Here is a 904,303-nt window from a genome sequence, read left to right as displayed (position 1 = left end):
CATCATGTCGATGTCGGAACAGGTGATGACGTCGGCGCGTGAGCGCGAGCCGACCTCGAGATAGGTGGCCGTCGTCTGCGACCGGTTGATCATGTGGTGGCCGTTGCCGGAATTCTTAGGGAATGCCGCGCAATCGCCGGCGCGCAGCACCGTCTCGCCGCCGTCTTCGATCAACACCACTTCGCCGGCAAGCACATAGACGAACTCGTCCTCGTCCGAATGCCAGTGCCGCTGGCTCGACCAATTGCCGGGCGGAAGCCGCATCAGATTGACGCCGAAATCGGCAAGCCCGCCGACGTCGCCGAGCCGCTGCCGGATTCGTTCAGCGCACGCTGCGGCGAATTCGGCCGGATAGCCGGAGCCCTTGCGTTCCGGCACCTTCGTCAGATCGATCTTCGGCATGGCATTTTCCTGAGTCGGTGGCAGCGTGCGCAATGATCGATGCCCTATCGCAACGCCGCGCCGGAATTGTGTCGCTGCCGGCGCAGTCAGCCGCGCTCGACCAGCTGCTTCGCCATCAGGATGTCGTCATAGTAGCGGCCGTCGATCTTCAGCGCGTGCTTCTCCACCCCGTATTCGACAAAGCCGGCGCGTCGGTAGAGCCGGTAAGCAGGCTCGTTGCCCTCCACCACGGCGAGCTGCACCAGCTCGACCGACTGTGCGGCGAGTTCGAGCGCGGCATCGACCAGGAGCCGGCCGACGCCGGCGTGCCGCGCCTGCTGCCGCACATACATGCTCACCAACGCGCCCTTGTGCTGCCGCTTCGGCCCTTCCGCCGCAATGAAGCCGACGATGCCGGCGAGTTCGCCGCCCCAAAACGCCCCAAGTATCACCACTGCGCCCGCGAGCCTCTCCGCGAACCAGCCGACGGGAAAAACGCTCTCCGTCTCATACGCGCTGCCGAACGCCTCGGGGCTCAAGCGCAGCGCCTCGAGACGGACGTCGCGATAGAGCGCAGCGTCGGCCGGCTGGAGGCGGCGAATCTCGATGGCTTGCGTGGTCATTCTGTGTCCTGTCTCGGTCGCAGCAGCATGGCGCCGATCGATCGCAATACCTGTCGCGCTGCCAGCCAATTCCAAAGGGATCGGAGCGGGTAAGTATTTCCATCTCTCATATCCGCGGCTTCGGCCGTCGCATAGAGGTAGACTCCAGATCACGCTTGCCTGACACTGGGGCATCGGGGAGAGGCTTATGGTTTTCTGGATCGCGAGTGTGGCCGGATTGGCGACCGCTTATCTTCTCGGTTCGATACCCGCGGGCTATCTGGCTGGGAAACTGCTGAGGGGTATCGACATCCGGGAGCACGGCTCCAGGTCCACCGGAGCCACGAACGTGTTGCGAACCCTCGGCAAGTGGCCCGCGTTGGCGGTCCTGCTGGTCGATGTGCTGAAAGGCGCGGCGGCGATCGGGTTCGCCCGTTGGTTCTATCCCTGGATCTGGACATTGCCGTCGGTCACGCCACCGACCGATCTGCAAACCTTGCTGCCTTGGGCGGTCTGCCTGGCGGGACTTGCGGTATTGTTGGGGCACAGCCGCTCGATCTGGCTGAGCTTTACGGGTGGGAAATCCGCCGCTGCAGGGCTCGGCGTGTTGCTGGCGCTGTCCTGGCCGGTCGGTTTGGGCACCGCTGCGGCCTTTGGCGTCGTGCTGGCTGTTTCCCGGATGGTGTCGCTTGGTTCGATGCTGGCTGCGCTCACAGCGATTGCCCTGGTCTGCGGCATGGAGCAGCCGTTGCCATATCGGCTGCTGGTCATTGCAGGTGGCCTTTACGTGATCGCACGCCATCGCGCCAACATTCAGCGGCTGCTGGCCGGGACCGAACCGCGGCTGGGATCAGGCGGACGAGAATCAAAAGCGGCGTCGTAAAGCTGAAATTGCGCTCTCTGAGCGCGACCAACGTCGCCGGCGGCAGCCCGGTGACGCCGCGCCGCTGCCGGTAACGATTGCGTCTGCTTAAGCCGCGCCTGAGACCGCCTTGATGACGTCAGACGAATGCGTCACGAAGCCGAAGCACTTCTTGACGTTGAACAGGGTTGCTTGGACGCAGTAGCCCGGCGAGGTCGTCGCGCAGCAGTCTTCGACCAGCAGGCAACCGTAGCCCAGGAAGTTCGCGTCGGTGAGTGAATGCAGCACGCACTGATCGGTGTTGACGCCGGCGAACAGGATCGTCTTGGTGCCGAGATTGCGCAGAATGCTATCCAGCGGCGTGTCCCAGAAGCCGCTGATCCGGTATTTGTCGACGTGAATATCCTCGTGCTCCTGCTTCAATTCATCGACAACGGCCGCGGCCCAGCTGTCCTTCTGCAGCACGCGCGCGCCACTGCCCGGCAACGGCTCGCCAAGGCCGATGCCAACGCCCTTCGGCTTATAGAGATGGAGCTGATTGGGCGCCATGTTCTTCAGGTCGGGCCGATTGCCCCAGTTCAGCCAGATGATTTGCACACCGGCCTTCCGCAATACCGGGAGAAGCTTCTGCAGCGGCTCGATCGGCGCCCGATCCGGCGTGTAGTCGACGCCGAGATGATCGACCCATCCCTCCTTCGCGCAGAAGTCGTTCTGCATGTCGACGACGATGAGAGCGGTGCGGTGCAGATCGACCGTCACCGTTTGCGGCTGCGCGTCGATCGTGACTGCTTTGGGCGGCGGCGGCGCCATCGCCATGTTGACGTTGTTGTCGTTAACCAGCCATTGGTAACCGGGCGCGGACCCAAGAGGATTGGCGGTGCCGGAGCCAACGGATTCCGCGGCCTTTACCAAAGTGGAACTCGTCATCGGACTTTCCTCCCTTGCCTGTGTTTCCTTGGCTAAGTTTTTTTGATGTCTGTTGCGATCAGCGGCCGCGTTCGAACGGAATGGTCAGGGCCGAGGGCTGCCTGCTCTTGCCGACGAAGCCGGCGATGGCGACCAGCGCCAGCAGATATGGCAGGAGCAACAGCAGCGCGACCGGCACATCGAGCTGCAGCGCCGGTACCAGAAATTGCAGCGCGGTGGCGAAGCCGAACAAGAGGCACGCCGCCAGCGTGTACCAGGGATTCCAGCCGCCGAAGATCACCGCCGTGATCGCAAGATAGCCCGCGCCCTTGGTCATGTTCTCGGTGAACGTGTTGCTGTCCGCAACCGACATGAACGCGCCGCCGAAACCCGCGAGGATGCCGGCGTAGAGCACCCCGAGATAGCGCGTCTTCGCCACGCTGATGCCCGCCTTGTCCGCGGCGCGCGGATCCTCGCCGACCGCCCGCACCGCCAGCCCGAACGACGTGTACTTCAGGATCAGCCAGGTCACGACGACCATCACGATGCTGACATAGGCAAGGCCGGTCTGGTTCGCCAATGCCGGTCCGATCACCGGGATATGCGCGAGCCACGGCAGATTGAGCTGTGCAAAACCTGGAATCGGGTCGCGCGAAAGCGGCCCGAAGATTTCGCGGTAGAGGAACGTCGTTGATCCCAGCGCCAGGATGTTGAACCCGATCCCGACCACCAGTTGATTTGCGCGCAACGTCACGCTCAGCACGGCCTGCACCGCAGCAACCGCCATCGCGACCAAGACGCCGGCCGCCACGCCGATCAGTGGCGAGCCGGTCGCCCACGATGCCAGCGCCGCCGTGAAGGCCGACATCAACATCATGCCGTCGAGGCTGAGATTGAGCACGCCGGCGCGCTCGCTCAGCATCTCGCCGGTTGCGGCGAAGATGATCGGAACCGCAAGGCGCAGTCCGGAACCGATGAAAACGGCCATTTGTTCGTCAATCATCGGGTCACCTTTCGGTTGGTGAGGATCGCGGAGCCTGCAATGACGATGACGATCAGGCCCTGACAGATCAGAACCACGGCGGACGGGACATGCGCCGAGATTTCCATGTTGATCGATCCCGATCGCAGGAAGCCGAACAGCATCGCACCGATCACGACGCCGACGGCCGAGCCGCGCGACAGCAGGCCGACCACCAGACCGTCAAATCCGTAGCCGGACGAGAAATCGCTCGTCAGATAGAATTGCTGGCCGAGGATCATGATCGCGCCGCCGAGACCGCCCAGGCCGCCGGATACCGTCATGGCCAGGATCACGTAGAAGCTCGTCCGCATGCCCGCGCGGCGTGAGGCGGTCGCATTCAGGCCGACGGCGCGCAGTCGCAGGCCGAGCGTGCTGTGCTTGAGCACCAGCCACACCACGACGACCGCAATCGCCGCGATTAGCAAGCCGATATGGAGCGGCGATCCGTTGTCCGGGAATAGCAGCGGAAGCTTGGTCGAATCAGGAATCTCCGCCGATTCCGGCAACGACGACACGTCGCTGATCGGCTTGCGCAGCAGATGGAAGGACTCGACGGACCAATACACCAGCGGCAGCGCAATGAAGCTGAGCAATAGCGTGCTGATGACCTCATTGGTGCCGCGAGCCGCCTTGAGGAAGCCTGCCAGGCCTCCCCAAACGGCGCCGGCGATGGTCCCCACCGCGAGCGGCACGATGAACGCCAGTCCCAACGGGAGGCCGCCAGCGCCATGCAAGGCCGCGGCGGTCGCGAACATACCGCCCATCGCGATCTGCCCCTCGCCGCCCACATTGGTCAGGTTGGCACGGCTGGCGAAGATGAAGCCGAGGCCGACCAGCGCGAGGCTGATGGCGCGATTGATCGAGGCACCGATGTTGAAATCGCTTCCTGCCATCCCGTCCCAGAAGGCTTCGATCGCCTCGACGACCGACGCACCGGTGGCCGCGATGATGAGCAGGCCGATCCCGAGCGCGATGATCGTCGATACCACCGGGACCAGAACCTGCAACGGCACGAGCTCGAGTCTTGCACCCTTTGCGACCCGCGCAAGCTTTGGATTTTTCAAAACCATGGCCAACCTAGACATGCGCGTGCCCCGACATCATCGCTCCGATCGCCTCGCGGCTGAACGCCCCGGCCGCGAGCTCGCCAACCAGCTTTCCGCGGTAGATCACCGCGATCCGATCCGACACCGCCATCAGTTCCTCCAGTTCGCTGGAGATCAGGAGCACCCCGAGCCCGTCATCGCGCGCGGCACGAATGCGATTGTAGACCGCCTCGATCGCGCCGACGTCGAGCCCGCGCGTCGGCTGCGCGGCGAGCAGGAACACCAGCGGATCGAGCGAGAGCTCGCGTGCAAGCACCGCCTTCTGCTGGTTGCCGCCGGAGAGGCTCGCCATCGAAACATCAGGACTGCTCGCCCGCACGTCGAAGTCACGCATCATCGTCTGCGCCGCCTTGCGCCGCGCCGACTTATCGAGCAGGCCGAAACGGCTGAACTTTCCGATCGCGCCGAGAAACAGGTTCTCGGCCACCGACAATTCCTTGATGCAGGCCACCGCATGGCGATCCTCGGGAACGATGCCGACACCCGCATCGGTGATCTCCTGCGGCGTGCAGGCGGCGACCGATGTCCCGCCGACCACGATCGCGCCGGCGCTTGGCGCGGCGAGCCCGGCCAGGATCAGTCCGAGCTCGGTCTGGCCGTTGCCCTCGACGCCCGCGATCCCGACGATCTCGCCGGTACCGACCGTGAGGCTTAGGCCGTCGAGCCGCGGCACGCCATGCGGGTCGCGATACACGAGGCCCGAGATCTGCAGCACTGTCTCGCCCGGCGATACCGGACCGGCCGCGTCCGCCGGTTTCGCAGGCGTCTTGCCTTCGATGTCGACCGCAGCGGCAAGCACCGAGCCGGCGGACCGGACGTCGCGGCCGACCATGGAGCGCACCAGCGACCGGATGTCGGCACCCTCCATCGCGACGGTCTCGATGATCCGCCCCTGCCGCAGCACCGTGGTGCGATCGGCCACACGGCTGATTTCGCCGAGCTTGTGCGTCACCAGGATGACGGATTTTCCGCGCAGCGCCACCTGGCGGCAGATCGCCAGCAGCGCGTCGATCTCGTCCGGCTGCAGCACGGCCGTCGGCTCGTCGAGCACGAGCAGCTGTGGATCGCCGAGCAGGCATTTGATGATCTCGACCCGCTGCCGCTCACCGACCGAAAGCTCGTCGATCCGCGCCTCGGGGGCGATCTCGAGGCCGTATTCGGCCGCGAGCTGCTCCATCCGCACGATGATGTCCTGCGGCTTCAGCACCGCGCTGGCACGGCCCAGCATCAGATTCTCGGCCACGCTCATGTTGGGCACCAGGCTGAAATGCTGGTGCACCATCACGACGCCGCGCTGCAGCGCCTCCGCCGGGCCGCGCGGATCGAACGACTCGCCGCCCAGCGTCATCGTGCCCCCGTCCGGCCGATGCACCCCGAACACCAGGTTGCACAATGTCGATTTGCCGGCACCGTTCTCGCCGAGCAGGCAGTGCACCTCGCCGCGCTCGATCAGCAGCGATATGTCGTCGAGCGCGGTAAAAGCCCCGAAGCGCTTGGTCAAGCCAGACAGTTCGAGAAGCGCCACGGTCAGCCCACCTTGACTTTGATCTTGTTCGACAGCAGGTCGTCCTTGAGCTCCTTGACCTTGGCCTGGATCTCCGGCGTCGCTCCGGCGCAGATCTCGATGTCGGCCGAGCGAGGCCCCATCGCGAGGCCGAACTGCTTGTACTCCGGGTGCCAGGTCCCAGTGACGGCCTGGTCGATGGCATATTCGACCATGAAGCCGATGCCGCTGACCGTGTAGGCGATGTAGAGCGGGTTGTTGTCGGAGCAGTAGTTGGTGTAGCTCCCGATCATCCTGGTGCCCTTCTCGCGCGCCGCCTGCTCCATGCCGCGTACGCCGAGATTGAGGATGTTGTAGTGGACGTCGGCGCCCTGCGCGATCGCGGCAAGGGTCGCCTCCTTCGCCTTGGCGACGTCGTCGAAGTCACCGGTGTAGGTCACGAAGCATTTGGTATCCGGCTTGACGTGCTTGGCGCCATTCGCGAACTCGGTTCCGGTGTTGACGATGGCCGGAATTTCAAGACCGCCGACATAGCTCACCGCGCCATTCTTCGACATCATCGCGGCGACCGCGCCGGCAATGAAGCCGATCTGGGCCTGCAGCACGTCGTATTGCGCGACGTTTTCGGTCGGCTGTCCGGTCGGGCCGACGATGGAGAACTTCACCTTCGGGAATCGCTTGGCGACCTTGAGCACCGATGCCTGGGTCTGCCCCGCGGCGCCGATCACCATGTCATTCTTGCTCGCGAGCGTGACCAGCGCCTGCTCCATGTCGGCGAACTTGACGTTCTCGATCGACGTGATCGCGACCTTGTTGCCGTGGCGCTGCTCGGCCGCCTTCATGCCGTTATAGGCCGACTCCATCCAGCCATGGTCGGCCCGCGACCCCGGAATCAGAATGCCGATGCGTAGCGGCTTTGCGGCATCGTCGGCGAAGGCGAGCCGGCCCGATGAACCGATGAAAGCTGCCGAGAGCAGACTTGTTTGCAGAAATGCACGACGGGTACCGTTCATGTGTTTCCTCCTGTTCGTTTCCGGTGTTGCCGCGTTGTTTGTTGCGGCATTTTTTTGCATCGGCGGCGCGACCGCGCCATCGTTCTCAAGATCGAAGCAATTTCAGCTCGCGGCCGCCGTCGCCAGCGCGCCGACGGCATCGACGAAGCACTTCATCGGCGCCTGCACGACGCCCGCGCCGATGATTCCCATGCCCGGCTCCTTGTGCGCCGTTGCGGTGTTGATGACCGGGCGCATGTTCTCGTCCACGACCTTGCGGATGTCGATGCCGACAGGCGCGCCGATGAAGTCGAGCATCGGCAGGGTGAAGCCGGGATTGCGGCCGATCGTGACGTGCGCCATCTCGCGCGAATAGCGCAGCGCGTCCTGCGGCGTACCGCCGACGAACTGCACCATCGCCGGAGCCGCCGCCATCGCGAACGCGCCGAGGCCAGCAGTCTCGGTGATCGCGCTGTCGCCGATATCGGGATTGGCATCGGCCTCGCTGAAGCCGGGCAGGAACAGGCCGACCGGAATGTCGGCCGGCCCGACGAACCATTGTCCGTTCAGTCCGCTGACCCTGATGCCGACATTCACGCCGTTGCGCGCCATTGCCGTGACGATGCTGCTGAACGGCACGCCGTGGGCAGCATCCATGGTCGCCTTGCATGCCGCCATCGACAGGCTGAGGAAGAACATGTCGTCCGCCCCGATCGTCAGCAGCGTCTCGTGAACCAGATCGCGCGAGATCGAGGATTTGAGCAGCGATTCCGTGACGCCGCGATACAGCAGCAAAGTCGCCGCGGTGTTGCGATTGTGGACATCGTCGCCCATGTGCAGCGATTGCGATATCAGCGGCTTCAACGGCAATCCGCCGTCGATGCCGGCGACCGCGGCCTTCAGGCATGGCGCCAGCACATTCTCGATCAGCTTGAGGCCTTCGATCACCTCGGGCGCGAAAGCGCCGAAACGCAACGTCTTGGCGCCGCCGGATTCCATCATCGGCGCATAGGCGCGGTTGCCGGTGGTCTGGTTCAGCACCACGAACAGCGGCATCGAGGGCGAGATGATCCCGGTCATCGGCCCGACCGCCCCGAATTCATGGCACGGTGCGAAGCGGATGCCGCCGGCCGCCACGAGTTGCTCGGCCTCCTGCTGGGTCGTTGCCCATTTTTCGTAGAGGATGGCGCCGACCACCGCCCCCTTCATCGGGCCGCACATCTCGTTCCAGGCGATCGGCGGACCGGCATGGAGCAGCGTCCGGCCCATATCCGGCCAAACTTCGAATGCGTGCGCCGCGACGTCGACCCATACCGGCTGCGCGGTCAGGATGCGCTCGAGCACTTCCGCATTGGCGCGATCAATCCGCGATCCGAGGCAGTCGGCATCGCAGGCGTCGCCGACCAGCTGCGCGAGGCTCCAGGCGACCTCAGGACTTCCGTCGCCGACCGGCTGCCACTGCAACCGCACCAGCGGGGCGCCGCTGCTTTCGACACCGCGATCGAGGCCGGAGGCGCCGAGGCTGATGACCGATGTCTTGTTCCGGAGCGCGGAAGGGGCTGCGTTCATCATCGTTCTCCACCTTCCATCACGCGACGCCCGTTGGCGCTGTCGCCCGCGGCCATGCGGCTCGCGATGGCTTGCGCGGCGCGGGCTGCGCTGGTGCTGCTGCCGACAATCTCCGCGCCGGCGTCCGCCAACATGGCTTTCTGGGTCTCGTAGGGCTGCGGATCTGAACCCGTGCCACAGACGAAGCAGATCACGGGAAGCTCCCGCCCCTGCGCGCGCGCCGCAGCCTTCGCCCGGCGGATCGCCGGAGCCAGGATCTCCGCCGGATTGAGGTGGCTGCCGTAGCCGAGCACGACGTCCAGAACGATGCAGGCAACGGTCGGATCGTCCGCTTCCTTGAGCAGCCGTTCGATCCGCACGCCATAGTCGATCATCGGATGCGGACGTCCCACCGTGAACTCGTCACTGCCGAGATCGATCGCCATATGTCCGTGGCCCTGTTCCCCGTCGGCCAGACGATCTGCGCCGGCGAGCGGCGCGTTCGACCAGGCACGAATGCCCGCCGCCTGCCAGATGGTCTGGGCTTCCGAGCAGAACGTTCCACCAGAGTAGAGACCGCGCAGGTAGCGCTGCGACGGCGCCAGCGACGCACAAACCCGCGTTGCCAACGCTTCGATGGATTGTCCATCGCTCCCGGGTTGCTGCGCGCCCGCAAGCGCGACGGCCTGCCGCGCCGTCTCCTCGAGCGACGACGTGCGGTGAACATTGCCGGCGGACGCTGCCGGCTCGCCGCCGAGGAAGCAGATCACCACCGGCTTTCCGATCGCGCGAGCGCGCTCGATCACCCGCTGCTGTACATCGGGCGCAGGAGGTTTTGAGACGATGGCGACCACCTTGGTCTGCGCGTCGGCGGCCAGCAGTTCCAGGCCCTGCAACATCGTGATGCCGCCGACCTCGCTGGAGACGTCGTGGCTGCCGGTGCCGATCGCCTGCGAGATGCCATGGCCATGACGATGGATCTGGCACATCACCTCCTGCAGGCCGGTGCCGGACGCGCCGACGAGCCCGATCGCGCCGCGCCGAACGACGTTGGCAAATCCAAGCGGCACGCCGTTGATGATGGCCGTGCCGCAATCCGGCCCCATCACCAGCAGGCCCTTCTGCGCCGCAACGCGCTTGATCGCCACCTCCTGTTCGATCGGCACGTTGTCGCTGAACAGCAACACGTTGAGGCCCCGGCGCAGCGCCTTCAGGGCTTCCGCGGCGGCATAGGGGCCCGGCACCGAGATCAATGCGAGGTCGGCATGATCGGCAATCGCGACGCCGCCGGCGATCGAGCGCGGCGGTGCTTCCGCCGCTGCTTCAGTCGATCCGCCCTTCGGTTCTTCGCCCGCGATCTGGGAATGAATCTCCCGCTCCGCGGCCGCGATCTTGTCGGGCGCATCGTCCGCCACGACGATCATGATATCGCCCGGCTTGGCGCTCTCGAGCGCTGGACTCATCAGCCCGGCCTGCTGTAGGAACTCCTTGTTGCTGCGCGTCCCCATCAGCAGCGTGACCCGCTGCACGCCGGTCCGCGCGATCGTGACCTGGGATATCCGCATCAACGACACGGAATCCTTGTAAAGGTTCGCCCTTATGCTGGATTGGATGGCCATTGCCTTGTCGTTCCCTTGAATCCCGCAAGCCGCTTGTTTGTCTTTTGTCTGAGCTTGAGCCAGCGGGCAGCTCGATTACCTGGTCAGAATGAGGCGCCGAGGCGTCTCACCTGCTTCAACTCGGTGAGCGCGAGCGCCACTGCGGCCATCAAGATCGGACCGCCATCCTGCTCGACGCTCGAAGGCAGATTGGCGTGGGCGAAGATCTCGCCGAGGCGCCAATCCCGGTAGCTAATGAACGACGTGCGTCCCCGTCTCGCCCCGCAGCGCCGCCATGGCGCAATCGAGGTGACTGATGATCGCGCGCTTGCCGCCGCCCTCGAGAAAGCGGATTGCGGCATCGACCTTGGGTCCCATGCTTCCCGGCGGGAAATGCCCCTCACGGTGGTAGGCCTTGATCTCCTCGAGGCTGACCTGATCCAGGTCCTTCTTGTTCGGCTTGCCGAAATTCACCGCGACGCGCGGCACGGCGGTCAGGATCAGCAACTCCTCGATGCCAAGCACATTGGCGATATGAGCCGACGTCAGGTCCTTGTCGATGACCGCGGGCACGCCGGTGCGCACGCCCTTTGCATCGCGAACCACCGGAACGCCGCCGCCGCCTCCCGCAATGACGATCGTCCCGCGCTTGACCAAGGCGTCGACCAGCGAGATGTCGCAGACATGCTTAGGCTTCGGCGACGGCACGACGTGACGCCAGCCGCGCCCCGAATCCTCTCGCATCGCCCAATTGAGCTCGGCGCCGATCTTCTTCGCCTCGTCCTCCGAGAAGAACGGTCCGACGAATTTGGTCGGGTTCTTGAATGCCGGATCGTCCTTGTCCACCTCTACCTGGGTCAGCAGGCTTGCCACATGTCGCTGGTTGCCCTGTTCGCGCAGCGCATTCTCGATCGCCTGCATCAGGAGATAGCCGATACCGCCCTGGCTATGCGCGACGCAAATGTCCATGTCCATCGGCGGAATCCGGCTCATCGTCAGCATCTGCCGCATCATGATCTTGCCGACGACCGGACCGTTGCCGTGGGTGATGACCAACTCGTTGTCGAGTTGCGCAAGCGGCAGCAGCGCTTCCGCCGTGATCTGCGCGACCGACTTCTGCTCCTGGGAAGTGCCCCTGATATCCTCGGGGTGAACCGCATTGCCACCGATCGCGACCACTAGGCGGCGCGGCACGTCATTGAGTGTGCGCATTTCCTTACCTCCCGGCATTCTGGACGATGGCAACCGCAAGCTCGCACGCCTGTGCATTCGACGGCGCAACGAGGATTCCGGCCTGCTCCAGTTTCCTGACCTGCACGGAGCGTCCTTGCGGATCCTGCTCCGTGCCGACGACGGATGCGATCAGCGCCGGCGCATCCTGGCCGCGACCGGCGACGATCTTGGACAGGTGCTCGGCGGGATCGGCATGCGCGCCGTAGCCGAGCACGAGATCGAGCAGCACCACCGAAAGATCGCGATTCCTGAGGGCCGCGCGCAACGCGTCATCGCGCACCGACGGGTCGATCATCGGGTGCGGCCGCCCGCGGGTATATTCGTCGTCGCCGAGGTCGATCAGCCGGTCGCGTCCGGCGTTCGGCTCGATGCCGAGCTTGACCACGCCGGGGATCGCGGCATTCGACGCCACCTTCCGGCCTGCGGCAGCAAGGATCACCTGCGCTTCGGCACACAGCGTGCCGCCGGCAAACAAGCCCTCGATCCCGCCGCGGCTGCTGCGCGGAAGCCGTGATGCGACGGCATTCGCATCGAAGCCCGCGCCGATCTTCTTGTCTCCCAGCGCCAGCTCCGCGGCGCCCTTCAGCGTCGGCGAGAACCGGGCATTCGGCGGCAGCTCGATCTCCGAAGCGCCGATGAAGCACACAGTGTACGACTTCCTGCTTCTGCCGATCCGCTCAAGCACGGTCTTTGCGACATCGGGATGCGGCGGCTTCGAGATCAGCACCACATGATCGGTTTCCGGATCGGAATCGAATGCATCGATCGCCATCAACGTGGTGATGCCGCCGATATCCTTCTTCAGATCGCGCCCGCCGACCCCGATGGCGTGGGAGATTCCCGCGCCGGCTTCCGAGATCAGGCACGAGACCTCCTGCGTTCCGGTCCCGGACGCACCGATGATGCCGATCCTGCCGCGCTTAATCTTGTTGGCGAACGCCAGCGGCGCGCCGCCGATCACGGCCGTTCCGCAATCCGGCCCCATCATCAGGAGGCCGGCCGCCCGCGCCTGCTGCTTGAGCGACAATTCGTCTTCGAGGGACACGTTGTCGCTGAACATCAGGACATGCAGGCCGCGATTGAGCGCCTTGCGGGCTTCGGCGGCGGCGAACTCGCCGGGAACGGAGATCAGCGCCAGATTGATCTCCGGCCTGGCCTTGACAGCGGCGGCGATCGAGTGCGGCCGCCAGGCAGCCTGCGCCTCGCCTTGCGTCTTCGGCTTGTCGAGCGACTTGATCGCATTGTCGAGCGCTTCGCGGGCCTCGGACTCGGACTCGGCCTTGACCGCGATCACGAGGTCATTGCCCTTCACGGCAGTGCTCTCCTCCAGCAGCCCTGCGTTGCGCATGATCGCCGCGTTCGACGGCGTTCCCATCATCAGCGCCGCCTCGATCACGCCGGGCGAGCCGGCGACCTCGCGCGACAGCCGCATCAGCGCGACCGAGTCGAGATAGAATCCCTTGCGGACTTCGTTCAGGACGACGACGTTCATGACACACCCAAATCCTCGGCGATCGCGACGATCGCCTGCTGGAAGCACGCCAACGGCGCCTTGACCACGCCCGCACCGACCTGCCCGATGCCGGGCTCGCGATGCGCGATGCCGGTGTTGATGACCGGCACAACGCCGGAATCGACGACCAGGCGGATATCGATGCCGGTCGGCACGCCCGCGAAGTCCATTGCGGCGATGGTCCATTCCGGATTCTGCGCAACCGTGATCTCGCCCATCGAGCGGGTGAAGTTGCCGGCCTCGGACGGCGCACCGGCCCCGACGAAGCCCGCGACGGCCGGCGCTGCCGCCATCGCAAATCCACCCAGGCCGATCGTCTCGACGATCGCGGAATCGCCGATGTCCGGATTGGCGTCCTTCTCGGAATAGCCGGCAAAGTACAACCCTTCCGGCATTTCGACCGGCGCGGTGAACCATTGCTCGCCGAGCCCGCTTACGCGGATGCCGAAATCGGTGCCGTTGCGGCACATCGTGGTGACGATGGTCGAGCCCCGAATGCCGTTGGCGGGATCGGTTATCACCTTGCCCATCGCCATCGCGATGTTGAGGAAGAACTGATCGTTCTGTCCGATAAACGCGAGGCATTCTGCGAGAACGGCGTTGTCGGTCGACGTTCGCGCCATCCAGGGCGCGATTTCGCGCAGGAACACGCTCGAGCAGGCGAGATTACGCTGATGCAACTCGTCGCCCATCGACAAGCCGCGCGCAACGATCGATTTCAGGTCGATGCCGCCGGCGGCACGGATCGCCTTGCCGAGCGTCGGACCGAACACGTCGCGCAGCCAGGCGAGCCGCTTCAGCACGCTGGCGTCGTTGCCGCCGAAGCGCATCACCTTGCCGAGCCCCTCGTTGATCGCGCAATAGGCACGGTTGGAGAAGCGCGCGTTCTCGACCACAAACAGCGGCATCGACATCGTCGTCATACCGGTCATCGGGCCGACCGCGCCGAAATGGTGGTTCGGGTGAAACTCGATCTCGCCGCTGGCGGCGAGCCTGCTCGCGGTCGGCAGATCCTGCGTCCACCCCTCGAACACGATGGCGCCTGCGACCGCACCGCGCATCGGGCCGCACATCCTGTCCCATGAGATCGGCGGTCCGGCGTGGAGGATCATCCGTTCGCGCAGGCCCGGGATCAATTCGCGGGCGGGAACGATGTCGATCAGCCGCGGCTCCCCTTCGAGGATCCGGGTAAGCGCCTGCCGGTTTGCGTCCTCGATCAATTTCATCGGTGCGCCCTCACACACCGAGCTTCGCGAGCAGGGCCGCCATCTGCGGATCGCCGCCCGCCGACGGCTTCCAGTCGACGTGAACGACGTCGATGCCGCAGTCGCGCAGGTCCTTTACGAACCCCTCAAGCCCGACATTCACGACTTCGACCTTGCGCGCCAGCAATTGCTGATACTGCGGCCTATCCTGATCCGTCATCGTCTCCGCCCTAACAAAGTTCGTTTTCGGTGTGTCGAGCTAATAAGAAAACACTTACTTCGTCAAGGCCGGATTCGCGCAGAGTGCGAAATTCCCCGCCCGCTCGATTGGCGGATCAGCAGCGCCCTAAAAAAAGTGCTCCGAACTTCGTTCGGAGCAGTCTGGGAGAACTCGAAATTCGATCTGCAAGAGCGTCACCGCTGGCAAAGGGCGTGGCGCAGGACGATTAGACCGCCGGCAAATGCGTCCAGTCCGGATGTATGCCCGATCGCCGCCAGGGCCGTGACGGCGCCACGAACTCCGGCGGTCTCGCCGCTCATGGTTGTGTGGATCGCGGCGTGCAGCGCCGCAGCGCCGTAGCCCAGCGCCGCCGCGCGCAAATGCATCCGGCTGATGTCGTTGGTGCCGTCGAGCAGCATGCGGCAGCGGTCCCACAATGCGTCGCGAGATTCGTTGCGTCCGAACGTAGCCAGCGCAATCAGCGCGCCGCCGATCAGATCGTCGCCGGAGGGCGTCAGCCCCGGCCCGAGACCTATCAGGCTGGCAAGCCCGGGCTCTCGATCCGCATCGTCATCCGCGCCTGCGAGCACTCGCTCCAAGGCAGCGAGGCCCGGCATGGCCGCGCGAACGAGCGCGGAGGTGTCGCTCGGAGCATGTGCGGACCCGACCGCGGCAAGGCCCTCTGCAATCAAACCGCCCACCCACACCTCGTCGACCGCATCAAGGCCGCGTCTGAGGCTGCTGATCGACCAGTTCGGTACCGCGGGCGGCGCCCAGACCGACCGCGTGGCCAGATTCGCGAACGGCGTCGCTCCGATCCACAGAATGGAATCCGCGACCCGCACGGGATCGCCGACCGCAAGGCTTGGCCACCGGAAATCGCCGACCACATGCAGCGGCCCCGACCCGATGCCGGTCCGTCCAACGCAGATCCAGATCCCGTCGATCACGGCGTAGAGCGAACGTTCGAACATGGCGACGACCTGGCCGACGGCGCGATCGCGCAGCGCCCTGTCGGCCAGCAGACCCACTTCCACAGCGGCAGGGACTGTCACTCCGGGCTCGGGACGCCGCTCGCCCGGCGCATTCACGCGACCCGGCTGCCTTCCGTGTGCTTCGCTGCCTCCGATCAGCATCCGCCCTCGCCTCCGCTAGCGTGCCTGGGCCGCGAGTCGCTGCGGCGCACCAGCCTGGACCTCGCCACCGAGATAGGCCGCCTCGAGCAACGGATCCTCGGCGATGATATCGGCAGCGCCGCTCTTCAGGATCGCACCGGTCTCCAGCAGATAGGCCCGGTCGGCCAGCGCCAGCGCATGGCCTGCCATCTGATCGACCACGATGATGGTCATGCCCTCGCTGCGCAACCGCTCAAAGGACGCAAACAACTCATCGACCACCAGCGGCGCCAGCCCGAGCGACGGCTCGTCCAGCATGTAGATCTTCGGCCCGGTCAGAAGGCCGCGCGCCACCGCGAGCATCTGCTGCTCGCCTCCGGACAACAGGCCGGCGCGCTGGTCGATGCGCTCCTTCAGCCGAGGGAAGCGCACGAACATCGCCTCGATCTCGGCATCGAGGTCGATGCCCTTGCGCGCATAGGCGCCGAGCTGCAGGTTCTGCTTCACCGTCAGCTCCGGAAACACCTGCCGCCCTTCCGGCACCAGCACGACGCCGGAACGGGCACGGACATGGGCGGGCATCCTGTCGATGCGGGTCTCGGCGAGCCGCACTTCGCCCGTGGCGCGCGGCGGTTCGAGACCGGCGATCGACCGCATCAGGGTGGTCTTGCCGGCACCGTTGGCGCCGAGCACCGCGACCGCCTCGCCGGGCGCGACCACCAGATCGATGCCGTTCAGCGCGCGCGACAGGCCGTAGAACGCATCGAGCGCCTTGACCTCGAGTGCGGTGCCCTGCCGCGCCGGCCGCGGCGCGCGGCTCTTCTCGCCGGGCGTGGCGTCGCCAAGATAGGCCTTGCGGACCAGCGGATCGTTGCGGATCGCCACCGCGTCGCCGATCGCGATGCGCTTGCCGCCGTCGAGCACGACGATGAGATCGCTCAGCGACATGATCATCGGCATGTCGTGCTCGACGATGATCACGGCGATCCCGAGATCGGCGATCCGGCGCAACAGCGCGGTCAGGCGCTGCTTGTCGCCCTTCGACAGGCCCGCCGCGGGTTCGTCGAGCAGCAGGATGCGCGGCCGCAGCGCCAGCGCACGCGCGATCTCGACCAGCCGCTTCTCGCCATGGGACAGCGAATCCGCAAGGCGATCGACATCGCCGTCGACGCCGGCAAAGCGCAGCAGGAACCGGGCGAAACCTTCGGTCTCCGCGTTGCGCAGCGCGGAGACCACGCCGCCGAGCCGGCCGACCCGCTCGGCCAGCAGGATGTTCTCCAGGATCGTGAGCGAGCCGAACAGCTGCGTGGTCTGGAACGTGCGCGCCACGCCGACCCGCGCCAGCAGATGCGACGTCATGCCCGTGACATCGCGATCGCCGAGCTTCACCATACCCGCCTGCGGCCGGTAGAAGCCGCAGAGCAGATTGAGCGCGCTGGTCTTGCCGGCACCGTTGGGACCGATGATGCTGGTGACGGCACCCGGTGCCGCCTTGAACGAGACGCCCTGGACCGCGCGCACGCCGCCGAACGAGATCGACAGATCCGTCACGTCGAGCCCCGCCGCGTTGCGGGTCTCGAGGATCGCCGCATCTGCATCCGCCGCCGCGATCGCGGGCTCCGCCACCGGCTTGCGCGCCGGCAGGAGCCTTGCGGCGAGCTGCTCTGCAAGGCCGACGATGCCGGAGGGCGCGGCGCGCAGCACGACGAACAGCAAGACGCCGAACGCCAGCAGGCGATACTCGGCGAGGTCAGACAGCGCTTCCGGCAGCAGCACCACCAGCGCGGCGCCGATCACCGGACCGAGCACCGAGCCGGCGCCGCCGACCATCACGGCGAACAACAGCAGCACCGACTGCAGGAACGGAAACGAACTCGGGCTGATATAGCCCTGCAGCGGCGCGAACAGCGCACCGGCCAGCGCCATCGCGGCCGCCGAGATCACGAAGGCAATGGCGCGGACCTGCACCAGGTCGATGCCGAGCGAGCGCGTCGCGACCTCGGTATCGCGGGCGGCACGCATGGCATAGCCCCAGCCGCTGCGTTTCAGGCGCTCGAACAGGATGAGGCCGGCAAACACCAGCACGACGCCGGCGATGGCAAGCGAACGCTCGGACAGCGCATAGCCGAACACGCTCGGCGGCGCGCTCAGCATCAGGCCGTTGCCGCCGCCGGTGAGATCGCGCCACTCGATCGTAACATGTTCGACGATGAAGCCGAAGGCAATCGTCACCATCGCCAGATACGGCCCGCGCACGCGCAGCGCCGGCATCGCGAGCAGCCCGCCGACGATGCTGACCAGCACGATGGCTCCCGCCGTCGCGGCGAGGTAAGGCCAGCCGGCTTTCTCCATTAGCAGCACGGTGGTGTACGCACCGATCGCCATGAAGCCGATATGGCCGAGCGAGATCTGGCCCGCGAGACCGAGCAGGACGTTGAGACCGATGCAGCCGATCGCCGTCAGCGAGATCGTCGCGATCAGGAACACCGAATAGCTGTCCGCGACCGCAGCGTAGCCGATGGCAACCGCGAGCGCCGCGACGGCGACGAGAAAGGAGGCGCGAGAGGTCATACCTTCTTAACTCCAGCTCGGCCGAGCAGCCCGTGCGGCATGACGACGAGGATGACGATGACGGAAGCGAACGTGATGATCTGGGTGTAGACCGAGCCGAGATAGTTGGTCGCGAACACCTCGATCAGGCCGAGACACAATCCGGCCAGCATGACGCCCCAGGCGCTGGCGAGACCGCCGATGATCGCGGCGGCGAACGCCTTGATGCCGAACAGCGTGCCCATCTCGGACGAGACGTTGAACAGCGGCGCGATCAGTAGCGCGGCAACGCCCGCCAGCATCGCCGACACCGCGTAGCTCGCGGCAATGGCGCCGCTGACATTGATGCCCATCAGCCGCGCGGCATTGGGATTCTGCACCACCGCAAGCATCGCGACGCCATGCCGCGTGCGGCGGGTGATCAGATGCAGCGCCAGCGCAAGCAACAAGCCGACCACGGGAATCAGGAGCTGCAGCGGGTAGACCCCTGCCCCCTCTACGATCTGGATCGGCTTGGCCGCGAGCATCGACGGGAAGCTGCGCGGCTCCTTGCCGAACACGAACAGCATCACATTGTCGACGATGATGCCGACCGCAACGGTCGCCATCAGCCAGTTGTCCGACCCGCGCAGCACGAACGGACGCACCGCGAAGCGTTCGATCAGGACGCCGTAAACCGCGCAGACCAGCAGCACCGCAGGAATGCCGATCGCGGCCGGCCAGCCCCACACGATGAGGAAGAAGAATCCCGCTACGGCGCCCAGAGTCATCGAGCTGCCCTGCGAGAAGTTGACCGTGCCGGACACGGCGTACGTGACGTGAAAGCCCAGCGCGAGCAGACCGTACATGCTCCCCAGCGCCATTCCGGTTATTATCGCCGAAAGAAACGACATCGATGATCACCCCGATCTGCTTGCTGGACGACCGCCGCCGTCAGTTCTTGAACGGCAGGATGTGGTTGTCTTCGAAATGGGCCCAGATGTAGTCCTGCGCGGTCAGCGCATCGTGCTTGTCCTGGGCGAATGGCTTCTCATAGGTCTTGATCAGGCCTTCCAGCCGGTCGATTCCGTAGAAGCCGTCGCGGATTGCGGTCGGATCGGTGCTGCCGGCCTTCTGGATCGCACCGGCGATCACCAGCACGCTGTCATAGGCGTTGGCGAAGCCGACCGCGGGCGTCACGTCCGCCGCGCCCTTGATGTCCGGATACTTCGCCTGCAGCTCGGCGAGCACGCGCTTGCCGACCGGCGAGAGGTTGCCGAAGAAGCTGTAGGTCTGCACGAACACGACGCTCTCGGCGCTCGGCCCGGCGAGCTCAGTGAAGCGGCCGCCGGCCGGTCCCCAATGCGACACGATCGGCGGCGCCCAGCCCATCCGGTCGAGCGATTTCACAACCTGCGAGGCTGGACCGACATTGCCGACCAGGAACAGGGAATCGGCGCCGGCCTGCTTGAGCCGGGACAGTTGCGCGACTACGTCGACGTCGTTCGCCTCGAATTTCTCGACACCCGCCGGTTCGATCCCGGCCGCCTTCAGCGCCGCGCGCAGGCCGTGCTCGTTGGATTCGCCCCAGGGATTGTTGACGAGGATGAGGCCCGGCTTCCTGGCCGCGAAGGTCTTGCCGGCAAACGCGACGATCGCCTTGTCGACCTCGTCGTCCATCGCCGAGACGCGGAACACGTAGTTGGACGCGGCGCCGTTCTGCGTGATGTTGGTTCCGGCGGCCCATGGCACCACGAACGGCATCTTGACGTTGTTGACGAACGGCACGATCGCAAGCTGGACCGGCGTATCGAGGCCGCCGAGCAGCACCGCGACCTTCTCGCGCTGGATCAGTTCGCGCGCGGCGGTCAAGCCCTTGGCGGGATTGCTCTCATCGTCGCGGCGCACCAGCTCCAGCGGACGACCGAGCACGCCCCCTTTGGCGTTGATCTCCTCGATCGCGATGGTGGCGCCGCGGGTCAACGCCTCGCCGGCGCGCGCCGATTGGCCCGACAGCGCGGTAACCAGGCCGATCTTGATCGGCTCGGCGGCCCGCGCCCGCTCCGCAAGCGACACAGAGCCGATGAGAATGGCGAGCGCGCCCTGCAAGACGACGCGGCGGCACAAACTGGTGATGGGCATACAAGCGTAGCTCATTTCTGCAATTCCTCCCGCTCCAACGGCTCCCGAGCCGCCTCTGGTCCGCTGCCGCTGTCTCCGCGGCCTTGACGGAAGTAAAAACTTTCTTCACAAATTGGCGAATGTCAAGCGGCTGATTGCGTGCCGAGTGGAGATTGCAATGGAGCGGCAGTTTGCAGCGGAGCCGGAGCGAGCCACCTCGCGTGGCGTTCTCGGCGGTGCAACATCGGCGCAAGCGCCGGATCCAGCGCGCGCACTCCTCTCTCACGACCGCTACCGCTACAGCGCGATCTCGCGCCGACCCGACTTCGCGTGGCCGGAGGAAAAGCGGCTCGCGGTCTATGTCGCGCTCAACCTCGAGCACTTCGCCTTCGGCGACGGACTTGGCGCCGAGCTCTGCCCGGGCGGTCCGCATCCGGATGTGCTCAATTACGCCTGGCGCGATTATGGCAATCGGGTCGGCGTGTGGCGGCTCATCGATCTGTTCGACGAGCTGACGCTGCCGGTCTCCGTGCTCGCGAACAGCAGCATCTATCACTACTGCCCGGAAGTCATGGACGCATTTCGCGCGCGCGGCGACGAGGTCGTCGGCCATGGACGGACCAATTCCGAGCGCCAGGGCGTGCTCTCAGCTGCCGAGGAGCAGCAACTGATCGTGGAAGCGACCGATATCATCGCGCACGCCGAGGGACGGCGACCGCTTGGCTGGCTCGGTCCGTGGATCTCGCAATCCGCCGTGACGCCGGACCTGCTCGCCGAAGCGGGCTACCACTACCTGCTCGACTGGTGCATGGACGATCAGCCGGTGTGGTTCGCGACAAGGGATGGCGGGCGGATCCTGTCCGTCCCCTATCCACAGGAACTGAACGACATCCCCTCGATTGTCGGACGCAAGGACAGTGGCGAACAGTTTGCAGCCATGATCGCGGACACATTCGAGGAGATGCTGGCGCAATCCGCCAAGCAGCCGCTGGTGATGGGCATCGCGCTGCATCCCTATCTGGTCGGCCAGCCGCACCGGCTGCGGCCGCTGCGGCGCGCCTTGCAAGCAATCGTCGCAAGGCGCGAGGACATCTGGATCACCACCGCCGGCGAGATCGCGGCATTTTCCCGCACCCTGCCCGACGGCATCGTGCCGACATAAGAAACCGGAGACCCGAATTGACAGCCATCGACACACTCTTCCAGAACGCGCGGCTGACCGACGGCCGGCTGGTCGAAATCGCCGTGCGCGGCGGCAAGATCGTGGCGATCGCGCCGTCCCCGCAAAGCTATGGCGCCGTCGGCGAAACACGCGATCTTGGCCGGCACCTGGTGCTCCCCGGCATGGTCGAAGGTCACATCCACCTCGACAAATGCTTCATCGGCGACGACTGGAAACCGCACCGGCCCTGCACCGCGGGCTTCGACGTGCGCGAGCGCGTCAAGTTCGAGAAGGAAGCCCTCGCCGGCGCCAAGCCGATCCCGGTACGGGCCGCGGCCCTGATCGACCTTTGCGTCTCGCAGGGCACCACTCACATGCGCAGCCATGTCGATGTCGACGCCGAGGTCGGCTTGCGGCATTTCGAACCGATCGCCGCCGCGCGGGAAGCGCACCGCGAGAAGCTTTCGATCCAGATCGTTGCGTTTCCGCAGAGCGGCATCCTGACATCGCCCGGAACGGCCCAATTGCTTGAGGAAGCCGTGCGCGGCGGCGCCGATCTGGTCGGCGGACTCGATCCCGCGGGCCACGATGGCGACGTCGCCGAGCATCTCGATGTCGTCTTCGGGATCGCCGAGCGGCAGGGCGTCGGCATCGATATCCACCTGCATGACGGCGGTCTGCACGGCATCTCGGAGATCGAGGAAATCGCGCGGCGGACCAAGGCGTCAGGGCTTGGCGGCAAGGTCACGATCAGCCACGCCTACGCGCTCGGCGAAGTGGCGGTTGAGGTAGTTCAACGGACCGCGCAGCAGCTTGCCGAGGCCGGCGTTGCCATTCTCACCAACGCTCCCGGTGCGCGGCTGTTTCCGCCTGTGCTGCTGCTTCGCGATGCCGGCGTCACCGTGTTCTCCGGCAACGACAACATCCGTGATTCCTGGTGGCCCTATGGTGACGGCGACCTGCTCGAACGCGCGATGATGGTCGGCTATCGCTCCGGGTTCAACACGGACGATCAACTGGCCGCTGCCTTCGACATGGTGACGACCAACGCAGCGCGCGCGCTTGGCCTGAAGGATTACGGCCTCACCGTCGGCGGAGCGGCGGATTTCGTCGTGCTGGATGCCCGGCACGTCCAGGAAGCCGTGGTCGCGCGTCCCAAGCCACGCGATGTCTACAAGGCCGGCCGGCTCGTCGCGCGTGGCGGCGTGATGGTAGCAGCCGGCGCCCGGAAGCAGTGAACATGGAGGAATCGCACTTGACGAACCGTCGCAATGCCGATCTCAATCCCAGCTGCTTGCGCCGGGAACCGGTCCGCTGCCCGATATGGCCTGATGCGGATCTGCCTTGTGTGAGTACCCGAGCCCAGGCAAGGTTGACGCCGTGACAGAGACGACAGCAGCACAGACCAGCCCTATCCGCACCAACACGCGCGGAAAGCGGCCTCGTGACTCGGCGCTCACCAAGGAAGCGATCCTGCGCGCGGCGACCTTCGAGTTCTGCCACAACGGCCTCGGCGGCGCACGCGTCGAGGCGATTGCGCAGCGCGCCAAGGCCAACATGCGCCTGCTCTACGCCTATTTCGGCGACAAGAACGGGCTCTACATTGCCGTCCTCGAGGACGTCTACACCGAAATTCGCGCGGCCGAACAGCAGCTGAAACTGGATGATCTCGAGCCGATCGCCGCGATGAGAGAGCTGATCGACTTCACGTTCACCTTCTTCGGGCAACACCAGAACTACATCGCCCTGATCAACACCGAGAATCTTCAGCGTGGACGCAACATGCGCAAGTCGCGCAAGATTGCCGATCTCACTTTGCCGCTGGTCGCAAGCATCGAAAGCATTCTGCGCCGCGGTGTCGCGGCCGGCCTGTTCCGCGGTGATGTCGATCCGATCCAGCTTTATGTCTCGATCACGGCGATGAGCTATTTCCACGTGTCCAACCGCTACACATTGTCGGCGATGTTCGACAAGGACCTCGGGGCTCCGGACTGGCTTGCACGGCGCCGCGAGCATGCGCAGGACATGATTCTGACCTGGCTGACGGCCCCGGTCGGGGATCGCAAGCACAAGTCAGCAGCATCGAAGGCGACCGCGCGCCTCGGCAAGCCGGCCCGCTAGGAGGTCCAGCCGCACGACGCGGTGTCGTGCGGATCATGCGGTCGGAACGACCCTCAGCGGGTCGCAACGACGCCGTCGCTGCGCGGATCGCTGGCCCCTTCCATCAGGCCGTCCGGATGCCAGACGATCCCGCCGGCGTGTCCCATGAACTCCTCGAACGGACCGGTTACCTGAATGTCGTGACCGAGCGTGCGGAGCTGTTCGATGATCGCGGGATCGAAGCGGGATTCGATCTTCAGATTGTTGTTTTCCTCGCCCCAGGTGCGACCAAGCAGCCAGCGCGGCGCCGTAATCGCGGACTGCAGCTCTTGGCCGTGCATGGCGTAACGGGAGAAGATGGCAGCCTGGGTCTGCGGCTGCCCCTCTCCGCCCATCGTGCCGAAGGATATCAGCCGTCCATCGCCGAGCTCGGCCATCGCCGGCTGGATGGTGTGGAACGGCAGGCGTCCGGGATCCAGCCGATTGGTATCGCTCTCGCTGAGGCTGAAGCTCGTTCCACGGTTCTGCCAGGTGACGCCGCTCTCGGAAAGAATGACGCCCGAGCCGAATTCCCAGTAGACGCTTTGAATGAAGCTGACACTGAGCCCGTTGCGATCGGTCGCGGCGAGCCAAACCGTATCGCCCTGTTTGGACGGATCGGGCCACGGCGCGGCGCGACGGTCGGATACCGTTTCGTGAAGCGCAGCCAGCGATTGCTCGGACAGGAATTCGGCGGCCGGGCGCTTCATGTAATCGGGATCGGTCACATGGCCGTTGCGAATACGGAACGCGGCCTTCGTGCATTCGACGAGCCTGTGCAGATGATCGACGCCGTCGGCTTCGTCGGCCATGCGCCGGGCATAAAGCGCCAGGATCAGGAGCGAGGCCAGCCCCTGCGTCGGCGGAGGCATGTTGAAGACCTTGTGGCCGGACACATCGACCGAGAGCGGCGTCACCAGCGATGCCTGATGCCGCTCGAGATCAGCCAATCGCAGCGGGCTCCCCACGCGCTCGAGATCGGCCGCCATCGAGCGCGCCAATTCGCCGCGATAGAAATCGGACAGCCCGGCCTTGGCCAGACGCCGCAGCGTCGCCGCGACACGCGGCTGCCGCAGCCGCGCACCGACCGCGAGCGGGGTGCCTTGCGGCAGATAGACCTCGGCATAGCCGGGCACGTTTTCGAGCTCATGCCGCTTCTTGCGGATGTTCTCATGCAGCGTGCTGGTGACGGCTACGCCCTCCTCGGCATGCCGGATAGCGGGCTCGAGCAGCCGCGCCATCGGCAGCCGCCCGTCATGACGATCGCGGCTGAGTTCATAGGCTTTCTGCCAGCCGTCGACGGTGCCGGCGACGGTGAGCGCGGCGAGCGGGCCGCGGCCGGGTATGCTGCTGCAGCCGCGCTCGCGATACCAGTTGCGATCCGCCGCCATCGCAGCGCGTCCGCAGGCCTGAATTCCGACCGGCGTCGAACCGGCGCGCCCGACCAGCCAGAAGCTGTCGCCGCCGAGGCCGTTCATGTGCGGATAGACCACGGCAATCGTCGCCGCCGCGGCGATCATCGCCTCGATGGCATTGCCGCCTTCCGACAAGACCGCGAGCCCCGCCTGCGCCGCCAAATGGTGCGGCGCGGTCACCATGCCGCCATAGCTTCGTTTTGTCTGCAACATCAGCCTCTCTCCCAAGTACGGTATGTAATAATATTTTTACTTACCGTGTCAAGGCGCCAGAGATCGGCCTTTGCGATACGGGTGCCGGGCCGTCGGTACCCTCATCAGGTCGGCCATCGAAGTCGGCACCGTGACCATTGCATGAAGCTCAGGCAGCCGCCACCTCGTGACCCGCCATGACTTCCAGTGCCCGCAGAATAGCCGAATGGTCCCATGCCTTGCCGCCGAGCGCGGTGCAGGCGTTGAACAGCTGCTGCGCGGCGGCTGTGCCCGGCAGCGACAATCCGAGTGCCCGCGCGCCTTCCAGCGCGAGGTTGAGATCCTTCTGATGCAGCTCGATGCGAAAGCCCGGATCGAAATTGCGCTTCAGCATGCGCTCGCCGTGCACTTCGAGGATTCGGGACGACGCAAAGCCGCCCATCAACGCCTTGCGCACCAGCGCAGGATCGGCGCCCGCCTTGGACGCGAACAGCAGGGCCTCGCTCACCGCCTCGATGGTCAGCGCCACGATGATCTGGTTCGCAACCTTGGTGGTCTGGCCGTCGCCATTGCCGCCGACATGCGTGACATTCTTCCCCATCGCGTCGAACAGGGGCTTCATCGCGTTGAACGCGCGCTCCCGCCCGCCGACCATGATGGTCAGGCTTGCCGCCTTTGCGCCGACCTCGCCGCCGGAGACTGGCGCGTCGAGATAGTCGGCGCCGAGCGCATCGATCTTGCGCGCAAACTCCTTGGTCGCCAGCGGCGAGATCGAGCTCATATCGACCACGATCATGCCCTTCGAGACGCCCTCCGCGACGCCGCCCTGACCGAACAGCACGGCTTCCACATGCGGCGTATCCGGCACCATGATGATCACGGCATCGGTCTCCTGCGCCACCTGCCTCGCGGATTCGCAAGCTACGCCACCCGCCGCAATCAGCTCCGGCGGAATCGGCGCGACCTCGTGCAGGAACAGGCGATAGCCGGCGGCCAGGAGGTGGCTCGCCATCGGACGTCCCATGGTGCCGAGCCCGATAAACCCGATGTCTTTCATGTTGTCGTCGCTCCTGTCAGCCTGATTAAGTCACGAAGGTCTGCGCGGCATGCCAGGCGAGGCTCTCGGGCGTGGTCGTCCGCGGCTTGTATTCGCATCCGATCCAGCCGCGATATCCGATGCTGTCGAGATGCTTGAACAGGAAGGGATAGTTGATCTCGCCGGTCCCCGGCTCGTTGCGGCCGGGATTGTCGGCGAGTTGGACATGCGCGATCCGGTCGAGATGCTTCTGCAAGGTCCGCGCCAGATCGCCTTCCATGATCTGCATGTGATAAATGTCGTACTGGATGAACAGATTGGATGAGCCCACGTCGGAGGTAAGTTGCACCGCCTGTTCCGTCCCACTGAGGAAGAAGCCGGGAATATCCAGCGTGTTGATCGGTTCGATCAGGAGCTTGATGCCGTGCTGGCCGAGCGCAGCGGCGGCAAAGCGCAGATTGGACACCAGGGTCTCGCGCAGGTCTGCCGTATCCGCACCGGGGGGGGCGATGCCGACCAAACAGTTCAGCTGCCGGCAATCCAGCGCCTTCGCATAGTCGATCGCGCGCACCACGCCGTCGCGAAATTCATCGACCCGATTGCGCAGGATCGCAATGCCCCGCTCGCCGGCGGCCCAATTGCCGGCCGGAAGGTTATGCAGCACCTGGGTGAGCCCGCAGCGCGCCAGTTCCTCGCGCAACGCGCCCTTTTCGAAGTCGTATGGAAAGAGATACTCGACGGCGTTGAAGCCGGCCGCCTTGGCGGCGGCGAACCGGTCAAGGAACGGCAGCTCGTTGAAGAGCATGGTGAGGTTGGCGGCAAATTGAGGCACGGCTGGTATCTCCGCTTCGGGCAGCGCTGGATGATGTCGTCAGGCCGGCAACAGCGTGCCGGATCGTTGTGCGCTCGGCACGTCATCGAGCGGAAGGTCGAGCACCTCCTCGAATTCCACGATGTTGTCGATCTCCGTTCCCATCGCGATGTTGGTGACCCGCTCGAGAATGAACTCCACCACCACGGGCACGCGGTGCTTCGCCATCAGCTCGCGCGCGGTCGCGAATGCAGCCTGCGCCTCGTTCGGATCCGTCACGCGGATCGCCTTGCAGCCCAGCCCTTCCGCGACGGTCACATGGTCGACACCGTAGACACCGATCTCGGGCGCGTTGATATTCTCGAACGAGAGCTGGACGTGATAGTCCATGTCGAAGCCGCGCTGCGCCTGCCGGATCAGCCCGAGATATGAATTGTTCACGACGACGTGGATGTAGGGCAGATTGAACTGCGCCCCGACCGCAAGCTCCTCGATCAGGAACTGGAAGTCGTAGTCGCCCGACAGCGCGACGACGTCGCGGTTCGGATCGGCGGCGCGCACGCCGAGCGCGGCGGGCAATGTCCAGCCGAGCGGACCGGCCTGCCCGGCGTTGATCCAGTTGCGTGGATTGTAGACGTTGAGGAACTGGGCACCTGCGATCTGCGACAATCCGATCACGGTCACGTAGCAGGTGTCGCGGCCGAATGCCTTGTTCATCTCCTCATAGACGCGCTGCGGCTTGATCGGGATGTTGTCGAAATGGCTCTTGCGCAGCATCGAGCGCTTGCGGTCGCGGCAAGCGGCGGGCCAGGCCTGCCGGTCGCGCAGCTTGCCGGACTTCCGCCACTCCTTGGCGACGGTCACGAACAATTCCAACGCTGCCTTGGCGTCCGACACGATGCCGAGGTCCGGATTGAACACCCGTCCGATCTGCGTCGGCTCGATGTCGACATGGACGAATTTGCGACCCTTGGTGTAGGTCTCGATCGAACCGGTATGCCGGTTGGCCCAGCGGTTTCCGATGCCGAGCACGAAATCGGATTCGAGCATCGTGGCGTTGGCGTAGCGATGGCTGGTCTGCAGGCCGACCATGCCGGCCATCAGCGCGTGATCGTCCGGAATGGCGCCCCACGCCATCAGCGTCGGCACGACCGGAACGTTGACCGCTTCGGCGAACGCGACCAGCAGTTCGGACGCATCGGCATTGATCACCCCGCCGCCGGCCACGATCAGCGGCCGCTCGGCGGCGTTGAGCATGTCGATGGCCTTCTCGATCTGCTTGCGCGTCGCCGCAGGCTTGTAGACCGGCAGCGGCGAATAGGTCTCGTCGTCGAACTCGATCTCGGCCAGCTGCACATCGAGGGGAAGATCGATCAGCACCGGTCCCGGCCGCCCCGACCGCATGATATGGAACGCCTGGCTGAACACGCGCGGCACCAGCGCCGGCTCGCGCACCGTGACGGCCCATTTTGTCACCGGCTTTGCGATCGCCTCGATGTCGACGGCCTGGAAGTCTTCCTTGTAGAGCCGCGCCCGCGGTGCCTGACCAGTGATGCAGAGAATCGGAATCGAATCGGCGATCGCCGAATAGAGGCCGGTGATCATGTCGGTTCCGGCAGGACCCGATGTGCCGATGCAGACGCCGATATTGCCTGCCTTCGCCCTGGTGTAGCCTTCCGCCATATGCGAGGCGCCCTCGACGTGGCGCGCGAGAATGTGCCGGATCGAGCCGTTCCGCTTCAGCGCGGAGTAAAGCGGATTGATCGCGGCGCCGGGAACGCCGAACGCGCAGGTGATCCCCTCACGTTCGAGAATGCGCACTGCTGCATCGATTGCTCGCATCTTCATCTGATGATCCCGCCTCGCTATGAGTTGGCCTGAACATGATCATCAGGCCCGCGATCGTCGATCTCAACGCAATCGATCGGATTTTCCGCCCAGTGGCAGCGCTTGCGATTTCCTGCGTGTCTCCAAGCGATTAGCGCCCGCGAAAGCGTGGAAAACGGCGAGCACGAGAACAGCAGCAAGCACCACGTCTGCTACGGTTGCGTACCACTGCTCGCGTGCAGCTCTGCCGAGAGCTCGGCTGCGATCTGGTGCACGACGGCGCCGATCTCCGGCAAGCGATCGTCCGTCAACCGGTCGGCCATGCCCGAAACCGAGACCGCGGCGAACGGCTCGCTGCAATCGTTGAAGACGACCGCGGCCACGCAGCGCAGGCCGAGCCGCGCCTCTTCATCGTCCACCGCATAGCCCTGGCGCCGCACGGTCTCCAATTCCCTGAACAGCTCGCCCGGCCGGATGATCGACTTCTCCGTCAGGCGCGGCATGCCGCGCCGGCGGATGATGGCGTTGATGTCGGCGTCGGAATATGCGGCCAGCACCGCCTTGCCCACCCCCGAAGCGATCAACGCCACGCGTCCGCCGACCTTGGTCAGCGAGCGCATGATCTCCCGGCTTTCGATGCGGGAGACGACGATGATGGAGTCATCATCGACCACGGCAAGATTGGCGGTTTCCCTGGTCTGGTCGCGCAGCTTGCGCAGATAGGGCAAAGCCCGCGCGGAAAAATTGCGCCGACGCATGAAGGTCGAGCCGACCACGAAGCTTTGCGCGCCGATGTGCCATTTGGATTCCTCGCGGTCGAACTGCACGAACCTGCGATTCTCCAGCGTCGTCAGCAACCGATGAGCCGTCGACGGCGGCAAGCCGATGCGGATTGCAAGATCAGTCAGCCGATAGCCTTCGTCATCCTCTGCAAGCGCTTCGATGATTTGCAACGCGCGATCGACTGATTGAACGCCGCCGTCTCGCACGTCGTGGTCCGGCTGCGCGCGAATTTCGGGATCGGACGGCTTGCGCCGGATCGGCTCTCTTTTCATCACGACCTGCCCCTAACCGGTTGCGGTTCAGAACGAAATTGCTCGCCGATAACGAGCGTCACAACTGGCATATGGCATACCAAAAATCATGAGAGTCAAGGTGGCAGAATTCGCGAATAGGTAAGTCTTTTTGCCATTCTTCTCGCAGAACGCGTCGATTCTTTCGTTTGACTTCTGGAATAATGTATACCACGATGGCCTCTCAGCGATCCAATTTCTGCAACCGGGAGGACATACCATGTATGTCGGGGACATCCTTCGCACCAACAATGCGCATGTGGTGACGATCGGCTCGAGCGAAACCGTGAGCATTGCGGCGAACCTGATGTATGCGAGCAATGTCGGCGCACTCGTGGTCAGGAACGTGTCGCGCAGCGTCGACGCCGCCGTGGTCGGAATGTTCAGCGAACGCGATGTGGTGGCCGTGATCGCCGAGCGCGGCACGGGCGGTCTTGCAGCGAAAGTCGGGCAGTTCATTTCGCCGCGGCCGCTGGTGTCATGCACCTCGCAGGACGCGCTCACCGATGTCGAGCATCTGATGGTCCGTCATGACATCCGCCATGTCCCCGTCATCGACAACGGCCGGCTCGTCGGCGTCGTGAGCATGCGGGACATCGACCTTGCCCTGGAAGAAGCTGCCTGCGCGGCCTGACGGATCTTCCCGAGGCCATTGCCACGCAACCCGGTTCGAGCCGCTGAGGCTCATGCTGTGTCCCTACTCTGCTCGCGAGGATTTCATGAAGGTCTGCATCTACGGCGCCGGTGCCATCGGCGGCTATCTCGGTGTCGAATTTATGCGCGCTGGCGCCGATGTCAGCCTGGTCGCGCGCGGTGCGCACCTCGCCGCGATGCGGCAGAACGGCCTGAAGCTCCTGATCGGCGACGAGGAGCGCGTGGTGCATCCTCGCTGCACCGACAATCCCGCCGAACTCGGCGAGCAGGATTTCGTCATCATCTGCCTCAAGGCGCATTCGATCACCGGCGTCATCGAACCGATGCGGCCCCTCTTGGGCGAGCGGACCCGCATCGTCACCGCGGTCAACGGCATCCCCTATTGGTATTTCTACAAGCACGGCGGACGGCACGAGGGATCGGCGCTCGAGAGCATCGATCCCGGCGGACGGCAGTGGAACGAGCTCGATCCGGCGCGCGCCATCGGCTGCGTGGTGTATCCCGCCACCGAGATCGAGGCGCCCGGCGTGATCCGCCACGTCTACGGCAACAACTTTCCGCTCGGCGAACCCTCCGGAGAGATCACGCCTGATGTCGAGCGCCTGTCCGCCCTGTTCGTGGCGGCGGGGATGAAGGCGCCGGTGCTCGACCGCATCCGCGACGAGATCTGGCTCAAGCTGTGGGGCAATGTCTGTTTCAACCCAATCAGCGCCCTCACCCACGCGACGCTTGACGTGATCTGCAGCAATCCCGGCACACGCGCGCTGTCCAGAGCCATCATGCTGGAGGCCCAGGCGATCGCGGAAAGCCTCGGCGTCAAGTTTCGGGTCGACGTCGAGCGCCGCATCGAGGGCGCCCGCAAGGTCGGCGCCCACAAGACCTCGATGCTGCAGGACCTCGAGCGTGGACGTCCGGTCGAAATCGATCCGCTGATCACCGTGGTGCAGGAGATCGGCAGGATGACCGGGATCGCGACGCCCGCGCTCGACGCGGTGCTGGCGCTGGTCGCGCAGCGCAGCAGATTGGCCGGCCTTTATGATGGGGTGGCCGGCGTCGAAGCCCAATCGCGTGCGGTGGCGTGATCGCGATGACCAATGTGACACGCTGGGTCCGCTTCCGCCACCGTGCTGAGATCGGCTTCGGACAGCTCACTCCGTTCGGCATCTCGGTGCACGCAGGCGAGATGTTCGGTGACACACGACCGACCGGGGAAACGCTGGCGCTCGACGATGTCGAGCTGCTCGCCCCGACCGAGCCGAGCAAGATCATCGCGCTCTGGAACAATTTCCACGCCCTCGCGGCGAAGCTGCAATCACCTGAACCGGCCGAACCGCTGTATTTGTTGAAAGCCCAGACCAGCGTGAGCGCGCCAGGCGCCGTCATCACGCGCCCTCCGGGCTACGATGGCAAGACGACATACGAAGGCGAACTCGGCATTGTCATCGGCAAGAGCTGCACGGCCGTCACACCCGAGCAGGCCGACGCCCACATCTTCGGCTATACCTGCACCAACGACGTCACCGCCGCCGACATTCTCAATCGCGATCCGACCTTCCCGCAATGGGCGCGGGCCAAGGGCTTTGACGGATACGGCCCCTTCGGACCCGTGATTGCCTCGGGCCTCGACCCGGCACGCCTGGTGGTGCGCACCATCCTCAACGGCGTCGAGCGGCAGAACTATCCGATCGCGGACATGATCTTCAGCGCGCAGGCGCTGGTCAGCAAGATCTCACACGATATGACGCTGTTGCCGGGCGACCTGATCTGCTGCGGAACCTCGATCGGCGTCGGGGTTATGAAGGAGCCCGTCAATACGGTCACCGTCGCGATCGACGGAATCGGCGAGTTGACCAACGAATTTCGGCAGTAGGCGGCGACAGGACGACAGATCGACGCAGCCGGACCAAACGAGCCAACATCCTCTTGGGAGCGCACATGATCTCCAGCACGAAACCGGTATCGTCGTCCGGCGCCTTCCGCTGGCTCCAGCTCGCGATCGGCATCGTCTGCATGGCGATGATCGCCAACCTGCAATATGGCTGGACGCTGTTCGTCGATCCGATCGACGCGACGTATCACTGGGGTCGTCCCGCCATCCAGCTCGCCTTCACGATCTTCGTGATGACGGAGACATGGCTGGTGCCGGTGGAAGCCTGGTTCGTCGACAAATACGGCCCGCGCATCGTCATCATGTTCGGCGGGCTGATGATCGGATTGGCCTGGGTGCTGAACTCCTACGCTTCTTCCCTCGTCACGCTGTATGCGGCGGCGATCGTCGCGGGCGTCGGCGCCGGCGCCGTGTACGGCACCTGCGTCGGCAACGCGCTGAAATGGTTTCCGGACCGGCGCGGCCTCGCCGCGGGCGCGACCGCCGCCGGGTTCGGCGCCGGCGCAGCCCTCACCGTCGTGCCGATCGCCAACATGATTGCCACCAGCGGCTACCAGAGCACGTTCCTGACATTCGGAATCGGGCAAGGCCTCGTCGTTCTCTTGCTGGCCTGGTTCGTCCGGCCGCCACATGGCGTCGAGGCCCCGGGAAAAAGGCAGCTCAACCTGCCGCAGAGCGCAATCGACTACACGCCGCCCCAGGTGCTGCGCACGCCGATCTTCTGGGTCATGTACCTCGTGTTCGTCATGGTGGCCTCCGGCGGCTTGATGACCGCTGCCCAGATCGGGCCGATCGCCCACGATTTCAGGATCGCGGATACGCCGGTCACGCTGGCCGGGTTCCAGATGGCCGCGCTGACCTTTGCCATCTCGCTCGATCGTGTCTTCGACGGCTTCGGCCGTCCGTTCTTCGGCTGGGTCTCCGACACGATCGGCCGCGAGCACACGATGTTCATTGCGTTCGCGACGGCGGCGCTGATGTTGCTGACGCTGTCCACGTATGGCCACATCCCGGTCGCCTTCGTGCTGGCGACGGCGATCTATTTCGGCGTCTTCGGCGAAATCTACAGCCTGTTTCCCGCGACTTCGGGCGACACGTTCGGCGCCAAATACGCAACCACCAACAACGGCATGCTTTACACGGCGAAGGGCACCGCGGCGCTGCTGGTGCCGCTCGCGAGCATCATCTCTTCGCAGCTCGGCTGGCAGGCCGTCTTCATCGTCGCGGTTGCGCTCAATGCCACCGCAGCCCTCACCGCCTTGCTGGTGATCAAGCCGATGCGGCGCGCCTTCATTCTCGGCAGTGAGTCGACGGCAAAGGCCGCTATCGCGCCGGCACCTGGCCGGAGCGCGGCGATTGAACACTGATTGGACAGACCTGCGGGCGCGGACCGCGCTGCGGAAGATCTTCGATGCAGCCATCGCCAGCTGCGATCCAAGGCTGACTATCGTGCACGCCCTGCCGGCGAAGCCGAAGGGCAAATGCATCGTCGTCGGCGCCGGTAAGGGCTCGGCCGCAATGGCCGCAGGCCTCGACGCGGCCTGGCCTGACGTCGACCTTTCCGGTGTCGTGGTGACGCGCCGCGGTCATTCTGTTCCTGCGGGCCGCATCGAAGTGCTTGAGGCGTCTCACCCCGTGCCGGATGAGACGAGCCAGGCCGCCGCAGTTCGCATGCTCGGTGCCGTTCAGGGACTTTCCGCCGACGATCTCGTCATCGCCCTGATGTCCGGCGGAGGCTCGGCCCTGATGACCCTCCCGGCCTCCCCGATGACCCTCGCCGACAAGCAGGCGGTCAACCGGGCCCTGCTGGCGAGCGGCGCGACGATTGCCGAGATGAACGTCGTCCGCAAACATCTCTCCGCGATCAAGGGCGGACGGCTGGCGCTCGCCGCCCGTCCCGCCCACGTCACGACCCTCGTGATCTCGGATATTCCGGGCGACGATCCCGCAGCGATCGGCTCCGGTCCCTCGCTGCCGGACCGCAGCACAACAGCCGATGCGCGGGAGATCGTGAGCCGGTTTGCAATCGACCTGCCGGAGGCGGCGCGGCTTGTCCTCGATCAAGCCGACGAGACCCCAAAGCCCGGCGAGATCGACGCCGATGTCCGCGTCCTTGCCGCGCCGTTCCACGCGCTCGATGCTGCGGCAAAGGTCGCGCGAGACGAGGGTCTCACGCCGATCATCCTTGGCGACGCGATCGAGGGCGAGGCACGCGAACTCGGAACCGTGATGGCGGGCATCGCCCAGTCGGTCGCAGGGCATGCCCAGCCCGGCCCTGCCCCTGCCGTGCTGCTCTCCGGCGGCGAGACGACGGTGACGATCGGACGCGGGCCGGCGGGCCGCGGCGGCCGCAATACCGAGTTTTTGCTGGGACTCGTCATAGCGCTATCAGATACGTCCGGTATCTGGGCGATTGCCGGAGACAGCGATGGAATTGATGGAACGGAAGATGCGGCTGGAGCTTTGATCGGTCCTGACACGCTGCGGCGCGCCGTAGCGCATGGTCTCGACGCGCGTACCTATTTGGCGGCCCATGACAGCTACACCTTCTTCGACCGCCTTGGAGACCTCGTGCGCACCGGCCCAACGCTCACCAATGTCAACGATATCCGTGCCGTGCTAATTGCGTCCGGCAAGCCAGCAATGAGGTGACCCATGCGTCGTCATCGACGGGCCAAGATCGTCGCAACCGTCGGCCCCGCCAGCAGTTCCCCCGAGATGCTCAAGGCGCTGCTGGTGGCCGGCGTCGATACGTTCCGTCTGAACTTCAGCCACGGAACCCAGAGCGACCACGCACGTGTCCATGCCGAGATTCGAAAGCTGGAACAGGAGGTCGGCCGTCCGATCGGCATCCTGATGGACCTCCAGGGTCCCAAGATCCGCGTCGGCACCTTGCGCGATGGCAAGATCACCGTGGCGGCCGGCGAGACCATCCGGTTTGTGCTGTCCGGATCGGATGGCGACAAGTCCGCAATTCCGCTGCCGCACCGGGAAATCTTCGCGGCGGTGGCGCCCGGCCACGACCTTCTGATCGACGACGGCAGGGTCAGGGTTCGGGTCGCCGGGCTCGGCGACGATTTCATCGAAGCCAAGGTGATCGTCGGCGGCACCATCTCGAACCACAAGGGCGTCAATCTGCCGGGGACGGTGCTCGATCTCTCGCCGCTCACCACGAAGGACCGCTTCGATCTGGAGTTCGGCCTGAAACTCGGCGTCGATTGGGTCGCATTGTCATTCGTGCAGAAGCCGTCCGACATCATCGAGGCGCGAGGCCTCGTCGGCGACCGCGCCGGCCTGATGGCCAAGATCGAGAAGCCGGCGGCGCTCGAGCGGATCGACGACATCATCCAGCTGTGCGACGCCCTCATGGTTGCGCGGGGAGACCTCGGCGTCGAAATTCCGGATGAGGATGTGCCGGGACGCCAGAAGGAGCTGGTGCGGGCGTGCCGTCTCGCGGTGAAGCCGGTGATCGTCGCCACGCAGATGCTGGACTCGATGGTCGCAGCACCCACGCCGACCCGCGCGGAAGTCTCCGACGTTGCGACCGCGATCTATGATGGTGCAGACGCGGTGATGCTGTCGGCGGAATCCGCGACGGGCCGCTATCCGCGCGAGGCCGTCGAGATGATGGACCGCATCATCCGCAGCACGGAGCAGCACAAGATGTACCGCTCGATCGTCGAGGCGACCCAGCCCGGCGAAGAGCAGACGCCGCCGCATGCGGTTGCGACGGCCGCCGCCGACCTCGCCTCCGTGATTCACGCCGCGGCCATCGTGGCCTACACGTCGAGCGGCACCACCGCCGCACGCGTCGCGCGCAAGCGGCCGAGCCTGCCGATCCTCGCCATCACTCCAAGCCGCGAAGTGTCGCGTCGCCTGTGCCTGCTCTGGGGCGCGCACAGCGTGCTTTCCGACGATGTCGGGAGCTATGAGGAGATGGTCGAGCGCGCGACGGCGCTCGCGCATGCAGAGCAGTTCGCATCGAGCCGCGACCTGCTGGTGGTTGTCGCCGGCATTCCTTTTGGGCAGGCGGGAAGCACCAACAACCTGCGGGTGGTTTCGCTCCCTTGACGGGGCGTCTTCGCCCGGCATCGCGGCCCCAAACACCCGTCGCACCCGGCCCGTTGGGATTTCTCGGGCTCGTTCCGCCCGGCGCCCAAGCCTCACGGCATGGCGCCAAACCAGATCACGAGCGCGAACATCACCAACAATGCGACGGTGATGATCGCTTCGCTCGTGGGTATTCGCTTCATAGGCCGCCTCCACGCGCGGGAGCGGGATGCTGCGACGGGGGCGGTAGTTCACATCGGCACGACACCGCCCGCTTAAAATACATGCGGACGGCGTCGGCTCTAGCCCCAGGACGGAAATGCAAAATCCCGGTAGCCATTACGTATACACAACGGGGCTGAAGGTTCATGTGACGATTGGCACCCTCCAATAGGGCTAGGACGGCGACCGCAGCAACGCGAAGGCATGCCAGTGGCATCCCCGTTGTTCGCCAATCCGGCTGCGACAAACGCATCCCTATAATCCGCCACGGCTCGCCCCCCGTGACGAGGATAGGCTCGGACCACCCGGAGCAACCCTCGGACGTGCAGTGTATGGCGGGCCATCTCACCGGCAGAGGCGAACATACGATCTTAGGGTCGTGGGGACCCGCAGCAGGTCCCCACGATCATCCTATCTGATCGATCTCTCCGCATGCCTCGCGCTCGCGCCCTCACGCATGCTGCGGCTGCGCGAGCTGGCTGACCTGCGTCGCCGGCGGATCGACGACCAGGGTCCCGCCATGGCCGTCACTCGAGGTCGTGAAGGTCGAGGCCATGTAGTTGCCCAGCAGCGCAATGCTCGCCGTGACGGTGCCGTCCGTCACCGTGAGCGTTCCGCCTGATGCGTTTCCGCTGAAGCTCGGCGTGTGAACGTTCGCGAAACTGATGTTGGCAAAATCGATCGCGTCCGAGCCGGTCATCCCGGCGACCGTGCCGGCAAAGCTCGCGGAATTGTCGAGCTTGAGCGTCCCCGTCGTCCCCTGGAACATCACGGCGGCGTTCGATGCCCCCGGCAATTCGAGGGTGGCGCCCGATGCGATGGTGGCATTGCTGGAGCTCTCGCCCGTCACGTTGAAGGGCTGCCAGGCTCCCCACGCAATGCCGTCATTGGCCCGGATCCAGAGTTGATCGGTGCCCGAGCCGGCCTGATAGGTCGCCTGGGCAAGTTGCGCCGCAGTGACATCGATCTCGGTATTCACCGGCTGCGATGTGCCGTTGATGCTCCAGTGCCCGTTCGAGTTGGAATCCCACAGCGCATATTTCGTGATGGTATCGCCGTCGGCGTCCGTCGCACTGAACAGATTCGATGCTGCGAACGTCTGCCCGGAGACCGTCACCACGTTCGAGGCCGAAACGACCGGAGGGTGGTCGGGGCCCGGTGTTGCCGTGAAGCTCTTCCAGGCGCTCCACATGCTGCCGTCATTGGCCTTCACCCAGAGCGTATCTGATGCCGAGCCGCCGGGGCCGAACACGTAGCTCACCTGCGACAGGTTCGCCGCCGACACATCGATCTCGGTGTTGGCCGCCTGGGCGACACCATTGACCACAAAGTGGCCGTTGCCGCCGGTGTCCCAGAACGCGTACTGGGTGATCGTATCGCCCTCGGCATCGCTGACCGAGAACAGGCTCGAGGCGGACGTCGATAACTCGCCATGAACCGCGACCACGTTCGATGCCGTCACGACCGGGGCCGTGTCGGGGCCTGGGGTCGCCGTGAAGCTCTTCCAGGCGCTCCACATGCTGCCGTCATTGGCCTTCACCCAGAGCGTATCTGGCGTCGAGCCGCCGGGGCCGAACACGTAGCTCACCTGCGACAGGTTCGCCGCCGACACATCGATCTCGGTGTTGGCCGCCTGGGCGACACCATTGACCACAAAGTGGCCGTTGCCGCCGGTGTCCCAGAACGCGTACTGGGTGATCGTATCGCCCTCGGCATCGCTGACCGAGAACAGACTCGAGGCGGACGTCGAGAACTCGCCGTGAACCGCGGCCACGTTCGATGCCGTCACGACCGGGGCCGTGTCGGGGCCTGGGGTTGCCGTGAAGCTCTTCCAGGCGCTCCACATGCTGCCGTCATTGGCCTTCACCCAGAGCGTATCTGGCGTCGAGCCGCCGGGGCCGAACACGTAGCTCACCTGCGACAGGTTCGCCGCCGACACATCGATCTCGGTGTTGGCCGCCTGAGCGACACCATTGACCACAAAGTGGCCGTTGCCGCCGGTGTCCCAGAACGCGTACTGGGTGATCGTATCGCCCTCGGCATCGCTGACCGAGAACAGGCTCGAGGCGGACGTCGAGAACTCGCCGTGAAGCGCGGCCACGTTCGATGCCGTCACGACCGGGGCCGTGTCGGGGCCTGGGGTTGCCGTGAAGCTCTTCCAGGCGCTCCACATCATGCCGTCGTTGGCCCGCACCCACAGCGTATCTGATGCCGAGCCGCCGGGGCCGAACACGTAGCTCACCTGCGACAGGTTCGCCGCCGCAACATCGATCTCGACACCGGACGCCTGGGCGACGCCGTTGACCACAAAGTGGCCGTTGCCGCCGGTGTCCCAGAACGCGTACTGCGTGATCGTGTCGTTGTCGGCGTCCGAGGTCGTGAACAGGGTCGAGGCGAGAGCTGACGCCTGCCCGTGATTGGCGGTGACGTTCGATGCCGTCACAACCGGCGCGTGGTCGGGCCCCGGGGTGGCCGTGAAGCTCTTCCAGGCGCTCCACAGCATGCCGTCATTGGCCCGCACCCACAGCGTATCCGGCGTCGAGCCGGTCGGGCCGAACACGTAGCTCACCTGCGACAGGTTCGCCGCCGACACGTCGATCTCGACGCCGGCCGCCTGGGCGACACCATTGACCACAAAGTGGCCATTGCCTCCGGTGTCCCAGAACGCGTACTGGGTCAGCGTGTCGCCATCCGGATCGCTCGCCGTGAACAGGCTGGATGCGGCAGCCGACGTCTGGCCGTGTGCCGCAGTCACGTTGCTCGCGTTCACGGTCGGCGGGTTGTCGCCAAATGCCTTGGCCGTAAACTGAGTCCAGTTGCCCCAAATCGTGCCGTCATTGGCTCGAACGAGAAGGGTATCAGTCGATCCGCTTGGACCGAAGACATAGCTCACCTGCGACAGGTTGGCCGCCGCAACATCGATCTCGGCATTGGTAGCCTGGACGACACCGTTGACGACCCAGTGTCCGTGACCTTGGGTGTCCCAGAACGCATACTGTGTGATCGGATCGCCATCGGCGTCCGACACCGTAAAGAGGCTGGAAGCCAGCACCGACGTCTGGCCAGAGCCTGCATGGACGTTGGACGCCGACGTGACCGGCGCGATATCGGCACGTGTCGTGACCAGCGTGCCGGTGCCGGAATCCGCGCTGACGCTGAACCGCACGCCGGGTGTCGCATCAAGCTGCAGATCGAACGAGGATGCCCCCTCGGTGACGTGCAGGATGTTGCCGGCCCGCAAGGTCGCCGACCCACCCGATACGAAATTGAGGCCTGCCAGATCGATGCTGTCGCCCAGCACCAGACTGCTGATGGTCGTGCCGGCCAGGGAGGTACCATCGATCTTCAGCTGACCGCCGGAACCGCTGAAGGTGATGCCGCCGTTCGCGACGCTGCCGGCGCGTAGTTCGACCACGCCGCCGGAGATCGTGACCGGCCCCGTGGAGCCGCCAGAGGACACGATCTCATTGCCTCCGGCAAAGACCGCGACGTTGCTCGTCACCGCGCCGGCAACGTTGAGCGCACCACCGCTCGACACCGCGATGTCGTGCGCCACAGCTCCAGACGCAATGTTCAGCACGCCACCGCCGATGACGGTCGAGTGGTCTATTGCGCCTCCCGACGACACGTTGACCGTGCCGCCCGAAATCCCGGTTCCAGAACCGGTCACACCGGTGACAATACCTCCGGCGAATACATTCTCGATGCCGCCGGCAAAGACCGAGACATTGCTCAGAACCGTGCCGCCAATGTTGAAGACGCCGCCGCTCGAGACGGAGATATGGTCGGCCGTCGCACCCGACGAGACATTCAGGTCACCGCCATTGAAGACTGTCGCATATTCGAACGACGCTCCGGAGAGAACGTCGACCAATCCGGAAATTGCGGTGCCCGAACCGGCAGCACCGGTGACGGAGCCACCTGCAGAGACGATTTCGTGGGCGCCGTTTTGAACAATGACATTGCTGGTGATCCTACCCTGCACATTGAGCGTGCCACCCGACAGGGTGACGTCGTGCGCCGTAGCGCCGGCGGAAACATTCAAGGCGCCGCCGCTGAAGACCACGGTGTTGAACGTCAGGCCGCCAGACGTAACGTTCTCCACGCCTCCGCTTGAAACAGCCGCCCCAGCCGAACCGCCGGCCGACACATTCAATACACCGCCGCTTGAAATCCCGGCGCTAATGGTGACGCCGCCTGAGGAAATCGTCTGATTGCCACCCGACAGAATCGTGGCGCCGGAATCGACGCCACCATTGAAGACGGCCTCGAATCCGCCAGACAGGATCGTGCCCGTCGCGCTGCCACCGGCTGAAACGGCACTACCGTTGAACGATCCGAGTTGGAAGTAGCCACCGCTCAGCACCGTCGTGCCGGCCGCCGTGCCACCGCTCAGCACGGTCATGCCGCCGGAGTTGGAAATTGTCGTTCCGGATACCGCGCCTCCCGAGGTGACCTGCGCGCCGCCGTTGTCGACAATCGTGGTTGATATCGCAAGGCCACCGAAGTTCACACTGAGCTGACCGCCCGAAACGGTCGTGTTGCTTACGGTTCCACCCGCCAAACCACCCGATCCTTGGAACGACGGAATGCCGACTCGCATGAAGCCGCCACTGCCAACGATGGTGCCCAGGGCCGTGCCGCCCGCAAGCACGTTCTCCGTTCCATTCGCGCTGACGGTGATAGCGGAGGTTGAGCCGCCCGACAGAACCTCGAGGATCGGGCCACTACCCACCGAATAGCCGCTCACGACAGCGCCAGGCCCCACCTCAAGGTCGGTACCGCTGCCGAAAGTGGCGTTGGAAAGCTGCGAAACGGACGCTCCGCTGACCAGCTCTAGAGCGCCGAAATTAGTGATCGAAACGCCACTGAGGGACCCGCCTGAAAACAGCTTCAGCAGACCGCCATCGACCAACGTGCCGTTTGCCGATCCGCCGGAAAGGACGTCAATCTCACCGCCGCCGAAAACATGGGCGCCGTTCTCAGCACCTCCGGACGAAACGGTTTCCAGGCCACCGTTGTGAATGTTGACGTTACTGGTCGTGCTTCCCGCGAGATTGAATTGGCCACCGCTGTTCACATCGATGTCATGCGCCGACGCGCCAGCCTGCAAGTTCAGGGCGCCATTGCCGTTGACAGCAACGTAGCCGACGGAGGCCCCCGCGGATGCATTCATTGTGCCGACGACGGTAACCGTTGGGACGCCGGACGAATCCAGTGATCCGCTGACGGCACCGCCGGAAGAGACATTCAATGTGGCGCCGCTCGCAATGAATGCGTCGCTCGTCACCGTACCCAGGAGGCCAACCGTTGCTCCGCTCGATACGGTAAAATCGTGAACGGCGGCCCCGGCTGCGATGCCGGCCGAGGCACCGGACGATAAGGTGAAGAACTCGGACAGGCCTCCGGAGAGGACATTGAGCGAGCCTCCCGACACCGTAAAGGACCGCGCATTGCCCCCGGAGAGCACGTTCAGCGTACCGCCCGACACATCGAAGTTCTGCGCATTGCCTCCCGAAAGAACATTCTCGGTGCCGCCGGCGAACACCTCCGAGTTGCTGGTCTGGGAACCTGCAAGATTGAGGATGCCGCCACTGCTGACGCCGAAGTCGTGGACCGTCGCGCCATTGTCGGCCGTGACAAGGCCGCCATTCCTGACCGTGAAGTAAGAAAGCTGGCCGCCCGAGGTCACGCTGACCGTACCACCCGACACGATCGTCTCGTCGCTGCCGGGAGCGCCCGTCTCGATGCCGCCGGAAGAGATCACAACAAGGCCGCTCGAAAAGACCTCAACGTGGCTTGTCACCGTTCCGGCAACGTTCAGCGTGCCGCCCGACGACACGGTAAGGAACGACGCCGCACCGCCTGAGGAAACGTTGACCGTGCCGCCTGCATACACGGTGGCAGAGACGCCGAGACCGCCGCTGGAGATAGTCTGGCTGCCGCCGGACACAATAGTGGCGCCGCTGTCGACACCACCGCTCGAAATCACCTCGGAGCCGCCGGACACAGTCGTTCCAGTGGCGCTGCCCGCGGACTCAATGATCAGCGTGCCGCCAGCCAGGACGGTATCGCCGGATTCCGTGCCAGAAGATACAGTAACGGTGGCGCCGCTGGAAATCGTCTGCATCGCTCTGCCTCCAGGCCAGAATGAAACTCATTTGCCGGTATCGGGCATCGATGCCGCACGGGCGTCGACGTCCTTTATGCGCTATGCTTTGGCGCCGACCGGAAATCCCGGTATGCGCTGAATAACCTGCTTGACGTGATCGCCCGTAATCAGCCGCGTGCATTCGAATTGTCGCTGTGAACTTGCGTGCCGCGGACACCACAGGAAATCCTTGTGGTCGAAACGCAGCCGCGGATCGTTCCCGCAACTGTTGCACGCGTGAAAATTGAGAACGCGGTAAGGCTTGCAACCGTGCGTGTCCTTGAATTTCACGGCATAGGGAAACCATCCCACTGTATCGCCGAGCGTCCCGACCGGAAACTGGGTCAGGACAGCGCGATCTTTCGCCGCGTATTCATGATCAAGGACGGATTCGCCCTGCTGGGAGATTTCTATTCCGAAACGGATGTCGTAGCGCTTGCTGCTGTTGACATAGCCTCCGGCGGACTCCGTTTCAAACAACACGTTGCCTGTGTCGATATCCCGAATCCTCGCCTTCCAGGGCTGCTCGCCATGAGGGCAAACAATTCGCGCGTCGTCATTGAAGTCGAAGCGCAGTCCTTTTGGACCGACCTGGGTGGGCAGTTTGGCCGCCGCAGGATAGGCAGGCTTCGGAGCATCGGCATTCGACCAGACAGCCTCCGACTTGACTGGCGCGGCGTCGGTCGAACGATCCACGACTACGTTGGGTTGTTCCGGCAAATGGTCCGCCGGGCGTTTCAGCGCGATCGCCGGCGCAACGGTAATCGCATTCACGAAAAGACCCCTGCACTGAAACACAAAGAAACTGCTCAAAAAGCGAACAAAAGGTAAGCGAGATTGATAACCTCGTCACCAAACCTTGGCGAGTACCTCCTCGGGGCTGCTCCGGAATCGCAGGAACAAACGACACAATCATAGGCCGCGATCCCATCGCCCGCTCCAGCTTGCCTCAGGCGAAGTCTGCTCTGCCCGTGACAACGAGCGTGGCGATCACCATCGCTGCTGATCAACCGCAACAAGGTCGAACGCCACACGGCAGTGAACCACGCGATAAAGACTGCTCGCGGCGCATGGAACGGGCTCATGGGAGCCCCTCTTCGATAAGAGGTAAGCCGCCAAGCATGTCCCTCGCGGCATTCTAGCCGCGAGGCGCAGAATAGATCCCAGCCAGGCAGAAGTCCGAGGCGATCGCAACCGCGCGCGGCCGGGGCGCGAGCAGGCCCGAACTCGTCATGCACAAAAGCGTGGGCCGCCTGAGCGACGGATCAATGCGCAGTCCAGACGCTTCGCACAATGGCTGAGCGCCAGCTTCAGATCGCCGTTGACCGTCCGGATGCTGACGCTGAGCCGCGCGGCCACCTGCTGCACCGGCTGACCTTCGACCGAGATGCTGTGCAGTATCTCGCGGGGCCGTGCCGGCAGCTCGGCTAGTGCCCGCTTGAGCGCCTCGATTTCGGAGCGGGCCTCGACGATTCGCGCGAGATCCGCCCTGTCATCGCGGATCTCGAGCAGCGCGTCGCTTTCCGACGTACTGAGGCGACGACTTTGCGCTCGCTGACGGTCTTTCGCGATATTGATCGCGATCCGGAAGATATAATCCGCGGGGCTGCGGAGCGAGACCCCCTCCGTCACACGATCGAGGCGCAGGAACGTCTCGTGCAGCGCTTCACGGGCGAAATCAGACGATCCCAGACGCCGCGCCAGGTCCCTGACGAGGTCGTCATAGTTCTCGACAAACTCACCACGCAACCGCGCCCGGTTCGTCTCTATCATGTGTTGCGGCCCCACCGTTCGCCCCGACAGGCTCGCTTGGATCGGCTCAACGGCGCAACGCCTGCTTTTCCGATTCTGTAAGATATCGATCGCCCAGCTCGTTGACCGAGCCCGCACCAACCACCTGGATCGGGCTGCTCGCGTCGTAGCTGTGCTGCTCGCCCTGACGATTGCGCTCGTCTCGGCCGTTGCTTGGCTCATCACCATTGCCGCCTCCGTAGCCAAGCACTTCGACGATGATGATCGAGGGCTGATTGTTGTTCGACGGCGGTGGCGCCGTCGCCTGCTGGTTGGCTGCGGTCGTGTTGGATGCATTCGTCAACGCGCCCACCGGGGGCCCCTGCACGGCCGGAATGCCGGTCGCACTGCCCTGCGCTTGAATGTTCGCCGCGTTGACCACCTGCAGCGCCGCGAGGTTGACGTTGCCGGAGACGCGGATGCCGGCTTCGCCCGCATCGATGGTGCCGAGCGGCGCGATCAGGTCGATATTGCCGGGTGGTATCTCCGGGATCGGATTGAGGGTCGCGATACCGGCGCCGGTCGATGGCACCTGCGGCGCCAACGTGACGTTGCCATATCTGTCGTAGGTCCGCTTCGGCGGCGTATAGATCACCGTGGTCTTGGCACCGCGACCGGCGTTGATGTCGCCTTCCGCCGACCAGGCGACAATATCGCCCCCAGACGTGGTCATGACACGCGACAGGCCGAGCAAAATGCTGCCCAGTGAATAGATCTGAATGTCGCCCTCGCCCTGGGTGATCAGGCCGGCATCGGCGCCCGGCGCCAACCCTTCCGTTCCGAGCGTGACCTTGCCGCGCGGCGCCAGCAGCTGGACGCTGCCCCCGAAATCCGTGTGCACGTACCCGCTTTGGGTTTGGTAACTCGCGGTGCCGGGCGTGCCCGTTGCAGCGGTGAACATCGTGATGTCGCCACCATACGTGGCATTATCCGGGAATAGCGCCGCGATCGCCTCGCGGCCGCGCAGATAGCTGCCCGGTCGTGGGCCGCTCGCATCATTGTACTCGCGGCCACTGGCGGTGAGCTCGGCGAAATAAACGACGCGATCGAACACCGCCTGCTGGCTAAGCGACAGAGTGCGGAAGAACGCCAGCGCCCCCGCTTGGTCGCCGGAATAGCTGTAACGGTTCTGCAGCCAGACGGAGAGCATGGCGTTATAAGTGAACTTGCGCTGCTGATCCTTGCTCTGGCCGAGGAAGTATGCAGCGGCGTCGCCAGGAGTGCCCGCGTAGTTCTGCGTCTTCTGCAGCCAGGCGTAGAGCAAGGGATCGGTCGGATACTTGTCCCGCTGCGCCTTCGGCAGCGCATTGAAGAAGGCGAGCGCCCCGGAATCGTCTCCGGTATAGCCGGCCTCGACCTTCAGCCAGCCGCTGAGATCATGCACCGTCGCAACCGTGTCCGCCGTCTGCATGGCCTTGCCGGTCTGATCCGCCAGCGGCCTGGTGGGATCGGCGGCATGGGCCGGGTCGAGATAGCGGCTCGCGAATCCCGCCCAGTCGACCTGACCGACGCCTGGCGTGCCTGCACCGACGCCGGCCTGCAGCACGACGCCGGCGCCGGGCCGCGTGTCGCCATCCAGCCTGGCGCCGATGCTCTCGATCGCGGCAGACGCCCCTTGGTAGATCGTTTTCCCCGCAACCAGTTCGAGCGTGCCAGGCCCTGCAATCTGCAGCCCTGGCTTGCCGGAGTCCGTTATTCTGCCTGCATAGATGATGTTTCCAGCCGCAGCTACGGTTGAAACGTCGGTCGGGTCATCGTGCAGAATAAGCCCTTGCAGGTTGACGATGTCGCTGCCAGCCAGCATCCGCAGCGACTTTGCTGCCTGATAATAGTCCGTAGAAGCGAGACGGCCGTCGATGTATTGGCTGTCAGTGTAGACTTGGCCATAGACGATACCGGTGATGTCGCCGTTTACGGCGTAGATGTGCGACGGATCACCGTTGCCCAGCGCGCTCTTGTCTTGCGCCGTGTTCGCCCCGAAGACAAAGGGGTATCCACCGGTCGCGTAGCTGTAAACATCGGAACGATAGTCGACCACACGCGCGCCGCTCCAATAGTTGGAGGCGACGATTTCCAGCGAGCCCATCGGGAGGTTGGGGTTGCTATCATCTCGCAGGATCGCCCAGGCCGGCCGAAATGGTCTCGCCATTGCCGACGTCGATGTCGCCAGCGGCCCCACGACGCCACCCGCACCAAAGATCGATCCTTGCGCCAACAATTCGAACGCCCCATCGGGCGACGGCAGCAGCAGTCCTTCGGGGGGACCATAGATGCTGCCATTCGCAGCGACGGCGCGCAGGATCGGAGGCAGGAACGTCGTATTGCTGTTTGTTGTTACACGCGAGTCAACTGCCCCAAACGAACCACCGGCCGCGAAAAGATTGACGGCCGTCGCGTCCTTCCACAGCGTGAACCAACTCGCGCCTTCGCCATTGTAGCTGCCATTGCCCGCGTCAGTCCAAGCTGTGAGCCCAACGCGGCCGGGATCGAGAATCCGCCCCATTGCAAGATCGCCGCGCGCGCGGAGGTCGATCACGCCATCTCCCGGAGCGAACGATCCTCCGCTCATTCCGGCTACACCATAAGGTGTCAACGGATCGAGCGGCCGCGGATCCGCCCAGCCGTCAAAACCAAAATTTATCCCGGCCAGGCTGCCGAAATCTCCTGTAGTCACCTCCGTGTTGCCGCGCAGATCCACGAACTGATTGCCGCCGGTGCCGACATTGCCGGCTTTCACCGACAGCGTGCCGCCGCCCGTCTGCACAAGGCTGCCATCGGCCATCACGCGGCCGCTACCCCCGACAGCGACAAGAATGCCACGCCCTGCCGCGCCGATGGTGCCGCCCGCCTGCAGACTGACATTGCCGCCACCGAGCGTGCCTACACCGGAAAAGGCGGACAGACTCAGCACCGCACCGCTATCCGCATTCGCCGTATAGCTGCCGAAATTGACGCCCCAGGCTGTGCGCTGGCCGATTTCGTAACCGCCCTGGCGCCACAGCCAGCTGCCAACCTCGGTCGTGGCCGACGTGAGCGTGCCGCCGATATCACCTTGCGCAACCAGCAGGAGATCGCCGCCATGCTCGGCGTAATACATGCGCTCCGAGCCGAGCGTTGCCTCATAGGCGCTGTTTACGGTCCCGAGCACCGTGTTATCGGACAATTTCCCGCGGCTCGGATTGTAAGGATCGTTTGCTGCCGTACCGGTTTCAGCAATGGCGGTGCCGGCGGTGTAGACGCCGAACAGAGTCCTCTGGTCGTAATTGCCGCCGGCAAGGATTTCGAGGCTCCCTGTGCCGGTGCGCACCACGCTGACGCCAGGTGTCGGCGTATTGATCGTGACCGAGTAGGGATCGTTCAGCACCACATTGCCGGAGCCTGCGAGAGCCTCCGTCGATTGCAGAGCGCGGCGGTCGGCGCTCGCGAGATCCGCACCGCCCACAAACCGCATCGACCAGGATTGCGTGCCCGCCGACAGCATCGGCGCAGTCGCCCAAACCTGACGATCGCCCGGCCCCGTCAAGCTCGTTACTAGCGTGCCTGCAGGCAGAAGCGTCCCAATGGGCAGCTTGGTATCCTTGCCGAAGGTATAACCGCCGAACACGTAGAGATCCGTCCCTGGCAGCAATACGGCGGCATCTATCGAAAAATATCTGAAATCATTTAGCATTATCCCGCCGGTGAAATAGACGCCCATCTCGATGATGGTGCCCGCTGGCCACGTCTCGACAGGAAGATTGTCACCCGGGTTATAGGTTTTGGTCGGTGTGATAACTCGGCCGCCGTGCAATGTTCTGACTGCTCCTCGCGGCACCGTGTAATCGTCGATCAGGGTAACCTGGATCGGCATGGCATGATCACTTGTCGGAGTTTCGATGACCATCGAACCGGCGTCCAACGGCAGCGACAGATTGATCTGGCCGTCACCAGGAAGGGACGAATTAGCAGCGAGCACCACCCCGTCCTTGGTGACCGTGTAGTCCGCCGAAAGGATGCCCTGAGCCAGCACCGTCAGTGAGTCCGGCGACACTGGCGGTTTGGCGAAGCCGTCATTGATGCTGCCATTGATCTTGAGATCGGCGCCGGCGCGAACCACGAGCACGCCGGGCTCGCCCCTTGCGAAGCTGGACGAATTGCGGTCGCGGACCGATTGAGGACCATAACGATAGCCGGCAAAATCAAGATCGCCCGACGTCGAAAGGCTGCCGTTCGCCGTGGCGCTGGTGATCTCCACGCCTGGACGCAAATGGAACGTCGAACCATACGCGAGCAGGCCTGTCAGTTTGCCCTGCAATGCGTCGGTCAGCACGCCTGCCGCCACATCGTTGCTGTAAGCGGCTTTGATGAACGCGCTGCTATCCTGGTCAATCAGGTCGAGCCAGGCCTGGCTGATGATCTGGCCGTTGGCGTCATTGGGGTCTGCCGGCGCGTTGTCATAGGTCGCGAATGCGTTGACAGCGATGCTGGCTGCGCCAACAATCGACAGCTTACCCGTCGCAAAAACTGCAACATCGCCACCGTTGGCGTTGGCCGGCGCATTCGCTCCGGTGGCGCTGGCGATGGTCGAGCCCAGCCGCGGAGCATTGATCTCGAGCTTGCCACGCGCCACACCGTCCGGCGAACGCATGTCCATGCTCGCGTTCTGCATCAGGGTGACGGCGCCCTGCGACGACGTCAGTTCAATATGCGCCGTATTGTTTGCCTCGATCGGCGCGCCATAGCTGTCGGTCTGCAGCACGATGCCGTGTGCGTCGAGCGCGGCATTCGACGTGAGCGTGAGGTCACCACGCGCGGAGAGCCGGATCGTGCCGGGTTTCGCGCCGCTGGCGTCGATCCGACCATTGACAGTAAGGCTGCCTTGATCGACGGAAACCGTCACATAGCTCGCCTTGACCTCGTCACCGATGACGAGGCTGCCTTGCCGCAAGTCGAAACTGCGTGCCCCGAAGACGCCAGCCGTATTGAGCTTGACGTTCAAGGCGGCGAAATCACCGAATTCCTGTGCGGCAATGGTGAACTGACCGCTGTCGAAGCCGGCCGTCGCCGATCCCCTGATCACGCCACCGAGCGCCACATGGCCATGCGCAGCATCGATGGCTTTCGCCGTGATCGACCCCGCGACATTGTTCACGGCCGAGATGTCGATCACAGACCGCGCGTTCTGAACGATGTCGCCGCTGGTGCTGCTCATCGTGAGATCGCCGCCCCAGCTGAACTTGGTGGCGTCGAAGAACGCGATGCTGCGTCCGGCGAGATCGATCGCGGCATTGCCGCCGAGCTCGACGTCATTCGCGGCACTCAGTGTGAGCTTGCCGCTCGGCAGCGCCACCGCCGTGTCGAGAACGACGCTGTTGCCCATGAACGAAACCGTGCCGCCGAGATCGGTTATCTGCGAGGTATTGGCGGCCGGCGCACCAGCCGGCGCGACGACGCGGATTACGCCACCGGCATTGTAGGCCATGGTCGCGCCGTTCGCAGCCGTCACAAGCGGCGTCGTCAGCGCGAGATTGCCGCCCTGCAGATTGCCGGCGCTGTCCTTTGACAGACCCACCGAGAGCGTGCCGTCGCTGTTGGCGGTGATCCTGTCGCTCGCACTGAGGTTCACGGCTGAAAATCCGAGCACGAGACGGTCGAGGCTTGCACCGTCGGTCGGCCGGCTGTGGACATCGTAGCCGAAGATGATGTCCGCGGCCGCAATGTTGAGCGCGCCAGCACCTGTTCCCGGTCCGCCAGGCAAAACCGGATCCGGTGTCTTGCTGGCGTAAGGATTGGCCTGGGTGCCGTTGCCGGTCCGCACGCCGTTCCACACCAGCGTATCGGCGGCGATGCTGGCGGTGTCGCCAGCGCCGCCCAAGCCGTAGACTGCCGGCGTGTTGATGACGAGCTGCACGTCCTCACGGCCCGCGGACCGGCCTCGCGCGTCGAGCGCAACGCTGCCGATCAGGTTGAGTGACCCGCCGATTGTCAGCGTCAACTGTTCGAGCGCCGGCACGCCGGCGCTCGACGAGGGATGCAACAGCCTGTCGAGCGCGCTCTGCGTCAGGTTCCAGCCGGCCGGCAAGACGCCTGCGGCCTGGGCGGCCGCCAGCGAGGTATCGGTGCCGGCATTGATGACATTCTGCGAGACGGTGAGATAGCGCGCGCCGAGGTTGACATCCCCCATGGTCAGGGAGCCGGGTGCTGCGAGGACAACACTGCCCTCGGTCAGCAACGAAGCGCCGCTCTCGACGTTGATCGAGCCGCTACCGACGACAGGCAGGAAATTGTACCGGCCGTTCGCCACCACCAGCACCGCCGGAGCGGTCGCCGGGTCACTCGTATCGATACCTATGTTGCCGTAGAGGTAGCCGAACGTCGAGTCGAGACCGCTTCTCTTCAAACCGCGGGTATCGATCAGCGCACCGCTGGAGACATTGATGATCTTTCCAGCAACGAAAACCTGGCCAGCACGGACATCGGCTCCGCCAAGAATATTGACCGGATCGCCGGAGCCGGAGAAATAAACGCGTGCGCCGGTGCCGCTCGCATAGGTGCTGTTGGTGTACGACGTATAGCCACCAAGAATCAGCGTGGTCGGGTTGAAGGCATTGATGTCGTCGCTTGAGATAGATGCATGCCCAGCGATGGGCGTGGCGTCGGGGGCGGTGATGTCGAGCGCGATACCACCAGCCGATCTGATGGTCAGCGAGCCATCGATGCCGCCCTCGGCGCCGTTGAACAGCGCGGTACCTGCAAAGGACAGCGATTTCGTGCCATCCGGGGCAACACCAAGACGGAGTTCGAGAACCTTGCCGTCGTCCGGCAGACGCGGACGCACGGCGCCGAAGGTCGCCGCCTGCGCGCGCGCGAAATCGGCATAGCTGGTCTCGTTGTATTGCGAATAGCGGCGCGCGTTCTGACCGGAGGTCAGGATCAGGCGTGTCGGCAACGCATTGCGGATGCCGCCGTTGGCGACACCGAGATACCCCGACGTGACGACGGACCCATTGTCCAACACCGTTGGGGCGACGACGTTCGTTCCGGTCGCGCCGAGCTCCACGCGATAGCCGCCCGGCAACAGCGCATAGCTTGACGGCAGCAGCGTGTAGGTGCCGGCCGGCAATCCAGATGAACCCGCGGGAATGGTGATTTGCTGTCCGATCGCCGGATCACCGGCGCCGTTGGTCGCAATCGCCGGTGCATAGTCGGAGGCATAACCGGGCAGGATCGCGTAGATCTTATTGCCCGCCGAACTATAGATGTTTGACGGATTGGCATTGACCAACGGGGTCTTCAACACGTCGACCGAGCCGCCGCGTCCAGTGACGAATCCTGCACCGGTGAGCCGCCCTCCACCGGAGAGATCAAGCACCGAGCCCGGCTCACCTACGACCGAAGCGGCATTGACCGAGACACCCGTGACGATGCACGAAGCACCACTGCAATTATAGTTGGTCGCGCTCAGATCCTGCAAGGTGCCGTCGATGCCTTGATAGCTGATGCCGTCGCTGGTGCCGCCGAAGGGAAGCGTCAATCCGTCCGCGCTGGCCGAGGTGATGCTGCCGCTGCGGAACGTGACGCGCGCCGGTGGCGGTACGGACACGACAACACCAAGGTTGTTGTTGAACCAGATGCTGCCCAGCGGCGCACGAACCACGCCACCTTGATCGATATTGGCGGCAATGAAGACAAGGTTCCCGAACACCGAAGCCGGCAACGGCGGCGGCGTGTCGTCATTGCGGCGGATGGCAAGAAGGGCATCGGGAGCATAGACGTTTGTGTTCTGATATTGCCCGACTCTGATGACGGCCGACGCACCGCTGAGTGGATAGATCTGGTCCGCCGTCAGCGTCAGATTGTCGACGTCGAGACCACCGTTGCCGAACCGGATGTCGCCGCGGCTTTGCAGCGCCACCTGATGGAAGCCGTCCGCGTCGAACGGACGCCCCGCGGAGCCGCTGTCCAAAACTCCGCTGCCCTGCGTGCCGGAGGTTCCGAACCGCAGGTAACCATAAACATCGATCAGATCGGCAGCGACCGTAAAACTGCCGCCTTCAGCCAATTGCCGGCGGACCCTAAGATCGTTCAGTCCAGGGGAATAGCCGGCCTCGACTTGCGATTTTGCCGCATCATAAACGCTATCGAGACGAACATAGGGAGCAGCCAGGCGGATCGTGCTGTCCGGCCTGTCAGGGGCTGCGGCAATCACTCCGCTCGAAAGACGAATGCTGCGCGACAGCGTGAGATCGACATTGCCGTCGAAGACAAGAAGGTCGCGGGTGTAGAGCGACAGGGAGCCGAAACCGCCGCTCTCGACCTGATCGACACCAATGACGGTGCGGCCGAACTGCAAGGCGGGGTCGGCTTGCCCCGGCGCGAGATCGGCGCTCAACCCGCTGCCCGGCGCATGCTGCACGACGAAGATGTTGCGCAAGGTCCGGAACGCCTCGGCGAGGTCACCTATGGCGTAGGGCGCTGCCGCGCTCGGCGTTCCGAGACTATACCCGCGTCCTGCCGTCACCAGGTTGAGCGTGCCGCCCGCAGCGCCCTGCCCACCCGCCGCCGCGCGCAAGGTGCCGTCGATCGCGATGCCGAACGCGGAGTAAAGCGAAATCGACCCGGCATCGCTCGCTGCGGCTGTCGGCGTGAAGCCCTTGCCCGAGGCGACATCGACCACCGCCAATGCCCCGGATGCATCGATGAGCGCTCCGGGACGGATGATCACGAATGCATCGCTGACAACCGGATAGCCGTCGTTATCCATGGCACCGGTGCCGCCGATGCGGACGGTGCCGCCATTCGGCACCGCCGCGTAAGCAATGCCGCGCTCATCGCGGCCAATGGCGTCACGCGCCGAGACGTCGAGCCTCGCACCGCTGCCGATCCAGATCGAGCGCGTCAGGCCGAATTCGCCATAACCGTTGTTGTATCTGTTATCCCCCGCTACATCCTGAACACTCGTGATCAGAATGTTGCCGGCCGGTGCCGTGATTGCGCCATCGATCACGCTTTGACGGTTGGCGAAGATCGATACCGATCGTCCGGCGTCGACCGTGATGGAGGCCCCTGCGGCGAGCGTGAAATCGTGCAGGCTCGTCAGGCTCACATCGGCGCCGACGCGCTGCGTTGTCGTATGCGCCCTCGAATCGACGAGATAGGCGGGCGGCAGCCACAGTTCCGCGGCATCCGTGATGCGCGCGCCGGTGGGTGCCGCAGCGCTGCTGTCCGTAAAGCGATAGACCGGCACCTGCGCGTCAATGTGCGCGCCTTGGTTGATCTCGACACCGGTGTTGCTGGCGATGCTGTAGCTGGTGAAGCCGGTCTGGAACAGCTTTTCGCTCAGGACCAGCGAACCGGCAGACGACGCTGCGCTGCCAACGGCGACGACCTGGCCTGCGCTCAGCGTCAGCACGCCGCCGCCATTGAAGCCATAGGCTCGGATATCGCCATCCAGGACCAGCGGTTTGGTGATGTCGATGCCGAAGATGGCGCTGAAATGCGAATAGTCGTTGGTGAGGAGGCTGACGTTGCCGCCCGTTCCGCCGCTGGTCTTGCCGTTTGCGAGGATGGCGCCGCCGGAGGAGACATCGACGAGGCTGCCGCTCGCAAGCGTGACCCTGCCGGTGGTCGACACGGCGAGCGCGCCGCCGTTCATGTATGCAAGGCCGGTCAGATCATCTGGACCGGTCAGCGCGTTGGTCCACAGCCCGGTCAGGTCAATGGTGGCGCCGGAATCGATGGTCACCGAAGGTGTGCCGCCTGCGGTCAGCGCCCACCATTGTTCGTTCTGCCCCACTCCCAGCAGCGCATGCATGATGTTACCGAGCAGGACATTGCCGCCATGGGCGGTGATCGGTGCATTGATGTCAATTGCCGGCGCCGCGAAGGTGACCTGCGCCCCCGGAGCAAACACCAGCGGAGCATTGACGGCGATCTTGTCGCCGGTGGCGACATTGAGACCGCCAAGGCCGAAGCCGCGCAGCGTCGGCGCATCGAACCAAGCAGTGCCGCTGCGGTTCGACGGCAGCGCATCGGTTACACCAAGACCGTTGGTGATCGACGCTACGTGGTCGAACTTCACGTCGGTGTTGTAGGCGCCGGTGAGGCCGAAGCCGGTGTACTGCCCCAGCGCGAGCGTACCCGCGAGCGGCACGGCGTTTTGCGTCAGCTTGTAGCCGTCGGTGACGCCTGCCGGGCGCTTCGCAGTCTGCCGCTCGCCATCGATCACGTCGGCGAGGATCGTGCCCTCGAAGACCGCGGTGGGGGTCGACAGGTTGAGCCGGCCGGCATCCCGCCCCACCGTATAGCCGTCCTCCCAGCGCGCGCCGCCCTTGCCGAACGGACTGAGATAGACCTCGACGACGTTCCAATGCGCGTGGTTGACCACGAAGCCGTTTGCGATCGCCGTAAAGGTCAGGTTGGCCGGGGCGTTGTTGGCATTGTAGATGCGGCCGTCGCTGCCGAGCAGATAGGTCTGCTGCACGAGGCCGCCCTCATACTGCACCGAACCGCCGGAGATGTTGAAGGTCGAGCCCCGCTGCGCCACCACCTCCGGCGCCGCCAGCGTGATGCTGCCGCCGACCGCGGTCCATTCGCCGATGTTGTGGCGGGTGTTGTTGAGATAGCCACCAACCTCGAGCAGGCCACCGGCGGTGTAGTAGCGATCCGTCGGATAGCCACCGGTGGCGGCCGGCACGAGGGTCAGATCACGCGCGTCGATCCAGACGTTCTTGTTGATGAGCACACCGCTGTCGCGGTTCTGCGGGCTGTCGCGCAGCTCGTTGCCTTGGATGTTGACGTTGATCGCGTTTGCCGACACCGGCAGTACGGTGCCGACAGTGCCGGAGACGTCGATCACCGATCCGTTCTCGGCGAACACGCGCTTGCCGGCAGACGCCGCCACCTGCCCGCCCTGGGCCATGGTCAGCGAGCCGTTCTGGAAGTTGACGGTGCCGCCGGTGACGATCTCGATGCGCGACTGATCGGGACGATCCGCCAGTGTCGAGAGATTGTCGAATTGGCCGCTGGCCAGTCCATTGGATCCGGCCGACGCCATGAGAGCATCGCGCTGTGAATTGAACGCGGTCGGGCTGGTATCGATGCCCGGAACCAGGGCCGTGGCGGCGTCGGTCTCCGGCAGGATCAGGCTGATGCCGTTGCCGGTCAACGTGACGCTGCCGGTGGCGTCGGATGCCGAGTTGAGCAGATGGATGGTGCCGCGCTGGTTGACCGAGGTGGTCGACAGCAGAATGCCGCCCTGGGTAACCGCATGGCCGGTGAGCGTGATGTCGCCCTGCTGGGCCAGGACGAGACCGGTGTTTGTGACGGTGCCGCTGGCGCTGCCGACGAAGAACAGCGGAGCAATCTCGGTGCCACGGGTGGTGGAGTACTGGTTGGCGTCGGTACCGAAGCCTTTGCGCAGGACGAAGGCATCGCCAGCCGCAAGCTGGGTCTGCCCCTTCGGGGTGGTGATGGAGCCGGCGTTATCGACCTCGGTGCCCATCAGCAGCACGGAACCGCCGCCGGACTTGGCTGAGGCAGGCGCGTTGGTGGTGATCAACGCACCCTGCTCGACCACGACCTTGCCGCCCGCGCCGGTGAAGCTCGGCAAGTACACGCCGCCGCTTTGCGCCGAGTAGATGCCGCTTGCCCGGAATTGAGCGTCGGTGATGTTCGCACTCGACGCGATCAGGGACCCGACATTGACCTGACTTGCACCCCCGAAGATGATGCCGTTCTGGTTGATGACGAGCACCTGACCATCGGCCTTGATGTTGCCGAGGATCTGACTCGGCGCTGTGCTACCGACCACGCGGTTAAGCGCGGTCCAGGAATTGGGGCCATTGGCGTTGTTGCTGCCGCTCTGATTGAAATTAAGCGTCGTTTGCGTACCGACGTTGAAGCTTTGCCAGTTAAGAACTGCCTGCGGTGCAGTCTGATCAACCGTCACGGTGGTGTGGCTGCCGCTCGCCGATTGCGTGGGCAGGTTGGCGCCCTGCCACAGACTGGATCCAGGCTTAGCGCCCGGCGCGACCTGGAGGCCGCCCGCCGCGAGGCCATTGGGCACAGCAACCTGCGGCAGGGCAGTCGAGCGCTGTGACGCTGCGGCGGCGCTGCGGGCAGCCGCCTGTGCCGCCTGCAGCGCCTGAACAGCCTGGCTCGCCCGCGTCAGCGCGCTCTGGCTCTGCTTGGCCGCTTCCATGGCCCGTTGCGCAGCGGCAGCGGCGGCATCGCTGGCAATGGTCGGCGCGGCCATCGTCGTAGCCGAACTGCCGAAAGGCCGCGCCGCGGCGCTGTCGATTCCGGTCAGCATCAGCGCCAGCACGCTCGTTCCGGCCAGAAGCGTGGTGCGCGACGTCAGCCCATCCCGCAGCAGTCGGGGAACCGACACCGCCCGACGCAGATTGGGACGCGGACGACGACCGCGACCGACTGGACGACAAGACATGTGGCGCCTCTCCTCAGCACTAACCTGGAAGTGATCCCGCGGAGGATGGCCAACGCAGCGACTTGCACTTCCCATCGGCTAGTTGCTCTGGAGAGGACGAGACCGAAATCGTCCTTTATGAAACTTTCTTGACAGACACGATCAGCTCAGGACGACGACACCGCCGGGCAAGGACGTGACGTGCGCGCCGAATGCGTTCTGGAACTTGCCGACCACCTCGTCGAGCCTCGCAAGATAAAAGCGACCATTGACCGGTCGCCGCCCCAGTGCATCACCGAGCACGATGATCCTGCCGCGACGATATCGGTTGATCTCGGCAATCACATCGACGAGCGGCGTATCCTGAAACAGAAGAAAGCCATCGCGCCAGGATGTCACGATCGCGGCATCGATCGGCGAGACCGGACCGAGCCCGGCATGCGAAAACACAACTCGATTCTGGCCGGTCAGAACGACTGAAGAAGACAAGCATGCGACACGCACTTCTCCATCGAGACACGTCACACTGGCGGTGTCGCCATCCCGCCGGATGCTGAACTCCGCGTTGGAAGCCAGGGCTTGTCCGCTTCCAGCGAGCACTTCAAGCCGATGCGCTTTCGCCTTGACCACGCTTTCACCCGCGATCAGTTCGATCCGCTGCAGGTCGCCGACCGCAGAACGCAGCCCGATGCTGGTCTGCGTGTTCATCTGGACCACGACGTCGTTCGCAAGGGCAACCTGTCGCTGCTCGCCCGTGGCCGTGCGAAAATCAGCCCTCAATTCCGAAATCGACGGCCACAGGCCGAGCGGCGGATAGACCGCGGCGTACGCGGCGGCCGATGCAGTTGCGGCTGCCGCCCCCGCGATGAAGGCACGACGGCCGAGCCGCATCGATCCCCGGCCGGATGAAACCGCTGGATGTTCGAGAGCGTTCGGATCGAGCGCATTCTTGCCGGCCGGGCCAACGGCCTGCCACAATCCCCGCATGTCCCTGAACGCCTTAGCGTGCGCCGGATTCTGTCCGCACCATTGCTTGAACGCCGCCACATCATCGGTGGTCGCAACACCGGGCTTGAGTCGCAGCATCCACGCGATGGCTTCGCGCTGGTGCTTTTCGATGTTGCTATGCGGTGTCATTTCAGCGACTTCGCCTCTCGCGCCGGCACAGTGCTCTGGAGCTCTGCTACCTGCTTAGTCGATTCCAGCGGCTTGGGACCGAAACGTCTTATGACCGGGCGTTCCATGCGGCCTGCACAATACTCAATTGCGCGCTTCAGCTCGATTTCGACCATGCGGCGGGACAATCCCAGTGAATCCGCAATGGTCTGAATCGGAAGTTCCTGAATGCGAGCCGCAAGCAGGATCCCCCGCCTGCGCGGGGGCAAATCCTGGATGATGCGCTCGAGCTTCTGGATATCGAGCAGGGCTTCAACGGTCTCATGCGGCCCTGCTGCTTCGTCCGCAAACTCGATGGCGGCCTCGATCTCCAGACGGCTGGCATGGCGACCTTCCGTCCGCCTCAGAGTGGCGGCCATATTGAGAGCTATGCCGAACAGATAGGAATCCGGCTGAGCCACGGATTTGGTTCCGTCGGATTGGCTCAACTGGAGCCACGTCTCCTGCAGGGTTTCCCGCGCCAGGTCATCCGAGCCGAGCCGGCGCCTCAACCGTGCACGGAAGCTGTCGTACCTGACCAGAAAGCGCTGGCGCAGCGCGTCCCAACTCGTTTCGCTCACGAGACTGATACCCCCGCCCCCGCCAAGACCTTCCCGAACGGCGATGTACCGCCAGATGTCACCCTGCGAAAGCCACTACCATCCATTTCAGCGGCCGTTAATTCCTAATGACTCCGCGCACAAGTTCGGGCAGCTCCGGACGGTTGCGGAAGAATTGCGATCATGATCGGCTGCTGAAGATCGGCAGGTGGCGGAACGCCAAGAGACACACCATCAAGTTTCCGGGCAATGATGCGGTCCCGCCGTTCATCCCCCGTGGTCCCGACCAGACTCGGTTGCCGAATCTGACCATCGGTCGCAATCGAGAACTTCAGCACGGCGCGATAGCGACCCGGTCGGACTTGCTCGTCGTCACACAAAGCGCGCTCAAGGCCGGCCTGGATCACGCCGAAGTAAAAGCGGTTCGCGCCCTTCTCCGGCGGCGGCGCCATGGCCAGGGCAGCCGAAGCTTGTACCTGTTCGATGGTCACGGCGTCCTGCGCGATGGAGCGCGCCGACAGGCGCGTCCCCTCGAGCAGCAATTGCAGCGCCTCGAACGCCGTAAACGTCCCCACCACGGCCGTCGACCTGCGCTCGTGGGCGATTGCGCTGTCGTAGAGCGTTTCGATGCCCGTCACGCCGCTGTATGCTTGCAGAGCACTCGCAAGCGGCTGAGCCGGAATATTCATCGCAAACTTGCGCGAGGCCGAGACTGATGTTGTCGTGCTGCCTTCATCAGCTGCCGAGCCGTCCAAACCTGCAGCCGCAAGAAACGCGGAGAACACCACAAGACAGGCACGAACAGCCGTAAGGCTGCCCGGATGGTTCACTGAGCGCACCGCAACGAAAGCCCCTTCGAAAACAGGCCATCAGCCTCTGTCTTGATCTAGTTACAGGGTTGACCGCGACAGTTATGTGACAGAGCCGCCCCGCTCCGCTGGACTCTGCCGGCCACGTCCGAGATTCTGTCTCCAAACTCTCGCCTAACCACGGACGACAGCCGCGCACCGTTCACCGTTGCCGGCTACTGGCTTTTGCCATCAACGCTTGAGCGGCCACGACCTGTTCTGCGAGCTGTCTCACCTCGAAATGAGCGCAACCGACGTCGAGATGCTTTTGGACCTCTGCTCTGCCGACGTTCCGGGCCTCGTGAGGAAGCGGTGCTTGAAACGAGCAGCGCCGCACAACGGGCGATATCTCGACGGTCAAGGCGTTCGGAATCTCGCCAACAGGTATCACCCACACGAACTTGGCGCGCCGCCTTAAGACGCCAGTCCGACACCGGAAAATAGACTCACAGCAGAAAGGCAAAGCCTGGAATCGCTGGGCAAAATGGACTCAAGTCCATCTTGGCCGGACAAAGTATTTGAAAACATTGGAGCGGGTGAAGGGAATCGAACCCTTGTATTCAGCTTGGAAGTCTTCGAATTTCTTCAATAATTCAAGATCCATTCCGATATTTTGCAGCCTTTTCGATGATTGAGATCACTACAGAATTTAGCGTTGTCGGAATCGCGGCCGTTGGTACCTGGGACCGGACCTCCGACCCCTCCACCAAGCTCGATCCCCTTCGATGAGGCCGAATGTTTGGGGGCGACATGGCTGCCTCAGGCGTTAGTGGTTGAAAGTCGTCAGCGCCGTCACGATGAGGGACAGGCCCGCAAACAGCAGCAGTACCAGGACAGTTTTTCGGAAGCTCTCGTCGTTGATCTTCCCGAAGAGTTTGAATCCTGCCCAAAGGCCGGCAACCATGAAGGGAACGCCCCATGCGTAGAGCGTCAGCGTGTCCCTGGTAATGCTGCCGGCAACTGCTTGCGATATCGAGATCACGACGAAGGCGACGAACCGCACGGGCTGGAATACCGCACGTTGCAGACCCGGGACCGCGCCATCGCCATCGCCATCGCAGGATTTGCCTCAATAGCTTTTGGCGTGCTGGCTCTGCTTCTCGTATTTGCGATTTGAACCCGTAAAAATACGGGGCCGAGTAGTCGTGGCACAAACTGCACTTTGCGCGGGAAACGTTCCCTGCCTAGGATAGACGCCCTCTAGGCAGGAGTTTCCAATGACATATGGTCTTCTGGATTCTGCTTCGAATGATGGCCCAAATCAGCGCAGCTCGCGTGTTTCCATCATCATTGGCTGGCGTCGCGCCCTAGCGGTGCTCTCCGAAACATCGGAAGTATTCTACCTAGGCCTGGTTGTTCTCCTCGGCTTGCTTCCGATCGCTATGACAGCCGCAGCCCTGCTTGGTTCTGAGGGTTAAGCAGCAACCTGGCTCGCGTCCCACACGGGCCGGTAGATGGCCCCAGCAACTAGCCTCCACTCGGCCCCCAACGAGTTGCTGGGGCCGCTTCCATTCCGCTACCGGAGTTTTCCGGATACCGCGATCAAGTGTTCTTTAAAGTGGCCCTGCGACGGTCTCGACGATAGCTGCGCTTGACCTAAAGAATTGCCTTCACGAAGGGCTGTTCATAGCAATGGACGTTGTCGCTGGCCTCCTCATCGGCGACCAGTATTTCAACAATGGCCATTACACGGACGGCGTCCAACGGATGGCTAGCCAGATGAGACGCTCCTTCGGAGTGTAAGCCCGCAAGTTCGATGCAACCCATAAGGGGCAAGATGAATCGGAGTGGCTTTATTGGTGTTGTGACGATTGTTGCAGGATGGTCTTTCTGCGGTCTGCTTGTGTCGGCGCAGGCTACGACGTTCCAAAGTTATCATTGCTCCGACGACACCCGATTCACCGTCGGATTCTATCCACACGACCCGCACGCATATGTGCATTTCCTCGATGGGCGAGAGACGTTTAGGTTGCGGAAACGGCTTGCGTTTTCCGGTGCGCGCTACTCGGCAAACCGCGTCGTTTTGAAGATCTCGAAGTCGGGTCACACCACAATCAAGCGTCCAAGGCGCCCAGAAACCGCCTGTGAATTGATGTCCACGCGTGGCAGCTAGCGCACGCCGATGCACATCACTGGCTTAGCTAACCACGAGCACACGGCCCACGCCTTGATGCAAAACTGCTGTGTGCTCAGGGTTTCGTCGAAGAGGCTTGCCCGCCCGTCACCTCGGAAATTCGCCTTACAATCCCGTCTAGCGCGGTGCGAACGGAATCGTTGGTATAGGGATCGTCTGGGTGCGGCGGAGACCCCTCCCTGTTGAAATAAGGCCGCTCTCCCATACGTCGTCCCCATTCGACGTCGGCTTGGCGGACAAGTTCTTCAAGGCGATCATCTGAGGCTAGAACCCGCTGGCAATAGTCGGCCAAGGCGCGGAGCCGCTGATCTAGGTTGTTAAGCAGCAGCACGCTTCCTTTGAGTTGGCGCGGTAGGAGTGCCTGCAATGCTCCCGTCGAATCGATAAGATTGCTTCGCAACCATGTATCGATCTCTATCTCGGCCGCCTGCACTCTGGAAACCGCGGAGCCGCCTTTCATCGCGCCCGGACCAAGCATCCGCCCGATGGCTTCCTTCGCCGTGAACTTTCGCCCTTGGCGGATTTCGCGTTCAAGTTCGGCTTCCGCTTTGGAACGCTTGTCGTCATCGCTCATCGAATTGCCCTTTCGCAAGCCCAAGGCCGGGTGCGGCAATGCGGCGGAAGCACACCCTTTCGCCTAGCATGTGACGCCGTCTCTGATCGCTTCGAGCCCGCCGTTTGAATACCGGCGATCGTGCGAGATAATGCCGCCACCGGCGTGTACAAGAGCACACCTTCACCCCCCCTTAACATGAGGGGGCGCTAAGGCTCGTCGAACGTCTCATTTGGCTGAGACCGTTCGTGACTTGTCCTCTCCGAGTTGCTGTCCTTGCGCAAGTCTGCGCTCCAACATGCCCATGACGGTGTTTATTGCGTCGAACGCTCTCGAATGGGAGTCGTCTCCTCCCAGATGCGTCAGATCGAACACCAGGATTTTCTGGCGCGCAATCGCACTCCTGTATGGTTCCTCCTCTGGATTGATGTCTCCCACACGGTTTGTCCCTCCCGAAATCGACTTTGAGATTTTTAGGGCGACATCATCCTGGGACAAGAACAAGCCGATGCGGGGGCGCCGGGAGCCCATTCCTTCGACAACGTTGATGAACTCGTCAAATGCAACGTCGGGCGCGACCATCGCTACGTTCTTCAGCTTCGACATCGTTCCCCTGCGCGGTGCTTTCACGCGGAGTGCATCAAGAGTCACCAGGCAGCCCATGAAGTGGCACACAAGGGTGATCTCGTTGACGCTGAGATTCAAGGTCACGACATCCAACAGCTGGGCCAACGACACGCCCGATTGCATCGCGACCTTGCGGTCGTGCTCATATGAACCAAGATTTGCCGCTCCCTGCGACGGCCACGAAAAAAGAACTGGAATAACTGGAAGCCCGCCGTCCTGGACGAACTGGGCGTGGCGGTACACCGCGTCATCGAAGCGATTGTTGACTCCATGAATGAAGATCATTGCCTTGCTGCGATGCTTTGACCTGGCCACGGTAGTGACGGCTTCTTCGAACGCGGCGCGATCCAGATAGTCCGCCGACGTGGTCACGAAGTCTTTGCGTGGGTCGCCTGGAGGGGATATCGGCCACTGTATTTCACCGACCGTACGAGAACCATCTGACGGAATGGAAATCGTGACTTGGCCAAACGCCAGCTCGTTCGACGCCTCTCGGCTAAACATCTCACCAGCGTCGCCGCTAGATCGAGCCCGCGTCGTTCCGACAAGGATGGGTACTTGCGTGGCGGCTTCGACCATCTCGTCGCTTGGCACCAGAACCCCTTGCAGGGGCCGGATCGAGCAAGAGCAGCAGGTCGAGACCGCCAGCAAGGCAATTGCAACTTGAAAGGAAGCGACAGTTCGGACCCGTCGATGCATCCGTCGTGCGCCTTTCCCGTTCGGCTGTTGTCGCTTCGCAGATCTATAAATCCCCGACTTTGCGGACGGCCCTCAGCTGTTCCGCTCGCTTATTCCGCTAAAGCAGGCGCCAAAATAGCCGGCGTAGAGCGGAGGCATTTCCAGATTCATTGAGTGGCCGACGCCCGGCACGACGGCAAGCCGGCAGTCAGGCATCGCCGCGGTCATCTTCTGAAGGTCGGCTAGCGCAATCCAGCCATCTCGCTCTCCCCAGACAACGAGATGGGAGTGCCTGATTTCGGACATCCGCCGCTCGAGCTCGCGGCTCTCCCGTTCGCGCGTGAGATTGACTGGGGTGCCAATCCAGACTCCTTCAGAGACGCCAGCCGTCTGATCCAGGATTCGCTCGAACAGAGATTGGATTGCCCCCAGTCCGTCGCGGAACTTGGGCACACCATTCGGCAACATGCTATCTGGAAGGAACAAAGATGATGCAGCCGTTGCCATCACCGCGCGCGTCAACTCACGGCTCGCCATCATCGCACGAAAAAGGTCGATCTGCTCTGCGTTGAAAGCCAACCCGAGGGGTGATCGCTCCCGATCTGCCGCACTATGGCATGTCAGGTCCCGGAAATCTCGACAAGAGCCCGGCGCGGACCATGCAGGACATGCGGGAAGTGGTCTATGACCTCGTCGTCAACCAGCTCAAGGTCAAGCAGGCGACCTACCTTGGGCATTCCCTGGGTGGCCAACTGATCCTGGGCTATGCGTTGACATATCCCGATTCCGTGAGGAGCCTGGTGCTCGAAGCGCCTGCGGGCCTTGAGGAATATCCGCGCGAAGTCACAATCGCGCCGGGCAAGACGGCAAAGCTCCTGCCAAGTGGGAAAATGGTGGTGAGGGGGGCGTCACCCTTGAATCACTGGGCGGAGGAAAGCTGCGCACCGCTTACATCGCGATCGGTACGCCGCGGCGCAATGCTGCTGGCGAGATCACCAACGCGGTAGTCATCAATTCCTACTACTCGGGCGATTCCACCGACATGTACGAGCAGTGGGTCAAGGGTACCGCGCTTTCGGGCGGCGTCCCGATCATCGGACCGGGCCGTCCGATCGATACCGATCGCTACTATGTCGTCATGGTCGATCCGCTCGGCACCTGGGGTGCGAGCAAGCCCTCGGATGGTCTTGGGATCAAATTCCCGCAGTACACTTATTTCGATATGGTGCAGGCAAACTACCGAATGCTTCGCGATCATCTGAAGATCGCAAGGGTCGCGCTCGCCGCTGGTGTCTCGATGGGTGGCACGCAGACTTATGTCTGGGGCGTCATGCATCCGGAATATGTCAGCGCACTGATGCCGATCGGCGGCACAACGCAGTCGGACGCCGGCGATCCCGTCGGAAATTGGACGTTCCAGTTGATGACTGCGGCGATCCAGTCCGATCCGATCTGGCAGCAGACCAAGGGGGACTACTACAACCTGCCCAAAGAGAAGCACCCGCTGATGGGTATGGCGTTCGGCTGGTCGGTACTCGGCTTGACCGGCTATGATTTGTCGTACCGGACCACGCAGTCGTTCACCGCTGTGCAGCCCGAAATCTTCTATTGGGATCCGCCGAACGAGAAGGCCGGACTCAGCGTGATCAATCGATCGAAGCTGTATGACGCCGTTGATCTGGTATGGCGCAATCGGGTTGGCGAGCTCCACAACATTAATAATGATCTCGGCCGCATCCAGTCGCGCACGCTGGTCATGCACATCAAGAACGACCTGTGGCTCAACTTCAAGCTCGCCGAGAAGGCGGTCGAAAACATCCCGGGCGCTGATCTGATTGCCGAGGAGAGCCCGGTCGCCCACTACGGCGTATTTTCTATCATCAATGGCCACAAGAACGATCCGAAATTTGTGTCGTTCATGGATGATGTTGCCAGCCTCGATAAGGCGCAGCAATTTGTCGACAAGAACTTCCGTACGCCGGGCGTGGCATCCGACATCGATCCAAAGAAATCCTTCTGGAAGGACTACGTCACCTATCCCTATCCCGTAAAATACGCCAACGCCAAGGACGCCAAGGGCACCACCTGGCAGATCGGCTACATGGATGAATACTACGGCACCGACAAGGATCCGAAGGTCCTGGTCATCATCCACGGAAAGGGAGCATTCGCCGGCCACTACGGCAATATCATGCAGTATGCGCTGCGCAGCGGGCTGCATGGCGCGCTTGCGCGGCAGCTCGCTCTCACCCTGCCGGGTCAGTTCAACGCCGGCTGGCAAACCGAACTGAACACACAGCTGCATCGCGAGACGGAGATCGTTTCCCTTCTCTTGCGCGCGACCTCATGGATGCCGGATATCATGGTTTTCTACAACACCTTGATCTGGGAGGCCGCTTGGGTACCCACCCCGACGGCCGGCATCGCCGATCGGCGCCTTGCCACCACCATCGACATTGCGGCCCTTGGGCATGCCGCGCACGGCGCGATCCGGCCCGCCGCCCTCCTACCCGTCGAAGCGTCCACAGATGATCCATTTGTCGCCGCTTTGCGCCGGATCGAATTTGAAAGCAGCCGTCTGATCCAGGCACAGATCTATTTTCTGAAGAGTGACGAACTCAAATCCGTCCGCGACGCCGTCGGCGCGGCCGTGAATGACCGGCATCGACTGGTACGCAAATTGTGGGCGGATGTGCTGGAAAGCATCGGGATCAAGCCCCGCGCCGATGACGAATGACGCGGGCCTTGACCCAGATCAACGTTGCCGTCGTACCAAGCAGCAGTGTTCGCTGGATCATCCCACCTTGGATCGATTGCGGAGTGATCATGAAGGCCGTTTCCGCCGAAGAAGCCGTCGCGATGATCCCGAACAATGCGCGCGTCATGGTCGGCGGTTTCATGGGCGTGGGCACGCCCGAGCGCCTGCTCGACGAATTGGTCCGGCAAAAGAAGTCGGGCCTGACGTTGATCAGCAACGATGCGGCCACGCCTGGCAAGGGCGTCGGCAAGCTGTTCGATGGGGCGCAGGTATCGAGCATGATCGGCACCCATATAGGGCTAAATCCGAAGGCGCAGCAGCAGATGTTGGGCAATCAGATCACGGTCGACCTGATTCCACAGGGCACTTTCGTTGAACGTATCCGTGCGGGAGGCTGCGGTCTTGGCGGCGTCCTGACGCCCACCGGCGTTGGTACCCTTGTCGAGGAAGGTAAGCAGAAGATCGAAGTCGACGGCAAACCGTATCTGCTTGAGACCGCCCTGCGGGCCGATTTCGCGCTGGTACACGCCTTCTTGGCCGACTACGCCGGCAACCTGTCCTATGCCCTCACCGCGCGGAATTTCAATCCGGTCATGGCGATGGCGGCAGACACCGTCATCGTCACTGCCGAACACATTGTTCCGGTCGGCGTGATTGCTCCCGATCACGTCGTCACGCCAGGACCTCTGGTCGACTATCTCGTCGCGAATGGGTGAACCATGGATGCACAAACCATCATCGCGCGTCGCGTAGCGAAGGAATTGCAGCCGGGTAACCTTGTCAATCTCGGCATTGGGATTCCGACCTTGGTAGCGAACTACGTTCCAGCCGGGCTCAGGGTGTTCTTTCAGTCCGAGAATGGCTTGATCGGGACTGGCCCAATTCCCGAACAGGGCTTGGCCCATCCACTACTGACTGATGCCGGCGGCAAGCCCATCAGCGCATTGCCTGGCGCGGCGACCTTCGATAGTGCCATGTCGTTCGGCCTGATCCGTGGCGGCCATGTCGATATCACGGTGCTGGGTGGCCTCCAGGTCGATGCCGGCGGCCAGTTGGCCAACTGGATGATCCCGGGCAAGATGGTGCCGGGCATGGGCGGCGCAATGGACCTCGTCAGCGGTGCCAAGCGCGTCATCGTCGCGATGCAGCATGCGGCAAAGGGAAAGTCGAAGATCGTAGCCAGATGCAACCTGCCACTCACATCAGCGCGTTCAGTTGATCTTGTAGTGACAGATTTGGCGGTGATCGCGTTCCCCGGCGGCAAAGCGACCCTGCTTGAAACAGCGCCCGGCCTGACGGTCGCGGAGGTGCTGGCGGTGACGGAAGCAGAACTCGTGATTCCCGATACCGTCCCCGAGATGACATTCTGACCAAAGCGAGTCGATGCCATGAGGATTTTCAACGGATTCAACGAGCTCAAGTCGGCGGTTGGCACCGAAGTCGGAGTCAGCGACTGGATCGAGATCACCCAGGAGCGCATCGACAAGTTTGCCGACGCCACCTGCGACGAACAATGGATCCATGTCGACCAGGAGCGGGCCAAGGCCGAAATGCCCGGAGGTAAGACCATCGCCCACGGCCTCTTGTCACTGAGCCTGACCCCAATGTTCATTCGCTCGGTGATGGGCCTGAAGGGGTTGAAGAACACGCTGAACTATGGCGCGGACCGGATCCGGTATCTGGCGCCTGTTCCGGCTGGATCAAAGCTGCGTGGGCGGGTCGGCATTGCGGAAGCCGAAGACGTGCCGCCGAACGGCCTGAGGGTTCATTACCGCGTGGTGATCGAGATGGAGGGCGGTACCCGCCCTGCCTGCGTCGCGGAAGTCATCGGTCTGCACTACGCCTGAACCGTCACGGTGCGGCTCAGTCGATGATGTGGTAACCGCCATCGATATAGAGCACGCTGCCGGTGATCAGTTTTGCACCGTCGAGAGCCAGGAATGCCGTGGCGTTGCCGACGTCGTCGATGCTGACGAGGCTGCGCGTCGGCGCCTGCGACTGAGCCTTGTCCATCAGCTCGTCGAATTCAGGGATGCCGGATGCCGCGCGCGTGGCGAGCGGACCGGGCGAAATAGCGTGAACCCGAATGCCTTTCGGCCCAAGCTCGGCTGCGACGTAGCGTACCGCGGCCTCGAGAGCGGCCTTCGCGACACCCATGACATTGTAGTTCTTCACCACCATCTGGCTGCCGTAATAAGTCATGGTGAAGATCGTGCCGCCGTTCTTCATCAACGGCTCGGCCAGGTGCGCCATCCGCAGGAACGACCAGCAGGACACATCCATGGTCTTCTGAAAGCCCTCACGATCGACGTCGACGACGCGGCCATGCAGGGCGCCCTTCGGCGAGAAGGCGATCGAATGAAGCAGGAAATCAAGCTGGCCCCACTCCTTCTCGATCCGCTCGAACACCTTCTCGGTCTCTCCTTCGCCCATCACGTCGAGCGGCATGAAAATCGGGGATTCCAGCGCCCTGGCCAGCGGTTCGACGTGCTTCTTGGCCTTCTCGTTCAGATAGGTGACGGCGAGCTCGGCACCGAGCGCCCGAAACGCCTTGGCGCAGCCCCAGGCGATCGATTGGTCGTTGGCTATGCCGACGATCAACCCCTTCTTGCCTTTCAGCGCAACCTTGGTCTCGGGAAATACCGGGATGGTCATGACACTCTCTCGCGGTTCGGGTTTGGCGATTGCTGGTTCATGAGCAGCGTCAGCGTATGCTGCGCGATCATCAACTCTTCATCGGTCGGTACGACGTAGACGGGAATGCGGCTGCCAGACCGCGAGATCCGGGTCGCATGCTTGGCATTCTCGACCGGATCGAGGGCGGCGCCGAGCCAGGCCAGCCTCTCGGCGACCCGGCCGCGGATCGAAGCGGAATTTTCGCCGATACCCGCCGTGAAGACGAAGCCGTCGAGTCCTTCCATCGCGGCTGCCAGCATGCCGGCGTTGAGGCCGATGCGATAAACGAAATAGTCGATCGCGAATGCTGCGCGCGGGTCTGCGCTGGCCTCGAGCTCGCGCATGTCGTTGCTGACGCCGGACAGGCCTTTCAAGCCACAATCGCGGTACAGGAAATCCTGAACCTGCGAGACCGACATTCCCTTCAGGGCGATCATGTACAGGACAACGCCAGGATCGATCTGGCCGGGCCGCGTTCCCATCGCGAGACCGTCGAGCGCGGTGAATCCCATTGTGCTCTCGACGCTCTTGCCTGCCTTGATCGCACACATCGAGGCCCCGCTGCCGAGATGGGCGACGATGATTCGTCCGCCGGCAATCTCGGGAGCCACCTGTGGCAGCCGCTTGGACACGTATTCGTAGGACAGGCCGTGGAAGCCGTAGCGCCTGATCCCTTCGTCGTAGAGCGCATGCGGAACGGCGTAATGGTCAGCCAGAGGATGATGGTCTCGGTGGAATGCCGTATCGAAGCAGGCGACCTGGGGCAGGCCAGGGAAATTGGTGAGCAGTGATTTGATAGGCGCCAGATTATGCGGCTGGTGCAACGGCGCCAGCGGCGCGTAGCGTTCCAGCCGGGTCACGACCGCGGGATCGATTAGCACCGGGCGCGCATGATCCGGCCCGCCGTGCACCACGCGATGGCCGACGGCGACCGGTTTGATGTTGAGCTCGTCTCTCAGCCAGGCGCCGGCGACCGACATGGCGGCCGGAACATCGGCGACCGTCTCGATCGGATAGGCACGGTCGGCAGCAGGCTCGCCACTCGAACCGCTAGCGCGCAGCCGCGGCCGGCTGCCGATCCCGTCCATCTGGCCTTTCAGCTGCCGGCGAAGCCTGCCCGCGCCTTCCACCGCGAAGACCTGAAACTTCACGCTGGAGGAGCCGGCATTGACGACGAGGATCGTATGCATGGCGGTCACGCAGCGGCGATGGGCGCGCTGCGGCGTCGCGCATCCGCATAGAGTGCCGCTACCGCGGCTGAAGCCATACGGGACCGTGCGGAGTCGGCGCGCGAGGTCAGCACGACCGGCACACGGGCGCCGAGGACGATGCCGGCGCCGTCGGCCTTGGCAAAATAGGCCAGATTTTTCGCCAGCATATTGCCAGACTCGAGGTCGGGCACGACCAGGATTTGCGCCCTGCCCGCAACCTCCGACTTGATGCCCTTGATCCGCGCCGCCTCCATGTCGATCGCATTGTCAAAGGCGAGCGGGCCGTCGAGCAGGGCGCCGGTGATCTGCTTGCGGTCCGCCATCTTGCAAAGCGCAGCCGCTTCGATGGTTGACGGGATCTTCGACGTCACGGTCTCGACAGCCGACAGGATCGCGACGCGCGGCGTGGTACCGAAACCGGCCTGATTGTAGAGGTCGACAGCGTTCTGGATGATGTCGCGCTTGCCGTCGAGATCCGGGAAGATGTTGATGGCGGCGTCGGTAACGAACACCGTATCGGTGTAGGCCGGCACATCCATGACGAACACATGACTGATGCGTCGGTCGGTGCGGAGACCGCCGACCTTGGCTGTCACGCTGCGCATCAGTTCGTCGGTGTGCAGGCTCCCCTTCATCAGGACCTCGCCCCGGCCCTCATGGATCAGCTCGACGCCTCTGGCCGCCGCGGCGGCTTCCGTCGGCGGCGTATCGACAATCTCGTAACCGGAGATGTCCAGGTCGTGCTTCGCTGCCATATCCCGAATCCGTGCCGCCGGGCCGACAAGGATCGCCTTGATGATCCCGGCTTGCGCGGAATCGATCGCACCGCGCAGCGAGCTCTCGTCGCAGGGATGCACGACGACGGTGGAAACTGACGGAACTCCCTTCGCCGTCGTGATCAAGCGATCGTACTTCGATCCCGGTCGGTTCTCGCTCGTTCCGGCTGCCGTAACATCCATTGCTCTGCTCCGCGTAGCTATGAAGCCCGGGCTTTCGGATCGAAAGGGACCGTGTTGTCCTGGCCGTCGAGCCCGAACAGCCCGGCGACCTGTTTCAACCGCCTGGCCACCTCGCCGGATATGTCCGCGCTGGCCGACAACACCTCCTGGATGGCAGCAAACGCCCTGCGGCGCTCGTCCATGTTGTCAGGCAGGAGTTTTGGAATGGCCGCCAGTGCGGCATCCCGGTTGAGCAGCAGCATGAAGAACTGCTCGCGCACCAACTTCTTGAATTCCGCGAGCGTCATCCGCCCGGACTCGTCGCTTCGCCGAAGACGCCGCAACGCCTCAAGGCTACGCTCGTCGACCATGCCACGGGCCGATCCGACATAGACCAAGGCGCGAACGCCGGCCTCTCGGAGGCCGCCGGAGCCCGTTTTCGACGACAGTTCCGCGACGCGGGCTTGCAGACGCTCGCGGTGTCTTGGATCCATCTCGCGCCGTTGTGAGGGTTTCGCCTGCGGATCAACACCGACTGCCGCCTGCAATGCGGGCGAACCGTAGATCGCAAGGAACATCGCTTCGCTCAGCGCCTCTTGCAAGTCACGCCACTGATCGAGAGAACCGACGATCTGCTTCGATATCTGCTCCTGGAACGTTAGGAACGGATTGTCCTTGGTGGCAGGTTTGCGCGCGTCGCGCGCCTTGTCCGCGGCATTCTCGACCATCTTCATCCATGGGTTTTCGCTGCTGAACGCCTCGTATTGGAGGCGGAGCGGATGCCAATTGCGCATCATCTCCGCCATCTGCGGCGTCACCATCGATTTGACCCAAGGCTGCAGGTATTTCCGATAGGCGGCGAGATTCATCTCCGATACACGCTTTGCGGTCTCGAACCGCCGTTCATCTTCGGGCGAATTCCCTCCCATCGCCCGGATGTCGTCCAGCGTGCGGGCCTCGCAGCGCATCACCCATTGTCCGACAGCAAGCTCATCATTGAGCGTATCGGCTCCCCTCGCTTCGAATGTGGCCTCGTAGAGGCCGGGTGGCAGGACGTCGATCAAGTCGATGTTGCTCGAGAACTCTGCGTGCTCCTTCTTCGCGACGCCGCCGGAAACGAAAATGCCGAGATGGCCGACCGTCTCATGAACGGTGTAGACGATGGTCTGCCCATGGGCCCTGATTTCGTCGACATCCGCATAAAGATCCAGAATCCAGTTCAGCGCCTGTTGCGGAGGCGTGATATTGTCGCCTTTTGAGCAGAACACCACGATTGGCGACCGGATATTGCGCAGGTCGACTGCGGTTCCGTCGGACATCGTGACGCGACCGGCAGCAAGATTGTTGCCGATGAAGAGTTCATCGACAATGAACTGGATCTCCTCGGCGTTGAGGTTTACGTGCCCGCCCCACCACCGTTCGAACTCCAGATAGCGATCGGCCTCGGTGTCGACCTTGGAGTACACGTTGTACTGCTTGGTCCACAGCGTGTTCGACGGATTCTGGTTCTCGAAGTTCTGGACCAGCCAGGCACCATCGAACTTGCCGGCGCCGAGGTCGCTGGAGAGTGCTGTCAACCAGCTGCCACCGAGCAGTCCCCCGGAGTAACGCATCGGATATTTGCCATGCACGCCAGCCCAATAAGCCAGTGGCGCGCCCGCCACGATCACCGGACCGAATAGTTCCGGACGTAACGACGCAAGGATCATGATCGCCCATCCGGCCTGGCAATTGCCAATTACGCACGGTTTGCCATCAGCCTCGGGATGCCGCTCGATGACCTTCTCGATGAAGATGGCTTCAGCGCGCGCTATGCGCTCGATGGTCTGGCCCGGCATCGGGTCGGGCAGGAAACCGATAAAGTAGCAGGGATGCCCTGCCCTCATCGCGACGCCAATCTCACTGTCGGCCTTGAAGCCACCGATCCCCGGCCCATGTCCCGCGCGCGGGTCGACGACGACGAACGGCCGCCGCTCGAGGTCGATCTCCACGCCCTCTGGCGGGATTATGCGCACCAACGCATAGTTGACCGGCTGCTCCAGCTCGCGGCCATCCAGGATGAGTTCGGCGGCATAACTCAGGACGTGGGGTGCCGTCTGGGCAACATGCTCACGATACTGGTCACCACGCTGGCGCAGGATGTCCAGAAGCAGCACACTGCGCTGCCCGGCGTCCACCATATATTCCACGGCCTTGGCGACGACTCCTGACATAGGGCCGCCCGGGATTTGCGGATTGTCCAGCGACATCGTTTCGGTTCCTCCGCCAACGACTGAATAGAACCGCTTGGCGCGCCCGGGGCGTTGACTTAAGTCAAGCCACGATCGAGGTCCTGCGCTCTTCCTTGACTCGGGAGGACAGGTCGCGCCGATGCCCGAAATTATGCAGCCAACGAACGTCTGCGCGATCGCCGAGTTGTCACCATCCGCGCCTTACGGCCCGACGACAAAGACGACATGTTGTCCGCGATCAGCCGGACCGGCGACCAATCGCTTCAACGCCGCTTCTTCGATCCCAAACGCCGCTTCTCGGAGAACGAGGTCGCCTTCTTCCTGAACATCGATTTTGCCAAGCACGTCGCTTTGGTTGCGCTTACTGACGAGGATGGACACGAGGTGATAATCGGCGGAGGTCGGTATGTCGTCGCGACGGCCGGAATAGCCGAGGTCGCTTTCGTGGTGATCGATGACTATCAGGGACAGGGCACCACCTTGCGATCCTAGCACGCAAGGCTGAGCTCAAGGAGCTGGTGGCCGAAGTGCTGCCGGAGAACACGGCGATGCGAAGGGTTTTCGCCAAGTTCGGTTTTCGGGTCCGGCGTGGAACGGACCCGCAGGTCGTACACCTGGCTCTATCTTTATAGCGAGGCGGGAATTCCTCACCGAGGAGTTCAAGATCGAGAATTGCTCCTCGAATGCTCACCAATCACCCCGGAGGAACACACCATGAAGAAATCACCTGCCGAAGAACGAACCGGGCGCGCCCAGCATCGAGCCTTGGGATTGTGCGACCGTCGATTTGACTGGATGGCTTCGTGAAAACAGCACTTGGCAAGTCCATCTCGCTAAGCCGCCGCGCATGCGCCGTTAGCGGAGCGCGTTCTGGCCGTGCTGCGCGCGCTGACGTGCATCATTGTGTCAGGGAAGGAAACATGGGTTGAACTCGTAGAAACCGAAACAACCGAAGTCCCTTCAAACAACTTCGGTTGACACGCCCTCCGTCAGGACAATTGAAATCATTGCGTTTCAGCTCTGCCAGCACCTCAATAACTTTTGCTTTGGTTTTGTTGAAATCTCCGTAGGCCGGGATGTCTGCATCCTTCGACTTCGGTACGGCAACGTGGAGCGCCATTTCCGAGCAAACTCTCTACATCCCTAGGATGCCGGCAGACCGATATGAGATGGCCCTCGACGAAATTCCCGAAGACAATTGGCTGAAGGCCGGAACTCAAGCGGGCTTCAATGCTAGGCTGCTAAGCAACTACTGGCAATCGCTTGCGCATCTAGCGGGAAGCCGGTCTCTACCGGCTGGAACATGAAACATGAATCTTTCCCACACTACGCCAGGCCCTGAAGGGCAATCGGTAGGCGCAGCAGCGCGCCGCGCCGCTTAACCAGGACGATCTGTGAACTTCCGATCTGGGTCACAAGCCGCTCATAGCGACCGAACCGGGGACGTCCGGTTCACCCTGAAGAGCCGACCTTTTCCGGTAATCATGCAGACCGTCATCTATGAGCTAAGGAAGTATACCCTCGCCAGATTTCCGGGCCAGGTGCGTCAGAGTGAAGTCCATTGCGGCGACGCATCTCCGTTTTGTGTTTATGGTGCGCTCGGAGGGCGTTCGCGTTTGCTGCGATTTCAACGGGTTACTGAAGCTAAAAACGAATTGAGGTGCATTTCGTGGATAAAAGTGCCTTTTGGCCCAACCGCTGAATAAGAGCCCTGCCCTTTACGAGGTCAGGTTGGCACCGCCGCTCATAACGGTCTGGTTGCAGGTTCGAGTCCTGCCGGGCCCACCAATGAGATCAATATCTTGCTTGGTTCTCGTTGCCCGCAGAACGACGACCGCTCCAGAAACCGCACCAGATACGTGCACTTTTCGTTCGTGCGCTAGTTCGCGCATCGCAAACCGCTCGATGGACTGGTCCAACTTGGGTCATGGCGAATGTAATCATCCCCCACTCATCGATTGGTGGAGATGCTCCGACAGAGCCGCTGATTAAGTGTCTGCTCCTCTGCGGGTTATTACAGATACTCAGCTGCAAATACCGCACTCAACGTGGTCATATAGATCAATAGGTTACAAGCGAATTGTAAATCAGGAACCCGCGCATTGCCGAGCCGCAGCCGAGAAGTCGCCGTTGGTTGGCCCGAGGTGCCCCCCGTATGAGGCTCCTATTTGCGCCAGCGTTGCGATCGGACACCTACGAACCTTGCTCTAACGCCCGAGCCCGACCGGCCAGAGTAGTGATACTCCGAGCGAAACGGCCAGAAGCAGACATGAGCGTCGATTCCAAACCGAACCTTCTTCTTCGAAAGCCACGTTGTTGTCGACGAGTCGGTTGCCGTCTTGATGCGAATACGTGCAATGCCTTCAGAGTTGCGCGCCCAATTGAGACGAGAGCCGTTCGGCCTCTTCGCGTAATCGCGGCCCCAGGCCGCCTGCGTGATCGGCGGTGAGGCGGGAAGATGGACCGGAAAGCGCGAGAGCGCCGACAAGGCTTCCTTCGGGGCCAAAGACCGGCATCGCAAGCGACGCAACGTGCGGGTCGGTTACACCGCAGCTATAAATCGGAACTTGGATGTCCGCCGATTTCTGTCTGGCTTTTCCGCTGAAGGCACTTAGGACCTGGGCAATCGACGAGCCGTCCATTGGACGCGCGTCGCCTGGACGGACATTCATTCGAAGTTGATACGGCGAGTCCGCCCGGAACAGGCAGATCCGTTGATTGCCACGCCGAATGTAGAACGACGCAGTTTCAAGCGACTCAGCGGCGAGACGCTCTAGCACCGGCACAATGCGCCCCTCCATCGCGAAGGATTGCTGGTAGACGGAGCCGATGCGGGCGCACTCGACGCCGAGGCGATAGCGCCCATCTTCCAATCGCTCGATCAATTCGAATTTTTCCAGCGAGATGCAAAGACGCATGATCGTACTCTTCACGAGTGACGTGCGGCGGGCGAGCTCCGTCAATTCCAGCGCATCGTCTCCGCGTCGAAAGGCCGTGAGCACCGCCAACACCCTTTCGGCCGATGCGACGCCTTCAAGCTTCGGCCTGTTTCGTACTCCCTTCAGCATTCTTTTCCACGTCCGCTCGTTTTCGAGACCTGACCTGCAGGAGTCTCATAACCTCCCAGCTTGATCCTCAGGTCAATACGTCCTATTGAAAATGAAACGGTGTTTCAAAATTAACAACACTATGATACCGTTGTTACAGAGCAGGACGCAAAGGGAAGGAAAATGCAAATCGGAGCTTCGGTGGCTTTTGGTCGAACTCCGCCCTCATCGGGTGATGGGTGCGGCGCATTATTTGCCGGAGCTATAGGGACCCGCAGCAGGACAAGAGGTGCCCGTAGAGGGCCGGCGTGACCTCATGATCCCGCGCCTTCCGCCCGAACCTGCCGCGTTGCCGCTCTACGGCGCCTTCTGCGCCGAACTGCGAGCGCGCGGCTTTGCCGGCGATCTGACCGCGGGCAACGCGGACCGAACGGTCATGGCGACCGACAATTCGATCTATCAACTGACCCCGCAGGCCATCGCCTTTCCGCTAGATGTCAACGACCTCGTGCGCATCGCGAAGCTGCTCGGCGAGGAACGCTTCGCGGATGTGCGGATTGCGCCGCGCGGCGGCGGCACCGGCACCAACGGCCAGTCATTGACGGAAGGCCTCGTCGTCGACCTGTCGCGCCACATGAATCGCATCCTGGCCATCGATCCGCAGCGGCTGACGGCGCGTGTCGAGGCAGGCGTCGTCAAGGACCAGCTGAACGCGGCACTCAAGTCTCACGGCTTGTTCTTCGCGCCCGAGCTTTCGACCTCCAACCGCGCGACCATCGGCGGAATGATCTCGACCGATGCCTGCGGCCAGGGATCGTGTCTCTATGGCAAGACACGCGACCACGTGCTCGAACTCACGACCGTTCTTTCCAATGGCAGCGTTTGGCATTCCCGGCCGCTGGATCAGGCAGGACTGGCGCAGGCCCAGGGGCGACCGGATCTCGCCGGAAGCATCCATCGCGAAGTCGACAGGCTCGAGCGCGAAAACGCGACGCGCGTCGCCGAACTCTTCCCGAAGCTCAACCGCTGCCTGACGGGCTATGACCTCGCCCATGTCAGGACCGCGGATGGGCGTTTTGACTTGAATGCGATCCTTTGCGGCTCCGAAGGCACGCTTGGTTTTCTGGCGGAAGCCACGCTGAAGGTTCTGCCGCTGCCGAGCCACACCGCGCTCGTCAACGTGCGCTACGACAGCTTCGATGCAGCGCTGCGCGACGCACAGGTTCTTGTTCCCTTCGGACCCGCATCCATTGAGACGGTTGATTCCAAAGTTCTTGCGCTCGCCCAGGACGACCTGATCTGGGCCGATGTCACCGGCTTCTTTCCCGAGGACGGTGGCGAGCGGGCGCGCGGCGTCAACCTTGTCGAGTTTGTCGGCAACGATGAGGCGGAGGTGGAGCGCGCGGTTGGCCGCCTCGCTTCCTTACTGGACAGCTCCGGTGCAGGCCGGCGCGGCTACACCGTTGCGCGCGGCGCCAAGGATGTCGAGCGCATCTGGGACATGCGCAAGAAGTCGGTCGGCCTCCTCGGCAACATGAGGGGTGACAAGCGGCCGATTCCCTTTGTGGAAGACACCGCCGTTCCACGGGAGCACCTTGCCGACTACATCGCCGAATTTCGCGCGGCGCTGGACCGCCGCGGGCTCGACTACGGCATGTTCGGCCATGTCGACGCCGGCGTGCTCCACGTCCGCCCCGCGATCGACATGAAAGCGGTCGGCGCCGAGGCGCTCGTCCGCGACGTGACGGAAGAAGTCGTGGCGCTGACGCAGCGCTACGGCGGACTGCTGTGGGGCGAACATGGCAAGGGCGTTCGGTCCGAGTTCTCGCCCCGCTTCTTCGGTCCGCTCTATCCGGTTCTGCAGGCCATCAAAGCGGCCTTCGATCCACGCAACCAGTTCAATCCCGGCAAGATCGCGGTGCCGGAAGGCGGCAAGCTTCTGAGCGTCGATGGCGTGCCGACCAAGGGAAACAGCGACCGCACCATCCCGCCAGTCGTGCGGGCCGGTTACGATGAAGCCCTGCACTGCAATGGCAATGGCGCCTGCTTCAACTGGGATCCTGATGACGCCATGTGCCCCTCCTGGAAGGGCACGCGTGAGCGCCGTCATTCACCGAAGGGCCGCGCCCAGTTGATGCGCGAGTGGCTGCGTCGGCTGGCCGTGGCAGGGAGCGATCCGCTTGACGAGGCGCGCCGCCTGCGCGCCCGCCCGGACTGGATGGCCTTTCCGTCTCGCCTGCTTGCAACGCTGCGCAACCGCAACGACTTCTCTCACGAGATCCATGAGGCGATGGCCGGTTGCCTCGCCTGCAAGTCCTGTTCGGCGCAGTGCCCGATCAAAATCGACGTGCCGACGTTCCGGGCGAAGTTTCTCGAACTTTATCATGGCCGTTACCTGCGGCCCCTGCGACACCATCTGCTGGCGGCCCTGGAGCGATTGGTACCCTGGATGGCAAAGGCGCCAAAACTCTTCAATCTCGCCACCGCTACCGGCCTGCCTGCAACGATTGGGCTCGTTCACACGCCGCCTCTGTCGAACCTGAACCTTGATCGCGAAATCGCGCACCGCGGCGTCGCGTTTGCAGCGGAAGGTTTGTCAAAACTATCTGACGCCGAGCGCCTGACCAGCGTTGTCATCGTGCAAGACGCTTTCACCAGTTATTACGACACGCGGGTGCTGCTCGACCTCGTCGATCTCCTGACCGGGATCGGCTTGCGGCCCTGGCTTTCGCCCTATCGACCGAACGGCAAGCCACTGCACGTCCACGGCTTCCTCGGCAGGTTCGAACAACTCGCGTCCGCGAACGCGACAGCGCTTGAGGACATCGCTGCCACCGGCGTTGCGTTGATCGGGCTCGATCCCTCCATGACGCTGACCTATCGGTCGGAATATGCCCACGCGCTTCCGGGACGCGACGTCCCGCAGGTCCAGCTCGTGCAGGAATGGCTCGCCCAGCGTCTCGACGGCATTCCGCCGGCGACATGGCAAGAAGAATACTGGCTGCTCCCTCACTGTACCGAGCGGACCACCGCGCAGCCGGCTGTGGCGGCCTGGTCGAGCGTGTTCGAGGCATTCGGACTCAAGCTATCGGTCTTGCCCTCAGGCTGTTGCGGGATGGCCGGCACCTACGGCCACGAGCGCGAGCACCGGGCGATGTCGGAACGCATCTACCAGCTCAGCTGGGCCGTACACGTCGCCGAAAAAGGCAAATCAGGCCGTCTGCTCGCGGACGGATATTCCTGTCGATCGCAAGCGAAAATCATAGACGGCGTTCGCTTGCGTCACCCGATCGAGGTTCTGTGCGCGCACGTTGCGGAGAGAGGCGGTCGCGCCGGCCTCCGCCGCCTCGCCGATGCGCAGGGCTGAACCCGTCAACACCAACACAAAGGAAGCACATCATGGCAGACCGCAAACAGTTCAGACTTGGCCTCGTCGGTTATGGCGAGATCGGCAGCACCCTCGGCGCGGGCCTCCGCAAGGCCGGCCTCCAGCAGATTGCCTGCTACGACAAATATGCATTCGACGGCCCCTATTCCGATATTATTCAGAGCAGGGCGCGCGAAGCCGGCGTCACCCTGGTGCGCTCAAACAAGGAGCTGGCCGACGCGAGTGACCTGATCTTCAGCGTCACGCCGGGTTCGGCGTCGCTCGAAAGCGCCGACGCCTTTGCGCCGGTTCTCACCAACAGGCACACATTTCTCGATTTCGCTTCTGCCACGCCGAAAATCAAGAAGGGCGTTGCGGAAAAGCTGGCGTCGAGCGGCGCGCTTCTCGGCGACGGCTCGATCGAAGGCACGCCGCTTCACGGCTACTCCATGCGCATGCTGTCAAGCGGTCCCGCCGGCGAGCGCGTTCGGGACTGGCTCGTTCCATGGGGAATGCAGATCGAATTCACCGGCGAAGTTCTCGGTACCGCATCCGGCATCAAGATTCTCCGCTCCGTCCTCATCAAGGGTATCGAAGCGCTGACGGACGAGATGCTGCTCGCAGCCCGTCAATACGGGATCGACGAAATCGTGCTTGCGTCCGCCTCCAAGACGCTTGCGCGGCCATGGATGGATACCGTGCACAGCCTCACACCATCAGGTGTGATCCACGCCAAGCGCCGCGCCGAGGAACTCGAAATGTCGGCGGACGCCGTCCAGGATGCCGGCGTCGAGCCGATCATGGCGCGCGCGATCGCGGCGCGCCTGCGCTGGAAGGAAAGCCTCGGTCTCAAGGACCACTTCAAGGGCATCGTGCCGCGCACCTACCAGGAAGCGCTCGACGCCATCGAATTCAAGGCCGGTCTGACACGATCGAAGAAGGCCTGACCACACTCTCCATTCACGCCTCCCATCATCAGGATTTAGTCATGTCCATCGGATTCAAGATACACACCCGCCAACGCAAGGTCGAACAGGCCACGGTCGAAAAGTTCAAGGCCATTGCGGTCGCCAACATCAGCGACTCCATGAACCGCATGACGCATGGCGGCCCCCGTTTGCGGCCGCTGCATGCGGGAGGCGCGCTGGCCGGCGTTGCCCTGACGGTCAAGCAGCGTCCCGGCGACAACCTCATGGTCCACGCTGCGCTCAATCGCGCCAAGGCCGGGGATGTCATCGTCGTCGATGCCGGCGGCGACCTGACCAACGCCATCATCGGAGAACTAATGATATCACACGCGCAGCAGATCGGGGTTGCGGGCGTGATCATCAACGGCGCCGTGCGTGACTATGGTTGGATCCGCGCGAACTCATTTCCGGTCTACGCGGCGGGCGTGACGCATCGCGGTCCCTACAAGAATGGACCGGGCGAGGTGAACGCGCCGATTGCGATCGACGGCATGATCATTCAGCCCGGCGATTTGATCGTCGGCGACGACGACGGCTTTGTCTGCATTCCCTACGAACAGACCGAAGCGGTCTATGACGCCGCCAACAAGAAGCAGCAAGGCGAAGCCAAGACGATGGCAGCCATCAAGGCCGGTACCGTTGACCGCTCCTGGGTCGAGCGCGCCCTCCAAGAGGCGGGCTGCGAAGGAGTCTAATCAGCAGTTTGCGCGGCGCGTCGCACTCGGACGAGCCATCACGCGCAACCATGAACACCGCAGGGGAGGATAAGGACGTGAGCGAACAGTCTGTGCAATCACTCGAACGGACAACGATACGCCGGGTCGTTCTGCGGCTCGTTCCGTTCCTGATGGTTTGCTACTTCTTCGCCTTGCTCGACAGGGTCAATGTCGGTTTTGCCGCGTTGCAGATGAACAAGGATCTCGGGCTGACGCCGGCGATGTTCGGCTTCGCTGCGAGCCTGTTCTTCTTTTCCTATTTCCTGGTCGAAGTTCCGAGCAATCTTGCCTTGCAGCGCTTCGGTGCCCGCCGCTGGATCGCGCGGATCATGATCACGTGGGGACTGATCACGGCCTGCATGGGTCTGGTGACCGGGCCGTACTCGCTGTATGCGATGCGGTTCATCCTGGGAGCTGCGGAAGCCGGCTTCTTTCCGGGCGCAATCCTCTATCTGACGTACTGGCTGCCGAATGAATACCGCGCGCGCATCCTTGCGACCTTCACGGTTTCCATCCCGCTGGCGACATTCCTCGGATCCCCGCTGTCCGTATCGCTGCTCGAACTGGACGGCGTTCTCGGTCTCAAGGGCTGGCAGTGGCTGTTCATCCTGGAAGGGCTTCCCACGATTCTGCTCGGGATTACCTGCCTTTTCGTGCTGACCGACAAGCCGCGCGACGCAAGCTGGCTGAGCGACGCGCAGCGCGAATGGCTGATCGGCCGTCTCGACGAAGAGGCTTCGCATAAAAAGCCCGTCGGTCACATCTCGCTGTGGGAACTCGCGCGCAACAAGTACTTCCTGACGATGGCGCTGGTCTGCTCAGGCGCATCGGCAACCGGCAGCGTGTTGTCGGTATGGCAACCGCAGGTCCTCAAGGCGTTCGGCCTGACCAACCTGCAGACCGGCTTCGTCAACGCGATTCCGTACGGCATCGCCACGGTGCTCATGATCCTGTGGGGTCGACATTCCGACCGGAGCGACGAGCGGAAATGGCACACTGCGCTTCCCCTGCTGCTCGGGGCGTTCGGCCTGTCCTATCTCACTTTGTCCGGAAGCCTTGCGACCACCGTTGCCGCCGTATCCTGCGCGCTGGTCGGCGCCTATGCCTTCAAGGGACCGTTCTGGGCGTTGTCATCCGGATGGTTGTCGGCCACCACGCTGGCCGCGGGCATCGCGGGCATCAACGCCATCGCCAATCTGATCGGCGGCGGCATCATGGTCAACGTCGTCGGGCTGATCAAGGAGTCAACCGGGAGCTTCGCGCTCGGCATGTTGCCGGTTGCCGCGATCGATGCGGCCGCTGCCATCAGCGTGCTCGTTCTCGGCCGTGCGGCCGCTCGCGAAGCACGCGCGGCCTCGACCGCAGCATGAGCCAGCTTGGACGGGAGTCACACGTGATCACCTTGATTAGTCGCCGCCATTACCTTGCGTTGCTTTCGGCCGGCGCCGCGCTCGGCGCGACAACGCATCATGCCTTCGCCCAGCCGGTGCCCTGGTCTTCGGGCACGGCGGCCCCATCAATCGCCGTGCCGCCAAATGCGACCGACTGCCACCATCACATTTACGACAGCCGGTTTCCGCCGGCGCCGAGCGCGACGCTGCGGCCGCCGGACGCCAGCGTCGATAATTATCGCCAGTTGCAGCACCGGCTCGGGCTCGCGCGCAACGTGGTAGTGCAGCCTTCGACCTACGGGACCGACAATCGCCTGCTGGTCGAATCGGTCAAGGCGTTCGGCAACAACGCACGTGGTATCGCCATGCTCGACGCCACTGTGACAACGGACGAGATCAAACGCCTCCACGCCATCGGCATTCGCGGCGTGCGGTTCGGCACACGGCTTCCCGGTGGCGCCCCGATAGACGACTTGGCGCCGGTCGCCAGCAAGATCGCCGAGTTCGGCTGGCATATCCAGCTCGTGTCGGACGGCGACAAGATCGTTGAGCTGAAAGATACTCTGGAGGGATTGCCTGTCCCGGTCGTGTTTGACCACATGGGTCACCTTCCCGAGCCAGCCGGCCCGGATCATCCGGCGTTTGGCGTGATCGCCAGGCTCATTGAAACGCGCGGCGCATGGGTGAAGCTGACTGGCGCCTACATTCTCTCGAAAAGCGGCGCGCCGACCTATGCTGACCGGAACCGGCTTGCGCGGGCCTTCGTCAAGCTTGCCCCCGAAAGGCTCGTCTGGGGCAGCGATTGGCCGCATCCCACGTCGCCTGCCGACGCAAAACCCGATGATGCCGTGCTGCTCGATCTGCTGGCTGTTTCGGCACCGGATGCAAAGCTGCAGGCGCAGATCCTCGTCGACAACCCCGCTGCGCTCTACGGCTTCTGAACGCACGGACGCTCATCAGGAGAAAACCCATGAAAGCAATCCATGGTGCTGAAGTCGCTCGGCGCGATGTCTTAAAAGCGGCTGGCTTGTTTGCGATGTCGACGGCGGTCGGACTGCAGGGCGGCCACGCTGAGGCGCAACAAGGGGTGGTGCCGTTTTCGTCGGGCACCGAACCTCCGAAGACGTCTGTTCCGGAAGGTGCTTGCGATTCCCACATCCACATCTTCTCGCGGCAGTTTCCCGCTTCGAGTCACTGGAAAGGCGAGCCGGTGATCGATAGCGACGTACCGGCCTACCGATCGTTTCAAAAACGCATCGGAACCAGCCGCGTGGTCGTGGTGACGCCGTCGACCTATGGCGTCGACAATCGCGCCACGCTCGACGGTGTCGCGCAATTCGGCAATTCGGCGCGCGCCGTGGTCGTCGTCGATCTCGATATTTCCGATGCGGAACTAACGCAGATGGCCGCGAAGGGCGCGGTTGGCATCAGGGTCAATTTTGTGACGTCGCAATCATGGGGAGTAACGACTGCCGAGCGCCTGGATACGATGGCCAGAAAGGTTCATCCGCTCGGCTGGCACGTTCAGGTTTACATGACAGGCGACCAGATCGCCGATCTCGAGAGCGTCTTGTCACGACTGCCGACACCGGTGGTGATCGATCACATTGCCCGCTTGCCGCCCGCTCAAGGCCTCAATCATCGCGCCTATACGGCGGTCCGCAAGCTGCTTGATGGCGGACGGACCTGGATGAAACTTTCCGGGGCTTACCTCAACACTGCGAGCGGACCTCCCAACTACGCCGATGCAACCGAGGTTGCGAAGGCATTCGCCAAGGCCGCGCCAGAGCGAATGGTCTGGGGAAGTGATTGGCCGCATCGCGGCGAAAAGCACATGCCTGATGATGCGGGCCTGTTCGACCTGTTGGCACAGTGGACGCCGGATGAAACTGCCCGCAAGAAAATCCTCGTCGATAATCCGAGGCAATTGTACGGCTTTCTGTAGCGTTGGAGAAGCAAACACCCCGCGAAGGCTACGTGGATCTGCCAGCCATGTCTACAATGGGTCTTTGTCGTGCGTAAATGGATAGGGCGACACGCGGCCGTGGTCGTCGGCCAATATTCTCGCGTTGGATCGTCCATGACCTTCCAAAGTGGTTGTCGCGACGCGGTATTGCGCTTTTGGACGCACGTTCTGGCCGCCAGGCGGCGCGGATGGCTGCGATCAGGCTCTGTTTGCCGAGGATGTTCATCAACCGTGTGAGAGCATGCAGCGCATCTCGGCAGGAAGTGGGGCGCATCCATGCGGGCTTTGATCGTGCCGAAGGGATGCTCGACCGTCTCCGCACGGCGTCGGGATTGGAATCGACCGTCTGTGGACCTCCTCGACCACATGGTCATGCTCCCAACGCGAGATGCGGCGCTCCTTGGATGGCGTACATTGGCTCTTAATCGCGCAGCTCTGGCACGCTGCCGTCGACCAATAACGGCGCAGCGTCATTCCGTGCTCGATGTTGGTGTAGTGAGGGCAGCAGCTGGCCGGATTGGGCAGCGGTAGACGTCCTCATCAGGCAGGTAGGCGAAGTCCTGCTTGCCGAACCGGCCCTCCGCCTTGGCGTTCGACGTCATGGTTTGGGCAAGGTGACTGCAACGCCGGCCTCTTCGCGGGCTAGTATCTCCTCTCAATCAAAGTAACCACGATCGGCGACCGCCTCGTGCTTCTTGGCGCCTGCATAATGCTGAAGTAGAGCCAGCGGATGGGCGGCTTGCTGCCTTTGCGATTTTGGGCCGACCGTCCGCGAACACCATCGCTCTCATCGGGAACAGAGCGTTCATCGAATCATGCGCTACTAACTTGCCGCCTATGAATGGATCGCCATAAAGCCGGTGCTCCCCAATAAGCCACGTGGCCTGCCGCGCGTGAATGATCGCCGTGCCCTCAATAGCATCTTTTTGGCTTTGCGGTCCGGGGCACCATGGCGGGATCTGCCGAAGGCCTCGCTTGCCGTTGCCCATGATGCGGCTGTTCAGATAATCGACACCTCAGCATGCACCCTGCATCAGGAGGAACTAGCGCGCAGGCTCTCTATATCCATATCCCAAGTTGTTTTATTACATGTATCATATAATATCGGCGCCAACCGATCCGGGAGGAAGTGCGATGTCGAACGCAGGGTGGAAGAAAACCGCTTGCAACATCTGCTACGTCAATTGCGGAGTCGAGGTCCTTGTCGAGGAGGATCGCATCGTTAAGGTGCGGGGTGATCGCGGCAATCCGAAGTCGCAAGGCTACCTCTGCAACAAGGCGGCACGCATTCCCTTCTATGCTCATCATCGAGACCGGTTGACGACGCCATTGCGGCGACGTCCCGATGGAGGCTTTGACGCCATCGATTGGGATACTGCGATCACCGAGATCGCAACCCGGCTCCAGGATGTCGTCGACCGCCACGGCGGCAAGAGCATCGCCCTCTATGGCGGTGGCGGTCAAGGCAATCACGCCGGCGGCGCCTACGCGACTGGCTTCCTGCGCGCACTCGGCTCGTGCCACGTGTTCAACGCGCTGTCGCAGGAGAAGACCGGCGATTTCTGGGTCAACGGTTTTCTGTTCGGCAGCCAGACCTGCCACACCGCGGAGGACGTGCATCACTGCGATCTCTTATTCGTGATCGGCGCCAACCCCTGGATCGCCCACGGCTTCCCTAACGCGCGCGACCACCTAAACCGGATCAGGAAGGACCCAGCCCGCAAGCTGATCGTGATTGATCCGCGCCGTACCGAGACCGCCGAGATGGCCGACCTGCATCTCGCCGTGCGGCCCGGGACGGATGCATTCCTGCTGGGAGCGATCCTCGCCACCCTGCTGCGACGGGACAAGCTGGACACCGAATTCATCGCCGCGCATACGACGGGCTTCGCCGAGGTGGAGGACGCCCTGCTCCGCATTCCTGTCATGGAGTGGGCCGCGGCAGCTGACATTCCGCTCGACCAGATCGAACGCTGCGCCGACATGATTGGCGAAGCCAAGGCAATGACGGTCCGTGTTGAGCTCGGCATACAGCAGGGCGTCAATTCGACGCTCAACTCCTATCTGGAAAAGCTCCTGATCATGCTGACCGGAAGCTTCGGCAGGCCAGGCACCAACCAGCTTCATAGCTGGCTCATGCCGCTCTGGGGCAACTCTCCGAACCAGAAATTCGCCGCGACCGATACCGAAGTGATCGGAGGCCTTTTGCCGCCAAACATCTTTCCGCAGGCGGTGCTCAACGACCATCCCGACCGCCTGCGCGCGGTATGGATCGACAGCTCCAACCCCGCGAACACCGCGGCGAATACGGCAGAAGTGGAAAAGGCGCTTGGTGCGCTTGACCTCTGCGTCGTCGTCGATGTGGCCATGACCGAAACGGCCCGGCTCGCCCACTACGTGCTGCCGGCAGCGTCGCAGTACGAGAAGACCGAGTTCACGCTGTTCAATTTCGAATTCCCGAAGAACTTCTTCCATGTCCGTTCAGGCGCGGTGTCACCGCTGCAAGGCACCCTGCCCGAGCCGGAAATCTATACGCGGCTCGCTCGCGCGCTCGGACTGCTGCCCGGCGACAATGCGTTGGCGCCACTCCGCGAAGCCGCCTTCCATTCGCGGCCCGCGTTCGCGCAAGCATTTCGCGCCTTCATGGGCGCCAATCCGCAAAGCTCCGCAGTCGGCGCGCTCGTTCTCTATCATACCCTGGGGGCCACCTTGCCGGACGATACGGCGGCCGCAGCGCCGCTCTGGCAGGCGGCGCAGGCCTGCGCCAAGCGATCGCCCGAGGCGGTTCGACGCGCGCTCGGATCACGTGGCGAGGTACCGGACGCCGGTCTTGGAGACGCCTTGTTCGATGCCATCTTCAGCGCGCGGAGTGGTGTTGCCATCACCGAGCACGGCTATGAAGACGTGTGGTCGCTGATCAGCCATCCCGATCGCAAGGTGCACCTTGCCATTGCACCACTCCTCGAATGGCTCGGTGGCCTCGATCCGGCGGCGGCGCAGCGACCTAAAGACTATCCTTTCGTGCTCGCCGCCGGCCAGCGGCGTCTGTTCAACGCCAATCAGATCTTCCGCGACCCAGCTTGGCGGCGTGACGACCCCGATGGCGCACTGTTGATCAATAAACGTGACCTCGACGAGCTCGGCGCGAGCGACGGCGAGTGGATCGCCGTGGAGTCGGCAGCGGGCCGGATCGTGGTCCGTTGCAAGGCCGATGACAGCCTGCGCCAGGGCCAGCTCGCGCTGCCGCATGGCTACGGCCAGAGCTATCCGACCCGCGATGGCCAACGGCTCAGCAACGGACCCCGCGTCAACGTTCTGACCGACAGCGGCAATTGCGATCCGATCGCGGCGACGCCGTACCACAAGCATGTTGCGGTTCGATTGGAGCGGCTCCAGCAAAGTGAAATCGCCGCCTTCGAGGAACGCTCGCGGCGTATTCACGATGGCTGACCTTTCGGGCCGAGGCTCGCCGAATAGCTTCGTCGGGTGAACTCGGTAGACCTCGAGCGTAGATCGAACTGATAAGGTTTTGCCTATTTCCTTATCAGTTGCGAACTGGAGAGGTTTTGTATGAAAGCTTATTAGTCCATTCTCTCCTCCGCTCGGTCGCTCCAAGTCGTGCGCGGTGTTTTTATGGTGCGCTCGAAGGGCCTTCGCATTTGCTGTGATTTCAACGGGTTGCGCGGAGGGCAACGAGATTGGTGCATTTCGCACGCAAAAGTGCCCATTGGCTGAACCGCTGGAGAAGAACCTTGCCCCATGCGAGGTCAGGTTGGCCCCACCCCTCATAACAGTCTGGTTGCAGGTTCGAGTCCTGCCGGGCCCACCAAGAAGATCAATATCTTACTGGATCCTCGTTGCCCGCAGCGCGACGACCGCACCAGAAACCGCACCAAATACGTGCACTTTTCGTTCGTGAGTCACTCGCACTCCGCCCGCTATTAGCCAAACCGAGAGAAGGAACGAGCCAGTTGCTGGCGATCGCCCCCGCTTCATTGCGGCGAAGAATCGCAAATCGGCAACGTTGGGGATTTCCAATACCGAGCTGTTGGCCTGCGACAAGCGCACGTGGACCCGGCAGTTTCGACACGCGGTCGCCAGGACCCCTCACCTTCAAAACCCCGTTTAGGATCGACTCTTGGGACGTGGCCACAGGCCTCCTGCGGACCATGATTCAGATTCTTCTGGGGACATCGGATCGGCTCCGCCACCAGTCCGTGCAGAATCGGAATTAAGCCAACGGTGCAACTCGAGCCTGCCTATCTGGTTGCGGTGGACCTCGTCGGGTCCGTCAGCCAGTCGCAGCAAGCGGGTCGTAGCGAACGCTGCAGAAAGGAAATGGTCATTGTTGGTTCCGCCTCCACCGAATGCCTGCATCGCCCAGTCAACAATCGTCTGCGCCATGTTCGGCGCGACGACCTTGATCATCGCGATTTCCTGCCGCGCAGCCTTGTTGCCGACGGTGTCCATCATATAGGCCGCCCTGAGAGTCAGCAGTCTCGCTTGCTCGATCTTCATGCGCGCTTCGGCCACGCGCTCAAGCGTCACCGTTTGCTCGGCGAGAGGTTTGCCAAACGCGACACGTTTCAGCGCCCGCCGGCACATGCGCTCTAGCACCCGCTCGGACAGGCCGATCAACCGCATGCAATGATGGATGCGTCCAGGCCCGAGCCGACCTTGCGCGATCTCGAATCCGCGTCCCTCGCCGAGCAGCATATTGGCGGCCGGCACGCGTACATTGGTGAACATCACCTCGGATGCACGATCCGGCACGCCGTAAAATCCGAGCACCGGCAACGAGCGGACGACACGCACTCCGGGCGCCTCTTTCGGCACCAGGATCATCGATTGACGCTTGTGACGGTCCGGATGCTCAGGGGCGGTCTGCCCCATGAAGATGATGATCTTGCATCGCGGATCGGTGGCACCGGTCGTGTACCATTTGCGACCGTTGATCACGTAATCGTCGCCGTCGCGCACGATCGAACTGGCCACATTGGTCGCGTCGGATGAGGCGACGTCGGGCTCCGTCATCGCAAACGAGGAGCGAATCTCACCGGCGAGCGGCGGCTTCAGCCATGAAAGCACTGCGGCCGACGGGCGGCCTGATGCTACGCCGAGATGGCAGCAGTCTGCCCTGGAGCGGCAAGGGAGAAATGCTGACACAAGTCGAGCGCATTTCGAAGAAGATCATTCTTGCCGCGGGCCTGCGTCCTGAGCTGACCTTCACCTCGTTTGGTCGACACGGCGGGACCACCGAGGCGAGCACGTCCGGACTCACTGAAACGCAGCTGATGAAGAAGGGCCAATGGTCGTCAACCAAGGCGATGGCGCACTACCTTCATCACGACGATGAGGCCAAACAGGACGCACAGATCAAGCGCATCAAACGACGCAAGCAAGCGGCCAGAAAGTGAACAATTGTCGGAATGGATTCGGCGCTCTTGTCGGAATGGAAATCACGAAATCCGATAAGCGCTTGAAAACATTGGAGCGGGTGAAGGGAATCGAACCCTCGTATTCAGCTTGGAAGGCTGCTGCTCTACCATTGAGCTACACCCGCGTCGGACGATCCCCTAACACGGCCGGACGGCCGCCTCAACTGCCACGGCGTACGGCCTTGTGGTCCGGTAAACGCAAACATTTCCGTGCAATCCGCCCGGTTCCTAGCCTGGATGGGGCGGACGGCGGCCTTAACAGCGGCAGATTCGCCACCTATATTGCGGGTCCCATCAACAAAGAAAGGAGGTGATCCAGTGTCTTGTCTCAAGCGCTGTCACCTCGCTGGGATCGCCCGCTAGGCGCTGAGTAATCAGCCTGGCATCGGGGCGCTCTCAGCCCTGGACCAGCGAGACAACAAATCCGGGGGCGCGGCGGAAGCGATTCCGCCGCGCCTTTTTGCCTGTCGGGGCCCACGCGATTCGCCGCCGCCATGCCGCCGGCGGGATACATTGTCGCAGCACAGAAACCCGCCAGTTCGCTACACACGAAATGTCGGCGTGGGTGGGCGCGAGACGTCCTAGCCAGAAGCATGACCCGGCACGGTGCGAAGCGGTTTTCCCCCGACAAACGCAAAGCATTTGCGCGGAGATCATGCCCGAACAATCATCGCGCCTTGGCGCCTGCCGTATTTGAAATGAGGAGCTTACAAGATGCTTTATGCCATCCTGGCCTATCACGTCGAAGCCGAGGTCAAGTCGTGGAGTGCCGACGAGGACGCAGCCGTCATGGCGGGTCTGCGCGAGGTCCATCAGCGGCTGAAGGGGCGGCTCGGACCGGCTGCACGCCTCGGCGAAACCCGCAACGCCAGCACGCTGCGCGGGCCCGGCCACGGCATGGTGATCGACGGCCCGTTCTCGGAGACCAAGGAGCAGCTGCTCGGCTTCTACGTGATCGATTGCGCCGATGAAGCCGAAGCGATCGCCGCGGCGCGCGACTTGCGCAGCGTCAACCCGTCGGCGGTCTACGAGATCCGCCCGCTGAAGCTCTATATCCCCGGCGCACCGTTTCCGGAAACCGCAGGTCCCAGCGAAGCGTAGCGAGTCCTTTAGCGGCTGGAGCGTCTCGGCAATTTCGGCAGCTTGCTCGGATCGAACTTCGGCAGCGGCAGATCCGGCGGCGGCTCGGGTGCCGCCTCCTGGCTCGGAATCAGCGTCACCTCGAAGGCGAGATCGGGCACGGCATCGGCCCTGCCCTTGCAGGTCGCTATCGCGCCGCTGAAGATGCCCTCGAGCCGCACCACGAGGTCGTCGGTGCCGAACACGGTCGCATGACCGTCGGAATGCCGACTGGCCTTGAGAACGGCGGAGAAGCGCTCGCCGTCGACCTCATAGGTGCCGCTGTAGAGCATGATGGCGTCGCTGCCCCACAGCCTGCCGTCGGCCACATGCACGATGCCGGTGCCGTCAGCGAGCGACGTTCGAAACCACGCCGCATAGGTGCCGTTCTTGAGCATGGAGCCTGTCTCGACTCGCTCCGTTTCTCCGCAAACGATCTGGGCACCGTTGCGTTAACAGGCGGTGAAGGAACTCGCGGTGAAGGAACTTGGCCCCAAGCTCACTGGCCGTCGATCTGCCGTCCCATGATGGCGATCGCCTTCTGATAGACCCCTGCGGCGTTCCATGCCTCGATCGCGGCGAAATTGGGTTCCCCCGGCTGATAGCCGGCGCCGGCGCGCCAGCCATTGGCGCGCAGGAAGTTCGCCGTGGAGGCCAGAGCATTAGCGGCGACGTCGAGATTGCCGGTGCCATAGGCGAGGACGTTCTTCGGCATGAACTGGGTCTGGCCGATTTCGCCATGCATCGAGCCGCGCGTGCTGCCGGACAGACTGCCGCGGTCGATCAGCTTCAGCGCGGCATAGAGCTGGTCGGTGAAGAACTCGGGACGGCGGCAGTCGTAGGCAAGCGTCGCGATCGACGACAGCATGTTCTGGTTGCCGCGCTGGCTGCCGAAGCCGCTCTCCATGCCCCAGATCGCGATCAAGGGCCCCGGCGGCACGCCGTAGCGCTGCTGGATCGAGGCGAACAGGGCCGCCTGCGATTGCTTCAGCGAACGGCCGCGCGCCACGATGGTCGCAGATCCCCGCTTGGCCATGAATTGCTCGAGCGACAGGCCAAAACTGCGCTGGCCGCGATCCGCGGCGATCGTCGCACTGGCGTAGTGCGCCTGCATCAACGCGTCGATCGCGGTGGCGCCGACGCCCTTGGCCCTCGCCTCGCCGGCAAACTGCTCCTTCCAGGCTTCGAATCCGCCGGGCCCGTTGCCGCATTGCGCCGCTTTCGCCTCTGCGCCCAGCGTTGCAACCATCACGACGATGGCGAGCGCCGACGTCGCAATCTGCCAGCCCCTGATCATCCGAAACCTCCTCCGAAAAATGTGCCGCTGCCCCTGCCGGGCGCTGACGATGGCCTGATGTAGATGACCCGACGATGAACGATCCGCCTCAGATTCGGCCGCGGACCGCCACGATATGTCGCCGGCAGCGGATTGGCCATCCCGGCCAGATCAGGCAGGCCGGGACATTTGGCCCTTGCGTTCCGGCGGATTCGACCGCGACGGGCGAGCCCCGCAACACGGCGCTTGACATTGACGCTAACGAGAAGGTGCTAGGCCGACCCTCGACAGGAGATCGCGATGCGGATTCAGGAGGCGGCACACCATCTTGGCGTGAGTGCACGGACGCTTCGGCACTATGAGGCGGCTGGCCTGATCGTGCCGCGCCGGAATTCGAACGGCTATCGAAGCTACGCCGCGTTGGAGATCGAGCGGGCTGCGTGGGTGAGAGACCTCATCGCCGCGGGCTTCTCGACCCGCGAGCTTCGCAACCTCCTGACCGCGCTTGAGGACGGCCGGCGCGGCGCGCGCGTGAACTGCTCCGCAGTAATGCAGGAGAAGCTCGACCAGATCGATCGGGCGATCGCGGCGCTGCGCAAGCGGCGGCGCGCCTTGTCGCGCCGTCTGGCCGGGCCGGATGGCGGTCGCGGCAACATCAGAACATCAGGACCTGGCGATGAAGATACTCAATATCCTGGCGAGACGTTACCTGCCGCTCGAGGGCCTGGACGAGGCCGTGGCCTTCCACGAAGCCCTGATCGGCCAAAAGGCGCGACTTCGCTTCGACTATCCCGAATATGATCTCAGGCTGGCGCAGGTCGCCACGATCCTGTTCATTGCAGGGACGGAACAGAGCCTGAAGCCGTTCACGGCGACGCATCTGACGTTTCTGGTCGACGATATCGACGCATTCGCCGCGCATCTCCCCGGCATCGGCGCTACGGTACTTGAGGCCCCCAAACAGGTCTCGACCGGCCGCAACATGCTGGTGCTGCATCCGGACCAGACCCGCGTCGAATATGTCGAGCATCGCGACAAGCATCCCGCCGACGTGTTGCCGTGAGGACGTGCTGCCTTTGAGCAGGTCAACCACACGGCCGCGATGACGGCAGCGCCAGCTCGCGAAATGCCGCAAGCGATGCCGCTCGCTACGGCACTTCGCCTCGCCGCAGCGGGCCAACGGTCTGCGGGCGGTTGAGGAAGAACTCGCGGTTGCCGAGCGCGGCCTCCGCATACTGGTCGATCGCCACGATGATCGCCTGCACGTGGTGAAAGCACCAGCCTTCCCGCGTCGCCATATGCCGGACCTCGGCCAGCGCCTTGATCCAGGGCGCATGATCATCGCTGTCGTGGAAATACCGAAGCGGCTCTCTCATCTTTCCTCCGGCAGATCACGTCCTCGAGCTCGGCGCGCTTGCGCGACAGCAGAAGCTGCGCCGATGCACTGTCGCGTCCGGCCTGCCTCAGCCGGTTCACGGATGTGTCGAGCGCGCGCAACTCGGCGCGCAGCCGCTGCATCCTGGCTGCATCATCAGGCACGCGCTTCGCCGGCGACCGGCTCTCGCTTCACCGCGCGAAGAAAGATCGGTGTCGCGGCGCGGCGGCGCGGCGCAACGCTCGCATGCACGATGATCGGCTCGCGGTCACCCAGCACGCTCCGCTCTTCGACCAGACGGCTCATCACCAGACGCATCTTCAGCAGATCCCCGGCAACGAAGGCGCAATCCTCATCCCGGTTGATCTGCTGTCGCATGATCGCCTCAGCCTCGAGCATGCTGACGCGCAGCGCCTTGATCTGCCTGCGAATTTCGTTGATGCGGTTGTCCATGGCGGCCTCCTATTCACGATGGAGGGCAATTAGAACAAAACAAGAACATACAGTCAAGCGGCGGAGCCGGCCTGTCGCGGATTTTGATGATCGCCTGTTGTGGGAACCGGGAGGATCACCATTCTGGCGAACTCAACGTGAGGATGTCCGATGAAGCAAAGAGCCGCGGACGAACGCCGGCCGGGATCACAGCGAACGCTCGCAGGTCGTCCGCAGCGAAGCCGCGGCAGACCGTCACAGCCGCCGCCTCTTCTGCGGCCTGCCTTCCGCGGATGCGTATCGACAGGATTTCCTCTGTGCTCAAGCCTTCCGCGGCAGACAAACGGGCGACACATGACTGTGGAACAATTCACTCTTGGAACTTGTCTACTCAAATAGACAAATTAGAATGGGGTCGATTCTGTTTCGATCATTGCGCTGTACATGACGAAGTCTTCCAAACTGGTCGCCGCCAAGCGCGGCAAGGTCCTTCTGGTCCGACGTCGATCTGACGGGCTGTGGATGTTCCCCGGCGGGCGCAGGCGTGCGCGCGAGACCGGCAAGGATTGCCTGAAGCGTGAGATCAAGGAAGAGCTGCCGAAGCTCAAGCTCGGCAGGCTCAGCCTCTGGAAGGAAGTGACGGCCAAGAACAAGCGCTCCGGCCGCAAGATGAGCGATGCGATCTTCATCGCCAAGAACGCCAAGGGACGGCTGGCGATCGGCGACAAGAAGGAGATCGACCGCGCCGCCTGGCATAAGCCCCGCGGACTTCGCCTGACGCCGACCTCGCGCTACATCCGCGATCGGCTGTTTCCGAGGAAGCAGCGGCGCCGGAGATAGACCGCGGAATATCTGCTGCGCGGAAAATCGCGGATTTCATCTTTGATGGCGGTTGGGCGGGCCTGCCTTGCTGATTTGTTGAGCTTCGCACACCATCGACGCGTGCTAGGAATGATGTGATCCGTCCGGACCGGACATGACATCAGCCGGAATTGCGTCAGAATGGGCTTCCCCTCCAACCGCCAGAGGCGGCTGTTCAGAATCGTTTCCGCGCGCTGGCAGCGCCGGGCCATCTTCCTGCTGGGCGGCATTGCGGTCGGTGCGGCGGCTGTCGCGCTCGCACAGCTCGCGGATCTGGCGCAGCTCGCCTTCTCCGCACTGGTGTCGCATCTCCGTTATGCCTCGCTGGTGCTGACGCCGACAGGCTTCGCGCTGTCGGTATTCCTGACCAACCGCTTCTTCCCGAACGCGCAGGGCAGCGGCATCCCGCAGGCCATCGCCGCACGCCATCTGACCGACCAGACCGCGCGCGAGAGCCTGGTTTCGCTGCGCATTGCCGCCGGCAAGATCCTGCTGACCCTGTTCGGCCTCTTGTGCGGCGCATCGGTCGGGCGCGAGGGACCGACGGTGCAGATCGGCGCGTCGATCATGTTTGCGCTCGGCCGCTTCTCGCCCCGGCGCCAACCCGGCCTGATCCTTGCCGGCGCGGCGGCAGGTGTCGCGGCAGCCTTCAACACCCCGCTGGCCGGGATCGTGTTCGGCATCGAGGAAATGAGCCGCGCCTTCGAGACACGGACCTCCAGCCTGATCATCGGCGCCGTCATCGCCGCGGGCCTCACGTCGCTCGCCTTAATGGGCAACTACACCTATTTCGGCACCAGCGCGACGGGCTTGCGCAACGGCGCCGACTGGCTCGCCGTCCCGCTCTGCGGCGTGGCCGGCGGTCTGGCGGGCGGTCTGTTCAGCCGCATCCTGATCGCGATGGCGCGCGGATTTGCCAATCCGTTGGGGCGCGCGATCAAGCGCTATCCGGTCGGCTTTGCCGCGATCTGCGGATTGGCGGCGGCGATTTGCGGGATCGCTTCCGACGGGGCGATCTACGGCACGGGATATCAGCAGGTCAAATCCGCGCTCGAAGCCGGCTCGCAATTGCCCGCGAGCTTCGGCGTCTGGAAATTCCTCGCCACCGCCTTTGCCTCGATCAGCGGCATGCCGGGCGGCATCTTCGCGCCCTCGCTCGCGGTCGGCGCCGGGATAGGCTCCAACATCGCGCCGCTATTTCACGGCGCGCCGCTGGCGGCCCTCATTCTGCTCGGCATGGTCTCGTATTTCGCGGGCGTGGTTCAGGCCCCGATCACGGCCTTCGTGATCGTCACCGAGATGACCGACAATCACGCGATGGTCGTGCCGCTGATGGCCGCGGCCCTGATCGCTCATGCGAGTTCGAAGCTGATCTGCAAGGAGGGCGTCTACCACGCCCTCGCCAAGGGATTCATCGATCGGACCTCGCCGGCGCAGCGGACGACGCCAGCGTGACGTCTCCGGCCGATCAGGCCTCAGCCGTTATAGGCAAACAGCTCGATCGGCTCGCTGAAGCCGCGTACCGCGTGCTCGCCGACATGCTCGAGCGCGAAATCGTGCTCGACCAGATCGGCGAACGCGCGCGACAGCAGCACGTTCTTTTTCAGCTGCTTGGTCAGGGCTTCGAGACGCGAGGCCATGTTCACCGCCGGACCGATCACGGTGAAGTCGAGCCGGCTGCGCGATCCGATATTGCCGTACATGACGTCGCCGACATGGACGCCGATGCCGTAATTCATCGGCGCCCGGCCCATCATGCCGTTCCTCTCGCTGAGCGCCGCCATCGCCTCGCGCGCCTCCGACACCGCTTGCATCAGGTTGGCGCAGGCCTTGGGATCGCTCAGCGGGAAGATCGCGAGCAGCCCGTCGCCGATGAATTTCAGGATTTCCCCGCCATGCCGCGTGATCGGTTCCGACATCGCGTCGAAATAGTCGTTGAGCAGATCGATGACGTCATCGCGCGGCCAGCTATCCGAGATCCGGGTGAAATCCCTGAGGTCGCAGATCATGATCGCGGCCCGCACCGTCGTCCCGCTGCCCCGCCGCGTCGCGCCGGCCAGGATCATCTCGCCGGCGTGCGAGCCGACATAGGTCTCGAGCAGCGTCCGCGCCAGGCGGTTCTTCATCCGGATCTCGCTGACCAGCGCCAGCACCGGCAGCACTTTGCGCAGCTCGGCGACGTAAACGTCATCGAATCCGCCGGCCCGGTCGGTCGCAAACGTCACGACATGCCGCTTGCCGAGCGTATGCAACAGCGGCCACGCCACATAATCGGTCAGGCCCTGCGCGCGCATCTCGTCATAGAGCGCGTGCTTGCGGCCCTGCGACGGGTCGCGTTCGAGCTGCTCGCGCACCTCCTCGGCACCCTGATGGATCTCGTAGACCGGACTGCCGATATATTCCGATCGCTGCTGGACATCGTAGTCGACCCGCGTGATCTCGGCCTCGCGCTTGCCGTTCGCCCAGATGATCCGGGCGCCGAGCCATTGCGGATGCTGGATCAGGAGATTCATCGTCGCCCGCTTCAGCGGAATGCCCGTGTTCTGCAGCCGGAGGCAGAGCTCGGCAAAGATATTGTCGATGAAGCGCTCATCGCGGGTCTGGTTGGTCAGCCAGCTCACAACGTCGCCGTCGGACTGCGGTGGGACGGGATCGATGTTGGGCGCGTTCATGGCTGGCTCCGGAGCGACGGGTGGGGTCGGCAACCGGTATGTCGTGCTTTCGCCCGGCCACGTCAACGCCGCCAGCGGTATCGTGATCGAGCTAGTCTAGTCGGCCTGCCCGAGCCCCTTGAAAGGCACCGCGGGCCTCCGCGTGATGTGATGACGGCGAAGGCGTAAAGAGAACGGGTTGCCAAAATATCGAAAACAACCCCATGCAAAGTAGCCGGCGCTCGCCCAGGCTACGCTCGACCAGGCCACTTGACACGTCGGGCAACTCACGGGTAGATTTCCAAAATTCCGAAATCGTTCAGCCGCACGCTCGCCGTCCCCCGCACGTGGGGCGAGGTCAATTGAGCCTATCCGCCCAGCCGATCAACCTCGGCCTTGCCGGCCTTCATGACAAGCGGGATCTGCTCGCCCTGGCCGAGCAGGCAACCCACGTCGCGCAACGGATTGCCCTCGACCACCAGCAGGTCAGCAAAGGCCTCCGGCGCGATGCGGCCGAGCTTGCCTTCCATGCCGAGCACCTCGGCGCCGACCATGGTCGCACTATGGATCACGGCCTGCGCACCGAGTAGCTCGGCGCGTATCCGGAACTCGTCGCTCTGCAAGCGCTGCGACGGTCCGAGCAGATCGCTGCCGTACCCCATCTTGACGCCGGCCTCGCGATAAATCGCGAGCGAGCGCAGGCCGGCATCGCGGACGTCGGCGATCTTGGCGACGCTTGCCGCAGGCAGGCCGTATTTGGCGCCCTCGTTGGCCAATGCCTCGTAGGTGACCAGCGTCGGCACCGCATAGGCGCCCTGCTCGGCCATCAGGCGCGCGGTCGGCAGATCGACCAGATTGCCGTGCTCGATGGTGCGCACGCCGCAGCGCACCGCGCGTTCGATCGCTTCCGCAGTGTAGGCATGGGCCAGCACATAGGTACGCCGGGCCTTGGCCTCCGCGACGATGGCGCGGATCTCGTCCTCGGAATAGCCGTAGGCGCCGATCGGATCGGTCGGCGAGGCGACGCCGCCGGAGGCCATGATCTTGATCTGGTCGGCGCCCATCTGCAGCTCTTCGCGCACCGCCTTGCGCACCGCATCGACGCCGTCGACGACGCGCGCGATCGCGCCGACGCGCACGCAGCAGGAGCAGGTCGGATCGGCCAGATAGTCCGAGCGGGCGCGCCCGTCGCCGTGGCCGCCGGTCTGGCTCAGCGCGCGGCCGGAGACAAACAGCCGCGGACCGTCGGTCAGGCCGGTGTCGATGGCCTGCTTGAGCGCATAACCGGCGCCGCCGGCATCGCGGACGGTGGTGAAGCCGCGCTTCAGCATGCCCCGCAGCAGCATGGTCGAGCGCAGCGTGACCAGCACGTTGGCCATCCGCGCCTGCTGCGACAAATCGAGCTCGACCGCGACCGCATGCACATGGAGGTCGATCAGGCCGGGCATCAGGGTCTTGCCCTTGAGGTCGATGGCGCGATCGACCGACGCCTCGATCGGCCGGTCGGAGACCTCCTTGATCAGGCGATCCTCGACCAGCACGTGGTGGCCTTCGAGCAGCTCGGAGCGCAGCGGATCGAGCAGCGCGGCATTCTTGAAGAGGATACTTGTCATAAACGTCTCCTGTGAGGGCAGCGCCCGCGTAGTCACACGGCTTCGCTTGCAATATCTTCCAGCGATCGGCCGCGCGTCGGCACGCCCATCAGCACCACCGTCAAGGCGCCGATCAACAAGACAGTCGTGGTGACGCCGAACACGCCGGCGAAGCCGAAGTTTGGATAGAGGTAACCGACCAGGATAGGCGCGGCGATCGCGCCGATGCGGCCGATCGCCGAGGCGAGCCCTGCCCCGGTGGTGCGGATCGACGTCGGGAACACTTCGGCCGTGTAGGCATAGACGCCGGCATAGGTGCCGTTCATGAAGAACGACAGCAACAGGCCCGCGGCCATGATCTCTCCATCGCTCTTGGCAAAGGCGAGCCCGAGCGCGCTGACGCCGCCGAGCAGCATGTAGGTTGCGATGGTGGCCTGCCGCCCGATCCGCTCATTGAAGAAGGCGGCGGTGAAATAGCCCGGCACCTGCGCGCAATACATCGCGAGCGAATAGCCGAAACTCTTGGTGATGCTCATGCCGTTCTGCACCAAGAGGCCGGGAATCCAGACGAAGAAGGAGTAATAGCTGAACGTGATCGACAGCCACATGATCCAGGTCATGGTCGTGATCCGCGCCTGGCGGCCGGCCAAGAGGGCCGCAAAATTGCTCAGCAGCGTTCCCGACGATACAGCCGGCACAACGGGCTCTTGGACCGGCGGCGATAGCACCCGGCCCTCGCGCGCGAAGCTCGCCTCGACCTTGTCGAGCACCGCCTCGGCTTCCTTCACCCTGCCGCGGCTCTCCAGCCAGCGCGGCGATTCCGGCAGCGACCTCCGCCACCACAACAGCATCACGACCGGGACCGCGGTGATGACGAGCACGATGCGCCAGCCGTTCTCGTAGGCAGGCACGATGAAATAGCCGAGCAAGGCGGCGGCGACGAAGCCGAACGAGAAGAAGCCGGCGAGCGCGCCGGTGAAGGCGCCGCGGTAACGCCGCGCCACGAATTCCGCGAGGTATGGCGCGATGATCGCGCTTTCCGCCCCGGTGCCCATGCCGGCGACGACCCGCGCGGCGAAGAACGCCGGCCAACTGTCCACCGCCGCGCTGACCAGCGAGGCCGCGCTGTAGAGCGCCAGCGCCGACATCATCACCGCGCGGCGGCCGATCAGGTCGCCCAGCGTCCCCGCCAGCAGCGCACCGAACAGATAGCCTACGAAGGTGCTAGAGCCGAGCACGCCGGTCTCGACATTGGTCAGCCCCCAGGCGGTGCGCAGCACCGGCAGGATGAACGCCAGCACGGCGGCATCCATCGCGTCGAACAGATAGCCCAGGCCGCCCATCAGCAGCAGGTGCACATGGAAACGCGCGAACGGCAGGCGCTCGATGCGCGCCGAAATCATCGACATGAAACAGCCCCCCTCCGCCCCGCGGTCGGCACGCGCCGCGAGGTCGGTCCGGGGGAATGATAGACAAACCTCGATTATGGCAATAATTTATAATTATGATCTAGTATATCACCAGCATGAATGTTGCCGATGCCGTTTCGCACGCTCGACCTCAATCTCCTGAAAGTGTTCGAGGCGTTGATGACAGAGGGCAGCGTCACGCGCGCCGCGAACACGCTCAAGATGACGCAGCCCGCAGTCAGCAATGCGCTGGCACGACTGCGTGACGCGCTGAGCGATCCCCTGTTCGTCAGATCCGGCACGGGAATCCGCCCGACCCAGCGGGCCGTGGCGCTGTGGGATCCGATCGGCGGCGCGCTGGAGAGCATCCGCGGCGCGCTCGATGAGGAGGTCTTCGATTCACGCCGTGCGCAGACCGAGTTCAGCCTGTCGATGTCGGACTACGTATCCGCTCTGGTGATGCCGCGGCTATTGAACCGCTTCGCCGAGATGGCGCCGACGGCGCGCATCCGCACCGTGCCGAACACCATCATCGGGATCGCCGACCAGCTCGAGGACAATCGGGTCGATTGCGTGCTGAGCGTTTATGTCAATGAGGCGCTGCATCAGGGACTGATCCGCTCGCGCTCGCTATGGACGGTGGACTATGCCTGCTTCATGCGGCGTGATCACCCACTTGCCGGCAAGAAGCGGTTGAATGTGCGCAGTTTCCTCGGCGCCAGGCATGTCGATGTGAGCCTGGCCGGCCGAACCTTGCCGACCTACGACCAGTTTCTCGGCTCGCGCGGGCTGTCGCGCAACCTCGTCGCCATCGTCAATCACTACAACGCCGCCTACGAAATCGTGCGCCAATCCGACCTGATCGCGGTGCTGCCGCGCGACCTCAGCGCACAATCCCGCCAGGCGCCTTATCTGCACGCCATGCCGGTGCCGCTGCCGGCGCCGCCGCGCATCGTCAGCCTGTTCTGGCACCAGCGCAACGACACCGTCCCCGCGCAGCGCTGGCTGCGCGAGACGCTGGTGGGGATGTTCGCGCGGATGGAGTGAGGCGAGCGCACGGCGTGCCGCGTCAGGTCGATGTAGGTGCGGGTTCGATCGACGCGGCGTCCGTGGCCGGCGACGCAACGCTCCGCGGCAGCGGACGTCCGAAGAGCCGATGCAGCGCAAGGTAGCTCGCCATCGCAACACCGATGCCGGTGAGCCACGACAGGTCGACCCCGCCGGGGCCGCGGCGTCGACATCGTCGACCCATGGTGAGCAAACCCTTCACGAGGACCTCGCCATCCGCCCGTTCAAGCCGAAGATCCAGTCCCAGATCGCGATCCTCTCCCCGACGCACGAAGCGCCGTCGCAAGTGGCCCAGGATTTCGCCAAGCTGCTGCGGCGCGGTTTGCGGGGGTGAGTGTGGTGGCGGCTGCGCGCCGCGGCACCCTCCAAATTCGCGACAGCAGCCTGTACAGGCGCGCATGAAGGCGTCGCACAGCACCGCATGTCCGGCATCGCCGAGTGTCTCTTACGCGCAGCGTAAGCGCCCCCAGGCATCGAAACGGGTTGCAATGCTTACCTTTCGTCAGCCTTCTCTTTGGAACCAGCCAGCGCAACAAAAAGTTCATCAAAATGAAATGACGAAAGAACTCGATGCCAGGCTGAAGACCGCCCTCGATGAATCCCGCCTCCTTATTCTGGGCGCGCAGGTCCTATTCGGCTTCGCCTTTCAAGGGGTGTTTCAGGAGCATTTTCGCGATGTGTCGCCAGCGGGGCATTCGCTTCAGTGCGTGGCGTTGGTGCTGCTCTGCGGCAGCGTTGGTCTTCTCATTGCCCCATCCATGTATCACTGCATTGCCTGCCATGGCCGAAGCCGACACCGGGCGCTCCATGTCGCGACAAGCCTGACTGGCTGGAGCCTCCTGCCCCTGACGCTTGGCCTTGGCGCATCCGCTTTCGTCGTGTTCGATTTCCTTGTCGGGCAGGAAGTCGGCCTCGTCGTCGGGGCGGGGTTGGCCGTGATCGGACTCGGCCTGCTCTTTGGGCTGGGAATGGCTTTGCGGCGGAAAGCCAAACCGCTGCCCCCGGAGAGTGAGACGCCGCTCAAAACCAAGATCGAGCAGCTGCTGACCGAAGCCCGCGTCATCATCCCGGGCGGACAGGCGCTGCTCGGCTTTCAATTGGTGGCGGCGCTGACAAGATCCTTCCAAGCCTTGCCCGGCTGGATGCAGGCCGTCCATGCGGCCGGGCTTCTCGCCGTGGCATTCTCGATCCTTCTCCTGATGACGCCCGCATCGCTGCACCGCCTCGCCTATCACGGCGAGGACGACCCGCAATTCTTCCGCGTCGGCTCCGCGCTCGTGATTGCAGCCGCGCTTCCTCTCGCGCTCGGGATCGCCGCCGACATCACAGTCGTGCTTTACATCGTAAGCGAAGACCCGCCCACGGCCATTGCGACCGGCACGGCCGCGTTCGTTTGCCTCCTGACGGCATGGTACGGGTTTCCGCTTTGGCATCGGGGAGCCGGTCATGGGGCGGCTTAAAGCCTCGCCCGGCGATCGCACTTTGCATCTCTGCATCGACATGCAGCGCCTCTTTGCCGCAGGTGGACCGTGGCCCACACCGTGGATGCCACGTGTCGTCCCGGTCATTCGAGAGCTCGTGGCCCGCGCGCCCGAGCGTACCGTCTTCACGCGCTTTATTCCGCCGGTTGAGCCCCGGGATGCAGCCGGCATGTGGCGCGCGTATTATGAGAAATGGCCGAAGGTGACGCGCGGCACCATGGATCTCAATCTGTTGCGCCTGGTGCCCGAGCTCGAGGGCTTTGCGCCGCCCGCTCACTCCATCGATAAGCCGGTTTATTCAGCCTTCGCAACCGGAGCGCTGCGAGCCTATTTGTTGGAGAAGCATGTCGATACGCTGCTCGTGACCGGCTCAGAGACCGATGTCTGCGTACTCGCGACGGTCCTCGATGCCGTCGACTTCGGCTACCGCGTCATCGTCGTGAAAGACGGCTTGTGCTCCTCCTCGGATGCTGCCCATGAGGCGTCCCTCCAGCTCTACGCCCAGCGCTTCGATGTCCAGATCGAGTTGGCGGAAGCCGGCGAGGTGCTGGATACCTGGAGACCATGATCTCCCGTGGCACTTTTCAGCATCAGGAACGGGCTCATCGGGCCCGCGTTTGACGTTCTACGGTCGCCGAAGCCGAGGCGGCCTGGTGCGATCTTGGGTTATTGGGGCCGTGGCCTCAATAACCCAAGGGTCCCTGGAGAGCCCCAAAAGCCCGCAGCGGCTTGCAAGCAGCGCGGCCTATTAAGTGTCTCACCTTACCTAGTGATGAAGCAGCATGATGAGGATGATGAGGGGGATCGGGATACCAAGGAGCCACAACAGGATCGGCATGATGATTTTCCTTTCGACTGAGGTTAGCGATTAATTACCGCCGCGCGAAATGGATGCTTGCTCCAGGTGCCGTCTCGGAGCCCGCCCCCTTCGGTGGCAGCAAACGCGGCGCAGAACGCGCCGATGAAAAGCGATAGCGTCAGCCAGATTGCCGTGTGCATGGCAGCTTTCCTGGCCTTGTCCATGTCCGTCTTGACCTGTGTCACGACATCACTGACGCGCTTCTCAGCGTCCTGCTGGCTTAGCCCCGTTCGAGCCGCGACCAATTTGGCCGCATAGGAACGATCGCCAGCGGCCAAGTCGTTGCCATCGCGAAAGCTCGACGTGAACAAGCGGACCATCTCAGCTCGCGCGTCCGATGGATTTTGCTGAGCTTGCGAAGACGGGTTATCGGACCTCAACAGCCTATCGACATAGCCGTCCATGGGTGATGACTGCGCGGAACTTGCGGCTGTTTGGGTCGCTCCGCTGAGCGTTCCTCCGATCAGCGAACTGGCAGGCGCCGCGAGCAGAGCGGCGCCGAGGACTGAAGCGAGGGACCAAGCGAGAAAGCCGTGGGCGCTGTCACGGAACAGCACTTCCGGACCGCGCAACCCGAACCACTTCGAGCGCAATCGTCCGGCTAGATAACCTCCCAGAGACGACGAAATCATCGCCATCACGATGAAGAACAATCCCGTGCCGATCTCGAACGTCCTTGCCGAAACGCCGGAGTTGCCCCACGGCGAAACGACGGCGAAGCCCATGCCGGCGCCAAATGAAAGCAGGACAAGCGTCAAAGCCAGGGACGCAACGGCGCCAGCCGCAACGGCCGCCCAGGAAACGCCGGGGACGCCGGCCTCCGTGATCTCGGTCTCTCGAATTGTCTCAGTCATTGGAGCATCTCCGCGCAGTTCCAGGAGGGAATACGCAGGAAGCATCGAAGGTTCCTATTGTCGGCAGCTCTGGAGCCGGAGGTCGCTCATCAAGACAGTGCCAGCCCCTCTCTACCGTCGAGACATTGCAGCGAGGCCGGCGGTCCGTAGAGGCGCGATCTCTTTTGCTGGTCAACATTACGCTGCCGGACGGTCACCATCATGATCGAGATACGCCCTTAGGAACGAACGACGTGGTGCCGCCGTTCGCACCCGATCCCCCGCTCAGGAAGTCGAGGTTCTCAATGTATCACCACGTCAAGAAACTGATGTTCACCGTTCGCGTCGACGAGCCGGACCCGCGCTTTGGCAACATGCTCCTCGAGCAGTTCGGTGGCGCAAACGGCGAACTCGCAGCGGCCATGCAATATTCCATTCAGGGCCTGAACTGCGAGGATCCGGACCGCAAGGATCTCCTCATGGACATCGGCACCGAGGAACTAAGCCACCTGGAAGTAGTGGGCACGCTCGCTCGCATGCATCTCAAGCCCTCGAAGTTCGACCGCCAGGCCGCCGAGTCCGATCCGCTGATCGCAATCGCCGGAGGCGGCGGCGTGAACCTGTTCAATTCGCAAGGCAACGCCTGGACTGCCGACTACCTAAAGATCACAGGCGAACTGGATGTCGATCTGCGCAGCAACATCGCCGCCGAGGCGCGCGCCAAGATCGTCTATGAGCGGCTGATCAATTTCACGGACGACGCCGGCACCAAGGACGCTCTTCAGTTTCTGATGACCCGCGAGATTACCCACATGAAGGCGTTCTCGCTGGCGCTCGAAAGCTTGAGCAAGCCGCCGTTCAGCATCGGCCGTATCGCGCCGACGCCCGGTCTGGTCAACCAGTACTTCAACGATTCGACCGGCACAGGCGACCATGGCGAGATCGACACCCGCGGGCCCTGGAACGAGGGCGGAGACTGGGTGTTCACGGAGTCCCCGGCCATCCAGGCCGGCGAGCCCGGTCCTGCCAGCGCCATCGTCACGGAGAGTTCGCCGCTTGAGGATGAGTCCGGCCTCGGCGAACTCCTGATAAACGAGCTCCGTGACATTCTCCACGCCGAAAAGCAGTTGACGAAGGCACTTCCCAAGATGGCGCAGGCCGCTCGCTACGACCAGCTGCGCGAGCTGTTCGAGCAGCATCTCGCCGAGACCGAAGCCCAGATCGAGCGCATCAACGAGTGCTTCGAGCTTCTGGGCAAATCGGCCAAGCCCAAGCCCTGCAAGGGCATGATGGGTCTGATCGAGGAGGGAGAAGAGATCATTGGCGAGGGCGACAAGAAGGAAAATGCAGCCGCCGACCTCGCGCTGATCGGCGCCGCACAACGCGTCGAGCACTATGAGATGGCGGGCTACACCACGGCGCGCAATCTCGCCCAGCAACTTCGCCACAGTGCCATCGTCAGTCTGCTCTCCAAGTCGCTGGCCGAGGAAGAGAATGCCGATCAGCTGCTGAACCAGGTGGCGCGCTCGCTGATGTCGGTCGCGAAAATGCCTGCGGCGGTCGAGCCGGCGGAGTAAGCGAGGCCGCTGGTTCTTGCAACGACGCCACTGCGGCCGGGGCTCCGAGGAGCCCGGCCGCGGGCCATTTGAGAAGACAGCGTGATGCTCGAAGAGCTCTGGACGATAGCCCAGCCGGATCGTCGAGACTCGGGATCACGAATGTTACCCGGGATCGGCACCGCCTTGCGTCCCCCGCGTTCAGTCAGAGCCTTGACCTCGGCGGCGTTCCTCGCTGAGATAGGCGAGCGCCAAATCTGCACCCTCCCGCGCGTACGTGTAAGCGATCGCGACTGCACGTCGATCCCGCTGTCGCCACCGGTGAAGCGACCTTCGGTTGGCGCGGCGGCAAGATGGCCTACAAATACACTCAGGCTGCCAATCGCAAACGCCTCGCTGCAGAAGCAATTCATGAGCTGAGAAGCGCGACCGTCTATCGTCTTACCTGCCTGAAGTAGGACCACGAAACTCAATATTTTGCAGGGATATCAGTGCCTGGTTGTGGATTGGTGGGGGAGGCAGGACTCGAACCTGCGAAGCCATGAGGCGGCTGATTTACAGTCAGCTCCCTTTGCCACTCGGGACACTCCCCCGTCCAACAGCGTCGAACCGGCCGCGCGAGTGGCGGCGGACCGGGTCATCGAAATGACGCTGATAACCGGACGCCCCGAAACGGGTGCGCGGTCGGGCGCGTTTATGGGCGAAGGCGGTCCCCAAAGTCAACCAAGCCGGCGCGCAATTTGCCGGTTAAATTGCCATTCTGCGATATCAGTGACACAAGCCTCACATGAGCGAGCGCGACCGCAAACCCAATTTCCGAGGCAAGGGCGGTAAACCCTTCCAAAAAGGGCCGAAATTCGGCCGCCCGCCGGCTCGGCGGGAGCGCGAATCCGGTTCCGACGGACCGGTGATTCTGTATGGCTGGCACACGGTGGCGGCGGCGCTTGCCAACCCGGACCGCCAGATCCGCAAGCTTTACCTCACGGAGAACGCCGCCAAGCGGCTCGCCGACGAAAACATCGCGACACGCGTCACACCGGAGATCGTCAGGCCCGGCGATATCGACCGGCGCCTCACCCCCGATGCCGTGCATCAGGGCCTGTTGGCGGAGGCCGATCCCCTGCCCTCACCCGGCATCGACACGCTGGCGCAGCAGGGCATCGTGCTGGTGCTCGACCAGATCACCGACCCGCACAATGTCGGCGCCATCCTGCGCTCGGCCGCGGCGTTCGCGGTGAAGGCGATCGTCACCACCGCCCGCCACAGCCCGGAGGCAACCGGCGTGCTGGCGAAGTCCGCCTCCGGCGCGCTCGAACTGGTGCCGATGGTGACCGTGCAGAACCTGGCGCGCGCCCTGAACGAGTTGAACGACCACGGCTTCCAGACCGTCGGCCTCGACAGCGAGGGTACCGAGGATCTCGGCAAGGTTCCGCTGCAGCAGCCGCTCGCGCTGGTGCTCGGCGCCGAAGGCAAGGGTTTGCGGCAATTGACGCGCGAGACCTGCAGCACTGTCGCCCGCCTCGACATGCCCGGCGAGATCAAGAGCCTGAACGTGTCGAACGCCTGCGTCCTCGCGCTCTATATCGGCGCCAGCCGGCTCGGGCTGATGTGAACGAAAAACGCCCGCTCGCTTCACGCGAACGGGCGTTGATGTCTTCGATCGATCGCCGGATCAGTAGTAGCGGCGCAGCACCGGATGGCCGTAGCGATAGCCGTAGTGCGGACGATAGCCGTAGTGATGGCGGTAGCCATAGTGACGGTAGCCATAGTGGCGATAGCCGTAATACGGGCGGCCGTAACCTTCGCGGTAGTACGGACGCGGCGCCCAATTGCCCGGACCGGTGTACGTCGGGCCCTGGTTGACGTAATAGTACTGCTGCGGCGCGCTGGGATAAGCGGCATCCGGGTCAGGCAGACGCTCGACTGCGCCGTAACCGGCGTAGTAGCCGCCGTAGCCACCACAACCGCCGCAGCCGTAATTCACGACGGGCGCGGAATAGCCGCAAGGGTTGAAACCGCACGCCATTGCGGGCGCGGTCACCATGACGGCCACAGCCGCAATCAGTCCTTTGATCATTTGACGCATTACTCTCTCCTGATGGTCTCTCTGTTGGTCGCGTAGCTCTTGGTGGCTATGAAGGCGCCCCGTTCATGGGGCTGTTGATTTGGGGCTGTTGATTTGGCGCAGTTGATTTAGGGTCCTCGGGGACGCGGTGGCCGCGGCACAGGTCCCGGCAGCGGCTGCGGCCCGTTGAACTGCGGCGCGTAGATCACCGGCGGCGGATCGACCGGCACGCTGGACTGTGCCGGCAGCGGCGCGGATTGCGCCCCCCACGATTGATGATAGCTCTCGGCCGGCTGAGGCAGGCGGCGGTTGGCCGGCGGCTCGATCTCGAGGCGGCCGTAACCCGGCATGTGGCCGAGGCTCGGATAATAATGGCCGACATTCGGCTGGGGATCGATCGGGCGGCCGCCATAGACGGTCGGCACCATCGATTCGTTGCGAGCCAGCCCCATCGCGCTTTCGACCACCCCGTAGGAGGCATCGACGCCATTGATGATGATGGGCACGCCGGGCCGGTTGGGCACGACGATGTCGAAGCCGCCGCCGGCCAGCGCCGTCGAGGTCATCCCAGCCAACATCGCAAGCGCAAGACTTCCGCGCATGTTCACCCAGCGTCCCGAATTGTTCCACCCGCAGCCTAATCCAACGGCTCGGCGGAAGGGTTAAGGACGCGGGCCAAACTTCCGGTAAGCCTAACGCGTAAGCATCGGCATCCGGTCAATGCGGCCGTGCGGGATCAGAAATCGTTAACGGCGCCTCTGCGTGTCAGGTGAACGCGTTCTCGATGATCGAATGGATGCCGATCGCGATTGTGACCGCGCCGACCGCCATCTGCAGGCCGCGATTGGCCCAGGTCAGCCAGCGCGCGGAGGCCGCGAGCGGCACCGCGATCACGCTGGACAGCACGCCCATGCCGATCATCGAGCCGACGCCGAACAGCGCGACATAGCCGAGCCCGATCACCGGGTTCGGGGCCTGCGATACCGTCAGCACCAGGAGCGCCGCCGAGCCCGCCATGCCGTGCATCAGGCCGACCAGCAGCGTGCGCCAACGGATGCCGTGGGCGTGGCTATGCGCGGCACGGACATGCGGTAGGGTGGACACAGGCGCCACGGCTTCGCCGGCGTGACTGTGGGCGTGGAAATGCGTCATGCCGCCGTCATGCGAATGGGTGTGGAAGTGCACGCGGTCGCGCCACAGCCGCCACCATACATGCGCGCCGAGGCCGACCAGCATGACGCCAACCGCGGTCTCGATCGGCTGCGCCACCGTCTCCGGGATCGCGTGCCCGAGCAGGATCGCCGCGCCGGCGAAGATAAACAAAGTGAGCGTGTGACCGAGCCCCCAGGTCAGGCCGTGCTTGACGATGTCACCGACATGGGTACGGCGCGCCGCGATGCTCGATACCGCTGCGATGTGGTCCGGCTCCAGCGCATGCTGCATGCCGAGCAGAAAGCCAAGACTCAAGATTCCGAACATCAATCCCCCGCGCCGACGCATGACGGCAGATCAAACACCACATCGCCGATCTTGTCAGGCCGGCAGCTCGTCAACCCAGCACCTCGTCGAACAGGCCTTGCATCGCCGCCCAGGAGCGGCGATCGGCCCGCGCGTCGTGGAGCGCCGACTTCATGATCGAGCCGTCGGCGGTCGGGTTGGTAAAGCCGTGCAGCGTGTTGCCGTAGCTGATCACCTGCCAGTCGGCAACCTTGCCGGTGCGCATCTCGTTCTCGAACGCCGCGACCTGATCGGACGGCGCCAGCGGATCGTCGGCTCCGGTCAAGACCAGCACGCTCGCCTTCACCGCACCCGCTGCCGCAGGCTGCGTGGTCGAGAGCACGCCATGGAAGCTGACGACGGCCTTGAGGTCAGCGCCGGCGCGCGCCAGCTCGAGCGCGACGGTGCCGCCGAAGCAGAAGCCGATCGCCGCGCATCTCGTCGCATCGACCTCCGGCAATGCCGTGAGCGCCGCGAGCGCGGCGCGGGCCCGCGCCCGGAGCGTGGCGGGATTGGTGCGCAAATGACTGATCAGCGTCATCGCCTGCTGCAGATCGGCGGCCTGCCGCCGATCGCCGAACATGTCGGCGGCAAGCGCCACATAGCCGTGCTCGGCAAGCCTGCGCGCCCGCTCCATCGCGAAATCGCCGAGCCCAAGCCCTTCGTGGAACACCAGCACGCCGGGACGCTTTGCGCCACCTTCCTTGAAGGCAAGATAGCCGCGCAGATTGGCATCGCCGGCGGTGTAGTCGATATCGCGTGCTTGCATCCAAATCCCCTCAAAAGCGCATAGCCCGGAACGCATCATGCGCGCACGTTTCGGAACTTCACATTGGTTTGAACGCAGGGCAAAGCCGCGCCGGAACGGGCACGGCACGGCGAGATTAGCTCGTCACAACGACGAGAGGAGATCCTGCATGACACAGCTCAAGATCCTTGGCGCAGCAGCCCTGCTCGCTTCGGCACTGGCCACCCCCGCGATGGCGCAACAGACCATCGGCACCGCCGCCCGCTGCTCGAACGCCGCTCCGGACGCCCGATGCCAAACCATGGCGCCGGGAACGACTCCCACCGCCTACCATCACCGCACCTATCGGCGGGACCGCGACTGGCAAGGCAGCTATAACCGCTATGACCCCGGCCCGGCCGACGTTGCCGCGGGCGTGGTCGGCGGCGCGGTGGGCACGGCGGCCGCGATCGCGACCGCCCCGTTCGGCGGCCCCGATTATTATGGCCGCGCCCCGATCGGCGGCGAGGAATATGCCCGGCAGAACGGCTTTGTCTGCACCCCCGGCACCTGGTTCCGCGGCAGCGACGGCCTCCAGCATCCCTGCCAATAGCTCCGGCGAAACGCTGATGCGCAAAAGGCGGCCCTCGGGCCGCCTTTTTGCTGCCGGGCCGGTGGGGGCGATGCGGTCGATCAGCTTTCCGGGCTCTGGCCGTCAGGTTCTGGTCTTCAGTTCTGGTCCTACCCCGCCAAGTCTGCTATGCGAGCCCGCAAATCATTCCATGTAGCCGGCTTAGCTCAGCGGTAGAGCAGCAGTTTTGTAAACTGAAGGTCGGGGGTTCAATCCCCTCAGCCGGCACCATCTTTTCGCGAAATCAATCAGACGGTCGGTGGGCCGTGCCTCGGTACGGAGTACCCAGCATGGTCGCCTTGGCGGGTTGGACAACCGGCTCGTGGAGGCTTGCACTCGCCGAAATCATTCCGCAAAATTGCCCGACAGGGAGCCATGAGCGTATTTCGGGCAGGCACCGGATGACGGAAACGCAGCTGCGGGCAAGGACGTCGTTGCTGAAGGCCACGCTGTTGGTCTGTGCCCTGCTGATGGGCTACTCGGATCTCACCACCACCAACGAAATCCTGCAGCGCGGAATGGGCGAACTGAACCCATTCATGTGGCTCACTCAGGAGTGGCTAGGTGAATGGTGGCTTGTTGCCAAGCTGGGTTTGACCTATCTCGTGATATGGCTGCTTTGGCACGGCAAGAGCGAACGCCAAATGGCTTATGTGGTCGCCCTCATTGCACTGCCCGTCTACAACAATCTGTTCATCCTGGCGGGCGCCAATTGAGCTGACCTCGCGGTTGTGCCGATGAGCCGCCGGTAGCGCTGCCTGGCAGAGTTGCCAAAGGCTCGCTGTTTCACAATGGACACTGCCAAACGCGGTTCCGATGATGAACTGGCCCTATTATCTCGTCGGCGTTGCCGTCGTCCTGCTCCTCGTCGCCTATCGCCTGCATGGCGGGCTGTACAGGAAGGATACGCTGCGGGACGAGCAACTGAATCGACTGATCGATGAACGCATCGATCGCCTGGACCTGAAGCGCGACAAAACGCGCGGGCCGTCCCGGCTATGAAGACTCGCAAGCCACCCTCGTCGCGCGAAGCTTCAGTCGGCCGAGATCGAGCGTCGGCCGCAGCAGCCCCTCCAGCTCGTGGGAGAATACGGCAGCTGCGAGCATGGCGAAGCGGGCTTTGACGGCGGCGAACTGGCCGCAGCAGGGTTCTTCGACGCAGACGCCGATGCGGTCCGCCGCTGCAAATCCCTTGATGATCCCGTGAATGCCGACCGTCCTGCCGCCGACGTTGCCTTCAAACCGAAGTGCCTGGGCATCGAGTCCTCCATCCAGATCGACACGGCTTGCGCCGCGCATTGTCCTTGATCCAAGCCGAGCACGTATTCGCGGTTCAATCAAAGAGCCTCGCTTGGATTACCCACAACGTTCAACGGAAGCCGTAGTCTTCCGGTCCCCACGACCATTGGATGATATGCATCATCTCATTGTACTTTGCGCGACGCAACTCGCAAACCTGCCACTGAAAGCCAACGGCGAACCGCGCGCCAATGAAAGCCTCCGCCGGTCTCAGGCGCGCCTCGGATGTCAGCGATCATTCGGCATAGCCGCTCGATATCGACAGCAGCCTGGAAACAGCCGGACGCCCTGTGCGTTGGCAGGAATCGTGGGATCATCCCCGTAGGATCACCCACCCCTCGCCTTGTCTCTGTCCTTGCAGCCCGAAACACGGTATGCAGAATGAGGGGTGGGACTCAGCCAATGACCTATTTGATCCTTGCCCGGGATGGCACCAGTCGGATCGTGCTGAAGCGCGACAGCGAAGATGCGGCCGAGAAGAAGGCGCGCGAGCTGAAGGAGATGGGTTGGTTCGAGGTCGAGGTCCGCGAGGACAAGGCCGGCCACCCGGCGACGGTGACGGAGCGGCCCAACACCCTCCAATAACGCTTCCCTTCAATGAAGCCCTCCCTTCAATGACGGCTCGATGAACCTTTGCCGGACGGCCCTTACACATGTGTGAGGAGCCCACGATGTCCGACACAGCCCATTATCGTTTCCAGTCCGATCAGGCGCGGCGGCTGGCCCGCCAGGTCACCGACGCCGCGGTGCGTGAAAAGCTGCTCGAAATGGCCGAAGAGTATGGCCGCTACGCCGACCAGATCGAGGCCCGCAGCGTCGAACAGGCACCTGCCCAGGCGATGACTCACTAGGCCGGACCCGACCGCTGCCGCCGGGCCCATCAGGCCGATGTATTCGCACGCTCGGGTCAGTTCATGACGCACTTTCTCAAACTTGGCACCCAACCGCGCGAAAGCGCCTGAGGATTTGTTCGGAACATTCTGCCCCTTCACGCAATTTTCCCCGCATGAGGGTCCGCGAAACCGACCGCAATCTACTGCTTCTGGGCAGCTTCACCCTGCTGAGCGTGGCCGCTGCCGGCATCGTCGCTTTGCTCGATCCGGCGCCCGCACCGGCAAGCGCCGCGCCCCGGCCTATAGCGAATCAGGTGCCGACCGCCAGTCAGGCACCGGTCCGGGTCGTCGGTATCCCGTTCGTCCCGAACACCAATCCCCGCCAGCGCTGACTGTGCTCGCATGCAGGTCACGTCACAATTTTGTCACCGTGCCTGCAAAAGAGACGTCTTCGTCAACCATCATGATGGCGAGTGCTTGATTCCCGGGGGTTGCTCTGCTGCAATCCGCGCGCTCAAGGTGCGCCATGAAGTGGATGAAGGAACGCGATCTCCTGATCGCGCAGACAATGGCTTTCGTACAGTCGGTGAAGGGCAAGCTGCCCGACGCCGAGCTGCCTGCGGCTGCCCCGCGGACCGCCGTGCCGCCTGCACCTGCTCCGCTGCCCGCCACCGCGACGGCCGTGGTCGAGGCAGCCTTTGAGGCAAAGCCGGCCTTGGAGGCCAAGCCAGCCTTGGAGGCAAAGCCCGCCTTGGAGGCAAGGCCCGCCGTGGAGATCAAGCCTGCGGCCGAGGAGCAAAGGGTGGTCATGCCGCCGCCTCTGCCGGTGCCGACCGTGCTCGAAGGCCTGCCCCCCGCACCCCCGCCCTTGACGGTCACCGTCGTGGAAGTCCCACCGGCGCAGCCGCCGCATTTCGCCAAGCTCGACATCAGCGGCGACTTCGGATCCGAGGTGCGGGAGCGTGTCGCCAACTTCCGCGCGCAGCAGCAGCGCTTCCTGAAGGAGCGCGAGGAATATTGCACGACGACCATGGCCAAGGTCCGCGCTGCGATCCGCGACAACAGCGAGCTACCGCGATCCGGCAAGTAACCAGCGCCCCTCTTGTCCGGACGTTTGCTGACCCTCAGCCTCGCGCGCCTGATTTCACCGGCTCGGTCAGGAAGCGTCCGCTCGATCGCGCCGGCGCCGGCTCTTCCATGGCGTCAACGCCGGGCTGCCTGCCTTCCGCCATCGATCGCAGGCCGGCCACCGCCTGGGTCATGCGTTCGGCGAATTTGGCCGCGGCGCCATCGAGGAACGCCCTGTCCTTCGGCTTCGGCTTGGCGATCCGCAGCTCGAAACGGGACGTTCCGTCTGGGCCGTCGAGAACGGCCCGGGTCATGATGATGCGCGGGGCTCCGGGCACCGGCAGCGTGATGCCGACCGTGAAGTAATCGACCGGACGCCAGTCGAGTGTCTCCTCGACATTGGTATGGTTGCCGTGCGCGCAATGATTCCTGGTGCCGACACCGCGTCGTCCCTTGCCCGATTCCTCGACGAGGTCGTCGGCGTCCCACCATTTCCGCCATTGCCCGGGCACGGTGATGAACTCCCACACCGTCTGCCGCGGCGCGGCGATGTCGAACTCCAGGATCGCGTAGGCGTCTTCGCGCGTCACCTCCATCCGCATTTGCGCGTCGTCGTGCTGCCACGCCGCTTCGAGATCGCGCGCCCACAGCGTCACATCGCCGATGATGTCGATGGTCTCCTGATGCGGGATGAGACCTTGCGCCACCGGATCGACGCCCATGGCGCGGATCGCCGCGTCGCTGTAAAGCGCGTAGGCCCGGCCGCCGAGCTTCTCGCCGACCGTGTTCTTGAGCAGCCGGTGGACCAGGATGACGTCGCGCCCGGCGAGCTCTTCCCGGCCGCCCATCTTCTGCTTCACCATCTCGCCATGATGGACGACGAACTTGAAATCGAGATCGCCCATCGCGACGCAGGCCTTGCACTCGCAGGTCGAGGCCTGGCGGATGTCGCGCAGGCGGCGGCGGAATTTGAAATAGGCGCCCTCGATCGCGTCCTGCAGCAGCGAGCCGTCGATTGTCCCGGTCGAGTAGACGAACGCGGCGTCGCCCTCGAACTTGGCGAGGCGAAACGGCGGGCGCAGCCCCTTCACCACCACGTCCATGAAATCGGCGATGATGTCCTGGGCATGGTCGAGCTCGACCGCCGCGAGGAAATTGGTATAGCCGGAGATGTCGGCAATCGCGAAATATGCCGCTTCAGCCTTCGGAAGCATGGGGACCTCCCGCGTAACCTCTTCGTGCGATTGCGCAGTCTGTCATACCGCGCCATGCAAGGTCGAGGGCGGCGACTCTTGTCCTGACGCGCTTTCGGAGCCGCGAACCGGTATCCACTTCGCTTGAAAACACTTTACCGCCCGCCGATCTTCTCCAACACCGGCAGCAGATGCTTCAAGAATTCGCTTGGGTTCTCGCTCATCGGGAAATGCCCGAGGCCTTTCATGATGGTGGCCTCGCAGCCGGCAATGCCGCTGGCGACCGCCAGCGTCTCCTCCGGCGTGCAGGAATAGTCGTGCCCGCCCGACAGCACGAACAGCGTCGATCTCGGCGACGCGGGCGCGGATATCGCCGTCGACCTTGTAGAAATGGAGGTCGCAGCGCGTGGGCCGCGACATACAGATTTTGGCTGGAGCCGAATTTTCCTGGAGGCAAATTTCCTAAAGCCAGGACCAGACCAGCGCCACGTCGGCGGCGCAGGCCGCGAGCAGCACAACCGCAAGCGCGAGCTGCACGCGTTCGTAGGGGGGCTGGTGGATCGCTCTCATGGCTCGGAGCATCCGGCGATTCTACCCGGGGAGTCCCGGGGATTCTTTTTTCCGGGGTTTACGGCTCATTAAGGACTCAGGCCCCGCCGGCGAAAGGTTCGAAATGATTCATGTTTTCAGAGGCTTGCCTGAAATCTTGCTCACGGTTCCGTGATCGGAACGGCGATCTGGCCTGAAACCCGGGGGGCGGCCTTGGCGTTGTCGGTTGTTTGGGGGACGACGAATGCCGTACGCGCTGTTCTATCAAGACGCCAAGCTGAGCAAGGCCTATCCGACCGAGGCCGACGTCTGGAAGCTTGCCCGGAAATCGGGCCTGGTGGTGGATACCGTCTCCGAGGAGGAGAAAGCCTCGCCGCGCCCGGTGCTGGACAATGACTATGAGATCCGGCCCTGCCAGCCCGAGCCGAACGAGGACCCGGTCAAGAACAAGGCCGATGCCGATCGTGAAGCGCGTCTCGAGCCACGCTTGAACTGAACGACGTTGAATTGAGGGACAGCGGATCGTCCGGTGCGCAGGGGCGGACCGGATACTGATGCGGCCGTCCTGCAACCCTTACGGCGTCGCCGTCGCCAGCGACGCCTGTTCGGCGGCGAGCGATACGCAGATCTTCCGCCGATGCAGACCGCGGATCGCCCCGGTCACCTTGAGCACCTTGCCGGCCGTACAGGAGGCGTCCTGCACGAACACGACCTCATAGGGCGCAAGCGCCAAGGGTTCGGATTTGAGGATGGTCTGGGCAAAGCACGGCACGGAGACCGCAGAGATGATCAGCCCTAACGCAAAACTACGCATGTTCGTTTGTCCACCAGCCCGGCGATCCCACAATAGCGCATCACGATGAAAGTTCCGTGCAATGCAGGAATTATTTTTTGCATTGCACGATCAGGCGTGAATATCGCCTGAACAAGCAAGCGTCAGGCCAACAAAAAAGGCCGACCCGAAGGCCGGCCTTTTCGAACGCAGTGAATGGACGTCGCAATCAGTAGCGGGAGCCCACCGGACCGCCCCAGCCGAAGCGGTAGTTGACCCCGAGCTTGACGGTATGTTCGTCGTTCCGGAAGCTCGCGCCGACAATGTCGGCCGGACCGCTGGTGAAAGTGGTCTTGCCGAAATTATAGTACTGGTACTCGGCCTTCGCCGACCAGTTCGGGGCGAACATGTATTCGAGGCCCGCGCCGACCGTATAGCCGTCCTTGTGACCGCCATCGGTGGTGAAGGCCGCCGGCACGCCGCCGACCGACGCCGTGATGTTGTTGTTGTCGCGCCAGGCGTAGCCGCCCTTGGCGTAGAGCAGCGCCGGCCCCCAGGTGTAGCCGAGGCGGCCGGTCACCGAACCGAGCTGGTCGGTATTGCCGGTCACGACCGTTCCGGCGGGGAACACCAGACCATTGTTCGACGAACTCGGCAGCCAGGAGTACTGCGCCTCGATACCCATCACCCAGTTGGGCGCGAACTGATAGTCGAAGCCGCCCTGCACGCCGCCCATGAAGCGCGCGTCGCTGCCCATCAGATTGGTGCCGTCGGTGAACGCGCCGCCAACGTGGCCGCCGATATAGAAGCCGGTCCAGTTGTAGACGAGCGCCGGAGCGGTATAGGGCGGCGGTGCCTTGGTATAGGTGCGGGCCGGCATGTCGGCCGCAAATGCCGGACCAGCAAGGGCGGCCAGCGCGACCGTGCCGAGCAAAAACGTCTTCATCTCTGATCCCCGTTACGAACGCTGCGCTGTTAAGACAAACAACGTGACGCCAATTAGGTTGCTTTGGGGCAATGCCTGACCTGTGATGTTTCCGAGCTGTGACGGGGTCGCAACAACGCCCGTTCGTTCCTTGCCACGGAAGGCTTTTTCACCGGTTAAGCAGCCCTATTTCGGCTGTATGTAAGTCGCAAACGGCTAAGGTGAAGTTCAGCGCTCCCCGAAAAGTGATCGGAGTTCGCTAACGATCCGGCCAGACTTGCGACAAGCCGCCGCGATCTGTGGCGCGGGCATGATCTTCCCGGAAAATCGCTTCACACTTTCCGGATCACGCCTAGCGCGACATCCTTTCCAGCTCCGGAAATGCCGCATAGGACGCGCCGGCGCAGGCTTCGGCGGCATTGTCGAGGATGCGGTCGAGTCGGCCGTCGACGAACAGGACGCCGCGCTCCCGGGGCCGGGCGGTAATTGCCGTCGGATTCCTTCGCGCTGTAGCGCAGGCAGACCACGTAGCGCAGCCGGCCGCCGACCGTGCGCTGCACCGGCTCGGCGATCCCGCCTTCGCGGACCCCAACCGGGTTGTTCAGATAGGTCCGCATGAAGGCCAAGATCTGGTCGCGGTAACGGTCCGGGAACGGCTGGTTGGCGACGCCGCGATCATCGGTGAAAGTTGTCGAGCTGCCGCCGTCATCGCTGGTGAGGCAGCCGGCAAGCGGGATCGAGAGCAGCAGGATCGCTGCCAGTCTTGATGAAGTCCGCAAAGTCAGCTGTTTCATGTTGCCCCGGTGGCGTCTCATAAACCGCCAGGGAGGGAATTCGCAACTCGGTTATTCCCACCAGGCGCAACCGAAGCCCGGACGCACTCCGGCCCGCCGCCATTGGGGAAGCAATGGACGGACGGGCCGGTTCTGCATCCGAAAGGCGCAGCGGGGCAATGTGGATCGAACGACGCCCCTCGGATCAGGGTTCAGCCTCGTTTCATCAGCCGCGCTTGGCCGGCACGACGTGCTTGGTCGCGACCTTGGCATGGACGTGCTTGGTCGCATGCTTCGGCGACTTCACCTTCAGCATGCCCATGTGCTTGTGGTGGCGGTGATGGCGATAGTGCTTGTGGTGCATCTTGGCGTTGGCGTTGCGCACCTTCGAGGGCAGCTGCTCGCTCTTGATGACGGGAGCGGCCTTGGTCGCCGGAGCGGTCGAGGTCGCCGGCGCGGGGGTTGCGGTCTTGCCGGTTTCGGCGGCGAGCGCGGGCGCTGCGATCACGGACATGGCGAGCAGCGCGGCGGAAATCGTCTTCAGCATGGTGGTCCTCCTCTTCGGGATCGAGAGGTCTCCGGCCGGATGGTCGGCCTCACCGATCAATGCACGTGACCTTAGGGACCGCGCACTGAACCCGTTCTGAAGGGCATGGACGGAATTCATTCATGTGAATGACATCTTGGTCATGTTGCCGGCGCGGCCGGCGACGCGCTGACATCACACAATCGTGGATTCGGCCGGGAATGTTCTGCACCCTTGGGTGTTCAAGTCATCAGGCTTCGGTGTAGGATTACCGAGCACGATCAGGAACGATCAGGAGCAACCAGGAATGAGCAAGTCGCCGAAGTTTCATGGGAAGTTTTTGGGCCTCGCAGTGCTTTCGATGATGCTCGTCGCTGCGCCGGTCATCTCGGCCTACGCCGCAGGCAGCGAGAATCCCGCGCCGCCGGCTTCCGACAGCGGCAGCAAGGGCAAGAAGGCGAAGAAGGACAAGAGCTCCGCGATCGACGATCAGAAGTTCCTGGCCGGCTACCGTGCCGCCTACGCCACGATCTACGACAAGCACGACTACACCGCCGCGATCGAGCAGCTGAAGGCGCTCGGCCAGGATGACCGTGCCGACGTCGCCAACCTGATCGGCTATTCCTATCGCAAGCTCGGCGACTACAAGGTCTCGCAGATCTGGTACGAGCGTGCGCTGAAGGCCGACCCGGCCCATGTGCGCACCTGGCAGTATTACGGCCTCTGGCAGGTCGAACAGGGCAACCGCGATCAGGCGCAATATCACCTGAACCGCATCGCCCAGCTCGCCGGCACCAACAGCGACGAATATCGCTCGCTCGCCGCCGCGCTGGAGAAACCCCCGGGCACCGGCCTCGTTTACTGAGCAAGGCAAGCGTTCAAACATCGAGCCGGCGCAGCCACAATGACTGCGCCGGCTTTTTGCTGTCCCCCTCGCCGCTCGATGGGTGGAGCGCAGCTATGGGTAGTGCTCGAGGCGCCGGTCAGGCTTATGCGGACGGCTTGCGCCGACCGTGCCGCCGCCGGCCGGCTTCGCTGACTTCGCGGTCGGCGGGTCGCCGTCACCGGCCGACTTGCCGGGGTTGATCGCCTGGCCGGTGGTGGTGACGTTGGCCGCCTGCCCGGCCCCTGCCGGACCGGCCGAAGGACCCGAGCTCTGCGCCAACACTGTTCCCGACAGCACCAGTGCCGCCATCAGTATTGCCGCGTTGACTGTCATGGAGGGGCCTTCTGCATCCGAATGATGCACAGCAACGCACCGCTGCCACGGACGTTCCCCCCGCACCATCATTTAAGGTAAATACGAGGCGAATTCCGCTGCCCGCGGTTTGCCGGCTGCAGGCTCCATTTCAGCCGCCAGCCCATCCTGCGCGGAGCAGCGGTACAGCCGCCGCCTCACTTCGCCTTCTGGATCGCGGTGACGGTGAAGCCGCCGTCGCCCTCCTGGGCTTCGAACCTGACCTTGTCGCCGACCTTGACCTGCTTGAGCAGCGTGGGATCCTTGATGCGGTAGACCATCGTCATCGGCTCGTCCATGCCGAGGCTCTTGGCCGGGCCGTGCTTGAGCGTGATCTTGCCTGCGCCCTCGTCGATCTTCTTGACCTCGCCGTTGATGGACGCGGCCTGCGCGAAAGCGGCGCTCCAAGGCCAACTAAGAGTCAGCGCCAGCGTAGCTGCAGCTGCAATCCGGATCATCCTGTTCATCGTCGTCATCCCTTCTTTGTTGCCATTTTCATTTCACGATGACGCGTCCGGTCATCCCGTAGTCGCGGTGATCGGGGATCAGGCAGGAATATTCGAACGTCCCGGCCTTGGTGAACTTCCAGACGATCTCCGCGGTCTTCTTCGGCGCGAGGCGGACGCCGTTCGGATCGTCATGCTCCATATGCGGATGCTTCTTCATCACTTCGGCATGCCTCAGATTCTCCTCGGTGGTCGCGAGCAGGAACTCGTGATCCTCGGTGCCGGCATTCTTGATCACGAAACGGATCTGCTCGCCGCGCTCGACCTCGATGCGGAACGGCGTGAACTCCATCTCCTTCATCTCGACCTCGACCGTGCGCGACGGCTTGCTCGGATCACCGGGCTCGCCGGCCGAATAGGATTGGTGACCGTGATTTTCGTGAGCGCGCGACAGCGCCGCGGTGACCGACAGCGCAACGAGGGCGATGCCGACCGTGGTGACGTGTTTCATTGGATTCTCCATTTTGCTCTTGATGGTTGCGTGTCGTGGGATGGCGCGTTGATCCGCTACATCTTCATCCCCTTCATCGATGGCCTGCCTTTGGGCTCGGAGCGGCCTGTAGCTGTCGCGCAGGCTCGGCGGCGGGCGCGTCGACCTCATAGGCGACGGTGCCTGGCGGATGGTCGTATGGCCCTGGATCGGCGTAATCGTCGCGGCCGAGCCCCTCGCGGATCTTCATCACCGTGAACATGCCGCCCATCTCGATCGGGCCGAATTGTCCTGTACCCGTCATCATCGGCAGCGTGTTGTCGGGCGCGGGCATCTCCATGTTGCCCATCGCCATCCCGGTCGATCCCATCACCATGGCGTCGGGCGCGAGCTTGCCGACGGCCTTCGCCAGATCCTTTCGCGACACGCCGATGAAATTGCGCACGTCATGTCCCATCGCGTTCATGGTGTGGTGCGACTTGTGGCAGTGGAACGCCCAGTCGCCCGGATTGTCGGCGAGCATGTCGAAGGCCCTGACGGCGCCGACCGGCACGTCGGTGGTGGTCTCCGGATATTGCGCACCCTCCGGCACCCAGCCGCCGTCGGTGCAGGTCACCGCGAAATTGTGCCCGTGCACATGGATCGGATGGTTGGTCATGGTCAGATTGCCGATCCGCACGCGGATCCTGTCGCCGAGCCGGATCGGCATCGGATCGATGCCGGGATAGACCCGGCTGTTCCAGGTCCACATGTTGAAGTCGGTCATCTCGTTGACCTTCGGCAAGTATGTGCCGGGGTCGATCAGGTAGCTGCTCATGATGAAGACGAAGTCGCGGTCCACCGGGCGGAACGCCGGATCGCGCGGGTGCACGATGAACATGCCCATCATGCCCATCGCCATCTGCACCATCTCGTCGGAATGCGGGTGATACATGAAGGTCCCGCTGTGCTTCAGCTCGAACTCGTAGACGAAGGTCTTGCCCGGCTTGATGTGCGGCTGGTTGAGGCCGCCGACGCCATCCATGCCTGCCCGCACGATCATGCCGTGCCAGTGCACCGTGGTATGTTCAGGCAATTTATTGGTGACGAAGATGCGGACCTTGTCGCCCTCGACCGCCTCGATGGTCGGCCCCGGCGACTGGCCATTGTAGCCCCAGAGATTGGCCTTCATGCCGTCGGCGAATTCGCGCACCACGGGCTCGGCGACGAGATGGAACTCCTTCCAGTCGCCGTTCATCCGCCACGGCAGCGACCAGCCGTTGAGCGTGACGACTGGCCGGTAGTCCGGCCCGCTGGTCGGATGCAGCGGCGGCTGCATCACCGCTTTGTCCATGGTCGGCGCTTCCGGAATGGCGGCGGCCTGCGCGCGTCCACTGACCGCGCTTGCTGTCACCAGCGCCGCGGTGCCGAGAAATCCACGTCGTGAGAACATTGTATTGGCTCCATTCAATGATCGCCGCCTGCCGCGGGTGCGGCCGAGGCGACGGAAGATGGTGTCGATGGCCCGCCCGCCGGGCCGCCGCCATTGATCGCGGTCTGCAGGTCGGATTGCGCCAGCCAGAAGTCGCGGCTGGCGTCGATCGCCGCGCGCAGCGAGGCGAGCCGCTGCCGCGCCTCGGTCAACAGCGCGAACACGTCGACCTGCATGCTGGAGAAGCGCAGCTGCATCTCCACGGTGATGATCTGCCGCAGCGGCAGCACCTCGCGCTGGTAGTGGCTCGCGATGTCGTAAGCCGAGCGATAGACGCGGTAAGCGTCGCGCGCCTCGGAGCGGACGTTGATCGCCTTCTCGGTCAGGCGGTTCATCGCCTGCCGGTAGGTCTCCGCCGCCTGCCGCACCCGCACCTCGCCGCCGTCGAAGATCGGGATCTGGAACTGGACATCGAAGCCGCGCTCCCTGAACGGCGGGCCTTCGGGATCGCGCGTCCGCCTGTCAATGCCGGCGACGTCGAGCAGCGTGACGAAGCGCGTCGCCTCGGTGAGATCGAGCGCCTTGGCGAGTGCGACAATCTCCATCCGTGCGATTTGCAGGTCGACACGGTGGCCGACCGCCGCGACCTCGATCGACGGCTGGTCCAGCGGCCGCTTCGGCAGCGGCGGGAGCTTACTCGGAATCCGGAAGCCGAGATCGCCGTCCCACAATCCCAAGAGACGCGCCAGCCGCTCGCGCGAGCTCGCCGCGTTCTGCCGCGCGCTGGCAAGATCGGCGGTGATCTCGGCATAGAACACCTGCTCGCGGGCTTGGTCGAGCTTATTCATGCCGCCGGTCTCGCCGAGTTTTTTGGCAAGCTGCGCCGTCGATTCGGCGGTCGCCTTCGCATCCGTCAGCAGCGCGACCGTTTCGTTCGCGGCCACTGCCGCGACATGACTGCGCCGCACCTCGGCGGCGAGCCGCAAAGTGGCGAGCGCGGCCTTGAGCTGCGCCTGACGAAAGCGCTCGCGCGCGATCTCGGAGCGCGCCGGCAAGGTCGCCAGCGCCAGGATGTCGCCGACCACCTGCCGCTCGACCTCGCTGGCGCCGCCTCCGGTGATGCGGGAGGCCGAGAAGGTCGGATTCGGCGGCAGGCTGTCGGCGACCAGATCCGTCTCCGCCAGCGCGAGCTCGTTATAGGCGGCCTGCAAGCCTTTGTTGTTCAGCAGAGCGAGCTGGACGGCAGCATCCGCCGTCAGATTGCGGGCGAGCAGCCGCTTCACCGCGGCGTCGACAGTCGCGGCCTCGTCCTGGGTGCGAACGAAGGCAACGTCCTTGCCGATCGCCTTCTCCGTCACGTCGGAGACAACGCCCATGCCGCTGTCGGGCGAGAACGAGGCGCATCCCGCGAGCGCGGATGTCAGCAGCAGGATCGGCGCAATGGCCAGATATCGCATGGCGCCCTCCTACCGATCCTACTTCGATTTCGCCGGCGGCGTCACGCCATCGTTGCGCTCGCGCCAGGGCAGCGGCGTCGCCGGCCGCAGGCTGCTGTAGGGCGCGATCGTCGAGCGATAGCCGACGCTGGCCGTGTGCGCCGACGGGTTGGCCGGATCGGCTGCGCTGGCGACTGGCCGGCCGTCGGCCATGCAGCCGGCGAGCGGTGCGGCCGCGACGATGGCAGCCGCGATCCGCGACACGAATGTGAACGGCGCGCGCCGGCCAAGCCGGTTGCCACGCGGTGTGGCCACGGCGGCGAGCCTCGCCCCGAAATGCGAATACATGGGTCTGTCCCGATCTTCAGATGAATGACAGGCATGCGCACGCACGCGCGCGGCGCAGCCACGATGTCAGCTGCGGATCAGGCGATGGGGGGACGATAGAGTCGCGCGGGCGCCTCGCCGTGCAGGCTCTGGAAGGCTTCAGTGAGACGGGTCGCGATCGGATGCAACGGACCGGCGACGAGCGGAAGAGCGGCCGGCAGCGCCGACACGCACATCATCGCGCAGCACGGTCCCGGGGCGCTCTTGCCATCGTGGCTGTGCTTGACCGGCGGTTCGGCGCCATCGGCCGCGTGATGCATATGCATGCCGGCGTGATCGTGGCCGGCATGAACGTGCGCGGCGCCATCGGCGTGCGCCATCGAGGCATCATGCACATGCACCGCGACGGCCGGCTGGACCCGATCGGTCAGGCACGGAAACGGCGCTCCGAACGCAAGCGCGATGGACGGCGCGAGCACGCAGAACAGATAGGCCAGGATAATGGCACATCCCGCCCGCACCCGCCCTGACCTGCTCAGTCGCACTAACACCCGCCCAATCGCTCCGATCGCACCCAAGGAGCATGCTAACCGCAAATCAGCCTGCTGCGAACCGGGAGCAGCTATATACCCCCTTAGGGTATCATGCAATCGGTCACGCCTGCTTCAACACCGCCGGATCGACCGGCATCTTCCGCAGCCGCTTCCCGGTCGCTGCGAAGATCGCGTTGCCAATCGCGGGCACGATGCCCGACGTTCCGGTCTCGCCCATGCCGCCGGGCGGCTCGGTGCTCGGTACGATGTGGACCTCGATGGCTGGCGCCTGATCGATGCGCAGCACCTGGTAGCTGTCGAAATTGGTCTGCTCGACGCGGCCGTCCTTTAGCGTGATCTCGCCATAGAGCGCGGCGGTGACGCCGAAATTGATGCCGCTTTGCAACTGCGCCTGCACCGTGTCGGGATTGACCACGGTGCCGCAGTCCATCGCGCAGACGACGCGGTGGACGCGGACCGAGCCGTCCTTGGCCACCTCCACCTCGGCAATTTGCGCGAGGTAGCTGCCGAACACGAATTGCAGCGACACGCCGCGGCCGCGCCCGGCCGGCAGCTTGCTGCCCCAGCCGGCCTTGGCCGCCGCGAGCTCGAGCGCCGCCTTGGCGCGCGGCGACTTGCCGAGCAGCGCCTTGCGATAGTCGACCGGGTCCTGCTTGGCGGCCGCCGCCATCTCGTCAATCATGCTTTCGGTGACGAACACGTTGTGCGAAGGCCCGACGCTGCGCCAGAACGCGGTCGGAATGCCGGGCGGCTCGACCCGGACATATTCGACGTGGAAGTTCGGAATGTCGTAGACCAGATCGATCGCGCCTTCCGTCGTGTCGGGGTCGAGACCGTTGCGGAAAAACGGCGGCGCCCATCGCGCGATGACGGAAGAGCCGGCGAAGCGGTTGTTCCAGGCGACCGGCTTGCCGGATGCATCGAGGCCGACCGCAATCCGGTCGCACCAGTACGGCCGGTACATGTCGTGCTGGATGTCTTCCTCGCGGGTCCACACCACCTTGACCGGCGCGTCGACCTGCTTTGCGATCTGCACGGCGCGGATCACGCCGTCGACCTCGAGCCTGCGGCCGAAGCCGCCGCCGAGCAGATGATTGTGCACCACGACCTTTTCCGGCGGCAGGTCCAGCATCTTCGCAGTCACCGCCTGCACGCGCGAGAGCGCCTGGTTGCCGACCCAGATCTCGCAGCCATCGGCGCGCACATGCACGGTGCAGTTCATCGGCTCCATCGTCGCATGGGCGAGGAACGGCAGCTGATAGCTCGCCTCGAGCTTCGTCGCTGCAGCCGCCAAGGCCTTGTCGGCGTCGCCGACATTCTGCGCGACCGCGCCGGGCTTCGTGGTGGCGGCTTCGAGCTCGCGCGCGATATCCGACGTGGCGAGCTTGGCGTGAGGCCCCTCGTCCCATTCGATCGTGAGCGCCGCGAGACCTTTCTTCGCCGCCCCCATGTGATCGGCCACCACGGCGACTGCGTCGTCGAGCTTCACGATCTGGCGGACGCCGTTGACGGCCTTCGCCGCCGTATCGTCCACGCGCTTGACCTTGCCGCCGAATACCGGCGACTGCGCCAGCGTCGCGATCTTCACACCGGGTGGCCGTGCGTCGATGCCGTAGACCGCCGAGCCGTTGATCTTGGAGGGCGTATCGAGCCGCTTGGCCGGCGTGCCGATCAGCTTGAACTCGGCCGGGCTCTTCAGCGTCACATTCTCCGGCACCGGCATCTGCGCCGCGTCAGCCGCCAGCTCGCCGTAACCGAGCTTGCGTCCCGAGGCCGCATGATGCACCTCGCCGTTCTCGGCGCGGCATGTCCCAGGCTCGACGTTCCAGCGCTTCGCCGCGGCGGCGACCAGCATCGCTTTCGCGGTGGCGCCGGCCTTGCGCATCGGCTGCCAGGCGCCGCGCATCGCGTTCGAATTGCCGGTGGCCTGCACGCCGAGCAGCGGATTGGCATAGAGCTTGTCGCTCGGCGGCGCGTGCTTGAGCTGGACCTGCGTCAGGCCGATCTCGAGCTCTTCTGCGATCAGCATCGGGATCGAGGTGTAGGTGCCCTGCCCCATCTCGACATAGGGCATCGTCAGCACCACCTTGCCGTCGCTGCCGATCCGGATGAAGGCATTCGGCGCGAAGTCACCAGCCGCCACAGCCTGGCTTTCGGGGCCTGCAAACGGCAGGCTCACGCTCAGCAGCAGACCACCGCCTGCCACGGCAGTGGCACGAAGGAAATTGCGCCGCGACAGATCGGCGCCGCGCTCAGACAGATTGTCCAACAGCGTCATGGCTCAACCTCCCGACTGCGCGGCTTGCTTGATGGCTTCGCGAATGCGGACGTAGGTGCCGCAGCGGCAGATGTTGCCCGACATCGCGTCGTCGATGTCCGCATCGGTCGGCTTCGGCTTGCTCGCAAGCAGCGCCGAGGCCGACATGATCTGCCCGGACTGGCAGTAGCCGCATTGCGGCACCTCGTGCGCGAGCCAGGCGTCCTGGATCTTCTTGCCCGCCGGCGTCTTGCCGACCGCCTCGATGGTCGTGATCTTGGAGTCGCCGATGCTGTCGATCGTCGTGATGCAGGAGCGCACCGCGCTATCGTCGAGATGCACCGTGCAGGCGCCGCACAGCGCCATGCCGCAGCCGAACTTGGTGCCGGTCATGCCGAGCACGTCTCGCAACACCCACAGCAGCGGCGTATCGCCGTCGGCATCGACCGAATGACTGGTCCCGTTGATCGTGATCTGGAAAGGCATCCTGACACTCCTGTCCTGGTTCGAGCCCGCGCGGGATCGCGTCCCTCGGGGCGAATTCGGCGGCATTTCGAAGCAATCGAACCCTCATCGCGTCGATTACTCACTCATGGTAATAAATAGAAATCTTACCGGCTATAAGCGACGCTTTGGTCCACAGTGAAATGACAATTGGTTTATAATCATGGATCGACTGACCAGCATGTCCGTGTTCGCCCGTGTCGCCGATCTCGGCTCCTTCACCGCGGCGGCCAAGGAGTTGCGGATGTCGCCGACCATGATCGGCAAGCATATCCGCTTTCTCGAGGATCGGCTCGGCTCGCAATTGATCAACCGGTCGACCCGGCGGCAGGGCCTCACCGAGCTCGGCCGCAGCTACCTCGATCACTGCAAGCATCTGCTCGAACAGGCCGAGGCCGGCGATGCGCTGGTCGAGGAGGCGTTGAGCGCGCCGCGCGGCAAGCTCCGCGTCGCGACCTCGGTCGCCTTCGGCTCGTACAGCCTCGCGCCGGCGCTGGTTCGTTTCATGAGAATGTATCCGGAGGTGTCGGTCGAGCTCGTGCTCAGCGACAAGATGGTCGATCTGCTCGAGGAAGGCCTCGACGCCGCCATCCGGGTCGGCACGCTGACCGACTCCACCATGATGTCGCGCGCACTATCGCCTTACGCCGGCGTGGTTTGCGCCGCGCCGAGCTATCTCGCCGAGCGCGGCACGCCGTCCCATCCGGGCGATCTGATCCACCATGAATGCCTGCGCTATCCCGGCTGGTCGGACGCGCGGAGGTGGAGCTTCTTTGGGCCGGAGGGCGAAGTGCATGTCGATGTCGGAAGCCGCCTCACCATCAACAACGCGTTCGGCATCCGCTATGCGGCGCTGGCCGGGGCCGGCATCGTGCTGATGCGCGATGAGCTGCTGGCCGAGGATATCGCCGCGGGGCGGCTCCAGGTGCTGCTGCCGAACTACACGACGCAAGCCCGCGCGCGGCAGATTCTGTGGCCGAGGCACCGCAAGATGACACCGAAGCTGCGGGCGCTGATCGACTTCATCGTGGAGACCTATGGCTAACCAAACCCGCTCACTTCACCAGCGCCTCGACCTCCTTGCGGAATGCCTGGCGCGAGCCGTCGCGGGAATAGAACATGTGGCCGCCGGGGTAGACCACGAGCCTGGTGCGGCTCGGACCCGCGAAGGCCGGCAGCTGGTCGAGGATGATCTTCGAGGCGAAGTACGGCGTTGCGAGATCGAACAGGCCGTGACCGATCAGCAGCTTCAGCTTCGGATCGAGCGCCAGCATCTGGCGTAGCTGCGTCACCGATTCCGGCGGGCTGATGCCGTGGCCGAACTCCCAGCCCTTGTTCACGCTTTCGCTGAGCAGATGATAGGAGCCGTCCGGCCGCCAGTTCAGTCTGCGCGTGGTGAGATCGACGGCGGCGCTGGTCAGCGGCGCCATCAGGGGATCGCCGGACGGATCGTTGAAGCGGAAGGAGCTGGAATCCGGATAGGGATCGAAGCCTTCGATCGAGGCATCGTAGCGGCCGGTCACCTTGCCGTTCTTGCGATCGAACTCGCGGCGGAATTCGCCGATGTCGAAGCGGCCGGCGAGCCGGCGGCTCACCGCCGGATCGATGCCGGTCAGGCTTGCGACCTTGTCGGCGAGCCGCGCAGTGGCCTCGGCATCGGCCTGCCCCTTGACGAGATCGAGCAGGAAATCGCCGCGCGCGTAGCTCTCGACGTCGGCGAGATCCTCGCGCGTCACCGGCGCCTTGGCCTGTCGCGCGACCGCCGTCATGGTCGGCAGGCTCGCGACATATTGCAGGATGCTGGAACCGGTATAGTCGCGGAAATCGAGCACCGGCGAGATCAGGATCAGGCCGCGCACGCCGACGCCCTGCTGCATTTGCAGATTGCGCACCACCTTCGGTCCGCGAATGCCGCCATAGCTTTCGCCGGCGACATATTTCGGCGAAGTAAGCCGGTCATGTTTCTCCAGCCAGCGGCGGATCACCAGCGCGACCGAATTGGCGTCGCCGTCGACCGTAAAGAAGCGCTTGCGCGCCTCTTCCGACGTGGTGACGAAACGGCTGTAGCCGGTGCCGACCGGATCGATGAAGACGAGATCGGTGAAATCGAGCCAGGTGTCGGCGTTCGGTTGCAGCTCGGGCGATGCCGACGACACCGCACCATCGCCGTCGAACGGCAGCCGCCACGGCCCGACATTGCCGAATTGCAGCCAGGCCGACGCGGAGCCCGGCCCGCCGTTGAACAGGAACGTTACCGGACGGCTCGCCTTCTCGGCGCCATCGAGCTGATAGGAGGTATAGGCGATGTCGGCGAGCGGCTCGCCCTTGTCGTCGAACACGCGGATCGAGCCCGCGGTCGCGCCGAAGTTGAGCGTGCGGCCGGGCAGCGCGACCGATTGCTTGGTCGTGGAATCCGGCGGCAGGCGGTGCTGCTCGGCGGCAGGCGTGGTGGCCGTGGCGTTGGCGCCGGAGCCGGAGCCGGAGCCGGTCTCGCCGCGCCCTGCCCGTCCCTTCTGGCCGCTTGGGTTCTGACCGCTCGCGGCCTGCGCGCTCGGCGACGGCGATGGCTGCGGCGCCTCGTCGTCGGCCCGCGCCGCGGTTGCGAGGCAGGCCACCAGCAACGCCGCGGTGAGCCGTGTCGCAAAACTGTTAGCCATGCCGTTCACTCCCTGGGCCGACATTTACGCATTTCATCCGCAAACTGCGCTAGCTTGGCGGCACCGGCAAGGCATGCGGTCCGCTCCCGGACCACCTCGACAAGGCCGCCCGGGATGTATAGACGAGCGCGGCGTGTTCCGTGCCAAACGAGTTCGTGAGCGATGGCTAGCTCCAAGCGGTATGACAAGATCGCCTTCGTCGCCAGCGCGAGCTCGGAAGCGCAGGCGGCGCTCGAGCAGCTGACTGCGATGTACGGCAACCATCCGGCGGCCGATGCCGACGTCGTGGTTGCGCTCGGCGGCGACGGATTGATGCTGCAGACGCTGCACGCCAACATGCGCAGCGGCAAGCCGATCTACGGCATGCATCGCGGCACCGTCGGCTTCCTGATGAACGAATATTCCACGCATGATCTGCGCACGCGGCTTGCGGCCTCGCGGGAGTCGCTGATCAATCCGCTCTTGATGCGCGCGACCGACATCCACGGCGCGGTACATCTGCATCACGCCATCAACGAGGTTGCGTTGTTCCGGCAGACCTACCAGGTCGCCAAGCTGCGCATCCTGATCGACGAGCACGAGCGGATGCCCGAGCTGATGGCCGACGGCATCCTGGTGGCGACGCCGGCCGGATCGACCGCCTACAACCTCTCCGCCCAGGGGCCGATTCTGCCGATCAATGCGGCGCTCCTGGCGCTGACTCCGATCAGCGCGTTCCGGCCGCGGCGCTGGCGCGGCGCGCTGCTGCCGAACTCCGCTTTCGTGGTGATCGAGGTGATCGAGGACGAGAAGCGCCCGGTCGCCGCGGTCGCCGACCATGACGAGGTCCGCGACGTTCGCCGGGTCGAGGTGCTCTCCGACAAGACGATCGCGATGCGGATGCTGTTCGATCCCGGCCACTCGCTGGAAGAGCGCATCCTGCGCGAGCAGTTCGGCTATTGACGGCGCGCGGCATCCCCCCTAGCCCGGCAACCAATCATTAACCCCGGGCGGGATATGGTTAACGTCGGGTAATACCGCATTGGCGAGGTAATGCCCTATCAGGGCCGGACCATGTATCGCATCGATTTCAACAAGCTGCGATTTTTGATTTGCGACGACAATCCGCACATGCGCCGCATCCTGCGGACGCTGCTGCATTCGTTCGGCGCGCGCGAGGTCTATGAGGCCGAGGACGGCGCCACCGCGCTCGAGATGTACACCCACTATGTGCCCGACATCGTCATCACCGACTGGTCGATGCCGATCTTCGACGGGCTCGAGCTCGCGCAGATGATCCGGCAGCCGGAGTCCAAGGGCAATCCCTATGCGCCGATCATCATGCTGACCGGGCATTCCGAGAAGCGCCGCGTCACCGTGGCGCGCGATGCCGGCGTCACCGAATTCCTGGCCAAGCCGATCTCGGCCAAGGGCCTCTACCAGCGCATCATGAACGTGGTCGCCAATCCACGCCCGTTCATCAAGACCAAGACCTATTTCGGCCCCGACCGCCGCCGCAACACCACCAACACCTATATCGGTCCCGAACGCCGCGGCAGCGGCGAGGTCGAAATCCTGCAGCAGCCGTCGCTGCTCGAGAAGGCGCGCTCCGCCATTTAGGAACCGTCATGGCCAAGGACAATTCCAAGGACAAACCAGGCGCCATCGAGGTCAAGAGCTTCGGCACGCACCATGTCATCACGCAGCCGAATCCGCTGCGCAAGGTGCTGCTGCGCGTTCCCGAGAGCGATCTCGACGATCCAGTCGGCCGCGCCGAAAAGGCCCTCGCAGGTCTGTCGGGCGAGTTCAAGGAATGGATGACGATCGAGGCCGACCGCCTCTCCGCCGCGCACGCCACCGTGCTGCGCGAGGGCTTCAACGACAAGACGCGCGAGGAGCTGTTCCGCGCTGCGCACGACATCAAGGGCGATGCCGCGACATTCGGTTATCCCTCGGCGGCGGCGGCGGCCGAGAGCCTGTGCCGCATCATAGAGCACGCGCCCGACCTCGCCGCGGTGCCGTCTCAATTGATTGCCCACCACATCAACGCCGTGCAGGCGATCGTGCGGAACCGCACCAAGCTCGACACCGCGATCGTGGCCGGCGTGCTGAGCAAGCAGCTTCGCGGCATCGCCGATGAATTCCTGACCCACGCCAACCGCGACCGCCCCGAGCATCTCGAGGCCATCCTCGCGCCGAGCATCGTGCCGGGCGAATAGCAGCGCGCCGCGGCAGCGGCCACGGCTTCAGATATCGTCAATGTCGGGAAACGCGGCCTTCAGGCCGCGATCAGATCATCGTCGTAAGGCAGCACCGCGATCGCGTCTTCGGCGGCGAGCTCCTCGCAGAACATGCGTGCATCCTCTCGGGCCGATTCCGTCGCAAAGCGGCGCAGCAGGATCAATAGCGGCCCGGCGGCCGAATGATCGGTCTCGCAATGGGTCAGCACGCGCTCGACCATGCGGCGATGCAGCCGCGCCGCACCGTCGCCGCTGTCGACATAGCCGACCTCGTGGCTGGCCTCGAGCGCGACGCGGAACGCCGCGTAGGTGGATTCCGGCAGGCCGGCGCGCCGCAGCAACGCCTGCAGGCCGTTGCCGCCGCGGTCGTTCAACAGCGCGGAAACCCGCCCATAGGGCAGTCCGGACAGCTCGGCGAGCGCGGCGCCAAACAAATCGAGATTGCCCGACAGCAGCGCGCGCAGGATCAACCCTGCGGTGAGCTGACCGGTGGCGCGCAGATGCGTGATCAAATTCTGCATGTCGTCGCCGAAGGCGCGCGCGGCGATGTTCACCGTGGATCGCTCCTTCGCCTCGCCGGCGATGCGGTCGGCACGGTCGGCGCCGAGCCAATTTCGCGCGACGACGAACTGCGCCAGCGTGTCGGAGAGCTTTGCGACCAGAGCCAGCCGCGTCGCCGACGGCAAATCTTCCAGCTGCAGCATCGATTCCCTGATCGCCGCGAGATGGCCGTGACGCTCGACGATGCGGTCCCAGGAGAACGGCGCAAGTCCGGCGTAGGGATTCTCGATCAACTCGAGCGCGGCCGCCGCCGAGCCGACTTCGGCAATCGCCGCCGCAACCGAGGCCGGCAGACTGGCGCGGCGCGCGATCGCGCACTGCATCTCGTCGGAGCCGGTCGCGACGATGTCGACCAGGTCGGCATCGATCAAGAGCGGTGAATGCTCCAGCACCGGCAGCGCGATCGCCGGCTGATCGGCCGACAGCGCCTGCACGATCGTGGCCGGCGCCTCCGCGCTGTACGCAAACACCTCGGCCATCGCCAGTCGCACCAGCGGCGACGGGTCGTCGAGCAGCATCAGCAGCGCGCCCTCGGCTGCGATGCGGTCGTCCTCGGTGAGATCCGAAATGAGCCAGGCGCGGGCCAACGCCCGTGTCGCCTCTGCCCGCTCGCCCGCTGGAGCGGTCCTAATCCAACTAATGAACTGCCGAACGATCATGGTCCTGCCGGCTTACGCAACGAGACGGCATCGACATACGACGCCACTACAAGGAAAAATAAACCATGACGCTTAACAAAGGGTTCACCATAAACGTTTGGGATTATTGACGTTTCGTTAAGACGGCCACGGCGCAGGGGCTGCGCGCGTGCAGCAAGACGGCGCTAGCCGTTGCTGTAGGTGCCGTTCGGGTCGCTGAACAGATCAAGCCGCCCGGGCGCGCGGACCTTCGGCGTCGCCGACGTGGTCAGCGCGGAAGAATTGCCCCACAGTTCGTGCACCGCCGGGGAGATCGGCTCCGAACGGTCGCCGCCCTGGTAGAGCGAGCGGAACGCCGGCTCCGGCTGCGCCGAGGCGACGGTCGAGGTCGCACCGGCCGATGAGGCCGCGCGAGCATTCGGGAAGGTCGAAAGATAGGACGCGGTGTCCATGGTCAGCGGTTGCGTCGGCGCAGCACTTGCGATCGCATTCGGGCTCATGGTGCCGCCGCCCGCCGCGGCAAAGGCCGTGCGCGTGTCGCTCGAATTCGCAGCCGCGGCGTAGCGTGTGGTCAACACCGAATAGACCTGGCTAACGCTGCGCGCGCTGCCCGACTTGTCGTAGAAGATCGACTGGTTGGCGGCCGCCGCCTTCGGAAACATCGCGGCGGCATTGGCGCTCGGACTGTCCTCGGCGCTCGAGATCAGCTTGCCGGCGCCGCCGACGCCCATGAAATGCGCCATATAGAGCTCGGCGTCGGTCGGGCGACGACCGAGCGTGCCGGTCAGCTTGAAGCTGTTGGATTGCGTCAGCACCGCCGCCATCGAGGATGCCGCATCGGGATCGTCGCGCAGCTTCATGACCGCGCTGCGCGCGGAAGGATCGCTGACCGAATAGCTGCCGTCGGAATTCCTGGTGATGGCGTCGGCATACTGGCCGTAGCCGAGCTGGCTTCCGGCCTCCTTGACGGTGCCGAGCCAGGTCTGGTCGATGAATTGATAAAGCCCATGCGCCGACGAGGTCGTGGCGCCGGCCCGCGGATTGAAATTGGATTCCATCTTCGCGGTGGTGAGCAGGTATTCGAAGCTCGTGCCGGTGGTCGCGGCCGCCTGCTTGATCGAGCCGGCGACCTTCAGGCGCGATGCATCGACACCTGCCGAAGCCGTCGCATTGAAGAGGTCGACCGCCATCTGTCCGGGTGCCTTGCCGGGCGCCGGCAATCGGCGCCCATGTCCCGTCAAACTGCCGCAATTATGGTTAACGGCGCGTTAAGATCCAGCAAGACCCGTTATTTGCGATAGACCTGCGCCGGATCGAACAGCCGCTCGGCGTCGACGAAAGACAGGCTGACATGTCCGCCCTCGTCCTTCACGGCGCGATAGAAGCAGGAACGCCGTCCGGTGTGGCAGGCGGCGCCGATCTGCTCGACCTTGATCCACACCGCGTCCTGATCGCAATCCATCCGGATCTCGACCACGCGCTGGGTCTGGCCCGAGCTCTCGCCCTTGCGCCACAGCGCGTTGCGCGAGCGGCTGAAGTACCAGCCCTCGCCGGTCGCGATCGTCTTGCGCAGGGCTTCGTCGTTCATATGCGCGACCATCAGCACGTCGCCGGTCGCAGCATCGGTCGCGACGCAGGTCACAAGACCTGCCGCATCGAATTTGGGCTGGAAGGCCAGCCCCTCTTCGCGGTCGTGATCGTGGGTCGGTGCGGACACGAAAAACCTCGCTTGGACAAATGCGAGATTACCGGTTCGGTCCTCGCACCAGGGACAGGAAACGCTGCTGCTCCGCCGGATTGTCGCGGAACATGCCGGTGAAGCGGCTGGTGAAGGTCGAGGCACCATGCTTGGCGACGCCGCGCACCGACATGCAGGTATGCTCCGCCTCGATCAGCACGGCAACGCCGCGCGGCTTCAGCACCTCGTCGATCGCGGCCGCGACCTGCGCGGTGAGATGTTCCTGGGTCTGCAGGCGGCGGGCAAAGATATCGGTCAGCCGCGCCAGCTTGGAGAGACCCACGACGCGCTCCACCGGCGTGTAGGCGATATGCGCCTTGCCGTAGAACGGCATCATGTGATGCTCGCACTGCGAGGTGAATTCAATGTCGCGGACCAAAACGAAATCGTCGTAGCCGGCGGTCTCGCCGAAGGTACGGTTCAGCACCTCCGCAGGGGCCTGATGATAGCCCTGATAGAGCTCGTCATAAGCCTCGACGACGCGGCGCGGCGTATCGAGCAGGCCCTCGCGGAGCGGATTCTCGCCGATATAGCCGAGCAGCGTCTTGACGGCCGCCTCAGCTTCGGCCCGCGACGGACGTGGCTGGTCGGCTCGAACGGCGGCGCCCATGAACTCGGAAGGGTCGAGCTCGGTCTTGCCGTCGGTTGGCTTGTTGGGGCGAATCGGCTTGATCAAGGCGTCCATGTCTTCTCCGTTCGACCGGCCAGGCATTTGCCTTTGGGCCGGATGTGTCACCGGGCAGACGGGGCGGATCGTCGAACCGCCGGGCGCCTGAGTCCCATTTTTGTAGCACCGCCGCGGCGCAAGTGGCCCGCGGTGGAAGCATAGCCGGGCTATGTTTCGGACGATGCCGTTCATATATAGGACGGTGAGACCCGGCCGCCAAGAGCGCCCGGCGTAGCCGGAACCAGGCATCTGCCCCCATGCTGAACGACATTTATAACAAGCGGATCATCGAGTTGGCCGGCAATATTCCGCGCCTCGGACGACTGGCCGAGCCGGACGCCAGTGCCACCGCCCATTCGAAATTGTGCGGTTCGACCGTCAAGGTCGACCTCAAGATGGACGGCCCCGTGGTGACGGACTTCGCCCATGACGTGAAGGCCTGCGCGCTCGGCCAGGCCTCCTCCTCGATCATGGCGAGCCATGTGGTGGGATCGACCGCCGACGAGCTGCGCGAATTGCGCGAGACCGTCCGCAAGATGCTGAAGGAAAACGGTCAGCCTCCGCAGGGCGGCAAATGGGCCGACATCGCACTGCTCGAGCCGGTGCGCGACTACAAGGCCCGCCACGCCTCCACCCTGTTGACCTTCGATGCCGTGGTCGATGCGATCGGCCAGATCGAGGCCAAGGCAAAGCAGCCGGCGTAAGCCCCGGCTGCAAACCTTATTGCGACGGCTGGATCGGCGCCGGCGCGGCGGTGCCGCCGGTCGGCACCACGGCTTCGGCGGTCTTGGTCGCCTTCGCGGCCTGCGGCAGCGCCTCACCTTCCATCGCGCTACTCACGAAGCGATCGCCGTTCTTGGGCTTGGCCTCGGCGACGGGGATTGCGTTGTCCTGATGCGGCAGCACGTCGGCAACCGCATCCGTGGTGACGAGGTTGGTCACCCGCAACTCGGCCGCCGACAATTCGTGCAGGTCTTCCCACGGCGGCACGCTGAGTGCGAGCGACAACAGCTCGCCTGCGCCACCCATATCGAAGGTGTATTTGGCAAGACGGCCGATATCGCGCTCGACGATCATCAGGTCCTGCGCGGTGTAGCTGGCGGCCTTGGCGTCGTCGGCGCGGTCGCCCATCCAGATCTGATGCACCCGGATGTGCGCGGCCGGTGGCACATAACGCGTCTTGCCCGACAACAGCAGGAACACGCACATCGACTCGCAATAGGCGTCCGGCAGCACGCTGGCGCGATCGCCTTGCGCGGCCTGATTGACGACGCTGGTACCGACTGTGGTCAGCGCGCCGAGACCGCGGAAGCGGCGGCCGAGCGCGATCGCGTCGTTGACCGAGCCGCCGCTGGAGTCGAGCACGATGGTGGCGCCGGCAAGCTGGCGGCTGCGCGCGAACTCGTCGAATTCCTTGGGGCTGTCGGCCGTGATGATACCGACCGCCGACACCCAGCCGCGGCAATTCGGCTGGCATGCGATCCAGCTGAACTTCATCGGCAGCTTGCGTTCTTCGAGGGCCGAGCTGGTCTGCGTGGAGTTACCCGCCCATGTGACGGTGCCGGAAACCGCGAAGCAAAGAGCAACGGCGCTGGTGAGCACCCAACTGCGCAACGAGAGCGACCTGACCAGCCTCAATTTGGTTCCTTCCCCCAAGCCCTTGGTGATGCGAGCGGTGGCAATTGGCCCCATGGCAATGCGCCACGAGTCTGTCATCGGCGCGTCATGGGAACGGTAGCGTTGCTGACCTGGACCGTCCATAGGACCCTTGCTGCACCGCGACCAGCGCTGTGCGATAACGGTGAACTGTGGCGCAAATATCTGCAATTGAACAGTTCCTTCGCTTGGAACCCCCGCAAGATTACGTACATACTTGCGTATGCCATCGACAGATCATTCAACGTCGCACCATCCGCAATGCACGGACTGTGCCAGCGCCATGCGCCGCATGCCGCGCAATTTCGGCCGCGCCTTGATCTGGATCTATCGGCACACGCTGTCGCCGCTGGTCGGCTACAACTGCCGGCATCTGCCGACCTGCTCGGTCTTCGGCGATGAGGCGATCGAGCGCTTCGGGCTCTGGGCCGGCGGATGGATGACGCTGGCGAGATTGCTGCGCTGCCAGCCCTGGGGAACCTCCGGCATCGACAATGTCCCGCAGACGGAGCCGCTCGGGGCACGCTGGTATCTACCCTGGCGCTACGGCCGCTGGCGCGGCGTCAACGAGGGTTGACGCGGCGTCAACGACGCTTGATCTGCTGCAGCGCTCCCAAACGCCACGCGCATGGCTGTTCCGGCGGAACTGTGGCGATCGTTGACGCATTATTTCATTGCCCGCATGGGATCCCTTGGGATCCCCATGGGGAGGAAACAACAATGCGCTGGAAACTCAGCCACAACGGGCACGATCCCCGGCAGATCGATTTGCTGGCCGTGCTCGCCCTGCTCGTCGTGATCGTTGCCGCCTACGGCTACTTCACCCACAATCCGAACAAGCCGAGCACGACCGCATTCATCGTGCCCAGCCAGAGCGTGAAGTGGTGACGCGCGGCGCGCCTCACGTGGACCAGTCCTCACTTTGCTCTAAAACGCTCTCGCGCGCGCCAAGCGCAAGGCTCACTCGGCTGCGGCAGTGCGCGCGGTCCGTCGCGGTCGGGTCATGACAACGACCGCGAGCGCCGCCGCGACGAAGGCCGTGGCCACATAGCCCGCGCTAAAGAGCCATTCGCGCGCGAACAGCAATCCGCCGATCGCGGAGCCGATGGCCTGGCCGACATACAGCACCGAGGTATTGAGCGAGACCGACGCCGACGCGAGCGCCGGCGCCGCACCGACCAGGCGCACCTGCTGCATCGAATTGGTCGACGCAAAGCCGAGGCCCCACACCGCAACCGAGGCGGCCATCAATGCGTAGGCGCCGGCGCTCACGGCCCAGCCGGCCACGCCGGCGAGCAGCAGCACCGTGAACAGCACCGACGTATTCCAGGCGCCCCAGGAATCCACGATGCGGGTCGCGATCGCAATGCCGACGAACCCGAAGATGCCGTACAGCGCGAACACGATGCCGACGGCGTCGGCATCGGCGCCGGTCAATTTGCCGAGCAGCGGCCCCATGAAGGTGAACACCACGAACTGGCCGGACATCTGCAACGCCGTGATCGACAGCAGCAGGATGACGGTCGGATTGCGGCCGAGATCGGCCCAGGTCCTCAAGTCGACCGGCGCACCATGCAGTCCGCCGGGCAGCCGCCACCACAGCAGCAGGCAGCTCACGAGCCCGGTCAGCGCGATCACCCCGTAAGTCGTGCGAAAACCGTAACGGCTTGCGATGAAGGTGATCAACGGCAGCCCGATCGCAGCGGCGAGCGACCAGCCGAGGAAGATATAGGCGATCGTGCTGCCGCGCTTCTCCACCGGCACGATCAGCGCCGCGGTGCCGGCAGCCTGTGGCGTGTAGAGGACACCAACCGCGAGCATCACCAGGCGGATGATCAGAAGATTGTCGTAGTCCGGCGCGAAAGCAGATGCCGCGTTGGTCAGCGCCAGCACCAGAAGCGTAGTCGTCAGCAGCGCGCGCCGTTCGAACCGGCTGGTCAGCCACGCCGTCAGCGGCGAGCCGACACACAGCACGATCGCGCCGAAGGTGATCAGCAGACCCGCGGTGTGAATCGTGACACCGAGGCCATCAGACAGCTCCGTCAGCATGCCGGCCGGCGCCAGCACCGAGCAGCCGGTGACGATATTGCCGAGCATCAATGCGGTGGGAGCGAAGCGTTTCACGCCGCGTTGATAGCAGACCTCGAAATCAATGCAACTGCATCTAAATGCATGGCACGTGATCGATGGTACGTGATCGGATGGTGCCGCTTGCTCTCACGGCGCCGGCGATGCGGCCGGCACCGCGTTGACGCTCGGCGACACCGCGGCCGGCAGCGGGCTCGCCGGCTTCGGTCCAGCGCTGGTCGCCGGGCACGACGCCAGCAGCTGTGTCCAGCCCTGCTCCAGCCCGGTCGTGTCGATATCGAATGTCGTGAAGTCCGGCTTGATGTCGGACTTCACGTCCGCCTTGGCATCGGACTTGCGATCCGCCTTGCCGTCCGACGACGGCGTGCTTTCGCCGATCTGCAGATGCGGAACCGCCAACATCGCCTTGACGATGTCCGAACTCACCGGGTCGCTCCAGACCTCGTATTTGCCGAACCGCGCCGGCAACCTGCCGAACGCGACGGTTCTGGTGGCGCCGGCCATCATCACCACCGTGCTCTTGCCGGCGGCGCCCGCGTCGAACTCGCGCACGAACATCAGCCGTCCGCGATCCTTGTTCTCACAGAACAGGCGCCACTCCATCATGCGGAACGAACTGCCGTCGCCCTTCTTCTGCTGCGCGATCTTGCGGACGTAGGGCCGCGTTTCCTTCTCCACCGCCCACAGCGTTTGCGGCAGCGGCCGCGTGTCGATACCAAATCGATAGAGCTCCTGCCGCGTGAGCACATGCAGGCTCTCGAACTTCACGGTCCGGATCAGGTCGCTGAGCTCATGGCTGATCCCCATCGCCTCGAGGAACATGTTGCGATCGCGATCGGCGCTCACCATCTCGCGCCGCCTGAAATCCGCGACGACCTGCGGCGGCGGATGGCCGTGGACGACGAACATCAGCTTGGAGTTATGTACCGCGAGCACCGAGTCGGGCGCCACCTCGCGGCTGGTCGCCCCCAGGAACAGATAGGCGCAGGCCGAGACGCACATCGCGTTGCGCGTGGTGAGCTCGGCCTCGACCTCTCCCTTCGCGGTCTTGATCTTCAGACAGGCGGCGTCGGTCTGCGTGCCCGCGGAACAGGCCGGCACAATGGTGCGGCCGACCCGGGCAATCGCCTTGTGTGCACGCAGAAACCGCGCGATCGCGTAGGATTGCTCGACGTTTCCGCCCGGCGAATGGAGATAGATCGGAAGCTGCCTGTCCTTGATGGGAAACAGGAACGTGCGGATCCGCTGCGCGGCTTCCCGATCGATCTCGCCTTCGATCGCGATCCAGCGATCGCAACCGGCGCCGCAGGCATTCGCCGGCCCCTTGGCGAGATAGATGGTCAGCTTCTTCGCAAATCCGGCCTTCTCCACCGGTGTTTCTTCCGCCCGCAAGATGCCCGGGACCAGAAGCAACGCCACGAAAAGCAGGAGACGGGAAAACATGAACCTTGCGGAGCGCGCGATGGCGGGACAGTCGACATTCGACGTTAAACGATGATCGGCAGCGTCGCAACGATCAGAGCCGTCACGTGCAGGCGAGTTCTCCTGAATTCGGTGCGGCTGACGGCCCATTTTCTTGATATTGCCGGATTGCAGGCGTCAAATCCCCTGCTATACCGCTGCTTTCCGCTTACCTGCGCTCGTTCGCAGGAGTGAGCTACAGGAGACATCGATGGCAGAATCGCCCAAATCCGAGTCCGGATTCCAGTACAGCCTCTCTAACCTCAAGCCCGCAGAACCCGTGAACAAGATCGCCCTCACCTTCCCTGACGGAGCGAGGCGCGATTTCCCGAAAGGGACCACCGGCCTCGACATCGCCCGGGGCATTTCGCCCTCGCTGGCCAAGCGCACCGTCGCGATGGCGCTCGACGGCACGCTTGCCGACCTCAACGATCCGATCGAAGCCGACGCAAAGATCGAGCTGATCGGCCGTGAAGACCCCCGCGCGCTGGAACTGATCCGGCACGATGCCGCCCATGTGCTCGCCGAAGCCGTGCAGTCGCTGTGGCCGGGCACCCAGGTCACGATCGGCCCGGTGATCGAGAACGGCTTCTATTACGACTTCTTCCGCAACGAGCCGTTCACCCCGGAAGATTTTGCCGCCATCGAGAAGCGGATGCGCGAGATCATCGCGCGCGACAAACCCTTTACGAAAGAGGTTTGGGATCGCGAAAAAACAAAGCAGGTGTTCCGCGAAAAAGGCGAGGCCTTCAAGGTCGAGCTGGTCGACGCGATTCCCGGCAACGAGCCGATCAAGATCTACTTCCAGGGCGACTGGTTCGATCTCTGCCGCGGCCCGCACATGACCTCGACCGGCAAGGTCGGAGGCGCCTTCAAGCTGATGAAGGTGGCCGGCGCCTATTGGCGCGGCGATTCCAACAATCCGATGCTGACCCGCATCTACGGCACGGCATTCGCCAAGCAGGAAGACCTCGACGCCTACCTCAGGCAGATCGAGGAAGCCGAGAAGCGCGACCACCGCAAGCTCGGCCGCGAACTCGATCTGTTCCACTTCCAGGAGGAAGGCCCCGGCGTGGTGTTCTGGCACCCCAAGGGCTGGACCATCTTCCAGCAGCTGATCGCCTATATGCGGCGCCGGCTGCTCGGCGACTACAACGAGGTCAATGCGCCGCAGATCCTCGACAAGGTGCTGTGGGAGACCTCGGGCCACTGGGACTGGTATCGCGAGAACATGTTCGCGGCGCAGTCCGCCGGCGACGAGGCCGAGGACAAGCGCTGGTTCGCGCTGAAGCCGATGAACTGCCCGGGCCATGTGCAGATCTTCAAGCACGGGCTGAAGAGCTACCGCGACCTGCCGTTGCGGCTCGCCGAGTTCGGCGTCGTGCACCGCTACGAGCCGTCGGGCGCGATGCACGGCCTGATGCGGGTGCGCGGCTTCACCCAGGACGACGCCCATGTGTTCTGCACCGAGGAGCAGCTCGCCGATGAGTGTCTCAAGATCAACGAGCTGATCCTGTCGACCTATTCCGATTTCGGCTTCGACGGCGAGCTCACGGTGAAACTCTCGACGCGGCCGGAGAAGCGGGTCGGCACCGACGAGATGTGGGATCACGCCGAGCGCGTGATGGCGACCGTGCTGTCGGAGATCAAGGCCAAGGGCAGCAACCGGATCCGGACCGAGATCAATCCGGGCGAAGGTGCGTTCTACGGACCGAAGTTCGAATATGTGCTGCGCGACGCCATCGGCCGCGACTGGCAGTGCGGCACGACCCAGGTCGACTTCAACCTGCCGGAGCGGTTCGGTGCGTTCTACATCGATCACGACGGCTCGAAGAAGGCACCTGTCATGGTGCACCGCGCGATCTGCGGCTCGATGGAGCGCTTCATCGGCATCCTGATCGAGCATTATGCCGGCAACTTCCCGCTTTGGCTGGCGCCGACGCAGCTCGTGGTCACGACCATCACCTCCGAGGGCGACGAGTACGCCAAGGTGGTGGCCGCAGCGGCGCGCCGCGCAGGCTTACGGGTCGAGATCGACCTGCGCAACGAGAAGATCAACTACAAGGTCCGCGAACATTCGCTGGCCAAGATCCCGGCCCTGCTGGTCGTCGGCAAGAAGGAGGCCGAGACCCATTCGGTCTCGGTCCGCCGCCTCGGCAGCGAACGCCAGGTCGTGATGCCGACCGACGAGGCAATCGCCGCACTGGTGGATGAAGCAACGCCGCCGGACGTGAAACGGGCACGATCCGTCGCCTGATCTTCACAATCGGTCTAAACCGGCTTTCGCAGGCTTGGTGGTGCCCCCATCTTGGGGGCACCACTCCACTTGAAGGACATGTCCGTGCCCGACGCCATTGAACTCCTGAAGACACGCCGCTCGATGAAACCGCGTGAGATGACCGGCCCGGGCCCGTCCGCGGCCGAGCTCGAGACCATCCTGACCATCGGCGCGCGCGTGCCCGACCACGGCAAGCTGGCGCCGTGGCGCTTCATCGTGTTCGAGGGTGAGGCCCGCGCCCGCGCCGGCGACGTGATCGCCAAGGTGTTTGCCCGCAAGAATCCCGGCGCGCCCGCCTCCGATATCGAGGTCGAGAAGAAGCGCCTGACCGATGCGCCGCTGGTGATCGGCGTGGTCTCCTTCACCAAGCCGCACCCGAAGGTGCCACCTTGGGAGCAGGAATTGTCGGCCGGCGCCAGCGCGATGAACATCGTCACCGCGGCCACCGCGCTCGGCTACGGCGCCTGCTGGCTGACCGGCTGGTTCGCCTTCGACCGCGACGTGCTCGATGGCCTCGGCCTGAAGCCGGACGAGAAGCTGGCCGGGCTCATTCATATCGGCACGCCCACCAGGCCGAGCGAGGACCGCCCGCGCCCGGCGCTGTCGGATATCGTGACGCGGTTCTGAAACCGTAGACCCGTCATTGCCGGGCTCGACCCGGCAATCCATCAACAATGAAACATTTTTCTCCAAGAGGATGGATGGCCGGGTCAAGCCCGGCCATGATGAGCAGACAGACCTCACGCCGCCTTCGAGGCACGCTCCGCAAAGCCGCTCATCAAGGCCGCGATCTCGTGCCCGGGCCTCGCCGCGCTGAACAGGAATCCCTGTACCTCGTTGCAGCCTTCGGCGCGCAGCCAGTCGAGCTGATCCGTCGTCTCGACCCCTTCCGCGGTCGTGGTGATCCTGAGGCTGCGGCCGAGGCCGGAGATCGCGCGCACGATCGCCAGGCAGTCGGAGCGCCGCGCCAGGTCCTTCACGAAGGAGCGGTCGATCTTGATCTTGTCGAACGGGAAGCTGCGCAGATAGCTCAGGCTGGAATAGCCGGTGCCGAAATCGTCCATCGAGATGCTGACGCCAAGCTCGCGCAGCTGATGCAGGATCGCGAGATTGGCCTCGGTCTCCGCCAGGAACACCGACTCGGTGATCTCGAGCTCGAGCCGGCGCGCCGACAGGCCGGAATGCGCCAGTGCAGAGATCACGGCCTGGACCAGATTGCGGCTGCGGAACTGTACCGGTGACAGATTGACGGCGACCTTCACGTCGGCAGGCCACTTCATCGCCTCGGCGCAGGCTTCGCGCAACACCCATTCCCCGAGCGCGACGATCAGGCCGATGTCTTCGGCAACCGGAATGAACTCCGCGGGCGAGATCATGCCCTTCTGCGGATGCCGCCACCGCAGCAGCGATTCGAAACCCGAGATGCGGTCGGCCGCGATATCGACCAGCGGCTGGTAGTGCAGCTCGAATTCGCCGTTGCTGAAGGCCGCGCGCAGATCGCGCTCCATGTCGCGTCGCTTCTGCGCCTGCTGATCCATCTCCGGCTCGAAGAAATGATGCACACCGCCGCCCTCGGACTTGGCGCGATACAAGGCCATGTCGGCGTTGCGCATCAGTTCTTCCGACGTCGTGCCGTCGCCCGGCGACAGCGCGATCCCGACACTGGCGCCGACCACGACTTCGAGCCCGTCGATCGTGTAGGGCGCGCTCAGCACATCGATCAGCCGTTCGGCAAAGCCGCTCGCCGCGTTAGGCGAGACGTCGGCGGCAAGCACGATCGCGAACTCGTCGCCGCCGAGGCGGGCCGCCACATTGTCGTCACGGACCACCTCGCGCAGCCGCTCCGCCACCAGCTTGAGCAGCCGGTCGCCCATCGGATGCCCGAAGGAGTCGTTGACGTTCTTGAACAGATCGAGATCGATGCACATCACAGCGACGGGCTTATTGCCGCTTAGGCCGCGCTCCAGCGCCTCGCGCAGGTGCTCCTGGTAGAAGTCGCGGTTCGGCAAGTTGGTGAGACCGTCATGGTGCGCCATGTGCGCGATCCGCGCTTCCGCGGCGCGGCGCTCGGTGATGTCGACCACTGCGACCAGATAGCCGTCACGGCCCTCGAACGCCACCCTGCGTCCGAAGGTCAGCACATGGATCTCGGTGCCGTCGGCCCTGATGTGCCGCCAGTCGCGGCTCGATTGATAGACGTCGCCGATCTCGCGCAACGCGGCACTGTGCACGCCCCACTCGTCCTCCGGCCAGATCTCGCGCAGCGTCATGCCGAGAAATCTCTCCCGGCTGTACCCATAATGCTGAACGGCAGCGTCGTTGACGCTGAGGAATTCCATCGTGCCGGCGTCGAATACCCACATCGGCATCGGATTGTTCTCGAACAGCAGGCGGAACGACAGCTCGCGCTGCTTCAGCGCGGTGACGTCGGAGACGGTCAGCGACAGCATGTCGCCGAACGCCGTGACGCCGAGCCGCAGGCAGCGATCGCCGCTGTCGATCTCGAACTGGCCGCCGGGACCGCCGCCGACGAAGCCGCGCAGGCGATTCATCACCGCCGGCGCCGCAAGCGGATTGCCGCCGGCGCTGAGCCGGCGCCACAGCAAATCGGTTGCAGGCTGCATCAGCAGCCTTGCGGCGCCCTGGTTGAGATGCACGATCTGGAAGTCGGCCGGCTCGCCCCGCGCGTCGCGGATCGCGGCGAGCGACAGCACGCCCTCGTCGGTGGCCGAGAAAATCGTATCGAGAAGACTGTACTGTGCATTGCGCTCGTTGACATAGACGCCGATCAGGATGCCGCCCCAGCGCGACCGCGTCGGCAACGCCAGTACGTCGAAGGTCCGCACCAGGCCGTCGCGCACGCAATGCGCCGACGCCAGATAGGGCCGGCAGTTCTCGCGCGCATTCGCGGCGGCTTCGGACAACGCCGTCGCGCAGTCCGGCGGCAGCGCGCTGAGCGGAATGTCCCAGCGCTCGTCGTTCAGCCAGGTCTGGACGTAGCGGCCGGTGTGCGAGACGCTCAGTACGCCGTCGACGTTCCGCAGCAGCACGATATGATCGGCGAGCCGGCCGAGACTGCCGAGCATCACGTCCTCATAGTGCGGCAGCTTCTCACCTGGACGAACCGCGGCCTGCCACTTGCGTTGCAGAACCGGAACGTCGGCGAACATCTCGGAATTGAACTTGGCCGCTGTCTTTGCTGATTTTTTGTTGGCCATGACCATGGCATGCCCCGTTCACGCGAACGCCGGAGCATGATCCGGAAGAGCGCGAAGCGCTTTTCGAAAGATCATGCTCAGGCAAAAAGCCAAGGCGCGATGACGACACGACGTGAACTCAACGCGCATTAGTCCCCGTGGCATCCAAGTCATGCCGCGGCTTAACGCCGTGTAAAAATAGCGAGCCCGTGCGTCGCCGCCACCGATTATGACAGCTCAAATTCGCGCGATGGTTAGTTCACGTTAGAGACTATGACAGCTGCATGAAATGCAGCGCGGCCGTACCGTCAGCGCGCCACGACCTCGACTTCGCCATCGACGCCGTTGACGACGTTGAACGGACGCTCGAACACCTTGCCCTCGTTCTTGGCGATCGCGCGATACTCGCCCTCGGAGAGCACGACGCGCGGAAACGCGCCGATCGATTCCTTGATCACGTCGCCCCCCGGTGTGATCACCGACCACGCGGTGTTGGCGAGCGCCTCGCCGCCCTTCTCGCTGACCAGCTTGAGGGTGATGACGGCCGCGCGATGCATGACGGTGACGTCGGTCAGCTTGCTCGCCGAAACGCGAATGTCGGAGCGCACCACCGAGTTGGCGTCGCCGTAGTTGGAAACGATGTAGTAGGTCCCCTCCGGCAGCAACGCGACGTCGCCGGCGGACACGTTGGGCACCAGCGGGCCCCGGTCCGATCCGTCGAACTGGCTGCCCTTATAGATCGCGAACGAGATCTGGTTGGCCGGGATCTTGCTGGAGCCGACCCGGCCCTCGATCCGCAGCCCGCCGGCAGGCAGCACGAAGGACTCGCGGTCGGTCTCCGACTTCAGGCTGACGGCACGTACCGCGCTGACGAGGCCGAGCGCGACGTGGACCACGTAATTGCCGGGCGGCAGCACGACGTTGGGCGTCGCTCCGCGCTCCTCGCGGATCAGCTTGTAGGTGCCGTTGTCATCCGGCCTGTCGGCGAACACCCGCCACACCAGCCCGCCATTGATCACCGGCAGGTCCTTGCCGTACCGCGCCGTCAGCGACAGCACCGCCTGCCCCGCGGTCGGCGAGCCGGCCGGCGGCGTCACCGGAGGTACGGTCGCAATGGACGGCTGGACGATGGTCGGCTGGACGATGGTCGGCTGGGTCAACGGACCGGGCAGAACGGGCCCTGAACCCGGCCCGGACGGCGGCGCCAAATTTAGCGCCGGGCCGGAGGGTACGTCCGGAACCGAGGCGGGCGGGATCGGCGGCGGCCGGTCGCTGAAGAACTGCGCCGACACGGAAGTGGGGATCAGGGGGAGCAAAAATGCCGCAAGCGTCAATAGCGGAAGGAGCCGCATGCCCCGCCCGCATCCGCCGATGCCGTTGCCCCTCGAAGTCATCACCATGCTTTTCAACGAAAACGCGGCAAATTCAAGCCTTCGTGCAAGGCGATCCAGGTGCGTCCAAGGCTTTGTCACATTCCCGAGGGCGCCGTCCCCGGCTTGGAACCGCTCGATCAAGCCGATGTTAGCCCTATCGTCGCGGTCCAGTCACATTCCCTGCCTACCGCGGACCACTCGGGCATGAATCATGCCTTCAGGGAATAACCATGAAACCGGACGATGCTGGCGTAGCCGTGCCGCGCGGCCTAGTCTCGTGCTGGCAGGAGATTTGTCGTGTTGGATAGCTGGATGGGCCGCGGCCAAAAGAGCTCCGACGGCCCTGGCAAGGTAGGATTGGGAACGGTTCGCCGTCCGGTGATCGGACTTGCGCTGGGCGGCGGCGCCGCGCGCGGCTTTGCCCATATCGGCATCATCAAGACCCTGCTCGCCCATGGCATCGTCCCCAACGTCGTGGTCGGCACCTCGATCGGCTCCGTAGTCGGCGGCGCTTATGCGGCCGGCCACATCGACACGCTGGAGCAGTGGGCCCGCAGCCTGCAGCCGCGCAGCGTGCTCGGCTACCTCGACATCCGCCTCAACGGCTCCGGCCTGATCGGCGGCACCAAGCTGGCTGCCGAGATCGAGGCGGCGCTCGGCCAGGTCATGATCGAAGACCTCGCGGTCAAGTTCGCCAGCGTCGCAACCGAAGTCCGCACCGGGCACGAAATCTGGCTGACCCAGGGCCGCGTGGTCGACGCCATGCGCGCCTCCTACGCCCTGCCCGGCATCTTCGCGCCGGTGCTGATCGGCGACCGCTGGCTGGTCGACGGCGCGCTGGTCAACCCGGTGCCGGTCTCGGCCGCCCGCGCACTCGGCGCCGAGATCGTTATCGCGGCGAACCTCTCCAGCGATGTGTTCGCGCACTCGACCACGATCTACAATCACGGGCCGTCGGCCGCGCCCGAGGTGACGGTCGCGGTGACCGCCGAGGCAGAAATTGAGCCGGAACCTCCGAAGCGGCGGTTCGGCCGCTTCTTCTCCGCCGAACGAACCGTGAAGCGGGAGTTTTTCGGCAGCGCCAGTCGGCCCGGAATCTCGAGCGTCATGGTCGACGCCTTCAACATCATGCAGGACCGTATTACCCGTGCGCGCCTCGCCGGCGATCCGCCTGACATGCTGATCTCGCCGCGCGTCGGTCAGATCGGCTGGTTCGACTTCCATCGCGCCGACGACCTGATCGCACACGGCATCCGCGCCGCCGAACGCGCCATCGGCGCGATCGAGGAAGCCATCGATATCCTGGTGCCGCCGTCCAACGGCGCGGGCACCACCGGGAAATAGCCGCTCAGGCGGTCTTGATGTAGTCGCGCAGCGCTTCCTGCTCGTGCTCATATTCCTGCACGCGGCGCTTGACGACGTCGCCGATCGAGATCAGCCCGACCACGTTGCCGTCCTCGACGACAGGGAGATGGCGAAACTTGCCGGTCGTCATCATCTCCATCAGGCCGCTGACGGTATCGGATTCGCGGCAACTCACGACCTTCTTCGTCATCACTGCGCTCACCGGCTCGTCCAGCACACCCGCGCCGCGCTCCGAGAGCACGCGCACGATGTCGCGTTCCGACAGAATGCCTTCCATTCGGCCCTGCTCCATCACCAGCACGGCGCCGATCTTGCGCTCGCCGAGCAGCTTGACCGCGGCGGAGAGCTTCGCGCCGGGCGCGACGCTCATCACCTGATGGCCCTTTGAATCGAGAATGGAACGTACCGTCATTGTCGCCTCCCTGAATCCGTTCGGCGCCCGCTTCAGCGGGTCGAACCTGCTCGCCAGAGTCTTCAATCAACAGTTCCGCGCCGATTTCGGCTTCGGGGCGCGGTCGGTAGCTGGGCTCGATGTACCGGCCCGCTTTGTTCTGTGTCGCAAAGATGATGATGGAATTCGAACCGAGCCGCAAGCGGCGATCAGACGTGGCCGGACTGGTCCACCGACGACGCATCCGCAGCATCTTCTCGCGCGCGCGGAATCGGATCGAACAGCGCGAACAGCAATAGCCCGGCGAGGAAGCCGCCGATATGCGCCTGCCAGGCGACGCTCGCGTCCTCACCGCCAAGCGACAGCGAGGTGGCGCCGAACAGAATATTGACGCCGAACCAGATCGCCAGGAAAGCGAGCACCCGACCGTTGCGCAGCGCCCGCCACAGCGACAGCGCGGGCACCTTGGCGGCCGCGTCGGCATCGCCCCGGCTGAACGACAGGAAGCTGCCCTTCACAAAGGCGAAGCGGATCGCCGCCGCCATCGTCCCCGATACCGAGGCCGACGCGCCGATCATCGGCGCTATGGCGTGCTCGTGAGTCAACAAATGCGCGAGCGCGCCGGCGGCCGCCGTCACCGCCATAAAGACAAAGAAGCGCACCGCGCCGAAGCGCCGTGCCAGCGCGCTACCGAACGGCAGCAGCCACAGCACATTGAAGCCGATATGCGTGAGGTTGGCGTGCAGCAGCGAATAGGTGACGAAGGTCCAGACCTTGGCGCCGTCTCCGCCCGGGAAGGTGACGTCGAGCAGCGTCGAATCGTAGCGCTTCGGGATGAAGCCGAAGACATCGATGGTCCAGTTTTCCATCTCCGGCGGCAGCAGCACCCGCAGATGGATCACCGCGATCAGGAGGACGTAGGCGGTGAGCGCCGCCGGCAACGTCAGGATCGGCTCGCGCGGCGCCTGCGGCGGCGGCTCGAGCGGGGATTCGGGATGGGAGTCCAAGGGGTCGGCGACCTCGCACGCGGCTGTGCATCCCAGATAGGCGGCTTTCACACCGCTGTGCAAGTGCACAATCCCGAAATCGGACACCGCTGGTGTCCCGGACGCGTCGCAGCACGAAAGTGTTGCGACGCAGAGCCGGCCCTGCAGCGCATCGCCTCGCGCTGCACTGCCTCCGGGACACGATATCTTGGCAAAAAGATAAGGGAGGGCGCTGAGAACGCCCTCCCTGATCGGCTGGTCTTCTCGTGCCCCAGAGGGATCGGGAGAACATCCCCACCCCTCCCCGCACGGTGACCAAACTGTTTGACGCCACCTGTGTACCAACCACGCCGGCGCTTGGGGCAGCCGGCGAACGGGAACGCGCGGACCCTACGCGCAGGTTCCACGGCCGCCAAGGACATAGTTAAATTTACGTTAACAACACAAAGCTGCCGATAAGCCGCCCAAACCGCGGCCACGGCATGGACGCTGCACAGCCTTCCCTGCACAACAGAGAAGGGAAGGCGCCTGAGCAAGACCGGGACAGATGTGTCCCGCCGAGCCAGGTGCCGGGCAAGGTTCTTTAGATGAAACACAGCTCCAGCCGCGAGTTCTTCGCCTATTGGAATGCGAAGCGCGGCGCTGCGCGTGCACCCGACCGGAGTGAATTCGAACCGTCCGCGGTGCGCGAGCTGCTGTCCGACATCTTCGTGCTGTCCTATGACGGCGAGACCCGCTTTCCGTTCCGCGTCGCCGGCACCCGCACCTCCGCCCTGCTCGGCTGCGACCTCAAGAACCGCAGCTTTTCCGCCCTTTTCACCGGCGAGAGCCGCGGCGAGATCGAAGACATCATCACCTGTGTCGTCGAAGAGACCCTGCCGGCCATCGCCGGTGTCACCGCCACCACCGAAACCGGCTCCGGGGCGCACCTTGAACTGCTGCTGCTGCCTTTCACCGCCCGCGTCCATATGCCGGCGAGCCTGACCGGCCTGCTCGCCCCGTTCGAGGACGACGTCACGAGGCTGCACGACCTCGTCCTGACCTCGTGGCGTTACCTGCATCCCCAGGAGCGGCTGGTGCCGCGGACCCTGCGCAAGCTCGCCATCGCGCGCGGCCTGATGGTCTATGAAGGGTTGCGCTAGCTCCTGACACCTTGCCCGGTCCAGCGACGAGACCGGCGCCACGCCGGTCGCTTGCACCGCGGGCCGCGGAACTCTATTAGCTGTTGCGCCGCCATGGCGGGGTGACCCGCTTATTGCAGCTGCGGCGGGGCTCGGCATGTTTCGCAATTCGATCAGGCAGAAGATCGTCGGCATTGCCGCGGGACTGATTGTCCTTGCGGTGATCACCTCGCTGCTGTCGATGGTGATGGCGGGTCAGGTCGGCCATCTCCTGGATGAGCTCACCAACCGCTACATCCCCGCCTACGGTCATCTCGCCCGCGTCAACATCCGCTCGCTGGAGCGATCCCTGGCGATGCGCCGGATGATGATGGCAAAGATGCAGGCGCCGGGAGAAACCAGCGGCTACGACGCGGCGCGCAAGACCTTCGACGAGATCGAGCCCCAGATCAAGCGCGAGGCCGACGCCGCGCGCGCGCTGATCGATTCGATCATTGCCGATCCCTCGACCCCGTCGGACAACGCCGCTCTCGGGCGCCTCGATGACCGCATCGACAATGCCGTCAACGACCTCTTGATGCGCCTGAATGCCGAGAACAAGACGTTGCTCGACCAGCTCGACGCCCAGGACTTTGCGGCCGCGAAAGCGACCACGCTCCGCGCCGACGTCCTGCGCGACGACTTCAACAACAGAATCGAAGGCATTCGTACCGACATGCTGGCGCAGGTCGCTTCGGCCGCAGCGAAGGTGATGGGTGCCCAGCAGCGGGCGATCATCATCTCCGGCGTGGTGACCGCGATTGCCGCGATCCTCGGCTTCGTGTTCGCGATGCTGGTCGGCAGCGGCATCACGCGCCCGGTCATGCGCCTTCTCGAGAGCACCCGCGAGGTCGAGGCCGGCCGACTCGACGGCGCCATTGCCATCACGACCCAGGACGAGATCGGCCAGCTCTCCGCCGCCTTCAACCGCATGATCGAGACGCTGCGTCACAACCAGCGTATCCGCGAGACCTTCGGCCGCTACATCAACCCGCGGATCGCCGAGGGCTTGCTCGAGCAGCCGGCGATCGCCGCCACCGAAGGACAGCGCCGCATCATGACGGTGATGTTCTGCGACATGAAGGGCTTTACCAGTTTGAGCGAAGGCGTGACGCCGCGCGGTCTCGTCAAAATCATGAACCTCTATCTGTCGACGATGTCGGCGCCGGTCCATGCGCATCGCGGCATCATCGACAAATATATCGGCGACGCCATCATGGCCTATTGGGGCGCCCCCTTCGTCGAGGAAGCCGAGCAGACCCATCTGGCCGCGCTCGCCGCCATCGACATGATCGGCCAGGTCAACCAGCTGCGCAAGGATCTGCCCGAACTGCTCGGCGTGCGCGCAATTCCGGCCGATTGCGACATCCGGATCGGGATCGCGACCGGTGAAGCGCTGGTCGGCAGCATCGGCTCCGAATTCATGATGAGCTACACCGTGCTCGGCGACACCGTGAACCTCGCCTCACGGCTGGAAGGCGCCAACAAGTTCTACGGCAGCCGCAGCCTGATCTCGGAAGCCACCGCGAGCGCCTGCGCTGCGACCATCGAGCTGCGCGAGATCGACCGCCTCGTCGTCGTCGGCCAGACCCAGCCGGTCGCCGTGTTCGAGATCATCGGCAAGAAGGACGAGTTGACGCCGGCGCAGATCGAGTTGCAGCATCGCTACGCGGATGGTCTCGCCGCCTATCGCGACCGCCGCTGGGACGACGCCGAGCGAGCTTTCACCGCGGCGCTGGCTGCGGCGCCCGCCGACGGCCCGTCGATCGCGATGAAGACGCGCGTCGCAGCGTTCAGACAAAATCCGCCGGCCGCCGACTGGGATGGTGCCTGGCATCTGGAGCAGAAGTAGCGGCAGTTTCAGCACGCATTGGCGCTGGCCTGCCCTTCGCACTGCTCTCGCACGACCTCACAATCTAACACCGATGTTAGTTTCGGCTCCGTTGTTCGACGTCGCGACCCAACAGCGCGCACATGCAAGCATGACATCCGGAAGCGACAACGCCATTGCCGCTTCGGCAAACAATTTTTCAAATCGCGCGGAATGCTCTCCTCGATCGGGAGTTAGTGCTTCAGAGCAATGACTGTCCTTGTCTACTCGGGAGGTGTGCATGTTCAAGTCACCAACGCAGCTCGCAATGCTTGCGGCATGTCTGACAGCGCCTATCGTCCTGCTCCCACCGCACACCGCCATCGCCGCCGGCGGAGGTGGTGGCGGCGGCGGAGGAGCAGGCGGCGGAGACTTCTACGGATCGAGCTACGGCACGCCCACGCCGGCGTATCCTCAAGCGAAGGACAGAAAGACCACACACAGGGTCAAGAAACCGATCAAGCAATCCGGCTTCGACGACCCGGCATTCCGCGACGGCTATCGCGCGGCCTATGCGACGATCTACGAACGCAACGACTACGCTGCCGCGATCGATCAGCTGCACGCGCTCGGCCGCGACGACCATCCGAACGTCGCCAACCTGATCGGCTACTCCTATCGCAAGCTCGGCGACTACAAGCAGTCGCAGGTCTGGTACGAGCGCGCGCTGAAGGCCGATCCGAGCCACGTGCTGACGTGGAACTACTACGGCCTGTGGCAGATCGAACAGGGCAATCGCGACCAGGCGCAGTATCATCTGCAGCGGATAGCCGAGATCTGCGGCACCGACTGCGAGGCGTATCGCACGCTGGCGGCGGCGCTGGAGAAGCCGCCGGGTACGAACCTCGTCTATTGAACGCGCCGGCGTGAAGCGGGCATGAGCGAATGCGCGATCACCGGATCTGAAAGAGACGATGCTGCGCTGCGGCCTGGTGCCGGTCGCCGCCTGACCGCTCGGCGCGAGAGGCTTGCAGCGCCGGCGGCCCAGCTCAAAACCGCGTCGTGCCGAGCGGCAGGCCGAGCTTCGCGCGCCCGGTCAGCGTATAGCTGTTCGGCGTCATCGCGACATGCTTGATCGCCGCCTGGACGTCGCGGATCGAACGCTCGAGCGTGCCGGTCTCGAAGATCGCGGCCGTCCCGGCGGACGCTGCGATCATTTCGACGATTCGGGCGGCGGTTTCGCCGGCGTTGGCGCAGGCGATCCGGTGCAGCAGCCGTGCTTCCACCAGCCGCTCGCCTCCGATGTCGCTCGCCGCCATCAGCTCCGTCATGCCCTCGACCAGCAGCGCCCGCGCCGACCGCAACGCCGTTTCGGCACGGCCGACCGTCGCCTGCACCAACTCGCCGTCGCGCAGCTGGCCGACGCCTCCGAGACGGGGCTTCTTGCCCGCGAGCGCGATGAAGGCGTCGAGCGCGCCGCGCGCGATCCCGAGCGGCACCACCGAGACCGTCCAGGAGAACGCCGATACACCCGGCAGGCGGTATGGGATGCCCGGCTGGGTCGGCTTGAAGTCGACCAGCGGGTGGGTGTGGCTGTCAGGCACGAAGCAATCCTGCATCTCGAAGTCACAGCTTCCGGTGGCCCGGAGCCCTGACGCGAACCAGGTGTCGTGGAGATGGACGTCGGCGCGATCGACGTAGCAGCAGATTGGCGGGCCATCCTTGCCGTCGGGGCCTTTGACGCTCGCCAGCCCCATGAACTTGGTCGCGTGAGGTGCACCGCTGCCGAACGGCCAGCGACCGCTGACGCGGTAACCACCCTCGACCTCGACCGCCGTTCCGATCGCCCCGGTGGCGGCGGCGATGAACGCCAGCGGATCGGCGAACCAGCCCCGCGCCACCCCCTTCGGCAGGTAGCCGCCGGCCCTGCTCATGCCGCCGCCATTGCCGACCAGCCAGCCCACCGAGCCGTCGAGCGCCGAGGCTGCCTCGACGATCGTCATGAAGTCGAGCGGCGAGAATTCCGGCCCGCCCAGCGCCTTCGGCAGATACAGCCGAAACATTCCGGCCTCGGCCATGGCTCGGACCACGGCGTCGGGAAGCCGGCGCTCGCGGTCGAAATCCGCCCGGTGCTCGGCAATCAGCGGGGCAATCCGCGCGAGCGCGGCCAAATGATCGGCAACAATGGGGGTGGCAGGCTGGGGCATGACGCCTTTCCTTTCCGAAAGCTGGCGATATCGGGAGTTCAGCGCGAAGACGCGGATTTTGCCATGGCACTTGGCGTCGCAGCGGGATTGTCATCTCTTTGTCATGAATTGTGCAGACAGGTTCAGCGGACCAGTTTCGGGGACACGCATGGACTATTTCAAACGCTTCAACTTCTTGTTCGCCGCGCCGGTTTTCGAGGCCGACGACCTCGAAGGCATCCGGTTCAACCAGATCATCACGGAGATCGAGCGCTCCGGCTTCGAAGTGGTCCGCGCCCGCAAGCTGGAAGATGCCGAGATCGCGGTGCAGACCGATGCGGCGATCGGCTGCATGGTGGTCGACTGGGGCAAGAAGGGTCTTGAGGGCAAGACCGCGGCGTTGATCAACCTGATGCGCCGGCGCGGCCTCGATTTCCCGATCATCCTGTTGATCCGCCGCAAGCGCTTCGAGGACCTGCCGGTCGAGGTGCTGGATTTCATCGACGGCTACGTGTTCCTGTCCGAGGAAACCCCGCCCTTCATCGCCAAGAACCTGATCTCCAGGCTCAAGCAATATGCCGAGAACCTGAAGACGCCGTTCTTCGGCGCGCTGGTCGACTATGCCGAGGAAGGCAACCAGCTCTGGACCTGCCCCGGCCACAATGGCGGCGTGTTCTATAGCCGCAGCCCGATCGGGCGGGTGTTCGTCGAGCATCTCGGCGAGGCCGTGTTCCGCGACGACCTCGACAATTCCGTGCTCGACCTCGGCGACCTCCTCACCCATGAAGGACCGGCGCTGAAGGCGCAGAAGGAAGCGGCGCGGATTTTCGGCGCCGAGAAGACCTATTTCGTGCTCAACGGCACCTCGACCTCCAACAAGGTCGCGCTCGGCTCGCTGGTCACCGACGGCGACCTCGTGCTGTTCGACCGCAACAACCACAAGGCCGCCCATCACGGCGCGCTGCTGATCGGCGGCGGCATCCCGGTCTATGTGCCGACGGTGCGCAACGCCTGGGGCCTGATCGGCCCGATGCGCTGGGACCTGCTCGACGAGGGGAGCTTGCGCGACCAGATCCGCAAGCACCCGCTGCTCAAGGACGAGAACGCCTGGAAGAAGGAGCGTCCGTTCCGCGTCGCCGTGGTCGAGCAGTGCACCTATGACGGCACCATCCACTCCGCCGAGATGATCCTGAAGCGGATCGGCCATCTCTGCGACTACATCCTGTTCGACGAGGCCTGGGCCGGCTTCATGAAGTTCCACCCGATCTATTCCGGCCGCTTCGCGATGGGACTTTCGAATCTCGGCCCCGAGGCGCCCGGCATCATCGCCACCCAATCGACCCACAAGCAGCTCGCGAGCTTCTCGCAGGCTTCGCAGATCCATATCCGCGACCGCCACATCAAGGGCCAGAAGCGCCGGGTCGAGCACCGCCGCTTCAACGAAAGCTTCATGCAGCACGCCTCGACCTCGCCGTTCTATCCAATCTTCGCCTCGCTCGACGTCGGCGCGCAGATGATGAAGGGCCGCTCCGGCGAAGTGCTGTGGGACGACACGATCCGGCTCGGCATCGAGCTACGCAAGAAGATCCGCGCCGTGAAGCGCGAGTTCGAGGAGAAGGAGACGCGCGCGGAGCGGCGCTGGTTCTTCGAGCCGTTCGTGCCGGACCGCGTAATGATCCCCGACGTCGCCCGCGAGAACGGCGTGCACAATGTCGCTTGGGAGACCATATCGACCGATCAGCTCGCGACCAATCCGTCCTATTGGCAGCTCAGTCCCGGCCAGACCTGGCACGGCTTCCCCGAGCTGACGGAAGGCTTTGCCATGACCGACCCGAACAAGCTCACCTTGCTGACGCCGGGCTTCGATCACGCCACCGGCGCCTATGCCGACCACGGCATCCCCGCGCCGGTCGTGGCGCAGTATCTGCGCGAGAACCAGATCGTCGCCGAGAAGAACGACCTCAACTCCCTGCTGTTCCTGCTGACACCCGGCGTCGAGGCCAGCAAGGCCGGCACGCTGGTGTCGGGGCTGGTCGCCTTCAAGAAGCTGCACGACGACAACGCGCTGGTCGAGGACGTAATCCCCGAATTCTTCCGCCGCCGCCCGCAGCGCTACACCGGCGTGCGGCTGCGCGACCTCTGCGGCGACATGCACCGCTTCTTCCGCGACGGCGGCGTCAGCACCTTGCAGGCCAGGCAATTCCTGCCCGAGCATCTGCCTGACATCGCGATGTCGCCGCGCCAGGCGGCGCAATACCTGATCCGCAACGACGTCGATTATCTGCCGATCGACCAGATCTTCGGCCGCATCGCGGCGACGCCGTTCGTGGTCTACCCGCCCGGCATCGCCACCATCGTGCCCGGCGAACGGCTGTCGGAACGCAGCAAGCCGATGATCGACTACCTCAAGATGTTCGAGGCGAGCTTCAATGCCTTCCCGGGCTTCGAGGTCGAGGTGCAGGGCATCTACAAGGAGATCGACGACGCGGGCCGGGTCCGCTTCTACACCTATGTCGTGTCCGAATAGGCGAGCGGACGCAGCACAATGGAGAATGATCACAAGATCACCGTCCGCCCCTCGCGCGACAGCGACGTCGATGCGATGCTATCGATCTACCGCTATCACATCCGCCACGGCATCGAGGAGAGCGTCGATGACAGCGGCACGCCGGAGCCCGACGACCTGCGCGACCGCCGCAAGAACCTGCGCAACACCCGCCTGCCCCATCTCGTCGCGTTGTGCGACGGCGAGGTGGTCGGCTACGCCTATGTGGTCCAGTTCCGCAAGCGCCCGGCCTATCGCTACACGGTGAAGCATTCGATCTATATTGACCACCGCTTCACCGGCAAGGGCGTCGGCGGCCGGCTGTTGCAGGAACTGGTCGACGCCTGCGCCGCTTCCGGCTTCCGCCAGATGATCGGCTATATCGACAGCGACAACGCCGCATCGCTCGCGCTGCACGACCGCTTCGGCTTCACGCGCGTCGGCCATTTGCCGGGCGTCGCCTATCGCTACGGCCGCTGGTCCGACACCGTGATGGTGCAGCGCTCGCTCGCCGCCGGCGCCACCGCCCCGCCGCCACCCGCGCCGCTGTCGCGGCGGTGATGGGGACTACGCGGGCTCCCTCCATTCGTCGTCCTGGCGTGGTTTTTGCGCGGCCTGGAGAGCCAGGACCCAACCACCGCATTCGGTGATGAACGGGACAGCCGTCATCGCCCGGTCCATGCGCGCAATTGCGTACAGGCCGGGCGACGACAGTTGCAGTGAGGGACGAATTGAGGCCGCCCTACTCCAGCGTGAAGCCGACCCGCAGCGTGACCTGGTAGTGCCGGACCTTGCCGTCTTCGATATGGCCGCGGGTCTGCACCACCTCGAACCATTTCATTTCCCGGATCGTCTTCGACGCGCGGCTGACGGCATTCTCGATCGCCGCCTCGATGCTCTTGTCCGATGATCCGACCAGTTCGAGGATCTTGTAAACGTGGTCCTTGTCGTCCGTGGTAGGCATGTCGACCTCCTCTGTGGATGCGCGATCCGGACAATTTGCACTCCGATCCGGACAGTCCGTCGTCCGATGCGCCGTCGTTAAACGACGAATGCTGCGCGGCAACACACCGGTTGACTTGGATCAACGTGTCACGGCGCCTTTGGTGCCAGGATGCATTTGGTGCCAGTCGGGCACCTGCCCTTGTCGGCTCCGTTACCTATGGTAGCATGCTTTGATCTCGTATTCGGGAGCGATCGATGTCCACAGCGTCCAGCTCACCCGCCACACCTCCTCACAGCCTCGGATCCGGGCTAGCCAACCTTCGCGCGAAGTGGGGCTGGATCGTCGCCCTTGGCGTGATCTACCTGATCGCAGGCGTGCTCGCCTTCGGCAGCGTGTTCTTCGCCACCGTCGTCAGCGTGCTGTTCGTCGGCGCCATGATGATCGTCGCCGGCGTTGCCGAAATCATCAATGCGTTCCAGTTCAAGACGTGGGGCAAGTTCCTGTTCTGGCTGCTGCTCGGCGCGCTCTATGTCGTTGCCGGCTTCATCACCTTCGAGAACCCGCTGCTCGCGGCCGCAACGCTGACGCTGTTCCTCGGCATCGCGCTAGTGGTCTCCGGCATCGTCCGCATCTTCCTGGCGTTCGGCATGAACTCGGCGGCGCCGTGGGGAATGGTCGCGATCTCCGGGCTGATCACGCTGGTGCTCGGGGCCATGATCCTGGCGCGCTGGCCGGTGTCGAGCCTGTATGTGCTCGGCATTTTCCTCAGCGTCGACCTGATCTGCGCCGGCGTCAGCTGGATCAGCATGGGCATGGCGCTGAAGCAGCGCGCGTGAGGCGCGAATCCGGAGCGGGTTAGCGACAGCGTAACCCGCCGCAAATCTCACGGGCGGAACGATGGCGGGTTATGCTTGCGCTAACCGCCCTGCTGATCTCACGGCTGCGCGAGGTGCCAGGCGCCGTTGAGAAAACCGTCGCCTGTGGTGTCGCCGGCCTTCTGGTCCTTGGCGAAAGTATAGAGCGGCTTGCCCTTGTAGGCCCACTGCTTCGAACCATCGTCGCGCGAGATGATGGTGTAGCCGCCTTCGGCCTTGTCGCTGGCTTCCGCCTTCAGCACCGGCCAATTCATCGCGCACGGGCCGTTGCAGGCCGACTTGCCCTCAGTGTCCTTGTCGAAGGTGTAGAGCGTCATGCCCTTGGTGTCGGTCAAGACCGAGCCCTTCGCCGTGGTGCCGGTCTTGGTTGGCGGCGCGGCAAAGACAGCGGATGCGAGCGCGAACGAAGCGGCGGTAGCGAGCGCGAGTGCGAGTGTCGTCTTCATGAGTCTCCCTTTCGAATGCTGATGGCTTGCATGCGTAAGGACGCTGAAGGGCGCACCGTATTCCGTTGGCGGCGCGTGAAGAATTTTCGGCCGAGCGCCGGACGTGAGGGGAATAAAGCCGAGAGCGCGTGCGGATACCGGCAGCTACCGTCTGATCTCCTCGGCCGCGCGCACCAGCGGGCGGTCGGAGAGCTGGATCGGGCCGGAGAACGGCGTGCTCATTTCGAGGATCAGATAGATCGCGGCCGCGATCAGCGCCGCCGCGGCGACATAGGTCGAGACCACCACCGCATTGCGCGGCGCGCGAAAGCCGAGCGTGGCGAACATCAGCGTCAGCCACCCGACCAGGATGCAGATCAGCGGTGACGGGAACGACCCGTCGGACTGCTCGACGAAGGTCCAGCGCTGCTGCACCGCCTGGCGATAGACCGAGCGCGCGTCGTTCCACAGCGCGATCTTCTGCTCGTCGTTGAACTTCAGCTCGCGGAGACTGTTGCCGACCTCGTCGAGCAGATGCTCGGACACCTCGTTAGCGCGCGAGATCGGGGCATCCTTGAGCGCCTGCTCGACATAGGCGAGCAGCCGCTTGCGCGGCTCGTCGGCGCTGGGGCCGAGCGGCCGCAGGCTGCGATCGAGCAGGATGAGGTCGGTCGCGAAGACGTGCAGGTTGCGGTCGACGGCCGCATAGGTGTTGGCCGAATTGTTCATCATCAGGCCGAGCAGCAGCGACGGCATGGTCACGAACAGGGTCGCGACCAGCCGTACCGAGGTATTGGTTTCGTCGCTGCGGTGATGCTCGCCGAGCCGGGCATGGACCGCCATGGTCGCAAGCGCGGCGCCGCCGAGCAGCATGAAGATCAGGACGGCGACGACGACTGCAACCACGGCTTGCAAGGACCTGCGAGAGAATCAGGTGCGCAGGATAGCAAGTGCCGCGCGGCGGCGCATGCCCGGTTGACTGGCCCTTGCCACGCGCTATCCAGTCCGGACCGGCCTTGGCGCTCCGGTAGGCGCGCCAGGGCGCCCGAGGAGAGAAGCACGTGCATATTGTCGACGACAGCGAGGTCAACCGCGTCCTGAGTTTTCCGATCCTGATCGAGGCGATCGAAGCCGCACACCGGCGGCCGAAGATCGCGGTGCACGACAGCTATCTCGGCGACGACAGGGGGCAGCAGCTGGTGACCCGCAGCGCGGTCGATGCCGGCCGCTTCATGATGACCAAGCTGTACACCAGCTTCCCGGGCAACCTCGCGCACGGCAAGCTGCCCGCCGTGCAGGCGGTCTGCGTGCTGTTCGACGGCAATGACGGACGGCCGCTGGCGGTGATGGACGCCGCCGAGATCACCCATTGGAAGACAGCCGCGGACTCCGCGCTCGGCGCCAAGCATCTGGCGCGGCCGGATGCCGAAACGCTGCTGGTGGTCGGCGCCGGCGAGATGGCGCGCTGGCTGGTGCGCGGCCATCGCTCGGTGCGGCCGTCTCTGAAGCGGGTGCGGATCTGGAACCGGACGGTCGAGCGCGCGCAGGAGCTCGCCACGCTGCTGGAGGGCGACCGCATCGCCGCTGAAGTCGTCACCGATCTCGATACCGCAACGCGCGAGGCCGACATCATCACCACCTGCACCCGCTCGCGCGAGCCGCTGGTGAAGGGCGCCAACCTGAAGCCCGGCACCCATCTCGATCTGGTCGGCGGCTTCACTCCCGAGACTCGCGAGTCCGACGACGAGGCGGCGCGGCGCGCGCGCATCTTCGTCGACCGAAGGGAATCCGCCTTCGACGGCGTCGGCGACATTTTGCAGCCGATCGCGAGCGGCGCGATCAGAGAAACCGACGTGCTCGGCGATCACTACGACCTCGCGACCGGCAAGGTTGCCGGCCGGCTTTCGGTTAGCGACATCACCTTCTTCAAGAACGCCGGCGGCGGGCATCTCGATCTGATGACCTGCGAGACCGTGCTTGCTCAGCTGGGGAAGGAGCTAAGGTGAGCTCCGCGGGTTAGCGCAGCGTAACCCGCCCTACGCTTTTCTACGTCTCCCGCAGCCAGACCTCTCCGATCGAATGGTCGGCGCGCTTGCGCAGCACGACGTCGGCGCGCGTTCGCGTCGGCAGGATGTTCTCCCTGAGATTGGCGCGATGATGCTCGCGCCACAGCCGCTCCGCGACCTCGCGCGCGTCGCCGGGCGGCAGGTCCCTGTAATGGTGGAAATAGGAGGCGGGGTTACGGAACGCGGTCGCCTGCAGCCTGAGGAAACGCTCGACATACCAGGACTGGATGTCGGCCTCATCGGCATCGAGGTAGATCGAGAAGTCGAAGAAATCCGACACCACCACCGGCGCCGTGCCGCGCGCCAGCAACACGTTGAGGCCCTCGAACACCAGGATGTCCGGCTGCCGGATGACCTGGTGCTCCAACGGCACGATATCGCCGATCAGATGCGAATAGACCGGCAGTTCGAGCTCAGCTTCGCCCGCCTTGGCAGCGGCGAGAAACCGCAGCATCCGCGGCAGATCGTAGCTCTCGGGAAAGCCCTTGCGCCGCATCAGGCCGCGTTCTTCCAGAACTGCATTGGCATGCAGGAAGCCGTCGGTCGTCACCAGCTCAACGCGCGGGTGATCCGCCCAGCCGGCCAGCAGCGCACACAGCACACGGGCAAAGGTGCTCTTGCCGACGCCGACGCTGCCGGCCAACGCGACGATGTAGGGCGATCGGCGCGCCGGCCGGCCGAGAAACTCCGCCTTGACCTGCATCAGATTGCGCGCCGCCGAGAAATGCAGGTTCAAGAGGCGCGTCAGCGGCAGGTAGATGTCGCTCACTTCGACAGCATTGATCGGCCCGTTCAGGCCGCGCAGCGCCGCGAGATCGGCGTCCGACAGGGTCAGCGAGGTGCCGGCGCGCAATGCCGCCCAATCTCCGCGGCCGAAGATCATGTAGGCGGACAGCTCGTCGGGGTGGGCCATTCTCATCCGTTCACGGCGAGCCTGATGCATCCGATCGATCTTGCCGAGGTCAAGCCGGAGACGTCAATGGCCGGAACCGTAGGGCGGGTTAGCGTCAGCGTAGCCCGCCCTGCATTCCCTACTCCGCGGCCTGCTGTGCCGGTGCATCCAGCGCCGCCGACACCTTCGGCGGCGACATCGGCAGGCTGTAGAAGCGCTTGCCGAGCGCGTCGTGCACGGCGTTGGCGACCGCGGCCATGACCGGCACCAGTGGCACCTCGCCGACGCCCTTGACGCCCTGCGGGTGCTTCGGATTCGGCACCTCGACCAGCGCGCAATCGAGCATCGGCAGGTCGGAACAGACCGGCATCCGGTAGTCGAGGAAGCCGGGGTTATCGACCTTGCCGTCCTTGTTGTAGATGTACTCTTCGTTCAGCGCCCAGCCGATGCCCTGCGTGACGCCGCCCTGCAGCTGACCCTCGACATAGCTCGGATGCACGGCGCGGCCGACATCCTGCACAGCGGTGTAGCGGATCACCCTGACGATGCCGAGTTCGACATCGACCTCGACGTCGCAGATGTGCGTGCCGAAGCCGCCCTCGGCGCCTTGCGTGTTGAGCTGCACGCTGGCGCCGATCGGGCCGCCCTGCGACGGCGCCTTCTCGGCAAGGTCGGCGAGCGTCAGTGGCTCGAACTGGCCGGCGTTTGGACTGACGGGATGCGCGGCACCGTTCTCCCATTTCACGGCCTCAGGGTCGATCTCCCAGATCTTCGCGGCGCGCTCGCGCAACGTCGCGATCACCTTGTCGGCCGCCTGCGTCACCACCATCGAGGAGGCAAACAGCACGCGGCTGCCGCCGGTGAGATTGGAGAAGCCGACCGTCTGGGTGTCGCCGATGATGACGGAGACGCGCCTGTAGTCGATGCCGAGCAGTTCGGCGCAGATGTTGGCGATGCCGGCGCGCGAGCCGCCGATATCGGGATGCCCCGTGGTGACCACGACGTTGCCGTCCTCGGTGATGTTGACCTGCGCGGAGGATTCGCCGCCGGCGTTGAACCAGAAGCCGGAGGCAACGCCCCTGCCCTGATATTTGCCGAGCGGCGCGGCGTAGTGTGGGTGGTTCTTCGCCGCTTCCAGCGTCTCGATATAGCCGATGCGCGGGAACACCGGGCCGTGCGCCGCCTTGGTGCCTTCCTTGGCCGCGTTCTTCAGCCGCAGCGCCAGCGGATCCATCTTCAGCGCCTCTGCGAGCTCGTCGAGCACGCATTCCACCGCATAGGCGCCGATCGGCGCGCCGGGCGCACGATAGGCCGCGACCTTGGAACGGTTGGAGCAGACGTCGAAACCTTCCGACAGCACATGCGGAATGTCGTAGGGCGCGAAGCTGCACCCGACCGCGCCGCGGATCGGCGAGCCTGGGAAGGCGCCGGCCTGCAGATAGAAGCTGCCATGGGCGGCGACGATGGTGCCGTCTTTCTTCGCGCCGATCTTCACCGTGCTCTTCGAGCCCGATGTCGGACCGGTTGCGCGCATCACCTCCTCGCGCGTCATTACCATCTTGACCGGCCGGCCGGACTTCTTGGCGAGCAAGGTCGCGAGCGGCTCGAGATAGACGATGGTCTTGCCGCCGAAGCCGCCGCCGATCTCGGCGGGGATGGCGCGGATGTCGCTCTGCGGGATGCCGGTCAGCATCGAGGTCATCGCGCGTACCATGAACTGGCCCTGGCTCGACGACCAGATCGTGGTCTTGCCGTCGGCCGCGACCGAGATCAGGCAGGCATGCGGCTCGATATAGCCCTGGTGCACCGGACGCGTCGTGAAGGAGCGTTCGATCACGACATCCGCATCCTTGAAGCCCTGCGCGATGTCACCCTTCTTGGATTCGATCCGGCCCATGATGTTCGAGGGCTTGCCGTCGAATTTGTTGAACTCGTGCAGGATCGGCGCGTCGGGCTTGAGTGCGTCGTCGATCTCGATCGCCCAGGGCAGCACCTCGTAGTCGACCTCGATCAGCTTGCAGGCTTCCGCCGCGATCGCCTCCGTGGTCGCGGCGACGGCGGCGACGGGATGGCCGGGAAACAGCGCCTTGTCGCGCGCCATCACGTTGCGGCACATCCAGCGCATGTCCTGGATGCCGAGCATCACGGCGCCCTTCTCTACTCTGAAGTCGACGATGTCGCGCGAGGTCACCACCGCCTTGACGCCGGGCAGCGCCTCGGCCTTCTTGGTGTTGATCGACTTGATGCGGGCATGCGGATGCGGGCTGCGCAGTACCTTGCCCCAGATCATGCCGGGCATGGTGGTGTCGGCGGCGAACGCCGCACGGCCGGTGACCTTGTCGACGCCATCGGGCCTGATGGTACGCTGGCCGATCCATTTGTTGTTGACGACGTTCATCGAGCAGTCTCCCGCATTTCGGCAGCGGTCTCCATCACCGCGCGGACGATCTTGTCGTAACCGGTACACCGGCAGAGATTGCCGGCGAGCCAGAAGCGGACTTCCTCTTCGGTCGGATTGGAATTTCTGGCGAGCAGCGCCTCGGAGGCGACCAGCATGCCCGAGGTGCAGATGCCGCACTGGAGTGCGGCGTGCTCGAGGAATTTCTGCTGCAGGGGATGCAACTCGCCGCCCTTGGCCATGCCCTCGATGGTGCGGATCTCATGGCCCTCGGCCTCGGCCGCGAGCATCAGGCAGGAGCAGACCAGCCGGCCGTCGAGCGTGATCGAGCAGGCGCCGCAATCGCCGGTGGCGCAGCCTTCCTTGGAGCCGGTGAGCCCCAATTGCCCGCGCAGCGCATCGAGCATGGTCTCATACGGCTCGCACAGGAATTCGACCGGCTCGCCGTTGACGGAGGTGGTGACGTGCAGTTTCGCCATGGTGCTAGTGTCCTCCCGCGCGCTGGGCGGCGATCGCGGCGGTGCGCTTGAGCAGCACGCCGGCAGTCTTGGTCCGGTAAGCGATGGTGCCGCGCTTGTCGTCGATCGGACGACAGGCGGCGCGGCACGCGGCGGCGGCGGCCTCGAGCGCGGCGTCGTCGAGCTTCGAGCCAACCAGCGCTTGCGCGGCCGGCGCCACCAGCAGCGCGGTCGGCGCCACCGCGCCGAGGCCGACACGGGCCACGGTGCAGACGCCGTCCTTGAGGGTCAGGCTGACGCCGATGCCGACCACCGCGATATCCATCTCGGTGCGCGGAATCATCCGCAAGTAAGCATCGCCCGAGCCTTTGGGCCGCGGCGGGAGCGCAAAACTGACGAGGATCTCGCCCGGCTTGAGGTTGGTGCGGCCGGGTCCGGCCGGCACATCCTCGACCTTGAGCTCGCGGCGGCCGTTCGGGCCCTGCACGGTGACGACGGCGCCCGCCGCGATCATCGCCGGCACGCTGTCGCCGGCCGGCGAGCCGTTGCAGAGATTGCCGCCGGCGGAGGCGCGGCCCTGCACCTGCTTGGAGCCGATCAGGTTCACCGCTTCGAGCACGCCCGGCCACACCTTGCCGAAGCGCCCATGCTCGGCGAGCTCCATCCCGGAGACGGCAGCGCCGACGCGGAAACCGCCGTCGGCGGTTTCGGTGATCTCGGTCATCTCGCCGATCTTCTTGATGTCGACGATCAGTCCCGGCCGCACCAGGCCGGAGCGCATTTGCACCAATAAATCAGTGCCGCCTGCCATGATGCGGGCAGCACTTCCGGCGGCAGCGAATGCGCCAATCGCTTCATCAAGCGTGCGCGGTGCTACGTAACGGATATCGGTCATGACGGTTCTTCTGGTCTCCCTCGACTGCTTGTTCCCTCAGGATGTGCGGGATATGGCCTTATTGCTGGCCGGCAGAGCACAAGCCTACACGGCGGATCGCCGTCCGAACAGCCCGCGAGGTGCGGCAGGAAGCGCAGGCTCCTATGCAGGATGCGCGCTTGCGCAGTGCCGGACGCGGCGCGCGCCGCGGCTGCGGTCATCGAACATTCACGTCGCCGGTCCATGCGAAGGTCGCCGCCGATATTCCGAGATTGGCGGCACGGCGCTTGCTTGCATTCAGTAACGGATTGGTGAAGCATGCGGCTCGCTGCGGCCTACGGGCCGGCGCAACGACAAAATCGGGGGACGGCGAATGGTCGATGTTTCGCGCAGAATGCTCCTCAAGCTCGCGGCCAGCGTGCCGCCGGCGATCGCGGCCCCGGCTATCTTCTCATCGAACGCCATCGCCGCAGGCAAAGGCAAGACCATCTCGGCGGTGATGCATTCGGACCTGCGCATCATCGATCCCGGTTTCACCACCGCCTACATCACCCGCGACCATGGCTACATGGTCTACGATACGCTGCTCGGCATCGATTCAAGCTTCAAGGTCCGGCCGCAGATGGCGGACTGGACGATCTCGGACGACAAGCTGACCTACACTTTCACGCTGCGCGACGGCCTGAAATGGCACGACGGCACGCCGGTCACGGCCGAGGACTGCATCGCCTCGCTGAAGCGCTGGACCGTCGTCGACGGCATGGCGCAGAAGCTCGCCGAATTCACCGCTTCGCTCGAAGCGAGCGGACCGAAGACGATGGTGCTCAAGCTCAACGAGCCGTACGGCCTGGTGCTGGAGTCGCTGGCAAAGCCCTCCTCCTACGTCGCCTTCATGATGCCGAAGCGCCTCGCCGAGACGCCGGCCGGCAAGCAGATTGCAGAGCAGATCGGCAGCGGGCCGTTCAAGTTCGTCGCCGCGGAATTCCAGCCCGGCGTGAAGGCGGTCTATGAGCGCAATGCCGACTACGTGCCGCGCAAGGAAAAGCCGGATTGGCTGGCCGGCGGCAAGGTCGCGAAGGTCGATCGCGTCGAATGGATCACGATGCCCGACGCGCAGACCGCGATCAACGCGCTGCAATCCGGCGACATCGATTTTCTGGAACAACCCTCGATCGACCTGGTGCCGGTGCTCGAAGCCAATTCCGATCTCACCGTCGGCGTGCTGAACAAGTTCGGTTTCCAGATCGAGGGCCGGATGAACTTCCTGCACCCGCCGTTCGACAATCCCAAGATCCGCCGCGCGGCATTCCTGGCGATGAATCAGAAGGACGTGCTCGACGCCACCGTCGGCAACGCCAAATATTACGAGATCTGCGGCTCGTATTTCGCCTGCGACACGCCGCTCGCCAGCGACACCGGCGCGGAGACCCTGATCAAGGGCAACGGCATGGCCGAGGCCAAGAAGGCGCTGGCCGCCTCAGGCTATGACGGCACGCCCGTCGTGATCATGATCCCCGGCGACGTGCAGACGCTGAAGGGGCCGCCGACCGTCGCAGCGCAGCTGTTGCGCGCGGCCGGTTTCAACGTCGACGCGCAGGTGACGGACTGGCAGACCGTGGTGAGCCGCCGCGCCAGCCAGAAGCCGCCCAAGGAAGGCGGCTGGAACCTGTTTTTCACTTTCACCGGCGCGACCGAAGTGATGAACCCGATCGTCAACAACCAGATCGCCGCCAACGGCAAGCGGGCCTGGTTCGGCTGGCCCGAGGACGCCAAGCTCGAACAGATGCGCGACGCCTACGCGCGCGCCACCTCGCCTGAGGACCAGAAGAAGCTCGCGGTGGAGATCCAGAAGCAAGCCTACGAGCAGGTGATCTATGTCCCGCTCGGCCAGTTCCGCCTGCCGAGCGCCTGGCGCAAATCGCTCACAGGGGTGCTGGAAGGCCCGGCACCGCCGGTGTTCTGGAACGTCGACAAGACGGAATGAGCCGCTGCGGCGACCCAGGCAAGTTGATCGGCTTTCTCCACAACGCAGCTCGCGGAGAAAGCCCTACCCCGGGCCGTCCCGCTGCGCGCTGCCAAAAAACTCGAAAACAACCCCATGCAAAGTAGCCGACGGTCGCAACTTGACACGTCGGGCAACTCACCTGTAGACTTCTAATATTCCGAATTTATGCAAATGCCCTCCCCCGCAAGCGGGAGAGGGAGCGCACTTTCCGGTATTCGACTTAGCCCGAGTCGCCACCTCACTGGCCGTTGGTCCGGCGCGCGGCTTTCGGTGCCTCGTCCCTCAGCTTCTCCAATGCGCCGGGCATCATCTGCCCGAACATCGAGCTCAGCATCGCGGTCGGGATCAGGCCGGCGCTGTTGCCCTCCTGCCCCTGCCCGCCCGACATCAGGAATTGCGGCACCAGCGGCTGATTGATCCGCGTCAGCGCATCGGCGAACTTTGCGAAGTTCTGCTCGGCAAGCCGGTATTCCGGCCCGCCATAGGCATCGACCGACAGCTTGGTCGCCTGCGCATTGGCGGTACCGACCGCCAGCACCCGGTCGGCCTCGCCCTGGCCTTCCAGCCGCGACTGCTCGCCGACAGCGGCCGCCGTGACCTTGCGGGTCTCGGCATCCTTCTGCGCGCGGGCGAGCGCCGCCGCGCCCTCGTTCTCATTGACCCTGACCTGGATCAGCGATTGCGTCAGCGCGGTCTGCGCCGCGGCCGTCGCCTTGGCTTCGTTCAGTGCGCGCTCCTGCACCGCGGCCTTCTCCTGCTCCTGATAGGTCTCGACCTGCTCGCGCGCGATCTGGCGCGAGCGGAGCTGGATCAGGATGTTCTCGATGGTGTGGTCACCTACGGCCGCGCGCGGCGTGCCGATCAACACCTCCTGTAGGTCGAGCGAATAGCTCTCGAACCTCGCCTTCATGTCGTGGGCCGCTTCCTCCTGGATTGCGGCGCGGTTCTGCAGCAGCTCGATCAGCGTCATCTTCTGCGCGATATTCTTGAAGAACGCGCTGACCATCGGGTCGAGCGTCTGCTCGACCAGCTTTTTCACGTCGCCGAAGCGCTGAATGATCATCGGCGCCTTCTTGTAGTCGATATGCATCACCACCGAGAGCGGCAGCGTCGGCTCGAACGCGTCCTTGGTGATCAGCGAGATTTCCGACAGGTTCTCGTCGAGCTTCATCGCGCCGACCTCGCCGCGCATCCATTTCAGGATGAAGTTGACGGTCGGGATCACCTCGATCTTGCCGGCATAAGTGTTGAACGCGTATTTGCCGGGCAACAGCGGGTCCTTCCAGACGCCGCGGCTGCCGTTCAGCACCAGCTCGCCATGGCGATACTGCTCGCCCGAGACGTCGTCGGTGCGCGGACCGGTGTAGAAGATCACGACGCCGACATTGCCGACCGGGATCACCGTCTTCGGCACCGCCTCGACGGTCGCGAACAGGCGGTTGATGTACCAGGTGCCCTCGACGATGACCTGGAGCTGACGGCCGCGATAGCCGCCGGCGCTCAGGAATTTCTCGGGCTCCTGGAAATTGTTGTGAAAGGTCGCCGCGTCGCGCAGTTCGATGCCGACTTCGGGCGCGATGATCTCGCCGGGAGGCAGCGACGGGCCGTCATGCACGGTGACGATGCCGACCAGATCGTGATCGGCCGCCAGCACCACCGGCGCAAAGCCCCAGCGCTCGGTGATGGTGAGCTGCATGCCCTCGAGCACGCCGCGTTCCCGCTCGCTCAGCGCATGACCGTAGACGCGCTCGTCGGTGATGACGGCGAACTGCGTGGTGTTAATCGCATAGGTGCCTTCGCGCAGGATCTTGCGCTGCGGGCCCTTCTGGCCGCCGCCGAGCAGGAAGCGGCGCGCGTCCTGGAAATCCGACTTGTCTTCGGTGTCGTTGGCGCCGAGCACCTGCGACGGCTCCAGCGCCGCACCGTCGCGCGCGAACACATAGGCGATCTTGCCCTGGCCGACGGTCACGAGGTCCGAGCGGTGGATCCGGTACATGAAGGGAAACATCACGTGCAGGCCACCGCGCAGCACCTCGGGCTCGTAGCCGGCCTCGCCGTTCAGCGCGATGAAGCCGTCGTCGATCGAGCCCTTGATCGCCCACAGCTTCTCGACGATGCCGACCTGATTGTTCGGAATGTAGCGAAATACGTTCGATATACGCAGCAGGATCACACATGCGACCGCAGCAGCGATCCAAATGGCAGGCTGGGTTAAACCTGAACCATTAAGAAAACCGAGGAAGTCCATAGTCCATCTCCACAATTCGCAACTGGGCGGTTTGGGAACCAAACCTCATCCAAGAATTGCGGTGCGGAGATGTGGTGCGCGACCTGGGGCGCAAGGCGTGAACATTATTCGTACGGCCGATCTTTTTTTGATGACCGTCTGAACCGCCAGGCGAGTCGCGCGACATTGTCGGTGCGAATAATTGCTGCGGTTGCTTATCATTCGCGGCCAACATGCGAGATAGCTCTAGCGCGAGCCATGTTGGGCGCGATCGCAAGGATCAGTCGCGTTCGAAAACCTTGGCACCAGGGTAGACCCGTCGGGCATACGCGACGACCCGCGCTCGCTCCTGCGTCTCCAGGAACGGAGTTTGGATCTTGCACGATCCGACGATGAGGTGCCACAAGCCATTGAGCTTCTGAATGTTGATGATCATTTTGGCTGCTCCTCGAAGAACCCGCGTGCAGTTGCTTCGTCTAGCGTATCCTTTCTGCCCGGTTCTTGCCGGGAGCGCTATTCCGGTCGACTACGTTCGGGGAAAGTACGTAAGGTGGACGCACCCGCACCAGCTCATGCGTGGCGACAACTCGATGCAATTGACGGGAAGCAAAAACCCGGCGGCCTCTAACAGGCCGCCGGGTGCGCTCAAGTAATGTCTTGGGGATGAAATGTGTCTGTCTTCTGCCCGGTTTTGGCCGGGCGCGCTATCCGGGCGACTACGTCCGGGGAAAGTACGTGGGTTGACGAAGGCGTGGCACAGGAACTGATCGTCTGGATCACGTCGCGAGGACGAAGCCGATACGGGTTTGCGAGCACGCGCCCCCATCTCGGGTACCACCAGCGGCCGCCGATCACGACACCCGCGGATGCGATCTTGCGATCGCCCGTCAGGTGCTCGCCGACCGCGTCGACATAGCCGGACCGCCCTTCCCCGACCGACAACGGCATGAACCGCCAAACGAGTCGCGCGACATCGATCGGCGCGAAAAAACTTGCCGCGATTGCGCATCATTCGCGGCACCCCGGCCCTGCCATTAGGGCGTGGATTCACCGAGGTCCGCTCCTGACGGCGACGCAGTAATTGCTCTGCTCGATCGTCGTCGGCTGCTTTTGACCCAATCGAGGTATCGTTTCGCGGCCCTCCTTGCTCGTTCTCAGGAAAAGTTGACCCAGATCAACATGGCTCGCACGAGAGCGCGTTACTTGCGAGCCGGTTCGGGAGGCGCTTACCTGAAGGAGGAGCAAATGAAGCCACTTTCTGAACAACTCGCCGAATTGTCGGTGCGCGCAAAGAATGCCGAAACTGCCTTTGCTGCCGCACAAAAGGAAGCGCGTGACAAGATCGAAGCGCGGAAGGCAGAGGCACTTTCGGCTGCAAAGATGGCCGTCGAAAAGGTGAGCCAGCAAATCAAGTCGGTCGGCGATTCTGCCGACAGAGACAGGCAGGCGCTGCAAGCAAAAATCACCGCGGACGTGAACACCTTGAAGGCGTACGCGCTCAAAGCAAAGCATGATATCAAGGCCAACCTTGCCGAGGAGCGCGCAACGCTTCTGGAAGAAGACGCCGGTTTCGCGATCGATTACGCCATAGCGTCGGTTGAACAGGCACAACTCGCCGTCCTGGACGCGATCGACGCCCGGCGCGCCGCCGAGCAGGCCAGGCGCAGTTAGCATCGAAAACACTGCAAACCGAGGCCGCCTCGTTCGCGGCCTCTTTCGTTTTGGGCCAAGCTGCGACGTCCCTATTGGCCCGAAGCCGAAGGTCCGCCCGTCCGTCAGCCCGTCAGATCATTTGGGCAGAGCAGACGCCGCCGGTTTGGCCGCCACGGACGGCTTTTGACCCACAACGGACTTCACGCCGAGCGCGGTAGCGTTGTAGGCTGTTCAGCCATCCATGTATCTTGTGTGAGCCGGTAAAGAACTTGTGGCCGCAATGGATCACCTTCCGAGATGCGGGGGTGATCGAAGTTCTCTGCAGGGTCGTGAGACATCCCAAGCTTCGCCATCAGGCGTCGGGATCGAGTATTTCTAATACTTGCATGGGCAACAATTTCCGCGAGGTGAAGCTGCTCGAAGCCAAAGCCAAGTGACGCTCGTGCAGCTTCGGTGGCAAATCCCTGTCCCCAGAACGGCCGCGCCAGCCGCCATCCCACTTCGACCGCAGGCGTGAATCGTGCGGCAAAGCCAATCCGCAATAGCCCGACAGCGCCGATGAATATGCCAGATGCATTCGACTCAACGGCCCACATACAAAAGCCGTGAGACGATTGGTGGGTCCTCTGGAAGTCGATCCAAGCGTCTGATGCGGCCCGCGTCGCCAGCGGGCGGAGGAATTCCATCACGTCAGGATCCTCGGACATCTCTGCAAAGGGCAGCTTGTCCGAATCCGTCCATGGCCTGAGAATGAGCCGTGGCGTCAAGAGATGCATTGGCCTTGCTTTTGACCGCAGTGTAACGGGACGCTCCTAATCCCAAATCACATATCCCGATTGTAGCGACAGTATCACTGATTTCGTGGCGGGCGTCACTTCCGCTTCTGGCCCATCGCGTCAGTTGGCGCAGTGCAGCGACATGTCCGAAGTTGAGTGTAGACCTGAAGTAGCCGGCCGACTGCAAAGACGACGCTACTGACCCCGAACGGAAATTAGAGTTCGATCGCTGGCGAAAATCACCGAACGCAACGGCACGCACGTGCCGGATTGCTCGCGTCCGCGCGTTGCGGTCGGGCAACACCTTCTGAAAAAGCGTAGCGTTAACGATGTCCGCCCATTGCGCGTTTCCATTTTGATCCGAATGATCGATGCCGTCGCGTGCTGGGCGGTGCAACGGGGCTCGGATCGGGCCTTTGGAGGCTACGGGATGATGGACCCGCGGCGAATTGCGACTCCGGAATTGTGCGGGACCCTCGTTCTCGCAGGTTGGCTTGTTGCCTGGCTTGCCGGCTCTGCCGGCATCGGGGACAGCGGCGCAGTGTCCCTTGAAGGGCTCGTTCCTTCTCTCGCCGCCAACGCCGAACCGGCTGATGCGCGTCAGACCACTGCAGTCGACAGCGCCGCCAAAGTGACTGCGGAAGCCGCGATGCCTGTGGAACCCGTAACGGGGCCGGCGTCCGACATGGCAGCCGCCCCGCTAGCAGACCTCATGGACAACGCCGTCGCTAACGCCGATGCGGCGATGGCGGTTGAACCGGCGCCGGCGACGCCCGTTGATGCGACGGCGAGCCCGAGCGAGCCGAAGTCGATCGTCGTGGCTGCATTGCCGGATTCGTCGCAGACACTGCCGGCCGAAACATCGCCGGTGCAGGCGGCGACGGCGAGCACGCCTCCAGTGTCCGGTAACACCGAGGAGGCCGCGAGACCCCTGGATATTTCCGAGGAATGCCTCGTCGTCGATGTGTGCATCGACCGGTACCTTTGGGCGCTCTATCAGCGGACGCCGAAGGAAGACACCATCAGCGTACAGGAGCAGCGGAAAGTGACAGTCAAGCGGAAGCGCAAGACGGTGACTGTCAGCAGGACGTTCACCCGGCGCGTCGATGACGATTTCACGTGGAAGGATCCGAAGGCGGCGGAAAGGATGGGCATGCCGCTGATCGACTACGTGATTGGAGGGGTGGATCGGAGTTTCAAGCTCAAGCTGTTTCACGCGCTTTACGCGGCGGAGCAGGCCGGCCTGGCGCCCGGCATCACCAGCGCGTTCCGCGATGACTATCGTCAATCGATTGCGAGCGGCCTGAAGGCGGCATCCGACAAATCATACCATGGAGGCAGCTTCCGCGGCGGCTATGGCCACGGGCTTGCCGCCGATATCGTGAGCGTCAAAGGCGCGACGCGGGCGGAGCGTTGGGTCTCCACCGATGCGCTTTGGAAATGGATCGATGCGCGTGGGCCGGAATTCGGCATCGGGCGACCGTATCTCGATCGAGATCCACCGCATGTCGCGCCGATCGACGGCAAGGAATACGCCGCTCACCGCGGCGGGACGAAGGCTCAGCACGCGGAAGCAGATACCAAGAAGCGCAACGGGGGCGCCGTGCGGGTCGTGGCGAAACGATCAAAAACCGCAAAAGCGTCGAAGGGGAGAACGATCTGATCGGGTTCGGCTGCGCCTTCCAGCACGACGCGGGCAACAATGCCTAGCAATCCCATCATCGTGCAGAAATACGGCGGCGCCTGTCTCGAAACACCGGCAAAAATCCGCGCGGCGGCGAGCAGCGTCGCCGACCTGCATGGCCGTGGTCATCGGGTCGTGGCGATCGTTTCAGCGATGGGCAAGACCACCGATGAACTCGTCAGGATGGCCTATCAGGTCAGCCCGCATCCCAATCGCCGCGAACTCGATATGTTGTTGACCACCGGCGAGCGCATCAGCATGTCGTTGATGAGCATGGCGCTGTCTGATCTCGGCGTGCCGGCGATCAGCTTTACCGGCAGCCAGGCCGGTGTCATGACCGACGGGTCCCACTCCTCCGCACGCATTCTGGATGTGCGGCCCATTCGCGTGCGCGAAGAACTCGATCGCGGACGCATCGTGGTTCTGGCAGGCTTTCAGGGCGTGAACCCGCTGACCAAGGAAATCACGACGCTTGGCCGGGGTGGCAGCGACACCACCGCGGTCGCCATGGCTGCGGCGCTCAAGGCGGAGTGTTGCGAGATCATCAAGGAGGTCGACGGAGTTTGCTCGGCTGACCCGCGCATCGTCGTGGACGCAAAGCCGTTGCGTCAGCTCGATTTCGCATCCCTGGCCGAAATGTGCTTCTGGGGCGCCAAGGTCCTGCACTTTCGCAGCGTGGAGCTGGCCCACAGCCAGAACGTGCCTCTGGTCTTGAGAAAGTGGGGCGGCGCTCGACACAGCACGCAAGTGATGAAGGAGGTCGCGGACATGGAGAACGGAAAGGTCCTGGCGGTCAACTCGATGGCTCGCATTGAGCACGTGGAAATCGATTCGGCGGACCTCAATCAAGGTTTTGAGAAGTTCGCGCAGCACCTCAAGCAAAATGGCCTGCCTTGGCCGCAACTGCTCGCCTCGGCATTCAGCGCCGAAAAAACTCGCATCATGATGACTTGCGATTCGGAGACACTCGACGCGTTGCTGCGCACGCTGAATGGGAGCAAAGATCTGCGCAAACAGCGCGAGGCCCTGAGTTCGGTGAGCCTCACCTGCTTCGGCGGGATTTCCTCGGACTTGCCGTACGAGGCGATTCAGATTCTGCAACGCCACGGAATCATCGCCGACAAGTATGTCCTGTCATCGCATTCGGTCAGCTTCTTTGTTCCGGTGGAGAGCCGCGAGGCCGCGGTCATGGCTTTGCATTCGCTGATCTAGTTGAAATGTGGCAAGAGAGCGGACGAGGATTTTTTAGGTACGCGCGCTATCTCGGATGCCACCAGCGTCCGCCGATCACGACGCCTTCGGACGCGATCTTGCGATCGCCCGTCAAATGTTCGCCGACCACGTCGACATAATCGAACTGCCCTTCCCTGACCGTGAGCAGCGTGGCGTCGCCGGCGCTGCCCGGCTTGAGGCTACCGAGCTCAGGCCGCCGCAACGCCATCGCAGCATTGACGGTCGAGGCGGCGATCACGTCGGGCAGCGACATTCCCATGCAGAGGAACTTCGACATCGTCGTCACCTGGTCGAACGCCGGGCCGTCGATGCAGAGCTGATGGATGTCGGAGGAGATGGTGTCGGGATAGAAGCCGTTGGCGAGCATCGCGCGCGCGGTCTTGAAGGCGAACGAGCCCTTGCCATGGCCGATATCGAACAGCACGCCGCGCTCGCGTGCCTCCAGCACCGCCTTCTTCACCGTGCCCTGCGCGGTCGCGGGCGTGTTGGGGAACGGCCGGAACGCGTGCGTCAACACATCGCCCGGGCGCAGGCGCGCGAGCACCTCCTCATAGCTCGGCGGCGGATGGTCGATATGCGCCATCAAGGGCATGCCGACCTCTTCGGCAACCTCGAGCGCGATCTCGAGCGGCACCAGCCCCGAGGTGCCGGAGGCATGCAGGCCGACCCGCACCTTGATGCCGACGATGAGGTCGCGGTTCACGTCCGCCACGCGCGCGGCATCGACCGGATTCATCAGCCGCAATTCCTCGCTCTCGCCGACCATCACGCGATCGGAGAAGCCGAAGATGCCGGCATGCGAGACATGCAGATAGGCGAGGATGCGGACCTGGCTCGGCTCGATCACGTGCTTGCGGAAACCGGCAAAATTGCCGGGGCCGGCGCTGCCGGTGTCGACCGATGTGGTGACGCCGGAGGTGCGGCAGAACTCCTCTGCGTCGATACCGAGCGAGGTGCCACCCCAATAGACATGGGTGTGCAGGTCGATGATCCCCGGTGAGACGATCAGCCCGGAGACGTCGCGGACCTCGGTTGCGGGATCGGCCTTCAGCTCCCGGCCGACCGCGGCGACCTTGCCGCCGGCAAAGGCGACATCGGTCACGGCATCGAGCTTTTGCGACGGGTCGACCACCCGTCCGCCGCGCAGAATCAATTCGAAAGGCATTGTCGTCTCCGGATTTCAGTCCGGCACGATGGTCGACTTCGCCTCCGCCTGCAAGCGGCTCAACCGACGCGGGCCTGCTGGGTCGCGGGCGCGATCACCGTCGTCGTCCGATCCGCACTCTCGTCCGCGGCTATGGCCGACGCGACGATGGCCGCAATGGCCGGATGATGTGATGCCTGCGAAGCGGCAATGGTCTCGTGAGCCCAGCGATACGAGGATTCGAAGATTTCCTGATGGCGGTCGAAATCGGTCACGTCGATGCCATCGGGCGTCGGCGGGCGCATCACGAAGTCGAGCGGCGTGGTCGGCAGCGTATCGTAGCGCTGATGCGCGACGAGGCTGCGCCACAGCACGTTGATGGCACTGGGCGCTGCCGGGAGCGCCTTCCGCCGGAACGGCGTCAGCAGCGACGCGAGCAACTCGAACCGCCCCGGCAGCGCGGCATAGTCGACGTCGAACATCTCGGTTGCCGGCTCGCCGAAATGGACCACGAGGTTGGGCCCGCTCTTCATCTGATGCATCTGCGCCAGCGGAACGTTGTCGACCAGACATCCGTCGACCAGCATCGAGCCGTCTTTGGTGTAGAACGGCGGCAGCAGGCCGGGGATGGCGCTCGATGCGCGCACCGCCTGCCAGACGAGGCCGGTCCTGATCAATTCGAGACTGTGCGTCGAAAGGTTGGTCGCGACTGCCGCGAACGGCCGCCAGCAATCCTCGATCCGGCAGGTGTGGCCGTATTGATCGGCGAGCGCCCGGTCGAAGGCCTTGTGGTCGAGCAGCGCGTAACGCGGCCAGGTCGGGCGGCGGAAGCTGCGGCTGGAGACGAAGATCTCATGCGTGCCGCGCTCGAGATGCTCGGCATCGTAGTTCTTGGCAAAGCCCGCCGCCATCGCCGAGCCGACGCTAGTGCCGACGAAGATGTCGAACATCGCGCCGCGCTCGCGAAACGCCTTGTAGACGCCGACATGCGCGGTGCCGAGGCTACCGCCGCCGCCGGCGACAAACCCGACGGCGCGACCGCACAGGAAGCGCACCAGGCTCTCGATATCGATCTGGTCCTCGAGCGCGACATGGTGATGCATGAAGCAAGGCAGCCGTGCCAGCCAGGCCGCGGTACCGCTAACCTCGTTGCGCCTGACATCATGAATACGAACCAGGCGACGCGCCGACGCCGGATGCACGGCGCAGGCGAAGCTCTCGATCTCGGCGAGATCAGGCGGCGGAGCATCGCCGCGGCATGCGAACACGACGAGGTCGGCCTGGCGAATGGCCTTGCGCGCCCATTCGGATGCTTCAGCACCACCGAAATAAGCCACCAGCGGCGCGTCGTACTCGATCCGGTTCAGCCAGTCGGCGACCTCGGAGGCGTCAAGCGCGCGGCCGGGAAACATCGCCTGAATGCGCGCGAGATCGACGATCTCGGCACCTGCGGCAGCAAGGCCTTCGCGCAAACGCCGTTCGAAGGCAGGCGGCACCGGCTCCCGTCCACCCGCAATCAGCGCGACGGTGCGCGCCTTCGGCGACGCCCGGACAGGCAACAGCCGCGCAGTTTGAACGGCAAACCGCTGGGCAAGCGCGGCCAGCAGCGCCTCGACGATCCCCGGCGTTTCCTGGACCAACCTCGCATAGGCCGCGCGCGTCAACACCAGCACGCTGGAATCGCGGATCGCGATCACGTTGGCCGTGCGCGGGATGTTGGCGAAGAAGCCGATCTCGCCGACCAGCTCGCCGGCGCGAAGCTCCGCAATCGGCTCGGGATGATCGGTCCGGTGCACGGCGAGCGCACCGTGCAGCACCAGAAACAGTGAATCCGAGGCGCCCCCCTGCTCGACCAGGAGCTCGCCACGGACCAGATCGCGCCGGGTCATCGCGCCGAAGGCGATCAGCCGCTGCTCGGCGCTGAGGGTTCGGAACAGCGCGAAGTCCTCGGACAGGTTTCCCCACGCAAACGTTGCGCTCGGCGGCACACGGTTCGATTGCATGCGCGGATGTTAGCGCCGGGCCGCCGTCCCGGCGAGCGATATCGGGCCGGTCTCGACATCGCTGTGGCCCGTTGGGAGCACTGCAACACGGGCGCCGCCCGGGCCGCAGCGCAGGATCGAAATCGAAGCGCAGCCATTCTCGAATAAAAAAACTCTCGCTCTTTAGTTGCTGTTATGCTAATGCTCATCTCCATATTGCAGACCCATTTTTCATTCGTTTCAGCGGGCATCGTCCCATGTCATTCTTTCGGCCTGACCCTGTCGTGAACATGACGGACGGCGGCATGGCGTCGACCGTGCCCGGCGTCTTCCTCAGCCAGCTCAAGAACGCGCCGTCGGTGAAAGGCACGTTCTTTCCCGACGAGCCTCCGCCCAACTTCGCCCCTGCCAATCCCGCGCTGGTCGACCGCACTGCGGGCGCGCTGGTGTGCTCGGCGATCGGCCGCAGCGCGCTGCATGGCTTTGCCGCGACCGTGGACGCGGCGAAGAGCGAGGCACGATGGCGGACCGAACTGAACTCGACGGACGCCCTCGCCGCCGGGCGGGCCATCTACCGCGATATGATCGCGCTGAGGCTCGAAGGGCTCACCTTCAGCGAGACCCGAAACATGCGCCCGGACTACGCGAGCGCCGTTGCCAACCAGGCGACGTCGCCGGCCTTCATCAACCTCATGATGAACCGGCTGATCGCGCGCGAGGCCAATTTCGTCGAGCAGCTCGACTTCATCATGTTCAAGCTGGAGGCGCTCGACGCGGCGCCGCTGGCCCGGACCGTGGAAGCGCAGTGGAAGAGTGCCTATCCGCCGTTGCAGCTGACGTGGCAGACCCGCGCCTTCATCGGCCCCGACAATTACAAGGTCGACACCTTCATCAACGAGGTCAACACCGCGATCAGCCGCGAGCGGACCCAAACCCGAACCTATCCGGCCGGTTGGGGCCCCGATGGACCTGGCGTGGCCGTCGACCGAACCACCTATTACGGCGAAGCCGTGGCCGACTTCGTCAAAAGCCAGGCCGCAGCGCTCGGCCTCGCAACCGGCGTCGCGCCGACCAACGTGCATTGACGCGCGGGCGGATCGTCCGCCCGCCTGCTCCGCCCGCATCGCAGCGCCGTCGCGATCCCCTTCACTGCCCGTATCCCGCACCAAGTCAGGCCCAGAAAGGAGCCGCGCCATGACCAGCCAATCCCGTGCCGCAATCGCCCGCCAGCTCATGACCCCGCGTCCGAGCGTCGCCATCGCCGCCATCACGCGCCATTTCGACGTCCATGTCTGGGACCGCGCGGCACAAGGTTACGCGGCGGACGCCACGATCACACGCCTCTCGCTCGAAGGCGGCAAGGTGACGGTCAACGGCCAGCCGATCGTCGCGCCGTATTTCTCCGGCGACACGCTGACCTGGAGCCAGAAGACCGATCTCGGCTTCTCGTCGGGCGTGATCCACTTCACCCGCGATCGCTTCGCCTTCGGCGGCCAGATCCATATCGGCCTGCATGAATCGGTCGCGGTAGCGCACGAAGTCTGCGGCGCGGTACCGCCGACGGTCTTCATGACCCAGGTTGCCCGCGCGCCGGGCCAGGGCGGGCCGACCGATACGGGCGTCACCGTCACGCTCGGTTATCAGCTCGATCCCAACGGCGGCCTGCCGACCTCGATCATCAAGTTCGCCGACGAAGACGTCACGACGTACTGCGGCATGACGATCAATAAGGACAATCTGCTCCAGCTCGATATCCCCTTCCTCGGCCAGTTCGCCAAGGCAGGCTACGAGATTTCGTCGCTGTGGCCGGCCAGCGGCGCGATCGCATTCACCAATGACGGATTGAGCTTCTCGGGATCGCTGCACAAATACGATCCGGCGACCGGCGAGCAAACGCCGCAGGCGTTCGCATGGAGCGGTCGGGCGCACGCAGCGGCGCGGCCTGCGGCGGTGGCGATGGCCGCACCGCGGCTAGTCGCAATCAGCAATCTGTCGATCGCCGAACTCGTCACGCTGCAGCCCGATCCCAAGCTGTTGCAGCAGAATGCTCAGGATCTGCTGATCGAGAACACGAAATGGGCAATGGATCCGAACTGGCTGAGCCAGTTCTTCGGCGAAACGCGGCCGCGGCTCCCGCAATCGCGGGTCGACACCATCAGCCTGGATCTGCCGTTCTATCAGGCGAGGTTCGCGCCAGCCTATCTCGGCTGGGGCTTCTCGCACATGACCGGACCAGGCGCGCCCAGCCAGACGCTGAGCGGCGCCGAGAGCGACAAGCTCGACCTGTTCCTGACCAAGGGGCTCGGCGACGACCCAGGCTATAACAGGCAGAACAACGCGCTCGTCATCGACGCCTTCATCATGACCAAGCCGCGCATTCAGGATTACATCGATGACGGTGCGGAGAAATGGGCCAAGGCACTGTTCGACCAGGTCACCACCGACCAGCAGATCAACCTGATGATGAACAGGCTCGTCACCAACCACGACATGACGCTCGTCAACAACACGTCGACCCTCCTGACCTGCCTGCAGCCGAGCGGCGAGCTGGCCCGGAAGTATCACACGTGCTTCGTGCTCCGGCCAGCGATCGCACTGGCGAACGATGTGATCTTCACCGATCCGGACGAAATCAAGACCTGGCTCGGCGACATGATCGCGCAGTTCATCAAGATCTACATTGAGACGCCAGTCAATCCGACGCAAACCCGGCTGCGGCTGCAGGAGGTGGCGCAGGAGCTCCAGACCGTCGTGAAGGATGCCGGCAAGGCCGCGGAGCTCGGAGCCGCAGCCACGGACTTCCTGATCTCGTTGCACGACCTCGGCTTCGACAACATCGCGGGAGCGGAATCCAGGCTCGCGAAATACGGGCCCAAGGTCGCGGGCTTCTTCAAGATGATCGCCTATGGGGGCGGTCTGCTTTATGCCTTCAAAGGCTTCCTGGACTGGAACCAGCTCGATGACACCGGCAAGGCCAACACGATCGTCACCACGATCATGCTGGCCGGACAAGCGGCCGAGTCCGTACCGTCCATGATCAAATCGGTCAGTGAGGGCTTCAAGAACTTCAGCCTCCGCGAACGCGGCAAGCTGGAGCTGTCGTTTTCCGACCGCAACGTGCTAACCCATGCGGAGTTCGAGATGGGCAAGGCCGACGAAGAATTCATCAGGAAGGGGGCCGACCAGGTCCGTGCCGCCTTCCGAGCCGACGGACAGATTGCCGGCGATGCGACCAAATGGGGCAAGTACTTCAAGAACATCAACAAGGCGCTGAAATGGCTCGGCGTCGCGGTGTCGGCGGCGTTTGCCGTGATCAACACCATCGAATTCAACAAGGTTCTCTCCGACCCGAACTCCTCCATCAGGGACAAGGCCTTCTCCGGCATCGTCGCCGTCGCCGGACTATGCGAGACGGTGTGTCTGACGCTGAACCTTGCTCTCAGCGCTGCCTGCTTTGCGGCGGCCGGTGCGGTGTTCGCGGTGATCGGCGTGATCTTCATGATTGTCCAGATGTTCGAACCACAACCCAAGCCGGAGTCGCCGGTCGACAAGTTCATGACCGACGTGGTCAAGCCGTTCCTCGCCGCATGGACGCCGCCGCCCGCCGACAAGTCCGCTCAGGCGGCCCAGGCCGCCTGACTACAGAACCGCAGCGGCGGATCGGCTCGGCCTGATCCGCCTCACACACGGCGAGTTCCGGCCACGGCACGATGGTCGACTTCACCGGCTTCATCGCCGTCGCGCCCACGACCGCCTGCGCGACGCCGTCCTCGATGAACGGATAGATCGTCCGTGTGTCGAGCCGCGCATATGCGTTGCGCGGCTTCGGCCAATGTCCTTTCAGGATGTGCAGGTCCGTTCCGCAGACGCCGCAGGCGCCGACCTCGATCAAGGCCGCCTTTTTGCCGACTTCCGGCCATGGCACGGTCCGGATTCCGGGCTTGGCTCCAGGTCCATCATGCGTGCAGACGCGGATGATCGGGATGTCATGAATGCCTGTCATGAAGGTCCTCATGACAGACCTTGGCGGGGATAAGGCGCTTCAACTCTTGACGGGAGTATTTTTCCGTAACGAAGCATCGCAGGAAACCATCGATTGTGAACGCAGCTGAGCGCGAAGCGAGTAGCATTTGCGGGGACGAACCATGAATTCAGGAATCGAAGGTATCGTTGGCATGTACGTCAAGCTGGGCGAGCTGGACACGCTGCAACGAATGAAGGAGCACCGGCAGAACCTGCTCGACCAATGCGTCGATACGGCGAATTTCAACTTCGACGTGACGCGATCGATCTACAGAAGCGACATCGAGGTGATCGAAGCCGGCATCGAGAGCCTCTCGGGCGACGTCACCGGCCATGTCGACGTCTTCAACGAGGACAGGATCGCCGGCTGGGCCCTGTACGACCACCACCCCGACAAGCGGGTCGCGATCGATATCTATTTCAACGGCGATCACGTTGCCGAAGTCGTCGCCGATCAATTCCGCAAAGATCTTCTCAAGCTCAACAAGGGCGATGGCCACCACGCCTTCATGTTCGAGCCGCCGGCCGGGTCCTATCAGCCGCCATTGCAGCTCGAGATCCGCGCGGCGAAGCACAAGGTGCTGAAGGCCGTGACCGTCGAACCAGCGGCGGCGCCCGCCGAGCCGGCCATGGACGCCGAAGCCAAGTAACGCGCGCTGCCCTCGCGAGATCACGAACGACATCAGATCGGGCCCGATCGGCTGCGACTTGACGGACCTGCGCGGCGATTGACAGCAAGGGCCGCGCCGGCGATCGGCTGGGCTTGAACGCGGTGCTGGTGCGTCCCGACGGGTTTGTGGCTTGGGCCACAGACATCGAACCGGATCTGGCGCAGACTATCCAGGCCGCGGCGCGATGGTTCGGGAAACCTGACGCGGCGGGTTCCCCGCCTCGACTGTAACGCCCTGTTAACCCTATCAGCCTTACCGTCGTCGGGGCTCCGAATGGACGGTGGCCAGGTTTGTTGTGATGTCTTTTGCACAAAAGAAAACTACCGTCGTCCCCGTCGCCGAGGAGCGGCGCCGCTTCCAGCGCGTCAAGGTGCACCTGCTCGGCCGCTACATGCTGCCCGACCGGCGCGAGTTTCCCTGCCAGATTATCAATATGTCCCCGGGAGGCCTTGCGCTGCTGGCGCCCGGCATCGGCAATGTCGGCGACCGCGTGATCGCCTATCTCGACCATATCGGCCGCGTCGAGGGCCGCATCACCCGCATCATCGACAACGGCTTTGCGATGACGATTGGCGCCACCGCGCGCAAGCGCGACAAGCTCGCCGCCCAGCTCACCTGGCTCGCCAACCGGGACATCCTCAATCTGCCCGAGGATCGCCGTCACGATCGTATCGTGCCGCGCAACCCGATCGCCCTGCTCACCCAGGAAGACGGCACGCGGATGACCTGCCGCATCATCGACCTCTCTCTGTCCGGCGCCGCGATCGCCGCCGAGAACCGGCCGCCGCTGAAGTCGCTCGTGATGCTCGGCCGGGTGCAGGCCCGCGTGGTGCGAAATCTCGAGGAAGGCTTCGCGCTCGAGTTCGTCCACGAGCAGTCCGCGGAAACCCTCGAAGAGAGCGTTACCGCGAGGTAAAGCGAAAAACCGCTCAAGACTCCCGTTTTCAGCCCGCGAAGGCGGCCATCGGTGCACCGGTGGCCGCCTTCGGCGCGTTTGGCCCAGGGAAATCGGCGGTTAACGGCCGCAGCTTTTGGCGCAACAAACCGCGCTGGCGCAATGCCTGCCGCGTTAATGCATAAAATTTGAATCAATTGCAGTTGTTTCAAATTTTACGCGAATTCGATTCAAGTAAAGATCGAATTCGCCGCAGCTTTTACCAGTATTCGCGTCAAATCTACTTTGCGTACTTAGCGGCGGCGCAAAGGCTTTATGCGAAACGTGGTCCCAACAAGAAGAACGGGGGCCACGATGTTTGGGTTCAGGGGACAGGGGAAAGGTTTGGCGGTTGCCGCCATTCTGTTTGCGACGTGCGTGTCGGCCAAGGCCGGCGACGTGGTCTACGCCAGCCTGGGTGACGTTGCGCGTTCGCCGATCGGCTGGGTCGAATTCTGCGCCGACAATCCCGCCGAGTGCCGCGGCGGCAAGACGCAACCACGCGACATCGTGATGTCGCAGACCGCTTGGCGCGACCTCGTGCGGGTCAACAAGTGGGTCAACGAGACCATCAAGCCGATGACCGACATGGATCATTGGGGCGTGATCGAGAAGTGGTCTTTGCCGACCGATGGCTACGGCGACTGCGAGGACTACGTGCTCCTGAAGCGCAAGATGCTGATGGATGCCGGCTGGCCGCGCGAGGCGCTGTTGATCACGGTGGTGCGCGACAAGAAGGGCGAAGGCCACGCGGTGCTGACGGTGAAGACCGACAAGGGCGAATTCGTGCTCGACAACCAGAACGAGAGCATCGTCGCCTGGACCGAGACCGGCTACCGCTTCGTCAAGCGGCAATCGCAGAGCGATCCCAATGTGTGGGTCTCGCTCGGCGACAGCCGCCCCGCAGTTTCAACCGCAAGCTCGCGCTGAGCGGCAACAAGGAATCGAGTTCGCGACCCGGTCACATCCCCACCCCTCCCCGTCCCAGACCGGTTCGCGCGCGGCCACCCTTCCCCCAAAGGGTGGCCGCAACCTTTTCGAGGGACGTGACCTTCCTGGAAGCCAGGACTCGGGGACGAGTTGGCGCAACGGCCGTCAGTATCCCGCGCGGCGGCCGGCACTACCTGCACGATGGCGGTGAGCGCCGCGATGCCGACCGCAAAGCTGCCTCTTCCACTGGCCGTCATTGAAGCGATTGGGCGGCGAGCGCCTGCTCGGCCGTCCGGCGCCCCACGCTTGACATTCTCCCAGCCGGCAGATTGAATTGAATTCAATTCAGCTATGGACAAACGATGGGCGCGACGAACCTGGGCACACGCGAGCGGCTGCTCTCGGCGGCCCAACAGGAACTGATCGAGGGGCTTGGGCACCTCGAGATGCAGGCCGTCGCGCGGCGGGCGCAGGCATCGGTCGGGCTCGCCTATCACCATTTCGGATCGAAGGCCGGGCTGATCGCCGCCGTCGTCGAAGACTTCTATGAGCGACTGGATCAGGCGGCATTCGGCGGTGCCAGGCTGTCCGCCAGGAATTGGGCGGGCCGCGAGAAGGCGCGCATCGGCGCCTATGTCGCCTTTCACTACGAGCATCCGTTTGCCCCGCTCGTGATCGGACCGCTGAGCCGGGCCCCCGAGGTGCTGGATGTCGAGACCGCCTTCACCACCAGGCAGCTGGCGGCCGGGGCGCGCATGATCGAGGCTGCGCAGCGCGACGGGATCGTACCCGGCAACCTCGATCCTCACCTCACCATCGCGCTGATGATCGGCGGCATCCGCCAGGCGCTGACCGGTGCGCTCACGGCCGACCGGCGGCCGGATCCGGCCAGGCTGACCGACGACATCTGGGCCTTCATGGCCGCGGCGCTGCGCCTGACCGGCATGTCCCCGCCGGTGCAGCCAAAAGCCACCCGGCGCAGCCGCGCCTAACGTTCAACCATAACCCCAATGTCGGTGGCCATCTTGTTCAACCCGCATGATTTTCACACGCCGCAACCGTCCTACAGCAAGGCGGATCTGCTGCGCTCGGGCGCGGGCGGCTATTTCGGCCCCGGCAATGCGCAGCTGCCGGCGCCACCGATGCTGATGATGGATCGCATCACCGAGATCGGCATCGACGGCGGCGCCTTCGGCAAGGGCCGGGTCGCCGCCGAACTGGACGTTGTGCCGGATCACTGGTTCTTCGCCTGCCACTTTGCCGGCGACCCCGTAATGCCCGGCTGCCTCGGCCTCGATGCCATGTGGCAGATCATCGGCTTCTGGCTCGGCTGGTCGGGCTCCCCGGGCAAAGGCCGCGCGCTTGGGGTCGGCGAGGTCAAGTTCAGGGGCCACATCACGCCGCAGGTCAGGCTCGTGCGCTACGAGGTCGACGTACGCCAGGTCCGGCGCGGCCGGCTGGTGCTGGGCATCGCCGACGGCCGCGTGCTCGCCGACGGCGCTTGCGTCTATCTGGCGAAGGACATGCGGGTCGGCCTGATCGCGCCGACGGGCTGAGGTCCGGATGCGCCGGACAGTCCCGTTTTAAGGCACCGGCGCGGCAAGTTTTGCACTCCCCGCGCCACCTGCTTGAATTTCCGGGGGTTTTGCCCGCGTCGCGGTTGTGCTATTCGAAATCTTTCAATTGATGTCCGGTTCTGGTCGCATGGTCGAACTTGCCCCCCGGAATTCGCAAACTGGCAGCCTGACTGGCGTGCAGCCGATCGCGATCGGCGCGGTGGCGCTGGTGCTCGTGCTGTTCGGGATCGGCTCGATCGCGCTGTGGCGCGCCTTCAGCGGCGGCGTGCCGGAGACCGATCGGATGGTCGCCGTCCGTCAATTGCAGGCGCGGACAGCACAGGTCTCCGAGGCCTTGGTGGAAAAGACCAAGGGCATGGAGGTGACCCAGCAGGAATCCATCGACCAGTTGCAGGAAGTGCAGGACCAGGTGCTGAGCATGCGCAAGCAGTTCGCTGCGCAGCAGGCCGACACCAAGAAGCTCTCCGACCAGGTCGCAGCCCTGACCGAGCAGGTCGAGGGCCTCCGCCAGTCGCTCGCGAGCGCGCAGGCCAACGAGCCGGCCGCCGAGCCCGAGCCGCGCAAGCGCTCGAAGGCCACCCGGAGCGCCAACCGGAAGCGCCACGGGTCGCGCGGTTGACGACCGAAAGATGCTTCGGCCCCGCTATCAGAATTCGTCAAATCTATAGCGAAATCAATATGTTAGTGGAATTTCCGAGCTCCAGGCCTGCCGGCGACAGCCTCGCATAAGTGCCCGTTAGGGTGAATTAATCCGGACTTTGTGAACTGGTTCACATATCCGAGTTGGAATCCGAGTCATCCTTAATCACCGGATGGCGTGAGCCGATTTCAATATCCGGGGCTGGCAAGGTCGTTGACGGTATACTACGTCGACGGCCTTGTTTTTTTGAGGCTGTGAACCCCGCTCTCCGGACCGAAGCATCTGACTTCGGAATCGAGAGCGGCCTCAAGCGCGAGAGGTCTGCAAGCCGGCTTCCGCTCGCCACCTCACAACGCTCATCACGCAAAACATCGCCGCGGCCTAAGCCGCAGCAATCCGCGTTGCCGCCTACCTGGTGCGGTCGCGCATGTCGCGATTGCCTCGCTGTCGCAGCCGCGCAAGCTTCGGCTCGAGCTCGTGGAGCAAATAAACGAATGCGGTGGCGAGGCCCGAAACAACGACCATGAACAGCAATGTCAGATCAGGAATGGTCAACATCTCTGAGGTCCTCTGGGGCCCAGCTCCAATTGCAGCCGGACCATTTGCTTCGCAAGGCGTTCACGCACTCACCGCCGCGATGCACTGCAAGCTGCATGCGCGACGGCCCCGGCATCATGACACCGAGGCCGCACCGATCACTCCAACATCATCAGCATGGCGATCCAATGGACCGGCCATGCGTCGGCAGATGTCTCAGTTGCAGACCTGCACCGGTCGCACCTGCCAGCCATACGGCGTCAGCATGCGACGGCGCACGACGTAGCAGCCGCCATCACCATATCCATAGCCGTAGCCATACCCGTCGTCGTAGCCGTAACCGGCGTAGTACGGATTGCCATAGTAGCCGTCATAGTAATCGTAGGCGCCATAGCCCAGGCCGAAGCCGATCGCGGCCGCCGCGAACGGATAGCCCCAGCCCCAGCCGCGCCGATGCCAGCCTCCGCCGTGCCACCCTCCTCCGTGCCAACCTCCACCACGCCAGCCGCCGCCGATCGCAGCCGACCGGAAGCCACCGCCCGCGCCCATGGCGCGGAAAGCGCCGCCGCCACCGTGGAAGCCGCGCAAAGCCGCCACCGCCGTGAAAGCCGCCCCCACCAAAACCACCTCGCGCCGACGCAGCGGCGGTCGTGAACAGGCCGACCGATGCCGTCGCCAGCAAGGCAATCATCGTTTTACGCAACATCACCCGTACTCCTCTCTTCAAGGCTTTTCTTTGCAAGCCTCCTCCGCCGCGTCCCGCGCATGCTAACTCAATGTAGGACCGCGGCTTCGGCCGCGCGCTCATGTCACGCTCACTTCTGCGCGACCCGCGTTCATCAAGATGCAGCCGCGAAAAGTTAACAGCCGCGGCAGATGCCCTTGACACGGCTGTCGACTGTCCTGTTCTCGTCGGCGATCGCCTTGTCGACGCTTTCGTTCGACGCCGCGCCGGTGGTGACGCCCTCGCCGGCGTTCAGCCGGCCGGAGGATTGCGCGGTGCCGGCGCTGTTGGTACCGGGCGGCGGCGACGTTGCTTGCGGCGATGCCGGGCTGGCTGACGAGGGGCTGCCGCTCCCGGTACCGCTCCCAGTGCCCCGGGCAATGGTAACAGCGGGTGCCAGCAGAATGGCGATTGTCGCGACTGCAGCAGTGACGGATAATTTGCCCATAGCAGTTCTCCCTTGCGGACATCAACGGGTCCGCAATACGCCGGTTCCCACAGGCGTTGGGGCAATACAGTTTGGGAGCAATGCAATTTGCGCAAGCTGATCGAGTTTGACGACGATACCGCCGACAAGCTGAAGCAGCTTGGCCGCGACCGGATGGCAACGTTGCAGGAGCTCGCGGACGAGGCCTTCGCCGACCTCCTCAAGAAGCACGGTATTCCGATCGACCTGAAGGATGCGCTGCGCAAGAGCGCAAGACTTCAGGAAGCAGCGAGACCGCGGGAGGCGGCAAAGCAAGCCCCCGCAACGCCGAAGGGCACACGCAAGCAGGGCCGGAAGCGCTGAGGCTTCAGCCGATCTTCTTCAGCCCGGCTTTGTACTGCGGGCCCCGGATCGCATAGGACTTCGCCGGCCGCGACAACGCCTCCGCCTGCGCGGCGTCCAGCGTGCGCACCACGCGCGCGGGCGCACCGATGATCAGGGAGTTTTCCGGAAACTCCTTGCCCTCGGTGATCACGGAGCCGGCGCCGACGACGCTGCCGCGCCGGATGCGCGCGCCATTCATCACGATCGATCCCATCCCGATCAGCACGCCGTCTTCCAGCGTGCAGCCGTGCACGATCGCATTGTGGCCGATGGTGACGTTGTTGCCGATGGTCAGCGGAAAGCCGGGATCGACATGCAGGGTCGAATTGTCCTGGACGTTGGAGCCTTCGCCGATCTCGATCCACTCATTGTCGCCGCGCAGCACAGCGCCGAACCAGACGCTCGCCGCGGATTTGAGGCGCACCTTGCCGATCACAACCGCACTGTCGGCGATGAAGAAGCTGCCATCGGCGGGAAGATCGGGGCCCTGCCCGTCGAGTTCGTAGATCGCCATGAAGGTCTCCTTGGACTAGGGCGACCTTGGCACAGCGGACGACTTGGTTTCAAGCAAGTGCAGTCATGATCCGGACACGGATCAGGATCCGGCGCGGATCACGATCCAATCAGCCGATCACGCCCGCAGCGCGTAGCGTCATCACGAAGAAGGTGCCCGACATCAGGCTCCAGAAGCCGGAGATGACGGTCGCCATCATCACGAACTCGAACCGGCGGCGCTCGATGCGCGCACCGCGCAGTGTGTTGCGCATGATGATGAACGGTGCGGCGAAGACCAGAAACGGGACCGCGGCAAAAGTCTTCGGCGCCACGCCCTCCTGCAGCAGGCCGAAGCCGGCCGGACGCTCCGCCATCGCCTGATAACCGCTGGCCAATGCGCCGGCGAGCGCGAAGCCAATGAAGAGCGAGAACAGCGAATTCAGGGTATCGGGCGACATTAGGACTTCCGCTACGCAACAGGCCACTCACCCTGCTTCGCAGAATTGGCGGCCGGCCGCCACATCATCCTTAAGGAAAGGTTAACCGCCGGCGCCCGGCGCGGCGTTTGCGCATGGCCATCCGCTTCGGGATTCCATTGGAATCGTACGGAAATTCCGCGTCACGTGGCATATTCGACAGGTGATTCGGCCACTCCTGACCTGCTCTTTGCCTTAGCTCATGACGCTCCTCTCGACTGCCCAGCATCTCGCCCGCGACACCCGCCGCAATCCGCGCGCGCATCTGGTTCCGATCATCGCCTCCGCGGTCATCGCGGCCGGTGCGATTGCGCTCGTCGCCTATCTGCTGTGGCCGACCTATACGACCGTCCCACCGAGCGATCCGTCGCGGCTGCCGGTGAGCGTCGGCGGCACGCTGTTCAACGTCCCGACCATGGCGGTGCGCATGAAGATCCAGCGCCACTCCGGACCGCAGGAGCGTGTCGACCTCAGCTTCCTCTATCCGTCGCTGGAGGCGCCTGCCGCGCCCAAGCACTACAGCGCCGAAACGGTCGAGGACAAGGTGCAGCCGATCGACAGGATATTCGTGTCGATCGCCGCACACCATGATTCACTCGCGCCGGACATGCGCCTGCGCACCATCTATCCGCGCTATCTCGACGAACGCGCGAACACCGATGACGGCCTGACGGCGCGCGCGTTCCGGGACGGCACGCCCTACGGCGGCGAGGATTTGTTCACCGCGACCGAGCCGCAGCTGATCGCGCGCTGCACGCGCGATACCTCGACGCCCGGCATGTGTCTGAGTGAGCAGCGCATCGAGGGCGCCGACCTGACCTTCCGCTTTCCGCGCAGCTGGCTGGCGCAATGGCGCGACATCGGCACCGCGATGAACCGTCTCTCCACGCAGATGCACAGCGCGAAGGGGTAACGCCGTCATTGCGCCGGAGCGACGCGCTCCACGGGTTCCTCGCAACGACGGCCTTGAGGCCGTTCAGCCCTGCTCGCCCAGATCTTCTTCCAGGATGGCCATCTGGAACTGGAACGAGCGATCATCGTCCTCGTCGTCGACGAACAGCACGCCGATGAACTCCTCGCCGATATAGACCTCGGCCGAGTCGTCCTTCTTTGGCCGCGGCACCACGCGGATCTTGGGATTGCTGAACACGCGTTTGAGATACGCGTCGAGCTTCCTGACTTCCTGTACGTCCACAGCCGTCTCCAATCGGGTCGATGATTTTCGGGGGAGTTTTAGGACGAGACGGCAAAGATCGCCAGCGCCTTTTCAGGCTTTGGCGACGTGATGTTGCGCACACGCAAAAGCGCCGCGCCGATCAGAAAGCGAATGAAATCAAAGCCCGATCGCGTTGAGCATCTGATCCATGGTGCGCGACGGCTCGGCACAGCCGGCTTCGCCGACGATTTTCGCCGGCACGCCTGCGACCGTGACGTTGTGCGGCACGGGCTTGACCACGACGGAGCCCGCCGCGATGCGCGCGCAATGACCGATCTCGATATTGCCGAGGATCTTGGCGCCGGCGCCGATCAGCACGCCGTGGCGGATCTTCGGATGGCGATCCTCGTTCTCCTTGCCGGTGCCGCCGAGCGTGACGCCATGCAGGATCGAGACATCGTCGTCGATGACGGCGGTCTCGCCGCAGACGAAACCGGTGGCGTGGTCGAGGAAGATGCCGCGGCCGATCCTGGCTGCCGGATTGATGTCGGTCTGGAACACCGCCGACGAGCGGCTCTGCAGGTAGAAGGCAAAATCCTTGCGGCCCTTTTGATGGAGCCAGTGCGCGAGACGATGGGTCTGCAGCGCGTGGAAGCCCTTGAAGTAGAGCAAGGGATCGATGAAGCGCGAGGTGGCGGGATCGCGGTCGTAGACGGCGACGAGATCGGCGCGGAAGGCGTTGCCGATATCGGGCTCATCGCGCAACGCCTCGCCATAGGTCTGGCGGATCAGATCGCCCGACAGCGCGGCGTGATCGAGCCGCTCGGCAATGCGATGGACCACCGAATCCTCGAGGCGCTCATGATGCAGCACGGTGGCATAGATGAAGGATGCGAGCTCCGGCTCGCGCCGCAGGATGTCTTCCGCCTCGCCGCGGATTCGATCCCAGATCGGATCGAGCGCCGCCAGCTTGCTCCCCTGCGGATTGACCTGATGAACTGCCATGGCTGCTCTCGCAATTCGGTTGTTCTGATGTGCGTTATAGCACGGTGAACCCAGCGCGTCCCGGGAAGGCTCGGTACGGTAAACCCCAGCCGAACGCCTTCCGGGCCGACGTCTAGGGGAGTTGGTCGGGATTTCGCCGAAATCAAGCCGTGCTTCTGCAACTATTGGCGGATTTCGTCCGCAGTGTGGTTTTGGGCATGGTCCGCTCCAATAAAAGGGGGAAATACCATCAACACCCGGTCGTTACGTGGGCGCCTGACCGATGCACGATCGGTCTGGATCGCCACCATTGCCATTCCCCTCCTCCTGCTCGCGCCTGCCTTCTGGAACGGCTACCCGCTGCTCCAGTGGGATACCGGCGGCTATCTGGCGCGCTGGTACGAGGGCTATCTGGTGCCGAGCCGGTCCACGGTGTTCGGCATCTACCTGCATGCCGGTGAGACGTCGGGCTTCTGGCTCAACCTCGGCATCCAGACCCTGGCGACGCTGTGGATCCTGCAGCTGACTTTGCGCGTTTTCCAGCTCGCCCGGCCGGTTCGGCTGATCGCGATCAGCCTTGCGCTGATCGCAACCACCGCGCTGCCCTGGCTCGCCAGCATGCTGCTGACCGACATCTTTGCCGGCCTTGCGGTGATCGCGCTCTACGTCCTCGTCCTGCACGGCGACAGGATCTCGACGCTGGAGAAGGCGCTGCTGTTCGGATTCATCGCGTTTTCCGCGGCCACACACAGCGCGACGCTCGCGGTGCTGCTCGGGCTGTGCTGCGTCGGCTGGATGCTGCGTCCCTGGTTCGGCCGCCGCCTCTCTGTCGCGGGGCTGGCGCAGGGCAGCCTGACCATCGTCACCGGCGCCGTGATGCTGCTGGCGGCGAACTTCGCGCTGTCGGGACAGCTGGCCTGGACCCCGGGCGGCTATGGCGTCGCCTTCGGCCGCATGCTGCAGGATGGCATCGTCGCGCAATATCTGCGCGATCATTGCGCCAAGGAGGACCTGAAGCTCTGCCCCTATCGCGACGAGTTGCCGCCGACCGCCGACGACTTCCTGTGGGGCCACAGCATGTTCGACACGCTCGGCCGCTTTCAGGGACTGAATGACGAGATGGGCCACATCGTGGTGCGCTCGCTCGCCGAATATCCGACATGGCAGGCCAAGGCGGCGCTGAAAGCAACCGCCGACCAGCTGATGCATGTCGCGACCGGAGAAGGCTCCTCGGGCTGGATCCCGCACACCTACGGCATCATCGAACGCTATATTCCGAAGCAAGTCGCGCCGATGCGCGCCGCGCGGCAACAGCGGTGGCGCCTCGACTTCACCGCAATCAATCGCATCCACGTGCCGGTCGCGTTCGCCTCGATGCTGCTGGTCGTAATCCTGTTCGGCCGCGGACTGTGGCAGCGGCGGCTCGACGATCTGACGCTGCTGGCGGGCACGGTGACGCTCGCTCTGCTCGGCAATGCCGTCGTCTGCGGCGTGATCTCGGGGCCGCACGACCGCTACGGCGCGCGCATGGTGTGGGTTGCGACCTTCGTGGTGCTGATCGCAGCCGCCCGCGCCTTCGCCACGGACGATGCCGACGAGCTATTTTCGTCGCGACAGGAAGTCGATGACGCCGGTCTTGTAGACCTTGTCACCGACCGCCCGCATGTGGTCGCGGTTCGGAATGTCGAGCACCTGCGATCCCGGAATGATCCGGCCGAGCGCTGATGCCGAGCCCGCGATCTCGTCCTTGCTGCCGACCGCGATCAGGACCGGCACGCCGATCGCGGCAGCCTCCTCGCGCGTCATCAGCCGGCGCGAGCCGCGCAGGCAGGCGGCGAGCGCGCGGCGGTCGGATCGGGTCTGATCGGCGAAAGCACGGAAGGTTCGGCCGACCGGATCGGTGACGTCGTCGAGCGACGGCGCCTCCAGCGCCAGCGCGACGGCCTCGCCGGGACCGCCGCCCTCGATCAACCCGATGCCGATGCCGCCGAGGATCGCCGAACGCACCCGATCCGGATTTTCGCGCGCCAGGATCGCCGCCATCCGCGAGCCCAGCGAATAGCCCATGATGTCGGCGCGCGCGATGCCGAGATGGTCCATCAGCGCGATCACGTCGCTTGCCATGGTCGCGATCTCGTACTGCGCAACGTCGTAGAGCTTGGCGGATTCGCCGTGGCCGCGATCGTCGAGCGCGATGACGCGCCGGCCGGCCTTGACGAGCTCCGACACCCAGGTCGGATAGATCCAGTTGACGTTCTTGCTCGAGGCAAAGCCGTGCACCAGCACGATCGGCTCGCCCGCGCCTTCGTCGACATAGGCAATCTCAACATCGCCGTGGTGGAAACTCGGCATCTTCGATTCCGTTTTTTCTTGGGACTTGTTTTCTTGCGACTTGGGACGTGCGATTGGCGATCGATCGGCGACCGCAAGCTTAGCCCTGGGCGGGCATGCTCGCCAAGGTAGCCTGGGCAGCCATCTGCCGCTTCAGGCGCAGCACCTTGTTGCGTCTGAGCCACCATGCCGTGGCTCGCTCGGTGGTGGCCTTGATCGACGACAGGAAGCCGAACAGCGCGAGCAGCGCGCCGAACAGCCACATGGTGAGATTGAACGTACCGGCCGCGAGCAGCAGCGCACCGCGGCCGAGCAGCTTGATGATCGCGCGGGTCTGGCCGCCCTTCGTCTCCGCGATGCGGGCCGCACGCGCGATCTCCTGCGGATTCTCCGCGACCTTCAGCGTGTCGCGCGCGGCACGAACTCCGGCTGCCTCGCCGATGCGCCCGACGTCCTTGGCGACGCGCACCAGCGCGCCGGCCTTCTCGGCGCGGAATGCCGCGCGGATCGCGGTTGCGGTTTCCGCCGGACGCAGCACCGAGCCGGACGCGACCGCCTCACGGAGCGCCGGCTGATCGACCACCTCGCGGGTCGAGCGCCCGGCCCATTCGATCATCCCCTCGCTCAGCCGTCCGGCCTTGCGCGTATCCTTGACCAGCGTCAGTCCGGCGCGCAGCGGCGCAACGCCGCCGACCGATACATAGGTGGCCGCGGTCACGGCGAGCCCGGCGGCTGCGAGACCAAGCACCAGCTGGTCGGTGTCCTCGCCCATCACGAGATGCTTGCCCTCGCGCACGACGTCCCTGACGTCACCGAACACGAACAGATCGCCGGCGACCGTGCCGGACAGGCTTGCAACGTCGTCGGCATTGCCGGTCACGAGGCCGGTGGCAAATCCCTTGGCGAAATGCGTGGTGGACGACTGCTCTTCGCGCGCGTTGTCGACACGCTTCGTAAGTTCAGTGCTGAGCGCGATGTTCTGCTCGCTTGCGAGCGCGACGAAGCTGGTCGCAAGATCGGCATCGCCCGCGGCGAGCGCTGCCTCGATATTGTCCGATATCAACGCCGGGTTGTTGCGCAGGACGGAATTGAGCCTGAGGTCGGCGAGCGCAGCCGGATCGTTCCGCGCTGACAGCACCATGCCGGCGTCCCGGGCATGCGGCCAAATGGCCGCGCCCACGGCAGTGCTCGCGGCCAGGCCGACCATCGCAAGACTGAGGCGCACCCCGTTCATTCCGCTGGAAACCTCAACTTTAATTCGCCTTGTTCAGTTCGCCTGGAAATAGTGTGCCGTTTTTGCGACACAACGGCTCCGACCAAAGAAGGGCTTCTCTGGGACGACAAGATTGTGTCGAATTTGCATGAGCAAATGAGCCATCGGGGCTCTAGGAATCAACTGTTCCCGCCAGTATGGTGCGCGGCATTTCGCGATGCCGCATGCAGTTGATTGCGTCTGCCCATCGTTGCTACCAAGGTGAGAATATGTCCGACCACGTCGTCCCGCACTTCCATAACGATGCCGGCGTCTCGGTGATCGAGATCGGGTCGCAGGAGTTCATGTGCGTGGGCGCCAACCCGCCGTTCGACCATCCGCACGTGTTCCTCGACCTCGGCAACGACAACGAGATCATCTGCCCGTACTGCTCGACGCTCTATCGCTTCGCATCAGACCTTGCTGCCGGCGAAGCCCGGCCGCCGGAATGCGTGCTGAAAGACAAGGTCGCCTGACCGTTCCGTGGCGCTGACGCGAACCGTCATCGTTGCCGGCGCCGGGATCGGGGGACTGACGGCGTCGCTGACCTTGGCGGCACAGGGCTTTCGCGTCGTCGTGCTGGAAAAAGCCGAGCGGCTCGAGGAAGCCGGCGCCGGCATCCAGCTCTCTCCCAATGCGAGCCGCATCCTGGTCGAGCTCGGGCTCAAGGAACCGCTGGCGCGGCGCGCGGTCACGCCGGACTCCGTCAACATCCTGAGTGCGCGGGCCGGCGGCGAGATTGCGCGGATGCCGCTCGGCCATGCCGCCGAGTTCCGCGCCGGCGCCCCCTATTGGGTGATCCACCGCGCCGATCTGCAGGCCGCATTACAGGCCGCCGTCAACGACCATCCCGATATCGATCTGCGGCTCGGCTGCCAATTCGAGGACGTGACCAAGCACGCCAAGGGCCTGACGGTGGTGCAGCGCCACGGCAACGCACGGCAGGAGGAATTGGCGGTTGCGCTGATCGGCGCCGATGGCATCTGGTCGTCGGTCCGTGGACATTTGTTTCCGGATGTCCAACCGCAATTCTCCGGCCTGATCGCCTGGCGCGGCACGCTCGACGCGACCGCCCTGCCGCGCGAATACACTGCGCCGCGCGTGCGGCTGTGGATGGGGCCGGATGCGCATCTCGTGGCCTATCCGATCTCGGCCGGGCGCCAGGTCAACGTGGTCGCGATCGTGTCGGGCACCTGGAACCGGCCGGGCTGGAGCGCCCCCGGCGACGCCAACGAGATCAAGGGCGCGTTCGCCCATCCGCGCTGGCCCGCCACCGCGCGGATGCTGATCGGCGCGGTCGACGGCTGGCGCAAATGGGCGCTGTTCACCCTGCCCGACATCGGCCGCTGGAGCGAAGGCGCGGTGACGCTGCTCGGCGACGCCGCGCATGCGATGCTGCCGTTTGCCGCGCAGGGCGCCGGCATGGCGATCGAGGATGCGGCCGTGCTGGCCAAGGCCCTGGCCGACTGCACCGGCGAGAACACCGCGGGCATTCCCGCCGCGTTGAAGCGCTACGCGAAGATGCGGCGAGGCCGCGTGCTGAAAGTGCAGCGCATGGCGCGGCAGCAGGGCCGCATCTATCATTTGAGCGGACCGCTTGCGATCGCGCGCGATCTCGCGATCCGCGCCATCGGTCCGCAGCGCATGCTGGCGCGGCAGGACTGGATCTACGACTGGCGCGCCTGAGAGACCAGTTCGAAGCGCGCGTTCAGTGAACGAGGCCTCGCGGCGCGCGCGGACCCTTCGCCCCCGGCGCAGGCGCTGCGGGTACGGCCGCCGCAGGCGCATCCGGCGGGCTCTCGTGGCATTTGTTGGTGCGCCAGGCCTGCTCCGCCAGCCTCTGCTGGGCGTGGATCGAGATCAGCTCGTTGCGATAGACCATCTCCGAGACCACGGTACCGCCGACGCCTGTCTCCGCCTTGGCCATCAGCTTTTCCTGAGCCTCTGCGCGGCTCGCGAGGCCCTTGCGCTCGGTCTCAAGCTGCTTGCAGTCATACAGATCGTACTTGGCGGGATCGGCGAAGGCCGAGGGCACGCTCTCGCCGATCTGTGCGCAGCCGGAAACTCCGGCAGCCGAGGCGAGCAGCGCAACCATGGCTGCCGCGCGCGACAGATTTGGGCGGCGTGGAAGACGAACAGACATTCAGCTTTCTTAGTCCCGACAGTGTTGAGATTGCCTAAAGCAGCCGCCGGTGTCCGGATTGAGGCTCAATCGCGGCGGCGCGCTGCTTATCCCAATGCCCGGCCGCGGAAGCAAATGGAATTGCAAACCACGCCTTAAGCCTTTGAAACCGCGCCCGTTAGCAGCGGATAATGACAATTCCACTCCGCCGGCAAACGCGCTAGTAATCGGCCCGCCTGGCGCAATGCGGACGTGGCGGAATTGGTAGACGCAAGGGACTTAAAATCCCTCGACGGCAACGTCATGTGGGTTCGAGTCCCACCGCCCGCACCAGGCGCGCTCGCGCGACCGCGACTATTTCTTGGCCTTGGCCTTCTTGGTTTTCTTGGCCTTTGCCTTTGCGGCCTTGGCCGGCTTCTTGGCCTTTACCTTCTTCGCCGATTTCTTGGCTGCCGTCTTTGCGGATTTCTTCGCTGCTTTTTTCGCAGCTTTCTTAGGCGCCCTCTTGACGGCTGTCTTCTTCGAAGCCCCACCAGCCGCGGCGGGCTGTCGCGCCGCGCCGCCGCCGCCTCCGCTGCGCGTCGGGCGTGGCGGCACCGGCTCCTCCATCCAGAAATCCAGCTCCTGCTCCTTGCCGCCGCCCGGCTTCCAGCCGTCGAGCGAGTAGATCTGATCCGGATTGCCGCCGCTGCCGAGATAGCCGCGCCAGGAATAATGGTCGTAGACGCCGTTGATATGCAGCGCATAGGCTTGGGCGAGCTGCTTGTTGCCGCGGATGATCACGAGGTTCTCGTCGTTCTTCTCGGAGGCCGCGACCGAGAAATTGTGCGATCCGGTGATGACGGCGCAATTGTCGGAGAACGGATCGACCACGATGGTCTTGGAGTGAACGATCGCGATCATCCCCGCGTTGCGGATCTGCTGAACGCTGAATTCGACGTCGGCCCAGGAGGGCTCGTTGGTCGCGTTCACGCCATGCGGCAGCTGCACGTCGTCGTGGAAGGATTGCTGCGGCGCGCCCGATTTCACCACCTGCCCGCCGACCGAAACGATGTTGCCGTTCTTGCTGGGCATCATGGTCGATACCACGCCGCGAACATAGATGTCGTTCTGCTGGGCGCGGTCCAGCAGGGCACTAAGCAGCGGCGATTGACCCGGCATGAACATCAGGAAGAGCGCGCCGTCCTTGGCGTTCTTGATCAGGTCCAGCACAGGTTTGAACTCCGCCTCGCCGTTGGTCGCGGCGAAGTAGACCGAAATGTTGGCGTCGCTGGTCGGAGTGGAATTCGACGCCTTGAGCGCGGGCGGCATGGCGTTGCCCGCAGCGACCAGCTTGCCCCACTGATCGAGATAGCGCTTGGCGATCACCGCATTCTCGATGATCAGCACGTTGTTGAGCTGCGTGCACAGCCCGGTGGTAGTCCAGTTGGTGCTGCCGGTCAGCACGCGGATCGCGTTGCCGTGCGCGTCGCTCTCGACCACGAACTTGTTGTGGACGCTGGGCGACGACCTGCCCGCATTCGACAGATCGCGATGCTTGACGGTCAGACCGGCGCCGCTGAGCTCGCCCGCGATGTTCGGCTTTGTCGCACTGCCGTTGCCGAGCAGGACATTGCCGCGGCTGCCGAACGGTTTCAGCGCGCCGACCAGCTCCTCGTCATTCATCTCGTAGATCGCAGCATGGACCTGGCTGCCGCGCAAATCGGCATCGTGCAGGAAGGCCAGGATCTCGTGCAGTGCATCGCCTGAAAGGTAGCGCCGCGCCTGGTTGGCCGGATCGGACAGGCCCTTGACGAAATTGCGCAGCGAGTCGTCGGACGTATCACCCTTCACGAAGCGGCTGACGATCTGGGACATCAGAGTGCCCCGGTTGAAATAGGCCGACAAGCCGCCGCCCGCATCGCCCGACGCGACCGCCGGCGTCGTCCAGGCCGACACCGAGGCGGCATCGGGCGTGAACGTCCCGTTCGCGCCGCTCTTCATCGCGGTGACGCGATAGGAGACGTTGTCGGTGTCGACGACGCTGTGATCGGTCCAAATGCAGCGCCGGAACGGCGATTGCGTCGAGGAGATGCCGGCGTCCGCGACCGGCTTCTCGCCGGGCTTCGGCGGAATGCGGTTGGACAGCACGATCGTCTGCTGCGTGATGTTGTTGCGCCGCTCGAGCTGGAATCCAACCCAGTCGTTGGACCAGGTGTCCGGCTGCCAGGCGATCAGGATATCATCGGCGTTCGCGTAGGCCTTGACATTGATGGTCATCACAATTTCCCCGAGGCTGGGTGGATCCACAGCAGCGAAACAATGGGCGCCACCCTTGCACGGTGAGAGCGTGCATGCTGGAGGGGCGTCCATATCGGCCCGTTGGACCATACCCCGGTAACCTTGGGTAGTTTGTGAAATAGACGACAACTGTTCGTGCAAATCGGCGCGACGCGGCCTGCCGGGGATGGAGCCCTAACCGAACGCCAGTCCCAGCCGCTTCTGCTTCTTCCACACGATGCGGCACGGCCACCGCTGGCCGTCGACGCCGAGGGTGAAGCAGTCGGGAAACCACAGCGGTGAGTTGACTTCGATGCAGGCGCCCTGAGGCGAGAGATTGCGGACCGTGCAGGCGATCGCTTCATTGCCGAACTCGATCGCTCCCGACTTGAGGACGCGGCGGCGTGCGCCGGCACGGCGCTGCTCGGTCGGCATTGGCTGTTGCGCATTGGCCGGCGTGGGCCTGCTATGGTCGTCGGCCATGGGCCTGTCGCGGTAGGTACACAAACTGGCGGCCAGATTACGACGCAATACTAACGGGAACCTTAAAACCGGCGTCAATCAATTTGGTATGCCAGTGCGCGCCGACCGGCTGGTCAGGTACTCACGGTATCTCGATGTTCGCATCACCACATCGTGTCTTCCGGCTGTGCTGCGGTTCACATGCCGCGATCGCCGAACGTGGTAGTCTTGAGGCGTTGGAAAGTTCTGGCCGCACATTTCGCGGCCCTCACATTTCGAAATCAATGAGTTGGAGATAGGCGATGACGATTGCGAACAGCAATCGGATTGCCGGTCGCAATCAGATTGTCGACGCGCCTGATCATGGCGCTTCTGTCCTCGAGCACGGCGACGACGCGGCTCACTGCAGCAACGGGCTCAACGCACAGAGATTCCGCGATGCGCCATCCCATGAGCGCGCGATCTACCGGCGCTGGATTCGCGGCGCGATCGTGCTGTGCGGATTGCTGGCGTTCGCCGCAGGCGCAATGGTCTGGGTCAACGGCGCCGGTGTCGGACAGACCCAGCTCTCGAGCCTGTCGAGCGCGGGCCGCGCCAAATCAGGCCATGCGAATTAGCGACCGCCGCCGCGGAGCGGCTGCGCGAAACGTAAACGGCCGGGACAAGTCCCGGCCGTTTGTATTGCGTGAAGCCTGAAGCCTACTCGGACTTGTCGATATTCCAGAAGATCGGCGTCGCCGGTCCGTCGAGCACACCGGTCAGCGACTTCCGCCATGCGCTCGGTCCCTGATACTGGCCGAGCGGGATGTAGATGACCTGCTCGTAGGCTTCCTTCTGGATATCGGCCGCGATCTTCTTCTGCTCGTCGAGCGAAGTCGCGCGGACGAACGCATCCTTCAGCTGTTCGATCTTGGCATCCTCGGCCCAGCCGAACCAGCCGCCATTCTTGCCCTGGCCGCCAATCGAGAGATTGGCGATCGGGTTGGAGACGTCGGCGCTGACCCAGTTGGTGAAGAACATGTTCCAGCCGCCCTCCTTCGGCGGCTTCTGGCTGGCGCGGCGGGTCACCACGGTCTGCCAGTCGGTCGCCTGCAGGTCGACCTTGAAGCCGGCGTCGCGCAGTTGCTGGGCGACGACAACCGGCTGCGCCTTGAGCGTGGTGACGTCGCCGGGCGCCATGATGACGATAGGCGTTCCATCATAGCCCGACTCGGCAAGCGCCTTCTTGGCCGCCGCCATGTCGCCGCCCTTCAACAACGTCTCTCCGCCGACATCGGTCGCGAACGGCGTATCGCAGATGAAGAAGGCGACGCAGGTCTTGTAATACTTGGGATTGCCGACCAGCGCGTCGAGCACCTGCTTCTGGTTGACCGCCAGCAGCGCCGCCTGACGAACCTTGATGTTGTCGAACGGCGGGTAGAGGAAGTTCATGCGGCCCAGCGTCTGGAAACCGGCTTTGTTTAGCGTCTCGATCTTGATGTCCTTGTCGGCTTCCAGGACCGATAGCGTGTCTAGCGACGGGTTCTCCAGGAAATCGATATCGCCTGACTGCAGCGCATTCAGCGCGGTCTGCGCGTCGGCCATCGTGACCCACTCGACGCGGTCGACCTTCACGACCTTGCCGCCTGCGGTCCAACTCGCCGGCTCCTTGCGCGGCACGTAATCCTTGTTCTTGACGTAGACCGCCTTCACGCCGGGCTGGAATTCAGCCTGCACGAACTTGAACGGACCCGAACCGATCTGTTCCGGAATCGGCTTGTCCGGCGGCGTCTCGGCCAGCCGTTTCGGCATCATGAAGGCGACGCGCGACGAAGGCTTGCCGATCGACTCCAGCACCAGGCCGTAGGGCTCCTTCAGCTTCAGCGTGATCGTCTTCGCATCGGTGGCTTCGATGCTCGCCGTGAAATCCATCAGCTTCTGGCCCATACCGTCGACCTTGGCCCAGCGCTTCAGCGAGGCCACGCAATCCTCGGCGGTCACCGGCCCGCCGTCATGCCACTTCAGGCCGTCGCGCAGCGTGAACGTGTAAGTGAGCTTGTCGTCCGAGACCTTCCAGTCCGCCATCTGCGGCTGAATCTTGAAGTTGGAATCGGTCGCGATCAGCGTGTCGTAGACCATGTAGCCGTGGTCACGCGTGATGTAGGCGGTGGTCAGGATCGGATCGATGACCCGCAGATCCGAATGCATCACCGCGGTGATGGTCTTGTCCGCGGCGATGGCCTGCGGCGCAAACGACAATTCCTGCGGTGCGAATGACAGCGCAAGCGCCGTCAACGCAGCCGCTAGCGTGCGGTGCTTCCAACGCGAGATAGGGAACATGCAATCTCTCCTGACGTGTAACTGGTCAAAGCCGGCTTATTCGTTATGCATGCGGTTCGTTATTTAGGCGAACTAACATGCTGTATGGCTTGTGAAATCGAGACTTGCATCAAGCGCAATGCGCGTCAATCGGTTTCCGGCAGGATCGAACGTATACGAACGAATGAACGGCGGGTGCAGCGCATTTGACTTTACAAAGTCGTCTTCGGAGCTTTTCGTAACGCACGCGAACGCGTATCGGCGCGAACAAACAACAAGAGAGAAAAGACATGAACCCCGCCAATCTTCCTTTTGATTCCGAAGCGATGCTGCAGGGGCTGCGCAGCTGGGTGGAATGCGAGAGCCCGACATGGGATGCGGCCGCGGTCGAGCGCATGCTCGATCTCGCCGCGCGCGAGATGGCGATCATGGGTGCGACGATCGAACGCATCGCCGGGCGTCAGGGGTTTGCCGGCTGCGTCCGCGCCCGTTTTCCCCATCCGAAACAAGGTCAGCCGGGCATCCTCATCGCCGGCCATCTGGACACCGTGCATCCGGTCGGCACCATCGAAAAGCTGGCATGGCGGCGCGAAGGCAACAAGTGCTTCGGGCCCGGCATCTTCGACATGAAGGGCGGCAACTATCTGTCGATCGAGGCGATCAGGCAGCTGGCACGCGCGTCCTTCACGACGCCGCTGCCGATCACGGTGCTGTTCACGCCCGATGAAGAGGTCGGCACGCCGTCGACGCGCGACATCATCGAGGCGGAAGCCGCACGCAACAAATACGTGCTGGTGCCGGAGCCCGGCCGGCCGAACAACGGTGTCGTCACCGGCCGCTACGCGATCGCGCGCTTCAATCTGGAAGCCACTGGCAAGCCGAGCCATGCCGGCGCGACGCTTTCGTCCGGCCGTTCCGCGATCCGCGAAATGGCCCGGCAGATCATCGCCATCGACGGCATGACCACCGAGGACTGCACCTTCTCGGTCGGCATCGTGCATGGCGGCCAATGGGTCAATTGCGTCGCAACGACCTGCACCGGCGAAGCGCTCAGCATGGCCAAGCGTCAGGCCGATCTCGACCGCGGCGTCGAGCGCATGCTGGCGCTGTCCGGCACGGCAAATGACGTGACATTCAAGGTGACGCGCGGCGTCACGCGCCCGGTGTGGGAGCCGGATGCCGGCACCATGGCGCTCTATGAAAAGGCGAAGCGTCTCGCCGCCGACATGGGCCTTGATTTGCCGCACGGCAGCGCCGGCGGTGGCTCCGACGGCAACTTCACCGGTGCGATGGGCATCCCTACCCTCGACGGCCTCGGCGTGCGCGGTGCCGACGCCCACACTTTGAACGAACATATCGAAGTCGACAGCCTCGCCGAGCGCGGCCGTCTGATGGCAGCGCTGCTCGCAACGCTCGACTAAGGCTGATTTGCACTGCACAACAGTTTGGCACAGCCGGATCGAAATTTAGCCTTGTTCAATTTTGAGGCTTCGCCTACGGTCCGGCCGTCCAACGCGATGATGCGGGAGAGACTGAAGCAATGGCATTCGTGCTTTTGCTTCAGCGCCGACGGAGCAACCGCCCCGGAAACTCTCAGGCAAAAGGACCGTTTCATCAGGACGATCTGGAGAGAGACGACTTGGCCGTACATCAAGGGCCATTCGTCCACCGAAGGGGATAGTTCGCCATCGGGCCCGCGCCCGATGCGGATCAAGCTCTCAGGTACCGTGACAGATGGGGCGTCGAAACAACCGGTTTCACCGGCGGTTCGGCGACTCTAACCCACGGGAGCCTGAAGACCACCATGCCTCACATCGCTATCATTGGCGCCGGCATCACCGGCGTGACGACGGCCTATGCCCTGCTGGAGCGCGGCTACCGGGTGACTGTCCTCGACAGACATCGCTACGCCGCGATGGAAACCTCGTTCGCCAACGGCGGACAGCTCTCCGCCAGCAACGCAGAAGTGTGGAACAGCGCAGCGACCATCCTCAAGGGGCTGCGCTGGATGCTCAGAAGCGACGCGCCGCTGCTGATGAATCCGAAGCCGAGCTGGCACAAATATTCCTGGATCGGCGAATTCGTCGGCAGCATCGGCCGCTATCGCAGCAACACCATCGAGACGACGCGGCTCGCAATCGAAGCGCGCAAGCACCTGTTCTCGATCGCCCAACGCGAGAACATCGCCTTCGATCTCGAACGCCGCGGCATCCTGCACGTCTATCACGACAAGGCCGGCTTCGAGGCTGGCCTGCGCGTCAACACGCTGCTGCAGCAAGGCGGGCTCGACCGCCGGCCGGTGACGGCGGACGAGATCCGCAGCATCGAGCCCGCGCTGCAGACGACCTGCTATGGCGGCTTCTTCACGCCGTCGGACGCGACCGGCGATATCCACAAGTTCACGCGCGGCCTCGCCGACGCCTGCATCCGCCGCGGCGCGAGCTTCGTCCATGAAGCCGACGTCGACAGCATCGCACGCGACGACGGCGGCTTCCGTATCGGCTGGAGCCAAGCCACTTCACACGATGCCGACAGCGCGACGCGACATGAGTTGCAGGCGGACGGCATCGTGATTTGCGCCGGCGTCGCGAGCCGCCACTTCGCCGGCCTGCTCAACGACCGCGTCAACGTCTATCCGGTGAAGGGTTATTCGATCACCGTGCAGCTCGATGCACCGCAAAGCCGGGACGCTGCGCCGACCGTCAGCCTGCTCGATGAAGCCGCGAAGATCGTCACCAGCCGGCTCGGCGCCGACCGTTTCCGCGTCGCCGGCACCGCCGAGTTCAACGGCTTCAACCGCGACATCCGCGCCGATCGCATCCAGCCGCTGGTCGATTGGGTGCGGCAGCATTTCCCCGGCATCGACACCTCGAAAGTCGTGCCGTGGGCCGGCCTGCGCCCGATGATGCCGAACATGATGCCGGTGGTTCGTGCCGGACGGATTCCGGGTGTGTTCTACAACACCGGCCACGGCCATCTCGGCTGGACGCTGTCGGCTGCGACGGCGCAGATGGTCGCAGGAGCGATCGATGACTGGCGCGACCTCGACACGCCCTCAATGGTGCCGTCGCAGGTCGATGCGACCAAGACCACCCGCGCAGCTTTCCCCTAATTATCCAACCGAAGAGGAAGAATATGTGCGTATTTGCGTGTGGCCAGGTTGGAATTCGCTGAGAAACACCGCATGACAAAGTCTAGCGTCACGATGGGGAAAAGCGCTTCAGCGCGGGAGGGGGCAATGCGCATTGGGGTAGCGGGCACGCATGGCATTGCGGTCCAACGCAGGAATCCCGACGGCAGCTGCGCCGGCGGCGATCTCTTCGGCGGACCGGTACGTAACCTCGCCTCCCGCACGCACACCAACTCGGTGCGCCGCATTTCCGAAACGATCAACGCTCAGGCCGCTGCGCTGGGCTCCACGAAAGGCGCGACATGACAACCGGGACGTTGACCAAGCCGGATCAGATTGCCGCAGAGCTGTGCGCGGCCGTCGATCGAAACTTCGACGATCAGGTCGCGTTCCTGTCGCGCATGGTGCAGTTCCGCAGCTTGCGCGGCCAGGAAGCGCCGCAACAGCATTGGCTGGCGGAGCAATTCGCAAAGCGCCGCTACGACGTAGATACGTTCAGCCTTGCCGACGTCAACCTGATGAGCCATCCGAAGGCTGCGCCGATGGACGGCATCGACCTTGCCGGATCGCAGCAGGTCGTTGCGACGCTCAACAGCAAAGGCAGCGGACGCAGCCTGATCCTGCAAGGTCATATCGACGTGGTGCCGGAGGGACCCGCCGACCTTTGGGAGCAGCCGCCGTTCTCGGGCGCCGTGCGAGACGGCTGGATGTTCGGGCGTGGCGCGCAGGACATGAAAGCCGGCGTCTCGGCGATGATCTTTGCGCTCGACGCTTTCAGAGACGCCGGGTACGCCCCGGGCGGGCGCGTCCATCTGCAGACCGTGACCGAAGAAGAGAGCACCGGCAACGGCGCGCTGTCGACCTTGATGCGCGGCTATCGCGCCGACGCCTGCCTCATTCCTGAGCCGACTGGACACACGCTCACGCGCGCCCAGGTCGGCGCCGTCTGGTTTCGCCTGCGCGTTCGCGGCACGCCGGTGCACGTCGCCTATTCCGAGGCCGGCACCAGCGCTATCCTGTCGGCGATGCATCTGGTGCGCGCGTTCCAGGATTACACCAAGGCGCTCAATGCCCGGGCGCTCGACAACAGCTGGTTCCGCAGCGTCAAGAATCCGATCAAGTTCAACGTCGGGATCATCAAGGGCGGCGACTGGGCGAGTTCGACCGCGGCGTGGTGTGAACTGGATTGCCGGCTCGGCCTGTTGCCCGGCGAGACGCCGCAGCAGGCGATGCGCGGCATCGAGGAATGCCTGGCCGAGGCGCACAAGGCCGACGACTTCCTGTCCGACAATCCGGCCGAGCTCGTGTGGAGTGGTTTTCAGGCAGACGCGGCGGTGTGCGAGCCTGGCAGCGAAGCGGAAGCAGCGCTGTCGGCAGCCCATCAATCCATCTTCCAGGCTCCGATGCAGGAGCGCCTGTCGACAGCCGTCAACGACACTCGCTACTATTGCGTCGATTACGGCATCCCTGCCCTTTGCTATGGTCCTTACGGTGTCGGCCCACATGCGTTCAACGAACGTGTCGAGCTCGACAGCCTTCGCAAGACAACCAAGAGCATCGCGCTGTTCGTCGCCAATTGGTGCGGCGTGATGCGAGCGTGAATGAACTTGTCGTTTCAGGTCGGTGGCACACGACGGCAAGTGCAATTCGAAATAGCAGCTTCAAACCAAGGGAGGCCTCCAACGGCCCGAACCGCGCCTTGATATAACGTCGCCATTGGCACAGTATTTGCCTGCAAATTCATCACGTTCGCGCTGGCTTTGAGACAAGACGCAGAAGCGCATGAGACACATCACGGGGACACCATGAGTATGATGCGGCCCAGCCTTCGCTTCGCACCATCTGACGGCAGGAGATAGCAGCGATGCTCGGCTATCTGATCCGCCGCATCCTCGCCGCCGTTCCCGTGATGGGCGTGGTGGCCCTGTTCGTGTTCCTGTTGCTGCGGCTGACGCCGGGCGATCCGGCCGCCATTCTTGCCGGCGACAATGCAACGCCTGAACAGCTCGATCGCATCCGCACCTCGCTTGGTCTGAACGAGCCGATCTACATCCAGTTCTACACCTGGATCGCAAAGCTGCTGCACGGCGACCTCGGCGTCTCCCTGATCTCGAACAAGCCGATCCTCGAGATGATCGGCCCGCGCCTCGAGCCGTCGATCTCGGTCGCGCTCGCCACCATCGTCCTTTCGATCCTGGTCGCGGTGCCGCTCGGCGTGATCGCGGCGTGGAAGCACGGCACCTGGATCGACCGCTGCGTGATGGGACTTTCGGTGCTCGGCTTCTCGGTGCCGGTGTTCGTGATCGGCTATGTGCTGATCCAGGTCTTTGCGATCGATCTGCGCTGGGTACCGGTGCAGGGCTTCAAGAGCATCTCCGCCGGCTTCGGTCCGTTCTTCGAGCGCATCATCCTGCCGACCTGCACGCTCTCCTTCATCTATGTCGCGCTGATCGCGCGCATGACGCGGGCCTCGATGCTCGACGTGCTGGGTGAGGATTTCGTACGCACGGCGCGCGCCAAGGGCATCGGCGAGACCGGCGTGCTGCTGCGCCATGCGCTGCGCAACGCCGCGGTCCCGGTCATCACCGTGATCGGTTCCGGTTTCGCGCTGCTGATCTCGGGCGTCGTCGTCACCGAGAGCGTGTTCAACCTGCCCGGCACCGGCCGCCTCACCGTCGATGCGGTGCTGGCGCGCGACTATCCGGTGATCCAGGCCATGATCCTCCTGACATCGGGTATCTATGTCGCGGTCAATCTGTTGATCGACCTCGCCTACACCCTGCTCGATCCTCGTATCCGGTACTGAGCAATGGCGATCGAAACCCTTCCCGAATCCACCATCCCCGTCACCCGGCCGTTCCGCGTCAAGTTCGGCTTCCTCACTTCGACGCCGATCATCGCGGTTGCGACGATCTGCCTTGCGCTGATCATCCTGATGGCGATCTTCGCGCCGCTCCTTGCGCCGCATGATCCACTCTTGCTGACGCCGGCGCAACGACTGAAGCCGGCGAGCGCGCAATACCTGCTCGGCACCGACGCCTATGGACGCGACCTGTTGTCGCGCATCATCTACGGCGCACGGATCTCGCTCGTAATCGGGCTCGGCTCCGCTGTCTTCTCGATCGTCGTCGGCCTCCTGATCGGCCTCGTCGCCGGCTTCTTCCGCTGGGTCGATGCGGTGATGATGCGCGTGATGGATGGCTTGATGGCGATCCCCGCCATCCTGCTCGCGATCGCCGTGGTGTCGCTGTCCGGCGCCAGCATCTGGACCGTGATGGTCGCGATCACCATCCCCGAGATCCCGCGCGTGGCGCGGTTGGTGCGCTCGGTGGTGCTGACCGCGCGCGAGGAGCCCTATGTCGAGGCCGCGATCTCGCTCGGCTCCAGCCTGCCAAAGATCATGTGGCGGCATCTGATGCCGAACACCATCGCGCCGCTGATCGTGCAAGGCACCTATGTCTGCGCATCGGCGATCCTGACCGAGGCGATCCTGTCGTTCCTCGGCGCCGGCATCTCGCCGGAGACACCGACCTGGGGCAACATCATGGCCGAGGGCCGCGCCTTCTTCCAGGTCAAGCCGTCGCTGATCTTCTGGCCGGGGCTGCTGCTCTCGATCGCCATTCTCAGCATCAATCTGATCGGCGACGCCGCGCGCGACGCGCTCGATCCCCGCATAAAACAGCGTGAGGGCAAGTGACCAATACCAACTCTTCCAACGTCGTCCTCGACATCAACAACCTCATCGTCGGCCTCGGCCGCAAGGCGGACGCGCATCGGATCATCGACGACCTGTCGCTGCAGGTGTGCGAGGGCGAGACGCTGTGCCTGGTCGGCGAAAGCGGCTCGGGCAAGTCGGTGACCTCGCTCACCACGATGGGCCTGTTGCAGAAGGGCACGCTGGTGCCGTCGGGTGGGAGCGTCAAGCTGGTCGGCGAGGAACTGCTGACCGCGACCGACCGGCGCTTGAGGCAACTGCGCGCGACGCGGATGGCGATGATCTTCCAGGAGCCGATGACCGCGCTCAATCCGGTGGTGCCGGTCGGCCGCCAGATCGACGAGGTGCTGCGTGCCCATACCGATCTCGACTCCCGTGCGCGGCGTCAGAAGATCCTGGCAATGATGGAGCATGTGCGGCTGCCCGATGTGGAGCGCATCTTCTCCTCCTACCCGCACCGTCTGTCCGGCGGCCAGCGCCAGCGCATCATGATCGCGATGGCGCTGGTGCTGGAACCGAAGCTCCTGATCGCGGACGAACCGACCACCGCGCTCGACGTCACCACCCAGAAGCAGATCCTGACGCTGATCCGCGACCTGCAGCGCGACCACGGCACGGCCGTTTTGTTCATCACTCATGACATGGGTGTCGTGGCCGAGATCGCCGACCGAGTCGCCGTGATGCGGCACGGCCGGCTGGTCGAAGCCGGACCGCTGCAGGACGTGCTGCGCAATCCGAAGATGGAATACACCCGCAACCTGTTGTCCTCGGTGCCGAGCCTCGTGCCGCGCCCGCCGCGCCCGGAGACCAAGGAGCCGGTTGTGCTGGAAGCCAACGAGCTCAGCAAGGTCTACCGGGAGCGCTCGCTGTACGGCAAGGCCCGCGAGGTCGCCGCCGCCAGCAACGTCACGCTCACCTTGCGCAAGGGCCGCACGCTCGGCATCGTCGGCGAAAGCGGTTCCGGCAAGTCGACGGTGGCGCGCTGCATCGTCCGTCTGATCGATCCGACCTCGGGCGGGGTGCGGCTCGCCGGCCGCGAGATCTCCGACCTGTCGCGCCGGTTGTTGCAGCCGCATCGCCAGAAGATCCAGATCATCTTCCAGGACCCGTATCGCTCGCTCAATCCGCGCGTCACCGTCGGCGAGAGCATCGCGGAAGGCCCGATCAATTACGGCATGCCGCGCAAGGATGCGTTGGCGCGCGCCCGCGAGCTGCTCGAGCTCGTCCATCTGCCGCCCGACGCGATCTCGCGCTATCCGCACCAGTTCTCCGGCGGTCAGCGCCAGCGCATCGCGATCGCGCGCGCGCTGGCGCTCGATCCCGACGTGCTGGTGGCGGATGAGGCAGTGTCCGCGCTCGACGTCTCGGTGCAGGCGCAGGTTCTCAATCTGCTCGACGAGATCCAGCGCCGGCTCGGCATCGCGCTGTTGTTCATCACGCATGATTTGCGCGTCGCCGCACAGATCTGCGACGACGTCGCCGTGATGCAGCGTGGCCGCGTCGTGGAACAGGGACCGGCGGCCGAGGTGCTGACCAATCCGCAACAGGCCTATACCCGGGCGCTGCTCGAGGCTGCCCCTGGGCGCGGCTGGGATTTTGCGAATTTCCGTCCCGTTTCGGAAAGCGCTCTGGCCACGGCCTAAGTCTTTAGCCGTAGCCTCGGCCGCTGCCGCGGTCTCTGCCTTGATCGCAGGCTTTGGCCTGCCTTGGGCCTTTACGCCCATAGGGCATGCAAATCCGGAAGTGCTCGACGGCTTGCGCTTGGCGCGACGACACGCTTAACGTCGCGCGCTAGAGCGTGAGCCGGAGGGCAGACACTGGCCTCCCCGAAAGTTCGCGCTCAAACCAACGAAACGAGATCGTGGCGCGCACCGTTCCGATCGCACCACGATCGAAGAAACGTACCGAGACCAACTTGATGACCCGCATTGCCGTTGGCGGCTTCCTGCACGAGACCAACACCTTCGCACCGACGAAGGCAACTTATGACGACTTCGTGCATGGCGGCGGCTGGCCGTCGATGACGCACGGCGCCGACGTGCTCAAGGTCATGCGCAAGATCAATGCCGGCCTCGCCGGATTCGTCGAGGCCGCGGAAGCCAATGGCTGGGAGCTCGCCCCGACGGTCGCGGCCGGCGCAACTCCGTCGGCCCATGTGACGAAAGATGCCTTCGAGCGCATCGTGACGGAGATTGTCGACGGCATTGCCGCGGCGGGGCCGATCGATGGCGTCTATCTCGACCTGCACGGCGCCATGGTGACCGAGCACCTCGACGACGGCGAAGGTGAAATCCTTGCCCGCGTCCGCAAGGTGATCGGTCCGGATGTGCCGCTGGTCGCGAGCCTCGACCTGCACGCGAATGTCTCGCCCGAAATGATCGCGCATGCCGATGCGCTGATCGCCTACCGCACCTATCCGCATGTCGACATGGCCGACACCGGCCGCGCCTGCGCCAGGCACCTGGCCCTGCTGCTCAAGTCCGGGCAGCGCCTCGCCAAGGCATTCCGCCAAGTGCCGTTCCTGATCCCGATCAGCTGGCAATGCACCAACGACCAGCCGGCCAGGGGCATCTATCAAAAGGTCGTCGCGCTGCAGAGCGAGGCGGTGCCGACGCTTTCGTTTGCGTTCGGCTTCCCGGCCGCCGATTTCAGGGATTGTGGTCCGAGCGTGTTCGCCTACGGCCGGACCCAGGCCGATGCGGACGCCGCTGCCGACAACATCCTCGCGCTGGTCGAAGGCCATGAAGACGACTTCGATGGCCGCATCTATTCGCCCGACGATGGCGTCCGCCATGCGATGGAATTGGCGCGCTTGGCGACGAAACCGATCGTCATCGCCGACACCCAGGACAATCCCGGCGCCGGCGGCAATTCCGACACCACCGGCATGCTGCGCGCGCTGGTGCGCAACGGCGCGAGTGCCGCCACCGGCGTGATTTGCGATCCGGCGTCGGCGCAGGCCGCCCATGCGGCCGGCGTCGGGGCATCAGTCACGCTCGAGCTCGGCGGCAAATCAGGAATTCCCGGCGACACGCCGTACCGTGAGACCTTCGTCGTCGAACAACTCTCGGACGGCAGGTTCGTCGCACCGGGGCCGTTTTACGGCGGCCGCGACATGGATATGGGACCCTCGGCCTGCCTGCGCATCGGCGACGTCCGGGTCGTGGTCGGCTCCTACAAGGCCCAGCTTGCCTACCAGGCAATGTACCGCTATGTCGGCATCGAGCCGACCGCGCAGAAGATCCTGGTCAACAAGAGCTCGGTGCATTTCCGCGCCGATTTCGAGCCGATCGCCGAGAAGCTGCTGATCTGCGCCGCGCCCGGCGCCATGCCGGCCGATCCCGCGACGCTGCCGTGGAAACATTTGCGACCGGGCATTCGTATCAAGCCTAACGGCCCAGCTTTCACCCCCTCCTCCCCATCACGCACAAACGGATAGAGAGACCATGCCGACCATTGAGCGCATCGACAGTTTTGCCGACGAACTCACCGCCATCAGACGGGATCTGCATGCGCATCCCGAGATCGGCTTCGAGGAGGTCCGCACGTCAGGCATCGTCGCCGAGAAGCTCGCGAGCTGGGGCATCGAGGTGCATCGCGGCCTCGGCGGCACCGGCGTGGTCGGCGTGCTCAAGGGCAAGGGCAACGGCAGCAAGAAGATCGGCCTGCGCGCCGACATGGACGCGCTGCCGATGGAGGAGAACACCAATCTGAAGTGGCGCTCCACCATTCCCGGCCGCTTCCATGGCTGCGGCCATGACGGCCACACCACGATGCTGCTCGGCTCGGCGCGCTATCTCGCCGAGACCCGCAATTTCGACGGCACCGTGCATTTCATCTTCCAGCCGGCCGAGGAAGGCCTCGGGGGCGCCCGCGCCATGATCAAGGACGGCCTGTTCAAGCAGTTCCCCTGCGACGAGGTCTATGGCCTGCACAACGCGCCCGACCTCAACCATGGCGAGATCGCGATCCTGCCGGGCCCGGCGATGGCCGCGGCCGACTTCTTCGACATCAGGATCCAGGGCTACGGCGCGCATGGCGCCATGCCGGAGCGCTCCAAGGATGCGGTCGTGATCGCAATGACGCTCGGCCAGGCCCTGCAGTCGATCGTCAGCCGCAACGTCGATCCGCTGCAGGCTGCGGTGCTCTCGATCACGCAGATCCATTCCGGTTCGGCGTACAATGTCATTCCCGGCGAAGCCTGGATGTGCGGCACGGTGCGCTGCTTCTCCGACGAGATCCGTGAGCTGATCCGCAAGCGCATGCGCGAAATCGCCGCCGGCTTTGCGGTGGCCTATGGCGCCGAAATCTCGGTCGAGATCCGCGACGGCTTCAGCGTGCTGGTGAACCAGGAAGAGCAGTCCCGCGTCGTCGAGGAAGTCGCGCGCACCGTGGTCGATCCGGCCAAGGTGATCACCCGCTCGACGCCCAAGATGGGCAGCGAAGACTTTGCCGACATGATGCAGGCCATCCCCGGTGCGTATTTCTGGGTCGGCCATGACGGTTCAGTGCCCGTGCACAACCCCGGTTACGTTCTCGACGACAAGATCCTGCCGATCGGCGCCAGCATGTTCGCCCGCATCATCGAGAAACGTATGCCGGCAGGTGCGCATGCATAAGCCGAAAGGGGACGCCATCACGTCGCTGCACGATCTTTCGGCCGTCGACCTGCTCGCCGGCTATCGTGCAAAGCAGTTCTCGCCCTCCGAGGTGCTCGAGGAAATCATCTCCCAGGTCGCGACCTGGGAGCCGCACATCAAGGCGCTGTACCTGTACGACCCCGACGGCGCGCGGAAGGTCGCCAAGGCCGCGACCGAGCGCTGGCAGCAGAGTGAGCCGGCCGGCACGCTCGACGGCGTGCCCGTCACCATCAAGGACAACGTCGCCACCAAAGGCCAGCCGGTGCCGCTGGGCTCTGCCAGCGTCAAGCTCGCGCCGGCCGAGAAGGATGCGCCGCCGGCGGCGCGGCTGCGCGAAGCCGGCTGCGTGATCTTCGCCAAGACTACGATGCCGGATTACGGCATGCTGTCGTCGGGGTTGTCGTCGTTCCATCCCCTCACCCGCAATCCCTGGGATGTCAGCAAGAACCCGGGCGGCTCGAGCGCCGGCGCGGGCGCTGCGGGTGCAGCCGGCTATGGCCCGCTGCATCTCGGCACCGACATCGGCGGCTCTGTGCGGCTGCCGGCCTCCTGGTGCGGCCTCGTCGCATTGAAGCCAAGCCTCGGCCGCGTGCCGATCGACCCGCCCTATGTCGGCCGCGTCGCAGGGCCGATGACCCGCACGGTCGACGACGCCGCGCTGATGATGAGCGTGTTGTCGCGCCCCGATCGCCGCGACGGCATGAGCCTGCCGGCGCTCGAGGTGAACTGGAAGGCGCTGGAGAAGTCGCCGCGCAAGCTGCGCATCGGGCTGATGCTCGACGCCGGCTCCGGCCAGAAGGTCGAGAAGGAGGTTCGCGAAATCGTCGTCAAGGCAGCGAAGGCGTTCGAATCCGCCGGCGCCGTCATTACCGAGATCGACGGCATCCTGACGCCGGAGATGCTCGAAGGGCTCGACAATTTCTGGCGTGCGCGGACCTGGGACGAGTTGTCGAAATTGTCGCAGGCTGATCGCGGCAAGACGCTGCCCTATATCCTCAACTGGGCCGAGGCCGGCGCAAAGCTCTCCGGCGTCGACGTGGTGCGCGGCTTCAACCAGACGATGGCGATCCGCGCGGCGGCCGCAAAACTGTTCTGCGAGGTCGACTACGTGATCTCGCCGGTGTCGCCGGTGGTGAACTTCCCGGCGGAGTTCGCAGCACCGCTCAACGACCCGGCAAAGCCGTTCGAGCACATCTGCTTTACCGCGCCGTGGAATATGTCGGAGAATCCCGCGCTGTCGATCAACGGCGGCTACGACAAGAAGGGCTTTCCGATCGGCGTCCAGATCATCGGCCGCCGCTTCGACGACATCGGCGTGCTCGGCATGGGCAAGGCGTTCGAAGGCCTGCGCGGCCTGCAGAAGCCGTGGCCTGCGCCGCCGAAGAAGTAGCGCCTCGGCCTTCCAAATTGTCATGCGCGGGCTCGACCCGCGCATCCATCTTCTTCATAAAGAAGAGATCGATTGCGGGTCGAGCCCGGCAATGACAAATAGATCAAAGGAAGGAAATCATCCCCATGGCGTATGAGACGATCAAGTACGAGGTCGCCGAGCAGATCCTGACCATCACGCTGAACCGGCCCGACAAGCTCAACGCCTTCAACGCCACGATGCAGCAGGAGCTGATCGATGCGTTCGACAAAGCCGACAAGGACGACGACGTCAGGGCGATCATCGTGACCGGTGAAGGCCGCGGCTTCTGCGCCGGCGCCGACCTCTCCTCCGGCGCCAACACCTTCGACCGCGATGCGCGGCGCGGTCCGGTCAAGCGCAATTCCGACGGCAGCGTCGACTACAGCGATCCTCAGGTGCGCGACGGCGGCGGCCAGGTGACGCTGCGCATCTTCAAGTGCCTGAAGCCTGTCATCGCCGCGGTGAACGGTCCCGCAGTCGGCATCGGCGTCACCATGCAGCTCGCAATGGATATCCGCATCGCCTCCGAAGCCGCGCGCTTCGGCTTCGTATTCTCCCAGCGCGGCATCGTGCCGGAGGCCGCCTCGAGCTGGTTCCTGCCGCGCATCGTCGGCATCTCACAGGCGCTGGAGTGGTGCTACTCGGGCCGCGTCTTCCCGGCGCAGGAAGCGCTCGCCGGCCGGCTCGTCAGCAAGGTGGTGCCGCCCGACGACCTGCTGCCGACCGCACGCGCGCTCGCCAAGGAATTCGCGGCCAAGACCGCACCGGTGTCGGTGGCACTGATCCGCCAGATGATGTGGCGCATGCTGGGCGCCGACGATCCGATGGAGGCGCACAAGGTCGACAGCCGCGGCATCTATGCCCGCGGCCGCTCCGAGGACGTCAAGGAAGGCGTGGTGTCGTTCCTGGAGAAGCGCCCGGCGCAGTTCAAGAACAAGGTCTCGTCGGATATGCCCGACTATTTCCCGTGGTGGCAAGAGCGCGAGTATAAGTGAGCGAACGGCGTCCCGCGGCGTCCACCCCGGACGGCGTCGTCCTGCTGCACGGCATCAGCAGGACGGCGCGCTCGTTTCGCAGGATGGAGCTGGCGCTCAAGGATGCCGGTTTTGCCACCCTCAATCTCGACTATGACAGCCGGCGCAAAGGGCTCGAAGCGCTGGCCGAAGATATCCACCCCTCGCTCGATCACTTCGCCCAGAGCTGCGACGGCTCCGTGCATTTCGTCTGCCATTCGATGGGCGGCCTGCTGGCGCGCGTCTACCTGGCGAGATATCGCCCCACGCGGCTCGGCCGCGTCGTGATGCTGGGCACGCCGAATGGCGGCAGCGAGATCGCCGACCGCCTGAAACACCTCGCGGCCTATCGCGCCTTCTTCGGCCCGGCCGGACAGCAGCTCGTCACCCGCCGCGATGCCGCGACCAGCGCATTGCTGCCGGCGATCGATTATGAGGCCGGCATCATCGCCGGCAACCGCTCGGTCTATCCGATCACATCCATGGGCATGCCGCGGCCGCATGACGGCCGGGTGTCGGTAGCCAACACCCGGCTCGACGGCATGGCCGATCACATCGTGATCCGCACATCACATCCCTGGCTGGTGCGCAACAAGGATGCGATCGCGCAGACCATCGCATTCCTGCGAGATGGGGAATTCACTAAAGCATAGCCGTCATTGCGAGGAGCAAAGCGACGAAGCAATCCATACCTGCCATGCGGTGAGTGTGGATTGCTTCGCTTCGCTCGCAATGACGAACTACTGCATCATCAGCGCCACGCGTCCGATCGCCTTGCGCTCGATCAGGAGCCGCATCGCCTTCGCGTAATCCTCCAGCGGCAGCCGGTGTGAGATATTTGGCCGCACCCGGCCCGCCTCGGCCCATTCGCTCAACGCCTTGAACCTGACTTCGCCGAGCGCAGGATCCTTCCGCACCGCCTCGCCGGCGCGAACCCCGAGCACACTCGCGCCCTTGATCATCAACAGATTGGTGCGGGCAAGGCCAATGCCGCCGGTGAAGCCGACGACGAGAATGCGCGCGCCCCAGTTGATGCAGCGCATCGAGTTCTCGAACACTTCGCCGCCGACCGGATCGAACACGACATCGGCGCCGCGGCCGTCGGTGAAGCGCTTCACAGCATCGCGGAACGGCTCGCGCGCGTAGAGCACGAGATGATCCGCGCCGCGTTGCTTGGCGATCGCCAGCTTCTCCTCGGATGAGGCCGCCGCGATCACGGTGGCGCCGAGCAGCTTGCCGATCTCGACCGCGGCAAGCCCGACGCCGCCGCCGGCGCCATGCACCAGCAGGACCTCGCCCGGCTCGATCTGTCCGCGGTCGATCAGCGCGTGATACGCAGTGCCGTGTGCGGCAAGGAAGGTCGCGCCTTCCGCATAGTCGAAGGTCGACGGCACCGGCACGAGCTGCGACGGTGTCGCAACGGTCTCGTCGCAATAGGCGCCGAAGCGCATCTTGACGATCACCTTGTCGCCGACGGCAACCCCGGTTGCGTCATTGACCTCGACGACATCGCCGGCAGCTTCCGAGCCCGGCGTGAACGGCAGCGGCGGCTTGAGCTGGTATTCGCCGGCGGCCATCAGGATGTCTGGGAAATTGATCCCGGCGGCGCGGATGGCGACGCGCACCTGTCCCGGCTGCAAGGACATCGAGGCAAAATTTTCGAGCTGAAGACGCTCGGGCGGGCCGAGCTCTCGGCAAACAACGGCTTTCGGCATCAGGCGGCTCGCGCCTTGAGGCGTGCCAGTGCCTCGCGGATCAGCGGCAGGCGGTCGTTGCCGAAATACATGTCGGTCTTGTCGAGATAGATCGTTGGCGAGCCGAAGCCGCCGCGCGCCATCACCTCATCGGTGTTGGCCTTGAGCTGGTCCTTGATCGCCTGGTCGCCGATGCCGGCGAAGAACTGCGCCGGATCGATCCCGAGCTTGCTGCAGATTTCGGCCAGCACCGCGTCCTGCGAGATGTCCTTGTCGTCACCCCAATAGGCCTCGAACACCGCGCGCGCGAACGGCACCATCTTCTCGTTGCCGAGAAGGATGCAGCCGCGCATCGCCTTGACGCTGTTCACCGGGAACACGGTCGGCGGCATCTTGATCGCTAGCCCAGCCGAGCGCGCCCAGTCGGCCAGATCCTTCTTCATGTAGCGCGCCTTCAGCGGCACCGGCGTCTCGCGCTGCGCGTAGACCGACGGATTGACGGTGTTGAAGATGCCGCCGACCAGGATCGGCCGCCAGCTGATCGGCGCGTCGAACTCTTTCGCCAGCGGCTGGATGTTGTGCCAGGCGAGATAGGTCCACGGGCTGGAGCAGTCGAAGAAGAATTCGATCATGGCGTTTCCTTTTGTTGTAGTTCTCTCTCTTTCGTCATTCCGGGGCGCGCCCCTTGGCGCGAGCCCGGAATCCATACTCACGATGGTGGTTATGGATTCCGGGCTCGTCGCTTCGCGCCGCCCCGGAATGACGACGGTCATTTCTTCTCGACCAGCTCCTTCGCACGCTGGCCGAACATGTTCTTGCGTGACTCCTCGTCGAACGGCTCCTTGACGAATTTTCCGATCGCAAGCCCCGCCTGCACCTGCGGGCGGGCACGCACGGTCGCGTACCAGCGCTTGATGTTCGGGTAGTCGTCGAGGGTGAAGCCCTGCGCCTTGTGGGTCATGGTCCAGGGGAAGCAGGCGATGTCGGCGATTGAATAGTCATCGCCAGCGATATGAGCGCCGGTCCTGCCGAGCTGGCGGTCGAGCACGCCATAGAGCCGCGCCGTCTCGTCTCGGTAGCGCTCGATCGCGTAGGGAATCTTCTCGGCCGCATAGAGCGCGAAATGGCCGTGCTGGCCGAGCATCGGCCCAAGGCCGCCCATCTGCCACATCACCCATTGAATGACGTTCGACCGCGCCCGCAGCTCCCTGGACAGGAAGCGGCCGGTCTTGTCGGCGAGATAGATCAGAATCGCGCCGGTCTCGAACACCGAGAACGGCCCGCCGCCGTCGGCGGGCGCATGGTCGACGATCGCGGGGATGCGGTTGTTCGGGCTGATCACCAGGAATTCCGGGCGGAACTGCTCGCCGGCCCGGATGTTCACCGGGATCACCTGATAGGGCAGCCCCAGCTCCTCCAGCATGATCGAGATCTTCCAGCCGTTCGGCGTCGGCGCGTAGTGCAGGTCGATCATCGGCGTCCACTTCCCCATCACAAAGACTTTTGTTGTTCTGTACCTCCACTCTAGGACATGGCACACAGGCGCTCAATCAGAACCCATCGGGAGGCACCCATGCTGTTTCCAACCACGATCGCAGGCTCCCTGCCGAAGCCGGAATGGCTCGCGGAGCCGAATATGCTGTGGGCGCCCTGGAAATCGCAAGGCGCCGAGCTCGCCCGCGCCAAGCGCGACGCCACGGTGCTAGCGGTCAAGCTGCAGGAAGATGCCGGCGTCGACATCGTCACCGAGGGCGAGCAGGCGCGCCAGCACTTCGTGCACGGTTTTCTGGAGCGGATCGAGGGCATCGACTTCGCCCACAAGGTCGAGATGGGCATCCGCAAGGACCGCTACAAAGCCATGGTGCCGCAGGTGGTCGCGCCGCTGCAGCTCATGGGCCGCGTCCATGAAAGCGAGGCGCGCGCGGCGCGCGCCCACACCAAAAACAAGCTGAAATTCACCCTGCCCGGTCCGATGACCATCATCGACACCATCGCCGACCAATATTACGGCGACCGCGTCAAGATGGCGTTTGCCTTCGCCGAGCTGTTGAACCAGGAAGCCAAGGCGCTGCAGGCCGACGGCGTCGACATGATCCAGTTCGACGAGCCTGCGTTCAATGTCTACATGGATGAGGTGCGCGACTGGGGCATCAAGGCGCTGGAGCGCGCCGCCGAAGGCCTCTCCTGCGCGACTGCTGTGCATATCTGCTACGGCTACGGCATCAAGGCCAACACCGACTGGAAGCAGACGCTCGGCGGCGAATGGCGGCAATATGAAGCGACCTTCCCGGTGATCGACAAGAGCACGATCCAGCAGGTCGCGATCGAGTGCCGCAATTCGAAGGTGCCGATCGAGCTGCTCGCCGCGCTCCCCGGCAAGATCGTGCAGGCCGGCGTGATCGACGTCGCCAGCGACGAGGTCGAGACTGCGGAGAACGTCGTCAAGGTGATCGAGGCGGTCGCGAAACACGTGCCAAAGAGCAACATCATCGCGACCACCAATTGCGGCATGGCCCCGATGCGGCGCGATATCGCCGAAGCCAAGCTGATCGCGCTCGGTAACGGCGCGAAACTGGCGCGACAGCGGCTGGCGTAGGCGCAGCGCGGGCGGCTCAGCCCAAAACAGCCGCCGCGCTCGGATGCAGCACCGCCCGATAGCCGGCCTGGAACGCACGAACGGTCGACGGCGGCGTCAGCAGCATGGCGGGAGCGGTCGCGTCGGCCGGCACGTAGCCGGCGAACGACCAGCGCAAGGTCTTGCCACCGGCAACGAGAAAGCTTTCCCCGTTCGCCTGCACCATCGCGCCATCGGGCAGCTCATCGATCGGCTTCGGCAGCGGATGCAGCCGCTTCTTGCCGCGGTCGAGCCGCTCGGCATGCAGCACCGCATCCATCGCCTTGGCGCTGAGGTCGCTCACGCCGTTGCCCTCCTCCCATGCGGCACGAAACTGCTTGGCGTCGTCGCGGCGGCAGTAGAAGCAGGGCCGGTGCCCGGCCGCGAATGCGGTTGCCTCATCGAGGAAGAACAGCTCGGTCCAGCTCTGCCGGCTCATCACCTTGCGCCGCCGTCCCCTGAACTCGCAGACGCAGGTGAGCCACGCCGGCGACGACCAGCGCCTGTTCAGCAGCGTCCGCGTCGCGGGGTCGTGGATGATGCCGCGATTGCCGGTGAAGGTGCCGCGATGATGGGTAGCGACGATATCGCCAGTCGGGGTGACGCGGTTTTGCAGGGGCATGGTCTTCCTTCCCCTCGCCCCGCTCTTGCGGGGAGAGGGTTGGGGTGAGGGGCGCTTCCGCAAAGATGGTGAAAGTTGAACGCGCGGCGAGTCCCCTCACCCGATCGCTCGGTGATCGACCTCTTCCCGCAAGCGGGGCGAGGTGACTCCTTAAGCCGCCCCATCCCTGATCGGCGGCTGGAACGACAGCGCGGTGTCCCAGGGAAAAAAGATCCAAGTGTCCTGCGACACCTCGGTGATGTAGGTGTCGACCAGCGGCCGGCCCTTCGGCTTGGCATAGACCGTCGCGAAATGTGCATCCGGCAGCATCTCGCGCACCAGCTTGCCGGTCTTGCCGGTATCGACGAGGTCGTCGACGATCAGAAGCCCCTTGCCGGTGCCGCCGCCGAGCTTGGCGGTCTGCTCCGAGATGCCCTTGAGGACCTTCAGGTCGCCCTGCTTGTCGTGGTCGTAGCTGGCGATGCAGACGGTATCGATCACCCGCAAGCCGAGTTCGCGCGCCACGATCGCCGCCGGCACCAGCCCGCCGCGGGTGATCGCGATCACCGCATGGAACGGGCCGACCTCGTTGAGCCGCCAGGTCAGCGCCCGGCAATCCCGGTGGAATTGATCCCACGACACCGGGAACGGCCTGCCGGCCCGATCCTGTGCACTCGATTCAGAATTTCTCTCAACCATGTCGCCTCAACCCGCCGGCTTCTTCTGTGCGGCCTGCACCTGCTTCAACATCTCCTTCACCGCGGCTATGGCGGCGGCGAGCTTCTCCGGATCGCGCGAGCGGACCACCAGATTGGTGTTCGGCTTCTGGTTCTCGTCCTGGAACGGATAGCTGCCGATGATGGTGTCGGGATTGGCTTCCGCGATTGCCCGCAGCGGGCCGCCGATGTCGCCTTCCCGCGCATCGGCGCGGACCGAATCCGACAGCATCCGCACGCCGGACTTCAGGGTCGGCGCCACGATGTCCATCATCGCCTGCATGATGGTGGGGATGCCGGCCATCACGATGACGTTGCCGAGCTTGAAGCCCGGCGCCAGAATGGTCGCGCTCTGGATCAGTTCGGCGCCGTCGGGCACTCGGGCCATCCGCAGCCGCGCCTCGTTGAGGTCCTGCTCGCTCCAGCGCTCCCTGAACCGCGCCACCACATCGGGATGATGGTGGATATCGACCCCGAACGCCTTCGCCACGCTGTCGGCGGTGATGTCGTCATGGGTCGGCCCGATGCCGCCGGTGGTGAACACGTAGGTGTATCTATGCCGCAGCGCATCAAGGGCGGACACGATGTCGGCCTCGTCGTCGGCGACGACGCGGACCTCCTTCAGGTCGATGCCGATATTGGTCAGGTATTCGGCGATGAAGCCGATGTTCTTGTCCTTGGTCCGGCCGGACAGGATCTCGTCGCCGATCACCAATATCCCCGCCGTGACGATCTCGCTCATGGTCTCATTCCTTAAACTTGATCCCCTGACATTGCCGATCCAGTGCCTTGATGTCACGGGGTTTTGCCGCCGAATTAAGCAGACCTCAGCCGGTTTTTCAGGCAGGCCTTCCGCCTTCCCCTTAGCAAATGCCACAAGCCAATGCATATCGCGCTGGCCCGCCCCTTGCTACCATCCCATCAAGTCATGCACTGTGTCACATGGCTCGTGAGGGCTGGCTTGGGAGGGCAGTCGGGATATATGGCAGTCGCGTTCGATGAGATGAACGGCCTCGGCGAGGATCTCCGCCCGGCCTACCACGAGCTCTCCCGCTGGCTCAAAGAGACGCCGCCGGATGCGCTCGAATATCGGCGCCAGGAAGCGGAGCTGCTGTTCCGCCGGATCGGCATCACCTTCGCGGTCTACGGGGATTCCGAGGCCCAGGAACGGCTGATCCCGTTCGACGTCATCCCGCGCATCATGTCGGCCAACGAGTGGACGCTGCTGGAGAAGGGCCTCAAACAGCGCGTGCTCGCGCTCAACATGTTCCTCAAGGACATCTATCACGGCCGCGACATCCTGCGCGCCAACGTCATCCCCGAAGACCTGATCTTCCAGAACCCGGTGTTCCGGCCGGAGATGAACGGCCAGGACGTGCCGCACGACATCTACGTCCACATCGCCGGCATCGACATCATCCGCACCGATCCGGACAATTTCATCGTGCTGGAGGACAATGCGCGCACGCCGTCCGGCGTGTCCTACATGCTGGAAAACCGCGAGATCATGATGCGGCTTTTCCCGGACCTGTTCGCGCGGCACCGCGTCGCCCCGGTCGAGCGCTATCCGGACGAGCTGTTGTCGGCGCTGCGCTCGGTGGCGCCGCACAGCGCCTCGGCTGAACCTACGGTCGCGTTGATGACGCCCGGCGTCTACAACTCGGCCTACTACGAGCACTCGTTCCTGGCCGACAAGCTCGGCATCGAGCTCGTCGAGGGGCGCGACCTCATCGTCAAGAACGACGAGGTGTTCATGCGCACCACGGAGGGGCTGAAACGTGTCGACGTGATCTACCGCCGCGTCGACGACGATTTCCTCGATCCCCTCACCTTCCGTCCGGATTCAGCGCTCGGCGTCCCCGGGCTGATGTCGGCCTATGCCGCCGGCAACATCACGCTCGCCAACGCGGTCGGCACCGGCATCGCCGACGACAAGGCGATCTATTCCTACATGCCGGACATCGTAAAATTCTACCTCAGCGAGGAGCCGATCCTGAAGAACGTGCAGACCTGGCGCTGCCGCGAACCGCAGGACCTGTCCTACGTGCTCGACAACCTTGCCGACCTCGTCGTCAAGGAGGTGCACGGCTCGGGCGGCTACGGCATGCTGATCGGCCCCGCCGCCACCAAGGCGACCATCGAGGCATTCCGCGACAAGCTCAAGCGCGAGCCGGAGGGCTTCATCGCCCAACCGACGCTGGCGCTGTCGACCTGCCCGACCTGCACCGACAAGGGCCTGGCGCCGCGCCATGTCGACCTCCGCCCGTTCGTGCTGACCGGCTCGAGCCAGACCACCATCGTCCCCGGCGGACTGACGCGGGTGGCGCTGAAGGAAGGCTCGCTCGTGGTCAATTCGAGCCAGGGCGGCGGCACCAAGGACACCTGGATACTGAGTGAGTGATTTGAAGCCCAACGCGCTGCGCGAGACCTCCCTCCCCCTGCAAGGGGGAGGGTCGGGGTGGGGGTCGGCCGCATACGCCGAATGGAGAGAGAACCCCCACCCGCCGCTGCGCGTCGACCTCCCCCTTTCAGGGGGAGGTGAAACACGTTTCGTCTTGTAGGGACTATCGCATGCTGTCGCGCACCGCCGAAAACCTGTTCTGGCTGGCCCGTTATGTCGAACGCGCCGAGTATCTCGCGCGCACGATCGACGCCACGCTGCGCGTCACCGCGCTGCCCGCGGCCTATATCGGCAAGACCAATGAGTGGGACTCCGCGCTGCTCACCGCCGGCGTCGGCGCGGCGTTCTACGACCATTACGAAGAAGCCAACGAGCGAAACGTCGTCGAGTATCTGTCCTTTTCGTCGGAGAATCCCTCCTCGATCAAGAACTGCATCGAGGCTGCGCGGCTCAATTCGCGCTCGGTGCGCACCGCGCTGACGTCGGAGATGTGGGACACCATCAATTCGTCGTGGATCGAGCTGCAGGCTGTCTGGAACAAGGGTCCCGCCAATCGCGAGGAGCTGGCGAAGTTCCTGCGCTTCGTGCAGGAGACCTCGCTGCGCTTCGACGGTTCGGCGTACCGCACCATGCTGCGCAACGACGCCTACTGGTTCTCGCGGCTCGGCGTGCATCTCGAGCGCGCCGACAACACCGCCCGCATTCTCGATGTGAAGTATCACGTGCTGCTGCCCGAGGAAGAGCATGTCGGCGGCCCACTGGACTACTACCAGTGGACCTCGATCCTGCGCTCGGTGTCGGCGACGACCGCCTATCACTGGGTGTACCGGGAAACCCTGAAGCCGTGGCTGATCGCCGACCTGCTGATCCTCAACGACACCCTGCCGCGGTCGCTCGCCAGCTGCTACAGCAACCTGGTGCGCAATCTGGACCAGATCGGCGTCGCCTATGGCCGCCAGGGCGCCGCCCAGCGCCACGCCCGTGGCATCCGGAACCGGCTCGAGCACAGCCATATGGACGATATCTTTCAGCACGGCGTGCACGAATTCATCCAGGAATTCATCGCGGACAATTCCCGGCTGGGTGAGATCATCACCAAGCAGTATCTGATCTGACCGATACGGCCGAAAACGTGCTCAAATTGTCGTCATGGCGGGCTTCACGCCGGCCATGGATGTCTTGCTTTCGCGGCCGATTAGGACGAAAGACGTGATGCCCGGCATGAGGCCGGGCATGACGTTCCTGCCCCAAAAAGACCGACTGAACGCGGTTGAGCCATGCGCCTGCGGATAGCCCACACCACCACCTATCGCTACGAGCCGGCGGCCTCGGGCGTGATCCAGATTCTGCGGATGACGCCGGGCAGCCATGACGGCCAGTATGTCGCGGATTGGCAGATCGACGTCTCGACCGATTCCCGGCTCGACATCCATGAGGACGCGTTCGGCAACGTCACCCACGTGCTGACGCATGGCTCGATCACCGACCTCACCATCCATTGCGAAGGTCTGGTCGAGACCCAGGACACCGGGGGCGTGCTGAAAGGCAGCGACGAGCGGTTTCCGCCGAGCCTGTTCCTGCGCCCCACGCCGCTGACCGACCTCAACCCGGCGATGACGAGCTTGGTGCGCGAGCTGCGCGCGGAAGCAGGTAGCGACGTGCTCGGCTTCCTGCACGCGCTGATGGTGCAGATCTACGAGCACATGAGCTTCGACGAAGACCCGACCAACAGCGCCACCTCGGCCTCCGAGGCGTTCGCGCTGAAGCGCGGGGTCTGCCAGGACTACGCGCACATCCTGATCGCCTGCGCGCGCGCCGGCGGCGTTCCGGCGCGGTTCGTCTCCGGCCACTTCCTGCGCTCCGACGGCATGGTCAACCAGCAGGCCGGCCACGCCTGGGCCGAGGCCTTCGTGCCGGATTTGGGCTGGGTCGGCTTCGACGCCGCCAACGGCATCTGCACCACCGATGCCCATGCCCGCGTCGCGATCGGCCTCGACTATCTCGGCGCCGCCCCGGTCCGCGGCACCCGCTATGGCGGCGGCAACGAGACGCTGACCGTCGCGGTCAAGGTTGACCAGGCCGGCCGCCCCGGGCAGTGGCAGAGCCAGTCGCAGTCGTAAGGCTGCCCCCTCTTCGCATCTGTCATTGCGAGCGCAGCGAAGCAATCCATCTGACCGCTTTCGGAGGCATGGATTGCTTCGTCGCTTCGCTCCTCGCAATGACGGCGGGGGTGCTATGATGGCTGCTTCAACAAGACCAGCGAGACAACTCATGGCCACCGTAAAGCTGCTTTCCGACGACGAGCTCTCGACTGAGGCCCGCGCCGTCTTCGACGACATCCGCAAGACGCGGAACTCGGACTTCGTCAACAATTTCTGGCGCGCGCTCGCGCATGATCCGAAGACGCTGCGGCGGACCTGGGAGAGCATCAAGGAGGTGATGGCCCCCGGCGCGCTCGACCCGAAGGTCAAGGAGATGCTCTATGTCGCGGTCTCTGTTGCGCATGGCTGCAGCTACTGCATTCATTCGCACACCGCGAGCGCACGCGCCAAGGGCATGACCGACGCCGAATATCACGAAATGCTGGCGATCGTCGGCATGGCCGCCGAGACCAACCGGCTGGTCACCGCACTCGGCGTGCCGGTCGACGATGCGTTCCTCGTCGGCGCACCGGCGGGAGGTAAGCAGGAGCCGTAACAGCCTGGGCTCTCCGCTGCATCGCGGTCACTTGTCCAGCCAGACATCCTCGAAGCGCAGATTGTTGTACTGGCTGTTGTCGTGCGGATGAAAATTCCTCACATAAGGCTGCCAGCAATTGCCCGCCGATGAGTGCAGGATGACAGGCCGCGCCGCGTCCTCGACAAGCAGGCGCTCGATGTCGAACACGATGTTGCGGCGCTTGTCCTTGTCGACCTCACGCGACTGCGCGGCGAGCAGCCTGTCGACCTCGGCATTGCAATACTGGGTGTAGTTGCGCTCGGAGTTGCAGGAGTAGTTCTCGACCAGGTTGCCGTCGGGATCGTCGACACTGACGCCGGTGACATTGAGGCCGATCGTGTAATCCTTGCGCTGCAGCCGCGAGTACCAGCGCGGCGTATCGAGGATATCGAGCTCGGCTGTGATGTAGATCTTCTTGAGCTGGTCGGCGAGGATCACGGCCGGGTCGCGATAGGTCGGCAAATTGCGGGTCTGGATCTTGATCGACAGCGGCTTGGCGTCGCTGTAGCCGAGCTTCTGCATGATCGCCTGGGCATCCGCGAGGTTCTTCCCGGTGTCGGGTCCGTAACCCATCAGCGTCGACAGGATCTCCGGCGGCATGCCCCACTCGCCTTCGGGCCTCGCCTGCATCGCGCCGCCGAGCCGTCCGGTGCCCTCGAACAGGATACTGTTGAAGGCATTGCGATCCAGCGCCAGCGACATCGCCTTGCGAATCTCGGGATTGTCGAACGGCGGATTGACGCGATTGACCAAGAGATTGATCTGCAGATTGGTCGAGGTCATCTCGCAGATCGCGTTCGGCGCCCGCGCCTTGACGTCCTTCATCAGGGGAATGCTGACGTCGGACGGAAAGGTGATGTCATAGTCGCCGGTCGCGAACGCCAGCATGCGCGTGGCGCGACTGTCGATCGAGCGCACCGTGATCTCGTCGAGATACGGCCGGTCCTTCTTGAAGTAATCGGGGTTGCGCACCAGGCGGATCGAATCCCCGCGGCGGAATTCGACGAATTTGAACGGCCCGGTGCCGACCGGCTTGGTGCGCATCACCTGCTGCGGCACGTGGCAGGGATAGACCACCGAGAAGGCGCTGGCGAGCAGCGCCGGCAGCCCGGGCTGCGGCTCGGTCAGTTCGAAGGTCGCCTCGTCGTCGCCATTGATGCTGACGTCCTTGAGCTTCGAATACCAGACCTTGCGCGGGTTGCGCTTGAAGTCCTGGGTTTTGGAGTCTTGGGTCTCGCTCTTGCCGATCAGCATCCGCCAGGTGCATTGCACGTCCCTGGCGGTGAACGGCTGGCCGTCATGCCATTTCACGCCGTGATGCAGCTTGAAGGTGAGCTTTGTGTTGGTGGAATCCCAGGTCCAGCTCTCGGCGAGATCAGGGATCACGGTGTCGATCGATTCGTGCACCTTGGCCGGATCGAACACCACGAGGTTGTTGAAGACCGCCGCGAACGGCATCACCGAGGCGATGGTGGATTCCTCGAGCAGCGAGGTCGAAGGCGGATTGTCGTTGTGATAGAGCCGGAGCGTGCCTCCCTTCTTCTGCGCCGATGCAGGGCTCGCGGCCATCACGGCTGCGCCCAAGGCCATGATGCACGTAGCCAGTCTGAATGACATTCTCGCCTCCCGGAATCCTTGTTGTTCTTGTCGATTGCAGGCAGTCGACCACAACGCCATCGGCCTCGCAATGACAGGAGGCAGATCATTGCCCGCTGCGCGCAACACAGAACGGGGCCGGGCAAGCACGGGCGGCTGGCGGTGGAACAGGGCCTGACACGGACCGCCGCCGGCCCACTTTTGACGGGCCATCGCATGTCCCGTCACGGGGAATTGGGGTTGGATGCGACCTCGAAATTGGCTACACGTTTGGCGCCGAGAAACCCGGACCGTTTGAGGGCTGGAAATGACCTATTGCTGCGGAATTCTGGTGCGCGACGGCCTCGTCATGATCGCCGATACCCGCACCAATGCCGGCCTCGACAACGTTTCGACCTTCCGCAAGCTGCACATCTTCGAAAAGCCCGGCGACCGCATCATGGCGATCGCCAGCGCGGGGAATCTCGCGATCAGCCAGTCGGTGCTGTCGACCCTGACCGAGGGCATGGAAGATCCGCACACCGGCGAGCTCGAGACGCTGATGAACGCGCCGACCATGTTCCAGGCGGCGCAGCGGATCGGCCGCGCCATCCGCTCCGTGCATGCCACCGAGGGCGATGCGCTGCGCTCCGAGGACATCTCGTTCGATGTCTCGTTCCTGTTCGGCGGCCAGATCAAGGGCTCGCGGATGCGCCTGTTCATGGTCTACACCGCCGGCAACTTCATCGAGTGCACCACCGACACGCCGTATTTGCAGATCGGCGAGCACAAATACGGCAAGCCGGTGCTCGATCGCGCCATGCATTACGACGTCGAGCTCTACGAGGCGCTCAAGACCGGGCTGATCTCGATGGATTCGACGATGCGTTCCAATCTCGGCGTCGGCCTGCCGATCGACGTGCTGGTGGTCCGCACCGACGCCTGCGAGGCCGATCTCAACCACCGCATCGAGGCCGGCGAGCCCTATTTCCACGATTTGCGCTCGCGCTGGTCGGCGGCGCTGCGCGCGGCGCACCAGAACATTCCGCGCCCACCCTACAAGAACGAAACCGAAGCAAAAACCAAGTAAGAGGAAACTCGGATGACCGAAGCAACCAGCAAGATCGCACTCGTCACCGGCGCCGGCACCGGTGTCGGCCGCGCGGCATCGCTCGCTTTGATGGACAAGGGCTACACCGTGGTGCTCGCCGGCCGCCGCATCGAGATGCTGGAGGAGACCGCCAAGCTCGGCCCCGCCGGCAAGAGCCTGTGCGTCTCGGCCGACATGGCCAATCCGGCCGCGATCGCCGCGCTGTTCGACAAGGTCAAGGCGACCTACGGCCGGCTCGACGTTCTCTTCAACAATGCCGGCATGGGCGCGCCGCCGGTGCATTTCGAGGATTTGCCGCTCGAGCAGTGGCAGGCCGTGGTCAACACCAACCTCACCGCGCCGTTCCTGTGCACCCAGCACGCCTTCCGCATCATGAAGGACCAGACCCCGCGCGGCGGCCGCATCATCAACAACGGCTCGATCTCGGCGCATGCGCCGCGGCCGTTCTCGGCGGCCTACACCTCGACCAAGCACGCCATCACCGGCCTCACCAAAGCCTCCAACCTCGACGGCCGCATGTATGACATCGCGGTCGGCCAGGTCGACATCGGCAACGCCGCGACGCCGATGACCGATCGCATGGTCAACGGCCCCGGCGTGCTGCAGCCGGACGGCACCACCAAGCACGAGCCGCGCATGGACGCCAAGGCGGTCGGCGACGCCGTCGCCTACATGGCCGGCCTGCCGCTCGACGCCAACGTGCTGTTCATGACCGTCATGGCGACCAAGATGCCGTTCGTCGGCCGGGGCTGATCTTCGTATTCGGCATGGCCGGGCCCGTCCTGGCCATCGCCTCGCAGGCGGGGCGCCGCCAAAATATCGAAAACAACCCCATGCACAGTAGCCGGCGGCTGGCCGCGTCCAACACGGCCACTTGACACGTCGGGCAACTCAGGGGTATTTTTCCATTATTCCGAAATTCCGCGTGCCGGGGAACTGAAGCGGTGCCAAACGCACCTCCGTGGTGATGCGTCCTAGCAACGAATAGGAGGCGACATGCGGGGACTGCGCGTCACGTTGTTCATCCTAATCGTCCCCACCGCCATCTGCATGGTCATCCTGGTGACCCTGCACAACCGATTGAGCAACGACATGCGGGGTTGGATGTGGCTGGGGCTAATCGGCCTATGGGCAGAAGCTGCTCTACATGCCTTCGTGGACTGGGTTAGGCGCGAACCAGACAGGTGAGTGGCAATAGCCTTAGAGCAAAATGTTTCGCTGGGCATGCGAAGTGAAACATCACCTCTCCATGAGGACGGCGAGAGATGGCTTGCGGAGAGTCCTCCGTCACCCGAATCACATCTCGCTTCGCTGCATGTGATCCGACCTCTCCCCGCAGTGAGAAACTTCTACTCCAGCTTCTCAACGTCCCGCAGCGTCGGGAACAGCTTCATCCAGAGCAGCGCGATCGCAACCGTGGCGACGCCGCCGAGCACGGCTGACGGCACGGCGCCGAGCAATGCGGCGGTGACGCCGCTCTCGAACTGGCCGAGTTGGTTGGAGGCGTTGATGAACAGGAAGTTCACCGCGCCGACGCGGCCGCGCATCTCGTCGGGCGTCGCCAGCTGCACCAGCGAGAAGCGGATCACGACGCTGATCGTGTCGGCGGCGCCGAGCACTGCCAATGCGAAGGCCGACAGCCACATCCAGTGCGACAGCGCAAACACCACGGTCGCGACGCCGAACACGATCACCGCCTGGAACATGCGTAATCCCACGCGGCGGTTGATGGTGTGCCGCGCCAGCACCATGGTCATCAAGAGCGCGCCGACCGCAGGCGCGGCGCGCAGGATGCCAAGGCCAAGCGGGCCGGTTTGCAGGATGTCGCGCGCATAGATCGGCAGCAGCGCGGTGACGCCGCCGAACAGCACCGCGAACAGATCGAGCGAGATGGTGCCGAGGATCGCCGGATTGCTGCGCACAAAAGTGACGCCGGCAAACAGGTCATCCGACACCTCGCCGTTCTTCGCTGCCGCCTGCTGCAAGCGGCCGATTCCGCCGGTGAGCAGCGCGCCGAACAGCCAGAACACCATCATGATGGCGTAGGGCGCGCTCGGCATCAGCGCATAGGCAAAGCCGCCGAGCGCGGGTCCGGTGATGGTCGCAACCTGCGCCGCGCCGCTCGAGATCGCGGTCGCGCGCTGCAACGATCCTTGCGGCGCGATCAGCGGCAACAGCGCGGCGGTCGCCGGGCTTTCGAACGCACCGGCGATCCCCAGCACGAAGGTCGCGACGAAGATCTGGATCTCGGAAATGGTGCCGGCAAATGTGCTTCCGGCGAGAAACAAAGCGGTCAGCGCTTCCGCCACCTGGCAGGCCTGCACCACGCGCTTGCGCTCGAAGCGGTCGGCAGCATGGCCTGCGACGAACACCAGGAGCGCCGTCGGCAGGAACTGGATCAGACCGACCATGCCGAGCTCGAACGCGCTGCCGGTCAGGTCATAGATCTGCCATCCGATCGCGACCGCGCCGATCTGGCTGGAGAAGCGCGACAGGCTGCGCGACGACAGGAAGAACAGGAACGGTCTGTGACCGAGCAGATCGCGGGCGCCGGCCGGCATGGCGGAGGACATGCACGATTGCGTGGCTGAGCCCCTGCAACTTGTCAATGGATTCGGGATCAACGCGCAACAGCATTGCGCTGCGCGAAGCCCCTGCCATAATCCGTTGAGGTTCTTGGGGGCGTGATGCTGCAGTTGCAATCGGCGTTCGGCGTGGTGGCGTTGCTGGTGATCGCCTGGGCGTTGAGCGAGAATCATCGGATGGTGTCGTTGCGGCAGGCGGCGATCGGGCTCGGCGTCACGGTCGTCACCGCACTGGTGCTGATCAAGGTGCCGCTGGTGACGCAGGCGTTCGGCGCGATCAACGATGCCGTCGGCACCATCGCAGCGGCGACGCGCGCCGGCACCGCCTTCGTGTTCGGTTATGTCGGCGGCGGCCCGGCACCGTTCGATCCGAAGGCGCCGGGCTCGGATTTCATCCTCGCCTTCCAGGCGCTGCCGATCGTGCTCGTGATGAGCGTGCTGACGACGCTGCTGTTCTATTGGCGCGTGCTGCCGCCTGTGGTGCGCGGCATGGCCTGGATCCTGGAGCGCACGCTCGGCGTCGGCGGCGCGGTCGGGCTCTCGACCGCAGCCAATATCTTCCTCGGCATGGTGGAAGCGCCGCTGTTCATCCGCCCCTATCTGGGTCAGCTCACCCGCAGCGAATTGTTTCTGGTGATGACCGGCGGCATGGCCGGAATTGCCGGCACCGTGCTGGTGCTGTACGCGACGCTGCTGGCGCCGCTGATCCCGGATGCCGCCGCGCATTTCGTCATCGCCTCGGTGCTGGGTGCGCCGGCCGCCATTCTGGTCAGCCTGATCATGGTGCCGGAGACATCCGACAAGCGTACCGGCGGATCGCTCGAGGATCCCGATGTCCAGGTGTCGTCGACGATGGACGCGATCGTGAAGGGCACCGCCGCGGGGCTCGAGCTCTTGATGAACATCATCGCGATGCTCTTGGTGCTGGTCGCCCTGGTCTATCTCGCGAACAAGATCATCGGGCTATTGCCGGAGATCGGCGGCGCGAAGATCTCGCTGCAACGGCTGCTCGGCTACCTGATGGCGCCGGTGTGCTGGCTGATGGGGCTGCCGTGGCCGCAGGCGATCACGGCGGGAAGCCTGATGGGCACCAAGACCGTGCTGAACGAGTTGATCGCCTATGTCGATTTGTCGAAGCTCGGCCCCGACGCGCTCGATCCGCGCTCGCGGCTGATCATGCTCTACGCGATGTGCGGCTTTGCCAATTTCGCGAGCCTCGGCATCATGATCGGCGGCCTCGGCATCATGGCGCCCGGACGGCGCGACGAAATCAACGAGCTCGGCCTGAAGTCGATTGTGTCAGGGACGCTGACGACGTGCCTGATGGGCGCGATCGTGGGGATGCTGACGTAGCCGTAGCCCGGATGGAGCAAAGCGCAATCCGGGGCGGTGCTGACCGTGTGCGTGAATCCCGGATTTCGCTTCGCTACATCCGGGCTACGATACGTTTTCTTCGTCATTCCGGGGCGGCGCCAACGGGTCGCGCGAACGCGCGCCCCGGAATGACAGAAAGCTACGCCTTCAACTCCACCGTCTTGAACTCGGCCGGCAGGATCACCTCCAGCAGTTCGACGTCGTCGGAATAATCCAAAATCATGTGCCGGATGCGCGGCGGCTGGGTCCAGGCGCTGCCTTCTCGCATCAGCGTCTCGCCTTCGCCTTCCATGTAGGTCTTCACCCAGCCCTTGAGCACATAAACCATCTGGAAGTCGACGTCGTGGAAGTGCAGCTTCGAGACTTCATCCGGATTGCACGGTCCCTGCAGCCGGATGACATGCGCCTGCGCGAGGCCATGAGAGGCTGCGGCGATACCGAGGTCGCGGTACTTGGCGTAGGCACGCAGCCCGTCGGCCTTGAAATCCTCTTCGCGGTGATGGCTGATCGCGACGCGCTGCTTCGGCCGCGCCTTGGTTGTCGCCTTGGTTGCCGCCTTGGCCGCGCTCTTCCTGGCCGCCGAAACGCGGCCTTTCGACTTGATGGTCTTGCGCGCGGACGATTTTTTTTTGGCGCCGGCGCCAAGCCCCGACCATTTCTTCTTCACCGCGGTCTTGGCTGCGGATCTCGATGCCGTCTTCTTGGCCATTGTTCGCCTCCCGTCTTCTTGCGACGGCGAAGGCTAACACAAGTCGCGCTGCGCGAAGTGGGCAAAGGCGCGCACCGCGCGCCCTGCCCGCCCGAGCGGATCAATGCAGCCGGAACACGCCGTCGACGGCGCGCAGTTCGGCCGGCTTGACCAGCTTGGAATGCGCCACCGTCACCGAAAACAGCGGGCCTTCGAGCTTCTGCTGCCAGAAGCTGAGGAAATCCTGCAACGCCGGAAATTTCGGAAACAGGTCGTAGTTCTGCCAGACATAGGTCTGCAGCAACGAGGGGTGATCCGGCATCCGATAAAGGATTTGCGCCGTCGTCAGCCCATACCCCAGCAACTGCTTCCGGAAATCGTCGGAAACACCCCCACCAACTCGCGAGTCCATGCCAACCTCCTGTGACGGAGCGCATTCACGTGGTGGCCAACCTCCCCGCCGGACCACCGGGCAATGGATGCGCTCACATGAGAGAAATGTGACGCACGCGACTAACCCATCACAAGCCCAAATGTTTAATAGGTTGTTGAAATTTCTTGCGTTAGCAGCAACTTACCGCATCTGCTAATAGCCGCAGTGCCCCTCGGTGCGGCATTAAGGATGCCGAAATGATCTCGGCATGTTTTGGCAGCCGTCATCCGCGAGTGCCAATTTTTCTGCTAGAGGCACTTGCCCGCCGCCAAGGCTTGACCTATCTCCTTCGCAACCAGCCTGGCACTCGCCGGGCTGGACTGCTAACACTCCAAAAATCTACAGCATCCGCAAATATTTAGGAGGACTGCATGCAATTCCGTCCGCTTCACGACCGCGTCGTGGTCAAGCGCATCGACGCCGAAGAGAAGACTGCTGGCGGCATCATCATTCCGGACAGCGCCAAGGAAAAGCCCTCGCAGGGCGAAGTCATCGCCGTCGGCCCGGGCGGCCGCGATGAAGCCGGCAAGCTGATCCCCATCGACGTCAAGGTCGGCGACCGTGTCCTGTTCGGCAAGTGGTCCGGCACCGAGGTCAAGATCGACGGCGAAGACCTGCTGATCATGAAGGAAAGCGACATCATGGGCGTGCTCGACGTCCCCGCTTCCAAGAAGAAGGCGGCCTAAGCGCCTCCCTCCCTCCCAGGTAAACCTCTCAAGGAAAAACTCAGATGGCAGCTAAAGAAGTCAAATTCTCCGTCGAGGCGCGCGACAAGATGCTGCGCGGCGTCGACGTTCTCGCCAACGCGGTGAAGGTCACGCTCGGTCCGAAGGGCCGCAACGTGGTGCTCGAAAAGTCGTTCGGCGCTCCCCGCATCACCAAGGACGGCGTCACCGTCGCCAAGGAGATCGAGCTCGAGGACAAGTTCGAGAACATGGGCGCCCAGATGGTGCGCGAAGTCGCCTCCAAGTCCGCTGACGCGGCCGGCGACGGCACCACCACGGCGACCGTGCTCGCCCAGGCGATCGTGAAGGAAGGCGCCAAGTCGGTCGCCGCCGGCATGAACCCGATGGATCTGAAGCGCGGTATCGACCTCGCGGTCGAAGCCGTCGTTGCGGACCTCCAGAAGAACTCGAAGAAGGTCACCTCGAACGAGGAGATCGCCCAGGTCGGCACCATTTCGGCCAACGGCGATGCCGAGATCGGCAAGTTCCTCGCCGACGCCATGAAGAAGGTCGGCAACGAGGGCGTGATCACGGTCGAGGAAGCCAAGTCGCTCGAGACCGAGCTCGACGTCGTCGAGGGCATGCAGTTCGACCGCGGCTACATCTCGCCCTACTTCGTCACCAACGCCGACAAGATGCGCGTTGAGATGGACGACGCCTACATCCTGATCAACGAGAAGAAGCTCTCCTCGCTGAACGAGCTGCTGCCGCTGCTCGAGGCCGTGGTGCAGACCGGCAAGCCGCTGGTGATCGTCGCTGAGGACGTCGAAGGCGAAGCCCTCGCCACCCTCGTCGTCAACCGCCTGCGTGGCGGCCTGAAGGTCGCGGCCGTCAAGGCTCCGGGCTTCGGCGATCGCCGCAAGGCCATGCTGCAGGACATCGCGATCCTGACCGGCGGCCAGGCCATCTCGGAAGACCTCGGCATCAAGCTCGAGAACGTCACGCTGCAGATGCTCGGTCGCGCCAAGAAGGTGATGATCGACAAGGAAAACACCACGATCGTCAACGGCGCCGGCAAGAAGGCCGACATCGACGCCCGCGTTGCCCAGATCAAGGCGCAGATCGAGGAGACCACCTCGGACTACGACCGTGAGAAGCTGCAGGAGCGTCTCGCCAAGCTCGCAGGCGGCGTCGCGGTGATCCGCGTCGGCGGCGCGACCGAAGTCGAGGTGAAGGAGCGCAAGGATCGCGTTGATGACGCGATGCACGCGACCCGCGCGGCAGTCGAGGAAGGCATCGTCCCGGGCGGCGGCGTCGCCCTGCTCCGTGCTTCCGAGCAGCTCAAGGGCCTGCGCACCAAGAACGACGACCAGAAGACCGGCGTCGAGATCGTGCGCAAGGCGCTGTCGGCTCCGGCTCGCCAGATCGCGATCAACGCCGGTGAAGACGGCTCCGTCATCGTCGGCAAGATCCTGGAGAACAAGGCCTACAACCACGGCTTCGACTCCCAGACCGGCGACTATGCCGACCTCGTCAAGAAGGGCATCATCGACCCGACCAAGGTCGTCCGTACCGCGATCCAGAACGCTGCCTCGGTTGCCGCGCTCCTGATCACCACGGAAGCCATGGTTGCCGAGCTGCCGAAGAAGAACGCCGGCGGCCCCGCGATGCCTCCGGGCGGCGGCATGGGCGGCATGGACTTCTAAGTCCAGCCTCTCAAGGCAATTTGCGAATGCGAAACCCCGGCAGCGATGCCGGGGCTTTTGTTTGTGTCGTCATTCCGGGGCACGCGAAGCGTGAGCCCGGAATCCATAACCACGAATGTCAGTTGGATATTCCCGGAAAGAGATCGACCCACCCGGGATTTTGCTCTTCAATCAGCCGCACCTTCCAATCGCGCCGCCATTTCTTCAGTTCTTTCTCCCGTGTGATCGCGGTGGCCGCGTCGTCGTAGATTTCAAACCAGACCAGCTTGTTGACCCCGTATCGTGACGTGAACCCGGGAGCCGCTTTGGTTCGGTGCTCGTGGACGCGACGCACGATGTCGTTCGTCACACCCAGATAGCGGGTGCCGTGCTTCCTGCTGGCAAGGAGATAGACGTAGTAGGCCATCTCGACAGCCGTGGTTATGGATTCCGGGCTCGGCGCTACGCGCCGCCCCGGAATGACGAAGGATAGTTTTCCGGGACGCGTCGCTCAATACGTTGCCGCAGTCTTGCCTATCACTCCACCTTCGCCGCAACCGGTCCCTTGTCGGTCCAGTCCGGCGGCACGCCGGCGCTGTCGCCGACCATGCCGATGAGACCGGGCGCACGCCCGAACGCTTCGCACGCCGGATATTTCGGCGCGCCGCCGAGCAGGAAGCCGAGCCGCTGCATCGAGGGTATCGAGGGCACGCCGCCGAACGGCGTCACGCCGGTGACCAGCATCTGGCTGAAATCGCCGCCGAACGATGCCGCAAGGCCGTACGCATCGCCCTCCTCCGACATCCGCCCGTTGTCGAAGGCACTGGCCGCGCGGCCCCAGACCATCGCCGCCTTCTGCTGCCCGGCCGGATCGCGTGCCTCGGCTTCAAGCGACAGGCTGCCGAGTCCCACCGGAATCCGCGGCACCGGCACGGGCACGCCGGGCAACAGAATCGACTTCGCCACTGACACACCCTTGGAGACGCCGACCGCCGTCGGATCGGTGGGCACCGCATGCGTGATGACGGCGTGAACGGTCAGATCGGCCGGCTCCGACGCAACCACGTAGAAGCGTTCGCTCAGGCCCGCACATAATGCGCGATCAGCCGCGTTGGTCACGAGCCGGCGCTGTGCAGCCGTGAACGGCGCGGGCGTTCGCTCCGAGAACACGGTGGGGACGATCCTGACGGTTTTCGCCGCCAGCACCTCATCCTTGTTGACCCGCAGCAGCGAGCGGGTCAACATCCCGTCCGATTGCACCATATTGTCGTAGGAGCGAAGCGAGCCTGCCTGATCCAGCGTCGCCGTCGCGCAGCCCGAGACCAGCAGAGCGAGCAGGTTCGCCGCCGCCCAGCCGCGGAGCGGTACCCCCCGCCTGCTCACGAATCCATTTGCCGCCGGAAGCAGCTTGATCCGGCATACGCGCGAGCAAGATGTCATTGCCGGCCCACTGACTTACACTTGGTGTAAATGTTACACTTAGTGTAATTATTGTGTTGGGCGGTTTTATGGCCGGGACCGCCGCCTGCGACCGGAAGACGCATGTCCAACCGCGCACTGCGCGCGTTGACGCCAACGGCCGCGCGAACCCGAGGCCGCAAAATGCTTTTGCCCTGATTGCCTGTTCATGAGAGACGCGGCCGATGCCCGAGACGAAAACCCAGACGTCTGCAAAGACCGAAGGCCTGCGCGAGCGAAATCGCCGCGAGACGACCCGACGCATCGCCGATGTCGGCATGGAGCTGTTTCTGGCCAACGGCTTCGAGGCGACGACGCTGGATGAGATCGCGGCGGCGGCCGGCATCTCGCGCAGGACCTTCTTCTACTATTTCAGGAGCAAGGACGACATCCTGCTCGCCCATATCGCCGGCTATGACGACGCGCTGAAGGCATCGATCCGCGACCATGCCGCCGCGGGCGAGCCGATCGACGTCGTCCGCGAGGCCTTGCTAGAAATGTCCGCCCGCTTCCAGACGTCGCGAACGGTTGCGATTTCGCGCCTGATCTGTGAGAGCGAAGTGCTGAGCTCCCGCAAGCACCGCAGCGATCAGCATCGGGAGCAGGTCGTCTACGAGACGCTGCGCGAATTGTGGCCGGGCAAGGACCGCCGCGACCGTCTTCGTCTCGTCGCGATGGCCGCGAGCGGCGCGCTGCGCATCGCGGTCGACGCCTGGCTCGAGCAGGGCGGCAAGCGCCAGCTCACCAAATACGTCCAGGACGCCTTCGCCAATCTGAAGGCCGCGATCTAACTCCATTTCTCTCGTCATTCCCCGGTGCGCAATTGCGCACCTGAGGGCGGCGCGTAGCGCCGAGCCCGGAATCTGTTGTTCAGCGAAACTTGCGGCCCGATGGATTCCGGGCTCTCGCTTCGCGAGCCCCGGAATGACGAAAGGGCAAGTTCGCATTCCCGTCGCCACCTCACCCGCCCCGGGCGACGTCGTGGAAGCAGGCGCGCAGCCAGTCGATGGTGACGCGGGTCGCCGCATCGCGCTTGAGGTGGTTTTGCACCAGAAGCCAGACGTCGCGCCGCTTCGGCAGCAGCGTGGTGCGCAGACGGCGGTCAGTCAAAAGGTCGACGCAACTGTGCTCCGGCAGCACGCCGACCGCCTGATGCGACTGGATCAGCCTGTGGATGATCCGGACATTGTCGGTGACGCAACGCGCGCGAAGCCGTTTTCCACGCAGAAACTGCATCTCGGGTATCGCTCCGAGCTCATCGGGATAGGCGCAGGTGACCGCCTCTCCCGCAGATGTCGCGACCGGCTCGAAGAAATACAGCCTGACCTCGGCGAGCTTCGAGATCGCGAAGTCGCCCTTGTCGGGCTTGCGCAGGCGGATCGCGAGATCGGCTTCCCAGCGCGAGAATTTGACGTTGTCGCTTGAGGTCAGGAATTGCAGCGTAAGACCCGGATTGGCGCCGAGCAATTCGCTGGTGCGCGGCGCCAGCACTTCTTCTGCAATCGCATTGGTGGATGCGATGCGCAGCCGGCCGACCGGGCCGGGCAGGCTTTCGCCGATCCGGCCGATCTCCTCGGCATGCGCGGCCATCGCCTGGACGTGCGCGAGCACCACGTCGCACTGCCGGGTCGGCTTGCGGACGCCGTCGGCAGCCTCGAACAGGCGCAGCCCGAGCGCGCGCTCGATCCGCGCCAGCCGGCGGCCGACCGTGGTCTCGTCGATCCGCAGCCGCGCGCTGGCGCCGGCATAGGTGCCCTCGTCCCTGACGGCCGCGATGATGCGAAGATCGTCCCAGTTCATGGCCCAGAGGCTACATCGCATCCCGCCTGGCTGCAATAACGCAGCCACTGGCTGCAATATCCCTGCATAACGGCAGGCGGGTCCGTGGCTATATTTTCCCAAGACGCATCCTCCGGAGTTCTCAGGACCATGACCACAGCCAAGACCTTGATGCAGCTTGCCGGCATCGACCTCACCCCGCCCCGCCTCGGCGACAGCTGCCTGGTGCTGATCGACATCCAGAACGAGTATCTCGCAGGCCCGCTGGCGCTGCCCGACGCCGGCCCCGCGATTGCGCGCGCCACCGCCTTGCTCGGCCGCGCGCGGGAGAGCGGCGCTGCGATCATTCACATCGCGCACAAGGGCGCACCGGGAAGCCTGTTCGATCGCAGCGCGGAGCGCGGCGCGATCATCGCGCCGCTGTCGCCCCGGCCCGGCGAGACCGTGATCGAGAAGCAATTACCGAATGCCTTCGCCGGCACCGACCTCAACGCACAGCTCGCCGCGACCGGCCGCAAGGAGCTCGTGCTCGCCGGCTTCATGACGCACATGTGCGTCAGCTCGACCGCCCGCGCCGCGCTCGATCTCGGCTTCCGCACCACGATCGATGCCGACAGCTGCGCCACCCGCGACCTGCCCGACGGCAAGGGCGGCACGATCGCGGCCCGGCTCATTCACGACATTGCGCTCGCCGAACTGTCCGACCGCTTTGCGATCATCGCGCGCGGCAACGCCCTCGCCTGAGGCACCGGTCATGCTGCAGCTCTATTTCTGGCCGATGGCCTGCTCGCTCGCCAGCCGGATCGCGCTGATGGAGGCCGGCATCGACGCCCGCTATCACATGGTCGATCTCTGGACCAAGAAGGTGCTCGAGGACGACGACGACTTCCGCGCCGTCGCGCCGAAGGGCGCGGTGCCGGTGCTGGTGCTGGAAAACGGCGAGCGGCTGACGGAGAGCGCTGCGGTGCTGCAATACATCGCGGACCTCAAGCCAGAGCTCGGCCTCGCTCCGCCGGCCGGCCATCCGGACCGCTACCGCTTGCAGGAATGGCTGAGCTTCATCGGCACCGAGATCCACAAGGGCTTTCTGTTCCCAGCCTTCTGGTACAAGGACGAGGCATCGCTCGCCAAGCCGCGTGCCAGGATCGGACAGACTTTGTCGGTGCCATCGGCGCATCTCGCCGACCGCGAATTTCTGGTCGGTGACCGCTTCACGGTCGCGGACGCGCATCTCACCTGGGCCCTGCTGTTGCTCCGCGCCGCCGGCGTCGACGCCGCGCAATGGCCGCCGCTGGCCGCCTATCTCACGCGCATGCAGGCGCGGCCGCAGGTCAAGGCCGCGATCGGCAGCGAGATGCAGATGTGGAAGAACATTGCGGCGTGATCGCCGCGCACCCGGCGCGGGCTTACTGGAACGCGACCTCGGCGAAGCTGCGCAGCTTGCGCGAATGCAGGCGCTCGGATTCCTGCTGCTTGAGCCGCTCCAGCGCCTTCAGCCCGATCTGGAGATGCTGGCCGACGCGCTGGCGGTAGAACTCGCTCGCCATCCCCGCGAGCTTGATCTCGCCATGCAGCGGCTTGTCGGAGACGCACAGCAGCGTGCCGTAGGGCACGCGGAAGCGATAGCCGTTAGCGGCGATCGCCGCCGATTCCATGTCGAGCGCGACGGCGCGCGACTGCGACATCCGCCGGATCACCTGCGGCCCGCTGATCTCCCAATTGCGGTTGTCGACGCTCGCCACCGTTCCGGTGCGCATCAAGCGCTTGAGCTCGAAGCCGGTGAGCCCGGTCACCTCGCCGACCGCCTCCTCGAGCGCGACCTGCATCTCCGCAAGCGCAGGGATCGGTACCCAGAGCGGCAGCTCGTGATCGAGCACGTGATCTTCGCGGACATAGCCGTGGGCCAGCACATAATCGCCGAGCCGCTGCGTGTTGCGCAGGCCGGCGCAATGGCCGATCATCAGCCAGGCATGCGGCCGCAACACTGCGACGTGATCGGTGATGTTGCGCGCGTTCGATGGACCGATGCCGATGTTGATCAGGGTGATGCCGCGATAGCCGGGCTCGACCAGATGAAACGCCGGCATCTGCGGGACGCGCCCCGACGCCGTCCCGCTCGTGCCGCCGCCCGCCAGCGCGTTGCGCGTGATCACATTGCCGGGCGCGACGAATGCATCGAGGCCTTGCTCGCCCGACGCAAGACGCTGCAGGCTCGATTGCACGAAGGCATCGACATAGAACTGGTAGTTGGTGAAGATCACGAAATTCTGGAAGTGCTCCGGATCGGTGCCGGTGTAGTGATAGAGCCGGCGCAGCGAGTAATCGACCCGCGCGGCACGGAACAGGGACAGCGGCTCGGGCGTGCCCGGCGTCAGCTCAAACGTGCCGTCGGCGATCGCATCGTCCATCGCGGCAAGGTCAGGCGTATCGAACACGTCGCGCAGCGACCGCGTGAACGCCGAGCTGTCGGCGATGGTCAGCGCCGCCTCGATATTGATGTCGCGCCGGTAGGCAAAATGGATCGGGATCGGCTCGCTGGACTCGCCGATCTCGACCGCCACGCCATGGTTCTTGATCAGGAGCCCGATCTGCTCGGTGAGATAGGTCCGGAAGATATCCGGCCGGGTGATGCTGGTCTCGTGGATGCCGGGTCCCGCGACGAAACCATAGGCGAGCCGCGAGTCGAGCCGCGCATGCGACGAGGTCGTGATGCGGACGAACGGGTAGTGCGCCCGCACCCGCGTCGTGATGGTGGCGCCGTTGACATAGGCCTCGAAGCGATCGCGCAGGAATTGGGTGTTGCGCTCGTAGATCTCTTCGAGCCGGACAACGGCGGCCGCGGCATCGACGAACGCTTCGGTCGTGATCGGCGGTGGGGTTTCGATGGGGGGCGTGGGAGACATGTTCGCTTTGCGCCAGATCCGTTGCCGAGCTCGGAATCGCCCTGGATCAGTACAATATAGCGACACACGATATGGCGACAATGCCTCCGCTTCCAGATCGACGCCGACCGCTGGGCATCCCTAGCGGACAACCGTCCCCATGCGCCCGGTCCTGATCACTCCGTCCGGCGATCGCGAGAAATAGATCAGGCCGGCACGGCCGATGATGTTCTCGAGCGGAATAGTGCCCATCATCGACGGCACACGGCTATCCGTGGAATTGTCGCGGTTGTCGCCCAGCATGAAGAATTGACCGGCGGGCACAGTGAAGACAGGCGTGTTGTCGTAATACGCGTGATCGATGCAATCGAGCGTCTCGTAGCTCACATTGTTCGGCAGCGTCTCGCGCCAGCGCCGCGCGCTGGATTGGCCATTTGACCCACAGGCGTCATCGCCGACGAAATCCGGCATCCGCTCGCGCACCACGGCCGTCTCGTTGATGTAGAGCTGACCGTCGCGCATCTGGATGCGATCGCCGGGCAGCCCGGCGACGCGCTTGATGTAATCGACGCGGTCATCCTTCGGCAGCCGGAACACCACCACGTCGCCGCGCGCCGGAGACGATCCGAAGATGCGCCCTTCGAACAGTTTCGGAGAGAACGGGAGGGAATAGTGGGTGTAGCCGTAAGCGAATTTCGAAACGAAGAGATTATCGCCGACTTCCAGCGTCGGCATCATCGACCTGGCCGGGATGCTGAAGGGCTGAAACAGGAAGGTGCGACACAGCGGCGGCGACAGGATCGGCAGCGCGATGATCAGGAGCAGCGCGATCAGCAGGATCCTGCCCCACGGCCGCCGGCGGCCGGTCTCCTGAACCAGTGTCATATGCCTGCCCTGCGTCCAGATTCACGTCGCCGAACATAGCTGACGACGGTGGGACAGGCCAAGGGGCCAAGCCCCCCTGCAGCAGAATGCGTCTACTGAATCCTCGCCAAGACCGCGAGGCGGCGGATGCCCTTGTTACGGTAGGCATCGAGGAACGCGTAATAGTCCTTGAACGAGACGCAACCGTTGGAGTCGCCGTTCGGGCCGAGCATGAAGGTGTGCGCGAGCAGACCGTCGCGGTTGAAGATCTTGCCCTCGCCGCCGATCGGATTGAGCCGCAGCGCCGGCACGCCGTGGAACAGCGCCTCGCGCGGCTTGAGTTCGTAGATGTGCGGCGGCGTCACGCCGACCATCTTCATATGCGAGGATCTGGGATCGTCGAGCCGGGAGCCGAGCCCCGAATGCGCCTCGAGGCGCGTGCCGTCGGGCAGATACACGGTCTTGGCCGAGATGTCGTAGACCGCGGTCTGGCGGTCATAGGGCGGCGAGCCGCCGAGCATCGGGTTCTGGTCCAGCGTCGAGGGGATGCTGCCGGTGACATTGGCGTCGGCAGAAGCGAAGGAGAGCAGTCCGCCGCTCGACTCGCGCTTGCCCCACAGCTTCTCGACCATGGTCTGCCGCTCGCTCGATGCGATCGACATCACCGCGGCCTTGGCGCGTGCGGCCATGTCGCGGACGCCACCGGATTTGGTCGCCTGCTTGGCCTCGGGCGCCTTCTCAGTTCCCTTGGACTCAACCGTCGCAGATGGATCGTTGAGCGCCACCTTCAGATTGGCGGCGGCTTGCTTCTTGGCGGTCTCGACCGACTTCGGCGCCGGCAACGGCTTCGATGTCTCGGCGAGTTCTGCCGTCGCAACCGCCCTCGCCGCGACGGCGACCTTGGGTTCAGCGGCCTGCTTGATCGGATCGATCTGCGGTGCGGCGTCGGCCACGACGCTGGAGGCAACGCCCACCGGCGCGGCGGCCGCAAACCGATCGTTAAACATAAGTGACGGTGTCGGGACTTCCGACTTTGCGACCTCGGCGTTGGCAGAGGTCTTGGCGGGTGCCGCCGGCGCCGGAGTCAGGGACGCGAATACCTCGTTGAACGCGGGTGCGGGCCGCGCGGCCACCGCAACGGGGCGCTTCACCACAGGCGCTTCAAATGACGCATGGCCTACCGACGGATAGACGCTCGCCGCAAAGATGTTGGCATAGACTGTCCAGGCGCAGCCAAGCACCAGCCCCGCCACCGCGGCGCTGCCGAGGAAATGCTGTGGGAGGATTTTTCGGGAGGTTTTCTTGCGGCTTGGCGCCCCAAGAACATACGCACTCGCACTCGTACCCATACGCCCGGCGCTCAAAACAGGTCCACCTTTGTCCCTCACCCGACGCATCGTCGAACGATGTTCGGCTCAACGTCGCGCGGGGGCACAGACGGCCATTAAGGCGACTTTTAGTTAAATGCGACTTAACCGGATGCGATCCCCTGCAACGCGGGAAGTGCCTGTGGCGTAGGGCTTTTTTAAGATGGCATTGGACCGCGAAAGTGGCTTTTTTGTCCCATGATGGGACATTCCGGCACGCGGCACCGCCGCCGCATGCCGAGATTAATCCTAGGGAGAATTTCCTTGCCGATGGCCCCGTAATCGCGCGGGGATCGGGCAAAAACCATCTCTCAATAGCTGAGCTTCGGATACCAATCCGCGCCGCGCCCCTCGCGCGTGGTGTCGAGCAGGGTCCAGAGCGGATCCATGTCCGGCGCGCCGCGCGGGTCCTGGCCGGGGTCGACCGTGCCGGCACCCATCTCGCCCGCCCAGAAATGCCGGATCGCACCGTCGTGGTGCGTGAAGACATTGTAGCCGGGCACGTCGCTGTCATCCTTGCTGACATAGTCGCGCGTGTAATCGCCCGACGCATCCGAATAGACCTTGTGACGCGTCCAGCCGCGCGCCTTCTTCGCCTTGATCAGCCGCGCGATTGGCGAGCGTGCCACGAACACGAACGAGACGCGCTGCTCGATGTCCGGAAGCTTCCCCTCCCAAGTGCTCATGAACGACGTGCACATCGGGCACGGCTTCTCGCGCTGCGGGCCGAACATGTAGCTGTAGATGATCAGCGTCTGCTTGTTGCCGAAGAGATCGGCGAGCGAGGCTGTGCCGGACTCGCCGATGAACTGATAGGCCCCGGTCACCTCGCCGCCCGGCGGCAAGCTGCGGCGCAGCTCGGCGACGCGCGCGATGTGCCGGCGCAGCTCGATCTCCTCGACGAGCAGCGCCTGGCGCGCCAGACGATAGTCGGCGCTCTCATTGGGAAAGCGTCTGGCGTTGCTGTTTGCGAGTTCGACGGCGGGCTTGAGGACGGGACTGGTCATGGTTGGAACCTCGCGTGGTTAGCGGCTCCCTGGAAGACGGGCCGGAACCGGACGATCCGACATCAACAGCGACGGTTTTACTGCAGTTCCGGTGGCGGCGAACGATCGAAGACCTCGCCCTTTGCGCCGTCGAGCAGATCGAGCGCGTAGGTCTCGATCACCAGCGGCCCGCGCATGCGTTTGGCCTCGGCCACCGTTTCGACGTGAGCGAAATTGTCGCGAAGCGAGGCCGGCATCGCCTGCTCGACCTCGTGCACATAGAGCAGCTTGCCGGACAGCTGCGCCTTGCTCGGCTCGGGCATGTTGACCCAGCGAATGCGCTGGCCCTGCTGCGCGACGCAAGTGCCCTTGGGAAGGTAGAAGGCAAGCCAGCCGACGGTGCCGTAATCCGGCGCCAGCACGCAGCTCGCGCCGGTTCGCGCGCGCACCGCCTCGATCTCGCTGGCGAGTTCCTGCCAGCCGACACCGACGCTGCGCACGGTGGCGTCGCGGCGAGAGCCCGAAAGGATGCCGGTGTTGGCCTGCACGATCAGGAGCGCGAACAGCACGACGCCAGACGGCGCGGCCCAGCGGCGGCAGAAATCGATCGTGCGCTGCTGGCGCGGCGCCCACTGCACCTGGATCGCCGCGACCGCGGCCGCCACCGCAAACGCCGGATAGACCGGCGCGAACCAGTTGGCCTCGACCCGCGCATGCAGCGCGTGCCAGGTGAAATAGACCACGATGGTCCAGAACATCGCGTTGACCAGCACGCGCGCAGGCATTGCGCCGGCACGGCGCCGGTAGAGCGCATAGAGGCCCATCACACCGAGGATGAAGACCAACGGCGTCGCGAATGCAAACTGCGTCGGGATCAGCTCGGCGATGTAGTTCGGCCGGAAGTCCTCGATCCGGGCGCGGCCCATCTGCTTGATGAACGACACCCAGTGGTGATCGGCATTCCAGGAGATGACCGGCGCAAACAGGCCGGCTGCAACCAGGCCGCCGAGATAGAGCCAGGGGGAAAGAAACCAGCGCCGCAGCTTCGGCACGACAGCAAGCCAGATCAGGATCGCCGGTCCGAAGAACAGCGCAGTGTATTTCGACAGCAGCGCCAGGCCGGCGCTGGCGCCGACCGCAAGCCACCAGGCGCCGCGGCCGCTCTCCAGAACCTTTGCCAGCGAATACAGCAGGAAGCTGGCGGCAACCAGCAGCGGCGCATCGGGTGTCACGATCAGCGTGCCGACCGCGGCCATCAGCGTGACATTGAGCAGGATCGTTGCGCTGGCGGCGATGCGCTGGCCGCCGAACAGGATCTCGGCGGCCCGGTAGATCGCCCAGCTCATCGGCAGCGCGAGCAGGATCGAAACCAGCCGCACGCCGAACGGCGTGTCGCCGGCGATCATGGTGCCGAGCCGGATCACGACCGCGACCATCGGCGGATGATCGTAATAGCCGCCGGCAAGCGCCTTCGACCACATCCAGTAATAGGCTTCGTCGAAGGTCAGCGGCGTCCATGCGGCGGCCGCCAGCCTCAGGATGACCAGCGCGCACACCGCAAGGGCGGTGTTCCGGGCCAGCCGCGCCTCGTTCGCGTTCATGCCGCCGTCATCGCTTGCGCCAGACGAACAGCCCGGACATCGCGTAGTTCCACACCACGCCCATCAGCGCGCCGGCCGCGCCCGCAAGCCACCAGATCGGCTCCTGGTCGTAGACCGAGAACGCGACGCCGACATTGGCGAGCAGGCCGACGCTGCACACCAGATAGAACAGCAAGAGGCCGCGCAGGATGCCAAAGCCCTTCAGCCGCTGGTCGCGATAGGTCAGGAAGTTGTTGAGGATGAAGTTGCTGGTCATGGCAACGATCGCACCAGTGGCCTGGGCCTCCGGGAACGGCGCCTTGAACAGTTCCAGCGCGATGAACAGCACGGACAGATGCACCAGCAGGCCGAGCCCGCCGACCGCCGCGAACAGGATGAAGCGCAGCGAGATCAGATCGTTGGTCAGCTTCGCCAGCACCAGGCCAAGGAAGTCGAGCGCGACCATCGAGTCAAGCTTGCTCTCGCCATGCTGGCGGGCGCCGAACGTGTAGGGAATTTCGACCGTGCGCAGCTTGCCCTCCGCCGTCGCCACGACGTCGAGCAGGATCTTGAAGCCCTGGGTCGAGAGCTGCGGCGCGAGCTGCTCGAAACGGTCGCGGCGGATCATGAAGAAGCCGCTCATGGGATCGGCGATCTCGACCTTCAGCGCGCGGCGCGCGATCTCGGTGGCAAATGCGCTGGCGCCGGCGCGCTGCTTGTTGAAGCCTTCGCTCTTGTAGCCCTCGATGTAGCGGCTGCCGACCACCAGTTCGGCCTCGCCGCTCTGCAGCAGCGCCACCATCTTCGGGAGCTGGGTCTCGTCATGCTGGAGATCGGCGTCCATGACCGCGGCATAGGGCGCGCTCGACGCCAGGATGCCCTCGATGCAGGCGCCGGACAGGCCGCGTCGACCGACCCGACGGATGCAGCGGACGCGGGAATCCTTCCGCGCCAGGGCGCGCACCACGTCCCAGGTGCCGTCGGGCGAATTGTCATCGACGAAGATGACCTCCCAGGCCACGTCCTTCAGGGTCGCGTCGAGCCGGCGGTACAGCACCGTGACATTGTCGCGTTCGTTGAAGGTCGGGACGACCACCGAAAGCTGCGGCAAACTTGCTGCCTGCGAGGCGGTTTCGGGGGCTAGCTTGATGGCGTCATTCATGAGCGCCAGCGTATAGCCGCAGCCTCCCCCGCTGCCAAGGCGGGCCGGCCCAAACGCGGTCTCGGGAAGCGGGAAAACCGGGCAAAACAGCCCTGAAAATGCCAACGACCACGAACAAGGGGCGCGCGTACATCCGGCGCAGCCGACATTGCCGTGGTCGTCCCAGCGCCGGAGCCCCTGGAGCTCAACGTCGCCGTTATGAGCCAGATAGGAAGCCCCCATGCGATCCGCAAGGGGCAATGGCGCTAGTTGTTCGGGACTTCCCGGATCACCGGGCCGCGCGGCGCCGGGGCCGCCGGCGCGGCCTCGGCGGCGGGCGCCGCCTGCGGCTGCACGGCTGCGGGCGGAGTCGGGTTGCGGAGCTGGCTCGGCGACGGCCCGTAGATGAACGCCGCCGCCAGCACGATGGCTGCGACCACTGCGCCCAGGAAGCCTGCCGTCGATTTTGAGCTCATGCCGATGATCCCTCGCCTGCGCGGATTGATATCAAAAATCGGCCGGCCGCAACAGGATTCGGGAACCTATTTCGCCGCGGCCCTGCGCCTGACGAAGGCGGTGACGATGTCCTTCTGCGCCAGCTCGATCGCGCGGTTGGCCGTCGTCAGGTTGGCGTCGGCATCCTGTTTCGGAAACTGCAGCGACAGGAAGTCGATCAGCGACACCCGGAAGTTCTGCCGCTCGGAGGGACAGACATTGGCGATCAGCGAGGTGAACTCCTGATCGGACATCGCCTTGTTGCTGTCGCGGGGATATTCGCGAGCGAGACAATTCCAGTAGGCGTCGCGACCGGTGATCGCGAGCTTGTGCGCATCGTCGACCTCGTCGGCCATCGCAGCGGACGATATGGCAGCCGACGATATGGCAGCGGAGGACGCGATCAGGAGGGCGGCCGCAACCAGCATGCGCATGTATCGTTCTCCATTTTCGCCCATCGTAGCGAAGAGCGACGACCACGATAAGCACCCGCGCGGCAATCTGGCAAACTGGCCAATCACGATTATTTTGACTACTCTTTGATCCCGTTCCCCCTCCTCACGATGAGTGCAGTCGTGGCCAAAGCTCCCACCAAGCCGACCAAGGCAGACACCAAGACGACCAAGACGGACGCAGGCAACATCTATATCGGCATCGGCGGCTGGACATTCGAGCCGTGGCGCGGGGTGTTCTACCCGGACAAGCTCGCGCAATCGAAAGAGCTGTCCTATGCCGCCTCGAAGCTGACCTCGATCGAGATCAACGGTACCTATTACGGATCGCAGAAGCCGGAGAGCTTCCGCAAATGGGCCAGCGAAGTGCCTGATGGATTCATCTTCTCGCTGAAGGGGCCGCGCTTCGCCACCAACCGCCGCGTGCTCGCCGAGGCCGGCGATTCGGTGAAGCGGTTCTATGATTCGGGGGTGCTGGAGCTGAAGGACCGGCTCGGCCCGGTGCTCTGGCAGTTCGCGCCGACCAAGAAGTTCGACGGCGCAGACTTCGGCAAGTTCCTCGAGCTGTTGCCGCGCAAGCTCGACGGCCGCGCGCTGCGCCATGTCGTCGAGGTGCGTCACGACAGCTTTTGCGTGCCCGAGTTCATCGCTCTCATTCGCGAGCACGAGGTGCCGGTGGTGTTCGCCGAGCACGGCAAATATCCGGCGATTGCCGACGTCGCCAGCGACTTCGTCTATGCCCGGTTGCAGAAGGGCAATGACGAACTGAAGACCTGCTATCCGCCGAAGCAACTCGACGCCTGGGCCAAGCGGTTTCAGGACTGGGCCGGTGGAGGCGAGCCGAACGACCTGCCGAAGGTCGACAAATCAGTGCCGAAGAAGGTGCCGCGCGACGTGTTCGCTTACGTGATCCACGAGGGCAAGGTCCGCGCGCCCGCCGGCGCGATGGAATTGATCGAACGGGTGAAGTGAGACGGCGCCGATGGCGAAGGCAAAAAAGCTGTTCACCATCGGCTACGAGCAGACGCCGTCGAAGGCCGTGCTCGACGAGCTCCAGCACGCCGGCGTCAAGCTCCTCGTCGATGTCCGCGCGGTGGCCTCCTCGCGCCGCCCCGGCTTCTCCAAGAGCCAGCTCGCCGCAGGCCTCGACGAGCGCGGAATCGGCTACGTCCACCTCCGCGGCCTCGGCACGCCGAAGAGCGGTCGGGAGGCGGCGCGCAGCGGACACTATGGCCTGCTGCAAAAGATCTATTCGGCGCACCTCAAGACGGCGCTGGCCAAGGAGCAGCTCGACGAGCTGTCGGCGCTGGTGAAGAAGTCCGGCCCGGTCTGCATCCTCTGCTACGAGCGCGACCACGAGCATTGCCACCGGCGCTGGATCGCCGAGATCATCGAGGAGCGCGACGGCGTCAGGATCGACAACCTGGTCGCGCCGCAGGTTTAGCGCGTGCATTCGTGCGTGGATTGCCGCTATTTCGCTGCTCGTGGCGGCGAGCACGCGGCCGCGCTCGCGATCGGAAGCGGCGCTCAGTCCTCGGATGAGCTCGGCGTTATATCGCCAACGACCATGTCGCGCATGGCCCCCCTCAGCACGGCAACATTTTTTGCGCCGTTCAGCAGCTCGAACTCTCGCTGGGCACGCTGCCAATATGGCGCGGCCTTGTCGTGAACACCGCGGCCGGCATCGGTCAGCTCGATGAGGCGGCTTCGTCTGTCGGTGGGCGATGGCCGAATCCGAACGAGGCCGTCACGTTCCAGGAAGCCGACCATCTTGCCCATTGCGGTCCGCTCGATGTCGAGCTGCTCGGCGAGCGCGTTGACGGCGGCGCTGCCGAGTTCGTTCAGCGCCGCCAGCGTGAGGAACTGAGTGATGCGAAGTCCGACCGGTTCGAGGTGGGCGTCATAAAAGCGCGACATTCGCCGGTTGGCCTTCCTCATGGCGAAGCAGTTGCATTGATCGATTCCCAGCGGTCTGTTCACCGGCAACGCTCCTTGTCGTTCTCGTTTTCATCGCGGCCCGCGCCGCGAATATAGGCGCGGCACGGGCCCAGGGATATTCTCAAAACCCCTGCGGCGGCGTGATGTAGCCGGGCTCCTCGGCCGCAAGCGTGCTCTTGAGGGCCGCCGTTCCCTTGTCGGCCATCACCTCGCTCTTGCCGGCGACGAGGGCGTCGTAGGTCTGGCGCACCACGTCCTCGGGGCTCGCCTTCGGCACGTCAATTCCGTTGGTCAGGTCAGTATCCACGAAGCCGACATGCAGGCCGAGAACCTGAACGCCGCGTTCGCGCAGATGAAAGCGGAGCTGGTTGGTGTAGCTCCACGCCGCCGCCTTGGACGCGGCATAGGGCGTCAGAATCGGCCGCGGCAGCCACACGATGTCGGAGAGCACGTTGATGATGGCGGCGTTCTGCCTTGTCGACAAGATCGGTTCGAAGGCCTGCGTGACGCGCACGACGCCGTAATAGTTGGTGTCGAACATGCGGGCCGATTGCGCCGCAACGTCGGCCGACAGAGGCCCGTCGACCAGAGCGGCGATGCCGGCGTTGTTGACCAGTATCGTCGTATCGGTCGCCAGCGCCGCGGCAGCTGCGATCGATGCCGGGTCGGTGACGTCAATCTTCACGGGGATGACGCCGGGCTCATTGAATCCATCGGTCTTGCGCATGCCCGCATAGACCTTGGCGGCTCCGCGGCGGCGCGCCTCGCGCGCAAAGGCGAGGCCCAGGCCGCGATTGGCACCAGTGATGAAGATGGTTGCATTCTTGATATCCATGACGCTCTACCTTTCCGGATTTGGATGCCAGTGCGGTTCATTCGCGCTACTGGCCCGTTTTTCAACTCAAAGAAAGAGACTTTCCGGCAGCTTTGTCGAAAGCCGCTCGCGCAGACCGGTGGCGAGCGCGAGCACTGCGCCGAGCGGGCTCATTCGCACGCTGACGCGCGGGACTGATCCGTCCGCGTTATGATCGACGATGACCGCCGCGCTCAGCTTCTCTCCACTGTTGAGAACGGCCTCGTACTCAAGAAACAGCCGCGAGCCGACCTTCTGCACAAAGGTGGGCGTTTGTGACGCGTAGAAGGTTCCGACAGTGTCGACGACGCGTCGGATGTCATCGCGTCCAGCGACAGGCCCCCGCAGCACGGAGCTGACGAGCTCTGCATCAGCGATCAGATCGTCCAAAAACGGGTGTCGCTCGGTTTGTGGGTGAGACATTTTCAAACCTCATGATGGCTTGGAGCTTGCTCAGGCGAACACGGCGCGGTTCTGCGCGATGAACTGGCGGACCGTGAGGGGCGGTGTTCCCGTGATCTTCTCGACGGCGTCGTTGGTGCCCGAGAAGATGCCCTCGCGATAATTCTGGGCGACTTCGACCAGGTGCTGCACCAGGAACGGAGGAAACTTGTAGAGCTTTTCCATCTTCTCCTTGAACACCGCGATCGACGTCGGCGCGTATTCGATCTTGCTGCCGAGCACCTCGCTCATCTCGGCGGCGATCTCGGTGTGGTTCATCTCCACCGGGCCGTGCAGCGGATAAATCTTGCCTTCGTGACCTCTCGGCTTGGCCAGGAGGTGGGCGATGACACGGCCTTGGTCTTCGCTGGCGATGGGCGCGTGGCGCCCGTTCTCAAACGGAAATTCGATCTTCTTCTTTGTCCAGATCTCCCTGCCGAAATGCGGGTAGACCAGCCAATCGGCAAAGAAAGTCGGGCGCAGATGCGTCGTCGCCACACCCGACCAGTCGAACACGCGCTCCGAAACCCAGTGGTCCTGCGCCGCATGGCTTGCCGATTCCCGGCGTGCCGAAATCTGAGACATATTAACGATCGCGGTGACGCCGGCCTCCTTCGCGGCCTGTGCGAAATAGGCGGCCGCCCCGATGATTCCCGGCGCGATCGGATGGAGAAAATATGCGGCCTGGATGCCTTCCATGGCCGCGCGAATGGCGTCGATGTCGGTGAAATCGCCGATGGCGATGTCTACTCCCCGCCGCCTCAGAACCGCTGCCCGCTCGCCGTCGGAGCGCACGTAAGCGCGAACCGTCTTGCCCATTTTGAGCAGTTCGTCGACGGCAGCACCCCCGGTTCGTCCCGTCGCCCCGCTGACCAGAATAGTAGCTTCGCTCATGGCAACGCTCCCGCTTGTTAGATATAAGAGCATATGCCCTTATATGCCGAAAAGTAGGTGCATATGCTCTTAAGTCAAGGCGATTTTTTCGGTCGCGGGACCAACGCCGTTCACATCCCTGTGTGGTCGACGGGCGAGCGCCGCCATCAAAAGCGGCCCTGCCGGTAAGCAGATGTCGCGGACGATGAGGACGCAGCTAGCTCTCCGCGCCCCGGAGGTTGATCGTTCCCTCCATCATCTTCACGCAGCCGCCGCCGACATGCACCGATGTGATCGCGCCGCCCTGCTTCTTCACCCGCGTCAGCAACAGGCTCGGCCGGCCCATGTCGACGCCCTGCCCGATCCGCAAGCGCAACTCGCCGTCACGCGCGGGATCGATATCGGCGAGCAGCGCCCCACAGGCGGCAGTCGCACTGCCGGTGGCGGGATCTTCCGACAGGCCGCTCGCGCCCGGATGAAACATGCGCGCCTGCAAATCGAGCGGCTGCTCGCTCGCCGGCACATCGCGGGTGTAGAAATAGACGACGTCACGGCCGATCTCGGCCAGGACCTTTGCGAACGCCGCGGCATCGGGCCGGGCGCGCTTGACCGCCTCGCGGGAAGCAATCTCGACCACCAGGAACGGCAGGCCGACCGAGGCGACCTGCGGCGCGTGCCGATCGGTCTTCACGTCGGCCGCCGACAGCGACAGGCACGCGGCGGCAGCGGCCGCGCTCACCTCGTTGGTCCGCTGCAACGCTTGCGGCGCCGTCAGCTCGGCGCCGATCACCCTGCCGCCGTCGGTCAGCACCTTGACCGGCACGAGGCCCCCCTTCTCCTCGAACCTCAGCAGCTCCGGCGTCTTCGCCGCCCGGCTCGCCAGCACGAAAGCCGTGCCGACATTGGGATGGCCGGCGAACGGAATTTCCGAGCGCACCGTGAAGATGCGCACCTGGGCGTCGTTGGCCGCATCCTGCGGCGGCAGCACGAAGGTCGTCTCGGAATAGTTGAACTCGGTCGCGATCGCCTGCATCTGCGCGGTCGACAGTCCCTCGGCGTCGAGCACCACGCCAAGCGGGTTGCCGCCGAAGGCGCGGTCGGTGAAAACGTCGACGGTGATATAGCGGCGCTGCATTGTGCGTGTCCCTGTGCCGGTCATTCCGATGGCGTCATCGTAACACAACGGCAACGACGCTCTTCAGAGCACTCGGTACAATCACGCGCGAGCTAGAATCGAAACAGCTCGCGCGGTGATGCAAGCACGCGGGCACGCTCATCGGCATCGGTGACGAGCGCGTCGAGGAATTTGCGATTCTTCGCGTAGCTCTGCGTCGCCTCGAACTGGGTGTGCGGCCAATCGCTGCCCCACAGCAGCCGGTCGACGCCGAAAGCATTGCGCAGCAGCGGATAGGCCTGCTTCGCGAAGGCCTCGCCGGCCGGGCCATTGCGATAGGGCGCCGAGATCTTGACCCAGACGTTGCGCGTCGCGCCAAGCTTGAGGACCGATTGAAATCCGGGATCGTCGGCGCCGAGCTTCGGATCGGGCAAGGCGAAATGATCGAGCACGACCTTCACGCCCTGATCGAGCAGCTTTGGCGCGAGCGTCGCGAGATCGCCGGCGTTGCGCTGGATCTCGATCTGCCAGTCGAGCGCCCTGATCTCAGCCAGCAGCGCCGTCCACTCGCCCGACGCAAGATCAGGCAGCTTCTGGCCGACCAGATTGAGACGGATGCCCGCGATGCCGGCGCGATCGAGCGCGCGCAGTTCGTCGGCGGTAACGGCAACGTCGACCACGGCGATGCCGCGCAGGCGACCATTGGTCGCCTTCAGGCATTCGACCAGATAGGAATTGTCGGTGCCGAGAAAGCTTGGCTGCACCAGGACGCCATTGGTGATGCCGTTCTGGTCGAGCTGCTGCAGATAGAGCGCGAGCGGCGCGTCGTAATCGGGCGCGTAGCGCCGGCCGGGCGCCAGCTTCAGCCCGCGATGGAAGACATGGGCGTGGGTATCGATCGCGAGTTGTTTCGGCACCTCAGCCCTCACCTTGCCCGCCAATCCGCCTGCCGACAGCGCGGCAATCACTCCCGCGGCAAATTTCCGCCGCGTCAATCCAGGTTCGTCCGATGTCATGATCATTCCTCATCATCACGCGCGCGTTGCGGCGGGCTGCTCGAAAACCTTGCCGCGGGTTTCCGGCAGCATCAGCACCGCGATCAACACCAGCGAATAGGCGAACGCCGCGTCGATCCCGATCGCGGCGCCAAGGCCGATGTGATCGCTGAGGTAGCCGACCAGGAAGGGAAACGCCGCGGAGACGATGCGGCCGAAATTGTAGCAGAAGCCGACGCCGGTGCCGCGCACGCCGGCCGGATAGAGCTCGCTGAACAGCGCCGCCATGCTGGCGGGAATGCCGGCCGAGAAGAAGCCCAATGGAAAGCCGAGCACCAGCATCTGCGAATTGGTGAGCGGCGCGAAGATGTAGACCAGCACCGTCACGACGCAGGCGGCGGCGAACAGCGTCACGTTGGCGCGTCGCCCGATCCGGTCGCTGATGATCCCCGAGACCACGCAGCCGCAGAAGAAGGCGACGATGATCACGGCGAGATAGGCACTGGAGCCGAGCACCGAGAGATGCCGCACCTCGCGCAAGTAGGTCGGCAGGAATGTGGTCAGCGCCGCATAGCCGCCATGGGCGCCGATGCCGAACAGGCCGCCAATCAAGGTCGAGCGCAGCACGTCGCGGTGGAAGATGCCGGCGAGCGTGGCGAAGAACGGCGGCTCGGCCTCGCGCGCTGCAGCGCGCGGCGGCTCCTTCAGCCCGCGGCGGATGTAGAGGATCAAGAGCGCCGGGATCAGGCCGACCGCGAACAGGATGCGCCAGGCGATGTCGGCCGGCGCAGTGGTGAAGACCAAGGCCGACAACAGCACTGCGGCACCCCAGCCGACCGCCCAGGCGCTCTGCACGGCCCCGAGCGCCTTGCCACGATGCTCGGCGCGAATGATCTCGGCCATCAGCACCGCGCCGCAAGCCCATTCGGCGCCGAAGCCGATGCCTTGAATGGCCTTCAGCACCACGAGCTGGCTGTAATTCATCGCGAAGGCCGAGGCGAATGTCGCGAGCGCAAAGGTTGCGACCGTGATCTGCAAGGCCTGCACCCGGCCGAAACGATCACCGAGCGCGCCGCCGAGCCAGCCGCCGAACGCGCCGAAGAACAGCGTGACCGAGCCGAGCAGGCCCGCGTCCGCCTTGCTGATCCCGAAAGCGGTGATCAACGCCGGAATCGCGAGGCTGAACATCTGGACGTCGAGCGCATCGAGCCCCCAGCCGCCGAAGCTTGCCCAGAAGGTGCGCCGCTCGAGCGGCGAGCATTCGCTGTACCAGTTTGCCATCATTCCTCCCTGAAATCTGTCTTGTTGTTTATATTGCCGCCGCGCTCATCTGATCTCGGCGTGGTAGCGGAAGCGATCCGCCGGCCCGCGCGAGCGGCGCCATTCGATCGGCCGCCGCTCCAGGTCGAAGGCCAGGCGCTCGATCACGATCAGCGGCGCGTTGGCCTCCAATCGCAGCAGGCGCGATTGCATCTCGGTCGCGATCTCGACGGTGAGGATTTCATCGGCGGAGACCACGACCTGGCCGCAGCGATCCTCGTAGAGCGGATACAGCAGGTCGCCGAACTCGGCGGGATCGAGCGCGAGCAACGCCTCGAAGCGCGATCGCTGCAGCCAGATTTCCTCGGCCAATAGAGGCACGTCGTCGATCAGCCGCAGCCGCGACAGGCTGATGACGGGCTCGCCGACGCCGATGCGCAACGCCGAGGCGACCGCCGACGTCGCCGGCATCGCCTTGCGGCGCAGAATGCGGCTTTGCGGCACGCGGCGCTCGCCGCTCTCGGACTGGAAGCGGAAGAAGCGGAACAGCGAGGAATTGAACCGCGCGCGGCGCACGAAGGTGCCGCGGCCCTGCTGGCGCTCCAGCACGCCGTCGCTGACCAGCTGATCGATCGCCTTGCGCACGGTGCCGATCGCGACGCCGTAATGCGCGCCGAGCTCCGCCTCGGAGGGGATCGGGTCCCCGGGACGCCACTCGTTGCGGTTGATGCGCGCCGCGAGGTCGTCGCGGAGACGCTGGTAGCGCGGCAGGCGATCGTCGAAAGCTGAATTCATATAGTCATCTATATGAATAGGGGATGCGACGTCAATCGCTACCTTGATACCTCAGGCACGAAATGCTGCGGCCTATCCCAACTGCCAGACCGGCACCGGGTGCTCGTAACCCCGCACCGGGATCTCGCCGCGCAAGACGGCGTCCTTGCATTCGTCGCCGAGTGCCTCGCGCACGGCAGACGAGATCAGGAATTGCGAGCCGAGCTCCTTGTTGAGCGCCTCGAGCCGCGCGGCAAAGTTCACGGTGTCGCCGATCACGGTGTATTCCTTGCGCCGGGGCGAGCCGATATTGCCGGCGACGACCTCGCCGATATGAATGCCTATGCCGATGCGCAGCGGCCAGTTCGACGAGGCATTGGTGCGCTCGTTGGCGGCCAACATCTCGCGCGCGGCGGCGACCGCCTGATGCGCCGCGTCGCCGGTCTCGAACGGCGCGCCGAACAGCGCGAGAAAGCCGTCGCCGAGAAACTTGTTCACGATGCCCCCATGGCGATCGAGGATCTCGACCAGCACGGCGAAGGCGCCGTCCAGCCTGTCCACCACCTCCTGCGGCGAACGCGAGCGCGCACCCGCGGTGAAGCTGCGGAAATCGACGAACATCACCGCGACGCGGCGGATGTCGCTCCCGGTGCTCGCGCCTTCCGTCATCAGGCGTTCGACCACCTGCGGCGAAACGTGCTGGCCGAACAGATTGGTGATGCGGTCGCGCGCGGTGGCAGCCGCAATGCTGGCGGCGAACTGCCGCCGCAGCTGCAAGCCGACCGCGCCGGCGAGGATACCGCAGATCAGGATGATCGTGCTGCGCGCGGCGTGATAATAGATGCCTTGATCGGCCGCGACGCCGTCAGGCGCATGGAAGAACACCGCCATGTAGAACAGCTCGGTCGCAGCGACGACGCCGGTGAAGGTCGAGAGCCAGAAATCGAGCCGCAGCGTCGACAGGATGATGAAGACGAAATAGATCAGCGGGGCCACGAAGCCGAGCGCCTCCGGGCGGCCCATGCTGTCGATATGCAGCCCGAGCACGATGGTCGGCAGCGACGTCTCGACCAGCACGCCGATATAGCGCCGGATCACCGGCAGGTCGCGGGCCTTGCGCATGTACCAGCTGATCGCCCCGTGCACCCAGATCTCGAACAGGATCAGCGGACCGGTGACATAGAAAATGTAGACCGGGCTGAGGTTGCCGTGCCAGACCCGGCTGACCGCCTCGGGCGCGAACAGATACACAAGCAGGCTGATCGCCCCCAGCACGATGGCGGTGCCAATCAGCACCTTGATGCGGAGCAGCTCGGTGGTCATCACCTCGCGCATCAGAGCGTGGTGGAAATGGGCGGATACGGTCGCGTCCTGCTTCGTCTTCTCGCCGCCCCACCAGCCAGCCATCGTCATCGCCCGATCACCGCACCAGAATAACTTCTTGCGTCATTCTGCCTCAATCGAGCGTGCGGCGGAAGCGCGTCACGGCGATGGTCATGGCGAACAGCATCAGGGCGGCGAGCGCAATCGTGTCGTATTGCAGGTTCGGCATCGCCGCGCCCTTCAGCATGATGGCGCGGACGATGCGGATGAAATGAGTCAGCGGCAGGCCCTCGCCGATATATTGCGCCCAGACCGGCATGCCCGCGAACGGAAACATGAAGCCGGAGAGCAGGATGCTCGGCAGGAAGAACATCATCGAGAGCTGCATCGCCTGCAGCTGGTTCTGCACGATGGTCGAGAACGTATAGCCGATCGACAAATTGGTGGTGATGAACAGCGTGGTCAGCAACCCCAGCAATGTGAGGCTGCCGAGCACCGGCACGCCGAACAGCAACACGCCGATGCCGATGATCAGCCCGGCCTGGATGAAGCCGACCATCACATAGGGGATGATCTTGCCGAACATCACCTCGACCGGCTTGATCGGCATCGACAGCAGGCTTTCCATGGTGCCGCGCTCGATCTCACGCGTCACCGACAGCGCGGTGAAGATCAGCATGGTCATGGTCAGGATGGTCCCGACCAGGCCCGGCACGATGTTGAGCCGCGATTCCGCCGCGGGGTTGTAGCGGGCATGGGCGCGAATCTCGAACGGCATCTCCGGGGGATCACCGATATGCAGGTCGTGCGCCAGCGCCGACTGCACCAGCGTCCCGAGCGTTCCGAGCGCCGTACCCGACGCTACCGGGTCGGTGGCATCCGCCGCAACCAGCAGCGCCGGCTTGTCGCCGCGCCGCACCGCACGCTCGAAACCGCGCGGGATTTCGACGCCGAACAGCACCTTGCCGGATTGCAGCAGCTCATCGAGCTGCTCGACCGTGTGCACCTCGCGCGTGAAGCGGAAATAGGAGGTGTTCTCCATCGCCTTCAGGATCGAGCGTCCGAGGTCGGTGTCCTCCTGCAACAGCACCGCGGTCGGAAGATGACGCGGCGTGGTGTTGATGGCGAAGCCAAACAACAGGAGCTGCATCACCGGGATGATGATGATCATGGCGAAGGAGACGCGGTCGCGGCGGAGCTGGATGAACTCCTTGACCAGCATCGCATAGCTGCGCCGCCAGAAGCCGAATGCCGGCTCCCTCTCCCGGCCATTCCGGATCTTATCCGTCGCGCTCATCGGATTCTATCCCTGAAGTTATCTTTGGAGCGCCCCATCAGGTCGATGAAGACGTCTTCGAGCGACGGCTCGCTCGGCTGCCAGTGCCACTTCGGATTGCCGCGATATGGCGCGATCGCGCTCTCCAGCGCCGCCTTGTCACGGCCGGAGACGTGCAGGCTGGTGCCGAACGGCGCCGCCATGTCGACGCCGGGCTTGCCGGCAAGCTCGGCCATCAGCCCGTTGAAATCCTCGCCCGTCACCGTCCAGGTCGACAGCGCCGACTTCGCGATCACCTCGTCCACCGTGCCGTGCGCCAGGAGGTGGCCGTAGGCGATATAGGCGATCTCGTGACAGCGCTCGGCCTCGTCCATGTAATGGGTCGAGACCAGCACAGTGAGGCCTTCGGCGGCAAGCGCATGGATCTCGTTCCAGAAATCGCGCCGCGCCTTGGGGTCGACGCCGGCGGTCGGCTCGTCGAGCAGCAGCAATTGCGGATTGGGCAGCGTGCAGGCGCCGAGCGCGAGCCGCTGCTTCCAGCCGCCGGACAGTTCGCCGGCGAGCTGCTCCTCCCGCCCCGTCAGCCCGATGCGCGCAATCATGTCGCGCGCGGCGCCGCGCGCATCGGGCATCCCGTAGAGCCGCGCCACGAACTCCAGATTCTCTCGCACTGAAAGATCCTGGTAGAGGCTGAAGCGCTGCGTCATGTAGCCGACCTTGCGCTTGATCTTGTCGGCATCGCGCCGGATGTCGTAGCCGAGGCAGGTGCCCTCGCCGCTGTCCGGCGTCAGCAGGCCGCACAGGATGCGGATGGTCGTGGTCTTGCCGCTGCCGTTGGGGCCGAGGAATCCGTAGATCTCGCCGCGCTTGACCTGCATCGACAGGTCGTGGACCACCTCGCGCCCGCCGAACGATTTGGTCAGGCCCTTCACATCGATCGCGATGGAAGCTGCGTTGGGCTGCGCGCTGGTGGGGCCGCCGTTCATCTGCGATCCGCCACCGGCGTCTTGGGATTGAGGTAGATGCTGATCGGCTGGCCGACGCGTAAGCTATCGGGCCGGCTCGGCCGCGCCTGGATCAGATAGACCAGCTTGTTGCGCTCATCGAGGCTGTAGATGACCGGCGGCGTGTACTCCGCCGTGGTGGCGATGAAGTAGATCTTGGCGGTGAGATCGTTGGCGCAATTGTCGCAGGTCACCCTCACCTCGTCGCCGAGCGCAAGCTTCGGCAGCTCGGTCTCCGGCACGAAGAAGCGCAGCTTCATGTTGCCGGGCGGCATGATCGACAGCACCGGCCGCTGTGCCTGCACCATCTCTCCCTCGCGGAAATAGATCTGCTGGATCGAGCCTGCGATCGGCGCAAAGCCCTTGCGGCGGTCGAGCCGCGTCTGCGAGGTGACGACGCGCGCCTCCGCGACGCGCAGCGCCGAGACGGCGGCATCCAGATTGGCCTGGGTGCCGGCGCCGGTGCCGCGCAGCGAGGCGGCGCGGTCGTAGCTCTGCTGGGCGTTGGCGAGCGTCGCGTTGTTCTGGTTGAGATCGGCGCGCTGCAGATCGTCGTCGACCGAATAGAGCAGATCGCCGGGCTTGACCTCGTCGCCCTCGCGGACGTTGAGCTTGATGACGCGGCCGGATTCATCCGGGCTGACGAAGATCATGTCGGCCTCGACCCAGCCCTGGAAGCCGGGATCCCGCTTCTCCTTGCAGCCGGCCAGCGCCGCCGCCAGCGCGACGGCGGCGATCAGCCTCATCATGCGCGACGCGGTCATGTCTTGCTCCGTTCGCCGAAGATCAGATCGAGATGCACCTTGAACATCGCCAGCCCATCGAGCGGCGCGTGGCGGGAAAACAGGCTCTGCCAGATCACCGCGACGATCGCGGGCGCCACGACCAGCTGCGGGAAATCCCCGAGCTCTCGGTGCTTGATCTCGCCGCGCGTGATCGCGAGCTGGACCAGTGCCTTCATGCCGGCAAGGCCCTTCGACACCACCTCGCGGAAATAGAAATCGGCGATCGCCGGGAAGCGCGGCCCCTCGGACACGATCAGCCGGATGATGTCGCCACGCCGGGTCGCCACGACCTCGCGCATGAAGGTCTCGGCAAATCCCTCCACCGCGTCGCGCACCGGACCGGTGATGGTCGGCAGCGCCGTCATGCGGCTGATCAGCGGCACCAGCGCGGTGCGGATCAGCTCCTCGAACATCGTCTCCTTGTCCTTGAAGTAGAGATAGAGCGTGCCCTTGGCGACGCCCGCGCGCTTAGCGACGTCGTCGAGCCGCGTCGCGGCATAGCCGCGTGCGATGAACTCATCCATCGCCGCCTCGATGATGGCCGCGCGCCGCTCGGCCGATTTCTCAGCGCGGTTCGAGGCGGGCTTGACCTCAGCCAGTTTGGCCGAGGTCACCTTCGGGGCCCTCGCCGCGGCGGCCCGGATCGTGGTCCGGGGTCTGGTCGGCTGGGTGCGGGTCGTGCTTCCGGTGCGCTTTGTCATGACCACAATATGACTGACTGGTCAGTCATTGTCAATTCGATATGAGGTAACGCGTCCCCTTACAAAAGGTTGCTGTTCGCCGGCTTGAGCGCGATCAAATCACCGGACGTTCTTTGTCATTCCGGGGCTCGCGAAGCGAGAGCCCGGAATCCATTGAGCCGCAGAACTCCCGGATGATTGGATTCCGGGACTCGACGCTGCGCGTGGCCCCGGAATGACGGCGGGAAGCGGTGTCGCGCTATGTGTGAAACTTCAGCCCGTCGAGAATCTTGTCGACCACCTTGCGCTCGGCGCGAATGGCGAGGCCGACCAGGTTGAGCTCGGTGCGCGCCACCGCCTTCACCACCTCGCGGTTGGCGGCATCATGCGTGGTCTTGAACATGTCCTCGGTGTAGAGCGCCGGCTTCACGTCGCGCGCCAGCGCACGTTCCAGCGCGCGCGACAGTTGCGCGCGATCGGCGCCGTAGATCAGGATCGGCTGGCCGATCAGGGACAGATATTTCGTCCCCGAGCCGTCCTGGTAATTCTCGCCGATACATTCGGGGAAGGAAGCGGCGATGCCACCGGCGAGAAACGACGCCACGTTGAGCTTCTGCCAGACTTCCAGGTCGGTGCGGATCACGACCGCGATCTTGGTGTCGAACTGCATGGGGTAAAGTTTAGCGGCAGGCAGGTGGCGAACACCAGTCCTGACCGAGCATCCCTCACCTGCCCGTCAAACGCCGATGTTCGTTTCCTGCAGGACCGGTTGGAGCCCGCATGACCGCAGGGATCGCCGGCACGCTGCCCGCACTATCCCTTGGCGTCGCAGGCCCAGGCGCGGATCACGCATTCCTTGCCGCCGTAGTCGTAGCACTTCTTGGTCGCGGCATTGAGCGAGCTCGAGATTTTCGGCGCCACCGCATAGCCATGGGCGCCGCAGGGATTCTTCATGTCGATCGCGAGCGCGGCACAGGCGCGCTTCATGGTGACGGTGGCGCAATCGCCCTTGCACTGCTTCAGCGCCGCGGCGCGCGCCGCGCCCTCCGCCGGATAGTCGTAGGCCTGGCCATACGCCCCGCACTTGCCGACCGCGAACGCGCCGGCCGCATGAGCCTTGGGGACGAAGTTTTCCACGGAGAAACGCGTGGCACCGAGCAGCAATGTCAGGACGAGAATCGTCAGCGCGCGGCGCTGCGCGGCGGCGGTCGAAATGATCAAGCGGAAATCCCCCAAAGTCCGGCGCGGACTGTACGCAGGGGTCGTTTCCAGATGGTGAATGACGGTTTAAACGAGCTTCATCCACTCGTCGTCCCGGCGAAGGGACCCCAAAACCACCGAACGTTGTAGTTGGAGGGGTAGCGGCCCCAGCCTCGCAAGACAATTCGCATCGGTGGTTCTGGGCCACGCGCGCTTCGCTTGGCCGGGACGATAGCGGATGGAGCTAGCCCCGCCTCGCCGCTTCCAGCGCCTGCGGGGTGTCGATGTCGAGGAAGGCGCTGTTGCCTTCGACCGGGACCTCGGCGACCACTTCGGCATGCTTGGCGATCAGGTGACGGGCGCCGATGTCGCCGTCGAGCGTCATCAATTCCTTGAAGAAACGCCGCGACCACAACACGGGATTGCCGCGGCGGCCCTCGCTGACCGGGACCGCGATCAGATGGCCGCAGTCGGGGGCGAAGGTGTCGATCAGGCGATCGATCAGCCTGGCATCGATCAGCGGCATGTCGCCGAGGCAGACGACCGCGCCATCGGCGCTGTCGGAGACCGCCGAGATGCCGGCCTTCACCGAGCTCGCGAGGCCGCCGGCGAAATCCGGGTTGCGGACGAACTTGACCTTGAGTCCATCCAGCGCCTGCTCGACCAGGTCGGCCTGATGGCCGGTAACGACGATCACCTCCGAGGCCTTCGAGGCCAGCGCCTGCTCGGCGACGATTCGCGCGAGCTTCTTGCCGTCGAGATCGGCGAGCAGCTTGTTCGGACCGCCCATCCGGGTCGAGCGGCCGGCGGCGAGCACGATCGCCGCGACGTTGCGGTTGCCTTCGGTGTCGGGGACGGTGCGCGGCTGCGGCCGCGTCACGATCTCCATCAGCAGCCCGCCGACGCCCATGCCGGTGAGATCGGACCGCGTCACCTTGATGCCGGCGAGCAGCCGCATCAGCACCCAGTCAAAGCCGTTCTCGACCGGCGAGCGCGCACAACCCGGCGCGCCCAGCACCGGCACGCCGCCGGCGCTTCCGATCAAGAGCAGATTACCGGGATCGACCGGCATGCCGAAATGCTCGATGGCGCCGCCGATCTCCGTGATCGCGGCCGGGATGACGTCGCGGCGGTCGGCGATCGCGGATGCGCCGAACACGATGACGAGTTCGGCCCCGAGGCCGAGCAATTCCTTGATCGCGGCTGCGAGCACCGTTTCGTCATGCGGCACGCGGCGCTCGGCGATGATGGTGGCTCCGGCCGGCGCCAGCCGCTCGGCGGTGACGCGCAGCGTCTTGTCGATCACCTTGGGCGCGAGGCCAGGCAGCAGCGTCGAGACCACGCCGACCTTCTTGATCACGTAAGGCGCGATCCGCAGCGTGTCCTTGCCGGCGACCGCGACGGCGGCATCGCGCAAGCGGCCCTCGACGCCGAACGGGATCAGCTTGACGGTTGCGATCATCTCGCCTTCGACCACCGGCTTGAACGCCGCGAGCGTCGCGAAGGTGATCGCTTCGTCCACTCCGTTGATGCGATCCACCGCGGCACGGTCGACCACCAGCACGCCGGGGCGCGCCGCGAACAGATTGGCGCGGCCGGTGAAGGCGCGCTCGACATTGACGCCCTCGCCCGCCACCGCCTGTGCGATGCTTGCAGCTGCGACGTCCTCGGAGACGTCACCCTCCTCGAGCCGCACCACGACGACGTCCTTGACGCCGGCCCTGGTCAGCGCATCGGCCTCATCCGGGCCGATCGTGGTGCCCTTCTTGAGCACCAGCGTGCCCTGGCGAAGCGTATGCACGGTGACGCCGCCAATCGCGTCGGCCGGACTGGCGGGACCGAACTTCATGCCGCTTCTTCTTTTTCTTTGGGAGGCAAACGCAGCTGCGCGGTGATCTCGGCCATGATCGCGACCGCGATCTCCGACGGCGACACCGCGCCGATGTCAAGCCCGATCGGCGCATGGATGCGGGCGATGTCGCTCTCCTTGGCGCCCTGCGCGCGCAGCCGCTCGGCGCGCTTGGCGTGCGTCTTCCGCGAGCCGAGGGCGCCGATATAGAAGCAGTCGCGGTCGAAGGCATGCAGCAGCGCCGGATCGTCGATCTTCGGATCGTGCGTCACCGCGACGAACGCGGTGTAATGATCGACGTTGAGCGGCGGCAGCGCGACGTCGGGCCATTCGGCAACCAGCGGCACGTCGGGGAAACGCTCAGGGCTTGCAAACGCCGTGCGCGGATCGACCACCGTCACGTCATAGTCGAGCGAGCGCGCCAGCGGCGCCAGCGCCTGGCTGATATGGACCGCGCCGATGATCACGAGCTTTGCGGTCGGCGCGTAGACGTTGAGGAACAGCTTGTTGCCCGCGACCTCGACATTCCCGCTCTTGCCCATCCGCAGCTGCTTGGAAAGCTCGGCGCGCAGCGGATCGGCGGCGATGTCTTTGGCCTTGACCAGGCGCTGCTCGCCAGTAGTGGTGTCGGTGACGATGATCACCGGACGGCGCGCGGCGCGCTCGGCGTTCAGCTCCTTGAGGACCTGGATCTTCACGGCTAACCGACCTTCTCGACGAACACGCGGATGGTGCCGCCGCAGGACAGGCCGACATTCCAGGCCGTCTCGTCGGCGACGCCGAATTCGAGCATTTTTGGCTGGCCGCTCGCGATCACGTCGAGCGCCTCGGTCACGACCGCGCCCTCCACGCAGCCGCCGGAGACCGAGCCGAGAAACGTGCCGTCGTCATTGATGACGAGGCTCGAGCCGGCCGGGCGCGGCGCCGAGCCCCAGGTCTCGACCACGGTGGCGAGCGCCACGCCATGGCCCTGCTTCTGCCAGGTCTCGGCGGCCTGAAGGATGTCTTCGTCGCGGTTCAGCATGGTGGCCTCCTGCTATCGGGTCAGGCTTCTCAGGCTACGGAACGGATCAGGCTGCGGTGGTGCGCCGGCGGCGGCGACGACAGCGCCCCGATCAAGCCCTTGATGGACGTCAAGTTATGCACCGGGCGAAATTCGTCAACGTGGGGCAGCATCATTTTGATGCCCTGCGCCTTGGCCTCGAAGCCTGAATAGCGCAGCAGCGGGTTGAGCCAGATCAGGCGGCGGCAGGAGCGGTGCAAACGGTCCATCTCGAAGGCCAGTTTGGCATCGGCCTCCCGTTCTAGTCCATCGGATATAAGGAGGACGATGGCGCCCTGCCCGAGCACCCGGCGGGCCCAGAGCTGGTTGAAGCTATGCAGCGAGGTCGCGATCCGCGTTCCGCCGGCCCAGTCCTCGACCGAGGACGTGCAGCTCGCCAGCGCCTCGTCGGGGTCACGCGCCCGTAACGCCCGCGTCACATTGGTCAGGCGGGTGCCGAACAGGAATACCGAGACCCGCTTGCGGTAATCAGTGATGGCGTGCAGGAAGTGCAGGAATAGCCTTGTGTACTCGCTCATCGAGCCGGAGATATCGAGCAGCGCCACGATCGGCGCCGGCTTCTCGATCCGGCCGAGCTTCCTGATATCGATGATCTCGCCGCCGGTGCGCAGCGAGTTGCGCACGGTGCGGCGCATGTCGAGCCGCAAGCCGCGCGCGTCGGGCTGGTAGCGGCGGGTGACGAGCTCGGCCTGCGGCAGCCGCATCTTGGCGATCTCGCGCGTCACCTCGGCGATCTCCGCCGCGGTCATCTGCGCGAAATCCTTCTTCTGCAGGATCTCCTTGTCGGAAACCGAGAGCTTGAGCTCCTGTTCCTGGGCCTGAGGCCGCTCCTCGCTCTTCGCCGGCTGCGCCATCGCCTCCTGCACCCGGCGCGAGGCCGGTGGCGGCTTCTTCCTGGCATGGTCGGGCAGCGGGACGGAATCCAGCATGCTCTTCCACTCCTCGGCGGCGCGGAAGAACAGCATAAAGGCCTGGCGGAAGATCAGCGCGTGCTCGTGGCGCTTGACGAAGATCGCCTCCAGCGTGGCGTAGAAGTCGGAGCGGTTGCCGACCTCGATCAGCTGCAGCGCGTCGAGCGCATCGATCACCGAGCCCGGCCCGACCGGAAGCCCGGCCGCCCGCAGCGCGCGGGCAAAGCCGATCACGTTGTCGGCCATGTGGCCGGTCGGCGGATTGAGGTGGTTGATGGGCATCGTGTCTTTGCCTCGTCATTCCGGGGCACGCGAAGCGTGAACCCGGAATCCATTTATCCACGTATGATGCGGCCCGATGGATTCCGGGCTCGCGCTCCGCGCGCCCCGGAATGACGAACCTTTATTGCGGCGCGACTTACGTCTCGCTCGTCGCTTCCTTCAATGTCTTCTGCAACGCATCGCCCTGCATGCGCGCGATGTCGTCCTGGTACTTCAAGAGCGCGCCGAGCGTGTCGCCGACCACCTGCGGCGTCAGCGAGCGCGCGTCGAGCTCGGACAGCGCGGTGGCCCAGTCGATGGTCTCGGCGACACCCGGCGACTTGTAAAAATCCTGGTTGCGCAGCGCCTGCACGAAGCGCACCACCTGCTGCGACAGCTTTGCGGAAATGTTCGGCACCCGCGACTTGACGATCGCGAGCTCGCGCTCGGCGGTGGGATAATCCACCCAGTGATAGAGGCAGCGGCGCTTCAGCGCGTCGTGGATCTCGCGGGTGCGGTTCGAGGTGATGATGACGATCGGCGGCGCCGGCGCCTTCACGGTGCCGAGCTCGGGGATGGTGACCTGGAAGTCGCTGAGGATTTCGAGCAGATACGCCTCGAATGCCTCGTCGGCGCGGTCGAGCTCGTCGATCAGCAGCACCGGCGGGCCAGCAACGTCAGGCTCCAGCGCCTGCAGCAGCGGCCGCTTGATCAGGAAGCGCTCGGCGAAAATGTCGCTCGCAAGCTGGTCGCGATCGGTATCGCCGGAAGCTTCCGCAAGGCGGATCGCGATCATCTGCGCGGCGCTGCTCCACTCATAGACGGCGGAGGCGACGTCGAGGCCTTCATAGCATTGCAGGCGGATCAGCTTGCGCCCCAGCGCCGCCGACAGCACCTTGGCGATCTCGGTCTTGCCGACCCCGGCCTCGCCTTCCAGGAACAGCGGCCGCCCCATGCGCAGCGCCAGATAGGTCACGGTCGCGAGCGAGCGTTCGGCGAGATAGCCGCGCGATGTCAGCAGCTCCTCGAGCGCATCGACGGAAGTGGGTAACGCCGATGCGCTCATGGAACTGCCAGTCTTCGAACAGGGGTTAGCAACATCACGCGTCAGATCTAATCCTTGGGATCCAGTTCGGATCTAGTCCCTTGGATGTAGTCCTTAGCTAGTCCTTGGCGTTGGCCGCTTCCACCGCCCGGCGCGTCAGAACGCCGATCAGATGCGCGCGGTATTCCGCACTGCCGTGCAGGTCGCTGTTCAGCCCTTCGGCCGAAACCGCGATGCCGTCGAGCACCTTGTGCGAGAAGCGCTTCTTCAGGGCCTCCTCGAACGCAGCGACGCGGAACACGCCGTCGGAGCCCGCGCCCGTGACCGCGACGCGCACATCGGACGGACGCTTGGCCACGAACACACCGACCAACGCGTAACGCGAAGCCTGGTTGCGGAACTTGATGTACGCCGCCTTCTTCGGCAGCGGGAACATCACCTTGGTGATGATCTCGTCGGCCTCCAGCGCAGTCGAGAACAGGCCCTGGAAATACTCCTCGGCCTTCAGGCGGCGCTTGTTGGTGACGATGGTCGCGCCCAGCGCCAGCACCGCGGCCGGATAGTCCGCGGTCGGGTCGTTGTTGGCGAGCGAGCCGCCGATGGTACCGCGGTGGCGCACGGCGGGATCGCCGATCAAGCCGGCAAGCTCGGCCAGGGCCGGGATCGCCTCGCCGACAACAGCGGAGTTCGCGACCTCGGCGTGCTTGGCCGTGGCGCCGATCACCAGCGAGCGGCCCTTCATCTCGATGGTGTCGAGACCTTCGATATGGGAGAGGTCGACCAGATGCGGCGGGCTCGCGAGCCGCTGCTTCATGACCGGCACCAGCGTGTGACCGCCGGCGATCAGCTTGGCGTCCTCGTTCTTCACCAAGAGGTTGGCGGCCTGCCGTACGGTGCCGGGGCGATGATATTTGAATTCGTACATTGGATTGTCCTGATCGCGGTCGCGACGAATTGCTGATTTAGGCGAGGTCCGATTTGGCCATCGCCTTGGCGCCGGCGGCGATCGAAGCAACGATGTTCTGGTAGCCGGTGCAGCGGCACAGATTGCCTTCCAGCTCCTCGCGGATCACCTCGTCGGAGAGGTCGTGGCCCTTGCGATGCACGAGGTCGACCGCGGTCATGATCATGCCCGGCGTGCAGAAGCCGCACTGCAGGCCATGATGCTCGCGGAACGCCTCCTGCATCGGATGCAGCGGCGCGCCGTCGGCCGCAAGCCCCTCGATGGTCTTGACCTCATGACCGTCGGCCATCACCGCAAGCGTCGTGCAGGACTTCACCGCCTTGCCGTCCAGGTGCACGACGCAGGCGCCGCACTGCGAGGTGTCGCAGCCGACATGGGTACCCGTCAGCCGCAGGTTTTCGCGCAGAAACTGGACCAGAAGGGTACGGGGGTCGACGTTCGCGTTAACGGGGTTGCCGTTCACGATCATTGAAATCTTGGCCATCAGCACTCTCTTATCTGCCCCACCGCATATCGGCGAAGCAGGCGGTTTAAAATCATTCCAGACGGCATAATATGGGCGCGCCCCGCGATGGGCAACCTTTCGAGCCACCCTTCCAGGACATAACGGCAAGGCATAGCAGGGCCTGAATGAGCCGGCCCGCCTGCAGGGCTAACCCTGCACCGCTTTGGCGAAATTTGCAAAAAATTCGTCCGCCAGCTTCTTGGCGGCGCCGTTGATCAGGCGCTGGCCGAGCTGGGCGAGCTTGCCACCGATCTGCGCCTCTACGTTGTAGCTCAGCAGCGTGCCGCCATCCTTGTCGGCAAGGCCGACGGTGGCGCCGCCCTTGGCGAAGCCGGCGACCCCGCCCTCGCCTTCACCCGAAATCTTGTAGCCGTTCGGCGGATCGAGGTCGCTCAACATGACCTTGCCCTTGAAGCGGGCGGAGACCGGGCCGACCTTCATCTTGGCGGTGGCGCGGAAGCCGCCCTCCTCGGTCTTCTCCAGCTCTTCGCAGCCGGGAATGCAGGCTTTCAGCACCTCGGGATCGTTGAGCTTGTCCCACACAGCCTGGCGCGGCGCCGCAAGCTGGACTTCGCCGGTCATCGTCATGGCCATGGGGGACCTCCTTTGGTCGCAAGAAACCTTTGCCCCCAAGTAAAGCAGCCGACGCGCAAAGGAAAGGGCACCTTCGGAGGATGTGCGATGCATATTCGCAGCGCAGCAAGACGCGTCCGCCGTTCACGAAATCGCGCAATCCGCTTGCTGAATATGACGGCAACGCGGGGCATTGGCAGCGACGCGCAGGAGTGGTTAGGTCGCGCGCCATGAGCACAGCCCTCTCCCCCCTGCTTGCGCCGATGCTGTCGAGCGCCGCGATGCGCGTGGTGTGCGACGACGCCGCCACCCTGCAAAACATGCTGGACTTCGAGGCCGCGCTGGCCCGCGCCGAGGTGGCCTGCGGCGTGATTCCCGCGGCCAGTGCCGGACCGATCGCCGCGGCCTGTAAGGCCGAATCATTCGACCTCGCCGCGCTGGCCGATGCCGCGACGCGCTCGGGCAACCTGGCGATCCCGCTGGTGAAGGCCCTGACCGCCAATGTCGCCAAAAAGGATGCCGAGGCGGCGCGCTATGTGCATTGGGGCGCGACCAGTCAGGACGTCATCGATACCGCGACCATGCTGTCGTTGCGCGCCGGCATCGATGCCCTGCTCGCCGACCTCGACCGCGCCGTTGCGGGTTTTGCGAAGCTAGCCCGCGCCCATCGCCACACGGCCGTGGTGGCGCGGACCTGGCTGCAGCATGCGCTGCCGATGCCGTTCGGGCTCAAGCTCGCCGAATATGCGGCGGCCCTGCACCGCTCCCGCAAGCGCTTGCTGCGCCTGCGCCGCGAGACGCTGGCGCTGCAATTCGGCGGCGCCGCCGGCACGCTTGCGGCGCTCGGCGACAACGGACTTTCGGTCGCAGCAGCGCTGGCGAAGGAGCTCGACCTGCCCCTGCCGGATGCGCCCTGGCACACCCACCGCGACCGCATCGCCGAGGCCGCCTCCGCGTTCGCGATCCTCGCCGGCAGCTGCGGCAAGATCGCGCGCGACGTCTCGCTGATGATGCAGACCGATGTCGGCGAAGCCTTCGAGCCCGCGGGCGCCGGCCGCGGCGGCTCCTCGACCATGCCGCACAAGCGCAATCCGGTCGCCGCTACGAGCGCGCTGGGGGCCGCGACCATGGCGCCGAACCTCGCTGCCACGATGCTCGCCGCGCAGGTGCAGGACCATGAGCGCAGCGCCGGCCCGTGGCATGCGGAATGGCCGACCCTGCCGGCCCTGATGCTGGTGACCTCGGGCGCGCTCGCCGCCATCGTCGATCTCGCCGAAGGGCTCGAGGTCGACGCCGCGCGGATGCGCGCCAATCTCGATGCGACCCATGGATTGATCATGGCGGAAGCCGTCACCTTTGCGCTGGCCGAAAAGATCGGCAAGAGTGACGCTCATCATCTGATCGAAGCTGCCAGCAAGCAGGCGGTCGCGGAGAAGAAGCATTTGCGCGACGTGCTGTCCGCGGATGCCAAGGTCACCGCGCATCTCGACACCAAGCGTATCGCAGACCTGTTCGAGCCGATGGCCTATCAGGGCGCCTCGCAGGCGCTGATCGACCGCCTGCTGGCCTCGCTGGATGACAAGTAGCGGGATAACGAGAGGGACGAGCCGATGCCGATGATCAATGCCGACGGATGCCTGCTGAACGTCCAGGTGGATGGCCGCGATGGCGGGCCGACCTTGATGCTGTCGAACTCGCTCGGCTGCACCTTGCAGATGTGGGAGCCGCAGATGCGGGCGCTGACGCAGATGTTCCGCGTCATCCGCTACGATCGCAGAGGCCACGGCAAATCCGGCGTGCCGGCGGGGCCCTACTCGATGGAGCGGTTCGGCCGCGACGTGCTGGCGATTCTCGACGACCTCAACATCGAGAAGGTGCACTGGTGCGGCCTGTCGATGGGCGGCATGGTCGGGCAGTGGTTAGGGGCCAACGCGCCTGACAGATTCGGCAAGATCATCCTCGCCAACACCGCCTGCTATTACCCCGATCCGACCAACTGGCTGAACCGCATCAAGGCGGTGAAGCAAGGCGGCATCGCAGCCGTCGCCGACACCGTGATCGCGGGCTGGCTGACCGCCGACTTCCGCGAGCGCGAGCCGGAGACCACCGCGCGCATGAAGGCGATGCTGCTGGCCTCTCCCGTAGAAGGCTATCTCGCCTGCTGCGAAGCGCTCTCGACGCTCGACCAGCGCGCGCTGCTGCCCAGGATCAAGAGCCCGACGCTCGTGATCGCAGGCAAGCAGGACATGGCGACGCCGGTGTCGGCCGGTGAGATGATCCGCAGCGGCATTCCCGGCGCGAGCATGACGCTGCTCGACGCCGCGCACATCTCCAATGTCGAGCAGTCGCACGCGTTCACCGAAGCCGTGGTCGGCTTCCTGACGCAACGTTGACCGCAAGACCTGCGTAGCCCGGATGGAGCGCAGCGAAATCCGGGACCGGTCCTTGCTGTGAATGCTGAACCCCGGATTGCGCTGCGCTCCATCCGGGCTACGATTTCGTGAGGAGACATTCATGGACGACAATCAGCGCCGCGACGACGGCATGACGCAGCGCCGCAAGGTGCTCGGCAACGAATGGGTCGACAGGTCGATCACAAACCGCAACGCGTTCAACACCGACTTCCAGGACCTGATCACGCGCTACGCGTGGGGCGACATCTGGACCCGGCCGCATTTCGATCACCGCACCCGCCGCGTGCTGGTGATCGGCACGATGGTCGCGCTCGGCCAGTGGGACGAGTTTCGCCTGCATGTGCGCGCCGCGCTCAGCGAAGGTGGCTTCACGCCCGAAGACATCAAGGAGATCCTGCTGCAGCAGGCGATCTATTGCGGCGTGCCTGCGGCCAACCACGCCGTCAAGGAAGCCGGCGCGATCATTGCCGAACTAGGGCTGCTGAAGGGATAGCTCGCCTGCCGGCGCCCCCGCCTCAGCGGCAGGCGCCTTGGCAGCTGGCAACGCGGCGGCTCGCTTCGGCGCGGTCTCGAACAGCATTACGATCGCGGTGCCGAGCAGCATCAGAAGCTCGGCGGCATGCATCCGCAATGCCTCGATCTCGCCGACCTTGGAGGCCATCATCATGCTGGCGAAGCTCAGCACGCTGCCGAGGCACAGCGCCACCGCCAGCGCCTCGTCGCCGCCGCTGCTGGTCTTGCGGAGCGGCGAGAACGCGGCCAACGCAAGGAACACCGCGAAGAACGCCACCACCGTGATCCGCGCCAGCGCCAAGAGCCATGCCAGCCGCACCGTCGCCATCTTGCCGAGGTGCAGATAGTCATTGGCATAGAGCGCGATCGACACGCTCGGCCGCTCATAGAGGCCGTGGATCGGCGACACCATGATGCTGAAGGCGATGATGGTCCAGACCGGAATGAAATAGGCCGCAAGCAGCGCGCCGTTGAAGGAGCTGATCCGCCAGTTGTTCGACATTGCCGCTTCCCGTGCTTCCGGCGCCATTTGGGCAGCGACGGTTCAGCCCGCGAGGTAACGCCGATCAATTGCCGGCGGCAATTTAAACCCTTTGTTAAGGTTAAGCGCGGTGCGATGGTTCCGGATCGATGCGATCGGCCGGGCCGGCACCCGCGCCGGCCGGGATAAAGGGGGTAAAATGACCGAAAGAACCCGTATTTTTGTCGCGACGCCCTGCTTCGGCGGCGACCTCAAGATGGCCTATGTGCTGTCCGCCCTGAAGCTTCAGGCCGCAGCCACTGCCCGCGGCATCGACATCCAGTTCCATCTGATCGGAAACGAATCGCTGATCGTCCGCGCCCGCAACGAGCTAGCCCACCAGTTCCTTGTATCCGGCGCGAGCCATCTCCTGTTCATCGATGCCGATATCGGGTTCGAACCCGAGTCTGTCTTCCGGCTGCTGGATTGCGACGCCGAGGTTTCGGCCGCGGCCTACCCGCTCAAGCACATCGATTGGGCAAAGGTGCAGCGGGCTGCGGATGCCAAGCGCAAGAACCTCGCGTCATCCTCGCTGGACTATGTCGTCACATGGGAGGGCGACCAGCTTACGGCGCGCGGCGACGGCTTCGCCAAGGTCCGATATGCCGGCACCGGCTTCCTGATGATGAAACGATCCGCCCTCGTCAGGCTGTGCGACGCCCATCCCGAACTGAAATATCGGGCGAACCACAAGAGCAACGACCTGAACACCGGCAACCTGGTTCGCGCCGACCTCGACCGCGTCTCGCTGTTCGAATGCATGATCGACAAGACGACCGGCGAGTATCTGTCGGAGGATTACGCCTTCTGCCGGCGCTGGCTCGATCTCGGCGGCGAAATCTGGCTCGACCTGCGCAGCGAGCTCACGCATTTCGGTTCATACGCCTTCCGCGGCCGCTTCGCCGATCAGTTGGCCTGAACAGAAAGCAGCAACAAATGAGCTGACGGCCTCGCCGTTCGGCGAGACCCCCTTTTGTTGCATCTGCTCATTTGCACTGAACCGGCACCTCCGGATCTGGCTTCCGGCCCCGCCGGGCTGAATTCCACCGATTGCGCGGGGAACACGGGTTCCGGCGTGATCATTGCAAGGCAACGAGGTGTCGCCCCTGTGACATCGGAACCGCACCCGCCAAAGTAGTTATGTACAAGCCCTTGTCTGCAGCTGCCACGCTGTTGCCGCCGCCGGGGTTCCGCTGTTAGAAAATACCACGACGCGACGGATCAGGCTGCCGGGGGCCCTCGGCGCGTCACCCCTCGAGTTACGGCAGCGCATGGATTATTTCGCCCAGCAACTGATCAACGGCCTCGTGCTCGGTTCGATCTACGGCCTGATCGCCATCGGCTATACGATGGTCTACGGCATCGTCGGCATGATCAACTTCGCCCACGGCGACATCTTCATGATCGGCGGCTTCATCGCGCTGATCTCGTTCCTGGTGCTGGTGTCGCTTGGCCTCACCGCGATCCCCCTGATCCTTCTGATCGTGCTTTTGGTCTCGATGGCGATCACCGCGCTCTATGGCTGGACCATCGAGCGCATCGCCTACCGGCCGTTGCGGCATTCGTTCCGCCTCGCGCCGATGCTGTCGGCGATCGGCATGTCGTTCGTGCTGACCAACTTCTCGCAGGTGTCGCAGGGCGCGCGGGTCAAGCCGGTGCCGCCGATCATCACCGGCGGCTACACGCTGCACGAGGGCTCGCAAGGCTTCGCCGTGCAGCTCTCCAACATCCAGATCATGGTCGTGCTCGCCACCATCGTGGTGCTGGCGCTGTTCACCTGGCTGGTGTCGCGCACCCGGCTCGGGCGCGACATGCGCGCCTGCGAGCAGGACCAGACCATGGCCGCACTGCTTGGCGTCGACGTCGACCGCACCATCTCGATGACCTTCGTGATCGGTGCCGCGCTCGCCGCCGTCGCCGGCATGATGTATCTGCTGTATTACGGCCTGGTCGATTTCTTCATGGGCTTCGTCGCCGGCATCAAGGCGTTCACCGCCGCCGTGCTCGGCGGCATCGGCTCGCTGCCCGGCGCGATGCTCGGCGGGCTTGCGATCGGTCTGATCGAGACGTTCTGGTCGGCCTATTTCTCGGTGGAGTACAAGGACGTCGCCGCGTTCTCGATCCTGATCGTGGTGCTGATCTTCATGCCGACCGGCCTGCTTGGCCGTCCCGAAGTCGAAAAAGTCTGACAGGCACTTCGTGAGCGCGACCTCAGCCCGCCCATCGCCCGCCGCGCAGCCCTCGGGCAGCGCCTTCATTCTCAAGAAAGCCCTGATCAGCGCGTTGGTCGCGCTGGTGCTGTTCTCGCTGATGATCGGCATTCGCACCGAGGCCGGCCCGCAAGGCGGCCTGATCTACTGGACCCGGTTCGGCGATCTCGCCGCTCTCGTCGGCACCGTGTTCGGCGGCAGCATCATCGTCGAGCTGCTGCGGCAGTGGTGGGGACCGGTCGACAAGGACAGCATCGTGCCGAAGCCGGTGCAATCGGCGTTCTCGTTCGCCGGTCGCTGGCTGGCGCCGGCGCTGCTGGTGTTCACCTTCCTCGTGCCGGTCATCTTCTACAACCAGCGCTACATTCTCGACCTGTCGATCCTGGTCCTGACCTATGTGATGCTGGGCTGGGGCCTCAACGTCGTGGTCGGCCTCGCCGGCCTGCTCGACCTCGGCTATGTCGCGTTCTATGCGGTCGGCGCCTATTCCTACGCGCTGCTCGCGACCAATTTCGGATTGTCGTTCTGGGTCTGCCTGCCTCTCGCCGGCATCCTGGCGGCGTTCTGGGGCGTGCTGCTCGGCTTCCCGGTGCTGCGGCTGCGCGGCGATTATCTGGCGATCGTGACGCTCGCCTTCGGCGAGATCATCCGCCTCGTCATCATCAACTGGCAGAGCCTGACCGGCGGCCCCAACGGCGTCTCGGGGATTCCGCGACCGACCATGTTCGGCATTCCACTGACGCCGGGTGACGACGGGCTCGCCGCCAAGCTCGGCATCGAGTTCTCGCCGACCCACCGCCTCGTCTTCCTGTTCTATCTGATCCTGGCGATGGCGCTGCTCACCAACTGGGTGACGATCCGGCTGCGACGGCTGCCGATCGGCCGCGCCTGGGAGGCGCTGCGCGAGGACGAGGTCGCCTGCCGCGCGCTCGGCATCAACACCACGACCACCAAGCTGACGGCGTTCGCGACCGGCGCGATGTTCGGCGGCTTCGCCGGCGCGTTCTTCGCGACAAGGCAGGGCTTCATCAGCCCGGAATCCTTCACCTTCCAGGAATCGGCGCTGGTGCTTGCGATCGTGGTGCTCGGCGGCATGGGCTCGCAACTGGGCGTCGCGCTGGCCGCGCTCTGCATGATCGGCGGCTTCGAGCTGTTCCGCGGCCTCGATCAGTACCGCATGCTGGTGTTCGGCATGGCAATGGTGTTGCTGATGATCTGGCGGCCGCGCGGACTGGTCGGCCATCGCGCGCCGACCGTGTTCCTGGAGCGCAACCAGGCGATCTCCTCCGACCTCGTCAAGGAGGGCCACGGATGAGCGGCGACCATATCCTCACCGTCGACCGCCTGATGATGCGCTTCGGCGGCATCGTCGCGGTCAACGAGCTCTCCTTCACCGCCGAGCGGCGCAAGATCACCGCGCTGATCGGGCCGAACGGCGCCGGCAAGACCACCGTGTTCAACTGCATCACCGGCTTCTACCGGCCGAGTGGCGGCGCGATCCGTCTCGTTCACGATGACGGCCGCATGATCCAACTCGAGCGGCTGAACGATTTCCGCATCTCCAAGCAGGCCAAGGTGGCGCGCACCTTCCAGAACATCCGGCTGTTTCCCGGCATGACCGCCTTGGAGAATCTGATGGTCGCCCAGCACAACGCGCTGATGCGCGCCTCGGGCCTGACCGTGCTGGGCCTGCTCGGCCTGCCGTCCTGGCGCGAAGCCGAAAAGCGCGCCATCGATTTGGCGCGGTCCTGGCTCGACCGCGTCGGCCTGCTCGACCGCGCCGACGACGCCGCGGGCAATCTGCCCTATGGCGACCAGCGCAGGCTCGAGATCGCGCGCGCGATGTGCACCGAGCCCGCCCTGCTCTGCCTCGACGAGCCGGCGGCCGGACTGAACGCGCGCGAGAGCGGCGGCCTCAACGAGCTCTTGCTGTCGATCCGCAACGAACAAGGCACCTCGATCCTTTTGATCGAGCACGACATGTCGGTCGTGATGGAGATCTCCGATCACGTCGTGGTCATGGATTACGGCGTCAAGATCGCCGAAGGCACGCCGCAGGCGGTGCGCGACGACCCCAAGGTGATCGCCGCCTATCTCGGCGCCGACGAGGAAGAAGCGATCGCCGTGATGGAGAGCGGCACGTGAGCGCGGCACAGCCAACCACACCCCTGCTCGCGGTGCGCGGCGTGCGAGCGGCGTATGGCAAGATCGAGGCACTGAAGGGCGTCGACGTCGAGATCAACCGAGGGGAGATCGTCGCGCTGATCGGCGCCAATGGCGCCGGCAAGTCGACGCTGATGATGACGATCTTCGGGCGGCCGCGCGCCCGCGCCGGCTCCATCGAATATGACGGCCACGACATCACCGGCGTGCCGACCCACGAGATCGCGCGGCTGCGCATCGCGCAATCGCCCGAGGGCCGGCGGATCTTTCCGCGCATGAGCGTTGCGGAGAACCTGCAGATGGGCGCCGACGCCACCGAATGCAGCGAGGCCGAACGCGAAGCCGGGCTGGAGCGCGTGTTCGCGCTGTTTCCGCGGCTGAAGGAGCGCGTCGCGCAACGCGGCGGCACGCTGTCGGGCGGCGAGCAGCAGATGCTGGCGATCGGCCGTGCCCTGATGAGCCGGCCGCGCCTCTTGATGCTGGACGAGCCCTCCCTCGGCCTCGCGCCGCTGATCGCGCGGCAGATCTTCGATGCCATCCGCACACTGAACCGGCAGGACGGGCTCACCGTGCTGATCGTCGAGCAGAACGCCAACCACGCGCTGAAGCTCGCCCATCGCGGCTATGTCATGGTCAACGGCCTGATCACGCTGACCGGAACCGGCAGCGAATTGCTGCAGCGCCCGGAAATCCGCGCCGCCTATCTTGAAGGCGGCCGGCACGGGTAAGCGGCGTCGATTTGCCTGAAAATTGCCGGTGACTTCGCTGCGAAATCAGCCGAGAATGCCCGCGGTTTTGGGGCCCGGCGTGCCGAGCCCTTCCACAAGAGGCAACGACCACGAGGGACGTCTCATGAAATCACTGAAGCTGATCGGCCTGGCATTGGGCGCTTCGTTCGCGTTATCGGCGAGCGCGTTCGCGCAAGACATCACCGTCGCCGTCGCGGGCCCGATGACGGGCTCCGAATCCGCTTTCGGCCGGCAGATGAAGAACGGCGCCGAGCAGGCCGTCGCCGACATCAACGCCGCCGGCGGCGTGCTCGGCAAGAAGCTCGCGCTGGAATCCGACGACGATGCCTGCGATCCGAAGCAGGCGCGCTCGATCGCGGAAAAGATCGGCTCCTCGAAGATCCCGTTCGTGGCCGGCCATTTCTGCTCGTCGTCGTCGATCCCGGCCTCCGAGGCCTATGCCGACGCCAACGTGCTGCAGATCACCCCGGCCTCGACCAACCCGCTGTTCACCGAGCGCAAGCTCTGGAACGTGGCGCGCGTCTGCGGCCGTGACGACCAGCAGGGCCTGGTCGCCGCCGACTACATCGTGAAGAACTACAAGGGCAAGAACGTCGCGATCCTGAACGACAAGACCACTTACGGCAAAGGCCTCGCCGACGAGACCAAGAAGGCGCTGAACAAGGCCGGCTTCCAGGAGAAGATGTTCGAGTCCTACAACAAGGGCGACAAGGACTTCAACTCGATCGTCTCGCGCCTGAAGCGCGACAACATCGACCTGGTCTATGTCGGCGGCTACCATCAGGAAGCCGGCCTGATCCTGCGCCAGATGCGCGACCAGGGCCTGCAGACCGTGCTGATGGCGGGCGACGCCATGAACGACAAGGAGTTCGCCTCGATCACCGGCCCGGCCGCCGAAGGCACGCTGTTTACCTTCGGCCCCGATCCGCGCAACAAGCCGACCGCGAAGGCGATCGTCGAGAAGTTCAAGGCCAAGAACATCGATCCGGAAGGCTACACGCTCTACACCTACGCCGCGATGCAGGTGTGGACCCAGGCCGTCGCCAAGGCCGGCTCGACCGACGCCAAGAAGGTGATGGACACCATCAAGGCCGGCGAGTGGGACACCGTGCTCGGCAAGATGGCTTTCGACGCCAAGGGCGACATCAAGGCGATCGACTATGTCGTCTACAAGTGGGACGCCAAGGGCAACTACACCGAGATCAATCCGAAGGGCTCCTGAGCCCTTCGCGTCTGATCCGACAGAGATACGAAAACGCCCCGGTCCGCCGGGGCGTTTTGCTTATCCGCCGTGGCTGCTATATCGGATCGATCGGACAGCAGGCGGATGGACGCACCGTGAAAAACCTTCTCACCGATATTGCCGGCGTGAGCGTCGGCCACGCCGACGACGCCGTGATCGCCTCCGGCGTCACCGCGATCCTGTTCGAGCGGCCGGCGGTGGCCTCGATCGATGTCCGCGGCGGCGGTCCCGGCACCCGCGAGGATTCGCTGCTGTCGCCACATAATGTGGTCGAGGCGATCGACGCCGTCACGCTGTCCGGCGGCTCGGCGCTCGGGTTAGATGCGGCCGGCGGCGTGCAGGCCTGGCTTGCCGAGCGCGGCCGCGGCTTTCGCATCCGCGACGCGGTGATCCCGATCGTGCCGGGCGCAATCTGCTTCGACCTGCTCAACGGCGGCAACAAGGCGTGGGGACGCTTTCCGCCCTATCGCGATCTCGGTTACGCCGCGGCGAATGCCGCCTCCGACCACTTCGAGCTCGGCAGCGTCGGCGCTGGCCTGGGCGCGACCACCGCCAACCTCAAGGGCGGCCTCGGCTCGGCGTCGGCCGTGACCGACGACGGCATCAAGGTCGCAGCACTCGCGGTGGTCAACGCAGTCGGCAGCGCCACGGTCGGCGGCGGGCCGTGGTTCTGGGCGGCGCCGTTCGAGGTCGATGGCGAGTTCGGCGGACGCGGCCTGCCCTCCGCGTTCACGCCGGACATGCTGAAGATGCGCCTGAAGGGCGGCGCGGATGCGACCGCTGCTGAAAATACCACCCTCGTGGTGGTGGTCACCGACGCGCAACTGACAAAACCGCAGGCTCGGCGCCTTGCAATGATCGCGCAGACCGGCATGGCGCGCGCGATCTACCCGGTGCACGCCCCGCTCGACGGCGATGTGGTGTTTGCCGCGGCGACCGGCGCAAAGGTGGTCGATCCGCTGTTCGGCCTGAGCAAGCTCGGCGGGGTCGCCGCCAACACGGTGGCGCGCGCCATCGCACGCGGCGTTCATTCAGCGACCGCCCTGCCTTATCCCGGCGCGCTGCCGAGTTGGCGGGACAAATTCGGTTAGGCGCTGACCGAGAGCGACGACGAGGCCTGGGCGGAGATCGCTTGCGACTGGCGCTCGATCAGCTGCTCGATGAAATTGTAGGACGAGGTCGCGTTGTTGCCGGCGGAGGAGGAATTCGAGCTGCCGGTGGTCGACGCTGTCGCTGGCGTCGTCATCGACACCTTGGAGCCGTCGGCGTAGGTCGTCGTCGTGGTGGTCGAGCCGTCGCTGTTGGTCACCGACGTCGAGGTCGCGCCGTTCAGCGCCTGCATCAAGGGATCTGAGCTCGATCCGCCCGCGCCGCTGCTGGCGCCGGATCCATCGGTCGAGCCGGTTTCCATGTGACGATGATGGTGGCCGCCGCCCTTGTGGCCCTGCAACGCCTGCGACATCTCGTCGAGGCTGACGCTGCCGTCGCCATTCTTGTCGAGCTTGGAGAACACGTCGTCGGCCTGCGCGATGTTGGTGCCGCCGGCACCGAGCGCATTCTCGAATTCGGTCTTGGTGATCTGGCCGTTGCCGTCGGCGTCGATCTGCGAGAACAGGTCCTTGAGCGCATCGGCGCGGCCGGTTGGCGGCGTGCTGGTCGAAGCCGTGGTCTGCGACTGGCTCTGCGCGTCGAGCAGCGCGCTCATGGTCTGCGGCGAAATCTGCGGGGTGCTGCTGCTCGATCCGGAGCTGGTGCTGCTGGTCGACGTCGTGGTCGAGGGTGCGAACAGCCCGCTCGACTGGCTTGCCTGGCTGGAGCTGCCGGTCTGCGTCGCCGACTTCGACGACATCAGCGAGCTCAAGAGATCGATGGCGGATGACGCAGCGCCAATGGCAAATAACATGGCAATACTCCAACAAGGCCGCGCCTGGCGGCTCCAACGCTTGTCACGGCGCAGCAAGCGGCGTGCCATGGCAAAAACCCAATAAAACCAGGCCTTGGCGCATCGGTGCGGGTTCCGCCCGCCCGGCAAGAGCTGCCGCCGGCGGCAGAAATTTCCGGCTGTGCGGTGCCGTCCGCTCGCATTGCCCGCCACGCGTCCGCATGTTAGGCGGGATCACCCGTCGCCCCCTGAAGTCTTTCGGAACTGCGCTATGACTCAGTCATTCACCCCGCGTCCCCTCGTTATTGCCCCCTCGATCCTGGCGTCGGATTTCTCGAAGCTCGGCGAGGAGGTCCGCGCCGTCGACCAGGCCGGCGCCGACTGGATCCATCTCGACGTGATGGACGGCCATTTTGTGCCGAACATTTCCTACGGCCCCGATGTCATCAAGGCGATGCGGCCGCACACCAAGAAGATCTTCGACGCCCATCTGATGATCTCGCCCTGCGACCCCTATCTCGAGGCGTTCGCCAAGGCGGGCTGCGACCACATCACGGTGCATGCCGAAGCCGGCCCACATTTGCATCGCTCGCTGCAGGCGATCCGCGCGCTCGGCAAGAAGGCCGGCGTCTCGATCAATCCGGCGACGCCTGTGAGCGCGATCGAATGTGTGCTCGACCTGATCGACCTCGTGCTGGTCATGTCGGTCAATCCCGGCTTCGGCGGCCAGGCCTTCATCCGCTCGGCGATCGGCAAGATCAGCGATGTCCGGGCAATGACCGCGGGCCGTCCGATCGACATCGAGGTCGACGGCGGCGTCGCGCCCGACGTCGCGGGCCAACTCGCCGCCGCCGGCGCCAACGCCTTCGTCGCGGGCTCCGCGGTGTTCAAGGGCGGCACCGTCGAGGCCTACAAGACCAACATCGCCGCGATCCGCAATGCCGCCGCAGCCGCGCGCGGCGAGGCGATCTGATCCAGCGTAGCTAGAAAACCGCGGGCGGCGTGGTCGCGGCGTTCGCCGCCTCATCGCCCGCTTCGGTCGCAGGCACGAGCCGCGACGGCCGCACCACGGTCACCGTGCACGGCGCTTCGGCTGCGACCTTGGCGGACACGCTGCCGAGCAGCGCGCGCCGCATCGAGTTCTGCCGCGCGCCGATGATGATGTGGTCGACCAGGTTGACCGCGGCGAATTCCAGGATCGCGGCGGCGGGATCGATCGCCTCCAGCACATGCACGGTCAGCCGGCTTTCCTCCAGCTTGAACGGCCGCGCCCAGTGCTGCAGCGCCACCAGGCGGTCGACATGCTTGTTCTGGCCCTGCTCGTCAAGCGCGCGGTCGATCGCCAGTCGATTGAGTTTCAGCACGTTGACGCAGGCGAGCCGCGCCGATGGCGACGTCGACAGCACCTGCTCGGCGGTGACGCGGATGGTCTCGTTCAGCGCCTCGGCCTCTTCGCCGAGATCGAGCGCGACGGCAACGATCGGGCTCGATGCGAGCTGGGCCGCGGCATTGGACTTCGGCTGCGGCGGCGCCGCCCCGAGATTGAAGCGGCGGCGCCCAGACCGTGCCGAGCGGATCGCGGTTCAGCCGCTGCGCCCGCGCCGTCAGCTTCACCTGTTCGGGGTGGCCGAGATCGAAGGCAAGCTGCGCCGCGGTCGGATAGCGCGCCGCAGGGTCGATCTCGAGACAGCGCAGCACGATCTCCTGCAACCATAGCGGATAGTCGGGCCTCAGCTTGCGCGGCGGATACGGGTCGCGCCACAGCCGCCGGCGCATGCCGCGCAAGGTCTCGGTCTCGCCGAACGGGCGGACGCCGGTGGTGAAGAAATACAGCAGCACGCCGAGCGAAAACAGGTCGCTGCGCGGATCGTCGCGCACCCCGAGCAGCCGCTCCGGCGCCATGTAGGGCGCGGTACCGTAAGGCAGCCGAAACTCCTCCTGCAACAGATCGGGCAGATGCTGGTGGTGCGAGAGGCCGAAATCGATCAGCACCGCCTCGCCGCGCTCGCGGAACATGATGCTGCTCGGCTTGATGTCGTGATGGATCACGTTCTGCCGATGCAGGCTGGCGAGCGCGGTGGCGACCTTGCCGCCGATCACCCTCACTTCCTCATACGGCAGCGGCAGGGCATCGAGCCGCTTGTAGAGCGTTTGCCCTGGGATGCGCTCCATCACCACATAGGCTTGGCGCTCGAAATCTCCGGTGCCGAAACAAGCCGGCACGTGCGGCCCCGACAACCGCGGCAGGATCATCTGCTCCATCTCGAAGCTGACGATCGCGGCCGGATCCTCGCCCTCCGCGGTGAGCGGCACCTTCATCAGCAGCGGCACATTGATGCCGGGATGGGTGACGCTCCACAACGTCGCCATGCCGCCGCGGTGCACCCGCTCGCCGATGGTGAAGCCATCGATCTCGGCGCCCGGCTGCATCGTCAGCGCCGCCACCGACATCACCTGCCGACAGCGAGGCGATCGGCGAGCCAGAGCGGCAGGCCGCTCGCCTTGATGCGCGCCGCGGCAGTCGCGACGTCGTAGGGCACGCGGTGATAGGTGATCTCGCGGCTGATCGTGTCGAACATCGCAAACGATGCCGCGGGATCGCCGTCGCGGGGCTGGCCGACCGAGCCGAGCACGGCGAGCCAGCGCCGGCCGGTCAGCAACTGCACCGCGACGCCCGCGGTCGGAACGAAGCTCGTCATCTTCGCGGTCGAGGACATCGAGTAGAGGCCGGGACGATGGATGTGGCCGCAGAACGTGATCGGCAATTCGGTCGCCATTATGCTGCGCGCGGCATCGGCGGTGTCGCGGACATAGCGCCACCTCGCGGGGTCGGACGCCTCGGAATGCACGTAGAGCCGGTTGTCCTCTTCCCGCGAGACCGGAAGCTCGGCAAGGAAGGCCTTCTGCCCGGCGCTGAGCCGGCCGCGGGTCCAGTCGATGGCGGCCAGCGCGTCGGCATTCATGCCGTCGCTCGGCACGCCGATCGCATTGTCATGGTTGCCGCGCACCGCGATCGCGCCCTTCGCGACCAGGTCCATCACCGTGTCGACGGCCCATTCCGGATCGGCGCCGTAGCCGACGATATCGCCGAGGCAGATCAGCCGCTCGGCGCCGCGCGCGCGCGCAGCATCGAGGCAGGCGGCGAAGGCCTGCCGGTTGGCATGGATATCGGCAAAGAGCGCAAGCCGCATGGTGGTCCGCAGAATGATCGAGAAGAGCAGAACTGATCTTGACGGATATCAAGCACACGCGGCCCAAGGCTCGCAATCGGGCCAAGGGCGTCAAATGATCAGAGGATGTCGGAAGGCAGGTCGGTCAGTGCTTGCACACCCGCACGCCCCGCAGCAGCAGGGCGATCAGCGCGTCGATCCGCGCCGGGCATTCCGGCTTGGCCCATTCCTCGGCATGTGCCGGGTGATGGTAGCGGACGGTGGCGTCGAACACGGCCCGCGCGGTCGCCTTCACATCGTCGACCTCGAACACGCCCTGCGCGACACCGTCGGACAGGATTTTCGCGATCAGATCGACCTGCTTGTCCTTGTAGGCTTCCACCACCTCGCGCGCGCCCTGCGCCAGCGCGAGGTAGGTCGCGAACATCTCGGGATCGTCGCAGACTTTCTTCTGCTTGATCGCAAACGCGGTACGCAGCCATTTTTCCAGCCGCTCCGGCGCCGGGCCATCGCTTGCCGCGAGCTTGCACAGCGGCTCGTTGGCGCGGTCGAGCCAGCGTTTGGCGACCGCGTCACGGAGCGAAGCTTTGCTGGGGAAATGGCGGTAGACGCTGCCGTGGCTGACATCCAGCGCACGGGCCACGTCGACAACGGTGGCCTTGGCGAGCCCGAAGCGCCTCAAAACATCCTCGGTTGCTTCGAGGATCCGCTCCGGAGTCAAAACCACCGCCTCGTTCATGCGTTTACCGTCTGGTTATCGCTGTCCTGCCCGCGGGTGAACTTGGCGGCCTGGGCGGCCAAGTGGCGGGCGACGCGAAGGTTGAGCCACTGTTGAATCTGGGCGGTCAATTGAAAGATTTCTATCGTCATGGAGGTAGTCCTTCGAGGTAGTCAAATTAAGTACGGCTCCCCCGGCCAAACGCCGGAACAGCCACTGGGCGCCCTCCTCCTTTGGGCTAATGAGCATATACACCATCTCGCTGACAGATTTCAATATCTGTCAGACAAACTTTGCGAGATGACAGCCATGCGGCCTGGACAGGCCGACGGGCGCCCGCCCGGCCGTACCGCACGCTGCACCGTTCCGTGAGCAGCCGGGACGACCCGCCAGTCCGCGCCTATGTCTCCCTCGGCTGCCCCGGGAGAGGCATGCATGGATCGCCCAGAGACCTTCAAGAACATCGCCAAAGGCACCGCCGGCGCGGTTGGTCCGGCTCGTCATCGTCGGCTGGCTGATGGTTCTTGCGATCCGCATTCCTGACGGTGCTCTGAGCCCACCTCACGGCACCGGAACGACAAGTGTTGGAATTGGCTCCGGAATCGAAAGGGGCCGCTTCACGCAGCGGCCCCTTTGCCGGGAAAATGGCTTCGGGATGAAATCTAGCCCCGGTTATCCACAGACTACACGGTTCAGGGAATTGAGGAATTCCGGATGACTACTGTCCACCCGGCTGACCGATTATTGGCGATCCCTACTTTTATGCCACCCTCGCCTTGGTGCGCGCCTCCTATTGCTGCTCATCCTTGGGCGGCATCCGGGGCGGCGGCAGCGGCGTGAACACCGACCCTTGCGCGGCCGCCGGCGGTGCCACGAATGTCCCGGTGGTGGAATCCCGCCGATCATCTCCACGATCGTCTTCGGCGTGACGTACTCCCTGACGAAATCGGTGATGGTCCCGTCGCCGCCGCCGAAATCCGCCGCCCGCCCGCCCTGCGGGTGTCCCGCCTCCGCAGCGACGAACGCCGCGCGCTGGCCCGCGAGTTGCACGACGAGTTCGGCCAGAACCTCACCGCGATCCTGGCCTTCGCCACCACGATCGAGGCAAGCGCGGGCGACAAGTACGCTGCGCGCACCGAGATTGCGCAGGACGCACGGATGATCTCGCAGGCGACGCGCCGCATCATCGCCTGCCCGCGCGATACGCTGAACCGCCTGCGCCATCAGCCAGCCGAGGAGCTCGGGCTGGAGGCAAGCCTGGTCGATCTCGTCGACAGCTGGCGATCGCGCACTACGCAGCCGCTGATCCAGCTCGATCTGCACGGCGATCTCGCCGACATCAGCGGCACGGTCGCCGCCACCGCCTATCGCATCGCGCAGGAGTGCCTGACCAATGCGCTGCCCAGCTGGTCCGCCTGGCCGTCGAGAGCGGGCTGAAGACGCGCGCCTTCGAGCACAAGATGACGCCGACCATCGGCCGCTCCCACGGCATCCACGCCGAACCGGTCACCTTCGGACTCAAGCTCGCCTATGCCCATGCCGAGTTCACCCGCGCCCGCGCCCGCCTGGTGCCCGCCCGCGATGAGATTTCGACCTGCGCGATTTCGGGCGCGGTCGGCACCTTCGCCCAGATCGATCCACGGGTCGAAGAGCACGTTGCGAAAGCGATGGGCGTGCGGCCGGAGCCAGCCTCGACGCAGGTGATCCCGCGCGACCGCCACGCGATGTATTTTGCCACGATCGGCGTGATCGCAGCGTCAGTGGAACGGCTTGCGGTGGAAGTACGCCATCTGCAGCGCACCGAGGTGCTGGAAGCGGAGGAGTTCTTCTCCGAGGGCCAGAAGGGCTCCTCGGCAATGCCGCACAAGCGCAACCCGGTGCTGTCGGAGAACCTCTCCGGCCTCTCGCGCATGGTGCGCGCCTATGTGACGCCGGCGCTGGAGAACGTCGTGCTGTGGCACGAGCGCGACATCTCGCACTCCTCGGCCGAGCGCATGATGGCTCCCGACGCCACCGTGACGCTCGACTTCGCACTGGTCCGCCTCGCCGGCTTGATCGAGAAGCTGCTGGTCTACCCGCAGAACATGCAGAAGAACCTCGACCGGCTCGGCGGCCTCGTGCATTCGCAGCGCGTTTTGGTCGCGCTGACCCAGAAGGGCGCCAGCCGCGAAGACGCCTACAAATTCGTGCAGCGCAACGCGATGCCGGTGTGGCGCGGCGAAGGCGACTTTCAGACGCTGCTGAAGCACGACGCCGATGTGAAGAAGTACCTGTCGGATGCCGAGATCGAGGAGAAGTTCGACCTCGGCTATCACCTCAAGCATGTCGATACGATCTTCAAGCGGGTATTCGGAGAGACCTGAGGATCTTCGCCGTCGTTCCGCGGCACGCGCTCCGCGCGTGAACTCGGAATCTCGCGCCACCATCTCGGGATTCTCCAATTCGCAACTGCGAATTGGAGTCCGAATTGCTCCGGAATAGCAGTCGCTTTCGCGTGACAAGTCGGCGCGTTGCGTTACGTTAACCCGCCCTACAAGGTTCACGACAAGCCCACAAGAAACGGACACTCCCTATGCCCATCGTCAATCGCGTTGCCGCCCTCTCGGATGAAATGGCCGCCTGGCGCCATGACTTCCACGAGAACCCCGAACTGCTCTACGAGGTGCATCGCACCGCCGGCATCGTCGCCGACAAGCTGCGCGAGTTCGGCTGCGACGAGGTGGTGACGGGAATCGGGCGCACCGGCGTGGTCGGCGTGATCCGCGGCCGCAAGTCCGCCTCGGGCAAGACCATCGGGCTGCGCGCCGACATGGATGCATTGCCGATCGCGGAGGCCTCGGGCGTCGCCTACGCCTCGAAGATCCCCGGCAAGATGCACGCCTGCGGCCATGACGGCCACACCGCGATGCTGCTCGGCGCTGCGAAATACCTCACCGAGACCCGCAATTTCGACGGCACCGCGGTCGTGATCTTCCAGCCCGCCGAGGAAGGCGGCGCCGGCGGCAAGGCGATGGTCGACGACGGCCTGATGACCCGCTGGGGCATCCAGGAGGTCTATGGCCTGCACAACATGCCCGGCCTGCCCGAGGGCTATTTCGCGACCACGCCGGGCCCGATGCTGGCCTCCTCGGACACCTTGAAGATCGTCGTCCGTGGCAAGGGCGGCCACGCCGGTGCCGCCCCGCACGAGGCGGTCGACAGTGTCTTGATCGGCGCCCAGATCATCAATGCGCTGCAATCGATCGTGTCGCGCAATGTCGATCCGCTGAAATCCGCTGTGATCTCGATCACGATGTTCGAGGCCGGCAGCGCGTTCAACGTGATCCCGGAGACCGTGACGCTGGGCGGCACCGTGCGCACGCTCGATCCCGGCGTGCGCGACCTGGTCGAGCGCCGGATCGGCGAGATCGCCTCCAACATCGCCAAGGCCTATGGCGGCACGGCGGAGACCGACTACGGGCGGATGTATCCGGTGACGCTGAACCACGCGCGTGAGGCCGGCATCGCCGCCGAGGTCGCCCGCGATGTGGCCGGCGCCGACCGCGTCAACGACAATCTGGTGCCGGTCATGGGCGCTGAGGATTTCGCGTTCATGCTGGAAGCGCGCCCCGGCGCGTTCGTCTTCCTCGGCATGGGCGACGGCCCGATGTGCCACCACCCGGCCTACAAGTTCAACGACAACATCCTCGGCCACGGCGCGTCCTACTGGGTGCGTCTGGTCGAGAAACAGATGCCGGCGGGATAGCGCCGCTTGCGCAACCGATGAACGTCGAACGAGCCGGCCGCGCCCCGTCGCGGCCGGGCCATTCGCATCACGAACGCGGCTGCTGTTGCGTGGCGCAGTGAATGCCGCCCCCGCCGGCGGCGATGCCGTCGATATTGAGCTGGATGATCTCCCGGTCGGCAAACAGCTCGCGCAGGATATCGCGCGCGTTGCGGTCCGCGGTCGCGTCGCCGAATTCGGGCGCGATGACGGCGCCGTTGCAGACGTAGAAATTGATGTAGCCGGCGGCGAAGTCCTTGCTGCCGTGCTTTGGACGGACCGTCGACGGGCCCTGCAACACCACGACATCCAGACGCCGGCCCTTCGCATCGACAGCGCCGCGCAGGATATCGAGGTGTCGTCTGGTCACCGCGTGATCGAACGACGACGGGTCCGGTTCGAGGCCCGCCACGACAACGCCGGGACCGGCAAATCGCGCGTAGAAGTCAGTATGGCCGTCGGTGATGTCCCTGCCGGCGATGCCGGGCAGCCAGATGATCTTTTCCAGCCCGAGAAGGCGAGACAGCTCGGCTTCGCACTTGTCCCTGGAGACATCAGGATTGCGATTTGGGTTGAGGACGCAGCTCTCGGTGATGATGGCGGTCCCCTCGCCGTCGACTTCGATCCCGCCGCCTTCCAGCACCAGGCCCGCCTTGATGAACGTTGCGTGCGCCGCCCGGGCCACCTGCGCGGCGACCTCGGCATCGAGCGCATGGCGTTGCTTGTTGCCCCAGCCGTTGAAGTTGAAACCGACCGCGCCAAGCTGCCCCGACGGGTCCCTCACGAACACCGGTCCAGTGTCGCGCATCCACACGTCGTCGACCGGTTGCACGACGAGGCTGACCGAGGGGCCGCACAGCCGCGCGGCAATCTCGCGGTCCTCCTCGCGCACCAGCATGTTGACGCGTTCATAGCCCGCGATCGCCTTGGCTATATTGGCGAGGTTTTCCCTGGCCACCGGAAGCAGCTTGCCGCCCCAGATCGCGGCGCTGGCACCGAACGCCATCCAGGTGGCGGCGTGCGGCGCGCTCTCGTCCGGCATCCGCCAGTTCGCAGTATCCCGCGTCAAATCATCCACGAGCGTGCTGGCCGCGATGGCCCTCCCGGATTCACCGACAGATTAGCGCCGGCGCCGGTGCGACGCCATGAACCGGCAGTCATGACCTGGCAGTCATGACCTGGCAGTCCGGACTTGGCAGTCCAGCTAACGGGCGGGGTCGGCCTCGCTCGCCCCCATCATCCGCGCCGCGACCCGATCGCGCTTGACGAAATGATGGAAGGCGACCGCGGCAAGGTGCAGCACGATCAGCGCGAGCAGGACGTAGGCGAAGAAGATGTGGCGCCCCTCATAGGCATCCGCCGCCGCCTTGTCGGGCGAGGTGATCTGGGGAACGTGGAACAGACCGAAGAAGCTCGAATAGTCCTGGGCGCGGGACCCGGAATGCGCCCAGCCCAGCATCGCCACCAGGATGGTGACGGCATAGAGCGCGCCGTGGTTGACGTGCGCGGCAATCCGCTGCCAGGCAGGCATGTCGGCCGGCAGCGCCGGGGTCGGGTTGACGCCGCGCCAGAGCAGCCGCAGCACGGTCAGCAGCAGCACCATGTAGCCGATATCGGCATGGATCGAGCGGTAGAAGAACTTGTCTGCCCGCGCCGGGAAGTGGTTCATCCACCAGCCATAGGCCAGCATGCCGATGATGGCGATGCCCAGTACCCAGTGGAACGCACGGGCGAGCGAGCCCCAGCTCGCGGTGGTATTGCGGATCATGGTCGAATGGCCCCGTTTGGATTTCGCACGTCGCAGCAATGGTTTGCCGTGATACTTGCAGGGATGGGTCAAGGCCACATGAAATTCCCGCCGTCACCGCCTTTTGTCGGCCCCAAAGGCCCGGCAGGCAAAGACAACTGAATGGTAACCCAGGTTCGGATAGAGTTTCCGCGTGTCCACTCCCCCGACCATCCTCGTGTTCGATTCCGGCCTCGGCGGTCTCACCGTGCTGCGCGAGATCGTCCGCGCCCGGCCCGACGCGCACTATGTCTATGTCGCCGACGACGCGTTCTTCCCCTATGGCCACCATACCGAGGACGAGATCATTGCCCGGGTGGTGCCGCTGGTCGGCGAGCTGATCGAGGCCCACGCGCCCGACCTCGTCGTGATCGCGTGCAACACGGCATCGACCCTGGTCATGTCGCATCTGCGCGACGCCTATCCTTTGCCCTTCGTCGGCACGGTGCCGGCGATCAAGCCGGCCTGCGCCTCGTCGAAGACACGGCGGGTCTCGGTGCTCGGCACCAGAGGCACCGTGAAACGGGAATATACCCGCAAGCTGATCTCGGATTTCGCGCAGGGCTGCGAGGTGACGCTGGTCGGCTCCGGCGAGCTCGCCTCGCTGGCGGAAGCCGCCCTCAGCGGCGAGAGGGTGCGCGATGAGGAGCTCGTGGCCGAGCTTGCGCCCTGCTTCGTCGGCGAAGGCGCCCATGACCCGGACCGCACCGACACCGTGGTGCTCGCCTGCACGCATTATCCGCTGCTGCTGGAACGCCTGACGCGGCTGGCGCCCTGGCCGGTCGACTGGATCGATCCGGCGCCGGCGATCGCCCGCCGCGTCGCCGATTTGCTTGGCCCTGCCGGCACGGACAGCGACGAGGCCGGCGCCGAGATGATCTTCACCTCGAAGCGCCCGCACAGACTGACCGAGGCGCTGATGCCTTTCTTCGGCGGCCGCGTTCCGGCCTGATGCTTTCCGGCGTCACCCTGTACTGCTAGCTTCCCCTCGCCTCATCGAGGGAGCACTGCATTGACATCAGCACCGCTGACGCCGCTCAACCGCCTGCGCCAGGCATGGCGCGACCGGCGCCCGACCTTCGGCGCGATCGCGACCATTCCGAGCATCCAGACCGTGCAGATCATGGCACAGTCCCTGGATTGGATCATCGTCGATCTCGAGCACGGCCCGATCGATCTGGGCACCGCGCATGCGATGATCGTGGCAACCTCAGGCACGCCGTGCGTGCCGATGGTGCGGATCGCAGCCAACGAGCCGCACCTGGCCAAGGCGCCGATGGATATCGGTGCGCTCGGCATCAACTTTCCGATGATCTGCAACGCAAGCGATGCAACGAAGGCGGTGCGCAGCGTGCGCTACCCGCCGAACGGCGACCGGCTCTGGGGCCCGTTCCACGCGCCGTTCCGCTGGGGTGTCTCGATGAACGACTACATGGCGACCGCCGACGACGACATGATCTGCATGATCACGATCGAGCATGTCGATGCCGTGAACCGCATCGACGAGATCATGGCGACGCCCGGCATCGACCTCGCGGTGATCGGCCCCGGCGATCTCGCCACCTCGATCAACAAGCGCGGCCTGCCCGACGATCCCGAGGTGGTCGCTTTGATGCATCGCGCCGAGCAAGGCATCATGAAGAGCGGCGTGCCGATCGGCGGCGTCGCGCGCACCGCCGAGCAGGCCAATGCGATGATCGACCGCGGCTACCTCGCGCTCGCGCTCGGCTTCGACTGGTCGCTGTTCCAGCGCGGCATCGCGGCTGCGTTCGCCGGGATCAGGCGGTAAGGCGTCAGGTGGGTTTAGGGCGCTCGGCAATCCCGTGCCGGGCGCTCTGCTCAATATTTCCGTACGATCGGCTTCGTCGGTGTGGTCGTGGGCGCGGCCGGCGAAAGTTGGAACGTCACCCAGGTGGACCATCCCTCCGCACGATTCTCGGCGGCGAAATCCTTGTAGCCTCTCAGGTTGAGATAGCCCTGATAGCCCTCGGCGACCGGAAAGATGAACCCGACCTGCGGGCCGATACCGGCGACACGTCCCTTGAAATCGCCGAGCTTGGCGCCGGCGCCGCTGTCGCCGGTGATCTGCTGAAAATAGTAGCCGGCAACACCGACATGCACATTCTTTTCGACGAACTTCGACATTCCCCAATCGACATGAAAGTCGATGCCGTTCTGGTACTGAAGATCCTTGTTCATGCCATTGTAGGTGACGCCCGCCAGCACGGAGAACTCCTGGCCGGATGCCGGATTGAGATAGGTGTAGGCGCCGCCGACGTCGATCGCGGTGAATCCGAAGCTGAGATTGGCGAGGCGGCTGCTGTCATAGGTTCCGCTCGGGATGTTGCCGAAGATGTAGACCATCTCGTTGTTGACGCCCTGATTCCATTTCAGGGTGCCCTGATAGAACACGTCCGACACCGTCGTGCGGTTGTCGGTCGCTGTGCCCGAGAGCGTGTTGCCGCGCGGCCCGGTCAGCGTCGCGTCGACGCCGACACCGATATTTCCGGGTGCGGCGAGGAAGGTGATGGCCGCCTGTCCGCCAAGCACCGACTGAGCCCATGTATAGGTGAAGCCTTCCACCAATGCGTCCGCACGGGCGTTGAGGCCGGCGACGACGGATCCGGGCACGCGGTTGCCGATGACGAAATTCTTTCCCGCGTTGGCGCTTTGGTCGAGGTGGATGTAGATCGTCTCATAGGCCCAGCCGGGCATCGCCGGCGCCGCCGTCAGGCTCGCGAACGCGCCGGGGAGCCAGAAGCTCAATCCACCGGCGTCGGCCAACGCCGTGCGCGGCGCTGCCACCCATGCGATTGCGCACAACGGCGCGATCACCATCATCCTGCCGGGTCCGATAGTCCCCATAGCTACCTCCCGCTTCCATCTGCCTTCACCGGTTCGGTCCGCTCCGATGCGAACCTCAATTTGTCTGCCCCAGATAGCGGAACAGCACATCCTTCCACCAATCCGATTGCCCCGCTTCCAGCAGCGCGATGTTGAGCCGCTTGCGCAAGACGCGGTCTTCCCGCAACGCGATGGCATAACTCTGCGGCTCGAAGGTCACATCGGTGAGTTCGGCCGACAGGCTGCCCTGCCGGATCATCCAGGCGAGGATCGGCCGGTCATAGGCGAGCGCATCGATGCGGCCCTGCTGCAGCGCCTGGAAGCCCTGCGCGGCCGAGGCAACCCCGTGGTGCTTGACGCGCATCCGCGACAGCGCTTCCTCGGTCGCCGTCCCCTGCACCACACCGACGCGGACCGCCGAGAGATCGCCGATCGAATTGACCGCGCCGTGCAGCCGCTTGGTCGTCAGCGCGGAGGTGATGCCGGCGGTGAATACCGCGATCGCGATGACGGATACGATCATCCACACCACCGCGACGATGCGGCCGGGCAGCGTGATCGGCGCGGCACCGCCGACCACGCGCTGGGTCATGGTATGGGTCGACCACAGCACGCCGGAGCTCAGGCCATGCGCCAGCCCGCGGCCGAACCCCTCGTTGGAATTGTGTTCGAACATCCAGATCAGCAGCCCGGCAAGGATGGCGAGGCCGAGCAGCGCCAGCGCCGCCTGCACGAAGCCAAAGGACGCGATCGAGCGGATCACCGGCATCCAGTTGGCGACGTGGTCGGTCTGCACCGCGACCCCGGTTCCCGTCTGGAAATAGGGCAACGTGAAATCGACCTGCTTCTCGCGCGCCGGTGTCACCGTGATCGCCGCCACCGCGACGTCGAACTTGCCGGCCTGCAGCCCATCGAGCAACGCTGTCACGGACGAGGCTTCGACGAAGCGGTAGCGCAGCTTTAGCTGATCCGCGAGCTTGCGCCACAGCTCGATGCTGATGCCGCTCCATTCGCCGTTGTCATTCTTGATCGCAAAGGGCGGCGCCTCCTTGGTGCCGACCATGAGCTCGCGGACGGATGATTCATCCTGAGCGCTGGCCGGCCTCGCCGCGGGCAGGATCACGGCGAGGAGTAGCGCGGCGATGGCCAGCGCCGCTGCCGTTACCGATGATCGTGGCCTGCGGATCATGTACGCTCCCTTCAATTAACCGCCTGCGCCTCCGGGAATTTCCATTTGCCGCTCAGGATTTCAGCACGCGGCCGGTAGAGCCGGACCGTGTAGTTCCAGCCCTCAGTGATTGGCAGGCAGTTGGGAATCTTGCCGTCGCAGCCACCGAACTGAACCGCAATGGAGCCGTCGGGGCCCTTCCTGCCGGTGATGTCGTTCAGCGTGTAGGCGTCGTAGGCGTTCTTCTCGAAATATCCCTTGGCGTTGTAGACGCTGATCGACCAGAACGCGTCGACTGGAACATCCTTGACGGTCAGCTTGTAGACCGTCGTGCCGTCATTCTTGGCGGGCGTGATGTTCAGGTAAGTCGCATCCTTGTCCGGATTGCCTCCCCAGCCCGCGGCAGTGCCGATCAGATGCCGGACAGGATCGACCTGCTCCTTCGTGCCAAACGCGCGCTTGAAGTCGGGGATCGTGGTCGCGAGAACCAGAAGCGCGTCACGAACCTTCTTCTGGCTCTCCGGGTCCCAGCTCGGCAGCTCGAGCTTGCCTGCGCTTTTTTGGCTGACCTTGATGGCATCTTGAAGCTTATGAACCTGCTCAACATCCTTGGGATCGATCGGATCGACCAGCGTGCGTACGGCGACCGCGACATAGCGCGTGCCAGCCTTGGTCCGCGTAACGGTCCGGGTGCCAGCGCCGTAGTCGACCTCCACCACATAATGATCCTGGTTGATCACCTGCATCGACATGAAACGCTTGCCGGCCTCGGGCATCGTGATCGTCACCGGTCCTGCGTCGAGATCGAACACCGCGCCGGAATACAGCGTGTCGCGGTTCAGACGTATGACGCTCTGGTCATCGAGCGGGGCCGGTTCGCGGCGATGGTTGAACTCGGCGAAACCCTTGCCCTTGGCAATGTTGCCCAGATACAGGTCCGACTCGGCGCGGATGAAATTGTCGACGGTGACCGGCATGGCACCGCCCGTCGCAGACTGCGCCTGAACCGCGGAAATTCCGGCGGCCATGATGGCAGCAGCAAGAACGATGTACCGAATGGTCATGAATTCATTTCCCTTGTCGTTTTCTGGCGTCTGCATCTAGTTGACCTTCTTCAGCGGCGGCGCCTTCCACTTGCCCTGCAAGGCCTCCGGCTTCGGCCAATAGAGCCGCATCGCCATGAAGAACGGCCCCCTGGGCGCGGGCAGCCAGTTCGATTCCTTGTCCTTGCCTGGCGACTCGCTCTGCACGACCAGCGTAATGCCGCCGTCGGCATCGCGCTTGAGGTCCGGGAGCATTGGCGAATTGATCAGGTAACGATTCAACGGATTGGCGTAGAGCAGGCTCGACGGCAGTTCGTAGAGCGTCAACGACCAGAACGCCCGGACCGGGGGTAGTTGCCCGGGCGCAAACCGCAGCGCATAACGGTTCGTGCCTTCGAGCTTCTGCTTGTCGGCATCGATGAAATAGACCGGATAGGTCGCTTCATCCTTTGAATTGCCGTAGATGCCGAGCACCGCGGCGGACATCCGTGCCAGATAGTCACCCTTCAGGGCAGCCCGCGTGCCGAATCCGTCCGCGCTGGTTTTCTTTCCGGTGTCGAGCTGGGTTTCCTTGTACGCGGCAAAGGCCTTCCAGGCCTCGGCCATGCCATCCTGAAGCGCCTTGCGCATCTCCGGCGACAGCGCGGCGGCATCGAACTTCTTTCCTGCCCCAACACCGATCCTGGCAAAGCGCGCCATCAGCGCCTTTTCGACCGGATTCGTCGGACAGAACTGAAGAATGAAATTCAGCTCGTTGAAGAACTCCAGCGAGGTCCGCTCCGGTTCCGGGGACAACGGCTTGACGAAATCGATTGTCGGCGCCGCGGCAGGCGCCTGCTTGCCGAGGAATGCCGACAGGGGTTGCACCTTGTAGCCCGCCTGAACCTTCTTCACGTTGTCGATGTCGGCGGGACTGAACAGCTGCGTGCGATACAGCACGAATGCAAATTCGGTCTCCGAACGGATGACCTGCTTGATCCCCTTCGGCTTCTCGCCGTTCCAGCCCGGCCCGGCCAACAGATAGTTGCCGGCGCCGTTGCCGGTCGCCCGGCTTCCGACATAGGCAAAGTTGAACGTGTACATGTCGATGAATTGCAGCGAATAGTAGCGCCCCTTCTCGACCTCCGGCACTGTGAACACCAGCGGCTCGGCGCGCAAATCGGCGCCCACATAGGAATAGGGCGTGTCGGAGTTCGGCGTCTGGATCGACTTGTCGTCGGGCGTATAGACGCGGGCGTTATTGACGAGCGTATTCCAGCCCGCCTTGAACTCAGGCGAGTTGCGATCGACGAAATAGGAATACTGGACGCGATAACTGTCCACCAGCGGGAAGCCGTAGACATAGGCATCTTTTGCGATCGCGCGCGCCTCGTCCGGCGTCGTCTGAGCGCCCGCGGGCGTCAGCGCCGACGCCAGGACGAGAGTGACAATCGCTAACTTCCTCATGACGGCCCCTTGCAATGGATGCACCTAGAACGGATTCACATAGTTGACGATCGCGAGCTGGCGCAGGATCACGCGCCGCACGACGTGCGTAGGCTTCAGATGATCGGTGTAGATCGCGGCCGTGCCGGTCGAGCCGGCGGGCAGGCGGCTGGCGAAGGCGGCATCGTCGAGCCTGACGCGCACGACGAACGGCACCGCCTCGATCGCCTTCGGCGCGACGGCCGTGCCCGAGGTCGTGGCCTGGCCGGACGCCACCGCCTGCAACACGCTTTCGACCTTGCCGGAATAGATCTGCCCGGGCGCGAACTTGAAAGTCACCTCGACCTCCTGCCCCTGCGCGACATAGCGCGCGTCGATCTGGTTGATCTCGACGCCGATGATGGTGTTCGAGGTGTCGATGAACGCCATCACCGGCGACAGCGGCAGGTTCGCCACCCGTGCGCCCTTGCGCAGCGCGACGTTGGTGACGTAGCCGTCGGCCGGCGCACGCACCGTCGTCTTGTCGCTGTTCCACTGCGCAGCCTCGAGCTGGCCGCTGAGCTGATCGACCTCGGACTGGCGCTGCTCGACGTCGAAGCCGCGCCCCGCATCGCGCTCATAGAGCGTCGTCATCTGCGCAAGCCGGGTCTTCGACAGCTTGAGCTGGGCCGTGATCGCCTTGACCTGCGCATCATAGGGGGTCGGATCGATCTTGAAGAGGATGTCACCGGCCTTCAGCGGCGCGTTGGCCGCGACGGGCACCTCGGTCACCTCGCCGGCGACGTCGGGCACGATCGACACCGCATTGCGCACCACCAGCGCGGAGCCCTGCGGCGCGCCCCAGCCCATCGGCACCAAGAGGCCGAACAGCAGCAGCACCAGCACGATGAACGGCGACGCCTTCCAGAACAGGTTGAAGCGCACGATCTTGAAGTGCACCAGCAGGAACAGCAGCACCAGATAAGTGTTGAAGATCGCGACACCCATCACGCGTCTCCCGCACGGCGCGGCGCCGGCACATCGACATAAGCCCAGACGAACGCGATCGGCCACAGCGCGAAGCCGCAGATCAGGGTGATCCAGCCGGCGACTGTCACCGCCTGCGCATAGGGATGGTTGCGGGATTTCGCGATATGCCCGGGCAGCCAGCCCGCAATGCAGAACACGCCGATCGCGCTGGCGACCAGGATGACGAGCACGATCCAGGCGAAGATGTCGTAGCCGCTCATGGCTTCGCCTCCTTCGCGGCACCGGCCGTGGTCAGGGGCGGAAAGACCTCCTTCCAGTCCTGCTTCATGTCGACCACGGTCCAGCCGCCCGCAGCGGCTGCATCGAGCGCCTTGTCGAGCTTGCCGATCTTCGATTGCCGGTCGTAGGCGTACTCTCGAACCTCGTCGGTGTGATGCACGATGCCTGCGAAGCGCGCGCCCGGACCCGCGGCGGTCCATTGCAGCATCTGCAGATCGCCATCCGAGTTGCCGAAAGCGAAGATCGGGCGGCGGCCGATGAAGCGATTGATTCCGACCGGCTTGCCGGGGCCGTCATCGATGAACTCGACCTTGGCCTCCTTGATCAGCGCTGGCTTGCCATCGGCACCGATCTGGAATTTGACCACGCCGGAGGAGCCGACCACCTGCTCCGGCGGGATGCCGTAGACCCGTTCCATCCAAGGCCGCATGAACTCGACGCCGCCACCGGAGACGACAAAGGTCTTGAAGCCGTTGGCCCTGAGATAGGCCAGCAGTTCCAGCATCGGCTGATAGACCAGACTGTCATAGGGACGGTCGAAGCGCGGATGCCTTGCGGTGGCGAGCCAGTCATGCACCGAGGCCGCGAACGCATCGGTGGTCATGCCGGCATGCGTCGCCGCGATGATCTGAAGCAGGCCCTTCTCGCCGGTGGCGGCCAGCGCCTTGCTATCGCCTTCCAGAAGCGCCCTGAACGGTTGCCGGGTCTTCCAGTCCGGGTGCTCCGCCGCCATCGCCCTCACCCGATCGAGCGCGAAGGCGAGCTGGAAATAGACCGGCTGCTCGGTCCACAGCGTGCCGTCATTATCGAAGGTGGCGATCCGCTCGGCCGGCGGCACGAAGTCCGTGCCGCCTTGCGTCGTCACCCGCGCGACGAAATCGACAATCGCCTTTTTCGCCGCGCCGTCGTTCCAGGATGGCAGCGGCTCGGCCTGCGCGAAAGCCGCGCTAAGCGGAATGGCGCCGCAGTCGAGCACAAGCAGGACCATCAAGAGCGTTCGCCGAACAAGGCTAGCGAGCCGGACCAACATGATTTCAACTGCGTTACGATTGAGACCGAAGTGACCGGCCCTCCGGAGCAAGGGCCGGTCACGGCGTCACTGATTTTGGAGCTGCTGCCGGATGATCCTGTTAAGTTCGGCGCGAACCTTCCCTACATCCATTCCCTCAGACAGCGCCTTCTTCTGCTTGAGCCCGTCCATCATGCTTTCCATGATGTTGGCCGGATTGAAGCTTGGCGGGAACGAACGCGGCGGGAACTCTTTAAACGTCGCGACAAACTGGAACACCTCCTCCATCATCCCGTAGGCACCGCCGACGTGATTCAGATTCCAATCCCAGAAGGTGTTGGAGGTGATATCGGCCCGTTCAAACGGATCCTGCATCAGATTGAATATCTTCTGCAGGCGAAGCGTGGTAAATGGCTCGGCCCACAGCCCCATCGTTCCTTCCTTGCGTTGCTCGGAGAAGACGTATTTGTAGTCACCCTGCCTGAAGCACACGAGCAGGCCATCGTCGTCCGAGTAGAAGAATTTGTCGCGGGCGCTCTTGGTGCCATTGTTGTTGGCAGCCGATCCGCTCACATTGCGGAGGAATGCGGACTGGTCGTAGCCGTCGAGATGGACCTTGTAGTTGATGCCGTTGGCGGTGTAGCCCGCCTTCAGCTTGCTGACGATGTCGGGCTCGCCGGCGATCGCGCAGAACGTCGGAATCCAGTCGTTGTGGCTCATCAGCTCGTTGGTCACGGTGCCAGGCTTGATCGCTGCGGGCCAGCGAACCAGGCAGGGCACGCGGAAAGCACCTTCCCAATTGGTGTTCTTCTCGGATCGGAACCAGGTCATGGCACCGTCGGGCCAGGTGTTCATGTGAGGCCCGTTGTCGCTCGAATAGACCACGATGGTGTCGTTCGCGATTCCCAGGTCATCGAGCGTCTTGAGCAGCGAACCGACGATGTCGTCGTGCTCCATCATGCCGTCGATATATTCGCTGTCGCCATGGGTATAGCGCCCGCGATGGTCCTGCCGGACATGCGTACGCAGGTGCATGCGCGTTGAGTTGAACCAGCAGAAGAACGGTTTTCCGGCGCTCTGCTGCCGCTTCATGAAGTCGATCGCCGCCGCCGAGGTCTCGTCGTCGATCGTCTCCATCCGCTTCTTCGTCAGCGCGCCGGTGTCCTCGATGGTCTGCTTGCCGATCTTGCCGAAGCGCGGATCCTCGGTGGGGTCGTCGCGATCCGTTGCCTTGCAACGCAAAACACCGCGTGGCCCGAACTTGGCGCGGTATGCCGGGTCCTTGGGATAGTCCGGTAGCTCCGGCTCTTCCTCGGCGTTGAGGTGATAGAGGTTGCCGAAGAACTCGTCGAAGCCGTTGACCGTCGGCAGCGACTCGTTGCGGTCGCCGACATGGTTCTTGCCGAACTGGCCGGTGGCATAGCCCAGATTCTTGAGCAGGCCACCGACGGATGGATCGAGCTGGCTCATGCCCATCGGCGCGCCGGGATAGCCGACCTTGCTCAACCCGGACCGGATGATGTGCTGACCGGTGAGAAATGCCGAGCGACCGGCGGTGCATGATTGCTCGCCGTAATAGTGCTGGAACTTGATGCCCTCGCGTCCGATGCGATCGATGTTCGGGGTCTCATACCCCATCAATCCATTCGAGTAGGCGCTGATGTTCGCGATGCCGATGTCATCGCCCCAGATCACCAGGATATTGGGCTTGCGGCCGGATGGAGCGGCGGGTGCCGAGCTTGTGGCCGGCGCGGCCTTTTGCGTTTGCGCCAGCGCTTCGGAGGTCAATGTCGCTGCTGCCACAAGCGTCGATGTACCCAGCAACAGGTTGCGGCGGTCGATCGCCTGGTTCTTGACGGTCTGCTTGTTGTTGTCGGCGTCGTTGCTCATAGCAAACTCCCTACATTGCAAAGGCCTTCAGTCCGGTGGGTGAGTGACGGCAGCGGGTCGCCGCACCACGCAGCGGAAGCCGACATGGCTGGTCGAGGTATCGACCGGCTCGGCATGGCGCGCGGCCGGGCGGTAGCGGCGGCAGTAGTTCGGCGCACAGAGATGCGAGCCGCCCTTCAGGACCTTGCGGGGAATTTTGATCGACGGCTGGGCGGCGTCGTAACTCGCCTCCTCGCGGCCGCCGCGCGGATTCCGCGGAATGCAGCAGGGTTTTGCGACGTCAGGTTCATGGCGTGCGGACCACCAGTCGGCGGTCCACTCCCAGACATTGCCGATCATGTCGTAGAGGCCGTAACCGTTCGGCGGGAACGCGGTGACAGGCGAAGTGCGGTCGAAACCGTCCTCGCAGAGATTTTGCAGTGGGAAATTGCCCTGCCAGGTGTTGGCCATGTGCCTGCCGCCGGGCGTCAGGGCATTGCCCCAGGCAAATTCCTCGTCTTCAAGGCCGCCGCGCGCTGCGAACTCCCACTCGGCTTCGGTCGCAAGCTCCTTGCCGGCCCATTTGGCGTAGGCGAGCGCGTCGGCATAGGCGACGTGGACCACCGGATGGCTGCCGAGCACGTTGATGTTGCTGCGCGGGCCGTAGGGGCGACGCCAGTTGGCGCCGCGCATGAAGGTCCACCATTGGCTCCAATCGCGGAGCGTCGTGACCCGATGCGGTGGACAAAACACCAGCGAGCCGGCGTACAGCATGTCGGGCAGCGCGCCCGGATATTGCGCCGGATCGGGCGGCTGTTCGGCGACTGTGATGTGGCCGGTGTCGCGCACGAATTCGCGGAATTGCGCGTTGGTCACCGGCGTGCGGTCGATCCAGAAGCCATCGACCAACGCCCGGTGCGACGGTGCCTCCTCGGGATAGTGGTGATCGGAGCCCATGCGGAACGTGCCGCCGGGAATCCAGACCATGTCATCGGTCTCGATGCCGTCGTGCGGCTGCGACTCAGCGGAGGTGTTCTCTGCGCGGAACATGCCAGTGCACCTGTCCGCGCACTACCGTGGGCGTTGGTGGCCGAACATCGTGCTGGATTGCATTGTCACGCGCCCTTCCATTTTTGGGTGCCGCTCGTCTCGGCGGCGTTGATTGCGTCAGGCAGTCTTCCTCATCCACTCCGTTGTTATTCGTGCGCGCGTCCATATGCGCAGCCGCTCCCGCGGCGCGTGATCCGTCGCATCGAACGTCGTCACGAGCTATTTCGCTTTGAGATTCAAATGATAGCGCAACATGCCCAGCGTGTAATGTGCAATTTGTGCCAACCTCAACCCCAGGGCGAGCAGCCTTAACGAACGATGTCGCAATTCAGGTCAATCCGATGCCGTGTTCCTGATTGTCTTCGCAAAAACGATCAAAATTCGCTCGTTTGCGAGTCCTCTCCACGCGATCGCACTGCGCATCAGACCAATTGAGGCACGATGTCGCAGGGGCAGGCCTGCGCGCTATCGGATGAACGGACTAATCTCGATGTCGGAAGCCTACATCACACATCCTGTGCTTTTCGCCGCGATTCCGCGCTGCTAGACTTCCGCCGGTTGGGGAGGAAATGCATGTTCAGGAAATTGCTGCTTGGTCTCACCGTGATTGCCCTTGCCGGCGCTGCCGTTGCGCAGCAGAGCGGCATCAAGCGGACGCCGCTGCAGAAGGTCGATTTCCCGGCGGGCTACAACACGGTCACGGCGATTGCCGAGGTTCCAGCCGGGGGTGCGTCGGGTCGTCACACCCATCCGGGCGCCGAAACCGGCTATGTGCTCGAAGGCGAGCTGGAGCTTCTGATCGACGGCAAGCCGCCGTTGAAGCTGAAAGCAGGCGATTCCTACCAGATTCCGGAAGGTGCGGTGCACGACGCCAAGACCTCCGGCGACAAGCCCCTCAGGGTGCTGGGGGTCTATGTGGTCAAGGCCGGCGAGCCCCTGGCCAAGCCGGCGCCGTGAGCCGAGCCCGTTGGCGTCGGATCAGCTGGTTCATTGCCGGCTTCAGGTGCGGCGGGCGAGCTGCACGCGCTGAGCCCGGGGCCGTTCCTGCTGAGCTATGGCGTGATCAAGCCTGACCACACCGTCGATGTGGTGCTGCGCTGGGACCATCTGGTCTGCGATGCCGCCCTGATCGCCCGGACCCTGACCCGGCTGGAGCAGGTGCTCGGCGGCGAAATCGCCGCGGAATTGGCCGCGATCCGGCCGCAACTCGACACCCGGCCGGTCCGGGCGGCCGGAATCCTGCTCTGAGCGGCGAAACCGGCCGATTTTGGCGCCGATTCGGTCCAAAGCGGCCCGTGTTTTGTTTGACAGGACCGGACTTTCTCCTTAAGACCACCCTTGCTCGCGGGCCGTTTTCGGCCCGCGATGCGTTTCGCGACCCGTGGTTCTCCCCGAGCTTTCGAGGCGGACCTGTCGGTACGGGCCTTTTGGCCGGTACACAGGAGGGCGCGTCTCCTCAAACCCTAGACTGACAAAACGCCGGTCGCCGAATGCGACGGCTATCAAAGAGGACGCGATGACAAAGCGCAGTGAGGCGAAGTACAAGATCGATCGCCGCATGGGCCAAAATATCTGGGGCCGCCCGAAGAGCCCCGTGAACCGCCGCGAATACGGCCCCGGCCAGCACGGCCAGCGCCGCAAGGGCAAGCTCTCCGACTTCGGCGTGCAGCTCCGCGCCAAGCAGAAGCTCAAGGGTTACTACGCCAACATTTCCGAGCGCCAGTTCCACGGCATCTATGTCGAGGCCAGCCGCCTGAAGGGCGACACCGGCGAGAACCTGATCGGCCTGCTCGAGCGCCGTCTCGACACCGTGGTCTATCGCGCCAAGTTCGTCGCCACGATGTTCGCCGCGCGCCAGTTCATCAACCACGGCCACGTCAAGGTGAACGGCCGCAAGGTCAACATCGGCAGCTACAAGCTGAAGGTCGGCGACGTCATCGAGGTCAAGGAAGCCTCCAAGCAGCTCACCCCGGTGCTGGAAGCCGCCCAGCTGCCCGAGCGCGACCTGCCCGACTTCCTCGAAGTCGATCATGGCAAGATGACCGCGAAGTTCGTCCGCATCCCGGCGCTCGGCGACGTGCCGTTCCCGGTGCAGATGGAGCCGCATCTGATCGTCGAATTCTATTCGCGCTGATCACAGCACGCATGCGAGATTCGAAAGGCCCCGGTTTTGCCGGGGCCTTTTTGTTTGGCTAAAGTCGGCGCATCTCGACCGAGAGAAACATCATGCACTACACCCCCGCCCGGCCCGATCCGACGGCGCCTGCCGTCCGTATCAACCTGCTGTCGGACACACAGACCAAGCCGACGCCGGCGATGCGCGAGGCGATGGCGAGGGCTGAGGTCGGCGACGAGCAGGTGGGCGACGATCCGACCACCAATGAGCTAAACGCCCGCGTCGCCGATCTGCTCGGCAAGGAAGCCGCCGTCTTCATGCCGTCGGGCACGATGTGCAACGTCGCGGCCACGCTGGCCACTTGCCGCCCCGGCGACGAGATCCTGGCGCATGCGACCGCGCATATCATCGCGCGCGAGGGCGGCGCGCATGCCGCGCTCGGCGGCTTCCAGATCACGCAGCTACACGGCGACGACGGCCAGTTCACGCCGGAGACGTTCCGCGCCGCGCTGCATCCGCGCACCCGCTACCAGCCGCCGCAGGTACTCGTCAGCGTCGAGCAGACCGCCAATATCGGCGGCGGCACGATCTGGAAGAAGGCCGCGCTGGACGAGGTCGTGCGCATCGCCAAGGACCACGGGCTTGCGACTCATATGGACGGTGCGCGGCTGCTGAACGCGACGGTCGTCTCCGGCATCTCGCCGCGCGACATGACGGCGGGCTGGGATTCGGCCTGGATCGATTTCTCCAAGGGACTCGGTGCGCCGATCGGCGGCGTCATCGCCGGCACCCGCGCCTTCATCGACGACGTCTGGCGCTGGAAGCAGCGGCTCGGCGGTTCGATGCGGCAGTCCGGCGTCTGCGCCGCCGCCTGCATCTACGCGCTCGATCACCATGTCGACCGCCTCGCCGACGATCATGCCAATGCACGGGCGCTGGCGCGCGGGCTGGCGCAGATCAACGGCATCGCGGTGCAGACGCCCGAGACCAACCTCGTGTTCTTCAAGCCCGACGGCGCCGGTGTATCAGGTGACAAGATGATCGCCGAGCTGCGCAAGCGCGGTGTGACGCTGGCGATGATGGACGGCCGGATCAGGGCCTGCACGCATCTCGATGTCACCGCAGCGATGATCGAGGAAGCGATCGGCCACGTCAGGGACATCGTGCGCGGGGCGTAAGTCCGGCTGTAGATTGTAGCCCGGATGCAGCGCAGCGTAATCCGGGGCTATTGGCACCTCGGATGAGGCCTTCCCCGGATTGCGCTGCGCTCCATCCGGGCTACGAAGCCGGTTATCGCCCCATCGCCTGGTAGATCAACGTCTTCAGCTCCTGCTGGATCCGGCCGCGCTGTGACGGCGTCTGCACCATGAAGACGCCGAACAGATCGTCGGCGGGATCGATGAAGAAGAAGGTGCCGCCGACGCCGTCCCAGCGATATTCGCCGAGCGGCCAGGACGTGTTCTCCGGCACCGAGGTGCGGACTGCGAAGCCGAGGCCGAAGCCGGAATTCGGACCGGGATAGTAGTTCTTGTCGTGCACCACTCCGGTTTCCGGACCGATATGGTCCCTCGCCATCAGCGCGATGGTCTCCGGCTTCAGATAGCGCCGTCCCTCGTAGAGGCCGCCGTTCAACAGCATCTGCGAGAAACGCGCGTAGTCGCCGATGGTGCCGACCATGCCGCCGCCACCAGATTCCCGGCGCAGCGGCCGGCGCGGGTCGCTGACGTCGGCCACCGGGCTGATCCTGCGGTCCTTCGGCATCGGCTCGGCGATCAGCGGCCATTTCGCCCGGTCGGCAACATAGAATGCGGTCTCGTTCATCCCGAGTGGACCGAGCAGCCGGTCCTTCTCGACCTGAAACAGGGATTTTCCCGTGATCACCTCGATGATGCGGCCGAGCACGTCGGTGGAATGACCGTAATCCCATTGCGTGCCGGGTTGCTCGGCAAGCGGCAGCGCCGTGAGCCGCGCCACGAATTCGGCATTGTCGGGATCGTTGTTGAACAGGCCGGCATCGGCGTAGGTCTTGTTCACGACGCCGCCGCCATAATAGCCGTAGGGCAGACCTGCCGTGTGGCGCATCAGGTCTTCGATCGTCACCGGACGCTTGAGCGGCTCCAGCGTCATCGCCGCCTTGCCCTCGTCGCCGCGCTTTTCAACACCGACCTTCATGTCGGCAAAGGCCGGGATGTATTTCGACACCGGGTCGCTGAGCGCGAGCCTGCCCTCCTCCACCAGCATCATCGCCACGACGGTCGTGATCGGCTTCGACATCGAATAGAGGCGGAAGATCGTGTCGGCGCTCATCGAGAGCTCGGTTGCGACGTCGCGAACCCCGAAATTCTCGTAGTAGACCGGCTTGCCATGCTGCTGCAGCAACAGGATCGCGCCGGGAATCTTTCCGGTCGCGATCTCGTTCCTGACATAGTCGGAGACCTTGGCGAGCCCCTCCGCCGAGAAGCTGTGCGCAGCCGGCCCCGGGGAGCCGGCCTGTGCAACCGTTGCAGCGGACGCGAGCACGAGTGCCGCGACGAGTGCGCGGCACCCACGCATGTTAGTTTTCCATGGCTTCATAGACGAGCTGCTTCAGGGTCCGCTGGATACGCTGACGCTCGGTCGGCGTCTGCTCCAGCAGAACGAAGAAGAAGTCCTGCTTGCGGTCGATGATGTAGTAGCAGCCGCTGGCGCCATCCCATTTCAGCTCGCCGAGATCGCCGGGCGGCGGCGGCTTCGCAGTGCCCGGATCGGTGCGCACCGCGATCCCGAGTCCGAAACCGAAGCCGTCGCCGGGGAAGTAGAAGAAGTCGCGCGCAACGCCGGAGCCCGGACCGACGCGGTCGGTCGTCAGCTCCTTGAACGTCTCGGGCTTCATGATGGTCTTGCCGTCGAGCGTGCCGCCGTTGAGCAGCATCTGGGCGAAGCGCGAATAATCCGCCATGGTCGAGACCATGCCGCCGCTGGCGGACTCCCATTTCTTGACCTTGGTCGGATCGTTGACCCGGCCGACCCGGAAGTCGCTGTCGTTCGGCATAGGCTCTGCCATCAGCTTCTGCTTCTCCGGATCGGTGACGAAGAAGCCGGTGTCCGTCATGCCGAGCGGGTCGAGCAGCCTTTGGTGCTCGATCGTCGAGAGCTTCTCGCCGGTGGTCACCTCCATCACGCGCGCCAGAATGTCGGTGGAATGGCCGTATTGCCAGAGCGCGCCGGGCTGATTGTGCAGCGGCAGCTTGGCGATCCGCTCGGCGAATTCGGCGAGATCGAAATCTCCGCCGTAGATATTGGCTTCCTTGTAGGCCTTACGGACCAGGCTGTCGCCGTAGAAGCCGTAGGTGATGCCTGACGTGTGCGTCATCAGATCGAGGATCGTGATCGGCCGCTCTAGCGGCACCAGCTCGAGCGTCTTGGTGCCGTCCTCGGCCTTCTTCTCGACGCCGACCTTCATGTTGGCAAAGGAGGGGATGTATTTCGAGACGGGATCGTCGAGCTTGTACTTGCCCTCTTCCAGGAGCTGCATCGACACCACGGCGGTGATCGACTTGGACATCGATGCCAGGCGGAAGATGGTCTTATCGGTGATCGGCGCCTTGCTGACCACGTCCTGCACGCCGAAGGCCTCGTGATAGACCGGTTTGCCGTGCTGCTGGATCAGGACAATGGCGCCCGGAATCTTTCCGGTCGCGACCTCGTTCCTGAAGAACTCGCTGATCCTGGCGAGCTTGTCGGGGTTGAAATGCGCACCCGCCGGAATTTCGTAGGTGCCCTCGGTGTGCGCGTACGCCAACGATGCCGCCAGCAACACCGCGGAGGCCGCGGCCGCGCCGGCCAAACGAAATGAATGCATTTGAACTATCCCTCCCCGGAAATCACGAGGAAGTGTAGCGGCAGTATCATCAGGCACAAGGGCTCCCGAAGGCGTCCAGGGCCTGCTGATGCAGCTCGCCGCTCTGGGCCGAGAAGCAGCAGAAGATCACCTGCGTAAGACTTGGGGCTGACGGCAGGGCATCGACGGCGGCCTTCACCGCAATGGCGGCGGCGCGGTCTGTTGGGAAATGATAGACGCCGGTCGAGATCGCAGGAAATGCGACGGAGCCGAGCCCGTTGGCCTGGCACAACTCGATGCCGCGGCGATAGCAGGATGCGAGCAGCGCATCCTCGTTCTGGGTGCCGCCATGCCAGATCGGCCCGACGGCATGGATCACGTGCTTGGCGGGAAGCCGATAGCCCCCGGTGATCTTGGCATCGCCGGTCTTGCAGCCATGCAGCGTACGGCTTTCTGCAAGCAATTCGGGACCCGCGGCGCGGTGGATCGCACCGTCGACGCCACCGCCCCCGAGCAGCGATGAATTGGCCGCGTTGACGATGGCGTCAACGCGCAGGGTCGTGATGTCCGTAACGATGACTTCGAGCCGCGCCGTGCCGATCTGGCGCGCCGTCAAGGTCAGGCAGCCACGTCGACCGGGATGCCCTTGTCGGCAAACAGCTGCTGCAATTCACCGGCCTGGAACATCTCACGGATGATGTCGCAACCGCCGACGAACTCGCCCTTCACATAGAGCTGCGGAATCGTCGGCCAGTTCGAATAGACCTTGATGCCGTTGCGCAACTCGGCCGATTCCAGAACGTTGAGGCCCTTATAGCCAACACCGATGTGGTCGAGGATCTGCACGACCTGACCGGAAAACCCGCACTGCGGGAATTGCGGCGTGCCCTTCATGAACAGCACGACGTCGTTCGACTTCACTTCGTTGTCGATGAATTGCTCGATGCTCATTTTCGCTTCCTTGCGTAGGCGGCGCTCTCAGGCCTTAACGGGCCGGCCCGCCCTTCTAACCCGTGACTGGCTATATATGTAGCTCAAACCATTGTGCATCCAAAGCAAAATGGCGGAAATCTGGTATGCGAAGGCAGCCGGACGGCACCGCAAAAAGCGCCGGGGATTATCTGATGGGCCCAATATCATCATGGGGGAGGCTTTTTTCCCGTAACGGAGCCCCTATCTAGGACGAACTGTCCGTCAGGAACCGGATTGCCGAAGCAACGTTCTTTCCCCTGAATCGGAGACCCCTGTGACGAAACCAGCCTCTGCCGCGGCCGCCATTTCCGCCGCCCCACCGTCACTATCCTCCGAATCCGGGTCGCTCGCACAGCGGCTGGTGGATGCCTATCGCGCCGTCCGCGACGAGACCGAGCGCCGGGTCGCGCCGCTGTCGGCGGAAGACCAGCTGATCCAGTCGATGCCGGATGCGAGCCCCGCCAAATGGCACCGCGCTCATACCACCTGGTTCTTCGAGCAGTTTCTGCTTGGCGAGCACGTCGAGGGCTACACGCCCTTTCATCCGGACTACGCCTATCTGTTCAATTCCTATTACGTCAGCGCCGGCCCCCGGCATGCCCGCCACCAGCGCGGCCACCTGACCCGGCCGACATCAGACGAAGTCACCGCCTACCGCCGCCATGTCGACGCCGAGGTGGTGAAATTCTTCCAGACAGCGCCGACGGACAAGCTCGAGGCGCTGGTGCCGCTGGTCGAGGTCGGCCTCAATCACGAGCAGCAGCATCAGGAGCTGATGTACACCGACATCCTGCATGCCTTCGCCCAGAACCCGATCCCTCCAGCCTACGATCCGGCGTGGCGCTTCCCTGCATCGCGGCGCGGGCCCGAGGAATGGGTAACGCTCAACGAGGGCATCCACACCGTCGGCCACGCCGACGACAGCTTCCATTTCGACAATGAGAAGCCCGCGCATCGTGCGCTGGTCGGCCCGGTCAAGCTCGCGAAAAACCTCGTCACCAATGCCGACTGGCTCGCCTTCATCAGGGACGGCGGCTACTCCACAGCCACGTTGTGGTTGATGGACGGCTTCGGCACCATGAGCAACGAGGGCTGGCAGGCGCCGGGCCATTGGCGTCAGATCGACGGCGAGTGGAAGATCATGACGCTCGGCGGCCTGCAGCCGATCGATCCGCAGGCTCCGGTTTGCCATGTCAGCTACTACGAGGCCGACGCCTTCGCTCGCTGGGCCGGCAAGCATCTGCCGACCGAGATGGAATGGGAGGTCGCGGCGCGCGCCGGCCTGCTCAACGACGCCTATGGCATCGTCTGGCAGTGGACCCGCAGCGCCTATTCGCCCTACCCGGGCTATCGCGCGATCGAAGGCGCGCTCGGCGAATACAACGGCAAGTTCATGGTCAACCAGCTCGTGCTGCGCGGCTCGTCGCTGGCAACGCCCGCCGGTCACAGTCGCGTCACCTACCGCAACTTCTTCTATCCGCACCATCGCTGGCAATTCACGGGGTTACGCCTCGCCGACTATGCCTGACCAGAGTCCTGTCGACATCGATGACGCGTCGGTAAGCGCGTTCGGGAGACTATCATGAATGTGCATGCCGCCGCTTTGGCCAAAGCGTATCCATTCGACGAAGCGACCGCGGCGTTTGCCGGCGATGTGATCGGCGATCTCGCCCGTCACCCGAAACGGCTATCGCCGAAATATTTCTACGACGCCACCGGTTCGGAGCTGTTCGAGCAGATCACGGTGCTGCCGGAATATTACCCGACGCGCACCGAGCTCGGCATCCTGCGCGACCGCGGCAGCGAGATCGCCGCGATCATTCCGGATGGCGCGGCGCTGGTCGAGTTCGGCGCCGGCGCGACCACCAAGGTGCGCCTCTTGCTCGAAACGAGCGAATTCGCCGCCTATGTGCCGGTCGACATTTCCGGCGATTTCCTCAAGGCCCAGGCCGACGGGTTGCGGCGGGATTTCCCGGGTCTCGGCATCTATCCGGTCGCTGCCGATTTCACCACGCCGTTCGCGCTGCCCGAGGCGGTCGCTGCCATGCCGAAGGTCGGCTTCTTCCCGGGCTCGACGCTCGGCAATTTCGAGCCGAGCGAGGCCCTGGCCTTCCTGCGCAGTGCGCGAAAAATCCTCGGCCACGGCGCGCAGATGATCATCGGCGTCGACCTCGAGAAGGACGAGCGCGTGCTGTACGACGCCTATAACGATGCGGCCGGCGTCACCGCGCGCTTCAACCTCAATGTGCTGGTTCGGATCAACCGCGAGCTCGGCGGCAATTTCGACCTGTCGGGCTTCACCCACCGCTCGATCTACAACCGCGACCGCCATCGTATCGAGATGCACCTGATCAGCCGCAAGGCGCAGACCGTGCGCATCCTCGGCAACACCTTCGCATTCCGTCCGGGCGAAAGCATTCACACCGAGAACAGCTACAAATACTCGCTCGAACGCTTCACCGCGCTCGCCCGCAGCGCTGGCTGGACGGTACGCGACAGCTGGACCGACGCCAACGCCATGTTCTCGGTGCATGCGTTGGTCGCGGAGTAGCGAGCGCAATTCTCGCAATCGCGTCGTAGCGAGCCGAGCGAAGCAATCCATGGCTCAGCAGGCCGTCGGATGGATTGCTTCGCTCCGCTCGAAATGACGTGGATGGACTGCACCCCTACCCTTTATTCCTCCCCGCTCGACCGCAGCGAGATCGATTCCCACGCCGCGACCACGATCATGATCGCGGTGGTGACGATCGAGAGCATCAGCGGCGACATCTCGCGCGCGAGATAGGCCGTGATCGCCAGCGCGACGATGCCGACGCCGTGCGAGAGCTGCAGGAAGTTGCGGATCACGAACTTGAAGAGGATGGTCCCGACCAGGAACAGCGCAGGGCCGCCGACCGAGCTCACGATCGTCTTCAGATCGGAGTGGCCGGACGGATGCTTCAGCACCAGCTCGTCGGCGACCGCGGTGAGGATGATGCCGCCGACGATCGGCATGTGCAGATAGGTGTAGGCGATCCGCGCCACGCGGCCGGATTCCTCTGATTTGGAGATCATGTCCGAGCCGGCCTCGGCGCCCTTGTGGAAATAGATCCACCACATCGCGATGCTGCCGACCAGCGCCGAGATGAACGCGGCGACATTCTCCGGCGTCCAGGTCAGCTCGGCAAAGGTCGCGCCGTCGACCACGATCGCTTCACCGAGCGCGATGATGATGAAGCCGGCGCAGCGCTCGGCCATGTGGCCGCCCTCGACCGACCAAGCCTCCATCGAGGAGAAGCCGAGCCTCGGGGTCCAGAAGCGCAGCGCCGGCGCGACATATTCGATTGTTAGCGCCGCGAGCCAGAACCACAGCCGCGTCTCGTGCTCGGCGAAGCCACCGAGAATCCAGAGCACGGCCGAGCAGGACAACCAGGCCAGGATGCGGATGGCGTTGTGGCGAACTGCCGTTCGCCGCCGCGGCGTCACCAGCAGCCAGAACGCGGTGCGACCAACCTGCATCGCCGCATAGGTCCCGGCAAACCACAGCCCGCGGCCCTCGAAGGCAGTCGGGATCGAGGTCGACAGCAGCAGCCCGCCCAGCATCAGGACGAACAGCAGCAGGCGGACCGGCGTCAGGTCGGGATCGAGCCAGTTGGTGACCCAGGTGGTGTAAACCCACACCCACCAAACCGCGAGGAACAGTACCGTGACCTGCACCGCGCCGAGCGGGGTGAAGTGGTGCAGCAGCGTGCGCGACAGCTGCGTGACGGCGAAGACGAAGACGAGGTCGAAGAACAGCTCGGCATTGGTGACGCGGCTGTGCTGGTTCGGCACGATGACGCGAAACATCGCGCCGCGCGGATTATCTGCCATCGCTTGTGGCCCCGCCCGTTGGCCGGGGCCTAGCCTTCCGGCACGCCGGTCTGCAGGGCCAGCGCGTGCAGCACGCCGCCCATCTGGCCCTTCAGCGACTGGTAGACGATCTGATGCTGCTGGACGCGGGACTTGCCGCGGAATGACTCGGAAACGACAGTGGCCGCGTAGTGGTCGCCGTCGCCGGCCAGATCACGGATCGTCACCTCGGCATCAGGGATCGCTGCCTTGATCATCGATTCGATATCACGGGCGTCCATCGGCATCCCAGTCCACCTCCGTCAGGTCATTCGAATCAGGGCCGATTCGGCCAGGAAAACCAAGAAGAAACCTAAGCCAAAACCTGGCGCTTGAGGTCTTCTAGGCCATCCCGGGGCACACTATATTCCCATTCCCAGCGATTTAAACCTGCATCAATCGGTCACGCCATCACGCCGAAATGACCAGAAGAGGCGCAGAATCATGAAGCTCCCCGGCCCCGACCATCCGATCACGATCACGCCCAATGCCAGGCGTGTCCGCGTCACCGCCGACGGCGTCGTCATCGCCGAGACCAGCCACGCGCTGACCCTGAAGGAAGCGAGCTATCCGGCCGTGCAATACGTCCCCCGGCAGGACGCCAACATGGAGCTGTTGACCCGCACCGAGCGGACCACGCATTGCCCCTACAAGGGGGATGCGAATTACTTCAGCATCAAGGCCAACGGCAAGACGCTGGACAACGCGATCTGGACCTATGAGGCGCCGTTCCCGGCGATGACCGAGATCGCGGGCCACCTTGCCTTCTATCCGGACAAGGTGAAGATCGAGGAAGTCGCCTAGATCGTCGCCCCTGCCGCGCGCGCCGGGCCTCGCCCGGCCGTTTCGGCGCGTGTCACCGAGCCTGAAAGCGGAGATGCCCGGGCATGACGGCGGAAGCGTTCGGCCGGATCGCCGCTAGACCCTGAATATCGTGAGCCCGAGGATCAGCAGCACCAGGAAGATCACGACGAACACGTAAAACAGGAAGCGCGCAATGTCGGCGGAGGCGGCGGAAATGCCGGTGAAGCCGAGCAAGCCCGCGATGATCGAGACGACCAGGAAGATCAACGCCCATTTCAGCAGTGTCATTGCTTGCTCCACAATCCGCGCGCGCCTTGCGCGTCCGCCGATAACGCCGTCTACCGACCCCGGTTCCAGAACGAAACAGATCCACTGAAATGACCGACCTCGACACCACCGAATCGGGACGATTGGGCCTTGCTGAATCGGGTTCCCGATTGCAACATCCGGATGCAGACCCGGCTGGGGGCACCATGAAATCGATTGCTCACGCGGCTCCGGCCGTCGACGTTCAGGCCGCACCGAAGCTCCACAAGCGCAATGTCGCCCTGGACCGCGCCCGCACCTTCCTGACGCTCGTCGTTCTGCTGCATCATGCGGTGATCCCCTACACCCATTTCGGCCACACCGACCCAACGTCGTGGATCGGCTTCGACTGCATCGTGCTCGCCACCGACAGCTTCTTCATGGCGATGTTCTTCTTCCTGTCGGGGCTGTTCGTCTGGCCCGGGCTCGGCCACAAGCCGTGGCTGATCTTTCTGCGCGACCGGCTGCTGCGGCTCGGCCTGCCCTTCGTGATCTGCGCGTTCACCGTGATTCCGATCGCCTATTACGCGATCGCGCTGCGCGCAACGCCGGACCTGACCTTCGCCGAGTTCTGGTGGAAGACCATGATTTACGGGCCGTGGCCAAGCGGCCCGATCTGGTTCGTCTGGGTCTTGATGACCTTCGACCTGACGGCGAGCGTGCTGTACCGGGTGTCATCGCGCCTGCTCGAGCCGATCAACCGCCTGTCGATCAAGGGATTTCAACGTCCCTCGAAGTTCTGGCTGTTCCTCGTCGTCGTCAGTGCCGCCGCTTATTTGCCGATGCTGGTGCATTACGGCCAGAACTACTGGTTCGAGCTCGGACCGTTCTCGGTGCAGGCGAGCCGGGTACTGCTGTATGCGTCCTATTTCTTCATCGGTGCGGGGATCGGGGCGGCCAACCTCGAGGGCGGGCTGCTCAGCGCAAACGGGCGGCTGACCGAGCGGCGCTGGTTCTGGACCGGCATCACGCTGATCCCGTACTGCTTGATGTGGGTGATGATCTACATCAAGCGCGGGGTCATCGGTAACCCCGATCCGCTGCCGGGCTGGTATCTCGCGTCCTACGGCACCTTCTACGTGCTGTTCAGCGCCTCGATCCTGTTCGCGATCCTGGCCTACTTCCTGCAATCGAAGGCGCCGGGGCCAACCTTGCTCGACCGCATGCAGGGCGACGCCTACGGCATGTTCCTGGTGCACTATCCGATCGTGCTGTGGCTGCAATACTGGCTGTTCGACATGGAATTGCCGGCGATCGCCAAGGCGGCGATTGCGTTCTTCGCCACCGTGGCGCTGAGCTGGGCCGCCACCGCCGTGCTGCGCAGGATTCCCGGCTCGAAATACGTGCTTTGATCACGCCGCGATCTCGTCCCTCACCGCCACGCTTTCCAGGCGCGGGGCGGCCGCCGCGCGATGGTCGCGGGCGAGCAGGATGTAGAAGGTCGGCAGCACGAACAGCGTGAACAGCGTGCCGATCAGCATCCCCATCACCACGACGATGCCGATGGCAAAGCGGCTGGCCGCGCCGGCGCCGTCGGCATAGAGCAGCGGCGCAAGGCCCGCGACCATCGCGGCCGTCGTCATCAGCACCGGCCGCATCCGCACCGCGGCGGCCTTCCGGATCGCGGCGACGCGGTCGAGCCCTTCATGGTGCTGGATCTCGTTGGCGAAGCTCACCATCAGGATGCCGTGCTTGGAGATCAGCCCGATCAGGGTGACGAGCCCGATCTGGGTATAGATGTTCAGCGTGGTGAAGCCGAAATACAGCGGCAGCAGCGCGCCGCAGACCGCGAGCGGCACCGTCACCATGATAACCAGCGGATCGCGGAAGCTTTCGAACTGCGCGGCCAGCACCAGGAAAATCACGATCAGCGCCATGCCGAAGGTGACGATCAGGCGGTTGCCCTCCTGGACATATTGCCGGCTGTCCGACAGCCAGTCGACGGTCATGCCCGGCGACAGCTTTTGCGCCTGCATGAACGCCACCGCCTGCCCCATGGTGACGCCGGGCTTGAGCACCGCCGAGATCGTCGCCGCATTCATCTGGTTGAATTGCGGCAGTCGGTTCGGCTCGGGCTTGATGTTGACCTTGATCACCGTCGACAGCGGGAACATCTGGCCGGAGCTCGAACGGACGTTGAAGTTTCCGAGATTGTCCGGCGTGATCCGGTCGGCCTGCCGCACCTGCGGGATCACCTCGTAGGAGCGCTCGAAGAAGTTGAAGCGGTTGACGTAGTTCTCGCCGACCAGCACCGCGAGCGTATCGGCGATGGTCTGCATGCTGACGCCGGCCTCGGCCGCCTTGGCATGATCGATCGTGATCCGCGCGGTCGGGCCGTCGAACGCAAGGTCGCTGTCGACGAAGACGAACAGCCCGCTCTTCCAGGCTGCTCCCTTCAGCGTCTCGACCTCCTGATAGATGGTTGAGAAATCGCCGGCCGAGCGCACCACCATCTGGAACGGCAGGCCGCCGGTTGCAGCCGGCAGCGCGGCGGGCTGGAACGGCGTCACGCTGGCGCCGAGCACGCCATAGGACATGCCGTAGAGCTGGTTCTGGATGTCGTTGGCCGAGCGCTTGCGCTTGTCCCAATCGGTCAGCGTGATGCCGCCGAAGGCATGGTTCTGTCCGTCAGTGCCGTTGATGAACCAACTCGCGTGGTATTCGGGAAACGAGCGAAACAGCTGCTCGATCTGGTCCGAGGAGCGCGTGGTGTAGTCGACGCTGGCATATTGCGGCGCCCTGAGCACGGTGAACACATAGCCTTGGTCCTCGGACGGCGCGAGCTCGCGCTGGCTGCCGAGAAACAGCACCACGATCGCCGCCAGCACGCTGACCGCGACCACAAGCACCGCGGCACGCATCTTGAGCGTCGCAGCCAACAGCCGGCTGTAGCCGCGCGACAGTTTCGAGAACTGATGCTCGACGAAACGGGCAAACCGGCCGTGCGAAGTCGCCCCTCCCAGCAGCTGCGCGCTCATCATCGGCGACAAGGTCAGCGCGATGACACCCGAGACCACCACCGAGCCTGCCAGCGTGAAGGCGAATTCGCGAAACAGGCTGCCGGTCAGGCCGCCCATCAGGCCGATCGGCGCATAGACCGCCGCCAGCGTGATCGTCATCGCGATCACCGGACCGATGATTTCGCGCGCGCCGATCAGGGCCGCATCGGCGGGGCTCAGCCCCTCCTCGATGTGGCGATGGATATTCTCGACGACGACGATGGCATCGTCGACCACGAGCCCGATCGCCAGCACCATCGCCAGCAATGTCAGGAGATTGATGGAGAAACCGAGCGCCAACATCATCGCGGCGGTGCCGACCAGCGCCAGCGGCACGGTGACGACCGGGATCAGCACCGAGCGGAACGATCCGAGGAACAACAGGATCACCACCACGACGATCGCGATCGCCTCGGCCAGCGCGTGCTGCACCTCCGATATCGAAGCCTTGACGAAGTGCACGATGTTGAAAACGTCGGCGACCTCTAGTCCGGGCGGCGCGACGCGGTTGAGGTCCTCGATCACCTTGGCGGTGGCGGCGACGATCTCCAGCGGGTTGCCATCGGGCGTCGGCTGCACCGCGATATAGACCGTGGGCCTGCCGCTGTCGCGCGCGTTGGAATCGTAATTCTCACCGCCGATCTCGAGCGTCGCGACGTCGCCGAGCCGCACCAGACCGCCGCCACCGGCGCCGGTCTTGATCACCATCTTGCGGAAATCGTCGAGATTGCGCAGGTCGGTCGCCGCGGTGATGTTGGTCACCGTCATCTCGCCGCGCAGCCGCCCGGGGGCCGCCTGCACGTTGTTGGCGCGGAGAGCCGCGGCGATGTCAGCCGCGGTCAGGCCGCGCGCTGCGAGCTTGAACGGATCGATCCATACCCGCATCGCCAGCGACGATCCGCCCGATGTGTCGGCCGAGGCCACGCCGGGCACCGAGGTCAACAGCGGCTGCGCCACGCGGGTGGCGAAGTCGGTGATCTGTGCAGGCGTCAGCGTGTCGCTGGTGAAGGCGATGTACTGCACCGCCGACGCGCCGTCGGTGATCTTGGTGATCACAGGGTCGAACACGCCGGCCGGCATGCGGTACTTGACCTGCTGCACCTTGGCGAGCACCTCCGTCATGGCGCGGTCGGCATTGGCGTTGAGCACCAGCTTGGCCTTGATCTGGCTCGTGCCGAGCGTCGAGTTCGACGTCATGTACTCGATGCCGTTAGCGGTCGCGATCGATTGCGCGATCACCGACGTCACGAAGCCCTGCATGACGTCCTGGGTCGCGCCGGGAAACGACACATCGACCTGGATGGTGGCGCTCTCCATGCTGGGATATTGCCGCACCGGCAGCGAGACCATCGCGGCGGTGCCGATCAACAGGATCAGCAGGCTGACGACCGTCGCGAGGATCGGCCGGCGGATGAAGATGTCGGTGAAATGCATGATGCCTACCTCTGGACGCTTGCCGCTTGCGGGCTAGCGGCCCTTCTCCGGCGTCTCCGCCATGGTCATCTGGACGGCGGCGCCGGGCATCACGCGGAGCTGGCCCGCGGTCACGATGTAGTCGCCAGGCGAGAGCCCCTGCTCCACCACGACGCGTTCGCCGATGCGCGGCCCGGTCTTGACCGCGACGCCGATCGCCTTGTTGTCGCGCACGACGAGCACGCTATCACCGGACGCGCTGGTCTGGATCGCGGTGACGGGCACCACGATGGCGTCCGCCTGCGGCGGCAGCACGACATTCACCATCACGAAGAGCCCAGGCCGCAGCAGCCGGTCGGGATTGCTGAACAAAGCCTGCACGAGGACATTGCGGGTATCCTCGGCGACCTGCGGTTCGATGGCGTTGATCGTGGCCTCGAACACCCGATCGGGGAAAGCATCGGTACGGATCGTCACCGCGCCTCCCACCTTCAGATTTGACAGGCGCTGCTGCGGAACGGTGAAATTGGCGTAGAGCTGGTCGAGCGCGGTCAGCGTCGCGAGCGCATCGCCGGCATTGACGTATTGGCCGAGATTGACCTTGCGCAGGCCGATCTGGCCGGCGAACGGCGCACGGATCGTCGTCTGCGCGATCTGCGCATCGAGCTGCTCGACCGCGGCGTCGGCCTGCTTGAGGTCTTCCTGCCGCTGCTGCAGCGTCTCCTGGGTCACGAAGCCAGACGGCGCGAGGCCCTGCGAACGCTTCTCCTGCAATTGTGCAAAGCGTCCCTTGGAAACCGCAACCGCGCGCGAGGCGCGCAGCGGCGCATCATAGAGTTGCACCAGCGCAGCGCCCTCGGCGACATCGGCACCGGCATCGAAATTGATCGCGGTGACGCGGCCGGCAACCTCGGGCGACAGAATCACTTGCCGCACCGCCTGCAGCGAACCGATCGCTTCGATCGAGCGGGGCAAAGTCTCGCTCCGCACCACCATGGCCGCCACCGGCGTCGGCGGGGCCTCGGTCGTGGCCCTGGCGGACGCACTGGAGCCGCCGGCACGCCAGGCGACCGACGCGGCCGCGGCACAAATCAGCAAGACGAGGGTGATGCCGAACGGCCTGGGGCGAAGCCCGAGCCAGCGGCGCGACGAGGATGATGCGGACGGCATTTCGCTTCCAAGAACGAACCCCAGCCTCTCGGCCGGAAGCTTGCCCCTGCAAGCCCGCGACTGTTATAAAACCTCAAGTATGGTTGAGGTCAAGGCTCGCAGCTTGCAGGACCTCTAATCCGGGATCTCGAGACAAATGGCGCTTGCACAAGAGCTTTCAGTCGGCGAAGTGGCGCGGCGCAGCGGCCTCGCCGTCTCCACCCTTCACTTCTACGAGAGCAAGGGGCTGATCGCGAGCCGGCGCACCAGCGGCAACCAGCGCCGCTACATGCGCGGCGTGCTGCGGCGCATCGCGGTGATCAGGATCGCGCAGCGCGCCGGGATTCCGCTGGAAGAGATCAGGCAGACCTTCGCCGCGATCCCGCTCGATCGCGCGCCGACCATGCGCGAATGGGAGCGCGCGATGCGCGCCTGGACCGCGGCGCTGCAGCAGCGCATCAGCGATCTCACCGACCTCAGGGACAAGCTGTTCAGCTGCATCGGCTGCGGCTGCCTTTCGCTCACCGATTGCCCGCTGCGCAATGGCGACGACAGGCTCGGCGCCGAGGGCCCCGGCCCCCGCATCCTTGTCACTGCGGCCGAACGGCGACAGCGCCGTGCGCGGCAGGCTTGAGCCCGTCGCCAACAAGTTGCGCACAACCTGCCATTGGTCACATGTGGCCACGTGATTCTCGGTTATGCTGGCCGGACTGCTGACCTCAAGGAGAGTCATGAGATGAACGACCCTCAAATTGGATGGATCGCCGCAATCATCGTCGGCGGATTGGCCGGCTGGCTCGCCGAGATGTTCATGAAGACCGGAACCGGCATCTTCATGAATATCATCCTCGGCATCGTCGGCGCCGCGCTGGCGAACTGGCTGTTGGGTCTGCTCGGCATATCGCTGGGCGGCGGATGGATCAGCTATCTCGTCGCCGGCTTCATCGGCGCAGTGATCATCATCTTTGCCTGGCGCGCGATCCGCGGCGCCACCTAGCGCTTGATCCGAAGATTGCGCCTGGACACAAGACAATAGCGCGATGATGGATTCATCGCGCTATTGAGAATTTGTTCGCTCGGCGTCGCAGCGCCTGATCCATCTGGATCAGGCGGCAGCGCCTTGCATGTAGTTCGGCAGCCAGTGCTCGAAGGCGCGGGACAGGCTTTCGATGGTCACAGGCGGCTCGCCGGCCACCGCAACCACGTCGCCGCCGGTGGTGCCGATGCGCGCACAGGGCACGCCGGCGCCCTTCATCTTGGCCAGCACGAGACCCGCGTCGGCCGCAGGCACGGTGACGATGTAGCGGGCCTGATCCTCGCCGTACCAATAGGCATGCGGCACGATCGAGGAGGGCGCCGCCAAAAGCTGCGCGCCGATGCCGCTTGCGATCGCCATCTCGGCGAGCGCGATCAGGAGCCCGCCGTCGGACACGTCGTGCACCGCACTCGCGGTGCCGGCGCGGATCATGCCGCGCACCACGTCGCCGTTGCGCTTCTCGGTGGCGAGATCGACCGGCGGCGGAGCGCCCTCCTCGCGGCCGCAGACATCGCGCAGGTAGACCGATTGGCCGAGCCAGCCTTGCGTATCGCCGACCAGCAGGATCGCCTCACCCGCCGCCTTGAACGCCAAGGTCGCCGATTTGGTGAAGTCGTCGAGCAGGCCGACGCCGCCGATCGAGGGCGTCGGCAGGATGCCGCGGCCGTTGGTCTCGTTGTAGAGCGAGACGTTGCCGGACACGACCGGGAAGTCCAGCGCGCGGCAGGCTTCCGAGATGCCCTTCAGGCAGCCGACGAACTGGCCCATGATCTCGGGCCGCTCGGGGTTGCCGAAGTTGAGATTGTCGGTGATCGCGAGCGGCCGGCCGCCGACCGCGGTGATGTTACGCCAGGCTTCCGCGACCGCCTGCTTGCCGCCCTCGAACGGATCGGCCTCGCAATAGCGCGGCGTGACGTCAACGGTGAGCGCAAGCCCCTTCGGGCCATCCTCGACGCGGACCACCGCGGCATCGCCGCCGGGACGCTGCATGGTATTGCCGAGGATGACGTGGTCGTACTGCTCCCAGACCCAGCGCTTCGAGCACAGTTCGGGCGTGCCGATCAGCTTCGTCAGCGCCTCCGCGATGCCGAGCGGCGGCTTGACGTCCTGGCCGCGGATCATCGGCAGCGCGGTCGAGGCGACATGCGGACGGTCATAGACCGGCGCCTCGTCGCCGAGTTCCTTGATCGGCAGATCGGCCATCACGTCGCCGCCGTGCTTGACGACGAAGCGCTTGCTCGGGGTGGTGTAGCCGACGATGGCGAAATCGAGTCCCCATTTGCGGAAGATCGCCTCGGCCTCTTTCTCCTTCTCGGGTTTGAGCACCATGAGCATGCGCTCCTGGCTCTCCGAGAGCATCATCTCGTAGGCGCTCATGCCGGTCTCGCGGGTCGGCACCGCGCTGAGGTCGAGCTCGACGCCGAGGTCGCCCTTGGCGCCCATCTCGACCGCCGAGCAGGTCAGGCCCGCCGCGCCCATGTCCTGGATCGCGATCACGCAACCCTTTTCCATGATCTCGAGGCAAGCTTCCAAAAGCAGCTTCTCGGCGAAGGGATCGCCGACCTGCACGGTCGGACGCTTCTCCTCGGAGGCGTCGTCGAATTCGGCCGAGGCCATTGAGGCGCCGTGAATGCCGTCGCGGCCGGTCTTGGAGCCGAGATAGACGATCGGCATGTTCACGCCGGAGGCCGCGGCGTAGAAGATCTTGTCGGCGTCGGCGAGACCGACCGCCATCGCGTTGACCAGGATGTTGCCGTCGTAGCGGGTGTGAAAGCGCACCTGGCCGCCGACCGTCGGCACGCCGAACGAATTGCCGTAGCCGCCGACGCCGGCGACCACGCCGGACACCAGATGCCGGGTCTTCGGGTGCTCGGGCGCGCCGAAGCTCAGCGCATTCAGGCAGGCGATCGGCCGCGCGCCCATGGTGAAGACGTCGCGCAGGATGCCGCCGACGCCGGTGGTCGCACCTTGGTAGGGCTCGATGTAGCTCGGGTGATTGTGGCTCTCCATCTTGAAGACCACGGCCTGCCCGTCGCCGATATCGATCACGCCGGCGTTCTCGCCCGGGCCCTGGATCACCCAGGGGGCCTTGGTGGGCAGCCCGCGCAAATGGATGCGCGACGACTTGTACGAGCAATGCTCGTTCCACATCGCCGAGAAGATGCCGAGCTCGGTGAAGGTCGGAACCCGCCCGATCAGCTTCAGGATGCGCTCGTACTCGTCCGGCTTCAGCCCATGGGCGGCGACGAGTTCGGGGGTGATTTGAGGCTCGTTCTTGGGGTCATTCTTGGGCGCGGTCATGGGACCCTTAATAGGTAGATCGAACGGGGGCGAAAAGGCCTTTTACGGCCCATTTCCGGCCTGTCCAGAGCTTTGCGGCGGTTGGACGCGGCCCGGGATTTGCAGCCAGAATCTGTGCCTGGGATTTGCACAATGGGGATGGATCGGATTTAAGGTCCCGAACCCGATAATTGAAGGCCAGATTTCGTGAACGAACTCGCCAAGACCGCACTCAATACGGCATTCAACCGCCGCCCTGACCTGCACGTCGAAACCGAGGGCGAATTCGCCGGCTGGCGGACCTGGACCCGGGACAGTTTCGAGACCCATACCGGCCCATTCTACCACCGCATGGACGAGAACGGCCGCATCGCCTGCGCGTTCCGGGTCGGCGCCAAGCACCTCAACGGCTCCGGCAACGTCCATGGCGGCTGCCTCATGACGTTCGCGGATTATTGCCTGTTCGCGCTCGCCTCCCCGGTGCTCCAGGGTCCCGGCGTCACGGTCTCGTTCGCCTCGGAATTCCTTGACGCCGCCCGCGAGGGTGACCTGATCGAATGCACCGGCGAGGTCACCCGCGCCGGCGGATCGCTGATCTTCGTGCGCGGGATGCTGATATCGGCCGAGCGGCCGCTGTTCAGCTTCTCCGGCACCATCAAGCGGACCAAGCGCAAGGTGCCCGCGGAGAAGACGGCGTAACAGGGGTTAGAGGCCGTTCCCATTTTTCTTTGACGCGCTTTCTTCACGCTACACGCTTCGCTCGAAAACGCGCCAGGTCTGTGGACGCACGCTGTCATGCAGACGTTACATCGCCACGCCTTGAATCGAAGGCGCAGCGCTAGCGCGTTGTGTTCACGCGCGTTCTTCGCGTGAACGCATTCAGACGCGAGCCGTGACACCACGACATGCTGTCGTTGCGTCGTCGCGCGCGCGTCACATGCGCGTCAGCCAAGCCCCCGAAGATTGCTGAACGGTTTCCGTTTGTGCATTCGCGCAGCGAAGTTGGGGCATTCTCATGAAATTGAAGACGTTTGTTTCCGTGACGTCCGCGATGTCGCTTGTCGCGTCGCTGGCATGCGTTGCAACTCCAGTGCGAGCCGGCCAGGACGGCGACAATGGCGATCGCGGCATCGGCGAGTCCCGCGGTCACGATCAGGACCAGGATCAAGATCGAGACCATGACGGCGGCGGTCATCACGGCCGCAAGCCGCGCGTGGTGATGATCTCGCTCGACGGCGCCAAGCCCGATTTCATCCAGAAATTCATCGAGGAAGGCGTGTTGCCGCGCGATGGCGGCCTCGCCCGGCTCAGCCGGCGCGGTGCCGTGGCACTGCAGAACGTGACGGCGTCGCCGTCGCTAACCGCGGTCTCGCACATTGCGATCGCGACCGGTTCGACGGCGGTGCATAACGACATCCCCTCCAACACGTTCCAGCCGATCGTCGGCCCGATCTCCAGCAGCATCAGCGGCTTTGCGGCGCCGATCGGCGGCTACAGCGAGAGCCCGCTCGGCCCCTCGGCGCACCCGACGGCACAACCGCTCTGGGTGCAGCTGCGCCAGCAGGGCAAGAAGGTCGTCACGGCGACGTGGCCCGGCGGCGACGGCGCCGACATCGCGATCAACAAGACCGTGGTGCAGCCGGCCCAGCCCACCCGCGTGACCGACTTCACGGTACCGTTCGGCGCCTTCGGCGGCATCGGGGCCCAGGGCTTCTCGCTGTCGCGCAGCGACTTCACGGCCGATCCCGGCATCGTCGCGGCGCTGCAGGCTGCCGGCCATTTCTCGTTCAGCCCGGTGCTGGTGACCTCGGCGCCGATCGAGACGTTCTCGTGCTCCGCAGCTGCGACCGCAACCTGCACCAGCGCATCGACGCTCGACGTCAAATATTCGATCCGCGTCGCCGCGATCGACACCACCAATGACCGCAAGGTAAACTACGACACGCTGGTGTTCTTCGACGAAAACCGCGGCATCACCGCAGGACCGTTCCACGCGCCGTCGACCGGGCCGGCCTACGTTAAGTTCGGCGGCGAGAACGCGCCGTTCTTCTTCGAAGGTAGCGGCGCCAAGGTCGGCGCCGCCTACTTCGTCTCGGCGCTGTCGCCGGACCTCTCGACAGTGCGCTTCGCCCGCTACGGCGCCAACTACATCCCGCGCAACACGCCCGTGCTTGCCGACGTCGACGACATCAACGACAACATCGGCTTCTGGCGTCCGCAGGCCGACTTCCGCATTCCGGAGCGCCTGAGCCCTGGCTTCACCAATTTCCCCGACGTCGAGATCGAGACGATGTACGAGGACATGGTGAAGACCTTCGTGCGCTACCAGGCCAATATCGGCGAGCGCGCGATCAAGACCCATCCGGACGCCGACCTCGTCATGGTCTATATCGAGCAGCCCGACGGCTCCGAGCACCAGTTCCTGCTGACCGATCCGCGTCAGGGCACCAACCCGGCCGACCCGAATTCGATCGGCGGCAACCAGGATCCGGCCAAGGTCAAGCGCTACGCCTCCTACATCCGCTTCGCCTACCAGACCGCCGACAAGGCAGTGAAGCAGATTGCGGATGCGGCGGGCCATGACAGCAACGTCGTCGTGGTGTCGGATCACGGCTTCGCGCCGTTCCACACCTCGGTCAATCTCACCAACATCCTGCGCAACGCCGGCATCGACACCGGCAAGGTCGGGGTCCTCGGGTCCTGCCGCCGACATCTACGTCAACCTGCAGAACCGCGAGTTCGGCGGCACTGTCGACCTGGCAACCTACCGGGCCCTGGTGGCGCAGATCACCGATGCGGTGAAGAACGCGGTCGATCCCAATGCGCGCTTCAACTACTCGCTGAAGGATCAGCGCATCTTCACCGTCGTCGAGACCCGGCCGCTGCAATGCGACGCCGGAACCGGACAGTGCAACAGCAAGACCGTCGGCCAGGACTATGGCGACGTGTTCGCGCTGATGGCGCCCGGCTACAATTTCGACGGCATCCAGAACCCCGGCGTCGCGCGCCAGGGCGATGCGCCGTTCAATTCGGCCACCACCGCGCTGTCGATGCCGAACTTCTACGGCGCCCACGGTCACGATCCCGAGCTTCCGGTGATGAGCGCGACCTTCATCGCTGCGGGCCCGCAGATCCGCAGGGACACCGTGGTGCGGCGCATGCGCAATATCGACGTGGCGCCGACCATCATGCGGCTGCTCGGCACCACGCCGCACCAGGTCGATGGCGAGGTGCTGAGCGAGGTGCTGCGCTAGGCCCTGCGCGGGGAGCACAGGCAAATTCCGCGTGATGGACGCCGGCCCGGCGCCCATCAGGTTTCGCTTCTGAACCGCTCCCCCTAGCCTTGCAGCGCAAGGCCAAGTTAGATTGCTGCTTCGCGCGCCAACGCGCGGGGAGCCACATCAAGGTGCCGAAGAGCACAGCGAATCCCGCGATCACGCCTACTCCGTCCACGTCAGCGCCCGGCGCGCGCGGCTGGCGCGACTATGCACTGCTGCTCGCGCTGGCCTGCTGCTGGAGCTCGACCTATCCGCTGACCAAGATCGGGCTCGGCTCGATTCCGCCGGTCACCTTCATCTCGGCGCGCTCGCTGGTCGCAGCCCTCTTCCTGCTCGTGGTGCTGCGGATCCGCGGCATCCGCATCCCGACCGATATCAAGGCCTGGAAGCTGTTCGCCTTCCAGCAGACCATCAACTCGACGATCCCGTTCCTGGTGATCACCTGGGCGCAGCTTTACGTGCCGGCTTCCAACACCGTGGTGCTGGCCTCGACGACGCCGATCTTCGCCTTCCTGATCACCTGGGCGATCACCCGGCACGAGCCCGCCTCGCTGCTCAAATTCGTCGGCGCGATCCTCGGCCTCGCCGGCACGGTCGCGATCATCGGCCTCGACGCGCTGTCGGGCTTCGGCAGGGAGATTGTCGCCGAGATCGCGATCCTGCTCGCCACCGTCTCGTTCGCCTGTGCCACGATCTTCGGGCTTCGCCTCTCCGACTATGACCCCATGGTGGTCGCCGCCGGCTCGCTGCTGTTCGGCGGCACCGTGCTGCTGCCGGTCGCCCTGATCGTCGACCATCCCTGGACGCTGCACCCGACGCCACAAGCGCTGGTCGCCACCGTCACCATGGGCATCTTCTCCAGCGCATTCGGCCTGATGCTGTTCTACATGTGCCTGACGCGGCTCGGCACGCTCACGACCAATGCGCAGGGCTATTTGCGGATTCCGATCGGCGTCGCGCTGTCGGTAATTCTGCTCGGGGAATCCGTGCCGTCGAACCTCGCGCTGGGGCTCGTGCTGGTCATGTTCGGCGTCGCCGCGATGACGGTGCCCGCCGACGCCGTGAAGCGCTGGCTAAGCCGATTGCGGAGATAGTCTCGCCGGCTACTTCTTGTCGTCAGCGAGCAGCGCGCGATACTTCGCGACGTCGCGGGTCACGAGTTGCTGCAGCGCCTCGGGCGCGAGCTCGTTGGCGTCGGGGGCGACGGTCGACAGGTCGAGGAAGCGCTTCTTCACCGCCTCGCTCGCAACCGCGGTGCGCGCGGCCGCGTTGAGCTTGGCGATGATCTCGGGCGGAGTGCCCTTCGGTGCGAACAGGCCGTTCCAGCCTTGCGCCTCGAACTCGGGCAGGCCTGCCTCAACCGAGGTCGGCAAGTCCGGCAGCGAGGCGAGCCGCACGGTCGAGCCGACCACGACCGCCTTCACCAATTTGTCGTCGATCGCCTGCGACACCGAGGCCGCGGCATCGCAGACGCCGTCGATCTGGCTGCCGATCGCGTCCGTCAGCGCGAGCGCCGCGCCGCGATAGCCGACCAGCTGCACGTCGATCCCGGCGGCATGCACGAAGCTCTTGCAGATCAAATAATTCGATGAGCCGACGCCGGCATGGCCGAGATTGACCTTGCCCGGATTCTTCCTGGCGTAGTCGATGAATTCCCTGAGGTCCTTGGCCGGAAAATCCTTGCGCAGCGCAACGATGCCGAAAGTTTTCGCCACGACGGCGATCGGCGCGAAGGAATCAGGCGTGAACGACAGTTTCGGATAGATGGTGTAAGTCGCGGCGTTGGTGCCGGCATTGCCGATCGCGATCGTGTAGCCGTCCGGCTCGGCGCGCGCGGCGCGGGTCAGCGCGGTCGAGCCGCCGGCGCCGCCGACATTCTCGATGATGATGGACTGGCCGAGCGCCGCGCTCATCTGGTCGGCGACCGCGCGGGCGATCACGTCCGAGGTGCCGCCGGCCGTGAACGGCACGATCATCGTGATCGGACGCTTCGGAAAGTCCAGCTTCGAGGTATCCTGGGCGCGCGCAGCCGCCGCAAGCAGCAGAAATGCGGCTGCCGCTGCGGCAAGGCACCTTCCAAACATGATGGTTACGCCGCCTTCTCGAACTGCTGGACCAGCCCTGCGAACAGGCCGCGGCCGTCGGTGCAGCCCATGATCTCTTCGACGTGGTTTTCCGGATGCGGCATCATGCCGAGCACGTTGCCGCGCTCGTTGACGATGCCGGCGATCGAATGCGCAGCACCGTTGAAATTGGAGGCCTCGTCGACCACGCCCTCGGGCGAGCAGTAGCGGTAGAGCACCCGCCCCTCGCCCTCGAGGCGCTTCAGCGTCTCCTCGTCCGCCTCGTAGTTGCCCTCGCCATGCGCCACCGGTACGCGGATCACCTGACCGGCATTGTAGCCGCGGGTGAACGGCGTGTCGGAGCGCTCGACCTTCATATGCACGTCGCGGCAGACGAATTTCAGCCCGGCATTGCGCATCAAGACGCCCGGCAACAGCCCGGACTCGCAGAGGATCTGGAAGCCGTTGCAGACGCCGAGCACGAGGCCGCCCTTGGCGGCGAAGTCGCGCACCGCGTCCATGACAGGCGCGCGGGCCGCGATCGCGCCGCAGCGCAGATAGTCGCCATAGGAGAAGCCGCCGGGTACCACCACGAGATCGGTGCCTTGCGGCAGCGCGGTCTCGGCGTGCCAAACCATCGCGGTCTCATTGCCGGATGCAAGCTTGAGCGCGCGCGCCATGTCGCGCTCGCGATTGATGCCGGGGAAGACGAGGACGGCTGATTTCATTGCATCACCTGGATTTGGGCGCCAGCACGAGCTTGGCTGCGGCGGCAAACTTTGCGTAATTATCGTTGCTGGCCTTTTCGTCACGCGCCGAGCTGATCAGGCTGGCGGAGCCTTGTCCGCCGAGCAACAAGCCGCTGACCTGATACTCGCTTGCGCCGTCGGCCGTCACGGTCAGGCGCCGCGCCTTGAACATCCGTGGCCCCGCCGTGCCCTTGTCGCCGTCGACGCCGAGCAGCGTGATGCGCTGCCCCGGCGTCCGCTGCTCCAGCGCCTTGATGATCTGCTCCTGCCCCGCACGGAACTGGTCGAGCGTCATCTGCTTTCCGCCGGTGTAATACCGGTAGCTCACCTTGGAGCCCGCGCCGCAGGACGCTTGGGCGCAGCGGAACATGTGCATATCGGAGCCGCGGCGCTCGTAGCTCCATCCGCTGACCGTGAACGGCGGCGCCGGCGTCGTGGCGGATGGCGGTGCCGATTGAGCCGAAGTCGCGCCGATTCCAGCCGCCGTCAGCAAGCCGGCCATCAGCGCCCGGACGAACACTCGGTCACTGCGAAAAGTGGCGGGAGCGGCTATCATCATTTGGCGCGCCCGGTCAGCCCAGAACCTCGACCCGATAATTCTCGATCACGGTGTTCGCCAGCAGCTTGTCCGCGGCGGCCTTCAGCGCGGCCTCCGCCTTGGCCTTGTCGGTCGCAGCGAGCTCGATGTCGAACACCTTGCCCTGGCGAACGCTGGCGATGCCGTCGACGCCGAGCGATTTCAGCGCGCCCTCGATCGCCTTGCCCTGCGGATCGAGGATGCCCGACTTCAATGTCACAGTCACACGTGCTTTCACGGTCGCCCCTTGAGCTTAGCTCTTCACCAGCACCGGACCGCTGCCGGCCGGCCGCTCGTTTTCAATCAGAATGCCGAGCCGCTTCGCAACTTCGGTATAGGCCTCGAGCAGGCCACCCAGATCCCGGCGGAAACGGTCCTTGTCGAGCTTCTCGTTCGACTTGATGTCCCACAGACGGCAGGAATCCGGCGAGATCTCGTCGGCGACGATGATCCGCATCATCTCGTTCTCGAACAGCCGCCCGCACTCCATCTTGAAGTCGACGAGGCGGATGCCGATGCCGAGGAAGAGGCCGGTCAGGAAGTCGTTGACGCGGATGGCCAGCGCCATGATGTCGTCGATCTCCTGCGGCGTGGCCCAGCCGAAAGCGGTAATGTGCTCTTCCGACACCATGGGGTCGTTGAGCTGGTCGTTCTTGTAATAGAACTCGATGATCGAGCGCGGCAGCTGGGTGCCCTCCTCGATCCCGAGCCGCTGCGACAGCGAGCCGGCGGCGACGTTCCGCACCACCACCTCGAGCGGCACGATCTCGACCTCGCGAATCAGCTGCTCGCGCATGTTGAGGCGGCGGATGAAGTGGGTCGGCACCCCGATGTCGTTGAGGTGCTGAAACAGGTACTCCGAGATCCGGTTGTTGAGGACGCCCTTGCCCTCGATCACCTGGTGTTTCTTGGCGTTGAACGCGGTCGCGTCGTCCTTGAAGTGCTGGATCAGGGTTCCCGGCTCGGGGCCTTCGTAAAGCACCTTGGCCTTGCCTTCATAAATACGGCGTCGACGGCTCATTGGGATGTACCGTGTTTTGTTGAAATCCATGGATTTGGGTGCTCCGGATGACTTGGGGTTACGACCCACGACGGAGCTGCCGCGGAGGCCTGGAACCTGGGCAATCCAACTGGAAACAGAACAAGAACCATGCCTGTTGGCAACCTATCCGATTGGCCCATCCAGCACAATCGATAGTGCCCCCTTCAGGGCACTTATACCGCCCTATCAAAAAGGCCCGATTCCGCCTGTTCTGCCTGCGGCTTAACGGCTCGTTGTCTTGCCGATTCCTCCCACTTATCTAGGCAGGCATCGGGGCTGCCGCAACGAGCTGGAGCCCGCCATTCAGCAGGAATTGGAACTTCGGCATGAACGAATTCGACAAGCGCGAGGAAGGTTTCGAGAAGAAGTTCGCCCTCGACGAGGAGCAGAAGTTCAAGGCCGAAGCGCGCCGGAACAAGCTGCTCGGCCTGTGGGCCGCCGAGAAGCTCGGCATCGCCGGCGACGCCGCCAATGCCTACGCCAAGGAGGTGGTGGCCGCCGATTTCGAGGAAGCCGGCGACAATGACGTGCTGCACAAGGTGCTGAGGGACCTCACCGCCAAGGGCCAGGCCACCACCGAGCGCGACGTTCGCGCCAAGATGGACGAACTGCTGGCGGTGGCGGCAGCGCAGGTGAAGGCGGGGACGTAAGCCGGGAACCTGAGCTCTCGCGCCCCCTGAGCTCCAATTCGACATTCTTACGCGCGCCGGACACCGTTCCGGCGCGACGTGTTTGGGACTCTCGTTTTGGTGAAGTCAGCCCGGATGATGTCGAGCAGACGGCGCGACGCGGCGCTGAGAAAGCCGCCATGCCGCGTCACCGCGACGACCTCATGGCTGGCGGTGAGATTGCCGACGCGGATCGTCGCGATCGAGCCGGCGCGCAGCTCCTCCGCCGCATTGCTCTGTGAAAGCAGCGCGATCCCGAGTCCGGCCTCGACCAGCCGCTTCTGCGCCGTGAGGCTGTCGACCGGCGTCCAGGCGACCTCGCCGAGCCCGTGCGTCAGGAACAGCGCGAACACGTGCGAAGCAGTTATCTCGCGCCGTCCGGGCACCTCGGGAAATGCGATCCAGCGCTCGTCCCTGAGATCGGCGAGTTTGCCGACCCGGCGTCCCGCCAGCGGATGGTCCGGCGCGCAGACCACCCCAAGCGGCTCGGCGAACAGCACCTCGCAATCGAGTTCGCCGGAGCGATCGCGGTCGTAGCGCAACCCGATGGTCGCTTCGCCGCGCCGGATCAGATCGCTGACCTCGGCACTGGTCGCGGTGCGCAGCGTCAGCGCGACATCCGGATGCCGGCGCGCAAAACGCTTCAGCACCTTCGAGAGCCGCTCGCCCGCAAGGGTGCCGGTCACAGCCAACGCCACGGGACCTGAATTGTCACGCAGCAGCGCGCGCACCGCATTCTCGGCATCCTGCGCCGCCGCCACCGCGCGTTCGGCATAGGGCACCATCACCCGCCCCGCATCGCTCAATCTGGTCTTGCCTGCGATGCGCTCGAACAACGGCACGCCGAGTTCCTGCTCGAGCAGCGCGATACGCCGCGAGATCGCCGGCTGCGAGCGGTGCAGCGCCTTCGCGGCATTCGAGATTCCGCCGCGGCGATGCACCACCAGGAACGTATTGAGCGCGTCACTGTCCACCCCTCGCCTCATGCAAAAAGCTGATGATATCGAAAGAAATAACAAATTTGGCTGATAGCCGAAACCGCCCTATCGCTGGGCCAGTCGCATTTTTCAATCATCAGGAGTTCACATGCGCACCCAGGCAGACAAGGCAGCACGGTTTCGCGAACTGCATCAGCGTCCCGGCGCCTTCATCATCCCGAATCCCTGGGATGCCGGCACGGCAAAGCTGCTCGCGGCGATGGGTTTCGAGGCGCTCGCGACCACCAGCCTCGGGCTCGCCAACACGCTCGGCAGCGCAACCGTCAGCGTCGATGCCATCATCGAGAACTGCCGGGTGATCGCCGAGGCCACCGACCTGCCCGTCAACTCCGATCTGGAAAATTGTGGCGCGGACGATCCGAAGACCGCGGCAAAGGCGATCACCCGCGCCGCCGAGGCCGGCGTCGTCGGCGGCTCGATCGAGGATTCGACCGGCAACCCGCAGCATCCGATCTACGACTTCTCGCTCGCGGTCGAGCGGGTTCAGGCCGCCGTCGAAGCGGCGCGGGCGCTGTCGTTCCCGTTCACGCTGACCGCGCGCGCGGAGAACTTCCTGCACGGCCGCAAGGATCTCGACGACACCATCAAGCGGCTGCAGGCGTTCGAGGCCGCCGGCGCCGACGTGCTGTATTCTCCGGGCTTGTACGACATCGGCACCATCAGGACCGTGGTGTCGGCCGTGAAGCGGCCATTCAATCTCGTGATGGGCTTTGCCGATCCGACCTTGACCGTCGAGCAATTGTCCGCCGCCGGCGTCAAGCGCATCAGCGTCGGCGGCGCGATGGAGCGGCACGCGCTAGCCGCGTTCCTGCGCTGTGCCCGCGAGATGAAGGACCAGGGCGCGTTCAGCTTCGTGCGCGACATGGCGCCGGTGAAGGAGGTGCGCGAGGCATTTGCTGCGGCGAAAGGCGAGTAGCGGGTGGGACGTCCTGTCCCGCACCCGGGAATGCCGGCGCCGCCCCGGGATTGCCTGAGGCGGCGTATCCACTGATCTGGTATGGTGGCGCCAACACCGCAAGTCCGGCCAAGGTGCTACCAGACCTGACGATTCATGACAGGTCGCGACTTGCAGCCAGCCTCAGGCAATGCCAAGAGAGCGGGATCATGTCCCAGGATCACATTTCCAACGTTCTCGCTGAACGTTACGCCTCACCCGCCATGCGCGCCATCTGGAGTGGCGAGGGCGAGGTTCGCCTCGAACGCGACTACTGGATCGCCGTGCTGAGGGGCCAGCGCGATCTCGGCATTCCGGTTCCGGACGGCGTGATCGAAAGCTACGAGCGCGTCAAGGACCAGATCAACCTGGCCTCCATCATGCAGCGCGAGAGCGCGTCACCCGCCACGACGTCAAGGCGCGCATCGAGGAGTTCTGCGATCTGGCCGGCCATGAGCACCTGCACAAGGGCATGACCAGCCGCGACCTCACCGAGAACGTCGAACAATTGCAGGTCTACCGCGCGTTGCAGCTGGTCGAGACCAAGAGCATCGCGGCGCTGATTCGGTTTGCGAAGCGCGCGGAGCAGTTGCGCGACATCCCGTTCACCGCGCGCACCCACAACGTCGCCGCGCAGGTCACGACGCTCGGCAAGCGCATCGCCATGTCAGGCGAAGAGATGCTGCTGGCGCATCAGAGCCTGGTCCATGTGCTGCAGACCTACCCCGCCCGCGGCCTGAAGGGCGCCGTCGGCACCCGCCTCGACCAGATCACGCTGTTCAATGGCGACGCCGGCAAGGCGCGCGCGCTCGAGCAGCGCATCCTCGTTCACCTCGGCCTGCCCAAAGCGCTCGATGCCGTGGGCCAGGTCTATCCGCGCAGCCTCGATTTCCGTGCGGTCAGCGTCCTCACCGAGCTCGCCAGCGGTCCCGGCAACTTCGCCAAGACCATCCGCCTGATGGCGGGCCATGAGCTTGCCAGCGAAGGCTTTGCCAAGGGCCAGGTCGGCTCGTCGGCGATGCCGCACAAGATGAACAGCCGCTCCTGCGAGCGCATCAACGGCCTGCATGTGATCCTGAAGGGCTATCTCGCGATGGCCGCGGGGCTCGCCGGCGATCAGTGGAACGAGGGCGACGTGTCCTGCTCCGTGGTCCGCCGCGTCATGCTGCCCGACGCCTTCCTCGCAATGGATGGCCTGCTCGAGACCTTGCTCACCGTGCTCGACCAGATGGAGGTGTTCGAAGCCGTCGTCGCCACCGAGCTCAACCGCTATCTGCCCTTCCTGCTGACCACCACGGTCATGATGGAAGCGGTGAAGAAGGGCGCCGGCCGCGAAGGCGCGCATGAGGCGATCAAGGAGCACGCCGTCGCGGCCATCGGCGACCTGCGCACCGGCAAGATCGTGCAGAACGATCTGCTGCAGCGTCTCGCCGCCGACAAGCGTCTTGGCCTCAGCGAAGCCGAATTGCAGCTCGTGCTCGCGCAGGGTCGCGCCAACTCGGGCGACGCTGGCGCCCAGGTCGATCACTTCGCCGAGCAGGTCGAGGCGCTGGCCCGGGCCAAGCCGGAAGCGGCGAGCTACGCGCCGGGCACGATCCTGTGACGTCATTCGCCATTCGCGAGTAGCGATTCGATTCGCTACTCGCCATTCGCGCCCCCTCCCCTCACTCTTCCTTGAAGCCGTATTCCGGCACGTTGCCGCTGGCGCCGTAATATTTGTACGGCAGGAACTTGCCCGACATCGTGATCTTGACGCGGTCGCCTTTTGGATTCGGCAGGCGCTCCATCACCATGTCGAAGTCGATCGCCGACATGATGCCGTCGCCATATTCTTCCTCGATCAGCGCCTTCCAGGCCGGACCGTTGACCATCACGAGTTCGTAGAACCGGTAGATCAGGGGATCGGTCGGCGGCATCGGCATGCCGCGCATCGGCGTTTCGTTCAGCATCGCGATTTCCGACTTCGACAGCCCGAACAACTCGCCGGCATTGGCCGCCTGCGGCTTTGTCAGCTTCATTTGGCCGAGGATCGCGCCGACGATCAGGACCTCTGAGTAGCCGCCGATCCTCTCGCAGATGTGCTTCCAGCTCCAGCCCTTCTCGCGCTTGATGTCGAGCAGCTTTTCGGTGAGGTCTTCGCGTTTCATGAGGCTTCCTCCTTGGGCTCAGCGCGCAACGCTCTGCGCGGGATTGGGTTCGACGACGCGCGGCGGCGAGACGATCGTGGGCTCGCCGACGCCGGGCCGCACCGTTGGCACGTGGCGCGGATCGTGACCGGTCACCTCGGCGGCAAAGCTCTTGCTGCGGCTGACCAGGAAATCGACGATATGGTTGCGCAGCGCATAGTAATAGGGATGGCGGTGCAGGTCGATGCGGCCGGGCTCCTTCGGCAGCGGGTTCTCGACGATCTCGGCCAGCACAGCGCCGGGGCCGTTGGTCATCAGGAAGATCTTGTCGGCGAGGAAGATAGCCTCGTCGACGTCATGGGTGATCATGAAGGTGGTCTGCCCGGTCTCCAGGCAGATCCGCCGTACCTCGTCCTGCAAGGTGCCGCGGGTCAGCGCGTCCAGCGCCGAGAACGGCTCGTCCATCAGCATGATCTTCGGGGTGATCGACAGCGCCCGCGCAATGCCGACGCGCTGCTTCATGCCGCCCGACAGCTCCGATGGGTGCTTGTGCTCGGAGCCGGTCAGCCCGACGAGATCGATGAATCTCTGCGCGTGGGCCCTGACCCGGGCGCGATCCCATTTGCGCCATTTCGAGCTCACGGCATAAGCGACGTTGCCGAGCACCGTGCGCCACGGCAGCAGCGCATGGCTCTGGAAGATCACGGCGCGGTCGAGGCTGGTACCTTCGATGCCCTGCCCGTCGACGATGACGGTTCCTTCGCTCGGCTCGTCGAGCCCGGCGAGGATGTTCAGCACCGTGGTCTTGCCGCAGCCGGAATGCCCGATCACGCAGCCGAACTCGCCGCGCGCCATCGACAGCCAGAAGTTCTCGAACACCGTGGTGGTACCGCCGCCCGCGCCGGGATAACGGCGCGCGATGCCCTCGATGGAAATGAACCTGTCAGTCATCGCTACTCCGGAAACGTCACCATGCGCGTGAAGCGCGCCAGCACCTGGTCGAGCAGCATGCCGACGAGGCCGATCAGAAGGATCGCGATGATCACATTGGTGATCGACAGGTTGTTCCACTCGTTCCAGACGAAATAGCCGATGCCGGTGCCGCCAACGAGCATCTCGGCGGCGACGATCACGAGCCAGGCGATCCCGATCGAGATCCGCATGCCCGTGAGGATCGTCGGCGCCGCCGCCGGCAGGATCACGGTGAAGGCGCGCCTGACGGTGCCGACCTCGAGCGTGCGCGCGACGTTGATCCACTCCTTGCGCACGCCGGCGACACCGAAGGCGGTGTTGAGCAGCATCGGCCACACCGAGCAGATGAAGATGACGAAAATCGCCGATATCGAGGAGTCCTTGATGGTGTAGAGCGCCAGCGGCATCCAGGCCAGCGGCGAGATCGGCTTCAACACCTGGATGAACGGATCGAGCGCCCTACTGATCAAGGGCGACATGCCGATCATGAAGCCGAGCGGGATCGCGACGATGACGGCGATCAGATAGCCGAGCCCGACGCGCCCGATCGAATAGGCGAGCTGGATGCCGAGCCCCTTGTCGTTCGGCCCATTGTCGTAGAACGGCCGCTTCAGATGCTCCCAAAGCTTGGCGCCGACATCGAGCGGCCCGGGCATCGCGGACTTGCCTTGGGTTGCGGTCAGCCCCATCAGTTTTGCATATTCGGGAGTCATATTGGCCGTCGCCCCCGTGCTGCGGGTCGCAAGATGCCAGGCGCCGAGAAAGGCAACGAGCAGCGCGATGGAGACGATGGCAGCGCGGAGGCGGAGTGAGAGTGTCATGCGCGCTCCCTCAACCCGTCGTCCCGGCGCAGGCCGGGACCCATACGCCGTGCCGTATCGTCGAGCATGCGGGGAGCCACGCCCCTCACGACGACTTCCTGATCTTGAAGCTCGCCAGATAATCGTCGGGCTTGGCCGGATCGAAGTTCTTGCCCATCACCGAGAACGACTTGTACGAGGCGGCGGGCGGCGCGAGCCTCATCTCGGCCATCACCTTCTTGGTGTCGGTCGCGAGATAGACCTGTTCGGCGACCGCGTGATAGTCGACGTCGCCCTTGATCTGACCCCAGCGCTTCATCTGCGTCAGCATCCACACCGCAAAGGACTGCCAGGGGAACGGATCGAAGTCGACACGCTTCGGATCGGTCTTCACGCCGCCGAGGCCGTCGGCATAGGTGCCGGTCAAAACCTGCTCCAGCACCGTCACCGGCGCGTTGATGTAGTTGGCCGGCGCGATCGCTTCCGCGATCTGCTTGCGGTTCTCGGCCTTCGATGCATAGCCGGTGGCATCGACGATCGCCCGCGTCAGCGCCGCGAACGAGTTCGGCGCCGTCGTGATGAACTCGCGGCTGGCGGCAAAGCTGCAGCAGGGATGGCCGTCCCAGATCTCCTTGGACAGGATGTGCAGGAAACCGACGCCGTCATAGATCGCGCGCTGGCAGATGTTGTCGGGCGCGAGGAAGCCGTCGATGTTGTCGGCACGCAGATTGGCGACCATCTCCGGCGGCGGCACCGAGCGGAGCTGCACGTCGGTATCCGGATCGAGGCCGTGCTCGGCGAGATAGTAGCGTAGCAGGTAATTGTGCATGGAGTAGTCGAACGGAATGGCGAACTTCATGCCCTTCCAGTCCTTCGGATCGCGCTTGTCCTTGTGCTTGATGGCAAGCGTGATGCCCTGCCCGTTGATGTTCTCGATCGCGGGCACCGTGAACGGAATGGCGTTGGCACCAAGCCCGAGCGAGATCGCGATCGGCATCGGTGCCAGCATGTGGGCTGCGTCATATTCCTTGTTGATGGTCTTGTCGCGAATGACCGCCCAGCCGGCGGTCTTCACCACCTCGACGTTGAGGCCCTGCTTGGCATAGAAGCCGAGTGGCGCGGCCATAATGATCGGGGTCGCGCAGGTGATCGGGATGAAGCCGACCTTGAGATCCTTCTTCTCCGGTGTTCCGGCGTCGGCGAACGCCTCCGTCGCCGTCTTCAGCGGGAAGAACTCCGACAGCGCGGCGAGCGCGGTCGCGGCACCGACCGATTTCAGGAAGGCGCGGCGCGCAATGTCTTGCGGAAACACCGCCCGCATTACCGCCGACGCGACGATGCCTTCGTACCGCTTCTCCTCGCTAACGCCGGCCACCGGTTCACAGCGCCACGTACGTGCGGACTGATCGTGCCCGGCCGTCGAGCGATGCTGGCCGCAGGCGCAGCCGGACCGCGTGAGCGCGCGATCGGCATCGAAGGGATCGTCAAAGGTGGACATGCTGCGCCCCATTGTCGCACCGAAACGGGGAGAGCTCCGCGATCCGGTTCATTGATCGGCGTCCGGCCGCGCTTTGCGCCGCCGGACGCCGACAAACATGCAGGTTCTATGCCGCCTTGCCCGTGACGACGGCCGCGGTCGGCAAGCCCTCATCGATCGGCAGCGAGGGGTCGCGCGACCATTCGTTCCAGGAGCCGAAGTACATCCGCACGTCCTTCACGCCGGCGTTCTTCAGCGCCAGGAAGGTGTTCGAGGCGCGCGCGCCCTTGAAGCAGTACAGATAGACCGGCGTGGTCTGCGAGATGCCGACGGTCGCACACTCCGCCAGGATTTCGTCCTTCGACTTGAAGCGTGGGCCCTCGGCGGTCGGCTTCATCATCCGGTACCATTCGAGCCACACCGCGCCGGGGATGCGGCCCTTGCGCGGGCAGAAATCCTTCCCATAAGGAGACGAGCTTTCGCCGATCCATTCGTCGACGTCGCGGACGTCGAGGATCGCGACGCCGGGCTTGCCGACCGCCGCCAGCATCGCCTTGGCGTCGATCATGATGTCGCCGGCCTCCGGCACGATCGCAAAGGAGGCCTTCGGCGGCACCGCAACGTCGGTGGTCACGGGAAGGTCGGCCGCCTTCCAGGCATCGAAGCCGCCATGCAGCACCTTCACCTTGGGATAGCCGAGCATCGTCAGCAAATAGTAGCCGCGGCAGGACTGGCCGAAGCCGGAATTCATCGATTGCTCGTAGATCACGGCGGTCTCCTTGCCGGATAGACCGGCGGCGCCGAAGGCATCGGCGAACTTGGTCTTCAGTTCGTGGATGCCCTCCGGCGTCGAGGTCGCCAGGAACGTGAAGATGTCATGCACATTGACGGCACCGGGCAAATGGCCGCCCGCATAGGCGTCCGGATTCCGCGTGTCGATGATGACACACGGCTCTTTCTTGACGAGCTCGGCAAGTTCGCCGGCGGTGATCAGAACGTCCGTCATGGCTCTCTCCTGTTCGTGGTTGCAGTCGTGGTGGTCCCGAACTCGTTCAGCCGTCCGCCAGCATCTTGCGCAGCTGCTTGGTGGCGGGCGTGACGATGGCGACGAAATAGGCTTCGCGCAGCCTTCGCTGGGCGCGGTGGCTCATCAGGTAGCCGCGCGCACCGCAATGGAGCATCGCCGCATGCGCGAACGCGACGCTGGCATCGCCGATCCGCAGGCGCAGCGCGACGACACGTCGCCAGTAGCTGTCGTCGGTGTTGTAGGGATCGCTGGCCAGCGTCATCGCCTCCTTCTCGAACTCGGCAAGAAGCTCGCGGAACTGCAGCGGCTGCTGCGGCAGATAGCGGTTGACGTGACCGAGCGGCGCATGGACTTCGTCCATGATGTTGATGCAATCCTTCATCAGGCCGAGGCCCATGCCGGCCTGCAGCAGGATGAAGCCGGCACGGATCTTCCTGACGAACGGTGCAGCCGGTTCGGCCAGGATCAACTCGTCAGGCACGAACACGTCGCGGAACTGGACGCCGTAGGTGCCGGTGCCGTCCATCGCCAGGAACGGCTTGCACGGCGTCAGCGTGATCGCGGGATCGGCGCAGTCGGCGAGGAACATGACCGTGCCACCCGGCTCGCCTTTGTTGCCCTCGTCCTCGCGCTCGAAGATCGTGCCGAAGTAGTGGTCGGGGCCGAGATTGGACACCCAGGGCAGCGCGCCGCGGACGATGTAGCCGCCATCGACCTTGCGGCCCTTCAGCTTCAGCCGCTCGATACCGAAGAAGCTCTTCATCGGGTTGGAGAGCCCGGTGCCGCCGAGCGCACGCCCGCTGGAGAAGCAGTTGCCGAAGCGCGCGGCGAGCTTCACATTGGTGGAATTGGCGACGTACCAGACCAGCGTGTTCTGGCACCACGCCATGAAGGCGGTGGCGCCGCAGACCTCGCCGAGCGCGGCCATCGACTGGATCGCCCAGCGGAGGTCGGCAGGCCCCTCCTGCGGCACGTGGCTGCTCCACGCACCGACCTTGCCGAGCCGGCGGAGGAATTCGCCGGGATAGACCGAGCCGGCATCGATCGCGGATGCGAGCGGTGCCAGCTCCTGACGGGCGAGACGCGCGACCTCGTCGGTGATGGTCGGTGCGGGATCTTGAGCTGCGACCCGCGATAAAGCCAGTGAACCCATGGTTGGTCTCCGCACCTTGAATTGCCGATCGAGCGTTTACGCGCTGACCTCGAGATTGACGGGACGGGTGAAGGTGTTGGCGACCGGCGACCACTTCTTCACATGCGCCACGAGCGCGTCGATCTCGTCCTGCGCGACGCCCTCGCATTCCATGTCGACCTTGACGCGGACATCGGTGAAGCCGACCGGCTTCTCGCTGACGTCGCCGGTGCCCCACACTGCGGTGATGTTGAGATCGCCCTCCAGCTCGAGCTCGAGCTTGTTGACGATCCAGCCGCGATGCACCGCGTTGGCGTGCAGGCCGACCGCAAGGCAGGAGCCGAGCGCGGCGAGCGAGGCCTCCGACGGATTGGGCGCGGTGTCGTCGCCGAGCAAGCCCGGCGGCTCGTCGACGATGTAGGGCGCGAGGTTTCGGATGTAGTTGGCGTGACGGAACTTGCCCTCGGCCACCGTTCTGCACTTCAAGGTCTTGATCACCTTCGGGTTGGCCTTGCCGTTGGCAATCAGCTGCTCGAGCCCGCCTCTGTCGATCGGCGCGAGGCAGCCGGTCAGTGCGGTTTTTTGAGCGACAGCGGTCATCAGTTTTCTCCCTGGGAGCGATGGATTTGGTCAGGATACCGAACGGTCTGTTTCCTGCACGAAGCGTGCCAGTCCTCCGCCAGATCAAAAGGTGAAATCGCGCAGCCGGTTAGCCCTGCCTGCCTACGGATTGATCAGGGCGCGGCTGCTCAAACGCGGTGCATCTGCCGCGCTGCCGCGATTACTTTGAGCGCAGGACGGCGCACATGCCCGCCCCCGTGAAGATGCGACTTGATGATTTCACCGCGCTCCGATTTACTGCCGCGCATGGCCAAAACGATTGCGAAGAAAAAACCTGCCGCCGCGTTCGCCGCCGGCGACGACGAGTCCGCACGCGGGCGCCTCTTGAGTGCGGCGACGCATCTGTTCTGCAAGAACGGCATCAACGCCACCGGCATCGATGCGATCATCGACGAGGCCGGCACCGCCAAAACCACGCTCTACAAATTGTTCGGCTCGAAGACCAACCTCGTGCATGCCGTGCTGGAGAGCGAAGGCCGGCAATGGCGCGAATGGTTCATCGGCGCAATCGAGGCCGGCGGCGGCGATCCGCAGACCAAGCTGGCGCGGATCTTCCCTGCCCTGAAGAGCTGGTTTGCTGAGGAGCGCTTCTACGGCTGTCCCTTCATCAACGCGGTCGCCGAGCACGACAAGGACGCCAAGCAGTTCCGCAACATCGCACTGAAGCACAAGAAGGTGGTGCTGGCGCATATCGAGAAGCTCGCCAGCGAGATGGGCGCGGCTGAGCCGGCGGTGCTCGCGCACCAGCTCGCGCTGTTGATCGACGGCGCCATCGTCGCCGCCATGGTGTCATGCGATCCGACCGTTGCCGATACCGCGGGTCTTGCCGCAAGCAATCTGTTCGCGCCGGCCAGGCTGAAGAAGGCGAAGCGCGCGGGCCGCGCGGACGAACTCATGGCAGTCTAGGCGCCGCGCGCCCGTTTCATCTGAACGGAAATGGCTGCGCGGCCATGATCCCGGCGGCCGCGTCGACGATGCGCGGCAACGACATCAGATGACAGGTGGCGGCGCCGACGCTGCCGCTCCGAACCAGCCCCTGCCGGAGCAATTGCGCGCCGATCTCCGGAAAGCCGTCCGGATATGCCGCAGCAACGTCGAACCGAACCCAGCGGCGCTCGCCGTCGACGACCATGGGTGAGCCTTCCGCGATGCGCGGCAAGCCCGGCCACGCCCGTTGCTCGGCCAAGTGGAACGCGGTGCAGGCATCGAAGCCGGCGCCAAGCAGCAGGATCCGCGCGGACGATCGGTAGAGATATCCGAGCGGCCCCTCGTCACCGAACGGCGCACCGAGCGGCTGCTGCGCGGTGATCTTCTCCGCCTCGGGACCGAGTGCGGCAAACGAGCAGGTCGGATGCTGGCTCCGTTGTGCGCTTGGCCAGGTCCGGAACAGCTCGGCGACGGCGCCCATGTCGCGGGTCGGCGTCGTGCGCGGGTCGAAGGCAGGCAAATTCGCGCGGATCGTCTCGATCCATTCTTGCGGGACAGCCGGGGCGCGCCAATTGGCGGGGTCGCTGAGTTGCGATGATTGCGCGGGCATCACCAGCGTGCCGGCGTCGGTGACCGCGCCGAGCAACGCACGCACCACGGCTTCCGAGCCGCCGGCCACCCAACCAAGCCTGCTCATAGCGCAATGGGCCAGAAGCGTCTCGCCCGGCTGCACGCCGAGGCGACGCAGATCACGGATGAGGCTGTCCCGGGTGCGCGGCTCGCTGCTTGCAGCGACGAGGTTATGTTCTGTCATCTGAATCGTATCGGCGTCGTGCCAGCCATCAACCGGTAGAACTGGCCGCCGAACGCCGCGACGCCAGGCGCATTGCAGATTGCCGGCACCCGTTCCGGAGTGCCCGGCAGGCGAGATGTCGCGCCTGCCCGGTCAACTCATAGGATCACCGCGATATCACCGCAACACGCGACCGCTGCCGGTCGAAAATTAACCGCTGGCCGAAGGGATCGGCGCGGCCAACGGCCGCATCGCAGCCTCCGGCATCGGTATTCAGCGGCGCGATCGCCCGCCGGATTTACCTGTCGTCAATCACACCGCGCGATCCGCCGCGGCCTTAAACGCCTGTTAGCTCCGGCCGGGTCAGTTGCGACGTGAAAATACGAGGCAAGAACAATGCAGTCCGAAACAGGACGATACAGCCAGCCGCGCTGGGGCGTGACGCGCTGGCTCGCCGATGCGGGTCCGGGCGTGCCCGATGACATCCGCGCGGCGCTGATCGGGGATCTCTATGGCTCGCTGCCGGTGTTCGCGGCCGGCGCGGTCAATACGGTCGCAGTCGCAGCCGTGATTGCGATCCGCGAGCCGACCGCGCCGTTCATTACCTGGGTCGTCCTCGAACTCGTCATCTGCCTCTCGCGACTGGCGGTGCTCGTGGCTGCGCATCGCGCGGCACGCGAAGGGCGGCCGACGCCGACCGATCTCCACCTCGTCCTTGCGGTCGCCTGGAGCGCGAGCGTCGGCTTCGGCATGCTGATCAGCCTTGCAAGCGGCGATTGGGTGGTTGCGATGCTGGCCTCGCTGTCTGCGGCGGCGATGGTCGGCGGCATCTGCTTCCGCAACTTCAGCGCCCCGCGCCTTGCCGGAACCATGATCCTGCACAGCCTCGGGCCGATCGTGCCCGGCGCGGCGCTGGGCGGCGAGCCGCTGCTGTTCATCGTATTCCTGCAGGTGCCGATGTATCTCGCGGCGATGACGGTCGCGGCCTTTCGCCTCAACAAGATGCTGATCGCGACCATGCGCGCCGAGCGCGAGAACGGCCACCTTGCCCATCACGACACCCTGACCGGCCTGCGCAATCGCGCCGGTTTCGTCGCCGCGCTGAACACGAAGCTGGCGGCTCCGGCCGGACATCGCAAGCCGTTCGCGCTGCTATTCCTCGACCTCGACGATTTCAAGCCGATCAACGACACCTATGGCCATGCGGCCGGCGACCAGGTGCTGATGCTGGCCGCCGAGCGGCTGCGGCGCGCGCTGCCCGAGACCGCGGTGATCGCACGGCGATGAATTCGTGGTGCTGGCGAACGGCGCCGGCGCCGAGCAGGCGCTCGGGATCGGCCAGCGCATCATCCAGGCTGTCACGTTGCCCTACCGGCTGGCCGACGGCACCTTCGCAAAGGTCGGCGTCAGCGTTGGTGTCGCCGTATCGCCCGAGCACGGCACTGAGGCCGAGGAGCTCCTGGCCGTTGCCGATGCCGCGCTGTACGAGGCGAAATCCGACGGCAAGGCACAGTGCCGCCTCGCCTCCGTCGCCACCAACGTTGCGGCCCTGCGCCGGCTGACGAAAAAAGACTCCACGCCGGCGTTCGATCGCGGCGCCGCCTGAGGCGGCAGGAACGCTCCGCTACAGATCGAAATTCGTCGGCAGCATCACGACGTCGCGGATCGTCATGCCGCGCGGCCGGGTCAGCATGAACATCACGACCTCGGCGACCTCGCTCGCCTCCAGCAGGCTGCCCGCCGCCTTGGCCTCCGCGAGCTTCTCCGCCGGCCAGTCCGCGAGTAGTGCGCTGATCACCGGCCCGGGCGAGACCGAGCCGACGCGAATGCCGTGCCTGAACACCTGGCGCCGCACCGTCTGCACGAAGCAGTTGATCGCCCATTTCGACGAGGCATAGACCGGCTCCCACGGCGTCGGGAAATGCGCGGCGAGCGAGCTCGTCACGATGATGTCGCCGGTCCCGCGCGCGATCATGTGCGGCAGCACGTCATGCACGTTCTTCATCACGACGTTGACGTTGAGATTCAGCATCCGGTCGATCGCGCTGCTATCGGCGTCGACGAGATCGCCGCCGACGTAGATTCCCGCATTGGCGTGCAGGATGTCGAGCTGGCCGGCTTGTTCGAGGATCTTTGGCAGAAGCGTCGCGCAGGCCTTCGGATCAAGCAGGTCGATGACCAGCGGGATCACCGCATCGCCGTGCCTGCCGGCAATCGCTTGCAGCGCGGCCGCGTCACGGTCGACCATCACCACGTGCGCACCGGCGGCCAGCATCGCCTCGCTGCTTGCAAGTCCGATGCCCGACGCCGCCCCGGTCACGGCTGCGACCTTGCCTTCCAACTGCTTCGCCATCGTCTCCACCCTGTCCAGTCAGTGCAACGCGCATGGCAACACATCGCCGTCGAGCTGTCAGCTCCCATGGGGCGAGCGACGTTGTCCGACGCGCCCGTCCCGTCACATCCGGAGCATCGGCGGTCGCGTGGCGAAGCGGCGGCGCAGCCATTTCGCCGCCGGCCCCGCCGGCCGCTGCTTGTGCCAGACCACTTCGAGCGCAACGGGATGCGCGCCCTCGTCGAACTCCAGTTCGGGAATGGCGAGGTCCTCGGCCACCGGCGAACTCGCCATGATGTGCGCCGGGATCAGCGCCCAGCCGACGCCCTGCTTGAGGATCTGCAGGATCACCCAGTGGCTCTCGACCCACCACACCTCGGCTGCGACACGCAGCCGGTGCCGCTCGGTGCCTTCGTTACGCACCGTGACCATGATCTGGCGATGCCGCTTCAGCTCCTCCCAATCCACTCTTCCATGCGCCAGCGGATGGTTCTTGCCGCAGACGAGCTGCAGCGGCACCCAGCCGATGGTCTTGAAGCCGAGCTCGGGCGGCAGCTGCTCCTGCCGCCACATCACGCCGACATCGGCCTTGCCGTCGAGTACGAGGCGGCTGACGTCCTCCATGATCGGAAACAGCAGTTCCAGCTCGACATGGGGAAAACGCCCGGCGAATTCCGCGAACAGCTCCCCGACCGCGCTCTCCGGATAGAGTTCGTCGATCGCCACCACCAGGCGCTTCTCGACATGCGCCTCGAAACTGCTGGCAACACCGATCAGATGCTCGCGGCGATCGAGGATCAATTTCGCTTCCGGCAATAGCCGGGCGCCCGCTTCGGTCAGCACCGGATTACGACCGGCCCGGTCGAACAGTGCAATCCCGAGGTCCGTCTCCAGATTGGCGACGTGGGTGCTGACAGCCGATTGCGCCTTCTTCAGCAGCCGCGCCGCACCGGAGAACGAGCCCTGCTCGGCCGCCGCCACGAAGGATTCGAGCTGGTCCATGGAGACGGCCATCTATCGCTTTTCCAGATATTACCTAACTTTCTTATCCCACAATATCAGATAGAAATCCGGTCACAACGACGAAAGCGTTTTCAAGCGAAGCGGATACCCGTTCGCGTGAAGAAAACGCGTCAAACAAGAATAAGGGGTTTCAAATGTCCATGCGTTCCTTCTCCGACCGGATCAGGCACGCAGTCCTGTTCGAACTGATCGGTATCGCCATCTTCACGCCGGCAGCCGCGTGGCTGTTCAATCAGCCGGTCGCCCATATGGGCGTCATCGGCGTCGTCTCCGCGACGGTGGCGACGATCTGGAACTTGCTGTTCAACCTCGGCTTCGACCACGCGCTGGTCCGCGTCACCGGCCGTGTCGCCAAGACGGTGCCGATCCGTGTCGCACACGCGATGCTGTTCGAGGCCGGCCTGATCGTGCTGCTGATCCCGTTCGTCGCCTGGTATCTCGGCGTCTCGCTGTGGGCCGCGCTGATGATGGATATCTCAATCGTCGCGTTCTATCTGGTCTACGCGTTCGTCTTCAACATCGCGTACGATCGCGTGTTTCCGCTGCGCGAGTTCCGCACGCGCGATGGCGCGGCGAGCCGGGCCCTGGCGGCTTGATCAATCTTGGCGTCCGGCGCGGCGGATCATTCGATCTGCCGCGCCGGGCCCTGACACCGCGCGAATATTTCCGGCAATAGCGACTGCACACAAGTTCCGCCGCACATCACTCCTAGACTGGTTTGATCCGGCTCGGAGGCTGTGAAATGCTTTGAGCCGACATGCCCGTCAGAGGCTGCCAAACGGCCAATAATGCCAAACGGCCAACAACAAGAAACGGAGGATGACAATGCCAAGGAACCGTTCACCCCAGCTCACTCGTCGTGATCTCATCAAGGGCACCGCCGCGTCGGCGACGCTGCTGCTCGGCACGCCTGCCATCGCCAAAGGCAAGACCGAGATCGTGATCGGCAACATCGACGCCTATTCGGGACCGGCCGCGGTCTATTCGTCGATCGGCCGCACGCCCGGCGGCTATTTCAAGATGATCAACGAGCAAGGCGGCATCAACGGCCGCATGATCAAATACATCACCTATGACGACGGCTACAGCCCGGCCAAAACGGTGGAACAGGCGCGCAAGCTGGTTGAAGGCGACGAGATCGACGTGCTGTTCGCGCCGCTCGGTGCGCCGACCAATGCCGCGATCATGAAATACATGAACCAGAAGAAGGTCCCGCACCTCTTCATCGCCTCGGGCGCCACCAAGTTCGGCGACTACAAGAATTTCCCCTACACCATGGGCTTCCAGCCCTGCTACCAGATCGAAGGGCGAGCCTTCGCGCAGCACGTCCTGTCGACACAGACCGATCCCAAGATCGGCATCGTCTACCAGAACGACGATTTCGGACGCGACGTGCTGAAGGGTTTCAAGGACGGCCTCGGCGCCAAGACGTCCGCGATCGTGGCCGAGCTGTCCTACGAGACGGCGGATCCAACCATCGACAGCCAGGTGGTCCGCTGCAAATCCGCCGGCGCCAACGTGTTCATGAGCATGACCACGCCGAAATTCGCGGCGCAAGGCATCAAGAAGATCGCCGAGCTCGGCTGGCAGCCGGCGCACTACATCGGCAACAACGCCTCCTCCGCCGGCTCGACGCTGAAGGCCGCCGGCTTCGGCGAGTCCAAGGGCATCATCTCGAGTGCCTATTTGAAGGATCCCGTCGACGCGGCCTGGGACAACGATCCCGCGATCCAGAAATGGCGCGCATTCCTCGACAAATACGATCCGGCGGCCGCCAGGAACGACATCTACGCGGTCACCGGCTATCTCACCAGCCAGATCCTGGTTCAGGTGCTCAAGCAGTGCGGCGACGACGTCTCGTCGGAAAGTATCATCAAGCAGGCGGCGAACCTCAGGGATGTCGAATCCGACATGCTGCTGCCGGGCATCAAGATCAACACCTCGCCGACCGACTACTATCCGCTCGAGCAATTGCAACTGACGCGCTTCAGCGGCGAACGCTACGAGCCGCTGGGACCCGTCATCGACGGCGGCATCTCGAAGGCTTGATCGCAATCGAAGCAAAGCGCGAGAGGAGTTTGTCATGGCAGGCATTCTGGACGGCAAGGCTGCATTGGTGACGGGCGGCGGCTCCGGCATCGGCCGGGCAACGGCGATTGCCATGGCGCGCGAAGGCGCGCGCGTCGCGGTGTCCGACCTGTCGAGGGACGGAATCGAGCAGACGGTCGCGCTCATCAACGCCGCAGGCGGCCAGTCGATCGCGATCCAAGGTGACGTCACCGACGAGACCGATGTCGCCAACATGGTGGCACGCACGGTATCTGCGTTCGGGCGGATCGATTGCGCGTTCAACAACGCGGGCGTTGCCGGGCGCTCCGTCGGACCGCCCGGCCAGCGCATCCATGAACTCACCCAGGCTTCGGTGGCGAAGATGTTCTCGGTCAATCTGATGGGCGTGTTCCTGTGCCTCAAATACGAGGTCGCACAGATGCTGAAGCAGGGCGGCGGCGGCGCGATCGTCAACACCGCCTCGATCGCCGGGCTGGTCGGACTAGCGACATCAGCCCACTATGTCGCGACCAAGCATGGTGTCGTCGGGCTGACCAAGTCTGCGGCGATCGAATATGCCCAGGACGGCATCCGCGTGAATTGCGTCAATCCCGGATACATCAAGACGCCGATGACCAAGGAGACGATGGACGAGCGTTACGACGAGATCATCGCCAAGGTGCCCGCACGCCGCCTTGGGGTCCCAGAGGAAATCGCGGAGGCGGTGGTCTGGATGTGCTCGGACAAGGCATCCTTCATGACGGGCGCATCGCAGGTGGTCGACGGCGGCTACAGCGCGGCCTGATTAACGAAGAGGGCCGTCGGGCAAATCGACGTCAAGTCCGAGTCGCATGTCGCGAGAGTGCGGCGTGTGACTCAAAGCTCGCGCTACGATGAGGGTGTCGTCCTGGCGAAAGCCGGGAAGACGTTTGGAGAGGTCGCGATCAATCTCGACGCCATCAGGCGATCAGCATAACGGCGAAAGCTCACCGCCCCTGCCGCAAACTCCCCTCCAGCCGCGCCAGTTCGACGTCGAGGTCGCGCTCGACATCGGCTACCTGCATGTCGATCACCCGATAGTCGCGCGCCTCGAGCCAGGCTCTGCGCTTGGCGCGGTCGATGCCGATGGCGTCGCTCTCGCCGGCATTGACCAGCTCGATCGCGAGCCGGTGCACGAAGGAGACGAAGTCGGGGATGTGGCGGCCGACCGGGGTCTGGCGCTTGAACTGGCCGGCGAAGCGGCGGTCCCGCGTCAGCGCCTGCCACAGGATCCGCTCGGCGTCGGTCGGATTGCGGCGGAGCAGCCGGGCGAGGCCGCGCACCGTGCTGGAGCTGTCGGCGGCGGCACCGCCCTGCCCCTGCTCGGCGAGCAGCGCCCGGAGCCGGGTTGCCTGGGCGCCGTCGAGCACGCCGCCCTTGGCCGGCCCCTTGCGCCCCTCGGCGATCGCCATCACGACTCCATGGAGCGTGTGCATGTCCTGCTTGGTCGGGTCCATCCGGGTGAAGATGTTGCGCAGGTTCACCAGCATGGTGTCGCGCTTCTCCGCCGGTCGCAGGAACTCGACCTTGTCGAGCTCGGCGACGAGGTTGTCGAAGAACGCCTGCATCTGGTGCTGGGAAGCCGGCTCGGACCGTTCGGGCATCGCGAACGGCAGCGCGCCCGCCGTCGAAAGCTTGAACCACTCATAGCCCATCAGCAGCACCGCCTGCGCCAGGTTGAGCGAGGCGAACCCCGGATTGACCGGGAAGGTGATGATGCGGTTGGCGAGCGCGACCTCCTCATTGGTCAGGCCGGAGCGCTCCCGTCCGAACAGGATGCCGGCCCCGCCGCCGGAGGCGACATGGCTGACGATCTCGTTCGCCGCGCCTTCCGGCCCGACCACCGGCTTGGCCTGGTCGTGGGCGCGCGCGGTGGTGGCGAACACCAGCGTGAGATCGGCGATCGCCTGCTCGACGGTGTCGAACAGTTCCACCGAACCAATGATGTGGTCGGCGCCGGCGGCGGCGCGCTGGGCGGCAATGTTCGGCCAGCCGTCACGCGGATTGACGATGCGCATTCGGGTCAGCGCGAAGTTGCCCATCGCGCGCGCGGCCATGCCGATGTTCTCGCCAAGCTGCGGCTCGACCAGGATGACGACGGGACCGGCAAGGTCGTGCCCTGCCTTGGTCTTGTCGGTGCCGGACATCTCAGTTCACTTTCTGATTCAACGTCTGGAGATTTTGAATCAGCTTCCGAAGCGGCTGATTCAAACTCTCATGCAGGACGGCGCAAGCAGCTTTGCACCGGTTTTGCGCGCGACCATTTCTCCAAGGAGATAACAGGGTTAGCCGCGTTTGCGAATCCTCAATCGGAGTCCCAGGCGCACTGCGCGAGGACTGCCGCTTGCGCGCGCTTGGCCTTCGGATAGGCTATCAACCACAACCAAAGCGAAGCTGTAAAGGCACGCTTGAGACGCCGGTTGAACGGCGAGACACCTTGGGGGGACAATGCGGGGCAGATGGACGCTGGCGATTGTGGGCGTGGTCTTGATCGTGGCGGGAGGCCTGCTCGCCTACCTCACGCAGACCGCGGGCGGCATCCGGATCGAGGATGTCAGGTTCAAGGGCGCCAAGGGCAACACCATGAGCGCCCTGCTCTACATCCCGCCGAACGCGACGCCGCAGATCCCGGCACCCGGCATCCTCGCCGTCCACGGCTATATCAATTCGCGCGAGACCCAGGACGGCTTCGCCATCGAGTTCGCGCGCCGCGGCTATGTGGTGCTGGCGCTCGACCAGACCGGCCACGGCTACAGCGACCCGCCCTCCTTCGCCAACGGCTTTGGCGGACCTGACGGGCTTGCCTATCTCCGCAGCCTGCCCTTCGTCGACAAGGAGAATATCGGGCTCGAGGGCCATTCGATGGGCGGCTGGACCGTGCTGGCAGCGGCCGCAGCCATGCCCAACGACTACAAGTCGATGGTCCTCGAAGGCTCCTCCACCGGCAAGCCATTCGCCGCCGAGGGCACCACGAGCTGGCCGCGCAACACCGCGCTGGTGTTCGCCCAGTACGAGGAGTTCTCCACGCTGATGTGGGGCGTCGACCTCGCCCGCGACGTCACCACGAGCCCAAAACTCTGGGCGCTGTTCGGCACGCAGGGCGCGGTCGAGCCGGGCAAGGTCTACGGCGATCCGGCCAATGGCACCGCGCGGGTGCTGTACACCCCGGCGATGACCCATCCGGCCGAGCACATCTCGCATGAGGCGATCGGCTACAGCCTCGACTGGTTCGCCAAGACATTGAAGGGCGGCACCCCGCGCCCGGCCAGCGACCAGATCTGGTTCCGCAAGGAGATCGGCACGCTCATCGCCCTCATCGGGTTCGTTGCGCTGGTGATCGGAACATTCGACGGGCTGCTGGAGGCATCGATGTTCTCCCGCCTGCGGCTGCCGGCGGTCGCCGACGGCACCATGCCGCCGCATCAGGCCGCGAGCGGGCGGCGCTGGACCACGGCATTCATCCTGTCCGCCTTCATCCCAGCGCTGACCTACTACCCCGCTTTTGCGCTGGGCGGCACCTTCGTCACCCCGAGCGCATTCCTGCCCCAGGGCATCACCAACCAGATCCTGGTCTGGGCCACCATCAACCTCTTGATCACGCTGGCCCTGATGCGGTTCGCTCCGAAGCGGGCCAGCCGGGCCGGCCTCGTCGGTCAATCCGTCGTGATCGCGCTGATCTCGGTTGCGGCGGGTTACGCCGCGCTCTGGCTCGCCGACCTCGCCTTCAAGATCGACTTCAGGTTCTGGATCGTCGCATTGAAGTTGATGAGCGCGAAGCAATTCCTCATCTTCCTGATCTATCTGATTCCGTTCACGGCGTTCTTCGTGGTGGCGCTGCACGTGCTGCACCGGAATTTCTCGACCATGGATGCGCCGCGCGGGGCGCTGTACCTCACCAACATCCTGGCGCTGACCTTCGGTTTCATCGTGTTGCTGGTGCTGCAATACGGCACGATGTGGCTGACCGGTAAGCTGTTCAACCCGCTCCCGGACCCCGGTTTCGTGCCGCTCTCGACCATCGTCGCGATCCAGTTCGTGCCGCTGCTCGCGATCGTGGCCGTGATTGCGACCTTCACCTGGCGGCGGACTGGATCGAGTCTGCCGGGGGCCCTGATCGCCGGCCTGTTCGTGACCTGGTATATCGTCGCGGGGACGGCCACTCAGGTCCCATTTTAGCTGAAAAGATGGGCTTAAAGTGCATAACCGGTCCGCTTCCGCCCGCGTCCGGGCGGTGCTATAGCGCAGGCGTATTTCACCATCCCGCGGTCAAAAGCGCGCTGTTCCCAAGAGGGCCTCTCCGTCATGGCAAAAATCAAGGTATCCAATCCCGTCGTCGAGCTCGATGGCGACGAGATGACCCGGATCATCTGGCAGTACATCAAGGACAAGCTGATCAACCCGTTCCTGGATGTCGAACTGCTGTATTTCGATCTCGGCATGGAATACCGCGATGCGACCAATGACCAGGTGACCATCGACGCCGCCAACGCGATCAAGAAGGTCGGCGTCGGCGTCAAATGCGCCACCATCACCCCGGACGAGGCCCGGGTGAAGGAGTTCGGCCTCAAGGAAATGTGGAAGTCGCCGAACGGCACCATCCGCAACATCCTCGGCGGCTGCATCTTCCGCGAGCCCATCATCTGCAAGAACGTGCCGCGCCTGGTTCCCGGCTGGACCAAGCCGATCATCATCGGCCGCCACGCCTTCGGCGACCAGTACCGCGCCACCGACATCAAGTTCCCCGGCAAGGGCGTGCTGACGCTGAAATTCGTCGGCGAGGACGGCACCGTCATCGAGAAGGAAGTGTTCAAGACGACCGGTCCGGGCGTTGCGATGGAAATGTACAATCTCGACGACTCCATCGTCGATTTCGCCCGTGCCTCGTTCAACTACGGCCTGATGCGCAACTACCCGGTCTATCTGTCGACCAAGAACACGATCCTGAAGGTCTATGACGGCCGCTTCAAGGACATCTTCCAGGAGGTGTTCGACCGCGAGTTCAAGAAGGAATTCGACGCCAAGGGCCTGACCTACGAGCACCGCCTGATCGACGACATGGTGGCCTCGGCGCTGAAGTGGTCCGGCGGCTATGTCTGGGCCTGCAAGAACTATGACGGCGACGTGCAGTCCGACACCGTGGCCCAGGGTTACGGCTCGCTCGGCCTGATGACCTCGGTGCTGCTCACCCCGGACGGCAAGACGGTCGAAGCCGAAGCCGCCCACGGCACGGTGACCCGCCACTACCGCGAGCACCAGAAGGGCAAGGAGACTTCGACCAATTCGATCGCGTCGATCTTCGCCTGGACGCGTGGCCTCGCCCACCGCGCCAAGCTCGACAACAATCCGGAGCTCGCCAAGTTCGCGACCACGCTGGAGAAGGTCTGCGTTTCGACCGTCGAAGAGGGCTACATGACCAAGGACCTCGCGCTCCTGGTCGGCGCCGACCAGCGCTGGCTCTCGACCACCGGATTCCTCGACAAGGTCGCCGACAATCTCGGGAAGGCGATGGCGGCCTGAGGCCGCCGTAGCCGGACAACAGGTGCGAGCGTGATCATGGCCCTTGTCAAAGCCGTTGCGTTCGCATCGTTCCTGCTCACCGGGTCGGCGGCACTCGCTGCCGATCCCCTGCCCGAGCCGATTGCGGCGCCCGACGAGACTGCGGTCCTCACCACCCATGCCGAGGGCGTCCAGGTCTACGAGTGCAAGCCGGTCACCGAGGGCAAGCTCGCCTGGTCGTTCCGCGAGCCGGTCGCCACCCTGATCGCCGATGGCCGCACGGTCGGCCGGCATTATGCGGGGCCGAACTGGGAACATGTCGATGGCAGCGCCGTGACCGCCCGCAATGCCGGCAGCGCGCCCGGCGCGACGCCAAACGACATTCCCTGGCTGAAGCTCGAGGTGATCTCCCACCGCGGCAATGGCCTCTTCTCCAGCGTCGCCACTGTGCAGCGGATCAACACCTCCGGCGGCGAGCTGAGCGGCGCCTGCGACAAGGCCGGCGCATTGAAGGGCGCAGCGTATTCGGCGGACTACGTGTTCCTGCGCCGCGACTAGGCGATGAGATTGGGTTGAATCGTCATCGCGCTTTAGCTTCTTGTTTGAGCGTGATCTTTTCGGAAAACCGCTTCACACTTTTCCGGACCATGCTCTAATCGCGGATACCGCCGTCAGTCTCGTGCGGCGCTTGGGCGATTTCACCGGCGGCAAGGTCGCCACCGGCCGCGAGCGGATCGGCAAGCCGCGCCTCGGCGGTCTCCCGGACATGCGCGGCAAGCGCCGGCATCCGCTCGATCAGGGCATGGAAGTCCTGCGCATCGAGCAGCAAAAGCTTGGTCTTGCGCATCGCCGTCACCGTGCCGGATCGGCTGGTCCGGCGCAGCAGCGCGATCTCGCCGAAGAACGTGCCGTCGGCAAGCCGCACCCGCTGGCTTGGCAGGTCGATCTCGACCTCACCGGCGGTGATGAAATACATCGATGACGCCGCATCGCCGCGCCGCACCAGGATCTCGCCGGCCTCGATGGTCTGCGACCGCAACAGCCGCATGATATCGGCGATCTCGGCCGCGCCAAGATGCGAGAACAGCGGCACCCGCGCCAGCATGCCCCAGGTCACCACGAAGTCGCGCCGCCGCACCTCGTCGGCGAACGCGGTCGAGATGATCGCGACCGGCAGCGCGATCATCGCAAAGCCGACCACGATCGCGACCACGGTGACGATGCGGCCGAGCAACGTCACCGGGACGACGTCACCGTACCCGACGGTGCCGAGCGTCACGATCGCCCACCACATTGCCTGCGGCATGGTGCCGAACTTGTCCGGCTGCACCTTGTGCTCGATGGCATAGAGCAACGACGCGAACAGCAACACCGCGCCGGTCAGGATCACGACGCAGCCGAACAGCGTGCGCCGCTCGGCATGCATCGCCGCCAGCAGCGAGCGCATCGCGGTCGAATAGCGTACCAGCTTCAGGAACGGCAGCATGCCGAACAGCACCAGCGCGGTCTTGTCGCCGACCGCAAGCGCGATCGCCGACGGCAGGAAGGCGAGCAGGTCGATCACGCCGAGCGCCGAGCAGGCGTATTCCAGCCGCGCCTGCGACGGCGTCATGTCGCGCAGCGAGCGGCCGACCACGCTCCAGAGCCGCGCCGCGTATTCCAGTGCGAAGGCGATCACGGCGGCGATCTCGATCGCCGTGAACAACCACCAGAACTGGGCATCGATCTCCGGCACCGATGCCAGGATCGCCGCCAGCACATCGACGGTGATGATCGCGATAACGAGCCGGACGAAGCGCGAGCCGACCGAATATGGCAGGTGGTCCTGCTCGAGCAGCTCGTAGAGACGCTCGCGCAACCCGGGATCGCTGATCGTGGGCCTCCCGGGAGCCGTCGCCACGATCAGCCTCTCCGTCAGGCGCCAGCCGATGCCTGAGTCATGGCCTGCTCGATCGCCGACAGCGCCGCGTCGGCCTTGGCGCCGTCGGGGCCGCCGGCCTGCGCCATGTCGGGCCGGCCGCCGCCGCCCTTGCCGCCGAGCACCTCCGAGCCCTTGCGCACCAGCTCGACCGCGTTGAAGCGCGAGGTGAGATCGGCGGTAACGCCGACCACGATGCCGGCCTTGCCGTCCTCGGTGACGCCGACGATCGCGACCACGCCGGAGCCGATCTGCTTCTTGCCGTCGTCGACCAGGTTCTTCAGGTCCTTGGTCTCGACACCCTCGACCGCGCGCGCGAGCAGCTTGACGTTGCCGACCTCGCGCACGCCGGAGGCCGCACCGTTCGACGACGCTCCGCCACCGCCCATCGCGAGCTTCTTCCTGGCATCCGACAGGTCACGCTCGAGCTTCTTGCGCTCCTCCATCAGCGCGGCGATGCGCGCCGGGACGTCCTCGATCGTGGTGCGCAGCTCGGCCGCCGCGGTCTTCGCCAGCATCATGGTGTCATTGGCGTGCTTGCGCGCGTGATTGCCGGTCAGCGCCTCGATGCGGCGAACGCCGGAGGCGACCGCGCTCTCGCTGGTCACCGAAATCAGGCCGATGTCGCCGGTGCGGCGGACATGGGTGCCGCCGCAGAGCTCGACCGACCAGCCGAGCGCGTTCTGGCCGTGCTCGCGGGCGCTCTTGCCCATCGAGACGACGCGAACCTCGTCGCCATATTTCTCGCCGAACAGCGCGCGCGCACCGGCCTCGCGGGCGTCGTCGACCCCCATGATGCGGGTCGTGACGTCGTCATTCTCGAGCACGACATCGTTGGCGATGTCCTCGACCCGGGCGAGCTCTTCCGGGGTGATCGGCTTCGGATGCACGAAATCGAAACGCAGGCGATCGGGCGCGACCAGCGAGCCGCGCTGCGCGATATGGTCGCCGAGCACCTGGCGCAGCGCCTCGTGCAGCAGATGCGTCGCCGAGTGGTTGGCGCGGATCGCCGACCGGCGCGCGTGGTCGACCTCGAGCTGCAGCGCGGTGCCGACGCTCAAGGTGCCCTGCTCCACGGTGCCGACATGCACGAACAGGTCGCCGGCCTTCTTCTGCATGTCGGTGACGCGGAACTTGACGCCCTCGCCGGTGAGGATGCCCACGTCGCCGACCTGGCCGCCGGACTCCGCATAGAACGGCGTCTGGTTCAGCACGATCGCGCCGCTCTCGCCGGCCTTGAGGCCGCCGACCTCGGCACCGTCCTTGACCAGCGCCGTCACCACGCCTTCGGCGCTCTCGGTCTCGTAGCCCAAAAACTCCGTCGCGCCGAGCTTCTCGCGCAGCGGGAACCAGATGGTCTCGGTGGCCGCTTCGCCGGAGCCCGCCCAGGAGGCACGCGCCTTCTCGCGCTGGCGGTTCATCGCGTCGGTGAACGCGGCCTGGTCGACGCTGATGCCGCGCGACTTCAACGCGTCCTGGGTCAGGTCCAGCGGGAAGCCATAGGTGTCGTACAGCGTGAAGGCGGTGTCGCCGTCGAACATGTCGCCCTTCTTGAGGCCGGCGCTCTTCTCGTCGAGGATCGACAGGCCCCGCACCAGCGTCTTGCGGAAGCGGGTCTCCTCCAGCTGCAGCGTCTCCTCGATCAACTTCTCCGCGCGCACCAGGTCCGGATAGGCCTGCCCCATCTCGCGGACCAGCGCCCAGACCAAGCGATGCATCAGCGGCTCGCTCGCGCCCAGCAGCTGGGCGTGGCGCATCGCGCGGCGCATGATCCGGCGCAACACATAGCCGCGGCCCTCGTTCGACGGCAGCACGCCGTCGGCGATCAGGAACGCCGAGGAGCGCAGGTGATCGGCGATCACCCGGTACGATGCCACGTTCTGCGCGTTCGGCCCATGGCCGAGCGCCGATGAAGCCGCATCGATCAGATGGCGGAACAGATCGGTCTCGAACACGCTCTCGACACCCTGCAGGATGCAGGCCATGCGCTCGAGGCCCATGCCGGTGTCGATCGAGGGACGCGGCAGCGCCACGCGCTCCTCCTTCGTCACCTGCTCGTACTGCATGAACACCAGATTCCAGAACTCGAGGAAGCGATCGCCGTCCTCCTCCGGGCTGCCGGGAGGTCCGCCCCAGATGTGCTCGCCGCGGTCGATGAATATCTCGGAGCACGGACCGCACGGGCCGGTATCGCCCATCGCCCAGAAATTGTCCGAGGTCGGGATGCGGATGATGCGGTCGTCCGAGAAGCCGGCGATCTTCTTCCAGTAGCCGGCCGCCTCGTCGTCGGTGTGGTAGACGGTGACGAGCAGCTTGTCCTTCTTCAGCCCGAAATCCTTGGTGATCAGGTTCCAGGCGAGCTCGATCGCGCGCTCCTTGAAGTAGTCGCCGAACGAGAAATTGCCGAGCATCTCGAAGAAGGTGAGATGGCGCGCGGTGTAGCCGACATTGTCGAGGTCGTTATGCTTGCCGCCGGCGCGGACGCATTTCTGCGACGTCGTGGCGCGCTGATAGCTGCGCTTCTCGACGCCGGTGAAGACGTTCTTGAACTGCACCATGCCGGCATTGGTGAACATCAGGGTCGGGTCGTTGCGCGGCACCAGCGGCGACGAGGCCACGATCTCGTGGCCGTTCTCCTTGAAGAAGTTCAGAAATGTCGACCTGATGTCGTTGACGCTGCTCATGTTCATCCAATCGGAAAAAGGGGCCGGCCAGCCGCAAAAAGGCGTCATTTTCCGGCCGAACGCTTTTAGACATTGCCAGCTGCGGTGTCCAGAAACTGTGCAGGCGGATCATGGGGTTGCCGCGGCAGCACAAAGCCCATTGGATAGTTGTTGCAGCTGCGTTGACAGTCTTGGCGGCGCCGTGTTTTCTACCTACCTGTTACCCCGTCACGTCGGGAGAGACCGGCCTTGCCGCCGGCGCCGAAGGAGCAACCGCCCCGGAAACTCTCAGGCAAAAGGACCGCGTGACGTCTGACATCTGGAAAGAGGCGCTGGGGTTCTCCCCGATTGCGTCCGCCGACGGGATAATACTCTCAGGCACAGCGACAGATGGGGCTTTCTGCAGGTTTCTCAAGGGGAAATGGGTCCCCGGCGGGAACTGCGAGGGCCCTGTGATGCTTGCGCACGAAACTTCCCCGCTGAAGCAGACCCCGCTGCACGCGCTGCATCTGGCGCGCGGCGCCAAGATGGTGCCGTTCGCCGGCTACGACATGCCGGTGCAATACACGGCCGGCGTGCTCAAGGAGCACCTGCACACCCGCAAGGAAGCCGGCCTGTTCGACGTGTCCCACATGGGACAGCTCGTGCTGAGGGCCAAGTCCGGCAAGGTCGGCGACGCCGCGCTCGCGCTGGAAAAACTGGTGCCGCAGGACATCGTCGGCATCGCGCCGGGACGGCAGCGCTACGCGCAATTCACCAACAATGACGGCGGCCTGCTCGACGATTTGATGGTGGCGAATTTCGGCGACCGCCTCTTCCTGGTGGTCAACGCCGCATGCAAGGAAGAGGACGAGGCGCATCTGCGCGCGCATCTCTCCGACACCTGCGAGATCGTGTCGCTGGCCGACCGCGCGCTGATCGCGCTGCAGGGGCCGAAAGCCGAATCGGCGCTCGCGAAACTTTGCCCGGATGTCGGTTCGATGAAATTCATGGACGCCGGCCCCCGCCTTGTCGCCGGCATCGACTGCTTCGTCTCGCGCTCAGGCTACACCGGCGAGGACGGTTTTGAGATTTCCGTGCCCGCCGACAAGGCGGAAGCCCTGGCCACCGCGCTGCTGGACAATCCCGACGTGCTGCCGATCGGGCTCGGCGCGCGCGACAGCCTGCGGCTCGAGGCCGGGCTTTGCCTCTACGGCCACGACATCGACACCACGACGACCCCGGTCGAAGGCGCGCTGGAATGGTCGGTACAGAAGGTTCGCCGCAGCGGCGGCGCCCGCGCCGGCGGTTTTCCGGGCGCCGACAAGATTCTCGCACAATTTGCACAAGGCGCTGCCCGCCGCCGCGTCGGGTTGAAGCCCGACGGCCGCGCGCCGGTGCGGGAAGGCGCCATGCTGTTCGCCGATCCGGCCTCGACCGAGCCGATCGGCAAGGTGACCTCGGGCGGCTTCGGCCCGAGCCTCAATGCGCCGGTTGCGATGGGTTATCTGCCGACATCGCTCTCCGCGCTCGACACCACGGTTTTCGCCGAAGTGCGCGGCCAGCGGCTGCCGCTCAAGGTCACCGCCACGCCCTTCGTCCCCAACACCTACAAACGCTAAACGCTGAAGGATCGATCCCCATGACGACGCTGTACACGTCCGACCACGAATGGCTCCGCATCGAGGGCGACGTCGCCACGATCGGGATCACCGATTACGCGCAGTCGCAGCTCGGCGACGTCGTGTTCGTCGAACTGCCCAAGGTCGGCCGCAGCCTGAAGAAGGCCGAGGCCGCCGCGGTCGTCGAATCCGTCAAGGCCGCCTCCGACGTCTACGCGCCGATCACCGGCGAAGTGATCGAGGTCAACGAGGCGCTGACGGCCGATCCCGCGCTGGTCAATTCGGATGCCGGCGGCAAGGCCTGGTTCTTCAAGCTGAAGATTGCCGACAAGGGCGAACTCGGCGGCCTGATGGACGAGGCCGCCTACGCCGCGCACACCGCCTGAGGATCATCCCAAGGATTTCGCCATGAACGCGCCCTTCAAGCCGATCAACGAACCCGCCACCGATTTCGTCCGCCGCCACATCGGACCCTCACCGCGCGACGTCAACGCGATGCTGGAAACGGTCGGCGCCGCGAGCCTGCAGGCGCTGATGAACGAGACGCTGCCGGCGTCGATCCTCCAGAAGGCGCCGCTCGAGCTCGGCCGCGCGCTGAGCGAGACCGAGGCGCTCGCGCATATGGGCGAGCTCGCCGCGCAGAACCAGGTGTTCACCTCGCTGATCGGCCAGGGCTATTCCGGCACCATCCTGCCCGCGGTGATCCAGCGCAACATCCTGGAGAACCCGGCCTGGTACACCGCCTATACGCCGTATCAGCCGGAGATCAGCCAGGGCCGGCTCGAAGCCCTGTTCAACTTCCAGACCATGATCTGCGATCTCACCGGGCTCGACGTCGCCAACGCCTCGCTGCTCGACGAGGCGACCGCGGCCGCAGAGGCAATGGCGCTCGCCGAGCGCCATTCGCAGGTAAAGGCGAAGGTGTTCTTCGTCGACAAGGAGGTGCATCCGCAGACGCTCGCGGTGATGCGCACGCGCGCCGCGCCGCTCGGCTGGGCGCTGGTCGTCGGCGATCCCCTGACCGAGCTCGACAAGGCCGATGTGCTCGGCGCGCTGCTGCAATATCCCGGCACCACGGGCGCGGTGCGCGACCTCCGGCCGGCGATCGCAGCGCTGCGCGCCAAGGGTGCGCTGGCGATCGTCGCTGCGGACCTGCTGTCGCTGGCCCTGCTGACCTCGCCCGGCGAGCTCGGCGCCGACATCGCAATCGGCTCGGCGCAGCGATTCGGCGTGCCGATGGGTTATGGTGGACCACATGCCGCCTACATGGCGGTGCGTGACACGCTGAAGCGCTCGCTGCCCGGCCGCATCGTCGGCCTCTCGGTGGATTCGCGCGGTGCACCGGCCTATCGCCTGGCGCTGCAGACCCGCGAGCAACATATCCGTCGTGAAAAGGCGACCTCCAACATCTGCACCGCGCAGGTGCTGCTCGCCGTAATCGCTTCGATGTATGCTGTCTATCACGGCCCCGAAGGCCTGATCCACATCGCACGCGGCGTGCATCGCCGCGCCACCGTGCTCGCCGCCGGCCTGCGCAAGCTCGGCTTTGCGCCGACCAGCGAAGCGTTCTTCGACACCGTGACGGTCGAGGCCGGCGCCAAGCTGATCGAGATCGTCACCCGCGCGCAGGCGGAGCGGATCAATCTGCGTATCGGGGCGACCACGCTCGGCATCGCGCTCGACGAGACCACCACGCCGGAGACCGTCGAGGCGGTGTGGCGCGTGTTCGGCGGCAAGCTCAGCTTTGCCGAGATCGAGGCGGCGGCGCGCGAGGCGCTGCCGAAGGAGCTGCGGCGCACCAGCGCCTTCCTCACCCACCCGGTTTTCAACACCCACCGCTCGGAGACCGAGCTGCTGCGCTACATGCGCAAGCTCTCGGATCGCGACCTCGCGCTCGACCGCGCGATGATCCCGCTCGGCTCCTGCACGATGAAGCTCAACGCCACCACCGAGATGATCCCGCTGACCTGGCCGGCGTTCGGCAATCTGCATCCGTTCGCGCCGGCGGATCAGGCCAAGGGTTATCACGCGCTGTTCAAGCGGCTCGAGCAGTGGCTGTGCGACATCACCGGCTATGACGCGGTCTCGCTGCAGCCGAACTCCGGCGCGCAGGGCGAATATGCCGGGCTGCTTGCGATCCGCGGCTACCATCTCGCCCGCGGCGAGCCGCACCGCAAGGTCTGCCTGATCCCCTCCTCCGCGCACGGCACCAACCCGGCCTCGGCCGCGATGGTCGGCATGGACGTCGTGGTTGTCGCCTGCGATGCGCGCGGCGACGTCGACGTCAACGATCTCCGTGCCAAGGCGGAGAAGCATTCGGCCAACCTCGCCGCCGTGATGATCACCTACCCGTCGACCCACGGCGTGTTCGAGGAGCACATCCGCGAGATCTGCGACATCGTGCATGCGCATGGCGGACAGGTCTATCTCGACGGCGCCAACATGAATGCGCAGGTCGGGCTGTCGCGGCCCGGCGATTACGGTGCCGATGTCAGCCATCTCAACCTGCACAAGACGTTCTGCATCCCGCACGGCGGCGGCGGCCCCGGCATGGGACCGATCGGCGTGAAGGCGCATCTTGCGCCTTATCTACCCGGCCATCCCGCAACCGACGGCGCGACGGCGCACGCCATCGGCCCGGTCTCGGCCGCGCCGTTCGGCTCGGCGTCGATCCTGACCATCTCCTACATCTACATCCTGATGATGGGCGGCGAAGGCCTGACGCGCGCCACCGAGATCGCGATCCTCAATGCGAACTACATCGCCGCACGGCTGCAGCCGCACTTCCCGGTGCTGTATCGCAACGAGCGCGGCCGCGTCGCGCATGAATGCATCGTCGACCCGCGGGCGCTGAAGACGACCAGCGGCGTCACCGTGGACGACATCGCCAAGCGACTGATCGACTACGGCTTCCATGCGCCGACCATGAGCTTCCCGGTGGCGGGCACGCTGATGATCGAACCGACGGAATCCGAATCGAAATTCGAGATCGACCGCTTCTGCGATGCCATGATCGCGATCCGCGGCGAGATCGCGGAGGTCGAGAACGGCCGCTGGACCATCGAAGCCTCGCCGCTGCGCCACGCGCCGCACACCGTCCACGACATCGCCGACGACGCCTGGAACCGGGCCTACACCCGCGCCGAGGGCTGCTTCCCTGCGGGCGTGTCGCGCTCCGACAAATACTGGAGCCCGGTCGGCCGCGTCGACAACGTCTATGGCGATCGCAATCTGGTGTGCTCGTGCCCGCCGATCGAGGATTATGCGCAGGCGGCGGAATAGCGCGGGCGACGATCAAGGTTGGTGTAGGATGGGTGGAGCCAACGGGTCCGCGCAAAGCGCGGCCCGATGATAAACTCCGCGAAGCCCATCACTGCACATCACGTCATAAGAGACTGCAATCGACAGCCACTGATCGCGCGACAAACAGAGGCTGCCTGCGGCAGGAGGAAACATGCGCGAGGAATTCTGGTTCCACTTCCCGTTTCGCGTCCGCTATTCCGAGGTCGACGCACAGGCCGTGGTGTTCAACGCGCACTACCTGACCTATTTCGACACCGCGATAACAGAGTATTTCCGCGCGCTCGGCTACGACTATCTCGGCGAGGTGGCGCGGACCGGCATCGACTTTCACACCGTGAAGTCGGTCGTCGAATACAAGGCGCCGATCCGGTTCGATGAGGACATCGAGGTCTGCGTCCGCGTCGCCAGGATCGGCCGCTCCTCGATCGTGCTTGCGCTCGCGATCTTCGCCAAGGGCTCCGAGGACCTGCGCGCCACCGGCGAGATCATCTGGGTCGCGACCGACCAGAAGACGCATCAATCGGTCGCCGTGACGGAAGACTTGCGCGCGCTGGTCGCGAACCGGGAAAAGGCGCTGGCGCGCGGGTAAGCGCCAGATATCGGTTTCAACGCCGCGCAAAACCAAACAGGCGCCGAAGACGTCGGCAACTCAACGTCCTCAGCGCCCGCTTGCAGCGAAATGATTTGATCGCTTGAGCATGATCTTTCCGGAAAATTGCTTCGCTCTTTTCCGGATCATGCCTCAGGCTTACTCGTCGGCGGGCTCTTCGCCCTCGGCGTCGCGCTCGGGCGTACCGGCGAGGATCTGCTCGGAGATCAGGCCGGAGTTTTGCCGGATCGCCGCCTCGATCTTGGCGGTGATGTCGGGATTCGCCTTCAGGAACGCCTTCGAATTCTCGCGCCCCTGGCCGAGCCGCTGGCTGTCATAGGAGAACCAGGCGCCGGACTTCTCGACGATGCCGGCCTTGACGCCGAGGTCGAGGATCTCGCCCATCTTGGAGACGCCCTCGCCGTACATGATGTCGAACTCGACCTGCTTGAAGGGCGGCGCCAGCTTGTTCTTCACCACCTTGACGCGGGTGGTGTTGCCGACCACCTCGTCGCGCTCCTTGATCGCGCCGATGCGGCGGATGTCGAGGCGGACCGAGGCATAGAATTTCAGCGCGTTGCCGCCGGTGGTGGTCTCCGGCGAGCCGTACATCACGCCGATCTTCATGCGGATCTGGTTGATGAAGATCACCATGGTGTGGGACTTGTTGATCGAGGCGGTGAGCTTGCGCAGCGCCTGGCTCATGAGGCGTGCCTGCAGGCCCGGCAGCGCATCGCCCATCTCGCCCTCGAGTTCGGCCTTCGGCACCAGCGCCGCGACCGAATCGACCACCAGCACGTCGACCGCACCGGAGCGCACCAGCGTGTCGCAAATCTCCAACGCCTGCTCGCCGGTGTCGGGCTGCGAGATCAGGAGCTCGTCGATGTTGACGCCGAGCTTGCGCGCATAAACCGGGTCGAGCGCATGTTCGGCGTCGATGAAGGCGCAGATGCCGCCCTTCTTCTGGCCTTCCGCCACGGTGTGCAGCGCCAACGTGGTCTTGCCCGACGATTCCGGCCCGTAGATCTCGACGACACGCCCCTTCGGCAGGCCGCCGACGCCGAGCGCAATGTCGAGCCCCAGCGACCCCGAGGACACCGTCTCGACATCCATCGAACGGTCGTTCTTGCCGAGCTTCATCACCGAGCCCTTGCCGAACTGGCGCTCGATCTGGGAGAGCGCGGCTGAGAGGGCCTTGGACTTGTCCATGGAGGATCCTTCGACGATACGCAGTGCAGTAGCGGACATTTGGGATGTGCTCCTTATGGCGGGGATTCGCTAGCGGGAAAAACGGGAGATGAGGCTCGGGCGGAACGCGTTGTTGATGGGAGTCTCGTACCACGTTTGTTCTACGTTCGCAATATGTTCTTTCTGATGGGTCGGTGCTGTCCGTATTTGACCCCGCGTGTCCTAATTCGAATCTGAGAGTGTCCTAAATCGCTTAGCTGGATGTTCTTGGCGTTCTCAGTAGGACTACCGAGCCCTATGCACGCCTCTGGGCATAACGGTTTTCTATAGGGCGGCAAACTCGTTCCCTACGTGGTTCTCCTTAAGGGAAGACCCGGTGGTCTCCGTGGGTGAACGCAGTTCCTCGGGAACGAATCTGCCGCCGTGCTATTAGGCACACATCACCGCCCATCCGTGGCCGTCACCGGTGACTGAGAGACCATTGCGCTCCCGCCCGCGAAACGTGGAGAGCGCGCCTTGTGCGAGAGATGTGTCGAACTGGATGGGATCAGCAACCACTACCGGACGCTTGCCAGAAACATCACCGATCAGCAGACGCTGGACGCCATCAAGAAGCTCATTGAGCATCACGAAAATCGGAAGGGTCAACTGCACCCCGAGCCGCCGGGGAGCCCGGTTTGACGAAGCGCAGCCAGGAAAAACAGCAATGGGAGATGAGCGCGTTCCCGTGCCCGTATTGCTCGCGAAGCATGAAGCTCATGGGTAAAGAGCGTGCTGATCCGGGATCGCGCGGCTATCTGTTGACCTTTCAATGTGATTGCGGACAAATCTTCGCGGCTAGGAGCGATCAGTAAGGCCGCCTCAGTTGGCGGCCTCTTCATTTCATGAATTCTGGTTCGTCTTTGGCCGCTGCGTCTTGAGGACGCTTGTCTTCCTTCTTGTCGTCGTCCTTCACCTTGAAGCTGCGGTTCGGGTACCACTCCCTAAGGCCCCAAGTTCCGCCCCCAACGCGCACCACATCGCCGACTCAGCCATACGCCGCGTCAAACGGACCCAATGGTATTGGCGGGCTCTTTCGAATTCATATGAAGGCCGCCCGTTTTGAACATGGCAGCAAACTCCGGATTCTGAAGTGGGGTTCGCTTGGACGTCAGAAGGGCTTTTGCCGCATCTACGATAGAACAAAGCAACTCTGAACTGAGAAGAAACGGCCCCTGCGAAGGGGCCGCTTAGTGGAAATGAGAGGGCCGCGTCACGCGAACGGCCCGCCGGGTAAATCTGAAAATCATCCGAATTGAAAACCTGCCCCGGCTCCAAAATCCTAGTTCTCCTCGCGCTCGCAACAATTCCGGAAGGATACGGAGTGGCCTAAAGCATGATCCGGAAAAGTGCGAAGCGATTTTCCGGAGGTGACCCCAGCGCGCTGAAGCGCCGAGGCGGCGCGGTCCGGATTGATCGCCGTGATAGCCAATTTGGGACATGTCCTGTCGCACAGATTGTATAGGCTTCCGGCTACAGGATTTTGCACACCTTCCTGGGGCTAGGGCCGGCGCCGTCCGCAAGCATTTCAAGCGGGCGGCGTTGCGCTGTCAGGCATCGGTCCGAACGAAACCCGCGGATCCGAACGCGCCGACGGGAGCCATTGTCGAAGCATTTGGGCTGCGGCGCAGTGCGATCCGTAGTTCTCCGGGGCAGAACAAAGTTCCGCGAGCAGGGCTCGGCGTTCGTCTCGACTGCATGAGATAATCAATGAGTTACAGAAGGATTTGGCGGAGCCGGTGGCACAATCTGCATACTACCTTGGTACCCCTCCTGACGCCCAAAAAAACTACGTAGCGTTCACGAGAAGACTCGGGTTCCGGCAGTGTTCGTAACACTCCCTTCTCCGGCCGACGCACCGATTGCGCATCCCGAGGCAAGGCGACGCCGCCGGCGAACGGATCCACTTCGGGATTCACAACGACGTCCGAACGGGCGCGACGATTCACTCTATCGTTTGACGGGTGTCAATTATTGCTACAACTTCTGATTTAGATATCGACGACCGCCATTCATTCGCGGAACCGTTCCAGATGATCCACAAGGGCGTCGAATTCACCGTCACTCAGCTCATGCCCGGCGTCTGGAAATGGCGTTTCCAGATCGGCGATCGGGTCTTCACGGGCAAGACCGAAGCAAAACTCGACCTGCTGGCGATCCGCCGCGTACAGCTGCGGATCGACCGCGAGCTGAACAATCTCGGGCTCGGACGCAGCCACGGACACCGCGATCAGGATTGAGGCGGTCCGTCCGGCAAGCCTCAGTCCGCGCTTGCCAGCCGCCGCATCGTGAACTCGATGTCGCCGCCGGGCAATTCGCGCCAGCTTTCGACGGCGCTCATATAGGCCGCCTTCGGGTAGCGTTTGAGATAGTCGCGGGCCCGCAGCCGGGCCTGATCGCGCGGCAGGCTGAAAGTCTCGCGCAGATAGCCGTCATCCGGCTTGCGCCGTGCGGCCATCCGGCTGGCGAGATCGCGCGGACGAAACACCATTGCCGCAACTCCAGACCTACTGACGCCCTCAATATAGGGGCGACGGCTTGAGAATCCGAGTCTGCGGGAAACCGGTGAAGCTCGCCCCGGTGGGGCTTACTGGCTGCGCTGCGCCGGGGTTCCGGGCTGGGCGGAGCTTCCGGTCCTGGTCTTCGGCTTGGCCGGGTGGGCCGCCGCCTTCGGCGCATCGCTGCGCACCGCGCCCCAGGGATCGGCCGCCCCCTTGGCATCCGGAATCTTGCTCAGCGAGTCCTTGTAGGCCCGGTCGGTGACCGCGTCCTGATCCTTCTCTTCCTGGGTCTTGGTCTTGACCTCAGGCATCAGATTGACGTTCGGCATCTGCGCATAGGCCGGCGCCGACAGCAGCACCGCAACCGCAACTGCGCCCAAAACTCTCATAAGAAACGCTCCCTGCATTTTCGCCAGCGGTATATCACCGCAAGAAAGCCGACGCCAAGCCTGGCCATGACAAGCGTGGCCATGACAAGCGTATCTGCCCTGCCCTAGAGATTGTCTGACTTGCAGGATTTCGGCGACTGCATCCAGTCGTCCCAGATCGGACCGCATCGCGTGCAGCTGCCGAGCGCAAGCCCGATCGCGATCACGCCGCTCAGCAATACCAACTTGCGGAACATGGACGCCCCACCACTGACGAGGGGCGATTGGGCGCCAGAACTGGGGCATTTTCAAGCCGGGCATGGCGCTTGCAGCGCAGCGCGCGAGCCAGCGCCCGCGCGATGGTTTGACCGGACCGCCCCCCAAACTACACTGCGCAACAAAGCAGAAAAGGAATCGAAATGACTTTGGCGATGAGCTGGGACGAATGGACGCGGCATGACGGGACGGCGCTTGCCGAGCGCGTCCGGAATGGCGAGCTGACGCCGCGGGAGCTCGCATCGCAGGCTGCCGCCGCCGCCGCCAAGGTCGATCCGGCGCTCTCCGGCGTGGTCGAGCTGTTCGACGACGTGATCGCCGATCCCGCGCGCGACGGCGCCGATCTCAACGGGCCGTTCGCCGGCCTGCCCTTCCTGATGAAGGATCTCGGCCCGACGCTGAAGGGCCGCCTGCAGGAGATGGGCTCGCTGATGATGCGCGGCAACCGCGCCGCGGCCGACACCTTCCTGACGACGAAGCTGCGCAAGGCCGGTCTCAATCTGATCGGCCGCACCACCACGCCGGAGTTCGGGGTCTGCAGCTCGGCCGAGAACCCCGCGGTCTATGTCACGCGCAATCCCTGGAACACCGACTATACCACCTGCGGCTCGTCGGCCGGCAGCGCGGCGATGGTTGCCGCCGGCACCGTGCCGATCGCGCATGCGACCGACGGCGGCGGCTCGATCCGGATTCCCGCCGGGGTCAACGGCAATATCGGGCTGAAAGTGTCGCGCGGCGTGTTCTCGCTCGCGCCGCATCTGTCCGATCTCACCGGCCTCGTCTCGATCCAGGGCTGCCAGTCGCGTTCGGTGCGCGACACCGCCGCCTTCGTCGATGCCTGCCGTGGCCCCGCACCCGGCGAGTTCATGCCGTTCTGGACGCCGGCCGAGCCCTATACGGCGATGATCGCGCGCGATCCCGGCCGGCTCAGAATCGCGCTGTCGCACACATGGGGCGACTATCGCGCGACGCCGCACATCGCAGCCGAGCTCGAACGGGTCGGCCGCTTCCTCGAAAGCCTCGGCCATCAGGTCGACTACGCCCTGCCGTCGATCGACTACACGGAAGCCTTCACGGCGCAGACCACCTGCTACATCAGCAATTTCGCCGTCGTGATCGGCAACATGCTCGCGCGGCACGCGGACTGACGCGGCCGCCGGCGGACCTGATCGAGCCGATCAACATCCGCATCTGGGAGCATGGCCGCGACTTCAGCTTCGCCGACCGCGCCCGCATGCAGGCCGTGTTCAACACGACGGCGCGCGGCTTCGGCGCCTTCTTCGAGGATTGGGATATCATCCTGACGCCGATCACGGCGCTGCCGACGCCGAAGATCGGCACCAGGGAATATCTCACCATCAGCGACAATCCGTCGGTGCTGGACTGGTTCGGCAACCTCTGGCGCAACTTCGCCTTCACGCCGCTTGCCAATCTCTGCGGCATCCCGGCGATCTCGCTGCCGCTCGCGACCAACGAGCACGGCCTGCCGCTCGGCATCCAGGCGATCGGCAAGCAGGCCGATGACGGCCTCCTGCTGCAGCTCGCCGCCCAGATCGAACGGGCGATCGACGGCAAGTGGAATGACGGCAAGCGGCCGGCCGTGCATGTCACGCGCAACTAGGCGATAGACGACAAACAAGCCATCAGGGAAGGAAGCGGAACGCCATGCAGCAGGCCGGTGAATTCGGGATCGACGACGCCAAACGCGTGCTCGGCGACGTCTTTGCGCCGTGGGTGCAGGACCTCAATCTGTCGATCGAGCAGTTCGACATCGCGCCGCCCGCGGGCGGCAATGCGGACTGGCAGCCCGGCGCCATCCTGCGCATGCCGTTTTCCGAACGCTTGTGCCGCAATGGCGGCATCGTCTGCGGCCAGGCACTGATGGCGTTCGCCGACACCGCGATGGTGCTGGCCAATCTTGCGGCCAACAAGGGCTATCGTCCGATGACGACGGTCGACCAGACCACCCACTTCATGCGCGCGGTGACCGCCTCCGACGTGCTGGCCGACGCGCGCGTGGTCCGGCTCGGCCGCACCATGAGCTTCGGCCGCGTCACGCTCTCCTCTGCCACCGACAACAAGCCGGTGGCGATGGTGTCGAGCGCGTTCGCGATGCTGCCGGGATAACTACTTGCCGAGCACCGCCTCGGCGGCGTTGACGATGCTGATGGTCGGGTTCTTTCCGCAATAGGTGCCGAACTTCTTGGCGTTCTCGACGAACACGTCGGTGTCGATGATCGCCTCGTCGGAATCGCCCTTGTACCAGCCGTCCATCCAGACCAGCACCATCTTGATGGTGTCGTCGCCGCCTTCGACGAACTGCTTGCAGGTCATGGTCGAGAGATCGAGCACGGTGGCCTTGGCCGGCGCGGACGATAGCGCGAGCGCTGTGGCAAGCATGATCGAGGCAGTGACCTTCATCGCAATCTCCATGGACAATGATCTGAAATCAACGGGTCGCCGGAAGTTCGGCGCGTCCGCTCGCGACCTCGTAAGCGAAGCGTCGCGGCGAACGCAAGCGTGACATCGCGCGCGGTTATCCGCACGTCGTTTCGGTGCACGGATTGAGAATTCGCGTTTCTGATTTGTGATGGCGCCGCGCCAAGACGCGATGAGATCAGGGACAGGCGCTGACGAAGGTCAGGCTCAACCGGATGAGCTGACCGCCGGCGCGGTAGATCCGCCACGACAGCCGTCGTGGCTGCGCACTCGTCGAACCTTCCGCAGCTGCGGCATCGCCGCGCATCACTGATGCGGGTCTCGCGCCCTGCTCAGCCCGCGTCCTGCCACCTGCGCAGATCCGTCTGGTCATGATAGGCCATGCGGTCCGGCGTGGTGATGAATTCCATCGTCGTGCCCCACGGCATGCGGCAGTAGCAGACCTTGTTTCCAGGACCTTTCTCGGTTGCATAGGGAATTGCGCGCGGCGCGGTGAATGCTGTGCCTCCCGCCTTCTCGAAGCGCTCGACCGATGCGTCGATGTCGTCCGTGTAGAGAGCGAAGTGGGTGATGCCGAAGTCGCTTGCCCGGATCGGATTGGCTTGCTCGGGACCGTGCATCTCGAAGAGCTCGATATCGGGTCCGGTTCCGATCTTGACCATCGCCTGCGCACGCACGACCGTTCCGGGAAAAGCCCCGACGGCCCGCTCGAATTCGGGCCCCTGCCGCGGCGGATCCTGCGGTCCGAAGGACTGGTAGATCACCTGGCCGCCGAAAGCTTCTATCATGAACGATTTTGCGGCTTCGATGTCGGGCACGGTGATGCCGATATGATTGACGCCGCGAATGACGGGTGCGGTCATGACAGTCTCCTTTGCTGTTTATTCGATCCGTCGCGATCGCTGCGGGGGCAATTCGCCCACCGCATCGCGATCCGCCCGGCCCATGACGGTGCTGGGCGCTGAATTTCAACTGGCCTTGACGAACTCGATCAGGGCGGATGCGACTTCATCCGGCCGCTCGTCCGCGACATAGTGGCTGCACCGCGCGATCGAGCCGCCCCTCACATTGGTGGCGAACTCCTTGAGCATCGGCACCATCTGCGCACCGAAGCGCTGGTCCCCACCCAGGCCGAGCACAGGTATCTCAAGCGGTTGCTTCTTGTACTCGAGCGCGGCTGCATGGTCGGCGGCGAACGCACGATACCATTCCATGCCGCCACGCGTGCGTCCGGGAAGCGCCATCGCCTTGGCGTAGATCTCGATGTCCGCCGGATTGAAGGTGCTGTGATCGTAGAACCGCTCTGCCATGAAGGTCGAAACATAGTCATATTCACGGCCATGAATCAGGCGCTCGGGCAGATCCCGGTTCATATGGAAGCCGAAGTGCCAGAGCTTTGCGGTCGTCGCCTCCCATCCGGTCCAGCCGGGAAGCGGAACGTCGAGGACGGCCAGGTGGGTAACAGCCTTCCGATAGATGGCGGCCTGCGGCAACGCCACCATTCCGCCAATGTCATGGCCGCACACGGCGTAGCGTTCATGTCCAAGGGCAACCATGACCTCGTGCGCGTCGCGCGCCATCGTGGCCTTGTCATAGCCGTCAAGCGGGCAGTCGGAAAAGCCCGCGCCGCGCAGATCCATGGCCACCACGCTGAAATGCTCGGCGAGCAGCGGCATCACATGGTGCCATTCCCACCATGTTTCCGGCCAACCGTGAAGCAGAAGGATCGGCAGGCCCGAGCCCCCCGTGACGGCGTTGATCTTGATGCCATTCACCGGCACCAGCTGCTGGGTAAACCCCTTCAAAGTTGCGATCATGATCGCTTTCCGGTCAGATGTTGACGTTCAAACGGAGCTCGTGGCCCACGCTCAAGGCTGTGATGAGCCAGGTTTTCAGTATTTCCTCTCCGCGTTGTTTTCAGACGACGCGACACTATCGCCGCCACGAACCGTCATATCGGCCATGATCGACCAGTCCTTCTCCCCGAGGCCCGCCGAGACAGCTTTGCTGAGCCCCTCGCGGACAGCTTCAAGCATCGGGAGCGTGCGTCCGATCTCGTTGCTGGCCTCAGTCGCAAGGCGCATGTCCTTGAGAGCGAGCTTGGCTTTGAAACCCGGTTCGAATGATCGTTCCGTGATCTGCGCGCTGTAGCTCTCATAGGCGCGGCCCGAGAACAGGGTGCCCAGGATGAGCTTAAAGAAATCCGCACGGTCGAGGCCGGCACTCTCGGTCAGCACGACACCCTCGGCCATCGCCTCGATAGCCATCGCGATCATCATGTTGCAGGCGAGCTTTGCCGCGTTCGCCCGAGCGGGGTTCTCCCCTAACTTCCAGACCTTTTTGCCGAGGGGGGCAAGCAGCGGCTCGATCGCGGCAATTGCATCGGCCTTCCCGGCCGCCAGGATGTTGAGCTGGCCACTCGCCGCGACGTTCGGTCGACCGAGGACCGGTGCGGACACATAGCCAAGGCCCGCCTCTTCGTGCAGGAGCTGCAGTTCGCGCGCGAAAGCGACGGAGATCGTCGATGTGACGACATGGGTCAGCCCTGGTCGCGCGCTTGCCAGCAAGCCGGCGTCAAGGACCACCTCCCGAATGGCCGAGTCGTCGGACAGCATCGTGAAGACTGCGTCAGCCTCGAATGCATCCGCCGCAAGCTTGACCAGCGTTACCCCGCGGACGCTTTCCTGGGCGACCTTGCTCCGGTTCCAGGCCCGCACGTCATGGCCGGCCTTCACCAGGTTCAGGGCCATTGCTGAGCCCATACTGCCGAGACCGATAAATCCGATCTGCATGTTCTATCTCCTGCCGCCGCGTTCTGCCGCCGCTCTGGGAAATCTCTCTGCTCCCTCCGGACCAGCTTCCCTTGGGTTGCACAGCCAAGGCCACCCACGATGGCGATGGCGGGAAACTAGGTGCTTAGATTTGTTCTTTAACTGACATAACTGTACTCTCGACGTTCAGTTTTGTGTGGATGGCCGCGATGGAATGGAGCGACGTCAGGATCTTTCTTGCTATTGCGCGATCCGGCACGCTCGGCGGCGCCGCGCGCGCTCTTCAGACAAGCCATCCGACCGTCGGCAGGCGCCTTCGCGCACTTGAGCAGGCGATCGGTCACACGCTCTTCCAGCGCACAGCGGACGGTCTTGTTCTGACCGAAGAGGGCCACGGGATCATCGCGCTGGCCGAGCAAATGGAAGAAGGCGCGCTGGCCATGGAGCGCCGGCTTGCGGGGCGGGAGCAGAATCTCAAAGGCAGTCTGCGCATTTCGTCAGCGGACTGGTTTGGGGCCTATGTTCTTCCTCCTATCCTGGCGGATTTCTCGAAAGCCTACCCCAATGTCGACGTCGAGATCCTGACCGGCACGCGCCGGGTCAGCCTTGCCCAACGAGAGGCCGACATCGCTTTTCGGATCGTTCCGTTCGACACTGCCGATGTCGTTCAGCGGCGGCTCTTCAGGCTCGAATACGGCGTCTACATCGCCGAGGAGGCGGCCGATCCCAAATATGGCGATGGGATCGGTTTCCGGCTTATCACCCATGACACATCCACGGGCCATTTCCCTGACATCGCGTGGCTCATCGAGAGTTTCCCCAACGCCAGACCGGTCCTTCGATCGAACAACCGCAACGTCCAGGGACGCATGTGCAGGCAAGGCGTCGGCATCGCTGTCCTGCCCCGCGTAGTCGGCAATCAGATCCCGGGTATCCGCAGGCTGGAACTGCCAAGGCCGCCGCCAGCGCGAGACATTTGGATGGGATACCACCGGGACCTAAGGCGTCTTGAGCGTCTACGCGCGTTCATCTCTACGGTATCGGACCATCTCATGAACGCGACCGCATGATGCGCGGCCCGGGCGCATAGGGGCCGGAATGTCTGCAAAGGGTCAAAAAGCCACCCACCGCGCCCCAACCCGGCCACTCCCGCTCCGCACAAATAAGCTGACCTGTTGATGGACGGCTGGACCTTCAGCTAAGGGAGCGACGTGCGAGAGAGGCCGCCAACTGAGGCGGCGTCTCAGAATTCTCCCCTAAAGCGCGATGTGATTAGGTTGAATCGTCATCGCGCTTTAGCTCTTTGACTGAGCGTGATCTTCTCGGAAACCGCTTCGCACTTTTCCGGATCATGCTTTAGTCAAAGCCAAAGAACCTGCAGAATTCATCAAGCGCCGCGCGGCCTACATTCGCGCGCCCGATCCGGGCGTTACTGCAAGCGAAACGGCGCACCTGCAGGCACTTGCGCCGGTGTGGTCACGAATGCTCCTTCTTCGACCGCAGTCCTCGGAGCACCGATAAGGCGGCTGGCACCAGCAGTTTTTCCGCCGCGACGTCGAGCGGATTGTGCACGAGCGCGGTCACGCTCTGCTTCACGTTCCTGATCTCCTGGCCCAAGACATCGATCGTCAGCTTGATGTCGCGCGCATCCTCATGAAGGGATTCTAGCGCGGTCTTGCGGACCTCGAGCGCCACGTCAATTTCCGGTCCCGGATGGGACCTTAGAGCGATCAGGAGCACGATCGCTGCAATGGTAAAATCCACGAGCGCCAGAACGGTAGCCGCCCAGACGGTTCCAAGCGAATTTTGCAACGCGTTATAACCGGCGACATTTGCCATTCCGAGCCCGAACACCGCGATCAGAGCCGCAAAAGCCAACAAGCCAAGCCGGCGCGCGAGCACGTTGAGCCAAATTTTCCCGACCAGCATGTCCGCTTTGCGCAGGACCTGAAGATCGCGCAGAAGATGATCGATCATGGTTGGGCTCCTCAGCGCCTGCCGAGCAGGCGGCCGATCAAGATGCCGACGACCAGTGCGCCGGCAACGCTCTGGGTCGGGTGGGCCGAAATGCTCTTCTCGGCCTCACCAAACAGTTCGGTGACTTCGTCAGCGAGTTGGCGCAGGTAACCCTGCAGCTCGGCTTCGTCCGGCGCCGAAGCCGCCGTGGCGCTTGCCGGTGGGGGCGATGCTGCAGCCGATTGCTCGACCACTGCGGTGCGATTGTTTTTGGCGCTCGCAAGCTCGTCCTGCAGCGATTTCAACTCGCGCGAAATCAGGACATCGGTTGCCATACATCCCTCCTGGACTGGCTGTTGCGAACCAAGCGGTTGTTCAGCTCTTCGAGCCAGAGCCCTTCAGGGCGTCCCATGCGGCTTGGTTGGCTTGATCGAATGCCTTGCGGGATTCCGCCAACGCGGCGCCCAGGACCGACCAGGACTCGCTCCCCGCCTGCTTTAGCTTCTGAAGACGCGCTTCCGCTTCAGCCGCATCGATTTTCATCTGCTTGAGTGCGGCATCGACATCGACGCTGCGGGCCGCGGCCACTTTGGCCGCCGCCTGCGCCGCTGCAATATCCCTGAATGTGGCCTGCTGCTGCTCGATCTGCTTGCCGGCGCCTTCAAAATAGGTCTTTACCTGGCCTTCGAACCCGTTCCATTGCTTTTCAAGATCCGTCTTGGCGCACGCCAAAGCGTCTTCGCTGGCTTCCACTTGCGTTTTGAGCAGCGCTCGAAATTCGTCACGACGCTCTTTCAGATCGGCGACGATCTGATCGACCTTGACCTTGGACTCGGCCTTTGCCTGGTCAGCTCTGACCTCGAAGGAAGCCAATGCGGCGTCCATCTCGTCGATCCGCTCTTTGGCCCAATTCAGGTGTACATGCATGCTGCTCTGTTCTGGCATGACCATCTCCTTGACTAGTTGATCAATTATTTCCGAGCTTGGCCCATCTCGTGTTGACCTGCGTCAAGTTGGAGATCCGCCATGTCTCTTGTGGGTCAAAAGCGGATGTCCAGCGCTCCGGCGGAAACGTCAGCTACGGGCCATAAGGAGATATGGAATGAAGGAAAGCCGCCAACCCCGGTGGCAAGTTACCGGGTGTAATTGACATCATGCTGAGCCTGGATGCCGGAGAGATCAGGTTGCCTTTGCACCCGCGATGATCAATGGTCTATGGTGGGGGCCTAAAACCTCTGCGCAAACCTATCATTCGATGTCCATCCCCGCCCTGATCCTCTCGCTCGTCGCCAGCCTGCTGAAGCAGCTGGCGGTCGAATCGTCATCGATGGCCCCGACAATTTTGGTCGGCGACAGCGTCAGCATCGTCGCCTATGCCGCTGGCACGATTCCGGAGCGCGGTGATGTTGTTGCGTTGACGTCGCCCAAGTCAGGCACCTCGGCTCCGTTCCTCAAGCGGGTGGTCGGACTGCCGGGCGATCGCATCCAGATGCGGGATGGGCAGCTCTGGATCAATGGCCAGCCGGTGAAGCAGGAGAAGATGCAGGATTTCGTCGGAGAGCGTCTTTGCGGCGTGCCGGGCGTCGCTCCGGTCAAGCAATGGCACGAGACGTTGCCGAACGGTGTCAGCTACCAGACGCTGGATTGTCGGGCGCAGTCGGCTCTCGACAACGACAATGTTCACACCGTGGCGGCAGGTGCACTCTTCGTCATCGGCGACAATCGGGACAATTCGGTCGACAGCCGGATGCCAATGCAGATGGGTGACGTGCCTTTCGGCAACATCGTCGGCCGGGTCGAGCGTGTGATCCCTGGTCCGGCGAGTCGGAAGTAGTCTCGTTGCGCTAGGCCGAGATCAACACCAACAGCTACTCGTTGCCGCGGCGGCTGTTCGGGGGAGCGGGTGGCGCTTACTGACTATGTCCGGTCTACCCCCCGACAGCCAACATGCAACTGAGCCTCCGGCTTCGTCGGTATGGGCCAGAAGTGGAAGTCAACGCGGTGAAATGAAAGAGTCCGCCAACTGACGCAGCATACGATCTCAGCCTTGGGACTACTTGAGCCCGAACAGCCAAAATGAAAAAAGCCCCAGTGCGCCAATGGCAAACTGGATTAGCAGGTCGAAGAGAATGGTATTCTTCCAATTGAACTGTGAAACGGTGCCGCAATCAGGGCATTTGTCACGCCTTGCGCCTAACCAACGACCGCAAGCCTGACAGAACAAGTACTTCATGCAATCTCTTCATCACGGCAAGAGAGACGGAGACAGTAGGAACTCCGGCCCGAAGGAAAGCGGTCAAAGGTCTGCTCAGGGCCAAGAGGCGACATAGTCCACAAAGCAAATGTGGTAACGTCCGGCATGCTCTGTACGTGAGGTTTCATGAATTCGGTCGAACCAGACCTTAAGCTCGGCGGGTTCTCACTTTGGGTGTTCGGCCGCCAATTCCCCAATGCTACCGATTATTGGGACGGAAACTGGTTGAATGTGCGAGCACGGATCGAGGCACCGGGGGCGGTAGTTCAGGCGCAGGGTAGCTTTGTTTTTGCGCCCGACCTAGCCAGCTTCACCCGAGAACTTGAAACGCTCCATACGGTGTTGGCTGGTGAAGCCCGGCTACGCTCTTTGGAACCCAATCTGGAGATTACAATCCAGTGTGGTACTGGCGGCCACGTGACGGCAAAATTTATGATCACGCCCGACCATATGACCCAGTCGCACGAATTCGAATTCCACCTTGATCAGACCTATCTAGGACCTCTATTGGACGGATGCAGAAGCGTTTTGTCGCGCTGGCCAGTACGCCCGCAGATTTCTGCTTAGGGTCAAAATCGGTCCTGCCATCGATCGAATTGGACGCAAGTACGTCTCCAATCGTCTAGAAGCGGACGCCGGATTGGAAGTTCTCCGGGCTGAACATGACCAGCCTCATTAGCTGAGGAGGTCAACATGACCGTTATCCCAAGTACCATCCCCGCCATCTCAAAGCACGTTCCTTGGAATAAGGGGAAGATAGTCGGCGCAAAGCCGCCGCTCCGTCCGAAGCACGTCTGGTCAATCCGAACCAAGCTCCAGGTTGAAGGCCGAATGCGCGACCTGACACTGTTCAACGTCGCCATCGATAGCAAGCAGCGCGGCTGCGACGTCGTCGCGTTGAAAGTTGATGACCTTGCGCCAGGTGGATATTCGGCCGACCGCGCGACCGTCTGACAGAAGAAGACCGGCCGGCCTGTCAAATTTGAACTGACGGAAACGACCCGTCAAGCAATCGACGATTACCTGCGGATCACGGGCAAGAAGTCAGGAACCTGTTCACTGGCCGGCGGCTGCATGGACGCTGGCGTCAACCTATACCGCGCAAAATGATCAATTTTCGATGAAGCGGGGCGCGGATTCTGCTTCGGGTCAAATACAGCGATCGACGATCGTTGACGAGAAGTCCGGACTACACCCAATACCGGACCGGTCAGAAGCGGCGCCCGCACTATTTCGGAATATTAGAAATGTATCCCTGAGTTGCCCGACGTGTCAAGCTGCCTTTCGAACGCCGGCGGCCGCCGGCTACTTTGCATGGGGTTGTTTTCGATATTTTGCAGCTGCGCGCCTGCGGCAGGGAGCACCTAAGCGGATCGCGAGCGACGGCTGCGCCAGCGCCATAACAGCGCAACGAGGGCCACGAGTACGAGTCCGGCGGCCATAGCCTTGGCGGTGAACCGCCCACCGGGCCGGTCGATCAGGCGAGTCCACAACGATGCCCCCTCGCCCTGGCGCGGCAGGCGAAATGCCACCACGCTGTCGCCGATCGACGTGCCGCCCTCGGAATGGCCGCCAGCGCCGATCACGACATACTGCTCACCGTTCCAGAGATAGGTCATCGGATTGGCGACGCCTGGCACCGGAAGCCGGCCGAGCCACAATTGCTTTCCCGACTTGACGTCGAACGCGCGCAGATAGGCATCCATCGCACCGGTGAACACGAGGCCACCCGCGGTGATCGCGACGCCACTGAGCAGCGGCGTGCCGGTATTGAGCGCGATGCCGAGCGGCGCGAGATCCTCGCTGGTGCCGACCGACGCATGCCAGAGGATCTTGCCGGCCTTGAGATCGACCGCCACCGTCTCGCCCCATGGCGGCTTGTTGCAGGGCGTCCCGACCGCCGTCATCGCCAGCGCCCGCGACATCGCCAACGGCGCGCCCTGCTGCTGGCCGAAGTCATAGCCGGGCGGCGGATTGAAGCCCCTGGCCTGCTCGCGCGGAATCAGCGTGACGACATGCGCCGCGTGACTGACATTGGCGAACAGGATCTGGTTGACCGGATCAAAGGCCGCACTGCCCCAGTTCACGCCGCCGCCGGTCATCGGATAGACGATCGTGCCCTGCGTCGACGGCGGCGTATAAAGCCCCTCATTGCGGGATTGCGCGAACAGCCTGTCGCACGCCGCGCTTCCGATGCCCGGCAGCAGGCCGCCGACATCATCGGCCGTCATCCGCTGGGTCAGCAGCGGCGGCACATGGGTCGGGAACGGCTGCGTCGGCGACAGTGTGTCGCCCTCGGCGCCGTTCTGCGGCACCGCGCGTTCCTCGACCGGCCACACCGGCTTGCCGGTGTCGCGATCGAGCACGAACACAAAACCCTGCTTGGTCGGCTGGATCACGACGTCGCGCATGCCCGAACCGGTGTCGATCCGCGCCAATGTCGGCTGTGCCGGCAGGTCATAGTCCCAGACGTCGTGATGCACGGTCTGGAACGCCCATGCGAGCTCGCCGCTCTCGATCCGCAACGCGACGACGGAATTCGCGTGCTCGTCATTGCCGGGGCGCTTGCCGCCCCAGAAGTCCGGACTGGGCGACGTCGTCGGCAGGAACACCAGGCCGCGCTCCTCGTCCACCGACATCGGTGCCCAGACATTGCTGTGGCCGGCCTCGACGCCTGCATGCACCAGCGGGTCGAAGGTCCAGCGCGGCCGGCCGGTCCGTGCATCGAAGGCGCGCACCGCGCCGACCGGCGCATCGACCCGCCGGTTGTCGCCGATCGCAGATCCCACCACGACCACGCTGCGTCCGGTCACCGGCGCCGACGTGATCTGAAACTCGCCGGGCCATTCCAGCTTCATGCCGGCGTCGATCTTGATCTCGCCATTGGTGCCGAAATCGGCGCAGGGTTTGCCGGTCCTGGCATCGAGCGCGATCAGGCGCGTGTCGTTGGTGCCGGTGAAGATGCGCGACTTGCAGGCCGCGCCATCCGCCGCGCGATCATCGGTCCAGTAGGCGACGCCGCGGCAGACAAACCGATTGGCCGGCCGCTGCGCCATGCTGATCTTCGGATCGAACCGCCATTTCTGCGCGCCGGTGCCGGGATCGAGCGCGATCACCTCGTTGAACGGCGTGCAGAAGATCAGGCTGTCCTCGACGAACAGCGGCGTCACCTCGAACTTGGTGCGCTTCATGACCTCGGGCGGACGCGCCTCGAGATCGCCGGTGCGGAATTCCCAGCCGCGCACCAGCGTGCCGACATTGTCTGTCGTGATCTCAGTCAGCGGCGAGAAGCGCGTGCCTCCGCGGTCGCCGCCCCAATACTCCCAGGCGAGCGCCGGCTGCACGCACAGCACCAGCGCGGCAAGCAGGCGAATCAGCGACCGCATTGCGTCCTCCCGCAAGATGCGATCATCACACGCCGCATCTCATGCGGGAAAAGCCTTTACGCGAATGCCACGTCAGTATCCACCCCTGCGATAGCCGCCGCCATAATGGCCGCGATAACCGCCGCCGCCGATGCCGATCCCGATTCCGATCGGCGGCCCGACCGGTTCGTAGACCACGGCCGGAGGCGGCCGGCGCACCACCACGACGTCATCCTCGACCACGACGCGCGGCGGGCGCTTGCCGGCGCGCCGCGGCGGCGGATCGGGATCGGCACGCTTCTTCACGGGCGCGGCCGCCTTCTGCTCCTGCTGCGGCGGCGAATTGTTGCAGGGACAGGTCGGCGCCGCCAGCGCGACGTTGGTCGCGGGCACGCTGAGCGCTGCGGCCGGCGCCGCCTCGGGACGGTAGCGCAACCGTTCGATCATCTTCCGCGCGGTCGCCGTGAGATCGCTGTCGGGATACAGCACGAGGAAGCTGCGATAGGCCGCCGCCGTGTTGGCAACAATGGCGTCGTTCCAGGCCACCATGCGCCGATGCCGGTCGAGCCAGTCGCGCGCCTGCAGGCCGCGCGGCGTGCCGGCGAAGATCGCGGCGAAGGCTTCATAGGCTTCATCAGTGCCGTCGACCACGATCAGTTCATTTGCCGCTTCGATCGACTTGCCCTGCAATTCGCGTTTCCACTCGTCGACGGTGCGCTTGGTCGCGGCCGGCGTCGGCGCGGCCGCGGGCGACGCCGACGTACCTGCCATGAAGCGGAAGTCGTCGGTGAGCGACGAGGAATCCCACGGCGTCTGGCGGCCGTCGGTCGCCTTGTTCACCGCCAGGCGGACGCGCTTGAAGGTGTCCTCGATCGGAATCCCCGGCTCCTTCGCCGAAGCCAGCAGCGCGGTCGTATAGGGGCTGTTGGCGCCGCTGCCGTCCTCGGCCTCGGCACCCGGCGACGTCGAGAACGAGACAAAGGTGCCGGGCGCGCCGATCCTGGCGTCGACGATGGCCAGCCCATGCCCGGCGGTCTTGCTGAGTTCCGGGAACGGATTGTTGCGGCAGGCATCGAGCAGCACGATACGCATCCGGCTCGGCACCGAGGTCAGGGTGTTCAGGATGTCGTTGACGCGAACCGCCTGGATCGGGATGTCGGCCTCGCGCTTCGGGTCGACATCGACCGGCACCAGATAGTTCTCGCCATCGATCTGCAGCCCGTGCCCGGCATAGAACACCAGCGCGACGGTATCGGCGCCCTTCGCCGCCACCTGGCCGGCGAAGTCGCTGATCCTTGCGCGCATCTCATCCTGGGACAGGTCCGATGCCGTCGTCACCGCGAAGCCGGCATCGGTCAGCATTTGTGACATCGCCCTGGCGTCGTTGGCCGGATTGGGCAGCGCGGGCACCGACTTGTAGGCGGACTGCCCGATCACCAGCGCCAGACGGCTTTCCGCCAGTGCCGGCACGGCACCGAGCAGGATCGCAGCCGGAACGATCAGGCCAAGGAGCGAACGGCGAAGCATGGCGGCCTCCGACAATGGCATCGGAGATGGGTCGAAAGCCGTCAGGTGAAGGTTCACGCCGTGCGGCAATCTGCTGCTGCCGGCGACGGTTCTCGGGCCCGAATTGTCGCAGGGATCGGATCGGCCCGGCGGCTATTTCGGCTTCTTCGCTGGATCCGCGGCTGGCTTGGTGACGCCCCAGGGATCGTATTTCTCCTTGGGCTCGGGGATACGATCGAGTGCGGCCTTGTACGCCTTCTCGTCGATCTGAGGCTTCTTCTCCGTCTTCCTGTCGTCGCCCCCGCCGCCTCGCCGGCCCTGGGCCAGGGTCGGTGTCGCGATCAGCGCCAGAATGACGGCAGCAACCGTGAAGCTTTTCATGTCAGTCTCTCTCCCCCGCAGCCCCAGAAACATCCGGCAACATCTCTACCCCAAACATGACTTGTCGCTCGACATTTGTTGATCGACAAAGCGCCGCGCGATGCGGATTCAGCCCCACCAGGGGGGCGCAATGTTGGCGGCGGCACATTAAATCGACCGAATGGGACAGGGACAGGTACAGATGGCGGCGCTGCTGGCCGGCGCCGCCTTGATGTTGAGCGGCTGCGGGCTGGCGGACAGCCACGCGGTATGGCCCGAGATGTTGAAGGTCAAGGCCACAGAGCCGGCGCCGCTCGAGACGCCTCCGGACGTCAAGCACCTAGTAGCCGGCAAGCTGGATTCGGTATTCACCGCCGGCTCGCAGCCGGCCCATGTGCGGGTCTCCGCTCCGCTGCACGACCCGCGCGGCACCGGATGGACCGCCTGCGTGCGCGCCGAACTGACCTCGGTGATCGGCAAGCCGCTCGGGACGCAGACCTACCGCATCTTCATCAATGAAGGCGCGATCTTCGATCGCCGGCAGGTGGAAGCTGACGACAATTGCGTGACCGAGACTTACGAGCCGGTCGAAAGCGCCGTTCAAATGGAAGCGCAACGAAGCGCCAAGCCTTAGCGTCTGACATTGTTCTGCCGGCGAGCGGCAATGCCGATCGCGACGTTGTCGCCGTATCGTTGCGAGCTTTCCCGATCCCCCAGTCACGTTCCAGCAGCGCCGCTGCTGTCGCCGTCATATGCTGAACGACCCGTTAACATTACCGCTCAAATTGCCGGATGGCCTCAACGGCATTTTCCATCTCTGTCCGCTAGCGTTGCCTGCGATGAACGCAAAGGCCGACCAGCCTTGCAGACCGGGGAAACATGGGACGTGGCCGATATTGCTGACCAGGCAATGATCCGCCGTGCATCGCGCAAGGATGCCACGGATGATCGCGCATTGCCGCCGCTGTCGGCCGCGCCGGTTGGCGCATGGCGGGCGCTGGCGGAGCGTGCGATCGAGGCCAATGGCTACTACCAGCCCGACTGGGAATTGGCGGTCGATGCCTCCGCGCGCGGCCGCACCGGCGCATCGCTGCTCAGCGCCACCGGCGATGCCGGGCAATTGATCGGGCTGTTGCCGGTCATCCCAATGCAGCGAATCTACCGAATCCCGCTGCCCGCGCTGGTCGGCGCCGAACCCTATGGCACGCTGTGCACACCGCTGCTCGACCGCGACGCCGCCGAACTGGCCGCCGGCAAGATGCTCCAGCAGGCGCGCAATGCGGGCGCGCATGCGTTGATCCTGCGCACCATGTCGCTCGAGGGCCCGGCCATGGCGGCGATCCGCGCGGTCCTCGCGCGCGACGGTTTGCAGCCGCGCGTGCTGAGCGCCTATCAACGCGCGCAGCTCGATGCGACGCGCAATGCCGATGAGCTGCTGCGCGACGCGCTCGGCCCCAAGAAGCTCAAGGAGCTGCGCCGGCAGCACCATCGCCTGTCCGACCACGGCGCGGTGCGCTTCGACGTCGCCCGCACGCCGCGCGACGTTGCGGCGGCGCTCGAGACGTTCCTTGCGCTCGAAGCCGGCGGCTGGAAGGGCCAGCGCGGCACCGCGCTCGGCCAGCATGCCGGCGACGCGGCCTTCATCCGCCGCGCGACGTCGGCGCTGGCCGAGACCGGCCGCTGCGAGATCGTCACGCTGCATGCGGGCGGCACGTCGGTCGCAAGCGGCATCGTGGTACGCCACCAGGACCGTGCCTTCTTCTTCAAGATCGGTATCGACGAGCGCTTTGCGAAGCATTCGCCGGGCGCGCAATTGACGCTGGAGCTGACGCGCCATCTCTGCGCCGATCCTGCGATCAATTCGGCCGATTCCACCGCGGCGCCGGGCCACCCCATGATCGACCCGATCTGGCGCGGGCGCTTCGCGATCGGCGACGTGCTGCTGCCGCTGCGACGGCGCGATCCGCTGGTCGCCGCTGTTCATGCCGCATTGACGCTGAACAGATTCGGCTATCAAGCCGCGCGCAGTGCGGTCCGCTTCATCCGCAGCCGGCGGACGGCCTGATTCAGCGCGGCCAGTGATTTACCCTTTCCTAGCCATGCAGACACACCAGGAAACAATCAGTTCGCCGCCGTCAGGTTGGTGTCAGCTAGCCCTTCTAGCGTTGCTGTGCGCCGTTTCTCAGGCGGCGCATGCCCTTGCCTGGTAAGCCTCATCCGATCGAAGCATCGGGTGAGGCTTTCTGCCGGCGTTCTCGGCGAGGCCCGCCTTACTGCAGCGGTGAGTGCGGCGCCGGCAGCATGATGGTCGAGTGCATTTCCTCGAGCAGCTGCGTGCCCTTGCTGAGGAATTCCAACCACGCCGGATCCTTCATCGCAGCGCCACGTGCAGCAGCGCGGGCGTTGAGATCGGGATAGGCCCAGATGTGGCAGACCTCATTGGGCTGACCCGCGTCGGTGGCCCAGAGGCCGACGATCTTGGAATGTTTCTCGCGCTCCGGCATCACGCCGGTGATCAGGTCGAGCCATTGCTTGGCGGCGCCGAGCGGTTTGGCGCGATAGTTGCGGAATTCGTAGAGGTTGCCCTTGGTGGCAGGCGCCACCGGCGGGATGATCGCATTCAGCAGCCGGACCTCCTGGCGCACCAGGAGCGGACGAATCGCCGGAATGTACTCACCGGTCCAGCGCGGATTCTTCGCAAGCTCGGCTCGCAGGCGGGACCGCTCGTTGAGATCGGCGTAGCTCCACATGTGCATGACCTGATTGAGCGGCCCGATCTCGGTGATCCAGTAGCCTTCCAGCTTGCCGAAATTGTCGCCGCGGATGTCGCGCGAGATCGTGCTCGCCGCCTTCACCATCTCGCCGACGGTGCCTGGACGTACCGTGTAAGTGCGCAGCTCATAGATCATGATGGTCTCCCTGGTTGTTTCCGATGGATCGTATAGGCAAACGAAAAAGCCCGGCATGAGCCGGGCTTTCGATGGGAATTGCGGACTACTCGGCGGCCTGCGCGTTGATCTCGGCCGAGACCTGGCGGATGGCGCGGGCGAGTTGCTCGGCCGGCTGGGCGCCGGACACTGCGTATTTCTGCGCGAACACGAAGGTCGGCACGCCGGAGATGCCCTTCTCGGAGGCTTCCTGGGCTTGCGCGGACACCAGTGCCACATCCTCGTCGGTGGCCAGGCGCTCGCGCACGTCGTCGGCGTCGAGCCCGACGTCGGCGGCCGCCTGCACCAGCACGTTGGTGTCGGTGAGATCGCCGCCGTCGCGGAAATACAGCTCCATCAGCCGCTGCTTCATCTCGGCCGCCTTGCCCTTGGCCTCGGCCCAGTGGATCAGGCGGTGGCAGTCGATCGTGTTGGGCTGCCGCTTGACGAGATCGGGATGGTAGGTCAGCCCCTCCTCATTGGCGGCGGCGACCACGCGGCCGGCGATGCCCTTGTAGGCCTCGACCGAGCCGAATTTGGCGGTGAGATATTCGTCGCGGCTGATGCCCTCGCGCGGCACCCAATTGTTGAGGAAGAACGGCCGCCAGTGCACCTCGACCGGCACGTCGGGCACCAGCTTGAGCGCATCCTCGATGCGATGCTTGCCGATGTAGCACCAGGGGCAAACGACGTCGGAGACGATATCGAGGCGAAGCGGCTTCAGATCGCTCATGGCAGGGGTTCCCGGCGGAATTGGAACCCCGAAAGTAGGCCGAAAGCGCCCCAAGACAAGCCGCTATTTCATACTGGCTGCCATCTGCCGCATCCGCTCGGCGGTCAGCTCGTCGGCCGGGAAGAAGGTCTCCAGCGCCAGTTCCTGCAGCGTGACGTCGACCGGGGTGCCGAACACCATGGTGGTCGAGATGAAGCTCAGGATCTCGCCATTGAGGCGAAGCTTGAAGGGCAGCGCGACGTTGTTGTCGGTCGTGATCGGGGCCGACCGCGCCGGGATCGGATAGGACTTCAGGTCCTGATAGAGCTTGAGCAGCTCCGGATCGGCCGTTGCCTCGCATTGCCGATGCAGCCGCTCCAACAGATGCGCGGCCCATTCCGCGAGGTTCACGGTACGCGGCGCCAGGCCCTCCGGGTGGAAGGCGAGCCGCAGGATGTTGAAGGGCTGACCGAGCAGCCGCTGCGGCACGCCCTCGAGCAGCGGCGCCACCATGCGGTTGGCGGAGACCAGATTCCAGTGCCGGTCATAGGCGAGCGCCGGGTTCGGCTCGTGCGCCTTCAGCACCAGATTGATCGCCTCGCGCGCCGATTTCAGCGCGGGATCATCCAGCGAGCGTTGCGGGAATGCGGGCGCGAAACCCGCAGCAACCAGCAGCACGTTGCGTTCGCGTAGGGGCACGTCGAGGCGCTCCGCCAGTTTGAGGACCATGTCGCGCGACGGCGCCGAGCGGCCGGTCTCGACGAAGCTCAAATGCCGCGCCGAGATCTCGGCATCGACGGCGAGGTCGAGCTGGCTGAGATGGCGGCGCTGCCGCCATTCGCGCAGGTGCTCGCCGATCAGGACGGGTTTTGCGGGCTCGGCCCGCGCCAGGGATGCATGTGCGTTCATGGTGCAAAACCTACCATGCGAAATTCGCCCGTTCCATTACGCCTGAGGTAATGGAAATTGGTACCTAGCGCCTTGAGATTACTGGATTTATTTTTCGGCGGTTGGCCAAATACCAACAAAAATGCCAACACTTCTAAGCCAGTCGGCGACACCAAAAAATTCTTGGCAGGCCGACTGGACGTCGGCCAACAAGGCTGGCGACGGGTTCGCAAACTAGCCCAAGCTCGCCGGCTCTGGCCGCCTAAGCGCGGCGTTCACGCGAGCGACGAGTTGAAAATCCACGACCTGCGACATGAAGGTACCAGCCGTCTGTTTGAGGCCGGGCTGTCGATCGAAAAAGTCGCTCTGGTCACTGATCACAAGGATTGGCGGACGCTGCGCCGGTATACCAAACTAAAGCCCGAAGAGCTTCACAAATCACAAACAGCGCCGCAACCGACTCTGGAGGAATTCATCGCGACACTAGCAGCTTCCAAAGTAAACCATCGCAAGCCTCTCGATTACCTGCGAGCGCGGGGCATCGAACGTTAGAACCTGCGGTGAGAGGGTTCGGATAACAGTTTGCCGCCTGCATCGCGAGTCACGCCCTAAATTTCCGCTGCGGAATATGCTGAGAGGTCGTCACGGATCGTCTGATGCCGTCGGCTTTCTTCCTCCGTTCAATCGAACCCTTCTTTCAACTATGTCCGGACACACTCTGTCTATCGTCGGCTGAGCAGGACGTTGCGCTCTTTCAGATCCTTGATCCTCTCGGACTCAAAGTCGAGCTGGCCAAGGATGTCTTCGTTGTGCTCGCCCTGATAGGCCGGCAAGCCTGGCAATGGCAGTTCCGAGCGGCTAAAGATCCAAGGATTGCCTGGCATTCGGACCAGTCCGCCGGCGCGGTCATCGACCTCGACCACGGCATTCCACTCCTTGGCCCAGTCGGTCTCCACGAACTCATTGACGGTACGCAGGCGGCCGACTGCGAGGCCGGCTTCGCTAACCTGTGCCTGCAACTGCTCGAGATTCTCGAACGTCGTGATCCAGGCGCGGATTTCAGCGAGCAGCGGCGCGAGGTTCTTCCGACGAAGGTTAGCGGTGGCGTAGCGCGGATCAGCCAGCAGATCGCTTCGCCGCATCATCGCGCAGTAGCGCGTGAACATCGGTGAATAGATTGGGCTGGCAGCGATCGTCAGGCGGGTGCCATCGGACATCTCGAAGATGTGCGACTCATTAGCTGACAGCGCGATCGGCTCGCCGTCCGTGTCGATGCCCGACATCATCGCGCCAGCGCGCTCATTGACCGACAGCATCGTCGCGGCCATCGACACGTCGACGTGCTGTCCCTCGCCAGTGCGGTCGCGATGCTGGAGCGCGGCGAGCACGGCGATCACGCCGTGCAGCCCGGTATAGACGTCGGCATGGCTACAGGAATCGCCGCGCGGCTCCGACAACGCCGCGCCGAAATGGTCCTGCACGATCGAGGTCAGGCCGGACTCGGCCTGCACCGTAGGCGCAAAGGCCGGCCGATTGCGCCAGGAGGTCGACTGCCCATAGCCGCTCAGCGAGACATAGATGATGTCCGGATTGAAGGCACGGACGTCGTCGTAGCTGAATCCGAACCGCGCTAAGGTGCCGGGACGGAAATTCTCGACGACGACGTCGGCATCCTTACACAGGCGAGCGACGATCTCGCGCCCCTCCGCGTAGTTCAGGTCGACGCTGAGGTTTCGCTTGCCGGCATTCTGCTGCACGAAATAGAGGCCCATGCCGCCGACATAGGGCAGTCCGGCGCGGGCGATGTCGCCGGACGGCGGTTCGATCTTGGTGACGTCGGCGCCGAGATCCCGCAGCGTCTTGGTGCAGTGAGGACCTGCCAGCACACGGGTGAAGTCCACCACCCGCAGTCCTTGAAGAGGCGAAGCCGACATCGTCAGTCTCCCTCGAAGACGGCCGTAGCCGGACCCGACGCGAAGAAGGCATCGGCGCCGCGCTGGCGATCCCTGGTCTTCCAGATCATGTTGTTGATCTCGACCTGGCGCGCGTCTGCGGCCGCGACGCCGCCGCGCGCCTGCAGGTTCGCCTGCATCTTGACGCCCTCGATGACCTTGGTCGGGCCGGCGGCAAGCTGCCGAGCCATGGTCATCGATGATGCGCCCAATTCCGCTTCCGGTACGACGAGGTTGACGATGCCCCAGCGTTCGAACGCCTCGGGCGTGTGACGGCGGCCCAACATCGCGATCTCCTTGGCCCGCGCGATGCCGGCGCGATGCGCGATGCGTTGCGTGCCGCCGAGCAGCGGCAACAGTCCGACCGCGACCTCGACCTGGCCGAGGAACGCGGTGTTCGCCGCGATGATCATATCGCAGGTCAAGGCGAGTTCGAGCCCGCCGCCGAGCACGCCGCCATTGACGGCAGCAACCGTCGGGACTGGCACATCCTCGAGACTGCGCCAGACTTTTTCGAGGCCGGCCTGATCCGTATGCAGCTTGGTGCCTGTTCCCCACGACGCCATCTCTGCGCCGGCGCAGAAGTGCCGCATCGCACTGCGCAGCAGGATGGCGCGGCAGCCGGCCGCGACCACCGCGTGGTAGGCGCGGATCACATCATTGATGAGCTGGTCATCGAGCAAATTGTGCGGCGGCTTCGCCAGCGTCACCACGCCAACCTTGCCGTCCATCTCATGAAGTACTGTCGCCATCGGGTTCCCTCCGCTCAAAGTCGGCCAGCCGCGCCCTCGACGCGGCGGCGGACGTCTCCTCAATGCGGGCGGTTCTGCACGGCGCCCGCTGTTCTGATGTTTTGAATGTCGTTCGTCATAACAAGCGTGACAACGTCAACCTCTGCCAATTATGATGTCGAAAATTGCCAAACGGCCGAAAGAGCCGTCCGTCGGCCTGTCAATCTGTGCCAGCCGGACGGGGAGGAATGTCATGAAGCCGATCAAGGTCGTGATGCCGATCTCGAGCGATCCCGATGCGCCGACGCAGAGCCTGCTGGGCCTCGGCGCGCTGGCCGCCGAGCTCGCGGCGCAGGGCGTATCGGTTCGCGAGCTGTTTGCGCGGACCGGTCTCGACGCTTCCCAGCTCGAGGATCCCCATGCCCGGATCTCGCACCGGCAGCGGCTGGCGATCTACCGCAACGCGATGCGGCTGGCAAAGCGATCCGACATCGGGCTGCTCGCGGGAGCCCGGCAACGCATCAGCGATTATGGCATCTACGGCTATGCGCTGGTGTCGAGCCGCACATTCGGCGAAGCGCTGATGTTCTCGCTCGATCACATCACGATGGCGGGGCCCGCGGTGCGGCAGATCAGCTTCCGGATCGAGCACGGAACGACCGCGATCCTGCGCAGCGATGGGCTCGACCCGCTGGGCGAGTTGCTGCCGTTCGCCGCGGAGTTCTGGCGCAGCTCGATGACCGCGGTGTTCAGCCGCATCCTCGAATCGCCGTTCCCGAGCAAGCGGATGATCTTTCCGTTCGCCGCCCCCGCGCACTGGCGCAACTACGAGCGGATGTTCAACTGCCCGATCGACTTCAGTGCCGATCGGATGGAATGGCATTTCGACGCCAAGGTGCTCGATCTGCCCTGCCCCAACGCCAACCCGATCACCGCGAAGATCTGCCACCAGCTCTGCGACGTCGTCATGACCGAGCGGCCCGGCGAATCCGAGCTGGTCAGGCGGATCAGGGCCGCTTGTCTCAACAGTCCCAACCGATTTGCCGGCGCGCCGGAGATCGCAGCCCAGCTCGGCCTATCGTTGCGAACCTTCCACCGCAGGCTGGCCGAAGACGGCCAGTCGTTCCAGTCGATCGTCGACGGGATGCGGCGGTCGATCGCGACGGAGCTGCTCGAAAACACCCATCTGGCAATCGACCAGGTCGCCGAGCGTGTCGGGTTTGCCGATGCCACCAGCTTTCGGAAGGCGTTCAAGAAATGGACAAACCGCTCGCCGTCGGACTTCCGTCACCCTACAGGGCCGCGAGCAGCAGCATCGCCAGACGCGTGACAAGGAGCAGCGACAGCCCAACCGCCGAGGTCACGAGCTGTCCGAAGTGGAAATCGTCCAGGTCGACCGCTCCCGTTTGAAGGTGTACGTAGATCAGCAGCGATTGACACTCCATATCAGCCTCCGGCTATCAGGCGTGGTTGCTTCCAGAAATGACGGCATCGGCTGGGCCGATTCGGCCGACACATGAGCCGAACCCGATACTCGCAAAACCTTCCCGGCTGCAGCGGCCGCGGAAAGTCACCTCGTCGCCGTCCTCGAGGAATCCGCGGCGCTCGCCGTTCGGAAGCACGGCCGGCCTCGCTCCTGCGGCGGTGCACTCAAGCATGCTCGAGAGCTGGGCCGTGCTTGGACCTGAGATGGTGCCGGTACCGATCAGGTCACCCGGCTGCAGATTGCAGCCGTTGATGCTGTGGTGAGCGACCATCTGCGCTGGCGTCCAGTACAGATATCTTGCGTTGGACGAGAGGATCGCCGCGGCGGGCTGGTTCACGGCACGCATCTGTGTGGTCGACAGCATGACTTCGAGATGAATATCGAGTCCGCCGTGCGATTGATCGGCCCTGTCGAACAGATAATCCAGTGGGCGCGGATCGCCGTCCGGCCGCGCCAGCGCTGCGACACGGAACGGCGCCAGCGCGTCGGATGTGACGACCCAAGGCGACACCGAGGTGGCAAAGCTCTTGCTGAGGAACGGACCGAGTGGAAACATCTCCCAGCGCTGGATGTCGCGCGCTGACCAGTCGTTCAGCAGCGAATAGCCTACAATCTGCTGCCCCGCTTCGGCGAGCGGAACGGGACTGCCGAGGCTGTTGCCGGAAGCAAGGTAGAAACCCATCTCGAGCTCGAAATCCAACCGTTCGCACGGGCCGAAGCTCGGCGCACCGCCCACTACCGTTGGCGGACGCTGCCCGAACGGCCGCCGCACGATCCCACGCCCGACCTGCACGGACGAGGCGCGGCCGTGATAGGCGATGGGAACCCATTTGTAGTTGGCGGGAAGCGGGTTCTCCGGCGTCAGCAGCGCACCTGCCGCCTGTGCGTGATAGATGCCGGCATAGAAGTCCGTGTAGTTCGAGACGCGTGTGGGCAGATGCAGCGTTGCGTCGGCAAGCGGCGTCAGCAGTTCGGACGCATGGCGCCTAGTTTCATTGGCCGCGCTGCCCTGGCCAAGCACATCGGCGACACGGCGGCGCAGCTCGCGCATCGCCACGGGTCCGAGCGCGAACAGCTCATTGAGCGTGCTCCGCCCGAGGGCTTGGCGGATCGGTACCGCGAGGCGCTCGTCCGAACCGAGCGCTCGGTTCAGGTCGAAGACTGAATCCCCAATTGCGACGCCGGTCCGCGGCCGAGGATCGGCCGCGGTGCTGAAGACACCGAGTGGCAAATTCTGGATCGGAAAGTCGGTTGCGTTGCCGTTTGCCGCCTCGACAAAGCTGCGCCCGTGCCGGGTCGTGGGTCTCGTCGAGTTCATACGCGTTGGCCATGCTGCCTTCCAGGCGCCCCGATGCTACGAGGCCGCCGCGGCGAGCGCCGGGCGGTCGCTGGCCAAAGCCGTTCCGATCTCGGATTGGATGAACTGCGCCGCGAACGCTTCGCGTTCGCGCGCCGCGCGTTCGCTGTGGTCCGTTACCGAGAACAGCCAGACGAACAGGAAGGCGAGCGGCATCGAGACCAGCGCAGGATTGTCGTACGGGAACAGCGCGGTCGGAAAACCGAGGACGGCGACCCAGACCGTCTTGCTGAGCGCGACCAGCACGACCGATGCGACCAGCCCGGCGAGGCCGCCGGCGACGGCACCGCGCGTGGTGGTGCCACGCCAGAACATGGCCATGGCCAGCACCGGAAAATTGCAGCTCGCGGCTACCGACAACGCAAGTCCTGCCATGAACGCCACGTTCTGGTTCTCGAAGGCATAGGCTAGCAGAACCGCAACGATGCCGATGGCAACAGCCGATATCTTCGAGACCAACAGCTCGCGCGCTTCCGATGCTTTGCCGCCGGCTAGCACCTGGCCGTAGATGTCATGGCTGACGGCGGACGCGCCGGCGAGCGTTAAGCCGGCGACGACGGCGAGAATGGTCGCAAATGCCACCGCCGAGATGAACCCGAGTAGCAGCGGGCCGCCCATCGCATGGGCGAGATGGATCGACGCCATGTTCGGCCCGCCGACCAAGTCGGCAATCTTGTTGAACTGACCGGACGCCACGACATTGAAGTAGCTCGGATCGGTCATCAGGATCGCTGCGGCGGCAAAGCCCAGAACCGGAATGATCCAACAGAAATACGCCACGCAGACAGTAGCATAGAACACCGATTTGCGGGCCGCCGCGGCATCCTTCACTGTGAAGAATCGCATCAAAATGTGCGGTAGCCCGGCGGTGCCGAACACCAAAGCGAGGCCGAGCGAGATCGCGGAAAGCGGCTCGGCAAATAGTCCGCCGGGTACGAGAATGGCGGTTCCCTTGGGATGCACGTGGCTTGCGGCCTCGAGCAGCTGGCCAAGGCTGAAGTCGAAATGCCACATCGCGGCCAGCGCGAGCAGCGTTCCACCGCACAGCAGCAGCACGGCCTTGGTGATTTGGACCCAAGTTGTGGCCTGCATGCCGCCGACGATCACATAGAGAATCATCAGCACGCCAACGCCAAGCACGGCGAAGATGTAGTTGATGCCGAACAAGAGCTGGATCACCTTGCCGGCGCCGATCAGCTGCGCGATCAGATAGAACAAGACGACGACGAGACTTCCGGTCGCAGCAACGAGGCGAACCGGCGTTCGCTGCAAGCGAAATGCGGCGGCGTCCGCAAAGGTGAAGCTGCCCAGATTGCGCATCCGCTCCGACATCAGGAACAGCACGATCGGCCACCCCGTGAGAAAACCGAGTGCGTAAATGAAGCCGTCGAAGCCGTTGGCATAGACCAGCGCGGAGATGCCGAGGAAAGCCGCCGCCGACAGGAAGTCCCCAGCAGTCGCAAGGCCGTTCTGAACCGGCGTGATCGCATGTCCGGCGGTGTAAAAGCCAGCCTTTGATCCGGTGCTGCCGGCCGAGCGCCAGGTGATGACAAGCGTCACGGAGACGATCATGAGGAACATCCCGATCGCGATCCAGTCGGGCCCGCGCGTCCCCACTGTGGCCACTCCCTGGGCCACCGCGGCGAATGGAAAGGCCACGCAAAGCGCTGTCAGCAGCGATCTGGCGATCATCGGCCGAGCTCCCGCTTGACGCTGCGCGCGAGTTCGTCGAAGTGCGTATTCGAGCGCTGAACATAGAAGCCGGTGCAGGCGATGATCGCCACAACCATGAGAAGCGCGAGTGCAAAGCCGAGCGGCATCGCGCTGCCAGCGAAACTCGCGCCAAGCGCGGCTTTCGCGGTCGAGATCAGCGCGATGAAGCCGAAGAACATGACTAGCGTCAGGATGGACAGACCCCATCGCAATCTCGCGCGTCCCGAAACGAGTTCCTTGAACGTGCTATTGGCAAGGATTTGTAGCGTGCGATCGGGCGACAGCTGCGGCATCCCATTCCTCCCTCGGAGACATTTGCTGACCGTCGCGCCCATCCGCGTGCGTTGCTCCGCAGAAACTCAAGGCTCGAGGCGTCTCCTCTCCCAGGCTTCGAGCATCAGGATCCGAACTGGATCCGGCAAGGTGATATCCTGCCAAACTCCGGGTGATTTCATGCCACATCGCCGCCCCTTCGAGAGCAGCGAAAAATTGCGAATTATCGTTCGATGCCGACCGTTTCGGCCGGATGCGTAGTTCTTTCGCATTGCGGGGAATCACTACGCCATGAAGGCCGAGCATGTCCGCCGCTCAGCGGAAATATCGTAACTTTGCAAACGCCACATACTTTCTACGACCCCTGAGCTACATCGAAGGATCCATCGCGGCTTTTTCGAGAATCTCGCCGACGAAATTGTACCTTCTCCTGAGATGATTGCACCGTACCCGCAGAAACAACTTCTGCCGTGGTCAATCAAAGCGAGACGCCTGTTCAGCGCGTCTCCCTTTGCTGCCCTTCCGAAACTCGGCGTCCCCGTCAAGGAACGCCTCGAGCATAAATGGCACCAAAGTCGCGACTTCCTCACGATTGCCGTACGTCTGCGCATAGAAATCAGCGTACTCGCGCGATCGCTTCGCAAGAGTCGGCATCAACACAACGTTCAACTTCTCCGGTGTCCGATCAGGTAACTTCGCAAGCTTCATACCCTCACCTGTCCTTTGCCGCAGCTCGAACATCCTGATACGGCTTCATTACGAGATCTTTCGACACAATCACCCGCAATGGCCAGCCCGGCCGCACCGTGATCGTCGGCTGCACATCAAGCTCCCGCTCTATCAGCCGCTGCCCCGCCCGATTGGTCGTTTGCTGCGTGCTTTCCCGCAGCGCCTTCACGAGATCGCTCTCGTCGTTGCCTATCGAGAGCTGGGTCCCCACCCCGATCAAGGTCGCCAGGGCCACGCCCTTGAGCAACTGCCATGTATGGAAGTCCACTTCGTCCTCGAGGCCGGCGTAGCCTGCGACGTCTGTCGCCGGGAGGTTCTCGACCACGATCGAATTTCCGTTCGGCAAGATCAGTCGCGACCAGACGACAAGCGCCCTCTTCTGCCCAAACGCAACAACGCTATCGTATTTCCCCGTGATCCTGGTCCCCTGCGGGATCAAGAGGTGCTCACCAGTCACCGTATCGTAGACGTTCTCTGTGACTTGGCCGATGGTCGCCCCGGGCAAGTCCGAATTCAGCCCCGTAACAAGGCTCGCCGGAATGATCGACCCAGCCATGACCGCATAAGTAGACGGTGGCGGTTTGAGAGTATGAGGATTGGTAGTCCCCGTATCGGCTTTCGCTGCCGCGAAGGCGAGCTTTCGTGCCTGCGAGGCGGGAACGATCTCGCTTGATCGGTCAACCATTGCCAGCGCCGTCTTGGCGAGTTCCGCAGCCGATGGCCCGGTGTCGGGGGTTGATGGCCGAAATTCGGATAGAGAAGCAGCCGGCGCATCGGTTGTGCTCGTGCTGGCCTGCTTGCGCTTCTCCTGCCTCTCCGACAGCCGAAAGAACAAGCCCGACTCCCTTGCCTGTTGGGCGACGCGAGTTTGCCGGATGCGTTCAGCCCGTTCAGCGTCTTCCTCCGGGTTGGTCCGGAAGCCCGTATCCGACGCCACGCCCGCCTTCTTCTCATTCTCCGCAAAGGCCCGGCCGATGTCCCCCGGCGACGGTGGTCCAAGCCGCGGCGTCGAAGGCGGTATCTCCTCGTAGGATTTTGGCAGCTTACTCAACCCTTCGGCGGTCTGCTTGCGGTCGGTATTGTAAAGCTCTGTCCGCTCCGGCTGCTTGAAGGGGTGCGGTCGGAGCGCAATGAGCGTCGCGCCAGCAATGAACAGCGCGGCGATCGCGCAGCCGGCCATGAGGGCGCGCCGGTTGAGACGCCGAACCGGCCGTGGACGCGCTCGCAGTTCCAGCGGCTCCGGATCCTGATCCAATCCCGTCGTCATGAGGCGCTCCCGCTGCTGAAGGCCTGCGACACTGGTCGGGCGTCGCTACGAATGATCCGGACGACGCGCTGTGGATTTTCGCCAAGACGGAGCTCCGCAGCACCGAACATCCGATCGACGATGTAGTAGGAACCGCGAACCCGGTAATTGACGAGGTTTGGGCGCCCATCGGCGCCGGCAACGAACAAGGGCGGCGCCTCCCCTTGTGAGAGACCGGATGGCATCTGGATATAGACCTTGCGACCATCGTCGAACGCACGCACCGGCCGCCACGGCGGATCGTCTCCTTCAATGCGATAACGAAAGTTCAGGCTGTCGAGCCGCACGCCGCGGTCGGCGATACGCTCCTCGCTCTCCTGGGCAGCGACGTTTTGCTTGTGGAGGGCGACAAGCGTATCCGTCGGATAAGTCCAGGAAATCGACGCCATGTAGGTCTGCTTGGTCGAGACGAGCTCGAGGTGATAGGCCCGTCGGTCGGTCAAGACCACGAGGTTGGTCTGAATATCCGGCAATGTCGGCTTGACCAGGATGTGCACGCGCCGGGAATTCCCCTGCCCGCTCGAGGTATCGCCAACCACCCAGCGAACCGTATCTCCGGTCGAGACGTCGACCAGTTCCTCGCCCGGCTGAAGCCCGATGGTCGAGACCTTTTCTGGGCTTGCATAGAGCCGGTAGAGCGCACCTTCCGTCCACGGATAGACCTGGATGGCGTTGATGTATCCGGCACGCGTCGGCTCCATTCTCGCCGCCTTGTTGGCCTTGGCGATCGCCTGCTCCGGCGGTAGCTTTTCTTCCTTGCCGCCCTTAGGCGGAACGGGTTTCAACTGGCCCGGCAGCGGCAGAACCTTTGGCGTTTCGACGACTTGTACCGGCGCCGGCGGATCGGTCTCTGGAACGGCCTTCTCAAAGGACATTTCATCATACGGCGCTTCGAGGTTGAGCTTGGTGGCGCATCCGGCAAGCGCAAGCGACAAGGCAAGGACGCTGGCCGACGCGAGCCTGGTGAGAGCGGCAGAGTTCATTTGGCGTCTCCAATGAGGTCGCGCGACCAGTTGAGGGAATGAACGTAGAGGCCGAGCGGATTCTTCCGTAGCGTTTCCGCATCTGCGGGCGGCTTGAGGACCGTGGTGACGAGACCCGTGAAGCGTTCGGTCTTTGCGACCGCGCCGTTCTCGTAGGCGTTTTCCTTCCAGCGGATCTCGAAGCTGTCGCCGGACGCGCGCACCACGGATGTGACTTCGGCGGTCACCGTCTTCGACCCGATCTTTGTGAACGGATCGGTTTCCCGCGCGTAGTCGTTCAACGCCTGCGCGCCGCGGTCGGTAACGAAGTCGTAGGCATGCAGCCAGTTGGCCCGGACGATGACCGGATCGATCGACAGCGACCGTACGTTCTCGATGAACCGCGCAAGGAAATGCGCGATCTGCGCGTCTGACGGCTGGTAGGCTTCGAGTGCCGGTCCAACGGCGCGGACTTCACCGAGCCGATCGACCTCAACCACGTAGGGAACGACACCCGAGCGCGCGATCTGCGTAAAGATCGTCACACCAAGGACACTGGACAGCCCGATGGCTGCCAGCGCCGCCAGCCGCCAGTTGCTCGCCTGGACACGGGCGGAGCCGAGCCGCTCGTCCCAGACCTGGGCTGCCTTCTGATAGGGAGTGACGGGCTTTGGCGTCTCGCCATAGCGGACCGACACGCGCTGAAAGGGGTGAGATGCCATGGGTTACTCCTCCCCCAGTTTTGGACCCGACGAATGCCCGCCTTTGTCACCTTCCTTCAGGGTATGAGCGGCCACCTGTGCCGCTTCTCTCGCATGTCCGCGCCCCAGCGAGCCGGTCGCTTGACCTGCGCCTGCGGCGGCCGCACTGCTCGTTTTGCCGCCCGCGCTTGCACCCGCGGCCTGCCCCACCGATAAGGCGCCGCCCGACGTGCCAGCAGCCGAGGACGCACCCGCGAGTGATGCTGCAGAGCGGACGGCGGCCATTGAGCCGCCCGCCGCAGCGCGCAGGCCACCCATGGCCACCGCTCCGCCGCCGATCACGACGGCCGCTGCGCCCGCCACCGATCCGGCGGCGGCTCCAGCGCCAAGCTGAGGAGCCCCGGAAACCAGTCCTGCTGCGATCCCCGGACCAAAGATGCCGAGGCCGAACAGCGAGAGCGCCGCAAGCAGCAGGCTCATGGCCGACGTAATGTCGATCGGCCGCGTCAACGTTCCCGCAAGCTGACCGAAGATGGTGGAGCCGATGCCGATGATGATCGCGAGCACCATCACCTTCACGCCCGACGCGACGACGTTACCGAGCGTCTTCTCGGCTAAGAACGCAGTCTTCCCCCACAAGGCGAATGGCACCAGGATGAAGCTTGCCAGCGTCGTCAGCTTGAACTCGATCAGCGTGACGAAGAGCTGCACCGAGAGGATGAAGAACGCGAGCACGATCAGGATCCAGCAGAACAGCAGGATCAGGATCGTCGGCAGGTTGGTCAGGACGTCGAAGCCCGAGAATTGGCCGGTCTCCTCCAGCAGAGGATGGGCCGCTGTGAACCCGGCAGCGGCGACAAAGCCCGGCCGCGCCAAGTCGGCAGCGCTTAAGCTGCCGCCGGAGGCCTTAAGCCCGATGCCGGAGAACGACGCAAAGACGATATCCGCGAGGCTCTTGAAGTTGCCGATGATAAACGCAAACGCGCCGACATAGAGCACCTTCTTCGCCAACGTGACGAGGATATGGTCATCACTGCGCATGCTCCAGGCCAGCCCCGCAAGCGTCACGTCGATGCCGATCAGGGTCGCACTGAGGAACGAGACTTCACCGGACAGAAGACCAAACCCAGAATCGATGTAGCGCGAGAAGGTCTCGGTAAAGCGGTCGATCACGGAAAGATCAGCCATGGTGCCCTCGCCTACTTGCCGCCAGCGTAGGAATGGCCGTCGCCGATGAAGCGGATGAACCGTTCCTTCGCGGCAGCCGCCGATGCCTGCTGCTCGGCGGCTCGCAAGGTGTCGGCGCGCGCTTGCGTTGCCATCAATGCCTGGGCCTGCAGCGACTGCTTGATCTGCAAGGCGAGAAGTTCATTGCCCGACTGCTGCGCCTGCAGGGAGCCGACTGCAGCAGACGACCTGGCCGTCAGCGTTCGCAGCGTCTGCCCATCCTGGTCGAGCGTACTGACGATGGCCGATTGAACAGTGAGCGACTGCTTCAGCCCGTCGTAGCTATTGTCCCAACGCATTGTGGCGTCCTCCACCATCTTGTCGGACGAGACGGCGGCCGCGTACTGGCGGGGATAAAGCCGCTGGAAGTCCTGCTGCGTCGCCTGAACATCGAAGGAGATGTTCTTTGCCTGGTTGATCAGGCCGTTCATCTGATTGATCGTCGATGTCAGCTGACCCACGACGCTCGTGGGCAGGCTTGCGAGATGCTTGGCCTGATTGAGCAGCGACTGCGCCTGGTTTTCGAGGCTCCTGACCTGATTGTTGATCTGCTCGAGCGCGCGCGCGGCGGTCAGGAGATTCTGGCCGTAGTTAGAAGGATCAAACACGATATCGAACGCCCCGAGCCGTCGCGACCCGTTCACGGCGATGACAAAAGATAGTATTGTTGTTACGATAATTCTTGAGGTTGTACGCGTGAACACGCGGCCGATACTTTCGAGCATGGAAGACTCCAGGGATTAAGGTTGAGGTCAGGCCCTGTGGGCCTGTTCGAAGGTGCTGATCAGGTTGGCGGCCCAGTGCAGACCGCGTTCGGCGAGGTAACGCTCAGCGAAATGGTGAGGCCCGGTGCGGGCCAAGACCGCGTCAATGGCGCGCTGATCCTCCGGCGAGGACGCTCCCACAAGCGCGAGCGCGACCGGACCAAGGCCGAGCTCAAACAGGCGGTTGCCGGCACGCGACTGCAGATAGTAGTCGCGCTTGGGAAAAGCTTCTCCGATCAGGCGCACCTGCGTGTCGTTCAGGCCGAAGCGCCGATAGGTCTCGATCTGGGTCGGCTCAAGGGCACGGGGGTTGGGCAGGAAAATCCTGGTCGGACAGGATTCGATGATCGCGGGCGCAATCTCGCTGTCGGCGATGTCGGCGAGCGACTGCGTGGCAAAGATCACTGCCACGTTCTTCTTGCGCAGCGTCTTCAGCCATTCGCGAATCCGGTTCGCAAACAGCGGGTCGTCGAGAAACACCCAGGCTTCATCCAGCACCAGCAATGTCGGTCGGCCATCAAAGCGGCCTTCGAGGGTGTGAAAGAGATAGGTCAGTACCGGCGCCACCAGGCCCGGCAACGCCATCAGTTCTTCCATCTCGAAGGTCAGCACGTCCGCCCCCGAAAGCCGGTCCGCGTCTGCATCGAGGAAACGGCCGTAAGGGCCCTCGAGCGTGTAAGGCTGCAGGGCCTGCCGCAGCGCGTCGCGGGCAAGCAGCGCCACCAGCCCGGTCATGGTCCGCTGCGAGACCGGCGCCGAACCGAGGCTCTTGAGCGCCGACCAGAGCGTCTCCTTGACGTCCGGCGTCACGGTGACGCGCTCATGAGCCAGCACGCCGCAGAGCCAGTCGAGCGCCCAGAGTCTCGCCCCCTCGTCCGCGACGTCCTTGAGCGGTTGAAACGCGATGCCGCCCCTGGCACCCAGCTCATACCAGGCTCCCGACAACGCAAGCGTGGTGGCACGCGCGGACCTGCCCTTGTCAAAGGTAATCAACTGAGCATTCGGATAGCGTCGAAACTGCAACGCGAGCATCGACAGCAGGACCGACTTGCCCGCGCCGGTCGGACCGACAATGATGGTATGTCCGACGTCGCCGGCGTAGAGCGACAGCCGGAACGGGGTCGCGCCCTTGGTTTTCGCAACCAGAAGCGGCGGTCCATCAAGGTGCTCGCAGCGCTCCGGTCCGGCCCATACCGCCGACAATGGGCACATGTGGGCCAAGTTCAGCGTGTGAACGATGGGCTGGCGGATGTTGGCATAGGCTTGCCCAGGCAGCCCGCCGAGCCAAGCCTCCACCGCATTGACGCTCTCGCGGATGGCTGTGAACCCGCGGCTGTTGATTACCCGCTCGACCGCGCGGATCTTCTCGTCCGCCTGACGGGAGTCCTCGTCACTGACGGTGACTGTCGTCGTGATGTAGCCGAAGGCAACCAGGTCGTCGCCGAGCTCGGAGAGCGCCGCGTCCGCATCAACTGCCTTGTTGCTGGCGTCGGTGTCGAGCAGCGCCGCCTGCTCGTTGAACATCACTTCCTTCAGGATCGCGGCAAGCGACTTTCGCTTGGCAAACCATTGCCGGCGGTAACGCGACAGCGTGGCGTTCGCCTGGGTGCGCTCGAGCGGAATGAAGCGGGTTGCCCAGCGATAGGCGACGCCGAGCCGGTTCAGTTCATCAAGCAGGCCCGGAAAGGTCACGTGCGGAAACCCCAGCACAGTCAGCGCGCGAAGATGGCTGCGCCCGATCGCAGGCGACAATCCGCCGGTCAGCGGCTCGTCGCTCAGGAAGCAGTCGAGATAGACCGGAATTTCGGGAACGCCGACCGGATGGCGCTTGGTCGAGATACAGCCATGAAGATAGGTGAGCGTCTCCGCATCGCTGAGAGGCCAGATTTCCGGCAGGACCGACGAGAGCAGATCGATCGCGCGGTCGGTTTCCTGGACGAAGCGCTGGAGATGGTCCCGGTAGCCCTGCTCGCTTCTCTCGGGATGCCCGCCCTCGATCTCCGTGTCGCGGACGTCGATTTTCGCCAGATTCTCGGCTTGATCGACGTGCGCGATCGATTGATGTCGCCAACCTCGCCTTGCTGTTCGTTTCCTGCTCCTCGGACGCTCCAGGAACAGGCCCTCGAAGCGCGAGACCCTCTCCGGCGGCGGCAAGTACATTAAGGTCAGATGCAGCACACTTTCAAAGTGCTGCCCGCCGGGGCGTGACGGATCCTCCCACGTCGCCCCGGCGGCGCCTGCGAACGCAGCACGGCGCTCCTCATCAACCAGCCAGGATACCGAATCCGGAAACTCCGATCGCGGATATTCGCCAGCCGGGATGCGCGTCGCATCAAAGAAGAGCGCCCAGCCTGAGCCGAAACGCTTCAGAACGTTGTTGACCCGTGACGCGACGCTCATCAGTTCGGCCTCGGTCGCGCTGTCGAGGTCCGGTCCGCGGTAGCGGATCGTCCGCTGGAAGCTGCCATCCTTGTTGAGGATGACGCCCGGAGCGACCAGGCATGCCCATGGCAGCCAATCAGCCAGCCGATACGCGTTGCTGCGAAATTCTCTCAGGTTCAGCATGCGAGCCGCCCCTTGTGCTTAGTGTGCCGGATGGCGACCTCGACAAAGGCTGGATCGCGCTTGGCGAGCCAAACGGACATGCTGTGTCCGACGACCCAGAGCACGAGGCCGGCCAACCAAAGCCGCAAGCCGAGCGCCAGCACGGCGGACAGGGTCCCGATCAGGATGGCCGCGGCGCGTGGCGCCCCGCCAATCAGGATGGGTTCAGTCAATGAGCGGTGGAGCACGAGTTCGAAACCTTCCGCGCGCATCAGATCAGTGCTCCACCACCGAACGAGAAGAACGAGAGAAAGAAGGAACTCGCAGCAAAGGCGATCGAGAGGCCGAACACGACCTGGACCATCTTGCGGAATCCGCCGGACGTGTCGCCGAAGGCCAGCGAGATGCCGGTCACGGTGATGATGATGACCGCGACGATCTTGGCGACGGGCCCTTGGACGGATTCCAGCACGCGCTCGAGTGGCGCTTCCCACGGCATGCCTGAACCGGCGGCATGTGCCGCCGAGACGCTGAGAAGCACACATGCCGAGGCCGCGCTAAGCTCGACCAGGGGAAACACGCGGATCGAACGATAGCGGCAAAGATGCGCACGCATCTTGAGATGCAGTCGAATGGACATATTGCGGGCTCCTTGGGATCAGGGACGGTGGAGGACGTTTGGAAATCCGGGCGGGGTCTCAAGCAGGTAGTCGCCTGCCGGATTGAGGCCCCTGAGCTCGACGACAGTCTCGATGCGCCGTGCGGGGCCCCGCCCCTTGATGAAGACGATGAGGTCGATCGCCTCGGCGATGAGCCGACGCGGCACGGTTGCGACCGCTTCCTGGATCAGTTGTTCGATCCGGTAGAGCGCAGCGCGGGCAGAGTTGGCATGAACGGTGGCAATTCCACCGGGGTGACCGGTATTCCAGGCCTTCAGCATGTCGAGCGCCTCGGCGCCCCTGACTTCGCCGACGATGATTCGATCGGGACGCAAGCGAAGCGTCGAGCGGACAAGATCAGCCAGGCTCGCCACGCCCGCCTTGGTCCGGAGCGTCACGGCATCCTTTGCACCGCAGCGCAGCTCGCGGGTGTCCTCGATAATGACCACCCGCTCCTCAAGGCCGGCGATTTCCGCAAGAAGCGCGTTGGCGAGCGTCGTCTTGCCCGAACCGGTGCCGCCGCCGATCAGAATGCTGCGCGCCTCGATGACTGCGGTGGTCAGCACCTTTGCCATCAGCGGCGAGGCAATCTGAGCCCTGACGTAGTCGGAAAGGCGGAATGTGGTTGTTGCCGGCTTGCGGATCGAAAAGCATGGCGCCAGCGAAACCGGTGGCAAAATGCCCTCAAAGCGTTCGCCGGTTTCGGGGAGCTCCGCCGAGATGATCGGAGACGAACCGCTCGCTTCCGCGCGCACGTGGCTCGCAACCAGCCGAATGATCCGCTCCGACTCCTGCGGCGTCAGGACAACGCCGGTGTCGGCGCGACCCGTGCCGTGGCGGTCAAGCCAGAGCTTTCCATCGGGATTGACCATGACCTCGACCACGTCAGCTTCCTCGAGGGCGAGCGCGATTGCGGGGCCCATCGCGGTCCGCAACATGCTGCGACGGCGTTCACGGGTCTCTGGCGAGAGGAGATCAGACATTGCCGACCTCCTCTCGCCCTGCCGGAGAATGCTCCGGCGGCTCGCCCGTGGCGCTCGGCGCACGGGATCCGATATCGCGAGCTTGGGCTCCGCCCGGAGAGGCGTCCTCCTCCAGGTTGCGCATGAAGAGATCCGGCTTCGCCGCGCTGACCCGATCCATGACGTCGGCAACAAGCCGGCCGCCCGCAGCCACGCGTTTGCCGACCTGCGCGACAAACATCTCGAACCGCTCGCGTCCGAGCGCCCGCGCGGCGTCCTGATCGCTCGAAGGCAGCGGCGGCGTGATCGTCAGGTAGTAGCGGATGAAGAGCGCAATGGTTTCCGCCAGGACGCCGAGATCGCGGTCGGCCCGTTCCATCTGCCGGCTCATCCGGTCGAACCTCCGGATCAACGCCGCATCGCCACTGGTGTCCCGCTCAGGGTTGAGAAAGCGATCCAGCGCGGCATTCACGATCGCCGATTTGTTGGATCCCGGGCGCTTGGCGGCGAGCTCAAGCCGCTGCGCGACGCTTTCGGAAACATATGCTGACAGTTTCGGTTTCATTGTCAGAACTCTTCAGAAGGAAGGGAGGAGATCGTCGTCGTCGCGGGTGACCGCGTGTGCGCGGCGGGCGGCGCTCGATGTATTTGCCGCAGCTTGCTGCATCTGGCTGCGGTCGGCGGCAACGTCAGACTCATCGTCGAGCAATCGCTCTTCGATGGTGCGAACGTCGCTCGGAGGCAGTGCGGCCTCATCGAACAGCGGCAATTGCTGCTTGAGACCGCCTTCCTCGCCGCCGGTCTGCATGAGCTCGCGATACGGCAAGGTCGCGAGGCGCAGGTCGACGGAGCGCACCTCCCTGCGCCAATCGTCGGGACGGGCCGCCGGCCGGTCGGCGTACGCCTCGCCCGCCAGAGATGGCGGCTTGCGCAGACGACTGACGAAGTTTGCGTCCTCGTAGTGGCGCAGCTTCGTTGCTCGGACCGGTGCAAGTCCCGAAACAAGGACGATGGCCTGATCTTGCGGCAGCTGCATCACTTCGCCGGGCGTCAGCAAGGGACGCGCGGTCTCCTGACGGCTGACCATGACATGGCCAAGCCAGGGAGCCAGTCGATGGCCCGCATAGTTGCGCTGTGCACGCAACTCGGTCGCAGTGCCGAGCGCATCCGAAATGCGCTTTGCGGTCCTCTCGTCATTGGCGGCAAAGGCGATGCGGACGTGGCAATTGTCCAGGATCGCATTGTTCTCGCCGTAGGCCTTTGCGATCTGGTTGAGCGACTGCGCGATCAGGTAGGCACGGATGCCGTAGCCCGCCATGAAGGCAAGCGCACTTTCAAAGAAGTCGAGCCGGCCGAGAGCGGGAAACTCATCCAGCATCATCAGGAGCTGGCGATGCCTGCCGTCCCCTTCCTTAGGTTTCAGCACCTCGGTCAACCGGCGGCCGATCTGGTTGAGGATCAGCCTGATCAGCGGCTTGGTACGGCTGATGTCGGACGGTGGAACGACGAGATAAAGCGTGACCGGCTTGTCGGCACTCACGAGATCGGCGATACGCCAGTCGCAGTTTCCCGTGTTTCGGCTGACGACGGGGTCGCGGTATAGGCCAAGAAAACTCACGGCGGTCGACAGCACGCCGGAACGCTCGTTTTCAGACTTGTTGAGAAGCTCTCGTGCCGTCGCGGCCACGACGGGGTGTACCTTCAGCTCGGCATCGGTACCGAGATGATTGGTTGCCAGCATGATCCTGAGCGTCTTCTCAAAGGACTGCGCCGGATCGGCCAGAATCTCGGTGACCCTGGTGAGCGTCTTCTTTTCTTCCGCATAGAGAACGTGAAGAATGACACCAATCAGAAGCGAATGACTGGTCTTTTCCCAATGGGTTCGGCGTTCAAGCGCGCCTTCGGGGTCGACTAGGATGTCAGCGATATTCTGGACGTCGCGAACTTCGGCGGCGCCTTTGCGCACCTCGAGCAGCGGATTGTAGCAGGCGCTTCTTGCGTCGGTGGGATTAAACAACAGGCAATGGGAAAACGTCGACCGCCAACCGGAGGTCAGCTCCCAGTTTTCGCCTTTGATGTCGTGCACCACGGCCGATGACGTCCATGAGAGCAATGTGGGCAGCACCAGTCCGACGCCCTTGCCCGACCGCGTCGGGGCAAAACACATGACGTGCTCCGGCCCATCGTGACGCAAGTAGTTGTTCTCGAGGCGTCCTAGAAATACGCCCTTGGGGGCGAGCAGGCCGGCAGTTTTGATGTCCTTCGCCGTTGCCCACCGCGCTGATCCGTAGGTCGTCACCAGTTGGCTTTGGCGCGCACGCCACACCGAGTTGACGATCGCAAACAGCGCGCCTGCGATGCCGCCGGCGGCGGCGATGGCTCCGCCCTCCTCAAAAATCTCGGGCGCATAGACTTCGTACGCGTACCACCATTCGAACAATCGCCAGGGCAGATAGACGCGATAGCCGACGATCAGGAACCATGGCGCGCCAAGTCGCTCCTGAAATCCGAGCGCCGCCGCCGTCCATTGGGTTGCTCCCCATGTTGATGCGATGACGATGCCGAAGACGATCGTGATCTGGCCGAGGTAGATTTTTGCCGGAAACATTTTCTGCCCCACTCAACTCTCGCGAACGAGCGCGGCGAGATAAAAAGCGGGAGTCCGTCGCACACTCAACCTAAATAAAAATCGCTTGCGACAACGAGATCCGTATCGATCAAGCCCATCAATGCGAGATCGTCGATGCGACAATCTCGGCGTGGTTGAGGAAGCGGCTCAATAGACTGTGAACGCCGTGATCAAGTTGGACCAATCATCCAGCTTGCGTTGATTTGCTCATGCACTGGCGCGCGCGGGGAGTGAGAGGATGAATCGATCGCGTTGCTCGAGCGCAGATGTTCGACCGCGCGCATCGACCGATGTGTCCGCAAAAGGGCGGCGTTATACTCACTTTGCGAAACGAGTATAAGCGCACGAACGAGCTCGCGCGCAGCCATCGCCATCGGCGGACGTCTATGGTGGCGAAGGTAGCGCCAACGTCATCTGCCGTGAATTGGGGTGGCTTCGAGTGGAGCGCGAGGGCGGAGCGGCGGGCGAGTTGCCAACGGACCCGCCCTCAAGATTGGCCGTCCGGTCGCATGCGGAGATTAGCCTCCCTATTCTCCGCATGATATGCGGTGAATAACCTTGCAAATGCGGGGAAAGTCGCCATATTCTCCGCAAGGAGCGCGGAGAATGGCGGACTATATCCACCAACTACCTGATTGGCCTCACTTTTCCTGGGATAGCAACACCTTGGCGAAACAGCTTGCAGCCGTCCGCCTGCGCCAGGGCCAGCTCATCGGCCGGATGCAGGCTTTGGGCTTTCCCCAGCAGGAGGAGGCCGTGCTCACGACCCTGACCGAGGAAGTCCTCAAGTCCAGCGAGATCGAGGGAGAAAAACTCGACAAGGACGCGGTGCGCTCTTCGCTCGCGCGTCGCCTCGGCATGGATGCGGGTGCCCTACCGTCAGCGGATCGCAACGTCGAGGGCGTGGTCGAGATGATGCTCGACGCCACTCAGAAGTTCAAAGCAGAGCTCACAGCAGAGAGACTTTTCGGCTGGCACTCCTCGCTGTTTCCGACCGGACGCAGCAACATGAAGAAGATCGCCGTGGGCGCCTGGCGCGACGCCTCGGCAGGACCGATGCAGGTCGTCTCCGGCGACTACGGACGTGAGCGCGTGCACTACGAAGCACCGACCGCCGAAAAGCTTGACGCTGAAATGACCGCGTTCCTTGACTGGTACAACACCGAAGAGAAAATCGATCCGATCATCAAGGCCGCAATCGCGCATCTCTGGTTCGTGACCATCCATCCCTTCCAGGACGGCAACGGGCGCATCGCGCGTGCCATCGCCGACATGTCGCTTGCCCGCTCTGAAGGAATTCCGCAGCGCTTCTACAGCATGTCCGCCCAGATCCGCGCGGAACGGAAGACCTACTACGATTTGCTGGAGACCACCCAGAAGGGTGATCTCAACGTCACACCGTGGCTTGATTGGTTCCTGGGCTGTCTCGACCGCGCCTTCAGTGGGGCGGAGACCATTCTCGCAGCCGTGCTCGACAAGGCGGACTTCTGGAAGCGGCATGCCCCAGCCCAGATCAACGACCGGCAGCGTGATATGCTGAACCGCCTGCTGGACGGCTTCGAGGGCAAACTGACATCGAGCAAATGGGCAACGATCGAGAAGTGCTCGCCCGATACTGCCTTGCGCGATATCCAGGGCCTCGTCGATCAGGGCATCCTCGCCAAGGACGAGGGCGGAGGCCGAAGCACGAGTTACTCCCTCGTCTCATCTGAACGCCGTGGCGAGCGAACGCGGTGATTAAATACTGGCTCAGGCGCGGTAGCAAAGTGAACGGCCCGTACCGCACGACAACAGCCGCTCCGAACGCACTGGCTGGTTATCCTATTTTCGCAAGAATAGTATAACCGGTAACGATCGCAGCACCTTGCATTCAACTCGGAAGATTTCACGCAAGCGGCTTCGCAGGTAGCTGAACCGTCCGGCGAACTCCATCGCCCTTCAGCGTCCGATCCCGCGCTTGATCCCGATAGACCAGGAGATACCCTCGCCGCCGACAATTCCGGTGACCAATTGCCCGCGCGCCCTCTCCAGCACCGGCCGCCACGGCACCAGCACGAAATCATGGGATCGCTCGATCAGCGCAAACCTTCCACTGTTCAGTGTCAAGCTACGCCGATAGATGCCACTGATCGTGTCACCGGCCTTGGCACCGACATGTGCAAGGCCAGTGCGCGCGGATATGTCGGCCGCGGTCCGTGCTACTTCGCGCGCTTCGAGGGTCTCGAGCATGTTCCGCGCAAAGCGCATCCGGCCACCGTCCTCCCGCGCCAGCCCCTGCTCGATCAGCCATTGCCGCCTTGCTCGCAACGCGGCCTCGACATCCGCGCCAAAGCCGCTCGACGCGAGCTCATCGGGCGCCTTCCCAACGAGCTTGCGATCGAGCCAGGTTGCACCCAGCGCCTGCGGCAAATCTTCAAGCCTTTGCCATGACAGCACGGCGACTCGCGCTGGATTGCGTGATTGCTGGAGTTTCTCGTATCGGAGAGCGCGGTCCAGATAGTCCCGACCCACACTCCAACTGCCGTCGGCAAGACGGGTTACGATCCCTTCGCGCCGCATCGCCTCTAGACGACGGACGTGAGATCCGACAAATTCGCCCGATGCTTGGGGATCGAACTCCCGATGCAGACGGTCGCTGTAGATGCCGCCATGGCGGGCGGCGATTTCTGCGATCGTCCGGTCAATTGTGCGCGGTTGGGCGGCACGCGATCTGAGTTCCAGGATGGCGTTGCGCACCGGCGGCTCGTCGTTGGCACCGAGAGCGCCGATCTCGGCATAGTGCGTTCGGCCGTCCACCCCATCAAGCACGACATAGCGCCGCTCCGTCAGTTCATCGGCGAATCCTTCGCCGACGACCCGTCCGACCAGGCGATTGCCACCGCGTTCCGGATCGAAGATCGCATAGTCCCCGGCGGCTTTCGAAACTCCTGCCGCAGCAAGCTCACGATGCATGGTCTTAATGATGTCGCCGCGTTCCCCCATGCGTCGCAACTTCGGCTCAAGCTCAGCGTCGATCCGCCAGCGCCCCGGCTCGCTCTCTTCTGCGAGCCCCATCCGCTCCAAGGTTCGCAGCCGTCCAATCCGTGCCGTTTGCCAGGCAGGTTCGCGCCCGGATAACGCCCCCGACTCCAGAAGCCCGTCCCGAGCGTCGCGCAGAATGGCCCGGTCGAGCCGCGTGAACCGCTCGGCCGCGACTTCTTGCTGGAGCTTGCGCGCGACCTCGATTTCCGTTTCAGGGCCGAGCTCTCGCGTGATGAGTTCCGCAGCCCGCGACCGAAAGCCGTGAGCGATATAGTCGCGCGCGATAATGAGGTCGTTTCCTTCACCGTCCTTGCCGCGCAGAACGATGTGGGCATGGGGATGGCCGGTGTTGAAATGATCCGCCGCGACCCAGTCGAGCCTGGTGCCGAGGTCCTGCTCCATCTGATGCATGAGATCACGAACGAACGGCTTCAGGTCCGCGATCTCCGCACCGTCCTCTGGCGCCACGATAAAGCGGAACTGGTGGCGGTCGCCGGCGCTGCGTTCCGTGAATGCCTTGCCATCGGCGCGGTCTTTGCCCGCATCGTAGAGCTCGCCTGGTTCGCTAGCGCGCGTGACGCCATCGCGCTGGACGTAGCGAAGGTGCGCTCGCAACGCACCGGGGTCACCGGCCCTGACGCGAACGATCCGGGCTTTGATCACGACGCGGCGCTGGCCCGGGTTTCGACCACGGCCCGCCAGTACCGCGCCTTGCGCGTGGCCGCGGCCGATGCGGCCACCGGTGAACGACGAAGCCCGTTGCGCGACGGCGCCGGCCTTAGCCGCCTCCTGACGGATGCGCCGAAGATAGCTGGTCGCCTTCCTGGCTCTGCGGTTGCCAATCCGTCCGAGCTTTACTTCGAATTCGTCGTCGATCTCTCGCATGGTCCGCATCCGACGGTTGGAGAAGACGCGGATATGTGGAGTCGACGAACGATCGCCAAGACGCAGACGCAATTGCCCAAGCTCTTCATTGCGTTGGGTCGAGCTTGGTGAAGGCGAATGCTCAGGGAGCGCCAAATCTTGGATGTGCAGACAACCACTTGGCTGCTCTTCGGCGCTAGTGCTTTTATCTTGCAGGTTTAATCGGTCGTCTTGGTTGCTTGCTCTCACCCATTGTCGCTTCCTCTCTCTGCTGTGACAAGGTCCTCGCATCGACGCCACGCAGCCTCGCCGACGACGAGAGTCCCGGTGCGCCGTGCAGGTTTCCGCGCTCGTCGACGGGGATAAATTCGCTGCGATAAGGCAGCCGATAACCGTCGCGGCGCATCTTTCCATCGGTTGGACGGAGCCACATCACAGGCACTTCGGCGTGGTCCAGTCGCCCGTTGAGGGGCGTGGCCACACGCAAGATAACGTGCGTTCCGTCGTCGTGGATCTGCACCAGGTCTCATCCGCGCGTCGCGGAGCTCCGTGTTCAAAACGTCGCGTTCATCAGCTCAATCGCTCTCCCAAATCGGCGCCTGCGACCTCACGCGAGGGGCGTGAGCAGCCTGCGTTCCTTGACGGCGGCGCGTGCGCTGACGTCCGCCTTGGCGGCGTCCGGATCACCGCAATAGAACGTGCCATCGACCCACATCGCGTGCATGATCACCGCGAGCTTGCGCGCCACCGCGACGGTTGCCTTGCGATGCGAGGTGCGTTTGGCGAGCGCCAGGCCCCAGCTCCTGACCTTGTCTTTCTTCTTGTAGCGGGTCAAAAGCGCGCTCGCCGCCTCGTACAGCGCGCGGCGCACGTCGCCGTCGCCGGCTTTGCTGATCCGGCCCTGGACGTCGATCGAGGACCCGGACTGCCAGCGCCGCGAGGTCAGGCCAAAATAGGCGGCGACGTCGCGCGAGCGCCTGAACCGGGAAGGATCGTCAATTGCGGTCATGAAGCTCAGCGCCGCGATCGGGCCGACGCCCGGAATCTGCATGAAGCGCCGACACAGCGCGTGGCCGGCGACCAGTCTGACCACCAGATTGTGCAGCCGGCAGTACTCTTTCCACAGCGCCGCGCGCGCGTTCAGCATGGCGTCGATCAGCTCGCTGACCAGCGCATCGTGGGCCACCGCGTCCCGCACGGCTTGCGCAAAACCACCTCGCCCGACCCGGTTGAGGCGGATGCCAAACGCCTTCAGCGAGTGCCGGACCGCGTTCTCGAGGTCCAAGAACTTGCGCTTCAGATTGCGCCGGTGGGTCAACAACAGCCGCAGCCGGTAGCAGGCTTCGCTCTTGATATGCGCCTTGCGGAACCAGCCGGTGCGCATGATGTGGGCGATGCCGAGCGCGTCGGTTTTGTCGGTCTTGTTGCGCTGAGCCTTGAGTGCCGCGCGGACGTGCAGGGTCTCCAGACACACTGCCGGCAAGCCGAGTTTGACGAGCTCCGGATGCAGCCAGGGCGACAGCGACCCGGCCTCATGGCCGAGCCGCCGCAGCCGGGAAAGATACGGTTTGAGTGCCGCCTTGATCGCATCCGGATCGGTCACGACCGTGATTTGCAGGGCGACTGCACCCTTGTCGTCGACCACGCAAATCGCGCTCTCGTCCATCCCGACATCCAGTCCACAGAACCATTCCATCGCACGCCTCCCGCGTTGCTGAGGCGGCGCAGTGTGCGGGTTATTCGGCCGGCCGGCCACGTCGGCAGCCGCACATTCTGGCGCAGACCGATTACGGGCGGCCTTCCTAATCGGTCGTCTCGTGGGCTTCATCTCACCCATTCTCGCTTCCTCTTTGTGACAAGGTTCTTGAGTCGACGCCGTGACGCGTCATCCGCGAGGAGAATTCCGGTACGCCTCTTGCGCGCTCATCGGCGGCACAAACTCGCGCAGCAAGGCAGCGCGGTCGCCGTCGCGGCACATCTTTCCATCGGATGGACGGAGCCACATCACAGGCACTATCGCGTGGTCCAGTCGCCCATCGCGCCGAGACCGACAATCGGCTCTTCAAACGACGGAGATACCCTGAAAATCAGCGCAGAACGGCGCGCAAAGATCCGCCCGATTGATGGTATGTTGGCCGGCGGCGACGGCTTGATCAGAGTGTAGGATACCGCTCCGCTCCTTTCCAAAGCGGCGCAAGATGCGCAAAATGCCCCGCCTCTGGCGAGGCGGGGCCGATGATCTGTCAGGATCAGTCGCCGCTGCGGCGGGACCAGATCAGGCTGAAACCATCCTCGCCTTCGACCTTCACCAGCGAGGCGTAGATCGGGGCGGGGAAGCTCGGATCGTCGAGCTTGACCGAGAGATATTCGCGATCGCTGTCGCGGACGGTCTTCTTCCAGGCGGCGCCGAACTCGGTCGCGCCGGCGAAGATCCGGTAGTCGGGAGCCTTGTCGTTGTCCTTCTCGGACGCTGCGAACTTGGCCTTGATGTTGAGCGTCAGCGTCTTGATCGAGCCGGTGTAGCCGTTCTCTGATGCGGTGAAAGTGCCGATGGTCGCCATGATGATCTCCGTCTGTTTTGCTCGGGCCGCGTCCATCGCAGCCTCGATGGCGATCCCTTGCCCGGGGGGCGATCGGCCCGCAGCCTTTGGGGCCCGCAGCGCAAGCGGAGGACGGCGACAAGCCTGCTTTTTTGTCTTCCCGCGAGGAATGCCGCCACTTCGCGGCAGGGGAAAAAAGCAGGCGTGAGCCGTTGCGGGAAGGCGATCGAGGCGCTTGCCGTCCCCCGGGCTTGATCAGCCCAATCGTGACTGGGCTGGACGCGGCCCGAGCAAACGGACGGAGCTGGCCGTGGCAACCACCTCTGAGCAGCGCCAGCAGCTCGCTGGGTCGGCGAAGGACAAGCCAATGCCCGCAGGTCAATCACGGCGAGACGCAGTCGCACAGCGCAAAGGAACCTGGCCGCATTTTTCGCGAGAATGAACCGGCAATACCCCCGGAATTTCCGTCACAGTGCGCTCTTTACAGCGCGGCGGCATGACAGGATCGAAGCGGCCGGTCTGGTTGGCTTGCCCGGCAAAGCAAGGCGCGACACTCTCCCGGAACTGCGGCACTTGGCGTTGATCGCGCGGATCGCTCGCCTGACCGGAGGAAGGGTTTGCGTTGCGCCTCGCCACTTGGTGCATCCATGAGATCGGCTACGCGCTGTCAGGCGCGCAGCCGGTTCTTGGAGCCTATCGTAGCCGCTCACGTGGCTCCCTGGTTTGCTGCCCTGCGCCTTGCTTCGGATCGCGATCGGCGCCATCTGGCTGAATCACAACGCGCCGTTCGTAGTGATCAGCGAGTTGCAGCAGACGTTTCCTGATGAAGGGATCTGCCTGTTCGGCGAGCGCCCGCACGGTCCGCGCTCTCTCTTTGCAAAAGTCGTCGTCCATGGCGTCCCACTGAATTCACAGCAGGATAGGCCGGCTCGGCTGGGCCCGCGTTTGACCTAAATCATATTGCCATGGCTTTTCCCCGCAATTCGCAGGCATTTGGCAATAGTCGTCACACAATGAACACGACGCCAACCCAGTCGCCTTCGCGCCAAACGACGCTGCACGTGTAGGTCTTGCTGGGCGGAACGATAAGCGTGAATTGGTCGGGAAGAGAGGATGGCGGTTCGTCTGCCTTGAGCGCTGCGCCATGCGCGGTGATATCGCGCACGAGGCAGCACAATGACAAGTCACCAAACCTGATCAGCGCATTGTCGAGCGATGGATTGCGGACAGACCTTCGTCTGTCCGGAAGAAAAATCATGTCGTGCCCTCAATAATCAATGCAAAATAACACCGTTGCCGTACGGGATACGTTGCGTGTCCACTAACGACGGAACTCCACGCGCGGCATCATGCCGTGCGCCGATTGGATCGACCTTTCCCGCGACGGCGCCGCGGCCCGTTGCGGCGATGCCCGCGCGGAAGATCAGATGATTTCGCCGTATTTCTTGCGGCGGGCTCGCTCGTTGGCGGAGCGTCGACCGGGCGAAGCGGCGACCTTCGAACAGCGACCGCCGTTTGAAGTGCGGCGAGAAATTGCCGTCCCTCTTCCGTGATCTCCCAACCTTCTGCATCGCGAACCACAAATTTGGCTGAGAAGATGTTCAGGTCAGGCGCATGTTCGGCCAACCGCTTCATGCGATCAGTCCAGTCTTTACCGCTGTTCATCAGTATTTCGACCGCGTGCCGAACTTCGGCGACGGAGGCCCGCCCAGTGGGCTGGCCATCCAGCACTTTCAGGACGGTCAGCTGGAAAGACAACTTCCACGTCTCCGGTCAGGCTGGATGGGAAGTGTCGACCAGAGAGGTTAATCTCCGATCAAGGATTGCTTATCAAATGACTAATGAGCGCTTGGATCAGGCATAGCCCATGGGTGTCGGCCATTGCGCGAGATTGGTCCAAACAGGACCGGCAAATCGAGTAGCGAGGCGCCGGATTTCACCTCGCCGCTCGATCAGCTCGGTCAGCAATTGCGATAGCATCGACTTCGACCCGCAACTCAAAAGTCCGGCTTCCAGGTCCAGAGCGGGCGAGCGACGCCGAGAATATCGCAGCGCAGGACCGGCCCGAAATACCTCGAATCGAACGAGAGAGGGTGCGGCTGCAGCAGAAAATACTCCCCCTCGACAAGCCGCATGCAGCCCTCCCAGGACGGCAACGGCCGGCCGGCGTGGTCCTTCTCCTGCACTTCGGCCGCGACCTTGCCACCTATCGAAATCGCATCCATCGGTTGCCTGGAGCGGCAGACCTCCTCGCCAACGACCGCGGCCACCCGCTTGAGCAGCGGCACCGACGGTGGCGCGATCTCGTGCGCGACGATCAGAAGCTCGATCGGAGGCGGCGGCCTCAGCACCGCAAGCTCCCCCCTTGTCGGCAGACGCTGCTCGAGCACATAGAAGCCGAGCGGCGCGCTGCCGGAAGCATTGTAGATCACAACCGGCACGCGATCGGCAAAGGCAACGGACAGCGTGACGATGCCGCCGCACATGGTCGCAAGGATCGCGGCCCTCCTGAAGCGACGGCGTGGATCAATCCGCATCGGAGGTCGACCTCCGCTTGCTGGCTTGCGAGAATTCCACGAGGTCCTCGATGTGATAGCGGACGTAGCGGCCGTGCTTTCGATAAACCGGCCCGCGTCCTTGCACCCGCATTTTCTCCAGCGTGTTCTTGGTGAGCCTGAGCCAGGCGGCCGCTTCCGTCGTATTCAGAAACGGCTTGTCAGGCTGCTTGTCTTCCATTTTCGTCATGTTTGTCCGGTACTCCCTCGCACAGAGCCCGCAAGACACGGGATGCGAGGAGCAGCGTCGTCAGATCGCGCTGGAATCCGAGTGGCGAAGATCAGTCGGCGCGGTTTGCCACCCCGCGCGGGCAGGTCTCGTCCAGCGAGAGGCAGGCCGCCCACTCAGCCGAGCAGATCGCGGTACCCGCCCTTCATCAGCTCGGTGCCCTTGGCGACCAGCCGCCGGGTCCGGTCCTTCAGAAACTGGCTTGGCCCCTGCCAGTCCTCGGCGACCATCTTCGCGCCGAAGATCGTGGTTGCGATCTGCCGATAGGTCTTGCCGTTCAGGCTTTCGTCGAGCGCGAGCAGCGCCTGGCGAAGCCGCTCGTCGCCGCCAAACACTGAGGTCTCAGGCGGCGCCGTCCCGCTCACCATGAAGCGCTGCAATCGCTTCAAGAGCTCCGTCTGGTCCGCAAGATCGGACAGCCTTTCGAGCTCGAAGGCTGGTCGGAACCGGCGGGTCAGAACCCGGAGATCGTGGAGCTGGACCGCGACGTGGACGCCTCTGCCCTTCAGGACCACGAGCACCCGACCGTCAGCGTCGATCACCGCGTGGCGCTCGACCCTGAAATCGGCGAGCAAGTTCGGTGGCTCCTTGTCGCCCTCGCGCGGTGGCAGCGCCCTCAGCCGCACTGCGCGTTTCAATGCGCGCGCATGCCAGAACACCGGCGCCTCGCGCGCGGCGAGCACTGGGTCCGCGAACGCCAGAAGCCCCCATTTTTCGGCAAGCGGGAACCGGCGCGGTAGCTGCAGTAGCCGCGTGCCGTCCATAAGCGTGAGGCACGGCGGATGACGCGGGACGGAGCGACGCCAGTCCGCGGCGTAGTCGGCGTTACGGCGCAGGAACTCCCATGCCCAGTCGGCGGCGTCGAAGCGGACCTGACCGGGAGCCGCTTCGCCGCCGTCGCGCCGAGCTCGCCTGTGCTGCCACATGTTCAAGAGGGCCACCACGCCTTGAGGTTGCGCTTATGATCGTTTCGGCCGATTGGGGCAAGAGCACGGCTCCTCAACCTCACTCACCGAACGCGGGCACGACCGCATAGCCGGAAGCCTGCCGACGAGCCGGCAACCCTATCTCCGGAGAGGCGCAGCAGCCGCGCAGCAAGCGCGGGACGCGAAGATCGCTGATTGGCGCTCGACGCTCAGGGCACCGCGTTAACCCGACGTGGTATCAATCTTGCTAGTTTCAGATTAGCTTGGCGGTGCGCGCGCAGATTCACGGCGTTCGCATATTCGTCGAGCCAACCAAACCACGAGGACGACATGGCCAAGAAAGCGAAGAAGGCGGCGAAGGCGACCAAGAAGGTCGCCAAGAAAACCAAGAAGATGAAGAAGTAGCGCGCGTTTGTTGGCGCCCAGGCCGCCGCGGCATCGCCGGTCGCACCGATTACGACGATGACGTAACCCATCGCAAGATGGCCTTCCGAAAGCCGCGGCGACGATCAGGCCGGCCCCATGTGCACACGGCTCGAGCGGCCACTGGATTGATGCACATGGGTCCGGTTTCTTGTGAACCGGCTGTTCGGACCCTTTCTGCAACGGGTGTCGTTTCGCACCGTCCCGCCGCCCCGCCCCCGAAAGCCGCGCGCTATCGCTGCCCGCCCTGCGGCCTCTCGGAGCAGCCATTAGGCCGGCCTCCGGCGCCGACGCATTGACGGTAGCGCCACGGCTCGACGAATTCTCCGTTCCAAATGCCGCTTCGCTTGCTTCGCGCTTCGGCTTCGGCTGACGCGTAATCACCTTTGCTGTAGCGCGGCCAGTCGATCGCAAGCCCGCCGCGCACCAGCCAGTCGGCCAGATCGACCTTCCCGGCGCTGCAGACTGCCACGGACCGCCCGTAGCGGTCGAGATCGACCTCCACGCAGGCCACGGTCTGCCGGCCGATGAACGCGCCCAGCGCGTTCGCGGCCAACTGGCCACAGCGATAGTGCCCGCCATGCGGATCGCGGCAGAGCTGGTCGTGCTCCGGCGCGTCGATCCCGTAGAGACGCACGCGCGTGCCATGGATTTCAATGGTATCACCGTCGATCACGCTCGCTTGCCCGGCGACGTCGCCGGCGCTGGCCTGACTGGCCGGTATCGCGGCGATCACGAGCTGTGCGAATGCGCGGCCTGCAAGCCGCCGCCATCCCGGGATCCGGTCCGACCGCGCAACGCCCGATACTTGCGACATGCTCTCGCGACATCCTCCCGTTTACCGGTCCATATGTCCGGCCGGCGGCCTATGGCCCCCCGACCGTAAGCGAGGAAACGACCCGCGCCAGCATCACGAGCGTCGCGGTCAACGTCGCCCCTCCGACCGCGCATTGCGCTAGGCACCGCTTCACCATGGCTCCGCCGTCAACAAAGATGCTGAATGCATTTGGCATGGGCCAGCTCCGTCCAGTTCCTTCCGAGGATCGAGCCGGATTCATAGTCTGAGTCGCGGAGCCACCGCCGCAAGCTTATTTCCCGGGCGTTAGGGTTTGATTCACGACTCGGGGACTCCCGACAAGCGGTGGCGGCGGAGGTTTCTAGGGCGAATCGGTGCACCAAATCGATTCGGCCGTTCGGCCGCTCCCAGCGTCATGAGCATGCGGCGGCCACTCCTGCACAGCGTCACCGCCGCCTCTGCTCTTTCCCTCCCCGCGTCAACCGGGCCGTCGCAGATGGTCGTCCGCGCCGCCGGCGATCATATCCGACACATCGACAGCTGCCGCCGAGACAGCGAGGCCCTGCGGGCGGAAAGCCAGCAGGAAGTCCGCAGCCTTTGAAGCCCTGCTTGCGGCGTGGAAGATCGCGCGGTTGTCGCCGCACAAAACATCGATCCAGTTGCCGATATAATCGGCATGCCGGACCGTCGGAAAAATGGAGAGCGTCGCGCAGACGAATGCCGCCGTCATCTCGGCGACCAGTTCCTCGCTGGCGTAGGGCCTCGATCCGAAACTGCCGGTCTGGTCGCGCTTCAACCGGCTGGCGTGACCGGTCCAATGCCCGAGCTCATGGAACAGGGTCCGGTAGTAGTTGATCTGGTCGAAGAAGACCGGCTGCGGCGGCAGCTGGATGTAATCCCGGTCGCGCTCGTAATAGGCCTCGGCTCCGCCATGGCGGATGTCCGCGAGCGTCGCACGGGCAAGCGCCTCGGCCTTCGACACGATCTCCCGCTCGGGCAGAGCCGATGCCTGGTCGTGACAACGGTCCGGCAGGCCGTCGCATTGGGCGATGTTGAACACTGTATAGCGCCGCAGAAACGCGACCGCTTGCGGCTCGACCGCCTCGCTTGGCGCGGAAGACGGATCAAATTGCGACTTCGTCCGGCGCTCCTTGGGCACGAACCTGTCAGCATAGCAGATGCCGACGCCATATTCGCCCTTGCGAACCGTTCCGCCGAGCGTGATGGCCTGCCGGAAGGTCAGCCACTTCTGCGAGGGATAGCCTTCGTCGAACAGCCGGCCCCAAAGGATCAGGATGTTGATCCCGGAATAGGTCCGGCCGGTCGCCACGTTGCGCGGCAGGCCGATGGCGGATTGCTCCACGCCGCTTCCCCAGGGCTGCACCCACGGCACGATGCCCTGCTCGAGTTCGGCAATGATCCGGTCGGTGACTTCGTCATAAAGCGTCGCGCGCGGCCTCTCCGCGCGCAGGCCTTGCTTCTTTGACATGCTTCTCGTCCTTGCTTTCTTCCCCCGCGCAGGTCCCCGAAGGTGGGGTGGGCGGCGAAAAGCGACCGGACAGCCCCGAACGCAGAGGCACGCCGCACCGGAACGGCCGGAGCGGCAGCGGAGGACCGCGCTGAAAGACAAGATTGCAAGGAGGAATTGATCGAAGCGCGGTTGCGGCTGGCCGGTTCGGGGCTATACGGGAGCGCCGCCCATCTCGCCGATGGGGATAGCAAACAAAAGAGCGCCGGCCGCTTGAGGCCGGCTCAGCGCCGCCCCGCGAAATGCGCGACCGTCCTCATCACGGGTCAGCCCAAGAATTGTCTAACCATTTGCCTGAGAGCCCGGTCGCCGATCTGAACCGACCACTCCAGCACGGTTTGGCGGAGGGTCGTTGGTATGACGCCGTGAAGGACAAGCCGCTTGATAACCAGGGCCTCGTCGCCCTCGCACCGCTGGCACGACAGATCGAGCAGCAATCGCACATCGTAGCCAAGCCACGCCCCCTGCAGCGCGAGCATCAAGATGTCCTCGTCGATCCAGCCCCCGCCCAAGAGAACGCAGCAGCCCTGTGAGGCTTCCATATCGGCGATGAATTCAGTATCCGTCCAAAGGTCTAGTGCGTCATTCGAAAGACGGCTGATCGATGGATCCAAGGCAGTCGAGCCGAGGTCTCCAATAGCGAAGGCCCGGACAGTGAACCACTCATGGCAGGCAGCAAGAAGCCTCAGGCTTTCTCTCGCCTTTCGCGCCTGCGCGCAGGCCTCACCTGCTGACAAGACCCACGCAGGATTCACAAGAACAACCCTGCTCGTTCGAGGATCTGCCAGCATACCCGCAACCAATCGACTTTAGGCAATTCCTTGCCGCGACACGCCGAGCCGTTATGCTCCGCCTGCGAAGACGCCAACTCAGGCTTGTTCCATGGGAATGCCAAGGACCGGCGATGAGATATGGGCCTGTCGGCATAATGTAGAGAACGCACTGTCATTGCCGTGCAAGTACCCGGCTAACGCCATCGTTCTGCCGAACGGCTGCGGTGGTGCAATGCGTTGCAGAGGCCATCCCGCCCGACGAAGAATTCGCTCCATCCGGACGTCGGTGACGGTGACGATCGAGCAGGACTCAGTGCGTCGCAGATACTCGATCATGGCAGCGAACAGCATGAAAGTCGCACGGCTTAGTCCTCCGGACGACGAATCCGCGAGCTTTTGCGTATCAACGCAAAAACGGGAGCTTTCGAGGATCCGACGATCGCGCGGCATCGGTGTGCCTGCAAGCAACGAGGCGAAGACTTCGCCAAGCATCGTAGGGCCGGTGGTCGGCAACAGGCGCACACAACCCAGCACTTCCTTGCGATCGGACAACACGGCCAGATAGGATGGACTGAGCGTATCGAAGATGTCGAGCTCCATGCCGTCACTGACAGATACGTCCCATTCGAGCCGATCGTGGAATATCCGCCGCCTGAGCTGATACATCCGCGTTAGCAGATCAACGTTCTCTCCAAACTGATGACTGTCGATTGCGACGGCGTGCATGCATAGTCTCCCGACCCTCGGCGGAGACCACACAATCAGAGCGTGTTATTCGCTTCACCTGTTGAATCTGACAGGATGCAAACGTCGGGAAGAATGATCTAGTCACATCAAACTACGTACGAAGCCGATGAACTCAACTTAGAGTCATTCTTACCCGATCCAGGGGCCGCGCCGGCTCCCTTCCCGGCGGCTCATGAGAGCAGACCCCGCCGAAGCGCCTCGGCGACGCATTGCGCAATCGACGACGCGCCAAGCTTGGCCCGTGCGTTCTCAAGATGGAACGATACGGTTCGCGGCGAAATGCCGACGAGAACGGCAATATCGCTCATGGTCTTCCCCTGAGCGCTCCAACTCAGACATTGTCGCTCGCGTTGCGTCAAGATGTCTGGATTTGAACACTCCGGATGTCCGCGCGTCCGCGCCGACAGGTGCGCATGAAAATAGAATGCAATCAGTTGAATGACCTCCAGCAGGTTCTGTTCCGGATGCTCGATCGACGGTGACCTCTCATCCATGGCGAGCGTGAAGGCTACGGTCCGGCCAAACCCGCCCCTGATAGGAACCGTGAGTCCCGCCTTGATACCGAAAGTCCTGGCTTCATCGAAGAAATGGCGCTCTGGCTGGCCGGCTGTCCGATCCGGAGCGGCGCTCCCCCAGTCGAACAGCTTGTTTTCGCGGGATGCGCGGCGGATCACTGGATCCAGCCGTTGATAGTCATGTTCGGCATATCGCCGCGTCCAGCTCCTTGGATAGGACGAGATGATGGCAGGCTTTCCGCTCGCAACATCGAGGTAGGCGAACCAGCGAAATCCCAGCTGCTCGGTTACCCGCGTTGCAACCCTTTCAAAGCCGCTTGCGTCCTCAGCCGTGTGAATGGCATCGGCGAACTCTTCGAGCAGACGGTCAGGTGCCTTCATGAGCCGGCAACCCGTTTCCCGATGCGAGCCTCAATATCGAGTGCTTTCTTGGCTCGCCTCGCAGGTTGCGATTGTAGCGCGACGACGATACGCGTGGCTCGATCATCGCGCTCTCGAGCAAGCATGGAATGTCATTCTATCCATCCCGCGTGGCAGCTTGGAACACCCGGAGTGTTGCGATCTGGAACGGGCGCAGGGACAGGTAGCAGGTCCGGCTGCCGGCCGGGATGGCCTCAAGTCGATCTTCAAGAATGTTGCTCGTCCACACCGATGCAACATCGACGCCAAAATCGAGCATCGCACGAGCCTCAACGCCCGAGCTTTCGTAGAGCCGCACCACCCAGCCGCACCCGTCCTCGGCCGGCTTGATCGTATCGACGATCACATTGGGCGGAGACGCCTGCATGAACGACTGTTGTAACGGCTCGTGCGGCCGCCCCTTGATCCAAAGCACCGGACGCGCAAAACGCAGGGCTCTCCCGACCGTATCGGCGGTACGCCAATCGCCTTCGTGGGGATAGATCGCATAGCGCATGCGATGCTGCCCGATGTCGGCCTTCGGATCGGGGGAAGTGGCGCCGCGCAGCAACGTGAGCGCGAGCTGATTTCCGAACGTCGAATAGCCGTGCTTGCAGTCGCTGAACAGCGACACGCCGAAATCCGGTTCCGAGATATCCGACCAGCGATGGCCGGGGACCTCGTACCTGGCGGCGTCCGCATCCGTATTGGCGTGGGTCGGCCTCTCGGTGGCGCCGAACATGGTTTCATAGGTCGCACGCGATGCGCGGCAGGCGACGGGAAACATCACCTTCAGAAGCGTTCGCCGCTCCTGCCAATTGACGGTGGTTTCAAACTCGAGGTGACGAGCACCGGCATCCAATCGGATCACCTGTGTGAGCCAGCTCGCTTTTCCGAGCGCTCGCTCGAACCGCACCTCACTCCTTAGGCCAGCATCCGACAAGACGCTAAAACTTACCTCGCCGGTCAGTTCCCGAGCGGTCTCCAGCGCAAACGGATCGATGTCCCATGCCTCGAAGTCGAGCGGCCTGTCATCAAGCAACAGAAACCGTGCACCGGGCGACGCCAGGGTTTCGCGGCCCGTCGGCAAGTAGACCAGCGATCGAACAAGGCCGGTGCGGTCGATGCGCGCCTTGAGCTGCGAATTCGTCAGCACGAACCCGGCCGGATCGGCCGACAACGTGACGCACTCCTCCGTCGCGGCGGCCTCGCCGGCCGCGAACGGCGCGGCGACCACATAGCGCAGTGCGCCTTCGGGATCGGGCGTGACCTCGGCGCGCGAGCTGCCGAGACTGTTGACCGGAGTCCAGCCGGCACCTTTGGAGTCGCAGAAGGCGGCCAGCAGTGCCTGGATGCGGCATTTGGCCTGTTCCTCGACCGTAGCGAGGTCGGCCTCTGCCCTCTCATAGACCTCGCGAATGCTGCTTCCTGGAATGATGTCGTGAAACTGATTGACCAGCAGCGTGCGCCACAGTCCTTCGATGTCCGCTGCCGACGGTGCCGGCAGCTCCCAGACATGCGCAATCGTAGCCACGAATTCGAGGGCCTGAAGGCTGGCCTCGCATGCGCGGTTGAGACGCTTGATCTCTCCCTGTGTCGTGTAGGTACCGCGATGATATTCAAGATAGAGCTCTCCCTCGATCGTGGCCAGATCTTCAGCTGATGTCGCCAGGCGATCGAAAAACTCGTCTACGGTACGAATTCGGATCCTTGGCACACCTTGCAAGTCTTTCGCGCGCTGCAGCGTCTCGAGCATCGTCTCGTCGGGCCCGCCGCCGCCGTCGCCATAGCCAAACAGATAGAGTGCGTCGCCCGACCGGTCGGCGTCCTTGTAATTCGCTGCGTGATAGCGGAGCTCCGCGACATGCGCTGAGCCATTGTAAGTGTCCGCAGGTGGAAAATGGGTCAGCACCGTGGTGCCGTCGATGCCGCGCCAGTTGAAACTGTGATGCGGCGGCGAGGTGAACTTGTTCCAGGACAGCTTCTGCGTCAGGAATCGAGACATGCCCGCGAGCTGCATAAGCTGCGGCAGCTGGCTGTCATAGCCGAATACGTCGGGATTCCAGAACACGTCGGAACGTTTGCCGAAGGTCCGCTCGAAGTAGCGCTGGCCATAAAGGAATTGGCGGCAAATCGACTCGCCCCAGGGCAGGTTGCAGTCCGGCTCCACCCAACTGCCGCCGACAGGAATCCATTGTCCGGCCTGGACCTTGGCGCGGATTCGCGCGAACAGGCCGGGGTCGTTCTGTTCTATGATGGCGTATTGATAGGCCTGTGAACACGCGAACTTGAAATCAGGATAGCGATCCATCAGCGCAATCGCCGTCGAGAAGCTGCGCTGGGCCTTGCGGCGGGTTTCGTCCAATGGCCACAGCCAGGCCGTATCGAGGTGAGCATGCCCGATCGCCGACAGTTCATGGGCTACGCTGCCGTTGCGCGCAGCAAGCAAGTTGCCGAGTATCGCTTGCGCCGGCGGCCATGTCGCTCGATCGTCGGGATCGGCGAGGTTGCATACCCGGTTGAGGTCATGCAGCAACCGGCCGGCCCATGTTCGATCCAAGGCCGATTGCACCGCCTCGCCGACGCCTCCGTACGATCTCGGCTTGTTCGAGGGATCGCGATCGCCTTCGAGCTGGCGAAGGACATCAAAATCAAAATAGAATGCCGAGGCGTCTTGGTCGAAGCGGCGCAGCTCGCACGCCGCCAGCGCATACGCTTGCGGTTCGCTGCCAAAGGCGCCGAACAGGCCATTGCAGGCAATCTCGACATGGAAGGTGAAGCGCTCTCCCCCACGTGCCGAGCCGAACAGCGTCGCAATGTGGCGGCCAGGATTAAGGCCTTGCGACGAGAGGCCATCCAGCCAAAGCAAGGCTTCCGAGCGGCTATCCCAATAGAGGTCTACTCTCGCACCGGCCCAGTTCTCCGGCACTTCGGCCGCAACGCGGACCCAATAGGTCGCCCAAAGCGGCCCGAGTGTCTGGCCCAGGGAAACCGGCCGATAGTCGAGCTTCAGTGCCTCTTGCGGATCGATGCGTTCCGTCGGACCGGCGAGCTCGAGGGAAACCGCCGGCACACGATCGGAGTGAACCCTGCGCAGCAACCTCTGCGCAAAGCGTTCCAATCGGCCGCGCGTGTACCTTGGGTAGCGCCCGCGTGCCCGGGCGACCACCGGGTCTTCCGTGCGCCTGTCCATCCTGTCGATCATTCCTAACCCGTATCGAAGCCGGCAGCGTCGCCGGGACCACATCCGATCACCGAGATTCCCGAAGAGCTCGATGCCGGCACCGCCGCGCGCCGCTGGATCGCCTGATCAAGAGTATCTATCGCGCATACCAGATGGTAAAGTGAGCTCGCTGTGGCTGCTTCGGAGAATTCCCCGTTCGCGGACATCCGGTCCCACCATAGCCCCTTGATGGGCGTCTGCAGAAATCGCTCGAGGCTTTCGCCCGCTTCGGCGGCTACGGCCCACCACGCGTCTCCCCCGCGCTCCGCGCGTGCAACCGCCGCTTTCAGCCGTTCGGTTTGAGGCCAGAGGCGGGATGTGTCTTCAAGTACCGTGAAATCGTCAAGAATTGTGTCGACGACGACCGATCGAGGGCGCGCCACACCACGCTCTTCACCGATTTTCTGTAGTTGATCGACAGCCCGATAGACGGCGTCATTCCCAGTCGAATTGGCCCACTTCGTGAGAAGCCAAGACCATTCGAACTGATGTCCGGGTTCGACGACGCGACCGGCGATACCGGCCTGAGGTGACCAATCAGCGTTGAAGCATTCGTAGATCGCCCCTCCAGCTCCGATGAACCGTGCGAGCGCCAAGTCGACGATCTCCTGCGCCAACTGATGCCAGGTTCCGCTAGCGTCAAGCTCGATCCAGGCCAAGCATGCCTCGAGAAGGTGCATGTGCGGGTTCGAATATCGTAGCGATGACGGGCGGTCGCTCTCTGAAAAACCGCCGGCGGGATGCCGACATGTTCTAATCAGGCAATCACGCACCGAATGTGCAAGGCGCTCGGCCCGCCGCCTGGAATGCCGGGCCACCGCAGCGCCGGCAAGCATGGCGAACGCCTGATCATAGAGCGTCGCTCCATCTGACAGAATCATACCGTCATGTGAGAGCAGACATCGAAAGAGCCCGTCCGGGCGCGCAAAATCGACGAAGTATCTGTCGACGCCGCGCAGCACCTGCTTGACGTCTATTCGGGCGCCTAGCCGATTGGCCGTGAGCAGCGCGTAAATTTGGCGTGCCGGCACTCTGGCTCTCCGGGCTGCCACCACCGGATGGCCGCCTTGGGAAATGGCTTCACAGAAGCTGCCGGCGGCATCGAGGCCGACGCTCGACCACAGCGGAATAGCGTCATCCAACAGCCAGGCTCTCAGCCTTTGATGCACATGTCGGGCCGCGGTGAAGCCCGCCCCCGGATCCCCCAACCGCGTCGAAGATGACTGACCTTCCATCTATCTGACACCTATCGTGTAGTAGACGCATGATGCTGGCATGCGACCGCGAGAACCTGGTTCGATTCCGAGCTCCTTGTGTCGCGTCCAGCGAGGAGACCAGAATATCTGGATGTCACTTCCCGAACACACGCGGGCTGCGCCGGCCTAGGATCCATCGACTTGCAGACGGCCGAGCCCCTTCGCGCGCTCGGGCTCATCGCGCGAGAAGTTGACCGCATCCGCGGAGCTGTCACCGAGGCTGACGCCACCATCGCAGTTTAGGATGGCGCCCGTAATGTAGCTTGCCAGGTCAGACGCCAAAAACAGTGCAAGGTTCGCAACATCGTCCTTGGAGCCGTAGTCGCGCAACGGGATGCGCGCCTTCGCCTGTGCTTCGAGTTCAGTCGTAGGCGCAAGCCGCGCCATGCCGACGGTATCCGCTATTGGCCCAGGCGAGATCGCATTCACTCGCACCCCAGCGGGACCCCATTCCATCGCGAGGCATTTCGTCAGCATGTTGACCCCGGCCTTCGCGGCGCAGGCATGAGCTTGAAACATGCTCGGGGTCACGCCCTGCGGCGCAGTGATCGAGATCAGGGAGGCACCGGGTCTACGCAGATATGGAAATGCCGCCCTCAGTACGTTGAAGGTACCGATCAGGTCGATATCGACAACCGTCCTGAAGGCATTGGCCGACATTCCCATCGCCGGAGCAAGGAAGTTTCCCGCCGCTCCGGATACCACGATATCGATGTTTCCGAAGCACTCCACCGTCTGCGCCAGGGCAGCATCAACCGGGCCGTAGTCCCGCACGTCGGCAACGAGCCCGATAGCCTCGTGTCCATCAGCCAGGAGCGTTCGGGCGGCCTCCGATATCCGGTCCTGACTGCGACTGACGACGGCGATCCTCGCGCCAGCATTTGCCAGAGCGCGGCCGATAGCGAGATTGATTCCGCCAGATGCACCGGCGATGAATGCGACCTTGCCTTTAAGGGAGCACGCCTCGTCGCTGAGAGGCATTGATGTTTGACGCACGTGCATGCTGGAAGATCCATGTTCGAGAAGATTGCAAAGTCGGGCAAGTAAAGGGGATCTGGAATTCTACTTCTTCCACGCGCCCTTGAGATTCGATCGATAGCCGAGAGCCCGGTAGGTCGCATCCACGAGCGATTGTCCGCGGCTGTTGAGCAGAAGTCCGGTCCCCAACAGGTTCATCGTATATCCAAAGCTCAGGCGCGCCTGCGGATCAGCGAATCCCAACGACCCGCCCGCTCCCGCGTGACCGAATGCGGCGCCGGATAGCACGCAGCTCTGATCCGTGCCTGGCAGGGCGCGGTTGTCGATTGACTTCATGAAGCCGAAACTGAACCGCGTCGGCATCAGGAGCGTTGCATCTTCCCTTGCTGCCACCGCTACTTTCCGCAAACGTGCAATCGCGTGCGGCGCCAGCAATCGTTTGCTTGCAACCAACGCGTAGAGACCGGCGAGACCACGGGCATTGGTCACACCGTTGACCGCGGGAATCTCGGCTGCGCGTCCTTCTCGGCTCCTGAAGTCAAAGCCACCGGTATTGGCAAGGAATAGATGCGCCGGCGAGTCTGGCTGCTGCAGCGCCGCGAGCATGAAGCGCGACGTCGGGATCGTCTCGTCGTATTGCGGCTGATAAAGCTCCGCCACTAGGTCCTCGAGATCGGCCGGCAGTCCGATCCAGAAATCCAGCCCATTTGGGATGGCCAGCTCTTCCCGAAAGAATTTGCCAAGGCCACGTCCGGTGATTCGCCGCACGATCTCGCCGATAATCCATCCGAACGTAAATGCGTGATATCCGCACCGCGACCCTGGCGGCCAGAACGGCTCTGCACGCGCAATGAGATCGGTCATATACGCAACATCGTAGAAGCCGCCCGGTTTGACCGCCTCTCGCAGGTGCGGCAAGCCCGCTGTGTGGTTGAGCACCATGGCGACAGTTGTTTTCTCTTTGCCAGCCTGTGCGAATTCCGGCCAATACCGGGCAACGGGTGCATTGAGGTCGAGAAGCCCGCGTTCGACCAGCAGATGGGCACAGAGTGCCGTTGCCCCCTTCGTCGCCGAAAACACCAGAGAGATGGTATCTCGTGTCCAGCGCGCGCCGTTGGAACGTGCTTGCCCGCCCCAGAGGTCGACCACCTTGCGGCCTTCGTGAAAGACGCAAACGCTTGCCCCGAGTTCGCCACGCTCCGCGAAGTTGGCGCAGAATGCTTGCATGACCGGCTCGAAGTCGCGATCGTAGCGGCCTTCGATCTGGCTGCTACCGACTTTCTTGAGAACATCAATAACGCGCATCTGCTTCTCAATTCCCATGACTTGATTGTTGCAAAGCCGGGCTTGCGGCCACGGATCCGCGCGATGCAAGGCGCGCCAGGTTCGCTTCATGAGCCGCGCGTGTGATGGGGAACACAGCGATCAAGCCGATCGAGAGCAGGTACAACACCGCCTGGATCGGAAGCGCAGCAAGCGCCAGATTTCTCAGGACCTCCTCACTAACCTGACCGGGCACTGCCCCTTCCGGAAAATGCACGAGGGTAAGGATCATGCCTGACGTAAAGAGGCCGACGCCTGACACGCATTTCTGCGCGAATGTGTTTGCCGAGAAGAACAGTCCTTCGGAACGCCGCCCGGTTGACAGCTCGCTTTCCTCGCTGACGTCGGCAAGCATGGAAGCTGTGAGGATTGATGAGCTCACGATCAATGTTAGAGAGATGGTGATCGTGACCAGGAGGATCGGCAGGAGCAGTGGAGATCCGTTGGCGGGGAACCAATCCGACAACCGCAGCACGAATGGGCAATAGTAGAAGACGATCGACAGCAGCCAAAGCGCGATGGCCGACTGTTTCTTGCCGAAACGGCGCGACAGCCTTGGCGCGGCGACTGCACCAAGGACCGACGCCACGAGCACTCCCAGCATCAAGACCGACAGTTGATCTGAGTTGAAGCCCCAGAAGTAGGTGTTGAAATAGGTGCTCAGCGTAATCTGGATTCCGGCTGCCATGGCACTGCATACGCCGGCGGCCAGCAGGACCAGAAATGCTCGGTTGGAGAAGCTCCCGGCCATCTCTCTTAAGGCAGCGACGAGGCCTCCCGCCTTTCGTCCAGGTTGCTGAAGCCAGGGAATCTGTCGTTGCGTACCGGCTGCAGACGCGAAGATCGCGACGCACATGATGACGCTCGCGACAACTCCGTAGTTTGCATATCCGTCCGGGTTGAGCTGGCCGACAGGATGATCGCTGTCCGGGCGCAGGAAGACGATGAAGGCAACGAATGCCATACTGACACCGCCGAACCAGGCAAAAAACGTGCGGTAGCTGAGAAGGCTTGTTCGGACGTCATAATCGTCCGAGAGCTCGGCGGCCAAGGCGGAGCTTGGTATCTCGTAGAGTGCCAGAAAGCTGCGCACGACGATGATGGTCACGAGCAAGTACGTCGCGAGCGCTGCGTGGCTCCAATTCGACGGTGCATTCCATAAGAGAAGATAGGTCAGTCCGGCCGGCACTGCGGCGACATACATGAAAGGATGGCGTCTCCCCCAGGCGGAGCGCCACCTGTCGGAAACGTGACCTATGATCGGATCGATGAATGCATCGACCAGCAAGGCAACCATCGCGATGGTTCCGACCAATTGTGCGGAAAGGCCCATCACCTGGTTGTAGTAGAGCAGCAGGAGAACGTTGAAGCCGTTGTCCTTGATGCCGAATGCGAGGGAGCCTACACCGTAGAGTAACCGCGTGACCGGATTGATCGGCGGCCTATCCACGATCATCGGTGAAGGAGCCGACCTGTCAAAATTCGCTCTGAGATTCATGTTGAACACCTCTTTGGGCGCACGGCCGGGCTCGTAAGCCCGGACCATGTCTTTGCCAGTTGATCTGACGGCTTCGCCCGCAAGGAGCACGCACCGCGCGGCTCAGAACGCGGTCGTCAAGCTCGCCATGAAATTGAGCGAATTCTTCAGCCGCGGCGTCGCGCTCGGATGCACGTTGTAGCTGGTTCCCAACATGAGATAGACGCCGGGATTCAGCCGAAACGAGTTGCTGACCGTTACCGATGCATAATCACCGAATGGCCTGATCCCGGTGAGTGCAGCCTGAAAATCCAGAGCTGATTTGCTCAGCGTGGTGTAGCCAAAGATTAGAGCCGTCTGATCCATCGGGCGCCCGGGAATGATCCCCATGCCGTAGACACGTCCCTCGTAGTAGTTCTGGTACATGTTCTTGTTGGGATCGGAAGTCATGTAGAAACCGCCCACGTAGTAGCCCTGATAGGCTTCATAAGGCGCGGACGAGATCTGGGAGACCTGGACGTCCGCCGCCGCGTAGAATCCCCAGTTCGTGTCGGTCTTGCGCCCGGCGGAAAAGTCGAAATAGGGCGACGTATTGTAGAGGCCGCCGGCGCGAACCCAGACTGATCCCTGCGTGGGTGACGAAAACGTCTTGTAGCCAAACTCATCGATGAACAGAGCTTTGGCATCTGGACTAGAGAGCCCAAGGCCGATGGGATTGGCCTGCTGCTCGACGTCAGCGCCGCCCGGCGAGATACTCCGCTGCACGCCCGCCTTGTTGTAAAAATTGTTCGGCAAGTTGATCATGAGATTGGCGCCGGGCGCGGGCACGCCCTGTCGCGAGAGGCCAAGCTCGTACGGGACGAGGGCTTGGGGCCCGGTCGCCATGCTCGCGGCGACAAGCAGGCCAAGGTAGTTCTGCGCGTTGTAAAACACGCCAGCCTGAAGCTGTACGGTATCGTCCATGAACGACTGGAAGTAGTACAGGTTCGCGAACTTCGCTCCTGAGGGGCCGAGTGGCTCCCAGGTTGTTCCGGTCAACATGGCTCCGACGGAGAGCTGACCGCCCGTCAGCCCGACCCGGCCAAGATCGTAGCTGAGTGTCACCTCCGAAAAGGAATAGGTCGTTGGTATCTGCCCTTGATAGGTCTGCGGCTTGGGTGGAGCGTTGTTCAGCATATTGGCGGTGAACGTGTTCGTGCTGTAGGCGACATAGCCGATGCCATACTCGGCCAGCGCGGTTCGCAGCCCATTGGGATCCTGAAAGATCGACTCCGCGGCGGGCGGAACCGTTGTGATCCAGCCCTTCATGGACAGCTTGTCGAAAGCCGCGAACTTGATCATCTTCGCGACCTCCGGAGATACTGCCCCGCTAGCAGACGGCGGTGACGCCGTGCTTGGACCTGCAGACCAGGCGCGCGACACTGTTGCGGCCGCAGAAGGGGCCGACTGCACCGAAGGCGCAGCGGCCGCTGCGGCCGGCCGCGGCTTCTTGCGACCAGTTGGTTGTTGCGCAGGAGCCTGCGCTACCTTCGCCTTTCCGGCGCCATCTTCCGTCTCGGCCCGCGCTGGTGCAGCAACGAAGAGCGCCACCGAAGCACACGCAGCAATCCCAGTGTGAACCGACATTATCGACCGCGCGGTTGCGCGATCGGCCGGGCAGCGCTCCTGCCCTTCGCCAAGCTCACGCCGGCTGCCGACGCGATTTCCCTCAAGCCTAATCATCGTGGAACCTCCCCATGCATGTTTTTTATGTTTGAGTATGTTATTTTTGTTCTGGGTATCCTCTACAGCCTTAATCAACGCCCCGTCAAGCATTCATGTCAGATAGAAGTCACAATCAATAATCTGGTATTATTCCTGGTGATTCGGCAAAACCAAGCAGGCATCGCGAATGCCCGTCGCGGCGACGCATTAGAATCGCACGAAGCAACTGATCTAAATTTTTGTTTTGGGTTTGTTATTTACAGATTATGGTCAGGGCATCCATAGCGACAAAACAGGCAGACCACGCAATGATCGAAACACCCCACGCAGTCTCAATCGGCACGAAAATCACCAATCTTGCCTGGGATTCGCCGTCGGCGGGCTGTGTAACCTTCGAGGGGCTCACGTTGTCGCGGCAGGAGCTGCACCTCTCGTCAAACCGGATGGCTCATGCACTCGCAGCAAGAGGCGTCGGCCTGGGGGACTTCGTCAGCATCGCCTTGCCCAACGGGCTCGACTTCATGGTCGCGTCGTGTGCGGTCCTCAAGCTCGGAGCCATTCCGCAACCGGTCTCCGGAAAGCTGCCGGAGAAGGAGCTTGAAGCAATCCTGTCCCTTGCATGCCCTCGCGTGGTGATCCGCGCCGCGGTCGTACGACCATGCGACGTGACGCCGGCGATGCTGCTGGAGGAGTCCATTGATGACACGGATCTGCCCGATCGGATCTCCCCCGCATTGAAGGCTCCGACCTCCGGCGGATCTACCGGGCGGCCGAAGTTGATTGTATCTGGTCGAGCAGGCGTCGTCCTGCCGGATGAGGGAGATTTCTACGGTATCACGCAGAGTGATATCGCCGTGATGCCGGCGCCGCTCCACCACAATGCCCCGTTCTCGCTGGCACTCACCGCAATTCTTGCGGGTGCTCACCTGATACTGATGCGCAAGTTCGATCCGGAGGAGCTTCTGCGCATTGTAACGCGTCGCCAGGCTACCTGGCTCTATCTCGTGCCCACCATGATGCATCGGATCTGGCAGCTGCCCCAGGAGGTTCGGGACAGGAGCGACATGTCTTCGCTCCGCAACGTCTGGCACATGGCCGCGCCCTGCCCGCCGCGGCTGAAGGAAGCCTGGATCGGATGGATCGGCGCGGACAAACTATGGGAACTATACGGTGGGACCGAAAGCCAGGCGGTAACGGTCATTGGGGGCCACGACTGGCTGCAGCATCGCGGGTCGGTCGGCCGCCCAGCCATGGGCGAGATCGCGGTTCTTGATGAGCATGGACGACTGCTAGCACCAGGAACTATCGGCACCGTTTACCTCAAAATGCCCAGCAGCGGGTTGCCGACATATCGCTACATCGGTGCCACGGCCGAGCGGATCGGAGAGTGGGAGACGCTGGGCGATCTCGGTTGGATGGACGAGGAAGGCTATCTCTACCTGACGGACCGGCGCACCGACATGATCCTGGTCGGAGGGGCTAACGTCTTCCCTGCCGAAGTCGAAGCTGCGCTGGAGGAACATCCGCTTGTCGCCTCGAGCGCGGTGATTGGCCTTCCTGACGAGGATCTTGGCCAGCGCGTTCATGCCGTTGTTCAAGCGCCTCCTACAATCGACCTGGACGGGCTCAACCGCCATCTGGCAGAACGTCTTGTCAGCTACAAGCGCCCGCGAACAATAGAGATTGTCAGCTATCCGTTGCGGGACGATGCCGGTAAGGTACGACGATTCCAATTGCGGGCCGATCGTATGCCAGGATCGGCCACCAGCGAGGCGGCGAGCGTGTCAGACGAAGAGCAAATGACTCTTGGGGGCAGATTGACGTGATGGCGCCTTCTGCTGCGAATCAGCCCAAGCCGAAGCGCTTCCGCCGGCGTGAGGCGGTACTTGGCGTCGCTATCCAATTGATCAACGATGTCGGCTTGAGGGGAATGACCTTCGTCGAAGTCGCAAACAAGCTCGGCATCGTTGCTACCGGCATTGCTTATTATTTCCGCCGCAAGGAGCAGTTGGCGAGCGCGTGCTATATTTCCTCGCTGGAGCGTATCCAAGGCTTCATCGATTCGGCAGACGGGGCGACGGTCGAAGATCGACTCAAGTCCTTCCTGTCCAACTATTGCCGGTACCTTGAGGAGGTGACAGCCGGGCGTGCGCTTGCGATCGTGCGCTTCGACGAGGTTCGTGTCCTGGCGGACCCTGCTGTGGATCATGCCATCGCTCAGACGTTCGGCAAGTTTCGTAAATTGCTTCGTAGTTCCCCGGACCGACATAGCCGCGTTTCCAACGCCCAGGCGCACCTGCTCTTCTCCTGGATCTTCTGGATGCCGGCGTTGCTCGAACGACATTCAGAGGATGAATACGACGCAATAGCCGGCATCGTGCACAGAATTTGGCTGGATGGTGTTTCAATTCAACCGTTGATCGGCGCTCGGCTTCGCGCTTTGAGGTATCAATCTCCCCGCAGGGACGATCGAGCCGAAGATTTCCTGAAAGCTGCAACCAAGGTACTCAATGAGCAAGGCTATGCAGGTGCATCGGTCGAGCGCATATCGGCCGCGCTGAACGTTACAAAGGGTTCTTTTTATCACCATAATGAGGCGAAGGACGACCTTGTCGTGTCGTGCTTCGAGCGCTCCCTGGCGCTCGTGCAGACAGCGAAGCACGATGCAGCCGGACTCACCGCCCCCGGGGCGGAGAAACTCTGGGCGTTAGCCGTCCATTTGATCGAACACCAGCTGCTTGGAGAAGCGCCGCTGCTCTCGATGTCTGCCTTAATGACGCTCCCCAAGCATATCCGTGCCGACCTGCTGCATAGATCCGACCGCATCATCAATGGGTTTGTTCTATTGTTCACGGAGGGTATGCAGGATGGCTCGATTAGAACCACATCGCCCGTCGTGGCCGCATGGATGTTTTCATCGATGATCAACGCTGCGGTCGATCTGCGAGCGTGGATCCCTGACCTGACGGTCGACAACGTGGCCGATCTATTCGTGCGGCCGTTCTTTGAAGGTTACACCAAATCATCCGAGTAGTCGGACGCACTCCATCTCCCGGCTCGGCCAAGTTGTCAGGTGCAATCGGGATCGATGCCGCATCAGATATCGCTTATCGATTTGCCGCGTCGGGCTATCCGACTAGAGTCGATTGATGGATCATCGGCCCATACCACTGACGAACGTTCTGATCTCAAGAAAGTGATCATAGTCCAGACGAAACCCTTGCCGCACGGCATCCCTCAGGTCGCGATGCCGGTCCATTCGAACTGCTGCAAGCTTAAGCAGCCATTCATGCTTAGGCGAAACAAACACTAACGTCTTGTTCCGAATTGGCGGTTGACCTCCGAAGTGCGCGCACGAACGGCCTCAAGTCTCATCGTAGACATCACGATCAACCAATGCGAGTTCAGGCAGCCGGAGAGAATGCATCGAAGAGTCTCGCTTGTTAACCACCGCCGCCCCGGTCCTTGACCCAGAGAGCAGCCGCACCGATCAGAGCCGTCAGCGTCCCGCTCCACCAGATCGAACGCGGCCGCGCGGCGCTGATCGAACTGAGGTATAGGAATGCGCCGAGCAAGACACCATAATGCTTGCGAAACTCGCCACTTCTGCGAGCGATTTCAACGAGGTCCGAAGACCTGGCCTCATGATTTGCCATCACGGCCGCCTCACCCTTCTCTCATTGGCCAACATGATAAAGCTGAGTTGGGTGTTCCGTCGAGCCCTATTTCGCATTTTCCGAATAATGTGATCGAGGCATACGTCATATCGGCGCGAGGATCGAAGGCGCCAGCCGTGACGCGAATCGGCACGGTTCACGAGCGCCCGCCCGCAGCAAGCGGCGTGCGAGACCGGCTCCAGATTCCCTGGCCCAGCTCCAGCGGCTAATGTCGCCATTGCTGGGGAGAAATTGAGAATGAGACTTTTGAGTATCGCTGCCGCCTGAGCACTGCTGGCTGGCTGCACAGCATCCAAGCAGGAGGTCGTGACCGGGCTCGGCGACCAATACATCGGCCAAACATCGATAGACTTGTGGTGCAGTTCGGGCGCCAACCAGCACATTTAGGATGAAGCTGCCAATCAACCTATGTCTGGCAACTCTCCGCTGTGACTGACATTGAAGCCGACCGAGGTTGGGGCACGGCGAGCACCCGCTATTGCACGGTTAGCGTCATCACCTCGCCTACTGGGGTTGTCCAACAGCTCAATACCCAAGACTCGAACGCCGGATATGAACTCGGTGTAGGTATGCATGGCAGCATTTGCGGCCAACGCCTGGGAATGAGACCGCAGGGATAAGCCCGTTCGTCCCGGCTTTTCTGAGGAACCATCTGGGCACTGTCGCGATTACCAACCTGCGGGCACGGTTGCATCGATATCGCAGGTCTCCGACGGTGCCTAGGCCACGTTCAACTTCTTCGAAGGTCAGGGAACGTGCAACGGTGTCGCGCGGACGAAGGCCTGCAAATGCCACCACCGTCCAAGAGCATCCGCAACCGCCCCCGACGCTCCGTGCAGCACAATACGTGCGGATGTCCTCCGATCCTCAAAAATACTCGATTGAAATTCAAATAGCCGCCAACGCTGTGTACGCAGCACGCCGAGGCATGGAGATCGTCCGGACCTATTCTGATCCAGGGCGCAGCGGTCTTACCATTGCCCGCCGTAAAGGCTTGCAGCAACTCATTGATGACGTCGACAGTGGACGGTCAGATTTTGATTGTGTCCTCGTCTTCGACATTAGCCGTTGGGGACGCTTTCAAGACACTGACGAAAGCGCCTTCTATGAGTTCATCTGCAGACGGGCGGGTATATCGGTTCACTATTGCTCTGAAGAATTCGAGAACGATGGCAGCCTGTCGGCGGTGATACTCAAGAACTTGAAGCGCGCGGGAGCTGCTGGCTTCAGCCGGGACCTGTCGCGAAACGTATTTATGGGCCAGTCGAATATCGTCGACCGAGGATATTGGCGGGGCGGAGCGGCGCCTTTCGGGCTGCGTCGGATGCTCGTCGACGCAAACGGCAAGCGTAAGGGAGTGCTACAGCGCGGCGAGCAGAAGAACTTGAAATCAGAACGGGTCGCTCTCGTCCGAGGGCCTACCTCGGAAGTCAAGATTGTCCGTCGCATCTTCTCATCGTTCGTGATACAGAGGAAAAATAGGACGCGAATTGCGGAGGAACTCAACGCTGAAGGCCTACCAAGTCCTGGCGGGAAACGATGGACCGCGCTGACTATCAGCAACCTCCTCGCAAACGAGCTTTATTTGGGTCATATCGTTTTCAATCGCAGCTCAATGAAGCTAGCCGGGCGACGTGTGATCAACCCGCCTGAAATGTGGATCCGCCACGACAACGCCTTCGAAGGCATCGTCGATCCGCGTCTTTTCGCTCGAACACGAAAGCGGCTCGCTGAAGTCGCAAACAACAAGAAAGAGACCGATCAGCAGCTGCTTGATAGTTTAGCGGCTCTCCTGCGACGAAAGGGCAGACTGTCAGTTCACATCATCCAGGCGGCAAAGGGCGTGCGTCACCCGGCTGTATACACAAACAGATTTGGGTCGCTCATGAGAGCCTATGAACTTGTCGGCTACAGGCCCGGCAATCGGTACCGCTTCATGGAGGTCGCCATCGAAATTGATCGCACGATCTGCTCGGTCGTCGATGATATCATCATCAATCTTAGAGGACGCGGCGTGAACGCCTCGTTCCTGCACGAATTATACCTTGTTACGATTTCTGGAGGATTGACGGTATCGGTAGCGGTGGCGCGCGCCGTTTCGGACGGTGGCACCAGATCTCGCCGGTGGGAGGTACGGAAGCTCAAGTACCAAAAGGCCGAACTTACGCTTTTAATTCGGATGGACAGTGGCAATAGCCGCATTCGCGACTATTTCCTGCTCCCCACCGCCGCCCTTCCGTTGACGAAGGATAGAAAGAAGCTGCGCGTGTCGGATCGTCTCTTCAGCCGAATGCGGCTCGACAGCCTTGAGGCCGTTATGGCAGCTCTCTATGGCCGGCTGCGTGCGTCGCGAGAAGAAAGCAGCAGGATCGATGCTCTCCCTCTGCCAAGCGCATTTCAGCGAAAAGATCACACGGCGGTCGGATCAGTCTGAATCATTCGTGTCAGGCCACAGACTTGTTTAACCAGCCGATTGGCCGACCGACACGGCTGGGCCTCGCTGCACTCGCCATTGCAGCAAAGAAAAAGCTGGATCGGCTTCCGGGTGATGTTCGAAGACCCCCTCGACCTCCGCTCCGATGACGACGGTCTGCTGTGGATCGCCCAGCAGGTTGCCCACCATGCGCACCCCGCCGGCGTGTGGCAATTCGACAAGAACAGCGAGATACGGACCGTGCTGCTTCAGCGCCGCGTGCGAGGGATGCCAGACGCGCTCCCAACTGAAGATACGGCCGCGCGGCTCGACCTCGGTCCATGTGAGGTCAAAGGCATGACAATGATGGCAGATCCATTCGGGCCCAAACTGCCAGCAATTGCAGCGGGTGCAGCGTTGTAGCAATAGCCGGCTTTGGCGCAAGCCCGCCCAATAGGGTGCCGAGAGGTCATCTGGCTCGCTAACCGGAATGGGTAATCCGGCAGGAAGATAGCGCGCATTGAGGGGCTCACTCATAAGGCCGCCTCCGAACCCAGAATGAGGTTGCTCGCGGGCGTCACCATCGGGCCGCCGATCACCAGCGCCACATCGTTTCGTCGAACCTGGTTCGTCGAGGTCCCGCGTACCTGCCGAGCAGCCTCCAGAACAAGCTCAAATCCGTGCATATAGCACTCCGCTAGATTGCCCCCGCTGGTGTTGAGCGGCAGTCGCCCTGACGGCGCGATCAGGTTCTCCAATGTCAGGAAGTCGTTGGCGTCCTCGGGCTCGAAAAAGCCGTGCTCCGCCAGCGCCATTACGACGCCGCCAGTGAAATTCTCATAGGCCTGGACTGCGCCGATATCCGATGGCTTGACCCCGGCCATGCGATAGAGATCGGCCGCAACGGTATCGAAATTCGCGGTGGCGTAGAGCAGTGCGTTGTGCGCCGTCGCCGCCGCGCGATGCCCGGATCCGAAGGCCGCTCCGAGCAGATAGGCCGGCTTGTTCCGGAAGTCGCTGGCGCGTTGCGCCGATACCAGCACCAGGGCTGCGGCACCGTCATTCTCCATGCAGCAATCGTAGAGATGAAACGGCTCCACGATCCAGCGCGAGGCATCGTATTTCCCGGCGTCCAGCGGTTTGCCGTGCATCACGGCGCGCGGGTTGGCCTGGGCATGGTAATAGGAGGCGAGCGCAATTGCGCGCAACGCCTCTTGCCGCACGCCGTGCTCGTGCATATACCGCTGCACCCGCATGGCAAAGCGCTGCGGTGGCGCCAGCACGCCATAGGGCATCAAATAGGACCGTTCGCCCGAAACGGTGTGGATCCCACCTGCCTGCCCGAAGCGGCCATATTGGCCCTGTGCCAACGAGCGGAACACCACGACGCAATCGGCAAGGCCCGCGACAATCGAGGCAGCCGCATTGGCAACAGCGGCGCAACAGCCGCCGCCTCCTCCGCCCCACTGCATGGTCGCCGAGCGCAGTCGATGCGTGCCCAGCGCCGCGGCCAAGCGCGAGGCCTCGCTGCGATCGTCGCTGTAGGAGGAGAAGCCGTCGATCTCGCGGGGATCGAGCCCGGCATCCTGGCACGCCGCCAGAATGGCCTTCAGCGCGAGCTTGAATTCCGGGTCGGGCGAAGCGCCGTGGCGGTAATATTCGGTTTCACCGATCCCGATCACGGCCACCCGGCCGCGCAGCGTCCGCTCGTCCTGCGCCCGCACCGTCACGATTTGACCTCCGGTCGCGAAGGCTGGCTGCCAAATGCTCCGCTCGCCGCCAGGCGCCCGATGTCCTCGTCGGAATATCCTAGCAACTCACGCAGAACATGTTCCGTGTGCTGCCCGACCGTCGGCGCCGCGACGGGATCGGCGATCGGCGTCCGCGAATAGCGGATCGGCAGGTTCACGTTCGGCACCCAGCCAACCGTCTCGTGCGGGATCCGGGTCACGATCCCGCGCTCCCTTGCCTCGGGCGAACGGATCGCTTCGCCGACGGTGCGCAGTTGCCCGCAGGGCACACCGGCCGCGCGCATCCGCGACTGCCAGTGCGACCAGGGCTGCTGGGCAAAGGCATCGCCGAGGATCGCGAACAACTCGTCCCGTCGACGGATCCGGTCAAGACCGCTTGCGTAGATCTCGGCCGCCGCGAGGTCCTCGCGCCCGAGCACCTGCGCCATCAGACGCTGGAAAATTTTGTCGTTGCCGCAGTTGATATAGAAGGAGCAATCGCTGGCCAGAAATACCCCCGACGGGCACGTATCGGGGCTGGTATTGCCGCTTCGCTTCGGATCGGCACCGCTAAACAGCGACTGCATGGTCGCGTAACCGGTCATCAGGACCGCATTCTCGAACAACGACACCTCGATGGCCTGGCCCTGCCCACTGCGCTCGCGCGCCAGCAAGGCGCCGAGAATCGCATTGCTCGCCATCATCGCGGTGCTGATGTCCATCACCGGCGACAATGCGCGCACGCCTTCGCGGTCGGCATAGCCGTTCATGGAGACAAAGCCGCTCTCGACCTGCGCGATCGGATCGAAGCCAAGCCGGTCCGAAAACGCTCCATCGCGGCCATAGGCCGACACCGCGCAATAAATGATCTCGGGCTTGATGTTGCGGCAGCTATCATAGTCGAGCCCCAGCCGCGCCATCACATCAGCCGAAAAATTCTCAACCACGACGTCGGCCGTCGCGATCAGCTCACGCGCGACCTTCAAGCCCTCCGGGGACTTGAGGTCGAGGGCAACGCTACGCTTGTTTCGGTTGGTCCACAGGAACGGCGCGCCGTGCCCGAGCTCGGGATGCACTGGGGGATAACGGCGCAGATCGTCACCGCGGCTAGGCGCTTCGATCTTGATCACCTCGGCGCCCATATCAGCAAGGATCATGGTCGCGAACGGTCCCGCGATGAAATGCGAAAAATCGATCACCCGGATCCCGTCAAGCGCTCTTGGCGCTCCGGCGGGGCGCGGCGTGTGCTCGGGAAAATCGGCTTCAAGCTGGTCCAGCATCACAAGTTCCGTGAGTTTGAGTCCGTGTTCGCGCGGCGAGCTCGATGGTCAATTGCTCTTCGGCTCGGCCAGCGAGCACCCGCCCTGCTCGAGCGGCCGAAACGCCTCCGGCCCGGACAGCGCGCCAACCTGCTCCAACAGGTCCCACCTGGTCTTCGAGGCGCCCGGGCTCTTGACCTTGAAGATGTACATATTGTGGATGGCGCGGCCGTCGGCCCGGACGACAACCGGCCCGAACAAGGCGTCATCGATCGGTGTCTCCTTTAGCTTCTGTATCACGGCCGGCGCGTCATTGGTTCCTGCTGCCAGGGCCGCGTTCAGATAGGCAAGCACCGAGGAATAGACACCGGCGTGGAACGCGGTCGGCGACTGCCCATGCTGCCGCTCGCTAAATTTGGTCGACCAGGCGCGGCTCGCTTCATTGAGGTCCCAGTAAAACGGCTGGGTGATGATCAGCCCCTCCCCGACCGCAAGCCCGCTCGATTCGACATCGTTGGTGGTGGTCAATAGCGCGGCGAAAGTGCGCCCGTTCTGCTTCAATCCGAATTCGGCGGATTGCTTGATCAGGCTGACGGTGTCGCCACCGGCGGTCGCGAACGCGATCACGTCGGCGCCCGAGCCCTCGGCCCGGAGGATGAACGAGGCATAGTCCGCATTGTTGATCGGTACATTGACCGAACCGAGAACGGTCCCGCCGCCGGCGCCAATCACCGCCGTGCCATCGCGCACCATCGATTTGCCGAGCGCATTGTCGGTCGTGATGAAGTACCATTTCTTGCCGCCGTGACGCACAAGATGAGCACCGATCGTGTGCGAGGCTGCCCAGGTATCGAAGGTCCACTGGATCGTGTTGGGCGAGCAATATTTCCCGGTCAGGTCCGAGGACGCCGCGCTCGATGCGATCAGCGCTGCCCTGGTGCCGCGAACCACTTCGTTGACGGCGAGCCCAACGGCCGAGTTTGGTACATCGGCGACGGCATCGACCTTCTCCTGATCGATCCAGCGCCGCGCGATCGCGGCGCCGACGTCCGCCTTGTTCTGGTGGTCGGCGGAGACGATCTCGACCTTAAAGTCGGGATGAAGCCGCATGAAATCTTCTGCGGCCATTTTGGCCGCCGTCACCGAACCTTCTCCGGCATTGTCGGAGTAAGGACCAGACGCGTCGTTGAGCACGCCGATCTTCAGGGAACGCGCAGCGTCCGCCGACGCAGGCGAACTGGCCCAAACAGCCAGAAGGGCTATTCCGGCAATGCGCGAACGATACTTCATGGTTTCCACCCCTATTCTATGTCGTTGTTCTAGAGATCGAGCACCAGCGTGCGGGATTTGGCACCCGAGCAGCAGATCATGACGCTCTTGTTTGCCGCCTGCTCTTCCTTGCTCAGGAACTGGTCGCGATGATCGGGTATGCCCTCGAGTACGCGCGTTTCGCAGGTGCCACAGACCCCCTCCGTACAAGCGTAGTTCGTGGTAATGCCAGCATCCAGCAATGCATCGAGGATCGTCTTGCCGGGCTCGACCGGAATGGTGCGGTTGCTTCGCGCCAGCCTGACTTCGAAGCCACCCTCGGTAGCGGGCGCTTCCCGCGCTTTGAAATACTCCACATGCACGTGATCGGCCGGGCGACCGGCAGCCGCCGCCTCGAATGCCTCGAGCATGGGTACCGGACCGCAGCAATAGAGATGTACGTGGGCTGGCGCGCCTCTGACAATTGCCGGCAGGTCGAAGAGACGTCCCGCTCGCTCGTCGTCGAAATCGACCTGCGTCTTCGAGCGATCGGACCGAAACATCGCGAGCTCGTCGAGGAACGCGGCGGCGGTGCGCGTCCTTGCGGCGTAAAACAGCTCCCAGCTGCGTCCAAGCGCCTCCAGCCTTCGGATCATCGACAGCAGCGGCGTGATGCCGATGCCGCCTGCGATCAGGATCGAATGCTCGGCGTCCTCGTGCAGCACAAAATTGTTGCGCGGTTTCGAGATCGTCATGATGTCCCCGACCCTGACGGTGTCATGGACAAAACTGGACCCGCCCCGGCTTTCAGCATCCTTGTTGACCGCAATGACATACCGGTGCCGTTCGCGCTGATCGTTGACCAGCGAGTAGCTGCGGAGCATGCCGTTCGGCAGATGCAGGTCGATATGACTGCCGGCGGTGAAGGGCACCAATTCGGTGTCTGTTCGGGCGATGAGCTCGTACGAATTGATCCGCTCGGCCTCGAGGCAGATGCGCTTGACCAGCACCTCCTGCGTGTCAGCCATATGATTGGATGGGCTCACAGCTCGTACCCGAAATCGGCACCGAGCTTGGCCCGCATAAACGGCGCGCCGACGTCGACCCAGGAATCCTGCGGTGGTAGCCGCAGCGACACCGCGCGCACCATGAACACGTCCGGGTCCGAGACTCCCTTGGGTTTGATCGCGTGATCGCGATAGGCGCCCAGCGCCTCCAGAATGAAGCGCCGCGTCATGGCGATGCCGGTGTCGCTCGAGCACAGCGTCTCCCGGGTGCGATCGAAGATCGGCGAGACGCCGCTTTGGCAGGCACCGTCCTGGACCCAGAGCCCTGGCAGGCCGGAGAACCAGGTGGTGCGCTGCGCCTCGTAGTCGAACTGGAAACCGTTCTGCGGATTGTATCTGGTCCAGTAGCCCGCGTACGGGACCGTCACCGGGTGCTGCACCAGCGCATTGCGGCTGGCGTGACCGCTCTCGCGACCCTTGTGTCCTTCGGCGAACACTTGCCGCGTCTTCTCCGGCAGCGGCGCCGACGGATGATAGGAAAACATGATGCAGAGCGTGTTCTCGTCATCGATCGGCACCCAGGCATGCCCGCTCAGATCAGGGAACGGCGACAGCGGAGGCACCAGCGTGTAGAACGGCAGCAGGAACTGGTTGACGCGCCAGTACAGCGTGTTGGCATCGTAATTGCGCCGCGCGGCGATGCTCATGCCGAAGTCCTGCTTGATGCATTCGAAGGTCGGCCGTAGATCGCGCTTCTGGATCCAGGCGCTGGTCGTGCCCTGCGCGTCGAGCCTGCCATGCAGCAGCGGCGCATGTGCCGAGTCGATCTCGCCCTCGACGGCCTGCAGCCAGTTGCACTCCTGGACGCGCACCGAGATGTGCACCTGCTCGGCCGGCACCAGATTCCATTCGAGGTTCGGCAGCGGCGGAAGCTCGGCCTGGTCGGGACCCATGTAGGTCCAGATCATCCCGTTGCGTTCCTTGCACGGATAGGCCTTGATCCGCACCCGCTCTTTCAGACGGCTGCGCACGGGCTCTGCCGGCATGTCCGTCACCGCACCGGTGACGTCGAATTTCCAGCCGTGATAGACGCACCGCAGCCCGCAGTCCTCGTTTCGTGCGAAGATCAGAGGTGCGCCGCGGTGCGGGCAGGCCTGGTCGACCAATCCGATGCGGCTCTCGGTGTCGCGGAAGGCGACCAGATCCTCGCCGAGCAGCCGGATGCGCTTCGGCTGCCCGTCCCTGGCGAGATCCGCCGACGGCAGGAAAGGAATCCAATAGAGCCGAAACAGGTCGCCGAGCGGCGTACCCTTGCCGACCCTTACCAGGCGTTCATTGTCTTCGCGCGACAGCATGGGTTTGCCTCCTTCAATTGCGTGTCGTCGGGGCCGCGACGCTGCCGAGAAGCGCGGCGATGCGGTCAGACAGTCCGAGATCCTGGGCGGTCCAAAGTGGGTCTGATGCAGTGAGCGGCTTGCGTGGAACGGGAGGTTGCCTGCGCTGCTCCACCAAGCCGACGATCAGTTCGATGCGGCACCGCTCAAGCTCGCGCAAAGCGTCCTCGACGACGGCGGCCTCCGCCGTGCATCCCGGCAGCTCCGGATAGGCGAGCCGAACCCGCCACTGCCCAGGCTCGGTTTCCACCGCCTCGGCCTCGAGCAGATAGGGAATCGACAGCAGCTCACGCAGGTCCAAGTTCAACCTCCCTGCACGACGTCTCCGGCGCAGCATCTAATACGTATACGTACTATATTGACTGATAGCTGGCAAGAGCCAAACGCCATTGCGCCGTCCACCGAACAGGCTGGTGACGCAGTTCTCCGCAGGGTTGAGGGCAGTCGATCAAGCTGCTAACGGCTAAGGCGAATTCGCAAAATTGCAGCTAGGATCCAACGACGGCATGGCGGTCGACAAGACAACGAAGACGGGTTCAGCCGCAGACATTGCGCGCGACTGGCAACTGGAAGGCGGCGTCGGATTTCTGCTGCGGCTGCTGGAGGCGCGCTACGACGGACTTTATCAAAGCATGACGCGTCAGAGCGACATCACGCCGCGGCAGTTCGGCGTGCTGATGGCGCTCTACCAATTGGGCCCTCTCACGCCCTCGGTGTTGGCGGACCGGATCAGCTGCGATCGTAACACGCTGAGCGAAATGCTGAAGCGGATGGTGGCGCGCCGGCTGGTCTCCAAGAAGGACAATCCGGACGATCGCCGCTCGCTCCGCGTGCAGATCACCGCCAAGGGAGAAGAAGCGCTCCTTGCCGTCATTCCGGCGGCGGCCGAGCTGCAAAAAATCATGCTGGCGCCGCTGCGCAAGGAAGACCGCGCGCATTTCCTGAAATGCCTGTTGGCGATCGCGAAGGCACCGCCGCCGGATGCTCCATCCGATACTTGAGATCGCCGACGCCCGCCTAGGCCGGCGCCTTGCCGAACGTGCCCGAAGCGGCGAGTGCCGCGATCGCGTCGGGCGACAGGCCGAGAATTCGCGACAGCACATCGTCTCGCTGAGCGCCGATGCCGGGAACGTGGCTTCCGATCGGCGTGTCGGCCCCGGACATCTGCCACGGCGCACTGACGCCAACGAACTCGCTGGCGCCGTCCGCGACGGTCCCGAACACGCCACGCTGGCGCAAATGCGCATCGGTCAGCGCAGCGCCCGGCGTCCGGTACTCGGCACAGGGAACACCGGCGCGATCCAACGCCGCGATACATTCGGCGGAGGTGTGACGCTCGGTCCATTTCTCGATCACCTGCATCATCGCCGTCCAGTTGGCGCCGCGTGCAGGAATGGTCGTGAAGCGCGGATCGTGCGCCAGCTCGTCCTGCCCGGTAACCTCGCACAACGCCGCAAAGTTGCGCGGCGTGACCGGGGCGATCAGGATATCACCGTCGCGGGTGCGGACCGGGCCATAAGTCGGACGCGGCGAGCGGATCGGGAATTGCGCTTCCTGCAGCTCGTAGACCAGCAGGTTCAACATGCAATCCATCAGCGCGACATCGACGCGCTGCCCCTTCCCGGTGCGTTGACGCTGGACCATCGCGGTCTGGATCGCGGAATAGCCGAAGATGCCACCGAGAATGTCGGCGACAAAGATGGCTCCGGCCGCCGGACGCTCGCGGTCGCCGGCATAGCGCGCCAGGGACTGATCAAAGGCGCTCTCGGCATGCACGATCATCGCGTACGCCGCCCGCTCGGCGGCAGGGCCGGTCTGGCCATAGCCCGAGATCGAGCAATAGATCAGGCCTGGGTTGATCTGCCGTAGCGCGTCATAGCCGAGGCCAAGACGATCCATCACACCGGGGCGGAAATTCTCGACGAGAATATCCGTCTCCGCGACCATGCGATGCACGAGCCTGACGGCATCGGCATTCTTCAGGTCAAGCGCCAGGCTGCGCTTGCCGGCATTGAGCTGGCCGAAATAAGTACTGTGGCCTTCGCGCAGCGGCGTCCGCAGCCGCATGTCGTCGCCTTCCGGCGGCTCGATCTTGATGACCTCGGCACCCACATCGGCAAGCAGCCGCGCGCAATACGGTCCGGCCACCATGATGGAAAAGTCCAGCACCCGCACGCCGGCGAGCGGCGTCCTGTCGCCATCCCTCTGCATCCGATCTCTCCTATCTCGGCAGCCCGAGCGCCCGTTGCGCGATCAGGCTGCGCTGAATGTCATTGGTTCCGATGCTGATCACCCACATCAGCGAATGCCGCAGGTTCTGCTCGAAGCGGCCGTTATCGATCGCACCCGGCATCTGCTCGGACAGCGCCGCGCGCATCCCGAGGATGTCGAGCGCGGCCTCGCCAAAGCGTTCCATCAGCTCACCGGAGAACACCTTGCTGATCGCGCCATACTCGGGCGGCGTCACGCCGTCAGCGGCGAGCTCGGCGCAATGCATCATCAAGAGACGGCCGATCTCGATCTCTGATGCCAAGGTCGCCATCTTGTCGCTACAGCGCGCCGAAGGCGGTTGAGCAGTCACGCAAGCTGATCGAAGACGTCGGCGCGTTGGCCGAGGTCGGCACGATCGGCACCGCGCCCAACGTCGCGATCCAGAAATACCTGAACGCCAAACAGGTGCCGCAGCTCTTCATCACAGCCGGCGGACGCCGGTTCAACGATCCGAAGGCGTTTCCGTGGACGATCCCGCTCTATCCGGACTTCGAGACCGAAGGCCGCATCGTCGCCAAATACATCCTGGCTGCAAAGCCCGACGCCAGGATCGGTGTGCTCTACCAGAATGACGACTACGGCAGGGACTATCTCAAAGGGCTCCGCGCAGGCCTCGGCCCCAAGGCGGAGTTAATCGTTGCCCAGGCCTCCTACGAACTTGCCGACCCGACGATCGACTCGCAGATCGTCCAGCTCAAGGCGGCCGGCGTCGACACGCTGATCGAGCAATCGTCGTCGAAGGCGGCCGCGCAATCGATCCGCAAGGTCTACGAGCTTGGCTGGAAACCGCTGCACGTGATCGGAGGGTCGACCGCATCGGTCGAAACTATCCTGAAGCCCGCAGGTCTCGAGGCATCGAAGGGACTGGTCACAACGCAATTTCTCAAGCAGCCAGGCGACCCGGCCTGGGCCAATGATGATGAAGTCAAGACCTACAAGGAGTTCCTGAAGACCTACGCCCCCTCGGCGAATCCGGACGACTACTCTGTGCTCGTTGCTTACATGAACGTGCACGCAGTGGAGTTGGCATTGCGCAAATGCGGCGACGACCTTACCCGCGAGAATCTCAAGAAGCAGGCCACCTCGCTGAATGGCGAACGATTGCCGATGATGCTGCCAGGCGTCGCGATCAGCACCCAGCCCGGAGACTACACGCCATTCAGAACTCTGCGGATTGCGACATTTGACGGAGAAAGCTGGTCCTTGACCGGTGAGCCTCTCTTTGCTGACTAGACCAGAGTACGAGAGCCGCCTCAGTACGCGGTTGATCCCACCCCCGTCACTCGACGGCCGAATTCACGACGCAATGCCATCGAGATCAATCATATTCCCGACCGGCAACCAGTTGGCGCCATCAAAGCGGGTGATTTGCAGGTTGTGGACCGCGCGATAGTCGGTTGAAGAGTTGCTGACCTTGATGCCATCCAGAAATAACGGCGGCTGTTCGTCCTTCAGGGATGTTGCATGCTTCAGCAGATTTTCGCGCGTGAGTTCGTCGCCACATCGTCTCAAAACCTGCTCGATCATGTACGCATTGTTATAGCCGGGCGTCGCGGTGTTGTCGTCGATGCTGACGGACGGCATGTATTTCTTCATGAATTCAACATAGGCCTTGACGCGAGGCTTGAACTGCTGGCGCGGATCGGTCGCTATGACTTCCCACCACGCCGAAACGAGCCCTTTCGCATTGTCGAGCCCCGCCGGCGCCAGCGTTCCTCCGATCGAGCTGCAGTTCGAATTGACGATGTGGAGCGGTTTCCAGCCCAGCGCCGCCACCTTGCGGATGCCCTGGGCCGCGAATTTGGAATAGGTTAACTGCACGAAGACATCCGCGCCCGCCCCTTTGCAGTCGGCGACCTGGTTGTCGATCGTAGGCTCCGTGATCTCGTGGCTGATTTCCTTTACGATGGCACCGACCTTGCTGCCGAGCCCTTTCTTCAGGCCACGGAGAAAGTCCTTGCCGAGATCGTCATTGACATACTGAACCGCGATCTTCGCTTCCGGCTTCTCGCTCAGGATATGCGTCCCCAGCGCGGCTCCCTGCGCGACATAGATCGGATAGAACGGCACGATCCAGGGAAATTCCTTGGGGTCGTTGAAGCGCTCGGCGCCCGAGGTCAGGAACAGGTTCGGCACCTTCTTGGCGTTGAGGTATTTCATCACCGCCGCATTCGCCGCCGTGCCGAGGAAGCCGGCGATCGCAAAAACCTCCTCCGATTCCACCAGCTTTCGGGTCTGCTCAACGGCCTTCGGCGGCGAGAACGCATTATCGAGCGAGATCAGGTTGACCTTTCTGCCGTTGATGCCGCCATTGTCGTTGATCATCTGGAAATAGGCTGTCTGCGCCTGCCCATAGACGCCGTATCCGGACGCGGGGCCGCTGTAAGGTGCAGTGGTCCCAAGCTTGATCTCGGTATCAGTGACGCCGGGTCCGTAGTTTGCGGCGCGCACCCTTAACGTGCTTCCGAACGCGAGCGCGCTCGCTCCCAACCCCACAACGGCCGATCTTCGCGATATCAACGTCATGCTCAATCCTCCCTATTATCGATTGTTGGTGATTTGAAGCTCTGAAGCGGCTCTTGATGCCTCCTGATCCGGGGGCGACTACGTGAAGGTCACGCTGACAGGCCCGAAACCCGAGACTCTCGCCTCATAGACTTCGCCGACCGACACCGGTGAGACCGGGCCAAGCGCTCCCGTCAGCACGACATCGCCACCTCGCAGGGGTTGGCCGACGCGTGCCATCGACCTTGCGAGCCAGAGCCCGGCACGCAAGGGATGACCAAGGCATGCGGAGCCACAGCCGACCGATACGGTCGCTCCGTTGCGCGTCATCGTCATGCCGCAAGCCTCGAGGTCGACATCGGTCAATCGCCGCGGCGCTGCGCCGAGCACGTAGCGGGCGCTTGAGCCGTTATCCGCGACGGTATCGAGAATGCTGATCTTCCAGTCCCGTATCCGGCTGTCGACGATCTCGAGCGCAGCAACGGCATAGGCGGTCGACCGCATCAGTTCGCCAAGCGTGACGTCCTCGCCGGAGAGATCGCGGTCGAGAACAAGCGCGATTTCGGCCTCGACCCGCGGCTGGATCAGTTGCGCGACATCGATAGCCTCGCCGGTCGAAACCTCCATGTCCGCGAACAGCGCACCATAGTCAGGCTGATCGACCCCGAGCTGCTGCTGCACGGCCTTCGAAGTAAGCCCGATCTTTCGGCCAACCAGCCGCCTGCCATCAGCGATACCGCGCCGGGTCACCTCGGACTGCACCGCATAGGCAGTCTCGAGGTTGCCGCTTCCGATCTCGCCGGCGATCGGGTCGATCGGCCGCCGGGCCGACTCCGCCTCCTGGAGGCGCGTTGCGAGCCTGTCGACGAGCGCGCTCATGGCCGATCCAGGAAGGCGGCGACCAGCGCGTTGAACTCGTCGGCTTTTTCCCATTGCGCCCAGTGGCCGCACTTGGGATAGACGTGAAGCTCGGCGTTCGGCATGGTCTTCAGCAGGATGAAGGCGGAATCAAGCGGGACCACGCGATCGTCGCGTCCCCAGACGATCAGCGTCTTGTGCTTGAGCGCGCCGAGATTCTCGCGCCAGATGTCGAGCGGCGGCCGCCTGAAGATGTCGACGACGTCCTTGCGCATCGCAGCCTTCAGCCGTTCCTCGAGCAACGCATCGGTGATCGCCCTGGAATCGAACACCAGAAGCTCGATGACTCCTTTCAGCTTCTGCATCGAAGGGCCGTCGCCGCCGTGGAACATCGCCATGCGGCGCAGGCCTTCGGTCGGCATTGGCGTGAAGATAGCCTGGCTGCCACCCGTGCCCATCAGCACCAGACGGTCGACCCGCTCCGGGGCGCGCAAGGCGACCATCAGCGAGGTAGCGCCACCCAGCGAGTTGCCGACGAAGCTCGCCTTCTGGACCCCGATCGCATCCATGAAGCTGCGGACAAATTCACCCATCGCCTCGAAGATCGGCCCGTCCTGCAGCTTGCCCTCGGTCTCGCCGAACCCGGGCAGATCGACGACGATGACGCGGCGGCCGGCCGCCAGTGGCTCGACATTCTTGCGGTAATTGCTCAGGCCCGACGCGCCCGGTCCACCACCATGGATCAGGATTGTTGGTTCGCCCTGGCCGACATCGTGATAGCGCGTGCGGGTTCCCGCCACGTCGATGAACTTGTCACTCAGATCCACCCTTGATCTCCTGTTGATGGCAACGGTTGTTCAGGCCGGCGGAATGCCGGACAGAAGGTAGTGGTCGCGCAGCTTCCGCTTGAAGATCTTACCGCTCGCCTCCCGCGGCAGGGCGTCGTGAAACACGAAACGCTTCGGCACCTTGAAGCGCGCGAGGCGCTGTTCGAGGAACGCCGCAACATCGGCCGGCGCGGGCGCTGCGTGCGGTTCCGCCTCGATCGCCGCGATCAGGCTTTCGCCGAACTCCGCATCGGGTACGCCGAACACAGCGCAGTCGCGCACGCCGGGACAATTGACCAGGACATTCTCGATCTCCGCGGGGTAGATGTTGACCCCACCGGAAATCACCATGTCGCGTTTGCGATCGCAGATGTAGAGAAAGCCGTCGGCGTCGAGATAACCGACATCACCGCAGGTCACGAGGCCGGCACGATCGACCTGTTCGCGCTGCTCCGGACGGCCATGGTAGGTGAAGTCCGAATAGGCCTCCGTGCGCAGGTAGATCTCGCCGATGTCGCCGGGCACGACTTCCTGCCCGGCCTCGTCGTAGATTCTGAGCTCGGTGCCTGTCATCGGCCGGCCGACCGTGCCGGGATGTGCGAGCCACTCCTCGGTGTTGCAGCCGACCGCAGCGCCGGTTTCCGTCGCGCCATACGTCTCGTGGATCACCGGTCCCCACCATTCGATCATCCCGCGCTTCACATCGGGCGGACAGGCCGCACCGGTGTGCGTCACCCAGCGGATCGAGGACAGGTCGTAGCGATCGCGGACAGCGTCGCTGAGCCGCAGCAGACGCACGAACATGGTCGGTACCATCGTCAGATGTGTGATCCGGTGCTCGGCAATGACCCGCAGCAGATCCTCCGGATCGAAATTCTGCTGCAACACCGTGAGGTCGGCATGCTGGAAGGCCTGCCGCGCAAAGGCGCCGGGCGATGCGTGGTAGAGCGGACCGCAGACAAAGGCCCGCATGCCGGGTTCGATGCCGTAGATATCGCGAAGCAGTGCCGCGTTCTTCTTGATCTGCTCGGGTGTCATTGGCGCGCGCCGAACACCCTTCGGATGTCCCGTGGTGCCCGAGGTGTAGATCATTGTGCCCCGCGGCGCGCGAGGCGGCTGTTCCCATCGCGCAGTCCTGTCGCGAAACGCCTGCCAATCCTGCGCATGGGACGGCGACGGCAACGACGTCGGGGCGCCCTCGGGGGCCTCGTCGACGATAAGTTGGCATGTCGGCGGGAACGACCCGCTCGATCGCCGTGATCAGGTCACGGTGCCCGATCAGGGTCCGGGGCGTGCAATCGGTTAGAATATAGGCGATTTCGTCGGGCTTGCTGTGCCAGTTCAGCGGCACAACATAGGCGCCGAGCAGCGCGGCTGCATGCAGCACCTCGAAATAGCAGGGATCGTTTCGGATCAGCAGCGCGATGGCATCGCCTTCGCGGACGCCAATCGACTCGAGCGCCGTGGCGGCACGGCTGCCCTGCTCAAGCAGGTCATGCCGCGCAACGCGACGCTCCCCGATCGCGATCAACTTGTCAGCCATCGCGCTCACTCCAGGCAAACCGTGACATCGGCGCGTGCCGGCGGCAGCAGGACACTGTCGAGCAAGCCGAACTCGTCGTCCTTTAGCGCAACGGGCATCGAGAACGTCAACGCATCCATGTGACCGCTGAGGACGGTCGGGTAGCGCCATTCAGCCTTCGCGATGGTCCGGCCCCGGCCGCGGAATTCGAACAGCAGCGGCTCGGGCGTGCTCGCGCCATGTCCGCTCTGATAGCCATCCCCGATGGCGTAGACCTCGCATACGAAATCTTGCGGACCGCGGCGCTGGATTGAGATCTCGATGTCGAGCAGGCCGAAAGCGGGATCGGCCGCCGTGCCATCCTGGTAGAAATAGACGAAGGGAATGCGGCCGTATTTGCTGGCTCCCCTCTCGGTGTCGGACGGCACCTGCGCATCGCTGCGGCTGGGCGTTCGCGGCGGGATCGGTCCGAGCAGGCACATCTGCGGCAGGGAGCGACAATCAGCCATGGGATGACTCCGACTGTTCGCCTTTCCCTCGCGGTTGCGCGACGTGCAGCGGCGCGACGTCATAACGCCGGCCCAGGAAGCCGAAGGAATTCTCGGCGAGAACGCCATCGCTGCTCAGCGCGCGTCTGGCGAACGCACCCGGCTGCTTCTGCCGGATCGTGAAGGGATAATCGGATCCGACGACGATGCGGCTCTCGCCCACTGCGTTGCCGAGGAACGACAGCGATACCGGATCGTAGAGGATCGAGTCGTACCAGAACTGCCGCGCAAGGTCTGACGGCGGCCGCGTCATCTTGCCCCTGGCGCCGAGCGACCAGCCGAAATCCATTCGCGGCAGAATCCATGGCAGCGCCCCGCCACCATGGCTGAGCAAGACACGCAGCCGGGGAAATCTTTCGGGCACACCGGCGGCGAGCAGCGACACCGACGCGAGCGCGGTTTCGAGCGGAAACACCGCCGTCGCGGCGAATTCCGGGCTGCCGCCGACGCGCTCCATGCCTGCCGGGTGCAGCGGATGCACGAATATGCCAAGATCGAGCGACTGGGCGGCCTCGTAGACCGGAAACAGGCTTTCGCTGCCGAGCGCCACGCCGTTGATGTGCGACCCGATCTCGATGCCGGCAAAGCCGAGCGTCTTGAGTTTATCCAGCTGTCGCAGGGCACGTGGCACGTCCTGCATGCACACCATGCCGATACCGGCGAAATTGCCGGGCGCTTGCGCGATCATGCCCGCGATCTGGTCGTTCATGAGGTCCGCGAGATATTCGGCGTCGTCAGGCGGCAACCAATGCGACAGCAACTCCGGCATCGGCGAGAGCACCTGCATGTCGGTGCCGTCCTCGATCATGTCCGCGAGCCGCCGCTCCACATCCCATGATCGCGTATCGATCTTCCGGAATACCTTGCCCGCGATCATCACCATCGCCTGATCGCCCGTCGCAAGTTCGACGCTCGGCCAGCGCGCGTCCCGCTTCGGGTCGGCGGCCAGCCGCGCAGGCACAACATGCGTGTGAATGTCGATCACCGTGCCCAACGCGCTCTCCCTGTCGCTCTGTTGCGAGCGTCTTGTCGTGATCCCCGCCCGCGCCGCGGCGCGTCACAGAATTCACTTTACAAACAGGAATGATTGTTTTTATCTTTGCTGTCAAGACGCCTGTGAGCGTCACGGCAGCGACGAGCGCAAATGCCGCGCTGAGGGAGCCGCCAAGAAAACGGCCGAGGGAGCGAATGACGTTGGACCCGCAGCAAGCGCGCATCGTGATCGTTGGAGCCGGACAGGCGGGTGCCCGCGCCGCCGAGGCCTTGCGCGCTGCCGGACATCGCGGCCCGGTCAGCCTGATCGGCGAGGAAGAGCACCTTCCCTACGAACGCCCGCAACTGTCGAAAGCCATTTTGATCGACCGCGCTCCCAATCCGGTGCTGGTCCTGCAGCACCAGCAGTGGAGCGACCTCGATGTCGCATTGCACACCTCGTCCCACGTCGTTGCGGCCGATCTGCAGCGGCGCGTTGTCGGTCTCGCCAACGGACAAGAACTCGCATTCGATCGCCTGCTGCTCACGACCGGGACGCGGGTGCGTCGCCTGCCCGAGGTCGACAATGGCCCACTCCCCGTCCGCTACCTCCGCTGCATGAACGACGCGCTGGCGCTGCGCCAGGAGTTGCAGCCCGGGCGACGGATTGCGCTAATCGGCGGCGGGGTCGTCGGACTCGAAGTCGCCTCCGCCGCGATCGGGCGCGGATGCCACGTCACCATCATCGAGAAGGCAAAAAGCTTGCTATCCCAGATCAGCTCCCGATCGCTCGACCAATATCTCCATCAGCTCCATGCGTCGAAGGGCGCGAAGATTGTGTGCAGCGCCGTGGCGAAGCGATCGACATCGCGCGGACTGGAACTCGACGACGGCAGCTTCGTCCCGGCCGATCTTGCATTGGCCGGCGTCGGCGTCGAGCCGGTCACTGAGCTCGCCCAACAACTGGGCCTCGATTCCCGGCATGGCATCCGCGTCACCTCGAGCGGAGCCACCGATGCCGATGGCATCTTCGCCGCTGGCGATGTCGCCGAGCAATGGAGCCGGAGCCACGACCGCTGGATGCGCATCGAGAACTGGGCCAATGCGCAGAACCAGGCCATAGCCACCGCAAAATCGATGACGAATCTCGCGACTGCCTATGATGCCCCGTCCTGGTTCTGGTCTGACCAGTACGACGCCAACATCCAGGTTGTCGGAAATCCGGCAGGTGGCGAGGAGATCGTCAGGGGCGACGTCGGCGCCGGACGCTTCGTCACGATCAGCGTCCGCGACGGCGAAGTCGTCGGCGGCATCACCGTCAATTCGGCACGAGACATGGCTGTGCTGCGCCGGCTCGTCGCCTCACGCAAGCCTGTTCGAAAAAGCGAACTCGAGAATCCCGCACTCGAACTGAAGCGCTTACTCGCCGCCTAGGGAAGAGGAAACCACAATGAACACAGAACAGCCGCAGCCCGCGCTGCTCGTCGATCCGGCCCAGCGCATTTTCAAGGTCGCGCGCCGCAATTTCGTCGATCCCGAGATCTTCAGGGCCGAAAAGGAAATGATCTTCGATCGCTCATGGCTCTACCTCGGGCACTCGTCCGAGCTTCCGAAACCCGGCGACTTCATCACCCGCAAGGTCGCTGGCCGCGGCATCCTGTTCACCCGGGACAGCAAGGGACAATTGCGCGCCCTGCTCAACACCTGCCCGCATCGCGGCGCCCAGGTCTGCCGCGAGCGCAAGGGCAATGCCAAATCGTTCCAGTGCTTCTACCACGGCTGGGTGTTCGGTGCGGACGGCAAGCTGCGTAGCCAGCCCGGCGAGGCCTCCTACCCCGAGGGCTTCAAGGGCCGCGACACCTCGAACATGCAGCCAGTGCCGCGGTTCGAGACCTACCGCGATTTCAACTTCATCTCGTTCGACAGCAACATCATGCCGCTTGTCGACTACCTCGCTGGCGCGAAGGAATACCTCGACGTGATCTGCGATCAGACCGACGCCGGAATGTCGATCGTCGCAGGCAGCCAGGAATATTCGATCCGGGCGAACTGGAAGCTGCTCACCGAGAACAGCATCGACGGCTATCATGCCGCGACCACCCACGCGACCTACTTCGATATCCTGATGAGCTCGACGGACAATCTCGCCACCGGGATGGGTGCCGGCGGCTACGGCTACGACCTCGGCAACGGTCACGCCGTCCTCGAATACGGCGCTCCCTGGGGACGACCGGTCGCGCAGTGGATCCCCGGATGGGGAGAGGCTGGCAAATCCGAGATCGGCCGGATCTACGACAACCTCGTCGCACGCCACGGCCGGGAGCGCGCCGATCGGATCGCGCGCAAGAACCGCAACCTGTTCATTTTCCCAAATCTCGTCGTCAATGACATCATGGCGCTGACCGTGCGCACCTATTTCCCGATGGCCCCCGACTACATGGTGATCAACGCCTGGGCGCTGGCGCCAAATGACGAATCGGCATGGGCGCGAAAATATCGCCTCAACAACTTCCTCGAGTTTCTTGGCCCCGGCGGCTTTGCCACCCCAGACGACGCCGAAGCGCTGGAGCACTGCCAACGCGGCTTTGAGAACTCCAAGGAAGCCTTGTGGAACGACATCTCGAAGGGAATGGGCAAGGAAAAGGCCCATCACGATGACGAGCTCCAGATGCGTGCGTTCTGGACCCAGTGGAACAAGCAGATGTTCCCCGAACCGGCATCCGGTATCAAGAGCGTAGCGGCCTAGGAGAACGAGATGCAATCCGTAACCCGCACCAACGTCGAAGATTTCCTGTTCAACGAGGCCGAGCTGCTCGATCAGTGGCGATTGCCAGAATGGCTGACGCTCTTTACCGAGGATGCCAGGTACGAAGTTCCCTGCACAGACCTGCCCGCGGATGCCTCGTCGGACACCAATCTGTTCTACATCGCCGACGATCGCATGCGGCTTGGCGAGCGGGTCAAGCGGCTCATGAAGCGCACGGCGCATGCCGAGTTTCCGCATTCGAAGACGAGTCGAATCGTCGGCAATGTCCGGATTTGCGCACGGCATGAAAACGAAATCGACGTGACCTCAGTGTTCCAGACGCTGCGCACCAAGGACGGCGTCACCGATCTATACTTCGGGACGAACAAGTATCGCCTCGCGCTGCGAGACGATGGCTTCCGCATCCGCGAAAAGCGCTGCCTGCTCGGCGGCGAAGGCTTGCGGCCGAGCGGCCGCATCAGCATCGTGCTCTGACGGATCAATCAGATGGGTTCTCGTTTCGACGGACAGACAGTCGTGGTGACCGGGGCCGCCAGCGGCATCGGCGCCGTCATCGCCCGCTACTTTGCCGACGCCGGCGCCAGCCTTGTGGTATCCGACATTGACGAGGGCGGCCTCGGTGCGGTTGCCGACGAGATCGCCGCAAGCGGCGCCAGGCGTCCGGTCGTGAAGGCCGGCGACCTCTCGCGGGAGGACGTTGCAGGCAGCGTCATCAAGTCGGCGGTCGACAATTTCGGTGCGCTCGATATCCTGGTCAACAACGCAGGCGGCGGGATCATCAAGCCGTTTCTGGACCACACGCCTGATACGTTGCGGACCACGATCGATCGCAATCTCTGGACCGCGCTGTGGTGCAGCTGGCACGCCGTCAAGGTCATGAAGGCCCGCGGCTACGGTCGCATCGTCAATATCGGCGCGGACTCGGTTCGCAACGGTCTCTGGGATCACGCCGCCTACAACGCCGCCAAGGGCGGCGTGCATGCAATGGCGACCGGACTGGCGCGTGAATTCGCCAAGGACGGCATCACCGTGAACGTCGTCGCCCCCTGCATCGTCGAAACGCCCCAGGTCAAGCAGATCACCCTCAAGGCGCCGAAGGCGTTGCAGCGCTTTGTCGACGTGGTGCCGATGGGGCGCCCGGCCGAGATGGACGAAGTGGCTTCGATGGTGTGCTATCTGGCTTCGAAGGAAGCCTCGTTCGTCACGGGACAGGTCATCAGCGTCAATGGCGGAAGCACAATGCTATGACGACCACGATCAACGGCATTCTCATCGGCCCGGTCCAGGACTTTCCGGAGGGCGAGATCCGTCCCGCGACGATGCCCGATGGTACCAGCCTTGCGGTCTACAATGTCGGCGGCACGATCTACGCCACGGCCGATCTCTGCACGCATGGCGAGGCTTCATTGTCCGAAGAAGGTATCCTGACCGGAAATATCGTCGAATGCCCTTGGCATTTTGGTACATTCGATGTCACCAGCGGCGCGCCGACCGGCATGCCGTGTACGGTTCCATTGAAGACCTTCCCGGTCAAGGTAATAGAAGACAGCGTCTATGTCGAATTCTGACGAACCAAAGGCCTCCTCCCGCCGTGGCGCCCCGGCATCGCGCGGGCCTGCAACCCGACAGAAGCTGAGATCGCGCCGGGACAGCACGGCTGAGCCGAAATACGCGCCGCGACGAACCCAGGCGGAGCGCAGCGAAACCACGCGCAAGCAACTGATGGAAGCCGCGGTCAAGCTCATTCGCCGCAACGGCTATGTCGGGCTGCGGACGATGGAGGTCGCCGACCTCGCTGGCGTTTCGCGCGGCGCCTTGATGCATCATTTCCCCAGCAAGCACGAGCTTGTCGTGGCCGTGCTGGCCTATGTCAACGAGATCACCTTCACCCAGAGTATGCGCCGCGCGCAGTCGGCGCGGCACGACGGCGGCGATCCGATCGACAGCATTATCAAAGACGCAGAAGACTTCTTCTTCGGCGACTATTTCTTCATCGAGCTTGCCATCGCGATGAGCGATGACAGCACCCGCCAGATCAAGCGTGAGACCCGGCAATTTGCCCGGCAGACGCGCTTCTCGATCGAGGCAACCTGGCTCGACACGCTGATTTCGTCCGGAATTCCGGAACAGCTCGCCAGGGACGTGCTCGCTTTGACGCTGAGCGTGGTCCGCGGCTTCTCGGTCAGAATGCTGATCGAAAACGATCCCGAGCACTTCTCACGGCTGCTCGGTGTCTGGCGCCAGATCGTGCGGCAGTACATCGAGAATTCGATGCCCAAGCAGTCGAGAAAGCGGACATGACGCGTCAAAGTTCATTCGACGGGGCGCCGCGACGCGCCCTGATCGGACTCTGCTACGTAAGATTGGCCGTCCGCGAGCCGCAATCGGCAGCGGCGTTCGCAACCGATATCCTGGGCTTACAGCCAGTACCCGACAAACAGGCCCTACTCTTCCGCTCGGACGATCGTTATCACACGCTATCGCTGATATCGGCAACGAACTCGTCCTCGATCGGCATCGAGGTTTTCGACGAAGCAGTGCTCGAACGCGTCGAGCACGCGCTACGGAACGACGGCTTCACTGCACGTCGCGCAAGCGCCGACGAGTGCAAGCAACGGTTCGTCCGAGATGCGCTGATCGTGCAGGATGCCAGCGGCAACGAGATCGACCTGGTGCTGCGGCCCGCCCAAAGCGGTCGCCGCTATTTTCCTAGCCGGGACGCCGGAATCACCGGGCTGGAGGGTGTGGGGCTGCGCAACGTCAAGCCGAAAGACGACCAGAAATTCTGGACTTCCATTCTCGGTGCACAAATCAGCGATTGGGCCGGCGACGTCACTTATCTCAGGGTCGACCAGAAGCATCACCGCATTGCCCTCTATCCATCCGATCGGCCCGGCATCGTCTATATCAGCTACGGCGTCGAGAGCCTGGATGCGATCATGCAGGGCCATTATTTCGCGCAGGAACGTCAGATCAAGATACTGCACGGCCCCGGACGCGAACCGGCGTCCGGGCAGATCTTCCTCAGGTTCGAGGGGCCTGAAGGATACGTCTTTTCCTACACGCACGGGATCAAAGACACCGAACCCGGTCATCATCCCCGGCAATTCTCGGCTCATCCCTCCTCGCTGTGCGAATGGGGCAGCCAGTGCCATGGCATTCCCGAACTGTGGCCAGCCGGCGACTGACAAAGCCAAAGAGAATGGAGACGCCACATGATTGAACTGCGCGATCTCGCCTATGTACGGCTCGGCGCCTCAAACCTCGAGGACGCGCGGAGCTTTGCCACCAGAAGCCTCGGCCTGCAGGTCGGCGAGGAGGCAAAGGAGGCGCTCTATCTGCGCTCCGACGATCGGGCGCACACGCTCTGCTATTTCGAGGGCGATCCGCAGGATCAGACCGTCGCTTTTGAAGTCGACGATGCGGACAAGCTCAACGTCGCCGGCGCAACGCTCGACGCGCTCGGCCATGCGGTCCATGCGGGCACACCGGGCGAATGCGCGCTGCGCAAGGTCAAGGCCTTCATTGCGTTCAAGGACCCGACGGGCAACCAGATCGAGCTCGTCGTGCGGCCCGAGCGCAGTGGCAGGCGATATTTTGCGACCCGCGATGCCGGGATCACCGGCTTCAGCCATGTGGGTCTGTTCACGACCGACCCCGTGCGCGACGAACAGTTCTGGACTCAGGTCTGCAACGCCCGCGTCAGCGATCGCATCGGGGACATTGCGCTCATGCGGGTCAACGCGATCCATCACACAGTGGCGCTGGCCCCCGGCCGTGGACCCGGCGTACATCACATCAACCATCAGGTCGAGAGCAACGACGACGTGCTGCGCTCGTACTATCATTTGGCGGGCCAGCGCGTCCCAATCGTCTTCGGTCCGGGTCGTCACCCAACATCCGGCGCGCGGTTTCTCTATTTTCAGGGTCCCGACGGCATGGTGTTCGAATATTCGGTCGGCGTAGACGAAATCGAGGACGAGGAAATCCATCGGCCGCGGCAGTTCGGCTTCGAGCCATCTAGCCTCTGCATGTGGGGCGCGAAATCAGGACGTCCCCGTTAGCTTAGCTCGCAAGAGCTGGGGGAAGTCGTGGCGTAGAGTTGGCCGGAAAGTGCCAGTCAAAATCCCATTGAAACATAATGCATTTTCGTGCTTTTGGCGTCAGAACTACCGGTTCAGCTAAGGCCCAGATGGGCACTTTTTGCCATCACGTGGGATTGGACCAAGGGCCAGCCGCTCGAATGATCGCCGACAATGCACGTGGCGGGCAAACCCTTTGCTTGTAACGGTGCCGCACGACGATGGTCGTGCTCTCGAGATGGGCAGGGTCGTTTGTTGAACAGGCAAGAAGCCCAGTCACCGTGCGACGCCATCGGCACGATGCCGCTCATCTGGCCGCAATCACTCTGCAATGGGATCAATCTCTCTGGGGCAGCCCCGTATACGGCTCGCTACCATCATTGTGTCGACGCCAACCAACAAGCGGAGGGATAAATGATGGTCTGGAATACTTTGGTAAGCCGATCCGCGACGATCGCATCGCGGCCGAAAGTCCTCAGAACAACCTTCATGTGCGCCCTTTCGGCGACTGTTCGCTTCACTTCGACAATAGAATCAGGACAGAGGATCACGGCGCCGCCAGTCGGCGCGCGCAGTCCCGTGAGCTCGATCATCGCCACGAATGGTGTCCCGCTCTTTTGCAGGAACTTCCAGCCGAAGCGCCGCCAGCCGATTGTCGTCCGCCACCCGAAAAACTGCCGCGCGTGGCCACTTTAGCAAGTCGATCGGATATATCGCCATGATCCGGTCCAAAGCCGCGAACCACGCATCCATCGTCAACACCATGAGAGCCATCAACGGGACCTCATCGGCACGCGCGTGCTTTGCCGCGGGACGCTGCGTCCGGGGGACCTACATTCCTTCGGATCAAGCCGACGAGGTCACAAGATCACAGAGCTTCACAAGACCATCACGCGTGCTGGCGCGCTTCTCTGTGGACGGCAAGCTCAGCCAATCGGAGACCGATAATCTCGTCCTGCGCGGCTTCAGCTTCAGGCTCGGTGACGGGGATCATCGCTCGGACATTCTCACGCAGAGCGCTCCGGTTCACTATGCGAGGACGCCTAACCAGATGCTGGCGTTCCTCAACGCGCGTAGGCCGCGACGTGGTGGAAAGCCGGACCCCGCCAAAATCCGGGCATTCTTCGCTGCCAATCCTGAAACGCGGCATCACGCCGACTACATCGCTGCGCATCCGCTGCCACCGAGCTTCGCCGACACCACCTACTGGGCCGTCCATGCTTTCCCCGCGATCAATGCGAACGGCCAAAGACAGTTCATCAAGTTCAAGGTGGCTCCTGTCGGCGGCGACGTTGCGCGGCCCGAGAGCGGTAATACAATGTCGACGGACGCCCTCGATGCCGACCTCCAAAGCCGCATCGCAAGGAGCGATATCCGCTTCAGCCTGTTAGCGCTGCTCGGTCGTCCCGCGGACCCTACTCTCGATCTCACGATCCGGTGGCCCGATGAGGACGGTCGGGAAACCGTGCGGCTCGGAACCATCGTGATCACTGCGCTTGAAGCGGACGAGACGTGCGACGCGACGGTCTTTGACCCGGCAAACCTCGTTGATGGCATCGGCTATCCGCCGGACGAGATCTTTGCAGCGCGCCGCGCGGCCTACGCAATCCACCTGTCTCGGCCTCGCTGATCGCCGATCAGTTGTCGCCGTCTCGCGCCCCAAGTGCCTCCCGGCGCCATGCCGCCGGGCTGACACCGACGTGAGCCGAAAACACCTTCGTGAAGTGGCTTTGGTTGGCGAAGCCCGCCGATATCGCAATCTCGGACAGCGTCAGATCGCGCACGCTCATCAATTGCTTGGCCGCTTTCAAGCGCTGGCGCAACAGCCATTGGTGCGGCGGTAGGCCTGTCGAGATACGGAACGCGCGTGAAAAATGACTAACCGAGAGACCAAGTTCAGCCGCGACGCGCTGCAAAGACAATGTCCCAGCGAGATCGGAATCGAGCCTTTCGCATGCGCGTCTCACCTGCCACGACGCAAGACCGCCACGCGCCAGTTCGCTGATGCGCTGCAGTCCGCCATAGGTCTGGGCGACATGGGCGGTCAACGCGAGCATCGTGTGATCGATGAAGAGCTGATTGGTCTCGTCCCGCCGGCGCAGCGCTTCCAGCAGCGACGCACCGACATGACGCATGATCGCATCATCATGACCGACGCCAAGCGGACAGGTCAGCTCACCAATGCGGGGCGCGCCGAGCTGTTCAGCGATGCTGTCCAACGCCGAGCGCGGAACATAGAAATGAAGTGAGTGGAATGGCTTATTGATGACGTAGCGTGGATCGCGTTTGAGATCGTAAAGGTATGTTGCTCCCGCCCGAACATCCGCTTTGACGACGCACTTGCCACGATCCCAGAGCTCGCAGTCGGGATAATCCTGAAGCTTCAGACTGACATTGTAGGCATCTTCGCGATACGAGCCACTCAGACCCGGCTCGGGGTGATCATTCCGCACTTCGGTAACAGCGACTTCGGCACTGCGCAGTGAACGCGTAATCAATGAAGAGGGCACATCCCTCAGGCGCAAAAACTGCGCAAGCCTCTGACCATAGAAGCCGGTCTGTGCCATTTCGATCGCCGATCCAAAAGGTTTTGACCGGACAGCCCGTTACGCCCCACCGCCCGAAAGTCAGGTCTCATTATCCGGTATCGGGGTGGGCAGGTCCAGCTTGACGAGCGTTTAAACCTGCGATTGGACAAACGACAGCCTCGATCCTCAGAAGTATTTTTCCGTAGCGATTTCAATGGCATTGCGAACTTCTCCGTCCAGTCGATCCGACAGAACGCCTGGCTCGTCCGATCACAATGTCTCGCGCCCGGCCCTTTGAGCAGAATCGGGAAAAGCGGCGTCGCTTTGGGAAAGACCCAGTAGTTCTCCGGGCTTAGAACGCCCGCCTGCAGCTCGCGACGCTCGCCGTTACTCAAAGGGCAGACAGCAAGCAACCGCCCCCAGGCCAGCCGTTAAATCGAGCTCCGATGCTGCGACCGCATGGCGCCTTGAAGCGAGGAACACCAGCATGAGCCAGCCGATCGAGAATGCTGCTCTAGATGATTTGACCGCGATATCCGAGCCGAGCCAGGGCCAATTGTCGACCGCCGGCCGGCGCGCCGCTGGTGCAGAGATGGCGCGCGTGCTCCACACTACGCCCTTCCGCATGGCCTTGGACGCTTCGGGCGCCGGCATCGCTCACTGGAAGCATGACCCATTGCATGACGTCGTCGAGCCCATGAGTCACCACGTCATCATGGCTTATAATGGCATGACGCAGCACATGGAGCGTCGGTCAGGAAGATCGGTTGCGAGGGGTACGTTTCGTCGCGGGGTTGTGATCATCATTCCAGAGGGATCAAGCTCCCGTTGGGACATTCCGAAGCCTGTCGACGTCGTTCAGCTCTACCTTCCGCATGCGGCGCTGAAGCGCGTTGCAGACGAAGCGGCAGCGGGCACGGTGTCCGATCTGCTGGAGCGAACGGCGCATCCGGATTCAATTACGTCCCGATTGCTCTTGAGCACGGTAAGTGCGCTCGAGAGCAACGGCGCCCTCGATAATCTGTTCAGGCATCAGCTCATAGATCTGTTGGCCATGCGCCTTCTAGCTGCGCACACCGGCTCGCAGACAACGTTCCAACCGATCGTCGGCGGACTTTCGCCGAAGGTCCTGGCCCGCGCCATCGAACGCTTGCGCTCGGACAGCGAGGCCGACGTCTCGCTTGACGCCCTCGCCTCCGATGCCGGTGTGTCCCGCTCCCACTTCTGCCGCGCCTTCAAGGAGAGCACCGGCCTTTCACCTCACGGCTGGTTGCGCCAGCACAGGCTCCAACAGGCCATGAATATGCTTCGCGACACCGACACATCTATCGCCATGGTGGCAGCAGAGCTTGGCTATACTTCGCAAACGGCATTCGCCGCAGCCTTCAGGCGACTGAGTGGAGAGACCCCAAGCGATTGGAGGCGCCGCGTGCGTTAACTCTCGACGTCGAAGTGTCTGCCGAACGCGAGGGCCGCTTTATGGACAAGCCGATCCCACACGATCCTTTGGAGGCTTTGCTCGCCGCACCAAGCGCGCGCCCCAGCACCTCGGAGGCCGCCGAGCGACGACCGGCCGATGCGGAGATGGCCCGCATCCTCAAGACAGTCCCGCTCCAGATTGCTTCGGACCCCTCCAATGGAGGTATCGCGCATTGGAAGCACGGTGCTCTGCACGACGTCGTCCAGCCCATGACCGACCACGTCGTCATGGCTTATCCAACAGGGGTCCAGCGCCTGGAGCGGCGCACGGGAAAGTCCGTGGCGATTGGAACGGCGCGTTCCGGAGTCGTGACGATCATTCCCGCGGGCTCAAGCGCCAGATGGGATATTCCCGGACCAGTCGATGTCGTCCAACTTTATCTTCCGCCCACCACGCTTGAACGTATTGCTCGCGAAGCCGACGCGCCGGCTCCCGGAGATCTCTTGGAACGCACCGGGCATCCTGATCCGGTCACATCGGGTTTGCTGATGAGTGCGGCCGATGCGCTGGAGGGCAATGCCGTGCTGGACGCCCTGTTCAGACAGCGGCTGACTGACCTCCTGGCGACGCGCATCCTGGCGGAGCATTCCGGCGCACCCGCCACGTTCGAGCCGATTACGGGCGGGCTGGCTCCCCATGCGCTGCGCCGCGCGATTGAGCGATTGCGTTCGGACAGCGATTCAGACGTCTCTCTGGCGGCGCTCGCTTCTGACGCCGGCCTGTCGCGCTTTCACTTTTGCCGCGCCTTCAAGGAAAGTACGGGTCTTTCGCCTCATGCCTGGTTGCGTCAGCAGCGGCTCGAGCGCGCCATGAACATACTTAAGGAAACCGATGCGGCAATCGAATCGGTGGCTAAGGAGCTTGGCTACGCGTCGCAAACCGCTTTCGCCGCCGCATTCAAGAATTTGACAGGCGAAACTCCAAGCGATTGGCGCAGGCGCGTGCGCTAACAGCAATCTCTCTGCAATCACATCAATCGCTCTGGCGCAGCAGCAGCTCCACTCCTGTAAATCTACGACATCGAACACCGACAATGGATGGAGACGAACAATGGCCTGGAAGCACAGTGTCGTCCTCCTCGGGATGGCCCGACCACGGAGGGCTATCGCAACAGCGCTGGTCTACGGGTTGTCACTCAGCGTCCGCTTCACGTCGGCAACGGGTGAGGAAGTCGAAATTCCGCCGACTGCTGCGACGTCCATCGTGACCAAGGGTGGAGTTCTCGAGTTGCACGATGGCCCGTTGTTACGCACAAGCGAGCCCATCGCTTTTCGGCTCGGCTGGCCAATGGCGTCGCGAGGCTGTCGCGCAGCATGCCAAACGCCGCTAACGCCCGACTGCAGCGCTCCATGAGCGATTAGCGTTCTTCAATTCACATCTTTCGCGTGTCGCGATCGCGGCAAGTCCTCTCCTTATCGGGGAGCGGCGGTGATGACGCGCGTGTGTCCCGAGACGTCAAACCAGAGGAGTAGATCAGATGCGACTTGTTATCATCGGCGCCGGCTTCGCCGGCATGTATGCCGCACTTTCCGCCGCCCGCCTACGCGACATCAGGGGCGCCACGCCCAACGAGCTCGAGATCGCGCTGGTTGCGCCCGAGCCGACACTGGTGGTCCGTCCGCGGCTTTATGAGCCGAAACCCGAAACCTTGACTGCGCCTCTGGCGGAGGTCCTCAAATCCATCGACGTTGTTTTTGTGCAGGGCAGCGCCGAGACGATCGACACCAATTCTCGCGCGGTAACTATCGTTACAAGGGAGGGCACGAAGAAGCAGCTCTCCTACGATCGACTGGTCGTCGCGACCGGCAGCCGGCTTTTCCGTCCGAACATTCCCGGCCTTTCCGAGCACGGCTTCAGTGTCGATCAGCTCCAAGACGCGGTTGCTCTCGACAGGCACCTCCATAGCCTTGCCAGCCGGCCAGCCACCAACGGGCGCGACACTGTCGTCGTCGCCGGCGGCGGCTTCACCGGCATCGAGGCGGCGACCGAGATGCCGGCGCGGCTTCGCGCGATCCTCGGCAAGGATGCAAAGCCACGCGTGGTGATAGTCGATCGCAGCAAGGCGATCGCTCCCGACATGGGCTCCGATTCCCGCCCCGTCATCGAGAACGCCCTGAAGAAGCTCGGCATCGAGACCCGGATCGGCGCGGGCGTCGAATCGCTCGACGGATCCGGCGTGTTGCTCTCCACCGGCGAACGCATCGAGACAGAGACGGTGATATGGGCCGCGGGCATGCGCGCAGCGCCGTTGACCGCACAGATCCCCGCCGAGCGCGACAGGCTTGGCCGGTTGCTGGTGGACCGCGACTTGCGCGTGCCGGGCGTTGCGGGGGTATTTGCGACCGGCGATGCCGCGCGCGCCGCATGCGATGATACCGGCAACTACGCGCTGATGTCCTGCCAGCACGCGCTGCGCATGGGTGCTTTTGCCGGCAACAACGCCGCCGCCGAGCTCCTGGGCGTGCCGACCAAACCCTATCATCAGGTCGCATACGCCACCTGCCTCGACCTCGGAGAAGCGGGCGCGATCTTCACGCTCGGCTGGGACCGGAAGCTGAAACTGGTCGGAGACGAGGCCAAGAAGACCAAGCAGCAGATCAACACGGTGTGGATCTACCCGCCGCGCGCCGAGCGCGCCGCGGCGCTGGCGTCAGCCGATCCGGAGCACGTCAGCGAGCTGTAGGAAGCCGTCGGGCCGCGCTTCTCTCGAGGGGCGTGGCCCGATCTCAAGTGCTGAACCAGGATTTCATGCGATGAAACACGACAGCGTCCGCACAGTGGCATTCGCGATGCCGCTCACCAACCCGGCCTTTCCTCCGGGTCCCTACCGCTTCGTCAATCGCGAATACTTCATCATCCAGTACCGCACCGATCCCGAAGCGCTCCGCCGGATCGTGCCGGAGCCGCTCGAGCTGGCCGAACCCGTGGTGAATTACGAATTCATCCGCATGCCTGATTCAACCGGCTTCGGCGACTACACCGAAAGCGGACAGGTCATCCCGGTGTCGTACGGGGGCCAGGCCGGCAGCTTTACCCATCAGATGTTCCTCAACGACCATCCGCCGATCGCGGGAGGTCGCGAGCTGTGGGGCTTTCCTAAGAAGCTCGCCCAACCGAAGCTCACGGTCGAGATCGACACGCTCGTCGGCACCCTGAACTATGGCTCGGTGCGGATCGCGACCGGCACCATGGGCTACAAGCACCGCGCCCTCGATACCGAGATCGAAGCAAAGAAGCTTACAGCGCCCAAATTCCTGCTCAAAATCATTCCGCATGTCGACGGCACGCCGCGCATCTGCGAGCTGGTGCGCTATCACCTCGAAGACATCACAGTGAAGGGTGCTTGGACCGGGCCAGCCGCACTGGACTTGTATTCGCACGCACTGGCTCCCGTCGCCGAGCTGCCGGTCCTTCAAGTGCTGTCGGCCAAGCACCTTGTCGCGGACCTGACGCTCGGGCTGGGTACCGTGGTCCACGACTACCTCTCGCCAGGTCGGGCCGCACGACAGCTCGACTCCGAAATCTTGATCGAAGCAAACGCGCGCTGACCTGAGCAGCCGCGATATCGGGAGTTTGCAACATGTTGAATGTGATGCGCGAGCAGACAAGCGCTGCGGCAGAGCAATCCAGGCCCTTGCCCTATGACGTCGTCGCCTTGGTCTTGCAAGGGGGCGGAGCCCTGGGAGCCTATCAGGCCGGAGTCTATGAGGGCCTGCACGAGGCCGGCATTCGGCCGAACTGGATCGCCGGCATTTCGATCGGGGCACTCAATGCGGCCATTATCGCAGGCTCGCCAGAAGCTGAGCGGGTGGAGCGGCTGCGTGAGTTCTGGGAGACCATCTGCGCGTGTCCGGCGGGATGGCCCGCTGGCGAAGGGCTCGGCGATGCCTTGCCGTTCGCATTCGATATGCGCTCGCTCAACAATGCGTTTGCCGCGATGCGGGCCTTGTTCCAGGGGCAGCCGGGCTTCTTCAAGCTCCGCTTTCCCTCACCATTCTGGTCGCCCTTCTCGGGCGAAGCAGCGACGAGCTACTACGACACAGCACCGCTGAGCCGGACACTGGAAAGGCTCGTCGATTTTGAGCGCTTGAACTCGGGCGACGTGCGCGTCAGCGTCGGCGCGGTCAATGTGCGCACGGGCAATCTGACCTATTTTGACACCGCCGAACGCCGGCTGGGACCGACGCATTTCATGGCTTCCGGTGCCTTGCCGCCGGCATTTCCGGCAGTGGACATCGAAGGTGAACACTACTGGGATGGCGGAGTCGCCTGGAATACACCGCTGTCCCGCGTGCTATCCGGCGAGCCGGGCGAGACGCTGACGTTTCAAGTCGACCTGTGGTCCGCGCAGGGACGTGTCCCGCACGACATGATGGAGGTGTCGAGCCGCCAGAAGGACATTCAGTATTCGAGCCGAACTCGCGCCATAACAAATCAGGCGCTGCGGATGCAGGAGATGCGTAGGGCGTTGCAGCGAACGATAGAGAAACTGCCGGAAAGCGCAAAGCGGGATCCGGAAATGCAGGCCATAGCAGATCTGGCCCGCCACAGCTCCCACAACATCATTCATCTGATCTACCAGTCCAAGATCTATGAGGGCCACTCGAAGGACTATGAGTTCGGGCTGAGCGCGATGCGCGCACATTGGCAAAGCGGGCTCGAAGACATCCGCCGCACGCTGGCCGAACCGCGGCGACTCGATCCGCCCGATCCCGACCTCGGCATCGTTACCCATGACGTCCATCGCCACGACTGAGATCTAGCGCCTCAAGAGCTTTCGGAGACAGCCATGTCGACAACTTCTTACGCTCCTGAAGACAAGGTAGGAGTCCGCCTTGTTCCATCGCGCCAGGCGATCCAGCGCGCAGCGCTCGCGTTCGCCGCAGCGCTCGGCGTCGCCGGCGCTACAGCCTACGGCCATTACTACCTCACGGCCGGTCGTTACCTCGAAACGACGGACGATGCTTACGTCAAAGCCGATTCGACGATCATCGCACCGAAGATTTCCGGCTACATCGCCGAAGTCCTGGTGACCGACAACGAACCGGTGAAATCCGGTCAGTTGCTGGCTCGCATTGACGACCGCGACCTCAAGACCGCGCTGAACCAGGCCAAGGCCGACGTAGCAGCTTCCGAAGCTACAGTGAGGAATATCGATGCGCAGATCGAATTGCAGGAGCCGCTGATTCAACAGCAAGCGGCCGAGGTCGACGCGACCGAAGCCGGCCTGAAATTCGCGCAGCAGGAGCGTGCCCGCTACGACGAGCTCATGAAGTCTGGCTCTGGGACAATACAGCGCGCCCAGCAGACGGACGCGGCGTTGCGCTCGCAGACCGCCCAACTGCAGCAAGGCAAGGCGGGATTGCTCGCCGCCAACAAGAAGGTCGAGGCGCTCGCCACCCAGCGCGCGCAGGCTGTCGCACAACTCGATCGGGCACGCGCGGTCCAGCACCAGGCTTCTCTGAACCTGTCCTATACGCAAATAACCGCTCCCGTCGATGGCACGGTCGGCGCGCGCACGCTCCGTGTCGGCCAGTATGTGCAGGCCGGCACACAGCTCATGGCAGTGGTCCCGCTGGATGCAGTCTATGTCGTCGCAAACTTCAAAGAAACCCAACTCACCCACGTTCGCAATGGCCAGCCGGTCGAGCTGCGCATCGACGGCTTCCACGCAACCAGGCTGAGGGGGCATGTTGATAGCCTCTCGCCGGCGAGCGGCCTGGAGTTCGCCCTGCTGCCTCCGGACAACGCCACCGGCAACTTCACGAAGATCGTGCAGCGGGTTCCGGTGAAGATCGTGCTCGATGACCAGAGCCTGAACGGCAGCCTGCGCCCCGGCATGTCGGCGGAGCCGACCATCGATACCAAGTCGGCCGTTGTCGCGGAGCGCGATGCGGAGAAGCGGCTCGCCTCGCGTGGCGGCAAGCCCCGCGGCTGAAAAACCAACCTCTTGCGCACCTGAGCAGACACCATGACGACCCTGCAAACCGCGATCGATGCCGTGCCCAGTGACCACCGGTCGCCAGCTGGCGCTCCCGCCGTATCCGCAAAAACCTGGCTCGCGGTGACCGGAGCGACGCTAGGTGCCTTCATGGCGGTCCTCAACATCCAGATCGTCAATGCCTCGCTTGCCAACATTCAGGGTGGGATCGGAGCAGGCATCGACGACGGCGGATGGATCTCGACCTCCTATCTGATCGCTGAGATCGTCGTCATCCCGTTGAGCGGCTGGCTCGCCCAGGTGTTCTCGGTCCGCATCTATCTGCTTACCAATGCCTTCCTGTTCCTGGTGTTTTCGGCGGCCTGCGCGCTCGCCCAGAACCTACCGCAGATGATCGTGCTGCGCGCTGTACAGGGCTTCACCGGTGGCGTGCTGATTCCCATGGCGTTCACACTGATCATCACGCTGCTGCCGAAACCCAAGCAGCCGATCGGGCTGGCGATGTTCGCGATTTCGGCGACATTCGCGCCCGCGATCGGTCCGACCATCGGGGGCTATCTCACTGAGAACTTCGGCTGGGAGTACGTCTTCTACGTCAACGTCATGCCCGGTGCGGTCATGATCACCATGCTCTACGCATCGCTGGAGGCGACGCCCATGCGGCTGCACCTCTTGCGCGAAGGCGATTGGGCCGGAATCGCCACGATGGCGATTGGGCTCGCCGCGCTTCAGACAGTGCTCGAGGAAGGCAACAAGGACGACTGGTTCGGCTCGCCCTTCATCGTTCGACTGGCCATCGTTGCCGGGGTCGCCTTGACGCTGTTCCTTGCCATAGAGCTCGCCGCAAAGAAGCCGCTGCTCAACCTGCGAATCCTGTTCCGTCGCAATTTCGGCTTCGGCGTGCTCGCGAACTTCTTGCTCGGCGTATCGCTGTATGGCTCCGTCTATGTCCTGCCGGTCTACCTGTCGCGCATCCAGGGCTACAACTCCGAGCAGATTGGCATGGTGCTGGCCTGGACCGGCCTGCCGCAGCTCGTGCTGATCCCGCTGGTACCCCGCCTGATGCAACGGCTCGATCCACGCCTCGTCATCGGCGCCGGCTTTGTACTCTTTGGAGGGTCCAATTTCCTGAACATCTACATGACCAATGACTACGCGGCCGATCAGCTCTTCTGGCCGAACGTCATCCGAGCCCTTGGTCAAGCCCTGGTCTTTGCGCCGCTCTCGGCGGTCGCCACAGCCGGAATCGAGGCTGAGAACGCCGGATCTGCATCCGCCTTGTTCAACATGATGCGCAACCTTGGTGGCGCGATCGGCATCGCCGCGCTTCAAACGCTGCTGACCAAGCGCGAGCAATATCATTCCAACGTCCTCACGCAGCAGGTCACGATGTTCGAGCAGGCGACCCGCACCCGCCTCGACCAGCTCACCCAATATTTCATGAGCCACGGCGTGATCGACCGCGTCGATGCAGCTCATCACGCCTATGTCGCGATTGGCAAAATCATCCAGAAGCAGGCCTTCATCCTCGGCTTCAGCGACACTTTCTTTCTGCTCGGCGTCTCGCAGATCGTCGCCTTGGCGGCGGCCCTGATGCTCAAAAAGCCCGATCGCCTCGATGCCGGCGGCGCCCACTGACCCTCAACGCAGATTTCATTTCTCCAGCACCGAAAAGGACCCTCCCCATGTTGAAAAGCAAAGTTGCGATCGTGACCGGATCCACCAGCGGCATCGGGCTCGGCATCGCCGAGGAATTAGCCAGGCTCGGCGCCGACCTGGTGTTGAACGGCTTCGGCGATGCGAGCGAAATCGAGACGATCCGCGGCGACATCGAGCGTGAGCACGGCGTGCGCGTCATCTACGACGGTGCCGACATGTCTAAGGAACAAGCCGTGCGCGGATTGATCGCCAGAACGATCGAGACATTCGGGCGTCTCGATATCCTGGTGAACAATGCCGGCATCCAGTTCACCGCGCCCGTTGAGGAATTTCCTGCGGCCAAGTGGAATGCCATTCTCGACATCAATCTGTCGGCCGCGTTTCACGGGATTGCCGCGGCGGTGCCCCAGATGAAAAAACAGCGTTGGGGACGGATCGTCAACATCGCTTCGACACACGGCCTGGTCGCGTCGACCCACAAGGCCGCCTACGTCGCAGCCAAGCATGGACTGGTAGGCCTAACAAAGGTGGTCGGCCTAGAGACCGCGGGCAGCGGCGTCACCTGCAATACGGTTTGTCCAGGCTGGGTGCGGACGCCTCTAGTGGAAAAGCAAATCAGCGATATCGCTACCCAAAAACACATAAGCCAGAAGGAGGCGGCCGAGGACATCTTGGCTGAGAAACAGCCGTCTCTTGAGTTTGTCTCTCCCTCACAGCTTGGCGGCACAGTGGCCTTCCTCTGCTCGCCAGCGGCAGACCAGATCACGGGCACGGCAATCTCGGTCGATGGCGGCTGGACCGCTCAGTAACGGAACAAACGTGCGGGCGCCCTGCGCCGGTTCGATCTAACATGGAGGCCCATCATGGGTGCTAGTCAGAAAGTCGCAATCATCACAGGCGCGTCGCAGGGTATCGGTGAAGCCCTCGTCAGGGCTTATCGCGATCGCGATTTTCGCGTTGTCGCAAATTCCCGCTCGATAAGGTCCTCGTCCGATCCCGAAATCCTAGCCGTAGCCGGGGACATCACCGATTCAGCCACCGCGGAACGCATCGTATCGCAGGCGATCGAGCGCTTCGCCAGGCCTGTTGATCCCGATCCGTCTCCCGCGCGGGCTTCCCTTGGCGGGATTTCGATCGACTTGCGCTTCAGCTTCTAAAGGCAGGCCCGCGCGCCGCGGATTGCGATCAGACGGAGGCGCGCCTTTAGGTGGGGCAACCAGCATATTTTCCGGCGCTCCCCATTAGACCACAGGCGGGCGCAGTGATGGCGCCCGACTTCAGCCCGTCGTAGACAGCATTGCCGATAACACCGGCGAGAACGCCCAATCCAAACGCGACCAGGGCTGGGTTGCCACCTGAGACCTGCTCCAGGTTATCGAGGGACAATTCGTGGTTGATGCTCGGCATGTTGAATCTCCTTTGCTTTAAGTGATGGGGCATCCATCACTAAGGGATCATGCAACAAGCCGAGCCGCTGATCTGTGACTGGGATCACGCGCCGGTAGGTCGTTCGACCTTGAGCTGGAGCGCGTCCCGCCCCGCCATGACAACGCATTTTGGGGCTGGTCCCGGCGGCACAGTTTTCTTGGGAAATTAACCGGGCACAGTTGACCCGGTGTCATTCGAGCGGCAGAGAAAGCACCGAAGACTTATTGCCCTGCTCGCAGCAGTTCGTCCCTTGGGCGGCAGAGTCGGAACCGAGGCAGCCGCGGCCAACTCAGTCTGACTCATGAATCGGGCCAGATTAGCGTTCGATGACCACTCCACGTAACGAACGGCCGCAATGGCAACCGCCAATACGATGAGCATGCCGACAACTGAACCAGCTTTCGGCGCTGATTAATGGCATCGCGAATTCCTCCGACACCGAAGTTGTTAGCCCTTAGAGCAATTCGTCAGTTTCAAATGTGAACGACCTTACATTTCACGCGCACTTGATGAAGAGGCAGAAGTGGCGGCCTGTAGTAGGCTCTGTCCTGCGAATGAGGAGGGTGAAATGCGCTGCACTTCCGCCGCATCGACACTCCGGGCGATCTGGAGATTTGGATCGCAAGCAGCGATGATTATTCGTTCGTCATCAGAAACGAGAGCCGAGGTGGACCTCGCTTGCATGGAGAGCCGTTTTTTTTGCGTCATATCGCCCCGACTTTCTGAATATTGCCTGCGGCTCAAGGGTCCGGATCACCCTTCAACAAGTTCGCTGACGCCGAGCGGGCCTGTCCTTGGTCGCCTCATCATCGAGGGATAACTACCGTGGTCCGCGCAAGGCGGAGCGAAGTCGTGGCGCGAAATGCGCCGCAGGGAGAATGACTCCCAGCGGCGTTTTCCGTGGGCAGCGAGCACCGAGGCCGGATTTGGACACTGAACTCATCGATGCAGGGTCACTGCCTTAGCCGGGTGGAAGGTAGCCGCCCGGCTTTAGCTCCTTCACCATCGCGAGATTCTTGTCGATAGCCGCCAGCAGCTTGTCGAACGCATTTGCGGGAACACTGACCGGGCTGGACGGCTTACCTCCCGAAACTGCTCCCAGCTCGTCGGCTGACAGTTCATGAATGCTCGTCATCTTCATCTGCTTTCCTCCTGTTGCCGGCGGCTGCATTGCCACCTGGTGCAGGATGGATACGAACTCCAAGCGACGGTTGCTGTGACGTGCGTCACACGCGTGAAGATCAACGCCGACAACTGGCGCTCATTGTGGGCAGCACGTCTACCGAACCAATGATCGAGCCTCGCTTGCCACAAGCCGTGCAGGTAAACCGCGACTCGAGATCGGACGGACGCATCTCGTCAAGCTCCGCATCTAACCTCGTGAGATGGTCACGCTCGCTCCGCTATCGAGCCGACATCGCCTATCCATGTGTCGATGACCTCAAAGTTCGGATTAAAGGCGACAAGATCAGCGCGGTATCCGCGCGCGATCCGTCCAAGCTCGGACTCAAGACCCAGAAATGTCGCGGGCGTCCGGGAAGCCATGATAAGGGCGTCGATAAGGGAGATACCGACGAGCACAACGGCGTTGCGCACCGCCTCGATCATGGTGAGGTGAGCGCCAGCGAGCGTGCCATCCGGGCCGGTCAGGCGATTTTCGTGCAATGTAATCGGCCTTCCCTGCAGCAAGAATTTCCGATCGTCCGTACCCACCAATGGCATGGCATCAGTGACCAGCATCAATCGATCGCGTCCCTTGCAGCGGAAGGCAACACGCAAACCAGCGCGATCAACGTGAATGCCGTCGCAGATGATTCCTGCAAACAGCCGATCATCTTCAAGCGCAACGCCCACCAAGCCCGGCTCCCGGGCGTTCAACTGCGACATGGCGTTGAACAGATGGGTCACCCCCGAGATACCACGATCGACCGCTGGCCGGATTTCGGCCGCGGCGGCGTCGCTGTGGCCGGCAGAGATACGCAATCCGGCGCCGATCAATGCGTCTATCATGGACGGGGGAACGCATTCCGGGGCCAGCGTCACAATGGAGCGGCCGCGGCCCGCGAAACTCGTGATGGCGGCGAGCTCGCGCTGATCAGGCACGCGTATCTCGGCTTCCGGATGAATGCCCTTGCGAGATCTGTTGAGAGCCGGACCTTCCAGATGAAAGCCGAGTACGCCAGGAATTTCGAGGCACGCCTGAGCTACCAGCGCCAATTGCTCAATGACCTCGCTTCGATCGGTGATGAGGGTTGGCAAGCAGCCCGTGGTCCCCGCCTTGCCGTGCGCCGCCACGATACGTCGAATGCCAGCTTCCGTTGGCTGGTCGTTGAGAAGAACGCCCCCGCCTCCGTTCACCTGAATGTCGATGAATCCAGGTGCAAGAATCGCGTCTGCGGGAAGGTGGATTGAAGCGCGCGCTTTCTCGCCGAAGGTAACGCTTTCAATCCGCCCCTGCGAGATCCTGACCAACCCCGGCCCGCGCATGTCGGCACCATCAAAGATGTGCTGTGCGGCAATCGAGAGAAAGACGGCTTGGCCCATCAGTGCTGATCCAAGAATGACAGTCACGGACTCGTGAAGCGCGCCCGCTGCCGCACGGGACCTTATATGTACACGACCGGCCTCGGAGGACCCGGAGCTAAATACTCGCGTTAACGATCCATGGGAACAAAAGGTACCACGTATCTCGGCAATGATGGCGGTGGAACCCGCTGCCGCGCCCGGATCGAGGACGAAAACGGCAGGCTACTCGGCGAGGCAAGTTCGGGACCTGCCACGACGCGGATTGGCATCGAGAGGGCCTGGCGGTCGATCATGGACGCCACCGAACTGGCGGCCGCACAGTCCGGACTGACGCATGAGGATTTCGCGCGGATGCACACCGGAATTGGGCTTGCCGGGATTGGTCGCCGGGGCGCGGAAGCGGCGCTCAACCAGATCGCCCATCCCTTTGCGTCCGCTGTCTTCATCAGCGACGGCCTCGCGGCCTGTCTCGGCGCCTATAGCGGCGCGGACGGAGCCATCGCGGTGACGGGTACAGGCTCGGTGGGTGTCGGCCTGATCGACGGGCGCGAAATCCGTCTCGCCGGTTACGGCTTTCCCGTGTCGGACGAAGGTGGCGGTGCCGACATCGGCCTGCAGGTTGTTCGACTGGCGCTGCGGGCTGCGGATCGCCGCGGCGAGCTGACCTCATTGCTTTCAGAGGTGCTGGAAGCATTTGATCATGATCCCTATCAGGCCGTGGCCTGGTCTGAAGAAGCCAAAGCCACGGACTACGCTGCGTTCGCGCCGATCGTGGTGCGGCACGCCAACCTGGGCGATCCGGTCGGCCGCCGCAATGTCGAACGTGCGGCCGATGCCATTGGCGATCTACTTGATCTGTTCCTGGCGAGAGGAATTGACCGGGTCGCGCTGGTGGGCGGGCTCGCGGATGCCATTGTGCCATGGCTAACGCCTGATCTACGCGCCCGCCTGCGACGTCCTGACGGCGACGCAGTGGCCGGTGCGTTACTTATGGCGCGAGGGCGGCTGGACCTCCCCAAGAGAGAAACTGACTATGAACAGGCTTCAAAGTTCCGCGTTTGATGGCGCTTGGATCAACAATACGGCCACGGAAGAAGTCGATCTCCGATTTGCCGACCTTGATGCATGGCCGCTGGCGTCAGCGATGGAAGCGATGTGGGAGGGCCAGCTTGCGGCAGTCTCCGCGATCGGCCATGCCCTTCCCGTGATCACGGCGGCGGCTGAAGCGGCCAAGATGGCGTTGGGCGATCGCGGTCGCATTGTATACGTCGGTGCCGGCACCTCAGGCCGGGTGGCGGTCCAAGACGGCGCCGAGCTGACGCCGACCTTCGCCTGGCCCAGCGAGCGCGTCCGCTTCGTCGTCGCCGGCGGTGACAGCGCATTCGTCACCAGCATCGAAGGCGCAGAGGACGACGTCGGTGATGCGGTCGCGCAAGTCAATGCCGCGCGGCTGACGCCGCATGACGTGGTGATCGCCGTTGCTGCCAGCGGCACCACACCATTCACGGTGGCGGCGCTGCAGCAGGCAGGCTCTTTCGGCGCAGAGACGATCGGTATCGCCAATAACCCGGGCACCACCCTGCTGGCATCGGCAAAGTTTCCGATCTTGATCAAGACCGGCCGCGAGCTGATCGCCGGCTCCACGCGGATGAAGGCGGGTACCGCTCAGAAGGTTGTGCTCAACCTGATCTCCTCAGGGATCATGCTGCGTCTTGGCCGGGTGTATCGCGGCATGATGGTGAACATGCCGCCGACAAATGCCAAGCTGAAGCGACGCGCCGAGGCTATGGTGGCGCAAATCGCGCACTGTGATCCGGCGCACGCGGCACACTCGCTTGAGCAGGCCGAGGGAGACATCAAGACGGCAGTCCTTCTGGCGTTGGGTGTCGATAGGGCCGATGCGGAGACCGTTCTGACGAAGTGCGACGGCAATCTTCGGCGTGTGTTTGTCGAGCTTGCCAAGACTCGTGACCGGGACCAAGCGAGCGGCGGAGCGCAGGCGAGGCGGAGCGATTGAGCCGTGAAGACATCCGCGATGGCGAGCGAAATCGGGGAAAGCGCGGATGTTGTCGCCAACCTTGTTCGCAGCCGCCCCACGACGCGCAACATCGCACAGCGGCTTGGGACTGGCTCCATCCCCCTGTGCGTCGTGTGTGGCCGGGGAAGCTCTGGGCATGCCGGGGTTTTCCTAAGATACCTCGTCGAGACGCGACTTCGCCTTCCCGTTTCAGCCAGCGCTCCCTCGGTAATCACGGCATTTCGCACGCCTCTGATGCTGCGTGATGCGCTGTTCATTGTGATCTCACAATCGGGGCGCAGCCCGGATCTTGTCGCAGCGACCAGGTCAGCGCGCGCCTCGGGCGCCCGGACTATCGCCATCGTCAATGCGACGTCGTCACCAGTGGCTGACGAAGCCGAGTTCGTCATCCCGATCGAAGCCGGCCAGGAGCACTCCGTAGCGGCGACGAAGACCGTGATCGGCTCGATGGCCGCCAGCGTGGGACTTGTTGCCGAACTGGCGGAAGATCGTGTGCTGCGGTCGGCCCTCGACAGGCTGCCTGAGCGGCTGCACCGCGCGATGGCGCTCGACTGGTCCGAGATTGCCGATGATCTCGCGAAGGCTTCAGCTGTTTTTGTGGCGGCCCGGGGCTTGGCCCTGGGCTCGGCGAGGGAGACCGCGCTCAAACTTTCGGAAATCCTGCGCCTGCCCTCCATCGGTCTGAGCGCCGCCGAGCTGCAGTGGCGCGCGGCGGCCCGACGATGCTGGCGCGCATCGGCGTGATGCGGGCGCTCAACCGCCATCAAGAGCCGACTGCACACGCGCGAAAGGAAGCACGCAAAGACGTACCGGATCATCAGGTGAGATCGAGGACGTTCTTTATCGCGATTGCTTGAGGCTGGGCGGCGCGCCCCAGGGCGCGCATCTACCCGGACCACTACTACGGTCTTGCCCCTCCAGAGGCGACTCCGATGCCCGATTGGAGACGCCGGGAGGCATGCTACAGCCGTTCACAGCAGCGGGCTGGCGGGCAGATAGCCATCGGATCTTCACCGCACAGGCGGCCCTTATCCAGTCAGTAAGGCGGCGTTTGGGCCGGGCGTCCCCCGTCACGGCACCGGCGACCGATGCCTCTGTATGCCACCCAGATCAGGATGGCTCGGCTGCGGCGTGCTCCAGACAGCAAGCGCGATCCCCGCCGCCAGCGCGAGGTAAACAATCGTGCTCGGCCCGGCCTGCTTCATGCCCTTGGCTCCCCAAGACATGCCCCGAGCATAGCGAACTGTGAATCCGGGAAAAGACGACGATCGACGGACGGTCCATTGTCGCGAGCGGGCCTACCCCAAGCACCTGCGGGGCTTGTTGCCGTCACCCGAAGCAGAGACCTCCTCCCAGAATGAACTTGCGGCGGTCGTGGCGGGGGTTAAAGTCTACCTGCAGGAGTGGAGCAGGCAAAAGGTTGCAATGGCCGACCGGATCGCAAGAGCCAACATCGAGCACTTCAAGAAGATGCTTGAGACTGAAACGGACGCAGCAAAGCGCCGCGTCATTGAGCGTGAGTTGGCCGAAGAGGAGCAGAAGCTGGCCGCTCTTCTCAAGAAGCAGACGAGGAAAGAGGGCTAACCGAGCCGCCCCAATCACGCCAGTGGGTCGGGTGCACGTCGACAGGCTCGTTGGTCATGGCCTTGACCCAACGCGCAGAACGCGTCGGCACGGAAAGACAAGCGCGTGCGCGCCCTCGTAATCGAGAACGGCAAGTTCAAGGTCCCGATCGAAGGGCGCCGTTGATATCGATTCCCATTCCATTGTGGAATGATCGAGCACGTCCGCGGTAACGGTTTTGATCCTCATCAATTTAGTCCACGGCGCGCGCGCCCGCTCTCCCAGACGCACGACAAACACGGTCGACAGTGACAAGGATTGCGCGGGGCTGCCCAGCAATCACTGTTGCAACTACCGCGCTGCAGTGCACGCAAGCATTGGGGCCGCTGGGCTTGTGGGGCCGTAGGAACGAAGCCCCGTCCGATCGATTGCGATACATGTACGCCACATGTTCGATGCGACGGCTATGTCGACCGAGTGCGCTCCTTGCCGCCTTTGCCTTCGGCACGGTTTGGCTTGTAACGGCAAGCTTCGACGACGAGTATGCCCGACTTGTCCTCGCGACGGCTTTGGCTAGTTGGATGGCTGTCGGTTCCGGCATCACCGGTTTTCTCTTGCTGCAGTTAGAATCTACCCGCCCGCGCGGATAGCCGACCGTTGCTCAGAACGCTGCAATGTCTGCTTTGCGGGGGGAAGCGGACCAAGATCAAACGGACCGCCTTGGTCGGCTTGTGACCCTAAGCGGACCTTTTGCTCCCCGAACAATTCGACCTACTCCTGCAATCGAAATAGGCTGCTTTGACTCGGCTAGTGCGCCATCGATACAATGCATCCTATGAACGAGCGCGAGCCTATTTTTGATTTCGATCCAGATTTTTGCCGCAAGGTTACTGGTTGGGGAGCAGCCATCTGCTTAGCGTGGTTGGGGATCGCTATTTGCATTCTCGCCCTCGTCCATCCTGGTAGCCAATGTCCAGCCTGGACCATCTACGCCAAGAATGGTCAGGCTACATCGTTGTGGGTGATTGTGGGCTTCTTTACAGGCTTTCCTACGATCTGGATTTGCTTCATTGTTCTTCGATGGAGGGACTTTACTCGAAGAATCTACGATAGCGGCGCGGATAGCTATAAGCGCTTTCTAACGTCGAAGGGTTGGGACTACCAAAACAAACCTGCCTCTTACATTTTTCCTTTGAACTCGGTGTTCGTGGTCGTCATCGGGCTGTGGTGCCTGTTTTGCTCAATGCCTCTCTGGGTGATGATCCTGCCTTGCTTTTAAGGACGGTGGCCCGAAGGCGCACCTCTGCTATTCCATCAACGCAGCGACGCGCCAACAGCTTTAGATAGATGCTCCGCATCCGAACGTCTGCTTCTGGCCCATAGCTGACGGTCTGCATGACCATCGGGAAGGTCGGCTCTCAGAGTATCCTGAAGTCCCTTGGCTCGCCATGAACGGCTCCCCCTAAAGCGAAGATGCCGCTGGCCTTTGGGCGCCAGCGGCCTTCGGGGGGGCATTTCGCGTAGGGGGAAACTACGCAAATACAGGTTAGCCGATCTACAGCCTCCGCAACTTGAGCGAGGTCAATTCGGCTTCCACCCGGCTAAGCTGGCACAAACTGCACATTGCGCGGAGAAAGTCCGTAGTTCCAGGGTGCAACTTTTCTCGCGAAGTTGACTCGCCGCTGTCACGAAGCCGGAGCAGCATAGAAGTAGGATGAAGCTTGGGGATTAGCGTCCATGGATGATCCGTTTATCGCGCGTGCCAACATCGACCATTGTTTGGGCCTCCTGAAGGCCCACGACACACCGGACGCAACTAAAGCGACGGTCACCCGAATACTGATCGAGGAAGAGAGAAAGCTCGGCCACGAACGCGAGCAGCTTGAGTTCGCCGAGAGCAGAGCCACGGCGTGCCGCGAGCGCGCAGAACGTCAACGGCGGCTAACCGATTCGTTCGAATTTGGATCGCCTGAGCGGAGGCAGGCGGAAAGCCTGCTCATCAATTTCGAGTGGCTCGCAAAGTTCATCGAAGGCGCATGTAATCAGATGCGCCGGAAGGCGAATGGCGGCCAACTCTGAGTCATTGACGCCTATCAAAGACTGCCTCGGACAAGCTCGGGCATCGTTCCCAGCACGTTGCGAGCGTCTGGCCAGACCTATGTCTCTAGTTGCGCAACGGAGGACGGGCTTCATACTAAGCACGTCCGGCAGAGGCCGCCTCATTTGGCGGCCTCTTTTATTTTGCTGATCCGAGCCGGGGCCTAGAGGCTAGGTTCGACGGCGCATGGCACGGCGCTGGTTACCCTCCGCCGACGGTTCGGCTTGGACTTATATTTCTACGGGAAAGCACTTACGCAGGTTCCCGCAATTTCAAGAGCCTATCCTCGTCTGCTACTTCACCAGCACACAGCAATAGGAAGGCGTTGTCATGATCACGATCTCGCTTGCGCTGGTCAGCGTCGGACTCTTCGGCGCTCACATTTGGGACCACTACAAGAATGGGAGTCCGGTCGTGGTGCGCATTTCCAGCACACGGCGTTGAATCAGTGATCGCATCCAGCAGGAGCGCCTTGGAGATTTTTATGCAGGAGATGATACCGCCTCACGTTCGACAAGCCGTCGACGAAGCTTGGGTCGCTAAGCTGGAGCAGCAGGCGCGTCTGTGGAGAGCAGCACGTTCGGAGCGGATAACCGCCACAGACACTGGAGTGCTCGTCATTCGCCGACCGAGCAAGACTTGCAATCGCGCCCGAGGCACAAACCGTGTCGGACAGTAAGATTGCGCTCATTCGTGCACACCGCAACAATATCCTGCGCTATCAGCGGCTACTTAAGACGCATCTAACGGACGCCGAACGCTGCTACATTGAGGTAAAGCTATCCGAGGAGCAGGCCGCGCTGCAGCGTTTCAGCGGGATGGAGTGATGGCCATGCCTCTGCTACGATATTTTCTCACAGTTGGCGTAGTATTGTTCGCGCTGATGTTTATTGCGGATGCATATCTACCGAAACCGCCCGCTACGGAAACATCGCACGCCGACTTGCCAGTCATTCACATTTATTCAGAGCGGAAATGGCCGGATCGTGTTGTTTTCAACACAAATGCCCCAATCATTGTTGCTGCGCAGCTCGCCAACGAGTCACGGTGAGATCTTCCTGTACACCGTTGCGACGGCGGTCTCGCCATCGCACCGGGCCGCTCATTGTCTCAGTTCATCGGCACGCTAGCCGCCGATGCTCTGAAGAATGCCGCCAATCACGATTACGAGGCGCGGAAGAATGGTTTCTGTGGACGCCCTCCGACCTGCCTCCAGCACTAAAGCCGCTACCAGCGCCTCACCCCAGGCCCAGGCTACCCTCGACGATCCTCCGGGCACAATCCATGCAGTATCTGTCCCAACCGCGTCCGACCCGCACGTTGAGCCGTTGATCACCTCGCTTAATCTCGTGACGGGCGTTAGCTTGACACTTGTGCGCGCGCTGCGCCCCGCGAGCTTTTCGGACAAGGCCATATCGACCCGCGCGGTCACGAACGCCGCGCTGGCCGTGCTTAAGAATCCGATCCATGTCCCGGCGAACGAAGTCCAACTGGTGTTGTGCGCGCTCCCGGTACATCGTGGCGTAATCTCGGACTGCGTGCGCTTCTGCCAATTTCGCTAGCAACTCGTTGAAGATCGTGGTCTCGGCAACGATCCGCTCGAAGAACTCCTTGCTGGCAAATAGCATTTCATCCAACAACATTTCTCGTGCGCCGCTGAAGAGCGAGAGCGTGTAGCGGTTCGCCCTGCCGAATGGTGACGTCGCATCGAGCACAAATTGTCCACCGTCTGAGGCTGCAGGCGCGCTGCTCGGAGCAATTCGATCTACTACCGCAGGCGTGGAGATTTTTGTCATAGATGCCTTCGTAACCCGTGTTCTTTGACCGAACGGGACAAGGCCATCTCACATCCTTGTCGCCATCTCGAAGACGTTCCAACGTTAATAGAACCGGCGATTGACAGTCCAAGCATTCAAGAGCGGTCGACTACAGCGTAGCGATCGATAGCACCCAAAAGCATATCGACCTGTCCATTGCCCCACAGTGGCAGCAGGATTCTGGAGAAACTGTACCCGGAAAACTGGGTGAGCCGGAGTAACGTTGGTTCGGCAGCCTCTACAGTGGCACTGCTCTGAGCCCGCAAATAGCTGAAATTGACGTTCTGCGGCATCTCGTCGACAAAACTGCCAGCTGCAATCTCTTGCCTCAGGTTGTCGCAGGCGAATTCGATCCGGTAGCGTTCGGGCGAGAGAAACACGGTCAACAGAAATGGATTTCCGGGCAATTTCGACAGCGCACGCACCTCAAGGTCGTCGCCAAATGGCATGCCATTCTCGCCGCGCTTTAGCTTTTCCCAAAGTGTGACGACCGGCAGCAATTTCGCGTCAAGACGGTCAGGGAGTGGGAAAGGATTGCGGCAGTGCATGATCTCGCTACCTGTCTAAATCCAACCGTTAAACTAGACACCTCTCTCGAAGCTGCTGTTGATCTCTGTCAAAAGCAGAGCCAGCGAAAGTCTCCATTGTAAGCGGATGACTACTATGACCACGAAAGTGTCACAAGGCAGCCGCCAGCCCACGCGCCCCTTCGTCTGGGGCGTCTCGACGTCCAGCTTTCAAATCGAAGGCGCGGCGCATGTTGACGGTCGTGAGGACAGCATCTGGGATGCTTTTTGCCGGCAACCCGGTCACATCAAAAACGGCGATACCGGAGAAACTGCCTGCGATCACTATCATCGCTACAGCGAAGATATCGCGCTAATGTGCGATCTTGGCGTCGACGCCTACCGCTTCTCGATCTCGTGGCCGCGTCTTCTGCCCAAGGGACGCGGCGCTGCCAATGAGTCTGCGTTGGCATTTTATGATAGACTGATTGATACGCTGCTCGCAGCCGGCATCGAACCCTGGATATGTCTCTATCACTGGGATCTGCCGCAGGCCCTCCACGTACTCGGTGGTTGGCAGAACCGGGATATCGCAGGATGGTTTGCCGATTACGCCGCGCTCGTTGCGCGGCGCTATGGCGATCGCGTCAAGCGATTTGCAACCTTCAATGAACCATGCGTCTTCACGCTGTTCGGATATGGTCTCGGCTGGAACGCACCGGGGATCGCCGATGTCCATGCTCTGCACAGAGCTATCCACCATGTCAATCTAAGCCATGGTGCTGCCATTGACGTGCTTCGAGCCACGGTTCCCAACGCGTCGCTTGGCGCTATACACAATCGACAACCGTGCTTTCCGGCACAGGCAAATCCCGACGATGCGGCTGCCGCGAAACGCTTTGCGGAATACTGGAATGATGCCTTTCCCTATCCGCAGCACTTCGCCTGCTATCCTCCCGCGCTGGCAGAGGCGATCGAGCCTTTCCAGAAGCCTGGCGATATGGCGCTGATCGCGCGGCCCGTCGACTGGTTCGGGCTCAACCATTACTCGCCGCACTACATCAAGGCAGACGCCAATCCCATCGGAGCCACCTTTGGAGCACCGCCACCAGACGTGCCGAGAACCACAATCGGGTGGCCGATTGTGCCTGACGCCTTTCGCGACACCCTGCTCGACATTCATCGCCGCTTCGCCTTGCCGACCTACGTCCTTGAAAATGGAACCGCATCGGACGACGCCCCCGACAGCGCGGGTCACGTCGAAGACGTCGGGCGAATTGCATATTTGCGGGCCTATACCGATGCCATGCAGGAAGCGATCTCGGCGGGTGCGGATGTCCGCGGTTATTTTGTGTGGTCGCTGCTGGACAATTTCGAATGGACGTCTGGATATTCTCAGCGCTTCGGCCTCGTTTATGTCGACTTCCCCACGCAGCGGCGTATTCCCAAAGCCTCAGCGCGTTGGTACGCCAACCTCGTCGCAGCGCGGCGAACACCCCTTGTTCAGCCATTCACTGAACATCCAATCAGCGCCGCAGCGGCAAAGCAATGAGCAGCGGGCGATCGGCAAACGAGCAAATTCTCTTCGCTGACATTGGCGGGACCAACGCCCGTTTCGCGCTCGCGGAGCACGGCGAAATCGGGCCAATCGAGCACTTCAAGGTCGCTGACTTTCCCGGCGCTAAGGAGGCGATCGCAACCTTCCTGGCTCATCGTGCAGCCGGCGCGCTCACCACCGCGGTGCTCGGGGTCGCGGGACCCGTAGAGAACGATCATTGCACAATAACCTATAGCCGATGGGTCATCGACGGAGCCGACTTGCAGACCAGGTTCGGGTTCAGGACAATTCATCTTCTCAACGATTTCGAAGCCATGGCCTGGTCGCTGCCTGCACTCCAGCCGTTCGATCTCTTCGCAATTGGACATGAACGTCCAACGGCTGGTGCCCCCATGCTCGTGGTCGGGCCGGGCACCGGCTTTGGTGCTGCTTGCTTCTTTCCGGACGCGCCATTGGTAGCAGTCACAGAAGCCGGGCACACGACGTTACCTGCAATCTCGGAGAGGGAGGAGCGTGTCATCGGTCAACTGCGTCGCCACTTTGGGCATGTATCCGTGGAGCGAGCTCTGTCCGGGGCCGGCCTTGTGAACCTCTATCAGGCGCTCGCCGTCATCGATGGGGTAGCAGTTCCGGAGCGCAGTCCCGCTGCGATTACTCAAGCGGCGCTGAACAGAAGTTGTGATGTTTGCCGTTCCGCACTTGATATGTTCTGTTCCCTGCTCGGCACCGTCGCCGGAGATCTTGCGCTGACTTTCTGCGCCAGAGGCGGGGTCTATATTGCGGGCGGTATCGTGCCACGCTTTGCTGATCGCCTCGCCGAATCGAGATTTCGAACTCAATTCGAAAGCAAGGGACGCTATGAGCCCTATCTTCGGAGACTCCCAGTCAGCGTCGTTCTCAATCCCGATAGCAGCTTCACCGGTCTCAAGGCATTTATGGAGCAAACCCCGGCGGCAAGCCGCCCCTCCGCGCTTCGTATCATGTCATGACGGACATTGTGACAATTACGGCCAATCCGGCGGTCGATCTGTCGACATCGGTTGAGAAGATCGTCCCGGTCTACAAGCTGCGGGGGACGTCGCAACGACGCGATCCAGGCGGCGGCGGAATCAATGTGGCGCGCGTCATCAAACGCATGGGCGGCGAGGTCTGCGCGATCTACCCAGTCGGCGGCACGACAGGAGATCTGCTGCGCAAGCTACTCGACGACGAAGGCGTGCCGAGTCAGACCTTCCCGATCGCGGAGGAGACACGGGAAGATTTCTTTGTCAGTGAAATCAGCACTGGCCGGCCATTCCGCTTCATCCTGCCCGGACCGTGTCTCAGTGATGAAGAGTGGCAACAATGTCTGACGTTGCTGTCCAGGATCGAACCGTTTCCCCGCTTGTTGGTCGCGAGTGGAAGCCTGCCTCGCGGCGTTCCCGACGACTTCTATGCACGACTGGCAAGGATTGCCAAGCAACTCGGCGCCAGAATGGTCCTTGATGCATCCGGCCCGGCGCTCGCTGCTGCCGTCGCCGAAGGCGTCGATTTGATCAAACCGAATTTGCAGGAAATGCGCGAGCTGGCTGGTCGCGAGCCAAACGATGCCAGCGAATGGGCAGCCGCCGCGAGAGCGCTCGTCCAAAGCGGCAAGGTCGCTGCCATTGCCCTGACTATGGGCCATCTCGGAGCCGTGCTGGTCACCCGCGACCAGGTGTTGCATGCGGAGCCCCTCCCCATCACGCCGATCGGCGCAGTCGGCGCGGGAGACAGTTTTCTCGGGGCACTGCTATGGCGGCTTGCATCGGGAGGCGACCTCAAGGACTCCTTTCGGTATGCTGTTGCAGCAGGCGCCGCTACTCTGCTGGCTCCCGGCACGAGTCTCTGCTTGGCCGACGACGTCAAGCGTCTTGCGCAACAGGTCGTCCTCAAAGCTGCGTGACGGACTTGAGGGGAACCGGCGTCTCCCCGCGATTTTCGGACGCAAATCCATGATCGAGCTTGTCGAGCGAAAGCAACAGGCGACCTACTCTCTCGAGGGAGGAGATCCAATCCGCCAACCGGCTGTAGTTGTCGACGAGCCAGTTAAACGAGCCCTGCACGAGGACGAAGGCTGCCGCGGCCTGCGTGAGTTCGCCGAGCGTCATTGTACCTGCCAAGAACTTTGGCGAACACAGGACGAGCCCGACGATTGGCGCAAGCAATGTATTTCCTTGTGATACCAGCGTGGTATGCACGAGGTGCCAACACAGGCGCCGCCATTGGGCCAGCACATTCCGCAATGCCTGCTGGAGCCCTCGCCTGAACTCCGCCTCCTGCTGCTTCGGCATCACCCCCTCACCGATATCCCGTAGCAAGTGAGCCGCCGTAATCAGTTCTGCCTCAGCCTGGTTCTTGATCTGGATCACCTTTGTCAGTGGTGATCCCACCAAGAGTATCGCGGTCGTCACTGTACCGGAGTAGATTACAACACTCCCGACCAGATAGCCCGGTATCCAAAGCCGATAGCCAAGAACCGAGAGGCTGACGTCGCCGCCGACATTCCACAGCACCTGAACGAAGATGACAGCTGTCAGCAAGGATGAGACAAGTCCGAGTGCGAAATCGATTGGCGCGTCCGTTGCGATTCTTACATCCTCTGCAATGCGATATTCGGGAATGATCTTCTGATCTCCCTGCACCTCGGCCAGACCGGCATATCGGTCGTTGTCGATCCAATAATCGATGACATTGCTGGTCAGCCATTCGCGCCATTTGCGCTGCATCGTCATGCGGCCCCAAACCGACGTGGCTGCGAGCGCAACGCTCGCGCCACACAGGGGGATCAGCAGGATCGCCTGAATTCGCAGACGATCCGAATCCCGGGTCGCCAACGCGTCGAAGAAATCTCGATTCCAGTAATTCAGGCGAAACTGAACATAGAGCTGCAGGCCGACGACGGCGACCAGCGAGACGCAGAGCAACCAAACTCGCCACGCCGCTAAGCCTCGCCAGAGGCCTGACGCGCTTTCCCAAAATCGGCGCCACTCTCGATGCCGGCTGCCTTCGCGCTCTTCGGACATGATCAATTCAATAACTAAAGGTCTGTCATCGCCAAAAGCTTGATCTTTCGCAAAAGCTGCCGTCTCAACGCGGCCAAACTATCAAAACTTGCCTTGCAGATGCTGCAGCGCGGGAGACGCATATGAGCGATTACACGCGATGGTTCAAGGATATCCACCTTGAGGATGTTCCCCTGGTGGGGGGCAAGACCGCCTCGCTGGGCGAGCTTTATTCGGCGCTCGCGCCGCAAGGCATCAGGGTGCCGAACGGCTTTGCGCTCACCGCGTCGGCTTATCGTGCGGCGCTGACGCAGGCCAGAGCCTGGGACGAACTCCGCAGCCTACTCGCTGGCCTGGACAAGCGGCGCATTGAGGATCTCGCCAAGCGTGCTCGCGCGGCGCGCGCGATCGTCTACGCTGCGACCGATCAGGAGGCGCTGCGCCGTGAAGTCAATGGCGCCTATCGACTACTCGAACAGGAGTATGGCGCCAATGTCGCCGTCGCGGTGCGCAGTTCGGCGACGGCCGAGGATCTACCGACTGCCAGCTTCGCAGGACAGCATGAGAGTTTTCTCAACGTTCGCGGTCCGGATGACCTCATGATTGCCTGTCGGCGATGCTTCGCCTCGCTGTTCACCGATCGGGCGATCGCCTATCGCATCGACAATGGATTCGATCATTTCAAGGTCGCGCTGTCCGTTGCGGTCATGAAGATGGTTCGCTCTGATCGCGCAGCAAGCGGCGTGATCTTCACGCTCGACACCGAATCCGGACATCGAGACGTGGTCTTTGTGACAGGCGCATACGGCCTCGGCGAAAACATCGTCCAGGGGACCGTGGACCCGGACGAATTCTACGTGCACAAGCCGACATTCAACGACGGTTTTCGCGCTGTCCTGTCACGCCGACTGGGGACGAAGGAGATGCGGATGGTCTATGCGAAAGGACGTGAAGCGACCCGCAACGTCGCGACTTCGCAGCCAGCCCGCAAGCGGTTCTGTATCAGTGATAAGGATGTGCTGGAGTTGGCGCGGTGCGCCATCGCCGTCGAGAACCATTATTCGAAGAAAGCCGGTGCGCCAACTCCGATGGATGTGGAGTGGGCGAAAGACGGTGGCGACGACGCGCTCTACATCATCCAGGCACGTCCAGAGACCGTGGCATCCCGTCGCACGCCCCAGGCGCTCGAAAACTACGCCCTTAAATCGCCGGGCAAAGTGGTTGCCGTTGGGCGGGCCGTCGGTGAAAAGATTGCCACGGGAAGGGCTCGACTGATCAAGACCAAACGCGATCTTCGCGCTTTCAGGCCTGGCGAAGTGCTGGTTGCCGCCGCGACGAGCCCCGACTGGGAACCCGTGCTAAAGACTGCCGCTGCTATCGTCACCGACCATGGCGGCAGAACCTGTCACGCCGCGATTATCGCTCGCGAGCTCGGCGTTCCGGCGGTGGTCGGCACCGAGAGTGTCACGCGGCACGTGAAAACTGGAATGTCAGTGACCGTGTCCTGCGCGGACGGCGACATTGGCCATGTCTATGACGGCGCGTTGCCGTTCTCGGTTGAGCGGATTGCGGCTGACAGGCTGGCGAAGCCACGCACCGAAATCATGGTCAACCTTGGCAATCCGGAAATCGCCTTCAAGACGGCAATGGCGCCGAACGACGGCGTCGGGTTGGCGAGGATGGAGTTTATCATCAGCCAGCACATCGGAATCCATCCGATGGCACTCGCGCAGCCCGATAAGGTCAGATCCGCGCGCGACCGCCGGTCGATCAAACTCGTTGCCGAACGCTACCAGAAGCCATCCGACTTCTTCATCGAGCGGCTGTCCGAGGGCATCGGCACGATCGCCGCGGCGTTCTATCCACGTCCTGTCATCGTGAGGCTGTCTGATTTCAAGACCAACGAGTACGCCAATCTCGTGGCGGGCACCGACTTCGAGCCGAAGGAGGAGAACCCGATGATCGGGTTCCGCGGCGCTGCGCGTTATGCTCACCCCGCCTATGCCGAAGGCTTCGCGCTCGAATGCGCGGCATTGCGCCGCGTTCGCGACGCAATGGGACTGACCAATCTCAAGATCATGATTCCATTTTGCAGACGCCTCGAGGAGGCACGCAAAGTCATTGAAACCATGGCTCGTCACGGCCTCAATCGAGGCGAAGGGGGTATTGAGATATTCATGATGTGCGAGATTCCGAACAACGTGATCCTAATCGATCAGTTCGCCAAGCTATTCGATGGATTTTCAATAGGCTCCAACGATCTGACCCAGCTGACGCTCGGTGTCGATAGGGACTCCGATATCGTCGCATTCGACTTCGACGAATGCGATCCCGGAATGCTTCAGATGCTGACGATGGCAGTGACGGGCGCGAAACGCAATCGGCGCCACGTCGGGATTTGCGGCGAGGCGCCGGCAAACTACCCGGAAATCGCAAGATTTCTGACAGAGCTCGGCATCGATTCGATCAGCGTGAATCCATCGAGTATCATGCGCACGATGACGACCGTCTGCGAGGCAGAAAGGAGTATGGCCAAATCGAAGGTCGCCGCGGGTTAACCGCTCTTGTGGCATGAGCGTTAGTAGCTTCGCCGCTGAGTTTGGCCGTCCGATCATTTGGAATGATCGATTATCGACGGAGCAATGTCATGACATCCATCATGGTGGCTACGGACGGCTCCGCTGGAGCAAGCCGCGCAGTTGAAACTGCAGCCGAAATAGCCAAGGCGTTGGCATGCGACTTGCTGATCGTGACTGTCGCGGATCGCCTCCTCGGAGAAGAGGTGCGGCAGCTGCCGCACACCGGGGTCAGCACCGGGGACGTGCTGGAGGCCTTGACGGCCCAGACGCTGAAAACCGCGGAAGCCCGCGCACACCAGCTCGGTGTGCAGCGGGTCGAAGTCAAGACGAGTTGGGGGGATGTTACCCAATCCTTGCTTGACATCGCCGCCGACCGCTCAACCAAACTAATTGTTGTGGGACGGCGAGGTCGCGGCCGATTGGCCGGCCTGCTGCTTGGGAGCGTCTCTCAGAAGCTCGTCAGTCTCGCCCCCTGCCCTGTCGTTGTCGTCCCGTAGACGTCCATGGAGTAGCGAAGGGCGCGGATCGGACGGCTAAGCCGATGCCGGAGCCGCCACGGCTTCGTAGATGTCCTCCTCCTGGGCTGTATGCATGCGAACCAGCGTTTCGATGGCCTCGATTACCCGCTGCGCGTCCCGGACAAGATAGCGGTCGACCTTCTCTGACGGCAGGTCCTCAACGATCCGAGCGAGCAACCGAGCGAGGTGCAGGATCTCTCGATGCGCACGGCTCATGGCAGACAGGCCGTGGCGTTCGCGCAACACCTCCGCAAGCTTCGGATAGACGCTGTCCTCATCCTCGCGCTCGTGCAGCACCACGCTACTCTGAACAAGGCGCTGAGCTTCCCCAATCAACGCCGCGGCGGATCGGGGCGTCGCATCGTCCAGCGCATCAGCGATCTTGCGCAAGCGGTCGAGGTCTTTGAATAGGGTCCGATGATCGTAATGCAAGACCAGCCCCTGCTCTGCGGTGATCCGCGGGCCGCCGCTGCCGAGGGCCGGAGCGAGCGCCCGCAGCGCGTTCAGGATCACGGCAACGTCGATCACCTCCTGGACGATCGCCGCCGGCACGGGATCAAGCCAACCAATAGTGGCGGCTAGCATTGCCACTAGCGACAATCCCATACCGACAACAATGCTCTGCAGGGCGATCCGCCGCGCCCGCTGCGCGATGATGATCGCTTCGCCAACGCGATCGAGCCGGTCGGCCAAAATCACCATGTCGGCCGCCTCGGATGATGCGCTCGCACCACGTGCGCCGAGCGCGACCCCCATATCGGCCACAGCTTGTGCCGGGGCATCATTGATGCCGTCGCCAACCATGATGGTCGGGTGGAGCCGCTGTTCGGCACGCACCGCCTCGACCTTGTCCGAAGGAACTCGGTCGGCCAGCACGGCGTCAAGATCTAGCGCTGCACCGATGGCCTGAGCTGCCGCTGCGCGATCGCCCGTAACCATCACCATTCGCGCGATGCCCGCATCGCGCAGCTGCCGGATCGCTCGTGGCGTATCAGCCCGTAGCTCATCCGCCAGCAGCAGCGCACCGATCGGACGCCCGTCCACAGCGACAAAGACAATCAGTGCCGAGCGCCACGAGGCGCGCCGTAGCGCCCGCAACTCCCAAGGCAACAGCTCCGCATGGGAGAGAAGCATCTCCTGCGAGCCGGCGGCGACCTCGCGGCCATCGATCAGGCCACACAGACCGGTACCCATGGTCTCCTTGACTTGTTCGGGCGTTCTCAGCTTGAGCCCGCGATCGACGGCCGCAGCGACGACTGTCTTGGCGAGAACGTGATGCGAGGCCTGCTCAAGCGACGCCCCCAGCGTGAGCACTTCATCCGGATCTTCCCCTGGTGCGACTTCAACCGAAAGCAACCGCGCCCCTCCCACGGTCAGGGTGCCGGTTTTGTCAAACAGCACCGTGTGCGCACGAGCCAGCGCTTCTAAGGCCTCTCCGCCTTTGACCAAGATGCCGCGACGGGCCGCTTGCGCCACGCCGCCGATGAAGGCGACCGGCGCTGCCAAAATCAGGGGACACGGTGTCGCCGCCACCAGCACGGCGAGGCTTCGGGTCAAGTCTCCGGACATCCACCATGCCACGAAAGCGATGACGAGGGTCACCGGCAGAAGTATCAGCGCATAGCGGTCGGCCAACCGCACGAAGGGAGCCTTCGCCGTTTGCGCCGCCGTCACCATGCGCACGATTCCAGCGTAGGTGCTCTCACCGGCCGGCGCGGTCACAGTCAAATCAAAGGTATCACCCGCATTCACCGAACCGGAAAGAACAGCGCTGCCGCGTGGCCTTCTCGACCGGGATCGGTTCGCCCGTAACAGCTGACTCGTCGATAGTAGCCGAGGCCGAACCAACAATACCGTCGGCCGGCACGATCTCTCCGGCCCGTACCAGGAGCGCCTCGCCGACCGAGACCGCTTCGATCGGGACCTCCTCGATCCGCTCGTCAATCTTGCGGTGTGCTTGCCGCGGTGCGCGATCGACCAGTGACCGCAGGTCGTGCTCCGCCCGTGCCACCGCGATATCCTCCAGCACGTTGCCGCCGGAATACATCAGGGCGACCACGGCCCCGGCAAGCGGCTGACCCAGCGCCAATGCCGCACTCATCGACAGTAGCGCAATGGCGTCCACTCCAAAGCGGCCGCTCAGCAGGTCCCTCACGATCGAAACCGCGAGTCCTGCGATCACGGGCGCCGTGCCGAGTTCCCACGCAAGATCAGCCAGATCAGGCCGGCCCGCGACCCGCGCAAGAATGCCCCCGACCAACCCTGCAATTGCAATCGCACCCAGAGTCCACGGCAGGGCTCGCTCAAACGACATGGTTTGGTTTCCACAGCAGCACGAATGTCACTGTCTTTCGACGGCCAGCCGCGTTGCTTGAGCAAAATCAACCGCCCGGATGACAAACGCGTCCCTCTCGCGCCGCGCTTAGCTCGGCAGGATCCCAACGTTCGTGGAGACATGGCAAAGCGAGAGCCACTCACCGCACAAGAAGCGACAATGTCGTCGCGTCATCGTCGCTCACGCCGCGGTCAAATGCTTCTCGATTTCCCCGACGGGATGTTTGGTCAGGTCCTTGTTGATCTCGGCGATGACGCGCTCACGGACATCGGCATGAAAGGCGCTTCGCAGATCGGCGAGCGTCTTCGGCGGCGCTACGACCACGAGTGCCGGCACTTTGCGCGCTCGCACCACATCCTCCATAGCTGCGGCCACCCTCTTGGCAAACCGACGCTCCTCGAGGTGATGCCAGTCGACCGGCTCGACCGCGCTGCGCTGCCCCGCGTCACGTGCCTTGCTCACGCGGCCCGGCCGCTCGGTGCCCTGCTCGTGGGTCGGGGGGTTGACATCTTCGAAGACCCGCTCGGCCCTGAGATTGGGAAACTTCTCATCTCCATCATTGCGCAGGAATAACGCCTTGCGGCCGTCGCCGACAAATACCAGCGCATCATGGGGGATCTTCAGTCTGTTCATCTCACCGCTCCCGAATTGCCTTGTTATGATAGAGTACCAGGCCGGCCAGTGGTTGATGGAGGTCAAATCAAGGCAGCGCATGGCTTGCCGCGACGCCGGCCTCTTGACCAAGGTCAACGCTCCTGCCGCTTTGGCAACGCGCCGCCGTCCCACTGAACGGAGATCGACACGCCCGGCTGTGCCGGACTCCTCGACTTGCGGCCTTTGACCTTCATCAAACTGCGGCTCCCGGCATTGGCCTAGGCTGTGGCGCTAATGAAGAGAGGCCGACCATGAGGGACATCCCGGACCTTGCGATATCAGCCGAGAAGGTCGCCGCAATCCTTGCCAAGGCGAAGCGATTCGACGTCAAGGACGTCGTCACCGATCCCGACCCGGGCTCCAATGCCAGCGACGACGCGATGTTATCCGTCCTCGAAGATCACGGCGACGATCCCGTCCGGAACGAGTTGACGGCAATCATCCGCGGACTGAACGAGGACGAGCAGATCGACCTTGTCGCCCTGACCTGGCTCGGCCGCGGTGACGGCGAGCTGGATGACTGGGGCGATATTCGCGGCGAGGCCGCACGCGCCCATAACGCGCGGACGGCCGAGTACCTGCTGGGCGTACCACTTCTTGGCGACCTCCTTGAGGAAGGCCTCGCACAATTCGGCCACTCCATGGAAGAGTTCGAACAGCCCCTGTAACATACTAATGCCGACCTGCCGGTCGCTGTTGCGGTGCGGACAACTGAAACATCCTCAACGTCGCAGGATGCTGCTCTCGGGCAGAGGATCACCCAGGAAGCAGAGCGTGTCACTAGCGATCTCGGCTATCCTCGCGGAATCATGGGGAGCAGACCCGCCGATCTCGATGATCTTCCGAGCAATATATTCAGTAAGCGGATCAGCTCGATCCACCAGATATAATGCGCGAAGTGTCTTCTCGTAGGCGCAAATCAGAATACCGACCTCACCCGGGCTCAATGTTGAGCCCAGAAGCAATCGGTGAATTGCCGTTGGTGTCGAACGCCCCATAGTTTTAATGCTATGTTCACGAGCCGCGGAACTCTTGATTTGCCTCAAATTGACACTCATGCGCGTTCGAATGCTTGCGCGCCGGTGCGGGCTCGAGACCGGACTCATTCCGTGATCCGCTTGAAAGAGAGCAACTTCCCCTGAGGCGACGCCTCACAGCTGCCAATTCACTTCTGGTGGCGGCGGCACCGGCCCGGCTGCGTGGCAGGATGATCAGCCTGGATATGCACGCCATGCGCGGCGGCATCTCGATCGGCAGCCTGCTCATTGGAGCGTCGGCGGACCTTGTGGGTGCCCGCCATGCGTTGCTGCTCAGTGGTGTCCTGGCGCTCGCCACCCACGTGATCGTTGGTCGACGACAGGTGCGCGCTGACTTGCCTCCGACTGCGGAAGCGCGGCCCACGCGGACATCACCACGACAAGCGCCCTCCGTGCCTCTCCTTAGGGATTCGACCCGAATTTTCCCCTGACCTCCCCGATGCTATCGAGCCACTGTACGGTTCGTGTTTGGAGGAGACGGGGAAGATGGGTCAGCTCTATTTCCATTGCTCACATCCGCAAGGGACATTGATCGACCGATCCGGCGCTGCGATCGCCGATCTGGCTGAGGCCCGCGATTATGCCACCGGCATCGTGCATTCGCTACTCAGGAAGCGCAGCTCCGAAGACTGGCGAGGTTGGGTGCTGCATGTCTGCGACGATCTTGGCGACGACGTGTTCGTAATGCCCTTCTCTGTCGTGCTGGGCAAGCCACATTGAGAAGACCACAATGACAGTCCCACGACAATCACTGACTATTCTCCGGCAACACTTGAAGCTGTCCGTCACGAAATGGCGGAAGCTGCTTGACGCAGCCCGCGATCCCTATCGACCAGAGCGTCACTACATGCGGGGCCCAGGTCCAAGATGGCACGAGAAGCATCGAAACGACGCTCTGCCGTTTGGCAGCATACGCTAACGAGGTGCAGCTCCGACGCGAGATCAACCAGGCTCGCTGCACGTGTAGCAGATAGGCTGTAACTACCCGAGGAATCCAGCCACGACGTGGCTTATCATATTCTACATCCTCGGCGCGTGATCGCCGTGATCGCGACGCCATGGCCAGCGGAGACGGGATCCTGACGGCGCAAGGCTGCTACTTTTGCTGAATACGATTCAGATAATCGATAACGGCGAGGATGCGTGTTCGCACGACGACTTCCCGCAATCCTCGCGTTGGATCAAGCGCGTCATAAGCGGGATCAATAATGTGGGGCAGGTTCTTAGTTGGGTTGAACCGTTCCCCCCAAATCGGCATTTCATGAGTGCCGTGAGCGGAAACTGTCCTCCGTCCATCTATGGTTTCATACACGTCGCTGATGGGAAAGACCCCGTTGTTGTTCTTGGCCAAGCTCGTCAGATCGGCAGGCGGCACCTTTAGCTGTTCACTGACAGGTCCTTTGCCTCTTCCATCCGCGCCGTGGCAGCTTGCGCACGAAGCCTCAAATTCTGCCTTACCGACATCGACGTCTTCCGCATGAACGGCAGCCGGGAAAACACCGGTGAGACTGCCAATCATTAACCAAGTAAGATATTGGCGCATCATGTGCGCTCCTAATTTCCAAAACCTATTCTAAGAGTATTCGATTTGCTTTGCTTTGACGCAACTTAATAGGTCGTACCCTCTGAGCCTTGCCGACGGGATTGCGACGTCTCGCGAAGTTTCGCCGGATTCAAGCGCCGCGGTTCGGTCTCTCATTTCTGGTCACTCCCGCCATCCTGCGCCGCCGCAAATCGCTCTTTCGAGAGGCCGTCGCCGCGCCCAACTCAGTTGACCGAAGTCAAACGTTGTCGCCGCGAAACCCCTATTTTACGCAGGCTATACGTGCTCTCGAGAGGACATTCCCAACATGCCTCATAAGCAGGTTTTGTTTCACGCGGCGGCTCGCGAAAAGGTGCTGCGCGGAGCCTCGTTGCTCGCGGACGCGGTGCGGGTCACATTGGGGCCGAAGTCCAAATCGGTGCTGATCCAGAAGAGTTGGGGCGCGCCAATCGTCTGCAATGACGGCGTGACCATCGCCAAGGAATTCGATCTCAAGGATCCCGAGGAGAACCTTGGGGCGCAAGTGCTGAGGCAGGCCGCGGAAAAGACCGGCGAAGTGGTCGGCGACGGCACCAGCACCTCAACTATCCTGGCGCAGGCCATCCTCGCCGATGGTGTCAGGAACGTGGTCGCGGGGGCAAGTGCAATCGATCTGAAGCGCGGGCTGGACCGCGCGGCGCGAGCATCGATCGCCGCACTCCATGCGATGGCCCGGCTTGTCAAGACCAGGGCGGAGAAGGCGCAGGTGGCGACGATTTCAGCCCACAACGATGCGTCGATCGGCGAGCTAGTCGCCGATGCACTCGAAAAGGTGGGCAGCGAAGGCGTGATCTCGGTCGAGGAATCCAAGACGACCGAGACCGTGCTCGACGTCGTCGAGGGAATGAAGTTCGATCGCGGCTTCCTCTCTCCGTACTTCGTCAGCGATGCAGAGCGAATGGAGGCCGTTCTCGAGGACCCATTCATCCTGTTGTGCGACCACAAGATCAGCGCGCTGAACGATCTTGTGCCGCTGCTTGAGCAGATCGCAAAATCCGGTCGGCCGCTCTTGATCATCGCCGAGGATATCGAGGGCGAGGCTCTCGCCACGTTGATTGTCAACCGGCTGCGCGGCGTCCTCAAAGTATGTGGCGTGAAGGCCCCTGGTTTTGGCGACCGCCGGAAGGCGATGCTCGAGGACATTGCGATTCTGACCGGCGCCCAGGTGATATCGAGCGACGTCGGATTGAAGCTCGAAAATACTACCGAGGCTCAGCTTGGGCACGCCGCTCGCGTGGTTTGCGACAAGGAGAATACCACACTGATCGGCAGCAAGGGCAACCGCACGCAAATCGATGGGCGCCTTACGCAAATCCGCCGTGAAATCGAAAAATCGAGCAGCCAGTATGACAAGGAGAAGCTCGAGGAGCGGTTGGCAAAGCTATCGGGCGGGGTCGCAGTCATCCGGGTGGGCGCACCCACCGAAGCGGAGATGAAAGCCAAGAAGGAGGCGCTCGACGACGCCATCAGCTCGACGAAGGCGGCCGTGGCCGAGGGCATGGTGCCAGGTGGCGGCCTCGCGCTCCTCAGATGCACAGATGCGGTCAGCAGGGAGGAAGCAACGTGTGAAGGCGACGAGAAGACCGGGATCCAGATCTTGAAGCGCGCGCTCGAGGCCCCCGCCCGCCAGATTGCGGAAAACTCCGCAACCGATGGCGGAGTGGTGGTGGCCCGCATGCTCGGCAGTCAGGGAAATTTCGGCTTCGACGCGTCGCGCAAGGTATATGTCGATCTGGTCGAGGCCGGTATCGTCGATCCGGCTAAAGTGGTCAGGACGGCACTGGAGAACGCTGTCTCGGTCGCAAGCGTTCTGCTGCTGACGGAAGCAACGATGACGGAAATTCCGGAGGCAAAGCGTGAACGGATGCCGGAACCCGAGATGCCGATATGAAAGCACCGGAGCCTTTTGCCAGAATCTCCGGTGAAGACACTTTCTGTGTGCCATCGCTGTGGCGATCAGCTAGGGACATGAAGTCAGTGCGACTGTTTTGATGCTGATCAAAACGCGATCCTCGTCGATGAGCTTAGAAATTAACATGCGTAGGTCCCCAACTACGCTCTCCACGCCAAGTAAAGCCGTCAGCTTCCCAAGGGCTGGCGGCTTCCGTTTCTCAACGCGAGCCCGCCGATGCGCCCGCGTGGACTGAGGTTTGCCACGCCTGCACGCATGAAATCCGTGATCATGCGGCGACCCTCTCGCTCGTTTCGGTGCTCTTGCCGAGCAGCGGCGCAAACTGCTCCGCAGTTATCGTTTCATTTGCTATTAGCAATTCGACACCAGCGTCAAGGTCGGCGCGCCGACGTTGCAAAATATCCCGGGCACGACGGTCGCCCTCCTCAACCAGGTTTCGCACGGCGAGATCGATCTCACGGCCAGTAGCATCAGCAGCCGCAACGACTGCGTCCTGAGCGGCAGCGATAAATGCCTGCGGTTTTAGCGCATAGATGCGCTGCCCTACCGTCTCGTCCATGCCGTATTTGGTCACCATCTCGATGGCGACTTCGGTCGCACGTTGAAGATCATCTGCGGCACCAGTCGAAATGGTTCCGTCGAAAATCAAGCGCTCCGACGCACGTCCTCCCATCAGCACAGCGATGCGGTTCTTCAGCTCCTCGACCGTAAGCAAAAATCTGTCTTCGGTCGGACGCTGGATGGTGTAACCCAGTGCGCCGGTCCCACGTGGGATGATCGACACCTTCTGTACAGGATCAACACCGGGCAAGCTTGCCGCGACGAGGGCATGTCCCATCTCGTGATACGCAACCCTGCGCCGTTCGTCCTTGCCAAGCACCCTGCTCTTCTTCTCGATGCCGGCCACGATCCGCTCAATCGCCGTAACAAAATCGGCGAACGTCACCTCCTCGCCGTTCCGCCTGGTCGCGGCGATCGCAGCCTCGTTGATGAGATTGGCGAGGTCCGCTCCGGTGAACCCGGTCGTGAGGCCAGCTACCTTGTCAAGGTTGACATCCTCGCCCATGCGGATCTTGCCGACATGCACTTTAAGAATGGCAACGCGCCCGGTCTTGTCCGGCCGGTCCACAAGGACCTGCCGGTCGAACCTCCCGGCCCGCAACAGCGCCGGATCCAGAATTTCAGGCCGGTTGGTTGCTGCCAGCAGGATCACGCCGGCGCTCGGGTCGAAGCCGTCTAGCTCCGACAGGAGCTGATTGAGGGTTTGCTCCTTCTCGTCGTAACCGCCAAACGACAGTGGTCCGCGACTGCGCCCCAGTGCGTCGAGCTCGTCGACGAAAATGATGCACGGTGCCGCCTTGCGGGCTTGCTCAAACAGGTCCCGTACGCGGGCAGCGCCAACTCCGACGAACATCTCAACGAACTCGGAGCCCGAGATCGAGAAGAATGGAACACCGGCCTCCCCCGCTACGGCGCGGGCAAGCAACGTCTTCCCCGTCCCCGGCGGTCCGACCAGCAAAATCCCCTTTGGTACACGAGCACCCAAACGGCCGTAGCTCTTGGGGTCCTTCAGAAATGAAACGACTTCCTGGAGCTCGAACTTCGCCTCGTCGACGCCGGCAACATCGGCGAAAGTGACCTTGATGTCCTTCTCGACATAGACCTTGGCACGGGACTTGCCAATCGCCATGACGCCGCCGAAACCCTGGCGGCCGGGCACGCCGCGCCCCATCCAGAACCAGATTACGAAGAAGATGATGACCGGAAATATCCAGGACAGCAGACTTTGCAGCGCGCCCCCTCCCGGAACGCCACTCACACTTACGCCCTTTGCCGCGAGCTTTTCGGCCAAGGCCATATCGACCCGCGCGGTCACGAACGCCGACTTTCCGCTCGGAAGCTGCTCCTTCAACCTTCCCTGGATTGTATCCGAACCGACAGTAACCTCGGCGACCTTCTCCTGGGCGAGCAGCTGCTCGAACTGGCTATAGGAGATCGTTTCGATTGAAATGCGCGACGTGAGAAAAAACTGCAGAACGAGGAGCAGTATACCGCCCGCGAAGATCATGCCCGTCGCCATGGTCTGCTTTCGCGAGACTTGATCGGACTCCACCTGCTCCTCCCATCGTCGTCGGCCGTGCTTTGAACACTATCTGGCAGCCGCAATCTCTGCTTGATTCAAGTCAAACCGCCGCTTCCCGCACAAGCGGCTGCGATTGATGGAGATCAAGCCGCCCGCCGTTCGTCGTGGGCAATCTTCGTCATCTCACTTCATTCATGGAGCGCACCATGAGCAACCAACGTCACCGCTCTGGACCAGGAGGCCAATGTCTGGCTAAAGGCTGTTGACGAGGAGCTGGACCTCGACAATCGACAGCAGGCCTACAACGCGTTGCAGGCCGTACTGCGCACGCTGCGGAATCGATTGCCTCCGGAGGTCGCGATCAAGCTGGGCGCGCAACTGCCGATCCTCGTGCGAGGCATCTACTACGAGGGCTGGCACGCTGCGGGAACGCCGACCAAGGAACGCCATGTCGAGGGACTTCGCTGCGCAAGTGCTGTCGGAGCTCCCGCAAGACTTTCCTGTCGATGCCCAGATCGTCGCCCGCGGCGTGTTTGAGATTCTCTGGGAAAAGCTCGATCCCGGCGAGTTCGAGAAGGTGATGAACCATTTGCCGGCTTCGTTCAGGGCCTTGCAGGCCTAGGCGATCTCATGGTCCGCAATCAACGATCGGTCACGACCTCGGAGGTGGTCATCCCGCCGCTTGGTCTTGGCGGTATCTTGAGCGTGCCGAAGGGCGCGATTGGCCTCGTTGTGTTTGCTCATGGCAGCGGCTCCAGCCGTCACAGCCCGCGCAACACGGCCGTCGCACGGGCGCTGAACGGCCATGGCTTCGCGACCTTGCTGTTCGACCTGCTTGCCCCGAATGAAGAGTCTGACCGTGCAAACGTGTTCGACATTTCCCTGCTTGCGGAACGCCTCGTCGAAGTGGTGCAATGGTTGGACCGTCAGGGGCATTTGACCGCGGAACTCCCAATCGGCCTGTTCGGTGCCAGCACCGGCGCGGCGGCCGCTCTCGTAGCTGCCGCCCGGCTTCCCGGGCGCATCGGTGCGGTGGTCTCGCGTGGCGGACGCCCGGACCTCGCCGGCAATGCGCTTTCAATGGTGCGCGCACCGACACTGTTGATTGTCGGCGGCGCCGACGACCAGGTCATCGAGCTGAACCAGGAGGCACTCGTCCGCTTGCGGGCGCCGAAAGCACTGGAGATCGTTGAGGGCGCCACGCATCTCTTCCCGGAACCTGGTGCCTTGGGTGAGGTAATTGAATACGCCGCGCGATGGTTTGAGCGGCATCTTCGCAAGGCTCAGCGCCTTCCCGCCGGGTCCTAATAGCCCCCGCATCCGTCTCTTCCCGTCTCATTAAGTGGAGCCGTTTGAAGCGTACGACTCTCTGTTGGCCGGAAAGCGCTTCAAGATCGCGATAACCTCCTCATCATCGACCTGGCGAAAATCACGATAGAAGTACCCGATCGCGCCGAAATCCCGCGGCGTATCGAGGCAGATGATCGCGTCGACTTCGGCTTGCAACTTCGCGACTGTATCGAGGGGAGCCACGGGCACTGCGAGCACCAGTTCGTTGGGCTTCCGATTGCGAGTTGCCCTGACGGCAGCAAGCGTCGTCGCGCCCGTCGCAATGCCGTCGTCAATGATGATGGCGACCAGCCCGGTCACCTCGGAGCGAGGCCGATCTCCGAGATAACGGCGCCGCCGCCGTTCGACCTCGGCAAGCTCCTTCTTGCAGATGGCATCAAATTGCCTCTCGCTGACACCGCATAGTTCGACGACTTCGCTGTTGCGGACCACTGTGGGGTGCTCGCCATCGCTAACGGCCCCCATGGCAAGCTCCGGCTGACTTGGCACCCCGATCTTGCGCGCGAGTAGAAGGTCAAAGGGGGCGTCCAGCGCCGCGGCGACCTCGGCGGCGACCGGCACGCCTCCCCGCGGCAGCGCCAGAATAATCGGATGGCGCGCCTTGTACTTCGTCAATGCTCGGGCGAGCTTCCGGCCGGCATCGGTTCGGTTCTGAAACAGCATGGCGAAGCAACCTCTTGGGCCACGTTCACATTATCGATCCCACCGAGAGAACCGTTGATCAACATCAAGCCGCGAAGCGAGCCGATTGACCATAGAGTTTGTATGCTCGACCGACAAAGCGATCCATGCGGCCGGAACGGCGAGGATGATGGTATCTCCCTTGCCTGCAAGGTCAGGTTTCTGAGCCGCCCCGACAGCTATATGCCGGTGCCCGAAACGGTCATTGCGCGCGAAACCCACATGTCCTGGGTCTTCATGGCCGGCGACCGCGTCTACAAGCTCAAGAAACCGGTGCGGTTATCTCGACTTTTCCACGCTTGCTCGGCGGGCCGTAGCTTGTCGGGCAGAGGCTTCCCTCAACGGCAGGCTGGCGCCGGACGTCTATCTCGGCGTCGCACCGCTCACTCGCACCCCCACAGGTTACGCAATCGGAGGCCGCGGCCGGATCGCCGATTGGTTGGTCGTCATGCGCCGGCTCGATGAAGACCAGACACTTGAAGCGCTGTTACATGCCCGCAAGGTTTCGCTGGCGCACATCCAGCAATTGGCTGACAAGCTGCAGCAGTTCTATTCTCGCGCTGCACGCGCGTTGATCAATGTCGACAGCTACCGTCTATCATTGAAGCGAGCCGTTGCTTCCGATCGGCGTATGCTCATCAACCCGGCCTTCAGGCTAAATCGAGGAACCATCGAGTGGATTTCCCGCGTCCAGCATCGTTACCTGCACCAACATCGTGAGGTTCTTACAGACCGGATCCGGCGCCGGTTCATTCTCGACGCTCACGGCGACCTCAGACCCGAGCATATCTGGTTGAGTCCACCGTTTCCGATCATCGACTGCCTCGAATTCAATAGCCGGCTCCGGACGCTGGATGCTTTGGACGAACTGGCGTTCCTGCATTTGGAATGCGATCGTCTTGGCGGACTGTGGGTCGGCAACGCTCTGCGAAGTCGCCTTGCGATCCTTCTTGACGATGATCCGGCGACCGGGCTGTTCCTATTCTATCGCATCAACCGTGCCATGTTGCGTGCCCGCCTGTCGATTGCACATATGATCGACCCGCATCCGCGGACCCCGGAAAAGTGGCCGCGCATGGCTCACACCTATCTTTCGATCGCACGCATGGACGCCAGGCAACTCGATCGATTGCTCAGCGTTCACGCTTGATATGGCATGAGATCAGCCAACGCCTCACCATGGTGCAATCGGCGGATGGTCTCTGCAAGGAACGGCACCGCTGAAACCGTCTCGAGCTTTGCGAGCACTGGTCCGGGAGACAGCCTGAACGGCGGCACGCTGTCGGTTCCGATGATGCGATCGATCACTGAATTCGCAAGCGCGCCCACGAGCGCCTTGCCAATCGGTCGGCCAGCGGCCTTCTCCAGCGTCTCGCGGAGCAGATCCGCGCGCTTGCCGCCACCGAGGTCCGGCGACACAACACAGATCGGTCGGTCCGCTGCAATCTCCCTGATCCTGGCGACAAATCACCATCAAGGGCGAGAAGAAGGAAGAGAAAGAAGAAAAGAACAAAGACTACTACGTCTCCGAGCGGCGCTATGGTGCGTTCGAGCGCTATTTCGCACTGCCCGAGGGCGTCGACGCGAGCAAGATCGAGGCCACGTTCAAGAACGGCGTGCTGAAGGTAGCGCTGCCGAAAACTGCGGACGCGCAGAAGCCCGCGAAGAAGATCGAGGTCAAGGCGGCCTGAGCTGGCGGGGGGACGATCGCGGAGCTGCTATCGCAGCTCTGCGATCTGTCAGGGCTTTGCGGTCACAGCAAACGGGTCGTCGCGGTCCCTGACGCAGAGTACTTGTAACGCTCGCTAGTAAGCGGGCAGCCAATAAACCGGAAGTGCCCGCGCGATCCCTATCCAGGGGACGTTGCTTAGTGGGATTGGTGTCCATGGACCACCTCATCGCGCGCGCGAACATCGATCATTGACTGGACCTGCTAAAGACCGAGGGCTGGTGACAGCCGGTTTCGCTATCCCAGGAAAGCTCGTGACCCGGAGCGACCGCCCGGCAAAAACAGGGCAGAGCAAAAATTCATTTCATCCCCGAGACTTTACTCGTCCGGCGGCCTTCATTCGCTGCCGGGTTTTTGCTGTAACGCCGCGCGACAGGCCATCAAGCCCATAGGAGGAAGAGCGCGGCGGCATTGGAGCCGATCAACAGAACGGTGCTTGCGATCGTAAGCCCGAGAAAGGCGTTGTTCCGGAAAGAACACTCATAGCCAGTCTCCTCTCTTGAGGAAGAGCATCCGGCAATCGTATACTTGGAAGCGCACGCTTTCGAAATTCGGGACGGCTACTTAAGTGCTTCTGCGGAACCACAGCGGAAACTGGCTCCTCAAGACGGGCCAAAGCCAGGTTGGCGTTGTCTGGCGATAAGCTAATGCGACATCAGCGGGCAGATCGAGGCTTGCTGCAGCAAACCCCGCGTCATGCCGCCGAACATTCATTCCCCGAGCCGGCTATGTTGTAACCTCCGGTGACGGTCAGATCGGCGCCTTCCTGCCGGGCCAGCCTCATGACGTACTCTTCGTCCGGTTCGGCCGTGTGCACGCGAACCTCAAACTGGCAGTTGACACTGTGCCGTTCAAGATAGCTAGCGACGTCCCTCAGGCGGGGGGTGGCAGCCTCCTGCTCGTCCGACGCACAGATTTCGGCAATCGCCACCTTGGAAGCCCGGGTCAGAAAAGGCAGCGCCTCGCGAACTGCCAGACGCGCCTTGCGAGTGCCCTTCCAGCCGACAACGATCCGGTCTGCGGACAAGCTGGTTACGCCCTCCGGCACCACAGCGTAGGACGCCCCATGCGCAGAATGGCCTCGGCCTAGCGTGCTGCTGTTGATGTTGTGCGACGGGCGTCACTCGCAGTGCGAGCGCGCAACCCAATGAACGCCGTCCTTTACGTAGGACCGCTTGACCGCGGACCACGCGGTTCGGTGCGCGATCTCTTCCTGCCGGCGATCTCCCCCATGAGCAGCAAAACTGTGATTGAAGGCTTCGCGATAGATGTGTTGCGCGTGAGACGGCAAATGATAGCGAATTGGAAGGGGCAGATCATCATTCGATTGGTAAGGCACATGTAACTCCATCAATCAACCTTCGCCCATTCCTCATCTTCGGGAGAGCGGTCAGAAGCTAGGCCATATATCCGGTCGAACCACCGCAGGTGGTCGTGGACCTTGACGACGCCTCTAACGTTCTCCGCTGCGACAACTGCAGCACTACGATAGCGCTCTTCCGTAATCATGCCGCTGAGATGAACGATTCCGTCCTTGACGATCACGTTAAAACCCGACGGACACCAATCCTTGCTCTCGATCTCGTCAATAATTCGCATGCGAATTTGTTCGTCGCTGTTGTTCGGGTCGGGCTCCCGACCGGACAGACTTGCAGCCGCCTGCATGAGGTTCGATCGCGATACAATTCCGATCAGCTTATCGTCGCGCACGACTGGAACGCGTTTGATATTGTTTCGCTCCATGATCCCGACAATTTCCGTCAATGTGGCCCGCTCATCGACCGTTATCGGAGCCGTGGTCATGATTTCGGACACCTTGCGGCCGTGCTCGCGAACGTAACTCTCGGCAGCCTCACCTGCGCCGATGATCAGTTCGAGCCAGCGGGCGCGCTTTCGCTGTGTACCAATTTCGCTTCTCCGCAGAAAATCACCCTCCGACAGAACGCCCACCAGCTCGCCTTGCCGGTTGACGACGGGCAGACCGCTGACATGATGCCTCAACATGAGACTTGCGGCCTCTGCCAAATCTGCTTCGGAATCGATCGAGATGACATTCCGGGCCATGATCTCACCAGCTCGCATGGGGACCCTCCAATAGCTAACTGTAAAATTGAATAGCCTTGGACATTCACTGTTATTGACCTGCGTCAACGTAATCGGTTTTGACCGGGCCAATCTTAAGTATTTTTTGGCAGAACGGCTGCATTGCGCCGAGTCAGGTCGCAAGGCTGGCAAAGTACTTGACCCAACTTTTCCTTGAAGCAAGGACACGGCTTATGCTGACCTATTCCAAATTAGATACCTTGGGGGCGATCTATCAGCGGCGCGCCGTGAGAAGTTACGCACCCGACAAGCTTGAGCGAGCCACAATCGAACAATTGCTGGAAGCAGCGGTGCAGGCGCCGACGGCACTTCGTGCCGAGCCCTGGGTGTTCGTGGTGATCCAGGACTAGACGCGCCTGCGGCACTATTCGGATCGCGCCAAGGCGTTGTTGCTCGGCCAACACCAGGCGATGTCGTACTTCCAAATCGCCGAGCCGCGTGCATTGGCGATGCTGCCCGTTCCGGATTTCAACATCTAAAGCGAAGGGTCCATTCGTCGAAGCCGATTGCTGGCTCGCTGCCGAAAACCTCATGCTTGCAGCCACAGCACAAAGTCTCGGCACCTGTTGCTTCGGCTTCGCCGTTGGCGCCCTGAACACCCCTGAAGTCAAGAAAGAGCTCGGGATTCCCGACAGCCATCCGCGGGAGTCCGCAAGCCGCCCGCCGTATTGAACTGGGTACCGTAGCCGATTCAGGAAACCGATCGGCGAGGGGCGCCCCGACTGGTCACGGGGACGCCGGCCGACAAAAACACCCCCGAACAACCAGAAGTGATCCGGGGCAGTCGGGGAGTTCTGGAAAAGTTGCGGCGATCCATTGCCCTAATTTGCAGCGTCACCTTAGTTCGGCAACAACAACGGGATTGAGATTGGAGAGTTCGACGGGAAGATGGACTTTGGCTACAGAGTGCGAGTCTTCGATTCCGGAGGCGTGACGTCCATGCAATCCGACAATCGTCACCGCGATGCCCGCAAAAAGCGCGACTGCAACAATCCTGTAATGGGTCGCGCGGCTGGCTGCGTGAAAGGTGTGGCTCATGGTCCGCTCCTACATATGAAGCGTGTCTCAAGACCGCGCGCTTGAAAATTCGGGATCGCTCCCTAAGGACAATTGCGGAGCTGACCATGAGCTGCCAGCTTCCCCAAGCCGGCAGCATTGTCGGGAATGGCCGCATGGACCTGCTGGACGATCCGGAAGTGCGTGAAGCGGCTTTCCGCACAAATCATGCTCGAAGACCCAATGCGCGACGACTAGTTTCATCGCAGTTTAGGAGCGCCGGACGCCGGGGCGTCCACCCGTACGCAATTGGGTTCAAGGAACCCATTCTGCGATTGCGTACGGGTGGACTGCCCCGGCCCAGTGAGCGATCGCTCGACCGGAGGTGACAGGCGAGGAGAATGGACCCTGGAGCCGACGCGCGCTCCCGCCACGTCCGATTCAGGTCATTAACGGCGATCGCAGGATCGTTGATGCGATCCCGAACTACTCTTCATATCGGGCCAGACGCATGCCGCCAAGTCGCCGGTTCAGGGCCATCCGATCTGTTGATCGCACGGATGATTTTCGCTCCCAGCATACCAAAGGATCCGATCACTTCCGCTTGAGACTCTTAGCGTGATCATTCCGCCGATCGATTCGGTTGAGACAGGTCAAACGATGCCGATGCGGCAGTGCGACAATCATTTTAATATCCGCAGATCAAGGCATTATACATGCAAACCTCAGCCGAGCTTCAGGAAGGCGCATCGATCCTGACGCAGTCCGCTTCTCCTCCACTCGTACCGTCCGAGCCGCATCATCTGCCAGCGGGGCGGCGGGCAGAGACCAGGCGCTTGCGCCGGCGGATCGCCGTCGTGCTTTTCATGCTGCTGGTCGCAGTTGGCAGCGGATATTATGTCTGGAAGCGGACGCATCCGCCGCTCCCGGTTGGCATCAGCCTTGGCAATGGCCGCATCGAGGCGGACGAGATCGACATCGCCACAAAATATGCCGGTCGGGTTTCCGAATTGCTGGTCGACATCGGCGACACGGTCTCGCCGGGCCAAGTTCTAGCGCGGATGGACACCCGCGACATCGAGCAATCGCTCTCCAAAGCCGGCGCGCAGGTTCGGCTAGCGCAGCGCTCGGTCGATGAGGCACAAGCCAACCTCGCTCAGCAGCAGGCGTCGAAGACGCTCGCCGAGGTGGAGATGGAGCGAACAAACTCGCTCCTAAGGAACGGCTGGGCCACACGAGAGGTCGCGGACCAACGCAGGCAGGCACTGGACTCCGCGGTCGCCGGGCTGAACGCTGCGCAAGCAAGGGTCCTGGTCGCCGAGCACGCGTTGGAAGCCGCCCAGCACGATGCTGGCTTCTACAAGGTCCAGATCGCCGACAACACGCTGGTCGCACCAAAGTCTGGTCGCATTCAGTACCGGCTGACCAATATCGGCGAGGTGCTTCCTGCCGGCGGCAAGGTCTTCACCATGCTCGATTTGTCGTACGTCTACATTGACATCTTTTTGCCGACGCTGGAAGCCGGCAAGGTCAACGTAGGCGCCGACGCACGCATCGTGCTTGACGCCTATCCCGATCATCCGATTCCGGGCAAGGTTTCCTTTGTCGCAAGCCAGGCCCAGTTCACGCCGAAGACAGTCGAAACCCAGACCGAGCGCGACAAGCTGATGTTTCGCATCCGCACGCGCATCGACAAGGAGCGCGTGCTCAAGCATGCCGATGCTGTCAGAAGCGGATTGCCCGGCCTGGCCTATATTCGCTGGGATTCGAAGCTCGATTGGCCGAAAAACCTGCAGGGCGCGCCGTGACGAGTAGCAGCGATGCGATCGCAGTCGTCACCGATCTCTCCCACGCTTACGGACCAGTTACGGCGCTCGATTGCGTGTCGACGACCTTGCCGGCGGGACAGCTTGTCGGGCTGATTGGCCCCGACGGTGTCGGGAAGTCGACCCTGCTTGCGATCCTCTCGGGCGCGCGACAAATTCAGGACGGTGAAGTCATTGTTCTCGGCGCCGATATCTCCGGTGCTGCCGCCCGTGCCTCGATCTGCCCGCGCATCGCCTACATGCCGCAAGGGCTCGGCAGGAACCTCTATCCCGACCTGAGCGTGAGGGAAAACATCGAGTTCTTCGCCAGGCTTTTCGGGCAATCGCGTGAAGAGCGCGACTGGCGGATCAAGGAGCTACTGCACAGCACCGGGCTCGCGCCCTTCGCCGACCGGCCGGCGAAGAAGCTTTCGGGCGGCATGCGGCAGAAGCTAGGGCTCTGCTGCTCGCTCATTCACGATCCCGATCTTTTGATCCTCGACGAGCCTACCACCGGGGTCGATCCGCTGTCGCGTCGCCAATTCTGGGACCTGATCGACCGCCTGCGCGGGCGTCGGGCGCGGATGAGCGTCGTCGCCGCAACCGCGTATATGGAAGAAGCCGAACGCTTCGACTGGCTGATCGCCATGGATGGCGGCAGGATCCTCGCGGCCGGCTCGCCCTCCGATCTGAAGGCGAGGACCTCGACGCAATCGATCGAAGGCGCTTTCGTAGCGCTGGTGCCGCGCCAACAGCACCAGGCCGTATCCTTCGTCAATCCACCGCTCGATCCAAATGCCGAACCGGTCATCGTTGCCCGTGACCTGACCTGCCGCTTCGGCGAGTTCACCGCGGTCGACCGCGTCAGTTTCGCCATCCGCCGCGGCGAAATCTTTGGATTTGTCGGCTCGAATGGGTCCGGCAAGACCACGACCATGAAGATGCTAACCGGGCTGTTGCCAACTTCGCAAGGCGAGGCACTGATCTTCGGGGAGGCGCTTCAGGCCGGCGGTCTCGCGGCGCGGCACCGGGTCGGATATATGTCGCAGTCGTTCTCCCTCTATGGCGAGCTTACTGTCGTCCAGAACCTGCTGCTGCATGCGCGTCTGTTTCAGTTGCCGCACGCGTCCGCCAACGCTCGCATTGCCGAGCTCGCCGAGAAGTGCGACCTCGCCGATCACCTCGACGAACTGGCCTCCGCGCTGCCGCTCGGCATCCGCCAGCGGTTGTCGCTTGCGGTCGCGGTGGTGCACAGGCCGGAGCTTCTGATTTTGGATGAGCCGACCTCCGGCGTCGATCCAGCGGCGCGCGACCAGTTCTGGGAGCTACTGATAGACCTTTCGCGCAATCAGGGCATCACCATCTTCGTTTCTACGCATTTCATGAACGAGGCGGCGCGTTGCGACCGACTCTCGCTCATGCATGAAGGACGCGTGCTTGCGACCGATACTCCGGATGGATTGATCAAGGCCAAGGGCGCAAGCAATCTCGAGAGCGCCTTCATCAGCTTTCTTGAGCAGAAGAGGCCCGGTGCCGCGCCCGCGCTCTCGCTCAACCAGCAACCTGCCACAGTTGCGCATTTGCGGCCGGAAACCCGGCCCTCCGTCCGCTCCCGCTTCAGCCTTCAACGGCTGCTTGCCTACGCTATGCGCGAGGGTCTCGAGCTCTGGCGCGATCCGATCCGTTTGATGTTTGCCCTATTCGGTACCGCCATGCTGATGATCGTATTCGGCTTCGGCATCTCGACTGACGTCAATAATCTCAGTTTTGCCGCGCTCGACCGCGACCAGACGCCGGAAAGCCGCGGCTATCTCGAGGAACTGCGCGGCTCGCCTTACTTCGTGGAGAAGCCCCCGCTCGCGGACTATGCCGACATCGACCGGCGTTTGAAGAACGGCGACATCGCTGCGAGCATCGAACTGCCGCCCAACTTCGGTCAGGACCTCAAGCGAGGGCGCCCGGTCTGGGTTTCCGCATGGATCGACGGTGCGATGCCGTTCCGCGCACAGACCATCCGTGGCTACCTCGAAGGCATGCACCAGATCTATCTGGCTGATCCCGCCGTGAAGACGACGCAGACGTCCGCGCCGCCTCCGGCGGATATCGAGATCCGTTTCAAGTATAATCAGGATTTCGACAGCGTCTTCGCCATGGTGCCATCCACGCTCGCCATGATGCTTGCGCTATTCCCGGCCATCCTGATGGCGCTCGCGGTCGTGCGCGAGAAGGAGCTCGGCTCGATCACTAACCTCTACGTCACGCCGGCAACCCGGTTCGAGTTCCTGGTCGGCAAGCAGCTACCATACGTCGCCGTGGCGTTGATCAACTTCATTATCATGTTCGTCATGGCGATCTTCCTGTTCAAGGTTCCGTTAAAAGGGAGCTTTTTGGCGCTTCTCGCTGGCACCGTCATTTACGTCTTCACCACGACCGGCTATGGCATGCTGATCTCGAGCTTCTGCAAGACTCAGATTGCCGCGCTCTTCGGCACGGCGATCCTCACCATCCTGCCGGCCCAGCAGTTCTCAGGCATGATGACGCCGGTCTCCTCGTTGTCTGGCGCTGCGCAGATCATCGGCCTTGGCTTTCCGATGAGCTATTATCGTCCGATCAGCGTTGGCACATTCACCAAAGGGCTGGGATTTTCCGATCTTGGATCGAGTATCCTGCTGTTGACCCTGTTTATCCCCGTGCTGACAGCGATCAGCATGCTGCTGCTTCGCAAGCAGGAGCGCTAGATGCGCTCGCTTTCCAACATCTTCTGGCTCGGCACCAAGGAGCTGCGCAGCTTCTTCTCAGACTGGGTTTTACTGGGATTCGTGATTTATTCGTTTTCGCTTGCTGTGATCAGCCAGGCGCAGAGCAATTCGCAGGAGCTCTATCACGCCTCGATCGCCGTCGTCGACGAAGATCACTCGGAGCTATCGCGGCGTATTACCAAGGCATTCCTGATGCCTTATTTCAAGCCACCGGCGGCAATTGCGGAGACCGACGTCGAACATCTGATGAACGCTAGCAGATACACCTTCGTCATGGACATTCCACCGAACTTCCAGCGAGACCTGCTGGCCGGCCGGCGCCCTCGCCTGCAGATCAACGTCGATGCCACTGCCATGGTTCAGGCAGGTCTCGGCTCGGGCTACGCCGAACAGATCGTCAATACCGAGATCGCCCGCTACGTGTCCCGCGCGGAGCCCACGCCGCTGTCGCCGGTCAATCTCGCAATCAGGATAGCGTTTAACCCCAACGTGGCGACCTCGTGGTTCACGAGCGTAATGGGAATCATCTCAAGCGTCACCATGCTCGCGATCATTTTGGCCGGAGCCGCGCTGGTACGCGAACGAGAGCACGGCACCATAGATCATCTCATGGTCATGCCGCTCAGCCCGTTCGAGATCGCGATGTCCAAGATCTGGGCCAATGGCTTCGTCATCACGATAGCAGTCGCCCTGTCGCTCTATCTCGTGGTCCGCCTGCTGTTGCAGGTTCCGATCGCGGGCTCCATCCCGCTCTTCATGTTCGGCGCTGCGATCTATCTGTTCTTTGCGACTGCCATCGGACTGTTTCTCGGCACGGTGGCGCGTTCCATGCCGCAACTCGGCCTGCTGTACATGCTGGTTGCCGTGCCCATGAATATCTTGTCCGGCAACGCGACACCGTTGGAGAGCATGCCGCGCTGGCTTGCGATCGCCATGCAAGCGTCGCCATCGACCCACTTCGTTTCCTTTGCCCAAGCTATCCTCTATCGCGGTGCGGGTTTTGACGTGGTTTGGCCGCAATTTGTGATGGTGGCCGCCATCGCCGCGCTGTTTCTGATGCTGTCGCTGATGCGCCTCCGCGCCTCGCTCAGCTCGGCCATGACCTGACGCCGCTGCGGCGCCGGCCGATCAGCACGGCGAATCCGACTGGCAGATCAGGTACGAATGTGGCAGGGGGTGGCATATCGCAGCGATATAAAATGGCCCGGCGCGTCCTGCAGCCCGAGCAAAACCAAGTATAGGCTGCTTTGCTGTTGTTCGTTCAAGGTTGGGCAGCGCACGTAGATTTCGATCCACATTGCTTCAGTGTTGTTGATCTTTGACGAAACGAAATCGCGCCAACATCCCGACAACTGACTTGGGACGCATGAAGCGCGATTGATGCCTTCCTTTGGCGCGTCCTTCTTCGGGATCGCTCCACCGACGTCAATTCCAATATAGAGTGCACACAATAACTCATCAATCCAGCCGAAATATCAAGACTCCAATGGCATTTAATCATTTGATGCGCTGGCCCCGTCGGAGCGGCTCGGCGGTCACCGGTTCTACCTGCCGCCACAACTTTTGCAGAAGCACGTGGCGCAGATCGGCAATGTCGCGCACGCCCAGTAGAAGAGTTGCTCCAACATAGACAGTGATCCCGAACGCGCACAGCAGCGCCGCGCGGAGGATCACGCCCGCCATGTGGGTACCCGGCAGCCACTGTAGCAACTCAGCCCGCGCGAGGAGACAGAGGCCGATGGCGAGGGCTGCCGCAACTGCCATGCGCAGAGCCGCACTGCACATTCCCGATTCTTGCAGGCTCTCTCGCGTGGCCGCCAACTCGTGCTCGAAGCGACGTCGTTGCAGCCACCCCAGCAGCAGCACATAGACGGTGATGGAAATCGAACTTGCGATCGCCAGTCCCGTAGCTCCGCACTGCTGCCTGAGGATTACGTACAGGGGAGTCATGGCGACGGCGACGCCGGTGCCCACCAGCGTTGGCAGCCATGTATTGCCGAGCGCGTAGAATCCCCTGCTGATGATTGTCTGTGCCGCCCACCCGCCGAGGCCAAGACAGAGAAAACCGAGCACTTCAGCGGTCTGCCGCGCGTCCACCGCCGAGAAGCGGTTCGCGAACGGTCCCCAGATCAGATAGACCGCCTCGAAGCCCGCGACCGTCAGGCAGACCTGGGCTGCGAAGGTCAGCGCCAGCATCAGTCGCATGGCACGACACAGCAACGCGTAACCTTGCGCGATCCGGCCTTCTGCCACCAATGCGCTGATGGTCGGATAGGAGGCGACGCCGGCGGCCGTCCCGAAAATGCCGATCGGGACCTTCATCAGGGTGCGGCCATATTGCAGATAGGACAGCGCGCCGGCCTGGAGATAGGAGGCCTGGTTCTTCACGATCCACTCGTCGACGACGACGATCGAGAAGCCGATCATGATCGGAAGCGACAGGCACGCGTATCGTCGCAGGTCCGCATCGTGCAGCGATAGCACCGGCCGCCAGCGCATCCGATTCTTGAGACAGCCATACAGCGGCAGGCCGAACGGTCCGACGATCGAGCCCGCGAGCACGCCCCAGGCAAATCCTTCGCCGCCCAATCCGGGACAGTAGCTTCCGACGAGGCCGCCGATGATGATGAAGGCCGAATAGACCAGCGGCGCCATTGCCGGCAGCGCGTGAAGGTTCTGCGCCTGCAGCGCCGCCGACAACAGGCCGCCGACCACGTGAAAGAATTGCGCAGGCAGGATGATGCGCGTCAGCCGTACCAGCGTGTCGATCTCTACGGCCTCGGTAAAACCTGGGGCGATCAGTGCAGCCAGGGGCCGCGCGAACACCATCAGGACACCAATGCCGATCGTGCCGATCACGACGACGAAGTTGGCAATCACGCTGAACGAATGCCAGGCGCCCTCGTCATCGCCTTTCCGGACGTGATGGAGGAAGATCGGGATGAAGACGATCGACAGCGCGCCTGCTGCAAGCAAGTAGTTGAGAAAATCCGGCAGCGTGAAGCTCGCGAAATAGAGGTCCGCCTGCCGGCTCGCGCCCAACGTCCGGCCGATGATCTGTTCGCGGATCAGCCCCATGACGCGGCTCAGGAAGATCGAGGCCGCCCAGAGCAGTGAAGCAATACCGATAACACGGGTCTGATCTGGAGATGGTTGCGCGGGTGAGCTGGCCATGGAGCAAAATCGAGCGGAAGAACCGCTCGATTCGTCGCCGAGATGGCATCGATAGCAATTGATGCGGGTCAACCAAGACCAACTTTGTGCGTCCCACAAAAAGAAGCTTTGACCCAGCGCAAAGAAGCGGCATCCCGTCATGCGATCATTTAGTTTTCAGGCAAGGAGTAAGGCGATGAGTATCTGGAAAACGCTAGCTACCTGCACCCTGGCGGCAGCCTTGATGGCCGGTCAATTGGAACAGGCTGCGGCAGCGCCGATGCCGACCAATGTTGGAACCATGAAAGCGATGGTCCCGGACGCCACGACCCCGGTGTACTGGCGCGGCGGTGGTTGGGGCTGGGGCTTGGGCGCCCTTGCTGCCGGTGCCATTATCGGCGGCGCGATCGCGAGCGGTCCCTACGGCTATTATGGCAGTCCCTACTATGATGGATATCCGGGGCCCTATTACAACTATTACGCTCCGCCAGCGTATTACGGGTACGGTCCGTACTACCCGCGATATTACGGCTATCGCGTCTATAGACCGTATTACGGCAGCTACGGTTATTACCGGCCCTACCGGGCTTATCATCGCTACTACCGTCCCTATTGGTGATTTGGCGGTGCGAACCGCAAAGACTTGCCGCCGAGGTGGTCAAAGCAGCTACGTTGGCTGAATGAACAGATGACGAGATCACTTTGAATATTCCGGATCGGACTGACTGTCGCCCGGCCATTTGCGCAGCCGGCGAGCGGCTACACATCAAAACGTGCGCTTCGCGGACCTTGCAAGCTGCTGCGATTGGAAGCAACGATGTCAGGACTCTTGGGTCCGTTCTTCCGAACGGCTCTCATGACTGTAAGCTATTGCTCTGCCTGATGCACCAGCAGCTCGGCAATCCGATCATCGGCGCGGCGGAGCCTGCGACAAAGTTCGCGGCTGATATTCTGCATCACTAGGACGTACCCGTGGATGTCTGCTTTGCAATACATGTAGAGGTTTCGAGCCGTGAGCTCATACAGGACAGTTGTGCTTTGCGCGGCGACGGAGGCGGATCGATTTTGCATTTCGATGAGCGTCATTTCGCCAAAAAAATCACCGGGCGCAAGACTCGCCATCCGAATCGAGCGCCCCGAATGCCCAAGTCTGCTGACGACGAGCTCGCCGGAGTGAACGACGAACATTGAACGCCCCGGCTCTCCTTCCGCCACGATCGTCGCGCCTACCTCGAAGTGGCGCTCGACGAGCATTGGGATCAACAGATCGAGGCTTGTATCTGTCAGCCCTCCGAAGAAAGGCGTGCCGAGCAGGAAAGCTTTCAATTCGGGAGAGCTGACAGCCATCGCGCCACTATACTGCCACTCCCGGGGGCAGCAAGCGCAACGGTCCGAATGAGCTCAGATGAACCAAAGCCCTCGTTCAGCCAGCGCCATTGTGCCGAGCCGCCTCGCTGTCCAGGTTCTTGCGGACTTCAGAGCCAGCATCGTTGCGAATGCCGGCTCTGACATGCACGTGCTCGTTGATTACGCCGGAAACGGTCCGAACGGACCACCCGTAGGAAAGGTCGGTCCGGTGCCGGTCGGCAGCCTTGGACCACGCCCGATGGTCGGGGAAACATAAATGACCCCGCCATGACCGTCGGAAACCGGAATTCCGACGCAACCGCCGGACACGGATTCGAATTCCTCATCGCACAGCGGACGGACCGTCTGATGCTCATTCTGGTATGCACTCATCATCATCTCCATCTGTCTAAGGTGAACGGATGATCCTTGTCATCCGCGTGCAGCTTGCCGCATCAACCAGCACTTCGCTGTGACCTTGGTCACGCAGCTCGTACAAGCGAGGCGGACTGCTCTTTCCGTCGGATCGTCGACGTTGTTGCCGGTAGAGGTGCGCCGGTGAACGGCGCAATCGAAATGTTGCATCGCAAAAAATAAATGCGAGGTTCTCGTTTCCGAGACCTCGCATCCATCGATCCCTTTCCGGTAGCCCAAGGCCCGAACCAGGCCGGAGCTAGCTCCGAATGGGGCCTCCCGGTGAAGTGGGAATGTGAAGTTGGCCCAAAAGCCAATTTATGAAATCGGAAACAGCCGATCCGCCGGTTCCGCCACTGCCGCGGCTTCCGCCGCACGCGGATTCGAGCTCGTCACCTGTCAATTCCCGAATTTTCTGCATGCTACGCTCCTCTCATCTGTTGGCTTGTGCCAGTTGAGATCATGCTCTCCGGTCAAAGCCGAGCCCGTGATGCGGGTACCTCAGGCCTCGCTCTGGTCGGACGGCATGCTCAAAAGAGCTGGCTGATGCAGTACCCGATTCCGGCGAGAAGGCCGCCGCCAACGGCACCGGGTCCGGCACCGACGCCGCCAGCCGCCGCACCACCCATGCCGCCGGTCACCGCTCCGCCGGCCACTGCCTTGGCGAAATCACCCCAACTCCATTTGCCACCGGCCACCGCGTCGAGTTCGTCGATGGAAAGTTCACGGGTCGTTGCATTGTCGTTCTTGTTGCGCATCATCTCAGTCCTCCTTGCTGTGTTGATGGTGCGGGACCACCCCGCAACCGGAGTGCAGCATTTCCCAGCTGCCCGGAAGTTTCCGTGAGGATCGTCACTTCTGAGCTGGACCGTACCGTCATCAAGCCTGCTGATCTGATGTGCTGTGCGGGTTCCAGGGCTGAGGCGAACGTCGCGCATTCTCGCGTCAAATCCCGGCCCGTCATTGCGCATAATCGCGTCTCGTGATGCAGGTCACTCTCGATCTGAACAGCTGATCTATTGTGCTGAGGGAGTTCAGGACGGGATGGTCCGTTCCGAACACATGGCAGAAAGCACGAAGGAGCGTGCGCAATGTGGGACCAGCGACCCGCCGGCAAGTCCCGCCTTCGGCGAAAGCAAACGCCCGACCCGTTACAGGCGTTCGCGAATGGAGTTCAGGATGCCGGTCGTCGTGTCGATGACCCTCAACGAGTCCTGTGCCTTTCCGAACCCCACCGGATTTTTGATGCATTGCTCGGACAACTGAACCAGCCGCTTCCTCTCGCTGGTAAGAATGACATTGGTTTTATCAACGGCAAACTTGACGACGCCACGCAACGGGTTGTCATCACCGACGTCGGTAAGGTCCTTTTCCATCGTGATCAGATATTCGTAGCTGGCGAGCTCGTCGGAAATTTGCAGAAGCTCACGGATCGTGGAGTTGATGCAGACGATATCCCCGTTCGGTACGTCCGAGCGCTTGGCGGTCTCAACGAGATCAGTCATCAGATTGGCAAACAACGGCTTCAGGCTTTCCGCCTGCTTGAGATCGCGCTCGGAAAGGACCCCGGCCCGGGCGGAGGACCAAAGCGGGCCCAGCGCTACGCTCATTACGAACATCGCCTGCCGCGCGTGCCGTGCAAACAACCGTTTCGTCTTGCCGCTCAGCCTGCGCATTCAAGCTCCGCCACCGATTTTGCGCCCGGCCTTTGTTGTGACCACGCCTGATCTATGCAAAAATATCGGCATATTCATTCAATCAATTGAGTTTCTGCGTGCTGATATGTCCACCTCGGAAACGCTTGGACAACCGGAGAATAGGAGGGCGGCCGCCGGGCCGCAACGGGCATTCCGGGCGACGGCACTCGACCGAGCGGCCTCGCCTGAGCAGCTTGACGAGCTTGTAGTCGTCACCAAGCCTGCCGACTGGATTATCACGGCCGTTTTCCTCGTTGCGGTGGTGGCTGCGGTCGCGTGGGGCGTTTTCGGGCGCGTGCCTACCCGTGTCTCCGGCGAGGGAATCCTGATCAGCAGTGGCGGCAAGGTGGTCGACGCGGTGTCGGCCGCTGCTGGCCGGCTGCAGTCTGTAGCCGTCACGGTCGGCGACCACGTCGGCCTTGGTCAGCCGATCGCCCAGATCGTTCAGACTGATATCGAGCAAAAGCACAAGGACGCGCTCGAGATACTCCAAGAGCGCCAGCGCGAATATAGCGACCTCAAGTCGAAGGTCGCGGCCGAGCTCGCCGCCAAGAGCCAGAACTTCGAGAAGCTCGAAGCCGCACTCGATCAAGTCATCAAGGCGACGGGCCAGCGCGTCGAATATCTCTCAGTTGACGTCAAGAACCTCGAGGGTTTGCTCGCGAAGGGCTACACGACGCGACGCGCTCTGGAGGACCGGCGGCAGGAATTGGCCGATGCACAGCAACGCCGGCTCGATGCGCAGAACGAGATTCTCAAGCTCAGGGCGCAGAAGACGGACCTGGAGACACAGCGCGAACGCGACGTTCAGCAATCCGAATTCACGCTGAACGAAGCGCGTCGGCAGGTGAATGCGGCCGCGGAGCAGCTGAGCCAAAACACGCAGGTCCTCAGTCCGATGGAGGGCCGTGTCCTCGAAGTGAAGATTTCTCCCGGTTCCGTACTCGCGGTCGGAATGCCCGTGATCCAGATCGAAAGCGAGGGCAGCAAGCTGCAGGCCATCGTCTATATCCCAGCTGAACATGGCAAGCAGATCAAGCCGGGCATGCAGGTTCATCTCGAGCCGAGCACGATCAAGCGCGAAGAGTTCGGCATGATGCTGGGCACGGTCGTGAGCGTCTCCGACTTCCCGATGACGCCTCAAGGCATCAGTGCTGCACTGCACAATGAAAGCCTGGTGTCCCGCTTCTCTCATAATGGCGCGCCATATGCAGCCGAGGTGGCACTCCGAGAGGATGATTCCACCGCGACCGGCTATCGCTGGGCCGTAGGCAAAGGACCCTCCATTCATTTGACGAGTGGGACGCTGGCGCGCGCGGAAATCACAACCCGGCGGCAACGACCGCTCGATCTGGTGATCCCCTTGATCAGGCATCTCACGGGAATTGATGGGTAAGCCCCCTCCTCTATCAACAAGCGCGCGACACGGTCGCCTGTCGGGACTGCTGCGCAAAACGGTGAAGCGGACCCCCGTCGTCCTGCAGATGGAGGCGGTCGAATGCGGCGCCGCGGCGCTCGCGATCATTCTCGCCTATCACGGCGCCTGGATTCCCCTGGAGCAGCTCCGCATCGCTTGCGGCGTATCGCGCGACGGAAGCAAAGCCAGCAATATTGTCAGGGCGGCGCGGCGCTATGGTCTTATTGCAAGAGGGTATAGTGTCGAGCCGTCCGCGCTGACGGAGCTTCCGACGCCCTGCATCATCCACTGGAACTTCAATCATTTTGTGGTCCTGGAGGGCATCAAGGGCGGGCACGCCTATATCAACGATCCTGCGACCGGCCGCAGACGCATTAGCCTGGCCGAGCTCGATCTTGCCTTCACCGGGGTGGTGCTGGTTTTCGAGCGCGGCGAAGAGTTCAAGATGGTCGGTAGCAAGCCCAACGGGATCAGGCTGCTGCTGCGAGAGTTGCGTCACTCGAGGGCCGCGGTTGTCCTGCTAGTGATCGTGAGTGTCGTGCTCGTTTTTCCCAATATCCTTGCCGCAGGCTTTTCCAAGGTTTTTGTCGACGACATCCTGATCCAGCACAGCAATAGCTGGCTCATGCCGCTCCTGATCGGAATGGCATTGACGGCGGCTTGTCGCGCCGTGATGGTCGCGGTTCGCCAGTCGGTGGTGCTGCGGCTTCAAGCCAAGCTCTCTGTTGTCATGACCAGCCGCTTCCTCTGGCGGGTGATGGAGCTGCCGCTGGAATTCTTCACCCAGCGCCACGCCGGCGACGTTGCCAGCCGCGTCGCCTCGAACGAGCAGGTCGCGCGCCTCCTGTCCGGCGGCATCACGATGAACGCGCTAAGCCTGACGTCGGTACTTCTGTTCGCCGCCGCGATGGCAGTCTATGATGTGAGCCTGACAGTGCTGTGCGTCGCAATCGCATTCCTGAACGTTGTCCTGCTTCGCCTGGTTGGTATGCGACGTCAGGAGCTCAGCTACCGGCTCGCGGTTGAACAGGGCAAACTCCTTGGCGCTACGGTGGGTCTGGTGCGCACCATCGAAACCATCAAGGCGAGCGGCCTGGAAGACGACACGTTCGGCAAATGGGCAGGCCTCCAAGCCAACAATCTGAACGCGGAACAGAGGCTCGGTGCATCGGCCATCATCTTGGACATGGTGCCGACGCTGCTCTCCGGCTTGATGGTCGCCGCGATCCTTGGCCTCGGTGGTTTGAGGGTCATCGAAGGCACGCTGACGCTCGGCAGCCTGGTTGCATTCCAATCCCTGGCGGCGAGCTTCTCGGAACCATTTGAGAATCTCGTCAACTATTTCGGCGGGCTGCAGACCATCAAGGGAGCGCTCGAACGGCTCGAGGATATTCGCAAGTACCCGCTCCGGCCCACCTCAGTCGGCAAGGCAACCGACGGCGTTCCAGCAAAGCTTGCCGGCGGGGTCGAGCTTCGCAATATCAGCTTCGGCTATTCGGCTCTCGAACCGCCACTGCTGGCGGACTTGTCGCTGACGATCCCTGCAGGATCCCGTGTGGCGCTCGTCGGCGTCTCAGGCAGCGGAAAATCGACGCTCGGCAAATTGATCTGCGGGTTGTATGAGCCCTGGGCGGGAGAAATTCTCTTCGATCGATGGAAGCTGGCGGAACTTCCGCCCCAGGTGTTCGCAAATTCCGTTTCCTATGTGGACCAGGATATATTTCTGTTCGAGGGGACCGCGCGCGACAATCTGACCCTGTGGGATTCGACCGTGGATGAGCGCGACTTGATTGCCGCGACGCGGGATGCCTCGATCCATCACGATCTGGCCACGCGTCCCGGAAACTACGACTGCCACATCAATGAAGGCGGAGGCAATTTCAGCGGAGGGCAACGCCAACGTATCGAGATCGCGCGGGCGCTGGTCTGCAATCCGTCGATTCTTGTGCTGGATGAAGCAATGGCCGCGCTCGATCCGATCACGGAGAAGGTCATCGACGACAACCTGCGACGCCGAGGCTGCACCTGCATTATTATCGCACACCGCCTAAGTACGGTGCGCGATTGCGACGAAATCATCGTGCTGGAGCATGGCCGGATTGTAGAACGCGGCACTCACGAACAGCTTGTCGCGCTCCAGGGCGCCTACACAAGGCTCGTGACAAGCGAATGAGCAACCCTCTCGCCAAGGATGAGTTTGCGACTGTAGGGCCGATTGCACCTCCGGGCGCTCGCCACATGGCGATCGATCCGCGACATCCCATTCTCCTCAACGAACGCGATGAGGTCCTGGAGGTGCGTGCCGGTCACGTCGATATCTTCGCCGTGGAGAAGGACGGCGTCCGACATCACCTGCTTCGATGTGAAATCGGTGAAATCATACTGGACTTGCACACGGCCTGTGAAAGGTCAGCGATTGAGCTGCGGATCGTTGCAATCGGGGGGCCTGACGCCGAGATCATCACAATCTCGCGAAGCGAGATCGCCGCGGATCGTATGTCCGGCTGGATCGCCCGGTTGTCGACGCTCGCAGCCGGCTCGGCCCGATCGGACAACGCTTTCGAATTGATTGGCGGCGAAGCGAAAGAACTGCATCCGGGCGAACGTTGTCGCGGCCCGAAGCGGAGCATCCTGTGGGCCCGCATCGAGGCGGGAAGCGTAAAGCTATTGGATCTCGACCTCGAGTTCGAGGCCGGAACTCTCCCCATCCCGCTCACAGCGGATGTGTGGCTGGAAGCCGGCGAGCATGGCTCCACGATCAAGGCGGATCCGGCCGCGCCCGAATTACCTCTGATCTGCCCGGCGCTGGACCGCTTCCATGTCGCGATTGCCGCCAGTCTAGATCAGTCGCTTGGACGTGAACGGTCGTCCCAACGGCAGCAACTCGCCCGGCGAGCCGAACTGACCCGTGCGCGGACGCTGGATGCCCTTGAGCGTCTGTCCGAAGTCGTCACCGCCCCAACCGCTCGCGCGCAGGTCGAGCTGGATGCCAGCGATCCCCTGCTCGCCAGTTGTCGGCTCGTTGCGGACGTATTGGGAAGCTCCATCACTCACGCGAGCCGAACTCATCCCGCAGGCCAGAGCTTCGCCGACGTTCTGCAGATCGCGCGCGCATCGCGATTGCGAATTCGCCGCGTACGGTTGCGCGATGGCTGGTGGAGCTGCGATGCCGGCCCCCTGCTCGGGTGGCATGGCCCCGAAAGCGATCCGGTCGCTCTGATCCGCGACCGGCGCAGCCGCTACACGATGGTCGATCCGAAGCAGGGACTGCGGAAACCGGTCAACCGCTCGGTTGCAAACGGTCTCGCACCGGAAGCCGTCAGCTTCTACAAAACCCTCCCCGCACAGCCACTTCGCTATCGCGATCTGTTGTCTTTCGCAACCCGAGGCCTTTCCGGCAGCATGGTCCGAATGGTCCTCGCGATTATTGCCATCGGGGTGCTGTCGCTGATTCCGCCACTAATGACCAATCTGCTGGTCAATTCGGTGATCCCCCGCACGGAGATCGACCAGCTCGTCGTTTGCGCGGCAGCGCTCTCCGTCGCGGCGATCGCGATGGCGGGACTGCAGGGAATGCAGGGACTGGTGACGCTCAGGCTCGAAGGCCTCCTCGACTGCAGGCTCCAGGCCTCTCTGATCGATCGTCTGCTCAGGTTGCCGGCGTCGCTGTTTCGCGACTACACGACCGGAGATTTGGTCGACCGTTCGATGGGCATTGAAGCAACGCGCCAGATCGTTACCGGACGGACCTTGCGAGGCTTTACATCGGCCCTGTTCGGCATTTTCAGTATTGGGCTCATGCTCTACTACGACCTCAAGCTTGGCAGCATCGCGCTCCTGCTGATCGCGCTCCGAGCGGCCGCGATCGTCACTTCCAGCGCCGTGCGAATCTACTACGAAAGCAAGCACTTCAATCTGCAAGGCAAGGTCAGTGGATTTGTGCTGCAACTGATCACCGGCGTCGGCAAACTCCGCGTGGCGAACGCCGCAAGTCGCGCACTTGCGCGATGGTCAGGACAATTTGCTGTTCAGAAGCGCTACTTCATCGCTTCGCAACGAGCGGCTAACGTTCTGGTAGTATTCGAGACGGCCTTTCCCCTTCTCGCCACCTTGATCATTTTTGCGATCGCCTCGCGCACCAACAGTCAGCTCCTGGCCAATCTCGGCGCCTTTCTCGGCTTCCTCTCCGCTTTCGGCCAGACCACGGCAGCGATCGGCAACTTTGCCTCGAGCATGAGCGAATCGCTGGTGGTCATCCCCCATCTCACCCGGCTGAAGCCGATTCTTTCCACTGCGGCCGAGATCGCAGATGATCGGCGGCCGGCAGGCGAGCTCTCAGGCGAGATCGAGTTCTCCGGCGTCACCTTCCGCTATATCGAGGGTGGACCGATCATCCTTGACGATATCACCCTGCGTGTTTCGAGGGGGGAGTATGTAGCGATTGTCGGTCCTTCGGGGAGCGGAAAATCATCGCTGTTGCGGTTGCTGCTGGACTTTGAACGACCGGAAGCCGGGACGATCTTCTATGATGGCAAGGCGCTGAACACGATCGAGACCAATGACGTGCGCCGCCAGCTTGGCGTCGTGCTGCAAGACACGAAGCTCGCAACAGGCAGTCTGTACGAAAATATTTGCGGCGGCGTCGATCTGACGCTGGAAAAGGCCTGGGAAGCCGCGCGGCTGGCGGCGCTCGACGCGGATATTCGGCAGATGCCGATGGGTATGCACACGCTCGTTGCCGAAGGCATCAATACGCTTTCGGGTGGACAGCGCCAGAGGCTGCTCATTGCCCGCGCGCTCGCGCGTTCGCCACGCATCCTGCTTTTTGACGAAGCGACGAGCGCTCTCGACAACCAGACGCAGGCGATCGTCGGCGCGTCGCTGGAGCGGCTCAACGTTACGCGGATTGTCATCGCGCATCGGCTGAGCACGATCCGCCATGCGGATAGAATTGTGATGCTGGTCGGTGGCAAGATCGTACAATCGGGAAGCTATGACGAGTTGACGAGCGGAACCGGTCCATTCGCAGAGTTCGCGCGGAGACAGCTTGTGGCCTAGCTGCGCGTCGATCGATCTCGCCTCCTTACTGTGCTGACCCGCGGGCCTATCTTTCGGCCAAGCCCCTCGCTGTTCTTTCGTTCGCTCCCTGTAAGCCGATCTGCCGGTCGGCTATCTTGCACCGCTTCAACTGCGTCATGAGCCAGACCGCGGCAGAGTATTGCGGGAACGGCCGGTAGTCGACGCGCCTTGCGCGGTCGATTTGTTGACATGCGCAAAGCTTGAGGGAGGCGCGGCGTTCGCATCAACTCCGACGACCAATTTCCAGGTCCGGATGGTGTGTCCAAGAGGTCACGCTACCGCTCTTGCACCCCAGCACTCGGCCACAGAGACTGTGCCCGGACTCGACTCGACCGACCGCGCACGTTTCTCCAAACGAGATTTTTCTTGATCTCCCGGTGCACACGTCGTGCACACACCGCCCTCTAACCAACTGAAAAGCTTGAACTCTCTGTCCAATCCATCACTGGACAAGCTCGAGTAATCAACGACAACTAGCGGTCTGATGCGTCCTAAACAAACGAACCATGACAAAGGATGTTGTGGAGGCCAGACACTGGAAGTTGATCTCTAGGCTCTTCTCCGATCTCACTGGCTCACGAGAGCTTTCTGCTCTCTCGGCAGTCCCACAATACTCGAAGCCATCCTTGCTTTCCCTCGACCGTCGTGCGGAAGACATGATTGATTGCGTTGGCGTAAAGCCTTTGGCAGGACAAGCGCGCAGGCGCGATCGACGGCGACAATGGACGAGCCCCAGCGCAAACGAAATCTGATTCCGCTGAAGAAGGCCTTAGAGCGCGGCGGTTTCGGCCGAACCAAGGCCTACGAACTAATCAAGAAGGGGAAAATCATAGCCTACAAAATGGAGGGCCAGACCATGGTCGATGCCGATTCCATCGATGACTATCATATGACACTGCCTCGCATCGAGCCGAGGCCCTAGCGAAAGACCTTCTAGTTAGCGGTTCACGAACCCTTCAGCGGGCGCGGACTTTCTTGGATCAGCAAAGCTATCGATGCGATCGGCCCAATGCTGCATCAGCTTGGTGCGTGAACCGATCAGCGCCAACGGCCCGTGCCGTTTATAGGTCGCCTTAACTGAATTGCTGTCGAGGTGAGCCAATTGCAACTCGATGGTGTCGCCGTCCCATACCTTGGTTTCCTCGATTTCCTCATGGTGGCAAAGGGTCGAGAAAGTCGTGCGGAAACCATGTGCGCAATGCTCGGCCTTGGTATCAATGCCGAGGGCGCGCAGTCGCTGACATAGCGTTCTGCTCGACAACGGCGCGTCTTCGGCGCAAGCGAACACGTAGCGCCGATTGCCCGTGATCTGTTGCACGCGTTGCAGGATCGCGAGCGTCTGCCGCGACAGCGGGACGACATGGTCCCATCCGGTTTTCATCTTCGCCGCGGGGATGGTCCAGCGTTTGGCATCCCAGTCGACTTCCGCCCATTCCATGGCGTTGATCATGCCGGGACGGGGGACCGTCAATGCGTCGACCCGGAGGGCATCACCGACCACATCGCCAAATCTGGCCTTCTCCCATGGCGGCATGATCAGGCTAAACAGGCGAACGACATCCTTCGGCTCAGTGACGCCCGGGCGCGGCGTCGAGACGTTCACACTGAGCTGCTTCTTGCAGGCTCGGAACGGATTGTAGCCGTCGCCTTCGAGGTCGGCATAATCGCAGACCTGCTCGCCGATACTATGAACCCGGTCACGGGTCTCCAACCTCCCATCGGCCTGCATCGTCCGAAAGAAGGCAAGCACGTCGGGGCGCTTGATGTCCGGCCGGTAGAAGTTGCCGAAACGATCCTTGAGGTAGCCAGACCATCTTTCAAGCAGCGCGACGGTTTGCGCACTGCGCACTGTGACAAGCCTGCCCCGCTTGATCTTCTCGGTTTTCTTCTCCGCAAGCCATTCATCGATCCACACGCCGAAAGGACGTTCGGCCGCCTGGCGATGCCGCTCGAATTGCTTCTCGATTGAGGGATCAACTGGCCTGTCCTCGGTTAGCAGAGCCTTTGCAGCGTCACGTTTCTGGCGCGCCGCGGCGAGCGAGACGGTGCCGTCGTTGCCGTTGCCGTAAGGCCCGATGGAGTAGGTCTTTTGCCTGCCGTGAAAACGATAGGCCATTCGCCAGAGCTTGGAACCCGCTCTGCCCGTTCCGTTCGGATCCGGCGTGATCAAGAGATAGAGCCCGCCGCCTGTTGCGTCAGAAATCTTGGTCGCTCGCCACGCCCCGTTCTCAAACTTCGGCTTGGCCGCGCGACAGTCGACGTCAGTCCTGATCTGCCTGGGATTGGCGTCCTCACCTTTGTCGCGTGCCATCTCCTCCGGGTTCCTTTCGTTCGGAATATCGTAATTTCACCGAGAACGTTTGTTCTCCCGATACCAACAAAAATACCAACAAATCGGGCGGCTGGAGGCGGATGAGAACAAACAGTGACGGACACCGATGTACGCAGAAGCACCTGTTTTTCAAGGGGTTTTACTCGCCGCGCGAACGACATCGAACACCTTCGAACAGGTCAATTTTTTACGCCTGAGGTAATCGAATTGGCGCGCGGGCCGGCTCATCTTCCACGGCACAGGAGATGACCATGCTGATGCTGTTCCTTATCCGCGCCTTCGCCGTCCTGCTCCCGGGGCTGATCCATCTCGCCACCTGGCTGGTCGCGCGCTCGCTCAACATGCCCCAGCCGCTCGTGCACGCGACCAGCATGTTCGTGTTCGCGCAGGTCCATGCGGTCGAGATGAGGGTCGGCAAGGGCCTGTGGCGTCAGCTGCAATCCCTGATGCGCTGAAAACCCAACCCAACTCGAGGAGACACTGCCATGATCCATTCGTCCCAGCTGCTGCGCCGCGCCTTGCTTGCCGACGCCGTGTTCAGCGGCACATCGGCTGTCGCGATGGTGCTCGACGCCGGCGCGCTGGCATCGCTGCTCGGCTTGCCGGAGGCTCTGCTGCGCGAGACCGGGCTGTTCCTGATCGCCTATACCGCGCTGGTCGGCTTTCTCGCCGCGCGAACCTCGCTGCCGAAAGGACCCGTGATCCTCGTGGTCGCCGGCAACGCGGCCTGGACGCTGGCCAGCGTCGCGCTGCTGCTGTCGGGCGCAGTATCGCCGAACCTGGTCGGAACACTCGTGGTCCTCGCCCAGGCGATCGCTACCGGCGTGTTCGCCGAGTTGCAATTTGTCGGGTTGCGGAGGAGCGAGGGTATGGCCGCGGCATAGAATTCTGCAGCTTGGAAAGAGCCCCCGGCGCGTCAAACCTGTTTGGGGGCTGGGGGGCGGTCTGGGCGCGCCGGGGCAGAATTTAGACCGTGGCCTCGCCCGCGGCCCGAACAGCGTTCGCGTAGGCCGCGAGCCGCTCATAATCAGCAGCCTCCCGCGCGAGTGCCGCCGCCCGGTGTGCCGGTGCTTGGCCTGCCTTCGTGCGCGCCCATGTCGCGCATCGCCGCCAATAAGCGGGATCGTACGCCTCCATCGGAGTGATGGGGTCCTGCCGTTCGTTCTGGAAGCAGTTGCTGGTTTCCGACATTCTGCCGCTCTCAGCCGCTCTAGACGTTTCGTCCTTGGTCGCTTGCGCAACGTAGCCGCGCAAGCGCGGTCGATGCGATTCGAGATTTGTGCAGATTTGTCGACGATGCCCGTGCGGCCCTGCAGCATGTGGCATTGATCCACCTCAATGAAATGCAGCAGAAACTGATACAATCGCGCATCCAGAATTGGTCTCACGCATGCGGCTTCCACAAAAAACCGTCCTCGTCATAGACGACGATCCAGAGGTTCGAGCGGTGTTGACGTCTGGCTTGGCGGCAGAAGGTTTCGTAGTGAACAAAGCCGAAAGTCGCGAAGCGGCAATCAAGCAACTAGAACAGAGCACCGTTGACCTGATCACGCTCGACATCGGGCTCGGCCAAGACGATGGCTTGCAGCTGGCGCGCGAGATCAGGACCATGATCAACGTGCCGATCCTGATCATCACGGGCCGGGCTGAGCCGATCGATCGTGTCCGCGGGCTCGAGCACGGTGCCGATGACTATGTCACCAAGCCTTTCCACATCCGTGAGGTCATACTGCGCGTGCGCACGCTGCTCGACCGCTACGACGACACCCGCGAGAATCAACGCTCCGTTCCCGACGCCTACACTTTCGACCATGCGATTCTTGACCTCCGGCGCCGCGCGCTGCGCCGACTGAACGGAGAGGTCATCGACCTGACCGAGACCGAAATCAAACTGCTCGAGCTTTTCCTGCGCCATCCATCACGTGTCCTCTCGCGTGACGAGATCAATACCTACTTGCGAGGACGCGACTGGTCCCCGCTCGATCGCAGCCTCGACGGCCATGTTGCCCGCCTGAGGCGCAAGCTCGAGCCGCTCTCCGACGAACCCCATCTGATCAAAAGCGTCAGAGGGGTGGGTTATGTGTTTTGTGGATAGCATGCAGCTAGATTGCCGGTGCTGGTCTCGCCGCCAACGCCTGCTCGATGCTGCGCGCGAGTTGCTCGCGGCTGTAAGGCTTGAGCAGCAGCGCAGATCCATTGCTGGATTCCCCGGTGCTGACTTCACCGGGATAGCCGCTGGTCAGTACGACCGCCGTCCGCGGCCGGTGCGCGCGGATCCATTTTGCAAGCTGATACCCCGACATGCCGGGCATCACCACATCCGCAAAAACGAGATCAATCGCGTCATCGTTCCGCAACGTCGTCACGGCCTCCTCCCCGGTTCGCGCTTCGAGCGCAACATAGCCGAGCGCTTCCAGCCGCTTCATAGCAATCTCGCGCACCTCATCATCGTCGTCGACGACCAGGATGGCTTCGCCGTCGCCGAACGGGATCGGCAGCGGATCAGCAAGCATCTGTGCCGATATGGCAGCCTCGATACATGGAAAATGGAGGGTCACAGTGGTGCCCCTTCCGGGCGCACTGGCGATCTTCGCGAAGCCGCCTGCGAGCTTTGCCAGGTTCTTGACCGTGGTCAGCCCCAATCCGGTGCCTCGCCCCGGTTTCTTGGTCGAGTAGAACGGCTCCCAGACCTTGTGCAGGACATCGGCCGGCATCCCTTCGCCGGTATCGGTCACGGAGAGGCACACGAAGCGGCCCGGTGCGGCTGTGCCGGCCTCTTCCGTCACATGCATGTTACGCGTGGCGATCGTGATGTTGCCGCCCTCAGGCATTGCATCCCGGCTGTTTGCGGCCAGGTTCAGAAGCGCGCTGCACAGCTCACCCGCAGGGACTCGCGTCGGCCAGAGTTCCTCGAGGAGGTCCAGACGCAGCGTCCACTGGCCCGCAACCAGGCTCTCGAGCAGCGGCACCGTCTCGCGCACGACGTCGTTGAGTGAAACGATCTCCCATTCGCCTTCGGGCTTGCGTGCCAGCGCCAGCAAGCGTCGGGTCACCGTAGAGGCCATTTTGGCCGCCTGCAGCGAGCGACTGACGAGATGCTGCGCCACGCGATCGCCTATTCGTGGCTCGGCGAGTTCGAGGTTTCCCAGAATGACGGCAAGCGAGTTGTTGAAATCATGAGCGACGCCACCTGCAAGCAGTCCGACTGCGTCGAGCCGCTGCCTCTCGGCTACCAGCCGTTCGGCCTGCTTTCTCTCGGTCACATCCGAGAGCGTGCCGCAATAGAGCTGCGCACCATTTTCGTTTCGCCAGGTGGTGATGGCCAGTTCCGCGGGAAACACGGTGCCGTTTTTGCGCCTGGCGGTTACCTCGCGGCCGATGCCGATGATATTCCCCTGGCCGGTTTCGGCATATCGGCGCAGATAGCCGTCGTGAGCCATCGCGTCGGCCTCCGGCATCAGAAGGGCAACGTTCTTGCCGAGCAACTCGCCTGATTGATAGCCGAAGACCGCGAGCATCGCCGGATTGACCGCTTCGATGATCCCTCGCGCGTCGATCAGGATGATCGGATTGGGCGCCGCCTCGAATATCGCGCGATACCGATCCTCTGAGGCGCGCAACAGTTCGCGATCGCGACGAAGCTCTTCCTCGGCCGCCCTTCTGCGGGTGATATCCTCGGTGAGGATCAATATCCCGCCGATATCACCGTCCGGTCCGAACCAGGGCCGGACGTCCCACCTCAGCCAATGCACCGTCCCGTCGACGCGCTCGAACCTCTCCTCGTCCGAGCTGCAGGTTTCGCCGTTCATCGCGCGCTGGTGGATCTCGCGCCAGGCTTGCGGAATCTCCGGGAAGACTTCGTAATGCGACCGGCCCTCGATTTTTCCAAGCAGGCCATAATCGTCGATCCAGCGCCGGCTCGCCGCCAAATAGCGCATCTCGCGATCAAACATGGCGATCGCAACAGGCGCATACTCGACGAAGCCGCGAAACTGATCACCATTTGCAGGACGGAGAGACTTTTCCGTCCCTTTTTCGTCCGCTCGCGCCATTGCCCCTCCAGATCGGAGCGCAAGACTGGAACGAAACGTAAGCACTCACTTGATGCGTATCAAATCCGGGTGCAGCGCACAAATCTGCACAAAGATCGTATTCCGATCAGCGGCTCGGTCGGCAATAGTCGCCACATGTTGCGATGCGAGACCGGGAATTGCCTTGGGTCCCAATTTGAAGTGCGCAACGAGGTGGAGGCTGGGGCAACCCTGTTACTAACCGTCCACCGAATGGAGGCCGCCTTCCGGGCGGCCTCTGCCTTTGCGAGGCTACTGTGCCGTTCGGACTTCAGTTTGCCTGTAACGCTCGCCCACACCGAGCATCACGCCCTGCGCGCTGGCGACGCCCATTTCCAGACTCGCCGCGATACGCCGCGCGCGCTCGATGAAATGATCCGCTGCGACCGGCGGGCACAGTTCATGCGCGGTTGCCTCGAACAGTTCGAGCCAGCGGTCGAAATGCGCGGCATCGACCGGCAGCTTCATGTGCTTGACCATCGGCGTGCCGTGATAGCGCCCGGTCATCAGCGCGACCGAGGACCAGAACGCGCACATCTGGGCCAAATGCGGCTCCCAATCGGTGATCCTGGCTTCGAACACCGGCCCGATCATCGGGTCCTTGCGGACCTTGGCGTAGAATCCGTGCACCAGTTGCTCGATCATGGCCTCGGTGATCCCGGTCCGCGCGATGATCTCGGCGGTGATCCGCTCGCGGCGCTCTGCTGCCGTCATGCCTCACATCCTAAATAGGTATTTGAAATACCTATTTAGACTGCTATAGCGGATCCGCCAAGCGCCGATTTCCAAGAGCTGATTTCAAAGGGCTTTCATGCGCCTGACATCATTCACGGATTTTGCGTTGCGCGCGCTGATGCGGCTGGCCGGCGAGCCGGGCCGCTCATTCGCGACCAGCGAGATCGCGGCCGAGTTCGGCATCTCCCGCAATCATCTCGCCAAGGTGGTGCGCGACCTCGCCGAGGCCGGCTTCATCGCGACCCAGCGCGGCGCCGGCGGCGGATTCTCGCTGGCGCGCGCCCCACAGGCGATCACGCTCGGCGAGGTGGTGCGCGCGCTCGAAGGCGGCAGCGCGCTGGTCGAATGTTTCAGGGATGATGGCGGAGACTGCGCGCTGCTGCCGCGCTGCCGCCTGAAGGCGAAGCTCGCGGCGGCCCGCGAGGCCTTCATGCGCGAGCTTGACGAAACCACGCTCGCCGAATGCGCCTACCTGCCGCGTCCTGGGCGCCATCCGGCGCGCGCGTCATGACGATCGGCGAGCCGGATCGGTTTCGGAACTCAGGCCTGCAGCACACGCGCGGCGCCGCGCTTTGACGGCGTTGCCCGCTTGCCGGCTGCGGCCGTCAGGTTGTGGCCGTTGAGGTGCTTGCCATTCAACGTCTTGCCGTTGCCGAGCTTGCCGTTGGCCTTCGCGACTTTCTTCGCGCCGGCCTTCCTCTGCCTGGCCCGCTTCTCAGCGACCTTCTCGGCCTCGCGCTTGGCTTTCCGCTCGGCCTTTTCCTTCAGCCGCAGCCGCTCCGCCCTCGCCTCCGCGCGCTTCTTCTTGCGCTTCTTCTCGCAAGCGTCGCACTTGCAGCCGATCGGCTTCAGATAGGCTTTGAAATAGTCGGTTCCGTAATCGTAGTTGATCTCGTCGCCCGGCTCGATGTCCTTGATGGCGCGGATGAACACCTTGCGCTTGCGCGGCTTGACGTCGGACTCCGCGTTCGGCCTGCAGGCGTGGTTGATGTAGCGGGCGACGTTCTCGCGGATCGAGCCGTCGATGGTCCAGCGATTGGTGAGCTCGAACAAATACTTGTTCTCGATTGCGTCCTCATCCTTCTTCTTCGAGTCGAGCAGCGGCCCGAAATAGCGGATGATCTTGGTCCCCTTCTTGATCGGCTTAGTGGCGAAGAGGCCAAGGCCAGTACGGGAACGGCCGACGCGATAGGGCTTGTGCGATAATGATGCGGGCATGACGATCAAGGCTAAGGCACGCAAGGTGCACGCGACAGAAGTTGCGAAGCCGCCCTTCTAGGACGATTCCGCGCGCCTGTCAGGTGTTTCCCGCGTGTCTGTTGAACCTTCCCCAGATTGCATATGTCAGACACAAAGTAACGTCCGGATTGCAGGTTTCCCCCGATGAAATACCCTGCTTTTGCAACAATCGTTGTGGCGCTCGCCAGCGCAAATCCTGGTCAGGCTGGCACCCAAACGATCAGCAGCTTCTATACATCGACCGCGCCGAAGGCCTGCCGGATGATCGGCAAACCCAACGAGGAGGACGGCAGCACCACGCGGGTCTGCCCGGGGAAATCCGGCCTCGTGGTGCTGATCAACGAGGGCGACCTGCGCGAAGTGGTGTCGGTCGGCCGAAACCGTGCGGCAGCAGCCAGGGAACCGGCGGCGCAGGCCTGGTTCGGCCCGTTCAGCTCGAGCGGCGATACGGTCGAATGGCGTGCCGCCGACAGCAAGCCCTTCGCGATCATCCAGCGCTGGCAGATCGCCGACAACAGCGAGCAGGACAAGCGCGGCGGTCCGGTTTCACGGGCAATGCTCGCGGTGACGCGGCTACCGCCGGGCGAGGTCTGTCACGTCGCCTATGTCGACGTCGCCGCCAACCCCAACGCCAACGAGCTGGCGAGGCAGGCCGCCGACGATTTCGCCCGCGACTTCAAATGCGGCGCCGACCAGGTGAAGACGATCGGACAGAGCGGCCGCACCACCTCACTGACGAAGCGCTAGCGCTTCGGCTGCTTTGCGCGCTTGTAGCGTTCGAGCAACCGTTCGCCCCTGGCCGCGATGCGACGCGCGGCGGCCACCGTTTTGGGAACCGGTTCGCCCCAGGCATGGGCCGATAGCGCATGTCGCGTCGGCCGTCCCCGATCATCGACCAGCGGCGGCAACTGCTTGCGGCCGTAGAAGCGCACCGCCCAGCTGCCCTTGCGCCGCATGTCCTGCGGCGTCATCTCGGACTCCTTCTTCGTGACGCCGGGCTTCAGATGCGCGCCCTGCTTCTCGGCGAATGCCTTGCGGCCCGCCGCGGTGAGGCCGCCGCGCGGATCCTTTTCGCGGCTGCCGCCGGCGCGCTTTCGTCCCGACGCTTTTGCGGTCTTGCGCTTCTTTGCCGCACTCTTCTTCGCGGAGCTTCTCTTCGCCGAGCTTCTCTTCGCAGCGGTGCGCTTGTACGCGGCCCGCTTCCGTCCAGAGGTCTTTGTCTTGCGCTTCGTCTTTGCTGCCATGCGCATATTGTCCACGAGGTTTGGATAGCGCCGTCCGGCACGCCGTGCGGCCGCCTTGGCCGCAGCCTTCCTGGGCGGCGACAAATGCTTCGATGATTTGCCCGCCCGCTTGCGCGGGTTCGGACGTTTCCAGGGAACGCGGGGCGATCGTGCCATGTCGCGTCAACGCGCCAGCACGACGAGGGTTGCTTGGTTAAGTCCGCGCCGAGCGGCCCGCGGACAAACGCAGCATCGCGGTCAACAACGTTTCCACAGATGTGCCCTCGGGCGCCCGATCCAGAATCGTCTTGAGGCGTCCGTCGAGCAGCAACATGGTGAAGCCATGCACCAGCGACCAGGCCGACGCGATCGCGGCCGCCTGGTCCAATGTAAGCTGCTCCTTGGAAATCTGTTCATGCCGGCTGGCGGCGACGCCACGGGTCAGCCCGGCGAACGAAGCCTCTGACGCCTCGTGCAGCGACGGCCGCGCATGATCGAGCCGCTCGCTGCGGAACATCAGCCCATACATACCGGGATGCGCCTGCGCATAGGCGACATAAGCCCTGGCGCTCGCCACTCCCTTTTCGGGCGGTGTTGCCGCTGAAGCGTCCGCCGCCGCCATCGCCTGGCCGAATTGCCGGAAACCGATCGCCGCGAGTTCACTGAGCAAACCGGTAAGGTCGCCGAAATGATGTGTGGGAGCCGCATGCGACACGCCTGCCTCGCGCGCCACCGCACGCAAGGTCAGTCCGGCCAACCCATCACGCTCCAGCACGCGCTCGGCGGCCCTCAGCAGCGCCTCGTGCAGATCGCCATGATGATAAGGCGTGTCGTTGCTCCGGCGCCGCGGACGATCGGCCGTAGCTCGCGCAACCCGGCGCGCCGGGGCCCGTGCCGGGCGAGCCGCCTTGTTTTGTTTGGATAATCTTGCCATCCGGATCTTATAGGTCGCAATTTTTACACTGTAAAGATTTTGCTTGACGAGCAATGGTGTCATCCCTACTGATATCTTTACGATGTAAAGATTATAATGCGGGGAGATGCGAATGCTCGACCAGGTCACCTCCAACACGGCGCGGACCAATCTGGCGCCGATTCCGTTTGAAGCCGATGCGCCGTTCCTGAAGATCACGGGCGAATTGCCGCGCGAGCTCAACGGCACGCTCTACCGCAACGGTCCCAATCCGCAGTTCGACGCGCCGGGCGCGCACTGGTTCGTCGGCGACGGCATGCTGCACGCCTTCCATCTCGAGAACGGCCGCGCCAGCTACCGCAACCGCTGGGTCCGCACCCCGAAATGGCAGGCCGAGCACGATGCCGGCCGCGCACTGTTCGGCGGCTTCGGCCGCAAGATGCCGGACGCTCCTGCCGACATCACGACCGACGGCTGCGTCGCCAACACCAACATCATCTACCATGGTGGCAAGCTGCTCGCGCTCGTCGAGAGCCATCTGCCGACCGAGATCGAGCCCGGCACGCTCAATCGCCTCGGCTATTGCGACTACAAGGGCGCGATCTCAGGCCCCTTCACCGCGCATCCCAAGATCGATCCGGTCACCGGCGAGATGGTGTTCTTCGGCTACAATGCCGCGGGCCCGCTGACGCCGGCGCTGTCGTACGGAGCCGTGAGCTCGTCCGGCGTGGTGACCCGGTTCGAACGCTTCGAAGCGCCTTATGCCAGCATGGTGCATGACTTCATCGTCACCGAGAACCATGTGCTGTTTCCGATCCTGCCGATCACCGGCAGCATGCAGCGCGCGATGAAGGGACAGGCGCCCTACGCCTGGGAGCCGGAGAAAGGCGCCTATGTCGGTGTGATGAACCGCAGCGGCGCGTCGAAGGGCATCGTTTGGTTCCGCGCCGAGACCTGCTACGTCTTCCATGTCATGAACGCGTGGGAAGAAGGCAATCGCATCATCGCCGACGTGATGCAGTTCGAGGAAGCGCCGCTGTTCAACCATCCCGACGGCTCGCCGACCGACCCGAAGAAGAACCGCGCGCGCTATTGCCGCTGGACGTTCGATCTATCCGGCAATACCGACCGCTTCACGCAGACCTATCTCGACGACCTCACCGGCGAATTCCCCCGCGTCGACGATCGCCGCGCGGGATTTGCCAGCAATCACGGCTGGTACGCCTGCGCCAACCCCGATCTGCCGATGTTCGGTGCGCTGTCGGGCATCGTGCATGTCGACGGCCGCGGCAAGCGGCTCGGCCACTATCTGCTGCCCGCCGGCGACACCATCTCCGAGCCCGTGTTCGTCGAGCGCAGCGCCGACGCCAAGGAAGGCGACGGCTGGCTGCTCGCAGTGGTGTGGCGTGCCCGCGAGAACCGCAGCGACCTCGCCGTGTTCAACGCGCAAGATGTCGAGACTGGTCCAACCGCGCTGGTTCATCTCGGTCACCGCGTGCCCGATGGATTCCACGGCAATTGGGTGGGTGCGGAGTAGCTGCGCGTCACTCCAAGCCTGAGAATGCCCAGTCTCTCCACTTGTCATGCCCGGGCTTGTCCCGGGCATTCCTTGTTGGTTCTTGCGAGAAAGACGAGGATGGCTGGGGCAGGCCCGGCCGCGACCGCTGCCAGCACAACGAGCAGCCCACGACCGCTGATGTATCAACATGAATTCACTCACTTTCTTGAGATTGCATCACGATTTTGACACTGTAAAGATATCGCTTGACGCTCGCTTTGCCCGCCCTTAAGGTATCTTTACGATGTAAAGATTGGCCTTTGAGGCTCCCGATGACGATCTTCCTGATCCTCGCCCCTTACGGCGCTTACGCCACGCTGATGCTGGTGACCTCGGCCACGGTGAGTCTGCTCGCTGCTGCGCTGATTTGCCTTGCCGTCATCGCGTTCGACATCGCGCGGGGCCGCAGCATCAAGATCCTCGGCCTCGGCTCAGTGATCGTGTTCACCGCAGTGGGCAGCTACCTCACCTTCGTCGATCCGACGCCGAGCACGATCGCGGTGAAGATCGCCGTCGATGCCGGCATGCTGCTGGTGTCGTTCGGCTCGATCCTGATCGGCCATCCCTTCACGCGGCAATATGCGCTGGAGCAGGTCAATGCCGAGATCGCAAGGCAGCCGGGCTTCCTCTATGCCAACTACCTGATCACCGCAGCCTGGACCGCTGCGACGCTGTTGATGTTGATCGGCAACATCGCGGTGCTCTATGTGCCGGCCGTGCCGCTGTGGACCGGCCTCCTGGTCGCCTTTGCGGCGCGCAACGCCGCGGTGGGCTTCACGCGCTGGTATCCGCAATATCGCGCGGCCAAGTACGGGACGCCGCCGGCCGGCGCGCTGCCGTCACGCTAGACGCTGCCACAACGACATCACAACGATCGTATCGAGGAAACGGGAACCACGACGATGAAGAGCGTATTTGCCAGGCTCGCAAGCGACTTTCTCTCCACCATCGTATTTCTGGTAGTCTACCTCGCCACCGACAACGTCTTGATCGCGACCGCTGTCGCGATTGTGGGTGCCATTGCCCAAGTGGTCTATGCGCGCGTCAAGGGACAGGCGCTCGGCTACATGACCTGGGCGAGCCTTGGGCTGGTGATCGTGCTGGGCGGCGCGACACTGCTCACCAACGATCCGCGCTTCGTGCTGGCGAAGCCTGCAATCGGCCACATCGCGATCGGCGCGATCATGCTCAAACGCGGCTGGATGCTGCGCTATCTGCCGCCGATCGTGACCGAGACCATTCCGGAATACGCCACCCTCGCCGGCTATGCCTGGGCCGGACTGATGTTCATCCTCGCCGCCGGCACCATCGCGATCGCGGCAATCGGCGACATCAAGCTGTGGGCGTTCTACGTATCGGTGGTTCTGCTCGGCGCCAAGATCGCCGCCTTCGCGATCCAGTACGTCGCGTTCCGCTTCCTGGTCGGCAACCGGCTGCGTGCCGCGGCCCGCGCCTGATCGCCGCAGCCGCGAACTAGGCGTGCGCGGCAAGATGGGCTATACCGCCGCCCACGCTGTTAACTGGAGGGAGACATCAATGGCGGTGGACGGAAACTGGAATCTGACGATGACGACACCGATGGGCGAGCGCAAGGCGACGCTGTCGCTGGCAAGCTCCGGCGGCACGCTCACCGGCACGCAGGGTGCCGAGGGAAATTCCACCGAGATCTTCGACGGTACCGTGAATGGCGACAGCGTCGCCTGGAAAGTCTCCATCACCAACCCGATGCCGCTGACGCTCGAATTCACCGGCAAGGTCACAGGCGACGGCATCTCCGGCGAGATGGGTATCGGCCCGATGGGCAGCTTCCCCTTCACCGGCACACGAGCGTAACCGCACCATCTAGAACCAGATCCGCATCGGCAGATCATAGGCATCCAACGGCTGCGATCCCTCGGGAACGCAGCCGTTTGGTTCATGGGCTGCGACCGCCACCGCGCAGGCATCCAGCACGTCGTCGCGCTTCGCACCGGTGCCGATCCGCGCCTCGCCGAGCCAGCGATCGATCTCGCGAAAGCCTGATCGCTTCAGCAGCTTGCGGCGAAGTGCATCACCCTCCTCCGACTTCTTGCGCGGCAAAGGCGCGCCGCCGTTCAGCCGCAGGAACACCAGCTCGGGATGCACCTCGCGGACGTCGCGCGCGGCATTGGCGCGCACAAACGCGTCGACCTCCATGATCTTGCTGCCGAGATGCCAGAGCTGGCGCGAGACGCGGCTCTGGCCGCGGCGCAGCGCTTCCTCATTCGCCTGATCTGGATCGTCAAACTCCTGCCACAGCCAGCGGCGCGCCCCGGTGAAGACGCGCGAGGTGTGCGGGCGCAGCCGCGCGCGAGCCAGACGATCGCAATCGCGCTCGCCGTCATCGGTCATGCCGATCGGGATATCGATCCCGGCACGATCGAACGGACGCGTCAGCGCGTCGGCGACATCGCGGTGAAAGGAAATTGTGCGCCGGTCGCCGTCGATGGTGACGGCGACCCAGCCTTTGGAGAATCCGTCGAGGCCTGTTGCCCTCAACCCAGATTCAATTCCTTGAAGAAGTCGTTGCCCTTGTCGTCGATGATGATGAAGGCCGGGAAGTCGACGACCTCGATGCGCCAGATCGCTTCCATGCCGAGCTCGGGATATTCGACCACCTCGACCTTCTTGATGCAGTGCTCGGCGAGGTTCGCCGCCGCGCCGCCGATCGAGCCGAGATAGAAGCCGCCGTGCTTCTTGCAGGCCTCGCGCACCGCGACGGCGCGGTTGCCCTTGGCGACCATCACCATCGATCCGCCGGCAGCCTGGAACTGGTCGACGAAAGAGTCCATGCGGCCGGCCGTGGTCGGGCCGAACGCGCCGGAGGCGTAGCCATCGGGCGTCTTGGCGGGGCCGGCGTAGTACACCGGGTGGTTCTTGAAGTAGTCCGGCAGCGGCTCGCCCTTCTCCAGCCGCTCGCGCAGCTTGGCGTGCGCGGAGTCGCGCGCCACGATCATGGTGCCGGTCATCGAGACGCGGGTCTTGATCGGATATTGCGACAGCGTGGCCAAAATCTCCTTCATCGGCTTGTTGAGGTCGATCTTGACCACATCGCCGCCGAGCGACTGCTCGACCGCGGGCAGATATTGCGCCGGGTTGTGCTCGAGCTCCTCGAGATAGACGCCGTCCCTGGTGATCTTGCCGAGCACCTGCCGGTCCGCCGAGCAGGAGACGCCGAGCCCGATCGGCAGCGAGGCGCCGTGGCGCGGCATGCGGATCACGCGCACGTCATGGCAGAAATACTTGCCGCCGAACTGCGCGCCGACGCCGAGCGACTGCGTCATCTTGAGGATTTCCTGCTCCATCTCGAGATCGCGGAACGCGTTGCCATCGGCCGAGCCGTGGGTCGGCAGCGCGTCCAGATAGCGCGCCGAGGCAAGCTTCACCGTCTTCATGCAAAGCTCGGCCGAGGTGCCGCCGATCACGATCGCCAGATGATAGGGCGGGCACGCCGCGGTGCCGAGCGTCAGCACCTTCTCCTTCAGGAACGCCAGCAGCCGATCCCTGGTCAGCACCGAGGGCGTCGCCTGGAAAAGAAAACTCTTGTTGGCGGAGCCACCGCCCTTCGCCATGAACATGAACTTGTAGGCATCATCGCCTTCGGCGTAGATTTCGCACTGCGCCGGCATGTTGTTGGCGGTGTTCTTCTCCTCATACATCGACAAGGGAGCGACCTGCGAGTAGCGCAGGTTGCGGCGCAGATAGGCGTCGCGCGCGCCTTCGGAAAGCGCCGCCTCGTCGTCCCCGTCGGTTATGATGTTGCAGCCCTTCTTGCCCATGATGATCGCGGTGCCCGTGTCCTGGCACATCGGCAGCACGCCGCCGGCCGCGATGTTGGCGTTCTTCAGGAAGTCGAAGGCGACGAACTTGTCGTTGTCGCTGGCTTCCTTGTCCTCGAGAATCGAGCGCAGCTGCTTCAAATGGCCCGGCCGCAGATAGTGGTTGATGTCGCCGAAGGCGGCCTCGGAGAGCGCCCGCAGCGCCTCGCGCGACACCACCAGCATGTCCTTGCCCAGCACCTTCTCGACCCGGACGCCCTCGCTCGTCACCTTCTTGTAGGGCGTGGTGTCGGCACCCAGCGGGAACAGCGGGGTGTGCTTGTAGGGCGGAACGGGCTTCTGGTCGGGGAAGGCTGAGGGGGCGTTCATGAGCTGCTCTTTGGGCTTGCAGGTCGGGTTCGTAAAGCCGGTCCGGCCGTGCGGCCGCCGGAATGTAGAGCCGTTCTAAGCCTTTTTCGGACAAAGGAAAGGGAAGCCGGCCGCCTTCCAGCCATGCACGGGACCGGCAATCCATGTGTTACCCTTCATCCGTCGGTAATCTCTGGTTGCCACAACGCTCCAATGATCCGCGAAGCGGTCGTGGAAGCCATCAGGAGACCATCATGAAGACAGCGCTTTTCGTCTGGTTCGCAGCGCTGGCCTTGTTGATCGCGGTCCCGACCGGCGCCGATGCGGCCCGCCTCGGCAAATCGTGCGGCGGCCTTGCCGGCGTTCAGTGCAGCCGTAGCGGCCAGTTCTGCCAGTTCAAGCCGGGACAATGCGGCCGCGCCGACCAGACTGGCAGCTGCGCGTTCCGGCCGACGATCTGCAACAAGATCTATAAACCGGTGTGCGGCTGCGACGGCAAGACTTATGGCAATGATTGCGAACGCCGCGCCGCCGGCGCTTCCAAAGTGCAGGACGGCAAGTGCGCATCCTGACCGGGCCGTATTGACGCGCTGCGCGGGAGCCTGCATGTAGCTTCGCGTATTTTCATACCGCGGGGGTATTTCGTGACAGCACCGTTGCGCCGACGCTTTCCCTTGAGCATCCGCTCTTTTCTGCCGGCCGCGCTGATCGCGCTGGCGACAGCCTTCGCTGCCGCGCCCGCGCATGCCGATCCCTGCGAGGACATCGCCAAGCAGCTCGCCGGCCAGATCGACGGGCTGAAGGTCAATTTCAGCGCCGCCAACATCACATACCTCACACACCCGGCGGCGAAGGAATTGTCGCTCGGCTGCCGTGGCAAGGACTACTCGATCGAGCTGTTTGCCAAGACCGACCGCAAGATGAAGTCGGAATTCTTCAATCTGGTCGGCTCCGCCACGGCGTTGGTCTTTACGGTGCCGAAGGACGACGCCGCTACCGGCACCTCGCGCTGCCTGAAGCGCATGGGCATCCTGCGCGGCAACACCATCACGATGCGCTATCGCCGCCTCAACCTGGAATGCACGCGCAACAAGACCGAAGCATCGATCACGGTCCGGCGCGGCAAGAACGAGTGATCGGTCAGGCTTCCGCGGCGACCCGCCCGATCGCATCGACGATCTTGCCCCAGCCCGGGCTCATCATGTCGAACGCGAAGCGGTTGCCGGGGAAGACGAAGCCGTCATGCACCATGCGGACAAGCGTGCCGCCCTCGACCGGCGTCAGCGTCCAGGTGACGATCGAGTCGAGTTTCGAGCCGTATTGCGGATTGGTGTCGGCGCCGCCTTTCCAGGAATAGCGCAGCAGGCGCGGCGGATCGCAATTCAACACCTCGCAATGCACGACGCCGTCCCAGTCGCCGATCGGCTTGGTGCGGAAGTTGAACTTGTGCCCGACGCTCGGCTGGAAATCGTTCGGCATCAGCCATTTCATCAGCAAGTCGCTCGTGGTCAGCGTCCGCCAGATTCTGTCGGCGGCATAGGGCAGCACCTTCTCGACCGTGATCGCGTGCGTCTCACCCATCACTCACTCTCCTTCAACAGCCGTTCCAGATTTGCGAAGCGCTCGGCCCAGAACGTCTGGTAATGGCCGAGCCAGTCGATCAGCGGGCTGAGCCCCTTCGGCGCGACGCGATAATGGATGTGGCGGCCCTCGCGCCGCTCGGCGACGAGCCCGGCATCGCGCAGCGCGCGCAGATGCTGCGACACCGCCGGCTGCGACACCTTGGAGCCCTGCACCAGCCCGGTCGCGGCGACCTCCCCTTCCCGGATGATCCGCTCGAACACCGCCCGCCGCGTCGGGTCCGCGAGTGTCTTGAGCACATTGGTCAGCTGCATGGCGGTGGTCATGCTAATGTATAAGCAATTGCTTATACGATTGTCAATGCACAGACAATGCGGTCGCGGCGCAGGAACAGGTCGCCCACTCCGAAAGTTGATGATTGCGGTCGCATGCTTGCCGGAGAAAGAGTGCGATAATCGCGGCTGGAATCACGGAGCCGCCCCATGATCGCAAAGCTCCTCGTGCAGAACACCTTCTTCGTCGTCGCCATGGCCGCGCTGCTGTTTGGCTTCGCCGGCACGCTGCACTGGCCCGGCGCCTGGGCGTATCTGATCGCCTCGGCGCTGATCGGCCCGGCCTGCGGGGCGTGGCTCGCCAAAGTCGATCCCGGCCTGTTGGCCGAGCGCATGCGTCTCACCGCGCGTGAGGGCCAGCCGTCGGAGGACAAGCGCTTCATGCTGGTGTTCCTCGTCGTTGCGGTGCTGTGGTTCGTTGCGATGGGGCTCGACCGGCGCTTTGGCGGCGCCAATGCCGGCGCGACGCTGATCGTGCTCGGCCTCGCACTTTACGTGCTCTCGACCGTGCTGGTCCTGTGGGTGTTCCGCACCAATTCGTTCGCAGCACCCGTCGTGAAGGTGCAGACCGAGCGCCATCATCACGTGATCTCGACCGGCCCCTACGCGCTGGTCCGCCATCCCATGTACGCGAGCGTGATGCTGTTCTTCATCGGCGTGCCGGTGACGCTCGGCTCCTGGTGGGGCCTCGCCTTCGTGCCGGTGTTCTTCGCGATGTTCGCGTTCCGCACAGGGATCGAGGAGCGCACGCTGCTGGCGGGGTTGTCGGGCTATGCCGATTATGCGGCACGGGTTCGCTATCGCCTCGTGCCAGGACTGTGGTGAGGAACCAGCATGGCCGAGACCAAGACCTACACCGGCGGCTGCCATTGCGGCCAGGTGCGCTTCGAATGCACCACCGACATGGCCATGGTCACCGCCTGCAACTGCTCGATCTGCACCAAGAAGGGCCTGCACTTCGTATTCCTGCCGCCATCGAGCTTCCAGCTGCGCGCCGGCGCCGAGAACCTGAAGGAATATCTGTTCAACCGCCACGCGATCCGCCACCAGCTCTGCGTCGATTGCGGCGTCGACGTGTTCGCGCGCGGCAAGAAACCCGATGGCACCGATATCGTGGCGCTGAATGTCAGCTGTATCGACGGCATCGACCTGTCGAAGATCAAGATGACGCCGGTCGACGGGAAAAACCGGTAGCGTTCACACACCGTCATTCCGGGCGGTCCGCAGGACCGAACCTCAGATGCGCAATTGCGCATCGGGGAATCTCGAGATCTCCGCGCTCACGCTTCGCGTGCCCCGGATTGACCGCGCCTACAAATCCAGCGCCTTGTAGCGCCGGAAGATGCCTTCCTCGTTGAACGGAATCCGCCGTTCGCTTCCCAGATACGCCTTGATGTTCGGCCGCTCGGCGACGCGGTCGCGCAACGCGATCAGGCGCGGGACCTTCTTCTCGAACGCGGCCATCCGCTTCGGAAACGCGTAGCGCAGGCCTTCCACGATCTGGAACAGCGACAGGTCGACATAGGTCAGCCGCCGTCCGGTGACGAAGCCGCCGCCGTTCGCTGCGATCAGGTCCTCGAAATAGCCGAGATATTTCGGCACCCGCGATTTCCAGAACTCCTCCGTGCGCTTCTTGGCCGGCGCCTTCTGGTCCTCGTAGTACAGCGACGGGCCGAGCGGATGATGGGTGTCGTGAATCTCCAGCACGAAGTCCGCGATCGTCAGCTGCAATTGATGCACCCAGAGCTTGCCGCCTTCCGCCTTCGGCGCGAGGCCATGGCGCGCGCCGAGATAGAGCAGGATGTTGGCGGTCTGCCCGATCACGAGTTGGCCGGCCTTGAGGAACGGCGGCGCAAAGGGCGGCGTGCCCTTGTGCGCGTCCATCATCTTCATCATGGCGCCGGTGCCGCCCTTGCCACGCGCGACATCGGTATATTCAGCGTCCGCATCCTCGAGCGCGAGCCGAACATATTCGCCGCGGCCCTGGATCATCGGCCAGTAGTAGAGCTGATAGTGCATGCACTTACCTCCAAAAACTTCGCGGCACAGCCTTACTTCATAGCGATCGTAGCTGTGCTGCAGCCAGATCGTCCACTGAGCGCGGTGCGTCTGTGCGAACCGCGCGGAGACTGCTAAGGTTCCAGCATCGAGTCTTCGATGAAGGATCAACTGATGGCGGACAACAAGAAGAAGCGGGGCGCACAAGATCGCGCTCTGATCGCGTTGAGCGAGTCCTACGAAGTTGCGTACTGGTCCAAGAAGTTCAAGGTCACGCCGGCAAAGCTCAAGGCCGCCGTCAAGAAGGTCGGGCATTCCGCCAAGAAGGTTGAAGCCTATTTCAAGGAGCAGCGGCACATGGCCGCCGACCGCGCGCGGATCGCGATCAGCGAGCCCTACGAGGTCCGCTACTGGTCAAAGAAGTTCAAGGTGACCCCTGCCCGCCTCAAGGCCGCGGTGGCCGAGGTCGGACATTCCTCGAAGAAGGTCGAGGCCTATTTCGCGGCGAAGAAGAAAACCGCAAAGAAAAAGAAGACTACGAAGAAGACCGTCAGAAAGGCCTCCAAGAAGAAACGGGCTTAGGCAATCTGAATTATCCCGTGAGCGGCGGCGCGCCAGGCGACCGCCGCTCAAGCTTCGTTCTCTCACCCCTCAATTCGCCGCGAAGCAGTACAGCAGGCCGTCGCCGCCGGTGCTCTTCAGATCGGCCTGCGAGCAGCCGCCATCCGGGCCGCGCGAGAGATGCGACATGTTCCAGGATTTTGACGGCTCGTCGTCGCGGAGCCCCTTGCGGTCGAAATGCCCGACCATGGCGGCGCCCTGCGTGCTGCTCGTCCAGTTCTTGCAGGTGCGGTCTTCGCCGGCCGAAAACGCAGTCCCGTCCGCCTGCGATCCCGTCAGCACGTCGTGCCGGTTCGGCGTGTCGCCCACACCGTTGATGACCTCGCCCTTCTCGGAGAGTGTGGTCTGCTTGGTCAGCGCGTTGCCGGCGCTGTGCAGGTCGGCGACGTCCCTGGCGACCACGACGCCCTTCACATTCTTCCACGGGCCCTTGCCGATGCGATCGCGCGCATTCACGGCTGGCTGGCCATCGGCCGCCTGGGTCGAGAGGTAGGCGCGCCACGTCTTCGGCGCACCGAAGCCCGCGGCCTGCGCCAGGGTCTGGCAATGATTATCGGCGCCGGCGAGGCCGCCGAGATTGCCGCCGTTGCCGATGCCGTTGCTGGTCACGAAGAAGCTGGTGTCGGCGGTCTGCGCCGCTGCCGGCGGCGCGGCCAGGGCGACGAACGCAAGACAGGCAGGAACCGCGATATGCGCAGTGAACTTCATCTCGTTCTCCCGATGGTTGCTTTAGCCCGCTGACATCAACCCGTGGCCTGTCCGGATATTCCGGCGCCGCGACGCGCAAATGAAGCCCACAAGACAAAAGCGCCGCGGTTGATGCCACGGCGCCCTGTATCTGTCGTCTCAGGCAAGCGATCAGTTGGTCTGCTGGATCGCCGAAAGCTCCCAATTGCCGCCGCGCTGGCGCACGAAGGTCCATACCTCGGTGACCTCCTCCGGCTGCCCGCCGCTGACCTGACGGCCGGTGCCGCGCTCCAGCATGGTGTCGATCAGCGAGTAACGCATCGCGACCGTCGCATATTCGCTGTCGCCTTCGCGCCAGGCTTCCGCCAGATCGCCCTGCAAGAGCTTCACATTGGTCACCTTGTTGGTGACGTTGCGCGCCTTGTTCTCCTCGAGATCCTTCGAGAAGTACGACACCATCTCCGGCGTCGCGAGCGCGTGCAGCTTTGCGATATCCTCGTTCGACCACGCGGTCTGGATGTCGCCGAGCAGGCGCTCGAACGTCTCGTAGTCGGCGGGCGCAATCTCGACCGGCGCGTTCGATCCGCCGCCGAGACCAAAGCCGAAGCCCGAACGGCCGTTCGCCTGCGGACCGGGTCCGACGTCGGGGCCGCCCGCGTACGCGGCGGCCGGCGTATTGCGCCGCTGCCACCACGACATTGCGAGCCGGACCACGAGCACGATCAGGCCGATCTGAAGCAGCAGGCCGAGCATCGACGACAGGCCGCCGAGGCCCGAGAACAGGCCGCCGCCGAACAGCATGCCGAACAGGCCTGCGCCAAGGAAACCCGCGGCCAGGCCGCCGAGCAGGCCGCGCCCCATTCCACCGCGGCCGAACAGGCCGCCGGAATTCGCCGCCGCGGGCGAACCCATGTTCGGGCTGCCGGGCTGGCTGAAAGTACGGTTCATCGGCGCCACCGAGCCAGGCGCGGTGTTGGTCGAGGGCGGCGCGGAGAATGTCCGCGAACCGCGCGAGCCGCCGCCGCCGACGCGGGCGTCGGCCGCCGAAACGGTCATCATCACAGGCAGCGCCAGCGCCATCGCGACGGCGATCGCCCGGACAATTCCACGCGTGCGTTGCGAGAAATTCATGTTGGTTTCCTCAAAGGATTCCCCGGCATGGGGAAACGCCCCTAAGATGGGCAGGGCCTGACAAAAGTGAAGCGGGAAACGGGAACCGCGGCTGCGGCCCTCGGTCGCGGCGATGTGACACTATGGGCCTTGTGGACGCGACGCTGCGTCCTAGCGCGGGATGAGGCCCGGTTTCAACCGCAGTTGCAACGGAATTTCACCTCGCACTTGCGAGATGCGAAGACGCTTGCCGCGGCAACCGACTAGTTCGCCGTCATGGTTTCCTTCACAGCGGCAACCAGCTGCGTCAGCGTGAACGGCTTCGGCAGGAACGCGAATTGCTGGTTCTCCGGCAGGCTCTTCTCGAACGCGTCCTCGGCATAGCCCGAGACGAAGATGATCTTGAGGTCGGCGTTGCGGCTGCGCATTTCCTTCAGCAGCGTCGGCCCGTCCATCTCCGGCATCACGACGTCGGAGACGACGAGATCGACGGCGCCATTCTGCTCCTCGAACGCCTCCAGCGCCTCGACGCCGTTGGCCGCCTCGATCACGCTGTAGCCGCGCGAACGCAAGCCGCGCGCATTGAGCGAGCGCAGGCCGTCCTCGTCCTCGACCAGCAGGATGGTGCCCTGCCCGGTGAGATCCGGCTTCGGCTTGGCGGCTTCTGTGGTCGCAGTCTCCTTTGCCGCGCCGTTGCCGGCATGCGCCTCCGGTGCGACCTCCTGCTCCTGGCGATGCCGCGGCAGATAAATCCGAAACGTAGTGCCGCTGCCCGGCACGGAATCGACATAGACGAAGCCGCCGGTCTGCTTGACGATGCCGTAGACCGTGGACAGACCGAGGCCGGTGCCCTTGCCGACTTCCTTGGTCGAGAAGAACGGCTCGAAGATCTTGTCGATGATCTCATGCGGAATGCCGGTGCCGGTGTCCGAAATCTCGATCTTCACGTAGTCCGCCGCCGGCATGCCCTTGTTGGCGAGCTGGGCTGCTTCCTCGGTCGGCACGTTGGCGGTGCGGATGATCAGCTTGCCGCCGTCGGGCATCGCGTCGCGCGCGTTGACAGCGAGATTGACCACCACCTGCTCGAACTGCGAAACGTCGACCTTGACCGGCCACAGATCGCGGCCATGCACGAGGTCGAGCTTGACCTTCTCGCCGATCAGCCGGCGCAGCAACATGGTGAGGTCGCTCAATGCATCGCCGAGATCGAGCACTTGCGGCCGCAGCGTCTGGCGGCGCGAAAACGCGAGCAGCTGTCGCACCAGCGTCGCGGCGCGGGTGGCGTTCTGCTTGATCTGCATGATGTCCTGGAACGAGGGGTCGGTCGGCTTGTGCGCGTTCAGCAGGAAGTCGTTCGCCATCATGATGGCCGACAGCACGTTGTTGAAGTCGTGCGCGATGCCGCCGGCGAGCTGGCCGACCATCTCCATCTTCTGCGACTGGTTGATCTGGTTTTCCAGCGCGCGCCGCTCGGTGATCTCGAGTATGTAGACGATCGCGGTCTCGGCGTCGCGTTCGTCCTTTTCCACGGTGGTAACGAAGAACTGGGCGAAGCGCTCCTTCGGCCCGTCGAGCATCACCTCGACCGGCGCGATATCGCCCTGGCCCTCGGCAGCCTGGTTGATCGCGGCGATCAACAGGCCGCGGTCGCGCGGATTGACCGCACGGAAGATCGACTTGGCCGCGCCGCCGTCGCCGTTCAGCCCCTGCGCCAGCTTGGCATAGCGCGCATTGGCGCCGACCACGTTGCCACCGCGATCGACGGTTGCGATCGCCATCGGCGTGTGGTCGAAGAAGCGCATGAACCGCACCTCGGCGGCGCGCTCGGGATCGGAATGCTCGTCGCGGGCACGGCTGATCACCAGCGTGCGCGAGGCCCCTGCCGCGCCGTCCGCGCCGAAAGCGAGCTTGTGATAGAGCCGCACCGGCACGGTCTTGCCGCCGCGCATTCGCAGGTCGATGTCGAACACCTCGGTCTTGACCTCGCCGGGCACCGCCGCGATCGAGGTCAGCAGCGCCGCGCCGTCGCCCGAGACGATGTCGGTCAGCTTGAGGCCACCCGAGCCGATCTCGGCGAGATCATAGTCCAGCCAGTTGGCGAGCGTGGCATTGATATAGGCGATTTCGCCGGCCGGATTGACCGAGAAGAAGCCGCACGGCGCATGATCGAGATACTCGATCGCGTGCCGCAGCTCCTGGAACACGTCTTCCTGGCGCTCGCGGTCGCGGGTGACGTCGGCGATCGACCACACCGCATATTTCGCGTCGCGCTTGCCCTCGCCGAGCGGGCGCACCCGCAGGCGCAGCCATCGGCCCTGCCCACCACCTTGCCCGGCCTCGTGGCCGGCGACACGGACCTCCTCCTGCTGTCGCTTGCCCTCGCGCGCCGCCTTCAGGAGGCGGAACACCGCCTCGGAGACGTCGGGGTTGCCGATGAAGACCCGTTCGACGGGACGGACGTCCTGCGGCCCCGCCGCGCCGGTCAGCGTGAGATAGGCGGCGTTGGAATAGACCACGTGGCCGCGAGAGTCGGTAACGACGAGCCCTTCGTGGGCGTGATCGGCGATCCGGCCCATCACCGGGTCGTCGCTGGTGCGGTCGGAGAAGCGGATGATGCCGGCGGCAAGGGCGAACAGGTTGAACAGCCCGACGGTGGCGAGCAGCGCCAGCACAAAGAGGATATAGGGCTGTGCCTGGGTCCGGCCGATGGTCATGAGCCAAACGGCCACCGCGACGATGCCGGTGGCGATCAGCAGCACCAGCAGGATACTGCCGCTCCGCCGCGCCCGCCCGTGGGCCACGAACGGCTCAGTCGCGGGAGGATCGTTGCTATCGGCGGTCATCTGGAGAGACATGGCTCGTCTGCATCACGAAGGCGACCGGCCGGCCACCTCACCCCTGAGTGCCTGAATCGGACCCGAAAACGCAAGTCCATCAGGCGGCTAATTCGCAAGTTACGCGCATTTCAAGCGGTTTTCCGCCCCTTACTGGCGCAGGCCGGACAGGCCACGCCTCAGCCGCATCACGTAACCGATGATTTCGGCAACCGCATGATAGTGCTCGACCGGGATTTCCTTGTCGATGTCGACAGTCGCATAGAGCGCCCGGGCCAGCGGCACGTTCTCGACGATCGGAATGTCGAGCTCCTTGGCGATCTCCCTGATCCTGAAAGCCAGGCTGTCGACGCCCTTGGCGACGCAGATCGGCGCCGACATGCTGCGGTCGTAGGCCAGCGCCACCGAATAGTGGGTCGGGTTTGTGATGATCACCGAGGCCTTCGGAACCTGGGCCATCATGCGCTTCTTGGCGCGCTGCACCCGCAACTGCTTGATCCTGCCCTTCACGTGCGGGTCGCCTTCCGACTGCTTGAACTCCTCCTTCATCTCCTGCAGCGACATCTTGTGACGCTCGTACCAGGTCCGGTACTGGAAAAAGTAGTCGGCGATCGCGACCGCGGCGAGGATGGCGACCACCGCAGCCAGCAGGTGCACGGTCATGCCGGTGATGGCGGGCAACAGCTCGGCCGGGTCGACCCGCAGGAAGGATTCCATCCGCATCCGATCGGGCCACAGCACCATGACCATCACGACGCCGAGCGCGATCAGCTTGAACAGGCCTTTCAGGAAGTTCGCCACCGCCTGCTTGCCGAACAGCCGCTTGAAGCCGGCCGCCGGCGAGATCTTGGAGAATTTCGGCTTGAGCTGCTCGCCCGACCACACCAGCTGATGCTGGATCATGTTGCCCGCGATCGCGGCCAGCGCCAGCATCAGGAACGGCACGCCGATCGCCGCGACCACCGCGTAGCCGAGCGTCTGGGTCAGTTGCAGCAGGCCGGCACCGTCGGTGCGGATCATCCATGAATTGGCGATCAGATTGCGCAGCGGCATCAAGATGCCGCCGCCGATCGAGTTCGAGAAGGTCGACAGCACCAGCGTGGCGCCGGCGATGATGAACCAGGTGTTGACCTCCTGGCTCTTGACGACGTCGCCTTTCTCGAGGGCTTCATCGAGACGTTTTTGCGTAGGGTCTTCTGTTTTGTCTTCGGTGTCCTCGGCCATCCCGTCTCCTGACTAGTTCATTGGAGCGAGTTGGCGCAAGACGCCGTTGAAGTAGTCGAAATAGGTGTTCATCATCGCCGCGAGCACGACGCCGAAGATCAGGAAGCCGACCACGATCGAGAGCGGCACGCCGACGAAGTAGACCTGCATCTGCGGCATCAGCCGCGCCAAGACGCCGAGCCCGATGTTGAAGACGAGGCCGAACACCAGGAACGGCGCCGACAGCTGCAGGCCGATCTTGAAGGCCGCGGAGAACGCGGACGTCGCAAGCGAGGCAACGTCGCCGGTCGGCATGATCTCGCCGGGCGAGAAGATGCGGTAGCTCTCGCTCAGCGCCGCGATGACGAGATAGTGGCTGTCGGTCGCAAACAGCAGCGTCAGGCCGAGGATGGTAAGAAAGTTGCCGATGATCTGGCCCTGCTGCCCCTGGGTCGGGTCGACGGCGGTGACGAAGCCGAGGCCGAGCTGCTGGGCGATCACGGAGCCCGCGACGTTGAGCGCCGACAGCGTCACCCGCGCGGTGGCGCCGAGCACGATGCCGATGATCAGCTCATGCACCATCAGGACGCCGAGCGCGGAGATCGACGTCAGGTCGACATGATAGGCGTTGCGATGCAGCGGAAGGATGATCAGCGTCAGCAGCAGCGCGATCGACAGCTTGACCCGCGCCGGGATGTTGCTCTCGCCGAATCCGGGCAGCAGCATCACCATCGCGCCCACGCGCGCGAAGACCAGCACGAAGATCGCGGCCAGCGCCGGAAGCAGGGAGACATCGATGCGCATGACCGCGGCATTAGTGCATCAACCGCCGATGATTCGCGACGAAATCCGCATCATGTGGCTGCTGAGCGCGTCCGCCATGAACGGCAGGGCCAGCAGCAATGTGACGAAGATCGCGAGAATCTTCGGCACGAAGACCAGCGTCTGCTCCTGGATCTGGGTCAACGCCTGGAACAGCGACACCACGACGCCGACCACGAGGCCGACCACCATCAAGGGCGACGACACCAGCACGATGGTCCAGATCGCATCGCGCGCCACGTCGAGGGTTTCAGGGCCGGTCATTGTTGTGTTCTCGCTTTTGCAATCTTGCTTCGCATCGCCCTGGCGATGACGTGCTGATGGACGTCAGATCGGCATCTTCATGATGTCTTCATAGGCCTGGATCACGCGATCGCGCACCGACACCAGCGTCGACACCGCGACGTCGGTGTCGGCGACCGCCGTCACCACATCCATCACGTTGGCCTTGCCGGAGGCCATCGCCATGGTCTGCGCGTCGGACTTCTTGCCCGCCTCCAGCACGCTGCCAACGGAGTCCTTCAGCAGCGCGCTGAAGGATGGGCCGGCCACGGCCTGCCCGGCCTTCTCTGCGCCGCCGCGCTCCATCATCCTGGCGAGGCTGGCATAGGCGTTGGCGGCGACGGTCGGTGTAGCCATGATTTACGTTCCCTGTTCTTGTTGCGTCAGGACTTGAGGATGTCGAGCGTGCGCTGGATCATCCGCCGCGTCGCGCTGATGATGTTGAGGTTGGCCTCGTAGGAGCGTTGGGCGTCGCGCATGTCGGTCATTTCGACCATCGAATTGACGTTCGGATATTTGACGTTGCCGGAGGCATCCGCCGCCGGATTGCCCGGCTCGTGCTTGATGCGGAACGACGACTGGTCGGGGCGGATCCGGCCGAGCGTCACGATCTGGGCGTCAAGCGAACGATCGAGTGCCGAGGAGAAGGTCGGCACCTTGCGGCGGTAGGGATCGCCGCCCGCGGTCTGCGCCGTCGAATCGGCGTTGGCGATATTTTCCGAGATCACACGCATCCGCCCCGCCTGCGCGCGCAGGCCCGAGGTCGCGATGCTCATCGAGCGGGTGAAATCGCTTGTTCCATCTGCCATGGGATCCTCCCGCCGCCGTTAGGCGGCCTAGCCCTTGCCGATCGCGGTCTTCAGCAGATGCAGGCTCTTGCTGTAGAGCGAGGTGACGGCCGCGTAGTCCATCTGGTTGGCCGACACTTTCAGCATCTGCTCCTCGAGATTGACCGCATTGCCGGCCGGGCGGGTCTGGAACCCGCTCTTGCCGCGATCATTATCGAATGTGTCCGGCGCGCCGGACGCTGCTATGTGGGTGGCGCTGGTCTGCATCATCGGCAGCGTCCCTATGCCGCCGCCGACCGTGGCGCCGGCCCGGTCGAATTTCGGCTCGACCAGGTCGCGGGGCCGGAAGTTCGGCGTGTCGGAATTGGAAATGTTCTCGGCGAGCACCCGCTGGCGCTCCTGGTGCCACTGCATCTTGCTGCGCAGCGCCGACAGGATCGGGAGGTCGTTCATGGCCATCGTCGCCGCTCCGTTAACCTTTGGACGCCCCTTGGGCCTTCCGAGGTAGGCAGAATTTGCCCGGTGTATGGTTAACGGATGGTTAAAATATCGGACGGAGCCGTGGAGAACGCCGCAACTGCGGTCGGCGAGCGCATTTTCGCCACGAATGCTGCGTTAACCAGCACAAACCAAGACAGCGTGGGGCGCTGAGAAGTCGTTTTGGGACAAGCGATTCTTGGTTTATTAATAGAACAGTCGGCTGCAAGCCGCTGGGAATTAAGAAATAAGGCGAATCTCGGGCGCGATTCGCTGCGCAAACCGCACCAATCAATCCGCGCTCGTTGATGGCGGAAGCTGAGGAAGGCCACGATGGCCGGGGACTCCAATATGCAGGTCATTACTTTCGTCTTGGCATTCGTCGTCGTGCTAGCGCTGATTGGCGTCACCGCATGGCTCGTCCGCCGCTTCGCTGGAAGCCGCCTCGGCGCCAACGCCAACCGCGGGCGCATGCCGCGCCTGGCGGTGATCGACGCAGCAGCCGTCGATGGCCGCCGCCGCCTGGTGCTGGTCCGCCGCGACAACATCGAGCATCTCTTGATGATCGGTGGCCCGACCGACATCGTCGTCGAGCCGAATATCGTACGGGCGATGCCCGGACGCGATCAGATGTCGAGCCGCCCCGCAGTTGCGCCCGAGGCTGCGCTGCCGCGCGCTGCACCGCTGCCGGATGCCGCCTGGAACGAAAGCGAGGTCGCCCGGTCCGACAGTTTCGACCTTCCCGAGCCCGAGCTGCCGCCGCGTCAGGCGCGCCCCTCTTTCGCCGACGAGCTGCGCCGGCCCCCGCCGCCGATCGCCGAGCGTCGCAACGATCCGCTCGCGGGCTTGACGGCCGAGCGCAGCGAACCGCGGCCAGATCCGATGCCGCCGCGCCTGCCGCCGCGCTCCGAACCCGTGATTCCGCGTCCGCCGCGCGCTGCCGAGCCGCCGAAGGCGCCGCCGCGGGCGCCCGAGCGCGCCGTCATGCCGCCGCCTCCCGCTGCTCCGCCGCCGGTCGCCACACAGGCGCCTCCGCCGGTGCCGCCGACGTCCAACGCCGATGCCAATCTTGCCGAGATGGCGCAGCGGCTCGAGGCGGCCCTGCGCCGCCCAACCGGCGCCAACGAGACCGTCGCGCCGCCGGTTGCGCCCGAGGCACAGCCGGTTCGCGCGCCGCGTAGCGAGCCGCCCGCCCCGCCCGCCGGCGGACAGAAGAGCGGCTTCGAGAATCTCGAGGACGAGATGGCATCGCTGCTCGGCCGACCGAAGAATCCTTCGTGAGATCAGGGTCGGTCCCGCGTAGAGTTTTTTTCATCGCTGTCCTGATCGCCGCCGGATCCTTCGCCGATCCGGCGATGGCGCAGGACATCAGCATCAATCTCGGCGGCGGTAATGGCGGCGTGACCGAGCGCGCGATCCAACTGATCGCGCTGCTCACGGTGCTGTCGATCGCGCCGTCGATCCTGGTCATGATGACCTCGTTCACGCGCATCGTGGTCGTGCTGTCGCTGCTCCGCACCGCGCTCGGCACTGCCACCGCGCCGCCGAACTCGGTGATGATCGCGCTTGCGATGTTCCTCACCGCCTTCGTGATGGGACCGGTGCTGCAGAAATCCTATGATGACGGCATCAAGCCGCTGGTCGCCAACCAGATCGGCGTCGAGGAAGCGCTGCAGCGCGCCTCTGTCCCCTTGCGCGGCTTCATGCAGAAGAACGTCCGCGAGAAGGATCTGAAGCTGTTCATGGATCTCTCCGGCGAGCCGCCGCCGGCAACACCGGAGGAGATGTCGCTGCGCATCCTGGTGCCGGCCTTCATGATCTCCGAGCTGAAGCGCGCCTTCGAGATCGGCTTCCTATTGTTCCTCCCGTTCCTGATCATCGACCTCGTGGTCGCCTCGGTCCTGATGTCGATGGGCATGATGATGCTGCCGCCGGTGGTGGTCTCGCTGCCGTTCAAGCTGATCTTCTTCGTGCTGGTCGACGGCTGGGCGCTGGTCGCCGGCAGCCTGGTGCAGAGTTACGGGGGGTAGCCCCGCGAAACATTCATGGCCTCATCGCTGGATCGGCCGTGCCGTTGCACTATCATACTCGGCACCGCATCCAGGGAGCCGCGCCGTGCAGCAGCCATTCGACCGCGCCGCAGAAGACCTCGGCAACGCCATCCATCTCGAGCACGTCAACGTGCAGGTGCCGGACCAGCGCCTCGCCACGCTGTTCTATGTCGCCGGCATCGGCTTGACCCGCGATCCCTATCTGATGGTCTCCGACAGCAACATGTGGGTGAATGCCGGTCGCAGCCAATTTCATCTGCCGAGCGGCCGACCGCAGGTGCTGCGCGGCCACACGGCAATCGTGATCGCCGGACGGCAGGCCCTGCTGCAGCGGCTTGCCGCGGTCGCGCCCAAGCTCGAGGGCACCGCGTTCAGCTATCGCGAGCACAACGATCACGTCGAGGCCATTTGCCCGTGGGGCAACCGGCTGCGCTGCTATGAGCCGGACGCCGGGCGGTTCGGACGTATCGCGCTCGGCATGCCCTATGTCGAGTTCGAGGTGCCGCGCGGCACCGCCAAGGCGATCAGCCGGTTCTATCCGGAGATCATGGGCATCCCGGCCAGCGTTGCGAACGGTGACGGTGTCGTCGCGCGCGCACAAGTCGGCAAGGACCAGTATCTGCAATTCCGCGAGACCGACCAGGCGCAGGGCGAGTTCGACGGCCATCACGTCCAGATCTACATCACGGACTTCTCGGGCCCCTACAGGCGGCTGCGCGAGCGCAACCTGGTCTCGCGCGAGGACAATCAGTACCAGTACCGCTTCTGCGACATCGTCGATCCCAGAGATGGCCGGCATCTGTTCACCGTCGAGCACGAGGTGCGCAGCGCCACCCATCCGATGTATCTGCGGCCGCTGGTCAACCGCAATCCGGCGCAGACCAACCGCACCTTCGCCAACGGCTACGACCAGGCGCCATGGGCGATGGGACCGGACCAATATGACCGATGAGCGCACGCTCGTCCGCATCGCGACATCATCAGCAATCCCAGCCACGAGACGACATGCTTCCCTCCCAGCGCCATCTGTTCGATATTCCACGCGAGGTCTGCTACCTGAACTCGGCGTCCTACAGCCCGCTGCCGTTGAAGACGCTCGACGCCGGGCGCGCCGCAGTCGGACGCAAGGGCCAGCCCTGGACGATCGATGCCGGTTTTGCCGGCCGCCAGCATGAACGGGCCCGCAGTGCGGCGGCACGCCTGATCAATGCCGATCCCGATGACGTCGCGCTGATCCCGGCGATCAGCTACGGCATCGCGACGGTGGCGAAGGCGCTAAGCATTCCGCGCGGCAGCCGCGTCGTCGTGCTGGAGAACGATCATTCCTCGCCGGTGCTGGAATGGCATGCCCGCGCCGAGGCGCAGGGTTTTGTCGTCGACACCGTGCGCCAGCCCGCCGACGGCGACTGGACGTCAGCGGTGCTTGCAACGATCGAGCGGCCAGGCGCGCCGCCGGTCGGCCTCGCTTCGATCTCGTCGGTGCACTGGTCCGACGGCGGCCTCATCGACGTCGACAAGGTGCAGGCCGCACTGCGACGGCATGGCTCGATGTTCGTGATCGACGCGACGCAAAGCGCCGGTGTCATCGCGATGGATGTGACAGAACTCGATCCCGACGCCGTGATCTTCCCGACCTACAAATGGCTGATCGGTCCCTACGGCCGCGCCTTCCTCTACGCGGCGAAACGTCACCAGAACGGGGTGCCGCTGGAGCAGACCTCCGCCGGCCGCCGCGACGTCAATTCCGAGAAGCCGGTCTATTTCGGCGATCTCGGCTATGTCGACAATGCCCGGCGCTATGACATGGGCGAGCGCGATCATTTCATCACCCTCGAAATGGCCTCGATCGGCATGGAGATGATGGCGGAATGGGGCGCCGCCGCCGTCAGCGCGCGGCTCGCGATGCTCAATGAGCGGATCGCCGACGGGGTCCGCGATCTCGGGCTCAATCTGCTGGCGCGGAGCCTGCGCGCGCCGCATATCCTGAGCCTCGGCATGACCGGCGGCATTCCGAAGGAGCTGATTGCACAGCTTGCCGCCGAGAACATCCACGTCGCGCTGCGGCTCGGCCGGATGCGGATATCGCCACACGTCTTCAACGACGAGGCCGATGTGGACCGCCTCGTCGCCGTCCTGACGAAAGCGCTGCGCGGCTAAGTCCGCTTGCGCCCCAGCAGGACGACGCTGACCAATTCGATCGCGAGCGCTGCGGCAACGCCAGCCGCGCCGATCACGAACAGCAGCGCATAGTTGCCGCCGCTCTGCGCGAACAGCCAGGACAGGCCGTAGGCGCCGACGGCCTGGAACAGCGCGAAGGCCGTGGTCGCCTGAGCCCAGGCCGAGCGCTGGCTTGCGGCGGAATGCGGGATCAGCTCGTGGATGCGGCCGATCACCAGCGGCACGATGCCGGGCGTGAAGCCGCCGACGATGAGGCTCGACACGATCAGCGCCGGGGGCGAATTCGTCACCGCGGGCAGCGCGACCGCCACCGCCTCGATCAGGAACGCCGCACGCAGCGCCGCAGCGAAGCCGGCGCGATCGGCGAGATGTCCGGATAGCAGTGGTCCGACAACGGCGCCGATACCGTACAGCACCCAGTAATAGGATCCTGCGGCGATCCCCTGCCCGAGGCCGCGAGCCACGAAATCAACCAGGAACACCATGTGCGGCACCAGCGCCAGCGCATTGAGCCCGTACTCCACGCACAGCGCGATCACCAGCGGCGAGCGCACACCGTGCGAGGCGACGTGGGGCTCGGCTGCGCCATACGCGACAGGCACCTCCGCCGGCCACGCCCTCCAGCTGATCAGCGTCAGCACCGCCGACAGCACGCCAAGGCCGTACCAGGCCTGCTTGACGCCCTGCTGCAGCAACAACGGCACCAGCGTGCCTGACGCGGCGACACCGAGGCCAACGCCGGCGAAGATCACGCCGCCGACTAGACCGCGTTTGCTCGGCGCGACATGGGGCAGGATCGCGGTCGCCGCCAGCACCATGATGACGCCGCCCGAAGTGCCGGCAAGGAAGCGGAAGCCGAAGAACCAGATGAAGGAGATCGGCACCGCGCAGGCAAAGCAGGTGGCGGCAGCCAGCACCATCATGCCGCGCAGCGCCCACACCGAGCCGATGCGCGCGCCGAGATCGCGGGCGATCAGCGCGCCGGCGAGATAGCCGGCGAGATTGGCGGCGCCGAGATAGACCGCCTCCGCCGGCGTAAACCATTTTGCTGCGATCAGTGCCGGGATCAGCGGCGTGTAGGCAAAGCGCGCCAGCCCCAGTCCGACCAGCGAGGCGCACAATCCCGCCGTTGCGGACAGCCATAGCGGCCCGCCGGCGTCGCGGCGCGGCTCGGCGTGGTGGCGCCTGTTATGATCGACATCGGCTGACATGGACATGGCAGTAGGCGCTCCGGCCGTTCGTGAAAAATGATTAGTTGCGATCGCAGCAATCGCTCGCAGCGATTTCGAGACCTCTCCCGATCGGGCGAGGTCCCGGTTCGATTTGGCAGAAGCCGTCAGCGCGATGATGTCGCCGCGGCCGCTGCGAGCTTTCTGCGGTAGTCCAGCGCGGGCAGCCCGCCTCAGCCCCAATTATCGGGGTCGACTTCCTCGATGATGACGAAGGTCGACTCCGTCGGCTTGCCGAGCACATCGCGCAGCAACTCGCTGGCGCCCTTGATCAGCGCCGCCTTCTGCTCCGGCGTGGTGGACGACGCGCCCGGCGTCGTCCCCTCACGCGTGACCTGAATGGTAACGACAGGCATCCCACGCTCCCGATTTTGCTCGACTAGCGCCCGGCGCTCTGGCCGCCATCGACATGCAGGATCTCGCCGGTGACGAAGCCCGCGCCCTCGAGGAACAGCACGGCGTCGACGATGTCCTTCATCTCGCCCATGCGGCCGACCGGATGCAGCTTGGCGAGGAAGTCATGAGTTTCGGGGGCGTGCATCGGCGTCTTGATCACGCCGGGCGCCACCGCGTTCACGCGGATGCCCTTGGCGGCATACTCGATCGCCAGCGACCTGGTCGCCGCATTCAGGCCACCCTTGGTCAGCGAGGCCAGCACCGATGGCACATTGCTGTTGGCGTGATCGACCAGGCTGGTCGTGATCTGCACGATGTGCCCCGATCCCTGCTTCACCATCTCCTTGGCAACGCGGCGGGTGATGTAGAAGAATCCGTTGAGGTTGGTCGCCAGCACCGCCGCATAGTCCTGGTCGGTATGATCGGTGAACGGCTTGGCGACGAAGATGCCGGCATTGTTGATCAGCGTGTCGACCCGGCCGAAGCGCGCCAGCGCCTGCTTGATGATGCGTTCTGCAACCTCGGGATCACCGATATCACCTGGCACCGCCAGCACATCGGCATCGGTCGACGGCTTGATGCTGCGGGAATTGGCGACGACTCGATAATTGCGATCGCGATACCCCCGGACAAGCGCCTCGCCGATCCCCTGCGACGCACCGGTGATGACGGCAACCTTCTGCTCTGCACCCATGATCTCTCTCCATCTGTTGGTGAGGCGACAACAGCGCCGCCTCTATGGAGAGCAAGCTAGATACATCCGCTTTCCGTGCGAATGCCTGCTATTCGGCAGACACTCTTCCGCGGCGCGAACGACTGGCCCGGCTGGCCTCGTGCGACAGCCGCTCGAAATAGCGCTTCAGCCGCGGCGCCGCGAAATCGACGAAGGCGCGCACCTTCGGCACGTCGAAGCGCCCCTGCGGCGCCAGCAGATGCACCGGCAACGGCGGGTGTTCGTCACCGGGGAGCAGGATCTGCAACCGGCCGTCACGGATTTCTTCGGCGATATGATACGAGAACAGCCGGGTGACACCGTATCCTTCGCTGGCCGAAGCGACCGCCGCCCGCACCGTGTTGACGACCAGCCGCGGCTCGAACTGGACCGCGCGCGCAACCTTCGACCTGGCGGCCGGCGGAAAGCTCCAGGAGTCGAGCCCGAAATGCGTCATCGCGATGATCTGGTGCTTGGCGAGATCGGCGACCTCGCCGATCACGGGATGCCGGGCGAGATAGCCCGGCGATGCCGCGAGCACGCGGCGCACTTCGCCGAGCTTGACCGCGATGAAATTGGAATCGGCGAGCTGGGCGATGCGCAGGGCGACGTCGATCCCCTCGTCGATCAGGTTGACCGTGCGGTCGAGCATCACGAGCCGCACCGACACCGCCGGATATTCAGTCATGAAGGCGTCAAGCAGCGGGCGCAGCACGTCCTCGCCGACCACGACGGGTGCGGTGATGGTCAGCGTGCCGCGCGGCGCCGATCGCTCGCCGCCGGCCGAGATGTCCGCCTCCTCGAGTTCGCTGAGGATGCGTCGGCACGCCGCCGCGTAACGCTGGCCGGTATCGCTCAGCTTCAGCGACCGCGTGGTGCGGTGAAGCAACTCGGCGCCGACATGGTGCTCGAGGAACGCGATCGCCCGGCTGACCGCCGCGGGCGAGCGCCGCAGCTTCCGCCCCGCGCCGGCAAGGCTGCCCTCGTCGACCGCCGCGACGAAGACCTTCATGGCGTCGATGCGGTCCATCGTTCTCCCCGGTTCGCAGCAGTGGCTAGCCGTTCACGTCATACTGCTTGCTGAGGTGGTCGCCGATTTGCACCAGCATCGCGACGCATTCGGGGTAGCCGGGTTTTGCCACGGTGGCCGCGTCGGCGCTGGCGCGGAATTCCCAGCTGTCGCCGTCGCGTAGCACGGAGATGTCGATGCCGTCGGGGCAATCGGCATGGACTTTCAACTCGGCGCGCGCCATCGCGATCAGTTCGGCTTCGGTCCTGATCGGCTTGCTCATGTGACGACGTCCTCTCTGTTGGCGACATCAGCCATGGTTGCCGATTTGGCGGCGGAATGTCGAGAGCACGCACCTGATCACGGGCTGTTGCAATTGACAAATTACGGGTCCCCGGCGAACATCGGACAGGGTCGATACCACCCGCCGCTTGCACCCCGCCCGGGGACGGTGAACGTATCAAGCCAGGTTTCAGGCTTCCTTTGCCCGCACGAACGGGTCAGCAACGCAAGCCCCTGACGCTCACCGTTCGTCGATGCAAAGGTTGATCCCATGCGCGACTTCCGTGATGCCAAGACCATGGCGCAGACGCTGCGCGAAGCGCTCGCCGCCAAATCGATCCCCCTCACCCATAGCGACAGCCTGGAGCTGGTCGCCAGATTGTTCGGTCAGCGCGACTGGAACACGCTGGCGGCGCGGATACAGGCCGCCGGACCGCCAAGCACGCCGGCCCAGGCTACAGACTTCACCGCAGGATCACCGCCGACCACCGCGCGGCAGGAGATTGCGGTGGATCCAGCCGTGCTCGACAATTATGCCGGATTCTACAAGCTCAACGACCGCGCCGTGTTCACGGTCACACCCGACGGACATCATCTGGTGATGCAACTGACCGGACAGCGCTCGGTCCGGTTCTTTGCGGAGAGCGTGACCGAATTCTTCGCCAGGATCGTCGACGCCCAAGTCAGCTTCGTCGTCGGACCGGGCGGACGAGTCACCTCGCTGATCCTGCATCAGAACGGCACCGATATTGCGATGGCGCGTATCGATGCCGCAGCGGCACGGAAGATCGCCGATCAGACGGCGGAGCGCGTCAAGAACCAGTCGGCCAATCCCGGAACCGAGGCTGCGCTGCACCGGCTGATCGATGGGATCGCCTCGGGGAATCCCAACTACAACGAGATGAGCCCGGCGCTCGCGGCGGCGACCCGCAAGCAGATGACGTGGCTTCAGCCCCTCGCAGACCTCGGCACGATCCAGGCGATCCGCTTTCTCGGTGTCGGCGAGCAAGGCGAAGATGTCTATAGCGTCAGACAGGCCAACGGCGCCGCGCATTGGCGCATCGCGCTCGACGACAAGGGGATCATTTCGACCGCGTGGGTAACTCCCGGCCCGTAGCAGCCAGTGCCGCTACGGCGTCGCGCTGGCGCGGCGCTCGCCCTTGATGACCGGCAGCGTGCTGACCGGCGCGGCCTTTGGCCCGTCGGGCAGCGATCCGGTCGTGACCGGATCGGGCAGCGGCGCGCGGGCGGTGGCGTCGGGGAAGCGGGTCTTCATCTCGCGGATGAAGCCGTCGAGCGTGTCGACGCTGGCGGCCATCCGCGCGATCTGGGCGAATTCTGCGCTCGAGGTCGCGACCGGCTTGCTGGCCGCGTCGAACGCCAACTTGTCGGCATCGCCGGGCATCAGCGGCGCGTATTTCTCGCGGAACCGGGACAGCCCGATGGCATCCTCGGCGAGCGCGTAGCCGACCACGGCGCGGATGACGTCGGCCTTCTCGCTCGGGTTGAGCGGGGTGAAGTCGCGCCAGCGGTCGCCGTAATAGAGCTCGATCTGCTCGGACGCCTCGCGCCAATGCCGCGACGCCCAATAGATGTCCGAGCGCAGCCGGATCGCCTCGCGCCCGGTGATGTTCGAGATGATGTCGAGCGCGAGGTCGTGCCGGCCGACATCGCTCTGCGCGCGCGCCTCGAGCAGCAGCCGCTGCTGGCGCAGTTCGCCGGAGAGGTCCGCAATCCGGGTCGAGCGCAGCGCGCCGATGGCGCGGTCGGGCTTGCGGTTCATCAGATAGACCATCGCAAGCCGCGCGGCGACCTGAGCGCGCGCCGCGCCTTCGAGCCGCTTGTCGACCTGGTATTGCAGGAGGTCGGCGGCCTGGTCGAGCAGATCGACGCCGACCAGACGGTCGGCGAGACGGCGGATCATTTCGTCGCCGCGGCGGCCGATCGGCGTCAGCTCGCGATAGTCGTAGAACGTGCCGAGCGCATCGATCGGCGCCATCTCGTCGCCCTTCGGGCCGAGATAGAGCTGCACGAACAACGCCGAGGCGGCATCCTGCGCCTGGCGCGATTCCGGCGCGTTCGGCTGCAGCCGGGTCGCCGCTCGAGTTACCGCGAAGGCATCGGCGTAGCGCGCGGTCTCGGCATAGATCTTCGACAGTACATACAGCGTCTTCAGCTCGATATTGTCGCCGCGCCACAGCATCGACAACAGCTCGAGCTCCTTCAACACGTCGTCGCGGCCGATCTCGCCACGCTTCTGCCGCAGCAGCGTCTCCAGCAGTCTGCCCTCGGCGGCGGCCTGACGGTCGGGCGAACCGGCGGCGAAGCGGTAGGCGTCGAGCGCGTCCTTCTCCTGGCCGAGCGCTTCGGCAAGCCGGCCGCGCAGCACGGCAACCGCGGGCTTGAGTTCGTCGGGAATGCCGACCACGTCGAGATCGCTCTTGCGCCGCGCAGCGCCGGCATAGTCCTTGACCTCGAGCGAGGCCTTCATCGAATCCATGGTGACGATGCGCTGCAGATCGGGCGGCAGCGTCGCGACCGCGAATTCGGCGTTCTTGAACTTTTCGCGCGCCTCGGGCCATTTGCCCTCGCGGGCAAAGGCCAGCCCCTTCCACAATTGGGAATCGTAACCGTTGCCGATTACGGGATTGGCCAGGTCCTTGAGGCCCTGCGCCGGGTGCCCGATCAGGATGCTGGCAACCGCATGCACCATCACCACGGACGCCGACTCGCTGCCGCGCTTGCTCTCGGACAGGATCAGATTGGTGACACCGTGGGCTTCCTGGTACATGCCGCGCGCCATGTAGAAATCGGCGAGATCGAGCCGCGCCTGCGGCAGCTGCTCGGCATTGGCGGTCGAAGCCGCCGCAATCAGTCCGTCGAGCTGCTTGAGGAAATTCTCCGACTGGTTCTTGTGCCACTCGTCCGGATCGAACAGCGGCTTCACCGCCGCGGTCGCGCGCTCGGCCGTGACGTCTGCCGACGACAGCGTCAGGCCTCCGGGCCGGCCCAGCATCACCTTGTCGTCGCCGACCTCCGCCTTGACGTCATCGGCGTTCGGGTGAACCACGACGCCGTGAATCGATTCCAGCAATGAGAGCTCGACAAAATCCTGCCGCTTGATGATGCCACGGGTCGGCGGCGGCGCGGTCACGACCCAGAGCGTATCGCCGGCGTCGGGATCGATCAGTCTGTGGAGCTGGCCGGGATTGGCGAGCGGCACGCTGACATTGGCGAGCGAGGGCTCGCTGATATTGCGCACCACGCTGAGCGGCAGCGGCGGCTTCTGCACCCGCTCGGCGAAGGTCAGCGTCCAGCTCACGCCGCGCGAGCGCTCGTCGCTCTCGAGTGAGGGCATCTGCGGCCGGTTGAGGCGGAAGCGCACCGCCTGCCCTTTCTCCAGCGCGATCCGGCTGACATCCGAGATCAGCGAGCCGGCCTTGGCGCGGACCGGATCGACGTCGATCGCCTCGGGCGTGTCGAACACCATCCATACCGTGTCGGCGCGACGGAACAGTGCCGCCGGCGTCGCGCCGGGGAATGAGAACGTCACCCGCAACCCGTCGCTGTCGCGCTGGGCTTCGATCGCAGAACTGGCAGCAGACTTGGCGCCGGCGCGGGCCTCGGCAGGCGGCGATGGCGCTGCCTCTGGCTTCGGCGCCTCCACGGCTGGCGCCGCCGCGGCAGCAGGCGCAGGCTTTGGCGCGTCGCTCTGTTCCGTCGCGGCGCCGCCCTCGCGCGGCGCGGCCGGTGCAGCGGCCTTCTCGACCTCGGCCGGCGGCGCAGCGGCGATCTTCGGCAGCTCCGGATTGGGCAGCTCTGATCTCGGCTGTTCTGGTTTGGCGGGCGCGGGCGGCGGTGGTTCGGTCGTTGCCTGTTCGAGCTTGGCCGGTTCGGGCTTGGCTGGCTCCGCCTTGGGTTGCTCTACCTTGGGTGGCTCGGACTTGATCTCGATCTTGGCCTGCTGCGCGATGCTCTCCGATGTCACCGGCGCGATTGCAGCCGCGCTCTTCGGTTTGCCGCGCGGCGTCGGCAACAACGAGCCTAGCGAGGGCTTCGCCGCCTGCTGCTGCTCGCTCTGCTGGAAGGCGACATCGACGATGTAGTTCTTCTCGTCGCGGAACGAATGCACGTCGACATCGCCAATCAGCGTCACGTCGACCGCCGAGGTATCGGTGTCGGCGCGCGAGCTGATCGATGCGACGTTCGGCGGAGCGGCGACCTTGGCATCGGCCAGGTCGAAGCTCAAAACCGAGTTGAAGGACAGCGTCAGCTTCTGCTCGTTCAGCACCGAGGAGACGCTGACCCCGTCGGGAACCTCGAACACGAAACGGACGAAGGTGGGCTGCACCAGTGCGCGAACCCGGATCGGCGGCTTCTTCCTGGCGGCATCGGCCGCGCGCTGGATGCGCAATAGACGCTCGGCGGCACGGGCGCGCTCCGCCAGTTCGCGGATCACGTCCTGCGGCAGCGACGGCGGCGGGCCGGTCCAGCCGTCGGGCAGGAAGTCGACGAAGATGCGCTCGCCGGCGGTCATGGTGTTGATGGTGACGCGGCGCGCCAGCGACAGGCGGATCGCCGAACCGTCCGGATCGCGGCGCGCGGCGCCGACATAATCGGGCACCGCATCCGACAGTTTCTCGACGGAGATATCGACCGGGCGCTTGAAGCGGATCACGATAATCGAGCCCGCGGTCGTGACCTCCGACTCGACCTCTTCCTTCGTCTTCAGCACCAGCCGGGCATAGCCGTTCGCGGCCGAGAATGTCGCCTCGCCCGGCACCGGCGACAGATCCTGGGCTCGCACGGTGGCTGGATCTGCGAGGGTGGTGAGGACAAGGCCGGTTGCGAGCAGGCACAGACGCGCGGTCCGCGCCCAGGCGCGGCCTAGCGACCAAGTTTCAGCGGCAGCCGTTCGCGCCATCTCGAAACGTCTTCTCGGGACTTCAGCCATACCAGCGCGAAGCACCCTCGCCCACGCGTCCCGATCTTGGATCGGGCGGCGTTAAGGAGCTGTTAACGTCAATGGATTGTTTCATGGGGGTTACCAAGCGGGTTTCGACGCCGGCTTCGCCCTTGCGGTAATCTGCCAGTCGAACGGGTTTGCGGTATGGTTAAAGAACTCTTGCCATCACATTGGAACGGTTCGCGGAAATCGGGTGGTTCGAGCTGCCGCTCAAGACGAAGAGATTCGACATCCAGAAGCATCTGAGCGCCCTTGAACAGCAAACCGCATCTATTGCGGCGGCGCTGGATGAGGACGATCCATCTTTCGTCGCGACGCTATCGCCGGCGCCGCGAAGGCGCGCCACTTGGCTCGCGGGCGCAAACCGACCGAAAGTTCTCGGGCTAACTCGCTCCGTCAATTCGTCTTCGGCGCGAGTATCTTGCCTTCGATCTTGGGCAGCTCGTCGGTCGGGGCCGACTTGTCGCCGCCGGCGCGGCGGGCGAGTTCGACCGTGAGCCGTTCGGCAGCCTCGGGCTGCATCAGGCCGAGGATGTCCGACATCTTGCGCGGCTGGATCTGCGAGGCAATCTGGTAGAGCACGGTCATCTCCAGCCGATCGAACACTTTTGCGGCGTCCTTCGGCTTCATGTTCTCGTACATGGTGACGATGCCCTTGAAACGGGCGGCGTCGGCTTCGGCCTTGGCCGCCGCGTCGGCGTTCGCCTTGGCATCATTGGCCTTGGCCTCCTCGACCTTGGCCTCGATGCGCTTCTCGGCCGCCTTCAAAAGGCTCTCACGGATCTCGACCTCGCGGGCGCGCGTCTCGAGCTCCTGGCGGCGCGACTGCAACCGCTCCAGGATCGCGCGCTCCGACGCCGACACCGGTGGCGGCGCATCCAGATTGACCACCACGCCGTCGGGCTTGGGCGCCTCCGCGGCCGGTGCGGCCGGTTTCGCTGCCTCGTCCTTCTTCGCGTCCTTGCCCTCGACCGATCCCGTGATGTCGCCGGGATCGGCCTTGATCTTGCTGTCGGCAACCGCCTTGGGGGCGCCGGGGAAGTTGAAGTTCTGCTGCGCCCAAGAGGGACCGGCCGGGCCGGCCGGCGGCGCGTCCTCGGCAAACACGTAACCGCCATCGAGCAGGAGGCCCGCGACCTTCAGCACCATCAGGCCGAAGATCGCGACCAGCACCACGGGCATCACTCTGATGTCACGAAGCAACTTCATGCAGCGAGGCCGCCGGCCCTCCTGCGCTCGGTGAAGGCTTCAGCCGCCGCGGCAACCGCGCGCGCGGCCGAAACCCTGGGCGCCTGCGCTACCGGCGCGGCGGGCGCAGCTGCTGGTGCCGGCGCCTGAGCGGGCTCCGGCGGCCGCGCGGCCAGCGCGATCTTGGACAGGCGGCGTACCACATGGTCGCCTTCCGCCAGCTGGTTCTTCAGCTGCGCCGACATCAGCGTCGCCGCATCGAGCTGGTTGCCGAGGTTTTCGTTGACGTCGCGCACCGCGTGCTTCAACCCGCCGATCGCCCGCTCGGCGATCTCGGTCGCGGTGATCAATTCGGCGATCGTCGCCTTCAGCGAATGCTCGTCCGCCTTCAGCCGCTGCAGGCGCTTGTTGAGCAGCCAGCAATAGCCGATCGTCAGCATCAGCAGCACGGCCACCAGACTCTCGATTATCAGTCCAAGCACATGACTCATGGTGCCTCCATCATCTTGGTCCGCTCGTCCGCCTTCTCGAACATCGCGAAGGTGGTTTGGGGTTTACGCAAATTCTTGGTGACGCGGATCGCGACGCGGTCGCCGACGCGGCCCATGCGGCCCTCCGTCAGGGTGACGTTGCCGCATCGGACCGAGACCAGCGCGTCGGAGCGGATATCCAGCGGCAGCGTGTCGCCGACCTTGAGCTTCATCAGCTCCTTCAGCGGGATATCGGCCTCGTACAGCACCGCATCGACCGCGATCTCGGCCTGCGCCACTTCGGTGGCGAAATGGCCTTCCCAGATCGGGTCGCGGCCGAACTTCTCGCCCATGAACATCTGCAACAGCACGTTGCGGATCGGTTCGATGGTGGCGTAGGGCAGCAGCAACTCGACATTGCCGCCGCGATCTTCCATGTCGATGCGCAGGCGCACCAGAATGGCGGCATTGGCCGGGCGGCTGATCGCGGCAAAGCGCGGGTTGGTCTCGAGCCGGTCGATCGTGAAGGTCACCGGCGACAGCGGCCGGAACGCCTGCTCGGCATCCGACAGCACCACCTCGACCAGCCGCTTGACCAGATTGGTCTCGATCGTGGTGTAGGGCCGGCCCTCGATCTTGAGCTGGGTCTGGCCGCGGCGGCCGCCGAGCAGCACGTCGATCATCGAATAGATCAGGTTGGAGTCGACCATGGCGAGGCCGAAATTCTCCCACTCCTCCGCCTTGAACACCGAAAGCACCGCCGGCAGCGGGATCGAGTTCATGTAGTCGCCGAAGCGCACCGACGTGATGCGGTCGAGCGAGACTTCGACGTTGTCGGAGGTGAAATTGCGCAAGCTCGTCGTCATCAACCGCACCAGGCGGTCGAACACGATTTCGAGCATCGGCAGACGCTCGTAGGACACCATCGCGGAATCGATGATGGCGCGGATGCCGGAATGATCGTCGAGGCTGACGTCGCCGACCGTGAAGCCGAGGAGATTGTCGATCTCCTCCTGCGACAGCACGCGCTCGCCATTGGTGTTCTTGCCGCCGAAGTCGCGGCTGCCGTCCTCGACCATGGCGGCCCATTGCAGCGCCATGTTCTCGGTGAGCTCGTTCTTGGCAGCTTCCGCCGCGGCCGTCGCGGGATCCTCGGAATCGAGCGAGGCTTCCCATTGGGCCGCAATGGCGTCCTGGTCCATCTGGTCGTTGCCGGCCATGGCTTTACATCCGCCCCGTCACTGGATCACGACTTCCTTGAACAGCACCGCGTTCACCTGGTTGGGCGCCAGCGCGAGGTTGACGCGCTTGGTCAGCTCTTCCTTGAGGCGGAACAGGCCGGCCGAGCCGTTGAGATCGCTCGGACGCAGCTCGCGCATATAGGTCTGGAACAGGTCGGTGACGCGCGGCAGCGCCGGCTTGATCGCCTCGACCTGCTTTTCTTCCTTGATCTCGAGCACGAGCTTGAGCTTGAGATATTGTACCCGCTCGCCGGGCGCGCCGACCAGATTGACCAGCATGTCGGGCACGTCGACGAAGCTCGGCGGCTTCGGCGGCGGCGCTTCGGCGTGCTGCTCCTCGCCATGGCCGCGCATGAAGAAGAACCATCCGCCCGCGCCCGCGCCGAGCACGACGAGGAAGCCGACGACGGCAATGATCAGCTTGAGCTTGCCCTTCTTCGGAGCGGCCGCGCCCTCGCCGCTATCGGTCTTTTCCTCGTCCGCCATCGTCCGCTCGCTTCAACCAGAAGGATGCGAACGCGATTTGCCCCAGCTTTGGCTTGAAGACGCGATACAAAGGCCGCCGGCGCACACGCGCCCCAATGCCGGCAACACTGGGGTCATAATGGTTAACGGAAGATTAGGATTTACCTTCCACTAGGAAAAAACTGCCGGGCAAACATGGTCAACAAGACCTTTCTGCCGCCCCGTATAGCGCCCCACCAAACACCTAAGCCGTTTAAATATATCAACATTTCAAGTTGGCACGGCTTTCGCTGAGAGGACGGCGTAACCGGCGGGTTTGGGAGAACCCAATGGTTACCGCCGGTCCGGCGTGAGGGTTTGGGAGAACCTTTCGCATCGGATCACCTCACAGGGGAGACCACCGATGCAGAATACGCTTCTGGTCGGACTATCGAAGCAGATGGTGCTGGAACGGCAGATGGATGTCGTTTCCAACAACATCGCGAACATGAACACCAACGGCTACAAGGCCGACCGGTCGCTGTTCCAGGAATATCTGTCCTCGAACGCGCATGAGGACAATTTCGCGTCCTCCGACCGCCGCGTCTCGTTCGTGCAGGACCGGGCGACCTTCCACGATTTCTCGCAGGGCCCGACCGAAGAAACCAAGAACCCGCTCGACGTCGCGATCGACGGCGATGCCTTCCTGGTGGTGCAGACGCCGGGCGGCGAGCGCTACACCCGCGAAGGCAATCTGCAGATCAACAATCGCGGCCAGCTCGTCACCGCCTCGGGCTATCAGGTGCTCGGCACCGCCGGCCCGATCACGTTCCAGCAGACCGATCACGACGTCAACATCGCTCCCGACGGCAACGTCAGCGTGCTCGAAGGCACGTCCCGACTCGACTCGATCCGCGGCAAGCTGCGCCTGGTCTCGTTCGCGCAGGCGCAGCGCCTGCTGAAGGAGGGATCCAATCTCTATGCGCTCGGCGAAGGGGCGGTGGCGCAGCCGGACACCAAGGCGCAGATCCGCCAGGGCTTCATCGAGAAGTCGAACGTCAATTCCGTCGTCGAGATGAGCCGCATGATCGAGATCACGCGGACCTACACCCAAATCGCCTCGCTGCTGCAGCAGCAGAGCGACCTGCACAAATCGGCGATCGAGAAGCTCGCCGACGTGCCGACCTGATCCGGGGGACTGACCGATGCGTGCACTCTATACTGCAGCGACCGGAATGGCGGCACAGGAACTCAGCGTTCAGGTGATCTCCAACAACATCGCGAACCTGCGTACCACCGGCTACAAGAAGCAGCGCGCCGCGTTCCAAGACCTGATCTACGACCATGTGCGCCGGGTCGGCGCCCAGGCCTCCGACCAGAACACCATCATGCCGATGGGCATCGATCTCGGCGGCGGCGTCAAGACCGTCGGCACCCCGCGCATGATGACCCAGGGCACGCTGTCGCCGACCGGCAACGATCTCGACATCGCGATCCGCGGCGAAGGCTTCTTCAAGATCCTGATGCCGGACGGCACCTTCACCTACACCCGCGACGGCTCGTTCCAGATGGACAACCAGGGCCGCATCGTCAACGCGCAGGGCAATCTGGTGCAGCCGACGATTACGATCCCGCAGAACGCCTCGGGTCTCACCATCAACGCGCAGGGCCAGGTCTCGGTGACGCTGCCCGGCCAGACCGCATCGACCAACATCGGCACGATCGGCCTGACCCGCTTCATCAACAAGGCCGGCTTGATGCCGATCGGCGACAATCTGTTCCAGGAAACGCCGGCCTCCGGCCAGCCGCAGGACGGCACCGCCAACACCGACGGTTACGGCGACATGCAGCAGAGCAATCTCGAACAGGCCAATGTCGAGGTGGTTTCCGAAATCTCCGACCTGATCGCAGCGCAGCGCGCCTACGAGATGAACTCGAAGGTGGTCTCTGCGGCCGACCAGATGATGCAGGCGACCTCCAACCTGTTCCGCTGAGGATGATGTCGATGATCGCCCGCTCACTCCTGATCGCAGCCGCGCTCCTTGCGGTGACAATGGTCCCGGCCGCAGCACAAGTCCGCGGCGAGACCATCGCTGCGCCGACGCTGCGCGCCAGCGTCACGGTCGCGGACGACATCGTGCGGGTCGGCGACCTCATCGACAACGCCGGGAGCGCCGGCAGCATCGCGATCTATCGCGCGCCCGATCTCGGCACCACGGGCACGCTGCCGGTCGCGCAGGTGCTCAACGTGCTGCGCAGCCACCAGGTGATCGGCGTCGACACCCGGGAGCTGAAGGAGATCACGGTCACGCGGCTCGCGCGCACCATCGACAGCAAGGAGATCGAGCAGCAGCTGTCACGCGCGCTGGAGGGCCGCCACGGTCTCGGCAGGGCCGGCAACATCGCGCTGACCTTCGACCGCGATCCCGGCGATATCAGGCTCGAGGCAACCAACACCGGCGCGATGCAGCCCGTCGCCGTGCGCTACGACCCGCGCTCGACGCGTTTCGACGTCACCTTCGAGGTCAGCAACGAAGCCGGCGCAGCGCCGTACAAGCTGCGCCTCACCGGCACCGCGATCGAGACCATCGAGGCCGCCGTGCTAACCCGCAACGTCGAACGCGGCGATGTGCTGAAAGCCTCCGACGTGGTTGTCGAGCGCCGTCCGAAAGCCGAAATCGGCAACGACGCGGCGGTGCGCGACAGCGCCGTCGGCATGCAGATGCGCCGCCAGATGCGCGCCGGCCAGGCGCTACGCACAGCCGATACGGCAAAACCCGATCTCGTCACCCGTGACCAGAACGTCACGCTGGTCTACCGCACCTCCGGTCTGTACCTCACGATCCGGGGCAAGGCGATGGACGCCGGCGCCGAGGGCGATGTCGTCAACGTGATGAATTTGCAATCCAAGCGCGCCGTCGCCGGCGTGGTCACCGGCCGCGGCGAGGTTTCGATCTCGGTCGCGCCCCCGCGCGCAGCGCCGGCCGCCGACGCCGCCTCTTCAACGTCCGCTCCCGTCAAGCTGAGTTCAGTCGCACCAAACGCCGAGTAAAGTTCATGTCCAAGTACCGCATCAACCGCCTGATCCTGACCGGTGCGCTGCTCGCACTCGGAACCATCGCCAGCGGTTGCTCGTCGATCGACCGTCTCTCCCAGATCGGTGAAAAGCCGAAGCTGACGGAGATCGAGAATCCGACCACGCAGCCCGGCTACAAGCCGGTGCAGATGCCGATGCCGAAGCCCGAGGTCGCCTCCTACAGCCCCAACTCGCTGTGGCGCAGCGGCTCGCGGGCCTTCTTCAAGGACCAGCGCGCCGCGCGCGTCGGCGACATCCTGACCATCACGGTGAACTTCACCGACAAGGCCGCGATCGCCAACGAAACCCAGCGCAGCCGCAGCAATTCCGAGGATTCCGGTGTCACCAACTTCCTGGGCTCGCAGACCATCACGCAGGCGAACAAGATCCTGCCCGGCAAGATCCTGACCGCCGAATCGACGGCATCAAGCGACGGCAAGGGTTCGGTGAACCGCCAGGAGGCACTGCAGACCAGTGTCGCCGCCGTCGTCACCCAGCTGCTGCCGAACGGCAATCTCGTGGTCGAGGGCAAGCAGGAGATCCGCGTCAACTACGAAATCCGCGAGCTGATCGTGGCCGGCATCGTGCGCCCGGAGGACATCCAGAGCGACAACACCATCGACTCATCGAAGATCGCCCAGGCGCGCATCGCCTATGGCGGCCGCGGCCAGATCACCGACGTGCAACAGCCGCGCTATGGCCAGCAGGTTCTCGACGTGCTCTTGCCCTTCTGACGACATGCCTGAGTAAGTCCTCTACGAGCTCCCACATCTCGTCGCGAACCTAGGCGCGGCGCGGTGTACCAACACGGCCCTCGCTAGCTCCCCTGGCGAGGGCCGTGGCGTGTTATGACCGGTCGAATGCATTGGAGAGCCGCGAACGAAGTTGACAGAGCCCGCTTTCGATTGCGTCGGAACGGAAAGGACTCTCGCGCGATCGTCGCGCACAGGTCCAGTACCGCTTCGCGCAAGTCGCACGATCGCCTTCTCGGTTCGTTAACCGTCGGGTGAAGGTTAAGTAGCAGTCCCGCCGCTTGCAACGTAGCTAGACGACAACGCAGGGTTTGCAGTTCGTGACGGTCATGCAAAGAGACGGTCAATATGCGGCGTGGTTTCGCACGCCGCGCGGCGAAGGCACCGGAATAGTCCATCTGGCAAACGGCAGGATCTCGGGCGGCGACGCCATGTTCACCTATGGTGGATCCTATCAGCTCGATGAGGACCGCTTCACGGCGGTGCTGACGACGCGCAGATATGCCGACGGCCCGTTCACCACCGTGTTCGGATGCGACGAGGTCGAGGCGCAGCTGACGGGCACCTTCAGCGGCAATCGCGCGGTGTGCTCGGGCACCGCCAAGCAGGCCCCCGGCGTGCTGTTCGAGGCCACGCTGTTTCTGCAGCAACAGGAGCAGGCGCCCGCCCCCGGCCCAAAAGCCGCGACAACGCGCGCGGATCTGACGCGGCTGCCGAAGCTTCCCGACCGCCGCACGGCCATCGTGACCAGGCGCTTCAGCTGATCGGTCCGCAATCCCGATGGCGTCTCCGCCCCTTCGGGCGTACCATCGCGCATGCGCGAAGCGCAGCCCGATCGATGCAGCCGGAAGGAGGAACGCATGTATGCCGCCATCCGTCACGCCAAGGCGAAGTCTGGTAGCGCCGAAGAACTCGCGCGCCGGATCAAGGAAGGCGCAATTCCGATCATCAGCGATGTCGAAGGCTTCATGGCCTATTACGTGGTCTATGCCGGCGACGACACCGTCACTGCCATCAGCGTCTTCAACAATTATTCAGGCGCCGAGGAAGCTAACCGCCGCGCACTGGCCTGGATCGATGAGAATCTCGGTCCATTGCTGATCGGGCAGGCCACCGCGGTTGCGGGTCCAGTGATCGTGCATACCAAGGCATAAGGGCCGCAACCGGGTTGCGGGTCCAGTGATCGTGCATACGAAGGCATAAGGGCCGCAACCGGGTTGCGGGTCCAGTGATCGTGCATAGCCAGGCGTGACAGCCGCTCTACCGGCAATGATCACCCGGCAGAACTTTCCCGCGGCAGGTCTGGCGCGCGCCGCGTCATCACGATCTCCTTGAAATCAATGCGGCCGCGCATGGCACGCCGTTTGCTTTGCGGTTGCAGCATTGCAACGGGGACCGCGCGCAGATGACGTTGATCTCGGCCTTTGGACCGGTCACAGCCAGCATGACGACCGGCACACTGAAGAAGCCGCTGACGGCCGACGCTAGTGGATCCACGCAAGCCGCCGGCGGCAGCCCATCCGACGACACCATCGAGCAGAAGTTTCTCAAATACGCGCAGATGAGCCCGATGGACCGCATGCGCGCGAACATCCTCAAGAGCATGGGTCTGTCGGAGCAGGACCTGAAGACCATGACGTCGGATCAGCGCGCCGCGGTCGAGCAGAAGATCAAGGAATTGATCGAACAGTCGTTTCAGAAGAACGCCGGCAAGGCCGGCCAGGCGGTCGACATCTCGGCATGAGACGCATTGCGACGCGCACTTGAGGTGCCTGCGTTCAGGGCATTCGGTCGAGGATGTCGGAAAACCTGGCCGCGTCCGGTTCCCGTGCGCGAAGGCCGGCTATTGACGATATCCATCCTGTCGCTCAGGACCACGAAAACCTTGCCGCCAAAGCCGTATCGCGCGGCCGTTGCCCGAGCATGCCACGGTGATCGCCGGCGCTGGCCGTCAGCAGCCCGGAGATCGCTTCCGCATCCGGCGATGTAGCAAGTCTGGTCGTGATCATCACGGATGGACCCGATCAGCAGTCCGCATGTCGGCGCAGCTCATGGCTTCCTCTTCGCGGTGGCGCGAGCGCCCGCGGTCGCCTTCTTCGCAGATTTGCTGGATTTGGCCTGGTTGAGCTCGATCGCGGCGCGGATCAGCGCCCTCAGCGCGCGGTCATTGATCTTGTCGCCCTCGAACAGATCGATCGCGCGCCGCACATTGCCCTCGAAGCCGGTGTTGAACAGCTTGTCGGGGTCCGGAAGTTGCGCGCCATACATGAAGGTCAGCTTCACCTTGCCCTTGTGGGCGTTGCCGACCGCGATGATGCCGTCGCGCGACCACACCGGACTGCCCATCCACTTCCATTCCTCGATGATATCGGGATCGGCGGCGAGGATGCTCTTGCGCAGGCCGGCAAGCGTCTTGCCGCGCCAGTCGGTGAGATCCTCGATCATCCGGTCGATATGTTCCGATGCCGTCATTGCTGCCTCGCGTTCCCTGCCCGTCCCATGCAATCACACTTGTGATGCCCGGGCATCACACTTGTGAGCCCGAGGTCGATCCCCCCTGCATCCGCTGGGGCGCCACATAAGGCAGCGCGAACAGATACAGGCCGCTCAGCAGCATGAAGATCAGCGGGAACAGCGCCAGCAGGCCGATCCAGACGGCCTGCTGCTGCAGGACCATCGCGCCGATGTTGATGATGACGGCAACCGTGAAGGCGATCGAGAGCCAACGGTGAAACTGCCTGATCCAGTTGTTCCAGTTCAATGTAACCTCCTGTTGGATGGATGTTGAATAGACCGTCAGCCTTCCCGCACCAGCAGCAGATCGAGATTCTCCAGGAACTGCTTCCATCCGGCATGGGCGCCGCCATAGGCCTGCTTCTGATGCGGCTGGAAGCCGGACTGCTCGACGCGCAGATGGGTGCCCTTCGCCGTCGGCGTCAGCGTGAAGACCACCACGCTCTCGAGATTGTAAGCGGCATCTTCATGCGCGAAATTCCAGGTGTAGGACAGCATCTTGTGCGGCTCGACGGCCAGCACCTTGCAGTCCAGCACGCCGCCCCACTCGCCGCGCAGATTGAAGCTGTGCCCGACCTCGGGCTTGAAGTCGTTCTTCATCAGCCACTCCTCCATCAGATGCGGTTGCGTCAGCGCGCGCCAGAGCTTTTCCGGCGGATGGGGAAATTCGCGCTCCACGATTGCGGAGCGCGTCTCACGGGTGGTCTTGTTCATTGGTCCATCCTTTTGAGAAGATCTTCGAGGTGGTCGAACCGGTTCTGCCAGAAGCCCGCCATCTGGCTGGTCCAGTCGATCAACGGCGCCAGCGCGCCGAGCTGCGCGCTGTAGTGCGTCTGCCTTCCTTCATGGCGATCGCGCACCAGCCCGGCCTGCTTCAGCACACCGAGATGTTTTGACACCGCCGGCTGCGAGATCTTTGCCCGCGCCGTCAACGCACCGACGGTCTGCTCGCCCTCGCGGCACAGCCGCTCGAAGATCGCCCGGCGGGTCGGGTCTGCGAGGGTTCGAAACAGCACGTCGTGAGCGTCCGGCATCGGATCAATAGCCCGCTGGTTATGGATTAACGTATAACCGTACAGTTATGGGTTGGTCAAGCGCGAAGTTGGGAAAGCCGACCGACTTCAAATTTGTCTGTACTCAGCCGATCCGATGCAAGAGCCGCATCGATCGAATCATAGCTAACTGGTTATGTGATGGTTGCTGATTTGCTCGTCGAGGCGAAACGAGATGCAAAGCTCGGGCAAGTCATGTCGCGAGAATGCGGATGCGTGGCTCAGGCCGTTCAACGAACTCGGTGTCGTCCTGGCTTTTCGCCAAGACGACAGCGACGAATGTGGCGCCCGCCAGCATGCGAGTGCACGTCGTTGCGAAGGCACTACGCATGACTTAGACATATCGCGCGGATGCGGTCCTTGTTCACGGAGAACCTTGATGTGCCAGCTCTGCGAGATCACTCCTCCGAACCAGACTTCCCGGCGCGTCTTCCTCGCTGCCGCGGCGTGCACCGCTGTCAGCCTTGCCCTGGCGCCGGCTGCGACGGGCAAGGAGACAAAACCGCCGCCGAAACCGCAGAACGTGCTGCCGCCCGACGCCGCGCTCGACCGGCTGGTGAAGGGCAATCTCCGTTATGTCGAAGGCATTTCGCGGCGACATGATTTCAAGCGCGAGCGCGAGGCGCTGACCGGCGGACAGAACCCGTTCGCGGGCATCCTGAGCTGTGCTGACTCCCGCATAGCGCCTGAATACGCCTTCGACACCGGCCGCGGTGATCTGTTCGTCTGCCGCGTCGCCGGCAATTTCGCCAGCGACGAGATGATCGCGAGCCTGGAATACGCGCAGTCCGTGCTGGGTGTGCCGCTGTTCATGGTGCTCGGCCACGACAGCTGCGGGGCGGTCGATGCCGCGATCAAGTCGCTGAAGGACAACACCACCCTGCCCGGCCATCTGCCCGAGTTGGTCACGGCGATCGCGCCAGCGGTGAAGGCGACCGAGGGCAGACCGGGCAACCGGCGCGCCAACGCCATCAGGCAAAACGTCATCGACAATGTCGCGAAGCTCAAGACGGCGACGCCGATCCTCAGCGCCGCGGTCGATCAAGGCAAGCTTCGGATTGTCGGCGCGGTCTACCGGCTGACCGACGGCAAGGTCGAGCTTGTCACCGACGCCAAGCGACCGGCGACTTGAACCTCGGCGCCACTTGCGACCACCGAAACCAAGAACGACATCGCGTGAGCGAACGGAGAAGGCGGATGTGGCGCCGGTGCGGATGGATGGCTGGAGTGCTGCTGCTGGTCGTGGCCTCATTGCCGGCGCGCGCCGGCATCGAGCCCTGCAACACGGCGCAGATGCGGATCGAAATGACCACGTTGCTCCGCCACGCCGCCGAGAATCGGCCGGTCAACATCACCTTCGCCACCCGGGCCGATGACGTGAAGCTGCCCGCTGCCCTGATCGAGCAATATCCCGAGGAGATCACGATCATCCTGCAGCACGAATTCGATCGCCTCGTGGTGATGGATGACGGCTTCGAGGTCGGCGTCTGGTTCAATCGCAGATATGCCAGGCTGACCGTGCCGTTCGATGCGATCAGGAGCCTGTGGGACGGCAGGTTGCTGATATGCACGAACAATCAATCGTAGGAAACAGCGACATCCTGGCGCGCCAGGCACGCAAGATCATGTGAACGTCGCTTCCACTTTGCCGAGCCCGTCGAGCTCCATCACGACGGTGTCGCCGGCCTTCAGCCACACCGTCTTGACCAGGCTTCCGGTCAGCACGATCTGGCCGGCGTGCAGGCCGCGGCCTTCGGCGGCGAGATGATTGGCGAGCCAGGCGAGCGCGTTGTGGGGATGGCCGAGCACGTCGGCGCCGGCGCCGCGGCCCTCCTCCTTGCCGTTGACGAGCGCACGTCCAGTGACCTTGCGCAGATCGGGCACGGTGATGCGCGGCACGGCCTCGCCGAGCACGCAGCCGGCCGCGAAGAAGTCGTCGGCGATCAGCGTCGGCGCGCCTAGCGTCTCCCATTTGACGTAGCGGTCGTCGACGATCTCGATCGCCGGATAATAGGCATCGATCGCCTCCGCGACCCATTCGGCGGTGAACGGCGCTTCGCCTGGAGCGAGGTTGCGCGCCAGCCGCACCGCGATCTCGCATTCGACGCCGACATGGACGAAGTCGGCCGCCGGCAGCTTGACGCCGCTGTCATGGACGACCTTCTCGAACACGCCGCCGCCACAGGGGTGCGGGATGTTGATGTACTCCTGCATCACCGCGCTGGTGCAGCCGATCTTGTAGCCGACGAGGCTGCCGACCTGGGCTTGCAGCAAATCGTGCAGCGCGTACTGCACCTGATAGCCTTCGGCCTCGTCGCGCGGCACGACGTCTTTGGCGAGCGCCTTGAGCGGCGCGCGGCTGCGGCGCGCGCTGGCAATCGCCTTTGCGGCCGCGAGGATCCGTTCCATCTGCGCAGCCTCCCCGATGTTCTCGGCGGCGCGGTGGCGCCTCCGTCTGCTCGCGGCAATTCAGCACTCGCCGAACCATCTGGCAAGCACGCCGGACGGCAGAGGCCGTCAGGCCTTGACCAGGCCGAGCCGGATCAGGCTCTCGGCGGTCGCGACGATCATCTCCTCATTGCCGCGCGGACGCCAGCCGAGCAGGTTCTGCGCCTTGGCGCTGGTCGCACGGCGCACCTTGCCGAGCAGCGGCAGCGCCGCACGGGCCAGCGGGTTGCGCCGGGCGGCGAGCCGCATCATCCAGTCCGGCATCTGGAAGCGCGGCACACGCCGCGCCTTGCTGCCCAGTTTCCTGCGCAGCAGGCGGGCCACCTGCAGGACCGACATGGTGTCGCCGGCGACCGCGAGGAACCGCTCCCCCCTGGCCCTCGGCGAGGTCATGGCGCGCAGGTGCAGGTCGGCAACGTCGCGCACGTCGACGAGGCCGAAATGGATCCGTGGCACCGCCGGCATCGCGCCGTCGAGCAGCGCCTTGATGATCCCGATCGATTCGGAGAAATCAGGCCCGAGCGCCGGGCCGAACACCGCGGTCGGATTGACCACGGCAAGTTCGAGGCCATTGCCTTCGCGCGCGACGAATTCCCAGGCGGCGCGCTCGGCCAGCGTCTTGGATTTGGGATAGGCCTGCACATCGGGGCCATCGAGATTGGACCAGGTGGTCTCGTCGAACGGCGCCGCCTGCGGCGGATGACCATAGCCGATCGCCGCGAACGACGACGTCACGACGACGCGCTTGACGCCGGCATCGCGCGCCGCGCGCAACACCCGCAGCGTGCCTTCGCGCGCCGGAACGATCAGCTCGTTCTCGTCCTCCGGCACAGGCGCGCCGAGCGGCGATGCGACATGCAGCACGTAGTCGCACCCCGCGACCGCCTCACGCCAGCCGTCATCGCGCGTGAGGTCGGCGGTGGCGAAGCCGATTTGGTCGGCCGCAAGCGCGCCACCCTCGCGCAGCATCGCGATCACGTCCTTGCTGCGATCCGGATTGCGCAGCGTGGTTCGCACCGCATGCCCGTCGGCGAGCAGCTGCAGAATCGTATGCGCGCCGATGAAACCGGATCCGCCCGTGACCAAAACCGTGCTCATGTCCCTGCCTCCTCATGGTTCGGCAGGTGGGCACACAATGCTTCGCCCACCCTGCACAGGCCGCATCTGGTCACTATCTGACGTTGGACAAGTAGAATGAAATTCGAGACCGGTATGGAAAACGATACCAGCGAACCGTGTGACGGCGGTGAATGCGAGAGCTGCCCGACCGATCCCAACCTGCTGATCGAGTTCAAGCACGCGATCCGCACGCTCGGCGGCAAATGGAAGCTCGAGATCCTGTTCACGCTGATGCATGGCGGCGTACGGTTCGGCGCGCTGCGACGCGCGCTGGCGCCGATCACCCAGCACATGCTGACCGCGCAACTGCGCGAGCTCGCGCGCGACGGGCTTGTCTCGCGCAAGGTGCTCGCCGAGAAGCCGCTACAGGTCGAATACGAGCTGACGGATTCGGCGTGGAGCCTGACGCCGGCCTTCCGCGAATTGCTGGCGTGGTCGAAGCTCTACGGTCCGCGCCGTCACGCAGAGGCGAGCGAGACGACACTCGGGGCCGGACCGGCTTGAATGCCGTCCCGATGCATGGTTGTCGATCGAGCCGTCGCTGCTCCGCGATGCGCGGAGCTTGGCCGGCTCATTCGGTTCAGTGGAATCCCGCGAGCCGATGCCCGCGGGGACGATCGGCGCTTCCAAGCGGAAGCGTGTTTCCTGGCGGAAACGAGATCAGCCCAGGAAGAAGGCCGAGGCGATATTGAGGGTGCGTGTCATCATGGCGGCGCGCACGTACAACCGGTACGCGCCAGAAGCAATCAGTGGGGGCGATCCGCCGCCACTACTCGTCGCGATAGACCTTCTCGCGCTTCTCGTGGCGTTCCTGCGCTTCCACCGACAGCGTCGCGATCGGGCGGGCTTCGAGCCGCTTCAGCGAGATCGGGTCACCGGTCTCTTCGCAATAGCCGTAGGTGTTGTCTTCGATGCGTTGGAGCGCCGCGTCGATCTTGGAGATCAGCTTGCGCTGACGGTCGCGGGCACGAAGTTCGATCGCGCGGTCGGTTTCCGAGGAAGCTCGGTCCGCGAGGTCGGGATGGTTGACGTTCTCTTCCTGCAACGTCTGCAGCGTGATCTTCGATTCGCGGAGGATCTCATCCTTCCAGGCCAGCAGCTTGGCGCGGAAATAGTCGCGCTGCCGCTCATTCATGAAAGGCTCTTTTTCAGTCGGCCGGTAGTTCTTCAGCTTTTCCAAAGGCAGCCATGTCCCTGTCTGGCGGAGGGAACAAAACCCCTCCGCGCGGCGCCTTATATAGCCACGCCATGTGACAGACAATATCCGCCACCGCGAAAGCCGGGCTGCCCCCAAGGCCTTGCACAGGCAAACTTATCCGCCCTGCCCGGGGGCCGTATTTTCCCTGCTTCCGGCCCCTCAATAGCCGACCGTGAAACGCTGCCGGATATGGGCCGGGCGCTCGATTTCATCGGCGAGTGCAACTGCGAAATCCTCGAACGAGATCGAGCTTTTGCCGTCGGCGGCGGTCAGAAGCTGGTCGGTCCCGAGCCGGAACTTGCCGGTCCGCTCGCCCGCCACGAACAGCGCCGAGGGCGACAAAAAGGTCCAGTTCAGGTCCTTTTCCTGGCGCAGCAGGTCGAGGAATTCGGCTCCCTTCGAGGCCTCGGCCTTGTACTGGGCCGGGAAGGTCGGCGTAGTCACCAGGCGGACGCCGGGGGCCACTTCGAGGCTGCCGGCGCCGCCGACCACGAGATAGCGGCCGACCCCGGATGCCTTGGCGGCCCCGATCAGCTTGGCCGGGTCGCTGATGGTGAAATGGACGGAACTGATCGCGGCATCGTGGCCAGCCCACAGCGCGATCAGGGCGGCCTGATCGTTCACATCCCCCTTCACGGCAGTGACACCAGGCAGGTTTGCAATCTTCTCCGGGTTGCGGGCGATGGCGGTGACGGCATGGCCGCGGCGAGCGAGTTCCGCGGTGAGGCGCGAGCCGGCCTGGCCGGACGCGCCGGCGATGGCGATCTTCATCTCAAGTCTCCGATTGATAGTTTCCAATGGTGACTAGATAGCGAAATGGATGTAGGTGTGAAGAAGGCACTCTTGTCTCACCTGATTACGCCGGAGTAACCCGATGAAAGCTGCCAGCCTGAAACCGGACGCCTATGCCGCCAATTGCCCGACGCGCCAGATCCTCGACCGGGTCGGCGACAAATGGGCGGTGCTGATCCTGCTGCTGCTCCGCAGCGAGCCGATGCGCTTCAACCAGCTTCGCCGCGCCATCGAGGGCATTTCGCAGAAGATGCTTTCGCAGGTGTTGAAGAGCCTCGAGCGCGACGGGCTGCTGCGCCGCCGCGCGATCGCAACCGTTCCGGTCACCGTGGAGTACTCGATCACGCCGCTCGGATCGACGCTTGCCGAAGCGGTCGATCCGCTGCGCGATTGGGCCGAGCAGAATCTGAAGGAAGTGCTGGCCGCGCAGCGCCGCTACGACACGCAGCGCAAGGCACTGGCGGCCTGAGACACTGCCTGCCCGCGTGAGACAGGTCGTTTGATCGAGAGGCGCCTAGTATTGCCCTGCTTTGGCGAGTTCGACCTCGACGCGCAGCTCGATCTCGCCCAGCACGGCATCGAGGCCGGGATCGCCGGAGGATTCCTTCAGGCTCGCCGCGGCATCGCGCAGCCGGTTCACGGTGGAGGAATCGAAATTGCCGGACAGCAGTCCGAGTTTCAGCGCGTCGAGCACATCGAGGGCGCCCTTGCCGCGCGCCACCGAGCGCTTGCGGCGTTCGGTCGGGTCTTCGACACCCTGCAGCGCGAGCAGCGCATCGAGGCTCGCGGCGGCCTTTGGCGCAGCGGTGGAGCGAACCTCCTCCTGCGCACTGGTCGCATCTGGCAGCGAGAAGCCGCTCGACGAGGTGCGCCGGGTGGCGCCGGTGGACGTGCCAAGCGTGGTGCCGTTCGGTCCGTAGATGCGCATCGTCGTGATCCCGCAGGCCTGAATGGCGCGAGCATCGCCGTTTTATGGTTAACGAGGCGTAAACAGCCCGGCAATTTCTGCCGCCGCACGGCAGTTTCGCGCTCCCTGGCGAACCGGAGCCGAATAGCGACCCGACAATTTCGATAAATATATCAACTCATTGGCCCAACGAAACGAAGTGGCACGCGGCTCGCATGGTTAATGGCGGATCGCCGTCATGGGAGTGTCGCGTGATCCGCGTGAAGTTCGAGGGGAGCACTGGATGCCTGGCATCCGCATCGTAAGCATATTCGGGTTGGCCTGCGCCGCGCTGCTGGCGCTGGCGGCTTCCGCCATGCCCGCGGCCGCGACGTCGCGGATCAAGGATCTCGCCAATATCGAGGGCGTGCGCCAGAACCAGTTGATCGGTTACGGCCTCGTGGTCGGCCTCAACGGCACCGGCGACACGCTGAACAACATCCCCTTCACCAAGCAATCGCTGCAGGCGATGCTCGAGCGCATGGGCGTCAACATCCGCGGCGCCACCATCCGCACCGGCAACGTCGCCGCCGTGATGGTGACCGGCAATCTGCCGGCGTTCGGCACCCAGGGCACGCGGATGGACGTGACCGTCTCCGCGCTCGGCGATGCCAAGAACCTGCAGGGCGGCACCCTGCTCGTCACCCCCCTGCTCGGCGCCGACGGCAACGTCTACGCGGTGGCGCAGGGATCCGTAGCGGTCGCTGGCTTCGCGGCCGAAGGTGCTGCCGCCAGCGTCGTACGCGGCGTGCCCACCGTCGGCCGGATCGCCAACGGCGCCATCATCGAGCGCGAAATCGAGTTCGCGCTCAACCGCCTGCCCAATGTGCGCCTGGCGCTGCGCAACGCCGACTTCACCACCGCCAAGCGCATCGCCGCCGCGGTCAACGACTATCTCGGCGTCAAGACCGCCGAGCCGATCGATCCCTCCACGGTGCAACTCTCGATCCCGCCGGAGTTCAAGGGCAACGTCGTCGCATTCCTGACCGAGATCGAGCAGTTGCAGGTCGATCCCGACCTTGTGGCGAAGATCGTGATCGACGAGCGCTCCGGCGTCATCGTGATGGGCCGCGACGTCCGCGTCGCCACCGTCGCCGTCGCGCAGGGCAATCTCACCGTCTCGATCTCCGAGAGCCCGCAGGTTAGCCAGCCCAATCCGCTGTCGCGCGGCCGCACGGTCGTGACACCGCGCACCAACGTCGGCGTCAGCGAAGACGGCAAGAAGTTCGCCGTGGTCAAGGACGGCGTCTCGCTGCAGCAGCTCGTCGACGGCCTCAACGGCCTCGGCATCGGGCCGCGCGATCTGATCAGCATCCTGCAGGCGATCAAGGCCGCCGGCGCGATCGAAGCCGATATCGAGGTGATGTGATGGCGAGCCTGATCAACAGCACCGCCGGCAGCATGCCGAACAAGGCGCTGATGCCGATGTTCAACGGTCGCCCCGATCCCGTGCTGCAGGACGCGATGAAGAAGGTCTCGCCGCAGCAGATCACCAAGGCGAAGGCGACCGCGACCGACTTCGAATCGATGTTCCTCAATTCGATGTTCTCGCAGATGACCACCGGCCTGAAGGGCGAAGGCCCCTACGGCGACACGGTCGGCACCGGCGCGTGGCGCTCGATGCTGACCGATGAATATTCGAAGAATTTCGCCAAGGCCGGCGGCGTCGGCATTTCCAACGAAGTGTTCCGCTCGCTGATCCTGCAGCAGGCCAACAAGAGCTAATTCGGTTTCAAGGAGCAGCGCGATGAACCAGCGTCCACAGCAGCATCGGCCGGCCGCCCCCACGTCGCGGCCTGCGACATCGACGCCGCCCGACGTCGCACGTCTCGCCAACGAGCTCACCGAAGTGATGAGCGCCCTGCTCGCGGTCGTCGAGCAGGAGACCGGGCTCGTCCGCGCCGGCAAGATCCGCGAGGGCATGCAGCTCGAGGCGCAGAAGTCGGAGCTGTCGCGGCGCTACATGCTCGCGGTCGAGCACATGAAATCGATGCAGAAGATGCTGTCGCAGACCGACCCCGAACTGCTCGCCACGCTGCGGCGTCACCACGAGACGTTCCGCGCGATGCTGCAGGTCAACCTGACGGTGCTTGCGACCGCACACGCGGTCTCCGAAGGCATCGTGCGCGGCGTCAATGCCGAGGTGCAGCGCCGCAACATCCCGAACACCTATACCGCGAACGGACAGCGCGCCACGCCGGGCCCGCGCAACATGACGCCGATCGCCGTCAGCCGCACGCTCTGACGCGCACGCCGACAATTTAGCTCAATTCGACGCGGCCCCGGCAGCGCGGCATTCAGCGTGTTCCCTAACAGCCTGTTGAGAGGTTCCCCGTAGAGTTGCGGATCGTGAGGGGTTGGGATTTGACTCAAGCAAACTAGTGCCTGCGCACTACGAGGCTGCCATGAGTACAGATTTCAACATCAAGCCGGTGGGGGCACCGGTTGCAGCGCCGATGATCACTCCTGCGAGCGATACGGCGCAGAAGGCGGTGAAGACCGAATTGCCCGCGAGCCAGAGCGTCACTGCTCCGGAGCCGAGCGTGCGCGTCACGATCGATCCCAACGCCGTCAACGCATCGATTTCAAATCAGGCGCCGTCCGTCACCGACCAGGTCATCATCGACCGCGATGCGCGCGCCGTGGTCTACCAGGTGGTCGACAATCGGACCAACCTGGTGGTGAGGCAGTTTCCGGAAGAAGCCGTATTGCGCCGCCGCGCCTATTTCCACGCGCTCGATCTCAGCAAGGACGCGCCGACGCGGGCGCGCGCGACCGACCGCCGCGCGTAACGCTGGCGATCGGCTCCTCACTTCTGTGTGGCGTAGGCCTTGTCGAGATAGGTCGATCCGGTGGCCGGATCGGTGACGACATTGGCGATCAATGCCGTGCCCTGCTGCACCAGCGAAAACTTGGTATCGCCGACCCGGAACGAGCCGTCCTTGATCAGGACGTCCTGATACTTGCTGGTGCCGTCGCTCTGGTAATGGACCTTGGCGCGGAAGCCATCGACGTTCGACACGGAGATGTTGAACGACTTGTTGTTGGCGTACTTGCCGCTCCAGCTGCCCTCATAGAGCTTCGGGTCGACGGCCACATACGGCGTCTTCGACGGAACCGTCAGGCCGGCGGCCTTGTAGTTGGCGGACAGGATGCTCAACACGTCGGCCATGCCGAGGGCTCCGTTGCGAACCGTCGATCAGCCGCGGCCCGAAAGGCCGGCTGCGATGTTGCAGTTGATGTCGATCAGCGACTTCAGCTTCGCCGGGTCCGGATTCATCTGGATGTCGATGGTCTGCTTCATCACGAACACGCTGATGTTCGCGATGTTCTGACGCACCTCGAGCGGCTGCGGATTGTCGGCGCCCTCTGCGGCGCTCAGGAAGATCGACCACAGGCGGCGATTGAACAGCAATGCGTGATCGAGCGCCTTGTCGAGGCCGTTCCAGTTGGCCTGGACTTCCTGCAGCTGTCGCGCGGCCTTCAACAACGCCTGTGCTTCGATTTCACGGGGAGATGCCGTCGTCGTTGACGTACGAGCGTAGGCCTGGGCTGCATTCGACATTAATGACCTCGATGGGGTGCGGATTTCTCGGGCCGCGGAGACGCAATTCTAGCGCCCGATATTTATGCATCCGGCGCCTTTAAATATGGTTAGCACGCGTTACGAATGCGCCGTTCTGACGGCATGGAAAGAGACCGTAATACCCCGGAGACAAAGAAAAACGGCGGGGTTTCCCCCGCCGTTGTCGAAGTGCTTCTCGGCGCGTTTAGCGGAGCAGCTGCAGCACGCTCTGCTGGCTCTGGTTGGCGAGCGCCAATGCGGAGACCGCGATCGACTGGCGGGTCGACAGCGCCTGGCTGTTGGCCGCTTCCTCGTTGGTGTCGGCCAGCGTCAGGTTGGACGAGCCCGTCTGCAGCACGTTGATCAGGTTCTTAGAGAAGTCCTGACGGATCTGCACGATCGAGAGGTTGGAGCCCAGCGTCGAGGCTTCGCTGCGCAGCGACGAGCTCGCCGTGCTCAGCGACGCGATCACGCCGTTTGCCGAGTTGTTGTCGAGGAAGTCGGTGCCCGCGGTCAGCGATTTCAGGCCGAGGCCGGCGGCATCGAACTTGACGCCGGTGATGCTGAGTGTCGACTTGCCGGTCTCGTTGAAGGTCAGCTTCAGGCTGTCACCGCTCAACAGGTTGATACCGTTGAACGAGGCGTCCTGCGCCGTGGTCGTGATCTGCGAGATGGTGTTGTTGTACTGCTGCACCAGGGCCGCGCGCGCCGACTGCGAGGCTGAATCGGCAACCGGAGCGGTGCCGGCTGCGCTGAACGTCGCGGTGCCGCCGCCGGTGTTGGTGAAGGTCACCGCACCGATCGTCGAGGACGCCGCGTCATTGGTCGTGGTGATGACGAGCTTGTTGGAGCTGTCCAGGCTCGCGGTCAGATTGCTGGCCGACAGCGCGGTGTTCAGCTGCGCCAGCGAGCTGCTGGCCCCGAAGGTGAAGCTGAAGGCGGGCTGGCCGGCTGACGCTGCGATCGCAAGAACGTCGCCGCTCTTGATCGTGGTGCCGTCGACGAGGTTGGCGGATGTGCCGCCGAGCGCCGCGGTGGACGTGGCCTGCGACCTGGTGGTGTAGCCAGTCGGGCTCTGCAGCACCTGGTTGGCGATCGACTTCGCGGTATCGACCAGCTTCTGCAGCGAGGTAATGCCGGTGTTGGCGGCCTGCAGCACCTGCACGCCGTTGCCGATGCCGTCGAGCAGGTTGTTGATGTCGCTGGCGCGGTTGTCGAGCGACTGTGCGGTGAAGAAGTTGGTCGGGTTGTCGAGCGCCGTGTTGACCTTCTTGCCGGTGGCAAGACGGTTCTGCGTGGTGGAGAGCAGATCGGCGGTGGACTGGAGGGAGAGGAGGTTCTGACGAACGGAGGAGGAGAGAATGATACCGGACATTTTCATACCTTTCTGGTGTGAAACTGAGGAAAAACCCGCGCCAATCCTTTCTGATCGAGCGGATGGCCGATCCTGCGGGTCAAGCCTCGAAGGAAAAAGAAATCTCCGGCACGGCATTTGAGACAAATGCCGAAGAATAAAATTGTCGCCATTGGGCGAAGTTCGCCGTGAAAACTACTGAGACGATTGCCGATTTCGACTGAGTCCCGCTAGTCGCGCGGACCCGCTGTTCACCAAGCGTTAACCATCATGGGAAAGGATCGCTGTCGCATCGGCCCCGGGCCGCGATCGCGGCTGCTAAGCAGTGCCGAACTCAACTTCGTTCCGCTAGCGACGATATCGCGCGACTGCCCGGCAAAGGAGAACGGTCATGGCCCTGAAGGTCGAACTCAAACCGAACGAGCGCATCATCGTCGGCAATTGCGTGATCACCAACACCGATCAGCGCGCCCGCCTCTTGATCGACGGCGACCGCATCCCGATCCTGCGCGAGAAGGATATCCTGACGCCGGAGACCGCGGACACGCCGGCGAAGCTGATCTATCTCGCGGTACAGCTGATGTATCTGTCGCCGGACCCGATGGCGCACCACCCGACCTATTTCAGCCTGGTGCGCGATATCATCACCGCGATGCCCAGCGCCTGGCCGTTCATCGAAAGCGTCAACAACTTCATCCTCAACGGCGATCTCTATCACGCCTTGAAGGAATCCAAGAAGCTGATCGCGCACGAGGAGAAGTTGCTGGAAACCGCGCGCGGCCAGCAGAACGGCAATCAGGACGACACCCGCAAGAGCGCGTAGAGCTTGTTGTTGTTCACGCGAACCAGCATCCACTTCCTTTGAAGACGCTCTAGCCCCGCCTGAACGAAAAAGGCCTCCGCAAGGAGGCCTTTTTGCTGGCTGGAGATGAGGTTCAACCGATTGGCAGATATTTCAACAGCGTGGTCTGATACAGCATCGACGTGGTCTGATACGACGCCTGCAGGCTGGTCTGCAACGCCAGGATCTTGGTCGCAACCTCGTCCTGATTGACGCCCTCGACCGAGTCGAGCATCGTCTCCGCCATGCTCTTGAGCTGGGTCTGACGATCGGTGGCTGCCTTGGTCGCCGTCTGCGCACCGGCGAATTCGGCTTGCACGTCCTGGATCTGCTGCTGGCCGTTTTGCGGCGCGAGGTTTGCGCCGACGCGCTGCGCGAGTGCCGTCACCTGTGCGCTTGCATTCGGGTTGCTGGCGTTGGTGGTCACCGCCGCATATACCGCGACATTCTGCAGCAAATAGCGGAACGCCTGTTCGTTGGCACGCGCGCCATACTGCACGGTGATCGACTGATCGACCTGCGCGACGGCGGTGCCGCGCGCCGATCCCGGGCCATTCTCGCCGGTGTACCAGTACACGGTGTTGTCGGGCGTGCCCGCGACCAGATTGGTCGCCGTGTCGAACGGTGGTCCCCCTACCCTGAGGGGCGCCGGGGTCGCAGTCGTGTTGTTGGCGATGCCGAGCGCGCCGAGTGCGGTCGTGTTAGAGCTCGATATCGAGAGGCTCGCGCCATCGGCGCCGTGCAACGTGATCGCACCATTGCTGATGGTCGACGGGTTCTTGGTGCCGCTGACCTGGTCGATCTTCGCCATCAGCGTCTGCACGCTGTCGGTGATGTTGACCTGGTTGCCGGTGGCGCCCGAGGCAACGAAGGTGATCGGGGTGCCGTTGACGGTGATGGTGTCGCCGGCCGCGAAGCTCGTCGAGAGCGAGTTGGTGCCCGCCGCACCCGAGAGGGCGGTGGCGCCGCTGATCGGCGCCCGCGGCGTGTTCTGGTTGTTGGCAGCGGCGCCCGAGACGGTCGCGACCGGATTGAAGAAGTTGTTGGACGCCGCGACCGCCGAGGCCGCCACCAGCGACGTGTCGCTCAGCGTCTTGATCGACGAGGTCAACGTCGATTGAAGGTTGGCCGTCGTCGCCGTGGTGTCGGCACCGATCAGGAACGAGCCGGCCGGCGGCGGATTCGTGGTCGTCGCCGTGAGCTCGATCGCATCCGTGGTGCCGTCGGGCAGCGTGAAGTTGAACTTGATCTTGTCGCCGTCCTTCGGATTGACGGCGCCGAGATCGACCGAGGTGGACTTCGGCGTGCCGGCCGGCTGGGTCACGGTGGCGCCGGTCAATGACGATTGCACCGACAGCAGCTTGAGGCCGAACGGCGAGCCGTCCTCGGCGACGCTGGTCACCGTCGTGGTCGCCGGCGGCGACGAGACGCTGAGGCGTCCCATCAAACCGGTGCCCTGATCGGCCTGCTTGCGCTCGTTGATGAGCTGGGTGAGGCCGGCCTGGGTCGCCGTGCCCTTCAACATCGTGTCGGCCGAGACCGTGGCCGGCGTATCCATCGCGCGGCCGGAAAACAGGTAGCGGTCGCCGGACTGGCTGTTCAGCATCGCGACCGCGTTGGCAAACGCCGCCTGCGCGGTGATCTGACCCGAGGTCTGCCCGCTCTCGTTGAGCGTCAGCGTCGCGGTCGTCGCGGCGTTCTTCACCTGGGTGCCGACGTCGGACAGCCCCTGCAGACTGAGATTGGCCACGTTCAGGCGCGTGTTGAGATTGGTCGCAGTGTCCGAGAACGCGTTGATGCCGCTGATCTGGGCACGCAGGCTGAGCGCAAAGCCGCGATCGAGTCCCTGCCCTGCATAGGTCGTCGATACCCTGCCGGTCGCAAGCTGCGTCGTCAGGTCATTGAGCTGACTGCGCAGGTTGAGGATCGTGGTGCCGATATAGGAAGTTCTGCCGCTTACGCCGTCGATCGACATGTTACCCTCACGTGAGCTGCAGCAGCGCGTCGTACATCTGCTTGATCGACGACATCACGCGCGCATTGGCGGAGTATGCATTCTGCAACGACAGCAGATGCGCCATCTCCTCGTCCATGTTGACGCCGGAGGTCGAGTCCATCTTGGTCTGCAGCGTATTCAGCACGACGTCCTGACCGTCGGCCAGCTGCTTGGCCGCCGTCGCCGATTCGCCCTGCTGGCTGATGAACTGCTTGGCGAAGTTCAACAGCGTGCCGGTGAACGGCGCGCCGGACGTGCCGAGGCCGGTCTTCGGCGAATAACTGTACGAGGTGTTCGACAGCTGGTTCAGAATGAGATTGGCGCGCGTGGTATCGCCCGCCGGCGTCTGTGGATTGGTCGAATATACGACCATGCGCGAGGGATCGCCGACCAGGGCGGTGTTGACGCTGATGCGCGCGGCGAGGCCGGTCGACTGCGAGCCGTTCGCGGTGATCGCGCCGGTGTAGAGCCCGCCATTGTCGGTGAACAGCGGGAGCTGCGGATCGCCCGACGTCAGCGACGAAACGGTCGATGTGACCGACGCCGCGGTCACGTCGGCCTTGTTGGCGGCACCGTCGTCGAGCACGCGCAGCGTCGACCCGGAAGGATTGGAGAATTGCAAGCCGGTTCCGCCGAGCGCGCCGTTGAGCTGCGACAGCACCGAGCTCATGCCGCCGGAGAAATCCACACCCAGCACCTCGTCGTTCGGATCGACGGTCGCGGTGTTGCTCAGCGGCAGCACGCTCGGATCATCAACGCGGACGATCGACAGATTGTGCGTGATGCCGGTGGTATTGTCCTTGTAGGAGACGTGGATGGTGTTGCCACTCTGCAGCCCCGAGAGATCGAGGTCGAAGCCGGACTGCGCCCCGGCCGTCGCCGCGGTGCCCGCCGTCGTCTTGTCCGACAGCGCGCTCGACATCGCGGCGGCGAACTGGTCGATCTGTGTCTGGGCCTGCGCCAGCGTATTGTCGCGCAGCTCGAGATAGGCGGCGATCTTGCCTGACCGGATCGAGTTGGTCGACACCATGTCATAGGTGCCGCCATGCGGGAACGTGATGGTGATGGTGCCGACGGTGCTCTTGGTCGGGTCGGTATTGTACTGCGTGTTGGGCGTCATCGTGCCCTGGGCGTTGAAGCTGAGCGTCGCAGCTTCAGTGCCGACCAGCTGCACGCCGGAATTGGTGAACACGGTCACCTGGTTCTGGCTGTTGGTAACGGTACGGATGTCCATCAGCTGCGAAAGCTGGGTGACGTAGCGATCGCGCTGATCGAGCAATGCAGCGGTCGAGGCGTCCTGCGTGCCGCCGTTGGCCTGCAGTTGCACGTTGAGACGCGCGATCTGTTGCAATGCATTGTTGGCAGTGCTGACGGAATCGCTGATGCCGGCCTCGGCATTGGCGCGCAGCGTCTGGATTCCCTGCGAGGTCGCGTTGAGCTGCTGCGCCATGGATTGCGCGGCATTGACGACGCCGATGCGGGCCGACTGCGAGTCCGGGCTGGTCGACAACCCCTGCAGCGCGGTCAGGAACTTGTTGTAGGCGTCCTCGATCGTGCCGGTGGAGTCGGGATTGCCGTAGACGCCCTGCAGATTGGCAAGGAAGCTCGAACGGACGTCGGCGTAGGACGCGCCCGACGTCTCGGTACGAAGCTGGGTCTGCAGGAATTCGTCGAGCTGGCGGTTGACGCCGGTGATGAGGACGCTCGACCCGAACTGGCCGGTGGTGCCGGTATCCTGGTTGAGCGTCTTCCTGACGTAGCCGGGCGTCTCCGCGTTGGCGACGTTCGACGACACCAGCGAGAGCGAGGCCTGCGTGGCGCGCAGGCCCGACATCGCGGTGGAAAGGGCTTGGCTCAAACCCATGATGTGTACTCGCCTTTACTGCTTCACGCGTGTATCGCCGCTGCGATCAGCGCACGACATTCAGGAGATCCTGCACCATCGAATTGGTTGTCGTGATCACCTTGGTGTTGGCCGAATAGGCCTGCTGGGTCACGATCAGCTTGGTGAACTCGTCGGCAATATCGGTGTTCGAGCTCTCGAGCGACGAACCGACAATGGTGCCGGCCTTGCCGAACAACGCCGCGCCGGACTCGTCGGTCGCCTCGAACGCACCGCCGTCGATGCGCTTGAGGAAGTTGGTGCCGTTGAAGGTCGCCACCGAGATTTCGGCGAGGTCGATGTTGCGGCCGTTGGTGTAGTTGCCGACGATGCGGCCGTTGGTCGAGACGCTTACCGACTGCAGCTGGCCGGCCGGAAAACCGTCCTGCTGGATCTGGTTGACCTGGACGTTGCCGTTGGCGTCCGCGAACTGGGTCACGCCGCCGGAGCCGAAATTGATCACGGGGCTGCCGAGCGACACGCCGTTGACCACGGCATTGTTGAGCGAGACGGAGGAGATCGCCGGCGACATCTGGCCGTTCGCCGCGAAGGTGAAGTTGATGTTGGCGTTCTGCCAGGAGACCTGCGTGCCGGTCGCATTGGGGTTGACCTGATAGAACAGGTTCCAGGTATCGGTATGTCCGGAGCCCAGCGAGGAGCTGTCGGTCTTGGCCCAGCGGAATTGCAGGTTCACCGGTGCACCCGAGACGTCGTAGGCCGTGACGGCGCCGCCCGATACGGATTCGTTCAGGAAAGTCGAGTTGTCGTTGCCGACGACCTGGCCGGTGCCGACGGTACCGCCGCCGCCGCGGGTCGCCACCGCCTGCCCGGTGAAGCCGAGCGCCGCAAGCGCGGTCGAGTTCGAGCTCGTCACCTGCAAGTCCGCCGCGGTGCCGGAGTGCAGGGTGATCTTGCCGCCGCTGATCGTCGACGGGGTCGCGGTGCCGGTGATCGCGTCGATCTTGGCGAGCAGCGTTCCGATGCTGTCGGTGACGTTGAGCTGGTTGCCGGTCGCGCCCGAAGCCACGAAAGTGATGACGGTGCCGTTGACCGTGATCGTATCGGCCGGCACGACCGGGGGGCCGGCAGAGCCGGCGCTGAAGCTGGCATTGATCGAATCGCTGCCCGCCGCGCCCGAAAGCAGGGTCGCCGCGGTATTGGCGACCGACGGCGTCGCCTTGTTGTTCTGCGCGGTGCCGGTAACCGATGAATCGGTGTAGGGCGCGGCCGGCGTGCCCAGCACCAGCGGGTTATGACCGGCGCTGAACGCGCCCGGCCGGATCAGCTCCGAACCGGGGACGGAGGTGTCGTGCGACGTGGTCAACGGATAGGATGCGAGGTTGGCGCGGTAGTCGATCTTGGTGGTCTGCTGCGCCGGCAGGAAGTCGTTCTTGAACCGCAGCACCTGCGGCGAGGAGCCCGACGGGTTGCCGGTGGTCGGATCGATCGGCACGCCCTCGAGATAATAGCCGGCGCCGTTGACGAGATAGCCGTCCTTGTTGAGCTGGAAATCGCCGCGGCGGGTATAGCGGTCGACGCCGTCGAACACCGGCGAGCCGTCGGTGAAGCTGCCCGGCTTCTGCACCGCGAAGAAGCCGTTGCCGTTGATCGCCATGAAGGTCGCGACCGATGCCGACTGCACGTCGCCCTGCACCGAGTTGGTCGAGCGCGACTGCGCCGTGACGCCGCCGGCGAGCTGCGCGGTCAGCGCGGTCTGCGGGACGAGGTCAAGGAAAGAGGTATCGATGCGCTTGAAGGCCGTGGTCTGCGAGTTGGCGATGTTGCCGGAGATGTTTTCCAGCGCGTACGACCCTGCGCGCAAGCCACCGACCGCCGTCGTAAGAGCGCCGAAGATACCCATGACATGTTCTCCAATTCGATTCCCGGCGGCTGGCAATCACAGGAATGGCCGCATCGGCGGAGCATGTCGCAAAGGTCGTGCCACGAAACGAAACGTAACAAAATCATGCGCTTGAAAAAAAAGCCCCGGCCGTTTAACCGGGGCACAATTGCCGGGCCGGCAACAATTGCCGGGACGATTGTGGCGTCAGGTCGCCGAGGGCGCGGCCGGGTGAAACACCAGCGCAAATCCGTCCATGCAGTAGCGCAGCCCGGTCGGCTTCGGGCCGTCATCGAAGACGTGGCCGAGATGGCCGCCGCAGCGGCGGCAATGCACCTCGGTGCGCAGCATGCCGAAGGTGCGGTCTGACGTGGTGCCGATCGCATTGTCCAGCGGCTTCCAGAAGCTCGGCCAGCCGGTGCCGCTCTCATACTTGGTCTCGGACGAAAACAACGGCAGGTCGCAGCCGGCGCAGGCGAAGGTGCCCTTGCGGTGCTCCTTGAGCAGCGGGCTCGATCCCGGCCGCTCGGTGCCTTCCTTGCGCAGGATCTCGTATTGCTGCGGCGTCAGCTGCGCGCGCCATTCGGCGTCGGTCTTCTCGATCTCGAATTTCTCGGCGGCGTGTGCCGGCGAGGCGCGCAGCCAGCGGAAGGCGGCGAGGCCGAACAGGCCGGCGACGGAAGCAAGCAGGATGCGGCGATCGATCATCAATCATCTCCGATGCGGACGGCCAAAGCTGGCGAACAAGACTGGCTCGTCACCAAATACGAACCCCGCCGCCGGACGTTACATCCGCTCGTCGGAGATCCGCTCACTTTCTTGCGAGGGATGAACATCCTCGGCCTGCCGGGGCGCGGGTGGCGGCACCGGCCGCACGGCGGACGGCGGCGGGCGGCGGGGCGCCGGCCCCCGGGTTCCCGCCTTGAGATTGGCCTCGGCCAGCCGCGCCTCGCGACGCTGCTCCTTCGCACGCGCACCCTCGCGGTAACGCGCCAGCACGCCCGCCGCGGATGCGGCGCCCCTCGCCCACAGGCCGATGAAATGACCGGCGACCCGGCCGGTGGTGCCGCCGGCCCAGACCAGTTCGAACGGCGAAAACAGCCGCCAGCGGTCGTCGCCCCACAGGATGCTGCGCGCGATCAGCTGCCCGGCGAGCGCCGAGGTGTTGAGCCCCTGCCGGCCGAAGCCGCTCGCCACCCACAGACCCCTGCGCAACTGCCCGATCTGCGGCATGCCGTGCACGGTGACGCCGACCGCGCCCCCGAACGTGTCGGCGATCGGAACCTTGCCAAGCTGGGGAAACACCGTGGCGATGCGACGCTGCACCGCCGCACCAAGCCGCTTCGGCCGCGCGTCCCAGGTGGTCTCGGGACTGGCCCACAGCAGGCGATCGCCGTCGACGACGCGGAAATGGTCGATGCCGTCGCTGTCGAGGACCGAGCCGGAAAAGGCGATCGCCTCCGCCAGCCGTTCTCCGAGCGGTTCGGTCAACGCCGCGTAGCGCCACACCGGCAGCAGCGTATCCGACAGGCGCTTCAGCGGCGCGCCGAGATGGATGTTGCCGGCGAGCACGATATGGTTGGCGCGCAGCCGCGCCGTCGGCGTCACGATGCGTTTGCGGATGCCCGAAAAATCGATGCTGACGACCGGCGTCTCCTCGAAGATCCGCACACCCGCCCGCATCGCCAGCGCGGCGAGACCATGGACATATTTGCGGCCGTCGATCTGGAACGCCTTCGGATAAAAGATGCCGTGGAAATAGCGCCCGGTCCGGAGCACGCTGCGCACGCGATCGACCTGCCAGCCTTCGACCTCGGTGGCGAATTCCTCGCCCAAAATCTGCAGGCGGCTGATCAGCGCTTCGCCGACATCGACATTGGAAACTTCGAGCACGCCGTCGCTGGGGCTGATGCCAGGGATCAGATCCTCGGTGGCGGTGGCGCGGACATAGTCGGCGCCCTCCTTCGACAGCGCCCACAATTGGCGGGCATCATCGAGGCCGACACGCTCGATCACATCCGAGATCGGCAGGCCGAAGCCCGGCATCACGGTGCCGAGATGGTGGCCGGAGGCGTTCCAGCCGATTTGGCGGCCCTCGAGCACGGCGACGCTGGCGCCAAGCCGCGCCGCCTCGCGTGCCACGGTCAGGCCGGCCAGCCCGGCCCCGACCACGCAGATGTCGACGTCGAGGTCGAATGCCAGACGGTCGCGGGACGGCGAGGCCGCCTTGTCGGGGCTGTCTGCCGCACTTGTGGTAGTCTCGCTCATGTCGTTTCTTACGAACCGCTGCGGCGCTTGTCACCTTGTCCGGGGCATGAGCCTGTAGAATTAATTCGACCAGACCGAATCGAGATGGAAGTTCATGCGCCGTTTGCTGCTGCTGCGTCACGCCAAGACCGAAACCGACGCGCCTTCGGGGCAGGACCAGGACCGCCGTCTCGACGAGCGCGGCCACCGCGATGCGGCGGAGATCGGCGGCTGGATCGCCCGCCACCCGCCTTTGCCCAATCTCGCCCTGGTATCGCCGGCGGTCCGCACCACGCAGACCTGGGAGATCGTGCGCGGGGCGCTGAAGGGTGCGGGACCTGCGCCGAAAGTCGAACTCGTGCCGGAACTCTACGGCGCCGATCCGGCGCAGTTGCTGATCGCAATCCGGATGGCGTCCGTCACCGACCCGAAGCGGCTGATGCTGATCGGCCATAATCCCGGCATGCACGAGCTCGCCCTGACGCTGACCGGCAGCGGCGACGAGGCCGCCAAGCGCGCCCTCGCCGACAACCTGCCGACCTCGGGGCTCGCCGTCTTCGACTTCGCGACCGACGACTGGAACGAGGTCTCCTTCCGGCGCGGCAAGCTCGTCCTGTTCGTCAGCCCCAAACTGTTGAAGCAGGCCTCGCGCGGCTGACGCAAGCGGACAGCGCCGCCCTGCCATGCTATATTGCTGCCGGCGCGACAGGGGGACCGGTTCGCGGCGACACACAGGCTACGTCAAGAACAAGAAGCGCGCGTCCCGGCACAGGGACCAAACGGCTCCAGACCCATCGCGGACAGGAGGCGCAGATGTACAAGTCCATTCTCGTGCCGATCGACCTCGCCGACACCGATCTGGCGAAGCCGGCGATCGCAACCGCTGCGACGCTGTCGCAAACATGGAACGGGACGGTGCGTCTGCTCAACGTGCTGCCGATGACGCCGGTGATGCTCGCCGAATATGTCCCGGCGGATTTCGACAGCCAGCAGCGTGAAACATCGGAGGAAGCGCTCGCCATCGTCGCGCGCGAATCCGGCATCGCGCCCTCCCGCATCTCCGGCGTGGTCCGCCAGGGCGGCATTTATCACGAGATCCTCGAAGAGGCCGCGAACATGAAGGCCGACCTGATCGTGATGACCTCGCACCGCCCGGCGATGCGCACCTACTTCCTCGGCTCCAATGCCGGACACGTGGTGCGCTACGCCAAGTGCTCGGTGCTGGTGGTGCGGCACTAACGCGGAATGAGTTTTGGGGCCTTCGCACAGGCGGCGCTGCCAAAATATCGAAAACAACCCCATGCACAGTAACCGGCGGCTGCCGGCGTTCCACCAAGCAGCTTGACACGTCGGGCAACTCAGGGATATATTTCTACTATCCCGAAATTGCGCCCCGCATCCCCCTCGCCTGCACGTCACAGGCGGGAGAGGAAGGCGCGCCCTATCTGCGGCTGCGACCTGATCTCATCCTGCCTTGATCCGACCAGGACGCGGACTTACTCGCCTGCTGCCATGGTGGAATTTGCCCTGTACGGGTCCTCAAGGATGCGGACTAGCTCGGCCGCAACGGCGGCTCCGGCTGCGGCCATGGTATTTGCAATCAGCAGGGAGAGAACGACGGGCGTCAACATCTCAGACCTGGCGAGCGGACTGCGTGTTGGTTGATTTGACGGAGCTCTGCGTCTGGCAGGCGTCTCCTTGTTGCATCGCGGATTTGACTTTCTGGAATGCCCGCGACTCTATTTGGCGGACGCGCTCTCGCGAGATGCCATACTCGATCGCGAGCGCGTCGAGCTTGGGAGGAGCCTCGGTGAGTTGGCGCATCGTAAAGATATGTCTTTCGCGCGGACTGAGAGTTTGAATGGCAGCTTGCAACGCTGCGCGACGTCGCGCCAATTCTTCGTCTTCAGCAATCTTGATGTCGTGGCAAGGTGAAGGATCGACGAGTCGTTCGAGCGCATCACCCGCCTGCGGCGCGTCGTTGAGCCGGGAATTCAAGGAGACGTCGCCGCGCAAGCGACGATCCATATCCACGACGTCACTTTCAGATACTTTGAGGCGTTCAGAGATTGTCTTGGCTTGATCCGGTCGCAAATCCCCGTCATCGAGCGCCGAAATCGCGCTCCTGGTCCGCCTCAGCTTGAAGAACAGCTTCTTCTGTGCAGAGCTCGCCGAAATCTTCACCAGCGACCACGACCGAAGGACGTATTCCTGGATCGTCGCCTTTATCCACCACATCGCATAGGTCGAAAGCCGAATCCCGCGCTCTGGATCGAAGCGCCGCACCGCCTGCATCAAGCCGACATTTCCCTCGGAAACGATGTCGGCGATTGGCAAGCCGTAGCCCCGGTAGCGCATCGCGATCTTCGCGACGAGACGCAGATGGCTGGTGACGAGGCGATAGGCTGCATCGCGGTCGCCGTGCTGACGCCAGCGCCGTGCGAAGCGGGTCTCCTCTTCCTGAGTCAGGATCGGAAACTTGCGAATTTGGCCGAGATAGTGCGTGAGCCCGCTACTGATGGATGGCTGCAGTTGAGAGACAGTTTGCTGCATTGGCCCCTCGCAAGAGCTTCCTAGACGTCAATGGAAACAGAGTCCGGACCATCGCGCCCCTGATGAGGGCCAGATCCCTTACCCTGATCGGCGGCGGGCTCTGGTTCCGGCCCCACAAGGTTCAAGGCATCAACGATGTCGTCGAAGGTGACGGCATTGGCCTGAACGGGTTGGCTTGGGCCTGCAACCGCGCAAGCGTTTGCGGCCCAGGATGACAGGATTGCCCGCTTCTCGTACGGCGTCAGATCGCAGTCGTCGACGACGTCCATCGGATGAGCGAATGCGCCGGCCGGGTCCAGCAGCGCGGCCATTTCAAGCGTTGTCGTGCGTCCCTCGATCCTCGGCAGCAGCGCGCAGATGCGGTCGGGGAACGCCTCTCGCAGAAGTCCTGTCGCGGAGGCCTGCTCTTCGCTCAATCGGCGCTCGACATAGCAGCGTTCAAGGTCCGAAAGACGCGTTGCGAGCAGCCTGCGATAGCGCTCGATATTCCTTCGGTGCGCACGCAGCCGTTGCAGGTTCGCTTCGAGCATGATCCGCCCCCGGCCTCAGGCAGCAATGGCACGTTCGGTAGAGCGCAATCGGCAGGGCTTGCCTCCGGGAGAATTCCGGGGACCGCCATCGAGCTCGCACAGCGCTTCCAGGATCTCGTCGATCGAAACCGGCTTCTTCAGTCCGGCAGGCGAACGCATCGAAGGGCACGATGCGATCGCAGAGGCATCCGACGCCCAAGATGCCAGAATTGCTCGCTTCTCGGCGACCGTGAGGACCGGGTGATTCACCACATCCTTCGGGTGCTCGAAGACGGTGCCGGGATGAAGCAGCGCGTTGAAGTCGAAAACATTGTCGTCGGCGGTCGTCGGCCGCATGGTATCCTCCTTTTCATTGACGATGAGCGGCGGCCGCGCGACGCGTCGCGCGGCTGCCAACCGGAGCCCTGACTAGGCTGCCTTGGCTTCGAGCTTCTGGACGTTGTCGGCCGGTGCGCCGTTGATCGCGATCCGGCGCGGCTTCATGGCTTCCGGGATTTCCCGGACCAACTCGATCTTGAGCAGGCCATTGTCGAACGCGGCGCTCTTGACCTGAACATAGTCCGCCAGATTGAACTGACGCTTGAAGTTGCGGGTCGAGATTCCGCGATAGAGGAAGTCCCGCTCGGTTTTGTCGGACTTGCTGCCTTCGATCGTGACCACGTTCTGCTCGGCCGTGATCGTGATATCGCCGGGCGCAAAACCGGCAACCGCCAGCGAAATCTGATAGCGGTCCTCCGCCAGCCGTTCGATATTGTAGGGGGGATAGTTGTCCTCGCCGGCCCGCTGGGCCATTTCCGCGAGGTCGAACAGGCGGTCGAAGCCAACGGTCGAGCGCCACAAGGGAGAGAAGTCGTAAGTGCGCATAGCCAAATCCTCCTAAGAGCAAGATGGATACGAGCGACACCGGACACGACCGGTGCCCGCCTCAGTGCCCGGGCCCTTGCGGCGCCCAGACGCCACCGCTCGATGGCGACAAAAAAATTAGCAAGGTCGCTTTTGGTTTCAAGAGGGGGGCAGAAAATTTTCTGGTGACCGTCAGCGGCGGGCCCGGCGCCTCCGGCTTTCGTTAACAAACACCGAGGGACCTCTCGTCGGCCCCGGTTGCGCCGATGAAGACTGCGGCCCGGTGCATTGACCGGGGAAACGCCCGTTCACCGAGGGCGCAGCAATGCGGGCGGCGCATTCAGCGCCGTCCGCATGATTTAGCCTGGAGCACGATCCGGAAAACCGCTTCGCACTTTTCCGGATCATGCTTTAATGGGTGTTGATAGCGATGCGCTTGACGCCTTCTCGCGGGTTGTCGGACTTCGGCAAGGAGATCGTCAGGACGCCGTTCTTGAACGATGCCTCCGCCCTGTCCTCGTGCACGCCCTCGAGCGGGATCTGGCGCTCGAAGGAGCCGTAATAGCGCTCGGTGAAGTACTTGCCCTCCCCGTTGCGCTCGGCCTTCTTCTCACCGCGGATGGTCAGGACGCCATTGGCAATTTCGACCTGGACGTCCTTCTCGGTCATGCCGGGCAGTTCCGCCGAGATGGTCAGATTCTTGTCGCCATCGTTCAGCTCGAGCCTTGGCCAGCCGAAGCGGCTCTCCATGAGCGGACTGGTGCCGCCGAAGCCGCGAAACACATCGTCAAACAGACGATTCATCTCCCGATGCAGCGTCATGAAGGGATCGTAAGTATCGCGCACGGGCGCAAGCTCCTGGTTCTTTGTCCAGGGAATGAGATCACGAATAGCCATGTTTCTTCTCCTGCTGATACGGCTTTGTTCTCCTGTTGATACGGGGCGGGCGCACTTGCCCACAGCCGGCGTCCCGATGTTGTGACTGCGGTCAAGATCTGCGGTTCTTTCAAGCGCCTCCTTTGATTTTAAGCTGCTTTGATCTCGTGCGCGCCTGCAAGGCGTTGCATCTGGTCCTCGGCTGCCGCGGCCAGGCGGAGCAACCTCTGCCGGAGTTCACCCGGCAGGTCATCCTGCGCCAGCAGCTTTTGGCAGTGCAACACGACGCGACGTTCGCTGTCGACGAGAAAAACGCGCACGTTCTGCGGAAGCGGCCGCCCACCCTGCGATGCGGGCGGCCAGGATGCAGGCTTGGACATCTTCGGCCTCGTCGGCTTCAGCTGACACGGGGCAGGTCCCGCTCATCATCCCAGGGAAGGCGGAACATGCCGGGATGGCTGCTGTCCGGCAGCAGCAGGGTGTCGACCTTGAACAGCGGCCCGTCCGGCTTCCAATCCATCCAGCGCATCGAATCGAGATAGCGGACGGGTGGGAGCGGCAATACATGGCCGGCTCGATCGGACACCGCTTTGGGCGTGCTGTCCATGGCAGTGGCGCCGGTCGGCGACAATATCGCCAATGCGAGGGCGCCGGCGATAAATCTCCGGCTACGGCTGAAATTCTCCGGCGTGGCGGAGACGGGTTTTCGATTCCTGGTCATCTCATCCTCCTGTCGGTACGAAGCTGATCCATCCGATCGTCAGAAAGCTGAGGACGAACATGAGCCAATGCAGTACAGCCGTCCCGCTTTTTCGCGATCGAGTTTGCATGCGTCTGCTCATCTTGGGTCTCCTGGTATGTCTCTCCTTTCTCCTTCGAGCTTGAGCCGGCCATCGTCGCGGATGGCCTCATCAGAAGGTCATCGCCGGCGCCGTTGTCGCGGGCTCCGACTTCCTCCGGCCTCCCGGCAACCAGCGTCCGGACCGGCTCGGCGGCAAACGACTTGGGAATCGAAAAAATCGCGTTCAAGGGCTCCCGCAATTTTTTTTTGCGACATCCAGCCGGCGGATCGAATGTGATCGCTCGTCTCGCAGGCGTCATCCTTGCTTCGCTGGCTTCGCAATTTATCCTCGATGGAATCCGGCCAGGGCTCCCGTTGATCGATGACAAGCCCGAACACGGCAGTTCGGAGCGGCACATCGAGCCGCCGGCCGCAGCCCCGCAGTCGATTTCAAGCATCGAACCAGTTTCGCGGCGGGACTACCCGATGGGGACGAGGCTCTTCTGATCCGAAGGCAGCGTCGCCGCGGACGGCACTGCTCTTACTGCCGTGGCCCGTCCCGGCAGGGCCTGCTCGGACCTCCGGCGAGGCCCGCCTGCTCGCCGCACTCAGGGTAGCGTGGAGGTCAAGCGCCGGTCATCCAATTCGATACCGCCCGTCTCGGCGAACATATCCGCCATCGAAATTCCGTACCGAACAGCATAGTCGAATTCCGGTCGATCCTTTGCCGACTTGAAAGTCACAACTGCAGGAAAGACATTGCTAGCCTTGTGGTGGCCTTGTACCCTCGCAGCTTCAAGACTGGGGGCAGCCTTGGAAAGAGACGAACTCGAGCGCCTGGCGGGTCGCAAGTTGCGGCTGAGCTTCGAGGAGATTGTGGGCCATCCTCGCCTGCCGGAGGCGCGACGCGCCTATATCGTGGCCTTCTGTGATTTGTACGAGGGTGATCCGTTCTTGGTTCGCCTGCTACTCCAGGCCGGCCGATTCCTTGTCTTCCTGAGTGCAGCGGTGCTTGAGGCCGCACAGGATCCGGCGCGACGCGAAACCTGGTTCACGGTCTCCGCACTGAAGCGGCAGCTCAATATGCACGGACACGCGAGCGACCGGCAGGTGGATCATCTCCTGGCACGGCTTTGCGAGGTCGGATTTATCGAGCAGAGCCGCGCGCCGGCCGATCGGCGCGTGCGGCTCCTGGCAACCACGGACAAGCTACGCTCGCATCACGCCGAGTGGCTTGCGACGCACTTCGTACCGCTTGCCAAATTGTACCCCCATCATGATTACAGCCCGGTACTGTCACGAAATCAGGCCTTCAACGCGACCCACTGCCGGGTGGGCCTGCCCTTCTTTCCGGTCTCTGTTCGCCTCATGATGACGCTACCCGATACGATGCTGTTTTTTTCCCATGCCGCCGGCCCACTGATTCAGAATGCGGTCCTGAAGGCTGCCATGGATGTGGGCGATCCGGCCGCAGCCATCCCCTACATGGATGTGGCTGATCGCTTCGGCGTTTCGCGAACCCATATCCGCAACCTGATGAACCTTGCGCAGGCGGCCGGTCTCGTCAGGATCATTGGGCGCGGCGGCCGGAGCATCGAGATCATGCCACGCCACTGGGCGAGCTACGATCGTGGCCTTGCAGTTGGAATGTATCTGCACGATGCGGTCAACCTCGTGGCGATGCGCGATTGGACAAAGGCTCGGCACGAGCACGCCGATCGCCTGTTGCTCGTGGACTGATCCTGTCTGCGGCTCCTTCTCTGCCTGTTCGATAGGCGCAAAGTTTTCCGACTGCATCTCGCTTGAAACCGCTAGACTTTGTTCGCGGCCCGACATTGCCCCCAAAGGACGATCTATTTTTCAATTTTCTTTTAGTTAGGGAAAATTTCGATGACCGAAATCAACAGCGGCGGGCACGGCTCAACTGCCGTGCCGCTCCGTTCGCTTGCATATGCTGTGCTCATTGCGATCCTGGCTGCCTTTGGCCTGTACGCCATGTTCATCGCGGGTCCTGCCATGCGCGCCGCTGCGCGCGATGACCTCGTGCGGACGGTTGCCGAGGAAGATCGCCGATTCTGTGGAATGTTCGGAATCGGCGCGGGCACAGACAACTTCGCTGCGTGCAGCAGGGAGTTGTCGATTGTCCGGCAGCGACAGGTTGATCGCGACGATGCCGCCGCCCAAGGTCTGCTTTAGCGACTACCCGAAATTTCTTCCGCATAGGATTTGATCATGGTCAGACGTTCGATGTTTGCACTTGGGATTGCTGCGATCTGGATCGGCTCGGCTGCGGGGCAGGACGCTCCTCCCTCCTATCAAGCCGACCCGACGGTCTATAAGGTCATCTTCGAAGATCAAAACTTCCGTGTGATCACGGCGACCTGGAAGAAAGGTGCGACGGACAAGCCGCATTCACACCCGAATCCTTTCGTGGTCTACGCGCTCGAGGATTGCACCGTGCGAGTCCACAATCCGGACGGCACGGCGCGCGAACTGAAGAACAAGGCCGGAGTTGCCAGCGCGGGCCCTTTAACTTCCTCGCACACGGCTGAAAATGTCGGCGAATCGGACTGTCGAGCCCTTCTGGTGGAACGAAAATGATCCGGCACCAGACAATGCTCGCCGCGGCGAGCGCGTCCATCGCCGCTTATCGGCTCGATCATGCCCGGCGTTAATCGAAGGACAGGCACCATGCATTCTCGGATCGCCCCGATCGTCATCGCCGTCTTTGCATTGCTTGGCGCAATTGCGCCTCCGGCAGGGGCTGAGCAGCCGACCGATACACGAGAGCCCGTGCAACGAACGGAGGCGGAGAGAGCTTTCGTGCTGGAGCAGATGCGACTGTTCCTGACCACCGTCGTGGAAATCGAGGAAGGGCTTGGCTCGGGCGATCTGGATCTGGTCGCACGCGAGGCAGCGGCACGCGGCCGCAAGGCCAATGCCGCACTGGCCCGCCCGCCCACCTTGGCCACCAAAGAGAGCGACGCCTGGAAAGCGATGATCGGCTCGGTCCGCAGCGGCTTTGACCAGATCGCCGAGGAAGCGGCTGCGCGCGCGCCGACGGCAAAAATCAACAAGACGCTTGCCGATACGATGAGGAATTGCGTTGCCTGCCATCAAGCCTATCGCATTGCCGCGGAGGCGCGTTAGGCCACTGCTCGACTTGTCTTTCGTAGCCGGTGAACCGCATTGCCGAGGACAATTGCACCTAAAGGCGATTCCGTTTCGGCTCGATCCGGCGCGCCTCGCGCTCGATGCCGGCGGCCACCAGCGGCGCCTTGTCGGCGGTGACGGGCGGAGAGAACACGAAGCCCTGCACGAGGTCGCAGTCGAGGGTGCCGAGCACGTCCACTTCGGCCGGCAATTCGGCGCCCTCCGCCACGACGGTCATCCCTAGCCCGTGCGATAAAGCGATGATGCCGCCGAGCAGCTTGCGCTTCTCCGGTGCGGTGGAGATGCCGTCGACGAAGGCGCGGTCCACCTTCAGCCAATGGAACGGCAGCCGCGTCAGGTAGCCGAGCGAGGAATAGCCGGAGCCGAAATCGTCGAGCGCGAGGCGGACGCCGAGACCGGAGAGCGCGGTCAGCGTGCGGCTGATGCGCTGCTCGCTATGATCGACAAACAGGCTTTCGGTGAGCTCGAGGCAGAGCAGCTTCGCGGGAAAGCCGGTCTCCGCCAGCACGGCCGAGACGATCGTCTCGAAATCCACGTTCCAGATCTGCGCCGGCGAGACGTTGACCGAGACGGAGCGCGGCGGCAACCCGGCATCGAGCCAGGCGCGGCCCTGCCGGCAGGCCTCGCGCAGCACCCACTGGCCGAGATCGACGATGAGCCCCGAGCTTTCGGCGATCGGGATGAACTCGGCCGGCGAGATCGGCCCGCGCTCGGGATGGGTCCAGCGCAGCAGCGCCTCGAAGCCGGTGACGCTGCCGGTCCGCAGGTCGAGCTGCGGCTGGTAATGGGCCTCGAGGGCGCCGGTCTCCACCGCATGGCGCAGATGCCGGCCGAGGTCGAGCCTTTGATCGACGGCCTGCGCATAAACCGGCTCGAACAGGCGTGCGCGGCCGCGCCCGGCTTCCTTGGCCATGTAGAGCGCGAGGTCCGCGTTGCGCACGGCGGCCTCCGCCGTCGCCCCATGCTCCGGCAGACGGGCAATGCCGATGGTGGCGCCGACGACGGCTTCACCCTCGGCGAGATCGACGGGCACGGACAGCTTGGCGATGAGTCGATCGGCAAGCCCGGTCAGCGCGGCATCGGATATGCCGCATCCTTCCGCCAGCACGGCGAATTCGTCGCCGCCGAGCCGCGCGATGAAGGCGCGCGGCCCGAGCTCCTGCCGCAGCGCGGCCGCTACCTCGATCAGCAATTTGTCGCCGGCGGCATGGCCGAGGGAATCGTTGACCTCCTTGAAGCGATCGAGGTCGATCAGCAGCAGCGCGGCACCGCGGTCGTCGCGAGCGCAGCCCTCGATCAAGGCGGCGAGCTGGCGCGTGAACAGCGCGCGGTTGGCAAGGCCGGTCAAAGGATCGCTGTAGGCGAGCTGTTCGAGCTGGCGCTCAGCCTCCTTGCGCTCGGTGACGTCCTGCACGGTGCCGATGATGCCGACGACCTTGTCGTGGGCCACCTCCGCCTTGCAGATCACTGCCAGATCGCGGGCGCTGCCGTCAGCGTGCAGGATGCGCAGATCGGTGGCCTCGGTTCTGCGGGTGCGGAGCACCCTCCTCTGCACATCGCGGAAGCGATCGGCGTCGTTGCCCAGGAAACGCGGCCCGATGTTCTCGTCGGTCGGTTCGAAGGTATCGGAGTCGAAGCCGAGCAGCTGATAGAGCTCGATCGCCCAGACCGTGCGGCCGGTGTCGAGCCGGTAGCTCCAGGTGCCGATCTTGCCGAGCCGGTGGGCTTCCTCCAGCGCCCGCGTGCGTTGGTCGAGCAAGGCCTTGGCCGCCCTGAGCTGGGTAATGTCGCTGGCCGTGCCGCGATAACCGAGAAAGCTGCCATCATCGGCGAAGATCGGCTTGCCACTGGTGCAGATGCTGACGCGCGATCCGTCCTGGCCGATCACCGTATAGGTGAAGTCGCGGAAAGGGCGGTGCGCCTCCATGTCGGCCCGGTGCCGCGCCATGCCCTCTTCGTCTTCGGGCGAATAGGCGAGCTCCCAGCGCGCACTTCCACCGGACGCGATCGTCTGGAAGGCGGCATTGCCGTCGAGCGATTTGGGATAGGGCAGCAGCCGATGGGCGGCGTCGCTCTCCCAGCACCAGTCCGAGGCGGTCGAGACAAAGTCGGCCAGCCGTTGCTCGCTCTCCGCCAGGCGCCGCAGCGCCGAGGTCTCCTCGGTGACGTCGCGGACAATGCCGGACACGCGCCGAACCTGACCGCGCGCGTCGAATTCCGGCTCGCCATGCACCACGCAGTCGAGCAGGCTGCCATCGGGACTGCGCAGCCGCGTCCGCACGGCATAGGGCTGGCCCTCCGCCCAGCAGGCCCCGTAATGCGTCTCCAGAAGCTTCCGGCTTTCGGGCAAATAGCGTGCGCGCACCGTCGCGATCGGGACGTAGCCGTCGACCGTCTCGAATTGGTAGAAGGCTGCGAGCTCGGGCGAAATCCAGAGATCGGTCGCAGCGGCGCTCTGCGACTCCCAGTAGCCCATGCGGGCCAGCCTGATGGCGCAGCGCAGCGACCGCTCCTCGTGCCAGCGGCGACGCGCTTCCCGGGTCGAGGCCTGCCCTTGCGACAATTTGCGAGCGGCCATCGGTCCCCAACTACAACGCTAGCGTACGCAACTATTACGCTAGCATAGAGCGCCACAACCTTGGAGCGACGGCGGGCACAAACCGGGATTGTTCCGCTTCTTTGGTGTAGTTTCGGTGAATTCCGCAACCGGCGGCAAGTGTGCGGGGCGACCCACCTGAACAGAACTTCGCCGTACTCAAATACTGATCGTTGCAAAGCCGCACCACGAACCGTCGGGATCGGCCGCGATGCGATCGCTCCGATCACGCGAGGCCGGCACTCCGATCGGATGCGCCGTCTGTTTCGCCAGCGCAGGACAGAGCCAATCCTGAACCCGTCTCGCTCCGGCGCATCACGCTGCTGTTTAGCGAATCCGCACCAGGTCAATGTCGAGTTCGCCGGCGACGGCCGGCTCGATCTGGCAGCGCGAGATTCCGATATCGCGCAGCGTCCGGTCGTCGAGCTGGCGCAGCGTCTTGATCGCCTCCCGGCGCACCCAATAGGTCGCGAGTGCATCGCCCAACACCCGGAGCAATCGGAGCAATCCGACCAACGTGCTGGACCGCACGGGCGCTGCAGCGGCTGAGGATATCGTCGTCATTGTCATCTCCTTCGAGGCCCAAACGGCAAAGCTATGCCGTTGACACAAATGCGGTTTCAGCACCTGGGCCGTCAGACCTCGGATTGCCTGCGCACTCCTCGGTACAATCATGGGCTTGTTCCCCCTTAAATGATCCGGTACATTGCTCGGAGCAAGTAAAACATTGCTCTCGGTGCAATAATGTCGAGATTCGAATATCTGAAGCTGGCGGATGCGGTGGCCGCCGAGATCGCCAGCGGCGCGCTGAAGGCGGGCGACCGCCTGCCGCCGCAACGCCATTTCGCCTATGACCGCAACATCGCAGTCTCGACCGCGAGCCGGGTCTACACCGAGTTGCTCCGGCGCGGGCTCGTGGTCGGTGAAGTCGGCCGCGGCACCTTCGTGTCCGGCGAGGCGCGCCGCGGCAACGTCGCCCCGCCCGAACCGCGTGGCGCCCGCATCGATCTCGAATTCAACTATCCGCTGCTGCCGCATCAGGCGACGATGATCGCCAAGAGCCTGGAAGGGCTGGAGCGGCCCGAGGTGCTCGAGGGCGCGCTGCGGCCGGCGACCAGTTTCGGCACGCGGGCGGCGCGCACGATCTCCGCGGAATTCCTGGCGCGCAAGAGCTGGACTCCGAATCCCGACCAGATCGTATTCACCGCCAACGGCCGGCAATGCATCGCCGCCGCGCTAGCCGCCGTGGTGCCGCCCGGCGGACGCTGCGGCGTCGAGGCGCTGACCTATCCGTTCGTGAAGGGCATTGCCGCACGGCTCGGCATCGCGCTGGTGCCGCTTGCGATGGACGAGCACGGCGTGCGTCCCGACGCGGTGCAGAAGGCCCACCGCGAGGCGCATCTGTCCGCGATCTACGTCCAGCCCACGATCCAGAACCCGCTCAGCATCACGATGCCGGTCGAGCGGCGCGCCGAGCTGTTGCGCGTGGTGGAGAAGCTCGGCCTCATCGTCATCGAGGATGGCGTCTATGGATTCCTCGACGACGAGGTGCCGCTGGCCGCGCTCGCGCCGGACAGCTGCATCGTGCTCGACAGCCTGTCGAAGAAGGTCGCGCCCGGCCTCGCACTCGGCTTCATCGTCCCGCCGCCGCGGCTGCGCGAAAACGTCATGGCCGCAGTGCGCTCGGGCGGCTGGACCGCGTCGGGCTACGCCTTCGCCGCAGGGCAGCGGCTGATGGCCGACGGCACCGCGGCCGAACTGTCACGGCTGAAACGGATCGACGCCGGCCGCCGCCAGCAGATCGCGGCCAAGCATCTGGCCAGTTTCGAGATCCAGACCAACCCGAAATCCTATCATCTGTGGCTGACCTTGCCGCCGCACTGGCGCTCGCAGACCCTGGTCGCGGCCGCGGCGCGCCGCGACATCGCGCTGACGCCATCGACCACCTTCGCCGCAACGCCGGGACACGCGCCCAATGCGGTGCGGCTCGCGCTCGCCGCGCCGCCGATGGAGCAGCTCGACATCGGCCTGCGGACCTTGGCGGGAATGCTGAGCGCGACCGAAGAGGATTTTGATTCGACGGAGTGACGTCGCAGCATCAGGACATCAAAAGCCACAGGCTGCATACGTCTTTCTCACCAGACGAAAATGCGCGCCGTCGGCGACGAAGTCGACATCGAGGCACTGGTTGCCCCTGCGATATTCCCCGATCACGCCGCACTGCAGATATTCGAGGTTGATCCGCCAGCGCTTTTCCTGCGGTGAGTAGGTCGCAAAGTCGTGCTGCGCGACAGGCCGGCCCTTGCAAATTCCAGCAACATATTGCCGCACATCGAGCGGCAAAGCATCGACGTGACTGGGATCAAGCGGATCATGCTTGTTGCCTACGCTGCCGCCTTTGGAAAGCGCCGGTGGGATGCTCAAGAGCACAAGGCATAAAGCCAGGATGGGGGTCCGGATTGTCATCTGACACTCCCAGCTGAAAGCAAATCTGCTGCTGACTTTACAGCGCGTGGCTTACAGCCCCCTTACAGTCCGACCGCGAGAGCGGCCGCTTCACTGATTGCGACTCTCCTTCGGCAACAGCGCATCGGGCAATTGATCGAAGCCGTAGCGCCGCGGCCGGTTGCGGCCGACGAAGCCGCCGACCTGCCAGGCGAACAGCGCGGCGAAGCCGACCAGGAACAGCGCGCCCATCCAGTTCGCAGCCAGCAGCGCCATCACCAGCAATCCGGTCATTGCCACCGCAAGCCACGCCAGCAGCGCCAGCGCGGCAGTATATGTCTTCGGCCCGAGGCCTCCGACCAGCCGAGCCGTACTGCCCGCCGCCTGCATGCGGCGATGCAGTTCGACGATGAAGTCGCGGTAGAGATGCCCTTGCGGCGCGACCAGCGTCGCGGTCTGCCAGGTGGTCGACAGGATCGCGATCCGGCCGCCCTTGGCGTTGTCGATGTCGGCGCGAAACCGCTGCTGCTGCATGGAGACCGGACGGTAGGACAATTTCACGCCGGAGATGTCGGCGTATTCCCACACGCCCGACCTGCCGGCGATCCGCCACGACAGCCCCTCCCCGGTCAGCTCGAACTGGTGCGCCGAGCCGACCAATGAGGCCTTGTAGGCATAGCGCACCGGCGGGCCCTCACCTGCGTCAGACCGGTCCTGCAACGTTGTTGGCAATCCGCCGTCCCACCTGTTCCGACACATCCGCGCGCTTGCATGGGATGTCACGCCTATCCTACAAGCGAGCCATGCCCGAGACGACCTATTTTCCGCGTTACCTCATCCTCGGCGGCGCGATGATATCCGGCGTGCTGCTGGCGCTTGCCGTGCACATGCTCGGCGCGCGCTACGGGCTCGATCTCGGCGGCCTGTGGCGCTCCGATAGCCACGAGTTCATGCCGGCAGGCGCGGCGATCGCCTGGTGGCTGATCGCAAGCGTCGGATTTTCGGGCGGCTACTTCACCGCCAATCTGATGCACAGCGCGGTGGCCGGCCAGATCCCGCAGCGGATGCGGCAGTTCCTGATCGTCGTCGGCGTGCTGATGCTGGCCGGCGCCGGCCAGGCCGCGTCGGCGCCGAGCGCGGTCTCGACCATTTCCGCCGTGCTCGCCGGCCTCGCCGCGCTATGCCTCGGCGCGGTGATGGCGTTCTGCGGCGCCTATTTTGCCCTGCGCAAGAGCTGAGCGCCGCGCCCCTCTTCCAGATCAGGCGACCGAGCGCTCGGGCACCCGGTGCAACATCTTGGCGACCTCAGCCGCTGGCCGCGGCGGGCTGAACAGGTAGCCCTGCGCCTGCGTGCAGCCTTCCTGGCGCAGCAGGTCGAACTGGGTATCGGTCTCGACCCCCTCGGCGGTGGTGACGATGCCGAGGCTCTTGCCGAGACCGGTGACGGCGCGCACGATCGCCATCGAGTCCTCGCGCGTCGCAAGGTCCGTCACGAAGGAACGGTCGATCTTGATCTTGTCGAACGGGAAGCTGCGCAGATAGCTCAACGAGGAATAGCCGGTGCCGAAATCGTCCAGCGAGATGCGGACCCCGAAGCCACGCAGCTCGTGCAGCACCGCGAGCGTCGCCTCGCTGTTCTGCAGCAGCACCGATTCGGTGATCTCGAGCTCGAGCCGATCCGGCGACAGGCCGGACGCCGCCAGCGCCGCCTTCACCGACGACAACAGACTAGGGTTCTTGAACTGCACCGGAGACAGGTTGACGGCGACCGCGATGTCCGCGGGCCATCTCACCGCCTCCGCGCAGGCCTTGCGCAGCACGATCTCGCCCAGCGGAACGATCAGCCCGGTCTCCTCGGCGACCGGGATGAAATTGTTCGGTGCGATCAGCCCGCGCAGCGAATGATTCCAGCGCACCAGCGCCTCGAAAGCGACGACCCGATCGCCCACGACATCGCGGATCGGTTGATAATAGACCTCGAACTCGTCGCGCTGGAGCGCGAGCCGCAGGTCACGCTCGAGCAGGCGACGCGCCTGCGCGCGCGCATCCATCCCGGTCTCGAAGAACCGATAGGTGCCGCGGCCGTCGGCCTTGGCGCGGTACAGCGCCAGATCCGCCTTTTGCAGCAGCTCGTCGGGATCCTTGCCGTCCTCGGGCGCGAGCGAGATGCCGATGCTGACGCCGATCACGAGCTGATGGCCCCCGATCTCATAGGGTGCGGCGATCCGCTCGACCACCGCGCTTGCCAGCGACGACACCACGGACGGCTCGCAATTGCTGCAGAACTGCACGATGGCGAATTCGTCGCCGCCGAGCCGCGCCACGGTGTCGTGCTCGGTCACGCATTCGCCGAGCCGCCGCGCAACCTCGCGCAACAGCGCATCGCCGATCGGATGTCCGAGCGTGTCGTTGATCTCCTTGAAATGATCGAGATCGAGGCAGAGCACCGCCAGCTGGTCGGAGCGCTTGGCCAGTCTCGAAGCCTTCTCGAGCTGCTCGCGGAACAGCGTCCGGTTCGGCAGATTGGTCAGCGCGTCATGCCGCGCCATGTGTGAAATCTGTTCCTGGGCCTGCTGCCATTCGGTGATGTCTTCGAAGGTCGCGACCCAGCCGCCACCCTTCATCGGCTGATCGACGACTCGAATCGCGCGTTCGTTGCGGCTGACGATCCGCGTCGCGCTGTGGCCGGCCCTTGCCTCGGCGATGAGCGCGTTGCAGAATTCCTCGGGATCGCCGTCCCACTCACCGACCGAATGCAGGTCCTGCAGCACGTCGATCAACAGGCGTCCCTGCAGCGGGACGCGGTTGCGCCCCATGATCTCGCTGTAGCGTTCGTTGAACAGCATGATGCGGCCATCGGCATCGAACATGCACAGTCCCTGCGACATGTTCTCGAGCGCGGTATCCAGCACCACCTTCTGCTTGTGCAGCTCGGTCTTGGCGCGGCGATCTAGGATCGAGGCGACCAGCGACAGGCCGAGGATCGCGAAGGCCGCAACCGCGGTCATGAACGACAGCACGCGCGGCGAGACCGTAAGTCCGTCGGGAACGATGGTCGGATCCGGAACGAGCGTCACCGCGCCCATCGCGGTGAAGTGATGCGAGACGATCGCGATGGTCAGAAGGCCGGTCGCGGCAGCCGTAAGACCGAACCGTTCGCCGCGCGCGGCAACGATGAGCGCGAGCGCGCCGAACAGGCTGCCGAATACGATCGACGCCGCGACGATGCCAGGCGACCAGACGATGCGCGCAGGCAGTTCCAGTCCGAGCATGCCGGTGTAATGCATCGCCGCGACACCGGCGCCGACGATCGCGCCACCGGCCGCGACCGTCCGCCAGCGTTCGTTGAGCGTTGCGACCGCGAGGCCGACGGCCAGGATCGCAACCGCGAGCACCAGCGACAGCAGCGTGATCGGTATGTTGTATCCGGCCTCGATGCCGGGATCGTACGCCAGCATGGCGACGAAATGGGTGGCCCAGATGCCGCAACCGCCGACCGCTGCATCGAGACCGATCCAGACCTCGCGGGATCGTCCCTCTGCCGCGCGGGCGCGGTGAAACAGGCTGATCGCGACGGCGCTGGCGAGCAGACAGATCACCCCACCGAGGACGACCAACCGCCAGTCATGTTCCAGGGTGAGACAGGTGAGAACGCGATACATTATAGGCCCCATTTATGGACCTATAAGAACAGGTGCATTCGTGTACGAACGGTAACCGCACCGCAGCAAGGGTCCACGCATGGTGAAAAAGCCTTGAACGCACGCGAGACAATCAGGAACAACGGCAATCCGCCGATGCAGTTCGTCTCAGCCGCGTAACCCGGGCACCAGCTCGGCCCCGGTCTCGACCTCGAGCGAGGAGCCGGAGAAATCGTTTCCGATCGGCTGGCAACCGCCGCCGAGATGTTTGGCGAGGAATGCTTCGGTGACGCCGTAGAAGGCGAGCCGATTTTCCGGCCGCACAAAACCGTGCCCCTCGTCAGCGAATGTGATGTACGTCACGGGCACGCCACGCTGCTTGAGCGCGTTGACCATCTGCTCGGACTCGGCCGCCACAACCCTGACGTCACGCATACCCTGCGCGATCAAGATCGGTTTCACCGCACGCTCGATATGGGTCAGCGGCGAACGTTCGACCAGGAACGCGCGCCCGGCCTCGGTGCCGGGATCGCCGAGCCGGTTTTTCCAGACGCTGATCCACGGACCCCAATAGGGCGGGATCGTCGCCATGAAGGTGACGAGATTGGAGATGCCGAACAGGTCGACGATGCAGGCGAAGACATCGGGCGTCCTGGTCGCGGCGACCAGCGCCGAATAGCCGCCATAGCTGCCGCCGAAGAAGCCGACGCGCTTCGGATCGGCGACGCCTTGCGCGATCGCCCAATCGACCGCATCGATCAGGTCGTCGTGCATCTTGCCGCCCCATTCGTGGTCGGCAGCCGTGACGAAGGCTTTGCCGAAACCGGTCGAACCCCGGTAGTTGACGGCAAGCACCGCATAGCCGCGGTTGGCGAGCCATTGATGGACCGGGCTGAACCCCCAGGTGTCGCGGTAATACGGCCCGCCATGGATCACCAGCACCAGCGGCACCACCCCGGACGCGGCTTCGACCGGCCGGGTCAAATAGCCGTTGAGGCGCAGGCCATCGCGCGCGGGGATCACGACCGGCTCGAGCTTGCGCAACGCGAGACCATCGAGCGCACGACGCTGGGTGAACAGCTTGCGCACCTCGCGCGTCTTGCGGTCGAGCAGCGCGAATTCACCGCTCTCGGTGTCGCGCTCGAAATGGACCGTGCCGAGCCGAAGATCGTCGCTGTTGCTGACGAAACTGATGTCGCCGGCGCCGTAGCGGCCGAGATCGGCGAGGTCGTTGGCGACGCTTTGATCGACGGCGTGCCAGCGCATCCGGTCCGAGATCGCCAGCGCCGCCAACGGCCGGCGATGCTCGTCGAAGATCGCCCGCACGATGTCGGCATCGTCATCGGCAGCAAGCAGCGTGGTCTGGCGCGTCGCCATGTCGAGGGCGAACAACGCCGCCTTGTCGCGGCCGCGCGAGTCGATCAGGTACAGCGTCTTGCCGTCCTCGCTGAAATCCAGCAGCTGGGTCGTATCGGTCTCGGCGATCGGCACCGTCATGAACGGCACCCAGTTGCCGTCCGGATGGCGCTCGAACACCTCGGCGGAGCCGTCGGCGATCAGGCGCGACGCCAGCCGCAGCTGGAATGTGCTGTCGGTGATCAGCGCGACATAATCGTGGTTCTCGTAGGCGAGTTCGCTGGCGCCGGTCACGACGTTGACGCGGAACATGTCGAAATAGCGCTTGTCGCGCTGGTTATGTCGCAGCAGCATCTCCTCGGGAAACTTGCGATCGGCCTCCTGCAGGAACGCTCGGACGCCGGTCTCCGGCGTCAACGGCACGATCTTCCCGTCGGTGATGTCGACGCTGGCGGCACGCCAGTTCTCGTCGCCGTCGCGCTCGCGGAAGAACACCATATGGCGGTTGGTATGCGCCCAGCGATATTCGGCCGAGATGTTGCGATCGGTGACGCGGGTCACCGGCCGCGCCGCCTTGAGATCGGACAGCGGGGCGACCCAGAGATTGTTCACGCCGTCGAGCGGCGCGACCCAGGAGAGCTGCGTCCCGTCCGGGCTGAGGCGGATATTGATGTAATCGGGATTGTCGAAGAACACCCGGCGCGCGATCAGGGCGGGCGCCGCTCCGCGGGCCGGACCGATCAGGTTGGCAAATGGCAGCGAGGCGCCGAGCATGGCGACGCGACGCAGCAACAGACGACGGTCGATTGGCGCAGGCATCCGATCAGCCCCCTCGGCGACAGTCCCCTACGGCGCAAGCCTAGTTGCCGCGCCGCGACCGCGCAACGACCGCCTCGCTCATTGCCGCGCTTGTGATGATGCGCCGATCCAGATCAGCACGGCAGCGGCAAGCAATACGCCGGCGGAGATCACGAGCGCCGCATGCAGGCCGGCGATGAAGGCCGCGGAGCGGCCGACCATCGAGCCGAACAGCGCGACACCAAGCACGCTGCCGGTCTGCCGCGTCGCATTCAGCACCCCGGCCGCGATCCCGGCATGCTGCGGCTCGGCGCTGCCGAGCAGCGTCGATGTCAGCGGCGGCACCAGCAGGCCGAGGCCGCCGCTGATCGCGAGCAGTTGCAGGCAGATCGCGAGATAGCTGGTGGCGGGACCGATGAACAGCATCGCCACGCATCCGGCGCCCGAGATCGCGGCGCCGAGCGCGATCGTCCGCGGCGCGCCGATGCGCTCGGCGACATGCGGCGCGATCAAATTGGCGGGCAGCACGGCGCCGAGCATCGGCACGAAAGCGAGGCCGGTGGCGAATGCCGACAGCCCGTTGACCTGCTGGAAGTAGAGGCTGAGCACGAAGATCAACCCGTAGAACGCAACGTTCACCAGCAGGCCGGCCAGCGCGGTCAGGGCAAACATCCTGTGGCTGAACAGCGAGAGCGGCAGCATCGGCTGCGCGGCGCACGCCTCACGCCAGACGAACAGCACGGAGAAGGCGGCCGCCAGGCCGAAGCCTGCGACCACCAACGGGCTGCTCCAGCCGAGCGCGCCGCCCTCGATGAGCGCGCCGGCCAGCGTGCCGAGCGCGGCGATCGCCGCAATCTGTCCCGGCAGATCGAGCCGATGCTGCTGATGGCGCGTGGTTTCGCCGGCAAAGCGCCAGGCGAGCCAGAGGCCGGCGAGGCCGATCGGCAGATTGACTAGGAAGATCGCGCGCCAGCCGACCAGCGTGATCAGTCCGCCGCCGACGAACGGGCCGGCGGTCAGCGCAAGGCTCGCGCCTGCGGCCCAGACGCCGACCGCGCGTCCCCGCGCCTTCTCGTCCGCATAGGCGTGGCGCAGCAGCGCGAGCGAGTTCGGCACCAGGATGGCCGCGGCCAGCCCCTGCACGCAGCGCGCGGCGATCAGCGTCACGGCATCAGGCGCGATCGCGCACGCAACCGACGCCGCGGTGAAGATGGCAAAGCCGGCCATGAAAACGCGCTTGGCGCCGATCCGGTCGCCGAGCGCGCCCGCGGTCAGGATGAAGGCGGCAAAGGCGATGGTGTAGGCGCTCACCACCCATTGCAGCTCGGCGACGCCGCCGCCGAGCGAGCCGCCGATGGCGTTGAGCGCGGTGTTGACGATGGTGACGTCGAGTTGCACGACGCCGTAACCGAGACTCATCGCGGCGAGCGTCAACGTCGCCGCGAGCCCGGTCGACGGCTGATGCGACCTCGCGCGCGGGTCCGGCATGCGCCGGAGGTTCAGGGATGTCTGTTGCATGGTCGTGACCTCGCTTCTCGGCAACCAATCCGAGAGATAGGCCTTCGTTGCTCAAGGATATTTCGCCATCGGTCGAAGTGTGGCATCCTCGTGGCGTCCGGACCGCGCGGCCGCAGCGATGTTGCGCGGCGTTTTGCCTCAATAGACCTACGGACCGCCCTCCGGGTGCCTCATTCCGGCCCGAACAGCGGTCCACAGCCCGATCACGCTGATGCGCACATCGACTTCACGCCTTGGTAAACGCCGCAGCCGGCCCGGACCTCCCCCACGCTGATGCATAGCGTCTATTCGCTCCGCTCCGACGGCCCCGCAGTGGCGCTGCGACGGCGGCAAAATCGGCAAAAAAAGCCTACGAAATCGTCAGGAACGACTGAAAGGCGGCGGAACATGCAGTGCTGCCGTCGCGGCCGACGACATGGCTGCGACTCACATTCCGAAGAACGAGAACATATGTAGCCAGTATGACAACAACGCTGGACGGGGGCCGAAGGTTGGCTTGTCAAGGGCTGCACAACGCATCGGTTTTGCCTTATGGGTCATCGCGTACGGTGCGTTTGCCCGTCACCCGTCGCCGTCCGTGACCGGGTCCCACTGAAATTGTCCCTGCCGGGAGGATGAATGCTTCGGCTGCTGACCACGCTTGGGCGTGGCTTCAAGGAAAAGATCGGCTGGAAACGGCTCGGGATCGCTGCGAGCGTGCTCATCATCGTGTTCGCGCTCACGACGCTGGTCCACACCCTGAAGGGCGTCGACACCGGTATCATCCTCACCGCACTGACCGACATCGCGCCGCACCGGATCGCGCTGGCGGCGCTCTGCGTGGTCGGAGCATTCTGCACGCTGACCTTCTATGACTTCTTCGCGCTACGCACGATCGGCAAGACCCACGTCCCCTACCGCATCGCAGCGCTGTCGAGCTTCACCAGCTACACGATCGGCCACAATATCGGCGCCACCGTTTTTACCGGCGGTGCGATCCGCTTCCGGATCTATTCCGACTACGGGCTTTCGGCGATCGACGTCGCCAAGATCTGCTTCCTCTCGGGCCTGACCTTCTGGCTCGGCAATCTGTTCGTGCTCGGCTTCGGCATGGCCTGGCACCCCGCGGCGGCATCGGCGATGGACCTGCTGCCGCCGGCGATGAACCGGCTGATCGCGCTCGGCTGCCTTGCCGGCATCGGCACCTATTTCGTCTGGCTCCTGACCGGCGAGAAGCGCCGCGAGCTCGGCCAGAACGGCTGGAAGGTGGTGCTGCCCTCGGCCAAGCTGACGCTGCTGCAGATCATCATCGGCGTGGTCGATCTCGGCTTCTGCGCGCTCGCGATGTATCTCTTGATGCCGACCGAGCCGCATATCGACTTCGTCTCGCTGGCGGTGGTGTTCATCCTGGCGACGCTGCTCGGCTTTGCGAGCCACGCCCCCGGCTCGATCGGCGTGTTCGACGCTGCGATGCTGGTGGCGCTGCCGGAGTTCAGCAAGGAGCAATTGCTGGCGACGCTGGTCGTGTTCCGTATCCTCTATTTCCTGATCCCGTTCGGGATCTCGATCTCGATCATGGGCATGCGCGAGCTGTGGCTCAACGTGGTGCGGCCCTGGCAGGAAAGAAAGCGATTGAGCCAAGCCTGCACGGCTTCGGCGACCGTGCGGCAACCGATCGAAAGCCGGCAGCAGCAGATCAGGCGGCTGAGACGGTAACAGCGACGTTATCGGCCCCAAGGTCCCTGCCTCGAGTCGCGGTTTCGATCCCGGATTTGGGTCTCTGCAGCCGCTTCTCTTATTTTCGCCGTACCACTCGCGTCAAACCGCGCCATGATTGGCTTTTTGGTTCGATTTTCGTTTCGTGTCACGGTTTGCAGCATGCTGCTCGGCAGCGCGCTCGCGGCGGTATTGGCTTCAGCCGCGGACGCGCAGGATGACCAGCTCTCGATCTCCTGGGAGGTCCGCAACCGCTTCCGGTTGTTCCGTGAGGAACGCGACTTCCGCCTGCACGTCGAAAGCGGGCTCGGCCGCAGCGTGTTGGCCTCGGAACAGGCGCTGGAACTGCAAAGCGACGGCCGCGGCTGGGCGCGCAACACGGTCAACCGGCTGTGCATCGACCTGCAGGGCCGCGTCAACGAGCCCTGCACGCGCGACAACGTCAAGGAAAGCTATCTGACGCCGATCGATCACCCGATCGTCGTGCGGCTGACGGGTCCGGTTCCGGTCGGCGCGACCTGCGCCTGGTCGTTCGACGATGGCGACGGGCCGCAATCCTCGACATTCGATTGCGCCGAGCCGGTCAATCTGCGCGTCCGCTACGGCCGCACCACGGTCGCGACCGTCGACATCGCCAGCGGTGCGGATGCCAACCAGCGCGTGACCACCCAGATCGCGGTGCGCGACTTGCTGATCGCCGGCCTCGGCGACAGCATCGCATCCGGCGAAGGCAATCCCGATCGCGCGATCGCGCTCTCCGACGAAGGGTTCTGCTTCCGCTCCTATCTCGGCGGAGCGCAATATTATCGGCCGAGCCGTGCCGGCTTCAAAGGCGGCCGCGCCTGCGAAGCGCCCGACACCCTGACCAACTGGCAGCGCCAGAGCGCGCTGTGGCTCAACTCGGCCTGTCATCGTTCGCTGTACAGCTACCAGACCCGCACCGCGCTTGCGCTCGCCGTGCAATATCCGCACATCGCGGTGACCTATCTGCCGCTGGCCTGCACCGGCGCCACCATCGCCGACGGCCTGCTCGGCTCGCAGCAGGCGCGGGAATGCCTGCCGACGAAGACCGCCAGCACCTGCTCGGGCACCGTCAACGGCCAGATCGCGGAGCTGCGCACGGCAATGGCAGCCGCCAAGCGCCGCCAGCCGGACCGCACGCTCGACCTCGTGCTGCTGTCGATCGGCGCCAACGACATCTATTTCTCCGGCCTCGTCGCCAACGTGATCGTCGACACGCCGACGGAACGTACGCTGTTCAAGGGCGGCTCGATGGCCAGCGTCGACGATGCCCGCTCGGCTTTGGCGCGCGACCTGCCGGCCGATTTCGCCAAGCTGCGCGATGCGCTGAAGCCGTTGGTCGGTGGCGACCTCTCGCACGTGATCTACACGGCCTACGCCAATCCGGCGCTGGCCAATGGCGGCGCGCCCTGCCCCGGCGGCCGCGCCGGCTTCGAGATCCATCCCTCGTTCAACGCCGATCCGAAGCGGCTCGCGGCGGTCTCGGGCTTCGTGCAGAACGAGTTCCTGCCGCAGCTCAAGGCGATCGCGCAGTGCCAGTCCGGCATCATCTGCCGCAATCCGCAGGCCGACCGCATGACATTCGTCGATGCGCACCAGGATGCGTTTGCAAGCCACGGCTTCTGCGCGCGCGCCTCGACCGATCCGGATTTCGACCGCGACTGCTTCGCCGCCAACGGCGACAGCTTCGTCTCGGACATCGTCGCCGCGGCAAGCCAGCCGCTCAAATGCGGCCGCAGCGCCGGCGAGTACCGTGCCTACCTGCCGCGCGCACGCTGGATCCGCGACGCCAATGACAGCTATTTCGCGGCGATGACCTACCCGCAGGGCCTGCCGTCCTCGATGCAGCCGACCGACATCCACGACGCGACATGGGGCATCCTGTCGGCGGTGTATGGCGGCGCGGTGCATCCGAGCGCGGAAGGTCATGCGGCGATGGCCGACGCCGCGGTGCCCGCAGCCGCTACCGTGCTGCGATTGAATACCACCGTGCCCGAGGTGATCTCCGAGCCGGTCGCGCCATTGCCGACCGCACCGGAGCGACGCTGAATGCTCCACGCGCAACCGCACGCTTGCGGCCGCGAGCGAACGTGATCCCAATCGGAGCGTGAGAGCTTTTTGGTGCCGCTTCAGTGCCGCTTCGTCGCCGGCAAGGGCGCCGGTGGCAGCGGCTTCATCGCGGCGGCTTGCGATGGCAGATATTTGGCGACGATTGCGGGATCGAGCTGCGCCAGCGCCGTGTCCGGCAGCCGGGTCCAGACCTCGTCCTTGCCGAACAGCGAGATGCCGAGATAGCCGCGCATGGTGAGCGTCTGTCCATCGGCGCTCAGCGTCATCTTGGCCTTGTAGACCTTGCCGTTGCGCGGATCGAGCACGTTGCCGCCTTCATAGGCCAGCCCATTGCGCTTCATGTCGCGGATCAGGGGAATGCCAAGCCATGGCATGTCCTTGCGATCGTCGGTGCATTTCGAGCAGACCGGATTGGGCGGATCGCCGGGCGCCGAGAACATCTTTGCAATCATGCCTTCGAACAGGCCGTTGCGCTCGATCACCAGGAACCAGCCTTCCGGCTTGCCGTCCTCGACCTTCTGCCAGAGGCCGGCCGCCGATAGCTCGGCCGCCGAAGCTGCAAGCGGAGCAGCTAGCGCAAAGGCCGTGGCGACCGCCAAGATCAGCCGAAGTCTGGATAGCGTGTTCCGCATCATCATCACCTGATCAATCGACAAACTCGATTACGAGCAGACTACGGCCATTTCGCGGAGTGTTCCAGTACCCGCGCCGCACGGGCAATGGCCCATGCCCCTGGCATTGGTCGCTGTTGGAGTGGAATCAGTTCACTCCAAGCTTCTTCTGCAAACTGGATGACGAGGTTGTGTACTGGAACACCAGCCGCTTGTCGGGATACACGTAGCGGTGCGCCTTCTGCGCCATCAGCGCGCCCTCGTGGAAGCCGGAGAGAATGAGCTTCAGCTTGCCCGGATAGGTGTTAATGTCGCCGATCGCGAAGATGCCTGAAATGTTGGTCTCGAATGCTGCGGTGTCGACCGGCACCAGATTGTTCTCCAGCGCGACGCCCCAGTTCGCCACCGGACCGAGCTTCATGGTGAGCCCGAAGAACGGCAGGATCGTATCGCAGTCGACCTTGCTCATCGCATTGTCGTTGCCTTTGACGTGAGCGCCGGAAACCTGGCCGCCCGCACCTTCCAGCTCGGTGACCTGGCCGATCTTGAGATCCATCTTGCCGCCCGAAACCAGCGCGCGCATCTGCTCGACGCTGTGCGGCGCCGCGCGGAAATCGTCGCGTCGATGCAGCAGCGTGATGCGCTTGGCGATCGGATGCAGATTGAGCGTCCAGTCGAGCGCGGAGTCGCCGCCGCCGACGATCAGGATGTTCTTGTCGCGGAACTGCTCCATCTTGCGCACCGCATAGAACACCGACGTGCCTTCATAGGCCTCGATGCCCGGCACCGGTGGACGCTTCGGCTGGAACGAGCCGCCGCCCGCGGAGATCACCACGACCTTGCACTCGAACTCCTTGCCGGCATCGGTCTTCACGCGGAACAAGGGATCGCCGATCTTCTCGATGCTCTCCACCATCTCGTTGAGATGGAAGGTCGGATTGAACGGCTTGATCTGCTCCATCAGCTGGTCGGTGAGGCCCTGGCCGGTGACGAAGGGAATGCCGGGAATGTCGTAGATCGGCTTCTCGGGATAGAGCTCGGCGCACTGCCCGCCGATCTTGTCGAGGATGTCGACCAGATGCACCTTCATGTCGAGCAGGCCCAGTTCGAACACGGCGAACAGTCCGCAGGGGCCCGCGCCAATAATCAGCACATCGGTCTTGATCGCTTCGCTCATGTCCGCTTCTTTTCCATTGAAATCGACCGGGGCGGCCGTTGCCTGTCCAGCCAGGAGGTATCGGATCGGGACATGCATAATAGGGGTAGACGCTGGCGCGGCAACCCCTTGCCGAGCCTTCATAACTCGGCTGTATGGACGGAAACTGACGGAGATCAAATCTCGTGAACGCCCCTATCCGCGCGGATGACGCGCCGCGCCTGGAAGATTTCCCTTATCGCCTGTCCGACAATGTGCGCTTTGCCGATCTCGACCCGAACGGGCACGTCAACAACGCGGTGTATGCAACATATTTCGAGACCGGCCGCGTCACGCTGGTGAAAGACCGCAGCATGGGGCTGATGCCGGCTGGGCTCGGCTGGATCATGGTGCGGCTCGACATCCATTTCCGCGCCGAGTTGCACTGGCCGGGCCAGATCGAGCTCGGGCTCGGTCTGGTCAAGTTCGGACGGACGTCGGCCACGTTCGATCAGGTGGTATTTTCGGAAGGGAGATGCGTGGCATCGGCGAAAGCGATCACCGTGATGATCGATGAGGCCACGCGCCGACCGACGCCATTGCCGGCGGAGGTCAAGCAGAACTTCCGCCGCTGGGTCCGTCGCGGTGTGAACCCAAACGGCGAATAAGCGATCTTAAGCTTGCCGCTCCGGCGTCGACACGACCAGCCCGTCGAGATCGTCGGTCACCTTGATCTGGCAGGACAGCCGCGAGTTCGGACGCACGTCGAAGCCGAAATCCAGCATATCCTCTTCCATCGGCGACGGTGCGCCGACCTTCTCGCGCCACGCGTCGTCGACATAGACATGGCAGGTCGCACAGGCGCAGGCGCCACCGCATTCGGCTTCAATGCCGGGAATGGCGTTGCGGATCGCGCCTTCCATCACCGTCGCGCCGTTCTCGATATCAATGGAGCGTTTCTCTCCGGAATGGTCGATAAAGTGGATTTTGGCCATGATTGCTCGTGCTGCCGGAATGCGCCGGACGATGGTTGGAAAGGTCCCGGGCAGTCGTATAACGGGTCGATCTGCACAGCGCTAGCGCGGAGACCGAAAACCTGCCAGCCGGCCGGGACGGCGCCCGCCGTTGGCGCAAGCCGTTGCGATGCGGGAAAGCCTAGGAGCGACCCAGAATCAGCTCGATCGCCGTGCGCGCCTCGGCAATCGCGGCCCCCAGCGCGGCGAGCGGCTGGGCCGGGTCGGAACCGGCGGTCAGCGCGGTTTCCAGGTTGGCGGCCGCCTCGGCGACGCCGAAGGCGCCAATCGCCCGCGCCGAGCCTTTCAGGGTGTGGGCATGGGTCGCGGCCTCGGGCGGCAAGGCAGCCAGCTCGCCAAGGATCCGGGCCGACTGGCTCGAGAACATCGCCAGCACTTCGCGCTCCAGCCCCGGATCGCCCAGCGTCATCCGCCTGAGGTGCTCGACGTCGATCGGACCGGCGCCCGGCGCGAGCGGCGGCGATTGGGTCCATTCAACCCGTTCGAGATGAAGCGGCATGGCCTGTCCCTGTCGTCTCTGCCGGGCCTTCACCGGCGGACCGTTGGCCAGCCAATCACGAAACTGGTTAACGAATTGTTGTCGGGATGATCGGCAAAACCGCCCGATTCTGGACAATTTCCGGACACAATCGGCCCTCTGCGGCGGGAATTTCGAGTACCGATAAGGCCTTATGGCGCAAAGCTGTTAACGATGATTAAGAAAGTATTAATCGCAAGCATTTCATTCGCATCGCTCTCCCAATAGGATGTTTGCGGATGTAGCGGACAAGCCGCCGGAGGGGGCCGCTTGTGCTCCGCTTGTGGGCACCGGCTTCGAGCTTGCGCGGGGACAATCGCAAGCTCGCCGACGCGTAAATTAGTGAGAGGGCTCAGACTGAACATGGCGAACACTCCCAAGAAGGTCAAAGATCCCACAGAAGTCGCGCTTTCTGCCATCCAGGAAGCCCTCAACATCAGCGAACAAGGCGCCGAGAACCGCAGCCCCCTCAACGACGGCGCCGCGCCGCCGAACCTGCCGCCACAAGCTCCGGATTTTTCCGCCGCATCGTTCGAACCCCGTCCGAACAGCGATCGTTCGGTGTTCGAGCCGATCGAGGAGCCGCGTGCGCCGCGCCGCGCCGCCAATGACGATCGCGAGACCATCGGCCAGATGCTGCAGACGCTGCAGGGAGGCCGCGCCCGCAACGCTTTCACGCTGTTCTTCGTCTGCTCCGGCGCCTGGCTGCTCGGCGGCGTCATTCTCACCATCGCGTTCTGGCCGGCGCTGCAGGCTTCGATGGCCCAGGGCACCGGCGTCCTGGTGCTCGCCGGCCTCGCCGCGCTGTTCGCCGTTCCGGTGCTGCTGTTCTATTATCTCGCCAGCCTCGCCTCGCACGGCCAGCGCATGCAGATGATCGCGCAATCGATGGCGCAGGTCGCGATGCGATTCTCCGAGCCGGAAAACGCCGCCGCCGATTCCATGGTGACGGTCGGCCAGGCGATCCGCCGCGAGGTCGCGGCGATGGGCGACGGCGTCGAACGCGCGATCGCGCGTGCCGGCGAACTCGAGACCCTGGTTGCCAACGAGGTGGCGGCGCTGGAGCGCGCCTATTCCGACAATGAAGTGCGCATCCGCGCACTGCTGCAGGACATCGCCCACCAGCGCGACAACCTGGTCGGCCAGGCCGAGCAGGTGCGCAGCGCGATCTCCGGCGTGCAGATCGACCTGCGCCACGACATCGCGCTGATCTCGGACGCGATCGCCTCGCGCGTCGACGAGGTCGCCAAGAGCATCACCGGCGCGCTGGAAGAGCGCGGCCAGCACATCACGACCGCGCTGAGCCATGCCGGCGACAACATGATCCTCGCGCTCGGCGAGCGCGGCGGCGACCTGCTCGACCGCCTCGAGGAAGCCAGCGCCGAGACCACGCGCGCGGTGATGGACGCCTCCGAGCGGCTCACCACCAGCCTCAACTTCAAGACCGGCCACGTCCATGACGAGTTCGTCGATCTGGCCGATCGCGTCCACGAGATGCTGAACGAGCGCATCGACCGCATCACCGGCGAGTTCGAGCAGCGTTCGTCCGCGATCGTCGACGGCATCTCCGACCGCACCGAGGAAGTCCACGACTCCCTGAAGAACTCCGCGGACTCGCTGCTGCTCGAGCTCGAGCTGCGCAGTAACGACCTCGTCAGCAAGATCGACGACGCCGGCAACCGCCTCGCCGGCCAGATCATGACCTCCGGCGACCGGGCGAGCGAGGCGCTCGACGTCACCGTCAATTCGCTGGTCGCCAAGGTGGTGGGCCAGACCGAGACCGCGCACGATTCGCTATCGTTGCAGATGAGCGCGTTCGACGACCTGGTGAAGAACCACGGCAGCGAGCTCGCCGAGAAATTCGCCCGCGACTCCGGCACGCTCGGCGCGCTGCTCACCCGCCACATCTCGGAATTCGACCGCACCGTGAAGACCTTCGGCGGCGACATCGTCGAGCGCATGGGCCAGCGGACCCAGGACATCGCCGACAGCCTGAAGACCTATGTCGACACCTTCGACAATCGCGTCACCGCCAATAGCGGCGAGATCACCGCTTCGCTCGACCAGCGCCTGCTGCAGTTCGAGACCACGCTCGGCAGCCGCGTCACCAGTCTCGACGCCTCGCTGACCGACAAGCTGTCTTCGTTCGACTCATCGCTCGCCAGCAAGATCGGCTCGTTCGACGGCCGCCTGCAGTCGCTGGACGACGCGATCGACGGCCGCATGCGGACGCTCGAAGTCACCTTCGAGAGCCGCGCCAAGTCGGTCACCGATACCATCGACGGCCATCTCGGCACGCTAGCGACCCAGCTGACCGAAGGCGCCACCCAGGCGATCCACTCGATCGACTCGCGCCTCGGCCTGCTCACCACTACCCTGACCGAGGGCACCGTGCAGGCGATCGCCGCGATCGACCATCGCATCAACGGCGTCACCGAGACGATCGACGGCCACAGCGTCCGCCTGGTCGACACCATCAACGGCCACAGCACCCGCCTCGCCGACACCATCAACGGTCACAACAGCCGCCTCGTCGAGACCATCAGCGGCCACAGCTCGAATCTCACCGACACCATCTCGGCGCGCTTCGCCGACATCCAGCAGGGCATCGAGAGCCGCGTCGGCGTCATCGCCGGTGACATCGACACCCGCGTCGCGCAGTTCGAGGACCTCTTGGGCTCGCGCGTCGAGGCCGTTGCCGGCCGCATCGAGAGCAGCGGCCGCCAGGCGAGCGAGGACCTGATGTCCCGCGCCGAGCTGCTGTCGTCGAGCATCAAGTCCCATGTCGAGGACGCCGAGCGTTCGCTGACCAATCTCGTGGTCAACACCAGCGAAACCATCCAGACCGGCGCGCGCACCGCGCAGCAGGCGCTGCTCACCGTGTCCGCGGATGTCGGCAACCAGCTCAAGCTGAGCTCGGCCGAGGTCGAGGGCGTGCTGACGGCCGTCGGCACCAGCGCCGCCAACTCGATCCTCACCAGTGCCCGCGACGCCCAGGTCTCGCTGGTCTCCGCATCCGGCGACGTCGCCTCGCAGATCAAGGCGCTGTCGGAGGACGTCGAGCGCACGCTGCAGGCCGCCGGCAGCGCCACCGCAGCCTCGGTGCTGTCGGGCGCCCGCGACGCCCAGACCACGCTGGTCTCGGCCTCGGCCGAAGCCGCCAGCCAGGTCAAGTCGCTGGCCGCCGACGTCGAGCAATCGCTGTCGATGTCCGGCTCTGCCGCCGCCGAAGCGATCATGACCGGCGCCCGCGAGGCCCAGACCACGCTGATCGCGACGTCGGCCGACGTCACCGGCCAGGTCAAGTCGCTCGCCAGCGACGTCGAGCGCTCGCTGTCGATGGCCGGTTCCGCGACCGCGGAAGCCGTGGTCGCCTCCGCCCGCGAAGCCCAGAGCACGCTGGCTGGCGCATCGACCGAGGCCACCAACCTCGTCCGCACGCTCGCGGCCGACATCCAGCACTCGCTCTCGACTGCCGGCACCGCGACCGCGGAGGCCGTCGTCGCTTCCGCCCGCGAGGCCCAGAGCACGCTGGCCGGCGCGTCGACCGACGCCACCAACCTGGTCCGCACCCTGTCGGCCGACATCGAGCGCTCGCTGTCGATGGCCGGCTCCGCCACCGCGGAAGCCATCGTCGCCTCCGCCCGCGAGGCCCAGAGCACGCTGGCCGGTGCCTCCACCGAGGCCGCCGATCTGGTCCGCACCCTTGCGGCCGACATGGAGCGCTCGCTGTCGATGGCCGGCTCCGCCACTGCGGAATCGATCACGTCGGGCGCGCGCGAAGCCCAGAGCATGCTGGTCAACGCCTCGACCGAGTCTGCGACCAAGGTGACGGCGCTTGCCGCCGATATCCAGCGCGCGCTGTCGATGGCCGGTTCCGGCACCATCGAGGTGCTGACGGCCGGCGCTCGCGAGGCGCAGAACACCCTCGTCACGGCGTCGACGGAAGCAGCCAACCACGTCAAGTCACTGGCAGCCGATGTCGAGCGCACCCTGACGTCGGTCGGCACCAACACCGCGCAGTCGATCCTCGGCAGTGCCCGCGATGCCCAGAACTCGTTCGTGGCGACCTCCAACGAGGCCGCAACCCAGATCCGCGCGATCTCCGTCGAGATCGAGCGCTCGCTGACCACCGCCAGCGCGGAGACCGCACAGACCATCCTGAGCAGCGCCCGCGAGGCCCAGAGCTCGTTTGCGGCGACCTCCGCCGATGCCGCCGCCCAGATCCGCACGCTCTCGACCGACATCGAGCGCGCGCTGGGCTCGGTCACGGCCAAGACCACCGACAACATCCAGACCTCTGCGCAGAACGCCCAGGCCGCACTTGTCAACATGTCCAACGAGGTCTCGACCAAGGTCAAGACGACCTCCGCCGACATCGAGCGCTCGGTGCTGTCCGCGTCCAGCGCATTCGGCTCGGCGATGACCAGCAAGACCGACGAGATCGTCACCTATGTGCAGCAGCAGACCGAGCGGCTGTCGCAGATGGTCGACGGCCGCCGCGGCTCGCTGGTCGAGGCATTGACCGCCAAGACCACGCAGCTGTCGAACGACATGGATCGCGCCACCGCGGATGCGCTGAAGGCGATCGAAACCCGTGGCCTCGCCTTCTCGCAGTCGATGGCGGCGCACGGCAGCGATGTCGCACGCAACATCACCTCGGCCGGCGACCAGGCGACCGGCGCGGTAGCGAAGTCGCTCAAGGAGCTCGAGCAGGCCTCGCGCGCGGCGATCGACCAGTCGCGCCAGGTCTCGATCTCGGCCGTCACGGAGATGCAGGAGACCAGCAAGATCCTGCGCACCGATACGGTCGCGCTGTTCGAGCGGCTGCGCGAGGGCAACATCCTGCTGCAGGAAGTGCTGACCGGCGCCCACGACAACCTCAACTCGCTGGAGCGCGCGCTGGTGACCCGCGTCGCCGACTTCGTGTCCGCCATGAACGACGTCACCTCGCGCAACGGCGTGGCGACCCAGACGCTGGAAGACCAGCTCTCGGTGTTCAACAGCAAGACCGGCAAGGCGCTGGAAGATCTCAGCGCGCTGTCGAGCCAGTTCGAGACCCATGGCAAGGCGCTGATCGAGGCGGCTGCCGTGGTCGAACAGGCCAACCGTTCGACCACGACCTCCGTCAGCGAACGCAAGTCGGAGCTGGAATCGCTTGTCACCACCATCGACCTGCGCACCACCGATCTCGACCAGCGGCTGTCGCGCTTCACCGGGCTGCTCGATGAATCGCTCAGCGCGGCCGAAGAACGCGCCCGCGACATCGCGCGCGTGGTGGCGGAAACCGCGGGTGCCGGTTCGGCTGCGATCAGCAAGCAGTTCGAGGCGGTGCGCCTGGCCGCCGAGAACGAGCGTCAGCAGACCGTCGACGCCATGAACGACCTCTACCAGCAGAGCAACGCCGAGACCGATGCGATGTTCAGGGAATCGACGGAGAAGTTCTCCGCGATGGTCGCGGCGATGAAGCAGATGGCGAGCGAGATGCACAGCGAGCTCGAGGCCACCCGCAACGAGCTGCGCCGCGGCGTGCTGGAAATGCCGCAGGAGGCCGCAGAGAACACCGCGCAGATGCGCAAGGTGATCGTCGACCAGATCGAGGCGCTCGCCGAGCTGAACCGCATCGTCGCCCATCACGGCCGCGGGCTCGACGTGGTTTCGACCAGCCGCGCCAGCGTCCGCCACGAGGAGCCGATCATGGCTGCCGCCGGCGGCCGCGGCGACGTGCGCATGCGCGACAGCGTGCGGGACAACGGCAACAGCGCCTCGACCCTGCCGCCGCCTGACCTCGGCATGGCGACCTCGCGCCGCACCGAGGCTCCGTCGGTCAGCCCGGTCAGCCCCAACAACGGCGACGGCTGGCTGTCCGACCTGCTCAACCGCAGCGACGCGCCGCCGCCTGCCCCGCAGGGCCGCGATGCCCAACAGCGCCCGCGTCCGCAGCAACCGCAGCCGGCCGCCAATCCGCTGGAATCGCTGTCGCTCGACATCGGCCGGCTGATGGACCGCACCCTCGCGGCCGAGATGTGGGATCGCTACCAGCGCGGCGAGAACAAGGCGTTCTCCAAGCGCCTCTACACGCCGGCCGGCCAGAAGGCCTTCGATGAAGTGGCCCGCAAGTACCGCGCCGACCGCGGCTTCAAGCAGACGGTCGACCGCTACATCGCGGAGTTCGAGCGCCTGCTCGACGAAGTCGCCCGCGAAGGCCGCGGCCAGCAGGAGCTGGCTGGCCACCTGACCTCGGAGACCGGGCTGGTCTACACCCTGCTCGCCCACGCGGCGGGACGGCTGGGGTAAAGCTGGCGAATGGCTGATAGCGAATAGTGAGTGGAAACGGAGGCCCAACGGCCTCCGTTTTTGCTTGGGTTCGCGTGAATGGATCCGCGAACGACGTGTCGACGCACCGCGACCGCCACCGTCATTGCGAGCGGAGCGAAGCAATCCAATTCGCCGCTTGCGGGAGCAATGGATTGCTTCGTCGCTGCGCTCCTCGCAATGACGGATGTGTCCGACAGCGAACCCTATTCGCTATTCGCCACTCACCATTCGCCGCCCATCATTGCCGGCGCCGCGGCCCGGTTGGTGCTGCGGCGGGCGCCGGCGCGGGCTCGGGCGCGGCGTTGTTGCTGCCGCCGAAGATCACCCGGCTCGGGTTGCGGTCGAAATTGTTCACGGCGCGGCTGATGTCGGCGAGCGTCCGGCGGCCGTCATTGATCAGGAGATTGGTGCGCTTGTCGATGTTGTCGGCGAGCTCGCGGATCGACTTCACCATCAGGTTCAGCTCGCTGCCGTTGTTGCCGCCGGCGATCGCATTGAGGCCCAGCATCAGATTGTCGGCCTTGCCCATCACGCCGTCGACCTTGAGCATGACGTTGTCGATCTTCTCGGAATTGCGCGCCAAGGCCTGGGTGAAGACTTCGAGATTCTTCAGCGAATTCTTCACCGACTGCTGATTGTCGGCGACGATGCGGTTGACGTTCTGCAGGGTGGCGCGGATCGCCTCGGTGACGTCCTGCAGCGCGTTCGGGTCGGCGGTCAGAACCGGGATGCCGTCCTCGTCCAGCGGCACCGGCGGGGCGGCCTCCTCGCCGCCCTTCAGCGAGATCGCGGCGACCCCGGTCAGGCCCTGGAATTCGAGGCCGACCAGGGTGTCCTTGCGCAGCGGTGCGTTGTTCTCGATCATCGCCAGCGCGACCACGCGCCTCGGATTGTCGAGCTTGACCGACACGACCTCCCCTATCCGGATACCGTTAAAATTGACATTGCCGCCGTTGCGCAGGCCGGACGCCGGCCCCTCGAAGATCACCCGCAGAGGACTGCGCTGCTTGGTGGTGTGCAGGCTCTGGAACCACAGCACGAAGCCGAACGCCGCGGCGATCACCGCCAGCGTGAAAGCCCCGATCAAGACGTAGTTCGCCCGCGTTTCCATCACCTACTCGCGTTCATAACTCTTGGGCCCGCGCGCAGCCAGGCTGCGTTCGAGCCCGTCGAATTTCCTGTTGGCGCATGATCTCGTCCGAAAATCGGCTCCAGATTTCGGGATCATGGGCTAGGCCACAACGGCACGGGCGCGCTTGCCGTTGAAATATTGCTGCAGCCATGGATGCTGCGATGCCTTCATGTCGGCGATCGATCCTGCAGCAATGATCTTACCGTTCCCTAAAACGGCGATCCGGTCGCACGCGGTGTAAAGACTGTCGAGGTCGTGGGTTACCATGAAAACGGTCAGCCCCAAAGTGCGCTGCAGGGTGCGTACCAACTCGTCGAAATCGCCGGCGCCGATCGGATCGAGGCCCGAGGTCGGCTCGTCGAGAAACACGAGCTCCGGATCGAGCGCGAGTGCGCGCGCCAGCGCGACACGCTTGATCATGCCGCCGGACAATTCCGACGGATAGCGATCGGCCACTTCGGGCTTGAGGCCGACCATCACGAGCTTCGCCACCATGATCTCGTCGAGCAGTCGCTGCGAGACGCGCAGGTATTCGCGCGCCGGAAACTGGATGTTCTGGCGCACCGTGAGCGAGGAGAATAGCGCGCCCTGCTGGAACAGGATGCCCCAGCGCCGCTCGACGGCGCGGCGCTGCGACGAGTTCGCGGCATCGAGATCGACGCCGAACACCTCGATGCGGCCCGAGACCTTCGGCACGAGGCCGATGATGGTGCGCGTCAGCACCGACTTGCCGGCGCCCGACGGGCCGACGAAGCCGAGGATCTCGCCACGCTTGACGTCGAGGTCGAGGCCGTCGAGCACGCGGGTGGAGCCGAATTGAACGGTGACGTCGCGGACCCGGATGATGGCGTCGTCCTGCTCGGCCATGATCACATCCCGATCGAGGCGAAGAAGATCGCGAACACGCCGTCCATCACGATCACGAAGAAGATTCCCTTCACCACCGATGCGGTGGTGTGCTGGCCGAGCGACTCCGCCGAGCCCTGCACCGCCAGCCCCTCGACGCAGGCGACGATGCCGATCACCGCCGCCATGACAGGCGCCTTGACCATGCCGACGATGAAATGGTCGATCGACATGGCATCACGAAGGCGAAGCAGGAAGGCTTCCGGATCGACGCCGCCATAGAGCCAGGCCACCAGGCCACCGCCATAGAGCGCGGCCATCGCGCCGAGAAAGGCCAGGATCGGCAGCGCCAGCACCAGCGCCAGCATGCGCGGCAGGATCAGGACCTCGATCGGATCGAAGCCCATGGTGCGCAGCGCGTCGATCTCCTCGCGCATCTTCATCGAGCCGAGCTCGGCGGTATAGGCCGAGCCGGAACGGCCCGCGACCATGATCGCGACCAGCAGCACGCCGATCTCGCGCAACACCAGTACGCCGAGCATGTCGACTACGAAGATGTCGGCGCCGAACCTGCGGAAATGGAAGATGCCCTGCTGCGAGATGATGCAGCCGATCAGGAAGGTGATCAGCACCACGATCGGCACCGCGCGCAAGCAGACCTGCTCGAGGTGATGCACCGTCGAGGTGAAGCGGAAGCTGCGCGGATGGATCAGCACCTTGGCCGCCGCGGCCAGCACCGCACCGAGCATGTCGACGAGGCCGATGACGGTGCCGCCGATTCCGGCCACGGTGCGCCCGATCTGCTCGAGCATGCCCGATATCAGCAGCGATTCGCTCGCGGCCTTGGGCGCGGGGCCGACGCGGCGGACCTCGTCGACCAGGCTGGAATAATTGGCCGAAAGGCCCGCGATCTCCGCCTCGGCGCTGGCATCGCTGAGGCTGCGGCGCAGCCGCTCGATCAGCCAGGCGCCGAACGTGTCGAGGCTCGCGACCTGCGACACGTCGATGAAGATGTGCGGCCGGCTGCCGCGCAGCTTCTCGGCGTCGGAGACGATCCGCTCGAGCGCAGGGGCAAAGCGGGCCGTCCAGTTGCCCGCCGCGCACAACGCCAGTCCTTCGCCTTGGGCTATCCGCTCCAGTGTCGGGTCGCCGCTCACCTTATGCCTACCCCTCAAGCCGGCTGGCCGCCGCTCACTCAGATTTCCGGCGATGCCGGATCGGCTTGTCGAATCTGCCGCTAACCAGCCATAGTTGGTTGCGCGCCGCAAGCTAGGCTTCAGGAAATAGTAGACTTTAAAATGACTTCCACCCCGCAAGGAGCTGTTTCCCTGAACAGCCGGATCGAGCGCTGGCCGATCGCCGGAACCTTTACGATCAGCCGCGGCGCCAAGACCGAGGCTGTCGTCGTGGTCGCCGAGGTGAGCCAGGGCGGCCTCATTGGCCGCGGCGAATGCGTGCCCTACCCGCGCTATGGCGAAACGCCCGAGGCGACGCTGCAGGCGATACAGGCGATGCAGGAGCCGCTCGCCCATGGCACGGACCGGATCGCCCTGCAGGCCCGCATGCCCGCCGGTGCCGCCCGCAATGCGCTGGATTGCGCGCTGGCGGACCTTGAGGCCAAACGCGCCGGCAGGCGGATCTGGAACCTGCTCGGCCGGCCTGCGCCGGAGCCGCGCACCACCGCCTATACGATCTCGCTCGGAACATCAGAGGCGATGGCGGAGGCCGCCGCGAAGGCCGGCCATCGCGCGCTGCTCAAGGTCAAGCTCGGCGGCGATGGCGACGCCGCGCGGATCGCCGCCGTGCGCAGGGCCGCGCCGGCCACCGAACTGATCGTCGATGCCAACGAAGCCTGGACCGAGGCCAACCTCGCCGCCAATCTCGCAGCCTGCGCCGATGCCGGCGTCACGCTGATCGAGCAGCCGCTGCCGGCCGGCAAGGACGAGGCGCTGGCGCGGATCAAGCGCCCGGTTGCGGTCTGCGCCGACGAAAGCGTGCATGACCGCGCCTCGCTCGAAGGCCTGCGCGGCCGCTACGACGCCGTCAACATCAAGCTCGACAAGACCGGCGGGCTGACCGAAGCGCTGGCGATGGCGGATGCCGCCCGCGCGCTCGGCTTCGAGATCATGATCGGCTGCATGGTCGCGACCTCGCTGTCGATGGCGCCGGCGATGCTGATCGCGCAGGCCGCGCGCTTCGTCGATCTCGACGGCCCGCTGCTGCTGGCCAGGGACCGCGACGAGGGCCTGCGCTACGAGGGCAGCCTGGTCTATCCGCCCGACGCCGCACTCTGGGGCTAGAGCATGATCCGGAAAAGTGCGAAGCGGTTTTCCGAAAAGATCATGCTCAGTCAAAAAGCTAAAGCGCGTGACGATTCAACCTAATCGCATCGCGCTTTAGTCGGTTAGTCGTTTGCGCGCCAGCCACATCACCAGCCCGCCGGTCGCCGCCATCGCCGCCATCATGTCGTAGACGCCGAGCCCGAAGCGCGCATAGACCATGCCGCTGACGATCGCCGTGCTGCTCGCGACGATGCCGCCGCAGGCGGTGAGATAACCCTGCGCGCGCGCCATCACATGAGGCGGCACGTGATGCACCATCAGCCCCATGATGCCGACCTGGGTCAGGCCGAAGCTTAAGCCGTGTCCGAGCTGGACCACCGCAAGCACTGCAAGCGGCGGATCCTGCGCGGTGATCGCCCAGCGCGCCACGGCGCTGGCGGCCGCGATCATCACCAGCACAGCCGACGGCAGCGTGAAGCGCGGCGAGGCCGCGAACAGCACGATCTCGGCGATCACGCCGAGCACCCAGAGGGCCGCGATGGTCAGGCCGCTGAAACCGGCCTGCTGCCAGGCGATGGATGCGAAGATGTAATAGGCGCCATGGCTGCCCTGGATCAGCGCCGAGGACACGATGATCGCGAGGAAGCTGGGATCGCGCAGCAGTTTTGGCGCGCCCGCGGTCGGCGCATGAGCTGCCGCCGGCCGGCCCAGCGGCCGCAAGGTCAGCCCGACCAAGGCGCCGAGCACGGTCACGGCGGTGATGATCCAGATCAGATCGACCTCCGCGACATAGCGCAGCAGGAACCCGCTGATCAGCGCGCAAACCGCGAAGGCCGCCGAGCCCCACAGCCGCAACGGTCCATAGCTCAGGCCGAATTGCCTGACGCCGCGCAGCGCGTAGGCGTCGGTGAGCGGCACCATCGGCGTCCAGACGCAGCAGGTCAGCGCATAGACCGCGAGCAGCACCAACGGCTGGTGCTGGGTGCCGATCACGGCAAAGCCCACCGCGGTCGCGAATCCCGTGGTGATCATCGCACCGCGCAGCATCTGGCGCCGCTCCGCCGTGGCCGTGACCAGCGGCAGCACGGTGAAGCGCGTCACCGGCGGCACCGCGGTGATGAAGCCGATCCAGGTGGCATCGACCCCGATCGCCTTCAGCCACACCGTGAAGAACGGCAAATGGACCCCGGTCATCCCGAACGTCGTGGCATAGAATGCCGCGAGGCTGCGCGCGAATCGCCGCGACCCAACTTTTGCTGCGATGGGGATTTGTGATTCGGAAGACATCAATTCAATTGCGATTCGCGCGATATCGTGGTGATCGTTAACCCAACGCGCAGTGATTTGCGCGGAGAGATTGTGATGGCCGAAGAAGCATTCGCCCTGTCGCCGATATCCGCCCGCGCGGCCCTGCCGAGCGAGGAGGACTATGCCGCGATCAGCGCGGCCTTCATGGAGACCTCGCGGGGCCGCTGGTTCCTCGGCGAATACGCCAAGCGCAACCGCAATGCCGATACAAGCATGGTGCTCGACGCCGTGGCGCGGATCGAGGAAAGCCTCAGCGCGCAGCGCCAGGCCGCCGCAGGGGCGATCAGGGACGAGCAGCTGGCGCAGGCGCTGGGCGCCCTGCGCGGCGCGATCGAGGCCGCCCAGGCCTCCGCCAGCGCGGCGCTCGACAGCATCAGCTTCGATCAGAACCTCGCGCCGGTGCGCAAGGGCGTGCGGGTGATCAGGGAAATCTCCTGGCGGCTGCGCGAGATCGGCAATGACGGCCGGATCTGCGACATCATCGATTCGCAGGCCAGCGCGATCGAAGCCGGCGCCGCCGAGGTCTCGATGAAGGACGCCAAGGCCGTGCTGGACGCCGCCTTCGCGGCGCTGGCCCGACGGCTCGGCGAATTCGATCCGGACAAGCAGACGACACAAGCGGCTGAACCTGCTGCTGCCGAAGCACCGGTTGCAGAAGCGTCCGCTGCTGCGCCCTCCCCGCCGCCGGTGGCCGAGAGCGCTGCGCCCGACGCGACTGTCGCCGCTGCGCCACCGGCTCCGTCTCAAGAGGCCGCTGCAGCGCTGCCCGACGAAGCCACGAAGCCTGCCGCAACGCCGAGTGTTGAGGTTGCCGCGGCCGCCATGCCGGAGCCGAACGAAGCATGGCTCAGGGCGGAGGCCGCGCTGGCCGAAGCCGAGGCCGCAGAACTCGCGCGTGTCACCGAGGCGGCCGCTGACGCCCAGGACGAAGCGGTGCTCGACCTCATCGCGATGGAGATGGGCGCGCCCGATCCGATCGACGAAGAAGCGATCGCCGACGAAATGCGCGCCGCCGAGGAGCTGCGCGTCGCCGAGGAGCTGCGCGTCGCCGAGGCGATGGCGGCCGAGCCCGAAATGGATGCGCCGGCCATTCAGCCCGAGCCTGCACCGCCGCCCGAGCCGACGGTCGAGGTCAAGGTCGAGCCCCAGCCGATGGCTGCAGCTCTGATCGACGCGGCGCCGGCGGCCGCACCACCGCCTCTCCCGACCACCGTCGAGGCTCCAGCTCCCGTGGCGGAAGTCTCACTCGGCTCGACCATCATCGCCAGCGGCCTCCTGAAGAAGCCGAACGTCGCAGCCAACGATCCGCTCGCGCCGATCCGCCGCATGAGCCAGGCCGAGAAGATCGCGTTCTTCTCGTAGGCCCGACGCGGGCGCGCGGCGCATCCCTCTCCCACTGACCACCCGCACTGCGTGACCCAGCTCACGTACGACGGGCGCCTCCGCGCCTAGCCTCGCCGCGACCGGTACCGCACCGGGACCAGCTTTTGGGAGCGCGCGATGGTCCGCCTGACATCCATCATGATATCGGCCGCATTGCTCGGCCTGTTCAGTCTCGGTCTATCGGGCACAGCGTCTGCCGAGACCGGCGGCATCACCGTCGGCAATGCGGCGCAAACGCCGGCACAATCCATCGACCAAGCGGCTTCGCCCGCGACATCAGTGGCGGCGGTGCCGGGCGTGCTGCGCGGCCCCGAGCAGCGCGTCGCGCTGGTGATCGGCAATGCCAACTACGAGAATGCGCCAAAGCTCGCCAATCCCGGCAATGACGCGCAGTCGATGGCCGAGCTGTTGAACGCGGCCGGCTTCGAGGTGATCGCCGCGACCGATCTCAGGCAAAGCGACATGGTGAAGGTGTTGCAGGATTTCTCCGACAAGGTCGCGGCGCGCGGCCCCGGCACGGTCGCGATGATCTACTACGCCGGCCACGGCGTGCAGCTCGCCGGCGAGAACTACCTGATTCCGGTCGATGCCAGGATCGCAACGCCGTCCGACCTCGACGGCAATGCGGTGCGCCTCGTCGACGTGATGGGCACGCTTGAGAGCATCCCGAGCCGGATGCGTATCGTGGTGCTCGATGCCTGCCGCAACAATCCATTTCCCAACGTCAACGACGCCGGCCGCGGCCTTGCCGTGGTCGACGCGCCGAGCGGCTCGATCGTCGGCTATTCGACCGCGCCCGGCATGGAAGCGCAGGACGGCAGCAACGGCCACAGCCCCTACACCAACGCCTTCCTGCGCCTGGCGCGCGAGCCCAATCTGCCGATCGAGCAGCTGTTCAAGCGCATCCGCCTCGACGTCAACTCCGTGACCGACGGCCGGCAGACACCGTGGGAAAGCTCGTCGCTGACCTCCGATTTCTATTTCTTCGGCGATACCGCCATGGCGTCAGCGCGTGCGCCGGCGAATGGCCCGGTCGTGCAGATGGCATCGAACCTGCCGAACCGCTCGGTGCGCCAGGCCTATGACTTCGTGCTGTCGGAGGGCCGGCCGGACTACTACGAGGAATTCATCCGGCTATATCCGCGCGATCCGCTGTGCGAGCGCATCCGCTTCCTGCTGACGAACTGGCTGCAGGTCGCGGCCTGGCACAAGGCGGTGCTTGCCAACACGCCGTTCGCCTACAAGACCTTCCACGACAATTTCGCTGGCAGCCCCTACGCGCAGTCGGCGTTGAAGCTGCAGGTGCAGCCGAAAGCAATCCCGCTGATGCAGTTCACGCGGCTGTCGAATCGTCAGACCTTCCAGCCGCTCAATGCCGGCGTGCAAGGGGCCGTCGGCAAGATCGTGACCATGCCCGCATCCGGCGCGAAGCCGGTCGGCATGCCGAGCTCAATCGGCAAAGGCAAGGTTGCGGGCCTGCCCGTCGCGAATGCCGGCAAGGCCACGTCGAACGCAACCATGAAAGACGCCAGCAGGCAGCACTTCCGCGCCGAGCGGCAAAGCATGCAGGGCAACCGGACGAGTTCAAGCGGCAGCCGTGCTTCGTTCCACCCAAGTCCGTCCGGCTCACATTTTGGCGCAATGGGTGGCGGCTACCGTGGTGGCTTCAGGCACTGATCGGCCGCACGCCACAACGAAACAGGGGCAGCGCGCGTACCGCCCTGCCCCCGCTTCGTTTCAGATACCGGTGTCAGGCGACCAGCTTCGCGAACAGGTCGGCGTCGACATTGCCGCCGGAGAGCACGATGACGACGTTCTTGCCCTTGGCATCGATCCGCCCCGCCAGCAGCGCGGCGAGCCCGATCGCGCCGCCGGGCTCGACCACGAGCTTCAGCTCGCGATAGGCAAAGGCGACGGCGGCGCCGACCTCGTCATCGGACGCGCTGACGCCATTCGCCAGCAGCTTGCTGTTGATCGCGAAGGTGAGTTCGCCCGGCATCATCGCCATCAGCGCGTCGCAGATGGTGCGCGCGGCGACCGGATGCGCCTCGCGATGGCCGACCTTGAGCGACAGGGCGTGATCGTCATAGCCCGCAGGCTCGGCGACGATCACCTGGGCCTGCGGATATTTTGCCTTCACCGCGGTGGCGACGCCCGCGATCAAGCCGCCGCCTGATGCCGGCGCCACGACGATATCGGGCGTCAGCCCGAGCGCCGCCATATCCTCGGCGATCTCGCGGCCGGCGGTGCCCTGGCCCGCGATCACCAGAGGATCGTCATAGGGAGGCACCAACGTCGCGCCACGCTTGCTGGCGATACCGCTCGCGATCGCCGCACGGTCGTCGCGATCGCGATCGTAGAGCACGACCTCGGCGCCATACGACTTGGTCCGCTCGCGCTTGGTGAGCGGGGAGTCCGCAGGCATCACGATGGTCGCCTGCATGTTGAGGATCTTTGCCGCCGCGGCAACGCCCTGGGCGTGGTTTCCCGAGGAGAACGCGACGACGCCGCCGCTCCGCTGCTCCTGCGGGATCGAGGCGAGCTTGTTGAAGGCGCCGCGGAACTTGAACGATCCGGTTCGTTGCAGCATCTCGGGCTTGAGGAAGACCTGGGTGCCGACGCGTTCGTTGAGAACGGGGAAAGTCAGGAGCGGCGTGCGCACCGCGAACGGCGCGACCACCCTTGCGGCGGCATCGATGTCCGCAGCAGCGACGGGTGGATTGAGAGGGGTGTCCGTCATCCGCAATTTCTATCGCGGCCGCGGGCAACCCGGCAAGACGCTTTAGCGTGAGGTGGGATGAGGAGCCGGCAGGGCCGCCAAATGGTGCTCCTCGGCACCGAATTCGAACACCTCCCCCTCGCCGTCGGGCGCCGCGGGGCGGACGTTCATGCAGCGGTCGATGAACACCCGGGCTGACGCCTGCCAGGTGTGGAGCGCGGCGAAATCGACGCAGGCCTGCCGCGGGATGCTGAGCGCCTCCAGGCAAGCGTGGCGCAAATCCTCGTCGAGGACACCGACCGGCGCCGCGCCGATCACGTCGCGAGGACCGGTGACCGGAAAAGCGGCAACCGGCAGGCCGCTGGCCAGGGCTTCAAGCAGCACCAGACCGAACGTATCGGTGCGGCTCGGGAAAACGAACACATCGGCTGCGGCATAAATTTCGGCCAATTCTTCGCCATGGCGGGCGCCGAGGAACACGACTTCCGGATATTTCCGCTCCAGCGCCGCGCGTGCCGGGCCGTCGCCGACCACCACCTTGGTGCCGGGTAGATCGAGATCCAGGAACGCTTCGAGATTCTTCTCCACCGCCACCCGGCCGACGCTGAGATAGACCGGCTGCGGCAGGCAGAGGTCGACGTCGCGCGGGTGGAATAGCGCGGTATCGACGCCGCGCGACCATAGCACCACGTTGCGGAAGCCGCGCTGGCGCAGCTCTGCAGCCAGCGCCGGGGTCGCCGCCATCACCGCCCGGCTCGGCTTGTGGAACCAGCGCAGCGCGCGCCACACCCAGGCTTCCGGGACTGGCGTCCGTGCCGAGACGTATTCGGGAAAGCGGGTGTGGAAACTCGTCGTGAACGGCAGGCCGCGCTTGCGGCAATAGCGGCGGACCGACAGCCCGATCGGACCTTCGGTCGCGATATGGATGCTGTCGGGCTTGGCCGCGTCGATCAGGCTCGCGACCTTGGCCCCGCACGGCAGTGCCAGCCTCAAATCGCGATAGCTCGGCATCGCGAAGGTGCGGAACTCGTCCGGCGTCAGGAAGCTCACCTCGACGCCGAGCGATTTCGCCGCCTGTGCCATCATGGTCAGCGTGCGGACAACCCCGTTGACCTGGGGATGCCACGCATCGGTCGCGACCAGGATATGCGTCATGCAGCGCGTGCCGTCACTCGCGGAACTGGGGCGATCCGGCGCACCGGGTCGGTCCAGGTGATGATCTCGAAATGGCCATCCTCGTGCTCGGCGAGCGCGGTGCAGCTCTCGACCCAGTCGCCGCAATTCATGTAGCGGATGCCGTGCTCGTCATGAATCGTCGCGTAGTGGATGTGGCCGCAGATCACGCCGTCGCAGCCGTGACGCCGCGCCTCGCCGGCCAACGTCGCCTCGAACGCGCCGATATAGTTCACCGCCTTCTTGACCTTGAGCTTGGCCCATTGCGACAGCGACCAGTACGGCACGCCGAACATCTTGCGGAAGAAGTTGACGAAGCGATTCATTTGGATCGCGAAGTCGTAGGCCTTGTCGCCGAGATGGGCGAGCCAGCGCGCGTTTTGCACCACGAGGTCGAAGATGTCGCCATGGATCACGAGGTAGCGCTTGCCGTCGGCGCCGGTGTGAACGGTATTCTCCACCACGTCGATGCCGCCGAAATGCGTACCGTAATATTTGCGCAGGAACTCGTCGTGGTTGCCCGGGACGTAGATCACCTTGGCGCCCTTGCGCGCCTTGCGCAGCATCTTCTGCACGAAATCGTTGTGGGTCTGCGGCCAGTACCAGTTCGACTTCAGCGCCCAGCCATCGACGATATCACCAACGAGGTAAATCGTGTCGGCATCGTGAGAGCGGAGGAAGTCCAGCAGGCGGTCGGCTTGCGAACCGCGGGCTCCGAGATGGACATCGGAGATAAACAAAGTGCGAAAGCGCCGCTCGGGGCTTTCTTCACTCAAGGAGTCACTTCCCATGCCTGTGCACCTAACAGCTTCCTGTGACAAGGCGATGACGATCCCCGCGACCCAAGGCCCCACAAAAAGCTAACGAGAATCAGCAGCACGCCCCTCCCCTGCGGATAACAGCGGCGTGCGACAATCTGGCGACATGGGCGGCGGCGGCTGTGCAGAACAGGCGTTGTGTTGCGCGCATATCGCGGGGAACAACACGCATTCGAAACGGCGTTGAATGCGTAGCCCGGATGAAGCGAAGCGCAATCCGGGGTCTTGCGTCCGCGGAACGTGCAGCCCGGATTTCGCTGCGCTCCATCCGGGCTACAAGAGCCTCAATAATATTTGTGGAAGTGATGCACCGGCCCGTGGCCGTGGCCGGCGGCGAAGCGATCGGCGGCGGCGATCGCATCGGTGATCCAGGCCTTGGCATTGCGGACGGCGGTCTCCATCGGCTCACCCTTCGCGAGCCCTGCTGCGATCGCCGATGACAGCGAGCAACCTGTGCCATGCGTGTTTGCGGTGGCGATGCGCGGCGCTGCGAGCGCGATGCTGCGCTCGCCGTCGATCAGATAGTCTATGCTCTCAGTGCCGTGCCCATGGCCGCCCTTCACCAGCACCGCGCGACATCCCATCGCCAGCAATTGCCGGCCTTGCCCTTCGACGTCGGCCTCGCTCGAGGCGACCGGCTCGTTCAGCAGCGCCGCCACCTCCGGCAGGTTCGGCGTGATCAGCGAGGCCAGCGGAAACAACATGGTCTTCAGCGCATCGACCGCCTCGGCTGCGAGCAGCCGGTCGCCCGAGGTCGCGACCATCACCGGATCGAGCACGATGTGGCGCGGCGCCCAGCGCTGCAGCGCGCCCGCGATCGCAACGATGGTCTCGGCCTGCGCCACCATGCCGATCTTGACCGCGCCGACGTTAAGATCGGAGAACACGGCATCGATCTGCGCGGTGACGAACGAAGCCGGCACCGGATGGATGCCGCTGACCCCCGTGGTGTTCTGCGCGGTCAGCGCCGTGATCGCCGAGGCGCCATAGACCCCGAGCGCGGCAAAGCTCTTCAGGTCAGCCTGGATGCCCGCCCCGCCCGAGGAATCCGAGCCGGCGATGGTGAGCGCGACCGGCGTCATGGTGCGGCACCGGCGGTTGAGACGAATGAGACCGTCACGAACAAGATCATGGCCTGTCCTAACCCGGCAGCCCATCGGCAGCAAGTTCGCCTGACTTTACCGCAGGTTGGAGCTGCCTTGACCCTTGCTTTGGCGGCCCGTTTTGGGCCTATAGTCACGGAAATCCCCGGAGACGACTTTGATGGTTCCTTTCTTCGTCCAGATCAAATGCAAGCTCGGCCAGTCCTACACCGTCGCCAACGCGCTGGCGGAAGCCGAGATTGCGTCAGAGATCTATTCCACCGCGGGCAATTACGATCTCCTGGTCAAGTTCTACGTCGACCACGACACCGACATCGGCCATTTCATCAACGAGAAAGTTCAGGTGATCCCGGGCATCCAGGACACGCTCACCATCATCACCTTCAAGGCGTTCGGCGCGAAGTAGGACACGCCGTTACGACTGCCTCTCCTTCTTCACCGGCTTCGGCGGTCCCTCGACCGGCGGCAGCGACTTGATGTACTCGGCGATCGCATCGCGATCGCTCGACGAGAGCTGCGAGGTGTTCCGGATCACGCGCACCATCGATCCGCCAGCGCTGTCGCCATCCGGCGTCTGGCCGCTCTCGAGAAAATAGGCGATGTCCTTCGCGCTCCAGTCCGCGATCCCCCGCGGCGTGATGTTCGGCACCCAACCTTCGCCCTCCGGATTCGGGCCACCGGCGAAGCGCTGCGAAGTGATGATGCCGCCGAGGAAGTTGCGCGGGCTGTGGCATTCGGCGCAATGGCCGAAGCTGTTGACGAGATAGGCGCCGCGATACCAATGCGCCGAGCGGCTCGCGTCCGCGATGAACGGCTTGCCGTCCATGAACAGGAATTTCCAGACCCCGACATTGCGCCTGATGTTGAAGGGAAACCGCACATCGTGGTCGCGCACCTTGCCGGCAACCGGCGGCAAGGTCTTCAAATAGGCGAACAGGTCGCGCACGTCGTTGACCCTGGCGTGCTGATACGACGTGTAGGGAAACGCCGGAAAATAGTGCGTCCCCGACGGCGAGGTGCCCTTCATGACAGCGGTGACGAAATCAGCCTCGCTCCAGCGGCCGATGCCGTCGTTCGGGTCGGGCGAGATGTTCGGCGCATAGAAGGTGCCGAACGGCGACGGTATCGCGAGCCCGCCGCCGAGCCTCGTGCGGTCGTCCTGCTTCGGCACGGCGTGGCAGGAGGAACATCCTCCGGCATTGAACGTTGTGAGCCCGTTGGCCAGGTTGGGCTGGTAGACGGGCAGCGCGCTCGCGGCCACGGTCAGGGGGATCGTCAGCCACCAGAACACACCGAAGCCGATCAAGCCGGCCAAAACGGCCAGGAGGAGAATTCGTCGCAACATTCACCGATCCGTCATTCGTCGCGTCAGTTCACTGGCCAGTATGATGGCAACCGGTCTTACAAGCTCGCATCAAATTTGCCGCACTCACGATGATTTTGGGAATAAATCCGGAGAGCCGCGGTTTGAAGATTTGCAACCACCGTGTGACGTCAAAGGGGAGAGAACCATGCCAAACAAGACCTTGCTTGCCACGCTGACGCTGGGCGCCGCTATCGCCCTCGCCGGTCCGGCCTTTGCCGAGAAGCTGCAGGCCAAGCTGGACGGCAAGTCCGAAGTGCCGGCGAACGCCAGCGCCGGGACCGGCACCGCCGACATCGACTACGATGCCGCCACCAAGAAGCTGAGCTGGAAACTGACTTATTCCGGCCTGTCGGGCCCGGCGACCGCCGCGCATTTCCACGGCCCGGCCGAGGCCGGCAAGAATTCCGGTGTCGCGGTTGCGATCCCGAACGCGACGTCGAGCCCGGTCGAGGGTAGCGCGACGTTGACCGACGCGCAGGCCGCCGATCTCCTCGCCGGCAAGTATTATGTCAACGTCCACACCGCAGCCAACCCGGGCGGAGAGATCCGCGGACAGGTCACCAAGTAGAGTCACACCAACAAGAAACGGCCGGCACAAAAAAGGGCGGACGCCTTGCAGCGTCCGCCCTTTTCGTTGATCGAAATGGCGATCAGCCCTTCTTGAGGCGATAGGTCTCGTGGCAGCCGCCGCACTGCTTGCCGATCACGGTCAGCTCGGCCTTCAGCGTGTCGACATCCTTGATCTTGCCCTTGGCATCGGAGACCGCCTTGGCATAGCTCGCGATGTGCTGCTCGAAGCCGGCCTTGTCTTCCCAGATCTTCGGCCCGGCGGAGTAATCGCCTTCCGTCTTGAGGCCCTTGCTGCTTTCAGGAAAAAGCGTCGGCAGCTTCTTGGCGGTGTCCTCGAACTTGGCCAGCGCAGCGTCGACCGTTGCCTGGTCGTAGGGCTTCTCGCCCTTGATGATGGCGCCGAGCGCACCGGCGTTCTTGCCGGTTTCCTTCATCTGAGCCTGGGTCACCTTGACTTGGTCCTGGTCGGCCACCACCGCCCCCGCACTCAACGCCAGCATCGTTGCAACGACGACAATCCGCTTCATCCGCAAAACCCCTCAATCCTGCTCTGTCCGGTCCGCGGGAACGCGGCCGGCCTTGTTTGCAAACACCGCAGGCGGAATCTTCATTCCGCCTGCGACAATTTTATCAGAGATTATGGCGGCGCTGCGCCTCGCGGATCGCGATCCAGACCCGCTCCGGCGTGGCCGGCATGTCGATGTGGTCGATGCCGTATTCGCGATGCAGCCCCTCGACGATCGCGTTGACGACCGCCGGACACGAGCCGATCGCGCCGGCCTCGCCGGCACCCTTCACGCCGAGCGGGTTGGTCGTGCACGGCACGTTGTGGGTCTCGAACACGAAGGACGGCCCGTCGGCAGCGCGCGGCATCGCATAGTCCATGAATGTGCCGGTGACGAGCTGACCGTCGGTCGGGCTGTAGACCGCCTGCTCCATCAGTGCCTGCCCGATGCCCTGCATCGCGCCGCCATGCACCTGGCCCGCGAGCATCAGCGGATTGAGCGTGACGCCGAAATCGTCGACGATGACGTAGCTGACGATCTTGATGATGCCGGTGGCGGGATCGATCTCGACTTCGGCGAGGTGCGTGCCGTTCGGATAAGTGCCGTCGGCGCTGGCGAAGGTCGCGCTCGCATTCATCTTCGAGGTATCGCCGCCGGGACGCTTGGCGAGATCGGCAAAGCTGACCGAGCGGTCGGTGCCGGCGATGCGGACGCGGCCATCGGCGATCTCGAGGTCGCCGGTGCCGGCTTCCAGCGCCTGCGCCGCAAGCTCCTTCAGCTTGTTGCCGAGCTCATGCGTCGCGCGCTGCACGCTGACGCCGCCGGACGGGATCGATGCCGAGCCGCCGGTGCCGAGGCCGGTCGCGATCTTGTCGGTGTCGCCCTGCAGCACATGGACGCGCTCCGGCGGCACGCCGAACTGCTCGGCGACGATCTGCGCATACGCGGTCTGGTGGCCTTGCCCGCTCGACTGCGTGCCGATCAGGATCGAGATGTCGCCGTTGGGATCGAGCGCGACATTGGCGGTCTCCTCGCCCATGGTGCCGCAGACCTCGACATAGCTCGCCATGCCGATGCCCCGCACCAGGCCGTCCTTCTTGGCGGCCTTGGCGCGCTTCGGAAAGTCCTTCCAGTTGGCGATCTCCATCGCGCGCTTCATGTGCGCGACGAAGTCGCCGGAGTCGTAGACCTTGCCGGTCGCGGTGGTATAGGGCAGCGACTTCGGCGGAATGAAGTTCTTCCGCCGGATGGCGTCCGGCGTCATGCCGAGCTTTCGCGCGGCAGCGTCCACCAGCCGCTCGATGACATAGGCGGCCTCCGGACGACCCGCGCCGCGATAGGCGTCGACCGGCACCGTGTTGGTGAACACGGTACGGACGCGGCAGTGGAAGGCCTTGATGTCATAGAGACCCGGCAGCATGCCGGCGCCGCCATGCGGGATGTAGGGCGCAAACGTCGACAGATAGGCGCCCATGTCGCCCATCAGGTCGACATCCATGCCGAGGAACTTGCCGTCCTCGGCGAGCGCCATCTTCGCGGTGGTGAGATTGTCGCGGCCCTGCGCGTCGCCCATGAAATGGTCGGAACGCTCGGCGGTCCACTTGACGGACTTCTTGAGCTTGCGCGCCGCGACCGAGATCAGCGCATATTCGCGATACGGAAACAGCTTGGTGCCGAAGCCGCCGCCGACATCCGGGCAGATCACCCGCATGTTCTCCTTCGGCATCTTCAGGATCATGTCGCAGAGGATCTCGCGCAGGCGATGGCTGCCCTGGCTGCCGATCGTCAGCGTCAGATGATCCCTCTTGGCGTCGTACTCGGCGACGGCGGCGCGCGTCTCCATGAAATTGGTGATGACGCGCGGATTGACGATGGTGATCTCGGCCACCGCATGCGCCTTGGCGAACGCGTCTTCCGCGGCCTTCTTGTCGCCGATCGAGACGTCGAACAGCACGTTGCCGGGCTTGTCCGGCCACACCTGCGGCGCGCCCTTCTTCACCGCATTGACGAGACCCACCGCCGCCGGCAGCGGCGTCCATTTGACGTCGATCGCCTCGATCGCGTCGCGGGCATGGTCGACGGTATCGGCGACCACAAAGGCGATGGCGTCGCCGACATGGCGCACCTCGTCCTTGGCGAGGATAGGGTAAGGCGGTGCGGTGAACGGATCGGTTTCGAGATTGAACAGGCACGGCAGGCCGCCGAGCTCGGCGACATCGGCCGCGGTCAGGATCAGCGCCACGCCGGGCATGCCGCGGGCCTTGCCAACATCGATCGTGTAGGTCGCGTGCGCATGCGGCGAGCGCAGCATCAGCGCGTGCAATGCGGGAGACGGTGCGACGTCGTCGGTATAGCGGCCCTTGCCGCGAATCAGAGCGTCATCCTCCTTGCGCCGTACACTTTGTCCGACGCCGAACTTGATGGGAGCTGCCATCGTCTCTCCAATTGCCTTGGTGTGTTTTGCGCATATTGGCGTGGTTGTCGGCGAAGCGCAAACCGCTTTCCGCCGCACCCGGCGCTATCCCGCGGTCTGCTCCTATGCATTTGATTTGAAAGGTAAAACTATACGCGGCGCAGCGCGAACAGCCAGCCGCGGCCGAACAGCGTGAGGATCGAGAGGGCGTAGACGAAGATGCCGACCGCAACCAGCAGCAGCAGGATCATTTCATCGCGGAAGTGCTGCATCGGCGCGAACCATACATAGGCGAAATGCGAGGTCAGCCACAGCGCGAGCCCGAGCAGCACGCCGCACAGCGCGAAAGTGCCGAACGAGCGAATCAGTGCGCGATCGAACGCGAGATAGCCGCGGCGGATGGCAAACATCAGCACCAGCAGCAGATTGACCCAGGCTCCGACCGCGGTCGCGAGCGCTAAGCCCACCTGCGCCAGTGAGCCGACCAGCGCGATCTTCAGCGCGACATTGACCGCGACCCCGGTCAGCGCCGCCTTGACAGGGGTTGCGGTATCCTTGCGGGCGTAGAAGGTCGCAACCGCGCTGCGAATCATCACGAAGGGAATGAGGCCGACCGCATAGGCCGCAAGCGTCGCGCCGGCGCTGGCAGCATCGGCCTTCGAGAACGCGCCGCGGGCGAACATCGCGCGCATGATCGGATCGGCGACCGTCAGGAACGCCGCCACGAACGGCACCGAGAACAGCAGCGTGAAATCGAAGGCGCGGCGCTGCGCGGCCATGGCGCCGGTGTGATCGTCGGCGGTCAGGCGCCGCGACATCTCCGGCAGCAGCACGGTGCCGATCGCGATCCCGATCACGCCGATCGGCAGTTGATTGAGACGGTCGGCGTAATACAGCGCCGACAGCGCGCCAGCGGGGAGGAACGTCGCGATAATGGTGTCGGCGAACAGCGCGACCTGTGTTCCCATCGAGCCCAGGGTCGCCGGCCCCAGCGCGCGGAAGAAGGCGCGGACGTCCTCGTCGAGCCTCAGCGGCGCGAATCGCGGCAGGCCGCCGTGACGGGCGAGGTCGCCGGCGAGCAGGGCAAACTGCAGGAAGCCCGAGATCAGGACGCCCCAGGCCGCGGCATGGCCGGCGCTGGGGAAGAACGCCGCCAGCGCCAGCGTCATCATCATGGCGAGGTTGAGGAAGATCGGCGCCGCGGCGGCGCTGGCGAAGCGATGCATCACGTTGAGCATGCCGCCATAGAGCGTCACCAGCGTGATCAGCAAGAGATAGGGAAACGTGATCCGCGTCAGTTCGATCGCCAGCTTGCGCTGGGATGCGTCGTCGGTGAAGCCCGGCGCGAGAATGCTCATCGCCTGCGGCATGAACGCCATCGCCACGACCAGCAGGACCACCTGCGAGGCAAACAGCAGCGTGAAGATGCGGTCGGCGAACAGCCGCGCCGACGCCTCGCCGCGCTCGCCATGGACGTGGGCGTAGGCCGGCACGAAGGCGGCGTTGAAGGCACCCTCGGCAAAGATCGCGCGGAAATGATTGGGCAGCCGCAATGCCACGAAGAAGGCGTCGGCGACCGGCCCGGCGCCGAGGATCGCCGCGAGCATGATGTCGCGTGCGAACCCGGTGACCCGCGATAGCAGGGTATAGCCGCCGACGGTGAAGATGCGCCCAAGCATGGCTGCTTCTAGCGCATCATCACCCTACGTCAAAATGACGTATCAGGCCGTCAACGATTTAAGCATGATCCTGCCCGAAACCGGGAGCCACTTTTCGGGATCATGCCTGTAGCGCGCCGCGCACAGCCGCAATGACGCGGTCCTGCGCCGCCTCGTCGAGATAGGGGTGCATCGGCAGAGCGATGACGTCCTTCGACAGGCGCTCGCTGACCGGCAGGCCGCCGTCGGCGACCGGATAGTGGCTGTAGGCGGTCTGCTGATGGACAGACTTCGGATAGTAGATCATGGTCGGCACGCCCTGCGCCTTCAAGGCGGCCGCGAAGGCGTCACGATCGATGCCGTTGGTCAGACGGATGGTGTACTGCGCCCACACCGAGGTGCAGCCCGGAGCCACGCGCGGCACCGCGACGAGGTTGCCGAGCGCCCGCGAATAGCGTTCCGCGACCTTGTTGCGCGCCGCGATCTCGTCGTCGAATATCTTCAGCTTCTCGAGCAGGATCGCCGCCTGCATGGTGTCGAGCCGCGCCGTGAGGCCGAGCCGCACGTTGTCGTATTTGTCCGAGCCCTGGCCGTGGACGCGGATGCTGCGCAGCGTGCGCGCGAGTTCCTCGTCGTCGGTGAAGATCGCGCCGCCGTCGCCGAAGCAGCCGAGCGGCTTGGGCCGGGAAGAAGCTGGTTCCGGTCGCGAGCCCGAAGGTGCCGAGCCTGCGGTTCTTGTAGGTTGCGCCAAAGCCCTGCGCGGCATCATCCAACACAAAAAGGCCCTCGGCCTCGGCGACCGCACCGATCGCGTCGTGATCGGCGCTCTGGCCGAACAGGTCGACCGGGATCACTGCAACCGGCTTCAGCCCGCGGGCGCGCGCCGTCGCAATGCCGCGCTTCAGCGAATTGACGTCGATGTTGAAGGTCTCCTCATCGACATCGACGAATACCGGCGTCGCGCCGGTCAGCGTCACGACTTCGCCGGTCGCGCAGAAGGTGAAGGTCGGGCACAGCACCGCATCGCCCGGCCCGACATTCTTCGCCATCAGGACCATCAGCAGCGCATCGGTGCCGCTGGCGCAACTCACCACATGCTTGGCGCCGGTATAGTCCGCCAGCGCCTTCTCCAGCGCGGTGACTTCCGGGCCGTTGATGAACTGGCAATGGTCGAGCACGCGCGCGACCGCATCATCGATCGACTTGCCGAGCCGCCGGCGCTGCGCGGCGATATCGATGAAGGGAATGGGCTCAAGCTGCATATGCTGGTTCATGGAAGCTCTTTGCACGTGTTGAATGGATGACAATCAGCCAGTGAAGGCAATCAGCCGGCGATGCGGCGGGGTCCCTTGCGCATCGTCGAGGCGGCCGGCCGCGCGGGCGATTCCAGGCAACGGATCGCGATCTCGAGGCTCGCGACGCCTTCGTCGCCGGACACTGCCGGCAGCTTGCCGCTGCGTACGGCATCGAGGAAGGCGATCAGCTCGGCGCGCAGCGGCTCGTCGTGACCGACCGGCAAATGGCGCATCGAATAGCTGCCGTCCGGCTTGAAGCCGAAGCATTCGGTGACCTGGCGCGTCAGCAGGTCGCCCATCACGTACTTGCCGCGGGTCGCGACCGTCACGTTGCGCGCCTTGAACGGCGTCAGCCAGTTGGTGTTGATGTGGGCGAGCACGCCGGACGCCGTGCGGAATTGCAGCAGCGCGATGTCCTCGCGTTCGGCGACCGCACTCGAGAGCTGCGGCTGCACCTCGACGATGTCGGACTCGGTGAACCAGCGGATCAGGTCGATGTCGTGCACGGCAAGGTCGATCACGACGCCGACATTGGACATCCGCGGCGGGAACGGGCCGACCCGGGTGATGCCGATCGACAGGATATCCTCGCCCGAGATCGCCTGCTTGATCGCGGCGACCGCCGGGTTGAAACGTTCGACATGACCGACCATCAGCGTGACGCCGGCTCGCTCGGCGGCCGCGACGATCTCACGGCCCTCTTCGACCGTGGATGCGACCGGCTTCTCGACCAGGATGTGGATGTTGCGGGCGATGCAGGCGAGCGCGATCTCGTGATGCAGGTGGGTGGGGGCTGCGATCGTCACCGCATCGATGCCTTCGGCAAGCAGCTGATCGAGGCTCTCGAAGGCGCGGCAACCGACCAGGTCGATGGCGCGCGTGCGGTGCTCCGGCAGCGGATCGACGATGCCGATCAGCAGGACGCCGGGCAGTCCGGCCAGCACGCGGGCATGGTTGCTGCCCATCACGCCGGCGCCGATCACGCCGACGCGCAAGGCGCGGCCGATATCGGCCCTCGCGCCGGCTGCGGACACTTTTGCATTCATATCGTAGACCCCAAGTAGCGTTCTGGCGGTTGTCCCGGCTCCTCAGGGAGCCATCCCGGCTCCGAGGGAGTAAGACCAAGGCCCCTCATCCCGATCTGCGCCTCTGGCGCAAATCACCCCGCTTCGTTGGCAGCCGCTATAGCACGGCGTCACAAATGTGGCGATTGCCAAGCACGAAATCCGGACACGTTTTGATTCAAAGAGTTACATCGTCCCGCGCCGGGCGATCGGCGCGGGAACCGGCGCGCCTCAGCTGCGCCGGTAGTCGTCCTCGATGCGGATGATGTCGTCCTCGCCGAAATAGCTGCCGGTCTGCACCTCTATCAACTCGAGCTGAATCTTGCCGGGATTCTCCAGCCGGTGCACCGCGCCGATCGGGATGTAGATCGACTCGTTCTCATGCACCGTCTTGACCAGTTCGTTGACGGTGACCTGGGCGGTACCACGCACCACGATCCAGTGCTCGGAGCGGTGATGATGCTTCTGCAAGGACAGCCGCCCGCCCGGCTTGACGATGATGCGCTTGACCTGGTGGCGGTCGCCATTGTCGACCGACTGATAGGAGCCCCAGGGGCGATGCACCTTGATGTGGTTCTCGGTCACCCCGGGCGCCGCCACCTTCAATTTCGCAACCAGCCGCTTCAGCCCGTTGGCGTCCTTCTGGCGCGACACCAGCACGGCATCCTGGGTCGCGACCACGACGAGGTCGTCGACGCCTTCGAGCGCGACCAGCGCCCGGTCGGTCGAGACGTTGCAATTGCGGGAGTCCTCGAACACCGCCGCGCCGCGCGCCGCGTTGCCGAGACTGTCCTTGTCGGAGAGCTCCCAGACCTGGCGCCACGAGCCGATGTCGGACCAGCCGCACGCCACCGGCACCACCGCGGCATGCGCGGTCTTCTCCATCACGGCGTAATCGATCGAGATCGCCTTTGCCGCGCCGAACGCCGACGCATCGAGCTTGACGAAGCCGAGATCGCGCGTCGCGGTCGCGACCGATTGCTCCACCGCCGCGATGCTGTCGGCATCGACCTTGCGATACTCGTCGAGCAGCACGCCGGCGCGGAACATGAAGTTGCCGCTGTTCCAGAGATAGCCCGCATCGATATAGCCTGCCGCTGTCGCGGCATCCGGCTTCTCGACGAATTTTGCCACCGCGCGCACCTCGCCGGCGACCGCCTCGCCCGGGCTGATATACCCGTATTCGGTGGCGGGCCGTTCCGGCTTGACGCCGAAGGTCACGATGCGGCCGGCTTTGGCCGCCACCAGTCCGCCGCGGCACGCCGCGACGAAGGCCGGCGTATCCCGCACCAGATGGTCGGCGGCGAGCGCCAGCACGATCGCTTCGCCGTCCCGGCTCTGCGCGAATGCCGCACCGGCCGCGATCGCAGGCCCGGAGTCGCGGCGCATCGGCTCCAGCAGTACATCGGCCTCGCGGCCGATCTCGGCCAGCTGCTCCAGCACCATGAAGCGATAGGCCTCGTTGGTGATCACGATGGGACGTTCGAACAAGGTCGGGTCCGAAACGCGCAGCAGGGTCTCCTGGAAGGTCGAGCGCGCCCCGAACAGCGACAGGAACTGCTTCGGATGCACCTCGCGCGATGCCGGCCAAAGCCGCGTGCCTGCGCCGCCGCACATGATCAGGGGGATTATTCGCCGGTCCATCAATACCTCAAGTCCTGTCGTGCCCGCGGACGGCACACTAAGATTTTTCCCGGGCAGCCGCAGCGGGCGGCCGGGTTACCTCCAAAGCACGATCCGAGCAGTATCACGCGTGCCCCCGCACGTCTGGTCGGATTTTACCCGTATTGTAAGCCCAGCTGAGTGCTGTTCCTCCCAGCCCGGCCTCTTTAGCCGCCCCGTCCAGCGGGCCGCAATAGGGTCGGCACGGGTATTGCCAGATCGGCGCGGAAACCATACCAAGGCGGCGAATTTGGGCGCGCGAAAGCGTTTTGCGCTGTTTTTGACACATTCTGAAAACCTGGCAGCGCGAACGGAAATGCGCCGAATCCTGCTTTCGACCGTCAAGATCCTGATCTCGGCTGCGCTGCTGTATTTCTCGCTGCGCAAGGTCAACCTGTATGACCTCGCCTCCCGCATCCAGGCCGAGAGCCTCGGCTGGCTCGGCCTCGCGATCGCGGTCACTTTTCTGCAGATCTTCCTCGGGGTGTTGCGGTGGCGCGAGATCAGCGTCGAATGCGGCGCACCGCTGGAAACCGCACAGGCGATGCGCTTCAACGTGATCGGCACCTTCTTCAACCAGACACTGCCGTCCTCGATCGGCGGCGACGCCGTGCGGCTCTGGCTTGTCGCGCGCGCCGGTGCGGGCTGGCGCGCGGCCACCTATTCGATCTTCGTCGATCGCGCGGTCGGATTGATCGCGCTTGCCGTCGTCATCGCGGCCACACTGCCCTGGAGCTATCGGCTGATCGCCGATACAAATGGCTGGCTGGCGTTGCTGCTGCTCGACCTCGCCGCGCTTGCGGCCGGATTTGGTTTCCTCGTGATCGGCCTGTTGCCGTGGCCCTGGCTGAAGCAGTGGTGGGCAACGCACCACATCCACGCCTGCGCGGTCATCGCGAACCGGGTGCTGTTCAGCCGCGAGCACGGATGGCGGGTCGCGACCCTTTCGATCGCCATTCACGTGGTGACCGTCGTGATCGGCTGGTGCGTGGTGAAATCGATCGCGGCCCCCGTCACCTTCGGCCAGATCTTCCAGCTGTTGCCCCCGGTGATGCTGATCACGATGATGCCGATCTCGATCGCGGGCTGGGGCGTGCGCGAGGCGACGATGGCGCTCGCCTTCGGCTATGCCGGCCTGATCGCGAATGAGGGCGTCAACATCTCGCTGTTGTTCGGCGCGGTGTCGTTCGTGGTCGGTGTGTTCGGCGGCCTGGTGTGGATCCTGAGCCCGGAAAAGGCGGCCAAGGGCGCCGAGCCGATCGAAGTCCCGGGATCGCAATAAACGGGCCGGAATGAGCAGTTTCGAAACCCTCCTGTCACTGATCGCGGCGGTGCTGGCCGCATCGATCTCGGCCGTCCTGATCCGGGCGACGCGGCCATTGCTGCTGCGCGTCGCGCTGGCGAAGCCGAACGCGCGCTCGTCGCACCGCATTCCAACGCCGCAGGGCGCCGGCATCGCGGTGATCGCAGCCACGCTGCTGGCGGGCGGGATCGTCATCGCAATGGCCGGATCGCCGGACCTGACGATACCGATCACGGTGTTCGCGGCCTGCCTGTTCATCGCGGTGGTGGGCTTTGCCGACGACATCCGGTCGCTGCCCGTCGTCCCGCGGCTGTTGCTGCAGGCGGCGGCCGTTGCAGCCTTGGTGTTTTCGGTGCCGGCCGATCTCAGGCTCGTTCCGGCCTGGCCGTTCTGGCTCGAACGCGGTCTGCTGCTGATCGCCGGCCTCTGGTTCGTGAACCTCGTCAACTTCATGGACGGGCTCGACCTGATGACGGCGGCCGAGGCCGTGCCGATCACGGTGGCCGTCGCCCTGCTCGGCAGCTTCGGCCACGTTCCCGCTGCTTGCGCGCTGGTCGCGGCAGCGCTGTGCGGCGCGCTGCTCGGCTTCGCGCCGTTCAACCGGCCGGTGGCAAGGATATTCCTCGGCGATGTCGGCAGCCTGCCGATCGGCTTGCTGCTGGGCTGGTGCCTGCTCGAGCTTGCATTGCATCAGCAATTTGCCGCCGCCCTGCTACTGCCGCTGTATTATCTGGCCGATGCGACAGTAACGCTGTTTCGCCGCATCGCGCGGCGCGAGCCGTTCTGGTCCGCGCACCGCTCACATTTCTATCAGCGCGCGACCGACAACGGATTCACCGTATGGCGCGTCGTCGGCGAGGTCTTTGCACTCAACGTGGTGCTGGCGCTGCTGGCATTCGCTTCGGTCGCCCTCAATTCCCTCGCAGCAGACATCGTCCTGTTGCTGGCCGGCGCGCTCGCCGTCGGCTGGCAACTGCGCCGGTTCTCGCGACCGTTCTGATCGGGCCGGAGCGTTACCGGTTCGCGTGAAGAAAACGCGCCAAAACAAAATCTAGATATCGGTTCAGCGCAGCGCGCGCCGCAGCCCCTCGTCGAGGCTGATCGGCTGCTGCCATCCGGTGCTTGCGACCTTGGACAGATCGAGCTCAAGCGAGGCGAACAGGCTGTCATAGGCTTCCTTGCGGCCGCCCAACGTGAGCGACACCTTCAGGAGCGGCGACGGCAGCCAGAACAGACGCGGCGAGGTTTCTGCCGCGCGGGCGAGGCGCTCGACGAACTCCCGGGTCGAGACCTGCTCGCGGTCGGCCACCAGAAACACATCGAATTCATTTCCCGGTCGCGACAACCGGTACAGGATGAACGACGCCAGGTTTTCCGCCGACAGGAACGCCCGTCGATTCTTCACGAAGGCGAGCGGAAGCGGCATGCGATTGATCACCGCACGCTTGAGCAGGGCGAAGTTTCCTTTCGCACCGGCGCCGTAGATCAGCGGTGGCCTGATCACGGTCACCCTCATGCCGCTGCCCGGCACGATCCCCTTCAGCCCTACTTCGGCGGCTGCCTTCGAGTTTCCGTAGAGGCCGCGGGGCGTCAGGACGTCGTCCTCGCGAAACGGCGGGCGCCCGTAGTTGCTGCGCCCATGCACCAGGATCGTGCTGACAAAAATGAAGTCCCGAACACCCGCCGCGACCGCCGAACGCGCCAGATGCAGCGTGCCCTCGATATTGACGTTGCGGTAGAGCTCGATCGCCTGTTCATCGGACTGCTGGTGAACGCGAGCGGCAAGATGAACGACGGCGTCCACGCCATCGAGTGCGGCACGCCAATCGGTGACGGGACTGAGCGAGCCGATCGCCACGTCGTTTGCGTCTAGCGGCGAGGTGCGCACCGCGCGCCGCACCATCCAGCCGTTCTGCTCCAGCTCGGGCACCACATGGCGACCGACAAAGCCGCTCGCACCCGTGACCAGAACCGTCGGGCGGCGATCATTCATGCTGTCCGCTCCACATCGTGATTGGATAACAGCTCCGCAACCAGCGCGGCATAGCCCGACAGCGCCCGCTCGGGACTGAAGGTCCGCGCGGTCGCGACGGCACGCCCGGCCATCTCGGCGTCCTGCGATTGCGACGCCAGCCTGATGGCTTCGGCGAGTTGATCGGGCCTTCCCGGCGTGACGACCCAGCCCAGCCGGTTCTCGCTGACGGTGAGCGCGGCCTCGGCCTCGGGCTCGGACACCAGGATGACCGGCCGGCCGGCGGCGAGCAGATTATAGAACCGGCTCGGCACCGATACGCCGGCGACGTCCTTGCGATAGGGGATGAGCCAGACGTCCGCACTGGAGAGCAGCGCATCGAGCTCGCTGTCCGCGACGCGCTCGACCAGCGTGACGTTGGCGAGCTGCGCCTCGGCCTGCAGCTCCTTCAGCCGCGCAAAGCCCATGCCCCATCCCGAGAGCAGGAAATGGATATCGCGCTCGTCGCGGAGCAGCCGCGCGGCCTCGAAGACGATATCCGGATCGTGGGTGAAACCGAGATTGCCGGACAGGCCGACGACAAAGCGGGCGGCAATCGCCTTGCGAAACGGATTATCGGGGCTGACGGGACGATTGCCGGCGGCGAGCGTGGCCCAGTTCGGGATGAACCTGATCTTGTCGGGTGTCATTCCGCGATAGCGCAACAACAGCTTCTCGGCGTCGCGGCCGATCACGATGACAGTGTTCAAGGCGCGGAACATCAGCGCGTTGATCGCGCGCATCGCCCGCGCAACCAGCGAGGACGGCCGCAGCAGCCCGGCCATCACCAGAACATCCGGAAACAGGTCGTGCAGGATCAAGGCCGACTTCGCCCCCTTCAACCTTGCCGCGGCAGCAACCGCATAGGGAAGCGCGAACGGAGCCGTCACCGTCAGCGCCACATCGCCCCGCTTGAGCCGCGACAACAACGCAAAGAACATCCGCACCGTGAACAGCGTCTCGGCCAGGGCACGCTTGAGCAGCGCCGCCTTTCCCGGCAACCAGTTCCTGATCTCGACGACGACGGGCCGCCCCGGCGCCGGCGCCCGCGCCGAGCCCGGCATCCCGGAGACTACCACCACGTCCGCTTCCTGTGCGATCCGTTCAGCGATCGCGGACATGATCGCGGCGGTCGTGCTGTGGTCCGGCGGATAATGCTGGCTGGCGACCACGACTTTTCGTGCACTGGGCATCAATGGCTTTCGAGACGGTCCTGCCCGATCGCCCCGCAGGACGGCGCGGTCAGGCGGCATTTGATCCGAACTCGGGCACGGCGTCCTGCAGGACGGCACGGATGGTCACACGGTCATCTCTGTCGATCGCATCTTCCAGCGCCGCGAGCCACTTGCGCAGCGTCGACATCGGCGGCTGGTTCGGCTTGGCGGCCATCACGCCGGCGACGCCGATCTCGAGCGTCGGCTCCTGGCTTGCGAACAGGATCTCGTTCAGCCGCTCGCCGGGACGGATGCCGCTGAACACGATCTCGACGTCGACGCCCGGTTGCAGGCCCGACAGGCGGATCATCCGCTCGGCGAGATCGACGATCTTCACCGGCTGCCCCATGTTCAGCACATAGACCGAGACGTCAGGCCGCGCAGGCGTCATGGCGTGCGTCGCGGCGGTGATCACAAGATCGCAGGCTTCGCGGATCGTCATGAAATAACGGACCATGTCCGGATGGGTCACCGTGATCGGTCCACCGGACTCGATCTGGGCCTTGAACTTCGGCACCACGGATCCGTTGGACGCCAGCACGTTGCCGAACCGCACCGAGATCAGCCGCATGTGCGGCTTGCCCTTGGCCTCGGTCATCAGGTCATGGTCCATCGCCTGACAGTACATCTCGGCGAACCGCTTGGTCAGGCCCAGCATCGACACCGGCTCGATCGCCTTGTCGGTCGAGATCATCACCATGGCGCTCGCGCCCGCCGCACGCGCCGCGTCGGCGACGTTCACCGATCCAAAGATGTTGGTCTTGACCCCTTCGCTCCAGTCGCGCTCCAGGATCGGCACATGCTTGAGCGCCGCGGCATGGAACACGATGTCGGGCTTGAACTCGCTCATCAGGCGCGTGATGCGCTCGCGATCCCTGATGTCCGCGATCCGGCCCTCGATCTCGGGGCCGGCATCGCGCGCGGACAGCGCCTCGGTGACCGCATAGAGTGCCGGCTCCGAATTCTCGACGACCAGGAGGCGCGCCGCGCCGAAGGTCGCGACCCTCTCGCAGATCTCCGCGCCGATCGAGCCGCCGCCGCCGGTCACGATGACGGACTTGCCCTTCACCAGCGTCTCTAGCCGCGCATAGTCGATCTTCTGGCTCGGGCGCAGCAGCAGGTCTTCGACCGCGACATTGGTGAGCCGTGGCGTATCGCCGCCCTCCAGCGACGGCAGGCGGCTGACCATCACACCGAGCCGCTTGGCGCGCATCAGCACGCTTTCCGGATGCGCATCCGGCTCGAAGGCCGAGGGCGTCATGACCACGCGCGTGATCGGCCGCTGGCGGCTTTCGAAATCCCGAATCACGGCTTCGATATCATCGACGCCGCCGACCACGGGAATGTTGCGGATCATCTGGCCGCGGTCCGCGGCCGACGGCGAGAGCACGCCGACCGGCCAAAGCCGCTTGATGGCGCCGTTCTCGATGCCGCGCAGGACGACTTCGGCATCGGCCGTGCGCCCGACCAGCAGCGCCGACGCGGCATTGTCGGATCGGGCATGAAGACGCGTGCGCGAATAGCGGAAGTAGCGATAGCCGAGGCGCAGCGCGCTCAACGCGAACACCTCGAGGAAGAAGAACAGGATGATCGTGACCCGGCCGAGGAACACCGGACTTGGCGAATTCGCACCGGTGAAGAAGTAGACGTAGTCCACCACGACCAGCGCCAGCGTCAGCACCGCTGCGACCCGCAGGATGTTCACCGCGTCCGGCAGCGAGGTGAAGCGCCATTTCGCCGTGGTCAGATTCGAGAAATAGCTGACCACGACGCTGAACAGCACGAACCAGGGCAGAATGCGCAGCAAATGCGGCAGCCGATCGGTAAGCAGGCTGCCCTCGAAGCGCAGATAAAAGCTCGCCAGCAACGCGAACGTCGTAGCGAGCGCGTCATGTGCCAGGATCAGGAAGTTGCGCGAGGTGAATTGTGAAAGGCGCGTCATCTAACGGACGTGTTGCTGGCAACTGGGAGTTCGCGACGGGACATGGGCAGGCTGTAGCGTATCTGCGGGGCCCTTGCCAGCGATCATGGACGGATCGGAGGCTCGGGTTCCATATCCGTCCCCAATCGCCCCTTCAACGCCATACCGCCCGCAACGCCGACGCCCAGCACGTACATCCAGCCTTCATGAAAGTCGAAGATGTGTGAATTAAACAAAGAACTTGAGATATTCTGTACCACGACGAGAAGCCCGATCCAGTTGACGAGGCTGTCGCCGCGGAACAGCAACAGGTGCAGCAGCCACATCGCGTACAGTATCGCTACACCTACAATGCCCCACTGCACCGCGACGTTCAACGTTTGATTGTGGGGGTTTCCGATCACTTCACCGGAAGCCTGAGTCACACCGCCGGTCGCGACGCGCTCGAACAGGCCCCGCGTCGAGCCGGTGCCATGGCCGATGACGGGGGCCTCGGCGAAGAAGCCGAGCGACTTGCGCCAGAATTCGAGCCGCAAACCAAGCGACGTCGGCTCGTTGCGCTCCATGTAGAGCTTGTAGTCGCGCTGGAATGAATCGGCCGTCGCGCGCAGTTGTGGCGAGGCATACCACGCGGCCACGGACAACGCGCCGGCCGCACACAGGATCAGTACGATGCTGCGCCAGCGCAGATGCAGCAGCGCAAAGACCGCGAACATGATGGGAACGGTCACCAGCGCGGTCCGCGACACCACCACGAGCGCCATGTTGGCAAACAGGCTGAGCGCGATCCCGACCAGCAACGCGGCCGGCAGGATGCGATTGGCCCGCAGCAGCATCACGATCGGATACGCCAGCGCGACCGCGCACAGCGTGAATTCCTGGCTCTGGTCGATGTAGTTCTTGACGAAGACGCCCTGCTCGCCGGGGGCCGGCGCCCGCAACGCGAGGTGGGGATAGGCAAGCACCAGCCACGACATCAGCATCAGCAGCGTGCAGGAGACGAGGAAGGCCACGAACACCCATGTCCCACGGGTCGAGCGCTGGAAGTGATAGAGCAGGACCGGAAGCACCAGCAGCTTTGCGGTCGGTCCGACCGCGTACAATCTGGCGCCCCAGGCGGCGTCCGACCAGAGCGTGCCGGCGAGCGCGAGGCAAAACAGCGCGATCGGCGCCACGCAGATCGGCCGCTTCAACAGCGTCCAGAACGCCCGCAGGTCGATGGTCGGCGCAATCGTGATCAGCAGCACCACGCCGAAGATGCCGACCAGCGAGGTCGACCACGGCAGCGACACCGCAATCAGGACCGCGACCACGTCGGTCGTGGTCTGCCAGCGTGCCGGATCGCGCCAGGCCGGGCACGCCGCGGCGCCTGCCGGGGATGCCATGCTCGCGCTCACGCCTTGCCCTCACGGGCCCGCGCAACCAGCGACGTCGTGCTGTGGCCCTGCAGGATCTCGACCAGCACCACCTCGCCGCCGGCGGCCTCGACGATCTCGTGGCCGACCACCTGCTCGCGGGTATAGTCGCCACCCTTGACCAGCACGCTCGGCCGCACCTTCGCGATCAGATCGATCGGCGTGTCCTCCTCGAAGATTGCGACGAGGTCGACGGCTTCCAGCGCCGCCAGCACCTCGGCCCGGGCGCGCTCGTTCTGCACGGGACGCCCCTCGCCCTTCAAACGCTTCACCGAGGCGTCGCTGTTCAATCCGACGATCAGACGGTCGCAGGCGCCGCGCGCGGCGGTCAGCACCTTGACGTGGCCGGGATGCAGGATGTCGAAGCAGCCGTTGGTGAAGCCGATCCGCAGATCCTGCCTGCGCCATTCCTCGAGATATGCGTCGATATCGCCGCTGGCCGGGACGATCTTCTCCTCGGCCGCCAGCGACGCGTGCGGCAGGATCTTTCGCCGCAATTCGGCGGACTTGACGATCGCGGTCCCGGTCTTTCCGACCGCGACCGCAGCTGCGGCACTCGCGATCCGCAACGCGCCATCCCAGTCGGCACCAGCAGCCAACGCAAGCGCCAGCGCCGCAGCAACGGTATCGCCGGCGCCGGAGACGTCGCGCACCTTGACTGGCAGCGCCGGCACGTGGATCGAACCGCCCTCCCGCGTCACCAGCGTCATGCCGCGCTCGCCCTGCGTCACCAGCATCGCCTCGCAATCGGCGAGGACCATCGCATCGGGAGCGGCCTGCGCGATGCTGTCCTGGCTGTCGGCACGGCTGCGGGTTGCCTCGGCGAATTCCTTCCGGTTCGGCGTCAACACGCTCGCGCCGCGATAGATCGCGAGATTGGCGCTCTTCGGATCGACGATCACGCGCTTGCCCGCCTGGCGCGCGGCGTCGATCACGTTGCGGATCACGCGCGCGGTCAGCACGCCCTTGGCGTAATCGGACAGCAACACGATGTCGGCGCGCGCAAGGCGCGGCAGGATCGCATCGATCAGCTGCTGTTCGATGACCGGCGCAGCGGGCGCAGCCAGTTCCCAATCGGAGCGCAGCATGTGGGTCGAGAATTGTTCGGAGACGAAGCGCACCTTGCGCGTGGTCGGGCGGGCGGCGTCGCGCACCAGCACGGTCTCGATGCCGGCCTCCTTCGCGAGCGCCTCTGATAGCACCGTGCCGGCGGCATCCTCGCCGATCAGGCCGACGAAGATGCAGCGGCCGCCGAGCGCGGCGATGTTGCGCGCGACGTTGCCGGCGCCGCCGATATTGCTCTCGCTGCGCCTGACCGCGATCACCGGCGCCGGCGCCTCCGGCGAGATCCGCGACACCTCGCCATACACGAACTCGTCGAGCATGAGGTCGCCGACGCAGAGCACGGTCTGGCCGGACATTGCACGCGAGATCGCTTCAAAATCGAACATCAGTCACCGTCATCCGCTCTAGCGATAGCGATCCGCGCGATCGAGAAAGCCATTCACATAGGCTCCGACCGCGTCTTCCAACTGCGTAAAACCGCCATTGTATCCGGCGCGTCCGAGACGATCGACGACGCTCTGGGTGAAATACTGGTAACTGCCGCGAATCTGCTCGGGCATGTCGACATACTGGATGTTCGGCTGCAGGCCGAGCGCGCCATAGGCCGAGACGATCAGGTCCTTGAAGCTGCGCGCCTTGCCGGTGCCGACATTGAATAGGCCGGAGACCCGCGGCGTCGCGACCAGCCACATCATCACCCGCACGACGTCGTCGACATAGATGAAGTCGCGGCGCTGATCGCCATCGGCGATACCCTCGCGATGCGACTTGAACAACTGCACGACGCGGCCTGCCCTGATGTCGTCGAAGCGGCGCGCCAGCACGCTCATCATCGAGCCCTTGTGATATTCGTTGGGGCCGAACACGTTGAAGAATTTCAGACCCGCCCATTGCGGCGGCAGAGCGTCGCCTTTCGCAGCGCGCTCGGCGACGGCGAGGTCGAACAGGTTCTTGCTCCAGCCATACAGGTTCATCGGCCGCAGACGTTTCAACGCCTCCACCGAACCATCGTCGTCAAAACCCTGCTCGCCGTCGCCATAGGTGGCCGCCGACGAGGCATAGATCAGCGGGGTTCCGGTCGCAGTGCACCAGTCGAGCAAGCGCATCGAGAGACGGAAATTGGTCTCGATCACCAGATCACCGTCGGTCGCTGTGGTCTCCGAGATCGCGCCGAGATGGAGGACGCCATCCAGCCGCCGGCCCTGCAGCCAGGCCATCAACTCGGCTGGCGGCACAAAATCGGCGATCTGGCGCTTGGCCAGGTTCCGCCACTTGCCATCGCTGCCAAGGATGTCGCAGACCGCGACGTCGCTGCGCCCGGCGTCATTCAACGCGGCCACGACGTTCGATCCGATAAAACCGGCGCCCCCGGTTACCAGAAACATGATGAAATCCCGCCAGATTCCTTTGCAGCCGCCAGCTTTGCCCCACTCCCGCGCCACAGGCAACGACGGCTTTACCTCACATCGCGAACCGGTTACCGACTTGGCCGCGCCGAACCGGCTTTGGCCCGCTTAAAAATGAATATTGATTCAATATCTGACATCGAAACCCAGGATACCGAGGATACCAGACCGATCCTCATCGTGCCCTATGTTTGGATTGGCGATTTCGTGCGCGGCCACACCGTGGTCAGGGTGCTCCGCAAGCGCTGGCCCAACCGGCCGGTCGACCTTCTGACGTCCAGTCTTTGCGCGCCCCTGGTCGATTATATGCCCGGCGTCCGCGCCGGGCTCGTGTTCGACCTGCCGCGCAGCCGGCTGGCGCTGGCTCAGCAGCGGGCGCTGGCAGCCGAGCTTCGGAAGCGGAACTATGCCACCGCGCTGGTGATGCCACGCACGTGGAAGTCCGCCATTGCGCCGGCGCTGGCGGGGATCCCCGAGCGGGTCGGCTTCTTCGGCGAGGCGCGGTTCGGCCTGATCAATGCGATGCGTTGGGGCGAAAAGAAGCTGCCGCGCTTCATCGACAAGAACGCCGTGCTGGCGCTGCCCGACGGCGCTCCCCGTCCGCCCGAATGGCCGGTGCCGCAACTCCGGGTTTCTGCCGACGAGATCGGGCGATGGCGGCAAGCCAACGGTCTCGGCACCGGCCGCGCCGTCGCGCTCGGGCCCGGCTCGGTCGGCGCCTCCAAGCGCTGGACCTATTACCCGGAAGCCGCGCGGCTGTTCGCCGAGCATGGCTTCGACGTCTGGGTGGTCGGCGGCCCCGGCGAAAAGGCGCTGGCGCAGGAAATCGCAGCCGCCGGCGGTGCGCGGGTCCGCGATCTCACCGGCACCGATCTGCGCAACGGGGTGCTGGCGATGGCCGCGGCCAGCGTCGCTATCGCCAACGACTCCGGGCTGATGCACATCGCGGCCGCGATCGGCACCCCCACCATGGGCATTTTCGGCCCGACTGACCCCTATCTGTGGGCTCCCCTCAATGATCTCGCCGCCACGGTGCGGCAGAGCAAGAGCAAGCTGCCGTGCCAGCCGTGCCAGCGCACGGTCTGCACCATGAACGACCATCGCTGCATGCGCGACATCGCGGCCGAAGAGGTCGTCGATATCGCCGAGCGCGTACTGGCTCAGATCAGGGCGCGATAGACCGCAGCGATCGCGCTCGCCTCCGCATCGAGGCTGAACTTATCCACAACTCGTTGGCGCGCCCGCGCCCCCATCGCCGCGGCCGCGGCCGGATCGCGCATCAGGGGTTCAAGCGCCGCCACCAGCGCGTCGACATCGCCCGGCGGCGTCAGCACGCCGGTGGTGCCGTCATCGACCACGAACTCGGCGGCGCCCGCGCGCGCAGCCACCAGCGCCGCGCCGGCCGACATCGCCTCGATCAGGGTCAGGCCGAAACCTTCGTTGCGCGAGGTGAAGGCGTAGACCGTCAGCCGCTGATACCAGCGCACGACATCCTCGATCGGTAATTCGCCGGTGATGATGATGCGCGATTGCAGGCCGGCGGCCTCGATCTTCCGCTTCAGCTCGCTGGCAAAGGCCAGTTGCTCCGGCACCACGGCGCCGACAATGACGGCGGTGAAATCGGGATAGCTCGGCAGCAGCCTGCACATCGCCTCGACGAAGACGTCACTGCCCTTCTGCGCGCGCACCCGTCCGAAGCAGCCGATCGCATAGCGTCCCGGCAACCCGCTCTCGGCAAAGGCGGCAGCGCGATCGGCTGGCGGCGCATAGCGATCGGTGTCGACGCCGTGCATCACCACCGTGGCCTCGCGCTTCAGATAGGATGCCGACAGCGGGCTGGTGGCGATGATCGCATCCTGGTTGCGGATCAGCCAGCGCGTCAGCCAGGTGTGATGGCGCTGCGCGGCTGAGGTGAACAGCAGTTTCAGCGGCCAGCCGAACGCGCGCAGCAAAAGGCCTGCGATCATCTCATCATTGCGCCGCGCGTGCCAGATCACAGGCCGCGCGCGCCGCCGCAGCCGCATCAGATCGGAAAATCCGATCGCGTCGATGCCATCGGGCCGATGCGAGCCCAGCCAGGCTGCGCGAAACATCTTGGCAAGCTTCGGCGCGACCATACGGTTGGTCGCGGTGACACCCGAATAGCGTCGGTGCAGATTGGGCACGATGAGCTCAAGCTCGCCGGCAGCTATGTTCTCGATCGGCACGCAAGTCTCCGTTTCGTGCCAGTTCCTATACGCAACATTAAGCATAGTGGCCAGTTCGGCCGCGGCGAAACCCCCTCTTCACCGCACTCCCGATAGCATCATCCGTAAAAGATATCGGGAGAGCTCTATCCATGACCGTGCTCGTGACCGGCGGTGCCGGCTATATCGGAAGTCACATGGTTCATGCGCTGGTCGATGCCGGAGAGAGTGTCGTCGTCGTCGACAATCTCTCCACCGGCTTCTCAGCGTTCCTGCCCGAAGCTGTTCCGCTGTTCATTGGCGATGCCGGCGACGAGAACCTCGTCGAGGGCGTGATCGCTCAGCACGGCATCGACAGCATCATCCATTTCGCAGGTTCCGTCGTGGTGCCGGATTCCATGCGCGATCCGCTCGGCTACTACCGCAACAACACCATGACGACGCGCAGCCTGCTCAATGCTGCGGTGAAGGGCGGCGTCAACCGTTTCATCTTCTCCTCGACCGCCGCGGTCTACGGCAATCCGGACCAGGTGCCGGTGCCGGAGATCGCGCCGACGCGTCCACTGTCGCCCTACGGCTCGTCGAAGCTGATGACCGAAATCATGCTGCACGACGTCGCCTCGGCGCATGGCATGAGTTACGTCGTGCTGCGCTACTTCAACGTCGCCGGCGCCGATCCTAAGGGCCGCGTCGGCCTTGCCACCATCGGCGCCACCCATCTGCTCAAGATCGCGGTCGAGGCCGCGACCGGCCAGCGCGCCAAGATCGACGTGTTCGGCACCGACTATCCGACCCAGGACGGCAGCTGCGTGCGCGACTTCATCCATGTCAGCGACCTCGTCGAGGCGCATCGCTCTGCGCTGTCCTATCTGCGCGGCGGCGGCCAATCGGCGACGATGAACTGCGGTTACGGCCGCGGCTATTCCGTGCTCGAGACCATCGAGGCGGTGCGCCGGGTCTCGATGCGCAATTTTGCGGTCGCCTATGCCGCGCGCCGGCCCGGCGACATCATGACCATGGTGGCCGATACCACCCGGATCCGCTCGCTGCTCGACTGGACGCCGCGGTATGACGATCTCGAGACCATCGCGAGCCATGCGCTGGACTGGGAGGAGAAGCTGTTCCGGGAGCGCGGGGGCGCCGCGCGACAGGCAGAATCGGCCTAAAAATCAAGCCGTTATTGTGCTTGAAAAAGCCCCGCCAAGCGGGCAAGGAGGTCCGCAACCCTGACGGCCGGCGCAGCCCGCCGTCAATGGAACGCGGATGGCTCAGTTTCCAAAGAAAATTACCGACGATCCCTATGGCGCGGCGATCCTGATTCGCCGCCTGGTCACGGAACAGGGGATCACCTACTGGCGGCGCTATCTGACGGCGTTCGCCCTGATGGCCGTTGCGGCCGGCTCGACGGCCGGCGCCACCTACGTGCTCGGCCAGGTGATCAACCAGGCCTATGTCGACAAGAACATCCCCGGCATCGCGATGTTTGCCGGGATCACGGTGCTGCTGCTGTTCATCAAGGGCGTGGCGACCTACGGCCACATGGTGATCCTGTCGAAGATCAGCAACGCCATCCTGGCGCGGAACCAGCGGCAATTGTTCGCCAAGCTGATGAGCGAAAGCATCGGCTTCTTCTCACAGCGGCACTCGTCGGAATTCCTGGCGCGGCTCACCGCCGGCGCCAAGTCGATCACCGACGTGCTCAACATGCTGGTCAATGCGATCGGCCGCGACTTGCTGATGCTGATAAGCATGGTCGCCGTCATGGTCTGGCAGGACCCGCTGATGTCGTTCATCGGGCTCGTGGCAGTGCCACCGGCGATGCTGGTGCTGCGCAAGCTGGTGAAGCGGATCAAGGGACTCGCCTACAACCAGTTCACCGGCACCGCCGACATCATGGAGACCATGCAGGAATCGCTGCAGGGCATCCGCACCGTGAAGGCGTTCACGCTGGAAGGCACCATGCAGCAGCGGATCGACGAGAACATCGCGACCGTCGAGCGCAATGCCAACAAGATGGCGCATGTCGCCAACCGCTCCAACCCGCTGATGGAGATGCTCGGCGGCTTCGCGGTCGCCGGCTGCCTGATGTATGGCGGCTACAGCGTGGTCGCGCTCGGTTCGACGCCCGGCCAGTTCTTCACCTTCCTGACCGCCTTCCTGATGGCGACCGAGCCGGCCAAGCGCCTGGCGCGGCTCAATATCGACCTCAACAGCCAGCTGGTCGGCGCACGGATGCTGCTCGAGGTCGTCGACAGTCCCGCAAGCGAGCAGGCCGACGACGACAAGTCGGCGCTGAAACTCTCCGAAGCGCGGATCGAGCTGCGCGACGTCAGCTTTGCCTATCGGCCCGGTGAGCCGGTGCTGGACCGCATGAGCTTCGTAGCCGAGCCCGGCAAGGTGACCGCGCTGGTCGGTCCGTCCGGCGGCGGCAAATCGACGGTGCTTGCTTTGCTGTTGCGCTTCTACGAGACGCGCGAGGGCGACATCCTGATCGATGGGCAGTCGATCCTGTCGGTCTCGCGCAAGTCGCTGCGCCAGCAGACCGCCTATGTCGGCCAGGACGTCTATCTGTTCCGCGACACCATCCGCGCCAACATCGCTTTCGGCAAGCCGGGCGCCACCGAGGCCGAGATCGTCGACGCCGCCAAGGCCGCCTGCGCGCACGACTTCATCATGAGCTTCCCGCTCGGCTACGATACGCCGGTCGGCGAGCATGGCACGCAACTGTCCGGCGGACAGCGCCAGCGCATCGCGGTCGCCCGTGCGCTGATCAAGAACGCACCGATCATCCTGCTCGACGAGGCCACCGCCGCGCTCGACTCGGAGTCGGAGAAGCAGGTGCAGGAGGCTATCGAGCACCTGTGCCAGGGCCGCACCACGATCGTGATCGCGCACCGCCTGCACACCATCATGCACGCCGATGCGATCCTGGTGGTCGAGGGCGGCAAGATCGTCGAGCGCGGGCGTCACGAGGAGCTGCTGCGCCGCGGCGGCCGCTACGCCTCGTTCTTCCGCCTGCAGCACCACCACGACCCGTCGCCGCTGGCACTGGCGCCGATCAGCGCCACCGGCTAGACCACTCAAATTCACCTCAAGAGCAGCGAGATCCGCATGAACGCCGCCTCCACCGTCATTCCGCTTCCCCCGCAGCCCTCGCTCCCCGTCGTCGGCGAATCCGGCGTCTATCCGGTCCGCCGCATCTGGTGCGTCGGCCGCAACTACCTCGAGCATATCAGGGAGATGGGCAATGACGAGCGCGCGCCGCCGTTCTTCTTCGGCAAGCATGCCGACATGCTGGTGCCGGACGGTGCGACGATCCCCTATCCGCCGCTGACCAAGGACCTGCATCACGAGGTCGAGCTGGTGGTGGCGATGAAGAGCGGCGGGCTCAACATTCCCGCCGACAAGGCGCTCGAGAATGTCTACGGCTATGCCGTCGGGATCGACCTGACCCGCCGCGACCTGCAGATCGCTTCGCGCAAGAAGGAGCGGCCCTGGGAGATCGGCAAGTCGTTCGACTATTCGGCGCCCTGCTCCGCGATCCAGCCGGCTTCAAAGATCGGCCACCCCTCAAGCGGCAAGATCTGGCTTACAGTCAACGGCAAGGAAGCGCAGAAGGGCGACCTCACCGAATTGATCTGGAACGTGCCTGAAATCATCTGGCAGCTCTCGCAGCAGGTAAAGCTCGCCGCCGGCGACATCATCATGACCGGCACACCGGCCGGCGTCTCGCAGCTCCAGGTCGGCGACAAGCTCGAATGTGGCGTCGACGGCGTCGGCACGCTCGCCGTGACGATCGGCAAGCCGGAGTAACTCCGGATCTAATCCACCAGCAGACCGCGGCCCCGAACCGAATTCGGGGCCGTTGCCTTTTCAGAATTGCTCGTGGCCGGGATGATTGGGATCGCCGAAATATCCGCCACCACCGCCGCCACCAGCACTGTCCCCGCTGTAGCCCGATCCGAGCGAGGGCTGCGGATCGACCGGCTGGCGGTGCGGGCCGCCCGAACCGCCCGGAGGCAGCTTCGCGCCGACTGACTTCGGTGGCGTCATGCGAAGCCCACCCGCCTGTGCGGAGCTCAGCGCGGTTACGCCGAACGCGACAACGGCAGCGAAAGCTACGAGCGAATTACGTGTCATGCGACGTCTCCTTCAACTCGGGCCGGGCACCATGCGCCAGCTCCGACGCCGCACGCTTCGCACGATCGCACTGGCCTGGCTGTGAGGTGGGTCACGCCCATTCCGCGGCCGCTTCCCGGCGACACCGCACCGCCCCGGAAAACCCAGGACCAGACGTCCAGGGCTTTCCGCTTTACGCTATCATCGCATCGTGCCGGGCATGCAGGGCGGCTCGGTGAAAGGCGCGGTTGCGAACGATCCGACGTTCGGGGCGCGAACGCAATCGGTGGTCTTGCTGCTGACCGGTGTCGCCGTGGTGGTAGCCATCGAAGCATGGGCGCGCCGCGCCGCAGCATGGTTGCTGGCGGCAGACGCCTGAGCCGAGTACGCGGCTGCCGCAACCAGGGCAAGCGTCACGAAGGTCAATTTGGTCATTGGGTTTCTCCGCACGTGGATGAAGCCGATAAAGCTCGGCTCCTGTGACCAATGACTGTGGATGCCGGGAAATTATTTCCTCACGCGCGATCACCGAACCGCGAGCGCCCGATCACATCGGACGGACCGGGAATACCGGGACGCGAGTAGCACTCCATTTCATCAAGGCCGCGCCAACGCGGCGATGACGGTATGGAGATTCTCATGAGCGAACTTCGGCGACTTGGCAGAGCACTTGGCCTGGCTGCAACTCTGTCCGCGGCAATCACGGCCTCCTCCGCGCAAGCGGCAGTGCGGGAGCCTGGCGTCTACGCGTCAAACGAAACCGCGACGCGGCCATGGTTGGCGCCGGTCGGTCATCGCCAGCCGCGCGCCGCCGACCTTCCGGCAGCGACTGCGTCGCCGCAGCAGATCATCGATCCGGAAGACGCGATCGTCGATCGCAAGATCAAGGGCATTTGCCGCGGCTGCTGCGCGCTGCAGAATACGACCTGCATCCGCGATCAGGGAGCGCCTGCTGCCGTGCGCCGATACGGCACATAGCGCGGCGTCCAGACCTTGGCCTTTATGCGCGCCTCGACCTGATCGATCGGGATGTCCTTGGCGAGCCCTTCCTTGTGCGCCTGCAACGCGACCGCCAGCGCCACCGTCAGCGACACATCGCGCAGCGCGCTGACCGGCGGCAGCAGATTGTGCTTCGGGTTGTTGCGGGCCGGCGAGACGCTGGCCAGCGCCTTGGCTGCGGCCATGAACATGCCGTCGCTGATCCGGCTGGCGCCGACTGCGAGCGCGCCGACGCCGACACCTGGGAAAATGTAGGAGTTGTTGGTCTGGTCGACCTTGAAGCGCGCGCCGTCGCGCACAATCGGCGGGAACGGGCTGCCGACGCCGATCAGCGCCCGTCCCTCGGTCCAGGCTTCGATATCGGAAGGCGTCGCCTCCTCGCGCGAGGTCGGATTCGACAGCGGAAAGATCACCGGCCGCTGGTTGCAGCCGGCCATTGCGCGGACGATCGGCTCGGAAAACGCGCCGGCCTGGCCGGAGACGCCGATCAGCACGGTAGGCCTCGCGTTGCGCACGACGTCTAGCAGCGCGATCTTGTCGGGATGGCTGAGCTGCCAGCCCGCGATCGCCTGCCTGCTCTGCACGAAAGGCAGCTGGAACGGGGCGAGCCCGCTCATGCCCTCAAGCAGCAGCCCGTCGCGGTCGACCATGAAGAAGCGCTCCGCCGCCTCGCTCTCGGACAGACCGGCATCGATCATCGCCGCGCGGATCAGGCTGGCGATGCCGCAGCCGGCGGAGCCAGCGCCGAACACCGCGACGCGCTGCTCGGTCAGCGACACGCCGGTGACGTTGATGGCCGAGAGCAAGGCGCCGGTCGCGACCGCCGCGGTGCCCTGAATGTCGTCGTTGAAGGTCAGCAGCCGGTCGCGATAGCGCTCCAGCATCCGCGTCGCGTTGTTCTTGGCAAAATCCTCCCATTGCAGCAGGACGCGCGGCCAGCGCTTCACCACCGCGGAGACGAACGCCTCGATGAAGTCGTCATATTGCTGGCCGCGGACGCGCTCGTTGCGCCAGCCGATATAGAGCGGATCGGCCAGGCAGTCTGGATTGTCGGTGCCGACATCGAGCATGATCGGCAGCGTGGTCGCCGGATGCAGGCCGCCGCAACCGGTGTAGAGCGCGAGCTTGCCGATCGGGATGCCCATGCCGCCGGCGCCCTGGTCGCCGAGGCCGAGGATGCGCTCGCCGTCGGTAACGACGATCGCCTCGACATGGTCGAAGCGCGGATGGGCGAAAATGCGGTCGATGCGGTGCTGGTGCGGAATGCTGAGGAACAGCCCGCGCGGCTTGCGAAACAGCCGGCTGAATTTCTGGCAGCCCTCGCCGACGGTCGGCGTGTAGACGATCGGCAGCAGCTCTTCGAGGTTGCCCACCAGGAGCGCGTAGAACAGCGTCTCGTTGGTGTCCTGCAGTTCGCGCAGAAAGGCATAGCGCTCGATGTCGGTTTCGTAGCCGCGCAGCGCCTCGAGGCGGCGCGAGACCTGCTCATCCAGCGTCAGGATATTGGGTGGCAGCAGGCCGTGCAGGTCGAACGCCTCGCGCTCGGCCTCGGAGAACGCCGTGCCCTTGTTCAACTGCGGATCGGCCAACAGCTCGTAGCCGCTCAGCGCAGTTGTGGCGAAAGCTCCAGTGGTCTCGGGCATGAGAAAGCCTTTCGATACGGAATCCCGGTCAGGACTGTAGCACTTCGGTGCGAGCGACCGGAACCCGCCCCCGCCCGCCAAATTCTTCGGGCCGTGAGGCCGGATTGATTGCCTCGCAGCCGTTGGTGACAGCGCGATGACGCCAGGGCCGACGCCCGGTCCATGTCGAAACCGCAACGCAGGCTTGGCAACTTCCGTTCTGGTTCGACACCACGCGCGCCGATACTGTCCGGCAAAATCATTGGTGAGGAAAAACGAATCATGTCGGGAATCGAGCTTGCGACGCCACGTCTGAAATCGATTCAGCGCGTCGCGCTGGCTCTGCTGGTCGTTGCAGGGGTCGTCAATTACATCGATCGCGCGACCCTCGCAGTTGCCAATCCGCTGATCCGCGAGGAACTCGGATTGTCCATCGCGGACATGGGCTATCTGCTTTCCGCGTTCCTCTGGGCCTATGCATTCTCGCAGCTCCCCACCGGTGCGATGGTCGACCGGCTGGGTCCGCGCCTTCTTCTCGCCATGGGCCTCGGCCTGTGGTCGTTCGCGCAGCTCGTCGGCGGCCTGGTGCAGAATTTCGGCCAGTTCTTCGGGGCCCGCGTCCTGCTCGGGATTGGCGAGGCCCCGCAATTTCCGACCGGTGCGCGCGTGGTCCGCGACTGGTTCAATCAGCGCGACCGGGGGCTTGCGACCGGCGTGTTCAATTGCGCGTCATCGCTCGGCACGGCGATTGCCGTGCCGCTGCTGACCTATCTGATGCTGACATTCGGCTGGCGCGCAATGTTCGTGATCATGGGCATCGCCGGCCTCGTCGTCGCCGTCTGCTGGTATGGGCTCTATCGCAACCCCGAGCAGGTCGCGCTCACGCCGCACGAGAACTCCTACCGGACACAAGGCGATCCGCCCGGCCGGCGCACCAAGGTTACGTTCCGCGACTGGTCGCTGCTGTTCCGCTTCCGCACCACCTGGGGCATGATCTTCGGCTATTTCGGCTGCATCTATTTGACCTGGATCTACACCGCCTGGCTGCCGGGTTATCTCGAGATTGAACGCCACATGAGCGTGAAATACACCGGATGGGCCGCCGCGGTGCCGTTCGCCTGCGGTGTCGTCGGTGGCGTCGTCGGCGGATACATCGCCGACATCCTGGTCCGCCGCGGTGTCGAGCCGCTCAGGAGCCGGCGCTACCCGGCCGCGATCGCACTGCTTGGAACGGCCGCCTGCACGGTGGCTGCCGCCTATGTCGAGAGCAACGCGCTGGCGATCGCCTTCATCTCGATCTCGCTGTTTCTGGTCTATGTGACCAGCACCTGCGCCTGGGCCTTGAGTTCGGTCGCGGTCCCGACGAACTGCACCGCCTCGATCGGCTCAGTGCAGAATTTCGGCGGATATCTCGGCGGCGCGCTAGCGCCGACCGTGACCGGCCTGATCGTGCAGAAGACCGGTTCGTTCGTGCCGGCGCTCGTCGTCGGCGCCTTAATCGGCGTCGTCTCGGCGGGATGCTATCTGTTCATCGTCGACCAACCAATCACTGCCGCCGATATGGATGCCGCTTCCGACACGCTCGGTTCACTCGGCGTCGGCGCCAATCGGGAACCGTAATTCCAAGCGAGGCAGCGGAAACATCACGGTCAGGCCGAGGCTCAACGCGTCCACAACATACCTTGGTATGCCGCCCTCATTCCTTGTCGCACCCTGTGCTGACGCGCGTACAGTTGAGCGGTGGCGAGCGATTCTTAAATTCGCAGCTGCTCCAACGGGCGCATTGGAGTTCCGTGATCGGGATCACTGCTCCGAAGGGAGAGTCGCTAGACGATCGCGAGACGCAATGCCAACTGGAACGCGGGTTCTGCGGGGAACACTCAAATGATCGTCAACATTCAGAAGCTGGATGGCCTGTGGCACCTCATCGTCGGGTCGTGCAAGATCAGAACTCCGTTCCTGGAGACCCAGGACCGCGAGTGGGTCGTGGCCTACGCCAGGCGGGTCTACCCCGGTGCCAAGGTATTCGAACGCGACTGATGTCGTTGCGCTTGACAGCTCGCCCACCCAGAGAAAAGCCCCGGTCGGCTCCGGGGCTTTTGCGTTCAACGCGGTGCGGCCGCCGCAATCACCGCAGCGCCGACATTACGATCAGGCCGAGGATAAGCGCCGTCACGGAATACTTCAGCGTGTAGTACACGTTCCGATTCCATTCCTTGACCTTGCGGCTGGCGAGATGGATCTCGTAGAGCTTGCCGAACACCTTGTTCAGCGCGCCGACATGCTCGCCGTCGACGTTCTGGGTCGCCGACGCCTTGACGATGTTGTGGCTGACCCAGCGATTGATCCTGGTCATGAAGCCGTACTTCATCGGGCGCTCGACGTCGCAGAACAGGATGATGCGGTTGACGTCGGTCTTGTTCTCGGCGCTGTGGATGAAAGTCTCGTCGAACATGAAGGCCTCGCCGTCGCGCCAGACGCATTCGACGCCGTCGACCAGGATTCGGCACTCCTTCGAGTTCGGCGTCACCAGGCCAAGGTGATAGCGCAGCGAGCCCGCGAAGGGATCGCGATGCGCCCCTAACTTGCCGCCGGGCGGCAGCATCGCGAACATCGCGCCGTGCACGTTCGGGATCGAATTCAACAGCTCCACCGTCTTCGGGCACAGCGTGCGCGCCGACGGCAGGAAGTCGTCGTACCATTTCAGATAGAAGCGCTTCCAGCCGCTCTTGAAGAACGAATAGAAGCCCCAGTCGTTGTTCTTGGCCGCGGCGCGGATGAAGCCCTCGTCGAACAGGCGCGTGGCCTCGTCGCGAATTGTCTGCCAATTGTCGGAGAGCTTCTTGAGCTCGGGAAACTGCTCGACCGGGATCACCGGCGTGTTCGGCACCGCGGAGCCCGCATACATCAGCACATTGTAGGGAGCGAGGTAGGTCGAGTGATCGCCGAGTTGGCGAGCGAAGCGCAGCCGCTGCTTGCCACGGAAGTGGACGTAGAGTGTAGAGGCCGCCAGCACGTAGAGAATAACGAGCTGCGGCGCGAAGAGCTGTCTCAACATGATCCGTCTATGATCGCGGCCCCCCGATGCTCTTTATGCACCGCCCCGTAGCAGCCTGAACCCTCAATGGGCGGCTTAGCCCTGGGCGGCGAAGCGCAACGCCGTCCGCGAAAATTCCCCTGTTTCATCGTGACTTGACACTGCCGCGAGCTCTGGCGCGAGCCAAAGCCCTGCTGCCGTGCCATCCCGGTTCAGCCATGTAAGCGTCTGCTCACCAAATGTGAAGCACCGCCTTATTCGAGCAGGCCACCGTGTGGCCGCAATCACACACCCATCATTCGCCATTGACAAACTGATTAGATAATTACTAATCGCGAAATGGTCCGTCTGAGAATGCGGACATCGAGAGGGAGGAATGATGAGACAAGTTTTGGCGGCAGCCATTCTCGCGGCAATGACCACGGCCGCTCATGCCCAGGTGTCCGATGACGTCGTACGCATCGGCGTGCTGACCGACCTCTCGAGCTGGGGGCGCGACAATTCCGGCCCAGGCTCGGTCGAGGCGGCCAAGATGGCGGTCGAGGAGTTCGGCCCCACCGTGCTCGGCAAGCCAATCGAGATCGTCTCCGCCGACCACCAGATGAAGACCGATGTCGGCGTGCAGATCGTGCGCGGCTGGTTCGACAACGGCAAGGTCGACGCGGTCGTCGACATCCCGAATTCCGGCATCGCGATTGCCGTGCACAACATGGTGCGCGAGCGCAACAAGATTGCGCTGTTGTCCGGCCCCGGCGCCAGCTCGCTGACCGACGAGCTGTGCAGCCCCAACACGGTGCACTTCGCCTACGACACCTATGCGCTGTCGAAGGTGACGGCCTCGGCAGTGATCGCGGAGGGCGGCAAGTCCTGGTTCTTCGTCACCGCGGACTATGCGTTCGGCCAGCAGCTCGAGAAGGATGCCACCCGCTTCATCAACGAGATGGGCGGCAAGGTGCTCGGCAGCGTCCGGCACCCGACCAACACCGCCGACTTCTCCTCCTTTGCGCTGCAGGCGCAGAGCTCGAAGGCGGACGTCGTGGCATTCGCCAATGCCGGCCAGGATACCGATAATTCGATCAAGCAGTCCGGCGAGTTCGGCCTCGTGCAGGGTGGCCAGAAGTTGGTGGGCCTTTTGATGTTCGACACCGACGTGCATGCGATCGGGCTCAACGCCGCGCAGGGCACCTATATGACGACGGCATCCTACTGGAACATGGACGAGAAGACGCGCGCCTGGTCGAAGAAGTTCTTCGCCCGCGCCAACGTGATGCCGACCATGATCCAGACCGGCGTCTACGGCTCGGTGCTGCATTATCTCAAGGCGATCCAGGCCGCCGGCACCGATGATCCGAAAGCGGTGATGGCCAAGATGCGCGAGCTGCCGATCGAGGACACCTTCGTGCATGGCGGCAAGCTGCGCGAGGACGGCCGCGTCATCCGCGACATGTATCTGGCGAAGGTGAAGAAGCCCTCGGAATCCAAGGAGCCGTGGGACTATCTCGACATCATCAAGACGGTGAAGGGCGAGGACGCCTTCCGCCCGGTGTCCGAGTCCAAGTGCCCGCTGCTCAAGAAATAGGATCGATCGCGTGGCCAACGAAGAAACGCAAGAAGCGTACAACTGCGACGCGCTCGTCGTCGGCTCCGGCTGCGCCGGGCTGTCGGCGGCGGTCACCGCCGGCCATCACGGCCTCAAGGTCCTGGTGGTCGAGAAGGAGCCGCGCTTCGGCGGCACCACCGCGCGTTCCGGTGGCTGGCTGTGGATTCCCGGCACCTCGCTGGCGAAGGCCTGGGGCATCGAGGAGAGCCCCGATCAGGCCAGGACCTACCTGCGCCACGAGGCCGGCAACAGCTTCGACGCCGCGCGTGTCGATGCGTTCCTCACCGAAGGGCCGAAGGCGGTCGACTTCTTCACCACCAAGACCGCCGTGCGGTTCGACATGCCGCTGACCTTCCCAGACTATCATGCGGAGGCGCCCGGGGGCGCGCAGGGCGGCCGCTCGATGGTGACGCGGCCGTTCGACGGCCACGAGCTCGGCGAGGCCATCAAGAACCTCGGCAGCCCCCTGCCCGAGCTCACCGTGTTCGGCATGATGCTGGGCTCCGGCAAGGAGATCGTCCACTTCATGCGCGCGACGCGGTCGCTGACTTCGGCGGCCTATGTCGCCAAGCGGCTGTCGAAGCACGCGATCGACGTGATGCGCAACGGCCGCGGCATGACGCTGACCAACGGCAACGCGCTGGCCGGCCGGCTGGCGAAATCCGCCTTCGACCTGAAGATCCCGCTCTGGCTCAATTCGCCGGTGCGCGAATTGATCGTCGAGAACGGCGTGGTGCGCGGCGCGGTGATAGAGCGCGAAGGCCGCACCGTCCGCGTCAACGCGAAGCGCGGCGTCGTGCTCGCCTGCGGCGGCTTCCCGCATGACGTCGCGCGGCGGCAGAAGATGTTTCCGCATGCGCCGACCGGCAAGGAACATTACTCGCCGGGTCCGACCGGCAACACCGGCGACGGCCTGCGCCTTGCGGAATCTGCAGGCGGCCGTGTCGAGGACTCACTGCCGAATGCCGCGGCCTGGGTGCCGGTCTCGGTCACCACGCGCAAGGACGGCTCGAAGGGCGTGATGCCGCATTTCATCGACCGCGCCAAACCCGGCGTGATCGCTGTCATGCGCGACGGCAAGCGGTTTGCCAATGAAGGCAATTCCTACCACGACTTCGTGCAGGAAATGATCAAGGCGGCGAAGCCTGGCGAGGAGATCGCGGCCTTCCTGCTCTGCGATCACGCGACGCTGCGCAAATACGGCCTCGGCTGCGTGCCGCCGCGCCCGATGCCGCTCGGCCATCACCTGAAGACCGGCTATCTCAAGCGCGGCGCGACGCTGTCCGAGCTTGCCGCGCAGGCCGGCATCGACGCGAAAGCGCTCGAGGCAACCGTCGCGGCGTTCAACGCGACCGCCGCGGAGGGCCGCGACCCCGCTTTCGGCAAGGGCTCGCGCGCCTACAACCGCTACCAGGGCGATGCCCTGCACGGCCCCAATCCGTGCATCGCGCCGATCCAGCACGGGCCGTTCTACGCCATCAAGATGGTGATCGGCGATCTCGGCACCTATGCCGGGATCCGGACCGACGCCAATGCCCGCGCCCTCGACGCCGACGGCCAGCCGATTGCCGGCCTCTATGCCGCCGGCAACGACATGGCGAGCATCATGGGCGGCAACTATCCCGGCGCCGGCATCACGCTCGGCCCCGCGCTGACCTTCGGCTACATCGCAGGCAAGCACATCGCCGGCGCGGCGAGAGAAGGAACCGCGGCATGACAAAAGTCCCGTCATCCCGAGGAGCGCGCAGCGCGTCTCGAAGGATGGGCGGCCCCGACTGTGGCCGTGCATCCTTCGAGGCTCGCTTCGCGAGCACCTTAGGATGACGGTGGTAGCACGAAGGGCCGGATTTCCTGCCAATTGCGAGAAGCACGAACACGAACAGGACCACATGACGAGAGAAAGCCGCGGCATACAGTCGATCGAGGTCGGCGGAGAATTGCTCCGGGCGCTCGCCCGCAGCGGCGAACCGATGATGCTGCGCGATCTCGCCCGCGAGGCCGGCATGCCGCCGGCCAAGGCGCATCCCTATCTCGTCAGCTTTTCCCGCATCGGCCTGATCGAGCAGGACGAGACCACCGGCCGTTACGAGATCGGCGCGCTGGCGCTCGAGCTCGGCCTGATCAGCCTGCGCCGACAATCCGCGGTGCGAATCGCAACGCCGCGGATCGCCGCGCTCGCCGACAGCATCAACCATGCGGTGTCGCTGTCGGTCTGGGGCACCCACGGCGCGACGGTGGTGCGGCTCGAGGAGCCGAGCCATCCCGTGCATATCGCCATGCGCGTCGGCTCGGTGGTGGCGCTGCTCGAGACCGCAACCGGCCGCGCCTTCGCCGCCTTCATGCCGCCGAACGCCGTCAAGACGGCGCTCGAGAGCGGCCTCGATCGCCTCGGCGTTGGCTACAATCCGAAACGCGAGACCATCACCGCGAAGACCACGGAAATACTTGCCGAGGTGCAGAGCCGCGGTCTCGCGCGCGCGATCGGCGATCCCCTGCCCGGCGTCAACGCCTTCGCCGCCCCGGTGTTCGATCATGCCGGCCACGTCGCCCTGGTCATCACCGCGATGGGACCGGAGGGCACGTTCGACGCCGGCTGGGACAGCGCTATCGCGACCGCGCTGCGCGATTGTGCAGGCGAGATCTCGCGGCAACTCGGGCACGGCACGGCGCGGGCTTCGGGGTGATGCAGGCTCCTTGCCGCCGCGTCGCGAGCCCGTCGGCAATGACGGCACGCTGAGCCATCTCGGCAAAAAGCCCCGGACGATGCCGGGGCTTTTCACTTCATCGATCGCGGTCAGCGCGGCTCAGTAGCGGTAGTGGTCCGACTTGTACGGACCTTCCTGCTTGACGCCGATGTAGTCGGCCTGGTCCTTGCGCAGCTCGGTCAGCTTGACGCCGATCTTGGCGAGGTGCAGGCGGGCGACCTTCTCGTCGAGCGTCTTCGGCAGCACGTAGACCTTCTTGGCGTACTTGCCATCCTTGTTGTTGGCGAACAGCTCGATCTGCGCCAGAGTCTGGTTGGTGAAGGACGCCGACATCACGAAGGACGGATGGCCCATCGCATTGCCGAGGTTCACGAGGCGTCCTTCCGACAGCATGATGATGCGATGCTTGTCGGGGAATTCGATCTCGTCGACCTGCGGCTTGATGTTGGTCCACTTCAGATTGCGCAGCGAAGCGATCTGGATCTCGTTGTCGAAGTGACCGATGTTGCAGACGATGGCGCGATCCTTCATCGCGCGCATGTGCTCGATGGTGATGATGTCCTTGTTGCCGGTGGCGGTGACGAAGATGTCGGCGCGCGGCGCCGCGTCCTCCATGGTCACGACCTCATAGCCTTCCATCGCGGCCTGCAGCGCGCAGATCGGATCGACCTCGGAGACCATGACGCGGCAGCCGGCCTGGCGCAGTGAGGCGGCCGAGCCCTTGCCGACGTCGCCGAAGCCCGCGACCATCGCGACCTTGCCCGACAGCATCACGTCGGTGCCGCGGCGGATGCCGTCGACCAGCGACTCGCGGCAGCCATAGAGGTTGTCGAACTTCGACTTGGTGACGCTGTCGTTGACGTTGATTGCCGGGAACAAAAGTGTGCCCGTGTTGGCCATCTCGTACAGGCGATGCACGCCCGTGGTGGTCTCTTCCGAGACGCCCTTGATGTTCTTGGCGATCTCGGCGAAGTAGCCCTTCGGCTTCTCCTTCAGGAGACGCTTGACCAGCGCGTAGAAGATCTCCTCCTCCTCGGAGGTCGGCTTGTCGAGGAAAGCGGTGTCGCCCTGCTCGGCCCGGTAGCCGGCGTGCACCAGCATGGTGGCGTCGCCGCCGTCATCAAGGATCATGTTGGGCGTGCCGCCGCCGTGCCAGTCGAACAGCTTTGCGGTGTAGTCCCAGTATTCAGTTAACGTCTCGCCCTTCACGGCGAACACCGGAATGCCGGCGGCTGCGATCGCGGCAGCGGCGTGATCCTGAGTCGAGTAGATGTTGCAGGAGACCCAGCGGATATCGGCGCCGAGCGCGGCCAGCGTCTCGATCAGCACGGCGGTCTGGATCGTCATGTGCAGGGAGCCGGCGATGCGTGCGCCCTTCAGCGGCTGCTTGGGGCCATACTCCTCGCGGGTGGCCATCAGACCGGGCATCTCGGTCTCGGCCAGAGAGATTTCCTTGCGGCCGAAATCGGCGAGCGCAATGTCCTTGACGATGTAGTCGGTGAAGCTGGGCTTCGTGGGGGCGTTCATGTCGGTTTCCTAATGAGTGAATTCAGCGTGTCAGCAACAAAGCGGGCGGAGCGCGATGTGGCACGATCTTCTCCCTCTCCCCGCCTCTACAGGAAGAAGGCCGGGGGTGAGGGGCACGATCCGCGCTCTGAATTCGCGGAGATTCCCCCTCACCCGCCACTTCGTGGCGACCTCTCCCCGCAGGCGGGGCGAGGCAAGAAAGTTAGAGCGCGCGCTTCAGCGGCTCGACGAGATCGGTCTTCTCCCAGGAGAAGCCGCCTTCATTGTCCGGCGTGCGGCCGAAATGGCCGTAGGCCGAGGTGCGCGCGTAGATCGGGCGGTTGAGATCGAGATGGGTGCGGATGCCGCGCGGCGTCAGATCCATCGCCTTTGCTGCGGCCTTCTCGAGCTCATCCTCCGACACCTTACCGGTGCCGTGGGTGTCGATGTAGATCGACAGCGGGCGCGCCACGCCGATCGCGTAGGCGAGCTGCAGCGTGCAGCGGTCGGCAAGACCGGCCGCGACGATGTTCTTGGCGACATAGCGCGCGGCGTAGGCGGCCGAGCGGTCGACCTTGGTCGGATCCTTGCCGGAGAATGCGCCGCCGCCATGCGGAGCCGCACCGCCATAGGTGTCGACGATGATCTTGCGGCCGGTCAGGCCGGAGTCGCCATCGGGACCGCCGATGAAGAACTTGCCGGTCGGGTTGATGTGCCAGATCGTCTTGCCGTTGATCCATTCCTTCGGCAGCGCCTCGCGCACATACGGCTCGACGATGTCGCGGATCTGCTTCGACGAGAGGTCCTCGACCAGATGCTGATGCGACACCACGATCTCGCGGACGCCGACCGGCTTGCCGTTCTCGTACTGCACGGTGACCTGGCTCTTGGAGTCCGGTCCGAGCACTTTCTCCTTGCCGGAGTGGCGCGCTTCGGAGATCAGCCGCAGGATCTTGTGGGCGTAGAAGATCGGCGCCGGCATCAGGTCCGGCGTCTCGTTGGTGGCGTAACCGAACATGATGCCTTGGTCGCCGGCCCCCTCTTCCTTGACCTCGCCCGGCTGCAGCGCGTCGACGCCTTGCGCGATATCGGCCGACTGCGGATGCAGCAGGATCTCGATGTCGCAGGTCTTCCAGTGGAAGCCGTCCTGCTCGTAGCCGATGTCCTTGATCGCGGAGCGAACCACGCCCTCGATCTGCTCGTTGGTGACCGAAGCCGGCCCGCGGGTTTCGCCGGCGATCACCACCTTGTTGGTGGTCGCGAGCGTTTCGCACGCCGCGCGGATCTGCCACGGGTCGATGCCCGCCTTCGGCCCCTCGCGATAGAACAGATCGACGATCTCATCCGAGATGCGATCGCAGACCTTGTCCGGATGGCCTTCCGAGACCGACTCGCTGGTGAAGAGATAAGACGCGCGCATCAAGCAAACCCCTTGTTTCGTCGAAGTCCGACGTTGGTTGGTGAATATGTCCCCGGAATGTCAGTCTCGTCGCCGCGAGATGACGTAGGATTCGTCGTAGAACCACAGCCCGTTGTGCTTGCGGAGAACCTCGCGTGTGGCCTCGAGAGCTCGTCCGTTTTCGGTCGTTTCAGTCAGCCGCTCATCTTCGATCTGCGCGACATACACGGCTGCATTCCACGCGGCGAAGGCCGTCGAGGTTCCGATCGAGCCGGTCACCTCATTGGGCAGCGCTTCCATATCATATCGGAAGATCGATCGGTTATCGGCGTAGGCGTTGAAATTTAGCTCGCGGCCGGCCGAGCCCAACTCGTATTTCACCGCGCGCAGTATCTCATGACGGCTGACGGCGAAAGGATTTTCTCCGGGCCAGACGGCTTGAATGATTTCAAGTCCGGGATCGCTTCCGTGGGAGTGGATTCCTATCAGCCGTCCGCCGCCGCGCAGCGCGCGGGCGAGCGGCGCGATGATCCGCTTGGCGCGGAAATTCACCGAAGATTTGGCGCGATAGGGCTGCGAGGCGATCACGAGGTCGAAATTGGCCTCGGTCCGGCCGGCGCGGGGAATGATGGAATCGAGCAGGAAGCGGTGATCGTCGCGGTACAGCACCAGCGCCACCGGCCGCTCATAGATCGGCATCGCGTTGCCGGGGCTGAGGTTGGCGCGCCAGTTCTGCTCCAGGAAGGGGCCGAGTTCCGCGATCTGGGCCTCGAATTCGCCCGAGGACGCGCCGCGCAGGGCCACCTCGTGCCAGATCATGCTGGCGGCCGCCGCGGAGTTCTTCGGCGTCAGCCAGGGCGCCTCGGCGTAATACATGTTGGTGAAGACGAAGACGCTCGCCGGGTGCTCGAACAGTCGGTCGGGGACCTTGTCGAGGGTGAGGCGGACGTCCTCCAGGCTCAGTTCCTTGCCGGCGACATAGAACGGCATATGTGGGAAGCGGCCATGCATGGCACGCAGGACCCGCGCCAGCACCGTGCCGTCGCCCATCCCGGCATCGAACACCCGCAGCGCCGGCGGCCGCGGGTGGATCGCGGCCAGCTCCAACGCGACGCGATCGGCGATCACGCGCTTCTCGCTGCAGGTGTGCACGAACAACAGATAGCGCTGGCGGTTCTCGAAGAAGCGGAAATTGCCCCTCGGATCGCGCTTTTCCGGCGGCACCACGAGGCCACGCGGCGGCGCCACGCCGCCCGGCGTCGAGGTGGCGATAAAGGCATTGATGCGATCGAGCGTATCGATGGTGATGCGCTTGCCCTCGCGCAGCCGGTGCACCAGCTTGCCGTCATTGACGGCACGGCGGCCGAACGTCGTCTCCGCCATGTCGGAGTGGCGGCAGAAATCCGTGATCTGACTGAGGATTTCGTCGTTCTTCATCACGCCGAGTGGGCAGCTGTTCGAGTGGGACAGGAGTGGGCAGAAGTAGTGTGCTGCAAGGTGTTACCACCATTTTCCCACCTGTTGAACCCCCCTCCACGGCCGATCACCAAACAGTCATGGACAACCTCCTGGAACCGCCTTTTGGATCGGCGTGCTGTCACCGATCATCGTGACGGCCCACCTCTGGATGACCGATGCGCCGCCTGCTCCTGATCCCCTGTCTGCTCGCAGCCTTCCTGTGGTCGGCGCCCTGCTCTGCTCAGGCCCGCGCCCAGCTCGGCCCACTCTGCACGACCGACACCACGCCGGCCGACCAGATGATCGACGCCTGCACCAAGATCATCGCGTTGAAGGTGTTTTCCGGCGAGAAGCTCGCGACCATCTATTTCTGGCGCGCGGTGGGCTGGAACAAGAAAGGCAACTACGCGCAGGTGATCGCTGACGCCACCGAGGCGCTGCGCCTCAAGCCCAGCACCGCCGTCTACAATCTGCGCGGCTCGGCCTATTGCGACAAGGGCGAATACGACATCGCGATTGCCGACTTCAACGACGCCCTGCGCATGGGGCCGCCGAGCGGCATCATCTATCACAACCGCGGCAATGCCTATCGCGGCAAGGGCGAATACGCCAAGGCCATCGCCGACTACGACGCCGCGATCAGGACCGGTCCGAAGTCGGCGTTCTCCTATCAGAACCGCGGCTCATCGAAGCAGGCGCTCGGCGATCTCGACGGCTCGCTCGCCGACATCAACGAAGCGGTCCGGATCGATCCGTCGCTGCCGCAGCCGCTGATCAGCCGCGCCGTGATCTGGCGCGCCAAGGGCGAGATCGCGCGCGCGATTGCGGACACGACCGAAGCGATCCGGCTCGCGAAGGCGAAGGCGCCCGCCAACATCATGACGCCACCCGGCAGCGTGCTGATCTCGGCCCACACCCAGCGCGGCCTCGCCTATGAGGCCAAGGGCGACGCTGCGCACGCCAAGGAAGATTACGCCTCAGTGCTCGAAGGCGTGGCCTCCGATGCCGGTAGCAAGGCCAACCAGGCCACCGCCAAGGTGCGGCTTGCACTGCTCAAGGAAGCCGACGCAGCGCCGCGCAAGACCGCGGCGGCACCTGCCGCCGAGAGCAGCCCTGCGCCCGCACCGCCGGCGCCCACCGCGCCCACGGCACGCGTGCAGGCCGCAGCCACCGCCCGACGCGTCGCGCTGGTGATCGGTAACGGCGCCTATGCGCATGTCAAGGCGCTGCCCAACCCGCCGAACGACGCCCACGCCATCGCAAGGAGCCTGCGCGACATCGGCTTCACCGTCTCCGAAGGGCTCGATCTCGATCGCGACGCGATGCAGACGACGATCCATGATTTCCTGCGCGAGGCGGCGCGGTCGCAGATCGCCGTGGTCTACTACGCCGGCCACGGCGTGCAGGTCGATGGCCGCAACTACCTCGTGCCGGTCGATATCGAATTCAAGGCGGGCGGTCGCATGACCGACGCGATGGTCGACATGGACACCATCATGGCCGGCCTCGACGACCAGATCCGCACCAACATTTTGATCCTGGATGCCTGCCGCAACAATCCCATGGCTCCGCAGGTGGCGTCCTCCGGCCCGAGCCGCGGCATCGAGGCCGGCTCAGGCCTTGCCGCGCCTGCCTCGCTCGGATCGGGCTCGACGCTCGGCGCCGGCACGCTGATCGCGTTCGCGACCGCGCCGGGCCAGGTCGCGCTCGACGGCGAAGGCGCCAACAGCCCGTTCTCGGCCGCACTGTCGCGCCACGTCGGCACGCCCGGCCTCGAAGTGCAGCAGATGCTGACGCGGGTCCGCGCCGAAGTCGTCGCCGCGACCAAGGGCAAGCAGGTGCCGTGGTCGAACTCCTCGCTGCTCGGCGAGGTCTATCTGGCGGAGAGGTGAACCCCTCTGTCATTGCGAGCGAAGCGAAGCAATCCATGCCTCCACAAAAGCAAGGGTGGATTGTTTCGTCGCTGTCGCTCCTCGCAATGACACGAGGATACAGCGGAGGCTATTTCCCCCACACCTCGTTTGCGACCTCGACCGCGAGCCTGAGCTTGGCCCACTGCTCTTCCTCGGAGAGGATATTGCCCTCCTCGGTCGAGGCGAAGCCGCATTGCGGCGACACCGCGAGCTGCTCGATCGGGGCGAACTTGGATGCCTCCTCCAGCCGCCGCTTGATGTCGTCCTTCTTCTCGAGCTCACCGAACTTCGAGGTGATGACGCCGACCACCACGACCTTGTTGCCCTTGGGCAGGAAGCGCAGCGGCTCGAAGCCGCCGGCACGATCGGAATCATATTCGAGGAAATAGCCGTCGTAATTGGTGCCGGCCAGCATGGTCTCGGCGACCGGCTCGTAACCGCCGGAGGAAATCCAGGTCGAGCGGAAATTGCCGCGGCAGACATGCGTCGTGATCACCATGTCGGACGGACGATCGGCGATCGCGTAATTGATGATGCGGGCATAGATCTCCTGCAGGCCGTCGGGATTGTCGCCGCGGTCGCGCGACTTCTGCAATTCCTCCGGCGAGCACAGATAGGCCCACACCGTGTCGTCGAATTGCAGGTAGCGGCAACCGGCGTCGTAGAACGCTTTCACCGCCTTGCGATAGGTCTTGCCGAGGTCCTGATAGAACTCCTCGAGATCTGGATAGACCTCCTTCGAGATCAGCTTGCGGCCACCGCGGAAGTGCAGCACCGCCGGCGACGGGATCGTCATCTTCGGGGTGACATGCGCCTGGTCGGCGTTTTTCTTCAGGAACCTGAAGTGATCGAGCATCGGGTGATGATCGGAGAAGTCCAGCTTGCCGATCACCCTGATGGCGTCGTGCCGGGTCTGCACGCCCGCGAACTGGATGCCCATGTCGGGGTGGAACAGCTCGCAGCCGGTCAGATGGCTGAGGAAATCGAAGTGCCACCAGGAGCGGCGGAACTCGCCGTCGGTCGCAAGCTTGAGGCCGACCGAGGCCTGCTTGTGCACGACCTTCTCGATCTCCATGTCCTCGATCCTGCGCAGCTCGTCGGCCGAGATTTCGCCCTTCTCCAGCCTGGCGCGCGCTTCCTTGATCTTCGGCGGACGCAACAGGCTGCCGACCTCGTCGGCGCGGAACGGTGGCTTGGTTCGCTGCATGGTGAACTCCCTGATGGCGTCAGTGTTTTTTGGTCCCGGCGACGCCGAGATGGCGCTCGAGGACGGAGGGATCGGCCTTCAGCGCGCTGCTTGCGGCATCATGCACGATCGTCCCGCGTTCCAATATCACAACGCGGTCGGCGAGCCCGAGAATCTTTTGGGCATTCTGCTCGACGATGATCGAGCAGATGCCACCTGAGCGGGTGACGGTTCCGATCGCCTTTAACAATTCCTCAACGATGATCGGCGCAAGGCCTTCGGTCGGCTCGTCGAGCAGCAGCACCTTCGGGTTCAGCGTCAGCGCGCGACCGATCGCCAGCATCTGCTGCTCGCCACCGGACAGCTGGTTGCCGAAATTGCTGCGCCGCTCCTTCAGGCGGGGAAACATCTCGTACACCCGCTCGACCGTCCACGGCCCGGGCTGCGCCACCGCGGTCATGTTCTCCTCCACCGTCAGCGAGCGGAAGATGTTGCGCTCCTGGGGCACCCAGCCGATCCCGGCTCGGGCGCGCTGGTCGGGCCGCAGCGCCGTGATGTCTTGGCCCGCAAGCGCGATGCTGCCACTGAGGCGCCTGACGATGCCGACAATCGAATTGATCAGCGTGGTCTTGCCGGTGCCGTTGCGGCCGAGCAGCGCCAGCACCTGGCCCTCGGCAAGCGCCAGCGACATGTCGGGCAGCACTACCGCCTCGCCATATCCGGCGCGCAAGCCCTGGATGGAGAGCAAGTCAGACATCGGTCGTCTCGCCGAGATAGACCGCCCTCACCTGCGGATCGCGTGCCACCTCGTCGGGCGCGCCTTCGGTGAGCAGGCCGCCATTGACCAGCACCGAGATGCGGTCGGCGAAGGAGAACACCAGATCCATGTCGTGTTCGATCAGCAGCACCGTGACCTCGCGCGGCAGCGCCGCAACCGCCGCCAGGATGTCGTGGCGTTCGCTCTCGGGCACACCGGCGGCGGGCTCATCGAGCAACAGCACCCGCGGCCTGGCGGCGATCGCAACCGCGATCTCGAGCAGGCGCTGCTTGCCGTAGGGCAATGTCGAGGTGAGCTCGGTCATCACGTCGAGCAGATGGAAGCGCGACAGGATCTCGGCGATCTCGGCATTGACGTCGTCGCGCGTTCCCATCCGCCGCCACCAGTCGCCGCCGCGGCCCATTCGTTCGGAGACCGCAAGCCCGATGGTTTCGAGCGGGGTCAGGTCGGCATAGAGCTGGTTGATCTGGAAGGTGCGCGACAGCCCGCGCAGCACCCGCTTGTGCACGGAGAGGCCGGTGATGTCGTAGCCTTCGAGCAGGATGCGCCCGCTGTTCGGCGTCAGTACCCCGGTCAGCTGGTTGATGACGGTGGTTTTGCCGGCTCCGTTCGGCCCGATCAGCGCGTGGCGGGCGCCCTGCACCACCTTCAGCGAGAGGTCGCGGGTGACGCGAAGCCCGCCGAAGGACTTTTCGAGGCCGCGGGTTTCGAGCGCGATCGTCATGGCGCGTCGCCCTCGGGCACGGTGACGGCGGCCTTGCGGCCGGCGCATTGTCGGATGATCAGGTTCGGCACGAACAGCACCCAGCGGTGGATGCGCGCGCGGCCGACCATCACGATCATGACCAGCACGAGGCCGATCCAGAACAGCCAGTATTGCGGAGTGATGCTCTGAAACAGCTCCTGCAGCATCTTGAACACGACCGCGCCGATCAACCCGCCATAGAGATAGCCGGTGCCGCCGATCACCAGCACCAGCATCAAATCGGCGGAGCGCTCGAAGGAAAACACGTCGAGCGAGGCCAGCGCCGTGGTCTGGGTGAACAGCGCGCCGGCGATTCCGGCATAGAAGGCGGCCAGCGTATAGACCGCGATCAGGCGGCGGTTGACCGGTATGCCGATCGCGGCCGCGCGCAGCGGATTGTTCCTGATCGCGCGCAGCGACAGGCCGAACGGCGAATGCACCACGCGGCGGGCCAACAGGAACAGGATGAACAGCACGATCAGCGAGTAGAAGAGCCCGGTCTTGCCGAACATGTCGAAGGCGAACCGCCCGAGGATCGGCTGCATCTCGATACCCTGCAGGCCGTCGGTGCCGCCGGTGATGTCGGAGAAGCGTTCGGCGAGCGCTTCCAGCAGCAGCGCGATGCCGAGCGTGACCATCAACCGGGTCAGGTCGACACCGCGGATCACCAGGAAACTGGTCAGGAAGCCGAGCACCGCCGCAACGAGACCGGCGACGACCAGCGCGATGACGGGCTCGTTGATGATGCCATGCAGCGCCAGCAGGCCGGCCGAATAGGCGCCGACGCCGAAGAAGGCCGCGTGGCCGAGCGAGACGATGCCGGCGTAGCCGAGAATCAGATCGAGCGAGACCGCGAACAGGCCGAGCCGCACGATATCGGTCATGATCAGATAGCGCGACGGGAACAGGAACGCACAAGCCAGCGCCAGCACCCAGAAGGCGACCTCGCTGATCCGCCAGCGCGCGCTGGCCATCGCGTGGGTGGAGACGTCGGACAACGCGGTCATATCAGCCTCACCGCGCCGCGGTGCGGCCGAACAGGCCGTTCGGGCGCCAGAGCAGGATCACGATCATCACCGTGTAGATCACGAAGGGGCCGACCTTCGGCACGTAATATTTGCCGGCGACGTCGGCGATGCCAAGCAGCAGCGAGGCCAGGAACGGCCCAGTGATCGAGGACGAGCCGCCGACCGTCACCACGATCAGGAAGTAGATCATGAATTTCAGCGGGAAGTACGGATCGAGCCCGAGGATCTCCGCGCTCAGCGCGCCGCCAAGCCCGGCAAGGCCGCAGCCGAAGGCGAAGGTGAAAGCGAACACTTGCGGCACGTTGATGCCGAGCCCGATCGCGGCGCGCGGATCGTCGACCGCGGCGCGCAGGCGGCTGCCGAACCGCGTCTTCGCGAGGATCAGCTGCAGCGCCAGCGTGAGCAGGCCGCAGATCGCGACGATCATCAGCCGGTAACGCCCGATGCCGACGCCGAACAGGTCGATCTGCCCCTCCAGCGCCGCCGGCAATTTGATGAACACCCGTGACGATCCCATGATGTAGTCGACCGCCGCGACCGACATGAACACCAGACCGATCGAGAACAGCACCTGGTCGAGATGGCTGCGGCCATAGAGATGCCGGTACAGCGTACGCTCCAGCGCAACGCCGATCGCGGCACTTCCGACAAAGGCGAGCGGCAGGCCTGCGAAGAACGGCCAGCCGGACTGATTGACCAGCACGGCGCAGATATAGCCGCCGGCCATGGCGAAGGCGCCATGCGCGAGGTTGACGAAGTTCATCAGCCCGAGCGTCACCGCAAGCCCGCAGGCGAGCACGAACAGCAGCATGCCGTAGGCGACGCCGTCGAACAGGTTGGTGAGGACAGAAGCCATCGGGTCACATCAACCGAGAGGACGCAAAGGACACCACGTCGACGGGTTCGTCGTGGCCGGGCTCATTGTCCCAGCCGCGACGTGGAGAAGCGTAGTTTTCGCGCGTCACTTCTTGGTCTTGCCGGAATCCTTGACGGCCTCGAAAGTCGCGAACTCGACATTGTAGAGCTCGCCGTCGACCTTCTCGACCTTGCGGATATAGATGTTCTGCACGATGTCGCGGGTTTCCGGATCGATCGAGATCGGACCGCGCGGGCTCTCCCACGTCATACCCTTCATCGCCTCGATCAGTCTGTCGCCGTCGGTCGCGCCACCCGTCTTCTTCAGCGCCTCGTAGATCAGATGGATGCCGTCATAGCCGCTGACCGCCATGAAGCCCGGGCGATTGCCGAACGCCTTCTTGTAGGCGGCGACGAATTCCTTGTTCATCTGAGACGGATGCGCTGCCGAATAGAGATGCGCGGTCACCGCGCCGAGCGCGGCATCGCCCATGTTGTTGAGCAGGTCGTCGTCCATCACGTCGCCGGGGCCGATCACCTTGATGCCGCCCTTGTCGAGCCCACGCTCGGCATATTGCTTCATGAAGTTGCCGCCCTGCCCGGCCGGCACGAACACGAACATCGCGTCGGGCTTGGCATCCTTCATGCGCTGCAGGAACGGCGCAAAGTCGGGATTGGCGAGCGGGACCTTGACCTCTTCCACGATCTCGCCGCCACCGGCGGTGAAGTGCTGCTTGAAGAAGGTCAGCGCGTCATTGCCCGGCGCATAGTCGGAGGTCAGCGTCGCGACCTTCTTGATGCCGTTCTTGACCGCCCAGTCGCCGATGATGGTGGAGGACTGCGCCAGCGTGAAGCTGGTGCGCACGATATAGGGCGAGCGCTCGGTGATGATCGAGGTGCCGGCGGCCATTACGACTTCCGGGATCTTGGCCTGCGTCGCCAGCGGCGCCGCGGCGAGCGCCGCGGGCGTCACGCCGAAGCCGGCGATGAAGTTGACCTTGTCGTTGACGATCAGTTCCTGCGCGAGCCGTTTGGTGTTGTCGGGCACCGCGGCGTCGTCCTTCAGGATGATCTCGATCTTCTTGCCGCCGACGGTGTCGCCCTTCTGCTGCATGTAGAGCTTGATGGCATTATCGATCTGCTTGCCGGTCGAGGCCTGCCCACCGGTCATCGGCAGGATCAAGCCGATCTTGACGGCGTCGTCCGCCCACGCCGGCATGCTGGCGCACCAACCCGGAAGCACGGCCGCGGCGGCGCCCCACAGCAACATCTTGCGACGATTCAACATCGACGTCCCTCCCCCTTCCATTGTTCTGCGTCGAGCCGAGTGCCCGGCCCTTGCCTTATCTTGACCCAAGCCTGTCACGGCCGAGCCGTCACGCGACAAGGCGTTTCCCCGCGCCCTCTGTCAATCGGACGATGGACGTGTGTCGCGCGCCTCGATTTGGCCCAGCGGCAGAAACAAGTATCACGATACCAGAACTATTCTCCGAAACTCAACGCCCCAACATGAACCGCTCGCGCGCTCAGCCGCTGTAGGCTCGATTCATTTGTACGATCGTGCAAATCAAGCGCCACTGTCAACAAACAAGCACAATTGCAGCCGAACGGTCGCGCCCAACATCATCATCCATAAAGTTCAGGGCTGTATGCTGCCGCCAATGCCGATCTTCACACGCCACATCCCTGTCCTGACTGCCCTCGCGCTCGCGACCTGCGCGCTCGGAGGATGCGGCACAGTGAACCAGAAGGTTTCGGCCGGCATGGCCGACTACATTCCGGCCTGGGCCGGTGGTCTGCCGGCAGACGCGCCACCGCGGCCGGGCACCCCGGAATACGACAAGTTCATGCAGGAGCGGGAACGCAAGCGCCTGATGCCGGCGGCGGAGCGTGGCGACGACGCCAAGCCGGCAGCGCCGGCGCAGAGCGCTGCCCATTGAGCATCGGGCCCTTCGCGCCTGCAGCGCGTCATGGGCGACGCGTGAAACTGCGGATCAGTCCACGAACACCACGGTCTTGCGCCCGTTGAGGATGACGCGGTCGGCGAGATGGTAGCGGATCGCCCGCGCCAGCACGCGGCGCTCGATGTCGCGGCCCTTGCGCACGAGATCCTCGGGCGTGTCGCGATGGCTGATGCGCTCGACGTCCTGGTCGATGATCGGCCCCTCGTCGAGATCGCTGGTGACATAATGCGCGGTGGCGCCGATCAGCTTGACGCCGCGCTCATGCGCCTGGTGGTAGGGCTTGGCGCCCTTGAAGCCCGGCAGGAAGGAATGATGGATGTTGATGCAGCGACCCGACAGCCGCGCCGACATCTCGTCGGACAGGATCTGCATGTAGCGGGCGAGCACCACGAGGTCGGTCTTGGTGTCCTGGGCGAGCTTCCAGACCGCGTCTTCCTGCTGCCGCTTGGTCTCTTTGGTCACCGGCAGGTGATGGAACGGGATATCGCCGAAATCGACCGAACCGTAGACTTCGCGCGGATGGTTGGAGACGATCGCGGTCGGGATCATCTCGAGCTCGCCGGTGCGCCAGCGATAGAGGATGTCGACCAGGCAGTGATCGGACTTTGACACCAGCAGCATCACCCGGCGGCGGCTGGCGCGATCGCGCATCTGCCATTCCATGCCGAAACGCTCAGCGATCGCGGCAAAACCGGTCTGCAGCGCCGGCAGCCAGACCGCAAGATCGGCGGCAGTGAACACCACGCGCATGAAGAACTTGCCGGTCTCGATGTCGTCGAATTGCTGGGCGTCCAGGATGTTCTGCCCATTATGCGCAAGGAAGGTCGAAACCGCAGAGACGATCCCCGGCCGGTCGGGACAGGACAGGGTCAGAACGAATTGATGGTCGGGCATGCCAATTGACCAAAGCTTGAGCAGATGTGTGGAACGGTCATTTTCGGCCTCCGTCTACACCGCAGGCGGCCTTGCGCCAATCCCGGCACGGGGGTCAAATCGAACAAATGACGGCAATATGAGTTAAGGACCATCATGGCTGACCGGCTGAACGGCTACCGCATCCTGATCCTCGAAACGCGCGAGGAAGCGCAGTTTTCCCGCCTGCTCGCCGAGCAGGGCGCCGACGTGCTGCAATGCCCGATGTTCACCATCCATGATGCGTCGGATCCGGCACCGATCGAGGCCTGGATTCGCCGCGCCATCGAACGGCCGCTCGACGACCTCGTGCTGATGACCGGCGAAGGCCTGCGCCGGCTGATGAAGGTGGTGCGCCGGATCGGGGTCGAGGCGGAGTTTGTCGGCGGCCTCGGCAAGGCGCGCAAATTCGCCCGCGGTCCCAAGCCCGGCCGCGCGCTGCGCGAGATCGGCCTCGAGCCGCAAATGACGACCGAGAAGCCGACCTCGGAAGGCGTCGCCGAGATGCTGGCGAAGCTCGACCTGAGCGGCCATCGGCTCGGCTTGCAGCTCTATCCGGACAAGGATCACGCCACGCTGATCGGCGCGATCAAGGCGCAGGGCGCCGAAGTCGATACGGTGCTGCCCTATGTCTATGACGCGCAAGCCGCCGACGGCAACATCGTCACTGCGATCGAGGAGATGGCGCAGGGCCGCATCGATGCGATCGCACTGACCAATCTCGGCCAGGTCCGCCGCCTCATCGAGGTGGCACGGGCGCGCGGCTGCGAGGACAGGTTACGTCAGGGATTCGAGCGTACGCCGATCGCGTCCGTCGGACCGGCGGTATCGGACGAACTCAAGTCCCATGGGCTGCGCACCGATATCTATCCGGCGGAAGACGCCTTCTTCATGCGGCCGCTGATATCGGCGATGGCGGCCGCGCTTTCGAAAAATCCGCCGCGCGCGGCGGCGCGTTAGTCGCAAGAAACCGTCATTGCGAGGAGTTCGCGACAATATTGCAAAGCAATTTTACGCTGAAGCGGCGAAGCAATCCATTCTCTCCCGAGCGGACAAATCGATTGCTTCGCGGAGCCTGTCGTCGGGCGGCGCATCGCGCCGACCTGCTGGCTCGCAATGACGACGCTGAGGCGTCCTACTCCGCCGCCTGCCTGGTCTCGTTCAGATAGGCCTGGTAGGCGAGCTTGATGCCATCCTCGAGCGAAGTCGCGGCGCGCCAGCCGAGCTTGGCCAGCCGGCCGACGTCGAGCAGCTTGCGCGGCGTGCCGTCGGGCCGCGAGGTATCGAAGCGGATCTCGCCGCGATAGTCGACGGTAGCAGCGACCACGCGGGCGAACTCGGCGATGGTGATGTCTTCGCCGGTGCCGATATTGACCAGTTCCGGTGACGAATAGGTCTTCATCAAATGGATGCAGGCGTCGGCGAGGTCGTCGACGTAGAGGAATTCACGGCGCGGCGTGCCGGTGCCCCACACCGCGACATTGCCCGCGCCGGAGACCTTGGCCTCGTGGAAGCGGCGGATCAGCGCGGCGACGACGTGGCTGTATTCGGGGTGATAATTGTCGCCGGGACCGTAGAGATTCGTCGGCATCACGCTGATGAAATCGGCGCCGTACTGGCTGCGATAGGCCTCGGCCATCTTGATGCCGGCGATCTTGGCGATCGCATAGGGCTCGTTGGTCGGCTCCAGCGGGCCGGTCAGCATCGAATCCTCGCGCAGCGGCTGCGGCGCGAGGCGCGGATAGATGCAGGAGGAGCCGAAGAACATCAGCTTCTCGCACCCATTGGCATGGGCCGCCTGGATCACGTTGGTCGATATCGCCAGATTGTCGTAGAGGAATTCGGCGCGCAGCGTGTTGTTGGCGACGATGCCGCCGACCTTGGCGGCGGCGAGAAACACCGCCTGCGGCCGCTTCGCGGCAAACCAGGCGTTGACCGCGGCTTGGTCACGCAAATCGACCTCTCCGCGCGACACCGTCAAGAGATCGGCCCCTTCGCGCGCCAGCCGGCGCATCAGCGCAGAGCCGACCATGCCGCGATGGCCGGCGACGAAGACCGTCTTGCCCTTCAGTTCAAACGCCGTGCTTGCCATGGGCCGCATCCTGCCTGGCCTCGACGAGATCGCTGGCGACCATTTCCTTCACCAGTTGCGCGAACGGCGTCTTTGGCGCCCAGCCGAGCTTGGCGCGCGCCTTGCTGGCGTCGCCGATCAGAAGATCGACCTCGGTCGGACGGAAATAGACCGGGTCGATCTGCACCAGGGTGTTGCCGGTCGCCTTGTCGACGCCGATCTCCTCAACGCCCTTGCCGCGCCATTCGATGCTGCGGCCGACCTCGGCGAATGCCAGCTCGACGAATTCGCGGACCGAGCGCGTCTCGCCGGTCGCGAGCACGAAGTCGCCGGGCTCGTCCACCTGCAGGATTTTGTGCATGCCCTCGACATAATCGCGGGCGTGACCCCAGTCACGCTTGGCATCGAGGTTACCGAGATAGAGCTTGTTCTCCAGGCCGACCTCGATGCGGGCGACGGCGCGGGTGATCTTGCGCGTCACGAAGGTTTCGCCGCGGATCGGACTCTCATGGTTGAACAGGATGCCGTTGCTGGCGAACATGCCGTAGGCTTCCCGGTAGTTGACCGTGATCCAGTAGCCGTACAGCTTGGCGACGGCATAGGGCGAACGCGGATAGAACGGCGTGGTCTCCTTCTGCGGCACCTCCTGCACCAGCCCGTACAGTTCCGAGGTCGAGGCCTGGTAGAACCGGGTCTCCTTTTCCATGCCGAGGATGCGGATCGCCTCCAGCAGACGCAGCACGCCGATGGCGTCGGCGTTGGCGGTGTATTCCGGGCTCTCGAAACTGACCTGGACGTGGCTCTGGGCGGCGAGGTTGTAGACCTCGGTCGGCCGGATCTGCTGCACCAGTCGGATCAGATTGGTCGAATCGGTCATGTCGCCGTAGTGCATCAGGAACGGCACGTTGCCGGCGTGCGGATCCTGGTAAAGATGGTCGACGCGCGCCGTGTTGAACGAGGACGAGCGGCGCTTGATACCGTGCACGGTATAGCCGAGGCCGAGCAGATATTCGGCGAGATACGCACCGTCCTGCCCGGTGATGCCGGTAATCAGCGCAACGCGCCGCTTTGAGTCCTGAGCCACCGAATCCTTAACCGCCATGTCATCTCCAGAGAGCGCGAAAACCGCGCGGTCCCGACGAGGCCGGTCTGTAGCATCCGGCCTGCCGCAAGTCTAATGGCATAATCGTTTGAAATCAGGACTTTAAGGCATGACCTGGAAAAGTGTGTAGCGGTTTTCCGAAAAGATCATGCCCAAACAAGAAGCTAAAGCGCGATCGATCTCATCGCGCTTTAGAACCTCGAAAAGTGGCGTCGTTCGGCGCAGCGTCGGTCACTCCCCATAGTGGCGCAGCCGGTCGAGCTCGATGATCGTCACCCCGCCATATTCGAGCCGCAGCAGGCCCTCGCGCTCGAGCCGTTTCAGGCACTGGTTGGCGTTCTGCCGGGAGATACCCGACAGCGCCCCGATCTCCTCCTGGGTGATCTCCAGGTGCAAGGTGAGCTCGGGGTAGAGAATCGGATTGAACAGCGAGGCGATCGAGCGCGCCAGCCGCGCGGTGGCATCCAGCGTGCGGCCGTATTCGAGCAGCGCGATGAACTGGCCGAGCCGCTCGTTGAGCTGTCCGACCAGGAAGCGGTTGAAGCCGACGCTGTTCTCGAACAGCCAAACGAAAGTCCGGCGATCCATCATCGCCAGCCTGGTGTCGCGCAGCGCGACCACGTCGTAGCGCCGCAGCTCGTTTTTGAGCACGGTACCCTCGCCGAACCAGGCGCCGGCGGTAAGGCCCGCGAAGCTCGCGGCCTTGCCGCCGCGCGAGACGATGCCCATGCGCGCCAGCCCGGTGACGATGCCGGTCCAGTACTGGAAATTGTCGCCGCGCATGAAGATGAATTCGTTGGCGCGGTAGGACTTCTCGGAAATGCCGGCGCGTGCGATCTCGATTTCGTGCTCGCTCAGCTCGCGCGACCAGGCCGCGATGCGCTTCAGGTAATCGGCAGCAATCATTCTAGCGACGGCATCCCACCCCAAGATACTGGCACAATATTGCACCGCAGCAACGCCGCGCGTGAAGCCAGGAACCCGCTTCTTGCAGTGCCAACAAAAATTCCTGACCAAATGTCGGGCACATGACAATTCAACCTATCGCTTTCTCGTATTCAGAGCCACCTCGCGTAACGCCGCGCGCAGCGCCTGGATGGATCGCTGACCACGGATGACGCGAGGGACGGGCTTGCAGGCGGGTGCGGCGTTACCGCGCATGACGCAGGCGATCGGGGCGAGCGCTGCTCCCGAACGCCGGCTTCATTAGTCGGATGGTCTCCCTCCGGCGGCCCATGTAAGATCGAACTGCAAGATCGAAGCGAAGATAAAGAGCGCGCCAAAGCGCCCGTATCTGGAGGGAACAGGGTGGCCAACAGTCTCGAGGTGCGCGGAGTCTCATTGCGCTTTGGTGGCGTCCGCGCGCTGACCGAAGTGAGCTTCGGCGTCAACGAGGGCGAGCTGTTCTCCATCATTGGTCCGAACGGCGCCGGCAAGACCTCGATCGTCAACTGCATCTCCGGCCGCTACCGGCCGACCGAGGGCCAGCTGTTCTATCGCGGCCAGGACATCACCGGCCTCACCCCGAACGCACGACCCCGCCTCGGCATCGGCCGGACCTTCCAGAATCTGGCGCTGTTCCACCATATGAGCGTGCTCGACAACATCATGGTCGGCCGCCATCACCTCTTGAAGAACAACTTCATCACGGGATCGCTGTACTGGCTGACCGGCGCGCGCCGCGAGGAGCTCGAGCACCGCCGCAAGGTCGAGGAGATCATCGACTTCCTCGATCTGCAGTCGGTGCGCAAGGCGACCGCCGGCACCCTGCCCTACGGCTTGCGCAAGCGCGTCGAGCTCGCCCGCGCGATGGCGCTGGAGCCGCAGCTGATCCTGCTCGACGAACCGATGGCCGGCATGAACTTCGAAGAGAAGGAAGACATGGCGCGCTACATCGTCGATCTCAACGAAGAGTTCGGCATGACCGTGATGATGATCGAGCACGACATGGGCGTCGTGATGGACATCTCCCACCGCGTCATGGTGCTGGATTTCGGCCGCAAGATCGCCGAGGGCGATCCGGCCGCCGTGCTCGCCGATCCCCACGTCAAGCGCGCCTATCTCGGCGAAGAGGACGAGGCGCTGGTCGATCCCGACGACAGGCCGACTGTGCGGGAGAGCGCGGCATGATCGACTATGCCGGTCGCGCCGCGCAGGCCGACACCTTTCCCAAGATGCTGCGCCTCAACGCCAGGGAGCACGGCGGCGAGATCGCGCTGCGCGAGAAGGATCTCGGGCTGTGGCGCGAATTCACCTGGAACGATTACCAGACCCGCACCCATGATTTCGCGCTCGGCATGGTCGAGCTCGGGCTCGGCCGCGGCGACGTGATCGGCATCATCGGCGACAACCGGCCGGACTGGGTCGCCGCCGAGATCGCGAGCCACGCGATCGGCGCGATGAGCCTCGGCCTCTACCGCGACGTGCTCGACGAGGAAGCTTCCTATCTGCTGACCTACGGCGAGGCCAAGCTGGTGTTCGCCGAGGACGAGGAACAGGTCGACAAGCTGCTCGGCCTCGCCGGCCGGGCGCCTCACCTGAAGCACATCGTCTATTCCGATCCGCGTGGCATGCGGAAATACGACGATCCGCGGCTGATGGAGGCGAGCAAGCTCGTCGCGCTGGGCCGCGATCGCGCGGCGCGCGAGCCCGGGCTCTACGAGAGGCTGGTCGACGCCACGAAAGGCGACGACGTCGCGATCCTCTGCACGACCTCGGGCACGACAGCCAATCCGAAGCTGGCGATGCTCTCGGCCGGGCGCGTGCTGCGGCACTGCGCGACCTATCTCGCCTTCGATCCGAAGGGGCCGGACGACGAATATGTCTCGGTGCTGCCGCTGCCCTGGATCATGGAGCAGATCTACGCGCTCGGCAAAGCGCTGCTCTCGCGGATGAAGGTCAACTTCGTCGAAGAGCCCGACACCATGATGCACGATTTCCGCGAGATCGCACCGACCTTCGTGCTGTTCGCGCCGCGGGTCTGGGAATCGATCGCGGCCGACGTCCGCGCCGGGGTGATGGATGCCTCGCCGTTCAAGCAGCGGCTCTACGATCTCGGCATGAAGACCGGGCTTGCGGCGCTCGCCGAGGGCAAGCGCTCTGTTTTCGCCGACCAGCTCCTGTTCCGTGCGCTGCGCGACCGGCTCGGCTTCACACGGCTGCGCTCGGCGGCAACCGGCGGCGCGGCCCTCGGGCCGGATACCTTCAAGTTCTTCCAGGCGATGGGCGTGCCGCTGCGCACGCTGTATGGCCAGACCGAGCTGCTCGGCGCCTACACGCTGCATCCCGAAGGCAAGGTCGATCCCGATACCACGGGCGTTCCGATGGCCGACAACATCGAGATCCGCATCGACAATCCCGACGTCAACGGCGTCGGCGAGATCGTGGTGCGGCACCCCAACATGTTCCACGGCTACTACAAGAACCCCGAGGCATCGGTCGCCGACATCAAGGACGGCTGGATGCACTCGGGCGACGCTGGCTACTACAACGACAACCGGCAGCTCGTCGTCATCGACCGCATCAAGGATCTCGCCGAGACCTCGCGCGGCGAACGCTTCTCGCCGCAATATATCGAGAACAAGCTGAAGTTCTCGCCCTATGTCGCCGAGGCCGTCGTGCTCGGCGCCGGCCGCGACGCGCTCGCCGCGATGATCTGCATCCGCTACTCGATCATCTCGAAATGGGCGGAGAAGAACCGGATCTCGTTCACGACCTATACCGACCTGTCCTCACGGCCGGAGGTCTACGCGCTCTTGAAGAAAGAGGTCGAGACCGTCAACGCCACCCTGCCGCCGGCGCAGCGCATCTCGCGCTTCCTGCTGCTCTACAAGGAGCTCGATGCCGACGACGGCGAGCTGACGCGGACCCGAAAGGTCCGCCGCGGCGTGATCAACGAGAAATACTCCGACATCATCGAGGCGATCTACCGCGGCAAGGCCAGCATCCCGGTCGACACCGTGATCCGCTTCCAGGACGGCACCACGCAGCGCGTCCGCACCACGCTCGAGGTCGTCGACCTCGGCCGCGCCACCATCTCGGAGGCCGCGGAATGACTCACCCAACGGCGCGCACTCGCTTTCACCTCGCCCCGCTTGCGGGGAGAGGTCGGATCGCGTCAGCGATCCGGGTGAGGGGGAGCCTCCGCGAGGACGGTGACAATCGTTTCGAGGACCCCCGCCAAATTGCCCGAGATCTCGTTATTCCAGAACCGGAGAACGCGATAGTTGTGGTCGACGAGCCATTTGTCGCGAAGAGCATCCGGTTGGCTGTCGGCGTGTTGCCCGCCGTCCACTTCAATGATGAGACGGCGCTCTCGACAGATAAAGTCGACGGTGTAGGGCCCAATCGGTTCTTGTCTTACGAACTTGTAGCCATTCAGCCTGCGGGCACGAAGCCGGTACCAGAGTGTCCCTTCAGCATCTGTCGAGAAGTTTCGCAACTTCCTAGCGCGTTCGGTTTTGATCTCGCTCGCACCGCGCATGCGGAGACTCCCCCTCACCCGTCGTGCTCCGCACGCCGGCCTCTCCCCGCAAGCGGGGCGAGGCGAAGATAGCACGGACTCCCATGAACACCCAGTTCCTGATCCAGCTGATCGTCAACGGCCTCGTGGTCGGCACGCTTTACGGCGTGGTCGCGATGTCGTTCGTGCTGATCTACAAGGCGACGCAGGTCGTGAATTTCGCGCAAGGCGAATTGCTGCTGGTCGGTGCCTGGGTGTGCTGGGCGCTGCTGACGAAGTACCAGGTGCCGTTCTGGATCGGCATGCCGATCACGCTGGTGTTCATGTTCATCTTCGGCATCGCGATCCAGGTCGTGATCCTGCGGCCGATGATCGGCGAACCGATCATCTCCGTAATCATGGTGACGATCGGCCTCTCGACCGTGTTCCAGGCCGCGCTGAAGTGGATCTTCGGCGTCAATCCGCAGCCGTTCCCGCGCGTATTCCAGAGCCAGGCGGTCAGCCTGTTCGGACTGCAGATCCAGACCGTCTATGTCATGAGCCTCGTGGTCTCGCTCGCCATGATGGTCGGCATGGCCTGGTTCTTCCGCGCCTCCAAGTATGGCCTGGCGATGCGCGCTACCGCTTTCAACCAGCAGGTCGCGCAGTCGCTCGGCATTTCCGTGAAGAGCGTATTCGCGATGGCGTGGGCGATCTCGGCCACGGTCTCGGCCGTCGCCGGCGTCGTGGTCGCCGTGGTCAACGGCGTGTCGTCCGGCCTCTCCGCCTACGGCATCAAGGTGTTTCCGGCCGCGATCCTCGGCGGGCTCGACTCGGTCGGCGGCGCCGTGCTCGGCGGCATCATCATCGGGCTGTTGGAAAACGTCGCCCAGTATATCGACAGCGAGTATCTGCACTGGGGCAATCTGTATGAGATCGCGCCGTTCTACGGCCTGATCATCATCCTGATGATCAAGCCGTACGGGCTGTTCGGCACCAAGGACATCGAGCGGGTCTGATCCATGGCGACAAGCACACTCATTCCTTCCGGCGATTTCCGCACCAGCTACGCGGCCGACACCACGATCTTCCCGACCGCGACCAGCCGCAACTTCGCGATTGCCGGCATCGCGCTCGCTTGCTTCGCGCCGCTGCTGCTGTCCAACTACCTGCTCTCGATCGCGATCCAGATCGGCATCTTCGCGATCGCGGCGCTCGGCCTCAACGTCCTGGTCGGCTTCACCGGTCAGATCTCGATCGGCCATGCCGCCTTCTTCCTGTTCGGCGCCTTCACCTCGGCCTACATCTCCAACAACGCGCCGATCCCGGTGTTCTTCGCGATCCCCCTCGCCGGCGTGATCACGGCGCTGGTCGGCCTGGTGTTCGGCGTGCCGGCAGCGCGGCTGAAGGGACTCTACCTCGTCATCGCAACGCTCGCCGCGCAGTACATCCTGCTCGACTTCTTCTCGCGCGCCGAATGGTTCTCCGGCGGCTCGGTGCCGGCCAGCGCCAATCCGTTCTCGATCTTCGGCTACACTCTGCGCGGCGACCGGCAGTATTTCTACGTCGTGCTCGCCTACATGGTGATCAGCTATCTGCTGGTCACCAATCTGATGCGCACCCGCGACGGCCGTGCACTGGTCGCGATCCGCGACCACTATCTCTCCGCGGAGATCATGGGCATCAACCTGACCAAGTATCGGACGCTGTCGTTCGGGCTTGCCGCGTTCTTTGCCGGCATCGCCGGCGCGCTCTACGCGCATTATCAGCTCGTGGTTTCGCAGGAAGGCTTCGGCATCGAGCGCTCGGTACTGTTCCTCGCCATGGTCATCATCGGCGGCACCGGCTCGGTGATGGGCACGCTGATGGGAACGGCCTTCGTGGTGCTGCTGCCGGAATCGATGGAATGGCTGAGCGCCTGGCTGAAGGGCGGCGCCATCGACAAGGCGCTGCAGCTCAACAACAACATCACATTCCTGCGCGAGATCGCGATCGGCCTGATCATCATCGGCTTTTTGATGTTCGAGCCGGATGGGCTCGCGCATCGCTGGCGGCAGATCAAGGCCTACTGGAAGCTATATCCGTTCTCGCACTGACGCTTGGAACAACTCAAATTCGGTTCAACGAATAAAAGGAGGAAACAACAATGACGATTAGATCCCTTTTGAGCTCGGTCTCCCTCGCGCTGCTGGTCAGCGGCGCGGCCGCCACCGCGCAGGCGCAGATCGCCATCGGCCATCTGCAGGACCTCTCGGGCGGCACCTCGGACGTCGGCACGCCCTATGGCCAGGGCGTCGTCGATACCTTCGCCTGGGTCAATAAAAACGGCGGCGTCGGCGGCAAGCAGATCAATGCCGACAGCAACGACTATGGCTATCAGGTGCCGCGCGCGATCGCGCTGTACAAGAAATGGTCGGCGCCCGACGGCAAGGTCGCGGCGATCATGGGCTGGGGCACGGCGGATACCGAGGCGCTGACCGGCTTCCTGGCGCAGGACAAGATCCCCGACATGTCGGGCTCCTATGCGGCCGCGCTGACCGATCCCGAAGGCACCAGCGGCAAGGCCAAGCCCGCGCCGTACAACTTCTTCTACGGCCCGAGCTACTCGGACGCGCTGCGCGCCGAGCTGACCTGGGCGGCCGAGGACTGGAAGGCCAAGGGCAAGCCCGGCAAGCCCAAATTCGTCCACATGGGCGCCAACCATCCCTATCCGAACGCGCCGAAGGCCGCCGGTGAAGCGCTCGCGACCGAGCTCGGGTTCGAGGTGCTGCCGCCTCTGGTGTTCGCGCTGTCGCCCGGCGACTACTCGGCGCAGTGCCTCAGCCTGAAGAGCTCCGGCGCCAACTACGCCTATCTCGGCAACACCGCAGCCTCGAACATCTCGGTCATGAAGGCCTGCAAGACCGCCGGCGTCGACGTCCAGTTCCTCTCTAACGTCTGGGGCATGGACGAGAACGCGGCCAAGACCGCGGGCGATGCCGCCGACGGCGTGATCTTCCCGCTGCGCACGGCGGTCGGCTGGGGCGGCAATGCGCCCGGCATGAAGACAGTGATGGAGATCTCGAAGATGTCCGATCCGTCGGGCAAGGTCTATCGGCCGGTGCACTACATCGCCGCGGTCTGCAGCGCGCTCTACATGAAGGAAGCGCTGGATTGGGCCGCCAAGAACGGCGGCGCCACCGGCGAGAACGTCGCCAAGGGCTTCTACCAGAAGAAGGACTGGGTGCCGGCTGGCATGGACGGCGTCTGCAATCCGTCGAACTGGACCGAGAAGGATCATCGCCCGACGACCAAGGTCGATCTCTATCGCGCCAAGGTTTCCGGCGCGACCGATGGCGACATCAACGACCTGATGGCCAAGGGCACGATCAAGCTCGAGAAGGTGAAGACCGTCGAACTGCCGCGCAAGCCGGAATGGTTCGGCTGGTGAGGAGACAATCGCCACAAACAAGTCCGTCATCCCCCGCGAAAGCGGGGGATCCAGTACGCCGCGGCCTCTCCGTTAGCTTCGAACGTCTCTGGAATACTGGGTCACCCGCTCGAGTGCGCCGTTGCGCAAACGCGGGTGACGACAACGGAGAGTGATGCGGATCATGACCCAAAGCGTCGAAGCAACACGGCCAGCACCGACGGCAGTCCCGCCGCCGCCGCTGCTCAGCGTCAACAACATCGAGGTCGTCTATGACGACGTCATCCTGGTGCTGCGCGGCCTCAGCCTCGAAGTGCCGAAGGGCGCGATCGTGGCGCTGCTCGGCGCCAACGGCGCCGGCAAGTCGACCACGCTGAAGGCGATCTCCGGCCTGCTCAAGACCGAGGACGGCGAAGTCACCCGCGGCGAGATCCTGTTCGAGGGCCAGCGCATCAACGGCATCGACCCGGACAAGATCGTCCGCCGCGGCATCTTCCAGGTGATGGAAGGCCGACGCATCGTCGCCGACATGACCTCGCTGGAGAATTTGCGGCTCGGCGCCTTCACGCGCCGCGACGGTGAGGTCTCTGATGATATCGACATGGTGTTCAAATATTTCCCGCGCCTCAAGGAGCGCACCGGCCTTGCCGGCTATCTCTCCGGCGGCGAGCAGCAGATGCTCGCGATCGGCCGCGCGCTGATGGCGCGCCCGAAGATGATCCTGATGGACGAGCCCTCGATGGGGCTGTCGCCGCTGCTGGTCAAGGAAGTGTTCGCGATCATCAAGGAGATCAACCGCGATCTTGGCGTCACGATCCTCCTGGTCGAGCAGAACGCCCGCGCCGCGCTGTCGGTCGCGAGCCACGGCTACATCATGGAACAGGGCAAGGTGGTGCTCGACGGCTCCGCCGACGAGCTGCGCGACAATGAGGACGTCAAGGAGTTCTACCTCGGCGGCGCCGGCGACCAGCGCAAGAGCTTCAAGAACCTGAAGAGCTTCAAGCGGCGCAAGCGCTGGCTGTGAGGATATCGGGGCGTTTTCGGGCGGAGTTGCGTGTGCAGAAAACGCGTCAGAACAGGAAGGCGGTTCTATCCGAGCACCTGCTCGGCTTCAGTGACCGCGCAGAGCACATGGTAGAAAGACGACGCCGGGATCGTGGTGACCAGCGATCTGCCCTCGCGGTCGAACTGGTCGTACCAGCCCCCTCGCACAGGATGGCTGAAATAGTGCCGCTCCAGCAGCACCAGCGCCGCGCGGGCCTCGTCCGCAGCGCCGGCTTCGCCAGACTCCGCCTGCGCGATCCAGGCCTTGGCCAGCTCGCTCTGCGGCCACAGCCGCCTCGTGTGACGGCGGATGTTGCCCTCGGTATCGCCCTCGTCGATCAGGCAGCCGGTGGCGTCGCGATAGCGCAGCGCGGAGGCCAGGAGCTCGCCGCGCGGGCGTCCGGTGGGGCAGCCGGTGATCCGTTCAAACCCCTTCAGCAGCCAGACCCATTCCGCGAGGTGGCCGGGCTCGACGCTGACCGGCGGGATATTCGACCAGTCCTCCTCGAAATATTCGCCGAGCGTGTGCATCTGCTTGTCGTACAGGTTAGCGAGGAACAGGGCGAAGAAATCGCCGGCGCGGTTCTGGAACGACAAATCGTGGGTTGCGTCGAAGCAGGCGATCATCGCCTCGAAGAGATGCATTTGCGGATTCTGCCGGCGCGGCATCGACGGCGGCAGGCCTTCGTGGAAACCGCCATGGGGCGAGCGCAGCTGGGTGTCGAGGAACGACAGCAGCGCGTCGATCTCGGCGCGGATCTGGGCATCCTGGTCAAGACCATAGGCGGTCGCCAGCGCGAGCAGCACGAAGGCATGGCCGTAGGTGTCACGCAGCGGGTCATGCACGCCGCCGTCCGGCGTCAGGCTGAAGACGAAGCCCGGCCGGCCGTCCGGCGCCTTGGCCTTGGCCAGCAGGTAGTCCAGCCCCTTCAGCGCGATCGCGCGCCCCTCGGGATACCATCCCATCTGGGCCGCCTTGGCGTAGCAGTAGATCTGGCGCGCCTGCACCATGATCCGGCGCGGCGCGGCGTTGTCGGCTGTCCCATCCTGATGCAGCCGGTCGACAAAGCCGCCGGCCGTGCCGTCCCAGCCGACCGTCGACCACAGCGGCAAGGCGTGGTCGATGATGCGGCGCTTCAACCTCCCGACGACGTCGGCGGCCCCGTCAGCCGCAACGCTCTCTGCCTCAGCCATCGTGCTCCCTGGAACCATCCCAATATCAGCGGTCACCGTCTGATAGCACGGGCGGACCGGCACGCCACCTGCGCAAATCCTCTCAAGGACCTGCCATGACCGACCATTACGATGCCCTTGAAACGCGCGATCCGGCCGAGCGCGAGGCCGCCCTGTTCGCCCGGCTGCCGGAGGTGCTGCGCAAGGCGATGGCGGCGCCCGCCTATGCCAATTTGCTGAGGGGCATCGATCCCGCCTCCATCTCCAGCCGGGAAGCGCTGGCGGGGCTGCCGGTGCTGCGCAAATCGGAGCTGCCGGCCTTGCACAAGGCCGCCCCGCCGTTCGGCGGGTTCGTGGCCGAGAAGCCCGGCGCGTTTGGGCGGCTGTTCACCTCGCCCGGACCGATCTTCGAGCCGGAAGGCCGCCAGGCCGACCCCTGGCGCGGGGCGCGGGCGCTGTTTGCGGCGGGCTTTCGCGAGGGGGACGTGGTGCTGAACACCTTCAGCTATCACCTGACCCCCGGCGGCTTCATCTTCGACGCCTCGGCGCGGGCACTCGGTTGTGCCGTGATCCCGGCTGGCCCAGGGAACACCGAGCAGCAATTCGAGCTGATCGAGGCCTATCGGCCGGTCGGCTATAGCGGCACACCCGATTTCCTGAAGATACTGCTCGACGCCGCCGCCGCGGGCGGTCGCGACGTGTCCTCGATCAAGCGCGCGCTGGTCTCAGGCGCGGCATTTCCGCAATCGTTGCAGGAGGAGATGAAGGCGCGCGGCGTCGAGGCCTACCAGGCCTTCGGCACCGCCGATCTCGGCCTGATCGCATTCGAGACGCCGGCGCGCGAGGGGATGACGGTCAATGAGGAGCTGATCCTGGAGATCGTCAAGCCCGGCACCGGGGATCCTGTCGCGCCGGGGGACGTCGGCGAGATCGTGGTGACCTCGCTCGATCCGCATCATCCCTGGATCCGCCTCGCGCTCGGCGATTTGACCGCGGCCCTGCCGGGCGCGAGCCCGTGCGGGCGCACCAACATGCGCATCAAGGGCTGGATGGGCCGCGCCGACCAAACCACCAAGGTCAAGGGCATGTTCGTGCGCCCGGAGCAGATCGCGGAAATCGGCAAGCGTCATCCCGCACTCGGACGGCTGCGCCTCGTGGTCACGCGCGCCGGCGAGGCTGACGCGATGACGCTGAAAGCCGAATGCACTTCTCCGGCCGGCACCCTGCAGGACGAGATTGCGGCCACGCTGCGTGCCGTGACCAAGCTCGGCGGCGTCGTCGAGCTGGTCGGCGCCGGCGCGCTGCCGAACGACGGCAAGGTGATCGCCGACGAACGATGAGCCGACCACCCCGTGTGATCCAATCCACGTTGTCGCGCGCGGCATTGTGAACTATTGAGCTGGTTCATGCCTCGCGGAGACGGGATCATCATCTCATGAGTAGCGCTTCCGGAAGTGAGCCGCGACGGCCGGCGGTTTTCTTCGATCGGGACGGCGTCCTGAACCAGGATATCGGCTATCTGTTCGAGAGTCACAGGCTGATCTGGATCGACGGGGCGCGCGAGGCGGTGAAGGCCGCCAACGACATGGGCTATCTTGCGTTCGTCGTGACCAACCAGTCAGGTGTCGCAAGAGGCCTCTATGAGGAGGCGCACGTCCAGCAGCTTCACGACTGGATGGCGGCCGAGCTCGGCAAGATCGGCGCGCATATCGACGCCTTCGAGTATTGCCCGTTCCATCCTGAAGGGTCCGTTGAGCGATACCGGCAGGTCAGCCCCCGACGCAAACCGTCGCCGGGCATGATCACCGATCTGCTGGAGCGCTTTCCGGTCGACGTTGAACGAAGCTTTTTGATCGGCGATCAGCCAACCGATCTCGAAGCCGCGCGCGCGGCGGGCGTAAGGGGCTATCTGTTCTCAGGCCCCAATCTGGAAGTGTTCCTGAAGCCGCTGCTGCAGCGAAGCTGAGCCCGGCGCCCGGCGCGAGGCGGCCATGGCGATCAGAACTTGCGGACCAGATCGATCACCTCGTCCTGCTGCTGACGCGTGATCTCGGCGAACATCGGGATTGAGAGAATCTGGCCCTGATCGCGATGGGCGTTGGGGAATTGCTCCGGCCGGTGGCCAAACCGGGCGTAGGCCGGCAGGAATGGCAGCGCGGTCGGGTAGTTGATCGCGGTCTGCACGCCATTGGCGTTGAGGTGCGCGGCGAGCGCGTCGCGGCGCGGATGCCTGATCGTGTAGAGGTGGTAGACGTGGCTGCGCGCCGGCGCCACCTCGGGCACGACGACGTCTTCGATCTGGTTGAGGCCGGCATCGTAGACCTCGGCTGCGGCCTGGCGGGCCTCTGTCCAGGCGGTGAGATGCGGCAGCTTGGCCGAGAGGATCGCAGCCTGCATCCCGTCGAGCCGGCTGTTGACGCCCTCGATGTGGTGCTGGTGCTTCACCAGCCCGCCATGGCGCGCCAGCATCGCCATTCGCTCGGCGAGCGCCGCATCGTTGGTGACGACCGCGCCGGCATCACCCATCGCGCCGAGATTCTTGCCGGGATAGAATGAATAGGTCGCGGCCTCGCCGAACGTGCCGACCATGCGGCCCTTGTAGCGCGCGAGATGGGCCTGGGCGCAGTCCTCGATCACCCAGAGCTTGTGCTTCTGCGCGATCGCCATGATCGCGTCCATGTCTGCGGGCTGGCCGTACAAATGCACCGGGATAATGCCGACGGTGCGCGGCGTGATCGCGGCCTCGATCGTTGCCGGATCGATCGTGAATGTCGCATCATCGGTGTCGCAGAACACGACGGTGGCGCCGGAATGGGTGATCATCGCCGCAGTCGATATCCAGGAATGCGCCGTCGTGATCACCTCATCGCCCGGCTTCACCTTCAGCGCCCGCATCGCAAGATAAAGCGCATCGGTGCCGTTGGCGCAGGACACGCAGTGAGCGACCTCGGCAGCCGCGGCAAACTCGCGTTCGAAGGCGTCGACATAGCTGCCGCGAATGAAGGCGTTGTCGCGGATCACGCCGGCGATCGCCGCATCGATCTCGTCCTTGATCGACTGGTACTGCAGTTGCAGATCGGCATACGGCACCGGCATCGATATTCCCCTATTGGCTCGCCAGCAGCCGGCGCGCCGGATTGCCGGCATAGGTGCCTGATGTCGTGATGTCCTTGGTCACGACAGACCCTGCGCCGATGACGACGTCATCAGTGATCCTGACCGGCATGATCGTGGCGTTAGAGCCGATCGACACCCGGTTGCCGATCACGGTCTCGCGCCACAGCTCCTTGCGGCCGCGCGCCGGGCCGCCGGTTGCGAACGTGTCGTTGACGAACATCACGCCGTGCCCGACGAAACAGTCCTCGCCGATGGTGACGAGCTCGCAGACGAAGGCATGCGATTGCACGCGGGTGCGCGCTCCGACCACCACGCCCTTCTGGATTTCGGTGAAAGGCCCGATGAAGCAGTCGTCGCCGACCGTGCAGCCGTAGAGATTGCAGGGCTCGACGATCTTGACGCGTTCGCCGAACGCGACGTCGCGCACGCCGGCCTGATGCACTTCCGGCTGATTCACGAAACGACACCCAGCCGGCTCAGCCGCGGTGTGAAGCGCAGCGCGACTTCTTCTCCGGTCTCGATCGACTCATAGAGGGCCGAGATCAGCTCCAGGCTCTTGCGGCCCTCGAGCCCGTCGACCAGCGCCGCGCGCTGGTTCTCCAGGCAATCGACCACGTGATGATAATAGGCCTGATGGCCGAAGCCGTAGACGTTGGGCGGGTTGACCGAGAACTTCTCCACGACGTCCTTGTCCGACGGCAGCTCGTTGACGAAGCGCCAGTGCCGGATCTGGTTGACCGCGAAACCGGAAATCTCGACCGTGCCCTTTTCGCCCAGGATCGACAGCGAGCCCTCGAGATCGGTCGGGCGCGCCGCGGTGGTCGCCTCGATGATCCCGAGCGCTCCGTTTCGGAACTTCAGCGTCGCGACGGCGGTGTCCTCGGTTTCGATGTTGGCCAGCGCCGTCGTCGCGCGCGCATGCACGCTCACCACGTCGCCGAAGAACCATTCCAGCATATCGACATGGTGGCTCGCCTGGTTGGTCAGCACGCCCCCGTCATAGGCCCAGGTGCCGCGCCAATCGTCCTGGTCGTAATAGGCCTGGTCGCGGCACCACCGCACCCGCACAGTCCCGAGGATGAGCTTGCCGAAGCGACCGGCATCGAGCGCCTCGCGCGCCTTGACTACCGGCACGTTGAAGCGGTTCTGCTTGACGATGAACATCTTGACGCCGGCCTCGTCGCAGGCCCGGATCATGTCGTCGGCGTCCTGCAGCCGCAGCGCCATCGGCTTCTCGACCACGACGTGCTTGCCGGCCCTGGCACAGGCGATCACATGCGCGGGATGCAGCCCGCTCGGGGTCAGCACGGCAACGGCGTCGATATCCTTGCGCGCCAGGAACTCGTGCATGTCGTAATGGGCGGGAACGGCGAACCTCCCGGCAATCGCATCGGCACGCGCACGAAGCGGATCGCAGACCGCAACCAGGCTTGCTCCCGCGATGTGATTGCCACCCAGGAGATCGGAATGGCGCTTGGCGATACGCCCGCACCCGAGCAGGCCAAATCTGATCATGCAACAGGCCCTGTCTTGTCTCGTGACCGGCCATTGCGGCCAGCCGAAAAGCCGAGGGAACAGCGGCCTTGCGAGCCGCACGCTAACGTTCCATTACTCAGAAAACCTGGGGTAAGGCAAGGCCGTGCGCCGGAGTTGTAGTACGTCCCGCCCTCTCCGAGCTGCAAGCGGCATTTGCCTCGTGCGGCAGGATTCCTAGAATGAGGCACGATGACATCTCTGCATCATCTTGTCGTTCCGCCCGTGCCGTGTCATGTCCTTGCCGAATGCGATGACCACCAATGAAACACTCCAGACATAGAGCCCGACACGGCGGCAAATGACAATGAACAATCGCGCTGTTCAGCTGGTACCCGGTTTCGGGTGGTCCCAGTTCAAACTTGCGGTGCTCGCCTATGCGCACATAATGGTTTGCGCCGTCACGTTGTACTTCATCACGGCCGTCAATTCGTTCCCGGGAATCATCAGTTCCGACCAGTCGCACCTGGCAGCTGCAGTCCTGAATGTCGTGGCGTTCAGCCCGGTCGTGCTCCTGTTTGCGATCGGGCGCTTCAGCTTTGGCTACCTGGTCGGCTTTTACTTCTACATCATGGTCCTGGGATATCTCTGGCTGATCGAATTTTCGCTACTTGATTACGATCATCGCCTGGCGCTGGCCTCGATCGTGCTTTCGGCATTGGCATTCCTCGCGCCCGCGTTGTTCATCACCGGGCCGGTGCGGCAGGCCGTCGTGATACCGGCGCGCGCCTTCCACATCATGCCTTCCGTCATCCTGATTGCCTCGGCGGCGATCGTCGGCGTCGGCTCCCTCTACAACCTCAAGCTGGTCGACCTCACCGAGATGTACAAATATCGCGCGGAAGTGGCGTTGCCTACCTACCTGCGATACGCGGTCTGGATCTTCTCGAGCGCTTTGTTGCCGTTCGCCTTTGCCTGCTTCGTCGCCAGCAAACGCATCCTGCAGGCAGGCGTCGCGCTACTTCTGATGCTGTTATTCTATCCAATCATTCTGACCAAGATGGCGCTGTTCGCTCCAGCCTGGCTGCTGTTCCTCGCGCTCGTCAGCAAGCTGGTCGAGGCCCGGACGGCAACGATCCTCTCGTTCCTGCTGCCTGTGTTCATAGGTGTCGTTTGCGCACTGCTGTACCAAGCCGGCTTGATTCCGCTCAGGCCCGGAATGGTCTATTTCGGTATCGTCAACAGCAGGATCATCGCAATCCCGTCGCTTGCCCTCGAAGTCTACAACAACTACTTCTCGGGGCATCCGCTGACCCATTTCTGTCAGATCAACATCGTGAAGCTCGTGGTTGCATGCCCCTATGACGAACCCATCTGGGCCGTCATGGCCAAAGCCTACGAGCTCGGGGCCTTCAATGCCTCGTTGTTTGCGACCGAAGGGATTGCATCGGTCGGCCTCGTGCTCGCGCCGGTATCCGCATTGGTTTGCGGCCTGATAGTCGCTCTTGGCAACCGCCTGTCCTCCGGACTGCCGCCGCAATTCGTGCTGCTATCAACCGGGATTCTGCCCCAAGTTCTGCTCAACGTACCGCTCTCGACAGCCCTGCTGACCAACGGCGTCGGGTTGCTCTTCCTGCTCTGGTATGTCGCGCCGCGGTCAGCCTTCGACGAAGCGGGAGTGTCGAGGGCTATCGCCCCTGAGTAGTCGACAGATGCCGTCGCCGGCTCGACCATCGACCACGTTCCGGACACCTCACTGTCCTTGAACCAGTGAGCTAGGCTCTCATTCGCACAACTCCAACCATGCTTAGGCAATAGCTGCCGCGAACTTGGATAGTGCAAGCCCCGGAACGCGGCACGCAGTTGTGCATCAATTCGTCTACATCGCCAACAGACTTGCAACTGGCAAGGCACGCGACGGCAGTTGCTGAAGAACAACATTAGTCATGGCTCAAGCCACCCGAGTCCATTGGCCAGGAACGTGGGAGCCCACTAGCAAGTATCAATCTCTCACGGTCGCCTTGTTGCAGCTCCAATAGACGTCTAGCCCGCAATACCGCGGTATGGGCGACGCGAGAAGCTGGGGACGCGTCCAACGCGAAAATGGCCGCTCCTGATTAGCGTTCTCGGTGACCGCCCGAAAATTCGAATATCCCGAACAGAGCGCCCGTAAAGACCTCACGGAGACGAATTCGGTCGCCGGCGCAAGCGAACCCTCCTGGTTTTTATCGTACGCGGAACTTTCACCGTCGCGGAAGGTTCCGCGATATCCGCCTAGTTCACGCAACCAATAGCGAAGTGCACGTCTCGGTTCGAGCATGAACTGCCGGTAAGAATAGGCGTGATAGACCATACCGACGAGGCGTCCCCCTGGCACCAGAAGCCGGCGGCAGGCAGCGATCGCAGCGGCAAGGTTGCCGGTATGATGCAGGCAGCCGATCGCGACAATAGCGTCGAACGAATTGTCGGAAAGCGAGTTAGCGAAAAATACTGCCTTGGACGGCCTCGCCTGGCAGTCCGCTCTGCGTCAACCGATGATTGACCATGTTGACGGGATTCGCCGCGATATCAAGACCAGTGAAGTCAGCGCCACTCTCCGCGATCTTCTGCGACACGCTGCCATAGCCGAGGCCGATCTCAAGTACACGCTTGCCGCGCATTGCATTCCAGTCAATGAAGCTCTCGAGATACGGATAAAAGCGAAAATAGTTCTCGTCGTAGCGGCGCAACGACTCCATCGATGAGTCGGTGATCCCCCACGCACGAGCTGCCACCGAGCCACACAGTTCGTCCCAGAACGCCGCATTGGCGGCCTCGATCACCTGTTGAGCTTCATTCATAGCGACCCCACTAGTCCAGCCAAGTAATGTGTTTGACACATATGACGCCGAATTGGCCGCGCAGCGCGAGCAAGCCAAGCCCATCAGCCGCAGCATCTCCCTTTAGCCCGAATAGCCTCCGATGGCCATGCCATTGCCGGCGAGAATGCCTGTGACGACCGAGTCGTCATTTGCAAGGGCAACTCGTACAACTACCCGCCCATTGATTTCTTGATCGCCGGTCCAAGTCGGTGTCTGGCGACTTCAGGCAGCATATGCCACGCCTTGCGTGCAGCCCTCGAAAAAAAATTGGCATAAGCCGGGATCGCTTGAGCAGCAGGCGTCGCCAATGGCGCTAAGAACTCTTCCGTAGGCATCTTCGCCTCGGCTAAAGGCGGCAACCAGTCCGCCTGAGATTTCAAGTTCTGAAGCAACGCGTGCTTGGCGGAAAAGTGTTCTTGAGGCTGTGGCGACCCGGTTGGACCTTCGCGCAGAGCGATGCTCTCCGGCTCGCTTGAGCTGTGAGGAAAGCGCCATGGCTGGCGGATTGATTTGCGATGCTGATTAGAGGGATCAGCGGCGATGCGCGGCAGGTGCTCGCCAATGGCTTCGGCAATCGACGAGGTGAGCTCGTTATAGCTGTAGCGGCCCGATCCAATGAGGTCGACGTGCGCCCGCTCAGCGAATCCTTGAAGATGATCGAGATTGCTGACCTGATCGATCACATCACGCGCATTTGAAAAGTCCTTCTCGCCACGGTCAACCTTTGACCAAGCGTCAGCGTCCACGGCCGCTGTGAACGAAAACTAACGAGCGATTAGCGCACCAAGAGCAGTTCACCCGGTGGTAGGGATAACGCGAGCCTTTACAGGATCGCCTAAGCGCGGATGATATTGTCTGCCGGTTGAGGAAACTTTCCGCGACAATCGACAAGCAGCGGAGCATGCGTCCCGAGCATCTGGTAGTCGAACTTGTCGTGGTCCGTTGCAAGCAGAACGCAATCAAAGCGCTGCAGATTGTCGGCCGTGAGCGCGACACTCGACAAGTCGAACGAGTGCGCCCGCATCTTCGGGAAGGTAGGAACGTGTGGATCGCTGTAGGCGACCTTAGCGCCGAGATCGCGAAGCTTTTCCATCAACAGCACCGAAGGCGATTCGCGAACGTCGTCGACATTTTTCTTGTAGGCAATGCCGAGAACCAGGATCGAGCTGCCGCTGATCGATTTGTGCCGCTGATTGAGGGCCAGCGAGATCTTCGACACCACGTAGTCCGGCATCGAGGAATTGATCTCTCCGGCGAGCTCGATGAAGCGCGTGTGCATGCCGTACTCCCGCGCCTTCCACGTCAAGTAGAACGGGTCGATCGGAATGCAGTGCCCGCCGATGCCAGGACCGGGATAGTACGGAACAAATCCAAACGGCTTGGTTGCTGCCGCGCGGATCACCTCGTGAATGTCGATCCCCATCTTGTCGGCAACCATCTTCATCTCGTTGACGAGGCCGATGTTCACCGAACGATGGATGTTCTCCAGCAGCTTGGTCAACTCGGCGGCCTGGGTCGAGCTCACCGGAACGACCTTGTCGATCACCTGGCGATAGAGAGCGATGCCGGCCTCGAGGCAGACGGGGGTGCAACCGCCGCAGACCTTCGGGATCGACCGGGTCGAAAAATTCTGGTTGCCGGGATCCTCGCGTTCCGGCGAGAACACAAGAAATACGTCCGCGCCGACTGTGAAGCCGCATTTTTCGATCCGCGGCTTTAGTTCCTCCTCGGTCGTGCCCGGATAGGTCGTGCTTTCGAGCGACAAGACCATTCCGCGATGGAGATAGGGCAGAAGCGACTCCGTCGTATCCAGCACGAAGCTGAGATCGGGCTCGCGATATTTGTTGAGCGGAGTCGGAACGCAGAGGATGAGCGCATCGACTTCGCTCGCACGAGAGAAATCGGTGGTCGGCTCGAAACCAAGCTCTGTCGCCTCCCTGATGCTGGCGCTAGATATATGCTCGATGTAGGACCGCCCGGCCCGAAGTGCATCGACCTTGGTCTGGTCGATATCAAATCCGATCACCTTGTAGCCTACTTCGCTGTAGCGAAGCATGAGCGGCAGGCCGACGTAGCCCAAGCCCACGATACCAATCCTGGCAGTCTTGCGGTCCAGCTTGTCGATCAGTTCGGAATTCATGTCTAACGCCCGTACGTCTGGTTGTGATGATCGCCGTGCGGCAGATATCATCGGGTTCTAGTCAGTCTGCTGAATGAAATGCGCCGAGAAAGGCTTCTAGCGAGGTGGCTGCATAAACTTGTTGCGCGTGGCCGGCAAGCCCAAACGCCGTTGGAGAATCGCTCGTCCGCCCCTGCGAAAATAGCGGCCGCGCCCTGTAGCCGCCGCCCCATCGTTCACGCATCGATTTTCGACAAGGTCCACAGCGCTCGGCAGCGGCCCGAGCCGCTAAGCAAACGCCAGCTGTCGATCGCCTGTTGAGTTCAAGGTGCAATCAATGCATGACTTGGCCGAATGGGATGTTGGACGGCGGCAACCCCTGCATCACGCGATCATAGACCATTTCAAATCGTTCGGCGCAGGCGTCGGCGGAATGCCATTTGACCGCGAAGTCGCGGCTGGCTTTAGCCAATTCGCGACGCCTGTTTTCGTCCGAGAGCAGCTCTTTCAGCACGTCGTAAATGGACGCTTCGGTCGCTGATACGATCGGGCACTCCTCTACAAATGGTATCGTGCTGATCCCGGGCAATTCATCTTTGTTTAGGTAGCATATCACAGGCCGGCCCAGCATCATTCCTTCACAGGCTTGGGCGCCGTATCGACCGTAATTGAGCTGATCGACCATAATGTCGGCTTGCACCTGAATGAACCGGACATCCTGGCTTGGCACATTGGTGACGAATTCCAGCCGAACCGGGAAGCCCTCCGACTTTAGCCGCTCGATCGCGTCCACGATCGCGTCGGTTCCCTTGATGTTTCGGCCGTTCCGGGACCTCAATTTATAGTTCCCCACCGCGTGATAAATGATGAGTTCGCCGGGCGACCGCTGAAGGCGGTACTTTTCGGGGATTTCAAGATCAGGCCGCCAGACTTCCGGATCAAGCGCCATCGTTAGCGCGTCACGAAAGACCGTTTCCGCATTGCCCTTCCAGTCGAGTGAAGCCGCCCCGCCAGTATCAACCACGTCGCACATTGTGTGGACCTTGTGTCCCCATGCGAGGTTGCTGGCGTCGGAGCAGATCTCCGGCTGGTCCTGCCAGACGCAGCGGTTACATGCACCACTCCATTTGTTGATGCTCGATTGCGCAACCCCGTCGGAACAGCCGACCACGGTATACCCGATCTTGATGCCGCGCTGACGCAGGCGAAGGAAGTCGACCGGCAGCCGATCGTAAGTCACCTGCCGATCGAAATAGGCTGGGAACATCGACATGATGCCCCTGCCGTAGAAATGCAGCATTCGGAACCGGCTCTCCACCTCGGCAAAAAATTCGACGAGGTTGCGCCGATATTGCTCTGGTTCGGGATCGAAGAGATTGACATCGTCACCGTGGTAGAACTGGGCTTGTCCTACATTCGGGTCTTCAATGCTCGCGCACACAGCGTCCCAGCCACGCCTGCGCAAAGCCTCGGCAAGATAGAGGAAATTGTAGTAGCACTGATGCAGGAACAGCACGCTACGCCGGTTGCTGCGACCGCTGTCGGCCGGCGCGTGGTGGGCGCGCGCGCGCGCCACCCGCGACTCCGCAATCTCTGCGTCAAAAGCCAGCAGCGGCTCGATGAGGCTCTTGAAGTCTCCGACATGCAAGATCGCTATCGGTCCGCATCTGACGATCGAGCGCTTCCGGCCCGACCGGCCATGCGTCACGGAAATGATCGATTCGCCTCGGCTGAAGGCATCAATATCCGCCGGACGACCAATAATCAGCGGACCGATCTTCCACGCTCCCCTGGCAATAGTCCGCAATTGCCGGTTCCTTTTGACCTCCAATGCAAGCAAGGCGACGGGAGCCTGGGTAAAACTAGCCAAGATAGTCAGCAACCAACCACCCAAGGCAGTCAGGCCTCCGATTGCTACCTTCGGCGCTCTGATCGCGACCATCACCGTTCGTCGGACATGCCTCATTTTCGGCCGGCGCAAGACTGCACGGATCGGGGCCCCGAGCCTGCCTTGGCGATTCATTCCCAGACGGCGCATGATGGCGATTACGAACACTCTCAGCTTCCTGCTTGCCTCTCGCTGAACGTCGGCGACCCGCGATACACGCGTTCCGGATCGACGTGATTCCGTCACGGTCTTACTTCCAACCCTGCCGGCATAGAATGGCCGTCGCGATCACGTTCCGTCGTGTACTTGTCGGTACGGGCCGCTCGACGCATGCAAAAAGCAACGCCGGGGCGACGCAAGACGTGGCAGCGAGCAGGATTGGTACCCTATTTGCCGTCAACATTGCGACGGCCACCGAGGGCCAAACGCCTGTCATAGTCCTCGCGGAGGCGCCGCGCCCGACCTAGAACGGCCCGATCGATGCGTTCGGATGGGGACATCCCTTCTGGGGTCCACCAATCCGGATGGGTCAGCAAGTGCAAGCGCTCGTGTCCCTCTGCGATGACCTCGCTCATCGGCCTGAAACGCCAATAGCCGTTCGAATCGGAACAGTAGACATAATCCCTCCGCAGCGTGGCGGAATATGCATTGAATAAGCCGGCGATTTCGTGATCCACAAAGTCCAGCAAGTTCGACTGATCGGGATTGTGCCAGCTCAATGCCCTGATCGACGATTGAAGCAACGTCTCCAGCAGGGCCTGCTCTCGTCGCACGGCCGCATTCAATGCGTCCTCGCTCCAAGTCTTGACGCCATAAGCATTGGCATCAAAATGCAAGCCGATCTCGTGGCCGAGCGACTGGATGTGTCGCAGCATAGCTTCGATTGCCGGCTCAAAGATGCTATAGAAGCTCGAACGTGGATTGACAAAATAGGTCGCAACGACCCCTTCCTGTCTTTCGATCTCCGCCAACCTGACTGCGCGATGCATCGAGACATCAACATCATGTCGCCAGATGACGTGAGGTCCCGTGGGTCGGGCCCCATAGTTCGCAAAACGATAGCCGGCACCCTTGAGCTGTCGCAGGATGTTTGCGAAGCCCGCTTCGGTGAATTCCGAAAATTCGTTCGGTCCGGTATCGAGCGGCGCGGCCTTGTCGATCCGAAAGACATGGCCGTGAAGCTCCAGCGTCACGTTGTCGTGGGATGTCGACGCGCAGGCAAGTCGCCGCCGCTCAAATTCCATGAAAGACGTCAGCGGCGTTACGCGACCGAGCCGGACGAGGTCGCTCCGCCGCGTTTTGATCGGTCCCCAGCGCATATCCGGAAGCGGCGGCAAGGGCTCCCGATCCAACATCCGCTTTCCGTACCGCTCAATCAACCGGAGCGCAGCCTGGTTTGCATCGGCGAGGAGACTGTCGGGCGTCGCATCCGGCCTTACATCGAACGTCTCTACCGCGACAATAGCACCGTCGTCCACGCGCTTGGTCATCAGATGCAGCGTGGCACCATAGGTCTTTGCGCCGCGATAAATCGCGAAGTGATGCGGATCGCGCCCTGGAAAATCCGGTGAAGCCGCATGCAGATTGTAAGCGGGCTTGGAGAGGCTGGCCAGCAGATCTGCAGGCACGATCACGCCTGTCCCGAAGCTGATCAGGCTGGTGTCGGCATCGACTGGCGAAGCAAGCAGCGACTTCATATCGCTGACGACCGTAACCGACGCCGAAGGCCCAAAGGCCTGCGTTATCCTTTCGAGAGCAGGCCCGGTCGAACTCGTAAGCAGGACAATCTTTTGCGTCATGAGTTCTTCCCGATCTGCGCGAGCCGGCGACCGTCCCACATCAAATAGTCGATCACCGACAGCCCAGGAATGAACCGGGATGGATCGCAATAGGGCTGTTGCACGAAGTTCAACTTGACGAGACCGAGACCATTCCCGCCAAACAGTTCGTCGCGCTGATAACCGGCTGCTCCGTCGCCCGACAGATAAGCGGATCCGTTCACAGCCTTGACGAGCGAGACCAGGAGGTCGGTGGCCATGCCGGAATATTGAAGCGAAGACTGCAGCACAAATCGCGTTGACAGGCCAAGGTGGGCCGAAATCGCCTTGATGGCACGAAGATTGAACGCCGCGAGATTGCCTTCACGTTCAAGAATGAGCGGCCTGAGCAGTGTCATGCAACTCTCGAACTGCGGCGCTCTGCGATAGTTTGCCTCCAAGGTCCGCAACAGCTTCACTCGCCAAGGCTGCGAGTCGTCGATCAGCACTGTGCCAATCGGGGCGCCAAAGCGCATATGCTGGAGCGGACAAGTCACCCAGCGAGCCTCACCCTGCACCGCCAGGCGCACCCGATTGCACCACGACCCCATGCCGCCCGATCCGGCGCGCGGATAAGCCACCGCGTCAAGCAATACCAGCGTATCAGCGCGTCGGATCTTCTCGAAATAGCCGAGCCACGGGAAGAAGTTCGGCTGATGAATCGCGACAAGACCGGTCACGGAGTCTCACAAGCGCGCGTCGAAGGAGGACTTGAGGCGGCGAAACCACATCAAGCCTGCGGCGAAGACGATCGTCGTGACGACGGCCAGATAGACCACCATCCACAGCGGCGGAAGAGCGCCATCAATGATCGGGGCACGAAACAACGCCGCGATGACGTAGAACGGATTGAACTGAAGCAGTTTTCCGAGACCGGCCGGGTAGGAGCTGATCGGATAGAAAATCGGAGAGGCAAACAGCAGCAGCGTCAGGACATTCGGCAGCGCCAGCGAAGTGTCTCGTACGAAGACGTTAAGTGCCGCGAGGAAAAGGCCGAGCCCGGCGACGAACATCATGCCGAGAAAGAGCGAGATCGGCAGAACAAGCAATGCCGGACTAGGCGCCTGCCCCGATACAACGAACAGAATGGCGATGACGGCGAGCGATACCAACAGCGGGAATATCCCGGTCAATGCACCCACTACAGGCAGAAGTTCCGATTTGAACGCTATATTCTTGACGATTCCGGCATTTCCCACGACCGACCCCGTCGATATGGAAAGCCCCTCGCTGATGGCGAGCCAAGGACCATAGCCGCTGAGAAGCCAGACGACGTAGGCAATCGCGCCCTCCCGGCCGGGTAACCGTCCGGGAAAAACGAACGTAAACACGAATGTGAATATTCCCATCAGAAGCAAGGGCGACAGCACCGCCCATACCAATCCCAGACTGGAGCCGAGATAGCGGTCGCTGACAGTGAGCTTAAACAAGCTCAAGAGCATGCCGGCATCTCGGCGATCAAATCCGGCAATGTTCATGAACCGGCAAGCGCCATTACGCGTCCCTCGATTTGTGGCGAACACAGAAGCAGCGGCTTGCCGCCGAACTGCCCTTCGACATCTACAACTTCAAAGACCCGCGTCGCTACGTCGATTCGACCATCTTCGTCGCGCAGTTCAACGTCAATCCGATAGAGATCGGCGCCGAGAATGAACGGATCCATGACGACGCGCACCTCGAATGGTTCCGAAGTCGGCAAATAGAGCCCCGCTTCCTCCGAATCCTGCCGCCAAACCAACCGACCGTCGACCCTCAGAATAGAAAGCGAGAGCTGACAACGCCCAACCGGCCTATACATCCTGCCCGCGATCTGCATTTCAAGCGGGCGCATCGCTGCCAACGCCACCCGTTGATCCTTGCCGTCCTGGATGAGCTTGACCTCGGTCAACTCTCCGCCGTTTCGCGCGACACCGCGAACGCTACCGGTCTGCCCGAACTTTCTCATCAGCGATTTCTCATCCGCGTCGCGGATGGACTGTTCGTAGGCCGCAACAACCGACTTTGGATCACCGTCCATCACGATGCGGCCGTGATCCATCCATAGGCAACGCGAGCACATCTGCGCGATAGATTTGAGTGCATGCGCGACCACGATAACGATGCGTCCCGTGGCGGCGACCTCAGCCATCTTACGCGATGCTTTCTGACCGAAAAAGTGGTCGCCGACAGACAGTGTCTCGTCGATTACGAGGATGTCGGGGTCGATGAAGGCTCCCATCGAGAACGCGAGACGAGCCTTCATGCCCGATGAATAGGTGCGCACGGGCCGGTCTATGAATTCCCCGAGCTCGGTGAAGTCAATGATCTGCTGTCTAACCGCGTCGATTTCGGCTCGGCTTCGGCCATGAACCGAAGCATCGAGATTGATATTTTCCCGCCCGGTGAGATCGTCCCGCAACACCGCTCCGATGGACAGCATCGCATGGACATCGCCGGTCACCTCAACGGTCCCCGATGTGGCTGGCATCAGTCCCGTCAGGACAGCGAGCAGCGTCGTCTTGCCGGCTCCGTTCGGACCAATAATGCCAACCCGTTCCCCCTGGTCAATGTCTAGGCTGATCTGCTCGAGTGCCCGCACCTCGCGCACGCTGGCGTCGACCTTGCCTGCGCGCAACGCCGTCAGCAGGGAGACAGGGCCGCCGCCCCGCTCGGCGAGAGCAAATGTCTTGGAGAGGTCTCGTATTCTTATGGATGCGCGGGTCAATGCAATGTCCACCGCGCTGGTAGCAGCAATCCCTCCGCCGCCTGGCCGACGACCTCCAAGGCAAGCCCGTTACCGTCCAGCCAGCTGAAGCCATCAAGGCCGATGCGCCTGCGTGTCTCGTCAACCAGCATCACGCCAAGACGGCATTGATAGCGCCCGGGTTCGAGCGGCAACGCCGGGACCGAAATATCGACTGCGTAGCATCCCGGCGCATCGCCCACCAAAACGGGAGCGCGTGACATCAGCGATGTCTCCCAACCGAAGCCGGGTTGCAAGCGCTCGATCGTGAAGGTCGAAAACACCTCGGAGGGCTGAAATATCTCGACTTCAGCGCGCATGACGAAATCCTCGCCCTGCCTCACCGTTGACGGGTAAGACGGCCGTCCGCGAAACTTGGCAACGCCCGCAACGTATTCGTCACCTGCCTGATCACCATACAGGTATTGTCGCACGGCCCGGTCGGCCGGGCCCGAGAAAACCACTTTGCCACCGTCCAGTACGCGTGCAGTTTCGCACAAGCGCAGGATGGCAGACCAGTCGTGCGTCACCAGAATTCCCGTGGCGCCCCTGGACAACCTGTCCCGCATACGCCGCCAGCACTTCGACTGAAAGTGCTGATCGCCAACCGACAAAATCTCGTCGAGCAGATAGACATCGTACTGGCCGGCTGTCGCGGTTGCGAAATAGAGTCGGGCACCCATGCCGGCCGAATAGGTCTGCACAGGATCGTCGAACCGGTCTTCGAGCTCCGAGAAGTCCTGGATCTCGGCGATCATCTCCAACCGTTCGCGGGCCGCGAAACCATGCACCATGAGCAGGCGATCGGCATATTGGCGGCCAGTGAGCTCTCGATTGCCGACAACACCGAGTTCGTAGAGTGCCGACATCGCCCCGGTTACAGAGACCCTGCCGACGTCGGGCGAGTACGCGCCGCCGATGATCCGCAGCAAGGTCGATTTCCCTGCTCCGTTCCGACCGAGGACGCCGACAAATTGGCCCTTGGGCACGTCGAATGTCACGTCCTGGAGGGCCTTGTAGCGGGACACCGATGCGTCGCGACCCAGCGCGATCCGCCACGCGTTGCCGCGGTCAATCAGCGCGAAACTCTTCGACACCCCCTCACAGGTGATAGCAACGGCGCGGCGCATTCTTGCGGTATTCCTTCGGGGCTGGACGCCGACGCTCAAGCGGTCACGAGCGCGCGGCTCAATGCGTCGACAACGACATCGATATCCGACATCCTCATTCCCGGGAACAGCGGCAGCGTGACCGTGGTGTCCTCGGCCATGATGGCGTTCGGAAATTGCCTTGGATCGATGCCGTACTTGTCCCGATAGTATCCCAGCGCCGGTACGGCGTGCGTTCCGGGCCGCGTTTGAATACGTCGCTCGGCGAGCGCAGCCATCACAGCATTGCGACGCGCGCGGCCGCCGTCGGGAATCCGGATAACGAACGATTGATAACTGTGTCCTGCGTCCTCGACCGGCAACACGATATCCGAGATTCCCGACAAGCGCTCCCTGTATGAAGCCGCAAGACCGCGACGCTCCGCCAGGAGAGCGTCGAGCTTGGCCATCTGCGCAACGCCGACTGCGGCCTGAATATCAGACAGGCGCAGATTGTATCCGATACGATCGTAGTTCGCCATCGTCCATGGCCCAACGCCTTCGTCCTCGACGATGCGCTGGCTGCCGGCGCCATGATTGCGCACCGAGCCGACGATCGCGGCAATCGAGTCATTGTTGGTCGTCACCGCTCCGCCCTCGCCCGTGGTCACGACCTTCCGCGGATGAAACGAGAAGCAACCGATATCCCCGAGCCCGCCGACGGGCTTGCCGCCATAGGACGTACCGATCGCGCAAGCCGCATCCTCGATGATCGCGATCCCGTGGCGCGATGCGTGCGCGCGAATCTCATCCATCGGCGCGGCCAACCCGAACAGATGCACCGCAACGACTGCCCGTGTTCTCGGCGTGATCGCCGCCGCGAAGGCTGCGGGATCAAGGTTGTATGTCGCGAGATCGATATCCGCGAACACCGCCTTCGCTCCGACATATTCGGCGCAATGGGCACTCGTCACCCATGTGAAGGCCGGCACGATGACCTCGTCTCCCGCCTTCAGTCCCAGAGCCATCGTGGCAAGGTGCAGGGCGGCGGTGCAGGACGTCGTGGCCAGCGCGTGTTTCACGCCGTGCCGTTCGGCAATGAGCCCCTCGAACTTCTGGGTCATCGGCCCTTGCGTAACCCAGCCGGAGCCCAGACAAGCGCGCAACTGCTCGATTTCGGCTTCGTCAAATTTCGGCGCTGTAAGCTGCATCATGGTGCCAGGAGAGAGGAATGAGGTCAGAGAGCGAACGACAACAAGTCGGGACTATCGTAGGTGTGACGTTCGTCGGACTGGGTTTCGCCGAGGAAGAGATCGAGATAGGGAAGATAAGAGTCTGCCCCGACCAGAACAACCTCTATCTTTCCGCGCGTTCGCAAACCGTCGAGTCTTCCGGCGACCTTCTCCCGGTGCAGTCTGCGCAGCGCGCCTTGAAAGGCAAGACCGAAGCTCGGACCAAGCATCTGCGGCAGAACCCGCCAGGAATAGTAGGCCAGCAGGAACGACGGATGCCGTGTTCCAAATTCGAGATCTTGAGGGGCAAACAGTTTCTGCCAAGGAAGCCGGATATCCTTCTGGACCTTCGACAACGGCCGCGCTCCCGGAACTTCGTGATGCTCTTCCAGCAAAACCGGGAGGACGCGCGTGCCGAGGCCGTGCTCGTCGACATATTGCCTCAGCCCCATGCACGTCCCCATCGTGCCCGACGCCACGGCTACCAGCGAGACTTCTCCGGTCGCCGAAAAAAGCTGCGGCGCAAGATGGGTCTTGTGCGCCCAGGGATTTCTCCAGTTGTCGTACTGGTCGAGGGTGTAATTTCCCTCCTGGGCTCCCTCGCGACGGGCGCGCTCAACCGGCGTTTCTGCGGGGTCACTGTGCAGAACGACCTCGACGCCGCCCCCCATTACGGAGATCGCATTGATCTTGCCGCGCGCCGTACCGGCCGGCATGATGAGTTGGCATCGGATGCCGAGCGCCTTGCAGATCTTGGCGATGCCGTGACCCGTATTGCCGCTCGTCGCCTCCTTCACGACAGTTCGCTGCGAGATCAGACCTTCGGAGATCGGTCCGAGCAGCAATTCACGCGCCATATACGACTTGCTGTGCTCGACCTCGCCTGGAATCGACGCCGCCCGGATGACGACGCCATCGCCGTGGAATGGATTGAGCCACTCCGGAAAGGGGGCGGAAACCCGGACCAGGCGGCTGGCCGCCGGATCAGTCGCAGCAAGGAACGGATGGCGCGCAAGGCTCATGGCTTGTCACCTTCTTGATCAGTTGTGACGAACTGCACGGATTCGACCAGTCTTGCGGCGCGGTCGCGCGCCTCCGCGTTCGATTTCGATCGTACCAGCACATAACCCGGGCGTGCCAAATCGTTGTGAAGGTCGAGCCGGGCCTTGCCGACCTGTTCGTACATCTCGGCATCGACGACGTCGGGGAGATCCTTGATCCCGCGGAAGCCATCGATGGACCGCAGAATGCCCTCTCCTCGCGGGAAATAGTGCCACACCAGATGCTCGGATGCTTTTCTCGTGAAGTCCGGCAGACCACCGGTCAAGATCGCCGCGAGCAGTCCCGGGTAGTCATAGCCGGTCGATATCTCGCAGATCGGATGGAAATTGAGGCCACCGCCCGGACGTCCTCCGACCTCGAGCAGAAATGCCTCACCGTTACGGATCAGGACTTCGAAATGCGTCGTGCCATCGGTCAAGCGCATCGATGCACAAGCGGCAAAGACGAGGCGTTCGAGCGCTGCCCGGTGGGAGTGACCGATAGGTCCGGGGAAGTGGAGCTTTTGCACCACCGTATCGTTCCCGGGATAGTTCTCCTTGTCGGAGATCGACAGCAGGGTCGGGCTTCCGCGGCAAATCAACACCTCCAGTGTGTGCTCGGTCCCCTGGATGAATTCCTCGATCACGACGTCGCCATCGAGATAGGTCTTTTCGACGTCGCTCAGACGCGCCTGCACCTCGTCCCAACCGCGGGCGACAAACACACCGCGGCTTCCTCCGCCCGAAAATGCCGGCTTGACCACGGCCGGCCAGCTCTCCCATTGCGGAAACTGCCCGGCCGCCAGTTGCGCCACCGTGCTGAACACGCAGCGCGCAGTCGGCAATCCGCCCTCGATCCAGCAACGCTTCATCGCAACCTTGCTGACGAAGCAAAGCTCTGCAAATTCGTTCCAGCCCGGCAGACCGCGCTCTCTCGCGATACTGGCTGCGGCGCGGATGGCAAAGTCGTTCAGCGGAATGATCCCGTCGAATGCGAACTCTGCCAGCGCAGCCGATGTCGCGGCAACGTCGGAGAAATTCTGCTGGACAAACAGGTCCGCGACGTCACGCGCGGGGGCCTCTGCGCTGCCGTCGACGGCAAGGACACGATAGCCATGCTGCTGGATCCGCTTGATGGCCGGGCATGCCATCTGATTGCCACCGAGCAATACAACAGTCTTCATCGGTTTCAGCTCCAGCTGCTTCCCGCGCGTCGGCGACCAGCTAGCGGCCCATACCGCGCCATCGGCCGGTCAATTCGGCGAAGCGCTCCTGTTGGGCAGCGAAGATGAAATTGTCCTTGTCGATCGCATTGTCCTTGTACGCGTAGATGGCGTACTCGTACGGCATGTAGTCATGCCTGACCGTAAATCTGTTGGTCAGGCCGGTAACGACCCGAAGCACGTCTGCGAACGGCGGCCTCGCGTGAACCGGGTGGGTGTAGTCGACCAGCGGGCTCAGCAGATTGAAGACAAGGCCTTTTCGGCAGAGCCCCCACATGATCCCCAGCATGCTTTCAAAATGATCCATGAAGGGCACGGCTTCGGTTGCACTGCTGAGCGCCTGGCAGCAGAAGCACCAGTCCCAGACGCGATCCGGCGGCGTCTTCTGGATATCGACAACAGCGAGCTCCGCTTCGGGATAGACACGCTTTCCTTCCTCGATCAGCTGCGCGTTGATGTCGATCCCGGTGTAGGCGCCCTGCCAACCCGTGGAGCGGAGGAAATCGAACAGGTCGCCGTAGCCACAGCCGATATCGACGATCGAATCGGCCGCCTGCAAACCGTCAACCTGACGCAGGATGTCAAAGAAGAACGCCTGTCGATGCTTGGGTTCGCCGAGTGCGGCGGCGCCATGCCCGACCTCGTCGATACGGCTCGCGTAGCGCGCCAGGATCTTTTCCTTGTCAATATCGTGCATGAGTTCGCTCGGTTGGTCGGGAGTTTCAGCTAAAGACCGTTCGTTCAGCCTGCGGCGCCTTGGCCCTTATCAATTCACCGAACGCGTCGCCGTTGACGATGCCTGATGCTCGGAAGATTGCTGACGCAACGCATATTCGACGTTAATCAGCGACCAGATGAGCAGGCGGCGATTTTCGCGACCGTCGAGATGATCGCCGATCAAGGCGCGCAGCGGCTTGGGGTCGAGGTAGCGGTAGATTTCCGCTTTATCGTCGAACAGGATGCTGCGAACGAAATCGATGCTCTGCCCCTTGAACCAGCTTGCGTCCGGACCGGAGAAACCCTGCTTGTCCCGCTCGGCGACTTCTTGCGGAATATGGCGAAGCATCACGTTTCGCAGCAGCATCTTGCCGTCGTGAGCCTTGTGGAAATATGCCGCCGTCTTTCTGCCCAGTGCATTCTCGTCCAGTGCGACGACCTCGTCGAGCTTGCCGAGCTTCATCCGGACCGGCAGCTTCATGGCGAAATCGACAAGATCGTTGTCAAGAAAAGGCACGCGCGTTTCCAGCGAATGCGCCATCGACAGCTTGTCCTCCACGGTCAGCAGCCCGTGGAGAAACGTCTTGGCCTCCAGATAGAGCGAATGATTGACGTAGTCCTCCGGACGGGTCAGGCGCTCCGCGTGCTGGCTGAACATGTCCCGGAAGATATCGCGCGTCCAGACACCCTGCACCTCGCTCCAGATCGGCGCGAAGACACGCTTCAGCACGCTGTTGGGAATGAGGCGCTGCCAGTAGTCGTAATACTTGTCGATATACTCCTCGAAGCTCTGGTTCACCACGGCACGATAATAACGCCACGGATAGCCGCCGAAGATCTCGTCGCCGCCGGTCCCCGCCAAGACGACCTTGTTGAACTTGCTGGCGAGCTGCGCGACGTAATAGTTCGGATAACTCTGTCCCACCCGAGGCTCTTCTAGATGCCAGGTCAGCTTGGGAAGTACGCGCTCCATGTCGCCCGACTTCAGCACCATTTCGTAGTGCTCGGTACGAAACAGATACGACATTCGCTCCGAGGCCGCGCGCTCGTCGTACTGCAGCTCCATGCCGGACACCGAGCTCAGGTCGAAGCCGCACGTAAAGGTCCGCATGTAGCTGAGCGACTGCGCCGCGATCGCCGTGACCGTTCCTGAGTCCAGGCCGCCCGAGAGATATGCCCCGATGTCGACATCCGATACGAGCTGCCGCTTCACGGCCTGCTGAATCAGATGGTCGAGCTCGTCCTGGTAGTCAGCTTCGGACCGGCCCGTCTCCGGCTCCTGAAAGGTATAGTCCCAGTATCGGGTCAGCCTTGGCTGCGTGCCGGGTGCGGCCTCGGGCGATACGGTCAGGTAGTAACCCGCGGGCAGGATACGAACGCCCTTGAGCAAGGTGCGATCGGTGAAGAAGTTCTGGAACGTGAAGTACTCGAACAGCCCTTCTGAATCGAGCTGTGAGCTGAAGTTCGGAACGGCACGGAAGGCCTTCGATTCCGATGCAAACAGCAACTGGTTGTCGCCGGACCAGTAGTAAAGCGGCTTGATGCCGTAGCGGTCCCTCGCGAGCGTGAGCTTGCGCTCCTTGCGATCCCATAGGGCGAAGGCGAACATGCCGTTGAAGCGCTGCAGGGCACCCAGGCCCCATGCAGTGATCGCTTGCAGCAGAACTTCGGTATCGCTGGTCGACCTGAAGCGATGCCCCTGCGATTCAAGCTCAGTGCGAAGCTCCCGGTAGTTGTAGATTTCGCCATTGTAGGAAATCACAAACCGGCCGTCGGCCGTGTGCATCGGCTGCTCGCCGGTCGGGCTTAGGTCGATGATCGCAAGCCGACGATGTCCGAGACCGATCGCGCCGTCGATCCATTGGCCTTCGCCATCCGGACCACGATGGGCGATCGCCGCCGTCATCGCACGCAAAACATGCGAAGAGACCGGCCGCTGGTCGAGGTTAAGAATGCCTGCGACGCCACACATGCCTAAATCCGCCTGATCCCGGACTGCAAAGCCTTATTCAATGCCGGCCTTCGCACGTCGGCGCTCGAGACCGGCCCGGTGCTTCGACCGCCATTCGATCAGCATCTGCAAGCCCTCACGCAAATCGACTTCGGCAGTGAAGCCGATCTCCTCTGCGGCTCGCTTCGTGGAGCCGACCCGATTGCGGACGAACGTCGCATTGCTCCGCGGCGCATACTGGATCGGCTGATTTGACCCCGTCAGCTGCAACAGCAATTCGGCGAGCTGCTTGAGCGAGGTGCGCTCGCCCGTTCCGACATTGTAGTAGCGGGCGACCGTATCGGCCGACATCGCGCAGATGTTTGCACGCGCACAATCCAGCACCGACACGAAGTCGAACGCTTCCGAACCATCGCCCAGAATGGTCGGCCCTTCACCCCGGTCGATGGCATCGAGCATCTTCATGATGACCGCGATGTAGGCTCCCTGATAATCCTGACGCGGCCCGTAGACGTTCATGTAGCGCAAGCCGACCGCAGGCAAGCCGTAACGGTGACAGAACGCCGTCGCCATCGCCTCCCCTGCGATCTTGGTCGCCCCGTAGAAGTTCTTGTTGTTGAACGGATGATCTTCGGTCATCGGCTCTTCCACGGCGTCGCCGTAAACCGACGCCGAAGATGAATACACGAGGCGCTTGATCCGGTTCGCGACGCAGGCTTCGAGCACGTTGAACGTACCTCGAATATTGGTGTCGAAGGCCGCCCGAGGAAATTCATGACATTGCAGAAGCCAGAGCGCGGCAAAATGGAACACGCCATCCTTGCCCTTCATCGCGGCATCAAGGATGTCGGATTGGCAGATATCGCCGCCTGCCTCGAAGATCTTCACCCGCGGATCCCTGAGAGCACGCTCGATGTTCTCGACGGAACCGCGCGCGAAATTGTCGAAGATCACGATCTCGCCGACATCGTGCTTTGCGAGCTGTTCGACCGCATGCGAGCCGATCAATCCCGCTCCGCCGATCACGAGGAACTTCTTGCCGTTGATTTCCAAGGTTGACCTGTTCGACTAGAGTTTGCGCTTCACCGCGCGGGCACAAATTGCGCTCGCAGAAAAGCAATTATGACGGTTGAATATGCCGGACGACCGGCAGGAGGCCGAGGGACACAAATCCCGTCGGCAAGAACCTCAACCTGCTGCACGTAACGGGGCTTGGTCACGCAGCAGTTCGGCGATCTCGAAAGCTGCGCGTCCCCGCCCGTAGTCGGTGATATCCTTCCGCACCTGATGCGCCGGTCCCTTCCAAAGTCGATTCCAGCCGTTTGCAACCGTCTCGGTCCACTCGGTCTCGTCGCGCAGCGTGACGCATGGCACCCGATGAAAGTAAGCTTCCTTTTGGAGGCCACCGGAGTCCGTGTACACGTCGGTGGCGTGATGCAGCAGCTTTGCCATGTCGAGATAGCCGACCGGATCAATGATGCGCAGTCCTTCCAGGCTCACGCCCAGCCGCGAAGCGGCACCCCGGGTGCGCGGATGCAACGGCAGCACCACGGTACGCCCGTGCGACTGCTCCAGCAGGAATTGAACGACATCGCGGAGCCGCTCCGGATCGTCCGTATTCTCCGCGCGATGCACGGTGGCAAGCGCGTATTGCTTGGGTTGAAGCCCCAGTTCGCTCAGGATCGTGGAACTGATTTCGGCCTTCTCCAGTGCAAACAAGGTGGCGTCATACATCACATCGCCGACGTGATGCACGCCCTTGACCACGCTCTCTGCCGCAAGGTTGGCGATCGCTGTCGCCGTCGGACACAGGTGGAGCGTCGAGAGATGATCCGTCACGATCCGGTTCAGCTCCTCAGGCATCCGCCGGTTGAAGGATCGGAGCCCGGCTTCGACATGCGCCACCGGAATGTGAATCTTGGCGGCAGCCAACGAACCGGCCAGCGTCGAGTTCGTGTCGCCGTACACCACAACCCAATCCGGCTTTTCGGCAAGCAAGATCGGCTCGATCGCCATCAGCATTCGCCCGGTCATGTCGCCGTGACCACCGCCGTTGATGTCCAGATGATGCTTCGGCCTCGGGATGGCCAATTCCTCGAAGAACAGATCAGACATGTTCGCGTCAAAATGCTGACCGGTGTGAATCATCACTTCCGTCAGTCCATCCGTATCGCGGATGGCCCGGCTGAGCGCCGCGGCCTTGATGAACTGCGGTCGCGCACCGACCACAGTCAGGATCTTGATGGACATCAGGAATACTTCGCAACGTCGGGCACGTGCGTCACGTGATTACGCATGCAGCCGAGGATACGGTCACGGTTTTCCCGCGTCCAAGCGATGGTCCGCCTCAGGCCGTCCTCATGCGCGACGCTCGCCACGAACCCGAGCTTCTCCCGCGCCTTCGCCGGATCGCCGAAGCGCTGACCCGACCTGTCCCAGTCGCGCGCCGGCGTAAGCGCGATCGGGGTCTGGTTGCCGGTGATCGAGTTCACTCGCTTCGCCAGATCGAGGATGCTGGTCTCGACGCCCGAAGCGAGATTGTAGATCTCGCCGGGGTCACCCGAGAGAGCGCAAGCCATCAAACCGCGCGCCATGTCTTCGACGAAGATGAAGTCGCGCGAGGCTATCCCGCCATTCTCGACCGGAAGCGCTTCGTCGTGCAACGCCTTCCAGATGAAGGTCGGGGTGACGTTCCGCCAAACCGTGTGAACGGTGCCGCGCCAGCGGCCCGCACCCAGGATCTCTCCCGGCCCGTACACGTTCTGGAAACGAGCCTTCACGAAGGGGAGCTTGTACCGGGTGAAATAGTAGTTGCCGTACATCTCCCCGATCAGCTTGGAGATCGAATAGGGGCTGTCGTGGTACAGCGAGACCGGAGCATCCTCCGTCGTAGCCGAAGCGCCGTCGAAGGTCTTCTCGGCCACCGCGCAACCGGCTGCGGCATACACCACCTTCTGCAGCGAGCGGATGGCCTTGAGCCTTTCGAACAGCTTCAGGCTGGTCAGCGTGTTGTTGTCGTGATCCGCCATCGGATCGGCGATCGACGACTGGTTGCCGTGGAAGCATGCCAGATGGAAGGCAAAGTCGAGGTCATCGGGCAGTGCGGCGAGCACGGCGTCATCGGTGATCGGACGCGAGACGAACTGGATCCGGGGATCATCCGGCACGTTCGAGGCGTCGGCCGACAGCAAATTGTCGACGACAATGACCTTGGCCGGCGCTTGTTCAAGCAACAGCCGCACGAGATTTGAGCCGACAAATCCGGCTCCGCCGACGACGAGAATGGTCGATCCGTTAAATGACTTCATGATCAGCTCTTGGGTGCCACCAGGTGACTGTAAACGTCGCTCACGCCATGGGCGTCGTACCAGGCAAGCAGCCGTCGAATGGTCTCGTCGAACGGCACTTTGGCCTGCCATCCGAGACGCTCGCGGGTCCGGCTTGGGTCCGGTACGACCGACGGCACGTCGTCGTCGCCCACCGGCACCACCTTCACGTCGGGATCGGCCGGCAGACCGAGGTGGGCACGCACGAGGTCGTAGATTTCCTTGATCGAGTGGCCGATCCCGCTCGATACGTTGAAGACGCCGGTCGGCGCCTGCTCGGCCATCGCGAGATCGACTGCAGCCAGGAAGTCGGACATATCGAGGAAGTCGCGCTGCGCGTCGCTGCAGAAGCAGCCCTGCCCGGCCTTCAGGCGCTTGTAGAAGGTCGGGATCGGTCCGATCGCCAGGCGAGGACCGGTCACGTTGGCAAGTCGCAGCGACATGTAAGGCAGGCCGCTCATCGCCAGATACTGCTCGCCGGCAACCTTCGAAATGCCGTAGCTGGTGAACGGCCGCAGCGGATGCTCGACCGGGATCGGCGTGGTTTCCGGCCGGCCATAGCACAGCACGGTCTGGAAATTCAGAATCCGGCTCGCGCCGGCGGCACGTGCCGCATCGATCACGTTCACGGTGCCATCGACGTTGGTTACGACGTCCTCCCGCCAGTTCGCCGGATCCTTGTAGGACGCGGCCGAATGCACCACATGCGTCGGCCGAAACCCCTCGAACGCCGACGTGACGAGGTCCCGATCGGCGATCGAGCCTTCGATCAAGGTCAGGCCCGGAAGCGCAGGCACAACCTCGCGCTTGCCGGTGGCGAAATTGTCGATCACGAGGATCTCGTGACCTTGCGGCAGCCAGTGCTCGATCAGGTTCGAGCCGAGGCAGCCCGCGCCGCCGGTGATGATGATGCGCATGTCGCCGTTCCGATCAGGTACGGATTTCCGCACGCGCTTCCTTCAGGTGCGTATAGCCGCCGACAACGCCTTCCTTCTCCCAGCGCTCGACCGACAGGCGGGCGATCTCATCGAGCGAGGTGAATTCGACGGCACCGAAATCCTTGAAGGTGCGTGACGGGTCGAGCAGGATTGAAGGCGCATCGTCCGGGCCAAGCGGCTTCACTTCCGGTTCCGGATAATCATTGATCTTCATCGCCCGCACCACGGAATCGTAGAGCTCCTTGATGGCGACGTCCTTGCCCGACGAGAAGTGGTAGGTGCCGCGGCCGACGCCATCGGCGGCCTTGACGACGACACGGGCAAGATCGCCCGCGTAGCAGAAGTCGCGGCGCGCCGGCGTGACGAAGCACTTCTGCCCCTTGGCCAGCCGCCCGTAGAAGATCGGCAGCGGCCCCGACACGTTTCGCGGCCCGATCACGTTGGCAAGGCGGAACGTCACCCATTCGACGCCGGAGAACTGCACGTAGTGCTCGCCGGCCGTCTTCGAGATCGCATAGCTGGAATTGACGGGATTGATCGGATGGTCCAGTGGGATCGGCGACTGCAGCGGCTTGGTGCCATAGCAGAGCGCCGTCTGGAAGTAGATCAGGCGGGATACGCCGAAGGTCTTGCAGGCCTTCGCGACGTTGGCCGTCCCGACCGCGTTCACCAACGCATCGGTGCTCCAGTCTTCCGGATCCTTATAGGATGCCGCAGTGTGGATAACGACCTCCGGCCGGAAATCGGAAAAAAGTCGATCGACCACTTCGGCGTTCGCGATCGTGTCTTCGACCAGAGTGAGATTTGCGTGCTTGGTGAGGTTGTCGGCTCTGCCGGTCGCGTAATTGTCGATCGCAACCACCGTGTCGCCACGCGACAGCAGCATGTCAATGACCGTCGATCCGACCTGTCCGGCTCCGCCGGTTACAAAAATCTTCATAGCCACCATCCAGATTGAGAAGTTTAAGCGCTGACCATCGCACGAAACTCGGCTGCTCGGTCGTGAAAGCGTTGATGCCAGAGCTCCAGACTGAGAAGCCCCCACGTCTTTCGGGAGAAGCGGGACTGTTCGCCGAAGTGCGAAAGCACAGTATCGCTGTTGAAGAACGGTCTATGCTTTAGCCTCTGCTCACCGAATATGTCCAGAACAAAGCCCTTCAGGTCCCCGTCAAACCACTCCTTCAGCGGCACCGGGAAACCCATCTTGTCCCGCCGCTCGATCAAGGCCTTAGGCAGGGTATCCTCGTATGCGACCTTCATGAGGTGCTTCATCTGTCCGCCCATGAATTTCACGTCGGCGGGAACGGACGCCAGAAATTCGACGAGAGGATGGTCAAGGAGCGGCACGCGGCTTTCCAGCCCATGTGCCATGCTCATGCGATCCTCGACATGGAGCAAGGCCGGCAACAGACACTTGAAGTCGAAATGCGTCATCTTGTCGAAATAGGCTTCTTTCTTGACGTTGTCCTTGTTGTTGAAGATGGCCCGGAAGGATTCGAAGACCGAGTCCTTGTTCAGTCCGCTCCAGTTGACCTCACCCACCATGTCAGTCGAACGATCGACCAGCCTAAAATATCTCCGGTCGAGATCCTCGAAGAGGCCGTCCCGCCAAAACTCCTTCATCAGCGGCTTGTATTCGCGAAGCAGACCGAGGTTCGGCACAATCGACTCGATCGTCACGACGTAATGTCCGTTTCGATAGGTACCGTCGACAGCCGCCTTGATGCATTGCTCAAAGTAGGCGACCAGATAGCGGGCGTAGCCACCCAGGAGTTCGTCGCCCCCCTGCCCGCCGAGGACGACCTTGAGATGCTTGGCGGCGAGCGCGGACACCATGTACTGCGGGAATGAGCCTGGTCCGGCGACCGGAAAGTCCAGATGGTAGATCACGTCTCCGATATGACTCCGGAAATCCTCGGCCGTAATATCCACCGTATGGAGCGACATCTCCGCCAGTTCTGCGACCGTCTTGGCGTAATGGCTTTCGTCGTAGCCGGGATATTCGAGGAAGCGACCATGAAATGCATCGCGGCTGCGATGGTCGAGCTTGGATGCCAGAAGCGCAACCAAGCTCGAGTCAAGACCACCAGAGACGTAACCTCCGACGGGCACATCTGAGCGCAGGTGTACGCGCATCGAATCGGACAGTAGTTCGGTAAATCGCCGCTCGAAGTAGATTGGACTATGATCAAAGTCGACGTCGTACTGAACGTCCCAATACCGCCTCGTCGAAAACTGCCCGTTCTCTACGCGGAGAGCGTGCCCCGGCAACAGGGTCGATATTGCCTTGAACAGCGTCTTCTCGCCAATGGTGTACTGGAACGTGAGGTATTCGCCGAGCGCATCAGGATCAGTATCGATGGTGTCCAGAAACGGCAGCAGCGCCTTCGCTTCGGAGGCGAAGTACAGAACCCCCTTCCGCACCGTGTAATGGAACGGCTTGATCCCAAACCGGTCGCGCGCGGCAAACAGCTTCTTGTTCCGTTCGTCCCAAATAGCGAAAGCAAACATTCCGCGCAGATGGTCGACGCAGCCCTCGCCCCAGCGATCGTAAGCGGCAAGAATAACCTCGGTATCCGAATTCGATTGGAACGTCCAGCGATCCGAGAGCTGCTGCCGCAGCTCGACGAAGTTGTAGATTTCCCCGTTATACGAAATGACCGTGCCGTTCGGAGCGAGCATCGGCTGGGCGCCGGCAGGCGTGAGATCGATGATTGCAAGGCGGCGGTGGACCAGGCCGACACGTTGCGCATCATCGCTCCACGAGCCGAATCCATCGGGCCCACGGTGGGCGATCAACCGTCCCATCGCATCGAGCGATGCTTTCCCGCGAGTAAGGGGCAGCCCTGCGAAGGAAACGAAGCCTGCGATTCCGCACATAAAGTTGTCCGAGTCTAGATTGTGATGTCCGCGCCGACGAGGGCGCAATTTATCCGCGAATTCTGCGTCCCAACGTCAGCACTTGCCTGCCCAACGTCACGGCAACCGTGTGGAGGAAATTTGGGACGAACCCGATTTCTTTCATATCGGCGATATGATCCTGATGCGCACGAAGCACGCCCAGAGTAAGCGCTTCACGCAGAGCGACCTCTTCGTCCACCGGAGCGGGCCAACCGCCGCCGTCCGTCAAGGCCAGCCCCTTTTTATCCGCAATATTTCTTATCTGCATCAGCATATCGGAGACAAAGTGGCGGTAGCGAAACTTCGGATTGCCGACCAGCGCCCGATAACAGGCATCGATTCGCGTCTCGTTGGCGTTGTCATCCTGCATCTGCTCGAAAACCTCGTCCGCGTTCGAGCAATCGGGTTCAACAGATATGTAATGCTCGCCAGCATTCAGCGCGCCGGCGTATTTTCCGGGAGTCAGGATCTGGCATGATCCCGCTATCGCCGCCTCGAACAAGCGCGGTCCGAAGGCCGAGTACACGCGCTTCATGTCCTGCCCCGGGAAACAGGTTCTCTCCAACTCCTCGAAGCTGGCTGACCGGTTCCGCTGCAGCTGAGTCTCAACACGCGCCCTGATCTCTCCTCTTGGATCAATCAGCGAACTCCCGCTCTCACATCCGAGCGTGAACTTGCAATTGCCGAGAAACCGCAACCAGGCGTCGCCGACCAACACGTCGCGAGTGTCGGTGGAAATGTCCAGCTTCAAGTCGCGACCGTTCATTCCCGAGCGAAAATGATCGCCTAGCTCGGACTTCATGCGCCCGAGCCGTCCGAAATAGGCAGGGAGCGCCTTGGCCCGGTAGCCCACATCGATCTTTCGCTCCCTGAAAGGAACCGAAAACCGCTGCATTAATGCGACGTCGGCATCGTCAATATAGCCAGTCAGCCCCTCGACGATTGCCGCGCGCTTCCCTGATCGAGGATAGAATTCGTCCCTGTGCTCGTGACACACCGAATAGATGAGATCGACCTTCCAATCCGCCAGCCAGTCATCGAGGATCTCGGTGTGGTCATACTCGTCTTGTGGCAGAGCGATCTTGACCGCGTCCGACTTGGCTATGAAGGCATACTGCTCGAGAATGCGATCGAGCCGCAGCGATTTCGGCTTCGCCCATCGCCAAGTGAGAAAAGTCGTATCAAGAACGATCGCGTCAAAGCACTGGTTACGAAGCCGAGCGGTCACCGGCTGGCGCGTGCTGTGCAACGTATATTCGTTCTGCGGCGCGTATTTGATCAGGCAAAAAGCGTGATTGACCGAGGTGCGCCGCGCAGACGCTAGATCGTCGATCTCGTGGAGGATCAAAACCCGCATTTGGTCGGTTTCTTGAGCAGGTGGCGATCCGCTACGCCGTGATACCGAAACGCTCGCCCCAGATTCCCATGTTCACAATGCGCCAAAGCGAGAAGTCCACCGACCGCTCGCCATTCAGCATTTCTCGAACATGAGATCTGGTCTCCTGCGCATCAAAAAGTTCTGGAAAACGCTTCAGACTCGATTCCGTCCCCTCGAGCATGAGATCCCTCAAGGGACCTCGAAACCATGCCTGCTCCGGCGTCGTGAAGCCGAGCTTGTCCCGCCGTTCGCGAACTCGTTTTGGCAGAACGTCCTGCATGGCGCGGCGCAGGACGCGCTTTGTGTCGCCGCCCACGATCTTGTGATCATTGCCGAGGGCAAGATTGAACTCGACTAACGGGTGATCCAGGAACGGCACGCGCGCCTCGATCGAGTGAGCCATCGAATTGCGGTCCTCCCAGTGCAGCAGCGTCTGGAGGTTAGACGCATAAGTCATGGTCAGACAAAGGCTTCGCAGATCTTCGACGGGCGGCAGGTCCAACAGATCGGAGGCAAGCGATAGCGCCGGACTCCGATTACCATGTTCACGGATGATCGGCCCTGAAAGCCAGTCGCGCGCCGGAGGTGCCGCCTGAACTGCCGGAAGGAGGGCTCCAATGCCGGTGGCAATGAGCTTCGGAAAAATGGGCAGCGCGTATTGGCGCAGCAAGGGACTTAGCGGGGCCTTGTGGTAGGCCACGCGCTCCAAGACGGTCCGCGCGATCTGTCCGAACTGGCCTGCTTTGCGAAGACCTTGGAAGTAATATTGATAGCAGCCGTGATATCCGGCCAGTTGCTCATCAGCTCCTTGTCCATCGAGCATGACCTTGACGCCAGCCCTGCTGGCCTCTTCGAAGACGCACCATTGCGCAAAAATGGAGCTGGATCCAAACGGCTCGTCCTGGTGCCAGGTGATCTCCGCGGCACGCGACATAACGTCTTCCGGACGCGGGAAGACATAATGGGGTCGAGCGCTGGTCGCGCTTACAACCTCCTCCATGAACGGCTTCTCGTCCGCTTCCTTTTCCCGATAGCAGGCCGAAACGGTGTTGATGACAGCATCGGCACCAAGCTGACGCGCCATCGTGCAGACAATCGACGACGAGTCGAGTCCTCCAGACAGGCAGGAGCCGATCGCCACATCCGAACGCAAATGTAACTGCACCGATTTGTCGAAAAGCCAACGAAACTGATCGGCGGCCTCCGCTTCGCTTAGATTCGAGGTGCCGGCCGTCGCCGGATACCAACGTGCGGCTGTCGTTTCAGGCCCACTACCACTCGTTTGTACAATTGCGAACTCTCCGGCTCGCAACTGATGCACGCGGTCAAACATGGTTTCCGATGTATGATCCGACATACCCACGCTGAGAAAATCGTGGACGCGCGCAATGTTCATCCGCCCTGTCCAACCCGGAAGCTGAACGAGTTGTTTGATTTCCGAAGCAAACGCAATTGCCTGGCCCGCTCGGAAGAAATAGAGCGGCTTGATCCCAAACCGGTCGCGCGCGGCGAATAGAGATTTTTCGCGGTCATCCCAAATTAGGAAAGCGAACATGCCGCGCAGCCTCGACAGGCAATCCCGGCCCCAAACCATGTAGGCCCGCAGCAGTACTTCGCTGTCAGTCTCTGTCGTAAAAATCTCGCCCTGTGCGCGCAGCTCTTCTCGAAGTTCGAGATAGTTGTATATCTCCCCGTTGAATACGAGCTGATATCGACCGGATTGATCAGCCATTGGCTGAAGGCCGGCGTCGCTGACGTCGATGATGGCAAGACGGCGGTGCCCCAAGGCGACAGGACCAGACGGGCTCGACAAGACGCGCCAGCCACGTCCATCCGGTCCTCGATGCGCCACGATGTCAATCCGCTTCGGATCGGGTTCGAAGCCGATTGAGGCAAAAAGTCCGCACATTCAATCCACCGGAGTTAGCACTGCGCTATCGATCGCGGTCGGCCGCTACGCCAACCCAGCTCGCGATTGATTGCGACGTTATGCACGAACCTAACGAGCTTTGCCCAACAAGCTTCAGGAATAGAGCCTGAGGCGACGCTTGACAGCGCGCACCAATCGGGGCAGTCCGGGCACCTTCAGCGCGCCTGCTCTGAGAGACTCCAAGGTCTCACGTCTCAGTCGCTTTAGAGCGCGCACCAGCCGGCGCAGCCCGGGCACCTTCAGCGCACCCGCTCTCAGAGTCTCCAAGGTCTCACGTCTCAATCGCTTAAGGGCGCGCACCAGCTGGCGCAGCCCGGGCACCTTCAGTGCTGCCGCTCTGACAGACTCCAATATCTCGCGTCTGAGCAGTCGCGCGACCGTTCGGAGATCGACATCCGGGCTCTTCTGGATATTCATCGCAGAGAATACCGCCTGCCGAGTAATGCGATGATCAAGGATTTGATCATTTGCCAATGCGTGCATCAGCGCGCTTGGCCAGACCGACGCTGGAGATTGATTGCCAAAGAATGCAAGCACTGGCGCACTGACCACACGGGCGCGAGCCGGCCTTTCCAGGAGACGACGCGAAAGATACCGGCTGAAATCCTGACCGAATGCTCTATAGCTCCACCGCCCGCTCTCGACGATGTCTCGATAGGCGCGCTCCGTGAGCGTCTCCAGATATTCAATGGAGCTTATCTTCTCCACAACCTCTTCGAAATTGGAGAAGTCCTTCTTCAACGGAATATAGTGCACATTCGGCTCGACGACGCCCGAGTAGCTTCCTTCGAAGAGAATAAGGGCCGTACGCATCCGGATCGCCTCAAAGATTTTCGGCGAGACCTGATTCATGTGTACCTTGCCCTCGTAGGGTCCAAGATATCTGAGCGCGAACTCTGCGAAAGGCATGGCGCTGTGCTGAGTGGCCAAGCGCTTCAGTTCGCCATGATCGTCAAAGACGTTGGCGCCGCTTTCGGTGCCGAGCGTCGCTCGGCATGAACCAAGAAATCGATACCAGTCCTTGCCGTAGATCCGTTGCGAGTCATCGACCTCGATATCGACCGGCAGCCCCAATTTGAGGGCTCTATCGCGGACCTCTATACCAATCCGGAGTTTCTCTTGGCCAAGAAGCCCATACTGGTGAGGGAGACGACGACCCCGATAGCCAATCATCGTGCTACGATCTGCCAAGGGCTTCGCATATTCCTCGATTGAGGCATCTTCCGGTACGTAGCCGGTCAACGTCCCCACAAACTCTATCTTTGGGAATCGCGAGCGGGGATAAACTTTGTCCAACTGATCGAGCGGAACGCAGGTAAAGACGGTGTCTATGTCGAGCCGCTCGATCCACCGCCGTGCGGTCTCGGTGCTTTCATATTCATCTTGGATATAGAGCAGCTTGGGACCGTCATATGCTGCAATCGCTGCCGCCATACCGCTCGAGATATACTGATCGAGCGACACACGAACAGAGTAGTGGACGACCACCGCATCGAACGCGCTAAGATCAACAACTTCCTTAACATCATCGACGTAGGGCACATGTCTGGTGGCGGGAGCGAGCACCACGTTGTGGCGGGTGTACCGCTGGAGCGCCTCTATGTGCTCGGCAACCGTACCAATGTGCGTGGATGCGTCGTCATAGACCAAAAAGATATTGTAGCGCTGCACCGCTGCCTTTTGGCTGCGAACACGCTCAACACGATGTCTCAGAGTTTCAGTCAGGCGATGAAAGCGATTGTCGTAAGACTCTGCAGCCGCAGCGGCCAATCTGCGCGCTACGGCAGTCGCATCGCTCCGGCTTGAACGAACTTCCTCCAACGCTAGCGCGAACTCCTCCGCAGTGGTTGCAAAGCGAAAGAGGTCAGATCGACCAGCAAGTGCATCGATTGGAACGCTGACCACGGGCATTCCACAAGCGACATACTCGTAGGCTTTCAAGGGCAACGAGCGCCGAATCAACTCGTCCTGATGAAATGGAATCAATCCAACCGTCGCTTGTCGTGCCAACTCCGCGACGCGGTCAACATCTTGGAAGCCGAAACAGCGCACATTCGGCAGCGACGCGACCTCATCCCATCCCGCGAGTCGAGCTTGGACTTTGCCACAGAACCAAAAGTGCCACTCCGGAAGACGTCGCGCGACGTTGGCCAATAAGGGCAAATCCAATCGATTGTTGATTCCGCCTTGAAAGAGCGCGACCGGTCTACCGTCTACCGCCGGCGTGTGTTCAAACGCACGCACGTTGTACCAAAATTTTGAATCACAGCCATTCTCGAGAAGCAGAGTCGCGCCGGTGTATCCTCCCTTCACAACACAGCCATCGAGCACGCCTGCGGATACCGCGACCAGAAGATCGGTATGTTGCAAGACCCGCTTGAGAGAGGCTCGCATATCCTCGTCAGCAACGGCCAGCCGCTCACCCGCGATAAGGTAGTTCTCCGTCGCGTGCATCGCACGGATGACCGCATTTGACCGATGGATGTATGCCTCAAACATAAAATTGTAGGTCCAAAGCATCGGCCTGCGGCAGCCGGCTCGATAAAGTGTCGAAGCCAGTTCTTGGGCCTCGCCGATGCCATAGGTGCTGGGTGCATGCACGATGGTTAGGTTAGGAGCCGCATGCTCCAACCAGACCTTGCCCGCGACCGAGTCCGGTTGAACGAAGAACACCGGAACATGACGCGCGAAGCGCGTCGCGAAATGGTAGCGGTTACTCCGAGGCTCGGTCTTCCAGTCCGACCAAGTCAGCATCACGACCGAGTCGATCGCCTCTCCCCAAAGCTTGTCACCCACCCCTTTTCTTTCCCCGACCGACTCGTCCTCATTGCAACACGAAACATCGCGCCCGATGTCGACGCGAGCTTCAAAGCGCGAGGCTTGGTCCTTTAGCTGTATGGATTGCAACTATCTACTCGCTAGCTTTGCTGATCAATTGCCGGCCGACCTACAGGCCGTGTGCAAAATCGTTCTTCCTTTGAAGAGCGGTGTAGGCCGTCATTGGTCCACGGACAGACGGCCCGTGGCCGTTTCTCGATACCGCTCACCAGACCGTCTACACACGAGGTCTGCCCCAAGCCGCTCGCCCGCCCTGCTTATCCAGCCGACCCTGCGCGCGGGATTGCCCACCATCAGCGCAAACGCCGGGACATCCTTCGTGATCACCGCACCGGCTCCGATGAAGCAGTATTCGCCCAACGAATGCCCGCAGATGATGGTGGCATTAGCGCCGATGCTCACGCCGCGTCCGATCGGCGTCTTGCGAAACTCGTCTTTCCGGGACACGCCGGCGCGCGGATTGTTTACATTCGTGAAGACGCAGCTCGGACCGCAGAACACGTCGTCCGCAAGTTCGACGCCGTCGTAGATCGAGACGTTGTTCTGGATCTTGCAGCCGTTTCCGAGCCTGACGTTCGGACCGATCATCACGTTCTGGCCGATCGAGCAGTTCTCGCCGATGACCGTGCGCGACAGAACATGGCAGAAATGCCAGACCTTGGTGCCGCGTCCGAGCACGGCACCGTCGTCGACGTAGCTCGATTGATGTATCAGGACGCCGGGAAAGCGCGGATCCTCGCGCATCTCGCTCATTTGTGCATCGCCTTCTGGGCAAAGGCGTGAACGCCGTTGCTTTGGACGATCGGCGCATGGCGAAACGTTGACACGATGTCGATCGAAGGGCGGACTTCGTCCAACCTGAATCCGCGGCCGGCGATGATCTCCTCATAGCTTCGCGTATGCAGATCGGTGAAGCCTTCGGAGAACTCGACCTCTTCGCCGTCGACCGTGATGGAGCGATAGGTTGTCTTCTTGCCCTTCACGCCTTCCGGCAAGTCGTTGCGGTCGAGCGACAGGAACCAGCTGACGTCAGCGCGCTCGCACTCCAGCGAGCCTGCGGCCCTCTCCGCCTCACGCAGATGGGCTTCGTTGCGGCTGGCGGGCCCGAACACGAAGCTCAACATATCGAAGAAGTGCACCCCGATATTGGTGGCTACGCCGCCGGACCTTTCCTCCGCGCCCTTCCAAGAGGTGTGATACCAGCGCCCGCGCGACGTGATGTAGGTGAGCTCGACCTTGTGACGCTTCTGCGAATTGGCGAAGCGGTCCCGAAGCGCGATGATCGCCGGATGCAGGCGCAATTGCAGAATGGTGGAGATGCGCCGGCCGGTATCACGCTCGAGGGCCGCCAGCCCGTCGATGTCGCCGGGATTGAGCACCAGCGGCTTTTCGCAGATGGCATCGACCCCGGAGCGAAGTGCAAATCGGCAGTGCGCGTCGTGAAGGTAGTTCGGGGAGCAGATCGTCATGTAGTCGATCTTCTTGCCGTCGCGCTGCAACGCGCCGATGTGACGATCGAACAACTCGAATTCCGTAAAGAACTCGGCGTCGGGAAAATGGCTATCCATGATTCCCACGGAATCGTTGGGATCGTAAGCCACGGCGAGCTTGCCGCCGGTATCGGCCATCGCCCGCATGTGCCGCGGCGCGATATAGCCAGCAGCACCGATCAGCGCGTAGTTCGTCATGAAATCCCTCGCTTCGAACCTTCAGTTTGCTTCAGGCAAGCTACCGCACTCAGGGTGAATCGAGCGTCACACCCAAGCCAGAATATTTCGGTTACGCCCGCCAGGAAGCAGACGCACTCAGGCCGCCGCGATCAGCTCCGCCCCGACAAGAACGCGAACCTTGCGGCCCAACAAATTCAAAAGAACGGCCACGCGATGGTGATCGCTGGCATTCTCCACAAGCGCGAGACTATCGACGAATGCGCCCTCGACAATTCGCACCTTGTCGCCGGGCGAGAAGGCCGGCCTGCGCGCAAGAGTGATGAAACCTGCTTCGTCCTCGCGCGACTTCAAGACGTCGATGACGCCATTTTCCACCGCAGCCGGCCGATCGCCGACGCACACGAGATGTGAAACACCGATGGTCGATTGGATGGCGCGCCACCGCTGGGCAGCAACATCGATCGCAACGAAGAGGTAGCGCGGGAACAGCGGTCGCGGCACGAGCTCGACCTTCCGCGCATGACTGCGGCGCTTCTGATAGCGAGGAAGGTAGGTGGAGAAGCCCTGCCGCACGAGGCCAGCCGCCGCCTTCGCTTCGGCATTGACCTGTGTCTGCACGACATACCAGGAACTGGACCCCATTGCCATCACGCCCCCTGCGGCTGCTTTGGGCGCAGGCCCAGCAGGTCCGGCGCGAGCACTTTCTCGGCGCCGAAATTGCTGACCGCCTGGTCGAATACGCTTCGGGCTGCCGTCAAATTGGTCACAACGACCGCATCAAACGGCTCGTCCACCAACGCATAGGAGGAAACCACCTTGACTCCAATGAACCGGGTGGCGGTCGCATCGGGATCGACGATCGCAAGGACCGAGATCGGCCCGTCGACCGCGCAGAGGATCGCGATTTCGCAAAGATCCGATTGCCCGGCAAGCACAACCCGCCTGAAGCCACGCGCCTGTGCGCGTTCAAACAGCCTGCCATATTCCTCCTTCGCCTTCCGAAAGAGCGAAAAGGAGTCAGAAAGGAACTGAACGGTCAGTCGCGATTTCTCGGAAAAGCCCTGCGGCGTGAGATAATAGGCATATCGCCGTGCGGGCGCCTGCCCGACCTTGACGAAGCCCTTCTTGATCGCCCGCTTCAGGTAGGCGTTGACCAGGCCGAGCGCGACGCCTAGTTCGGCTGCGATCCGCCGCTGCGATTGCGCACCATCCGCCTCGAGGGAGGTGAGCAGTCCGAGCACAAGCCGGTCGCTGTCATTCTCATCCGTCGGTAGAATGCCTGCCATCACGCCTATCCCCACTGGGGAGGCTGATAGCGCGTTCACCCGATGAACGTCAAGCGATTTCGTTCACGCAATGAACAAAGCAACCATCTGATTATAAAGGTATTTTATCCGAACCATGTGTCGCGATGGCCACACTTCAAGCTCCAACTCGGGACTCCGCAAGATATTGCGCCGCCAGCGTTGAATAGCTGTACCCCCGCGCGACAGCGACGCGATCACCAAGCGAGCGCGCCGGACCGTCCAGCGCGGCGCGCAGCGACGCGGCGAGCGCACCGGCATCGTCCGGCGCACATCGCGCGGTCACCAAATCCTCAAGCTCGGCAAGCGCCCGCTCTTCGCAGGCAATGACGCTGCGCGGCGCGAAGAGGCAGTAGTCGAACAGCTTGTTGGGGCTGATGCCATGGTGATAGAGCGCATTCTTGTGGAAGGCGACGACCGCGCAATCGGAAGCATGCAGCATGCCGTGCACGACCGATCGATCGACTTCATCGTGAAACTCCACATTGGCAAGCGCGGCCGCCCGCTGTTTGAGCGCTTCCCGCGAGGTGCCGGAACCGATCATCACGAAATGGATACCCGAGTTCGCTTTGCCGAGGATCGAAGCCGCATCCAGAATGGCCTCCACGGCATTCGGCGGGCCCATGCCACCAGCGTACAGGACGACGCGCCTGCCCTGCTGCTTCAGCAGATTGATGCGGTCGATCAGGGGATGACCAAGATTCTCGATCGTCAGTGCGCTCTGTATTTCGCAGTCGGACACCCCGTTGGGGATCCACAAGAACTTGCCGGCCGCCAGGCCACGCGCGCGCATATGGGCTTCAGCTCCTGCCAGCAGACAGATCGCGCGATCTGCCGCGCGATAGGCGGCGCGCTCCTTCCAGCCCAGCATCTTCATCAGGGGATGCCATGCGGGGGTCATTCCAAGTGCGATGATGCTCTCCGGCCAGAGGTCACGGACCTCCAGCCAGAACCGGGCATCGAAACGCCGTGCGACCCGATGGGCCGCCGAAATGAAGAACAGGTGGGGGCTTGACGCAATCACCAGGTCGGGCTCGCCGAACTGCGCAGCAATTGCAGACGCCCCCGCGCGAAGTGCCGGCCCAAAGCTCAGATTGTTCCGAAGCCGCCCCAGGCTGCCGCGGCCATAGCGTGGCGTGTCGAGAAACCAGAAGTCGACGCCATTGATCCGCTGCAGCCCCGGAGCACGCGGCTCCCGGTGCAGATGATGGAAGCCGGCGCTGACCACGACCACCCGATGCCCCATCTTTCGCCACGCGTCGGCCAGCCAGAACGGACGATAATGGCGGCCGAGGCCCGGCCCCCCGGCGAACGGATGCACGAGCCAGATGTTCATCGGTCCGCCTCGGGCGAAGCCAGACCGGCGTAAAGCCGGTTGAGCTCCGCCGCGTCGTGCTGCCAATTGAAAGTCCGGGCAACCGCGGCGCGTCCCGCCAGCCCCAATCCGATCGCCTGCCCGGGATCGTCCGCAAGCGCGGACAGGCAGTCCAGCAAGGACTTGCGATCTTTCAGCGAGACCACAACGCCGCACCCGGCCGCCTCGACGATCTCCCTCGTCTTCGGCAAATCACTGGTAATGACGGGCAGCCCGGCGGCCATGTATTCAAACAACTTCGTTGGCAACGAGAGCAAATAGTTCGGTTCGGGCAACAGCAGATTGAGGCCGATCAGACTTTCGTTGAGCAACGTCGCGATGTCACCCCGGCCCAACTGGCCCCGGTATGACACATCAGCGGATGACGTCTCGAGCCAAGCTTGTTCTTCGCGGCCGATGGTCCCCGCCAGCACGAGCGGCAGCCGGACCGCAGAACACGCCTCCACCATTTCGACCAGCCCGCGATCAAAACTGGTGCGCCCGACATAGACCGCCTGACGTCGCCGCTTTGTCGTGGCCGTCGGCTCGATGAACTCATCCAGCCGAACCGTATTCCTCACCAATCTGACATCAGCACCATAGGCGTGAAAGCGCTCGGCGATCGCCGGCGTCGCCGCGACGATCGCATCGAAACGCCGCGCAGCCGCTCGCTCCGCCAGTTCCATCCCCCGCGACACAAGGGGACGCATCCACGGCCAGATCCACCGCTTGGAATAGATATCGGCCGGCACGTCCTCGTGAACGTCGTAGATCACCCTGCAGCGCTGCCGCTTCAGCAGCAAAGCGAACGGGATCAGCTCCGGATCGTGGAATTGCACGACATCCGCCTCGGCCGCGCGGGCAAGTGCGGTCGCCGCGCGCCCGACCACCCACGGGCGCTTCCATCGGGCGACCGGCGGCAGTTCGATCAATTTAAACTCGATGCGTCCCGCGTCGCTCGGGCGCGGCGGCCGCGCCACGACCGTCACCTCGTGACCTGCCTCGGACAGGCTTCGCGCTTCCTTCTCAACAATTCGAATGTCGTTGGCCGAATGAACACTCGACAACATGCAAATTTTCATGGGGCTCCAACCCGGAAGCGCTCGCCCCAGAGGGCCACGCAATAGAGTCGCCAACGCATTCCGAGGTCGAGCCGGTGGAATTTCTTCTTCACCGCAGCCATGTCGACGTAACGCGCGAGCAGCGTGCTGCTGATGACCTTGTCATACATCGCAGGCGAATGCCGGTTGAGCCAGATCTTATCCGGCGCTGCAAACCCGATCTTGTCCTTGCGCCAGGTGATGTTGGTCGGAAGCAAGTCCTGCATGGCTGCACGGAGCGGCCATTTCGTCCAGCCTTGGTTCAGCTTGATGCGCGTCGGCAGACCCAGCGCAAACTCGACAAATCGATAGTCCAGAAACGGCAATCGCGTCTCGATGCCGAACCGCATCGAGTTCTTGTCCTCGAAACGCAGCAACATCGGCAAATTGGTCTCGGTGATCTCCAACACCTGCATTTGCTGCGCATCGCGCGTCTCGCGCGCGAAACGGCGAAGGCACTCCGGCAGGTCCGGGCGCTTCAGGAAGGCGTACTGCCAGCGGTAGAATGCGCTCCGCAGCGCCGCCGAGCTGGCGCCGAACAGGTACATCGACAGGCGGCGCGCCGATACGCCGGCCTTCGTGGCGGCACGAAAGGCGGAGAGAAATCCGCCGACACCGGCGTGATCGAGCCGATCGCGGAGCCAGGCCGCATAATAGCGGTGATAGCCCAGCAGCGTCTCGTCACCGCCCTGGCCATCGAGAAGCACGATCACGCCATTCGAGCGTGCCGTCTTCATCACCTCGTATTGCATCATGATCGAGGGTCCGCCGAACGGCTCCTCCTGCACATCGAGCAAGGCTTCCGCGGTCGACGCGAAATCCTCGTAGCTCGGCTTGGTGCGCAGCCAGTTCAGCTCGGCCTTGGCCACGACATCGGCCGCGTAGGCTTCCTCATTATTCGTCGTCTGCTCGCTGACGGCCGTGATGGCAAAGAACCGCTCGTTGGAATTTGCCGCATAGCGCTTCGCAGCCAGCGTCGCGACGCTGGAACTGTCCAAACCTCCCGACAGGCAGGTGCCGACGCGAACGTCCGAGCGCAGGCGCAGCCGCGTCGCATCGTCCAGCAGCTCGGCCAGCGACCTCGTGGCATCCTGCTCGTCCACCACGGCCGCGCGCGGCGCCAGCGAATAGTAGCGCTCTATCGCGATCCGGCCGGTCGAGACGTCGACCCGCATCTTGTGTCCGGGCGGCAGCTTCTCGATACCCTTGAAGAAGGTCCGATTGGTGTGATCACTCAAACCGCAGACCAGGAAATCTCTGACGAGATCGTCCTCCGCGATCGAACGCCCGATCAACGGAAGCAGTTGGCGGATCTCCGAGCCGAAGGCGAACTGGGTTGGCATGTCTGCGAAGTAGAACGGCTTGACGCCAAAACGGTCGCGCGCGCAGAAGATCGTATTGTGCCGCTCGTCGTGAATCGCAAACGACCACATGCCGTTGAAGCGATCGAGGCAACTCTCGCCCCAGTGGATATAGGCCGCCAGCAGGACCTCGGTGTCTGAGGCCGTGTGGAAGACATGTCCCAGCGCCTCCAACTCGGCGCGAAGCTCGAGGTAATTGTAGATCTCACCGTTATAGGTGATCCAGATCGGGAGCAGACGGTCGCGCATCGGCTGCGCGCCGTCTTCCGTCAGGTCGATGATGGCAAGCCGCCGGTGCCCTAACCCGACATTGCCATTGATCCTGACGCCGCGACCATCCGGACCGCGGTGCGCGACAAGATCCGTCAATCGATCGACCTGATCGGCATCGACGAGCCCGTTCTTGGCGACTAGGCCGAATATGCCGCACACGGTTTGATGAGCCTAATCCGCTTGTGTTTCGTGATCGGTCCGACAGGCAGCGCACCTGAGCTGCCACGTCCTGCGCGCAAACACTTCGCGTCTGTCGCAAGGAAATGCCACGCAGCACCCAAGCGCCTGTCTAGCCTGTTCACGCGATGAACGTCAACCTTACGGGCGCAAGGGATATCGCGGGCGGCGCGCCGGACCGAATGGGCACCGAACATCCAGCGACACGGTCGTTCAAACCAACACCGAGCCTGGATAATCGGCAGACCCGCGCAACACTGGTAGTTGTTCTGACGTTCCCGATCGTCTACCAGAGCGTTGGAAGGCCACGAGGGCGTGACTATGGACCATAGCGAATACGTCTCGAAGACCGCAGCGCACTACACCGAGCAGTGGGGCGCGGACCTAAAATTTGGCGATTTTGTCAAGCAAAATCCCGACGCTTCCAAGGCCATGCCATCCCGTCAGCTACCATGGCAAAGCCTGTTCGACGGAATCCGAGACGAAGCCCGCCGACGCACAGTGAGGGTCTACGACGCAGCCTGCGGCTACGGCGACATCATGAATGCTCTGACGGCAACGCCGAATCCCAGCGGCCTTCGCTATTTCGGGATGGACCTCCACGGTTCCCTGGCCGACATCGCGCGCCCGGCTAACGCTTCGCTGGTGCAGGGCGACATCACGAAGCCGGCTGATCAAGGCCTGTTTGATTTCGTTCTGTGTCGTGCGGCAATCCATCACACGCCGAATCCACAGGCTACCTATCGGACGCTGGTCGACCAGCTTGCGAGCGGTGGCACGATCGCGATCACGGCCTACGCAAAAAAGGCTCCAATGCGGGAGGCCGTCGACGACGCTCTGCGATCGGAGATCGTCGCTATGGACACCGGCGCGGCCTTTGCGGTGGCAAACCAGATCACCAAGCTCGGTCGTGATCTTCAGGCGTGTGACGGCGTCGTCACAATCGCTGAGGATTTGCCGTTCCTCGGCATCAAGGCCGGCCGCTACCCTGTGCAATCGTTCATCTATCAGCATTTTATGAAGTGCTGGCACAACCCGAACTTCTCCGAACGACATTGCGACCTGGTCAACTTCGACTGGTACCACCCGCCCTACGCGTACCGCTATGAAATGGATGAGCTAAAGCAATGGTCAGCCGAATGTAGTTTGGTAGTGGTCAGGACCGCTTCGACCGAGGCACAGCACTATCTCGAAGCGGTCAAGCCCTAGCCAAGGCGCTTGACCGGTGTCGTGAGAGGCCGAGGTAGCTTGTTTCCATCCGCGTCCGACTTCGGCTCAACCTTCACGCCGATTTAACGCCTGGCTGATCGACACCCCGGTGAACCGCTCGCCGCATCGCATCGGCAAAACTCGCCGCGAAGGCGCGCACGCGACCGTCTTGCTGCGGAACGATGTTTCGCACCACCTGTCTGTGGCTTTGCCCCGATAGCTGCATCAGGTGATCCGCCAGCGCGGCTGCATCGTCGACGCCGAAATAGCGCGCAGCGCCGGCGGTCTGCTCCCGGTGCACCTCGATGTCCGACAGGATCATCGGAACGCCGAACGACTTCGCCTCCTCCACCGTCGTGCTCCAGCCCTCGAAGCGCGAGGGATTGAGCAGGGCGGTGGAAGCCCGCAGCAGCGCATAGACATGCGGCAACGGGATCACGCCGAGGTGACGGAAGTGCGTATCGAGGCCGCGCTTCCGGATCTCGGCGTTGACCAGATCATAGTATCCCGGCTCACGCCGATCTTCCGTGCTGCCGGATGCACAGACGACGACCTCGACCCTACGACGCTTCAGGATCGCCAACGCGTCGACGACGAGCTGATGGTTCTTGTGGCGATAGAACTGATTGGGCAGATAGAAGTAGTTCGTCGGCAGATTGTACGCCGCGATGACTTCGGATGGGTCGATGTTCAGGAACGCGTCCGGCGGCTGGGTCGCGAAGCGAACGACGCTGACGCGGTTGCTGGCGCGTGGGTAGTAAGCCTTGAAATCGCGGAAGGCGCTCTCGCTGCTCAGCATGATGGTCCGACCTGACGCGAGCTGAACGCGAAAGCCAATCTCGCGGCGCCAACGTGCCGTCCGCGGAAACAGCTGAGGCAGAGAATGGTGCTGCAGATCCGGAATCCACGCCACTGCAGGGATCGCCAGCCGCCAACCGAAGAAGCGCGCGGACTCAACGACAACATCCACATGCGCGGAGCGAAACGCCGCCGCGGCTCCGCGGTCCAGACCGAGAGCGAGTGCCGCAGCAAGACCCGGCTGCCCGTCGAACACCTCCGATCGGACGATCTCGACGCCTGGTATCGCCACAAGCTCGGCGAGTTCGTTCTCGTCGGCCCGCGTCCCGGCAAAGACGACCGGAGCGAACTCGCCGGGCAAGAACCGATCGAGCGCCGCGAACAGATTGCGCTGATAGTTGAACCCGCCGGCCCAAATCCGTCGCGAGATGTGATTGAACGCGAACCGCAATGGGCGGGACGTCACGAAGCCTGCCCCTTGAACCAGGCCACGTAATCGGCGAGGCCCTGATCGAGCGGAATGCGCCAATCGAAGCCGGTCTGGCGCAGCATCGCATCATCGGCCAACAGGCTCATGGGATCACCGGGGCGGCTCACACCCGAATGCCGCACAACCGTCTCGCTGCCCCACCGTCCGATGAGACCGGCGGCGATGTCGGCAACGCTGGTCCCCCGGCCCGAACCGCCATTGATGACCCGGAAGGCTTCCGGTGACGGCGACGCTTCCGCGACGCTTGCAAGCAGCCTCGCGACATCGCGAACGTCGGTCCAGTCGCGCGTCTCGTTGCCGGTCCCACCGAGCGTGAGCACCTGCTCCTTGGCGTTGAGCCGCGAGCAGATATCCCAGAGCAATTGCTTGCGCAGGTTGGGCCCATAGACCGAGAACAGCCGCACGACCGTGCAATGCAAGCCGAACGACCGCGCGTAACTTGCGCACAGTTGCTCCATCATCAGCTTATGCTGCCCGTAGGGCGACATCGGAGCTACGATCGCGCTTTCAGAGATCGGGCCGAAATGATCGGCGCCATAGACAGCCGCACTCGACGCCGCGATCACCGCGCAGTCCGGCGCGGATCCGCGCAGCCATTCGAGCAGCCGAGCGGTGCTTGCGACCGTCCGCGAAAAATCCTCGAACGGCCGTTCGATCGAGACGCCGACGGACGATCCACCAGCCAGATGAAAGACACGCCTCGGCTGCCCGTGCGCCGCCGCAAGCGCATTGAGATTGGCCGCATCGATCTCACCGTTGATCCAGCTCTGCAAGCCGAGCCGCCGGGCTTCCGTTGCGTCAAGCGCGCCGTGTCCGACGCCATGCACCGCATGGCCTGCCCCCGCCAACGCATGCACGAGATGGCGGCCGATGAACCCGTTCGCGCCTGTAACCCAGACGATCATCGCTCAAGCCTTGTGACAGATAAAGGAATAGAGGCGGCCCGGTCGATTGTCGAAACGTTCGGCGATCGACAGCAGCGAGCCGAACAGCCGGGGCGAGGCAAGCGCAGTTCGCCATAGCGGAGCCACCGGAACCTTTTGCGTGAGCTTGGTCACGATCGCGGCCTTCAGGGTCTCCGACGTATAGGGAAACAGGTTGATCGGACTTTGCAGCGGCGGCAGCGTGTCCACCGCGGAGAACCCTGCCTTGGTCAACGCACCGGTGTAGCGATCGAGCAGGAAGGCATGTTCGCCGCCGTAAAGGTGATGCAGCGGATGTTGCGCGAGGAACTGCGGAAGATCGGCCTCCTTGCTGATGACATGCTCGCGCGCCGCGATCAGCATGCCACCGGGCCGCAGCACGCGAAACATCTCTCGGCACGCCCCCTCGAGATCGCGCGTATGGTGCAGCACGGCGCGAGCGAACACGAGATCGAACGTCGCATCGGCGAACGGCAGCCGCTCGGAAAACTCTTCGACCACTTGGATCGGCAATTGCGTCTGCTGCGCCAGGCCGCGGATCGCCGCCCCTCCCACGATCGCGCTGGGATCCGGTTCGAGCGCCGTGACGGCAAAGCCGGTTCGGGCGAGCGCGTAGCTCGCGATGCCGCGACCGGCGCCAACATCAAGCGCGGTACCTGACCGGCCGGCGAGCAGCGTGGCGACCGCTTGCCACTCGGAACTCTGGAAATAGCGTTCGGCAGCGCCAACCAGCGGATCGTCGTAGAACGCGTCGAGCACAAGCTGGTGCTGCTCCGGCTGATTGCGCAGCCAGACCACCGCATCCTCCCACGTGGTAAACTTGCGCTCACCGTTCATCGGGGCCAAGCTCCCTCACCAGCACGGCCGGATTGCCGGCCACGATCGAAAACGGCGCGACATCCTTTGTCACGACCGCGCCGGCCGCGACGATGGCACCCTGCCCGACCGTCACACCGCGCAAGACCATCGCGCCCGCGCCGACCCAGGCGTCGTCGCAGATCCGCACCGGGCTCTCGTCAAGCGAGATATCGTTCGGATGTCCTTGCGTGAAAATCTGCTGGACCTGCCGGTGCCGCTCCGCCGCCCGCAGCGGATGCGTGAGGTTGTCGAACACATTCGCCGAATGCGAGATCAGGACGCGGTTGCCGAGCTCGATCGAGGCGGCCGACCAGATCCGGGTTCCTTCGCCGACATAGCACCACTCGCCGATCTTGATCTCGCCGCCATGCGCGAAGGTCAGGAGCTCGCCCAGGATGCGGCTGTTGCTGCCGACGACGATCTTGTCGGCATCGCCGCGGATATTCCTGATCCTGGCATGGCGGCCGAGCGCCGCGTCTGCCTGCAACCGGCATGTCGCGCGACCGAGCAGACGCTGGATCAGATAATCGAGATTCATGCCGTCAACTGCAGGCACGCGACGGCGCGCGACGACGCCGCAAGGTCGTTGCCCTGCCCCTTGCCGGTGTGGATGTCGAAAACCGTGGCGTCAGCGAGCGCCTCGGCACTCTGGCGCGACCAGCCTTGTCGCGAATAGCCGAAATAGTCGACCTGGTGAGACGCCGCACCGAATGCCTCGATTATCCGCTCGATCATCGCGAGATCGAACACCTGATACCAACCGAGATTCTCGCGCTTGCCGAACGGCACGGAGATCAGGCAGGTCCCGCCGGGCTTGAGAATACGCTTGAACTCCTGCACCGCCGGAACGAAGCCGTCCCGATCGGTCTCGGCGTCGCGCGGATCGCCCGTGTACAGCATCTGATTGTCGAGGCCGATATGCTCGATCGTCGAAATGCTGGCGACGGTATCGAACACCTGATCGCCGAACATCGTCTTCCGCAGATCGCCGAACACATAGGAGTAGCCGTCATGCCAATAGCAGCGCCGCTCGGGCGCCAACGTCATGATGGTGAGGTCCGCGCCGCGCAATGGCGGACGCTGCAGCAGGAAGTCGTGGTTGAAGGTCGATCCAGCGTCCAGCATCTTGCCGACATTGCTCAACCGGCCATAGACCCAGGGATATTCCACCACGCGCTCGTCCATGGCGACGCCGTAACCGGGCGGAAGCTCCTTTCCTGCCCGAAGCAGGCCTGCATCGATGGCGGCTGTGATCGTGTCGCGCTTGACCGTCTGATAGCCCGGGCCGAACGGCCGCGGCCGCAACCTGAACAGCGGCACGGCAAGCCCGTCGGCCACCCATTTCAGTCGATGGATCAAGTCACTTGCAGACATCATCTCGGCCCGATCGCCCGCCCACCGGCCGGCACTGTGCACCGTCTAGAGCCTTTTCCGTTCCGATGGAATCGGAACGGGGCTCCAGATGGTTGTTTCGACGCGATTTCCTTGCGCGAACCGGCATCCATTTCGCTCGAAAAACGCTCTAGCACGGCTCAATCCGCGCGACGAGATCGGTAAACTGGGCCCATTGCGAGGCCTTGCTGTAGGTCTGTCGCACGCGGCTTCGGCCGGACGCGGCGATCCCAGCCCATTGCGGCCAATCCTGCAGGCTGCTTGAAATCGCCTCGGCTGCCCTTTCAGGCGCGTCGTAGGTGCGCATCGTGACGCCGTCTTGCATCGCCTCCGGATAATTGCCGGAATCCGACACCAGCAGCGACCCGCAGCCCATCGCCTCGAAGCAGCGCATGTTGCCGCGATCGTTGCCGGCCATGTCGATGGCGCCGTTGAGCACGATCTTGGCGGAGCCGAACAGCTCGTAGAGGTCCCTGCCGAACAGCGGCAGCCGCGCTATTCGCGCGATGACGTCGGGCCTGCGATGCTTCCCCAGCGGCAGCAACCGACCGACCGCGCTTTCGGCAAGCCGCGTCAGCCGCGACGCATCGAGGCAGAACACGATGTTGCGGTCGGCCGCCAGGGCCGCGACCTGTTCGAGCGTCCTGCCGCGCGCGCTGTGGTGCCGTGAATATCCACCGACGAACGCCACATCGATCGGACGTTCGCCGTGACCGTACTGCTCCATGACAGGATCGATCGCCGGAAAGAAAAGCTCCGCCCGGCAGCCCTTGTTGCGCCAGGCATCGAGGATCGAGGGGAAGTTTCCAAGCACCGCGCCGTAGGCGGTCAGGTCGGCGTTGCCGGAAGGCGCCGCGCGCCAGCACAAGGTCTTCTTCACACAGCCCGGAAGCCTGGCGACGAACGCACTCGGATAGCGTACCGGATCGAGATTGTAGAACACCTCGGTCCTGTGATGCTCGATCTGCGCGAGCAGAATGGCTTCGAGCGTCGGCGCCCCCTTGATGCCCTGCTCGCGCGCCCATTGGCGCTGCAGGACTTCGTCGTCGGCATTGGTGAAGAAGGCTTCAGGCGCGCCGTCGAGCACCGGCTTGAGGAAATGCGCCGCGCCGAAGCGGTCATGCAGGAACACGTCGCGACGCGCCGCGAAGGTCGACGCTTTTGCCGCAAGCTGGTTCAGCCGCGGCAGATAGGACGGATAGAGACCGCTATTCTGGAACAGACGCATTGGTTATACGGACCTTGCCAACATCCATTTCATGTTCAGGTATGGCCAGATCCGGCCGACGGATTCCCAATCCCAGCTCCGCGATGCCGTCAAGTCGCCGACCGCCTTTCGAAGCGGTGCTTCGTCGACGAACTCGGCAAACGCCGGGACATTGCGATGGAGCAGATCATTGGTCCAGCCCGCCAATGGCCCGTTCAGCCATTCCGGCATCGGCGAGTTGAAGCCGACCTTGCGGCGGGCGGTGCGGATGCTTTCGGGCATCAGGTTCGCCATCGCCTGCCGCGCGATCACCTTGGTGATGCCGTCGGCCGATTTGCTCGTTTCAGGCAGCGCCATCGTGTAGGTCACCAGCCGCCAGTCCATGAACGGCATGCGCACCTCGATCCCGTGCGCCATCGAGAGCCGGTCGAAATTGCGCAGGATGGTCGGCAGCGTGGTCGAGTGGAACATGCGATAGAGACGCCGGTTCAGCGCGCCCCAGGCGCTCGGCAACGCGTCATCCTCGGCGACCAGCGGCAGCGGCGACGGCATCGCCGCCAGGCCTCCGCGCAGGAAATAGTGCCCCTGCCGCCTGATCATCTGCGCCCGCAGGAAGTCGATGCCGCGTTGCGCAAGCCGCGATCGAGACGCGAGCGCGGCGGCGGCGTTCCGAATCCGGAAGGCGGCCGACTGCCCTTCTTGAAAGTAAGCGCCCATCAATTCGTCCGCCCCGTGACCGTCGAGCGAGACGGTAACGTTCTGGCGCCGGAGTTCGCGATAGATCAGCCACGGCGCGCTCGGCAGCCCGATGTAGACGTCGTCGTTGTCGTCGAGGATCCGGTCCAGATCAGTGAGCGCATCGGCGCGCCCGATCTCGAGAAAGCTCGGCGCCACATCCGCCCACGCGGCCGCTTGCTCCGCCATCGGCCGCTCGTCATTGCTGGCTCCGGGAAAGGTCGCGACAAAGGCGTGCCGCCAGGCGGTCGAGTCGCGCGGTCCCATGCCGGCCTTCTCATGGCTCGCCATCGCGCAGATCACGGCGGACGAATCGAAGCCGCCGGACAGGCAGGTCCCGATCGGAACGTCGCTGCGCATGCGCAGGGCCACGGAATCCTGAAACAGGTCGCGAAAGCGCGCGACACGTTCGGATTCAGCATCAGGGATCTCGGGCAGATGATCCACGGTCCGCCACCAGCGGCGGACCTGCACACGCCCCCCGCGCAACCACATGCAGTGGCTGCCCTGCAGGCGACGCAGTTGCGCGAACACAGTCCGTTCGCTGCCCTCGATGCCGAACGGGTCAAGCAACAGCCGCCGCGCCACCTCGATATCGAGCGACGTCTCAACCAGCCCGCTCCGCGCCAGCGCCCGCTGCTCGGAGGCGAACACGAACCGCTCGGGAGACAGCGCGTACAGCAGCGGCTTGATGCCGAACCGATCGCGCGCCAGGAACAGTTCATCCGTGGCCGTGTCGTAGATCGCCAGCGCCCACATGCCGTTGAAGCGCAGCAGCATGTCCTCGCCCCACGCCTGCCAGGCGGCGAGGATCACTTCGGTGTCGGACTGGCTGCGGAAGACCGCGCCCTTCGCCTCGAGCTCGCGGCGCAATTCGAGGAAGTTGTAGATCTCGCCGTTGTAGACGATCACGTGGCGGCCATCGCCCGACACCATCGGCTGATAGCCGCCCTCGCCGGGATCGATGATGGCGAGCCGGCGATGGCCGAAGGCGACGTTCCGCTTGGCGTTGAACCAGGTGCCCTCGCCGAACGGACCGCGATGCGCAATCAGGCTGGTGAGGCGCGAGATGTCGGCCGGGTCCACGGGGCCGCCGCGCAGATTGACGATGCCTGCGATACCACACATGTCTAGGCGGCCTTGAAGGGCAAGAAGCGAGCGATGATGACGCGAAGATCCCGCCAGCAGACGGCGCGGTAGGGACCAAGCTGCGACACGGCGACGGCGGCCACAAAGATCGCGGCCGCCGACACGCCGTAGAGCGACACCACATACCACCATGACGGCGCCTGGTCGAACGGCGCATGGCCGAGCTGCGCGCGCAGCACCAGCGCAACGGCGATGCCGGTGCCGAGCGGGATCAAGACGAAATGCAGCATCCGTGACCACATGGCCGAGAGCCTGAAGGTTCGCCGCAGCAGCAGCACCGTGACGACCATCTGGGCGACCATCCCGACGCAGGAGCTCCAGCCGGCCGCCTGCCAGCCGAAATACGGCAACGCAATGGCGCTGGTCGCCAGCGTGAAGATGCCGGTGACGAGCGAGATCAACGCGTTGAAACTGGAGCGTCCCTGCGAGAGCAGATAGAACGCGAACACGTTGGCGCTCGACCCCAATATTCCGCTGATCGCAAGCACCACGAGCACCAGCTGCGCCTCTGCGGCGACCTCGGCGCCGGTCCATCGATACAGCAGCGCGCCGGCGACCGGAATAAGGCCGCCGAGCGCGCTCGCGGCCAGCACGTTGAGAATCCAGGAGGAGCGGAGCAGCAAGTCGACCTTGCGATCGTCATCCTCCTTCTGCAGCGTGCTGAAGAACGGGAACAGGATCTCGCCGATCTTCAAGACGCCGATATAGACCGCCTCCTCCAGCCGCTGCGCGACGCTGTAGAAGCCGACGAATTGCGGCTGCAGCAGCGCGCCGAGCAGATAGCGGTCCGCCTGCCCGGCGAACAGCGCGCCGCTTTGTGCCGCGATCTGCCAGCCGCCGAGTTTCACGAGCGCGCGCAGCGCGCTGCGATCAAGCGCGGGCCGTGCCAGCCAGTCGCTCATTACATGCCGCGACCAGGCAGAGGCCATCAGAAAATTCGTCGCGAAACCCAGGGCCTGGCAGCCGAGGAAGGTCGAGGCACGCGGCGCATGAGGGATCAGCAGCAACATCGACATCGTCGTCACTACCGTGCCGGTGATGCTGATCGACGCGATCCGCCGATAATCCTGGCGCGCCGTGAACAGCGAGAGAAAGACCGCGAACAGACACTGGAACAGCCAGCCGACACCGGCCAACGCAAAGGCGAGCCCGAGGTCGTCGGACGCCGGACCACCGAGGTGAAATCCCAATCGCGCGAGCGGCGGTCCAGCAAGGATGAGCAATGCCGAGATCAGGCCGCCCACGGCGATGACGAGCGCAAGCGCGGTCGCGAAGAAACGCCGTGCCTCGCTGCGATCGGACTGTCCCAACCGTTGCGCGAGCTCGCGCGTCGTCGAGAGGCCAAGCGCATTGCTGAACATCAGCGCAGGGGCGACGCAGGCAGTGACCAGACCCGCAACCCCGAACGCGGCGAGGCCGAGCCGGGAGATCACGAATGGCAGAATCGCAAGATTGAGCAGCACCGCGACCGCGAACGCCGTCGCGTTCCATGCCGAATTCCCGAGCAGATGGGATGGACCCTTCTTCACCGCCACGCCCGCTTTCGGTCCGTCGCCTTGATGCGCCTCAAGTGCCTCTTCCATAAGGGCAAAAACTCATTTCGGATGGCGACGGGCTAGCAGCCGGCGAACTGATTGTCGAGGGTTGGCGGATGACGGGGCCTGCAAGCAGGTGTGGGCAAGCCTGAACGGCAGCCGAGGCAGGTGACGGTCGCCGCGGAACCATGCCTGTTTGTTTCCATCCCGGTTTGTCGTCCGGGTAACAGTTGGAAAGGTCTGCCAAATTGTCTAAGGCAGATAGGCAGTAGCCCCAGAGCGGCCCGCCAAACAAGAGGTGTCTCAATGCCCTTTCCACGTGCATCCCAAGCCCTGTCCCGCTTCACCGTGCTGGATTTGACCCGGGTCCGGTCCGGGCCGACCTGCGTGCGCCAGCTCGCCGACTGGGGTGCCAATGTGATCAAGATCGATGCGCTGCTGGAGGACGGCGGCGGTGAGCAGCCGGGCGGGCCGCGCGGCGGCTCCGACTTCCAGAACCTGCATCGCAACAAGCGCGCGATGACGCTGAACCTGAAGGACCCCAAGGGGCTCGAGGTGTTCAAGCGGCTGGCCGAGCAGGCCGACGTCATCGTCGAGAACTTTCGGCCGGACGTGAAGGCCAAGCTCGGCATCGATTATGAGAGTATCCGCAAGATCAATCCGAAGATTGTCTATGGCAGCATCTCCGGCTTCGGCCAGGACGGTCCCTATCACAAGCGCCCGGGCTTCGATCAGATCGCCCAGGGCATGGGCGGCCTGATGTCGGTGACCGGCGCGCCCGGCGGCGGCCCGATGCGGGTCGGCATTCCCGTCGCCGACCTGACTGCGGGCCTGTTCTGCGCGCTCGGCATCCTCACCGCGCTGCTCGAGCGCGACGTGTCCGGCGAAGGCCAATGGGTGCAGACCTCGCTGCTGCAGGCCCAGATCTTCATGCTGGATTTCCAGGCCGCGCGCTGGCTGATGGAAAAGGAAGTCGCCACGCAGGCCGGCAACAACCATCCGACCTCGATCCCGACCGGCGTGTTCAAGACCTCCGACGGCTACATCAATATCGCCACCACGGGCGGGCGGATCTGGGAGCGCTGCGCCCAGGCGATCGGCGCACCCGACCTGATCACCGATCCCGACTACGCGACCGCACCGGCGCGCTCGAAGAACCGCGACGCGCTGAACGCACGAATCAACGCGCTGACCGAGAAGAAGTCGACCGAGACCTGGGTCCGCGAGCTCAATGAAGCCGGCGTGCCGTGCGGGCCGATCTACTCGATCGACCAGATGTTCGAGGATGCCCAGGTCAAGCATCTCGGCATGGCCCAGCACGTTCCCAATGACGAGAACCGGCACATCCAGCTGGTCAGCCAGCCCGTGACGCTGTCGCGGACGCCGAGCAAGATGGCGGCGCGCCCACCGGAATTCGGCGAGCAGACCGAGGAAGTGCTGGCCGAATTCGGCTTCGGCCAGGACGAGATCGCCGAACTGCGTCAGCGCAAGGTGGTCTAGAGATTCTGGTCCTGACGCGTTTTCTTCACGCGAACCGGTATCCACTTCGCCCGAAAACGCTGTAAGGCCTCACGCCTTTGCCGGTCGCACCAGACGCGCGACGCCGGCAAAGGCCCGATCAATCACCGGCCAGAACAGCAGCACGATCGCCAGGGTCGTGATGCTGCCGACGAGGCCGTTCGACCAGAACACCTTCATGTCGCCGCCGGAGCCGATCATCGAAAGGCGGAACGCGTCCTCGGCACGGCTGCCGAGCACCAAGGCGAGCGTGAACGGCGCGAGCGGGATGGCGATCTTCTTGAAGACGTAGCCGACCACACCGAAGCCCAGCATCAGCCAGATGTCGAACAGCGCATTCTGGATCGCGTAGGCGCCGATCGCGCAGGACACCACGATCATCGGCGCGACAGCTGCGAACGGCACGCGCAGGATCGAGGCGAAGATCGGCACCGTGGTCAACACCAGCACGAGGCCGACGACGTTGCCGAGATACATCGAGGCGATCAGGCCCCAGACGAAATCCTTGTGCTCGACGAACAGCAGCGGGCCCGGGTTGAGGCCCCACACCATCAGGCCGCCGAGCAGGATCGCCGCCGTCCCCGAGCCGGGAATGCCGAGCGCGAGCATTGGGAGCAGCGCCGAGGTGCCCGAGGCGTGAGCGGCGGTCTCCGGCGCGAACACGCCCTCGATGCGGCCCTTGCCAAAACTGCCCTGATCCTTGGAAAAGCGCTTGGCGAGGTTGTAGCCCATGAAGGAGGCCGCAATCGCACCACCCGGCGTGATCCCGAGCCAGCAGCCGATCACCGACGAACGCAGCAGCGTCACCCAGTACTTCGGCAGCTCCTTCCACACCGACAGCACGACGCGCAGGCTGATACCGGCGGCGTGTCCGCGCAGCGCCAGGCGCTCCTCCATCGTGAGCAGGATCTCGCTGATGCCGAACAGGCCGATCACAGCGACCAGGAAGTTGATGCCGCGCAGCAGCTCCGCCGAGCCGAAGGTCATACGCAGCTGCCCGGACACCGTATCCATGCCGACGCCCGCAAGCAGCAGTCCGAGCGACATCGAGATCACGGTCTTGTGCTTGGCCTCGCGACCGAGGCCGACGAACGAACAGAACGTCAGGAGATAGACGGCAAAGAATTCCGGCGGGCCGAATTTCAGCGCGAACGAAGAGATCATCGGCGCCAGGAAGGTAATCAGCAGCACCGCGACCAGCGAACCGATGAAGGACGAGGTGAATGCCGCGGTGAGCGCTTCGGCAGCCCTGCCCTGCTGCGCCATCGGATAGCCGTCGAAGGTGGTCGCGACCGACCAGGCTTCACCGGGGATGTTGAACAGGATCGAGGTGATGGCGCCGCCGAACAGCGCGCCCCAATAGATGCACGACAGCATCACGATGGCGGATGTCGGATCCATCGTGAAGGTGAGCGGCAACAGGATCGCGACGCCGTTGGGACCGCCGAGGCCCGGCAACACGCCGACGAAGATGCCGAGCACGAGGCCGACCATCATCAGGAGCAGCGTCTTCCAGGTCAGGAGGACGGCAAAGCCGTGCAGCAGGAGACCGAAGGCTTCCATGTCTCGAAATTCCTCGGTTAGCTCAGTAGCCGAAGGCCGCTTCGAGCGGGCCCTTCGGCATGATGACGTCGAAGGCGACGTCGAAGGTCACGAACATCGCGGCGGTGAAGATGAAGGCGGTGAGGAGTGACTTCCACAGCGCGATCTTGCCGACGAGGCGCATGAACCCGGCGATCAACAGAAAGCTCGCGACGTAGAGGCCTAGATACTGGGTGGCGAGGCAAAACAGGAAGGTCGGCACGAACACCGCCAGCACCCGGCGAAACTGGGCGCGGGTGACGAAGGTTTCGGCAGCTTCCCGGCGTGAGACGAAGGCGGCGCCGAGGCCATAGAGGCTGGCGGCGCCGAGAATCACTGAGAGGTAGAACGGAAAATAGCCCGGCTGCGGCCCGGTCGAATCCCATGACGCACCGGTGCGCCAATTATCCCAGCCGAGCACCAGGGAGAGCGCGAGCAGCAGCAGCGAAACGATAACGTCGACGGCGCCGGTAGAGACGACGGCGGGCGAGTTCTCTTCAGGCGCGGTCGGATCGTCGACGACGATCTCAAGTTCGGTATTGGACATGGACTGGACGGTCTGGGTTGCGAGGGCAACGATTGGGATAGCGTGCTGAACCTTTCACCGTCAATGCGGCCTTCAGCTAACGCCCGGAACGTTCGGGAAAGGCGTTCGCAAGTGCAGCGCGATTAGCGGCGAGCACGCCGCGCTCGGTGATCAACCCCGTCACCAGACGCGCCGGCGTGACATCGAAGCCGAAATTGGCAACGGTTGAGCCGTCCGGAACCACGCGGACGGTCTCGATCCTTCCATCCGCCGTCTTCCCGGTGAGGTGCGTTACCTCGCTGGCCGCGCGTTGCTCGATCGGAATCTGTTTGATGCCATCATCGATACGAAAGTCGATGGTCGGCGACGGCAGCGCGACATAGAACGGCACGCCGTTGTCGTGTGCCGCGAGCGCCTTCAGATAGGTCCCGATCTTGTTGCAGACGTCGCCATTGGCGGCGACGCGGTCGGTGCCGACGATCGCAAGGTCCACCATGCGATGCTGCATCAGATGGCCGCCGGTGTTGTCAGGGATCACGGTGTGCGGCACGCCGTGGTGACCGAGTTCCCAGGCGGTGAGCGAAGCGCCCTGATTGCGCGGCCGCGTCTCGTCGACCCAGACATGGACCGCAATGCCGCGATCATGCGCCTGGTAGATTGGTGAGGTCGCCGTTCCCCAATCGACGGTTGCAAGCCAGCCGGCATTGCAATGCGTCAGGACGTTCACCGGCTCGCCCGGCTGCTTGGTCGCGGCGATTTTTTCGATCAGGCCGAGGCCGTGCCGGCCGATCTCGCGGTTGATCTCGACGTCTTCGTCGGCGATCTCGCGGGCGCGGGCATAGGCCGCTTCCGTGCGGACTGATGCTGCGAGCGGCGCGAGCGCGCGCTGCATCTCATCAACAGCCCACTTCAGATTGATCGCGGTCGGCCGGGTCGCGGCCAGCATCTTGCCGGTACGCTCGAGCGCCGCATCGGAGGCATCGGCCCGCATCGCCAGCGCCATGCCGTAGGCGGCAGTCGCGCCAATCAACGGCGCGCCGCGCACCAGCATCGAGCTGATCGCCTCGCCGGCCTCGTCCGCCGTCGTGATCTTTGCAATGATAAACTCATGCGGCAGCCGGCGCTGATCGATCGCGCCGACCGACCAGCCGTCGGGCTCGAGCCAGATGCTGCGGAAATGGCGTCCATCGACTTTCATGCGCGTAACACCCTTCCGGCGACGGCATCGAGCCTGGCAAGCAGCTGCGGATCGCGGGCCGCGGGCGCCGTGATCAGGGCCGTATCCAGCGCGCGATCCGAACCGATCGGACAAGGCTCATGCTCGCGCGGGAAATCCCGCCCCAGACGCGCGACGAGCGCCTTGGCCTTCTCGGCGTTCGAATTCAACACGCGGATGATATCCTGCACCGTCACGGCATCATGCGCCGGATGCCAGCAATCGAAATCGGTGACCATCGCCACGCTGGCGTAGCAGATCTCGGCCTCGCGGGCGAGCTTGGCTTCGGGCATGTTGGTCATGCCGATCACCGAATAGCCCTGCGCCTTGTAGGTCAGGCTTTCGGCGAGCGAGGAGAATTGCGGCCCTTCCATGCAGAGATAAGTGCCGCCGCGTGCGAACGCGATGGCTTCGGCTTCGGCCGCGGCGGCGAGATGCTTGACCAGCAGCGGCGAGATCGGATGCGCCATCGACACATGCGCGACGCAGCCTTTGCCGAAGAACGAGCTCTCGCGCTTGTAGGTGCGATCGACGAACTGATCGACCAGCACAAACGTGCCCGGCGGCAGCTCCTCCTTGAACGAACCGCACGCCGACAGCGCCACCAGGTCGGTGACCCCCGCTCGCTTGAGGACATCGATATTGGCGCGATAATTGATGTCGGACGGCGACAGCGCATGCCCCTGGCCGTGTCGCGGCAGGAACACGATCGGCAATCCCGCCATCTCGCCACGGCGCAGCGGCGCGGACGGTTCGCCCCAGGGACTCGCGATCGCCTCCTCGCGGACATTTTCCAGTCCCGGCAGATCGTAGATGCCGGATCCGCCGATGATCCCGAGAACGGCTTTGGTCATGATCGCTCCTTGCGGTCCCGTAACGGCGACGGAGGGGTGACCCAGCCCGATCGGGCTCGCCGGACGTTCGGCCATACTGCGGCGCAATAATCACTGCGCCGCTGCCGCTTGCAAGCCGATTCAGCCGAGAGGGTAAGCAAACCGCGACCGCTATTTCGCGACGAAGCCCGCCGCGTTCATCAGCGAGGCATTCTGCTTGTCGTCATCCTCGAGGAACTCAACCATATCCTTGCCGGTGAGGAAGATCGGCTTCAAGGCCTGCTTCTCCATGTAGTCCTTGTATTCAGCAGTCTGCGTCACCTTCTGGAACAGGTCGACATAGAACGCCTGCTGCTCCTGCGTGACCTTGCCCGGCAGGAACATCGCGCGCAGCATCAGATACTGCACGTCCAGCCCCTCTTCCCTGCAGGTCGGGATATCGTTCCAGGATTGCGTGTCGGTGACCTTGGTCTTGTAGGAAATCCGCTCCTTGTCGAACACGCAGAGCGCGCGGACCTGGCCGGCGCGCCAGACCTCGAGGTTCTCGCTCGGATTGTTGACGTTGGACTCGGTGTGGCCGCCGACCAGCTGGGTCGCGGCCTCGCCGCCCGACTTGTAGGGCAGATAGGAGAATTTCGCGCCGGTCTTCTGCTCCATGAACACGGTCAGCACGTGATCCTCGCGCTTGGAGCCGGTGCCGCCCATCTTGAACGGCGCGCTCGCCGCCTTCGCAGCATCGATGAACTCCTTCACGGTCTTCGGGCCGTTGGCATTGTCCCACAGCACGAACTGGTCGAGCGCGATCACCGACACCGGTGTGAGGTCGCGCCAGTTGAACGGAATCTTGGCCGACAGCGGCAGCATATAGATCAGCGAATAGGCGATCAGCACCTTGTTGGGATCGCCCTCGCTGGACTTCATGTACATCAGCGCTTCCGCACCCGACGCGCCGCCCTTCAGCGACACCACCATCGGCTGCTTCATCAGATTGTTCTTCTGGATCGCCGCCTGCATCATGCGCGCCATCTGGTCGGAAGCACCACCGGCGCCGGCCGCAACCACGATCTCGACCGGCTTGCTCGGCTCCCAGCCGGCAAACGCCGGCGCGCTCATCAGCAAGGCCGCGATGGTAGCCGTGGCTTTCACAATCTGTCCCACGTTCTTCTTCCCTATCTATTTGTTCGGCTTGGCAAAACCGTCGAGGTGGCGGGTTCGTATCATTGTGCCGAGAATGCAGGTGAGTTCAAGCCGCCGAACTGCCGCATGACCTATGACTTTGGAATGAGGTGGGTGCTTCGCTCTGCTCGCATTGACAAACGCTGTCATCGCCCGGGCTTGACCGGGCGATGACAGCGGTGGTTGGGGCATAGCGCGCCCCGGAATGACGACAGAAAGAGCCCGCGTAGCCAACCCGCAGCCGAGCCGTTACTTGCCCTTGAAGTTCGGCGCGCGCTTGTTGAGGAAAGCGTCCATGCCCTCGCGGAAGTCTTCGCTCATATAGGCGCGCAGGATCAGGTCTTCGCCCTCGTCGCGCGACAGCGTGCGGCGGATGCGGCGCACTGCCTCCTTGGTGACTTCGAGCGTGATCGGCGCATGGCCGGCGACGAGTTGCGCGGTCTCGGTGGCGCGGCGCTGCAGCGTCTCCACGTCGGGGACGACCTCGTTCAAGAGGCCGAGCGCCAGCGCTTCCGGCGCCTCGACCAGGCGCGCCTTGAAGATCAGGTCCTTGGTCCGCGCCGGACCGATCAGCGAGACCAGCCGCGAGATGTTGGACATCGACAGACAGTTGCCGAGCGTGCGTGCGATCGGGAAGCCGATCCGCGTCGCCTCGGTGCCGATGCGGATATCGCAGCATGCGGCAATGCCGGCGCCGCCGCCGGTGCACGCACCTGCGATCGCCGCAATGACGGGCACGCGGCACTGTTCGAGCGTCCCCAGCACGCGGTCGATCCGCGCCTCGTAGTCCAGCGCATCCTGCGCGGTCTTGAACGCGCGGAATTGCGAGATGTCGGTGCCGGAGGCGAACGCCTTGTCACCGGCCCCGGTCAGGATCAGCGCCTTGATGGAATGATCCTGATTGATGTTCTCGCAGATCGCGGCCATCTGCTCGTACATCGCAAAGGTCAGCGCGTTGCGGGCCTGCGGCCGGTTGAACGTGATGCGCGCGATTCCGTCCGCGACGGAGTAGATCAGGTCTTCGGTCGGTGCGACGGGCGCGTTCATGTCTCGCTCCTTCTGTTGTTTGCGATGAGGTTTCAGGCCAGCCTGCTCAAGCAACGGCTTTCGATACCTGCGCGGCGTCACGCCCCTTCAGAACTTCCATCGCCGCCAGCACACCGCCGCTGCGATGCGGCACCTTGGCGAGATCGAGACCCATCTCGACGCCGGACAGCGTGCCCATCAGCATCAAATCGTTGAAGTGGCCGATGTGTCCGATCCGGAACACCTTGCCCTTGACCTTGTTGAGGCCGGTGCCGAGCGACATGTCGAAATTTTCCAGCACGACCTTGCGGAAGTGGTCGGCGTCGTGGCCGTCGGGCACCCGCACCGCGGTCAGCGCCGGCGAATGCGCGCCCTGCTCCTGACATTGCGTCTCCAGACCCCAGACCTTGATCGCGGCGCGCGTCGCTTCGCTGTGGCGCTTGTGGCGGGCGAAGACGTTCTCCAGCCCCTCCTCCTCCAGCATCTTCACGGCCTCGCGCAGGCCGAACAGCAGGTTGGTGGCGGGGGTATACGGCCAGGTGCCGGCCTTGTTGATGTTGATGACCTCCTGCCAGTCCCAATAGGAGCGCATCCCGGGATTGGCCTTGGCCACCGCAAGCGCCTTCTCCGACACCGCGTTGAAGCCGAGGCCGGGCGGCAGCATCAGGCCCTTCTGGGAGCCGGCGATCGAGACGTCGATGCCCCAGGCATCGTGCTCATATTCGAGCGAGCCGAGGCCGGAGATGGTGTCGACCATCAAGAGCGCCGGATGCTTCAAGGAGTCGAGGATCTTGCGGACGTTGAGCGGATAGGTGACGCAGGCGGTCGAGGTCTCGTTATGGACCACGCAGACGGCCTTGATCTTGTGCGCCTTGTCGGCGGCGAGCCGCGCCTCGATCTGCTCGAGGTCGGCGCCATGGCGCCAGTCGCCCGGGATGAAATCGACGTCGAGCTTAAACTTGTCGGCGATGCCGTGCCACAGCACCGCGAATTGCCCGGTCTCGCACATCAGGACCTTGTCGCCCGGCTGCAGCGTGTTGACGATCGCAGCCTCCCAGGCGCCGGTCCCCGACGAGGGATAGATGATCACGGGCTGCTTGGTGCGGAACACCCGCTGCATCGCCGACATCACGGCAAAGCCGATCTCGGCGAATTCGGCACCGCGATGGTCCATGGTCGGCATATCCATGGCCCGCAAGACCCTGTCCGGCACGTTGGTCGGTCCCGGAATCTGCAGAAAATGCCTTCCAGTATGCACGGTCATGAGCGTCTTTCCCGGTCTTGCCTTGGTCTTGGTAAGGCGCTCGCATATCACTATTCGCCGGGTTTGTCCCAGGCCCGGCGGGGGGCCGTCATGCATATCTGACGGCGCTCCGCCGGGGCCGGTGGCCGCTCATTCGGCGGCCAACACCTTGCCCGATACCAACGATTCGCTACCCTCCTCGAACGGCCGCTCGGGGTGCATCAGGAACGCCGAGACGCCACCGACCAGCAAGAGGGCCATCGACATCAAGAACGGCAGGTACCAGTTGCCGGTGGCGTCGATGACGAAGCCGGCAACCAGCGGCGAGACGATCGCCGCAAACGCCGAGCCGGTGTTCATGAGCCCGGCCGCGGTGCCGGAATATTTCGGCGCGATGTCCATCGGAATCGACCACATCGGGCCGATCACCAGTTCGGCGCAGAAGAAGCCGGCCGACAGGCAGAGCGCGACCACGGTGATGTCGTGAACGAACAGGATCGGCATCAGCGACAGCAGCGCGCCCGCAAATCCCACGATCGTGACGCTGAGCCGCGCCAGCCGCACATTGCCTGACCGTTCGAGGATGCGGTCGGAGATCACGCCGCCGATGCTGTCGCCGACGACGCCGGCAAAGAACACGCCGGATGCGAACAGCGCCGAGTTCTTCAGATCGAGGCTGTAGTTGTTCTTGAAGAACAGCGGCAGCCAATTGAGGTAGAGCCACAGGCACCAGCCGTAGCAGAAGTAGGTCAGCGTCACCGGCCACATCCGCTGCAACAGCGGGCCCCACGGCACCTTCGGCCGCTCGCCTTTCGGCCGCGGCGGCAAGGTCGCAAGCTCGGCCGTAGTGATGGAGCCGTGGTCGGCCGGCTCGTTGCGGAAGTACCAGACCCATGCGACGCCCCAGATGAGACTGACGATGCCAAGCGCGACGAAGGCGCCGCGCCAGGTCAGCCAGAGGATCAGGAGCGCGACCACCGGCGGGGTCACCGCGTTGCCGAGACGTGCGAACGCGTGGGTCAGGCCTTGCGCGAAGCCGCGGCGGTTCGCCGGCGTCCAGTACTGCATGGCGCGCGTCGCGGTCGGGAACGTCGCGCCTTCGCCGAAGCCGAGCGCGAAGCGTGCGATGAACAGCGCGGCGAGTCCGTGGACAAAGCCGGTCATGATGGTCGCCGCGGCCCATATCATGCCGCACCAGAACAAGGTCTGACGTGGCCCGAAGCGATCGCCGACCCAGCCGCCGATCACCTGGAACAGCAGATACGGATAGGCGAAGGCGGAGAACACCAGGCCGAGCTCGGTGTTCGACAGACCGAGCTCCTTCTGGATCTCGCTGGCCGCGGTGCCGATGTTGACGCGGTCCACATAGGTGATGAAATACATCACGCAGAGCATGGCCAATACGACATGGGTGGCCTTGAACCGAAGCCTCATATCCCTCCCCCTTCCCTGATCCGCGATTTTCTTGGTTGTTGGTCGCTAGGTGCCGACCACTTTCAGATGCAACGCGTTGCGCTGATCGCGCTGCTCGAGCAGCCGCATCGCCGCCTCGACGCCGCCCGCACGATGCGGCACGCCGGCAACCGACAGCCCCATCTCGACGCCGGTGAGCGCGCCAAGCAAGGTCAGCTCGTTGCATTCGCCGAGATGACCGATGCGGAACACCTTGCCGGCGACCTTTGACAGGCCGGCACCGAGCGACATGTTGAAATTGTCGAGCACGACCTGGCGATACTGATCGGCGTCATGACCGGGCGGCATCATGACCGCGGTCAGCACCGGCGAGAATTCCGAAGGCTCCTGGCACAGCACCTCGAGCCCCCATTGGTTGACGGCGGCACGGGTGGCGGCTGCGAGCCGCTGATGGCGCGCGAACACCTTGTCGAGCCCCTCCTCCAGCAGCATCGCGATCGCCTCGCGCAGCCCGTAGAGCAGGTTCGTCGCCGGCGTATAGGGGAAGAAGCCCTTGGCGTTCGGCTTCAGCATCTCCTCCCAATCGAAATAGGAGCGCGGCATCTTGTTGCTGCGGGACGCGGCGCGGGCCTTTTCCGAGATCGCGTTGAAGCCGAGGCCGGGCGGCAGCATGAAACCCTTCTGCGAGCAGCTGACGCTGACATCGACCTTCCACTCGTCGTGCCGGTAGTCGACCGAGCCCAGCGATGAAATGGTGTCGACCATCAGGAGCGCCGGATGGTTGGTGCGGTCGATCGCGGCACGGATGTCGGCGATCCGGCTGGTCGCGCCGGTCGAGGTCTCGTTGTGGACGACCATCACCGCCTTGATGCTGTGCGCGGTGTCCGCGGCAAGCCTTGCCTCGATCAACGCCGGGTCGGCGCCGCGACGCCAGTCGCCGGCAATGAATTCGACCTCGATACCGAAGCGGCCGGCGAGCTGCCGCCACAACGTGGCGAAGTGACCGGTCTCGACCATCAGGACCTTGTCGCCGGGCGACAGCGTGTTGACGATCGCAGCTTCCCAGGCGCCGGTGCCCGACGACGGGAAGATCACCACCGGGCCTGCGGTCTGGAAGATCTTGGCGCTGCCCTCGAGCACCGTGCGACCGAGCTCGGCAAAGTCCGCGCTGCGGTGGTCGATGACCGGCATGTCCATCGCGCGCAGAATGCGATCCGGAACCGGGCTCGGTCCCGGAATCTGCAGGAAATGGCGTCCTTGATGCATGAGAACCTCCCAATCGCCGGATTTCGGCCTCTTCGTCAGTCATTTTGCATTCATTTTTTGTATTTTCAATCCAATTTTGGTATTCGATTGCGGAGATCGACGCCGCCGCGTCGGCAAATTATTGTTCAGAATATGAAATCTGCGATTCCCGAAACCGGGGTTCCGATCACCCAGCCCGCCGCCGGCAACGGCAGCGACCGCCAGGAGGCATCGCTGCACGGCGAGATCCTGCTGCGGCTCCGCGATTATGTGGTGGAAGGCAACATTCCCGAGGGCGGTCGCGTTCCGGAACGCCAGCTCTGCGAAATGCTGGGAATCTCCAGGACGCCGCTGCGCGAGGCGCTCAAGGTGCTGGCGGCCGAAGGCTTGATCGAGCTGTTGCCCAACCGCGGCGCCCGGGTGCGCCAGCTCAGCCCGCGCGACCTCGAGGAACTGTTCGACGTCATGGCCGGACTGGAGAGCCTCGCCGGACGGCTGGCCTGCGAGAGCATCACGGATGAGGAAATCGCCGCGATCGAGCGGCTGCACTACGAGATGTACGGCCACTATCTGCACCGCGACATGCACGGCTATTTCCAGACCAATCAGCAAATTCACGAGAGCATCGTCGCGGCTGCGCGCAACGCGACGCTGAAGACTATCTACGCCAACTTCGCCGGCCGGATCCGCCGTGTACGCTATTCCGCCAATTTCGCCCGCAAGCGACAGCGTTGGGCCGAGGCGATGCGCGAGCACGAGGCGATCCTCGATGCGCTGCGCCGCCGCGCCGGCAGCGAGCTCAGCGACATCCTGTTCGCCCATCTGCGTAACAAGCGGAGCGCCGCCATCGAGCACCTCGCCGAAGGACCGGACAGCGCCCGGGAGACGGCGCCACAACGCAGCTAGTTGCTCATTTTGAATTCATAATGTAATTCTCGGCGCAGTCGAATGCATAATCCCGGGGCAATTCTGGTTGCGCCGCGGGTCACATCGGATCTGGGATGAAGAACGCCTCCTCGCTCGAACAGCGCCTGCGGTCCGAATTGACCGGCGACGTGTTTTTCGATGCCTTCAACCGTGGCCGCTACGCGACCGACGCCTCGTTCTACCAGATCATGCCCGCCGGCGTGGTGGTGCCGCGCACCGTCGACGAGGCGCTACGGACGCTGGCGATCGTCCGCGAGGCCGGGCGGATCGTGACCCCGAGGGGCGGCGGCACGTCGCAATGCGGCCAGACCGTCAATGACGGCATCGTGGTCGACCTGTCCAAGCACTTGAACCGCATCCTCTCGCTCGACGTCGAGAACCGCACCTGCGTGGTCGAGCCCGGTATCGTGCTCGACGATCTCAACCGCCAGCTCAGGAAGCATGGGCTGTGGTTTCCGGTCGACGTATCGACCGCATCGCGCGCCACGATCGGCGGCATGGCCGGCAACAATTCCTGCGGCGGCCGCTCGCTGCGCTACGGCACGATGCGCGACAACACGCTGTCGATGGATGCGGCGCTCGCCGACGGCACGCTGCTGCATTTCGGCGAGGTGCCGCGCGACCTGACGCGGATCAGCGCATCCGACCCCGGATCGCAGCTGTTCCGCGCCATGCTCGACCTCGGCGAGCGCGAGGCGGCCGAGATCGCGGACAAATTCCCCAAGGTGCAGCGCCGCGTCGGCGGCTATAACCTCGACGCGCTGGTGCCGCGCAATGCGCCGAACAACATGGCGCATCTTCTGGTCGGCTCGGAAGGCACGCTCGCCTTCACCACGCAGGTCGAGCTGAAGTTGTGGCCCGTGATCCGCAACAAGGCGCTCGGCGTCTGCCATTTCGGCAGCTTCTACGAGGCGATGGATGCAGCCCAGCATCTGGTGAAGCTGCGGCCCATTGCCGTGGAGCTGGTCGACCGCACCATGATCGCGCTGGGCCGCGAGATCGCGATGTTCCAGCCGATTATTTCCGCGGCGGTGCGCGGCGATCCGGACGCGATCCTGGTGGTCGAGTTCGCCGAGGAAGACCAGGCCGACAACCTCGCCCGCCTCAAGCAGCTCGGCGAGCTGATGGGCGATCTCGGCTTCGGCTGGGACAGGCCGCAGCGCAAATGGGGCGGCGTGGTCGAGATAACAGAGCCCGCGCTGCAATCCGGCATCGCCGATTTCCGCGCCGCCGGGCTCAACGTCATGATGTCGATGAAGCAGGAGGGCAAGCCGGTCTCCTTCGTCGAGGATTGCGCGGTGCCGCTGCCGCACCTCGCCGACTACACCGAACGGCTCAACACCGTGTTCGCCAGACACGGCACGCGCGGCACCATGTACGCGCACGCGTCCGAAGGCTGCCTGCATGTGCGCCCGGTGCTCAATCTGAAGCTCGAGAAGGACGTCAAGGCAATGCGCGCCATTGCCGAGGAAGCCTTCGCAATGGTGCGCGAATACAAGGGCTCGCATTCCGGCGAGCATGGCGACGGCCTCGTGCGCTCGGAATTCCACGAGACCATGTTCGGCGCGCGCATCGTCGCCGACTTCCGCGAGGTCAAGCAGCGCTTCGACCCGTCCAATACGCTCAACCCTGGCAAGATCGTCGATCCGCCCAGGATGGACGATCGTTCGCTGTTTCGTTTCTCGCCGGACTATCGCGTCGGCGAAATGAAGACCGTGCTGGACTGGTCGGCCTATCCCGGCGCCGGCGGCGGTTTCCAGGGCGCGGTCGAGATGTGCAACAACAACGGCGCCTGCCGCAAGCTCGAAGGCGGCGTGATGTGCCCATCTTATCGTGCGACGCGCAACGAGAAGGACGTCACTCGCGGCCGCGCCAACACGTTGCGGCTGGCGATCTCCGGCCAGCTCGGACCGGATGCACTGTCCTCCGACGAGATGATGGACACGCTGAAACTCTGCGTGTCCTGCAAGGCGTGCCGTCACGAATGCCCGACCGGCGTCGACATGGCCAAGATGAAGATCGAGGTGCTGGCGGCCCGCGCCGCGACGCACGGCCTGTCGCTGCGCGACCGGCTGGTCGGTTATTTGCCGCGCTATGTCGATCTCGCCTCGCGCTTTGCGCCGCTCGCGAACTGGCGCAACAAGAGCCCGCTGCTGCGCACGCTGTTCGAGAAATTCGCCGGCATCAGTGCGCAGCGCGCGCTGCCAGCGTTTCGCCGCGACATTTTCCAGCCGGACTCCGAGGTACTGGGGCCGCCTGAGGGGCGCGAAGTGGTGCTGTTCGCCGATACGTTCAACCGCGGCTATGAGCGGGAAAATCTCGACGCCGCGGTCGAGGTCCTGATCGCCGGCGGCTATCGCGTGCATCTCCCGAAGTCACCGGACGGCGGCCGTCCGCCATGCTGCGGACGCACGTTCCTGTCGGCCGGGCTGGTCGTGCAGGCGCGCGCCGAGCTCGACCGGCTGGTTTCGACCTACGCGCCGTTCGCGGCGCGCGGCGTGCCGATCATCGGCCTCGAGCCGAGCTGCCTGCTGACCCTGCGCGACGAGCTGCTGTCGCTGCGCTCGGATGACACCGCGAAGAGCGTCAGCGCCCACGCCCTGCTGTTCGAGGAATTCCTGGTGCGCGAGGCAGAGGCGGGCCGCCTCGCGCTGCCGCTCGGCGCTGTTGCCGGCAAAGCCGTCGTGCACGGTCATTGCCACCAAAAGTCCTTCGGCGCGTTCAAGCCGGTGGAGAAGATCTTGCGGCTGGTGCCGGGCCTCGACGTCAAGACCATCGAGTCGAGCTGCTGCGGCATGGCCGGCGCGTTCGGCTATGGGGCGGAGACCTATCAGGCCTCGATCGAGATGGCCGAGCTGTCGCTGCTCCCTGCAGTGCGCAGCGCCGATCAGGACACGCTGATCGTGGCCGACGGCACCTCATGCCGGCACCAGATCAAGGACGGCAGCGGCCGCACGCCGCTGCATGTCGCCAGCGTATTGGCGATGAGCCTGAAACGTGCGACATCGCATTCTGACCAATCATTGCCGAAAAAGGAACAGGCCCATGGCTGAGCTCACTCTCGAAACCGCCCGCAAGATTCTGGACGCCGCGCTCGCCAAGGGGGTCGAGAAGAAGCTGAAGCCGCTGGTGGTCACCATCCTCGACGCGCGTGGCGCGGTGAAGGTGACGGCGGCGCAGGACGGCACCAGCCTGATGCGCGCCGAGATCGCCCACGGCAAGGCCTATGGCGCGCTGGCGCTCGGCATGGGATCGCGGGCGCTGTTCCAGCGCGCGCAGGAGCAGGCCTATTTCATCGACAGCGTGAACACGCTGGCGCAGGGCCGGCTGGTGCCGGTGCCCGGCGGCGTGCTGATCATGGACGGCGCGACCCTGCTCGGCGCCGTCGGCGTCAGCGGCGACACCTCGGACAATGACGAGATCTGCGCCGTAGCCGGCATCGAAGCCGCCGGCCTGAAGGCCAACGCGGGCTAGCGTGCGACGGGCACGCGCTCCTCGCCCCGTTCACCCGGGGAGAGGGCTGGGGTGAGGCCCGACTTGCGCGATTTCGGAATAATGGAATTGTGCCACTGAGTTGCCCGACGTGTCAAGTTGCCGTGTCGAACGCCGGGTAGCCGCCCGGCTACTGTGCATGGGGTTGTTTTCGATATTTTCGCACCGCGCCCTCCCCGCACGCGCGGCGAGGTGAAGCAGAGGCCATCATTCACCGCCCCGTCCAGGTCGGCTTGCGCTTCTCGCCGAAGGCCTTGAGGCCTTCCTTGGCGTCTTCGGTCATCGCGAGCAGCGCGATCTGGCTTTCGGTGTAGGCGATGCTTTCGTCGAACGACATCGAGGCGATCGCCCGCATCGCGTATTTGCCGCGACGGATCGCCGTCGGCGACTTGTCGACGATACGGCCGATCAGCCAATCGACCTTGGCGTCGAGCTCGGCGGCCGGCACGACGTAGTTGAGAAGACCCGCGGCCTGTGCCGCCTTGGCATCGAACGGCTCGCCGGTCAGCGCCCATTCGTTGATGAGGCGTGCGGGGGCGATCGACTGCAGCAGGCTCAGCACCTGCATCGGAAACACGCCGACCTTCACCTCCGGCAGGCCGAAGATCACGCCATCGGCGGCCACCGCCATGTCGGTCATGCACAGCAGGCCCATGCCGCCGGCCATGCAGACGCCGCCGACCCGCGCGATCGCGGGCTTGGTCGCGTTCTGCGACAGCCGCAACAGATCTGCATAGTCGACATTGGGGCGCGAGAAATCCATCGAGAATGCCGCGCCGCTGTTCTGCAAATCTGCGCCGGCGCAGAACGCCTTGTCGCCCGCGCCCGTCAGCACGATGACACGCACGTCCTTGTCGTCATGCGCCTCGCGATAACCCCTGGCGATGCCCGCGATCACGCCGGCGTTGAGTGCGTTGCGCTTGTCCGGGCGGTTGATCGTGATCCAGAACGCCTGCCCGCGCTTCTCGAGAAGAACGCTGTTGTCGGTCATGTTTCCTGCCTGTTTTTTGCCGGTGCGCCGTTGCCAGCCGACATTTGCGGCAGGATCGGCGCCGACTGCAAGCAGGATTATGCGGCGGCGGCCGCCTTCCTGATCCAGACCTTGTTGTCGTGGAACGCGGCGCCGCCAAGCGGCGCGACGGCCTCCGCCCCGGTCAGCATGTTGATGCCGCGCCCGCCGATGTGGGACTTGTTCGGATGGATCGACTCGGCGATCAGCACGCCGCGGCGAACGCCATCGAACAGTTTTGCGGTCAGCGTGGTCTCGCCGCGCGTGTTGCCGAGCGTGACGGCCTCCCCGTCGGCGATCGAGAGAGCAGCCGCATCGTCGGGGTGAATCATCACGGTCGGCGCGCCCTCGCGGGCCTGCGACGACGGCGTCTCGTTGAAGCTGGTGTTGAGGAAGCTGCGCGAGGGCGACGTCGCGAGCCGGAACGGATGCTGCGCATCCGCCTCCTCGATGATGGTCCAGTGGTCGGGCAGCGAGGGCATCTTGTCCCACGCGCCCATCAGCCCGCCCGCGCCGACCGGGACCTTGCCCCAATCGACCTTGAAGTGGAATTTCTTGTCGGCATGGGCGAAGCCGTCGAGATAATGCGAGGTGCGGAAATCCGGCTGCAGATCGCGCCAGATGTCGGCCTCCAACGTCTCGATATCGCCGTGCCCGCTCTTCTTCAAAGTTGCGTCTATCAGCTGCCGCGGCGTCATGTCGAAGCCGGGATGCACCGCATTGAGCCGGCGGCCGAGGGCCTGCAGCACCTCGTGATTGGAGCGGCACTCGCCGGGCGGATCGATCAGCTTCGGGCCGACCGAGATGTGCTGATGTCCGCCGCCGTAATAGAGGTCGTCGTGCTCCATGAACATCGTCGCCGGCAGCACGATGTCGGCCATCTGCGCCGTCTCGGTCATGAACTGCTCGTGTACCGCGACGAACAGGTCCTCACGGGCGAATCCCTGGCGCACCAGCGCCTGCTCGGGCGCCACCGTCATCGGATTGGTATTCTGGATCAGCATCGCCTTGACCGGCCCGCCGCCTTTCAGCGCCTCGGCATCGCCGGTCAGGATGCGGCCGATCTGCGACTGGTCGAGCACGCGCGTCGTGGGATCGATCGCATCGTGGCCTTCGATGATCGATTCGTCGAAGCGCCAGATGCCGGCATTGTTGAAGAACGCGCCGCCGCCTTCATATTGCCAGGCGCCGGTCACCGCGGGAATGCACAGCGCGGCATGCATCTGCGCGGCGCCGTTGCGGCTGCGAGTAAACCCGTAGCCAAGACGGAAGAACGAGCGCGGGGTCTGTCCGACAAGGCGCGCGAACGCCTCGATCTCCCCGACCGGCACGCCCGAGATCGCCGACGCCCATTCCGGCGTGCGCGTCATCAGATGCGCTTCCAGCTCGTCGGGGCAGTCGGTATAGCGGGCGAGATAATCGCGATCGGCAAACCCCTCGCGGAACAACACGTGCATCACGGCGCAGGCGAAGGCACCGTCGGTGCCCGGCCGCAGCAGGATCTTGATATCGGCCTGCTTCATGGTCTCGTTGTTGTAGACGTCGACCGCAGCGATCTTCGCGCCGCGCTCCTTCCGCGCGCGCGATGCATGCGTCATCACGTTGACCTGGGTGTTCACCGGATTGGTGCCCCAGATCACGACGAGGTCGGAGACGCCCATCTCGCGGGGATCGACGCCGGCGATCTTGCCGGTCCCGGCGGCGAAGCCGATGCGCGCGATGGTCGAGCAGATCGTGCCGTAGAAGCGTGAATACTTCTTCACATGCGACAGCCGGTTGAGGCCGTCGCGCATCACGAGCCCCATGGTGCCGGCGTAGTAATACGGCCAGACCGACTCGGCGCCGAACTCCCGCTCGGCAGCGTCGAAACGCGCCGCGATCTCGTCCAGCGCCTCGTCCCAGGAAATCCGCGCGAACTGGCCGGAGCCCTTCGGGCCGGTCCGGCGCAGCGGATACATCAGCCGTTCGGCATGGTGAATCCGCTCGGCATAACGCGCGACCTTGGCGCAGACCACGCCGGCCGTATAGGTCTGCCGTTTCGAGCCACGCACCCTGCCGATCGAGCGTCCCTCGATCACCTCGACGTCGAGCGCACATGCGGAGGGGCAATCGTGCGGACAGGTGGAATGGCGGATGTCGATCTTGGCATGCTGGTTCATGTCAAATTGGTAACATCAAAAATCCGCTCCGCCGAGGGGCATTATTGACCTAGTTCGGGCGAAAACCGCGCATAAGCCATGCGGCAAACGCCCAGATGCTTCGCCATCGGCCCACTCCGTCCGTCAAACGCGAAAGATGCGGGTGTAGCGCGCCTTGATCGATTCCCCTTCCCGCTCCACCGCCGCCGGGTCGTCCTTCATCGTCTTGATGTCCTTGAGCGGCTTGCGCCCGGCCTTCTCCTGGGCCTGCGCGTGGACCGACCTGAGGCCGCCGATCTCGACGTTGAGCTGCTGGCCCTCGCGCCCGAGCGCGAACGATTGAAACAGCCTTGCCGCATTCGGATGCGGACAGTCCTTGAAGATGCCGTTGGGGCCGACAATGATCGGCGATCCTTCACTGGCGTAGACCGGCTCGACCGGGCGGCCCATCTCCTTCAGCTGAAAGATGTTGTACTCGTTGCCGTCGGCCATCACCGCGCGCTCGCCGAGGTCGAGCTTCTTCGGCGGATCGGTCGAGGACTGCACCTGCATGATGTTCTGCTTTGCGAGCTGCTCGAAGAAACTCCAGCCGAGATCGCGCTGCATCTGATAGGTCGCGGTCATGATGGTGCCGCTATAGCCGGGGTGCGCCTTCACGATCTTGCCCTTCCATTTCGGATCGAGCAGATCGGCAAAGCTCTTCGGCGCCTCTTCGGCCTTCACGAGATTGGTGTTGTAGGCGATGATCGAAAGCCAGACCCGGAAGCTTGCGAATTGGCCATCCGCATCGCGATGCTCGTCCGGATAGTATTTCGCGACCTCCTCCGGGACATAGGGCGCCAGGATGCCGTCGCGCTTCCACACGATGAAATGCGCGGCGTCGGAGGAATTGACGACGTCGACCGCGTGAATGTTGCTGGCATATTCCTGCCCCACCCGCTGGAACACACGCTCCGCGCCGGTGCGTTCGACACGCACGGTGATCCCCGCGTACTTCGCCTCGAACGCCTTCGCGAGTTTCTCGGCGACCGGCAGATCGGTCGAGGTGTAATAGACGACCTGTCCCTCTTTCTTCGCCGCCTCGATCAGCGCCGGCGTCACCGGTTCCGCAGGTGGCGCGGCGGCCATCACGCGCGTTGAAAACGCGGTCCCTGCCAGCACGGCACCGGCGCCCTTCAGCAGATCGCGGCGCGATGGCCCAGGATGTTTCCTCATTGGATTCCCCGCACGCGATGGCGAAGTTTGAGCACACCGTCGTTGCGCCCTTATTCCGATGGACGAAGACGATGTCTGTCGCCGACAGATGCTTCAGGTTGCAGCTAGACTTCTGGTCAAGAAAGAAGACAAAAGTTGGGGGAGACGATCAATGGCGGGCTTTCGGTACGCCTTGATGCGTGTCGCGGCATTGCTGGAGGGACTGGTTCTGCGCAGCGAAGCCGGGTTTGTCTCCGGAGCAGTATCGTAGGCACAACCTGGAGCGAGATCGGAGCAATAGCCTGTCGCCGCAGCGGCACATAAAATATCGAAAACAACCCCATGCACAGTAGCCGCCGGCTGCCCGCGGATGCGGCAACCACGGACGCAGCAGCTTGACTCGTCGGGCAAATCAGCGGCATTATTCGATTATCCAGAAATCGTAGACGATCTTTGCGCCCCACGTTGGCTGCTCCTCAGAGCGAGTCGATCCACCCCGTCATGCGAGCGCGGCGATGCAATCCACTTCCCCGCTCGGGGAGAGGCGGATTGCTTCATCGCTGTCGCTCCTCGCAATGAGGGGCGGATGGCTTCAGAGCCACTCGGGGGCGCTGGTTTGCCTTCAGCAACGAGTTCATATACTAATATATTAGTTCTGGGAGTACGAATGCCCGCCCGCGCCCCGAAAAAATCGGAGCCCCGCAACCCCGCCGGCCCTCGACGGACCGGCCGTCCGCGGACCGCAACGGCAGCGGCGCGGATCTACGCCGAGCTGCGTGCCGAACTGGTCTCGCTGCAGCGCAGGCCCGGCGATCCGATCGTCGAGGCCGAGATCGCGCGCGCATATGGCGTCAGCAGGACCCCGGTGCGGGAAGCCATCCTGCGCCTGTCGGACGAAGGTCTGGTCGAGATCTTCCCGCAATCGGGCATCTTCGTATCTCGCATTCCGCTCGCCGCGCTTCCGGAGGCGATTATCGTCCGCAGGTCGCTGGAGGAAACCACGACCCGCATGGCAACCGAGCGCGCTAGCGCCAGCCAGATCCTCAGCCTGCACGCGATCCTCCAACGCCAGCGCGAGGCCGAGATGGCCGCCGACCGCGAAGCATTCCATCAGGCCGACGAGGCCTTTCACGCCACTATTGCCGAAATCGCCGGACATCCCGGCATTTGGAAGCTGATCCTGCAGGTTAAGGTTCACGTGGATCGCTTCCGATGGCTGACTCTGCCGCAGCGCGGGCGGATGGCCGAAGTCATCGCCGAGCATGAGGCCGTGATGGCCGCGATCGAGGCGCGCGACCCGGCATCGGCCGGAGCCGCAATGGCCAGACATCTCGAACGCCTTCTGGCCGACATCTCTGCGACCCAGCACAACAATCCGGAGTTCTTCGAAGCGCAAAGTCGGCCGGCATGACCGCGGCCGGACTCCGGCCAAGGTAATTTGCGAAGCATTTTTGGGAGGAATGGCATGGATCGTACGGATCGATCGCAGCACCGCGGCGCCGGGCTCAACCGTCGCGACGTTATCAAGATCGGCGCGGGCCTTGGCGCGGTGGTTGCGACCTCGGCGCAGACCGCCCTCGCCCAGTCGAAAGCGATCTTCAAGGCGTCGGACGTCCAGCCGCCCGGCTATCCAACCGTGGTCGCGACGGAAAACCTCGGCAAGAAGCTGGCGGCGGCGACCAACGGCCGGCTGTCCCTGCAGATGTTCCCCTCGATGCAACTCGGCGGCGAGAAGGAAACCATCGAGCAGACCCAGATCGGCGCGATCCAGATGCTGCGCGTCAGCGCCGGCTCGATCGGCCCGATCGTCGACGACATCAACGTCGTCAACATGCCCTTCCTGTTCAAGAACATGGCGCATGCCGAGCGGATGATGGACGGCCCGATCGGCCAGGAGCTGCTGGACAAGATCACGGCAAGCACGAATGCTGGACTGGTCGCGCTGTGCTGGATGAATTCCGGAGCGCGTAGCCTGTACAACACCAAGCACGCGATCAAGACGATCGCCGACATCAAAGGCCTCAAGTTCCGCGTCATCGGCAATCCGATCTTCATCGACATGATGAACGCGCTCGGCGGCAACGGTGTCGCGATGGGCTACGATCAGGTGTTCAGCGCGCTGCAGACCGGCGTGATCGACGGCGCCGAGAACAATCCGCCGAGCTACGTCTTCAGCAATCACTACACCGCCGCGAAGCACTTTTCGCTGACCGAGCACCTGATCGTTCCCGAGGTGCTGGTGTTCTCGAAGCGCGCATGGTCCGCGCTATCAGCCGATGACCAGACGCTGATCAAGAAGCTTGCCCGCGAGGCGCAGATGGAAGAGCGCGGGCTTTGGAACACCTATGAGCAGCAGGCGATGGAAAAAGCGAAGGCTGCCGGGTCCGAGATCATCGAGATCGCCGACAAGGCGCCATTCCAGAACGCGGTCAAGCCGGTATGGGACAAATATGGCCCGAAGTATCAGGACATGATCGGACGTATCCAGTCTGCCTGACACTGCCTCACACAGGAAATCGTCTTCTCACAGGAAATGGACATGGCCGGATCATATCGCCGCGCGATGGACTATCTGTATCTTGCCTGCGTCATTACGGGCTCTGCGGCGCTGATCCTGATCTCGGCCGTCATCCCCTGGGCGGTGTTCACCCGCTATGTCCTGAACAGCGCGGCATCCTGGCCCGAACCTCTCGCGGTGCTGCTCACCATCGTCGTGACGTTCATCGGTGCGGCCGCCGGTTATCGGCTCAATCTGCACATGAACGTCGCATATTTTGCCAACAAGCTGCCTGACCCGCTCCGCAAGCTGACTGACCTTGCCGTCCAGCTGTTGATGGGGCTGATCGCGCTATTCATGATCATCTGGGGCGCCCGGCTCGTCGAGGTGACCTGGTACAACACGATTGCCGACTTCCCGTCGCTTTCGGTCGGCGTCACCTATCTTCCGATTCCGATCGGCGGCGCTTGCCTGCTGCTGTTCATCATCGAGCGGATTTTCCTGGGTGCCCCGCCTGATCCGATCGCAGCGCACCGCGACGTATCCGCCGACTGATCGCGGGAGGCCCCGATGGATATCCTCATTCTGCTCGCGACAATGCTGCTCTGCTTCGTGATCGGCATGCCGATCGCCTACTCGCTGGCGATGGCGGCGATCGTCGGCGCTCTGTGGATCGGCATTCCCCTGGAAGCGGTAATGCTGAAGATTTCCGACGGCGTCAGCAAGGTCGCGATGCTGACGATCCCGTTCTTCGTGCTGGCCGGCGCGATCATGGCGGAGGGCGGCATGGCCCGCCGCCTGGTCGCGTTTGCCGATGTATTGGTTGGACTGACCCGGCTGCGCGGCGGCCTTTCGATCGTCAACGTGCTTGCGACGACATTCCTGAGCGGCATCTCCGGATCGGCCGTCGCCGATACGTCCGCCATCGGTTCGGTAATGATCCCGCAGATGGAAAGGAACGGCTATCCGCGCGTGTTCGCCACCAACCTGACGATCACCTCGTCGGTGCAGGCGCTGCTGGTGCCGCCGAGCCACAATGCGGTGCTCTACTCGCTCGCAACCGGCGGAACGATCTCGATCAGCGCCCTCTTCATGGCCGGCGTGTTCCCCGGGCTGTTGCTCGGCTTTTCGCTGATCATCCTGTGCCTCGCCGTCGCCTATCGCGACAAGCACCCGCACGGCCAGACCGTGCCAGCCAAGGACGCGATCCGGATCGCCATCGATGCGTCCTGGGGTCTCATCACCCTCGTCATCATCCTGGGCGGCATCCTCGGCGGCATCTTCACCGCCATCGAAGCCGGGGCGATCGCCTGCATCTGGGCCTTCTTCGTCACGATGTTCATCTATCGCGACTATCGCTGGCGCGACCTGCCGGTGCTGCTGCATCGCACGCTGCGCACTGTCGCGATGGTGATGACGCTGATCGCCTGCGCCTCCAGCGTCGGCTACATCATGGCGCTGACGCAGATGCCGGCCAAGATGACGGCCTTCTTCCTGTCGATCTCGGATAACAAGTACGTCATCCTGCTCCTGATCAACGTCCTGCTGCTGGTGCTCGGCACGCTCGTCGACATGGCGCCGTCGATCTTGATCGCCACGCCGATCCTGTTGCCGGTCATGAAGAACTTCGGCGTCGACCCGGTCCATTTCGGCATGATCATGCTGCTCAATCTCGGCATCGGCCTGTGCCATCCGCCGGTCGGTGCAATTCTCTTCGTCGGATGCGCGGTCGGCAAGGTCACGATCGAGCAGGTCATGCGCAAGATCTGGCCGTTCTACGCGGTGATGTTCTTTGTCCTGATGTGCGTGACCTATCTGCCGGAAATCTCGCTATGGCTGCCGCGCCAACTTCAGGTGCTGCACTGAGGCAAACGGCATCTTGCAGATCAACACTGCGCTACACGCACGGCGTGTGGTCTTGCGACCGCTCGCCGGCATCCCTAGGCTGCCGTCCATAACAAAAGACCAGGGAGGCGATCGTCATGACCACAAGGCGGGATTTCCTGAAAGCGGGAGCGACGGCGGCGGCAGGCATCGTGTTCTGCGGCTGCGGGCTCGTCCACAACGCGAATGCGCAAGCATCGCGCCAGAAATTGCCGGTCACCGTCGACGGCAAGCGCATCAAGACGATCGACATTCACGCGCATTGCCACTTCCGCGAGGCGGGCGCGCTGCTTGGCGCAGACGCCGGAAAATATCAACTACCGCCGGTCAACGGCGCCGCGGAAGCGTTCATCGAGATCGACAAGCGCCTCGCAGCAATGGACGCACAGGCCGTCGATATGGAGGTGCTCTCGATCAATCCATTCTGGTACGAGCGCGATCGCGATCTCGCCGGCAAGATCGTGAAGGTCCAGAATGAAAAGCTCGCCGAGCTGTGCGCTTCGAAGCCCGAGCGGTTCGCAGCCTTCGCCTCGCTGACGTTGCAGGCACCCGACCTTGCCGTGCAGGAGCTGGAGACGGCAGTGAAGAAGCAGGGGCTGAAGGGCGCGGCGATCGGCGGCGTGGTCGACGGCGTCGAATTCTCCGATTCCAGGTTTCATCCCGTGTGGGCCAAGGCCGAGGAGCTCGGCGTCCCCCTGTTCATCCATCCGCAGGGCGTGCCCGAGCTTGGCAAGCGGCTCTCGGGCAATGGCTGGCTCGGCAACACCATCGGCAATCCGCTCGAGACCACGATCGCGCTCTCCCATTTGATCTTCGAGGGCACGCTCGACCGCTTCCCGGGACTGAAGATCTTCGCCGCGCATGGCGGCGGCTATCTTCCCTCTTACGCCGATCGTTCGGACCACCCCTGCCTGGTCGGACCGAAGGGATGCGATCCGAAGATCAAGCTGCAGAAGGCGCCGACCGAATACCTCAAGCAGATTTATTTCGACTCGCTGATCTTCACGCCCGAGGCGATCCGGCACCTTGCCGCGCAGGTTGGCGCCGGCCAGATCGTGCTGGGAAGCGACTATCCCTATCCGTGGCAGCCGGCGCCGGCCGACCACATCTTCGCCTGCGCATCGCTGAGCGACGATGACAAGGCCAACGTTCTCGGCCGGACCGCGGCCAAGCTGCTCGGGGTTGCGGCGTGACGAGGATGCCAACGATCAGTTGGTCTTCACCGTCCGCGTCTCATTGCGCGGCTGCGCCGTGGGCGCCGGCTGTGCGATCTTGGTCGACGGATCGGCATCGACGGCGCCGGTTCCGGCGAATTCCGCTTGCGCCGCGTCCGATATCCATTTGACCGCGGCGGGGTGGCTGACCAACATCCCGATCAATGCAACGACCACGAGCACCGGGAGAGCGATCAGCTTGATGCCGAAGCTCCCGTAGTTGCTCTCCGGATCCTGCTGCCGCGTGTCCTGTTCCCGGTTGTCGAAAGAGCCCTGCATGGATTTCTCCACAGTGCGAGTGTGCTCCACCGAAGCGTCACTTACCGCAGGGCACGCACGGCCGATGTGAATGATCTCACAGGCCTTGTCCGATTCACCATTTCGTGAAACGCCGGTGTGACCGCGCCGACCAGATAGCGGCTACTCGCCGTCATCAGCCCCGGCCTCGACCAGGGCCTGCAGCGACTCGGGCTTCAGCACGACGATCGCACCGTGCTCAAGCCTGACCCAACCGCGTGTCGCCCACGCGCGGAGCTGCTTGTTGATGCTCTCGCGGGTCATCCCGACCATCTCGCTGATCTCCTGCTGGGTAATCGAGATGGTGCGCCCCTGCGGCTTGTGCTTGTCGCTCAGGCGCAGCAGCGCGCTCGCCAGACGGCCCGGCAGATCCTGCAGGATCACCTGCTCGACCTGGTCGCTGGTCCAGCGCAACCTCGCGCACAGCAGCTCGATGAACTTCATCGCAAGCGTCGGCTGGCTGCGCACGAACGGAATGAACTCGCGCCGGTCGATGACGAACAGCTCGCAATTGGTGTTGGCGGTAGCATCGGCGGTCCGCGACAGACCGTCGAGCAGCGCGATCTCGCCGAATATCTCTCCTGCTTCGATCAGGTTCAGGATCGCGTTGCGACCGTCCGGCGACGAGATGCTGATTTTCACCGTGCCCGAGATCACCGCAATCAGGCTGGTGCCCGGATCGCCCTTGGAGAAGATCGTCGTTCCGCGCTTCAGCGTGACGTGCTTGGCATAGCGGCAGAGCTGATCGAATGCTTCGGGCTCGAGATCGACAAAGTAAGGATGCTTGCGCAGCACCGACAGCTTGTTGTTCGAAAACAACGGCGCGCCGGCAGTTCGTTCTATGGGCAGCGCACCGGTCATTGTGATCCAGACTGATTGTGTTGCGTTGAATCGGCGCGCCAGCAGCGCGGCACCGACAAGCCAGTGATCAATGAAAGCGGAAACGACTATAGCCCCACCGGGGGCCTACAGCAACAAAAGGTCCGGGCCGGTGAGATCGGGCTGGAAGGCATCCAAGGTACAATTTGGAATAAATATGTGCCTAGTTGCAACGCTCAATTGTAGCCGGCGGTTGCCTTCGATCTGGAAACCCCCGCCCACCAGCGGCAATCCCGCCTGCAAAACCCGTTCGTGTGAGGGGGGCGACGCGGCTCCCTCACAGCAGCTTGCCGTCCGGCCCGAAGAACGGATGCGGCCCGTCGAACTGACCGATGGGGATCTGGTGCGTGACCAGCTGTCCAAAATCCGGCCCGGGAAACCATGTGTGCAAATGAAATGCGGGCGGTTCCACCTTGAACGACGGCTCGCGGAGCTGTCCGAGGTCCAGGTCGACCGCATGGTTCGGGGCTGGGCATATGGTCACGGGGATGCCGGCGAAAGTGGTGAGCATCGCACGATGGACGTGCCCGCACGCGATCAACCGAACGCGCGGGTGACGCCTGACGATGTCAGCCAATGCGTCGGCATTGAAGAGGTCTTGCCGGTCCATATGCCAGATGCCGCCCTTGAATGGCGGGTGATGCAGGAAAAGCAGCGCCGGCCGGCCTGCCGCCGTCGCCAGCGCTGCGTCCAGCCATTGCAGCGTGGACGGCTCGAGCATGCCGTGCGGCTTGCCGGCTACGCTTGAATCAAGCAGCAGGAGATCGAGGCCACTCACCGCGATCTTCTGGTCGAGCGGGCCAGTCGGGTGAACATAGGGCGCGGCCGGAAACGCTTCGCGCATCCACCGGCGCGAGTCGTGATTGCCGGGAATGCCGGCAAACGGCAGCCGCAGCGGCGCGAGCAATCGCTTGAGATAGTCGTATTCCTCGACCGACGGCGTGTCGACGAGGTCGCCGGAGATGACGACGAAATCGGGCGCCGGCTCGAATGCGCCGAGCGCCGCCACGCAACGTTCGAGCGCCTTCGCGGTGTCGACCCGGCCATAGGCCAGCGCTCCCGGCGGCTTGATATGGAGGTCGGAGATCTGCGCGATCAGGACGGGTTTCGACGGCATCGATGTATCTCAGGGTTCGGACGGCAGCATGCGAAGCGCATCGGGTGCGATAGATAGCCCGATTCGATCGCCAACCTTGGCCAGGATTGTGTTGGGCGCGTCGACATTGAGCGGCTTGCTCGATGCACCACTCACGACAATTCGCTGCCGGTCGCCGACGAAGCTGATGGAATCGATTACTCCCGAGAGCACCGCCGCCTCGGCGTCCGTCACACGAATGGTTTCGGGGCGGATCATGACGGTCGCGTTCGCCCCCGTGGCGCCGTCCCTGATCGGCAATCGTCCGCCGGGCAGGATCAATTCGCCGTTGTCGATAGGAGCTTCCACGATATTCGCCGCTCCGATGAATTCCGCCACGAAGCGGTCCCTGGGCGCGAAGTAGACCTCGCGCGGCGTGCCGATCTGGGCGATCGCCCCCTTCCGCATCACGACAATGCGGTCACCCAATTCCATGGCTTCGGCCTGGTCGTGGGTGACGTAGATCGTCGTGATTCCGAGCGCGCGCAACAGCCGGTTGAGCTCGCTCCGCAGCCGGTCCCGCAAGGCGGCGTCGAGCGCGGTCAAGGGCTCGTCGAGCAGCAAGATGCCCGGCCGGATCGCGACCGCACGCGCCAGTGCCACACGCTGGCGCTGGCCGCCAGAAAGCTGCTCGATGCGCCGGTTCTCCAACCCCGTGATGTTCGTGAGGGCAACCAGCTCGGCAACGCGCGCGGCCCGCTCGTCTTTGGCAACACCCCGGATCTTCAGGCCGTAGGCGATATTGTCCGCGACCGTCATGTTGGGGAACAGGGCGTAGGACTGAAACACCATGCCGACATTGCGCCGCTCGATCGGAACCGAGGTCATATCCTTGCCATCGAACAGCACCTTGCCGCCCGCATCCGGCAATTCGAGGCCTGCGATGATGCGCAGCATCGTGGTCTTCCCGCAGCCGGATGGACCGAGCAGCACCAGCGTCTCGCCGCGTGCGATGTCGAGGGTCGCAGGATCGAGCGCACGCGTGCCGTCGGCAAAGGTCTTGCCGCATGCCTCGATCCGCACCGCCGCACCGTGCCCCGCCGTGTTCATCGCTTGTTGTCCCTGTCGGCCAGCAGCTGCATCGCAACCAGCAGCGGGATGATCATCACGAAGAAGATCAGCGTATACGCCGAGGCCACCTCGAGCCGCATCGAGGCGTAGCTGTCGGCAAGTCCGATCGGCAGCGTCTTCGTCAACGGCGTATGCAGCATCCAGGTCAGGTTGAATTCGCCGAGCGACAGCGTCACCACCATCAGCGCGCCGGCAAGGATCCCTGGCAGCGCGTTCGGCACGATGACATCGCAGAAGCGCCGCCATGGCGACGCCCCCAGCGAGGCGGCGCCCTCGTCGAGCGTCTTGATGTCCACGGTGGCAAACACCGCCATCACCGATCGCACCATGAACGGCATGGTGAAAATCACATGGCCGACCAGGATGAACAGCCAGGAGCGGCGAAAGTCGCCAAAGCTCCCGTAAGTGAGCAGCAGCGCAAGCGCGATCGCAAGCCCGGGGATCGCCAGCGGCAGCGTGATGATTTCCTCGACGATACGGGCGAGTCGGCCTCCCCGCGCGTGCAGCGCGTAGGCCGCGGGAACGCCGGCAAGCAGCGTGACGGCAAGTGTCGCAAAGGCGATCACGAACGAGAGGAGAATGGTGCCGGCATAGAGCTCCCAGACCTGCGCGACCCATTGCAGGGTCACGCCGGACTGGATGCCCCGGAAGTAATTCACGGTGACGCCGGCGGAGATCGAGAGCCCTGCGGGCACCACCAGGAACGCCGCGACGAATAGCGTGAAGATGAACTGGCCGGTAAAGATCAGGCGATCGCGCATGCTTCACCCGGCCGCCGCGACCGCGCTGCCGCTGAACGTGCGGGCCAGCGCAAGGATGAGCCAGGTGATCAGGCCAAGCCCCACCGACAGCGCGGCCGAGGTCGCGAAGTTGGCAGCCAGCGTGAACTCGGTGTAAATCAGCATCGGCAGCACGTCGATGTTCGTCGCCAGCGTGAAGGCAGTACCGAAGGCGCCCATCGCGGTCGCAAACGCGATCGCGCCGGACGCGACGAAGGCCGGCGCCAGCGCCGGCAGCACGACGTCACGCTGCACCGCCCATGGGCTTGCGCCGAGCGAACGTGCAGCCTCCTCGAGCCCGACGTCGAGCTTCTGCACGGCCGCCATGATGGTGAGGATCACGCGCGGGATCGAGAAGTAGAGATAACCGAGGAAAAGCCCGTAGATCGAATAGGCGAACACGAGCTTCTCGCCGAAGATCCGGTTCGAGAGATCGCCGATCAGCCCTTGCCGGCCCGCCAGCAGGATGATCATGAAGCCGACCACCACGCCGGGAAAGGCCAGCGGAAAGGTCAGCATCGCGATCAGCACGGCCCGCCCGGGGAAGCGGTGCCGTTGCAGGAACATTCCGGCAATCGTCGCCACGATCAGCGTGACGACCGTCGTTGCGGCGGCCAGCAAGACGGTGTTGATCAGCGTCGCGCGATAGCGCCCTTCGGTGAGGATGGCGAGATAGCCGGCGAGCCCGTGCGGCCCTTCGGCGCCCGCGACCACCAGCCGTGCCATCGGCAACAGGAAGAACGCCGTGGTCACGACCGCAAGCGGCAGCAGACAGAACCAGACGAAGGATCTTTGCGACATCGGAAGAATGGTGCCCCGTCGAAGGGAACCATATTGCCTCAGCGGACTTCGGCGAGATAGCGGTCGACGAAGCCTTTTTGCACGTTTTCCATCTCGCCCCAGTCGACGCTCTTGGCGCGGGCATAGTCGGTGTCAGGGAGGAATTTGCCCTTCACGGCAGCCGGCAGCTCGATCGGGCGCGAGGGGCGCAGATAGGCATTGGTCCAGATCGCCTGCCCCTTGTCGGACAGGAGATAGTCCATCACCTTCTTGGCCTTCTCCTTGTCGGGCGCGTTCTTCACGAGACCAACGACATAGGGAAATACCACCGAGCCCTCGCAGGGAATGACGAACTCGAAGTTGCCCTTCTCGGAATATTTCGCGCGATAGGCATTGAAGTCGTAATCGAACAGGATCGGCATCTCACCCGACACGACGCGGGCGTACGACGTCTGCTTGGGCACGATCGGATCGTTCTTGCGCAGCTCCTTGAAGAAGGTGATCGCCGGATCGAAATTGGTCGGCGAACCGCCCAGCGCGAGATTGACGGCGACTGCGCCGACATAACCCACCGCGGCGGACGACGGGTCGAGGTAACCGACCATGCCCTTGTAGTCGGGTTTCAGGAGGTCCTTCCAGCAGGCCGGCACCGGCTTGCCGCCCAGCGCGTCCTTGTTCACGAACAGGCCGAGCGTGCCGGAGTGGATCGTGGTCCAGTAGCCGTCGGGATCCTTGAGACCGGCCGGGACCTGATCCCAATGCACGGGCTTGTAGGGCTCGAGTGCGTCCTGGGCCTTGGCCTTCATGCCGAAGGTCACGCCGAAGTAGCCGATATCGCCGACCGGGTTGCTCTTCTCTGCCAGGATCTGGGCCAGCGCCTGGCCGGAATTCTTGTTGTCATGCGGGATATCGAAGTTGAGGTCCGCCTTGATCGCCTTCAGCATCGAGGCCCAATCGGCCCATTCCGGCGGGCAATTGTAGCAGATCACGTCGGCCGCCCTGGCGGATTGCCACGGCGCGAGCAGCGTCAGCGCCAGCAACGCAAGGACAAGGCGGACGGTCTTCATGAGAGGCTCCGGTCTGGGAGAGGATGCAATGCCGATTTCAACATCAACGGAGCGACCAAGTATAGGCCGCGTATGAATGTTTTGCGACGCGCTTGCTGCCGTGCAGCAAATGCACCGGCCCGGATGCCAATGATCCGAGGCTCGCGGCAAACCGTCGTTTCGCGCTAGGCTGAGAGCGGAAAGAGGAAACGCCCATGTACCAGCCGCCCGGCGTCAAGACATCGCCCGACCTTCCCATCCCCGACCTGATGGCAGCCTGGGTCCTTGGTGATCCCGACCAGCTCCTGCTGCGCGAGAAGCCGACGCCGATCCCCTCGCGCGCCGAAGTGCTGGTGCGGATCGACGCGGTGGCGATCTGCGCCACCGACCTCGAAATCATCCATGCCGGGTCGCCGGCAAGCATTCAGGGCGACACACCCTTCAACAAGGACTTCACGCCGGGTCACGAATACATGGGCACGGTTGCCGCGCTTGGCCCCGGTGTCGACGAGTTCAGGATCGGTGAGCGGGTCAGCGTCGAGATCCACGCCGGCTGCGGCCAATGCAAGCGCTGCCGCCAGGGCATGTACACATCGTGCCTCAACTATGGAAAGCCGGAGAAGGGTCACCGCGCCAACGGCTTTACGACCGACGGCGGATTCGCCGAATACGCGGTCAATCACATCAATACGCTGGCGCGCGTCCCGGATACCATGAGCGACGCGGAGGCGACGCTCGTGGTGACTGCCGGGACATCGATGTATGGCTTGGCGGAATTGGGGGGATTGGTGGCCGGCGAGAGCGTCGTGGTGATCGGCCCTGGGCCGATCGGACTTCTCGCAGTTGCTGTGGCCAAGGCGCTTGGTGCAAGCCCGGTCATCCTGACCGGAACACGCAGCAAGCGGCTGGCGATCGGCAGGGAATTGGGGGCCGACCGCGTCATCAACATCAACGACGAAGACGCCGTCGATATCGTGAAGCAACTAACAGGGGGGATCGGAGCGGACTATGTCGTCGAATGCGCCGGCACCGAAGCGACACTCAACCAGGCCATTCACATGACCAATCGCGGCGGCAAGATCTGTCTGGCCGCCTTCCCGCACGAGGCGGCGATGCTGGACGTTGCGCACCTCGTACGGAACAACATCTATGCTTACGGCATCCGCGGCGAAGGCCGCAGCGCCACTCACCGCGCGATGGAATTGATGGCCGCGAAGCGGTTCGACGCGACCAGGATCCATACGCATACATTTCCGCTCGCCGACCTGCCGACGGCGCTGAGATATGCGCGCGACCGCGTCGATGATGCGATCAAGGTCGTCGTGACCAATCGCAAGGCAGACGCCATCGCGAGCGCCGCGGAGTAAGTCCAGGTCGCCGGGCCGGTTGTCACCGCGCCAGAGCGGGCGCAGCTCAGACCGAGCAGTAGCGCTCCTTGATCTCGTCGTCGGCGAGCAGTGCCTGCGCAGACGCGTGGTGCACCACGGAGCCCTGATCCAACACATAAGCGCGATCGGCAATGCCGAGCGCAAGCTCGACGTTCTGCTCGACGAGCAGAACCGTCGTTCGCTGCGCCTTCATGTTGCGGAACAGCTCGAACATCTCGTCGACCAGAACAGGCATGATGCCCTCCGACGGCTCATCCAGCATGATCAGGTCGGGCTTTGCGATCATCGCCCGTGCGATCGCCAGCATCTGCTGCTCGCCGCCGGACATCGTGACCGCCTCTTGATCCATGCGCTCGGCCAGTCGGGGGAAGATCGCAGCGATCTCGTCGATAAGCTCCGTTTCCCGCTTCTTCTGCTTCGATGCGACCAGCCCTAGGCGCAAATTCTCGCGCACGGTCAGCCCCTGTACGATCCGTCGCTCCTCCGGAACGTAGGCCAGTCCCAACGCGAAGCGCACATGCGCCGGCTGGCGCAACAGCTCTTCACCCTTGAAGGTGACCGAGCCGCGCGTTCGCCGCATCAATCCCATGACCGATTTGAGCGTCGTCGTCTTGCCGGCGCCATTGCGCCCGATCAGGCAGACGATCTCGCCCCTGGTCACCTCGAGGCTGATGTCCTGCAAAGCGTGGCTTGCGCCATACCAGGCATTGAGCTGGCTGACCTGCAGCATCACCTCAATGCTCCCGCTGCCCGAGATAGACGCGCTTCACCGCCTCGTTCTGCCGAACCTCCTGTGGCGTCCCCTCGGCAAGCAACTCTCCGTGGTGCAGCACGAGGATCCGGTCGCTGATCCCGAGCACCAGCTTCATCTTGTGCTCGACGAGGATGACCGTGCGTTCCTTTGCGAGTTTTACGATCAGATCCATCATGGTCCGGGTTTCTTCCGGGCTCATGCCGGCCGTCGGCTCGTCCAGCAGCAGCAAACGAGGCTGGCTGGCGAGCGCCATGCCGATCTCCAGCGCCCGCTGCTCACCATGGGCCAGCGTCTTGGCCGCACGTTCCCGGGATTCCCACAATCCGACGAGAGCCAGCAGTTCATCCGCGCGCTCGATCAGTTCGGTCAGGCGCGCGCGGGGACGCCAGATATCGTATCGCGACACCAGCGCCTGCAGACCGACGCGAATGTTCTCTCGTGTCGTAAGCTGCGGAAACACGCTGGTGATCTGAAACGATTTCGCGATCCCCATATGCGCGAAGCGGTGTTGCGGCAGACCGGTGACATCCCTGCCGTCGAACTCGATGCTGCCCTTCGTCGGCGGAAACGCGCCGCACAGCAGGTTGAAGTAGGTGCTTTTTCCAGCCCCGTTCGGACCAATGATGGAGGTGACCGCTCCTCTGGAGAACTCGGCCGAGATATTGTTGAGGGCGACGAACTTCCCGAACGTCTTGCCGACGCCCCTGGTGCGCAGAATGATCTCATTCGCCTGGCCGGCCGTGGCAGTCATCGCCTGCTCCGCGCGATCAGCGTGCCCCAGATGCCGGCCGGGAAGAACAGCACGCATGCAATGAAGATGCCTCCAACGATCAATTGCCAATGAACGGTCCACACCGAGACCACATTCTCCAGGACCAGGAAGACCGCAGCACCGATCATCGGTCCGAAAAACGTCCCCATGCCTCCCAGGAGCGCGATCATCACGACCAGGCCCGAGGTCTCGTAGTGCAGGATTTCGATCGGAACGATCGACAAATGCAGGGCCTGCAACGCACCGGCAAGGCCGCAGAAAGCGCCCGACAGGACGAAGGTCAGCAATCGCGTCAGAGTCACGTCGTAGCCGGACGCGCGCGCACGCATCTCGTTCTCGCGCACCGCTTCGATGACGGCACCAAACGGCGACGCCAGAATGCGCGACATCACGAAGAAAGCTGCAATCACGAAAGCCGCGATGACGTAGTAGCGGATCATTGGATTGATGAAATCGATTTGCAGGCCGAACAGATCGATGGTGCGGACATTGATGCCGCGAAGGCCGTTCTCGCCGCCGGTCAAGTCAACTGCCTGATAGAAAAGGTAGTAGACACACTGCGACAGCGCCATCGTGACCATGGCGAAGTAAATGCCTCGGGTCCTGATCGCGAGCACGCCGATCAACAGCGCCATCAACAATCCGCCGGCGACCCCGGCGGCAATCGCCGCATACCACGGCCAGCCGAAGTGCACGATGGAGATGCCACAGAGATAGGCACCGGTCCCGAACAGCGCCGCGTGACCGAACGACAGCAGGCCGAGATAACCGAACACAAGGTTGAAGCCGAGGGCGTACAGCCCATAGATCAGGATGTTCACAGCCAGAGCCGTGAACGGCATCACCAGTGGGAAAACCAGGATAACCGCCGCGACAATACTGGCACGATGCCGCGTCACGAACTGGTACCAGCCGCCCGTCGCGACACCGGACTGTTTGATCGATTGAGCGGTTTCGGTCATGCCGGGCTCAGCTCATCAATCCGGCGCGGCCGAAGAAGCCCTGGGGACGAACGATCAGGACAAGCGCCATCAAGGCAAAGATCGAAACCTTGGCCATCTCCGGTGCGAACAGCGAGGTCATGCTGACCACCACACCAACCAGCAGGCCCGCCAGGACCGCGCCGCCGATCGACCCCATCCCTCCGATGACGGTCACAACGAAGGCTTCCGCGAGAATCGTGCCGCCCATCTCCGGAATGACGCCTTGGAGCGGCGCGGCCAACAGGCCGGCAAAGCCCGCAATCGCGGTGCCTATACCGAAGACGATCAGCCATACCCTGGCTACATCGACGCCGAGGACGCGAACGATCTGTGGATCACGTGCGCCGGCGCGGATAATCAGCCCGAAGCTGGTCTTCTCCAGGAACAGCCAGAGCGCCAGCAGCACGACGGCCGTCGCACCTATCACGAACAGGCGGTAGAGCGGGAAATAGCCGACGCCGATATCGACGGCGCCCTGCAGAACTTCGGGCGTGTCGAAAGGGTAGCCAGTCTTGCCAAAGGCAATGCGGACGCATTCGACCATCACGTAGCTCAGCCCGAAGGTCAGCAGCAGCGGATAGTCAATGCCCCGGCCGTAAAGCGGCCGGATCAGCACGCGCTCGACGGCGAGGCCGAACAGTCCGATTGCGATCGGCACGGCCACGAGGCAGATCCAGAAATTGCCCCCGATCGAGATCAGATAGAGCCCGACATAGGCGCCGACCATGTAGAACGCGCCATGGGCGAAGTTGACGACCGTCAACATCCCGAAGATCAGCGAGAGACCGATCGCAAACAGCACGTAGATGGCGCCGAGCGCCAATCCGGCAAACAGTTGCAACGCAATCAGCTCAAAGCTCAGGCCCGCCATTTGTCCCCCCCAGCACGGCGCGCACCGACCCGCGACGCACGCCGTCGCACGAGCTCAGCTCTTGTGACCGAGCGCCTCGCAGCTGCGCAGGTACTTCTCGTTGGGTTCTTCGGTCGACAGGACCTCGAACACGTCGGATACGTTCCTCAGGTCCTTGGACTTCGACTTGATCACGAGCACCGATTGCACCGACTGGTGATCGCATTTGCGATAATATTGCGGCCCCTTGTAGTAGTCGTATTTGAGGGCTTCCAATGCAGCGACGACCCTGTTGGTCTCGACGCTGCCGGCGCCCTTGACCGCCTCGAGCACGGTCCGAACACCGCCGTAACCGAGCGCACCGTAGTCGGTGGGCAGCTTGCCGTCGTACATCTTGCGGAACGCATCGTTGAACGCCTTGGTCGAGGCGAACTTGTCCTCGATACCCCAGTAGAAAGAGCAACCGCCGATGACACCTTCGAATGCCTGGGGACCGGCCGCGACGCGGCTGGCATGCGAGAGCAGCGGCGCGATGATCTGGATCGATTTCTTGACGCCAAAGTCGGTCGCCTGTTTCAGCGCGATCTGTTGGTCGCGGCCGAAATTGCTGATGCAGAGAATATCCGGCTTCAGCGCCTGGAGACGGGGCAGCAACGTGGAGAAGTCGGTCGTTCCCAGCGGATGACGGATGTCACCGAGGTTCTCGATGTTGAATTCCTTGCCGACCTCGAGAAAACCGCGAACCATTTCGTGACCGTAGGCATAATCGGCCGTGAGAAACGCAACCTTCTTGCCGAATTTGGCGAAGGCATAGCGGCCGACCGCGCCTGACGTCATGTGCGGGTTCAGCGCTTCGTGAAATGTGAACTTGCTGAAGTCGGCCGCCTCGTTGATGGCGTCGGATTGGCTGATCGAATTGAAAATGACGCCGCGCTCTTTGGTAACGTTGTTGATCGCAAGCTGAACCGCCGCCGACAGGCTGCCGACGACGAAATTCACCTTCTCCTTCTCGACCAGCTCCAATGTCCGCGTTGCCGCCTCACCGGGATTGAGCTTGTCGTCGCGCACGACGAGCTCGGCCTTGCGGCCATTAAGACCGCCAGCATCATTGAATTGGGCAACAGCGAGCTGCCCCGCCCGCACCTGGTCCTGGGCCTCGGCGCCATATGGGCCGGTCAGAGGCACAGGGAAGCCGATCTTGATGGGCGCCTCCTCGGCCTGGAGCAGATTGATGCGAAAAGGCGAGACGGCGAGAGCGGCGGTGGCACTTGCCGTCGTCAGCAAGCGACGACGCGATATCGATCCAGCTTTGGTGATCTTGTTCGTCATGACCATTCCTCCCCAAGAACCGCCTGTGTTTTGCTTATCGTATTGTCTTTGCCCGGAACGTCTCCACTCAGATTCGTCCCAAGGCCGTCAGAATAACCTGAGGCGTTAACGGAATCTCGGTAATTGTTGCGCCCAACGGCCGCAGCGCGTCATTGACGGCGTTGGCCACCGCGGCTGCCGCGCCGGCCGTGCCGGCCTCACCCGCCCCCTTGGCCCCCAGCTCAGATTCCTGCGTTGGAGACACGACGTGGCCAACCTCGATATCGGGCATCTCGCCGGACATCGGGACCAAGTAGTCCGCCATATTGGCGTTGGTCAGCTGACCGCGCTCGTCATAGATGCATTTCTCGAACAGCGCCGCGCCGAGCCCCTGCACGACCCCGCCCCGGATCTGCTCGTCGACCAGTTGGGGGTTGATGATGGTGCCGCAGTCTTCGACAACCCAATGCTTAAGCAGCGTCACGAACCCAGTCTCGATATCGACCTCGAGCCACGAGGCCTGAACCCCGTTGGTGAATGCAAAGGGAAATTGACGCGGGACGAAATGCCGGGTCGCCATCAGTTCGGGCTGGACACCCGGCGGGAGGGTGTCCGGCCGAAAATAGACGATCCGCGCCAGTTCGCTCAGCTCGATCCGCGGCGTGCCGCCGTCGTCGACATTGACGATGCTGTCGTTGACGATATCGAGCCCGGCCGGTGTCGATTGCAGGATGGCCGCGGCGACATCGAGGATATTCTGGCGCAGAGCCTTGGCGGCCTGCAACGCGGCTTCGCCGCCGATGCCGGCACCGCGCGAGGCCCAGGTGCCGCCGCCATAGGGCGTGTTGTCGGTGTCGCCCAGGATCACGCGAACCCGGTCCATCGAAACGCCCAGCACACTGCCCACGATCTGAGCAGTCAGTGATTCCGACCCTTGCCCCTGCTCGGTGATGCTGGTCTGGCAGATCACCGACCCTTGCGCGTCGAGCCGAACCGCAACGCCATCCTGCGACGAGATTTTCGCGCCGCCGACGCCGTAAAAGGCGGCACTGGGATTGGTCACCTCGATGAAGCTTGCGATTCCAATACCCCGGTGAATGTTCCTGGCGCGCAATCCCGCTTGCTGGGCACGCAATGCGTCGTAGTCCATCATCTGCAGCAGCTTGGCCAGCGAGGCGTGATGCGAAAGCTGCTCGAATTTCATGCCGGAGGGTGATGCACAGGGATAGGCATCGTCGCCGATCAGATTGCGCCGGCGGATCTCGACGGGATCTATGCCGATCTTCGCTGCGGCAAGGTCGACCAGCCCCTCGGTGACGGAACAGGCAATCGGGTGCCCGACCGCCCGGTACTGACACATCACGTTCTTGTTCTGGAAGACGACGCGCGCTCGCGCCCGATAGTTCGCCGTGGCATACGGCCCGCCGACCAGATTGACCACCTGATTGGCCTCGATGGCACTGGTGCGCGGATACATCGAATAGGGACCGATCCCGGTCAGGTCGTCGATCTCGAAGGCCGTGATGGTGCCGTCCGGCCTGACGCCGATCCGCCCCCTGCATCGATGATCGCGGGCGTGAATGTCCGTGTTGAAGCTCTCGACCCGGTCGGCCACGAATTTGATCGGGCGGCGCAGCAGCTTGGACAGCGCATAGGTCGCCATCTCGTCAGCGTAGATGTGGACCTTGATGCCGAAAGAGCCGCCGACATCCTTGCAAACCACCCGGACCTGCGCTTCCCTTAATCCGAGATGCAGGGCTGCGATGTTCTGCACCATGTGGGGCGCTTGCGTGCCCTGATAGATCGTGAGCCGCGCTTCGGCCGCATTCCAGTCGGCAACCACCGCCCGCGGTTCAAGCGTCACGCCGGTGTGGCGTCCGAACACGAATTCGGCCTCGACCACCTCGGAATCCGACAATGCATGGTCGACATCGCCGGCATCAAGAATCCGTTCAAAGGCGAGGTTGTCACCGAGCGCGGCGTGAATGACGGGCGTTGCCGGATCGAGCGCGGTGCGCATGTCGGTGACCGCCTCGAGTTCTTCGTATTCGACGGCAACATGCTCCATCGCATCTTCGGCTGCCGCACGGCTGGTTGCCACGATCGCCGCGACCGCCTCGCCCTGCCAACAGGCCCGATCGACCGCGATCGCGTGCTGCGGCGCCGACTTCAATCCCTTCAGGTGTGAAAGCACGCCGACCCACGGCGCGATGACGCCCTCAAGCTCGCGACCCGTGACGATGGCAATGACCCCGGACATACGCCGGGCCGCGTCGGCATCGATCGCAACAATTCTTGCGTGGGCATAAGGCGACCGCAGGAAGACCACGTGCGCCATCAGCGGCAATTCCAGGTCGCTGACGTATTGTCCGCGCCCTTGCAGCAACCTGTCGAGGTTGGGCCGTGGCACCGTCTTGCCGATATAGGAATTCGGGCGATCGAGCACCGAAAGCGTCTCTGCCGGAGCACGGGTCACGGTCACGCCGGCCGCTCCCCGCGCATCTTGGCAGTCGCCTCGACGGCGTCCACAATGGCTTGATAGCCGGTGCAGCGGCAATAATTACCGGAAAGATGCTCGCGGATCGCCTGGCGATCAGGCACGGGCAGATGTTTCAGCAGATCCTGCGCTGTGATCAGCATCCCAGGCGTGCAATAGCCGCACTGCAATGCATTGCGTTCACGAAATGCCGCCTGGAGGTCGGCGATTTCACCGCTGTCGGACAACCCCTCGATTGTCTCGACCGACGTGCCCTCCGCCTGGACCGCCAGCATCAGACAAGAGCGGACGATCTCGCCATCGATCCGGACCGTACAGGCACCGCACACGCCGTGCTCGCAACCGACATGAGTTCCGGTCAGCTTCAGACTTTCTCTGAGAAAGTCAGCGAGATTGAGACGCGGCAATACAAGCGCTTCAATGGGCTCGCCGTTGACCAGAAGCGAAACCGGCACTGGAGCGCTCACTTGGTCACTCCTGCTTCCAGTTCGGGCCGCGCCAGCAATGCGGCCACGCAGCGCCGGAGCAAGACCGTAGCAAGATGTCGGCGCATCGCCGCGGTAGCCTGTTGATCCTCCTGTGGATCGAGCTCATCGGCCAGCGCTGTCGCGGCTTCTGAAAGCAAGGCCGACGTCACGGATACATTGATCAATCTGCCTGCGGCCGCCGCCAGCAGAGGCCGGTCGCCAACCGCAAAGAAGCCGAGCCGAAAATCCGTGAACCTGCCAGCTGCAACAACGGCACGTGCGGCAAGACCAACGACGGCGTAGTCACCATGTCGACGAGCATACTCCTGAAAGAAGAATGTCGAGCTCTTGCCCGCGACTGGCATCTCGATCGCGACGAGCAATTCGTCTGGCGACAGCGCCGTTTCGTAGATGCCCTTGAAAAATTCAGTGGCGCCAATCCGGCGTTCGCCGGAGGAACCGCGAACGACAATCATGGCGTCAAGTGCCACAACACAGGCCGGCAGTTCCGATGCCGGATCGGCGTGCGCAAGGCTACCGCCTATCGTTCCGCGATTGCGAATTGCAGGATGAGCAACGTGGGTAACGGCATTCCGCAACAGCGGCGCGTGCAGCGCAATCTCTGGCGATTTGAGCAGGTCGACATGCCGCGTCAGCGCGCCAACGATCAGGACGCCCGCCCTCACGGTGATCCCACGCAACTCTGCCAGGCCACCGATATCGACCAGAATGTCCGGGGAGATGAGCCGCAGGTTCATAGCCGGCATCAGGCTCTGGCCACCCGACAGTATCTTCGCCTTGTCGCCATGCGCAGCAAGCAACTCCAGCGCATTCACGACGCTGGTCGCGCGGGCGTAGGCGAAAGCCGCAGCTTTCATGTGGGCGTGGCCTCCCGGCCCAATTTAGGTTGCCCGATTAGAGAGCCCGCCCTTTCAAACGTCAAGTTTGTTTATCGACTGATTATTTGTGCGGCAGGGCTTGTCTTCGCCTTGGGAAGGCCGCAGGTTCCTCGCCAACTAAAGTCAACCGCGGAGGGAGGCGGATCATGAAGCTCGGTTTCTTTACGATGCCGATCCATCCTCTCGACAAGGATTGGCGGCAATCGCTCCGGGAGGACCGAGAGGCCTTCCTGCTCGCGGATGAGCTCGGGTTCACCGAGGCGTATGTCGGCGAGCATGTCACCGACAAAGCCGAGAACATCACCTCGAGCATCGCATTCATTGCTTGGCTTGCTGCCGCAACCAAGCAGATCACGCTTGGAACCGGTACCATCAACATGCCGAACACGCATCCGGCGGCGGTCGCCGCATCCGTCGCCATGCTCGATCACATGCTTGATGGCCGCTTCATCTTCGGAATAAGCCCCGGCGGATTGCTGTCCGATGCGGAGGTTTTCGGCAATCTCGATGCTGACCGCAATGCCATGTTCCTGGAGGCGATCAATCAGGTGCTCGATATCTGGGCTGGCAAGCCGCCGTATGATTTGCAGGGCAGATATTGGAATGTCTCGGTCCGGCGAACCTTGATCGAGGAGATTGGCCAGGGATTGATAGCCCGCCCTTTGCAAGCCCCTCACCCGCCGATCGTGGTGACCGCGGTCGCGCCGTTCTCAAAAGGCGTCACGGAAGCCGCTGCGCGCGGCTGGGATCCGATCTCGGCGAACTTTCTGATGCCTGCTTGGGTGAAGAGTCACTGGTCCAAATATGTCGAGGGTTGCGCGCGTGTGAACCGGGCAGCGGACCCCGCCAACTGGCGCGTCGCCAAGAGCGTATTCGTGGCAAAGGACGCAGCAACGGCGAAGGCCTATGCCACGTCGCCCGACAGTCCCTACGTGTACTATTATCACCAGCTATTCACGAAGCTGAAGCGCAGCGGCCGGCTCGAGCTGTTCAAGACGAGGCGGGATCAACCAGACACGGAGATCACCCTCGAGGCGATCTGTGACAAGCTGATCATCCACGGCACGCCCGAAAGCGTGGCCGATCAATTGCTGGCGTTCCAGGAAGAGATCGGCACTTTCGGAACCTTGCTCTATGCCGGCAAGGACTGGAAGGATCGCGAACTCGGCCGTCAATCGATGATCCTGATGGCCGAGAAGGTCTTGCCGCGGATCAACGCCGCTGCCGGATCACCCGCGTGACGAAGGGAGTTTCGACGTGGCTTTCACTGATCGCATTCCGTACCAGGCTCAGATCGACCGACCGAAACTGACATTGCCTGATGGCAAGAAGCTTGGTGTCTGGGTCATCCTCAACGTCGAGGAATGGCGTATCGAAAATCCGATGCCGCGTACCGTCCTGAGTCCGCCGATGGGCCAGCCGCTGCTGCCTGACGTACCGAACTGGTCGTGGCATGAATACGGCATGCGCGCCGGCTTCTGGCGGCAATTCAAGGCCCTCACCGACCGGAGGATACCGGTGACGCTGGCGACGAATGCCAATGTCTGCAACAGCTACCCACGCGTGGCATCAGCGGCGCGCGAGGCAGGCTTCGAATTCATGGGGCATGGGTTCGTGCAGGGCCCAATGCACAAGGTCGAGAACCAGGCGGAAGCGATCAAGCGTGCTGTCGACACGATCGCCACCTTTGCCGGCAAGCCGCCGCGATCGTGGGAAAGTCCCGGCCTGACCGAGACCGAAGAAACACTCGATCTCCTGCGCCTCAACGGGATCGAATACGTGGCCGATTGGGTGATCGACGATCTTCCCCAGGACATCGCCACACCGCACGGAACTGTGACGACGATTCCCTATTCCGTCGAGACGAACGACATTGTCATTCACGCGCTGCAGCACCTGCCCTCGGAACAGTTCTTGACGCGCTGTACCGACCAGTTCGATCGGCTGTATCTCGAAGGCGCTGAGAACGCGCGGATCATGGCAATCTCGGTGCATCCCTACATCACGGGGGTCCCGCATCGAATCAAATACCTGGAGGCCCTGCTCGACTACGTGATTGGCCATGACGGCGTCGCGCTCATGACGGCGAGCGAGATTGGAGATTGGTATCGGGATCAGATGGCGGCAAAGTAATTCAGCTTAGCCGACGATCTTGATCGGCGCCCTCCGACGATCGGTCGCGCTCTCCGCCATCCTCTCAAATCCGGCCAGAAAGAGATCCAGCGCATCACTGATCATCTGCGCCTTGTCCTCCAGGACGGGCGCCTCATAGATGTACTTGCGTACGCCATAGTAAAAGATGCCGCCGTGAAACACCCAGGCCAGTTCCAATTCGGCCGCGCTTGGCCTGCTCTGCGTCGCGAGGCCGGCCTCGTGGCGACATTCCCTGAGGATACGCGTCAGGATCTTGTCCTTGACCATGCCAACATACCAACGATTGATATCGAGGCCCTTCAGTCCAGAGTAGAGATAGATCCGCAGCCATTTCCGGTTGAAGATTGCGTCCGTGTAGACTTCGTAAAACTCCTGAAGCCGCACGCGGAGCGGACGCGACCGATCCGAGAGCAATTTCTCCCAGCCGATTTCAAGCGGATCGAGATAGACCTTGCGGTAGACCTCCCTGATGAGATCGTCCTTGCTCGGAAAATACCGGTAGAGCAACGGCTGCGTCACACCTAGCCTGCGAGCGAGGGCACGCGTGCCGCCGCCAAATCCTTCCTCCGCAAAAAGCTCTGTCGCCTTGGTGACGAACTCACTGCGACGATCGTCTGCCGACAGCCGCCTCTGCTTGGCACGAGTACGCTTGACGAGTGTCTTTCGATTCATGACCCGTTGCCGTCGTCGTCGGCCAGGAACCGCCCAAAACCTCCTTGCGCGAACAGCAGCGGATTGTTCCGGTTATAGGCGTAGGCTTCCACCGCCCCAAGGAAAATGACGTGGTCGCCGCCGTAGTAACGGTTGGCGGCCCGGCATTGGAAGTTTGCGACCACGTCGGCCAGGACGGGAGCGCTTCCCAGACCTGGTGTCCAGCTCACACCGGCGAATTTGTCACCCGACGATCTGGCAAACTGCGTGGCCAGCGTCTGCTGCGACACGTCAAGAACATTGACTGTGAAATGGCTCGCATTCTGGAAGATCGGCAGTCCCTGCGAAAACATCCCCAGGCTCCACAACACGAGTGGGGGATTGAGCGACACCGACGCAAAGGAATTGCAAGTGATGCCGTAGGGGCGTCCTTCGGTCGACATCGCGGTGACGATCGTCACGCCGGTCGCAAACATGCCGAGGGCGTTGCGGAAGTCACGGGGATCGATCATCGAGCTGTCGCTTGCGAGTTCACTGGCCGGGTCCGGTGGATGTTTGGGTGACTCAGACATCCGGCTGACCTCAAAGTGTCAGGTTTTCAGACGGCAGCCCAAGAGCTACCCGCCCATAGTTGGTGCCGGCCGCGTCGAAATTGAAGGCGAGATGCGAGTTCACCGCATGCGCATCGCGAAACTGGCGCTGCAACGCTCCCGAGGTGAACAGGCTGCGCGCACCGCTCGCTGCAAACAGAAGAGACGCGGCTTCAGTGCACAGATTGACGGCGAACGCGCCATCGCGCCGCAGCCGCGTCTTCGCCGCGATGCTGGGAATATCACCACGCCTGACCTCTGCAAGTACGTCAACGCAGTTCGTGCGCATGATCAGACGTGCGGCATCTATCTTCGCAGAAGCCTTGGCGATCTTGATCTGCGTGCTCTGCAGGTCGCCGAGCTTGGCCCGGTTGTATGTCGAGGCACGGTGTCGCGCGATCTCGACGTAATCATCGAGGCAAGCCTGGGCATTCCCCAGACCGACCCCGGACAGCACATAGGGGAACAACGAGAAAACCGGAAGCTTGTAGAGCGCGTTCGGATTGACGGCACTGCCCGGCGTTGCGCCACCCGCAAGATCGCTGACGGCTACCGTCATGTGCTCGGCAACGAATGCGTCGGTTACTCGCACATCGTTCGATCCTGTTCCGCGCAGACCCGCCGCGTTCCAGGTGTCGTCGATGCTGTAATCCCGCCTGTTCAACAGGAAGAGCCGATACTCGACGCCGTCGGCCTCATCGTCCGAGGCAACCACGCTCGCGAGCATGTTCCACCCGCACGCTTCCACCCCGGACGAGAACGGCCAATGACCGCTCAGCAGATAACCGCCACCTGTCTTCCTGGCCCGTCCTGCCGGGAAAACAAAGGAAGACGCGATCAACGTATCGGGATTATCGCCCCACACGGCGCTCTGAGCCTCGGGCGCGAACATACCCAGCATCCAGTGGTGGCTCGCAAGATTGGCAAAGTTCCAGGAGACCGACGCATCGCCCTGCCCCAGCGCGTCGGCGCAATCGACCAGCGCAACGTAGTCGAGCTCGCTGCCCCCGACGCGCCTGGGCTGCAGGATTCGAAACAGCCCACTATCGTGTAGATCCCGCTCGGTCTCGGGCGGCAAACGGCGCAGTTCCTCGGTCCGCTGCGCCCGCTCACGCAAGTGTGGAGCAAGCGCCCTAGCTCGTGCGACCATGACTGAATAACGACCCGTGTCGGGGCCTGACAGCACCGTCACGTCGAGCCCGCGGCCAACCTCAACCATGGTCTCTTCCTTCGCTTCAGCTCCAAACATTTCGCGCGGCCCGCTCAGTTTATCGAGCGATCACCGGAGATCAATATGCACAAACCTGCACCCCGGGTGAATTCATGACCACGGAGCCGTCAGCTGCCGACGCGGCGCTCCGCTGCGCGCGACCAGCTAACGACCGCGGCTTGCCGACGGGTGCTGCCAGCGAACCAGCAACGCCGAGAAGCCCGGGGCCATTCGACCACCGGGCGCTCCACGTCTCGGCAAAGGCCAGATCCACTTCGCAGGGCCTAGCAGAGTTCCTTCCGCCAATACAGCGAGTGCTGCCACGCCCAGCGCGAGGCAGGCTCGAAGAGCCGATACCCCTGCCGGATGAAGTTGTTGGCCGAAAAATGATTGTCGGTCGTATCCGACACGATCGCCTTCCAACCCGCCCGCCTCGCTCGCGCTTCCAGCGCGCGAGTAAGCCGCACTTGCAGGCCGTGACCGCAGTGCGGCATCATGACGCCAACGCGGCATAGATATCCGGCGTTGGCAACATGGGTCGACGGGACGACGCCTGCGAATGCAATTGGCTTCAGCCCACAAAAAGCAATCCACCAATACCCCTGCTCGAAGTCGGGCACGCGAGTCCCATCGCAGAAGGTCAGCTGATGAAGCTCGGCGAGCGCATCCGCGACCTCTTCGTCCTGCGGATCAATCTCACGTATCCTGTACATTCTTCGCACCTCAAGATTCTATTGTCCGCCAAGGTACTTCGTTCTCTAATCGGGAGAGAGGCGCCCACTCCAGCTGCAACACGAATTATTTCCCGAGCGTGGCTTTGATCCCCAGCCAAACGGCGCCGAGAAAGCCGGTAGCGATCACGGTGATAACCGCCTTGAATGTATAACTTTGCGCCTGCTCCACGCTCCGTCGCCACCGCCGAAGGTGCTGGAAATCCGCGCGCAGCTCCCGTCGATCACCTTCTTCGAATCCGAATGAAGTCAAGACTGTCGCGATGGTCTTGACCACGACCGCGTCGATGTCGCTTCGGCGCACCCGATCCTGTTCGATCAACGTTTCCATCACGATTGCCCTGACATCAGCTGCATGCATCGGATCACCGTCGTATGATGCGGGCGACATTCTCAAACGTACGCTTTCCAAAGTAGAAGCCCATGATCATGCCAGCCCAGGTGCTCACATCTCCCGCAAGTTGCGGCGTCGTGCCAAGGCCGAGAACCTTGTCCCAGATCACGCATTTTCCCGATCCTCGGCCGCCGAATGCCCCCTTGTATCGCGCCGGCCGAAGCAGCGGCTCGAACACTTTTGCGGTTGGAATTTTCAGGATCGACAAGGCTGCTCTCGGTAATGCACGACGGCTTGCTCGCCCGCCTCACGGCGATCGTCCGGCTTGAAGCATCATTGGCGCAGGCGCGCTCTGGCGAGACCGGCGAGCCAGTCATTCAAACTCATTTCCGGCGCGCCGGAAGCGTCCGGAATGCCAAACACTGACGGCGGCAGATATCGCATTGGCTGTCCGCTGAACGGGCTCAGCGGCCTGATCGAAGCCGGCGGCGCGCCCGCGACAGCCCCGAAGCGTTCGTCGAATGTCGCGGGCCGACCCACCTGCCGAATCGAAGCCGACGGAACGAACGGCACAGCAGACGCTCCCCCGTCGAAAGCAGCTTGGCTCTCACCCGTCGGCGACACGCGCACGAGGCTCCGGACAGGTGCTTGCTCGTTGGCCTGTTCTTGCGAGGGGTCATCGGGTGGCGCAACGAACGACTGCGTCTCGTAAAGTGGTCGCGACGATGTAGCCGATCCCTGCATGAATCGTCCGCCAGTACCGAACCCGCGAACGGCATCAGACTCGCTAGGCGCGGGATTTAGGTAATTATAGGTAGGATCAGGTATTGGGGACTCGAGCGGTACGAGACTAGGCGATCTTGGAACAAAACGCTCCTGGTCCGGAAAGAACGGATGATTCCAGAAGACGTGCGGATTAATGGGATTCTGACGGCGTGGATCGTCGGGACCGTAAATCTGATAATGGGCATGTTGATCTTTCGTACCCACATTGCCCATCTTGCCGATGAGGTCACCTGCGAACACCTTCTAGCCTTCCTTCACAATTTGACTCTGAGTATGAAGAATCTCGTGGGAATTGCCGTTGTAATCTCTAATCGCAATGGTATTTGTCCTCCCGCCCCCCGCCCTAGTCACGACACCTGACACGGGCGAATGCACCAGCGGATGTTGAAGGTTTATTCCCGTCTGCCCTCCAAGATAATTCATGTCAACGCCGATATGGGGGTCCGACGACGGTGGCTTCACTCGACCTTCCGCTCGTCCGGCGCCAAAGTGGCCCGATCGTCCCGTGACATGTCCATTGCGGCCATCAATCGGAGGCAGCATCATGTTTATGATGTCTCGTAAATTCAATTCAGGTCTCCTTTGCAAAGTACTCCTGATCGTCATTGGCGCAACGGTCGCGGCGGACCGTTGACGATGACTGTAAGCCCGTCTTCGGCGGCAACGCCCTCGCGCAGACGATCTGCGTCACAATCCCGGGATTGCGCGGCCGATCGCTCATTGCAGTGAGGTTAGCGGCACGGACCGCGGACAGGCAATTGGCGAACGACTCGTCAATCGCAGCCATTTGACAGGTTCTTAGATCTACATCGGCCAGAAAATGGCTCTCAGATCGGGTCGGCGCCCGCTCATCGCCAATGAGCCGCCCCTGCAGCGGCTAAGGCGCAGCGTTGACGCTCCACGTTCCGTCTGAACCTTGGGTCAAAACCACGGGCTTCTTGTCGGGGCTCTCAAGCTTGATCGTTTTGTCATCGATCCACGCGACAAAGGTCGCTTTTGCGGGCAAGGGAGTCTTGCTTTCTTTCGACGTCCAAACTGGACGCTGCTTTTTGCCTCGAACGTCGAGAATCGCAAAGCTTGTTTCGTCCTCGCCGCCTTCCTCGGTGAGCACTAGATTCCCGTCTGGAGAAAATTGAGGAAACGCATTTCCGAAATCGAGCTCGCGACCTGTTCTTCCCTCGATAGCCGCGCATTGACCACCGTCCGCTCCGTGGTCACAAACGACAAAAATACGTGTCGATGGATAGAAGTCGGCAAGGCCGTAACCAAATCCTCCTTCACTCCTTCCGAATCCGTTCTTGTTATCGAATATTTTCCGGCTGCCGCTATCCATGCGAAGAACGAGAGTGTTGCCTCGCATTGCGGCCAACGGCCCCGCCAACGCCACGCACCGTGCATTGAATTCCGCAGTAGCGTCGCGTGAAAACGACTCGCTGCAGGTCTTGACTCTCGACGCCGGCGCACCCGCTTGTTCAGAAGATTGCTCGGCACTCATCGGCAAGGTCGCATCGACAAGAACGACGAGACTTGCAAACAAGAGAACGAAATTTCGCATGGCTGCCCCCGCTTTGCAGTGATTTACCAACTCATGCCCGGTTCGTTGGATCGCATTTCCAGATCATCGAGCACGCGGCCGCACTGGCCGCTACCGACCGACTAGGCCGCATCATCGCACAATGGCACCGCTCCGCTCGGACACGCCATGGTAGATATCATGCCGGGCAACGCGTTGGTAGAGCGGTCCCGTAGAACGAGGCCCACGATGCAAGAGCCGGCCACGACAGTGGTTCGGCTTCGCATCGACGTGATTGAACGTTTTGGCGGGGTCGTCGACAAAGTCAGCCCAAATCGGACGGGCCGCTGCTCTCAGGCATCTTCGCCGTCAATCTCCTCGGGTTCAACGATGATGCGCTCGATGCGGTGCACAAGTTCGAGCGCCCCGTCAGCGTTTTCGATCGCCTGCGGCGCTTTGCCCCAGCCGCGATCGAGGATGGCATTGGCCGCGGAGACGCGGGCAGCCGGAGTGGCGCTGGTCGATCGCATCACGCCGACCAGTGCGTTGAGTGCGCTTCTCGTATGGCTCCGCGCAAGCGAACGGATCTGCGTAGTCGTCCTCGCCACTCACTTCTCCTCCCAATCGGACGGGAGATATTCACTCGGAGCCGTATCGGCATCATTCGTGTCAGGATCGGGCACCACCGAGCGAAATGCGATCGTCGGAAAATCCGTTCGCTCGCCTTCGTGACGCGGACGGGGGATGAACTGTATGATCTCTGCGCTCATGCGAACTCCGACAATGCAATGGCGATCAGGCCCGCAAGCGCGAGCGATATCAGATAGGCAGTCATGCGAACCTCGTTGATCGGCCGTCAACGCGCGATGCGGCCATCGAATAGAATGTGCGGCAGATCGCGCAGCGGGCGGCGATCTTTGGGGCGCGAACCTTATCCCTGACGTGTGGGGCCGCTGGCGGCGCCGGCTTACGCCGCGCCGCAGGACCGTCGCGTTCGCGCGCGCCGGCCAATTTCGTGCCCGTTTCAATCGGTTCGGACGGCGGCTCGCTCGCGACGCTCAGGCGACGGGCTGGGAGGATGTGGCGTCGTGACGTTGCGGCCGCCGTCCGATTGGCGAAACGGCAAACAAAAAGCCCGCCGCGGATTGCTCCGTGCGGGCCCAACAATTTCTGATTTTCGGATTATGCCCCTGAGTTGCCCGACGTGTCAAACGTTTTTGCGAGATGAAGCGGAAGCGTTCGATGCGCCACCTGCTACAGCGGCTTGTACATTTTTGCGGTGCGAATTTTCAAGATCGACAAACCTGCCGCCGATGAGCCAGGACTGCATTGGCACCGAGCTACCACCTCGCTGCGGTGGTCGCCCACGGACCGTCACTGACGAGGACGTGGCCTGATCAGGCCGGCCGGCCAGCCAATCATTGAAATCCGTCTCCGGAACATCGGAATTGTCCGGAACACGCAACACCGACGGCGGCAGGTATCGCATGGGCTGTCCGCTGAACGGACTCAGCGGTCTCGCCGCTGCCGAGGGCGCAGCTGCCGGAGGAGAGGACGCAGGAAACCGTTCATCGAACGCAGCGGGCCGGCCAGTAGAGGAAATCGACGCGGACGGAACCAACGGCACGGCCGGCGCTCCTACATCGAATGCAGTTTGCCCCTCGCCCGCAACCGGTACACGGACCAAGTGCCGAATAGCCGCTTTCTTACCGGCCTCCACCTGCGAAACATCGCCGGGTAGCGCAGCGAATGATCGAGCTGGGCCGCCGCTCGCAGCGGATGCCGGCACCGCGCTCCAGCGGTCCGCAAAGTCGGCAGGTCCGTCAGCCAACGCCTGCGCCACCGCGGATTGGTTTGCCAGATATGTCGCGCCAGCTCCGTCAGCACCGATCTGCGGAACGTAGCAACACCGCGCTGCACAGCATTCCACTTGTTTCTCAGCACCCGCGCTGGAGTCGGACCTTGCTTGTAGAACTGAACAAGCAGTGCGCGTTGCAGTTCCGGGCTTAAGCCGTTCCAAGCGTTGATCCCCGTCGTCGGGTCTCCATTGATGCTCATGTTGGATTGATAAACGCCAAGACCGTGCTGCAAATATGCAGCGATCGCTGATGCTGTCAGCGCTTTGTCGCTGCCATTCTGCAAGGCGACGCCCGCCGAGTATAGATTCTTCGCATAGGGCGCGAAGGCGGGATCATTTGGATTTTTCAGAATTGCCTGAATAGCGTTGTGAAATTCATGCCGGCGAGACCGCAATCGACCAGCAGCGGGTTGAAGAATTTCGTCCAGACATCCGATCCAACCGTTATCGCGTTGGGATTGGCACGATATCTTCCGAGATGTAGTCCGAGGCTCCCCGCTCCGCATTAAATAGGTTCCTTGCCAGCCCTCGCGCGTAATCGATGCCAAGAGACGTGTCTGCGTAGAGAGACGAGAGGTAGGCCTTCATCTCATTTTCGTAGCTTGCGGTCTGATCGAATTGCTCTTGAGCCAAAGCTCCGGCAATGGCCTCTGCAGGTACTCCATACCTCGCTGCCGCAGCGGTGATCTGGGGTACCATCGATTGAACCAAGGCCAGGGTTTTCTTGCCGTATGACGGAGCAGAGGCCATGATCAATCTCTTTGGGGTATGCGTTTCATGTCGGTTTACGAGTACTTACGAAAGAGCCCAGAAGTAGGCCCAGACTCCCGCCCAATCCAAAATGAGGGAAGTCAAGACAATCGTGTTCCACAAGACGACGCGTGAGATCCACTTGATCCCCACAAGAATTGCGGTCAGGACAACAACGAGCGGTGAGAACGACACAAGTGTACCGATTGCAGTATCACGAACGAAATCGTCGAACGGGCCAACGAGCAGCGCCGTAATCCCGATCGCCAACGTCGAAAGGCCGAAGATAATCCCACAGACAGGATCAATCTGTAAGTCGCCGGACGGAGATGGAGAAAATACGTTGGAAACACGCACCCGATAGCAGCAATCGTGGAGAGATGATTGATCATCGGTGTCGCGCGGACAATCTGCTCGGCGTCCATGAATTGTCCCCGCGGAAGGCGATTTAGATGAGACATCACCCCAACCGCTCATGATTGAACCAGGCGAGCTTACAACACCCGCGGTTCATCGCCAGCAATCAGCGGCGCATCTGCTCTCTAGAGTATACGAGCAAATGCCGCGCAGCAGCGCCCACAAACCCGGGCATTTGTTGCGCATGGTTTCAGGAGCTTTTGTGCAGAAGAGCCGGCGCTCGCGCGGCGCCTGCGGTGGATGAATGTGCGGCAGATCGCGCAACGGATGGCGATCTTTGGGGCGCGAACCTTATCCCTGACGAGTGGGGCCGCTGGCGGCGCCGGCTTGCGCCGCGCCGCTGGACCGGCGCGTTCGCGCGCGCCGGTCAATTTCGTGCTCGTTTCAACGGGTTCGGACGGCGGCTCGCTTGCGACGCTCAGGCGACGGGCTGGGAGGATGTGGCGTCGTGACGTTGCGGCCGCCGTCCGATTGGTGAAACGGCAAACAAAAAGCCCGCTTCGGATTGCTCCGCGCGGGCTCAATAATTTCTGATTTTCGGATTATGCCCCTGAGTTGCCCGACGTGTCAAATGTTTTTAAGAGCTGAATGCGATCGATAAAATACGACGCGTCGCCTTCGACGGTGAGAAACCGCCCTAATCGAAAGTTGATGCATGATCCGGAATCGCGACACGAGCCGGCGCCGATCGCCGTATCCTGGCTGCGATGATGTCAGTGTGCCGCTGAGTTGCCCGACGCGTCAAGGGGACAACCAGCCCACATCTTTTAGATCGACATCAGGACAGTTTTGGCTCGCGTCGGTCGACCCGCGCCGCAATTAGATTGCAAGGAGGAAGCGTCGATGTATTTCGTTGCTGCCGTGCTCGCGGTCCTGTCCGGCCTGTTCTATGCAGCGGGCCATCATGAGATAGGTTCGATCGGTGCCACCATGTGCCAGTATGGCGGTCTCTTCTGCGACAGTCCGGTGCTGGTTCTCGTCGGTGCCGGGTTCGCCGCAGCGTGGGGCATGCTCGTCAGCGTGCGCTGATCGTCCTGCAGTATTTCGACTATAGCCTTGTCCCGCTAATTTGCCCGACCAGCCATTTCCTGCACTTTGCGTCGGATGCAATCTCAAGGACGCCCCGCATCTATTGCGGTGTACTCGGATTTGCCGGCTGGGCGGGCTTTGGACCGGGTGGATCTGGCTCAATCGGTGTCTTGGGCTCGGTCGGCATCACCTTTGCGCCGGCCGCACGTGCTGCCTCGCCGGTCGTTGAGTAGTTGGCGGAAGCGGCCGGCTGCACCTTCGGCTTGCTCCACGGACCGTGGTCGACCATCAGCATGCCCAGCACGCCAAGGATCGCTACCAGCGCAGCGATCCACAGCGGCGTTCCGCCGTGCCGATTGCGATGCTTGACCGAACGGCCATCCGATATGCCATGCGCCTGCATTGTCATCGCCGTTTCCCTCACGGAGATAAACCGCGAGCGGCAGCTAAGTTTCCGGTTCCCCAATGTGGAAGCGACGTACGTTGGTGGAACCAATTCCCGGCGGCTGAATTTTCATGATATGTGACCGTCGAGAATGCGCACGCCCGGATAAGCAGGACGGCCACCTCATCCCTTGAGTGAAATCGCGGCCGACACATGAACTCTGAAACACCCGAGTCTCCGCTTCAGCCCACGCTCGGTGAGCGGGCGATCGACACCGCGACGGACGTTTCGCGCACCATCACCGAGGTGTCGGACGGACTTCGAGCGGCGGCCGACCGCCTCAGCGATGCGATCGCAACCTCGCGCCGGCCGGGCGGCGTCCTCGCCACGGTGAGCGCGGTCACGCGTGAAGCGCCCCTCGCCAGTCTGTTTGTCGCGTTCCTGCTCGGTATCGCCATCGCGCGCCGGCGCTAGACGTCACCGCGCCGCAAGGGCCGCTCGCCCTAGAACTTGCCCTTCGTGGCGTCCTTGGTTGCGGACATCACGCTTCCGCTGATCTGACGCATATGTTCGCCGGCATTGGTGAACTGGCTGCGCAAGAATTCCGACTGGATCCGCATCGCCTCCTGCAGATCCGTGGCATGCACGAGCTTGCGCGCGTGCTCAAACGCCGCCTTCATGTTCTGCTCGGTGAATGACAGCGCCTGTTTGGAGATCTCGGTACCGGTGCCCGGCATCGCCGTCATCGACTTGCTTGCGGCATCAAAGAACAGGCTGAAGGCTTTCTCGGCCTGGTCGATGGTCTTTTCCGCGAGATCGCGCAACTCGGCGGGAACTTCAAGCTTCGGCTCAATCATGATCGCGCCCCTGAAATAAGTGTCTGGCAAGTTAGCATAGATTATGACGACGTCAGCGCCGTATCGCGAACCATGACAGCGCCCACTCGTTCCTCCAACCGAGGAAAAATTACCTAGCAGGGCAGACCGCGCCACCTACCGATTCCAATCATGTCAGCACTGTGGCATAGTGATTCGACCTCGTCGTGGTCGCGTTCGCGTCTCTTGGGGAATAGGGGGATCCGATGCTACGCGCCGTCCGTCCAACACCGACCTGCACCCGCTTCAAGACCAGCATAGAGATGCCTTGCATGAAGTGCGGCACGCAAATGCGGCTTGCCTTGATCGAGCCGCGCGACCAAGTCTACGACGTGCTGACCTATCAGTGCGCGCCATGCAATTCCGGCGAAAGCTTCCTGAACGCGCGCTAGGCGATTGGTCCGTTCAGTCGTTCAGCACCGCGGCCGCCGCCTCCGTCAGTTCGGGCTCGTCGTCATACAGCTCGACCAGACCGAGCTCCGTGAGAGCGCGCAAATCCTCGTCACTGACCGGAGACAATTTGAGCCTGCCGGCCTGGATATCGCGAAGGATCCATCGCAAGGCGATCGCGCGTTCAAGTGAAAATTCAGCGAATGGATTATCTGCCATTCACCTCACTAGCTCCGCATTTCGATCAGACTTTGTCTTTGCCGCGGCGGCTTCATGGACACCACAGATTGACGGCGCGATCGAGGTGCCCGGAGCCCCGATCGCGTCATCGCTCCTTGTGTCTCTCGCTGCGGTGCGGTTCAGTAGCGGTAAGGGTCGATATCGAGCAGCGGGAATGCGCTGAACACGCTCGGCAGGTTGGTCGGCGTCGCTGGATGCAGATAGGACTTGTCCAGTTCGGCGAAGCTGGTGACGCCGAGCAGACCGAGGCAGCGGATCACCTCGTCCTCCAGCAATTCGAGCATGCGGACGATGCCTGCCTCGCCGGCCGCAGCGAGCGCCCAGCATTGCAAACGGCCGATCCCGACAAGGTCGGCCCCCGAGACGATGGCTTTCACGATATCAGTGCCGCGGCAGATCGAGCCATCGACCATGATCTTGGCGCGGCCGGCGACGGCCTGAACGATCTCGGGCAGGACGTGCATCGATCCGCGCCCGTGGTCGAGCTGCCGTCCGCCGTGATTTGAGACGTAGATCCAGTCGACCCCGTGGTCGAGGGCGATCCTGGCGTCTTCCGCGGTGGCAATTCCCTTGAGAATGAGCGGAATCTTGAACTTGTCCTTGATCAACTTCACCGTCCGCCATTCCAGCCCCTTCTGGAAATCGCCGCCAGTGGCGCGGATGCGGCTTTCGCGCACATAGCGCTTGGCGATGTCGCGCTCACGCCGGCTGTAATGGGCGGTGTCCACGGTGAGGCAGAACGCAGCGTAACCATTGTCGATGGTCCGGCCGACCGTATCCTCGACGAACGCATCGTCGCCGCGCACATAGAGCTGGAAGATGCGCAAGGCGTCGGGTGCCGCCTTGGCGGTATTTTCCAGCCCAGGCTCCGACACCGAGCTCAGCATATGCGCCGCGCCGAACGTCCCCGCTCCGCGCGCGACGGCTGCGCCAGCAGCCTGATCGAAGATCTCGAGCGCGCCGACCGGCGCGATCATCACGGGAAGCCGGAGCTTGCGGCCGAATACCTCGGTGGATGGATCCACATTGATGACGTTGCGCAGCACGCGCGGCCGGAACGCGATCTCGTCGAGCGCCATCCTGTTGCGGCGCATCGTGGTCTCGGTTTCCGAGGCGCCGACGATGTAGTCCCAGGCATTCTGGTTCAACCTGGCGCGGGCCTTTTGCGCGAACTCGTGCAGGTTCTGGAATTCCTCGCCGCTGGCGCCGAGTTCAACATTACGCGCCTGCCGAATGGGGGTCCCGTCATTCATGGTCGTTTCTTCTCCCGATTTGGCCGGCACATTAGCCGCAGACAAACCGGAAAAGCTACCACCTTGACCCACCCAACCGGCCAGCGAAGGCCAGCTATTCGCTTGTGAGATAGATCGGGTTTCGACGCCTCCGCACTGAGCCGTCCGACACGGGCTAGCTGCCCGAAAACCGGTTTCGGTACTCGGTCGGCGACACGCCGAGGTGGCGCAGGAAGGCCCGCCGCATTCGTTCGTCGTCGCCAAATCCTGCGCGCTTTGCGACCTCGACCACGCCGCCGATCTGGCGGCTTTCGAGCAGCAAGCGCGCCGTCTCTACGCGCAGCGCCTCGACGCCGCTAGCGGGTGTCATGCCGGTGCGGCTGACATAGGTTCGGGCAAAGGTGCGCGGCGTCATACCGGCCTTTTCCGCGAGGGTCTCGACCTTGAGGTCTTCAGTGATGTTCTCGATGATCCAGGCATGCAGCGCACTGAACCGTCCCTCGACGTCCGACGCCTGGGCTGCAAGGACGGTCGAGAACTGGCTCTGACCGCCCGGCCGCTTCAAAAACACCACCAGCCTGCGCGCGACATCGAGCGCGATGGTGTGGCCGAAATCCTCCTCGATCATCGCGAGTGCCAGATCGATGCCGGCGCTGACGCCCGCCGACGACCAGACATGTCCGTCCTTGACGAAAATCGCGTTGGGCTCGACGCGAATGTTGGGAAAGCTGTCCTGCAAACGCGGACAATAGCGCCAGTGCGTTGCAGCACGCTTCCCGTCCAGAATCCCGGTCCAGGCCAGCGCAAACGCGCCGAGGCAGACTGATGCGATACGGCGCGCCTTCGGCAGCGCCTCCGCAATCCAGTCCATCAACCCGGCGTCGTTGCGGATCTTCCAGATACCGGGCCCGCCGGGGATTACCAGCGTATCAACCTCGGCGGGCGCAACACTGGCGACCGGCGCCGTGTCGATCATCATGCCGACATCGGTCGGCACCAATCCGCCCGAGGTCGACAAATAGAATATCGAGTATCCGGGCCCCGGCAGTTCGATCGCCTCCAGTTCAGCGAACACCTGCGCCGGTCCGGAAATGTCCAGCAAGGTCACGCCCGGAAAGGCGACGATCGCGATCGACCGGGTCGCTTTCTTGTCACGTGGCTCGGGCCGGGACGCTTTGGCAGTTTTCGAGGGCATATTGTCCTTTAAGCCATTCGAGGCCGCCCTGTATAGCTCGCGGTGGAATTCTGGAGTTCTGCCATGTCGGGAAATCTGGGCAGCAAATACGAGGCGGTCAAATCGCCTTGGACGGACTATGCGATCTACAGTCTACCCGACGCCTCCCGGATCGAAGCCTGCGACCGTCAGCAACTGATGGACGCCATGAACGACATCATCGCCGTCAACTGGCAGGCCACGGAGCCGCACTGGACGGCAACCTCTTCGCCCTTCGACAAAAAATACAGCCTGATCCTCGTCTACGACGGCTCCGGGCTCGTCGCCTTCTCGGTCTATCGCATCCTGCAGATGTCGGCCGGACTTGGAATCTATCGGAGCGGCACGGAAGTGCTTCCGGCACATCAAGGGCGCGGATTCTACGGCTTCTTCACATCGGAAGTCCTGAAGTGTTCGGGCGCCGCGGAGAGAGCCGACGGCAAACTGCTCTACGGCTGGCGGACCCGCAATCCGATCGTATGGGCGGCGAACGCTAAGATTTGCGAAAAAGTGACTCCATCTTTGCTCGATGGCGCGCAGGATCCGGCGCTGCAAGCCGCCTGTGTCGAGATGTGCACCTCGCTCTATCCGGGCAAGCCGCTCGAACTGCCCGACATGATCATGCGTGGCGCCTACGGCCACATTAAGCACCATCGGCAGGCTTATCGTGGCACCGCATCGCTGGTCGATGCCGCGATGTTGCGGAAAATTCCGAATTCCGCTGATGCCCTTTTCTCGGTCGGTTACGCGAGGGTGTGATGTCGATGCTCGGACAACAAGCCGTTTACGCCCCTGCGTCGCGCCTCACCGACCGCGCCTATCTCGCCTGGATGGCGGTGGCCGTCGCCTATGCCATTGCCTTCCTGCAGCGCGTGTCGCCGCAATCGGTAAGCCTCAGTTTCATGCACGACTTCAACACCGATGCGGCCGGTGTTGCGATGCTCGCCTCGAGCTATTTCTGGGGCTACACCTTGATGCAGATCCCGGCCGGCCTTTTGGTCGATCGGTACGGCGTCAAACGCGTCGTCCTCGTCAGCATGATTGCCTCGTCGCTCGGCAGCGCAGCGTTCGCGCTGGCGCCGAACCTGCTCGACGTTTTTGCCGCGCGCCTGATCATTGCCTGCGGCGATGCGCTGGTCTTCACGGCAATGCTGAAGCTCGTGGCACAAAGCTTTGCCGACGAGCGGTTCGGCATGATGTCGGGCATTTCGCAGGTCTCCGGCTATGTCGGAGGCGTGATTGCGACCACGCCGCTCGCAGCCGCCGTCTCGGGATTAGGCTGGCGGGCCTGCTTCCTGGTCATCGCCTGCATTGGTCTTGCCAACCTCGCCTTCGCCAAGCTCGCGCTCAAGCCGGATCCGGCATCGCATAGCAACAAGACGCTGAAGGGCGTCGTGATCGCTGCACGGCAATCGCTGGCCCATCTCGCGAACTGGGGCTGCGCAATGACGTTCGCGTCGCACTTCGCGGTCGTGACGACCTTGTCGGGCGTCTGGGGCATTCCGATGGTCGCCCACTTCTTCCACATTTCTCCTACCGCTGCCGGAACGCCGCTGCTCGCCTTCATGATCGGCAATGCACTCGGCTCGATCTTCCTCGGTCACGCTGCCGATCGTGCCGCGGCGGCGCTCGACCGCGCATTGATCGGCATTTGCGTATTGCGCATGCTGCTGATCGCGATGCTGCTGCCGCCGATCGCCCGGACATTTGGTCTTGCCTACGTCACCGTCGTGTTCACGGCCCTGGGGCTCGTCGCCGGCGGCACCGTCCCGCTGGTGCTGAAATGCGTCAAGAAGCTCTATACCTCCGACCTGATCGGTGTCGGCGCTTCCGTGAACACCACCGCTGCCGGGATCTTCGCCGGCGTCTCGCAGCCGATCATCGGCGTCGCGATGCTTGCCGCCAGCAACGCCTCCGGGACCGACGCCGTGCACAATGCGGCCGCGATCGGTGACGGCGGCTACAGCGCCTTGATCGTCATTCTGCTTCTCATGTCGCTGCCCGGCATCGCCGGGCCGCTGCTGATGAGAAGCAAGTTGATAGCTCGTTAGTGTCGTTATGAGTGTAGGGGGTGTTATGGAGCGCTTGTTCTTGAGAAAAGGCGAAGTTGCATCAAACTTTCCGGTCAGCAGCTGGCAAAGCGTGATGTTCTCCGAGTTTGAAGCGCAGATGAGCAGCGAGGCGAGGCCATTCCCTTGCGTGTTCGGGGTGACCGGACATCGACAGGATCAGCTCCGCTATCTGTTCCTCGATCCGTATGACGTCGCGGTGCTCGGCGAGCAGCTCGCACGATATGTTTCGGAGGCGCGCTCGTTCGGTCCTAACACCTCCTTGATCGTGTTCACACGGCCCCGCCCCGTGCAGACCCTCGACGCCTATTACCGCAAGATGTGGCTGACGCTCGATCAGCTCGCGCGCCTGGACAAGTACCCGTGGCCATCAGAGATTCCGGAACAGATCGACCATCCGATGTGGGAGTTCTCGTTTGCGGGCGAGCCGATCTTCGTCGTGTGCACGACACCGGCCCATGTGATGCGCCAGAGCCGTCGATCCAGTGCCTTCATGCTCACGTTCCAGCCGCGCTGGGTGTTCGACAAGATCCTCGGGACGGAAAAGGCCGCGACCGCGGCGTTCGCCGAGGTACGCAAGCGCCTGATCCCCTACGACAGCGCCAGCCCCTCTCCGCTTCTTGGCCGCTACGGCGCGACCGATGGCCGCGAGTATCTGCAGTACTTCCTGCACGACGACAACAATGCGAGCGGAGGCTGCCCCTTCGCCAAGCTCGCGCAGAACAAGACGCCACCTATCACGAACAAGGAGCAGGCAGCATGACCCAGATCATCGCGGGCACGAAGACCGCATTTGCCATCGATCCGGAGATCCTGAACCTGCTCCCGGCCCAGGGATCCGTCGAGCTGCAGCATGATGCAGCCGGCAAGGTGCATCACTTCCATACTCATCCGGTCGATGAAATCCTGATGATCATCAGTGGCCGGTTGAACTTCATTTGGGATGGCGGCGAGCAGGTGGTCGGCGCCGGCGACACCATCCTGCTGCCTGCCGGCACCCGGCATCAATCCGAGGCGCTGGAAGGCGGTGCAATCTATGTGATTGCGATCCAGCCGCCTGCGAAACCATTGAACCACTGACGCACAGGAGAGATTGCGAGCACCTCAGGACAGTGAGGGATCGCGCGGCGGCTCAACCGCCAAACGTTCGACCAGCTCGAGGACCTCGAAACGCTGGTCGGGCGCAAGTCGAAGGAAGGCCTTCAACAGTCGCAGGCTTTCCAGTGTTTCGCTCGATGGAGCTCCGAGCTTGTTCTGCAGCTCTGCAACGTATGTGGGATTTTTCATCTCGCACCTTAAGTGAGGATTACGAATGGCATACCCAGGTAAACGTGAAGGCTTGGCCCAGAAGGTCGACACCGCAGCGCAAGAGGCCGAACGCCTTGGCCTGACCACGGCAACCTTGATACTCCGAATGGCCCGTCTCGAGATTGATCGGGCGGAGCCCGAGGAAGTTGAAACTATGCCAAGGAACAACTTGCGCAGCAAGCCGAACTGAGGTCCGAACAGGCCAGTTCCGGGTCTAGGGCCATCGGCACGAGTGGGGCGAGAGGCTTCCTTCTCGCCTCAGGGGCGGCTAGCGCGCATCTGATCCTTGGTTCAGGCTGAACGGCCAGCCGGTGTTGCCTGGCTTGCCGAACGCGCCTGCCTCGGCCAGCGTGGCGATGCGCCGGTCGTCGTAGCCAAGCGTCTTGCTCAGCACATCCCGGGTGTGCTGACCGAGCAGTGGAGCCGCAACCGGATCGACCGCCGGTGTCAGGCTCATATTGACCGGCGACTCGATGTTCGGAACCGAGCCGGCGGTCGGATGTGCGATCTTGCTCAGACGATGACGATCGCGCACCTCGGGTGCGTTAAAGCCCTCCTCGACGGTACGCAGATAGCCAACCGGAATATTGGCCTTCTTCATCTTTGCCATCCAGTGCTCGAGTGTGTCGCTTGCAAACACGCTGGCGATGATGCCGCGCAGCTTCTCCTTGTTGGCGGTCCGCGCCTTGCGGTGAGCAAACTCGGGGTCCGTGACGAGATCCGGGCGCTCGAGTACGTCGGTGACGAGCCGGCGATAGAGACGGTCGTTGGCGCAGGCCATATAGAGCGGCCCATCGGACGCCCGGTAGACGCCGACGGTCGGCGAACCGTTCGGTGAGTTGCCGAAACGGCCGGGGTTATTGCCGTTGATGAGATAGGCCATGCCGTAGAAGCCCGTCATCGACACCGCGGTGTCGATCAACGCGACCTCGACCTGCTGCCCGCGACCAAGCCGATCGCGCGCAATCAAGGCGAGCAGGATGGCGTTGCAGGCCGACATACCGGTCGCCATATCCACGATCGGCGGCCCGGTGCGCACCGGTTCGCCGTCCGGAAAGCCGTTCAGCGACATGAAGCCGCTTTCGGCCTGCGTAATAGGGTCGAAGCCCGGGCGCAGCGCGAAATCGCCTTTGCGGCCATAGGCCGAGATCGAGCAATAGATCAGCCGCGGATTAGTCGGCGCCACCGACGCATAGTCGAGGCCAAATTTCTTCATCACGCCGCCGGAGAAATTCTCCACCACGACATCTGCCTTGGCGATCAACGCGCGCGCGACCTCGAGCGCCGCAGGATTGTTGAAATCGAGCGCAATGCCACGCTTGTTACGATTGAGGCTCAGATATGCGGCGCTCTCCCCGCCGATTTCAGCGTGCTCGTAGGCGCGCGTGTCGTCCCCACCGTCCGGATTCTCGATCTTGATGACCTCGGCCCCGAAGTCGGCCAGCGTTTGCGTGCAGGCCGGGCCGGCGACGACGCGGGTAAAGTCGACCACCAGCAGGCCATCGAGCGCAGTCGGAACTCCCTCCCCGCGCGGCGTGCGCCCCGGCAATTCTGGTTTGGTCATGATCTGACGCTTCCTCTGTTATTTTTGTCAGGTGAAATACGACGACCCTAGCCAGGACCGGCGTTGCCTGCCTTTTAGCGGAAGGGCGTCACCAAAACCAAACCCGGACTTTGCAGGGCGGGACCTTCGCCTGACATGGCTGTCACCAGCAAGGAGCAGCGCCGACCCGGGCCAACGATTCGAACATCACGGATACCCGCCGGATACCGGATCTGTCGGTGCGTTCGGCCAGCGGAAGGATAAACATCGGCGGGTAGCGACGCTCCGTCGCCACCCGCGCGAGAATCGTCGCGCTATTCGGCGATCACTTCGCCGGAGCCACCGAACTCGGCCGGAAAGTCCTTTAGCTTCGGCAGGCCATCACGTATCGGCAGCACCGCTTCGGAGTAGTTGACGTGAACGCCGGGGCTGAACTTCAGCGTTGGGATCGTTGCAGTGAAAACGTCGACGAGCCCAAGCGTCGGGTGGTTCGTCATCAGATGACCGCCGCACTTGGTGCAGTATTTCCGCTGGCTCATCGCGGTCTTCTCGTACGTCCCGACATGATCGGCGCCCTTGGTGACCTCGACCGCCTCGGGCTTCCATAGGCTGAACGCATTCACCGGGCCGCCGGACCAGGAGCGGCATGAACGGCAGTGGCAGTAACCCATCGCCTCAGGCTCTCCAGTGACCTTGAGCTCGACGGCGCCGCAAAAGCAGTTTCCAGTGTGACTCATCGCTCGGTTCTCCTTGGGTGAATTGATAGGACCTCGCGCCGGCATCGACCCACGTTATTCGTGATGATCGCGATGCTGGAATAAGACGTAGGCGGGCGTCGCCGCTGCCAGCTCCCTTATAGGTGTACCAGACCATTCCCCACACCATCACATTGCACTCGAATGCAGGCAGGTCATCGACGCGGGCGAAGTTACATGAGATTCCGCGTTGCTGTCGACGGTCTTTGACGACACACGGACGAGCCGAGTGTGAGGCAAAGCACAGGGCTGCAATGTGATGCAGCACTGTCGTGCCGGATGCCTCTGCGGCAACCGGCACGCGAGCACATCACTTCAGCGTTGCCAGTCCTTCGCCGGAACCTTGTTCGGCGTTGCGAACCCGTACATCAGCGCCAGCCGATCCAGGCACTCCTTGAGACGCCGCGCAAAATAGTCCTGCCAACGCTGCGTACACAAACCGCGCCGCTGTCCAACCTGCTCCATGGTCATGCCGAGGATCAGGACGTCGTGCACCAGCGCCGAACCGTCGGCACCGAGCTCATGCTCGGCGCGACCCAGGCGCAAAGTCGCTTGGCGCTGCCCCTCCGTGATCGGCTCACGTTGCTGGCCTCCGTCAACATATTCACGCGTCGTATCCACCGCTCGAGGGCCGCGCTCGGCCTTCTCCCAATCGTTCTGGAAGGCTCGACCGCTCCGGTACTGTGTGTCGTCGATCTGCCGGTGTGCATGCAACCGGCCGAGCGGGTCGTTGCGGATCGAGCGAAACGCGACGATCTTCTCGCCCAGCTCAAGCGAGAGAGGATTGTCGACCTCAACGGTCGCCACTTCGGCGTTAAAGGGCAGATCCTGGGAGCGCCGATCATGTGTTCCAGCGGGATCGTACGGCTTCCGGCGTTTTGCGCGCGGCATTGGTCACCTCCGAAATGTGTCATGAAAGCGCGCGGCGTCTTCCGCGCGATCGCGGTTGTGTGCGGACCGACATCGATCGGTCGGGAAGTGAGCGGCCTCAGATGGCCCCGACGGTTTGAAGCCAGGCATCGTTCAGGACCGGCCGGGCCGATGCCTCGGAATCGCGGCTCAGGTGAAAATGCGGGGTGCAATAGCTCGAGCCCGGCTGGCGCGGGTGACCACAGAACGTCATGGCTTCGCCATCGGCATCCCCGCCATAGGGATAGCGGCAGTCTCCGCGCTTAAGGTCGAACAGTGAAAGGTGCCGCGGCGCGACCGCCGCGCAACGAAGTTGAGGCATCTCCACCGTTTCGGTGAAGCTTTTCGGCCAGCGAAGCAGATCGCACTTCGGCTCGGCCCGCCGTTCACACGGGCTTTCGATCCTCGCTGGCTCCGGCAAGGCCGGCTTGGGTGGGTCGAGGCGCCCTGGCAGGGATGGCTCTGGCCGATCGAGGCCCGCCAACCCCATGCGCTGTGCTCGGCTGAGGGCTGCGTTGCGCGTATAAGCCGTGCTGAAGGTTGCGTTGATGGTGTCGGCGATTTCCGAGTAGGACAAGCCGCGGGCGCGCAGGTCCTGCAAGGCCGCCGAATGCTCCGGCAGCCAGTTCATCATATCCATTCCAAATTCCCATTTTTGTCATTCCGCCGGCGCCTCGCATAGCTTCCGATATTCCGAAGAAAAAGTCAAGCTTGAATTCTGATAATCGTAACGGTAAAGTGCATCCAGCTTTGGAGAGGATGCAACATGCTGGACGCGGCACTTATCGAACGGGCACTGGAAAAGACGGGAAAGAGCAAAGGCGGGCTTGCCCGTGCAATGGGCGTTCGCGCCGGGGCGGTGTCCGAAATCCTGTCGGGAATCCGCTTGATCAAGGCATCGGAGATCGCCCCGATCATGGAATACTTGGAGCTGAATTCGGTGCCGATCGTGGGCCGGGTCGGCGCTGGTGCATCGATCCAACCCGAGCTTGAGCAGGTCCCGCCGGAGGGGCTCGGCGAGATCGAGCTCCCCTTCCCGATGACGGAAGAAACCGTCGCTTTCGAGGTCTCTGGCGATTCGATGCTGCCGAAATACGAGAACGGCGATGTCATCGTGGTGTATCGCGAGCAGCGCTACCCGCTCTCGAGCTTCTACGGAGAGGAAGCTGCGGTCCGGCTGAAGAGCGGCGAGCGCTATCTGAAGACGATCGAGCGGGGCACCTCGTCCGGCACGGTCAATCTCAAGAGCTTCAATGCCAAGCCAATCAACGGCGTCAAGCTGGAATGGATCGGCGAGATTTGCGTCACCTTACCCCGCGGCCAGATCGAAAGGTTGCGCGGCAAGACGGCCGCGAAGGGCCGCAAATCCGCCCGGTCACAAGGCGGACGGTCGTCCGAGAAATAGCAGCGCGGCTTCAGAGCCCTGCCTGACCGATTCGGGTGCATTGGGGCCCGAATCGGTTGGAGGGCCCATGCCCGGGTTCCGATTTTCGGCAATTTCACTTGACATAATTCCGATTATCGGAAACAATGGTCAACGAAAGTCAACGCATCGAGCCACCAGGCAATGCAGTATTTTGTCGTGATGATCGACTATGGCCGCCGTGGCCGCGAGGCGATCGTCGACCCCGAAATGACACGGCGCGAGGTCGTCTCGCGGGTGGCGTCAGGGGAGTACACCAATATCAGTTTCATCCACGAGATTGCTGCGTGCTCGGTCGAGGATGTCACGAACGAGATCCTTGCCGAGGCCGCCCTGCCGGAAGTCCCCCTGGCCGGCGCAGACCTGCAAGCCAATACGCTGGATCACGCCCGCGACCTGCGCAAACACGAGCCGGTCTGATGGCGCTCACGTGGTGATTGCGAAAACGTGATCTTTCTTGAGCCGACCACTTGGCCGGAACCCGAAACGGACTAGATAGGGTTCACGCAAAGTCTATTCGGACCGGGCGTGGGTTCCCTCTAGATTGCGAATCGTTTTCTCGGGCCGGCAGATTTCAGTTTCAGATGACTTCGACAACAAATGCCGAGATCGCGAGAGCCGATGGCGATCTCAGGATCGCGCTGCTGCTTGGCATCGCGAACTGGTTTCTGTTTCTGGATCACGTTCCGCATAACGTCGTCAGCGCACTGACCATGCGCAATTTTGGCTTTAGCGGCGCGACTGATCTGTTCGTGTTCGTCGGCGGCTATGCGACGACGCTGATCTACACAAGGATGGCCGTGGAGCGCGGGATGCTGGTGGCGGCCACCCGCATCTTCAGGCGCGTGTGGCAGCTTTACGCCGCCTACATCGTTCTTTTCGTCATCTATGTCGAGTTGATCAGCTATGTTGCGGCCCGGACTGCGGCACCCGAGATCATCAGCGAGTTCAACATTACCGGATTCATCGATCACGGGATCCGAACGCTGATCTACGGTCTGTTCCTACAGGCGAAGCCGCTCAATCTCGATGTCCTGCAACTCATTATCGTTCTGATGGCGTTCCAGCCTGTTGTCGTGTGCGGGCTGTTCTATGCACCGAACGCGACGCTCGCGGGCTCCACCGCCCTTTATGCGACCGCTCGCATGCTCGATTGGAACCTGACGTCATACCCGGATGGACGCTGGTACCTGAACCCGCTCTGCTGGCAATTGCTGTTCGTGATGGGTGGCTGGCTTGCGCTCGTCGGCAAGCAGTTCGCGCCTGAGATTCGCGCGCTGCAGGCCGTTCCGGCGCTGCGTGCTGCCGCCCTGTTGTATCTGGTGTTCGCTCTTGTGATCGTCTCCGGCAGCGACATTCCGGCACTTGCCCAGATGATGCCGAGCGGATTAAGCGACATGCTCTTGCCAGCCGACCGGGAGGACATCGCGCCGCACCGCATCCTGCATTTCCTGGCCCTGACATTTCTGTTCACGTTGCTCGTGCCATGCAATTGGGAGCATCTGCGATCCTACGCTCTGCAACCGATCATCAAGTGCGGCGAAGAATGGCTCGCCGTATTCTGTGCAGGCGTGTTCCTCTCCTTTGCCGCGCACCTGGTCCTGATCACAGGCCCGAACTCGGTGGTCAGGCAGGTCGCGGTCAGCATCCTCGGCATCGCGGCGATGATTGCCGTTGCCTACTACGTCTCGTGGTCGAAGCAGCAGGACAACAAATCGGCCGTCGGAGCTCATTCCTGAATTCGGCGGTCTAGTCGACCAGCGCCGCGCGCCTCAGCCGCGTCTCGCTGTCGTGCAGCATGGCGGCGTCGAGGCCCCCTCGCGCAGCTGCATCCGCAGCGCAAGCGAACAGGCGGTAGAACTGCAACCCATCATAGGCGACCAGCAACAGATCGACACCCGCGTTCAGCGCCTCTACGACCGCGGTGCAGACATCATGCTGGTAGATCGCGCCCATCACCAGATCATCCGTCATGACGATGCCCTGGTAGTTCCATCTCTTCCGGATCAGCCCGTCCACGACGGCTTTTGAATGGGACGCAGGTCGTCTTGGATCGAGCGCATTCACCGCCACGTGCCCGACCATCAGGCGCGTGCCGGTCGACGACAGCATATCGCGGAACGGACGCCAGTCGGTCGCCTCGAGCTCGCCAACCGGCGCATTGAGATCGGCGTTGAAATGATGCGTGTCGGCACGCACGCGGCCCAATCCCGGAAAGTGCTTCACGGTGGCAGTGACGCCTGCGGACTCGAGGCCGTGGATGTAGGCGCCCGCAATCGCGCTCACCTTGGCCGGATCATCGGAGATCGCCCGCTGATTGATCAGCGTATTGAAATCGAGCCGGTTGTGCTTGGCCACGGGACGCAAGTCGAGCACCGGCGCGAAATTCATATTGATGCCAAATGACGCCAGTTCGCGTCCATGGATGCGCCCGAACTCTTCGGCCTTCGCCCTTTGCTAGTCCGGCGCGAGCTCGGCCAGGGAGGCCAGTGCGGGCAGTCTCGTGAGCGGCGGAGCCGGATGCGAAACAATGCCTCCCTCCTGATCTGTCGCGACCATCAGCGGCGGCAACCTCGCGGTCCGCCGCCTGGCTTGCAGTGTGGCGATTTCCGCCCTCAACACGTCGGCCGTCCTGCCGGCGATGTTCCGCCGGGTGACATAGATGCCCGCAACGAACCCATTCTCCACAAGCGGCACGACCTCGTCGAACGACCGATAGCCGACAACAAAGTGCTGCCCGAGCGACCGCGCGAGAACCGGATCTGTCTGCAGAACGCGGTGCTTCCGCACCTCGAACGCACCATGCGCGGCGAGCATCGCCAGCGGCGGCAGGCACCACAGGGTAACCAGGAGCTTTCCTGCCCGCGTCCGCCCGTGCCAGGCCGCGCCATGGACCAGCACGAATACGACGGCGATGCTTGCGACCACGAGGAGAAGGTTGCCCGTCCCGCGCAATGGGACGAGATACGGATCGTTGCTGTTGACGCCCACCAGGACGAATACGAATCCGGCGATCCAAAGCAGGATAATGCCGATGCATTTGCTGACTTGCATGAGACCACGCGTGACTGAATGGGCCGATCGGCGTCGTCCGTATCAGACGAGATTCACCGGCGCGAGCGGATACGTCGCGTCTGCACGCAATCTGCATGGGAATCCTGAAGTCCTGCTGATCGTGTTCCCGCAGAATGCACATGCGCGACTCAAGATGGCCGAGCTGCGGGTCGGATATCATCCGCTCGAGACGGACCGCCTCGCTCCGGCCTTTCCCGACCGTCTTGAAGCCGATCCGTCCTTGTCTCCCGCCGCGGTTGCCCTGTAGAACATTTGCATCAAACGAGAGCAAAGGCGTGGCTAGAACGCTGCATTCGGAGATCCCGTTGACCCACCGTATTCTCGTCGTCGACGATGACCCGCATATCCGCGAGGTCATCCGCGTCGCTCTCAGGAAAGCCGGCATGAGCGTGACCGAGGCACGCGACGGCAAGGACGCACTAGCCCGGTTTGCCGGCGAACGGCCGGACCTGATCGTGCTCGACATCGGTATGCCGGAATTCGACGGCCTCGACGTCTGCCGCGAGATCCGCAAATCGTCCGACGTGCCGATCCTGTTCCTCTCCGCCCGTGACGAGGAGATCGACCGCATCCTCGGCCTCGAGATTGGCGGCGACGACTACGTGACCAAGCCGTTCAGTCCGCGCGAACTGGTCGCGCGGATCAACGTCATCTTGCGGCGGCTCGCGCCGCGCGCGGCCGGCACGATACCGAAGGCGACGGTGCTCTCGCGGGGACAGCTCTCGATCGATCCCGAGCAGCACGTTGCGTCATTCGCAGGCACAGCGCTTCATCTCACCGCGATCGAATTCGGTATTCTGCGTACCTTCCTGACGCGGCCGGTCGCGGTGTTCAAGCGCGAGCAGATCATGAGCGCGGCCTACCAGCTCAACATCCAAGTTTCCGACCGCACGATCGACAGCCATATCCGCAATATCCGCGCCAAGCTTGCCGCCGCGAACTGCGACAATGTCATCGAGACCGTGCACGGCGTCGGCTTCAAGCTCGGGCGCTGCGAGAAGCAGGCATGACGTCGTTCCGCGCCGACCAGAAGTGGCGACCGTCGCTCAGCTTCGTGATCTTTACCGTGCTCGCCCTCGTCGCGGTGCTGCCGTTGATGGGGTTGTTCTTCTTCCGGCTCTACGACAACCAGCTGATTCACCAGACCCAGGCCGAGCTGATCGCGCAGAGCCGCGTGCTGGCCGCCATCTATGCGCGGAACGTGCATGCACGGCTCGGCGATGGCATCCCGCTCGGCGCTGCGGTCCCTCAAGAGGCCCTGCCCGACCCCAACGATCAAGTGACACCGATCCGTCCCGCGCTCGATCTTGCCGGCAATGACCTGTTGCGGCGGCGCCCCGATGCGCTGCCGGCGGCAAAGCCGGCGGATGCGGCCTATGTCGAGATAGGGACCGCGCTCATGCCGATCATCCTGGAGACTCAGAAGGTCACGCTGGCGGGTTTTCGGATTCTCGATCCGCAAGGCGTGGTGATCGCCGGGCGCCAGGAGGTCGGGCAATCGCTTGCCCATATCGAGGAGGTGGCTGCCGCGCTGGGCGGGCAGTACAGTGCCGCGCTGCGCATCCGCATGCCCGACAAGCCTCCACCTCCGATCTACTCGATCAGCCGCGGCGTCGGCGTCCATGTCTTCTCCGCCATGCCCGTGATCGTCAACGATCACGTCGCCGGCGTAATCTACACATCGCGGACGCCGAGCAACATCTTCGATCATCTCTATCAGGAGCGCGGCAAGTTCTTGCTCGCAACGTTGGCCGTGCTGCTGGCGACGATTGCGATCGGGCTGATGTTCTCGCGCACGGTCACACGTCCGATGCGGGAGCTCGTCGATCGTGCCGCGCGGATCGGCCGCGGCGACCGCGATGCATTTCAGCCGCTGCAACACTATGGCACCCGCGAGCTCGCCCAGCTCTCCGACAGCTTCCTCGACATGGCCGAGCAGCTGTCGCGCCGCTCCGATTATATCGCCACCTTCTCGGCCCACCTGACGCACGAACTCAAATCGCCGCTGACATCGATCAGGGGTGCCGCCGAGTTGCTGCAGGATTCGCTCCAAAGCAAGTCGGACACGCTGACCCGATCCGAGCAACAGAGCTTCATCTCGAACATCCTTGGCGATGTCGAGCGGCTCGATGCGATGAGCCAGCGGTTGCGTGAGCTGGCGCGCGCTGAGAGCGCTCCGCGGAACGAGCAGACCCCTCTCTCCGGCGTCATCGCGAACCTGAAGAGCCGCTTTGCCGAGCGGACCATCGTGGCCAGAGGCGACCTCGACCGCTCCGTCGCGATGTCCGGCGAGAAGGCGCTGATCGTACTCGCACATCTCGTCGACAACGCGTTTCGCCACAGAGCCAGGTCGGTGCAGCTCGAAGCGACCGTAGAAGCCTCGACCGTCAGGGTGACGGTGAGCAACGATGGCGACCCGATCTCCGACGCCAACAGCGACAGGATCTTCGATGCCTTCTTTACCACCCGCCGCGACAGCGGTGGCACCGGCATGGGGCTCGCTATCGCACAAGCCGTGATGGTCAGCCATGGCGGTACGATCCGTCTCCTGCCGTCCAGCCAGGGCGCGGCTTTCGCGCTGGAGTTTCCCGCGGTCTGAGCGGGATCGGTTCCGCTCGATGGTGATCGCGGCGACCATGCCGACGGTGTCGCCGTCAGGTCGTCGACAGCGCCGGAGGAATTTCCCGCGCGGTGGACAAATTGACATCGAGATCCGGGTGCTTCTCAGCGTCGGCTTGCAACAGGCCGTCGGCGTCGACGGCTCGAATCCTCTCGCGCGATCCCATCTACCCTCGCAATCGCTTCGGTACATGGTAGCACGCGCTCTCCGGTTGTCTGATCAGGCATGCTCAGCCGAGCCCTGCTTGACGCGCAAATTCGTTTGTGCGCAGCTGCTCAAAACAACAAAGCTACTCAGGGGCAGGAAAAATGGGCGGGCTTCGGCAGGCGCTGGCCGGATACGGCTTCCTCATCGCATCGATCAATCTGGCCGCAGCAGCGGAGCCGATCAAGCTGCGGGTCGCCGACTCCTTTCCGAAGGGGCACTACCTCATCCGTCTCGTGCTCGAGCCCTGGATGGCCGAGGTCCAGAAGCGCACCAACAACGCCGTGACGTTCGAGCATTATCCGGCCCAGCAGCTCGGCAAGGCCGCAGACATGCTCAAGCTGACGCAAACCGGCGTCGCCGACATCGGCTACGTCGCACCCGCCTATGTCTCCGACAAGATGCCGGTCTCAGAGGTCGCGATGCTTCCCGGCGCGTTCGCGCATTCCTGCCAGGGCACGCTCGCTTATTGGAAGACCGCACGAAGCGGCGTGATCGCGCAGCAGGATTATACCTCGAACGGCATCCGCCTGCTCCTCGCGGTGAGCCTGCCGCCCTATCGCATCCTGACCGTTAAACAGCCGGTGAAGGACGTCGCGGATATCAACGGACTGAAGCTGCGCTCGACCGGCGGCGCGCAGGATCTCACCTTGCGTGCGATCGGCGCGGTACCGGTGCGCATGGCCGCCCCCGATGCGTATGAGTCGCTGTCACGCGGCACGATGGATGGTCTGCTGTTTCCGCTCGAGAGCGTCGTCGCCTATGGCGCCGACAAGCTCGTGAAACATTCTACCGACGGCTTTGGCTTCGCGAGCTTCGTGGTCGCCTACTCGATCAGCGAGACTGCCTGGAAGAAACTGTCTCCCGAGATCCAGAAGGCGATGATCGACACTGCCGAGGAGATCCTGCCGTCCGCCTGCAAGGAGGTGCAGAAACAGGATAGCGAGACCATGAAGTCGATGGAAGCCGCAGGTGTCCACTTCGACACCCTGCAGCCCGACGTCGTCGCAAAGCTCAAGGACCTGACGAAGGGCGTGGGTAAGGCATGGGCCGACGGGCTCGATGCGCGCGGCAAGCACGGCAGCGACGCCCTGAAGGAATTCAGCGCCGCCGTTGCGGCCGTGCCGGCCCAGTGACACGGACGGAGCCCAAATTGATCAAGACCAGCCTGAAGGCCCTGACCGCCATCGAAAAGGTGACCTCGGCCATCGCCGCGGCGATGATGTTTGCGATCATGATCATCGTTTTCTCCGATGTCGTGATGCGCTACGTGTTCAACCAGCCATTCTCCTGGGCTTATGACCTGATCTCGCTCTACGTGATGGCCGGCGTGTTCTTTCTCTCGCTCTCCGGCACCTATGCGGTCAACGGCCATATCAGCGTGGATATTCTGCTGCCGCGCTTCTCGGCGATCGTCCAGCGCCTCTGCGTCATCATCTCCAATCTCGTCGGCCTTGCGATCTTCGTTCCGATCGCCTGGCTCGGTTATCAGCGCGCGCTCGACAATTATGTCTCGGGCGACGTGATGGCCGGCGCGATCCCATGGCCGACCTGGGCGTCCTCGATCTTCGTGCCAGTCGGGGCGGGAATTCTCGCGCTGCGCCTTGCCGTTCATCTCATTGCCAATACCGCAAGCCTCCTGACCGGCGAAAACCTGCTGCCGCTGCCGGCCATCTCCGGCCATTCGGAGAAGGCTACCGGAGGTTTCGAATGATTCCGACCTTCATCCTTGCGCTGCTGTTCTTCCTGCTGGCGATTGGAACGCCGGTCGCATTCGCCATGGCATTCTCCGGCGGGCTCGGCCTCTATCTGACCGGCGGCCTGCCGATCCTGCTCGGCGTGCTGCAAACGACGCCGCTGTCGGCGGTCACCTCCTACGAGCTGATCACGATCCCGATGTTCCTGTTGATGGCAGACCTGGTGCTGCTGTCGGGCGTCGCCGACGACCTGTTCAAGACCGCAGCAGCTTGGGTCGGACGCATCCCCGGCGGTCTCGGCATGGCAACTGCGTTGGCCGGTGCCGGCTTCGGCTCGATCTGCGGCACCAGCACGGCCTCCGCCGCGACGCTGTCGTCGACCAGCCTGCCCGCGATGATCCGACAGGGCTATGAGCCAAAAATGGCGGCCGGCGTCGTCGCGATCTCGGGCACGCTTGCAATGCTGCTGCCGACTTCGGTGGCGCTCGTCATCTTCGGCCTGCTTGCCGAGGTGAACATTGGAAAGCTCCTGATCAGCGGCATCATCCCGGCGATCTTCGTCACAATCATCATCATGTCGACGATCTATATCCTGGTGCTGCTCGATCCCACGCGCGCTCCGACGATTTCGGCGGTGACATGGTCGGAACGGTTCAGCCTGCTCTGGCAGGTCAGCCCGATGGTGGTCCTGTTCTCGATCGTCACAGGCACGATCTATCTCGGGATCGCGACGCCGACCGAAGCCTCGGCCTTTGGTGCGTTCGGGGCCTTCTGCCTCGCCTGCTGGAAGCGCAAGATCAACCTGACCTCGCTCTACACGACGTTACGGCATGCCGCCCAGGGCACCTGCATGATCGTGCTGATCATCATGTGCGCGCACATCTTCGGCTACTTCTTCACCCTCACCCAGGTCACACAGAACATCGTCGGCTGGGTCGGCGGGCTCGACGTCTCGCGCTGGATCATCATCACGCTGATCCTGTGCGGCTACATCGTGCTCGGCTCGTTCATGGACCAGATCGCGATCCTGGTGCTGACAGTTCCGATCGTGCTGCCGCTGATCAAGTCGCTCGGCTTCGACCCGATCTGGTTCGGCGTCATCAAGATCGTGACCGCCGAGGTCGGCATGATCACACCGCCAATTGGGCTGAATTGTTTCATCGTCGCGCGTTATGCTCACCGCCCCGTCGGCGAGGTGTTCCACGGCACATTCCCGCATTTCATCGCGCATCTGATCGCAATCGCCATTTTCGTGGCATTTCCGGAGATCATCCTCTGGCTGCCGAACCATATGCAACATTGAAGAAGCCGCCGGTCGAGACGGCCATCTCTGGGAGATCATGATGAATTTGCATTCCCGCTTCCTCGCCGGCGCCGGCGTCGCCACAGTCCTGCTGGCGGCTTCCGCATCCTCGGCCTTTGCCCAGGAGAAGATCACTCTGCGCCTTGCCGACAGCCTGCCGTCGGGCCACGTGATCCACGAGCTCGTCGGCAAGCCGTTTTCGGAGCTCGTCACCAAGCTGACCAACGGCCAGGTCACGTTCCAGCACTTCCCGGCGGAGCAGCTCGGCAAGGCCAAGGACATGGCCCAGCTCACCGCGCTCGGCGTTGCGGACGTCTCCTACATCGTGCCGTCCTATTCGTCGGACAAGTTTCCGCTGACGGCCGTCGCCGAACTGCCCGGCATCTTCGACAACGAATGCCAGGGATCGCTCGCCTTCTACAAGATCTCGCACAATGGCGGCATCCTGGAGACCAGGGAGTTCACGCCGAACCAGCTTCGCCCGCTGGTGACGCTCGCACTGCCGGCCTACCAGGTCCAGCTTGCCACCAGCCGTGATGTGAAGACGGCAAAGGACCTCGAAGGCCTGAAGATACGCACCACCGGCGGTGCAATGGATCTGATGATGCGTTCGATCGGCGGCGTGCCGGTTCGGATGGCCGCGCCCGAGATCTATGAATCGCTGACCCGCGGCACGCTGGATGGCCTGATCTTCTCCTACCAGAGCTCGGCGTCCTACGACTTCGGCAAGATCCTGAAGTCCGGCACCGAGGGGCTGAACTTCGGCACCGCGATCTTCACCTATTCGATAGGCGAGTTGAAGTTCAAGTCGCTGCCCGAGAACGTGCGCAAGGCGCTGGTCGAGGCCGGCGAACAGACCACGCGCGAGGCCTGCAAGCGGTTCGAGGACGGCGAGAAGGCCGCAGCCGAAAAGATCAAGTCGCAGGGCATGAAGGTCATCAACTTCAGCGCCGACGACAAGAAGGTGTTCGACACCGCCTTCAAGTCGGTGGCGCAGGATTGGGTGAAGGACGTCGACAAGCGCGGCAAGCCGGGCAGCGACGTCTTCAAGGCCTTCATCGAAGCACTGGCCGTCACCCATTGAGCCAGGCACCGACGAGAGAAAAACCATCCGCGCCGGCCGGCCCGCTCGCCGGCGTCAAGATCATCGACCTCACCAGTGTGATGATGGGACCCTACGCGACCATGATCCTTGGCGACTACGGCGCCGACGTGATCAAGGTCGAGAGCCCCGATGGCGACGTGATGCGCCACGCTGCCCCGATGCGTCATCCCGCGATGGGCGCAATGTACTTGCAGGGCAATCGCAACAAGCGCTCGATCGTACTCGACCTGAAGAAGGCCGGCGGCCGCGCCGCGCTGCTGCAACTTGCCGCGGACGCCGACGTGTTCGTTCACAACGTTCGTCCTGCGGCGATGGCGCGGCTGAAGCTCGGCGCCGACGATCTCCTCGCCAAGAATCCGCGGCTCGTCTATGCCAGCCTGTACGGCTTCGGCGAGACCGGACCCTATGCAGGCCGACCCGCCTATGACGATTTGATCCAGGGGCTGACCGCCCTGCCCGCGCTGACCGGAGGGATCACCGGCGAGCCGCGCTATTCTCCGGCGACCATGGCCGACCGCATCGTCGGTCTCAATGCCGTGCACGCCATCCTGGCCGCGCTGTTCCATCGCGAGCGGACCGGCGAAGGCCAGGCGATCGAAGTCCCGATGTTCGAGACCATGGCGCAGTTCGTGCTCGGCGATCACATGGCCGGCCGCAGCTTCGAGCCGCCGATCGGGCCGCCGGGCTATTCCCGGCTGCTCTCGCCCGACCGCCGCCCGTACCGGACCAGCGACGGCTACATCTGCGCGCTGGTCTATTCCGATAAGCAGTGGAACGCGTTCTTCGCCAAAATCGGCCTTGCTGATAAAGCCGACCGCGACCCGCGGCTGAACAGCATCTCTGCGCGAACCCAAAACTACGACTTCGTCTACGACTGGTTCTCGCAGATGATGAAGACCCGCAGCACCGCCGAATGGATGCGCTTCTTCGCAGAAGCCGACATCCCGCATGCACCGCTACACGATCTCGACAGCCTGATCGACGATCCGCATCTGGCAGCCGTCGGGCTGATCCAGTCAGTGGAGCATCCGACCGAAGGCACGCTGCGGGTGGCCGGCCCGGCGGCGACCTGGAGCCGGACGCCGCCATCGATCCGAACCTATCCGCCGAACCTCGGCGAGCATGGCCGGGAGATCCTGCGCGAGGCAGGGCTTGCGGAGGCGGAGATTGCGGCCCTCCTCGAGGAGGGCGCGCTGATCGAACCCGGCTGACTATTTTCTGCGCGACGCCAGGATCTTCTCGGCGGCGCGCAGATGCGGCTTGTCCAGCATCTTGCCGTCCATTCTGGCGACCCCTGACGGATTGTTGGCGAACGCAGCAATCACCCGCTCCGACCATGCGATCTCCTCGTCGGTCGGCATGAAGGCCGCGTTGACGACATCGACATGCTTGGGATGGATCACGGCCTTGGCAAGGAAGCCGTCCTGTCGCGCGGCAATCGCCTCGGCCTTCAGCACATCGAGATCGTTGATGTCGGTGGCGATGGTGTCGATCGCAACCACGCCGGCGGCGGCCGCGCCGATCAGGCACAGATCGCGGGCAAGAATGAACGGCGAGTGATAGCGGCCGTCGGTGCGGTTGCGGGTTGCGCCGAGCGAGGCCGCAAGGTCCTCCGCGCCCCACATCATGCCCCACAGCCGCGGGCTCATAATCTCGAAGTCGAGGATTTTCAGCACCGCCCGCGCCGTCTCGGTCGCCACCGTAACGATCCGTGTGGTGCCCAGCGCGATACCTGAGGCGGCCTCGAATGCATCGAGATAGAGCGCGAGCTTGTTGACATCGGCGGCACCCGCGCATTTCGGCAGCACAATGCCATCAGGCCTCCCGGGCATCACGGCAGCCAGATCACCCAATGTCAGGTCGGTGTCGAACGCATTGACGCGGATGTACATCTTCTGGCTCGGATTGCGCGCATCGAGCATTTCGCGCGTGATGTCGCGCGCGACGACCTTCTGCTCCGGCGCGATGGAATCCTCGAGATCGAGGATCAGGGCGTCGGCCGCGGTCTTCTTCGCGCTCTCATACTTCCGGGTGCTGTCGCCGGGAACGAACAGGAACGATCGCATCGTTTACGCCTTCGGCTTGCAGTGCATCAGGCCGGTGCGGCGGCAGCTTGCCACCACCTCGCCGCGCTGGTTGGTCATAGTGTGCTCGAACTCGACGATGCCCTGGGTCGGCCGCGACTTGCTGGCACGCTTGCCGATAATTTTGGTGTGCGCCCTCAGCGTGTCGCCGTGGAACACCGGCTTCGGAAACTTGACGTCGGTCATGCCGAGATTGCCGACCGTGGTGCCCAGCGTCGTGTCGTACACGCTCATGCCGATCATGATACCGAGCGTATAGAGGCTGTTGAACAGCCGCTGGCCGAACTCGGTCTTCTCCGAGAAATGCGCGTCGATGTGCAACGGCTGCGGATTCATGGTCAGGAGGCTGAACATGGTGTTGTCCATCTCCGTCACGGTTCGGCTGAACTCGTGATGGAATTCCTGCCCGACTTCGAACTCTTCGAAATACAATCCAGCCATTTACCGTCCCTTGTAGTTGGGCGTTCGCTTTTCAACGAACGCATTCAGCCCTTCCTGGCAGTCTTCCGTCGACGCGACCACCACGAAGCTTTCCGCCGTGTTCTCCACTGAACGACGGAAATCGGCATCGACGGCGCGCATGAAGGCGTCGCGGCCGATCTTCATCACGATGGGTGATTTCGCCGCGAGCTTCCGCGCGATCTCGCGGGCCCGCTCCAGCGCGGTACCCTTCGGCACCACTTCGCTGAGCAGCCCCATGCGATAGGCGGTTGCGGCGTCGAACGGCTCGCCGAGGAACAGCGGGCCGAACGCCTGGTGCTTTCCCACCAGCCGCGGCAGCTGTACGAAGTGGATCGCCGGGATCAGGCCGACATCGATCTCGGGATAGCCGAAGGTCGAGCCGTCGCCCGCGACGATCATGTCGCAGGAGATCGCGATCGTCATGCCGCCGGCCCGCACCGCGCCATCGACCACCGCGATCGTCGGCTTGCCCATGCGGTACTGCGTATCGTTCAGCGCGAAATACAACCGCTCGAGGAATGTCTTGGTCTCGATCGCGGGCTTGCCCCTGACGATGTCGAGGTCGAGGCCGGCACAAAACACCTTGTGCGCGCTGCTGATGATGACGGCGCGTACCGCGTCATCGTCGCGCGCTTTCGCGAGCGCGGCCAGCAGCGCGTCGATCAGGGGGATGCTGAGCGCGTTGACCGGCGCGCGATCCAGCACAAGTTCCGCAATCTGGTCGCTGACCGAATAACGAATAAGGTCCGTGCTCATGATGTCTTGCCTCCTGTCATCGCCTTGGCCTGCCGCACCGCACCCGACAGGAGCAAGCCGTCGATCTCGGCGGAACCAAAGCCAGCCTCCATCAGCACCGCGCGGCTATCCTGCCCGACGTCCGGCGCCGGACAGAGGTCGTCCTCGGACAGGCTCGCGATCCCCGGGGTACGCGGCGAATACACCGCGCCGACGCCGGGCGTATCCTGGCGGACCGACGCCCTGACAGCCTCGACGTGAGGGTTGCGCAGCCATTCGCCGGGATTGAGTATCCGCTCCGCGATGATATCGGCGCCGTGCAGCCGCGTCAGCCAGGTATCCGTCGGCTGCGCCAGGAACACCTCGCGCAGCTGCGGGATCAGCGTATCGGCGGCGTCCGCGCGCCGGGCGAAGTCGGCGAAGCGCGGATCGGTGGCGAGATCCTCGCGGCCGATCGCACCGCACAGCCGCTTGTATTGCGGCTCGTTCACCAGCGTGACCATCATCCAGCCGTCCTGCGTCTGGTAGGTGCCGGCCGGCACATTGAGCGCGCGCGGCGCACCGCCCTCGAGGATGAACTCCGCGACCTTGTGCCCAAGCAGCGCCGACGTCGACTGGCAGAGATTGACGTCGATCCAGCGGCCGGTGCCGACCGTCGCACGCGCGAACAGGGCGGTCGCAATCGCCTGGAACGCATAGACGCCGGTGACGACGTCGGAGATCGTGGTGCCGACCCGGTGCGGCACACCGTCAGCGCCGACATTGACCGAGACCAATCCCGAGAACGCCTGCGCCACCGAATCCGAACCCGGCCGCTTCGAGTACGGCCCGCTCTGCCCGAATCCGCTGACCGACAGATAGATCAGACCCGGATTGTCGCGCGACAGGCTCTCATAGCCGAGCCCGAGCCGCTCCGCGACGCCGGGGCGAAACCCCTCGATCAGCACGTCGGCATCGCGCGCCAGAAGCTGCGCGATCGCGATCCCATCCTTGTGCTTCATATCGAGGCACAGGCTGCGCTTGCCGCGGTTGTAGACCGCCGACAGAGTCGTGTGATTGCCATAGGTCGTGCCGAGGTAGCGCGACCAGTCGCCCTCGGGCGGCTCGACCTTGATGACGTCGGCGCCATAGACCCCGAGCAGCATCGCGCAATAAGGCGAGGCGATCCCCTGCCCGAAATCCAGCACTTTCAATCCGCGATACGGCGCTTCGTGCGTCGGCGTCAACTTGCCCGCCATTTGTCCTCCCATGACACTCGAAGGGCCCTACAGCGCCAGGTAACGCTGCCGGATGTTGTCGTTGGCCTTCAGCTCTTCGATGGAGGATGTGTAGACGATCTGTCCCTTGTCGATAACCGTCGCGTGGCTCGCAAGGCCAAGGCAAAAATGCATGTTCTGCTCGGCGATCAACACTGTGGCACCGGTGCCGCGGAGCTGCCGCAACAGCTCGCCGATGCGCTGGACGATGATCGGCGCCAGCCCCTCGCTCGGCTCGTCGAGCAGCAGCAGCACCGGATTGCCCATCAGCGTGCGGGCGATCGCCAGCATCTGCTGCTCGCCGCCGGACAGCCTACCCGCGATCCGCTGCCGCAGCGGCTCCAGCAGCGGAAACACGTCGTAGACGCGGCGGATTGACCACTCGTCCTCACCGTCCGGCCCCTTCTTCTGGCCGATGACGAGATTGTCCTCGACCGTATGCTCGGGGAAGATCTGGCGGTCCTCCGGCACGAAGCCGAGCCCGGCCCGCGCGATGTGGTGGGGCCTCATGCCTGACACGATCTGACCGCGCAAGGTCACCTTGCCGCGGCGTGCCGGCGCCAGCCCCATGATCGCCTTCATTGTGGTCGACTTGCCGGCCCCGTTGCGGCCGAGCAGCGCCATGGTCTCGCCCTTCCGCACCGAGAGGCCGACGCCGAACAGGATCTGGCTGGTGCCATAGTAGACGTCGAGGTCCTCGACCAGCACCACCGGCTGCGCGCTCATGCCACCGCTCCCGCGTGATGGTCGCTGCCGAGATAGGCCTCGATGACGGCTTCATTCCTGCGGATCGCGTCGGGCGTCCCGGTCGCCAGGATCCGGCCATAGCACAGCACGACGATCTCAGGCGCGATCTTGAACACGATATCCATGTCGTGCTCGATGAACACGACCGTGATCTTCTGCTTCTCCCAGAGCTCGCGCACCTTGTCGATCATGCGCCAGCGCTCTTCGGTGCCCATGCCCGCGGTCGGCTCGTCGAGCAGCAGCACCTTGGGATCGAGCACCAGCGCGAGCGCGATGTCGAGCAGTTTCTGGTCGCCATGCGACAGCGTCGCCGCGGTCCTGTTGCGTTTGCCGGCAAGGCCGAGCAGCTCCATCGCATGCTCCGCGCGATCGCGCGTTTCGGCCAGTGGAAAGCGGCGATGCATCACACCGGCGCGGTGCTGATCGGCACAGACTGCCGCCAGCATCGTCTCCTCGACCGTCAGCGACGGGAAGATGCTCGCGACCTGGAAGGCGCGGCCGATACCGTGGCGCACGATCTCGGGCGGCGTCTTGCCCGCCATGTCGATGCCATTGAGCAGGACCTGCCCGGCGTCCGGCCGCAGCGCGCCGGTGATCAGGTTGAAGAAGGTGCTCTTGCCGGCGCCATTGGGGCCGATCACCGCGGTGAGCGAGCCATCGGCGAAGTCGAGCGAGACGTTATCGGTCGCCTTGACGCCGCCAAAGGATTTCGAGAGGGCGCGAATCTCCAGCATGGCTAACTGCGCCCCTCGCCCCGACGCTGCGCGAACCATTCGACGACAAAGTCCATCAGGCCCTTCCGCAGGCCGACGGCAAAGAACAGGATCACGATGCCGAGCACGATGCCGTGGTACTCGGTGATGCGCGTGACGGTGTCATTGAGGATCAGCAGCAGCACGGTGCCGACCATCGGCCCGAGGAAGGTGGTCACGCCGCCCAGCATGTTGATGAAGATGCCCTCGCCCGAGATCGTCCAGTAGGCGAATTCGGGATAGGCCCCGGAGACGAACAGCGCCATGATGATGCCGCCTGTGGCGGCGAACAGCGCCGCCAGCACGAAGATCACGAGCTTGGCGCGCCAGACATCGATGCCGATGAAGCTCGCCCGCGTCGCGTTGTCGCGGATCATGCGCAGCGTGTAGCCGAACGGCGACTGCGCGATCTGGCGCATCAGCAGCAGCCCGACCACCAGCAACGCGCAGCTCGTGATGTAGAGATGCAGATGGTTCGACAGGTCGATGCCGAGAAACGGCGGCCGCGGAATGCCGCCGCGCAGGCCCTGGTCGCCGCCGGTCAGCGATTGCCACGACAGGATGGTCGAGTGAATCAGCATCTGGAACGCCAGCGTGACGAAGGCGAAATAGATCTCCTTCAGCCGCACGCAGATCGCGCCGATGACGACGGCGACGACGCAGGTCATCGCCAGCGTGGCGACAAAGGCAACCGGAATCGGCACACCGGTCTTCTGCATCATGAGGCCGAAGCCATAGGCGCCGAGGCCGAAGAACATGCCGTGCCCGAACGAGATCAGGCCGGTGTAACCGACCAGAAGGTTGAGCGACGTCGCGAACAGACCGTAAGCTGCACAACGGATCACGAAGTCGAGCAGCTGCTTGCTGCCGAACACCATCGGGAGCAGCGCGAGCACGGCAAACGCCGCGAGCGCGATCAAAAGATCGCGATAGCGCTGCGGCCTAGCGTCGATCCGGGGCACTTCCAGCGGCTGCGCGCCCTGGCCTGCCTGCAACTCGGTCATGCGACCTCCTTGCCGAACAGGCCAGTCGGACGCGATACCAGCACGATCACCATGAAGAGATACATCAGCCCTTCGGTGAACAGCGGGAAGCCGAGCGAACCGAACGAGCGGATCAAACCGATCAGCAGCGCGCCGATCAGCGCTCCCAGGATCGAACCCATGCCGCCGATCACGGTGACGATGAAGGATTCGATCAGCACCGAGAAACCCATGCCAGGCGTCAGCGAGCGCACCGGCGCGGCGAGCGCGCCCGCCAGTCCCGCCAGCATGCCACCCAGCGCGAACACGCCGCCGTAGATCAGCCCGGTGTTGATGCCGAGCGCCGACACCATCCCGGGATTATGCGCGGCTGCACGGATCACTTTGCCGATCCGGGAGCGCGCCAGCCCTAGCCCGAGAACAGCGGCAGCAGCGAGCGCTACGCCGATCAGCAGCAGATAGTATGGCGGCACCACGCCGCCAGCGATGAACAGCGGTGGCACCTGGAATGCGGCCGGCATACCCATCGACTTGAACTCAGGACCCCAGATCATGCGGACGACGTCATCGAAGATCAGCACGAAGGCGTAGCACACCAGAAGCTGCATCAGCACGTCGCGGCCATAGACCCGGCTCATGAACGCGCGCTCGAAGACCAGGCCGAGCAGCGCAGTGCCGACGGCACCGCTCAGGATCGCCAGCGCAAAGCTGCCGGTGAGTTGATAGGCCGTCATCGCGAAATAGGCGCCAAACATGTAAAAAGCGCCGTGGCTGAAGTTCACCACCTTGAGCACGCCGAAGATCAGCGTCAGCCCGACGGCGACGAGAAACAGTAGCATGCCGATGATCAGGCCGCTGGTGGTCTGCGTCACCAGGCATGCGGGACTGGTAAGGCAACTGGCGAGCGCGTCGAGGTCCACGAGAAATCATCCATTACGGCGGGCCGCAACGCCGGCGCGCGACAAGCATCAGACGACAGGCGGAAACAGCGGGCTGCTGCCTCCGCCTTTGCATGCGATCAGGTGTAGCCCTTGCTCTTCTTCCACTCGGCCTCGAGCTCGAAGATGGTTTTCCAGTCCCCAGCCTTCACGTCAGGCACGTAAGGCTCCTGCGGGATCGTGGTTCCCCAGCCGATCGCGTAGCCGACCAGCGTGTGGTCGTCGGCACGCATGGTGACGGTGCCGTCGGCGCCGAACGGACACTTGATGGTGAGTCCGGTGAGCACCTCCGCAACCTTCTTGCCGTCGGTCGAGTTCGCCTTCTTGACGGCCTCGCTGAGGAACATGACGGCCGTCGCGTTCTGCCAGGACCAGTTGGTCGGATACTCGTTGTACTTCGCCTTGTAGGCATCGCCCCAGGCCGCGTTCTCCGGCGTCGGCGGGAATGTCTTGATGTAACGGTCGCCGGAGTGGATGCCCTTGGGCAGGTTCTTCACCACCGTGAGTGCGGTGTAGTCGGCCATGTTGACCGCGAACACCTCCACCTGGGCGAACATCGCGTAGATGTTGGCCTGGTCGATATAGGAGGTGAGATCGCCACCCCACAGACAGGAATAGAGCGCCTGCGGCTTGGCCTGCAGGATCTTGGTCACCACCTCGGTGTAGTCGGGCTGAAACAGCTTCGGCCATGATTCGCTGATGATCTCGACATCGGGTGCGAACTTCTTCAGATACAGCACGAACTCGCCGGTGGTGTCGCGGCCATAGGCATAGTCGGGCGAGCAGGTCGCCCACTTCTTTAAGCCCTTTGCCTTGGCGATCCCGGCTGCGTAGCCCGCCCCCACGATCGAGTCATGGATACCCTGTCGCACGCAACGGAAGGCGTTCGGGATGTGCTGCTTGGGATCGGCCGTCAGCGACGACGCTTCCGAGCAGGTATGGATGCAGAGCACGCCGAGATCGCGCGCCACCTCGTGAACCGCAAACGATCCCGACGACGCCTCGCCGTCGAGCAGCATCTCGCAGGCGTCGGTGTTGACGAGCTCGCGTGCGATGCGCGCAGCTTCCTGCGGCTGTCCCTTGGAGTCGCGGATCACCATCTCGATCTGCCGCCCGGCAAGGCCGCCGGCGGCATTGATCTTCTCCACTTCCAGCAGCACCGCGTTGCGCGAGGACGTGCCAAGCTGCGCGACGCGGCCCGACAGGATGGTCGGCATGCCGATCTTGATCGTCTTGGCCTGTGCGCGCGCCACCCACGGCGCGGCAAAGGTCGCCACACCGACGCCGATCAGCGCAAGCGTCGAGCGCCGGCTGATGCCCGGTTTCCGGGTCCTCGTCATGTTCCCCTCCCTGTCGGGTTGGCTTTCCCAAATCCCTGCCGGAGATCGTTTCGTCTCCGTGACCACAATGCTTTCAGAGCAAGGGGGGTGACGTCAAGCCAAAGATGAATTACGAGTCAGAATTCACCGCGGGAGAATACGACGCGGGAATCGGCTCGACGAGCGGCAAATGATCAATCTTTTCAGCTTCATCGCATTTCATGCCAGGCGGTCTCCGGACCGCGACAACCTGCCGCGCAATCCATCCGGCAAGATGCTCAAGCGCGTGCTGCGCGCCGAACTCGAGGCCACCGCATGACGCAAGCGACTTCAGCCAAAGTGACAAAACTGAACCGGGTCGAGCGCAACGCCTGGACCAAGCAGAAGATCTTCGACGCCGCCACCAAGGTCGTCGGCAAATACGGCTACGCCGAAGCCTCGGTTGCGCGGATAACGGAAGCTGCCGGCGTCGCCCAAGGCACCTTCTACAATCATTTCGAGAACCGTCAGGAGCTGCTCGACCAGTTGCTGCCGAAGATCGGCCTCGACATGGTCCGCTTCATCCATGCGCGCACGGGCACTGCGAACGAGGCCCGGCAGGAGGTCGAGCGCTTCAGCGCGTTCTTCGATTTCATCCGCGAGGTTCCCGAGTTTCTCCGCATCCTCAACGAGGCCGAATTCTTCGCGCCGATCGGCTACCAGAAGCATTTCGACAACATTTCCAGCGCTTATGTCCGCATCCTCCAGCGCGCGCGGGCCGCAGGAGCGACCAACACCTTCAGCGACGAGGAATTCGAGGCCATCGTCCAGGTCTTGATGGGCGCGCGCGGCTATCTCAGCCGCCGCTATTCCTACTCCGAACAAGGCGTCACCGCCGTGCCTGATTATGTCATCACGGCCTATCAGAAGCTGGTCACGCGCGGCCTGTTCACCCCGAGCGACAAGGGAAGGAAATCATGAGCGCCGACGGCACCATCCTCGTCACCGGCGGCAGCCGCGGCATTGGCGCTGCGACCGCAACTCTGCTCGCCGATCAGGGCCATCGCGTGATCATCGTCGACATCGCTCCCGAGCCGCTGGCCGGAACCGCCGCCATCCTCTGGCCGGCGCCGTTCGACGTCGCGAGCGAAAGCGCTGTCGTCGCCGGCATTGCCGATATCGAGAAGGCACACGGCCCGATCACGGGCCTCGTCAACGCGGCGGGCGTGTTCGGCAAGATGCACAGGATCGAGCGGGTGCGGATGGAGCAATGGGACCGCGAGATCAATATCGACCTGCGCGGCACCTTTCTGGTCGCGCGCAGCGTCGGCATCGAAATGGCGAAGCGGCGGCACGGCGCGATTGTCAACGTCGCCTCGGTGGCCGGCATGACGTCGGGTCCAATCCACGCCTATACCGCGGCGAAGGCTGGCGTCATCCAGATCACACAGACGCTCGCCGCCGAATGGGGACGTTCCGGCGTCCGCGTCAACGCGGTGTCGCCCGGATTCACCCGCACCGCAGCGCTCGAAGCCGGCATAGCGTCGGGCGCCCTGAACAAGGATCTGCTGGCGCGGCCGACTGCGATGAACCGGCTGGTTGAGCCGGTGGAAGTGGCGCAGGCGATCGCCTGGCTGCTCTCGCCGCAGAGCAGCGGCGTAACCGGCATCAACCTGCCGGTCGATGCCGGCTACATCGTCGGCACTACCTGGGCCGCCTATGGCGGCCTGCCGGAAGCACCGGCGAGCTGAGGATAACACATGAATATCGAGCTTCCGCGCCAACACCTCGATCTGTCCTCCGCCATCGCCGAAGGCGACATCCGCGTGCTGCTGATGGTGCTGGTGCACATGACCGGCGACGAGAAATGGCTCGAGCCGCCGTACAAACCGAAGCGCGACGTCCGCCTGATCCCCGATCCCGACGCCGGCGTGCCAAAGGAGATCCAGGACGAGATCCGCGCGGCCGTCCTGAACCTGTTCGCGAATGGCACGCCGAAGCCCGTCATCACCGATCCCGGCGATGAGCTGATGCTGCGCATGATGCGCGCGACGCTCGGCGAGAATGTCGCGCCGGAATATGCTCCGCTGATGCGGGAAGAGATGGGGTTCGTTCCCCGCGACGCGCGCTGGCGCGAGCGCCCCTCCGAGGCGAGGCTTGTGCAGCAGCACGTGCTGATCGTCGGCGCCGGGGTCTGCGCGATCGCGCTCGGCGTTGCGCTCGGGCGGCTCGGCATTCCCTACACCATCGTCGAGAAGCAGGACGAGATCGGCGGCACCTGGTACGTCAACCGCTATCCCGGCTGCGGCGTCGACACGCCGAACCACTCCTATTCGTTCTCGTTCGGCGCTCGCAATCCCTGGACCCGCTATTTTGCACAGCGCCAGGAATTGCTGGACTACCTCCTCAAGGTCGTCCGCGAATACGACATCCGCAAGCACGTCCGCCTTTCGACCGAACTGGTCGCCTCGCGTTGGGACGAGGGCAAGCGGCGCTGGATCTCGACGCTGAAAACCGCGAACGGCGAGGAGACCTTCGAGTCCACCGCCCTGGTCAGCGCGATCGGCCAGCTCAATGATCCCTTGGCTGCCCGCTTCACCGGCGACGAGGATTTCAAGGGCCTTAAGATTCACTCGGCGCGGTGGTCCGACGACATCAAGCTCGACGGCAAGCATGTTGCCGTGATCGGCACCGGCGCGACCGCGATGCAGCTGGTGCCCTCGATCGCGGATCGCGTCGCCTCGGTCACCGTCTACCAGCGCACAGCGCAGTGGGCGCGGCCGGTCAAGGGTTATTCCGATCCGATCACCGAAGGCGCGCAGTGGCTGCTCGCCCATCTGCCGTTCTACGTACAGTGGTATCGCTTCAACATGTTCTGGCGTTACGGCGACGGACTGCTGCCGTTCCTGCGCAAGGATCCGACGTGGCCGCATCCGGAGCGCGCCGTCAACAAGAGCAACGACCGGCATCGCCAGGAATTGGCCGACTTCATCCTCTCCGAGCTTAAGGATCGTCCCGACCTGATCGAGAAGTGCATGCCGACCTATCCGCCCTACGGCAAGCGCATCCTGCTCGACAACAACTGGTTCAAGACGCTGACCCGTCCCAATGTCGAGCTGGTCACCGACAAGATCGACCATTTCGCGGCGAACGGCATCGTCACAAGCGACGGCACATCGCGGCGGCACGACGTCGTCGTGATCTCGACCGGCTTCAAGGTCTCGGAGATGGCGGCGCGTCTCAACATTACCGGGCGTGACGGCAAGAACCTCAAGCAGACGTGGCGCAACGACAATCCGACCGCATATCTCGGCCTCACCGTGCCTGACTTCCCCAATTTGTTTCTGATGCTCGGCCCCAACTCGGGGCCTGCGCATGGCGGCAGCGTGATCTTCCAGTCGGAATGCCAGAGCCGCTACATATCCGCCTGCCTCGTCGAGATGATCGAGAACGACATCGCCGCGATTGATGTGCATCCGGACGCACACGACGAATATATCCGCAGTGTCGACGCCGAGCATGAGCAGCTGATCTGGACGCATCCGGGCATGACGACGTACTACCGCAATAGCAGCGGCCGGGTGTTCTCGGCTATGCCGTGGCGGTTTGTCGACTATTGGAAAATGACGCACGATCCGGACCTCACGCAGTATCGTAAAACCAAGGCGCGACAGGAAAGCTGACCTGAATTACCCCGCTCGTTAACTTGACAGCGGACCATAACTGCCGCAGCATTTCGCTGACTGCACCTGTCGGGGTGTAGGAGCGTCTGCTCCTCGCGTCGCAGGAATTGACGGACGATTATGGGATCGGCCGCCAGGCAGCAGAAGCGGACAGAGGTCCGTCGGCCCACCCTTGGAGAGGAGCATGACGCCACCGGCGAAAGCCAGCGACCTTGCTCAGCAAGGTCTCGGTGCACGTTGAGGCGAATAGCAGCTGCTAGCCGCGTGTGCCGCCGACAATCTGAACATATCCGCAGGACGAGGGCGCAAAGGCCAAGCGCTCTCAGGTCCAGAAACACCACTGGTCTACACCAGAGATTCTTCGCTAAAACGAAGTAACAGGGCCCCGCGATGCTTGAATGCACCGGGGCCCATTCGTTTGCGCGCCTCCTCTCCCTCGTCGCACCGCATTGCGCGACCGCGCCGGATCGGAAACAATCGTCCCGACAGGTGAGGAACGATGACCGAAAAGCCGCGCGTACGCATCTACACGGACTACAAATCTCCCTACGCCTATGTCGCCAACAAGCGGCTGTTCGAGCTCGAAGACACCATTGGCGTCGAGCTGGAATGGCTGCCCTACACACTTCGAATTCCCGAGTTCATGGGCACGGTCGAGGAGCGCACGCCGCATTTCTGGCGCAAGGTGCGCTACTCCTACATGGATGCACGGCGGTTCGCCAACGCGCAGGGACTGACCATGAAGGGGCCGCGCCGGATCTACGACGCATTCTATTCAAGCGCCGGGATGCTGTTCGCGCAGCGCCATGGGCTGTTCCGGCCCTACCATGACACGGTGTTCCGGAAATTTTGGAACCACGAGCTGGAGATCGACGATCTGTCCGAGATCGCCGGCGTGATCTCCGCGATCGGCGGCTCCGCCGACGCCTTCGAGGCCTATGTTCGCGGCCCTGCCCGCGCGGAACACGACGGCATCATCGACGAGGCCGAAGCGCTCGGCGTGTTCGGCGTGCCCAGCATGGTTTTCAACGGCGAGCTGTTCTGGGGCGGCGATCGCATCGACATGCTGATCGAGCGGATCAGGCATCCGGAATCGGTCGCCGCCGCGCTCGGCAGCCGGCACCGGACATGAGCATCGGCTGTTCCGAGGTTTCGTGGGAGAAATGCAGGACGGCAATACGAATCTTGCGTTCGCTCATTTTGCGCGCCTCGACTGTTTTCCGCTTCCTGACATCGAAGGTGCGGCGCGCCAATGCCGCATTCGGCTTTTGCCCGCCAGACCTGCAAATAAGCAGACGCGCCGCCGCTTGCCGCGTCACCGATTCTGCTATGGTCCGCGCAACAATCGGGCCCCGGCCTCGCAGACATCTCAAGGAGAGAACGCCATGAATCCCCCCGTCAGCTCGCCCGCGATCAAGGTCGTGAAATCCGTTCGCGAGCAAGTGAGCGCCGAGGAATGGCAAGCCCGTGTCGATCTCGCCGCCTGCTATCGCCTCACGGCGATGTACGGCATGACCGAGATGATCGCGAACCACATTTCCTGCCGCGTGCCCGGCACCACCGACCAGTTCCTGATCAACGCCTACGGCATGCTGTATGAGGAGATCGACGCCTCAAGCCTGATCAAGGTCGACGTCGAGGGCAATACGCTGCTCAACGCCACCGACTACGACGTCAATGTCGCCGGCTTCGTCATTCACAGCGCCATCCACATGGCCAAGCATGACATGGATTGCGTCGCGCACACCCACACCCCGGCCGGCATGGCGGTGTCCGCGATGGAATGCGGCCTGCTGCCGCTGGCGCAGACCTCGATGCGCTTCCTGCACATCGCCTATCACGACTTCGAAGGCATTGCTGACAATGTCGATGAGCGCGAGCGCCTGGTGCGCGACCTCGGCGACAACGAAGCGATGATCCTGCGCAACCATGGCCTGCTCGTCGTCGGCCGCACCGTGCCGGCCGCGTTCAACGTGCTGTTCCGCCTCGAGCGCGCCTGCCAGACCCAGGTGATGGCGCTGTCCTGCAACACCAAGTTGATCTATCCGCCGCAAAACATTCTCGAAGACACCTATGAGCGGATGCTGCCCAAGCCCGGCCGCGCCGCCCGCAATGGCGAGCTGGCCTGGCCCGCGCTGCTGCGCAAGCTCGATCGCGCCGATCCGTCGTACCGGGAGTGAGGATTGAGATCGACGTTGCGTCGTAACACATCTTCCACGATGCCGCCGGGGGAATCGGACAGGCGACTTTCCCCCCGTCGTCCCGAAGGCGGGACCCATACGCCGCGGAAATATTGTTGACGGAACTCGTCGTCCCGGCGGTGCACGGCATCAGCACTTGTGGTTATGGGTCGCGGCTTTCGCCGGGACGACGATGAGGATGGGTCTCGCGCGCTACGATGTACGGTCATTGCGTAGTTCATCTCGGTGTCATCGCCCGGCTCGACCCGTCGATGACAGGTGCAGTTGGGGCCACAGCATCGCATTCTCGCGACATCATTTGCCCGAGTCTTGCTTTTCGTTCCGCCCTCGAGCCGGGTGCCGATCGCCCCGAACCTGGCTGCACGATTTCGGGACGAAAGCCGAAACCCTTTCAATCGTAAGCGTTTACACACTCGCAAAAGTTGCAAAGCGGGATTTCCAGCGCGCTCACATGGTGACCGGTGAGCGACGCGGTCCTTCGGACCAGATGCGTGCAACCTGCGGCGTTTCGTTGATCCTGCCCTTCGCACCGAGCCGACGGAAATATTTGGTGCCGGTCACCCCCGACATGACACGAGGACCCTTGCGCTTGACGTACTGCCGATGGTCAACTCGCTGATCGGAACGCGTCTGTAGCGTTGGGGGAAGCATGAAGTTCAAGATGTTTGCGATCGCGGTCGGCCTCGGGCTCGCGCTCGCCGCCACGGCGGAGGCCCAGACACCGCGCAAGGGCGGGACCATTCGCATGACGGCGCCTTATGGCTCCAGCTTCACCAGCATGGACATCCACACCACACCGCGCGCCCAGGACGAGATCTACGCCAAGGCCCTGCACCGCTCGCTCTACATCTGGGACTCGACCGAGGGCAAGCCGGTACTGGAACTTGCCAAGGAGGTCACCGTCTCGGGCGGCGGTCTCATCTATACGTTCAAGCTACGCGACGACGCCTATTTCCATAGTGGCCGCAAGATGACGGCCGACGACATCATCTGGTCCTACAACCGCATCATGGACGGCACCAAGGCCTATCCCGGCGCCCGTTTCGTCCGCCTGATCGAGGGCGCGGCCGAGGTGGAGAAAGGCCAGGCCAAGGAAATCTCCGGCCTGAAGAAGATCGACGACTTCACCCTCGAAATGAAGCTGACCGAGAAGGTCGATCCCGCCTTCTATTTCTTCACCGCGTTGACCTCGATCTATCCCGCCGACGAGGGCGGCAAGGAGAGCTTCCTGCAGAAGCCGATCGGTCTTGGTCCGTTCAAGTTCGTCGAGCACGTGCCGGGATCGCGTATCGTGCTGGAACGCTGGGACCGGTTCTACAAGCCCGGCAAGCCATATGCCGACAAGATCGTGATATCGCTGATGGGCGAAGCCGCGGCGCGCGATGTCGCCTTCCGCAACAAGGAAATCGACACCTCGGTGCTGGGGCCGGCGCAATACGTCGCCTATCAGGCCGATCCCAACCTCAAGGGCACCATCGTCGAGGTCGCCGAGGTCTTCACCCGCTATATGGGGATGAATCCGACGTTCAAGCCGTTCTCCGACAAGCGGGTTCGGCAGGCCGTCAACTATGCGATCGATGCCGATCTGATCATCAGCAAGCTGGTCAAGGGCAAGGCCTATCGCGCCACGAGTTGGCTGCCTTTGACCTCGCCGGCATACGACAAAACCATGAAGCCCTATCCCTACGATCCAGCGAAGGCGAAGCAATTGCTCGCGGATGCGGGTTATCCCAACGGCTTTGAATTCGAATGGACCACCAGCCAGAACGAAAGCTGGGGCCTGCCGATCGTCGAAGCCGCGATCCCGATGCTGGACAAGGTGGGCATCAAGGTGAAGGTCAAGCAGATCGAGACAGCGGTGCTGGCAGAGGTCATCCGCAAGGGCGACTTCCAGGCCTTCATCTATTCCCAGGCCACCGGCCCGGATCCGCAGGCAGCGCTCAAATGTTTTCATTCGGCGACGCCGCAATCGGCCTGCAACTACACGACCTTCAAGAACCCGGACTTCGACAAGATCATCGATGACGCCGGCCAGACCGACGATGCCACAAAGCGCGTCCAGCTGCTGCAAAAGGCCAATGCGCTGCTGCAGGAGGAAGCGCCGATCTGGTTCTTCAACTACAACAAGGCTGTCATGGCGGTGCAGCCCTGGCTCAAGGGAATTCAGCTGGACGCAACCGAGCTGACCCATCAGAATGTCGAAGACCTCTGGGTCGACGAGACCTCGCCCGCGAAGTGACAGGTGCCATGCTCCTCCATCGCGACAAACGATCGAGGGACTGAGGAGAGCGCCCCATGCTGTCCTTCGCGATCCGTCGAGTCCTGCAAACCATTCCGACCGTGCTGGCCGTCGTGCTGTTGATCTTCGTGTTGTTCAGCGTCGTTCCGGGCAGCATCGTGTCGAGCATGGGCGATGACGGCCGAGGCCCGACCGACCCACAGGTCGTGGAACGCATGAAGAAGCAGCTCGGGCTCGACGATCCCGTCTATGTGCGTTTCGGCTCCTATGTCGCCAAGCTCACGACGGGTGATTTCGGGACCTCGTTCCGGACCCGCGAGCCGGTCACGACCATGGTCGCCAAACGGATGTGGCCGACGCTGCAGCTGATCTTCGCAGCCCTGGCGTTTGCGATTGCCGTCGGCGTACCGCTCGGCTTCATCGCCGCGCTGAGGCCGGGCAGCATTGTCGACACGATCTCGATGGTGCTGGCGGTGTCGGGCCTCTCGATGGCCAAATTCTGGCTCGGGCTGCTGCTGATGTATCTGTTTGCATTGAAGCTCGGCTGGCTGCCGAGTTTCGGCTATGGCGATGGCAGTCTCAAATATCTGCTCCTGCCTGCCGTAACGCTCGGCGTCTCGCCAATGGCGCTGCTGGCGCGGACGACGCGGGCCGCGGTACTCGAGATCATGACCGCAGATTTCGTCCGCACCGCACGCTCCAAGGGCATGAGCGAGACCCGGGTCGTGACGTGGCACGTGATGCGCAATGCCCTCGTCATCATTCTGACCGCGATCGGCCTGCAATTCGGCGTCGTGATGGGCCAGGCCGTCGTCGTCGAGAAACTGTTTTCCTGGCCCGGCATCGGCTCCTTGCTGGTCGACAGCGTCCTGCAGCGCGATATTCCCGCCGTCCAGGGCACCATTCTCGTGGTGGTGCTGTTCTTCCTCACCGTCAATACATTGGTTGATCTGCTCTATGGCGTGATCGACCCCAGGATCAGATACGCATGAGCGGCGGCCGGTCTCATCACGTCAGCGCCCGTTCGATCGTGCAGCCTGCCCCGGCGGAGCGGCCGCGATGAGGCTTGGGACCAGTGCAATCATCGGCGGGGTGCTGTTCGCGCTTTCGATCTTCGTCGGCCTGTTCGCACCGTGGCTCGCCCATACCGATCCGGTCATGGGCGCCAACCTCATGAATGCGGAAGAACCGCCGAGCTGGACCTGGTGGTTCGGCACCGATGCGCAGGGCCGCGATATCTATTCCCGCGTCGTCCACGGCGCGCGGATCTCGCTGACGGTCGGCATCGTCTCGCAGCTCGTCAACAGCGTCATCGGTGTGACGCTGGGCCTGACTGCGGGCTATTGGGGCGGCTGGTGGGACGATTTCGTCAACGGGCTGACCAATCTGATGCTCGCCATCCCCTCACTGATCTTCGCACTCGCCATCATGGCGGTGCTTGGGCCCGGCCTGACCAGCCTCCTGATCGCGCTCGGATTGACCAACTGGTCGTTCACCTGCCGGATCGCACGCGCCTCGACGCTGTCGCTGAAGAGCCAGGGCTATGTGCAGGCCGCAAGAGTGCTCGGGTATGGCGATCTGCGCATCATGATCACGCAGCTGCTGCCGAACATGGTCGGCCCCATCATCGTCATCGGCACGCTCGGCATGGGCGGCGCGGTCCTGGCCGAGGCCTCGCTTTCATTTCTGGGCCTCGGCATCCGTCCGCCCTATCCAAGCTGGGGCAGCATGCTGTCGGAGGCCCGCGACCAGATCACCACGGCACCGTGGCTGTCCGTCTTCCCGGGCCTCGCGATATTCCTGACGGTGCTCGGCCTCAATCTGCTGGGCGATGGCTTGCGTGACGTGCTCGATCCCCAGTCGCGGAGCCGGCGCTCATGACGGCCGCTCCGCTGATCGAAGTCGAAGACTTGCGAATCGATCTCGACGACGGCGCCAAGCATGTTGCGGCGGTCGAGGGTGTTTCATTCCGCATCGATCGCGGCGAGACATTCGGCCTTGTCGGCGAATCCGGCTGCGGCAAGAGCATCACGGCGCTCGCCTTGATCGGCCTGCTGCGCCGGCCGCTCTCGGTCGCCGCCGGAGCGATACGTTTCGAGGGCCGCGAGATCCAGGGACTTTCCGCGGCTGAGCAGCGCGCGCTGCGCGGCAATCGCATCGCCATGATCTTCCAGGAGCCGATGACGGCGCTCAATCCGGTCTCGCCGGTCGGCCGGCAGATCGCGGAGATGTTCGTGCTGCACAAGGGCAAGAGCTGGCGCGAGGCAGATCAGTTGGCCGTCGAGGCGCTGGCGAACGTGCGTGTTCCGGCACCGGAGCGGCGGGTGAAGGACTACCCGCACCAGCTTTCGGGCGGCATGCGCCAGCGCGTGATGATCGCTATCGCGCTGGCATGCGATCCGGATCTTCTGATCGCCGACGAGCCGACCACCGCGCTCGATGTCACAGTGCAGGCGGAGATCATCGAGCTGATGCGCAACCTATGCGCCGAGCGCGGCACGGCGATCCTGATGATCAGCCACGATCTAGGCCTCGTCGCCAACGTCTGCCGCCGCGTCGGCGTCATGTATGCCGGCCGCATCGTCGAGGAACGCGGCTCGGATGACATCTTCCGCGCCTGCGCGCATCCCTACACGCAAGGCCTGGTCGACTCGCTGCCACGGCTGGGGAGCCGCGCGGCACTCGGCCGGTCGCGGCTCAGGGAGATCGCCGGCGTCGTACCGGCGATCGCGGACTTTCCAGCCGGTTGCCGCTTCAATCCGCGTTGCGCACAGGCAACCGAGATCTGCCGGACCACCGCACCCGAGACAACGTGGCTCGGTGCAGGTGGCCTGGTCAGGTGCCATCACCATGCATGACCCCGCGGTGAAGCCCAGCGACGATGTCATCCTCAGCGTGGAGGATCTCGCGGTGCATTTTCCGCTCGGCGGCGGCTTGCTGGGCGGCGGCCAGCGGCTGCTGCGCGCGGTCGACGGCATCGATCTCGAACTGAAGCGTGGCGAGTGCCTCGGTCTCGTCGGCGAATCCGGTTGCGGCAAGTCGACCGTCGCACTTTCGCTGCTTGGACTCCTGACGCCGACGCGGGGCAGGATCGTGCTCGACGGGCACGTCGTGACGGGCCGGCGATCGGTCGATCGCAAGCTGCTGGCGCGGACCGCCCAGATGGTGTTTCAGGATCCCTACGCCTCACTCAACCCACGCCAGACCGTTCGTCGCACGCTGGAAGACCCGTTGCGCCTGCATGGCGTGACGGCCAAAAGCGAAATCGACGGACGCGTTGCGGCGATGCTCAGGCATGTCGGCCTGCGGCCCGAACAGGCCGGCCGCTACCCGCATGAATTCTCCGGTGGCCAGCGCCAGCGCATCGGCATCGCCCGCGCGCTGATCCTCAATCCCAAGATCGTCATCTGCGACGAACCGGTATCGGCGCTCGATGTCTCGATCCGTGCCCAGATCATCAATCTGCTGCTGGAATTGAAGGAAAGTCTGGGCCTCTCCTACATCATGATCAGCCACGACCTCGGCGTCGTCGAGCACATGAGCGACAGGGTCGCGGTCATGTATCTCGGCCGCATTGTGGAGACGGGCGGCTGGCGCGACATCTTCGAACGGCCGGCACACCCGTATACGCAAACCCTGATATCTGCCATTCCCGATCCGCTGCGCCGCACACCGCTCGCGACGACGAGGGGTGAGCTTCCGAATCCGCTCAATCCGCCGGACGGATGTGCATTCAGTCCACGCTGTCGTTACGCCGAAGCGGTGTGTCAGCGCGAGCCTCGGCCTTCGCTTCAAACGCGTCCGGACGGGCACGCGGTCCGGTGCTGGCGGGCCGACGAGATTGCCGGTCAGCTTCCAAGCTGAATGGTGTGCGCTCCAGCGCCGCGGCAGAGCCATTGAGCAGGACGTTGAAGACGACGGCCTGCCCGTTACCGATGTTCTGCGCGGCAATAGCGGAAATGGTAGTCCGTAGGGCTCTACCCAACCCACGCCTCGACCTTCCTCCCGTGATTTGCGCGGGGCGCATTTTCCACTAAGGTTGCCGGATGGACATGCTCGTCAAGCTCTACGCCCTGCCCGATTCAAGGCCCGCCTACGATCGATTGCAGCAGGCCGGAATTGTCATGCGCCGGGCGCTCGCCCCTGAGAAACACAAGGTCATAGCCTGGGTGCGCGAAACATTCAGCGAAGCGTGGGCCAGCGAAACCGAGGTCGCGTTCAGCCGTCAACCGGTCTCCTGCTTCATCGCGGTCCAGCAGAAGAAGATCGTGGGATTCGCCTGCCACGACGCGGCCTGTCGCAACTTCTTCGGTCCGACCGGTGTGGCGCCGAAGGCGCAGCAGGGCGGAATCGGCAAGGCGCTGCTGTTCGCCTGTCTCGAGGACATGAAACACCAGGGCTTCGGCTACGCCATCATCGGTGGCGTCGGACCGGCGGAATTCTATGCGAAGGCCGTCGGCGCAGTGGCCATCGACGGCTCCGCGCCGGGGATTTATCGCGGATTGCTGTAGCGCGCCGCAGGATCGAGCCAGCTCGCAGGAGATTGGATAACCCAAGGATGACTGGCGGGTTGAAGGTCGCGACCGGCATCATCGCCGCGGTACTGGTCACCGCGGCGGTGGCTCAGGCGCGCAGTGTGCTGGCCCCGCTTGCGGCCGCCCTGTTCATCATTGCGATCGTCTGGCCCGTTCAGGAACGGCTGCAGTCGTGGCTGCCGAAACTCCTTGCGCTCGCCATCACCGTCGTCGTTACGACCACGACTTGCATCGCGTTCGCCTCGCTGGCGGCGTGGGGATTCGGCCGTGTCGGGCGCTCCTTGATTGCGGATGCGGCGCGATATCAAGCCTTCTACGACGCAGCGGTGATTTGGCTGGACGGCCACGGCGTCTCTTTCGCCGGCCTTTGGGCGGAGCATTTCAATGTCGGCTGGCTGCTGCGCATCACGCAATACGTCACCGGCCGTGTCAACACCACGCTGAGCTTCTGGCTCATCGCGCTGGTCTATGTCGTGCTGGGACTTCTCGAGGTCGATGACGCTGCTCGACGAATCCAGCGATTGGAGAATCGCACAGCCACGCGCGTCTTGCTCAAAGGCAGCAAGGCGACTGCCGCCAAGTTTCGCAAATATATGCTGGTGCGGACGCAGATGAGCGCGGTCACGGGTCTCCTGGTCGGCCTGTTTGCCGCCGTGACCGGACTGCCATTCGCATTCGAATGGGGCGTCATCGCTTTTGTCCTCAACTACATTCCTTTCATCGGCCCTTTCATCGCGACATTGTTCCCCACGCTGCTGGCCATGACGCAGTTCGAGAGTTGGCCCGCGGTGTTTGGTGTGTTCGCCTGTCTCTACGTCATCCAGTTCGTGGTCGGCAGCTATATCGAACCGCGGGTGGCTGGCTCGACGTTGTCGATCTCGCCGTTCCTGGTGCTGTTTGCAATCTTCTTCTGGAGCTCGCTTTGGGGCCTGTTCGGGACTTTCATCGGCGTGCCGATCACGCTCGCTATTCTGACCTTCTGTGCCGAGAGTCCTTCAGCTGCATGGATCGCTGATTTGTTCGGCGGAACGCACGAAGATGGGTCGGAAACGTCTTAGCTCCCGACAATTTCCACCCGCTCGGGCTCGGCGAGGCAGAGCTTCCGGTCCGGACCGACCACCATTCTGTGGATATAGAAATAAGTGACCGCATCATCGGTCGCCCCCATCACCGGCGACGGGGCCGAGACGATCTTCGACGCACCGCATGTACCGATCCAATCGATATGCCGGTGACCGTGCATCACAACCGAGCGATCGGAAAACCTTTGCAACCTGCGTACAAACCAACTGCCGTTGATCAGGGCGGTCCCGATGCGCTCGGCAAACGTCTTGACCGGCATAGGATACTCCATCAAATGATGATGCAGCGCGATGGTCCAATATGTCGTCGGGAAATGACGAATTGCAGCCTCCAGTCGCCGCGTTTGCGCTTCCGAGACCAAACCAAGTGCGTTGGTGAAGGAAAAGTGAGTCTCCGCGTTGGAGTTGAGAATGGCGATCCCGAGGCCGCCATCCTGGTCGGGCGGCAGGATCATTGGGAATTGGTCATCGAACAGACTGCGAAGCGCCGCTGCACGGCGCACGCCTCCGTGCTGCGCAAATTGCGTTATCCGGTCACGGTAAGGTGCCAGCGACTGGTTCAGCGTGGCCGATGGTTTGCCGGAACCGTCCATGACACGCACGCGATCGCCCTGGACGGCCGCAATCGCCGACAGGGCACGCATCTGCCGTAGCCGCTTGCCTGGGCTGAACGGCAAGTCGAGGCGCGCGGGATTGGCGCGATCGACGACGTTGACGTCATGATTGCCCGGAAGCATGACGATGCGAGCAGCAAGCTCGGGATGACCTGCCAACGCATCGAGAAATTCCGCCCATTCGCCGGGCCGGCCGGCATCCGTCATATCGCCGCTGATCAGCACATGGTCGAGCGGATCGACGGCGTGAATTTCGGCAAGGCGAGCGAGCACGCGATTGAAGCGCTGGTTTCCCCGCGGACCGGCCGTCCCGCTTTCGATGCGGAAGCCGTATCGCTCACCGACCACGTGAAGATCAGACAAATGCGCAACGCGCCAGCAGCGGCCTCCGGGTGGCGGCGCGTCGAAGGCGGCAAGGTCGGCTGGTTGATCCATACTGGCATCGGCCACACTCCAGGCCAGTGATGCAACCGCAAGATAGCTGGACACCAGCACCACGGCGTTCGCGAACGTCGGCACTACGAGACGATGGATCAGAACAAGGTCATTGACGGTCGCAGTCCATTGCGAAGCAGGCCAGGCCAGGACCGCGATCAATGCGGCACCTGCAGAGAGCAGTATGCCGGCGCCGATCGAGCAACTGCGGCGCAGCCTCATGCGAGAGGCAGCAGTTGAGCCGGTTCGCCAGAGCAGCTCCGCCAGATGGCGCAGCGCCTCGCGCGTGAAGGCGTAGCTCGGTTGCACCGCGAGCGCGTTCAGCGACCAGAAGTTTGTTTCCGCGATCTGAAACAGCGGTCGTCCGCCGAGCCACCCTAACGCCGCGATCACAATCAACGCCAGCACTGCCCCGACTTCGGACAATGCCAGAACCTGTTGCGAAAGGCTCGAGATCCAGGCGGACGCAACCAGCGGCGCAAGGCCGAGCAGCAGGCCCGGAAGCAGAAGCGAAACCGTCCAGGCGAACAACAGCTTCGCCGGGCTTATCTCAACCAGAAGGCTGCCCACGATCGCGAACAACGAACGCTGTTCTGGACTGGCGGCGTTGTCCTCAAAGTCGCCATGGCGGGGATCAAGCAGCACGCCGACGTCCCTCCGTTACGCAGCGCATTCTGACACAAACGCTGCTAGCGCAGCATCCCGAAGAACTTGCGCACCTCGCCGACGAACAGCTCGGGCTGCTCGAACGCCGAGAAGTGCCCGCCCTTCGGCATCTCGCTCCAGTGCTGGATGTTGGTGAAGTTCGTCTCCATCCATTTGCGGACCGGCGTGACGATCTCCTTGGGGAACACGGCAACGCCGGTCGGCACACTCACCTGGTGTGGAGTCCGCTTGCCCGGCCCGAAGCTTTCCCAGTACAGCCGCGCCGACGAAGCGGCCGTCGCGGTGACCCAATACAGCATGACATTGTCGAGCAGCTCGTCGCGGCTGAGAATGTTTTCCGGATGCCCGTCGCAGTCGGTCCAGGCCCAGAACTTTTCCAGGATCCAGGCCGCCTGCCCGCTCGGTGAATCCGTCAGGCCATAACCAAGCGTCTGCGGCCGGGTGGACTGCTGCTTGGAATAGCCGGAATCCCAGTCGGCATAGTATTTGATGCCGTTGAGCGCACGGGTCTCCTCCGGCGTCGGCTGCCCCTCGACATTGGGCCGGGTCGACATCGCAAGCGTGATGTGAATGCCGGCGCAATGTGCCGGGTCCTGCCCGCCGATCGCGGTCGTGACCGCGGAGCCCCAATCGCCCCCTTGCGCGAAATAGCTGGTGTAGCCCAGCCGCTCCATCAAGACAGCCCAGGCCCTCGCGATCCGATCGACGCCCCAGCCGGTCGCTGCCGGCTTGGCCGAGAAGCCGAAGCCCGGCAATGACGGGCACACCACATGGAACGCGTCACTCGCGCTGCCACCATGCGCCGTTGGATCGGTCAGCGGTTCGATCACCTTGTGGAATTCGACCACCGATCCCGGCCAACCATGGGTGATGATCAGCGGTCGCGCCTCCGGATGCTTTGAGCGGACATGGATGAAGTGGATGTCGAGCCCATCGATCGTGGTGGTGAACTGGCTGAAGCGGTTGAGCCGCGCCTCGCGCTGCCGCCAATCATACGTCTCGGCCCAATAGTGGCAGACATCCTTGACCCATTTCAGCGGAGCGCCCTGGCTCCAGTCGTCGACCAGCTCGGCCTCGGGCCAGCGGGTTCGGCGCAGCCGGGTGCGGAGATCCTCGAGGACATCGTCGCTGACGGCGATGCGAAACGGGCTGATGGCGGTAGTCATGGCGTCTCCCCGGGGCTCGAAAGCTGCCCGGGAAAGATAAGGTCGGACCACCAGCCGATCAAACCGCGATGTGAGGTTATTTGCCGAGCGCCGTCTCCAGCAGCGCCTGCGCCTGCTTGGTGGCTTCGGCGAATGCCGGCTGCTCCGGGGCATGCTGAACGAAGCAGCGCTTGAATGCGTCCTCGCCCTGCTGGCGCAGGTCGCCGAGCTTGTCATAGGCCGCCCTGGTGATCTGCTTGCGCTCGAGCTTCTCGGCCGCTTCGTCGGCCTTCTTGTTGTAATCGGTCCGGATCGCCGTACAGGCCGGTACCTTCACGGCGGGTTCGATCTCGCCATAGGCGATGTAGAATTTGCCGTTGGCAAGTGCGGCGACAAATACCTCGTCGGCGGCCTCTGGGGCCGTGTCCTGGGTGCGGCCGGCCAGGAAACCATAAGTCAGGGTGGCTGAGGCCGGTTTGACGACCGGCAACTCGTTGAAGTTGATCACCGCTGCGTCGGTCGAAATCGCTTGCGTGTACAGGCCCTCGAACTTCAGGGCCGGTTCGATCTGCTGCGGCACGTTCTTGCTGCCCTTGTCCCACCACGTCTTGTGCTCGTGCAGCCAGCGCGTGAACAGGGCTTCGGAGGTGACGATGATATGGGCTTTCGGCTCGACGAAGCTGCCGTCGGCGCGCTTTTCGCCGATCTTGCCGCCGTCCCTGCCCTTGTCGGCATCGAAGCGGAGGCCGTCCAGCATGCCGAACCCCATATCGCCCCTATATAGAGTGTCGAGATTGAGCTGCGCGGGCGCAAAGCCCGGTCGGGCGGGCTGCGACAGGATGGCGATCAGTTGCCCTTTCAGGTCGTCGCGCGCGGCAGCCTCGGCCTTGTCCACGGCCTCGTTGATCTTGTTGTCGTTCGACAGTTTGGCGAATTTGGCGATCGCGGCGTCACGCGCGGCGATGTAGCGGTCCTCCGGCGACGCGGCGCGGGCCGGCGACAGGATCAGGATCGGGGACAGGACAAGGGCAAGGCGGAAAACAAAATGCATGCCCTGTGGTCGCCCGCAGGGCATGCAAGGTTCAAGGTCACGGGTACTACCAGCATATCCGTCGCCGGCAGACCCTCTGCCGGCGCCGAATCTCGTCAGGGCGGACGTCATGCCGCCCTTGTCAGGCTGCCTTGTTGGTCAGGCTGCCTTGGATTTCGCCACGTGGGTGGCAATGGCGTCCATCAGCGCCGGCGACAGGCAGTCATAGGGCTCGAGCCCAAGCTCCTTGAGCCGCGACCTGATCCCGGCCATATCCGCCGGCTTGACGCCCGACTCGATCACCGACGACACGAAGGCGGCAAATCCCGGAGCCGCCGAGCCGGGCTCCTGGAACAGTTCGGGATGGATGAAGTCGAGGCCGTAGAACGGATGGCCCTTGTTCTCGATCCGGCCATACATGTGCGTGCCGCATCCGGTGCAGGCATGGCGCTGGATCACCGCCGCGCTATCCACGATCTTCAGCTTGTCGCCGTTCTCCAGCACGGTGACGTTCTCGCGCGGAACGACCGCCACCACCGAGAAGGTGGCGCCGGCCGGCTTCCAGCACTTGGTGCAGCCGCAGGCGTGGTTGTGGGCGACGTCGCCCTTGATTCCGACCTTGACCTTCTTGTCCGCGCATTTGCAGACCAGCGTGCCGCCGGCAAAATTGCCGGAGCCTTGCTTGACGCCATTGTCGACTGACGGGTGGATATGAACAGTCATTGACCTATCCTCCTAGTGCTTGGTGTTTTGATTTCAGAACACGACGACCGAACGGATCGATTTGCCCTCGTGCATCAGGTCGAAGCCCTTATTGATCTCGTCGAGCTTCAGCACGTGGGTGATCATCGGATCGATCTGGATCTTTCCGTTCATGTACCAGTCGACGATCTTGGGCACGTCGGTGCGACCGCGCGCGCCGCCGAACGCAGTGCCTTTCCAGACCCGTCCGGTGACGAGCTGGAACGGCCGGGTTGCGATCTCCTTGCCGGATTCCGCGACGCCGATCACGACCGACACGCCCCAGCCGCGGTGGCAGGCTTCCAGCGCCTGGCGCATCACGTTGGTGTTGCCGGTGCAGTCGAAGGTGTAGTCGGCGCCGCCGTCGGTCAGGCCCACCAAATGCTGCACGATATCGCCGCTCACCTTGGTCGGATTGACGAAATGCGTCATGCCGAACTGGCGGCCCCAATTGTCCTTGGAATCGTTGATGTCGACGCCGATGATCTTGTCGGCGCCCACCATCTTGGCGCCCTGGATCACATTGAGGCCGATGCCGCCGAGGCCGAACACCACGACGTTGGAGCCCGGCGTCACCTTGGCGGTATTGACGACGGCACCGACGCCGGTGGTGACGCCGCAGCCGATGTAGCAGCTCTTGTCGAACGGCGCGTCCTCGCGGATCTTCGCCACCGCGATCTCAGGCAGCACGGTGAAGTTCGAGAAGGTCGAGCAGCCCATATAGTGGAAGACCGTCTTGCCCTTGTAGCTGAAGCGCGAGGTGCCGTCGGGCATCACGCCCTTGCCCTGCGTCGCGCGGATCGCGGTGCAGAGATTGGTCTTCTGGCTGAGACAGCTTTTGCACTGGCGGCATTCGGGCGTGTAGAGCGGGATCACGTGATCGCCAGGCTTCACCGACGTCACGCCGGCGCCGACCTCGCGAACGATGCCGGCGCCTTCGTGCCCGAGCACCGAGGGGAAGATGCCTTCGCTGTCGAAGCCGTCGAGCGTGTAGGCGTCGGTATGGCAGATTCCCGTCGCCTTAATCTCGACAAGGACCTCGCCGGCCTTGGGGCCTTCCAGGTCGAGCTCGACGATCTCAAGCGGCTTCTTGGCTTCAAATGCGACTGCGGCGCGGGTCTTCATCTTGGTCTCCACAAAACATCAAACAGGTTTCTCATTCGCGCCGGACAGGCTCAGTTCTTGTTACCCATGCAGGCGTCTTCCGCCTTGCCATAGGCTTCCGACTTGTCTTCGTGCTTGGCCGGTCGAACACGCCCAACCGCATCATTGGCGCGGGCGCGCAGGTACACATAGAGGTCGTCCATGTAGCAGGCAACGTTCGGATTATCGCCGAATGCCGGCATGACGTTTTCCTGCGACGTCGACACGTTCTTGCGCCCGCTCGCGACCACGCCCATGAAGTCGGCATAGCTCATGGTCTTCAGCGAATCCTTCAATGCCGGCGCGTAAGTCGAGCCCATGCCGTCGGGTCCGTGACAGACGTGGCATTCCGAATGATAACGGCGGTAGCCGGAGTAGGTGTACCAATCCACCGTACCGTCGGACGCGACCTTGAACGTCGGGTTTCCATCCTTGTCGAGATACTTGCCGTCCTCCGACTTGACGGCGGTCGGATCACCTACGTCCTCGGCGGAGGCAACTCCTCCCATTGCCACGACGAAGATCGCGGCAGTCACAAACCAGATCTTACGCAAAAGCATATCCTCGCATGCGGATTGAAGACGGACCGGCGCATGGAGACCGCTCCATGCGCCGGAACGAGGGTTGCTCAGCTCACTGCGGCAGCGAGAACACGGTGAGCGTCCCGCCGAGCGCGGTGTAGTTGCTCAGCGCCGCATAGCCGCCGACTGCACCGAGACCGGCCGTCGGATCAGTCAGACCAGCCGCGAGGCCGATGCCTGCCCAACCGCCAACACCCGACAGCACGGCGATGTACTGCTTGCCGCCGTTTTCATAGGTGGTGACGTTGCCGATGATGCCGGACGGAGTCTTGAACTTGTAGAGCTCCTTGCCCGTCTTGGCGTCGACTGCCTTCAGGTAGCCTTCCAGCGTGCCGTAGAACACCACGCCGCCGGCGGTCGCGAGCGCACCCGACCAGACCGAGAACTGCTCCTTGTTCGACCAGACGATCTTGCCGGTCTTGCCGTCCCAGGCGATGAAGTTGCCCATGTTGGTCTCGCCGGGAGGCGGATACATCGACAGCGTCGCGCCGACATAGGGCTGACCTGCGGTGTAACTGACCTTGAACGGCTCGTAGTCCATGCAGACGTGGTTGGTCGGCACATAGAACAGCTGCGTGTCCGGCGAGTAGGCCGCCGGCTGCTCGTCCTTCGACCCCAGCGCTGCGGGGCAGATGCCCTTGACGTTGTGGTCTTCGCCGGCCTTGTCGGTCGACGCTGCGTCAAGAACCTTCGGACGACCATAGGTCGGCGAGCTCTTGTTCATGTCGACGCCAGAGGTCCAGTTCACCTTCGGATCATACTTGTCGGCAACCAGCAGTTCGCCGGTGGCGCGATCGAGCGTGTAGCCGAGGCCGTTACGATCGAAATGCGTCAGCAGCTTGCGCGCCTTGCCGTCGATGTTCTGATCCGACAGGATCATCTCGTTGACGCCGTCATAGTCCCATTCGTCATGGGGCGTCATCTGATAGACCCACTTGGCAACGCCGGTATCCGGGTTCCGCGCCCAGATTGTCATCGACCATTTGTTGTCGCCGGGGCGCTGCTTCGGATTCCAGGTCGAGGGGTTGCCCGATCCGTAGTACACGAGGTTCAGTTCGGGATCGTAGGAGATCCAGCCCCAGGTTGCGCCGCCGCCGATCTTCCACTGATCGCCTTGCCACGTCTTCAGGCTCGAGTCCTTGCCGATCGGCTTGCCAAGCTCGGTGGTCTTGTCATCGACCAGTATCTGGTCATCCGGACCTTCCGAGAAGCCGCGCCAGACCAGCTTGCCGGTCTTGATGTCGTAGGCGCTCATGTGGGCCTGAACGCCGAACTCGCCACCGGAGATGCCGATCAGGACCTTGTCCTTGATCACCATCGGTGCGGAGGTGCCGGTCGATCCCTTGCTCGGATCGCCGTTCTTGACGCTCCACTCCACCTTGCCGGTCTTGGCATCGAGCGCAACCAGCGTGGTATCGGCCTGGTGCAGGAAAATCTTGCCGTCACCATAGGCGACGCCACGGTTGACGGTGTCGCAGCACATCACCGGAATGACGTTCGGATCCTGCTTCGGCTCGTACTTCCAGACGATCTGGTTGTCCTTGGAAAGGTCAATAGCGTAGACCTTGTTCGGGAATGGCGTATGCACGTACATCATGTTGCCGATGATCAGCGGGCCGCCTTCGTGACCGCGCAGCACGCCGGTCGAAAACGTCCATGCTACCTGCAACTTTCCGACGTTCGAGGCGTTGATTTGATTCAGCTTCGAAAAGCGCTGATTGGTGTAATCGCCCGTCGGCATCACCCAGTCTTTCGGGTTCTGCGACATCTTCTGGAGTTCGTCATTGGCGTTGGCAGCTCCGGCGGCAAATACCGCCATTGCCCCAAGGCTGGTCGCGTAAAGCAGCTTGCGCATCGTGGATTTCCTCCCAGGTTCAAGAGCTCAAGGGTTTCCGCCGAGGCGGCCCCACTTCTTCCATTTTGGTACCTCATTCGTAGTCCGATCGAACCCAGCTGACTTGCCCAATAGAGAAGAGCCGTTTGCTCAAAAGCGAAGCTAGGTCAGATTTTTGCAGCCGCTCCCGAGCAGGTGGAAAAGCTTGCTTCATGTTGCAGAGCATCAATCGCAGCCGGCGCAATGCGAGCGCCAGCTTGACGCGTGCTAAGGTTGCGCTTGACGCGCCCAGAACTAAGTCGGAGGATCGCCCCGGCTTTGATCGGGAAGAATTCCCGCCGCCTCCCGAAACTGTTCAGAATCAGGGAGAAGGCGCATCATCCCGGACCAGAATTAGGCGCGGTGGGCAGTCACGTTGGGGATCGAATCGGTGGCTGGAAAGATGACCGACACAGTCCATTCACTCAGCACGAACGGATTGACACCCAAACGGCAGATCCAGCGCTGGTCGGACGCGCTCACAGACCTTTGCGGTCAGTTCGACGTCGATGCATTGGAGGGATCCTCGCTCGAGGGCCGGATCAATTTCACGACGGTATCGCGATTGAAGCTGTGCCAGATCGAGGCAAGTCAGCACCGCATCGCGCATACCGTCTCGCGCATCAGGCTCAGCGAACACCCCTACATCAAGATCGTGTTCCAAACGCACGGTGTCTCGCATTTCGAGCAGGACGGTCTGCACTTCGACATCATGCCGGGCGACTGCTTCGCCTACGACGTGTCGTGTCCGCATACGATCATCAGCCCGTCCCTGACGCGTCATGAGGTTGTTATCGTTCCGAAGGACCTGCTCAAGGAGCGCGGCTTCCAGCTCTCCAAGATGGCGCCATGCAAGCTCTCGGCACGCAACGGCACCGGCCGCATCGCCTATGATTTCGTCCATGCCGCGTTCGGCGAGGCGCCGACGCTGACCCCGGTCAATGCCGTCGGCGTGGCCGATGCGCTGATCGACCTGCTCTTGCTGCCGCTGCGCGAGACCGGCGCGATGTTCGACCGCGGCAGCGCCGAGGCGACCTATGTGCGGGCCCAGGGCTTCATCCGCGAGCATCTGCGCGATCCGGATCTCTGCATCGACCGCATTTCCGCGGCGCTCGGCTGCTCGAAGCGTTATCTGCACATGCTGTTCAGCGATCGCGGCATGACGGTCAGCGACTACATCTGGAAGGCCCGGCTGCAGAACTGCCGGCAGGAGCTGGAATCCCAGAACGGCAAGACCATCACGGACGTCGCTTTCTCCTGGGGCTTCTCGAGTTCATCGCATTTCAGCCGCGTATTCCGGAAGTATTTTGGCATCGCGCCCTCCTCCGTGCACAAGGGCCTGCACGGCGGCATGCCGGTCGATGTAGTGCTGGAATAGCGCTTCGCCTGACGTGCAGGCGCCACGCCATGCTCTCCGCCATCAAGCTTTCCTCGATCAAAGGCTGGGCGCGCAACCTCAAGCGCGACAGCGTTGCGCTGTATCTCGCGGCGCGTGATCCGCGCGTACCGTGGTACGCAAAGGCCCTCGCCGTCGCCATCGCGGCCTATGCGCTGTCGCCGATCGACCTGATCCCGGATTTCATCCCGGTCATCGGCTATCTCGACGATCTGATGCTGCTGCCGCTCGGCATCTGGCTTGCGATCTCGCTTGTTCCGGACGAGGTGATGACCGAATGCCGCGCCAATGCCAACGCTCTATTGTAGCGCCCGACCAGCCGAGCGGGCCTGATCGCGATCATCGTGCTCTGGATCGCCGGCGCGCTCGTGCTGGCATGGACCGTCTTCGCATACTGGCCACGTACCGCGCGCTAAACCAGCGCGGCCGTTGGCACCAGTGCCTCGACCGTCACGCCGTCATCGCTGGAATTGATCTTGAGCGCGCCTCCGAGCGCGAGGATCCGCTCCTGCATGCCGGTCAAACCGCGGCCGAGCCGGTGATCCCTGAGCAGGCCGCGGCCGTTGTCGCGGACCCGCACCAGCGCGCAGCCGCGGCTGCCGCGGAGGCCGGTCGGCCGTTCCGCAGGCTCGATCGTGATGTCGACTACCGTAGCGCCGGCGTGGCGGAACACGTTGGTGAGCGCTTCCTGGACGATGCGATAGATCGTCAGATCGGCCATCTCGCCGGTCTCGCCGAGATCAGCCGATATACGGCTTTCGATCTCCACCTCCGGATGCGTCTCACTCCACATCCGCACCAGCGCGCCGAGCGCTTCGGCAAGCCCGAGCTCGGCCAGACCGACCGGCCGCAGTCGCTCCAGAATGCGGCGGGTGAACTGCTGGAGCGCGTTGACCTGCTCGAGGATTGCGTTGCCGTGCTTGCGCAGTGCAGAGGGATCGGGCTTCTCGACCTCCGACAGCCGGGTCAGCGCGCCGGCATGCGCGCGCAGCGCGAACAGATAGGGCCCGAACTCATCGTGCAGTTCGCGCGCGATCTCCTTGCGTTCGGAATCCTGCAGCGAGACCGCACGCTCGGCGAGCTGTCGCTTGCTGTCCACGGCCTCGCCAAGGGTCGTCGCGAGATGGTTCAGTTTGGCACAGATCGCGGCCAATTCGGGCGATCCGCCGGGCTCGACGCGTGCATCGTAGTCCCCGGCCTCGATGCTGGTCATGACCTGCGACAGCGCTTCCAGCGGTGCAAGTGCGCGGCCGACCACCAACATGGTGACCAGCAGCAGCGCCACCGCGATCGCAGAGCCGATCTCGAGCTGGGTGACGATGCCGTCCCAGATCTCGGCGATTTCGTCGTCCGGATGCGAGGTGATGACAAGCGATTGCGGCTTGCCGTGGACCGAGACCGGCACCCGCACCGAGGTCTGTTCGGGATGGACGAGTGCGACGAACCACTCCGGCGCGGCGCGCGGTTCACTGGTATCCTGCGGGCGCTCGGGGGACCTTGCGGTCGCGTCATCATGCCGCGTGATGCTGACATGACGCAGTCGGCTCAGGTCCTGCACGATCTGATCGAGCCGCGCATCGGGATCGGGCGCTTCGTCGAGACCGGCCACCATCGTCGCGACAAACTCGCGCGCCAGCCGGATCACGCTCTGGTCCTCGGCCTGGACGCGCGGCCCCGCTTCGAGCACGAGGCGCGCAATATTGATGCCGAGCCCAAGCGCCAGAATCAGCGCCAGCAGCAGGTTGATCCGTGCGCGCAAGGATAGCTTTTGCCACATGACGTTGCCCCCGCCGCGATCCCTCCTCCGAGAGGATCGTTGACAGCCAAATTTGCCCGGCTATCTAATCACACCCTATCGCAATCCCGTGCGAGGTGCACAAGCGGTCGGAACCGAGGTGTCTTCGTGCAAATCGATGTGACGATGAGCTCGTCGAAGCAGGTCGCCGGAACAACGCCATGCGCATTCTGATCGTTGATGATCATCCCATCGTTGCTTCCGGGTGTCGCACCGTGTTCGCCGACGATCCCGAGATCACCCTGCTGGAAGCCGCGGATGCCGAGAGCGGCGAGCGAGCGTTCGTCGCGGAGAAGCCCGATCTCTGCGTGATCGACATCAACTTGCCGACCGTGTCCGGCTTCGAGTTGGCGCGCCGCATCCTGACGCACGATGCATCCGCGCGTCTCATCATGTTCAGCATGAACGACGACCCGGTGTTCGCCGCCCGCGCCATCGACATCGGCGCCAAGGGTTACGTCTCGAAGACCGGCGATCCCAACGATCTGGTGGAGGCGGTGCGCGAGGTCGGCAAAGGTGGCGTCTATCTGCCGCCGGCGATCGCACGCAATGTCGCCTTCGCGCGGCCAGGCTTTGCGCAGAATCCGCTTTCCAGGCTCACGTCGCGCGAGATGGAGATCCTGCGCCTGCTCAGTTCCGGCAAGAGCCTGTCGGAGATCGCCTGGCTGGTGCATTCGTCATACAAGACGGTCGCGAACACGTCATCGATCATGCGCCAGAAGCTTGGCGTACGCACCTCGGCAGAGCTGGTGCGCCTCGCGATCGAGAGCGGCGTCGCCTGACGTCGCACTCCAATACAGAGGAATACAACAATGCAGACGGTTTCCCAGAACAAGTCGCATGGCGGCACGCAAGGCGTTTATCGGCATCCAAGCCGCGAGACCAAGACGGACATGACCTTCTCGGTATTCGTCCCCGACCATGCGGCCGGCGCCAAGCTGCCCGTCGTCACCTATCTGTCGGGCCTGACCTGCACGCACGCCAACGTCACCGAGAAAGGTGAATTCCGCCAGGCCTGCGCCGAGCTTGGCCTGATCTTCGTCGCTCCGGACACCAGCCCGCGCGGCGAAGGCGTCCCCGGCGATCCCGCCAATTCCTACGATTTTGGCCTCGGCGCCGGCTTCTACGTCGATGCGACCGAGCAGCCGTTCGCGACCAACTACCGGATGTGGAGCTATGTCACCGAGGAATTACCAAAACTGATCGCCGCGCAATTCCCGGTCGATATGACGCGGCAATCGATTCTCGGTCACTCCATGGGCGGCCATGGCGCGCTGACGGTGGCGCTGCGCCATCCCGATCGGTATCGCGCGGCGAGCGCGTTTGCGCCAATCGTGGCGCCATCGCAGGTGCCGTGGGGCAACAAGGCACTGGGCGGCTATCTCGGCGGCAACAAGCAGGCCTGGCGCAAGCATGATGCGGTTGCGCTGATCGAAGATGGCGCGCGCTTTTCCGATCTGCTGGTCGATTACGGCGATGCCGACGGATTCCTCAGCGAACAGCTGCGGCCCGAGCTCCTGAAGGCCGCCTGCGACAAGGCCAACATTCCCCTGACCCTGCGGCGTCAACCCGGCTACGACCACAGCTATTACTTCATCTCGACCTTCATGGCCGATCATCTGCGCTGGCACGCCGCGCGGCTGAATGCGTGATGCTTTCCCGTGCCAAGGCGGCATGACACCAAAATATCGAAAACAACCCCATGCACAGTAGCCGGCGGCGGTCAACCAGAAGTGTTGACACGTCAGGCAACTCAGGGTTATTATTCTAATATTCCGAAATCATCCGGGCACCCGCCGCTCATCGTGCCTGCGGCACGCCGTAATTCGGCGCGAGAAGGCGGTTGCGCACGAGGTAGTCGGTGGCGCGCGACCAGGATTCGTCGGTGTTGCCGCGCATATCGGCGCTCGCCGCCGCCACCAACTGCCCGCTATGCACATCGCGCAGGTAGAGATTGATGTTGAGGATCAGGTTGGAGACCTTCTGCACCACGCCGGTCATCACGAGATCGGCGCCGAGCTCGCCGGCCAGCTTGACGTCGCAGCCACCGCAGGCCTGAAGATTGCTGCCGTGCGCCGCAGCATTGACGGGCGCGATATCGAGCACGCGGAACTTGCCGGAATCTGCAAGCTCCTTGCGCACCTGATTGCCGGTCCGGAGCAGTCGCGCCTGTTCGTCGGCCCGCGGTCCGTCCACCTCCCCTTGAAGGCTGGTGTCGATCATCTCGAGGTCGAACACCGCGAGCTTGGGCGGTTCGGCGTGTGCCAGCGCAGACATCAGCAGCAAAGAGATGACGAAGGCGAGCACTGATCTCATGATTGTGAACCAGTCGAATTTGTAATCTCGCAACGACAAAAAGCGGGGTTGCAAGCCAGGCTAATTCCGGCATCTTGCATGTCAACGCATGGCCCGACAACGCCATGCTCGATGAAGAATGACTGCGGGAGGAGTTATGTTCCGACGGCTGATCGGCACGATCGCGCTCAGCATGGTAGCGACCGGAGCGCTGGCGGCTGATCCCGTCGAGATCCATATCGGCTATCTCGGCCATGTCGGGGTCAAATCGACGCTCTCGCTGGTCGAGCAACCGGCCGACAATGACGGCATCGCCGGTGCGCGCCTTGCGATCGAAGACAACAACACGACCGGGAAATTCCTCAACCAGCGCTTCGTGCTGGACGACGTGAAGGTCAAGGACAACGACGATGTCGCCAAGGTCGCGACCGATCTCGCCGGCCGCAACGATTATATCATCACCGACCTCCCCGCCGATGCCCTGCTCAAGGTCGCCGACGCGCTGCGCGACCGCGGCACCGTGCTGCTCAATGCGGGCGCGATCGACGATCGGCTGCGCGAGCAGGACTGCCGCGCCAATATCATCCATGTCGCACCGACCCGCTCGATGCTGGCGGACGCGCTGGGCCAATACCTGGTGTGGAAGCAATGGAAGCGCTGGCTGCTGGTGACCGGCTCGCACGATCAGGACAAGCTCTACGCCGACGCGCTGCGCCGCGCCGCCACGCGCTTCGGCGCCAAGATCGTTCAGGAACGGACATTCGAGGACACCGGCGGCGCGCGCCGCACCGACTCTGGCGTGACGCTGATCCAGCGACAGATGCCAGTATTCACGCAGCAGGCGCCGGCCTATGACGTGCTGGTCGCCGCCGACGAGAGCCAGGTGTTCGCGAACTACCTGCCTTACCGGACCTGGGACCCGCGCCCTGTGGCGGGCTCGGCCGGCCTGGTGCCGACCAGCTGGGACGCCGCGCATGATCAATGGGGCGCGGTCCAGATCCAGAACCGCTTCGTCAAGCTGAACATGCGCCGCATGACGGCGCTCGACATGCAGGCCTGGACCGCTGCGCGCATGATCGGGGAAGCCACGTCCCGCACCAATTCGGGGGATCCCGGGAAGGTCATCGCCTTCCTCAAGGGCAAGAATTTCTCGATCGCCGCCTTCAAGGGCACGCGATTGACCCTGCGAGACTGGAATCTGCAGCTTCGCCAGCCGATCCTGCTGGCCGATGGTCGTATGGTCGTTTCGGTCTCGCCGCAGGAAGGTTTCCTGCATCAGGTCTCCGAGCTCGACACCCTCGGAGTTGACCGGCCTGAAACGAAGTGCAAGCTGCAGTGAGGGAGATGAAGCACATGTGGCGCCGCTGCCTGTTGACCGGGATGCTCGTTTGGCTTGCCGCGACACCGGCGTCCGCCTTCGTTGCCTACGTCTCCAACGAGAAAGGCAACACCGTCACGGTGATCGACACCAACAGCTGGACGGTGACCAAAACCATCAAGGTCGGCCAGCGGCCGCGCGGCATCGAGTTCTCGCGCGACGGCAAGTTCGTGATGGTCGCTGTCGGCGACGACGACACGATCCAGGTGATCGATACCAAGACCCAGGAGATCGTCGACACCCTGCCCTCCGGCCCCGACCCAGAATTGTTCACCCAGGATGCCGCCGGCAAGACCATGTATGTCGCCAACGAGAACGACAACACGGTCACCGTGATCGATCTGGAGAAGCGCGCCCGGCTCGGCGACATCCAGGTCGGCGTCGAGCCCGAGGGCATGACGATCAGCCCGGACGGCAAGATCCTGATCAACACGTCCGAAACCACCAACATGGCGCATTTCATCGACACCACGACGCGCCAGATCGTCGCCAATGTGCTGGTCGATTCACGGCCGCGCTTTGCCCAGTTCAAGCGCGACGGCTCCGAACTGTGGGTCTCTTCCGAGATCGGTGGCACGGTGTCGATCATCGATCCGGTCAAGCGCGAGGTGACCGGCAAGATCACCTTCGACATCCCGGGGCTGCGCAACGAGGCGATCCAGCCCGTCGGCATCGGCATGACCAAGGACGGCAAGACCGCGTTCGTTGCGCTCGGCCCTGCCAACCGCGTCGCGGTGGTCGACGGCACGACCCACAAGGTGCTCAAATATCTCCTCGTCGGCCAGCGCGTCTGGCACATGGATTTCACCCCGGACGAGAAATATCTGATGGTCACCAACGGCGTCTCCAACGATGTCTCGGTGATCGACGTCGCATCCCAGAAGGTGATCAAGACCATTCAGGTCGGCGAACTGCCCTGGGGGATCACGATCGCGCAGCCATGACCGCAACCGACGCCCATATCGCGAGCCAGCCCTCGCCGGATGCAAGCCCCGTAGCGGTCGTGCAGCCGGCGCTGTCGATCGGCAATCTCAGCCACAGCTACGGCCCGCGGCGCGCCCTGATCGACGTCAATTTCACGGTTGAGCCTGCGAGCTTCACCGCGTTGCTAGGTCTCAATGGCGCCGGCAAGAGCACATTGTTTTCGCTGGTGACGCGACTGTTCGGCATCCAGAACGGCCAGATCAAGATCTTCGGGCATGACATCAGCCGGACGCCGGGCGAGGCGCTGCGATTGATGGGTGTCGTGTTCCAGCCACGCACGCTCGACCTCGATCTGTCGCTGACGCAGAACCTGCTCTATCACGCCGCGTTGCACGGCATCTCGCGGCGCGAGGCGCGGCTGCGCAGCGCCGAGGTGCTCGGCCGCATCGGGCTCGCCGACCGCGCGGCCAGCAAGGTGCGCGACCTCTCGGGCGGCCAGATGCGGCGGCTCGAGATCGCCCGCGCGCTGCTGCACCGTCCCAGGCTGCTGCTGCTCGACGAGGCCACCGTCGGCCTCGACGTCAGGGCGCGCGCCGACATTCTCGATCATGTCCGGCAACTCGTTGCCGAACAGGGCATCGGCGTGCTCTGGGCGACGCATCTGTTCGACGAGATCATGCCTGGCGACGACCTCGTCGTGCTGCATCAGGGCCGGATGCTGGCGCACGGGCCGATGTCGCGCGTGATCGCCGACGCCGGCGCCCAGGACGTCAACACCGCCTTCATGCGCCTGACCGGAACAGCAACCCTCACCGGAAAACTGCCAACATGAGCAGCACGACGGTCACGCCTGAGCGAAGCGGCTTCTCGGTGTCGGAATACATCGTCTGCCTGAACGGCATCGTCTGGCGCGAGGCGCTGCGCTTCCTGCACCAGCGCGAGCGCTTCGTCTCGGCGCTGGTCAGGCCGCTGGTCTGGCTGTTCATCTTCGCGGCGGGCTTCCGTCAGGTGCTCGGCATCTCGATCATCCCGCCCTATGAGACCTACATCCTCTACGAGGTCTATATCGCGCCCGGCCTGATGGCGATGATCCAGCTATTCAACGGCATGCAATCGTCGCTGTCGATGGTCTATGACCGCGAGATGGGCAACATGCGCACGCTGCTGGTCAGCCCGCTGCCGCGCGGCTATCTGCTGTTCTGCAAGTTGCTCGCCGGTACTGCGGTGTCGCTGCTGCAGGTCTACGCCTTCCTGCTGATTGCATGGTTCTGGGACATCACGCCGCCGACCATCGGCTACCTCACCGTGCTGCCAGCGCTGGTGCTGTCGGGCCTGATGCTCGGCGCACTGGGCATGCTGATCTCAGCCAGCATCAAGCAGCTGGAGAATTTTGCCGGGGTGATGAACTTTGTCATCTTCCCGATGTTCTTCGCATCGTCAGCCCTCTACCCGCTCTGGCGCGTGCAGGAAGGCAGCCCGATGCTGTATTATGTTTGCCAGTGCAATCCGTTCACGCATGCGGTGGAGCTGATCCGGTTTGCGCTGTACGGCAAGATGAACTGGGTTTCGCTTGCGGTGGTCGGCGGCTGCACGGTGGTGTTCATGATCGGCGCGATCCTGGCCTACGATCCGTCGCGCGGTCTGGTGCGCCGCGGACCCGGCGGAGGCGAGGCATGACGGGCTTTCGGCCAGCCCTCGGCGCGCTGCTTGCGATGGTTGTGTCGAACCAGGTCGCGTTCGCCGCCGACCCGCGTTACCCGGACTGGCCCTGCCAACAAGCCAAGGTACCCGAGATCTCGCTCGCCGCGGTCTGGGCCGGGCCGCCGCTCGGCGATGCCGAGACCAAATGGCGGGACAATCCGAAGATCAGCCAACTTGCGACTAAGCTCGCGGCGCGCCGCGTTCCGCTTGAGGATGCACAGAAGGAGATCACCGAGTTCCTGTCGGCCGCCGCAGCCGACAAGGCCAATGCGGGAAAGCTGCTGTTCGCCGGGCTGTTCGATACGCTCAACGGCCAGCGGGCCTCGATCATGAACGGGCTGGAGCGCGTGATGCGCAAGCAGCGCGAGGCCGCGGAAAAGATCCGCGACGACACGATCAAGCTGCAAGCGCTGCAGGACGCCACGCCGCCGGACCAGGCCAAGGTCGACGAGCTCGGCAATCAGCTGGTCTGGGAGACCCGGATATTCGAGGACCGCGGACGCGTGGTGAAATTCGTCTGCGAGGTCCCGACCATCATCGACCAGCGGCTGTTCGCGTTGAGCCGCACCATCCAGCAGGAGCTGGATTAGGTCTGCGGCTGATCGTCCCGGCGATCATCAACAGGCCGCCGGAACAAATTGCCCCGCCCGCTCGTTGTCTCCAACTATATCTGAAGTTGGGAGACCTCGATGAGAGCAGCCAAGATCGTCATGACCAGCCTCGCCGCCGCGAGCCTGATCACCACAGCGGCTTTGGCCCAGCAATCCATGTCGGGAATGGTCACCAAGATTGACCGACTGAGTGGAACCATCTCGATCCAGCAGACGCAGAGCGGCACCGTTGGCGCTGCCGGCGGCGCGATTCAGGAATACAAGGTGCCCAAGGGACAGTCGCGGGAGGAGCTTCACGCTGGTGACAAGGTAACGTTCACCACCGCGGACGGCGACGGCAAGACCATCAACAAGCTCGACAAGCAGAAGTAGTTCGCTGGAGCGCTTCGCAGCCGTGTGAGGACGGGCTCACCGCTCGCCCTCGCGCGGCTCGGGCTCCGCATCCGCCAGCGGCAGATTGGCGCGTTCCCACCCGTCGGTTCCTTCCGGATACCACGCCACATTGCGGTAGCCGTACGACAGCACGCGCTTGGCCGCGTTCCACGACATCCAGCAATTCTCCTGGCAGTAGATCACCAGCAACCGGGTCTGATCGTCGCCGGAGGCGCGGGCCAGCCCGCGTCGCAGATAGTCCTCGGTCGATGCGGCGAGCTTGCCGTAGCCGGTGTCGGGCAGCCAGATGCTGCCAGGAATGTCGCGATGCGGCCGCTCGCGCCATACCGTGCCGGCCGGCAGATTGGGCTTCGGCGCGCGCGGCAGCACGTCGACGAAGGCGCCGGACTTGTCCCGCCAGATCGCTTCCGCTTCCGCGGTCGCGAGCACCCGCGCACCGGCAAGCGTGATCGGCACTGGCGCGCGATAATCCTCGGTTCGGTAACCGTCGGGCTCTGCAGGGTGGTCCTGCGCGCAGACAGGCGAAGCGGCGAGCAATATCACCGCAAGCATGGCCGCGAGCCTGGTCATGGCGATTTGGTCGCGGTCTCCGGCCCGATCGGACGGTCGTTCTCGTCGAGCAGCGGAACGCCGAAGTCGAGCAGGATCTTGTTGATCGCCGGCTGGTTCTCCTGGATCAGGCGATTGAGCTGTCGCTTCCAGTTCTGGTCGGACGCCCGCACGCCCATGCCGATGCGATAGACCAGCTTGGGTCCTGTGGTCTCCTTGAGCAGCGGCGTGACATGCAGCGGCGGGTTCGCCCGCTTGGCGTAGAAACCGGCCATCGGCCCCCACAGGATGCCGGCGTCGATCTCGCCCTTTTCGAGGTCGTTCATCATCGCCTCGGCCGAGGAATCGTAGCGCGTGTCGATCATCAGCGGATAAGGCTTCGCATTGGTCATCAGGCCGTTGATGGCCATGTTCGTCGCCGGCGGCGTTCCGGCGACGATGCCGATATGCTTGCCCTTCAGCCGCTCATCCTCGAGCGTCGTGACCTCATCCAATCCACTGCCCCGCTTGGCGACGATTGCATAGGCCGTGCGGTAATACGGATTGGTCCCCTGCGCGAGGTCGTCACCTTGTGGAAAGCCCATGATCACGTCGCAGCGATGCGAGCCGAGCGTGACCCGCACGAAGCCCGTCGCCTGCGGGAAATACATGTAATCGAGCCTCTTCTGCAGCTTCTCGGCGAACAGCTCGCCGATCTTGTTTTCAAAGCCCTCGCCCTTGTCATTCGAGAACGGCAGGTTGCGCGGATCGGCGCAGATGCGCAGCACCTTGGGATCGACCAGCTCGATGGAGAGTTCGCCCTGCTCGTTGACCTGCGCACGTGCGACGTCGCGGTCGGCGAGACAGACGATGAAGCCGGCAAGCGCGAGCAGAACAGGACGGCATCCGATAACTCTCATTACGCGATCTCCTCTTGATCGGGCAGATTGCCGCCATCCACCAATTGCCCGACGCACCATGACGTGCAACAGGGATAATGATCGCGACGGTGCCGCGTTGCTTGTTGCAGCGCAAACGGGAGCGCGGCGACATCGATCGCGCGTCCCGGAGAAACTGAGGCGGAAACATGGCTCATGGCGGTTCGGTGCTTGCGCTGCTCCTGATGCTTTGGGCGCCGACCATAGCGCGGGCTCAACAGGCGGAATTGCCTGTGAGCGAAGTCGCCCCCGGAATATTCGTTCACATCGGGGCGACCTCCTTGATGACACGCGACAACGAAGGCGCCATCGCCAATGTCGGCTTCGTGGTCGGCGACAGCGCCATTGCCGTCATCGACACCGGCGGCAGCGCCCGCGAAGGGCGGCAATTGCTCGCCGCGGTGCGCAGCCATAGCGACAAGCCGATCCGCTACGTCATCAACACCCACGCGCATCCGGACCATAGCTTCGGCAACGCGGCCTTCGTGGCCAACGAGACCAGCTTCGTCGGCCACAAGGCCCTGCCGCAAGCGCTCGCGGCACGCGGGCAATTCTATCTCGACGGCTTTCGCCGGACCATGGGCGATGCGTTGATCGACGAAGTAAAGATCATTCCGCCGACCGTGCTGGTCGCGGACACGCTGAAGCTCGACCTCGGCGGACGGACCCTCACCTTGAAGGCATGGCCACCCGCGCACAGCGACAACGACCTCACGGTGTTCGATGAACGCACCGGCACCCTGTTCGCCGGCGATCTGGTGTTCCTCGACCATATTCCGGCGATCGACGGCAGCCTCAAGGGCTGGCTGCACGCGCTCGACGGCCTCCAGGCTATTCCCGCCGAGCGCGTGGTTCCCGGTCACGGACCCGTGAGTGCGTGGCCTGCAGCGCTGGCCGACGAGCGGCGTTATCTTCAGACGCTTGCCGCGGACGTCCGCGCGCTGATTGCAGGCGGCAAACCGATCACGGCTGCGGCGGCGCACGCCGCGGCGGCCGAGCGGTCACGCTGGCAATTGTTCGACGATTACAACGCGCGCAACGCAACTGCAGCATTCTCGGAAATTGAATGGGAGTAGCTGTTCGTCCTATAGTGACGCGGCTGCATAGGATCTCGCGAACATGACTGGACCTCGCGCCCGCCTGCTTTGCATCGCCAGCCTGCTCGCGATCGCGCTGGGGATACCGGCTGCGCCGGCAGCCGAGAGCTATGATCCCTGGCCGGGCCTCGTCCAGGACATCTTCAGCAATCGTCCAATGAATGACGGCAACGATGTCATCGGCATCGAGATGCCGGCGCGCGCGGAAGACGCGGCAATCGTTCCGGTGACGTTGCGCACCAAGCTGCAGCCAGGCGACAGCCGCCGCGTCGTCGCCATCACGCTTGTGATCGACGAGAACCCGGCGCCGATGGCCGCGAAGTTCACGCTGGGGCCGGACGCCAACGTCACCGAGATCTCGACCCGCGTCCGTGTCAACAACTACACCAATGTGCACGCCGTCGCAGAGCTCAGCGACGGCAAACTCTATGTCAGCAAGGTGTATGTGAAAGCATCCGGCGGCTGCTCCGCGCCGGCCGGCAAGAATGTCGAGGAAGCGAAGAACCGGCTCGGCCAGATGCGCTACCGGCAATTCACGACGTCCGAACAGGGGCCGGCGACGAGCACGCGGGAGGCCCAGATCATGATCGGGCACCCGAACAATTCGGGCCTGCAGATGGACCAGGTCACGCAGCTCTATATCCCGGCCTTCTTCATCAATGAGCTGCACATCTGGCAGGACGACAGTCCGGTGCTCACGATGGAAGGCGGAATCTCGATTTCAGAGGACCCCAACATCCGCTTCACCTACGTTTCGAATGGGGCCAAGCACGTCCGCGCCGAGGCCAAGGACACTGACGGCCACGTCTTCGACCACGAATGGAAGGTCGAGAATCCCGGGACCTGACGCGTTCGCGCCGCACGATAGGGGTTAGAAGCACCTCACTTCGGCCTCGGCCTGCGCCCGTCTGAGGTCGCTGAGAGCGTTCGCCGCCTGCTCGGACGAGCGGAACTGGCCACCCAGATTGCCGCGCACCTGGGACATGCTCAGCACGGTTTCGGCGGTGACGTAGCGATCATAGGGGATGATCGAGGCGACCACGTCGATCGAGCAGGAACATTGTTCGATCGACTGCCGGGATTCGCCGTTGGCCTTCATGCAGCCGAATACATATTCAGCCCGCGCCGAGGTCGGATAGTCGTTGGTCTCCTGGGCCCGCACGCCGATGGCCGTCCCGCCAAGCACCAGGACGGCGACAATCGGTCGTAGCATGCCAGCTCCTGCCATGGTCGTGCTTCCTCTTCTCTTGCCGCAAGCTATGCTATGGGTGTTGATCAGAAAAGAAAACATTCGGGGAAGTGGCTCAACAAACGATGATCATCTCTGTACGCACGGTGTTGGCTGCGGCAATTCTGGCGGTCATGCAGTTCGGCACCTCGTGCAACGCGGAGACCATCCGCGTTGCAGCGCAGAAGACCGGAACGCTGGCTTGGGAACTGGCCGTCATCCGCTCCCATGGTCTCGACAAGAAGGCCAACCTGTCGATCGATATCGTCGAGCTGGCCAGCCCCGAGGCCGGCAAGATCGCGTTGCGCTCCGGCTCGGCCGACGTGATGGTGTCGGACTGGCCCTGGGTGTCGCGCGAACGTTCGCTCGGCGCCAGGCTGCAGTTCTATCCCTATTCGAGCGCGCTCGGCGCCGTGATGGTGCCGACCGCCTCGCCGCTCAAGACGCTCGCCGATCTCAAGGGGCGCAAGCTTGCCGTTGCCGGCGGCGCGATCGACAAGAACTGGCTGCTGCTGCAGGCCGCATTGAAGCGGGACGGCGTCGACCTGAAGTCGCAGGCGACCATCGTCTATGGCGCGCCGCCGCTGCTCGCCGCCAAGGCCCTCGGCGGCGAGATGGACGCGACGCTCAACTACTGGAATTTCTGCGCTGCGCTGGAGGCCAAAGGCTTTCGCCGGCTCGCCGGCATGGAAGAGATCCTGCAAAAGCTCGGCAGCAAGGGCCGCATCGCGATGATCGGCTATGTGTTCGACGAGGCCTGGGCCAACGCCAACAAGGATCTGGTGGCCCGCTTCATCGCCGTGACGCGTGCCGCGAAGGAGATTCTGGCGACCTCGGATGCCGAATGGGACACGATCGCGCCGCTGACCGGCGCGCAGGATGCGGCAACGCTGCACGCCTATCGCGACCGCTACCGCGAGGGCATCCCGCGCCGTCCGATCGCCGACGAAGAGGCGGATGCACGCGTGCTTTATCGGGTGCTGGCCCAGCTCGGCGGCCGCGATCTCGTCGGCACCGCGACCGAGCTCGATCCCGGCACGTTCTATCAAGCGATCCCGGGAGACTAGCGGTGTTGCGCCTCCTGTCTTTCGTGCTGTTCATCGCGACCTGGTGGATCGCCTCGCTCCTGATCGGCGATGCGAAGCTGCCGGCACCGCCGGTGGTGCTGTCGGTGCTCGTGGCCGAAGCGCGATCGGGTGCGCTGTTCGTCAATCTCGGCGCGACGCTGGCGCGCGTCGCGCTGGCCTTCACCCTCGCCATGGCGCTCGGCTCGGCGATCGGTTATCTGATGGGCCGCGTGTCGCTCGCCAACCGCCTTGGCGACCCCTGGCTGATCCTGCTGCTCAATCTGCCGGCGCTGGTCGTCATCGTGCTGGCCTATATCTGGGCCGGGCTGACCGAGGTCGCTGCGATCGCGGCCATCGCCATCAACAAGCTGCCGACCGCCGTCGTCACCTTGCGCGAGGGCGCCCGCGCGCTCGACCCTGCGCTCGACGAGATGGCAACCGCGTTTGCCTTGCCACGCGGCCGCGCCTTCCGGCATGTGGTCCTGCCGCAGCTTGCGCCCTACATCGCGGCCGCCGCGCGCTCCGGGCTGTCGCTGGTCTGGAAGATCGTGCTGGTCGCCGAATATCTCGGCCGGCCCAACGGCGTCGGCTTCGAGATCGGCGTCGCCTTCCAGCTGTTCGACATCCCGCTGCTGCTCGCCTACTCGCTGAGCTTTGCCGGGGTCGTGCTCGTCATCGAGACCTTGATGGTGCAGCCGTTTGAAACCAGGCTAACGCGGTGGCGGCTCCGTGCAGCTTGAGGTCAAGATTACAGGAAAGAGCTTTGCAAGCGCGGCCGGAAAGCGGCACGACGTGCTCGACAACGTCACCTTCACGCTCAACGCCGGCGAGGTTGGCGTGCTGTTCGGTCCGTCGGGTTGCGGCAAGAGCACCCTGCTTAGGATCCTCGCCGGGCTCGATGGCAACTATCAGGGCCACGTCACACGCTCGCCCGGCATGCGCCTTGGCATGGTGTTCCAGGAGCCGCGGCTGTTGCCCTGGCGCACTGTGGAGGAGAATGTGCGGATCGCCGCACCTGACGCCGATGACGGCACGCTGTCGGCGCTGTTCGAGGTGCTCGACTTGAGCGCACATCGCAACCATTTTCCCGGCGAGTTGTCGCTCGGCCTGGCGCGCCGCGTCGCGCTCGCCCGCGCCTTTGCGATCGAGCCGGATTTCCTGATTCTCGACGAGCCGCTGGCCTCGCTCGACAATGCCCTCGCGGGACGGTTACGCGACCAGGTCGCCACGCTGGTCGCCAGCCGGAAGATGATGACGCTGCTGGTCACCCACGATCTCGACGACGCAGTCCGCCTCGGCGACCGCATTTTCTTCCTGTCGCCGCGACCGGCCCGAATCCTTCACGTCGAGACCATCGCCGCGCCGCGCGCGACGCGCAGCGAGCCGGAGATCGGCGAAATCAAGCGTCAGCTTTCACAGTTGGACCTTGCAAATATGTGAGACGCCGTCATCCTTGGACGAAAGCGTAAGGGAGAGGTTGGATGCCGCGTGCGTTGGTTGCTGTAGGTGTTGCGTTGCTTGTGCTGCCGGCCACAGTGCTCGCCCAAGGCAAGGGCAAGGGCATCCGGCTGTGGAATCTGACCAGCGCCACGATTTCAAGCTTCGAGCTGTCGCCGGCGGGCAAGAACGAGTGGGGTCCGAACCAGACGCTCAACGACAAGGATAAGGAAGTCGACCACGACGAGCGCCTGCGCATCACCGGCGTAGAGCCCGGCCGCTACGATGCCAAGGTCGGCTACAGCGGCGCCCGGCAGTGCTTGGTTCGCGATATCGAGATCAAGGCCGACGCCGTGTTTTCGGTATCCGACAAGGACCTGAAGGATTGCAGCAAATAGCAGCTAGCCCACCGTCGGCTTGCCGTCCGCACCGGCGCGATCGTTGGCGTGCGGATATTCGCAGCGCCATCGCACCGCGGTCCATTTCGGATGCTCGCCGACCCATTGCGCGATGTAGGGCGGTGCGGCCATGGCGCATTGCTGCAGCGAACCATTCCAGTTGAACACCAGATGCTGCTCCTCGCAGGTGGCCGGCGACAGCACGGCACATACGGTGACGATCAGATCAATCGGATTCATGCGCGATCCCTAAGCGTGCTCACGAAATAGATAACACGAGGGAATACGTAATCAGCCAGGCCTGAGTTTCACAGGCCCGTGAAAGGCGCTGGGAACCCGGTTCTAGAAATTCAGACCGTACACCAGCCGCGCCTGGTGGCGCTCGAAATTGACCAGGTCGACGGCGGCATTGCTGCCGGCCCGCTGCCCCCAGGCCTGCACGCTCCAGGTCGCAGTCAGGCGCGAACGCTCCGAGAGCTGGAAATAGGCGGTGGGACCGATGAACAGCGCCTGCCCGGACAGTTCATCCAGGCCGATCCCGTCATACTTCCTGAAATAGCGCGCTTCGCCCCCGATCAGGATATCCGGCCGCACCTTGGCCATCAGGCCAAACGCGATACCGATCGTGGCATCCTGCTCTGCGGTACCGGTGCGCGGCATCCGCGTCCATTCCGGCTCATAGCTGACGTTCAGGGCCGCCACAGCCAGATTCGGAATCACCTCGCGGTCGAACGCCACCGTGAGCTCGGTGCCGTAGCTGCGGACTGCCGCAGCCGTCGTTTCATCGACGCGGCCGGCGCGCGTCTCCAGCGCGACCGTCATGCCGAAGGGCGTCGCCTCACGATTGAGAAAGCGATAACGAAAATCGACCGACACGCTTTGCCACGACAACTGGCGGCGATCGTCAAAGCCCGGAACGCGATTGATATCGTAAGCGCCGAAGGACGTGCCGAGCTCGACACGAAAGTTCGGCGCCGGAACGAGCTCGAGCTCCATCTCCTGATTGAGCGCACGATAGCGGCCGCCATCCTTGGCGAAGCGTCCGGTGGTCTGGCTCTGAAATTCCCGCTCGCCGACGTCGCCCACATCGGAGCCGATCATGAAGCCGAAGATGTGCTCGGTATCAAAGCCCTCGGCGTAGGCACCGAGCGGCAGCACGGCCGCGGCGCCGGCAATCGCCGCGCCCAGCACGCCCACCCAACGCCCTCGCCTGATTTCGAAACTCATCGTCCCCGGACCACCGCCTTAAGCCGCACTGTAGGCCAAAGCAGGACGGCCCGCCAATCGTGCCGGTGGTCTCGATCTCAACCTGTCGTGGGAGGGACCTGCGGGAAATTCGCGCGGCAGCATCGCGGCCGCGAAAGACGCCTGCCGCGGCTCGATGCAGCAAGCTGCTCGGGCCGGGCAGGCTGCCTCGCGTTATTGTCTCGGATTACTTGCGCGCTGCGCAGGCGTACATGTTGATTTCCATGCCGACCGGCACTTCGACGATCTTCGGTGTTTTCCAGGCCATTTCCTTCTCCCAAGTATGAGTTGGCGCAAGTGTCGCGCCGCACGGCAAGCTAGGGCTGGCTGTTCCAGGCTGCAAGCCGGCCGGGTAAGGACCGACTTCGCTGCTGGACATGCCGAAACGGACGACGGCTCGCTGACGTCCGCCCGGCTTTGATACGACTGGGAAACCCCGACACTGTTCTGTCAGGCATTTTCCGCCTGCCGGGCGGCGACGCACCGATAAGCAGACCCGATCGTGCCGACGGCGTCTTGCCCAAGAGCGAAATCGCAACTTTTTTTGTTGTGCGCGGAATCCGGCGCCCGTCGCCGGAGTCCGCGCAGCACAGCCCACAGGCACGGACCTATTTGAGCAGGCGCAGCAGCGCCCGGCCGGCGCGCGACTTCAACTCCTTCGCATCCAGCGTCCCGTCATTGTCGGGATCGGCGGCCTTGAACCGCTGCTCGACCACCGCGAGATATTCGTCGAGCGTCAGGGTGCCGTCGTGATCCGGATCCGCCATCTTGAGCTCTTTCGCAGTCAGCCGTCCGCGCAGTTCGCGCACATCGAGCGTGCCGTCGTGATCGGGATCGAGCTTTGCGAACAGATCGGCGGCAGCTTTCTTGGCCTCGGCAAGGTCGACCGTGCCGTCATTGTCGGGATCGAGCATCTTGAGCGCGCCGCGTCCGCCCGATGCCGCCAAGGCGGGACCTGACAGGACGGCCATGGCCAAGGTCAAGGCAAGCGAGCGGCGCGAAATCATCACTGGTCTCCCTTCAGTGCGGCTCCGCCGAGGTTACGGAGCAGGTCCTTCGAAGCCCACCATAGCAGCTTCGGCGCAGTTCCTACAGTTGGTCTGAGCGGCGATAGCCTGTCGGGTTTCGGGTGGAAACGGATGGCCTCACGGATCATCTGTGGCGCCGTGCCGATCGCAATGCACCAGAACGCGCGAGGTGACCATGAGCCATGTTTGCAGGACCACGTTGGGCTGCCTCGTTGCGCTCGGTCTGACCGCGCCCGTGTCCGCGCAGGACGGGGCCCCCGCCCCATCGGCGGAGGTTACCCAGCAGCGCACGCTCACCGGCAAGGAGCGGCTCGGACGCAAATGGACCGATGAGCAGCGCATCGACAATTGCAACGTGCCGCCGGACAAGCGGGGCACCAGGCCACGTCCGAGTGCCTGTGCGCGCGCGCCATCGAGCTGATCGAACCGTTCGCGCTGCGGCATAGCGGCGGGTCGCCCATGGCGTTGCGTATGCCACGCGACGGTAAGCTACGGACGCATCAGCGAAAACCTGAGGCTTTCGACCGGCCTCTCGAGGCCGATGGGGTTCGTTCACGTTTTCGTATTGACCCGTTTTGGTTTCAGGGGGATGGTTCCGTCCGCAACGTCAGGAATAGGCGTGCGGAAAAAGGTTCATTGGGAGGATATGATGAGACGCATTGCGCTGGCCGCAAGCCTCGTGATTCTTGCATCGTATGGTGCAAGCGCTCAGACCAACGAGCAGTTGGTCAAGGGTGCGACCGATACATCGAACGTTCTCAATTATGGAATGGGTTACAACCTTCAGCGCTTTTCGACGCTGAACCAGATCAACAAGGACACCGTCAAGAATCTGGTCCCGGTCTGGAATTACAGCTTGAACGACGACCGCAGCGAGGAATCGCAGCCGCTCGTCTACCAGGGCGTCCTTTACGTCACCACGCACAACGCCACGATTGCGATCGACGCCAAGACCGGCAAGCAGATCTGGAAGACGAAGGTCGAGTATCCCGCCGAGACGCCGCGTATCGTCTGCTGCGGCATCATCAATCGCGGCGCGGCCTTGTATGACGGCAAGCTGTTCCGCACCACCCTCGATGCCAATGTGATCGCGCTCGATGCCAAGACCGGCAAGGAGCTGTGGCGCGAAAAGGCTGCGGACATCAAAGAAGGCTACTCGATGACGGTGGCGCCGCTGGTCGCCGACGGCGTGGTGATCACCGGCATCTCCGGCGCCGAATTCGGCACCCGCGGCTTCATCGACGGCTGGGATCCGGCAACCGGCAAGAAGCTCTGGCGTACCTACTCGATCCCCACTCCCGACGAGCCCGGTGGCGACACCTGGAAGGGCGACACCTGGAAACTGGGCGGCGGATCGACCTGGATCACCGGCTCCTACGATGCCGAACTGAACACGGTGTATTGGGGCATCGGCAATCCCGGACCGTTCAACTCCGCGGTGCGTCCTGGCGACAACCTCTACACCTGCTCGGTGCTCGCGCTCGATCCGAAGACCGGCAAGATCAAATGGCACTACCAGTTCTCGCCGAACAATCCGTTCGACTATGACTCGGTGGCCGAGATGGTGCTCGCCGACATGAATGTCGAGGGCAAGCCGACCAAGGTGCTGATGGACGCCAACCGAAACGGCTTCTTCTACGTGCTCGACCGCACCAACGGCAAGCTGCTCGCGGCCAATCCCTATGTCAACGTCAACTGGGCCACCGGAGTGGACCTGAAGACCGGACGCCCGATCGAGACCGACGTTGCCAAGGATGCGCGTGACGGCAAGAAGGTCACGGTCTACCCGTCGATCCTCGGCGGCAAGAACTGGGAGCCGATGTCGTTCAATCCGCAGACCGGCCTCGCCTACGCCAACACGCTCGCCTTCGGCGGCAAGTACAAGGCCGAACCGGTGACGTTCAAGCAGGGCGAGTGGTATCTCGGCATGGACCTCACCGATCCCTGGGAATGGGGCACCGGACCGCGCGGCCATCTCAAGGCGATCGATCCGATGACCGGCAAGGCGAAGTGGGAAGCGCCGAGCGATATTCCGCGCTTCTCCGGCGTGCTCTCCACGGCCGGCGGCGTGGTGTTCTCCGGTCAGTTGACCGGCGAGTTCGAGGCGTTCGACGCCGACAACGGCAAGAAGCTCTGGCAGTTCCAGACCGGCTCGGGCATCGAAGGACAACCGGTAACCTGGCAGCAGGACGGCGTGCAATATGTTGCCGTCACCTCGGGCTATGGCGGCGTCTATTCGCTGTTCTCGGGCGACGAGCGGCTCGCCAAGGTCCCACCCGGCGGCTCGCTGTGGGTGTTCGCGGTCAAGAACTGAGCGCGGAGCACACGTGACTGAACGAGTAACCCTGTTGACGGCGGCGATCTTCGCCGCCGTCGCGGCAACCTTGATCACGTTGATCCCGGCAGCCGCACAGCAAGCCAGTGCAATCGACCTTGAGGGTCAGACCGACCAGGGCAAGGTCACCTACGCCAAGAACTGCTCGCATTGCCATGGGCCCAATATGGTCAACTCCGGCACCATCACGCCGGACCTGCGCGCGTTTCCCGGCGACAAGACCCGCTTCGTGACCACCGTGAAGCAAGGCAAGAACGGCAAGATGCCACCCTGGGCCGACATCCTGAGCGAGCAGGAGATCGCCGACGTCTGGGCCTTCCTGTCGAGCCGGAGGAGCCAATGAGAGCCCTGGTAGCGGGCGCGGCGACGGCTTGGCTTCTCGCCATTGCGGCGGCGCAGGCCGCCGACGCGCCGCTCAAAGTATGCCTCGATGAGGATCTGCCCCCGTTGTCGGCGCATCTTCGCGGCAAGCCGGATGCCGGCTTCGATGTCGCGCTCGCGCAAGTGATCGCCGAGCGGCTCGGGCGGCCGCTCAAGATCCAATGGTTCGAGAGCAAGCTCGACGAGGATTCGAGCCCCGCGCTGGAAGCCAACGCGCTGCTGTCGGACGGACGGTGCGCGCTGGTCGGCGGATACGCGCTCACCTCGGACTCCCTGAAGGCCCCGGGCGTCGCGACGGCCAAGCTGCCGGACTTCGACGGTGCCACCCGCGACGACCGCCGCCGGCGGATCCCGATCGGGGTGCTGGCGCCAAGCCAGCCCTATATCTATTCGCCGATGACCGTCGTGCTCGGCCCCAAGGCCAAAGAGCGCCTCAAGGACCGCAAGATCGCCGACATCGGCGATCTCGCCGGCCTGCGCCTCGCGATCGAAAGCGGCACGCTGGGCGACGCCATCCTGATGACCTTCGACAAGGGAAAGCTGATCGAAGACATCACCCACCTCGTCCCCGGGCGCAGCGACCTGTTGGGAGAGCTGGAGCGCGGTGAATTCGACGCCACCCTGCTCGACCTGCGCCGGTTCGACGCCTACCGCGCTGCTCATCCCGACACCAGGATCACCGCCTCCGGCTATTACTATCCGATCGGCGCCAACCGCGGTTACGTTGCGCTCGAGACCGACAAGGCACTCCTGGAGGCCGTCAACAAGGTGCTGTCCGACCTGCAGGCCAAAGGCGCCATCGCCGAGCTTGGCAAGGCCGCAGGCCTCACCTGGCTCGCTCCGCGCGAGCCGATCATCCTCGGCGATGTCTGGCTGAAGATCCTGAACCGATGACGCCGGCGACGGCCTGCTATCGCAGGTAGCTCGCCAGGTTCATGCTCTGGATCTTGGCGATCGCCGAATAGGACGCCGTCAGCTGCGCCTGATAGGTCGAGAGCTGCGCCGTCACCGCCGCGACGTCGACGCCGGTCAGGTTGGTCGACAGGGTCTTGGCGAAATTCTGGTAGTCGCTCTGGTCCGTGCTGGCGGTCTCGATCTGCGATGCCGCGGTCGAGAGCTTTGCCTGCACCGTCGACGTTGCATCCAGCGCAGTGCTGGCGAGGTTGAGCGCCTGCGAGATAACGCTCGACGACAACGTCGTGCTGTTGCCGACGTATTTCAGCAGCCGCAGGACCTGCTCGAAGGCAGGATTGTCGGCGGTGACGCCGTAGGAAACCGACTGGCTATCCGAAACACGTACCGACGCGATCTCGCTGTCGCCCTTGTAGTAGCTGGTGTCCGATGTCGTCAGCGAGCCCGTGCCGGTGTCGTAGCTCGACAGATCAACGGGCGCGGTGTCGGTGCGGGCGCCGCTGAAGACGTATTCGCCGTCATACTGAGTATTGAGCAGCCCCTGCATCTGCGAGATCGCCTGCTGGGCATAGTTGATCACCGATGCCGTCGCCGTGCTGCTGCCGGTCGTGGCGGCGCTGAGCTGGGTCCGCAGCTGCGTGATGATATCGGTCACCGAACCAACCGCCGAATACATCGCCTGCACCTTGTTGTCGGCGAGATTGCCGGCATCGATATAGGACTGGGCGCGCGTTACCGAGACCTGCAGATTGATCACGCGCGCCCGGCGCCGGAACCGTAGCCGCCGAAATCCTCGGATTGCAGCCCGGAGGACTCCTGGACCTGCTCGTTGGCCATCACCGACTGCACGCGCAACGCGCTTGATATCATCTGCTCCGATTGCGCGAAGGTGGCAACACGCATCATCATGACAACGCCCTCACACTCAGGCTGTGCCCATCGCGGTCATCAGTGCCGAGAACATGGAATTGATGGTCGTAATGATCTGGGATGCGGCAGCGTACTTGTTCTGCAACGCATTCAGATTCGCGCTTTCCTGGTCGATGTTGACGCCCGACTGCGACGACAGCGAATTCGCATAGGTCGACTGTGCGGTTTGCTTGGACGTGTAGGTTGCCGATGCCTGGCTCGCCTTGCCGGCGACGTTGGCAACGATCGCTGCCGCATAGTCAGTGAAGGAGCCGGTGGTGGCGCCGAGACCACCCGCCATCGCGAAGCTGGTCGACCCCGTTAGCGCGCTCGACAGCGCGTTCACCACCGTCGCCGAGCCCGACGACAGCACCGAATTTCCGACCGTGAGCGTGGATGACGCATCGAGCGTCGCGGTCGGCAGGGCCGCGGTGCCGCTGAGGATGTCGCTGCGCACCCCGATGTTGGACGCGCTGGTCCCCGTGATCAGGTCATTGAGCCCGAAATACCGGGAAAATCCCTCACCGCCGACCGAACTCGTCATCTGGTTGATGGCAATGCCATTGCCGGACCCGGTCGCCGAGATCGACAAATGTCCGTTGCCATCGACCGATGCCGACACGCCCGGGATGGTGTTGATCTTGGCGGCAAGAGCCCCCACCGTCGAATATGCCGATAGGTCTATATCCTGATACGATACGAGATTGCCGCTCTTGTCGGCGACTGCGATACGTACCGTGCCGGTGCCCGCGAACGATGTCGAATTGCTGACAGTCGCCGTACCGGTCAGACTTGTCGGCGGCGGCACCGATGAGCCCTGGTTCGATACAGCATTCACGCTCGAGGCCAACTGCTGGGCAAGCTCGTCAAGCTGCGACTGCGCGGCCGGCAAGGTCTGGTCGCGCAGGGTAATCAGGGCGCTGACCTTGCCGGAGGAGATCTGCGAGGTGATGTCGACCCCGTTGACCGTGATGCCGCTGAAGCCGCTCGTCGCCGATCCCGCGACATACGTCGTCGCCGCCGTGACGCCGGGCACCGCCGTATAGCTCAGCGGGTGCGCAGTGCTGTCGACCAGCG

General features: G+C 63.7%; 860 protein-coding genes, 4 tRNA genes, 24 pseudogenes and 3 riboswitches (2 of these 891 running past the window's edge). Of the genes and pseudogenes, 365 read left to right on the top strand and 523 right to left on the bottom strand.

The window, feature by feature from the left end; all coding sequences use genetic code 11:
• Together ACVISU_RS38080 and ACVISU_RS38075 are read right to left on the bottom strand one after the other, a co-directional pair.
• Positions 1–402: the 5' portion of a cupin domain-containing protein gene (locus ACVISU_RS38080; protein ID WP_456710384.1), read on the bottom strand. The gene continues 54 nt to the left of window position 1, outside the view; 402 of the gene's 456 nt are visible here — the first part of the coding sequence; it begins with the start codon at positions 400–402; its stop codon lies beyond the left edge, outside the window.
• A gap of 86 nt (positions 403–488) precedes the next feature.
• A complete protein-coding gene (locus ACVISU_RS38075; RefSeq protein ID WP_456710383.1) occupies positions 489–1,004 on the bottom strand; it encodes an N-acetyltransferase family protein in 516 nt (171 codons plus the stop codon).
• Between the two features lie 187 nt (positions 1,005–1,191).
• Between ACVISU_RS38075 and plsY the strand changes: the two genes are divergently transcribed.
• A complete protein-coding gene (plsY, locus tag ACVISU_RS38070) occupies positions 1,192–1,866 on the top strand; it encodes a glycerol-3-phosphate 1-O-acyltransferase PlsY (protein WP_456710382.1) in 675 nt (224 codons plus the stop codon).
• 87 nt (positions 1,867–1,953) lie between these two features.
• Here the strand turns inward: plsY and ACVISU_RS38065 are convergent, their stop codons facing one another.
• From ACVISU_RS38065 to ACVISU_RS37995, 15 genes are all read right to left on the bottom strand, one after another.
• The gene (locus tag ACVISU_RS38065; RefSeq protein ID WP_456710381.1) at positions 1,954–2,772 is read right to left on the bottom strand and encodes a cysteine hydrolase family protein; all 819 of its coding nucleotides are present in this window, start codon (positions 2,770–2,772) and stop codon (positions 1,954–1,956) included.
• A 58-nt stretch (positions 2,773–2,830) separates the two neighbouring features.
• Positions 2,831–3,754 carry an ABC transporter permease gene (locus ACVISU_RS38060; RefSeq protein ID WP_456710380.1) on the bottom strand — a complete coding sequence of 308 codons (924 nt, stop codon included), beginning with the start codon at positions 3,752–3,754 and terminating at the stop codon, positions 2,831–2,833.
• Entirely contained in the window at positions 3,751–4,788 is a 1,038-nt protein-coding gene (locus tag ACVISU_RS38055; RefSeq protein WP_456710379.1) for an ABC transporter permease, read from the bottom strand. Before ACVISU_RS38055 ends, ACVISU_RS38060 begins: the two co-directional genes overlap by 4 nt.
• Before the next feature lie 64 nt (positions 4,789–4,852).
• A complete protein-coding gene (locus ACVISU_RS38050) occupies positions 4,853–6,406 on the bottom strand; it encodes an ABC transporter ATP-binding protein (protein ID WP_456710378.1) in 1,554 nt (517 codons plus the stop codon).
• Between the two features lie 2 nt (positions 6,407–6,408).
• Complete coding sequence (locus ACVISU_RS38045) at positions 6,409–7,398, bottom strand: BMP family protein (protein WP_083992164.1); 990 nt, start codon at positions 7,396–7,398, stop codon at positions 6,409–6,411.
• A 102-nt stretch (positions 7,399–7,500) separates the two neighbouring features.
• Positions 7,501–8,946: an oxamate carbamoyltransferase subunit AllG family protein gene (locus ACVISU_RS38040; protein ID WP_456710377.1), complete on the bottom strand. Its 1,446-nt coding sequence runs from the start codon at positions 8,944–8,946 to the stop codon at positions 7,501–7,503.
• A complete protein-coding gene (gene fdrA, locus ACVISU_RS38035; protein ID WP_456710376.1) occupies positions 8,946–10,544 on the bottom strand; it encodes an acyl-CoA synthetase FdrA in 1,599 nt (532 codons plus the stop codon). The genes ACVISU_RS38040 and fdrA (ACVISU_RS38035) overlap by 1 nt, the downstream gene beginning before the upstream one ends.
• 231 nt (positions 10,545–10,775) lie before the next feature.
• A complete protein-coding gene (gene arcC, locus ACVISU_RS38030) occupies positions 10,776–11,735 on the bottom strand; it encodes a carbamate kinase (RefSeq protein WP_456710375.1) in 960 nt (319 codons plus the stop codon).
• Between the two features lie 4 nt (positions 11,736–11,739).
• Entirely contained in the window at positions 11,740–13,248 is a 1,509-nt protein-coding gene (fdrA, locus tag ACVISU_RS38025; protein WP_456710374.1) for an acyl-CoA synthetase FdrA, read from the bottom strand.
• Positions 13,245–14,495 carry a DUF1116 domain-containing protein gene (locus ACVISU_RS38020; RefSeq protein WP_456710373.1) on the bottom strand — a complete coding sequence of 417 codons (1,251 nt, stop codon included), beginning with the start codon at positions 14,493–14,495 and terminating at the stop codon, positions 13,245–13,247. Before ACVISU_RS38020 ends, fdrA (ACVISU_RS38025) begins: the two co-directional genes overlap by 4 nt.
• Before the next feature lie 10 nt (positions 14,496–14,505).
• Positions 14,506–14,694, bottom strand: coding sequence for a hypothetical protein (locus ACVISU_RS38015; protein WP_050404632.1), 189 nt, complete (start codon positions 14,692–14,694; stop codon positions 14,506–14,508).
• Positions 14,695–14,888: 194 nt separating this feature from the next.
• On the bottom strand, positions 14,889–15,830 hold the full coding sequence (locus ACVISU_RS38010; protein WP_456710372.1) for an oxamate carbamoyltransferase subunit AllH family protein: 942 nt from the start codon (positions 15,828–15,830) through the stop codon (positions 14,889–14,891).
• A 15-nt stretch (positions 15,831–15,845) separates the two neighbouring features.
• Entirely contained in the window at positions 15,846–18,380 is a 2,535-nt protein-coding gene (locus tag ACVISU_RS38005) for a branched-chain amino acid ABC transporter ATP-binding protein/permease (protein ID WP_456710371.1), read from the bottom strand.
• Entirely contained in the window at positions 18,377–19,252 is an 876-nt protein-coding gene (locus ACVISU_RS38000; protein WP_456710370.1) for a branched-chain amino acid ABC transporter permease, read from the bottom strand. Before ACVISU_RS38000 ends, ACVISU_RS38005 begins: the two co-directional genes overlap by 4 nt.
• A 40-nt stretch (positions 19,253–19,292) precedes the next feature.
• Positions 19,293–20,480, bottom strand: coding sequence for an ABC transporter substrate-binding protein (locus tag ACVISU_RS37995; RefSeq protein WP_172803591.1), 1,188 nt, complete (start codon positions 20,478–20,480; stop codon positions 19,293–19,295).
• Between the two features lie 157 nt (positions 20,481–20,637).
• On the opposite strand from ACVISU_RS37995, the gene ACVISU_RS37990 reads away from it, so the two are divergent.
• From ACVISU_RS37990 to ACVISU_RS37980, 3 genes are all read left to right on the top strand, one after another.
• Positions 20,638–21,621 (top strand): polysaccharide deacetylase family protein, encoded by a 984-nt coding sequence (locus ACVISU_RS37990; protein WP_050404628.1) that lies wholly within the window; start codon positions 20,638–20,640, stop codon positions 21,619–21,621.
• A gap of 17 nt (positions 21,622–21,638) precedes the next feature.
• Positions 21,639–22,859: an amidohydrolase family protein gene (locus ACVISU_RS37985; RefSeq protein ID WP_456710369.1), complete on the top strand. Its 1,221-nt coding sequence runs from the start codon at positions 21,639–21,641 to the stop codon at positions 22,857–22,859.
• Positions 22,860–23,001: 142 nt separating this feature from the next.
• The gene (locus ACVISU_RS37980) at positions 23,002–23,742 is read left to right on the top strand and encodes a TetR/AcrR family transcriptional regulator (protein ID WP_050404626.1); all 741 of its coding nucleotides are present in this window, start codon (positions 23,002–23,004) and stop codon (positions 23,740–23,742) included.
• Between the two features lie 53 nt (positions 23,743–23,795).
• On the opposite strand, the gene ACVISU_RS37975 is transcribed toward ACVISU_RS37980, so the two are convergent.
• From ACVISU_RS37975 to ACVISU_RS37955, 5 genes are all read right to left on the bottom strand, one after another.
• The gene (locus ACVISU_RS37975) at positions 23,796–25,388 is read right to left on the bottom strand and encodes a gamma-glutamyltransferase family protein (RefSeq protein WP_456710368.1); all 1,593 of its coding nucleotides are present in this window, start codon (positions 25,386–25,388) and stop codon (positions 23,796–23,798) included.
• A gap of 148 nt (positions 25,389–25,536) precedes the next feature.
• A complete protein-coding gene (locus ACVISU_RS37970) occupies positions 25,537–26,424 on the bottom strand; it encodes a 2-hydroxy-3-oxopropionate reductase (protein WP_456710367.1) in 888 nt (295 codons plus the stop codon).
• 25 nt (positions 26,425–26,449) lie between these two features.
• Positions 26,450–27,235 (bottom strand): hydroxypyruvate isomerase, encoded by a 786-nt coding sequence (gene hyi, locus ACVISU_RS37965; RefSeq protein ID WP_456710366.1) that lies wholly within the window; start codon positions 27,233–27,235, stop codon positions 26,450–26,452.
• Between the two features lie 39 nt (positions 27,236–27,274).
• Complete coding sequence (gene gcl / locus ACVISU_RS37960; RefSeq protein WP_456710365.1) at positions 27,275–29,062, bottom strand: glyoxylate carboligase; 1,788 nt, start codon at positions 29,060–29,062, stop codon at positions 27,275–27,277.
• 191 nt (positions 29,063–29,253) lie between these two features.
• Positions 29,254–30,096, bottom strand: a complete 843-nt coding sequence (locus ACVISU_RS37955) for an IclR family transcriptional regulator (RefSeq protein ID WP_456710364.1) — start codon at positions 30,094–30,096, stop codon at positions 29,254–29,256.
• Between the two features lie 238 nt (positions 30,097–30,334).
• On the opposite strand from ACVISU_RS37955, the gene ACVISU_RS37950 reads away from it, so the two are divergent.
• From ACVISU_RS37950 to pyk, 6 genes are all read left to right on the top strand, one after another.
• On the top strand, positions 30,335–30,748 hold the full coding sequence (locus tag ACVISU_RS37950; protein WP_050404620.1) for a CBS domain-containing protein: 414 nt from the start codon (positions 30,335–30,337) through the stop codon (positions 30,746–30,748).
• 85 nt (positions 30,749–30,833) lie between these two features.
• Positions 30,834–31,850, top strand: a complete 1,017-nt coding sequence (locus ACVISU_RS37945) for a 2-dehydropantoate 2-reductase (RefSeq protein WP_456710363.1) — start codon at positions 30,834–30,836, stop codon at positions 31,848–31,850.
• Between the two features lie 5 nt (positions 31,851–31,855).
• Complete coding sequence (locus ACVISU_RS37940; protein WP_456710362.1) at positions 31,856–32,638, top strand: fumarylacetoacetate hydrolase family protein; 783 nt, start codon at positions 31,856–31,858, stop codon at positions 32,636–32,638.
• Between the two features lie 65 nt (positions 32,639–32,703).
• Positions 32,704–34,023, top strand: a complete 1,320-nt coding sequence (gene oxlT / locus ACVISU_RS37935) for an oxalate/formate MFS antiporter (protein WP_456710361.1) — start codon at positions 32,704–32,706, stop codon at positions 34,021–34,023.
• Positions 34,013–35,308 (top strand): glycerate kinase type-2 family protein, encoded by a 1,296-nt coding sequence (locus ACVISU_RS37930; RefSeq protein WP_456710360.1) that lies wholly within the window; start codon positions 34,013–34,015, stop codon positions 35,306–35,308. Before oxlT ends, ACVISU_RS37930 begins: the two co-directional genes overlap by 11 nt.
• Before the next feature lie 3 nt (positions 35,309–35,311).
• Positions 35,312–36,727, top strand: coding sequence for a pyruvate kinase (gene pyk / locus ACVISU_RS37925; RefSeq protein WP_456710359.1), 1,416 nt, complete (start codon positions 35,312–35,314; stop codon positions 36,725–36,727).
• A gap of 652 nt (positions 36,728–37,379) precedes the next feature.
• Here pyk and ACVISU_RS37920 read toward each other — a convergent pair.
• The 8 genes from ACVISU_RS37920 to ACVISU_RS37885 form a co-directional block, all read right to left on the bottom strand.
• The gene (locus tag ACVISU_RS37920; RefSeq protein WP_456710358.1) at positions 37,380–43,058 is read right to left on the bottom strand and encodes a hypothetical protein; all 5,679 of its coding nucleotides are present in this window, start codon (positions 43,056–43,058) and stop codon (positions 37,380–37,382) included.
• Positions 43,059–43,139: 81 nt separating this feature from the next.
• Positions 43,140–43,853, bottom strand: a complete 714-nt coding sequence (locus ACVISU_RS37915) for a hypothetical protein (protein WP_456710357.1) — start codon at positions 43,851–43,853, stop codon at positions 43,140–43,142.
• Positions 43,854–44,309: 456 nt separating this feature from the next.
• The gene (locus tag ACVISU_RS37910; RefSeq protein WP_456710356.1) at positions 44,310–44,852 is read right to left on the bottom strand and encodes an RNA polymerase sigma factor; all 543 of its coding nucleotides are present in this window, start codon (positions 44,850–44,852) and stop codon (positions 44,310–44,312) included.
• A gap of 46 nt (positions 44,853–44,898) precedes the next feature.
• Positions 44,899–57,162, bottom strand: coding sequence for a filamentous haemagglutinin family protein (locus ACVISU_RS37905; protein WP_456710985.1), 12,264 nt, complete (start codon positions 57,160–57,162; stop codon positions 44,899–44,901).
• 276 nt (positions 57,163–57,438) lie between these two features.
• On the bottom strand, positions 57,439–58,413 hold the full coding sequence (locus tag ACVISU_RS37900; RefSeq protein WP_456710355.1) for a FecR family protein: 975 nt from the start codon (positions 58,411–58,413) through the stop codon (positions 57,439–57,441).
• Positions 58,410–59,012, bottom strand: a complete 603-nt coding sequence (locus ACVISU_RS37895; RefSeq protein WP_456710354.1) for an RNA polymerase sigma factor — start codon at positions 59,010–59,012, stop codon at positions 58,410–58,412. The genes ACVISU_RS37900 and ACVISU_RS37895 overlap by 4 nt, the downstream gene beginning before the upstream one ends.
• Positions 59,013–59,116: 104 nt before the next feature.
• Positions 59,117–59,821, bottom strand: coding sequence for an STN domain-containing protein (locus ACVISU_RS37890; RefSeq protein ID WP_456710353.1), 705 nt, complete (start codon positions 59,819–59,821; stop codon positions 59,117–59,119).
• Between the two features lie 784 nt (positions 59,822–60,605).
• The gene (locus tag ACVISU_RS37885) at positions 60,606–60,842 is read right to left on the bottom strand and encodes a hypothetical protein (protein ID WP_456710352.1); all 237 of its coding nucleotides are present in this window, start codon (positions 60,840–60,842) and stop codon (positions 60,606–60,608) included.
• Between the two features lie 753 nt (positions 60,843–61,595).
• Between ACVISU_RS37885 and ACVISU_RS37880 the strand changes: the two genes are divergently transcribed.
• Positions 61,596–61,952 (top strand): MliC family protein, encoded by a 357-nt coding sequence (locus tag ACVISU_RS37880; RefSeq protein WP_456710351.1) that lies wholly within the window; start codon positions 61,596–61,598, stop codon positions 61,950–61,952.
• A gap of 76 nt (positions 61,953–62,028) precedes the next feature.
• Here the strand turns inward: ACVISU_RS37880 and ACVISU_RS37875 are convergent, their stop codons facing one another.
• The 3 genes from ACVISU_RS37875 to ACVISU_RS37865 all read right to left on the bottom strand — a co-directional run bounded on the left by ACVISU_RS37875 (position 62,029) and on the right by ACVISU_RS37865 (position 64,410).
• Entirely contained in the window at positions 62,029–62,547 is a 519-nt protein-coding gene (locus tag ACVISU_RS37875; RefSeq protein WP_456710350.1) for a hypothetical protein, read from the bottom strand.
• Between the two features lie 207 nt (positions 62,548–62,754).
• Positions 62,755–63,732: an alpha/beta hydrolase gene (locus ACVISU_RS37870; RefSeq protein WP_456710349.1), complete on the bottom strand. Its 978-nt coding sequence runs from the start codon at positions 63,730–63,732 to the stop codon at positions 62,755–62,757.
• Positions 63,733–63,924: 192 nt separating this feature from the next.
• Complete coding sequence (locus ACVISU_RS37865; protein ID WP_456710348.1) at positions 63,925–64,410, bottom strand: alpha/beta fold hydrolase; 486 nt, start codon at positions 64,408–64,410, stop codon at positions 63,925–63,927.
• Between the two features lie 38 nt (positions 64,411–64,448).
• Between ACVISU_RS37865 and ACVISU_RS37860 the strand changes: the two are divergent.
• The 5 genes and pseudogenes from ACVISU_RS37860 to ACVISU_RS37840 all read left to right on the top strand — a co-directional run.
• A pseudogene (locus tag ACVISU_RS37860) lies at positions 64,449–64,649 on the top strand (alpha/beta fold hydrolase); the annotation flags it as partial.
• A gap of 56 nt (positions 64,650–64,705) precedes the next feature.
• Positions 64,706–66,049 (top strand): annotated as a pseudogene (locus ACVISU_RS37855) (alpha/beta fold hydrolase); the annotation flags it as partial.
• 608 nt (positions 66,050–66,657) lie between these two features.
• A complete protein-coding gene (locus tag ACVISU_RS37850) occupies positions 66,658–67,305 on the top strand; it encodes a CoA transferase subunit A (RefSeq protein WP_456710984.1) in 648 nt (215 codons plus the stop codon).
• Between the two features lie 3 nt (positions 67,306–67,308).
• Positions 67,309–67,959 carry a 3-oxoacid CoA-transferase subunit B gene (locus ACVISU_RS37845; protein ID WP_050404494.1) on the top strand — a complete coding sequence of 217 codons (651 nt, stop codon included), beginning with the start codon at positions 67,309–67,311 and terminating at the stop codon, positions 67,957–67,959.
• Between the two features lie 18 nt (positions 67,960–67,977).
• The gene (locus ACVISU_RS37840) at positions 67,978–68,436 is read left to right on the top strand and encodes a MaoC family dehydratase (protein ID WP_050404493.1); all 459 of its coding nucleotides are present in this window, start codon (positions 67,978–67,980) and stop codon (positions 68,434–68,436) included.
• Between the two features lie 16 nt (positions 68,437–68,452).
• Here the strand turns inward: ACVISU_RS37840 and fabI are convergent, their stop codons facing one another.
• The 4 genes from fabI to ACVISU_RS37820 are packed head-to-tail and all read right to left on the bottom strand — an operon-like array spanning position 68,453 to position 73,663.
• Positions 68,453–69,244 carry an enoyl-ACP reductase FabI gene (fabI, locus tag ACVISU_RS37835; protein WP_456710347.1) on the bottom strand — a complete coding sequence of 264 codons (792 nt, stop codon included), beginning with the start codon at positions 69,242–69,244 and terminating at the stop codon, positions 68,453–68,455.
• Positions 69,241–70,455: an acetate/propionate family kinase gene (locus tag ACVISU_RS37830; RefSeq protein WP_456710346.1), complete on the bottom strand. Its 1,215-nt coding sequence runs from the start codon at positions 70,453–70,455 to the stop codon at positions 69,241–69,243. The genes fabI and ACVISU_RS37830 overlap by 4 nt, the downstream gene beginning before the upstream one ends.
• Before the next feature lie 5 nt (positions 70,456–70,460).
• On the bottom strand, positions 70,461–71,435 hold the full coding sequence (locus ACVISU_RS37825) for a phosphate acetyltransferase (RefSeq protein ID WP_050404490.1): 975 nt from the start codon (positions 71,433–71,435) through the stop codon (positions 70,461–70,463).
• Between the two features lie 17 nt (positions 71,436–71,452).
• The gene (locus tag ACVISU_RS37820) at positions 71,453–73,663 is read right to left on the bottom strand and encodes a DUF3141 domain-containing protein (protein ID WP_456710345.1); all 2,211 of its coding nucleotides are present in this window, start codon (positions 73,661–73,663) and stop codon (positions 71,453–71,455) included.
• 207 nt (positions 73,664–73,870) lie between these two features.
• On the opposite strand from ACVISU_RS37820, the gene ACVISU_RS37815 reads away from it, so the two are divergent.
• On the top strand, positions 73,871–74,137 hold the full coding sequence (locus tag ACVISU_RS37815; RefSeq protein WP_456710344.1) for a hypothetical protein: 267 nt from the start codon (positions 73,871–73,873) through the stop codon (positions 74,135–74,137).
• A 1,871-nt stretch (positions 74,138–76,008) separates the two neighbouring features.
• Here ACVISU_RS37815 and ACVISU_RS37810 read toward each other — a convergent pair.
• Positions 76,009–76,713 (bottom strand): IclR family transcriptional regulator, encoded by a 705-nt coding sequence (locus ACVISU_RS37810; RefSeq protein WP_456710343.1) that lies wholly within the window; start codon positions 76,711–76,713, stop codon positions 76,009–76,011.
• A gap of 295 nt (positions 76,714–77,008) precedes the next feature.
• Between ACVISU_RS37810 and ydiJ the strand changes: the two genes are divergently transcribed.
• The 8 genes and pseudogenes from ydiJ (at position 77,009) to ACVISU_RS37770 (ending at position 88,550) form a co-directional block, all read left to right on the top strand.
• On the top strand, positions 77,009–80,059 hold the full coding sequence (gene ydiJ / locus ACVISU_RS37805; protein WP_456710342.1) for a D-2-hydroxyglutarate dehydrogenase YdiJ: 3,051 nt from the start codon (positions 77,009–77,011) through the stop codon (positions 80,057–80,059).
• 32 nt (positions 80,060–80,091) lie between these two features.
• The gene (locus ACVISU_RS37800; RefSeq protein WP_456710341.1) at positions 80,092–81,006 is read left to right on the top strand and encodes a DUF1932 domain-containing protein; all 915 of its coding nucleotides are present in this window, start codon (positions 80,092–80,094) and stop codon (positions 81,004–81,006) included.
• Between the two features lie 41 nt (positions 81,007–81,047).
• Positions 81,048–81,722: an RraA family protein gene (locus ACVISU_RS37795; RefSeq protein ID WP_050401586.1), complete on the top strand. Its 675-nt coding sequence runs from the start codon at positions 81,048–81,050 to the stop codon at positions 81,720–81,722.
• Positions 81,723–81,799: 77 nt separating this feature from the next.
• Positions 81,800–83,113, top strand: a complete 1,314-nt coding sequence (locus tag ACVISU_RS37790; protein WP_456710340.1) for an MFS transporter — start codon at positions 81,800–81,802, stop codon at positions 83,111–83,113.
• Positions 83,114–83,136: 23 nt separating this feature from the next.
• Positions 83,137–84,075 (top strand): amidohydrolase family protein, encoded by a 939-nt coding sequence (locus ACVISU_RS37785; protein ID WP_456710339.1) that lies wholly within the window; start codon positions 83,137–83,139, stop codon positions 84,073–84,075.
• 29 nt (positions 84,076–84,104) lie between these two features.
• Positions 84,105–85,079, top strand: coding sequence for an amidohydrolase family protein (locus ACVISU_RS37780; RefSeq protein WP_456710338.1), 975 nt, complete (start codon positions 84,105–84,107; stop codon positions 85,077–85,079).
• Positions 85,080–85,945: 866 nt separating this feature from the next.
• A pseudogene (locus tag ACVISU_RS37775) lies at positions 85,946–86,062 on the top strand (transposase); the annotation flags it as partial.
• Positions 86,063–86,189: 127 nt separating this feature from the next.
• The gene (locus ACVISU_RS37770) at positions 86,190–88,550 is read left to right on the top strand and encodes a molybdopterin-dependent oxidoreductase (protein ID WP_456710337.1); all 2,361 of its coding nucleotides are present in this window, start codon (positions 86,190–86,192) and stop codon (positions 88,548–88,550) included.
• A 675-nt stretch (positions 88,551–89,225) separates the two neighbouring features.
• On the opposite strand, the pseudogene ACVISU_RS37765 reads toward ACVISU_RS37770, so the two are convergent.
• Positions 89,226–90,179 (bottom strand): annotated as a pseudogene (locus ACVISU_RS37765) (acyl-CoA dehydrogenase family protein); the annotation flags it as partial.
• Here ACVISU_RS37765 and ACVISU_RS37760 point away from each other — a divergent pair.
• Positions 90,179–90,517: a hypothetical protein gene (locus ACVISU_RS37760; RefSeq protein ID WP_456710336.1), complete on the top strand. Its 339-nt coding sequence runs from the start codon at positions 90,179–90,181 to the stop codon at positions 90,515–90,517. The pseudogene ACVISU_RS37765 and the gene ACVISU_RS37760 sit on opposite strands and share 1 nt — an antisense overlap.
• Positions 90,518–90,589: 72 nt before the next feature.
• Here ACVISU_RS37760 and ACVISU_RS37755 read toward each other — a convergent pair.
• Positions 90,590–90,663: transfer RNA gene (locus ACVISU_RS37755), tRNA-Gly, on the bottom strand.
• 589 nt (positions 90,664–91,252) lie between these two features.
• Here ACVISU_RS37755 and ACVISU_RS37750 point away from each other — a divergent pair.
• Positions 91,253–91,639, top strand: coding sequence for a YciI family protein (locus tag ACVISU_RS37750; protein WP_050406679.1), 387 nt, complete (start codon positions 91,253–91,255; stop codon positions 91,637–91,639).
• An 8-nt stretch (positions 91,640–91,647) separates the two neighbouring features.
• Here ACVISU_RS37750 and ACVISU_RS37745 read toward each other — a convergent pair whose 3' ends face one another.
• Together ACVISU_RS37745 and ACVISU_RS37740 are read right to left on the bottom strand one after the other, a co-directional pair.
• Positions 91,648–92,055: a hypothetical protein gene (locus tag ACVISU_RS37745; protein WP_050406680.1), complete on the bottom strand. Its 408-nt coding sequence runs from the start codon at positions 92,053–92,055 to the stop codon at positions 91,648–91,650.
• Positions 92,056–92,156: 101 nt separating this feature from the next.
• Entirely contained in the window at positions 92,157–92,954 is a 798-nt protein-coding gene (locus ACVISU_RS37740; protein WP_050406681.1) for a lytic murein transglycosylase, read from the bottom strand.
• A 279-nt stretch (positions 92,955–93,233) separates the two neighbouring features.
• Between ACVISU_RS37740 and ACVISU_RS37735 the strand changes: the two genes are divergently transcribed.
• Positions 93,234–93,734 (top strand): MerR family transcriptional regulator, encoded by a 501-nt coding sequence (locus ACVISU_RS37735; RefSeq protein ID WP_456710335.1) that lies wholly within the window; start codon positions 93,234–93,236, stop codon positions 93,732–93,734.
• Positions 93,670–93,996: a VOC family protein gene (locus ACVISU_RS37730; protein ID WP_456710334.1), complete on the top strand. Its 327-nt coding sequence runs from the start codon at positions 93,670–93,672 to the stop codon at positions 93,994–93,996. The genes ACVISU_RS37735 and ACVISU_RS37730 overlap by 65 nt, the downstream gene beginning before the upstream one ends.
• An 85-nt stretch (positions 93,997–94,081) precedes the next feature.
• On the opposite strand, the gene ACVISU_RS37725 is transcribed toward ACVISU_RS37730, so the two are convergent.
• Both ACVISU_RS37725 and ACVISU_RS37720 read right to left on the bottom strand, forming a co-directional pair.
• A complete protein-coding gene (locus ACVISU_RS37725; protein WP_021081740.1) occupies positions 94,082–94,309 on the bottom strand; it encodes a hypothetical protein in 228 nt (75 codons plus the stop codon).
• Positions 94,310–94,464: 155 nt separating this feature from the next.
• Entirely contained in the window at positions 94,465–94,761 is a 297-nt protein-coding gene (locus ACVISU_RS37720; protein ID WP_456710333.1) for a hypothetical protein, read from the bottom strand.
• A 423-nt stretch (positions 94,762–95,184) separates the two neighbouring features.
• On the opposite strand from ACVISU_RS37720, the gene ACVISU_RS37715 reads away from it, so the two are divergent.
• Both ACVISU_RS37715 and ACVISU_RS37710 read left to right on the top strand, forming a co-directional pair.
• On the top strand, positions 95,185–95,580 hold the full coding sequence (locus tag ACVISU_RS37715) for an NUDIX hydrolase (protein ID WP_050406684.1): 396 nt from the start codon (positions 95,185–95,187) through the stop codon (positions 95,578–95,580).
• A gap of 162 nt (positions 95,581–95,742) precedes the next feature.
• A complete protein-coding gene (locus ACVISU_RS37710; protein WP_050406685.1) occupies positions 95,743–97,056 on the top strand; it encodes a chloride channel protein in 1,314 nt (437 codons plus the stop codon).
• 20 nt (positions 97,057–97,076) lie between these two features.
• Here ACVISU_RS37710 and ACVISU_RS37705 read toward each other — a convergent pair whose 3' ends face one another.
• The 3 genes from ACVISU_RS37705 to ACVISU_RS37695 form a co-directional block, all read right to left on the bottom strand.
• Positions 97,077–98,273, bottom strand: coding sequence for an adenylate/guanylate cyclase domain-containing protein (locus tag ACVISU_RS37705; RefSeq protein ID WP_456710332.1), 1,197 nt, complete (start codon positions 98,271–98,273; stop codon positions 97,077–97,079).
• Positions 98,274–98,620: 347 nt separating this feature from the next.
• Entirely contained in the window at positions 98,621–99,865 is a 1,245-nt protein-coding gene (locus tag ACVISU_RS37700) for a metal-dependent hydrolase family protein (protein WP_050402802.1), read from the bottom strand.
• 32 nt (positions 99,866–99,897) lie between these two features.
• Positions 99,898–101,253 (bottom strand): MFS transporter, encoded by a 1,356-nt coding sequence (locus ACVISU_RS37695; protein ID WP_456710331.1) that lies wholly within the window; start codon positions 101,251–101,253, stop codon positions 99,898–99,900.
• 129 nt (positions 101,254–101,382) lie between these two features.
• Here ACVISU_RS37695 and ACVISU_RS37690 point away from each other — a divergent pair, with 129 nt between their 5' ends.
• The 4 genes from ACVISU_RS37690 (at position 101,383) to ACVISU_RS37675 (ending at position 104,370) form a co-directional block, all read left to right on the top strand.
• Entirely contained in the window at positions 101,383–102,300 is a 918-nt protein-coding gene (locus ACVISU_RS37690) for a LysR family transcriptional regulator (protein WP_050402860.1), read from the top strand.
• A 109-nt stretch (positions 102,301–102,409) separates the two neighbouring features.
• Positions 102,410–102,655: a hypothetical protein gene (locus ACVISU_RS37685; RefSeq protein WP_456710330.1), complete on the top strand. Its 246-nt coding sequence runs from the start codon at positions 102,410–102,412 to the stop codon at positions 102,653–102,655.
• 154 nt (positions 102,656–102,809) lie between these two features.
• A complete protein-coding gene (locus tag ACVISU_RS37680; protein ID WP_157113654.1) occupies positions 102,810–103,781 on the top strand; it encodes a DUF6328 family protein in 972 nt (323 codons plus the stop codon).
• Positions 103,768–104,370: a cysteine hydrolase family protein gene (locus ACVISU_RS37675; protein WP_050402806.1), complete on the top strand. Its 603-nt coding sequence runs from the start codon at positions 103,768–103,770 to the stop codon at positions 104,368–104,370. Before ACVISU_RS37680 ends, ACVISU_RS37675 begins: the two co-directional genes overlap by 14 nt.
• A 293-nt stretch (positions 104,371–104,663) precedes the next feature.
• Here the strand turns inward: ACVISU_RS37675 and ACVISU_RS37670 are convergent, their stop codons facing one another.
• Positions 104,664–105,515 (bottom strand): hypothetical protein, encoded by an 852-nt coding sequence (locus tag ACVISU_RS37670; RefSeq protein WP_050402861.1) that lies wholly within the window; start codon positions 105,513–105,515, stop codon positions 104,664–104,666.
• Between the two features lie 284 nt (positions 105,516–105,799).
• Between ACVISU_RS37670 and ACVISU_RS37665 the strand changes: the two genes are divergently transcribed.
• Complete coding sequence (locus tag ACVISU_RS37665) at positions 105,800–107,071, top strand: DUF892 family protein (protein WP_456710983.1); 1,272 nt, start codon at positions 105,800–105,802, stop codon at positions 107,069–107,071.
• A 486-nt stretch (positions 107,072–107,557) separates the two neighbouring features.
• On the opposite strand, the gene ACVISU_RS37660 is transcribed toward ACVISU_RS37665, so the two are convergent.
• Positions 107,558–107,643 (bottom strand) — tRNA-Tyr (locus ACVISU_RS37660).
• A gap of 194 nt (positions 107,644–107,837) precedes the next feature.
• Here ACVISU_RS37660 and rlmB point away from each other — a divergent pair.
• The gene (gene rlmB, locus ACVISU_RS37655) at positions 107,838–108,662 is read left to right on the top strand and encodes a 23S rRNA (guanosine(2251)-2'-O)-methyltransferase RlmB (protein WP_050402808.1); all 825 of its coding nucleotides are present in this window, start codon (positions 107,838–107,840) and stop codon (positions 108,660–108,662) included.
• A 60-nt stretch (positions 108,663–108,722) separates the two neighbouring features.
• Here the strand turns inward: rlmB and ACVISU_RS37650 are convergent, their stop codons facing one another.
• The 4 genes from ACVISU_RS37650 to ACVISU_RS37635 form a co-directional block, all read right to left on the bottom strand.
• Positions 108,723–109,136, bottom strand: coding sequence for a hypothetical protein (locus tag ACVISU_RS37650; protein ID WP_229199211.1), 414 nt, complete (start codon positions 109,134–109,136; stop codon positions 108,723–108,725).
• A gap of 107 nt (positions 109,137–109,243) precedes the next feature.
• Entirely contained in the window at positions 109,244–109,717 is a 474-nt protein-coding gene (locus ACVISU_RS37645; protein ID WP_456710329.1) for a hypothetical protein, read from the bottom strand.
• A gap of 163 nt (positions 109,718–109,880) precedes the next feature.
• Entirely contained in the window at positions 109,881–110,594 is a 714-nt protein-coding gene (locus tag ACVISU_RS37640) for a HoxN/HupN/NixA family nickel/cobalt transporter (protein ID WP_456710328.1), read from the bottom strand.
• Between the two features lie 70 nt (positions 110,595–110,664).
• Positions 110,665–111,381, bottom strand: a complete 717-nt coding sequence (locus ACVISU_RS37635) for a dienelactone hydrolase family protein (RefSeq protein WP_456710327.1) — start codon at positions 111,379–111,381, stop codon at positions 110,665–110,667.
• 148 nt (positions 111,382–111,529) lie between these two features.
• Between ACVISU_RS37635 and ACVISU_RS37630 the strand changes: the two genes are divergently transcribed.
• The 4 genes from ACVISU_RS37630 to ACVISU_RS37615 all read left to right on the top strand — a co-directional run bounded on the left by ACVISU_RS37630 (position 111,530) and on the right by ACVISU_RS37615 (position 112,972).
• Entirely contained in the window at positions 111,530–111,952 is a 423-nt protein-coding gene (locus ACVISU_RS37630) for a hypothetical protein (protein WP_050402813.1), read from the top strand.
• A gap of 174 nt (positions 111,953–112,126) precedes the next feature.
• Positions 112,127–112,201: transfer RNA gene (locus tag ACVISU_RS37625), tRNA-Thr, on the top strand.
• Between the two features lie 59 nt (positions 112,202–112,260).
• Positions 112,261–112,686 carry a DUF5658 family protein gene (locus tag ACVISU_RS37620; RefSeq protein ID WP_456710326.1) on the top strand — a complete coding sequence of 142 codons (426 nt, stop codon included), beginning with the start codon at positions 112,261–112,263 and terminating at the stop codon, positions 112,684–112,686.
• Between the two features lie 103 nt (positions 112,687–112,789).
• Complete coding sequence (locus ACVISU_RS37615) at positions 112,790–112,972, top strand: hypothetical protein (protein ID WP_172803648.1); 183 nt, start codon at positions 112,790–112,792, stop codon at positions 112,970–112,972.
• On the opposite strand, the gene ACVISU_RS37610 is transcribed toward ACVISU_RS37615, so the two are convergent.
• Entirely contained in the window at positions 112,967–113,269 is a 303-nt protein-coding gene (locus ACVISU_RS37610; protein ID WP_456710325.1) for a hypothetical protein, read from the bottom strand. The two genes, ACVISU_RS37615 and ACVISU_RS37610, sit on opposite strands and share 6 nt — an antisense overlap.
• 402 nt (positions 113,270–113,671) lie before the next feature.
• Between ACVISU_RS37610 and ACVISU_RS37605 the strand changes: the two genes are divergently transcribed.
• The 4 genes from ACVISU_RS37605 (at position 113,672) to ACVISU_RS37590 (ending at position 115,192) form a co-directional block, all read left to right on the top strand.
• Positions 113,672–113,854, top strand: a complete 183-nt coding sequence (locus tag ACVISU_RS37605; RefSeq protein ID WP_456710324.1) for a hypothetical protein — start codon at positions 113,672–113,674, stop codon at positions 113,852–113,854.
• Between the two features lie 86 nt (positions 113,855–113,940).
• Positions 113,941–114,120 (top strand): hypothetical protein, encoded by a 180-nt coding sequence (locus tag ACVISU_RS37600; protein WP_050402863.1) that lies wholly within the window; start codon positions 113,941–113,943, stop codon positions 114,118–114,120.
• Positions 114,121–114,275: 155 nt separating this feature from the next.
• Positions 114,276–114,494: a hypothetical protein gene (locus tag ACVISU_RS37595; RefSeq protein ID WP_456710323.1), complete on the top strand. Its 219-nt coding sequence runs from the start codon at positions 114,276–114,278 to the stop codon at positions 114,492–114,494.
• A 134-nt stretch (positions 114,495–114,628) separates the two neighbouring features.
• Positions 114,629–115,192, top strand: a complete 564-nt coding sequence (locus tag ACVISU_RS37590) for a hypothetical protein (RefSeq protein WP_456710322.1) — start codon at positions 114,629–114,631, stop codon at positions 115,190–115,192.
• A 34-nt stretch (positions 115,193–115,226) separates the two neighbouring features.
• Here ACVISU_RS37590 and ACVISU_RS37585 read toward each other — a convergent pair whose 3' ends face one another.
• Both ACVISU_RS37585 and ACVISU_RS37580 read right to left on the bottom strand, forming a co-directional pair.
• Positions 115,227–116,384: a DUF2652 domain-containing protein gene (locus tag ACVISU_RS37585; RefSeq protein WP_456710321.1), complete on the bottom strand. Its 1,158-nt coding sequence runs from the start codon at positions 116,382–116,384 to the stop codon at positions 115,227–115,229.
• Positions 116,385–116,518: 134 nt separating this feature from the next.
• On the bottom strand, positions 116,519–116,698 hold the full coding sequence (locus ACVISU_RS37580; RefSeq protein WP_050402820.1) for an alpha/beta fold hydrolase: 180 nt from the start codon (positions 116,696–116,698) through the stop codon (positions 116,519–116,521).
• A 458-nt stretch (positions 116,699–117,156) separates the two neighbouring features.
• Here ACVISU_RS37580 and ACVISU_RS37575 point away from each other — a divergent pair, with 458 nt between their 5' ends.
• Entirely contained in the window at positions 117,157–117,408 is a 252-nt protein-coding gene (locus ACVISU_RS37575; RefSeq protein WP_456710320.1) for a hypothetical protein, read from the top strand.
• Positions 117,409–117,486: 78 nt separating this feature from the next.
• On the opposite strand, the gene ACVISU_RS37570 is transcribed toward ACVISU_RS37575, so the two are convergent.
• The 4 genes and pseudogenes from ACVISU_RS37570 to ACVISU_RS37555 all read right to left on the bottom strand — a co-directional run bounded on the left by ACVISU_RS37570 (position 117,487) and on the right by ACVISU_RS37555 (position 119,929).
• A complete protein-coding gene (locus ACVISU_RS37570; RefSeq protein ID WP_456710319.1) occupies positions 117,487–117,726 on the bottom strand; it encodes a hypothetical protein in 240 nt (79 codons plus the stop codon).
• A gap of 187 nt (positions 117,727–117,913) precedes the next feature.
• Positions 117,914–118,630 (bottom strand): outer membrane protein, encoded by a 717-nt coding sequence (locus tag ACVISU_RS37565; RefSeq protein ID WP_456710318.1) that lies wholly within the window; start codon positions 118,628–118,630, stop codon positions 117,914–117,916.
• Between the two features lie 331 nt (positions 118,631–118,961).
• Positions 118,962–119,403 (bottom strand): annotated as a pseudogene (locus tag ACVISU_RS37560) (hypothetical protein).
• Between the two features lie 205 nt (positions 119,404–119,608).
• Complete coding sequence (locus ACVISU_RS37555; RefSeq protein WP_244522170.1) at positions 119,609–119,929, bottom strand: His-rich protein BRANT; 321 nt, start codon at positions 119,927–119,929, stop codon at positions 119,609–119,611.
• 286 nt (positions 119,930–120,215) lie between these two features.
• Between ACVISU_RS37555 and ACVISU_RS37550 the strand changes: the two genes are divergently transcribed.
• Positions 120,216–120,773: a tetratricopeptide repeat protein gene (locus ACVISU_RS37550; RefSeq protein ID WP_050402825.1), complete on the top strand. Its 558-nt coding sequence runs from the start codon at positions 120,216–120,218 to the stop codon at positions 120,771–120,773.
• Positions 120,774–120,866: 93 nt separating this feature from the next.
• Here ACVISU_RS37550 and ACVISU_RS37545 read toward each other — a convergent pair whose 3' ends face one another.
• The 9 genes from ACVISU_RS37545 to ACVISU_RS37505 all read right to left on the bottom strand — a co-directional run bounded on the left by ACVISU_RS37545 (position 120,867) and on the right by ACVISU_RS37505 (position 128,552).
• Positions 120,867–121,127, bottom strand: coding sequence for a hypothetical protein (locus tag ACVISU_RS37545; RefSeq protein WP_456710317.1), 261 nt, complete (start codon positions 121,125–121,127; stop codon positions 120,867–120,869).
• 176 nt (positions 121,128–121,303) lie between these two features.
• Entirely contained in the window at positions 121,304–121,612 is a 309-nt protein-coding gene (locus ACVISU_RS37540; protein WP_456710316.1) for a copper-binding protein, read from the bottom strand.
• 28 nt (positions 121,613–121,640) lie between these two features.
• Positions 121,641–122,102, bottom strand: a complete 462-nt coding sequence (locus ACVISU_RS37535; RefSeq protein ID WP_456710315.1) for a cupredoxin domain-containing protein — start codon at positions 122,100–122,102, stop codon at positions 121,641–121,643.
• Between the two features lie 73 nt (positions 122,103–122,175).
• On the bottom strand, positions 122,176–123,513 hold the full coding sequence (locus ACVISU_RS37530) for a multicopper oxidase domain-containing protein (protein WP_456710314.1): 1,338 nt from the start codon (positions 123,511–123,513) through the stop codon (positions 122,176–122,178).
• Positions 123,514–123,527: 14 nt separating this feature from the next.
• Entirely contained in the window at positions 123,528–124,949 is a 1,422-nt protein-coding gene (locus ACVISU_RS37525) for a TolC family protein (RefSeq protein ID WP_456710313.1), read from the bottom strand.
• A gap of 18 nt (positions 124,950–124,967) precedes the next feature.
• Complete coding sequence (locus ACVISU_RS37520) at positions 124,968–125,276, bottom strand: hypothetical protein (RefSeq protein ID WP_456710312.1); 309 nt, start codon at positions 125,274–125,276, stop codon at positions 124,968–124,970.
• Between the two features lie 77 nt (positions 125,277–125,353).
• On the bottom strand, positions 125,354–125,806 hold the full coding sequence (locus tag ACVISU_RS37515) for a hypothetical protein (protein ID WP_456710982.1): 453 nt from the start codon (positions 125,804–125,806) through the stop codon (positions 125,354–125,356).
• A gap of 103 nt (positions 125,807–125,909) precedes the next feature.
• Complete coding sequence (locus ACVISU_RS37510) at positions 125,910–128,087, bottom strand: molybdopterin cofactor-binding domain-containing protein (RefSeq protein ID WP_456710311.1); 2,178 nt, start codon at positions 128,085–128,087, stop codon at positions 125,910–125,912.
• A gap of 3 nt (positions 128,088–128,090) precedes the next feature.
• The gene (locus tag ACVISU_RS37505) at positions 128,091–128,552 is read right to left on the bottom strand and encodes a (2Fe-2S)-binding protein (RefSeq protein ID WP_050402832.1); all 462 of its coding nucleotides are present in this window, start codon (positions 128,550–128,552) and stop codon (positions 128,091–128,093) included.
• Between the two features lie 181 nt (positions 128,553–128,733).
• Between ACVISU_RS37505 and ACVISU_RS37500 the strand changes: the two genes are divergently transcribed.
• The gene (locus ACVISU_RS37500; protein WP_050402833.1) at positions 128,734–129,615 is read left to right on the top strand and encodes a LysR substrate-binding domain-containing protein; all 882 of its coding nucleotides are present in this window, start codon (positions 128,734–128,736) and stop codon (positions 129,613–129,615) included.
• Positions 129,616–129,625: 10 nt separating this feature from the next.
• Here ACVISU_RS37500 and ACVISU_RS37495 read toward each other — a convergent pair whose 3' ends face one another.
• Positions 129,626–131,227, bottom strand: coding sequence for a S10 family peptidase (locus ACVISU_RS37495; RefSeq protein WP_456710310.1), 1,602 nt, complete (start codon positions 131,225–131,227; stop codon positions 129,626–129,628).
• 162 nt (positions 131,228–131,389) lie between these two features.
• On the opposite strand from ACVISU_RS37495, the gene ACVISU_RS37490 reads away from it, so the two are divergent.
• The 3 genes from ACVISU_RS37490 (at position 131,390) to ACVISU_RS37480 (ending at position 133,425) form a co-directional block, all read left to right on the top strand.
• Positions 131,390–132,169, top strand: a complete 780-nt coding sequence (locus ACVISU_RS37490; protein WP_050402834.1) for an NAD kinase — start codon at positions 131,390–131,392, stop codon at positions 132,167–132,169.
• Between the two features lie 111 nt (positions 132,170–132,280).
• The gene (locus ACVISU_RS37485; protein WP_050402868.1) at positions 132,281–132,826 is read left to right on the top strand and encodes a response regulator; all 546 of its coding nucleotides are present in this window, start codon (positions 132,281–132,283) and stop codon (positions 132,824–132,826) included.
• Between the two features lie 8 nt (positions 132,827–132,834).
• The gene (locus ACVISU_RS37480; protein WP_050402835.1) at positions 132,835–133,425 is read left to right on the top strand and encodes an Hpt domain-containing protein; all 591 of its coding nucleotides are present in this window, start codon (positions 132,835–132,837) and stop codon (positions 133,423–133,425) included.
• A 59-nt stretch (positions 133,426–133,484) separates the two neighbouring features.
• Here the strand turns inward: ACVISU_RS37480 and ACVISU_RS37475 are convergent, their stop codons facing one another.
• The 4 genes from ACVISU_RS37475 to folE all read right to left on the bottom strand — a co-directional run bounded on the left by ACVISU_RS37475 (position 133,485) and on the right by folE (position 137,068).
• Positions 133,485–134,666, bottom strand: coding sequence for a DUF2336 domain-containing protein (locus ACVISU_RS37475; protein ID WP_456710309.1), 1,182 nt, complete (start codon positions 134,664–134,666; stop codon positions 133,485–133,487).
• 164 nt (positions 134,667–134,830) lie between these two features.
• Positions 134,831–135,835, bottom strand: a complete 1,005-nt coding sequence (locus ACVISU_RS37470; RefSeq protein ID WP_456710308.1) for a transglycosylase SLT domain-containing protein — start codon at positions 135,833–135,835, stop codon at positions 134,831–134,833.
• 98 nt (positions 135,836–135,933) lie between these two features.
• On the bottom strand, positions 135,934–136,362 hold the full coding sequence (hisI, locus tag ACVISU_RS37465; protein WP_456710307.1) for a phosphoribosyl-AMP cyclohydrolase: 429 nt from the start codon (positions 136,360–136,362) through the stop codon (positions 135,934–135,936).
• A gap of 28 nt (positions 136,363–136,390) precedes the next feature.
• The gene (gene folE / locus ACVISU_RS37460) at positions 136,391–137,068 is read right to left on the bottom strand and encodes a GTP cyclohydrolase I FolE (RefSeq protein ID WP_456710306.1); all 678 of its coding nucleotides are present in this window, start codon (positions 137,066–137,068) and stop codon (positions 136,391–136,393) included.
• A 239-nt stretch (positions 137,069–137,307) separates the two neighbouring features.
• On the opposite strand from folE, the gene ACVISU_RS37455 reads away from it, so the two are divergent.
• The gene (locus tag ACVISU_RS37455) at positions 137,308–137,754 is read left to right on the top strand and encodes an iron-sulfur cluster assembly scaffold protein (RefSeq protein WP_029080129.1); all 447 of its coding nucleotides are present in this window, start codon (positions 137,308–137,310) and stop codon (positions 137,752–137,754) included.
• Positions 137,755–137,770: 16 nt separating this feature from the next.
• On the opposite strand, the gene ACVISU_RS37450 is transcribed toward ACVISU_RS37455, so the two are convergent.
• On the bottom strand, positions 137,771–138,547 hold the full coding sequence (locus tag ACVISU_RS37450; protein WP_244522168.1) for a COG3904 family protein: 777 nt from the start codon (positions 138,545–138,547) through the stop codon (positions 137,771–137,773).
• Here ACVISU_RS37450 and ACVISU_RS37445 point away from each other — a divergent pair.
• The 3 genes from ACVISU_RS37445 to ACVISU_RS37435 all read left to right on the top strand — a co-directional run bounded on the left by ACVISU_RS37445 (position 138,480) and on the right by ACVISU_RS37435 (position 139,594).
• The gene (locus tag ACVISU_RS37445) at positions 138,480–138,788 is read left to right on the top strand and encodes a hypothetical protein (RefSeq protein WP_244522175.1); all 309 of its coding nucleotides are present in this window, start codon (positions 138,480–138,482) and stop codon (positions 138,786–138,788) included. The genes ACVISU_RS37450 and ACVISU_RS37445 overlap by 68 nt on opposite strands.
• Positions 138,789–138,989: 201 nt before the next feature.
• The gene (gene yidD / locus ACVISU_RS37440) at positions 138,990–139,283 is read left to right on the top strand and encodes a membrane protein insertion efficiency factor YidD (protein ID WP_456710305.1); all 294 of its coding nucleotides are present in this window, start codon (positions 138,990–138,992) and stop codon (positions 139,281–139,283) included.
• A 143-nt stretch (positions 139,284–139,426) separates the two neighbouring features.
• The gene (locus tag ACVISU_RS37435) at positions 139,427–139,594 is read left to right on the top strand and encodes a hypothetical protein (RefSeq protein ID WP_172803646.1); all 168 of its coding nucleotides are present in this window, start codon (positions 139,427–139,429) and stop codon (positions 139,592–139,594) included.
• Positions 139,595–139,666: 72 nt separating this feature from the next.
• On the opposite strand, the gene ACVISU_RS37430 is transcribed toward ACVISU_RS37435, so the two are convergent.
• Together ACVISU_RS37430 and ACVISU_RS37425 are read right to left on the bottom strand one after the other, a co-directional pair.
• Positions 139,667–140,803 (bottom strand): MFS transporter, encoded by a 1,137-nt coding sequence (locus tag ACVISU_RS37430; protein WP_456710981.1) that lies wholly within the window; start codon positions 140,801–140,803, stop codon positions 139,667–139,669.
• Positions 140,804–140,923: 120 nt separating this feature from the next.
• Entirely contained in the window at positions 140,924–142,237 is a 1,314-nt protein-coding gene (locus ACVISU_RS37425; RefSeq protein ID WP_456710304.1) for an ATP-dependent Clp protease proteolytic subunit, read from the bottom strand.
• 229 nt (positions 142,238–142,466) lie between these two features.
• On the opposite strand from ACVISU_RS37425, the gene thrS reads away from it, so the two are divergent.
• Both thrS and ACVISU_RS37415 read left to right on the top strand, forming a co-directional pair.
• On the top strand, positions 142,467–144,512 hold the full coding sequence (gene thrS / locus ACVISU_RS37420; RefSeq protein WP_456710303.1) for a threonine--tRNA ligase: 2,046 nt from the start codon (positions 142,467–142,469) through the stop codon (positions 144,510–144,512).
• 84 nt (positions 144,513–144,596) lie between these two features.
• Complete coding sequence (locus tag ACVISU_RS37415; protein WP_050402870.1) at positions 144,597–145,160, top strand: nitroreductase family protein; 564 nt, start codon at positions 144,597–144,599, stop codon at positions 145,158–145,160.
• Between the two features lie 113 nt (positions 145,161–145,273).
• Here the strand turns inward: ACVISU_RS37415 and ACVISU_RS37410 are convergent, their stop codons facing one another.
• On the bottom strand, positions 145,274–147,757 hold the full coding sequence (locus tag ACVISU_RS37410) for a putative bifunctional diguanylate cyclase/phosphodiesterase (protein ID WP_456710302.1): 2,484 nt from the start codon (positions 147,755–147,757) through the stop codon (positions 145,274–145,276).
• A 281-nt stretch (positions 147,758–148,038) separates the two neighbouring features.
• Positions 148,039–149,124 carry a hypothetical protein gene (locus tag ACVISU_RS37405; protein ID WP_456710301.1) on the bottom strand — a complete coding sequence of 362 codons (1,086 nt, stop codon included), beginning with the start codon at positions 149,122–149,124 and terminating at the stop codon, positions 148,039–148,041.
• A 276-nt stretch (positions 149,125–149,400) separates the two neighbouring features.
• Here ACVISU_RS37405 and ACVISU_RS37400 point away from each other — a divergent pair, with 276 nt between their 5' ends.
• Positions 149,401–150,447: a patatin-like phospholipase family protein gene (locus ACVISU_RS37400; protein ID WP_050402843.1), complete on the top strand. Its 1,047-nt coding sequence runs from the start codon at positions 149,401–149,403 to the stop codon at positions 150,445–150,447.
• A gap of 4 nt (positions 150,448–150,451) precedes the next feature.
• On the opposite strand, the gene ACVISU_RS37395 is transcribed toward ACVISU_RS37400, so the two are convergent.
• On the bottom strand, positions 150,452–150,880 hold the full coding sequence (locus ACVISU_RS37395; RefSeq protein WP_456710300.1) for a CBS domain-containing protein: 429 nt from the start codon (positions 150,878–150,880) through the stop codon (positions 150,452–150,454).
• A gap of 188 nt (positions 150,881–151,068) precedes the next feature.
• Positions 151,069–151,866: a rhomboid family intramembrane serine protease gene (locus ACVISU_RS37390; protein ID WP_050402873.1), complete on the bottom strand. Its 798-nt coding sequence runs from the start codon at positions 151,864–151,866 to the stop codon at positions 151,069–151,071.
• Positions 151,867–152,432: 566 nt separating this feature from the next.
• On the opposite strand from ACVISU_RS37390, the gene ACVISU_RS37385 reads away from it, so the two are divergent.
• The 3 genes from ACVISU_RS37385 (at position 152,433) to ACVISU_RS37375 (ending at position 155,731) form a co-directional block, all read left to right on the top strand.
• Positions 152,433–152,987 carry a PAS domain-containing protein gene (locus ACVISU_RS37385; protein ID WP_456710299.1) on the top strand — a complete coding sequence of 185 codons (555 nt, stop codon included), beginning with the start codon at positions 152,433–152,435 and terminating at the stop codon, positions 152,985–152,987.
• 136 nt (positions 152,988–153,123) lie between these two features.
• Positions 153,124–154,857 (top strand): adenylate/guanylate cyclase domain-containing protein, encoded by a 1,734-nt coding sequence (locus ACVISU_RS37380; RefSeq protein ID WP_063695612.1) that lies wholly within the window; start codon positions 153,124–153,126, stop codon positions 154,855–154,857.
• Positions 154,858–155,116: 259 nt separating this feature from the next.
• Positions 155,117–155,731, top strand: a complete 615-nt coding sequence (locus ACVISU_RS37375) for a tetratricopeptide repeat protein (RefSeq protein WP_050402845.1) — start codon at positions 155,117–155,119, stop codon at positions 155,729–155,731.
• A 133-nt stretch (positions 155,732–155,864) separates the two neighbouring features.
• Here the strand turns inward: ACVISU_RS37375 and ACVISU_RS37370 are convergent, their stop codons facing one another.
• Positions 155,865–157,022, bottom strand: a complete 1,158-nt coding sequence (locus ACVISU_RS37370; RefSeq protein ID WP_456710298.1) for an acyl-CoA dehydrogenase family protein — start codon at positions 157,020–157,022, stop codon at positions 155,865–155,867.
• Between the two features lie 148 nt (positions 157,023–157,170).
• Here ACVISU_RS37370 and ACVISU_RS37365 point away from each other — a divergent pair, with 148 nt between their 5' ends.
• A complete protein-coding gene (locus ACVISU_RS37365) occupies positions 157,171–159,528 on the top strand; it encodes an Orn/Lys/Arg family decarboxylase (RefSeq protein WP_456710297.1) in 2,358 nt (785 codons plus the stop codon).
• 18 nt (positions 159,529–159,546) lie between these two features.
• Positions 159,547–160,107 carry a GNAT family N-acetyltransferase gene (locus ACVISU_RS37360; RefSeq protein ID WP_050402848.1) on the top strand — a complete coding sequence of 187 codons (561 nt, stop codon included), beginning with the start codon at positions 159,547–159,549 and terminating at the stop codon, positions 160,105–160,107.
• 181 nt (positions 160,108–160,288) lie between these two features.
• On the opposite strand, the gene ACVISU_RS37355 is transcribed toward ACVISU_RS37360, so the two are convergent.
• Positions 160,289–160,510 carry a dodecin gene (locus ACVISU_RS37355; RefSeq protein WP_050402849.1) on the bottom strand — a complete coding sequence of 74 codons (222 nt, stop codon included), beginning with the start codon at positions 160,508–160,510 and terminating at the stop codon, positions 160,289–160,291.
• A gap of 236 nt (positions 160,511–160,746) precedes the next feature.
• On the opposite strand from ACVISU_RS37355, the gene ACVISU_RS37350 reads away from it, so the two are divergent.
• Positions 160,747–161,328: an HdeD family acid-resistance protein gene (locus tag ACVISU_RS37350; protein WP_063695610.1), complete on the top strand. Its 582-nt coding sequence runs from the start codon at positions 160,747–160,749 to the stop codon at positions 161,326–161,328.
• Between the two features lie 98 nt (positions 161,329–161,426).
• On the opposite strand, the gene ACVISU_RS37345 is transcribed toward ACVISU_RS37350, so the two are convergent.
• Entirely contained in the window at positions 161,427–161,813 is a 387-nt protein-coding gene (locus tag ACVISU_RS37345) for a COG4315 family predicted lipoprotein (protein ID WP_456710296.1), read from the bottom strand.
• A 144-nt stretch (positions 161,814–161,957) separates the two neighbouring features.
• Complete coding sequence (locus tag ACVISU_RS37340) at positions 161,958–162,698, bottom strand: bestrophin-like domain (RefSeq protein ID WP_456710295.1); 741 nt, start codon at positions 162,696–162,698, stop codon at positions 161,958–161,960.
• A 155-nt stretch (positions 162,699–162,853) separates the two neighbouring features.
• Between ACVISU_RS37340 and ACVISU_RS37335 the strand changes: the two genes are divergently transcribed.
• The gene (locus ACVISU_RS37335; RefSeq protein WP_456710294.1) at positions 162,854–163,798 is read left to right on the top strand and encodes an ornithine cyclodeaminase family protein; all 945 of its coding nucleotides are present in this window, start codon (positions 162,854–162,856) and stop codon (positions 163,796–163,798) included.
• 40 nt (positions 163,799–163,838) lie between these two features.
• Here ACVISU_RS37335 and coaA read toward each other — a convergent pair whose 3' ends face one another.
• From coaA to ACVISU_RS37315, 4 genes are all read right to left on the bottom strand, one after another.
• Positions 163,839–164,801 (bottom strand): type I pantothenate kinase, encoded by a 963-nt coding sequence (gene coaA / locus ACVISU_RS37330; protein ID WP_456710293.1) that lies wholly within the window; start codon positions 164,799–164,801, stop codon positions 163,839–163,841.
• 88 nt (positions 164,802–164,889) lie between these two features.
• Positions 164,890–167,148 (bottom strand): xanthine dehydrogenase family protein molybdopterin-binding subunit, encoded by a 2,259-nt coding sequence (locus ACVISU_RS37325; RefSeq protein WP_456710292.1) that lies wholly within the window; start codon positions 167,146–167,148, stop codon positions 164,890–164,892.
• Positions 167,145–167,627: a (2Fe-2S)-binding protein gene (locus ACVISU_RS37320; protein ID WP_050402855.1), complete on the bottom strand. Its 483-nt coding sequence runs from the start codon at positions 167,625–167,627 to the stop codon at positions 167,145–167,147. The genes ACVISU_RS37325 and ACVISU_RS37320 overlap by 4 nt, the downstream gene beginning before the upstream one ends.
• Before the next feature lie 4 nt (positions 167,628–167,631).
• On the bottom strand, positions 167,632–168,492 hold the full coding sequence (locus ACVISU_RS37315) for an FAD binding domain-containing protein (protein ID WP_456710980.1): 861 nt from the start codon (positions 168,490–168,492) through the stop codon (positions 167,632–167,634).
• 361 nt (positions 168,493–168,853) lie between these two features.
• On the opposite strand from ACVISU_RS37315, the gene ACVISU_RS37310 reads away from it, so the two are divergent.
• On the top strand, positions 168,854–170,464 hold the full coding sequence (locus ACVISU_RS37310; protein WP_456710291.1) for an ABC transporter substrate-binding protein: 1,611 nt from the start codon (positions 168,854–168,856) through the stop codon (positions 170,462–170,464).
• A gap of 259 nt (positions 170,465–170,723) precedes the next feature.
• On the opposite strand, the gene ACVISU_RS37305 is transcribed toward ACVISU_RS37310, so the two are convergent.
• Together ACVISU_RS37305 and ACVISU_RS37300 are read right to left on the bottom strand one after the other, a co-directional pair.
• Entirely contained in the window at positions 170,724–172,733 is a 2,010-nt protein-coding gene (locus ACVISU_RS37305) for an SPFH domain-containing protein (protein WP_456710290.1), read from the bottom strand.
• Between the two features lie 259 nt (positions 172,734–172,992).
• Positions 172,993–173,148 (bottom strand): hypothetical protein, encoded by a 156-nt coding sequence (locus ACVISU_RS37300; RefSeq protein ID WP_170991602.1) that lies wholly within the window; start codon positions 173,146–173,148, stop codon positions 172,993–172,995.
• Positions 173,149–173,957: 809 nt separating this feature from the next.
• Between ACVISU_RS37300 and ACVISU_RS37295 the strand changes: the two genes are divergently transcribed.
• Positions 173,958–174,383 carry a hypothetical protein gene (locus ACVISU_RS37295; RefSeq protein ID WP_063695609.1) on the top strand — a complete coding sequence of 142 codons (426 nt, stop codon included), beginning with the start codon at positions 173,958–173,960 and terminating at the stop codon, positions 174,381–174,383.
• A gap of 182 nt (positions 174,384–174,565) precedes the next feature.
• Here ACVISU_RS37295 and ACVISU_RS37290 read toward each other — a convergent pair whose 3' ends face one another.
• Positions 174,566–175,141, bottom strand: coding sequence for a GNAT family N-acetyltransferase (locus tag ACVISU_RS37290; protein WP_456710289.1), 576 nt, complete (start codon positions 175,139–175,141; stop codon positions 174,566–174,568).
• A gap of 364 nt (positions 175,142–175,505) precedes the next feature.
• Here ACVISU_RS37290 and ACVISU_RS37285 point away from each other — a divergent pair, with 364 nt between their 5' ends.
• Entirely contained in the window at positions 175,506–176,804 is a 1,299-nt protein-coding gene (locus ACVISU_RS37285; RefSeq protein WP_456710288.1) for a peptidase M15, read from the top strand.
• Between the two features lie 39 nt (positions 176,805–176,843).
• The gene (locus ACVISU_RS37280; RefSeq protein WP_050406416.1) at positions 176,844–178,037 is read left to right on the top strand and encodes an aspartate kinase; all 1,194 of its coding nucleotides are present in this window, start codon (positions 176,844–176,846) and stop codon (positions 178,035–178,037) included.
• Between the two features lie 46 nt (positions 178,038–178,083).
• Here the strand turns inward: ACVISU_RS37280 and ACVISU_RS37275 are convergent, their stop codons facing one another.
• Both ACVISU_RS37275 and ACVISU_RS37270 read right to left on the bottom strand, forming a co-directional pair.
• Complete coding sequence (locus tag ACVISU_RS37275; RefSeq protein ID WP_456710287.1) at positions 178,084–179,223, bottom strand: amidohydrolase/deacetylase family metallohydrolase; 1,140 nt, start codon at positions 179,221–179,223, stop codon at positions 178,084–178,086.
• Positions 179,224–179,282: 59 nt separating this feature from the next.
• On the bottom strand, positions 179,283–181,205 hold the full coding sequence (locus ACVISU_RS37270) for a cyclic nucleotide-binding and patatin-like phospholipase domain-containing protein (RefSeq protein WP_063695605.1): 1,923 nt from the start codon (positions 181,203–181,205) through the stop codon (positions 179,283–179,285).
• 263 nt (positions 181,206–181,468) lie between these two features.
• Between ACVISU_RS37270 and ACVISU_RS37265 the strand changes: the two genes are divergently transcribed.
• Both ACVISU_RS37265 and ACVISU_RS37260 read left to right on the top strand, forming a co-directional pair.
• Positions 181,469–182,269, top strand: a complete 801-nt coding sequence (locus ACVISU_RS37265) for a hypothetical protein (RefSeq protein ID WP_456710286.1) — start codon at positions 181,469–181,471, stop codon at positions 182,267–182,269.
• 109 nt (positions 182,270–182,378) lie between these two features.
• The gene (locus ACVISU_RS37260) at positions 182,379–184,823 is read left to right on the top strand and encodes a hypothetical protein (protein WP_456710285.1); all 2,445 of its coding nucleotides are present in this window, start codon (positions 182,379–182,381) and stop codon (positions 184,821–184,823) included.
• Positions 184,824–185,004: 181 nt separating this feature from the next.
• Here the strand turns inward: ACVISU_RS37260 and ACVISU_RS37255 are convergent.
• Positions 185,005–185,169, bottom strand: a pseudogene (locus ACVISU_RS37255) (sorbitol dehydrogenase); the annotation flags it as partial.
• Positions 185,170–185,329: 160 nt separating this feature from the next.
• Between ACVISU_RS37255 and ACVISU_RS37250 the strand changes: the two are divergent.
• From ACVISU_RS37250 to ACVISU_RS37220, 7 genes are all read left to right on the top strand, one after another.
• Positions 185,330–185,857 (top strand): hypothetical protein, encoded by a 528-nt coding sequence (locus ACVISU_RS37250; RefSeq protein WP_456710284.1) that lies wholly within the window; start codon positions 185,330–185,332, stop codon positions 185,855–185,857.
• Positions 185,858–185,970: 113 nt separating this feature from the next.
• Positions 185,971–186,108 carry an aromatic-ring hydroxylase C-terminal domain-containing protein gene (locus tag ACVISU_RS37245; protein ID WP_430641587.1) on the top strand — a complete coding sequence of 46 codons (138 nt, stop codon included), beginning with the start codon at positions 185,971–185,973 and terminating at the stop codon, positions 186,106–186,108.
• Between the two features lie 68 nt (positions 186,109–186,176).
• Positions 186,177–186,794 carry a PilZ domain-containing protein gene (locus tag ACVISU_RS37240; RefSeq protein ID WP_028336124.1) on the top strand — a complete coding sequence of 206 codons (618 nt, stop codon included), beginning with the start codon at positions 186,177–186,179 and terminating at the stop codon, positions 186,792–186,794.
• A gap of 333 nt (positions 186,795–187,127) precedes the next feature.
• Positions 187,128–187,742, top strand: coding sequence for a transglutaminase-like cysteine peptidase (locus ACVISU_RS37235; RefSeq protein WP_456710283.1), 615 nt, complete (start codon positions 187,128–187,130; stop codon positions 187,740–187,742).
• Positions 187,743–188,104: 362 nt separating this feature from the next.
• Positions 188,105–188,734, top strand: coding sequence for a TetR/AcrR family transcriptional regulator (locus ACVISU_RS37230; protein WP_456710282.1), 630 nt, complete (start codon positions 188,105–188,107; stop codon positions 188,732–188,734).
• 18 nt (positions 188,735–188,752) lie between these two features.
• Complete coding sequence (gene fabA, locus ACVISU_RS37225; protein ID WP_456710281.1) at positions 188,753–189,298, top strand: bifunctional 3-hydroxydecanoyl-ACP dehydratase/trans-2-decenoyl-ACP isomerase; 546 nt, start codon at positions 188,753–188,755, stop codon at positions 189,296–189,298.
• A 148-nt stretch (positions 189,299–189,446) separates the two neighbouring features.
• Positions 189,447–189,938 (top strand): hypothetical protein, encoded by a 492-nt coding sequence (locus ACVISU_RS37220; RefSeq protein WP_456710280.1) that lies wholly within the window; start codon positions 189,447–189,449, stop codon positions 189,936–189,938.
• 429 nt (positions 189,939–190,367) lie between these two features.
• On the opposite strand, the gene ACVISU_RS37215 is transcribed toward ACVISU_RS37220, so the two are convergent.
• The 3 genes from ACVISU_RS37215 to ACVISU_RS37205 form a co-directional block, all read right to left on the bottom strand.
• The gene (locus tag ACVISU_RS37215) at positions 190,368–190,517 is read right to left on the bottom strand and encodes a hypothetical protein (RefSeq protein WP_456710279.1); all 150 of its coding nucleotides are present in this window, start codon (positions 190,515–190,517) and stop codon (positions 190,368–190,370) included.
• A gap of 195 nt (positions 190,518–190,712) precedes the next feature.
• A complete protein-coding gene (locus ACVISU_RS37210) occupies positions 190,713–191,114 on the bottom strand; it encodes a hypothetical protein (protein WP_456710278.1) in 402 nt (133 codons plus the stop codon).
• 242 nt (positions 191,115–191,356) lie between these two features.
• Positions 191,357–191,668 (bottom strand): hypothetical protein, encoded by a 312-nt coding sequence (locus ACVISU_RS37205; RefSeq protein ID WP_456710277.1) that lies wholly within the window; start codon positions 191,666–191,668, stop codon positions 191,357–191,359.
• Between the two features lie 87 nt (positions 191,669–191,755).
• Here ACVISU_RS37205 and ACVISU_RS37200 point away from each other — a divergent pair, with 87 nt between their 5' ends.
• Complete coding sequence (locus ACVISU_RS37200) at positions 191,756–192,010, top strand: hypothetical protein (protein ID WP_050406407.1); 255 nt, start codon at positions 191,756–191,758, stop codon at positions 192,008–192,010.
• Between the two features lie 4 nt (positions 192,011–192,014).
• On the opposite strand, the gene ACVISU_RS37195 is transcribed toward ACVISU_RS37200, so the two are convergent.
• Together ACVISU_RS37195 and ACVISU_RS37190 are read right to left on the bottom strand one after the other, a co-directional pair.
• A complete protein-coding gene (locus tag ACVISU_RS37195) occupies positions 192,015–192,545 on the bottom strand; it encodes a gamma carbonic anhydrase family protein (RefSeq protein ID WP_050406406.1) in 531 nt (176 codons plus the stop codon).
• Between the two features lie 109 nt (positions 192,546–192,654).
• Positions 192,655–192,984 carry a DUF6949 family protein gene (locus ACVISU_RS37190; RefSeq protein WP_050406405.1) on the bottom strand — a complete coding sequence of 110 codons (330 nt, stop codon included), beginning with the start codon at positions 192,982–192,984 and terminating at the stop codon, positions 192,655–192,657.
• 220 nt (positions 192,985–193,204) lie between these two features.
• On the opposite strand from ACVISU_RS37190, the gene ACVISU_RS37185 reads away from it, so the two are divergent.
• A complete protein-coding gene (locus ACVISU_RS37185) occupies positions 193,205–193,915 on the top strand; it encodes a hypothetical protein (protein WP_050406404.1) in 711 nt (236 codons plus the stop codon).
• A 63-nt stretch (positions 193,916–193,978) separates the two neighbouring features.
• On the opposite strand, the gene ACVISU_RS37180 is transcribed toward ACVISU_RS37185, so the two are convergent.
• Positions 193,979–194,197 carry a DUF3126 family protein gene (locus tag ACVISU_RS37180; RefSeq protein ID WP_050406403.1) on the bottom strand — a complete coding sequence of 73 codons (219 nt, stop codon included), beginning with the start codon at positions 194,195–194,197 and terminating at the stop codon, positions 193,979–193,981.
• Between the two features lie 138 nt (positions 194,198–194,335).
• Positions 194,336–195,163 (bottom strand): serine O-acetyltransferase, encoded by an 828-nt coding sequence (gene cysE, locus ACVISU_RS37175; RefSeq protein ID WP_050406402.1) that lies wholly within the window; start codon positions 195,161–195,163, stop codon positions 194,336–194,338.
• Between the two features lie 183 nt (positions 195,164–195,346).
• Between cysE and ACVISU_RS37170 the strand changes: the two are divergent.
• Positions 195,347–196,738, top strand: a pseudogene (locus ACVISU_RS37170) (hypothetical protein); the annotation flags it as partial.
• A 3-nt stretch (positions 196,739–196,741) separates the two neighbouring features.
• Here the strand turns inward: ACVISU_RS37170 and ACVISU_RS37165 are convergent.
• Both ACVISU_RS37165 and ACVISU_RS37160 read right to left on the bottom strand, forming a co-directional pair.
• Positions 196,742–197,494, bottom strand: coding sequence for an alpha/beta fold hydrolase (locus ACVISU_RS37165; protein ID WP_456710276.1), 753 nt, complete (start codon positions 197,492–197,494; stop codon positions 196,742–196,744).
• A 79-nt stretch (positions 197,495–197,573) separates the two neighbouring features.
• Positions 197,574–198,707 (bottom strand): hypothetical protein, encoded by a 1,134-nt coding sequence (locus tag ACVISU_RS37160; RefSeq protein ID WP_456710275.1) that lies wholly within the window; start codon positions 198,705–198,707, stop codon positions 197,574–197,576.
• A gap of 248 nt (positions 198,708–198,955) precedes the next feature.
• Here ACVISU_RS37160 and ACVISU_RS37155 point away from each other — a divergent pair, with 248 nt between their 5' ends.
• On the top strand, positions 198,956–199,201 hold the full coding sequence (locus tag ACVISU_RS37155; protein WP_018272338.1) for a zinc-finger domain-containing protein: 246 nt from the start codon (positions 198,956–198,958) through the stop codon (positions 199,199–199,201).
• A gap of 7 nt (positions 199,202–199,208) precedes the next feature.
• Positions 199,209–200,411 carry an FAD-dependent monooxygenase gene (locus ACVISU_RS37150; RefSeq protein ID WP_456710274.1) on the top strand — a complete coding sequence of 401 codons (1,203 nt, stop codon included), beginning with the start codon at positions 199,209–199,211 and terminating at the stop codon, positions 200,409–200,411.
• A 22-nt stretch (positions 200,412–200,433) separates the two neighbouring features.
• Here the strand turns inward: ACVISU_RS37150 and ACVISU_RS37145 are convergent, their stop codons facing one another.
• Positions 200,434–200,868 (bottom strand): hypothetical protein, encoded by a 435-nt coding sequence (locus ACVISU_RS37145; protein ID WP_050406398.1) that lies wholly within the window; start codon positions 200,866–200,868, stop codon positions 200,434–200,436.
• 225 nt (positions 200,869–201,093) lie between these two features.
• On the opposite strand from ACVISU_RS37145, the gene ACVISU_RS37140 reads away from it, so the two are divergent.
• Positions 201,094–201,180 (top strand) — tRNA-Leu (locus tag ACVISU_RS37140).
• Between the two features lie 21 nt (positions 201,181–201,201).
• Here ACVISU_RS37140 and ACVISU_RS37135 read toward each other — a convergent pair.
• Positions 201,202–203,106: a phospholipase D-like domain-containing protein gene (locus ACVISU_RS37135; protein ID WP_456710273.1), complete on the bottom strand. Its 1,905-nt coding sequence runs from the start codon at positions 203,104–203,106 to the stop codon at positions 201,202–201,204.
• A 195-nt stretch (positions 203,107–203,301) separates the two neighbouring features.
• The gene (locus ACVISU_RS37130; protein WP_244522164.1) at positions 203,302–203,589 is read right to left on the bottom strand and encodes a PilZ domain-containing protein; all 288 of its coding nucleotides are present in this window, start codon (positions 203,587–203,589) and stop codon (positions 203,302–203,304) included.
• A 281-nt stretch (positions 203,590–203,870) separates the two neighbouring features.
• Between ACVISU_RS37130 and ACVISU_RS37125 the strand changes: the two genes are divergently transcribed.
• Complete coding sequence (locus ACVISU_RS37125; protein ID WP_456710272.1) at positions 203,871–204,185, top strand: hypothetical protein; 315 nt, start codon at positions 203,871–203,873, stop codon at positions 204,183–204,185.
• An 82-nt stretch (positions 204,186–204,267) separates the two neighbouring features.
• Here the strand turns inward: ACVISU_RS37125 and ACVISU_RS37120 are convergent, their stop codons facing one another.
• Complete coding sequence (locus tag ACVISU_RS37120) at positions 204,268–205,887, bottom strand: ABC transporter substrate-binding protein (protein ID WP_456710271.1); 1,620 nt, start codon at positions 205,885–205,887, stop codon at positions 204,268–204,270.
• A gap of 269 nt (positions 205,888–206,156) precedes the next feature.
• On the opposite strand from ACVISU_RS37120, the gene ACVISU_RS37115 reads away from it, so the two are divergent.
• The 12 genes from ACVISU_RS37115 (at position 206,157) to ACVISU_RS37060 (ending at position 220,428) form a co-directional block, all read left to right on the top strand.
• The gene (locus ACVISU_RS37115; protein WP_050406394.1) at positions 206,157–207,287 is read left to right on the top strand and encodes a M20/M25/M40 family metallo-hydrolase; all 1,131 of its coding nucleotides are present in this window, start codon (positions 206,157–206,159) and stop codon (positions 207,285–207,287) included.
• A gap of 92 nt (positions 207,288–207,379) precedes the next feature.
• Positions 207,380–207,485: riboswitch (glycine riboswitch) on the top strand.
• A gap of 3 nt (positions 207,486–207,488) precedes the next feature.
• Positions 207,489–207,602: riboswitch (glycine riboswitch) on the top strand.
• A gap of 68 nt (positions 207,603–207,670) precedes the next feature.
• The gene (locus ACVISU_RS37110; protein ID WP_456710270.1) at positions 207,671–208,978 is read left to right on the top strand and encodes a D-amino acid dehydrogenase; all 1,308 of its coding nucleotides are present in this window, start codon (positions 207,671–207,673) and stop codon (positions 208,976–208,978) included.
• 126 nt (positions 208,979–209,104) lie between these two features.
• Positions 209,105–209,302: a hypothetical protein gene (locus ACVISU_RS37105; RefSeq protein ID WP_456710269.1), complete on the top strand. Its 198-nt coding sequence runs from the start codon at positions 209,105–209,107 to the stop codon at positions 209,300–209,302.
• Positions 209,299–210,597, top strand: a complete 1,299-nt coding sequence (locus ACVISU_RS37100; RefSeq protein ID WP_456710268.1) for an ArgE/DapE family deacylase — start codon at positions 209,299–209,301, stop codon at positions 210,595–210,597. Before ACVISU_RS37105 ends, ACVISU_RS37100 begins: the two co-directional genes overlap by 4 nt.
• A gap of 263 nt (positions 210,598–210,860) precedes the next feature.
• On the top strand, positions 210,861–211,802 hold the full coding sequence (locus tag ACVISU_RS37095) for an ABC transporter permease (RefSeq protein WP_456710267.1): 942 nt from the start codon (positions 210,861–210,863) through the stop codon (positions 211,800–211,802).
• A 3-nt stretch (positions 211,803–211,805) separates the two neighbouring features.
• Positions 211,806–212,693, top strand: a complete 888-nt coding sequence (locus tag ACVISU_RS37090) for an ABC transporter permease (RefSeq protein WP_456710266.1) — start codon at positions 211,806–211,808, stop codon at positions 212,691–212,693.
• Positions 212,690–214,354 carry an ABC transporter ATP-binding protein gene (locus ACVISU_RS37085; protein WP_063695601.1) on the top strand — a complete coding sequence of 555 codons (1,665 nt, stop codon included), beginning with the start codon at positions 212,690–212,692 and terminating at the stop codon, positions 214,352–214,354. The genes ACVISU_RS37090 and ACVISU_RS37085 overlap by 4 nt, the downstream gene beginning before the upstream one ends.
• Positions 214,355–214,629: 275 nt before the next feature.
• Entirely contained in the window at positions 214,630–216,150 is a 1,521-nt protein-coding gene (locus ACVISU_RS37080; RefSeq protein ID WP_456710265.1) for a M81 family metallopeptidase, read from the top strand.
• 7 nt (positions 216,151–216,157) lie between these two features.
• The gene (locus tag ACVISU_RS37075; protein WP_050406388.1) at positions 216,158–217,330 is read left to right on the top strand and encodes a M20 aminoacylase family protein; all 1,173 of its coding nucleotides are present in this window, start codon (positions 216,158–216,160) and stop codon (positions 217,328–217,330) included.
• Positions 217,323–218,741: an amidase gene (locus ACVISU_RS37070; RefSeq protein ID WP_456710264.1), complete on the top strand. Its 1,419-nt coding sequence runs from the start codon at positions 217,323–217,325 to the stop codon at positions 218,739–218,741. The genes ACVISU_RS37075 and ACVISU_RS37070 overlap by 8 nt, the downstream gene beginning before the upstream one ends.
• A 125-nt stretch (positions 218,742–218,866) precedes the next feature.
• A complete protein-coding gene (locus tag ACVISU_RS37065; protein WP_050406386.1) occupies positions 218,867–219,757 on the top strand; it encodes a crotonase/enoyl-CoA hydratase family protein in 891 nt (296 codons plus the stop codon).
• On the top strand, positions 219,754–220,428 hold the full coding sequence (locus ACVISU_RS37060) for an esterase/lipase family protein (RefSeq protein WP_050406385.1): 675 nt from the start codon (positions 219,754–219,756) through the stop codon (positions 220,426–220,428). Before ACVISU_RS37065 ends, ACVISU_RS37060 begins: the two co-directional genes overlap by 4 nt.
• An 87-nt stretch (positions 220,429–220,515) precedes the next feature.
• On the opposite strand, the gene ACVISU_RS37055 is transcribed toward ACVISU_RS37060, so the two are convergent.
• The 3 genes from ACVISU_RS37055 to ACVISU_RS37045 form a co-directional block, all read right to left on the bottom strand.
• Positions 220,516–221,490: an NADPH:quinone oxidoreductase family protein gene (locus ACVISU_RS37055; protein WP_456710263.1), complete on the bottom strand. Its 975-nt coding sequence runs from the start codon at positions 221,488–221,490 to the stop codon at positions 220,516–220,518.
• Positions 221,490–222,101, bottom strand: coding sequence for a 2-hydroxychromene-2-carboxylate isomerase (locus ACVISU_RS37050; protein WP_050406383.1), 612 nt, complete (start codon positions 222,099–222,101; stop codon positions 221,490–221,492). The genes ACVISU_RS37055 and ACVISU_RS37050 overlap by 1 nt, the downstream gene beginning before the upstream one ends.
• A 137-nt stretch (positions 222,102–222,238) precedes the next feature.
• Positions 222,239–222,943: a glutathione binding-like protein gene (locus ACVISU_RS37045; RefSeq protein ID WP_456710262.1), complete on the bottom strand. Its 705-nt coding sequence runs from the start codon at positions 222,941–222,943 to the stop codon at positions 222,239–222,241.
• A 99-nt stretch (positions 222,944–223,042) separates the two neighbouring features.
• Here ACVISU_RS37045 and ACVISU_RS37040 point away from each other — a divergent pair, with 99 nt between their 5' ends.
• Positions 223,043–224,065 carry a methionine synthase gene (locus tag ACVISU_RS37040; protein WP_456710261.1) on the top strand — a complete coding sequence of 341 codons (1,023 nt, stop codon included), beginning with the start codon at positions 223,043–223,045 and terminating at the stop codon, positions 224,063–224,065.
• A 16-nt stretch (positions 224,066–224,081) separates the two neighbouring features.
• Here ACVISU_RS37040 and ACVISU_RS37035 read toward each other — a convergent pair whose 3' ends face one another.
• The 3 genes from ACVISU_RS37035 to ACVISU_RS37025 form a co-directional block, all read right to left on the bottom strand.
• Entirely contained in the window at positions 224,082–224,705 is a 624-nt protein-coding gene (locus ACVISU_RS37035; protein WP_456710260.1) for a hypothetical protein, read from the bottom strand.
• Positions 224,706–224,855: 150 nt separating this feature from the next.
• Positions 224,856–225,383 (bottom strand): xanthine phosphoribosyltransferase, encoded by a 528-nt coding sequence (gene gpt, locus ACVISU_RS37030; RefSeq protein ID WP_050406380.1) that lies wholly within the window; start codon positions 225,381–225,383, stop codon positions 224,856–224,858.
• Between the two features lie 6 nt (positions 225,384–225,389).
• Positions 225,390–226,142 carry a competence/damage-inducible protein A gene (locus ACVISU_RS37025; RefSeq protein ID WP_456710259.1) on the bottom strand — a complete coding sequence of 251 codons (753 nt, stop codon included), beginning with the start codon at positions 226,140–226,142 and terminating at the stop codon, positions 225,390–225,392.
• 240 nt (positions 226,143–226,382) lie between these two features.
• Here ACVISU_RS37025 and ACVISU_RS37020 point away from each other — a divergent pair, with 240 nt between their 5' ends.
• The 4 genes from ACVISU_RS37020 (at position 226,383) to ACVISU_RS37005 (ending at position 230,498) form a co-directional block, all read left to right on the top strand.
• On the top strand, positions 226,383–227,801 hold the full coding sequence (locus ACVISU_RS37020) for a circularly permuted type 2 ATP-grasp protein (RefSeq protein WP_456710258.1): 1,419 nt from the start codon (positions 226,383–226,385) through the stop codon (positions 227,799–227,801).
• 170 nt (positions 227,802–227,971) lie between these two features.
• Positions 227,972–228,916, top strand: a complete 945-nt coding sequence (locus tag ACVISU_RS37015; RefSeq protein WP_050406377.1) for an alpha-E domain-containing protein — start codon at positions 227,972–227,974, stop codon at positions 228,914–228,916.
• A gap of 162 nt (positions 228,917–229,078) precedes the next feature.
• Positions 229,079–229,921 (top strand): transglutaminase family protein, encoded by an 843-nt coding sequence (locus ACVISU_RS37010; protein WP_050406376.1) that lies wholly within the window; start codon positions 229,079–229,081, stop codon positions 229,919–229,921.
• 151 nt (positions 229,922–230,072) lie between these two features.
• Complete coding sequence (locus ACVISU_RS37005) at positions 230,073–230,498, top strand: carboxymuconolactone decarboxylase family protein (RefSeq protein WP_456710257.1); 426 nt, start codon at positions 230,073–230,075, stop codon at positions 230,496–230,498.
• A 27-nt stretch (positions 230,499–230,525) separates the two neighbouring features.
• Here the strand turns inward: ACVISU_RS37005 and ACVISU_RS37000 are convergent, their stop codons facing one another.
• A complete protein-coding gene (locus ACVISU_RS37000; protein WP_456710256.1) occupies positions 230,526–232,136 on the bottom strand; it encodes an ABC transporter substrate-binding protein in 1,611 nt (536 codons plus the stop codon).
• A 286-nt stretch (positions 232,137–232,422) separates the two neighbouring features.
• Between ACVISU_RS37000 and ACVISU_RS36995 the strand changes: the two genes are divergently transcribed.
• Positions 232,423–233,184: a proteasome-type protease gene (locus ACVISU_RS36995; protein ID WP_050406373.1), complete on the top strand. Its 762-nt coding sequence runs from the start codon at positions 232,423–232,425 to the stop codon at positions 233,182–233,184.
• Between the two features lie 12 nt (positions 233,185–233,196).
• Positions 233,197–233,958 (top strand): SDR family oxidoreductase, encoded by a 762-nt coding sequence (locus tag ACVISU_RS36990; RefSeq protein ID WP_050406372.1) that lies wholly within the window; start codon positions 233,197–233,199, stop codon positions 233,956–233,958.
• 596 nt (positions 233,959–234,554) lie between these two features.
• Here the strand turns inward: ACVISU_RS36990 and ACVISU_RS36985 are convergent.
• Positions 234,555–235,778, bottom strand: a complete 1,224-nt coding sequence (locus ACVISU_RS36985) for an MFS transporter (protein WP_456710255.1) — start codon at positions 235,776–235,778, stop codon at positions 234,555–234,557.
• Positions 235,779–235,892: 114 nt separating this feature from the next.
• On the opposite strand from ACVISU_RS36985, the gene ACVISU_RS36980 reads away from it, so the two are divergent.
• Positions 235,893–237,143 carry a NupC/NupG family nucleoside CNT transporter gene (locus tag ACVISU_RS36980; RefSeq protein WP_456710254.1) on the top strand — a complete coding sequence of 417 codons (1,251 nt, stop codon included), beginning with the start codon at positions 235,893–235,895 and terminating at the stop codon, positions 237,141–237,143.
• Positions 237,144–237,303: 160 nt separating this feature from the next.
• Here the strand turns inward: ACVISU_RS36980 and ACVISU_RS36975 are convergent, their stop codons facing one another.
• Both ACVISU_RS36975 and ACVISU_RS36970 read right to left on the bottom strand, forming a co-directional pair.
• A complete protein-coding gene (locus ACVISU_RS36975) occupies positions 237,304–237,873 on the bottom strand; it encodes a cupin domain-containing protein (RefSeq protein ID WP_456710253.1) in 570 nt (189 codons plus the stop codon).
• A 100-nt stretch (positions 237,874–237,973) separates the two neighbouring features.
• A complete protein-coding gene (locus tag ACVISU_RS36970; protein WP_063695599.1) occupies positions 237,974–238,264 on the bottom strand; it encodes an usg protein in 291 nt (96 codons plus the stop codon).
• 392 nt (positions 238,265–238,656) lie between these two features.
• Here ACVISU_RS36970 and groES point away from each other — a divergent pair, with 392 nt between their 5' ends.
• Both groES and groL (ACVISU_RS36960) read left to right on the top strand, forming a co-directional pair.
• The gene (gene groES / locus ACVISU_RS36965; protein ID WP_050404062.1) at positions 238,657–238,971 is read left to right on the top strand and encodes a co-chaperone GroES; all 315 of its coding nucleotides are present in this window, start codon (positions 238,657–238,659) and stop codon (positions 238,969–238,971) included.
• Between the two features lie 44 nt (positions 238,972–239,015).
• A complete protein-coding gene (gene groL, locus ACVISU_RS36960) occupies positions 239,016–240,656 on the top strand; it encodes a chaperonin GroEL (RefSeq protein ID WP_063695598.1) in 1,641 nt (546 codons plus the stop codon).
• Positions 240,657–240,774: 118 nt separating this feature from the next.
• Here groL (ACVISU_RS36960) and ACVISU_RS36955 read toward each other — a convergent pair whose 3' ends face one another.
• Entirely contained in the window at positions 240,775–241,062 is a 288-nt protein-coding gene (locus ACVISU_RS36955) for a GIY-YIG nuclease family protein (RefSeq protein ID WP_456710252.1), read from the bottom strand.
• 110 nt (positions 241,063–241,172) lie between these two features.
• Positions 241,173–242,018 (bottom strand): DUF3313 domain-containing protein, encoded by an 846-nt coding sequence (locus tag ACVISU_RS36950; protein ID WP_050404065.1) that lies wholly within the window; start codon positions 242,016–242,018, stop codon positions 241,173–241,175.
• Positions 242,019–242,278: 260 nt separating this feature from the next.
• Here ACVISU_RS36950 and ACVISU_RS36945 point away from each other — a divergent pair, with 260 nt between their 5' ends.
• Positions 242,279–242,884, top strand: coding sequence for a TetR/AcrR family transcriptional regulator (locus tag ACVISU_RS36945; protein WP_456710251.1), 606 nt, complete (start codon positions 242,279–242,281; stop codon positions 242,882–242,884).
• Between the two features lie 169 nt (positions 242,885–243,053).
• Here the strand turns inward: ACVISU_RS36945 and ACVISU_RS36940 are convergent, their stop codons facing one another.
• Complete coding sequence (locus tag ACVISU_RS36940; RefSeq protein ID WP_456710250.1) at positions 243,054–243,893, bottom strand: LysR family transcriptional regulator; 840 nt, start codon at positions 243,891–243,893, stop codon at positions 243,054–243,056.
• Between the two features lie 129 nt (positions 243,894–244,022).
• Here ACVISU_RS36940 and ACVISU_RS36935 point away from each other — a divergent pair, with 129 nt between their 5' ends.
• Complete coding sequence (locus ACVISU_RS36935) at positions 244,023–244,616, top strand: cysteine hydrolase family protein (RefSeq protein ID WP_456710249.1); 594 nt, start codon at positions 244,023–244,025, stop codon at positions 244,614–244,616.
• A 10-nt stretch (positions 244,617–244,626) separates the two neighbouring features.
• Positions 244,627–245,256 (top strand): glutathione binding-like protein, encoded by a 630-nt coding sequence (locus ACVISU_RS36930; protein ID WP_456710248.1) that lies wholly within the window; start codon positions 244,627–244,629, stop codon positions 245,254–245,256.
• Between the two features lie 22 nt (positions 245,257–245,278).
• On the opposite strand, the gene ACVISU_RS36925 is transcribed toward ACVISU_RS36930, so the two are convergent.
• The 8 genes from ACVISU_RS36925 to ACVISU_RS36890 form a co-directional block, all read right to left on the bottom strand.
• Positions 245,279–246,775, bottom strand: a complete 1,497-nt coding sequence (locus ACVISU_RS36925) for an AMP nucleosidase (protein WP_050404055.1) — start codon at positions 246,773–246,775, stop codon at positions 245,279–245,281.
• Between the two features lie 120 nt (positions 246,776–246,895).
• Positions 246,896–247,639 (bottom strand): signal peptidase I, encoded by a 744-nt coding sequence (gene lepB, locus ACVISU_RS36920; protein ID WP_456710247.1) that lies wholly within the window; start codon positions 247,637–247,639, stop codon positions 246,896–246,898.
• A gap of 92 nt (positions 247,640–247,731) precedes the next feature.
• Positions 247,732–248,871, bottom strand: coding sequence for a tlde1 domain-containing protein (locus ACVISU_RS36915; protein ID WP_456710246.1), 1,140 nt, complete (start codon positions 248,869–248,871; stop codon positions 247,732–247,734).
• Between the two features lie 425 nt (positions 248,872–249,296).
• Positions 249,297–249,992: a DUF899 family protein gene (locus ACVISU_RS36910; RefSeq protein WP_050404054.1), complete on the bottom strand. Its 696-nt coding sequence runs from the start codon at positions 249,990–249,992 to the stop codon at positions 249,297–249,299.
• Between the two features lie 77 nt (positions 249,993–250,069).
• Positions 250,070–251,572, bottom strand: coding sequence for a glycosyltransferase family 39 protein (locus ACVISU_RS36905; protein ID WP_456710245.1), 1,503 nt, complete (start codon positions 251,570–251,572; stop codon positions 250,070–250,072).
• Positions 251,573–251,579: 7 nt separating this feature from the next.
• Positions 251,580–252,713 carry a glycosyltransferase gene (locus ACVISU_RS36900; protein WP_456710244.1) on the bottom strand — a complete coding sequence of 378 codons (1,134 nt, stop codon included), beginning with the start codon at positions 252,711–252,713 and terminating at the stop codon, positions 251,580–251,582.
• 245 nt (positions 252,714–252,958) lie between these two features.
• Entirely contained in the window at positions 252,959–253,168 is a 210-nt protein-coding gene (locus tag ACVISU_RS36895; RefSeq protein ID WP_050404051.1) for a hypothetical protein, read from the bottom strand.
• A gap of 66 nt (positions 253,169–253,234) precedes the next feature.
• Positions 253,235–253,621: a hypothetical protein gene (locus ACVISU_RS36890; RefSeq protein ID WP_456710243.1), complete on the bottom strand. Its 387-nt coding sequence runs from the start codon at positions 253,619–253,621 to the stop codon at positions 253,235–253,237.
• A gap of 129 nt (positions 253,622–253,750) precedes the next feature.
• Here ACVISU_RS36890 and ACVISU_RS36885 point away from each other — a divergent pair, with 129 nt between their 5' ends.
• Both ACVISU_RS36885 and ACVISU_RS36880 read left to right on the top strand, forming a co-directional pair.
• On the top strand, positions 253,751–254,611 hold the full coding sequence (locus ACVISU_RS36885) for a DUF72 domain-containing protein (RefSeq protein ID WP_456710242.1): 861 nt from the start codon (positions 253,751–253,753) through the stop codon (positions 254,609–254,611).
• A 10-nt stretch (positions 254,612–254,621) separates the two neighbouring features.
• A complete protein-coding gene (locus ACVISU_RS36880; protein WP_456710241.1) occupies positions 254,622–255,083 on the top strand; it encodes a DUF488 domain-containing protein in 462 nt (153 codons plus the stop codon).
• An 83-nt stretch (positions 255,084–255,166) separates the two neighbouring features.
• Here ACVISU_RS36880 and ACVISU_RS36875 read toward each other — a convergent pair whose 3' ends face one another.
• The 23 genes from ACVISU_RS36875 to ACVISU_RS36765 all read right to left on the bottom strand — a co-directional run bounded on the left by ACVISU_RS36875 (position 255,167) and on the right by ACVISU_RS36765 (position 275,347).
• Entirely contained in the window at positions 255,167–255,556 is a 390-nt protein-coding gene (locus tag ACVISU_RS36875; protein ID WP_244522163.1) for a MarR family winged helix-turn-helix transcriptional regulator, read from the bottom strand.
• A gap of 142 nt (positions 255,557–255,698) precedes the next feature.
• A complete protein-coding gene (locus ACVISU_RS36870; RefSeq protein WP_456710240.1) occupies positions 255,699–256,412 on the bottom strand; it encodes an SDR family oxidoreductase in 714 nt (237 codons plus the stop codon).
• 66 nt (positions 256,413–256,478) lie between these two features.
• Positions 256,479–256,820: a hypothetical protein gene (locus tag ACVISU_RS36865; protein ID WP_456710239.1), complete on the bottom strand. Its 342-nt coding sequence runs from the start codon at positions 256,818–256,820 to the stop codon at positions 256,479–256,481.
• 63 nt (positions 256,821–256,883) lie between these two features.
• On the bottom strand, positions 256,884–257,765 hold the full coding sequence (locus ACVISU_RS36860) for an NmrA family NAD(P)-binding protein (RefSeq protein ID WP_456710238.1): 882 nt from the start codon (positions 257,763–257,765) through the stop codon (positions 256,884–256,886).
• A 196-nt stretch (positions 257,766–257,961) separates the two neighbouring features.
• Complete coding sequence (locus ACVISU_RS36855) at positions 257,962–258,879, bottom strand: PhzF family phenazine biosynthesis protein (RefSeq protein ID WP_456710237.1); 918 nt, start codon at positions 258,877–258,879, stop codon at positions 257,962–257,964.
• Positions 258,880–258,971: 92 nt separating this feature from the next.
• The gene (locus tag ACVISU_RS36850; protein WP_456710236.1) at positions 258,972–259,874 is read right to left on the bottom strand and encodes an amidohydrolase family protein; all 903 of its coding nucleotides are present in this window, start codon (positions 259,872–259,874) and stop codon (positions 258,972–258,974) included.
• A gap of 15 nt (positions 259,875–259,889) precedes the next feature.
• A complete protein-coding gene (locus tag ACVISU_RS36845) occupies positions 259,890–261,134 on the bottom strand; it encodes an MFS transporter (RefSeq protein WP_456710235.1) in 1,245 nt (414 codons plus the stop codon).
• 45 nt (positions 261,135–261,179) lie between these two features.
• Positions 261,180–261,908 carry a GntR family transcriptional regulator gene (locus ACVISU_RS36840; RefSeq protein ID WP_456710234.1) on the bottom strand — a complete coding sequence of 243 codons (729 nt, stop codon included), beginning with the start codon at positions 261,906–261,908 and terminating at the stop codon, positions 261,180–261,182.
• Between the two features lie 72 nt (positions 261,909–261,980).
• Positions 261,981–263,300, bottom strand: a complete 1,320-nt coding sequence (locus ACVISU_RS36835) for an adenylate/guanylate cyclase domain-containing protein (RefSeq protein ID WP_456710233.1) — start codon at positions 263,298–263,300, stop codon at positions 261,981–261,983.
• A gap of 43 nt (positions 263,301–263,343) precedes the next feature.
• A complete protein-coding gene (locus tag ACVISU_RS36830; protein ID WP_456710232.1) occupies positions 263,344–264,507 on the bottom strand; it encodes an ABC transporter permease in 1,164 nt (387 codons plus the stop codon).
• Positions 264,504–265,472 (bottom strand): ABC transporter ATP-binding protein, encoded by a 969-nt coding sequence (locus tag ACVISU_RS36825; RefSeq protein ID WP_456710231.1) that lies wholly within the window; start codon positions 265,470–265,472, stop codon positions 264,504–264,506. The genes ACVISU_RS36830 and ACVISU_RS36825 overlap by 4 nt, the downstream gene beginning before the upstream one ends.
• Complete coding sequence (locus ACVISU_RS36820; RefSeq protein ID WP_050401960.1) at positions 265,469–266,254, bottom strand: HlyD family secretion protein; 786 nt, start codon at positions 266,252–266,254, stop codon at positions 265,469–265,471. Before ACVISU_RS36820 ends, ACVISU_RS36825 begins: the two co-directional genes overlap by 4 nt.
• Positions 266,251–266,976 (bottom strand): TetR/AcrR family transcriptional regulator, encoded by a 726-nt coding sequence (locus tag ACVISU_RS36815; protein WP_456710230.1) that lies wholly within the window; start codon positions 266,974–266,976, stop codon positions 266,251–266,253. Before ACVISU_RS36815 ends, ACVISU_RS36820 begins: the two co-directional genes overlap by 4 nt.
• Positions 266,977–267,214: 238 nt before the next feature.
• On the bottom strand, positions 267,215–267,625 hold the full coding sequence (locus tag ACVISU_RS36810) for a DUF2000 family protein (protein WP_456710229.1): 411 nt from the start codon (positions 267,623–267,625) through the stop codon (positions 267,215–267,217).
• A gap of 143 nt (positions 267,626–267,768) precedes the next feature.
• Entirely contained in the window at positions 267,769–268,119 is a 351-nt protein-coding gene (locus ACVISU_RS36805) for a DUF4189 domain-containing protein (protein ID WP_050402055.1), read from the bottom strand.
• A 280-nt stretch (positions 268,120–268,399) separates the two neighbouring features.
• Positions 268,400–270,004, bottom strand: coding sequence for an NTP transferase domain-containing protein (locus ACVISU_RS36800; protein WP_456710228.1), 1,605 nt, complete (start codon positions 270,002–270,004; stop codon positions 268,400–268,402).
• Complete coding sequence (locus ACVISU_RS36795; protein ID WP_456710227.1) at positions 270,001–270,702, bottom strand: XdhC family protein; 702 nt, start codon at positions 270,700–270,702, stop codon at positions 270,001–270,003. Before ACVISU_RS36795 ends, ACVISU_RS36800 begins: the two co-directional genes overlap by 4 nt.
• Before the next feature lie 2 nt (positions 270,703–270,704).
• A complete protein-coding gene (locus tag ACVISU_RS36790; protein ID WP_021077800.1) occupies positions 270,705–271,028 on the bottom strand; it encodes an XdhC family protein in 324 nt (107 codons plus the stop codon).
• 29 nt (positions 271,029–271,057) lie between these two features.
• A complete protein-coding gene (locus ACVISU_RS36785; RefSeq protein ID WP_456710226.1) occupies positions 271,058–272,260 on the bottom strand; it encodes a vWA domain-containing protein in 1,203 nt (400 codons plus the stop codon).
• A 136-nt stretch (positions 272,261–272,396) separates the two neighbouring features.
• On the bottom strand, positions 272,397–273,305 hold the full coding sequence (locus ACVISU_RS36780) for an AAA family ATPase (protein WP_050401966.1): 909 nt from the start codon (positions 273,303–273,305) through the stop codon (positions 272,397–272,399).
• A gap of 97 nt (positions 273,306–273,402) precedes the next feature.
• Positions 273,403–274,209, bottom strand: a complete 807-nt coding sequence (locus ACVISU_RS36775; protein WP_050401967.1) for an FAD binding domain-containing protein — start codon at positions 274,207–274,209, stop codon at positions 273,403–273,405.
• A 37-nt stretch (positions 274,210–274,246) separates the two neighbouring features.
• Positions 274,247–274,732: a (2Fe-2S)-binding protein gene (locus ACVISU_RS36770; protein WP_021077804.1), complete on the bottom strand. Its 486-nt coding sequence runs from the start codon at positions 274,730–274,732 to the stop codon at positions 274,247–274,249.
• A gap of 168 nt (positions 274,733–274,900) precedes the next feature.
• Positions 274,901–275,347, bottom strand: a complete 447-nt coding sequence (locus tag ACVISU_RS36765; RefSeq protein ID WP_456710225.1) for an SRPBCC family protein — start codon at positions 275,345–275,347, stop codon at positions 274,901–274,903.
• Positions 275,348–275,556: 209 nt separating this feature from the next.
• On the opposite strand from ACVISU_RS36765, the gene ACVISU_RS36760 reads away from it, so the two are divergent.
• The 3 genes from ACVISU_RS36760 (at position 275,557) to ACVISU_RS36750 (ending at position 278,233) form a co-directional block, all read left to right on the top strand.
• Complete coding sequence (locus tag ACVISU_RS36760; RefSeq protein ID WP_456710224.1) at positions 275,557–276,912, top strand: 3-carboxy-cis,cis-muconate cycloisomerase; 1,356 nt, start codon at positions 275,557–275,559, stop codon at positions 276,910–276,912.
• Positions 276,913–276,936: 24 nt separating this feature from the next.
• Complete coding sequence (pcaD, locus tag ACVISU_RS36755; RefSeq protein ID WP_456710223.1) at positions 276,937–277,719, top strand: 3-oxoadipate enol-lactonase; 783 nt, start codon at positions 276,937–276,939, stop codon at positions 277,717–277,719.
• 121 nt (positions 277,720–277,840) lie between these two features.
• A complete protein-coding gene (locus ACVISU_RS36750) occupies positions 277,841–278,233 on the top strand; it encodes a carboxymuconolactone decarboxylase family protein (protein ID WP_456710222.1) in 393 nt (130 codons plus the stop codon).
• On the opposite strand, the gene ACVISU_RS36745 is transcribed toward ACVISU_RS36750, so the two are convergent.
• Positions 278,213–278,755 (bottom strand): hypothetical protein, encoded by a 543-nt coding sequence (locus tag ACVISU_RS36745; RefSeq protein WP_063695618.1) that lies wholly within the window; start codon positions 278,753–278,755, stop codon positions 278,213–278,215. The genes ACVISU_RS36750 and ACVISU_RS36745 overlap by 21 nt on opposite strands.
• Positions 278,756–278,933: 178 nt before the next feature.
• On the opposite strand from ACVISU_RS36745, the gene ACVISU_RS36740 reads away from it, so the two are divergent.
• The 7 genes from ACVISU_RS36740 to ACVISU_RS36710 all read left to right on the top strand — a co-directional run bounded on the left by ACVISU_RS36740 (position 278,934) and on the right by ACVISU_RS36710 (position 286,229).
• Positions 278,934–279,692, top strand: a complete 759-nt coding sequence (locus ACVISU_RS36740) for a hypothetical protein (protein WP_050402057.1) — start codon at positions 278,934–278,936, stop codon at positions 279,690–279,692.
• 352 nt (positions 279,693–280,044) lie between these two features.
• Complete coding sequence (locus tag ACVISU_RS36735) at positions 280,045–280,962, top strand: ABC transporter permease subunit (RefSeq protein ID WP_018272404.1); 918 nt, start codon at positions 280,045–280,047, stop codon at positions 280,960–280,962.
• Between the two features lie 10 nt (positions 280,963–280,972).
• Entirely contained in the window at positions 280,973–282,298 is a 1,326-nt protein-coding gene (gene livM, locus ACVISU_RS36730; protein ID WP_050401970.1) for a high-affinity branched-chain amino acid ABC transporter permease LivM, read from the top strand.
• The gene (locus ACVISU_RS36725) at positions 282,295–283,128 is read left to right on the top strand and encodes an ABC transporter ATP-binding protein (protein WP_456710221.1); all 834 of its coding nucleotides are present in this window, start codon (positions 282,295–282,297) and stop codon (positions 283,126–283,128) included. Before livM ends, ACVISU_RS36725 begins: the two co-directional genes overlap by 4 nt.
• Positions 283,125–283,874 carry an ABC transporter ATP-binding protein gene (locus ACVISU_RS36720; RefSeq protein ID WP_456710220.1) on the top strand — a complete coding sequence of 250 codons (750 nt, stop codon included), beginning with the start codon at positions 283,125–283,127 and terminating at the stop codon, positions 283,872–283,874. Before ACVISU_RS36725 ends, ACVISU_RS36720 begins: the two co-directional genes overlap by 4 nt.
• Before the next feature lie 124 nt (positions 283,875–283,998).
• Positions 283,999–285,117 (top strand): branched-chain amino acid ABC transporter substrate-binding protein, encoded by a 1,119-nt coding sequence (locus ACVISU_RS36715; protein WP_456710219.1) that lies wholly within the window; start codon positions 283,999–284,001, stop codon positions 285,115–285,117.
• Between the two features lie 116 nt (positions 285,118–285,233).
• Entirely contained in the window at positions 285,234–286,229 is a 996-nt protein-coding gene (locus tag ACVISU_RS36710) for a P1 family peptidase (protein WP_456710218.1), read from the top strand.
• On the opposite strand, the gene ACVISU_RS36705 is transcribed toward ACVISU_RS36710, so the two are convergent.
• Complete coding sequence (locus tag ACVISU_RS36705) at positions 286,226–287,041, bottom strand: EF-hand domain-containing protein (protein ID WP_050401975.1); 816 nt, start codon at positions 287,039–287,041, stop codon at positions 286,226–286,228. The genes ACVISU_RS36710 and ACVISU_RS36705 overlap by 4 nt on opposite strands.
• A gap of 250 nt (positions 287,042–287,291) precedes the next feature.
• Between ACVISU_RS36705 and rpe the strand changes: the two genes are divergently transcribed.
• Positions 287,292–287,993: a ribulose-phosphate 3-epimerase gene (rpe, locus tag ACVISU_RS36700; protein ID WP_050401976.1), complete on the top strand. Its 702-nt coding sequence runs from the start codon at positions 287,292–287,294 to the stop codon at positions 287,991–287,993.
• A 10-nt stretch (positions 287,994–288,003) separates the two neighbouring features.
• Here rpe and ACVISU_RS36695 read toward each other — a convergent pair.
• From ACVISU_RS36695 to ACVISU_RS36675, 5 genes and pseudogenes are all read right to left on the bottom strand, one after another.
• Positions 288,004–289,471: pseudogene (locus tag ACVISU_RS36695) on the bottom strand (serine/threonine protein kinase).
• On the bottom strand, positions 289,471–290,211 hold the full coding sequence (locus ACVISU_RS36690) for a metallophosphoesterase family protein (RefSeq protein ID WP_456710217.1): 741 nt from the start codon (positions 290,209–290,211) through the stop codon (positions 289,471–289,473). The pseudogene ACVISU_RS36695 and the gene ACVISU_RS36690 overlap by 1 nt, the downstream one beginning before the upstream one ends.
• Positions 290,212–290,335: 124 nt before the next feature.
• On the bottom strand, positions 290,336–290,929 hold the full coding sequence (locus ACVISU_RS36685) for a TetR family transcriptional regulator (protein WP_050401978.1): 594 nt from the start codon (positions 290,927–290,929) through the stop codon (positions 290,336–290,338).
• The gene (locus tag ACVISU_RS36680) at positions 290,926–291,060 is read right to left on the bottom strand and encodes a hypothetical protein (RefSeq protein ID WP_016843141.1); all 135 of its coding nucleotides are present in this window, start codon (positions 291,058–291,060) and stop codon (positions 290,926–290,928) included. The genes ACVISU_RS36685 and ACVISU_RS36680 overlap by 4 nt, the downstream gene beginning before the upstream one ends.
• 638 nt (positions 291,061–291,698) lie before the next feature.
• Positions 291,699–291,913: pseudogene (locus tag ACVISU_RS36675) on the bottom strand (hypothetical protein); the annotation flags it as partial.
• Between ACVISU_RS36675 and ACVISU_RS36670 the strand changes: the two are divergent.
• The 3 genes and pseudogenes from ACVISU_RS36670 (at position 291,908) to ACVISU_RS36660 (ending at position 294,653) form a co-directional block, all read left to right on the top strand.
• Positions 291,908–292,345, top strand: coding sequence for a histidine kinase (locus tag ACVISU_RS36670; protein ID WP_456710216.1), 438 nt, complete (start codon positions 291,908–291,910; stop codon positions 292,343–292,345). The pseudogene ACVISU_RS36675 and the gene ACVISU_RS36670 sit on opposite strands and share 6 nt — an antisense overlap.
• Positions 292,330–293,271: pseudogene (purB, locus tag ACVISU_RS36665) on the top strand (adenylosuccinate lyase); the annotation flags it as partial. The gene ACVISU_RS36670 and the pseudogene purB, both read left to right, overlap by 16 nt.
• 209 nt (positions 293,272–293,480) lie before the next feature.
• Positions 293,481–294,653: a M20 aminoacylase family protein gene (locus ACVISU_RS36660; RefSeq protein ID WP_456710215.1), complete on the top strand. Its 1,173-nt coding sequence runs from the start codon at positions 293,481–293,483 to the stop codon at positions 294,651–294,653.
• Between the two features lie 67 nt (positions 294,654–294,720).
• Here the strand turns inward: ACVISU_RS36660 and ACVISU_RS36655 are convergent, their stop codons facing one another.
• Both ACVISU_RS36655 and ACVISU_RS36650 read right to left on the bottom strand, forming a co-directional pair.
• Entirely contained in the window at positions 294,721–295,713 is a 993-nt protein-coding gene (locus tag ACVISU_RS36655) for an agmatine deiminase family protein (RefSeq protein WP_456710214.1), read from the bottom strand.
• A gap of 162 nt (positions 295,714–295,875) precedes the next feature.
• Positions 295,876–296,439: a cytochrome b gene (locus tag ACVISU_RS36650; RefSeq protein WP_456710213.1), complete on the bottom strand. Its 564-nt coding sequence runs from the start codon at positions 296,437–296,439 to the stop codon at positions 295,876–295,878.
• A 172-nt stretch (positions 296,440–296,611) separates the two neighbouring features.
• Between ACVISU_RS36650 and murI the strand changes: the two genes are divergently transcribed.
• Complete coding sequence (gene murI, locus ACVISU_RS36645; protein ID WP_456710212.1) at positions 296,612–297,409, top strand: glutamate racemase; 798 nt, start codon at positions 296,612–296,614, stop codon at positions 297,407–297,409.
• A 60-nt stretch (positions 297,410–297,469) separates the two neighbouring features.
• Positions 297,470–298,246, top strand: coding sequence for an HpcH/HpaI aldolase family protein (locus ACVISU_RS36640; RefSeq protein ID WP_456710211.1), 777 nt, complete (start codon positions 297,470–297,472; stop codon positions 298,244–298,246).
• A gap of 50 nt (positions 298,247–298,296) precedes the next feature.
• Here ACVISU_RS36640 and ACVISU_RS36635 read toward each other — a convergent pair whose 3' ends face one another.
• From ACVISU_RS36635 to ACVISU_RS36595, 9 genes are all read right to left on the bottom strand, one after another.
• Positions 298,297–299,322 (bottom strand): SphA family protein, encoded by a 1,026-nt coding sequence (locus ACVISU_RS36635; RefSeq protein WP_456710210.1) that lies wholly within the window; start codon positions 299,320–299,322, stop codon positions 298,297–298,299.
• A gap of 55 nt (positions 299,323–299,377) precedes the next feature.
• On the bottom strand, positions 299,378–300,490 hold the full coding sequence (locus ACVISU_RS36630; protein WP_456710209.1) for a substrate-binding periplasmic protein: 1,113 nt from the start codon (positions 300,488–300,490) through the stop codon (positions 299,378–299,380).
• An 11-nt stretch (positions 300,491–300,501) separates the two neighbouring features.
• Positions 300,502–301,533, bottom strand: a complete 1,032-nt coding sequence (locus ACVISU_RS36625; RefSeq protein ID WP_456710208.1) for a DUF1254 domain-containing protein — start codon at positions 301,531–301,533, stop codon at positions 300,502–300,504.
• Positions 301,534–301,569: 36 nt separating this feature from the next.
• Positions 301,570–302,958 carry a DUF1254 domain-containing protein gene (locus ACVISU_RS36620; protein ID WP_456710207.1) on the bottom strand — a complete coding sequence of 463 codons (1,389 nt, stop codon included), beginning with the start codon at positions 302,956–302,958 and terminating at the stop codon, positions 301,570–301,572.
• A 24-nt stretch (positions 302,959–302,982) separates the two neighbouring features.
• A complete protein-coding gene (locus ACVISU_RS36615; protein WP_456710206.1) occupies positions 302,983–303,924 on the bottom strand; it encodes an HlyD family secretion protein in 942 nt (313 codons plus the stop codon).
• Positions 303,924–304,166: a DUF3302 domain-containing protein gene (locus ACVISU_RS36610; RefSeq protein ID WP_050401988.1), complete on the bottom strand. Its 243-nt coding sequence runs from the start codon at positions 304,164–304,166 to the stop codon at positions 303,924–303,926. Before ACVISU_RS36610 ends, ACVISU_RS36615 begins: the two co-directional genes overlap by 1 nt.
• Complete coding sequence (locus tag ACVISU_RS36605) at positions 304,163–305,173, bottom strand: HAD family hydrolase (protein WP_456710205.1); 1,011 nt, start codon at positions 305,171–305,173, stop codon at positions 304,163–304,165. Before ACVISU_RS36605 ends, ACVISU_RS36610 begins: the two co-directional genes overlap by 4 nt.
• A gap of 108 nt (positions 305,174–305,281) precedes the next feature.
• Positions 305,282–307,084: an arylsulfatase gene (locus ACVISU_RS36600; protein WP_456710204.1), complete on the bottom strand. Its 1,803-nt coding sequence runs from the start codon at positions 307,082–307,084 to the stop codon at positions 305,282–305,284.
• A gap of 27 nt (positions 307,085–307,111) precedes the next feature.
• Positions 307,112–308,113 (bottom strand): formylglycine-generating enzyme family protein, encoded by a 1,002-nt coding sequence (locus tag ACVISU_RS36595; RefSeq protein WP_456710203.1) that lies wholly within the window; start codon positions 308,111–308,113, stop codon positions 307,112–307,114.
• Positions 308,114–308,686: 573 nt separating this feature from the next.
• On the opposite strand from ACVISU_RS36595, the gene ACVISU_RS36590 reads away from it, so the two are divergent.
• The 4 genes and pseudogenes from ACVISU_RS36590 to ACVISU_RS36575 all read left to right on the top strand — a co-directional run bounded on the left by ACVISU_RS36590 (position 308,687) and on the right by ACVISU_RS36575 (position 311,407).
• The gene (locus ACVISU_RS36590; RefSeq protein WP_456710202.1) at positions 308,687–309,070 is read left to right on the top strand and encodes a cupin domain-containing protein; all 384 of its coding nucleotides are present in this window, start codon (positions 308,687–308,689) and stop codon (positions 309,068–309,070) included.
• A 24-nt stretch (positions 309,071–309,094) separates the two neighbouring features.
• A pseudogene (locus ACVISU_RS36585) lies at positions 309,095–309,361 on the top strand (acyltransferase); the annotation flags it as partial.
• A gap of 268 nt (positions 309,362–309,629) precedes the next feature.
• A complete protein-coding gene (rpsD, locus tag ACVISU_RS36580) occupies positions 309,630–310,247 on the top strand; it encodes a 30S ribosomal protein S4 (RefSeq protein ID WP_050401993.1) in 618 nt (205 codons plus the stop codon).
• A 92-nt stretch (positions 310,248–310,339) separates the two neighbouring features.
• Positions 310,340–311,407: a threonine aldolase family protein gene (locus ACVISU_RS36575; RefSeq protein WP_456710201.1), complete on the top strand. Its 1,068-nt coding sequence runs from the start codon at positions 310,340–310,342 to the stop codon at positions 311,405–311,407.
• Between the two features lie 112 nt (positions 311,408–311,519).
• Here the strand turns inward: ACVISU_RS36575 and ACVISU_RS36570 are convergent, their stop codons facing one another.
• From ACVISU_RS36570 to grxD, 4 genes are read right to left on the bottom strand one after another with little or no spacing between them, the layout of a single operon-like run.
• Complete coding sequence (locus ACVISU_RS36570; RefSeq protein WP_456710200.1) at positions 311,520–312,782, bottom strand: serine hydrolase domain-containing protein; 1,263 nt, start codon at positions 312,780–312,782, stop codon at positions 311,520–311,522.
• Position 312,783: 1 nt separating this feature from the next.
• A complete protein-coding gene (locus ACVISU_RS36565) occupies positions 312,784–314,070 on the bottom strand; it encodes a serine hydrolase domain-containing protein (RefSeq protein ID WP_050401996.1) in 1,287 nt (428 codons plus the stop codon).
• A 49-nt stretch (positions 314,071–314,119) separates the two neighbouring features.
• Positions 314,120–314,665 carry an O-acetyl-ADP-ribose deacetylase gene (locus ACVISU_RS36560; protein ID WP_456710199.1) on the bottom strand — a complete coding sequence of 182 codons (546 nt, stop codon included), beginning with the start codon at positions 314,663–314,665 and terminating at the stop codon, positions 314,120–314,122.
• Positions 314,666–314,667: 2 nt separating this feature from the next.
• Positions 314,668–315,000 (bottom strand): Grx4 family monothiol glutaredoxin, encoded by a 333-nt coding sequence (gene grxD / locus ACVISU_RS36555; protein ID WP_016843475.1) that lies wholly within the window; start codon positions 314,998–315,000, stop codon positions 314,668–314,670.
• A 295-nt stretch (positions 315,001–315,295) separates the two neighbouring features.
• Here grxD and egtB point away from each other — a divergent pair, with 295 nt between their 5' ends.
• Positions 315,296–316,549 (top strand): ergothioneine biosynthesis protein EgtB, encoded by a 1,254-nt coding sequence (gene egtB / locus ACVISU_RS36550; RefSeq protein WP_456710198.1) that lies wholly within the window; start codon positions 315,296–315,298, stop codon positions 316,547–316,549.
• A gap of 54 nt (positions 316,550–316,603) precedes the next feature.
• Positions 316,604–317,572, top strand: a complete 969-nt coding sequence (gene egtD / locus ACVISU_RS36545; RefSeq protein ID WP_050401999.1) for an L-histidine N(alpha)-methyltransferase — start codon at positions 316,604–316,606, stop codon at positions 317,570–317,572.
• A 122-nt stretch (positions 317,573–317,694) separates the two neighbouring features.
• Here the strand turns inward: egtD and ACVISU_RS36540 are convergent, their stop codons facing one another.
• Positions 317,695–318,873, bottom strand: coding sequence for a low temperature requirement protein A (locus tag ACVISU_RS36540; protein WP_456710197.1), 1,179 nt, complete (start codon positions 318,871–318,873; stop codon positions 317,695–317,697).
• A 29-nt stretch (positions 318,874–318,902) separates the two neighbouring features.
• Positions 318,903–319,139: a BolA family protein gene (locus ACVISU_RS36535; RefSeq protein WP_021077843.1), complete on the bottom strand. Its 237-nt coding sequence runs from the start codon at positions 319,137–319,139 to the stop codon at positions 318,903–318,905.
• A 196-nt stretch (positions 319,140–319,335) separates the two neighbouring features.
• Between ACVISU_RS36535 and ACVISU_RS36530 the strand changes: the two genes are divergently transcribed.
• Complete coding sequence (locus tag ACVISU_RS36530; RefSeq protein ID WP_456710196.1) at positions 319,336–319,695, top strand: DUF427 domain-containing protein; 360 nt, start codon at positions 319,336–319,338, stop codon at positions 319,693–319,695.
• A gap of 114 nt (positions 319,696–319,809) precedes the next feature.
• Here the strand turns inward: ACVISU_RS36530 and ACVISU_RS36525 are convergent, their stop codons facing one another.
• Complete coding sequence (locus ACVISU_RS36525) at positions 319,810–319,983, bottom strand: DUF1328 domain-containing protein (protein ID WP_074128140.1); 174 nt, start codon at positions 319,981–319,983, stop codon at positions 319,810–319,812.
• Between the two features lie 185 nt (positions 319,984–320,168).
• Here ACVISU_RS36525 and ACVISU_RS36520 point away from each other — a divergent pair, with 185 nt between their 5' ends.
• Positions 320,169–321,353: an acyltransferase family protein gene (locus ACVISU_RS36520; RefSeq protein WP_456710195.1), complete on the top strand. Its 1,185-nt coding sequence runs from the start codon at positions 320,169–320,171 to the stop codon at positions 321,351–321,353.
• Here the strand turns inward: ACVISU_RS36520 and ACVISU_RS36515 are convergent, their stop codons facing one another.
• Positions 321,354–324,434 (bottom strand): efflux RND transporter permease subunit, encoded by a 3,081-nt coding sequence (locus tag ACVISU_RS36515; RefSeq protein ID WP_456710194.1) that lies wholly within the window; start codon positions 324,432–324,434, stop codon positions 321,354–321,356. It abuts the gene before it with no gap.
• 33 nt (positions 324,435–324,467) lie between these two features.
• A complete protein-coding gene (locus ACVISU_RS36510) occupies positions 324,468–325,583 on the bottom strand; it encodes an efflux RND transporter periplasmic adaptor subunit (RefSeq protein WP_456710193.1) in 1,116 nt (371 codons plus the stop codon).
• A gap of 136 nt (positions 325,584–325,719) precedes the next feature.
• Between ACVISU_RS36510 and soxR the strand changes: the two genes are divergently transcribed.
• Positions 325,720–326,196, top strand: a complete 477-nt coding sequence (gene soxR / locus ACVISU_RS36505) for a redox-sensitive transcriptional activator SoxR (protein ID WP_050402005.1) — start codon at positions 325,720–325,722, stop codon at positions 326,194–326,196.
• A 102-nt stretch (positions 326,197–326,298) separates the two neighbouring features.
• The gene (locus ACVISU_RS36500; RefSeq protein WP_050402006.1) at positions 326,299–326,559 is read left to right on the top strand and encodes a GlsB/YeaQ/YmgE family stress response membrane protein; all 261 of its coding nucleotides are present in this window, start codon (positions 326,299–326,301) and stop codon (positions 326,557–326,559) included.
• A 108-nt stretch (positions 326,560–326,667) separates the two neighbouring features.
• On the opposite strand, the gene purL is transcribed toward ACVISU_RS36500, so the two are convergent.
• Positions 326,668–328,899, bottom strand: a complete 2,232-nt coding sequence (purL, locus tag ACVISU_RS36495) for a phosphoribosylformylglycinamidine synthase subunit PurL (RefSeq protein WP_456710192.1) — start codon at positions 328,897–328,899, stop codon at positions 326,668–326,670.
• Positions 328,900–329,085: 186 nt separating this feature from the next.
• On the opposite strand from purL, the gene ACVISU_RS36490 reads away from it, so the two are divergent.
• From ACVISU_RS36490 to ACVISU_RS36480, 3 genes are all read left to right on the top strand, one after another.
• Entirely contained in the window at positions 329,086–329,577 is a 492-nt protein-coding gene (locus ACVISU_RS36490; protein WP_456710191.1) for a PaaI family thioesterase, read from the top strand.
• 316 nt (positions 329,578–329,893) lie between these two features.
• Positions 329,894–332,167, top strand: a complete 2,274-nt coding sequence (locus ACVISU_RS36485; RefSeq protein WP_456710190.1) for an alkaline phosphatase family protein — start codon at positions 329,894–329,896, stop codon at positions 332,165–332,167.
• Positions 332,168–332,284: 117 nt separating this feature from the next.
• On the top strand, positions 332,285–333,250 hold the full coding sequence (locus tag ACVISU_RS36480; RefSeq protein ID WP_456710189.1) for a DMT family transporter: 966 nt from the start codon (positions 332,285–332,287) through the stop codon (positions 333,248–333,250).
• Between the two features lie 9 nt (positions 333,251–333,259).
• Here the strand turns inward: ACVISU_RS36480 and ACVISU_RS36475 are convergent, their stop codons facing one another.
• Genes ACVISU_RS36475 through purC form a run of 5 tightly spaced genes read right to left on the bottom strand, consistent with a single transcriptional unit; the run spans position 333,260 to position 336,566 of the window.
• On the bottom strand, positions 333,260–334,240 hold the full coding sequence (locus ACVISU_RS36475) for a tripartite tricarboxylate transporter substrate-binding protein (protein WP_456710188.1): 981 nt from the start codon (positions 334,238–334,240) through the stop codon (positions 333,260–333,262).
• Between the two features lie 5 nt (positions 334,241–334,245).
• Positions 334,246–334,947, bottom strand: coding sequence for a phosphoribosylformylglycinamidine synthase subunit PurQ (purQ, locus tag ACVISU_RS36470; RefSeq protein ID WP_050402013.1), 702 nt, complete (start codon positions 334,945–334,947; stop codon positions 334,246–334,248).
• A 4-nt stretch (positions 334,948–334,951) separates the two neighbouring features.
• Entirely contained in the window at positions 334,952–335,488 is a 537-nt protein-coding gene (locus ACVISU_RS36465) for a hypothetical protein (RefSeq protein WP_456710187.1), read from the bottom strand.
• Between the two features lie 52 nt (positions 335,489–335,540).
• The gene (purS, locus tag ACVISU_RS36460) at positions 335,541–335,783 is read right to left on the bottom strand and encodes a phosphoribosylformylglycinamidine synthase subunit PurS (RefSeq protein WP_050402015.1); all 243 of its coding nucleotides are present in this window, start codon (positions 335,781–335,783) and stop codon (positions 335,541–335,543) included.
• Positions 335,784–335,798: 15 nt separating this feature from the next.
• The gene (purC, locus tag ACVISU_RS36455) at positions 335,799–336,566 is read right to left on the bottom strand and encodes a phosphoribosylaminoimidazolesuccinocarboxamide synthase (RefSeq protein ID WP_016843454.1); all 768 of its coding nucleotides are present in this window, start codon (positions 336,564–336,566) and stop codon (positions 335,799–335,801) included.
• 347 nt (positions 336,567–336,913) lie between these two features.
• Here purC and ACVISU_RS36450 point away from each other — a divergent pair, with 347 nt between their 5' ends.
• Positions 336,914–337,237, top strand: coding sequence for a DUF1476 domain-containing protein (locus ACVISU_RS36450; protein ID WP_050402016.1), 324 nt, complete (start codon positions 336,914–336,916; stop codon positions 337,235–337,237).
• Positions 337,238–337,284: 47 nt separating this feature from the next.
• Here the strand turns inward: ACVISU_RS36450 and ACVISU_RS36445 are convergent, their stop codons facing one another.
• Positions 337,285–338,229: a LysR family transcriptional regulator gene (locus ACVISU_RS36445; RefSeq protein ID WP_456710186.1), complete on the bottom strand. Its 945-nt coding sequence runs from the start codon at positions 338,227–338,229 to the stop codon at positions 337,285–337,287.
• Between the two features lie 112 nt (positions 338,230–338,341).
• Between ACVISU_RS36445 and ACVISU_RS36440 the strand changes: the two genes are divergently transcribed.
• From ACVISU_RS36440 to ACVISU_RS36430, 3 genes are all read left to right on the top strand, one after another.
• A complete protein-coding gene (locus ACVISU_RS36440; RefSeq protein ID WP_456710185.1) occupies positions 338,342–339,169 on the top strand; it encodes an isocitrate lyase/PEP mutase family protein in 828 nt (275 codons plus the stop codon).
• Between the two features lie 188 nt (positions 339,170–339,357).
• Entirely contained in the window at positions 339,358–339,663 is a 306-nt protein-coding gene (locus ACVISU_RS36435) for a hypothetical protein (protein ID WP_456710184.1), read from the top strand.
• The gene (locus tag ACVISU_RS36430) at positions 339,612–340,790 is read left to right on the top strand and encodes a lyase family protein (RefSeq protein WP_456710979.1); all 1,179 of its coding nucleotides are present in this window, start codon (positions 339,612–339,614) and stop codon (positions 340,788–340,790) included. The genes ACVISU_RS36435 and ACVISU_RS36430 overlap by 52 nt, the downstream gene beginning before the upstream one ends.
• 61 nt (positions 340,791–340,851) lie before the next feature.
• Here the strand turns inward: ACVISU_RS36430 and cynS are convergent, their stop codons facing one another.
• From cynS to ACVISU_RS36395, 7 genes are all read right to left on the bottom strand, one after another.
• On the bottom strand, positions 340,852–341,334 hold the full coding sequence (cynS, locus tag ACVISU_RS36425) for a cyanase (protein ID WP_050402019.1): 483 nt from the start codon (positions 341,332–341,334) through the stop codon (positions 340,852–340,854).
• A gap of 18 nt (positions 341,335–341,352) precedes the next feature.
• Positions 341,353–342,264, bottom strand: a complete 912-nt coding sequence (locus ACVISU_RS36420; RefSeq protein WP_456710183.1) for an ABC transporter ATP-binding protein — start codon at positions 342,262–342,264, stop codon at positions 341,353–341,355.
• 2 nt (positions 342,265–342,266) lie between these two features.
• Positions 342,267–343,106, bottom strand: a complete 840-nt coding sequence (ntrB, locus tag ACVISU_RS36415) for a nitrate ABC transporter permease (RefSeq protein ID WP_456710182.1) — start codon at positions 343,104–343,106, stop codon at positions 342,267–342,269.
• 85 nt (positions 343,107–343,191) lie between these two features.
• Positions 343,192–344,583: a CmpA/NrtA family ABC transporter substrate-binding protein gene (locus ACVISU_RS36410; protein WP_456710181.1), complete on the bottom strand. Its 1,392-nt coding sequence runs from the start codon at positions 344,581–344,583 to the stop codon at positions 343,192–343,194.
• A 106-nt stretch (positions 344,584–344,689) separates the two neighbouring features.
• Entirely contained in the window at positions 344,690–345,568 is an 879-nt protein-coding gene (locus ACVISU_RS36405) for a sulfurtransferase (RefSeq protein ID WP_050402023.1), read from the bottom strand.
• 46 nt (positions 345,569–345,614) lie between these two features.
• Entirely contained in the window at positions 345,615–346,742 is a 1,128-nt protein-coding gene (locus tag ACVISU_RS36400; RefSeq protein WP_456710180.1) for an acyl-CoA dehydrogenase family protein, read from the bottom strand.
• Between the two features lie 36 nt (positions 346,743–346,778).
• Positions 346,779–347,321 carry an OsmC family protein gene (locus ACVISU_RS36395; protein WP_050402025.1) on the bottom strand — a complete coding sequence of 181 codons (543 nt, stop codon included), beginning with the start codon at positions 347,319–347,321 and terminating at the stop codon, positions 346,779–346,781.
• Positions 347,322–347,588: 267 nt separating this feature from the next.
• Here ACVISU_RS36395 and ACVISU_RS36390 point away from each other — a divergent pair, with 267 nt between their 5' ends.
• Positions 347,589–348,248: a TetR/AcrR family transcriptional regulator gene (locus ACVISU_RS36390; protein WP_050402063.1), complete on the top strand. Its 660-nt coding sequence runs from the start codon at positions 347,589–347,591 to the stop codon at positions 348,246–348,248.
• A gap of 16 nt (positions 348,249–348,264) precedes the next feature.
• Here ACVISU_RS36390 and ACVISU_RS36385 read toward each other — a convergent pair whose 3' ends face one another.
• Positions 348,265–349,083: an aminoglycoside N(3)-acetyltransferase gene (locus tag ACVISU_RS36385; RefSeq protein WP_456710179.1), complete on the bottom strand. Its 819-nt coding sequence runs from the start codon at positions 349,081–349,083 to the stop codon at positions 348,265–348,267.
• A 375-nt stretch (positions 349,084–349,458) separates the two neighbouring features.
• Between ACVISU_RS36385 and ACVISU_RS36380 the strand changes: the two are divergent.
• Positions 349,459–350,668 (top strand): annotated as a pseudogene (locus ACVISU_RS36380) (diguanylate cyclase).
• A gap of 18 nt (positions 350,669–350,686) precedes the next feature.
• On the opposite strand, the gene ACVISU_RS36375 reads toward ACVISU_RS36380, so the two are convergent.
• Complete coding sequence (locus ACVISU_RS36375; RefSeq protein WP_050402064.1) at positions 350,687–351,415, bottom strand: SDR family oxidoreductase; 729 nt, start codon at positions 351,413–351,415, stop codon at positions 350,687–350,689.
• Positions 351,416–351,517: 102 nt separating this feature from the next.
• Positions 351,518–352,408, bottom strand: a complete 891-nt coding sequence (locus ACVISU_RS36370) for a LysR family transcriptional regulator (RefSeq protein WP_050402027.1) — start codon at positions 352,406–352,408, stop codon at positions 351,518–351,520.
• A 143-nt stretch (positions 352,409–352,551) separates the two neighbouring features.
• Here ACVISU_RS36370 and ACVISU_RS36365 point away from each other — a divergent pair, with 143 nt between their 5' ends.
• From ACVISU_RS36365 to ACVISU_RS36355, 3 genes are all read left to right on the top strand, one after another.
• Entirely contained in the window at positions 352,552–353,013 is a 462-nt protein-coding gene (locus ACVISU_RS36365) for a PACE efflux transporter (protein WP_456710178.1), read from the top strand.
• A gap of 229 nt (positions 353,014–353,242) precedes the next feature.
• Positions 353,243–354,466, top strand: a complete 1,224-nt coding sequence (locus tag ACVISU_RS36360; RefSeq protein WP_456710177.1) for an ABC transporter substrate-binding protein — start codon at positions 353,243–353,245, stop codon at positions 354,464–354,466.
• Positions 354,467–354,500: 34 nt separating this feature from the next.
• A complete protein-coding gene (locus ACVISU_RS36355; RefSeq protein ID WP_456710176.1) occupies positions 354,501–355,271 on the top strand; it encodes an SDR family NAD(P)-dependent oxidoreductase in 771 nt (256 codons plus the stop codon).
• A 181-nt stretch (positions 355,272–355,452) separates the two neighbouring features.
• Here the strand turns inward: ACVISU_RS36355 and ACVISU_RS36350 are convergent, their stop codons facing one another.
• Positions 355,453–356,652: a TrmJ/YjtD family RNA methyltransferase gene (locus ACVISU_RS36350; protein WP_456710175.1), complete on the bottom strand. Its 1,200-nt coding sequence runs from the start codon at positions 356,650–356,652 to the stop codon at positions 355,453–355,455.
• A 301-nt stretch (positions 356,653–356,953) separates the two neighbouring features.
• Here ACVISU_RS36350 and ACVISU_RS36345 point away from each other — a divergent pair, with 301 nt between their 5' ends.
• The 3 genes from ACVISU_RS36345 (at position 356,954) to ACVISU_RS36335 (ending at position 360,559) form a co-directional block, all read left to right on the top strand.
• Positions 356,954–358,681 (top strand): alpha/beta hydrolase family protein, encoded by a 1,728-nt coding sequence (locus tag ACVISU_RS36345; RefSeq protein ID WP_456710174.1) that lies wholly within the window; start codon positions 356,954–356,956, stop codon positions 358,679–358,681.
• Between the two features lie 126 nt (positions 358,682–358,807).
• Complete coding sequence (locus ACVISU_RS36340) at positions 358,808–360,022, top strand: NADP-dependent isocitrate dehydrogenase (RefSeq protein WP_050402034.1); 1,215 nt, start codon at positions 358,808–358,810, stop codon at positions 360,020–360,022.
• Between the two features lie 36 nt (positions 360,023–360,058).
• Positions 360,059–360,559 (top strand): DUF3455 domain-containing protein, encoded by a 501-nt coding sequence (locus ACVISU_RS36335; protein WP_456710173.1) that lies wholly within the window; start codon positions 360,059–360,061, stop codon positions 360,557–360,559.
• A gap of 94 nt (positions 360,560–360,653) precedes the next feature.
• Here the strand turns inward: ACVISU_RS36335 and ACVISU_RS36330 are convergent, their stop codons facing one another.
• Positions 360,654–361,904, bottom strand: coding sequence for a cyclic nucleotide-gated ion channel (locus ACVISU_RS36330; RefSeq protein WP_050402036.1), 1,251 nt, complete (start codon positions 361,902–361,904; stop codon positions 360,654–360,656).
• Positions 361,905–361,915: 11 nt separating this feature from the next.
• Entirely contained in the window at positions 361,916–364,603 is a 2,688-nt protein-coding gene (gene alaS, locus ACVISU_RS36325) for an alanine--tRNA ligase (protein ID WP_456710172.1), read from the bottom strand.
• 203 nt (positions 364,604–364,806) lie between these two features.
• Positions 364,807–364,895: riboswitch (glycine riboswitch) on the top strand.
• A 142-nt stretch (positions 364,896–365,037) separates the two neighbouring features.
• Here alaS and gcvT point away from each other — a divergent pair.
• The 4 genes from gcvT (at position 365,038) to ACVISU_RS36305 (ending at position 370,075) form a co-directional block, all read left to right on the top strand.
• Positions 365,038–366,183: a glycine cleavage system aminomethyltransferase GcvT gene (gene gcvT / locus ACVISU_RS36320; protein WP_456710171.1), complete on the top strand. Its 1,146-nt coding sequence runs from the start codon at positions 365,038–365,040 to the stop codon at positions 366,181–366,183.
• Positions 366,184–366,203: 20 nt separating this feature from the next.
• Positions 366,204–366,569, top strand: a complete 366-nt coding sequence (gene gcvH / locus ACVISU_RS36315) for a glycine cleavage system protein GcvH (RefSeq protein ID WP_050402038.1) — start codon at positions 366,204–366,206, stop codon at positions 366,567–366,569.
• Between the two features lie 22 nt (positions 366,570–366,591).
• Positions 366,592–369,465: an aminomethyl-transferring glycine dehydrogenase gene (gene gcvP / locus ACVISU_RS36310; RefSeq protein ID WP_456710170.1), complete on the top strand. Its 2,874-nt coding sequence runs from the start codon at positions 366,592–366,594 to the stop codon at positions 369,463–369,465.
• A gap of 172 nt (positions 369,466–369,637) precedes the next feature.
• Entirely contained in the window at positions 369,638–370,075 is a 438-nt protein-coding gene (locus tag ACVISU_RS36305) for an acyl-CoA thioesterase (protein ID WP_456710169.1), read from the top strand.
• 159 nt (positions 370,076–370,234) lie between these two features.
• Here the strand turns inward: ACVISU_RS36305 and recA are convergent, their stop codons facing one another.
• Positions 370,235–371,323, bottom strand: coding sequence for a recombinase RecA (gene recA, locus ACVISU_RS36300; protein WP_050402041.1), 1,089 nt, complete (start codon positions 371,321–371,323; stop codon positions 370,235–370,237).
• A gap of 369 nt (positions 371,324–371,692) precedes the next feature.
• A complete protein-coding gene (locus tag ACVISU_RS36295; RefSeq protein WP_456710168.1) occupies positions 371,693–371,917 on the bottom strand; it encodes a hypothetical protein in 225 nt (74 codons plus the stop codon).
• Positions 371,918–373,335: 1,418 nt separating this feature from the next.
• On the opposite strand from ACVISU_RS36295, the gene ACVISU_RS36290 reads away from it, so the two are divergent.
• Positions 373,336–373,542, top strand: coding sequence for a hypothetical protein (locus ACVISU_RS36290; RefSeq protein ID WP_456710167.1), 207 nt, complete (start codon positions 373,336–373,338; stop codon positions 373,540–373,542).
• A gap of 20 nt (positions 373,543–373,562) precedes the next feature.
• On the opposite strand, the gene ACVISU_RS36285 is transcribed toward ACVISU_RS36290, so the two are convergent.
• The 3 genes from ACVISU_RS36285 to ACVISU_RS36275 all read right to left on the bottom strand — a co-directional run bounded on the left by ACVISU_RS36285 (position 373,563) and on the right by ACVISU_RS36275 (position 374,428).
• A complete protein-coding gene (locus tag ACVISU_RS36285) occupies positions 373,563–373,793 on the bottom strand; it encodes a hypothetical protein (RefSeq protein WP_456710166.1) in 231 nt (76 codons plus the stop codon).
• A 96-nt stretch (positions 373,794–373,889) separates the two neighbouring features.
• Complete coding sequence (locus tag ACVISU_RS36280) at positions 373,890–374,192, bottom strand: hypothetical protein (RefSeq protein ID WP_456710165.1); 303 nt, start codon at positions 374,190–374,192, stop codon at positions 373,890–373,892.
• Between the two features lie 104 nt (positions 374,193–374,296).
• Positions 374,297–374,428: a peptidylprolyl isomerase gene (locus ACVISU_RS36275; RefSeq protein WP_456710164.1), complete on the bottom strand. Its 132-nt coding sequence runs from the start codon at positions 374,426–374,428 to the stop codon at positions 374,297–374,299.
• Between the two features lie 162 nt (positions 374,429–374,590).
• Between ACVISU_RS36275 and ACVISU_RS36270 the strand changes: the two are divergent.
• Together ACVISU_RS36270 and ACVISU_RS36265 are read left to right on the top strand one after the other, a co-directional pair.
• Positions 374,591–376,068 (top strand): annotated as a pseudogene (locus ACVISU_RS36270) (amidase).
• A 44-nt stretch (positions 376,069–376,112) separates the two neighbouring features.
• Positions 376,113–376,574, top strand: a complete 462-nt coding sequence (locus ACVISU_RS36265; RefSeq protein WP_050402047.1) for a PaaI family thioesterase — start codon at positions 376,113–376,115, stop codon at positions 376,572–376,574.
• Here ACVISU_RS36265 and ACVISU_RS36260 read toward each other — a convergent pair whose 3' ends face one another.
• The 4 genes from ACVISU_RS36260 to ACVISU_RS36245 all read right to left on the bottom strand — a co-directional run bounded on the left by ACVISU_RS36260 (position 376,575) and on the right by ACVISU_RS36245 (position 379,678).
• On the bottom strand, positions 376,575–376,868 hold the full coding sequence (locus ACVISU_RS36260; RefSeq protein WP_050402066.1) for an HdeA/HdeB family chaperone: 294 nt from the start codon (positions 376,866–376,868) through the stop codon (positions 376,575–376,577).
• Positions 376,869–377,218: 350 nt separating this feature from the next.
• Positions 377,219–377,749, bottom strand: coding sequence for a VOC family protein (locus ACVISU_RS36255; RefSeq protein WP_456710163.1), 531 nt, complete (start codon positions 377,747–377,749; stop codon positions 377,219–377,221).
• 105 nt (positions 377,750–377,854) lie between these two features.
• Complete coding sequence (locus tag ACVISU_RS36250; protein WP_050402048.1) at positions 377,855–378,703, bottom strand: alpha/beta fold hydrolase; 849 nt, start codon at positions 378,701–378,703, stop codon at positions 377,855–377,857.
• A gap of 75 nt (positions 378,704–378,778) precedes the next feature.
• Positions 378,779–379,678 carry an NAD(P)-dependent oxidoreductase gene (locus ACVISU_RS36245; RefSeq protein WP_456710162.1) on the bottom strand — a complete coding sequence of 300 codons (900 nt, stop codon included), beginning with the start codon at positions 379,676–379,678 and terminating at the stop codon, positions 378,779–378,781.
• A gap of 188 nt (positions 379,679–379,866) precedes the next feature.
• On the opposite strand from ACVISU_RS36245, the gene ACVISU_RS36240 reads away from it, so the two are divergent.
• Complete coding sequence (locus ACVISU_RS36240; protein ID WP_050402068.1) at positions 379,867–380,727, top strand: LysR family transcriptional regulator; 861 nt, start codon at positions 379,867–379,869, stop codon at positions 380,725–380,727.
• Between the two features lie 406 nt (positions 380,728–381,133).
• Here the strand turns inward: ACVISU_RS36240 and ACVISU_RS36235 are convergent, their stop codons facing one another.
• From ACVISU_RS36235 to ACVISU_RS36225, 3 genes are read right to left on the bottom strand one after another with little or no spacing between them, the layout of a single operon-like run.
• Positions 381,134–381,634 carry a phage holin family protein gene (locus ACVISU_RS36235; protein WP_050402050.1) on the bottom strand — a complete coding sequence of 167 codons (501 nt, stop codon included), beginning with the start codon at positions 381,632–381,634 and terminating at the stop codon, positions 381,134–381,136.
• 11 nt (positions 381,635–381,645) lie between these two features.
• Entirely contained in the window at positions 381,646–381,948 is a 303-nt protein-coding gene (locus ACVISU_RS36230; protein WP_050402051.1) for a DUF883 C-terminal domain-containing protein, read from the bottom strand.
• A gap of 40 nt (positions 381,949–381,988) precedes the next feature.
• The gene (locus ACVISU_RS36225; RefSeq protein WP_456710161.1) at positions 381,989–382,558 is read right to left on the bottom strand and encodes a sll1863 family stress response protein; all 570 of its coding nucleotides are present in this window, start codon (positions 382,556–382,558) and stop codon (positions 381,989–381,991) included.
• Positions 382,559–382,868: 310 nt separating this feature from the next.
• Between ACVISU_RS36225 and lepB (ACVISU_RS36220) the strand changes: the two genes are divergently transcribed.
• Positions 382,869–383,447 carry a signal peptidase I gene (gene lepB, locus ACVISU_RS36220; RefSeq protein ID WP_456710160.1) on the top strand — a complete coding sequence of 193 codons (579 nt, stop codon included), beginning with the start codon at positions 382,869–382,871 and terminating at the stop codon, positions 383,445–383,447.
• 219 nt (positions 383,448–383,666) lie between these two features.
• Here the strand turns inward: lepB (ACVISU_RS36220) and ACVISU_RS36215 are convergent, their stop codons facing one another.
• Positions 383,667–383,846 (bottom strand): hypothetical protein, encoded by a 180-nt coding sequence (locus tag ACVISU_RS36215; protein WP_095733549.1) that lies wholly within the window; start codon positions 383,844–383,846, stop codon positions 383,667–383,669.
• Positions 383,847–383,993: 147 nt separating this feature from the next.
• On the opposite strand from ACVISU_RS36215, the gene ACVISU_RS36210 reads away from it, so the two are divergent.
• A complete protein-coding gene (locus ACVISU_RS36210) occupies positions 383,994–384,434 on the top strand; it encodes a WapI family immunity protein (RefSeq protein ID WP_456710159.1) in 441 nt (146 codons plus the stop codon).
• Positions 384,435–384,560: 126 nt separating this feature from the next.
• Positions 384,561–384,821 (top strand): hypothetical protein, encoded by a 261-nt coding sequence (locus ACVISU_RS36205; RefSeq protein WP_456710158.1) that lies wholly within the window; start codon positions 384,561–384,563, stop codon positions 384,819–384,821.
• A 410-nt stretch (positions 384,822–385,231) separates the two neighbouring features.
• Here ACVISU_RS36205 and ACVISU_RS36200 read toward each other — a convergent pair whose 3' ends face one another.
• The 3 genes from ACVISU_RS36200 to ACVISU_RS36190 all read right to left on the bottom strand — a co-directional run bounded on the left by ACVISU_RS36200 (position 385,232) and on the right by ACVISU_RS36190 (position 389,119).
• Positions 385,232–387,253 (bottom strand): pyrroloquinoline quinone-dependent dehydrogenase, encoded by a 2,022-nt coding sequence (locus ACVISU_RS36200; RefSeq protein ID WP_456710157.1) that lies wholly within the window; start codon positions 387,251–387,253, stop codon positions 385,232–385,234.
• Between the two features lie 72 nt (positions 387,254–387,325).
• Entirely contained in the window at positions 387,326–388,759 is a 1,434-nt protein-coding gene (locus tag ACVISU_RS36195; RefSeq protein ID WP_456710156.1) for a caspase family protein, read from the bottom strand.
• A 132-nt stretch (positions 388,760–388,891) separates the two neighbouring features.
• The gene (locus ACVISU_RS36190; protein ID WP_097676049.1) at positions 388,892–389,119 is read right to left on the bottom strand and encodes a hypothetical protein; all 228 of its coding nucleotides are present in this window, start codon (positions 389,117–389,119) and stop codon (positions 388,892–388,894) included.
• A 181-nt stretch (positions 389,120–389,300) separates the two neighbouring features.
• On the opposite strand from ACVISU_RS36190, the gene ACVISU_RS36185 reads away from it, so the two are divergent.
• Both ACVISU_RS36185 and ACVISU_RS36180 read left to right on the top strand, forming a co-directional pair.
• Positions 389,301–389,732, top strand: coding sequence for a hypothetical protein (locus ACVISU_RS36185; protein ID WP_456710155.1), 432 nt, complete (start codon positions 389,301–389,303; stop codon positions 389,730–389,732).
• 252 nt (positions 389,733–389,984) lie between these two features.
• Positions 389,985–391,163 (top strand): GNAT family N-acetyltransferase, encoded by a 1,179-nt coding sequence (locus ACVISU_RS36180; RefSeq protein WP_456710154.1) that lies wholly within the window; start codon positions 389,985–389,987, stop codon positions 391,161–391,163.
• A gap of 205 nt (positions 391,164–391,368) precedes the next feature.
• On the opposite strand, the gene ACVISU_RS36175 is transcribed toward ACVISU_RS36180, so the two are convergent.
• The 3 genes from ACVISU_RS36175 to ACVISU_RS36165 form a co-directional block, all read right to left on the bottom strand.
• Positions 391,369–392,007, bottom strand: coding sequence for an NIPSNAP family protein (locus ACVISU_RS36175; RefSeq protein ID WP_456710153.1), 639 nt, complete (start codon positions 392,005–392,007; stop codon positions 391,369–391,371).
• 85 nt (positions 392,008–392,092) lie between these two features.
• On the bottom strand, positions 392,093–392,758 hold the full coding sequence (locus tag ACVISU_RS36170; protein ID WP_456710152.1) for a DsbA family oxidoreductase: 666 nt from the start codon (positions 392,756–392,758) through the stop codon (positions 392,093–392,095).
• Between the two features lie 63 nt (positions 392,759–392,821).
• Complete coding sequence (locus ACVISU_RS36165) at positions 392,822–393,646, bottom strand: helix-turn-helix domain-containing protein (protein ID WP_050401154.1); 825 nt, start codon at positions 393,644–393,646, stop codon at positions 392,822–392,824.
• A gap of 72 nt (positions 393,647–393,718) precedes the next feature.
• Here ACVISU_RS36165 and ACVISU_RS36160 point away from each other — a divergent pair, with 72 nt between their 5' ends.
• Positions 393,719–394,177 (top strand): tyrosine-type recombinase/integrase, encoded by a 459-nt coding sequence (locus tag ACVISU_RS36160; RefSeq protein ID WP_456710151.1) that lies wholly within the window; start codon positions 393,719–393,721, stop codon positions 394,175–394,177.
• A 170-nt stretch (positions 394,178–394,347) separates the two neighbouring features.
• On the opposite strand, the gene ACVISU_RS36155 is transcribed toward ACVISU_RS36160, so the two are convergent.
• Complete coding sequence (locus tag ACVISU_RS36155; RefSeq protein WP_456710150.1) at positions 394,348–395,559, bottom strand: CaiB/BaiF CoA transferase family protein; 1,212 nt, start codon at positions 395,557–395,559, stop codon at positions 394,348–394,350.
• A 2-nt stretch (positions 395,560–395,561) separates the two neighbouring features.
• Positions 395,562–396,329, bottom strand: coding sequence for an enoyl-CoA hydratase/isomerase family protein (locus tag ACVISU_RS36150; protein ID WP_456710149.1), 768 nt, complete (start codon positions 396,327–396,329; stop codon positions 395,562–395,564).
• Between the two features lie 232 nt (positions 396,330–396,561).
• Here ACVISU_RS36150 and ACVISU_RS36145 point away from each other — a divergent pair, with 232 nt between their 5' ends.
• A complete protein-coding gene (locus ACVISU_RS36145; RefSeq protein WP_456710148.1) occupies positions 396,562–397,638 on the top strand; it encodes an AraC family transcriptional regulator in 1,077 nt (358 codons plus the stop codon).
• Positions 397,639–397,768: 130 nt separating this feature from the next.
• Here ACVISU_RS36145 and fahA read toward each other — a convergent pair whose 3' ends face one another.
• The 15 genes from fahA to ACVISU_RS36070 all read right to left on the bottom strand — a co-directional run bounded on the left by fahA (position 397,769) and on the right by ACVISU_RS36070 (position 413,599).
• The gene (fahA, locus tag ACVISU_RS36140) at positions 397,769–399,112 is read right to left on the bottom strand and encodes a fumarylacetoacetase (RefSeq protein ID WP_456710147.1); all 1,344 of its coding nucleotides are present in this window, start codon (positions 399,110–399,112) and stop codon (positions 397,769–397,771) included.
• Between the two features lie 36 nt (positions 399,113–399,148).
• The gene (actP, locus tag ACVISU_RS36135) at positions 399,149–400,843 is read right to left on the bottom strand and encodes a cation/acetate symporter ActP (protein WP_456710146.1); all 1,695 of its coding nucleotides are present in this window, start codon (positions 400,841–400,843) and stop codon (positions 399,149–399,151) included.
• Positions 400,840–401,157, bottom strand: a complete 318-nt coding sequence (locus tag ACVISU_RS36130; protein ID WP_456710145.1) for a DUF485 domain-containing protein — start codon at positions 401,155–401,157, stop codon at positions 400,840–400,842. The genes actP and ACVISU_RS36130 overlap by 4 nt, the downstream gene beginning before the upstream one ends.
• 454 nt (positions 401,158–401,611) lie before the next feature.
• Complete coding sequence (locus tag ACVISU_RS36125) at positions 401,612–401,845, bottom strand: DUF2274 domain-containing protein (protein ID WP_456710144.1); 234 nt, start codon at positions 401,843–401,845, stop codon at positions 401,612–401,614.
• A gap of 4 nt (positions 401,846–401,849) precedes the next feature.
• A complete protein-coding gene (locus ACVISU_RS36120) occupies positions 401,850–403,133 on the bottom strand; it encodes a TrbI/VirB10 family protein (protein ID WP_456710143.1) in 1,284 nt (427 codons plus the stop codon).
• Complete coding sequence (trbG, locus tag ACVISU_RS36115; protein ID WP_456710142.1) at positions 403,130–404,155, bottom strand: P-type conjugative transfer protein TrbG; 1,026 nt, start codon at positions 404,153–404,155, stop codon at positions 403,130–403,132. Before trbG ends, ACVISU_RS36120 begins: the two co-directional genes overlap by 4 nt.
• Positions 404,152–404,856 carry a conjugal transfer protein TrbF gene (trbF, locus tag ACVISU_RS36110; protein WP_456710141.1) on the bottom strand — a complete coding sequence of 235 codons (705 nt, stop codon included), beginning with the start codon at positions 404,854–404,856 and terminating at the stop codon, positions 404,152–404,154. Before trbF ends, trbG begins: the two co-directional genes overlap by 4 nt.
• 3 nt (positions 404,857–404,859) lie before the next feature.
• On the bottom strand, positions 404,860–406,008 hold the full coding sequence (gene trbL / locus ACVISU_RS36105; RefSeq protein ID WP_456710140.1) for a P-type conjugative transfer protein TrbL: 1,149 nt from the start codon (positions 406,006–406,008) through the stop codon (positions 404,860–404,862).
• A gap of 26 nt (positions 406,009–406,034) precedes the next feature.
• Complete coding sequence (gene trbJ / locus ACVISU_RS36100; RefSeq protein WP_456710139.1) at positions 406,035–406,787, bottom strand: P-type conjugative transfer protein TrbJ; 753 nt, start codon at positions 406,785–406,787, stop codon at positions 406,035–406,037.
• A 27-nt stretch (positions 406,788–406,814) separates the two neighbouring features.
• Positions 406,815–409,391: a conjugal transfer protein TrbE gene (gene trbE / locus ACVISU_RS36095; protein WP_456710138.1), complete on the bottom strand. Its 2,577-nt coding sequence runs from the start codon at positions 409,389–409,391 to the stop codon at positions 406,815–406,817.
• Positions 409,385–409,642, bottom strand: coding sequence for a VirB3 family type IV secretion system protein (locus tag ACVISU_RS36090; RefSeq protein ID WP_456710137.1), 258 nt, complete (start codon positions 409,640–409,642; stop codon positions 409,385–409,387). The genes trbE and ACVISU_RS36090 overlap by 7 nt, the downstream gene beginning before the upstream one ends.
• Positions 409,642–409,986, bottom strand: coding sequence for a TrbC/VirB2 family protein (locus tag ACVISU_RS36085; protein ID WP_456710978.1), 345 nt, complete (start codon positions 409,984–409,986; stop codon positions 409,642–409,644). Before ACVISU_RS36085 ends, ACVISU_RS36090 begins: the two co-directional genes overlap by 1 nt.
• A 42-nt stretch (positions 409,987–410,028) precedes the next feature.
• A complete protein-coding gene (gene trbB, locus ACVISU_RS36080) occupies positions 410,029–411,012 on the bottom strand; it encodes a P-type conjugative transfer ATPase TrbB (protein WP_456710136.1) in 984 nt (327 codons plus the stop codon).
• Positions 411,005–411,556: a CopG family transcriptional regulator gene (locus ACVISU_RS36075; RefSeq protein ID WP_456710135.1), complete on the bottom strand. Its 552-nt coding sequence runs from the start codon at positions 411,554–411,556 to the stop codon at positions 411,005–411,007. Before ACVISU_RS36075 ends, trbB begins: the two co-directional genes overlap by 8 nt.
• Positions 411,557–411,568: 12 nt before the next feature.
• Positions 411,569–413,599, bottom strand: a complete 2,031-nt coding sequence (locus ACVISU_RS36070; RefSeq protein ID WP_456710134.1) for a conjugal transfer protein TraG — start codon at positions 413,597–413,599, stop codon at positions 411,569–411,571.
• A gap of 627 nt (positions 413,600–414,226) precedes the next feature.
• Here ACVISU_RS36070 and ACVISU_RS36065 point away from each other — a divergent pair.
• Positions 414,227–415,357, top strand: coding sequence for a Fic family protein (locus tag ACVISU_RS36065; RefSeq protein WP_456710133.1), 1,131 nt, complete (start codon positions 414,227–414,229; stop codon positions 415,355–415,357).
• 201 nt (positions 415,358–415,558) lie between these two features.
• On the opposite strand, the gene rlxS is transcribed toward ACVISU_RS36065, so the two are convergent.
• The 20 genes from rlxS to ACVISU_RS35965 form a co-directional block, all read right to left on the bottom strand.
• Entirely contained in the window at positions 415,559–417,526 is a 1,968-nt protein-coding gene (gene rlxS / locus ACVISU_RS36060; RefSeq protein WP_456710132.1) for a relaxase/mobilization nuclease RlxS, read from the bottom strand.
• Between the two features lie 586 nt (positions 417,527–418,112).
• Entirely contained in the window at positions 418,113–419,201 is a 1,089-nt protein-coding gene (locus tag ACVISU_RS36055) for an IS110 family RNA-guided transposase (RefSeq protein ID WP_456710131.1), read from the bottom strand.
• 553 nt (positions 419,202–419,754) lie between these two features.
• A complete protein-coding gene (locus ACVISU_RS36050) occupies positions 419,755–420,066 on the bottom strand; it encodes a DUF736 domain-containing protein (RefSeq protein WP_050406627.1) in 312 nt (103 codons plus the stop codon).
• A gap of 985 nt (positions 420,067–421,051) precedes the next feature.
• Positions 421,052–421,303, bottom strand: a complete 252-nt coding sequence (locus ACVISU_RS36045) for a PilZ domain-containing protein (protein WP_456710130.1) — start codon at positions 421,301–421,303, stop codon at positions 421,052–421,054.
• A gap of 89 nt (positions 421,304–421,392) precedes the next feature.
• Positions 421,393–421,803: a hypothetical protein gene (locus ACVISU_RS36040; protein WP_456710129.1), complete on the bottom strand. Its 411-nt coding sequence runs from the start codon at positions 421,801–421,803 to the stop codon at positions 421,393–421,395.
• 239 nt (positions 421,804–422,042) lie between these two features.
• Positions 422,043–422,582 (bottom strand): S26 family signal peptidase, encoded by a 540-nt coding sequence (locus tag ACVISU_RS36035; RefSeq protein WP_456710128.1) that lies wholly within the window; start codon positions 422,580–422,582, stop codon positions 422,043–422,045.
• Positions 422,572–422,790: a helix-turn-helix domain-containing protein gene (locus ACVISU_RS36030; protein ID WP_157113190.1), complete on the bottom strand. Its 219-nt coding sequence runs from the start codon at positions 422,788–422,790 to the stop codon at positions 422,572–422,574. Before ACVISU_RS36030 ends, ACVISU_RS36035 begins: the two co-directional genes overlap by 11 nt.
• 155 nt (positions 422,791–422,945) lie before the next feature.
• Positions 422,946–423,755: a DNA -binding domain-containing protein gene (locus ACVISU_RS36025; protein WP_456710977.1), complete on the bottom strand. Its 810-nt coding sequence runs from the start codon at positions 423,753–423,755 to the stop codon at positions 422,946–422,948.
• A gap of 209 nt (positions 423,756–423,964) precedes the next feature.
• A complete protein-coding gene (locus ACVISU_RS36020) occupies positions 423,965–424,231 on the bottom strand; it encodes a hypothetical protein (protein WP_456710127.1) in 267 nt (88 codons plus the stop codon).
• 179 nt (positions 424,232–424,410) lie between these two features.
• On the bottom strand, positions 424,411–424,914 hold the full coding sequence (locus tag ACVISU_RS36015; RefSeq protein WP_456710126.1) for a thermonuclease family protein: 504 nt from the start codon (positions 424,912–424,914) through the stop codon (positions 424,411–424,413).
• Between the two features lie 538 nt (positions 424,915–425,452).
• Complete coding sequence (locus tag ACVISU_RS36010; protein WP_456710125.1) at positions 425,453–426,463, bottom strand: ArdC family protein; 1,011 nt, start codon at positions 426,461–426,463, stop codon at positions 425,453–425,455.
• A gap of 305 nt (positions 426,464–426,768) precedes the next feature.
• A complete protein-coding gene (locus tag ACVISU_RS36005; RefSeq protein ID WP_456710124.1) occupies positions 426,769–427,293 on the bottom strand; it encodes a hypothetical protein in 525 nt (174 codons plus the stop codon).
• 78 nt (positions 427,294–427,371) lie between these two features.
• The gene (locus ACVISU_RS36000; protein ID WP_456710123.1) at positions 427,372–428,001 is read right to left on the bottom strand and encodes an acyl-homoserine-lactone synthase; all 630 of its coding nucleotides are present in this window, start codon (positions 427,999–428,001) and stop codon (positions 427,372–427,374) included.
• 191 nt (positions 428,002–428,192) lie between these two features.
• Entirely contained in the window at positions 428,193–428,918 is a 726-nt protein-coding gene (locus tag ACVISU_RS35995) for a helix-turn-helix transcriptional regulator (protein ID WP_050406573.1), read from the bottom strand.
• A 136-nt stretch (positions 428,919–429,054) separates the two neighbouring features.
• Positions 429,055–432,141, bottom strand: coding sequence for an alpha-mannosidase (locus ACVISU_RS35990; protein ID WP_456710122.1), 3,087 nt, complete (start codon positions 432,139–432,141; stop codon positions 429,055–429,057).
• 2 nt (positions 432,142–432,143) lie between these two features.
• Positions 432,144–433,301, bottom strand: coding sequence for an AGE family epimerase/isomerase (locus ACVISU_RS35985; RefSeq protein WP_456710121.1), 1,158 nt, complete (start codon positions 433,299–433,301; stop codon positions 432,144–432,146).
• 240 nt (positions 433,302–433,541) lie between these two features.
• On the bottom strand, positions 433,542–434,417 hold the full coding sequence (locus ACVISU_RS35980) for an SDR family oxidoreductase (protein WP_229193821.1): 876 nt from the start codon (positions 434,415–434,417) through the stop codon (positions 433,542–433,544).
• 60 nt (positions 434,418–434,477) lie between these two features.
• Positions 434,478–435,716 (bottom strand): serine hydrolase domain-containing protein, encoded by a 1,239-nt coding sequence (locus tag ACVISU_RS35975; protein WP_456710120.1) that lies wholly within the window; start codon positions 435,714–435,716, stop codon positions 434,478–434,480.
• Positions 435,706–437,262, bottom strand: coding sequence for an MFS transporter (locus tag ACVISU_RS35970; protein ID WP_456710119.1), 1,557 nt, complete (start codon positions 437,260–437,262; stop codon positions 435,706–435,708). Before ACVISU_RS35970 ends, ACVISU_RS35975 begins: the two co-directional genes overlap by 11 nt.
• 54 nt (positions 437,263–437,316) lie before the next feature.
• On the bottom strand, positions 437,317–438,534 hold the full coding sequence (locus ACVISU_RS35965; protein WP_456710118.1) for a carbohydrate porin: 1,218 nt from the start codon (positions 438,532–438,534) through the stop codon (positions 437,317–437,319).
• Between the two features lie 165 nt (positions 438,535–438,699).
• Between ACVISU_RS35965 and ACVISU_RS35960 the strand changes: the two genes are divergently transcribed.
• The 4 genes from ACVISU_RS35960 (at position 438,700) to ACVISU_RS35945 (ending at position 445,008) form a co-directional block, all read left to right on the top strand.
• Positions 438,700–439,182: a hypothetical protein gene (locus ACVISU_RS35960; protein ID WP_456710117.1), complete on the top strand. Its 483-nt coding sequence runs from the start codon at positions 438,700–438,702 to the stop codon at positions 439,180–439,182.
• A 23-nt stretch (positions 439,183–439,205) separates the two neighbouring features.
• On the top strand, positions 439,206–440,723 hold the full coding sequence (locus ACVISU_RS35955; protein ID WP_456710116.1) for an AMP-binding protein: 1,518 nt from the start codon (positions 439,206–439,208) through the stop codon (positions 440,721–440,723).
• Complete coding sequence (locus ACVISU_RS35950; protein ID WP_456710115.1) at positions 440,723–441,931, top strand: TetR/AcrR family transcriptional regulator; 1,209 nt, start codon at positions 440,723–440,725, stop codon at positions 441,929–441,931. The genes ACVISU_RS35955 and ACVISU_RS35950 overlap by 1 nt, the downstream gene beginning before the upstream one ends.
• 1,406 nt (positions 441,932–443,337) lie before the next feature.
• A complete protein-coding gene (locus tag ACVISU_RS35945; RefSeq protein WP_456710114.1) occupies positions 443,338–445,008 on the top strand; it encodes a recombinase family protein in 1,671 nt (556 codons plus the stop codon).
• A gap of 27 nt (positions 445,009–445,035) precedes the next feature.
• Here the strand turns inward: ACVISU_RS35945 and ACVISU_RS35940 are convergent, their stop codons facing one another.
• From ACVISU_RS35940 to ACVISU_RS35910, 7 genes are read right to left on the bottom strand one after another with little or no spacing between them, the layout of a single operon-like run.
• Entirely contained in the window at positions 445,036–445,524 is a 489-nt protein-coding gene (locus ACVISU_RS35940) for a Zn-ribbon domain-containing OB-fold protein (protein ID WP_456710113.1), read from the bottom strand.
• Positions 445,521–446,717 carry a thiolase C-terminal domain-containing protein gene (locus ACVISU_RS35935; RefSeq protein ID WP_456710112.1) on the bottom strand — a complete coding sequence of 399 codons (1,197 nt, stop codon included), beginning with the start codon at positions 446,715–446,717 and terminating at the stop codon, positions 445,521–445,523. Before ACVISU_RS35935 ends, ACVISU_RS35940 begins: the two co-directional genes overlap by 4 nt.
• Complete coding sequence (locus ACVISU_RS35930) at positions 446,714–447,997, bottom strand: CaiB/BaiF CoA transferase family protein (protein WP_456710111.1); 1,284 nt, start codon at positions 447,995–447,997, stop codon at positions 446,714–446,716. Before ACVISU_RS35930 ends, ACVISU_RS35935 begins: the two co-directional genes overlap by 4 nt.
• Before the next feature lie 48 nt (positions 447,998–448,045).
• Positions 448,046–449,266, bottom strand: a complete 1,221-nt coding sequence (locus ACVISU_RS35925; protein WP_456710110.1) for an ABC transporter substrate-binding protein — start codon at positions 449,264–449,266, stop codon at positions 448,046–448,048.
• A gap of 29 nt (positions 449,267–449,295) precedes the next feature.
• A complete protein-coding gene (locus ACVISU_RS35920; RefSeq protein WP_456710109.1) occupies positions 449,296–450,252 on the bottom strand; it encodes a PDR/VanB family oxidoreductase in 957 nt (318 codons plus the stop codon).
• Between the two features lie 14 nt (positions 450,253–450,266).
• A complete protein-coding gene (locus tag ACVISU_RS35915; RefSeq protein ID WP_456710108.1) occupies positions 450,267–451,586 on the bottom strand; it encodes a Rieske 2Fe-2S domain-containing protein in 1,320 nt (439 codons plus the stop codon).
• A 13-nt stretch (positions 451,587–451,599) separates the two neighbouring features.
• The gene (locus ACVISU_RS35910) at positions 451,600–451,926 is read right to left on the bottom strand and encodes a hypothetical protein (protein WP_456710107.1); all 327 of its coding nucleotides are present in this window, start codon (positions 451,924–451,926) and stop codon (positions 451,600–451,602) included.
• Positions 451,927–452,131: 205 nt separating this feature from the next.
• On the opposite strand from ACVISU_RS35910, the gene ACVISU_RS35905 reads away from it, so the two are divergent.
• Positions 452,132–452,626 (top strand): MarR family winged helix-turn-helix transcriptional regulator, encoded by a 495-nt coding sequence (locus ACVISU_RS35905; RefSeq protein WP_456710106.1) that lies wholly within the window; start codon positions 452,132–452,134, stop codon positions 452,624–452,626.
• A 16-nt stretch (positions 452,627–452,642) separates the two neighbouring features.
• Here ACVISU_RS35905 and ACVISU_RS35900 read toward each other — a convergent pair whose 3' ends face one another.
• Positions 452,643–453,836, bottom strand: a complete 1,194-nt coding sequence (locus tag ACVISU_RS35900; protein WP_456710105.1) for a CaiB/BaiF CoA transferase family protein — start codon at positions 453,834–453,836, stop codon at positions 452,643–452,645.
• 10 nt (positions 453,837–453,846) lie between these two features.
• Positions 453,847–454,158, bottom strand: coding sequence for an acyl-CoA dehydrogenase family protein (locus tag ACVISU_RS35895; RefSeq protein WP_456710104.1), 312 nt, complete (start codon positions 454,156–454,158; stop codon positions 453,847–453,849).
• Between ACVISU_RS35895 and ACVISU_RS35890 the strand changes: the two genes are divergently transcribed.
• On the top strand, positions 454,152–455,129 hold the full coding sequence (locus ACVISU_RS35890; RefSeq protein ID WP_456710103.1) for an ABC transporter substrate-binding protein: 978 nt from the start codon (positions 454,152–454,154) through the stop codon (positions 455,127–455,129). The two genes, ACVISU_RS35895 and ACVISU_RS35890, sit on opposite strands and share 7 nt — an antisense overlap.
• 63 nt (positions 455,130–455,192) lie before the next feature.
• Here ACVISU_RS35890 and ACVISU_RS35885 read toward each other — a convergent pair whose 3' ends face one another.
• The 7 genes and pseudogenes from ACVISU_RS35885 to ACVISU_RS35855 form a co-directional block, all read right to left on the bottom strand.
• Entirely contained in the window at positions 455,193–456,347 is a 1,155-nt protein-coding gene (locus ACVISU_RS35885; RefSeq protein ID WP_456710102.1) for an ABC transporter substrate-binding protein, read from the bottom strand.
• A 153-nt stretch (positions 456,348–456,500) separates the two neighbouring features.
• Positions 456,501–457,280 carry a 2-keto-4-pentenoate hydratase gene (locus ACVISU_RS35880; RefSeq protein WP_456710101.1) on the bottom strand — a complete coding sequence of 260 codons (780 nt, stop codon included), beginning with the start codon at positions 457,278–457,280 and terminating at the stop codon, positions 456,501–456,503.
• A complete protein-coding gene (locus tag ACVISU_RS35875) occupies positions 457,277–458,086 on the bottom strand; it encodes an alpha/beta fold hydrolase (RefSeq protein WP_456710100.1) in 810 nt (269 codons plus the stop codon). The genes ACVISU_RS35880 and ACVISU_RS35875 overlap by 4 nt, the downstream gene beginning before the upstream one ends.
• A gap of 30 nt (positions 458,087–458,116) precedes the next feature.
• Positions 458,117–459,268, bottom strand: a complete 1,152-nt coding sequence (locus ACVISU_RS35870) for an AMP-binding protein (protein ID WP_456710099.1) — start codon at positions 459,266–459,268, stop codon at positions 458,117–458,119.
• Positions 459,269–459,413: 145 nt separating this feature from the next.
• Positions 459,414–459,629: pseudogene (locus tag ACVISU_RS35865) on the bottom strand (AMP-binding protein); the annotation flags it as partial.
• Between the two features lie 5 nt (positions 459,630–459,634).
• Positions 459,635–460,117 (bottom strand): hypothetical protein, encoded by a 483-nt coding sequence (locus tag ACVISU_RS35860; protein WP_456710098.1) that lies wholly within the window; start codon positions 460,115–460,117, stop codon positions 459,635–459,637.
• Positions 460,110–461,141, bottom strand: a complete 1,032-nt coding sequence (locus ACVISU_RS35855; RefSeq protein ID WP_456710976.1) for an amidohydrolase family protein — start codon at positions 461,139–461,141, stop codon at positions 460,110–460,112. Before ACVISU_RS35855 ends, ACVISU_RS35860 begins: the two co-directional genes overlap by 8 nt.
• Before the next feature lie 203 nt (positions 461,142–461,344).
• Between ACVISU_RS35855 and ACVISU_RS35850 the strand changes: the two genes are divergently transcribed.
• The 9 genes and pseudogenes from ACVISU_RS35850 to ACVISU_RS35810 all read left to right on the top strand — a co-directional run bounded on the left by ACVISU_RS35850 (position 461,345) and on the right by ACVISU_RS35810 (position 467,959).
• Positions 461,345–462,562, top strand: a complete 1,218-nt coding sequence (locus tag ACVISU_RS35850) for an NAD(P)/FAD-dependent oxidoreductase (protein ID WP_456710097.1) — start codon at positions 461,345–461,347, stop codon at positions 462,560–462,562.
• A gap of 16 nt (positions 462,563–462,578) precedes the next feature.
• On the top strand, positions 462,579–463,874 hold the full coding sequence (locus tag ACVISU_RS35845) for an aromatic ring-hydroxylating oxygenase subunit alpha (RefSeq protein ID WP_456710096.1): 1,296 nt from the start codon (positions 462,579–462,581) through the stop codon (positions 463,872–463,874).
• Between the two features lie 9 nt (positions 463,875–463,883).
• The gene (locus ACVISU_RS35840; protein ID WP_456710095.1) at positions 463,884–464,369 is read left to right on the top strand and encodes an aromatic-ring-hydroxylating dioxygenase subunit beta; all 486 of its coding nucleotides are present in this window, start codon (positions 463,884–463,886) and stop codon (positions 464,367–464,369) included.
• 12 nt (positions 464,370–464,381) lie between these two features.
• On the top strand, positions 464,382–465,143 hold the full coding sequence (locus ACVISU_RS35835) for an SDR family NAD(P)-dependent oxidoreductase (RefSeq protein WP_456710094.1): 762 nt from the start codon (positions 464,382–464,384) through the stop codon (positions 465,141–465,143).
• Positions 465,140–465,463 (top strand): non-heme iron oxygenase ferredoxin subunit, encoded by a 324-nt coding sequence (locus ACVISU_RS35830; RefSeq protein WP_074128258.1) that lies wholly within the window; start codon positions 465,140–465,142, stop codon positions 465,461–465,463. Before ACVISU_RS35835 ends, ACVISU_RS35830 begins: the two co-directional genes overlap by 4 nt.
• Positions 465,450–465,743, top strand: a pseudogene (locus ACVISU_RS35825) (TetR/AcrR family transcriptional regulator); the annotation flags it as partial. The gene ACVISU_RS35830 and the pseudogene ACVISU_RS35825, both read left to right, overlap by 14 nt.
• A 3-nt stretch (positions 465,744–465,746) precedes the next feature.
• A complete protein-coding gene (locus tag ACVISU_RS35820) occupies positions 465,747–466,196 on the top strand; it encodes a hypothetical protein (RefSeq protein ID WP_456711008.1) in 450 nt (149 codons plus the stop codon).
• Entirely contained in the window at positions 466,193–467,083 is an 891-nt protein-coding gene (locus ACVISU_RS35815; protein ID WP_456710093.1) for a VOC family protein, read from the top strand. The genes ACVISU_RS35820 and ACVISU_RS35815 overlap by 4 nt, the downstream gene beginning before the upstream one ends.
• Before the next feature lie 27 nt (positions 467,084–467,110).
• Positions 467,111–467,959 carry a VOC family protein gene (locus tag ACVISU_RS35810; RefSeq protein ID WP_456710092.1) on the top strand — a complete coding sequence of 283 codons (849 nt, stop codon included), beginning with the start codon at positions 467,111–467,113 and terminating at the stop codon, positions 467,957–467,959.
• 395 nt (positions 467,960–468,354) lie between these two features.
• Here ACVISU_RS35810 and ACVISU_RS35805 read toward each other — a convergent pair whose 3' ends face one another.
• Positions 468,355–468,576: a hypothetical protein gene (locus ACVISU_RS35805; protein WP_456710091.1), complete on the bottom strand. Its 222-nt coding sequence runs from the start codon at positions 468,574–468,576 to the stop codon at positions 468,355–468,357.
• A gap of 119 nt (positions 468,577–468,695) precedes the next feature.
• Here ACVISU_RS35805 and ACVISU_RS35800 point away from each other — a divergent pair, with 119 nt between their 5' ends.
• Complete coding sequence (locus ACVISU_RS35800) at positions 468,696–469,607, top strand: catalase (RefSeq protein WP_456710975.1); 912 nt, start codon at positions 468,696–468,698, stop codon at positions 469,605–469,607.
• Between the two features lie 7 nt (positions 469,608–469,614).
• On the opposite strand, the gene ACVISU_RS35795 is transcribed toward ACVISU_RS35800, so the two are convergent.
• The gene (locus ACVISU_RS35795) at positions 469,615–470,544 is read right to left on the bottom strand and encodes a helix-turn-helix domain-containing protein (protein ID WP_456710090.1); all 930 of its coding nucleotides are present in this window, start codon (positions 470,542–470,544) and stop codon (positions 469,615–469,617) included.
• Positions 470,545–470,992: 448 nt separating this feature from the next.
• On the opposite strand from ACVISU_RS35795, the gene ACVISU_RS35790 reads away from it, so the two are divergent.
• From ACVISU_RS35790 to ACVISU_RS35750, 9 genes and pseudogenes are all read left to right on the top strand, one after another.
• The gene (locus ACVISU_RS35790) at positions 470,993–471,943 is read left to right on the top strand and encodes a helix-turn-helix transcriptional regulator (RefSeq protein ID WP_456710089.1); all 951 of its coding nucleotides are present in this window, start codon (positions 470,993–470,995) and stop codon (positions 471,941–471,943) included.
• A gap of 41 nt (positions 471,944–471,984) precedes the next feature.
• The gene (locus ACVISU_RS35785) at positions 471,985–472,935 is read left to right on the top strand and encodes a helix-turn-helix domain-containing protein (protein WP_456710088.1); all 951 of its coding nucleotides are present in this window, start codon (positions 471,985–471,987) and stop codon (positions 472,933–472,935) included.
• Positions 472,936–473,462: 527 nt separating this feature from the next.
• Complete coding sequence (locus tag ACVISU_RS35780; RefSeq protein WP_456710087.1) at positions 473,463–474,668, top strand: NAD(P)/FAD-dependent oxidoreductase; 1,206 nt, start codon at positions 473,463–473,465, stop codon at positions 474,666–474,668.
• A 70-nt stretch (positions 474,669–474,738) separates the two neighbouring features.
• Positions 474,739–475,533: an acetoacetate decarboxylase gene (locus ACVISU_RS35775; protein ID WP_456710086.1), complete on the top strand. Its 795-nt coding sequence runs from the start codon at positions 474,739–474,741 to the stop codon at positions 475,531–475,533.
• Positions 475,534–475,565: 32 nt separating this feature from the next.
• Positions 475,566–476,741 carry a patatin-like phospholipase family protein gene (locus ACVISU_RS35770; RefSeq protein WP_456710085.1) on the top strand — a complete coding sequence of 392 codons (1,176 nt, stop codon included), beginning with the start codon at positions 475,566–475,568 and terminating at the stop codon, positions 476,739–476,741.
• A 33-nt stretch (positions 476,742–476,774) separates the two neighbouring features.
• Complete coding sequence (locus ACVISU_RS35765; protein ID WP_456710084.1) at positions 476,775–477,923, top strand: HlyD family secretion protein; 1,149 nt, start codon at positions 476,775–476,777, stop codon at positions 477,921–477,923.
• Positions 477,924–477,956: 33 nt separating this feature from the next.
• Positions 477,957–479,564: an MDR family MFS transporter gene (locus ACVISU_RS35760; RefSeq protein ID WP_456710083.1), complete on the top strand. Its 1,608-nt coding sequence runs from the start codon at positions 477,957–477,959 to the stop codon at positions 479,562–479,564.
• A gap of 47 nt (positions 479,565–479,611) precedes the next feature.
• Positions 479,612–480,394 carry a 3-hydroxybutyrate dehydrogenase gene (locus tag ACVISU_RS35755; RefSeq protein WP_456710082.1) on the top strand — a complete coding sequence of 261 codons (783 nt, stop codon included), beginning with the start codon at positions 479,612–479,614 and terminating at the stop codon, positions 480,392–480,394.
• Positions 480,395–480,448: 54 nt separating this feature from the next.
• Positions 480,449–480,667 (top strand): annotated as a pseudogene (locus tag ACVISU_RS35750) (SDR family NAD(P)-dependent oxidoreductase); the annotation flags it as partial.
• A 121-nt stretch (positions 480,668–480,788) separates the two neighbouring features.
• On the opposite strand, the gene ACVISU_RS35745 reads toward ACVISU_RS35750, so the two are convergent.
• The 3 genes from ACVISU_RS35745 to nagA all read right to left on the bottom strand — a co-directional run bounded on the left by ACVISU_RS35745 (position 480,789) and on the right by nagA (position 483,557).
• Positions 480,789–480,992: a hypothetical protein gene (locus ACVISU_RS35745; protein ID WP_456710081.1), complete on the bottom strand. Its 204-nt coding sequence runs from the start codon at positions 480,990–480,992 to the stop codon at positions 480,789–480,791.
• A 982-nt stretch (positions 480,993–481,974) separates the two neighbouring features.
• Positions 481,975–482,154, bottom strand: coding sequence for a hypothetical protein (locus tag ACVISU_RS35740; RefSeq protein ID WP_229193884.1), 180 nt, complete (start codon positions 482,152–482,154; stop codon positions 481,975–481,977).
• Positions 482,155–482,402: 248 nt separating this feature from the next.
• The gene (nagA, locus tag ACVISU_RS35735) at positions 482,403–483,557 is read right to left on the bottom strand and encodes an N-acetylglucosamine-6-phosphate deacetylase (RefSeq protein ID WP_456710080.1); all 1,155 of its coding nucleotides are present in this window, start codon (positions 483,555–483,557) and stop codon (positions 482,403–482,405) included.
• A 120-nt stretch (positions 483,558–483,677) separates the two neighbouring features.
• Here nagA and ACVISU_RS35730 point away from each other — a divergent pair, with 120 nt between their 5' ends.
• The 7 genes from ACVISU_RS35730 to ACVISU_RS35700 all read left to right on the top strand — a co-directional run bounded on the left by ACVISU_RS35730 (position 483,678) and on the right by ACVISU_RS35700 (position 490,289).
• Positions 483,678–484,601: a BadF/BadG/BcrA/BcrD ATPase family protein gene (locus ACVISU_RS35730; RefSeq protein ID WP_456710079.1), complete on the top strand. Its 924-nt coding sequence runs from the start codon at positions 483,678–483,680 to the stop codon at positions 484,599–484,601.
• Positions 484,573–485,556 carry an N-acetylmuramic acid 6-phosphate etherase gene (locus tag ACVISU_RS35725; RefSeq protein WP_456710974.1) on the top strand — a complete coding sequence of 328 codons (984 nt, stop codon included), beginning with the start codon at positions 484,573–484,575 and terminating at the stop codon, positions 485,554–485,556. The genes ACVISU_RS35730 and ACVISU_RS35725 overlap by 29 nt, the downstream gene beginning before the upstream one ends.
• Before the next feature lie 18 nt (positions 485,557–485,574).
• Positions 485,575–486,321 carry an SIS domain-containing protein gene (locus ACVISU_RS35720; protein WP_456710973.1) on the top strand — a complete coding sequence of 249 codons (747 nt, stop codon included), beginning with the start codon at positions 485,575–485,577 and terminating at the stop codon, positions 486,319–486,321.
• A 579-nt stretch (positions 486,322–486,900) separates the two neighbouring features.
• The gene (locus ACVISU_RS35715) at positions 486,901–487,161 is read left to right on the top strand and encodes a hypothetical protein (RefSeq protein WP_456710078.1); all 261 of its coding nucleotides are present in this window, start codon (positions 486,901–486,903) and stop codon (positions 487,159–487,161) included.
• A gap of 814 nt (positions 487,162–487,975) precedes the next feature.
• Positions 487,976–488,419 carry a hypothetical protein gene (locus ACVISU_RS35710; RefSeq protein ID WP_456710077.1) on the top strand — a complete coding sequence of 148 codons (444 nt, stop codon included), beginning with the start codon at positions 487,976–487,978 and terminating at the stop codon, positions 488,417–488,419.
• Positions 488,420–488,877: 458 nt separating this feature from the next.
• A complete protein-coding gene (locus tag ACVISU_RS35705) occupies positions 488,878–489,219 on the top strand; it encodes a hypothetical protein (protein ID WP_456710076.1) in 342 nt (113 codons plus the stop codon).
• Positions 489,220–490,064: 845 nt separating this feature from the next.
• A complete protein-coding gene (locus ACVISU_RS35700) occupies positions 490,065–490,289 on the top strand; it encodes a hypothetical protein (RefSeq protein WP_456710075.1) in 225 nt (74 codons plus the stop codon).
• A gap of 187 nt (positions 490,290–490,476) precedes the next feature.
• Here ACVISU_RS35700 and ACVISU_RS35695 read toward each other — a convergent pair whose 3' ends face one another.
• Positions 490,477–491,034, bottom strand: a complete 558-nt coding sequence (locus tag ACVISU_RS35695) for a hypothetical protein (protein ID WP_456710074.1) — start codon at positions 491,032–491,034, stop codon at positions 490,477–490,479.
• A gap of 116 nt (positions 491,035–491,150) precedes the next feature.
• Positions 491,151–491,603 (bottom strand): hypothetical protein, encoded by a 453-nt coding sequence (locus tag ACVISU_RS35690; RefSeq protein ID WP_456710073.1) that lies wholly within the window; start codon positions 491,601–491,603, stop codon positions 491,151–491,153.
• Between the two features lie 115 nt (positions 491,604–491,718).
• Between ACVISU_RS35690 and ACVISU_RS35685 the strand changes: the two genes are divergently transcribed.
• Genes ACVISU_RS35685 through ACVISU_RS35675 form a run of 3 tightly spaced genes read left to right on the top strand, consistent with a single transcriptional unit; the run spans position 491,719 to position 495,043 of the window.
• A complete protein-coding gene (locus tag ACVISU_RS35685; RefSeq protein WP_456710072.1) occupies positions 491,719–493,113 on the top strand; it encodes a GH1 family beta-glucosidase in 1,395 nt (464 codons plus the stop codon).
• Entirely contained in the window at positions 493,110–494,108 is a 999-nt protein-coding gene (gene glk / locus ACVISU_RS35680; protein ID WP_456710071.1) for a glucokinase, read from the top strand. The genes ACVISU_RS35685 and glk overlap by 4 nt, the downstream gene beginning before the upstream one ends.
• On the top strand, positions 494,105–495,043 hold the full coding sequence (locus ACVISU_RS35675) for a 1-phosphofructokinase family hexose kinase (protein WP_456710070.1): 939 nt from the start codon (positions 494,105–494,107) through the stop codon (positions 495,041–495,043). The genes glk and ACVISU_RS35675 overlap by 4 nt, the downstream gene beginning before the upstream one ends.
• Here ACVISU_RS35675 and ACVISU_RS35670 read toward each other — a convergent pair.
• The gene (locus ACVISU_RS35670; RefSeq protein ID WP_456710069.1) at positions 495,030–496,163 is read right to left on the bottom strand and encodes an SbmA/BacA-like family transporter; all 1,134 of its coding nucleotides are present in this window, start codon (positions 496,161–496,163) and stop codon (positions 495,030–495,032) included. The two genes, ACVISU_RS35675 and ACVISU_RS35670, sit on opposite strands and share 14 nt — an antisense overlap.
• Before the next feature lie 122 nt (positions 496,164–496,285).
• Between ACVISU_RS35670 and ppsA the strand changes: the two genes are divergently transcribed.
• Both ppsA and ACVISU_RS35660 read left to right on the top strand, forming a co-directional pair.
• Entirely contained in the window at positions 496,286–498,700 is a 2,415-nt protein-coding gene (gene ppsA / locus ACVISU_RS35665) for a phosphoenolpyruvate synthase (protein WP_456710068.1), read from the top strand.
• Positions 498,701–498,762: 62 nt separating this feature from the next.
• The gene (locus ACVISU_RS35660; RefSeq protein WP_456710067.1) at positions 498,763–499,218 is read left to right on the top strand and encodes a universal stress protein; all 456 of its coding nucleotides are present in this window, start codon (positions 498,763–498,765) and stop codon (positions 499,216–499,218) included.
• A gap of 36 nt (positions 499,219–499,254) precedes the next feature.
• Here ACVISU_RS35660 and ACVISU_RS35655 read toward each other — a convergent pair.
• A pseudogene (locus ACVISU_RS35655) lies at positions 499,255–501,553 on the bottom strand (heavy metal translocating P-type ATPase).
• A gap of 201 nt (positions 501,554–501,754) precedes the next feature.
• Positions 501,755–502,324 carry a baeRF12 domain-containing protein gene (locus ACVISU_RS35650; RefSeq protein ID WP_456710066.1) on the bottom strand — a complete coding sequence of 190 codons (570 nt, stop codon included), beginning with the start codon at positions 502,322–502,324 and terminating at the stop codon, positions 501,755–501,757.
• Between the two features lie 155 nt (positions 502,325–502,479).
• On the opposite strand from ACVISU_RS35650, the gene ACVISU_RS35645 reads away from it, so the two are divergent.
• Both ACVISU_RS35645 and ACVISU_RS35640 read left to right on the top strand, forming a co-directional pair.
• On the top strand, positions 502,480–502,896 hold the full coding sequence (locus ACVISU_RS35645) for a DUF3775 domain-containing protein (protein WP_456710065.1): 417 nt from the start codon (positions 502,480–502,482) through the stop codon (positions 502,894–502,896).
• A gap of 855 nt (positions 502,897–503,751) precedes the next feature.
• Positions 503,752–503,985, top strand: coding sequence for a DUF6894 family protein (locus ACVISU_RS35640; protein ID WP_456710064.1), 234 nt, complete (start codon positions 503,752–503,754; stop codon positions 503,983–503,985).
• A gap of 376 nt (positions 503,986–504,361) precedes the next feature.
• On the opposite strand, the gene ACVISU_RS35635 is transcribed toward ACVISU_RS35640, so the two are convergent.
• The gene (locus tag ACVISU_RS35635) at positions 504,362–504,811 is read right to left on the bottom strand and encodes a c-type cytochrome (RefSeq protein WP_456710063.1); all 450 of its coding nucleotides are present in this window, start codon (positions 504,809–504,811) and stop codon (positions 504,362–504,364) included.
• A gap of 304 nt (positions 504,812–505,115) precedes the next feature.
• On the opposite strand from ACVISU_RS35635, the gene groL (ACVISU_RS35630) reads away from it, so the two are divergent.
• Positions 505,116–506,738 (top strand): chaperonin GroEL, encoded by a 1,623-nt coding sequence (gene groL / locus ACVISU_RS35630; RefSeq protein WP_456710062.1) that lies wholly within the window; start codon positions 505,116–505,118, stop codon positions 506,736–506,738.
• Between the two features lie 289 nt (positions 506,739–507,027).
• On the opposite strand, the gene ftsH is transcribed toward groL (ACVISU_RS35630), so the two are convergent.
• A complete protein-coding gene (ftsH, locus tag ACVISU_RS35625; RefSeq protein WP_456710061.1) occupies positions 507,028–508,872 on the bottom strand; it encodes an ATP-dependent zinc metalloprotease FtsH in 1,845 nt (614 codons plus the stop codon).
• A 198-nt stretch (positions 508,873–509,070) separates the two neighbouring features.
• Between ftsH and ACVISU_RS35620 the strand changes: the two are divergent.
• The 3 genes and pseudogenes from ACVISU_RS35620 to ACVISU_RS35610 form a co-directional block, all read left to right on the top strand.
• Positions 509,071–509,238: pseudogene (locus tag ACVISU_RS35620) on the top strand (DUF2267 domain-containing protein); the annotation flags it as partial.
• Positions 509,239–509,290: 52 nt separating this feature from the next.
• Positions 509,291–509,464 carry a DUF2267 domain-containing protein gene (locus ACVISU_RS35615; RefSeq protein WP_456710060.1) on the top strand — a complete coding sequence of 58 codons (174 nt, stop codon included), beginning with the start codon at positions 509,291–509,293 and terminating at the stop codon, positions 509,462–509,464.
• Positions 509,465–509,472: 8 nt separating this feature from the next.
• Positions 509,473–510,150, top strand: coding sequence for a dienelactone hydrolase family protein (locus ACVISU_RS35610; RefSeq protein WP_456710059.1), 678 nt, complete (start codon positions 509,473–509,475; stop codon positions 510,148–510,150).
• A 30-nt stretch (positions 510,151–510,180) separates the two neighbouring features.
• Here ACVISU_RS35610 and ACVISU_RS35605 read toward each other — a convergent pair whose 3' ends face one another.
• The gene (locus ACVISU_RS35605) at positions 510,181–510,855 is read right to left on the bottom strand and encodes a phosphoribosyltransferase (RefSeq protein WP_456710058.1); all 675 of its coding nucleotides are present in this window, start codon (positions 510,853–510,855) and stop codon (positions 510,181–510,183) included.
• Positions 510,856–511,321: 466 nt separating this feature from the next.
• Here ACVISU_RS35605 and ACVISU_RS35600 point away from each other — a divergent pair, with 466 nt between their 5' ends.
• Complete coding sequence (locus tag ACVISU_RS35600) at positions 511,322–512,023, top strand: hypothetical protein (protein WP_456710057.1); 702 nt, start codon at positions 511,322–511,324, stop codon at positions 512,021–512,023.
• Here the strand turns inward: ACVISU_RS35600 and ACVISU_RS35595 are convergent.
• Complete coding sequence (locus ACVISU_RS35595) at positions 512,014–512,292, bottom strand: hypothetical protein (RefSeq protein WP_456710056.1); 279 nt, start codon at positions 512,290–512,292, stop codon at positions 512,014–512,016. The two genes, ACVISU_RS35600 and ACVISU_RS35595, sit on opposite strands and share 10 nt — an antisense overlap.
• 47 nt (positions 512,293–512,339) lie before the next feature.
• On the opposite strand from ACVISU_RS35595, the pseudogene ACVISU_RS35590 reads away from it, so the two are divergent.
• Positions 512,340–512,564: pseudogene (locus tag ACVISU_RS35590) on the top strand (Hsp20/alpha crystallin family protein); the annotation flags it as partial.
• A gap of 732 nt (positions 512,565–513,296) precedes the next feature.
• On the opposite strand, the gene ACVISU_RS35585 reads toward ACVISU_RS35590, so the two are convergent.
• From ACVISU_RS35585 to ACVISU_RS35575, 3 genes are all read right to left on the bottom strand, one after another.
• Positions 513,297–513,629: a hypothetical protein gene (locus ACVISU_RS35585; RefSeq protein WP_456710055.1), complete on the bottom strand. Its 333-nt coding sequence runs from the start codon at positions 513,627–513,629 to the stop codon at positions 513,297–513,299.
• A gap of 93 nt (positions 513,630–513,722) precedes the next feature.
• Positions 513,723–513,953 (bottom strand): ChaB family protein, encoded by a 231-nt coding sequence (locus tag ACVISU_RS35580; RefSeq protein ID WP_456710054.1) that lies wholly within the window; start codon positions 513,951–513,953, stop codon positions 513,723–513,725.
• Positions 513,953–514,684: a CBS domain-containing protein gene (locus tag ACVISU_RS35575; protein ID WP_456710053.1), complete on the bottom strand. Its 732-nt coding sequence runs from the start codon at positions 514,682–514,684 to the stop codon at positions 513,953–513,955. Before ACVISU_RS35575 ends, ACVISU_RS35580 begins: the two co-directional genes overlap by 1 nt.
• 194 nt (positions 514,685–514,878) lie before the next feature.
• On the opposite strand from ACVISU_RS35575, the gene ACVISU_RS35570 reads away from it, so the two are divergent.
• Both ACVISU_RS35570 and ACVISU_RS35565 read left to right on the top strand, forming a co-directional pair.
• A complete protein-coding gene (locus ACVISU_RS35570) occupies positions 514,879–515,055 on the top strand; it encodes a nitroreductase family protein (protein ID WP_456710052.1) in 177 nt (58 codons plus the stop codon).
• A 181-nt stretch (positions 515,056–515,236) separates the two neighbouring features.
• The gene (locus ACVISU_RS35565; protein WP_456710051.1) at positions 515,237–515,377 is read left to right on the top strand and encodes a hypothetical protein; all 141 of its coding nucleotides are present in this window, start codon (positions 515,237–515,239) and stop codon (positions 515,375–515,377) included.
• A gap of 162 nt (positions 515,378–515,539) precedes the next feature.
• Here the strand turns inward: ACVISU_RS35565 and ACVISU_RS35560 are convergent, their stop codons facing one another.
• The gene (locus ACVISU_RS35560; protein WP_456710050.1) at positions 515,540–515,743 is read right to left on the bottom strand and encodes a hypothetical protein; all 204 of its coding nucleotides are present in this window, start codon (positions 515,741–515,743) and stop codon (positions 515,540–515,542) included.
• 674 nt (positions 515,744–516,417) lie between these two features.
• On the opposite strand from ACVISU_RS35560, the gene ACVISU_RS35555 reads away from it, so the two are divergent.
• The 3 genes from ACVISU_RS35555 to ACVISU_RS35545 are packed head-to-tail and all read left to right on the top strand — an operon-like array spanning position 516,418 to position 521,372.
• Positions 516,418–517,509, top strand: coding sequence for an HlyD family secretion protein (locus ACVISU_RS35555; protein WP_456710049.1), 1,092 nt, complete (start codon positions 516,418–516,420; stop codon positions 517,507–517,509).
• Positions 517,506–520,244 (top strand): ribosome-associated ATPase/putative transporter RbbA, encoded by a 2,739-nt coding sequence (gene rbbA, locus ACVISU_RS35550; RefSeq protein WP_456710048.1) that lies wholly within the window; start codon positions 517,506–517,508, stop codon positions 520,242–520,244. Before ACVISU_RS35555 ends, rbbA begins: the two co-directional genes overlap by 4 nt.
• Positions 520,245–521,372 (top strand): ABC transporter permease, encoded by a 1,128-nt coding sequence (locus tag ACVISU_RS35545; protein ID WP_456710047.1) that lies wholly within the window; start codon positions 520,245–520,247, stop codon positions 521,370–521,372.
• A 390-nt stretch (positions 521,373–521,762) separates the two neighbouring features.
• Here ACVISU_RS35545 and murJ (ACVISU_RS35540) read toward each other — a convergent pair whose 3' ends face one another.
• A complete protein-coding gene (murJ, locus tag ACVISU_RS35540) occupies positions 521,763–523,511 on the bottom strand; it encodes a murein biosynthesis integral membrane protein MurJ (protein ID WP_456710046.1) in 1,749 nt (582 codons plus the stop codon).
• 103 nt (positions 523,512–523,614) lie between these two features.
• Here murJ (ACVISU_RS35540) and ACVISU_RS35535 point away from each other — a divergent pair, with 103 nt between their 5' ends.
• A complete protein-coding gene (locus ACVISU_RS35535; RefSeq protein WP_456710045.1) occupies positions 523,615–524,037 on the top strand; it encodes a hypothetical protein in 423 nt (140 codons plus the stop codon).
• Positions 524,038–524,285: 248 nt separating this feature from the next.
• On the opposite strand, the gene ACVISU_RS35530 is transcribed toward ACVISU_RS35535, so the two are convergent.
• The 3 genes from ACVISU_RS35530 to ACVISU_RS35520 form a co-directional block, all read right to left on the bottom strand.
• Entirely contained in the window at positions 524,286–524,765 is a 480-nt protein-coding gene (locus tag ACVISU_RS35530; RefSeq protein ID WP_456710044.1) for a Crp/Fnr family transcriptional regulator, read from the bottom strand.
• Between the two features lie 944 nt (positions 524,766–525,709).
• On the bottom strand, positions 525,710–525,940 hold the full coding sequence (locus tag ACVISU_RS35525) for a hypothetical protein (protein WP_456710043.1): 231 nt from the start codon (positions 525,938–525,940) through the stop codon (positions 525,710–525,712).
• 390 nt (positions 525,941–526,330) lie between these two features.
• Positions 526,331–526,855, bottom strand: coding sequence for a hypothetical protein (locus ACVISU_RS35520; RefSeq protein ID WP_456710042.1), 525 nt, complete (start codon positions 526,853–526,855; stop codon positions 526,331–526,333).
• On the opposite strand from ACVISU_RS35520, the gene ACVISU_RS35515 reads away from it, so the two are divergent.
• From ACVISU_RS35515 to ACVISU_RS35500, 4 genes are all read left to right on the top strand, one after another.
• Complete coding sequence (locus tag ACVISU_RS35515) at positions 526,836–528,272, top strand: NHLP bacteriocin system secretion protein (RefSeq protein ID WP_456710041.1); 1,437 nt, start codon at positions 526,836–526,838, stop codon at positions 528,270–528,272. The genes ACVISU_RS35520 and ACVISU_RS35515 overlap by 20 nt on opposite strands.
• Positions 528,265–530,466 (top strand): NHLP family bacteriocin export ABC transporter peptidase/permease/ATPase subunit, encoded by a 2,202-nt coding sequence (locus tag ACVISU_RS35510; protein WP_456710040.1) that lies wholly within the window; start codon positions 528,265–528,267, stop codon positions 530,464–530,466. The genes ACVISU_RS35515 and ACVISU_RS35510 overlap by 8 nt, the downstream gene beginning before the upstream one ends.
• Positions 530,467–530,531: 65 nt before the next feature.
• Positions 530,532–533,351 (top strand): NHLP bacteriocin export ABC transporter permease/ATPase subunit, encoded by a 2,820-nt coding sequence (locus ACVISU_RS35505; protein ID WP_456710039.1) that lies wholly within the window; start codon positions 530,532–530,534, stop codon positions 533,349–533,351.
• Between the two features lie 742 nt (positions 533,352–534,093).
• Positions 534,094–534,294 carry a hypothetical protein gene (locus ACVISU_RS35500; RefSeq protein WP_456710038.1) on the top strand — a complete coding sequence of 67 codons (201 nt, stop codon included), beginning with the start codon at positions 534,094–534,096 and terminating at the stop codon, positions 534,292–534,294.
• 15 nt (positions 534,295–534,309) lie between these two features.
• On the opposite strand, the gene ACVISU_RS35495 is transcribed toward ACVISU_RS35500, so the two are convergent.
• A complete protein-coding gene (locus tag ACVISU_RS35495; RefSeq protein ID WP_456710037.1) occupies positions 534,310–535,683 on the bottom strand; it encodes a tyrosine-type recombinase/integrase in 1,374 nt (457 codons plus the stop codon).
• A 266-nt stretch (positions 535,684–535,949) separates the two neighbouring features.
• On the opposite strand from ACVISU_RS35495, the gene ACVISU_RS35490 reads away from it, so the two are divergent.
• Together ACVISU_RS35490 and ACVISU_RS35485 are read left to right on the top strand one after the other, a co-directional pair.
• Positions 535,950–536,159 (top strand): hypothetical protein, encoded by a 210-nt coding sequence (locus ACVISU_RS35490; RefSeq protein ID WP_456710036.1) that lies wholly within the window; start codon positions 535,950–535,952, stop codon positions 536,157–536,159.
• A 30-nt stretch (positions 536,160–536,189) separates the two neighbouring features.
• Positions 536,190–536,588 (top strand): hypothetical protein, encoded by a 399-nt coding sequence (locus ACVISU_RS35485; protein ID WP_050401156.1) that lies wholly within the window; start codon positions 536,190–536,192, stop codon positions 536,586–536,588.
• Positions 536,589–536,670: 82 nt separating this feature from the next.
• On the opposite strand, the gene ACVISU_RS35480 is transcribed toward ACVISU_RS35485, so the two are convergent.
• Positions 536,671–536,895: a hypothetical protein gene (locus ACVISU_RS35480; protein ID WP_050401157.1), complete on the bottom strand. Its 225-nt coding sequence runs from the start codon at positions 536,893–536,895 to the stop codon at positions 536,671–536,673.
• A gap of 199 nt (positions 536,896–537,094) precedes the next feature.
• Between ACVISU_RS35480 and ACVISU_RS35475 the strand changes: the two genes are divergently transcribed.
• The gene (locus ACVISU_RS35475; protein ID WP_456710035.1) at positions 537,095–537,799 is read left to right on the top strand and encodes a response regulator transcription factor; all 705 of its coding nucleotides are present in this window, start codon (positions 537,095–537,097) and stop codon (positions 537,797–537,799) included.
• 7 nt (positions 537,800–537,806) lie between these two features.
• Here the strand turns inward: ACVISU_RS35475 and ACVISU_RS35470 are convergent, their stop codons facing one another.
• Together ACVISU_RS35470 and ACVISU_RS35465 are read right to left on the bottom strand one after the other, a co-directional pair.
• Entirely contained in the window at positions 537,807–539,756 is a 1,950-nt protein-coding gene (locus tag ACVISU_RS35470) for a PAS domain S-box protein (protein WP_456710034.1), read from the bottom strand.
• A 270-nt stretch (positions 539,757–540,026) separates the two neighbouring features.
• On the bottom strand, positions 540,027–540,488 hold the full coding sequence (locus ACVISU_RS35465) for a group III truncated hemoglobin (RefSeq protein ID WP_050401160.1): 462 nt from the start codon (positions 540,486–540,488) through the stop codon (positions 540,027–540,029).
• Between the two features lie 97 nt (positions 540,489–540,585).
• Between ACVISU_RS35465 and ACVISU_RS35460 the strand changes: the two genes are divergently transcribed.
• A complete protein-coding gene (locus ACVISU_RS35460; RefSeq protein WP_456710033.1) occupies positions 540,586–541,020 on the top strand; it encodes an RrF2 family transcriptional regulator in 435 nt (144 codons plus the stop codon).
• 29 nt (positions 541,021–541,049) lie between these two features.
• On the opposite strand, the gene ACVISU_RS35455 is transcribed toward ACVISU_RS35460, so the two are convergent.
• Positions 541,050–541,727, bottom strand: a complete 678-nt coding sequence (locus ACVISU_RS35455; protein ID WP_050401186.1) for an SET domain-containing protein — start codon at positions 541,725–541,727, stop codon at positions 541,050–541,052.
• A 165-nt stretch (positions 541,728–541,892) separates the two neighbouring features.
• On the opposite strand from ACVISU_RS35455, the gene ACVISU_RS35450 reads away from it, so the two are divergent.
• Positions 541,893–542,495 carry a hypothetical protein gene (locus tag ACVISU_RS35450; protein ID WP_456710032.1) on the top strand — a complete coding sequence of 201 codons (603 nt, stop codon included), beginning with the start codon at positions 541,893–541,895 and terminating at the stop codon, positions 542,493–542,495.
• Here the strand turns inward: ACVISU_RS35450 and ACVISU_RS35445 are convergent.
• The gene (locus ACVISU_RS35445; protein ID WP_456710031.1) at positions 542,492–542,992 is read right to left on the bottom strand and encodes a DUF6321 domain-containing protein; all 501 of its coding nucleotides are present in this window, start codon (positions 542,990–542,992) and stop codon (positions 542,492–542,494) included. The genes ACVISU_RS35450 and ACVISU_RS35445 overlap by 4 nt on opposite strands.
• Before the next feature lie 193 nt (positions 542,993–543,185).
• Entirely contained in the window at positions 543,186–543,905 is a 720-nt protein-coding gene (locus ACVISU_RS35440) for a TetR/AcrR family transcriptional regulator (RefSeq protein ID WP_050401164.1), read from the bottom strand.
• A gap of 112 nt (positions 543,906–544,017) precedes the next feature.
• On the opposite strand from ACVISU_RS35440, the gene ACVISU_RS35435 reads away from it, so the two are divergent.
• The 4 genes from ACVISU_RS35435 (at position 544,018) to ACVISU_RS35420 (ending at position 547,275) form a co-directional block, all read left to right on the top strand.
• On the top strand, positions 544,018–545,421 hold the full coding sequence (locus tag ACVISU_RS35435) for a carotenoid oxygenase family protein (protein ID WP_456710030.1): 1,404 nt from the start codon (positions 544,018–544,020) through the stop codon (positions 545,419–545,421).
• Between the two features lie 293 nt (positions 545,422–545,714).
• On the top strand, positions 545,715–546,290 hold the full coding sequence (locus ACVISU_RS35430; RefSeq protein WP_456710029.1) for a hypothetical protein: 576 nt from the start codon (positions 545,715–545,717) through the stop codon (positions 546,288–546,290).
• A 54-nt stretch (positions 546,291–546,344) separates the two neighbouring features.
• Positions 546,345–546,899 (top strand): inner membrane-spanning protein YciB, encoded by a 555-nt coding sequence (locus ACVISU_RS35425; RefSeq protein WP_456710028.1) that lies wholly within the window; start codon positions 546,345–546,347, stop codon positions 546,897–546,899.
• A gap of 79 nt (positions 546,900–546,978) precedes the next feature.
• Complete coding sequence (locus tag ACVISU_RS35420) at positions 546,979–547,275, top strand: hypothetical protein (RefSeq protein ID WP_050401168.1); 297 nt, start codon at positions 546,979–546,981, stop codon at positions 547,273–547,275.
• Between the two features lie 9 nt (positions 547,276–547,284).
• On the opposite strand, the gene ACVISU_RS35415 is transcribed toward ACVISU_RS35420, so the two are convergent.
• Together ACVISU_RS35415 and ACVISU_RS35410 are read right to left on the bottom strand one after the other, a co-directional pair.
• Positions 547,285–547,959, bottom strand: a complete 675-nt coding sequence (locus ACVISU_RS35415; protein WP_456710027.1) for a DUF429 domain-containing protein — start codon at positions 547,957–547,959, stop codon at positions 547,285–547,287.
• Entirely contained in the window at positions 547,956–549,608 is a 1,653-nt protein-coding gene (locus ACVISU_RS35410) for a fumarate hydratase (protein WP_456710026.1), read from the bottom strand. Before ACVISU_RS35410 ends, ACVISU_RS35415 begins: the two co-directional genes overlap by 4 nt.
• A gap of 233 nt (positions 549,609–549,841) precedes the next feature.
• Here ACVISU_RS35410 and ACVISU_RS35405 point away from each other — a divergent pair, with 233 nt between their 5' ends.
• Both ACVISU_RS35405 and ACVISU_RS35400 read left to right on the top strand, forming a co-directional pair.
• A complete protein-coding gene (locus ACVISU_RS35405) occupies positions 549,842–550,159 on the top strand; it encodes a Kazal-type serine protease inhibitor family protein (RefSeq protein ID WP_456710025.1) in 318 nt (105 codons plus the stop codon).
• A gap of 102 nt (positions 550,160–550,261) precedes the next feature.
• Positions 550,262–550,723, top strand: a complete 462-nt coding sequence (locus tag ACVISU_RS35400; protein WP_456710024.1) for a hypothetical protein — start codon at positions 550,262–550,264, stop codon at positions 550,721–550,723.
• Between the two features lie 4 nt (positions 550,724–550,727).
• On the opposite strand, the gene ACVISU_RS35395 is transcribed toward ACVISU_RS35400, so the two are convergent.
• Both ACVISU_RS35395 and ACVISU_RS35390 read right to left on the bottom strand, forming a co-directional pair.
• Positions 550,728–551,168 (bottom strand): SRPBCC family protein, encoded by a 441-nt coding sequence (locus ACVISU_RS35395; RefSeq protein ID WP_456710023.1) that lies wholly within the window; start codon positions 551,166–551,168, stop codon positions 550,728–550,730.
• Positions 551,168–551,494 (bottom strand): ArsR/SmtB family transcription factor, encoded by a 327-nt coding sequence (locus tag ACVISU_RS35390; protein ID WP_456710022.1) that lies wholly within the window; start codon positions 551,492–551,494, stop codon positions 551,168–551,170. The genes ACVISU_RS35395 and ACVISU_RS35390 overlap by 1 nt, the downstream gene beginning before the upstream one ends.
• Positions 551,495–551,650: 156 nt before the next feature.
• Here ACVISU_RS35390 and ACVISU_RS35385 point away from each other — a divergent pair, with 156 nt between their 5' ends.
• Positions 551,651–552,325: a methyltransferase family protein gene (locus tag ACVISU_RS35385; protein ID WP_456710021.1), complete on the top strand. Its 675-nt coding sequence runs from the start codon at positions 551,651–551,653 to the stop codon at positions 552,323–552,325.
• Positions 552,326–552,334: 9 nt separating this feature from the next.
• Positions 552,335–552,694, top strand: coding sequence for a GFA family protein (locus ACVISU_RS35380; RefSeq protein WP_456710020.1), 360 nt, complete (start codon positions 552,335–552,337; stop codon positions 552,692–552,694).
• A gap of 117 nt (positions 552,695–552,811) precedes the next feature.
• Here ACVISU_RS35380 and ACVISU_RS35375 read toward each other — a convergent pair whose 3' ends face one another.
• On the bottom strand, positions 552,812–553,519 hold the full coding sequence (locus tag ACVISU_RS35375) for a glutathione S-transferase (RefSeq protein WP_456710019.1): 708 nt from the start codon (positions 553,517–553,519) through the stop codon (positions 552,812–552,814).
• Between the two features lie 153 nt (positions 553,520–553,672).
• On the opposite strand from ACVISU_RS35375, the gene ACVISU_RS35370 reads away from it, so the two are divergent.
• The gene (locus ACVISU_RS35370; RefSeq protein WP_456710972.1) at positions 553,673–554,080 is read left to right on the top strand and encodes a DUF3606 domain-containing protein; all 408 of its coding nucleotides are present in this window, start codon (positions 553,673–553,675) and stop codon (positions 554,078–554,080) included.
• A 69-nt stretch (positions 554,081–554,149) separates the two neighbouring features.
• Here ACVISU_RS35370 and ACVISU_RS35365 read toward each other — a convergent pair whose 3' ends face one another.
• The 9 genes from ACVISU_RS35365 to flgB all read right to left on the bottom strand — a co-directional run bounded on the left by ACVISU_RS35365 (position 554,150) and on the right by flgB (position 562,304).
• On the bottom strand, positions 554,150–554,827 hold the full coding sequence (locus ACVISU_RS35365; RefSeq protein ID WP_456710018.1) for a lectin: 678 nt from the start codon (positions 554,825–554,827) through the stop codon (positions 554,150–554,152).
• Between the two features lie 150 nt (positions 554,828–554,977).
• A complete protein-coding gene (locus tag ACVISU_RS35360; RefSeq protein WP_456710017.1) occupies positions 554,978–555,937 on the bottom strand; it encodes a Tim44 domain-containing protein in 960 nt (319 codons plus the stop codon).
• 242 nt (positions 555,938–556,179) lie between these two features.
• On the bottom strand, positions 556,180–558,759 hold the full coding sequence (gene cckA / locus ACVISU_RS35355) for a cell cycle histidine kinase CckA (protein ID WP_456710971.1): 2,580 nt from the start codon (positions 558,757–558,759) through the stop codon (positions 556,180–556,182).
• A gap of 141 nt (positions 558,760–558,900) precedes the next feature.
• On the bottom strand, positions 558,901–559,974 hold the full coding sequence (gene flhB, locus ACVISU_RS35350; protein WP_456710016.1) for a flagellar biosynthesis protein FlhB: 1,074 nt from the start codon (positions 559,972–559,974) through the stop codon (positions 558,901–558,903).
• 12 nt (positions 559,975–559,986) lie between these two features.
• Positions 559,987–560,757, bottom strand: a complete 771-nt coding sequence (gene fliR / locus ACVISU_RS35345; RefSeq protein WP_050401182.1) for a flagellar biosynthetic protein FliR — start codon at positions 560,755–560,757, stop codon at positions 559,987–559,989.
• Positions 560,758–560,775: 18 nt separating this feature from the next.
• The gene (gene fliQ / locus ACVISU_RS35340) at positions 560,776–561,039 is read right to left on the bottom strand and encodes a flagellar biosynthesis protein FliQ (protein ID WP_050401183.1); all 264 of its coding nucleotides are present in this window, start codon (positions 561,037–561,039) and stop codon (positions 560,776–560,778) included.
• A 63-nt stretch (positions 561,040–561,102) separates the two neighbouring features.
• Positions 561,103–561,414: a flagellar hook-basal body complex protein FliE gene (gene fliE, locus ACVISU_RS35335; RefSeq protein ID WP_050401184.1), complete on the bottom strand. Its 312-nt coding sequence runs from the start codon at positions 561,412–561,414 to the stop codon at positions 561,103–561,105.
• Positions 561,415–561,440: 26 nt separating this feature from the next.
• Positions 561,441–561,866 (bottom strand): flagellar basal body rod protein FlgC, encoded by a 426-nt coding sequence (flgC, locus tag ACVISU_RS35330; protein ID WP_050401185.1) that lies wholly within the window; start codon positions 561,864–561,866, stop codon positions 561,441–561,443.
• A 27-nt stretch (positions 561,867–561,893) separates the two neighbouring features.
• On the bottom strand, positions 561,894–562,304 hold the full coding sequence (gene flgB / locus ACVISU_RS35325; RefSeq protein ID WP_456710015.1) for a flagellar basal body rod protein FlgB: 411 nt from the start codon (positions 562,302–562,304) through the stop codon (positions 561,894–561,896).
• Positions 562,305–562,673: 369 nt separating this feature from the next.
• Between flgB and ACVISU_RS35320 the strand changes: the two genes are divergently transcribed.
• From ACVISU_RS35320 to ACVISU_RS35305, 4 genes are all read left to right on the top strand, one after another.
• A complete protein-coding gene (locus tag ACVISU_RS35320; RefSeq protein WP_456710014.1) occupies positions 562,674–563,603 on the top strand; it encodes a flagellar biosynthetic protein FliO in 930 nt (309 codons plus the stop codon).
• Positions 563,600–564,352 carry a flagellar type III secretion system pore protein FliP gene (fliP, locus tag ACVISU_RS35315; RefSeq protein ID WP_050403467.1) on the top strand — a complete coding sequence of 251 codons (753 nt, stop codon included), beginning with the start codon at positions 563,600–563,602 and terminating at the stop codon, positions 564,350–564,352. The genes ACVISU_RS35320 and fliP overlap by 4 nt, the downstream gene beginning before the upstream one ends.
• Before the next feature lie 85 nt (positions 564,353–564,437).
• A complete protein-coding gene (locus ACVISU_RS35310; RefSeq protein ID WP_456710013.1) occupies positions 564,438–565,325 on the top strand; it encodes a hypothetical protein in 888 nt (295 codons plus the stop codon).
• Between the two features lie 53 nt (positions 565,326–565,378).
• On the top strand, positions 565,379–566,530 hold the full coding sequence (locus ACVISU_RS35305; RefSeq protein ID WP_456710012.1) for an aminotransferase class V-fold PLP-dependent enzyme: 1,152 nt from the start codon (positions 565,379–565,381) through the stop codon (positions 566,528–566,530).
• Here ACVISU_RS35305 and ACVISU_RS35300 read toward each other — a convergent pair.
• The 5 genes from ACVISU_RS35300 to ACVISU_RS35280 form a co-directional block, all read right to left on the bottom strand.
• Positions 566,527–567,768 carry a YbfB/YjiJ family MFS transporter gene (locus ACVISU_RS35300; protein ID WP_456710011.1) on the bottom strand — a complete coding sequence of 414 codons (1,242 nt, stop codon included), beginning with the start codon at positions 567,766–567,768 and terminating at the stop codon, positions 566,527–566,529. The genes ACVISU_RS35305 and ACVISU_RS35300 overlap by 4 nt on opposite strands.
• A 185-nt stretch (positions 567,769–567,953) precedes the next feature.
• On the bottom strand, positions 567,954–568,136 hold the full coding sequence (locus ACVISU_RS35295; protein ID WP_456710010.1) for a tautomerase family protein: 183 nt from the start codon (positions 568,134–568,136) through the stop codon (positions 567,954–567,956).
• Positions 568,137–568,159: 23 nt separating this feature from the next.
• Entirely contained in the window at positions 568,160–568,870 is a 711-nt protein-coding gene (locus ACVISU_RS35290; protein ID WP_456710009.1) for an SDR family NAD(P)-dependent oxidoreductase, read from the bottom strand.
• A gap of 88 nt (positions 568,871–568,958) precedes the next feature.
• Entirely contained in the window at positions 568,959–569,918 is a 960-nt protein-coding gene (locus tag ACVISU_RS35285) for a LysR family transcriptional regulator (RefSeq protein ID WP_456710008.1), read from the bottom strand.
• Positions 569,919–569,943: 25 nt separating this feature from the next.
• On the bottom strand, positions 569,944–570,180 hold the full coding sequence (locus ACVISU_RS35280; protein ID WP_050403474.1) for a hypothetical protein: 237 nt from the start codon (positions 570,178–570,180) through the stop codon (positions 569,944–569,946).
• Between the two features lie 270 nt (positions 570,181–570,450).
• On the opposite strand from ACVISU_RS35280, the gene ACVISU_RS35275 reads away from it, so the two are divergent.
• Entirely contained in the window at positions 570,451–571,296 is an 846-nt protein-coding gene (locus tag ACVISU_RS35275) for a glyoxalase superfamily protein (protein ID WP_456710007.1), read from the top strand.
• Positions 571,297–571,308: 12 nt separating this feature from the next.
• Here ACVISU_RS35275 and ACVISU_RS35270 read toward each other — a convergent pair whose 3' ends face one another.
• The 5 genes from ACVISU_RS35270 to fliL all read right to left on the bottom strand — a co-directional run bounded on the left by ACVISU_RS35270 (position 571,309) and on the right by fliL (position 578,530).
• Positions 571,309–575,103 (bottom strand): tetratricopeptide repeat protein, encoded by a 3,795-nt coding sequence (locus ACVISU_RS35270; protein ID WP_456710006.1) that lies wholly within the window; start codon positions 575,101–575,103, stop codon positions 571,309–571,311.
• A 438-nt stretch (positions 575,104–575,541) separates the two neighbouring features.
• Positions 575,542–576,354, bottom strand: coding sequence for a MotE family protein (locus tag ACVISU_RS35265; RefSeq protein ID WP_050403477.1), 813 nt, complete (start codon positions 576,352–576,354; stop codon positions 575,542–575,544).
• Complete coding sequence (locus ACVISU_RS35260) at positions 576,351–576,824, bottom strand: DUF6468 domain-containing protein (RefSeq protein ID WP_050403478.1); 474 nt, start codon at positions 576,822–576,824, stop codon at positions 576,351–576,353. Before ACVISU_RS35260 ends, ACVISU_RS35265 begins: the two co-directional genes overlap by 4 nt.
• Positions 576,821–578,023: a flagellar motor switch protein FliM gene (fliM, locus tag ACVISU_RS35255; RefSeq protein ID WP_050403479.1), complete on the bottom strand. Its 1,203-nt coding sequence runs from the start codon at positions 578,021–578,023 to the stop codon at positions 576,821–576,823. The genes ACVISU_RS35260 and fliM overlap by 4 nt, the downstream gene beginning before the upstream one ends.
• Positions 578,024–578,041: 18 nt before the next feature.
• Positions 578,042–578,530, bottom strand: coding sequence for a flagellar basal body-associated protein FliL (fliL, locus tag ACVISU_RS35250; protein WP_050403480.1), 489 nt, complete (start codon positions 578,528–578,530; stop codon positions 578,042–578,044).
• 382 nt (positions 578,531–578,912) lie between these two features.
• Here fliL and flgF point away from each other — a divergent pair, with 382 nt between their 5' ends.
• The 7 genes from flgF (at position 578,913) to ACVISU_RS35215 (ending at position 584,060) form a co-directional block, all read left to right on the top strand.
• Positions 578,913–579,677: a flagellar basal-body rod protein FlgF gene (gene flgF / locus ACVISU_RS35245; RefSeq protein ID WP_456710005.1), complete on the top strand. Its 765-nt coding sequence runs from the start codon at positions 578,913–578,915 to the stop codon at positions 579,675–579,677.
• A 16-nt stretch (positions 579,678–579,693) separates the two neighbouring features.
• Positions 579,694–580,482, top strand: a complete 789-nt coding sequence (flgG, locus tag ACVISU_RS35240; protein WP_050403482.1) for a flagellar basal-body rod protein FlgG — start codon at positions 579,694–579,696, stop codon at positions 580,480–580,482.
• 2 nt (positions 580,483–580,484) lie between these two features.
• Positions 580,485–581,540, top strand: coding sequence for a flagellar basal body P-ring formation chaperone FlgA (gene flgA / locus ACVISU_RS35235; RefSeq protein WP_456710004.1), 1,056 nt, complete (start codon positions 580,485–580,487; stop codon positions 581,538–581,540).
• Positions 581,541–581,545: 5 nt separating this feature from the next.
• The gene (gene flgH / locus ACVISU_RS35230; protein ID WP_050403484.1) at positions 581,546–582,298 is read left to right on the top strand and encodes a flagellar basal body L-ring protein FlgH; all 753 of its coding nucleotides are present in this window, start codon (positions 581,546–581,548) and stop codon (positions 582,296–582,298) included.
• 347 nt (positions 582,299–582,645) lie between these two features.
• Positions 582,646–583,080, top strand: a complete 435-nt coding sequence (locus tag ACVISU_RS35225; RefSeq protein WP_456710003.1) for a hypothetical protein — start codon at positions 582,646–582,648, stop codon at positions 583,078–583,080.
• Between the two features lie 96 nt (positions 583,081–583,176).
• Positions 583,177–583,470 (top strand): hypothetical protein, encoded by a 294-nt coding sequence (locus ACVISU_RS35220; RefSeq protein ID WP_050403654.1) that lies wholly within the window; start codon positions 583,177–583,179, stop codon positions 583,468–583,470.
• A 251-nt stretch (positions 583,471–583,721) separates the two neighbouring features.
• Positions 583,722–584,060, top strand: a complete 339-nt coding sequence (locus ACVISU_RS35215) for a hypothetical protein (protein ID WP_456710002.1) — start codon at positions 583,722–583,724, stop codon at positions 584,058–584,060.
• 305 nt (positions 584,061–584,365) lie between these two features.
• Here ACVISU_RS35215 and ACVISU_RS35210 read toward each other — a convergent pair whose 3' ends face one another.
• Genes ACVISU_RS35210 through ACVISU_RS35195 form a run of 4 tightly spaced genes read right to left on the bottom strand, consistent with a single transcriptional unit; the run spans position 584,366 to position 585,864 of the window.
• Complete coding sequence (locus tag ACVISU_RS35210; protein ID WP_456710001.1) at positions 584,366–584,788, bottom strand: DUF1801 domain-containing protein; 423 nt, start codon at positions 584,786–584,788, stop codon at positions 584,366–584,368.
• Between the two features lie 55 nt (positions 584,789–584,843).
• Positions 584,844–585,077 (bottom strand): hypothetical protein, encoded by a 234-nt coding sequence (locus ACVISU_RS35205; protein WP_050403487.1) that lies wholly within the window; start codon positions 585,075–585,077, stop codon positions 584,844–584,846.
• Between the two features lie 35 nt (positions 585,078–585,112).
• Positions 585,113–585,544, bottom strand: coding sequence for an SRPBCC family protein (locus ACVISU_RS35200; RefSeq protein ID WP_050403488.1), 432 nt, complete (start codon positions 585,542–585,544; stop codon positions 585,113–585,115).
• Positions 585,541–585,864 carry an ArsR/SmtB family transcription factor gene (locus ACVISU_RS35195; protein ID WP_050403489.1) on the bottom strand — a complete coding sequence of 108 codons (324 nt, stop codon included), beginning with the start codon at positions 585,862–585,864 and terminating at the stop codon, positions 585,541–585,543. Before ACVISU_RS35195 ends, ACVISU_RS35200 begins: the two co-directional genes overlap by 4 nt.
• 397 nt (positions 585,865–586,261) lie before the next feature.
• Between ACVISU_RS35195 and ACVISU_RS35190 the strand changes: the two genes are divergently transcribed.
• Complete coding sequence (locus tag ACVISU_RS35190; protein ID WP_456710000.1) at positions 586,262–587,014, top strand: carbonic anhydrase; 753 nt, start codon at positions 586,262–586,264, stop codon at positions 587,012–587,014.
• Between the two features lie 86 nt (positions 587,015–587,100).
• A complete protein-coding gene (locus ACVISU_RS35185; protein WP_456709999.1) occupies positions 587,101–587,469 on the top strand; it encodes a ClpXP protease specificity-enhancing factor SspB in 369 nt (122 codons plus the stop codon).
• Positions 587,470–587,505: 36 nt separating this feature from the next.
• Here ACVISU_RS35185 and ACVISU_RS35180 read toward each other — a convergent pair whose 3' ends face one another.
• Together ACVISU_RS35180 and ACVISU_RS35175 are read right to left on the bottom strand one after the other, a co-directional pair.
• Positions 587,506–588,291: a 2-keto-4-pentenoate hydratase gene (locus ACVISU_RS35180; protein WP_050403492.1), complete on the bottom strand. Its 786-nt coding sequence runs from the start codon at positions 588,289–588,291 to the stop codon at positions 587,506–587,508.
• A gap of 108 nt (positions 588,292–588,399) precedes the next feature.
• Positions 588,400–589,428 (bottom strand): SDR family oxidoreductase, encoded by a 1,029-nt coding sequence (locus tag ACVISU_RS35175; RefSeq protein WP_456709998.1) that lies wholly within the window; start codon positions 589,426–589,428, stop codon positions 588,400–588,402.
• Between the two features lie 96 nt (positions 589,429–589,524).
• Here ACVISU_RS35175 and ACVISU_RS35170 point away from each other — a divergent pair, with 96 nt between their 5' ends.
• Positions 589,525–589,953, top strand: coding sequence for a winged helix-turn-helix transcriptional regulator (locus ACVISU_RS35170; protein ID WP_456709997.1), 429 nt, complete (start codon positions 589,525–589,527; stop codon positions 589,951–589,953).
• 265 nt (positions 589,954–590,218) lie between these two features.
• Here ACVISU_RS35170 and dksA read toward each other — a convergent pair whose 3' ends face one another.
• Positions 590,219–590,584 carry an RNA polymerase-binding protein DksA gene (gene dksA, locus ACVISU_RS35165; protein WP_172803574.1) on the bottom strand — a complete coding sequence of 122 codons (366 nt, stop codon included), beginning with the start codon at positions 590,582–590,584 and terminating at the stop codon, positions 590,219–590,221.
• Between the two features lie 222 nt (positions 590,585–590,806).
• Positions 590,807–591,418, bottom strand: coding sequence for an NAD(P)-dependent oxidoreductase (locus tag ACVISU_RS35160; RefSeq protein WP_456709996.1), 612 nt, complete (start codon positions 591,416–591,418; stop codon positions 590,807–590,809).
• Positions 591,419–591,521: 103 nt separating this feature from the next.
• On the opposite strand from ACVISU_RS35160, the gene ACVISU_RS35155 reads away from it, so the two are divergent.
• Complete coding sequence (locus ACVISU_RS35155) at positions 591,522–591,908, top strand: winged helix-turn-helix transcriptional regulator (protein ID WP_029085377.1); 387 nt, start codon at positions 591,522–591,524, stop codon at positions 591,906–591,908.
• A 45-nt stretch (positions 591,909–591,953) separates the two neighbouring features.
• On the opposite strand, the gene ACVISU_RS35150 is transcribed toward ACVISU_RS35155, so the two are convergent.
• Positions 591,954–592,367 carry a flagellar assembly protein FliX gene (locus tag ACVISU_RS35150; protein ID WP_050403495.1) on the bottom strand — a complete coding sequence of 138 codons (414 nt, stop codon included), beginning with the start codon at positions 592,365–592,367 and terminating at the stop codon, positions 591,954–591,956.
• Positions 592,368–592,629: 262 nt separating this feature from the next.
• On the opposite strand from ACVISU_RS35150, the gene ACVISU_RS35145 reads away from it, so the two are divergent.
• The 4 genes from ACVISU_RS35145 (at position 592,630) to ACVISU_RS35130 (ending at position 595,177) form a co-directional block, all read left to right on the top strand.
• Entirely contained in the window at positions 592,630–593,754 is a 1,125-nt protein-coding gene (locus ACVISU_RS35145) for a flagellar basal body P-ring protein FlgI (protein WP_050403496.1), read from the top strand.
• Complete coding sequence (gene flgJ, locus ACVISU_RS35140; protein WP_157113440.1) at positions 593,754–594,110, top strand: flagellar assembly peptidoglycan hydrolase FlgJ; 357 nt, start codon at positions 593,754–593,756, stop codon at positions 594,108–594,110. The genes ACVISU_RS35145 and flgJ overlap by 1 nt, the downstream gene beginning before the upstream one ends.
• Positions 594,111–594,132: 22 nt before the next feature.
• Positions 594,133–594,630: a hypothetical protein gene (locus ACVISU_RS35135; protein WP_456709995.1), complete on the top strand. Its 498-nt coding sequence runs from the start codon at positions 594,133–594,135 to the stop codon at positions 594,628–594,630.
• 160 nt (positions 594,631–594,790) lie between these two features.
• Complete coding sequence (locus ACVISU_RS35130) at positions 594,791–595,177, top strand: hypothetical protein (protein WP_050403498.1); 387 nt, start codon at positions 594,791–594,793, stop codon at positions 595,175–595,177.
• A gap of 17 nt (positions 595,178–595,194) precedes the next feature.
• On the opposite strand, the gene ACVISU_RS35125 is transcribed toward ACVISU_RS35130, so the two are convergent.
• The 3 genes from ACVISU_RS35125 to ACVISU_RS35115 all read right to left on the bottom strand — a co-directional run bounded on the left by ACVISU_RS35125 (position 595,195) and on the right by ACVISU_RS35115 (position 597,325).
• Positions 595,195–595,557, bottom strand: a complete 363-nt coding sequence (locus ACVISU_RS35125; RefSeq protein WP_050403499.1) for a hypothetical protein — start codon at positions 595,555–595,557, stop codon at positions 595,195–595,197.
• A 27-nt stretch (positions 595,558–595,584) separates the two neighbouring features.
• Entirely contained in the window at positions 595,585–595,950 is a 366-nt protein-coding gene (gene flaF / locus ACVISU_RS35120) for a flagellar biosynthesis regulator FlaF (RefSeq protein WP_050403500.1), read from the bottom strand.
• Between the two features lie 205 nt (positions 595,951–596,155).
• Positions 596,156–597,325 (bottom strand): flagellin N-terminal helical domain-containing protein, encoded by a 1,170-nt coding sequence (locus ACVISU_RS35115; protein WP_050403501.1) that lies wholly within the window; start codon positions 597,323–597,325, stop codon positions 596,156–596,158.
• A 370-nt stretch (positions 597,326–597,695) separates the two neighbouring features.
• Between ACVISU_RS35115 and flbT the strand changes: the two genes are divergently transcribed.
• Positions 597,696–598,127 (top strand): flagellar biosynthesis repressor FlbT, encoded by a 432-nt coding sequence (gene flbT / locus ACVISU_RS35110; RefSeq protein WP_050403502.1) that lies wholly within the window; start codon positions 597,696–597,698, stop codon positions 598,125–598,127.
• A gap of 112 nt (positions 598,128–598,239) precedes the next feature.
• On the opposite strand, the gene ACVISU_RS35105 is transcribed toward flbT, so the two are convergent.
• From ACVISU_RS35105 to ACVISU_RS35085, 5 genes are all read right to left on the bottom strand, one after another.
• Positions 598,240–600,120, bottom strand: a complete 1,881-nt coding sequence (locus ACVISU_RS35105; protein ID WP_456709994.1) for a flagellar protein — start codon at positions 600,118–600,120, stop codon at positions 598,240–598,242.
• Between the two features lie 7 nt (positions 600,121–600,127).
• The gene (gene flgK, locus ACVISU_RS35100) at positions 600,128–602,005 is read right to left on the bottom strand and encodes a flagellar hook-associated protein FlgK (protein ID WP_050403504.1); all 1,878 of its coding nucleotides are present in this window, start codon (positions 602,003–602,005) and stop codon (positions 600,128–600,130) included.
• 46 nt (positions 602,006–602,051) lie between these two features.
• The gene (locus ACVISU_RS35095) at positions 602,052–603,884 is read right to left on the bottom strand and encodes a flagellar hook-basal body complex protein (RefSeq protein WP_050403505.1); all 1,833 of its coding nucleotides are present in this window, start codon (positions 603,882–603,884) and stop codon (positions 602,052–602,054) included.
• A 186-nt stretch (positions 603,885–604,070) separates the two neighbouring features.
• The gene (gene msrB, locus ACVISU_RS35090; protein WP_456709993.1) at positions 604,071–604,571 is read right to left on the bottom strand and encodes a peptide-methionine (R)-S-oxide reductase MsrB; all 501 of its coding nucleotides are present in this window, start codon (positions 604,569–604,571) and stop codon (positions 604,071–604,073) included.
• Between the two features lie 78 nt (positions 604,572–604,649).
• Positions 604,650–606,131, bottom strand: a complete 1,482-nt coding sequence (locus ACVISU_RS35085) for an NAD(P)/FAD-dependent oxidoreductase (RefSeq protein WP_456709992.1) — start codon at positions 606,129–606,131, stop codon at positions 604,650–604,652.
• 94 nt (positions 606,132–606,225) lie between these two features.
• On the opposite strand from ACVISU_RS35085, the gene ACVISU_RS35080 reads away from it, so the two are divergent.
• Both ACVISU_RS35080 and ACVISU_RS35075 read left to right on the top strand, forming a co-directional pair.
• A complete protein-coding gene (locus ACVISU_RS35080) occupies positions 606,226–606,768 on the top strand; it encodes a SixA phosphatase family protein (protein ID WP_050403508.1) in 543 nt (180 codons plus the stop codon).
• Between the two features lie 155 nt (positions 606,769–606,923).
• Complete coding sequence (locus ACVISU_RS35075; protein ID WP_050403509.1) at positions 606,924–607,349, top strand: universal stress protein; 426 nt, start codon at positions 606,924–606,926, stop codon at positions 607,347–607,349.
• Between the two features lie 393 nt (positions 607,350–607,742).
• On the opposite strand, the gene rpoH is transcribed toward ACVISU_RS35075, so the two are convergent.
• From rpoH to ACVISU_RS35035, 8 genes are all read right to left on the bottom strand, one after another.
• Positions 607,743–608,663 (bottom strand): RNA polymerase sigma factor RpoH, encoded by a 921-nt coding sequence (rpoH, locus tag ACVISU_RS35070; RefSeq protein ID WP_456709991.1) that lies wholly within the window; start codon positions 608,661–608,663, stop codon positions 607,743–607,745.
• Between the two features lie 20 nt (positions 608,664–608,683).
• Positions 608,684–609,193 carry a hypothetical protein gene (locus tag ACVISU_RS35065; protein WP_050403511.1) on the bottom strand — a complete coding sequence of 170 codons (510 nt, stop codon included), beginning with the start codon at positions 609,191–609,193 and terminating at the stop codon, positions 608,684–608,686.
• Positions 609,194–609,208: 15 nt separating this feature from the next.
• Complete coding sequence (locus ACVISU_RS35060; protein WP_050403658.1) at positions 609,209–609,529, bottom strand: hypothetical protein; 321 nt, start codon at positions 609,527–609,529, stop codon at positions 609,209–609,211.
• A 72-nt stretch (positions 609,530–609,601) separates the two neighbouring features.
• Positions 609,602–610,057, bottom strand: coding sequence for a small heat shock protein HspD (gene hspD, locus ACVISU_RS35055; protein ID WP_050403512.1), 456 nt, complete (start codon positions 610,055–610,057; stop codon positions 609,602–609,604).
• A 390-nt stretch (positions 610,058–610,447) separates the two neighbouring features.
• Positions 610,448–610,933, bottom strand: coding sequence for an Hsp20/alpha crystallin family protein (locus ACVISU_RS35050; RefSeq protein WP_456709990.1), 486 nt, complete (start codon positions 610,931–610,933; stop codon positions 610,448–610,450).
• A 128-nt stretch (positions 610,934–611,061) separates the two neighbouring features.
• The gene (locus tag ACVISU_RS35045; RefSeq protein WP_456709989.1) at positions 611,062–611,292 is read right to left on the bottom strand and encodes a hypothetical protein; all 231 of its coding nucleotides are present in this window, start codon (positions 611,290–611,292) and stop codon (positions 611,062–611,064) included.
• 17 nt (positions 611,293–611,309) lie between these two features.
• Entirely contained in the window at positions 611,310–611,633 is a 324-nt protein-coding gene (locus ACVISU_RS35040) for a hypothetical protein (protein WP_456709988.1), read from the bottom strand.
• On the bottom strand, positions 611,630–612,151 hold the full coding sequence (locus ACVISU_RS35035; RefSeq protein WP_456709987.1) for a hypothetical protein: 522 nt from the start codon (positions 612,149–612,151) through the stop codon (positions 611,630–611,632). The genes ACVISU_RS35040 and ACVISU_RS35035 overlap by 4 nt, the downstream gene beginning before the upstream one ends.
• A gap of 355 nt (positions 612,152–612,506) precedes the next feature.
• Between ACVISU_RS35035 and ACVISU_RS35030 the strand changes: the two genes are divergently transcribed.
• The 4 genes from ACVISU_RS35030 (at position 612,507) to ACVISU_RS35015 (ending at position 614,843) form a co-directional block, all read left to right on the top strand.
• The gene (locus tag ACVISU_RS35030) at positions 612,507–613,433 is read left to right on the top strand and encodes a helix-turn-helix domain-containing protein (RefSeq protein WP_050403518.1); all 927 of its coding nucleotides are present in this window, start codon (positions 612,507–612,509) and stop codon (positions 613,431–613,433) included.
• Positions 613,434–613,583: 150 nt separating this feature from the next.
• Positions 613,584–613,889 (top strand): hypothetical protein, encoded by a 306-nt coding sequence (locus ACVISU_RS35025; protein WP_050403519.1) that lies wholly within the window; start codon positions 613,584–613,586, stop codon positions 613,887–613,889.
• Between the two features lie 36 nt (positions 613,890–613,925).
• Entirely contained in the window at positions 613,926–614,294 is a 369-nt protein-coding gene (locus ACVISU_RS35020; protein WP_050403659.1) for a cupin domain-containing protein, read from the top strand.
• A gap of 90 nt (positions 614,295–614,384) precedes the next feature.
• A complete protein-coding gene (locus ACVISU_RS35015; protein ID WP_456709986.1) occupies positions 614,385–614,843 on the top strand; it encodes a hypothetical protein in 459 nt (152 codons plus the stop codon).
• A gap of 58 nt (positions 614,844–614,901) precedes the next feature.
• Here ACVISU_RS35015 and ACVISU_RS35010 read toward each other — a convergent pair whose 3' ends face one another.
• Positions 614,902–617,445, bottom strand: coding sequence for an EAL domain-containing protein (locus ACVISU_RS35010; RefSeq protein ID WP_456709985.1), 2,544 nt, complete (start codon positions 617,443–617,445; stop codon positions 614,902–614,904).
• A 345-nt stretch (positions 617,446–617,790) separates the two neighbouring features.
• On the bottom strand, positions 617,791–618,027 hold the full coding sequence (locus ACVISU_RS35005) for a DUF1127 domain-containing protein (protein WP_456709984.1): 237 nt from the start codon (positions 618,025–618,027) through the stop codon (positions 617,791–617,793).
• A gap of 180 nt (positions 618,028–618,207) precedes the next feature.
• Between ACVISU_RS35005 and ACVISU_RS35000 the strand changes: the two genes are divergently transcribed.
• Positions 618,208–619,551: an aminotransferase-like domain-containing protein gene (locus tag ACVISU_RS35000; RefSeq protein WP_456709983.1), complete on the top strand. Its 1,344-nt coding sequence runs from the start codon at positions 618,208–618,210 to the stop codon at positions 619,549–619,551.
• Between the two features lie 18 nt (positions 619,552–619,569).
• Here the strand turns inward: ACVISU_RS35000 and ACVISU_RS34995 are convergent, their stop codons facing one another.
• Positions 619,570–619,929, bottom strand: a complete 360-nt coding sequence (locus ACVISU_RS34995) for a hypothetical protein (protein ID WP_456709982.1) — start codon at positions 619,927–619,929, stop codon at positions 619,570–619,572.
• A gap of 90 nt (positions 619,930–620,019) precedes the next feature.
• Positions 620,020–620,640: a hypothetical protein gene (locus ACVISU_RS34990; RefSeq protein WP_456709981.1), complete on the bottom strand. Its 621-nt coding sequence runs from the start codon at positions 620,638–620,640 to the stop codon at positions 620,020–620,022.
• 71 nt (positions 620,641–620,711) lie between these two features.
• Here ACVISU_RS34990 and ACVISU_RS34985 point away from each other — a divergent pair, with 71 nt between their 5' ends.
• A complete protein-coding gene (locus ACVISU_RS34985) occupies positions 620,712–621,146 on the top strand; it encodes a hypothetical protein (protein WP_021077998.1) in 435 nt (144 codons plus the stop codon).
• 21 nt (positions 621,147–621,167) lie between these two features.
• Here the strand turns inward: ACVISU_RS34985 and ACVISU_RS34980 are convergent, their stop codons facing one another.
• The 3 genes from ACVISU_RS34980 to ACVISU_RS34970 all read right to left on the bottom strand — a co-directional run bounded on the left by ACVISU_RS34980 (position 621,168) and on the right by ACVISU_RS34970 (position 627,191).
• A complete protein-coding gene (locus ACVISU_RS34980; RefSeq protein WP_456709980.1) occupies positions 621,168–623,570 on the bottom strand; it encodes an EAL domain-containing protein in 2,403 nt (800 codons plus the stop codon).
• 147 nt (positions 623,571–623,717) lie between these two features.
• Positions 623,718–625,724, bottom strand: coding sequence for a S9 family peptidase (locus ACVISU_RS34975; protein WP_456709979.1), 2,007 nt, complete (start codon positions 625,722–625,724; stop codon positions 623,718–623,720).
• Positions 625,725–625,802: 78 nt separating this feature from the next.
• Entirely contained in the window at positions 625,803–627,191 is a 1,389-nt protein-coding gene (locus tag ACVISU_RS34970; protein WP_456710970.1) for an MFS transporter, read from the bottom strand.
• 648 nt (positions 627,192–627,839) lie between these two features.
• Here ACVISU_RS34970 and ACVISU_RS34965 point away from each other — a divergent pair.
• Both ACVISU_RS34965 and ACVISU_RS34960 read left to right on the top strand, forming a co-directional pair.
• Complete coding sequence (locus ACVISU_RS34965) at positions 627,840–628,916, top strand: lysylphosphatidylglycerol synthase transmembrane domain-containing protein (RefSeq protein WP_050403527.1); 1,077 nt, start codon at positions 627,840–627,842, stop codon at positions 628,914–628,916.
• A 162-nt stretch (positions 628,917–629,078) separates the two neighbouring features.
• Positions 629,079–630,986: a hypothetical protein gene (locus ACVISU_RS34960; RefSeq protein WP_456709978.1), complete on the top strand. Its 1,908-nt coding sequence runs from the start codon at positions 629,079–629,081 to the stop codon at positions 630,984–630,986.
• Between the two features lie 80 nt (positions 630,987–631,066).
• Here ACVISU_RS34960 and ACVISU_RS34955 read toward each other — a convergent pair whose 3' ends face one another.
• Positions 631,067–631,639 (bottom strand): DUF2147 domain-containing protein, encoded by a 573-nt coding sequence (locus tag ACVISU_RS34955; protein ID WP_456709977.1) that lies wholly within the window; start codon positions 631,637–631,639, stop codon positions 631,067–631,069.
• A gap of 127 nt (positions 631,640–631,766) precedes the next feature.
• On the bottom strand, positions 631,767–632,795 hold the full coding sequence (locus ACVISU_RS34950) for an NAD(P)/FAD-dependent oxidoreductase (protein ID WP_050403661.1): 1,029 nt from the start codon (positions 632,793–632,795) through the stop codon (positions 631,767–631,769).
• A gap of 164 nt (positions 632,796–632,959) precedes the next feature.
• Between ACVISU_RS34950 and ACVISU_RS34945 the strand changes: the two genes are divergently transcribed.
• Positions 632,960–633,421, top strand: a complete 462-nt coding sequence (locus ACVISU_RS34945; RefSeq protein WP_456709976.1) for an acyl-CoA thioesterase — start codon at positions 632,960–632,962, stop codon at positions 633,419–633,421.
• Positions 633,422–633,427: 6 nt separating this feature from the next.
• On the opposite strand, the gene ACVISU_RS34940 is transcribed toward ACVISU_RS34945, so the two are convergent.
• Together ACVISU_RS34940 and ACVISU_RS34935 are read right to left on the bottom strand one after the other, a co-directional pair.
• A complete protein-coding gene (locus ACVISU_RS34940; RefSeq protein WP_092115454.1) occupies positions 633,428–633,748 on the bottom strand; it encodes a 2Fe-2S iron-sulfur cluster-binding protein in 321 nt (106 codons plus the stop codon).
• A gap of 160 nt (positions 633,749–633,908) precedes the next feature.
• Positions 633,909–634,286, bottom strand: a complete 378-nt coding sequence (locus tag ACVISU_RS34935) for an Hpt domain-containing protein (protein WP_456709975.1) — start codon at positions 634,284–634,286, stop codon at positions 633,909–633,911.
• Positions 634,287–634,667: 381 nt separating this feature from the next.
• Here ACVISU_RS34935 and ACVISU_RS34930 point away from each other — a divergent pair, with 381 nt between their 5' ends.
• Positions 634,668–640,601 carry an apolipoprotein A-IV repeat region-like domain-containing protein gene (locus ACVISU_RS34930; RefSeq protein WP_456709974.1) on the top strand — a complete coding sequence of 1,978 codons (5,934 nt, stop codon included), beginning with the start codon at positions 634,668–634,670 and terminating at the stop codon, positions 640,599–640,601.
• A 259-nt stretch (positions 640,602–640,860) separates the two neighbouring features.
• Here the strand turns inward: ACVISU_RS34930 and ACVISU_RS34925 are convergent, their stop codons facing one another.
• The 3 genes from ACVISU_RS34925 to ACVISU_RS34915 all read right to left on the bottom strand — a co-directional run bounded on the left by ACVISU_RS34925 (position 640,861) and on the right by ACVISU_RS34915 (position 643,757).
• Complete coding sequence (locus ACVISU_RS34925; protein ID WP_456709973.1) at positions 640,861–641,733, bottom strand: MlaD family protein; 873 nt, start codon at positions 641,731–641,733, stop codon at positions 640,861–640,863.
• Between the two features lie 120 nt (positions 641,734–641,853).
• A complete protein-coding gene (locus ACVISU_RS34920) occupies positions 641,854–642,621 on the bottom strand; it encodes an ABC transporter ATP-binding protein (protein ID WP_456709972.1) in 768 nt (255 codons plus the stop codon).
• Positions 642,622–642,623: 2 nt separating this feature from the next.
• Positions 642,624–643,757, bottom strand: coding sequence for an MlaE family ABC transporter permease (locus ACVISU_RS34915; protein WP_456709971.1), 1,134 nt, complete (start codon positions 643,755–643,757; stop codon positions 642,624–642,626).
• A gap of 141 nt (positions 643,758–643,898) precedes the next feature.
• Here ACVISU_RS34915 and dgcA point away from each other — a divergent pair, with 141 nt between their 5' ends.
• Positions 643,899–644,900, top strand: coding sequence for an N-acetyl-D-Glu racemase DgcA (gene dgcA / locus ACVISU_RS34910; RefSeq protein WP_456709970.1), 1,002 nt, complete (start codon positions 643,899–643,901; stop codon positions 644,898–644,900).
• A 96-nt stretch (positions 644,901–644,996) separates the two neighbouring features.
• On the opposite strand, the gene ACVISU_RS34905 is transcribed toward dgcA, so the two are convergent.
• Positions 644,997–646,169, bottom strand: a complete 1,173-nt coding sequence (locus tag ACVISU_RS34905) for an MFS transporter (protein WP_456709969.1) — start codon at positions 646,167–646,169, stop codon at positions 644,997–644,999.
• A 75-nt stretch (positions 646,170–646,244) separates the two neighbouring features.
• Between ACVISU_RS34905 and ACVISU_RS34900 the strand changes: the two genes are divergently transcribed.
• On the top strand, positions 646,245–647,552 hold the full coding sequence (locus ACVISU_RS34900) for a hypothetical protein (protein WP_456709968.1): 1,308 nt from the start codon (positions 646,245–646,247) through the stop codon (positions 647,550–647,552).
• Positions 647,553–647,690: 138 nt separating this feature from the next.
• On the top strand, positions 647,691–649,250 hold the full coding sequence (locus tag ACVISU_RS34895; RefSeq protein WP_456709967.1) for a caspase family protein: 1,560 nt from the start codon (positions 647,691–647,693) through the stop codon (positions 649,248–649,250).
• A 73-nt stretch (positions 649,251–649,323) separates the two neighbouring features.
• Here the strand turns inward: ACVISU_RS34895 and ACVISU_RS34890 are convergent, their stop codons facing one another.
• From ACVISU_RS34890 to thiD, 4 genes are all read right to left on the bottom strand, one after another.
• Positions 649,324–650,313: a threonine/serine dehydratase gene (locus tag ACVISU_RS34890; RefSeq protein ID WP_456709966.1), complete on the bottom strand. Its 990-nt coding sequence runs from the start codon at positions 650,311–650,313 to the stop codon at positions 649,324–649,326.
• Between the two features lie 42 nt (positions 650,314–650,355).
• Positions 650,356–651,447: a glycosyltransferase family 4 protein gene (locus ACVISU_RS34885; RefSeq protein ID WP_456709965.1), complete on the bottom strand. Its 1,092-nt coding sequence runs from the start codon at positions 651,445–651,447 to the stop codon at positions 650,356–650,358.
• Positions 651,444–652,256 carry a UDP-2,3-diacylglucosamine diphosphatase gene (locus ACVISU_RS34880; protein ID WP_050403538.1) on the bottom strand — a complete coding sequence of 271 codons (813 nt, stop codon included), beginning with the start codon at positions 652,254–652,256 and terminating at the stop codon, positions 651,444–651,446. The genes ACVISU_RS34885 and ACVISU_RS34880 overlap by 4 nt, the downstream gene beginning before the upstream one ends.
• Positions 652,257–652,567: 311 nt before the next feature.
• Entirely contained in the window at positions 652,568–653,365 is a 798-nt protein-coding gene (gene thiD / locus ACVISU_RS34875; protein ID WP_456709964.1) for a bifunctional hydroxymethylpyrimidine kinase/phosphomethylpyrimidine kinase, read from the bottom strand.
• 181 nt (positions 653,366–653,546) lie between these two features.
• Here thiD and ACVISU_RS34870 point away from each other — a divergent pair, with 181 nt between their 5' ends.
• Positions 653,547–653,792, top strand: coding sequence for an Lrp/AsnC ligand binding domain-containing protein (locus ACVISU_RS34870; RefSeq protein ID WP_016845986.1), 246 nt, complete (start codon positions 653,547–653,549; stop codon positions 653,790–653,792).
• Between the two features lie 9 nt (positions 653,793–653,801).
• Here ACVISU_RS34870 and ACVISU_RS34865 read toward each other — a convergent pair whose 3' ends face one another.
• On the bottom strand, positions 653,802–654,731 hold the full coding sequence (locus ACVISU_RS34865; RefSeq protein WP_456709963.1) for a c-type cytochrome: 930 nt from the start codon (positions 654,729–654,731) through the stop codon (positions 653,802–653,804).
• 166 nt (positions 654,732–654,897) lie between these two features.
• Here ACVISU_RS34865 and ACVISU_RS34860 point away from each other — a divergent pair, with 166 nt between their 5' ends.
• Positions 654,898–655,320, top strand: a complete 423-nt coding sequence (locus tag ACVISU_RS34860; protein WP_050403541.1) for a CHRD domain-containing protein — start codon at positions 654,898–654,900, stop codon at positions 655,318–655,320.
• Between the two features lie 82 nt (positions 655,321–655,402).
• Here ACVISU_RS34860 and ACVISU_RS34855 read toward each other — a convergent pair whose 3' ends face one another.
• The 6 genes and pseudogenes from ACVISU_RS34855 to ACVISU_RS34830 all read right to left on the bottom strand — a co-directional run bounded on the left by ACVISU_RS34855 (position 655,403) and on the right by ACVISU_RS34830 (position 663,902).
• Complete coding sequence (locus ACVISU_RS34855; protein ID WP_456709962.1) at positions 655,403–655,849, bottom strand: c-type cytochrome; 447 nt, start codon at positions 655,847–655,849, stop codon at positions 655,403–655,405.
• A 103-nt stretch (positions 655,850–655,952) separates the two neighbouring features.
• Complete coding sequence (locus ACVISU_RS34850) at positions 655,953–658,262, bottom strand: xanthine dehydrogenase family protein molybdopterin-binding subunit (protein WP_050403663.1); 2,310 nt, start codon at positions 658,260–658,262, stop codon at positions 655,953–655,955.
• A gap of 128 nt (positions 658,263–658,390) precedes the next feature.
• Positions 658,391–659,920, bottom strand: a complete 1,530-nt coding sequence (gene murJ, locus ACVISU_RS34845) for a murein biosynthesis integral membrane protein MurJ (RefSeq protein ID WP_050403543.1) — start codon at positions 659,918–659,920, stop codon at positions 658,391–658,393.
• A 100-nt stretch (positions 659,921–660,020) separates the two neighbouring features.
• A pseudogene (locus ACVISU_RS34840) lies at positions 660,021–661,173 on the bottom strand (DegT/DnrJ/EryC1/StrS family aminotransferase).
• A 50-nt stretch (positions 661,174–661,223) separates the two neighbouring features.
• Positions 661,224–662,240: a Gfo/Idh/MocA family protein gene (locus ACVISU_RS34835; protein WP_050403545.1), complete on the bottom strand. Its 1,017-nt coding sequence runs from the start codon at positions 662,238–662,240 to the stop codon at positions 661,224–661,226.
• Between the two features lie 249 nt (positions 662,241–662,489).
• Complete coding sequence (locus tag ACVISU_RS34830) at positions 662,490–663,902, bottom strand: mannose-1-phosphate guanylyltransferase/mannose-6-phosphate isomerase (protein WP_456709961.1); 1,413 nt, start codon at positions 663,900–663,902, stop codon at positions 662,490–662,492.
• 334 nt (positions 663,903–664,236) lie between these two features.
• Here ACVISU_RS34830 and ACVISU_RS34825 point away from each other — a divergent pair, with 334 nt between their 5' ends.
• Together ACVISU_RS34825 and ACVISU_RS34820 are read left to right on the top strand one after the other, a co-directional pair.
• Complete coding sequence (locus ACVISU_RS34825) at positions 664,237–665,202, top strand: lysylphosphatidylglycerol synthase transmembrane domain-containing protein (protein WP_050403547.1); 966 nt, start codon at positions 664,237–664,239, stop codon at positions 665,200–665,202.
• A 10-nt stretch (positions 665,203–665,212) separates the two neighbouring features.
• Positions 665,213–666,223, top strand: a complete 1,011-nt coding sequence (locus tag ACVISU_RS34820) for a glycosyl transferase (RefSeq protein ID WP_456709960.1) — start codon at positions 665,213–665,215, stop codon at positions 666,221–666,223.
• Between the two features lie 63 nt (positions 666,224–666,286).
• On the opposite strand, the gene ACVISU_RS34815 is transcribed toward ACVISU_RS34820, so the two are convergent.
• From ACVISU_RS34815 to rfaD, 6 genes are all read right to left on the bottom strand, one after another.
• Positions 666,287–667,216: an NAD-dependent epimerase/dehydratase family protein gene (locus ACVISU_RS34815; protein WP_456709959.1), complete on the bottom strand. Its 930-nt coding sequence runs from the start codon at positions 667,214–667,216 to the stop codon at positions 666,287–666,289.
• A complete protein-coding gene (locus ACVISU_RS34810) occupies positions 667,213–668,427 on the bottom strand; it encodes a glycosyltransferase family 4 protein (protein WP_456709958.1) in 1,215 nt (404 codons plus the stop codon). The genes ACVISU_RS34815 and ACVISU_RS34810 overlap by 4 nt, the downstream gene beginning before the upstream one ends.
• 49 nt (positions 668,428–668,476) lie before the next feature.
• The gene (locus ACVISU_RS34805; RefSeq protein ID WP_050403551.1) at positions 668,477–670,390 is read right to left on the bottom strand and encodes a nucleoside-diphosphate sugar epimerase/dehydratase; all 1,914 of its coding nucleotides are present in this window, start codon (positions 670,388–670,390) and stop codon (positions 668,477–668,479) included.
• An 83-nt stretch (positions 670,391–670,473) separates the two neighbouring features.
• Positions 670,474–671,754, bottom strand: a complete 1,281-nt coding sequence (locus tag ACVISU_RS34800; protein WP_050403552.1) for an O-antigen ligase family protein — start codon at positions 671,752–671,754, stop codon at positions 670,474–670,476.
• 8 nt (positions 671,755–671,762) lie between these two features.
• Positions 671,763–673,235 carry a D-glycero-beta-D-manno-heptose-7-phosphate kinase gene (gene rfaE1 / locus ACVISU_RS34795; RefSeq protein WP_456709957.1) on the bottom strand — a complete coding sequence of 491 codons (1,473 nt, stop codon included), beginning with the start codon at positions 673,233–673,235 and terminating at the stop codon, positions 671,763–671,765.
• A gap of 18 nt (positions 673,236–673,253) precedes the next feature.
• Positions 673,254–674,234, bottom strand: a complete 981-nt coding sequence (rfaD, locus tag ACVISU_RS34790; RefSeq protein WP_050403554.1) for an ADP-glyceromanno-heptose 6-epimerase — start codon at positions 674,232–674,234, stop codon at positions 673,254–673,256.
• A gap of 135 nt (positions 674,235–674,369) precedes the next feature.
• On the opposite strand from rfaD, the gene waaF reads away from it, so the two are divergent.
• Entirely contained in the window at positions 674,370–675,434 is a 1,065-nt protein-coding gene (gene waaF / locus ACVISU_RS34785) for a lipopolysaccharide heptosyltransferase II (protein WP_456709956.1), read from the top strand.
• On the opposite strand, the gene ACVISU_RS34780 is transcribed toward waaF, so the two are convergent.
• Positions 675,416–676,462 carry a glycosyltransferase family 4 protein gene (locus ACVISU_RS34780; RefSeq protein ID WP_456709955.1) on the bottom strand — a complete coding sequence of 349 codons (1,047 nt, stop codon included), beginning with the start codon at positions 676,460–676,462 and terminating at the stop codon, positions 675,416–675,418. The genes waaF and ACVISU_RS34780 overlap by 19 nt on opposite strands.
• Before the next feature lie 131 nt (positions 676,463–676,593).
• Between ACVISU_RS34780 and galE the strand changes: the two genes are divergently transcribed.
• From galE to ACVISU_RS34765, 3 genes are all read left to right on the top strand, one after another.
• Entirely contained in the window at positions 676,594–677,607 is a 1,014-nt protein-coding gene (gene galE, locus ACVISU_RS34775) for a UDP-glucose 4-epimerase GalE (protein ID WP_456709954.1), read from the top strand.
• A gap of 97 nt (positions 677,608–677,704) precedes the next feature.
• Positions 677,705–679,516 (top strand): ABC transporter ATP-binding protein, encoded by a 1,812-nt coding sequence (locus ACVISU_RS34770; protein ID WP_456709953.1) that lies wholly within the window; start codon positions 677,705–677,707, stop codon positions 679,514–679,516.
• 36 nt (positions 679,517–679,552) lie between these two features.
• Complete coding sequence (locus ACVISU_RS34765) at positions 679,553–680,254, top strand: fumarylacetoacetate hydrolase family protein (protein WP_456709952.1); 702 nt, start codon at positions 679,553–679,555, stop codon at positions 680,252–680,254.
• A 60-nt stretch (positions 680,255–680,314) separates the two neighbouring features.
• Here ACVISU_RS34765 and ACVISU_RS34760 read toward each other — a convergent pair whose 3' ends face one another.
• Both ACVISU_RS34760 and ACVISU_RS34755 read right to left on the bottom strand, forming a co-directional pair.
• A complete protein-coding gene (locus ACVISU_RS34760; protein ID WP_456709951.1) occupies positions 680,315–680,581 on the bottom strand; it encodes a hypothetical protein in 267 nt (88 codons plus the stop codon).
• A gap of 180 nt (positions 680,582–680,761) precedes the next feature.
• Positions 680,762–680,995, bottom strand: coding sequence for a hypothetical protein (locus tag ACVISU_RS34755; RefSeq protein WP_083992114.1), 234 nt, complete (start codon positions 680,993–680,995; stop codon positions 680,762–680,764).
• 204 nt (positions 680,996–681,199) lie between these two features.
• Between ACVISU_RS34755 and ACVISU_RS34750 the strand changes: the two genes are divergently transcribed.
• The gene (locus tag ACVISU_RS34750) at positions 681,200–681,538 is read left to right on the top strand and encodes a hypothetical protein (RefSeq protein WP_456709950.1); all 339 of its coding nucleotides are present in this window, start codon (positions 681,200–681,202) and stop codon (positions 681,536–681,538) included.
• Here ACVISU_RS34750 and ACVISU_RS34745 read toward each other — a convergent pair.
• Complete coding sequence (locus ACVISU_RS34745; protein WP_456709949.1) at positions 681,499–683,202, bottom strand: NAD-dependent malic enzyme; 1,704 nt, start codon at positions 683,200–683,202, stop codon at positions 681,499–681,501. The genes ACVISU_RS34750 and ACVISU_RS34745 overlap by 40 nt on opposite strands.
• A gap of 261 nt (positions 683,203–683,463) precedes the next feature.
• On the opposite strand from ACVISU_RS34745, the gene ACVISU_RS34740 reads away from it, so the two are divergent.
• Positions 683,464–684,801, top strand: coding sequence for an MFS transporter (locus ACVISU_RS34740; RefSeq protein ID WP_456709948.1), 1,338 nt, complete (start codon positions 683,464–683,466; stop codon positions 684,799–684,801).
• Between the two features lie 264 nt (positions 684,802–685,065).
• On the top strand, positions 685,066–685,221 hold the full coding sequence (locus ACVISU_RS34735) for a hypothetical protein (RefSeq protein WP_167350189.1): 156 nt from the start codon (positions 685,066–685,068) through the stop codon (positions 685,219–685,221).
• A gap of 88 nt (positions 685,222–685,309) precedes the next feature.
• Here the strand turns inward: ACVISU_RS34735 and ACVISU_RS34730 are convergent, their stop codons facing one another.
• Positions 685,310–686,239: an aspartyl/asparaginyl beta-hydroxylase domain-containing protein gene (locus ACVISU_RS34730; protein ID WP_050403563.1), complete on the bottom strand. Its 930-nt coding sequence runs from the start codon at positions 686,237–686,239 to the stop codon at positions 685,310–685,312.
• 355 nt (positions 686,240–686,594) lie between these two features.
• On the opposite strand from ACVISU_RS34730, the gene ACVISU_RS34725 reads away from it, so the two are divergent.
• The 3 genes from ACVISU_RS34725 to ACVISU_RS34715 all read left to right on the top strand — a co-directional run bounded on the left by ACVISU_RS34725 (position 686,595) and on the right by ACVISU_RS34715 (position 690,502).
• Positions 686,595–687,797 carry an ABC transporter substrate-binding protein gene (locus tag ACVISU_RS34725; RefSeq protein ID WP_430641562.1) on the top strand — a complete coding sequence of 401 codons (1,203 nt, stop codon included), beginning with the start codon at positions 686,595–686,597 and terminating at the stop codon, positions 687,795–687,797.
• A 10-nt stretch (positions 687,798–687,807) separates the two neighbouring features.
• Positions 687,808–689,535 carry an FAD-dependent oxidoreductase gene (locus ACVISU_RS34720; protein ID WP_456709947.1) on the top strand — a complete coding sequence of 576 codons (1,728 nt, stop codon included), beginning with the start codon at positions 687,808–687,810 and terminating at the stop codon, positions 689,533–689,535.
• Positions 689,536–689,707: 172 nt separating this feature from the next.
• On the top strand, positions 689,708–690,502 hold the full coding sequence (locus ACVISU_RS34715; protein ID WP_456709946.1) for an IclR family transcriptional regulator: 795 nt from the start codon (positions 689,708–689,710) through the stop codon (positions 690,500–690,502).
• A 120-nt stretch (positions 690,503–690,622) separates the two neighbouring features.
• Here the strand turns inward: ACVISU_RS34715 and ahcY are convergent, their stop codons facing one another.
• The 3 genes from ahcY to ACVISU_RS34700 form a co-directional block, all read right to left on the bottom strand.
• A complete protein-coding gene (gene ahcY / locus ACVISU_RS34710) occupies positions 690,623–692,050 on the bottom strand; it encodes an adenosylhomocysteinase (protein WP_456709945.1) in 1,428 nt (475 codons plus the stop codon).
• 202 nt (positions 692,051–692,252) lie between these two features.
• Positions 692,253–693,449 carry a methionine adenosyltransferase gene (metK, locus tag ACVISU_RS34705; protein WP_050403567.1) on the bottom strand — a complete coding sequence of 399 codons (1,197 nt, stop codon included), beginning with the start codon at positions 693,447–693,449 and terminating at the stop codon, positions 692,253–692,255.
• A gap of 60 nt (positions 693,450–693,509) precedes the next feature.
• The gene (locus ACVISU_RS34700; RefSeq protein ID WP_456709944.1) at positions 693,510–694,865 is read right to left on the bottom strand and encodes a hypothetical protein; all 1,356 of its coding nucleotides are present in this window, start codon (positions 694,863–694,865) and stop codon (positions 693,510–693,512) included.
• A gap of 197 nt (positions 694,866–695,062) precedes the next feature.
• On the opposite strand from ACVISU_RS34700, the gene ACVISU_RS34695 reads away from it, so the two are divergent.
• Complete coding sequence (locus tag ACVISU_RS34695; RefSeq protein WP_456709943.1) at positions 695,063–696,778, top strand: caspase family protein; 1,716 nt, start codon at positions 695,063–695,065, stop codon at positions 696,776–696,778.
• 109 nt (positions 696,779–696,887) lie between these two features.
• Here the strand turns inward: ACVISU_RS34695 and ACVISU_RS34690 are convergent, their stop codons facing one another.
• From ACVISU_RS34690 to ACVISU_RS34665, 6 genes are all read right to left on the bottom strand, one after another.
• Positions 696,888–698,006, bottom strand: coding sequence for a cobalamin-independent methionine synthase II family protein (locus tag ACVISU_RS34690; RefSeq protein WP_050403570.1), 1,119 nt, complete (start codon positions 698,004–698,006; stop codon positions 696,888–696,890).
• A 19-nt stretch (positions 698,007–698,025) separates the two neighbouring features.
• A complete protein-coding gene (locus ACVISU_RS34685; protein WP_456709942.1) occupies positions 698,026–698,742 on the bottom strand; it encodes an ABC transporter ATP-binding protein in 717 nt (238 codons plus the stop codon).
• Entirely contained in the window at positions 698,735–699,487 is a 753-nt protein-coding gene (locus tag ACVISU_RS34680) for an ABC transporter ATP-binding protein (RefSeq protein ID WP_456709941.1), read from the bottom strand. The genes ACVISU_RS34685 and ACVISU_RS34680 overlap by 8 nt, the downstream gene beginning before the upstream one ends.
• Complete coding sequence (locus ACVISU_RS34675) at positions 699,484–700,515, bottom strand: branched-chain amino acid ABC transporter permease (protein ID WP_050403573.1); 1,032 nt, start codon at positions 700,513–700,515, stop codon at positions 699,484–699,486. The genes ACVISU_RS34680 and ACVISU_RS34675 overlap by 4 nt, the downstream gene beginning before the upstream one ends.
• 7 nt (positions 700,516–700,522) lie before the next feature.
• Positions 700,523–701,392 carry a branched-chain amino acid ABC transporter permease gene (locus ACVISU_RS34670; RefSeq protein WP_456709940.1) on the bottom strand — a complete coding sequence of 290 codons (870 nt, stop codon included), beginning with the start codon at positions 701,390–701,392 and terminating at the stop codon, positions 700,523–700,525.
• A gap of 105 nt (positions 701,393–701,497) precedes the next feature.
• Positions 701,498–702,679 carry an ABC transporter substrate-binding protein gene (locus ACVISU_RS34665; protein WP_456709939.1) on the bottom strand — a complete coding sequence of 394 codons (1,182 nt, stop codon included), beginning with the start codon at positions 702,677–702,679 and terminating at the stop codon, positions 701,498–701,500.
• A 373-nt stretch (positions 702,680–703,052) separates the two neighbouring features.
• Between ACVISU_RS34665 and ACVISU_RS34660 the strand changes: the two genes are divergently transcribed.
• Positions 703,053–703,331, top strand: a complete 279-nt coding sequence (locus ACVISU_RS34660) for a hypothetical protein (protein ID WP_050403666.1) — start codon at positions 703,053–703,055, stop codon at positions 703,329–703,331.
• Positions 703,332–703,385: 54 nt separating this feature from the next.
• On the opposite strand, the gene purU is transcribed toward ACVISU_RS34660, so the two are convergent.
• Positions 703,386–704,249, bottom strand: a complete 864-nt coding sequence (gene purU, locus ACVISU_RS34655; protein ID WP_456709938.1) for a formyltetrahydrofolate deformylase — start codon at positions 704,247–704,249, stop codon at positions 703,386–703,388.
• A gap of 135 nt (positions 704,250–704,384) precedes the next feature.
• Here purU and ACVISU_RS34650 point away from each other — a divergent pair, with 135 nt between their 5' ends.
• Entirely contained in the window at positions 704,385–705,227 is an 843-nt protein-coding gene (locus ACVISU_RS34650; RefSeq protein WP_050403577.1) for a uroporphyrinogen-III synthase, read from the top strand.
• Between the two features lie 175 nt (positions 705,228–705,402).
• Here the strand turns inward: ACVISU_RS34650 and fcl are convergent, their stop codons facing one another.
• The 3 genes from fcl to ACVISU_RS34635 all read right to left on the bottom strand — a co-directional run bounded on the left by fcl (position 705,403) and on the right by ACVISU_RS34635 (position 708,346).
• Positions 705,403–706,359: a GDP-L-fucose synthase gene (gene fcl, locus ACVISU_RS34645; RefSeq protein WP_456709937.1), complete on the bottom strand. Its 957-nt coding sequence runs from the start codon at positions 706,357–706,359 to the stop codon at positions 705,403–705,405.
• On the bottom strand, positions 706,340–707,440 hold the full coding sequence (gmd, locus tag ACVISU_RS34640; RefSeq protein WP_063695394.1) for a GDP-mannose 4,6-dehydratase: 1,101 nt from the start codon (positions 707,438–707,440) through the stop codon (positions 706,340–706,342). Before gmd ends, fcl begins: the two co-directional genes overlap by 20 nt.
• A 231-nt stretch (positions 707,441–707,671) precedes the next feature.
• A complete protein-coding gene (locus tag ACVISU_RS34635; RefSeq protein WP_456709936.1) occupies positions 707,672–708,346 on the bottom strand; it encodes a Crp/Fnr family transcriptional regulator in 675 nt (224 codons plus the stop codon).
• A gap of 402 nt (positions 708,347–708,748) precedes the next feature.
• Between ACVISU_RS34635 and ACVISU_RS34630 the strand changes: the two genes are divergently transcribed.
• Both ACVISU_RS34630 and ACVISU_RS34625 read left to right on the top strand, forming a co-directional pair.
• Complete coding sequence (locus ACVISU_RS34630) at positions 708,749–709,570, top strand: ABC transporter ATP-binding protein (RefSeq protein WP_063695393.1); 822 nt, start codon at positions 708,749–708,751, stop codon at positions 709,568–709,570.
• The gene (locus tag ACVISU_RS34625) at positions 709,567–711,495 is read left to right on the top strand and encodes a long-chain fatty acid--CoA ligase (RefSeq protein WP_050403579.1); all 1,929 of its coding nucleotides are present in this window, start codon (positions 709,567–709,569) and stop codon (positions 711,493–711,495) included. Before ACVISU_RS34630 ends, ACVISU_RS34625 begins: the two co-directional genes overlap by 4 nt.
• Before the next feature lie 62 nt (positions 711,496–711,557).
• Here ACVISU_RS34625 and ACVISU_RS34620 read toward each other — a convergent pair whose 3' ends face one another.
• Complete coding sequence (locus ACVISU_RS34620; RefSeq protein WP_456709935.1) at positions 711,558–711,923, bottom strand: endonuclease domain-containing protein; 366 nt, start codon at positions 711,921–711,923, stop codon at positions 711,558–711,560.
• A gap of 83 nt (positions 711,924–712,006) precedes the next feature.
• Here ACVISU_RS34620 and ACVISU_RS34615 point away from each other — a divergent pair, with 83 nt between their 5' ends.
• The 4 genes from ACVISU_RS34615 (at position 712,007) to ACVISU_RS34600 (ending at position 716,314) form a co-directional block, all read left to right on the top strand.
• On the top strand, positions 712,007–712,900 hold the full coding sequence (locus ACVISU_RS34615; RefSeq protein ID WP_456709934.1) for a branched-chain amino acid ABC transporter permease: 894 nt from the start codon (positions 712,007–712,009) through the stop codon (positions 712,898–712,900).
• A gap of 3 nt (positions 712,901–712,903) precedes the next feature.
• Positions 712,904–713,977: a branched-chain amino acid ABC transporter permease gene (locus tag ACVISU_RS34610; RefSeq protein WP_050403582.1), complete on the top strand. Its 1,074-nt coding sequence runs from the start codon at positions 712,904–712,906 to the stop codon at positions 713,975–713,977.
• A gap of 50 nt (positions 713,978–714,027) precedes the next feature.
• Entirely contained in the window at positions 714,028–715,311 is a 1,284-nt protein-coding gene (locus tag ACVISU_RS34605; RefSeq protein WP_050403583.1) for an ABC transporter substrate-binding protein, read from the top strand.
• Between the two features lie 163 nt (positions 715,312–715,474).
• Entirely contained in the window at positions 715,475–716,314 is an 840-nt protein-coding gene (locus ACVISU_RS34600; protein WP_050403667.1) for an ABC transporter ATP-binding protein, read from the top strand.
• Positions 716,315–716,379: 65 nt separating this feature from the next.
• Here the strand turns inward: ACVISU_RS34600 and ACVISU_RS34595 are convergent, their stop codons facing one another.
• Positions 716,380–717,528 (bottom strand): AGE family epimerase/isomerase, encoded by a 1,149-nt coding sequence (locus ACVISU_RS34595; protein ID WP_456709933.1) that lies wholly within the window; start codon positions 717,526–717,528, stop codon positions 716,380–716,382.
• Positions 717,529–717,623: 95 nt separating this feature from the next.
• Between ACVISU_RS34595 and ACVISU_RS34590 the strand changes: the two genes are divergently transcribed.
• Together ACVISU_RS34590 and ACVISU_RS34585 are read left to right on the top strand one after the other, a co-directional pair.
• On the top strand, positions 717,624–718,847 hold the full coding sequence (locus ACVISU_RS34590; RefSeq protein ID WP_456709932.1) for a phenylacetate--CoA ligase family protein: 1,224 nt from the start codon (positions 717,624–717,626) through the stop codon (positions 718,845–718,847).
• Positions 718,848–718,942: 95 nt separating this feature from the next.
• Positions 718,943–719,473, top strand: coding sequence for an HAD-IIIA family hydrolase (locus ACVISU_RS34585; RefSeq protein WP_456709931.1), 531 nt, complete (start codon positions 718,943–718,945; stop codon positions 719,471–719,473).
• A 32-nt stretch (positions 719,474–719,505) separates the two neighbouring features.
• On the opposite strand, the gene ACVISU_RS34580 is transcribed toward ACVISU_RS34585, so the two are convergent.
• Genes ACVISU_RS34580 through ACVISU_RS34570 form a run of 3 tightly spaced genes read right to left on the bottom strand, consistent with a single transcriptional unit; the run spans position 719,506 to position 722,139 of the window.
• Positions 719,506–720,603: a DegT/DnrJ/EryC1/StrS family aminotransferase gene (locus tag ACVISU_RS34580; protein ID WP_050403587.1), complete on the bottom strand. Its 1,098-nt coding sequence runs from the start codon at positions 720,601–720,603 to the stop codon at positions 719,506–719,508.
• Between the two features lie 10 nt (positions 720,604–720,613).
• Positions 720,614–721,081, bottom strand: coding sequence for an acyltransferase (locus tag ACVISU_RS34575; RefSeq protein ID WP_050403588.1), 468 nt, complete (start codon positions 721,079–721,081; stop codon positions 720,614–720,616).
• Positions 721,078–722,139 (bottom strand): Gfo/Idh/MocA family protein, encoded by a 1,062-nt coding sequence (locus ACVISU_RS34570; protein ID WP_050403589.1) that lies wholly within the window; start codon positions 722,137–722,139, stop codon positions 721,078–721,080. Before ACVISU_RS34570 ends, ACVISU_RS34575 begins: the two co-directional genes overlap by 4 nt.
• A gap of 325 nt (positions 722,140–722,464) precedes the next feature.
• On the opposite strand from ACVISU_RS34570, the gene ACVISU_RS34565 reads away from it, so the two are divergent.
• Entirely contained in the window at positions 722,465–723,802 is a 1,338-nt protein-coding gene (locus ACVISU_RS34565; protein ID WP_456709930.1) for a hypothetical protein, read from the top strand.
• Between the two features lie 297 nt (positions 723,803–724,099).
• Here ACVISU_RS34565 and ACVISU_RS34560 read toward each other — a convergent pair.
• The 31 genes and pseudogenes from ACVISU_RS34560 to asnB (ACVISU_RS34410) form a co-directional block, all read right to left on the bottom strand.
• Positions 724,100–724,561: pseudogene (locus ACVISU_RS34560) on the bottom strand (class I SAM-dependent methyltransferase); the annotation flags it as partial.
• A gap of 13 nt (positions 724,562–724,574) precedes the next feature.
• Positions 724,575–724,937, bottom strand: coding sequence for a class I SAM-dependent methyltransferase (locus ACVISU_RS34555; protein WP_456709929.1), 363 nt, complete (start codon positions 724,935–724,937; stop codon positions 724,575–724,577).
• A gap of 191 nt (positions 724,938–725,128) precedes the next feature.
• Entirely contained in the window at positions 725,129–725,704 is a 576-nt protein-coding gene (locus ACVISU_RS34550; protein ID WP_456709928.1) for a hypothetical protein, read from the bottom strand.
• Positions 725,705–725,793: 89 nt separating this feature from the next.
• Positions 725,794–727,098: a nucleotide sugar dehydrogenase gene (locus tag ACVISU_RS34545; RefSeq protein ID WP_456709927.1), complete on the bottom strand. Its 1,305-nt coding sequence runs from the start codon at positions 727,096–727,098 to the stop codon at positions 725,794–725,796.
• A gap of 313 nt (positions 727,099–727,411) precedes the next feature.
• Positions 727,412–729,133, bottom strand: coding sequence for a glycosyltransferase (locus ACVISU_RS34540; protein ID WP_456709926.1), 1,722 nt, complete (start codon positions 729,131–729,133; stop codon positions 727,412–727,414).
• 218 nt (positions 729,134–729,351) lie between these two features.
• Positions 729,352–730,764, bottom strand: coding sequence for a formyltransferase family protein (locus tag ACVISU_RS34535; RefSeq protein ID WP_456709925.1), 1,413 nt, complete (start codon positions 730,762–730,764; stop codon positions 729,352–729,354).
• Entirely contained in the window at positions 730,761–731,462 is a 702-nt protein-coding gene (locus tag ACVISU_RS34530; protein WP_456709924.1) for a WbqC family protein, read from the bottom strand. The genes ACVISU_RS34535 and ACVISU_RS34530 overlap by 4 nt, the downstream gene beginning before the upstream one ends.
• A 6-nt stretch (positions 731,463–731,468) precedes the next feature.
• Positions 731,469–732,260 (bottom strand): ABC transporter permease, encoded by a 792-nt coding sequence (locus ACVISU_RS34525; protein ID WP_456709923.1) that lies wholly within the window; start codon positions 732,258–732,260, stop codon positions 731,469–731,471.
• A complete protein-coding gene (locus ACVISU_RS34520; protein WP_456709922.1) occupies positions 732,257–733,486 on the bottom strand; it encodes an ABC transporter ATP-binding protein in 1,230 nt (409 codons plus the stop codon). The genes ACVISU_RS34525 and ACVISU_RS34520 overlap by 4 nt, the downstream gene beginning before the upstream one ends.
• The gene (locus ACVISU_RS34515; protein WP_456709921.1) at positions 733,483–734,634 is read right to left on the bottom strand and encodes an ABC transporter ATP-binding protein; all 1,152 of its coding nucleotides are present in this window, start codon (positions 734,632–734,634) and stop codon (positions 733,483–733,485) included. Before ACVISU_RS34515 ends, ACVISU_RS34520 begins: the two co-directional genes overlap by 4 nt.
• 35 nt (positions 734,635–734,669) lie before the next feature.
• Positions 734,670–735,803, bottom strand: coding sequence for a DegT/DnrJ/EryC1/StrS family aminotransferase (locus ACVISU_RS34510; RefSeq protein ID WP_456709920.1), 1,134 nt, complete (start codon positions 735,801–735,803; stop codon positions 734,670–734,672).
• A gap of 26 nt (positions 735,804–735,829) precedes the next feature.
• The gene (locus tag ACVISU_RS34505) at positions 735,830–736,846 is read right to left on the bottom strand and encodes a pyridoxal-phosphate dependent enzyme (RefSeq protein WP_456709919.1); all 1,017 of its coding nucleotides are present in this window, start codon (positions 736,844–736,846) and stop codon (positions 735,830–735,832) included.
• Positions 736,843–738,048, bottom strand: a complete 1,206-nt coding sequence (locus ACVISU_RS34500; protein ID WP_456709918.1) for an ATP-grasp domain-containing protein — start codon at positions 738,046–738,048, stop codon at positions 736,843–736,845. Before ACVISU_RS34500 ends, ACVISU_RS34505 begins: the two co-directional genes overlap by 4 nt.
• Before the next feature lie 40 nt (positions 738,049–738,088).
• Positions 738,089–738,784, bottom strand: coding sequence for a class I SAM-dependent methyltransferase (locus tag ACVISU_RS34495; protein ID WP_456709917.1), 696 nt, complete (start codon positions 738,782–738,784; stop codon positions 738,089–738,091).
• A 69-nt stretch (positions 738,785–738,853) separates the two neighbouring features.
• Positions 738,854–740,776: an asparagine synthase (glutamine-hydrolyzing) gene (gene asnB, locus ACVISU_RS34490; RefSeq protein WP_456709916.1), complete on the bottom strand. Its 1,923-nt coding sequence runs from the start codon at positions 740,774–740,776 to the stop codon at positions 738,854–738,856.
• A gap of 33 nt (positions 740,777–740,809) precedes the next feature.
• On the bottom strand, positions 740,810–741,808 hold the full coding sequence (locus tag ACVISU_RS34485; protein WP_456709915.1) for an NAD-dependent epimerase/dehydratase family protein: 999 nt from the start codon (positions 741,806–741,808) through the stop codon (positions 740,810–740,812).
• A 135-nt stretch (positions 741,809–741,943) separates the two neighbouring features.
• Positions 741,944–743,005, bottom strand: coding sequence for a non-hydrolyzing UDP-N-acetylglucosamine 2-epimerase (gene wecB, locus ACVISU_RS34480; protein ID WP_456709914.1), 1,062 nt, complete (start codon positions 743,003–743,005; stop codon positions 741,944–741,946).
• Positions 743,005–744,063 (bottom strand): NAD-dependent epimerase/dehydratase family protein, encoded by a 1,059-nt coding sequence (locus tag ACVISU_RS34475; protein ID WP_456709913.1) that lies wholly within the window; start codon positions 744,061–744,063, stop codon positions 743,005–743,007. The genes wecB and ACVISU_RS34475 overlap by 1 nt, the downstream gene beginning before the upstream one ends.
• A 2-nt stretch (positions 744,064–744,065) precedes the next feature.
• Positions 744,066–744,998: an NAD-dependent epimerase/dehydratase family protein gene (locus tag ACVISU_RS34470; RefSeq protein WP_298363180.1), complete on the bottom strand. Its 933-nt coding sequence runs from the start codon at positions 744,996–744,998 to the stop codon at positions 744,066–744,068.
• 13 nt (positions 744,999–745,011) lie between these two features.
• Positions 745,012–745,959 carry an NAD-dependent epimerase/dehydratase family protein gene (locus tag ACVISU_RS34465; RefSeq protein ID WP_456709912.1) on the bottom strand — a complete coding sequence of 316 codons (948 nt, stop codon included), beginning with the start codon at positions 745,957–745,959 and terminating at the stop codon, positions 745,012–745,014.
• Between the two features lie 23 nt (positions 745,960–745,982).
• Entirely contained in the window at positions 745,983–747,899 is a 1,917-nt protein-coding gene (gene asnB / locus ACVISU_RS34460; RefSeq protein ID WP_456709911.1) for an asparagine synthase (glutamine-hydrolyzing), read from the bottom strand.
• Between the two features lie 49 nt (positions 747,900–747,948).
• Positions 747,949–749,277, bottom strand: a complete 1,329-nt coding sequence (locus ACVISU_RS34455) for a hypothetical protein (protein WP_456709910.1) — start codon at positions 749,275–749,277, stop codon at positions 747,949–747,951.
• 31 nt (positions 749,278–749,308) lie between these two features.
• A complete protein-coding gene (asnB, locus tag ACVISU_RS34450; protein WP_456709909.1) occupies positions 749,309–751,207 on the bottom strand; it encodes an asparagine synthase (glutamine-hydrolyzing) in 1,899 nt (632 codons plus the stop codon).
• 114 nt (positions 751,208–751,321) lie between these two features.
• Complete coding sequence (locus ACVISU_RS34445) at positions 751,322–754,024, bottom strand: glycosyltransferase (RefSeq protein WP_456709908.1); 2,703 nt, start codon at positions 754,022–754,024, stop codon at positions 751,322–751,324.
• Positions 754,025–754,225: 201 nt separating this feature from the next.
• Positions 754,226–754,819: an acyltransferase gene (locus ACVISU_RS34440; protein WP_456709907.1), complete on the bottom strand. Its 594-nt coding sequence runs from the start codon at positions 754,817–754,819 to the stop codon at positions 754,226–754,228.
• Positions 754,816–755,754, bottom strand: a complete 939-nt coding sequence (locus ACVISU_RS34435; protein ID WP_456709906.1) for a Gfo/Idh/MocA family oxidoreductase — start codon at positions 755,752–755,754, stop codon at positions 754,816–754,818. Before ACVISU_RS34435 ends, ACVISU_RS34440 begins: the two co-directional genes overlap by 4 nt.
• A 117-nt stretch (positions 755,755–755,871) precedes the next feature.
• On the bottom strand, positions 755,872–756,354 hold the full coding sequence (gene nusG / locus ACVISU_RS34430) for a transcription termination/antitermination protein NusG (protein ID WP_456709905.1): 483 nt from the start codon (positions 756,352–756,354) through the stop codon (positions 755,872–755,874).
• Positions 756,355–756,383: 29 nt separating this feature from the next.
• On the bottom strand, positions 756,384–757,022 hold the full coding sequence (locus ACVISU_RS34425; protein ID WP_456710969.1) for a winged helix-turn-helix transcriptional regulator: 639 nt from the start codon (positions 757,020–757,022) through the stop codon (positions 756,384–756,386).
• 136 nt (positions 757,023–757,158) lie between these two features.
• Positions 757,159–758,376 carry a glycosyltransferase family 4 protein gene (locus tag ACVISU_RS34420; RefSeq protein WP_456709904.1) on the bottom strand — a complete coding sequence of 406 codons (1,218 nt, stop codon included), beginning with the start codon at positions 758,374–758,376 and terminating at the stop codon, positions 757,159–757,161.
• The gene (locus tag ACVISU_RS34415; protein WP_456709903.1) at positions 758,373–759,476 is read right to left on the bottom strand and encodes a glycosyltransferase family 4 protein; all 1,104 of its coding nucleotides are present in this window, start codon (positions 759,474–759,476) and stop codon (positions 758,373–758,375) included. The genes ACVISU_RS34420 and ACVISU_RS34415 overlap by 4 nt, the downstream gene beginning before the upstream one ends.
• The gene (gene asnB, locus ACVISU_RS34410; RefSeq protein ID WP_456709902.1) at positions 759,473–761,287 is read right to left on the bottom strand and encodes an asparagine synthase (glutamine-hydrolyzing); all 1,815 of its coding nucleotides are present in this window, start codon (positions 761,285–761,287) and stop codon (positions 759,473–759,475) included. Before asnB (ACVISU_RS34410) ends, ACVISU_RS34415 begins: the two co-directional genes overlap by 4 nt.
• Positions 761,288–761,626: 339 nt before the next feature.
• Here asnB (ACVISU_RS34410) and ACVISU_RS34405 point away from each other — a divergent pair, with 339 nt between their 5' ends.
• Complete coding sequence (locus ACVISU_RS34405; RefSeq protein WP_456709901.1) at positions 761,627–762,514, top strand: class I SAM-dependent methyltransferase; 888 nt, start codon at positions 761,627–761,629, stop codon at positions 762,512–762,514.
• A 73-nt stretch (positions 762,515–762,587) separates the two neighbouring features.
• Here ACVISU_RS34405 and ACVISU_RS34400 read toward each other — a convergent pair whose 3' ends face one another.
• Positions 762,588–763,313 carry a glycosyltransferase gene (locus tag ACVISU_RS34400; protein ID WP_456709900.1) on the bottom strand — a complete coding sequence of 242 codons (726 nt, stop codon included), beginning with the start codon at positions 763,311–763,313 and terminating at the stop codon, positions 762,588–762,590.
• An 84-nt stretch (positions 763,314–763,397) separates the two neighbouring features.
• On the opposite strand from ACVISU_RS34400, the gene ACVISU_RS34395 reads away from it, so the two are divergent.
• Complete coding sequence (locus ACVISU_RS34395) at positions 763,398–763,808, top strand: hypothetical protein (protein ID WP_456709899.1); 411 nt, start codon at positions 763,398–763,400, stop codon at positions 763,806–763,808.
• Here ACVISU_RS34395 and ACVISU_RS34390 read toward each other — a convergent pair.
• The 7 genes from ACVISU_RS34390 to ACVISU_RS34360 form a co-directional block, all read right to left on the bottom strand.
• Positions 763,775–764,707 (bottom strand): NAD-dependent epimerase/dehydratase family protein, encoded by a 933-nt coding sequence (locus ACVISU_RS34390; RefSeq protein ID WP_050403622.1) that lies wholly within the window; start codon positions 764,705–764,707, stop codon positions 763,775–763,777. The two genes, ACVISU_RS34395 and ACVISU_RS34390, sit on opposite strands and share 34 nt — an antisense overlap.
• Positions 764,708–764,710: 3 nt before the next feature.
• Positions 764,711–765,562: a class I SAM-dependent methyltransferase gene (locus tag ACVISU_RS34385; RefSeq protein WP_050403623.1), complete on the bottom strand. Its 852-nt coding sequence runs from the start codon at positions 765,560–765,562 to the stop codon at positions 764,711–764,713.
• The gene (locus ACVISU_RS34380) at positions 765,552–766,121 is read right to left on the bottom strand and encodes an acyltransferase (protein ID WP_456709898.1); all 570 of its coding nucleotides are present in this window, start codon (positions 766,119–766,121) and stop codon (positions 765,552–765,554) included. The genes ACVISU_RS34385 and ACVISU_RS34380 overlap by 11 nt, the downstream gene beginning before the upstream one ends.
• A complete protein-coding gene (locus ACVISU_RS34375; protein WP_172803565.1) occupies positions 766,118–766,957 on the bottom strand; it encodes a methyltransferase domain-containing protein in 840 nt (279 codons plus the stop codon). Before ACVISU_RS34375 ends, ACVISU_RS34380 begins: the two co-directional genes overlap by 4 nt.
• A 148-nt stretch (positions 766,958–767,105) precedes the next feature.
• Positions 767,106–768,203: a glycosyltransferase family protein gene (locus ACVISU_RS34370; RefSeq protein ID WP_456709897.1), complete on the bottom strand. Its 1,098-nt coding sequence runs from the start codon at positions 768,201–768,203 to the stop codon at positions 767,106–767,108.
• Between the two features lie 3 nt (positions 768,204–768,206).
• Complete coding sequence (asnB, locus tag ACVISU_RS34365; protein ID WP_456709896.1) at positions 768,207–770,045, bottom strand: asparagine synthase (glutamine-hydrolyzing); 1,839 nt, start codon at positions 770,043–770,045, stop codon at positions 768,207–768,209.
• A gap of 2 nt (positions 770,046–770,047) precedes the next feature.
• Positions 770,048–771,649, bottom strand: coding sequence for a lipopolysaccharide biosynthesis protein (locus ACVISU_RS34360; RefSeq protein ID WP_456709895.1), 1,602 nt, complete (start codon positions 771,647–771,649; stop codon positions 770,048–770,050).
• Positions 771,650–771,907: 258 nt separating this feature from the next.
• Between ACVISU_RS34360 and ACVISU_RS34355 the strand changes: the two genes are divergently transcribed.
• Positions 771,908–773,101 (top strand): CaiB/BaiF CoA transferase family protein, encoded by a 1,194-nt coding sequence (locus tag ACVISU_RS34355; protein ID WP_456709894.1) that lies wholly within the window; start codon positions 771,908–771,910, stop codon positions 773,099–773,101.
• A 69-nt stretch (positions 773,102–773,170) separates the two neighbouring features.
• Here the strand turns inward: ACVISU_RS34355 and ACVISU_RS34350 are convergent, their stop codons facing one another.
• From ACVISU_RS34350 to ACVISU_RS34310, 9 genes are all read right to left on the bottom strand, one after another.
• On the bottom strand, positions 773,171–774,682 hold the full coding sequence (locus tag ACVISU_RS34350) for a tripartite tricarboxylate transporter permease (protein ID WP_456709893.1): 1,512 nt from the start codon (positions 774,680–774,682) through the stop codon (positions 773,171–773,173).
• A gap of 22 nt (positions 774,683–774,704) precedes the next feature.
• Entirely contained in the window at positions 774,705–775,247 is a 543-nt protein-coding gene (locus ACVISU_RS34345) for a tripartite tricarboxylate transporter TctB family protein (RefSeq protein WP_456709892.1), read from the bottom strand.
• Between the two features lie 76 nt (positions 775,248–775,323).
• A complete protein-coding gene (gene mtnA, locus ACVISU_RS34340; protein ID WP_456709891.1) occupies positions 775,324–776,424 on the bottom strand; it encodes an S-methyl-5-thioribose-1-phosphate isomerase in 1,101 nt (366 codons plus the stop codon).
• Positions 776,421–777,296: an S-methyl-5'-thioadenosine phosphorylase gene (locus ACVISU_RS34335; RefSeq protein ID WP_456709890.1), complete on the bottom strand. Its 876-nt coding sequence runs from the start codon at positions 777,294–777,296 to the stop codon at positions 776,421–776,423. The genes mtnA and ACVISU_RS34335 overlap by 4 nt, the downstream gene beginning before the upstream one ends.
• Before the next feature lie 150 nt (positions 777,297–777,446).
• Positions 777,447–778,388, bottom strand: a complete 942-nt coding sequence (locus tag ACVISU_RS34330) for a Bug family tripartite tricarboxylate transporter substrate binding protein (protein WP_456710968.1) — start codon at positions 778,386–778,388, stop codon at positions 777,447–777,449.
• Positions 778,389–778,700: 312 nt separating this feature from the next.
• The gene (locus tag ACVISU_RS34325) at positions 778,701–779,498 is read right to left on the bottom strand and encodes an enoyl-CoA hydratase/isomerase family protein (protein ID WP_050403634.1); all 798 of its coding nucleotides are present in this window, start codon (positions 779,496–779,498) and stop codon (positions 778,701–778,703) included.
• Between the two features lie 46 nt (positions 779,499–779,544).
• The gene (locus ACVISU_RS34320; RefSeq protein WP_456709889.1) at positions 779,545–780,741 is read right to left on the bottom strand and encodes a pyridoxal-phosphate-dependent aminotransferase family protein; all 1,197 of its coding nucleotides are present in this window, start codon (positions 780,739–780,741) and stop codon (positions 779,545–779,547) included.
• A gap of 129 nt (positions 780,742–780,870) precedes the next feature.
• Positions 780,871–782,154, bottom strand: coding sequence for an MFS transporter (locus tag ACVISU_RS34315; protein WP_456709888.1), 1,284 nt, complete (start codon positions 782,152–782,154; stop codon positions 780,871–780,873).
• Positions 782,155–782,199: 45 nt separating this feature from the next.
• Positions 782,200–783,399 carry a pyridoxal-phosphate-dependent aminotransferase family protein gene (locus ACVISU_RS34310; RefSeq protein WP_456709887.1) on the bottom strand — a complete coding sequence of 400 codons (1,200 nt, stop codon included), beginning with the start codon at positions 783,397–783,399 and terminating at the stop codon, positions 782,200–782,202.
• A gap of 132 nt (positions 783,400–783,531) precedes the next feature.
• On the opposite strand from ACVISU_RS34310, the gene ACVISU_RS34305 reads away from it, so the two are divergent.
• The 3 genes from ACVISU_RS34305 (at position 783,532) to ACVISU_RS34295 (ending at position 787,779) form a co-directional block, all read left to right on the top strand.
• On the top strand, positions 783,532–784,284 hold the full coding sequence (locus tag ACVISU_RS34305; RefSeq protein WP_456709886.1) for a GntR family transcriptional regulator: 753 nt from the start codon (positions 783,532–783,534) through the stop codon (positions 784,282–784,284).
• A gap of 95 nt (positions 784,285–784,379) precedes the next feature.
• The gene (locus ACVISU_RS34300) at positions 784,380–787,358 is read left to right on the top strand and encodes an FAD-binding and (Fe-S)-binding domain-containing protein (RefSeq protein WP_456709885.1); all 2,979 of its coding nucleotides are present in this window, start codon (positions 784,380–784,382) and stop codon (positions 787,356–787,358) included.
• Positions 787,351–787,779 (top strand): GlcG/HbpS family heme-binding protein, encoded by a 429-nt coding sequence (locus tag ACVISU_RS34295; RefSeq protein WP_456709884.1) that lies wholly within the window; start codon positions 787,351–787,353, stop codon positions 787,777–787,779. Before ACVISU_RS34300 ends, ACVISU_RS34295 begins: the two co-directional genes overlap by 8 nt.
• A 229-nt stretch (positions 787,780–788,008) precedes the next feature.
• Here ACVISU_RS34295 and ACVISU_RS34290 read toward each other — a convergent pair whose 3' ends face one another.
• From ACVISU_RS34290 to ACVISU_RS34280, 3 genes are all read right to left on the bottom strand, one after another.
• On the bottom strand, positions 788,009–788,788 hold the full coding sequence (locus ACVISU_RS34290; protein WP_456709883.1) for an enoyl-CoA hydratase/isomerase family protein: 780 nt from the start codon (positions 788,786–788,788) through the stop codon (positions 788,009–788,011).
• A gap of 77 nt (positions 788,789–788,865) precedes the next feature.
• Positions 788,866–790,965, bottom strand: a complete 2,100-nt coding sequence (locus ACVISU_RS34285; RefSeq protein WP_050403644.1) for a molybdopterin oxidoreductase family protein — start codon at positions 790,963–790,965, stop codon at positions 788,866–788,868.
• Positions 790,966–791,088: 123 nt separating this feature from the next.
• Positions 791,089–792,159: an ABC transporter substrate-binding protein gene (locus ACVISU_RS34280; protein ID WP_456709882.1), complete on the bottom strand. Its 1,071-nt coding sequence runs from the start codon at positions 792,157–792,159 to the stop codon at positions 791,089–791,091.
• Positions 792,160–792,805: 646 nt separating this feature from the next.
• Between ACVISU_RS34280 and ACVISU_RS34275 the strand changes: the two genes are divergently transcribed.
• The 5 genes from ACVISU_RS34275 (at position 792,806) to ACVISU_RS34255 (ending at position 797,712) form a co-directional block, all read left to right on the top strand.
• Positions 792,806–793,549 (top strand): GntR family transcriptional regulator, encoded by a 744-nt coding sequence (locus tag ACVISU_RS34275; RefSeq protein WP_456709881.1) that lies wholly within the window; start codon positions 792,806–792,808, stop codon positions 793,547–793,549.
• Positions 793,550–793,603: 54 nt separating this feature from the next.
• A complete protein-coding gene (locus tag ACVISU_RS34270; RefSeq protein ID WP_456709880.1) occupies positions 793,604–794,635 on the top strand; it encodes a TRAP transporter substrate-binding protein in 1,032 nt (343 codons plus the stop codon).
• 42 nt (positions 794,636–794,677) lie between these two features.
• Entirely contained in the window at positions 794,678–795,190 is a 513-nt protein-coding gene (locus tag ACVISU_RS34265; protein ID WP_050403672.1) for a TRAP transporter small permease, read from the top strand.
• 15 nt (positions 795,191–795,205) lie between these two features.
• Positions 795,206–796,501 (top strand): TRAP transporter large permease, encoded by a 1,296-nt coding sequence (locus ACVISU_RS34260; RefSeq protein WP_456709879.1) that lies wholly within the window; start codon positions 795,206–795,208, stop codon positions 796,499–796,501.
• A gap of 116 nt (positions 796,502–796,617) precedes the next feature.
• Positions 796,618–797,712, top strand: coding sequence for an amidohydrolase family protein (locus ACVISU_RS34255; protein WP_456709878.1), 1,095 nt, complete (start codon positions 796,618–796,620; stop codon positions 797,710–797,712).
• A gap of 15 nt (positions 797,713–797,727) precedes the next feature.
• Here the strand turns inward: ACVISU_RS34255 and ACVISU_RS34250 are convergent, their stop codons facing one another.
• The 7 genes from ACVISU_RS34250 to ACVISU_RS34220 form a co-directional block, all read right to left on the bottom strand.
• Entirely contained in the window at positions 797,728–798,012 is a 285-nt protein-coding gene (locus ACVISU_RS34250; RefSeq protein WP_050403649.1) for a hypothetical protein, read from the bottom strand.
• A gap of 141 nt (positions 798,013–798,153) precedes the next feature.
• Complete coding sequence (locus tag ACVISU_RS34245; RefSeq protein ID WP_083992099.1) at positions 798,154–798,891, bottom strand: Crp/Fnr family transcriptional regulator; 738 nt, start codon at positions 798,889–798,891, stop codon at positions 798,154–798,156.
• A 295-nt stretch (positions 798,892–799,186) separates the two neighbouring features.
• Entirely contained in the window at positions 799,187–800,026 is an 840-nt protein-coding gene (locus ACVISU_RS34240; RefSeq protein ID WP_050403650.1) for a phosphodiesterase, read from the bottom strand.
• A gap of 9 nt (positions 800,027–800,035) precedes the next feature.
• Positions 800,036–801,094, bottom strand: coding sequence for an ABC transporter ATP-binding protein (locus tag ACVISU_RS34235; protein WP_456709877.1), 1,059 nt, complete (start codon positions 801,092–801,094; stop codon positions 800,036–800,038).
• A complete protein-coding gene (locus ACVISU_RS34230) occupies positions 801,091–801,876 on the bottom strand; it encodes an ABC transporter permease (protein WP_050403652.1) in 786 nt (261 codons plus the stop codon). Before ACVISU_RS34230 ends, ACVISU_RS34235 begins: the two co-directional genes overlap by 4 nt.
• Positions 801,877–801,879: 3 nt before the next feature.
• Positions 801,880–802,695: an ABC transporter permease gene (locus tag ACVISU_RS34225; RefSeq protein ID WP_063695385.1), complete on the bottom strand. Its 816-nt coding sequence runs from the start codon at positions 802,693–802,695 to the stop codon at positions 801,880–801,882.
• 38 nt (positions 802,696–802,733) lie between these two features.
• Positions 802,734–803,741, bottom strand: a complete 1,008-nt coding sequence (locus ACVISU_RS34220) for an ABC transporter substrate-binding protein (RefSeq protein ID WP_456709876.1) — start codon at positions 803,739–803,741, stop codon at positions 802,734–802,736.
• 194 nt (positions 803,742–803,935) lie between these two features.
• On the opposite strand from ACVISU_RS34220, the gene ACVISU_RS34215 reads away from it, so the two are divergent.
• Complete coding sequence (locus tag ACVISU_RS34215) at positions 803,936–805,087, top strand: zinc-dependent alcohol dehydrogenase (RefSeq protein ID WP_456709875.1); 1,152 nt, start codon at positions 803,936–803,938, stop codon at positions 805,085–805,087.
• A gap of 46 nt (positions 805,088–805,133) precedes the next feature.
• Here the strand turns inward: ACVISU_RS34215 and ACVISU_RS34210 are convergent, their stop codons facing one another.
• The 8 genes from ACVISU_RS34210 to ACVISU_RS34175 form a co-directional block, all read right to left on the bottom strand.
• Positions 805,134–805,838 (bottom strand): ABC transporter ATP-binding protein, encoded by a 705-nt coding sequence (locus ACVISU_RS34210; RefSeq protein ID WP_456710967.1) that lies wholly within the window; start codon positions 805,836–805,838, stop codon positions 805,134–805,136.
• Between the two features lie 4 nt (positions 805,839–805,842).
• Positions 805,843–806,613, bottom strand: coding sequence for an ABC transporter ATP-binding protein (locus ACVISU_RS34205; RefSeq protein WP_456709874.1), 771 nt, complete (start codon positions 806,611–806,613; stop codon positions 805,843–805,845).
• Positions 806,610–807,596 (bottom strand): branched-chain amino acid ABC transporter permease, encoded by a 987-nt coding sequence (locus ACVISU_RS34200; RefSeq protein ID WP_456709873.1) that lies wholly within the window; start codon positions 807,594–807,596, stop codon positions 806,610–806,612. The genes ACVISU_RS34205 and ACVISU_RS34200 overlap by 4 nt, the downstream gene beginning before the upstream one ends.
• Positions 807,597–807,603: 7 nt before the next feature.
• Positions 807,604–808,488 (bottom strand): branched-chain amino acid ABC transporter permease, encoded by an 885-nt coding sequence (locus ACVISU_RS34195; RefSeq protein WP_456709872.1) that lies wholly within the window; start codon positions 808,486–808,488, stop codon positions 807,604–807,606.
• A 54-nt stretch (positions 808,489–808,542) separates the two neighbouring features.
• Positions 808,543–809,796: an ABC transporter substrate-binding protein gene (locus tag ACVISU_RS34190; protein ID WP_050405349.1), complete on the bottom strand. Its 1,254-nt coding sequence runs from the start codon at positions 809,794–809,796 to the stop codon at positions 808,543–808,545.
• A 67-nt stretch (positions 809,797–809,863) separates the two neighbouring features.
• On the bottom strand, positions 809,864–812,257 hold the full coding sequence (locus tag ACVISU_RS34185) for a xanthine dehydrogenase family protein molybdopterin-binding subunit (protein ID WP_456709871.1): 2,394 nt from the start codon (positions 812,255–812,257) through the stop codon (positions 809,864–809,866).
• Positions 812,254–812,739 (bottom strand): (2Fe-2S)-binding protein, encoded by a 486-nt coding sequence (locus ACVISU_RS34180; protein ID WP_456709870.1) that lies wholly within the window; start codon positions 812,737–812,739, stop codon positions 812,254–812,256. The genes ACVISU_RS34185 and ACVISU_RS34180 overlap by 4 nt, the downstream gene beginning before the upstream one ends.
• Positions 812,736–813,617, bottom strand: a complete 882-nt coding sequence (locus ACVISU_RS34175) for an FAD binding domain-containing protein (RefSeq protein WP_456709869.1) — start codon at positions 813,615–813,617, stop codon at positions 812,736–812,738. Before ACVISU_RS34175 ends, ACVISU_RS34180 begins: the two co-directional genes overlap by 4 nt.
• A gap of 167 nt (positions 813,618–813,784) precedes the next feature.
• Between ACVISU_RS34175 and ACVISU_RS34170 the strand changes: the two genes are divergently transcribed.
• Both ACVISU_RS34170 and ACVISU_RS34165 read left to right on the top strand, forming a co-directional pair.
• Positions 813,785–814,879: an LLM class flavin-dependent oxidoreductase gene (locus tag ACVISU_RS34170; RefSeq protein ID WP_456709868.1), complete on the top strand. Its 1,095-nt coding sequence runs from the start codon at positions 813,785–813,787 to the stop codon at positions 814,877–814,879.
• A 16-nt stretch (positions 814,880–814,895) separates the two neighbouring features.
• Positions 814,896–815,771: a polysaccharide deacetylase family protein gene (locus tag ACVISU_RS34165; protein ID WP_456709867.1), complete on the top strand. Its 876-nt coding sequence runs from the start codon at positions 814,896–814,898 to the stop codon at positions 815,769–815,771.
• 6 nt (positions 815,772–815,777) lie between these two features.
• On the opposite strand, the gene ACVISU_RS34160 is transcribed toward ACVISU_RS34165, so the two are convergent.
• The 13 genes from ACVISU_RS34160 to ACVISU_RS34100 form a co-directional block, all read right to left on the bottom strand.
• Complete coding sequence (locus tag ACVISU_RS34160) at positions 815,778–816,464, bottom strand: TetR/AcrR family transcriptional regulator (RefSeq protein WP_456709866.1); 687 nt, start codon at positions 816,462–816,464, stop codon at positions 815,778–815,780.
• Positions 816,461–817,015, bottom strand: a complete 555-nt coding sequence (locus tag ACVISU_RS34155) for a flavin reductase family protein (protein WP_456709865.1) — start codon at positions 817,013–817,015, stop codon at positions 816,461–816,463. The genes ACVISU_RS34160 and ACVISU_RS34155 overlap by 4 nt, the downstream gene beginning before the upstream one ends.
• Before the next feature lie 10 nt (positions 817,016–817,025).
• On the bottom strand, positions 817,026–818,183 hold the full coding sequence (locus ACVISU_RS34150; RefSeq protein WP_456710966.1) for an acyl-CoA dehydrogenase family protein: 1,158 nt from the start codon (positions 818,181–818,183) through the stop codon (positions 817,026–817,028).
• A 344-nt stretch (positions 818,184–818,527) separates the two neighbouring features.
• Positions 818,528–818,956, bottom strand: a complete 429-nt coding sequence (locus ACVISU_RS34145) for a GNAT family N-acetyltransferase (RefSeq protein ID WP_050405302.1) — start codon at positions 818,954–818,956, stop codon at positions 818,528–818,530.
• 85 nt (positions 818,957–819,041) lie between these two features.
• Positions 819,042–819,305 carry a hypothetical protein gene (locus ACVISU_RS34140; RefSeq protein WP_050405347.1) on the bottom strand — a complete coding sequence of 88 codons (264 nt, stop codon included), beginning with the start codon at positions 819,303–819,305 and terminating at the stop codon, positions 819,042–819,044.
• Between the two features lie 34 nt (positions 819,306–819,339).
• The gene (locus tag ACVISU_RS34135) at positions 819,340–819,576 is read right to left on the bottom strand and encodes a hypothetical protein (RefSeq protein WP_050405301.1); all 237 of its coding nucleotides are present in this window, start codon (positions 819,574–819,576) and stop codon (positions 819,340–819,342) included.
• A 65-nt stretch (positions 819,577–819,641) separates the two neighbouring features.
• Positions 819,642–820,334, bottom strand: a complete 693-nt coding sequence (locus ACVISU_RS34130) for a hypothetical protein (protein WP_456709864.1) — start codon at positions 820,332–820,334, stop codon at positions 819,642–819,644.
• Between the two features lie 637 nt (positions 820,335–820,971).
• Positions 820,972–821,649, bottom strand: a complete 678-nt coding sequence (locus tag ACVISU_RS34125; protein WP_157113430.1) for a hypothetical protein — start codon at positions 821,647–821,649, stop codon at positions 820,972–820,974.
• Between the two features lie 311 nt (positions 821,650–821,960).
• The gene (locus ACVISU_RS34120) at positions 821,961–822,215 is read right to left on the bottom strand and encodes a hypothetical protein (RefSeq protein ID WP_050405297.1); all 255 of its coding nucleotides are present in this window, start codon (positions 822,213–822,215) and stop codon (positions 821,961–821,963) included.
• Entirely contained in the window at positions 822,216–822,377 is a 162-nt protein-coding gene (locus ACVISU_RS34115) for a hypothetical protein (RefSeq protein ID WP_157113429.1), read from the bottom strand. It abuts the gene before it with no gap.
• 868 nt (positions 822,378–823,245) lie between these two features.
• The gene (locus tag ACVISU_RS34110) at positions 823,246–823,860 is read right to left on the bottom strand and encodes a hypothetical protein (RefSeq protein ID WP_456709863.1); all 615 of its coding nucleotides are present in this window, start codon (positions 823,858–823,860) and stop codon (positions 823,246–823,248) included.
• Positions 823,861–823,909: 49 nt separating this feature from the next.
• On the bottom strand, positions 823,910–824,215 hold the full coding sequence (locus ACVISU_RS34105; protein WP_456709862.1) for a hypothetical protein: 306 nt from the start codon (positions 824,213–824,215) through the stop codon (positions 823,910–823,912).
• A 45-nt stretch (positions 824,216–824,260) separates the two neighbouring features.
• A complete protein-coding gene (locus ACVISU_RS34100; RefSeq protein ID WP_456709861.1) occupies positions 824,261–824,692 on the bottom strand; it encodes a hypothetical protein in 432 nt (143 codons plus the stop codon).
• A gap of 783 nt (positions 824,693–825,475) precedes the next feature.
• Here ACVISU_RS34100 and ACVISU_RS34095 point away from each other — a divergent pair.
• Positions 825,476–825,661: a hypothetical protein gene (locus tag ACVISU_RS34095; RefSeq protein ID WP_050405296.1), complete on the top strand. Its 186-nt coding sequence runs from the start codon at positions 825,476–825,478 to the stop codon at positions 825,659–825,661.
• Positions 825,662–825,761: 100 nt separating this feature from the next.
• On the opposite strand, the gene ACVISU_RS34090 is transcribed toward ACVISU_RS34095, so the two are convergent.
• A complete protein-coding gene (locus tag ACVISU_RS34090; protein ID WP_050405346.1) occupies positions 825,762–826,064 on the bottom strand; it encodes a hypothetical protein in 303 nt (100 codons plus the stop codon).
• 195 nt (positions 826,065–826,259) lie between these two features.
• Here ACVISU_RS34090 and ACVISU_RS34085 point away from each other — a divergent pair, with 195 nt between their 5' ends.
• Positions 826,260–826,520, top strand: coding sequence for a hypothetical protein (locus ACVISU_RS34085; protein ID WP_050405295.1), 261 nt, complete (start codon positions 826,260–826,262; stop codon positions 826,518–826,520).
• Between the two features lie 29 nt (positions 826,521–826,549).
• On the opposite strand, the gene ACVISU_RS34080 is transcribed toward ACVISU_RS34085, so the two are convergent.
• Complete coding sequence (locus ACVISU_RS34080) at positions 826,550–826,903, bottom strand: phasin (protein WP_029079996.1); 354 nt, start codon at positions 826,901–826,903, stop codon at positions 826,550–826,552.
• A 224-nt stretch (positions 826,904–827,127) separates the two neighbouring features.
• Here ACVISU_RS34080 and ACVISU_RS34075 point away from each other — a divergent pair, with 224 nt between their 5' ends.
• A complete protein-coding gene (locus ACVISU_RS34075) occupies positions 827,128–827,313 on the top strand; it encodes a hypothetical protein (RefSeq protein ID WP_050419149.1) in 186 nt (61 codons plus the stop codon).
• Positions 827,314–827,326: 13 nt separating this feature from the next.
• Here ACVISU_RS34075 and ACVISU_RS34070 read toward each other — a convergent pair whose 3' ends face one another.
• The 3 genes from ACVISU_RS34070 to ACVISU_RS34060 all read right to left on the bottom strand — a co-directional run bounded on the left by ACVISU_RS34070 (position 827,327) and on the right by ACVISU_RS34060 (position 829,978).
• Positions 827,327–827,530: a hypothetical protein gene (locus ACVISU_RS34070; protein ID WP_456709860.1), complete on the bottom strand. Its 204-nt coding sequence runs from the start codon at positions 827,528–827,530 to the stop codon at positions 827,327–827,329.
• Positions 827,531–827,670: 140 nt separating this feature from the next.
• Complete coding sequence (locus tag ACVISU_RS34065; RefSeq protein WP_456709859.1) at positions 827,671–828,804, bottom strand: alpha-hydroxy acid oxidase; 1,134 nt, start codon at positions 828,802–828,804, stop codon at positions 827,671–827,673.
• Positions 828,805–828,958: 154 nt separating this feature from the next.
• Positions 828,959–829,978 (bottom strand): GlxA family transcriptional regulator, encoded by a 1,020-nt coding sequence (locus ACVISU_RS34060; protein WP_456709858.1) that lies wholly within the window; start codon positions 829,976–829,978, stop codon positions 828,959–828,961.
• A 42-nt stretch (positions 829,979–830,020) separates the two neighbouring features.
• On the opposite strand from ACVISU_RS34060, the gene ACVISU_RS34055 reads away from it, so the two are divergent.
• The 4 genes from ACVISU_RS34055 to ACVISU_RS34040 all read left to right on the top strand — a co-directional run bounded on the left by ACVISU_RS34055 (position 830,021) and on the right by ACVISU_RS34040 (position 833,145).
• Positions 830,021–830,755, top strand: coding sequence for a hypothetical protein (locus tag ACVISU_RS34055; RefSeq protein ID WP_456709857.1), 735 nt, complete (start codon positions 830,021–830,023; stop codon positions 830,753–830,755).
• Positions 830,755–832,047, top strand: coding sequence for an MFS transporter (locus tag ACVISU_RS34050; RefSeq protein WP_456709856.1), 1,293 nt, complete (start codon positions 830,755–830,757; stop codon positions 832,045–832,047). Before ACVISU_RS34055 ends, ACVISU_RS34050 begins: the two co-directional genes overlap by 1 nt.
• A 94-nt stretch (positions 832,048–832,141) precedes the next feature.
• Positions 832,142–832,828 carry a YqcI/YcgG family protein gene (locus ACVISU_RS34045; protein WP_244522006.1) on the top strand — a complete coding sequence of 229 codons (687 nt, stop codon included), beginning with the start codon at positions 832,142–832,144 and terminating at the stop codon, positions 832,826–832,828.
• Positions 832,825–833,145: a cupin domain-containing protein gene (locus ACVISU_RS34040; protein ID WP_050405288.1), complete on the top strand. Its 321-nt coding sequence runs from the start codon at positions 832,825–832,827 to the stop codon at positions 833,143–833,145. Before ACVISU_RS34045 ends, ACVISU_RS34040 begins: the two co-directional genes overlap by 4 nt.
• Before the next feature lie 24 nt (positions 833,146–833,169).
• Here the strand turns inward: ACVISU_RS34040 and ACVISU_RS34035 are convergent, their stop codons facing one another.
• From ACVISU_RS34035 to ACVISU_RS34015, 5 genes are all read right to left on the bottom strand, one after another.
• Entirely contained in the window at positions 833,170–833,352 is a 183-nt protein-coding gene (locus ACVISU_RS34035) for a hypothetical protein (RefSeq protein ID WP_050405287.1), read from the bottom strand.
• Between the two features lie 289 nt (positions 833,353–833,641).
• Positions 833,642–834,937 carry a CaiB/BaiF CoA transferase family protein gene (locus tag ACVISU_RS34030; protein ID WP_430641561.1) on the bottom strand — a complete coding sequence of 432 codons (1,296 nt, stop codon included), beginning with the start codon at positions 834,935–834,937 and terminating at the stop codon, positions 833,642–833,644.
• Between the two features lie 293 nt (positions 834,938–835,230).
• Positions 835,231–835,653, bottom strand: coding sequence for a GFA family protein (locus ACVISU_RS34025; RefSeq protein ID WP_050405284.1), 423 nt, complete (start codon positions 835,651–835,653; stop codon positions 835,231–835,233).
• Positions 835,654–835,986: 333 nt separating this feature from the next.
• A complete protein-coding gene (locus ACVISU_RS34020) occupies positions 835,987–836,562 on the bottom strand; it encodes a DUF6456 domain-containing protein (protein WP_456709855.1) in 576 nt (191 codons plus the stop codon).
• Positions 836,563–836,659: 97 nt separating this feature from the next.
• Positions 836,660–837,220 (bottom strand): GcrA family cell cycle regulator, encoded by a 561-nt coding sequence (locus ACVISU_RS34015; protein WP_456709854.1) that lies wholly within the window; start codon positions 837,218–837,220, stop codon positions 836,660–836,662.
• Positions 837,221–837,346: 126 nt separating this feature from the next.
• On the opposite strand from ACVISU_RS34015, the gene ACVISU_RS34010 reads away from it, so the two are divergent.
• From ACVISU_RS34010 to ACVISU_RS34000, 3 genes are all read left to right on the top strand, one after another.
• A complete protein-coding gene (locus tag ACVISU_RS34010; protein ID WP_050405281.1) occupies positions 837,347–837,985 on the top strand; it encodes a LexA family transcriptional regulator in 639 nt (212 codons plus the stop codon).
• 162 nt (positions 837,986–838,147) lie between these two features.
• Entirely contained in the window at positions 838,148–838,423 is a 276-nt protein-coding gene (locus ACVISU_RS34005) for a hypothetical protein (RefSeq protein ID WP_050405280.1), read from the top strand.
• Positions 838,424–838,473: 50 nt separating this feature from the next.
• A complete protein-coding gene (locus tag ACVISU_RS34000; RefSeq protein WP_456709853.1) occupies positions 838,474–839,742 on the top strand; it encodes an OpgC domain-containing protein in 1,269 nt (422 codons plus the stop codon).
• A gap of 10 nt (positions 839,743–839,752) precedes the next feature.
• Here the strand turns inward: ACVISU_RS34000 and ACVISU_RS33995 are convergent.
• A pseudogene (locus ACVISU_RS33995) lies at positions 839,753–840,439 on the bottom strand (glycoside hydrolase family 3 N-terminal domain-containing protein); the annotation flags it as partial.
• A gap of 21 nt (positions 840,440–840,460) precedes the next feature.
• The gene (locus tag ACVISU_RS33990) at positions 840,461–841,057 is read right to left on the bottom strand and encodes a hypothetical protein (protein ID WP_456709852.1); all 597 of its coding nucleotides are present in this window, start codon (positions 841,055–841,057) and stop codon (positions 840,461–840,463) included.
• A 10-nt stretch (positions 841,058–841,067) separates the two neighbouring features.
• Between ACVISU_RS33990 and ACVISU_RS33985 the strand changes: the two genes are divergently transcribed.
• The 3 genes from ACVISU_RS33985 to ACVISU_RS33975 are packed head-to-tail and all read left to right on the top strand — an operon-like array spanning position 841,068 to position 843,677.
• A complete protein-coding gene (locus ACVISU_RS33985) occupies positions 841,068–841,325 on the top strand; it encodes a hypothetical protein (RefSeq protein ID WP_456709851.1) in 258 nt (85 codons plus the stop codon).
• 58 nt (positions 841,326–841,383) lie between these two features.
• Positions 841,384–842,088 (top strand): response regulator transcription factor, encoded by a 705-nt coding sequence (locus tag ACVISU_RS33980; RefSeq protein ID WP_456709850.1) that lies wholly within the window; start codon positions 841,384–841,386, stop codon positions 842,086–842,088.
• Entirely contained in the window at positions 842,085–843,677 is a 1,593-nt protein-coding gene (locus ACVISU_RS33975; RefSeq protein ID WP_456709849.1) for an ATP-binding protein, read from the top strand. The genes ACVISU_RS33980 and ACVISU_RS33975 overlap by 4 nt, the downstream gene beginning before the upstream one ends.
• Positions 843,678–843,732: 55 nt before the next feature.
• Here ACVISU_RS33975 and ACVISU_RS33970 read toward each other — a convergent pair whose 3' ends face one another.
• A complete protein-coding gene (locus tag ACVISU_RS33970; protein ID WP_456709848.1) occupies positions 843,733–843,864 on the bottom strand; it encodes a hypothetical protein in 132 nt (43 codons plus the stop codon).
• Positions 843,865–844,006: 142 nt separating this feature from the next.
• On the opposite strand from ACVISU_RS33970, the gene ACVISU_RS33965 reads away from it, so the two are divergent.
• From ACVISU_RS33965 to ACVISU_RS33945, 5 genes are read left to right on the top strand one after another with little or no spacing between them, the layout of a single operon-like run.
• A complete protein-coding gene (locus ACVISU_RS33965; protein ID WP_456709847.1) occupies positions 844,007–845,038 on the top strand; it encodes a TRAP transporter substrate-binding protein in 1,032 nt (343 codons plus the stop codon).
• Between the two features lie 17 nt (positions 845,039–845,055).
• Complete coding sequence (locus ACVISU_RS33960) at positions 845,056–845,616, top strand: TRAP transporter small permease (protein ID WP_456709846.1); 561 nt, start codon at positions 845,056–845,058, stop codon at positions 845,614–845,616.
• Complete coding sequence (locus ACVISU_RS33955; protein WP_342727850.1) at positions 845,613–846,902, top strand: TRAP transporter large permease; 1,290 nt, start codon at positions 845,613–845,615, stop codon at positions 846,900–846,902. The genes ACVISU_RS33960 and ACVISU_RS33955 overlap by 4 nt, the downstream gene beginning before the upstream one ends.
• 40 nt (positions 846,903–846,942) lie before the next feature.
• On the top strand, positions 846,943–847,986 hold the full coding sequence (locus tag ACVISU_RS33950) for a TRAP transporter substrate-binding protein (protein WP_050405272.1): 1,044 nt from the start codon (positions 846,943–846,945) through the stop codon (positions 847,984–847,986).
• Positions 847,983–849,218 (top strand): CaiB/BaiF CoA transferase family protein, encoded by a 1,236-nt coding sequence (locus tag ACVISU_RS33945; RefSeq protein WP_456709845.1) that lies wholly within the window; start codon positions 847,983–847,985, stop codon positions 849,216–849,218. The genes ACVISU_RS33950 and ACVISU_RS33945 overlap by 4 nt, the downstream gene beginning before the upstream one ends.
• On the opposite strand, the gene ACVISU_RS33940 is transcribed toward ACVISU_RS33945, so the two are convergent.
• From ACVISU_RS33940 to ACVISU_RS33900, 9 genes are all read right to left on the bottom strand, one after another.
• Positions 849,219–850,073, bottom strand: coding sequence for an HpcH/HpaI aldolase/citrate lyase family protein (locus ACVISU_RS33940; RefSeq protein WP_456709844.1), 855 nt, complete (start codon positions 850,071–850,073; stop codon positions 849,219–849,221). It abuts the gene before it with no gap.
• A 3-nt stretch (positions 850,074–850,076) separates the two neighbouring features.
• Entirely contained in the window at positions 850,077–850,532 is a 456-nt protein-coding gene (locus ACVISU_RS33935; RefSeq protein WP_456709843.1) for a MaoC family dehydratase, read from the bottom strand.
• Positions 850,533–851,309, bottom strand: a complete 777-nt coding sequence (locus ACVISU_RS33930; protein WP_456709842.1) for an enoyl-CoA hydratase/isomerase family protein — start codon at positions 851,307–851,309, stop codon at positions 850,533–850,535.
• Positions 851,306–852,526 (bottom strand): CaiB/BaiF CoA transferase family protein, encoded by a 1,221-nt coding sequence (locus ACVISU_RS33925; protein ID WP_456709841.1) that lies wholly within the window; start codon positions 852,524–852,526, stop codon positions 851,306–851,308. Before ACVISU_RS33925 ends, ACVISU_RS33930 begins: the two co-directional genes overlap by 4 nt.
• Positions 852,527–852,553: 27 nt before the next feature.
• Entirely contained in the window at positions 852,554–853,270 is a 717-nt protein-coding gene (locus ACVISU_RS33920; protein WP_456709840.1) for an ABC transporter ATP-binding protein, read from the bottom strand.
• Positions 853,267–854,025 carry an ABC transporter ATP-binding protein gene (locus tag ACVISU_RS33915; RefSeq protein WP_050405267.1) on the bottom strand — a complete coding sequence of 253 codons (759 nt, stop codon included), beginning with the start codon at positions 854,023–854,025 and terminating at the stop codon, positions 853,267–853,269. The genes ACVISU_RS33920 and ACVISU_RS33915 overlap by 4 nt, the downstream gene beginning before the upstream one ends.
• 2 nt (positions 854,026–854,027) lie before the next feature.
• Positions 854,028–855,047 (bottom strand): branched-chain amino acid ABC transporter permease, encoded by a 1,020-nt coding sequence (locus ACVISU_RS33910; protein WP_456709839.1) that lies wholly within the window; start codon positions 855,045–855,047, stop codon positions 854,028–854,030.
• Positions 855,044–855,946 (bottom strand): branched-chain amino acid ABC transporter permease, encoded by a 903-nt coding sequence (locus ACVISU_RS33905; protein WP_050405265.1) that lies wholly within the window; start codon positions 855,944–855,946, stop codon positions 855,044–855,046. The genes ACVISU_RS33910 and ACVISU_RS33905 overlap by 4 nt, the downstream gene beginning before the upstream one ends.
• A gap of 98 nt (positions 855,947–856,044) precedes the next feature.
• Positions 856,045–857,304 carry an ABC transporter substrate-binding protein gene (locus tag ACVISU_RS33900; protein ID WP_456709838.1) on the bottom strand — a complete coding sequence of 420 codons (1,260 nt, stop codon included), beginning with the start codon at positions 857,302–857,304 and terminating at the stop codon, positions 856,045–856,047.
• Positions 857,305–857,473: 169 nt separating this feature from the next.
• Between ACVISU_RS33900 and ACVISU_RS33895 the strand changes: the two genes are divergently transcribed.
• From ACVISU_RS33895 to ACVISU_RS33835, 13 genes are all read left to right on the top strand, one after another.
• Entirely contained in the window at positions 857,474–857,602 is a 129-nt protein-coding gene (locus tag ACVISU_RS33895; RefSeq protein WP_283807383.1) for a hypothetical protein, read from the top strand.
• Positions 857,599–858,243 (top strand): TetR/AcrR family transcriptional regulator, encoded by a 645-nt coding sequence (locus ACVISU_RS33890; RefSeq protein ID WP_456709837.1) that lies wholly within the window; start codon positions 857,599–857,601, stop codon positions 858,241–858,243. The genes ACVISU_RS33895 and ACVISU_RS33890 overlap by 4 nt, the downstream gene beginning before the upstream one ends.
• Positions 858,240–859,013 carry an SDR family NAD(P)-dependent oxidoreductase gene (locus ACVISU_RS33885; RefSeq protein WP_456709836.1) on the top strand — a complete coding sequence of 258 codons (774 nt, stop codon included), beginning with the start codon at positions 858,240–858,242 and terminating at the stop codon, positions 859,011–859,013. Before ACVISU_RS33890 ends, ACVISU_RS33885 begins: the two co-directional genes overlap by 4 nt.
• A 9-nt stretch (positions 859,014–859,022) precedes the next feature.
• Entirely contained in the window at positions 859,023–860,945 is a 1,923-nt protein-coding gene (locus ACVISU_RS33880) for an NAD(P)-binding domain-containing protein (RefSeq protein ID WP_456709835.1), read from the top strand.
• Between the two features lie 499 nt (positions 860,946–861,444).
• Positions 861,445–862,077 (top strand): DsbA family protein, encoded by a 633-nt coding sequence (locus ACVISU_RS33875; RefSeq protein WP_456709834.1) that lies wholly within the window; start codon positions 861,445–861,447, stop codon positions 862,075–862,077.
• Between the two features lie 253 nt (positions 862,078–862,330).
• The gene (locus ACVISU_RS33870) at positions 862,331–863,125 is read left to right on the top strand and encodes a class II aldolase/adducin family protein (RefSeq protein ID WP_050405258.1); all 795 of its coding nucleotides are present in this window, start codon (positions 862,331–862,333) and stop codon (positions 863,123–863,125) included.
• A 670-nt stretch (positions 863,126–863,795) separates the two neighbouring features.
• Entirely contained in the window at positions 863,796–865,385 is a 1,590-nt protein-coding gene (locus tag ACVISU_RS33865) for an ABC transporter substrate-binding protein (protein WP_456709833.1), read from the top strand.
• A gap of 56 nt (positions 865,386–865,441) precedes the next feature.
• A complete protein-coding gene (locus tag ACVISU_RS33860; protein WP_050405256.1) occupies positions 865,442–866,377 on the top strand; it encodes an ABC transporter permease in 936 nt (311 codons plus the stop codon).
• Positions 866,378–866,444: 67 nt separating this feature from the next.
• Positions 866,445–867,266, top strand: coding sequence for an ABC transporter permease (locus ACVISU_RS33855; RefSeq protein WP_456709832.1), 822 nt, complete (start codon positions 866,445–866,447; stop codon positions 867,264–867,266).
• Positions 867,263–868,243, top strand: a complete 981-nt coding sequence (locus ACVISU_RS33850; protein ID WP_456709831.1) for an ABC transporter ATP-binding protein — start codon at positions 867,263–867,265, stop codon at positions 868,241–868,243. Before ACVISU_RS33855 ends, ACVISU_RS33850 begins: the two co-directional genes overlap by 4 nt.
• A complete protein-coding gene (locus ACVISU_RS33845) occupies positions 868,236–869,249 on the top strand; it encodes an ABC transporter ATP-binding protein (protein ID WP_456709830.1) in 1,014 nt (337 codons plus the stop codon). The genes ACVISU_RS33850 and ACVISU_RS33845 overlap by 8 nt, the downstream gene beginning before the upstream one ends.
• A gap of 182 nt (positions 869,250–869,431) precedes the next feature.
• The gene (locus tag ACVISU_RS33840) at positions 869,432–869,896 is read left to right on the top strand and encodes a GNAT family N-acetyltransferase (RefSeq protein WP_456709829.1); all 465 of its coding nucleotides are present in this window, start codon (positions 869,432–869,434) and stop codon (positions 869,894–869,896) included.
• Positions 869,897–869,943: 47 nt separating this feature from the next.
• Entirely contained in the window at positions 869,944–870,978 is a 1,035-nt protein-coding gene (locus ACVISU_RS33835; protein WP_456709828.1) for an AI-2E family transporter, read from the top strand.
• On the opposite strand, the gene ACVISU_RS33830 is transcribed toward ACVISU_RS33835, so the two are convergent.
• The 7 genes from ACVISU_RS33830 to xoxF5 form a co-directional block, all read right to left on the bottom strand.
• A complete protein-coding gene (locus tag ACVISU_RS33830; RefSeq protein ID WP_456709827.1) occupies positions 870,975–872,696 on the bottom strand; it encodes a metallophosphoesterase family protein in 1,722 nt (573 codons plus the stop codon). The genes ACVISU_RS33835 and ACVISU_RS33830 overlap by 4 nt on opposite strands.
• Before the next feature lie 44 nt (positions 872,697–872,740).
• Positions 872,741–873,883 (bottom strand): epoxide hydrolase family protein, encoded by a 1,143-nt coding sequence (locus ACVISU_RS33825; RefSeq protein ID WP_456709826.1) that lies wholly within the window; start codon positions 873,881–873,883, stop codon positions 872,741–872,743.
• Between the two features lie 76 nt (positions 873,884–873,959).
• Positions 873,960–874,913 (bottom strand): hypothetical protein, encoded by a 954-nt coding sequence (locus ACVISU_RS33820; protein ID WP_050405250.1) that lies wholly within the window; start codon positions 874,911–874,913, stop codon positions 873,960–873,962.
• Positions 874,914–875,051: 138 nt separating this feature from the next.
• Positions 875,052–875,615, bottom strand: coding sequence for an S-(hydroxymethyl)glutathione synthase (gfa, locus tag ACVISU_RS33815; protein WP_050405249.1), 564 nt, complete (start codon positions 875,613–875,615; stop codon positions 875,052–875,054).
• Between the two features lie 33 nt (positions 875,616–875,648).
• Positions 875,649–876,758 (bottom strand): S-(hydroxymethyl)glutathione dehydrogenase/class III alcohol dehydrogenase, encoded by a 1,110-nt coding sequence (locus tag ACVISU_RS33810; protein ID WP_050405342.1) that lies wholly within the window; start codon positions 876,756–876,758, stop codon positions 875,649–875,651.
• Between the two features lie 50 nt (positions 876,759–876,808).
• A complete protein-coding gene (locus ACVISU_RS33805) occupies positions 876,809–877,285 on the bottom strand; it encodes a c-type cytochrome, methanol metabolism-related (protein WP_050405341.1) in 477 nt (158 codons plus the stop codon).
• Positions 877,286–877,409: 124 nt separating this feature from the next.
• The gene (gene xoxF5, locus ACVISU_RS33800; RefSeq protein ID WP_050405248.1) at positions 877,410–879,212 is read right to left on the bottom strand and encodes a lanthanide-dependent methanol dehydrogenase XoxF5; all 1,803 of its coding nucleotides are present in this window, start codon (positions 879,210–879,212) and stop codon (positions 877,410–877,412) included.
• Positions 879,213–879,633: 421 nt separating this feature from the next.
• On the opposite strand from xoxF5, the gene ACVISU_RS33795 reads away from it, so the two are divergent.
• Positions 879,634–880,608 carry a helix-turn-helix domain-containing protein gene (locus ACVISU_RS33795; protein ID WP_223968955.1) on the top strand — a complete coding sequence of 325 codons (975 nt, stop codon included), beginning with the start codon at positions 879,634–879,636 and terminating at the stop codon, positions 880,606–880,608.
• A 29-nt stretch (positions 880,609–880,637) separates the two neighbouring features.
• Positions 880,638–881,042 (top strand): annotated as a pseudogene (locus tag ACVISU_RS33790) (YkvA family protein).
• Here ACVISU_RS33790 and ACVISU_RS33785 read toward each other — a convergent pair.
• Positions 881,039–882,403 carry a histidine kinase gene (locus ACVISU_RS33785; protein WP_456709825.1) on the bottom strand — a complete coding sequence of 455 codons (1,365 nt, stop codon included), beginning with the start codon at positions 882,401–882,403 and terminating at the stop codon, positions 881,039–881,041. The pseudogene ACVISU_RS33790 and the gene ACVISU_RS33785 sit on opposite strands and share 4 nt — an antisense overlap.
• 179 nt (positions 882,404–882,582) lie before the next feature.
• Here ACVISU_RS33785 and ACVISU_RS33780 point away from each other — a divergent pair, with 179 nt between their 5' ends.
• Positions 882,583–883,203 (top strand): response regulator transcription factor, encoded by a 621-nt coding sequence (locus tag ACVISU_RS33780; RefSeq protein WP_050405245.1) that lies wholly within the window; start codon positions 882,583–882,585, stop codon positions 883,201–883,203.
• A gap of 30 nt (positions 883,204–883,233) precedes the next feature.
• Complete coding sequence (gene fghA, locus ACVISU_RS33775) at positions 883,234–884,073, top strand: S-formylglutathione hydrolase (RefSeq protein WP_456709824.1); 840 nt, start codon at positions 883,234–883,236, stop codon at positions 884,071–884,073.
• Between the two features lie 148 nt (positions 884,074–884,221).
• Here the strand turns inward: fghA and ACVISU_RS33770 are convergent, their stop codons facing one another.
• Entirely contained in the window at positions 884,222–884,737 is a 516-nt protein-coding gene (locus ACVISU_RS33770; RefSeq protein ID WP_456709823.1) for a DUF3280 domain-containing protein, read from the bottom strand.
• Positions 884,738–884,873: 136 nt separating this feature from the next.
• Here ACVISU_RS33770 and ACVISU_RS33765 point away from each other — a divergent pair, with 136 nt between their 5' ends.
• From ACVISU_RS33765 to ACVISU_RS33740, 6 genes are all read left to right on the top strand, one after another.
• Complete coding sequence (locus ACVISU_RS33765) at positions 884,874–886,055, top strand: ABC transporter substrate-binding protein (RefSeq protein ID WP_456709822.1); 1,182 nt, start codon at positions 884,874–884,876, stop codon at positions 886,053–886,055.
• Positions 886,056–886,060: 5 nt separating this feature from the next.
• Positions 886,061–887,038, top strand: coding sequence for a YVTN family beta-propeller repeat protein (locus tag ACVISU_RS33760; protein WP_050405242.1), 978 nt, complete (start codon positions 886,061–886,063; stop codon positions 887,036–887,038).
• Entirely contained in the window at positions 887,035–887,850 is an 816-nt protein-coding gene (locus ACVISU_RS33755) for an ABC transporter ATP-binding protein (RefSeq protein WP_456709821.1), read from the top strand. Before ACVISU_RS33760 ends, ACVISU_RS33755 begins: the two co-directional genes overlap by 4 nt.
• Positions 887,847–888,695: an ABC transporter permease gene (locus tag ACVISU_RS33750; protein WP_050405241.1), complete on the top strand. Its 849-nt coding sequence runs from the start codon at positions 887,847–887,849 to the stop codon at positions 888,693–888,695. Before ACVISU_RS33755 ends, ACVISU_RS33750 begins: the two co-directional genes overlap by 4 nt.
• Positions 888,692–889,309 carry a hypothetical protein gene (locus ACVISU_RS33745; protein WP_456709820.1) on the top strand — a complete coding sequence of 206 codons (618 nt, stop codon included), beginning with the start codon at positions 888,692–888,694 and terminating at the stop codon, positions 889,307–889,309. The genes ACVISU_RS33750 and ACVISU_RS33745 overlap by 4 nt, the downstream gene beginning before the upstream one ends.
• 99 nt (positions 889,310–889,408) lie before the next feature.
• Complete coding sequence (locus ACVISU_RS33740; protein ID WP_456709819.1) at positions 889,409–889,702, top strand: copper-binding protein; 294 nt, start codon at positions 889,409–889,411, stop codon at positions 889,700–889,702.
• 36 nt (positions 889,703–889,738) lie between these two features.
• Here the strand turns inward: ACVISU_RS33740 and ACVISU_RS33735 are convergent, their stop codons facing one another.
• Together ACVISU_RS33735 and ACVISU_RS33730 are read right to left on the bottom strand one after the other, a co-directional pair.
• The gene (locus ACVISU_RS33735; RefSeq protein WP_050405239.1) at positions 889,739–890,293 is read right to left on the bottom strand and encodes a PQQ-dependent catabolism-associated CXXCW motif protein; all 555 of its coding nucleotides are present in this window, start codon (positions 890,291–890,293) and stop codon (positions 889,739–889,741) included.
• Positions 890,290–891,171: a substrate-binding domain-containing protein gene (locus ACVISU_RS33730; protein ID WP_456709818.1), complete on the bottom strand. Its 882-nt coding sequence runs from the start codon at positions 891,169–891,171 to the stop codon at positions 890,290–890,292. The genes ACVISU_RS33735 and ACVISU_RS33730 overlap by 4 nt, the downstream gene beginning before the upstream one ends.
• Positions 891,172–891,374: 203 nt before the next feature.
• On the opposite strand from ACVISU_RS33730, the gene ACVISU_RS33725 reads away from it, so the two are divergent.
• Both ACVISU_RS33725 and ACVISU_RS33720 read left to right on the top strand, forming a co-directional pair.
• The gene (locus ACVISU_RS33725; protein WP_456710965.1) at positions 891,375–892,265 is read left to right on the top strand and encodes a quinoprotein relay system zinc metallohydrolase 2; all 891 of its coding nucleotides are present in this window, start codon (positions 891,375–891,377) and stop codon (positions 892,263–892,265) included.
• 43 nt (positions 892,266–892,308) lie between these two features.
• Entirely contained in the window at positions 892,309–893,133 is an 825-nt protein-coding gene (locus tag ACVISU_RS33720) for a quinoprotein dehydrogenase-associated SoxYZ-like carrier (RefSeq protein WP_456709817.1), read from the top strand.
• Positions 893,134–893,157: 24 nt separating this feature from the next.
• Here the strand turns inward: ACVISU_RS33720 and ACVISU_RS33715 are convergent, their stop codons facing one another.
• The gene (locus tag ACVISU_RS33715) at positions 893,158–893,499 is read right to left on the bottom strand and encodes a hypothetical protein (protein WP_430641560.1); all 342 of its coding nucleotides are present in this window, start codon (positions 893,497–893,499) and stop codon (positions 893,158–893,160) included.
• Positions 893,500–893,648: 149 nt separating this feature from the next.
• Between ACVISU_RS33715 and ACVISU_RS33710 the strand changes: the two genes are divergently transcribed.
• Genes ACVISU_RS33710 through ACVISU_RS33695 form a run of 4 tightly spaced genes read left to right on the top strand, consistent with a single transcriptional unit; the run spans position 893,649 to position 896,416 of the window.
• Positions 893,649–894,581, top strand: coding sequence for an ABC transporter substrate-binding protein (locus ACVISU_RS33710; protein WP_456710964.1), 933 nt, complete (start codon positions 893,649–893,651; stop codon positions 894,579–894,581).
• A gap of 2 nt (positions 894,582–894,583) precedes the next feature.
• Positions 894,584–895,321: an ABC transporter permease gene (locus ACVISU_RS33705; RefSeq protein ID WP_456709816.1), complete on the top strand. Its 738-nt coding sequence runs from the start codon at positions 894,584–894,586 to the stop codon at positions 895,319–895,321.
• The gene (locus ACVISU_RS33700) at positions 895,311–896,021 is read left to right on the top strand and encodes an ABC transporter ATP-binding protein (protein ID WP_456709815.1); all 711 of its coding nucleotides are present in this window, start codon (positions 895,311–895,313) and stop codon (positions 896,019–896,021) included. The genes ACVISU_RS33705 and ACVISU_RS33700 overlap by 11 nt, the downstream gene beginning before the upstream one ends.
• A gap of 41 nt (positions 896,022–896,062) precedes the next feature.
• Positions 896,063–896,416 (top strand): hypothetical protein, encoded by a 354-nt coding sequence (locus ACVISU_RS33695; RefSeq protein WP_456709814.1) that lies wholly within the window; start codon positions 896,063–896,065, stop codon positions 896,414–896,416.
• Between the two features lie 3 nt (positions 896,417–896,419).
• Here the strand turns inward: ACVISU_RS33695 and ACVISU_RS33690 are convergent, their stop codons facing one another.
• The 4 genes from ACVISU_RS33690 to ACVISU_RS33675 form a co-directional block, all read right to left on the bottom strand.
• Positions 896,420–896,656, bottom strand: a complete 237-nt coding sequence (locus ACVISU_RS33690; RefSeq protein WP_456709813.1) for a hypothetical protein — start codon at positions 896,654–896,656, stop codon at positions 896,420–896,422.
• Positions 896,657–896,758: 102 nt separating this feature from the next.
• On the bottom strand, positions 896,759–897,607 hold the full coding sequence (locus ACVISU_RS33685) for a hypothetical protein (RefSeq protein ID WP_456710963.1): 849 nt from the start codon (positions 897,605–897,607) through the stop codon (positions 896,759–896,761).
• Between the two features lie 241 nt (positions 897,608–897,848).
• Positions 897,849–897,929, bottom strand: coding sequence for a pyrroloquinoline quinone precursor peptide PqqA (gene pqqA, locus ACVISU_RS33680; protein ID WP_009031067.1), 81 nt, complete (start codon positions 897,927–897,929; stop codon positions 897,849–897,851).
• Between the two features lie 340 nt (positions 897,930–898,269).
• Positions 898,270–898,668, bottom strand: a complete 399-nt coding sequence (locus tag ACVISU_RS33675) for an EF-hand domain-containing protein (RefSeq protein ID WP_050405229.1) — start codon at positions 898,666–898,668, stop codon at positions 898,270–898,272.
• A 196-nt stretch (positions 898,669–898,864) separates the two neighbouring features.
• Here ACVISU_RS33675 and ACVISU_RS33670 point away from each other — a divergent pair, with 196 nt between their 5' ends.
• The 4 genes from ACVISU_RS33670 to ACVISU_RS33655 all read left to right on the top strand — a co-directional run bounded on the left by ACVISU_RS33670 (position 898,865) and on the right by ACVISU_RS33655 (position 902,299).
• Positions 898,865–899,110 (top strand): hypothetical protein, encoded by a 246-nt coding sequence (locus ACVISU_RS33670; RefSeq protein WP_456709812.1) that lies wholly within the window; start codon positions 898,865–898,867, stop codon positions 899,108–899,110.
• A 228-nt stretch (positions 899,111–899,338) separates the two neighbouring features.
• Positions 899,339–901,003 carry a methanol/ethanol family PQQ-dependent dehydrogenase gene (locus ACVISU_RS33665; protein WP_050405334.1) on the top strand — a complete coding sequence of 555 codons (1,665 nt, stop codon included), beginning with the start codon at positions 899,339–899,341 and terminating at the stop codon, positions 901,001–901,003.
• Positions 901,004–901,073: 70 nt separating this feature from the next.
• The gene (locus ACVISU_RS33660; RefSeq protein WP_244522023.1) at positions 901,074–901,367 is read left to right on the top strand and encodes a c-type cytochrome; all 294 of its coding nucleotides are present in this window, start codon (positions 901,074–901,076) and stop codon (positions 901,365–901,367) included.
• Positions 901,364–902,299, top strand: coding sequence for a substrate-binding periplasmic protein (locus ACVISU_RS33655; RefSeq protein ID WP_050405227.1), 936 nt, complete (start codon positions 901,364–901,366; stop codon positions 902,297–902,299). The genes ACVISU_RS33660 and ACVISU_RS33655 overlap by 4 nt, the downstream gene beginning before the upstream one ends.
• A gap of 16 nt (positions 902,300–902,315) precedes the next feature.
• Here ACVISU_RS33655 and ACVISU_RS33650 read toward each other — a convergent pair.
• Both ACVISU_RS33650 and flgK (ACVISU_RS33645) read right to left on the bottom strand, forming a co-directional pair.
• A pseudogene (locus tag ACVISU_RS33650) lies at positions 902,316–903,226 on the bottom strand (flagellin).
• Between the two features lie 16 nt (positions 903,227–903,242).
• On the bottom strand, positions 903,243–904,303 hold the 3' portion of the coding sequence (flgK, locus tag ACVISU_RS33645; RefSeq protein WP_456709811.1) for a flagellar hook-associated protein FlgK. It continues 712 nt past the right edge of the window; the window shows 1,061 of its 1,773 coding nt (coding positions 713–1,773); its start codon lies off the right edge, out of view; it ends in the stop codon at positions 903,243–903,245.

The sequence above is a fragment of the Bradyrhizobium sp. USDA 4452 genome (assembly GCF_054063575.1).
This window is presented reverse-complemented; position numbering and strand designations above follow the sequence as displayed.

What these genes read in the sequence shown, in the direction of transcription:
- ACVISU_RS35435 (WP_456710030.1), top strand. Translation starts at nt 544,018, where the DNA reads ATGCTCGACCAGGTCACCTCCAACACGGCGCGGACCAATCTGGCGCCG.
- ACVISU_RS37155 (WP_018272338.1), top strand. Translation starts at nt 198,956, where the DNA reads ATGTCCGACCACGTCGTCCCGCACTTCCATAACGATGCCGGCGTCTCG.
- ACVISU_RS37305 (WP_456710290.1), bottom strand. Translation starts at nt 172,733, where the DNA reads ATGGACTTCCTCGGTTTTCTTAATGGTTCAGGTTTAACCCAGCCTGCC.
- purL (WP_456710192.1), bottom strand. Translation starts at nt 328,899, where the DNA reads ATGACCGCGCCCAAGAATGACCCCAAGAACGAGCCTCAAATCACCCCC.
- ACVISU_RS34030 (WP_430641561.1), bottom strand. Translation starts at nt 834,937, where the DNA reads ATGACCAAACCAGAATTGCCGGGGCGCACGCCGCGCGGGGAGGGAGTT.
- rlmB (WP_050402808.1), top strand. Translation starts at nt 107,838, where the DNA reads ATGAGCGAGCGCGACCGCAAACCCAATTTCCGAGGCAAGGGCGGTAAA.
- ACVISU_RS37845 (WP_050404494.1), top strand. Translation starts at nt 67,309, where the DNA reads ATGGATGCACAAACCATCATCGCGCGTCGCGTAGCGAAGGAATTGCAG.
- lepB (WP_456710160.1), top strand. Translation starts at nt 382,869, where the DNA reads ATGTCCATCCCCGCCCTGATCCTCTCGCTCGTCGCCAGCCTGCTGAAG.
- ACVISU_RS33955 (WP_342727850.1), top strand. Translation starts at nt 845,613, where the DNA reads ATGATTCCGACCTTCATCCTTGCGCTGCTGTTCTTCCTGCTGGCGATT.
- ACVISU_RS35220 (WP_050403654.1), top strand. Translation starts at nt 583,177, where the DNA reads ATGTATGCCGCCATCCGTCACGCCAAGGCGAAGTCTGGTAGCGCCGAA.
- ACVISU_RS34570 (WP_050403589.1), bottom strand. Translation starts at nt 722,139, where the DNA reads ATGATCAGATTTGGCCTGCTCGGGTGCGGGCGTATCGCCAAGCGCCAT.
- ACVISU_RS37685 (WP_456710330.1), top strand. Translation starts at nt 102,410, where the DNA reads ATGCAGCGCAAGGTAGCTCGCCATCGCAACACCGATGCCGGTGAGCCA.
- ACVISU_RS34895 (WP_456709967.1), top strand. Translation starts at nt 647,691, where the DNA reads ATGGTCCGCCTGACATCCATCATGATATCGGCCGCATTGCTCGGCCTG.
- ACVISU_RS34290 (WP_456709883.1), bottom strand. Translation starts at nt 788,788, where the DNA reads ATGACCGACAACAGCGTTCTTCTCGAGAAGCGCGGGCAGGCGTTCTGG.
- flaF (WP_050403500.1), bottom strand. Translation starts at nt 595,950, where the DNA reads ATGTCGAATGCAGCCCAGGCCTACGCTCGTACGTCAACGACGACGGCA.
- yidD (WP_456710305.1), top strand. Translation starts at nt 138,990, where the DNA reads ATGCGCCGCATGCCGCGCAATTTCGGCCGCGCCTTGATCTGGATCTAT.
- ACVISU_RS37840 (WP_050404493.1), top strand. Translation starts at nt 67,978, where the DNA reads ATGAGGATTTTCAACGGATTCAACGAGCTCAAGTCGGCGGTTGGCACC.
- alaS (WP_456710172.1), bottom strand. Translation starts at nt 364,603, where the DNA reads ATGAGCAGCGTCAACGACATCAGGTCGACATTTCTGAACTTCTTCAAG.
- ACVISU_RS35485 (WP_050401156.1), top strand. Translation starts at nt 536,190, where the DNA reads ATGATCCATTCGTCCCAGCTGCTGCGCCGCGCCTTGCTTGCCGACGCC.
- ACVISU_RS35265 (WP_050403477.1), bottom strand. Translation starts at nt 576,354, where the DNA reads ATGAAGTTGCTTCGTGACATCAGAGTGATGCCCGTGGTGCTGGTCGCG.
- ACVISU_RS37510 (WP_456710311.1), bottom strand. Translation starts at nt 128,087, where the DNA reads ATGACGCTGTTGGACAATCTGTCTGAGCGCGGCGCCGATCTGTCGCGG.
- ACVISU_RS35195 (WP_050403489.1), bottom strand. Translation starts at nt 585,864, where the DNA reads ATGCCGGACGCTCACGACGTGCTGTTTCGAACCCTCGCAGACCCGACC.
- ACVISU_RS34240 (WP_050403650.1), bottom strand. Translation starts at nt 800,026, where the DNA reads ATGCCGTCGAAACCCGTCCTGATCGCGCAGATCTCCGACCTCCATATC.
- ACVISU_RS35555 (WP_456710049.1), top strand. Translation starts at nt 516,418, where the DNA reads ATGCAAACCTCAGCCGAGCTTCAGGAAGGCGCATCGATCCTGACGCAG.
- ACVISU_RS35200 (WP_050403488.1), bottom strand. Translation starts at nt 585,544, where the DNA reads ATGAACAAGACCACCCGTGAGACGCGCTCCGCAATCGTGGAGCGCGAA.
- ACVISU_RS37920 (WP_456710358.1), bottom strand. Translation starts at nt 43,058, where the DNA reads ATGCAGACGATTTCCAGCGGCGCCACCGTTACTGTATCTTCTGGCACG.
- ACVISU_RS35740 (WP_229193884.1), bottom strand. Translation starts at nt 482,154, where the DNA reads ATGAAGATGACGAGCATTCATGAACTGTCAGCCGACGAGCTGGGAGCA.
- ACVISU_RS34125 (WP_157113430.1), bottom strand. Translation starts at nt 821,649, where the DNA reads ATGCGAAATTTCGTTCTCTTGTTTGCAAGTCTCGTCGTTCTTGTCGAT.
- ACVISU_RS35830 (WP_074128258.1), top strand. Translation starts at nt 465,140, where the DNA reads ATGACGACCACGATCAACGGCATTCTCATCGGCCCGGTCCAGGACTTT.
- ACVISU_RS37635 (WP_456710327.1), bottom strand. Translation starts at nt 111,381, where the DNA reads ATGCAAGCACGCGATATCGACTACACCGCCGGCGATGCCAATCTGCGC.
- ACVISU_RS33795 (WP_223968955.1), top strand. Translation starts at nt 879,634, where the DNA reads ATGACCGACACAGTCCATTCACTCAGCACGAACGGATTGACACCCAAA.
- ACVISU_RS34695 (WP_456709943.1), top strand. Translation starts at nt 695,063, where the DNA reads ATGCGCCGCCTGCTCCTGATCCCCTGTCTGCTCGCAGCCTTCCTGTGG.
- ACVISU_RS35145 (WP_050403496.1), top strand. Translation starts at nt 592,630, where the DNA reads ATGCCTGGCATCCGCATCGTAAGCATATTCGGGTTGGCCTGCGCCGCG.
- ACVISU_RS34345 (WP_456709892.1), bottom strand. Translation starts at nt 775,247, where the DNA reads ATGTCCAATACCGAACTTGAGATCGTCGTCGACGATCCGACCGCGCCT.
- ACVISU_RS34270 (WP_456709880.1), top strand. Translation starts at nt 793,604, where the DNA reads ATGGATCGTACGGATCGATCGCAGCACCGCGGCGCCGGGCTCAACCGT.
- ACVISU_RS36590 (WP_456710202.1), top strand. Translation starts at nt 308,687, where the DNA reads ATGTTCAGGAAATTGCTGCTTGGTCTCACCGTGATTGCCCTTGCCGGC.
- ACVISU_RS36435 (WP_456710184.1), top strand. Translation starts at nt 339,358, where the DNA reads ATGTCCCAGGATCACATTTCCAACGTTCTCGCTGAACGTTACGCCTCA.
- ACVISU_RS34680 (WP_456709941.1), bottom strand. Translation starts at nt 699,487, where the DNA reads ATGACGATCGCGCTCGAAACCCGCGGCCTCGAAAAGTCCTTCGGCGGG.
- ACVISU_RS36600 (WP_456710204.1), bottom strand. Translation starts at nt 307,084, where the DNA reads ATGAGCAACGACGCCGACAACAACAAGCAGACCGTCAAGAACCAGGCG.
- ACVISU_RS37015 (WP_050406377.1), top strand. Translation starts at nt 227,972, where the DNA reads ATGCTGTCGCGCACCGCCGAAAACCTGTTCTGGCTGGCCCGTTATGTC.
- ACVISU_RS37550 (WP_050402825.1), top strand. Translation starts at nt 120,216, where the DNA reads ATGAGCAAGTCGCCGAAGTTTCATGGGAAGTTTTTGGGCCTCGCAGTG.
- purU (WP_456709938.1), bottom strand. Translation starts at nt 704,249, where the DNA reads ATGCCCGACCATCAATTCGTTCTGACCCTGTCCTGTCCCGACCGGCCG.
- ACVISU_RS34085 (WP_050405295.1), top strand. Translation starts at nt 826,260, where the DNA reads ATGAACTCTGAAACACCCGAGTCTCCGCTTCAGCCCACGCTCGGTGAG.
- gmd (WP_063695394.1), bottom strand. Translation starts at nt 707,440, where the DNA reads ATGGCGGTTAAGGATTCGGTGGCTCAGGACTCAAAGCGGCGCGTTGCG.
- ACVISU_RS33695 (WP_456709814.1), top strand. Translation starts at nt 896,063, where the DNA reads ATGCCGCGTGCGTTGGTTGCTGTAGGTGTTGCGTTGCTTGTGCTGCCG.
- ACVISU_RS35225 (WP_456710003.1), top strand. Translation starts at nt 582,646, where the DNA reads ATGCAAAGAGACGGTCAATATGCGGCGTGGTTTCGCACGCCGCGCGGC.
- cynS (WP_050402019.1), bottom strand. Translation starts at nt 341,334, where the DNA reads ATGAAACGCGAAGACCTCACCGAAAAGCTGCTCGACATCAAGCGCGAG.
- thrS (WP_456710303.1), top strand. Translation starts at nt 142,467, where the DNA reads ATGGCAGAATCGCCCAAATCCGAGTCCGGATTCCAGTACAGCCTCTCT.
- ACVISU_RS34735 (WP_167350189.1), top strand. Translation starts at nt 685,066, where the DNA reads ATGATCGTCAACATTCAGAAGCTGGATGGCCTGTGGCACCTCATCGTC.
- ACVISU_RS37825 (WP_050404490.1), bottom strand. Translation starts at nt 71,435, where the DNA reads ATGGATGTTACGGCAGCCGGAACGAGCGAGAACCGACCGGGATCGAAG.
- ntrB (WP_456710182.1), bottom strand. Translation starts at nt 343,106, where the DNA reads ATGACACTCTCACTCCGCCTCCGCGCTGCCATCGTCTCCATCGCGCTG.
- ACVISU_RS36075 (WP_456710135.1), bottom strand. Translation starts at nt 411,556, where the DNA reads ATGAAACCGAAACTGTCAGCATATGTTTCCGAAAGCGTCGCGCAGCGG.
- ACVISU_RS36860 (WP_456710238.1), bottom strand. Translation starts at nt 257,765, where the DNA reads ATGAGCGAAGCTACTATTCTGGTCAGCGGGGCGACGGGACGAACCGGG.
- ACVISU_RS34890 (WP_456709966.1), bottom strand. Translation starts at nt 650,313, where the DNA reads ATGACGGACACCCCTCTCAATCCACCCGTCGCTGCTGCGGACATCGAT.
- purC (WP_016843454.1), bottom strand. Translation starts at nt 336,566, where the DNA reads ATGAGCCGTCGACGCCGTATTTATGAAGGCAAGGCCAAGGTGCTTTAC.
- ACVISU_RS36800 (WP_456710228.1), bottom strand. Translation starts at nt 270,004, where the DNA reads ATGAAGTTCGGTCCCGCCAGTCCGGCCGACGCGATTGGCGGCGTCACC.
- ACVISU_RS33805 (WP_050405341.1), bottom strand. Translation starts at nt 877,285, where the DNA reads ATGGGAGGAGTTGCCTCCGCCGAGGACGTAGGTGATCCGACCGCCGTC.
- ACVISU_RS35900 (WP_456710105.1), bottom strand. Translation starts at nt 453,836, where the DNA reads ATGCAGAGGGATGGCGACAGGACGCCGCTCGCCGGCGTGCGGGTGCTG.
- plsY (WP_456710382.1), top strand. Translation starts at nt 1,192, where the DNA reads ATGGTTTTCTGGATCGCGAGTGTGGCCGGATTGGCGACCGCTTATCTT.
- ACVISU_RS34050 (WP_456709856.1), top strand. Translation starts at nt 830,755, where the DNA reads ATGTCGATGCTCGGACAACAAGCCGTTTACGCCCCTGCGTCGCGCCTC.
- fabI (WP_456710347.1), bottom strand. Translation starts at nt 69,244, where the DNA reads ATGACCATCCCGGTATTTCCCGAGACCAAGGTTGCGCTGAAAGGCAAG.
- ACVISU_RS34310 (WP_456709887.1), bottom strand. Translation starts at nt 783,399, where the DNA reads ATGCATCAAGGACGCCATTTCCTGCAGATTCCGGGACCGAGCCCGGTT.
- ACVISU_RS37565 (WP_456710318.1), bottom strand. Translation starts at nt 118,630, where the DNA reads ATGAAGACGTTTTTGCTCGGCACGGTCGCGCTGGCCGCCCTTGCTGGT.
- ACVISU_RS36870 (WP_456710240.1), bottom strand. Translation starts at nt 256,412, where the DNA reads ATGGATATCAAGAATGCAACCATCTTCATCACTGGTGCCAATCGCGGC.
- ACVISU_RS36520 (WP_456710195.1), top strand. Translation starts at nt 320,169, where the DNA reads ATGAAATCGATTGCTCACGCGGCTCCGGCCGTCGACGTTCAGGCCGCA.
- ACVISU_RS35395 (WP_456710023.1), bottom strand. Translation starts at nt 551,168, where the DNA reads ATGGGTGAGACGCACGCGATCACGGTCGAGAAGGTGCTGCCCTATGCC.
- ACVISU_RS36540 (WP_456710197.1), bottom strand. Translation starts at nt 318,873, where the DNA reads ATGGCAGATAATCCGCGCGGCGCGATGTTTCGCGTCATCGTGCCGAAC.
- galE (WP_456709954.1), top strand. Translation starts at nt 676,594, where the DNA reads ATGACCGTGCTCGTGACCGGCGGTGCCGGCTATATCGGAAGTCACATG.
- cysE (WP_050406402.1), bottom strand. Translation starts at nt 195,163, where the DNA reads ATGGCAGTTCATCAGGTCAATCCGCAGGGGAGCAAGCTGGCGGCGCTC.
- ACVISU_RS33950 (WP_050405272.1), top strand. Translation starts at nt 846,943, where the DNA reads ATGAATTTGCATTCCCGCTTCCTCGCCGGCGCCGGCGTCGCCACAGTC.
- ACVISU_RS35170 (WP_456709997.1), top strand. Translation starts at nt 589,525, where the DNA reads ATGAAATTCGAGACCGGTATGGAAAACGATACCAGCGAACCGTGTGAC.
- ACVISU_RS36745 (WP_063695618.1), bottom strand. Translation starts at nt 278,755, where the DNA reads ATGTCGAACAACTGGCGGATCAGCTCCTTCAACGGCGCGCTGCTTGCG.
- ACVISU_RS37320 (WP_050402855.1), bottom strand. Translation starts at nt 167,627, where the DNA reads ATGGCGAAACTGCACGTCACCACCTCCGTCAACGGCGAGCCGGTCGAA.
- ACVISU_RS37000 (WP_456710256.1), bottom strand. Translation starts at nt 232,136, where the DNA reads ATGTCATTCAGACTGGCTACGTGCATCATGGCCTTGGGCGCAGCCGTG.
- ACVISU_RS35535 (WP_456710045.1), top strand. Translation starts at nt 523,615, where the DNA reads ATGAGTATCTGGAAAACGCTAGCTACCTGCACCCTGGCGGCAGCCTTG.
- ACVISU_RS34715 (WP_456709946.1), top strand. Translation starts at nt 689,708, where the DNA reads ATGACGAGAGAAAGCCGCGGCATACAGTCGATCGAGGTCGGCGGAGAA.
- ACVISU_RS35105 (WP_456709994.1), bottom strand. Translation starts at nt 600,120, where the DNA reads ATGTCGATCGACGGCGTAAGCGGCAGAACTTCCTATATCGGCACCACG.
- ACVISU_RS35580 (WP_456710054.1), bottom strand. Translation starts at nt 513,953, where the DNA reads ATGGAGTTACATGTGCCTTACCAATCGAATGATGATCTGCCCCTTCCA.
- ACVISU_RS36210 (WP_456710159.1), top strand. Translation starts at nt 383,994, where the DNA reads ATGAATTCGGTCGAACCAGACCTTAAGCTCGGCGGGTTCTCACTTTGG.
- ACVISU_RS36400 (WP_456710180.1), bottom strand. Translation starts at nt 346,742, where the DNA reads ATGGGTTCACTGGCTTTATCGCGGGTCGCAGCTCAAGATCCCGCACCG.
- ACVISU_RS33825 (WP_456709826.1), bottom strand. Translation starts at nt 873,883, where the DNA reads ATGACTACCGCCATCAGCCCGTTTCGCATCGCCGTCAGCGACGATGTC.
- ACVISU_RS36385 (WP_456710179.1), bottom strand. Translation starts at nt 349,083, where the DNA reads ATGACAGAACATAACCTCGTCGCTGCAAGCAGCGAGCCGCGCACCCGG.
- ACVISU_RS36780 (WP_050401966.1), bottom strand. Translation starts at nt 273,305, where the DNA reads ATGAGCGCATCGGCGTTACCCACTTCCGTCGATGCGCTCGAGGAGCTG.
- ACVISU_RS36035 (WP_456710128.1), bottom strand. Translation starts at nt 422,582, where the DNA reads ATGCGGATTGATCCACGCCGTCGCTTCAGGAGGGCCGCGATCCTTGCG.
- msrB (WP_456709993.1), bottom strand. Translation starts at nt 604,571, where the DNA reads ATGATCGATCGCCGCATCCTGCTTGCTTCCGTCGCCGGCCTGTTCGGC.
- ACVISU_RS37905 (WP_456710985.1), bottom strand. Translation starts at nt 57,162, where the DNA reads ATGCTGACCGGAATCGACAGCGCCGCGGCGCGGCCTTTCGGCAGTTCG.
- ACVISU_RS35295 (WP_456710010.1), bottom strand. Translation starts at nt 568,136, where the DNA reads ATGCCTGTCGTTACCATTCAGGTCACGCGTGAGGGGACGACGCCGGGC.
- ACVISU_RS34230 (WP_050403652.1), bottom strand. Translation starts at nt 801,876, where the DNA reads ATGCGCGATCGCCTGATCTTTACCGGCCAGTTCATCTTCACGCTATTC.
- ACVISU_RS36655 (WP_456710214.1), bottom strand. Translation starts at nt 295,713, where the DNA reads ATGCCGGACGAGAGCGCGCCGCACGCCGCCACCTGGATGGCGTTCGGT.
- ACVISU_RS36420 (WP_456710183.1), bottom strand. Translation starts at nt 342,264, where the DNA reads ATGACTGACAGGTTCATTTCCATCGAGGGCATCGCGCGCCGTTATCCC.
- fliR (WP_050401182.1), bottom strand. Translation starts at nt 560,757, where the DNA reads ATGCGCATCGATGTCTCCCTGCTTCCGGCGCTGGCCGCGATCTTCGTG.
- ACVISU_RS35420 (WP_050401168.1), top strand. Translation starts at nt 546,979, where the DNA reads ATGGCGGTGGACGGAAACTGGAATCTGACGATGACGACACCGATGGGC.
- ACVISU_RS34235 (WP_456709877.1), bottom strand. Translation starts at nt 801,094, where the DNA reads ATGAACACGGCGGGGCACGGTGCGGCGGTGCGGATCGAGGCATGCGGC.
- ACVISU_RS35130 (WP_050403498.1), top strand. Translation starts at nt 594,791, where the DNA reads ATGAGTACAGATTTCAACATCAAGCCGGTGGGGGCACCGGTTGCAGCG.
- ACVISU_RS36175 (WP_456710153.1), bottom strand. Translation starts at nt 392,007, where the DNA reads ATGATCTATGAGCTGCGCACTTACACGGTACGTCCAGGCACCGTCGGC.
- ACVISU_RS37370 (WP_456710298.1), bottom strand. Translation starts at nt 157,022, where the DNA reads ATGCCCCAGCCTGCCACCCCCATTGTTGCCGATCATTTGGCCGCGCTC.
- ACVISU_RS38045 (WP_083992164.1), bottom strand. Translation starts at nt 7,398, where the DNA reads ATGAACGGTACCCGTCGTGCATTTCTGCAAACAAGTCTGCTCTCGGCA.
- ACVISU_RS34625 (WP_050403579.1), top strand. Translation starts at nt 709,567, where the DNA reads ATGATCGACTATGCCGGTCGCGCCGCGCAGGCCGACACCTTTCCCAAG.
- ACVISU_RS34610 (WP_050403582.1), top strand. Translation starts at nt 712,904, where the DNA reads ATGGCGACAAGCACACTCATTCCTTCCGGCGATTTCCGCACCAGCTAC.
- ACVISU_RS37680 (WP_157113654.1), top strand. Translation starts at nt 102,810, where the DNA reads ATGCTTACCTTTCGTCAGCCTTCTCTTTGGAACCAGCCAGCGCAACAA.
- ACVISU_RS35905 (WP_456710106.1), top strand. Translation starts at nt 452,132, where the DNA reads ATGGCGGTCGACAAGACAACGAAGACGGGTTCAGCCGCAGACATTGCG.
- ACVISU_RS35795 (WP_456710090.1), bottom strand. Translation starts at nt 470,544, where the DNA reads ATGGCACAGACCGGCTTCTATGGTCAGAGGCTTGCGCAGTTTTTGCGC.
- ACVISU_RS34375 (WP_172803565.1), bottom strand. Translation starts at nt 766,957, where the DNA reads ATGTCTGCAAGTGACTTGATCCATCGACTGAAATGGGTGGCCGACGGG.
- fcl (WP_456709937.1), bottom strand. Translation starts at nt 706,359, where the DNA reads ATGGCAAGCACGGCGTTTGAACTGAAGGGCAAGACGGTCTTCGTCGCC.
- ACVISU_RS36170 (WP_456710152.1), bottom strand. Translation starts at nt 392,758, where the DNA reads ATGAGCGATCTGAAGCCGCTTCGCCTCGATATCGTCTCCGACGTCGTT.
- glk (WP_456710071.1), top strand. Translation starts at nt 493,110, where the DNA reads ATGAGCAGCGGGCGATCGGCAAACGAGCAAATTCTCTTCGCTGACATT.
- ACVISU_RS37345 (WP_456710296.1), bottom strand. Translation starts at nt 161,813, where the DNA reads ATGAAGACGACACTCGCACTCGCGCTCGCTACCGCCGCTTCGTTCGCG.
- ACVISU_RS37815 (WP_456710344.1), top strand. Translation starts at nt 73,871, where the DNA reads ATGTTGTCCGCGATCAGCCGGACCGGCGACCAATCGCTTCAACGCCGC.
- ACVISU_RS36190 (WP_097676049.1), bottom strand. Translation starts at nt 389,119, where the DNA reads ATGAAAAGCTTCACGGTTGCTGCCGTCATTCTGGCGCTGATCGCGACA.
- ACVISU_RS33870 (WP_050405258.1), top strand. Translation starts at nt 862,331, where the DNA reads ATGAATCCCCCCGTCAGCTCGCCCGCGATCAAGGTCGTGAAATCCGTT.
- ACVISU_RS36090 (WP_456710137.1), bottom strand. Translation starts at nt 409,642, where the DNA reads ATGCGCGCGGAAGGTTTCGAACTCGTGCTCCACCGCTCATTGACTGAA.
- ACVISU_RS34320 (WP_456709889.1), bottom strand. Translation starts at nt 780,741, where the DNA reads ATGACCGTGCATACTGGAAGGCATTTTCTGCAGATTCCGGGACCGACC.
- asnB (WP_456709916.1), bottom strand. Translation starts at nt 740,776, where the DNA reads ATGTGTGGCGTCGCAGGCATTCTTAACCTCGACCAGCGGCCGGTCTCT.
- ACVISU_RS36020 (WP_456710127.1), bottom strand. Translation starts at nt 424,231, where the DNA reads ATGGGTTACGTCATCGTCGTAATCGGTGCGACCGGCGATGCCGCGGCG.
- ACVISU_RS36240 (WP_050402068.1), top strand. Translation starts at nt 379,867, where the DNA reads ATGGAATGGAGCGACGTCAGGATCTTTCTTGCTATTGCGCGATCCGGC.
- ACVISU_RS37035 (WP_456710260.1), bottom strand. Translation starts at nt 224,705, where the DNA reads ATGCCCCTGCAAAACCGCGTCACCCCGACTGGCGATATCGTCGCTACC.
- ACVISU_RS34650 (WP_050403577.1), top strand. Translation starts at nt 704,385, where the DNA reads ATGGCTGACCGGCTGAACGGCTACCGCATCCTGATCCTCGAAACGCGC.
- ACVISU_RS37645 (WP_456710329.1), bottom strand. Translation starts at nt 109,717, where the DNA reads ATGCGCGGAAGTCTTGCGCTTGCGATGTTGGCTGGGATGACCTCGACG.
- ACVISU_RS36595 (WP_456710203.1), bottom strand. Translation starts at nt 308,113, where the DNA reads ATGTTCCGCGCAGAGAACACCTCCGCTGAGTCGCAGCCGCACGACGGC.
- ACVISU_RS34335 (WP_456709890.1), bottom strand. Translation starts at nt 777,296, where the DNA reads ATGACCAAAGCCGTTCTCGGGATCATCGGCGGATCCGGCATCTACGAT.
- ACVISU_RS36410 (WP_456710181.1), bottom strand. Translation starts at nt 344,583, where the DNA reads ATGTCCACCTTTGACGATCCCTTCGATGCCGATCGCGCGCTCACGCGG.
- ACVISU_RS37430 (WP_456710981.1), bottom strand. Translation starts at nt 140,803, where the DNA reads ATGCTCGGCAATATCGTCACCGGCTGCTCGGTGCTGGCGCCGGCCGGC.
- ACVISU_RS35710 (WP_456710077.1), top strand. Translation starts at nt 487,976, where the DNA reads ATGAACGAGCGCGAGCCTATTTTTGATTTCGATCCAGATTTTTGCCGC.
- ACVISU_RS37105 (WP_456710269.1), top strand. Translation starts at nt 209,105, where the DNA reads ATGCGCATTGGGGTAGCGGGCACGCATGGCATTGCGGTCCAACGCAGG.
- ACVISU_RS36985 (WP_456710255.1), bottom strand. Translation starts at nt 235,778, where the DNA reads ATGTCCTCCGCCATGCCGGCCGGCGCCCGCGATCTGCTCGGTCACAGA.
- ACVISU_RS35095 (WP_050403505.1), bottom strand. Translation starts at nt 603,884, where the DNA reads ATGGGTATCTTCGGCGCTCTTACGACGGCGGTCGGTGGCTTGCGCGCA.
- ACVISU_RS34475 (WP_456709913.1), bottom strand. Translation starts at nt 744,063, where the DNA reads ATGAAGTCATTTAACGGATCGACCATTCTCGTCGTCGGCGGAGCCGGA.
- ACVISU_RS34220 (WP_456709876.1), bottom strand. Translation starts at nt 803,741, where the DNA reads ATGAAGACCGTCCGCCTTGTCCTTGCGTTGCTGGCGCTGACGCTGCTC.
- ACVISU_RS37125 (WP_456710272.1), top strand. Translation starts at nt 203,871, where the DNA reads ATGACGATTGCGAACAGCAATCGGATTGCCGGTCGCAATCAGATTGTC.
- ACVISU_RS33735 (WP_050405239.1), bottom strand. Translation starts at nt 890,293, where the DNA reads ATGACCAGGCTCGCGGCCATGCTTGCGGTGATATTGCTCGCCGCTTCG.
- ACVISU_RS34800 (WP_050403552.1), bottom strand. Translation starts at nt 671,754, where the DNA reads ATGGCATCCCCGGCAGGCGCCGCGGCGTGCCCGGCCTGGCGCGATCCG.
- ACVISU_RS35850 (WP_456710097.1), top strand. Translation starts at nt 461,345, where the DNA reads ATGACGTTGGACCCGCAGCAAGCGCGCATCGTGATCGTTGGAGCCGGA.
- ACVISU_RS38040 (WP_456710377.1), bottom strand. Translation starts at nt 8,946, where the DNA reads ATGAACGCAGCCCCTTCCGCGCTCCGGAACAAGACATCGGTCATCAGC.
- flhB (WP_456710016.1), bottom strand. Translation starts at nt 559,974, where the DNA reads ATGGCCGAGGACACCGAAGACAAAACAGAAGACCCTACGCAAAAACGT.
- ACVISU_RS35155 (WP_029085377.1), top strand. Translation starts at nt 591,522, where the DNA reads ATGAAAGCTGCCAGCCTGAAACCGGACGCCTATGCCGCCAATTGCCCG.
- ACVISU_RS34525 (WP_456709923.1), bottom strand. Translation starts at nt 732,260, where the DNA reads ATGAACATTGCCGGATTTGATCGCCGAGATGCCGGCATGCTCTTGAGC.
- ACVISU_RS35475 (WP_456710035.1), top strand. Translation starts at nt 537,095, where the DNA reads ATGCGGCTTCCACAAAAAACCGTCCTCGTCATAGACGACGATCCAGAG.
- ACVISU_RS35785 (WP_456710088.1), top strand. Translation starts at nt 471,985, where the DNA reads ATGGACAAGCCGATCCCACACGATCCTTTGGAGGCTTTGCTCGCCGCA.
- ACVISU_RS35040 (WP_456709988.1), bottom strand. Translation starts at nt 611,633, where the DNA reads ATGACCAGGAATCGAAAACCCGTCTCCGCCACGCCGGAGAATTTCAGC.
- ACVISU_RS38005 (WP_456710371.1), bottom strand. Translation starts at nt 18,380, where the DNA reads ATGACCTCTCGCGCCTCCTTTCTCGTCGCCGTCGCGGCGCTCGCGGTT.
- ACVISU_RS34400 (WP_456709900.1), bottom strand. Translation starts at nt 763,313, where the DNA reads ATGCTGAGCAGCGAGAGCGCCTTCCGCGATTTCAAGGCTTACTACCCA.
- ACVISU_RS37325 (WP_456710292.1), bottom strand. Translation starts at nt 167,148, where the DNA reads ATGAACGTCGTCAACAACAAATGGATCGGCCAGCGTACCATCAGGCCC.
- ACVISU_RS37295 (WP_063695609.1), top strand. Translation starts at nt 173,958, where the DNA reads ATGAAGCCACTTTCTGAACAACTCGCCGAATTGTCGGTGCGCGCAAAG.
- ACVISU_RS33885 (WP_456709836.1), top strand. Translation starts at nt 858,240, where the DNA reads ATGAGCGCCGACGGCACCATCCTCGTCACCGGCGGCAGCCGCGGCATT.
- ACVISU_RS36995 (WP_050406373.1), top strand. Translation starts at nt 232,423, where the DNA reads ATGACCTATTGCTGCGGAATTCTGGTGCGCGACGGCCTCGTCATGATC.
- ACVISU_RS34740 (WP_456709948.1), top strand. Translation starts at nt 683,464, where the DNA reads ATGTCGGGAATCGAGCTTGCGACGCCACGTCTGAAATCGATTCAGCGC.
- ACVISU_RS35445 (WP_456710031.1), bottom strand. Translation starts at nt 542,992, where the DNA reads ATGGCAGCAAAGACGAAGCGCAAGACAAAGACCTCTGGACGGAAGCGG.
- ACVISU_RS36955 (WP_456710252.1), bottom strand. Translation starts at nt 241,062, where the DNA reads ATGGCCTACTACGTCTATCTCCTTGCCAGCAGGAAGCACGGCACCCGC.
- ACVISU_RS34395 (WP_456709899.1), top strand. Translation starts at nt 763,398, where the DNA reads ATGGTGCTGCAGATCCGGAATCCACGCCACTGCAGGGATCGCCAGCCG.
- ACVISU_RS35410 (WP_456710026.1), bottom strand. Translation starts at nt 549,608, where the DNA reads ATGAACGCCCCCTCAGCCTTCCCCGACCAGAAGCCCGTTCCGCCCTAC.
- ACVISU_RS33745 (WP_456709820.1), top strand. Translation starts at nt 888,692, where the DNA reads ATGACGGGCTTTCGGCCAGCCCTCGGCGCGCTGCTTGCGATGGTTGTG.
- ACVISU_RS34145 (WP_050405302.1), bottom strand. Translation starts at nt 818,956, where the DNA reads ATGTACAGGATACGTGAGATTGATCCGCAGGACGAAGAGGTCGCGGAT.
- ACVISU_RS37955 (WP_456710364.1), bottom strand. Translation starts at nt 30,096, where the DNA reads ATGAAAAGAGAGCCGATCCGGCGCAAGCCGTCCGATCCCGAAATTCGC.
- flgJ (WP_157113440.1), top strand. Translation starts at nt 593,754, where the DNA reads ATGGCGAGCCTGATCAACAGCACCGCCGGCAGCATGCCGAACAAGGCG.
- ACVISU_RS33675 (WP_050405229.1), bottom strand. Translation starts at nt 898,668, where the DNA reads ATGATTTCGCGCCGCTCGCTTGCCTTGACCTTGGCCATGGCCGTCCTG.
- ACVISU_RS37310 (WP_456710291.1), top strand. Translation starts at nt 168,854, where the DNA reads ATGGTCGATGTTTCGCGCAGAATGCTCCTCAAGCTCGCGGCCAGCGTG.
- ACVISU_RS36000 (WP_456710123.1), bottom strand. Translation starts at nt 428,001, where the DNA reads ATGCACGCCGTCGCAATCGACAGTCATCAGTTTGGAGAGAACGTTGAT.
- ACVISU_RS36830 (WP_456710232.1), bottom strand. Translation starts at nt 264,507, where the DNA reads ATGAGCGCGACGGATAAGATCCGGAATGGCCGGGAGAGGGAGCCGGCA.
- ACVISU_RS37090 (WP_456710266.1), top strand. Translation starts at nt 211,806, where the DNA reads ATGGCGATCGAAACCCTTCCCGAATCCACCATCCCCGTCACCCGGCCG.
- ACVISU_RS36375 (WP_050402064.1), bottom strand. Translation starts at nt 351,415, where the DNA reads ATGGCGAAGCAGTTGGAAGGCAAGGTCGCAGCCGTGACCGGGGCGGCG.
- ACVISU_RS36165 (WP_050401154.1), bottom strand. Translation starts at nt 393,646, where the DNA reads ATGAACGCACATGCATCCCTGGCGCGGGCCGAGCCCGCAAAACCCGTC.
- ACVISU_RS34470 (WP_298363180.1), bottom strand. Translation starts at nt 744,998, where the DNA reads ATGCGCATCATCATCACCGGCGGCGCGGGCTGCCTCGGCTCGAACCTG.
- ACVISU_RS35305 (WP_456710012.1), top strand. Translation starts at nt 565,379, where the DNA reads ATGCTTCCCTCCCAGCGCCATCTGTTCGATATTCCACGCGAGGTCTGC.
- ACVISU_RS37710 (WP_050406685.1), top strand. Translation starts at nt 95,743, where the DNA reads ATGGGCTTCCCCTCCAACCGCCAGAGGCGGCTGTTCAGAATCGTTTCC.
- flgF (WP_456710005.1), top strand. Translation starts at nt 578,913, where the DNA reads ATGCAGAATACGCTTCTGGTCGGACTATCGAAGCAGATGGTGCTGGAA.
- groL (WP_063695598.1), top strand. Translation starts at nt 239,016, where the DNA reads ATGGCAGCTAAAGAAGTCAAATTCTCCGTCGAGGCGCGCGACAAGATG.
- ACVISU_RS35185 (WP_456709999.1), top strand. Translation starts at nt 587,101, where the DNA reads ATGGCTGGAGTGCTGCTGCTGGTCGTGGCCTCATTGCCGGCGCGCGCC.
- ACVISU_RS37215 (WP_456710279.1), bottom strand. Translation starts at nt 190,517, where the DNA reads ATGTTGACCATTCCTGATCTGACATTGCTGTTCATGGTCGTTGTTTCG.
- ACVISU_RS34010 (WP_050405281.1), top strand. Translation starts at nt 837,347, where the DNA reads ATGCTGGACGCGGCACTTATCGAACGGGCACTGGAAAAGACGGGAAAG.
- ACVISU_RS37145 (WP_050406398.1), bottom strand. Translation starts at nt 200,868, where the DNA reads ATGTCTGTTCGTCTTCCACGCCGCCCAAATCTGTCGCGCGCGGCAGCC.
- rfaE1 (WP_456709957.1), bottom strand. Translation starts at nt 673,235, where the DNA reads ATGTTCGATTTTGAAGCGATCTCGCGTGCAATGTCCGGCCAGACCGTG.
- ACVISU_RS37570 (WP_456710319.1), bottom strand. Translation starts at nt 117,726, where the DNA reads ATGCGTAGTTTTGCGTTAGGGCTGATCATCTCTGCGGTCTCCGTGCCG.
- gcl (WP_456710365.1), bottom strand. Translation starts at nt 29,062, where the DNA reads ATGAAGATGCGAGCAATCGATGCAGCAGTGCGCATTCTCGAACGTGAG.
- ACVISU_RS34265 (WP_050403672.1), top strand. Translation starts at nt 794,678, where the DNA reads ATGGCCGGATCATATCGCCGCGCGATGGACTATCTGTATCTTGCCTGC.
- ACVISU_RS34600 (WP_050403667.1), top strand. Translation starts at nt 715,475, where the DNA reads ATGACCCAAAGCGTCGAAGCAACACGGCCAGCACCGACGGCAGTCCCG.
- ACVISU_RS36705 (WP_050401975.1), bottom strand. Translation starts at nt 287,041, where the DNA reads ATGTTATTTGCCATTGGCGCTGCGTCATCCGCCATCGATCTCTTGAGC.
- nagA (WP_456710080.1), bottom strand. Translation starts at nt 483,557, where the DNA reads ATGGGCCAAGCCGTCTTTCTCTCGATTGCCGCACAGCACATCTTTGAT.
- ACVISU_RS38000 (WP_456710370.1), bottom strand. Translation starts at nt 19,252, where the DNA reads ATGTCGTTTCTTTCGGCGATAATAACCGGAATGGCGCTGGGGAGCATG.
- ACVISU_RS34885 (WP_456709965.1), bottom strand. Translation starts at nt 651,447, where the DNA reads ATGACGCATATCCTGGTCGCGACCGATGCGTGGCATCCCCAGGTCAAC.
- ACVISU_RS34835 (WP_050403545.1), bottom strand. Translation starts at nt 662,240, where the DNA reads ATGAATGCAAAAGTGTCCGCAGCCGGCGCGAGGGCCGATATCGGCCGC.
- ACVISU_RS37020 (WP_456710258.1), top strand. Translation starts at nt 226,383, where the DNA reads ATGGCAGTCGCGTTCGATGAGATGAACGGCCTCGGCGAGGATCTCCGC.
- ACVISU_RS35505 (WP_456710039.1), top strand. Translation starts at nt 530,532, where the DNA reads ATGGCGATCGATCCGCGACATCCCATTCTCCTCAACGAACGCGATGAG.
- ACVISU_RS35320 (WP_456710014.1), top strand. Translation starts at nt 562,674, where the DNA reads ATGCAGGTCATTACTTTCGTCTTGGCATTCGTCGTCGTGCTAGCGCTG.
- ACVISU_RS35645 (WP_456710065.1), top strand. Translation starts at nt 502,480, where the DNA reads ATGAGGGACATCCCGGACCTTGCGATATCAGCCGAGAAGGTCGCCGCA.
- ACVISU_RS33765 (WP_456709822.1), top strand. Translation starts at nt 884,874, where the DNA reads ATGTTCCGACGGCTGATCGGCACGATCGCGCTCAGCATGGTAGCGACC.
- oxlT (WP_456710361.1), top strand. Translation starts at nt 32,704, where the DNA reads ATGATCTCCAGCACGAAACCGGTATCGTCGTCCGGCGCCTTCCGCTGG.
- ACVISU_RS37410 (WP_456710302.1), bottom strand. Translation starts at nt 147,757, where the DNA reads ATGGTCATGGCCAACAAAAAATCAGCAAAGACAGCGGCCAAGTTCAAT.
- ACVISU_RS36610 (WP_050401988.1), bottom strand. Translation starts at nt 304,166, where the DNA reads ATGAGCGGCTACGACATCTTCGCCTGGATCGTGCTCGTCATCCTGGTC.
- ACVISU_RS37520 (WP_456710312.1), bottom strand. Translation starts at nt 125,276, where the DNA reads ATGTATTCGCATTTCGGGGCGAGGCTCGCCGCCGTGGCCACACCGCGT.
- ACVISU_RS33820 (WP_050405250.1), bottom strand. Translation starts at nt 874,913, where the DNA reads ATGCATTTTGTTTTCCGCCTTGCCCTTGTCCTGTCCCCGATCCTGATC.
- ACVISU_RS33780 (WP_050405245.1), top strand. Translation starts at nt 882,583, where the DNA reads ATGCGCATTCTGATCGTTGATGATCATCCCATCGTTGCTTCCGGGTGT.
- ACVISU_RS37740 (WP_050406681.1), bottom strand. Translation starts at nt 92,954, where the DNA reads ATGATCAGGGGCTGGCAGATTGCGACGTCGGCGCTCGCCATCGTCGTG.
- ACVISU_RS35685 (WP_456710072.1), top strand. Translation starts at nt 491,719, where the DNA reads ATGACCACGAAAGTGTCACAAGGCAGCCGCCAGCCCACGCGCCCCTTC.
- ACVISU_RS36120 (WP_456710143.1), bottom strand. Translation starts at nt 403,133, where the DNA reads ATGACGACGGGATTGGATCAGGATCCGGAGCCGCTGGAACTGCGAGCG.
- ACVISU_RS35880 (WP_456710101.1), bottom strand. Translation starts at nt 457,280, where the DNA reads ATGAGCGCGCTCGTCGACAGGCTCGCAACGCGCCTCCAGGAGGCGGAG.
- ACVISU_RS37235 (WP_456710283.1), top strand. Translation starts at nt 187,128, where the DNA reads ATGTTTGGGTTCAGGGGACAGGGGAAAGGTTTGGCGGTTGCCGCCATT.
- ACVISU_RS37505 (WP_050402832.1), bottom strand. Translation starts at nt 128,552, where the DNA reads ATGCCTTTCCAGATCACGATCAACGGGACCAGTCATTCGGTCGATGCC.
- ACVISU_RS35290 (WP_456710009.1), bottom strand. Translation starts at nt 568,870, where the DNA reads ATGGGTGCAGAGCAGAAGGTTGCCGTCATCACCGGTGCGTCGCAGGGG.
- ACVISU_RS37270 (WP_063695605.1), bottom strand. Translation starts at nt 181,205, where the DNA reads ATGCAATCGAACCGTGTGCCGCCGAGCGCAACGTTTGCGTGGGGAAAC.
- ACVISU_RS36285 (WP_456710166.1), bottom strand. Translation starts at nt 373,793, where the DNA reads ATGGTGTTTCGTCCGCGCGATCTCGCCAGCCGGATGGCCGCACGGCGC.
- ACVISU_RS37130 (WP_244522164.1), bottom strand. Translation starts at nt 203,589, where the DNA reads ATGGCCGACGACCATAGCAGGCCCACGCCGGCCAATGCGCAACAGCCA.
- ACVISU_RS35080 (WP_050403508.1), top strand. Translation starts at nt 606,226, where the DNA reads ATGCGCCGTTTGCTGCTGCTGCGTCACGCCAAGACCGAAACCGACGCG.
- flgK (WP_050403504.1), bottom strand. Translation starts at nt 602,005, where the DNA reads ATGGGTTTGAGCCAAGCCCTTTCCACCGCGATGTCGGGCCTGCGCGCC.
- ACVISU_RS37970 (WP_456710367.1), bottom strand. Translation starts at nt 26,424, where the DNA reads ATGAAAGACATCGGGTTTATCGGGCTCGGCACCATGGGACGTCCGATG.
- ACVISU_RS37135 (WP_456710273.1), bottom strand. Translation starts at nt 203,106, where the DNA reads ATGACCATCAATGTCAAGGCCTACGCGAACGCCGATGATATCCTGATC.
- ACVISU_RS38015 (WP_050404632.1), bottom strand. Translation starts at nt 14,694, where the DNA reads ATGACGGATCAGGATAGGCCGCAGTATCAGCAATTGCTGGCGCGCAAG.
- ACVISU_RS36305 (WP_456710169.1), top strand. Translation starts at nt 369,638, where the DNA reads ATGCGCGAGGAATTCTGGTTCCACTTCCCGTTTCGCGTCCGCTATTCC.
- ACVISU_RS37990 (WP_050404628.1), top strand. Translation starts at nt 20,638, where the DNA reads ATGGAGCGGCAGTTTGCAGCGGAGCCGGAGCGAGCCACCTCGCGTGGC.
- flgG (WP_050403482.1), top strand. Translation starts at nt 579,694, where the DNA reads ATGCGTGCACTCTATACTGCAGCGACCGGAATGGCGGCACAGGAACTC.
- ACVISU_RS37810 (WP_456710343.1), bottom strand. Translation starts at nt 76,713, where the DNA reads ATGCTGAAGGGAGTACGAAACAGGCCGAAGCTTGAAGGCGTCGCATCG.
- ACVISU_RS34210 (WP_456710967.1), bottom strand. Translation starts at nt 805,838, where the DNA reads ATGCTGCAGGTCAGCCAGCTCAATGCCTGGTATGGCGCAAGCCACGCT.
- ACVISU_RS33970 (WP_456709848.1), bottom strand. Translation starts at nt 843,864, where the DNA reads ATGGGATCGCGCGAGAGGATTCGAGCCGTCGACGCCGACGGCCTGTTG.
- ACVISU_RS37850 (WP_456710984.1), top strand. Translation starts at nt 66,658, where the DNA reads ATGAAGGCCGTTTCCGCCGAAGAAGCCGTCGCGATGATCCCGAACAAT.
- ACVISU_RS36510 (WP_456710193.1), bottom strand. Translation starts at nt 325,583, where the DNA reads ATGCCGTCCGCATCATCCTCGTCGCGCCGCTGGCTCGGGCTTCGCCCC.
- ACVISU_RS37725 (WP_021081740.1), bottom strand. Translation starts at nt 94,309, where the DNA reads ATGAGAGAGCCGCTTCGGTATTTCCACGACAGCGATGATCATGCGCCC.
- ACVISU_RS34090 (WP_050405346.1), bottom strand. Translation starts at nt 826,064, where the DNA reads ATGCAGGCGCATGGCATATCGGATGGCCGTTCGGTCAAGCATCGCAAT.
- ACVISU_RS37275 (WP_456710287.1), bottom strand. Translation starts at nt 179,223, where the DNA reads ATGCCTTTCGAATTGATTCTGCGCGGCGGACGGGTGGTCGACCCGTCG.
- ACVISU_RS37230 (WP_456710282.1), top strand. Translation starts at nt 188,105, where the DNA reads ATGGGCGCGACGAACCTGGGCACACGCGAGCGGCTGCTCTCGGCGGCC.
- ACVISU_RS37500 (WP_050402833.1), top strand. Translation starts at nt 128,734, where the DNA reads ATGGATCGACTGACCAGCATGTCCGTGTTCGCCCGTGTCGCCGATCTC.
- ACVISU_RS33925 (WP_456709841.1), bottom strand. Translation starts at nt 852,526, where the DNA reads ATGGCGGGCAAGTTGACGCCGACGCACGAAGCGCCGTATCGCGGATTG.
- fdrA (WP_456710376.1), bottom strand. Translation starts at nt 10,544, where the DNA reads ATGGCCATCCAATCCAGCATAAGGGCGAACCTTTACAAGGATTCCGTG.
- ACVISU_RS36765 (WP_456710225.1), bottom strand. Translation starts at nt 275,347, where the DNA reads ATGGCCATGACGATGACCGGCGAAGTCCAGCTTGCGGCGCCGCGCCAG.
- ACVISU_RS33855 (WP_456709832.1), top strand. Translation starts at nt 866,445, where the DNA reads ATGAGGCTTGGGACCAGTGCAATCATCGGCGGGGTGCTGTTCGCGCTT.
- ACVISU_RS34725 (WP_430641562.1), top strand. Translation starts at nt 686,595, where the DNA reads ATGATGAGACAAGTTTTGGCGGCAGCCATTCTCGCGGCAATGACCACG.
- ACVISU_RS36245 (WP_456710162.1), bottom strand. Translation starts at nt 379,678, where the DNA reads ATGCAGATCGGATTTATCGGTCTCGGCAGTATGGGCTCAGCAATGGCC.
- ACVISU_RS37525 (WP_456710313.1), bottom strand. Translation starts at nt 124,949, where the DNA reads ATGCGATATCTGGCCATTGCGCCGATCCTGCTGCTGACATCCGCGCTC.
- ACVISU_RS34305 (WP_456709886.1), top strand. Translation starts at nt 783,532, where the DNA reads ATGAAATCTGCGATTCCCGAAACCGGGGTTCCGATCACCCAGCCCGCC.
- ACVISU_RS35280 (WP_050403474.1), bottom strand. Translation starts at nt 570,180, where the DNA reads ATGAGCAAGCCGATCAGGACCGAAGCCGAACTGATCGCGATGGCGCGC.
- ACVISU_RS34015 (WP_456709854.1), bottom strand. Translation starts at nt 837,220, where the DNA reads ATGGATATGATGAACTGGCTGCCGGAGCATTCGGCGGCCTTGCAGGAC.
- ACVISU_RS37485 (WP_050402868.1), top strand. Translation starts at nt 132,281, where the DNA reads ATGTATCGCATCGATTTCAACAAGCTGCGATTTTTGATTTGCGACGAC.
- cckA (WP_456710971.1), bottom strand. Translation starts at nt 558,759, where the DNA reads ATGACCGCCGATAGCAACGATCCTCCCGCGACTGAGCCGTTCGTGGCC.
- ACVISU_RS37450 (WP_244522168.1), bottom strand. Translation starts at nt 138,547, where the DNA reads ATGAAGTTCAGCTGGATCGCATGCCAGCCGAATTGCCGCGGCTGGGTG.
- trbJ (WP_456710139.1), bottom strand. Translation starts at nt 406,787, where the DNA reads ATGCTCGAAAGTATCGGCCGCGTGTTCACGCGTACAACCTCAAGAATT.
- ACVISU_RS35525 (WP_456710043.1), bottom strand. Translation starts at nt 525,940, where the DNA reads ATGATGCGCAACAAGAACGACAATGCAACGACCCGTGAACTTTCCATC.
- ACVISU_RS36500 (WP_050402006.1), top strand. Translation starts at nt 326,299, where the DNA reads ATGAACGACCCTCAAATTGGATGGATCGCCGCAATCATCGTCGGCGGA.
- ACVISU_RS34080 (WP_029079996.1), bottom strand. Translation starts at nt 826,903, where the DNA reads ATGATTGAGCCGAAGCTTGAAGTTCCCGCCGAGTTGCGCGATCTCGCG.
- ACVISU_RS36575 (WP_456710201.1), top strand. Translation starts at nt 310,340, where the DNA reads ATGCACTACACCCCCGCCCGGCCCGATCCGACGGCGCCTGCCGTCCGT.
- ACVISU_RS33770 (WP_456709823.1), bottom strand. Translation starts at nt 884,737, where the DNA reads ATGAGATCAGTGCTCGCCTTCGTCATCTCTTTGCTGCTGATGTCTGCG.
- ACVISU_RS34020 (WP_456709855.1), bottom strand. Translation starts at nt 836,562, where the DNA reads ATGCCGCGCGCAAAACGCCGGAAGCCGTACGATCCCGCTGGAACACAT.
- ACVISU_RS36935 (WP_456710249.1), top strand. Translation starts at nt 244,023, where the DNA reads ATGACCACAGCCAAGACCTTGATGCAGCTTGCCGGCATCGACCTCACC.
- ACVISU_RS36340 (WP_050402034.1), top strand. Translation starts at nt 358,808, where the DNA reads ATGGCAAAAATCAAGGTATCCAATCCCGTCGTCGAGCTCGATGGCGAC.
- ACVISU_RS37555 (WP_244522170.1), bottom strand. Translation starts at nt 119,929, where the DNA reads ATGCTGAAGACGATTTCCGCCGCGCTGCTCGCCATGTCCGTGATCGCA.
- ACVISU_RS36360 (WP_456710177.1), top strand. Translation starts at nt 353,243, where the DNA reads ATGCCAAGGAACCGTTCACCCCAGCTCACTCGTCGTGATCTCATCAAG.
- ACVISU_RS35500 (WP_456710038.1), top strand. Translation starts at nt 534,094, where the DNA reads ATGGACGAGCCCCAGCGCAAACGAAATCTGATTCCGCTGAAGAAGGCC.
- ACVISU_RS36990 (WP_050406372.1), top strand. Translation starts at nt 233,197, where the DNA reads ATGACCGAAGCAACCAGCAAGATCGCACTCGTCACCGGCGCCGGCACC.
- ACVISU_RS34820 (WP_456709960.1), top strand. Translation starts at nt 665,213, where the DNA reads ATGAGCAGTTTCGAAACCCTCCTGTCACTGATCGCGGCGGTGCTGGCC.
- ACVISU_RS37995 (WP_172803591.1), bottom strand. Translation starts at nt 20,480, where the DNA reads ATGCCCATCACCAGTTTGTGCCGCCGCGTCGTCTTGCAGGGCGCGCTC.
- ACVISU_RS34425 (WP_456710969.1), bottom strand. Translation starts at nt 757,022, where the DNA reads ATGGCAGGCATTCTACCGACGGATGAGAATGACAGCGACCGGCTTGTG.
- ACVISU_RS36875 (WP_244522163.1), bottom strand. Translation starts at nt 255,556, where the DNA reads ATGTCGCGCTTTTATGACGCCCACCTCGAACCGGTCGGACTTCGCATC.
- ACVISU_RS33730 (WP_456709818.1), bottom strand. Translation starts at nt 891,171, where the DNA reads ATGAGAGTTATCGGATGCCGTCCTGTTCTGCTCGCGCTTGCCGGCTTC.
- ACVISU_RS34250 (WP_050403649.1), bottom strand. Translation starts at nt 798,012, where the DNA reads ATGCAGGGCTCTTTCGACAACCGGGAACAGGACACGCGGCAGCAGGAT.
- ACVISU_RS34880 (WP_050403538.1), bottom strand. Translation starts at nt 652,256, where the DNA reads ATGGGAAGTGACTCCTTGAGTGAAGAAAGCCCCGAGCGGCGCTTTCGC.
- ACVISU_RS37375 (WP_050402845.1), top strand. Translation starts at nt 155,117, where the DNA reads ATGTTCAAGTCACCAACGCAGCTCGCAATGCTTGCGGCATGTCTGACA.
- ACVISU_RS35430 (WP_456710029.1), top strand. Translation starts at nt 545,715, where the DNA reads ATGACGATCTTCCTGATCCTCGCCCCTTACGGCGCTTACGCCACGCTG.
- ACVISU_RS37110 (WP_456710270.1), top strand. Translation starts at nt 207,671, where the DNA reads ATGCCTCACATCGCTATCATTGGCGCCGGCATCACCGGCGTGACGACG.
- ACVISU_RS34255 (WP_456709878.1), top strand. Translation starts at nt 796,618, where the DNA reads ATGACCACAAGGCGGGATTTCCTGAAAGCGGGAGCGACGGCGGCGGCA.
- ACVISU_RS33850 (WP_456709831.1), top strand. Translation starts at nt 867,263, where the DNA reads ATGACGGCCGCTCCGCTGATCGAAGTCGAAGACTTGCGAATCGATCTC.
- ACVISU_RS36855 (WP_456710237.1), bottom strand. Translation starts at nt 258,879, where the DNA reads ATGCAGCGCCGCTATATCACCGTCGACGTTTTCACCGACCGCGCCTTC.
- ACVISU_RS34420 (WP_456709904.1), bottom strand. Translation starts at nt 758,376, where the DNA reads ATGAACATCTGGCTCGTGCATCCGTTCGCCGGGGGGCCGGGCCTCGGC.
- flgA (WP_456710004.1), top strand. Translation starts at nt 580,485, where the DNA reads ATGATGTCGATGATCGCCCGCTCACTCCTGATCGCAGCCGCGCTCCTT.
- ACVISU_RS33785 (WP_456709825.1), bottom strand. Translation starts at nt 882,403, where the DNA reads ATGTGGCAAAAGCTATCCTTGCGCGCACGGATCAACCTGCTGCTGGCG.
- ACVISU_RS35115 (WP_050403501.1), bottom strand. Translation starts at nt 597,325, where the DNA reads ATGTCCGGTATCATTCTCTCCTCCTCCGTTCGTCAGAACCTCCTCTCC.
- ACVISU_RS35840 (WP_456710095.1), top strand. Translation starts at nt 463,884, where the DNA reads ATGCAATCCGTAACCCGCACCAACGTCGAAGATTTCCTGTTCAACGAG.
- ACVISU_RS36350 (WP_456710175.1), bottom strand. Translation starts at nt 356,652, where the DNA reads ATGTCCGGCACCGACAAGACCAAGGCAGGGCACGACCTTGCCGGTCCC.
- ACVISU_RS35495 (WP_456710037.1), bottom strand. Translation starts at nt 535,683, where the DNA reads ATGGCACGCGACAAAGGTGAGGACGCCAATCCCAGGCAGATCAGGACT.
- asnB (WP_456709909.1), bottom strand. Translation starts at nt 751,207, where the DNA reads ATGTGCGGACTTTTTGCCTCAATCGGCTTCGAACCCGATCCGAAGCGG.
- ACVISU_RS35425 (WP_456710028.1), top strand. Translation starts at nt 546,345, where the DNA reads ATGAAGAGCGTATTTGCCAGGCTCGCAAGCGACTTTCTCTCCACCATC.
- ACVISU_RS37575 (WP_456710320.1), top strand. Translation starts at nt 117,157, where the DNA reads ATGCCGTACGCGCTGTTCTATCAAGACGCCAAGCTGAGCAAGGCCTAT.
- ACVISU_RS36255 (WP_456710163.1), bottom strand. Translation starts at nt 377,749, where the DNA reads ATGACCGCACCCGTCATTCGCGGCGTCAATCATATCGGCATCACCGTG.
- ACVISU_RS34115 (WP_157113429.1), bottom strand. Translation starts at nt 822,377, where the DNA reads ATGAGCGCAGAGATCATACAGTTCATCCCCCGTCCGCGTCACGAAGGC.
- ACVISU_RS35745 (WP_456710081.1), bottom strand. Translation starts at nt 480,992, where the DNA reads ATGCCGAGCATCAACCACGAATTGTCCCTCGATAACCTGGAGCAGGTC.
- ACVISU_RS34160 (WP_456709866.1), bottom strand. Translation starts at nt 816,464, where the DNA reads ATGAATCGAAAGACACTCGTCAAGCGTACTCGTGCCAAGCAGAGGCGG.
- ACVISU_RS34370 (WP_456709897.1), bottom strand. Translation starts at nt 768,203, where the DNA reads ATGCGTCTGTTCCAGAATAGCGGTCTCTATCCGTCCTATCTGCCGCGG.
- ACVISU_RS37880 (WP_456710351.1), top strand. Translation starts at nt 61,596, where the DNA reads ATGCAACCCATAAGGGGCAAGATGAATCGGAGTGGCTTTATTGGTGTT.
- ppsA (WP_456710068.1), top strand. Translation starts at nt 496,286, where the DNA reads ATGAGCGATTACACGCGATGGTTCAAGGATATCCACCTTGAGGATGTT.
- ACVISU_RS37750 (WP_050406679.1), top strand. Translation starts at nt 91,253, where the DNA reads ATGCTTTATGCCATCCTGGCCTATCACGTCGAAGCCGAGGTCAAGTCG.
- ACVISU_RS33900 (WP_456709838.1), bottom strand. Translation starts at nt 857,304, where the DNA reads ATGACGAGGACCCGGAAACCGGGCATCAGCCGGCGCTCGACGCTTGCG.
- ACVISU_RS34025 (WP_050405284.1), bottom strand. Translation starts at nt 835,653, where the DNA reads ATGAGTCACACTGGAAACTGCTTTTGCGGCGCCGTCGAGCTCAAGGTC.
- ACVISU_RS37380 (WP_063695612.1), top strand. Translation starts at nt 153,124, where the DNA reads ATGTTTCGCAATTCGATCAGGCAGAAGATCGTCGGCATTGCCGCGGGA.
- ACVISU_RS33690 (WP_456709813.1), bottom strand. Translation starts at nt 896,656, where the DNA reads ATGAATCCGATTGATCTGATCGTCACCGTATGTGCCGTGCTGTCGCCG.
- ACVISU_RS34745 (WP_456709949.1), bottom strand. Translation starts at nt 683,202, where the DNA reads ATGCCCGAGACCACTGGAGCTTTCGCCACAACTGCGCTGAGCGGCTAC.
- fdrA (WP_456710374.1), bottom strand. Translation starts at nt 13,248, where the DNA reads ATGAACGTCGTCGTCCTGAACGAAGTCCGCAAGGGATTCTATCTCGAC.
- ACVISU_RS36530 (WP_456710196.1), top strand. Translation starts at nt 319,336, where the DNA reads ATGAAGCTCCCCGGCCCCGACCATCCGATCACGATCACGCCCAATGCC.
- ACVISU_RS35015 (WP_456709986.1), top strand. Translation starts at nt 614,385, where the DNA reads ATGCATTCTCGGATCGCCCCGATCGTCATCGCCGTCTTTGCATTGCTT.
- ACVISU_RS35815 (WP_456710093.1), top strand. Translation starts at nt 466,193, where the DNA reads ATGACGCGTCAAAGTTCATTCGACGGGGCGCCGCGACGCGCCCTGATC.
- ACVISU_RS34545 (WP_456709927.1), bottom strand. Translation starts at nt 727,098, where the DNA reads ATGAATTCCGAACTGATCGACAAGCTGGACCGCAAGACTGCCAGGATT.
- ACVISU_RS34980 (WP_456709980.1), bottom strand. Translation starts at nt 623,570, where the DNA reads ATGTATCGCGTTCTCACCTGTCTCACCCTGGAACATGACTGGCGGTTG.
- groES (WP_050404062.1), top strand. Translation starts at nt 238,657, where the DNA reads ATGCAATTCCGTCCGCTTCACGACCGCGTCGTGGTCAAGCGCATCGAC.
- ACVISU_RS35375 (WP_456710019.1), bottom strand. Translation starts at nt 553,519, where the DNA reads ATGCACTATCAGCTCTACTACTGGCCGATGATCCAGGGCCGCGGCGAA.
- ACVISU_RS37705 (WP_456710332.1), bottom strand. Translation starts at nt 98,273, where the DNA reads ATGAACGCGCCCAACATCGATCCCGTCCCACCGCAGTCCGACGGCGAC.
- gfa (WP_050405249.1), bottom strand. Translation starts at nt 875,615, where the DNA reads ATGACTGTTCATATCCACCCGTCAGTCGACAATGGCGTCAAGCAAGGC.
- ACVISU_RS34685 (WP_456709942.1), bottom strand. Translation starts at nt 698,742, where the DNA reads ATGTCTGACTTGCTCTCCATCCAGGGCTTGCGCGCCGGATATGGCGAG.
- ACVISU_RS36235 (WP_050402050.1), bottom strand. Translation starts at nt 381,634, where the DNA reads ATGATCGATCATCTTCTGCGCGATCTTCAGGTCCTGCGCAAAGCGGAC.
- gcvH (WP_050402038.1), top strand. Translation starts at nt 366,204, where the DNA reads ATGACGACGCTGTACACGTCCGACCACGAATGGCTCCGCATCGAGGGC.
- ACVISU_RS33965 (WP_456709847.1), top strand. Translation starts at nt 844,007, where the DNA reads ATGGGCGGGCTTCGGCAGGCGCTGGCCGGATACGGCTTCCTCATCGCA.
- ACVISU_RS35180 (WP_050403492.1), bottom strand. Translation starts at nt 588,291, where the DNA reads ATGGAACGGATCCTCGCGGCCGCAAAGGCGATTGCCAGCGCGCGCCGC.
- ACVISU_RS34500 (WP_456709918.1), bottom strand. Translation starts at nt 738,048, where the DNA reads ATGAAGACTGTTGTATTGCTCGGTGGCAATCAGATGGCATGCCCGGCC.
- gcvP (WP_456710170.1), top strand. Translation starts at nt 366,592, where the DNA reads ATGAACGCGCCCTTCAAGCCGATCAACGAACCCGCCACCGATTTCGTC.
- ACVISU_RS37875 (WP_456710350.1), bottom strand. Translation starts at nt 62,547, where the DNA reads ATGAGCGATGACGACAAGCGTTCCAAAGCGGAAGCCGAACTTGAACGC.
- purQ (WP_050402013.1), bottom strand. Translation starts at nt 334,947, where the DNA reads ATGAAATCAGCCGTCCTCGTCTTCCCCGGCATCAATCGCGAGCGCGAC.
- ACVISU_RS34440 (WP_456709907.1), bottom strand. Translation starts at nt 754,819, where the DNA reads ATGAGCGAGATGCGCGAGGATCCGCGCTTTCCCGGCGTCCTGATACAT.
- ACVISU_RS33810 (WP_050405342.1), bottom strand. Translation starts at nt 876,758, where the DNA reads ATGAAGACCCGCGCCGCAGTCGCATTTGAAGCCAAGAAGCCGCTTGAG.
- ACVISU_RS35615 (WP_456710060.1), top strand. Translation starts at nt 509,291, where the DNA reads ATGTCGAGGGACTTCGCTGCGCAAGTGCTGTCGGAGCTCCCGCAAGAC.
- ACVISU_RS37425 (WP_456710304.1), bottom strand. Translation starts at nt 142,237, where the DNA reads ATGTTTTCCCGTCTCCTGCTTTTCGTGGCGTTGCTTCTGGTCCCGGGC.
- ACVISU_RS34955 (WP_456709977.1), bottom strand. Translation starts at nt 631,639, where the DNA reads ATGCGGAACACGCTATCCAGACTTCGGCTGATCTTGGCGGTCGCCACG.
- folE (WP_456710306.1), bottom strand. Translation starts at nt 137,068, where the DNA reads ATGGACGCCTTGATCAAGCCGATTCGCCCCAACAAGCCAACCGACGGC.
- ACVISU_RS33890 (WP_456709837.1), top strand. Translation starts at nt 857,599, where the DNA reads ATGACGCAAGCGACTTCAGCCAAAGTGACAAAACTGAACCGGGTCGAG.
- ACVISU_RS34275 (WP_456709881.1), top strand. Translation starts at nt 792,806, where the DNA reads ATGCCCGCCCGCGCCCCGAAAAAATCGGAGCCCCGCAACCCCGCCGGC.
- ACVISU_RS36485 (WP_456710190.1), top strand. Translation starts at nt 329,894, where the DNA reads ATGAAATTGAAGACGTTTGTTTCCGTGACGTCCGCGATGTCGCTTGTC.
- rlxS (WP_456710132.1), bottom strand. Translation starts at nt 417,526, where the DNA reads ATGCGAGAGATCGACGACGAATTCGAAGTAAAGCTCGGACGGATTGGC.
- ACVISU_RS37010 (WP_050406376.1), top strand. Translation starts at nt 229,079, where the DNA reads ATGCGCCTGCGGATAGCCCACACCACCACCTATCGCTACGAGCCGGCG.
- ACVISU_RS34965 (WP_050403527.1), top strand. Translation starts at nt 627,840, where the DNA reads ATGCTTCGGCTGCTGACCACGCTTGGGCGTGGCTTCAAGGAAAAGATC.
- ACVISU_RS33740 (WP_456709819.1), top strand. Translation starts at nt 889,409, where the DNA reads ATGAGAGCAGCCAAGATCGTCATGACCAGCCTCGCCGCCGCGAGCCTG.
- ACVISU_RS37025 (WP_456710259.1), bottom strand. Translation starts at nt 226,142, where the DNA reads ATGAGCGAGATCGTCACGGCGGGGATATTGGTGATCGGCGACGAGATC.
- ACVISU_RS34535 (WP_456709925.1), bottom strand. Translation starts at nt 730,764, where the DNA reads ATGACGCAAAAGATTGTCCTGCTTACGAGTTCGACCGGGCCTGCTCTC.
- ACVISU_RS33670 (WP_456709812.1), top strand. Translation starts at nt 898,865, where the DNA reads ATGAGCCATGTTTGCAGGACCACGTTGGGCTGCCTCGTTGCGCTCGGT.
- ACVISU_RS35010 (WP_456709985.1), bottom strand. Translation starts at nt 617,445, where the DNA reads ATGGCCGCTCGCAAATTGTCGCAAGGGCAGGCCTCGACCCGGGAAGCG.
- ACVISU_RS34950 (WP_050403661.1), bottom strand. Translation starts at nt 632,795, where the DNA reads ATGAGCGAAGCGATCAAGACCGATGTGCTGATTATTGGCGCGGGCCCC.
- ACVISU_RS36365 (WP_456710178.1), top strand. Translation starts at nt 352,552, where the DNA reads ATGTCCATGCGTTCCTTCTCCGACCGGATCAGGCACGCAGTCCTGTTC.
- ACVISU_RS34385 (WP_050403623.1), bottom strand. Translation starts at nt 765,562, where the DNA reads ATGAACGGTGAGCGCAAGTTTACCACGTGGGAGGATGCGGTGGTCTGG.
- ACVISU_RS35135 (WP_456709995.1), top strand. Translation starts at nt 594,133, where the DNA reads ATGAACCAGCGTCCACAGCAGCATCGGCCGGCCGCCCCCACGTCGCGG.
- ACVISU_RS35270 (WP_456710006.1), bottom strand. Translation starts at nt 575,103, where the DNA reads ATGGCGCGAACGGCTGCCGCTGAAACTTGGTCGCTAGGCCGCGCCTGG.
- ACVISU_RS37095 (WP_456710267.1), top strand. Translation starts at nt 210,861, where the DNA reads ATGCTCGGCTATCTGATCCGCCGCATCCTCGCCGCCGTTCCCGTGATG.
- ACVISU_RS35385 (WP_456710021.1), top strand. Translation starts at nt 551,651, where the DNA reads ATGATCGCAAAGCTCCTCGTGCAGAACACCTTCTTCGTCGTCGCCATG.
- ACVISU_RS36790 (WP_021077800.1), bottom strand. Translation starts at nt 271,028, where the DNA reads ATGCTGAACCGCGACGAAGACATCCTTCAGGCCGCCGAGACCTGGCAG.
- ACVISU_RS33665 (WP_050405334.1), top strand. Translation starts at nt 899,339, where the DNA reads ATGAGACGCATTGCGCTGGCCGCAAGCCTCGTGATTCTTGCATCGTAT.
- ACVISU_RS36225 (WP_456710161.1), bottom strand. Translation starts at nt 382,558, where the DNA reads ATGCCAGAACAGAGCAGCATGCATGTACACCTGAATTGGGCCAAAGAG.
- ACVISU_RS37480 (WP_050402835.1), top strand. Translation starts at nt 132,835, where the DNA reads ATGGCCAAGGACAATTCCAAGGACAAACCAGGCGCCATCGAGGTCAAG.
- metK (WP_050403567.1), bottom strand. Translation starts at nt 693,449, where the DNA reads ATGCGCGCGTCTTATCTCTTCACCAGCGAGTCGGTCTCGGAAGGCCAT.
- ACVISU_RS35705 (WP_456710076.1), top strand. Translation starts at nt 488,878, where the DNA reads ATGGATGATCCGTTTATCGCGCGTGCCAACATCGACCATTGTTTGGGC.
- ACVISU_RS36230 (WP_050402051.1), bottom strand. Translation starts at nt 381,948, where the DNA reads ATGGCAACCGATGTCCTGATTTCGCGCGAGTTGAAATCGCTGCAGGAC.
- ACVISU_RS34325 (WP_050403634.1), bottom strand. Translation starts at nt 779,498, where the DNA reads ATGAACGCGCCCGTCGCACCGACCGAAGACCTGATCTACTCCGTCGCG.
- ACVISU_RS36525 (WP_074128140.1), bottom strand. Translation starts at nt 319,983, where the DNA reads ATGACACTGCTGAAATGGGCGTTGATCTTCCTGGTCGTCTCGATCATC.
- ACVISU_RS37950 (WP_050404620.1), top strand. Translation starts at nt 30,335, where the DNA reads ATGTATGTCGGGGACATCCTTCGCACCAACAATGCGCATGTGGTGACG.
- ACVISU_RS33920 (WP_456709840.1), bottom strand. Translation starts at nt 853,270, where the DNA reads ATGAGCGCGCAGCCGGTGGTGCTGGTCGAGGACCTCGACGTCTACTAT.
- ACVISU_RS35890 (WP_456710103.1), top strand. Translation starts at nt 454,152, where the DNA reads ATGCCAAGGTCGCCATCTTGTCGCTACAGCGCGCCGAAGGCGGTTGAG.
- ACVISU_RS35695 (WP_456710074.1), bottom strand. Translation starts at nt 491,034, where the DNA reads ATGACAAAAATCTCCACGCCTGCGGTAGTAGATCGAATTGCTCCGAGC.
- ACVISU_RS35700 (WP_456710075.1), top strand. Translation starts at nt 490,065, where the DNA reads ATGGCCATGCCTCTGCTACGATATTTTCTCACAGTTGGCGTAGTATTG.
- ACVISU_RS36085 (WP_456710978.1), bottom strand. Translation starts at nt 409,986, where the DNA reads ATGCGTGCGCATCTTTGCCGCTATCGTTCGATCCGCGTGTTTCCCCTG.
- asnB (WP_456709896.1), bottom strand. Translation starts at nt 770,045, where the DNA reads ATGTGTGGTATCGCAGGCATCGTCAATCTGCGCGGCGGCCCCGTGGAC.
- ACVISU_RS34900 (WP_456709968.1), top strand. Translation starts at nt 646,245, where the DNA reads ATGGCCGAAGAAGCATTCGCCCTGTCGCCGATATCCGCCCGCGCGGCC.
- ACVISU_RS35045 (WP_456709989.1), bottom strand. Translation starts at nt 611,292, where the DNA reads ATGTCCAAGCCTGCATCCTGGCCGCCCGCATCGCAGGGTGGGCGGCCG.
- ACVISU_RS36050 (WP_050406627.1), bottom strand. Translation starts at nt 420,066, where the DNA reads ATGGCGACCATCGGCACTTTCACCGCATCAGAGAACGGCTACACCGGC.
- ACVISU_RS33875 (WP_456709834.1), top strand. Translation starts at nt 861,445, where the DNA reads ATGACCGAAAAGCCGCGCGTACGCATCTACACGGACTACAAATCTCCC.
- ACVISU_RS34925 (WP_456709973.1), bottom strand. Translation starts at nt 641,733, where the DNA reads ATGGAAACGCGGGCGAACTACGTCTTGATCGGGGCTTTCACGCTGGCG.
- ACVISU_RS35940 (WP_456710113.1), bottom strand. Translation starts at nt 445,524, where the DNA reads ATGAGTGAGCCCCTCAATGCGCGCTATCTTCCTGCCGGATTACCCATT.
- ACVISU_RS35675 (WP_456710070.1), top strand. Translation starts at nt 494,105, where the DNA reads ATGACGGACATTGTGACAATTACGGCCAATCCGGCGGTCGATCTGTCG.
- ACVISU_RS35755 (WP_456710082.1), top strand. Translation starts at nt 479,612, where the DNA reads ATGTTGAAAAGCAAAGTTGCGATCGTGACCGGATCCACCAGCGGCATC.
- ACVISU_RS36200 (WP_456710157.1), bottom strand. Translation starts at nt 387,253, where the DNA reads ATGCGGTCGCTGATTCGCCTGCTTGCCGCGCTGGTGCTGTGCGTGCAG.
- ACVISU_RS35510 (WP_456710040.1), top strand. Translation starts at nt 528,265, where the DNA reads ATGGGTAAGCCCCCTCCTCTATCAACAAGCGCGCGACACGGTCGCCTG.
- flbT (WP_050403502.1), top strand. Translation starts at nt 597,696, where the DNA reads ATGGCCCTGAAGGTCGAACTCAAACCGAACGAGCGCATCATCGTCGGC.
- ACVISU_RS34970 (WP_456710970.1), bottom strand. Translation starts at nt 627,191, where the DNA reads ATGCCGGACCCGCGCGCGAGGTCGCATCAGCCGTCGACCGGGCTCGCG.
- ACVISU_RS35065 (WP_050403511.1), bottom strand. Translation starts at nt 609,193, where the DNA reads ATGCTCGAAGCGAACCTGCAACGGCTGCGTGCGCACCGAAGGAATATC.
- ACVISU_RS36910 (WP_050404054.1), bottom strand. Translation starts at nt 249,992, where the DNA reads ATGACCAGTCCCGTCCTCAAGCCCGCCGTCGAACTCGCAAACAGCAAC.
- ACVISU_RS36980 (WP_456710254.1), top strand. Translation starts at nt 235,893, where the DNA reads ATGCTGCAGTTGCAATCGGCGTTCGGCGTGGTGGCGTTGCTGGTGATC.
- ACVISU_RS36895 (WP_050404051.1), bottom strand. Translation starts at nt 253,168, where the DNA reads ATGAGCTCAAAATCGACGGCAGGCTTCCTGGGCGCAGTGGTCGCAGCC.
- ACVISU_RS36660 (WP_456710215.1), top strand. Translation starts at nt 293,481, where the DNA reads ATGCCCATCGTCAATCGCGTTGCCGCCCTCTCGGATGAAATGGCCGCC.
- ACVISU_RS35150 (WP_050403495.1), bottom strand. Translation starts at nt 592,367, where the DNA reads ATGCGCATCTACGGACCGAACGGCACCACGCTTGGCACGTCCACCGGC.
- ACVISU_RS37715 (WP_050406684.1), top strand. Translation starts at nt 95,185, where the DNA reads ATGACGAAGTCTTCCAAACTGGTCGCCGCCAAGCGCGGCAAGGTCCTT.
- ACVISU_RS35005 (WP_456709984.1), bottom strand. Translation starts at nt 618,027, where the DNA reads ATGACGACGATATCCTCAGCCGCTGCAGCGCCCGTGCGGTCCAGCACG.
- ACVISU_RS33860 (WP_050405256.1), top strand. Translation starts at nt 865,442, where the DNA reads ATGCTGTCCTTCGCGATCCGTCGAGTCCTGCAAACCATTCCGACCGTG.
- ACVISU_RS33655 (WP_050405227.1), top strand. Translation starts at nt 901,364, where the DNA reads ATGAGAGCCCTGGTAGCGGGCGCGGCGACGGCTTGGCTTCTCGCCATT.
- ACVISU_RS36845 (WP_456710235.1), bottom strand. Translation starts at nt 261,134, where the DNA reads ATGGCAAACTGGTACAGCGAATGCTCGCCGCTCGAGCGGCGCACCTTC.
- ACVISU_RS35760 (WP_456710083.1), top strand. Translation starts at nt 477,957, where the DNA reads ATGACGACCCTGCAAACCGCGATCGATGCCGTGCCCAGTGACCACCGG.
- ACVISU_RS34465 (WP_456709912.1), bottom strand. Translation starts at nt 745,959, where the DNA reads ATGAAGATTTTTGTAACCGGCGGAGCCGGACAGGTCGGATCGACGGTC.
- ACVISU_RS37070 (WP_456710264.1), top strand. Translation starts at nt 217,323, where the DNA reads ATGCATAAGCCGAAAGGGGACGCCATCACGTCGCTGCACGATCTTTCG.
- ACVISU_RS36010 (WP_456710125.1), bottom strand. Translation starts at nt 426,463, where the DNA reads ATGTCAAAGAAGCAAGGCCTGCGCGCGGAGAGGCCGCGCGCGACGCTT.
- ACVISU_RS37535 (WP_456710315.1), bottom strand. Translation starts at nt 122,102, where the DNA reads ATGAAACACGTCACCACGGTCGGCATCGCCCTCGTTGCGCTGTCGGTC.
- ACVISU_RS33915 (WP_050405267.1), bottom strand. Translation starts at nt 854,025, where the DNA reads ATGCTGGAGATTCGCGCCCTCTCGAAATCCTTTGGCGGCGTCAAGGCG.
- ACVISU_RS35975 (WP_456710120.1), bottom strand. Translation starts at nt 435,716, where the DNA reads ATGGGAATTGAGAAGCAGATGCGCGTTATTGATGTTCTCAAGAAAGTC.
- trbF (WP_456710141.1), bottom strand. Translation starts at nt 404,856, where the DNA reads ATGGCATCTCACCCCTTTCAGCGCGTGTCGGTCCGCTATGGCGAGACG.
- ACVISU_RS34670 (WP_456709940.1), bottom strand. Translation starts at nt 701,392, where the DNA reads ATGGCTTCTGTCCTCACCAACCTGTTCGACGGCGTCGCCTACGGCATG.
- ACVISU_RS36770 (WP_021077804.1), bottom strand. Translation starts at nt 274,732, where the DNA reads ATGGCCAAGATTTCAATGATCGTGAACGGCAACCCCGTTAACGCGAAC.
- ACVISU_RS35210 (WP_456710001.1), bottom strand. Translation starts at nt 584,788, where the DNA reads ATGACGGCATCGGAACATATCGACCGGATGATCGAGGATCTCACCGAC.
- ACVISU_RS36775 (WP_050401967.1), bottom strand. Translation starts at nt 274,209, where the DNA reads ATGTACGAATTCAAATATCATCGCCCCGGCACCGTACGGCAGGCCGCC.
- ACVISU_RS34040 (WP_050405288.1), top strand. Translation starts at nt 832,825, where the DNA reads ATGACCCAGATCATCGCGGGCACGAAGACCGCATTTGCCATCGATCCG.
- ACVISU_RS36650 (WP_456710213.1), bottom strand. Translation starts at nt 296,439, where the DNA reads ATGATCCGCAATACCACCGCGAGCTGGGGCTCGCTCGCCCGTGCGTTC.
- ACVISU_RS35560 (WP_456710050.1), bottom strand. Translation starts at nt 515,743, where the DNA reads ATGAGCCACACCTTTCACGCAGCCAGCCGCGCGACCCATTACAGGATT.
- ACVISU_RS36940 (WP_456710250.1), bottom strand. Translation starts at nt 243,893, where the DNA reads ATGAACTGGGACGATCTTCGCATCATCGCGGCCGTCAGGGACGAGGGC.
- ACVISU_RS36810 (WP_456710229.1), bottom strand. Translation starts at nt 267,625, where the DNA reads ATGCAGTTCGACACCAAGATCGCGGTCGTGATCCGCACCGACCTGGAA.
- ACVISU_RS35930 (WP_456710111.1), bottom strand. Translation starts at nt 447,997, where the DNA reads ATGCTGGACCAGCTTGAAGCCGATTTTCCCGAGCACACGCCGCGCCCC.
- ACVISU_RS37595 (WP_456710323.1), top strand. Translation starts at nt 114,276, where the DNA reads ATGAGGGTCCGCGAAACCGACCGCAATCTACTGCTTCTGGGCAGCTTC.
- dksA (WP_172803574.1), bottom strand. Translation starts at nt 590,584, where the DNA reads ATGAATGAGCGGCAGCGCGACTATTTCCGCGCCAAGCTGCTGGCCTGG.
- ACVISU_RS34170 (WP_456709868.1), top strand. Translation starts at nt 813,785, where the DNA reads ATGAAGCTCGGTTTCTTTACGATGCCGATCCATCCTCTCGACAAGGAT.
- ACVISU_RS36820 (WP_050401960.1), bottom strand. Translation starts at nt 266,254, where the DNA reads ATGACCGCGTCGCGCATGATGAGGCTGATCGCCGCCGTCGCGCTGGCG.
- ACVISU_RS35780 (WP_456710087.1), top strand. Translation starts at nt 473,463, where the DNA reads ATGCGACTTGTTATCATCGGCGCCGGCTTCGCCGGCATGTATGCCGCA.
- ACVISU_RS35300 (WP_456710011.1), bottom strand. Translation starts at nt 567,768, where the DNA reads ATGTCCATGTCAGCCGATGTCGATCATAACAGGCGCCACCACGCCGAG.
- ACVISU_RS35835 (WP_456710094.1), top strand. Translation starts at nt 464,382, where the DNA reads ATGGGTTCTCGTTTCGACGGACAGACAGTCGTGGTGACCGGGGCCGCC.
- ACVISU_RS37165 (WP_456710276.1), bottom strand. Translation starts at nt 197,494, where the DNA reads ATGCCGAGTTTCCACCACGGCGATGTTGAGATTGCCTATGTCGACGAA.
- fliE (WP_050401184.1), bottom strand. Translation starts at nt 561,414, where the DNA reads ATGGCTACACCGACCGTCGCCGCCAACGCCTATGCCAGCCTCGCCAGG.
- ACVISU_RS37545 (WP_456710317.1), bottom strand. Translation starts at nt 121,127, where the DNA reads ATGACAGTCAACGCGGCAATACTGATGGCGGCACTGGTGCTGTCGGGA.
- ACVISU_RS34005 (WP_050405280.1), top strand. Translation starts at nt 838,148, where the DNA reads ATGCAGTATTTTGTCGTGATGATCGACTATGGCCGCCGTGGCCGCGAG.
- ACVISU_RS33910 (WP_456709839.1), bottom strand. Translation starts at nt 855,047, where the DNA reads ATGACCGAGTTGCAGGCAGGCCAGGGCGCGCAGCCGCTGGAAGTGCCC.
- ACVISU_RS35765 (WP_456710084.1), top strand. Translation starts at nt 476,775, where the DNA reads ATGTCGACAACTTCTTACGCTCCTGAAGACAAGGTAGGAGTCCGCCTT.
- ACVISU_RS35450 (WP_456710032.1), top strand. Translation starts at nt 541,893, where the DNA reads ATGAAATACCCTGCTTTTGCAACAATCGTTGTGGCGCTCGCCAGCGCA.
- ACVISU_RS36130 (WP_456710145.1), bottom strand. Translation starts at nt 401,157, where the DNA reads ATGCCGCAGCTGTCGCCCGATCGCACGCTACAAATCCTTGCCAATAGC.
- lepB (WP_456710247.1), bottom strand. Translation starts at nt 247,639, where the DNA reads ATGACACTGGTTCAGGAGACCGGCCGCCGGCGGCCGTGGGGCAGGATC.
- ACVISU_RS35085 (WP_456709992.1), bottom strand. Translation starts at nt 606,131, where the DNA reads ATGAGCGAGACTACCACAAGTGCGGCAGACAGCCCCGACAAGGCGGCC.
- ACVISU_RS36005 (WP_456710124.1), bottom strand. Translation starts at nt 427,293, where the DNA reads ATGCTGGCAGATCCTCGAACGAGCAGGGTTGTTCTTGTGAATCCTGCG.
- ACVISU_RS35640 (WP_456710064.1), top strand. Translation starts at nt 503,752, where the DNA reads ATGGGTCAGCTCTATTTCCATTGCTCACATCCGCAAGGGACATTGATC.
- ACVISU_RS34935 (WP_456709975.1), bottom strand. Translation starts at nt 634,286, where the DNA reads ATGCCGCTTCATCTCGAACGGGTTGAATGGACCCAATCGCCGCCGCTC.
- ACVISU_RS37080 (WP_456710265.1), top strand. Translation starts at nt 214,630, where the DNA reads ATGACCCGCATTGCCGTTGGCGGCTTCCTGCACGAGACCAACACCTTC.
- ACVISU_RS36450 (WP_050402016.1), top strand. Translation starts at nt 336,914, where the DNA reads ATGAACGAATTCGACAAGCGCGAGGAAGGTTTCGAGAAGAAGTTCGCC.
- ACVISU_RS35490 (WP_456710036.1), top strand. Translation starts at nt 535,950, where the DNA reads ATGACCATGCTGATGCTGTTCCTTATCCGCGCCTTCGCCGTCCTGCTC.
- gpt (WP_050406380.1), bottom strand. Translation starts at nt 225,383, where the DNA reads ATGGTTGAGAGAAATTCTGAATCGAGTGCACAGGATCGGGCCGGCAGG.
- ACVISU_RS36605 (WP_456710205.1), bottom strand. Translation starts at nt 305,173, where the DNA reads ATGGTCCTGCTTGTGCTCGACTGCGGCGCCATTCCGCTTAGCGCGGCT.
- ACVISU_RS36635 (WP_456710210.1), bottom strand. Translation starts at nt 299,322, where the DNA reads ATGGGGACTATCGGACCCGGCAGGATGATGGTGATCGCGCCGTTGTGC.
- soxR (WP_050402005.1), top strand. Translation starts at nt 325,720, where the DNA reads ATGGCGCTTGCACAAGAGCTTTCAGTCGGCGAAGTGGCGCGGCGCAGC.
- ACVISU_RS37160 (WP_456710275.1), bottom strand. Translation starts at nt 198,707, where the DNA reads ATGAACGGGGTGCGCCTCAGTCTTGCGATGGTCGGCCTGGCCGCGAGC.
- ACVISU_RS37735 (WP_456710335.1), top strand. Translation starts at nt 93,234, where the DNA reads ATGCGGATTCAGGAGGCGGCACACCATCTTGGCGTGAGTGCACGGACG.
- ACVISU_RS37050 (WP_050406383.1), bottom strand. Translation starts at nt 222,101, where the DNA reads ATGATCGAATTCTTCTTCGACTGCTCCAGCCCGTGGACCTATCTCGCC.
- ACVISU_RS37670 (WP_050402861.1), bottom strand. Translation starts at nt 105,515, where the DNA reads ATGACTGAGACAATTCGAGAGACCGAGATCACGGAGGCCGGCGTCCCC.
- ACVISU_RS36045 (WP_456710130.1), bottom strand. Translation starts at nt 421,303, where the DNA reads ATGATTTTTCTTCCGGACAGACGAAGGTCTGTCCGCAATCCATCGCTC.
- ahcY (WP_456709945.1), bottom strand. Translation starts at nt 692,050, where the DNA reads ATGAACGCCCCCACGAAGCCCAGCTTCACCGACTACATCGTCAAGGAC.
- ACVISU_RS37040 (WP_456710261.1), top strand. Translation starts at nt 223,043, where the DNA reads ATGCTGTTTCCAACCACGATCGCAGGCTCCCTGCCGAAGCCGGAATGG.
- ACVISU_RS36680 (WP_016843141.1), bottom strand. Translation starts at nt 291,060, where the DNA reads ATGACGATAGAAATCTTTCAATTGACCGCCCAGATTCAACAGTGGCTC.
- ACVISU_RS35955 (WP_456710116.1), top strand. Translation starts at nt 439,206, where the DNA reads ATGATCGAAACACCCCACGCAGTCTCAATCGGCACGAAAATCACCAAT.
- gcvT (WP_456710171.1), top strand. Translation starts at nt 365,038, where the DNA reads ATGCTTGCGCACGAAACTTCCCCGCTGAAGCAGACCCCGCTGCACGCG.
- asnB (WP_456709911.1), bottom strand. Translation starts at nt 747,899, where the DNA reads ATGTGCGGAATCGCAGGCTTCGTTTCCTTCGCAGGGCTGCCCCTTACT.
- ACVISU_RS36125 (WP_456710144.1), bottom strand. Translation starts at nt 401,845, where the DNA reads ATGAAGCTTGCGAAGTTACCTGATCGGACACCGGAGAAGTTGAACGTT.
- ACVISU_RS36925 (WP_050404055.1), bottom strand. Translation starts at nt 246,775, where the DNA reads ATGTCTCCCACGCCCCCCATCGAAACCCCACCGCCGATCACGACCGAA.
- ACVISU_RS35545 (WP_456710047.1), top strand. Translation starts at nt 520,245, where the DNA reads ATGCGCTCGCTTTCCAACATCTTCTGGCTCGGCACCAAGGAGCTGCGC.
- ACVISU_RS36740 (WP_050402057.1), top strand. Translation starts at nt 278,934, where the DNA reads ATGACCGAAAGAACCCGTATTTTTGTCGCGACGCCCTGCTTCGGCGGC.
- ACVISU_RS36685 (WP_050401978.1), bottom strand. Translation starts at nt 290,929, where the DNA reads ATGAACGAGGCGGTGGTTTTGACTCCGGAGCGGATCCTCGAAGCAACC.
- ACVISU_RS37795 (WP_050401586.1), top strand. Translation starts at nt 81,048, where the DNA reads ATGTCCATCGGATTCAAGATACACACCCGCCAACGCAAGGTCGAACAG.
- ACVISU_RS34665 (WP_456709939.1), bottom strand. Translation starts at nt 702,679, where the DNA reads ATGTTGAATCGTCGCAAGATGTTGCTGTGGGGCGCCGCCGCGGCCGTG.
- ACVISU_RS37770 (WP_456710337.1), top strand. Translation starts at nt 86,190, where the DNA reads ATGTATCATATAATATCGGCGCCAACCGATCCGGGAGGAAGTGCGATG.
- ACVISU_RS36215 (WP_095733549.1), bottom strand. Translation starts at nt 383,846, where the DNA reads ATGAAGTACTTGTTCTGTCAGGCTTGCGGTCGTTGGTTAGGCGCAAGG.
- ACVISU_RS34855 (WP_456709962.1), bottom strand. Translation starts at nt 655,849, where the DNA reads ATGAAGCGGATTGTCGTCGTTGCAACGATGCTGGCGTTGAGTGCGGGG.
- ACVISU_RS35260 (WP_050403478.1), bottom strand. Translation starts at nt 576,824, where the DNA reads ATGAGTCATGTGCTTGGACTGATAATCGAGAGTCTGGTGGCCGTGCTG.
- ACVISU_RS34075 (WP_050419149.1), top strand. Translation starts at nt 827,128, where the DNA reads ATGCTACGCGCCGTCCGTCCAACACCGACCTGCACCCGCTTCAAGACC.
- rpoH (WP_456709991.1), bottom strand. Translation starts at nt 608,663, where the DNA reads ATGCAGCAAACTGTCTCTCAACTGCAGCCATCCATCAGTAGCGGGCTC.
- ACVISU_RS36890 (WP_456710243.1), bottom strand. Translation starts at nt 253,621, where the DNA reads ATGCGCATGCTGGTTGCGGCCGCCCTCCTGATCGCGTCCTCCGCTGCC.
- ACVISU_RS35215 (WP_456710002.1), top strand. Translation starts at nt 583,722, where the DNA reads ATGACGTTGATCTCGGCCTTTGGACCGGTCACAGCCAGCATGACGACC.
- ACVISU_RS37675 (WP_050402806.1), top strand. Translation starts at nt 103,768, where the DNA reads ATGGGGCGGCTTAAAGCCTCGCCCGGCGATCGCACTTTGCATCTCTGC.
- ACVISU_RS33755 (WP_456709821.1), top strand. Translation starts at nt 887,035, where the DNA reads ATGACCGCAACCGACGCCCATATCGCGAGCCAGCCCTCGCCGGATGCA.
- ACVISU_RS35285 (WP_456710008.1), bottom strand. Translation starts at nt 569,918, where the DNA reads ATGGACCGCATCGACGCCATGAAGGTCTTCGTCGCGGCGGTCGACGAG.
- ACVISU_RS37285 (WP_456710288.1), top strand. Translation starts at nt 175,506, where the DNA reads ATGATCGATGCCGTCGCGTGCTGGGCGGTGCAACGGGGCTCGGATCGG.
- ACVISU_RS35035 (WP_456709987.1), bottom strand. Translation starts at nt 612,151, where the DNA reads ATGCTTGAAATCGACTGCGGGGCTGCGGCCGGCGGCTCGATGTGCCGC.
- ACVISU_RS34195 (WP_456709872.1), bottom strand. Translation starts at nt 808,488, where the DNA reads ATGGCGGGCCTGAGCTTTGAGCTGATTGCGTTGCAACTGTTTGCCGGA.
- ACVISU_RS34105 (WP_456709862.1), bottom strand. Translation starts at nt 824,215, where the DNA reads ATGGCCTCTGCTCCGTCATACGGCAAGAAAACCCTGGCCTTGGTTCAA.
- ACVISU_RS34355 (WP_456709894.1), top strand. Translation starts at nt 771,908, where the DNA reads ATGCCCTTTCCACGTGCATCCCAAGCCCTGTCCCGCTTCACCGTGCTG.
- ACVISU_RS34300 (WP_456709885.1), top strand. Translation starts at nt 784,380, where the DNA reads ATGAAGAACGCCTCCTCGCTCGAACAGCGCCTGCGGTCCGAATTGACC.
- ACVISU_RS36900 (WP_456710244.1), bottom strand. Translation starts at nt 252,713, where the DNA reads ATGAATGACGCCATCAAGCTAGCCCCCGAAACCGCCTCGCAGGCAGCA.
- ACVISU_RS34495 (WP_456709917.1), bottom strand. Translation starts at nt 738,784, where the DNA reads ATGCACGATATTGACAAGGAAAAGATCCTGGCGCGCTACGCGAGCCGT.
- ACVISU_RS36880 (WP_456710241.1), top strand. Translation starts at nt 254,622, where the DNA reads ATGGCGAAGGCAAAAAAGCTGTTCACCATCGGCTACGAGCAGACGCCG.
- ACVISU_RS35275 (WP_456710007.1), top strand. Translation starts at nt 570,451, where the DNA reads ATGCGCGACTTCCGTGATGCCAAGACCATGGCGCAGACGCTGCGCGAA.
- ACVISU_RS36155 (WP_456710150.1), bottom strand. Translation starts at nt 395,559, where the DNA reads ATGTCGGCTTCGCCTCTTCAAGGACTGCGGGTGGTGGACTTCACCCGT.
- ACVISU_RS34175 (WP_456709869.1), bottom strand. Translation starts at nt 813,617, where the DNA reads ATGAAAGCTGCGGCTTTCGCCTACGCCCGCGCGACCAGCGTCGTGAAT.
- ACVISU_RS35480 (WP_050401157.1), bottom strand. Translation starts at nt 536,895, where the DNA reads ATGTCGGAAACCAGCAACTGCTTCCAGAACGAACGGCAGGACCCCATC.
- ACVISU_RS35470 (WP_456710034.1), bottom strand. Translation starts at nt 539,756, where the DNA reads ATGGCGCGAGCGGACGAAAAAGGGACGGAAAAGTCTCTCCGTCCTGCA.
- ACVISU_RS35365 (WP_456710018.1), bottom strand. Translation starts at nt 554,827, where the DNA reads ATGAAGTTCACTGCGCATATCGCGGTTCCTGCCTGTCTTGCGTTCGTC.
- ACVISU_RS37435 (WP_172803646.1), top strand. Translation starts at nt 139,427, where the DNA reads ATGCGCTGGAAACTCAGCCACAACGGGCACGATCCCCGGCAGATCGAT.
- ACVISU_RS37605 (WP_456710324.1), top strand. Translation starts at nt 113,672, where the DNA reads ATGACCTATTTGATCCTTGCCCGGGATGGCACCAGTCGGATCGTGCTG.
- ACVISU_RS35915 (WP_456710108.1), bottom strand. Translation starts at nt 451,586, where the DNA reads ATGCTGTCGCGCGAAGACAATGAACGCCTGGTAAGGGTCGGCAAGGGT.
- hspD (WP_050403512.1), bottom strand. Translation starts at nt 610,057, where the DNA reads ATGCGCACTTACGACTTCTCTCCCTTGTGGCGCTCGACCGTTGGCTTC.
- ACVISU_RS34815 (WP_456709959.1), bottom strand. Translation starts at nt 667,216, where the DNA reads ATGAATGATCGCCGCCCGACGGTTCTGGTCACGGGTGCGAGCGGCTTT.
- egtD (WP_050401999.1), top strand. Translation starts at nt 316,604, where the DNA reads ATGAATGTGCATGCCGCCGCTTTGGCCAAAGCGTATCCATTCGACGAA.
- recA (WP_050402041.1), bottom strand. Translation starts at nt 371,323, where the DNA reads ATGTCCGCTACTGCACTGCGTATCGTCGAAGGATCCTCCATGGACAAG.
- ACVISU_RS35635 (WP_456710063.1), bottom strand. Translation starts at nt 504,811, where the DNA reads ATGATGCGCCAATATCTTACTTGGTTAATGATTGGCAGTCTCACCGGT.
- ACVISU_RS37760 (WP_456710336.1), top strand. Translation starts at nt 90,179, where the DNA reads ATGAAAGCACTGCGGCCGACGGGCGGCCTGATGCTACGCCGAGATGGC.
- ACVISU_RS36150 (WP_456710149.1), bottom strand. Translation starts at nt 396,329, where the DNA reads ATGGCGACAGTACTTCATGAGATGGACGGCAAGGTTGGCGTGGTGACG.
- ACVISU_RS37530 (WP_456710314.1), bottom strand. Translation starts at nt 123,513, where the DNA reads ATGTTCTCACGACGTGGATTTCTCGGCACCGCGGCGCTGGTGACAGCA.
- ACVISU_RS34825 (WP_050403547.1), top strand. Translation starts at nt 664,237, where the DNA reads ATGCGCCGAATCCTGCTTTCGACCGTCAAGATCCTGATCTCGGCTGCG.
- ACVISU_RS37640 (WP_456710328.1), bottom strand. Translation starts at nt 110,594, where the DNA reads ATGTTCGGAATCTTGAGTCTTGGCTTTCTGCTCGGCATGCAGCATGCG.
- ACVISU_RS38075 (WP_456710383.1), bottom strand. Translation starts at nt 1,004, where the DNA reads ATGACCACGCAAGCCATCGAGATTCGCCGCCTCCAGCCGGCCGACGCT.
- ACVISU_RS36945 (WP_456710251.1), top strand. Translation starts at nt 242,279, where the DNA reads ATGCCCGAGACGAAAACCCAGACGTCTGCAAAGACCGAAGGCCTGCGC.
- pcaD (WP_456710223.1), top strand. Translation starts at nt 276,937, where the DNA reads ATGCCGATGATCAATGCCGACGGATGCCTGCTGAACGTCCAGGTGGAT.
- actP (WP_456710146.1), bottom strand. Translation starts at nt 400,843, where the DNA reads ATGATCGCCAGATCGCTGCTGACAGCGCTTTGCGTGGCCTTTCCATTC.
- thiD (WP_456709964.1), bottom strand. Translation starts at nt 653,365, where the DNA reads ATGACGCCGGTCGCGCTCACCATCGCCGGCTCGGATTCCTCGGGCGGG.
- ACVISU_RS34505 (WP_456709919.1), bottom strand. Translation starts at nt 736,846, where the DNA reads ATGAGCCTTGCGCGCCATCCGTTCCTTGCTGCGACTGATCCGGCGGCC.
- mtnA (WP_456709891.1), bottom strand. Translation starts at nt 776,424, where the DNA reads ATGAAAGTCGATGGACGCCATTTCCGCAGCATCTGGCTCGAGCCCGAC.
- ACVISU_RS33930 (WP_456709842.1), bottom strand. Translation starts at nt 851,309, where the DNA reads ATGAGCACGGACCTTATTCGTTATTCGGTCAGCGACCAGATTGCGGAA.
- ACVISU_RS35670 (WP_456710069.1), bottom strand. Translation starts at nt 496,163, where the DNA reads ATGTCCGAAGAGCGCGAAGGCAGCCGGCATCGAGAGTGGCGCCGATTT.
- ACVISU_RS36570 (WP_456710200.1), bottom strand. Translation starts at nt 312,782, where the DNA reads ATGCGTGGGTGCCGCGCACTCGTCGCGGCACTCGTGCTCGCGTCCGCT.
- ACVISU_RS35125 (WP_050403499.1), bottom strand. Translation starts at nt 595,557, where the DNA reads ATGGCCGACGTGTTGAGCATCCTGTCCGCCAACTACAAGGCCGCCGGC.
- ACVISU_RS36625 (WP_456710208.1), bottom strand. Translation starts at nt 301,533, where the DNA reads ATGACCATTCGGTACATCGTTCTTGCTGCTGCCATCATGGCCGCCGGA.
- ACVISU_RS36750 (WP_456710222.1), top strand. Translation starts at nt 277,841, where the DNA reads ATGGACGACAATCAGCGCCGCGACGACGGCATGACGCAGCGCCGCAAG.
- ACVISU_RS34920 (WP_456709972.1), bottom strand. Translation starts at nt 642,621, where the DNA reads ATGGCCGAGCAGGACGACGCCATCATCCGGGTCCGCGACGTCACCGTT.
- fliM (WP_050403479.1), bottom strand. Translation starts at nt 578,023, where the DNA reads ATGGCCGGCAACGACCAGATGGACCAGGACGCCATTGCGGCCCAATGG.
- ACVISU_RS35920 (WP_456710109.1), bottom strand. Translation starts at nt 450,252, where the DNA reads ATGGCTGACACGCAGGAGGTGCTGGTCAAGCGCATCTGCCTCGAGGCC.
- ACVISU_RS35565 (WP_456710051.1), top strand. Translation starts at nt 515,237, where the DNA reads ATGCTTGCAGCCACAGCACAAAGTCTCGGCACCTGTTGCTTCGGCTTC.
- ACVISU_RS33880 (WP_456709835.1), top strand. Translation starts at nt 859,023, where the DNA reads ATGAATATCGAGCTTCCGCGCCAACACCTCGATCTGTCCTCCGCCATC.
- ACVISU_RS37290 (WP_456710289.1), bottom strand. Translation starts at nt 175,141, where the DNA reads ATGCATCTCTTGACGCCACGGCTCATTCTCAGGCCATGGACGGATTCG.
- ACVISU_RS34765 (WP_456709952.1), top strand. Translation starts at nt 679,553, where the DNA reads ATGAACGCCGCCTCCACCGTCATTCCGCTTCCCCCGCAGCCCTCGCTC.
- groL (WP_456710062.1), top strand. Translation starts at nt 505,116, where the DNA reads ATGCCTCATAAGCAGGTTTTGTTTCACGCGGCGGCTCGCGAAAAGGTG.
- ACVISU_RS37780 (WP_456710338.1), top strand. Translation starts at nt 84,105, where the DNA reads ATGAAAGCAATCCATGGTGCTGAAGTCGCTCGGCGCGATGTCTTAAAA.
- ACVISU_RS35060 (WP_050403658.1), bottom strand. Translation starts at nt 609,529, where the DNA reads ATGCGGCCGACGACCGCCGACGACAATGTTTTCGACTTCAACGCGCTG.
- ACVISU_RS35465 (WP_050401160.1), bottom strand. Translation starts at nt 540,488, where the DNA reads ATGACGGCAGCAGAGCGCCGCGAGCGGATCACCGCCGAGATCATCGCG.
- ACVISU_RS36195 (WP_456710156.1), bottom strand. Translation starts at nt 388,759, where the DNA reads ATGCTTCGCCGTTCGCTCCTTGGCCTGATCGTTCCGGCTGCGATCCTG.
- ACVISU_RS37470 (WP_456710308.1), bottom strand. Translation starts at nt 135,835, where the DNA reads ATGGCGGTCGACCTCTTCAATGCGACGGCTTCGGCAGGTGTCGATGCA.
- ACVISU_RS34810 (WP_456709958.1), bottom strand. Translation starts at nt 668,427, where the DNA reads ATGCCCAGTGCACGAAAAGTCGTGGTCGCCAGCCAGCATTATCCGCCG.
- ACVISU_RS34850 (WP_050403663.1), bottom strand. Translation starts at nt 658,262, where the DNA reads ATGGCAGCTCCCATCAAGTTCGGCGTCGGACAAAGTGTACGGCGCAAG.
- ACVISU_RS36835 (WP_456710233.1), bottom strand. Translation starts at nt 263,300, where the DNA reads ATGACGATGGCTGGCTGGTGGGGCGGCGAGAAGACGAAGCAGGACGCG.
- ACVISU_RS34360 (WP_456709895.1), bottom strand. Translation starts at nt 771,649, where the DNA reads ATGGAAGAGGCACTTGAGGCGCATCAAGGCGACGGACCGAAAGCGGGC.
- ACVISU_RS37355 (WP_050402849.1), bottom strand. Translation starts at nt 160,510, where the DNA reads ATGCCTACCACGGACGACAAGGACCACGTTTACAAGATCCTCGAACTG.
- fghA (WP_456709824.1), top strand. Translation starts at nt 883,234, where the DNA reads ATGCAGACGGTTTCCCAGAACAAGTCGCATGGCGGCACGCAAGGCGTT.
- wecB (WP_456709914.1), bottom strand. Translation starts at nt 743,005, where the DNA reads ATGTCCATCAAGATCCTGACTGTGGTCGGTGCGCGACCGCAGTTCATC.
- ACVISU_RS36725 (WP_456710221.1), top strand. Translation starts at nt 282,295, where the DNA reads ATGAGCGGCGACCATATCCTCACCGTCGACCGCCTGATGATGCGCTTC.
- ACVISU_RS37910 (WP_456710356.1), bottom strand. Translation starts at nt 44,852, where the DNA reads ATGATAGAGACGAACCGGGCGCGGTTGCGTGGTGAGTTTGTCGAGAAC.
- ACVISU_RS34555 (WP_456709929.1), bottom strand. Translation starts at nt 724,937, where the DNA reads ATGAATGAAGCTCAACAGGTGATCGAGGCCGCCAATGCGGCGTTCTGG.
- ACVISU_RS35995 (WP_050406573.1), bottom strand. Translation starts at nt 428,918, where the DNA reads ATGAAGGCACCTGACCGTCTGCTCGAAGAGTTCGCCGATGCCATTCAC.
- ACVISU_RS37120 (WP_456710271.1), bottom strand. Translation starts at nt 205,887, where the DNA reads ATGTTCCCTATCTCGCGTTGGAAGCACCGCACGCTAGCGGCTGCGTTG.
- ACVISU_RS36390 (WP_050402063.1), top strand. Translation starts at nt 347,589, where the DNA reads ATGGCCAAAACGATTGCGAAGAAAAAACCTGCCGCCGCGTTCGCCGCC.
- ACVISU_RS37005 (WP_456710257.1), top strand. Translation starts at nt 230,073, where the DNA reads ATGGCCACCGTAAAGCTGCTTTCCGACGACGAGCTCTCGACTGAGGCC.
- ACVISU_RS34805 (WP_050403551.1), bottom strand. Translation starts at nt 670,390, where the DNA reads ATGACGCGCCTTTCACAATTCACCTCGCGCAACTTCCTGATCCTGGCA.
- fabA (WP_456710281.1), top strand. Translation starts at nt 188,753, where the DNA reads ATGTCGGTGGCCATCTTGTTCAACCCGCATGATTTTCACACGCCGCAA.
- ACVISU_RS36475 (WP_456710188.1), bottom strand. Translation starts at nt 334,240, where the DNA reads ATGTTTGGAAGGTGCCTTGCCGCAGCGGCAGCCGCATTTCTGCTGCTT.
- ACVISU_RS37250 (WP_456710284.1), top strand. Translation starts at nt 185,330, where the DNA reads ATGAATTCAGGAATCGAAGGTATCGTTGGCATGTACGTCAAGCTGGGC.
- ACVISU_RS35690 (WP_456710073.1), bottom strand. Translation starts at nt 491,603, where the DNA reads ATGCACTGCCGCAATCCTTTCCCACTCCCTGACCGTCTTGACGCGAAA.
- ACVISU_RS36825 (WP_456710231.1), bottom strand. Translation starts at nt 265,472, where the DNA reads ATGAACGGCGGCCCCACCAGCGCGCAGCCCAACGCAGCTTCCATCGCG.
- ACVISU_RS35440 (WP_050401164.1), bottom strand. Translation starts at nt 543,905, where the DNA reads ATGGCAAGATTATCCAAACAAAACAAGGCGGCTCGCCCGGCACGGGCC.
- ACVISU_RS35380 (WP_456710020.1), top strand. Translation starts at nt 552,335, where the DNA reads ATGGCCGAGACCAAGACCTACACCGGCGGCTGCCATTGCGGCCAGGTG.
- ACVISU_RS37220 (WP_456710280.1), top strand. Translation starts at nt 189,447, where the DNA reads ATGGTCGAACTTGCCCCCCGGAATTCGCAAACTGGCAGCCTGACTGGC.
- ACVISU_RS34635 (WP_456709936.1), bottom strand. Translation starts at nt 708,346, where the DNA reads ATGATTGCTGCCGATTACCTGAAGCGCATCGCGGCCTGGTCGCGCGAG.
- grxD (WP_016843475.1), bottom strand. Translation starts at nt 315,000, where the DNA reads ATGAGCATCGAGCAATTCATCGACAACGAAGTGAAGTCGAACGACGTC.
- ACVISU_RS36975 (WP_456710253.1), bottom strand. Translation starts at nt 237,873, where the DNA reads ATGGCCAAGAAGACGGCATCGAGATCCGCAGCCAAGACCGCGGTGAAG.
- ACVISU_RS36405 (WP_050402023.1), bottom strand. Translation starts at nt 345,568, where the DNA reads ATGACGGACGTTCTGATCACCGCCGGCGAACTTGCCGAGCTCGTCAAG.
- ACVISU_RS34280 (WP_456709882.1), bottom strand. Translation starts at nt 792,159, where the DNA reads ATGAGGAAACATCCTGGGCCATCGCGCCGCGATCTGCTGAAGGGCGCC.
- ACVISU_RS37365 (WP_456710297.1), top strand. Translation starts at nt 157,171, where the DNA reads ATGGACTATTTCAAACGCTTCAACTTCTTGTTCGCCGCGCCGGTTTTC.
- ACVISU_RS38010 (WP_456710372.1), bottom strand. Translation starts at nt 15,830, where the DNA reads ATGCTGATCGGAGGCAGCGAAGCACACGGAAGGCAGCCGGGTCGCGTG.
- ACVISU_RS34295 (WP_456709884.1), top strand. Translation starts at nt 787,351, where the DNA reads ATGGCTGAGCTCACTCTCGAAACCGCCCGCAAGATTCTGGACGCCGCG.
- ACVISU_RS35775 (WP_456710086.1), top strand. Translation starts at nt 474,739, where the DNA reads ATGAAACACGACAGCGTCCGCACAGTGGCATTCGCGATGCCGCTCACC.
- ACVISU_RS37195 (WP_050406406.1), bottom strand. Translation starts at nt 192,545, where the DNA reads ATGGCGATCTACGAACTCGACGGGCAGGGCCCCGATCTTCCCGCCGAT.
- ACVISU_RS36930 (WP_456710248.1), top strand. Translation starts at nt 244,627, where the DNA reads ATGCTGCAGCTCTATTTCTGGCCGATGGCCTGCTCGCTCGCCAGCCGG.
- ACVISU_RS34605 (WP_050403583.1), top strand. Translation starts at nt 714,028, where the DNA reads ATGACGATTAGATCCCTTTTGAGCTCGGTCTCCCTCGCGCTGCTGGTC.
- ACVISU_RS34730 (WP_050403563.1), bottom strand. Translation starts at nt 686,239, where the DNA reads ATGTTGAGACAGCTCTTCGCGCCGCAGCTCGTTATTCTCTACGTGCTG.
- ACVISU_RS35990 (WP_456710122.1), bottom strand. Translation starts at nt 432,141, where the DNA reads ATGATCGACAGGATGGACAGGCGCACGGAAGACCCGGTGGTCGCCCGG.
- ACVISU_RS37495 (WP_456710310.1), bottom strand. Translation starts at nt 131,227, where the DNA reads ATGGCTAACAGTTTTGCGACACGGCTCACCGCGGCGTTGCTGGTGGCC.
- ACVISU_RS35965 (WP_456710118.1), bottom strand. Translation starts at nt 438,534, where the DNA reads ATGATCAAGTTCGCGGCTTTCGACAAGCTGTCCATGAAGGGCTGGATC.
- ACVISU_RS37300 (WP_170991602.1), bottom strand. Translation starts at nt 173,148, where the DNA reads ATGATCATCAACATTCAGAAGCTCAATGGCTTGTGGCACCTCATCGTC.
- ACVISU_RS36515 (WP_456710194.1), bottom strand. Translation starts at nt 324,434, where the DNA reads ATGCATTTCACCGACATCTTCATCCGCCGGCCGATCCTCGCGACGGTC.
- ACVISU_RS36885 (WP_456710242.1), top strand. Translation starts at nt 253,751, where the DNA reads ATGAGTGCAGTCGTGGCCAAAGCTCCCACCAAGCCGACCAAGGCAGAC.
- ACVISU_RS34870 (WP_016845986.1), top strand. Translation starts at nt 653,547, where the DNA reads ATGGTTCCTTTCTTCGTCCAGATCAAATGCAAGCTCGGCCAGTCCTAC.
- ACVISU_RS37650 (WP_229199211.1), bottom strand. Translation starts at nt 109,136, where the DNA reads ATGCGTCAAATGATCAAAGGACTGATTGCGGCTGTGGCCGTCATGGTG.
- ACVISU_RS35980 (WP_229193821.1), bottom strand. Translation starts at nt 434,417, where the DNA reads ATGCACGTGCGTCAAACATCAATGCCTCTCAGCGACGAGGCGTGCTCC.
- ACVISU_RS34415 (WP_456709903.1), bottom strand. Translation starts at nt 759,476, where the DNA reads ATGAAAATTTGCATGTTGTCGAGTGTTCATTCGGCCAACGACATTCGA.
- ACVISU_RS37350 (WP_063695610.1), top strand. Translation starts at nt 160,747, where the DNA reads ATGTCCACAGCGTCCAGCTCACCCGCCACACCTCCTCACAGCCTCGGA.
- fahA (WP_456710147.1), bottom strand. Translation starts at nt 399,112, where the DNA reads ATGAACTCGACGAGACCCACGACCCGGCACGGGCGCAGCTTTGTCGAG.
- ACVISU_RS37900 (WP_456710355.1), bottom strand. Translation starts at nt 58,413, where the DNA reads ATGACACCGCATAGCAACATCGAAAAGCACCAGCGCGAAGCCATCGCG.
- ACVISU_RS34615 (WP_456709934.1), top strand. Translation starts at nt 712,007, where the DNA reads ATGAACACCCAGTTCCTGATCCAGCTGATCGTCAACGGCCTCGTGGTC.
- ACVISU_RS34350 (WP_456709893.1), bottom strand. Translation starts at nt 774,682, where the DNA reads ATGGAAGCCTTCGGTCTCCTGCTGCACGGCTTTGCCGTCCTCCTGACC.
- ACVISU_RS37205 (WP_456710277.1), bottom strand. Translation starts at nt 191,668, where the DNA reads ATGGGCAAATTATCCGTCACTGCTGCAGTCGCGACAATCGCCATTCTG.
- ACVISU_RS34960 (WP_456709978.1), top strand. Translation starts at nt 629,079, where the DNA reads ATGCTGCTCGGCAGCGCGCTCGCGGCGGTATTGGCTTCAGCCGCGGAC.
- ACVISU_RS37280 (WP_050406416.1), top strand. Translation starts at nt 176,844, where the DNA reads ATGCCTAGCAATCCCATCATCGTGCAGAAATACGGCGGCGCCTGTCTC.
- ACVISU_RS34190 (WP_050405349.1), bottom strand. Translation starts at nt 809,796, where the DNA reads ATGACGAACAAGATCACCAAAGCTGGATCGATATCGCGTCGTCGCTTG.
- ACVISU_RS33845 (WP_456709830.1), top strand. Translation starts at nt 868,236, where the DNA reads ATGCATGACCCCGCGGTGAAGCCCAGCGACGATGTCATCCTCAGCGTG.
- ACVISU_RS36690 (WP_456710217.1), bottom strand. Translation starts at nt 290,211, where the DNA reads ATGCGGCTTGCGCTCTTTGCCGATATCCATGCCAACCGGCAGGCCTTC.
- ACVISU_RS34865 (WP_456709963.1), bottom strand. Translation starts at nt 654,731, where the DNA reads ATGTTGCGACGAATTCTCCTCCTGGCCGTTTTGGCCGGCTTGATCGGC.
- ACVISU_RS37190 (WP_050406405.1), bottom strand. Translation starts at nt 192,984, where the DNA reads ATGTCGCCCGATACCCTGAATTCGCTGTTCTCGCTCTTCATTGGCTTC.
- ACVISU_RS36250 (WP_050402048.1), bottom strand. Translation starts at nt 378,703, where the DNA reads ATGATCGCAACTTTGAAGGGGTTTACCCAGCAGCTGGTGCCGGTGAAT.
- ACVISU_RS35720 (WP_456710973.1), top strand. Translation starts at nt 485,575, where the DNA reads ATGGCGAGCGAAATCGGGGAAAGCGCGGATGTTGTCGCCAACCTTGTT.
- ACVISU_RS37455 (WP_029080129.1), top strand. Translation starts at nt 137,308, where the DNA reads ATGCTGAACGACATTTATAACAAGCGGATCATCGAGTTGGCCGGCAAT.
- ACVISU_RS37055 (WP_456710263.1), bottom strand. Translation starts at nt 221,490, where the DNA reads ATGCCGAAAGCCGTTGTTTGCCGAGAGCTCGGCCCGCCCGAGCGTCTT.
- ACVISU_RS36025 (WP_456710977.1), bottom strand. Translation starts at nt 423,755, where the DNA reads ATGTGGCAGCACAGGCGAGCTCGGCGCGACGGCGGCGAAGCGGCTCCC.
- ACVISU_RS37115 (WP_050406394.1), top strand. Translation starts at nt 206,157, where the DNA reads ATGAACCCCGCCAATCTTCCTTTTGATTCCGAAGCGATGCTGCAGGGG.
- ACVISU_RS36065 (WP_456710133.1), top strand. Translation starts at nt 414,227, where the DNA reads ATGGCGGACTATATCCACCAACTACCTGATTGGCCTCACTTTTCCTGG.
- ACVISU_RS33720 (WP_456709817.1), top strand. Translation starts at nt 892,309, where the DNA reads ATGACTGGACCTCGCGCCCGCCTGCTTTGCATCGCCAGCCTGCTCGCG.
- ACVISU_RS34620 (WP_456709935.1), bottom strand. Translation starts at nt 711,923, where the DNA reads ATGCGCGGTGCGAGCGAGATCAAAACCGAACGCGCTAGGAAGTTGCGA.
- ACVISU_RS37405 (WP_456710301.1), bottom strand. Translation starts at nt 149,124, where the DNA reads ATGACTTCGAGGGGCAACGGCATCGGCGGATGCGGGCGGGGCATGCGG.
- ACVISU_RS34245 (WP_083992099.1), bottom strand. Translation starts at nt 798,891, where the DNA reads ATGACCGGTGCGCTGCCCATAGAACGAACTGCCGGCGCGCCGTTGTTT.
- ACVISU_RS34060 (WP_456709858.1), bottom strand. Translation starts at nt 829,978, where the DNA reads ATGCCCTCGAAAACTGCCAAAGCGTCCCGGCCCGAGCCACGTGACAAG.
- ACVISU_RS37615 (WP_172803648.1), top strand. Translation starts at nt 112,790, where the DNA reads ATGAACTGGCCCTATTATCTCGTCGGCGTTGCCGTCGTCCTGCTCCTC.
- ACVISU_RS34760 (WP_456709951.1), bottom strand. Translation starts at nt 680,581, where the DNA reads ATGACACGTAATTCGCTCGTAGCTTTCGCTGCCGTTGTCGCGTTCGGC.
- ACVISU_RS34390 (WP_050403622.1), bottom strand. Translation starts at nt 764,707, where the DNA reads ATGATCGTCTGGGTTACAGGCGCGAACGGGTTCATCGGCCGCCATCTC.
- ACVISU_RS34150 (WP_456710966.1), bottom strand. Translation starts at nt 818,183, where the DNA reads ATGGTCGCACGAGCTAGGGCGCTTGCTCCACACTTGCGTGAGCGGGCG.
- ACVISU_RS34700 (WP_456709944.1), bottom strand. Translation starts at nt 694,865, where the DNA reads ATGAAGAACGACGAAATCCTCAGTCAGATCACGGATTTCTGCCGCCAC.
- ACVISU_RS33840 (WP_456709829.1), top strand. Translation starts at nt 869,432, where the DNA reads ATGGACATGCTCGTCAAGCTCTACGCCCTGCCCGATTCAAGGCCCGCC.
- ACVISU_RS38065 (WP_456710381.1), bottom strand. Translation starts at nt 2,772, where the DNA reads ATGACGAGTTCCACTTTGGTAAAGGCCGCGGAATCCGTTGGCTCCGGC.
- ACVISU_RS33935 (WP_456709843.1), bottom strand. Translation starts at nt 850,532, where the DNA reads ATGGCTGGATTGTATTTCGAAGAGTTCGAAGTCGGGCAGGAATTCCAT.
- ACVISU_RS35530 (WP_456710044.1), bottom strand. Translation starts at nt 524,765, where the DNA reads ATGGCTGTCAGCTCTCCCGAATTGAAAGCTTTCCTGCTCGGCACGCCT.
- ACVISU_RS37395 (WP_456710300.1), bottom strand. Translation starts at nt 150,880, where the DNA reads ATGACGGTACGTTCCATTCTCGATTCAAAGGGCCATCAGGTGATGAGC.
- ACVISU_RS34975 (WP_456709979.1), bottom strand. Translation starts at nt 625,724, where the DNA reads ATGCCTGCGCCAATCGACCGTCGTCTGTTGCTGCGTCGCGTCGCCATG.
- ACVISU_RS36785 (WP_456710226.1), bottom strand. Translation starts at nt 272,260, where the DNA reads ATGCCCATCAACCACCTCAATCCGCCGACCGGCCACATGGCCGACAAC.
- ACVISU_RS36260 (WP_050402066.1), bottom strand. Translation starts at nt 376,868, where the DNA reads ATGAAGGTCACTGCCTCGATCATGCTTGCCACAGCGCTCGCGCTATCG.
- ACVISU_RS37360 (WP_050402848.1), top strand. Translation starts at nt 159,547, where the DNA reads ATGGAGAATGATCACAAGATCACCGTCCGCCCCTCGCGCGACAGCGAC.
- ACVISU_RS36760 (WP_456710224.1), top strand. Translation starts at nt 275,557, where the DNA reads ATGAGCACAGCCCTCTCCCCCCTGCTTGCGCCGATGCTGTCGAGCGCC.
- ACVISU_RS35000 (WP_456709983.1), top strand. Translation starts at nt 618,208, where the DNA reads ATGTCGAGATTCGAATATCTGAAGCTGGCGGATGCGGTGGCCGCCGAG.
- ACVISU_RS34565 (WP_456709930.1), top strand. Translation starts at nt 722,465, where the DNA reads ATGAACAATCGCGCTGTTCAGCTGGTACCCGGTTTCGGGTGGTCCCAG.
- fliQ (WP_050401183.1), bottom strand. Translation starts at nt 561,039, where the DNA reads ATGACCGGCCCTGAAACCCTCGACGTGGCGCGCGATGCGATCTGGACC.
- ACVISU_RS34225 (WP_063695385.1), bottom strand. Translation starts at nt 802,695, where the DNA reads ATGTCGCAAAGATCCTTCGTCTGGTTCTGTCTGCTGCCGCTTGCGGTC.
- ACVISU_RS34860 (WP_050403541.1), top strand. Translation starts at nt 654,898, where the DNA reads ATGCCAAACAAGACCTTGCTTGCCACGCTGACGCTGGGCGCCGCTATC.
- ACVISU_RS34405 (WP_456709901.1), top strand. Translation starts at nt 761,627, where the DNA reads ATGGACCATAGCGAATACGTCTCGAAGACCGCAGCGCACTACACCGAG.
- ACVISU_RS33835 (WP_456709828.1), top strand. Translation starts at nt 869,944, where the DNA reads ATGACTGGCGGGTTGAAGGTCGCGACCGGCATCATCGCCGCGGTACTG.
- ACVISU_RS35810 (WP_456710092.1), top strand. Translation starts at nt 467,111, where the DNA reads ATGATTGAACTGCGCGATCTCGCCTATGTACGGCTCGGCGCCTCAAAC.
- ACVISU_RS35190 (WP_456710000.1), top strand. Translation starts at nt 586,262, where the DNA reads ATGTGCCAGCTCTGCGAGATCACTCCTCCGAACCAGACTTCCCGGCGC.
- ACVISU_RS33710 (WP_456710964.1), top strand. Translation starts at nt 893,649, where the DNA reads ATGCAGTTCGGCACCTCGTGCAACGCGGAGACCATCCGCGTTGCAGCG.
- ACVISU_RS34380 (WP_456709898.1), bottom strand. Translation starts at nt 766,121, where the DNA reads ATGAATCTCGATTATCTGATCCAGCGTCTGCTCGGTCGCGCGACATGC.
- ACVISU_RS33990 (WP_456709852.1), bottom strand. Translation starts at nt 841,057, where the DNA reads ATGCAAGTCAGCAAATGCATCGGCATTATCCTGCTTTGGATCGCCGGA.
- ACVISU_RS35970 (WP_456710119.1), bottom strand. Translation starts at nt 437,262, where the DNA reads ATGGTCCGGGCTTACGAGCCCGGCCGTGCGCCCAAAGAGGTGTTCAAC.
- ACVISU_RS35175 (WP_456709998.1), bottom strand. Translation starts at nt 589,428, where the DNA reads ATGAGCACGGTTTTGGTCACGGGCGGATCCGGTTTCATCGGCGCGCAT.
- ACVISU_RS37665 (WP_456710983.1), top strand. Translation starts at nt 105,800, where the DNA reads ATGTATCACCACGTCAAGAAACTGATGTTCACCGTTCGCGTCGACGAG.
- ACVISU_RS35390 (WP_456710022.1), bottom strand. Translation starts at nt 551,494, where the DNA reads ATGACCACCGCCATGCAGCTGACCAATGTGCTCAAGACACTCGCGGAC.
- ACVISU_RS36275 (WP_456710164.1), bottom strand. Translation starts at nt 374,428, where the DNA reads ATGTTCCGCAAGTTGGTATTGCTGAGCGGCGTGATCGCGATCGGGCTT.
- ACVISU_RS34200 (WP_456709873.1), bottom strand. Translation starts at nt 807,596, where the DNA reads ATGACCGAAACCGCTCAATCGATCAAACAGTCCGGTGTCGCGACGGGC.
- ACVISU_RS36185 (WP_456710155.1), top strand. Translation starts at nt 389,301, where the DNA reads ATGGCGGCGCTGCTGGCCGGCGCCGCCTTGATGTTGAGCGGCTGCGGG.
- ACVISU_RS34155 (WP_456709865.1), bottom strand. Translation starts at nt 817,015, where the DNA reads ATGTCTGAGTCACCCAAACATCCACCGGACCCGGCCAGTGAACTCGCA.
- ACVISU_RS33750 (WP_050405241.1), top strand. Translation starts at nt 887,847, where the DNA reads ATGAGCAGCACGACGGTCACGCCTGAGCGAAGCGGCTTCTCGGTGTCG.
- ACVISU_RS34830 (WP_456709961.1), bottom strand. Translation starts at nt 663,902, where the DNA reads ATGGACCGGCGAATAATCCCCCTGATCATGTGCGGCGGCGCAGGCACG.
- ACVISU_RS37240 (WP_028336124.1), top strand. Translation starts at nt 186,177, where the DNA reads ATGTCTTTTGCACAAAAGAAAACTACCGTCGTCCCCGTCGCCGAGGAG.
- ACVISU_RS37940 (WP_456710362.1), top strand. Translation starts at nt 31,856, where the DNA reads ATGACCAATGTGACACGCTGGGTCCGCTTCCGCCACCGTGCTGAGATC.
- dgcA (WP_456709970.1), top strand. Translation starts at nt 643,899, where the DNA reads ATGACTTCCACCCCGCAAGGAGCTGTTTCCCTGAACAGCCGGATCGAG.
- ACVISU_RS34690 (WP_050403570.1), bottom strand. Translation starts at nt 698,006, where the DNA reads ATGCAGCGAACCAAGCCACCGTTCCGCGCCGACGAGGTCGGCAGCCTG.
- ACVISU_RS34940 (WP_092115454.1), bottom strand. Translation starts at nt 633,748, where the DNA reads ATGGCCAAAATCCACTTTATCGACCATTCCGGAGAGAAACGCTCCATT.
- ACVISU_RS36030 (WP_157113190.1), bottom strand. Translation starts at nt 422,790, where the DNA reads ATGACGAAAATGGAAGACAAGCAGCCTGACAAGCCGTTTCTGAATACG.
- flgB (WP_456710015.1), bottom strand. Translation starts at nt 562,304, where the DNA reads ATGGCCATGAACGACCTCCCGATCCTGTCGGCGCTGCGCAGCAAGATG.
- ACVISU_RS37690 (WP_050402860.1), top strand. Translation starts at nt 101,383, where the DNA reads ATGCCGTTTCGCACGCTCGACCTCAATCTCCTGAAAGTGTTCGAGGCG.
- ACVISU_RS37745 (WP_050406680.1), bottom strand. Translation starts at nt 92,055, where the DNA reads ATGCTCAAGAACGGCACCTATGCGGCGTGGTTTCGAACGTCGCTCGCT.
- ACVISU_RS35075 (WP_050403509.1), top strand. Translation starts at nt 606,924, where the DNA reads ATGTACAAGTCCATTCTCGTGCCGATCGACCTCGCCGACACCGATCTG.
- ACVISU_RS36370 (WP_050402027.1), bottom strand. Translation starts at nt 352,408, where the DNA reads ATGGCCGTCTCCATGGACCAGCTCGAATCCTTCGTGGCGGCGGCCGAG.
- ACVISU_RS37945 (WP_456710363.1), top strand. Translation starts at nt 30,834, where the DNA reads ATGAAGGTCTGCATCTACGGCGCCGGTGCCATCGGCGGCTATCTCGGT.
- flgC (WP_050401185.1), bottom strand. Translation starts at nt 561,866, where the DNA reads ATGGCAGATGGAACAAGCGATTTCACCCGCTCGATGAGCATCGCGACC.
- ACVISU_RS35050 (WP_456709990.1), bottom strand. Translation starts at nt 610,933, where the DNA reads ATGGCTATTCGTGATCTCATTCCCTGGACAAAGAACCAGGAGCTTGCG.
- ACVISU_RS35610 (WP_456710059.1), top strand. Translation starts at nt 509,473, where the DNA reads ATGGTCCGCAATCAACGATCGGTCACGACCTCGGAGGTGGTCATCCCG.
- trbG (WP_456710142.1), bottom strand. Translation starts at nt 404,155, where the DNA reads ATGAACTCTGCCGCTCTCACCAGGCTCGCGTCGGCCAGCGTCCTTGCC.
- ACVISU_RS35950 (WP_456710115.1), top strand. Translation starts at nt 440,723, where the DNA reads ATGGCGCCTTCTGCTGCGAATCAGCCCAAGCCGAAGCGCTTCCGCCGG.
- ACVISU_RS33940 (WP_456709844.1), bottom strand. Translation starts at nt 850,073, where the DNA reads ATGCGATCGTTCCTGTTCGTTCCCGGCGACAGCACCCGGAAGTATGAG.
- ACVISU_RS33975 (WP_456709849.1), top strand. Translation starts at nt 842,085, where the DNA reads ATGACGTCGTTCCGCGCCGACCAGAAGTGGCGACCGTCGCTCAGCTTC.
- xoxF5 (WP_050405248.1), bottom strand. Translation starts at nt 879,212, where the DNA reads ATGCGCAAGCTGCTTTACGCGACCAGCCTTGGGGCAATGGCGGTATTT.
- ACVISU_RS36815 (WP_456710230.1), bottom strand. Translation starts at nt 266,976, where the DNA reads ATGACAAAGCGCACCGGAAGCACGACCCGCACCCAGCCGACCAGACCC.
- trbE (WP_456710138.1), bottom strand. Translation starts at nt 409,391, where the DNA reads ATGCTGAACCTGAGAGAATTTCGCAGCAACGCGTATCGGCTGGCTGAT.
- ACVISU_RS33725 (WP_456710965.1), top strand. Translation starts at nt 891,375, where the DNA reads ATGCTTTGGGCGCCGACCATAGCGCGGGCTCAACAGGCGGAATTGCCT.
- ACVISU_RS37490 (WP_050402834.1), top strand. Translation starts at nt 131,390, where the DNA reads ATGGCTAGCTCCAAGCGGTATGACAAGATCGCCTTCGTCGCCAGCGCG.
- ACVISU_RS36905 (WP_456710245.1), bottom strand. Translation starts at nt 251,572, where the DNA reads ATGAACGCGAACGAGGCGCGGCTGGCCCGGAACACCGCCCTTGCGGTG.
- ACVISU_RS34580 (WP_050403587.1), bottom strand. Translation starts at nt 720,603, where the DNA reads ATGCCGGTGCCGTATGCCGATCTGCAACTGCAGTACCAGTCGATCAAG.
- ACVISU_RS35405 (WP_456710025.1), top strand. Translation starts at nt 549,842, where the DNA reads ATGAAGACAGCGCTTTTCGTCTGGTTCGCAGCGCTGGCCTTGTTGATC.
- ACVISU_RS35790 (WP_456710089.1), top strand. Translation starts at nt 470,993, where the DNA reads ATGAGCCAGCCGATCGAGAATGCTGCTCTAGATGATTTGACCGCGATA.
- ACVISU_RS37695 (WP_456710331.1), bottom strand. Translation starts at nt 101,253, where the DNA reads ATGTCGATGATTTCGGCGCGCATCGAGCGCCTGCCGTTCGCGCGTTTC.
- ACVISU_RS34455 (WP_456709910.1), bottom strand. Translation starts at nt 749,277, where the DNA reads ATGCGGGTTTTGATCCTCCACGAGATCGACGATCTAGCGTCTGCGCGG.
- ACVISU_RS36345 (WP_456710174.1), top strand. Translation starts at nt 356,954, where the DNA reads ATGCGGGGCAGATGGACGCTGGCGATTGTGGGCGTGGTCTTGATCGTG.
- ACVISU_RS34065 (WP_456709859.1), bottom strand. Translation starts at nt 828,804, where the DNA reads ATGAATGACGGGACCCCCATTCGGCAGGCGCGTAATGTTGAACTCGGC.
- ACVISU_RS37075 (WP_050406388.1), top strand. Translation starts at nt 216,158, where the DNA reads ATGCCGACCATTGAGCGCATCGACAGTTTTGCCGACGAACTCACCGCC.
- ACVISU_RS36355 (WP_456710176.1), top strand. Translation starts at nt 354,501, where the DNA reads ATGGCAGGCATTCTGGACGGCAAGGCTGCATTGGTGACGGGCGGCGGC.
- ACVISU_RS34510 (WP_456709920.1), bottom strand. Translation starts at nt 735,803, where the DNA reads ATGCAGCTTACAGCGCCGAAATTTGACGAAGCCGAAATCGAGCAGTTG.
- ACVISU_RS37820 (WP_456710345.1), bottom strand. Translation starts at nt 73,663, where the DNA reads ATGTCGCTGGACAATCCGCAAATCCCGGGCGGCCCTATGTCAGGAGTC.
- ACVISU_RS36070 (WP_456710134.1), bottom strand. Translation starts at nt 413,599, where the DNA reads ATGTTTCCGGCAAAAATCTACCTCGGCCAGATCACGATCGTCTTCGGC.
- ACVISU_RS34995 (WP_456709982.1), bottom strand. Translation starts at nt 619,929, where the DNA reads ATGACAATCCGGACCCCCATCCTGGCTTTATGCCTTGTGCTCTTGAGC.
- ACVISU_RS35660 (WP_456710067.1), top strand. Translation starts at nt 498,763, where the DNA reads ATGATCGATTATCGACGGAGCAATGTCATGACATCCATCATGGTGGCT.
- ACVISU_RS35370 (WP_456710972.1), top strand. Translation starts at nt 553,673, where the DNA reads ATGGCGGACAACAAGAAGAAGCGGGGCGCACAAGATCGCGCTCTGATC.
- ACVISU_RS34285 (WP_050403644.1), bottom strand. Translation starts at nt 790,965, where the DNA reads ATGAACCAGCATGCCAAGATCGACATCCGCCATTCCACCTGTCCGCAC.
- ACVISU_RS37100 (WP_456710268.1), top strand. Translation starts at nt 209,299, where the DNA reads ATGACAACCGGGACGTTGACCAAGCCGGATCAGATTGCCGCAGAGCTG.
- ACVISU_RS36840 (WP_456710234.1), bottom strand. Translation starts at nt 261,908, where the DNA reads ATGAATTCAGCTTTCGACGATCGCCTGCCGCGCTACCAGCGTCTCCGC.
- ACVISU_RS34070 (WP_456709860.1), bottom strand. Translation starts at nt 827,530, where the DNA reads ATGGCAGATAATCCATTCGCTGAATTTTCACTTGAACGCGCGATCGCC.
- ACVISU_RS37065 (WP_050406386.1), top strand. Translation starts at nt 218,867, where the DNA reads ATGGCGTATGAGACGATCAAGTACGAGGTCGCCGAGCAGATCCTGACC.
- ACVISU_RS34660 (WP_050403666.1), top strand. Translation starts at nt 703,053, where the DNA reads ATGCCGATCTTCACACGCCACATCCCTGTCCTGACTGCCCTCGCGCTC.
- ACVISU_RS37700 (WP_050402802.1), bottom strand. Translation starts at nt 99,865, where the DNA reads ATGACAAGTATCCTCTTCAAGAATGCCGCGCTGCTCGATCCGCTGCGC.
- ACVISU_RS34905 (WP_456709969.1), bottom strand. Translation starts at nt 646,169, where the DNA reads ATGTCTTCCGAATCACAAATCCCCATCGCAGCAAAAGTTGGGTCGCGG.
- ACVISU_RS34315 (WP_456709888.1), bottom strand. Translation starts at nt 782,154, where the DNA reads ATGAGGCTTCGGTTCAAGGCCACCCATGTCGTATTGGCCATGCTCTGC.
- ACVISU_RS34095 (WP_050405296.1), top strand. Translation starts at nt 825,476, where the DNA reads ATGTATTTCGTTGCTGCCGTGCTCGCGGTCCTGTCCGGCCTGTTCTAT.
- ACVISU_RS35020 (WP_050403659.1), top strand. Translation starts at nt 613,926, where the DNA reads ATGGTCAGACGTTCGATGTTTGCACTTGGGATTGCTGCGATCTGGATC.
- ACVISU_RS35570 (WP_456710052.1), top strand. Translation starts at nt 514,879, where the DNA reads ATGCTGACCTATTCCAAATTAGATACCTTGGGGGCGATCTATCAGCGG.
- ACVISU_RS33715 (WP_430641560.1), bottom strand. Translation starts at nt 893,499, where the DNA reads ATGCTACGACCGATTGTCGCCGTCCTGGTGCTTGGCGGGACGGCCATC.
- ACVISU_RS35845 (WP_456710096.1), top strand. Translation starts at nt 462,579, where the DNA reads ATGAACACAGAACAGCCGCAGCCCGCGCTGCTCGTCGATCCGGCCCAG.
- ACVISU_RS35730 (WP_456710079.1), top strand. Translation starts at nt 483,678, where the DNA reads ATGGGAACAAAAGGTACCACGTATCTCGGCAATGATGGCGGTGGAACC.
- ACVISU_RS36735 (WP_018272404.1), top strand. Translation starts at nt 280,045, where the DNA reads ATGGATTATTTCGCCCAGCAACTGATCAACGGCCTCGTGCTCGGTTCG.
- ACVISU_RS36620 (WP_456710207.1), bottom strand. Translation starts at nt 302,958, where the DNA reads ATGAGGAAGTTAGCGATTGTCACTCTCGTCCTGGCGTCGGCGCTGACG.
- ACVISU_RS34585 (WP_456709931.1), top strand. Translation starts at nt 718,943, where the DNA reads ATGAGTAGCGCTTCCGGAAGTGAGCCGCGACGGCCGGCGGTTTTCTTC.
- ACVISU_RS34755 (WP_083992114.1), bottom strand. Translation starts at nt 680,995, where the DNA reads ATGACCAAATTGACCTTCGTGACGCTTGCCCTGGTTGCGGCAGCCGCG.
- ACVISU_RS34985 (WP_021077998.1), top strand. Translation starts at nt 620,712, where the DNA reads ATGCCCGAGACGACCTATTTTCCGCGTTACCTCATCCTCGGCGGCGCG.
- ACVISU_RS35605 (WP_456710058.1), bottom strand. Translation starts at nt 510,855, where the DNA reads ATGCTGTTTCAGAACCGAACCGATGCCGGCCGGAAGCTCGCCCGAGCA.
- ACVISU_RS36970 (WP_063695599.1), bottom strand. Translation starts at nt 238,264, where the DNA reads ATGGACTCGCGAGTTGGTGGGGGTGTTTCCGACGATTTCCGGAAGCAG.
- trbB (WP_456710136.1), bottom strand. Translation starts at nt 411,012, where the DNA reads ATGTCTGATCTCCTCTCGCCAGAGACCCGTGAACGCCGTCGCAGCATG.
- ACVISU_RS34590 (WP_456709932.1), top strand. Translation starts at nt 717,624, where the DNA reads ATGACCGACCATTACGATGCCCTTGAAACGCGCGATCCGGCCGAGCGC.
- ACVISU_RS37800 (WP_456710341.1), top strand. Translation starts at nt 80,092, where the DNA reads ATGGCAGACCGCAAACAGTTCAGACTTGGCCTCGTCGGTTATGGCGAG.
- ACVISU_RS34750 (WP_456709950.1), top strand. Translation starts at nt 681,200, where the DNA reads ATGAGCGAACTTCGGCGACTTGGCAGAGCACTTGGCCTGGCTGCAACT.
- ACVISU_RS35600 (WP_456710057.1), top strand. Translation starts at nt 511,322, where the DNA reads ATGCGCCGGCTCGATGAAGACCAGACACTTGAAGCGCTGTTACATGCC.
- ACVISU_RS36205 (WP_456710158.1), top strand. Translation starts at nt 384,561, where the DNA reads ATGACCGTTATCCCAAGTACCATCCCCGCCATCTCAAAGCACGTTCCT.
- ACVISU_RS35770 (WP_456710085.1), top strand. Translation starts at nt 475,566, where the DNA reads ATGTTGAATGTGATGCGCGAGCAGACAAGCGCTGCGGCAGAGCAATCC.
- ACVISU_RS36280 (WP_456710165.1), bottom strand. Translation starts at nt 374,192, where the DNA reads ATGAGAGTTTTGGGCGCAGTTGCGGTTGCGGTGCTGCTGTCGGCGCCG.
- ACVISU_RS37585 (WP_456710321.1), bottom strand. Translation starts at nt 116,384, where the DNA reads ATGCTTCCGAAGGCTGAAGCGGCATATTTCGCGATTGCCGACATCTCC.
- arcC (WP_456710375.1), bottom strand. Translation starts at nt 11,735, where the DNA reads ATGCGCACACTCAATGACGTGCCGCGCCGCCTAGTGGTCGCGATCGGT.
- ACVISU_RS34260 (WP_456709879.1), top strand. Translation starts at nt 795,206, where the DNA reads ATGGATATCCTCATTCTGCTCGCGACAATGCTGCTCTGCTTCGTGATC.
- rfaD (WP_050403554.1), bottom strand. Translation starts at nt 674,234, where the DNA reads ATGTTTCTGGTAACCGGGGGCGCCGGTTTTATCGGATCGAACGTCGTG.
- ACVISU_RS34770 (WP_456709953.1), top strand. Translation starts at nt 677,705, where the DNA reads ATGGCTCAGTTTCCAAAGAAAATTACCGACGATCCCTATGGCGCGGCG.
- ACVISU_RS36535 (WP_021077843.1), bottom strand. Translation starts at nt 319,139, where the DNA reads ATGCCGATGGACGCCCGTGATATCGAATCGATGATCAAGGCAGCGATC.
- ACVISU_RS37260 (WP_456710285.1), top strand. Translation starts at nt 182,379, where the DNA reads ATGACCAGCCAATCCCGTGCCGCAATCGCCCGCCAGCTCATGACCCCG.
- waaF (WP_456709956.1), top strand. Translation starts at nt 674,370, where the DNA reads ATGAATATTGATTCAATATCTGACATCGAAACCCAGGATACCGAGGAT.
- ACVISU_RS34215 (WP_456709875.1), top strand. Translation starts at nt 803,936, where the DNA reads ATGTACCAGCCGCCCGGCGTCAAGACATCGCCCGACCTTCCCATCCCC.
- ACVISU_RS37475 (WP_456710309.1), bottom strand. Translation starts at nt 134,666, where the DNA reads ATGATCGTTCGGCAGTTCATTAGTTGGATTAGGACCGCTCCAGCGGGC.
- ACVISU_RS38060 (WP_456710380.1), bottom strand. Translation starts at nt 3,754, where the DNA reads ATGATTGACGAACAAATGGCCGTTTTCATCGGTTCCGGACTGCGCCTT.
- ACVISU_RS35025 (WP_050403519.1), top strand. Translation starts at nt 613,584, where the DNA reads ATGACCGAAATCAACAGCGGCGGGCACGGCTCAACTGCCGTGCCGCTC.
- ACVISU_RS34045 (WP_244522006.1), top strand. Translation starts at nt 832,142, where the DNA reads ATGTTCTCCGAGTTTGAAGCGCAGATGAGCAGCGAGGCGAGGCCATTC.
- ACVISU_RS34100 (WP_456709861.1), bottom strand. Translation starts at nt 824,692, where the DNA reads ATGAGCGGTTGGGGTGATGTCTCATCTAAATCGCCTTCCGCGGGGACA.
- ACVISU_RS37830 (WP_456710346.1), bottom strand. Translation starts at nt 70,455, where the DNA reads ATGCATACGATCCTCGTCGTCAATGCCGGCTCCTCCAGCGTGAAGTTT.
- pyk (WP_456710359.1), top strand. Translation starts at nt 35,312, where the DNA reads ATGCGTCGTCATCGACGGGCCAAGATCGTCGCAACCGTCGGCCCCGCC.
- ACVISU_RS36615 (WP_456710206.1), bottom strand. Translation starts at nt 303,924, where the DNA reads ATGGGTGTCGCGATCTTCAACACTTATCTGGTGCTGCTGTTCCTGCTG.
- ACVISU_RS35575 (WP_456710053.1), bottom strand. Translation starts at nt 514,684, where the DNA reads ATGCGAGCTGGTGAGATCATGGCCCGGAATGTCATCTCGATCGATTCC.
- ACVISU_RS37385 (WP_456710299.1), top strand. Translation starts at nt 152,433, where the DNA reads ATGAAACACAGCTCCAGCCGCGAGTTCTTCGCCTATTGGAATGCGAAG.
- ACVISU_RS37540 (WP_456710316.1), bottom strand. Translation starts at nt 121,612, where the DNA reads ATGAACAGGATGATCCGGATTGCAGCTGCAGCTACGCTGGCGCTGACT.
- ACVISU_RS36265 (WP_050402047.1), top strand. Translation starts at nt 376,113, where the DNA reads ATGCAGCAGGCCGGTGAATTCGGGATCGACGACGCCAAACGCGTGCTC.
- ACVISU_RS36440 (WP_456710185.1), top strand. Translation starts at nt 338,342, where the DNA reads ATGCGCACCCAGGCAGACAAGGCAGCACGGTTTCGCGAACTGCATCAG.
- pqqA (WP_009031067.1), bottom strand. Translation starts at nt 897,929, where the DNA reads ATGGCCTGGAAAACACCGAAGATCGTCGAAGTGCCGGTCGGCATGGAA.
- ACVISU_RS34930 (WP_456709974.1), top strand. Translation starts at nt 634,668, where the DNA reads ATGGCGAACACTCCCAAGAAGGTCAAAGATCCCACAGAAGTCGCGCTT.
- ACVISU_RS37975 (WP_456710368.1), bottom strand. Translation starts at nt 25,388, where the DNA reads ATGTTGCAGACAAAACGAAGCTATGGCGGCATGGTGACCGCGCCGCAC.
- rpsD (WP_050401993.1), top strand. Translation starts at nt 309,630, where the DNA reads ATGACAAAGCGCAGTGAGGCGAAGTACAAGATCGATCGCCGCATGGGC.
- ACVISU_RS37185 (WP_050406404.1), top strand. Translation starts at nt 193,205, where the DNA reads ATGACGCTCCTCTCGACTGCCCAGCATCTCGCCCGCGACACCCGCCGC.
- ydiJ (WP_456710342.1), top strand. Translation starts at nt 77,009, where the DNA reads ATGATCCCGCGCCTTCCGCCCGAACCTGCCGCGTTGCCGCTCTACGGC.
- ACVISU_RS35925 (WP_456710110.1), bottom strand. Translation starts at nt 449,266, where the DNA reads ATGAAGTATCGTTCGCGCATTGCCGGAATAGCCCTTCTGGCTGTTTGG.
- rpe (WP_050401976.1), top strand. Translation starts at nt 287,292, where the DNA reads ATGACTCAGTCATTCACCCCGCGTCCCCTCGTTATTGCCCCCTCGATC.
- ACVISU_RS36290 (WP_456710167.1), top strand. Translation starts at nt 373,336, where the DNA reads ATGATCCACAAGGGCGTCGAATTCACCGTCACTCAGCTCATGCCCGGC.
- fliL (WP_050403480.1), bottom strand. Translation starts at nt 578,530, where the DNA reads ATGGCGGACGAGGAAAAGACCGATAGCGGCGAGGGCGCGGCCGCTCCG.
- ACVISU_RS34205 (WP_456709874.1), bottom strand. Translation starts at nt 806,613, where the DNA reads ATGACTGCCACGGCCGGCCAGGCGAATGAGATCATTCTGCGCACCAGG.
- ACVISU_RS35860 (WP_456710098.1), bottom strand. Translation starts at nt 460,117, where the DNA reads ATGGCTGATTGTCGCTCCCTGCCGCAGATGTGCCTGCTCGGACCGATC.
- ACVISU_RS35455 (WP_050401186.1), bottom strand. Translation starts at nt 541,727, where the DNA reads ATGCCCGCATCATTATCGCACAAGCCCTATCGCGTCGGCCGTTCCCGT.
- ACVISU_RS36565 (WP_050401996.1), bottom strand. Translation starts at nt 314,070, where the DNA reads ATGCATTCATTTCGTTTGGCCGGCGCGGCCGCGGCCTCCGCGGTGTTG.
- ACVISU_RS34675 (WP_050403573.1), bottom strand. Translation starts at nt 700,515, where the DNA reads ATGACCGCGTTGTCCGACGTCTCCACCCACGCGATGGCCAGCGCGCGC.
- coaA (WP_456710293.1), bottom strand. Translation starts at nt 164,801, where the DNA reads ATGCATCAGGCTCGCCGTGAACGGATGAGAATGGCCCACCCCGACGAG.
- ACVISU_RS33895 (WP_283807383.1), top strand. Translation starts at nt 857,474, where the DNA reads ATGATCAATCTTTTCAGCTTCATCGCATTTCATGCCAGGCGGTCTCCG.
- murJ (WP_050403543.1), bottom strand. Translation starts at nt 659,920, where the DNA reads ATGCTTGGGCGCATCTTCACCGTCGGCGGCTATACCCTGCTATCGCGG.
- ACVISU_RS33865 (WP_456709833.1), top strand. Translation starts at nt 863,796, where the DNA reads ATGAAGTTCAAGATGTTTGCGATCGCGGTCGGCCTCGGGCTCGCGCTC.
- ACVISU_RS35520 (WP_456710042.1), bottom strand. Translation starts at nt 526,855, where the DNA reads ATGCGCAGGCTGAGCGGCAAGACGAAACGGTTGTTTGCACGGCACGCG.
- ACVISU_RS36850 (WP_456710236.1), bottom strand. Translation starts at nt 259,874, where the DNA reads ATGACATCGGACGAACCTGGATTGACGCGGCGGAAATTTGCCGCGGGA.
- ACVISU_RS38020 (WP_456710373.1), bottom strand. Translation starts at nt 14,495, where the DNA reads ATGAAATTGATCGAGGACGCAAACCGGCAGGCGCTTACCCGGATCCTC.
- ACVISU_RS37045 (WP_456710262.1), bottom strand. Translation starts at nt 222,943, where the DNA reads ATGATCGACCTGCACTACGCGCCGACGCCGAACGGCTGGAAGATCTCG.
- ACVISU_RS36055 (WP_456710131.1), bottom strand. Translation starts at nt 419,201, where the DNA reads ATGGAATGGTTCTGTGGACTGGATGTCGGGATGGACGAGAGCGCGATT.
- ACVISU_RS34595 (WP_456709933.1), bottom strand. Translation starts at nt 717,528, where the DNA reads ATGGCTGAGGCAGAGAGCGTTGCGGCTGACGGGGCCGCCGACGTCGTC.
- ACVISU_RS35460 (WP_456710033.1), top strand. Translation starts at nt 540,586, where the DNA reads ATGCGCCTGACATCATTCACGGATTTTGCGTTGCGCGCGCTGATGCGG.
- ACVISU_RS37600 (WP_050402863.1), top strand. Translation starts at nt 113,941, where the DNA reads ATGTCCGACACAGCCCATTATCGTTTCCAGTCCGATCAGGCGCGGCGG.
- ACVISU_RS37620 (WP_456710326.1), top strand. Translation starts at nt 112,261, where the DNA reads ATGGTCGCCTTGGCGGGTTGGACAACCGGCTCGTGGAGGCTTGCACTC.
- ACVISU_RS34515 (WP_456709921.1), bottom strand. Translation starts at nt 734,634, where the DNA reads ATGCGCCGCGCCGTTGCTATCACCTGTGAGGGGGTGTCGAAGAGTTTC.
- ACVISU_RS35360 (WP_456710017.1), bottom strand. Translation starts at nt 555,937, where the DNA reads ATGAATTTCTCGCAACGCACGCGTGGAATTGTCCGGGCGATCGCCGTC.
- ACVISU_RS35800 (WP_456710975.1), top strand. Translation starts at nt 468,696, where the DNA reads ATGATCCGGTCCAAAGCCGCGAACCACGCATCCATCGTCAACACCATG.
- ACVISU_RS34330 (WP_456710968.1), bottom strand. Translation starts at nt 778,388, where the DNA reads ATGAGCGCGCCGGCGTTTGCCGGCTGGGAGCCGAGCAAGCCGGTCGAG.
- ACVISU_RS34435 (WP_456709906.1), bottom strand. Translation starts at nt 755,754, where the DNA reads ATGACGAACTACGCGCTGATCGGTGCTGCTGGCTATATCGCGCCGCGG.
- ACVISU_RS37630 (WP_050402813.1), top strand. Translation starts at nt 111,530, where the DNA reads ATGACACAGCTCAAGATCCTTGGCGCAGCAGCCCTGCTCGCTTCGGCA.
- ACVISU_RS36715 (WP_456710219.1), top strand. Translation starts at nt 283,999, where the DNA reads ATGAAATCACTGAAGCTGATCGGCCTGGCATTGGGCGCTTCGTTCGCG.
- ACVISU_RS35725 (WP_456710974.1), top strand. Translation starts at nt 484,573, where the DNA reads ATGAACAGGCTTCAAAGTTCCGCGTTTGATGGCGCTTGGATCAACAAT.
- ACVISU_RS35160 (WP_456709996.1), bottom strand. Translation starts at nt 591,418, where the DNA reads ATGAAGATCGCCATCGCCGGCGCGTCCGGCCAGGCCGGCTCGCGCCTC.
- ACVISU_RS36630 (WP_456710209.1), bottom strand. Translation starts at nt 300,490, where the DNA reads ATGATCCGCAGGCCACGATCATCGGTAACGGCAGCGGCGCTGGCCATC.
- ACVISU_RS37720 (WP_456710333.1), bottom strand. Translation starts at nt 94,761, where the DNA reads ATGGACAACCGCATCAACGAAATTCGCAGGCAGATCAAGGCGCTGCGC.
- ACVISU_RS36395 (WP_050402025.1), bottom strand. Translation starts at nt 347,321, where the DNA reads ATGACCGCTGTCGCTCAAAAAACCGCACTGACCGGCTGCCTCGCGCCG.
- ACVISU_RS37870 (WP_456710349.1), bottom strand. Translation starts at nt 63,732, where the DNA reads ATGGTCGAAGCCGCCACGCAAGTACCCATCCTTGTCGGAACGACGCGG.
- ACVISU_RS33760 (WP_050405242.1), top strand. Translation starts at nt 886,061, where the DNA reads ATGAAGCACATGTGGCGCCGCTGCCTGTTGACCGGGATGCTCGTTTGG.
- ACVISU_RS36145 (WP_456710148.1), top strand. Translation starts at nt 396,562, where the DNA reads ATGAAGCCGATCAAGGTCGTGATGCCGATCTCGAGCGATCCCGATGCG.
- ACVISU_RS36335 (WP_456710173.1), top strand. Translation starts at nt 360,059, where the DNA reads ATGGCCCTTGTCAAAGCCGTTGCGTTCGCATCGTTCCTGCTCACCGGG.
- flgH (WP_050403484.1), top strand. Translation starts at nt 581,546, where the DNA reads ATGTCCAAGTACCGCATCAACCGCCTGATCCTGACCGGTGCGCTGCTC.
- ACVISU_RS34035 (WP_050405287.1), bottom strand. Translation starts at nt 833,352, where the DNA reads ATGAAAAATCCCACATACGTTGCAGAGCTGCAGAACAAGCTCGGAGCT.
- ACVISU_RS37590 (WP_456710322.1), top strand. Translation starts at nt 114,629, where the DNA reads ATGAAGTGGATGAAGGAACGCGATCTCCTGATCGCGCAGACAATGGCT.
- ACVISU_RS34140 (WP_050405347.1), bottom strand. Translation starts at nt 819,305, where the DNA reads ATGGAAACGTTGATCGAACAGGATCGGGTGCGCCGAAGCGACATCGAC.
- ACVISU_RS37610 (WP_456710325.1), bottom strand. Translation starts at nt 113,269, where the DNA reads ATGCGCGGCGCAAGCCGTGTCGATCTGGATGGAGGACTCGATGCCCAG.